Annotated in this window: 933 protein-coding genes, 1 tRNA gene, 2 other RNA genes, 29 pseudogenes, 12 riboswitches and 3 other annotated features (2 of these 980 only partly in view); of the genes and pseudogenes, 280 read left to right on the forward strand and 685 right to left on the reverse strand. The window is 41.2% G+C overall.

The genetic code is table 11. The annotated features are described in order from the left end of the window. A protein-coding gene (locus tag GPA07_RS09700; RefSeq protein ID WP_071169018.1) for a YpoC family protein crosses the window boundary here: on the forward strand, positions 1 to 166 show its 3' end. 344 nt of this gene lie to the left of the window's left edge; only the last 166 of its 510 coding nucleotides appear in the window; its start codon lies beyond the left edge, outside the window; the stop codon is at positions 164 to 166. A gap of 36 nt (positions 167 to 202) precedes the next feature. Here the strand turns inward: GPA07_RS09700 and GPA07_RS09705 are convergent, their stop codons facing one another. Both GPA07_RS09705 and recU read right to left on the reverse strand, forming a co-directional pair. After that, the gene (locus GPA07_RS09705; RefSeq protein ID WP_071169019.1) at positions 203 to 2,893 is read right to left on the reverse strand and encodes a PBP1A family penicillin-binding protein; all 2,691 of its coding nucleotides are present in this window, start codon (positions 2,891 to 2,893) and stop codon (positions 203 to 205) included. Between the two features lie 43 nt (positions 2,894 to 2,936). Next, complete coding sequence (recU, locus tag GPA07_RS09710) at positions 2,937 to 3,548, reverse strand: Holliday junction resolvase RecU (protein WP_071169020.1); 612 nt, start codon at positions 3,546 to 3,548, stop codon at positions 2,937 to 2,939. 46 nt (positions 3,549 to 3,594) lie between these two features. On the opposite strand from recU, the gene GPA07_RS09715 reads away from it, so the two are divergent. Further along, positions 3,595 to 4,551: a DUF2515 domain-containing protein gene (locus tag GPA07_RS09715; protein ID WP_157292457.1), complete on the forward strand. Its 957-nt coding sequence runs from the start codon at positions 3,595 to 3,597 to the stop codon at positions 4,549 to 4,551. A 23-nt stretch (positions 4,552 to 4,574) separates the two neighbouring features. On the opposite strand, the gene sspM is transcribed toward GPA07_RS09715, so the two are convergent. Further along, on the reverse strand, positions 4,575 to 4,679 hold the full coding sequence (sspM, locus tag GPA07_RS09720) for an acid-soluble spore protein SspM (RefSeq protein WP_008356814.1): 105 nt from the start codon (positions 4,677 to 4,679) through the stop codon (positions 4,575 to 4,577). Positions 4,680 to 4,875: 196 nt separating this feature from the next. Between sspM and GPA07_RS09725 the strand changes: the two genes are divergently transcribed. The 3 genes from GPA07_RS09725 (at position 4,876) to GPA07_RS09735 (ending at position 6,096) form a co-directional block, all read left to right on the forward strand. After that, the gene (locus tag GPA07_RS09725) at positions 4,876 to 5,109 is read left to right on the forward strand and encodes a DUF5446 family protein (protein WP_232532035.1); all 234 of its coding nucleotides are present in this window, start codon (positions 4,876 to 4,878) and stop codon (positions 5,107 to 5,109) included. A 49-nt stretch (positions 5,110 to 5,158) separates the two neighbouring features. Continuing rightward, a complete protein-coding gene (locus GPA07_RS09730; RefSeq protein WP_232532036.1) occupies positions 5,159 to 5,539 on the forward strand; it encodes a YppE family protein in 381 nt (126 codons plus the stop codon). A gap of 107 nt (positions 5,540 to 5,646) precedes the next feature. Next, positions 5,647 to 6,096, forward strand: a complete 450-nt coding sequence (locus tag GPA07_RS09735) for a YppG family protein (RefSeq protein ID WP_071169023.1) — start codon at positions 5,647 to 5,649, stop codon at positions 6,094 to 6,096. A gap of 18 nt (positions 6,097 to 6,114) precedes the next feature. On the opposite strand, the gene GPA07_RS09740 is transcribed toward GPA07_RS09735, so the two are convergent. Beyond that, positions 6,115 to 6,534, reverse strand: coding sequence for an Hsp20/alpha crystallin family protein (locus tag GPA07_RS09740; protein ID WP_157292458.1), 420 nt, complete (start codon positions 6,532 to 6,534; stop codon positions 6,115 to 6,117). 168 nt (positions 6,535 to 6,702) lie between these two features. Here GPA07_RS09740 and GPA07_RS09745 point away from each other — a divergent pair, with 168 nt between their 5' ends. Further along, complete coding sequence (locus GPA07_RS09745) at positions 6,703 to 7,209, forward strand: PTS sugar transporter subunit IIA (RefSeq protein ID WP_157292459.1); 507 nt, start codon at positions 6,703 to 6,705, stop codon at positions 7,207 to 7,209. A 116-nt stretch (positions 7,210 to 7,325) separates the two neighbouring features. Here the strand turns inward: GPA07_RS09745 and GPA07_RS09750 are convergent. Both GPA07_RS09750 and GPA07_RS09755 read right to left on the reverse strand, forming a co-directional pair. Beyond that, positions 7,326 to 8,434 (reverse strand): IS3 family transposase gene (locus tag GPA07_RS09750; RefSeq protein WP_157292460.1). Its coding sequence is split into 2 segments (ribosomal slippage): positions 7,326 to 8,161 and positions 8,161 to 8,434, totalling 1,110 coding nucleotides; the frame shifts between segments, so codons are not numbered across the junction. 125 nt (positions 8,435 to 8,559) lie between these two features. Continuing rightward, positions 8,560 to 9,678: pseudogene (locus tag GPA07_RS09755) on the reverse strand (NADH-dependent flavin oxidoreductase). A gap of 159 nt (positions 9,679 to 9,837) precedes the next feature. Here GPA07_RS09755 and GPA07_RS09760 point away from each other — a divergent pair. The 18 genes from GPA07_RS09760 (at position 9,838) to GPA07_RS09845 (ending at position 30,202) form a co-directional block, all read left to right on the forward strand. Further along, complete coding sequence (locus tag GPA07_RS09760; RefSeq protein WP_157292461.1) at positions 9,838 to 12,084, forward strand: DEAD/DEAH box helicase; 2,247 nt, start codon at positions 9,838 to 9,840, stop codon at positions 12,082 to 12,084. A 21-nt stretch (positions 12,085 to 12,105) separates the two neighbouring features. Continuing rightward, on the forward strand, positions 12,106 to 13,353 hold the full coding sequence (locus tag GPA07_RS09765; protein ID WP_157292462.1) for a ribonuclease H-like domain-containing protein: 1,248 nt from the start codon (positions 12,106 to 12,108) through the stop codon (positions 13,351 to 13,353). Between the two features lie 314 nt (positions 13,354 to 13,667). Beyond that, the gene (gene cotD / locus GPA07_RS09770; RefSeq protein WP_008356833.1) at positions 13,668 to 13,904 is read left to right on the forward strand and encodes a spore coat protein CotD; all 237 of its coding nucleotides are present in this window, start codon (positions 13,668 to 13,670) and stop codon (positions 13,902 to 13,904) included. Between the two features lie 49 nt (positions 13,905 to 13,953). Further along, on the forward strand, positions 13,954 to 14,514 hold the full coding sequence (locus tag GPA07_RS09775; RefSeq protein WP_332835452.1) for an SLOG family protein: 561 nt from the start codon (positions 13,954 to 13,956) through the stop codon (positions 14,512 to 14,514). Between the two features lie 57 nt (positions 14,515 to 14,571). Beyond that, complete coding sequence (gene gpsB, locus GPA07_RS09780) at positions 14,572 to 14,877, forward strand: cell division regulator GpsB (protein ID WP_008356836.1); 306 nt, start codon at positions 14,572 to 14,574, stop codon at positions 14,875 to 14,877. Between the two features lie 60 nt (positions 14,878 to 14,937). Further along, positions 14,938 to 15,321: RNase P RNA component class B (rnpB, locus tag GPA07_RS09785), an RNA gene on the forward strand. Between the two features lie 108 nt (positions 15,322 to 15,429). Further along, complete coding sequence (locus tag GPA07_RS09790) at positions 15,430 to 16,584, forward strand: THUMP domain-containing class I SAM-dependent RNA methyltransferase (protein ID WP_008356840.1); 1,155 nt, start codon at positions 15,430 to 15,432, stop codon at positions 16,582 to 16,584. A gap of 105 nt (positions 16,585 to 16,689) precedes the next feature. Beyond that, positions 16,690 to 16,887, forward strand: a complete 198-nt coding sequence (locus GPA07_RS09795) for a hypothetical protein (protein WP_008356842.1) — start codon at positions 16,690 to 16,692, stop codon at positions 16,885 to 16,887. A gap of 75 nt (positions 16,888 to 16,962) precedes the next feature. Further along, entirely contained in the window at positions 16,963 to 18,903 is a 1,941-nt protein-coding gene (locus GPA07_RS09800; RefSeq protein ID WP_157292464.1) for an ATP-dependent DNA helicase, read from the forward strand. Positions 18,904 to 19,023: 120 nt separating this feature from the next. After that, on the forward strand, positions 19,024 to 20,529 hold the full coding sequence (locus tag GPA07_RS09805; protein ID WP_008356846.1) for a carboxypeptidase M32: 1,506 nt from the start codon (positions 19,024 to 19,026) through the stop codon (positions 20,527 to 20,529). Positions 20,530 to 20,870: 341 nt separating this feature from the next. Then, a riboswitch (purine riboswitch) is annotated at positions 20,871 to 20,970 on the forward strand. A gap of 118 nt (positions 20,971 to 21,088) precedes the next feature. After that, the gene (xpt, locus tag GPA07_RS09810; RefSeq protein WP_008358079.1) at positions 21,089 to 21,673 is read left to right on the forward strand and encodes a xanthine phosphoribosyltransferase; all 585 of its coding nucleotides are present in this window, start codon (positions 21,089 to 21,091) and stop codon (positions 21,671 to 21,673) included. Then, entirely contained in the window at positions 21,670 to 22,989 is a 1,320-nt protein-coding gene (gene pbuX, locus GPA07_RS09815; protein WP_008358081.1) for a xanthine permease PbuX, read from the forward strand. Before xpt ends, pbuX begins: the two co-directional genes overlap by 4 nt. Before the next feature lie 235 nt (positions 22,990 to 23,224). Further along, positions 23,225 to 24,325 (forward strand): type III polyketide synthase, encoded by a 1,101-nt coding sequence (locus GPA07_RS09820; protein ID WP_157292465.1) that lies wholly within the window; start codon positions 23,225 to 23,227, stop codon positions 24,323 to 24,325. Then, positions 24,322 to 24,831, forward strand: coding sequence for an isoprenylcysteine carboxyl methyltransferase family protein (locus tag GPA07_RS09825; protein WP_071169032.1), 510 nt, complete (start codon positions 24,322 to 24,324; stop codon positions 24,829 to 24,831). The genes GPA07_RS09820 and GPA07_RS09825 overlap by 4 nt, the downstream gene beginning before the upstream one ends. A gap of 85 nt (positions 24,832 to 24,916) precedes the next feature. After that, positions 24,917 to 25,003, forward strand: coding sequence for a Fur-regulated basic protein FbpC (locus tag GPA07_RS09830; RefSeq protein WP_223251174.1), 87 nt, complete (start codon positions 24,917 to 24,919; stop codon positions 25,001 to 25,003). Positions 25,004 to 25,136: 133 nt separating this feature from the next. After that, entirely contained in the window at positions 25,137 to 28,736 is a 3,600-nt protein-coding gene (locus GPA07_RS09835; protein WP_157292466.1) for a dynamin GTPase, read from the forward strand. 41 nt (positions 28,737 to 28,777) lie between these two features. Further along, on the forward strand, positions 28,778 to 29,041 hold the full coding sequence (locus GPA07_RS09840; RefSeq protein WP_008358090.1) for a YpbS family protein: 264 nt from the start codon (positions 28,778 to 28,780) through the stop codon (positions 29,039 to 29,041). Positions 29,042 to 29,314: 273 nt separating this feature from the next. Further along, positions 29,315 to 30,202 carry a 5'-3' exonuclease gene (locus tag GPA07_RS09845; protein ID WP_008358093.1) on the forward strand — a complete coding sequence of 296 codons (888 nt, stop codon included), beginning with the start codon at positions 29,315 to 29,317 and terminating at the stop codon, positions 30,200 to 30,202. A 72-nt stretch (positions 30,203 to 30,274) separates the two neighbouring features. Here the strand turns inward: GPA07_RS09845 and GPA07_RS09850 are convergent, their stop codons facing one another. From GPA07_RS09850 to GPA07_RS09860, 3 genes are read right to left on the reverse strand one after another with little or no spacing between them, the layout of a single operon-like run. After that, on the reverse strand, positions 30,275 to 30,400 hold the full coding sequence (locus GPA07_RS09850) for a hypothetical protein (protein WP_008358095.1): 126 nt from the start codon (positions 30,398 to 30,400) through the stop codon (positions 30,275 to 30,277). A 43-nt stretch (positions 30,401 to 30,443) separates the two neighbouring features. After that, positions 30,444 to 30,839, reverse strand: a complete 396-nt coding sequence (locus GPA07_RS09855) for a reverse transcriptase-like protein (RefSeq protein WP_008358097.1) — start codon at positions 30,837 to 30,839, stop codon at positions 30,444 to 30,446. A gap of 1 nt (position 30,840) precedes the next feature. Next, entirely contained in the window at positions 30,841 to 31,530 is a 690-nt protein-coding gene (locus tag GPA07_RS09860; protein WP_008358099.1) for a queuosine precursor transporter, read from the reverse strand. 94 nt (positions 31,531 to 31,624) lie between these two features. On the opposite strand from GPA07_RS09860, the gene GPA07_RS09865 reads away from it, so the two are divergent. The 3 genes from GPA07_RS09865 (at position 31,625) to GPA07_RS09875 (ending at position 32,833) form a co-directional block, all read left to right on the forward strand. Continuing rightward, a complete protein-coding gene (locus GPA07_RS09865) occupies positions 31,625 to 32,296 on the forward strand; it encodes a ribonuclease H family protein (protein WP_008358101.1) in 672 nt (223 codons plus the stop codon). 1 nt (position 32,297) lies between these two features. Beyond that, positions 32,298 to 32,480, forward strand: a complete 183-nt coding sequence (locus tag GPA07_RS09870) for a zinc-finger domain-containing protein (protein ID WP_008358103.1) — start codon at positions 32,298 to 32,300, stop codon at positions 32,478 to 32,480. Between the two features lie 170 nt (positions 32,481 to 32,650). Then, positions 32,651 to 32,833, forward strand: a complete 183-nt coding sequence (locus tag GPA07_RS09875) for a hypothetical protein (RefSeq protein ID WP_008358105.1) — start codon at positions 32,651 to 32,653, stop codon at positions 32,831 to 32,833. A gap of 51 nt (positions 32,834 to 32,884) precedes the next feature. On the opposite strand, the gene cspD is transcribed toward GPA07_RS09875, so the two are convergent. After that, the gene (gene cspD, locus GPA07_RS09880; RefSeq protein ID WP_003215784.1) at positions 32,885 to 33,085 is read right to left on the reverse strand and encodes a cold-shock protein CspD; all 201 of its coding nucleotides are present in this window, start codon (positions 33,083 to 33,085) and stop codon (positions 32,885 to 32,887) included. A gap of 261 nt (positions 33,086 to 33,346) precedes the next feature. Here cspD and GPA07_RS09885 point away from each other — a divergent pair, with 261 nt between their 5' ends. Further along, a complete protein-coding gene (locus GPA07_RS09885) occupies positions 33,347 to 34,048 on the forward strand; it encodes an AIM24 family protein (protein ID WP_008358107.1) in 702 nt (233 codons plus the stop codon). A gap of 112 nt (positions 34,049 to 34,160) precedes the next feature. Here the strand turns inward: GPA07_RS09885 and GPA07_RS09890 are convergent, their stop codons facing one another. The 3 genes from GPA07_RS09890 to metA form a co-directional block, all read right to left on the reverse strand. After that, entirely contained in the window at positions 34,161 to 35,516 is a 1,356-nt protein-coding gene (locus GPA07_RS09890; protein WP_157292467.1) for an IS1182 family transposase, read from the reverse strand. Between the two features lie 100 nt (positions 35,517 to 35,616). Beyond that, on the reverse strand, positions 35,617 to 36,768 hold the full coding sequence (locus tag GPA07_RS09895) for a diglucosyl diacylglycerol synthase (RefSeq protein ID WP_157292468.1): 1,152 nt from the start codon (positions 36,766 to 36,768) through the stop codon (positions 35,617 to 35,619). A 227-nt stretch (positions 36,769 to 36,995) separates the two neighbouring features. After that, on the reverse strand, positions 36,996 to 37,904 hold the full coding sequence (gene metA / locus GPA07_RS09900; RefSeq protein WP_008358112.1) for a homoserine O-acetyltransferase MetA: 909 nt from the start codon (positions 37,902 to 37,904) through the stop codon (positions 36,996 to 36,998). Between the two features lie 138 nt (positions 37,905 to 38,042). Between metA and GPA07_RS09905 the strand changes: the two genes are divergently transcribed. From GPA07_RS09905 to GPA07_RS09960, 12 genes and pseudogenes are all read left to right on the forward strand, one after another. Continuing rightward, positions 38,043 to 39,725, forward strand: coding sequence for a formate--tetrahydrofolate ligase (locus tag GPA07_RS09905; protein WP_157292469.1), 1,683 nt, complete (start codon positions 38,043 to 38,045; stop codon positions 39,723 to 39,725). A 74-nt stretch (positions 39,726 to 39,799) separates the two neighbouring features. Further along, positions 39,800 to 40,282, forward strand: a complete 483-nt coding sequence (locus GPA07_RS09910; RefSeq protein ID WP_008358117.1) for a glutathione peroxidase — start codon at positions 39,800 to 39,802, stop codon at positions 40,280 to 40,282. A gap of 13 nt (positions 40,283 to 40,295) precedes the next feature. Further along, complete coding sequence (locus GPA07_RS09915) at positions 40,296 to 40,907, forward strand: HD domain-containing protein (protein ID WP_008358119.1); 612 nt, start codon at positions 40,296 to 40,298, stop codon at positions 40,905 to 40,907. Positions 40,908 to 40,939: 32 nt separating this feature from the next. After that, positions 40,940 to 42,076: a conserved virulence factor C family protein gene (locus GPA07_RS09920; protein WP_071169037.1), complete on the forward strand. Its 1,137-nt coding sequence runs from the start codon at positions 40,940 to 40,942 to the stop codon at positions 42,074 to 42,076. A 314-nt stretch (positions 42,077 to 42,390) separates the two neighbouring features. Beyond that, positions 42,391 to 44,067 (forward strand): dihydroxy-acid dehydratase, encoded by a 1,677-nt coding sequence (gene ilvD / locus GPA07_RS09925; RefSeq protein WP_008358122.1) that lies wholly within the window; start codon positions 42,391 to 42,393, stop codon positions 44,065 to 44,067. An 81-nt stretch (positions 44,068 to 44,148) separates the two neighbouring features. Beyond that, positions 44,149 to 44,583 (forward strand): BrxA/BrxB family bacilliredoxin, encoded by a 435-nt coding sequence (locus GPA07_RS09930; RefSeq protein WP_157292470.1) that lies wholly within the window; start codon positions 44,149 to 44,151, stop codon positions 44,581 to 44,583. A gap of 67 nt (positions 44,584 to 44,650) precedes the next feature. Further along, positions 44,651 to 45,433 (forward strand): class I SAM-dependent methyltransferase, encoded by a 783-nt coding sequence (locus GPA07_RS09935; RefSeq protein ID WP_157292471.1) that lies wholly within the window; start codon positions 44,651 to 44,653, stop codon positions 45,431 to 45,433. A 278-nt stretch (positions 45,434 to 45,711) separates the two neighbouring features. Next, positions 45,712 to 46,329 carry a YpjP family protein gene (locus tag GPA07_RS09940; protein ID WP_008358130.1) on the forward strand — a complete coding sequence of 206 codons (618 nt, stop codon included), beginning with the start codon at positions 45,712 to 45,714 and terminating at the stop codon, positions 46,327 to 46,329. Between the two features lie 18 nt (positions 46,330 to 46,347). Then, a complete protein-coding gene (locus GPA07_RS09945) occupies positions 46,348 to 46,875 on the forward strand; it encodes a phosphatidylglycerophosphatase A family protein (RefSeq protein WP_071169040.1) in 528 nt (175 codons plus the stop codon). A gap of 102 nt (positions 46,876 to 46,977) precedes the next feature. Next, a pseudogene (locus GPA07_RS09950) lies at positions 46,978 to 47,774 on the forward strand (thymidylate synthase). Continuing rightward, complete coding sequence (gene folA, locus GPA07_RS09955; RefSeq protein ID WP_071169042.1) at positions 47,771 to 48,259, forward strand: type 3 dihydrofolate reductase; 489 nt, start codon at positions 47,771 to 47,773, stop codon at positions 48,257 to 48,259. Before GPA07_RS09950 ends, folA begins: the two are co-directional and overlap by 4 nt. A 19-nt stretch (positions 48,260 to 48,278) precedes the next feature. Next, the gene (locus GPA07_RS09960) at positions 48,279 to 48,902 is read left to right on the forward strand and encodes a lysophospholipid acyltransferase family protein (RefSeq protein ID WP_008358137.1); all 624 of its coding nucleotides are present in this window, start codon (positions 48,279 to 48,281) and stop codon (positions 48,900 to 48,902) included. Positions 48,903 to 48,939: 37 nt separating this feature from the next. Here GPA07_RS09960 and trhA read toward each other — a convergent pair whose 3' ends face one another. After that, positions 48,940 to 49,578, reverse strand: a complete 639-nt coding sequence (gene trhA, locus GPA07_RS09965; protein WP_008358138.1) for a PAQR family membrane homeostasis protein TrhA — start codon at positions 49,576 to 49,578, stop codon at positions 48,940 to 48,942. A 13-nt stretch (positions 49,579 to 49,591) separates the two neighbouring features. After that, positions 49,592 to 50,560, reverse strand: a complete 969-nt coding sequence (locus tag GPA07_RS09970; RefSeq protein WP_157292472.1) for an AAA-type ATPase lid domain-containing protein — start codon at positions 50,558 to 50,560, stop codon at positions 49,592 to 49,594. A 181-nt stretch (positions 50,561 to 50,741) separates the two neighbouring features. On the opposite strand from GPA07_RS09970, the gene ilvA reads away from it, so the two are divergent. From ilvA to ypmT, 7 genes are all read left to right on the forward strand, one after another. Then, a complete protein-coding gene (ilvA, locus tag GPA07_RS09975) occupies positions 50,742 to 52,010 on the forward strand; it encodes a threonine ammonia-lyase IlvA (protein WP_008358142.1) in 1,269 nt (422 codons plus the stop codon). A 37-nt stretch (positions 52,011 to 52,047) separates the two neighbouring features. Next, a complete protein-coding gene (locus GPA07_RS09980) occupies positions 52,048 to 52,299 on the forward strand; it encodes a YpmP family protein (RefSeq protein WP_008358144.1) in 252 nt (83 codons plus the stop codon). A gap of 186 nt (positions 52,300 to 52,485) precedes the next feature. After that, complete coding sequence (locus GPA07_RS09985; RefSeq protein WP_157292473.1) at positions 52,486 to 53,328, forward strand: DegV family protein; 843 nt, start codon at positions 52,486 to 52,488, stop codon at positions 53,326 to 53,328. A gap of 23 nt (positions 53,329 to 53,351) precedes the next feature. Further along, positions 53,352 to 53,942: an SCO family protein gene (locus tag GPA07_RS09990; RefSeq protein ID WP_008358149.1), complete on the forward strand. Its 591-nt coding sequence runs from the start codon at positions 53,352 to 53,354 to the stop codon at positions 53,940 to 53,942. A 69-nt stretch (positions 53,943 to 54,011) separates the two neighbouring features. Next, positions 54,012 to 54,773 carry an SGNH/GDSL hydrolase family protein gene (locus tag GPA07_RS09995; RefSeq protein ID WP_071169046.1) on the forward strand — a complete coding sequence of 254 codons (762 nt, stop codon included), beginning with the start codon at positions 54,012 to 54,014 and terminating at the stop codon, positions 54,771 to 54,773. Between the two features lie 9 nt (positions 54,774 to 54,782). Beyond that, the gene (locus GPA07_RS10000) at positions 54,783 to 55,349 is read left to right on the forward strand and encodes a YpmS family protein (protein ID WP_157292474.1); all 567 of its coding nucleotides are present in this window, start codon (positions 54,783 to 54,785) and stop codon (positions 55,347 to 55,349) included. Between the two features lie 24 nt (positions 55,350 to 55,373). Beyond that, on the forward strand, positions 55,374 to 55,571 hold the full coding sequence (gene ypmT, locus GPA07_RS10005; RefSeq protein ID WP_008358155.1) for a protein YpmT: 198 nt from the start codon (positions 55,374 to 55,376) through the stop codon (positions 55,569 to 55,571). Between the two features lie 29 nt (positions 55,572 to 55,600). Here the strand turns inward: ypmT and GPA07_RS10010 are convergent, their stop codons facing one another. From GPA07_RS10010 to GPA07_RS10020, 3 genes are all read right to left on the reverse strand, one after another. After that, positions 55,601 to 56,269, reverse strand: coding sequence for a DUF4397 domain-containing protein (locus tag GPA07_RS10010; protein ID WP_157292475.1), 669 nt, complete (start codon positions 56,267 to 56,269; stop codon positions 55,601 to 55,603). A gap of 118 nt (positions 56,270 to 56,387) precedes the next feature. After that, the gene (locus GPA07_RS10015; protein WP_071169048.1) at positions 56,388 to 56,648 is read right to left on the reverse strand and encodes a DNA alkylation repair protein; all 261 of its coding nucleotides are present in this window, start codon (positions 56,646 to 56,648) and stop codon (positions 56,388 to 56,390) included. Between the two features lie 54 nt (positions 56,649 to 56,702). Beyond that, positions 56,703 to 57,134 carry a MarR family transcriptional regulator gene (locus tag GPA07_RS10020; RefSeq protein WP_041117740.1) on the reverse strand — a complete coding sequence of 144 codons (432 nt, stop codon included), beginning with the start codon at positions 57,132 to 57,134 and terminating at the stop codon, positions 56,703 to 56,705. Between the two features lie 139 nt (positions 57,135 to 57,273). On the opposite strand from GPA07_RS10020, the gene msrA reads away from it, so the two are divergent. Both msrA and msrB read left to right on the forward strand, forming a co-directional pair. Further along, the gene (msrA, locus tag GPA07_RS10025; protein WP_071169049.1) at positions 57,274 to 57,807 is read left to right on the forward strand and encodes a peptide-methionine (S)-S-oxide reductase MsrA; all 534 of its coding nucleotides are present in this window, start codon (positions 57,274 to 57,276) and stop codon (positions 57,805 to 57,807) included. Next, positions 57,807 to 58,238, forward strand: a complete 432-nt coding sequence (msrB, locus tag GPA07_RS10030) for a peptide-methionine (R)-S-oxide reductase MsrB (RefSeq protein ID WP_008358164.1) — start codon at positions 57,807 to 57,809, stop codon at positions 58,236 to 58,238. Before msrA ends, msrB begins: the two co-directional genes overlap by 1 nt. A gap of 51 nt (positions 58,239 to 58,289) precedes the next feature. Here msrB and GPA07_RS10035 read toward each other — a convergent pair whose 3' ends face one another. Beyond that, on the reverse strand, positions 58,290 to 59,318 hold the full coding sequence (locus GPA07_RS10035) for an SDR family NAD(P)-dependent oxidoreductase (RefSeq protein ID WP_008358166.1): 1,029 nt from the start codon (positions 59,316 to 59,318) through the stop codon (positions 58,290 to 58,292). A 258-nt stretch (positions 59,319 to 59,576) separates the two neighbouring features. Between GPA07_RS10035 and GPA07_RS10040 the strand changes: the two genes are divergently transcribed. Next, positions 59,577 to 60,299: an acylneuraminate cytidylyltransferase family protein gene (locus GPA07_RS10040; protein ID WP_008358168.1), complete on the forward strand. Its 723-nt coding sequence runs from the start codon at positions 59,577 to 59,579 to the stop codon at positions 60,297 to 60,299. A 20-nt stretch (positions 60,300 to 60,319) separates the two neighbouring features. Here the strand turns inward: GPA07_RS10040 and GPA07_RS10045 are convergent, their stop codons facing one another. Both GPA07_RS10045 and GPA07_RS10050 read right to left on the reverse strand, forming a co-directional pair. Then, the gene (locus GPA07_RS10045) at positions 60,320 to 61,282 is read right to left on the reverse strand and encodes a CgeB family protein (RefSeq protein ID WP_157292476.1); all 963 of its coding nucleotides are present in this window, start codon (positions 61,280 to 61,282) and stop codon (positions 60,320 to 60,322) included. A 15-nt stretch (positions 61,283 to 61,297) separates the two neighbouring features. Continuing rightward, a complete protein-coding gene (locus GPA07_RS10050; protein WP_008358173.1) occupies positions 61,298 to 61,699 on the reverse strand; it encodes a hypothetical protein in 402 nt (133 codons plus the stop codon). A 206-nt stretch (positions 61,700 to 61,905) separates the two neighbouring features. Here GPA07_RS10050 and cgeC point away from each other — a divergent pair, with 206 nt between their 5' ends. The 7 genes from cgeC (at position 61,906) to GPA07_RS10085 (ending at position 68,009) form a co-directional block, all read left to right on the forward strand. Then, on the forward strand, positions 61,906 to 62,226 hold the full coding sequence (gene cgeC / locus GPA07_RS10055) for a spore maturation protein CgeC (protein WP_008358174.1): 321 nt from the start codon (positions 61,906 to 61,908) through the stop codon (positions 62,224 to 62,226). Positions 62,227 to 62,246: 20 nt separating this feature from the next. Continuing rightward, positions 62,247 to 63,542 (forward strand): glycosyltransferase family 2 protein, encoded by a 1,296-nt coding sequence (locus GPA07_RS10060; protein WP_051009114.1) that lies wholly within the window; start codon positions 62,247 to 62,249, stop codon positions 63,540 to 63,542. A 156-nt stretch (positions 63,543 to 63,698) separates the two neighbouring features. Next, complete coding sequence (locus tag GPA07_RS10065; protein ID WP_157292477.1) at positions 63,699 to 65,075, forward strand: sigma-54 interaction domain-containing protein; 1,377 nt, start codon at positions 63,699 to 63,701, stop codon at positions 65,073 to 65,075. Positions 65,076 to 65,192: 117 nt separating this feature from the next. Next, entirely contained in the window at positions 65,193 to 66,593 is a 1,401-nt protein-coding gene (gene ablA, locus GPA07_RS10070; protein ID WP_071169052.1) for a lysine 2,3-aminomutase, read from the forward strand. A gap of 2 nt (positions 66,594 to 66,595) precedes the next feature. Next, entirely contained in the window at positions 66,596 to 66,877 is a 282-nt protein-coding gene (locus GPA07_RS10075; RefSeq protein ID WP_008358183.1) for a YokU family protein, read from the forward strand. A 79-nt stretch (positions 66,878 to 66,956) separates the two neighbouring features. Next, on the forward strand, positions 66,957 to 67,181 hold the full coding sequence (locus GPA07_RS10080) for a YozE family protein (protein ID WP_008346438.1): 225 nt from the start codon (positions 66,957 to 66,959) through the stop codon (positions 67,179 to 67,181). 147 nt (positions 67,182 to 67,328) lie between these two features. Continuing rightward, positions 67,329 to 68,009 (forward strand): hypothetical protein, encoded by a 681-nt coding sequence (locus GPA07_RS10085; protein WP_008358185.1) that lies wholly within the window; start codon positions 67,329 to 67,331, stop codon positions 68,007 to 68,009. Here GPA07_RS10085 and GPA07_RS19010 read toward each other — a convergent pair. Next, positions 68,006 to 68,140, reverse strand: coding sequence for a hypothetical protein (locus GPA07_RS19010; protein ID WP_008358186.1), 135 nt, complete (start codon positions 68,138 to 68,140; stop codon positions 68,006 to 68,008). The genes GPA07_RS10085 and GPA07_RS19010 overlap by 4 nt on opposite strands. A 118-nt stretch (positions 68,141 to 68,258) precedes the next feature. Here GPA07_RS19010 and GPA07_RS10090 point away from each other — a divergent pair, with 118 nt between their 5' ends. From GPA07_RS10090 to GPA07_RS10110, 5 genes are all read left to right on the forward strand, one after another. Further along, entirely contained in the window at positions 68,259 to 68,429 is a 171-nt protein-coding gene (locus tag GPA07_RS10090; RefSeq protein WP_008358188.1) for a YozD family protein, read from the forward strand. Positions 68,430 to 68,480: 51 nt separating this feature from the next. Beyond that, the gene (locus GPA07_RS10095) at positions 68,481 to 69,089 is read left to right on the forward strand and encodes a phosphatase PAP2 family protein (RefSeq protein ID WP_008358190.1); all 609 of its coding nucleotides are present in this window, start codon (positions 68,481 to 68,483) and stop codon (positions 69,087 to 69,089) included. Between the two features lie 54 nt (positions 69,090 to 69,143). After that, positions 69,144 to 69,461, forward strand: a complete 318-nt coding sequence (locus GPA07_RS10100) for a YodL domain-containing protein (protein ID WP_008358192.1) — start codon at positions 69,144 to 69,146, stop codon at positions 69,459 to 69,461. A 110-nt stretch (positions 69,462 to 69,571) separates the two neighbouring features. Then, positions 69,572 to 70,267, forward strand: a complete 696-nt coding sequence (deoD, locus tag GPA07_RS10105; RefSeq protein ID WP_008358194.1) for a purine-nucleoside phosphorylase — start codon at positions 69,572 to 69,574, stop codon at positions 70,265 to 70,267. A gap of 68 nt (positions 70,268 to 70,335) precedes the next feature. After that, a complete protein-coding gene (locus tag GPA07_RS10110) occupies positions 70,336 to 71,163 on the forward strand; it encodes a M15 family metallopeptidase (protein WP_008358196.1) in 828 nt (275 codons plus the stop codon). 253 nt (positions 71,164 to 71,416) lie between these two features. Here the strand turns inward: GPA07_RS10110 and GPA07_RS10115 are convergent, their stop codons facing one another. Both GPA07_RS10115 and GPA07_RS10120 read right to left on the reverse strand, forming a co-directional pair. Beyond that, a complete protein-coding gene (locus tag GPA07_RS10115; protein WP_008360018.1) occupies positions 71,417 to 71,674 on the reverse strand; it encodes a hypothetical protein in 258 nt (85 codons plus the stop codon). 92 nt (positions 71,675 to 71,766) lie between these two features. After that, positions 71,767 to 72,468: a class I SAM-dependent methyltransferase gene (locus GPA07_RS10120; RefSeq protein WP_157292478.1), complete on the reverse strand. Its 702-nt coding sequence runs from the start codon at positions 72,466 to 72,468 to the stop codon at positions 71,767 to 71,769. 151 nt (positions 72,469 to 72,619) lie between these two features. Between GPA07_RS10120 and GPA07_RS10125 the strand changes: the two genes are divergently transcribed. Then, positions 72,620 to 74,005, forward strand: a complete 1,386-nt coding sequence (locus GPA07_RS10125; protein WP_071169055.1) for a S41 family peptidase — start codon at positions 72,620 to 72,622, stop codon at positions 74,003 to 74,005. Positions 74,006 to 74,230: 225 nt separating this feature from the next. Here GPA07_RS10125 and GPA07_RS10130 read toward each other — a convergent pair whose 3' ends face one another. The 3 genes from GPA07_RS10130 to GPA07_RS10140 form a co-directional block, all read right to left on the reverse strand. Further along, the gene (locus GPA07_RS10130) at positions 74,231 to 75,724 is read right to left on the reverse strand and encodes a sodium:solute symporter family protein (RefSeq protein ID WP_008360013.1); all 1,494 of its coding nucleotides are present in this window, start codon (positions 75,722 to 75,724) and stop codon (positions 74,231 to 74,233) included. Continuing rightward, positions 75,724 to 75,927 carry a DUF3311 domain-containing protein gene (locus tag GPA07_RS10135; protein WP_008360011.1) on the reverse strand — a complete coding sequence of 68 codons (204 nt, stop codon included), beginning with the start codon at positions 75,925 to 75,927 and terminating at the stop codon, positions 75,724 to 75,726. The genes GPA07_RS10130 and GPA07_RS10135 overlap by 1 nt, the downstream gene beginning before the upstream one ends. A 237-nt stretch (positions 75,928 to 76,164) precedes the next feature. After that, complete coding sequence (locus tag GPA07_RS10140) at positions 76,165 to 76,782, reverse strand: nitroreductase family protein (protein WP_071169056.1); 618 nt, start codon at positions 76,780 to 76,782, stop codon at positions 76,165 to 76,167. A gap of 139 nt (positions 76,783 to 76,921) precedes the next feature. Between GPA07_RS10140 and GPA07_RS10145 the strand changes: the two genes are divergently transcribed. Both GPA07_RS10145 and GPA07_RS10150 read left to right on the forward strand, forming a co-directional pair. Further along, positions 76,922 to 77,254, forward strand: a complete 333-nt coding sequence (locus GPA07_RS10145) for a winged helix-turn-helix transcriptional regulator (RefSeq protein WP_071169057.1) — start codon at positions 76,922 to 76,924, stop codon at positions 77,252 to 77,254. A 75-nt stretch (positions 77,255 to 77,329) separates the two neighbouring features. After that, complete coding sequence (locus GPA07_RS10150) at positions 77,330 to 77,548, forward strand: hypothetical protein (RefSeq protein WP_008360006.1); 219 nt, start codon at positions 77,330 to 77,332, stop codon at positions 77,546 to 77,548. A 40-nt stretch (positions 77,549 to 77,588) separates the two neighbouring features. Here GPA07_RS10150 and GPA07_RS10155 read toward each other — a convergent pair whose 3' ends face one another. Then, positions 77,589 to 78,062: an Hsp20/alpha crystallin family protein gene (locus tag GPA07_RS10155; RefSeq protein ID WP_157292479.1), complete on the reverse strand. Its 474-nt coding sequence runs from the start codon at positions 78,060 to 78,062 to the stop codon at positions 77,589 to 77,591. Positions 78,063 to 78,157: 95 nt separating this feature from the next. On the opposite strand from GPA07_RS10155, the gene rarD reads away from it, so the two are divergent. From rarD to GPA07_RS10180, 5 genes are all read left to right on the forward strand, one after another. Continuing rightward, positions 78,158 to 79,063, forward strand: a complete 906-nt coding sequence (rarD, locus tag GPA07_RS10160; protein WP_008360003.1) for an EamA family transporter RarD — start codon at positions 78,158 to 78,160, stop codon at positions 79,061 to 79,063. Positions 79,064 to 79,142: 79 nt separating this feature from the next. Next, on the forward strand, positions 79,143 to 79,424 hold the full coding sequence (locus GPA07_RS10165; RefSeq protein ID WP_008360001.1) for a hypothetical protein: 282 nt from the start codon (positions 79,143 to 79,145) through the stop codon (positions 79,422 to 79,424). After that, positions 79,421 to 79,771, forward strand: coding sequence for a YojF family protein (locus GPA07_RS10170; RefSeq protein WP_008359999.1), 351 nt, complete (start codon positions 79,421 to 79,423; stop codon positions 79,769 to 79,771). The genes GPA07_RS10165 and GPA07_RS10170 overlap by 4 nt, the downstream gene beginning before the upstream one ends. Before the next feature lie 18 nt (positions 79,772 to 79,789). Then, entirely contained in the window at positions 79,790 to 80,455 is a 666-nt protein-coding gene (gene bshB2, locus GPA07_RS10175; RefSeq protein WP_008359998.1) for a bacillithiol biosynthesis deacetylase BshB2, read from the forward strand. A gap of 474 nt (positions 80,456 to 80,929) precedes the next feature. Continuing rightward, positions 80,930 to 82,138, forward strand: a complete 1,209-nt coding sequence (locus GPA07_RS10180; RefSeq protein WP_157292480.1) for an MFS transporter — start codon at positions 80,930 to 80,932, stop codon at positions 82,136 to 82,138. A 158-nt stretch (positions 82,139 to 82,296) separates the two neighbouring features. Here the strand turns inward: GPA07_RS10180 and GPA07_RS10185 are convergent, their stop codons facing one another. Then, positions 82,297 to 83,694, reverse strand: a complete 1,398-nt coding sequence (locus GPA07_RS10185) for an MATE family efflux transporter (RefSeq protein ID WP_008359995.1) — start codon at positions 83,692 to 83,694, stop codon at positions 82,297 to 82,299. A gap of 59 nt (positions 83,695 to 83,753) precedes the next feature. Continuing rightward, on the reverse strand, positions 83,754 to 83,879 hold the full coding sequence (locus GPA07_RS19015; protein ID WP_008359993.1) for a hypothetical protein: 126 nt from the start codon (positions 83,877 to 83,879) through the stop codon (positions 83,754 to 83,756). An 81-nt stretch (positions 83,880 to 83,960) separates the two neighbouring features. On the opposite strand from GPA07_RS19015, the gene cdaS reads away from it, so the two are divergent. The 7 genes from cdaS (at position 83,961) to odhB (ending at position 94,203) form a co-directional block, all read left to right on the forward strand. Further along, complete coding sequence (cdaS, locus tag GPA07_RS10190) at positions 83,961 to 84,587, forward strand: sporulation-specific diadenylate cyclase CdaS (RefSeq protein WP_157292481.1); 627 nt, start codon at positions 83,961 to 83,963, stop codon at positions 84,585 to 84,587. Between the two features lie 401 nt (positions 84,588 to 84,988). Further along, positions 84,989 to 86,323, forward strand: a complete 1,335-nt coding sequence (locus GPA07_RS10195) for a C40 family peptidase (RefSeq protein ID WP_008359989.1) — start codon at positions 84,989 to 84,991, stop codon at positions 86,321 to 86,323. 75 nt (positions 86,324 to 86,398) lie between these two features. Next, complete coding sequence (locus GPA07_RS10200) at positions 86,399 to 86,977, forward strand: superoxide dismutase family protein (RefSeq protein ID WP_071169062.1); 579 nt, start codon at positions 86,399 to 86,401, stop codon at positions 86,975 to 86,977. 89 nt (positions 86,978 to 87,066) lie between these two features. Further along, positions 87,067 to 87,945: an ATP-binding protein gene (locus tag GPA07_RS10205; RefSeq protein WP_008359985.1), complete on the forward strand. Its 879-nt coding sequence runs from the start codon at positions 87,067 to 87,069 to the stop codon at positions 87,943 to 87,945. A gap of 11 nt (positions 87,946 to 87,956) precedes the next feature. Then, a complete protein-coding gene (locus GPA07_RS10210) occupies positions 87,957 to 89,873 on the forward strand; it encodes a vWA domain-containing protein (RefSeq protein ID WP_157292482.1) in 1,917 nt (638 codons plus the stop codon). 224 nt (positions 89,874 to 90,097) lie between these two features. Next, on the forward strand, positions 90,098 to 92,932 hold the full coding sequence (gene sucA / locus GPA07_RS10215; RefSeq protein ID WP_157292483.1) for a 2-oxoglutarate dehydrogenase E1 component: 2,835 nt from the start codon (positions 90,098 to 90,100) through the stop codon (positions 92,930 to 92,932). 14 nt (positions 92,933 to 92,946) lie between these two features. Further along, entirely contained in the window at positions 92,947 to 94,203 is a 1,257-nt protein-coding gene (odhB, locus tag GPA07_RS10220) for a 2-oxoglutarate dehydrogenase complex dihydrolipoyllysine-residue succinyltransferase (protein ID WP_157292484.1), read from the forward strand. Positions 94,204 to 94,237: 34 nt separating this feature from the next. Here odhB and GPA07_RS10225 read toward each other — a convergent pair whose 3' ends face one another. The 4 genes from GPA07_RS10225 to GPA07_RS10240 form a co-directional block, all read right to left on the reverse strand. Beyond that, entirely contained in the window at positions 94,238 to 95,188 is a 951-nt protein-coding gene (locus tag GPA07_RS10225) for a bile acid:sodium symporter family protein (protein ID WP_008359978.1), read from the reverse strand. A 145-nt stretch (positions 95,189 to 95,333) separates the two neighbouring features. Further along, positions 95,334 to 96,155 (reverse strand): superoxide dismutase, encoded by an 822-nt coding sequence (locus tag GPA07_RS10230; RefSeq protein ID WP_157292485.1) that lies wholly within the window; start codon positions 96,153 to 96,155, stop codon positions 95,334 to 95,336. Further along, positions 96,148 to 98,025, reverse strand: coding sequence for a terpene cyclase/mutase family protein (locus GPA07_RS10235; protein WP_157292486.1), 1,878 nt, complete (start codon positions 98,023 to 98,025; stop codon positions 96,148 to 96,150). The genes GPA07_RS10230 and GPA07_RS10235 overlap by 8 nt, the downstream gene beginning before the upstream one ends. Before the next feature lie 306 nt (positions 98,026 to 98,331). Next, complete coding sequence (locus tag GPA07_RS10240) at positions 98,332 to 99,816, reverse strand: aldehyde dehydrogenase family protein (RefSeq protein WP_008357356.1); 1,485 nt, start codon at positions 99,814 to 99,816, stop codon at positions 98,332 to 98,334. Positions 99,817 to 100,026: 210 nt separating this feature from the next. On the opposite strand from GPA07_RS10240, the gene GPA07_RS10245 reads away from it, so the two are divergent. From GPA07_RS10245 to GPA07_RS10280, 8 genes are all read left to right on the forward strand, one after another. Next, entirely contained in the window at positions 100,027 to 100,239 is a 213-nt protein-coding gene (locus GPA07_RS10245; protein WP_008357355.1) for a DUF6501 family protein, read from the forward strand. Positions 100,240 to 100,288: 49 nt separating this feature from the next. Next, entirely contained in the window at positions 100,289 to 100,426 is a 138-nt protein-coding gene (locus GPA07_RS10250) for a DUF4025 domain-containing protein (protein WP_082194734.1), read from the forward strand. Between the two features lie 290 nt (positions 100,427 to 100,716). Continuing rightward, positions 100,717 to 101,058 (forward strand): PH domain-containing protein, encoded by a 342-nt coding sequence (locus GPA07_RS10255; RefSeq protein ID WP_008357353.1) that lies wholly within the window; start codon positions 100,717 to 100,719, stop codon positions 101,056 to 101,058. 177 nt (positions 101,059 to 101,235) lie between these two features. Next, entirely contained in the window at positions 101,236 to 101,883 is a 648-nt protein-coding gene (locus tag GPA07_RS10260) for an SDR family oxidoreductase (RefSeq protein WP_157292487.1), read from the forward strand. Positions 101,884 to 101,979: 96 nt separating this feature from the next. Beyond that, on the forward strand, positions 101,980 to 102,480 hold the full coding sequence (locus GPA07_RS10265) for a TraR/DksA family transcriptional regulator (RefSeq protein ID WP_034738713.1): 501 nt from the start codon (positions 101,980 to 101,982) through the stop codon (positions 102,478 to 102,480). Positions 102,481 to 102,612: 132 nt separating this feature from the next. After that, a non-coding RNA gene (gene ssrS, locus GPA07_RS10270) (6S RNA) lies at positions 102,613 to 102,798 on the forward strand. A gap of 134 nt (positions 102,799 to 102,932) precedes the next feature. Beyond that, positions 102,933 to 104,723 (forward strand): DNA helicase RecQ, encoded by a 1,791-nt coding sequence (gene recQ, locus GPA07_RS10275; RefSeq protein ID WP_157292488.1) that lies wholly within the window; start codon positions 102,933 to 102,935, stop codon positions 104,721 to 104,723. 246 nt (positions 104,724 to 104,969) lie between these two features. After that, positions 104,970 to 105,761 (forward strand): 3D domain-containing protein, encoded by a 792-nt coding sequence (locus tag GPA07_RS10280; RefSeq protein ID WP_008357345.1) that lies wholly within the window; start codon positions 104,970 to 104,972, stop codon positions 105,759 to 105,761. A gap of 152 nt (positions 105,762 to 105,913) precedes the next feature. On the opposite strand, the gene GPA07_RS10285 is transcribed toward GPA07_RS10280, so the two are convergent. Further along, positions 105,914 to 106,420 carry a GNAT family N-acetyltransferase gene (locus GPA07_RS10285; protein ID WP_008357343.1) on the reverse strand — a complete coding sequence of 169 codons (507 nt, stop codon included), beginning with the start codon at positions 106,418 to 106,420 and terminating at the stop codon, positions 105,914 to 105,916. A 195-nt stretch (positions 106,421 to 106,615) separates the two neighbouring features. On the opposite strand from GPA07_RS10285, the gene GPA07_RS10290 reads away from it, so the two are divergent. The 4 genes from GPA07_RS10290 to prpB all read left to right on the forward strand — a co-directional run bounded on the left by GPA07_RS10290 (position 106,616) and on the right by prpB (position 110,835). Then, complete coding sequence (locus GPA07_RS10290) at positions 106,616 to 107,155, forward strand: DUF420 domain-containing protein (RefSeq protein WP_008346516.1); 540 nt, start codon at positions 106,616 to 106,618, stop codon at positions 107,153 to 107,155. Positions 107,156 to 107,323: 168 nt separating this feature from the next. Further along, a complete protein-coding gene (mmgD, locus tag GPA07_RS10295; protein WP_008357341.1) occupies positions 107,324 to 108,466 on the forward strand; it encodes a citrate synthase in 1,143 nt (380 codons plus the stop codon). A 2-nt stretch (positions 108,467 to 108,468) separates the two neighbouring features. Further along, a complete protein-coding gene (locus GPA07_RS10300) occupies positions 108,469 to 109,905 on the forward strand; it encodes a bifunctional 2-methylcitrate dehydratase/aconitate hydratase (RefSeq protein ID WP_157292489.1) in 1,437 nt (478 codons plus the stop codon). Between the two features lie 12 nt (positions 109,906 to 109,917). Then, on the forward strand, positions 109,918 to 110,835 hold the full coding sequence (gene prpB, locus GPA07_RS10305; RefSeq protein WP_157292490.1) for a methylisocitrate lyase: 918 nt from the start codon (positions 109,918 to 109,920) through the stop codon (positions 110,833 to 110,835). Between the two features lie 80 nt (positions 110,836 to 110,915). Here the strand turns inward: prpB and GPA07_RS10310 are convergent, their stop codons facing one another. Together GPA07_RS10310 and GPA07_RS10315 are read right to left on the reverse strand one after the other, a co-directional pair. Beyond that, entirely contained in the window at positions 110,916 to 111,578 is a 663-nt protein-coding gene (locus GPA07_RS10310; protein ID WP_008357335.1) for a lysozyme family protein, read from the reverse strand. 96 nt (positions 111,579 to 111,674) lie between these two features. Further along, positions 111,675 to 113,000, reverse strand: a complete 1,326-nt coding sequence (locus tag GPA07_RS10315) for an APC family permease (protein ID WP_008357334.1) — start codon at positions 112,998 to 113,000, stop codon at positions 111,675 to 111,677. 187 nt (positions 113,001 to 113,187) lie between these two features. Between GPA07_RS10315 and czrA the strand changes: the two genes are divergently transcribed. Continuing rightward, positions 113,188 to 113,517, forward strand: coding sequence for a Zn(II)-responsive metalloregulatory transcriptional repressor CzrA (gene czrA / locus GPA07_RS10320; RefSeq protein WP_007500691.1), 330 nt, complete (start codon positions 113,188 to 113,190; stop codon positions 113,515 to 113,517). A 48-nt stretch (positions 113,518 to 113,565) separates the two neighbouring features. On the opposite strand, the gene GPA07_RS10325 is transcribed toward czrA, so the two are convergent. Further along, on the reverse strand, positions 113,566 to 114,090 hold the full coding sequence (locus GPA07_RS10325) for a CcdC protein domain-containing protein (RefSeq protein WP_008357331.1): 525 nt from the start codon (positions 114,088 to 114,090) through the stop codon (positions 113,566 to 113,568). A 281-nt stretch (positions 114,091 to 114,371) separates the two neighbouring features. On the opposite strand from GPA07_RS10325, the gene GPA07_RS10335 reads away from it, so the two are divergent. From GPA07_RS10335 to GPA07_RS10355, 5 genes are all read left to right on the forward strand, one after another. Continuing rightward, a complete protein-coding gene (locus GPA07_RS10335) occupies positions 114,372 to 115,091 on the forward strand; it encodes an MBL fold metallo-hydrolase (RefSeq protein ID WP_157292491.1) in 720 nt (239 codons plus the stop codon). A gap of 3 nt (positions 115,092 to 115,094) precedes the next feature. Further along, the gene (locus GPA07_RS10340) at positions 115,095 to 115,667 is read left to right on the forward strand and encodes a TetR/AcrR family transcriptional regulator (protein ID WP_008357327.1); all 573 of its coding nucleotides are present in this window, start codon (positions 115,095 to 115,097) and stop codon (positions 115,665 to 115,667) included. A 151-nt stretch (positions 115,668 to 115,818) separates the two neighbouring features. Next, positions 115,819 to 116,700, forward strand: a complete 882-nt coding sequence (locus GPA07_RS10345) for a hypothetical protein (RefSeq protein ID WP_008357325.1) — start codon at positions 115,819 to 115,821, stop codon at positions 116,698 to 116,700. Continuing rightward, positions 116,663 to 117,268 carry a DUF4166 domain-containing protein gene (locus GPA07_RS10350; protein WP_157292492.1) on the forward strand — a complete coding sequence of 202 codons (606 nt, stop codon included), beginning with the start codon at positions 116,663 to 116,665 and terminating at the stop codon, positions 117,266 to 117,268. Before GPA07_RS10345 ends, GPA07_RS10350 begins: the two co-directional genes overlap by 38 nt. Next, a complete protein-coding gene (locus GPA07_RS10355) occupies positions 117,261 to 118,886 on the forward strand; it encodes a YndJ family protein (protein ID WP_157292493.1) in 1,626 nt (541 codons plus the stop codon). Before GPA07_RS10350 ends, GPA07_RS10355 begins: the two co-directional genes overlap by 8 nt. On the opposite strand, the gene GPA07_RS10360 is transcribed toward GPA07_RS10355, so the two are convergent. Beyond that, complete coding sequence (locus tag GPA07_RS10360) at positions 118,883 to 119,362, reverse strand: site-2 protease family protein (protein ID WP_008357319.1); 480 nt, start codon at positions 119,360 to 119,362, stop codon at positions 118,883 to 118,885. The two genes, GPA07_RS10355 and GPA07_RS10360, sit on opposite strands and share 4 nt — an antisense overlap. Before the next feature lie 239 nt (positions 119,363 to 119,601). Here GPA07_RS10360 and csaA point away from each other — a divergent pair, with 239 nt between their 5' ends. After that, positions 119,602 to 119,934 (forward strand): chaperone CsaA, encoded by a 333-nt coding sequence (csaA, locus tag GPA07_RS10365; protein WP_008357318.1) that lies wholly within the window; start codon positions 119,602 to 119,604, stop codon positions 119,932 to 119,934. A 423-nt stretch (positions 119,935 to 120,357) separates the two neighbouring features. On the opposite strand, the gene GPA07_RS10370 is transcribed toward csaA, so the two are convergent. Next, positions 120,358 to 122,400 carry a molybdopterin oxidoreductase family protein gene (locus GPA07_RS10370; protein WP_071169078.1) on the reverse strand — a complete coding sequence of 681 codons (2,043 nt, stop codon included), beginning with the start codon at positions 122,398 to 122,400 and terminating at the stop codon, positions 120,358 to 120,360. Between the two features lie 117 nt (positions 122,401 to 122,517). After that, positions 122,518 to 123,714, reverse strand: coding sequence for a cytochrome P450 (locus GPA07_RS10375; protein ID WP_157292494.1), 1,197 nt, complete (start codon positions 123,712 to 123,714; stop codon positions 122,518 to 122,520). Positions 123,715 to 124,185: 471 nt separating this feature from the next. On the opposite strand from GPA07_RS10375, the gene proC reads away from it, so the two are divergent. From proC to GPA07_RS18835, 5 genes are all read left to right on the forward strand, one after another. Then, positions 124,186 to 124,983, forward strand: coding sequence for a pyrroline-5-carboxylate reductase (gene proC / locus GPA07_RS10380; RefSeq protein WP_008357313.1), 798 nt, complete (start codon positions 124,186 to 124,188; stop codon positions 124,981 to 124,983). A 27-nt stretch (positions 124,984 to 125,010) separates the two neighbouring features. Beyond that, positions 125,011 to 126,129: a glutamate 5-kinase gene (gene proB, locus GPA07_RS10385; RefSeq protein ID WP_008357312.1), complete on the forward strand. Its 1,119-nt coding sequence runs from the start codon at positions 125,011 to 125,013 to the stop codon at positions 126,127 to 126,129. An 18-nt stretch (positions 126,130 to 126,147) separates the two neighbouring features. Continuing rightward, positions 126,148 to 127,416, forward strand: coding sequence for a glutamate-5-semialdehyde dehydrogenase (locus GPA07_RS10390; protein WP_157292495.1), 1,269 nt, complete (start codon positions 126,148 to 126,150; stop codon positions 127,414 to 127,416). 84 nt (positions 127,417 to 127,500) lie between these two features. Continuing rightward, the gene (locus tag GPA07_RS18830; protein ID WP_232532037.1) at positions 127,501 to 127,734 is read left to right on the forward strand and encodes a hypothetical protein; all 234 of its coding nucleotides are present in this window, start codon (positions 127,501 to 127,503) and stop codon (positions 127,732 to 127,734) included. A gap of 116 nt (positions 127,735 to 127,850) precedes the next feature. Then, complete coding sequence (locus tag GPA07_RS18835) at positions 127,851 to 128,057, forward strand: GNAT family N-acetyltransferase (RefSeq protein WP_008357306.1); 207 nt, start codon at positions 127,851 to 127,853, stop codon at positions 128,055 to 128,057. Between the two features lie 148 nt (positions 128,058 to 128,205). On the opposite strand, the gene GPA07_RS10400 is transcribed toward GPA07_RS18835, so the two are convergent. From GPA07_RS10400 to GPA07_RS10410, 3 genes are all read right to left on the reverse strand, one after another. Continuing rightward, positions 128,206 to 130,035 carry an ABC transporter ATP-binding protein gene (locus tag GPA07_RS10400; RefSeq protein ID WP_157292496.1) on the reverse strand — a complete coding sequence of 610 codons (1,830 nt, stop codon included), beginning with the start codon at positions 130,033 to 130,035 and terminating at the stop codon, positions 128,206 to 128,208. Further along, positions 130,032 to 131,765 carry an ABC transporter ATP-binding protein gene (locus GPA07_RS10405; RefSeq protein WP_008357303.1) on the reverse strand — a complete coding sequence of 578 codons (1,734 nt, stop codon included), beginning with the start codon at positions 131,763 to 131,765 and terminating at the stop codon, positions 130,032 to 130,034. The genes GPA07_RS10400 and GPA07_RS10405 overlap by 4 nt, the downstream gene beginning before the upstream one ends. 94 nt (positions 131,766 to 131,859) lie before the next feature. Then, entirely contained in the window at positions 131,860 to 132,762 is a 903-nt protein-coding gene (locus GPA07_RS10410) for a glutamate biosynthesis transcriptional regulator GltC (RefSeq protein WP_008357300.1), read from the reverse strand. A gap of 153 nt (positions 132,763 to 132,915) precedes the next feature. On the opposite strand from GPA07_RS10410, the gene gltB reads away from it, so the two are divergent. Both gltB and gltD read left to right on the forward strand, forming a co-directional pair. Beyond that, positions 132,916 to 137,487 (forward strand): glutamate synthase large subunit, encoded by a 4,572-nt coding sequence (gene gltB, locus GPA07_RS10415; protein ID WP_157292497.1) that lies wholly within the window; start codon positions 132,916 to 132,918, stop codon positions 137,485 to 137,487. Positions 137,488 to 137,503: 16 nt separating this feature from the next. Next, positions 137,504 to 138,988, forward strand: a complete 1,485-nt coding sequence (gene gltD / locus GPA07_RS10420) for a glutamate synthase small subunit (RefSeq protein WP_157292498.1) — start codon at positions 137,504 to 137,506, stop codon at positions 138,986 to 138,988. A 63-nt stretch (positions 138,989 to 139,051) separates the two neighbouring features. Here gltD and GPA07_RS10425 read toward each other — a convergent pair whose 3' ends face one another. Further along, positions 139,052 to 140,254 carry an MFS transporter gene (locus GPA07_RS10425; RefSeq protein WP_071169084.1) on the reverse strand — a complete coding sequence of 401 codons (1,203 nt, stop codon included), beginning with the start codon at positions 140,252 to 140,254 and terminating at the stop codon, positions 139,052 to 139,054. Positions 140,255 to 140,424: 170 nt separating this feature from the next. Here GPA07_RS10425 and nirB (GPA07_RS10430) point away from each other — a divergent pair, with 170 nt between their 5' ends. The 5 genes from nirB (GPA07_RS10430) to GPA07_RS10450 all read left to right on the forward strand — a co-directional run bounded on the left by nirB (GPA07_RS10430) (position 140,425) and on the right by GPA07_RS10450 (position 148,446). Further along, complete coding sequence (gene nirB, locus GPA07_RS10430) at positions 140,425 to 142,692, forward strand: nitrite reductase large subunit NirB (RefSeq protein ID WP_157292499.1); 2,268 nt, start codon at positions 140,425 to 140,427, stop codon at positions 142,690 to 142,692. After that, on the forward strand, positions 142,689 to 144,827 hold the full coding sequence (gene nasC / locus GPA07_RS10435; RefSeq protein WP_157292500.1) for an assimilatory nitrate reductase catalytic subunit NasC: 2,139 nt from the start codon (positions 142,689 to 142,691) through the stop codon (positions 144,825 to 144,827). Before nirB (GPA07_RS10430) ends, nasC begins: the two co-directional genes overlap by 4 nt. An 89-nt stretch (positions 144,828 to 144,916) precedes the next feature. Beyond that, positions 144,917 to 147,328 (forward strand): nitrite reductase large subunit NirB, encoded by a 2,412-nt coding sequence (gene nirB, locus GPA07_RS10440; protein ID WP_157292501.1) that lies wholly within the window; start codon positions 144,917 to 144,919, stop codon positions 147,326 to 147,328. Between the two features lie 26 nt (positions 147,329 to 147,354). Further along, the gene (gene nirD / locus GPA07_RS10445; protein ID WP_008357286.1) at positions 147,355 to 147,678 is read left to right on the forward strand and encodes a nitrite reductase small subunit NirD; all 324 of its coding nucleotides are present in this window, start codon (positions 147,355 to 147,357) and stop codon (positions 147,676 to 147,678) included. Between the two features lie 60 nt (positions 147,679 to 147,738). Then, positions 147,739 to 148,446 carry a DUF421 domain-containing protein gene (locus GPA07_RS10450; RefSeq protein ID WP_174549243.1) on the forward strand — a complete coding sequence of 236 codons (708 nt, stop codon included), beginning with the start codon at positions 147,739 to 147,741 and terminating at the stop codon, positions 148,444 to 148,446. A gap of 40 nt (positions 148,447 to 148,486) precedes the next feature. Here the strand turns inward: GPA07_RS10450 and GPA07_RS10455 are convergent. Then, a pseudogene (locus GPA07_RS10455) lies at positions 148,487 to 149,638 on the reverse strand (IS3 family transposase). Between the two features lie 186 nt (positions 149,639 to 149,824). On the opposite strand from GPA07_RS10455, the gene GPA07_RS10460 reads away from it, so the two are divergent. The 4 genes from GPA07_RS10460 (at position 149,825) to GPA07_RS10475 (ending at position 155,305) form a co-directional block, all read left to right on the forward strand. Next, positions 149,825 to 150,805 (forward strand): pectinesterase family protein, encoded by a 981-nt coding sequence (locus GPA07_RS10460; RefSeq protein ID WP_071169089.1) that lies wholly within the window; start codon positions 149,825 to 149,827, stop codon positions 150,803 to 150,805. 130 nt (positions 150,806 to 150,935) lie between these two features. Next, complete coding sequence (gene dacB / locus GPA07_RS10465) at positions 150,936 to 152,420, forward strand: D-alanyl-D-alanine carboxypeptidase/D-alanyl-D-alanine endopeptidase (protein ID WP_157292502.1); 1,485 nt, start codon at positions 150,936 to 150,938, stop codon at positions 152,418 to 152,420. 18 nt (positions 152,421 to 152,438) lie between these two features. Beyond that, on the forward strand, positions 152,439 to 153,806 hold the full coding sequence (locus GPA07_RS10470; RefSeq protein WP_071169091.1) for an MATE family efflux transporter: 1,368 nt from the start codon (positions 152,439 to 152,441) through the stop codon (positions 153,804 to 153,806). Between the two features lie 479 nt (positions 153,807 to 154,285). Beyond that, on the forward strand, positions 154,286 to 155,305 hold the full coding sequence (locus GPA07_RS10475) for an LLM class flavin-dependent oxidoreductase (RefSeq protein ID WP_008357275.1): 1,020 nt from the start codon (positions 154,286 to 154,288) through the stop codon (positions 155,303 to 155,305). Between the two features lie 38 nt (positions 155,306 to 155,343). On the opposite strand, the gene GPA07_RS10480 is transcribed toward GPA07_RS10475, so the two are convergent. After that, positions 155,344 to 155,964 carry an acetate uptake transporter gene (locus tag GPA07_RS10480; protein WP_008360540.1) on the reverse strand — a complete coding sequence of 207 codons (621 nt, stop codon included), beginning with the start codon at positions 155,962 to 155,964 and terminating at the stop codon, positions 155,344 to 155,346. Positions 155,965 to 156,105: 141 nt separating this feature from the next. Between GPA07_RS10480 and GPA07_RS10485 the strand changes: the two genes are divergently transcribed. Next, entirely contained in the window at positions 156,106 to 156,927 is an 822-nt protein-coding gene (locus GPA07_RS10485; protein ID WP_157292503.1) for a uroporphyrinogen-III synthase, read from the forward strand. Between the two features lie 38 nt (positions 156,928 to 156,965). On the opposite strand, the gene GPA07_RS10490 is transcribed toward GPA07_RS10485, so the two are convergent. The 3 genes from GPA07_RS10490 to GPA07_RS10500 are packed head-to-tail and all read right to left on the reverse strand — an operon-like array spanning position 156,966 to position 158,915. After that, positions 156,966 to 157,568 carry an undecaprenyl phosphate transporter UptA gene (locus tag GPA07_RS10490; RefSeq protein ID WP_008360536.1) on the reverse strand — a complete coding sequence of 201 codons (603 nt, stop codon included), beginning with the start codon at positions 157,566 to 157,568 and terminating at the stop codon, positions 156,966 to 156,968. A 53-nt stretch (positions 157,569 to 157,621) separates the two neighbouring features. Then, the gene (galU, locus tag GPA07_RS10495; RefSeq protein WP_008360534.1) at positions 157,622 to 158,503 is read right to left on the reverse strand and encodes a UTP--glucose-1-phosphate uridylyltransferase GalU; all 882 of its coding nucleotides are present in this window, start codon (positions 158,501 to 158,503) and stop codon (positions 157,622 to 157,624) included. 7 nt (positions 158,504 to 158,510) lie between these two features. Continuing rightward, complete coding sequence (locus tag GPA07_RS10500; protein ID WP_008360532.1) at positions 158,511 to 158,915, reverse strand: GtrA family protein; 405 nt, start codon at positions 158,913 to 158,915, stop codon at positions 158,511 to 158,513. Between the two features lie 167 nt (positions 158,916 to 159,082). Here GPA07_RS10500 and GPA07_RS10505 point away from each other — a divergent pair, with 167 nt between their 5' ends. Beyond that, positions 159,083 to 159,313, forward strand: a complete 231-nt coding sequence (locus tag GPA07_RS10505) for an excisionase family DNA-binding protein (RefSeq protein ID WP_071169093.1) — start codon at positions 159,083 to 159,085, stop codon at positions 159,311 to 159,313. 119 nt (positions 159,314 to 159,432) lie between these two features. Then, positions 159,433 to 160,581, forward strand: a pseudogene (locus tag GPA07_RS10510) (IS3 family transposase). Positions 160,582 to 160,623: 42 nt separating this feature from the next. Here the strand turns inward: GPA07_RS10510 and GPA07_RS10515 are convergent. From GPA07_RS10515 to GPA07_RS10525, 3 genes are all read right to left on the reverse strand, one after another. Then, positions 160,624 to 161,952: a (Fe-S)-binding protein gene (locus tag GPA07_RS10515; RefSeq protein ID WP_008360522.1), complete on the reverse strand. Its 1,329-nt coding sequence runs from the start codon at positions 161,950 to 161,952 to the stop codon at positions 160,624 to 160,626. Further along, the gene (gene glcD, locus GPA07_RS10520) at positions 161,949 to 163,358 is read right to left on the reverse strand and encodes a glycolate oxidase subunit GlcD (RefSeq protein WP_157292504.1); all 1,410 of its coding nucleotides are present in this window, start codon (positions 163,356 to 163,358) and stop codon (positions 161,949 to 161,951) included. Before glcD ends, GPA07_RS10515 begins: the two co-directional genes overlap by 4 nt. Positions 163,359 to 163,423: 65 nt before the next feature. Continuing rightward, complete coding sequence (locus GPA07_RS10525) at positions 163,424 to 164,557, reverse strand: CdaR family transcriptional regulator (protein ID WP_157292505.1); 1,134 nt, start codon at positions 164,555 to 164,557, stop codon at positions 163,424 to 163,426. A 122-nt stretch (positions 164,558 to 164,679) separates the two neighbouring features. On the opposite strand from GPA07_RS10525, the gene GPA07_RS10530 reads away from it, so the two are divergent. Beyond that, the gene (locus GPA07_RS10530) at positions 164,680 to 165,234 is read left to right on the forward strand and encodes a hypothetical protein (protein WP_008360515.1); all 555 of its coding nucleotides are present in this window, start codon (positions 164,680 to 164,682) and stop codon (positions 165,232 to 165,234) included. A 143-nt stretch (positions 165,235 to 165,377) separates the two neighbouring features. On the opposite strand, the gene GPA07_RS10535 is transcribed toward GPA07_RS10530, so the two are convergent. Next, complete coding sequence (locus tag GPA07_RS10535) at positions 165,378 to 166,130, reverse strand: DeoR/GlpR family DNA-binding transcription regulator (protein ID WP_008360513.1); 753 nt, start codon at positions 166,128 to 166,130, stop codon at positions 165,378 to 165,380. A gap of 168 nt (positions 166,131 to 166,298) precedes the next feature. Here GPA07_RS10535 and GPA07_RS10540 point away from each other — a divergent pair, with 168 nt between their 5' ends. The 10 genes and pseudogenes from GPA07_RS10540 (at position 166,299) to GPA07_RS10585 (ending at position 178,409) form a co-directional block, all read left to right on the forward strand. Next, the gene (locus GPA07_RS10540) at positions 166,299 to 167,105 is read left to right on the forward strand and encodes a tyrosine-protein phosphatase (RefSeq protein ID WP_008360511.1); all 807 of its coding nucleotides are present in this window, start codon (positions 166,299 to 166,301) and stop codon (positions 167,103 to 167,105) included. Between the two features lie 15 nt (positions 167,106 to 167,120). Further along, on the forward strand, positions 167,121 to 168,668 hold the full coding sequence (locus tag GPA07_RS10545; RefSeq protein WP_232532038.1) for a glycoside hydrolase family 10-like protein: 1,548 nt from the start codon (positions 167,121 to 167,123) through the stop codon (positions 168,666 to 168,668). A 143-nt stretch (positions 168,669 to 168,811) separates the two neighbouring features. Continuing rightward, complete coding sequence (locus GPA07_RS10550) at positions 168,812 to 169,954, forward strand: acyl-CoA dehydrogenase family protein (RefSeq protein WP_071169098.1); 1,143 nt, start codon at positions 168,812 to 168,814, stop codon at positions 169,952 to 169,954. 42 nt (positions 169,955 to 169,996) lie between these two features. Further along, positions 169,997 to 171,634 (forward strand): AMP-binding protein, encoded by a 1,638-nt coding sequence (locus GPA07_RS10555; protein WP_034739640.1) that lies wholly within the window; start codon positions 169,997 to 169,999, stop codon positions 171,632 to 171,634. A gap of 8 nt (positions 171,635 to 171,642) precedes the next feature. Next, complete coding sequence (locus tag GPA07_RS10560; RefSeq protein ID WP_157292507.1) at positions 171,643 to 172,992, forward strand: acetyl-CoA carboxylase biotin carboxylase subunit; 1,350 nt, start codon at positions 171,643 to 171,645, stop codon at positions 172,990 to 172,992. After that, on the forward strand, positions 172,989 to 173,204 hold the full coding sequence (locus tag GPA07_RS10565) for an acetyl-CoA carboxylase biotin carboxyl carrier protein subunit (protein ID WP_008360500.1): 216 nt from the start codon (positions 172,989 to 172,991) through the stop codon (positions 173,202 to 173,204). Before GPA07_RS10560 ends, GPA07_RS10565 begins: the two co-directional genes overlap by 4 nt. A gap of 12 nt (positions 173,205 to 173,216) precedes the next feature. After that, positions 173,217 to 174,134 carry a hydroxymethylglutaryl-CoA lyase gene (locus tag GPA07_RS10570; protein WP_071169101.1) on the forward strand — a complete coding sequence of 306 codons (918 nt, stop codon included), beginning with the start codon at positions 173,217 to 173,219 and terminating at the stop codon, positions 174,132 to 174,134. A gap of 1 nt (position 174,135) precedes the next feature. Beyond that, the gene (locus tag GPA07_RS10575; RefSeq protein WP_157292508.1) at positions 174,136 to 174,918 is read left to right on the forward strand and encodes an enoyl-CoA hydratase; all 783 of its coding nucleotides are present in this window, start codon (positions 174,136 to 174,138) and stop codon (positions 174,916 to 174,918) included. 18 nt (positions 174,919 to 174,936) lie between these two features. Then, positions 174,937 to 176,460 (forward strand): acyl-CoA carboxylase subunit beta, encoded by a 1,524-nt coding sequence (locus GPA07_RS10580; RefSeq protein WP_157292509.1) that lies wholly within the window; start codon positions 174,937 to 174,939, stop codon positions 176,458 to 176,460. A gap of 15 nt (positions 176,461 to 176,475) precedes the next feature. Beyond that, positions 176,476 to 178,409 (forward strand): annotated as a pseudogene (locus tag GPA07_RS10585) (AMP-binding protein). A gap of 83 nt (positions 178,410 to 178,492) precedes the next feature. Here GPA07_RS10585 and cysI read toward each other — a convergent pair. From cysI to GPA07_RS10600, 3 genes are all read right to left on the reverse strand, one after another. Then, positions 178,493 to 180,211, reverse strand: a complete 1,719-nt coding sequence (gene cysI, locus GPA07_RS10590; RefSeq protein WP_157292510.1) for an assimilatory sulfite reductase (NADPH) hemoprotein subunit — start codon at positions 180,209 to 180,211, stop codon at positions 178,493 to 178,495. Between the two features lie 32 nt (positions 180,212 to 180,243). Beyond that, positions 180,244 to 182,055, reverse strand: a complete 1,812-nt coding sequence (locus GPA07_RS10595; RefSeq protein ID WP_071169105.1) for an assimilatory sulfite reductase (NADPH) flavoprotein subunit — start codon at positions 182,053 to 182,055, stop codon at positions 180,244 to 180,246. A 391-nt stretch (positions 182,056 to 182,446) separates the two neighbouring features. Next, a complete protein-coding gene (locus tag GPA07_RS10600; protein ID WP_008361592.1) occupies positions 182,447 to 183,874 on the reverse strand; it encodes an aldehyde dehydrogenase family protein in 1,428 nt (475 codons plus the stop codon). A 211-nt stretch (positions 183,875 to 184,085) separates the two neighbouring features. On the opposite strand from GPA07_RS10600, the gene GPA07_RS10605 reads away from it, so the two are divergent. The 3 genes from GPA07_RS10605 to GPA07_RS10615 are packed head-to-tail and all read left to right on the forward strand — an operon-like array spanning position 184,086 to position 185,718. Beyond that, on the forward strand, positions 184,086 to 184,511 hold the full coding sequence (locus GPA07_RS10605; RefSeq protein WP_008361590.1) for a DMT family transporter: 426 nt from the start codon (positions 184,086 to 184,088) through the stop codon (positions 184,509 to 184,511). Positions 184,512 to 184,524: 13 nt separating this feature from the next. Further along, on the forward strand, positions 184,525 to 185,211 hold the full coding sequence (locus GPA07_RS10610) for a Crp/Fnr family transcriptional regulator (protein WP_008361588.1): 687 nt from the start codon (positions 184,525 to 184,527) through the stop codon (positions 185,209 to 185,211). 21 nt (positions 185,212 to 185,232) lie between these two features. After that, positions 185,233 to 185,718, forward strand: coding sequence for a DMT family transporter (locus GPA07_RS10615; RefSeq protein ID WP_008361586.1), 486 nt, complete (start codon positions 185,233 to 185,235; stop codon positions 185,716 to 185,718). 10 nt (positions 185,719 to 185,728) lie between these two features. On the opposite strand, the gene GPA07_RS10620 is transcribed toward GPA07_RS10615, so the two are convergent. Then, on the reverse strand, positions 185,729 to 187,135 hold the full coding sequence (locus GPA07_RS10620) for a phospholipase D-like domain-containing protein (RefSeq protein WP_008361584.1): 1,407 nt from the start codon (positions 187,133 to 187,135) through the stop codon (positions 185,729 to 185,731). 258 nt (positions 187,136 to 187,393) lie between these two features. Here GPA07_RS10620 and GPA07_RS18840 point away from each other — a divergent pair, with 258 nt between their 5' ends. Beyond that, positions 187,394 to 187,549: a hypothetical protein gene (locus GPA07_RS18840; protein WP_332835463.1), complete on the forward strand. Its 156-nt coding sequence runs from the start codon at positions 187,394 to 187,396 to the stop codon at positions 187,547 to 187,549. Here GPA07_RS18840 and GPA07_RS10630 read toward each other — a convergent pair. Further along, positions 187,538 to 189,110, reverse strand: a pseudogene (locus GPA07_RS10630) (MDR family MFS transporter). The gene GPA07_RS18840 and the pseudogene GPA07_RS10630 sit on opposite strands and share 12 nt — an antisense overlap. 170 nt (positions 189,111 to 189,280) lie before the next feature. On the opposite strand from GPA07_RS10630, the gene GPA07_RS10635 reads away from it, so the two are divergent. From GPA07_RS10635 to GPA07_RS19020, 16 genes and pseudogenes are all read left to right on the forward strand, one after another. Beyond that, a complete protein-coding gene (locus GPA07_RS10635; RefSeq protein WP_051009131.1) occupies positions 189,281 to 189,700 on the forward strand; it encodes a MarR family winged helix-turn-helix transcriptional regulator in 420 nt (139 codons plus the stop codon). Between the two features lie 181 nt (positions 189,701 to 189,881). After that, complete coding sequence (locus GPA07_RS10640) at positions 189,882 to 191,918, forward strand: BglG family transcription antiterminator (protein ID WP_071169110.1); 2,037 nt, start codon at positions 189,882 to 189,884, stop codon at positions 191,916 to 191,918. A 15-nt stretch (positions 191,919 to 191,933) separates the two neighbouring features. Next, positions 191,934 to 192,200: a PTS sugar transporter subunit IIB gene (locus GPA07_RS10645; protein WP_071169111.1), complete on the forward strand. Its 267-nt coding sequence runs from the start codon at positions 191,934 to 191,936 to the stop codon at positions 192,198 to 192,200. Positions 192,201 to 192,225: 25 nt separating this feature from the next. Beyond that, the gene (locus GPA07_RS10650; RefSeq protein ID WP_008361573.1) at positions 192,226 to 193,488 is read left to right on the forward strand and encodes a PTS ascorbate transporter subunit IIC; all 1,263 of its coding nucleotides are present in this window, start codon (positions 192,226 to 192,228) and stop codon (positions 193,486 to 193,488) included. 17 nt (positions 193,489 to 193,505) lie between these two features. Next, entirely contained in the window at positions 193,506 to 194,198 is a 693-nt protein-coding gene (alsE, locus tag GPA07_RS10655) for a D-allulose 6-phosphate 3-epimerase (RefSeq protein ID WP_157292512.1), read from the forward strand. A 186-nt stretch (positions 194,199 to 194,384) separates the two neighbouring features. Continuing rightward, positions 194,385 to 195,425, forward strand: coding sequence for a LacI family DNA-binding transcriptional regulator (locus GPA07_RS10660; protein ID WP_008357791.1), 1,041 nt, complete (start codon positions 194,385 to 194,387; stop codon positions 195,423 to 195,425). A 219-nt stretch (positions 195,426 to 195,644) separates the two neighbouring features. Next, the gene (locus tag GPA07_RS10665; RefSeq protein ID WP_157292513.1) at positions 195,645 to 196,901 is read left to right on the forward strand and encodes an ABC transporter substrate-binding protein; all 1,257 of its coding nucleotides are present in this window, start codon (positions 195,645 to 195,647) and stop codon (positions 196,899 to 196,901) included. Between the two features lie 30 nt (positions 196,902 to 196,931). Next, the gene (locus GPA07_RS10670) at positions 196,932 to 197,864 is read left to right on the forward strand and encodes a carbohydrate ABC transporter permease (protein WP_071169112.1); all 933 of its coding nucleotides are present in this window, start codon (positions 196,932 to 196,934) and stop codon (positions 197,862 to 197,864) included. Beyond that, the gene (locus tag GPA07_RS10675) at positions 197,864 to 198,694 is read left to right on the forward strand and encodes a carbohydrate ABC transporter permease (RefSeq protein WP_157292514.1); all 831 of its coding nucleotides are present in this window, start codon (positions 197,864 to 197,866) and stop codon (positions 198,692 to 198,694) included. The genes GPA07_RS10670 and GPA07_RS10675 overlap by 1 nt, the downstream gene beginning before the upstream one ends. 31 nt (positions 198,695 to 198,725) lie before the next feature. After that, the gene (locus GPA07_RS10680) at positions 198,726 to 200,057 is read left to right on the forward strand and encodes an alpha-glucosidase/alpha-galactosidase (RefSeq protein ID WP_157292515.1); all 1,332 of its coding nucleotides are present in this window, start codon (positions 198,726 to 198,728) and stop codon (positions 200,055 to 200,057) included. A gap of 387 nt (positions 200,058 to 200,444) precedes the next feature. Continuing rightward, positions 200,445 to 201,905, forward strand: coding sequence for a CoA-acylating methylmalonate-semialdehyde dehydrogenase (locus GPA07_RS10685; protein WP_008357802.1), 1,461 nt, complete (start codon positions 200,445 to 200,447; stop codon positions 201,903 to 201,905). A gap of 330 nt (positions 201,906 to 202,235) precedes the next feature. Beyond that, positions 202,236 to 202,511 (forward strand): annotated as a pseudogene (locus GPA07_RS10690) (carbohydrate-binding protein); the annotation flags it as partial. Between the two features lie 41 nt (positions 202,512 to 202,552). Further along, positions 202,553 to 203,821, forward strand: a complete 1,269-nt coding sequence (locus GPA07_RS10695; RefSeq protein ID WP_071169250.1) for a glucuronoarabinoxylan endo-1,4-beta-xylanase XynC — start codon at positions 202,553 to 202,555, stop codon at positions 203,819 to 203,821. A gap of 591 nt (positions 203,822 to 204,412) precedes the next feature. Continuing rightward, entirely contained in the window at positions 204,413 to 204,625 is a 213-nt protein-coding gene (locus GPA07_RS10705) for a hypothetical protein (protein ID WP_232532039.1), read from the forward strand. A 195-nt stretch (positions 204,626 to 204,820) separates the two neighbouring features. After that, positions 204,821 to 205,156, forward strand: coding sequence for a hypothetical protein (locus tag GPA07_RS10710; RefSeq protein WP_008357812.1), 336 nt, complete (start codon positions 204,821 to 204,823; stop codon positions 205,154 to 205,156). A 42-nt stretch (positions 205,157 to 205,198) separates the two neighbouring features. Further along, positions 205,199 to 205,324 (forward strand): hypothetical protein, encoded by a 126-nt coding sequence (locus GPA07_RS19020; RefSeq protein WP_008357813.1) that lies wholly within the window; start codon positions 205,199 to 205,201, stop codon positions 205,322 to 205,324. Positions 205,325 to 205,376: 52 nt separating this feature from the next. On the opposite strand, the gene parC is transcribed toward GPA07_RS19020, so the two are convergent. From parC to GPA07_RS10725, 3 genes are all read right to left on the reverse strand, one after another. Beyond that, a complete protein-coding gene (gene parC / locus GPA07_RS10715) occupies positions 205,377 to 207,818 on the reverse strand; it encodes a DNA topoisomerase IV subunit A (protein ID WP_008357815.1) in 2,442 nt (813 codons plus the stop codon). A 2-nt stretch (positions 207,819 to 207,820) separates the two neighbouring features. Further along, positions 207,821 to 209,788, reverse strand: a complete 1,968-nt coding sequence (parE, locus tag GPA07_RS10720; RefSeq protein WP_008357817.1) for a DNA topoisomerase IV subunit B — start codon at positions 209,786 to 209,788, stop codon at positions 207,821 to 207,823. Positions 209,789 to 210,202: 414 nt separating this feature from the next. Continuing rightward, the gene (locus GPA07_RS10725; protein ID WP_008357819.1) at positions 210,203 to 210,616 is read right to left on the reverse strand and encodes a CoA-binding protein; all 414 of its coding nucleotides are present in this window, start codon (positions 210,614 to 210,616) and stop codon (positions 210,203 to 210,205) included. Between the two features lie 154 nt (positions 210,617 to 210,770). Here GPA07_RS10725 and plsY point away from each other — a divergent pair, with 154 nt between their 5' ends. Next, positions 210,771 to 211,352 (forward strand): glycerol-3-phosphate 1-O-acyltransferase PlsY, encoded by a 582-nt coding sequence (gene plsY, locus GPA07_RS10730; protein ID WP_008357820.1) that lies wholly within the window; start codon positions 210,771 to 210,773, stop codon positions 211,350 to 211,352. 111 nt (positions 211,353 to 211,463) lie between these two features. After that, entirely contained in the window at positions 211,464 to 211,739 is a 276-nt protein-coding gene (locus GPA07_RS10735) for a HesB/YadR/YfhF family protein (protein WP_406566813.1), read from the forward strand. A gap of 39 nt (positions 211,740 to 211,778) precedes the next feature. On the opposite strand, the gene GPA07_RS10740 is transcribed toward GPA07_RS10735, so the two are convergent. The 7 genes from GPA07_RS10740 to acnA form a co-directional block, all read right to left on the reverse strand. Continuing rightward, positions 211,779 to 212,090, reverse strand: a complete 312-nt coding sequence (locus tag GPA07_RS10740; RefSeq protein ID WP_008357825.1) for a hypothetical protein — start codon at positions 212,088 to 212,090, stop codon at positions 211,779 to 211,781. A 3-nt stretch (positions 212,091 to 212,093) separates the two neighbouring features. Then, entirely contained in the window at positions 212,094 to 212,516 is a 423-nt protein-coding gene (locus tag GPA07_RS10745) for an acyl-CoA thioesterase (RefSeq protein WP_008357827.1), read from the reverse strand. Between the two features lie 103 nt (positions 212,517 to 212,619). Continuing rightward, a complete protein-coding gene (gene tlp, locus GPA07_RS10750; RefSeq protein WP_008357829.1) occupies positions 212,620 to 212,862 on the reverse strand; it encodes a small acid-soluble spore protein Tlp in 243 nt (80 codons plus the stop codon). A 15-nt stretch (positions 212,863 to 212,877) separates the two neighbouring features. After that, complete coding sequence (locus GPA07_RS10755; protein WP_008357830.1) at positions 212,878 to 213,021, reverse strand: acid-soluble spore protein N; 144 nt, start codon at positions 213,019 to 213,021, stop codon at positions 212,878 to 212,880. 51 nt (positions 213,022 to 213,072) lie between these two features. Further along, entirely contained in the window at positions 213,073 to 213,198 is a 126-nt protein-coding gene (locus tag GPA07_RS10760; RefSeq protein WP_157292516.1) for an FbpB family small basic protein, read from the reverse strand. 72 nt (positions 213,199 to 213,270) lie between these two features. After that, positions 213,271 to 213,774: a TlpA family protein disulfide reductase gene (locus GPA07_RS10765; protein ID WP_071169116.1), complete on the reverse strand. Its 504-nt coding sequence runs from the start codon at positions 213,772 to 213,774 to the stop codon at positions 213,271 to 213,273. A 65-nt stretch (positions 213,775 to 213,839) separates the two neighbouring features. Beyond that, positions 213,840 to 216,569, reverse strand: coding sequence for an aconitate hydratase AcnA (gene acnA, locus GPA07_RS10770; RefSeq protein ID WP_008357834.1), 2,730 nt, complete (start codon positions 216,567 to 216,569; stop codon positions 213,840 to 213,842). A 220-nt stretch (positions 216,570 to 216,789) separates the two neighbouring features. Here acnA and sspO point away from each other — a divergent pair, with 220 nt between their 5' ends. From sspO to GPA07_RS10790, 4 genes are all read left to right on the forward strand, one after another. After that, the gene (gene sspO, locus GPA07_RS10775; RefSeq protein WP_008357836.1) at positions 216,790 to 216,936 is read left to right on the forward strand and encodes a small acid-soluble spore protein O; all 147 of its coding nucleotides are present in this window, start codon (positions 216,790 to 216,792) and stop codon (positions 216,934 to 216,936) included. A 16-nt stretch (positions 216,937 to 216,952) separates the two neighbouring features. Beyond that, positions 216,953 to 217,099: a small acid-soluble spore protein P gene (locus tag GPA07_RS10780; RefSeq protein ID WP_003211331.1), complete on the forward strand. Its 147-nt coding sequence runs from the start codon at positions 216,953 to 216,955 to the stop codon at positions 217,097 to 217,099. Positions 217,100 to 217,201: 102 nt separating this feature from the next. Next, complete coding sequence (locus GPA07_RS10785) at positions 217,202 to 217,591, forward strand: Hsp20/alpha crystallin family protein (RefSeq protein ID WP_008357838.1); 390 nt, start codon at positions 217,202 to 217,204, stop codon at positions 217,589 to 217,591. Between the two features lie 259 nt (positions 217,592 to 217,850). After that, positions 217,851 to 218,279 carry a DUF2621 domain-containing protein gene (locus tag GPA07_RS10790; protein WP_008357840.1) on the forward strand — a complete coding sequence of 143 codons (429 nt, stop codon included), beginning with the start codon at positions 217,851 to 217,853 and terminating at the stop codon, positions 218,277 to 218,279. Between the two features lie 21 nt (positions 218,280 to 218,300). Here the strand turns inward: GPA07_RS10790 and GPA07_RS10795 are convergent, their stop codons facing one another. Both GPA07_RS10795 and GPA07_RS10800 read right to left on the reverse strand, forming a co-directional pair. Beyond that, positions 218,301 to 218,783, reverse strand: coding sequence for a CcdC family protein (locus GPA07_RS10795; RefSeq protein ID WP_008357842.1), 483 nt, complete (start codon positions 218,781 to 218,783; stop codon positions 218,301 to 218,303). Positions 218,784 to 218,877: 94 nt separating this feature from the next. Next, positions 218,878 to 219,585 (reverse strand): cytochrome c biogenesis CcdA family protein, encoded by a 708-nt coding sequence (locus GPA07_RS10800; protein WP_008357844.1) that lies wholly within the window; start codon positions 219,583 to 219,585, stop codon positions 218,878 to 218,880. Between the two features lie 208 nt (positions 219,586 to 219,793). On the opposite strand from GPA07_RS10800, the gene GPA07_RS10805 reads away from it, so the two are divergent. Next, on the forward strand, positions 219,794 to 219,967 hold the full coding sequence (locus GPA07_RS10805; protein WP_369810454.1) for an aspartyl-phosphate phosphatase Spo0E family protein: 174 nt from the start codon (positions 219,794 to 219,796) through the stop codon (positions 219,965 to 219,967). Between the two features lie 263 nt (positions 219,968 to 220,230). On the opposite strand, the gene GPA07_RS10810 is transcribed toward GPA07_RS10805, so the two are convergent. The 6 genes from GPA07_RS10810 to yneA form a co-directional block, all read right to left on the reverse strand. Continuing rightward, complete coding sequence (locus GPA07_RS10810; protein WP_003212379.1) at positions 220,231 to 220,449, reverse strand: YneF family protein; 219 nt, start codon at positions 220,447 to 220,449, stop codon at positions 220,231 to 220,233. 84 nt (positions 220,450 to 220,533) lie between these two features. Continuing rightward, positions 220,534 to 220,980, reverse strand: coding sequence for a sporulation inhibitor of replication protein SirA (sirA, locus tag GPA07_RS10815; protein WP_071169118.1), 447 nt, complete (start codon positions 220,978 to 220,980; stop codon positions 220,534 to 220,536). Between the two features lie 198 nt (positions 220,981 to 221,178). Further along, on the reverse strand, positions 221,179 to 223,182 hold the full coding sequence (gene tkt / locus GPA07_RS10820; RefSeq protein WP_071169119.1) for a transketolase: 2,004 nt from the start codon (positions 223,180 to 223,182) through the stop codon (positions 221,179 to 221,181). 187 nt (positions 223,183 to 223,369) lie between these two features. Further along, a complete protein-coding gene (locus tag GPA07_RS10825) occupies positions 223,370 to 223,600 on the reverse strand; it encodes a DUF896 domain-containing protein (protein ID WP_008357847.1) in 231 nt (76 codons plus the stop codon). Between the two features lie 69 nt (positions 223,601 to 223,669). After that, the gene (locus tag GPA07_RS10830) at positions 223,670 to 224,317 is read right to left on the reverse strand and encodes a YneB family resolvase-like protein (RefSeq protein ID WP_008357850.1); all 648 of its coding nucleotides are present in this window, start codon (positions 224,315 to 224,317) and stop codon (positions 223,670 to 223,672) included. A 17-nt stretch (positions 224,318 to 224,334) separates the two neighbouring features. After that, positions 224,335 to 224,646 carry a cell division suppressor protein YneA gene (gene yneA / locus GPA07_RS10835; protein ID WP_008357852.1) on the reverse strand — a complete coding sequence of 104 codons (312 nt, stop codon included), beginning with the start codon at positions 224,644 to 224,646 and terminating at the stop codon, positions 224,335 to 224,337. Positions 224,647 to 224,805: 159 nt separating this feature from the next. Between yneA and lexA the strand changes: the two genes are divergently transcribed. Continuing rightward, positions 224,806 to 225,426 (forward strand): transcriptional repressor LexA, encoded by a 621-nt coding sequence (lexA, locus tag GPA07_RS10840; protein ID WP_003212311.1) that lies wholly within the window; start codon positions 224,806 to 224,808, stop codon positions 225,424 to 225,426. A 46-nt stretch (positions 225,427 to 225,472) separates the two neighbouring features. On the opposite strand, the gene GPA07_RS10845 is transcribed toward lexA, so the two are convergent. Further along, positions 225,473 to 225,922 carry a hypothetical protein gene (locus GPA07_RS10845; RefSeq protein ID WP_157292517.1) on the reverse strand — a complete coding sequence of 150 codons (450 nt, stop codon included), beginning with the start codon at positions 225,920 to 225,922 and terminating at the stop codon, positions 225,473 to 225,475. 296 nt (positions 225,923 to 226,218) lie between these two features. On the opposite strand from GPA07_RS10845, the gene GPA07_RS10850 reads away from it, so the two are divergent. Next, positions 226,219 to 226,761 carry an IseA DL-endopeptidase inhibitor family protein gene (locus GPA07_RS10850; RefSeq protein WP_008357856.1) on the forward strand — a complete coding sequence of 181 codons (543 nt, stop codon included), beginning with the start codon at positions 226,219 to 226,221 and terminating at the stop codon, positions 226,759 to 226,761. 32 nt (positions 226,762 to 226,793) lie between these two features. Here GPA07_RS10850 and GPA07_RS10855 read toward each other — a convergent pair whose 3' ends face one another. The 15 genes and pseudogenes from GPA07_RS10855 to GPA07_RS10925 all read right to left on the reverse strand — a co-directional run bounded on the left by GPA07_RS10855 (position 226,794) and on the right by GPA07_RS10925 (position 245,942). Beyond that, positions 226,794 to 227,642 (reverse strand): STAS domain-containing protein, encoded by an 849-nt coding sequence (locus GPA07_RS10855; RefSeq protein WP_071169120.1) that lies wholly within the window; start codon positions 227,640 to 227,642, stop codon positions 226,794 to 226,796. Between the two features lie 143 nt (positions 227,643 to 227,785). Continuing rightward, positions 227,786 to 228,220 (reverse strand): NucA/NucB deoxyribonuclease domain-containing protein, encoded by a 435-nt coding sequence (locus GPA07_RS10860; RefSeq protein ID WP_083381144.1) that lies wholly within the window; start codon positions 228,218 to 228,220, stop codon positions 227,786 to 227,788. A gap of 180 nt (positions 228,221 to 228,400) precedes the next feature. Beyond that, positions 228,401 to 230,422, reverse strand: coding sequence for a glycosyltransferase family 39 protein (locus GPA07_RS10865; protein ID WP_008357861.1), 2,022 nt, complete (start codon positions 230,420 to 230,422; stop codon positions 228,401 to 228,403). 253 nt (positions 230,423 to 230,675) lie between these two features. Beyond that, positions 230,676 to 233,819 (reverse strand): bifunctional cytochrome P450/NADPH--P450 reductase, encoded by a 3,144-nt coding sequence (locus GPA07_RS10870; RefSeq protein ID WP_157292518.1) that lies wholly within the window; start codon positions 233,817 to 233,819, stop codon positions 230,676 to 230,678. Between the two features lie 21 nt (positions 233,820 to 233,840). Next, entirely contained in the window at positions 233,841 to 234,419 is a 579-nt protein-coding gene (locus tag GPA07_RS10875; RefSeq protein WP_008357865.1) for a TetR/AcrR family transcriptional regulator, read from the reverse strand. Between the two features lie 230 nt (positions 234,420 to 234,649). After that, positions 234,650 to 235,360 (reverse strand): DUF421 domain-containing protein, encoded by a 711-nt coding sequence (locus GPA07_RS10880; protein WP_157292519.1) that lies wholly within the window; start codon positions 235,358 to 235,360, stop codon positions 234,650 to 234,652. 63 nt (positions 235,361 to 235,423) lie between these two features. Further along, on the reverse strand, positions 235,424 to 237,640 hold the full coding sequence (locus GPA07_RS10885) for an RNA ligase (RefSeq protein WP_157292520.1): 2,217 nt from the start codon (positions 237,638 to 237,640) through the stop codon (positions 235,424 to 235,426). A 314-nt stretch (positions 237,641 to 237,954) separates the two neighbouring features. Beyond that, positions 237,955 to 238,863 carry a DMT family transporter gene (locus tag GPA07_RS10890; protein WP_008357871.1) on the reverse strand — a complete coding sequence of 303 codons (909 nt, stop codon included), beginning with the start codon at positions 238,861 to 238,863 and terminating at the stop codon, positions 237,955 to 237,957. A 136-nt stretch (positions 238,864 to 238,999) separates the two neighbouring features. Further along, positions 239,000 to 239,722 (reverse strand): LutC/YkgG family protein, encoded by a 723-nt coding sequence (locus tag GPA07_RS10895; RefSeq protein ID WP_157292521.1) that lies wholly within the window; start codon positions 239,720 to 239,722, stop codon positions 239,000 to 239,002. Next, complete coding sequence (locus GPA07_RS10900; RefSeq protein ID WP_071169126.1) at positions 239,719 to 241,143, reverse strand: LutB/LldF family L-lactate oxidation iron-sulfur protein; 1,425 nt, start codon at positions 241,141 to 241,143, stop codon at positions 239,719 to 239,721. Before GPA07_RS10900 ends, GPA07_RS10895 begins: the two co-directional genes overlap by 4 nt. 21 nt (positions 241,144 to 241,164) lie before the next feature. After that, a complete protein-coding gene (locus tag GPA07_RS10905; protein WP_008357879.1) occupies positions 241,165 to 241,881 on the reverse strand; it encodes a (Fe-S)-binding protein in 717 nt (238 codons plus the stop codon). A gap of 227 nt (positions 241,882 to 242,108) precedes the next feature. Beyond that, positions 242,109 to 243,704, reverse strand: coding sequence for a M48 family metalloprotease (locus tag GPA07_RS10910; RefSeq protein WP_157292522.1), 1,596 nt, complete (start codon positions 243,702 to 243,704; stop codon positions 242,109 to 242,111). 314 nt (positions 243,705 to 244,018) lie between these two features. After that, positions 244,019 to 244,870 carry an SDR family oxidoreductase gene (locus tag GPA07_RS10915; protein WP_071169128.1) on the reverse strand — a complete coding sequence of 284 codons (852 nt, stop codon included), beginning with the start codon at positions 244,868 to 244,870 and terminating at the stop codon, positions 244,019 to 244,021. Positions 244,871 to 245,005: 135 nt separating this feature from the next. Continuing rightward, the gene (locus tag GPA07_RS10920; protein ID WP_071169129.1) at positions 245,006 to 245,419 is read right to left on the reverse strand and encodes an Rrf2 family transcriptional regulator; all 414 of its coding nucleotides are present in this window, start codon (positions 245,417 to 245,419) and stop codon (positions 245,006 to 245,008) included. A 48-nt stretch (positions 245,420 to 245,467) separates the two neighbouring features. Beyond that, positions 245,468 to 245,942: pseudogene (locus GPA07_RS10925) on the reverse strand (VOC family protein). A 160-nt stretch (positions 245,943 to 246,102) separates the two neighbouring features. On the opposite strand from GPA07_RS10925, the gene GPA07_RS10930 reads away from it, so the two are divergent. Next, positions 246,103 to 246,546, forward strand: coding sequence for a DUF2188 domain-containing protein (locus GPA07_RS10930; protein WP_157292523.1), 444 nt, complete (start codon positions 246,103 to 246,105; stop codon positions 246,544 to 246,546). Positions 246,547 to 246,712: 166 nt separating this feature from the next. Here GPA07_RS10930 and ku read toward each other — a convergent pair whose 3' ends face one another. After that, positions 246,713 to 247,561, reverse strand: coding sequence for a non-homologous end joining protein Ku (ku, locus tag GPA07_RS10935; RefSeq protein WP_071169131.1), 849 nt, complete (start codon positions 247,559 to 247,561; stop codon positions 246,713 to 246,715). Positions 247,562 to 247,676: 115 nt separating this feature from the next. Here ku and GPA07_RS10940 point away from each other — a divergent pair, with 115 nt between their 5' ends. Next, on the forward strand, positions 247,677 to 249,542 hold the full coding sequence (locus GPA07_RS10940; RefSeq protein WP_157292524.1) for a DNA ligase D: 1,866 nt from the start codon (positions 247,677 to 247,679) through the stop codon (positions 249,540 to 249,542). A 34-nt stretch (positions 249,543 to 249,576) separates the two neighbouring features. Next, positions 249,577 to 250,272 (forward strand): YoaK family protein, encoded by a 696-nt coding sequence (locus GPA07_RS10945; protein WP_008361892.1) that lies wholly within the window; start codon positions 249,577 to 249,579, stop codon positions 250,270 to 250,272. A 40-nt stretch (positions 250,273 to 250,312) separates the two neighbouring features. Here GPA07_RS10945 and GPA07_RS10950 read toward each other — a convergent pair whose 3' ends face one another. The 5 genes from GPA07_RS10950 to GPA07_RS10970 form a co-directional block, all read right to left on the reverse strand. Beyond that, a complete protein-coding gene (locus GPA07_RS10950) occupies positions 250,313 to 250,546 on the reverse strand; it encodes a hypothetical protein (RefSeq protein ID WP_008361894.1) in 234 nt (77 codons plus the stop codon). 456 nt (positions 250,547 to 251,002) lie between these two features. Further along, positions 251,003 to 252,115 carry a response regulator aspartate phosphatase gene (locus tag GPA07_RS10955; protein ID WP_071169132.1) on the reverse strand — a complete coding sequence of 371 codons (1,113 nt, stop codon included), beginning with the start codon at positions 252,113 to 252,115 and terminating at the stop codon, positions 251,003 to 251,005. 240 nt (positions 252,116 to 252,355) lie between these two features. After that, positions 252,356 to 252,907, reverse strand: a complete 552-nt coding sequence (locus GPA07_RS10960; RefSeq protein WP_232532041.1) for a BclA C-terminal domain-containing protein — start codon at positions 252,905 to 252,907, stop codon at positions 252,356 to 252,358. A 44-nt stretch (positions 252,908 to 252,951) separates the two neighbouring features. Continuing rightward, complete coding sequence (locus tag GPA07_RS10965; protein WP_157293150.1) at positions 252,952 to 253,290, reverse strand: DUF3992 domain-containing protein; 339 nt, start codon at positions 253,288 to 253,290, stop codon at positions 252,952 to 252,954. An 80-nt stretch (positions 253,291 to 253,370) separates the two neighbouring features. Next, on the reverse strand, positions 253,371 to 254,024 hold the full coding sequence (locus GPA07_RS10970; protein WP_008361902.1) for a CotZ-related putative spore coat protein: 654 nt from the start codon (positions 254,022 to 254,024) through the stop codon (positions 253,371 to 253,373). A gap of 386 nt (positions 254,025 to 254,410) precedes the next feature. On the opposite strand from GPA07_RS10970, the gene GPA07_RS10975 reads away from it, so the two are divergent. Further along, positions 254,411 to 254,782: an iron chaperone gene (locus GPA07_RS10975; protein WP_157292525.1), complete on the forward strand. Its 372-nt coding sequence runs from the start codon at positions 254,411 to 254,413 to the stop codon at positions 254,780 to 254,782. 234 nt (positions 254,783 to 255,016) lie between these two features. Here GPA07_RS10975 and GPA07_RS10980 read toward each other — a convergent pair whose 3' ends face one another. The 6 genes and pseudogenes from GPA07_RS10980 to GPA07_RS11005 all read right to left on the reverse strand — a co-directional run bounded on the left by GPA07_RS10980 (position 255,017) and on the right by GPA07_RS11005 (position 259,164). Further along, positions 255,017 to 255,502 carry an immunity protein YezG family protein gene (locus tag GPA07_RS10980; protein ID WP_157292526.1) on the reverse strand — a complete coding sequence of 162 codons (486 nt, stop codon included), beginning with the start codon at positions 255,500 to 255,502 and terminating at the stop codon, positions 255,017 to 255,019. 5 nt (positions 255,503 to 255,507) lie between these two features. Beyond that, positions 255,508 to 255,912 (reverse strand): annotated as a pseudogene (locus tag GPA07_RS10985) (DNA/RNA non-specific endonuclease); the annotation flags it as partial. Between the two features lie 259 nt (positions 255,913 to 256,171). Then, positions 256,172 to 256,303: pseudogene (locus tag GPA07_RS10990) on the reverse strand (UV damage repair protein UvrX); the annotation flags it as partial. Beyond that, positions 256,296 to 256,625 (reverse strand): YolD-like family protein, encoded by a 330-nt coding sequence (locus tag GPA07_RS10995; protein ID WP_157292527.1) that lies wholly within the window; start codon positions 256,623 to 256,625, stop codon positions 256,296 to 256,298. The gene GPA07_RS10995 and the pseudogene GPA07_RS10990, both read right to left, overlap by 8 nt. 128 nt (positions 256,626 to 256,753) lie before the next feature. Continuing rightward, entirely contained in the window at positions 256,754 to 257,233 is a 480-nt protein-coding gene (locus GPA07_RS11000) for a TIGR01741 family protein (RefSeq protein WP_157292528.1), read from the reverse strand. 5 nt (positions 257,234 to 257,238) lie between these two features. After that, the gene (locus tag GPA07_RS11005; protein WP_157292529.1) at positions 257,239 to 259,164 is read right to left on the reverse strand and encodes a T7SS effector LXG polymorphic toxin; all 1,926 of its coding nucleotides are present in this window, start codon (positions 259,162 to 259,164) and stop codon (positions 257,239 to 257,241) included. A gap of 493 nt (positions 259,165 to 259,657) precedes the next feature. Between GPA07_RS11005 and GPA07_RS11010 the strand changes: the two genes are divergently transcribed. After that, on the forward strand, positions 259,658 to 260,476 hold the full coding sequence (locus GPA07_RS11010; RefSeq protein WP_157292530.1) for an oxidoreductase: 819 nt from the start codon (positions 259,658 to 259,660) through the stop codon (positions 260,474 to 260,476). An 86-nt stretch (positions 260,477 to 260,562) separates the two neighbouring features. Continuing rightward, positions 260,563 to 261,207, forward strand: coding sequence for a TetR/AcrR family transcriptional regulator (locus GPA07_RS11015; RefSeq protein WP_232532042.1), 645 nt, complete (start codon positions 260,563 to 260,565; stop codon positions 261,205 to 261,207). 283 nt (positions 261,208 to 261,490) lie between these two features. Here the strand turns inward: GPA07_RS11015 and GPA07_RS18850 are convergent. The 20 genes and pseudogenes from GPA07_RS18850 to spoVK all read right to left on the reverse strand — a co-directional run. After that, a pseudogene (locus GPA07_RS18850) lies at positions 261,491 to 261,719 on the reverse strand (peptidoglycan-binding domain-containing protein); the annotation flags it as partial. Further along, positions 261,717 to 261,806 (reverse strand): annotated as a pseudogene (locus tag GPA07_RS19155) (hypothetical protein); the annotation flags it as partial. The pseudogenes GPA07_RS19155 and GPA07_RS18850, both read right to left, overlap by 3 nt. 23 nt (positions 261,807 to 261,829) lie before the next feature. Further along, positions 261,830 to 261,973 carry a hypothetical protein gene (locus GPA07_RS19055; protein WP_332835453.1) on the reverse strand — a complete coding sequence of 48 codons (144 nt, stop codon included), beginning with the start codon at positions 261,971 to 261,973 and terminating at the stop codon, positions 261,830 to 261,832. Positions 261,974 to 262,024: 51 nt separating this feature from the next. Next, a complete protein-coding gene (locus GPA07_RS11030; protein ID WP_332835454.1) occupies positions 262,025 to 262,990 on the reverse strand; it encodes an XkdF-like putative serine protease domain-containing protein in 966 nt (321 codons plus the stop codon). A gap of 46 nt (positions 262,991 to 263,036) precedes the next feature. Further along, positions 263,037 to 263,618: a hypothetical protein gene (locus GPA07_RS11035; protein ID WP_071169146.1), complete on the reverse strand. Its 582-nt coding sequence runs from the start codon at positions 263,616 to 263,618 to the stop codon at positions 263,037 to 263,039. A gap of 42 nt (positions 263,619 to 263,660) precedes the next feature. Next, positions 263,661 to 264,579: pseudogene (locus GPA07_RS11040) on the reverse strand (phage minor head protein). Further along, complete coding sequence (locus GPA07_RS11045) at positions 264,576 to 266,105, reverse strand: phage portal protein (protein ID WP_157292531.1); 1,530 nt, start codon at positions 266,103 to 266,105, stop codon at positions 264,576 to 264,578. The pseudogene GPA07_RS11040 and the gene GPA07_RS11045 overlap by 4 nt, the downstream one beginning before the upstream one ends. Beyond that, positions 266,102 to 267,383: pseudogene (locus tag GPA07_RS11050) on the reverse strand (PBSX family phage terminase large subunit). The gene GPA07_RS11045 and the pseudogene GPA07_RS11050 overlap by 4 nt, the downstream one beginning before the upstream one ends. Positions 267,384 to 267,391: 8 nt before the next feature. Then, positions 267,392 to 268,264, reverse strand: a complete 873-nt coding sequence (terS, locus tag GPA07_RS11055; protein ID WP_157292532.1) for a phage terminase small subunit — start codon at positions 268,262 to 268,264, stop codon at positions 267,392 to 267,394. A 56-nt stretch (positions 268,265 to 268,320) separates the two neighbouring features. Continuing rightward, entirely contained in the window at positions 268,321 to 269,439 is a 1,119-nt protein-coding gene (locus tag GPA07_RS11060) for a hypothetical protein (protein WP_157292533.1), read from the reverse strand. 352 nt (positions 269,440 to 269,791) lie between these two features. Beyond that, positions 269,792 to 270,124, reverse strand: a complete 333-nt coding sequence (locus GPA07_RS11065; protein WP_157292534.1) for a hypothetical protein — start codon at positions 270,122 to 270,124, stop codon at positions 269,792 to 269,794. A 749-nt stretch (positions 270,125 to 270,873) separates the two neighbouring features. Further along, complete coding sequence (locus tag GPA07_RS11075; RefSeq protein ID WP_008362337.1) at positions 270,874 to 271,173, reverse strand: contact-dependent growth inhibition system immunity protein; 300 nt, start codon at positions 271,171 to 271,173, stop codon at positions 270,874 to 270,876. Between the two features lie 16 nt (positions 271,174 to 271,189). Beyond that, positions 271,190 to 272,791 carry a ribonuclease YeeF family protein gene (locus GPA07_RS11080; protein ID WP_232532043.1) on the reverse strand — a complete coding sequence of 534 codons (1,602 nt, stop codon included), beginning with the start codon at positions 272,789 to 272,791 and terminating at the stop codon, positions 271,190 to 271,192. Between the two features lie 189 nt (positions 272,792 to 272,980). Further along, a complete protein-coding gene (locus GPA07_RS11085; RefSeq protein WP_157292535.1) occupies positions 272,981 to 273,820 on the reverse strand; it encodes a hypothetical protein in 840 nt (279 codons plus the stop codon). Positions 273,821 to 273,900: 80 nt separating this feature from the next. Continuing rightward, positions 273,901 to 274,107, reverse strand: coding sequence for an XtrA/YqaO family protein (locus tag GPA07_RS18635; RefSeq protein WP_008362239.1), 207 nt, complete (start codon positions 274,105 to 274,107; stop codon positions 273,901 to 273,903). Positions 274,108 to 274,530: 423 nt separating this feature from the next. After that, complete coding sequence (gene glnA, locus GPA07_RS11090) at positions 274,531 to 275,865, reverse strand: type I glutamate--ammonia ligase (protein WP_071169157.1); 1,335 nt, start codon at positions 275,863 to 275,865, stop codon at positions 274,531 to 274,533. A gap of 60 nt (positions 275,866 to 275,925) precedes the next feature. Then, a complete protein-coding gene (locus tag GPA07_RS11095) occupies positions 275,926 to 276,336 on the reverse strand; it encodes a MerR family transcriptional regulator (protein WP_157292536.1) in 411 nt (136 codons plus the stop codon). 91 nt (positions 276,337 to 276,427) lie between these two features. Then, the gene (locus GPA07_RS11100; RefSeq protein WP_008360365.1) at positions 276,428 to 277,708 is read right to left on the reverse strand and encodes a methionine gamma-lyase family protein; all 1,281 of its coding nucleotides are present in this window, start codon (positions 277,706 to 277,708) and stop codon (positions 276,428 to 276,430) included. Positions 277,709 to 277,726: 18 nt separating this feature from the next. Then, the gene (hflX, locus tag GPA07_RS11105) at positions 277,727 to 278,989 is read right to left on the reverse strand and encodes a GTPase HflX (RefSeq protein WP_157292537.1); all 1,263 of its coding nucleotides are present in this window, start codon (positions 278,987 to 278,989) and stop codon (positions 277,727 to 277,729) included. Positions 278,990 to 279,110: 121 nt separating this feature from the next. Beyond that, positions 279,111 to 280,070, reverse strand: a complete 960-nt coding sequence (gene spoVK, locus GPA07_RS11110) for a stage V sporulation protein K (RefSeq protein ID WP_008360369.1) — start codon at positions 280,068 to 280,070, stop codon at positions 279,111 to 279,113. Positions 280,071 to 280,390: 320 nt separating this feature from the next. Between spoVK and GPA07_RS11115 the strand changes: the two genes are divergently transcribed. After that, positions 280,391 to 281,149 (forward strand): N-acetylmuramoyl-L-alanine amidase, encoded by a 759-nt coding sequence (locus GPA07_RS11115; RefSeq protein ID WP_157292538.1) that lies wholly within the window; start codon positions 280,391 to 280,393, stop codon positions 281,147 to 281,149. Between the two features lie 67 nt (positions 281,150 to 281,216). Here GPA07_RS11115 and GPA07_RS11120 read toward each other — a convergent pair whose 3' ends face one another. The 9 genes from GPA07_RS11120 to GPA07_RS11160 all read right to left on the reverse strand — a co-directional run bounded on the left by GPA07_RS11120 (position 281,217) and on the right by GPA07_RS11160 (position 288,088). Continuing rightward, a complete protein-coding gene (locus GPA07_RS11120; RefSeq protein ID WP_157292539.1) occupies positions 281,217 to 281,834 on the reverse strand; it encodes a hypothetical protein in 618 nt (205 codons plus the stop codon). Between the two features lie 85 nt (positions 281,835 to 281,919). Then, positions 281,920 to 282,900: a class 1b ribonucleoside-diphosphate reductase subunit beta gene (gene nrdF / locus GPA07_RS11125; RefSeq protein ID WP_008360375.1), complete on the reverse strand. Its 981-nt coding sequence runs from the start codon at positions 282,898 to 282,900 to the stop codon at positions 281,920 to 281,922. Between the two features lie 17 nt (positions 282,901 to 282,917). Next, positions 282,918 to 285,020, reverse strand: coding sequence for a class 1b ribonucleoside-diphosphate reductase subunit alpha (nrdE, locus tag GPA07_RS11130; RefSeq protein WP_157292540.1), 2,103 nt, complete (start codon positions 285,018 to 285,020; stop codon positions 282,918 to 282,920). Continuing rightward, on the reverse strand, positions 284,980 to 285,372 hold the full coding sequence (gene nrdI / locus GPA07_RS11135; protein ID WP_008360380.1) for a class Ib ribonucleoside-diphosphate reductase assembly flavoprotein NrdI: 393 nt from the start codon (positions 285,370 to 285,372) through the stop codon (positions 284,980 to 284,982). Before nrdI ends, nrdE begins: the two co-directional genes overlap by 41 nt. A gap of 265 nt (positions 285,373 to 285,637) precedes the next feature. Continuing rightward, complete coding sequence (locus GPA07_RS11140) at positions 285,638 to 285,850, reverse strand: hypothetical protein (RefSeq protein ID WP_003212415.1); 213 nt, start codon at positions 285,848 to 285,850, stop codon at positions 285,638 to 285,640. Positions 285,851 to 285,929: 79 nt separating this feature from the next. Further along, positions 285,930 to 286,253 (reverse strand): YmzC family protein, encoded by a 324-nt coding sequence (locus GPA07_RS11145; RefSeq protein ID WP_157292541.1) that lies wholly within the window; start codon positions 286,251 to 286,253, stop codon positions 285,930 to 285,932. A gap of 160 nt (positions 286,254 to 286,413) precedes the next feature. Further along, a complete protein-coding gene (gene hfq / locus GPA07_RS11150; protein ID WP_003211269.1) occupies positions 286,414 to 286,635 on the reverse strand; it encodes an RNA chaperone Hfq in 222 nt (73 codons plus the stop codon). A gap of 25 nt (positions 286,636 to 286,660) precedes the next feature. After that, a complete protein-coding gene (gene miaA / locus GPA07_RS11155) occupies positions 286,661 to 287,617 on the reverse strand; it encodes a tRNA (adenosine(37)-N6)-dimethylallyltransferase MiaA (RefSeq protein ID WP_071169162.1) in 957 nt (318 codons plus the stop codon). 69 nt (positions 287,618 to 287,686) lie between these two features. Beyond that, the gene (locus tag GPA07_RS11160; RefSeq protein WP_008360388.1) at positions 287,687 to 288,088 is read right to left on the reverse strand and encodes a YmaF family protein; all 402 of its coding nucleotides are present in this window, start codon (positions 288,086 to 288,088) and stop codon (positions 287,687 to 287,689) included. A gap of 104 nt (positions 288,089 to 288,192) precedes the next feature. Here GPA07_RS11160 and GPA07_RS11165 point away from each other — a divergent pair, with 104 nt between their 5' ends. From GPA07_RS11165 to erbB, 4 genes are all read left to right on the forward strand, one after another. Further along, positions 288,193 to 288,432 carry a hypothetical protein gene (locus GPA07_RS11165; RefSeq protein WP_008360390.1) on the forward strand — a complete coding sequence of 80 codons (240 nt, stop codon included), beginning with the start codon at positions 288,193 to 288,195 and terminating at the stop codon, positions 288,430 to 288,432. A 112-nt stretch (positions 288,433 to 288,544) separates the two neighbouring features. Further along, positions 288,545 to 289,087 carry a TetR/AcrR family transcriptional regulator gene (locus tag GPA07_RS11170; protein ID WP_157292542.1) on the forward strand — a complete coding sequence of 181 codons (543 nt, stop codon included), beginning with the start codon at positions 288,545 to 288,547 and terminating at the stop codon, positions 289,085 to 289,087. 2 nt (positions 289,088 to 289,089) lie between these two features. Beyond that, positions 289,090 to 289,407, forward strand: a complete 318-nt coding sequence (erbA, locus tag GPA07_RS11175; protein WP_071169164.1) for an SMR family multidrug efflux transporter EbrA — start codon at positions 289,090 to 289,092, stop codon at positions 289,405 to 289,407. 16 nt (positions 289,408 to 289,423) lie between these two features. After that, a complete protein-coding gene (gene erbB / locus GPA07_RS11180) occupies positions 289,424 to 289,792 on the forward strand; it encodes an SMR family multidrug efflux transporter EbrB (RefSeq protein ID WP_071169252.1) in 369 nt (122 codons plus the stop codon). Positions 289,793 to 289,838: 46 nt separating this feature from the next. On the opposite strand, the gene GPA07_RS11185 is transcribed toward erbB, so the two are convergent. Continuing rightward, entirely contained in the window at positions 289,839 to 290,288 is a 450-nt protein-coding gene (locus tag GPA07_RS11185) for an OsmC family protein (RefSeq protein WP_008360399.1), read from the reverse strand. 76 nt (positions 290,289 to 290,364) lie between these two features. Continuing rightward, positions 290,365 to 291,099, reverse strand: a complete 735-nt coding sequence (locus GPA07_RS11190) for a poly-gamma-glutamate hydrolase family protein (protein ID WP_157292543.1) — start codon at positions 291,097 to 291,099, stop codon at positions 290,365 to 290,367. A gap of 582 nt (positions 291,100 to 291,681) precedes the next feature. Here GPA07_RS11190 and GPA07_RS11195 point away from each other — a divergent pair. Beyond that, positions 291,682 to 293,004, forward strand: coding sequence for a S8 family peptidase (locus tag GPA07_RS11195; RefSeq protein WP_008360404.1), 1,323 nt, complete (start codon positions 291,682 to 291,684; stop codon positions 293,002 to 293,004). Positions 293,005 to 293,095: 91 nt separating this feature from the next. Here GPA07_RS11195 and GPA07_RS11200 read toward each other — a convergent pair whose 3' ends face one another. From GPA07_RS11200 to GPA07_RS11210, 3 genes are all read right to left on the reverse strand, one after another. Next, positions 293,096 to 294,244: a Rap family tetratricopeptide repeat protein gene (locus GPA07_RS11200; protein WP_008360407.1), complete on the reverse strand. Its 1,149-nt coding sequence runs from the start codon at positions 294,242 to 294,244 to the stop codon at positions 293,096 to 293,098. Between the two features lie 164 nt (positions 294,245 to 294,408). Continuing rightward, positions 294,409 to 295,158 carry a poly-gamma-glutamate hydrolase family protein gene (locus GPA07_RS11205; protein ID WP_008360410.1) on the reverse strand — a complete coding sequence of 250 codons (750 nt, stop codon included), beginning with the start codon at positions 295,156 to 295,158 and terminating at the stop codon, positions 294,409 to 294,411. Positions 295,159 to 295,471: 313 nt separating this feature from the next. Beyond that, positions 295,472 to 295,945 carry a CarD family transcriptional regulator gene (locus GPA07_RS11210; protein WP_008360412.1) on the reverse strand — a complete coding sequence of 158 codons (474 nt, stop codon included), beginning with the start codon at positions 295,943 to 295,945 and terminating at the stop codon, positions 295,472 to 295,474. A gap of 529 nt (positions 295,946 to 296,474) precedes the next feature. On the opposite strand from GPA07_RS11210, the gene GPA07_RS11215 reads away from it, so the two are divergent. After that, positions 296,475 to 296,939 carry a hypothetical protein gene (locus tag GPA07_RS11215; protein ID WP_232532044.1) on the forward strand — a complete coding sequence of 155 codons (465 nt, stop codon included), beginning with the start codon at positions 296,475 to 296,477 and terminating at the stop codon, positions 296,937 to 296,939. Positions 296,940 to 297,064: 125 nt separating this feature from the next. Beyond that, on the forward strand, positions 297,065 to 297,604 hold the full coding sequence (gene bslA / locus GPA07_RS11220; RefSeq protein ID WP_008360418.1) for a biofilm surface layer hydrophobin BslA: 540 nt from the start codon (positions 297,065 to 297,067) through the stop codon (positions 297,602 to 297,604). A gap of 136 nt (positions 297,605 to 297,740) precedes the next feature. On the opposite strand, the gene GPA07_RS18640 is transcribed toward bslA, so the two are convergent. Then, positions 297,741 to 297,917, reverse strand: a complete 177-nt coding sequence (locus GPA07_RS18640) for a hypothetical protein (RefSeq protein WP_193352014.1) — start codon at positions 297,915 to 297,917, stop codon at positions 297,741 to 297,743. A 356-nt stretch (positions 297,918 to 298,273) separates the two neighbouring features. Here GPA07_RS18640 and GPA07_RS11225 point away from each other — a divergent pair, with 356 nt between their 5' ends. After that, positions 298,274 to 298,465, forward strand: a complete 192-nt coding sequence (locus tag GPA07_RS11225; protein ID WP_157292544.1) for a hypothetical protein — start codon at positions 298,274 to 298,276, stop codon at positions 298,463 to 298,465. 172 nt (positions 298,466 to 298,637) lie between these two features. Here the strand turns inward: GPA07_RS11225 and GPA07_RS18645 are convergent, their stop codons facing one another. Beyond that, complete coding sequence (locus GPA07_RS18645; RefSeq protein ID WP_198303821.1) at positions 298,638 to 299,744, reverse strand: Rap family tetratricopeptide repeat protein; 1,107 nt, start codon at positions 299,742 to 299,744, stop codon at positions 298,638 to 298,640. Positions 299,745 to 299,884: 140 nt separating this feature from the next. After that, positions 299,885 to 300,112, reverse strand: a complete 228-nt coding sequence (locus GPA07_RS11235; protein WP_008358005.1) for a death domain-containing protein — start codon at positions 300,110 to 300,112, stop codon at positions 299,885 to 299,887. Between the two features lie 50 nt (positions 300,113 to 300,162). Between GPA07_RS11235 and GPA07_RS11240 the strand changes: the two genes are divergently transcribed. Further along, the gene (locus GPA07_RS11240) at positions 300,163 to 300,525 is read left to right on the forward strand and encodes a DUF1433 domain-containing protein (RefSeq protein WP_157292545.1); all 363 of its coding nucleotides are present in this window, start codon (positions 300,163 to 300,165) and stop codon (positions 300,523 to 300,525) included. Between the two features lie 99 nt (positions 300,526 to 300,624). Here GPA07_RS11240 and GPA07_RS11245 read toward each other — a convergent pair. After that, positions 300,625 to 300,880, reverse strand: a pseudogene (locus GPA07_RS11245) (peptidoglycan-binding domain-containing protein); the annotation flags it as partial. Positions 300,881 to 300,986: 106 nt separating this feature from the next. On the opposite strand from GPA07_RS11245, the gene GPA07_RS11250 reads away from it, so the two are divergent. Further along, positions 300,987 to 301,298 (forward strand): tyrosine-type recombinase/integrase, encoded by a 312-nt coding sequence (locus GPA07_RS11250; RefSeq protein WP_071167593.1) that lies wholly within the window; start codon positions 300,987 to 300,989, stop codon positions 301,296 to 301,298. Positions 301,299 to 301,305: 7 nt separating this feature from the next. Here GPA07_RS11250 and mutL read toward each other — a convergent pair whose 3' ends face one another. The 129 genes and pseudogenes from mutL to GPA07_RS11895 all read right to left on the reverse strand — a co-directional run bounded on the left by mutL (position 301,306) and on the right by GPA07_RS11895 (position 441,216). Next, complete coding sequence (gene mutL, locus GPA07_RS11255; RefSeq protein WP_157292546.1) at positions 301,306 to 303,207, reverse strand: DNA mismatch repair endonuclease MutL; 1,902 nt, start codon at positions 303,205 to 303,207, stop codon at positions 301,306 to 301,308. 23 nt (positions 303,208 to 303,230) lie between these two features. Further along, complete coding sequence (mutS, locus tag GPA07_RS11260; protein ID WP_157292547.1) at positions 303,231 to 305,807, reverse strand: DNA mismatch repair protein MutS; 2,577 nt, start codon at positions 305,805 to 305,807, stop codon at positions 303,231 to 303,233. A gap of 125 nt (positions 305,808 to 305,932) precedes the next feature. Continuing rightward, a complete protein-coding gene (gene cotE / locus GPA07_RS11265; protein WP_003212450.1) occupies positions 305,933 to 306,478 on the reverse strand; it encodes an outer spore coat protein CotE in 546 nt (181 codons plus the stop codon). A 644-nt stretch (positions 306,479 to 307,122) separates the two neighbouring features. Further along, entirely contained in the window at positions 307,123 to 307,557 is a 435-nt protein-coding gene (locus GPA07_RS11270) for a regulatory iron-sulfur-containing complex subunit RicA (RefSeq protein WP_008358013.1), read from the reverse strand. A gap of 1 nt (position 307,558) precedes the next feature. Beyond that, a complete protein-coding gene (gene miaB / locus GPA07_RS11275; RefSeq protein ID WP_008358015.1) occupies positions 307,559 to 309,085 on the reverse strand; it encodes a tRNA (N6-isopentenyl adenosine(37)-C2)-methylthiotransferase MiaB in 1,527 nt (508 codons plus the stop codon). Between the two features lie 158 nt (positions 309,086 to 309,243). Next, the gene (locus GPA07_RS11280; RefSeq protein WP_145939380.1) at positions 309,244 to 310,425 is read right to left on the reverse strand and encodes a glycine C-acetyltransferase; all 1,182 of its coding nucleotides are present in this window, start codon (positions 310,423 to 310,425) and stop codon (positions 309,244 to 309,246) included. Further along, entirely contained in the window at positions 310,422 to 311,486 is a 1,065-nt protein-coding gene (tdh, locus tag GPA07_RS11285) for an L-threonine 3-dehydrogenase (RefSeq protein ID WP_157292548.1), read from the reverse strand. Before tdh ends, GPA07_RS11280 begins: the two co-directional genes overlap by 4 nt. Positions 311,487 to 311,662: 176 nt before the next feature. Beyond that, positions 311,663 to 314,707, reverse strand: a complete 3,045-nt coding sequence (locus GPA07_RS11290; RefSeq protein WP_157292549.1) for an efflux RND transporter permease subunit — start codon at positions 314,705 to 314,707, stop codon at positions 311,663 to 311,665. A 204-nt stretch (positions 314,708 to 314,911) separates the two neighbouring features. After that, positions 314,912 to 315,172, reverse strand: coding sequence for a stage V sporulation protein SpoVS (gene spoVS / locus GPA07_RS11295; RefSeq protein ID WP_003211281.1), 261 nt, complete (start codon positions 315,170 to 315,172; stop codon positions 314,912 to 314,914). A gap of 202 nt (positions 315,173 to 315,374) precedes the next feature. Beyond that, entirely contained in the window at positions 315,375 to 316,169 is a 795-nt protein-coding gene (locus GPA07_RS11300; protein ID WP_008358024.1) for a TIGR00282 family metallophosphoesterase, read from the reverse strand. A gap of 89 nt (positions 316,170 to 316,258) precedes the next feature. Then, positions 316,259 to 317,821 (reverse strand): ribonuclease Y, encoded by a 1,563-nt coding sequence (rny, locus tag GPA07_RS11305; protein WP_003211958.1) that lies wholly within the window; start codon positions 317,819 to 317,821, stop codon positions 316,259 to 316,261. 497 nt (positions 317,822 to 318,318) lie between these two features. Further along, the gene (gene recA / locus GPA07_RS11310) at positions 318,319 to 319,362 is read right to left on the reverse strand and encodes a recombinase RecA (RefSeq protein WP_008358025.1); all 1,044 of its coding nucleotides are present in this window, start codon (positions 319,360 to 319,362) and stop codon (positions 318,319 to 318,321) included. Between the two features lie 176 nt (positions 319,363 to 319,538). Beyond that, the gene (locus GPA07_RS11315) at positions 319,539 to 320,789 is read right to left on the reverse strand and encodes a competence/damage-inducible protein A (protein WP_157292550.1); all 1,251 of its coding nucleotides are present in this window, start codon (positions 320,787 to 320,789) and stop codon (positions 319,539 to 319,541) included. 16 nt (positions 320,790 to 320,805) lie between these two features. After that, positions 320,806 to 321,387 (reverse strand): CDP-diacylglycerol--glycerol-3-phosphate 3-phosphatidyltransferase, encoded by a 582-nt coding sequence (pgsA, locus tag GPA07_RS11320; protein WP_071167597.1) that lies wholly within the window; start codon positions 321,385 to 321,387, stop codon positions 320,806 to 320,808. 72 nt (positions 321,388 to 321,459) lie between these two features. Next, positions 321,460 to 322,374 carry a helix-turn-helix domain-containing protein gene (locus tag GPA07_RS11325; protein ID WP_071167598.1) on the reverse strand — a complete coding sequence of 305 codons (915 nt, stop codon included), beginning with the start codon at positions 322,372 to 322,374 and terminating at the stop codon, positions 321,460 to 321,462. 23 nt (positions 322,375 to 322,397) lie between these two features. Next, positions 322,398 to 323,189 carry a DUF3388 domain-containing protein gene (locus GPA07_RS11330; protein ID WP_003211480.1) on the reverse strand — a complete coding sequence of 264 codons (792 nt, stop codon included), beginning with the start codon at positions 323,187 to 323,189 and terminating at the stop codon, positions 322,398 to 322,400. 130 nt (positions 323,190 to 323,319) lie between these two features. Beyond that, on the reverse strand, positions 323,320 to 323,577 hold the full coding sequence (locus GPA07_RS11335) for a DUF3243 domain-containing protein (protein WP_008358034.1): 258 nt from the start codon (positions 323,575 to 323,577) through the stop codon (positions 323,320 to 323,322). A 73-nt stretch (positions 323,578 to 323,650) separates the two neighbouring features. Continuing rightward, positions 323,651 to 324,379 carry an elongation factor P 5-aminopentanone reductase gene (ymfI, locus tag GPA07_RS11340; RefSeq protein ID WP_008358036.1) on the reverse strand — a complete coding sequence of 243 codons (729 nt, stop codon included), beginning with the start codon at positions 324,377 to 324,379 and terminating at the stop codon, positions 323,651 to 323,653. Positions 324,380 to 324,408: 29 nt separating this feature from the next. Then, on the reverse strand, positions 324,409 to 327,528 hold the full coding sequence (locus GPA07_RS11345) for an MMPL family transporter (RefSeq protein WP_157292551.1): 3,120 nt from the start codon (positions 327,526 to 327,528) through the stop codon (positions 324,409 to 324,411). Next, complete coding sequence (locus GPA07_RS11350) at positions 327,506 to 327,982, reverse strand: MarR family winged helix-turn-helix transcriptional regulator (protein WP_071167600.1); 477 nt, start codon at positions 327,980 to 327,982, stop codon at positions 327,506 to 327,508. The genes GPA07_RS11345 and GPA07_RS11350 overlap by 23 nt, the downstream gene beginning before the upstream one ends. Positions 327,983 to 328,135: 153 nt before the next feature. Next, positions 328,136 to 329,428: an EF-P 5-aminopentanol modification-associated protein YfmH gene (yfmH, locus tag GPA07_RS11355; RefSeq protein WP_008358042.1), complete on the reverse strand. Its 1,293-nt coding sequence runs from the start codon at positions 329,426 to 329,428 to the stop codon at positions 328,136 to 328,138. Further along, entirely contained in the window at positions 329,425 to 330,705 is a 1,281-nt protein-coding gene (gene yfmF / locus GPA07_RS11360) for an EF-P 5-aminopentanol modification-associated protein YfmF (RefSeq protein ID WP_008358045.1), read from the reverse strand. Before yfmF ends, yfmH begins: the two co-directional genes overlap by 4 nt. Positions 330,706 to 330,850: 145 nt before the next feature. Next, the gene (locus GPA07_RS11365) at positions 330,851 to 333,967 is read right to left on the reverse strand and encodes an MMPL family transporter (RefSeq protein WP_157292552.1); all 3,117 of its coding nucleotides are present in this window, start codon (positions 333,965 to 333,967) and stop codon (positions 330,851 to 330,853) included. Between the two features lie 315 nt (positions 333,968 to 334,282). After that, entirely contained in the window at positions 334,283 to 335,512 is a 1,230-nt protein-coding gene (locus tag GPA07_RS11370) for a bacillibactin exporter BcbE (protein ID WP_232532160.1), read from the reverse strand. Positions 335,513 to 335,615: 103 nt separating this feature from the next. Further along, entirely contained in the window at positions 335,616 to 336,341 is a 726-nt protein-coding gene (locus GPA07_RS11375; RefSeq protein ID WP_008358051.1) for a GntR family transcriptional regulator, read from the reverse strand. Positions 336,342 to 336,505: 164 nt separating this feature from the next. Further along, complete coding sequence (locus GPA07_RS11380) at positions 336,506 to 338,875, reverse strand: FtsK/SpoIIIE family DNA translocase (RefSeq protein ID WP_157292553.1); 2,370 nt, start codon at positions 338,873 to 338,875, stop codon at positions 336,506 to 336,508. Between the two features lie 110 nt (positions 338,876 to 338,985). Next, positions 338,986 to 339,222 carry a YlzJ-like family protein gene (locus tag GPA07_RS11385; RefSeq protein ID WP_071167604.1) on the reverse strand — a complete coding sequence of 79 codons (237 nt, stop codon included), beginning with the start codon at positions 339,220 to 339,222 and terminating at the stop codon, positions 338,986 to 338,988. After that, positions 339,219 to 339,947: a ClpP family protease gene (locus tag GPA07_RS11390; protein WP_071167605.1), complete on the reverse strand. Its 729-nt coding sequence runs from the start codon at positions 339,945 to 339,947 to the stop codon at positions 339,219 to 339,221. Before GPA07_RS11390 ends, GPA07_RS11385 begins: the two co-directional genes overlap by 4 nt. 106 nt (positions 339,948 to 340,053) lie before the next feature. Beyond that, positions 340,054 to 341,721 carry a ribonuclease J2 gene (gene rnjB / locus GPA07_RS11395; protein ID WP_008358059.1) on the reverse strand — a complete coding sequence of 556 codons (1,668 nt, stop codon included), beginning with the start codon at positions 341,719 to 341,721 and terminating at the stop codon, positions 340,054 to 340,056. A gap of 171 nt (positions 341,722 to 341,892) precedes the next feature. Then, positions 341,893 to 342,759, reverse strand: a complete 867-nt coding sequence (gene dapA, locus GPA07_RS11400) for a 4-hydroxy-tetrahydrodipicolinate synthase (RefSeq protein ID WP_008358062.1) — start codon at positions 342,757 to 342,759, stop codon at positions 341,893 to 341,895. Between the two features lie 30 nt (positions 342,760 to 342,789). Then, entirely contained in the window at positions 342,790 to 344,004 is a 1,215-nt protein-coding gene (gene dapG, locus GPA07_RS11405) for an aspartate kinase (protein WP_008358064.1), read from the reverse strand. Between the two features lie 92 nt (positions 344,005 to 344,096). Beyond that, on the reverse strand, positions 344,097 to 345,116 hold the full coding sequence (gene asd / locus GPA07_RS11410) for an aspartate-semialdehyde dehydrogenase (RefSeq protein ID WP_008358065.1): 1,020 nt from the start codon (positions 345,114 to 345,116) through the stop codon (positions 344,097 to 344,099). A gap of 139 nt (positions 345,117 to 345,255) precedes the next feature. Beyond that, on the reverse strand, positions 345,256 to 345,849 hold the full coding sequence (gene dpaB / locus GPA07_RS11415; protein ID WP_008358068.1) for a dipicolinate synthase subunit B: 594 nt from the start codon (positions 345,847 to 345,849) through the stop codon (positions 345,256 to 345,258). Next, positions 345,846 to 346,748 carry a dipicolinic acid synthetase subunit A gene (gene dpaA / locus GPA07_RS11420; protein ID WP_008358070.1) on the reverse strand — a complete coding sequence of 301 codons (903 nt, stop codon included), beginning with the start codon at positions 346,746 to 346,748 and terminating at the stop codon, positions 345,846 to 345,848. Before dpaA ends, dpaB begins: the two co-directional genes overlap by 4 nt. A 326-nt stretch (positions 346,749 to 347,074) precedes the next feature. Next, positions 347,075 to 347,347, reverse strand: coding sequence for a YlmC/YmxH family sporulation protein (locus tag GPA07_RS11425; protein ID WP_008354428.1), 273 nt, complete (start codon positions 347,345 to 347,347; stop codon positions 347,075 to 347,077). 69 nt (positions 347,348 to 347,416) lie between these two features. Beyond that, the gene (locus GPA07_RS11430) at positions 347,417 to 348,337 is read right to left on the reverse strand and encodes an aminoglycoside phosphotransferase family protein (RefSeq protein ID WP_157292554.1); all 921 of its coding nucleotides are present in this window, start codon (positions 348,335 to 348,337) and stop codon (positions 347,417 to 347,419) included. 73 nt (positions 348,338 to 348,410) lie between these two features. Further along, on the reverse strand, positions 348,411 to 349,640 hold the full coding sequence (locus tag GPA07_RS11435; protein WP_008354432.1) for a M16 family metallopeptidase: 1,230 nt from the start codon (positions 349,638 to 349,640) through the stop codon (positions 348,411 to 348,413). Positions 349,641 to 349,674: 34 nt separating this feature from the next. Continuing rightward, on the reverse strand, positions 349,675 to 350,628 hold the full coding sequence (locus GPA07_RS11440; RefSeq protein WP_157292555.1) for a polysaccharide deacetylase family protein: 954 nt from the start codon (positions 350,626 to 350,628) through the stop codon (positions 349,675 to 349,677). Positions 350,629 to 350,751: 123 nt separating this feature from the next. Beyond that, positions 350,752 to 352,869, reverse strand: coding sequence for a polyribonucleotide nucleotidyltransferase (gene pnp / locus GPA07_RS11445; protein ID WP_008354436.1), 2,118 nt, complete (start codon positions 352,867 to 352,869; stop codon positions 350,752 to 350,754). Between the two features lie 183 nt (positions 352,870 to 353,052). After that, positions 353,053 to 353,322: a 30S ribosomal protein S15 gene (gene rpsO, locus GPA07_RS11450; protein ID WP_008354438.1), complete on the reverse strand. Its 270-nt coding sequence runs from the start codon at positions 353,320 to 353,322 to the stop codon at positions 353,053 to 353,055. Between the two features lie 140 nt (positions 353,323 to 353,462). Next, positions 353,463 to 354,428 carry a bifunctional riboflavin kinase/FAD synthetase gene (ribF, locus tag GPA07_RS11455; RefSeq protein ID WP_071167608.1) on the reverse strand — a complete coding sequence of 322 codons (966 nt, stop codon included), beginning with the start codon at positions 354,426 to 354,428 and terminating at the stop codon, positions 353,463 to 353,465. Positions 354,429 to 354,446: 18 nt separating this feature from the next. Further along, the gene (gene truB / locus GPA07_RS11460; RefSeq protein WP_071167609.1) at positions 354,447 to 355,376 is read right to left on the reverse strand and encodes a tRNA pseudouridine(55) synthase TruB; all 930 of its coding nucleotides are present in this window, start codon (positions 355,374 to 355,376) and stop codon (positions 354,447 to 354,449) included. A 68-nt stretch (positions 355,377 to 355,444) separates the two neighbouring features. Next, positions 355,445 to 355,795, reverse strand: coding sequence for a 30S ribosome-binding factor RbfA (gene rbfA, locus GPA07_RS11465; protein ID WP_007499525.1), 351 nt, complete (start codon positions 355,793 to 355,795; stop codon positions 355,445 to 355,447). A gap of 17 nt (positions 355,796 to 355,812) precedes the next feature. After that, positions 355,813 to 356,091: a DUF503 domain-containing protein gene (locus tag GPA07_RS11470; RefSeq protein WP_008354445.1), complete on the reverse strand. Its 279-nt coding sequence runs from the start codon at positions 356,089 to 356,091 to the stop codon at positions 355,813 to 355,815. Next, a complete protein-coding gene (infB, locus tag GPA07_RS11475) occupies positions 356,088 to 358,208 on the reverse strand; it encodes a translation initiation factor IF-2 (RefSeq protein WP_008354447.1) in 2,121 nt (706 codons plus the stop codon). The genes GPA07_RS11470 and infB overlap by 4 nt, the downstream gene beginning before the upstream one ends. A gap of 19 nt (positions 358,209 to 358,227) precedes the next feature. Further along, a complete protein-coding gene (locus GPA07_RS11480) occupies positions 358,228 to 358,530 on the reverse strand; it encodes a YlxQ family RNA-binding protein (RefSeq protein ID WP_007499528.1) in 303 nt (100 codons plus the stop codon). After that, positions 358,523 to 358,807 carry an RNase P modulator RnpM gene (gene rnpM, locus GPA07_RS11485; RefSeq protein WP_008354450.1) on the reverse strand — a complete coding sequence of 95 codons (285 nt, stop codon included), beginning with the start codon at positions 358,805 to 358,807 and terminating at the stop codon, positions 358,523 to 358,525. The genes GPA07_RS11480 and rnpM overlap by 8 nt, the downstream gene beginning before the upstream one ends. Positions 358,808 to 358,822: 15 nt before the next feature. Further along, positions 358,823 to 359,938, reverse strand: coding sequence for a transcription termination factor NusA (gene nusA, locus GPA07_RS11490; protein ID WP_008354451.1), 1,116 nt, complete (start codon positions 359,936 to 359,938; stop codon positions 358,823 to 358,825). Positions 359,939 to 359,970: 32 nt separating this feature from the next. Further along, positions 359,971 to 360,444 (reverse strand): ribosome maturation factor RimP, encoded by a 474-nt coding sequence (gene rimP / locus GPA07_RS11495; protein ID WP_008354452.1) that lies wholly within the window; start codon positions 360,442 to 360,444, stop codon positions 359,971 to 359,973. Positions 360,445 to 360,684: 240 nt separating this feature from the next. Further along, on the reverse strand, positions 360,685 to 361,815 hold the full coding sequence (locus tag GPA07_RS11500) for a glycoside hydrolase 5 family protein (RefSeq protein WP_157292556.1): 1,131 nt from the start codon (positions 361,813 to 361,815) through the stop codon (positions 360,685 to 360,687). Positions 361,816 to 361,835: 20 nt separating this feature from the next. Further along, a complete protein-coding gene (locus GPA07_RS11505; protein WP_157292557.1) occupies positions 361,836 to 362,087 on the reverse strand; it encodes a hypothetical protein in 252 nt (83 codons plus the stop codon). A gap of 29 nt (positions 362,088 to 362,116) precedes the next feature. Further along, positions 362,117 to 364,222 (reverse strand): glycoside hydrolase family 48 protein, encoded by a 2,106-nt coding sequence (locus tag GPA07_RS11510; protein ID WP_008354455.1) that lies wholly within the window; start codon positions 364,220 to 364,222, stop codon positions 362,117 to 362,119. A gap of 35 nt (positions 364,223 to 364,257) precedes the next feature. Continuing rightward, on the reverse strand, positions 364,258 to 366,108 hold the full coding sequence (locus GPA07_RS11515) for a glycoside hydrolase family 9 protein (protein ID WP_157292558.1): 1,851 nt from the start codon (positions 366,106 to 366,108) through the stop codon (positions 364,258 to 364,260). Positions 366,109 to 366,533: 425 nt separating this feature from the next. Next, a complete protein-coding gene (locus GPA07_RS11520; RefSeq protein ID WP_232532161.1) occupies positions 366,534 to 370,787 on the reverse strand; it encodes a PolC-type DNA polymerase III in 4,254 nt (1,417 codons plus the stop codon). Positions 370,788 to 370,921: 134 nt separating this feature from the next. Next, positions 370,922 to 372,619 (reverse strand): proline--tRNA ligase, encoded by a 1,698-nt coding sequence (locus GPA07_RS11525; protein WP_008354458.1) that lies wholly within the window; start codon positions 372,617 to 372,619, stop codon positions 370,922 to 370,924. Positions 372,620 to 372,699: 80 nt separating this feature from the next. After that, a complete protein-coding gene (gene rseP / locus GPA07_RS11530) occupies positions 372,700 to 373,965 on the reverse strand; it encodes an RIP metalloprotease RseP (RefSeq protein ID WP_145939381.1) in 1,266 nt (421 codons plus the stop codon). Positions 373,966 to 373,971: 6 nt separating this feature from the next. Further along, entirely contained in the window at positions 373,972 to 375,123 is a 1,152-nt protein-coding gene (dxr, locus tag GPA07_RS11535; protein ID WP_071167613.1) for a 1-deoxy-D-xylulose-5-phosphate reductoisomerase, read from the reverse strand. 39 nt (positions 375,124 to 375,162) lie between these two features. Then, positions 375,163 to 375,957, reverse strand: a complete 795-nt coding sequence (locus tag GPA07_RS11540) for a phosphatidate cytidylyltransferase (RefSeq protein ID WP_008354461.1) — start codon at positions 375,955 to 375,957, stop codon at positions 375,163 to 375,165. A gap of 12 nt (positions 375,958 to 375,969) precedes the next feature. Beyond that, entirely contained in the window at positions 375,970 to 376,752 is a 783-nt protein-coding gene (locus GPA07_RS11545) for an undecaprenyl pyrophosphate synthase (RefSeq protein ID WP_008354462.1), read from the reverse strand. A 129-nt stretch (positions 376,753 to 376,881) separates the two neighbouring features. Further along, on the reverse strand, positions 376,882 to 377,439 hold the full coding sequence (gene frr / locus GPA07_RS11550; protein ID WP_008354463.1) for a ribosome recycling factor: 558 nt from the start codon (positions 377,437 to 377,439) through the stop codon (positions 376,882 to 376,884). 1 nt (position 377,440) lies between these two features. Then, positions 377,441 to 378,163, reverse strand: coding sequence for a UMP kinase (pyrH, locus tag GPA07_RS11555; RefSeq protein ID WP_008354464.1), 723 nt, complete (start codon positions 378,161 to 378,163; stop codon positions 377,441 to 377,443). Positions 378,164 to 378,297: 134 nt separating this feature from the next. Beyond that, on the reverse strand, positions 378,298 to 379,179 hold the full coding sequence (gene tsf, locus GPA07_RS11560; RefSeq protein WP_008354465.1) for a translation elongation factor Ts: 882 nt from the start codon (positions 379,177 to 379,179) through the stop codon (positions 378,298 to 378,300). 91 nt (positions 379,180 to 379,270) lie between these two features. Beyond that, positions 379,271 to 380,005 carry a 30S ribosomal protein S2 gene (rpsB, locus tag GPA07_RS11565; protein WP_008354466.1) on the reverse strand — a complete coding sequence of 245 codons (735 nt, stop codon included), beginning with the start codon at positions 380,003 to 380,005 and terminating at the stop codon, positions 379,271 to 379,273. A 155-nt stretch (positions 380,006 to 380,160) separates the two neighbouring features. Continuing rightward, entirely contained in the window at positions 380,161 to 380,700 is a 540-nt protein-coding gene (locus GPA07_RS11570) for a hypothetical protein (protein WP_008354467.1), read from the reverse strand. Positions 380,701 to 380,721: 21 nt separating this feature from the next. Further along, the gene (locus tag GPA07_RS11575; RefSeq protein ID WP_157292559.1) at positions 380,722 to 381,489 is read right to left on the reverse strand and encodes a FliA/WhiG family RNA polymerase sigma factor; all 768 of its coding nucleotides are present in this window, start codon (positions 381,487 to 381,489) and stop codon (positions 380,722 to 380,724) included. Between the two features lie 24 nt (positions 381,490 to 381,513). Beyond that, positions 381,514 to 382,014, reverse strand: a complete 501-nt coding sequence (locus tag GPA07_RS11580) for a chemotaxis protein CheD (protein WP_008354469.1) — start codon at positions 382,012 to 382,014, stop codon at positions 381,514 to 381,516. Next, positions 382,014 to 382,640, reverse strand: a complete 627-nt coding sequence (locus tag GPA07_RS11585; RefSeq protein WP_008354470.1) for a chemotaxis protein CheC — start codon at positions 382,638 to 382,640, stop codon at positions 382,014 to 382,016. Before GPA07_RS11585 ends, GPA07_RS11580 begins: the two co-directional genes overlap by 1 nt. Before the next feature lie 12 nt (positions 382,641 to 382,652). Next, on the reverse strand, positions 382,653 to 383,114 hold the full coding sequence (locus GPA07_RS11590; RefSeq protein ID WP_008354471.1) for a chemotaxis protein CheW: 462 nt from the start codon (positions 383,112 to 383,114) through the stop codon (positions 382,653 to 382,655). Positions 383,115 to 383,138: 24 nt separating this feature from the next. Next, positions 383,139 to 385,166, reverse strand: a complete 2,028-nt coding sequence (locus GPA07_RS11595; protein WP_008354472.1) for a chemotaxis protein CheA — start codon at positions 385,164 to 385,166, stop codon at positions 383,139 to 383,141. Positions 385,167 to 385,171: 5 nt separating this feature from the next. After that, on the reverse strand, positions 385,172 to 386,245 hold the full coding sequence (locus tag GPA07_RS11600; protein WP_157292560.1) for a protein-glutamate methylesterase/protein-glutamine glutaminase: 1,074 nt from the start codon (positions 386,243 to 386,245) through the stop codon (positions 385,172 to 385,174). Continuing rightward, positions 386,242 to 387,147, reverse strand: coding sequence for a MinD/ParA family protein (locus tag GPA07_RS11605; protein ID WP_157292561.1), 906 nt, complete (start codon positions 387,145 to 387,147; stop codon positions 386,242 to 386,244). Before GPA07_RS11605 ends, GPA07_RS11600 begins: the two co-directional genes overlap by 4 nt. Continuing rightward, entirely contained in the window at positions 387,144 to 388,250 is a 1,107-nt protein-coding gene (flhF, locus tag GPA07_RS11610; RefSeq protein WP_157292562.1) for a flagellar biosynthesis GTPase FlhF, read from the reverse strand. The genes GPA07_RS11605 and flhF overlap by 4 nt, the downstream gene beginning before the upstream one ends. Continuing rightward, the gene (flhA, locus tag GPA07_RS11615) at positions 388,250 to 390,283 is read right to left on the reverse strand and encodes a flagellar biosynthesis protein FlhA (protein ID WP_008354476.1); all 2,034 of its coding nucleotides are present in this window, start codon (positions 390,281 to 390,283) and stop codon (positions 388,250 to 388,252) included. Before flhA ends, flhF begins: the two co-directional genes overlap by 1 nt. Before the next feature lie 29 nt (positions 390,284 to 390,312). Further along, on the reverse strand, positions 390,313 to 391,401 hold the full coding sequence (gene flhB / locus GPA07_RS11620; RefSeq protein WP_071167618.1) for a flagellar biosynthesis protein FlhB: 1,089 nt from the start codon (positions 391,399 to 391,401) through the stop codon (positions 390,313 to 390,315). Beyond that, positions 391,398 to 392,177, reverse strand: a complete 780-nt coding sequence (fliR, locus tag GPA07_RS11625; RefSeq protein WP_008354478.1) for a flagellar biosynthetic protein FliR — start codon at positions 392,175 to 392,177, stop codon at positions 391,398 to 391,400. The genes flhB and fliR overlap by 4 nt, the downstream gene beginning before the upstream one ends. A gap of 6 nt (positions 392,178 to 392,183) precedes the next feature. After that, positions 392,184 to 392,453, reverse strand: coding sequence for a flagellar biosynthesis protein FliQ (gene fliQ, locus GPA07_RS11630; protein ID WP_003211206.1), 270 nt, complete (start codon positions 392,451 to 392,453; stop codon positions 392,184 to 392,186). A gap of 16 nt (positions 392,454 to 392,469) precedes the next feature. Continuing rightward, a complete protein-coding gene (gene fliP / locus GPA07_RS11635; RefSeq protein WP_008354479.1) occupies positions 392,470 to 393,135 on the reverse strand; it encodes a flagellar type III secretion system pore protein FliP in 666 nt (221 codons plus the stop codon). Continuing rightward, positions 393,128 to 393,787: a flagella biosynthesis regulatory protein FliZ gene (fliZ, locus tag GPA07_RS11640; protein WP_008354480.1), complete on the reverse strand. Its 660-nt coding sequence runs from the start codon at positions 393,785 to 393,787 to the stop codon at positions 393,128 to 393,130. The genes fliP and fliZ overlap by 8 nt, the downstream gene beginning before the upstream one ends. 18 nt (positions 393,788 to 393,805) lie before the next feature. Beyond that, positions 393,806 to 394,168 (reverse strand): chemotaxis protein CheY, encoded by a 363-nt coding sequence (locus tag GPA07_RS11645; protein ID WP_008354481.1) that lies wholly within the window; start codon positions 394,166 to 394,168, stop codon positions 393,806 to 393,808. A gap of 27 nt (positions 394,169 to 394,195) precedes the next feature. Then, positions 394,196 to 395,317, reverse strand: coding sequence for a flagellar motor switch phosphatase FliY (fliY, locus tag GPA07_RS11650; RefSeq protein WP_008354482.1), 1,122 nt, complete (start codon positions 395,315 to 395,317; stop codon positions 394,196 to 394,198). Continuing rightward, entirely contained in the window at positions 395,307 to 396,305 is a 999-nt protein-coding gene (gene fliM, locus GPA07_RS11655; RefSeq protein WP_008354483.1) for a flagellar motor switch protein FliM, read from the reverse strand. The genes fliY and fliM overlap by 11 nt, the downstream gene beginning before the upstream one ends. Before the next feature lie 32 nt (positions 396,306 to 396,337). Continuing rightward, positions 396,338 to 396,766 carry a flagellar basal body-associated protein FliL gene (gene fliL / locus GPA07_RS11660; RefSeq protein ID WP_071167620.1) on the reverse strand — a complete coding sequence of 143 codons (429 nt, stop codon included), beginning with the start codon at positions 396,764 to 396,766 and terminating at the stop codon, positions 396,338 to 396,340. After that, positions 396,763 to 396,978, reverse strand: a complete 216-nt coding sequence (locus GPA07_RS11665; protein ID WP_157293153.1) for a swarming motility protein SwrD — start codon at positions 396,976 to 396,978, stop codon at positions 396,763 to 396,765. Before GPA07_RS11665 ends, fliL begins: the two co-directional genes overlap by 4 nt. A gap of 37 nt (positions 396,979 to 397,015) precedes the next feature. Further along, on the reverse strand, positions 397,016 to 397,807 hold the full coding sequence (gene flgG / locus GPA07_RS11670) for a flagellar basal body rod protein FlgG (protein ID WP_008354485.1): 792 nt from the start codon (positions 397,805 to 397,807) through the stop codon (positions 397,016 to 397,018). A gap of 21 nt (positions 397,808 to 397,828) precedes the next feature. Then, entirely contained in the window at positions 397,829 to 398,272 is a 444-nt protein-coding gene (gene flgD, locus GPA07_RS11675) for a flagellar hook assembly protein FlgD (RefSeq protein ID WP_008354486.1), read from the reverse strand. Then, on the reverse strand, positions 398,272 to 399,594 hold the full coding sequence (fliK, locus tag GPA07_RS11680; protein WP_008354487.1) for a flagellar hook-length control protein FliK: 1,323 nt from the start codon (positions 399,592 to 399,594) through the stop codon (positions 398,272 to 398,274). The genes flgD and fliK overlap by 1 nt, the downstream gene beginning before the upstream one ends. Then, positions 399,595 to 400,272, reverse strand: a complete 678-nt coding sequence (locus tag GPA07_RS11685; RefSeq protein WP_157292563.1) for a MotE family protein — start codon at positions 400,270 to 400,272, stop codon at positions 399,595 to 399,597. It lies immediately after the preceding gene. Between the two features lie 12 nt (positions 400,273 to 400,284). Further along, entirely contained in the window at positions 400,285 to 400,728 is a 444-nt protein-coding gene (fliJ, locus tag GPA07_RS11690; protein ID WP_034738132.1) for a flagellar export protein FliJ, read from the reverse strand. 8 nt (positions 400,729 to 400,736) lie between these two features. Next, on the reverse strand, positions 400,737 to 402,053 hold the full coding sequence (fliI, locus tag GPA07_RS11695; RefSeq protein WP_008354490.1) for a flagellar protein export ATPase FliI: 1,317 nt from the start codon (positions 402,051 to 402,053) through the stop codon (positions 400,737 to 400,739). After that, positions 402,050 to 402,814, reverse strand: a complete 765-nt coding sequence (gene fliH / locus GPA07_RS11700; protein WP_071167622.1) for a flagellar assembly protein FliH — start codon at positions 402,812 to 402,814, stop codon at positions 402,050 to 402,052. Before fliH ends, fliI begins: the two co-directional genes overlap by 4 nt. Next, positions 402,807 to 403,827: pseudogene (gene fliG, locus GPA07_RS11705) on the reverse strand (flagellar motor switch protein FliG). The gene fliH and the pseudogene fliG overlap by 8 nt, the downstream one beginning before the upstream one ends. Positions 403,828 to 403,838: 11 nt before the next feature. After that, positions 403,839 to 405,434: a flagellar basal-body MS-ring/collar protein FliF gene (gene fliF, locus GPA07_RS11710; RefSeq protein WP_157292564.1), complete on the reverse strand. Its 1,596-nt coding sequence runs from the start codon at positions 405,432 to 405,434 to the stop codon at positions 403,839 to 403,841. Positions 405,435 to 405,484: 50 nt separating this feature from the next. After that, the gene (gene fliE, locus GPA07_RS11715; protein ID WP_008354494.1) at positions 405,485 to 405,802 is read right to left on the reverse strand and encodes a flagellar hook-basal body complex protein FliE; all 318 of its coding nucleotides are present in this window, start codon (positions 405,800 to 405,802) and stop codon (positions 405,485 to 405,487) included. 11 nt (positions 405,803 to 405,813) lie between these two features. Further along, positions 405,814 to 406,266, reverse strand: a complete 453-nt coding sequence (flgC, locus tag GPA07_RS11720) for a flagellar basal body rod protein FlgC (protein WP_008354495.1) — start codon at positions 406,264 to 406,266, stop codon at positions 405,814 to 405,816. Beyond that, positions 406,266 to 406,655 carry a flagellar basal body rod protein FlgB gene (flgB, locus tag GPA07_RS11725; protein WP_008354496.1) on the reverse strand — a complete coding sequence of 130 codons (390 nt, stop codon included), beginning with the start codon at positions 406,653 to 406,655 and terminating at the stop codon, positions 406,266 to 406,268. The genes flgC and flgB overlap by 1 nt, the downstream gene beginning before the upstream one ends. A 287-nt stretch (positions 406,656 to 406,942) precedes the next feature. After that, positions 406,943 to 407,722 (reverse strand): GTP-sensing pleiotropic transcriptional regulator CodY, encoded by a 780-nt coding sequence (codY, locus tag GPA07_RS11730; RefSeq protein ID WP_008354497.1) that lies wholly within the window; start codon positions 407,720 to 407,722, stop codon positions 406,943 to 406,945. A 34-nt stretch (positions 407,723 to 407,756) separates the two neighbouring features. Further along, the gene (hslU, locus tag GPA07_RS11735) at positions 407,757 to 409,157 is read right to left on the reverse strand and encodes an ATP-dependent protease ATPase subunit HslU (protein WP_008354498.1); all 1,401 of its coding nucleotides are present in this window, start codon (positions 409,155 to 409,157) and stop codon (positions 407,757 to 407,759) included. Positions 409,158 to 409,173: 16 nt separating this feature from the next. Continuing rightward, entirely contained in the window at positions 409,174 to 409,719 is a 546-nt protein-coding gene (hslV, locus tag GPA07_RS11740; RefSeq protein ID WP_008354499.1) for an ATP-dependent protease subunit HslV, read from the reverse strand. A gap of 14 nt (positions 409,720 to 409,733) precedes the next feature. Further along, positions 409,734 to 410,651 (reverse strand): tyrosine recombinase XerC, encoded by a 918-nt coding sequence (gene xerC, locus GPA07_RS11745; RefSeq protein WP_008354500.1) that lies wholly within the window; start codon positions 410,649 to 410,651, stop codon positions 409,734 to 409,736. Between the two features lie 62 nt (positions 410,652 to 410,713). Further along, on the reverse strand, positions 410,714 to 412,018 hold the full coding sequence (gene trmFO, locus GPA07_RS11750) for an FADH(2)-oxidizing methylenetetrahydrofolate--tRNA-(uracil(54)-C(5))-methyltransferase TrmFO (RefSeq protein WP_008354501.1): 1,305 nt from the start codon (positions 412,016 to 412,018) through the stop codon (positions 410,714 to 410,716). 70 nt (positions 412,019 to 412,088) lie between these two features. Beyond that, entirely contained in the window at positions 412,089 to 414,164 is a 2,076-nt protein-coding gene (gene topA / locus GPA07_RS11755) for a type I DNA topoisomerase (RefSeq protein ID WP_008354502.1), read from the reverse strand. A gap of 194 nt (positions 414,165 to 414,358) precedes the next feature. Then, complete coding sequence (gene dprA / locus GPA07_RS11760; RefSeq protein WP_157292565.1) at positions 414,359 to 415,261, reverse strand: DNA-processing protein DprA; 903 nt, start codon at positions 415,259 to 415,261, stop codon at positions 414,359 to 414,361. Positions 415,262 to 415,328: 67 nt separating this feature from the next. Next, positions 415,329 to 416,231, reverse strand: a complete 903-nt coding sequence (gene sucD / locus GPA07_RS11765) for a succinate--CoA ligase subunit alpha (RefSeq protein ID WP_008354504.1) — start codon at positions 416,229 to 416,231, stop codon at positions 415,329 to 415,331. 22 nt (positions 416,232 to 416,253) lie between these two features. Beyond that, positions 416,254 to 417,414, reverse strand: a complete 1,161-nt coding sequence (gene sucC, locus GPA07_RS11770) for an ADP-forming succinate--CoA ligase subunit beta (RefSeq protein ID WP_008354505.1) — start codon at positions 417,412 to 417,414, stop codon at positions 416,254 to 416,256. A 176-nt stretch (positions 417,415 to 417,590) separates the two neighbouring features. Next, positions 417,591 to 417,866, reverse strand: a complete 276-nt coding sequence (locus GPA07_RS11775; protein ID WP_008354506.1) for a FlhB-like flagellar biosynthesis protein — start codon at positions 417,864 to 417,866, stop codon at positions 417,591 to 417,593. Next, the gene (locus GPA07_RS11780; protein ID WP_157292566.1) at positions 417,863 to 419,593 is read right to left on the reverse strand and encodes a glycosyltransferase; all 1,731 of its coding nucleotides are present in this window, start codon (positions 419,591 to 419,593) and stop codon (positions 417,863 to 417,865) included. The genes GPA07_RS11775 and GPA07_RS11780 overlap by 4 nt, the downstream gene beginning before the upstream one ends. 27 nt (positions 419,594 to 419,620) lie before the next feature. Beyond that, positions 419,621 to 420,385 (reverse strand): ribonuclease HII, encoded by a 765-nt coding sequence (locus tag GPA07_RS11785; RefSeq protein ID WP_157292567.1) that lies wholly within the window; start codon positions 420,383 to 420,385, stop codon positions 419,621 to 419,623. A 76-nt stretch (positions 420,386 to 420,461) separates the two neighbouring features. Beyond that, positions 420,462 to 421,310, reverse strand: a complete 849-nt coding sequence (ylqF, locus tag GPA07_RS11790) for a ribosome biogenesis GTPase YlqF (protein ID WP_071167626.1) — start codon at positions 421,308 to 421,310, stop codon at positions 420,462 to 420,464. A 90-nt stretch (positions 421,311 to 421,400) separates the two neighbouring features. Further along, positions 421,401 to 421,748, reverse strand: a complete 348-nt coding sequence (gene rplS / locus GPA07_RS11795) for a 50S ribosomal protein L19 (protein WP_008354510.1) — start codon at positions 421,746 to 421,748, stop codon at positions 421,401 to 421,403. Between the two features lie 137 nt (positions 421,749 to 421,885). Further along, entirely contained in the window at positions 421,886 to 422,620 is a 735-nt protein-coding gene (gene trmD, locus GPA07_RS11800) for a tRNA (guanosine(37)-N1)-methyltransferase TrmD (RefSeq protein WP_008354511.1), read from the reverse strand. Next, entirely contained in the window at positions 422,617 to 423,141 is a 525-nt protein-coding gene (gene rimM, locus GPA07_RS11805; RefSeq protein ID WP_157292568.1) for a ribosome maturation factor RimM, read from the reverse strand. Before rimM ends, trmD begins: the two co-directional genes overlap by 4 nt. Before the next feature lie 9 nt (positions 423,142 to 423,150). Further along, on the reverse strand, positions 423,151 to 423,537 hold the full coding sequence (locus GPA07_RS11810; protein WP_008354515.1) for a YlqD family protein: 387 nt from the start codon (positions 423,535 to 423,537) through the stop codon (positions 423,151 to 423,153). A 103-nt stretch (positions 423,538 to 423,640) separates the two neighbouring features. Beyond that, positions 423,641 to 423,886 (reverse strand): KH domain-containing protein, encoded by a 246-nt coding sequence (locus GPA07_RS11815; RefSeq protein ID WP_157292569.1) that lies wholly within the window; start codon positions 423,884 to 423,886, stop codon positions 423,641 to 423,643. Next, entirely contained in the window at positions 423,886 to 424,158 is a 273-nt protein-coding gene (gene rpsP, locus GPA07_RS11820) for a 30S ribosomal protein S16 (protein WP_008354520.1), read from the reverse strand. Before rpsP ends, GPA07_RS11815 begins: the two co-directional genes overlap by 1 nt. A gap of 105 nt (positions 424,159 to 424,263) precedes the next feature. Next, entirely contained in the window at positions 424,264 to 425,604 is a 1,341-nt protein-coding gene (gene ffh / locus GPA07_RS11825; protein WP_008354521.1) for a signal recognition particle protein, read from the reverse strand. A 13-nt stretch (positions 425,605 to 425,617) separates the two neighbouring features. Next, positions 425,618 to 425,950, reverse strand: a complete 333-nt coding sequence (locus GPA07_RS11830; protein WP_008354523.1) for a putative DNA-binding protein — start codon at positions 425,948 to 425,950, stop codon at positions 425,618 to 425,620. A gap of 142 nt (positions 425,951 to 426,092) precedes the next feature. Continuing rightward, positions 426,093 to 427,079, reverse strand: a complete 987-nt coding sequence (gene ftsY, locus GPA07_RS11835) for a signal recognition particle-docking protein FtsY (RefSeq protein ID WP_008354525.1) — start codon at positions 427,077 to 427,079, stop codon at positions 426,093 to 426,095. Between the two features lie 21 nt (positions 427,080 to 427,100). Continuing rightward, positions 427,101 to 430,661 (reverse strand): chromosome segregation protein SMC, encoded by a 3,561-nt coding sequence (gene smc, locus GPA07_RS11840; protein ID WP_157292570.1) that lies wholly within the window; start codon positions 430,659 to 430,661, stop codon positions 427,101 to 427,103. A gap of 105 nt (positions 430,662 to 430,766) precedes the next feature. After that, positions 430,767 to 431,510 carry a ribonuclease III gene (gene rnc, locus GPA07_RS11845; protein WP_008344850.1) on the reverse strand — a complete coding sequence of 248 codons (744 nt, stop codon included), beginning with the start codon at positions 431,508 to 431,510 and terminating at the stop codon, positions 430,767 to 430,769. Between the two features lie 183 nt (positions 431,511 to 431,693). Beyond that, a complete protein-coding gene (acpP, locus tag GPA07_RS11850; RefSeq protein ID WP_003212028.1) occupies positions 431,694 to 431,927 on the reverse strand; it encodes an acyl carrier protein in 234 nt (77 codons plus the stop codon). 81 nt (positions 431,928 to 432,008) lie between these two features. Further along, positions 432,009 to 432,752 carry a 3-oxoacyl-[acyl-carrier-protein] reductase gene (gene fabG / locus GPA07_RS11855; RefSeq protein ID WP_071167630.1) on the reverse strand — a complete coding sequence of 248 codons (744 nt, stop codon included), beginning with the start codon at positions 432,750 to 432,752 and terminating at the stop codon, positions 432,009 to 432,011. Beyond that, a complete protein-coding gene (gene fabD, locus GPA07_RS11860) occupies positions 432,752 to 433,696 on the reverse strand; it encodes an ACP S-malonyltransferase (protein WP_157292571.1) in 945 nt (314 codons plus the stop codon). Before fabD ends, fabG begins: the two co-directional genes overlap by 1 nt. A gap of 14 nt (positions 433,697 to 433,710) precedes the next feature. After that, positions 433,711 to 434,709 (reverse strand): phosphate acyltransferase PlsX, encoded by a 999-nt coding sequence (gene plsX, locus GPA07_RS11865; RefSeq protein ID WP_157292572.1) that lies wholly within the window; start codon positions 434,707 to 434,709, stop codon positions 433,711 to 433,713. Between the two features lie 15 nt (positions 434,710 to 434,724). After that, positions 434,725 to 435,291 carry a transcription factor FapR gene (fapR, locus tag GPA07_RS11870; RefSeq protein WP_008354539.1) on the reverse strand — a complete coding sequence of 189 codons (567 nt, stop codon included), beginning with the start codon at positions 435,289 to 435,291 and terminating at the stop codon, positions 434,725 to 434,727. Between the two features lie 112 nt (positions 435,292 to 435,403). Then, positions 435,404 to 437,452 carry an ATP-dependent DNA helicase RecG gene (gene recG / locus GPA07_RS11875; RefSeq protein WP_008354541.1) on the reverse strand — a complete coding sequence of 683 codons (2,049 nt, stop codon included), beginning with the start codon at positions 437,450 to 437,452 and terminating at the stop codon, positions 435,404 to 435,406. Next, entirely contained in the window at positions 437,430 to 438,332 is a 903-nt protein-coding gene (gene sdaAA, locus GPA07_RS11880) for an L-serine ammonia-lyase, iron-sulfur-dependent, subunit alpha (RefSeq protein ID WP_008354543.1), read from the reverse strand. Before sdaAA ends, recG begins: the two co-directional genes overlap by 23 nt. 20 nt (positions 438,333 to 438,352) lie before the next feature. Continuing rightward, the gene (gene sdaAB, locus GPA07_RS11885; protein ID WP_008354546.1) at positions 438,353 to 439,015 is read right to left on the reverse strand and encodes an L-serine ammonia-lyase, iron-sulfur-dependent subunit beta; all 663 of its coding nucleotides are present in this window, start codon (positions 439,013 to 439,015) and stop codon (positions 438,353 to 438,355) included. A gap of 149 nt (positions 439,016 to 439,164) precedes the next feature. Next, positions 439,165 to 440,838, reverse strand: a complete 1,674-nt coding sequence (locus GPA07_RS11890; protein WP_008354548.1) for a DAK2 domain-containing protein — start codon at positions 440,836 to 440,838, stop codon at positions 439,165 to 439,167. Positions 440,839 to 440,853: 15 nt separating this feature from the next. After that, positions 440,854 to 441,216, reverse strand: a complete 363-nt coding sequence (locus tag GPA07_RS11895; RefSeq protein ID WP_008344871.1) for an Asp23/Gls24 family envelope stress response protein — start codon at positions 441,214 to 441,216, stop codon at positions 440,854 to 440,856. 271 nt (positions 441,217 to 441,487) lie between these two features. Between GPA07_RS11895 and rpmB the strand changes: the two genes are divergently transcribed. Beyond that, entirely contained in the window at positions 441,488 to 441,676 is a 189-nt protein-coding gene (gene rpmB, locus GPA07_RS11900) for a 50S ribosomal protein L28 (RefSeq protein WP_003212514.1), read from the forward strand. 69 nt (positions 441,677 to 441,745) lie between these two features. Here rpmB and spoVM read toward each other — a convergent pair whose 3' ends face one another. From spoVM to GPA07_RS11985, 17 genes are all read right to left on the reverse strand, one after another. Beyond that, a complete protein-coding gene (spoVM, locus tag GPA07_RS11905; RefSeq protein WP_008354550.1) occupies positions 441,746 to 441,826 on the reverse strand; it encodes a stage V sporulation protein SpoVM in 81 nt (26 codons plus the stop codon). 71 nt (positions 441,827 to 441,897) lie between these two features. After that, positions 441,898 to 442,542: a thiamine diphosphokinase gene (locus GPA07_RS11910; RefSeq protein ID WP_008354552.1), complete on the reverse strand. Its 645-nt coding sequence runs from the start codon at positions 442,540 to 442,542 to the stop codon at positions 441,898 to 441,900. Between the two features lie 60 nt (positions 442,543 to 442,602). Continuing rightward, positions 442,603 to 443,253, reverse strand: coding sequence for a ribulose-phosphate 3-epimerase (gene rpe, locus GPA07_RS11915; protein ID WP_008354554.1), 651 nt, complete (start codon positions 443,251 to 443,253; stop codon positions 442,603 to 442,605). A 3-nt stretch (positions 443,254 to 443,256) separates the two neighbouring features. Then, positions 443,257 to 444,153, reverse strand: a complete 897-nt coding sequence (gene rsgA / locus GPA07_RS11920; protein ID WP_157292573.1) for a ribosome small subunit-dependent GTPase A — start codon at positions 444,151 to 444,153, stop codon at positions 443,257 to 443,259. Between the two features lie 12 nt (positions 444,154 to 444,165). Further along, the gene (gene pknB / locus GPA07_RS11925) at positions 444,166 to 446,121 is read right to left on the reverse strand and encodes a Stk1 family PASTA domain-containing Ser/Thr kinase (RefSeq protein ID WP_157292574.1); all 1,956 of its coding nucleotides are present in this window, start codon (positions 446,119 to 446,121) and stop codon (positions 444,166 to 444,168) included. Continuing rightward, entirely contained in the window at positions 446,115 to 446,885 is a 771-nt protein-coding gene (locus tag GPA07_RS11930) for a Stp1/IreP family PP2C-type Ser/Thr phosphatase (protein WP_071167637.1), read from the reverse strand. The genes pknB and GPA07_RS11930 overlap by 7 nt, the downstream gene beginning before the upstream one ends. A 3-nt stretch (positions 446,886 to 446,888) precedes the next feature. After that, on the reverse strand, positions 446,889 to 447,977 hold the full coding sequence (rlmN, locus tag GPA07_RS11935; RefSeq protein WP_008354560.1) for a dual-specificity RNA methyltransferase RlmN: 1,089 nt from the start codon (positions 447,975 to 447,977) through the stop codon (positions 446,889 to 446,891). A gap of 3 nt (positions 447,978 to 447,980) precedes the next feature. After that, complete coding sequence (gene rsmB, locus GPA07_RS11940; protein WP_157292575.1) at positions 447,981 to 449,324, reverse strand: 16S rRNA (cytosine(967)-C(5))-methyltransferase RsmB; 1,344 nt, start codon at positions 449,322 to 449,324, stop codon at positions 447,981 to 447,983. Next, positions 449,311 to 450,264, reverse strand: a complete 954-nt coding sequence (gene fmt, locus GPA07_RS11945) for a methionyl-tRNA formyltransferase (protein WP_008354564.1) — start codon at positions 450,262 to 450,264, stop codon at positions 449,311 to 449,313. Before fmt ends, rsmB begins: the two co-directional genes overlap by 14 nt. A 5-nt stretch (positions 450,265 to 450,269) precedes the next feature. Beyond that, a complete protein-coding gene (gene def, locus GPA07_RS11950) occupies positions 450,270 to 450,752 on the reverse strand; it encodes a peptide deformylase (RefSeq protein ID WP_157292576.1) in 483 nt (160 codons plus the stop codon). Positions 450,753 to 450,767: 15 nt separating this feature from the next. After that, the gene (priA, locus tag GPA07_RS11955; RefSeq protein WP_008354568.1) at positions 450,768 to 453,176 is read right to left on the reverse strand and encodes a primosomal protein N'; all 2,409 of its coding nucleotides are present in this window, start codon (positions 453,174 to 453,176) and stop codon (positions 450,768 to 450,770) included. Next, on the reverse strand, positions 453,173 to 454,390 hold the full coding sequence (gene coaBC / locus GPA07_RS11960) for a bifunctional phosphopantothenoylcysteine decarboxylase/phosphopantothenate--cysteine ligase CoaBC (RefSeq protein WP_071167640.1): 1,218 nt from the start codon (positions 454,388 to 454,390) through the stop codon (positions 453,173 to 453,175). Before coaBC ends, priA begins: the two co-directional genes overlap by 4 nt. 117 nt (positions 454,391 to 454,507) lie before the next feature. After that, positions 454,508 to 454,711 (reverse strand): DNA-directed RNA polymerase subunit omega, encoded by a 204-nt coding sequence (gene rpoZ, locus GPA07_RS11965; protein ID WP_008354574.1) that lies wholly within the window; start codon positions 454,709 to 454,711, stop codon positions 454,508 to 454,510. A gap of 3 nt (positions 454,712 to 454,714) precedes the next feature. Beyond that, the gene (gene gmk, locus GPA07_RS11970) at positions 454,715 to 455,329 is read right to left on the reverse strand and encodes a guanylate kinase (RefSeq protein ID WP_008354577.1); all 615 of its coding nucleotides are present in this window, start codon (positions 455,327 to 455,329) and stop codon (positions 454,715 to 454,717) included. A 9-nt stretch (positions 455,330 to 455,338) separates the two neighbouring features. Continuing rightward, complete coding sequence (gene remA / locus GPA07_RS11975) at positions 455,339 to 455,608, reverse strand: extracellular matrix/biofilm regulator RemA (RefSeq protein ID WP_008344898.1); 270 nt, start codon at positions 455,606 to 455,608, stop codon at positions 455,339 to 455,341. Positions 455,609 to 455,684: 76 nt separating this feature from the next. Continuing rightward, entirely contained in the window at positions 455,685 to 456,560 is an 876-nt protein-coding gene (locus tag GPA07_RS11980; protein WP_008354579.1) for a YicC/YloC family endoribonuclease, read from the reverse strand. 83 nt (positions 456,561 to 456,643) lie between these two features. After that, positions 456,644 to 459,319 carry a calcium-translocating P-type ATPase, SERCA-type gene (locus tag GPA07_RS11985; protein WP_008354582.1) on the reverse strand — a complete coding sequence of 892 codons (2,676 nt, stop codon included), beginning with the start codon at positions 459,317 to 459,319 and terminating at the stop codon, positions 456,644 to 456,646. A gap of 165 nt (positions 459,320 to 459,484) precedes the next feature. Between GPA07_RS11985 and GPA07_RS11990 the strand changes: the two genes are divergently transcribed. Continuing rightward, positions 459,485 to 461,194, forward strand: coding sequence for an Rqc2 family fibronectin-binding protein (locus GPA07_RS11990; protein ID WP_157292577.1), 1,710 nt, complete (start codon positions 459,485 to 459,487; stop codon positions 461,192 to 461,194). A 30-nt stretch (positions 461,195 to 461,224) separates the two neighbouring features. Here GPA07_RS11990 and GPA07_RS11995 read toward each other — a convergent pair whose 3' ends face one another. From GPA07_RS11995 to GPA07_RS12285, 59 genes are all read right to left on the reverse strand, one after another. Continuing rightward, on the reverse strand, positions 461,225 to 461,728 hold the full coding sequence (locus GPA07_RS11995; RefSeq protein WP_157292578.1) for a precorrin-2 dehydrogenase/sirohydrochlorin ferrochelatase family protein: 504 nt from the start codon (positions 461,726 to 461,728) through the stop codon (positions 461,225 to 461,227). Beyond that, on the reverse strand, positions 461,709 to 462,494 hold the full coding sequence (locus tag GPA07_RS12000) for a sirohydrochlorin chelatase (RefSeq protein ID WP_157292579.1): 786 nt from the start codon (positions 462,492 to 462,494) through the stop codon (positions 461,709 to 461,711). Before GPA07_RS12000 ends, GPA07_RS11995 begins: the two co-directional genes overlap by 20 nt. Positions 462,495 to 462,569: 75 nt before the next feature. Then, on the reverse strand, positions 462,570 to 463,325 hold the full coding sequence (cobA, locus tag GPA07_RS12005) for a uroporphyrinogen-III C-methyltransferase (RefSeq protein ID WP_157292580.1): 756 nt from the start codon (positions 463,323 to 463,325) through the stop codon (positions 462,570 to 462,572). Positions 463,326 to 463,354: 29 nt separating this feature from the next. Next, positions 463,355 to 463,948 carry an adenylyl-sulfate kinase gene (gene cysC, locus GPA07_RS12010; RefSeq protein WP_008354592.1) on the reverse strand — a complete coding sequence of 198 codons (594 nt, stop codon included), beginning with the start codon at positions 463,946 to 463,948 and terminating at the stop codon, positions 463,355 to 463,357. A gap of 13 nt (positions 463,949 to 463,961) precedes the next feature. Next, positions 463,962 to 465,098 (reverse strand): sulfate adenylyltransferase, encoded by a 1,137-nt coding sequence (sat, locus tag GPA07_RS12015; protein ID WP_157292581.1) that lies wholly within the window; start codon positions 465,096 to 465,098, stop codon positions 463,962 to 463,964. Positions 465,099 to 465,155: 57 nt separating this feature from the next. After that, entirely contained in the window at positions 465,156 to 466,220 is a 1,065-nt protein-coding gene (locus GPA07_RS12020; protein WP_008354597.1) for a sulfate permease, read from the reverse strand. 13 nt (positions 466,221 to 466,233) lie between these two features. After that, positions 466,234 to 466,935: a phosphoadenylyl-sulfate reductase gene (locus GPA07_RS12025; protein WP_008354599.1), complete on the reverse strand. Its 702-nt coding sequence runs from the start codon at positions 466,933 to 466,935 to the stop codon at positions 466,234 to 466,236. A gap of 45 nt (positions 466,936 to 466,980) precedes the next feature. Then, positions 466,981 to 467,127, reverse strand: coding sequence for a YezD family protein (locus GPA07_RS12030; RefSeq protein WP_008354601.1), 147 nt, complete (start codon positions 467,125 to 467,127; stop codon positions 466,981 to 466,983). Between the two features lie 74 nt (positions 467,128 to 467,201). Beyond that, a riboswitch (SAM riboswitch) is annotated at positions 467,202 to 467,304 on the reverse strand. A gap of 137 nt (positions 467,305 to 467,441) precedes the next feature. Continuing rightward, entirely contained in the window at positions 467,442 to 468,080 is a 639-nt protein-coding gene (gene pyrE / locus GPA07_RS12035; protein WP_157292582.1) for an orotate phosphoribosyltransferase, read from the reverse strand. A 7-nt stretch (positions 468,081 to 468,087) separates the two neighbouring features. Next, positions 468,088 to 468,792 (reverse strand): orotidine-5'-phosphate decarboxylase, encoded by a 705-nt coding sequence (gene pyrF, locus GPA07_RS12040; protein ID WP_157292583.1) that lies wholly within the window; start codon positions 468,790 to 468,792, stop codon positions 468,088 to 468,090. Beyond that, complete coding sequence (locus GPA07_RS12045; RefSeq protein WP_157292584.1) at positions 468,764 to 469,696, reverse strand: dihydroorotate dehydrogenase; 933 nt, start codon at positions 469,694 to 469,696, stop codon at positions 468,764 to 468,766. Before GPA07_RS12045 ends, pyrF begins: the two co-directional genes overlap by 29 nt. Next, entirely contained in the window at positions 469,690 to 470,466 is a 777-nt protein-coding gene (locus GPA07_RS12050; protein ID WP_008354609.1) for a dihydroorotate dehydrogenase electron transfer subunit, read from the reverse strand. Before GPA07_RS12050 ends, GPA07_RS12045 begins: the two co-directional genes overlap by 7 nt. Beyond that, complete coding sequence (gene carB / locus GPA07_RS12055; protein ID WP_008354612.1) at positions 470,463 to 473,678, reverse strand: carbamoyl-phosphate synthase (glutamine-hydrolyzing) large subunit; 3,216 nt, start codon at positions 473,676 to 473,678, stop codon at positions 470,463 to 470,465. The genes GPA07_RS12050 and carB overlap by 4 nt, the downstream gene beginning before the upstream one ends. Beyond that, positions 473,663 to 474,757, reverse strand: a complete 1,095-nt coding sequence (locus tag GPA07_RS12060) for a carbamoyl phosphate synthase small subunit (RefSeq protein WP_008354614.1) — start codon at positions 474,755 to 474,757, stop codon at positions 473,663 to 473,665. Before GPA07_RS12060 ends, carB begins: the two co-directional genes overlap by 16 nt. Further along, entirely contained in the window at positions 474,754 to 476,040 is a 1,287-nt protein-coding gene (locus GPA07_RS12065) for a dihydroorotase (RefSeq protein WP_008354616.1), read from the reverse strand. The genes GPA07_RS12060 and GPA07_RS12065 overlap by 4 nt, the downstream gene beginning before the upstream one ends. Continuing rightward, on the reverse strand, positions 476,024 to 476,947 hold the full coding sequence (locus tag GPA07_RS12070) for an aspartate carbamoyltransferase catalytic subunit (RefSeq protein WP_008354618.1): 924 nt from the start codon (positions 476,945 to 476,947) through the stop codon (positions 476,024 to 476,026). The genes GPA07_RS12065 and GPA07_RS12070 overlap by 17 nt, the downstream gene beginning before the upstream one ends. A 130-nt stretch (positions 476,948 to 477,077) precedes the next feature. Continuing rightward, complete coding sequence (locus tag GPA07_RS12075) at positions 477,078 to 478,406, reverse strand: uracil-xanthine permease family protein (protein WP_008354620.1); 1,329 nt, start codon at positions 478,404 to 478,406, stop codon at positions 477,078 to 477,080. Positions 478,407 to 478,561: 155 nt separating this feature from the next. Further along, positions 478,562 to 479,104, reverse strand: a complete 543-nt coding sequence (gene pyrR, locus GPA07_RS12080) for a bifunctional pyr operon transcriptional regulator/uracil phosphoribosyltransferase PyrR (RefSeq protein WP_008354622.1) — start codon at positions 479,102 to 479,104, stop codon at positions 478,562 to 478,564. Positions 479,105 to 479,274: 170 nt separating this feature from the next. Beyond that, the gene (locus tag GPA07_RS12085) at positions 479,275 to 480,189 is read right to left on the reverse strand and encodes an RluA family pseudouridine synthase (RefSeq protein WP_157292585.1); all 915 of its coding nucleotides are present in this window, start codon (positions 480,187 to 480,189) and stop codon (positions 479,275 to 479,277) included. Beyond that, entirely contained in the window at positions 480,186 to 480,653 is a 468-nt protein-coding gene (lspA, locus tag GPA07_RS12090) for a signal peptidase II (protein WP_008354626.1), read from the reverse strand. Before lspA ends, GPA07_RS12085 begins: the two co-directional genes overlap by 4 nt. A 94-nt stretch (positions 480,654 to 480,747) precedes the next feature. Then, complete coding sequence (locus GPA07_RS12095) at positions 480,748 to 481,122, reverse strand: TraR/DksA family transcriptional regulator (protein ID WP_008354628.1); 375 nt, start codon at positions 481,120 to 481,122, stop codon at positions 480,748 to 480,750. 160 nt (positions 481,123 to 481,282) lie between these two features. After that, complete coding sequence (gene ileS / locus GPA07_RS12100; protein ID WP_157292586.1) at positions 481,283 to 484,048, reverse strand: isoleucine--tRNA ligase; 2,766 nt, start codon at positions 484,046 to 484,048, stop codon at positions 481,283 to 481,285. A 59-nt stretch (positions 484,049 to 484,107) separates the two neighbouring features. Then, positions 484,108 to 484,345 (reverse strand) — a binding site (T-box leader). A gap of 59 nt (positions 484,346 to 484,404) precedes the next feature. Further along, on the reverse strand, positions 484,405 to 484,899 hold the full coding sequence (locus tag GPA07_RS12105; protein WP_008354632.1) for a DivIVA domain-containing protein: 495 nt from the start codon (positions 484,897 to 484,899) through the stop codon (positions 484,405 to 484,407). A gap of 26 nt (positions 484,900 to 484,925) precedes the next feature. After that, positions 484,926 to 485,702, reverse strand: coding sequence for a YlmH family RNA-binding protein (locus GPA07_RS12110; protein WP_008354634.1), 777 nt, complete (start codon positions 485,700 to 485,702; stop codon positions 484,926 to 484,928). A 53-nt stretch (positions 485,703 to 485,755) separates the two neighbouring features. Next, a complete protein-coding gene (locus GPA07_RS12115; protein WP_442859334.1) occupies positions 485,756 to 485,959 on the reverse strand; it encodes a YggT family protein in 204 nt (67 codons plus the stop codon). Between the two features lie 84 nt (positions 485,960 to 486,043). Then, positions 486,044 to 486,502, reverse strand: coding sequence for a cell division protein SepF (sepF, locus tag GPA07_RS12120; RefSeq protein WP_008354638.1), 459 nt, complete (start codon positions 486,500 to 486,502; stop codon positions 486,044 to 486,046). A 1-nt stretch (position 486,503) separates the two neighbouring features. Then, positions 486,504 to 487,193 (reverse strand): YggS family pyridoxal phosphate-dependent enzyme, encoded by a 690-nt coding sequence (locus tag GPA07_RS12125; RefSeq protein WP_232532045.1) that lies wholly within the window; start codon positions 487,191 to 487,193, stop codon positions 486,504 to 486,506. Positions 487,194 to 487,199: 6 nt separating this feature from the next. Next, positions 487,200 to 488,063, reverse strand: coding sequence for a peptidoglycan editing factor PgeF (gene pgeF, locus GPA07_RS12130; protein ID WP_034738110.1), 864 nt, complete (start codon positions 488,061 to 488,063; stop codon positions 487,200 to 487,202). Between the two features lie 212 nt (positions 488,064 to 488,275). Next, on the reverse strand, positions 488,276 to 488,512 hold the full coding sequence (locus tag GPA07_RS12135; RefSeq protein WP_008344958.1) for a YlmC/YmxH family sporulation protein: 237 nt from the start codon (positions 488,510 to 488,512) through the stop codon (positions 488,276 to 488,278). 79 nt (positions 488,513 to 488,591) lie between these two features. Continuing rightward, complete coding sequence (locus tag GPA07_RS12140) at positions 488,592 to 489,368, reverse strand: ABC transporter ATP-binding protein (protein ID WP_008354643.1); 777 nt, start codon at positions 489,366 to 489,368, stop codon at positions 488,592 to 488,594. A 131-nt stretch (positions 489,369 to 489,499) separates the two neighbouring features. Further along, a complete protein-coding gene (locus GPA07_RS12145; RefSeq protein ID WP_008354645.1) occupies positions 489,500 to 489,856 on the reverse strand; it encodes a PTS glucitol/sorbitol transporter subunit IIA in 357 nt (118 codons plus the stop codon). A 26-nt stretch (positions 489,857 to 489,882) separates the two neighbouring features. Then, complete coding sequence (gene srlE / locus GPA07_RS12150) at positions 489,883 to 490,893, reverse strand: PTS glucitol/sorbitol transporter subunit IIB (protein WP_008354647.1); 1,011 nt, start codon at positions 490,891 to 490,893, stop codon at positions 489,883 to 489,885. A gap of 13 nt (positions 490,894 to 490,906) precedes the next feature. Then, positions 490,907 to 491,437 carry a PTS glucitol/sorbitol transporter subunit IIC gene (gene srlA, locus GPA07_RS12155; protein ID WP_003210918.1) on the reverse strand — a complete coding sequence of 177 codons (531 nt, stop codon included), beginning with the start codon at positions 491,435 to 491,437 and terminating at the stop codon, positions 490,907 to 490,909. 18 nt (positions 491,438 to 491,455) lie between these two features. Next, positions 491,456 to 491,887, reverse strand: coding sequence for a transcriptional regulator GutM (locus GPA07_RS12160; protein ID WP_008354650.1), 432 nt, complete (start codon positions 491,885 to 491,887; stop codon positions 491,456 to 491,458). A gap of 12 nt (positions 491,888 to 491,899) precedes the next feature. Continuing rightward, positions 491,900 to 493,144 (reverse strand): NAD(P)H-dependent oxidoreductase, encoded by a 1,245-nt coding sequence (locus tag GPA07_RS12165; RefSeq protein ID WP_008354651.1) that lies wholly within the window; start codon positions 493,142 to 493,144, stop codon positions 491,900 to 491,902. Positions 493,145 to 493,387: 243 nt separating this feature from the next. Continuing rightward, positions 493,388 to 494,326, reverse strand: coding sequence for a sugar-binding transcriptional regulator (locus GPA07_RS12170; RefSeq protein WP_157292588.1), 939 nt, complete (start codon positions 494,324 to 494,326; stop codon positions 493,388 to 493,390). 151 nt (positions 494,327 to 494,477) lie between these two features. After that, positions 494,478 to 495,257 (reverse strand): RNA polymerase sporulation sigma factor SigG, encoded by a 780-nt coding sequence (sigG, locus tag GPA07_RS12175; RefSeq protein ID WP_008354657.1) that lies wholly within the window; start codon positions 495,255 to 495,257, stop codon positions 494,478 to 494,480. Positions 495,258 to 495,400: 143 nt separating this feature from the next. Beyond that, on the reverse strand, positions 495,401 to 496,120 hold the full coding sequence (gene sigE, locus GPA07_RS12180) for an RNA polymerase sporulation sigma factor SigE (RefSeq protein ID WP_008354658.1): 720 nt from the start codon (positions 496,118 to 496,120) through the stop codon (positions 495,401 to 495,403). A 58-nt stretch (positions 496,121 to 496,178) separates the two neighbouring features. Next, positions 496,179 to 497,108, reverse strand: coding sequence for a sigma-E processing peptidase SpoIIGA (spoIIGA, locus tag GPA07_RS12185; protein WP_157292589.1), 930 nt, complete (start codon positions 497,106 to 497,108; stop codon positions 496,179 to 496,181). Between the two features lie 250 nt (positions 497,109 to 497,358). Further along, the gene (locus GPA07_RS12190; protein WP_157292590.1) at positions 497,359 to 501,675 is read right to left on the reverse strand and encodes a S8 family peptidase; all 4,317 of its coding nucleotides are present in this window, start codon (positions 501,673 to 501,675) and stop codon (positions 497,359 to 497,361) included. Positions 501,676 to 501,975: 300 nt separating this feature from the next. Continuing rightward, positions 501,976 to 503,121: a cell division protein FtsZ gene (gene ftsZ / locus GPA07_RS12195; protein WP_008354664.1), complete on the reverse strand. Its 1,146-nt coding sequence runs from the start codon at positions 503,119 to 503,121 to the stop codon at positions 501,976 to 501,978. Positions 503,122 to 503,154: 33 nt separating this feature from the next. Next, positions 503,155 to 504,477: a cell division protein FtsA gene (gene ftsA / locus GPA07_RS12200; RefSeq protein ID WP_008354665.1), complete on the reverse strand. Its 1,323-nt coding sequence runs from the start codon at positions 504,475 to 504,477 to the stop codon at positions 503,155 to 503,157. 159 nt (positions 504,478 to 504,636) lie between these two features. Further along, the gene (locus GPA07_RS12205) at positions 504,637 to 505,005 is read right to left on the reverse strand and encodes a small basic family protein (RefSeq protein WP_003210988.1); all 369 of its coding nucleotides are present in this window, start codon (positions 505,003 to 505,005) and stop codon (positions 504,637 to 504,639) included. Beyond that, positions 505,005 to 505,730: a DUF881 domain-containing protein gene (locus GPA07_RS12210; protein WP_008354667.1), complete on the reverse strand. Its 726-nt coding sequence runs from the start codon at positions 505,728 to 505,730 to the stop codon at positions 505,005 to 505,007. The genes GPA07_RS12205 and GPA07_RS12210 overlap by 1 nt, the downstream gene beginning before the upstream one ends. Before the next feature lie 20 nt (positions 505,731 to 505,750). After that, on the reverse strand, positions 505,751 to 506,440 hold the full coding sequence (locus GPA07_RS12215) for a DUF881 domain-containing protein (protein ID WP_008354670.1): 690 nt from the start codon (positions 506,438 to 506,440) through the stop codon (positions 505,751 to 505,753). Continuing rightward, a complete protein-coding gene (locus tag GPA07_RS12220; RefSeq protein WP_008354671.1) occupies positions 506,437 to 507,216 on the reverse strand; it encodes a cell division protein FtsQ/DivIB in 780 nt (259 codons plus the stop codon). Before GPA07_RS12220 ends, GPA07_RS12215 begins: the two co-directional genes overlap by 4 nt. A 131-nt stretch (positions 507,217 to 507,347) precedes the next feature. Then, positions 507,348 to 508,259 (reverse strand): UDP-N-acetylmuramate dehydrogenase, encoded by a 912-nt coding sequence (gene murB / locus GPA07_RS12225; RefSeq protein ID WP_008354672.1) that lies wholly within the window; start codon positions 508,257 to 508,259, stop codon positions 507,348 to 507,350. Between the two features lie 31 nt (positions 508,260 to 508,290). Next, entirely contained in the window at positions 508,291 to 509,385 is a 1,095-nt protein-coding gene (gene murG / locus GPA07_RS12230) for an undecaprenyldiphospho-muramoylpentapeptide beta-N-acetylglucosaminyltransferase (RefSeq protein WP_157292591.1), read from the reverse strand. A gap of 198 nt (positions 509,386 to 509,583) precedes the next feature. Further along, positions 509,584 to 510,684: a stage V sporulation protein E gene (spoVE, locus tag GPA07_RS12235; protein WP_008354677.1), complete on the reverse strand. Its 1,101-nt coding sequence runs from the start codon at positions 510,682 to 510,684 to the stop codon at positions 509,584 to 509,586. Between the two features lie 60 nt (positions 510,685 to 510,744). Beyond that, positions 510,745 to 512,091, reverse strand: a complete 1,347-nt coding sequence (murD, locus tag GPA07_RS12240) for a UDP-N-acetylmuramoyl-L-alanine--D-glutamate ligase (RefSeq protein WP_051009091.1) — start codon at positions 512,089 to 512,091, stop codon at positions 510,745 to 510,747. Positions 512,092 to 512,100: 9 nt separating this feature from the next. Continuing rightward, positions 512,101 to 513,075: a phospho-N-acetylmuramoyl-pentapeptide-transferase gene (gene mraY, locus GPA07_RS12245; RefSeq protein WP_008354681.1), complete on the reverse strand. Its 975-nt coding sequence runs from the start codon at positions 513,073 to 513,075 to the stop codon at positions 512,101 to 512,103. A gap of 135 nt (positions 513,076 to 513,210) precedes the next feature. Beyond that, positions 513,211 to 514,686 (reverse strand): UDP-N-acetylmuramoyl-L-alanyl-D-glutamate--2,6-diaminopimelate ligase, encoded by a 1,476-nt coding sequence (locus tag GPA07_RS12250; RefSeq protein WP_157292592.1) that lies wholly within the window; start codon positions 514,684 to 514,686, stop codon positions 513,211 to 513,213. 211 nt (positions 514,687 to 514,897) lie between these two features. Beyond that, on the reverse strand, positions 514,898 to 516,817 hold the full coding sequence (locus tag GPA07_RS12255; RefSeq protein ID WP_008354685.1) for a stage V sporulation protein D: 1,920 nt from the start codon (positions 516,815 to 516,817) through the stop codon (positions 514,898 to 514,900). Positions 516,818 to 516,941: 124 nt separating this feature from the next. Next, positions 516,942 to 519,092, reverse strand: a complete 2,151-nt coding sequence (locus tag GPA07_RS12260) for a penicillin-binding protein (protein ID WP_232532164.1) — start codon at positions 519,090 to 519,092, stop codon at positions 516,942 to 516,944. A gap of 7 nt (positions 519,093 to 519,099) precedes the next feature. Beyond that, positions 519,100 to 519,447: a cell division protein FtsL gene (gene ftsL / locus GPA07_RS12265; protein WP_157292596.1), complete on the reverse strand. Its 348-nt coding sequence runs from the start codon at positions 519,445 to 519,447 to the stop codon at positions 519,100 to 519,102. 36 nt (positions 519,448 to 519,483) lie between these two features. Beyond that, the gene (gene rsmH / locus GPA07_RS12270; RefSeq protein WP_071167658.1) at positions 519,484 to 520,416 is read right to left on the reverse strand and encodes a 16S rRNA (cytosine(1402)-N(4))-methyltransferase RsmH; all 933 of its coding nucleotides are present in this window, start codon (positions 520,414 to 520,416) and stop codon (positions 519,484 to 519,486) included. A 66-nt stretch (positions 520,417 to 520,482) separates the two neighbouring features. Next, the gene (mraZ, locus tag GPA07_RS12275; protein ID WP_008354691.1) at positions 520,483 to 520,914 is read right to left on the reverse strand and encodes a division/cell wall cluster transcriptional repressor MraZ; all 432 of its coding nucleotides are present in this window, start codon (positions 520,912 to 520,914) and stop codon (positions 520,483 to 520,485) included. A 127-nt stretch (positions 520,915 to 521,041) separates the two neighbouring features. Continuing rightward, positions 521,042 to 522,661 carry a bacillithiol biosynthesis cysteine-adding enzyme BshC gene (gene bshC / locus GPA07_RS12280; protein ID WP_157292597.1) on the reverse strand — a complete coding sequence of 540 codons (1,620 nt, stop codon included), beginning with the start codon at positions 522,659 to 522,661 and terminating at the stop codon, positions 521,042 to 521,044. 65 nt (positions 522,662 to 522,726) lie between these two features. Continuing rightward, on the reverse strand, positions 522,727 to 523,626 hold the full coding sequence (locus GPA07_RS12285) for a 2-dehydropantoate 2-reductase (protein ID WP_157292599.1): 900 nt from the start codon (positions 523,624 to 523,626) through the stop codon (positions 522,727 to 522,729). Between the two features lie 208 nt (positions 523,627 to 523,834). On the opposite strand from GPA07_RS12285, the gene GPA07_RS12290 reads away from it, so the two are divergent. Continuing rightward, the gene (locus tag GPA07_RS12290; RefSeq protein ID WP_008354696.1) at positions 523,835 to 524,314 is read left to right on the forward strand and encodes an N-acetyltransferase; all 480 of its coding nucleotides are present in this window, start codon (positions 523,835 to 523,837) and stop codon (positions 524,312 to 524,314) included. 47 nt (positions 524,315 to 524,361) lie between these two features. Here GPA07_RS12290 and gerR read toward each other — a convergent pair whose 3' ends face one another. From gerR to GPA07_RS12305, 3 genes are all read right to left on the reverse strand, one after another. Next, the gene (gerR, locus tag GPA07_RS12295; protein ID WP_008354698.1) at positions 524,362 to 524,901 is read right to left on the reverse strand and encodes a sporulation-specific transcriptional regulator GerR; all 540 of its coding nucleotides are present in this window, start codon (positions 524,899 to 524,901) and stop codon (positions 524,362 to 524,364) included. Between the two features lie 139 nt (positions 524,902 to 525,040). Next, positions 525,041 to 525,214: a 50S ribosomal protein L32 gene (rpmF, locus tag GPA07_RS12300; RefSeq protein ID WP_008354700.1), complete on the reverse strand. Its 174-nt coding sequence runs from the start codon at positions 525,212 to 525,214 to the stop codon at positions 525,041 to 525,043. Between the two features lie 21 nt (positions 525,215 to 525,235). Beyond that, entirely contained in the window at positions 525,236 to 525,754 is a 519-nt protein-coding gene (locus GPA07_RS12305; RefSeq protein ID WP_157292600.1) for a YceD family protein, read from the reverse strand. A 206-nt stretch (positions 525,755 to 525,960) separates the two neighbouring features. Between GPA07_RS12305 and GPA07_RS12310 the strand changes: the two genes are divergently transcribed. Then, on the forward strand, positions 525,961 to 527,208 hold the full coding sequence (locus GPA07_RS12310; RefSeq protein ID WP_442859320.1) for a nucleotidyltransferase: 1,248 nt from the start codon (positions 525,961 to 525,963) through the stop codon (positions 527,206 to 527,208). A gap of 82 nt (positions 527,209 to 527,290) precedes the next feature. Here the strand turns inward: GPA07_RS12310 and GPA07_RS12315 are convergent, their stop codons facing one another. Next, positions 527,291 to 528,319 (reverse strand): SepM family pheromone-processing serine protease, encoded by a 1,029-nt coding sequence (locus tag GPA07_RS12315; RefSeq protein ID WP_071167664.1) that lies wholly within the window; start codon positions 528,317 to 528,319, stop codon positions 527,291 to 527,293. Positions 528,320 to 528,323: 4 nt separating this feature from the next. Beyond that, a complete protein-coding gene (locus GPA07_RS12320) occupies positions 528,324 to 529,103 on the reverse strand; it encodes a patatin-like phospholipase family protein (protein ID WP_008354707.1) in 780 nt (259 codons plus the stop codon). 158 nt (positions 529,104 to 529,261) lie between these two features. On the opposite strand from GPA07_RS12320, the gene ylbJ reads away from it, so the two are divergent. Beyond that, complete coding sequence (gene ylbJ / locus GPA07_RS12325) at positions 529,262 to 530,470, forward strand: sporulation integral membrane protein YlbJ (RefSeq protein WP_157292604.1); 1,209 nt, start codon at positions 529,262 to 529,264, stop codon at positions 530,468 to 530,470. Positions 530,471 to 530,483: 13 nt separating this feature from the next. Here ylbJ and coaD read toward each other — a convergent pair whose 3' ends face one another. The 9 genes from coaD to GPA07_RS12370 all read right to left on the reverse strand — a co-directional run bounded on the left by coaD (position 530,484) and on the right by GPA07_RS12370 (position 535,550). Then, positions 530,484 to 530,966 carry a pantetheine-phosphate adenylyltransferase gene (gene coaD, locus GPA07_RS12330; RefSeq protein WP_008354711.1) on the reverse strand — a complete coding sequence of 161 codons (483 nt, stop codon included), beginning with the start codon at positions 530,964 to 530,966 and terminating at the stop codon, positions 530,484 to 530,486. A 4-nt stretch (positions 530,967 to 530,970) separates the two neighbouring features. After that, positions 530,971 to 531,528: a 16S rRNA (guanine(966)-N(2))-methyltransferase RsmD gene (gene rsmD, locus GPA07_RS12335; RefSeq protein ID WP_008354714.1), complete on the reverse strand. Its 558-nt coding sequence runs from the start codon at positions 531,526 to 531,528 to the stop codon at positions 530,971 to 530,973. A gap of 311 nt (positions 531,529 to 531,839) precedes the next feature. Further along, positions 531,840 to 532,112 carry a YlbG family protein gene (locus GPA07_RS12340; protein WP_003212137.1) on the reverse strand — a complete coding sequence of 91 codons (273 nt, stop codon included), beginning with the start codon at positions 532,110 to 532,112 and terminating at the stop codon, positions 531,840 to 531,842. 65 nt (positions 532,113 to 532,177) lie between these two features. Beyond that, complete coding sequence (locus tag GPA07_RS12345) at positions 532,178 to 532,627, reverse strand: regulatory iron-sulfur-containing complex subunit RicF (RefSeq protein ID WP_157292606.1); 450 nt, start codon at positions 532,625 to 532,627, stop codon at positions 532,178 to 532,180. 57 nt (positions 532,628 to 532,684) lie between these two features. Beyond that, positions 532,685 to 533,092 carry a hypothetical protein gene (locus tag GPA07_RS12350; RefSeq protein ID WP_008354719.1) on the reverse strand — a complete coding sequence of 136 codons (408 nt, stop codon included), beginning with the start codon at positions 533,090 to 533,092 and terminating at the stop codon, positions 532,685 to 532,687. Positions 533,093 to 533,164: 72 nt separating this feature from the next. Next, entirely contained in the window at positions 533,165 to 533,413 is a 249-nt protein-coding gene (locus GPA07_RS12355; protein ID WP_008354720.1) for a YlbE-like family protein, read from the reverse strand. Positions 533,414 to 533,432: 19 nt separating this feature from the next. Further along, positions 533,433 to 533,852 carry a YlbD family protein gene (locus tag GPA07_RS12360; RefSeq protein WP_008354722.1) on the reverse strand — a complete coding sequence of 140 codons (420 nt, stop codon included), beginning with the start codon at positions 533,850 to 533,852 and terminating at the stop codon, positions 533,433 to 533,435. A 110-nt stretch (positions 533,853 to 533,962) separates the two neighbouring features. Then, on the reverse strand, positions 533,963 to 535,006 hold the full coding sequence (locus GPA07_RS12365; protein ID WP_008354724.1) for a CAP domain-containing protein: 1,044 nt from the start codon (positions 535,004 to 535,006) through the stop codon (positions 533,963 to 533,965). A gap of 121 nt (positions 535,007 to 535,127) precedes the next feature. Beyond that, positions 535,128 to 535,550, reverse strand: coding sequence for a CBS domain-containing protein (locus GPA07_RS12370; protein ID WP_034738137.1), 423 nt, complete (start codon positions 535,548 to 535,550; stop codon positions 535,128 to 535,130). 161 nt (positions 535,551 to 535,711) lie between these two features. Between GPA07_RS12370 and GPA07_RS12375 the strand changes: the two genes are divergently transcribed. Continuing rightward, positions 535,712 to 536,077, forward strand: a complete 366-nt coding sequence (locus tag GPA07_RS12375; protein ID WP_071167665.1) for a YugN family protein — start codon at positions 535,712 to 535,714, stop codon at positions 536,075 to 536,077. Positions 536,078 to 536,161: 84 nt separating this feature from the next. Here the strand turns inward: GPA07_RS12375 and ctaG are convergent, their stop codons facing one another. The 6 genes from ctaG to cyoE all read right to left on the reverse strand — a co-directional run bounded on the left by ctaG (position 536,162) and on the right by cyoE (position 542,348). Next, positions 536,162 to 537,040 (reverse strand): cytochrome c oxidase assembly factor CtaG, encoded by an 879-nt coding sequence (gene ctaG, locus GPA07_RS12380; RefSeq protein WP_008354729.1) that lies wholly within the window; start codon positions 537,038 to 537,040, stop codon positions 536,162 to 536,164. Between the two features lie 30 nt (positions 537,041 to 537,070). Continuing rightward, positions 537,071 to 537,400 (reverse strand): cytochrome c oxidase subunit IVB, encoded by a 330-nt coding sequence (ctaF, locus tag GPA07_RS12385; protein ID WP_003211520.1) that lies wholly within the window; start codon positions 537,398 to 537,400, stop codon positions 537,071 to 537,073. A gap of 2 nt (positions 537,401 to 537,402) precedes the next feature. Next, positions 537,403 to 538,023: a cytochrome c oxidase subunit III gene (gene ctaE / locus GPA07_RS12390; protein WP_008354731.1), complete on the reverse strand. Its 621-nt coding sequence runs from the start codon at positions 538,021 to 538,023 to the stop codon at positions 537,403 to 537,405. Next, positions 538,023 to 539,894: a cytochrome c oxidase subunit I gene (gene ctaD / locus GPA07_RS12395; protein WP_034738121.1), complete on the reverse strand. Its 1,872-nt coding sequence runs from the start codon at positions 539,892 to 539,894 to the stop codon at positions 538,023 to 538,025. The genes ctaE and ctaD overlap by 1 nt, the downstream gene beginning before the upstream one ends. A gap of 189 nt (positions 539,895 to 540,083) precedes the next feature. Next, positions 540,084 to 541,151: a cytochrome c oxidase subunit II gene (coxB, locus tag GPA07_RS12400; RefSeq protein ID WP_008354735.1), complete on the reverse strand. Its 1,068-nt coding sequence runs from the start codon at positions 541,149 to 541,151 to the stop codon at positions 540,084 to 540,086. Positions 541,152 to 541,430: 279 nt separating this feature from the next. Further along, the gene (gene cyoE / locus GPA07_RS12405) at positions 541,431 to 542,348 is read right to left on the reverse strand and encodes a heme o synthase (RefSeq protein ID WP_157292607.1); all 918 of its coding nucleotides are present in this window, start codon (positions 542,346 to 542,348) and stop codon (positions 541,431 to 541,433) included. Positions 542,349 to 542,898: 550 nt separating this feature from the next. On the opposite strand from cyoE, the gene GPA07_RS12410 reads away from it, so the two are divergent. Continuing rightward, a complete protein-coding gene (locus GPA07_RS12410; protein ID WP_008354740.1) occupies positions 542,899 to 543,822 on the forward strand; it encodes a COX15/CtaA family protein in 924 nt (307 codons plus the stop codon). 37 nt (positions 543,823 to 543,859) lie between these two features. Here GPA07_RS12410 and GPA07_RS12415 read toward each other — a convergent pair whose 3' ends face one another. From GPA07_RS12415 to glsA, 5 genes are all read right to left on the reverse strand, one after another. Then, positions 543,860 to 545,293, reverse strand: a complete 1,434-nt coding sequence (locus tag GPA07_RS12415; RefSeq protein WP_157292609.1) for a cryptochrome/photolyase family protein — start codon at positions 545,291 to 545,293, stop codon at positions 543,860 to 543,862. Positions 545,294 to 545,392: 99 nt separating this feature from the next. Beyond that, complete coding sequence (gene pyc, locus GPA07_RS12420) at positions 545,393 to 548,839, reverse strand: pyruvate carboxylase (RefSeq protein WP_157292611.1); 3,447 nt, start codon at positions 548,837 to 548,839, stop codon at positions 545,393 to 545,395. Between the two features lie 79 nt (positions 548,840 to 548,918). Next, entirely contained in the window at positions 548,919 to 550,130 is a 1,212-nt protein-coding gene (gene ftsW / locus GPA07_RS12425) for a putative lipid II flippase FtsW (protein WP_008354745.1), read from the reverse strand. Positions 550,131 to 550,336: 206 nt separating this feature from the next. Then, a complete protein-coding gene (locus GPA07_RS12430) occupies positions 550,337 to 550,618 on the reverse strand; it encodes an Fpa/YlaN family protein (protein WP_008354747.1) in 282 nt (93 codons plus the stop codon). A gap of 122 nt (positions 550,619 to 550,740) precedes the next feature. After that, complete coding sequence (gene glsA, locus GPA07_RS12435; protein ID WP_008354749.1) at positions 550,741 to 551,670, reverse strand: glutaminase A; 930 nt, start codon at positions 551,668 to 551,670, stop codon at positions 550,741 to 550,743. Positions 551,671 to 551,790: 120 nt separating this feature from the next. Between glsA and GPA07_RS12440 the strand changes: the two genes are divergently transcribed. Further along, entirely contained in the window at positions 551,791 to 552,273 is a 483-nt protein-coding gene (locus GPA07_RS12440; protein WP_008354751.1) for a hypothetical protein, read from the forward strand. A gap of 15 nt (positions 552,274 to 552,288) precedes the next feature. Here the strand turns inward: GPA07_RS12440 and GPA07_RS12445 are convergent, their stop codons facing one another. Beyond that, the gene (locus tag GPA07_RS12445) at positions 552,289 to 553,611 is read right to left on the reverse strand and encodes a PhoH family protein (protein WP_034738124.1); all 1,323 of its coding nucleotides are present in this window, start codon (positions 553,609 to 553,611) and stop codon (positions 552,289 to 552,291) included. Between the two features lie 140 nt (positions 553,612 to 553,751). Here GPA07_RS12445 and GPA07_RS12450 point away from each other — a divergent pair, with 140 nt between their 5' ends. After that, a complete protein-coding gene (locus tag GPA07_RS12450) occupies positions 553,752 to 554,369 on the forward strand; it encodes a YhcN/YlaJ family sporulation lipoprotein (RefSeq protein WP_008354755.1) in 618 nt (205 codons plus the stop codon). A 103-nt stretch (positions 554,370 to 554,472) separates the two neighbouring features. Further along, the gene (locus GPA07_RS12455; protein ID WP_008354758.1) at positions 554,473 to 554,703 is read left to right on the forward strand and encodes a YlaI family protein; all 231 of its coding nucleotides are present in this window, start codon (positions 554,473 to 554,475) and stop codon (positions 554,701 to 554,703) included. A gap of 29 nt (positions 554,704 to 554,732) precedes the next feature. Here the strand turns inward: GPA07_RS12455 and GPA07_RS12460 are convergent, their stop codons facing one another. Both GPA07_RS12460 and typA read right to left on the reverse strand, forming a co-directional pair. Then, positions 554,733 to 555,014 (reverse strand): YlaH-like family protein, encoded by a 282-nt coding sequence (locus GPA07_RS12460; RefSeq protein ID WP_051009092.1) that lies wholly within the window; start codon positions 555,012 to 555,014, stop codon positions 554,733 to 554,735. A gap of 97 nt (positions 555,015 to 555,111) precedes the next feature. After that, positions 555,112 to 556,950, reverse strand: a complete 1,839-nt coding sequence (gene typA / locus GPA07_RS12465) for a translational GTPase TypA (protein ID WP_008354762.1) — start codon at positions 556,948 to 556,950, stop codon at positions 555,112 to 555,114. A gap of 113 nt (positions 556,951 to 557,063) precedes the next feature. Here typA and GPA07_RS12470 point away from each other — a divergent pair, with 113 nt between their 5' ends. Beyond that, a complete protein-coding gene (locus GPA07_RS12470) occupies positions 557,064 to 557,243 on the forward strand; it encodes a DUF5325 family protein (protein WP_157292613.1) in 180 nt (59 codons plus the stop codon). 66 nt (positions 557,244 to 557,309) lie between these two features. Here the strand turns inward: GPA07_RS12470 and GPA07_RS12475 are convergent. Further along, positions 557,310 to 558,463 (reverse strand): IS3 family transposase gene (locus GPA07_RS12475; protein ID WP_157291940.1). Its coding sequence is split into 2 segments (ribosomal slippage): positions 557,310 to 558,190 and positions 558,190 to 558,463, totalling 1,155 coding nucleotides; the frame shifts between segments, so codons are not numbered across the junction. 345 nt (positions 558,464 to 558,808) lie between these two features. On the opposite strand from GPA07_RS12475, the gene GPA07_RS12480 reads away from it, so the two are divergent. Beyond that, positions 558,809 to 559,444 (forward strand): hypothetical protein, encoded by a 636-nt coding sequence (locus tag GPA07_RS12480; RefSeq protein WP_008354767.1) that lies wholly within the window; start codon positions 558,809 to 558,811, stop codon positions 559,442 to 559,444. Positions 559,445 to 560,020: 576 nt separating this feature from the next. Here GPA07_RS12480 and GPA07_RS12485 read toward each other — a convergent pair. Beyond that, entirely contained in the window at positions 560,021 to 560,827 is an 807-nt protein-coding gene (locus tag GPA07_RS12485) for an inositol monophosphatase family protein (protein ID WP_008354768.1), read from the reverse strand. Between the two features lie 132 nt (positions 560,828 to 560,959). Then, positions 560,960 to 561,148, reverse strand: a complete 189-nt coding sequence (locus tag GPA07_RS12490) for a hypothetical protein (protein ID WP_008354770.1) — start codon at positions 561,146 to 561,148, stop codon at positions 560,960 to 560,962. A 288-nt stretch (positions 561,149 to 561,436) separates the two neighbouring features. On the opposite strand from GPA07_RS12490, the gene GPA07_RS12495 reads away from it, so the two are divergent. Further along, positions 561,437 to 562,072: a DUF1054 domain-containing protein gene (locus GPA07_RS12495; protein ID WP_008354772.1), complete on the forward strand. Its 636-nt coding sequence runs from the start codon at positions 561,437 to 561,439 to the stop codon at positions 562,070 to 562,072. A 228-nt stretch (positions 562,073 to 562,300) separates the two neighbouring features. On the opposite strand, the gene GPA07_RS12500 is transcribed toward GPA07_RS12495, so the two are convergent. Continuing rightward, entirely contained in the window at positions 562,301 to 562,570 is a 270-nt protein-coding gene (locus tag GPA07_RS12500; RefSeq protein ID WP_008361865.1) for a UPF0223 family protein, read from the reverse strand. Positions 562,571 to 562,760: 190 nt separating this feature from the next. Here GPA07_RS12500 and GPA07_RS12505 point away from each other — a divergent pair, with 190 nt between their 5' ends. After that, on the forward strand, positions 562,761 to 564,233 hold the full coding sequence (locus GPA07_RS12505) for an aminotransferase class I/II-fold pyridoxal phosphate-dependent enzyme (protein ID WP_008361867.1): 1,473 nt from the start codon (positions 562,761 to 562,763) through the stop codon (positions 564,231 to 564,233). A 43-nt stretch (positions 564,234 to 564,276) separates the two neighbouring features. Here GPA07_RS12505 and GPA07_RS12510 read toward each other — a convergent pair whose 3' ends face one another. Next, the gene (locus GPA07_RS12510; protein WP_003212464.1) at positions 564,277 to 564,396 is read right to left on the reverse strand and encodes a GapA-binding peptide SR1P; all 120 of its coding nucleotides are present in this window, start codon (positions 564,394 to 564,396) and stop codon (positions 564,277 to 564,279) included. A 316-nt stretch (positions 564,397 to 564,712) separates the two neighbouring features. Between GPA07_RS12510 and GPA07_RS12515 the strand changes: the two genes are divergently transcribed. Beyond that, a complete protein-coding gene (locus tag GPA07_RS12515) occupies positions 564,713 to 565,093 on the forward strand; it encodes a hypothetical protein (RefSeq protein ID WP_034739988.1) in 381 nt (126 codons plus the stop codon). Positions 565,094 to 565,428: 335 nt separating this feature from the next. Here GPA07_RS12515 and lpdA (GPA07_RS12520) read toward each other — a convergent pair whose 3' ends face one another. The 5 genes from lpdA (GPA07_RS12520) to GPA07_RS12540 all read right to left on the reverse strand — a co-directional run bounded on the left by lpdA (GPA07_RS12520) (position 565,429) and on the right by GPA07_RS12540 (position 571,462). Beyond that, positions 565,429 to 566,841 (reverse strand): dihydrolipoyl dehydrogenase, encoded by a 1,413-nt coding sequence (gene lpdA / locus GPA07_RS12520; RefSeq protein ID WP_157292615.1) that lies wholly within the window; start codon positions 566,839 to 566,841, stop codon positions 565,429 to 565,431. Positions 566,842 to 566,845: 4 nt separating this feature from the next. Continuing rightward, positions 566,846 to 568,183 carry a dihydrolipoamide acetyltransferase family protein gene (locus GPA07_RS12525; protein ID WP_157292616.1) on the reverse strand — a complete coding sequence of 446 codons (1,338 nt, stop codon included), beginning with the start codon at positions 568,181 to 568,183 and terminating at the stop codon, positions 566,846 to 566,848. Positions 568,184 to 568,291: 108 nt separating this feature from the next. Next, positions 568,292 to 569,269, reverse strand: a complete 978-nt coding sequence (gene pdhB, locus GPA07_RS12530; protein WP_008361876.1) for a pyruvate dehydrogenase complex E1 component subunit beta — start codon at positions 569,267 to 569,269, stop codon at positions 568,292 to 568,294. A gap of 3 nt (positions 569,270 to 569,272) precedes the next feature. After that, complete coding sequence (gene pdhA / locus GPA07_RS12535) at positions 569,273 to 570,388, reverse strand: pyruvate dehydrogenase (acetyl-transferring) E1 component subunit alpha (RefSeq protein WP_008361877.1); 1,116 nt, start codon at positions 570,386 to 570,388, stop codon at positions 569,273 to 569,275. Between the two features lie 408 nt (positions 570,389 to 570,796). Then, positions 570,797 to 571,462, reverse strand: a complete 666-nt coding sequence (locus GPA07_RS12540; RefSeq protein ID WP_008356998.1) for a YkyA family protein — start codon at positions 571,460 to 571,462, stop codon at positions 570,797 to 570,799. Positions 571,463 to 571,696: 234 nt separating this feature from the next. Between GPA07_RS12540 and GPA07_RS12545 the strand changes: the two genes are divergently transcribed. Next, positions 571,697 to 571,870, forward strand: coding sequence for a YjcZ family sporulation protein (locus tag GPA07_RS12545; protein ID WP_117590933.1), 174 nt, complete (start codon positions 571,697 to 571,699; stop codon positions 571,868 to 571,870). 112 nt (positions 571,871 to 571,982) lie between these two features. Next, on the forward strand, positions 571,983 to 572,540 hold the full coding sequence (gene def, locus GPA07_RS12550; protein ID WP_008356994.1) for a peptide deformylase: 558 nt from the start codon (positions 571,983 to 571,985) through the stop codon (positions 572,538 to 572,540). 38 nt (positions 572,541 to 572,578) lie between these two features. Here def (GPA07_RS12550) and GPA07_RS12555 read toward each other — a convergent pair whose 3' ends face one another. Then, positions 572,579 to 573,358: a Cof-type HAD-IIB family hydrolase gene (locus tag GPA07_RS12555; protein ID WP_008356992.1), complete on the reverse strand. Its 780-nt coding sequence runs from the start codon at positions 573,356 to 573,358 to the stop codon at positions 572,579 to 572,581. 394 nt (positions 573,359 to 573,752) lie between these two features. Between GPA07_RS12555 and GPA07_RS12560 the strand changes: the two genes are divergently transcribed. Both GPA07_RS12560 and rnjA read left to right on the forward strand, forming a co-directional pair. Next, positions 573,753 to 573,962 (forward strand): DNA-dependent RNA polymerase subunit epsilon, encoded by a 210-nt coding sequence (locus GPA07_RS12560; protein ID WP_008356990.1) that lies wholly within the window; start codon positions 573,753 to 573,755, stop codon positions 573,960 to 573,962. 5 nt (positions 573,963 to 573,967) lie between these two features. Next, positions 573,968 to 575,635: a ribonuclease J1 gene (gene rnjA, locus GPA07_RS12565; protein WP_008345116.1), complete on the forward strand. Its 1,668-nt coding sequence runs from the start codon at positions 573,968 to 573,970 to the stop codon at positions 575,633 to 575,635. Between the two features lie 105 nt (positions 575,636 to 575,740). Here the strand turns inward: rnjA and ade are convergent, their stop codons facing one another. The 5 genes from ade to GPA07_RS12590 form a co-directional block, all read right to left on the reverse strand. After that, a complete protein-coding gene (gene ade, locus GPA07_RS12570) occupies positions 575,741 to 577,471 on the reverse strand; it encodes an adenine deaminase (RefSeq protein ID WP_157292617.1) in 1,731 nt (576 codons plus the stop codon). Positions 577,472 to 577,731: 260 nt separating this feature from the next. After that, positions 577,732 to 578,400 (reverse strand): potassium channel family protein, encoded by a 669-nt coding sequence (locus tag GPA07_RS12575; protein WP_008356985.1) that lies wholly within the window; start codon positions 578,398 to 578,400, stop codon positions 577,732 to 577,734. 37 nt (positions 578,401 to 578,437) lie between these two features. Further along, positions 578,438 to 579,271 (reverse strand): gamma-glutamylcyclotransferase family protein, encoded by an 834-nt coding sequence (locus tag GPA07_RS12580; protein WP_008356984.1) that lies wholly within the window; start codon positions 579,269 to 579,271, stop codon positions 578,438 to 578,440. 18 nt (positions 579,272 to 579,289) lie between these two features. Next, positions 579,290 to 580,585 (reverse strand): ATP-binding protein, encoded by a 1,296-nt coding sequence (locus GPA07_RS12585; protein ID WP_157292619.1) that lies wholly within the window; start codon positions 580,583 to 580,585, stop codon positions 579,290 to 579,292. A 146-nt stretch (positions 580,586 to 580,731) separates the two neighbouring features. Further along, a complete protein-coding gene (locus GPA07_RS12590; RefSeq protein ID WP_008356980.1) occupies positions 580,732 to 581,010 on the reverse strand; it encodes a transcriptional regulator AbhA in 279 nt (92 codons plus the stop codon). Between the two features lie 276 nt (positions 581,011 to 581,286). Here GPA07_RS12590 and mreBH point away from each other — a divergent pair, with 276 nt between their 5' ends. The 3 genes from mreBH to GPA07_RS12600 all read left to right on the forward strand — a co-directional run bounded on the left by mreBH (position 581,287) and on the right by GPA07_RS12600 (position 583,839). Further along, positions 581,287 to 582,294: a rod-share determining protein MreBH gene (gene mreBH, locus GPA07_RS12595; protein WP_008356978.1), complete on the forward strand. Its 1,008-nt coding sequence runs from the start codon at positions 581,287 to 581,289 to the stop codon at positions 582,292 to 582,294. Between the two features lie 74 nt (positions 582,295 to 582,368). Further along, complete coding sequence (locus tag GPA07_RS18650) at positions 582,369 to 582,500, forward strand: protein YkpC (protein WP_003210922.1); 132 nt, start codon at positions 582,369 to 582,371, stop codon at positions 582,498 to 582,500. A gap of 106 nt (positions 582,501 to 582,606) precedes the next feature. Continuing rightward, the gene (locus GPA07_RS12600; RefSeq protein WP_157292621.1) at positions 582,607 to 583,839 is read left to right on the forward strand and encodes an aminopeptidase; all 1,233 of its coding nucleotides are present in this window, start codon (positions 582,607 to 582,609) and stop codon (positions 583,837 to 583,839) included. A gap of 37 nt (positions 583,840 to 583,876) precedes the next feature. Here the strand turns inward: GPA07_RS12600 and GPA07_RS12605 are convergent, their stop codons facing one another. Then, positions 583,877 to 585,496, reverse strand: coding sequence for an ABC-F family ATP-binding cassette domain-containing protein (locus GPA07_RS12605; protein ID WP_008356968.1), 1,620 nt, complete (start codon positions 585,494 to 585,496; stop codon positions 583,877 to 583,879). Positions 585,497 to 585,640: 144 nt separating this feature from the next. On the opposite strand from GPA07_RS12605, the gene GPA07_RS12610 reads away from it, so the two are divergent. Next, positions 585,641 to 585,916 (forward strand): hypothetical protein, encoded by a 276-nt coding sequence (locus tag GPA07_RS12610; RefSeq protein ID WP_008345136.1) that lies wholly within the window; start codon positions 585,641 to 585,643, stop codon positions 585,914 to 585,916. A 63-nt stretch (positions 585,917 to 585,979) separates the two neighbouring features. Here the strand turns inward: GPA07_RS12610 and lepB are convergent, their stop codons facing one another. The 8 genes from lepB to GPA07_RS12650 all read right to left on the reverse strand — a co-directional run bounded on the left by lepB (position 585,980) and on the right by GPA07_RS12650 (position 594,305). Beyond that, positions 585,980 to 586,552, reverse strand: a complete 573-nt coding sequence (gene lepB, locus GPA07_RS12615; protein WP_034738595.1) for a signal peptidase I — start codon at positions 586,550 to 586,552, stop codon at positions 585,980 to 585,982. Positions 586,553 to 586,762: 210 nt separating this feature from the next. Continuing rightward, a complete protein-coding gene (locus GPA07_RS12620; protein ID WP_157292622.1) occupies positions 586,763 to 588,655 on the reverse strand; it encodes a PTS fructose transporter subunit IIABC in 1,893 nt (630 codons plus the stop codon). A gap of 13 nt (positions 588,656 to 588,668) precedes the next feature. Then, the gene (pfkB, locus tag GPA07_RS12625; RefSeq protein ID WP_071167678.1) at positions 588,669 to 589,580 is read right to left on the reverse strand and encodes a 1-phosphofructokinase; all 912 of its coding nucleotides are present in this window, start codon (positions 589,578 to 589,580) and stop codon (positions 588,669 to 588,671) included. Beyond that, positions 589,577 to 590,332 (reverse strand): DeoR/GlpR family DNA-binding transcription regulator, encoded by a 756-nt coding sequence (locus tag GPA07_RS12630; protein ID WP_071167679.1) that lies wholly within the window; start codon positions 590,330 to 590,332, stop codon positions 589,577 to 589,579. The genes pfkB and GPA07_RS12630 overlap by 4 nt, the downstream gene beginning before the upstream one ends. Before the next feature lie 349 nt (positions 590,333 to 590,681). Further along, on the reverse strand, positions 590,682 to 591,875 hold the full coding sequence (locus tag GPA07_RS12635; protein ID WP_008356958.1) for an ABC transporter permease: 1,194 nt from the start codon (positions 591,873 to 591,875) through the stop codon (positions 590,682 to 590,684). Then, positions 591,862 to 592,563 carry an ABC transporter ATP-binding protein gene (locus GPA07_RS12640; protein WP_008356956.1) on the reverse strand — a complete coding sequence of 234 codons (702 nt, stop codon included), beginning with the start codon at positions 592,561 to 592,563 and terminating at the stop codon, positions 591,862 to 591,864. The genes GPA07_RS12635 and GPA07_RS12640 overlap by 14 nt, the downstream gene beginning before the upstream one ends. Continuing rightward, positions 592,560 to 593,669, reverse strand: coding sequence for an efflux RND transporter periplasmic adaptor subunit (locus GPA07_RS12645; RefSeq protein WP_071167680.1), 1,110 nt, complete (start codon positions 593,667 to 593,669; stop codon positions 592,560 to 592,562). The genes GPA07_RS12640 and GPA07_RS12645 overlap by 4 nt, the downstream gene beginning before the upstream one ends. 9 nt (positions 593,670 to 593,678) lie before the next feature. Next, positions 593,679 to 594,305, reverse strand: a complete 627-nt coding sequence (locus GPA07_RS12650; protein ID WP_008356952.1) for a YknW family membrane protein — start codon at positions 594,303 to 594,305, stop codon at positions 593,679 to 593,681. 519 nt (positions 594,306 to 594,824) lie between these two features. Between GPA07_RS12650 and GPA07_RS12655 the strand changes: the two genes are divergently transcribed. After that, entirely contained in the window at positions 594,825 to 595,202 is a 378-nt protein-coding gene (locus tag GPA07_RS12655; protein ID WP_071167681.1) for a Rok-like winged helix domain-containing protein, read from the forward strand. Positions 595,203 to 595,248: 46 nt separating this feature from the next. On the opposite strand, the gene moaD is transcribed toward GPA07_RS12655, so the two are convergent. From moaD to GPA07_RS12685, 6 genes are read right to left on the reverse strand one after another with little or no spacing between them, the layout of a single operon-like run. Next, positions 595,249 to 595,482, reverse strand: coding sequence for a molybdopterin converting factor subunit 1 (gene moaD / locus GPA07_RS12660; RefSeq protein ID WP_008356948.1), 234 nt, complete (start codon positions 595,480 to 595,482; stop codon positions 595,249 to 595,251). Beyond that, positions 595,475 to 595,969: a molybdenum cofactor biosynthesis protein MoaE gene (locus GPA07_RS12665; protein WP_008356946.1), complete on the reverse strand. Its 495-nt coding sequence runs from the start codon at positions 595,967 to 595,969 to the stop codon at positions 595,475 to 595,477. The genes moaD and GPA07_RS12665 overlap by 8 nt, the downstream gene beginning before the upstream one ends. Continuing rightward, positions 595,966 to 596,490, reverse strand: a complete 525-nt coding sequence (gene mobB / locus GPA07_RS12670) for a molybdopterin-guanine dinucleotide biosynthesis protein B (RefSeq protein WP_157292624.1) — start codon at positions 596,488 to 596,490, stop codon at positions 595,966 to 595,968. Before mobB ends, GPA07_RS12665 begins: the two co-directional genes overlap by 4 nt. Continuing rightward, positions 596,472 to 597,746: a molybdopterin molybdotransferase MoeA gene (locus tag GPA07_RS12675; protein WP_197227317.1), complete on the reverse strand. Its 1,275-nt coding sequence runs from the start codon at positions 597,744 to 597,746 to the stop codon at positions 596,472 to 596,474. The genes mobB and GPA07_RS12675 overlap by 19 nt, the downstream gene beginning before the upstream one ends. Positions 597,747 to 597,755: 9 nt before the next feature. Further along, positions 597,756 to 598,772, reverse strand: coding sequence for a thiazole biosynthesis adenylyltransferase ThiF (locus GPA07_RS12680; RefSeq protein ID WP_008356941.1), 1,017 nt, complete (start codon positions 598,770 to 598,772; stop codon positions 597,756 to 597,758). Between the two features lie 29 nt (positions 598,773 to 598,801). Further along, entirely contained in the window at positions 598,802 to 599,383 is a 582-nt protein-coding gene (locus tag GPA07_RS12685) for a molybdenum cofactor guanylyltransferase (RefSeq protein ID WP_071167684.1), read from the reverse strand. Between the two features lie 82 nt (positions 599,384 to 599,465). Here GPA07_RS12685 and GPA07_RS12690 point away from each other — a divergent pair, with 82 nt between their 5' ends. Beyond that, on the forward strand, positions 599,466 to 600,383 hold the full coding sequence (locus GPA07_RS12690) for a sigmaE regulated sporulation protein (RefSeq protein WP_071167685.1): 918 nt from the start codon (positions 599,466 to 599,468) through the stop codon (positions 600,381 to 600,383). A gap of 62 nt (positions 600,384 to 600,445) precedes the next feature. Here the strand turns inward: GPA07_RS12690 and rok are convergent, their stop codons facing one another. The 3 genes from rok to ahpA all read right to left on the reverse strand — a co-directional run bounded on the left by rok (position 600,446) and on the right by ahpA (position 602,790). Then, positions 600,446 to 601,027 carry a transcriptional regulator Rok gene (rok, locus tag GPA07_RS12695; protein ID WP_008356936.1) on the reverse strand — a complete coding sequence of 194 codons (582 nt, stop codon included), beginning with the start codon at positions 601,025 to 601,027 and terminating at the stop codon, positions 600,446 to 600,448. 481 nt (positions 601,028 to 601,508) lie between these two features. Beyond that, positions 601,509 to 601,967 carry a TlpA disulfide reductase family protein gene (locus GPA07_RS12700; RefSeq protein WP_008356933.1) on the reverse strand — a complete coding sequence of 153 codons (459 nt, stop codon included), beginning with the start codon at positions 601,965 to 601,967 and terminating at the stop codon, positions 601,509 to 601,511. A gap of 280 nt (positions 601,968 to 602,247) precedes the next feature. Next, entirely contained in the window at positions 602,248 to 602,790 is a 543-nt protein-coding gene (gene ahpA, locus GPA07_RS12705) for a biofilm-specific peroxidase AhpA (protein ID WP_008356930.1), read from the reverse strand. A gap of 272 nt (positions 602,791 to 603,062) precedes the next feature. Between ahpA and GPA07_RS12710 the strand changes: the two genes are divergently transcribed. Continuing rightward, complete coding sequence (locus tag GPA07_RS12710; protein WP_157292628.1) at positions 603,063 to 603,872, forward strand: mechanosensitive ion channel family protein; 810 nt, start codon at positions 603,063 to 603,065, stop codon at positions 603,870 to 603,872. Positions 603,873 to 603,893: 21 nt separating this feature from the next. On the opposite strand, the gene GPA07_RS12715 is transcribed toward GPA07_RS12710, so the two are convergent. From GPA07_RS12715 to fadH, 15 genes are all read right to left on the reverse strand, one after another. Beyond that, positions 603,894 to 604,136: a YkuS family protein gene (locus GPA07_RS12715; RefSeq protein WP_008356926.1), complete on the reverse strand. Its 243-nt coding sequence runs from the start codon at positions 604,134 to 604,136 to the stop codon at positions 603,894 to 603,896. 50 nt (positions 604,137 to 604,186) lie between these two features. After that, positions 604,187 to 605,362 carry an N-acetyldiaminopimelate deacetylase gene (locus GPA07_RS12720; protein ID WP_071169170.1) on the reverse strand — a complete coding sequence of 392 codons (1,176 nt, stop codon included), beginning with the start codon at positions 605,360 to 605,362 and terminating at the stop codon, positions 604,187 to 604,189. A gap of 37 nt (positions 605,363 to 605,399) precedes the next feature. After that, complete coding sequence (gene dapD / locus GPA07_RS12725; protein WP_008356921.1) at positions 605,400 to 606,110, reverse strand: 2,3,4,5-tetrahydropyridine-2,6-dicarboxylate N-acetyltransferase; 711 nt, start codon at positions 606,108 to 606,110, stop codon at positions 605,400 to 605,402. A gap of 109 nt (positions 606,111 to 606,219) precedes the next feature. Then, positions 606,220 to 606,645, reverse strand: a complete 426-nt coding sequence (locus GPA07_RS12730) for a flavodoxin (RefSeq protein ID WP_034738594.1) — start codon at positions 606,643 to 606,645, stop codon at positions 606,220 to 606,222. 49 nt (positions 606,646 to 606,694) lie between these two features. Further along, a complete protein-coding gene (locus GPA07_RS12735) occupies positions 606,695 to 607,588 on the reverse strand; it encodes a WD40/YVTN/BNR-like repeat-containing protein (protein WP_008356916.1) in 894 nt (297 codons plus the stop codon). Further along, positions 607,578 to 608,054 (reverse strand): flavodoxin, encoded by a 477-nt coding sequence (locus GPA07_RS12740; RefSeq protein ID WP_008356912.1) that lies wholly within the window; start codon positions 608,052 to 608,054, stop codon positions 607,578 to 607,580. The genes GPA07_RS12735 and GPA07_RS12740 overlap by 11 nt, the downstream gene beginning before the upstream one ends. 181 nt (positions 608,055 to 608,235) lie before the next feature. After that, entirely contained in the window at positions 608,236 to 608,661 is a 426-nt protein-coding gene (locus tag GPA07_RS12745; RefSeq protein ID WP_157292630.1) for a DUF4275 family protein, read from the reverse strand. A 101-nt stretch (positions 608,662 to 608,762) separates the two neighbouring features. Continuing rightward, complete coding sequence (locus GPA07_RS12750; RefSeq protein WP_008356909.1) at positions 608,763 to 609,644, reverse strand: transcriptional regulator CcpC; 882 nt, start codon at positions 609,642 to 609,644, stop codon at positions 608,763 to 608,765. A gap of 96 nt (positions 609,645 to 609,740) precedes the next feature. Then, positions 609,741 to 610,184 carry a cyclic-di-AMP-binding protein CbpB gene (cbpB, locus tag GPA07_RS12755; RefSeq protein ID WP_157292631.1) on the reverse strand — a complete coding sequence of 148 codons (444 nt, stop codon included), beginning with the start codon at positions 610,182 to 610,184 and terminating at the stop codon, positions 609,741 to 609,743. 146 nt (positions 610,185 to 610,330) lie between these two features. After that, the gene (gene abbA, locus GPA07_RS12760) at positions 610,331 to 610,522 is read right to left on the reverse strand and encodes an antirepressor AbbA (RefSeq protein WP_003210802.1); all 192 of its coding nucleotides are present in this window, start codon (positions 610,520 to 610,522) and stop codon (positions 610,331 to 610,333) included. 149 nt (positions 610,523 to 610,671) lie between these two features. Next, positions 610,672 to 611,187 carry a ribonuclease H-like YkuK family protein gene (locus tag GPA07_RS12765; protein WP_008356903.1) on the reverse strand — a complete coding sequence of 172 codons (516 nt, stop codon included), beginning with the start codon at positions 611,185 to 611,187 and terminating at the stop codon, positions 610,672 to 610,674. Positions 611,188 to 611,326: 139 nt separating this feature from the next. Continuing rightward, positions 611,327 to 611,569, reverse strand: a complete 243-nt coding sequence (locus GPA07_RS12770) for a YkuJ family protein (protein WP_003212254.1) — start codon at positions 611,567 to 611,569, stop codon at positions 611,327 to 611,329. A gap of 185 nt (positions 611,570 to 611,754) precedes the next feature. Beyond that, positions 611,755 to 612,651: a manganese catalase family protein gene (locus tag GPA07_RS12775; protein ID WP_071167690.1), complete on the reverse strand. Its 897-nt coding sequence runs from the start codon at positions 612,649 to 612,651 to the stop codon at positions 611,755 to 611,757. Between the two features lie 261 nt (positions 612,652 to 612,912). Beyond that, complete coding sequence (locus GPA07_RS12780; RefSeq protein ID WP_071169172.1) at positions 612,913 to 614,133, reverse strand: EAL domain-containing protein; 1,221 nt, start codon at positions 614,131 to 614,133, stop codon at positions 612,913 to 612,915. A gap of 64 nt (positions 614,134 to 614,197) precedes the next feature. Continuing rightward, complete coding sequence (fadH, locus tag GPA07_RS12785) at positions 614,198 to 614,962, reverse strand: 2,4-dienoyl-CoA reductase (RefSeq protein WP_008356896.1); 765 nt, start codon at positions 614,960 to 614,962, stop codon at positions 614,198 to 614,200. Positions 614,963 to 615,107: 145 nt separating this feature from the next. Between fadH and GPA07_RS12790 the strand changes: the two genes are divergently transcribed. The 5 genes from GPA07_RS12790 to GPA07_RS12810 all read left to right on the forward strand — a co-directional run bounded on the left by GPA07_RS12790 (position 615,108) and on the right by GPA07_RS12810 (position 619,262). Further along, positions 615,108 to 615,965: a metallophosphoesterase gene (locus tag GPA07_RS12790; protein WP_008356893.1), complete on the forward strand. Its 858-nt coding sequence runs from the start codon at positions 615,108 to 615,110 to the stop codon at positions 615,963 to 615,965. A gap of 156 nt (positions 615,966 to 616,121) precedes the next feature. Further along, positions 616,122 to 616,619 carry a L,D-transpeptidase family protein gene (locus GPA07_RS12795; protein ID WP_008356892.1) on the forward strand — a complete coding sequence of 166 codons (498 nt, stop codon included), beginning with the start codon at positions 616,122 to 616,124 and terminating at the stop codon, positions 616,617 to 616,619. A gap of 73 nt (positions 616,620 to 616,692) precedes the next feature. Then, the gene (locus GPA07_RS12800; protein WP_008356889.1) at positions 616,693 to 617,970 is read left to right on the forward strand and encodes an MFS transporter; all 1,278 of its coding nucleotides are present in this window, start codon (positions 616,693 to 616,695) and stop codon (positions 617,968 to 617,970) included. 387 nt (positions 617,971 to 618,357) lie between these two features. After that, entirely contained in the window at positions 618,358 to 618,573 is a 216-nt protein-coding gene (locus GPA07_RS12805; protein WP_157292633.1) for a hypothetical protein, read from the forward strand. 530 nt (positions 618,574 to 619,103) lie between these two features. Then, positions 619,104 to 619,262, forward strand: coding sequence for a hypothetical protein (locus GPA07_RS12810; protein ID WP_157292634.1), 159 nt, complete (start codon positions 619,104 to 619,106; stop codon positions 619,260 to 619,262). Between the two features lie 347 nt (positions 619,263 to 619,609). Here GPA07_RS12810 and GPA07_RS12815 read toward each other — a convergent pair whose 3' ends face one another. Continuing rightward, positions 619,610 to 620,743 carry a Rap family tetratricopeptide repeat protein gene (locus tag GPA07_RS12815; RefSeq protein ID WP_157292637.1) on the reverse strand — a complete coding sequence of 378 codons (1,134 nt, stop codon included), beginning with the start codon at positions 620,741 to 620,743 and terminating at the stop codon, positions 619,610 to 619,612. 343 nt (positions 620,744 to 621,086) lie between these two features. Here GPA07_RS12815 and GPA07_RS12820 point away from each other — a divergent pair, with 343 nt between their 5' ends. Both GPA07_RS12820 and GPA07_RS12825 read left to right on the forward strand, forming a co-directional pair. Continuing rightward, the gene (locus GPA07_RS12820; RefSeq protein WP_008356882.1) at positions 621,087 to 621,569 is read left to right on the forward strand and encodes a hypothetical protein; all 483 of its coding nucleotides are present in this window, start codon (positions 621,087 to 621,089) and stop codon (positions 621,567 to 621,569) included. A 54-nt stretch (positions 621,570 to 621,623) separates the two neighbouring features. Continuing rightward, positions 621,624 to 622,196: a hypothetical protein gene (locus tag GPA07_RS12825; protein ID WP_157292639.1), complete on the forward strand. Its 573-nt coding sequence runs from the start codon at positions 621,624 to 621,626 to the stop codon at positions 622,194 to 622,196. A 61-nt stretch (positions 622,197 to 622,257) separates the two neighbouring features. Here GPA07_RS12825 and GPA07_RS12830 read toward each other — a convergent pair. The 4 genes and pseudogenes from GPA07_RS12830 to GPA07_RS19165 form a co-directional block, all read right to left on the reverse strand. Beyond that, a pseudogene (locus tag GPA07_RS12830) lies at positions 622,258 to 622,499 on the reverse strand (peptidoglycan-binding domain-containing protein); the annotation flags it as partial. A 114-nt stretch (positions 622,500 to 622,613) separates the two neighbouring features. Further along, a pseudogene (locus GPA07_RS19060) lies at positions 622,614 to 622,727 on the reverse strand (hypothetical protein); the annotation flags it as partial. Continuing rightward, positions 622,715 to 622,852 (reverse strand): annotated as a pseudogene (locus GPA07_RS19160) (DnaB-like helicase C-terminal domain-containing protein); the annotation flags it as partial. The pseudogenes GPA07_RS19060 and GPA07_RS19160, both read right to left, overlap by 13 nt. A 168-nt stretch (positions 622,853 to 623,020) precedes the next feature. Further along, on the reverse strand, positions 623,021 to 623,215 hold the full coding sequence (locus tag GPA07_RS19165; RefSeq protein WP_082194731.1) for a DnaB-like helicase N-terminal domain-containing protein: 195 nt from the start codon (positions 623,213 to 623,215) through the stop codon (positions 623,021 to 623,023). Between the two features lie 480 nt (positions 623,216 to 623,695). On the opposite strand from GPA07_RS19165, the gene GPA07_RS12845 reads away from it, so the two are divergent. Beyond that, positions 623,696 to 624,157: a YkyB family protein gene (locus GPA07_RS12845; RefSeq protein ID WP_008356877.1), complete on the forward strand. Its 462-nt coding sequence runs from the start codon at positions 623,696 to 623,698 to the stop codon at positions 624,155 to 624,157. Between the two features lie 35 nt (positions 624,158 to 624,192). Here GPA07_RS12845 and GPA07_RS12850 read toward each other — a convergent pair whose 3' ends face one another. The 3 genes from GPA07_RS12850 to GPA07_RS12860 form a co-directional block, all read right to left on the reverse strand. Continuing rightward, positions 624,193 to 625,101, reverse strand: coding sequence for a chemotaxis protein (locus GPA07_RS12850; RefSeq protein WP_157292640.1), 909 nt, complete (start codon positions 625,099 to 625,101; stop codon positions 624,193 to 624,195). Positions 625,102 to 625,174: 73 nt separating this feature from the next. Next, positions 625,175 to 626,485: an MFS transporter gene (locus GPA07_RS12855; protein WP_157292642.1), complete on the reverse strand. Its 1,311-nt coding sequence runs from the start codon at positions 626,483 to 626,485 to the stop codon at positions 625,175 to 625,177. Between the two features lie 126 nt (positions 626,486 to 626,611). Next, on the reverse strand, positions 626,612 to 627,151 hold the full coding sequence (locus tag GPA07_RS12860; protein WP_157292643.1) for an RDD family protein: 540 nt from the start codon (positions 627,149 to 627,151) through the stop codon (positions 626,612 to 626,614). A gap of 301 nt (positions 627,152 to 627,452) precedes the next feature. Here GPA07_RS12860 and GPA07_RS18660 point away from each other — a divergent pair, with 301 nt between their 5' ends. Continuing rightward, complete coding sequence (locus tag GPA07_RS18660) at positions 627,453 to 627,605, forward strand: hypothetical protein (RefSeq protein WP_008356868.1); 153 nt, start codon at positions 627,453 to 627,455, stop codon at positions 627,603 to 627,605. 64 nt (positions 627,606 to 627,669) lie between these two features. Here GPA07_RS18660 and GPA07_RS12865 read toward each other — a convergent pair whose 3' ends face one another. Beyond that, the gene (locus GPA07_RS12865) at positions 627,670 to 628,554 is read right to left on the reverse strand and encodes a cation diffusion facilitator family transporter (RefSeq protein ID WP_008356865.1); all 885 of its coding nucleotides are present in this window, start codon (positions 628,552 to 628,554) and stop codon (positions 627,670 to 627,672) included. 294 nt (positions 628,555 to 628,848) lie between these two features. Here GPA07_RS12865 and GPA07_RS12870 point away from each other — a divergent pair, with 294 nt between their 5' ends. Beyond that, on the forward strand, positions 628,849 to 630,021 hold the full coding sequence (locus GPA07_RS12870) for an aminotransferase A (RefSeq protein WP_008356863.1): 1,173 nt from the start codon (positions 628,849 to 628,851) through the stop codon (positions 630,019 to 630,021). Between the two features lie 24 nt (positions 630,022 to 630,045). Here the strand turns inward: GPA07_RS12870 and GPA07_RS12875 are convergent, their stop codons facing one another. Continuing rightward, a complete protein-coding gene (locus GPA07_RS12875) occupies positions 630,046 to 631,875 on the reverse strand; it encodes a PAS domain-containing sensor histidine kinase (RefSeq protein ID WP_157292644.1) in 1,830 nt (609 codons plus the stop codon). Between the two features lie 156 nt (positions 631,876 to 632,031). Next, entirely contained in the window at positions 632,032 to 634,155 is a 2,124-nt protein-coding gene (locus tag GPA07_RS12880) for a peptidoglycan D,D-transpeptidase FtsI family protein (protein ID WP_157292645.1), read from the reverse strand. A gap of 337 nt (positions 634,156 to 634,492) precedes the next feature. On the opposite strand from GPA07_RS12880, the gene GPA07_RS12885 reads away from it, so the two are divergent. Next, positions 634,493 to 635,293, forward strand: a complete 801-nt coding sequence (locus GPA07_RS12885) for a CAP domain-containing protein (protein WP_008356857.1) — start codon at positions 634,493 to 634,495, stop codon at positions 635,291 to 635,293. A 236-nt stretch (positions 635,294 to 635,529) separates the two neighbouring features. On the opposite strand, the gene GPA07_RS12890 is transcribed toward GPA07_RS12885, so the two are convergent. The 10 genes from GPA07_RS12890 to GPA07_RS12935 form a co-directional block, all read right to left on the reverse strand. Then, complete coding sequence (locus GPA07_RS12890) at positions 635,530 to 636,402, reverse strand: NAD(P)-dependent oxidoreductase (protein ID WP_008361186.1); 873 nt, start codon at positions 636,400 to 636,402, stop codon at positions 635,530 to 635,532. 13 nt (positions 636,403 to 636,415) lie between these two features. Continuing rightward, positions 636,416 to 637,201 carry an SDR family oxidoreductase gene (locus GPA07_RS12895; RefSeq protein WP_008361185.1) on the reverse strand — a complete coding sequence of 262 codons (786 nt, stop codon included), beginning with the start codon at positions 637,199 to 637,201 and terminating at the stop codon, positions 636,416 to 636,418. A 73-nt stretch (positions 637,202 to 637,274) separates the two neighbouring features. After that, a complete protein-coding gene (locus tag GPA07_RS12900; protein ID WP_008361183.1) occupies positions 637,275 to 639,236 on the reverse strand; it encodes a methyl-accepting chemotaxis protein in 1,962 nt (653 codons plus the stop codon). A 115-nt stretch (positions 639,237 to 639,351) separates the two neighbouring features. Then, entirely contained in the window at positions 639,352 to 640,380 is a 1,029-nt protein-coding gene (gene splB, locus GPA07_RS12905) for a spore photoproduct lyase (protein WP_008361181.1), read from the reverse strand. Between the two features lie 82 nt (positions 640,381 to 640,462). Continuing rightward, positions 640,463 to 640,690: a transcriptional regulator SplA domain-containing protein gene (locus GPA07_RS12910; RefSeq protein ID WP_008361179.1), complete on the reverse strand. Its 228-nt coding sequence runs from the start codon at positions 640,688 to 640,690 to the stop codon at positions 640,463 to 640,465. A 123-nt stretch (positions 640,691 to 640,813) separates the two neighbouring features. Beyond that, positions 640,814 to 642,532 (reverse strand): phosphoenolpyruvate--protein phosphotransferase, encoded by a 1,719-nt coding sequence (gene ptsP, locus GPA07_RS12915; RefSeq protein ID WP_008361177.1) that lies wholly within the window; start codon positions 642,530 to 642,532, stop codon positions 640,814 to 640,816. Next, a complete protein-coding gene (locus tag GPA07_RS12920; protein WP_003211078.1) occupies positions 642,532 to 642,798 on the reverse strand; it encodes a phosphocarrier protein HPr in 267 nt (88 codons plus the stop codon). Before GPA07_RS12920 ends, ptsP begins: the two co-directional genes overlap by 1 nt. A 93-nt stretch (positions 642,799 to 642,891) precedes the next feature. Beyond that, positions 642,892 to 644,991 (reverse strand): glucose-specific PTS transporter subunit IIBC, encoded by a 2,100-nt coding sequence (gene ptsG, locus GPA07_RS12925; protein ID WP_008361175.1) that lies wholly within the window; start codon positions 644,989 to 644,991, stop codon positions 642,892 to 642,894. A 202-nt stretch (positions 644,992 to 645,193) separates the two neighbouring features. Then, entirely contained in the window at positions 645,194 to 646,048 is an 855-nt protein-coding gene (gene glcT, locus GPA07_RS12930; protein ID WP_034739792.1) for a glucose PTS transporter transcription antiterminator GlcT, read from the reverse strand. 55 nt (positions 646,049 to 646,103) lie between these two features. After that, entirely contained in the window at positions 646,104 to 647,093 is a 990-nt protein-coding gene (locus GPA07_RS12935) for a LacI family DNA-binding transcriptional regulator (protein WP_008361170.1), read from the reverse strand. 93 nt (positions 647,094 to 647,186) lie between these two features. Here GPA07_RS12935 and GPA07_RS18665 point away from each other — a divergent pair, with 93 nt between their 5' ends. Beyond that, positions 647,187 to 647,330 carry a hypothetical protein gene (locus GPA07_RS18665; RefSeq protein WP_167358851.1) on the forward strand — a complete coding sequence of 48 codons (144 nt, stop codon included), beginning with the start codon at positions 647,187 to 647,189 and terminating at the stop codon, positions 647,328 to 647,330. Between the two features lie 55 nt (positions 647,331 to 647,385). Here the strand turns inward: GPA07_RS18665 and GPA07_RS12940 are convergent, their stop codons facing one another. The 6 genes from GPA07_RS12940 to GPA07_RS12965 all read right to left on the reverse strand — a co-directional run bounded on the left by GPA07_RS12940 (position 647,386) and on the right by GPA07_RS12965 (position 654,125). Continuing rightward, positions 647,386 to 648,480, reverse strand: coding sequence for a M24 family metallopeptidase (locus GPA07_RS12940; protein WP_008361168.1), 1,095 nt, complete (start codon positions 648,478 to 648,480; stop codon positions 647,386 to 647,388). A gap of 104 nt (positions 648,481 to 648,584) precedes the next feature. After that, positions 648,585 to 650,504: a heavy metal translocating P-type ATPase gene (locus GPA07_RS12945; protein ID WP_008361166.1), complete on the reverse strand. Its 1,920-nt coding sequence runs from the start codon at positions 650,502 to 650,504 to the stop codon at positions 648,585 to 648,587. 296 nt (positions 650,505 to 650,800) lie between these two features. After that, positions 650,801 to 651,289 carry an endospore biogenesis thiol-disulfide oxidoreductase StoA gene (gene stoA, locus GPA07_RS12950; protein WP_157292646.1) on the reverse strand — a complete coding sequence of 163 codons (489 nt, stop codon included), beginning with the start codon at positions 651,287 to 651,289 and terminating at the stop codon, positions 650,801 to 650,803. 54 nt (positions 651,290 to 651,343) lie between these two features. Next, on the reverse strand, positions 651,344 to 652,660 hold the full coding sequence (locus GPA07_RS12955; RefSeq protein ID WP_008361162.1) for a polysaccharide biosynthesis protein: 1,317 nt from the start codon (positions 652,658 to 652,660) through the stop codon (positions 651,344 to 651,346). A gap of 300 nt (positions 652,661 to 652,960) precedes the next feature. Beyond that, entirely contained in the window at positions 652,961 to 653,623 is a 663-nt protein-coding gene (locus GPA07_RS12960; RefSeq protein ID WP_008361764.1) for a cell wall hydrolase, read from the reverse strand. Positions 653,624 to 653,930: 307 nt separating this feature from the next. After that, positions 653,931 to 654,125, reverse strand: coding sequence for a hypothetical protein (locus GPA07_RS12965; RefSeq protein WP_008361762.1), 195 nt, complete (start codon positions 654,123 to 654,125; stop codon positions 653,931 to 653,933). A gap of 156 nt (positions 654,126 to 654,281) precedes the next feature. Between GPA07_RS12965 and GPA07_RS12970 the strand changes: the two genes are divergently transcribed. Then, the gene (locus GPA07_RS12970; protein ID WP_003211747.1) at positions 654,282 to 654,470 is read left to right on the forward strand and encodes a YkvS family protein; all 189 of its coding nucleotides are present in this window, start codon (positions 654,282 to 654,284) and stop codon (positions 654,468 to 654,470) included. 124 nt (positions 654,471 to 654,594) lie between these two features. On the opposite strand, the gene GPA07_RS12975 is transcribed toward GPA07_RS12970, so the two are convergent. From GPA07_RS12975 to GPA07_RS13000, 6 genes are all read right to left on the reverse strand, one after another. Continuing rightward, entirely contained in the window at positions 654,595 to 654,813 is a 219-nt protein-coding gene (locus GPA07_RS12975) for a hypothetical protein (RefSeq protein ID WP_071167706.1), read from the reverse strand. A gap of 261 nt (positions 654,814 to 655,074) precedes the next feature. Next, a complete protein-coding gene (queF, locus tag GPA07_RS12980) occupies positions 655,075 to 655,572 on the reverse strand; it encodes a preQ(1) synthase (protein WP_003211403.1) in 498 nt (165 codons plus the stop codon). Between the two features lie 15 nt (positions 655,573 to 655,587). Then, complete coding sequence (queE, locus tag GPA07_RS12985; RefSeq protein WP_157292648.1) at positions 655,588 to 656,319, reverse strand: 7-carboxy-7-deazaguanine synthase QueE; 732 nt, start codon at positions 656,317 to 656,319, stop codon at positions 655,588 to 655,590. Then, positions 656,316 to 656,753: a 6-carboxytetrahydropterin synthase QueD gene (gene queD, locus GPA07_RS12990; protein WP_157292650.1), complete on the reverse strand. Its 438-nt coding sequence runs from the start codon at positions 656,751 to 656,753 to the stop codon at positions 656,316 to 656,318. Before queD ends, queE begins: the two co-directional genes overlap by 4 nt. Beyond that, complete coding sequence (gene queC, locus GPA07_RS12995; RefSeq protein WP_071167709.1) at positions 656,754 to 657,410, reverse strand: 7-cyano-7-deazaguanine synthase QueC; 657 nt, start codon at positions 657,408 to 657,410, stop codon at positions 656,754 to 656,756. It abuts the gene before it with no gap. A 159-nt stretch (positions 657,411 to 657,569) separates the two neighbouring features. Further along, positions 657,570 to 657,614, reverse strand: a riboswitch (PreQ1 riboswitch). A 71-nt stretch (positions 657,615 to 657,685) separates the two neighbouring features. Then, positions 657,686 to 658,729, reverse strand: coding sequence for a YkvI family membrane protein (locus tag GPA07_RS13000; protein ID WP_157292652.1), 1,044 nt, complete (start codon positions 658,727 to 658,729; stop codon positions 657,686 to 657,688). A 245-nt stretch (positions 658,730 to 658,974) separates the two neighbouring features. Here GPA07_RS13000 and GPA07_RS13005 point away from each other — a divergent pair, with 245 nt between their 5' ends. The 4 genes from GPA07_RS13005 to motB all read left to right on the forward strand — a co-directional run bounded on the left by GPA07_RS13005 (position 658,975) and on the right by motB (position 663,005). Next, positions 658,975 to 661,077: an ATP-dependent Clp protease ATP-binding subunit gene (locus GPA07_RS13005; RefSeq protein ID WP_008361749.1), complete on the forward strand. Its 2,103-nt coding sequence runs from the start codon at positions 658,975 to 658,977 to the stop codon at positions 661,075 to 661,077. A gap of 31 nt (positions 661,078 to 661,108) precedes the next feature. Then, positions 661,109 to 661,306, forward strand: a complete 198-nt coding sequence (locus GPA07_RS13010) for a hypothetical protein (protein WP_008361747.1) — start codon at positions 661,109 to 661,111, stop codon at positions 661,304 to 661,306. Between the two features lie 147 nt (positions 661,307 to 661,453). After that, complete coding sequence (motA, locus tag GPA07_RS13015; protein ID WP_008361746.1) at positions 661,454 to 662,248, forward strand: flagellar motor stator protein MotA; 795 nt, start codon at positions 661,454 to 661,456, stop codon at positions 662,246 to 662,248. After that, positions 662,241 to 663,005: a flagellar motor protein MotB gene (gene motB / locus GPA07_RS13020; protein WP_008361744.1), complete on the forward strand. Its 765-nt coding sequence runs from the start codon at positions 662,241 to 662,243 to the stop codon at positions 663,003 to 663,005. Before motA ends, motB begins: the two co-directional genes overlap by 8 nt. 232 nt (positions 663,006 to 663,237) lie before the next feature. On the opposite strand, the gene GPA07_RS13025 is transcribed toward motB, so the two are convergent. Next, positions 663,238 to 663,693: a MarR family transcriptional regulator MhqR gene (locus GPA07_RS13025; protein WP_003211701.1), complete on the reverse strand. Its 456-nt coding sequence runs from the start codon at positions 663,691 to 663,693 to the stop codon at positions 663,238 to 663,240. A 205-nt stretch (positions 663,694 to 663,898) separates the two neighbouring features. Here GPA07_RS13025 and GPA07_RS13030 point away from each other — a divergent pair, with 205 nt between their 5' ends. Next, complete coding sequence (locus GPA07_RS13030) at positions 663,899 to 665,398, forward strand: sporulation kinase KinD (RefSeq protein ID WP_071167711.1); 1,500 nt, start codon at positions 663,899 to 663,901, stop codon at positions 665,396 to 665,398. Positions 665,399 to 665,448: 50 nt separating this feature from the next. Here the strand turns inward: GPA07_RS13030 and GPA07_RS13035 are convergent, their stop codons facing one another. From GPA07_RS13035 to GPA07_RS13060, 6 genes are all read right to left on the reverse strand, one after another. Beyond that, positions 665,449 to 665,691 (reverse strand): aspartyl-phosphate phosphatase Spo0E family protein, encoded by a 243-nt coding sequence (locus tag GPA07_RS13035; protein WP_008361487.1) that lies wholly within the window; start codon positions 665,689 to 665,691, stop codon positions 665,449 to 665,451. A 298-nt stretch (positions 665,692 to 665,989) separates the two neighbouring features. After that, entirely contained in the window at positions 665,990 to 666,520 is a 531-nt protein-coding gene (locus tag GPA07_RS13040; RefSeq protein WP_008361485.1) for a 1,2-dihydroxy-3-keto-5-methylthiopentene dioxygenase, read from the reverse strand. A gap of 16 nt (positions 666,521 to 666,536) precedes the next feature. Beyond that, the gene (locus GPA07_RS13045; protein WP_157292654.1) at positions 666,537 to 667,175 is read right to left on the reverse strand and encodes a methylthioribulose 1-phosphate dehydratase; all 639 of its coding nucleotides are present in this window, start codon (positions 667,173 to 667,175) and stop codon (positions 666,537 to 666,539) included. After that, complete coding sequence (locus GPA07_RS13050; protein WP_071167713.1) at positions 667,139 to 667,834, reverse strand: 2-hydroxy-3-keto-5-methylthiopentenyl-1-phosphate phosphatase; 696 nt, start codon at positions 667,832 to 667,834, stop codon at positions 667,139 to 667,141. Before GPA07_RS13050 ends, GPA07_RS13045 begins: the two co-directional genes overlap by 37 nt. Next, positions 667,835 to 669,052 carry a 2,3-diketo-5-methylthiopentyl-1-phosphate enolase gene (gene mtnW / locus GPA07_RS13055; protein WP_071167714.1) on the reverse strand — a complete coding sequence of 406 codons (1,218 nt, stop codon included), beginning with the start codon at positions 669,050 to 669,052 and terminating at the stop codon, positions 667,835 to 667,837. A gap of 99 nt (positions 669,053 to 669,151) precedes the next feature. Further along, positions 669,152 to 669,253: riboswitch (SAM riboswitch) on the reverse strand. Between the two features lie 44 nt (positions 669,254 to 669,297). Continuing rightward, positions 669,298 to 670,488 carry a pyridoxal phosphate-dependent aminotransferase gene (locus GPA07_RS13060; protein WP_071167715.1) on the reverse strand — a complete coding sequence of 397 codons (1,191 nt, stop codon included), beginning with the start codon at positions 670,486 to 670,488 and terminating at the stop codon, positions 669,298 to 669,300. Positions 670,489 to 670,652: 164 nt separating this feature from the next. Further along, positions 670,653 to 670,810, forward strand: a riboswitch (SAM riboswitch). A gap of 80 nt (positions 670,811 to 670,890) precedes the next feature. Between GPA07_RS13060 and mtnK the strand changes: the two genes are divergently transcribed. After that, complete coding sequence (gene mtnK, locus GPA07_RS13065) at positions 670,891 to 672,084, forward strand: S-methyl-5-thioribose kinase (RefSeq protein ID WP_157292655.1); 1,194 nt, start codon at positions 670,891 to 670,893, stop codon at positions 672,082 to 672,084. A gap of 6 nt (positions 672,085 to 672,090) precedes the next feature. Beyond that, positions 672,091 to 673,152 (forward strand): S-methyl-5-thioribose-1-phosphate isomerase, encoded by a 1,062-nt coding sequence (mtnA, locus tag GPA07_RS13070; RefSeq protein WP_157292657.1) that lies wholly within the window; start codon positions 672,091 to 672,093, stop codon positions 673,150 to 673,152. Positions 673,153 to 673,176: 24 nt separating this feature from the next. Here mtnA and GPA07_RS19025 read toward each other — a convergent pair whose 3' ends face one another. From GPA07_RS19025 to GPA07_RS13080, 3 genes are all read right to left on the reverse strand, one after another. Next, complete coding sequence (locus GPA07_RS19025) at positions 673,177 to 673,311, reverse strand: hypothetical protein (protein WP_268557947.1); 135 nt, start codon at positions 673,309 to 673,311, stop codon at positions 673,177 to 673,179. 89 nt (positions 673,312 to 673,400) lie between these two features. After that, the gene (locus GPA07_RS13075; RefSeq protein ID WP_008361472.1) at positions 673,401 to 673,892 is read right to left on the reverse strand and encodes a methylated-DNA--[protein]-cysteine S-methyltransferase; all 492 of its coding nucleotides are present in this window, start codon (positions 673,890 to 673,892) and stop codon (positions 673,401 to 673,403) included. Between the two features lies 1 nt (position 673,893). After that, positions 673,894 to 676,104, reverse strand: coding sequence for a PAS domain-containing sensor histidine kinase (locus GPA07_RS13080; protein ID WP_008361470.1), 2,211 nt, complete (start codon positions 676,102 to 676,104; stop codon positions 673,894 to 673,896). A gap of 293 nt (positions 676,105 to 676,397) precedes the next feature. On the opposite strand from GPA07_RS13080, the gene GPA07_RS13085 reads away from it, so the two are divergent. Next, positions 676,398 to 677,417 carry an acyltransferase family protein gene (locus GPA07_RS13085; RefSeq protein ID WP_071167717.1) on the forward strand — a complete coding sequence of 340 codons (1,020 nt, stop codon included), beginning with the start codon at positions 676,398 to 676,400 and terminating at the stop codon, positions 677,415 to 677,417. Positions 677,418 to 677,616: 199 nt separating this feature from the next. On the opposite strand, the gene GPA07_RS13090 is transcribed toward GPA07_RS13085, so the two are convergent. From GPA07_RS13090 to htpX, 5 genes are all read right to left on the reverse strand, one after another. Next, the gene (locus GPA07_RS13090) at positions 677,617 to 677,799 is read right to left on the reverse strand and encodes a hypothetical protein (RefSeq protein ID WP_008361379.1); all 183 of its coding nucleotides are present in this window, start codon (positions 677,797 to 677,799) and stop codon (positions 677,617 to 677,619) included. Continuing rightward, entirely contained in the window at positions 677,792 to 677,956 is a 165-nt protein-coding gene (locus tag GPA07_RS18670; protein ID WP_008361377.1) for a hypothetical protein, read from the reverse strand. Before GPA07_RS18670 ends, GPA07_RS13090 begins: the two co-directional genes overlap by 8 nt. Positions 677,957 to 677,962: 6 nt before the next feature. Beyond that, entirely contained in the window at positions 677,963 to 678,481 is a 519-nt protein-coding gene (locus GPA07_RS13095) for a DUF421 domain-containing protein (RefSeq protein WP_008361375.1), read from the reverse strand. Positions 678,482 to 678,578: 97 nt separating this feature from the next. Further along, positions 678,579 to 679,925 (reverse strand): TrkH family potassium uptake protein, encoded by a 1,347-nt coding sequence (locus tag GPA07_RS13100; protein WP_157292659.1) that lies wholly within the window; start codon positions 679,923 to 679,925, stop codon positions 678,579 to 678,581. Between the two features lie 144 nt (positions 679,926 to 680,069). Further along, complete coding sequence (gene htpX / locus GPA07_RS13105; protein WP_008361370.1) at positions 680,070 to 680,969, reverse strand: protease HtpX; 900 nt, start codon at positions 680,967 to 680,969, stop codon at positions 680,070 to 680,072. A 278-nt stretch (positions 680,970 to 681,247) separates the two neighbouring features. Between htpX and GPA07_RS13110 the strand changes: the two genes are divergently transcribed. Both GPA07_RS13110 and GPA07_RS13115 read left to right on the forward strand, forming a co-directional pair. Continuing rightward, entirely contained in the window at positions 681,248 to 681,964 is a 717-nt protein-coding gene (locus GPA07_RS13110; RefSeq protein ID WP_008361368.1) for a DUF1836 domain-containing protein, read from the forward strand. 123 nt (positions 681,965 to 682,087) lie between these two features. Beyond that, positions 682,088 to 682,282, forward strand: coding sequence for an alpha/beta-type small acid-soluble spore protein (locus GPA07_RS13115; protein ID WP_008361366.1), 195 nt, complete (start codon positions 682,088 to 682,090; stop codon positions 682,280 to 682,282). Positions 682,283 to 682,320: 38 nt separating this feature from the next. Here GPA07_RS13115 and GPA07_RS13120 read toward each other — a convergent pair whose 3' ends face one another. The 4 genes from GPA07_RS13120 to GPA07_RS13135 form a co-directional block, all read right to left on the reverse strand. Beyond that, complete coding sequence (locus tag GPA07_RS13120) at positions 682,321 to 683,514, reverse strand: anti-sigma factor domain-containing protein (RefSeq protein ID WP_157292661.1); 1,194 nt, start codon at positions 683,512 to 683,514, stop codon at positions 682,321 to 682,323. Beyond that, entirely contained in the window at positions 683,511 to 684,266 is a 756-nt protein-coding gene (gene sigI, locus GPA07_RS13125) for an RNA polymerase sigma factor SigI (RefSeq protein ID WP_071167721.1), read from the reverse strand. Before sigI ends, GPA07_RS13120 begins: the two co-directional genes overlap by 4 nt. A 215-nt stretch (positions 684,267 to 684,481) precedes the next feature. Continuing rightward, positions 684,482 to 685,273: a TerC family protein gene (locus tag GPA07_RS13130; RefSeq protein WP_008361360.1), complete on the reverse strand. Its 792-nt coding sequence runs from the start codon at positions 685,271 to 685,273 to the stop codon at positions 684,482 to 684,484. Positions 685,274 to 685,304: 31 nt separating this feature from the next. Further along, positions 685,305 to 685,474, reverse strand: a riboswitch (yybP-ykoY riboswitch). Between the two features lie 77 nt (positions 685,475 to 685,551). Further along, positions 685,552 to 686,166 (reverse strand): DedA family protein, encoded by a 615-nt coding sequence (locus GPA07_RS13135; protein WP_071167722.1) that lies wholly within the window; start codon positions 686,164 to 686,166, stop codon positions 685,552 to 685,554. Between the two features lie 247 nt (positions 686,167 to 686,413). Between GPA07_RS13135 and GPA07_RS13140 the strand changes: the two genes are divergently transcribed. After that, positions 686,414 to 688,837: a bifunctional diguanylate cyclase/phosphodiesterase gene (locus GPA07_RS13140; protein WP_008361355.1), complete on the forward strand. Its 2,424-nt coding sequence runs from the start codon at positions 686,414 to 686,416 to the stop codon at positions 688,835 to 688,837. Positions 688,838 to 688,905: 68 nt separating this feature from the next. Here GPA07_RS13140 and GPA07_RS13145 read toward each other — a convergent pair whose 3' ends face one another. From GPA07_RS13145 to GPA07_RS13155, 3 genes are all read right to left on the reverse strand, one after another. After that, positions 688,906 to 689,370 carry a MarR family winged helix-turn-helix transcriptional regulator gene (locus GPA07_RS13145; protein ID WP_145939385.1) on the reverse strand — a complete coding sequence of 155 codons (465 nt, stop codon included), beginning with the start codon at positions 689,368 to 689,370 and terminating at the stop codon, positions 688,906 to 688,908. 359 nt (positions 689,371 to 689,729) lie between these two features. Next, positions 689,730 to 689,894, reverse strand: a complete 165-nt coding sequence (locus GPA07_RS13150; protein WP_157292663.1) for a stress protein — start codon at positions 689,892 to 689,894, stop codon at positions 689,730 to 689,732. Positions 689,895 to 689,932: 38 nt separating this feature from the next. After that, positions 689,933 to 690,088 (reverse strand): hypothetical protein, encoded by a 156-nt coding sequence (locus GPA07_RS13155; RefSeq protein WP_008361350.1) that lies wholly within the window; start codon positions 690,086 to 690,088, stop codon positions 689,933 to 689,935. A gap of 192 nt (positions 690,089 to 690,280) precedes the next feature. On the opposite strand from GPA07_RS13155, the gene GPA07_RS13160 reads away from it, so the two are divergent. Beyond that, on the forward strand, positions 690,281 to 690,610 hold the full coding sequence (locus tag GPA07_RS13160; protein ID WP_008361347.1) for a MerR family transcriptional regulator: 330 nt from the start codon (positions 690,281 to 690,283) through the stop codon (positions 690,608 to 690,610). 33 nt (positions 690,611 to 690,643) lie between these two features. Here the strand turns inward: GPA07_RS13160 and GPA07_RS13165 are convergent, their stop codons facing one another. The 7 genes from GPA07_RS13165 to GPA07_RS13195 form a co-directional block, all read right to left on the reverse strand. Next, positions 690,644 to 691,042, reverse strand: a complete 399-nt coding sequence (locus tag GPA07_RS13165; protein ID WP_157292665.1) for a hypothetical protein — start codon at positions 691,040 to 691,042, stop codon at positions 690,644 to 690,646. Positions 691,043 to 691,143: 101 nt separating this feature from the next. Then, on the reverse strand, positions 691,144 to 692,502 hold the full coding sequence (gene mgtE, locus GPA07_RS13170; protein ID WP_008361343.1) for a magnesium transporter: 1,359 nt from the start codon (positions 692,500 to 692,502) through the stop codon (positions 691,144 to 691,146). Positions 692,503 to 692,711: 209 nt separating this feature from the next. Beyond that, positions 692,712 to 692,875: riboswitch (M-box (ykoK) riboswitch) on the reverse strand. 292 nt (positions 692,876 to 693,167) lie between these two features. Continuing rightward, positions 693,168 to 693,311 carry a hypothetical protein gene (locus GPA07_RS18675; RefSeq protein ID WP_167358852.1) on the reverse strand — a complete coding sequence of 48 codons (144 nt, stop codon included), beginning with the start codon at positions 693,309 to 693,311 and terminating at the stop codon, positions 693,168 to 693,170. 75 nt (positions 693,312 to 693,386) lie between these two features. Continuing rightward, the gene (locus GPA07_RS13180; RefSeq protein ID WP_157292667.1) at positions 693,387 to 693,905 is read right to left on the reverse strand and encodes a PepSY domain-containing protein; all 519 of its coding nucleotides are present in this window, start codon (positions 693,903 to 693,905) and stop codon (positions 693,387 to 693,389) included. A gap of 93 nt (positions 693,906 to 693,998) precedes the next feature. Further along, positions 693,999 to 694,688, reverse strand: a complete 690-nt coding sequence (locus GPA07_RS13185; RefSeq protein ID WP_008359454.1) for a PepSY domain-containing protein — start codon at positions 694,686 to 694,688, stop codon at positions 693,999 to 694,001. 66 nt (positions 694,689 to 694,754) lie between these two features. After that, positions 694,755 to 696,104 carry a sensor histidine kinase gene (locus tag GPA07_RS13190; RefSeq protein ID WP_157292669.1) on the reverse strand — a complete coding sequence of 450 codons (1,350 nt, stop codon included), beginning with the start codon at positions 696,102 to 696,104 and terminating at the stop codon, positions 694,755 to 694,757. Positions 696,105 to 696,107: 3 nt separating this feature from the next. Next, positions 696,108 to 696,794 carry a response regulator transcription factor gene (locus GPA07_RS13195; protein ID WP_008359448.1) on the reverse strand — a complete coding sequence of 229 codons (687 nt, stop codon included), beginning with the start codon at positions 696,792 to 696,794 and terminating at the stop codon, positions 696,108 to 696,110. Between the two features lie 514 nt (positions 696,795 to 697,308). Between GPA07_RS13195 and GPA07_RS13200 the strand changes: the two genes are divergently transcribed. The 3 genes from GPA07_RS13200 (at position 697,309) to GPA07_RS13210 (ending at position 701,625) form a co-directional block, all read left to right on the forward strand. Next, the gene (locus tag GPA07_RS13200; protein WP_008359446.1) at positions 697,309 to 698,268 is read left to right on the forward strand and encodes a S8 family peptidase; all 960 of its coding nucleotides are present in this window, start codon (positions 697,309 to 697,311) and stop codon (positions 698,266 to 698,268) included. A gap of 112 nt (positions 698,269 to 698,380) precedes the next feature. Continuing rightward, positions 698,381 to 698,573: riboswitch (cobalamin riboswitch) on the forward strand. 152 nt (positions 698,574 to 698,725) lie between these two features. Next, positions 698,726 to 701,014 carry a 5-methyltetrahydropteroyltriglutamate--homocysteine S-methyltransferase gene (gene metE / locus GPA07_RS13205; RefSeq protein WP_157292671.1) on the forward strand — a complete coding sequence of 763 codons (2,289 nt, stop codon included), beginning with the start codon at positions 698,726 to 698,728 and terminating at the stop codon, positions 701,012 to 701,014. A gap of 140 nt (positions 701,015 to 701,154) precedes the next feature. Then, positions 701,155 to 701,625, forward strand: a complete 471-nt coding sequence (locus GPA07_RS13210; RefSeq protein WP_157292674.1) for a guanine deaminase — start codon at positions 701,155 to 701,157, stop codon at positions 701,623 to 701,625. An 83-nt stretch (positions 701,626 to 701,708) separates the two neighbouring features. Here the strand turns inward: GPA07_RS13210 and GPA07_RS13215 are convergent, their stop codons facing one another. Next, complete coding sequence (locus GPA07_RS13215; protein WP_008359439.1) at positions 701,709 to 702,128, reverse strand: organic hydroperoxide resistance protein OhrB; 420 nt, start codon at positions 702,126 to 702,128, stop codon at positions 701,709 to 701,711. 160 nt (positions 702,129 to 702,288) lie between these two features. Between GPA07_RS13215 and GPA07_RS13220 the strand changes: the two genes are divergently transcribed. Next, positions 702,289 to 702,735, forward strand: coding sequence for a MarR family winged helix-turn-helix transcriptional regulator (locus tag GPA07_RS13220; protein ID WP_008359437.1), 447 nt, complete (start codon positions 702,289 to 702,291; stop codon positions 702,733 to 702,735). Positions 702,736 to 702,767: 32 nt separating this feature from the next. On the opposite strand, the gene GPA07_RS13225 is transcribed toward GPA07_RS13220, so the two are convergent. The 6 genes from GPA07_RS13225 to purU form a co-directional block, all read right to left on the reverse strand. Continuing rightward, complete coding sequence (locus GPA07_RS13225; protein ID WP_008359435.1) at positions 702,768 to 703,196, reverse strand: organic hydroperoxide resistance protein; 429 nt, start codon at positions 703,194 to 703,196, stop codon at positions 702,768 to 702,770. 185 nt (positions 703,197 to 703,381) lie between these two features. Beyond that, positions 703,382 to 703,516 carry a phosphatase gene (locus GPA07_RS13230; RefSeq protein ID WP_157292676.1) on the reverse strand — a complete coding sequence of 45 codons (135 nt, stop codon included), beginning with the start codon at positions 703,514 to 703,516 and terminating at the stop codon, positions 703,382 to 703,384. Next, positions 703,506 to 704,642, reverse strand: a complete 1,137-nt coding sequence (locus GPA07_RS13235) for a Rap family tetratricopeptide repeat protein (protein WP_157292677.1) — start codon at positions 704,640 to 704,642, stop codon at positions 703,506 to 703,508. Before GPA07_RS13235 ends, GPA07_RS13230 begins: the two co-directional genes overlap by 11 nt. A 125-nt stretch (positions 704,643 to 704,767) precedes the next feature. After that, on the reverse strand, positions 704,768 to 706,015 hold the full coding sequence (locus GPA07_RS13240) for a glutamate-5-semialdehyde dehydrogenase (RefSeq protein WP_157292679.1): 1,248 nt from the start codon (positions 706,013 to 706,015) through the stop codon (positions 704,768 to 704,770). A gap of 12 nt (positions 706,016 to 706,027) precedes the next feature. Then, complete coding sequence (gene proB / locus GPA07_RS13245) at positions 706,028 to 707,125, reverse strand: glutamate 5-kinase (protein WP_071169173.1); 1,098 nt, start codon at positions 707,123 to 707,125, stop codon at positions 706,028 to 706,030. A gap of 55 nt (positions 707,126 to 707,180) precedes the next feature. Next, positions 707,181 to 707,399: a binding site (T-box leader), on the reverse strand. 43 nt (positions 707,400 to 707,442) lie between these two features. Continuing rightward, a complete protein-coding gene (gene purU, locus GPA07_RS13250; RefSeq protein ID WP_157292681.1) occupies positions 707,443 to 708,345 on the reverse strand; it encodes a formyltetrahydrofolate deformylase in 903 nt (300 codons plus the stop codon). 162 nt (positions 708,346 to 708,507) lie between these two features. Between purU and GPA07_RS13255 the strand changes: the two genes are divergently transcribed. Then, positions 708,508 to 708,693: a hypothetical protein gene (locus GPA07_RS13255; protein WP_008359421.1), complete on the forward strand. Its 186-nt coding sequence runs from the start codon at positions 708,508 to 708,510 to the stop codon at positions 708,691 to 708,693. A 33-nt stretch (positions 708,694 to 708,726) separates the two neighbouring features. On the opposite strand, the gene GPA07_RS13260 is transcribed toward GPA07_RS13255, so the two are convergent. Both GPA07_RS13260 and GPA07_RS13265 read right to left on the reverse strand, forming a co-directional pair. Beyond that, positions 708,727 to 709,041, reverse strand: coding sequence for a DMT family transporter (locus GPA07_RS13260; RefSeq protein ID WP_008359418.1), 315 nt, complete (start codon positions 709,039 to 709,041; stop codon positions 708,727 to 708,729). Beyond that, positions 709,038 to 709,367: a DMT family transporter gene (locus GPA07_RS13265; protein ID WP_008359416.1), complete on the reverse strand. Its 330-nt coding sequence runs from the start codon at positions 709,365 to 709,367 to the stop codon at positions 709,038 to 709,040. Before GPA07_RS13265 ends, GPA07_RS13260 begins: the two co-directional genes overlap by 4 nt. 66 nt (positions 709,368 to 709,433) lie before the next feature. Further along, a riboswitch (guanidine-I (ykkC/yxkD leader) is annotated at positions 709,434 to 709,542 on the reverse strand. Positions 709,543 to 709,871: 329 nt separating this feature from the next. Between GPA07_RS13265 and GPA07_RS13270 the strand changes: the two genes are divergently transcribed. Then, the gene (locus tag GPA07_RS13270; protein WP_157292683.1) at positions 709,872 to 710,915 is read left to right on the forward strand and encodes a bifunctional transcriptional activator/DNA repair enzyme AdaA; all 1,044 of its coding nucleotides are present in this window, start codon (positions 709,872 to 709,874) and stop codon (positions 710,913 to 710,915) included. Between the two features lie 18 nt (positions 710,916 to 710,933). Here GPA07_RS13270 and GPA07_RS13275 read toward each other — a convergent pair whose 3' ends face one another. The 5 genes from GPA07_RS13275 to GPA07_RS13295 all read right to left on the reverse strand — a co-directional run bounded on the left by GPA07_RS13275 (position 710,934) and on the right by GPA07_RS13295 (position 713,817). After that, positions 710,934 to 711,479: a GNAT family N-acetyltransferase gene (locus GPA07_RS13275; protein WP_157292685.1), complete on the reverse strand. Its 546-nt coding sequence runs from the start codon at positions 711,477 to 711,479 to the stop codon at positions 710,934 to 710,936. A gap of 15 nt (positions 711,480 to 711,494) precedes the next feature. Continuing rightward, a complete protein-coding gene (locus tag GPA07_RS13280; protein ID WP_157292686.1) occupies positions 711,495 to 711,986 on the reverse strand; it encodes a small multi-drug export protein in 492 nt (163 codons plus the stop codon). A gap of 111 nt (positions 711,987 to 712,097) precedes the next feature. Further along, positions 712,098 to 712,850, reverse strand: a complete 753-nt coding sequence (locus tag GPA07_RS13285) for an HAAS domain-containing protein (protein WP_157292688.1) — start codon at positions 712,848 to 712,850, stop codon at positions 712,098 to 712,100. Between the two features lie 4 nt (positions 712,851 to 712,854). Next, entirely contained in the window at positions 712,855 to 713,181 is a 327-nt protein-coding gene (locus GPA07_RS13290) for a PadR family transcriptional regulator (protein ID WP_157292690.1), read from the reverse strand. A 114-nt stretch (positions 713,182 to 713,295) separates the two neighbouring features. Next, positions 713,296 to 713,817, reverse strand: a complete 522-nt coding sequence (locus GPA07_RS13295) for an acyl-CoA thioesterase (protein ID WP_008359401.1) — start codon at positions 713,815 to 713,817, stop codon at positions 713,296 to 713,298. 179 nt (positions 713,818 to 713,996) lie between these two features. On the opposite strand from GPA07_RS13295, the gene GPA07_RS13300 reads away from it, so the two are divergent. Continuing rightward, positions 713,997 to 714,857 carry a dimethylarginine dimethylaminohydrolase family protein gene (locus GPA07_RS13300; protein ID WP_157292692.1) on the forward strand — a complete coding sequence of 287 codons (861 nt, stop codon included), beginning with the start codon at positions 713,997 to 713,999 and terminating at the stop codon, positions 714,855 to 714,857. Positions 714,858 to 714,913: 56 nt separating this feature from the next. Here the strand turns inward: GPA07_RS13300 and GPA07_RS13305 are convergent, their stop codons facing one another. The 10 genes from GPA07_RS13305 to proG form a co-directional block, all read right to left on the reverse strand. Then, the gene (locus GPA07_RS13305) at positions 714,914 to 715,879 is read right to left on the reverse strand and encodes an ABC transporter ATP-binding protein (RefSeq protein WP_008359397.1); all 966 of its coding nucleotides are present in this window, start codon (positions 715,877 to 715,879) and stop codon (positions 714,914 to 714,916) included. Then, on the reverse strand, positions 715,869 to 716,786 hold the full coding sequence (locus tag GPA07_RS13310; protein WP_157292694.1) for a C40 family peptidase: 918 nt from the start codon (positions 716,784 to 716,786) through the stop codon (positions 715,869 to 715,871). The genes GPA07_RS13305 and GPA07_RS13310 overlap by 11 nt, the downstream gene beginning before the upstream one ends. Then, complete coding sequence (locus tag GPA07_RS13315; protein ID WP_008359393.1) at positions 716,786 to 717,865, reverse strand: dipeptide epimerase; 1,080 nt, start codon at positions 717,863 to 717,865, stop codon at positions 716,786 to 716,788. The genes GPA07_RS13310 and GPA07_RS13315 overlap by 1 nt, the downstream gene beginning before the upstream one ends. Beyond that, positions 717,862 to 718,803, reverse strand: coding sequence for a S66 peptidase family protein (locus GPA07_RS13320; protein ID WP_008359391.1), 942 nt, complete (start codon positions 718,801 to 718,803; stop codon positions 717,862 to 717,864). Before GPA07_RS13320 ends, GPA07_RS13315 begins: the two co-directional genes overlap by 4 nt. Positions 718,804 to 718,910: 107 nt before the next feature. Next, positions 718,911 to 720,530, reverse strand: a complete 1,620-nt coding sequence (locus tag GPA07_RS13325) for a peptide ABC transporter substrate-binding protein (protein ID WP_157292695.1) — start codon at positions 720,528 to 720,530, stop codon at positions 718,911 to 718,913. Continuing rightward, positions 720,530 to 721,540 carry an ABC transporter ATP-binding protein gene (locus GPA07_RS13330; protein ID WP_157292697.1) on the reverse strand — a complete coding sequence of 337 codons (1,011 nt, stop codon included), beginning with the start codon at positions 721,538 to 721,540 and terminating at the stop codon, positions 720,530 to 720,532. The genes GPA07_RS13325 and GPA07_RS13330 overlap by 1 nt, the downstream gene beginning before the upstream one ends. A gap of 7 nt (positions 721,541 to 721,547) precedes the next feature. Further along, positions 721,548 to 722,510, reverse strand: a complete 963-nt coding sequence (locus GPA07_RS13335; RefSeq protein ID WP_157292699.1) for an ABC transporter permease — start codon at positions 722,508 to 722,510, stop codon at positions 721,548 to 721,550. Further along, the gene (locus GPA07_RS13340; RefSeq protein WP_008359382.1) at positions 722,507 to 723,442 is read right to left on the reverse strand and encodes an ABC transporter permease; all 936 of its coding nucleotides are present in this window, start codon (positions 723,440 to 723,442) and stop codon (positions 722,507 to 722,509) included. The genes GPA07_RS13335 and GPA07_RS13340 overlap by 4 nt, the downstream gene beginning before the upstream one ends. An 18-nt stretch (positions 723,443 to 723,460) precedes the next feature. Beyond that, the gene (locus GPA07_RS13345; protein ID WP_157292701.1) at positions 723,461 to 724,285 is read right to left on the reverse strand and encodes a M55 family metallopeptidase; all 825 of its coding nucleotides are present in this window, start codon (positions 724,283 to 724,285) and stop codon (positions 723,461 to 723,463) included. Positions 724,286 to 724,474: 189 nt separating this feature from the next. Continuing rightward, the gene (gene proG, locus GPA07_RS13350; RefSeq protein ID WP_157292702.1) at positions 724,475 to 725,299 is read right to left on the reverse strand and encodes a pyrroline-5-carboxylate reductase ProG; all 825 of its coding nucleotides are present in this window, start codon (positions 725,297 to 725,299) and stop codon (positions 724,475 to 724,477) included. Positions 725,300 to 725,469: 170 nt separating this feature from the next. On the opposite strand from proG, the gene GPA07_RS13355 reads away from it, so the two are divergent. Continuing rightward, positions 725,470 to 726,795: a S1C family serine protease gene (locus GPA07_RS13355; protein WP_008359374.1), complete on the forward strand. Its 1,326-nt coding sequence runs from the start codon at positions 725,470 to 725,472 to the stop codon at positions 726,793 to 726,795. A 232-nt stretch (positions 726,796 to 727,027) separates the two neighbouring features. Here GPA07_RS13355 and GPA07_RS13360 read toward each other — a convergent pair whose 3' ends face one another. After that, entirely contained in the window at positions 727,028 to 727,984 is a 957-nt protein-coding gene (locus tag GPA07_RS13360) for a ring-cleaving dioxygenase (protein WP_008358915.1), read from the reverse strand. Positions 727,985 to 728,313: 329 nt separating this feature from the next. Here GPA07_RS13360 and GPA07_RS13365 point away from each other — a divergent pair, with 329 nt between their 5' ends. Further along, a complete protein-coding gene (locus GPA07_RS13365; RefSeq protein ID WP_008358913.1) occupies positions 728,314 to 729,639 on the forward strand; it encodes an APC family permease in 1,326 nt (441 codons plus the stop codon). 151 nt (positions 729,640 to 729,790) lie between these two features. On the opposite strand, the gene GPA07_RS13370 is transcribed toward GPA07_RS13365, so the two are convergent. The 18 genes from GPA07_RS13370 to ggt all read right to left on the reverse strand — a co-directional run bounded on the left by GPA07_RS13370 (position 729,791) and on the right by ggt (position 747,119). Continuing rightward, positions 729,791 to 730,120, reverse strand: a complete 330-nt coding sequence (locus GPA07_RS13370) for a hypothetical protein (RefSeq protein WP_008358910.1) — start codon at positions 730,118 to 730,120, stop codon at positions 729,791 to 729,793. 63 nt (positions 730,121 to 730,183) lie between these two features. Beyond that, the gene (locus tag GPA07_RS13375; RefSeq protein WP_008358907.1) at positions 730,184 to 731,140 is read right to left on the reverse strand and encodes a sugar-binding transcriptional regulator; all 957 of its coding nucleotides are present in this window, start codon (positions 731,138 to 731,140) and stop codon (positions 730,184 to 730,186) included. A gap of 93 nt (positions 731,141 to 731,233) precedes the next feature. Then, positions 731,234 to 732,040 (reverse strand): SDR family NAD(P)-dependent oxidoreductase, encoded by an 807-nt coding sequence (locus GPA07_RS13380; protein WP_157292704.1) that lies wholly within the window; start codon positions 732,038 to 732,040, stop codon positions 731,234 to 731,236. Next, the gene (locus GPA07_RS13385; RefSeq protein WP_071167745.1) at positions 731,997 to 732,692 is read right to left on the reverse strand and encodes an SDR family NAD(P)-dependent oxidoreductase; all 696 of its coding nucleotides are present in this window, start codon (positions 732,690 to 732,692) and stop codon (positions 731,997 to 731,999) included. Before GPA07_RS13385 ends, GPA07_RS13380 begins: the two co-directional genes overlap by 44 nt. Positions 732,693 to 732,723: 31 nt before the next feature. Beyond that, the gene (gene lpdA / locus GPA07_RS13390) at positions 732,724 to 734,106 is read right to left on the reverse strand and encodes a dihydrolipoyl dehydrogenase (protein ID WP_157292706.1); all 1,383 of its coding nucleotides are present in this window, start codon (positions 734,104 to 734,106) and stop codon (positions 732,724 to 732,726) included. Between the two features lie 12 nt (positions 734,107 to 734,118). After that, positions 734,119 to 735,441 (reverse strand): dihydrolipoamide acetyltransferase family protein, encoded by a 1,323-nt coding sequence (locus tag GPA07_RS13395; protein ID WP_157292708.1) that lies wholly within the window; start codon positions 735,439 to 735,441, stop codon positions 734,119 to 734,121. A 17-nt stretch (positions 735,442 to 735,458) separates the two neighbouring features. Beyond that, positions 735,459 to 736,439 (reverse strand): alpha-ketoacid dehydrogenase subunit beta, encoded by a 981-nt coding sequence (locus GPA07_RS13400; RefSeq protein WP_071169174.1) that lies wholly within the window; start codon positions 736,437 to 736,439, stop codon positions 735,459 to 735,461. A gap of 31 nt (positions 736,440 to 736,470) precedes the next feature. Further along, positions 736,471 to 737,454 (reverse strand): thiamine pyrophosphate-dependent dehydrogenase E1 component subunit alpha, encoded by a 984-nt coding sequence (locus GPA07_RS13405; RefSeq protein ID WP_071167748.1) that lies wholly within the window; start codon positions 737,452 to 737,454, stop codon positions 736,471 to 736,473. Positions 737,455 to 737,634: 180 nt separating this feature from the next. Next, entirely contained in the window at positions 737,635 to 738,666 is a 1,032-nt protein-coding gene (locus GPA07_RS13410; RefSeq protein ID WP_071167749.1) for an alcohol dehydrogenase catalytic domain-containing protein, read from the reverse strand. Further along, complete coding sequence (locus GPA07_RS13415; RefSeq protein ID WP_071167750.1) at positions 738,663 to 739,109, reverse strand: hypothetical protein; 447 nt, start codon at positions 739,107 to 739,109, stop codon at positions 738,663 to 738,665. The genes GPA07_RS13410 and GPA07_RS13415 overlap by 4 nt, the downstream gene beginning before the upstream one ends. A gap of 62 nt (positions 739,110 to 739,171) precedes the next feature. Beyond that, a complete protein-coding gene (locus GPA07_RS13420; RefSeq protein WP_008358887.1) occupies positions 739,172 to 739,450 on the reverse strand; it encodes a PTS sugar transporter subunit IIB in 279 nt (92 codons plus the stop codon). A gap of 19 nt (positions 739,451 to 739,469) precedes the next feature. After that, complete coding sequence (locus tag GPA07_RS13425) at positions 739,470 to 740,843, reverse strand: PTS galactitol transporter subunit IIC (protein WP_071167751.1); 1,374 nt, start codon at positions 740,841 to 740,843, stop codon at positions 739,470 to 739,472. Between the two features lie 43 nt (positions 740,844 to 740,886). Continuing rightward, positions 740,887 to 741,354 carry a PTS sugar transporter subunit IIA gene (locus tag GPA07_RS13430; RefSeq protein WP_008358883.1) on the reverse strand — a complete coding sequence of 156 codons (468 nt, stop codon included), beginning with the start codon at positions 741,352 to 741,354 and terminating at the stop codon, positions 740,887 to 740,889. Positions 741,355 to 741,594: 240 nt separating this feature from the next. Continuing rightward, entirely contained in the window at positions 741,595 to 742,326 is a 732-nt protein-coding gene (locus tag GPA07_RS13435; RefSeq protein WP_008358881.1) for a sulfate/molybdate ABC transporter ATP-binding protein, read from the reverse strand. 15 nt (positions 742,327 to 742,341) lie between these two features. After that, entirely contained in the window at positions 742,342 to 743,211 is an 870-nt protein-coding gene (gene cysW / locus GPA07_RS13440; protein WP_008358879.1) for a sulfate ABC transporter permease subunit CysW, read from the reverse strand. 5 nt (positions 743,212 to 743,216) lie between these two features. Further along, positions 743,217 to 744,062, reverse strand: a complete 846-nt coding sequence (gene cysT, locus GPA07_RS13445; RefSeq protein WP_157292710.1) for a sulfate ABC transporter permease subunit CysT — start codon at positions 744,060 to 744,062, stop codon at positions 743,217 to 743,219. A gap of 11 nt (positions 744,063 to 744,073) precedes the next feature. Further along, positions 744,074 to 745,105 (reverse strand): sulfate ABC transporter substrate-binding protein, encoded by a 1,032-nt coding sequence (locus GPA07_RS13450; protein ID WP_008358873.1) that lies wholly within the window; start codon positions 745,103 to 745,105, stop codon positions 744,074 to 744,076. 259 nt (positions 745,106 to 745,364) lie between these two features. Then, positions 745,365 to 747,119: a gamma-glutamyltransferase gene (gene ggt / locus GPA07_RS13455; RefSeq protein WP_008358871.1), complete on the reverse strand. Its 1,755-nt coding sequence runs from the start codon at positions 747,117 to 747,119 to the stop codon at positions 745,365 to 745,367. A gap of 227 nt (positions 747,120 to 747,346) precedes the next feature. Here ggt and GPA07_RS13460 point away from each other — a divergent pair, with 227 nt between their 5' ends. The 6 genes from GPA07_RS13460 to GPA07_RS19030 all read left to right on the forward strand — a co-directional run bounded on the left by GPA07_RS13460 (position 747,347) and on the right by GPA07_RS19030 (position 751,121). Then, complete coding sequence (locus GPA07_RS13460) at positions 747,347 to 747,805, forward strand: ASCH domain-containing protein (RefSeq protein ID WP_157292712.1); 459 nt, start codon at positions 747,347 to 747,349, stop codon at positions 747,803 to 747,805. Between the two features lie 196 nt (positions 747,806 to 748,001). Then, a complete protein-coding gene (locus tag GPA07_RS13465) occupies positions 748,002 to 748,619 on the forward strand; it encodes a DUF47 domain-containing protein (RefSeq protein ID WP_008358866.1) in 618 nt (205 codons plus the stop codon). A gap of 15 nt (positions 748,620 to 748,634) precedes the next feature. Continuing rightward, positions 748,635 to 749,633 carry an inorganic phosphate transporter gene (locus GPA07_RS13470; RefSeq protein WP_008358863.1) on the forward strand — a complete coding sequence of 333 codons (999 nt, stop codon included), beginning with the start codon at positions 748,635 to 748,637 and terminating at the stop codon, positions 749,631 to 749,633. Between the two features lie 341 nt (positions 749,634 to 749,974). Beyond that, positions 749,975 to 750,745, forward strand: coding sequence for a type II toxin-antitoxin system SpoIISA family toxin (locus GPA07_RS13475; RefSeq protein WP_008358861.1), 771 nt, complete (start codon positions 749,975 to 749,977; stop codon positions 750,743 to 750,745). Further along, positions 750,720 to 750,890, forward strand: coding sequence for a type II toxin-antitoxin system SpoIISB family antitoxin (locus GPA07_RS13480; RefSeq protein WP_008358858.1), 171 nt, complete (start codon positions 750,720 to 750,722; stop codon positions 750,888 to 750,890). The genes GPA07_RS13475 and GPA07_RS13480 overlap by 26 nt, the downstream gene beginning before the upstream one ends. A 99-nt stretch (positions 750,891 to 750,989) precedes the next feature. Further along, entirely contained in the window at positions 750,990 to 751,121 is a 132-nt protein-coding gene (locus GPA07_RS19030) for a hypothetical protein (protein WP_008358857.1), read from the forward strand. Here the strand turns inward: GPA07_RS19030 and GPA07_RS13485 are convergent. Continuing rightward, the gene (locus tag GPA07_RS13485) at positions 751,110 to 752,009 is read right to left on the reverse strand and encodes an N-acetylmuramoyl-L-alanine amidase (protein WP_157292714.1); all 900 of its coding nucleotides are present in this window, start codon (positions 752,007 to 752,009) and stop codon (positions 751,110 to 751,112) included. The genes GPA07_RS19030 and GPA07_RS13485 overlap by 12 nt on opposite strands. A gap of 299 nt (positions 752,010 to 752,308) precedes the next feature. Here GPA07_RS13485 and GPA07_RS13490 point away from each other — a divergent pair, with 299 nt between their 5' ends. Continuing rightward, on the forward strand, positions 752,309 to 752,893 hold the full coding sequence (locus GPA07_RS13490) for an ImmA/IrrE family metallo-endopeptidase (RefSeq protein ID WP_071167754.1): 585 nt from the start codon (positions 752,309 to 752,311) through the stop codon (positions 752,891 to 752,893). Here GPA07_RS13490 and GPA07_RS13495 read toward each other — a convergent pair. Then, entirely contained in the window at positions 752,884 to 753,507 is a 624-nt protein-coding gene (locus GPA07_RS13495; protein WP_157292715.1) for a poly-gamma-glutamate hydrolase family protein, read from the reverse strand. The two genes, GPA07_RS13490 and GPA07_RS13495, sit on opposite strands and share 10 nt — an antisense overlap. Positions 753,508 to 753,752: 245 nt before the next feature. Here GPA07_RS13495 and GPA07_RS13500 point away from each other — a divergent pair, with 245 nt between their 5' ends. Continuing rightward, entirely contained in the window at positions 753,753 to 754,124 is a 372-nt protein-coding gene (locus tag GPA07_RS13500; RefSeq protein ID WP_071167756.1) for a DUF5412 domain-containing protein, read from the forward strand. 39 nt (positions 754,125 to 754,163) lie between these two features. Here the strand turns inward: GPA07_RS13500 and GPA07_RS13505 are convergent, their stop codons facing one another. Next, positions 754,164 to 754,985, reverse strand: a complete 822-nt coding sequence (locus tag GPA07_RS13505) for a methyl-accepting chemotaxis protein (protein WP_157292718.1) — start codon at positions 754,983 to 754,985, stop codon at positions 754,164 to 754,166. A gap of 199 nt (positions 754,986 to 755,184) precedes the next feature. Between GPA07_RS13505 and GPA07_RS13510 the strand changes: the two genes are divergently transcribed. Next, positions 755,185 to 756,654 (forward strand): NAD(P)/FAD-dependent oxidoreductase, encoded by a 1,470-nt coding sequence (locus GPA07_RS13510; RefSeq protein WP_157292720.1) that lies wholly within the window; start codon positions 755,185 to 755,187, stop codon positions 756,652 to 756,654. A gap of 31 nt (positions 756,655 to 756,685) precedes the next feature. Here the strand turns inward: GPA07_RS13510 and hag (GPA07_RS13515) are convergent, their stop codons facing one another. The 3 genes and pseudogenes from hag (GPA07_RS13515) to GPA07_RS13525 form a co-directional block, all read right to left on the reverse strand. Next, entirely contained in the window at positions 756,686 to 757,507 is an 822-nt protein-coding gene (gene hag / locus GPA07_RS13515; protein ID WP_157292729.1) for a flagellin Hag, read from the reverse strand. A 288-nt stretch (positions 757,508 to 757,795) separates the two neighbouring features. Then, the gene (hag, locus tag GPA07_RS13520) at positions 757,796 to 758,617 is read right to left on the reverse strand and encodes a flagellin Hag (protein WP_071167759.1); all 822 of its coding nucleotides are present in this window, start codon (positions 758,615 to 758,617) and stop codon (positions 757,796 to 757,798) included. 232 nt (positions 758,618 to 758,849) lie between these two features. Further along, positions 758,850 to 759,014: pseudogene (locus GPA07_RS13525) on the reverse strand (Kelch repeat-containing protein); the annotation flags it as partial. 3 nt (positions 759,015 to 759,017) lie between these two features. Here GPA07_RS13525 and GPA07_RS13530 point away from each other — a divergent pair. Then, positions 759,018 to 759,647, forward strand: a pseudogene (locus GPA07_RS13530) (zinc-binding dehydrogenase); the annotation flags it as partial. Between the two features lie 97 nt (positions 759,648 to 759,744). On the opposite strand, the gene alr reads toward GPA07_RS13530, so the two are convergent. The 10 genes and pseudogenes from alr to GPA07_RS13580 form a co-directional block, all read right to left on the reverse strand. Beyond that, complete coding sequence (alr, locus tag GPA07_RS13535; protein ID WP_157292731.1) at positions 759,745 to 760,926, reverse strand: alanine racemase; 1,182 nt, start codon at positions 760,924 to 760,926, stop codon at positions 759,745 to 759,747. 130 nt (positions 760,927 to 761,056) lie between these two features. Then, positions 761,057 to 761,206 (reverse strand): hypothetical protein, encoded by a 150-nt coding sequence (locus GPA07_RS13540; RefSeq protein WP_157292733.1) that lies wholly within the window; start codon positions 761,204 to 761,206, stop codon positions 761,057 to 761,059. A 340-nt stretch (positions 761,207 to 761,546) separates the two neighbouring features. Further along, positions 761,547 to 761,855, reverse strand: a complete 309-nt coding sequence (locus tag GPA07_RS13545) for a hypothetical protein (RefSeq protein WP_008358831.1) — start codon at positions 761,853 to 761,855, stop codon at positions 761,547 to 761,549. 299 nt (positions 761,856 to 762,154) lie between these two features. Then, complete coding sequence (locus GPA07_RS13550) at positions 762,155 to 762,331, reverse strand: hypothetical protein (protein WP_008358829.1); 177 nt, start codon at positions 762,329 to 762,331, stop codon at positions 762,155 to 762,157. Beyond that, the gene (locus GPA07_RS13555) at positions 762,321 to 763,439 is read right to left on the reverse strand and encodes a Rap family tetratricopeptide repeat protein (protein WP_008358826.1); all 1,119 of its coding nucleotides are present in this window, start codon (positions 763,437 to 763,439) and stop codon (positions 762,321 to 762,323) included. Before GPA07_RS13555 ends, GPA07_RS13550 begins: the two co-directional genes overlap by 11 nt. Positions 763,440 to 763,619: 180 nt before the next feature. Next, positions 763,620 to 764,501, reverse strand: a complete 882-nt coding sequence (locus GPA07_RS13560; RefSeq protein WP_232532047.1) for a hypothetical protein — start codon at positions 764,499 to 764,501, stop codon at positions 763,620 to 763,622. Between the two features lie 56 nt (positions 764,502 to 764,557). Beyond that, entirely contained in the window at positions 764,558 to 765,049 is a 492-nt protein-coding gene (locus GPA07_RS13565) for a hypothetical protein (RefSeq protein WP_157292735.1), read from the reverse strand. Between the two features lie 448 nt (positions 765,050 to 765,497). After that, positions 765,498 to 765,665 (reverse strand): annotated as a pseudogene (locus tag GPA07_RS13570) (CatA-like O-acetyltransferase); the annotation flags it as partial. A gap of 239 nt (positions 765,666 to 765,904) precedes the next feature. Next, entirely contained in the window at positions 765,905 to 767,260 is a 1,356-nt protein-coding gene (locus GPA07_RS13575; RefSeq protein ID WP_157292737.1) for an IS1182 family transposase, read from the reverse strand. A gap of 653 nt (positions 767,261 to 767,913) precedes the next feature. Beyond that, the gene (locus GPA07_RS13580) at positions 767,914 to 768,975 is read right to left on the reverse strand and encodes a toll/interleukin-1 receptor domain-containing protein (protein ID WP_157292739.1); all 1,062 of its coding nucleotides are present in this window, start codon (positions 768,973 to 768,975) and stop codon (positions 767,914 to 767,916) included. A gap of 147 nt (positions 768,976 to 769,122) precedes the next feature. Here GPA07_RS13580 and GPA07_RS13585 point away from each other — a divergent pair, with 147 nt between their 5' ends. Beyond that, positions 769,123 to 769,956 carry a DUF2971 domain-containing protein gene (locus GPA07_RS13585; RefSeq protein ID WP_157292741.1) on the forward strand — a complete coding sequence of 278 codons (834 nt, stop codon included), beginning with the start codon at positions 769,123 to 769,125 and terminating at the stop codon, positions 769,954 to 769,956. A gap of 151 nt (positions 769,957 to 770,107) precedes the next feature. Here GPA07_RS13585 and GPA07_RS13590 read toward each other — a convergent pair whose 3' ends face one another. The 3 genes from GPA07_RS13590 to GPA07_RS13600 all read right to left on the reverse strand — a co-directional run bounded on the left by GPA07_RS13590 (position 770,108) and on the right by GPA07_RS13600 (position 772,661). Further along, positions 770,108 to 770,947 (reverse strand): SMI1/KNR4 family protein, encoded by an 840-nt coding sequence (locus GPA07_RS13590; protein ID WP_157292743.1) that lies wholly within the window; start codon positions 770,945 to 770,947, stop codon positions 770,108 to 770,110. Between the two features lie 254 nt (positions 770,948 to 771,201). Then, positions 771,202 to 771,951 carry a Panacea domain-containing protein gene (locus tag GPA07_RS13595; RefSeq protein ID WP_157292745.1) on the reverse strand — a complete coding sequence of 250 codons (750 nt, stop codon included), beginning with the start codon at positions 771,949 to 771,951 and terminating at the stop codon, positions 771,202 to 771,204. Positions 771,952 to 771,953: 2 nt separating this feature from the next. Beyond that, positions 771,954 to 772,661 carry a hypothetical protein gene (locus GPA07_RS13600; RefSeq protein ID WP_157292747.1) on the reverse strand — a complete coding sequence of 236 codons (708 nt, stop codon included), beginning with the start codon at positions 772,659 to 772,661 and terminating at the stop codon, positions 771,954 to 771,956. A gap of 407 nt (positions 772,662 to 773,068) precedes the next feature. Here GPA07_RS13600 and GPA07_RS13605 point away from each other — a divergent pair, with 407 nt between their 5' ends. Next, positions 773,069 to 773,320: a hypothetical protein gene (locus tag GPA07_RS13605; RefSeq protein WP_157292749.1), complete on the forward strand. Its 252-nt coding sequence runs from the start codon at positions 773,069 to 773,071 to the stop codon at positions 773,318 to 773,320. A 45-nt stretch (positions 773,321 to 773,365) separates the two neighbouring features. On the opposite strand, the gene GPA07_RS13610 is transcribed toward GPA07_RS13605, so the two are convergent. The 16 genes and pseudogenes from GPA07_RS13610 to GPA07_RS13680 all read right to left on the reverse strand — a co-directional run bounded on the left by GPA07_RS13610 (position 773,366) and on the right by GPA07_RS13680 (position 786,864). After that, positions 773,366 to 774,178: a peptidoglycan recognition protein family protein gene (locus tag GPA07_RS13610; RefSeq protein WP_157292751.1), complete on the reverse strand. Its 813-nt coding sequence runs from the start codon at positions 774,176 to 774,178 to the stop codon at positions 773,366 to 773,368. A gap of 56 nt (positions 774,179 to 774,234) precedes the next feature. Further along, entirely contained in the window at positions 774,235 to 774,498 is a 264-nt protein-coding gene (locus GPA07_RS13615; RefSeq protein WP_157292753.1) for a phage holin, read from the reverse strand. 12 nt (positions 774,499 to 774,510) lie between these two features. Continuing rightward, a complete protein-coding gene (locus GPA07_RS13620) occupies positions 774,511 to 774,723 on the reverse strand; it encodes a BhlA/UviB family holin-like peptide (protein ID WP_034620157.1) in 213 nt (70 codons plus the stop codon). A gap of 61 nt (positions 774,724 to 774,784) precedes the next feature. Beyond that, entirely contained in the window at positions 774,785 to 774,928 is a 144-nt protein-coding gene (locus GPA07_RS13625; RefSeq protein ID WP_198303822.1) for an XkdX family protein, read from the reverse strand. Next, positions 774,925 to 775,299 carry a hypothetical protein gene (locus tag GPA07_RS13630; protein ID WP_157292755.1) on the reverse strand — a complete coding sequence of 125 codons (375 nt, stop codon included), beginning with the start codon at positions 775,297 to 775,299 and terminating at the stop codon, positions 774,925 to 774,927. The genes GPA07_RS13625 and GPA07_RS13630 overlap by 4 nt, the downstream gene beginning before the upstream one ends. A 5-nt stretch (positions 775,300 to 775,304) precedes the next feature. Continuing rightward, the gene (locus tag GPA07_RS13635) at positions 775,305 to 776,435 is read right to left on the reverse strand and encodes a hypothetical protein (protein WP_157292756.1); all 1,131 of its coding nucleotides are present in this window, start codon (positions 776,433 to 776,435) and stop codon (positions 775,305 to 775,307) included. A gap of 17 nt (positions 776,436 to 776,452) precedes the next feature. Then, a complete protein-coding gene (locus GPA07_RS13640) occupies positions 776,453 to 776,836 on the reverse strand; it encodes a phage tail-collar fiber domain-containing protein (RefSeq protein WP_008361274.1) in 384 nt (127 codons plus the stop codon). 495 nt (positions 776,837 to 777,331) lie between these two features. Continuing rightward, positions 777,332 to 777,772, reverse strand: a pseudogene (locus GPA07_RS19065) (YmfQ family protein); the annotation flags it as partial. Then, positions 777,759 to 778,805, reverse strand: coding sequence for a baseplate J/gp47 family protein (locus GPA07_RS13650; protein ID WP_157292760.1), 1,047 nt, complete (start codon positions 778,803 to 778,805; stop codon positions 777,759 to 777,761). The gene GPA07_RS13650 and the pseudogene GPA07_RS19065, both read right to left, overlap by 14 nt. Further along, positions 778,798 to 779,223 carry a DUF2634 domain-containing protein gene (locus GPA07_RS13655; protein WP_157292762.1) on the reverse strand — a complete coding sequence of 142 codons (426 nt, stop codon included), beginning with the start codon at positions 779,221 to 779,223 and terminating at the stop codon, positions 778,798 to 778,800. The genes GPA07_RS13650 and GPA07_RS13655 overlap by 8 nt, the downstream gene beginning before the upstream one ends. After that, positions 779,223 to 779,504, reverse strand: coding sequence for a DUF2577 family protein (locus GPA07_RS13660; RefSeq protein ID WP_135009279.1), 282 nt, complete (start codon positions 779,502 to 779,504; stop codon positions 779,223 to 779,225). The genes GPA07_RS13655 and GPA07_RS13660 overlap by 1 nt, the downstream gene beginning before the upstream one ends. Then, positions 779,501 to 780,592, reverse strand: a complete 1,092-nt coding sequence (locus GPA07_RS13665; RefSeq protein WP_157292764.1) for an XkdQ/YqbQ family protein — start codon at positions 780,590 to 780,592, stop codon at positions 779,501 to 779,503. The genes GPA07_RS13660 and GPA07_RS13665 overlap by 4 nt, the downstream gene beginning before the upstream one ends. A gap of 11 nt (positions 780,593 to 780,603) precedes the next feature. Further along, entirely contained in the window at positions 780,604 to 781,266 is a 663-nt protein-coding gene (locus tag GPA07_RS13670; protein WP_096881280.1) for a LysM peptidoglycan-binding domain-containing protein, read from the reverse strand. Continuing rightward, entirely contained in the window at positions 781,259 to 786,235 is a 4,977-nt protein-coding gene (locus GPA07_RS13675) for a transglycosylase SLT domain-containing protein (RefSeq protein ID WP_157292766.1), read from the reverse strand. Before GPA07_RS13675 ends, GPA07_RS13670 begins: the two co-directional genes overlap by 8 nt. Before the next feature lie 3 nt (positions 786,236 to 786,238). Continuing rightward, complete coding sequence (locus GPA07_RS18865; RefSeq protein ID WP_008361258.1) at positions 786,239 to 786,391, reverse strand: hypothetical protein; 153 nt, start codon at positions 786,389 to 786,391, stop codon at positions 786,239 to 786,241. Positions 786,392 to 786,414: 23 nt separating this feature from the next. After that, positions 786,415 to 786,864 carry a phage tail assembly chaperone gene (locus GPA07_RS13680; RefSeq protein ID WP_095285430.1) on the reverse strand — a complete coding sequence of 150 codons (450 nt, stop codon included), beginning with the start codon at positions 786,862 to 786,864 and terminating at the stop codon, positions 786,415 to 786,417. A gap of 151 nt (positions 786,865 to 787,015) precedes the next feature. On the opposite strand from GPA07_RS13680, the gene GPA07_RS13685 reads away from it, so the two are divergent. Beyond that, positions 787,016 to 787,123, forward strand: coding sequence for a putative holin-like toxin (locus tag GPA07_RS13685; protein ID WP_198303823.1), 108 nt, complete (start codon positions 787,016 to 787,018; stop codon positions 787,121 to 787,123). A 230-nt stretch (positions 787,124 to 787,353) separates the two neighbouring features. On the opposite strand, the gene GPA07_RS13690 is transcribed toward GPA07_RS13685, so the two are convergent. The 17 genes and pseudogenes from GPA07_RS13690 to GPA07_RS13765 all read right to left on the reverse strand — a co-directional run bounded on the left by GPA07_RS13690 (position 787,354) and on the right by GPA07_RS13765 (position 799,226). Beyond that, positions 787,354 to 787,797 (reverse strand): phage tail tube protein, encoded by a 444-nt coding sequence (locus tag GPA07_RS13690; protein ID WP_008361958.1) that lies wholly within the window; start codon positions 787,795 to 787,797, stop codon positions 787,354 to 787,356. A 1-nt stretch (position 787,798) separates the two neighbouring features. Further along, the gene (locus GPA07_RS13695) at positions 787,799 to 789,145 is read right to left on the reverse strand and encodes a phage tail sheath family protein (RefSeq protein ID WP_157292769.1); all 1,347 of its coding nucleotides are present in this window, start codon (positions 789,143 to 789,145) and stop codon (positions 787,799 to 787,801) included. Between the two features lie 2 nt (positions 789,146 to 789,147). Further along, positions 789,148 to 789,345 carry a YqzN/YkzM domain-containing protein gene (locus GPA07_RS13700; RefSeq protein ID WP_157293157.1) on the reverse strand — a complete coding sequence of 66 codons (198 nt, stop codon included), beginning with the start codon at positions 789,343 to 789,345 and terminating at the stop codon, positions 789,148 to 789,150. Between the two features lie 13 nt (positions 789,346 to 789,358). Next, the gene (locus GPA07_RS13705; RefSeq protein WP_157292771.1) at positions 789,359 to 789,814 is read right to left on the reverse strand and encodes a phage tail terminator family protein; all 456 of its coding nucleotides are present in this window, start codon (positions 789,812 to 789,814) and stop codon (positions 789,359 to 789,361) included. 4 nt (positions 789,815 to 789,818) lie between these two features. Then, positions 789,819 to 790,325, reverse strand: a complete 507-nt coding sequence (locus tag GPA07_RS13710) for an HK97 gp10 family phage protein (protein WP_157292773.1) — start codon at positions 790,323 to 790,325, stop codon at positions 789,819 to 789,821. After that, entirely contained in the window at positions 790,322 to 790,678 is a 357-nt protein-coding gene (locus GPA07_RS13715) for a DUF3599 family protein (protein WP_157292775.1), read from the reverse strand. The genes GPA07_RS13710 and GPA07_RS13715 overlap by 4 nt, the downstream gene beginning before the upstream one ends. Continuing rightward, positions 790,675 to 791,067: a protein YqbG gene (gene yqbG / locus GPA07_RS13720; protein ID WP_157292777.1), complete on the reverse strand. Its 393-nt coding sequence runs from the start codon at positions 791,065 to 791,067 to the stop codon at positions 790,675 to 790,677. Before yqbG ends, GPA07_RS13715 begins: the two co-directional genes overlap by 4 nt. A 5-nt stretch (positions 791,068 to 791,072) precedes the next feature. After that, the gene (locus tag GPA07_RS13725) at positions 791,073 to 791,444 is read right to left on the reverse strand and encodes a YqbF domain-containing protein (protein ID WP_157292779.1); all 372 of its coding nucleotides are present in this window, start codon (positions 791,442 to 791,444) and stop codon (positions 791,073 to 791,075) included. Between the two features lie 5 nt (positions 791,445 to 791,449). Then, positions 791,450 to 792,373, reverse strand: coding sequence for a phage major capsid protein (locus GPA07_RS13730; RefSeq protein WP_008361939.1), 924 nt, complete (start codon positions 792,371 to 792,373; stop codon positions 791,450 to 791,452). 23 nt (positions 792,374 to 792,396) lie between these two features. Then, positions 792,397 to 793,563, reverse strand: a complete 1,167-nt coding sequence (locus GPA07_RS13735) for an XkdF-like putative serine protease domain-containing protein (protein WP_157292782.1) — start codon at positions 793,561 to 793,563, stop codon at positions 792,397 to 792,399. A 34-nt stretch (positions 793,564 to 793,597) separates the two neighbouring features. Next, positions 793,598 to 794,179: a hypothetical protein gene (locus tag GPA07_RS13740; protein ID WP_157292784.1), complete on the reverse strand. Its 582-nt coding sequence runs from the start codon at positions 794,177 to 794,179 to the stop codon at positions 793,598 to 793,600. A 42-nt stretch (positions 794,180 to 794,221) separates the two neighbouring features. Next, positions 794,222 to 795,140: pseudogene (locus GPA07_RS13745) on the reverse strand (phage minor head protein). After that, positions 795,137 to 796,665 (reverse strand): annotated as a pseudogene (locus GPA07_RS13750) (phage portal protein). Before GPA07_RS13750 ends, GPA07_RS13745 begins: the two co-directional pseudogenes overlap by 4 nt. Beyond that, positions 796,662 to 797,966: a PBSX family phage terminase large subunit gene (locus GPA07_RS13755; protein ID WP_157292786.1), complete on the reverse strand. Its 1,305-nt coding sequence runs from the start codon at positions 797,964 to 797,966 to the stop codon at positions 796,662 to 796,664. Before GPA07_RS13755 ends, GPA07_RS13750 begins: the two are co-directional and overlap by 4 nt. Continuing rightward, a complete protein-coding gene (gene terS / locus GPA07_RS13760) occupies positions 797,966 to 798,685 on the reverse strand; it encodes a phage terminase small subunit (protein ID WP_157292788.1) in 720 nt (239 codons plus the stop codon). The genes GPA07_RS13755 and terS (GPA07_RS13760) overlap by 1 nt, the downstream gene beginning before the upstream one ends. Positions 798,686 to 798,733: 48 nt before the next feature. After that, entirely contained in the window at positions 798,734 to 798,901 is a 168-nt protein-coding gene (locus GPA07_RS18680; protein ID WP_198303824.1) for a hypothetical protein, read from the reverse strand. A gap of 151 nt (positions 798,902 to 799,052) precedes the next feature. Then, positions 799,053 to 799,226, reverse strand: a complete 174-nt coding sequence (locus GPA07_RS13765; RefSeq protein ID WP_157292790.1) for a hypothetical protein — start codon at positions 799,224 to 799,226, stop codon at positions 799,053 to 799,055. Between the two features lie 144 nt (positions 799,227 to 799,370). Here GPA07_RS13765 and GPA07_RS13770 point away from each other — a divergent pair, with 144 nt between their 5' ends. Beyond that, the gene (locus GPA07_RS13770; protein ID WP_157292791.1) at positions 799,371 to 800,126 is read left to right on the forward strand and encodes a DUF4393 domain-containing protein; all 756 of its coding nucleotides are present in this window, start codon (positions 799,371 to 799,373) and stop codon (positions 800,124 to 800,126) included. Positions 800,127 to 800,172: 46 nt separating this feature from the next. On the opposite strand, the gene GPA07_RS13775 is transcribed toward GPA07_RS13770, so the two are convergent. The 22 genes and pseudogenes from GPA07_RS13775 to GPA07_RS13875 form a co-directional block, all read right to left on the reverse strand. After that, on the reverse strand, positions 800,173 to 800,628 hold the full coding sequence (locus GPA07_RS13775; RefSeq protein WP_157292793.1) for a sigma-70 family RNA polymerase sigma factor: 456 nt from the start codon (positions 800,626 to 800,628) through the stop codon (positions 800,173 to 800,175). Positions 800,629 to 800,719: 91 nt separating this feature from the next. Beyond that, the gene (locus GPA07_RS13780; protein ID WP_157292795.1) at positions 800,720 to 801,301 is read right to left on the reverse strand and encodes a hypothetical protein; all 582 of its coding nucleotides are present in this window, start codon (positions 801,299 to 801,301) and stop codon (positions 800,720 to 800,722) included. 137 nt (positions 801,302 to 801,438) lie between these two features. After that, positions 801,439 to 802,425: a DNA-methyltransferase gene (locus GPA07_RS13785; RefSeq protein WP_157292797.1), complete on the reverse strand. Its 987-nt coding sequence runs from the start codon at positions 802,423 to 802,425 to the stop codon at positions 801,439 to 801,441. A gap of 335 nt (positions 802,426 to 802,760) precedes the next feature. Next, positions 802,761 to 803,828 carry a patatin-like phospholipase family protein gene (locus GPA07_RS13790; protein WP_157292799.1) on the reverse strand — a complete coding sequence of 356 codons (1,068 nt, stop codon included), beginning with the start codon at positions 803,826 to 803,828 and terminating at the stop codon, positions 802,761 to 802,763. 157 nt (positions 803,829 to 803,985) lie between these two features. Beyond that, on the reverse strand, positions 803,986 to 804,186 hold the full coding sequence (locus GPA07_RS13795) for an XtrA/YqaO family protein (protein WP_157292801.1): 201 nt from the start codon (positions 804,184 to 804,186) through the stop codon (positions 803,986 to 803,988). Between the two features lie 74 nt (positions 804,187 to 804,260). Continuing rightward, entirely contained in the window at positions 804,261 to 804,545 is a 285-nt protein-coding gene (locus GPA07_RS13800; protein WP_096881253.1) for an HIT family protein, read from the reverse strand. 132 nt (positions 804,546 to 804,677) lie between these two features. Beyond that, on the reverse strand, positions 804,678 to 805,127 hold the full coding sequence (locus tag GPA07_RS13805; RefSeq protein ID WP_332835455.1) for a hypothetical protein: 450 nt from the start codon (positions 805,125 to 805,127) through the stop codon (positions 804,678 to 804,680). Continuing rightward, positions 805,111 to 805,365, reverse strand: coding sequence for a hypothetical protein (locus GPA07_RS19070; RefSeq protein WP_332835456.1), 255 nt, complete (start codon positions 805,363 to 805,365; stop codon positions 805,111 to 805,113). The genes GPA07_RS13805 and GPA07_RS19070 overlap by 17 nt, the downstream gene beginning before the upstream one ends. Then, positions 805,353 to 805,802, reverse strand: coding sequence for a RusA family crossover junction endodeoxyribonuclease (locus GPA07_RS13810; RefSeq protein ID WP_157292808.1), 450 nt, complete (start codon positions 805,800 to 805,802; stop codon positions 805,353 to 805,355). Before GPA07_RS13810 ends, GPA07_RS19070 begins: the two co-directional genes overlap by 13 nt. Continuing rightward, positions 805,799 to 805,993: a hypothetical protein gene (locus GPA07_RS13815; RefSeq protein ID WP_073979752.1), complete on the reverse strand. Its 195-nt coding sequence runs from the start codon at positions 805,991 to 805,993 to the stop codon at positions 805,799 to 805,801. Before GPA07_RS13815 ends, GPA07_RS13810 begins: the two co-directional genes overlap by 4 nt. Positions 805,994 to 806,007: 14 nt before the next feature. After that, positions 806,008 to 807,299 (reverse strand): annotated as a pseudogene (gene dnaB, locus GPA07_RS13820) (replicative DNA helicase). Further along, positions 807,271 to 807,558: a replicative helicase loader/inhibitor gene (locus tag GPA07_RS13825; RefSeq protein WP_073979814.1), complete on the reverse strand. Its 288-nt coding sequence runs from the start codon at positions 807,556 to 807,558 to the stop codon at positions 807,271 to 807,273. The pseudogene dnaB and the gene GPA07_RS13825 overlap by 29 nt, the downstream one beginning before the upstream one ends. Positions 807,559 to 807,563: 5 nt before the next feature. Beyond that, positions 807,564 to 808,424 carry a hypothetical protein gene (locus GPA07_RS13830; protein ID WP_157292810.1) on the reverse strand — a complete coding sequence of 287 codons (861 nt, stop codon included), beginning with the start codon at positions 808,422 to 808,424 and terminating at the stop codon, positions 807,564 to 807,566. A 213-nt stretch (positions 808,425 to 808,637) separates the two neighbouring features. Then, a complete protein-coding gene (locus GPA07_RS13835) occupies positions 808,638 to 809,330 on the reverse strand; it encodes a PD-(D/E)XK nuclease-like domain-containing protein (protein WP_232532050.1) in 693 nt (230 codons plus the stop codon). Positions 809,331 to 809,396: 66 nt separating this feature from the next. Beyond that, on the reverse strand, positions 809,397 to 810,317 hold the full coding sequence (locus GPA07_RS13840; protein WP_046343215.1) for a hypothetical protein: 921 nt from the start codon (positions 810,315 to 810,317) through the stop codon (positions 809,397 to 809,399). Between the two features lie 107 nt (positions 810,318 to 810,424). Next, positions 810,425 to 810,646 carry a YqaI family protein gene (locus tag GPA07_RS13845; RefSeq protein ID WP_157292814.1) on the reverse strand — a complete coding sequence of 74 codons (222 nt, stop codon included), beginning with the start codon at positions 810,644 to 810,646 and terminating at the stop codon, positions 810,425 to 810,427. A gap of 32 nt (positions 810,647 to 810,678) precedes the next feature. Then, positions 810,679 to 810,870 carry a hypothetical protein gene (locus GPA07_RS13850; RefSeq protein WP_025092874.1) on the reverse strand — a complete coding sequence of 64 codons (192 nt, stop codon included), beginning with the start codon at positions 810,868 to 810,870 and terminating at the stop codon, positions 810,679 to 810,681. A gap of 189 nt (positions 810,871 to 811,059) precedes the next feature. After that, on the reverse strand, positions 811,060 to 811,230 hold the full coding sequence (locus GPA07_RS13855; protein ID WP_155267116.1) for a hypothetical protein: 171 nt from the start codon (positions 811,228 to 811,230) through the stop codon (positions 811,060 to 811,062). Next, complete coding sequence (locus tag GPA07_RS13860; RefSeq protein ID WP_144498803.1) at positions 811,231 to 811,500, reverse strand: hypothetical protein; 270 nt, start codon at positions 811,498 to 811,500, stop codon at positions 811,231 to 811,233. A gap of 2 nt (positions 811,501 to 811,502) precedes the next feature. Next, the gene (locus GPA07_RS13865) at positions 811,503 to 811,745 is read right to left on the reverse strand and encodes a helix-turn-helix domain-containing protein (RefSeq protein ID WP_223251388.1); all 243 of its coding nucleotides are present in this window, start codon (positions 811,743 to 811,745) and stop codon (positions 811,503 to 811,505) included. Between the two features lie 111 nt (positions 811,746 to 811,856). Beyond that, complete coding sequence (locus tag GPA07_RS13870) at positions 811,857 to 812,051, reverse strand: helix-turn-helix domain-containing protein (RefSeq protein WP_157292816.1); 195 nt, start codon at positions 812,049 to 812,051, stop codon at positions 811,857 to 811,859. Between the two features lie 21 nt (positions 812,052 to 812,072). Beyond that, a complete protein-coding gene (locus GPA07_RS13875; RefSeq protein ID WP_144525742.1) occupies positions 812,073 to 812,267 on the reverse strand; it encodes a helix-turn-helix transcriptional regulator in 195 nt (64 codons plus the stop codon). Between the two features lie 162 nt (positions 812,268 to 812,429). On the opposite strand from GPA07_RS13875, the gene GPA07_RS13880 reads away from it, so the two are divergent. The 4 genes from GPA07_RS13880 (at position 812,430) to GPA07_RS13895 (ending at position 814,994) form a co-directional block, all read left to right on the forward strand. Beyond that, the gene (locus tag GPA07_RS13880; RefSeq protein ID WP_157292818.1) at positions 812,430 to 812,762 is read left to right on the forward strand and encodes a helix-turn-helix domain-containing protein; all 333 of its coding nucleotides are present in this window, start codon (positions 812,430 to 812,432) and stop codon (positions 812,760 to 812,762) included. 34 nt (positions 812,763 to 812,796) lie between these two features. Continuing rightward, positions 812,797 to 813,438, forward strand: coding sequence for a hypothetical protein (locus tag GPA07_RS13885; protein ID WP_157292820.1), 642 nt, complete (start codon positions 812,797 to 812,799; stop codon positions 813,436 to 813,438). Between the two features lie 76 nt (positions 813,439 to 813,514). Then, positions 813,515 to 813,655 carry a hypothetical protein gene (locus GPA07_RS13890; RefSeq protein ID WP_157292822.1) on the forward strand — a complete coding sequence of 47 codons (141 nt, stop codon included), beginning with the start codon at positions 813,515 to 813,517 and terminating at the stop codon, positions 813,653 to 813,655. A gap of 103 nt (positions 813,656 to 813,758) precedes the next feature. Continuing rightward, positions 813,759 to 814,994 (forward strand): tyrosine-type recombinase/integrase, encoded by a 1,236-nt coding sequence (locus tag GPA07_RS13895; RefSeq protein WP_157292824.1) that lies wholly within the window; start codon positions 813,759 to 813,761, stop codon positions 814,992 to 814,994. A gap of 94 nt (positions 814,995 to 815,088) precedes the next feature. On the opposite strand, the gene GPA07_RS13900 is transcribed toward GPA07_RS13895, so the two are convergent. The 3 genes from GPA07_RS13900 to GPA07_RS13910 all read right to left on the reverse strand — a co-directional run bounded on the left by GPA07_RS13900 (position 815,089) and on the right by GPA07_RS13910 (position 817,758). Beyond that, positions 815,089 to 815,161: transfer RNA gene (locus tag GPA07_RS13900), tRNA-Val, on the reverse strand. Positions 815,162 to 815,464: 303 nt separating this feature from the next. Beyond that, positions 815,465 to 816,643, reverse strand: a complete 1,179-nt coding sequence (gene metC / locus GPA07_RS13905; protein WP_008355399.1) for a cystathionine beta-lyase — start codon at positions 816,641 to 816,643, stop codon at positions 815,465 to 815,467. Continuing rightward, a complete protein-coding gene (locus GPA07_RS13910) occupies positions 816,640 to 817,758 on the reverse strand; it encodes a methionine biosynthesis PLP-dependent protein (RefSeq protein ID WP_008355397.1) in 1,119 nt (372 codons plus the stop codon). The genes metC and GPA07_RS13910 overlap by 4 nt, the downstream gene beginning before the upstream one ends. Positions 817,759 to 817,836: 78 nt before the next feature. Next, a riboswitch (SAM riboswitch) is annotated at positions 817,837 to 817,958 on the reverse strand. A 220-nt stretch (positions 817,959 to 818,178) separates the two neighbouring features. Here GPA07_RS13910 and GPA07_RS13915 point away from each other — a divergent pair. Genes GPA07_RS13915 through GPA07_RS13925 form a run of 3 tightly spaced genes read left to right on the forward strand, consistent with a single transcriptional unit; the run spans position 818,179 to position 819,928 of the window. Beyond that, positions 818,179 to 818,919, forward strand: coding sequence for an esterase family protein (locus GPA07_RS13915; protein ID WP_008355396.1), 741 nt, complete (start codon positions 818,179 to 818,181; stop codon positions 818,917 to 818,919). 52 nt (positions 818,920 to 818,971) lie between these two features. After that, on the forward strand, positions 818,972 to 819,487 hold the full coding sequence (locus tag GPA07_RS13920; protein WP_008355393.1) for a YjcG family protein: 516 nt from the start codon (positions 818,972 to 818,974) through the stop codon (positions 819,485 to 819,487). 6 nt (positions 819,488 to 819,493) lie between these two features. Beyond that, complete coding sequence (locus tag GPA07_RS13925; RefSeq protein ID WP_008355391.1) at positions 819,494 to 819,928, forward strand: GNAT family N-acetyltransferase; 435 nt, start codon at positions 819,494 to 819,496, stop codon at positions 819,926 to 819,928. Positions 819,929 to 820,009: 81 nt separating this feature from the next. On the opposite strand, the gene GPA07_RS13930 is transcribed toward GPA07_RS13925, so the two are convergent. Continuing rightward, the gene (locus GPA07_RS13930; RefSeq protein WP_008355389.1) at positions 820,010 to 820,267 is read right to left on the reverse strand and encodes a hypothetical protein; all 258 of its coding nucleotides are present in this window, start codon (positions 820,265 to 820,267) and stop codon (positions 820,010 to 820,012) included. A 126-nt stretch (positions 820,268 to 820,393) separates the two neighbouring features. On the opposite strand from GPA07_RS13930, the gene GPA07_RS13935 reads away from it, so the two are divergent. Then, the gene (locus GPA07_RS13935; RefSeq protein ID WP_157292826.1) at positions 820,394 to 822,703 is read left to right on the forward strand and encodes an ATP-dependent helicase; all 2,310 of its coding nucleotides are present in this window, start codon (positions 820,394 to 820,396) and stop codon (positions 822,701 to 822,703) included. A gap of 16 nt (positions 822,704 to 822,719) precedes the next feature. Here GPA07_RS13935 and GPA07_RS13940 read toward each other — a convergent pair whose 3' ends face one another. From GPA07_RS13940 to GPA07_RS13955, 5 genes are all read right to left on the reverse strand, one after another. Beyond that, the gene (locus tag GPA07_RS13940) at positions 822,720 to 822,977 is read right to left on the reverse strand and encodes a sporulation-specific transcription regulator SpoVIF (protein WP_003212292.1); all 258 of its coding nucleotides are present in this window, start codon (positions 822,975 to 822,977) and stop codon (positions 822,720 to 822,722) included. A 138-nt stretch (positions 822,978 to 823,115) separates the two neighbouring features. Beyond that, a complete protein-coding gene (locus GPA07_RS13945; RefSeq protein WP_157292828.1) occupies positions 823,116 to 823,253 on the reverse strand; it encodes a YjcZ family sporulation protein in 138 nt (45 codons plus the stop codon). 84 nt (positions 823,254 to 823,337) lie between these two features. Next, entirely contained in the window at positions 823,338 to 823,559 is a 222-nt protein-coding gene (locus GPA07_RS13950) for a hypothetical protein (RefSeq protein ID WP_008355385.1), read from the reverse strand. A gap of 86 nt (positions 823,560 to 823,645) precedes the next feature. Continuing rightward, positions 823,646 to 823,774, reverse strand: coding sequence for a hypothetical protein (locus GPA07_RS19035; RefSeq protein ID WP_008355383.1), 129 nt, complete (start codon positions 823,772 to 823,774; stop codon positions 823,646 to 823,648). Positions 823,775 to 823,845: 71 nt separating this feature from the next. Further along, positions 823,846 to 824,196 carry a DUF1360 domain-containing protein gene (locus GPA07_RS13955; protein WP_157292830.1) on the reverse strand — a complete coding sequence of 117 codons (351 nt, stop codon included), beginning with the start codon at positions 824,194 to 824,196 and terminating at the stop codon, positions 823,846 to 823,848. 177 nt (positions 824,197 to 824,373) lie between these two features. Between GPA07_RS13955 and GPA07_RS13960 the strand changes: the two genes are divergently transcribed. From GPA07_RS13960 to GPA07_RS13980, 5 genes are all read left to right on the forward strand, one after another. Continuing rightward, positions 824,374 to 824,760, forward strand: a complete 387-nt coding sequence (locus GPA07_RS13960; RefSeq protein ID WP_157292832.1) for a spore coat protein — start codon at positions 824,374 to 824,376, stop codon at positions 824,758 to 824,760. 44 nt (positions 824,761 to 824,804) lie between these two features. Further along, positions 824,805 to 825,140: a hypothetical protein gene (locus GPA07_RS13965; RefSeq protein WP_008355377.1), complete on the forward strand. Its 336-nt coding sequence runs from the start codon at positions 824,805 to 824,807 to the stop codon at positions 825,138 to 825,140. An 88-nt stretch (positions 825,141 to 825,228) separates the two neighbouring features. Beyond that, positions 825,229 to 825,714: a spore coat protein gene (locus GPA07_RS13970; RefSeq protein WP_008355374.1), complete on the forward strand. Its 486-nt coding sequence runs from the start codon at positions 825,229 to 825,231 to the stop codon at positions 825,712 to 825,714. Positions 825,715 to 825,861: 147 nt separating this feature from the next. Continuing rightward, positions 825,862 to 826,353, forward strand: a complete 492-nt coding sequence (locus GPA07_RS13975) for a CotY/CotZ family spore coat protein (RefSeq protein WP_008355373.1) — start codon at positions 825,862 to 825,864, stop codon at positions 826,351 to 826,353. Positions 826,354 to 826,567: 214 nt separating this feature from the next. Further along, positions 826,568 to 827,011, forward strand: coding sequence for a CotY/CotZ family spore coat protein (locus tag GPA07_RS13980; RefSeq protein ID WP_008355371.1), 444 nt, complete (start codon positions 826,568 to 826,570; stop codon positions 827,009 to 827,011). Positions 827,012 to 827,047: 36 nt separating this feature from the next. On the opposite strand, the gene GPA07_RS13985 is transcribed toward GPA07_RS13980, so the two are convergent. The 10 genes from GPA07_RS13985 to GPA07_RS14030 form a co-directional block, all read right to left on the reverse strand. Continuing rightward, entirely contained in the window at positions 827,048 to 827,617 is a 570-nt protein-coding gene (locus GPA07_RS13985) for a CotO family spore coat protein (protein ID WP_157292834.1), read from the reverse strand. 114 nt (positions 827,618 to 827,731) lie between these two features. Then, positions 827,732 to 828,508 carry an enoyl-ACP reductase FabI gene (gene fabI, locus GPA07_RS13990; RefSeq protein ID WP_008355367.1) on the reverse strand — a complete coding sequence of 259 codons (777 nt, stop codon included), beginning with the start codon at positions 828,506 to 828,508 and terminating at the stop codon, positions 827,732 to 827,734. A gap of 279 nt (positions 828,509 to 828,787) precedes the next feature. Then, entirely contained in the window at positions 828,788 to 829,594 is an 807-nt protein-coding gene (thiD, locus tag GPA07_RS13995; protein WP_157292836.1) for a bifunctional hydroxymethylpyrimidine kinase/phosphomethylpyrimidine kinase, read from the reverse strand. A gap of 17 nt (positions 829,595 to 829,611) precedes the next feature. Beyond that, the gene (locus GPA07_RS14000) at positions 829,612 to 830,625 is read right to left on the reverse strand and encodes a thiazole biosynthesis adenylyltransferase ThiF (protein ID WP_157292838.1); all 1,014 of its coding nucleotides are present in this window, start codon (positions 830,623 to 830,625) and stop codon (positions 829,612 to 829,614) included. Continuing rightward, on the reverse strand, positions 830,622 to 831,389 hold the full coding sequence (locus GPA07_RS14005; RefSeq protein WP_008355361.1) for a thiazole synthase: 768 nt from the start codon (positions 831,387 to 831,389) through the stop codon (positions 830,622 to 830,624). Before GPA07_RS14005 ends, GPA07_RS14000 begins: the two co-directional genes overlap by 4 nt. A gap of 4 nt (positions 831,390 to 831,393) precedes the next feature. Beyond that, positions 831,394 to 831,597 (reverse strand): sulfur carrier protein ThiS, encoded by a 204-nt coding sequence (gene thiS / locus GPA07_RS14010; RefSeq protein WP_071167772.1) that lies wholly within the window; start codon positions 831,595 to 831,597, stop codon positions 831,394 to 831,396. Continuing rightward, complete coding sequence (gene thiO / locus GPA07_RS14015) at positions 831,594 to 832,706, reverse strand: glycine oxidase ThiO (protein WP_157292839.1); 1,113 nt, start codon at positions 832,704 to 832,706, stop codon at positions 831,594 to 831,596. Before thiO ends, thiS begins: the two co-directional genes overlap by 4 nt. After that, positions 832,690 to 833,307: a thiazole tautomerase TenI gene (tenI, locus tag GPA07_RS14020; protein ID WP_157292840.1), complete on the reverse strand. Its 618-nt coding sequence runs from the start codon at positions 833,305 to 833,307 to the stop codon at positions 832,690 to 832,692. Before tenI ends, thiO begins: the two co-directional genes overlap by 17 nt. Beyond that, positions 833,282 to 833,992 carry a thiaminase II gene (gene tenA / locus GPA07_RS14025; protein ID WP_157293158.1) on the reverse strand — a complete coding sequence of 237 codons (711 nt, stop codon included), beginning with the start codon at positions 833,990 to 833,992 and terminating at the stop codon, positions 833,282 to 833,284. Before tenA ends, tenI begins: the two co-directional genes overlap by 26 nt. 84 nt (positions 833,993 to 834,076) lie before the next feature. After that, a riboswitch (TPP riboswitch) is annotated at positions 834,077 to 834,186 on the reverse strand. A gap of 53 nt (positions 834,187 to 834,239) precedes the next feature. Continuing rightward, entirely contained in the window at positions 834,240 to 836,087 is a 1,848-nt protein-coding gene (locus tag GPA07_RS14030) for a monovalent cation:proton antiporter family protein (RefSeq protein ID WP_008355350.1), read from the reverse strand. A gap of 160 nt (positions 836,088 to 836,247) precedes the next feature. Here GPA07_RS14030 and prpE point away from each other — a divergent pair, with 160 nt between their 5' ends. After that, complete coding sequence (gene prpE / locus GPA07_RS14035) at positions 836,248 to 836,991, forward strand: bis(5'-nucleosyl)-tetraphosphatase PrpE (protein ID WP_008355347.1); 744 nt, start codon at positions 836,248 to 836,250, stop codon at positions 836,989 to 836,991. Between the two features lie 40 nt (positions 836,992 to 837,031). Here the strand turns inward: prpE and GPA07_RS14040 are convergent, their stop codons facing one another. The 4 genes from GPA07_RS14040 to GPA07_RS14055 all read right to left on the reverse strand — a co-directional run bounded on the left by GPA07_RS14040 (position 837,032) and on the right by GPA07_RS14055 (position 839,837). Next, positions 837,032 to 837,898, reverse strand: coding sequence for an RluA family pseudouridine synthase (locus GPA07_RS14040; RefSeq protein WP_071169176.1), 867 nt, complete (start codon positions 837,896 to 837,898; stop codon positions 837,032 to 837,034). A 44-nt stretch (positions 837,899 to 837,942) separates the two neighbouring features. Beyond that, positions 837,943 to 838,743 carry an NAD kinase gene (locus GPA07_RS14045; protein ID WP_008355343.1) on the reverse strand — a complete coding sequence of 267 codons (801 nt, stop codon included), beginning with the start codon at positions 838,741 to 838,743 and terminating at the stop codon, positions 837,943 to 837,945. A 65-nt stretch (positions 838,744 to 838,808) separates the two neighbouring features. Further along, a complete protein-coding gene (locus GPA07_RS14050; RefSeq protein WP_008355341.1) occupies positions 838,809 to 839,438 on the reverse strand; it encodes a GTP diphosphokinase in 630 nt (209 codons plus the stop codon). Between the two features lie 33 nt (positions 839,439 to 839,471). Next, positions 839,472 to 839,837 carry a UPF0738 family protein gene (locus tag GPA07_RS14055; RefSeq protein ID WP_157292841.1) on the reverse strand — a complete coding sequence of 122 codons (366 nt, stop codon included), beginning with the start codon at positions 839,835 to 839,837 and terminating at the stop codon, positions 839,472 to 839,474. A gap of 218 nt (positions 839,838 to 840,055) precedes the next feature. Here GPA07_RS14055 and GPA07_RS14060 point away from each other — a divergent pair, with 218 nt between their 5' ends. The 5 genes from GPA07_RS14060 (at position 840,056) to GPA07_RS18685 (ending at position 843,476) form a co-directional block, all read left to right on the forward strand. Continuing rightward, positions 840,056 to 840,634 (forward strand): CYTH domain-containing protein, encoded by a 579-nt coding sequence (locus GPA07_RS14060; RefSeq protein WP_157292842.1) that lies wholly within the window; start codon positions 840,056 to 840,058, stop codon positions 840,632 to 840,634. Positions 840,635 to 840,657: 23 nt separating this feature from the next. Beyond that, the gene (locus GPA07_RS14065) at positions 840,658 to 841,422 is read left to right on the forward strand and encodes a lytic transglycosylase domain-containing protein (protein WP_157292843.1); all 765 of its coding nucleotides are present in this window, start codon (positions 840,658 to 840,660) and stop codon (positions 841,420 to 841,422) included. 277 nt (positions 841,423 to 841,699) lie between these two features. Continuing rightward, on the forward strand, positions 841,700 to 842,098 hold the full coding sequence (locus GPA07_RS14070; RefSeq protein ID WP_157292844.1) for a globin domain-containing protein: 399 nt from the start codon (positions 841,700 to 841,702) through the stop codon (positions 842,096 to 842,098). After that, positions 842,095 to 843,006 (forward strand): ClpXP adapter SpxH family protein, encoded by a 912-nt coding sequence (locus tag GPA07_RS14075; protein ID WP_008355332.1) that lies wholly within the window; start codon positions 842,095 to 842,097, stop codon positions 843,004 to 843,006. Before GPA07_RS14070 ends, GPA07_RS14075 begins: the two co-directional genes overlap by 4 nt. 296 nt (positions 843,007 to 843,302) lie before the next feature. Continuing rightward, positions 843,303 to 843,476 carry a hypothetical protein gene (locus GPA07_RS18685; RefSeq protein WP_008355329.1) on the forward strand — a complete coding sequence of 58 codons (174 nt, stop codon included), beginning with the start codon at positions 843,303 to 843,305 and terminating at the stop codon, positions 843,474 to 843,476. Positions 843,477 to 843,586: 110 nt separating this feature from the next. Here GPA07_RS18685 and pepF read toward each other — a convergent pair whose 3' ends face one another. The 4 genes from pepF to mecA form a co-directional block, all read right to left on the reverse strand. Beyond that, on the reverse strand, positions 843,587 to 845,413 hold the full coding sequence (gene pepF / locus GPA07_RS14080; RefSeq protein ID WP_332835457.1) for an oligoendopeptidase F: 1,827 nt from the start codon (positions 845,411 to 845,413) through the stop codon (positions 843,587 to 843,589). 214 nt (positions 845,414 to 845,627) lie between these two features. Then, positions 845,628 to 846,791 carry a competence protein CoiA gene (locus GPA07_RS14085; RefSeq protein ID WP_157292845.1) on the reverse strand — a complete coding sequence of 388 codons (1,164 nt, stop codon included), beginning with the start codon at positions 846,789 to 846,791 and terminating at the stop codon, positions 845,628 to 845,630. A 171-nt stretch (positions 846,792 to 846,962) separates the two neighbouring features. Continuing rightward, complete coding sequence (gene cls, locus GPA07_RS14090) at positions 846,963 to 848,483, reverse strand: cardiolipin synthase (protein WP_008355322.1); 1,521 nt, start codon at positions 848,481 to 848,483, stop codon at positions 846,963 to 846,965. Positions 848,484 to 848,568: 85 nt separating this feature from the next. Further along, positions 848,569 to 849,234: an adaptor protein MecA gene (mecA, locus tag GPA07_RS14095; protein ID WP_071167779.1), complete on the reverse strand. Its 666-nt coding sequence runs from the start codon at positions 849,232 to 849,234 to the stop codon at positions 848,569 to 848,571. A gap of 264 nt (positions 849,235 to 849,498) precedes the next feature. Between mecA and GPA07_RS14100 the strand changes: the two genes are divergently transcribed. After that, on the forward strand, positions 849,499 to 850,164 hold the full coding sequence (locus GPA07_RS14100) for a TerC family protein (RefSeq protein ID WP_008355318.1): 666 nt from the start codon (positions 849,499 to 849,501) through the stop codon (positions 850,162 to 850,164). Positions 850,165 to 850,204: 40 nt separating this feature from the next. On the opposite strand, the gene spxA is transcribed toward GPA07_RS14100, so the two are convergent. From spxA to GPA07_RS14135, 7 genes are all read right to left on the reverse strand, one after another. Beyond that, positions 850,205 to 850,600 (reverse strand): transcriptional regulator SpxA, encoded by a 396-nt coding sequence (gene spxA, locus GPA07_RS14105; protein WP_003211421.1) that lies wholly within the window; start codon positions 850,598 to 850,600, stop codon positions 850,205 to 850,207. 193 nt (positions 850,601 to 850,793) lie between these two features. Further along, positions 850,794 to 851,372 (reverse strand): GNAT family N-acetyltransferase, encoded by a 579-nt coding sequence (locus GPA07_RS14110; protein WP_157292846.1) that lies wholly within the window; start codon positions 851,370 to 851,372, stop codon positions 850,794 to 850,796. Between the two features lie 531 nt (positions 851,373 to 851,903). Then, positions 851,904 to 852,821 carry an ABC transporter ATP-binding protein gene (locus GPA07_RS14115; protein WP_157292847.1) on the reverse strand — a complete coding sequence of 306 codons (918 nt, stop codon included), beginning with the start codon at positions 852,819 to 852,821 and terminating at the stop codon, positions 851,904 to 851,906. A gap of 1 nt (position 852,822) precedes the next feature. Then, on the reverse strand, positions 852,823 to 853,902 hold the full coding sequence (locus tag GPA07_RS14120; RefSeq protein WP_007499018.1) for an ABC transporter ATP-binding protein: 1,080 nt from the start codon (positions 853,900 to 853,902) through the stop codon (positions 852,823 to 852,825). A 12-nt stretch (positions 853,903 to 853,914) separates the two neighbouring features. Continuing rightward, positions 853,915 to 854,832: an ABC transporter permease gene (locus GPA07_RS14125; RefSeq protein ID WP_071167782.1), complete on the reverse strand. Its 918-nt coding sequence runs from the start codon at positions 854,830 to 854,832 to the stop codon at positions 853,915 to 853,917. Between the two features lie 3 nt (positions 854,833 to 854,835). Further along, positions 854,836 to 855,780 carry an ABC transporter permease gene (locus GPA07_RS14130; RefSeq protein ID WP_007499022.1) on the reverse strand — a complete coding sequence of 315 codons (945 nt, stop codon included), beginning with the start codon at positions 855,778 to 855,780 and terminating at the stop codon, positions 854,836 to 854,838. Between the two features lie 116 nt (positions 855,781 to 855,896). Then, the gene (locus tag GPA07_RS14135; protein WP_071167783.1) at positions 855,897 to 857,534 is read right to left on the reverse strand and encodes a peptide ABC transporter substrate-binding protein; all 1,638 of its coding nucleotides are present in this window, start codon (positions 857,532 to 857,534) and stop codon (positions 855,897 to 855,899) included. 482 nt (positions 857,535 to 858,016) lie between these two features. Further along, positions 858,017 to 858,235, forward strand: a binding site (T-box leader). A 53-nt stretch (positions 858,236 to 858,288) separates the two neighbouring features. Here GPA07_RS14135 and trpS point away from each other — a divergent pair. Beyond that, a complete protein-coding gene (gene trpS, locus GPA07_RS14140; protein ID WP_008355298.1) occupies positions 858,289 to 859,284 on the forward strand; it encodes a tryptophan--tRNA ligase in 996 nt (331 codons plus the stop codon). 35 nt (positions 859,285 to 859,319) lie between these two features. Here the strand turns inward: trpS and GPA07_RS14145 are convergent, their stop codons facing one another. The 11 genes and pseudogenes from GPA07_RS14145 to GPA07_RS14195 form a co-directional block, all read right to left on the reverse strand. After that, a complete protein-coding gene (locus GPA07_RS14145) occupies positions 859,320 to 860,072 on the reverse strand; it encodes a YjbA family protein (protein WP_008355296.1) in 753 nt (250 codons plus the stop codon). A 72-nt stretch (positions 860,073 to 860,144) separates the two neighbouring features. After that, complete coding sequence (locus GPA07_RS14150) at positions 860,145 to 861,422, reverse strand: MFS transporter (protein WP_008355295.1); 1,278 nt, start codon at positions 861,420 to 861,422, stop codon at positions 860,145 to 860,147. Positions 861,423 to 861,574: 152 nt separating this feature from the next. Continuing rightward, complete coding sequence (locus GPA07_RS14155) at positions 861,575 to 862,327, reverse strand: SAM-dependent methyltransferase (RefSeq protein WP_008355293.1); 753 nt, start codon at positions 862,325 to 862,327, stop codon at positions 861,575 to 861,577. Between the two features lie 116 nt (positions 862,328 to 862,443). Further along, positions 862,444 to 863,344 (reverse strand): annotated as a pseudogene (gene opp4C / locus GPA07_RS14160) (oligopeptide ABC transporter permease). Positions 863,345 to 863,377: 33 nt separating this feature from the next. Continuing rightward, a pseudogene (locus GPA07_RS14165) lies at positions 863,378 to 864,329 on the reverse strand (ABC transporter permease). 208 nt (positions 864,330 to 864,537) lie between these two features. Beyond that, a complete protein-coding gene (locus GPA07_RS14170) occupies positions 864,538 to 866,172 on the reverse strand; it encodes a peptide-binding protein (RefSeq protein ID WP_157292848.1) in 1,635 nt (544 codons plus the stop codon). An 82-nt stretch (positions 866,173 to 866,254) separates the two neighbouring features. Then, a complete protein-coding gene (locus tag GPA07_RS14175) occupies positions 866,255 to 867,250 on the reverse strand; it encodes an ABC transporter ATP-binding protein (RefSeq protein WP_157293160.1) in 996 nt (331 codons plus the stop codon). Between the two features lie 23 nt (positions 867,251 to 867,273). Next, the gene (locus tag GPA07_RS14180) at positions 867,274 to 868,254 is read right to left on the reverse strand and encodes an ABC transporter ATP-binding protein (RefSeq protein ID WP_071167785.1); all 981 of its coding nucleotides are present in this window, start codon (positions 868,252 to 868,254) and stop codon (positions 867,274 to 867,276) included. Positions 868,255 to 868,421: 167 nt separating this feature from the next. Further along, entirely contained in the window at positions 868,422 to 869,219 is a 798-nt protein-coding gene (locus tag GPA07_RS14185) for a DUF2268 domain-containing putative Zn-dependent protease (protein WP_008355281.1), read from the reverse strand. A 77-nt stretch (positions 869,220 to 869,296) separates the two neighbouring features. Continuing rightward, the gene (gene fabF / locus GPA07_RS14190; RefSeq protein WP_071167786.1) at positions 869,297 to 870,538 is read right to left on the reverse strand and encodes a beta-ketoacyl-ACP synthase II; all 1,242 of its coding nucleotides are present in this window, start codon (positions 870,536 to 870,538) and stop codon (positions 869,297 to 869,299) included. 21 nt (positions 870,539 to 870,559) lie between these two features. Beyond that, positions 870,560 to 871,498: a beta-ketoacyl-ACP synthase III gene (locus tag GPA07_RS14195; protein WP_071167787.1), complete on the reverse strand. Its 939-nt coding sequence runs from the start codon at positions 871,496 to 871,498 to the stop codon at positions 870,560 to 870,562. Between the two features lie 169 nt (positions 871,499 to 871,667). Here GPA07_RS14195 and GPA07_RS14200 point away from each other — a divergent pair, with 169 nt between their 5' ends. After that, positions 871,668 to 871,901: a hypothetical protein gene (locus tag GPA07_RS14200; RefSeq protein ID WP_008355274.1), complete on the forward strand. Its 234-nt coding sequence runs from the start codon at positions 871,668 to 871,670 to the stop codon at positions 871,899 to 871,901. Between the two features lie 9 nt (positions 871,902 to 871,910). Here the strand turns inward: GPA07_RS14200 and GPA07_RS14205 are convergent, their stop codons facing one another. The 5 genes and pseudogenes from GPA07_RS14205 to GPA07_RS14225 form a co-directional block, all read right to left on the reverse strand. Next, positions 871,911 to 872,108 (reverse strand): ComZ family protein, encoded by a 198-nt coding sequence (locus tag GPA07_RS14205; RefSeq protein WP_008355272.1) that lies wholly within the window; start codon positions 872,106 to 872,108, stop codon positions 871,911 to 871,913. Positions 872,109 to 872,119: 11 nt separating this feature from the next. Beyond that, a complete protein-coding gene (locus GPA07_RS14210) occupies positions 872,120 to 873,079 on the reverse strand; it encodes a BMP family ABC transporter substrate-binding protein (protein ID WP_008355270.1) in 960 nt (319 codons plus the stop codon). A gap of 90 nt (positions 873,080 to 873,169) precedes the next feature. Then, positions 873,170 to 873,748: a hypothetical protein gene (locus tag GPA07_RS14215; protein WP_008355268.1), complete on the reverse strand. Its 579-nt coding sequence runs from the start codon at positions 873,746 to 873,748 to the stop codon at positions 873,170 to 873,172. Between the two features lie 75 nt (positions 873,749 to 873,823). Next, complete coding sequence (locus GPA07_RS14220; protein ID WP_008355266.1) at positions 873,824 to 874,564, reverse strand: alpha/beta fold hydrolase; 741 nt, start codon at positions 874,562 to 874,564, stop codon at positions 873,824 to 873,826. A gap of 173 nt (positions 874,565 to 874,737) precedes the next feature. Beyond that, positions 874,738 to 875,195: pseudogene (locus tag GPA07_RS14225) on the reverse strand (DinB family protein). Between the two features lie 297 nt (positions 875,196 to 875,492). Here GPA07_RS14225 and GPA07_RS14230 point away from each other — a divergent pair. Next, complete coding sequence (locus tag GPA07_RS14230) at positions 875,493 to 875,687, forward strand: YjzD family protein (protein WP_071167789.1); 195 nt, start codon at positions 875,493 to 875,495, stop codon at positions 875,685 to 875,687. Between the two features lie 118 nt (positions 875,688 to 875,805). Here the strand turns inward: GPA07_RS14230 and GPA07_RS14235 are convergent, their stop codons facing one another. The 13 genes from GPA07_RS14235 to yjfP all read right to left on the reverse strand — a co-directional run bounded on the left by GPA07_RS14235 (position 875,806) and on the right by yjfP (position 890,273). Further along, positions 875,806 to 877,071 (reverse strand): MFS transporter, encoded by a 1,266-nt coding sequence (locus GPA07_RS14235; protein ID WP_157292849.1) that lies wholly within the window; start codon positions 877,069 to 877,071, stop codon positions 875,806 to 875,808. Positions 877,072 to 877,238: 167 nt separating this feature from the next. Continuing rightward, on the reverse strand, positions 877,239 to 877,418 hold the full coding sequence (locus GPA07_RS14240) for a YjzC family protein (protein WP_071167791.1): 180 nt from the start codon (positions 877,416 to 877,418) through the stop codon (positions 877,239 to 877,241). 101 nt (positions 877,419 to 877,519) lie between these two features. Then, positions 877,520 to 878,470 (reverse strand): ornithine carbamoyltransferase, encoded by a 951-nt coding sequence (gene argF, locus GPA07_RS14245; RefSeq protein ID WP_157292850.1) that lies wholly within the window; start codon positions 878,468 to 878,470, stop codon positions 877,520 to 877,522. Next, positions 878,467 to 881,547, reverse strand: coding sequence for a carbamoyl-phosphate synthase (glutamine-hydrolyzing) large subunit (locus GPA07_RS14250; protein WP_157292851.1), 3,081 nt, complete (start codon positions 881,545 to 881,547; stop codon positions 878,467 to 878,469). The genes argF and GPA07_RS14250 overlap by 4 nt, the downstream gene beginning before the upstream one ends. After that, a complete protein-coding gene (locus tag GPA07_RS14255) occupies positions 881,540 to 882,601 on the reverse strand; it encodes a carbamoyl phosphate synthase small subunit (protein WP_008355254.1) in 1,062 nt (353 codons plus the stop codon). Before GPA07_RS14255 ends, GPA07_RS14250 begins: the two co-directional genes overlap by 8 nt. A 69-nt stretch (positions 882,602 to 882,670) precedes the next feature. Further along, a complete protein-coding gene (locus GPA07_RS14260) occupies positions 882,671 to 883,822 on the reverse strand; it encodes an acetylornithine transaminase (RefSeq protein WP_008355252.1) in 1,152 nt (383 codons plus the stop codon). Further along, positions 883,819 to 884,595 (reverse strand): acetylglutamate kinase, encoded by a 777-nt coding sequence (gene argB, locus GPA07_RS14265; protein ID WP_008355249.1) that lies wholly within the window; start codon positions 884,593 to 884,595, stop codon positions 883,819 to 883,821. Before argB ends, GPA07_RS14260 begins: the two co-directional genes overlap by 4 nt. Positions 884,596 to 884,609: 14 nt before the next feature. Continuing rightward, positions 884,610 to 885,830, reverse strand: a complete 1,221-nt coding sequence (argJ, locus tag GPA07_RS14270) for a bifunctional ornithine acetyltransferase/N-acetylglutamate synthase (protein ID WP_008355247.1) — start codon at positions 885,828 to 885,830, stop codon at positions 884,610 to 884,612. Positions 885,831 to 885,850: 20 nt separating this feature from the next. Continuing rightward, positions 885,851 to 886,888 carry an N-acetyl-gamma-glutamyl-phosphate reductase gene (argC, locus tag GPA07_RS14275; protein ID WP_008355245.1) on the reverse strand — a complete coding sequence of 346 codons (1,038 nt, stop codon included), beginning with the start codon at positions 886,886 to 886,888 and terminating at the stop codon, positions 885,851 to 885,853. 137 nt (positions 886,889 to 887,025) lie between these two features. Next, positions 887,026 to 887,574 (reverse strand): MFS transporter, encoded by a 549-nt coding sequence (locus GPA07_RS14280; protein ID WP_157292852.1) that lies wholly within the window; start codon positions 887,572 to 887,574, stop codon positions 887,026 to 887,028. Beyond that, positions 887,571 to 889,016 carry an FAD-binding oxidoreductase gene (locus GPA07_RS14285; protein ID WP_034738223.1) on the reverse strand — a complete coding sequence of 482 codons (1,446 nt, stop codon included), beginning with the start codon at positions 889,014 to 889,016 and terminating at the stop codon, positions 887,571 to 887,573. The genes GPA07_RS14280 and GPA07_RS14285 overlap by 4 nt, the downstream gene beginning before the upstream one ends. Positions 889,017 to 889,132: 116 nt before the next feature. Next, the gene (locus GPA07_RS14290) at positions 889,133 to 889,441 is read right to left on the reverse strand and encodes a metal-sulfur cluster assembly factor (protein ID WP_008355239.1); all 309 of its coding nucleotides are present in this window, start codon (positions 889,439 to 889,441) and stop codon (positions 889,133 to 889,135) included. 46 nt (positions 889,442 to 889,487) lie between these two features. After that, positions 889,488 to 890,273, reverse strand: a complete 786-nt coding sequence (gene yjfP, locus GPA07_RS14295) for an esterase (RefSeq protein WP_157292853.1) — start codon at positions 890,271 to 890,273, stop codon at positions 889,488 to 889,490. A 137-nt stretch (positions 890,274 to 890,410) separates the two neighbouring features. On the opposite strand from yjfP, the gene GPA07_RS14300 reads away from it, so the two are divergent. The 3 genes from GPA07_RS14300 to GPA07_RS14310 all read left to right on the forward strand — a co-directional run bounded on the left by GPA07_RS14300 (position 890,411) and on the right by GPA07_RS14310 (position 891,652). Then, positions 890,411 to 891,223: a Cof-type HAD-IIB family hydrolase gene (locus GPA07_RS14300; protein WP_157292854.1), complete on the forward strand. Its 813-nt coding sequence runs from the start codon at positions 890,411 to 890,413 to the stop codon at positions 891,221 to 891,223. 88 nt (positions 891,224 to 891,311) lie between these two features. Then, entirely contained in the window at positions 891,312 to 891,464 is a 153-nt protein-coding gene (locus tag GPA07_RS14305; RefSeq protein ID WP_008348539.1) for a hypothetical protein, read from the forward strand. Further along, positions 891,461 to 891,652: a DUF3813 domain-containing protein gene (locus GPA07_RS14310; protein WP_008355232.1), complete on the forward strand. Its 192-nt coding sequence runs from the start codon at positions 891,461 to 891,463 to the stop codon at positions 891,650 to 891,652. The genes GPA07_RS14305 and GPA07_RS14310 overlap by 4 nt, the downstream gene beginning before the upstream one ends. Before the next feature lie 57 nt (positions 891,653 to 891,709). Here GPA07_RS14310 and GPA07_RS14315 read toward each other — a convergent pair whose 3' ends face one another. Both GPA07_RS14315 and GPA07_RS14320 read right to left on the reverse strand, forming a co-directional pair. Then, a complete protein-coding gene (locus GPA07_RS14315; protein ID WP_157292855.1) occupies positions 891,710 to 892,165 on the reverse strand; it encodes a BsuPI-related putative proteinase inhibitor in 456 nt (151 codons plus the stop codon). 14 nt (positions 892,166 to 892,179) lie between these two features. Continuing rightward, positions 892,180 to 893,022 (reverse strand): YitT family protein, encoded by an 843-nt coding sequence (locus tag GPA07_RS14320; RefSeq protein WP_008355229.1) that lies wholly within the window; start codon positions 893,020 to 893,022, stop codon positions 892,180 to 892,182. Between the two features lie 138 nt (positions 893,023 to 893,160). On the opposite strand from GPA07_RS14320, the gene GPA07_RS14325 reads away from it, so the two are divergent. Then, on the forward strand, positions 893,161 to 894,018 hold the full coding sequence (locus GPA07_RS14325; RefSeq protein WP_008355227.1) for a DegV family protein: 858 nt from the start codon (positions 893,161 to 893,163) through the stop codon (positions 894,016 to 894,018). Between the two features lie 38 nt (positions 894,019 to 894,056). On the opposite strand, the gene GPA07_RS14330 is transcribed toward GPA07_RS14325, so the two are convergent. The 3 genes from GPA07_RS14330 to GPA07_RS14340 all read right to left on the reverse strand — a co-directional run bounded on the left by GPA07_RS14330 (position 894,057) and on the right by GPA07_RS14340 (position 897,686). Continuing rightward, the gene (locus tag GPA07_RS14330) at positions 894,057 to 895,706 is read right to left on the reverse strand and encodes a methyl-accepting chemotaxis protein (protein WP_157292856.1); all 1,650 of its coding nucleotides are present in this window, start codon (positions 895,704 to 895,706) and stop codon (positions 894,057 to 894,059) included. Beyond that, complete coding sequence (locus tag GPA07_RS14335) at positions 895,703 to 896,680, reverse strand: BMP family lipoprotein (protein ID WP_008355221.1); 978 nt, start codon at positions 896,678 to 896,680, stop codon at positions 895,703 to 895,705. Before GPA07_RS14335 ends, GPA07_RS14330 begins: the two co-directional genes overlap by 4 nt. Positions 896,681 to 896,837: 157 nt before the next feature. After that, positions 896,838 to 897,686: a CvfB family protein gene (locus GPA07_RS14340; protein ID WP_157292857.1), complete on the reverse strand. Its 849-nt coding sequence runs from the start codon at positions 897,684 to 897,686 to the stop codon at positions 896,838 to 896,840. A 228-nt stretch (positions 897,687 to 897,914) separates the two neighbouring features. Here GPA07_RS14340 and GPA07_RS14345 point away from each other — a divergent pair, with 228 nt between their 5' ends. The 6 genes from GPA07_RS14345 to GPA07_RS14370 all read left to right on the forward strand — a co-directional run bounded on the left by GPA07_RS14345 (position 897,915) and on the right by GPA07_RS14370 (position 907,220). Beyond that, the gene (locus tag GPA07_RS14345) at positions 897,915 to 898,406 is read left to right on the forward strand and encodes a YajQ family cyclic di-GMP-binding protein (protein WP_157292858.1); all 492 of its coding nucleotides are present in this window, start codon (positions 897,915 to 897,917) and stop codon (positions 898,404 to 898,406) included. A gap of 81 nt (positions 898,407 to 898,487) precedes the next feature. Then, positions 898,488 to 898,607: riboswitch (SAM riboswitch) on the forward strand. A gap of 78 nt (positions 898,608 to 898,685) precedes the next feature. Beyond that, positions 898,686 to 900,527: a bifunctional homocysteine S-methyltransferase/methylenetetrahydrofolate reductase gene (locus GPA07_RS14350; RefSeq protein ID WP_157292859.1), complete on the forward strand. Its 1,842-nt coding sequence runs from the start codon at positions 898,686 to 898,688 to the stop codon at positions 900,525 to 900,527. After that, the gene (gene metH / locus GPA07_RS14355; protein WP_008355212.1) at positions 900,511 to 903,939 is read left to right on the forward strand and encodes a methionine synthase; all 3,429 of its coding nucleotides are present in this window, start codon (positions 900,511 to 900,513) and stop codon (positions 903,937 to 903,939) included. Before GPA07_RS14350 ends, metH begins: the two co-directional genes overlap by 17 nt. Positions 903,940 to 904,058: 119 nt before the next feature. Further along, entirely contained in the window at positions 904,059 to 904,994 is a 936-nt protein-coding gene (locus GPA07_RS14360) for a hypothetical protein (RefSeq protein ID WP_008355210.1), read from the forward strand. Positions 904,995 to 905,091: 97 nt separating this feature from the next. Then, positions 905,092 to 905,949, forward strand: coding sequence for a GNAT family N-acetyltransferase (locus tag GPA07_RS14365; protein WP_157292860.1), 858 nt, complete (start codon positions 905,092 to 905,094; stop codon positions 905,947 to 905,949). 117 nt (positions 905,950 to 906,066) lie between these two features. Beyond that, a protein-coding gene (locus tag GPA07_RS14370) for an IS3 family transposase (protein ID WP_145939420.1) occupies positions 906,067 to 907,220 on the forward strand; the annotation gives its coding sequence in 2 pieces (ribosomal slippage) (positions 906,067 to 906,340 and positions 906,340 to 907,220; 1,155 coding nt in all). 65 nt (positions 907,221 to 907,285) lie between these two features. On the opposite strand, the gene GPA07_RS14375 is transcribed toward GPA07_RS14370, so the two are convergent. The 10 genes from GPA07_RS14375 to GPA07_RS14420 form a co-directional block, all read right to left on the reverse strand. Beyond that, positions 907,286 to 909,100, reverse strand: coding sequence for an IucA/IucC family protein (locus tag GPA07_RS14375; protein WP_071167800.1), 1,815 nt, complete (start codon positions 909,098 to 909,100; stop codon positions 907,286 to 907,288). Between the two features lie 13 nt (positions 909,101 to 909,113). Beyond that, positions 909,114 to 910,463: a lysine N(6)-hydroxylase/L-ornithine N(5)-oxygenase family protein gene (locus GPA07_RS14380; protein ID WP_008355205.1), complete on the reverse strand. Its 1,350-nt coding sequence runs from the start codon at positions 910,461 to 910,463 to the stop codon at positions 909,114 to 909,116. Next, complete coding sequence (locus GPA07_RS14385) at positions 910,438 to 910,992, reverse strand: GNAT family N-acetyltransferase (RefSeq protein WP_008355203.1); 555 nt, start codon at positions 910,990 to 910,992, stop codon at positions 910,438 to 910,440. The genes GPA07_RS14380 and GPA07_RS14385 overlap by 26 nt, the downstream gene beginning before the upstream one ends. After that, positions 910,989 to 912,770 carry an IucA/IucC family protein gene (locus GPA07_RS14390; protein WP_008355200.1) on the reverse strand — a complete coding sequence of 594 codons (1,782 nt, stop codon included), beginning with the start codon at positions 912,768 to 912,770 and terminating at the stop codon, positions 910,989 to 910,991. Before GPA07_RS14390 ends, GPA07_RS14385 begins: the two co-directional genes overlap by 4 nt. Continuing rightward, on the reverse strand, positions 912,767 to 914,263 hold the full coding sequence (locus GPA07_RS14395; protein ID WP_157292861.1) for a pyridoxal phosphate-dependent decarboxylase family protein: 1,497 nt from the start codon (positions 914,261 to 914,263) through the stop codon (positions 912,767 to 912,769). The genes GPA07_RS14390 and GPA07_RS14395 overlap by 4 nt, the downstream gene beginning before the upstream one ends. Beyond that, on the reverse strand, positions 914,250 to 915,596 hold the full coding sequence (locus tag GPA07_RS14400) for an aspartate aminotransferase family protein (RefSeq protein ID WP_071167802.1): 1,347 nt from the start codon (positions 915,594 to 915,596) through the stop codon (positions 914,250 to 914,252). Before GPA07_RS14400 ends, GPA07_RS14395 begins: the two co-directional genes overlap by 14 nt. A gap of 680 nt (positions 915,597 to 916,276) precedes the next feature. Continuing rightward, a complete protein-coding gene (locus GPA07_RS14405) occupies positions 916,277 to 916,537 on the reverse strand; it encodes a hypothetical protein (protein WP_232532052.1) in 261 nt (86 codons plus the stop codon). Positions 916,538 to 916,573: 36 nt separating this feature from the next. Beyond that, positions 916,574 to 916,840, reverse strand: a complete 267-nt coding sequence (locus GPA07_RS14410; protein WP_071167804.1) for a hypothetical protein — start codon at positions 916,838 to 916,840, stop codon at positions 916,574 to 916,576. A 69-nt stretch (positions 916,841 to 916,909) separates the two neighbouring features. Beyond that, a complete protein-coding gene (locus GPA07_RS14415) occupies positions 916,910 to 917,470 on the reverse strand; it encodes a GNAT family N-acetyltransferase (RefSeq protein WP_071167805.1) in 561 nt (186 codons plus the stop codon). Positions 917,471 to 917,484: 14 nt separating this feature from the next. After that, entirely contained in the window at positions 917,485 to 918,351 is an 867-nt protein-coding gene (locus tag GPA07_RS14420) for a helix-turn-helix domain-containing protein (RefSeq protein ID WP_157292863.1), read from the reverse strand. 114 nt (positions 918,352 to 918,465) lie between these two features. On the opposite strand from GPA07_RS14420, the gene GPA07_RS14425 reads away from it, so the two are divergent. Next, positions 918,466 to 919,842 (forward strand): MATE family efflux transporter, encoded by a 1,377-nt coding sequence (locus GPA07_RS14425; protein ID WP_008355181.1) that lies wholly within the window; start codon positions 918,466 to 918,468, stop codon positions 919,840 to 919,842. 50 nt (positions 919,843 to 919,892) lie between these two features. Here GPA07_RS14425 and GPA07_RS14430 read toward each other — a convergent pair whose 3' ends face one another. The 3 genes in view from GPA07_RS14430 to GPA07_RS14440 are tightly spaced (each overlapping or abutting the next) and all read right to left on the reverse strand, a layout consistent with a single transcriptional unit that may run on beyond the window. Next, complete coding sequence (locus tag GPA07_RS14430; RefSeq protein ID WP_157292864.1) at positions 919,893 to 920,732, reverse strand: phytoene/squalene synthase family protein; 840 nt, start codon at positions 920,730 to 920,732, stop codon at positions 919,893 to 919,895. Further along, a complete protein-coding gene (locus GPA07_RS14435; protein WP_008355177.1) occupies positions 920,725 to 922,200 on the reverse strand; it encodes a phytoene desaturase family protein in 1,476 nt (491 codons plus the stop codon). The genes GPA07_RS14430 and GPA07_RS14435 overlap by 8 nt, the downstream gene beginning before the upstream one ends. Further along, on the reverse strand, positions 922,197 to 922,746 hold the final stretch of the coding sequence (locus GPA07_RS14440) for a phytoene desaturase family protein (RefSeq protein WP_008355175.1). Its footprint extends 968 nt past the window's final position; 550 of the gene's 1,518 nt are visible here — the last part of the coding sequence; its start codon lies off the right edge, out of view — the gene reads right to left on this strand; it ends in the stop codon at positions 922,197 to 922,199. The genes GPA07_RS14435 and GPA07_RS14440 overlap by 4 nt, the downstream gene beginning before the upstream one ends.

A 922,746-nucleotide genomic window follows, 5' to 3' on the forward strand; every position in this document is an offset into this window, starting at 1 on the left:
ACAGACGTTTCCTGTTGCCCCTATTAACTGGACAGAACGAGTAGAGTTTATTTTGCTAAAACCTACTCAATATCACTGCTTTATTCAACTGGACGAGCTGTATACAGAACTTAAAAAGCAGTATGGAAAATACGAAGCACTCAGAAAGTTAAAACAAAATCGTTAAAAAAAGCACTTGCCGAATGAGGCAAGTGCTTTTTCGTTATTCGTCTTCTTTTCGAGAAGTAGTATTTGACTGGGTATTTGCGCTTTGAGAGTTGGCTTTATTGTCATCTTTCTTTTTCGTGGTATCACTCTGTGAGCTGCTGTTCCCATTCGTAGTATCTGAGCCATCGTCAGAATCGCCAGTACCATTTTCCGTATTTTCACTTTGATCTTGATCTTTTTTATCATCTTGCTTCTGTTCATCCGTGCCTTGGTTTTGATTTGTATTATCGTCTGTCTGATCTGTCTGCTCATCATCAGACTGCTGCGTTTCTTCGTCTTCTTTGTTCTCATCATCTGCTTTTTCTTCTGTCTCTTCGTCATCCTTAATGGTGAGGAAGGTAGAAGCTGCTTTACTTGTGACATCCTCTACAGTGGCTGTCACTTGGAATTTATAGGTAGAGCCAGGCTTCACATCAGAGATGACCGCTTCTTTAGCAGAACTGTTTTGAATTTCTTTATAGCCGCCATTATCGACCGCTTGCTTCACGTTAAATGTAGCATCTGCGTCGTCATTATAGCTCCATGTCAGTGTGATGGACTTTTTCTCTTCGTCATACACTGCTTTTAAGTCAGATGGTTTATCGGCTTCTTTTTGATCATATGTGTCAGAAACTTTTGTCGGAACCGTTCCTTTCACGAAGTATTCGGTTGTTTTCTTATCACTTGGTGTATTTGGTCCGGCTAATTTTGCTGGATCTGATCCTTTTTCAATCGTTGCTTCAACGACGCTGTCTGGCTTTTCAAATGAGCCGCTTCCATCATCAATTTGAGAAATTAATTGCTTGAATACAATTTTTGCAACGCGCTGCTCATCCGTTGTGAGCCACATTTTACCGTCCGCATCTTTTGAGTTGCCGATTCCAGTCCAAACAGCTGCTGTGTATTGCGGCGTATAGCCGACAAACCACGAATCTTTCGCGCCGCCAGACGGGATATTGTATTTATTAATATCATCTTGTGTAAAGTTGGTTGTACCTGTTTTACCAGCTACTTGAACGTTCGGTACTTGTGCGAGTGTACCAGTTCCAGATTGTACAGCTGTTTTCAGCATATCAGTAATCATAAAGGCTGTGTAATCACTCATAGCCGCTTTAGAATCTGGCGTGAGGTCAAGCTTTGTTCCGTCATTAAATTCAACAGACGTGACAGCGTGAGGCTCATTATAGTACCCATTATTACCGAATGCACTAAACGCACCAGCCATCTTTAGGGAAGATACACCATCTTCAAATCCACCGATTGAATAGGATTCTGGAATATCAGAAGGTAAGTCCATACCTAAGTTATTGGCAAATTGAACGGCATGATCTGTGCCAGCCGCTTGGAATGCTTTTAGGGCAGGGATGTTTCGTGATTGTGCCAACGCATTTCTCATTGACATTTTCCCTAAATGTCTTTTGTCAAAGTTATTAATTGGTGTGCCATCTGAGTACGTATACGGCGCATCATCTATTTGCTGATATGTTGACCATTTTTTATTTTCAATGACTGGGCCGTAATCTAAGATTGGTTTAATGGTTGACCCTGGCTGGCGCTTTGCGTCAGTGGCATAGTTAAAGCCGCCGACTGGAACGTCCCGGCCACCGCCAATGGCACGAATTTCACCATTTTTTGTATCGAGCAGGGTAACACCAGCTTGCATGCCTTTCGTAAATCCGGCTGAATCTCCATTTATAATATCATCCAGGTGATCCTGTGCATTTCGATCAAGTGAAGTATAGATTTTTAAACCATCGGTTGATACATCCACTTTGGCTTTTTTCTGAACTTCTTCCATGACTTCTTCGATATAAGCAGAGTATTTGCTTGAGTTTTGGCTCTTGTATTTATCAGCTGAAACGACGGTTTTGCTGACAGGTGTTGCTTTTGCTTCCTCATATTCTTTATCTGTAATGTAGCCTTGTTTTTTCATCAGGCCTAAAACGATATTACGGCGTTTTTCCGCTGCCTCGGGATGTTTCACTGGGTTATAGGCAGTAGGACTCTGCGGCATACCTGCAAGCGTGGCAGCCTGTGCAACAGTTAGTTTATTTAAATCTGTAACGCCGAAAAATTGTTCAGCCGCTTTCCCAACACCATAAGCATAAGGCGAGAAGAAAATACGGTTTAAATACATTTCTAAAATTTCATCTTTAGAGTATTTTTGCTCAAGCTGTATAGAAAGCCATACTTCCTGCACTTTACGCTTTAATGTTTTTTGGTTGTTTAAAAGGGTGTTTTTTACAACCTGCTGTGTGATCGTACTACCGCCTTCGGCTCCAAAACCGTCCTCGACGTTTGCGACAAGAGCACCGCCAATACGGATGGGATCAATCCCGTGGTGTTTATAAAAACGAGCATCTTCAGTCGCAATAAATGCGTTTTTTACAACATCGGGTATATCTTTAATCGAGACATACGTTCTTTTTTCCGCCCCGACTTCTGCAAAGACTTTTTTGTCTTTATCATAAAGCTTTGAAGAATACGGCGTTTTAAGCTTGCTATCATCAATAGAAGGAGCGCTTGATGCAAAAACGGCAAAAGTTGTGATTCCGGCTACTACACAAAGAAGACCGATCACGAGTAAAGATAAAAATATTTTTTTAAATAGACCTGCTTTCTTTTTGCCTTTTTTGTTTTTTTGCTTCCTGTTTTTTTCTTGACTGGCTTTTCGTCGCTGTTCACGACTTGTAAATTGATCAGACATCACATCTCAACCTTTCGTGTTAAACCTTTTTCGAACGTAAATGTTACTGACTTTCATCCGAAAAATGAAGTGTCTCCACTACTTTAATATAATCAATTCTTGGCGAATATCCAAGTGTCATTAAGTGGCCAGCTTCCATTAATTCGTCTTTACTAATGGATTTGCGCCCATTTCGCTGCTGCCGCTCCCAAAAGAAGAAGAGGTCAGAAGCGGATAAATAATAAACGGAGCCAAATGCGGATATAATAACAAAACAAATACCGCCTTGCTTTTCAACCTGTTTCATATGCTCAATTTGATGGTCGTGGAAATTTTTGAGCGGAAACGAGGTGGTGCTTTTGGTTTCCTTTGCTTCAAAGTCGATATACCGCCCTTTGTACACCCCGTTATAGTCTGTCGTAGATGATTGTTTAAAATAAGCTTCTTTAATGACAGCGGCACTTCTTTTCGGATAGTCCACATTGACAATTTGAACTGGGGTAGGCTTTTTATGAATGACTGCGATCCCATTGACCAAATAGTACTGGTTGGTTTCATTTAAGTCAGCTTCAAGCGTCATCCCGCGATTACTATAAGAGGATTCGCCCCTGACTCTTTTTTTTGTCCCAATTTGTTGAATGGGCTGATACGATTTTCCGTTTGGATACCGAATCATCAAGTTTCAGCCTCCTTTTAATGCATTTTGTATTGGAGAGATCACCATGTTGTCACAACAAGAGAACATCATCACTCAGCATATTCTACATGAAACGAAAGCAAACAATAAGGACAACGTGACGAGGACAAATGCGTACAAGCGTTTTTATGACCGCCATCCAGAAATAAAATGGTCTCTGCTTGCTTCCTTTGTCTCGAGAAATGCTGGATGGTCAATGACAGATTTAAAAGGCGAGCTCTTCCATCCGGGCTTAACCGATCAGCAAGGGCATCTGTTTTTCACAGCGTATGAAAGAGCGAATTGGCTGATCTTTTCAGATGCTTACCCGCAGCTTCTCTTGTATGAATGGTCAAAAAGGTGCCGCAAACCTTTATTTCATCTGCTGCCATATTTCGGCGTGTCTCGTTTTATGAGCGCTGAGTGGGAACGTTTTTGGCTAAAGCGTGACACAGAGCGTCTGCTTCATGCACTCATCATAAATGAACAATATACTATACAATCTCCTATTATACAAAATCCTCTTCTGAAAAAGAATGTTTTTCACTCGATTCAATATCTTTTCAGCGAGTGGGGACATTTTCAAACCGTTGTTTTTCCGACAGTTGACGGGCATTTGTACGGGTTAACCATACGAAAGTTTTCCCGTGTAAAGGAGCGCATTACATTAGGAAAAAAACTAGCGAAACTATTATTTCGAGCCGATTTATTTTCGAGTTTTTATCATTTTTTGCATACCGTACCGCATACGGGGTCTCGGTTTGATTTCGAGCCGTTTTTAGGGATCGCTAGAAGGTCAACGCCTTTCCTTCGAACGGTTTATCCGGTGATGACACATTCATTAGACGATCAACGGGAAGATTGGTTTCAGAAGAAATTGAATCCATCCTTATTCGACGCAGAACCTTTACCAAAACAAATTGAGCTGACGGACTGGTATTTCCATAAAAAAAGACAGCTTCGTTTTCTTTTCTCATTAGAGCACTATTTTTTGCATAAATAAAAAGCAGGGGGTACCTGCTTTTTTTACGTGGATGGACGGTTAGGACCGCCGAGCTTTTTATCAAGTTGATCTGTACTGTTCTCTTTCCCTTTTGGCTTTTGCTCTTTTGGTGTTTGCTGTTTTTTCATGAAATCTACCTCCTTTGTCCTTAGAATTTACACAATCGGACGCAATCATACAAAGAAGGACAAGCACATGTCGAAAAGGAAGAAATCGTGCTTAAATGCACTTAGATTGGCGATTTGCTTCTAGTTTTGTCATGTATGAAGGAGGGGGCAAAAGAAAAGAGAATGTAACGAGAGACGATAAAGGAGGAATCTGATGATGAGTAAATTTGTATCAAAAGAATCCATTATGCAGTTATTAGAGGAAATCGAGCGAAAGATTGATGCGGTGGAAGAGAAACTGTCTCTAGCTGTCAAGGAAACAAAACACGCTGCCATAGAGGAGCAAGAACAAATGATTGACCGTCTTGAATCAGAAGTGAAGGACTGTGAATTGAAAATTCATGCAGCAGAGGATCAATTGGCGGCAAGACCTGCATACCACGCTGGCTAGTTTTCATATTTGAGCAATAAGTAAACGTTTGATAGGATGGTTCATAGAGGTGAACACTTTGGATAATCAAACTTTACTTAAATATACAAAAGAGCTGAGAACGTGGATTGAAGAAGCATATGAGCAGTATCAAAAGGGAAAGGCGGAAGAGGAATACCCCGTATATGATTTTTACAAGGATATTCAGCCCGCCATTGATAAATTTGACAAGCAAATGGAAGAGTGGCTGACTACTGCCATTTCGTTTGTTCATCAGGTCAAACCTAGATACTTACATCAAGACCAGCTTGATGCCGTAAAAGAAAATGGCAAAGAGGTTGTCCTGCAATCTTATTTTGGCAAACAGCATGCAACCCGTGTGAAAAATTTAGTTGAGTCAGTGATTTACACACTGAATCTTTTAATAGAAGAAATCAAAAAGCGCAGCTGATGAAACAGCCTGCGTTTTTCTTATCGCTGTTTTAGGCACACCTTCTGTTTTTGAACATAATATATCATTGACTTCAATATGTTTTGAGAGCGAGAGGAGCGAGATACATGGTCCCTTATTCACATCAGCCATCTTATGAATTGAATCAATTCAATCAGAACCCCTTTACGTATCCAGATATGCAGCAACCTCCGCAGCCTCCAGAGTATTTCATGCCGCCACATCAAGGTGGAATGAACCAAACACCATCTTCAAGCTATCAGCCGCCATTTGGATACCAAGAAAACTTCCAGCCTTTTCAGCAGACTGAAGTGATGAATCAGCCGCAAATGCAGCCTTCAGGTATGATGCCCATGCAGCCGCCTATGAATCCTTATCCTTTGCCAAGGCCTCAAAAGCAGCAATCATCTCAATTTAAAAATGTGCTGTCACAATTTAAAAAGACAAATGGGCAATACGATTTTAATAAAATGTTTGATACAGCTGGGCAAATGATGAGTACAATGAATCAAGTGGGCTCATTGGCGAAAGGATTTACAAGCATATTTAAAGCATAGCAAACCCAATAGATATATCTATTGGGTTGTTTGCTTTGGCGCGGTCACACGAAGTGATTGATCTTTCCAAACACTCTTCATGTTTGTTTCATCTATTTTTGCAGGCATTAAAATAGTTTTGGTAAAGCTTGAATAGGAGGAAGACGTGTCTGTTTTAATTTTTTCCTGCACCGATAAGTGTAAATATTGAGCCTTCACTTCCAGTGCGATATCACCTTCGACAAAATGGTCTGGAAATCGAATGTCAATATACACATATTGATCATCTTCTGTCACATCGGTAGTAATGGATGCCAGTGAATGGGACGTGGTCATGAGCGCCTCCGCACTATTTAAAATCTCGTGAAACGGGGAGGACGCAAAAAATTGTTCAATCGCTTCATATAAAATGTCTTCATTTGCCAACAAATCATGTTTCTTTTCGCCATCTTGTTTCATTTGAATCACCTCTCATCTACAGCCTATGCAAAAAGGGCTCAGGCGGTTATCAATTGATGGGAGGAAAAAATTATGATTAAATAGTGTTGAATAAAGCAGGGTGTATGAGCATGAAGGTTTATACGCTGAATAGATCTAGGAGCAAAGCTTGAAGGGAGCAAATGAACATTGCTGAAAAAATTATTCGGTTTCGAAAAAAACCAAGATGATGTAAAGGAAGAAATTATTTATTCTCCAGCTGATGGAGAGTTAATGGATATGACGGATGTACCAGATCCCGTCTTTTCTCAAAAGATGATGGGAGACGGCGTCGCCGTAAAACCAAAAAGTGGCACCATTGTGTCACCAGTAGAGGGTGAAATTATTCAGCTCTTCCATACAAAACATGCAATTGGGATTCGCACACTCTCAGGGCTTGAGCTTCTGATTCATATCGGACTTGAAACGGTTGGATTAAATGGTGAAGGGTTTGAATCGCACATTAAAGAAGGGGACAAAGTAAAAGCCGGTGATCCTCTCATTACGTGTGATTTAGCACTCATTGAAGAAAAAGCGGCAAGCACAGTGACTCCTATTGTCATCATGAATGGTGATCTAGTCGAGAGACTTGATAAAGAACCAAAGGGATCTGTTGAAAAGCAGACGTCCAAGCTCTTTACAGTGAAAATGAAATAATTCATGAACATAAAAAAACTACCCGCGTGGGGGGACTGACCCCCGTTTTTGAGACAGGGATCAAAACACCTTTACGAAACAGCCAGTTGCCGAAACTCTTTTGGTGACTGGCTGTTTCATTTCAATTGAATTCGGATATTGTTATAATAATCAATATACTCCCTGACTGTTTTTTCTACAATGGCTGTTGTAGTGTTTGTCAGGTGGTGGAGATAGAATCCTTCTGATTTTAAACTTGAGTGGAAGGATTCGATGGGAGCATTATCAGCGGGCATTCCCTTACGGGACATGCTCATGGTAATGCCTTTTTCCTTTATCTCCTTTTGATAAGCATAAGAAGTGTAGACCGAACCTTGATCACTATGAAGTACGCAGCCTTTAGGCAGTGTCTTTAACTGCTTCAATGTATCTAAAACAAGAGAAACATCCTGTTTATCACCAATCGTATAAGCCACAATCTCACTTGTATATAAATCTTTTATGCTGGATAGATAAAGCATTTTTTGCCCAAATGGCAAATACGTGATATCTGTCACCAGTTTTTCAAGTGGCTTTGTCGCAGAAAAATCTCGTTTTAAGTGATTTTCTGCAATGTAATAGGGTTGACCGGTCTGTTTACGCTTTTTCACTTTCACACGACACTGCAAACCGTAGGTTTGCATCATTCGTTGTACTCTCTTATGGTTGATCTTCATTTCTTTGCGTAGAAGAGCCGTTATTTTACGATACCCATACGTATACTTGTGCAACTTACAAAGTGTTGAAATAAGCTTGATTAACCCATGTTGCTTTGAGTGATGATGATCTTGTTTTTTCCAACGATAAAATGTTGATTTAGCCACTTCAAATAGCTGACAGAATTCACTGACACTCACTTTATCTTTTACCGTTTCGTAGATCGACACGAGTGCTTCTTTTTCCACGACCTTTCCCATTCTCGGTACTTTTTTAATATGTCTATTTGTTGATTTAGATAGCGATTTTCTGTTTTCAATCTCTCGTTTTCATCTTGGTATTCAGGTCCTTTACCGTATGAATACTGCTTTCCAACAGGTTGATGAAACCGGTGGGTTTCACCATTGTGATACCATTTCATCCAAGTTTTCACTTGTGTTTTATTCTTAATTCCTAGCTTGTCCATGATTTCTTTTGTTGAGACTCCTGCCAACTTCATCTGAACCGCCTCTTCTTTTACACTTGCGGGGTAACTGACTCTTGTTCCCATACAAAAAACACCTCCAAATTGTTTTCAGATATGATATACCCGATTTTCAACTTAAAGGTGTTTTTATTTGTCTCACTTTATGGGGTCAGTCCCGTACCCGTGATAGGGTAGTTTTTTTGAGGAAGTTAATCCTCCATCGGAAGCCAGCCTTTGTTTGCTTCCATGATCGTCCACAATCTCTCTGGAATCAAATATTTGTCTTTTTGACTGCGTTTCATAACAGTTTCGATCTCACTTTCTCGACCTTCTTTAATCTTCAGTGCCCAATCTGGATCAACAATCAGTTCTCTTGCGACAGCGATGAGCGGAATTCCTTGATTGTACGCATTCAGTGCATCCTCAGCTGTAATGACGCTGCCGACGCCGATAAGCGGAAGGGTATCGCCGCAGCGCTCTTTTAATAGCTCCATGCGCGTCTTACTAGTATCAGCACCGCGTCTTGCCTTAGCGTCAATCTCCATTAACGAAATATGCAAGTAATCAAGGCTTTTCGTCTTGAGTACATCAACTAACGTGAATGTTTCTGTCATGGTTAAACCAGGTGTTTCTGGTTCCTCAGGGGATAGACGATAGCCAAAGATAAATGGTTTTGTCACATGCTCCTTGATCGCTTCTTTGACTGCGTCTACAACCGCAATTGGAAATGCGAGACGCTTTTCTTCACTTCCGCCCCATTGATCTGTGCGCTGATTGCTATGCGGAGAGTAGAATTGCTATAATAAATACCCGTTTGCTCCGTGGATTTCCACACCATCAAAGCCTGCTTGGATCGCTCTTCTTGCTGCTTCTTTAAATGAGTCGATAATATGGATAATTTCTTCTTCTTTTAAAGCGCGTGCAACCTGTTTGCCATCTTTGAACACATCACTTGGTGCAACGACATCACCGTTTGGAACCAAATGAGGGAGAGCTTGAGAGCCGCCGTGATGAATTTGAATGATTGCTTTTGTTCCTTTCGCTTGGATCGCAGAAGCTAACTTCTTAAGGCCAGGTATATCTTCATCTCTTGCAATGGAAGGCTGTCCTTCAAACGCCTTACCATCTGGCGTCACGTTTGCGCATGCTGTGATGACCATGCCCATTTCCTTTGATCTAGCTGTAATGAAATCAATTTCTTCCTTTGAGATCGTGCCATCCTCATGAGAACCGAAGTGTGTCATTGGTGCAACCACTAGCCGGCCATCAATAGAAGCACCCCCCGGGAATGTAAAAGGTTCAAATAAAGGCTTAAATTCTTTTTTCAATCTGATCAACTTCTTCCTTCGTAAAATCATTTCACTATAGAAGTGTAATAGATACTGTTACACCACTTCAAAATATTTGCTCACAGGCGGCGCATCAAAAAATTGCCGCCTAGTCATGCAAACAAATATTCGGTACACTAGAATGAGAGGTGATGCCATATGAAAAAGAAAACAATGAACGAACTCATAGAAGACTTAAAAAAAGACGAACAGGTCGAGCATTGGCATGAAATTGAAGCGAAGCCTGCAAAGACATCTCCAGTTCCTGAAAGAGTAAATGACAGGCTCAAAAAGGCGCTTGAGAAACGAGGCGTGAGCGAACTCTATATTCATCAAAAGGAAGCCTTTGAACGTGTAATGAATGGTGAGCATGTGGTGACTGTGACACCTACAGCTTCAGGTAAAACGCTTTGCTACAATCTGCCTGTCCTTCAGTCGATCGCAGAAGATCAGACAAGTCGCTCCCTTTATTTATTCCCAACAAAAGCGCTCGCGCAAGATCAAAAAAGTGAATTAAACGAAATCATTCATGAGATGGATGTTCCAATTCATAGTGAAACCTATGACGGGGACACCTCCCCGGCGATTCGCCAGCGCGTCAGACAAGCAGGACATATTGTGATCACAAATCCGGATATGCTGCATTCAGCCATTTTGCCTCACCATACGAAATGGGTCAGCTTATTTGAGAATTTGAAGTATATTGTCATTGATGAGCTTCATACATATCGAGGTGTATTTGGCAGTCATGTCGCCAATGTCATTCGCAGGCTAAAACGAATTTGTGCATTTTACGGAAGTGACCCGATCTTTATTTGTACATCTGCGACCATTGCAAATCCAAAGGAGCTTGCAGAGCAGCTGACTGGAAGCAAGATGCATCTGATTGAACGAAACGGAGCGCCTAGCGGTAAAAAGAACTTTGTCTTTTACAACCCGCCAGTTGTCAATCAGCCATTAAATATTAGACAAAGTGCAGCCACTGTCGTCAATCAGCTGGCTAAAACCTTTTTAAAAGAAAAAATCCAAACGATCGTTTTTGCTAGAAGCAGAGTGAGAGTTGAAGTGATTTTAAGTCATATTCAAGAGCTAGTAAAAAAAGAAATAGGTCCAAAATCGATTCGTGGTTATCGCGGGGGGTATTTGCCAAAAGAGCGGCGCATGATTGAAAAAGGATTAAGAGAAGGAGACATATTAGGAGTCGTCAGTACGAACGCACTAGAATTAGGGGTGGATATTGGCCAGCTAAAAGTATGTATCATGACGGGGTATCCTGGCAGTGTAGCAAGCACGTGGCAGCAGGCAGGGCGAGCTGGAAGGCGTCATGAGGAAGCGCTTATTATCATGGTCGCCAGCTCATCACCGCTTGATCAATATATTGTCAGACATCCTGAATATTTCTTTAACAGACCGCCTGAATCGGCAAGGATCAATCCTGAGAACCTCATTATTTTAGTCGATCATCTCAAATGTGCGTCCTATGAACTTCCATTTCGAGAAGATGAACAGTTTGGCGATATGGATGTAGAAGAAATCTTGCAATACTTACATGAAGAAGGGGTTCTTCATTTTAGCGGAAACCGTTATTATTGGTCAGATCAATCGTTCCCAGCTCATGGCATCAGTCTGCGGTCTGCGAGCCAAGAGAATGTTGTCATTGTCGATCAATCCGATGTAGCGAACGTTCGAATTATTGGGGAAATGGATCGATTCAGTGCAATGACGTTACTTCATGATGAAGCCATTTATTTACATGAAGGGGTTCAGTATCAAGTGGAAAAGCTTGATTATGAGCATTTGAAAGCTTATGTCAAACAAGTAGATGTTGAATACTATACAGATGCGAATTTAGCGGTACAGCTTAAGGTGCTTGAAATTGATGAGACAACGGAGAAGGAAGCGGTATCTGTTCACTACGGTGATGTAACCGTAAACGCAATGCCGACCATTTTTAAAAAAATTCGATTGTCAACGGGGGAAAATATCGGGTCCGGCCCGATTCACTTGCCTGAAGAAGAAATTCATACGAGTGCTGCTTGGTTTGAGTTACATGAAGCAGAGCGGAATTTTGAAGAAAAAACACTTGAACAGCTTTTGCTCGGTATTGCCAATGTTCTTCAGCATATTGTCCCTGCATTTGTCATGTGTGACCGCTCTGACATTCATGTCATTTCTCAAATAAAGGCAGCGCATACCGGGAAACCGACAGTGTTTTTATATGACCATTACCCTGGCGGAATTGGTTTAAGCAAAGAAGTCCAAGCTCGTTTTGGTGAGATTGCCCGTGCGGCCGCTCAGCTGATTGAGCGCTGTAGCTGCGAGAATGGCTGTCCATCCTGTATTGGCATGGAAATGAAAGAGATCAATGGAAAAAGCAGTATCATTCAATTGATGTCTGTATTTTAACGGAAAGGAGGACACCTGATCATGTCTTTAAAAGGGAAATTAAACAGAATGAAAAAGCACCTTTCGCACAATCAGCCAGATGAAAAGCGTGAGGCGGTTAAAGAAGGAACAGCACAAACTGTGACAGCTGAAAACATCCCATTTTTAAAAGAGTGGGAGCAATTAGGTGCAGCACCTTACTACTTTGAGAACTCTTTTTGCCTCATTCGAGAAGTCACTTATCCACTGCATCATCAGCATGGACAATATTCATTCGCAGAACTCCCGAACATGGTGAACGCATGGAATGAAAGTGAAATGCAGCATTCTCTTTCTGCAAAAGGTTACAAGCCTCACGAGCTATTTTTCTTCGATACAGAAACAACAGGATTATCTGGCGGGACGGGAAACATGATTTTTTTGCTAGGGCATGCGAGGGTCTATCAAGACAAGGTTGTCGTCAAACAGCATCTGCTCACTAGTCCAGGAAATGAAGCAGCTCTCTATAAAAGCTTCCTCAGCGAAGTCGATGTAGAATCGCTTGTGACATATAATGGAAAGTCATTCGACTGGCCTCAGGTGAAAACGAGACATACGTTATTACGTGATCAAATACCTGCCCTACCTGAATTTGGCCATTTTGATCTTTTGCATGGCTCCAGAAGATTGTGGAAACATAAATATGAGCGGATGGCTCTTTCCGTTGTAGAAAAGGAGGAGCTGCACGTCAATCGGGAGGGGGACACACCAGGGTTCCTGGCGCCAATGATCTATTTTCATTTTTTAAAGGAACAAAACCCGAAGTTGATTGAAGGGATTTTGACTCATAATGAACTAGATGTCCTCTCGTTAATCAGTCTCTACATTCACCTGTCAAAAAAAATATTATCCAAAGATGCCGTGAAGGAAAGCGATGAGAAATACGCACTAGCTAGATGGCATCTTGCGCACCGTGATATAAAAGAAGCGACGAAACATTTACAAGAATTAACGGGAACTGAATTTGAACATGAGAATCATGCGGCTTATGATCTATCCTTACAATACAAGCGGTTGAACCAATGGGATGAAGCGGTTCGCATATGGAGGCGTCTTTTTGAATCAAATGATGTTCATGTAGCGTTAAAAGCGGGTGTAGAGCTTGCAAAGCATGAAGAACACCGCCAAAAAGATGCAAGCGCAGCCCTTTCAATCACTGAATCATTATTATCTTTATCGTCTTTAAGCGAACGGGACATTGAAGCACTTGAAAAACGAAAAAAGCGGCTCTTAAGAAAAGCTAGGCAATGAAATTATTGCCTGGGAAAGCGCAAAAAATGACAACGTTCGGCTCTCGGACGAAAATAAAAATTGTTTAGCACTTTTATTGTAGAAAAGTCACGAATCCTGTAAAATAGCGTTAGATATTGAATGAGGAGCGTAGAGCATGTATAAGGGTCTTTTTTACTTGTTTTTTCTTGTTGTCATTTTGGTCGCTTTCGTGTTTTCAAACTATAAAGATGTTTTTCTTGCAAATTTTTAAAATAGGTTAATGCATTAGTACATGTACACCTCTTGATTCATACATTGTTAATGTAAGAAATTCAAGGAGAGGGGAATGCTACATGTACCATCATCATCATTGCAAGCCAAATGTTACACAGCCAATTGTTCATCCAACGAATCACTGCTGTACACACAGTGAGTCAACAACAATTGTGCCGCATATCCATCCGCAGCATGTGACAAATGTACACCACCAAAATTTCCAACATGTTCACTACTTCCCGCATACGTTTTCTCAGGTGGACCCGGCAACACATCAACACTTTAACTGCGGTGGACCTTGCTGTAACAGATAAAGTGAAATGGGACTTTTATAAGTCCCTTTTTTTAAAAGTAGGTGAAAAAATGAAAATTATTGCTGTCACAGGGTACAAGCCATTCGAGCTTGGGATATTCAAACAAGACGAGCCCGCGCTTCAATACATAAAAGCGGAGCTTCAGAAAAGGCTGACAGCACTCATTGAAGACGGACTGGAATGGGTTCTTATTTCAGGTCAGTTAGGTGCAGAAATTTGGGCAGCCGAAGTCGTGTTTGCGCTTCAAGAGGAGTATCCAGCGTTAAAGCTTGCTGTCATTACGCCATTTTATGAACAGGAAGAGCGCTGGAACGAACAAAATAAAGAGCTGTATGAAGGGATTCTTGCACAAGCTGATTTTGTAGAAAGTGTCACGCATAGACCATACGAAAGTCCGGCACAATTTAAACAAAAGAACCGCTTTTTTATTGAAAAAACAGATGGTCTTCTCGCCTTATATGATCCCGAGCATGAAGGCTCGCCAAAGTATATGATCAAAGAAGCGCAAACCTATACCGATTACCCAATTATGTATATTACAATGGATGATTTAAGATCACAGGTTGAGGCAGAAGATCCGTTTTTTGATGAAAAGCAAGAGAAAATTTGACAACGTCACGTATTTCTGAAAAAATATACTATGAATTCACGATATGAGGTGAAAAAGATGCTTGCTGATAAAGTAAAGCTTTCTGCGAAAGAAATTTTAGAAAAAGAATTTAAAACAGGTGTCAGAGGGTATAAACAAGAAGAAGTCGATAAATTTCTAGATATGGTCATTAAAGACTATGAGACATTCCATCAAGAAATCGAAAAGCTTCAACAAGAAAACCTTCACTTGACGAAACAGCTTGAAGAAGCCGTTGAACAAGGGAAAAGACAGCCTGCACAGTCCAATACAACAAACTTTGATATTTTAAAAAGACTATCTAACCTTGAGAAACACGTTTTCGGCAGCAAACTTTATGATTGAGTCCTGCTGAAAAAGCTTGTGTCAGATGACATTGTCGTTTATAATAACGCATGGTGATTAACGTTCGGGTAATCGCTGTAATGCTTTTAGGCATTGCAGAGGAAAGTCCATGCTCGCACGGTGCTGAGATGCCCGTAGTGTTCGTGCCTGGCGAAAAAATAAGCCAGGGCAGCCTGGGAAAGGCTGACGGCAGGAAAAATGCCTACGTCCTTTTAGGATATGGCAAAGTATCCTTGAAAGTGCCACAGTGACGAAGTCTCACTAGAAATGGTGAGAGTGGAACGCGGTAAACCCCTCGAGCGAGAAACCCAAACTTGGTAGGGGAACTTTCTCAAAGGAACCAAACGGAGAGAAGGACAGAGAATTCTGTAGATAGATGATTACCACCTGAGTACGAGGCTTTTGCCGTTTGCAGTACGATGGAACAAAACATGGCTTACAGAACGTTATATCCGTTATGATAAACATGATGAAAACAAAGCTCTCCTATTTCTACATATGGAGAGCTTTTATCTTGAATACATAAAAGGACGAGAAAACAGGTGATAAAAAGTGAAAACCTATACACTCATCGCAACAGCGCCAATGGGAATAGAAGCGATTGTTGCAAAAGAAGTAAGAGATCTTGGCTATGAGTGCACAGTAGATAATGGGAAAGTTATTTTCCAAGGAGATGCCCTTGCCATTTGCCGTGCAAACCTTTGGCTGCGTACAGCAGACCGAATTAAGGTCCAAGTTGCTGAATTTTCGGCCAAAACATTTGATGAGCTTTTTGAGCAGACGAAAGCTATTGACTGGGCCGCTTTTTTACCGAAAAATAGCACGTTCCCTGTCATCGGTAAATCTGTCAAATCACAGCTTGCCAGTGTGCCTGATTGTCAGCGCATCGTCAAAAAGGCGATCGCGCAAAAACTGAGATCATCTTACAACATTCAGTCTGAATGGCTTGAAGAGACCGGCCCTGAATATAAAATTGAAGTCGCGCTTTTAAAAGATAAAGCATTACTCACTCTCGATACGTCTGGTGTGGGTCTTCATAAGCGCGGATACCGTGCGGATCAAGGCGGTGCGCCAATTAAAGAAACCCTTGCTGCCGCGCTCGTGTTATTAACGAACTGGACACCTGACCGTCCATTTGTGGATCCATTTTGCGGATCAGGAACCATTGCCATTGAAGCTGCCATGATTGGACAAAACATTGCCCCTGGATTTAACCGGGAATTTGCATCCGAATCATGGGAGTGGATCGGTGAGGATGTCTGGAACAAAGCGCGTCTTGAAGTGGAAGAAAAGGCGAACTATGATCAGCCGCTTCACATTATTGCAAGCGATATTGATCATCGCATGGTAGACATTGCAAAGTTGAATGCAGAAGAAGCTGGACTAAGTGAATTGATCCAGTTTAAACAAATGCAGGTGAAAGACTTCCAAACAAAAGAAGAATATGGTGTGATTGTCGGAAATCCACCGTACGGAGAACGTCTCAGTGATAAGCCAGCTGTGGAAAAAATGTATCAAGGGATGGGGGAAGCATTTAAAAACCTAGACACTTGGTCCATTTATATCTTAACATCACACGAAAAGTTCGAAGAGTGCTTCGGAAGAAAAGCGACGAAAAAGAGAAAACTGTTTAATGGATTTATTAAAACAGACTACTATCAATACTGGGGAAAACGCCCGCCTAGAAAACAAACAACTGAAGCATAAATCAAGTCGCATCCTTTTATGGGTGTGATTTTTTTGTGCCGAAAAGGTATAAGTCCTCACAGGACGGAATAAACTGAACTTGATTTTAAAAAAAGAGGTGTCTCCATGATTCATTATGATCAATTTCAGTTAATCCAAAAAGCACTCGCTTCGACGGCTCAAGAAATAGAAGGGCTTGAAACGGGACAATCTGCTCAGCTTATGGCAGCCATAGAAGACTTAGCGTTAGCTCAGGCTTACATAGAACGTTCAGAGCACGCATTTTTAATGAAGGAAAGTTATCAGCATCGCCTGCGCTCATAAAAAAAGATTGTCATTCCCCAGCATAAGTGTTACTATTGAATGTCTGAATGATTCAAAAGTTGGGGGTTGAAGCAGGTGACAGCATCTCGTTTGCCTTTTTCATTATCAAAAGAACACAATTTTTACGAAGAACTGGGCAACTGGATTGGTGATGTGTTTTATGACATTTTGCCAGAAAAGGGCTTTGATCTTCGAGATGAACAAATATTCATGGCTTTTCAGTTAGAAAGAGCCTTTAAAGAAAAAAGTGTGATGTTTGCCGAAGCTGGGGTAGGTACAGGCAAAACAATCGTCTATCTCTTATTTGCGGTCACATATGCAAGATATACAGGGAAACCTGCGATTATTGCATGTGCAGATGAAACGCTAATTGAACAGCTGGTTAAACAAGAAGGTGATATCTATAAAATTGCCAATCACCTTGATATTCAAATAGATGCGAGATTAAGTAAATCGCATGATCAATATTTATGCTTGAAAAAACTAGAGAAAACGATGCAGCGTGAAGATGATGAGAAGTGGCTCGATATTTATGAATCGCTTCCTTCATTTGTTCATGAATCTCATGGGATGCAGACTTTTTATCCGTATGGTGATCGAAAAGAGTACCCAGAATTAACAAATGATGAGTGGTCCAGAATTGGCTATGACTCTTTTCAGGACTGCTTGACATGCGACATGCGGCACCGCTGCGGCTTGAATTTATCAAGAGACCATTACCGAAAAGCAACAGATCTGATCATTTGTTCTCATGATTTTTACATGGAGCATGTATGGACAAAGGAATCCCGCAAACGTGAAGGACAGCTTCCACTGCTTCCTGAACATAGTTCTGTTGTATTTGATGAGGGACACCTTCTTGAGTTTGCAGCACAAAAAGCCTTAACATACCGAGTGAAACAATCAACGCTTGAGACATTTTTGGAGCGTCTTTTGCAAAATGAGATTCGCGAAGAATTTGCAGAGCTCGTTGAAGATGCACTTGCAACAAACGATGAGTTCTTTTATCTCTTAAAAACACATGCCAAAGAAATCAAAGGCTCACATCGCCTTGAAATCGGGCGCGTGGAAGAGGTAAAGCGTTCAGCAAGTGAATTATGTGATTTACTTGAAAAGATCGGAGAAGCACTCGTATTTGAATCAGAGATGTATACAATTGATCAATACGAATTGTCTGTTGTGGAGGAGTACATTGAACAGATGGCGTATTCCCTGTCACTCTATCAAAAAGAAGCGATTAGCTGGCTTGAGAAGCAGGAACTAGATACGACATTTGTCGTGATGCCAAAGACCGTTGCAGAGGTACTTGGTGAAAAGGTATTCTCGCAAAAAATTCCTTACATTTTCTCTTCTGCTACATTGTCTGAAAACCAATCATTTGATTATTTAGCTGAAAGCCTTGGGATCAAAGATTACTTATCCATGAGCGTGGCTTCGCCGTATGATTACGAGGAGCAAATGCAAATTTATTTTCACGGCATTCAGCACCCAATCTTAGAGCCAGGTGAAAAAGGGCAGCAAGTGATGGCTCAACTGAAAGAAAATGGCGGGCGATCTCTCATCTTATTCCCTTCATTTGAAGAACTTCATGTGTTTAGAAAGCAGCTCGACGCTTCAAACGAATCGCTGCCTTTCCATGTGTACTTTGAAGGAGACGAGGAGATCAGCACCATTGTGCAAAAATTCCAAGCAGATGAGACGTCTGTGTTATGTTCCGTTCATCTGTGGGAAGGATTGGATATCCCGGGGCAGTCTCTAACGAATGTCGTCATTTGGGGACTTCCATATCCGCCGCATGACCCAGTATTTGAAGCGAAACGGAATGAAGCAGAGAATGCATTTACTGAAGTAGACCTTCCGTATATGCTGCTTCGATTACGTCAAGGGATTGGGAGACTGATTCGGACAAGCAAGGATGCTGGAAGCATTCATATTTACTTTGGCAGTAAGGAAGATACCGAACTGCAAAGTAAAATTGAATCCGTTCTTCCAGTAAAGCCGGTCATCACGTCATAAAAAACGAATGGACAAGAGGAGGATACGAGCAGTGTATCCTCCTTTTTCATTGACAAAAGAACATTGATTTTAGTAGCCTTGAAACGTACATACATATTTATTGATTGGGGGAACGAACGCATGAGTCTTGAATCAAAAGAGAAAGCGTTTTATCAATTACTAGGAAAAATCGCCCACTATACAGAGGCGCTTCATTTGCTTTATTGGGACTCTCGAACACAGGCGCCAAAAAAAAGCGCTGATTTCAGAGCAGAAACCATCGGTCAATTATCAAGTGATATCTTTAATATGAAGACTTCTGATGAAATGAGAGATCTTCTTGATGTACTAAATAAACAGAAAGAAGAGCTGTCAACAGATACACAGAAGGCACTCGAATTAGCGCAAAAAGAATATGATGAAAACAGCAAAATTCCTAAAGAAGAATTTAAAGAATACTCCATTCTACAATCGAAAGCAGAGCATGTCTGGGTAGAAGCAAGGGAGAAATCAGATTTTTCACTCTTTGCACCATACTTAAAACAGCTCATTGATTTTAACAAGCGTTTCATTCAGTATTGGGGCGTGAAAAAAACGCCATATGATGTACTGCTCAATAACTATGAGCCAGATATGACCGTTGAACAGCTCGATCAAAAATTTGGCGCACTTCGTGACGCTATCGTTCCTCTCGTCAAAAAAATTGAAGCCTCTCCAAACAAACCGGATACTTCATTTTTATCGAAAAGCTTCCCAATCGACAAGCAAAAAGAGCTAAGCCTCTTTTTCTTAAAAGAGTTAGGGTATGACTTTGACGCAGGGCGTCTTGATACAACGGTTCATCCGTTTGCTGTGACATTAAGCAGAGGGGATGTACGTGTGACGACGCGCTATGATGAGCACGATTTTCGAATGGCGATCTTTGGCACGATTCATGAATGCGGTCATGCCATCTATGAGCAAAACATTGATGAGGCACTGAGCGGAACGCTCTTATGTGATGGGACGTCAATGGGCATTCATGAATCACAGTCTCTTTTCTTTGAGAACTTTATCGGAAGACATGAAGATTTCTGGAAAACGTATTATCAAAAACTGCAAGAGGCCTCTCCTGAACAATTTAAAGATGTCTCGTTAGAAGAATTTGTGCATGCTGTAAATGAATCGAAGCCGACTTACATTCGAATTGAAGCAGATGAACTCACGTATCCGCTACACATTATTATTCGCTATGAAATTGAAAAAGCCATTTTTAATGAAGAAGTGGCTGTTGAGGACCTGCCTGCACTTTGGAATGAAAAGTATAAAGCATATCTCGGGATTACGCCGCCTAACGATGCACTTGGCATCTTGCAGGATGTTCACTGGTCTGATGGAAGCTTTGGTTATTTCCCTTCATACGCACTTGGTTATATGTATGCAGCGCAATTAAAGCAGCAAATGATCAAAGATTTACCGAATTTTGATGAACTGATTCAAAACGGGTCTTTTGCACCAATAAAAGAATGGCTAACTGAACATGTCCACAAGCATGGAAAACGGAAAAAACCATCTGAAATCATTCAAGATGCAACTGGTGAAGAATTAAATGTTCAATACTTAATTGATTATTTAACGGATAAGTACACGAAACTGTATTTATCATAAATGAAAGGCACCCTTTGATCAGAAGGGTGCTTCAGCGTGTAGACAAACCCTCGCATTCGGTGTCAGTCCTGCGTGCTGGTGCTCACGAATGTCAAATTCGCTCCGCGCCAGTACTCGTCCTTCCTAGACTGCAAAGGTTTTCAATTCACGCTGAAAAGAAGACAAAGGGCTAAAATAAAGGTCATTTTAGCCCTTTGTCAACAATCTGAGGCACCCTTTGATTAGAAGGGTGCTTTTTTGATGGTTGAATATTCTAAAAACGAACGTTTGGAGCATAATGATTATTTAAGTTCGGTATTTTTCTAGAAAAGTGCTTTCCAAGTGTCTGAAATCTTGTTATAATTTGAACACTATGAACCACTCATATAATCGCGTGATGATGGCACGCAAGTTTCTACCGGACACCGATACCGTCCGACTATGAGTGAGCAAAATGAAACAGCTTTTGTATCAGCTGAAGATCCCGTGGATCGTTTTCGCATTGCTTGCTCCTTAATGGACAGCAATGCTTTTTTTATGCAAAAAATTGAAAGTTGCCAATATGCTAGGGGGAAATATGATGGAATTGTTACGTCAAAAAATCGAGAACGAAGGAATCGTTCTGTCAAATCAAGTGTTAAAGGTAGATGCTTTTTTAAATCATCAAATTGATCCTGTGTTAATGCATGAGATCGGTCAAGAGTTTGCTAGATTATATCAGCACGATGGTATTACTAAAATTATCACGATCGAATCTTCTGGTATCGCACCTGCCGTCATGGCTGGACTTGCCCTTCATGTACCCGTTGTGTTTGCCCGGAAACGCCAATCGCTGACATTAACGGATAATTTGCTGACAGCTAGTGTGTACTCATTTACGAAAAAAGTAGAAAGTACGATCGCTGTTTCGAATACGCATCTTAGTGAAAATGATTGTGTGTTAATCATCGACGACTTTTTAGCAAACGGTGAAGCTGCTAAGGGACTTGCTACAATTGCAAAGCAAGCAAAGGCGAAAGTCGCTGGATTTGGGATTGTCATCGAGAAGTCATTCCAGCCTGGAAGAAATGAACTTGTGCAAATGGGCTACAGAGTCGAGTCGCTCGCACGTATTGAATCACTCGAGGAAGGAAAAGTCACGTTTGTACGGGAGGTACAATCATGAGTGCTGCAAAAAAAGTCAAAACGCTTTCGCTAGGAATTCAGCATGTGCTGGCCATGTATGCAGGTGCGGTTCTTGTACCGCTCATTGTTGGAGATGCGCTAGGGCTCTCGTCTGCACAGCTCACTTACTTAATTTCGGCGGATATTTTCATGTGTGGTGCGGCCACACTGCTCCAAGTATGGAAAAACCGTTTCTTTGGCATCGGTTTGCCTGTTGTACTAGGCTGTACATTTACTGCGGTATCTCCTATGATTGCGATTGGCTCTAAATATGGAATTTCGTCTATATATGGAAGTATAATCGCCGCAGGGTGTATGGTCATTGCCCTTTCATTTTTCTTTGGGAAGCTTGTGAAATTCTTCCCGCCTGTTGTCACAGGTTCAGTCGTCACGATCATTGGAATTACCCTTATTCCGGTAGCCATGAACAATATGGCAGGCGGAGAAGGAAGTGCAGATTATGGTTCGTTTGAAAATTTAGGACTCGCTTTTCTTGTGTTGTTTATGATTATCCTTCTCTATCGATTTACAAAGGGGTTCATGAAAGCCATTGCCATCTTAATCGGCATTCTACTTGGGACAGCCGTTGCTGCTCTTTTAGGAAAGGTAGAGACGGCAGAAGTGGCGAATGCACAAGTCTTCCGCATCATTGAGCCTTTTTACTTTGGAATGCCTACCTTTGAATTTGCGCCAATTATGACGATGACTTTAGTTGCGATTGTGTCCTTAGTCGAATCAACGGGTGTTTATTTTGCACTGGGCGATTTAACGAATCGCTCATTAAAGGAGAAGGATTTAGCAAAGGGCTATCGTGCAGAGGGGATTGCTGTGTTACTAGGCGGAATCTTCAATGCCTTCCCATACACAGCCTACTCCCAAAACGTTGGATTGATCCAGTTAACTGGTGTGAAGAAAAATCAGGTCATTGTGGTGACAGGGGTATTATTAATGTTATTTGGCCTTTTTCCTAAAATCGCTGCATTCACAACGATCATTCCAAAGTCCGTTCTTGGCGGTGCGATGGTCGCAATGTTTGGAATGGTCATTGCATACGGGATTAAAATGCTCTCGCGTGTCGATTTTGCCAAACAGGAAAACTTGCTCATTGTCGCATGCTCAGTTGGCATCGGGCTAGGTGTAACCGTTGTGCCGCAAATGTTTGAGCATCTTCCAGAATCGATTAAATTATTAACAAGTAACGGCATTGTGGCAGGGAGCTTTACCGCCATTTTGCTTCATATCATTTATCACATGATTCCACTGAAAAAGGAAACAGAAAAGGACCATGTGGAAGAACCTAAACAATCTGTTGTGTAAACACCTCTCACCTGAGAGGTGTTTTTTGCACAAAAAAAGCAGGTTCGCTTGGCTTGGAACGAACCTGTGAAGGAGGAAAACTACATCATGTTTTCACCTATATTATCCAATATTTATCAATTGTCGTCAAGACAAAAAGTTAGACGGAGGAAAATATTTTGACTGAATTGTGACGATTTGGCATGTATATCCTTTTTTTGATTGGGGATATTAACCGAAAAAAGAGGTGAAGCCGATGGCGTACATTCTTTCAGTTGGAACAAGTCTGCCAAAACATCATGTGGATCAGCAAGCAGCTGCTCAATTTGCAAGGTCTCAATTTAAACGATCGTTTAAAGATATTGATCGGCTATTAAAAGCTTTTCAAAATGGCGAAATAGAGAGCAGGCAGTTTGTGAAGCCCATTGAATGGTACCAAGAACACCACTCGTTTGAAGAGAAAAATCATCTCTATTTGGAAAAGGCTTTGGAGCATGCGAAAGAAGCTGTCTTTCACTGTCTTCATGAGACGGCGTTCCTTAAAAAACCGCTTCCCTATGAAGAGGTCGATGCTTTGTTTTTCATCTCCAGCACTGGATTATCAACGCCAAGTCTTGATGCAAAGCTGATGAATGTTCTCCCATTTTCTCCTTATACGAAACGAGTGCCGATTTGGGGATTGGGTTGCGGAGGTGGAGCTTCAGGCTTATCTAGAGCGTATGAATACATACGCGCGTATCCAGAAGCGAAGGTACTAGTTGTGGCCTGTGAGCTTTGCAGTTTAACGTTTCAGCCGCAAGATCAATCAAAGAGCAATTTAATCGGGACCTCGTTGTTCGGAGACGGGACTGCGGCAGTACTATTAGCTGGAGAAACAGCTATATCTGAGTATGCACAGTTAAACGCAGTACCTAGAGTGCTTGGCACACAGTCCGTGACCATGAAAGATTCCGAGGATGTCATGGGCTGGGATTTTACAAGTGACGGGTTTCGGGTCATCTTCTCACGTGACATTCCGTCCATCATTTCTGGCTGGTTAAAAGAGCAAGTGGATCAATTTTTACATCAGCAAGGGTATTCAACAGAGGATTTATCCGTTTTTCTTGCTCACCCTGGAGGAAAAAAAGTAATTGATGCCTATCTTGAAAGTCTATCTTTACAAGAGGATCGGCTGTTTTCTTCAAAAGCAGTACTGAAACATCATGGGAATATGTCCTCTGCCACCGTTTTGTATGTGCTGAAGCATTTTCTTGAGCATCAGGAAGTTGAAGCGGGAGCGGTGGGACTATGCGGAGCGCTTGGTCCAGGCTTTTCCTCTGAGTTATTACTCATGAAATGGGAGGAGGTCTCGTCATGACCTTCTGGCTAGTGATTGGTTTCTTCATTTGTCAGCGCCTGATTGAAATGCTCGTTGCTAAAAGAAATGAGAAGAAAGTGAAAGCGATAGGTGCGATTGAATTTGGTGCTGGTCATTATCCTTATATGGTCGCCATGCATGCGGCCTTTTTTCTCTCGCTCATTGGAGAGACATGGCTGTTTCATCGTGACCCGTCTCGTTTTTTCCTTTTGCTGCTCGCCTTCTTGCTGGCTGTACAAGTGATTCGATATTGGGCGTTATGGTCTCTTGGGACGTACTGGAACACAAAGATTTTAGTGGTTCCAAATGCGACGATTGTCAAAAAGGGGCCGTATCGATGGTTAAAGCACCCTAACTATATGGTGGTGGCGATTGAACTGATGTTTATTCCGCTGCTATTTAATGCGTATATTACGGCCATTTTGTTTACGTGTTTAAATGGATGGATGATGATGGTGAGAATTCAAACAGAAGAAAAAGCACTGAATCAGTATTTACTAAATTAATATTGAAAATCATTATCAATTGTGCTACACTTTCATTAATGATAAGCATTCTCAATCATGAAGGATGGACGGTGATCACATGACAATGATTTTCTTACTCGGTACGGTTTGTGTATACAGCCTATTAATTGGCTTTGTATTAAAAGGTGTTTCAAAAAAATCTGCTTCCTGATTGCAGTCAATGATGACTGATCGGGCAGCAGATTTTTTTTATTTCCTCAGATCAGAAGAAAAATTTCTTCATTTTGTGTAAAATGGTATCACATACATAACTGACTTTTCTAAAAACAAAGGGGTTTATCGTCATGAAAGACTTGTCTATTCGAGATTCGCTCGTTCAAACTACAGGTGCACTATATGAGTGTCTCCTTAAAAGGGATGATCATGAGCGCGCAGCCAAACTTGCATCGATTATGAAAAAGGAAGCTGAAGAAGAAGTGTATATCGCATTTACCGGTCACTATTCTGCTGGTAAGTCATCACTTGTGAATTATCTTCTTCATGATCATATCCTGCCAACGAGTCCAATTCCAACAAGTGCAAACTTGGTCGTTGTGAGAAAAGGGGTCAGCGAAGTGAAGCTTCATACCTCTGACGGCCGTTTTGCAAAAATGAGCGGTTCTTATGATAAAGATGCGGTGCAGCGTTTTTGTAAAGATGGGGAACAGATTGAAATGGTGGAAATCAGCGGTAATTATAAGGGACTTGAAGAAAAGGTGGCGCTCATTGATACGCCAGGTATAGATTCAACGGATCATGCGCACTTTTTATCTGCTGCGTCTATTCTTCATCAAGCAGATGCTCTTTTTTATGTCGTTCACTATAACCATGTTCATTCTGAAGAGAACATTCGCTTCATTCGCTCAATTAAAGAGAAAGTGCCAAATCTTTATTTCATCGTCAATCAAGTGGATCGGCACAATGAACAAGAGACAACTTTTGAAGACTACAAAAAGCAAGTCGTTGAGATGCTTTTAAAAGAAGGCATAGAGGAAGAGCATTTGTATTTTACATCTGTGACCGATGAGGCGCACCCAAGAAACGAAATGATTCGCTTAGTGGAGAAACTGCAAGAATTACAAACTTTACCTAAAGCATCACTTCGAGCCTATACAGAGCAGAAAATAGAACATGTATTAAAAGAACACATCGAATCGCTAAAAGAAGAACTGAACGAAGAGGACCTTGATACGCAGCTTCACGAAAAAAGGAATGAAGTCAAAGTATTAGAAGCAAAAAGCCGATTTATCGAAAATGGCGCAAAACAGGTAGAAGATGAAGTGTCTTCTGAAGTAGAGAACATTTTAAAAAATGCCAACCTCACCCCATTTAAGATGAGGGAGCTTGCAAGTGATTATATCGAATCGAAAGTACCTGGCTTTAAAGTAGGTTTGCTCTTTACTAAAAATAAAACCGAGCAGGAGAAACAAAAACGGGCGAGCGATTTCTTAGCAGATGTCAAAAAGAGAATGAAAGCGGAAGTGGACTGGCACATTGCCGAGCTGCTCAAAACAGAAATAAAACAGCATCAGCTTGGTGAAGAGTTATTAAACCAAGCGATGGCATTTGAAACACCTGTTGAAGAATCCCTGCTTGAAAAGGTGATTCATCCTGGTGCGACTTTCTCTAACGAATACGTTCTTCAATATGCGAAAGATGCTGGTGAAGCCTTAAAAAGACAGGCAAAACAAAAAGCCATGCCATTGATCGAACAAATGGTCGAGGCATTGAAAGACCAGCTGATGAATGAACAGGGGAAGCAGCAAGACAAATGGGAGAAAGCAAAGCAAGAGCTTCAGATGCTTGAGGCGTTTAACGAAAAAAATGAACAAATAAGACAGGACATTCAATCTATATGGGACATTTGGCAAAATGGGACAGATGAGCATATTCAAGACGACTGGTTTTATGTGAAAAAGCATTGGATGCAGCATGACCAGCTAAAGCAGAATCAAGCGCCATCTCATGCTAAAGATAAAGAGAGCAGTCAAGATGATGAACGGACAGATCGTGATCAAATACGTCAGTCGCAGCATGTGACGACAGCACAGTCGATTGAGCAATTTAAACAGCTTTCTCATATTTTATCGCCTTTAGACGCTATCCAGTCACAAAGACAATCCTTTGAAAAACGAACAGAAAGGCTTCAGGCAAAAGAGTTTACCCTCGCATTATTTGGCGCTTTTAGTTCGGGGAAATCTTCTTTTGCCAATGCACTTGTTGGGAGAAAAGTGTTACCATCATCACCTACGCCAACAACGGCAACGATTAACAAGCTCACACGGCCTACAGAGGATCACCCTCATGAAAGTGTCAAAGTGGTGTTCAAAACAGAACAGGACATTCTAGAGGAGCTTGATCAGATTCTTGGATTTTCAATAACAGAAGAAAAAGGGGATACATTTAAAGCGAAACTGGAAAGGGTGCTGAAAAAAAGACAGCTTGAACAGGACCACTGCATCATTGTCGAACATTTTCTAAAAGCACATACCCGGTTTCATGATTACATTGACAACCAAACCCCATTACATGTCACACTTCAAGAATTAAAGCCGTATGTGGCAGAAGAAGCCGTTTCTTGTGTAGTGAAGGAAGTAACGGTGTATTTAAGTACACCTTTGACAGATAAAGGGCTGACGATTGTGGATACCCCGGGTGCGAGCAGTATGAATAAGCGTCATACAGAAATAGCTTTCCAATATATGAAGGACGCCGATGCCCTGCTATATTTAACGTACTATCAGCATTCTTTCTCAAAGGCTGATCGATCATTTTTACGTAAGCTTGGACTCGTAAAAGATTCATTTAGTATGGATAAAATGTTCTTTATTATCAATGCAGCTGATTTGGCCAAGGATCAAGCAGAGCTTGAAACGGTGTTTGACTATGTACGAAACGAGCTCACAAAAGAAGGCATCCGGCATCCCAATCTGCATCATGTGTCTAGTAAGGAAGAAATCGAAGGAAAAGAGCCGTCACCTTATAATCAATATGCAAAACTTAGAAAACAACTCGATTATTTTATTGAGGAAGAATTAACGAAAGATGCAATCGAGCTTTTGCATTTTGAAGCCAATACACTATGTGCAACAGTTGACAAGCTTCATGCGACTTTGCATCAATCAGAAGATGAGAAAGAAGCCGAAAAGAAAAACATAGAGACATCATATGAAGCAATTCTTGAAAAAATGAACGATGTGAAACGGTCTAAGCTAGTGACAGAAAGCGTAAAAAAAGACGTGCATGAACAGCTTTACCACATTGTACAGCGTCTATCACTATTTGCGAATGATATGTTAAAAACAGCCTTTTATCCGGGCATATCTCAAGAAAACTTCAGTCAGCAGCTGAAAAAGGCACTTGAGAAAGCTCTAAAGGAATATGAATTTGAATTTGTCCAGGAGATCAAGGCGCTTGATATTCGAATGGAATCGTTTATCCATCAATATTTCCAAGAGGAGTGGGAGAAAGGGATGCAGGCTGCATGCGCTGAAGATCCTTACTTTTCTCTCAGTCTGTCACGACCTGAGGAGAAAAACGCCGAGCTGAAACAAATCGAAGTCGAAGCAGAGCTTACGCCGTTTGAGCCGCTCTTAAAGAAACAAAAATCAGCAAAAGCCTTTTTTGAACAGAATGGAAAGGCGGCGTTTATTGAATCCGTTCGAGATGTTCTACTTGAATTGACAACGTTGTGGGCAGATAAAGAAAAAGAAGAGTTACTTAGCAGATATGACAAAATCGTCAAGACCTATACTGAAAGGTATGAACAAGCCGCGCTTCAGCAGCTCAATGAGCAAAAACGCACGTTTATGACGAGCCTGAAGACAGATGCGAAAAAGCAGGCCATAATTGAGCAAGTATATAAACAAACAATTGAATGGAAGAACCAGTTGAAAACGATATGATTCATGATAGACTAGATAAAAAAGAAAGCAGTTGATACACAATGACGAGCGTACATGAAGAAATTTCTGCACATTCACAGAAACAGCATGCCCATATTCAATCCTTTCTCGCACTTGAGCAAAAAAGAGAGCAGGCAATTGAGACTGCTGTAGCAAAGTGTGAACGAAACGAACCATTTACAACAGATGAGATCAATGCCATTACTTCGAAAATGAATGAGCTTGCACGAGGTGGAATTGTTCCACTGCGAAAACATGTCACGATAGATATGGTAAGCGAGTACGCCGGGCGTAAACAGAAGTAAAGAGTAACTTTCTCTTTTTTGGTCATCTTAACAAATGAACCAGAAAGGGGAATGATGATGGCAAAAAAGCAAAACGCACAGCAGAAGGAAGAACGCATGCCTAAACAAAAAGACATGCCGTCCTACGCAGAAGCTGAGACGAAAAAAATGCAATATGGTCAAAAGTAATCGGGCTGCCTCTTCTTTTCAAAAAGAAGAAGGCGCCTTTTTATGTCCGTTTCTATGTTCTATGATAGAATAGGAGTATTGTTTTTAAAAAGGGAGTTTATACGAATGAATAAACACGTACTGCTTGTAGATGGAATGGCACTTCTTTTCAGGTCGTTTTATGCGACGGCTGTCCATCGTAACTTTATGATAAATGATCGTGGTGTGCCGACAAATGGAGTTAGTGGCTATTTGAAGCATTTATTAACGGCTGTCCAAACCTTTGAGCCAACACATATTGTTTGCTGCTGGGATATGGGAAGCCAGACGTACCGAAATGAATTGTTCCAAGATTATAAAGCCAATCGAGGAGAAGCGCCTGTCGAGCTGATCCCGCAGTTTGATTTAGCCAAAGAGGCGACAGAAGAACTTGGAATCATGAACGTTGGTTTAAAGGGCTTTGAAGCAGATGATTGTATCGGTACGCTCGCTGCACTCTATCAAAAAGAAGCACGTGTGACCGTTTTGACTGGAGATAAAGATCTGCTGCAAATTTTGAACGAACAGGTGACAGTGGCTCTGATGCAAAAAGGAATTGGGAATTATAAACCATTTACAAAAGCCTTATTTGAAGAGGAAATGGGCATCACTCCAAAGGCGCTGATTGATATGAAAGCTTTAATGGGTGATGCAAGTGATAATTATCCCGGTGTAAAAGGTATCGGAGAAAAAACAGCATTGAAATTTATTCAAACGTATCAATCCATTGATCGTCTGTTAGAAAATATCGAGGAATTAACGGCAGCGCAGCAAAAGAAAATGCAAGCAGGCTTAGAAGATCTGAAGCTTTCTCGTATACTCGCAGAGATTAAATGTGACGTACCACTTAGCTGTCCAATTGATGAAACAAAAATGAACATCAATCCAGAGCGTGCAGCCGCCATGCTGCGCCTGCACCAAATCAAAGGAATTGAACCAATGGTCCACCGTGTAAGTCAATTAGAAATCAGCTAAGGCTGATCTCTCAGACTTCAAGGAACTCTTTATTATGATGAAAAGAAGCAAAGGGCTAAAATAAAGTTCATTTTAGCCCTTAGTATTGCTTTTTTTCGCCTTATTTTCTAATTGAGATAGAGGCTGCTTATCTTTTGTCTGCGCATCACCTTGTGGGGTTGTTCCGTTTGTGACACGGCCTTTGTTCTCTTTATCCAATTCGATTCACCTCACACATTAGCATAACCAAAAGAAAAGCGATTCATCCTTTAGAAAGGTGAATCGCTTTTCTAGCGAGCTGATCGGCTACATGATTTTCCTTGCTTGGAATCCACTTAATAAAAAATAAATCAAACTCGGTTTGAAGCTGCAACATCTCTTCAATAAAATGGCGGAAGGCTGGATTTTTAGCAAACCCTGCATTGGCCGCACGATCAACTACCTGTGAATCTGTGCGAAATGAAACGGTTCGCAGGCCTTTTTCAGCGCAAATTTTCATCCCTTCGATCAGCGCAGAAAATTCTGCTTCATGATTGCTCATTGTTCCAAGAGGGATCGAGAAAGACTCAGCCTTTCCATCATATTTAATGAAAATGCCGATGCCAGACGGACCTGGATTTCCTGCACTGGCGCCATCAATGTATATTTCTGCTGGCACATTATTTCCCCCTTTCATCAAGCGGAACCATTTTCTTTGCTGCATACGCATATGGGGTAGCAATCGCCGCTACGATAAACTTAATCACGTATGTCGTGATGAAAATTTCGATCCAGATATGAAATGGGTAGGTGCCAAGAAAAGCAATGGTTGTGAAAACGAGTGTATCCAGCAGCTGGCTGATCATCGTACTTCCAGCGTTTCGCACCCAGAGCGCACCGTCTGAAGGAAATATCCGGCGAATAAACGAATATACATAAACATCTAACATTTGACTGATGATATAAGCAGCAAGACTGCCAAGGGCAACTCTCGGCATAAAGCCAAAAATGGTTTCTAATGATGATTGTGAAATGTCAGATGGAGCGGGATGGAAAAGCAAAGCCTCCTGCATGACAACTGTTAACGTTAAAAGAGTGGCAAAGCCAATCCAGACAGCTTTCTTCGCTTCTCTTTGCCCATATTTTTCATTTAGAACGTCCGTTGCAAAGAACACACTGCCATATAAAATATTTCCAAGTGTCGCCGTTAAACCAAATAATTCAACGGTTTTGACCACTTGTAAATTTGCGGCAACCGTCGCAAAGCCAATCCAGACGAAAAGGCCTGTCTTGCCAAATCCTTTATAAAATAGAAGAACAATGATAAAATTAATGATCGCAAATAAGAGCCAAATACCTTCATTAAACAAGTGACATGAACTTCCTTTCTGATTGTAAAATGTAACTTTTTGATTATAGCATAACGAACGTTTACCTTAAAAGTACGGAAAGGCGATGTGATCAATGAAACTAAGAGCACATTATACAATGAAAGTGAAATCAATTGGGTCCATTGCTTTTTTCCAAGAAGATTGGATGGAACTCAAGGAGGCCTTGCTTTTAGCAAAGCATATAGACAAAAAAGAACCGCAGTCGCTTCTATCATTTGAAGATGAAAAGGGTGCGATGTGGTCTATCAAAGAGCTTGAAAAACTAAACGAAGAACTTAGGCTTGAACCTGATCAGCTTCAAGTTTATTTTGATGCAAGCTTTCGCAAAGAAACGGGTGAATCCGGACTTGGAATTGTCGTGTATTATCATCTTGGAGAAGATGCTTATCGATTAAGGAAGAATCACCCTTTTCGGGGTACCACTAATAATGAGGCAGAGTATGCGGCTTTATTTGAAGCAGTAAATGCTTTAAAAGAACTGGGAGCGGGCAGAAACTCTGTTACGATTAAAGGAGATTCACTCGTTGTCATGAATCAGTTAAAAGGGGAATGGCCTTGTTATGATGATGTGCATAACAAATGGCTCGACCGAATTGAGGCTGCAATCAAAGAGCTGAAGCTCACCCCAACCTATGAAGTCATTGATCGTAAACAAAATGCAGAAGCCGATCAGCTTGCCAGGCAGATGCTAGCAGACGTCCCAATCGAAAGTAAGTTGAAATTAGAAGCAGACGGAGCTGAATAGTGTGGATAAAAAAACAGCAGTAAAAGAATTGACGGATCTTCAAGACACGTATTGTTCAGATTGTTTGATAAAGAAGCACTTTCGAAAAGAATTTGGCAAAAAATACGCACACTCCTTTTGTATACAGCAATGCACGGTAGGAGAGAAAATCAAAGAATACGGAAATGCACTGCTCAAAAAATAAACGGGCACACCGGTTTTCCTCTTGTTAAACAGATGCTCATGAAAAAAAACGGACAGAATGTGTAAAAAGAGAACATATTCTGAAAAATGAGCCGATATAACTATAGAAAGTTTCGGTTAAGTTACTTTTTGACTAAGTGACGGATATTAGAGGAAAAGGGGAAGGCCGGCATGGATAATAAGGATTTTGAAATGGTATTACATCGAACATTTCAAGAGGTATACAGCGATCTAGAGCAGCTAGTAGATGTAGCAAAGAAGGGAAGACCTTTTCTCGAAAAAGATATCTCTGAAATTGAACAAAGACTAAAACAAAATATTTTAGCAATTGAAATTCAGCTGAAAATCAAATAAGAGAGGCATATGCCTCTCTTTATTTTGTCGTTTCATCATTGATTTAGTTGATTAAATTTTTGTTACGTTAGCTGCTTGAGGTCCACGATTACCTTCAACGATTTCAAAAGAAACTTCTTGTCCTTCTTCTAAAGACTTGTAACCGTCACCTTCGATAGCTGTGAAGTGAACGAATACATCGTCTCCGCCTTCAACTTCAATGAAGCCGAAACCTTTTTCATTATTGAACCATTTTACTTTACCGTTTTGCATATTGCTTTTTCCTCCTAGTACTGTAGCACACCTTTTGGTATACTAAAAAAAATTTTCATCACCTAACGAAGTTGTTAAATGATGGTTCCACTATACACTATCAAAAGTAAAGCGTCAAGCAGGCAGGCCAAATTTTGAGCAGAATATTTGATTTTTTTGTTTTTTAATGCAAAACCACTTATATATAAAACGTCCTAATTTTCTGAAACCTAATGTGTGTCTTGTCCGTATATAAAAAAAATATTGAAAGAGGTGCCGGTCATGAATCGTTACACGATTGAGGAATTTGTTCACAATACACAGCAAGAAGATAAAGGAGAAGGGGTCTTCGAGCTTGAAACATCGAGGCTTTTGGAAATAAATTTGACTGATACCATTTGGGCAAAAACAGGTTCCATGGTGTCATATCGGGGCAAAATAAAGTTTGAACGTGAAGGTGTTTTGGAGCATGGCGTCTCAAAGATGTTCAAGAAGATGTTATCAGGAGAAGGAACCTCTTTGATGAAAGCAACGGGTGAGGGGAAATTATATATCGCAGACCAAGGCAAAAAAATCTCCATTCTTCGGTTGGCTCAAGGGGAGTCCATTTTTGTAAATGGAAACGATCTGCTTGCATTTGAACCGTCAATCCGCTGGGATATTAAATTGATGAAAAAGGTGTCTGGCATGCTTGCCGGTGGTTTATTTAACGTCAAACTTGAAGGACCAGGTCTGATTGCAATCACCAGTCATTACGAACCGCTTACGCTGATTGTTCAGCCAGGTGATTCTGTTTATACAGATCCGAATGCGACGGTCGCATGGTCAGGAGATTTAAACACTGAATTTGTAACAGATGTGTCCTTCAAAACGTTTATTGGCAGGGGAAGCGGGGAGTCCATTCAAATGAAGTTTAGCGGAAGCGGCTTTGTTGTTGTTCAGCCGTTTGAAGAAGTGTACACAGCAAGTGGAAATCAAGGGTAAAAGAAAAAGGTGTCCGTCATAGACGGGCACCTTTCAGACCGTAGACAAACCCCACCTTTACTTCAAGTAAAAGTGGGGTTTTCACTTATTTTGATAAAATTGATAAGCTACCTTATGCTGGACATGGCACTTTCCATGTCCAGTTTGCTAATTTCTTAAGATTCATGGCAGCGAAAGTAAGCATCGCCTGCATCGAAACTTTTTTCAGTCCTCGAAGTTTCGTCCATCGCATACCATGCTTTTCTTTTGCATCCGCAAAAACGCGTTCTATTGTTTCTTTCCGTTTTGCATAGATGTCTTTATTCATTTGTGTCAGCCTCAGATGGTCTGCTTCATCTAGATAGTCCTGCCAAATATGCCGATGAATTTGTTTGGTGTGATTTTGACTTTGTGTACAGTTATTTAAAAACGAGCAGGATTTACATACTTCTGAATCAGACGCATATTGCTTATAGCCTTCTCTAGTCGTTGTACGATAAGAGAGAATTTGCCCGTTGGGGCAAATGTAACAATCAAAATATGCATCATACACGTATTCATTCTTTTTCAAATAACCAGCTTTTGTTCTTGGTCGAGTGTAAGGCATGACAGGTCTTATCTCTTGATCCATTAAAAACTTAGCGATGTAAGGTGTTTTATATCCTGCATCTCCTGCGACTACAAATGGTTTTCCGACTTTTTCTGTCACCTTTGATACGAGTGCATCCAACATACGACTATCATGAACATTTCCACCTGTGACCAGTGATCCTAAAATAAACCCTTTAGAATCACAAGCCGTATGAAATGAATAGGCAAATGATTTTTCTCGCTCATCCTTCACATAGTAGCCACTCTCTGGATCAGTCGTACTTACCTTGATTTCTTTTGTCTCTTCTTTATTCTGAAGGGGTAACGGCTTTTTTCCATGTGCCTCACGATCAACATTGATCTCCTCATGAAGCTGATTTTGATAACTTCTCGTTTCTACTCGAACAATTTTCTTTTCAAGTTTTTTCTTATTGGCGTTCGCTTTTACATGAGTTGAGTCAATAAAAGCGATAGTTGGATCAACGAGACCTTTTTTCATCGCTTCTCTTAAGATTCGATAAAAAATTTGTTCGAATAAATCTGTATCATGAAAGCGTCTCACGTAGTTCTTACCGAAGGTAGAAAAGTGCGGAATTTTCTCAGAAAACCCATACCCAATAAACCAACGATAAGCCACATTGGTTTCAATTTCTTTAATGGTTTGACGCATAGAGCGAATACCAAATAGATATTGGATCAAGACCATCTTAATGAGAACAACAGGGTCAACACTTGGTCTACCATTATCAGAACTATAATAATCTTTGACAAGATCATAAATGAAATCAAAATCGATCGCTTGTTCAATTTTTCGTACAAGATGATCTTCAGGCACTAATTCATCTAAGGCCACGACTTCTAATTGATTTCTTCTTTCTTCTTCACGTTTCGATAACATGTGCATCCCCCACAGAATCGTATTATTACCCTTATTATACAAAAAAGCTTGCAGACTTTGTCTACAAGCTGAAAGGTGTCCGTCATAGACGGGCACCTTTTTATGATAATGCACGAGCATACGTTTTGTTGCTCATGATCAGATCAGATTGTTCAACGATATCTTCTAAAATGGTTTGAGAAGATTGTTTTAAGTGCAGTTTTTTTATGTTTTGTTTCATTGTGTTTAATTTTTCTTCATCTTGTAGCAGGTTGGTCACAGATTCTAAAATGTCTTCATGTCTGTTGATGACGATGGCAGCGCCATAATCTTCGAAGAAAAGAGCATTTTCTTTTTCTTGTCCAGGAACAGGTTTGTAAAGAATCACTGGGACACCAATTGCTGTTGCTTCTGTTAATGTAATACCACCTGGTTTTGTAATCATACAGTCTGTTACTCTGAACAATTCATCAATTTGTTCCACATATCCAAGCGCCTTCAATTGATCTGGGTGTGCTTGTTCAAGATCGCTGAGCGATTGTTTCAGCGCTACGTTTTTACCGCATACAACAACAATTTGCACTTCACTGTCAAGAAGTAATGCTTCACATAGCTCCTTCACATTTTTTAGTACACCATGAGCACCTGCCATAATGAGAAGGACCTTTTTGTCTGACGATAATCCATATTTTTTATAGATGATCGATTTTGGTACGTCTGCTTCAAATTGTGGTCTAATAGGAATGCCTGTCACCTTGACATCGCTTGGATGTGTGCCGATTTCCACTAGCTTTTGTTTCACATAATCGGTTGCAACATAGTATCGGTCGATGTTTTCATGTACCCAAATTTTATGAAGACAGAAGTCTGTCATCACATTAAATGTTGGAATCACTTTACCTGTTTTGTTTCGGTATTCGGGTACAACAATCATCGGGAATGTAATGATGATGATGTCCGGGCTGTGTAACTGAATTAATTCATCGAGACGCTTATTTCCCATTTTTAAGTAAATGTTAAATTTGCGTTTATTGTAAATTTTATCTACACCGTAATAAAACAAGCGATAAAATTGTTTCCCAATGGAGAAGCTCTTCAAATATAAATATTGAGTCACTTCTGACACAATGGGATTTGATTCTTGATACAAATTAGAAACTATCACATGTTCAAACCCTTGGGATTTGCATTCATCATACAGTGTTTTTGCAACCTGCATATGTCCATTTCCATAATTTGCGGTCAAGATTAATATTTTTTTATTGGTATTCAAGAATATTCACCTCAAATGTAATCAACAACAACAAAACTTCGTACGAAACTATGAATCTCATAGGTCTACATATACATAAAGATAACATATAAACAGGAAGAGCATATCATTCGTTACGAAAGAATTAAACTAATTTTAAAAAACAAACAGGCTAAATTGATAATGGAAGACAGAGCCATTTGTATTTTAACACATTTTGATCATTTTTCATCAGACCAGAGTCTATTTTATTCCCACACATATGGTGTTTCTTGATAAACATAATAATTAAGCCAATTCATAAAAAGTAAAGTTGCGTGGGCTTTCCAGCGATTCACTGGCACTAATGTGTCTCCATCCTCTATAAAATAGTGGACAGGTTTTTTAACTGTATCATGTTTCAACAAATCTCTTTCATATTCCTGCTTCAATGTATCTGTATCATATTCAGGATGTCCAGTTAAAAATACTTGTTTATCATCATCTGAAACAATTAAACAAACACCAGCTTCTTCAGATATACTCAATATTTTCAGATTCGGTGTGTTTTTTAATTGTTCTGTATTAATATCTGTATGCCTAGAATGTGGGACATAGTATACTTCATCGAAACCTCTTACCAATCTTTCTTTTTTTTCTTTGACATGATGCTCAAACACACCGAATTTTTTCTCGGGGAGCTTGATTTTTTCAATGCCATAATGGTGATATAGACCTGCCTGTGCTCCCCAGCATATATGAAGAGTAGACGTCACATTGGTTTTACTCCAGTCCAAAATGTCCTGCAGTTCTTTCCAATAGGAAACTTCTTCAAAAGGTAAATGCTCAATTGGCGCGCCTGTAATGATCATTCCATCAAATTTTTTATGGCGAATTGAGTCAAAGGTCGTATAAAATTCATCTAGGTGCTCTCTTGATGTATTCTTCGGTGTATGTGTACTTGGAATCAAAAATGTGAAGTACACTTGCAAAGGAGAATTTCCGAGCATTCTTAGCAGCTGCGTTTCAGTTTGAATTTTTTTTGGCATTAAATTTAAGATCACGATATTCAAAGGACGGATATCTTGCTTGAATGCCCTTGTCTCATCCATGACGAAAATGTTTTCGCTCTCTAGTATTTGTTTTGCCGGCAAATGAACTGGTATGTTTATAGGCAACTTGCCACCCCCTGAACCAAAGCTAATTTCATTTCATTATAGGAACTTTCTGGCGATATTTCAATGTTTCAATTATGTTACAATGAAAAATAGAGCAAAAATGAAAGCTGTTTCTGTCAAAAAGGAGGCCGTTTATTGATGATTACAAAACATTTATCGGATATTGACATTGCCCAAAGGGCAAAGCTGAGACCCATTCAAGACATCGCAGCGAAATTACAAATACATGACGAAGAATTAGAATGCTATGGTTTCACAAAAGCGAAAATATCTTTGACTATTTTTGACCGTTTAAAGGAACAGAAAGAAGGAAACGTGATTCTTGTGACTTCGATAAACCCAACGCCAGCAGGTGAGGGGAAGTCCACTGTCACAGTTGGCCTCGGTCAAGCCTTCGAAAAAATTGGCAAAAAAGCGATCATTGCCATGCGTGAACCTTCACTAGGTCCTACAATGGGCATTAAAGGCGGTGCAGCTGGTGGCGGATATTCACAGGTGCTGCCAATGGAAGAAATCAATCTCCATTTCACAGGGGATTTCCATGCCATCACATCCGCACATAACGCTTTATCTGCTTTTATTGATAACCATATCCATCATGGAAATGAACTGGGTATTGATGCACGCCGGATTGTCTGGAAACGGGTGCTTGATTTAAACGACCGTGCTTTAAGACAAGTGGTAGTAGGGCTTGGCGGTCAATTAAATGGATACCCTAGAGAAGACGGATTTGATATTACGGTTGCTTCGGAAATGATGGCGATCCTTTGTTTAGCACAAGACTTAAACGATCTGAAAAAACGTCTTTCTTCTATTGTTGTTGCCTATAATCAAGAAGGTGAGCCTGTCACAGTTGGAAATCTTGGATATGAAGGTGTACTGACATTACTTTTAAAAGACGCGCTCAAACCAAATCTTGTTCAAACAATTGAAGGAACTCCAGCCCTTGTCCATGGCGGTCCTTTTGCCAATATTGCACATGGCTGCAATAGTTTAATTGCAACAAAGATGGCAGCAAAACTAGCCGATTATGTGGTAACAGAAGCCGGGTTCGGTGCAGACCTTGGTGCTGAAAAATTCCTTCACATCAAAACAAGAGCCGGTGAATTCAAACCATGTGCTGTTGTCATTGTAGCAACTGTCAGAGCGTTAAAAATGCATGGCGGAATGCAAAAAACAGAGCTCAAGGAAGCAAATGCACATGCTGTATTAGAGGGTATACATAATTTAGAGAAGCATATTGAAACAGTGCAAGCCTTCGGTCTTCCATACATCGTCGCAGTGAATCGTTTTATCACCGATACGAAAGAAGAAATTCAAGCGATAGAAAATTGGTGTGAAACGAATGGGCATCCAGTAAAAGCCGTCAATGTATGGGAAGAAGGAGGGGATGGAGGCACAGCACTTGCCGAAGAACTCACGACACTCATTGAAAAGAATGAGAACCAATTTTCGTATTTGTATGAAGAAAAAGATTCCATTGAAGAAAAGTTATCAAAAGTGGCCAAAAACGTTTACGGTGCAGATGGCGTCACGCTCACTTCAAAAGCAAGAAAACAGCTAGCAGCAATCGAGAAAAATGGCTGGGCTCATTTACCGGTTTGTATGGCCAAAACGCAATACTCCCTTTCGGATGATCCTGCTTTAATCGGCAGACCAAAAGGCTTTACCATTACGATTCGAGAGTTAAAGCCGTCTGTTGGAGCAGGTTTTATCGTTGCTTTAACCGGAAGCATCCTCACCATGCCCGGCCTGCCTAAAAAACCTGCGGCGCTTGAGATGGATTTATTAGAAGACGGCAGTGTGACAGGACTCTTTTAGCAGAGAGCATAAAAAGCGATTTTCTAAAAGAAGCATGTTACGATAGGAAAAAGAGAATCCTAGGAGGCAATGAGATGTCAATTTATGATATTCAGGTCAAGACCATTAACGGTCAGGAAAAATCAATGGCAGATTACAAAGGGAAAGTACTGATCATCGTGAACACAGCGAGCAAATGTGGACTGACCCCTCAATTTAAACAATTACAAGAGTTATATGATCAATATCACGAAAAGGGTCTTGAAATTTTAGGATTCCCATGCAATCAATTTATGAATCAAGAGCCAGAAGGGGAAGAAGCGATTCAAGAATTCTGTTCATTGAATTATGGTGTGACCTTCCCAATGTTTGCAAAAGTTGATGTCAATGGCGACAATGCGCATCCTCTTTTCAAATACTTAACAAGTCATGCGAAAGGTGTACTTGGCACAAAAACGGTGAAATGGAACTTCACAAAATTTATCGTTGACCAAAACGGAGAAGTCACTGAACGATTCTCTCCTAAAACACCGCCAAAAGAATTAGAAAGCTCGATCATCGCTCTTTTGGATCAATAAGATGCGTACGATCATGCAGCAAAAGCAATTGGAGGCAGCGGCCTTCTTTGTTTCAAAACAGCTAAAGGATGAGCCGACAGGTCACGATGCGGCTCATATTGATCGTGTCCGTCTCCTTGCACTTAATATCGCAAAGCGGGAAGGCGGGTCACTATTTATCATTGAAATGGCGGCGATTGTACATGATTTAATTGATGAGAAGCTGTCAAGTGAATGGAAGCTTTCACCGCAAGAACTCAAGCAGCAGCTCCTTTTGTGGGAAGTGGATAAGCGGGATATTCGTTATATCATGGATATCATTACAACGATGTCTTTTCGCCGCCGTCATATGCAGCATAAGCCAATGACATTAGAAGGAGCTATTGTTCAAGATGCGGATAGGCTGGATGCAATAGGAGCAACTGGTATTGCAAGGGTATTTACGTATGCAGGTGCAAAAGGTGAACCCCATTATACAAACGGTTCACACCTAGGCTCAGTGCTTGAACACATGCAAGAAAAACTGCTCAAATTAAAAGACTTAATGAACACACATGAAGGAAAGCAGCTTGCTAATGAGCGGCATGAATTCATGTGTTTATTTATCAAGACATGGAAAGAAGAATGCGGCCTTACAGATGAGTAGGGTCTTTATGTGTGTGTAAGGAGGATGATGAGATGAAAATAATTGCCATAGAACCGACACCAAGTCCGAATACAATGAAGGTGATTTTGACAGAGGCGCTTGCCGGCGGTAAAAGCAACAACTACAAAAAGGATCAAAAAGACGAAGCACCAGAAATGATCAAGCGAATTTTAACGATTGAAGGTGTAAAAGGGGTCTACCATGTAGCAGATTTCTTAGCAGTCGAACGCAATGCAAAATATGACTGGCAGGGGATTTTACAACAGGTCAGAGAAGCCTTTGGACAAGAAACGGAAGGTCTTCAGGAAACATCACAGTCAGGCGGTGACACATTTGGCGAAGTCAAAGTGTTTGTCCAAATGTTTAATGGCATTCCGATGCAGGTCAAGCTGACAGATGGGGAAAGAGAAGAACGATTTGGCATGCCTGAACGTTTTCAGGCAGCTATCCTGAAGCTAAGAAGCAGTTCAGACAATGTTGTGTTTGAACGTGTGTGGAAAGAACAAGGCGTACGTTTTGGAGAATTTGCTGATATCGGTCAAGAAGTCACTGAAGAGCTGCAAGCAGCTTATGACGACGAGCGCTTAACCCGTTTAACAGAAGCGGTCCAGGAAGGACAAGAGGCTGTCGATAAACAGGTGAATCGCAAGGCCTATGACGTCACAGAAGAAATGCTGCGTGAAGAAGATTGGAAAAAACGATTTGCTCATTTAGAGCAAATGCAGCCTGAGAAAAAAGATATACCCGTTTTAATGAAAGCGATGGAGGACCCAAAAACGTCTATTCGCAGGCAAGCTGTTGTGAATGCTGGCATGATTGAAGACCCAGCTATTCTGCCTATTTTATATAAGGGGCTTGAAGATAAAACAGTGACGGTCCGCAGAACTGCTGGAGACTGTATTTCAGATCTTGGTGATCCAAGCGCTATTGAAGCGATGATCGCAGCATTAAAAGACCCAAGTAAGCTTGTCCGCTGGCGTGCGGCCATGTTTCTTTATGAAGAAGGTGACGAAACGGCACTTGAAGCATTAAAAGAAGCGGAGCAGGACCCTGAATTTGAAGTCAGTCTTCAAGTGAAAATGGCGATTGAACGAATTGAGCACGGGGAAGAAGCGAAAGGCTCAGTCTGGAAGCAAATGACAGAAAGTAGAAAAAATGCGTCAGACTGATGAGAAATCGGAACAAGCTGCCAGTGAAAGGCAGCTTGTTTTCTAAAATCAGGAATCTTTATAGACAGAAAAATTTTTTTAGAAAAATTATTTTGAATATTGTTGAAATATGAGAAAAAACTCTATATAGTAGTACCAATATAGAATATTGGAGGTCAGATTTTATGACACCATCCTTGCTGAACACTTGCTTCAGCAGCCATGTTGGTCATCATCATTCATAGGTGGCTAAATAAACAGAAAATTTGTAAAATAAAATCAACTCAAAATGATGCAGTCAACAAGACTTGTAGTATAGGAGGCTTTTTAAACAGATGGCAGAACTACGCAGTAATATGATTAAACAAGGAATTGACAGAGCACCTCACCGAAGCTTACTAAGAGCAGCGGGGGTAAAAGATGAGGATTTCGGCAAGCCATTTATTGCCGTATGTAATTCCTATATTGATATTGTCCCAGGGCATGTCCATCTTCAGGAATTCGGGAAAATCGTCAAAGAAGCCATTCGTGAAGCTGGCGGCGTTCCATTTGAATTCAATACGATTGGGGTCGATGACGGAATTGCAATGGGGCATATTGGGATGAGATATTCATTGCCTAGCCGTGAAATCATTGCTGACTCAGTAGAGACCGTTGTGTCTGCACACTGGTTTGATGGAATGGTTTGTATTCCTAACTGTGATAAAATCACACCGGGTATGATGATGGCAGCCATGCGCGTCAATATCCCGACTGTATTTGTCAGCGGTGGTCCAATGGAAGCGGGAAGAACAAGTGATGGCAGAAAAATTTCTCTTTCATCCGTCTTTGAAGGTGTTGGGGCATACCAATCAGGAAAAATTAATGAAGAGGAATTAAATGAATTAGAGCAGTTTGGCTGTCCAACCTGCGGCTCTTGCTCAGGTATGTTTACTGCAAACTCAATGAACTGTTTAGCAGAGGCGCTTGGTATCGCTCTTCCTGGAAATGGAACGATCTTAGCAACATCACCAGAGCGGAGAGAATTTGCGAAGAAGTCAGCAAAACAACTGATGGAACTCATCAAAAAAGATATTAAACCACGTGATATTGTCACTGAAAAAGCGATTGATAACGCATTTGCTTTAGATATGGCATTAGGTGGTTCAACAAATACAGTTCTTCATACATTGGCAATCGCAAATGAAGCGGGTGTTGAATATTCACTTGAGCGTATTAATGAAGTAGCAGAACGAGTGCCACATTTATCAAAACTTGCTCCAGCCTCTGATGTTTTTATTGAAGATTTACATGAAGCTGGCGGTGTAACAGCTGCTCTAAATGAATTGTCCAAAAAAGAGGGTGCTCTTCATTTAGATACAATGACTGTCACAGCGAAAACGCTGGGCGAGAACATTGCAGGACATGAGGTAAAAGATTATAACGTCATTTATCCAATCGATAAGCCATTTACTGAAAAAGGCGGCTTAGCCGTTTTATTTGGAAACCTTGCGCCAGATGGAGCCATCATTAAAACAGGCGGTGTACAAGACGGCATCACACGTCATGAAGGACCTGCGATCGTATTTGAATCCCAGGAAGAAGCTCTTGAAGGCATCATTAACCGAAAAGTAGAAGCAGGACATGTTGTCATTATTCGCTATGAAGGACCTAAAGGCGGACCTGGCATGCCTGAAATGCTTGCACCAACCTCACAAATTGTCGGAATGGGACTTGGTCCAAAGGTGGCGTTAATTACAGACGGCCGTTTTTCCGGTGCTTCTCGCGGATTGTCCATTGGACACGTCTCTCCAGAGGCAGCAGAGGGTGGACCTCTTGCTTTTGTTGAAAATGGTGATCATGTTGTGGTCGATATTGAAAAACGCATTTTAAGTGTAGATGTCCCAGAGGAAGAATGGGAAAGAAGAAAAGCAAACTGGAAAGGCTTTGAGCCAAAAGTGAAAACCGGCTACCTTGCCAGATACTCAAAACTTGTCACATCAGCCAATACAGGCGGGATCATGAAAATTTAATCTGAAATCGAACATTTGAAAAATGGCTCTCTCTATAGTATCCTTTATTCACAACATAAGGATTTTAGAGGGGGCTTTTTTATGTCAATGGCATATGAAGAATATATGCGTCAGCTTGTTGTACCAATGCGCCAAGAGCTAACAAGTGCAGGATTTCAAGAATTGACGACGGAAGAAGAAGTAGAACAAACGATGCAAGAAGCAGAAGGAACAACATTTGTTGTGATCAATTCTGTATGCGGATGCGCTGCCGGCTTAGCACGTCCAGCTGCTACTCAAGCGGTCATGAAGGCAGAAAAAGCACCAGATCGACTCGTGACGGTTTTTGCTGGTCAGGATCGGGAAGCAACTGCTAAAATGAGAGAATACTTTACGGGAGAAGAGCCATCTTCTCCATCTATGGCACTTTTAAAAGGAAATGAACTCGTTCATTTTATCCCGCGTGACGAAATTGAAGGTCATGAAATGGAAGACATTATGAACAACATCTTATCTGCTTTTGAAAAACATTGCTAATACAAGTGTTGAAATGCCCTGTGATCCTATCAGGGCATTTTTTCTTGATCATGATGGAGGAATGGACATGCTCATTACAACAAGCTTTAGAGCAAATGAACAAACAATTGAAACAGCAAAGGCACTCGCAAGGGACTTACATGGTGAGTATATAGCGCGGCGCAAACAATCTGTCAAACAGCTTGCGATCAAGCGGGGGGATGTACTCGTTGTTGGGAAAGAACGATTTGAATGGTATCAGCCAAATGGTGAAAAGTTTTTCTTCCATCCAAGCTCAGCTATGTTTAGGGTGAAGCGGATTTTGCGAGGGGAGAAGGATCCATTAATTGAAGCAGCCGGGCTAGAGCCGGGCGATTCCTTTTTAGATTGTACGCTTGGCTTAGGCTCAGACGCCATTACCGCCAGCTGCGCAGCAGGCTCTAATGGAAAAGTGGTCGGCATTGAAAAAAATCCGATGACGGCATTGCTAGTTCAAGAAGGGCTTAGCACTTGGGAAACTGGTGTAGCGGCGGCAGATGAAGCAATGAGACGTATATCCGTCATAAGCGGAGACAGCATTGAGCAGCTAAAGAAGCTGCCTGATCGTTCATTTGATATCGTCTATTTTGATCCAATGTTCGAGGAGACGATTCAAGAATCTACAAGCATGTCGCCGCTCCGTCATGTCGCAGAGCATCACTTTGACCACGAAGTAGCCATGCAAGAAGCGGTGAGAGTGGCTAGAAAAAGAGTGATTTTAAAGGATCATTGGAAAAGCACTCGATTTACTACAGACGCCTATCAATTTCAGGTCATCAAACGTAAAACCGCCCAATTCCATTATGGGTATATCACAATAGAAGAAGACTAATCAACACCACTTTAATTAATCTGATCGAAAAAAGCCCTGATTCAGGGCTTTTAATCTGTGATCTCCATATAGACAAAATAAAATAATGTCAGCAAGGAAGCTGTGATGAAAAACCCTTCAAGCATATCCATCCCTCCCAAATTTTAGTCGTCGTTACTGTCATTGTAAACGTTTTATCTTAAAAAAGAAAGTCTCAAATAAGTGACCAAATTGAATGACTGAAAATTCATTATATGCTAGAATAGCAGTATGATAACGTATGGAAGGAATTAGATATCATGAAGATGTGGATGAGAAAAACGCTTGTTGCACTCTTTACGATTGCAACGTTTGGCTTAATCTCTCCTCCGTCGGCTTTGATGACAGACAAGCCATCTGAACTTTCTTCATCTGATAAATCACCTTATACAGCAGTTTATGATACATCAGATGATACGCGCAGCTGGGAACTATCGCAAGAAGACAACAAAGAGCGGGTAGACCCCTTTGAGCAATATAAGCAAGAGGTTCTATCAAGTGCAGAAAACCAATCCTTTCTCAAATTTGGTCGTAAAATCACACCTGTCATTGAGGACGAGTACAGAGAAGAGATTCAACCGAAGATTGAACAAGTGTTAACCGATTTTCTAACTAATTTTAAAGATGACGAAAAATTTCAAGATGTTGTTTTAACTGATCAGCCTTCGAGCGGAAATAGCGAAAAAATCTTCCACATTTATAACAGGAAGACCGGAGAAGATTTGCTTCGTTTCCATGTGAGAAGAGATCAGCCGCCTCACAGCGGATACTGGTTTAATTTTCACTATCATACAGCAGAAGATGGATTCCAGACGCATCATGAACTCGGTAATATTTACTGGGATAAAAACACCCCGCCGAGCTGGATGAGCCACTAGAAGGAGATGTCATGCCAATTGAAAAAGTATACAATGAACGAAATGGTTCGCATTACAAAACAGATGTTAAACGAACGCGGAGTGAAAATAGAAGATATTGCACACATTGTGCTAAAGCTCCAAGAAAAATATAATCCAAATCTTCCACTTAGTGTCTGCATTGAAAATGTTGAAAAAGTGCTGCATAAAAGAGAAATTGTCCACGCAGTTTTGACAGGACTTGCTCTTGATCAGCTGGCAGAAAAAAAGCTTTTGCCAGAACCTTTGCAGCATTTAGTTGAAACAGATGAACCGCTATATGGAATTGATGAGATTATTCCGCTTTCCATTGTCAATGTATATGGATCAATCGGTTTGACCAACTTCGGTTACTTAGATAAAGAGAAATTTGGTATTATCAGGGAATTGGATGAAGGTCGTCCAGGTGAAGTGCACACTTTCCTTGATGACCTTGTCGCTGCACTCGCCGCCGCAGCTGCAAGCCGCATTGCTCACTCTCACCAAGATATTAAGGACGAAGAGCAGGATCGAGTGAATCAAGGATAAAAGAAAAACATGTCTGCTCATCATGCAGACATGTTTTTTTGGTTTCAACAAAAGCTGAAATAAGGTAAACTACAACAAGAACATAAATAAAGGATGAAAAAAATGAAACAATACAAAGAGTTATGCCGTCATGTATTACAGCACGGGGATAAAAAAGGTGACAGAACAGGAACAGGCACAATCAGCACGTTCGGTTACCAAATGAGATTTGATTTACAGGAAGGATTTCCTCTATTAACCACAAAGAAATTGCACCTGAAATCAATCATTCATGAGTTACTGTGGTTTTTTAAAAGGTGATACAAATGTCAAATATCTTCAAGAAAATGGTGTCCGTATTTGGAACGAATGGGCAGATGAAAATGGAGAGCTAGGGCGCGTGTATGGTGCCCAGTGGAGATCATGGGCGAGCGGAAACGGAGAGACAGTCGATCAAATCGCAAGGCTGATCCATGATATTGAGCACAATCCGAATTCAAGAAGACTGATTGTCAGTGCTTGGAATCCGGGAGAAATTGATCAAATGGCGCTGCCTCCTTGCCATTGCTTGTTTCAATTTTACGTATCAAACGGGAAATTGTCCTGCCAGCTTTATCAAAGATCGGCAGATATCTTTTTAGGCGTGCCGTTTAATATTGCTTCATATGCACTTCTGACGATGATGATTGCCAAGGTGACAAATCTTGAGCCAGGAGAGGTTTATTCATACACTAGGAGATGCTCATATTTATCAAAATCATCTTCCGCAGGTGAAAATGCAGCTAGAGCGAGAGGAGCGCACGCTTCCGCAGCTTCGCATCACAAGAGATGTAAAGAGTATTTTTGATTTTACGTTTGATGATTTTGTGCTTGAAAACTATGATCCGCATCCTCACATTAAAGGAGAAGTCAGTGTATGATTTCCATGATAGTGGCGACAGGAAAAGACAGAGTCATTGGCCAAGATAATCAAATGCCTTGGCATTTACCCGCTGATTTAGCGTATTTTAAAAAAGTCACAGGCGGCCGTACCATTGTCATGGGCAGAAAAACATTTGAATCAATTGGACGAGCATTGCCTAACCGCCGTAATATTGTGTTGACCACAAGTTCTTCTTTTCAAGCTGAAGGATGCGAGGTTGTCCATTCAATCGATGATATTTTAGCCATCGCGAAGAATGAGACAGAATTATTGATCATTGGCGGGTCTAAGCTGTATGAGGAAATGATGCCATATGCAGATCGTCTATATATCACCCACATTCACCATGCGTTTGAAGGTGACCGTTTCTTCCCTCATTACGATGAAGAAGATTGGACGGTTGTATCACGTGAAAAGGGCCATAGTGACGAAAAGAACCCCTACAATTATGAATTTGTCGTTTATGACAGAAAAGAAGGATAAATGAGTAGGAGGAGTTCGGTTGTTTCGTTATTGGTGTTTAACGATGTATGTTGTTGTATCCTTTTTTAAAAGTATGAAGCATTTGTACGATCATGAATTAACTGATCCCCGCATTTCCTATACGAAACGAATGCATCTCATTCATGAGCATGCGAAAAAGTTTGCCCGGGGATGTATTGATCAATCAGGGTCAGTGATGACCATTTATCAGCAAAAGAAGCTCCCAGATGGACCTGTGATTTATGTCACACAAGAGCATCATCCAGTTACGACGACATTGTTGATTGGCCACCTTGAGAAGCCATTTGCTTTTATTGCAAAACCGCATCTGTTTCGCTATCCCATCTTAAAGCAATGGCTGAAAAAGATGGCGGTGATTCATCAGAATCAATCTGATGATGCGTTATTAGAAGAGGCAAAAGAGCGAATCATATCTGGACAGAGTATATTGCTTCCTGAAAAATATCGTCCCATTGCAGAAGCGCTTGCTGAAGAATGTGACTGTCCTATCGTTCCGATTGAAACAAGCGGAACGGAGCGCCTTTTAACAGGGAAAATCGTGAAAAGGCTGCGTCCTGTCAATGTCGATATTCATATTAAAGCACCTGTTATGATGAGTGACTACGCACAAAAGCGTGCATAGAAAAACCAGCATCCGAATGTGGATGCTGGTTTTTTTATCATGCAGCTGGGATGTTGACACAATAGAATAGAATGCAGAAAAACATGGATGCACTTCCGCCTAGGACAAAGCTGTGCCAAATCGCATGATGATAGGGGATTTTCCGCCAAATATAAAAGATCGTTCCGACAGAATACAAAATACCGCCTAACAGTAAGAGACTAAAACCTGCTCCTGTCAATTGAATGTACAGAGGTTTGATCGCGATGATAATCATCCAGCCCATTAATAAGTAAACAAGGGTTGATACAATGATAAATCGTTTGACGAAAAAGATTTTAAAGACAATGCCTCCAGCAGCAAGCGCCCATACGATTGCAAGAAGTGTATAGCCGAGTGCGCCTTTTAATGGTCCGAGTAAAAAAGGTGTATATGTACCAGCGATCAAGACATAAATAGCCGAGTGATCGAGGATTTCAAACACATCTTTTGTTTTTTTGTGCCGAATGCTATGAAGCAAAGTTGAGCTTAAATAAAGCAGCAGCATGGATGCGCCGAATATCGAAAAGCTAATAATGTCTGTGACTGTGCCATATTGAACAGCGAATAAAACGAGAAAAACAATGGCGGGAATGGATAAAATGACCCCAATGCCATGTGTAATGGCGTTTGCAATTTCTTCTTTTACAGTAAACAATGGATGTCCTCCTTTATTGAACCGGTATATAACCATCAAGCGACTTCAGAAATGAGAGACCTTCAAGTGTAATCTTCGTTCCAGCTCTGCCTTTTCCTTTCGTCACATAGGCTTTTTTCTCAAGATCATCTAATCGGCTCCTGACTTGCTGAGGAGTCAGCGGGATATCACCTTGCTTGCTTAATTCAGACAAGATGCGCCTGCTGGCTGTTTCCCCCTTTTCATTGAGAGACTTAATGGCTTCAAGTAAGAAAACAAATTCTTGTTTCTCCATAAGCGTGAGCTGGTGTTCCTCTTTTTTTCCTTTACTCGCCGTGTGTTGAGGTAATAGCACAAAAGGCGGCAAGTGGTGCAAGAAAACCGTTTGTCCCTCGAGAACCGAAGCAGCATAATGAACCATATTTTTGAGTTCCTGGACATTGCCTTCAAACGGATACTGCTGCAAGAACTCCCAAACACTTGAATCAATATCGGGCTTCATGCCGAGCTCCTGAAAGAAAGCTAGTGTTAAAACAGGAATATCTGTTTTTCGATCTGCTAAAGACGGAAGAGGCACGTGGAGTACATTGAGACGATAAAACAGCTCAGGTAAAAAAGTTGACGAAACCCTCAGAGCCTCTAAAGATAAAGACGAAGAAGCAATGATTTTTGTTTCAGGAGAAGTTTCTAGAAAATGAATGACGTGATGCTGCATAGGGATACTTAATAGACTGACTTCGTCTAAATAAAGAACTTGGTTTGTCACTTGCGTGAATGCTTCCTTTAAAGTGACTTCATCCAAAATAGGGCAGTATATGTGCCGCATGGAAGCTTGTGGATTAGATAGGTTTGCCATTTCCTGTGCAAATCGTGTTTTGCCTGTTCCAATTTGTCCTGTCAACAAGACAGGCTGCTCATTTTTCGCGAATTGCTTTGCCATATGAATGGCGTGCTTAATATCTTGATGCTCCCCATATATAGAAGCAAACGGAGGTGTGGTCATTGGGTGATTCCTTTCTTTGTGGTTCTAATTGGTTTTATTATAACACCCAATTAGAACAATTGTATAGAAAAACGAAAAAGTTCATGAAATTTATCTTCGATCCATGATCTATTGGTTCATTTTTTGAATATTCATGTTATAATGACAAATTAAATAAGGTTAAAGAGAAAGGATCTTGTACATGAAACCGTTGCTCAAAGAAAACACGCTAATTCAAGTGAAAGACATCTTAAAAGCCCATCAAAATTTGAAGGATGTAGTCATTCATACACCACTTCAAAAAAATGAGCGACTTTCTGAACGATATGAATGTAATGTCTACTTAAAAAGAGAGGATCTTCAAGTAGTTCGTTCCTTTAAATTAAGAGGCGCTTTTAATAAAATGAGCCAGCTCCCAAAAGATAAACTAGAAAATGGCATTGTCTGTGCCAGTGCTGGAAATCACGCGCAAGGCGTGGCTTATTCTTGTAAATATTTAGGGATCCATGGGAAAATCTTTATGCCGGCTACGACTCCAAGGCAAAAAGTATCTCAAGTGGAGCTTTTCGGAAAAGAATATGTTGACATTATCTTAACCGGAGATACCTTTGATGATTCGTATCATGAAGCAGTAAAATGCGGAGATGAGGAAAAACGCGAATTTATCCATCCGTTTGATGATTTGGATGTTATGGCAGGACAAGGAACGACTGCTGTAGAAATATTAAATGATATCGAAGTAGAGCCTCACTTTTTATTTGCAAGTGTCGGAGGTGGAGGTTTGTTATCTGGTGTTGGTACCTATCTCAAAAATATCGCACCAGAAACCGAAATCATTGCAGTCGAGCCGCTTGGCGCAGCTTCACTGCATGCTTCCCATGAGAAGGGGGAGGTTGTGACACTTGATTCGATTGATAAGTTTGTAGACGGGGCAGCGGTTCAGCGAATTGGCGAAAAGACGTTTACATCCCTTCAGTCCGTTGTTGATAAAATTAGTCTCGTACCAGAAGGAAAAGTGTGTACAACCATTTTAGAGCTGTATAATCAATGTGCGATTGTAGCTGAGCCAGCAGGCGCTTTGCCAATTGCAGCCTTAGATGCACACCGCGAGGAGATTAAAGGGAAAAATGTCGTCTGTATTGTCAGCGGGGGAAATAATGACATTGGCAGAATGCAAGAAATCAAAGAACGCTCAATGATTTATGAAGGGCTTCAACATTATTTCATCGTCAACTTCCCGCAAAGAGCAGGTGCTCTTAGGGAATTTTTAGATGAAGTGCTCGGGCCAAATGATGATATCTCACGCTTTGAATATACGAAAAAGAATAACCGAAGCAAAGGACCTGCGCTTGTTGGCATCGAATTGAAAGAGCGAGATGACTATGCAGCGCTGATTGAACGAATGAACAAAAAAGGCTTCCATTATGTTGAAGTGAATAAAGATCAAGATTTATTCCACCTATTTATTTAGGGTAAACAGATCACTTGGAAAAGAGGACTGATCGTTTGTGCTGCTCAAAACAATATGTTTTAGACGGATGGATGGAGCTCAGATCAAGGTAACAGAAATCCCTGTTCTAAAGGGAGATGAGCCATATGGTTTCATGCTCACCTTTAGACTTGAAGCTTTCTTGAAAAAAGTCTATGTATCTAAAGGGAAGAGATATGTTTACTCTTTCAGGGAGGATGTGAAACGTAACGTCAAGTGGAGCACATATGAACAGATCTATCAGCAGCCTACATTGAAACACAATGCGTAAATAGAAATCTTTGTCAAAGGAGTAAGAGGCGGCTTTGAAATGGCGGCTGCTCCGTTTGGCAAGGATTTTTTTGATGAAAAGAAGAAAATGTGACAATTTCAAAAACGTTATGACAGTTGTTTTCAAGATTGCAGGAAATAAGGTAATATCATAAGTAAAGACTAAGACAGCAAGGATGAGACGATAGTGAAACAAATTAAAATTGTAACAGATTCAACCGTGGACCTTCCGCAAGAGAAAATCAACGATCTTTCAATTCACGTCATTCCACTGAATATATCCATTTCTGGAGTTGACTATATTGACCGGATAAATTTACAGCCAGATGAATTTATTGAGAAAATGGAAGCCGCAGAAAAACTGCCGAAAACGTCTCAACCTGCAATTGGTCAATTCGTGGAATTATATGAAAAGCTGACGGCAGATGGAAGCGAAGTGTTGAGTATCCATTTAACCGGTGGAATGAGTGGTACGGTTCAAACTGCTGAAAGCGCTTCTAAAATGGTGGATGGAAACATTACGGTCATTGATTCTGCTTTTATCTCTCAAGGACTGGGCTTTCAAGTCCTTAAAGCAGCGGAGCTTGCAAAAGAAGGAGCCAGCAGTGAAGAGATCATCAAAGAAGTGGAAAAAATCCGTCTTAAAACAAAGCTATATGTCACAATTGATACATTAGAAAATCTCGTGAAAGGTGGAAGAATTGGAAGAGGAAAGGCGCTGATCGGCTCACTTCTTCATATCAAACCAATTGCCAGCTTAACAGACGGGGTATATACGCCAGAAGCGAACGTGAGAAGCTACTCTGCTCTTGTGCGCTATTTAACAAAACAGTATGTACAGGCGGTGAAAGGAAGAACCGTTCAGGCTATTGGAATTGCGCATGCAGATGCATTAGAACTCGCTGAAAAACTCAAAGCAGCGCTGCTTGAGCACACACCTGATGCCCTTATTGACATTGCCTATACAACACCGATTATTTCCTGTCATACCGGAAAAGGCGCAATAGGCTTTACTTTTTATACCGATTGATTGAAAAAGGGGATGTGCAAGTCATGTATAGAAAAAGGGGAGCCTTGTTTGGTACGCTTATGATGATAAGCGTGCTTCTTTTAGTCTCGTGTTCAAATGGGCAAATCAAGGATGCGTTAAATTATCAAATCGAGCCGTTTGAATATCAAAACCAGGATGGTCAAAAGGTGTCGCTCGATGATGTAAAGGGGAAAGTGTGGGTGGCAGATTTTATTTTCACAAGCTGTGAAACGATTTGTCCTCCTATGACGGCACATATGACAGAACTGCAAAAACGATTAAAAGAAGAAAAATTGGATGCGCATATCATTTCGTTTAGCGTAGACCCAGAGGTAGATTCACCGAAAAAGCTAAAGACGTTTGCAAAAGCATATCCATTGTCCTTTAAAAATTGGGATTTTCTGACTGGTTACTCACAGTCAGAAATTGAAAAATTCGCGATGAAAAGCTTTAAGACCATCGTGAAAAAACCTGAAGACGAAGACCAGGTGATTCATCAATCACTGTTTTTCCTTGTGGATCAAGAAGGAAAAGTGATAAAAAATTATGACGGTGTTCAAAACACACCATATGATGAAATCATTAAGGACATCAAGACGCTGAGCCGGAGCTAGCATAAGGATGTTCAAATGAGCGAAAACATGATACACTTTTTTAATCAGAAAAAGGAGGGACATCATCGTTTGAAAGCTCGTTTGATTTTGATTGTGATGTCTCTAGCTTTTGTTCTTTCTGCATGTTCTGCGCAAGAGGCTGGCATAAAGGATAAACTAGAAGACACACAAAACGTAAAAGAACATATTACGATTGCAGCGGTTGGAGATTCCTTAACAGAAGGAATCGGAGATCAAGATAAAAAAGGATATGCAGGCATCACCCGTGACAAGATAGAAGCGGTGGACGGCGTGCAATCTGTGACATTAAAAAACTATGCTATTAAAGGCAGTAGAACGGTAGATTTATTAAAAAGATTAAAAGAAAAAAAGGTGCAGGATGGACTGAAAGACGCTGATTATATTTTCTTTACGATCGGCGGAAATGACTTGATGCATGTCGTCCGTCAAAATGTGCTCAATTTGACGTTTGCTCCTTTTCAAAGAGAGCAAGGTCCTTTTGAGGAGCGCTTTAAAACCATTCTTGCCCAGCTAAGAGAGCATAATGACCACGCGAAGATCATGTATGTCAGTATGTACAATCCGTTTAAGTTCAGCTTGTCTGAGCTAAGAGATATTGACGAAGTCGTCAAAGACTGGAACGCTGTTGCCAAAAAAGAACTGAAAAAAGACGGCAACGCTGAGATGATCGATGTGGCAGATTTATTTGATGAAGATTCTGATGAAAAATTACTGGCAGATGATGATTTCCACCCAAACCAAAAGGGGTACTCTCTTATGGCAAATCGTTTATTCTCAGAAGTGAAAAAAGAAGGACTGCCGAAGGAATAGGGTGAAAAGATGAAAAAATGGAAGAGCTTATTTTTTATTTTACTGTCAATCAATCTACTCATTGTTCTTGCCTGCGGTATTTTGATGCTGCTGCCGGGCGGTCAATCCGCTTCAACAAAAGAAGTGAATAGCGAGTATGCGTTTAACATTTCTAGCTCAAAAGAATCTCTGACCAGCTTTGTCAATGATTATTTGAAAAACCAAGGCTCAAGCGATATGCCAGACTTTCATGTGGCGATTGATCAAGATGTGAAAGTAACAGGCGCAATCAAAGCTTTTTCTTCAACGATTGATGCAAATGTCTCTTTTACACCAACTGTTGAAGATAACGGGGATGTACTGCTTAAAGTAGATGACTTTTCCATCGGACAATTAAGCATTCCGATCAGTTTTGTTTTAAGCTATATGGGTCAGTTCTATGAACTGCCTGAATTCGTTCATGTGAAACCAGACCAAAAAACGGTTGAAGTGCGCCTTTCAGAAATGCCGCTGACGAATGATATGTATGTCAAAGCAAACAAAATTGATCTTGAGAATGATGAAATTGAATTTTCATATTACCATCCAAAGCAATAGAACGTGTTAGTCAGGAGTGAAATCATGAAGCGAGTCTATCAATATTTTAGTTTACTGTCGCTCTTATTTGCTGCGTACTTTGGCATTACGGCTGCCACTGATTTAAAAGCAGAAAATATCGACCAGTTTTACTTAAATATCGCCTATTGTGCTTTATTTTTAGGTATCATGATTCTTGCTTTTGATTTTCAAAAGCAAGAAAAAGCTGAAGATGTCTCGTAAGGAGCCTTTTCCATTTGGAAAGGCTCTTTTTACATTTGACGAGACAAGACCACCTTTGCCATAAGCTCTGGTTCTCCATTTGCAAAACCATGAAGCAAAATAAGATAGGCCCGCTTTGGTTGCAGATGGACTTTCGGGATATCAAGCAGCACACTCTGAGTACCAGACGCTTTCAATTCAAAATGATACTTATTCGGCGAGAAATGATGGGTTTGAGTGCCGCTCACATAACCGAGCTCCTTTGATAACATTCCTTGATCCCGTTCATATATATCAATGGGAGGGAGGTCTGGAGACAGCTGGACAAACGTCAGTGCTGACAAATCTTCTTGCTTAATCAGCGAGTCTTGCCTTTCTGTAAGCAGCGCAAAGCCAGTATGAGCTCCTGTGATACATAGTGTGTAAGTCTCGTTTCCCTTCATCGTCATACGAGAAGAAAGAACTCTTTCTTTTGTAGCCAGCTTGAATACTTCTATCTCATATACACCCTCATCCCACTCCATATATGCTGTCAGCTGGCCGTAAGGCATCTTCTTATGAATCTGGTGCTGGTTCACAAATACAGCGAGCTCACTTAAATCAGGTGCGGCGTGAAATATTCGAATAACGGCTTTTGAAGAGGTGTTTCTCTGATGGTATGGGTGGGCGGTAGCTGATGGACGATATAGAAAGTGATTCATCTCATAGAGCTGCTGCAAGTCCTCATCCCTTCTTTCTCATGCAATGTGTTTTTTGTAGCGTATGCACGACAGGGACGATCTGTATAGGCAAAAGAAACATAGAAAAAAGCCTGACAGATAGCGTCAGGCTCGCATGTTAAGAAGGAGACGAATATTGATGATATTCAGCCAGCTTTATGAACGTTTTTTCATCCTCAATTAAACCACAGACGCCGCATTGGACTTTGATTTTAGGACCTTGATAGCTCATGTGAAAAGGAGAAAGCTGATCACCTTCGTATGTTTCAACAACGGCTCCAGTCGCAGGATCAAGTTTCACAGGTTCTGAAATCTGTTCGATGAGATTAAAGCGCGTTCTATTGGTTTTGCAGTTTGGACAAAGATAAGGGCTTGTCATCGTTTATTCCACCTCTTTTTATCCGTAGCATGTCCTGAATGCTAAAATCTATGCTTAATTCTTTTGACTTTTATCCAGCTTTTTAAATAATTTGATCATCGTTTTTAGTTCTTCGTCATCAAAGGATTCAAATCGCTCCATGAAGTATTCTGTTTTCTTTTTCTCAAAATGCTCAGTAATTTCCTTACCCTTATCGGTTAAGTGGATTTTGATGATGCGGCGATCCTCTTTTGAACGGATGCGGGTGATCCAGCCTTTTTCTACAAGTGTGTCGGTCACCGCTGTAATATGACTGGCTGATACCCCGAGAATCGAAGCAAATTCCGTTACTTTTTTCGCACCCTGCTCACGCAGTAAATTTAAAATGAGAAATTCATTCCGAGATAATTCGTTTTCAAGCAGGCTGTTAATTTCATAACGAATCTGCTTAAATACGGTTCTCAGTAAAGTATCCATTTCATACATCATTTGTTTTCTTTGTTCCAATCATTAAACCCCCATTATATTTTAAGGATACGACAGAATGCTTTCTCTCCATTTTAGGTATACAAGTCGTATCATTTTCATTATTTTTTATCATGTTATAATATGATGATACCATTTTTTAAATGAAGGGGGCACTAATATGTCTGAAAAACAAGAATTAGCCACATTTGCCGGGGGCTGTTTTTGGTGTATGGTTAAACCTTTTGATGAACAGCCAGGCATTATCAAAGTTGAATCAGGGTATACTGGCGGACATACAGTGAATCCGACCTATGAGGAAGTTTGTACAAATACAACGGGGCATAGAGAAGCTGTTCAAATCACATTTGATCCTGATGTTTTTCCATATGAGAAGCTATTAGAACTATATTGGCAGCAAATAGACCCAACAGATGATGGAGGGCAATTTGGTGACAGAGGAGAATCCTACCGTACAGGTATTTATGTTCACAACGAAAAACAAAGGCAGCTTGCAGAAACATCAAAACAGCAGCTGAGCCAAAGCGGAATCTTCCAAAAACCAATCGTCACTGAAATTTTAGACGCTGGTCCTTTTTATCCCGCTGAGGAATATCATCAGCATTATTATAAAAAGAACAAAATGCACTACGAACGATATCATGTCGGTTCGGGCAGAGCAGGTTTTATTAAGTCTCATTGGAGTGATAAATAATGGCCAACGAAAAAGAGCAGCGCATCAAAGAATTAAACCGGATGCAGTATGAAGTCACGCAAAATAATGGCACTGAGCCGCCATTTCAAAATGAATTTTGGGATCATAAAGAAGAGGGCATTTACGTAGATATCATTTCAGGCAAACCATTGTTTTCTTCTTTGGATAAATTTGATGCCCACTGCGGCTGGCCAAGTTTTACAAAACCGATTGAAGATCAAGAGGTAGAAGAGAAGGTTGATACGAGTCATGGGATGGTTCGGACAGAGGTTCGCAGTAAGACAGCGGATTCTCATCTTGGTCATGTTTTTCCAGATGGGCCAGGGCCAAACGGTCTTCGATATTGTATTAACTCAGCCGCTTTGAAGTTTATCCCAAAGGATGATCTTGAAAAAGAGGGCTACGGTCATTTGAACCATCTATTTAAATGATTGATTGAAAAATCGTCACATGGAAAGCGAGTGCTTCCGTGTGACGATTTTTTATTTTTTATGATGCGTATGATGTAATTGTTCAATGATGTGAAACAGCTTCTCTTTTGTAATGAGCGGTGCTTTGTTTGACGTGTAATTGATCAAATCGATTTTTTTGAACGCAGGGTGCAGATGCGGTCTCGGTAAGATGGCATAAAACTGTTCATGTTCAAACAGTGTATCTGCTTCGTGAGGGAATGTGAGTTCCTCGTGCAGTTTTTCTCCTGATCTTTTTCCGATCACGAGAATATCAGGAGATGCAACATTGATTTGACCGGCATATTCATGAAACGCTTTTAATAGATCAGCCAGCTGTAATGACTCCATCTTGAGAATAAACGTTTCGCCGCCTTTCATCATGATCGCCGCTTTAAGTGTGAGGGATACAGCTTCTTCAATGGACATAAAAAAACGTGTCATCTTAGGGTCTGTTACCGTTAAAGGCTTCTCATTTAACAGCTGCTGGAGCATGATGGGAATGACGGAACCCCTTGATCCAAGCACATTGCCAAAGCGTACAGAACAAAACATCGTTTTTTGATTAGCGATACTTTCGTTCGCTTGAAAAAATAATTTCTCTGAAATCAATTTTGTTGCACCCATGGCATTTGTTGGAGAGACGGCTTTGTCGGTTGAAATGTTGACAACATGACTGACTTCATGCTCGATTGCTGCTTCAATGACATGCTGTCCGCCGATGATATTGGTTTGAACGGCTTCAAACGGATTATCTTCACAAGTGGGTACTTGTTTTAAGGCAGCTGCATGAAAGATGATATCAACCCCTTTGACAAGCTGTCTCACACGGCTTGCATCCCGCACATCTCCAAGTGCAAATACGACCTCTGGATACGCTGCATACTCATTTTTCATCATGTATTGTTTGCTGTCATCCTTACTGAAGACAATGATTTTCTTAGGAGAGCATGCTGTTAATTTTTTCACAATTTGACGACCGATCGACCCCGTGCCGCCTGTGACCAATATAATTTTGTCGCGAAAAAAGGTCTTCAAACTCATTTCTACCTGTTTGGACATATCTAATCCCCCAACTCTCATTTCTCTACTTTGTATCATATGTAAAAGCGTGACAGACGTTTGAGGAAAAGAACCACTTTATGCATAAATTAGGTGAACAAATTATAACCATCTGCTTGACGTCTTAATAGAATATGTAGAGATAGAAGAACAAGTAGAAAAACGAGAATCGTGAACACTTCAGTACTGCGATCAGCTCAGCGTAATGGAAAAGCTTTTTTGCAGGATACTGGGCTGCACGAGGGGAGAAGATCATACATGTATAGGGGAAATCGTATTTTAGCCATGATACCAGCTTTTAGCGGCCAGCAAACTCATCATTCAAAACACATTCGTGTAGTAGCGGAGCGTCCGCTGATCTATTGGACCATTCAGCCGTTATTACAAATGGTTGAATTAGATGAAGTCATCGTATCTTCAGAGGATGTGAATACTCAAATCATTTCGTCTCACTACGGGGCAAATGTGATTGAGCTGCCAAGCACACATGTGACCGAACAAACACCTGCTATACTGGCTGTGAAGCATGCGCTTGCTTATTTAGAACGAGAGGGGAAGACATTTGATATTGTGTTGTATCTGCCTCCTTTATCACCACTAAGGCAGCCGGAAGATATTGAGAACTGCTTGAAGCTGCTAGTCGAAGGGGGATTTGATTGTACGGCTTCTTTCACAGAGGCGTTAGAAAACCCGAATGAAACGTGGACACTTCATGAAACCAATGAAGCGAACCTTTATAAGGACAATCATTATTTTTTCATTCCAACACATGACCACCCTTATACGTATGGGCGTTTAAATGGTGCTGTCTATGCGTTTCATGTTCCTTATGCAAAAGAATGCATTCATTCCTTTTTAGAAGGATCTGTTGGAGCGTATATGATGGATCGTGAGCAATCGCTTGTTGTCCTAAATGAGGCAGATCGGAAAAAGGCAGAGAGCGTTTTATTGGCTCGGCAAGATGCAGAAGGAACGGTATAATCAGTAAGAAAAGCGCCTGGTCATAGGGCGCTTTTGGTTATTTCATAAAGTCTGTATGGCAGCGTATCAAATGTGTTCCAGCGAACGACCTGCTCGTAATTATTCTGCGCGACCGACTGTCTTTTTTCAACGTTGGTGATATAATACTCGACCTGTTCAATCAAATCGTTCTCATGTGTGTAAAAAGCAAAGCTTGAAAATGCCTGCGGCGGTTTCAGGTCCGTCAATTGAAAGCGTCCGCTTGCAGCGATATCAAACGCTCTGTTGTTCAGGCTCGTATTTTGAACCATGGCTTTGTTTTGATTATAGGCAAATTGTGCCGGCCTGTGTGGATTTAGAACAATGGCTGATGTTTGATAGATCTCTGCTATTTGCTGTGGGTTCAGCCAATGGGTCATCAGTGTTACATCACGATATCGTCTGCGTGATTTATTCAACTGACGATGCCATTCTTTACCTGCAACGAGAATACGCCATTTGTTTTGATGTAAGAGTGTATGGATGGCTTTGATGCGGTTTGGGTAAGGGTAGCCAATGAGTGCAATGTCATAGATGCACGTCTCAAGCAGGGATTCTTTTTTTTGAAATACTTTTGTATTTGTCGGAATAGGAAAGTAGTGCGAGTGATTAGCGCCAAGTTGTTTGTAAAATGACAAAGCACCTTCGTCAATCGTTAAGATCAGCTGTGCATCACCTGCGCAAGCAGCTGACACATCTGTGTAAAAAGGGTCTTCTGTCATCCACAGCACGATCGGGATCTTTTCTTGTTTGAATTGATGAAGCAAGTCTTTTGGAACATGGTCACCGATCATCATGAAAACAAAATCCGGAGAAAATGTCCGGATTTTGTGCATATGATCGAGGAGAGATTCCCTTTCCATTTTGATACAGGAAAACGGGGAATCAATGAAGCTTTCTTCTATCCATTGATCGAAATGCCGATAGATTCCACCGTAGCCAGAGCTGATATAAAGAAGCTTCATGATGGCCCTCTCACATTAAGATGTGAACGTAACACTTTCAACTTTATCTACATCTAATAGAGTCGTTGCAGAGCCTGTAGGTGTCACAGAGCTTTCTTGTGTGACGAAAACAATACCCGCTGAAGCATCGAATGATACGAATTGAACTGGACCGATTAAGTCTCCTGAGTCCATCACAATGCTAATGACTGTGCCTGGTGCAAGTCTTGCAAAAATCCATCTTGCTGCTTGAGAAGTGTTGAGTGCTGCAGCAGAACCTGTCGCGGATGCCTCGACTGCCACCTCACTAAATAAATTGTTTAATTTTTCTTCCACTTGAACTCCTCCTTCTTCGAGATTGGCTGTTAATGCATGACTAAGCGGTTGGAAAAACAGCTTTAATAGCTCTTTTTTTAATTCGGCACGCTTTTCGCTCATCTTTTCCCCATCCTTTCTTCATCCTTTCAAACACACCATTATGTATATGCCGTTCTCTTTTTTTGGTATAAGCAGAATGCTCATTCCTTATTCTTTTTTCATTTAATGACTTCACACATTTTTTAAAATGTTCTCAAGTGCTGATGCTAAATGAAGTGATTCTCATACTCTAGTAAAGATCAAAGGAGAAGAGAGAGGGATTTTGAATGGAATTTGAACAATTATTAAGTGGCTGGAACGAAGAATTACTAGAAGCAGAAGGAGTCCTTGAAGTGATGTTGATTTTACTTCTTCTTCGTCTTTTAGAGGGAAGTGAGGAAGAAAGTGCGTCAGAAATCAAAGAATTGCTGCGTTCATGGCTTGAGCTGGGCATTCCGGTACCGCGTGTTCATTTAGTCAACGGAGATGTGCTGCAAAACGTAATTGTCGTGCAATTGTTTGATTCAGTGGCGGTCTTTAAAAATGCGACAAATCAGCTAAGAGTGAGTGTTCCTTACGTGAACATTGTCAGCTGGGGAGCTTTTTAATCTATTTAAAAAAGGATAATGTGATCATGAAAGTATCAGTGATTTTAACAAGCTATAATAAACCTGATTTCATTGATCGTGTGCTAAGGAGTATGGTGGAACAAACGTATCAGCATTGGGAGCTTTTGATTATGGATGATGGGTCAGAACAAGAAACGATTCAAAAGATCGAGCCTTTTTTAGACGATGAGCGCATCCAGTTGTATTCGCATCAAATTCATCCTGCAAATCGGCTGACGACCGTACGTTATGCGACGCTTATTAATGAAGCTTTAACACGTATAACAGGCGAGCTGGTTTGTTATTTAACTGATGATACGGTGTACCGGAAAGATCGTTTAGAGAAAATGGTGGATGTTTTTCAGTCGAACCCTGACATCGATATCGTGTATTCCTCGCAGCGTGTCGTGCAGGTGAATCAGCATTCGATGGAAACGGGGAGCTTCGTCCGAGAAGCAGAACAAGTGTTAGAGCATGCGTCCTTTCAAGTCGACCATTGTTCGGTCATGCACAGAAGGCGATTGCTTCCACTTATTCATGATCAATACGGACAATACTGGGCTGATGATCCGAAACATTGGCATCATGGAGACTCCGTTTTTTGGAAGAGGCTAAATCATTTTGCTGCGTTCTTTCCATTAAAAGAAATACTTGATATCACATATAAAACACCACAATCATTCCATCATATGTTTTCAAGTATGCCCTATGATTTAATTGATGGAACCGTGATCGAAAAGGGTGGAGATTATTATCAGATCGCTCACGGATATCTTCATCGAATTGACAGGCGCTGGGTCAATGGAAAGAACAGGCGTGCGATTCGTGTGCCATCGTTATGTACGATGAAATATGAAATAAGAGAAATGCTCACAGTGCCAAATGATACAGTCGTCACCGCAGATTACGGAAAAACGTTTTATTATATTGAACATCAGAAAAAAAGACGATTTGCTTCAAAACGTGATGTACAATACTTTCAGTTTCACCCAAATGAGATATACACCATTTCAAATGAACAGCTCGAGACGTTTGAGGATGGCAGCATTATTCAAGTATCGCCTGTTTTCAGCCCGCCAAACAGACGGCTGTTTAAATGGAAACAAGATATCTATTTACTGGTACATGACACCTTTTGCCGGATTGTACCTGAGGTAGTGAAGTTATTTGCGTTTTACCATCAGCCAATCAAGCTGTATCCCTCTCAATTTGCCTTTTTTCCAGAAGGGAAGCCAATTGTGCCGCTGTATATGGAATCACTGCAAGAATTCGACATGTCTCTTTATCAAACATCAGGGCGAAAGTACTCCTCATAAGAGGGGTGCTTTTTTTTAGAATAGACAAAAAAAGCAGGAGATCGAAAGGAAAAAGCGAAACGTGAAAAGGGTAGGGGAACGATATGAACATGATCAAGCCGCTGAAAATTGGGCAATGGATGCCGGGTTTTCGGCATAGAAAGCGAGGGGGAAGAAATGGGGAAGGTTGTCGAAAGAGCGGATTGGTTTGAATTAATTTTAGAAGCCATCGACGAAGCGATTCATGTTGTAGACGATCAGGGGGTCACCATTTTTTATAATCATAACGCAGCGAAGTTTGACTGTTTAGATAAAAAAGAGGTGGTTGGCAAATTCATCCTGGATGTGTATCCATCATTAACTGAAAAAACAAGTACACTCATGCATGTGCTCAGAACAGGAAAGCCCATTTATCATTCTTTACAAACCTATTTGAATAAAAATGGAGAAAAAATTGAAACGGTCAACACCACATTGCCCATTATAGAAGGCAGCAAGTTAATAGGCGCAGTAGAAGTAGCCAAAGATGTTTCAAAGCTGTCAGCGCTCTCGAATCGTTTAGATCAAAAAAAACGATCAGATGGAGTCACTGAAATTGATCAAATGCATGATTTTTCTTCATTTTTAACAAATGATTCACACTTAAAAGAGACGCTTGACAAGGCTAAAAAAGCTGCTGCATATCCTTCATCCGTTGTTGTCTACGGGGAAACAGGGACTGGAAAAGAAGTACTCGTACAAGCCATAGTCCATGAATCTGACCGAAAAGACCGGGTCTTCATCCCGCAAAACTGCGCGGCGCTTCCAGAGTCATTACTTGAGAGCCTTTTATTCGGATCTGTCAAAGGGAGCTATACGGGCGCCGTTGATCGCAAGGGGCTGTTTGAATTAGCAGATGGGGGTACACTTTTTCTTGATGAGCTGCAGGCGATGCCGCTTACATTGCAGACAAAACTACTGCGTGTTTTAGAGGATGGTGTTGTCCGCCGCATAGGTGATTCAAAGGCCATTCAAGTGGATGTCAGAGTCATAACTGCACTGAATGTAGACCCATTTGAAGCGGTTAAAAAGCAAATTTTAAGAGAAGACTTGTTTTATAGACTGCATGTGTCATCTTTTCATATCCCGCCACTTCGTGCGAGAAAGCATGATATCCAGCTGTTATCCCGCCACTTTATTCAAACCTATCATCAGCAATTTTCTAAACATGTGACCCGTCTTTCTGAAGAAACGACCCAATTATTTATGGCTCACCAGTGGCCAGGGAATGTGAGAGAACTAAAACATACCATTGAGCATGCCGTTTTGATGATGCCAAAGGAAGCGGTAGAAATAACCCCGGCGTATCTTCCTGCTCATTTACGAACGCACAAGGTAGATAAGAGCCCGCCTGAGTCCTCATTAAAAACTCAAGTGACTTCATTTGAACAAACGCTGATCCAAGAAGCTTTAAGAAAGCATGCTGGGAATATTAAGCAAACTGCCGCAGCCTTAAAGATTCCTCGACAAACACTGCAGTATAAAATGAAAAAATATGCAGGTGCCGAAAAGTAGGCACCTCAAAAAATTGAATACCACGGAAAAAGCTCCTTTTGTAAAGAGTAGGGGCATTTTCCCATGTTGGCACATAACTTGCATAGTATAAAGTGAATGCTGATAGGGGGAATGGATATGAATCAGAAACTGTATCAACCGGCGCGACACTGGAAGGACATTGAGCTATGGAAGGATGTCCCTGAGGAGAAATGGAACGACTGGATTTGGCAGCTGACGCATACTGTTAAAACGCTTGATGATTTAGAAAAAGTCGTGAACTTAACAGAAGAGGAAAAAGAAGGGGTGAAGATTTCCACCAAAACCATTCCACTAAACATTACACCCTACTATGCCTCACTGATGAATCCAGACGATCCAAGATGTCCAATCCGTATGCAGTCTGTACCAATTGCAGAGGAGCTTCATAAAACCAAATATGACCTGGAAGACCCGCTTCATGAAGACGAGGATTCACCTGTCCCGGGTCTAACGCACCGCTATCCAGATCGTGTGCTGTTTCTTGTGACAAATCAGTGCTCCATGTACTGCCGCTATTGTACGAGAAGACGTTTTTCCGGTCAGATCGGCATGGGCGTACCGAAAAAGCAACTAGATGCGGCAATTGGCTATATTAGAGAAACACCTGAAGTGCGGGATGTGTTAATTTCAGGTGGTGACGGGCTTTTAATCAATGATCAAGTGCTTGAATACATTTTGAAAAACTTACGAGATATTCCTCATGTTGAAATCATTCGAATTGGTACTCGTGCTCCGGTTGTCTTTCCGCAGCGAATTACGGATGAACTGTGTGAGATTCTGAAAAAATATCATCCGGTTTGGCTGAATACCCATTTCAATACAAGCATTGAAATCACAAAAGAAGCAAAAGAAGCGTGTGAACGTCTTGTCAATGCCGGTGTCCCTGTAGGCAATCAGGCTGTGATCCTTGCGGGGATTAATGACAGTGTACCGATTATGAAAAAGCTGATGCATGATCTCGTGAAGATTCGCGTCAGACCTTATTATATTTATCAATGTGATTTATCTGAGGGCATCGGCCACTTTAGAACACCCGTCTCAAAAGGTCTTGAAATCATTGAAGGCCTAAGAGGACATACGAGTGGTTATGCCGTGCCAAGCTTTGTTGTAGATGCGCCAGGAGGAGGAGGCAAGATCGCCTTACAGCCAAATTATTTATTGTCACAAAGCCCTGAAAAAGTCGTTCTTCGTAACTTTGAAGGTGTCATTACCTCATATCCAGAGCCAGAACATTACGTCGCTGGCCAGGCGGATGCATATTTTAATGAAATTTACGAAAAGAAGAAAGAACCGGCAATCGGTGTGACCGCTTTATTTCAGGATGAGGCCAAATCCTTTACACCTGAAAATTTAAGCCGAATGAAACGAAGAGCGTCGTATGAGACAAATCCTGAACACGATACGCTCAAAAATAAACGTGAAAAGCGAGATGAATTAAAAGAAAAGAAATATCAAGCGCAGCTCAAAAAAGAACAAACCGTAAAGGAGGAGAAATAACGTTGCTGACATGTGATTGGTGTGAGGAGAAGAAAGCAAATGAAGAGCAGACAACGGTCTATTGGGAGCTGATCACCGGCACACAGTCAATTGAAATAATTGAAACGCCCTCAATCTCCTGCACGCATTGCGGCATGACCTATCAGAAGGATGAAACGGTAAAAGAGATAGAAGATCAATTGATTTTAGTCGATCAAACAAAGCTGCCCGAAAAAATCTCATATGAAGAATTAATGAGTATGAAGCGATTATTAAAGCGAAATTACTTTGATTTTTCATCATAAGTTGTACCTCCGCCTATACAAGTCATCAATTTCCTGTATAATATAACAACAAAACAGAGTGTCGCGGAGGGAATTACAGGTGAAGTCGTTTTACCACTATTTAATGAAGTACAGACATCCAAAACCGAAAGATGACATCAGTCATTTTGCCAATGCTGCTTATGAAGATCACAGCTTCCCTAAAGCTTCCACTGATTATCATGAGCTGTGTGCGTATTTAGAGTTAAATGGGGACTATTTAAGCTCTATGACGACATTTGACGAAGCATTTGAGCAATACGAAGTAGAAGTCAAAAAAAAATAACACATAACACCGCTTGTTCCGTATGGGAGAAGCGGTTTTTTATTGGGGAAATAAAATGGCGTTTTGCATGGTGTGGTTGCCCATGCAGAATTCCTTGCGCCGGCATACGATACGTTAAGACCAAAAGTCGGGCAAGGGGGAGACAAAATGAAGGCGAAAGCACCAAAATATAAAGTAGGGGATATTGTCGTCGTTGTCATGTACGGCACTGTTGGAACGATAACAAAAGTCCATCAAATTGACCAGCACTATCTATATGAGGTCAATCATAATGAGGTGCTTTATTTTGAAACATCACTTCAGCTTTATGACGAGTACGACGGGGTGATTGTGGATACAGAAAAGCTGGACATTGAATATGAGTTCCTCATTGGCGATGTTGTATATGTAAAAGATTACGGAAAAGAGCTGTTTAAAATCATTGGCCATCGGACTGAAATTTGGCGCTACCTTGAAGATGGCTGGGAAGATGTGATTTACGAACTCACGAGGTTAAAAGACGGAGAATGGCTGGAAACAGAAGAGGAAGACTTGACGCTTGTCCTAAGGAAATATGAGATGGACCAGTTTGTCCATCAGCTTCTTTTTGTGCATTACGTTGGGGAGACCTCAAAAGAAATAGAAGAAGATATGGTGCAGACGGCACTATTACAGTTAGAAGAGAAACAAGAAAGCGAAGCCACACTAGAATTCCTCGCTGTATCTATAGTGGATGAGCTTCTTGACATTTACAATGATTATAAAATTCTCTATGAATTTTTTAAGGACCCAGAATACAAGGATATGATGGACTTTATTTTGGAAAGCTTAAACGAACATTTTGGTTAAAGAAAGACTTGTCCTAACACGAATAAAAAATAAGGGACACAGAAAAAAGCAATCACATAAAACCATCCCCTCAAGATACGGCCCATCACTTGATCAAAAGTATCTCCATCTAATATGCTTAACCATTTCATTGTCTCAAGCCCCTTTTCTTTGTGTTTACTGCATTTATATGTATGGAATGAGCCATTATGACAAACTGTAATAAAAATAAGGGAGCGTTCATACATCATAAAAAAGGAGGCTAAAGCAATGAAAGAAGCTGATTTGGTGATTGATACAGAGGAAATTGCAGAATACTTCTACATGGAGCTGGTCAAAAGAGGGTACATACCATCTGAGCTGGAAACATTTGAGCTTGCTGATATCACATTTGAATATATGCTGAGGAAAGCAATGATAGTTGAAGAAGAGGCTTGGTAGGCACTATACTTTGAAGAGATTCTGAGTAGAAAGGGAGGGGAATACTTTAGCGTGTATGTGATCATTCTTTTCATGATATTTGGCGCCATCGCTGCGCTTATGGTATCTGGTGTGTTTCAAAAATTGGACAACCAGATCATCTTATCGTTTGAGAACATGAGACTTCCTTTTTTAAATGACGTCATGCTCACTTTGACTGATTTTGGCATCAGTGCACTGCTTGTCCCAATCATGCTCATCTTTAGTGTGGTGCTGCTCGCGTATAAACGCTACTACTCTATCATGCTGCTTTTTCTGCTCTATATTTCAGAAAGGGCGATCAATCATGAACTGAAAGGGCTTTTTGCTAGAGAGCGTCCAGCCTTTGATCATCTAGTGAATGAAACATATTACAGCTTTCCGAGCGGTCATTCAATGAATGCAGCAACAATCTATCCGTTTATCGCATATCTATTAATTGAGATGATTCCATGGCTCAAAAAAAGACAAAAAGCGGTCTATATGGTGACAGGATTATGTGTGCTGATGATTGGCATCAGCAGGATGTATATCGGTGTACATTATTTGACGGATGTAGCAGGGGGCTTTGCGATCGGACTAGCTTTATTTCTCATATGTAAAAAGATTGACGAAAAATTGTCCGGCATTCGACAAAATTAGAAGAAGGAAATTAACAAATCCCAGCTAATTTTATATAAAAGGGGAGGGATTTGAATGCAATTGACGTTGAGATTTTTTCAAAAGAAACCTTCAGCATATCACTTAACCATTTACCAAACACCTGAATATGGTGCTGTAAGCGGGCATCAGCCTGTGTACCGGACAAAGATTGGCGGCAGGACACACCTTGATGTACTGGAAAAAGCATTCTCGACATTTAATGTACAAGATACAGTCCCTAATGATTACAATGCACGGTTCATCTCAACAGGGGATATCGTTGTGATTGATGATCAGAAAAAAGGGAAGTGCTATTATCAGCTCTTTCCGACAGGATGGAAACGCAGTGAACGCTTAATGACGATGAGTTAAATATAAACTGATGATGCCAGCCTCACATCCAGCTGGTATTTTCTTTTTCCCCTCAATCGTTTATAATAAATGGGACTAAATACATGTTAAATGTAAGTGGAGGCTGACAAATGAGTGTACATATTGGAGCAGAAAAAGGACAAATTGCAGAAACGGTATTGCTGCCAGGCGATCCGCTTCGTGCGAAATATATTGCAGATACATATTTAGAAGATGTTGTGTGCTATAACGAAGTGCGAGGCATGTATGGCTTTACTGGAACGTATAAAGGGAAGCGTATCTCTGTACAAGGCACTGGAATGGGCGTACCGTCTATTTCGATCTATGTAAATGAGCTGATCCAAAGCTATGATGTTCAAAATTTAATCCGTGTTGGCTCTTGCGGAGCGATCAAAAAGGACGTCAATGTGCGTGATGTCATTTTAGCTCAAACATCGTCAACAGATTCTCAAATGAATCGTGTGGCATTTGGACCGATTGATTATGCGCCTTGCGCAGATTTTGATCTTCTGAAGAAAGCCTATGACACAGCCGAAGCAAAAAATGTAGCTGTGCGTGTTGGGAATGTGTTTACCGCAGACCAATTTTATAATGAAAAACCACTTGAGCTGATGGATCAATATGGAATTCTAGCGATTGAAATGGAGACAACAGCTCTTTATACGCTCGCTGCAAAATTTGGCAGAAAAGCGTTGTCGATTTTGACAGTGAGTGATCATGTGCTAACAGGAGAAGAAACAACTGCTGAAGAGCGCCAAACAACGTTTGACGAAATGATCTTAATTGCACTAGAGTCTGTTTTATAATAGTATAAAGGATGTGCTACGACGTAGCGCATCTTTATTTTTTTAGTAGAGCAAAAGGAAGGTATGTCATGAAGAAAAGCTATAAAATACTCTCAATCGCATCGATTCTTGGTTTGACGGCCGCATTATCAGGCTGCCAGTTGCTGGATCAAAAAAGCGGTACCAGTGAATCCAACAAAACAAGCGAACAAAAAACTCAAAGTTCATCGTCCCAGCAAAACTCAAATGATACGGCAGATTCATCTAATCAAGAGCTGACGTTAAAGAGTGAATATTTCAATGACATCAAGGTTGTTAGCGGGCTGAAAACCATTCAAAATCCTGAAAATGTGCTCGCACTTGTCAACAAAGAATACGCACTGCCAGGAACCTATAAACCTTCTGATCTCGTTGTACCAAAAGTAGAATTCTCTTTTACAGAGGATATTGAAAAACGATATATTCGGAAAGTAGCAGCGGAGGCACTTGAGAAATTATTCAAAGGTGCGAAAAAGAAAAACTTCGAGCTGGCCGCTGTATCTGGCTATCGCTCCTATGATCGTCAAAAAGTTATTTTTGATAGTGAAGTCAAATTAAAAGGGAAAGAAAAAGCCCAAGAAGCCGTAGCATTACCAGGCGAAAGTGAACATCAAACAGGTCTTGCAATAGACATTTCCTCAAAAAGTGCCGGTTTTGAGATTTCTGAAAAATTTGGTGAAACACCTGATGGCAAATGGGTCGCCAAAAATGCCTATAAATATGGCTTTATCATCCGTTATCCAAAAGGAAAAGAAGACATCACAAAATATGAATATGAGCCGTGGCACCTGCGCTATGTAGGGAAAGAAGCCGCAAAAGCGATGCATGATCACGACTTAACATTCGAAGAGTACATGAACAAAGTCAAGAAAGTATAACAAAAAAGGCCTCCCAGCTTATGGGGAGGCCTTCCAGCGTGTAGACAAACCCTCGCATTCTTTGTCAGTCCTGCGTGCCGGTGCTCACGAATCTTAAATTCGCTCCGCTCCGGTACTCGTCCTTCCTAGACTGCAAAGGTTTTCAGGTCACGCTGAAAAGAAGACAAAGGGCTAAAATCAAGATCATTTTAGCCCTTTGTCAACAATCTGAAAGGCCTCCCAGCTTATGGGGAGGCCTTCTTTTATTGTCTTTTTAAAAAAAGAACAAACCTGCTAATGCGAAGCCGGTAATAAAACCGAGGCCAATGCCGTAAGCTGCACCCCAGCCCCAGCCATAATAACCTCCGTAATATCCAAAGCCAAAGCCCCCGCGGGACCCGCCGATTGGACGGATATAGACTTTGCGGTTTGTCACCCGCTCAATACGTCCAACATGTACTCTGCCATTACGATCAGTGATTCTAGCCACTTTTCCCATATGCTGCTGACAAAGCTTGTAGTAGCGCTCCATGTTTTACCTCCTTATGATAAACTCTTTTCACTCTTATCCTATGCGAGAGACTTCATAGAGTTTGGACAAAACATATAGGAGATTCGCTCATTTTATACTGTACATTCAAATAAAATGTGACTTAGGTTTTCTCGGTGGGCTCCAATAAGCTCATAGTGTGTTTGCAGTGTATCGTAAAGAGACGGTGGTATTTGTTCAGATAGTTCCATTTCTGTAGTAGGCTCCTCCTGCACCATGTGCTCATCAAAAGAGAGAATCCGAATATCGCGGAATCCTGCCAATGTTAACTGTTCTTTCCATTCTGAAAGTGAAAAGAGGGAGTGAAACCCGTAAAACTCTCGAACAGCTGCCTGTTCTTTTGGTGTGAGCGGTGCTTTTAACACAGCCTCATTAGCGATCAATTGACCTCCAGGAGCAAGTACCCGTTTAATCTCTGCAAGTGCAGACTGTAAATGGGTGAAGCTTAATACAGATTCACTGATCACTAGAGAGAACGATGCATCAGCAAATGGTAGTTGTTCAATAGAAGCTTGCAGGGCATGGAGCGGCAGTTTTTCACGCGCGAATCGAAGGTTAGCCTTTTTAATCATCAACGGATGAGTATCAATCGCTTTCACCTGATAACCTAAATGCCCTAAATATGCGGCTGTTTGTCCTGTACCGCATCCAGCATCCAGTATATGATCATCAGGCTTCAAGTTCATTTGCTCGATCATCGTTTTTGTTAACTCTATTCCACCAGGATGAGCACCTGATACACCAAAATAGGCAAGCATTTCTACATAATCACTCATGGAATCCCTTCTTTCCTTATCATGTTTCTCTCTAAAGATTATGCAATCCAGGGTCAAATGGCTTATCTTTTCAAATAGAAGTTTGATCCTTTGGTTGACGGATGAAGAATCGTCCTTGATAATAATGAAAGGAGATAAAGGTGGTGTTTTTTTGAAAAAACAATTCAAGTTCGTGCTAGCCATTCTGGTGACAGCAGCGCTTTCCTCATCGATTACATTTGTGATCACAAAACAAAGTGCTGTCAGTGTCTCAGGAGATGAGAAGTTTAGTAAACTCATGGCTGCTTATACGAAGGTCAAAAATGAGTATTACGAAAAAACGGATGATCAAAAACTAGTAGATGGTGCGATTCAAGGAATGATTGCATCACTTGATGATCCATACTCTACATATATGGATCAGGAGGAAGCCGAAGGGTTTAACAACACCATTTCTTCCTCATTTGAAGGAATTGGTGCACAAGTAGAAGAAAAGGATGGACAAATTTTAATTGTCGCACCGATTAAAGGCTCTCCTGCTGAAAAAGCTGGTTTGAAACCTCATGATCGTATTTTAAAAGTGGATGGAAAAAGCACAAAAGGCATGTCAGTCAATAAAGCGGTATCTCTCATCAGAGGGAAAAAAGGAACGGATGTCAAGCTAAGTCTGAATCGTCAAGGTGTTGGAAACGTGGACGTGAATATTACAAGAGACACCATTCCTCTTGAAACGGTTTATACAAAACTAACAAAAGATAAAATAGGAGAAATCCAAATTACTTCTTTTGCTGAAACGACATCTAAGGAGCTAGACAAAGCGATTGATGACCTCCAGAAAAAAGGTGCAAAAGGTTTTGTGATTGACCTAAGAGATAATCCAGGCGGCATCATGACTGAAGCGATTGAAATGAGTAATGACTTTATTGATAAAGGAAAAGTCATTATGCAGGTTGAAGAAAAAGGGAAGAAACAAGTGTACAAAGCGGAAAAAGAACGAAAAGTGCAGCAGCCGGCTGTTGTCCTAGTAAACGGCGGATCAGCTAGTGCTGCTGAAATCATGGCGGCAGCTCTGCACCAATCATCAGGTATTCAAATTGTTGGTGAAAAGACATTTGGTAAAGGGACTGTTCAGAATGCCCAAAGCTATAATGATGGTTCTAGTGTGAAATTAACGATCGCCAAATGGCTGACACCAAACGGCTCTTGGATTCACAAAAAAGGCATTGAACCACAGATAAAAGCATCTCTACCGAGTTATGCGAAGCTACCATACTTAAGCCCAAAAAAGACGTATCAGCTGAATGATCATGGAGATGAAGTCAAAGCAGCTCAAAAAATGTTCCAAGCGCTTGGCTACAAAGCAAAAGCCAATGGAGAATATGATCAAGCATTCCAGTCGATCTTGAAAAGCTTCCAAACTGATCACGATCTGAAGGCAGACGGTATTCTCACAGGCGACACAACGACGGTACTGATGACAAAGATCCAAGAGAAGCTAAAGAAAAATGATACGCAAATGAAAAAAGCCATTGAAGTGTTGAAAAAAGAAATGAAATAGAAAAAGCACTCTTCGATTACAAGAGCGCTCAGATGGTTGACAAAGGGCTAAAATGAACTTGATTTTAGCCCTTTGTCTTCTTTTTAGCGTGACCTGAAAACCTTTGCATTCTAGGAAGGACGAGTACCGGTGCGGAACGAATTTGACATTCGTTCCGCACCGGGAATGCGAGGGTTTGTCTACACGCTGGGCAGTCCTTATCAGGGGACTGCTTTTTTCTTCTGCTTACGCTTTATTGGCTACAGGTTCTACTTGTTCACTGCCATTTTCAAACAGATCGCTTGTCACGGAGTTAGATGTGACATTTTTCTGGAAGAACGGATTCAATATCAAGATGATAAGAACGTTCGCTAGTAAACCGAGAAAGCCCTCATAAAGGCCAAACGTCACTTGTGTGATATTGGCTGTGAAAGTAACGATAATTCCTGCGACAAGCCCAGCAATGGTTGCTTCTCTAGATTGTTTTTTCCAGAACAAGCTGATCGCAATCGCCGGGAAAATTTGAACCATTCCTGAAACACCGATCAGCTGAAGCGTAACAAGCGCAGTTGGGAACAGCATACCGAATAAAAGAGCAAGCCCAATGACGATAAATACCATTGAACGTGTAATGATGGTTAACCGTTTAGGTGACACATTTGGATGGATTAAGTCTCGGTATAAATTATTCGCAAATAAATTCGACGCGCCAATGGCCATGATCGAGCATGGAATGAGTGAAGCAAGTGCAATCGTTGAATAGGCAAGCCCCTGCATCACGCCTCCATATGACGTTTGAATTAAATGAAGAAGTGCAAATCTAGGATTTGTATCTTCTGGTAAGACCAAAAATGCAATAAATCCAAGGAAAATGACCAAAATCAGCACAATGTTGTAAAGGGGTAAAAAGATGCTGTTTTTCCGGATGGCATCTGCGCTTTTCGCTGTAAATACCCCAGTAGCTGCATGTGCCCACATAAACAAAGCAAGTGCAGAAACGCCTGAAGCGGTAATAAACCATAAAATGCCTTTAGGACCGCCTTCAGGTATCGTTAGAAGCTGCGGCGCCTCTTTAGCTAACGTATTCATCATTGGTGTCCAGCCGTTAAAATGAATAATAGGCAGAGAAACCACCATAAAAAGCATGATCACCCAAACAAGAATATCTTTAATAATGGCTGTATATGTAGGCCCTTTAATCCCACTGAAAAACGTATAAAGCGCGACTAAAATAAATGAAATCACAACAACTGCATTCACATTAATATAACTCGTTCCAGCGACAGTTAGCGTATCTTGAATGCCGCTTAGCTGCAGACAAATATATGGAATCAGCATCAGTACACCGATAATGGCAATTAAACTGGATAACAGCTTGCTGTCAAACCGCTCACGTGCATAGTCAGCAAGTGTTGTCAGCTTGTGATTTTTCGCAACCGTCCAAAGTTTCGGTAAGAAGAAATAAGCAATAAAATAAGCAAGAACCGAATAGGGGATAGCGAAAAAAGCCACACTTCCAGCTGTATAAGCTGTACTTGTTAGCCCTAAAAAGGTATAGGCTGTGTATAAGTCTGCGCCAACAAGGAACCAGACGAGCAGCCCGCCGAATTTTCTTCCGCCGACAGACCATTCTTCTACTGTCTGTCTTGACGATTTGTCACGACCAGCGGCAAATCCGATGACCACGACGATGAAAATAATACTTGCAGTAATCAATAAAGCTGTTAAATTTCCTTGCATCAGTCAGTTCCTCCAGTTGAATGTTGCATCCTGTAAATGATAAATGTGCAAATAGGTGTAAGAACAATCCATAGTAAGAGCCAGAAGTGGAAAAAAGGCAGCCCAATCACAAATGGATGAATACGATTCACCAAGGGAAGCAGTGCAAGCTGCCCAATGAATGGAATCGCGATGAGTAGTGCCAGCATCAATTTTTTATTCATGTGTTCCTCCTCTAATATTTTGTAATTTCATAATAATAGCAGTTGTCAGATTAGATCACAAGACCATTTTCAGAAAAAACAATCATTTTTGTGAATATCATACTAATATAACGCTTTCATTTTGGAAAAGAGAGAAAGAGCGAAGTACGGTAAAGGGAATCTTGAAAATAAGTATGGAGGAATAATATTTAATGCAAATAAAAAAGCCCCAGCATGAAGCTGGGACTGTGCCGTTTTTTATAGGAAATCAGATACTTCTTCGATGTCAAAACGATTGCTTTTATGAGCTTCTTTTGCTGCTTTTCCGACAGAAATTAACATAACTGGTTCGTAGCGGCTGCTCACATTGAATTCTTTTATGTAAGCTTCTTTGCTGAAACCGCCCATTGCGCAAGTATCATATCCCATAGCTTTTGCCGCAATCATTAATTGCATGGCTGCTAACGAAGCATTTGAATAGGCAGCTTCACGTGCATATTGCTCGCTTTGGTAAGCACTATTGATTTGCGTCATCAGTGTTTCTTTAATGTCCTCTGTGATGAACCCTTGCTCTGCTAGCTCACTGTAAATTTTTTCACCATTTTTATTGGCTTCAAGGTCACCTAGCACAGCAATGACAGCGGATGCTTGTGAAACTTGTTTTTGGTTGTAAGCAATTGGAAGAAGCTTTGCTTTTGATTCAGCACTATGGAAAACAGTGAAATGCCAATGTTGAAGGTTCCATGCAGATGGTGCTTTTGTTGTGATATCAAGAAGCTCTGTTAACTCTTCCTTTGTCATTTCATGAGTTGTATCATACTCTTTTACTGAAGCTCTTTCTTTTAAAATGTCAATCGTTTTTTGATCGGTCGCCATATGGATATTTCCTCCCGTTTGTGCAAATAGTATGGTACAATAAATAAAAAAGTGAGAAACTTACTTATTGTAACTAGAGACATTTTAAATTGTATACCGTTAATTTGTCAAACATTCATGAAAAGAAAGGCTGAAATATATGGAATTCCAATTATGCCCACACATTCAGCAAGCTTTTTTACTTCTTGGGAAAAAGTGGAATGGTCTCATTATTCATGTATTGCTTGATGGTCCAAAGCGGTTTAAAGACCTGACGGATATGATTCCATCTATCAGTCAAAAAATGCTCGCAGAACGCTTAAAAGAGCTTGAACAAGAAGGAATTATAGAGCGCATTGTGCTGCCTGAAATGCCTGTGAAAGTCATCTATTCCTTAACCGAAAAAGGGAATGCATTAAACGATGTGTTTGGAGAAGTATCGCGCTGGGCAGGGGAGTATGCCGGATCTCATGAAAAAAAAGAGCAAGCCTAGTTTCAGGTTTGCCCAAACGTTTTGTCTCCTGATGAATATGCTGATGTTAGGCACATGACAAAGGAGGAGAAATGCATGTACCCTCATACTCCGTATTTTCGAGGCGGCGCCCCTGGCATTCCGCCGTTTGAATCCAGAGTCCCTTTGTTTTTTGGTTTTGGCGCTCCTTTAGTCGGCGGACTGCTTGGCGGATTTCTAGGAAGTGCGATTTTTAATTATCCTCGTCCATATTACCCGCCACCACCACCGCCTGTTCCACCACCATATGGCGGCGGATATCCACCATATTATTAAGAAAAAAGACTAAGCCTGCTCCCATACGAAAGCAGGCTTTTTATAATGGAATATCTATTTCAGAAATCCCCGGATCATCATGCTTTAAAAACATAATTTCTAAAATACCATCCTGATACGAAGCCTTCGTTCCTTTTCTTTTCACAGCAGCAGGCAGGACCACCTCCTTTTGTTCATTCTCTTCTGGAAAATGATCAATAAAGAGTAGATTAGCTGTATGTCTGATTTTTACTTTTTCAGTGTTTGGACGAGCAAGCTCTATTTTGACAAACACGTGATCAGTTGTCTCGAACACTTCAACATTCGGCTCTTTCTCTTTTTTAACATCGGGCTCTCTCGTTTTTTTCTGCTGAGACAGCGGATCCTGAAAGGGGAACTGAGCAGAATAATTGGAGCCGAATACACTTTCCATCACTTGATTGACATATTGCTCAACATCTTTAGGATCTGAATTTTTTAAGGCTTCTTTTGAAAATTGCTTTTGAAAAGGGAATAATCGGTTCCAGTCAAACATGCAAATCATCCTTTCTAAATGCCCTGAATTAGTATATGCCCATTCAGCGGAGTGCGTGCTATAATATACGATAGGTTTAGAAAGGAATGGTTAGATTGAACGAACAACATCAATCAAAAGGTGTCTTATATACTGCGGCATCTTTTACATTATGGGGGCTGTTCCCATTATATTGGAAACTGATGGAGCATATTTCGTCAGGCGAAATTTTAGCGCACAGAATTGTATGGTCATTTATTTTTATGTGCGGTATTCTCCTTTATTTAAAGCAAGTCCGTCCAGCGATGCAGACTGTGAAGGGTCTGATGATGGATGGAAAAGCATTTTTCTCCTTACTTTTATCTGCTATTTTAATTTCGGTTAACTGGTATGTGTACATTTGGGCCGTGAATCATGATCTGATGCTAGAAGCGAGTTTGGGGTATTATATTAATCCACTTGTATCAGTTTTACTAGGCATCATTTTCTTGAAAGAACGAATGAATAAAATGCAAACAATCGCAATCCTCGTCGCCGCTGCTGGCGTGATCATTTCAACAGTTCAGTACGGTTCATTCCCAGTTGTTGCTTTCTTATTAGCCTTTAGCTTTGGTTTTTATGGCTTGATTAAAAAGAGGATGAGTTTTACAAGTGCCATTGGACTAACGATTGAAACGCTTCTTCTTGCGCCGGCTGCACTTGTTTACTTATTATTTTTCTTAAAAGAACCAGTTGTGACAATGCATCCGAGCAGCTTCGGTTCTCTTGGCCTGTTATTTTTTGCAGGGGTCTTTACAGCTGTTCCGCTTCTTTTATTTTCTGAAGGGGCAAAAAGAATTCCACTTTATCAAGTGGGCATTTTGCAATATATTGCACCGACGATTACGTTGTTCTTAGGTCTGTTTGTGTATCACGAACATTTATCTGCGGCTAAAATCGTGACGTTTCTCTGTATTTGGACAGCGATTTTCCTATTTACCACCTCGCAAATACGAATGAAAAAAACAGCGAATTCTCATTAAAGAGAACAAGCAGTTTGCTTTTTTTTGAAGGCGGATCATGTCATAATAAGTTGTTACCAAAACTGTAGAGGGTGATCACATGTCATCAGCCAATGAGCTAGTATTCGCTTACAGGTCTTTATGGAAAAATCGTCAGCTTCAAGTCGATGATATGTCTTCTTTACACGAGGCCATATGTGATGATTTACTCGATGCACGCACCCATCCGCGTGCAAGAAAATCTTTGCATCAAAAGTACGTGCTCGCTGTGGAGAGAATATTAGAGAGTGCTGTTAAGCAGGATCATCAGCTGCAGCTGATCAGCTTACATACGAAAAAGCTGCGAGAACTAATTCAAAATGAAGGAAGGAACCACTCATGAAACCAATTCAAACGGAAGATGTCACAGCACATCTTGAATCGTTTTTAAATCGTCCAGTCTTCGTTCATCTTGAAACGACAACTGGTTCTTATTCAGCTCATGTGAATGAACAAAACATGACGGTCGTGGCGTATATCCGCAATGCGAAAGTCGTCTATTCACAGGCAAAAATAAAAGGACAAGGTCCATACCGTGTGGGAATGAAAACGGAAGATGGCTGGATTTACGCAGAAGGTTTGACCGACTACGTGTTTGATGACCAAGGCCGCTTGCTGTTAGCAGGGCATCTGCCAGATGGAAAACTAGCGATCTCATTACAAATTAGTGAAACACCATTTCAGGTGTAGGAGAAAGGGTGACAACTGATGAACGAACATGTACTTGTGATGCTGCCTCACCCCGACGATGAATCCTTTGGGGTCGCAGGGCTCATCGCGCAAAGCAGAAAACGTGGAATTCCAGTGACGTATGCATGCGGAACACTTGGAGAAATGGGAAGAAATATGGGAAGCCCGACATACGCTAACCGTGAGACACTACCTGAATTAAGAAAACAGGAATTAATCAATGCATGTAAAGAAATGGATGTCACGGATTTACGTATGCTTGGCCTTCGCGATAAAACGTTAGAATTTGAAGATGATGAGTATTTGGCCGATGTGATGGAAAACATCATTGATGACGTGAAACCAACACTTATTGTCACGTTTTATCCAGGGCATGGTGTACACCCTGATCATGATGCGACAGGTGAAGCGGTCATTCGTGCTCTATACCGCAAGAAAAAAGAAGACCGTCCCGTCACATACTGCATGGCCATTACGAAAAATCGAGAAGAAGTGCTGGGAAATGCCGATATTGTGATTGATATTACAGATGTAGCAGATATCAAATTAAACGCACTAAGAGCGCATAGAACACAAACAGAAGGCATGCTAAGAGAGCTTGAACAAAAGCTGAAAAACAAAGAACCTGTCGTCCAAAAATGGTTCGATGAAGAAATTTTCTGGACGTATCAATGGAATGACTAAATAAAAAGAGCTGGCCGAAGTCAGCTTTCTCGGGCTGTCGTCAACATATCGACAGCCTCCTTTATTGTCTAAATACCTATTATTGATATGTCTTCTTAACCGCTTTATTTAGTTGATGGTAGATTCCTAAGTATTCGCGATGAGTTTAAGAAATGCCTGATTGACTGTAAATGTATCATATGGTAAATTTTAATCGTATAAAATGTCAAATTCTTATATTATTCTTCTTTCATCCTTCTCTTTTTACACCTTTATTTAGCGATCGACTCATCCATGTAAATGGTCTCATCATTTTCCAATCGAATTTTATATCAAGTTGTCTATTATGAAAGCGCAGAGTGAAATAAAGAAAAGCTTTATTAAATATTACTCACACGTTTCATAAAAGGATTTGACGAGTATACATTCCTTGGAGAATCAGATTCTGGCGATACTATAGAAGGAACATTTGGTTCAATAAAGGGAGATACTTTTATGGTCAAGTTAAGGTTGTTATTAGCGGCGAATCTTATTTCCTCTGTAGGTACTGGAGTTACTTCCTATTTAATGATTTGGCTGCTAATAGACCAATTAAATCAGTCAGTTTTATATGGCATTGTAACCATGGTTACGATGACTTTTGTGTTCTTAGCCTCTCCTTTTTTAGGAAGCTTGGTTGATAGACACTCTCGAAAAAGCATATTCCTTCAATTGGAGATCACTGGTGCGGTCATGCTGCTTATTTTTCTCATTCTCTTTGATATTTCAACTTTTCTTAACATCATTCTTGTCGTTATATTGACCTTGTACAATACGACATATGATTCAATAAAATATCCAACCTTATCAGCTCTAACCCAAGAAATGTTTAATAAGAATGAGTATAGCAAAGTGAATAGCAGTTTAGAGGTTCAGGGGCAAGCAGCGTTAATGATCAGCTCTGGTTTAGCCGCTTGTTTGATCGGACAAATATCTATTACAGTTATATTGCTTATGAATGTCATCACTTTTGCCATCGCATCCATTCTCATTTATAAATTGCCCTATCAATCTAGCAGTTCAATTAAGGAACAATTCCATTCTACTAAAAGTGCATCGTACTGGGAAAACTTCACATCATCACTACAATATCTTTTCCACCGTAAAGTTTTGTTTGTCCTTTTACTAACGACTTTTGTGCCCAGCATTGTCATTATTGTAGCGAATTATTTGGATCCCATTTTTGTTTATCATTACTTAAACGAGGGGCCCTCAGTGATTGGCATCGCCAATATTTTTTACGCAGTCGGCGCAATCAGTGCAGGCTTCATTGCGTATCAAATGTCGAAGAAAGTCGGGGATATTCCGGGAGTTATGTTGTTCATGCTTCTTTTTGCCGCCTCAATCATGGCTATTTTCCTCATTCCTCATTCTTACACATTTATTGCAGCAAGTCTGTTTTTAGGAAACGCAAATGCATCAATTAGGATTTTTAGAAAAAGTTATCTGTATCGTCATGTTGATAATGCGTTCATGGGACGCGTCAACTCTTTCATCAATGCTTGTAAGTTATTAGGTCAGATTTCGCTTATTGGTATTTTAACAATCACTGTGGTGCCAGCAGGAAAATCAAATGTTGGCTATGTCATTTTATGTATGATCGTCATGGTCTCTCTTCTCATCACCTCCTATTTATATGTGAAGAAAATCCGTACATTAGACTGAAAAATGTCCTGCTTTTGCCTCATTAGGTCTCTCAGATGGAAGGGTGGGGGCAAGCTTGCTCCTGGGCGGATAAAAAATGAGGTCATATCATTTAGTGTACATCTCACAACATTTATGTCTCAATTAAAAAATCAACCGAGAATGATTCGGTTGATTTTTTACACTTTGAATTTAGTTAAAGATGATACACGATGATTTTCAATTGGATTAGACAGAGAATATCGTCTTTCAATCAACCTGAGGCGGATAAAGAGGACGATTGCACCTGCGGCAAGTCCGGCAATGAGCCCGATCCAATAGCCAAACGCCCCAAATGAGGTATATGTACCAATCAGGTAGCCGGCCGGAAGACCAATGACCCAGTAAGAGACAAAAGCAGCAATCAATGTATAATTCACATCTTTATAGCCGCGCAGAGCACCTTGAATCGGTGCAGCGACCGCATCTGACAGCTGGAAAAAGATCGCATACATCAAAAAGTGCTGTGTCATTTGTAAAACAGCTGAATCGGCTGTATACAAACCTGCAATCTCAGGTCTAAATAACAAGATGAGTGCTGCCGTACATAACGAGAACAAAACAGCTGTTCCAATGCCAATATAGCTGTAGCTTTTGGCATCTTTATACCGCATGGCACCCGCTTCAAAACCTACGACGATCGTTAACGCCATAGAGATGCTGAGCGGCAGTATATATAAGATAGAAGCAAAGTTCATCGCTGCTTGGTGACTTGCGATCGTCACGGTATCAAAGTGACCCATTAAAAGAGTGACGGCGGCAAAGATGCTTGTTTCAAAAAAGATCGCAAACCCAATAGGGATACCGATTTTCAGTATTTGTCCCATACGGGAGAGGCTGAACCGGGGCAGTTTTTGAAACAACCGAAAGGAGGCAAACGGTTCGGCTTTGATGACAATACAAATACTCATGATAAAAATCGCCCAATACGTCATCGCAGATGCAAGACCAGCCCCCGCACCGCCAAGCTTTGGAAACCCAAAGTTCCCAAAAATAAATAGGTCATTTAAAACAAAATTAATAGGAAGTGCGGTTAACGTAATGAACATCGTCACACGTGTTTTTCCTAATGCATCAACGAACGATCTCATGACTGAATAACCAAAAAGCGGGATGATTCCAATAGCAAGGAAGCTGAGAAAATGTCGGGCAATGGTTTCTACGGATGGTTCAAGCCCAAGTCTCCCTAAAATAAAAGGAACACATAACGATCCAATGACGATCACCACGATACTTAAAAGGAAAGATAAATAAATGGCCTGGAAGACAGCCCGAGGAACGTCTTCCCTGCGGCCACCGCCCATTAACTGAGCCACAATAGGGGTAACGGCCATTAATATACCGGCAAGTCCAGTATAAACAGGTGTCCAAATACTAGAACCGATCGCTACACCCGCAAGGTCTTCTGCGCTCACCTTTCCAGACATAACCGTGTCTAAAAACGTGATAAGCGAAAGACCCGCTTGCGTAATTAAGATCGGGATCAAAATAGTTAAAAATTGTGCCAACTTTGCTCGAGTGCTATTCGTTTCTCTCATCATAAGTTCCTCTCTGAACAGAAATAACGAGAGGAATTATATCATGCTATGTAAAAAAATCAATTCTCCGTCGGATTATTTTTCTTTGATGGCTTCGTTTTTTTAAACATTTGGGCATAAATAAAAGAAAGACTGACAACACCTAAAATGCTGCAAGCATATTGAATGATTTTCTGAATGGTCATATTGAATTCACCTCCATACAAATAGAATGTGCACAATTTGTTATTTTATGACACAAGCGAAACAAGGAGAGAAATGGTGAGATGATGAATCGCACAAACGAAGAAACGATGTTTAAATTAGAGATGAAATCCCATTTGATGCAAATGATGATGGATGCAAGGAAAATCGTCGATTCGCTTGACCAGACGGAGCAATGTCTCCTTTGTGAACTCGAATCATTGCATGATCAGTTTAATGAAATGCATGCAGAGGCTTCCTCGTTTTATTTGCAATCGTATATGGAAGAATTCACACCGGGATTTGCTCAATTTTCTTTAGCCATTGAGAATTTATCAAAACAAAAGCATGGAGCACTGATTGTGATTCAAAGAAGAGACGAGGTCGAGGATTATATCCAAAAAGGGACAAACCTCCATGCGAAAATAAGTGCATCATTAATAGAGAGCATTTTCTACCCTGGGAATCCACTTCATGATGGCGCTCTTTTAGTAAAAGAAAATACGCTTGTCTCCGCCGCAAATGTCCTGCCGCTCACCTCAAAGAAAGTCAGTCCTTCTCTTGGGACAAGACACCGGGCAGCCATCGGACTATCTAGTATGACCGATGCACTTGTTCTCGTTGTATCAGAAGAAACGGGAAAAATGTCGTTTGCGAAAGAAGGAGTGCTTTATCCGCTCACTGTGAAAGGTCCGGAAATTAGGAAATAGCCATGTCCACGGCATTCTTCATTTGGAAGGATGCTTTTTTTAATGGAGAAAAAACAGGCAATTAAGTAAAAAGTCATTTGATACAGAAAAATTTGTCATGTAGAATAGAACTATGAAACTAGCAGCGTGCTTGTTTTGGCAAATTTTCTAAACGTCAACTTAAAAATTCCTTGAAAAATGTTTATAAATACAGTAAACAGCCGATAGAAACGATATGGCTTTGTTTTAGCATTTTGAGTTTGCTGCTCTAACCTATTTATGATTGCCCAACGTCTTCATGTCGAGTAATATAATAGAAATAAAGATAAAATAGTGCAAGAGAAGCAGAACCATTAAATGCTAAACTCAAAACTAGTACATAAGTCTTATTGGACGAAATTATGAAAGGCGGAGATTCATCTATGAAGAAAAAAGTAGTAACCGGCCTCACAGTTTCAGCGATCGCGGGCTCAGCTGTTATTGCTGCACCGGCAGAAGCACAGACGATCAAGGTGAAAAGCGGTGACTCACTTTGGAAGATTGCCGAACAGTACAATACAAGTATTTCGGAGCTTCAATCTCTTAATCAATTAAAAACGACAATGATATTTGCAGGACAAAGCTTAAAAATTCCTGGTGCAAAAAGTTCGAAATCCAGCTCATCAACAAGCTCAAAAGCAACGAAATCCAGTGCTTCAACGACATCTAGCTACACTGTCAAGCTTGGAGATTCATTATGGCTGATCGCAAAAAATCATAACATGTCAGTTGCAAGCTTAAAAAGCCTGAACAGCTTAAACAGTGACCTCATTCGCCCTGGTCAAAAACTGAAAGTGTCTGGAAGTACAAAAACGAGCGGCAGTCAGTCATCAAGTTCAAATTCAACATCTAATTCCAGCTCAGATAATAAAACAACGAACTCAAATAGTTCATCATCAGCATCTAGTACATACAAGGTGAAATTAGGCGATTCTCTCTGGAAAATTGCCAATTCCTTAAATATGTCGATTGGTGAAATTAAAACATTGAACGCCTTAAAATCTGATATGATTTATCCAAATCAAGTATTGAAGATAAAAGGGACGGTGACGTCAAAACCAAGTCAGCCGCAAACACCTGCTAAGTCAAGCAGCCCGTCTTCAAACAGTAATCAGTCTTCAAGCGGTAAAACAACATCTTATACCGTCAAATCAGGTGATTCATTGTGGAAAATCGCCAATCAGTTTAGCGTGCAGGTTCAATCCATCCGCATGGCAAACAGCTTGAAAAGTGATGTGCTTAGAATTGGACAAGTATTGAAAATTAATGGCGCGGCTTCCGGCTCAACTGGATCTGATGGTTCTACGTCTAACGGTTCAACAACTCCGGCTAACAATAGCAAAAACGACGTGCCAATGAATGCAAAAATTATGACGATGATCCAAGAAGGCAAAAAGCTCACAGGCATTCCTTACAGATGGGGCGGCAATACACCAGCTGGGTTTGACTGTAGCGGCTTTGTGTACTATCTCATTAATAAGGTTTCATCTGTATCGAGATTAAGCACAGCAGGCTACTGGAATATGATGACGCCTGTCAGCACACCACAAGTTGGAGATTTTGTTTATTTCACAACGTACAAAGCAGGGCCTTCTCACATGGGACTATATCTTGGGAATGGAGATTTCCTTCATGCGAGTGACAGCGGCGTAGGGATTTCGAACTTAAGCAACCCATATTGGAAAAAAGCGTATCTAGGTGCAAAACGTTTCTTCTAAAAAGCCGATTTTCGGCTTTTTTTGTTTGTCCCCTTATGAGATTGTCCATACTGATTGAAAAAAGGGGGCAGTCAGATGAAAATGTCCATGTGGACGGTCATGATGTGTTTGGTCATTCTCGCATCAGCATGTCATGCGCCGCCGAAAAAAGAAACAACAGAAGAGAGTCACGAAGTTGCAGCACCTAAACAAGCGCCAGTCACCGCTTCATTGATTAATGAAAGCGGGCAAAAAATAGGAAGCATCGACATACGAGAATCCTCATCAAATGGACTGGATTTACATGTGAAAGCAAAAGGATTACCGCCAGGAGCCCACGGCTTCCATATTCATGAGACAGGCGTATGTGAAGCACCAGATTTTGAAACGGCGGGTGCGCATTTTAATCCCACGCATAGAGAACACGGCTTCGACAACCCAAAGGGGCATCATGCGGGAGATATGCCTAATTTAGAGGTAGGAGCAGATGGCCAGATTGATGTCGTCGTCAATGTACCTGATGTGACGTTAAAGGGAGGCGCAAATCAATTAATTGATCAACATGGCCGAAGTTTTATCATCCATGCAGAAGCAGATGATTACTTAAGTAACCCGTCTGGAAATTCAGGGAAACGCATCGCTTGCGGAGCCATCACAAAAGAAATGGTAAAATAACAGAAGACGAACCTTTATGTATTGAGTGCATAAAGGTTTTTTTAGTATACTTGGTGAGGAAAATGATCGAAGAGAGGAATTAATCATATATGTTTAACCAACAATCACTCCCAGAAGAAATCCAAGCAATGATCAAAGCGAAAACGAAAGTTCTTAACGAAGAATACCGCCAGCTCATCGGAACAGGCGGCTATGAATCACAAGATCCTTCTATCATTCAAGATGCCATCATTGCCCTTGCGCTAGGAAAAAACGTTCTTTTAAAAGGACCGACCGGCTCAGGTAAAACAAAATTGGCAGAAACTTTATCCGCTTTCTTTCAGCAGCCGATGCACAGTGTAAACTGCTCGGTTGATCTTGATGCAGAAAGCTTAATTGGCTATAAAACCATCCACAATGATGGTCAGGTCGCTTCTATAGAATTCATTGAAGGCCCCGTAACAAAAGCGATGAAAAAAGGTCACCTTTTATATATTGATGAAATCAACATGGCAAAGCCGGAAACATTGCCTATTTTAAATGGTGTGCTTGATTACCGAAAAATGATGACAAACCCGTTTACAGGTGAAGTTGTTAGAGCGGAAGAAGGCTTCGGCGTAATTGCGGCAATCAATGAAGGATATGTTGGTACAGTGCCTCTCAACGAAGCGCTGAAAAACCGTTTTGTCGTCATAGACGTTCCTTATATTGGCGGGGGAATTTTAAAAGAAGTGCTGCAATCTCAATCCGTCTTAAAGAATGAGCGGTTCATCGACCAATTCGTACAGCTCTCATCAGATCTCATTACACAAGCGCACAATGGACAGGTGAGTGAAGAGGCAGCATCCATCCGCGCGCTCTTAGATACATGTGATCTTGCACAATATATCCCGCCGCTTCGTGCCGTTGAACGGGGGATTGTTGAAAAGCTAGAAGATGACCGGGAAAAAGCAGCGGTAAGAAATATTGCCCAAACATTATTCGAGTGAGGTTCTGACTTTTGAAATTCATCAAATTTAATGACAGCAGAATCGATTCATTTTTATTTATGGAATTAACGGATTTAGCCAAAACATTAGCCAAAAGTGACGATGTCGAACTGGAATATGGCGTGCAATCCTACTATGAACCTTTTGAAAAGAAAATTTACATCAGCCATTTTTGGGATGATCGCAAACAAGAAGACATGACCGCAGGGCTAAAAAGTGATGTGTTCCTGCGCGCAGTAGGTACGGTGTATAGCGATCTTACGGTATTTCAGGATATCATCCGCTATGCCCATACACTGTCTATTCCTGATGTATGTAAACAATTGTTTATGCTGTTTGAAGATATCCGAATTGAAGAGCGAATTAAACGTGACCGCCCAGGAACAAAAAAAGTGTTTAAACGCAGAAGAGAACTTTACAGACGCCACTTTAAGACGCAATTAACGATTAACCAGGAGCGAAGCATTTTAACAGATGCTCTCTTTTGCGCCATGTATCTGAAACTGACAGCTGAATCACCGCTTGAAGAAATTCCATCCCTTCACGAGCGGATTCATCCGATGATTCCGTTTATTGAGTCAAGTCTTGCACGAGTATATGATGCAGATTCTACATCTGATATAGCAGCAATCGTAAAAGCATTGACAGAAGGATTTGATGAGCTTCTTGAAAAAGATATGCTGAATACATACTTTTTCTTCCCAGAATTGGACTATGAAAAAGCGGCAAAAGAACCGCTGTTTCATGACCTCAAAAGAAAACCTAAGCTAAGTGAGGACATCAAAGTCGACCGGGAAAAAGAGGGGGATGAAGACATCCACCAAGAGTATATGGAAGTATGGCATAGAGAAACGGAAGCGCCGTCTAAAAGTTTCCTTCAATTTGATTTAGAGCACGGCGGTAAAAGTGATCTCGGTAAAGATGCGGCAAGAGAAGGTGATGATGGAGATCAAGCGCTTGGAACTGTTCAAGGCTCTGCCAAGCAAACCCATCGAAAAGACTATTCAAAGCTTGAAGCATTAGAAGAGGCAGAAGGCGAAGAAAGCGGAGCAGATACTCATGAGAACGGGAAAGAGAATAAATTTGCGTTCCCAGTCATGATTTCACCAGATCCTCCTACGCCAGAGCAAATCGATGTGTATAAGCAGCATGCAAAGGCCATTGAGCCTTACCAGAAACGCTTAAAGCAAATGATTCAAAAAACACTCGAGCATAAAAAAACATGGCCAAAAACAGACCTTCATGCAGGACGTCTCAGTAAAAAGCTCATTCGCTATTTTACCGAGTCTAATCCGCGTCTTTTCTATAAAAAACAGGCACCATCCTCTCAAATTGATGCTGTTTTCACCCTGTTAGTTGACTGTTCTGCGAGCATGTTTGACAAGATGGATGAGACGAAAAAAGGGATCGTACTGTTTCATGAAGCATTAAAATCAGTGCAGGTACCTCACCAAATTGTAGGGTTTTGGGAAGATACAAATGACGCAACAGAAACAAGTCAGCCGAACTATTTCAATACAGTTGTATCGTTCAAAGACTCCTTATTTGACGCAGGACCTTCCATTATGTCACTTGAACCAGAAGAGGATAACCGGGACGGCTATGCGATTCGTCAAATGACAAACATGATTTTAAAACGAAGAGAAGAGCAAAAATTTCTCATTGTCTTCTCAGACGGAGAACCCGCAGCGTTCAGCTACGAGCAAAATGGGATCGTGGATACACATGAAGCGGTTCTTGAAGCGCGGAAAAAGGGAATTGAGGTAATCAATGTGTTTTTATCCAATTCACCAATTGAAGAAGCACAGATGAAAACGATACAAGATATGTATGGCAAGTTCAGCATTTTTGTACCAGATGTCGATACACTGCCAGATGTCTTATATCCATTACTCAAGAAACTTCTGCATAAAAGCATTGGGGCATAAGGTTTTGCCCCTTTCTTCAAATTATTTTTCGGAATGATTTAAATTTTTTGTTTTTCTTTGAATTTTTTATCTTTAATTGAACAAAGAATGTAGAAAGTAATCCAAAACAGTGGTAGAATATGATTGGAAGCGTTTTATTACATAAATTTGGTCATTTTGTTCTGGAAGTTATATCGAGATAGTGTTCAATCACTTGATGATCAAAGTTGGGGGTAGTGTTCAAAATGTTTCAAAATAATGTGAAACAACCGTTGAGTTGGGAAGAATTTCATGGTCCGAACCTCGGCTACGTGCTCGAGCTCTACGATCAATATGTCCAGGATCCTACTAGTGTTGATGAAGATCTAAGAGGCATATTTGATGAACTTGGTGCACCACCGAGTGAAATGAAGGAGGAAATTGGGAAAAAAGAAAATAGCGTAGTTACTTCTGAACAAATCCAAAAGATAGCATCAGTCGTTAAACTGGCAGAAGACATCAGAACGTATGGCCATTTAAATGCTTCCGTCAATCCTCTTCGCAAAGAAAAGGAATTACAAGAGCTGTTTCCTTTAAAGGATTACGGTTTAACTGAAGAAGACGTTAAAAATATTCCGATATCAATTATCAGTGCAAGCGCACCTAAAAACATTTCAAACGGCATAGAAGCCATTAACCACCTGAGAAATACGTATAAGCGTACCATTTCGTTTGAATTTGATCACGTGCATGACTTCGAAGAGCGAAACTGGCTCTTAAACTCGATTGAATCTGGTGAACTATTTAAGAAAAAACCAGCTGATAAACTAGTTTCTGTATTCAAAAGATTAACAGAAGTCGAGCACTTCGAGCAGTTCCTTCATAAAACATTTGTGGGGCAAAAGCGTTTTTCTATAGAAGGATTAGACGCACTTGTTCCAGTACTAGATGAAATTATATCAGAGTCTGTTACACAAGGGACTTCAAATATTAACATTGGAATGGCACATAGAGGCCGTTTAAATGTATTAGCCCATGTATTAGGAAAACCATATGAGATCATTTTCTCAGAATTCCAGCATGCGCCAAATAAAGAGCTTGTTCCATCAGAAGGCTCTATCGGCATCAGCTACGGATGGACAGGGGATGTGAAGTACCATCTTGGGGCTGATCGTCAAATTAAAGATGAAGATACAAAGAGTGCGAGAGTCACACTTGCCAATAACCCGAGTCACTTGGAATTTATTGACCCGATTATTGAAGGAAGCACACGTGCTGCTCAGGAATCACGTACTCAAAAGGGCTATCCAGTTCAAGACGTCGAAAAAGCGTTAGCCATCTTAATTCATGGGGATGCAGCATTTCCTGGAGAAGGAATTGTAGCAGAAACATTAAATTTAAGCCAGTTGGATGGCTATCAAGTAGGTGGAACGATCCACATCATTGCAAACAATATGATTGGATTCACAACGGAAAGCAATGAATCTCGTTCAACGAAATACGCTAGTGACCTTGCAAAAGGATTCGAGATTCCAATTGTTCATGTCAATGCAGACGATCCAGAAGCATGTTTAGCGGCAGTTCAGTTAGCTGTAGAATACCGCAAACGCTTTAAAAAGGATTTCTTAATTGACTTGATTGGTTACCGCAGATACGGCCATAACGAAATGGATGAGCCTTCGACAACGCAGCCAATGCTATACGATGCGGTCAGAAAGCACAAAACCGTCAAGAATATCTTTGCGGATAAGCTTGTCTCAGAGGGTCTTCTGTCAAAAGAACAACGAGAAGAAATCGAGCAGGCTGTAACGAAAAAATTAGAAGAAGCCTATAAAAAAGTGCCTTCAAAGAAAGAACATACGATTCAAGAAATTGAACTGCCAGAGCCTGTGTCTAATGGCTTCCCAGCAGTCGATACATCCGTTGAATTTGATGTATTAAGAAAGCTGAACGAAGAATTGATCAGTTGGCCGAAAGACTTCCAAGTATTCAGTAAGCTAAAACGGATCCTTGAAAAACGTGCAAAGGTGTTTACAGATGACCGGAAAGTGGAGTGGTCACTTGGTGAAGCACTGGCATTTGCATCTATATTAAAAGACGGTACGCCAATTCGAATGACCGGACAGGATTCAGAGCGAGGCACATTTGCTCAAAGAAACCTTGTTCTTCACGACAGTCAAACGGGAGATGAATTTATTGCTCTTCATGAACTGAGTGATGCAAATGCATCATTTGCAGTCCATAACAGTCCACTGTCTGAAGGCTCTGTCATCGGATTTGAATATGGTTATAATGTCTATTCTCCTGAAACATTAGTGATTTGGGAAGCTCAATTTGGAGACTTCGCAAATGCGGCTCAAGTGTATTTCGATCAATTTATTTCAGCAGGCCGCGCAAAATGGGGACAAAAATCAGGTCTTGTAATGCTCTTGCCGCATGGATATGAAGGACAAGGTCCAGAACATTCAAGTGGAAGAACAGAGCGCTTCCTGCAATCAGCTGCTGAGAATAACTGGACAGTTGCGAACTTGACAAGTGCCGCGCAGTACTTCCATATTCTTAGAAGACAGGCGAAAATGCTGCTTCGTGAAGAGATTCGTCCGCTTGTCATTATGACACCGAAGAGTCTGCTTCGTAACCCGAACACATTATCCGAAGTCCAAGAATTAACTGACGGACAGTTCCGTCCAGTTCTGGAACAGCCGGGACTTGTGCATGATCATGAAAAAGTATCACGCCTCGTTCTATCCAGCGGGAAGGTATCAATTGATATTAGTGATCGTTTCAATCAAATGGAAGAGCCGAAAGATTGGCTTCATATTGCGAGAGTGGAACAACTATATCCATTCCCAGCGAAAGATATTAAAGCAATTTTAACGAAACTTGTGAACTTAGAAGAAATCGTCTGGGTGCAAGAAGAACCACAGAATATGGGGGCTTGGGGATACATCGAGCCATATTTACGTGAAATTGCGTCTGAAAAAGTAAAAGTGCGTTACATCGGCCGCAGAAGACGCTCAAGTACGGCTGAGGGTGATCCAACAGTGCATAAAAAAGAACAAGAACGAATTGTATCTGATAGCTTGACTCGCAAAAACTAAGGGGGAAATGAAAAATGGCGGAAATTAAAGTACCTGAATTAGCGGAATCAATCTCGGAAGGAACGATTGCCCAATGGCTAAAGCAGCCGGGCGATTATGTTGAGCAGGGAGAATACCTGCTAGAACTTGAAACAGATAAAGTCAATGTCGAACTGACAGCTGAAGAATCTGGTGTACTAAAAGAAGTACTGAAAGATTCTGGTGACACTGTCCAAGTTGGAGAAGTCATTGGAACCATTGCAGCAGGTGAAGCTGGCGGAAGCGAGTCCGCAGCTCCAGCACCTGAGCAAGATTCTGCACCAGCTTCGAAAGAAGAACCGGCAGCTGAACAAAAACAAAAGGCACCAAAAGAAGAGCCGAAAGCTGGTAATGGCAGAACCATCGCTTCTCCTGCAGCTAGAAAACTAGCACGAGAGAAGGGACTAGACTTATCTGAGATTCCAACCGTAGATCCGCTGGGCAGGGTACGAAAGCAGGATGTGGCTTCTTACCAAAAGAATGAAGCTCCTGCAAGTGCACCGAAAGCCGCGCCAAAAGCAAATGCTGCAGTGCAAAATGACCAAGCAGGAAAACCAGTTGAGCGTGAAAAAATGTCACGCCGCAGACAAACCATTGCAAAGCGTTTAGTTGAAGTTCAACAAACAGCTGCGATGCTGACAACATTTAATGAAGTGGATATGACAGCTGTGATGGATCTAAGAAAGCGTCGTAAAGATGCCTTCCTTGAACAAAATGATGTGAAACTTGGCTTCATGTCCTTCTTTACAAAAGCTGTAGTCGCAGCACTTAAGAAATATCCGCTGCTCAATGCGGAAATTCAAGGTGACGAGCTTGTCATCAAGAAATTTTATGACATCGGTATCGCTGTAGCTGCCAATGAAGGGCTTGTTGTTCCAGTTGTCCGTGATGCAGACAGATTGTCATTTGCAGGAATTGAAAAAGAAATTGGCCATCTTGCGAAAAAAGCAAGAGATAACAAATTGTCTCTCAATGAATTACAAGGTGGATCATTCACGATCACAAATGGTGGAACATTCGGTTCTCTGCTTTCGACACCAATTTTAAACAGTCCTCAAGTTGGAATTTTAGGAATGCATAAAATTCAGCTTCGTCCTGTTGCGATTGATGAAGAACGTTTTGAAAACCGCCCAATGATGTATCTAGCTCTTTCTTATGACCACCGTATTGTCGATGGAAAAGAAGCTGTTGGATTCCTTGTCACCATCAAAAACCTGCTTGAAGATCCTGAGCAGCTATTGCTTGAAGGATAATCGAAAAAATAAAAAGCTAGCACCGATTAAGGGGCTAGCTTTTTTTCTCTTTGTTTTGTTGATTTCCTCGTTTTGACCAATACGTCGCAAGCCATGAGCCAGATAAATTATGCCACACACTAAAAATGGCACTTGGTACGGCGGCAAGAGGAGAGAAGTGTGCTGTCGCAAGAGCTGCGCCAAGTCCAGAGTTTTGCATCCCCACTTCAATCGAAATAGCTCTTTGGGAGGGAATGTCCATTTTAGACCATTTGGCAATAAGGAAACCAAATAAAAGCCCGAGTCCATTATGTAACATAACAACTGCAAAAATAAGCAGGCCAGATTGCAGTATCTGGTCTTTATTTGCACTGACAACCGCAGCGATGATCGCCACAATCCCGGCAACAGATACAAGCGGCAGTGCTTGAACTGCATATGTGACTTGTTTTGAAAAAAACAATTTGACGATGACCCCTAAAATAATCGGAATCAAAACAACTTGGACGATCGACAAAAATAAAGCACCTGGAGATACGGGCAGCCAGGATCGTGCAAAAAGGTAAATGAAGACAGGGGTTAAAATGGGGGCAAGTAGTGTTGATATCGTTGTCACGGCAACAGATAATGCCGTATTTCCTTTCGCCAAAAAGGTCATCACATTGGAGGCTGTTCCGCCTGGGCAGCAGCCTACGAGAATCACACCAACAGCGATTTCAGAAGGCAAATGTAACCCATAGGCCAATAAAAATGCAATCAGCGGCATGAGTGTATACTGCGCCAAAACCCCGATCAGCACATAGAGAGGTTTTCGGAACAGCTCTTTAAAATCATCAGAGGACAGCGTCAAACCCATTCCAAACATAATGATCCCAAGTAAAAAAGGAATATAAGGTCCAATCATCGAAAATGCGGCAGGGAAGAAAAAGCCTAGACAAGCAAATACAATGACCCATATGGCAAATGTTCTTCCTGCAAAGCGGCTAATGTTTAAAAGGGTGTTCATTCATCATTCAACTCTCTTTCTTTCCATATCTTTTCTATTTTAAATGAATTTTCTGAAAAAACAACCTGATCTTAATAGGTGTTTATAATTATATTATGTAAACTAAAAAAACCCACGCAGGCCAAGGCCTACATGAAGCATGATATCAATAAGGGGTCCATTTCACTTGCTGAGCCTGCTTTAGTCTTGCTTCAGGCTCACGCCAGTCAACGACATTCCACCACCGGTCTACATATTGTGTCTTTTCATTTCGGTACTGAAGGTAGTAGGCATGTTCCCACACATCAAGGGCAAGGAGAGGGATGACATCCCATTGTGAGAGCAGTTGGTGGCGTTCGGCTTGTAAAATCTCTAAGCGATGAGCGCGTGGTGCCCATACAAGGATCGCCCACCCGACTCCTTCTACTTGTTTGGCTGCCGCTGAAAAATGTGATTTGAATGCCTCATAGCTGTCGAACGAATGCTCAATAAGACGAAGCATTTGACCAGTAGGCTTTCTTTTTCCTGAAGGACTCATTGAAAACCAAAAGATACAATGTAAATAATGCCCTGCCCCATGAAAAGAAAGCTCACGTTCCCAATGCTTGATCATCGTAAAATCATTGGTTCTTCTTGCTTTTTTTAGTGCAAGTTCAGCTTTATTTAGACCATCGACATAAGACTGATGATGCTTTTGGTGGTGCAAATACATAATTTCCTTTGAAATATAAGGCTCTAGCGCTTCATACCGATAAGGCAGCGGTGGTAACTGATGATTTCCTGCTGCTACATCCCGCAGGGCTTCGTGTTGTTTCAAATCGTCTGCAATCCTTTCGGCCAGTTCGTACCACTCTTGTTCACTGGAACGGTCATCGTTCATTTTGAACCGTAAATTTTCTGCTTTCTGGTGAATGTGATCATCTTGAGTTACATGTTGAATCGAGCTAAGCCACTCTTTGAGCTGTGAACGATATTCTTCCTTATTCATTGATACGCCTCATTTCTTTTAAAAATGTGGAACAAGCCATCATTGGAAACACAAATGGATAGCTATGATATGTGATGTAAAATTGTTTTGGCAGTCCAATGCCTACTGGATAGTGCAAGGCTTCTTCCGTATGATGATGATTCACTAAAAAGGAGACAGCTTCTAAAATCGCTTTGTCATTTGGTTTCTCATATTGCAGGAGAGCCTCTGCTGCCCAGGCGGTTTGAACCACTGTGCCAAACGGGAGCGGGACATAGGTTTTCACTTCTGCACTTTTGCATGATTCTCCGAAGCTGCCATCCTCTAGTTGAATCTGTTTTAGGAAACGGCATGCTTTTTGAACGGCAGGGTGTGAGAAAGGGATACCGGCCGCTTTGAGTCCTGTTAACGCTGCCCAAGTTCCATAAATATAACAAACACCCCATCTGCCAAACCATGATCCGTTTTTCTCTTGATGATCAAGAAGCCATTTCACGGATTGATCTTTTTGTCTGAGGATAGTTGGAGAAGCCATGTTTTTCTCCTCTAAACCAATCAGATGAAGCACGCGGCCTGTAATATCAGGAGTTGAGGGATCAATGGCCGCATCCTCCGCCGATTCAAGCGGAAGATGACGAAGCAGAAAGTGATCTTGATTTTTTTCGAACGCAGAAAAGCCGCCATCACGGTTTTGCATGGAAAGAAGCCATTCAAACCCTCGTGTCCATTGCGCTTGCGCAAATTCTTTTGGAATTGCTTTTAACACAATTTGTGTGTCATCACAATCAGGGTTATTGGTATTAATATGTGAAAAACCAAAGCCTCCTGGAGCGGCATGCCGGTTATGAATTGCCCAATCCGCTTTCTTCATTTGCTGCCGGTTCAACAAGTATGTGAATGATTTTATGATCATGGGATCTTCTCGTTTTTTGCCTGCTTTTTGAGAGGCATAACTGACCAGCGCAGTATCCCAAACAGTGGATGTGGAATTCTCAGCATACATGTGGCCGTGACAGGAGGTGACAAGCTTTTTCATGCCTTTGACCGCTTTTTGGATGAGATGATGTCCTGGTGGGTGACCAAGGCTCATTAGTGCATAGACCATAAAGATTGTCGCACTTAAGTAACTGTACAGCGTCCCATCTTGTTCAAGCCGGTCAAACATATATCGCTTAGCCGCTTCATATCCGAAAAAGTCGAGCCGGTTGTCTAAGGCGGTATATGATCTCATATACATCAGGAAGTGATCCGTTGAACGTTCTTCTCTTGCCATAAACCAGTCAAATGGATTTTTGGACATGCTGTCATCAAGGTGTGCTAACGATGGAAACTTAGCATGAGAGGTATACCGTTTGTTCAGTGCAATCATCATTGGCACAAAATGAATTCTTGCATATGCACTAAGATGGTAGAAATGCAGTGGAAATGATGTAGGGATGAGTAAAAAAGAAAGGGGTGCATAGAAGTACGGCCAGGGGTGCATGCCATTGACGGCGAGCATCCACTTTGTCATAAAATGTACGTTCTTTAATCCACCTTTTGATCGAATATACTGTGCTGCTTTTTTCATATGAGGTTCGTCTTTTTGAAATCTGCCAGAAGCGAGCATTCCGCAATAGCCTTGAACTGTTGCTGTGACATGTCCCGTTTGATCATGATACAAAGAAAAGGAACCATCTTCATTTTGCTTTGCATGTATTGCTTCGGCCAATTGATAGATCAATGTCTGATCGGGGTCATGCACAGCCTTTAACAGCATAATTAAAAAAGCATTTGTCATCATAGGTCCTTCAAAGCAGAAAACAAAAGCGCCATCTTCTCTTTGTCTGCGTTCTACCTGCATGTGCAGTTCATTGATGTATTCCTGTACTCTCGTTTTGACATCCTGCATTTGGTCATACTCCTTTCCTTTACCACTATATTCAGGAGCCTGCCTGTCACATGCCATCACAAAAAGGCCGATGACATCGTCACCGGCTTCAACGTGTAGACAAACCCTCGCATTCTCCCGCAGTCCTGCGTGCCGGTGCTCACGAATGTCAAATTCGCTCCGCTCCGGTACTCGTCCTTCCTAGACTGCAAAGGTTTTCAGTTCACGCTGAAAAGAAGACAAAGGGCTAAAATAAAGTTCATTTTAGCCCTTTGTCAACAATCTGAAGCCGATGACATTGTCACCGGCTTTTCTTTACGTGCTTGATTAGTCTTGAAGGTTAATCCACACACTTTTGACTTCTGTATAGTTGTTCAGGGCATATGATCCCATTTCTCTGCCAAGGCCTGACTGCTTATATCCTCCAAACGGGGAGGCGGCATCAAAGACATTATAGCAGTTGACCCAAATCGTGCCTGCTTCAAGACGTGCAGCGATATCATGGGCATGTTTTAGATTTTCTGTCCAAAGTCCTGCGGCTAATCCATATTCAGACTGATTGGCCCGTTCGACCACTTCATCAATGGAATCATAAGGAATTGCAGATAGGACTGGGCCGAAAATCTCTTCCTTTGCGATTGTCATGTCATCTTCTACATCTTTAAACACAGTAGGAGAGACGAAATAGCCGGCTTCATAAGGACAATCGCCACCGACAACAGCGGTTGCGCCTTCTGACTTCCCTTTTTCAATATAGCCTAACACACGCTCATGCTGCTCTTTACTGACAAGAGGGCCGATTTGGGTATCCTGATGCAGACCAGCGCCTTGCTTTAATGAGGTCGCATACGTGGCCATTTGATCAACTACTTCATCATATTGACTCCGGTGAATAAAGACTCTTGAGCCTGCACAGCACACTTGACCTTGGTTAAACATGACACCATTTAAAGCTCCTGGAATGGCTTTCTTTAAATCGGCATCCGGTAAAATAATATTTGGCGATTTTCCGCCAAGCTCTAATGTGACCCGTTTAATAGATTTAGCCGCTTTCTCCATAATCAATTTCCCAACACTTGTTGACCCTGTGAATGCCAGTTTGTTGACATCAGGGTGATCAGTTAAAGCTTCTCCGGCTGTTTCACCGAATCCAGGGACGATGTTAATGACGCCATCTGGGAATCCAGCTTTATCCACTAATTCAGCCAAATAAAGAGCAGAAAGAGGGGTTTGTTCGGCTGGCTTTAAAACGATGGTACAGCCTGTTGCTAGTGCTGCCCCCATTTTCCACATGGCCATAAGCAGCGGGAAGTTCCAAGGAATGATTTGTCCCACAACGCCAACAGGCTCATGGCGGGTATAGTTAAAATATCCCTGACTGACAGGAATCGTTTGTCCAGTCATTTTGGTGGTCCAGCCTGCATAATAGCGCATGTGTTCAATGGCAAGAGGAACATCCGCATGTGTTGTTTCATTAATGGGCTTTCCATTATCCAGTGTTTCAAGCTGAGCCAGCTCTTCTTGGTGTTCTTCCATTAGGTCTGCAAGTTTAAACATCAGGCGGGCACGTTCTGCCGCAGACATTGAGCGCCACGGACCATGGAAGGCTTTTTTAGCCGCTTTCACTGCCTCATCAATGTCGTTTGCACCGGCTTCATATACATCAATAAGGGTTTCTCCTGTGGCTGGGTTAGGCGTAGAGAATGTTTTGTTATCGTGACTTGCGACAAATTGACCGTTAATGTAGAGTTTCTTCGTCCCTTGGAGAAAAGATTCGAGTTTTGAACTGATTTGAAGTGTTGTAGAGCTCATAAATAAACAAACCTCCTTAAAGATATGGGTTGTTCTGCGAGTTCTAGGTGGAAAAAGTGGACGTGAAGCCAAACAGTATACGCACACAGATGTAAACGTATACATTTATCATAGTACACGACATGCTTGAAAGCAATCCATAACACTGATTGCATTTCACAAAAAATTGGCTACAATAAATATATAGATGAAAAAAGGAGTTTTTATATCATGATCCATCAAAACTGGCAAACGGCCAAAACGTTAAAACAAGTAAAATGTGTACATACGAATGCGAAAAAATATATGGTCAACCGCGTTCTAACGGTTGGAAACACATATGAAGTGAAAAATGAAACAGAGGAATTCCTCTTTGTCGTTGATAATACCGGTAAAGTAGGCGGATATTACAAAGAGTATTTCGAAGACATTTCGGCTGAATGATTTGAAGGGTCATCACTCATACTAAGAAAAACAGTAAAGGGTGATGAAAATGAAAAAGCAGCAAACAGACGAGCAGAAACATCAAAATGCTTGGCATGATAACGAAGACGCTGATATGGCGATCACGCTTGAGCAGATTTCTGATGTGTATGCCGAGGGAACGATTGATACCTCAAAAGATGAATAGCCATTTAAAACAGTGATTTTACACAATCACTGTTTTTTTATAGGATGATGACAATAGAAAATCAAAGGTGATTTCTCGAAAAGAACTGAAACTTTTTTCCTGCTTTAGCAGTCTAAATAAGTAGAGGAAAGAGCATCGGATCATAAAGAAAAAGTTAAATGAAATTTAATCTATTCGTAATGGAATAACAACCACTTATAGCGTATTCTATAAGTGAGAATAAAACGTACCCACAGAGCCGTGTGGCCGTTTTGTCATAAAGGAATTTGATGCAGGAAGAGGGGGTTTACGTGGGTATTTTTTCTGTCAGTAAACAAAATGATCATAAAAAATTCGAATCCTTATTGATTGAAGGGGAAAGAATTGAGGCTGTTTACAGACTGCGTCACGACCAAATTTGTTTTACCAATAAACGACTGATCTTTGGCGATAACCGCATATTTTCTAAAAAGAAAGTCAGGGTCTCCTTGCCGTATCGATCAATTGAAAGTTTTGCCATTCAAGAAGCTGGCGTGTTTGATCAAGACACAGGTATGCTGCTTGTCACAAGCTCAAAAGTATTTGAACTCGATTTTTCTAAAGATACAGATTTGAGTGATGTGCAGGCCATCTTAACAAAACATCTTTGCTGATCAACTTTGCGATTACATAGATCACATGCACTTTTCTCATTCTTCGTTCTTATTTTTATTTATCGCACATGATTTAGCCTTTCTCATAACAAATGGGAAAGGCTTTTTTCTATTGGCGTGTTTGAATCATAGAAAAAAAGGATAAAGATGAAACAGATACAGAAAGGAGAATGAACAATGAAAGTATTAGTTGCTGGAGCAAATGGACATACAGGCAGACTTGTCATTCGTTATTTAAAAGAAAAAGGACATGAGCCGCTTGCTCTCATTCGAGATGAAAAACAAGCCGATGAGCTAAAAGAACTTGGTGCCACGCCTGTCACCGGTGATCTTGAAAAGGATGTCACACCTGCTGTAAAACAAGCGGAAGCTGTCATCTTTGCAGCTGGTTCAGGCTCAAAAACAGGTGCAGATAAAACGATTGCTGTGGATCAAGAGGGGGCAAAGCGCCTCGTTGATGCGGCCAAAAAAGAAAATATTCAGCACTTTGTGATGCTGAGTTCGTATAATGCTGACGATCCTAACCAAGGAAAAGGACAAGGCAGTATGGAAATTTATTATGAAGCGAAAAGAAAGGCAGATGAACATTTAAAACAGTCTGGTCTTTCTTACACCATTGTGCGCCCAGGTGCGTTGCTTCATGAGAAGAAAACAGGGAAAATAGAAGCTGCTGCTCATATCCCAGATGATCGAAACATTGAGATTTCAAGAGAAGATGTAGCTGTTGTTCTAGTAGAAAGCTTAACGGAGCCTAATGTGAAAAATAAGACCTTTGACTTAATCAAAGGTGATACACCAGTAGAAGAAGCACTTCGTAAGCTTTAAGTGAAGGAAGAAAGCTGCTGCCAAAGAGGCGGCAGCTTTTTTTAATGTTTTTATTTCGCTTGTAGCGGGAAGGAAAGGAGAAAGGAGTGGTTGACCGTGAGCTTAACGAAAGAGCAAAAAGCTGATTTATATGAAAGACTCATTCAATTAAAAAAAGATGTGAAAGGATCAAAAAAGAAAGAAGAATCCATGCTGGTCGAATCTAATGAAATGTCAAATGGTGTTGGAAACCATCTGGCTGATCATGGAAGCATTTATTTAGACCGCATGACAGAACAAACGCTGGATCAAGTCGATGATCAGCTTGAAGGTGAAATTGATGCAGCGCTTAAGCGAATGGAGGACGGCACATATGGGATATGTGAGAAAACAGGAAAAGACATTCCGTATGAACGTTTAAAAGCAGTACCATATACGCGTTATTCAATTGATGCCAAGAAAAACGAAGAAACCAATCAAGATCCGAATGAATTTGACCGTTCGTTCTCTGAACAAATGCGTAATTTAACAAATAGAGAAACAATGGATCAAATGCATTCAGACACGTATGAAAGATTAGAAGAAGAGCAAGATGTTGATTTAGAGGATGACAAATAACACGATGGGAAAAAATGAAACTTTCTTAGAATAATTTTTTCTTATGTATGTATGGACAGATATCTTGAATACATGAGCATTTTATTGAAAAAACATATCTTGAAATTTAATAAACTTTCGTGTAGTATAGTTTAAAGGCTGCGATGTGCGTAATGTTAATTAAGTTTTAACCTTTAAGCTGTAATAGGGAGTTTTATATTGAAGCTGGAATGTCACGCCTCCTTTGAGAGGAAGACAGGAACGTTTCTGCAAACACCCACTTTGAGGAGTGGTGGTTTAAAACTTTCTTACTTAGATTACGGCATCCGCAGCTTTTCCTAGGATGAATCAAGCCATTTTCCATTTTGGAAAATGGCTTTTTATTTTGCTCAAAATACGAAATTGAGCAGACCGAATGTGAATGCAGGAATGTATGTTAAAATAGACAAAACAAATGACGGAGAGGGAATTGGATGTTACGACAAGCAGAAGCACTCCTTAAACAATATTATGGCTTTGATGCCTTTAGGCAGGGACAGAAACAAGCCATTGAATCGATTGTAAGCAAAGGAAAAGATACCGTCTGCATTATGCCGACAGGCGGAGGGAAATCGGTTTGCTACCAGATTCCTGCCCTGATGATGGAAGGCACAACGATCGTTGTATCTCCGCTTATTTCTTTAATGAAAGATCAGGTGGATGCGTTAAATGAGATGGGAATACGATCGTCTTTTTTAAACAGTACACTTTCAGCAGGCGAATTGAATGCAAGGCTGAAAAAATGTGAAAATGGTGAATATGATCTGCTGTATATCACCCCTGAACGCTTACAAAATGAACGCTTTTTTCAGCTGCTTCATCAATTGACGATTCCTTTAATCGCTATTGATGAAGCGCACTGTATATCTGAGTGGGGTCATGATTTTAGACCGAGCTATCGCTTTATTCAAGAATGTTTAAATAAGCTGCCGAAAAGGCCGGTGATTGTGGCATTAACAGCAACAGCCACAAAAAAAGTTCATCAGGATATATGTCAGCAGCTTGGCATGAACGGGGAAGAAACCATCTTTACTGGTTTTGCTAGAGAAAATTTATCCTTTCAAGTGGTGAAAGGACAAAACAGCGACCATTTCATCACACAATATATGAAGAAAAACAGTCTTGAATCAGGCATTATTTATACAGCTACACGAAAAGAAGCAGATCAGATTTACAATCGCTTAAAAAAGCAAAAGATCAAAGCGGGTATTTACCATGGAGGATTAGATGATGATGTGCGAGAGGAGCAGCAAAACCTCTTTTTAAATGATGACATTCAGGTGATGGTGGCTACGTCTGCATTTGGCATGGGAATCAATAAGTCCAATGTACGTTTTGTCATTCATCATCAAATTCCTAGGGATATTGAAAGCTACTATCAAGAAGCAGGACGGGCCGGCAGAGACGGGCTTGAAAGTGAATGCATTTTGCTCTTTTCACCTCAAGGCGTACGAGTGCAGCGTTTTCTCATTGAGCAATCGACAGAAGATGAAGTGCGGTATCAGCATGAATTGTTTAAACTAAGACAAATGGTCGATTACTGTCATACGGAGCAGTGCCTTCAGCAATTTGTGATGGACTATTTTGATCAATCAGCAAGTGCGCCTTGTCAAAAGTGCAGCAATTGCTTAGACGAGAGAGAGCGTGAAGACGTCACAAGAGAAGCGCAAATGGTTTTATCTTGCACCGTTAGAATGAACGAACGATTCGGAAAAATGATGATTGCCCAAGTATTAGCGGGCTCAAAAAACAAAAAAGTGCTTGATCTTGGTTTCGACCGTCTTCCTACATATGCTTTAATGAAGCATCATTCAGCCCAGCACATTAGTGATTTCATTGAATTTTTAATTACAGAAGAGTATTTACATATGTCAGAAGGAACGTATCCAACGCTAAAGGTGACGTATAAAGGAAAGAAAGTGCTAGTAGGGCAAGAGGCTGTTTATAAAAAGCAGGCGATCAAAGCTATGGCCATTCAAGAAAACGACGCACTATTTGAGCAGTTGAGGGTAGTGAGAATGAGGTTAGCAAGAGAGCAGGGCGTTCCGCCGTTTGTTGTATTTTCTGATCAAACATTGAAGGAAATGTCAGCAGTAGAGCCTAAAACGGAAGAAGAACTTCTGAATATTAAGGGTGTCGGCGCTCAAAAAAGAGAGAAATACGGGGATGCTTTTTTAGAAGAAATACGTTTATTTATAGAAAAAGAGAAAAAATCAAGCGTTTGAAGAAGAAAAATAATTTTTTTCACAGCACTTGGACATGTGCTTTTCACGGTGTTTTCCATCCTTTTAAAACCTTGATGTGATGCGGAATTGAGCCGTTTGGTGGTCTGATTTACCAATGGAGAGAGATGTTTCATGTAAAGGAACTGTAATCTAAAACATATCGTTTTGTTATTGAAATGACATTTACATATGTTACGATAGCACTCGTTAGCCGCCATAAAAAGCTAACAAGGGAGGATTTACTTTATGAAGAAGACTATTATGTCCTTGGTTGCTGTTGCAGCAATCTCAACAACAGCATTAGGAGCACAGCAAGCTTCTGCAAAGGAAATCACTGTAAAGAAAGGTGATACACTTTGGGGAATCTCTCAAAAAAATGATGTGTCTCTAAAGGACCTAAAGGGTTGGAACAATTTATCTACAGACATGATCTATGTTGGCGATAAATTGACAATCTCTTCAAAAGAGAAAACTCAGGAGCAGTACGAAGTCCAGAAGGGGGACAGCCTCTGGAAAATCGCTCAAAAATTCAATGTGTCAATTAGCGATCTTAAGTCTTGGAATAACTTAAACTCAGATATAATTTTGATTGGTTCAACACTAAGTGTTGCTGGTCAAAGCTCAGCTCCGGTAAGCTCAGAGTCTGTTCAAAAACAGGAACCTGTCCAAAAAGAGCAAACAACGAAAAAAGCTGCTCCTAAAAAGGAAACAGCTAAAGCAGCATCATCTTCTGCAAGTCAAAGTGTGAAAAAAGAAATGACTGTAACGGCTACGGCGTATACAGCAAATGATGGTGGCATCTCAGGTATCACTGCAACAGGGGTAAACTTAAACAAAAACCCGAATGCAAAAGTCATTGCAGTAGATCCTAAGGTCATTCCATTAGGAAGTAAGGTTTATGTTGAAGGCTACGGTGAAGCCATCGCAGCAGATACTGGCGGCGCAATTAAAGGTAACAAAATTGATGTACACGTACCGAGCAAATCCCAAGCAAAAAATTGGGGCGTAAAATCAGTCAAAGTGAAAGTACTTAACTAGTAGTCTATTGTTTTTTGGAAGAAAGCATCAGGTGGCGGCCTGATGCTTTTATTGTACCCTTTTTTTGGGCAAAAAAACACATATTTTTCTGAAAAATTTGCATTTTCGACAAAAACCAGCGTACATCTCATGATAAACGCTGGTTTTTGTCGTTAGCTGTCCACCCAATAAATTTCTCCGCTTTGTTCTCTCCAATTGATTTGGACATCAAAATGGTGTTTTTCATAAAAATGAATCAGGCGGTTCACGTGATTCCAATCTCTTTTGACGAGATCTCCAGTAATCACAGGAATGTTTTGCTCTCTTGCGATTTCCTTTAAATGCTTCATACAGATTGACCCATAGCCGTTATTGGGCGGGCCTTTAATATCGGCAATGTGAATCTTTCCTTCTTCAGGATATTCCGCAATTAAGGAAAAATCAGATTGTCCGCGAAAAGCTTTTTCACAATCGCTTAACATAATTTTACATGTATCCGCACTTTCAATGGCGGAGACAATCATCCACTCATCTTCTTTCGCTTGATCAATGCCAATAATCTTTGCTTTTTTTGAAATATCCTTCATATTTTCTTGCATTCGATACATTTGGAACTGCAATTGCTGTAATTCTTGCTCTAACGTCTTCACATCTTTTGCTGTTTCCTGTAAGATTGACAAGTCTATTGCTCCTTTCATATTGAGATGATAAAAACCACACAAATTCCCATTCTAAAGGAAGTGCATAGATCTTTCAAGCCGCTAGCAATCGGCAAGTTTGTCTAAAATTCGACGAAGACAGCGAATTCATTGACTTTAGCAAGAAAGTTAAATAACATACTCTTAGTCGGAACTAATAAAGAGGGGTTTTCAAACATGAACGAACAGAATCAAAAACCGAAAAATTTTACCGGCATTGTTGTCTTTTTAACAATTGCCATAAACGGCTTAATTGCTTTATTATTTTTCATGCCAAAAACAGATAAATTTAGTCATCTGGATATTACATTTCTGCCATTACTGAATGCTGTGATGAACAGCTTTACGTTTATCTTTTTACTTTCAGCGCTCATCATGATTAAACAAAAGAATATCAAAGCGCATAGACGATTTATCTTTGCGGCTTTTTCAACCACACTTGTCTTTTTAATTTCGTATGTGACGTATCATTCAATGGCAGCTGATACACACTTTGGGGGAGAAGGAATCATTCGTCCGATTTACTTCTTTATTTTAATTACACATATCGTGTTATCTGCCGTTATTGTACCGCTTGCCCTCATTACACTTTTTAGAGGGGCACAAATGCAAGTGGAGCGTCACCGTAAAATTGCCCGCTGGACAATGCCGCTTTGGCTCTATGTCAGTCTCACTGGCGTCATTGTGTATATCATGATTTCTCCATACTACAGTTAACGTATGTCCATCTGGACATACGTTCTTTTATTTACAAGATGAGGTGCTTTGGATAAAATGGGAATTGGGTATCCGACTTGCACGGTATTTTCCCATCAATAGAATCACATCATTTCTGGCCGTTTGCTCGTTTGGAGAACAACAATTGAACGAAACGGGGGTTATATGATGACTGAACAATTGCAGTATAAACCGGGGCTTGAAGACATTGTGGCAAGCGAAACGTCCATTTCGTACTTAGATGTGCAGCAAGAAGAAATTGTGATTCGCGGCTATGATCTCATTGAGTTGGCGCAAAACAAGACATACTTAGAAACAGCCTATCTGCTTATTTACGGAAGATTACCAGATGCAATGGAATATCACCAATTTCAGCAAGACATTTCCTCACAAACAAACTTACATCCAACCATTCAAACCATTTTGACAAAACTGCCAAAAACCACTCACCCGATGGATGCCATAAGAACTTGTTTATCTGCTCTTGCAGGGTATGATGAACAACTGAATGATCGATCAGAAGCATGCCAACAAGCGCGTGCCGTTCGATTACTTGGCCAGCTGCCAGCGATTGTTGCAGGGAGCTATCATATTCTCACAAAAAACGCCGCTATTTCTCCAGATCAGACCAAACCCTACACTGAAAACTTTTTAGCCATGTTAACAGGCCGTACTCCTACACAAGACGAAATCACCGCTTTTGACCAAACGCTTACGCTCTATAGCGAACATGAGCTGCCGAATTCAACTTTTGCTGCCAGAGTCATTGCATCTACTCATTCTGACATGTATGGCGCTTTTACTGGAGCGATATCTTCATTAAAAGGCGATTTACACGGAGGAGCGAATGAAGCCGTCATGCACATGTTACTCGAAGGCAAAACAACAGAAGGTTTCCTTGCACTCATTGAACGTAAATTAGCCGCAAAAGAAAAAATGATGGGCTTTGGCCACCGGGTATACATGAGAAAAATGGACCCGAGAGCTGCTCTTTTAAAACGATCATTGAAAACGCTTACTGAATCAAAGGGAGATACAACATTGTATGACATGTGCGTCGCAGGCGAGGCATACATGAAGGAGAAGAAAAACCTCTATCCAAACCTTGATTATTACGCAGCACCTATTTATTACGTGCTCGGAATTCCTATTTCACTTTACACGCCGATCTTCTTTGCTGCGAGAGCAAGCGGATTAGCCGCTCATGTCATTGAGCAGCATTTGCACAATCGGATATTTAGACCAAGAGTCCGGTATTTAGGGCCAAGAGGATTAAAAGTCTCAAATGATGATGGAAAAACGGGGGAATGAACATGAATAAAACAGCAGTAGCCAATCAAACGGATCAACTATTAGAAGAAATCGCTGCCTATGCCGTAGACGGAGAAATTACGAGCAAAGAGGCAATTGAAACAGCAAGGTACGTCCTCATGGATACACTCGGCTGCGGGATGCTGGCGCTCAATTTTCCTGAATGCACGAAGCATCTTGGACCGATTGTACCTGGAACCGTTGTCCCTAACGGAGCAAGAGTGCCTGGCACTTCATTTGTGTTAGATCCAGTTCAAGCGGCCTTTAATATAGGATGTATGATCCGCTGGTTAGATTATAATGACACGTGGCTTGCACAGGAGTGGGGTCATCCGTCTGATAACCTAGGCGGTATTTTAGCTGTAAGTGATTATTTGAGCAGAACGCGTCTTGCAAATGGAGAAGAGCCGCTTTCGATGAATGACGTCTTGCATGCAATTGTGAAGGCACATGAAATACAAGGTGTGCTGGCTTTAGACAATTGTCTGAATCGAAATGGTTTGGATCATGTTCTCTTTGTTAAGGTAGCCACAAGTGCAGTCGTTTGTGCGATGCTTGGCGGAACAAAGGAAGACGTGCAGCATGTGCTATCACAGGCCTTTGTTGATAATTCCCCGCTCAGAACGTACCGGCACGCCCCAAACACAGGATCAAGAAAATCGTGGGCAGCAGGGGATGCCACAAGCCGCGGGGTGAGACTGGCGATGATGACACTGAAAGGAGAGATGGGCTATCAAACACCGCTAAGTGCAGAAAAGTGGGGGTTTGAAGATGTGTTAATGAAGGGAAAACCGCTCACACTTGCCCAGCCGCTCGGATCATATGTCATAGAAAATGTGCTCTTTAAAATTGCTTATCCTGCAGAATTTCATGCACAAACTGCTGCTGAAGCTGCTGTGATGCTCCATGATGCTGTAAAAGACCGGTTAGATGAGATTGACCGAATTGAGATTACGACACATGAATCAGCGATTCGAATTATTGATAAAAAAGGACCGCTTTACAACCCGGCAGATCGTGATCATTGCTTACAATATATTACAGCCATTGGGCTGATCTATGGTGAGCTGACAGCTGATCATTATGAAGAAGAAACTGCACAAAATCCCCTCATTGATCGTTTGCGTGATCAAATGGTCGTGAAAGAAGATAAACGTTACACTGAAGACTATTTAGATCCGAAAAAGAGGTCGATTGCAAACTGTGTGCAAATTTTCTTTAAAGACGGGACGATGACAGATCGAATTGAAATTGAGTATCCGCTTGGTCATCGCAGAAGAAGACAGGAAGGCATTCCGCTGCTTGAAAAAAAATGGGCGTATCATTTGAAGACAAGATTTCCACAAAAACAAGTAGAACAAATTGTGTCACTTTGCCAAAATCCAAATCAATTAAAAACAACGACAGTACCAGCATTTATGGACTTATTCGTGATATAAGGGGGAGCTAGTGTGTGGATCGTGAATGATGAGACGAGTCAAACTGACTTAGCCGCAGCTTTTAAAGAGCAAATGAACAAATCCGCTTTATTTCAAATCCCAGGCGTTCACGATGGAATGTCTGCGCTCTATGCGAAAAAAATGGGCTTTCAAGGGCTTTATTTATCTGGTGCCGCTTTTTGTGCCAGCAAAGGACTTCCTGACTTAGGCATGATTCATTCCACCGAAATGGCGGAAAAAGCAAAGGAAATCATTCGGGCTTCTCAGTTACCTCTTTTGGTCGATATGGACACTGGCTATGGCGGTGTATTAAATGCAGCAAGGGCAGCAAAGGAAATGGTGGAGAGTAAGGTGGCAGCTGTTCAAATCGAAGATCAGCAAATGCCGAAAAAATGCGGGCATTTAAACGGAAAGTCACTCGTCCCTGTAGAAGAAATGATTGCGAAAATCAAAGCCATCAAACAAGCGGCCCCAACGCTGCTCGTCATTGCTAGAACCGATGCGAAATCAGTAAACGGGATGGAGGATGTCATTCACCGGGCCAATTTATATGTAGAAGCAGGTGCGGATGCCATTTTCCCCGAGGCGCTGATCACAGCAGAAGATTTCACGCATGCTTCAAGCCATATAAAAGGACCGCTCCTTGCAAACATGACGGAGTTTGGGAAAACGCCTTATTATCATACAGACGAATTTTCCATGTTCGGCTTTCAAATGGTCATTTACCCTGTGTCCTCCCTTAGAGTCGCTGCAAAAGCGTATGAGCGTTTATTTACAGAGATCATGGAAAAGGGGACGCAGCAAGGGATGCTGGAGGACATGCAAACGAGAAAAGAACTGTATGAGACAATTCATTATGATGAATATGAAGAAATGGATCAGCATTTAGCCAAAACAATCCTGCCGGAAATCGGAAAAGAACATTCATAAAAAAAAGAAAGAGCTAAAATAAAATCATTTTAGCTCTTTCTCAACAATTCTGAAACACTTCCTAGCCGGAAGTGCTTTTTTTAAGATGATGGTGTGGATGATGAAGCCAATTTCATTTTTTCTTCAACTGTTTTCATTTTTTCTTTTACTTTTTCAGCATAAGTGAAATCACCGTAGCAATACGGATAGCGGAAGTTATCTTTGTCTCCTCCGCACGTATACACATCGGGGTTTCGTTTCACTTGCTTTTTGGAGTATTGCTTTGCCAATTTTTCGGAATGTTTCCCCCCGTTTTTTGCAACAAAATCAATATAGCCGATTCCCATATTATAGCTTTGTATAATGGTTTCCAAATCAACGCCTTTTTTCTTCCCATGCTTGTACATGGTCGAAAAATGATGGATACCTTGTTTAATGCTTTTCTGTGGGTCATTGATTTCATTTCGTTTCAAACCAAGAGATTCTGAGGACTGCATGGGATCTCCGCCTCTGCCTTTTGATTCTTGATACATCATACCGAGGATTAACGCGGTATATTGATCTAAATCTTCATCTCTTAACTCTGTTTCTACAAGCGGTTTGTAATCATCCAATCTCGACAAAACAATTGATTCCGTATCAATCGGCAGCTTTTTTAATTCCTTTTGATTAAAGGAAATGACAATAGCTGCTAATACGCAAACAAACAGAAAAATCGTGAAACAGCCTGAAATGGCAAAACATCCTGTTTTTTTCTTTTTCAAGGTCAGTTCACCCCTGTTTTGCCCCGCTTTTAAAAGGGAAGTACAGCCTTTTTATTATGCCACATCCTGCACCGGATACCAAGTGAAAACCTATCATCAATCATACCCAAACGTAAATTCAGCTCTTGTTTTCAGCCTGTAGCAGAAATAAACGAAACCGATCATGAGCCACACCATGCCAATGATTAATGCATTGGTACTGATGCTTGTTAACAGCCACATACAAAAGGCCGTTCCGCAAAGAGGAATGATTGCATATCTGAGTGTGTTTAATATCCCTCTTTGTTTCTGTTTGATGAAATAGTATGCAAAAACAGACACGTTTACAAAGGTAAATCCAATTAATGCCCCAAAGCTGATAAACGAATAAATGACTTCAAGCTCGCCAATGACTGCGGTTAAAGAGAAAACGCCAATTAATAAAATGTTGAAAACAGGGGTTTTCAATGTCGGATGAATATAACCGAAGAATCGCTTCGGTAATGATTGATCTCTTCCCATCGCATACAAGAGCCTTGCTGCACTTGCGTGTGACGATAAGGATGAAGAGATGACAGCGACCATGGTGCCAGCTAAAAAGAACGAGTGGAGAAATGCGCCGCCCACAAATTCCGCAATTTCAAGTGAAGCAGCATCAGGATGCTTGAACTGCTGAAAATTTGGAAACACCTGCTGTAAAAAATAAGAGGTGAGGGTAAACAAAACGCCTCCAATGGCGACCGTTAAGAAAATCGCAAGAGGAATCGTTCTTTTTGGCTTAATCGTTTCCTCAGACATGGTCGAAATCGCATCAAATCCAAGAAAAGAAAAACATAAAATGGTTGCCCCTGAAAAAATAAGAGTAGGATCTAAGCTCGCTGAATAAAACGGACGGGCTGACAATAATTCCCCCGTACCTGCGTTTTGCGAAAGTCCATAAATCATAAATCCAACAAATGTAACAGCAACAATGACCTGAAAGGTCACAAATAGCGCCGTAATGTTGGCTGTAAGACGTATACCGATTACATTGACAGTCGTTATGGCGATAGCAAGTATGATGATCCAAATGTAATGAGGTACATCAGGAAAGGCTGCGGTTAAATATGCACTTCCGATTGCAAAATTCACCATAGGCAAAAATAAATAATCCAGCAAGAGCGTCCAGCCTACAAGGAAGCCGACGTGAGGATGAATACTTTTTTGCGCGTATGTATATGCAGATCCTGCTTTTGGAAAAGCCTTCACCATATTCCCATAGCTAAGCGCTGTCAATAGTAATGCAAGTAAAGTAAATATATAAGCTGCAGCTACGTGGCCTTTCGTCAGCTGCGCTACGATGCCGTATGAATCAAATACGACAAGCGGGTCCATATAAGCAAGCCCGATCACAACAAGTGGAAAGACAGTCAGGCTGCGTTTTAGTCTTGGCTCTTCAGTCAATTTGCCTATCAGCTCCTCTAAAAAAATGAATAAATAATGCTCATTTTAAAAAGAATGCTACCACGTGTCAATGCTATTTGAATAAATCTTTTTCCTAAAGGTGTGTAAGCTTTGCATGCCGCACGTTTTGGTATATGATGATACATAGAATAAGTCGTGAATTGACTGACAAGAAAGGTGAAGCGAAATGAAGGAAGAACTGAATACAAATCAAGAACAGGAACGGATGGAGCTGGACGAAGAAAGTTTATTTCTTGTCTCACAAACATTTAAGGCATTGTCTGATCCGACCCGTATTCGTATTCTGCATTTGCTGTCTCAAGGAGAACATTCGGTAAATGATATAGCGGAAACACTCAACCTTATGCAATCAACCGTTTCTCATCAGCTGCGCTTTTTAAAAAACCTTCGTCTCGTAAAATCTAGACGAGCAGGGACGTCCATTTTTTACAGCCCTGAAGATCAGCATGTGATGGAAGTGCTTGAACAAATGATTCACCATGCACAGCACGATTGATAAAAAACCTTCCTACTTTCAGGGGACTGACCCCAGATAGGAAGGTTTTTATGCATGATGCATATGTGTCGATCGTTTATTTGCTTTCATCATTTGATAAGAAAAAACAATATAGTAAGCAGCTAGCAGAAAAAAGCTGAGCATGGTCAGGGCATCATCGCTTACGATATGCTGATATAATTCAACGACATCCATTTTTGTGATCGCATGTTTGGTCAGATCGACTAATTTCAATGCAAGCCTGGATAAAAACAAACATAAAATGAAGCTCTCAATCCATTTACTCGTTTTGACATAAAGCCGGCCATCTTCTGATTTCATCCGAATCGTTTGATAGGCGTGAAGAGCCAGAATGCTCCCAAAGATCATGCCAATTGCGGCATAGATAAAAATACTGTGATTTTGCCATCCTTCTGATAAGAGAATAAGGGCAGTGAAACCAAATACATACATTCTCATGAACAGATTTACCGGGCGCACAAGTTGATAGCGTCTCATTCGATTCATTCGAATGATAATCCATGTCAAAATGATGATCCCGATCATGAACAACTGCCATACGTGATGTGTCATGATGCAACCTCCTCCTGCACGGGCAGGGATGTAAATGAATGCTGGCTGTTACTTATCTTTACCATTCTTTCTTTTTTTATCAAATCAAAACCTACATTTATGAAAAAGAGGAAAAGTCATGAAAATAGATCGCATTTTGTCCATTGTGATGATACTGACGATCTATCGATCCAAAAGAAGCCCAAATCAATATTTATATTGCAGTTGATGAAAAAATAGTTGCTAAAACTAATATCATTAGTTAATATGAAACTAACGACATTAGTTTTAGGGGGAATAAGATGAGATTCACTACATTTGGTCGCTTACACCAGCTTACATTAATGCCTCGAATCTTTCCGGTAAATTGTTATGTATTTGAGGAAGAGGATGAACTCATCTTAATTGATGCAGCTTTGAAAATGGCAGCAAGCTCGATAATTGAATTTGCACATACATTAAACAAACCGATTAAACAAGTGATTCTGACTCATAGTCATATGGATCATATTGGTGCTCTAGATGAAGTGAAAAAGGCTTTTCCAGAGGCAGTCGTCTATTTGTCGAAACGAGATGCTCGTCTGTTTGCTGGTGATTTTTCCTTACTCCCTGGTGAGCCGGAGAAAAAAGTGAAAGGCAGTTTTTCAAAAAACATTCACACAAAACCAGATGTGCTTCTCGAAGAAGGGGACGAGATTGGCTCACTTACAGTCATTGCCACACCAGGACATACCCCAGGAAGCATCTCTTTATACGATGAAAAGTCGGGGGTTGTCATTGCAGGTGATGCAGTTGTGACAAAAGGTGGTTTATTTGTAACGGGAGAGTTTCGCTCCACCTTTCCATTTCCTTATTTTTCCACTTGGGATGCAGAAACAGCACTAAAAAGTGCTGAAAAATTACTGGAACTTCCCTTATCTTGTCTCGCAGCAGGACATGGTGATCTCATTATAGAGCCTAAGGCAAAGCTGCAAACCGCTATTGAAAAAAGGAAACATCAGCTACAAAAGGGAGGGCAGTAAACCATGTCTCCAAGAATGGGTATCACTCAAGACAAAATTTTTAAAACTGCTATTGAATATGTTGATGAAGAGGGCTACTCCGCTTTGACGATTGCTACATTGTCCAAACGGCTCAACATCAGACCGCCATCACTTTACAATCATGTATCTGGTCTTCATGAAATACAGGCTGCTCTTGCTGTTAAGGGGCTGACAATGCTTTGTGAGGAGGGCAAACAAGTAACGGCGGGGCTGGAAAAAGAGGACGCTGTTTTAGCATTTGCAAGACAATATGTTCAATTTGTCCGTCAGCATCCCGGTCTATATGAGGCTGCTTTTTCACATATGAATGAAAAAGAAGTCAGTATGGCTGCAGAGAACCTTGCTGATTTTGTCCAATCCATCATGTCTCGTTTTGGTGTAAAAGAAGAGGAGATGACGCATGTCGTCAGAGGTCTCAGAAGTTTACTGCATGGTTTTGGGGATATTTCAAACAAAAAGGGATTTCAACGGAAAGAACAGCTTGAAGAGAGTGTCAGCTATGCGGTCCGTCTTTATATCGCAGGTATTAAGCAGCAAGAAGATCTGTCTCATTGACAGGTCTTTTTTATGTATTGAACCGATATGATGAAGGAGGCGGAAACAGATCAAAACATTTTTTTTGCAAATAACCAATAAAGATTTGACAGTTTTGTGAAACATGGTATGCTTATTATGTGAAATAATTCACATAGAGGAGTAGAGGCAGATGAAAAGAAAGCCTGTTTATGTGGAAACAACCATTCATGCACCTATTGAAAAAGTATGGGAGTATACGCAAAATCCAAAGCTTCATGAACAATGGGATTTGCGGTTTTCGACCATTTCATTAAATGGACCAAGAGATGAACAGCCCCAATCCTTTTTATATGAAAAACATCTTGGATTCGGCATCAGTGTGACTGGGACAGGATCGTATCGAACGAGCGTGAAGGATGAGCGTCATGAAAGAGCATCCTCACTTCAATTTAAGTCGTCACATCCTTTATCTTTTATTAAAGAAGGTGGAGGGTATTGGAAATACATGAAAACAAATGATCACATTGTGTTTCAAACGCAATTTGATTATGAAACAAAAGAAGGAAAAGGGTGGAAATGGGCAGACCGGTTCTTTTTTCGTCCAATGATGGGTTTTATGACGGCCTTTAGCTTTGGCGCATTAAAGACGTGGCTTGAAAAGGGCACACATCCCCGTTTGCTGCTTGAGAGAACACTTGCCCATTATGGCATTTGTTTGCTGTTTGCTGTCGTCTGGTTATGTCAGGCGATGATTCCCTTTTCACCTTCTGCTTTTGATCATAGCACCGGATTTCGATTGTTTTATGCACTATTAGGCGTATCATGGCTCATGCCTAAGCTGCCAAAGAAATATATATTCATCCTTCAAAGCATCTTTCTGCTCATAATGCTTAGTATAGGGATTTTATCACCAAAAACGACTCTGCATGAGCCGCTTGTGCTGAGTGCATTTTTCATCTTGTCCGTTGCAGGAATGATTAATTTAAAAGATTGTGTAGATGTGTTTTCGATCAAACGAAAAAGGGGAGCTAGACATGGTCGTTCATCATTATCAAGTAAAGGACTACGATAAGCTGCATCCAAAATTAAAAGAACGTTATAACCGTGCATTTACGGCCGAAGGCATCATGGAGGAAATAGGTGGCGGAACGAAGCTCATTCGATTGTTGTTTAAAATCGGTCCATTGTTTCGCTGCTTTTTTCCTGAAAGAGGTCAAAATATTCCCTTCCAAATCGTGAACAAGCCTTTTACGACAAGTAAAGGAGAAGAAGGAATGCACTGGTTTCGTACGTTCTATTTCCCAAAGAAGGAAAGACATTTTGATGCAGATATGATCATTGATCAGAAGAGTCATCAAGTACTGGACTACTTTGGAAAACCTAGGCTTCTGATGTCAGAGCTTCATTTTACAGTCACGGAAAAAGGGTTCTTGCACATTCAATCAGGTAAGCAAAAGTTTTTGATGTTAGGGCGGGAGTGGCCGCTGCCTTCATGGCTTTACGGTGTATCTGATGTAACGGAAGGTTACGATGAGCGTGCAGGTGAGTATACCATTGATGTCCAAGTGAAAAATCGCCTTTTTGGCACTCTTTTTACATACAAGGGCCGGTTTACAGAAAGGGTGTCATCTCATGAATAAATGGCATTTGACGTCTAGCATCATTTTGATGTCTTGCTTTCTCGTTATCCGTTTAACGACAGCCCCCATAGCAGAATTCTTTGTCCTCGTTGCGATTTTGTTTTTTCTTCCCGCGTTCTTACACTTTTTCTATCAGGAAGAGAAGAAACGGCAGCAGGAGTGGCTGATTTACTTCATAATGAAAGCCTTCCCAGCAGCAGCGCTATGTGCAACAGGTGCATTCATCTATCATTCCCTTTGGCTCGCATTGGGATGGCTTTTCTATACAATGATTCTGGCTTTATTTGGTTTCATCCGCTTCTTGAAAAGAGGAATCCATCCGCTTCATGAGCTGATGATAGATGGCGCATTGATGTATATCGCTTTAGGCGGGCTTTGGTTCTGGCTGTACACAGCAGATATACAAGTGATGACATTTTCACCGATGATTGTTCTTTTGACCGCTATTCATTTTCATTACTCCGCTTTTTTTATCCCCATCTTTTATGGATTATTAGGGAGGCAGCGGAAAGAAGAGACGATTCTATACAAAATAGGCGGTTGGTTGATTTTACTGTCACCTATGATGATTGCTGTTGGAATCAGTTATTCTCGCCTGTTTGATACGTTCAGTGTCATTCTTTATGTGATCGCACTTTATTTGTATGGAATTCTGTGTATGAAAACAAGGTTTCGTTCAACTGCCGCAAAGGGGCTCGTTGTGTTTTCTAGCATCATCTTAATGGGAACCATCGCCTTATCATTACTATATTCTGCTGGTATGCTTTTACGTGTTACCTACATAAGCATCGATCAAATGATTTGGTTTCATGGCAGTATCAATGCAAGTATGGTGATTTTACCAGGTCTCATAGGGTGGCTGATTGAAAGGCCAGCTGATCGATTGAAACAGAAGGATTTTCCGGTTTCGAGAGTTCACGGTCGCTTTCAGTTCATGTCTTTTCAAAATCAACACATGCAGCATGACGAGAAGATCGGTTTAGTAGATTCTCTTGACCAATTAAATGGAGAGACGTTTTCAGCAGAGAGTGTGTCACCTGTTATTCGCAGATTTTATGAGGATCCGATGTCATTTACGTTAAAAGCAGCCGTCTGTTTTCACTGGTGGGTGAGGCCATTTGTCTATTTGCTTCAACCTGTTTTTAGACGACTAGGACAGCTTTATTTAGGGTTATCACGAAAGCCATATGAAATGCCGGGGAGTCTTTTAAAATTTCAACATCCTCTTGAGGAAAGGGAAAATGTACGTGCGTGGATCAGACGCAATGAGAAAGGCGAGCAAGTCTTTTATGCGCTTTATGCCCAGCACCATGATGAAGAGACGGTCTATATGAATATTGCTTTGCCGCTTCCATTTTCTCAGCTTACTGCTATTTTAAAACCTTTTAATGAACAGGAAGACTTTTTGTTAAAAAGTAAAAGTCCAAAAGGCAGTACTGGTCATGAAGGATTGTATGTGCATACGCCTTTCATCACCATGAAACTGCCAATGGAAGAAAGCTTTCACATGAAACCGGGGACGGAAAATAGTCTCACAGCATTGCATCAAATGAAGCTGTTTGGCATTCCTTTTTTAACCATTCAGTATCATATCGACAGTGACAGTCATTCATCTTAGTCAATGATGTCACATGGTTCACCGTGACGAATGATATTGACAATCGCTTGTCCATCACTTGGATGATGATCTGCATACTGTACTGGCAGTAAAGCAAAAAAGACATAGTAGACTGAGAAGTAAGCAAATTGATAGAAAAATTGATGCTCTGGCAGGACATCATTGGCGATCATTGTATTCAGTATGAGAACACTGAGCAGGTTGCATAATGATCCGCCTAAGTAGACAAGAATGTGTGAGAAACGGTTATTTTTCCTCATTTCTTCATAATGGCAAAATGCATCTAGAAAATAGATTCTTCGAATTTCAACTACGCCTATTTTCAATACTTTTTTGCCGCGGCCAAGTGCAAAAGAAACCTTTGCCCCAAACATCCATGCGACCAAAATATGACCTAACTGATGCAAGATGGCCACGATAGGAAGAATGACGAAAAATGACCAGCAAAACGTCCACATATCCGATAATGTAAACAAGTGTTACCCCTCCCTGAAATATTCGAGAGGAAGCAGTAGGATTATTTGCCATTTTACAGAATTCATTTTCAGGATGCAAACATTTAATAGATCACGATAACTTTATTATGTAAACTAAAAGGCGACTGCGGATTTTTCCCCTTCCTTTTCAAAGAGGTGACTGTGCTACAATGGAGAAATCAGCGAGAGATACAAGGGCAGCTAACAGAAGAATGGATCAATGAAAAGGAGAGGTTCATATGGCAGATATTGAACAGTTTTTGGCTTTAGACATTCGTGTTGGGACGATATTAGAAGCAGAATTCTTTGCAGAAGCAAGAGTACCTGCTTTGAAACTAAAGATTGATTTTGGCGATGAGATTGGGATCAAACAATCCAGCGCTCAGCTCACAAAACGTTATACTGCTGAGAATCTCACCGGGAAACAAATTGTGGCAGTCGTCAATTTCCCGCCAAGAAGAATTGCTGGGTTTAAATCTGAAGTGCTAGTCTTAGGAGGCATGCCGTCGAAAGAAGACGTGGTCTTGCTTACCGCAGATGAGCCGGTTGCAAATGGAACAAAAATAGGGTAAGAAAAAAGACATCTTCAACAGAAGATGTCTTTTGCGTATTGAGGCGGAATAACCACACGCCACATTCGTGTGTGTCTCAAAGAGACGTGTTACCCGGCTTACACAATTCAGCTCATCGCTTGATTAATATAGCATGGGACCAGCCTAAATGCAACCATTAATTGATTTCTCTTTTATTTTGGAAGAAGAGAAGCGCTTATGTATATTCTGATATAAAGAAACATGACAGGATATGAATGAGTGGCTCGCGTATGCGGGATAAGCCGAAAGGGAAATAGGTTCAGCTTCATTTTTGCAACAAATGAAAAGAAGCGATATAAAACAATCAGTCACCGAAAGAGCTTCGGTAACCGGCTGTTTTATAAAGTGGTGTTGATCCCAGTCTTAAAAACGGGGATCAGTCCGCGAGGCTGTTGGCTTTATTTATGATAATTTTTCAACCTCAACTCTGCCAGAAAAGAACGTCGCTCCACCGCCCATATCTGCCAAACGATCAGGTGTGAGACCATTTACCAAATGTTTTTTGCCTTTCTGATCTGCCCATAATCCTTGACTGACCACAACGCCAGGTAACACATTTTGACCGACTGACACGACAAGTTCACATTCTCCTCGATCATTGAGCACACGTACCATGTCACCATCTTCAATCTGTCTCTCTTTTGCATCTTGTTCATTCATATGAAGCTTCGGAAATTTTTCAAGCTTTTGATGCTTTTCGTGAAGAGAGAAGGTGGAATTTAGAAAATTATGATTTGGTCCCGGTATAAACGTCAGCGGATAATCACTTTCCTGATAAAGTGGTACATAGGTTGGAAGTGCTGGATATCCATCTTTTTTCATTTGTTCAGAGTAAAGCTCAATTTTCCCGCTTGGGGTAGGGAGCTTTAATTCCTCGAAAGATCCACGTTTTGCTTTGATCCATTTTTTCTCTTTCAGCGCCTGATATGAAATATCTGCATAATGCGGATTTTCTGGATGATGAAGGGCTTGTTCCATCAGTTCAGCATCTGTCTCGCGAAACGCTTCATCTTCAAAGCCCATGGCCTGAGCTAATAGACGAAATACTTCCGTGTTTGATTTGCTTTCTCCATAGCGTTCAATGACTGGCTCTTGAATTTGAATATAATGATGCCAGTATGAAGTATAGAAATCCTCATTTTCAAAGGCAGATGTCGCTGGCAGTACAATATCTGCATAAGCCGCTGTCTCTGTCATGAATAGATCATGAACCACCGTAAATAGGTCTTCTCTCAGCAAACCTTCTCTTACTTTATTCGCTTCAGGTGTGACAACAGCTGGGTTGCATGAGTAGACAAAAAGAGAATCAATGGAAGGCTCTGCGCTGGTCAGCACGCTACCTAGCTGATTCATATTAAATGATCTAGGTGTACGGCCTTTTAATAGATCCGGCCGCTGAAGAGCTGTTTCATTATAACTGAGAAAAGAAGAGTTCGATTTCATCGCACCGCCGCCTTTATGCAGCCATTGCCCCGTCAAGGCAGGGAGGCAGGAGATGGTTCTTATACTCATCCCGCCATTATCATGATGCTGAAGTCCATTTCCAATACGAATGAGAGATGGCGATGTCTCTGCATACATTCTCGCAAGTGTGATGATGTCTTCTTTAGGGACACCTGTGATCTGTTCAACGGTTTTTGGATCATACTGCTTTACATGCTCGCGAAGTTCATTGTGGCCGACCGTGTAAGTTTCTAAAAATGAATGATCTGTGCGATTTTCTGCAAAAAGGATATGCATGATCCCTAGAGCCAGCGCACTGTCAGTGCCAGGGCGAAGCGGAATGAACCAATCAGCCATTCGACCAGTTTGGTTTTTGTGAACATCGATGACGACAATCTTTGCTCCTTGCTTTCTCGCTTTTTGTGCCAAGGTGATTTGATGCATATTGGTCGACACGGCATTGATGCCCCAAAAAATAAATAGTTTCGTATGAATGGTGTCTTCTGGATCGGTCCCGATGCTTGCGCCCATTGTATATTTATAGCCAGTGGTTCCTGCTGACTGACAGATCGTTCGGTCTAGCTGACTTGAGCCAAGACGATAGAAAAAGCGGCGGTCCATTCCCTCAGCATTGAGATTGCCCATATTCCCATAGAAGCTGTAAGGCAAAATGCTTTCCGGACCTTTTTCTTCGATCAGCTTTGTCCATTTTTGCCGGATGGTTTCAATGGCTTCTTTCCACGTAATCGGTGCAAACTGCCCGTCCCCTTTTTTACCTACACGTTTTAATGGCGTTGTCAGCCGTTTTTCATCATATAAGCGGGCTGTGACATTCCGCACTTTATTGCATATGTTTCCTTGAGTGACTGGATGGTCTGGATCTCCTTGAACTTTGACGATCTTTCCATTTTCTTTATGTATTAAAAGACCGCATTGATCAGGACAATCTAACGAACAAACTGATTTGAATATTCCGTCTTTCATAGCTGTATAATCGGTCATAAGTTTTGGCTTCCTTTCCGAATTCCGTGATCACGTTGATATGGACTTTATTTTAGCATGTTCGGAGCAGGAAGGTAAGAATAAGCTGATGAAAAAAGCCCCATATCAAAGGGACTTTTAAAAACGGGTGACCTGTACAGGAAATTCTTTTACCCCAAAAACAAACGTGCTTTGAATGGGTTTCAGCTTATCTGCCGCACAGGTGATCTCTTGAAATGTATTGAGTAAAATCTCAAGTGCAATATGACTCTCAAGCCGGGCGAGAGGTGCACCAAGACAAAAATGAATACCAAAACCAAAACTCATATGCGGATTGGATTTCCGGTCAAGACGAAACGTATCTGGATCTTCAAATTTCCGTTCATCGCGGTTCGCAGAGGCAACCCAGTTGATGAGATAGTCTCCTTTTTTAATGTGTGAACCTGCGATCTCAATATCCTCTGCTGCAATTCTCCCAATCGCTTGTACAGGCGGATAATAGCGCAGTGTTTCCTCTGTCAATTGAGGAATGAGAGAGGGATCTTGCCGGACTGATTCTGCAATGTGCGGCTGCTCTGTTAGCAGTCGTACTGCATTTGTGATTAAATTCGTCGTCGTCTCATTACCAGCAACGAGTAAGAGAATACAAAAGCCAAGCAGCTCATTTTCTGTTAAATGTTCCCCATCAATTTCCGCTTGGATGAGAAGGGAGATTAAATCATCGGCAGGCGTTTCTTTCCGCTTTTGGATCAAATGCGTAAAGTACTCTGACAGTTCTTCTTCTGCTTGTTTTTGCATCTCTACAACGGCTTGAATGGCTTCTTTTGAATCATCCTTTGCTCCTGCAACAAGGGCATCTGAATGTTTCTTAATCAGCTCTCGGTCTTCCACCTCTGCACCAAGAAGCTCGGCGATGATCATGACAGGCAGGGGAGCTGCTAGGTCCTGAACAAGATCAAAGGTACGTTGATCCTTTACTTGATTTAATAAATCATGTGTCAGGTCTTTAATCTGATCTTCTAATTGTTTGATCGCTTTTGGCGTGAATGCTTTATTGACGAGTGCTCTCATTTTTGTATGTTTTGGAGGGTCCATTGTTAAAATACTCGTTTTAGATGTGCTTCTGCCCCGCTGTGATGAAAACACTTTTGGCTGCTTCAAAACGGACTGAATGTCCGCATACCGAAAGAGATCCCAGCACTTTCTTCTTTCATCGTATCGAATATCACCTTGCGATCGTAATTCATTGTAGATAGGGAATGGGAAAAGAAGGTCATCAGTGGAACGGATTTCTTTCATTGGAATGACATTGACATAGTTTTTTTTCACTTTCATTATGAACACTCCTTTTTCGCTTGATTTCCCTTTCACGGTATCATCACGAAAAGCGCATTTCAACGGACATGTTTTCTAAAATATGTCAATAGTCTAATCGAAAGATTCTTACCCATTCATCGCATAGGAAATGAGACAGTCAATAAAAATGATAACGTTTTCTTAAAAATAGAATTGAAGTCACCGAAACCAAAAATAAAATGGTGAATTCAGTCGAACGAAAGGGTACTTTGATTCAAATACGTATAGTTCTTTTGATCTAAATTACTGATTCGGAAAAACAGAGCTGACATACATACAGCAAGCTGTTCAGCGTGCATTCGGGACTTTTGAAAAGCGCCGGCTCTTTCTTGACACGATTTCTCATCATGTTACGATAACTAACGTGCGAAAAACACGAACAAAAAGCGAACAAGGGAGAGGATCAATATCATTGATCAAAAGAAAGTTGCTTTCATTGGAGCAGGTTCGATGGCGGAAGGAATGATTGCAGGTATTGTGCGATCAGAACAGATGCCGTTAGGCCATATTTACGCAACAAACAGGCAAAATAAGCAGCGATTAAATGAATTAACGAAGCGCTACGGAATCCAAACAGCCACAATGGATTCATTTCCTTTTGAAGAAATGGATATGTTGATCCTGGCAATGAAGCCGAAGGATGCTGAAACAGCACTTGAATCATTAAAACCCCATATTCAGAGAGATCAGCTCATCCTGTCTGTACTTGCAGGAGTGAAATCATCGTATATTGAAGACATGCTGCATGAAGGCCAGCCTGTCATGAGGGTGATGCCAAATACGTCAAGTACCATCGGGGCATCAGCAACGGCATTATCTGCTGGACGTTATGTAAAAAGTGAAGATGTGAGCATGAGTCAGGCTCTTCTATCTGAAATGGGAGAAGTCTATACCATTCAGGAAGAGCAAATGGACATTTTTACAGGAATTGCCGGAAGCGGGCCAGCCTACTTTTATTTCTTAATGGAAAGAATCGAAGAAGCGGGAGAAGAAGCCGGTTTATCAAAAGAAATGTCTCGCCAAATCGGGACACAGACACTTCTTGGTGCAGCGAAGATGCTCCAAGAAACAGCTGAAAACCCTTCTGTCCTTAGAGAAAAAATTACGTCACCAAATGGAACAACTGCTGCAGGACTAAATGCATTAGATCATTTCGGCGGAGGAGAAGCCATGAAGCAGGCCGTCAAACATGCCGCCAATCGATCAAAAGAGATAAGCGAACAGCAAAAACAAAAAGTAACGATATAAATAGAGCCTCAAAACAGGAGTGATAAGGTGTACGCAGATAAAGAGAGAAAACGAATTGTTGTCAAAATCGGAAGCAGCTCTCTTACTAGCTTTCAAGGGGAGATCAGTTTAAAAAAACTAGAAAATCTCGTGAATCAAATTGTCAAACTCAAAGATGAAGGACACGAAGTCATTTTGGTTTCTTCTGGTGCAGTTGCAGCAGGTTACCGAAAGCTAGGATTTATTGATAGACCCAAAACACTGCCAGAAAAACAGGCGTCTGCCTCAATAGGTCAGGGACTTTTAATGGAATCATATTCTACATTATTTTTATCGCACGGCTATATTGCTTCACAGCTCTTAATTACAAGAAGCGATTTTTCAGATGAAACCCGGTATCAAAATGTGCGAAATACGATGAATGTATTATTAGATCGGGGCATCATCCCCATTATCAATGAAAATGATACCGTGACAATCAATCGCTTGAAGTTCGGAGATAATGATACATTGTCTGCAAAAGTAGCTGGACTGATTGATGCGGATTTCCTTGCTATTTTATCTGATATTGACGGCTTGTATGAAGATAATCCTCATACAAACCCAAATGCAAAGAGAATTCTTGAAGTCACAGAAATTACAGAAGACATCGAAGCAGCTGCTGGAGATGCCGGAAGCAGCGTTGGCACAGGCGGAATGAAATCGAAGCTCGACGCCTTTAAAATTTCAATGGCAGCAGGTATCAACGGCTTTTTAGGAAAAGCGGATACGCCGCACATTTTAGATAAAGCAATCAATGGGACAGAGGACGGCACTTATTTTACAGCTGATAAAAACCTAGCTCCGCTGAATTATAAGAAGCAGTGGATTGCTTTTCATTCTGGACCAAAAGGTGAGATCGTGGTTCAAGAGAAAACAGAGGAGCACCTCATGCACCGCGAGAAAAGCCTTGAATCTGATGGCATTGTCGAGGTAAAAGGTTCGTTTAAAAAAGGCGATGTTGTCCGTATTTTAGATCAAGATAGAAGAGAAATTGGGCTCGGCATTGTCAATTATGCGTCTGACGAACTCGCACTGAGCAGTGATTTGTTACAAGATGAAGTGGTGCATGTCGTCGATCTTGAAGCATTTGTTTGTCATTTAGATTTATCAATACCAGTTTGCTAACCATAAGGGAGGAATTTCATGACACTGACAGCTGAAGTTGTCACATCGGTCAAAGAAAAAGCGAAAAAAGCAAAGCACGTATCAAAAAAACTAGGGTTACTTCAAACAGAGGAAAAGAATGAGGCGTTGCTTAAAATAGCAGAAGCATTAGAACAGAAAAGCAGCTTCATTTTACAGGAAAATCAAAAGGATTTAGATGCAGGAAAAGAAAAGGGCTTCTCAGATGCCTTAATGGATCGTTTAATGTTAAATGAAAAAAGAATTCATGAGTTTGCTGAAAGTTTGCGGCTTGTGACGAGATTAACAGATCCTGTTGGAGAAATATTGGATGAATGGACTCTTAAAAATGGCTTACATGTGAAAAGCCGAAGAGTACCGCTCGGCGTGATCGGTATGATCTATGAAGCGAGACCGAATGTCACTGTCGATGCAGCAGGACTTGCTTTAAAAGCAGGCAACTCAGTGATTTTAAAAGGCGGTTCCTCCGCTATTTCTTCCAACAAAGCGATCGTAAGCGTCATTCATGAAGCCTTGGATGAAACAAAGATTCCTCGTGATGCGGTACAGTTTATCGAACAAACAGACCGCTCATCGGTTCAAGCGATGTTCCACTTAAAGGAATGGATCGATGTCCTGATTCCGCGAGGCGGTGCGTCATTAATTCAAACAGTTGTGGAAGAATCCACCATTCCAGTCCTTGAAACAGGAACAGGGAACTGCCATGTCTTTATTGATCAAACAGCGAACTTGAAGAAAGCCATTGAGATTGTGATCAATGCGAAAACGAATCGCCCAGCTGTTTGTAATGCACTTGAGACCTTGATCGTTCATCGCGATTGGCTGAAAGAGAATGGAGCTAAATTGAATGAAGCACTGCTTCAGCATCATGTGACAGTACATGGCGATCAAGAAGCACAAGCCTTCTTTTCAAATGCGGTTCCTGCTGAAGAAGTGGACTTTACAGATGAGTATTTAAGTCTTGATCTTGCGGTGAAAGTCGTTGATTCTATTGAGGACGCAATTTGCCATATTGATCAGTACGGCACAAAACATTCAGAGGCCATCGTAACAGAGGATGAAAAAAACGCACTGACGTTTCTAAACGAAGTCGATGCGGCCGCTGTTTATCATAACGCATCCACTCGCTTTACAGATGGCGGCGCACTCGGATATGGGGCTGAAATTGGCATCTCTACTCAAAAGTTACATGCAAGAGGACCAATGGGACTTCCTGCACTCACAACAACAAAGCTGCTTCTATCTGGTGATGGTCAAATTAGAAACTGAGAACGAATGCTAAAAACACTACCTTTCTTATGGGGTAGTGTTTTTTAGTGAATGCTGAGGAGATAGACAAGAAAGGGGAATGACATGGAGGCGAACTACTTATCCATCTGTTTAAGAGACCTCATAGAGAGCGATGTTGAAGCACTGACAACACATGAATATGAACATCGTGCGTTCTTTCAGCCATTTACTCCACTTAGGCAGGAGAAATTTTACACCATCTCCGAACAATTAAACGAATTCAGACCTGTCAGCAAGGCCGCAACAAAGCCGAAACGTATGCAAAAGGAATTTTTCACCGTGAATCGAATCAGCTAATCGGAACGATGACACTGTCTGGTGTTGTCAGAAACGTCCTTCAAAGTGCCTGGCTTTGATATGGCCTTGATCAAAAACAAAATGGAAAAGGCTACACGACTAGAGCCATTGCACTCATGCTGGATGAGGCATTTCAAGTACTGGATCTTCACAGAATTGAGGCCGGTGTTCAGCCTCATCATCTCGGCTCCATACGAGTGCTTGAAAAATCTGGATTTCAAAAAGAAGGTCTGTCTAGACAAAATGTAAAGATCAATGGAGAGTGGAAAGATCATGATTTGTTTGCTATTTTGTCCACTGATGAACGGCCACAAGTCATTTAGAACAACTCGATAGGCAGAGGAATTGAAGGTATATTTAAAGAGTATTTGCTCCATTCTTTCATCTGTAAACAAGAAAGAGGTCAGGATTCTGACATAAAAAAAGAGGATCGACAGATGGGGAAATGCGTGTCAATCCTCTTTTTTGTTTTTAACCGACTTGATGCTCGGCAAATTGACTCATATACAGATCAGCATAAAAGCCCTTTTCTTGCAAAAGCTCACTGTGCGTTCCTTTTTCAATAATGGTACCATCTTTCATGACTAAAATGAGATCGGCATCCTTAATCGTCGAAAGTCTGTGTGCAATGACAAAGCTCGTTCTGCCTTTCATTAATTCATTCATCGCCTTTTGAATATGCATCTCTGTCCGCGTATCGACACTGCTTGTCGCTTCATCTAATATCAAAATTTTTGGATCAGATAAAATCGCACGGGCGATTGTTAACAGCTGACGCTGGCCTTGCGAAAGGTTGCCGGCATCTTCTGTTAATATGGTGTCGTATCCATCTGGAAGCGTCCGGATGAAATCATCGGCATAGGCATGTTTAGCGGCTTTTATGACATCGTCTTTAGAAACATGCTGCCTGCCATATGCAATATTGTCATATATCGTGCCTTCAAAAAGCCACGTATCTTGAAGAACCATCGCAAATAAGTCACGTACTTGCCGGCGGCTGAGATCGGTCGTTTTTACACCGCCAATGCGAATGGACCCTTGATCTAGTTCATAAAAGCGCATTAACAAATTAATGATCGTTGTTTTTCCAGCACCTGTTGGCCCTACAATGGCAACCGTTTGTCCCTCTTGTACGTGTAAATTCAAACCTTGAATCACCGGATGATCTTTTTCATATCCGAAGTGAACTTGTTCAAAGGTTACATCCCCTGAAAGTGCTTCAAGATCAATCGCTGCATCCTCTTCCGCATGTTCTTCTTCCTCATCCAAAATGTCAAAGACCCTTTCAGCAGAAGCGATGGCAGATTGAACTAAGTTTGCAACACTTGATGCTTGCACAAGCGGCTGCGACATTTGCTGCGTGTATTGGATAAATGCCTGCACATCCCCAACACGAATATTTCCGTTAATGACAAGAATCCCGCCGGCTACACTAACCGCCACATAGCCAAGATTTCCGATAAAGGTCATCATTGGCATCATTAAACCAGAAATAAACTGCGCTTTTCTTGAAGATTCATACAGCTGTTCGTTTAATTGATCAAATGTATCAATGGCTTTCTTTTCATAGCCATACGCACGAACCGTCTGATGTCCTGTGAACATTTCATTAATATGTCCATTGATCATTCCCAGCTCTTTTTGCTGCGCCTTAAAATGCTTTTGCGAAAATGATGTGATGCCTCGAATCGCAAACAGACTAAGCGGCAGTGTCAAACATACTAGCAAGGTGAGTAACGGGCTGATGAAAAGCATCATAAGGACAATCCCGATGACCGTAATCACAGATGTGATCACCTGGGTGAGTGCCTGCTGTAGAGATGTATTAATATTATCAATATCGTTCATTACACGGCTCAACGTGTCCCCGTGTGTTGTTTTATCAAAATAACGAAGGGGCAGACGTGTGAGCTTATCATTTGCTTCTTGCCTTAATTCAGCAATCGTCTGCTGTGAGACACCAGCCATCACATATTGCTGAACGAATGAAAAGAGAGAGGCAACGACATATAATAAGACAAGCAGCAATAAAATGCGTGAAATGACATCGTATTGAACGCCTGTTCCTTGTGTAAAGCTTTCAAAGAGGGAAGAGGTGGCATCCCCAAGTAATTTTGGACTAATGACATTAAAGACGGTTGAACCGATCGCTGCAATCAATACAATGATCAGTTGAAATTTCCTCGGTTTTAAATAGCCAATCAAACGAAGAAGTGTTTTTTTAAATTCCTTCGGTTTTGCGACCGGTCCCTTTGGATGACCGCCTTTATGTCCCATTCCAGAAGACATTTTTTTACTCATCTTTGCTCCACCTCCTGACCTTCCTGTGATGCGACAATCTCTTGATATACAAGGTTATCCTTAAGTAATTGTTCATGTGTTCCAATGCCTGCAATCTTTCCTTCATCTAACACAATGATTTTATCGCTATGTTTCACTGTGCTGATTCTTTGAGCGACAATAATCAAGGCTGCGTGCTCCTTTTCAGCTTCTAGTGATGCCCGAAGTTTTGCATCGGTTTTGTAATCAAGGGCAGAGAAGCTATCGTCAAACAGATAGAATGAGGGTTTTCTTACAAGTGCTCTTGCAATAGACAGCCGCTGCTTTTGACCGCCAGATAGGTTTGAACCGCCTTGGTCAATCTCTGCATGAATGCCGCCGTCTTTTTGCAGCACAAATTCTTCGGCCTGTGCCGTTCGCAGCGCCTGCCAAATGTCTTCATCAGTCGCATCGTGACGGCCAAAGCGCACATTATCGGCAATGGTTCCGCTGAATAAAACGGCTTTTTGAGAGACATAGCCCATCTGACTTCTTAGTTTCTCCTGAGGCAGTTCCCTAATATCTACACCATCTAGTGTAATCCGTCCTTCTGTCGCTTCATAAAAACGCGTCATCAGCTGAAGAAGGGTTGTTTTCCCAGAACCCGTACTGCCAATAATCGCTGTCGTTTCGCCAGTTTTGGCTTCAAACGTAATGTCTTGAACGGCTGGTTTTTCAGCATTCGAGTAATAAAATGAAACATTCTCAAACCGAATAGCTTGCGCAGGTTGTTGAACGTCAGTCACTGACGATTTTTTGTCTGTAATCTTCGGTTCCATGTTTAACACTTCATTCATTCGTTTAGCGGATGCCTGAGCTCTTGGGACCATAATAAAGCTCATCGACAGCATAATGAGTGCCATTAAAATCATCATCGCATATTGAATGAAAGCGATAAGATTTCCGACTTCCATTTGTCCCGCATCAATACGGTTTGCGCCAATCCAGACAATGCCGATATTCGTGAAGTTCATGATGATCAGCATAAACGGAAACAAGTATGCCATTAAACGATTGACCCTAAGGCCAGTATCTTTATATGATGTATTGGCTTCTTGAAAACGCTCCTTTTCATCATCAACGCGGTTAAACGCACGAATCACCCGGATGCCTGAAAGAGACTCTCTCATAATTAAATTCAGCCTGTCTGTTTTTTTCTGAAGCTGGCCGAATAGCGGGATGGCTTTTCTTGAAACCAAATAGATAAATCCGCCAAGAAGGGGAAGGGCTGCTAAAAAGATAAGAGATAACACAGCATCTCGAGACACAGCCAAAATAATTCCGCCAACGAGCATAAGAGGCGCTCTTGTCATCATTTGTAGGATCATGATCGTTACATCTTGAACTTGTTTCACATCATTTGTTGATCTTGTAATAAAGGAAGACGTCCCGATCTTTTGAAATTCTTCTAGTGAAAATTGTTCGACATGCACAAACAGCTGTCTTCTTATATCACGTCCGAAGCCAAGTGCAGTCTTTGATGACAGGTAGGACTTCCAAATCGTAAGCAGGATGGCAAGAAAAGAACAAGCCACCATCCAGCCGCCAACCTTCCATATATAAGCGATATCTCCTTGGACGATCCCAACATCTACGATATCTGCTGTCAAAGTCGGTAAATACAGCTGGAGCATACTGCTTAAAAAGGTCAGGATGACAATGGATACAACGGATAGCCGATAGGGCTTTAAAAATGATAAAATTGATTTCATAAAATTACCTTTCTTCCATATAATCTGTTGCTTTGTAACTCATCATATACAAAGAGTGATTATTTCTACAAATGAAATGTCTTGTTTTAATGAATTATTTATATTGTTCAATTTTAGAGAAGAAATCCTTCACAAACATATAAAAATCGTGTGCGGAAGGAGACATCTCTCTTGATTTAGAGGCAATAATTCCAACGGTTCTTCTCACTTGCGGGAAATCAATTGGAATTTTCACTGTAAATCGCGGTGTTGTTTCATAAAAGGCACTTTCGGGTAATAAGGTCACGCCCATATCAGCTGACACGAGACCTTTAATCGCATCCAAATCTTCTCCTTCAGATGAAATGGTTGGTTCATAGCCTGCCTGCTTACAAGCATCAACCGCAATTTGTCTCAGCACATACCCCTCAGGAAATAAAACAAAATGGTCTTTTCTCAAATCACTTAAATGAATACTTCTTTGCCCGCTGAAGGGGTGGCTAACAGGTAAAAGGGCATAAATGCTTTCTGAAAACAAAATATTTCCTTCTATTTGAGGATCATTTGTCGGTACAGGTCCTAAAAAGGCAAGATCGATATCTCGATTTTTGACTGCTTCAATGAGAAACTTATAGGAACCTTGCCTAAGTAAAAAATCGACCTCTGGATATTCCTGCTTAAAGGCCGAAATGACAGAAGGGAGAACTTGGCTTGCTAGACTTGTAGGAAATCCAATGTTTACCGTCCCTTTGTGCGGGTCTAAGTATTCATCAATTTGCTCCTTGGCGTAATCAATTGCCTTTAGTGCTGTCCTAACATGGTCCAAAAATTGTCTGCCGATTTTCGTTAGTTTGATATTTCGTCCTTCTCGTTCGAATAAAGCCACTCCAAGTTCTTCTTCTAAATTGGCAATCTGCCGGCTGATGGCAGATTGGGCAACGTGTAAGTTTTCAGCCGCTTCTGACACGTGTTCACGGTCAGCAACTTCTACAAAATATCGTAATTGACGAAGCTCCATTTTTACACTTCACACCCATCTATCTCAAAAAGAGATTGTTTTGATCTAAATTATATATTGTTTATATTAATTTGAAAACTTAAAATAAGTTACAGAGTTTGTGAGATTTTATTACTGTGAAAAAACGGATCTTTTAAACGGGGGAGAGAAACGATGACTTTTAATCAACTACCACAACCACAAGGTCTCTACCGTCCTGAATTTGAACATGATGCATGTGGAATCGGACTGTACGCCCATTTAAAAGGGGAGGCGACACATAGCATCGTCAAAAAGGGATTGCAAATGCTGTGCCAACTCGATCATCGCGGCGGGCAAGGCAGTGATCCGTATACAGGTGATGGTGCCGGCTTAATGGTACAACTGCCAGACGCTTTCTTTAGAAAGAATTGCCAAGATTTTGCACTTCCTGAAAAGGGCCGTTACGGGGTAGGAATGGTTTTCTTTTCAAAAGATGATGATGACAAAACGCGTCAAGCGATTGAACAGAAGATCAACGGTTTCATTAAACAAGAAGGTCAAACATTGATTGGCTGGAGAACCGTTCCTGTTGATGCTGGGAAAATTGGGACTGTCGCAGCAAAGAGCTGTCCGGTTGTCCGTCAAGTGTTTATCGGTGCAAACGACAACGTAACAGATCGTTTGGCATTTGAACGAAAATTATATGTCATTCGTAAGCAGGCTGAAAATTGGGGAACAGCAGAGAAAAAACAATTTTACTTTGTCAGCCTATCAAGTCAAACCATTGTATATAAGGGACTTTTAACATCAGATCAAGTCGATGCTTTTTACCTTGACCTGCAAGATGAAACATTTGTTTCTGCATTTTCACTTGTTCATTCAAGATTTAGTACAAATACATTCCCTACATGGGAAAGAGCTCATCCAAACCGTTACTTAATTCATAACGGAGAAATCAACACATTAAGAGGAAACATCAATTGGATGAGAGCAAGAGAACAACAATTCGTGTCTGAAGCCTTCGGAGAAGATCTAGACAAGATTTTGCCAGTGCTGAATGCAGACGGAAGTGATTCATCTATTTTAGACAATGCGTTTGAATTTTTCGTACTTGCAGGCCGTACACCTGCTCATACAGCGATGATGCTCATTCCGGAGCCTTGGACTGAGAATACGCACATGTCAAAAGAGAAACGGGCATTTTATGAATACCATAGTTCTTTAATGGAGCCGTGGGATGGACCAACAGCGATTTCCTTTACAGACGGGAAACAAATCGGAGCTATCTTAGATCGTAACGGATTAAGACCAGCAAGATACTATGTCACAAATGACGACCACATCATTTTCTCATCTGAAGTAGGTGTGATTGAAACAAAAGAAGAAGATGTCAAATATAAAGATCGTCTTGAGCCAGGTAAAATGCTGTTGATTGACCTCGAAGAAGGCAGAATTATTTCAGATGAAGAAGTGAAGTCGACCATTGCGAATGAACTTCCTTATCAAAAATGGCTGGATGAAGAAATGGTTCATGTCAATCGCTCTGAAGAAAATTCAGAAAATTCTAGTATAATGAGTGATTTACTGACGCGCCAGCGTGCTTTCCATTATACGTATGAAGACATTCAAAAGTATTTAATCCCTTTACTAGAGGAGGGCAAAGACCCAATCGGTTCCATGGGAAGTGACACACCGCTTGCTGTGCTATCAGATAGGGCGCAATCACTCTTCAATTATTTTAAACAGCTATTTGCACAGGTCACGAATCCACCGATTGATGCGATTCGTGAGCAGCTCGTCACATCAACCATGACTTGGTTAGGTGCTGAAGGAGATATTTTACATCCAAATGAATATTCATGCCGAAGAATTAAACTTTATACACCGGTCTTAACGAGCGGACAATTTAACGGTTTGAAAACGATTGTTCATAATGCCTTTAAAAGCAAAACAATTCATACACTTTTCACCGATGATCTAAAACGTGGTCTCGATGCGATGTTTGAAGAAGCGGAAAAAGCCATTCGCGAAGGCGTATCTTTATTAATTCTTTCAGATCGTGAAATGACAGAACAGAAAGTGCCGATTCCACCACTTCTTGCACTAAGTGCACTTCATCAGCATCTTGTGCGCCAAGGCTTGCGAACAAAGGTGAGTCTGATCGTCGAATCTGGTGAAGTGAGAGAAGTCCATCATTTTGCAGCACTTATTGGCTACGGTGCAGATGCAATCCACCCTTACCTGGTCTATGAAACATACAAACAGCTTATTTCAGAAGAAGCGATCTCTATTAGCTTTGATGAAGCTGTCACGAAGTTTGGCAAAAGCGTGACCGAGGGTGTTGTCAAAGTCATGTCAAAAGTGGGTATTTCCACTGTGCAAAGTTATAGAGGAGCACAAATTTTTGAAGCAGTCGGCATTAGTGAAGACGTCATCCAGGCGTATTTCACAGGCACAGCTTCGCAGCTTGGCGGAATTGATCTTGAGACCATTGCTAGTGAGGCAAAGCTTCGTCATGAGGCCGGGTATCAGGCATCTACTGACCAAACACTCGAATCAGGCAGTGAATTCCAATGGAGAAAAAACGGAGAGCATCATGCCTTTAATCCTAAAACAATCCATACGCTTCAGTGGGCATGCCGCAACGAAGATTACGATCTATTTAAACAATATACGAAGGCAGCGGACGAAGAAAGAATTGGCTTCCTCAGAAATCTGTTTGCTTTTCGTTCAAAACAAAAACCCGTTCGCCTTGAAGAGGTTGAATCTGCTGAATCGATTGTGCGCCGCTTTAAGACAGGTGCGATGTCATTTGGTTCTTTAAGTAAAGAAGCGCATGAAGCACTAGCAATTGCGATGAACCGAATTGGCGGCAAAAGCAATAGCGGAGAAGGCGGGGAAGACCCTGCACGTTTTACAGTAGATGAGCAAGGTCATGATCGCAGAAGTGCGATTAAACAAATTGCTTCTGGCCGCTTTGGTGTGAAGAGTCATTACTTGGTCAATGCAGATGAACTGCAAATTAAAATGGCGCAAGGTGCAAAGCCTGGTGAAGGCGGTCAGCTGCCAGGAAATAAAGTGTATCCTTGGGTCGCAGATGTGCGTGGTTCTACGCCGGGTGTTGGCCTGATTTCACCACCTCCGCATCATGATATTTATTCAATCGAGGATTTGGCTCAGCTGATCCATGATTTGAAAAACGCGAACCGTGACGCACGCATCAGTGTCAAGCTAGTTTCTAAAGCTGGCGTTGGTACGATTGCAGCAGGTGTCGCAAAAGGGACAGCGGATGTCATTGTCATTAGCGGATATGATGGCGGTACTGGAGCTTCTCCTAAAACAAGTATTAAACATACAGGACTTCCTTGGGAGCTTGGATTGGCAGAAGCGCATCAAACCCTTGTCTTAAACGGCCTTCGAGAACGAGTTGTTCTTGAAACGGATGGCAAATTAATGACAGGACGCGACGTTGTCATGGCTGCGATTTTAGGTGCAGAAGAATACGGCTTTGCAACAGCTCCACTTGTTGTATTAGGATGCGTCATGATGAGAGCTTGTCATTTAGATACTTGCCCAGTCGGTGTTGCGACACAAAATCCAGAGCTTCGCAAAAAATTCATGGGTAACCCTGATCACATTGTGAACTTCATGATGTTTATTGCAGAGGAAGTAAGAGAAATCTTAGCTGAACTTGGCTTTACATCAATGGATGAATTGATTGGACGTACAGACGTTTTAGCGGTTAGTGAAAGAGCAAAGGCACACTGGAAAGCAGGGCAGCTGAACCTTGAAACACTGCTTTATCAGCCAGAAGGGCCGCGCACATTTAGAACGCCGCAAAATCATAAGATTGATGAATCACTGGATGTAAATGAGATTCTCCCTTATGTACAGGAAGCGCTGGATCATCAAACACCGGTTGATCTATCACTAAACATTCGCAACATTCACCGTGTAGCTGGAACCATTACTGGTAGTGAAGTGTCTAAGCGCTACGGCGAAGAAGGACTGCCAGAGGATACGATCACACTTCGTTTCACTGGTTCAGCTGGACAAAGCTTCGGCGCATTTGTGCCAAAGGGCATGTCCTTATATTTAACAGGTGACTCAAATGACTATATCGGCAAAGGACTCTCCGGAGGCAAAATTGTTGTCAAAACATCTGATCACTTTGTGCAAAATGGACATGAGAACGTCATTGTCGGAAACGTTGCATTTTATGGGGCGACAAGCGGAAAAGCATATATTAACGGGCGTGCAGGTGAACGATTTGCCGTTCGTAATTCAGGTGTCCATGTGGTCGTCGAAGGAATCGGTGATCATGGCTGTGAGTACATGACTGGCGGACGTGTTGTTATTTTAGGGGATGCCGGGAAAAACTTTGGTGCAGGCATGTCTGGCGGTGTGGCTTACGTGCATACATCTGATGCGAAACAGTTCAAGAGAATGTGTAATATGGAAATGATCATGTTTGAAAAACTCACAGATCATGAAGAAGAGCAAGAAGTGAAGCAAATGATTCAGGAGCACCTTGATTATACAAACAGCTCAAAGGCATCAGCCCTTCTAGAGAACTGGGAGCAAGAAAAGAATCAATTCATTAAGATCATTCCGAGAAATTACAAAATGATGCTTCAAAGCATTGAAGAGCAAAAACAAGCGGGACTTAGTCATGAGGAAGCTGTCATGTTCGCATTTGAAGCAAACACAAAACCGAAAAATAAAGAAACGGCAAACGGGCAAAAAGCAGCCCTCGCTCATTAAGAAAGGGGAGAGGACAATGGGCAAAGCAACAGGTTTTATGGATTATAAAAGAGAAAAGCCAAATGAACGTGACCCTCTCACTCGTCAAAATGACTGGAAAGAATATTCAGCTCCTTATACAGATGAGGTATTAAAAAGGCAGGGCGCTAGATGTATGGACTGCGGAACACCGTTTTGTCAAATTGGGATGGAGATCAGGGGCGGCGTTTCTGGCTGCCCGATCTACAATTTGATTCCAGAGTGGAATGACCTTGTCTATCGCGGGAGATGGAAAGAAGCGCTCGAAAGACTGCAAAAAACGAACAATTTTCCTGAATTTACTGGGAGAGTGTGTCCAGCGCCTTGCGAGGGTTCATGTACAGTCGCCATCAATGATCCAGCGGTTTCAATTAAAAATATTGAACGGACGATCATTGATAAAGGCTTTGAGAATGGATGGATCACTCCGAGAATTCCTTCAAACCGTACAGGGAAAAAGATTGCCATTGTCGGTTCAGGACCAGCAGGACTTGCAAGTGCAGATCAATTAAACCAAGCAGGACACGCTGTAACCGTGTTTGAACGATCTGACCGTCTTGGCGGACTGCTTACTTATGGTATTCCGAATATGAAGCTCGACAAAGAAGTCGTTGAGCGCAGAGTCAAACTTCTAAGACAAGAAGGCATTGACTTTGTGACGAACACAGAAGTGGGTGTGGATATCACGGCTGATGAGCTGAAAGAGCAGTTTGATGCAGTCATCCTTTGTACAGGTGCACAAAAGCAGCGGGACCTGTTGATTGAAGGTCGGGAAGCAAAAGGGATTCATCTGGCGATGGATTATTTAACACTCGCAACAAAAAGCATGCTTGATTCAGGATTTAAAGATAAAAACTTTATTGATGCCAAAGGAAAAGATGTCATTGTGATTGGCGGAGGAGATACAGGTGCTGACTGCGTGGCAACTGCGCTTCGCCAAAAAGCAAAAAGTGTTGTTCAATTCGGGAAGCATCCTAAGCTTCCAGATACACGTGTAGGGGATAACATGTGGCCAGAGCAGCCTTATGTCTTCTCACTCGATTATGCTTATGAAGAAGCACAAGCAAAATTCGGAGAAGACCCGCGGCAATATTCTATTCAAACCACAAAAATTGTGGCTGATAAACATGGGAAATTAAAAGAGCTTCATACCATTCAAATGGAAAAGGTGAAAAACGAGCAAGGGAAGTTTGAATTTCATGAGATTCCAGGAACAGAGAAGGTATGGCCAGCTCAGTTAGTCTTTATCGCGATTGGTTTTGAGGGAACTGAACAGCCGCTAGTGAAACACTTTGGCGTGGACAGCAAAAACAATCGTATTGACGCAAAGTACGGGGAATATACAACAAATGTAGAAGGCGTATTTGCAGCGGGAGATGCAAGACGCGGCCAAAGCTTGATTGTCTGGGCCATTAACGAAGGCAGACAAGTGGCTCACGAGGTAGACCGTTATTTAATGGGGAGTTCGGTTCTGCCAAAATAGGTCAAACAAAGGGTGTTTATCACATATAGAGAAAAGCCATGACCAAAGAGTGGTCATGGCTTTTTATGATTCAGAAACGGTGTGGTTGATCACGACTTTTTTGCGCTTAAGCTGTGATAAGACTAAACAGAGGAAGACGACAAGGACAAAAAGTGAAATGGTCAAGAATCCAAACGTATACGAACCAGTCATTTCTTTTATACTGCCAAGAACATTTGGTAAAAAGAATCCGCCAATGCCGCCTGCAGCACCAACAATCCCAGTCACAATCCCAATTTCCTTATGGAACACTTGCGGCACTAGTTGAAAAACAGCCCCATTCCCCATGCCAAGACACATCATCCCGACAAATAAAAGGGCAATAACCACAGGTAAAGCAGGAAGACTGCTCACTGCCCCTAGGCAGATGCCGATGACAGCGAATAAGCCAAGCAGAACCTTCATTCCACCTATTTTATCGGCAATTAGACCGCCAACTGGCCGAAAGAAGCTGCCTGCTGCTACACAAAGCGTCACAAAATCACCAGCATGGATTTTCGAAATGGCATATTGATCCACGAAGAAAATACTCAAAAAACTTGAAAGTCCGACAAAACCTCCGAATGTAATCGCATAAAGAAGGCAGAAAAACCACGTCGATTTCACTTGAAAGACTGAAAAATATGACCGCAGCGGCTGAGGAGCGGGCTGGTTTGGCGCATCTTTCGCAGTGAAAATAAAAAACAAAAAGACAACAATTAAGGGAATAAGGGCGAACCCCATCACTGCATGCCACCCGTAAATCTCCGCAAGTCTTGGTCCAAATAGCGTAGAGATCAGTGTTCCGCTGTTTCCAGCACCTGCAATCCCCATGGCCACCCCTTGTAAATGTGGCGGGTACCAGCGGCTTGCCATAGGCAAGGCGACAGCAAAACTTGCACCTGCAACTCCTAGTAAAATACCAATCAACACCAGCTCCGAAAGGGTTGTACCAGCGGTGAACCCCCAAATGAGCGGTATGGTGGTCAACAGCATGCCCATCACCGCGGTTTTTTTAGGTCCTATTCGATCTGTTAATAACCCCAGCATTATGCGAAAAAAAGAGCCGGATAAAATCGGAATGGCCACAATCATCCCTTTTTCTACTGTTGATAAGGCAAAATCTTGTGCAATAAAAGCACCCAGTGCCCCTAACAAAACCCAAATCATGAAGCTCACATCAAAATATAAAAATGCACCAAACAATGTTTTAGGATGACCACTAGACTTTAATTCTGAAAGTTTCACAAAAACCCTCCTCTATTTTGAATTTTCTGACTTAAAGATAGCGAGTTCATTGTTGTAATGAAAGTATCATGTCAGAAAAGTTCACATGAACAAACACTTTTTGACAGGAACGTGCCATAATCTAGGTACATAAAGCTTTGGAGCAAGAGACGTAGAAAGGTTGATCTCACATGGCAAAGCGCAATCTCGTGTTTATCGGAAACGGCATGGCGAGTATGAAATGTATCGAGCATATCGTCCAGAAGCAATCAGAAAGCTATTCCATCACAATCATTGGAAAAGAAAAGCACCCAGCCTACAACCGAATAAAACTTTCGTCGGTTTTACAAAAAAGCGAATCATTGTCTCAAATTGAACTACAGAAAAAAGAGTGGTACACCACACATGACATCACCATACAAGCAGGTGAAACAGTTGTTCACATCGATACAAAGCGGCAATGCATCATGACAGAAGCGCGCCAGAATATCCCTTATGACAAACTGGTCATCGCAACAGGTTCATCGCCTTATTTTCTTCCTATACAAGGTGTATCCAAAAAAGGTGTCTACGCTTTTCGTACGATTGACGATTATCAGGCGATTCACGCTGATTCCTTGCGCTATCAACGTGCAGCAGTCATTGGGGGCGGTGTTCTTGGCGTGGAAGTGGCCGCTGGATTACAGATAAGGGGGCTGAAGACAACCATCATTCATCACACCGAAGGGCTCATGCAGCGCCAATTAGATGAAACAGCATCAGAATTGCTGCAGCAACAATTAACTCGTAAGGGCATCCAGGTGAAAACAAGTGCCCATACGATTGCGTGTTTAGGAGAGGAGAGAGTAGAAGGGGTTCTTTTAAAAAACGGTGAGATCGTAGATGCTGATCTCGTGGTTTTCACAACAGGAATACGGCCGAATATACAGCTTGCCAAACACCACGGAATCCTCACGAGAAAAGGCATTGTCGTAAATGACGTCATGCAAACAAACGTCGAGAATATTTATGCCATTGGAGAATGTGCCGAGCATAAGGGCGTGGTGCACGGTCTTGTGCAGCCCATTTATGAACAAGCAAGCATTCTTGCCAAACACCTATTAGGCGAACAGATAACGACTGCATCTCAGCCCATTTACTCAACAAAATTAAAAGCAGATGACATGCCCATCTATTCTGCAGGATGTATTGAAACCCGGTCTCCGTATGCTTCAGTGGTCACTTATTTAGATGAAGAACAAGAAGTGTACAAAAAATTAGTGTTTGAATGTGATGTGCTAAAAGGTGTCTTATTGGTCGGACAGCTGGAAAAAGCCGATCAGCTTCTCCAAGATGTGAAAGTGGGACGCGATAAAAGTGTAGTCATGAAATCACTGAATGAAGAGCCGTCATCCCCTCTAGATACGTTAAAAGAGGAAGATCTTGTCTGCCAATGTCAAAACGTGACGAAGGGAGCCATTTTAAAAAGCATATTGATCCATCAGCTGACAAACTTAGAAGAGGTCAAAAAGGAGACAGGGGCCGCAACCGGCTGCGGAGGCTGTCAAGAGCTTGTCCGTGCTTGCTGTCAAAACGCATCAAATGAGCAAACGGAAGCGCAGGACTCTTTTTGTCCATGTACAAATGCAGATGAACAGAGCATTTTCTCATTTATGAAAGAACGGCTGCCGCTGAATGTAGAGGAAGTGAGAAGTCAGTTTGATTGGACAACCGATGATGGATGTGACTTCTGCCGAGAGGCCATACCATACTATTTCGAGCAGTTTCATGATCAGCCAAAAAAAGATAGTTTCAACTTATCCGAGCAAGAGTTCACAATGATTCCTCAATTATATGGAGGCCGTCTTGATCTCAATTTTTTACAGATGATCACCACATTATTAGAACAAAAGCTGATTCAGCAGGCTGAACTAACGGAGAAAAAGCGCATTCGTCTTATCGGTGTTTCAGAAAAAGCCGCACATATCTTAAAAGATCAGGGACAAATCATGCCTATAGAAAGAAGCAGACTATCTCATATTCTTTCATGTGATTGTCGTCACGATCCAGCTGTCACGACGCTTGTCATCGAGATCGAAAGACAAATAGAAAACACGCTTTTACCTGCCGTCACATCCATTCATGTCACCGGTCCTTCCTGCACGTGTCAACTTAGCCCAATTGATGACATCTGCATCAAGAACCAGCTGGATGCATGGAACATTTATATCGGAGGCGACATGCGTCAGCCGAAAGCAGGTCAGCTTTTTTATTCTGTGAGCCGAAAAAGTGAGCTCATCCCTTTTTTAAAAGCGCTGCTTGAAGACTATAGAAAACGAGCCTATTTCAAGGAATCTATCGGGGACTGGCTCCGAAGAAACGGCAGCATATCCATACGGGAAAAATTGCTTGATGAGGAAATGAGAGAAGAACTCTGTGAGCAATTTGATGAAAGCAGACAAAAGGGTGTGAAGGTATGAATCAATCTTTTTTACAATATGCGCAGCAAAAATCAGAGCAGCAAGAGCGAAAGCGAGTGTTTCCATCTCAATGTCCGTTTTGCAGTATGCAGTGCAAAATGCAATTAGTCGAGCAGCATGTAGAGGGGCGAACACGTTACCAGACGATTGGCATTCACAACCCAACCACGTTCGGAAGAATTTGTATGAAAGGACAGCATGCCCACCAGCATGCCCTGCACCGGGAACGATTGAATCATCCGCTTATCAAAAGAAACGGACAATTTGTCAAAGCAACTTGGCAGGAGGCACTTGAAGAAATCAAAACACGCACCGAAGCGCTTCAGGCGGCACATGGCCATGATGCCATCAGTGTGTATGGGAGCGCATCAATTACAAATGAGGAAGCTTACTTACTTGGAAAATTTGCAAGGGTCGCACTGAAAACGAAACATATTGATTACAACGGCAGGCTTTGTATGTCTTCAGCAGCAACAGCCGCTAACCAAACATTTGGGCTTGACCGAGGCCTGACCTTCCCGCTTCGTGACATCAAAGATGCCCGGGTTTTAATACTCGCCGGAACCAATATAGCTGAATGTCAGCCGACCCTCATGCCATACATGGAAGAGGCGAAAAAGAACGGGGCGTTTCTCATCGTGATTGATCCGCGCAAAACAGCGACAGCCCAACTAGCCGACTTACATGTCAGCCTGAAACCAGGGTCAGATGCCGCATTAACAAACGGAATCTTACACATCATGCTTCAAGAACATTTAATAGACGAAGAATTTATTAGAAAACGAACATCAGGTTTTCAAGAAATGAAGCAGCATATCACACAAATGTCTCTAACAGACATTGTCCAGCAAACCGGTGTGCCAGTTGAAGTTCTTCAGAAAATAGCAAGAAAATTTGCCCAAGAAAAAACAGGAATCATCCTCACTGCAAGAGGCATTGAACAGCAAATAGACGGAACAGCAGCCGTTCGGAATTTACTGAATATTCTGATTGCGACTGGAAAAATTGGCAAACCCGGGTGCGGATATGGGGCAATTACTGGGCAGGGAAATGGACAGGGGGCGAGGGAGCATGGACAAAAAGCCGATCAGCTTCCTGGTTACCGTGATATCACAAACCCACTACATAGAAAGGAAATCGCAAAAATATGGAACATTGATGAAAAAGAATTGCCGGGAAAAGGTGTCTCTGCTTTTGAAATGTTTGAAAAAATGCAGGAAGGTGAGATCAAAGCGCTTTTTTTAATGTGCTCAAACCCCGTTCAATCAGGCCCGCACGCAAGTTTTATCAAAGAAGCCATCGAACAGCTGTCCTTTTTTGTGGCAATTGATTTATTTGTTTCTGAAACGGCTGCACTCGCAGATGTCATTTTACCTACTTCGTCATATTTAGAGGACGAAGGAACCATGACGAACATAGAAGGGCGCGTTACGCTGAGAGAAGCAACATATCCACTCAAGCATCAAAGAAAGCATGATTGGCAAATCATTTGTGACATAGCAACAGTATTAGGCAAAGGCGATTATTTTTCTTTTTCATCAGCAGAAGATATTTTTGAAGAATTAAGAGCTGCGACGAAAGGAGGAAAAGCTGATTATTCCGGGATAACCTATGAAAGGCTGAGGAAGGAGCAAGGCATTTTGTGGCCATGTTCGCATTTAGAAGATCCAGGAACAGAAAGACTATTTGAACATGAATTCTCACATCCTGACAAACTAGCAAAGTTTGCAGTCGTCGCACACGGAAAAAAGGTGGCAAAGGAACCAGTCAGTCAAGAGTACCCTCTTTATTTGACGACTGGCAGGGTGATGGCTCATTACCAAACAGGGGTCCAAACAAGAAAAAGTACCTCTCTTGTTGCCAGACAGTTTGAAGCCTATGCAGAGCTTCATCCTGACACAGCAAAAGCTTATGGACTTCAGCACGGGGAGCTTGTCACCATTCGTTCGACACGAGGCAGTGTCATCATCAGATGTCATCTATCAGACACCATTCGGAAAGATACCGTGTTTGTTCCGTTTCACTGGAGCAAACATCAATCCATTAACCAGTTGATTGGCGAGCATTTAGATCCGCACAGTAAAATGCCGGGATTTAAGTATTGTCCCGTACAGCTGTCAGCCTACAAGAATTGAAAACTATGTGAGAAATCATAACGTGTATTTTCCATCTTTATTGAAATTATGGTACTTTCTAAAAAATGATCACATGAGGGGTGTTTTTCATGAAAGAAAAACTCGTATTAGTAGGGAATGGTATGGCTGGCATCCGAACGCTTGAAAACATTATAAAGACAGACAACGAACGATTTGACATGACTGTATTTGGAACTGAGCCGCATCCTAACTATAATCGGATTCTTTTATCAAAGGTTCTGCAAGGGGATACGAATGCAGATGATATTACGTTAAACGATTGGAATTGGTACGAGGAACATCATATTCAACTGTTTACAAATGAAACCATTGTGACAATCGATACAGACAATCAAACAGTGATAAGTGATCAAGGGCGGATCGTGCAATATGACCGCTTGATTTTAGCGACAGGTTCACTTCCATTCATCCTGCCAATTCCGGGGAGTGATAAAAAAGGGGTCACAGCCTTTCGTACATTGCAAGACACCGAGGAAATGATAAGTGCCTCCACCAAGTATAAAAAAGCAGCCGTCATTGGGGGCGGGCTTCTTGGGCTTGAAGCGGCACGTGGTTTATTAAACTTAGGGATGGAAGTGACTGTCATTCACCTCGGCTCTCATTTGATGGACCGTCAGCTAGATCCAATTGCAGGGCAGCTTCTTCAAAAGGAATTAGAAAAACAGGGCATGAGCTTCCTGTTAGGAAAACAGACAAATGAGATTTTAGGAGATAGAAGAGTTGAGGGATTAATCTTCTCAGATGGCTCCACGCTCGAGACAGATATGGTGGTCATGGCAGCCGGAATTAAACCAAATAAAACGCTCGCAGAAACAAGTGGTCTTGCTGTGAACCGGGGCATTATCGTTAATGATTATATGGAAACAAGTGTCCCTCGAATCTATGCAGTCGGTGAATGTGCAGAGCACAGGGGACAAACGTACGGACTTGTCGCTCCTTTATACGACCAAGCAAACGTGCTCACAAAGCATGTATGTGAAATGAGCCCGGCCCCGTATGAAGGGTCTGTTCTATCGACACAGCTGAAAGTATCAGGAGTTGACGTGTTTTCAGCTGGTGATTTTATAGAAAACGATGAGAAAAAAGCGATTAAGATTTTTGACGAACAACAAGGTATTTATCAAAAACTAGTTTTCCAGCAAAATCGATTAGTAGGCGCTGTGTTGTTCGGAGAAACAAGTGATGGACCTCGATTATTCTCCTACATTAGAGAAGGGGTAGATATGTCGGATATGGAGAAGGTATCCATCTTAACATCAAATGATCTGGCGCAAGAAAGCACGATTGAGGGCATGGCAAACGACCATATCGTTTGCGGCTGTAATGGTGTATCAAAAGAGCAGATTGTGCAGGCCATTCAGGAAGAAGGCTTATCTACGATTCAGGAAGTCAAGCAATGTACAAGTGCCTCTCGATCATGCGGGGGCTGTCAAGCTGTTGTCGAAGAGATTTTATGGCACACCTTAGGCGATGATGCGAACCGCACAGCGCAAAAAGAAACCATTTGCGCCTGCACCACCTTATCACGAGATGAAGTGCTTCATGAAATAAAAGAAAAAGGCTTGCAGCATGTCAAAGAAGTGATGAATGTACTTGATTGGCAAACAGAAGAAGGCTGTTCAAAGTGCCGGCCTGCACTGAATTACTATTTAGGTATGATTCATCCACTTGACTACAAAGATGAAAAAAGTTCACGATTTGTGAATGAACGTATGCATGCCAACATACAAAATGATGGCACTTATTCAGTTGTTCCGCGTATGTACGGAGGCGTCACAAATGCAAATGACCTGAGAAAAATAGCAGATGTCGTCGACAAATATGAGATCCCCCTTGTGAAAATGACTGGCGGTCAGCGTATCGACCTTTTAGGTGTAAAAAAAGAAGATTTACCAAAAGTATGGGCTGATCTGAATATGCCGTCCGGTTATGCTTACGGAAAATCATTAAGAACCGTCAAAACATGTGTCGGAGAACAATTTTGCCGGTTCGGAACGCAGGACTCTATTTCTCTTGGAATTGCACTTGAAAAGAAATTCGAAGGTCTTGCTACACCACACAAAGTCAAAATGGCCGTGTCCGCATGCCCTAGAAACTGTGCAGAATCTGGGATTAAAGATCTCGGCATCGTAGGGATTGATGGGGGATTTGAATTGTATGCAGGCGGGAATGGGGGCACCCATTTACGAGCTGGAGACTTATTAATGAAGGTAAAAACAGCAGAAGAAGTAGAACAAATGGCCGCAGCTTACCTTCAATATTACAGGGAAACAGCAAATTATTTAGAAAGAACATCCGCTTGGGTTGAACGGCTTGGATTGGATCATATTCAGTCGGTTCTGCTAGATGACGAAAAACGTGCAGCATTAATCGAAAGAATGGACATCGCTCTTTCAACCTATAAAGAGCCTTGGCAGGAGCTTCGGGAGAACCAACAAGAAACAAGACAACTGTTTCATAAAGCTACAGCTTCCGTATAATCAATGAATTGAAAGGAGGAGATCAGATGTCAATTCCAGTGGTAAAAGTTCACATTGGTACTATATCAGAGTTCCCGATGAAGCTAGGGAAAACCGTCGCAGCCGGTACACTTGAATTAGCTGTTTTTCAAACCTCTAACAAGCAGTTCAAAGCCATTGAAAATCGTTGTCCTCATAAAGGCGGCGTATTAGCCGAGGGAATGGTGAGCGGAGATCATGTGTTCTGTCCGATGCATGATTGGAAAATCGATCTTTCATCAGGTCACGTTCAAGCACCAGATCATGGGTGCGTCAAAACTTATGAAACATTCGTTGAGGGAGACGACGTCTTTATTTTACTGCCTTCATAAATGGTTTAGAACCTTCCTTTCATGTACATGCTGTAGATACATGCAGTCAGAAAGGAAGGTATGCTTGTGCCATTTTTTAATATTTTGATTGAACTCTTCATCGGATTTTTTGCTTTATTTTTCATTACAAAACTATTAGGGAAAACCCAATTTGCTCAAATCACGCCGTTTGATTTTATTTCTGCACTCATTTTAGGGGAAATGGTCGGTAATGCTATCTTCGATCCAGAAGTTAGCATTCTGCATATTCTTTTTGCTGTTGCGGTATGGGGGGTTTTAATATACACAGTTGAATGGCTCTCGCAAAAGTTTAAATCGGTTCGTTCCTTTTTAGAAGGAAGACCGACCCTTGTTATCGATAAAGGAAAGATTCACTACAAACGCTTAAAGAAAAACATGCTGGATTTAAATCAACTGCAAACGCTTATCAGGGCGAAGGGGCATTTTGCTCTTCACGAAATTGAATATGCGATTTTAGAAACAGACGGTTCTGTCAGTGTGCTTCCGAAAATGAAATACGCACCAGCGACAGCCGAAGATGTGAACGTGAAAGGTAAAGAAGTCAAACTGCCTAGAACCTTTATTATCGACGGGGAAATCTTAAGAAAAGACTTACAGGAAGCTGGATTTGATGAGTCATGGCTGCGTGAGCAACTGAAATCGAAGCACATTTCCTCTTATCAAGATGTCCTTTTCTGTGAATGGATTGAAAATGAAGGAATTTATGCGATGAAATATGAGAAATCTGAAAAAACATCCACAACATAAGGGACTGACCCCCGTTTTTGAGACAGGGATCAAAACACCTTTACGAAACAGCCAGTTGCCGAAACTCTTTTGGTGACTGGCTGTTTAATTTCAATTGAATTCGGATATTGTTATAATAATCAATATACTCCCTGACTGTTTTTTCTACAATGGCTGTTGTAGTGTTTGTCAGGTGGTGGAGATAAAATCCTTCTGATTTTAAACTTGAGTGGAAGGATTCGATGGGAGCATTATCAGCGGGCATTCCCTTACGGGACATGCTCATGGTAATGCCTTTTTCCTTTATCTCCTTTTGATAAGCATAAGAAGTGTAGACCGAACCTTGATCACTATGAAGTACGCAGCCTTTAGGCAGTGTCTTTAACTGCTTCAATGTATCTAAAACAAGAGAAACATCCTGTTTATCACCAATCGTATAAGCCACAACCTCACTTGTATATAAATCTTTTATGCTGGATAGATAAAGCATTTTTTGCCCAAATGGCAAATACGTGATATCAGTCACCAATTTTTCAAGTGGCTTTGTCGCAGAAAAATCTCGTTTTAAGTGATTTTCTGCAATGTAATAGGGTTGACCGGTCTGTTTACGCTTTTTCACTTTCACACGACACTGCAAACCGTAGGTTTGCATCATTCGTTGTACTCTCTTATGGTTAATCTTCATTTCTTTGCGTAGAAGAGCCGTTATTTTACGATACCCATACGTATACTTGTGCAACTTACAAAGTGTTGAAATAAGCTTGATTAACCCATGTTGCTGAGTGATGATGATCTTGTTTTTTCCAACGATAAAATGTTGATTTAGCCACTTCAAATAGCTGACAGAATTCACTGACACTCACTTTATCTTTTACCGTTTCGTAGATCGACACGAGTGCTTCTTTTTCCACCACCTTTCCCATTCTCGGTACTTTTTTAATATGTCTATTTGTTGATTTAGATAGCGATTTTCTGTTTTCAATCTCTCGTTTTCATCTTGGTATTCAGGTCCTTTACCGTATGAATACTGCTTTCCAACAGGTTGATGAAACCGGTGGGTTTCACCATTGTGATACCATTTCATCCAAGTTTTCACTTGTGTTTTATTCTTAATTCCTAGCTTGTCCATGATTTCTTTTGTTGAGACTCCTGCCAACTTCATCTGAACCGCCTCTTCTTTTACACTTGCGGGGTAACTGACTCTTGTTCCCATACAAAAAACACCTCCAAATTGTTTTCAGATATGATATACCCGATTTTCAACTTAAAGGTGTTTTTATTTGTCTCACTTTATGGGGTCAGTCCCATAACGCGGTGGGTGTTTTTTTAGTTAGAACATGAATAAGATCAAAAAGAATGTTTCAATGAAAACGTTCACAAAATAAGGAGGAGATGTGGGATGAAGTATGGAAAACTACTGCTTGTGATCGTATTGTCTTTATTCCTTTTGGCCCCAGCTTCACTTGAAGCAGCTGAACACAAGAATCAAACAAACCGTGTTCTGGTGGTCGATCAAAAGGGAAATGGGTCATTTCGAACGGTTCAATCCGCCATTGATGCGATACCAGTGAACAATCAGCAGCAAACAACGATATATATTAAAAATGGTGTGTATAAAGAAAAGATTCTCCTTCCGCAAAATAAACCGCACGTGTCCTTTATCGGAGAAAATCAGTACAATACCATTCTGACGTATGATGATACAAATGCAAGCACTGGGAGCACAACCAATAGCTCAAGTACAATGATTCGTTCAAACGACTTTTATGCAGAGAACATCACCTTTCAAAATACAGCTGGCAGAAATGCAGGGCAGGCAGTTGCCCTTTATGTGTCAGGAGACCGCGCTGCGTTTAAACAAGTACGTGTCCTTGGCTATCAAGACACGCTTTATGCAACAGGTACAGGCAGGCAATATTACGAAAACTGCTATATCGAGGGCACGGTTGATTTCATTTTTGGTTCAGCAACCGCTGTATTTAAAAGAGCTGAAATAAAAAGCCTTGGAAATGGATATATTACTGCAGCATCCACAACAGAAGCGCAAAGGTACGGATACGTTTTCATCAATTCGACGTTAAAAAAGGGAACAGCTGCTGCTCAATCTGTTTATTTAGGCCGTCCGTGGAGACCTCATTCTGCTGTCACGTTTCTCCATACAATAATGGATGATCATATAAAAGCAGAGGGATGGCATAATTGGAATAACCGTGACAATGAAAAAACGGCAAGATATCAAGAGTATGGATCGACGGGGGCAGGGAGCAATTTGACTCAGCGGGTAAAATGGTCAACGATTTTAAGCAATAACGAAGCAAGTCAAATCACCGTTCAAGCCGTACTTGGCGGAGCCGATAGCTGGAATCCAGAAAAAAGGTAAAGGAGCTTGTCAGTTTTCGTCAAAGAAAGCTGACTTTTCTGTTTAAAAAACCTTTGAGAACAAATGTTCTTTTGTGTATAATGAACATAATCTTCTAAATTTGGCTGCTTCTCTAAAAAGGAGGGATTGCGTGAAACGTTTCTCACAGTTCATGTTTTTACAATTATGCATGTTGTCGATTTTATTTCTCCCTTTTTCAATGAAAAACGAACAACTAACGGCTCGTGATGACCAATCCAAATGGATAATAGCTTTAGACGAACTTATTCGCACAGCGCCTGATTTGGAGGGTGCTATCTCTGGCATCAGCGTCCGTGATACTTCTGACACCTCTCTACTTTATGAACATCAAGCTGACATCCGTCTTACTCCTGCTTCTAATATGAAACTACTCACATCAGCCATCGCCCTCGATATACTGGGTGAAAACCACACATTTCCTACAGACGTTTGGATGGATGGTTCTATTCAAAAGCACACATTACATGGCAACCTTTATCTCCGAGGCACTGGAGACCCGACATTGTTAGAGAACGATTTTGCTGCTTTAGCTAAGCAAGTCAAAAAGGCTGGAATACATACAATTCGTGGACAGCTTGCAGCAGATGATACTTGGTTTGATGACACGAGATATTCCATTGATCTTCCATGGAGTGATGAGGATCAATATTACGGCGCACAAATATCTGCTCTCACAGCTTCACCGAATCAAGATTATGATGCAGGAACCATCATTCTCGAAGTAAAGCCTGGAAAGAAGCAGGGGCAGAAGGCCGGCTATGACATAATCCCAAAGACTGATGTTGCTCAAGTCATCAACCGAGTAAAAACCGTTCCAGAAGGCGGGGAAAAGAAAATATCTTTTAAACGTTCTCACGGCACAAACGAGATTACGCTGACTGGGACTATTCCGCTAAATGCAAGTTCATCTAGACAATGGGTTGCATTATGGGAACCGGCAACCTATGCCTTAGATTTAATGAAACGTGCCCTAAAGGCTGAGGGGATTCAGCTGAACGGACCACTCACAACAAAACAAGTTCCTAAAAAAGCAAAAAAAATCGCTTCTCATTCATCAATGCCTTTATCAGAACTGCTTGTTCCCATGATGAAATTAAGCAACAATACGCATGCAGAAATTCTGTTAAAGGAACTTGGTAAGCGGGTAAAGAATAAAGGAAGTTTTGAAAAAGGGCTGGACGTGATCAATGAACGCCTTCCTGCCTTTGGCATAGATCCATCACTCACTGTGTTAAGAGACGGATCAGGCATATCACCGATTAACCTTGTCTCTGCAAATCAATTCACTCTCTTTTTGACAAACATTCAAAAGGAAAAATGGTTTAAAACCTATGTAAATGCGCTTCCGTTAGCAGGGGCAAGTGAGCGTATGGTGGGAGGTACATTAAGAAACAGATTGAAAGAACCAGCCACACTTGAGAAAGTACGTGCGAAAACAGGGTCATTATCAACTGTTAGCACACTTTCTGGATATATTGAAACACAACGCGGAAAGACACTTGCTTTTTCGATCTTATTCAATCATCTCGTTGATGACGAAAAAGGGAAAGTCATAGAAGACCGCATTGTGAGCATCTTAGCCGAGGATCTTTAGACAGAGAAGGGGAGCATCATGATGTTAGATAATCAACAATCTTTGGTAAAAACCATGTCCATCTTTTTGATTCCACTTTTATTGAGCAATATTTTACAATCAATCGGGCAGCTTGTGTCCATTGTACTTGTCGGCAGATGGATTGGAGAGGATGCAGTAGCTGCGATTTCTGCATTCTTTCCGCTTTTCTTTTTACTCGTTTCTTTTTCCATTGGGATTGGATCAGGGAGCTCGATCCTGATTGGACAAGCGTATGGAGCAAAAAATGAACAGAGATTAAAGGAAATAATAGGAACAACGCTTTCATTCACTTTTCTAACGGGGCTTATTTTAGCTATCATTGGCGGTTTTTTTGCAGCAGATATCTTACATTTGATGGGAACTCCTGCCAATATTATCGAGGAAAGTACTGCATATGCCAGAATTCTATTCATCTCAATGCCAATCTTATTTCTTTACTTTGTTTATACGACCTTTTTACGAGGAACAGGAGATTCAAAAACGCCTTTTTATTTCTTAATGATTAGTACGGGAACAAATATTTTACTTTTGCCGATTTTATTATTCGGCTGGCTCGGGCTTCCAGCTTTTGGTTTGTATGGCGCTGCGTATTCCTCTGTCATTTCTACAATTGTTACGTTTATCATTCTGCATATCTATCTTTATAAAACAAAGCACCCGCTGCGCGTTGATGCGTCGGTTAGAAAGCATTTATTGATGAAAGGGGATTTATTAAAAACGCTATTAAAGTTAAGTATCCCTTCAAGTATTAATATGATTCTCATTTCTTTATCCGAAATTGCTGTCATTTCTTTTGTCAACGATTATGGATCACAGGCGACCGCAGCCTACGGCGTTGTCAATCAAGTCGTCAGTTACGTACAGATGCCGGCAGTGAGCCTAGGAATTGCAGTTTCTATCTTCGCAGCACAATTCATTGGCGCAGGAAATATGAATCGTTTAAAAGATGTCATTAAAATTGGGCTGGGATTAAACTTTGCCATAGGCGGATTGATCATCTTGTTCGTTTATATATTTGCACCGCAAATTTTATCCATCTTTTTAACAGAGCCTGCCACAATTGACATCGCCTATAGTCTGGTCGTTATTACGCTATGGAGCTATCTCATTTTTGGAACGGCGCAAATCGTTGCAGCCACAATGAGAGCAAGCGGAACCGTTCTATGGCCGACCATCTTTAGTATTTGTTCCATTTGGCTTGTTGAAGTACCAGTTGCTTATGTGCTGTCACACTATACATCACTTGGGATCAAAGGAATTTGGATAGGCTATCCTGCAGCTTTTTTTGTAAACTTATTACTTCAATACGGCTATTATCGATTGGTATGGAAGAAAAAACAGATTGTTGCGCTTGTTCAATCATAAGGTGAAGATATCATTTGGCATGTACTGACGCAGACCTATTACTTTTTAGGAGGTCTGGTCTGCTATGTTTTTGAATCAAAGAAGTGAACGCATACCGGTGACTTCTTTGATGACGGACCTGATATGTAAAGCTGACGCGGGAAAGCTTTTGTTCCATTGCAAACGAGTTGAAAAATCGTTTGACCGAATATGGACTGTGCTTAGTCTCATCTGACAATGAAATCACTTTGAGAAACAAAGGCCCTAACGGATGTATGACCTATTTGCCATAGCAAAAAACGAACGGATTGTACACATGTCTCGGCTCTTAAAATGGATATTTGATTCTATGTGTCATTGCTCCAATTGGAAGTGAGACCTAGAAAAATTATCATTTCGACAATCATCGAATCAAATCATTTAAAAGTTAAATGGTTTTATGTTATGGTGTTGAAAGGATAAAACTAGTATGATTTATGACAGAAATGGGGACATCATTTATGAGTCAATCAAGTTTACAGGGCAAAGCATATTCCGTTTTAAATTTATCCTCTGTGACAGAAGGCGGCACCATTAAAGAATCTTTTGAGCATAGTATGGATTTAGCAAAAAAGGCAGAGAAGTGGGGCTATCATAGATATTGGCTGGCAGAACACCATAACATGGAAGGGGTTGCGAGCTCAGCAACGTCTGTCTTGATTGGATATATTGCTGGTGGCACCAAAACAATCCGCGTGGGTTCTGGCGGGATTATGCTTCCAAATCACTCTTCACTTGTCATTGCAGAGCAATTTGGAACACTGGAGACATTGTATCCGGGGAGAATTGATTTAGGTCTTGGCCGGGCACCAGGGACGGATCAATTAACGGCAAGAGCTCTCAGACGAAATCTTCATCATGGAGAAGATTTCCCGGAGCAGCTTGAAGAGCTTCGGCAATATTTCAAACCGGCAGGTCAGGTCAAAAAACATGTAAGAGCCGTTCCTGGAGAGGGATTAGATATTCCGATTTGGCTTCTTGGTTCAAGCGGATTTAGCGCAAGGCTTGCAGGAGAACTTGGACTGCCTTTTGCCTTTGCGGCACATTTCTCACCTAAAAATACCATTCCTGCTTTAGAGTTGTACAGACAATCATTCCAACCTTCTGATGTGTTAAAAGAGCCTTATGCCATGGTTGGTGTGACAGTCATTGCTGCTGATCAAACAGAGCGGGCTGAATATTTGGCGACCTCTCATTATCAGCGGTTTTTGAGTCTCATTCGCAATACACCAGGAAAACTAAAGGCCCCTGTTGAAAGTATGGATGGGCTGTGGAGTCCATATGAGAAGGCGATGGTTGACGAACAATTAAGCTCAACGATCATTGGGGATAAACAAAAGGTGAAAAAAGAATTGGAAGCCTTTATTGAAGCGACGCAAGCAGATGAAGTGATGATTAATTCTGATATGTATGACCATCAAGAAAGAATGCGTTCTTATGAAATCATTGCGGATATCTTTCAAGAGGAACAAGAAAAATAAGCATCAAAAAAGAACTGCAAAGAGCAGTTCTTTTTTATTTATGCTTTTGTAAAAATGCGAAATGGCTGGCCAACTGGCAGTACGATCCGCCCAAAATGGGTATTCAGTACAACAGCTGCAGAACCATAAAATGAAAGCAGGGAAATGATCAATTCTGCAATTCCAGCCATCATATGAGTCACATCATACATCACACCAAACGAGCTAAGGGAAAGGCCAATGAATAAGAAATCAATAAAGACGAAAATCATAAATAACACTTTATGTGTTTCCATTGCACCAATCGTCATAAATAAGCTGAAAATTAAATAACCAATAAAAGCAAAACCTAATTGTTTTGGATCAGCAGCTCCCGCAAGCGTTTTCCCAAAAACGCCAGCTTGAATGAGCCAAGTGGTTCCAACACCCATCCAAAAAAGGCCGAACGCCCCAAAAGCAGTCGCTCCAAAAATATTATGATGCTTTGAATCTTGTATGGACGCGATGAGTTGCGCGATTCCTCCAAGGAAGATAGCCCAAGGTAAGATAAGGGAAGTGCCATCTGTCATTCCTAATTTTTGAGAGGACGCAACAAGCGTCACCATTGCTAAACCAAACAAACCAAGTGGTGTTGGGTCTGCAATTGATAATCGAATTGCTTGAACATTCTGTTTTTCCATCATGACCTCCTACAATTTGCACTTACAAAAGATACTCGAATTCGATAGAAACGTCAAGCTCTTTTTTAGTAGACACTTGCATGGTCTTCCAAATCAATCTATATTTAATACATATACTTGTGATAGAAAAAGAGGGATAGAATGAGTAAAGGCTTAGCTGGAAAAACCATTGCCATTTGTGGAACGAGAAAAACTGAAGAAATGCGTACACTTGTTGAAAAGCAAGGAGGACAAGCCGTTATTCGTTCTCTTCAAGGAACTGTATTTTTAGCCAAAGAAGAGTTAAAGCCGGGGATTGAAACCTTTGTGAAGCAGGGATCTGACTGGGTGATTTTAACAACGGGAATTGGCACAGAAACATTAATTGAAAGTGCAGAAGAGCTGCAGCTTGGAGACGCTTTTATGAACATTTTATCAAACGCGCACATCGCTTCCAGAGGGTACAAAACCTTTGCGGCTCTAAAAAAACGCGGAATTCAGCCAGATGTTTCTGATGAAGATGGAACCGTTCGTGACCTCATTTCAAAGCTTGAAGACAAAGAGTTTCAAGGCAAGCGTGTTATGGTGCAGCTTCACGGTGAAAACGCGCCAGCTCTCATCCAGTTTTTACATGACAAGGGAGCAGATGTTTTGCAGCTGCTGCCATATCAGCACACGCCTCCTGAACCAGAGGTTGCTGAAACGCTGCTTCAAGAAATGAAAGAAGGAACGGTCCATGCTGTTTGTTTTACGACCGCTGTCCAGGTTCATGCTTTTTTCAAGATAGCAGCAGAATGGGGCAGAAAAGAAGAATTGCAAGCTTTATTCGAGCAACATGTATTGGCTGTCGCTGTCGGAAAAGTCACAGCTGAAGGTTTAAAAGAAGAGGGAGTCAACCGCATTCTTACCCCGTCACTTGAGAGAATGGGTGCAATGATTATGGAATTATCCCAATATATGAAAAAACAATCGACACACTCATAAAAAAACGCCTTTCACAATATGTGTGGAAGGCGTTTTCGTTAGATTGTCCGTTTTCGATTCGTGCGAATTTTTTTCAGTACGAAATACAGAACGATGAGGACGATGGCAATGGCCATAATCGGCGTTGTATAAGCGTGAGCAACACTTTGAATATGATCCCATTTTGTCCCAAGCTGCATACCGAGATAAATAAATAGGATGGACCAAGGGATGGCGGCTAGTCCTGTCAAGAGAACAAATTTGAAAAATGGCATTTTGGCAATACCAGCTGGAATCGAGATCGCATGGCGCACAACAGGGATAAATCGTGCTGTAAACACGACACCTGTTCCATAGCGGTCAAACCAGCGCTCTGCCGTAGCAATATGATGCTCGTGGATGAATAAATATTTCCCGTATTTTGTTAAAAAAGGTCTCCCGCCGTAAAGACCAATCCAGTAAATAAAGCACTGGGCAAGCGTTCCTCCAATGACTCCAGCAATGACAGCTCCAACAAAACCAATGGTGCCTGTTGACACCATATATCCGCCATAGGCAAGGACAATTTCACTTGGAATAATTTCAATCATAAGTCCAAGTGCAACACCTGCGTAACCAAGGCTGGTCAGCCAGGTTAAAATTTCAGTAAACAAGGTTCCCATTCATTTCACTCTGCCTTTAAATACGAATTTTCTTCAAGCATCCTGATAAGAGCTTATGCTTGTTTTGCTTCTCTCATGAGTATGCTTTGCATATATGCTAGCATGGCTGACCGCATATCATGACGCATTAATCCAATTTCGGCCGCTGCCTTAAAAGAGCCAAGTTTATCGCCGACATCAAACCTCATGCCATCTAATTGTTTTGCATAAATAGGGGATTGATGTGCAATGAATCTCAGAGCATCTGTCAGCTGTATTTCGTTACCGGCACCTCTCTCAATTTTTTCTAAAACTGAAAAAATTGACGGGGTGAGAATGTATCTGCCCATCACGGCTAAATCGGAAGGCGCCTCATGAATAGCTGGCTTTTCCACCAAGTCTGTGACTTCAATCACTTGACCGTCTACTCTAGCTGGTCTTATCATACCATACTTGTTGACATCTAGACGATCCACTTGCTGAACACCAATGACCTCTCTTTGTTTCTCCTCATAGACTTCCATGAGCTGAGAGAGAGCTGGCTTTTCTGATACCATCACATCATCCCCTAAAAGAACCGCAAAAGGATCATTTCCGGTAAAATGACGTGCACATAATACCGCATGTCCAAGGCCTAAAGGTTCCTTTTGGCGGATATAATGAATATTGGCCATATCTGCAATATGCTTGATTTCAGCCAGTTGTTCCTTTTTCCCTTTTTCGAGCAAATTTTGTTCAAGCTCAATCGAGCGGTCAAAGTGATCTTCAATAGATTTTTTATTCCTTCCTGTAATAATGAGAATATCTTCAATTCCAGATTGAACAGCCTCCTCTACTATGTATTGAATAGCGGGTTTGTCGATAATAGGTAGCATTTCCTTTGGCTGTGCTTTAGTAGCTGGTAAAAAACGTGTACCTAATCCTGCTGCTGGTATAACGGCTTTTTTGATGTTCATTGAATCATCACTCCATTTCTGATGGTTTACTTTCTGTTTGAAAAACCCAAATGCGGCTTCCAGTAAAAGTGATCATAAGGCCCACTAGGGTGCCAACTGCTTTACTGATGAATAATGAGAAACCTGCTAGCTGCGTGACATATAAGACAACATAAGTAAGGAGACACGCTGCCCCGTTGACAGTGATCCATTTGATCCATTCCCATTTATCAGCTTTCTTTTTCACTTGAAACGTCCATTTTCGATTCCAAATATAACTGTTCAGCATTCCTGCAGTATAGGAAAGGCACTGTGCAAGAAAAGAGGGGACAAGGCAGGCAGTGAGAAAAAAGAAGATAATAAAATCAATCAGCGTATTGCTGACGCCTACGATTGAAAATGCCGCATAGGTCCGAATGTTTCTCTTTGTCATGTGAAGGACCGTCACCTCCTAGTGTTTGAGTGGGTGTATAACTACTGTACAAAAACGAGTTGACGAATCAGTGAAGAAAAGATGAAAAAAACATGAACAGACTGGATCCGTTTTTTCACCAGCTCGTGATATAATTTGTGAGATAAAACAAACGGTGGTGCACATTCATGTATTTAACAATTGCAGAAACAGCTGAATACCTCGAAGTATCAGAAGCGTATATTGAAAAATTAATGCAGCAAAAAAAGATCCGTTACGTATTCGACGGAGAATCATATTTGATTTATCAAGGACAGTTTCAAACCCATATGAAGCAGCTAAAGCAATATAAAGAGCTCATCCAAGAAATCTTAAATGAACCGATTCCTGAGGACCCCGACGTCAAAGATGAAGATTAAAAAAGACTGTATGAGAAAGGAAGAACGGGACTGACCCCATAAAGTGAGACAAATAAAAACACCTTTAAGTTGAAAATCGGGTATATCATATCTGAAAACAATTTGGAGGTGTTTTTTGTATGGGAACAAGAGTCAGTTACCCCGCAAGTGTAAAAGAAGAGGCGGTTCAGATGAAGTTGGCAGGAGTCTCAACAAAAGAAATCATGGACAAGCTAGGAATTAAGAATAAAACACAAGTGAAAACTTGGATGAAGTGGTATCACAATGGTGAAACCCACCGGTTTCATCAACCTGTTGGAAAGCAGTATTCATACGGTAAAGGACCTGAATACCAAGATGAAAACGAGAGATTGAAAACAGAAAATCGCTATCTAAATCAACAAATAGACATATTAAAAAAGTACCGAGAATGGGAAAGGTGGTGGAGAAAGAAGCACTCGTGTCGATCTACGAAACGGTAAAAGATAAAGTGAGTGTCAGTGAATTCTGTCAGCTATTTGAAGTGGCTAAATCAACATTTTATCGTTGGAAAAAACAAGATCATCATCACTCAAAGCAACATGGGTTAATCAAGCTTATTTCAACACTTTGTAAGTTGCACAAGTATACGTATGGGTATCGTAAAATAACGGCTCTTCTACGCAAAGAAATGAAGATCAACCATAAGAGAGTACAACGAATGATGCAAACCTACGGTTTGCAGTGTCGTGTGAAAGTGAAAAAGCGTAAACAGACCGGTCAACCCTATTGCAGAAAATCACTTAAAACGAGATTTTTCTGCGACCAAGCCACTTGAAAAACTGGTGACAGATATCACGTATTTGCCATTTGGGCAAAAAATGCTTTATCTATCCAGCATAAAAGATTTATATACAAGTGAGATTGTGGCTTATACGATTGGTGATAAACAGGATGTTTCTCTTGTTTTAGATACATTGAAGCAGTTAAAGACACTGCCTAAAGGCTGCGTACTTCATAGTGATCAAGGTTCGGTCTACACTTCTTATGCTTATCAAAAGGAGATAAAGGAAAAAGGCATTACCATGAGCATGTCCCGTAAGGGAATGCCCGCTGATAATGCCCCCATCGAATCCTTCCACTCAAGTTTAAAATCAGAAGGATTTTATCTCCACCACCTGACAAACACTACAACAGCCATTGTAGAAAAAACAGTCAGGGAGTATATTGATTATTATAACAATATCCGAATTCAATTGAAATTAAACAGCCAGTCACCAAAAGAGTTTCGGCAACTGGCTGTTTCGTAAAGGTGTTTTGATCCCTGTCTCAAAAACGGGGGTCAGTCCCCTTCATGAACTAGACGCTTTTTTTCCATATTGAACGGCTTCTAATAAAAAGTCAGCTAGATGAACAGCCCTCATGTCATGCGCATGTCCTGACTTTTTGACGCCTGCCGCCATTTGCAGCTGACAGCCTGGATTAGATGTAACAATCGCTGTCGCTGCTGTTTGATTTGCTTCCATCATCTTATGATCTAAAATTTGCATCGACATTTTTGGTTGCAAAATGTTGTAAATGCCTGCTGAACCGCAGCAGCGATCTGCATGTTTCATTTCTTTCAACGTCACACCTTCAATGGCTTTCATAAGTACCCTCGGCGCCTTATCTACACCCATTCCATTCCGTAAATGACAAGAGTCTTGGTAGGTGATGACCTGCTCTGGTAAGGCCAATGGCGCGTGGCGGTGAAACTTTAGCTCTACAAGGATGGTGGATATATCTGTTATCTTCTGCGAAAAGGCCTCACTTCGTTTTTGAAAAGCTGGATCATCCTTCAGCAAATGACCATAATCACTTAAAAAGGCGCCGCAGCCGCCCGCATTCATGACAATGGCTTCAGCATCCGTTTCCTCAAATGCTTCAATATTCCGCTTGGCTAACTGTTTCGCTTGGTCCTTTTCTCCGCTATGACCATGAAGCGCTCCGCAGCACGTCTGGATAGGAGGAACGATAACATCGCAGCCTGCGAGCTGAAGGAGCTGAATCGTCGCTTTATTTGTACTGGAAAAAACCGTATCCATTAAACAGCCGGAAAAAAAGGCCACCCGTTTTTTTACTGGACCAATGGCTTTATATTTTTTCAAACGATTTTTCTTTTGAGGCGGCACCTTTGGAAGCGCCTGTTCCATCAGCTGTAAATGTGAGGGAAGCACCTTTAGCATGCGAGTCTTGCGGGCGGCCGTTTGCAGACCAGATGTTTGATAAAATCGAAGAAGGCCAGCTGCTTTCCGCATACGGCTTTGTGAAGGGAAGAGACCTTTAAACACCATGCGCCTCATCAATTTGACGGGTAACGATTGTGGTTTATGCTGCTGAATGATGTCTCTTGCATCTTCCAGTAACCGCCCATACTTGACGCCTGAAGGGCAGACCGGTTCACATGCCCGGCAGCCGAGACAGAGATTGAGGGAGTGTTCAACATCTTCATCAGGTTCAATGATACCGTCTCTGACCGCCTTCATTAACGCAATTCGTCCCCGAGGAGAGTGTGTTTCTTGTTGCCCAGATTCAATATAGGTAGGGCAGGAAGGCAGGCAAAAGCCGCAGCGCATGCAGTTGAGCAGTTCCTTTTCATCCATTTGCTGCTGGAATTTTTGCTGAATCTCTTTTTGACTCATGAGACCACCACCCGCTTTCTTGTTGATTTTCCAAACACTTTATCAGGATTCATGATATGAGCAGGGTCTAGCGCCTGTTTGATCGCTTTCATCGCAGCAATTCCTTCTTTTTTGACCTTCAGCTCCAAATAGGGCGCTTTCATGAGACCTACGCCATGTTCACCCGTAATGGTGCCGCCAAGTGCAACGGCTTTTTCAAAAATGGCCTGAAAGGCTGCTTCTACACGTTTCATTTCTTCTTCATTTCTTGCATCTGCTGCACAAGTAGGATGTAAGTTCCCATCACCTGCATGCCCAAATGTACAAATAGTCACGTCGTATTTTTGAGCAATTTCTTCAATCGCTCGAACCATGTTGGCAATTTCAGAACGAGGAACGGTGGCATCCTCTAAAATAGTGGTCGGGCTGAGCCGGGCGAGGGCAGATAAAGCTGAGCGTCTCGCCGTTAAGAGCGTACTTGCCTCTTCTTCAGAGCGGGCGATATTGACGCTTTTTGCCCCATGCCGCTGACAGACTTCAGCCATTTTTTTGATATCACGTGAAACAGCCTCAGGGATGCCGTCCTGTTCGATTAATAACACTGCCTGAACATCAGTAGGCAGGCCGATTTTTGCAAAATCTTCAACGACTGCAAGGGTCGGCTGATCCATGAATTCTAATGTAGCAGGAATAATGCGCTCAGCAATGATAGCTGAAACAGAAGTAGCGGCTTCTTCTAGGCTTTCGTATAAACAAAGCATCGTTTGTTTCGTTTCTGGAAGCGGCAGGAGCTTCAACGTGGCTTCTGTGACAATTCCGAGCGTTCCTTCTGAACCAACGAACAATCGAGTCATATCATATCCAGCCACATCCTTTGCCAGCTTCCCGCCTGTTTTGATGATGTCACCATTTGGCAGAACCACTTCAAGTCCAAGCACGTAATCTCTTGTCACCCCATACTTTAAACCTCTCAGCCCCCCTGAATTTTCGTTAATATTTCCGCCTAATGTGGAAATTTTCATCGAGCTTGGGTCAGGCGGGTAGAAGAGACCTTTTTCCTCGACTTGCCGAATGAATTCTTGCGTAATCAAACCAGGCTGTACCGTTGCGGTCAGGTTTTCTTCGTCTATTTCTATTAATTGGTTCATTCTTTTGAAAAGAATGACTAATCCGCCTTGAGCAGGGCATGTTCCTGCACAAAGATTTGTACCCGATCCTCTTGGCACAATTGGCACGTTGTATTGAGCGCAAAGCCGCACGATTTCCTGCACTTCCTCAGCTGTGTGAGGGCTTACAATAGCATCTGGCATATGTTGAAAATTTGGTGTCGCATCATAAGAGTAGGCAAGACGATCCGCCTTGCTGTCTTGGACATAAGACGCACCGACAATGTCTTTTAATTGATTTGAAAATTCTGAATCTAACATGTGCAATCACTCCCACTCGTTTCTTTCAGTATAAAAAAAGAACCGTCTCATGCCTATGGACGATTCTACAAAATATCACGCTGTTTTATAGGTTTCTTTGTATCATCATCCAACAGCATCAATGCCAAATAAAAGAGCATCGCATCTTGCATCCGTTTTGGATCAAGTGTCGTTAAATCCTGAATACGTTTTAACCTGTAATGCAGTGTATTAATATGTACATGCATGGCTTCAGCTGTATGTTTCAATGAGTAATCAGAAGCTATGAGTACCCGCAATGTTTTCACTAGTTCAGAATAGGGGAGAAGGGGCGCAATCGTTCGATCGAGAAACACACCTTTCGTTTCCTGACTGATTTCCTCAATCAAAAGCTCAAGTGTCAAATCTTCATCAAATACAATCGGTGTATCAGCATGCGCCAATTTTAAAGCGCGAAAGGCTTGATGAAAGGACTGCTTCATGACATGAGAAGCTGATGGTTTCCCCGCACCAATCAACATTCTTGATGAAGAAAGGGCTGCGAGCGCAGCATGGATACGGAACAGGCGCTGCTGAAATGCATCACGATCACCAGACGTCGTTTCCAGCATGAGCAAAAACCGCGCATGTCCCCAGCGCACGATAATCTCCTGACTCGTGAGGTGCAGTTTGTCCTTCATCACTTGATATTGATCCTGCTTCATAAACGATTCATCTTGACAATCAATCAGTACCACCGCACGCTGCTTTTTGACATCAAGATGCAGCCGCTGCGCCTTTTCAGTGATATCAACAGCTGTCTCTGGCAGATGAAGCCAGTCAAACACAAACGCTTCAAGCTGTCGTTCATCTGTTTCCGTTTCTTGAAAGAATTCATGCTCTTGAATGAGCAGCTCTGTCATTTTACGTAAAATGTCGCCAAAAGGGGACACGTGCACAGGATCTCCTGTCATCCCAATCACACCAATGACCTCTTGCTTAAAATAAATAGGCAGATTGATGCCGGCTTTGACGCCTTTCATATGCTGCTGGTCATCCTTTGTGAGGATTCGTTTCTGCCCTTCAAAGGACGTGACATATGCGCCTTCATGAAATTGACCAATGCGTGCTGGATCTGTTGCGGCAATGATGGTACCGTTTGGTTGTGTGATGATGATTTCTTCCGTCAGTACCTTTTTGATCTCGTCTACGATTTTTTCTGCCAGTGTCATTGTGAGCAAAACGGTCCCCTCCGAGATGTTTCTTTTTACACTATGATATCATATGCTTAGGCATATCTTTCTTTTCCTGTGTTATGCTAAAATAAAAAACGCAAATGACGTAGATGAAAGGAGATACAGCCATGTCACTGCAAAATCGCTTACAAGATTTACTGAAAGAAGGGCAGGCGCTTACAGACTTTGAATATGCCGAAGCTGCACGTCAAAATTGGCCGTTAGAAGGGGCAAAAATGAAAGAAGAAGCACGCTTTGCCGATAGCTATATAGAGCGTGTGGACAAGGAATCAGAGGAAATGATTCAAACAGAAGCCGTGTCCTTTTTAAATACACCCCTTACATATGTAAAAAAACAACCAAACGAATTCATTTATATCGAATCGAAATGGTTTGATGTGGTGAAAGTCGATGGACTGGCCATAGAATGGGATGAAGTATTTCAGACGTATACCGCATTATTCGGATTGAAACGTCCTAAAAAAGATACAGGATTACTAAAAGAGATGCTCTCAGAATTAAATGGTGCTCAGCTCCAATTTAATGGACAAGACGGCTTATTTGATATCAATATTCCGCTGCTTGAACTTGAGAACATCCAAGAAGATACGCCTATTATTGATGCGATCTCAGCGGTATACCGTTATTTATTCCACTTGATCCTGCAGCTTGAAAATGAATGAACCAAAAAACGGCTCAAATTCCTGAGCCGTTTTTTGATAGCAAAATGGTGCTTTTCCCACCCAAAGGCTCCAATCGGCATTTCCCTTTTCAACCATTGTGCAAAAGAAAAAAGCCAAAATGCTCTTGGCTTTTTCTGCATGAACTAAGGCGTGACAAACTTCACATCATGCTCTTTTCCATATTGAAGATAATTTTTAGAAGGCTGCTCGTTGGTCACGACGACGTCTATTTCTTTTAAATCACAAAACGTGGTCAAAGCATAATGATCAAATTTACTATCATCGACTAATAAAAAGGTTTTCGCGTTTTTTTCAACAAGTGTCTTTTTTATATCTGTCTCAAGCGGGGAAGAATTCGTGACCCCATGATCAATGGATAAACCAGTTGACGCAATAAACGCTTTATTGACATTATATGCTTTTAGACGCTCTACACTTTGATAGCCAACGAAAGAATTTGTTTTTCTCTCTAGCATGCCGCCGGTCGAAAAGATGGTGAGATTTTCATAAGGCATGGCCTGCGTAATGAAATCCACGTTATTTGTCACAACAGTTATCTGTTTCTCTGTCAAATAAGGAAGCATCTCAAGCGTTGTCGTACCAGAATCAACAAAAATCATATCACCCTGTTCGACAAAAGCGGCGGCGGCCTGTCCGATCAATTGTTTTTTACTCAGCTGCCGCGTCTTTCGCTCCTGATATACGACTAAAGTTGAGTGATTCACAGCAACGCCGCCATAGACTTTTTTGAGCACGCCGGATTCTACCAATGCTTGTACATCTCGGCGTATTGTGTTTTTTGAGACGCCAAAATGTGCCACAAGCTCATCAAGAGAGGCAGATTCCCGGTCAAACACATACTCTTTTATTTGCTGAATACGTTTTGTTTTTATCATGCTATAATCTCCAATCAATACGAATATGCTGATTCTATTATAACAATAATTTCAGGCAAAAGATGACACTGATCCATATGGAGGCTTAATGGTTTTTTCGCTTAGCTTTTCTCATATTCCATAAAAGCGTATGATAGAGAAAAGAGGATAGAAAGGATTTTCACTCCTATGAATCAATCCAACATACAATTTTCAAAGCTTGCGAATTTTAGAGAAGTCGGCGGACTCCAAACAACGGATGAAATGGTCATCAAACAAGGCATGATTTATCGATCCGCAGATTTATCACGTCTCACAAAACAAGATAAATGCACGTTCTCAACACTTGGGATTCAAACCGTTTGTGACCTCCGGACAAGCTCAGAACGCAAATCAAACCCACCAAAGATCAAGGAACATGACAAAATTGTTCATATCCCTATGCAGCCTGACAGTATGATGCCTAGTAAATGGAGCATGTTTCGTATGCTGACAACAAAAGGAAGGTCTCTATCCTTTACGCCGATCATGAAATATTTATATCAAAGCATGCTCACTGAGCGAAAAAAAGAGATTCAGCAATTGTTCACAATACTGTCAGATGAGGAAAATTATCCGCTCATGCTTCACTGTACAAGCGGAAAGGACCGTACAGGCTTTTTATCTGCGCTCATTCAATTAGTAGCAGGTGTCTCGGTTCATACCGTTTTAGATGAATACATGCGCTCCAATGAAGGCGTGCAGATGCTTGTGAAAAGGCAGCAAAGATTTGTTCGCATGATGAGTTTATACCGGGTGTCAAAAGAACAAATCCAGCCGCTTCTCGGTGTGCAGAAGGATTATCTTGAGGATGTGCTGAAAGAAATGATGGAGACATATGGAAGTGCAGAGCGATATTTAATCGAAGCATGCGAAGTTCCGGAAGATCAGCTCCATCAAATGAAAAACATCTTGCTTACACCATCTGCTGGCATTCCATTTCGAACCTCAGAATAAACTTAGCATGAGGTGATGCAAATCATGCTGAAAAAAATCAGCATCATGTTTCTAACATTTGCTTTTATGTGTGTCTTCTTATTGATTCCATCTAGCAGTCTAGCTCGCCCTTTGATGAACGGGACGCTTGAGAGCAGCCGGGAGATGCGAGCGGTTTGGGTTGCATCGGTCTATAACTTAGATTGGCCATCAAAGAAAGGACTGCTCGCCCAAGAGCAAAAACGAGAGTTCATTCATCTGTTAGACGAGATCAAAGCGATGAATATGAACGCCGTCATCATGCAAATTAAACCAACAGCAGATGCCTTTTATCCTTCGGAATATGGACCATGGTCAGAATATTTGACCGGAACGCAAGGGAAAGATCCTGGATATGACCCGCTTGCGTTTATGGTAGAAGAAGCACATAAACGAGGCCTCGAATTTCACGCTTGGTTTAACCCATATCGAATCACAATGAATCATACAGACCTCAGCCGGCTGTCAGCCGATCATCCTGCAAAAGCACATCCTGACTGGACCATTGCCTACGGAAATCAGCTTTACTACAATCCCGGCATTCCTGACGCTCAGAAATTCATAGTAGGAGGCATAGCGGAAGTTGTGAAGAATTATGATATTGATGCGGTGCATATGGACGATTATTTTTATCCAAATAAAATGGCCGGTGTCCCATTTCCAGATCAAGAAACGTATGAAACCTATGGAAAAAAAGCATTTACACACATAGAAGATTGGCGAAGAGATAATGTAAACCAATTGGTGAGGCAAATCAATGAAGCCGTTAAAAAAGAAAAGCCGTATGTGAAATTTGGTATTAGTCCATTCGGTGTATGGCGTAACATGAAAGATGATCCAACTGGTTCAAACACAACAGCAGGCATGACCAATTACGATGATTTATATGCTGATACAAGACAGTGGATTCAGCAGCACAATATTGACTACGTAGCCCCGCAAATTTACTGGAGCATTGGCTTTCAGGCAGCCTCCTATGACGTGCTAACGAAATGGTGGTCTCATGAAGTAAAGGGAGAGCCCGTTCACCTTTACATTGGTCAAGCGACGTATAAAATCAATCAAAACAGTGATCCTGCTTGGTCAGATCCCGAGGAGTATATTCGCCAAATCAAGCTGAACAGGCAGTCTCAGCTCGTGCAGGGAAGTATGCATTTTAGTTTAAAGGATATCAATCGAAACCCGTTGAATATCAAGAATCGATTAATAGAAGAAACCTATAGCAAACCGGCTATCATTCCAGAGATGCCATGGCTTCAACAAAAAGCGCCCAAAAAACCAATCATCCATGCTGTGAACAAGAGAGAAGATGGCGCAGTTTTAAGGATTCAACATGATCCGCACTCTACTGCATCCTATTATGCAGTCTATCGACTGTCGAAAAAAGGGACGTATGAATTAATCCAAACGGTCAGAAAAGAGAAAGGCACAATGACACTTGTCAAAGACCTTTCAGTACATCAGAAAAAGACATATACCTACAAAGTGACAGCGCTCAATCGCCTTCACCATGAAAGCAAGCCTTCTACAAAAACAGTCAAATAACAAAGAAAGCATAAATGAGGACTTTCCTCCATTTATGCTTTTTTTACTATTTTTATTTTAATTTTCTGAATTCAATTAAGCTTGGCATGAAGCAGCTACTTGATTAATAAATATGATAGAAAAGCGCCAAAGGGGGAAGCACAATGGATTTTGAATTAACGAAAGAGCAGCAAATGATCCGCCAGATGGTTAAAGAATTTGCAAAAACAGAAATTGCACCGCTCGCTCAAACGATTGATAAACAGGCTGTATTTCCTGTCAAAACATTTCAAAAAATGGGGGAACTCGGCTTTATGGGTATACCCTTTCCAGAGAAATATGGAGGGTCAGGAGGAGATACGATATCGTATGCGCTGGCTGTAGAGGAAATCGGAAAGCAGTGTGCCAGTACAGGTCTTAGCTATGCCGCTGCTGTCTCCTTAGGCGCAAGCCCGCTTTATTATTTCGGTACGGAGGAGCAAAAGATGGATCACCTTGTTCCGCTAGCGTCTGGAACAGCACTCGGTTCCTTCGGATTAACAGAACCAAACGCAGGATCAGATGCAAAAGGAACGAAAACAAAAGCAATCAAAGACGGACAAGAATATGTCATCAGCGGTGAGAAGTGCTGGATTACAAATGCCAATTTTGCTAGAACAATTATTGTCACCGCTGTGACAGATGATGATGAACATGGTCGTCCGATCATCTCAGCCTTCATTGTGGAGAAAGGACAAAAGGGGCTGTCGATTACAAATCCATATGACAAAATGGGGGTTCGCGGTTCAGATACGGCTGAGATCCTTTTAGACGAAGTGCGTGTCCCGGCACATCATATATTAGGAGACCCAGCGAAAGGGTTCAAGCAATTTTTATATACATTAGACGGGGGACGAATTTCCATTGCTGCTTTATCTGTTGGAATTGCGCAAGCGGCACTTGATGCTTCGCTTTCTTATGCAAAAGAAAGAAAGCAATTCGGGCAGACCCTCTCATCGTTTCAAGCCATTCAGTTTAAGCTGGCGGATATGGCGATGCAAATTGAGCTTGCAAGACAAATGGTCTGGAAAGCCGCTTGGCTGAAAGATCAAGGCAAACCGTTTACAAAGGAAGCCGCCTATGCCAAACTTTTCGCTTCTGAAATGGCGACAAAAGCAAGTCTTGATGCGGTTCAAATTCATGGCGGAACAGGCTATATGAAAGAATGTGGTGTTGAACGACTCGTGAGAGATGCGAAGCTGATGGAAATTGGAGAAGGAACCTCTGAAATTCAGCGGCTCGTCATCGCAAGACAGATGTTAGCGTAGCACCAGAATGAAAACGCTTACTATTGGTGAGGGAGGAAAGCAATGATGTCGATTCATCCACAAACGATTGGCTCCCTATTAAGAGAGAAAAAGGAGCGGCACCCAGCACATGAAGCCATTGTTTATCCAGAACGTTCTTTACGCTATTCATACGAAGCGTTTTATAGGGAGGTGAAGGAAACAGGGAAAGGTCTCATGGCATTCGGTGTTCAAAAAGGTGATCATATCGCCATCATGGCACCAAATGTTCCAGAATGGCTCATCCTGCAATTTGCCTGCGCCTCCATTGGAGCTGTTCTTGTCACTGTAAATACCAATTTTCAATCACAGGAACTCGCTTATTTACTCAAGCATTCTGATAGCAAAATGCTGTTTATCGTAGACGGCTTTAAAGAAACTTCCTATGTCAACATGCTTGAAGAGCTGATTCCAGAGCTTCAAACAGCTCATCATGGTGAGATCACATCCGCACAATATCCTTATTTAAAAAGCTGCGTGTATATCGGTCAGCGCGTACCAAACGGCATGCGCAGCTGGGACAGTCTTCAAGTGGCTGCCAAAAGAACAAAGGAGCATGAATGGGAGAACCGAATGGATGAACTCGTGCCTGATGACGTCATGAATATGCAATATACCTCAGGCACAACCGGTTATCCAAAAGGAGTCATGCTTAGTCATACAAACATCGTCTGTAATGCCAGTCAAATCGCAGATTGTATGAAGTTAACAGAGCAAGACCGTATGTGTATCCCTGTACCGTTTTTTCATTGCTTTGGCTCTGTTCTTGGTGTGCTTGCTTGTCTAACAAAAGGGGGAACGATCATCCCACTTGAATCTTTCCATCCGGAGCGAGTCCTTCAAACAGTTGAAAAGGAAAAGTGCACCGTTCTTCACGGTGTGCCGACGATGTTCATCGCAGAGCTCGATCATCCAAATTTCCACTCTTATGATCTGTCCACATTACGAACGGGCATTATGGCCGGCTCGCTCTGTCCATCCCATGTCATGAAAGCCGTCATAGAAAAAATGGGACTCAGAGAACTCACGATTGCCTATGGTCAGACCGAAAGCTCACCTGTCATTACCCAAACAAGAACCGATGATTCATTTGAAAGACGGGTTCAAACGGTCGGACGTGCGCTTCCTCAAATCGAAGTGAAAATTGTCTTACCGGGTACGTCAGAAGAAGTACCAAGAGGGGAGCAAGGGGAACTGTGTACAAGAGGTTATCACGTCATGAAAGGCTACTATAAAAACGAAGAAGCCACAAATGAAGTCATTGACGAGGACGGGTGGCTTCATACAGGGGATTTAGCTGAGATGGATCAGGACGGCTATGTAAAAATCACAGGACGGCTCAAAGATATGATCATCAGAGGCGGAGAGAATGTGTACCCAAAAGAGATTGAGGATGTCCTTTACACGCATCCCGCTATTCTAGACGCACAGGTCGTAGGCATTCCTGACGAGACATACGGAGAAGAAGCCGCTGCGTTCATTCGGCTCAAACAAGGCCAAACGGTCTCGATTGATAAATTAACCAGCTATTGTCAGTCTCAAATGGCACGCTACAAAATCCCGAAATACTTTTTCATTACAGATGAGTATCCAATGACCGCCTCAGGAAAGATTCAAAAGTTTCGACTAAAAAAGCAGGCGCTTGATCTAATAAAGGAGTGAAGGCAGCGATGTTTCAACAAGTATTGATCGCCAATCGAGGCGAAATTGCCCGTAGAATGATTCGGACATGTAAACGGCTCGGCATTAAAACGGTTGCCGTCTATTCAGAGGCAGATCAGTATGCACTTCATGTGCAAGAGGCAGACAGCGCCTATTTTATCGGTGGCTCAAAAGTATCTGAAAGCTATTTAAACATGGAGGCGATCATCGAGGTTGCCAAACAAACAAATACAGATGCCATCCACCCTGGATATGGCCTTTTATCAGAGAATGCAGCATTTGCTGAACGCTGCCGCAGTGAAGGCATCGCCTTTATTGGACCATCTGCACAAGTCATTCAGCAAATGGGGAATAAAATTGAAGCGAGAAAGACAATGGAACAAGCTGGAATCCCAATCGTTCCAGGTATTTCGGCCCCGCTCAATGATGCGGACGATGGGGTCAATAAAGCAAAGACGCTCGGTTATCCCATTATGCTGAAGGCATCGAGCGGCGGAGGAGGAATTGGCATGCAGCTCGTCCGAAATGACGAAGAGCTGTACAGAGCGTTTGAAGGAAATCAAAAAAGGGCGCAAAGCTTTTTTAATGACGGTACTTTGTACATGGAAAAGGTGATTGAGCATGCGCGCCATATTGAAATTCAAGTCCTTTTTGATTCCTTCGGCCATGGGGTTCACTTATATGAAAGAGACTGTTCACTCCAAAGAAGACATCAGAAAATCATTGAAGAAGCGCCAGCTGTCTGTCTCGATGAAGAAGTGAGGCATCAAATGGGGCAAATGGCCGTCAAAGCTGCCAAAGCCATTGGGTACGAAAATGCAGGGACGATTGAATGTTTAGTCGATGAAAACCAGCAATTTTATTTCTTAGAAATGAATACGAGATTACAAGTAGAACACCCTGTCACAGAAGAAATCACAGGCATTGATCTTGTCGAAGAGCAGCTGAAAATCGCTGCATTAGAGCCGCTGGCTTTCAATCAGGAGGACATTCATCCAATTGGGCATGCCATCGAAGTGAGAATCTACGCTGAAGATCCTGTCACATTTTATCCATCACCAGGAACAATCACTCGGCTTTCTGCACCTGAAGCCTCATATATCCGTCATGAGTCAAGCGTCACGAGTGGAAGCGTCATTACGCCATTTTACGATCCAATGATTGCGAAAATGATTGTTTACGGCGATACCCGAAAAGTCGCAATAGAACGATTAAAAACGGCATTACAAGCATATGAAATAGAAGGGATCAAAACCAATTTACCGCTTTTAAGGGAAATGGCCGGATCTTCTGCCTTTTTACATGGCAGTATGACAACCGATTTTCTGATGAAAAGAAGGGAGGAAAACCGTTCATGAAAACCGTCACAATACAAATGGCCGGCAACCTATGGAAGCTTCTTGTAAAACAAGGCGATGTAGTGCAAAAAGGGCAGGAGGTCGCCATTTTAGAATCAATGAAAATGGAGATTCCGATTGTTGCAGAAGAGGCAGGTGTAATTAGCAAAGTGTATAAGGCAGAAGGTGAATTTGTCGATGAGGGAGAGGTGCTTTTGGAGCTGACAGTATAGGAGGGAAGCCACATGGCATTACCAAAAAGCGTGCTTATTAGAGAGGTCGGTCCGCGGGACGGACTGCAAAATGAATCCGTTTGGCTGGACACAAACGAGAAGCGAACGTGGATTGATTTACTCGCAGCAGCCCAGCTCCCTTATATTGAAGTCACATCATTTGTCCATCCGGCATGGGTTCCAGCCTTAAAAGACGCCAGAGAACTAGCCCAATCATTAAACAAAAAAGACAAGATCACCTATGCTGCACTCATTCCCAATGAAAAAGGCTTAGCTCATTTTTTTGAAGCAAACCTTGATATCGGCGCTATGTTTGTCTCATCGAGTGAAACACATAACAAAAAGAATATGAATCAGTCCATACAGGAAACGCTTCCTGTGATCAAACAAATGACAGCCGATTTAAAAGCAGAGGGGCGAAAGACTCGCGCATATCTTTCTACCGTGTTTGGCTGCCCCTATGAAAAACAAGTGCCAATGGACCAAGTGCTGCGATTAACGGAATACCTGCTCTCATGCGGCATTGATGAAATTTCTCTCGGAGACACCATTGGAGAAGCTCATCCGCTGCAAGTAGAAAGACGGTTGGACATTTTGCTTGAACGCTTTCCCGCCGATAAAATCGCTCTACATTTTCATGATACAAAGGGGATGGGCCTTGCGAATATTTATACAGCATTAAAGGCGGGCATTACGATATTTGATGCCTCTAGCGGCGGGCTTGGCGGCTGTCCATATGCACCTGGTTCCAGCGGAAATGTAGCGACAGAAGACGTCGTGCATATGTTACACAAACTGGGGATTGAAACAAATGTCGACTTTCCCAGGTTGATCCGCGCGGCCGAATGGATTGAAGCAAAGGTAGATCGAACCCTGCCTAGTCACTGCTTACATGCATTTCACTCTCACTACTTGATAAAGGATGAATGACATGGAGGAATTGATTCAATATTCAATACAAGATGAACAGATCGCGATCTTGACCTTAAATAGACCCAAACAAGCCAATTCTCTATCAGCTGCTATGCTGGAGGAAATCAATCAAACCATTCAAGAAATCAAACACGATGAAAACATCCGCTGTTTGCTCATGACTGGAGCTGGCGCTAACGTTTTTTGCGCAGGAGCAGATTTAAAGGAACGACGATTCATGACTGACGAAGAAGCAAAACAGGCCGTCCTAACCATTCAGCAAACCTTTACAGAAATTGAATCATTACCTGTGCCTGTCATAGCCGTCATCAACGGACACGCACTTGGCGGAGGTCTTGAGCTTGCGCTAGCCTGTGATCTCCGCATCGCAAGAGCGGGTGCAGCACTCGGCTTGCCGGAAACAGGACTAGCCATCCTGCCGGGAGCAGGGGGCACGCAGCGTCTTCCGCGCCTGATCGGCATCGGTAAAGCAAAGGAGCTTATCTTCACAGGCACTTCTTTACGAGCAGAAGAGGCCATTCATATTGGGCTGATTGAGCATATCTCTTTCGCAGATTCACTCATGAATGATGCCATCGCACTCGCAAAGCAAATGGTCAAAAATGGACCAATTGCCTTAAAAGAAGCAAAACAGGCCATTCAATCTAGCCTTGATCACGATTTACAAACAGGTTTGACGAAAGAACACGAAGCCTATCTGCGGCTTATTCATACAGAAGATCGAATGGAAGGTCTCAAGGCTTTTCAAGAAAAACGAACGCCTCATTACAGAGGCAAATAGCAAGAAAGGGGAATGCTCATGATCCAGGAATATGAATTAAAAAAACAGCGAATTGAAAAGGGCGGGGCTGAACGATATCATCAAAAAAACAAAGAAAAAGGAAAATTGTTTGTCCGGGATCGCCTCCAATTGTTATTAGATGAGGATTCTTTTATTGAAGATGCCATGTTTGCAGAGTGTCAAGATGACCATTTGCCAGCAGATGGTGTTGTCACAGGGACAGGGCGGATGCATGGGCAGACCGTTTGTGTCATGGCAAATGACTCTACTGTTAAAGCAGGGTCGTGGGGCGTCAAAACAGTAGAAAAAATCATTAGAATACAGGAAACAGCCGAGAAGCTTAATTGTCCCATGCTCTATTTAGTCGATTCTGCTGGTGCAAGGATTACCGATCAAATCGCGATGTTTCCAGGGAGAAGAGGAGCAGGTCGCATTTTTTATAATCAAGTCAAACTGTCTGGACGTATCCCGCAAATTTGTTTACTATTCGGCCCGTCTGCGGCTGGTGGTGCTTACATCCCTGCTTTTTGTGACATCGTCGTCATGGTTGAAGGAAATGCTTCCATGTATTTAGGCTCTCCCCGAATGGCTGAAATGGTGATTGGAGAAAAAGTATCACTCGAAGAAATGGGCGGGGCGAACATGCATTGCAGCATTTCTGGGTGCGGAGATATATTAGCAAAAACAGAGGAAGAGGCCATTCAAATCGCACGTGATTATTTAACCTACATGCCTGCCAACTATACGGAAAGACCAAAAAGGAAAGCCCCAATAGCGCCTAAACCATCTGAAATCTCACTCCAAGACCTCATACCTAAGGGACAGAATACCCCTTTTGATATGTATCAACTTATTGATTTGCTCATTGACGAAGGGTCATTTTTTGAAATCAAAAAGCTGTTTGCTGCAGAGCTGATCACAGGCTTTGGGCGAATAGACGGTCAGCCTGTCGGTCTTATTGCCAATCAGCCAAGAGTGAAAGGCGGCGTGTTATTTCATGACTCCGCAGACAAAGCCGCTAAGTTTATTCAGCTGTGTGATGCTTTTCATATCCCACTGCTCTTTCTTGCTGATATACCGGGATTTATGATCGGAACAAAAGTGGAACAGGCTGGCATTATTCGGCATGGAGCAAAAATGATTTCCGCTATGTCAGAGGCGACCGTACCGAAGATATCTGTCATTGTACGTAAAGCATACGGAGCAGGTTTATATGCGATGGCAGGACCAGCCTTTGAACCGGATTGCTGTCTCGCTCTTCCATCTGCCCAAATTGCTGTTATGGGCCCAGAAGCCGCTGTCAATGCTGTCTATGCGAATAAAATTGCCGCACTCCCTCCAGAAGAGAGAGCCGCATTTATACAAGAGAAACGCAAAGAATACCAGGAAGATATGAATATATACGAGCTTGCCTCCGAAATGATCGTCGATGGCATCATTCCATTTGACCGTTTAAGAGCTGAACTGTGTCATCGCCTACAAGCCTATACATCAAAAGAGATGACATTTACGAGACGAAAACATCCGGTCTATCCGGTCTAAAGGGGGGGCGTCCTCATGATGAACCTAAAACCAGCATGGATACCGAAAGAGCAGATGATCAAAAAAACACGTCTTGACCAATGGATGAAGTCTCTTGGATTTTCTACTTATCACGCATTCTATCAAGCCAGTATCGAGCGCACAGATTGGTTTTGGAGAGAAGCCGAAAAAGCGGTCGGTATTCAGTGGAAAGAGCCGTATGAAGCGGCATTAGGGAAGCATTCATTTATGTGGCCAAACTGGTATAAAGGCGGCATATTAAACATGACTGAAACGGCCGTGGACAAATGGGCAGAGAAAGAAGAAACGAAGCATCAACCCGCCATTATTTGGAGCAATGAAGCAGGTGAAGAAAAGAGGTGGTCATTTCTCCAGCTGCAGGAGAAAGTCAATCGTCTTGCAGCTGGCCTTTTAAAGGAAGGGCTTCAAAAAGGGGATGTGGCCATTATTTATATGCCGATGCTTCCTGAAACGGTTGCCGTCATGCTTGCCTTTGCGAAGATTGGTGTCATCTTTAGTCCCGTCTTCTCAGGCTATGGAAGTGAACCTCTCGCTGTACGTATTCGCGCATCAGGTGCATCCATTGTCGTCACAGGAAATGAAATGACGCGCCGCGGAAAGACGATCAACATGCGAGAATGTGCGGCGGATGCAATCAAAAAAACAACAACTGTGCAAACAGTCATTGTGCACACTTCCTCTGATACTGGATATCAAGATGACATCAAACTGAATGATTTGTTGAACGAACAGCCGATAGCCCGAGCGGCTTATGTCACAAATGAACACCCGCTTATGATCTTGTACACATCAGGCACAACTGGCACACCAAAAGGAGCTGTTCATACACACGCAGGATTTCCTGTCAAAGCGGCATTTGATGCCGGTCTATGCATGGATGTTGCCACAGGAGACCGGCTGTTCTGGCTGACAGATATGGCTGGATGATGGGGCCATTTCTTGTCTTTGGCGGTTTGATCAATGGAGCCGCCATCGTTTTATATGACGGCGCCCCCGATTATCCAAATGAACAGCAGCTCTGGTCATTCATCCATCAGCAGAAAGTTACTCATTTTGGACTTTCGCCTACATTTGTTCGTTCTGCGATGCAGCAAAACATGGAAGGGGTCCATCTGCCGCATGTCAAAGCCATCATTTCTACTGGCGAACCTTGGAATGAAGCGCCGTGGGAGTGGTTATTTGACACCATCGGTCAAAGGAAGATTCCGATCTTAAATTATTCAGGAGGAACCGAGGTGTCTGGAGGAATTGTCGGGAGTACGCTGCTTCGTCCAATCAAACCGATTCTCTTTAATGCGGCGATCCCAGGAATGGCGGCAGATGTGTATAATAAAGCCGGACAAAGCGTGATAAATGAAGTAGGAGAGCTTGTTGTGAAAAAGCCATGGGTCGGCATGACATGTGGTTTTTGGAACGAGCCGGAGCGTTATGAAGCTGCGTATTTCAAACAGTTTGACGGCGTATGGACACACGGTGATTGGGTCATGCAAACAGAGGACGGAGAATTTCATATCACGGGCAGATCGGATGATGTTATAAATACAGCAGGCAAACGTGTCGGTCCAGCTGAAATTGAATCCATCCTTGTTGGACATCCGGCTGTGCACGAAGCTGCTGTAATTGGGGTAAAGGATGAGGTGAAGGGAGAAGCACTCGTATGTTTCATCGTAACCGGTTCACACACTTTTGAAGAAGTCAAACTCATCCAAGAGCTTTCAGCACATGTTGGTACACATGCCGGAAGAGCGCTCACACCAAAAGAAATTCATCTCATTTCTGCTTTACCGAAAACAAGAAACGGAAAAATCGTCCGGCGTTTACTAAAAGAAGCGTATGAACACAGGCCTTCACCAGACCTTTCTTCACTAGCCAATCCAAATATATATAAACGCATCTCTGAATATTTGAAAAGCAAACAGCAAACATAGAAAAGAAGACAAAGGGCTAAAATAAAGATCATTTTAGCCCTTTGTCAACAATCTTAGACAGGAAGGAAGGACTCCTGTCTTTTTTATTGCACATGAAAATTCGTTCCATCTGTTGTTTCTTTGACAATTCCTGCCCGAATGACAAAATCACCGAAATGTTCATTTTCTTCTCGTTCTTTTGCGTAGCGGGGAAGAAGAGAACCAAGTTCTTTTAAAATGTCTTCCTCACCCACATTTTCACGGTACAGTTTACTTAACCTGCTGCCGTCGAATGCAGCGCCAAGATACATATTGTATTTACCAGGTGATTTCCCGATAAAACCAATCTCACCTAAAGCATGACGAGCACAGCCATTTGGACATCCAGTCATTCGGATCGTAATCTCTTTATCACTTAATCCATTTTCTTCGACAATCTCATCAATACGATCAATCAAGCGCGGAAGGTAGCGTTCTGCTTCTGCCATCGCTAAGCCGCACGTTGGCAGTGCCACACAAGCCATGGAACTGCGGCGCAGGGCAGAATGCTGCTTGCCATCTGATAAACCAAATTCCTGAATCAGCTTCTCAATCTGTTTCTTTTTATGAGTTGTCACATTTCCAATGATCAAGTTCTGATTTGCGGTTAAGCGGAAGTCACCTGTATGAACCTTGGCGATTTCACGAATGCCTGTCATCAGCGGATAATCATCATAATCTGTGATGCGCCCGCCTTCTACAAACATCGTATAATGCCATCTGCCATTAATGCCTTTCACCCAGCCATAACGGTCACCGTTATGATCAAAATGATAATCCCGTGCGTCTAAAAGAGTAAACCCAAGGCGACGCTCAAGCTCTTCTTTTACATTCTCAAGGCCGAGGCGGTCTACTGTATATTTAAAGCGGGCATTTTTTCGCACGGAACGGTTTCCATAGTCTCGCTGAATGGTGATGACTTGTTTGGCAATCTCCACAACCTGCTCAGGTGTGCAAAAGCCGATCACCTTTGCAAGCTGAGGGTAGGTTGCTGTATCACCGTGAGTCATACCCATTCCGCCGCCAATTGCGACATTAAAGCCGACCAATTGCTCATTTTCGATGATCGCAATGAAACCTAAATCCTGTGAAAAGACATCAATATCGTTAGCAGGAGGGACCGCCACACCAATCTTGAATTTTCTTGGTAAATAAAGCGGACCGTACATCGGCTCAACTTCCGTATCAAGCGTTGCCGCTACCTTTTCTTCATCAAGCCAAATTTCATGGTACGCTCTTGTTTTCGGAAGCAGGTCATCACTTAATTTTTTCGCCAGCTCGTACACATCCTGGTGCACTTCTGATTGATAGGGGTTGGATGTACACATGACATTCCGGTTCACATCGCCGCAAGCAGCAATCGTATCAAGCATAGTTGAATGAATGTCTTGAATGGTCTTTTTCATGTTCCACTTTAAAATACCGTGCAGCTGAAAGGTTTCACGAGTTGTCAGCTTTAACGTTCCGTTACCGTATTTGTGAGCAAGCTCATCCATTACAAGCCACTGCTTGGATGTAGCGATTCCGCCAGGCAGGCGCACGCGCAGCATAAATTGATAGGCTGGCTCAAGCTTTTGTTTTTGCCGTTCATTTCTGAGGTCACGATCATCCTGTAAATAGCTGCCGTGGTGCTTCATCAGGCGGTTGTCATCATCAGGAATTCCCGCTGAAATCGGATCAAGCATCACTTCCTTTAACGTACCCCGTAAATAATCACTTTTTTCTTTGATTTCCTCTACGTCGCTCGGAGGTCCATCCGGCGCTGTTAATGCTGTCTTCACCATGTCGTAAAAGCTCCTTTCTTTCAAGCATCAAATCAATATACGTCACGCTGATAGCGTTTTTGCTGCTGTAAGTTGGCAAGATAGCTTTCTGCTTTCTCTTTGCTCATTGCACCTTCTTCTTGAATGATCGATAGAAGGGTATTGTGGACATCATGTGCCATATGCTTTTCATCTCCGCAAATATACACATAAGCACCTTGCTCAAGCCATTCGAATAATTCTTTACTGTGTTTCTTCATTTGGTGCTGGACATATACTTTTTCCTCTGAATCTCTTGAGAAAGCCACATCCATCTTCGTTAAGACGCCATCTTTTAACCACTTTTGCCATTCTGTTTGGTATAAGAAATCCGTCACAAAGTGCTGATCACCGAAGAATAACCAAGATTTTCCGTTTGCGCCGATTTCCTCGCGTTCCTGCATAAATGAACGGAAAGGGGCGATGCCTGTGCCTGGTCCCACCATAATGATCGGAGCATCAGGATCTTGAGGAAGTTTAAAGTTTTGGTTGTGCTGAATATAAACAGGGATCGTATCACCTGGCTGCAAGCGTTCCGCACATAAAATCGAGCAGACACCTTGACGTTCTCTCCCGTGTGCATCATATCTGACTGCACCTATCGTCAAATGAACCTCATCCTCATTTGCTTTTAGACTGCTAGCAATCGAATAAAGGCGTGCAGGAATTTTTCTTAAAATAGACGTAAAATCGGCTGCTGTTCCTTCAAAAGGACCAAAATCACGAGCCGCATCTAATAAGTCTCGTCCTTCTATATACTCTTTGAGCTTTTCTCCATTTCCTTCTTCTAAAAGGTCATGCAAGGCTTCACTTTTCGTCAATGAAGCGAGCTTTTGAAGAAGAGGCTTTGTTAAAACTGTAATCTCAAAATGCGAGGTGAGGGCTTCTTTTAAAGGAAGAGTATCACCGTTTTTATGAACGGTTACGACCTCCTCTGGATTCCATCCGCATGTCTTGATCAGTTCATCCACAAGCGCAGGATCATTTGTTGGGTAAATCCCAAGACTGTCACCTGGCTCATAAACAAGGCCTGATCCTTCAAGAGAAAGCTCTAAATGACGGGTTTCTTTGTTAGAGCCTCGGCCATTTAGGTTGATATTTTCAAGGACTTCAGCATAAAAAGGATTCGTTCTAGAATATTCTGAAACGGTTTGACTGGCTGCTCCCGCTGCTTCTTGTGGTGATGATACAGCTTCACCTTCACTTAGAGAAGAAGTCACACCTTGAAGCCATTCAGAAAACGGCTCATCATAATCAAGATCACAGTCTACCCGGTCAAAAAGGCGCGTTCCGCCAAGCTCTTTTAGGCGCTCGTCAAATTCTTTCCCCGTCTGACAGAAGAATTCATATGAACTGTCACCTAATGAAAGGACAGAAAAGCTTAAATGATCAAGCTTTGGTGCACGTCGGCCGTGGATATATTCATGGAACGAAAGGGCGTTATCAGGCGGATCTCCCTCGCCATGTGTGCTGACGATAATCAGTAAATTGTTTATTTTTTTCAGATTATTCGGTTTAAAATCGGACATAGAAGAAAGCGTCACTTGAAAGCCTTTCTCTTCAAGATGCTGCGCTGTCTTTTTCGCCAACCCTTCGGAATTGCCTGTTTGCGATCCGTAAAGCACGGTCACATCTTTTTTCACAGGCTGAGCAGATGCCGCGGCAGAAGGAGCCTCTATGACAGCTTCTGAGCCGGCAAGAGCTACCTGTGCTGATAAATAACCAGTAAGCCAAATTTTTTGCTGATCTGTTAAAGTCGGAAGCAGCTGATTGAGTAAATCTGCCTGTTCCTGACTAAACGGACTGTTCAATACATGAAGTTGCAACGATATCCACCTCACAAGGAATATAAACATAGATTAATTCGATAGGAATTATATATATAGGTTCAATTTGAACTTTACCGAAAGTTTGCCATTAAGTAAAATATATAATATTGATTGTCATGATTAAGATTTCTAATAACAAAGGGCATAAAAAAAGGAAAACGGCGATCCGTTTTCCTCAGATTGTTGACAAAGGGCTAAAATGAACTTGATTTTAGCCCTTTGTCTTCTTTCCAGCGTGACATGAAAACCTTTGCAGTCTAGGAAGGACGAGTACCGGCGCGGAGCGAATTTGACATTCGTGAGCACCGGCACGCAGGACTGACAAAGAATGCGAGGGTTTGTCTACACGCTGAGGAAAACGGCGATCCGCTTTCCTTTTTTATCTGACTTACGCCGTTGGAAGTCCCATTACAGCTTTGACTTCTAGATATTCCTCGATACCGAAATCTCCCCATTCTCTGCCAATACCTGATTGCTTAAAGCCGCCAAATGGGGCAAAGTAATCTGTTTCGGCATTGTTAATGGTGATTTGACCAGCACGAATGTGTTCAGCGACGTATTTTAATGTCTTTTCATCTTTGCCAACCACATACCCAGCAAGACCATAAACTGTATCATTAGCGATTTCAAGGGCATGGTCTAGGTCCTGATACGTAATGACACTCATCACCGGTCCAAAAATTTCTTCTTGGGCAATGGTCATATCATTTTTCACATTTGTGAAGATCGTATGCTTTGCAAAATAGCCTTTGTCTATGCCGTCCGGCTTTCCAGTTCCCCCAGCAAGCAAGGTCGCACCTTCTTCGATTCCTTTTTCAATATATGACTGCACAGTATCCCATTGTTTTTTGGAGACAAGCGGGCCAGTGGCGTGATCTTCTCTCGGATCACCTACAGTAAACTTCGGCAGAGCCTTCAGCAGTGCTTTCTCAAATGTCTCCTTCATTGATTCAGGAATCAGTACACGTGTAGCTGCGGAGCATACTTGACCTGTGTTCATCGCAATATGATGAACGGCCGTTTCTGCTGCTTCATCCACATCTGCATCGTCTAAAACGATAAGAGGGGATTTCCCGCCAAGCTCAAGCGCGACTTTCTTAATATCTTCAGCAGCGTTTTCCATTATTTTAGAACCGACTGCACCTGAGCCTGTAAATGAAACAAAATCAATATCGGGATGTGAGCTAATGCCATTCCCAATGACTTCACCTGTTCCATTCACTAGGTTAAAGACGCCTTTAGGCACACCTGCTTCATCAATAATTTCTGCAAGAATCATTGCTGCAAATGGTGTAATTTCAGCAGGTTTTAAGACGACTGGTGATCCTGCCGCAATGGCACCAGCAATTTTCAGTGATGTTTGGTTTGTTGGAAAATTCCATGGTGTAATGAGTCCACTGACACCAATTGCTTCTTTTATAATTGTATGTCCACCGCGGTCTTCTGTAAATGTATAGGACTTAAGGGCTTCCGCAGCTTTAGAGAAGTGTTCATGCCCCATTTTGTAATGAACCTCTTCTGATACTTTAAGCGGTGCACCCAGCTCTTGTGTCATGACTTCGACTAGTTCATCCTTACGCTTTTCGTACCCGCGCACAATGTTTTCCAGCATCTCTACTCGTTCATGTCGAGATGTTTTTGAGAATGAAGGGAAGGCGGCACGAGCTGCTTTAACAGCCTTATCTAAGTCTTCCTTCGTTCCTAAGCTAATTGTGCCAATGACTTCCTCTGTAGCAGGATTGATGACTTCCGTCGTTTCGTTTCCTGTGGATGCTACCCATTCTCCATTCATAAAGTGTTTCTCTTGATTTCTCATTTTGACATGTCTCCTTTTTATATGTGATTCAATCCTATATTCTGTTTTCAGCTGATATAAAACTGTACCCACTGTGAAAAATCTAAAACGAAGAAACTGCATGAGAAAAAGTTTCTGATATAATACGCAAAGTGGGACATATGTCCTTTTCAACCTCGGGGCATCTATCATTTAATGGAACTAGACAGAAAAAGAAGGAGCATTTGAAAGAATGAAAGGTGTTATTTTCGCATTATTAGGAGGCGCATGTATTACATTACAAGGCGTAGCCAACGCAAGAATTAGTCAAGATATCGGGACATGGCAGGCGGCAACAATCACGCAGCTAACAGGGTTTATTCTCTCTCTATTCATTTTACTCATCGTTCGAGATGGCCACTTTTCGGAATACAAAAAGGTGAAGCCGCTCTATTTAATTGGCGGCGCATTTGCAGCCATCATTATTTTTAATGAAGTCACCGCTATTCAAATGATCGGCGTCACGCTCACCATCGCCGCCTTACTCATTGCACAGCTTGCATTTACCTTTGCAATTGATGCAAAAGGATGGTTTGGTGTTCAGAAGAAAAAAATGAAATGGCCTCATTATGCAGGGATCCTTTTAATGGTTGCAGGCGTCATCATTTTAAAGCTATAAAGGAGGGCATCAAATGGAGGAGCTTCATCATGAATCTCTTTTTTCCTCTTATATCAAAGCGCATCAATTACAGAACGTTTTTCACAAGAACTTCATGTCACATGTGAGCTTATGGCGCTATCAGCAAGGTGAGCTGATTTGCTCAAAAGGAGATAAGAGGGAGTACTTGTACTTGTTAGTGAAAGGAAAATTAAAGATTTTCACCACCACAAAGGAAGGAAAAACCTTTATTCTTTGCTTTAAAAACCCTCTTGAAGCGATTGGAGATATTGAGTACGTTCAACAGACAGATATGGTCAATACAGTCGAAGCCGTCACAGAAGTACATATGCTAAGAATTTCCCATCAAGCACTCATGCGACATGCGAAGGACGACCCTCGCGTTTTAACCTTTTTGCTAAAAGGGATCACAAACAAATTTTATATAAAATCAAACGATTTAAGCTTCCACCTTCTATATCCTGTGGAGGTCAGACTCGCAAGCTATCTATTGTCTGTTCTAACAAGTAATGACGGCGCCCTCACACGCCCGCTTCGTCTCACAGATGCCGCGAGCTTAATTGGAACGAGTTATCGTCATATTAACCGGGTCATTCAGCAATTCCAAGAAAAAGGACTGATTGAAAGACGAAGGGGAAAGATTACGATTTGTGACCAAAAAGGACTTTTAGAAATAGCGGAGCACAACATTTATGAATAGAAGAAACGAAGGGATTTATATATGATCATAGGCATAATATTAGCTGTCACTGCTGGGGCACTAGTCAGCTTACAAACCATTTTTAATAGTAAAGTCAATGAGCATACAGGCTCTTGGTCAACAACGACACTCGTTCTTGGTATGGGTTTTATCGCTTCCCTCCTGATGGGTTGCTTATTAGAAGGAACAGGCATGTTTCAATTAAGACATATGGAAGCCTGGTACTGGGTAAGCGGGGCGATTGGGGTCGGGGTGGTCATCTGCCTTGTTCAGAGCATCAAACGTCTAGGACCCACTTATGGGATATCAATTGTTCTCACCTCACAGCTAGGATGCGCGCTTTTATTTGATTCGCTTGGCTGGCTTGGGTTAGAGAAAGTAGAATTTACATTTACAAAACTATTAGGTGTCCTTGTCATCGTTGCCGGAATATTGGTCTTTAAGCTAACCAAGCTTGAAGCAGCAGACGAGGAGCAGACGCAAGAAAAAGGGCTGCCACAAAAGTAGCTGCCCTTTTTTAAATCAATCGTCTCCATAAAACAGTGATCGTGGATAACCCAGTTAAAAGGAGCCTTTTCATGAAAGGCTTTTTTTTCTGCCCATAGGCGCTCGTTTTATATTCTGTTCGGTCTTTTGCTACAAGAACACTATACGCGATTTTCCGCTCAATGGCCTCCGTAAGAGATAACGCAAAGGGGGCACTATCAATGACCAAAATCGACTCCGTATTTAAAAAACTAGATCTCGCATCCAAATTATAGGTTCCGATCATACTTAAATGATCATCAATCACCATCGATTTTGCGTGAATTGAATACGGACCTTCATATTCATACAAATGAACACCCGTTTTCATCAATTCCTTTTTTGTGCTTAAATACCCTGCAAATGCTAAAGGGTTTGGTGTGGCTGTAAGGGAATTCGTCACAATCGTCGTTTGAATACCACTAGGTAATGGAGTGAGGCCGTCTTTCATTGGACGTGTCGGTATGACATAAGGCGTCTGGATGAGAACAGAACGCTTTGCCCGGTGAGCGAGATCGTTTAACTTTTTTAGTACGAGAGGGCGTTTATTCAAGCGTTCCACTGGATTTGTGAAAAAGGCCAGCTGTTTCGCCGCAATGGCATCTTTTGCCCAATCGAATGTGGACATCACAAAAGGTTCTTTTGTGCGAAGGGCTTCTTGATAAGATCTAAGCAACTGTTTCCTTAGTTTTTTCCCTTTTTTCGCTTTTGCCTTGGAAAAGACATCTTTCGTTTTTTTCGTAAAATCATGATTCCATAAATAAACGAAATACTGTTCCATTTCATCTAATACTTTTCCCTTTTGGGCGTTGTAGAGCAGCACATCGCGGTCATAAGCAAAGTCTTTCGGCGGCTGATCTGCAAAGTATTTATCACCGATATTCCTACCGCCCATGACAGCGACTCGTCCATCTGCCAAAAGCAGCTTATCATGCAGGCGGTTATGCCATGTCCATGGCTTAAACAAACGAAAGGGCTCATAAAATCGAATGGCCATATTCGGATGATCCGCCACAGCATAGCGCAAATGCTTCAGCGGTCCACGAAGGCTGTGGCAAATGCCATCTAACAATAACTGAACTTTCACTCCTCGATCAGCGGCTTCAATTAAAGCACCAAGTACCCATTCAGCCGTTTTTCCCTTTTGAATGGAATAATAACTCAAACGGATCATCCTTTTAGCCTCACGAATCATTTGAATTCTCACTTGACCCGATTCAAACCCGTCATCAAGGAGCATCACTTGATTTGTGCCTTGGTCGTCTCCTGAAATAGAAGAGGCTTTATAGATGCATTGGTCTTTACATGTTTTTTGAAACGGTAAGTAAAACAAAACAAATGCGGTCAAAAATACATATACCACATATAGAACAATCAGAAAAAACAAGAGATGAAGCATGGTGATCAATTCCTTTCACACAGACAGTTCTTTTTCTTATCTTATGTTAAAAACAAAATTTCACTCATGCTGCCTTTCTAATGAAAATACAGAAAAAAAGAATCATCTTGTTTTTACCGGCCATTTAATTATAGGATGAAATGATCAAGGGGAATCGCATTGAATGAACCATTATTTAACATTCCAAGTGATGTGTATCAAACGTGAAGTGAAACAGAACGTTATTTACTGCATGATATTCACCAACATTTAGAGGATATCTCCACCTTATCTATCGTCACATTAAGTGAAAGAGCCAACGTGTCGACAGCTACGATTGTCAGACTGATGAAGAAAATTGGATACAACGGCTATGTCACATCTAAAATACGAATCGTTGGCAGCGAAGGAAAAGCCCATCTTTTATATCAATAAGAAGAAAAAAAGCAGAGCCCCATCGCTCTGCTTTTTCATCTTATTCGCTTTCTTTCATTTCATTTGATGTACGTACTCGTGCATTTCCCATGAATACGACCGTTATCGCTGCAAGTGCAATTGGGAATAAAGCAATCATAAATACATACGTAATACTTTGTGACATCGCATCAATGACCTTATTTAAAATATCAGGTGGAATTTGTGAGCGGGCACCCTCTTGAAAAATGGCTTGCGGATCGCCAACTTGAGAAGAGGCTCCTTTCATCCCGCTAAAGGCATCTGCTAATCGATTCGTCAGGACATTGGTTTGAATCGTCCCAAAGATCGTCACACCTAACGTCATCCCAAGTGATCTCATAAACGAATTGGTAGAGTTGGCACTGCCACGGTAGCGCGGAGAGAGATCATTCATTGAAGCAGATGGCAGAAGGGAGAAGCTAAAACCAACGCCAAACCCTGATATCATCATAAAGAGTGTAAGCCACAGCCTTGCTGTATCTGGCGACATGTTAGCAAGCAGCAGCATCCCAGCAAAAAATGAAATCACAGAGATCGTCATCAATCGTCTAAAAGGTACTTTCGTCTGCATTATTCCGCCGATCATACTGCCAATGACTGAACCGATCATCATCGGTGTTAAAATGAACCCGGCACTTGTTGCAGATTCACCGTACACCGCCTGAACGAAAATCGGAATAAAGACAGCTAGAATAATAAACGTCCCGCCATATAAAAAAGCCAAAATTTGAGCTGTCGCAAACAAACGATTTTTAAACATCCAAAATGAAATAATCGGTTCTTCGGCCTTCCGTTCAACGATAAAGAACATGGCACCAAAGACAACAAACACAGCAAATAGTGTCAGGATTTGAATAGAATCCCAAGCATAGGATTTACCGCCAAGCTCAAGTGCGAACATTAAACTCACAACCGCCACAACAAGCGTAATGGCGCCTGACCAGTCGATTTTCTGCTTACGATGCTCAAGCGATTCCTGATAAAATTTAGCGATCAAGAACACACTGACGATACCGATTGGCACATTAATATAGAAAACCCAATGCCAGCCGATTGAATCTGTAATAATAGCACCTAAGAGCGGGCCTAACACACTTGACAGGCCAAATACTGCACCAAACATACCGGACATTTTCCCGCGTTTTTCAGGCGGAAAGATATCAAAGATAATCGTGAAAGCGATCGGAAGAAGTGCACCGCCTCCAAGCCCTTGAATGGCGCGGTAAATAATGAGTTGATCCATCGTTTGTGCGATGCCGCACAGCGCAGATCCAATTAAAAAGAAAATAAGTCCAAACAGAAAAAAACGCTTTCGACCATACATATCTGAAAGCTTTCCATAAATCGGCATTCCGGCCATCACTGCCACCATGTAAGAAGCGGTTACCCAAGCAAATTTATCAAAACTGCCTAAATCTGCTACAATGCTTCCCATCGCTGTTGCGACAATGGTGTTGTCCATTGCTGCCATAAAAATGCCTAAAAGCAAACCGATCACAACAAAGCGAGTGGATGCCTTGCCTTTATCTACAGTATTCATTTCATTTACCTCCTGCTTACGTTCTCTCCTTTTTTTTGCTATGATCAACTTAATTATAAAGTAAGAGAACATTTATCTTGATGATCAAGATAAATTGATTTTAAAGGGAGGAGTACAAGTTGTCAATAAAGAACGAGGCAGAAGAGCGAGCGGACCAGATCATTCATACGATGAGGCGCCTTGCCACACGAACGGTTCTATTCCACCAAGCGGCCGCTCAATCGCTCGGCCTTTTTCCAACAGACCTCAAATCAGCCGATTTGTTAAACGAACTCGGACCACTCACAGCAGGTGAATTAAGTGAAAAAACAGGTCTTAGCTCAGGTGCAGTCACCGCTCTTATTGACCGGCTTGAAAAAGCTGGCTACGCCAAAAGAGAAAAGGACCCAAAAGACAAGCGAAGAGTCATCATTGTTCCACTAACTGCGGGGAAATCACAGGTGAAGCAGCTATTTTTATCCTTATCGGCATCAACCAAAAAGCTCACAAACGAATACAAGCCAGAAGAATTAGATTTAATCATTCAATTCATTTCCCAAACAGCAGATATCATGGATCAAGAGCTGCAATTGCTCAAATCTAAATCGTAACAAAGCACACTCATGCTGGTGTGCTTTTTTGATGGAAAAAAGAGCACCCAAAAGCTGCACAACACTGGCTGAAGACATTTGGACTTCTTTGACGCATGTGAGTTGATTAGACTTATAACCAAAGGGAAGAAGGGAGGGATTCCATCTGTATTTAACCAAAAGGGGCACCACTTTATTATCAATGCTGCTTCACACAACATCTTATCTATCAATAGAAGATTTACAAAATCGACTGAATGTCTCTACTCGTACCGTCTACTCTGAAATCAAACGCATGAATAGCTGGCTGGAAACCCATCAGCTTAGCAGCGTCCAGCGAAAAGATCAACTGGGCTACTATTTACACCCACATGAGAAAGAAGCGATTATCCAAAAAGCTGACACCATTCTCGTCGGTCATGACTATGAACCATGTGTAAAGGAAAGACGTGCGATCTTGCTCTTATCCATTGCATGCAGTGAGAAACGCCTCAGAATTGATGATTTTATGGAGATGACAAAGGTAAGCCGCAATACACTGCTTGAAGATATGAAACAGTTAAAAGAAGCACTTTCCAAACAGCAGCTCACACTCCACTATCAGGCGGCAAGCGGCTATTTAATTTCCGGAGAAGAAAGAGCCATTCGATTGGCGATGAAGCCTTATATTCATTTCATTCGCACCATGATAAAGAATGAAAAAACATTTCCAACGTTTTGGTTAAAGGGCCCTATATCACATAAGAGATTACACCATCTCCTCCAACAATCAGAACAAGATCTTAAGCTCGAGTTTGCAGATGACATGCTGGATCAGCTGTCTTTGGATCTCTTTTTCTACTTCAAACGAATGAAGCTAGGACGTGCTGTACACATTTCAGCGGAAGAAAAACGTACTTTGCAGGAAACAGATGAATGCTTGGCAGCTATTCGTTTCATGGCGCAGATTCAAAAAGAAACCAGTCTTTTTGTTCATGATGATGAAATCTATTTTCTTAGTACGCTATGGCTCAGTGCCAAAAAACAAAAACTTCCATCAAGTCAAAAAAAAGAAGAGCATCTCATTCGTACCATTGCCAGACAAATGATCTTTGACTTTCAGCGCTATGCGTGTATTTCCTTCCAAGAACTAGAAGCCTTGGAACAAAACTTAACCATGCATTTAATTCCGGCCTATTACAGGCTCATCTATCACATTGATATCATCAATGAATTAACAGATTCTATTAAACAGGCACAGCCAGAGGTGTTTGACATCACTCAAAAGGTTGCATGCCATTTAGAGAAGGCGACCTGTTCAAAGATGAGCGACCATGAAATAGCCTATGTGGCGATGCATTTTGGCGGCTGGATGAGAAGAGAAGGGATTTCTTCCATTGCGCGGCGTTCTGTTTACATTGTCTGCGGCGAAGGAATTGGCACAAGTCACATGCTAAAGACGCAGCTTCTCGAATTAATCGGCTACATCGAAGTTCGTGGATTGTTATCAAAACGTTCATATGAAGAATTAACGTCCATTGATGCCGACTTCGTTGTGTCAACAACACCTATTTCGTTTAAAGGAAAACCTATTCATCTTGTTCATCCTATTCTCACTGCCTATGAGAAAAAAACATTGCTTCAATACGGGGAAGGCTCAGAGACTAGGCTTGATGAGCAACATGTGAACGCTTTATTCAACGTGATTCAGCAGCACACCATCGTACAAAATAAAAAAGCATTGCTTCGTAACCTGAAGGAGCTGCTTCATCCCGCATACGTATCCCATCAGAAAGGGTGGAAACCAGTGTTAAACGATTTATTAACAGAAGAAACCATTCAGCTCCAGCAAACAGCAGACACATGGCAGGAGGCCATTACAAAAGCAGCGCAGCCCTTGCTTGATCAAGATGCGATTCAGGAAGGTTATGTGAAAGCAATGATCCAGTCTGTTCATGAAAATGGCCCTTATATCGTGATTGCACCACAAGTGGCCATTCCGCATGCCAGACCAGAGGATGGCGTGAACAAATTAAGCATGTCACTCATGTCATGTAAACAGCCCGTTTCCTTTTCAAAGGATGGAAAAAAGCAGGTTCGGCTCATCATTGTGCTAGCTGCCATTGACAGCATGACCCACCTAAAAGCACTCAAACAGTTGACGATGCTGTTAAGTGAGGAAAAACGGCTGAGACAATTAATAGAAGCAGAGGAATTCACAACGATTCAAGCTCTAATTGATCAATTTTCACAAGTATAAAGGAGGAAAATGAAGATGAAAAAAATTCTTGTTGTGTGCGGAAACGGTTTAGGAAGCAGCTTTATTGTTGAGATGAATGTCAAAAAAGCATTAGAAGAATTAGGACTTTTAGCCGAAGTGGATCATACCGATCTCAGTACAAGCAAAAATGAACAAGCAGATCTCTATATCGGAGCAACAGATATCATCGATCAGCTCGATGACGGCACAAGAAATGTTGCTGGGTTAAATCATTTATTAGACCAGGAAGCCATTAAAGACGTCCTTCGTAAACACATATAAGCCAAGAAAAAGGGGGATTCACAACATGATAGAACTGATCATGAACGATATATTGGGCACACCAGCAATTCTCATCGGTTTGTTTGCACTAGCCGGTTTATTATTGCAGAAAAAATCAGCCGCCGATACTGTATCAGGCACCTTGAAAACAACGATGGGCTTCTTAATATTAGGAGCGGGCGCAACAGTCGTGTCTGATTCACTTGGGGTTTTCAGGAAAATGTTTGAAGCAGCCTTTCACATTCAAGGGGTTGTCCCAAATACTGATGCCATGGCTGCAATTGCCCAAAAGGAATTCGGTACACAGACAGCGCTCATTATGATTTTTGGTATGTTCGTCAATTTGTTACTGGCAAAATTCACACCCTTTAAATACGTCTTTTTAACAGGGCATCATACGCTGTATATGGCTGCTATGCTCGCAGTCGTTCTCTCGACAGCCGGCATGAAAGGGACGCTTCTTATCGCCGCCGGTTCAATCATATTAGGTGCAGCGATGGTCATTGCCCCCGCAATTCTTCAGCCGTTTACAAGGAAAGTCACCGGAAGCGATGATCTTGCGCTCGGACACTTCAGTACGTTCGGTTATTTTACAGCGGGAATGATTGGCAAATGGGTCGGACGCCCAGAGACATCAACGGAAACCATTCAAGTGCCTAAATCACTCGGATTTCTCAGAGATACATCGGTGGCCATTTCAATTACGATGGCTTTGCTTTTCTTTGCTATTGCACCGTTTGCGGGAGTTTCCTTTATAGAACAAATTAGTGGTGGCTCGAATTTTGCTGTCTTCATTCTCATTCAGGCCATTACCTTTGCTGCTGGCGTGTACATTATTTTAGCAGGGGTTCGAATGGCCATCGGTGAAATTGTGCCTGCTTTCAAGGGGATTGCTGATCGCTTTGTGAAAGGGGCGAAGCCGGCACTTGATGCGCCAACGGTTTTTCCATTTGCTCCAAATGCGGTCATCATCGGTTTTTTATGCAGCTTTGCAGGAGGCATCATGTCTATTTTCCTTCTTCCTTTGTTTGGTTTAACTGTCATTGTTCCTGGACTTGTGCCGCACTTTTTCTGCGGCGCTACAGCAGGCGTATACGGCAATGCAACAGGAGGGGTGAGAGGTGCAGTCGCGGGTTCCTTTGTGAATGGCATACTTCTTTCATTCTTACCTGCTTGTTTACTTCCTGTGTTAGGAACTCTTGGATTTGAAGGAACAACTTTTGGGGATACAGACTTTGGCATCATCGGCATCTTCATTGGACTAATCAAGTTTCTATTTCATCTTTAAAAAGGAGGAATCTGAATATGACAGCCATTTTCTCACCTTCACTCATGTGCATGGATTTAACGCACTTCCGTGAACAAATTCACCTTCTGAACACAAGGGCAGACCGTTATCATGTCGACGTCATGGATGGTCATTATGTAAAAAATATGACCTTATCACCCTTTTTCATTGAACAGCTTCGGAAACTGACAGATGTACCGATTGATGTTCACCTTATGGCCGAACAGCCTCAGGACTTCTTAATCGATGCCTGTATTGATGCTGGTGCAACGATGATTTGTTTACATCCAGAAGTTGTGCAAAAAGACGTCTTTCGAATCATTCGGCATATCCACCAAAGAAAGTGCGAAGTTGGCTTTGTGCTAAATCCCGCTACACCAGTTTCGGCATTAGATGCGTTTATTCACTTAATAGACAGAGTGACCATCATGACGATTGATCCAGGGTTTGCCGGTCAGCCTTTTATTAAAGAAATGCTTCCGAAAATTCAAGAGGTGAAAGAAGTAAAAGAGAAGGGGCGCTACTCCTTTTCAATTGAAGTAGACGGTTCTTGTAATGAGAGCACATTCCGATTGCTTGCTGAGGCTGGAAATGAAATCTACATCATCGGCACCTCCGGTTTATTCGGACTACACGAACAACTAGGCACGGCCTGGGAAACAATGAAGCAATTGTTCGCAAAAGAAACCGCCGCAATTAAATCACCTTAGGAAAAAGAGGATGAAATTATCCTCTTTTTTACGCAATTTTACTAAACATACTGCACTCTCATCAAAACATACTCAAAAACTTTACAAAAAAAACGCAAATTTTTAATTGAAAGCGCTTTATTTATGTGTTATTCTTCAAATATCTTTAGTAAACATTTAGTCAAATAAGCCATGAGGAGTTTACCTATGACCACACTCAAAGATATTGCTCATGATGCAAAAGTGTCTGTTTCTACTGTATCCCGTGTGTTAAATGGCGACCAAACGCTTGCCGTTTCACACGCAACAAGACAAAACATCCTCGACATAGCCAAGAAATTAAACTATACCCCAGTAAGAGCAAGAAAAGCCGATCCAGCAGAAGGAAAAAGCCCAACTGAATCCCCGGTCATCGGTGTCGTTGTCGCACAATCCATTGACGAAGAATTAAATGATCCTTTTTTTTCATCCATTCGAAAAGGAATTGAAAAAGAATATGCCAAACGAGGCCTGTCCACGCTTCATACATTTCGTCTGAGGAGCATGGACAAAGGGGAGATGCTAAAGGATATAGACGGTTTGATTGTCATTGGACGAATCAGCCCTGATACAGTTGAAAAAATGACAAATCGCATGGAACACATTGTCTTTATCAATCACTATGCAGATGAAGATTTATATGATTGTGTATATGTGGACTTTGTCAGAGCGGCAGATCGTGCGATTCGCCACCTTCAAGATCTTGGATATACACATCTAGGCTATATCGGCGGGAAAGAGCGAGAGCATTATTTCGAAGGAAATGCGGTCATTGAGGACGAGAGACAAACCACTTTTATCAAAAGAATGCAAGAGGCGGGAAGTCTTCATATGAATGACATCCACATTGGTGAATATTCCATGCAAGAAGGCTATACGCTTATGCAGCAAGCCATCCAGAAAGGAAATCTTCCAGAAGCCTTTTTTATTGGAAGTGACTCGATGGCAATTGGTGCTATGCGCGCTTTACATGAAGCCGGTCTCCGTGTACCTCTAGATGTCTCAATTGTTGGGTTTAATGACATTGAAGCCGCTTCATTTTCAAGCCCGCCGCTCACAACGGTCAAAGTGTATACAGAAGAAATGGGGGAAGTGGGTCTAAAGCTTCTACTTGAGCGGATACACGGAAGAAAAATCCCTCTAAAAGTCGTCGTGCCCACCAAACTGATTGAAAGAGACAGCGCATGCCCAATCCATGAAAGGAGGTGAACCAAAATTTCAGTAAAATAAAAAAAGAGACAAAAAAGCAAAAAGGAATCTGCTAAGCATGATGGCCAGATCATGCTGAAAACAAAGCAGCTTACCGATATGCTTTCTCATCTCTTTGAAAAGAATAGAATTCCAGTATAATGGACTTCTTTTGTTTCCGCAACTGCATGAATTCTACTAACAATCGTCTGAATTTTCAGTGATCAAAAGGAGGAAGCCATGAATAAAAAAATCATGATGCTGTGTACAGCCTTTGTTTTGAGCATTATTTTGTCTGCTTGCGGCAATAACGGCGCGTCTGAAACAAACGGAAAGGTCACCTTGACTCTATTTTCCACGATGAGTAACAGCGGGGAAAGAAAGGCGTTTGAAGAAGTGATTCGTGATTTTGAAAAAGAACATACAAACATCCGAATCGATGCCAATTTCCCTGGCAACAGCTATGAAGATATGATACGCGTCAAAATGGGGGCAAACGATATGCCTGACCTTTTTGATACACATGGATGGGCCAAACTGCGATATAGCGAATATGTGGCAGATTTAAAGGATATGGACTGGGTGAAACAACTTGATCCTTCACTTGATCAGATCTTAAAGGACGAAGATGGCAAAGTCTATGCCTATCCGCTGAATCAAGCAAAGGACGGGCTCAGTTTTAATGCCAATCTATTAAAGAAATACGGCATTGAAGTCCCTAAAACACTGGATGAACTGAGAAGTGCTTTACAAACGGTTAAAGAGAAAAGCAAAGGAGAAGTTGTGCCGCTCTGGATACCAGGAGGAGATAATTCAAATATCGCCCAAGTCTTTGATGAGCTAGCCACTCCTTTATTAATCACCGATGAAAAACATCAATACGGAAAAGACCTTGAGAATGGATCTTTTGATTGGTCTCATTATACGCCGCTCGCACAGTTCATGAAGGAGCTGAAAGATCAAGACCTTTTAAATAAAGATGTTCTCACCGCAAAACTGTCTCAAGCGCCTGAGCTGATGGCGCAAAACAAAATTGCTTTCACCTTTGTAGGAGGATCTTTAGGACCTGAGGCGACAGAACTTAATCAATCGATCAAAGTAGGCACCATGCCCGTACCAGCTATTCATAAAGGAGACAAGCAAAGCTGGATTGGCGGAGAACGATTTACTGTCGCTGCTTGGAAAGACTCAAAACATTTAAAAGAAGCAAAAGAATTCATCGACTTTTTAGCAAAGCCGGAAAACGCGAAGAAAATCGCAGAAGGAACCTCGTCTGAAACAGCCTTAAAGAAAGTGAAAGCCGAAAACTATTACTCTACATTTTATGAGCAGTACGAGCATATCAAGATTGAGCCCTATTTTGACCGGAAATACTTACCAAGCGGAATGTGGGCAGTCATGGCAACAACCGGGCAAGAATTATTAGCAGGCTCCATCACACCAGAACAACTATCGAAGAAAATGGAAGAGGAATATAAGCGCCTGAAAAAACAATAGCAGGCTCATGCTGAAACAGGAGTGAGGCCAATGAGTGACATCACAAAAGAAAAACAGGCGGCGACATTCACCTCTTTTCCAAAACAGAAGATGAAAACAAGCCAGAATTCATCACTTTGGTGGATGTACATGCCAGCTGTTCTCGTTGTCAGTACCTTTATCATTTATCCCTTCTTAAATGGGATTCAGCTCTCTTTTACAAATTGGAACGGTTTCTCACAACATTATGAGTGGATTGGCCTTGATCAATACAAACGGCTGCTTCAAGATCCAACCACATGGCTCGTTGTCAAAAACACGCTTCTTTACGGGATCGGGAGCACCATTTTACAAAATGTCATTGGACTCGGATATGCGCTCTTATTAAATCAAAGTTTAAAGATGAGAGCCATCACAAGGACCGTCATCTATTTACCCGTCATGATCAGCCCGATTGCGATGGGCTATATCTGGTACTTTGTCTTTTCATACCAAGGCGGTGCATTAAACGACGTTGTCACACTGTTTGGATTTGAGCCAATAAACGCACTGGGCAATCCGCAATTGAATACTTGGATCATTGTATTTGTGAATACGTATCAATTCGTCGGGATTGCCATGATCATTTATTTAGCAGGACTCCAAAGCATTCCAAAGGATTATTATGAAGCGGCACAACTAGACGGCGCATCAGGCCTCCAGCAATTCAGGCGCATCACATTACCGCTTTTAATGCCATCTATCACCATCAATGTGGTCCTGAATGTGATCGGTGGACTTAAGCTGTTTGATGTCATTGTCGCCCTCACTGGCGGCGGCCCTGGAGATTCCTCTCAATCGATGTCGAGCTTTATGTATGATCTGTATTTCAAACGGCAGGATGCAGGCTATGCAGCGACGCAAGGTGTCTTCATGGCAGTCATCATCCTTGTCATTAGTGTTGCAGCGCTCATTTATTTCAAACGAAAGGAGACCGAGGTGTGATGGATAACGCCTATAAACGGAAGAAAAGGTGGTACTCCTTACTCGCCCTTTTGATTACACTGCTTCACCTTATTCCATTTTATATCTTAGTGACGACATCACTAAAAGGCATAGGAGATTTCAGCTCAAAGTGGCTGTTCCCATCAACGCTCCATTTTGAAAATTTTCGCATGGCATGGACAGAAGCTCAGCTTGGTCAGTCCTTTTTGAATACAGTGATCATTACGTTCAGTTCTGCTGTGTTACTCATCATTCTTGGATCACTTGCAGCGTATCCGCTCGCAAGAAGGGTGACAAAGCTGAATCAAGCGGTTTATCTTTTATTCATTGCCATTATGGTCATTCCACCGCTCACAGCCCTTGTCCCGTTATATAAAATGGTTGTACAAATTGGGATGATGAATACCTATCAAATCGCTATTTTAAACAATGTCGCTGCTTTTTTGCCTTTAACGATTTTTCTATATGCCGGTTTTATCCGGTCGACCATTCCAAAAGAGCTGGAAGAAGCGGCGCGTATTGATGGCGCGGGGACACTCAGAGTCTTTTTCACCGTTGTTTTTCCGCTGCTAAAGCCGATTACCGCTTCTGTTTTAATCATTGCCTGTGTGTATATTTGGAACGACTATCAATTTGCCATCTTCTTCTTACAAGATAAAGAGATGCATACACTCACAGTCGCCTTATCTAATTTTTTCGGTCAAAACCAGAATCAGCTTCAGCTCGTTGGCGCAGCTGCGCTCATTGCGATGCTGCCAATGGTCTCGATGTTTTTACTTTTACAAAAATACTTTATCGCAGGGCTGTCCCAAGGCTCTATCAAAGGGTAAACCAACCTTGATGTAAAAAGGAGTGTCATCTATGTCTAAAATTACATTTATCGGTGCAGGGAGTACCGTGTTTGCTAAAAATATATTAGGAGATTGTCTGTTCGTTCCCGCACTTGCCGGCTTTGAATTTGCGTTATATGATATCGACCACAACCGGCTGAAAGAATCAGAAACGATGCTGCGGCACTTAAAAGAGAACTACGGTGCACATGTGACCATTCAGTCGTATCACAACCGGAAAGAAGCTTTAAAAAATGCAAAATATGTCATCAATGCGATCCAGGTGGGAGGCTATCATCCAAGCACTGTCATTGATTTTGAGATTCCAAAAAAATATGGATTAAGACAAACGATTGCTGATACGGTTGGCATTGGCGGTATCTTCCGTTCACTTCGAACCATTCCTGTGATGCTAGACTTTGCAAAGGATATGGAAGAGGTTTGTCCAAATGCCTTATTATTAAATTACACGAATCCAATGGCCACACTGACAGGCGCTATGCTGCGCTATACACAGGTTCAAACGGTTGGTCTTTGCCATAGTGTGCAGGTGTGTACGAAGGATTTGTTTGAATCTCTTCACATGGACCATGAAGGCATTGAAGAAAAAATCGCCGGCATTAACCACATGGCATGGTTATTAGAAGTGAAACGGGACGGTCAAGACTTATATCCAGAAATCAAAAGAAGAGCAAAAGAAAAGCAAAAAACGCGGCATGAGGATATGGTTCGTTTTGAGCTAATGGATAAATTCGGCTATTATGTCACAGAATCCTCAGAGCATAATGCCGAATACCACCCTTATTTCATTAAATCACGCTATCCAGAACTGATTGAACAGTTGAACATTCCGCTTGATGAATACCCGAGACGCTGTGAGGAACAAATCAACAATTGGAATACAATGAAGCATGATCTTGTGGGGAACACACAAATCACCCATACACGCTCTAAAGAATATGGCTCACGTATCATTGAAGCGATCGAAACGAACGTTCCATTTAAATTTGGCGGAAATGTACTGAACACAGGAGGACTCATTCGCAATCTGCCTGAGAAAGCCTGCGTGGAAGTGCCGTGTGTTGCCGACCGAAGCGGCATCATGCCGTGTTATGTTGGAGAGATACCTGAACAATTGGCTGGACTCAACCGGACCAATATCAGCTCACAGCTCATGACAATCGAAGCTGCGATCACTGGCAAAAAAGAGCATATTTATCAAGCAGCTTTACTAGACCCGCATACAAGTGCTGAATTATCGATTGATGACACCATCAAACTATGTGACGAATTAATTGAAGCACATGGAGAGATGCTGCCAAAGTATACAGAACCGAATCAATATGCCGCCGCTTCCAAATAACGGACATAAACAGCCTTTACCTGATGCACCCAGCATCAGGTTTTTTATGTGAACGGCAAGAAAAACAAACAAAAAGATCATTGACTGAAAACGTTTTTAATATTATGATTTTTCTAAAGTTAACCAACAGTTAACCAATAATATATCAAAAATTAGTTGCACCGTAATGCCATATAACACAGAGACAAAACGACCTAAAAGGGGGCGGTTCTGCGAAAAACAAGAGCTGACAACGATTGACCTTTATCATGTTTTATCAGAACGTAAAGCATCACAATGGTTTGATTTGACAAAGCGTGTATACAGATGAATGCCCGTTAGATGAGACAATGACGATAAACAAGCACAAGATTGCATGACAATCTAAACAAAGAGGAGAGAGGGAACATGACCAAAACAGAGGGACAAACGTTGAAAAATTATATTGGCGGACAATGGGTGGAGGCCGAAACGAACCAAACGGAAGCTGTTTATAATCCAGCTACTGGCGAAGTCATTGCAGAAGTACCGCTTTCAACGAAAACAGATGTAGAACGTGCGGTACAAGCAGCACAAGAGGCGTTCACCACTTGGTCTAAAACAGCTGTTCCCCGGCGTGCACGTATTTTATTTAAATACCAACAGTTACTCGTTGAGAAATGGGATGAATTAGCTGAACTCGTCACCCTGGAAAACGGAAAAAGTGTAACAGAAGCAAAAGGAGAAGTGCAGCGCGGGATTGAATGTGTGGAATTTGCCGCTGGTGCACCAACCTTAATGATGGGAAAACAACTGCCAGATATCGCGACTGGTTTAGAGTCTGGTATGTACCGCTATCCAATTGGTGTGATCGGCGGCATTACCCCTTTTAACTTTCCGATGATGGTCCCATGCTGGATGTTCCCGCTTGCCATTGCCTGCGGAAATACATTTGTCTTAAAACCGTCAGAGCGCACGCCCATTCTCGCAGCACGGTTAGCAGAACTATTTGAAGAAGCGGGACTTCCAAAAGGTGTGCTCAACATTGTCAATGGAGCTCACGATGTCGTAAACGGTCTGCTTGAACATCAAAAGGTCAAAGCCATTTCATTTGTCGGCTCTCAGCCAGTCGCAGAATATGTCTATAAAAAAGGAACAGAGCATGGCAAGCGTGTCCAAGCACTTGCCGGCGCAAAAAATCACTCCATTGTCTTGAAAGACGCTGATTTAGAAGCGGCAACAAAACAAATCATTGGCGCTGCTTTTGGATCAGCAGGTGAGCGCTGCATGGCAGCAGCCGTTGTCGCAGTGGAGGAAGAAGTGGCTGACGAATTGATTCAACAATTAGTGGATGAATCCAACCAGCTTGTCATAGGAAACGGAATACATGAAGATGTCTTTCTCGGACCAGTCATTCGAAAGGAGCATAAAGAACGGACGCTCCAATATATCCAGTCAGGCATTGAAGAAGGCGCCAGCCTCATTCGTGATGGCCGAAAAGACATTGAAACAAAGGGGAAAGGGTATTTTGTTGGACCAACCATCTTTGATCATGTCACCAATCAAATGAAAATTTGGCAGGACGAGATTTTCGCCCCAGTTTTATCCATTGTACGTGTCTCATCACTAGCAGAAGCGATTGAGCTGTCCAATCAATCGAAATTTGCTAACGGTGCTTGTCTATATACAGACAGCGCATCAAGCATAAGAGAATTTCGTGAAAACATTGAAGCGGGCATGCTAGGCATTAACATCGGAGTTCCTGCTCCAATGGCATTCTTCCCATTTTCCGGCTGGAAAGACTCTTTCTACGGGGACCTGCACGCCAATGGTACAGACGGAGTAGAGTTTTACACAAGAAAGAAAATGGTGACCGCACGATATATATAATCTACATTTATTGAATAACGAGGAAAAATGCAGCTCCATCATGGACAGCTGCATTTTTTGTTGTCTTCTAGTCAAAAAGTAAGGGTTCTTATCATGATTTTTTTAATGAAGTGCGCTAGAAATCATTCTTTGTATTCAGTCTTCATCACGAAGGATCAACATAATTTGAAATTGGGCTTAAAACCCAAAATCAGGAAGGGGCACACAGGAGGAAATGACACGATGAGGACGAGGATGAAGTGCAGCGTTTGTTTATTGACTTTTGCTTTAGTACTGAGTTGTTTACCGGTCTATGATGTGAGTGCGGCAAACACCCCCATTGCCAAACAAGTAGGGAATGTAGACTTTGGATTAAATGGGGCTAGAACCTTTAAAGCCAATGTCGCATCCGCAGTAGGCGGGAAAATAGAAGTACGTCTTGGCAGTGCAAACGGCAGGCTAGCCGGAACGCTAAATGTTCCTTCCACAGGCGGAACGCAAAACTGGAGAAAAATAGAAACGGAAGTAAACGAAGCAACTGGCGTGCACAACGTATTTTTTGTCTTTACTGGAACAGGTGCTGGAAACCTATTTCAGTTTGATTCTTGGCAGTTTACTCAAAGGTAGCGAAGGGAGAGGTCTAAATGTTTGATAAAGAAGTGAGGAATTTGAGGTCACGTGTAAAAAAACCAATGCTTGCATTATTGGTCTGCTTCACCATGCTGTCTGTCATGTTCATAGGACCTGGAGTAGCTGAGGTTTCAGCAGCCAGTGACGCAAATATCAATATCAATGCGGAAAGACAACTAATTCGCGGCTTTGGCGGAATGAATCACCCTGCTTGGATTGGTGATTTGACAGCGCCGCAAAGGGAAACCGCATTTGGCAATGGTCAAAATCAGTTAGGGTTTTCTATTCTTAGAATTTATGTAGACGAAAACAGAAACAATTGGAGCAGAGAAGTCGCCACTGCCAAAAGAGCGATCGAGCATGGCGCTTTGGTGATTGCTTCACCTTGGAATCCTCCAAGCAGTATGGTAGAGACCTTCATCCGGAACGGATCACCTGCCAAACGGCTTAAATACGATCAATACGCAGCATACGCTCAGCATCTGAATGATTTTGTCACTTACATGAAAAATAACGGGGTCAATCTTTATGGCATTTCTGTACAAAATGAGCCCGACTATGCTCACGATTGGACATGGTGGACACCGCAGGAAATCCTGCGTTTCATGAGAGAAAACGCAGGTTCCATCAATGCCCGTGTCATTGCGCCAGAATCATTTCAGTACCTTAAAAATATATCCGATCCCATTTTAAACGATCCGCAGGCGCTTAGAAACATGGACATTCTTGGTGCGCATCTATATGGAACTCAAATCAGCCAGCTTCCGTATCCTCTTTTCAAACAAAAAGGAGCAGGGAAAGAGCTGTGGATGACTGAAGTATACTACCCAAATAGTAACAGCAATTCTGCGGACCGCTGGCCAGAAGCATTAGGCGTTTCCGAGCATATTCACCATTCGTTGGTAGAAGGAGATTTCCAGGCGTATGTGTGGTGGTACATCCGGAGATCATACGGTCCTATGAAAGAAGATGGAATGATTAGCAAGCGTGGATACAACATGGCGCATTTCTCCAAGTTTGTGCGTCCAGGGTACGTCAGAATTGATGCAACGAAAAGCCCTGAATCAAATGTTTTCGTCTCAGCCTATAAAGGAAACAATCAGGTCGTCATTGTGGCGATTAATAAAAACAATGCAGGGGTCAATCAACACTTCGTCGTGCAAAATGGATCTGTTTCTCAGGCGTCTAGATGGGTGACGAGCGCCAGTAGCAACCTTCAGCCAGGAACAGATATCACGATTTCAGGCAATCAATTTTGGGCACATCTACCGGCTCAAAGTGTGACAACATTTGTGATCACACGCTAAAAACCTCATCATCGCTAAAAGCCAATTTTCTTACCCCAGAAAAGAAAGTTGGCTTTTTTCTATATGGGAAACAGATAAAGCTGCGATAAGGTTAGTAGCTAATAAAATTTGAACACGCCGCAATTGTCTCTAGAAAAAAGGCTAAGACTGTAGAAGCCTGTCATAAAGCTTGGAGTCTTATTAAACAGCATGGAGTCAGAAGATATAATAATAACTGGGGTACTAGAAAGAAGGTTTAACGTGGGTTATGAGGACAATGGCTTGGTAGGCTAGCTAGTCTACTGGAAAAATGAATTAATCGGCATTAAATTTCTAGTTTACATAATATATATTCTAGGAAGTTGACAAGTGAGCAATTTTCTTTTGTCTCAAAATTAAGTATACTTATCTTATTGAGATATAAGAAGAAAAATACAACGTTTATTCATCAGATTTTAATTCCTCTAGATGTTTTAAAATTTTCGCAGGATTTCACAGCATCAACATTTACAAAAAAATGCTCGCCAACCTCGATATTGTATTCGTAATCACATTGCAGTCTTTCCTTCAAAAACCACATCATCTCCGCAAGCGCCTAACAGTTCCTTTAAAATGGCCTTTCTCTGTGATGGCTCAGCTGTCAAACGCGTTAGCATCGTGACCTTATCTGGTTACACAGCCTCCCTATCCGGTCCACCTGTTTTAGGACTGCTCGCCAATGAAGTCGGACTGCTTCATGCTTTTCTCTTTGTTCTTCTCGCTATTTGTATAGCCGGAATCTTTACAAAAGCTGTAGCAAAACCAGCTCTATTCACTTCTCATTAAAAGGACCAGATCTTTGATCTTGGTTCTTTTTTTTACATTTAAAAAATAAAATTGAAACCTTTCACAAAGTGAAACAGTCTTATAGATGTCTTGACGTTTACTGCTTTTTTAAAGAGGGAAAGCAAAAAAATAAGACTTTTCAAATAACTGAAAACGTGGTAAGATCATGAAAATAAACAGGAAGGGGTGAGAAAAATGAAAAAAAATATGCTGTTAAAATTAGCAGTCTTATTCATAGCACTTGCCAGTTTTCATTTGTTCTCAATGCCTCATTCCGTTCAGGTATACCATCATGCAAAGGTGGTTGCCGATCAAGAATCACATGAAATGAAAATCGTTCAGACAACTGGCGATGAAAAGAAACAAAAACATGTGAGCGCAGTATTTGCCGCATTTACAGCACTGCTGATCATTGGCAGTATGACAGCTGGATATGCTCGCATCACTCATACTGATCGATTTGACCGGAAAAAGAAGCATTTACTTGCAGTGTTCTATCAATCTTCTTATTTCCGATTAGCTCGTGTTTAACCCAACCACTTAAATCAAACAAAAATTGGGAGGTTTTACACGATGTTATTTTTCTTAAGATTATTCATTCTAGGTCTATTCTCTGTCACTTCACTTTCTCTTTTCGTTTACCAAGGAATTGAAGTAGTGCACGCCATCACAAGCATGTTTGGCAATCACGAGAGCTAAAAGGTCTGATATTTTAAACCCCCCCTGCTTTTTGCAGGGGGGTTCGTTTTGCTTATTTATTGTCATCTTGAGCAGGTGCAGCAGGTGATAGAAGAACTCGGGTCACTTGTCCCTGCTCCTCCTCATCTAAAATAAATGATCCATTGCTATAACGATCATTTGCTCTTAGTGTAGAGATATCAAGCCGGACCACTGTCCCCTTTTCCGTATCAATTTCAAGTGTATCGTGCAGTGACGCAGCGATGACAGCAACAATTCGGTGCGGGCTTTTCTTTAATTCTCTGAGCATGAGCACTCCGCGTTTCGCTCTTGATGTCTTATCGAATTCAGAGAGGTTCATTCGCTTCACAGCACCTCTTTGAGTCGTGAGAACAAGCACATTGTTTTTCGGATCAATCATTTGTCCAGAGACGACCTCGTCCCCATCCTTCAAATTGATGCCTTTCACACCAGCCGCTCTCGGGCCGACCACACTCACTTCTTCTTCATCAAACCATAATCCATAGCCATTTTTCGTCGCAATAAACAGTTCTTGCTCACCAGTTGTGACATGAACATCTACAAGTTCATCATCACCTTTTAAATTTAAGGCGACGAGCGGTTTAGAATAACGCTGCGCTTTATATTGGAGAAGCTCTGTTTTCTTCACCATACCGCCTTTTGTAAAGAACACGAGATACGACGATTCATCAAATTCTTTAATTGGGATCGCTTTTTGAATGGATTCATCGCGATCAATCGAAATAATATTCGTGATATGCTGCCCCATGTCTTTCCAGCGTATATCTGGCAGCTGATGAACTGGACAATACATGTAGCTTCCTTTATTCGTAAAGAGCAGAAGAACATCTGTTGTATTCATTTCAAACTGATGAATCAGTCGGTCAGTATCCTTCATACCGAAGTCCTTACCGTTCGATGCCGCATAGGAGCGCTGGCTTGTCCGTTTGATGTATCCATCCTTTGTGACCGTGACGTATACGTCCTCTGAAGCGATCATCACTTCAAGGTTAATCTTAATTTCTTCGATTTTTTCTTCAATCACAGATCGTCTTTCATCAGCATACGTCTTCTTCAACTTCTTCAAGTTGTTCGTAATGACTTTAAAGAGCTTCTTCTCATTCGCTAAAATGTCTTCAAGCTCTGCAATTCGCACGTCAAGCTCTCTTGCCTCGTCTCTTAGTTGGGTGATATCTGTATTTGTTAAACGATATAACTGGAGAGACACAATCGCTTCTGATTGTGCTTCTGTAAAATCATATTTTTCCATCAAGTTGTTTTTCGCATCACGCTTATCATTAGACGAGCGGATGGTTGCAATGACTTCATCTAAGATGGAAAGTGCTTTAATTAAACCATCTACAATATGATGACGTTCCTTCGCCTTTCGAAGCTCATATGCCGATCGGTTCGTCACCACTTCTTTTTGATGGGCAATATAAGCATCAAGTATGGTTGTGAGCGTCATTAAGGTTGGTCTGCGATTATGTATCGCTACCATATTAAAGTTATATGGGATTTGCAGATCAGAATTTTTATATAAGAAATTCAAGACACCATTTGCATCTGCTTCTTTTTTCAGCTCTACAACAATACGAAGGCCGGTACGGTCCGTCTCATCCCGAACCTCTGAAATCCCCTCTACTTTTCTTTCAATTCGGAACTCATCCATCTTTTTCACAAGGTTGGCCTTATTGACTTCATAAGGAATTTCTGTGATCACGATTTGCTGACGTCCACCGCGGATGGTTTCAATCTCCGCTTTCCCGCGAATCATAATCTTTCCTTTTCCTGTTTCATATGCCTTCTTAATGCCGTCCACACCTTGAATAATACCGCCTGTTGGGAAATCTGGCCCTTTGATGACCGTCATTAAATCCTCAACCGTACAATGCGGCTGTTCGATTCGTTTAATAACGCCATCAATCACTTCTCCAAGGTGATGCGGCGGAATATCAGTCGCATAACCAGCTGAAATCCCAGTTGATCCATTCACTAGAAGGTTTGGGAACATCGCTGGTAATACAACCGGCTCTTTGCTTGTGTCATCAAAGTTTGCAACAAATTCGACTGTTTCCTTATCTAAGTCCTTTAAAAGCTCTGAAGCAATCGCAGAAAGCCTTGCTTCTGTATAACGCATGGCAGCAGGCGGATCTCCGTCGATACTCCCGTTATTTCCATGCATCTCAATTAGCACATTTCGTACTTTCCATACCTGGCTCATTCTCACCATGGCTTCATAAACAGAAGAATCACCGTGCGGATGGTAGTTACCAATGACGTTACCGACTGTTTTGGCAGCTTTACGGAAGTTTTTATCCTGTGTGTTCCCTTCCGCATACATCGCATATAAAATTCTTCGTTGTACAGGCTTTAAACCATCACGTGCATCTGGAAGGGCACGATCTTGGATAATATATTTACTATAGCGGCCAAACCGGTCTCCAATCACTTCTTCTAACGGTAAATCATGAAATCGTTCTTGTTGTGGCATGTTTAAACCTCCTCAGCTAGCGACAAGTTTTCATTTTCAAGAATGTTGCTTTCCTCATCAAGTCCAAAGGCGACATTCTTTTCAATCCATTTACGGCGTGGTTCTACTTTGTCACCCATCAGTGTCGTAACGCGGCGTTCCACTCTTGCAGCGTCATCGATTTTTACTCTGACAAGTGTTCTCGACTCTGGATTCATTGTCGTTTCCCATAGCTGGTCGGCATTCATTTCACCTAAACCTTTATAGCGCTGAATCGTATACCCTTTTCCAACTTTCTTTAGTACGTCATCCATTTCTTCATCGGACCAAGCATATTCAATGACTTCTTTCTTGCCTGAACCTTTGCTGACTTTATATAAAGGCGGAAGGGCAATAAACACTTTTCCATGCTCAATCAGCGGCTTCATATAGCGATAGAAAAACGTAAGAAGCAGCACTTGGATATGCGCGCCATCGGTATCAGCATCTGTCATGATGACAATTTTGTCATAATTGATGTCTTCTACATTAAAATCGACACCGACTCCTCCACCAATTGCATGGATTATGGTGTTGATTTCTTCGTTTTTAAAAATATCAGCAAGCTTTGCTTTTTCTGTATTGATGACTTTTCCTCGAAGCGGGAGCACTGCTTGGAATTTTCGGTCTCGTCCTTGCTTGGCTGATCCACCCGCTGAGTCACCCTCTACTAGATACAGTTCATTTCTTGCCGGGTTTCTAGATTGAGCAGGTGTTAATTTTCCGCTCAGCGTCGCTTCAGATTTCTTCCGTTTCTTGCCGCTCCTCGCTTCTTCTCTTGCTTTTCTAGCAGCTTCTCTTGCCTGCTGCGCTTTAATGGCCTTTTTCACAAGAAGTGTCGCCGTTTCCCGGTTTTCTTCAAGGAAATATGCCAGTTTTTCAGAAATAACGGCATCAACAGCAGACCTAGCCTCACTCGTTCCAAGCTTTCCTTTTGTTTGTCCTTCAAATTGAAGCAGCTCTTCAGGAATTCTGACAGAAATAACAGCTGACAGGCCTTCACGAATATCAGTGCCTTCTAAGTTTTTGTCTTTTTCTTTTAAAAGGGTCACTTTGCGTGCATATTCATTAAAAGCTCTCGTCATGGCTGTTTTTGCACCAGACTCATGCGTACCGCCATCTTTGGTTCTGACGTTATTGACAAAGGAAAGGATATTCTCTGAATAGCCGTCGTTAAATTGAAAGGCAAAATCTACTTCAATGGATTGATGTTCACCTTCAAACGAGACAACTTCACTAAGTACATCCTTTTCCTCATTTAGATATGCAACAAATGCTTCGATACCTGTCTCATAATAAAAGGTTTCCTTTACATCATGCCGCTCATCGATCAGCTCTATTTTTAACCCTTTTAATAAAAAGGCTGATTCTCTTAAACGCTCTGATAAAGTATCAAAATTATAGGTAGTGGCACTGAACATTGTTGGATCTGGCTTAAAGTGAATCAGTGTTCCAGTCTTTTTCGTTTTCCCGATTTTTTCAAGTGATGTGACTGGCTTTCCGCCATGTTCAAAGCGCTGGTGATAAATAAAGCCATCGCGTTCAATCGTCACGGTGAGCCACTCTGAAAGCGCGTTTACAACAGACGCCCCAACCCCGTGAAGTCCACCACTTGTTTTATATCCGCCTTGACCAAATTTTCCGCCTGCGTGCAGGACCGTTAAAATGATCTCAGGTGTCGGTTTTCCAAGCTTATGCATACCAGTAGGCATTCCTCGCCCTTTATCCTGAACGGAAATGCTGTTATCTTTATGTATTTTGACAATGATATGATCTCCATAGCCAGCGAGTACTTCATCGACAGAGTTGTCTACAATCTCATAGACAAGGTGATGAAGACCGCGTGAATCCGTAGACCCAATATACATCCCTGGACGTTTACGGACCGCTTCAAGTCCCTCTAGCACCTGAATAGAATCATCGTTATAATCTACTTGCTGCTTTTTAACCAAATGCTTAATCCCCTTTCACTAACAAACATAACCGGCTAATCATCAAATGATCTCTCTAGATTTTAATGATGATCATGCTGCTCATTACTGTCCACTTTAATAAGCTGCATCATCACCATGCATGTTTAATTCAGCTATACATGCTCTGTTGCAAGGCTATGAGCATCTTCTACATTCTGCAATCAGAACTAGAAGTCCATTATAAACAAGACTGTTTCATAAGCCAAATACAATCATATGATGATTTCAGCAAAAAGAACAAATGTTCTATTTTTATCTTATCGCTCTTTTTCTCGATATGCAAGGTCACCGATATGTCCCTGTCGCCTTATTTTATCGCTTTCTTCTAGAATCGCAAATATATTTCTCCAACAAAAAAGCAAAAATCCTTGAAAAACAAGGATTTTTGACGATTTAATGAGTTTTTGTCATCGCATGAGCCACTTTGATACATAAATCCATGATAGCGACCTTGCCATTTTCCTCAATCAGCCTTTTCGTTTCTTCATGATATACGCCTTGCTGCGCCCAAAAAACAGGTGCGTCCATTTCAAGAAATTCTTTTGCCACCTCAGGCAAAAACTCTGAACGTCTAAAGACATTGACGATATCAACAGGTTCTTTTATGTCTTTTAAAGAGGCAACCGCTTTGACCCCAAGTGCTTCATCAATCGTTGGATTAACGGGAATCATGTCATACCCGGCATCCTGCATGGCTTTTGAGACCATATAGGACGTTCTGTGCGGCTGATCTGACAAACCAACAACAGCAATTCGTTTACTGTTTTTTAAAATACGTCCAATTTCTTGTTTAGTAGGATGATTCATCCAGACACTCCTTTTCTTCTATTTTATCGAATTTCTTTCTAAAAACAAAGTTGAATTCATCCGCCTTCTATTTTTTCAAAAAAAGATCGCCATGTTTTTCATGAGATCATGTTAAAATGTAAGACAAGAGGGAGAATATAAAGGAGTTATGCAGATGTTAATTGCTTTGATGTTTATTTTGGCTTATCTTCTCGGCAGTATTCCATCAGGTCTCATTGTCGGGAAAGCTGCAAAGGGAATCGATATCCGTGAGCATGGCAGCGGGAACCTAGGTGCGACGAATGCATTCCGTACACTTGGTGTTAAAGCAGGGTCTATTGTTATTACTGCTGATATTTTAAAGGGGACGCTTGCTTCGGCTTTACCATTTTTCATGCAACTGGACATTCATCCCTTACTAGCAGGAGTTGCTGCTGTCATTGGTCACAGCTTTCCTGCCTTTGCAAAATTTAAAGGGGGAAAAGCTGTCGCTACATCAGGCGGTGTGCTGTTATTTTATGCCCCGTTCTTATTTATCACGATGATCGCTGCTTTTTTCTTATTTTTATACATTAGTAAATATGTGTCTTTATCATCCATGCTGACAGGGATCTATACATTCATTTACAGCATATTCACCCAAGACCTATTCTTAATCATTGTTGTTGCCGTTCTTTCTAGCTTTGTAATCTACAGACACATTGCCAACCTCAAACGGATTCTCAACAAAACTGAACCGAAAATCAAATGGCTCTAGCCGTTTATTACGTTTAAATATGTGGTAAAAGTACAGAAAAGCTGTTTTTGCATCCTGCATTTTTTAAAAACAGCATAACTTCAAAAAGGGGCGATCACATTGAAATTAACGATGAAAGATGATGCACTCAATTGGTACAAGGAAGAATTAGATTTAGAAAAAGGTGATCATGTTCGCTTTTTTGTGAGATATGGCGGGTGCAGTAATGTACAAAAAGGCTTTTCTCTCGGCGTCGCAAAAGATGAACCTCAAAATGCCGGCGCAACCGCTGAAATTGAAGGCATTACTTTCTTTATTGAAGAAAGTGATATTTGGTATTTTGACAACCATGATCTGCATATTGATTATAACGAGTCCGTAAAAGAACCAGAGTTTCATTATGAATAAACAAAAAAGATACCTCATCCCTCGGGTATCTTTTTTGTTTTATCCATCGATATATAGTCCATACTCATGAATGTTTCCTAAAGACCGCTCCTTCTGCAAAATTCGCTTTTGCGAATCACCGATCAGATCAAAGTGAGGAAAACCTTTACGAACATGAATCCATTCTTTTTTTAACCCATGCCCTTCTCCCCAAGCGATTAATTGCTCCATATCCTGACAGGCTGCCTTTGTGACAGTATTTGCATGTGGAAAACGGTCATCCAGCCAATAGTGTGTCAAAAAGGCGACTTTTCCATGCCTAACAGCTGATTTCCATGCATTTAGATCTTTTCTTTTAATACCAAATGCCATGGATCAAACCTGCTTCTTTGACTGTTCATATACTTTGTGCCATGCAGGAAAGGCTTTTCTAAATTGAATCGGTCTAAAGGTGTCTTTGTCTACACAAATATGTGAGGTTGTCCCTGTGATAGCTGTTTGTCCATCAGGCTTTTGAATGTCATAGCCATACACTGTTTTCACTCCGTTATACGCTTCAATCCATGTATGAACTGTAGCGGTTTCACCATAGAGCAATGGTTTTTTATATTGAACCTGAAGATCTACAACAGGTGCAAGGACTCCGTCTGCTTCTAGCTGGGCATAGGAAAAGCCTAGTTCTTTCATTAACGCAGTTCTGCCAACTTCCATCCAAATCAAATAATTGGCATGATAGACAATGCCCATTTGATCTGTTTCTGCATAACGCACTTCTATTTCTTTTTTCGATACATACACGTTTTCATCGCTCTCCTATCAAAACCTAAGGTCTCTGTCATTTTACCACATTCCAAAAGGTTCTTCTAAAAAGAGGCAATAAAATAAACCAGGAATCCCTGGTTTATTCAGTATAGCCGCTCTGTCTTGCCGCTTCTTCGTCCTTTATCTCAGAACGCATTGCGTCAATACTGATTCGGCGATTTTCATTTTTCTGCTTGATCATTTGTTTTTCGTTCTCTGTTGAAAGGCCCATCGCTGCTTCTGATTCATCGATATTTTCAAGTGTGTTCTCGATCATATCTTGCAGCTTTTCAACATTATCAGAACGATCATCTGGATTGGATTGATATGACTTGCCATTCATCGTGCTAACCTCCTATTATTCGCCTTTTGTCTGTATCACATCAGGCTGTTCATTTGATTTATTATGCATCTTTTTGCCTTTATTCCGTTTGTACGCTACAGGTTTTGTACCTAAATGGTCTGGTGTAAACTGCGCTTGTTTATCATGCTCTCTACCCATCTTTCATCCCTCCCTCTTCTTTAGGATGAACGAAAACGAATAATTCATAACTTATTTCTGTCTAAATCGATCTTCCAACTTTTCTTCAAGCTGGTTTAAAAATTCCTCATTGCTTAATAATTCTTTTTTATTTTCAAGGACGAGCTCTTCAAATGTACGGCGTTTTCTTCTTCTCATTCCTGTCACCTCCACTGTGTTTATTACATTATCGCCAAAACATTTAGAAAATAAGCAAAAAGAGCTGAATCATTATAGATCCAGCTCTTTTTCGATTTCTTTTTTTGTAAGCATTTGATGCTTCACAGACATGATTCGTCCTTTTTCATCTAATATGTATGTCGTTGGATATGAAAGCACCTGATATCTCGCTTGAATGCCTTTTTGGTCCAATAAAACAGGGAAACTGACCTTTAGTTCATCAATAAATGATGCGACGTGCTCTACACTCTTTTCAGTGGTGGTCAAATTCACCGCAAGTACTTCGACTTGCTCATTCTCGCTTCTGATCGCATCTAGATCGGGCATTTCCGTTCGGCACGGTTTGCACCAGGTCGCCCAAAAATTAACGAGAACCTTTTTCCCTCGATAATCAGATAACGATGCAGTTTTGCCATCAAGGGTTTTGAGCTCAAAATCTGGGGCTTGATCCCCTTTTTCAAGGCCGATGGCAGGCTCTTTTGGTCCGAATAAATTCCATGCAAGTAAACCAATCAACACAAGTAAAACAGCGCTTGCCATTCCTTTTTTCCACATGATTGATCCTCCACTATTTTAAAAAAGAAGAGAAAGCTTTCAGACGCCTTCTCTTCTTCGTATGATTAGTTGTTTGCCAATTTTTCGCGGAGTACCATTTGAAGGATACCACCATGACGATAGTAGTCAATTTCGACTTCACTGTCAAAGCGAACAACCACTTCAAATGTCTTCTCGTTGCCATCTGCATCAATGGCTCTGACCGTAACAAGATCACGAGGACGAACTGATTCGTCAACATCCACTTCAAATGTTTCTGTTCCTGTGAGTCCATAAGTCTCTGCACTTTCTCCGTCTTTAAACTGCAAAGGAAGTACGCCCATGAAAACAAGGTTACTTCTGTGAATGCGCTCAAAGCTTTCAGCTAGAACAAATTTAATGCCAAGTAGGTTTGTTCCTTTTGCAGCCCAGTCACGTGAAGAACCCATCCCGTAGTCTTTACCTGCTAAGATCGCAAGACCCGTTCCATCTTCCTTATAACGCATACATGCATCATAAATCGATGTCACTTCACCAGTTGGCCAGTATGTTGTATATCCGCCTTCTGTTCCTGGTGCGATTTGGTTTTTAATACGGATGTTTGCAAAAGTACCTCTCATCATCACATGGTGGTTCCCTCGGCGTGATCCATATGAGTTAAAGTCTCTAGGCGAAACGCCTCTTTCTTGCAAGTATTTACCTGCAGGTGTGTCCTTACCAATTGCTCCAGCAGGAGAAATATGGTCCGTTGTGACAGAATCACCGAACTTCGCAACGACGCGCAGCCCTTTAAGCGGTTCAACTTTACCAGGTTCAACTGATAAGTTTTCAAAGAATGGCGGGTTGGCAATGTATGTTGAATCTTCATCCCATTTATACAATGCATCATCCGTCGTTTTAATTTCATTCCAGCGGTCATTGCTGTCAAAAACAGTTTCATACTCTGAACGGAATAGCTCAGGTGTGACAGTGCTTTTGACGACACTGTTGATTTCGTCCATTGATGGCCAAATGTCATCGAAATACACATTTTCACCATTTTTATCAACACCGATAGGGTCTTTTGTTAAGTCAATATCAACTGTTCCAGCAAGTGCATATGCCACAACTAATGGTGGAGATGCAAGGTAGTTCCCTTTTACAAGCGGATGGATACGACCTTCAAAGTTACGGTTACCTGATAAAACAGATGTGATCAGCAGATCATTTTCAGAGACAGCTTCTTCGATTTCTTTTGCAAGCGGTCCTGAGTTTCCGATACATGTTGTACAGCCATACCCGACAATGTTAAATCCAAGATCTTTTAGGTATGGAAGGAGTCCTGAGTTCACAAGGTATCCTGTTACAACCTTCGAACCTGGCGCTAATGACGTTTTCACGTAGTTTGGCACCTTCATCCCAAGTTCACTTGCTTTCTTCGCGACAAGACCTGCCCCGATCAAAACGTATGGGTTAGATGTATTCGTACAGCTCGTAATCGCTGCAATCGCAATCGCACCTGTCTTCATGACAGCTTTTTCACCGTTCTCCAGCTCAAATTCGATTTGTTTATCCAGCTCAGATTTATCTAAACCAAATCCTTGGTTTCCTGCTGGGCTTTCAATATGCTTATGGAATGTCTCTTTCATTTCAGAAAGTGGAATCAAATCTTGTGGACGTTTTGGACCAGATAAGTTTGACTCAATTTTAGAAAGATCAATTTCCACAATATCAGTAAAAATTGGTTCCTCAGCATCTGGCGTATAAAATAGACCATTTGCGCGAGAATATGCTTCAACGATGTTAATTTGCTCTTCATCACGGCCAGTTAAGCGAAGATATGCAAGAGCTTCCGCATCTACTGGGAAAAATCCGCATGTAGCACCGTATTCAGGCGCCATGTTCGCAATGGTTGCACGATCAGCTAATGGCAGCTGTGCAACACCTGGTCCGAAGAACTCAACGAACTTGTTCACAACGCCTTTTTCACGTAGTACTTGCGTGACTTTTAAGGCAAGGTCAGTTGCAGTTGTTCCGTTTGGAAGCTCTCCAACTAATTTTGCTCCAATGACTTCTGGCACAGGGAAGTATGAAGGCTGACCAAGCATACCAGCTTCCGCTTCGATACCGCCAACGCCCCATCCAAGTACACCAATACCGTTAATCATTGTTGTATGGGAGTCAGTACCAACTAGTGTATCTGGGTAAGTGAGGATCTCGCCATCTTCTTCAATTGCATGAACAACACTTGCAAGATACTCTAAGTTCACTTGGTGAACAATCCCTGTGGCAGGCGGAACAGCTTGATAGTTGTTAAACGCTTTCTTTGCCCAGCTAAGGAAGTTATAACGCTCTGCGTTACGTTCAAATTCTAGATCCATGTTAATGTTTAATGCGTCTTCAGTTCCAGCTTTATCGACTTGTACAGAGTGGTCAATGACAAGGTCGACTGGAATTTCAGGATTGATTTTATCCGGATCTCCGCCCACATCTGCCATTGCTTTTCTTAAAGAAGCAAGGTCAACGACTGCTGGCACACCCGTGAAGTCTTGTAAAATAACACGAGATGGTTTAAATGGAACATCAATTTCTTTCACCTCGGCAGTTCCCCATTTTGCCAAGTTCTCAACGTGTTCCTTTTTGATCACTCTACCGTCTACTTGACGAAGCACTGATTCTAACAGTACCTTAATGGAATAAGGTAATTTAGAAACGTTTCCAATTCCTTGTTTCTCTAGTGCTTCTAACGAATAATAGTGATATGTTTTCCCATTTGTCGAAAACGTTTTTCTAGATTGAAAAGCGTCTTGTTTAGCGACTTGCTGCTGTTTCGACATGTCCAAAATCCCCCTTTTGATGATCAAGATCAATTTCAATTCTCAGAAAAATCGTCGTATTTCACCACAATTTTCTCACAATTTCATCTTAAAACAAATTCATACATAAGTAAATAACAATGCTTTTATTAAATTCAATAAGTTTATCTTATCGTCAGGAAATGATTACTCTTCATAAACCGAGTGACGCCGGCTCATACTACAAATGAGGTGATAAAACATGACAAAACGAAAAGCCAATCATGTAATAAACGGCATGAACGCAGCCAAAAGCCAAGGAAATGGTGCAGGCTATATAGAAAATGATCAGCTCGTTTTAACAGAAGAACAAAGACAAAATAATAAAAAACGTAAAAAGAACCAATAAGAAAGGAGCAAGGATAATGACGAATAAAAACACGGGGAAAGACATCCGTCAAAACTCTCCTAAGGAGCATCAAGGCGGACAGCCAGAGCCATTATCAGGGAGTAAAAAAGTTAAGAACCGCAACCATACAAGACAAAAGCACAATTCACATCATGATATGTAACCATTCTCCTCTCATCCCGTGACCAAACGGGATGTTTTAGGTTTTTCACACATTTCAGATTTCATCATATGATTTATTATGAGATGTGATGGAGGAGTGTATATGGAGAATGAAAAACAGTCGAATTCCTCTGATTTTATTGAAATAGATGATTGGCTTCGTGTATTAATGGATGATCCATTTGCCTGGTATGATGAACAGCTGCCAATAGACCTTTATGAAACAAGCCGTGATTATATCATTGAGATCGATCTCTCCACCCTGTCGATCACTGATTTAAAACTGACCTTCGCAGGATATGAGCTCACACTTGTTTATTTGATTGATAAACAAGAGCAGCCCATTGAAAAAAGTGTCATGCTCCCTTTTTATTTGAATGACAAGGACATTGACACCGATTACGAAAACCGAATCATATCAATCAAAATTAAAAAATATTCACACCGTCAACACGGGGCATTTTCCTTTCAAATGCCGCACTTCAATCATTAAGAGCCCGCCTGCATTCAGGTGGGCTCTCTCCCGTTCGTTTCAAGTCAATACCTTTTGCGAACCACCATGGCCAAATAGTAGAGTCGCTATACGATAATATATTCTTTTTCTATTAAAGGGTTTGGGTCATTCTAGTAAATGGGCGCTTATTCATAAAAAGAGGCATTTATAGCGAAAGCATACATACATTTTTGTTATTTTCTTCTATCATCTCTTCATGTAAAATAAGATAGAGATAAGGGGTATAAGGAGTGAGAACATGTTAAGCGGCTGGTTTTTGTGGTTCATTTTATTTTGGGGTACGGTCATGATCGGATTACTAGCAATCGGTGGCTTTTTTATGTTTCGCAAATTTTTAAAACGATTGCCGAAGGAAGATGGGAAATCAGAGCTTGATTGGCAGGACGAATATATTCAAAAGAGCCTTCACCTATGGCGAGATGAAGACAAACAGCTATTAAATGAGCTGGTATTACCTGTTCCAGAGCTTTTTAGAGATGTTGCCAAAGAAAAAATCGCCGGTAAAATTGGCGAGCTGGCACTTAAAGAACAGGCTGCCAGCATTAACCTAGATTTAATCATTCGCGGCTATATTATGGCTACACCAAAGCGAGATCATAAATTTCTACTAAAGCGCCTTCAAGAAAAAAAGATCGACCATTCGCCATACGAGTCCTTATTAAAATAACCTCCTTTTAAAAAAGGAGGTTTAATTCATTTGGACCTGCTGCGGATCTAATTGTTTAGACAGCTTTCTAAACGACAAATACATAGCAACCCGCCAAGGTACAATCATGCCAAAGGCTAGAATCCAAAACATTCCGCTTAGTGCGCCATAATCAATGGAAGAGCTTAAGATCGTCTTCATACCGATACGAAGGACAAGAAGTCCAATGAGAATAAACACAAATGCTTTTGAACGCTTCAAATAGATTTCATTGCCTCTAATTTCAAATTTCGATGTTTTGATTAAAAAGATGGAAAAAAACATCCCTACTGTAATCGCCTCTAAAAATTCAGCTCCAGTTACTCGAAACATAGGCACAAAAAACATCAGTGCGCCAGTGCTCATGAATATAGGAGGTAATATAATTTTTTTCGCGGTTGCAGGTTTTGCAGATGATTTAATGCGAATAAACATGACGGCTACCGCCATACATACCGCAACTATAGAAGAAATTATGATCATCATATCAAATCATTCCTTTATTCTTTAAGGTCAGCCTATGTATAATATACTCCAATTGACGAAAAAAAACCATTCGCCGCGACTGTAGAAAACGATTTCAAAATCCTTTAAATCCACCAAAAAGGGAGGAGAATATAATGATGATCCATGTCAGAAGATCAAAGAACAGCATGACCCCTACTACGATCATAATAATCCCGCCAATTCTCATGATGAGCTGCTGACGCTTTCTGATCCAAGCCATTTTTGTGATGAAAAAGGAAAGAACAAAAAAAGGGATAGCAAAACCTAACACATACGCAATCATATAGGTCACAGCGGACTCCGGTTTGTTGCTGGCAAGTGTGATGACAGCCGATAAAATTGGGCCGGTACAAGGTGTCCATCCAGCAGCAAAACCCATTCCGATGAGAATCGATCCAAAAAAACCAGCCGGGCGATGTTTAAACTGCATCCTCTTTTCTCCCATCAGGAAAGAAGGCTGAAATACACCAAGAATCATAAAACCAAAGAAAATAATGAGGATGGCTCCAACTTGACGAATCGCTTCATGATATTCATAAAAAAACTTCCCAACAAACGATGTTCCAAAGCCAATGGCAATAAAAATGATAGAAAACCCTATTAAAAAGAATAATGTATGAAGCAGACTTCTTCTTCTCAACATCACCTTCTCAGATTTCACTTCATCTATACTTACGCCTGTAATATATGATAAAAAGGCTGGATAAAGCGGCAGACAGCACGGTGAGATAAAAGAAAGAAACCCTGCTCCAAAAGCTAAAAAGTAATTCAAATCTGACAAAAGAACACCCCCTTCTTACAATATACAATAAGAGATGACAAAATCATTTCATTTTTTTTACATCATCTGAATAAAGATGGTCTATTCTCTTAAAACCTTATATACTTTAATTTGACATCAAGATACCAAACCCTTTAAATTTGAAAATAAACCTTAAAATGGATATAATAGAACCGATTCTTTTTATCAAGATTTGCATGAAAGGAACATGACTTTGGTAAAAACATCATTATTAACTCAAATCGAAGAAAAAAGAGAAGAGCTGATGAAAGTGGTCCTGCATAATGGGATGACATCGACAGTAACGATCGAACATAGCCAGCAGCTAGATCATCTCCTCTTACAATATCAACGACACTTACATTCAAATTCAGCCAACTAATCATACCTCATGATATAAAAGATGCCGCACGTTTTAGAAAAGTTGATATGTGTGACAATAAACGAAAACCTCTGATTACAGGGGTTTTTTGTTTTTTGACTGACAGATGATGCCTAACGCCAAAATAAAAACCACCTTCCCTGCTTTATACATGCAAGTACAGTGGTTTTAATTGTCTGATGAAGGTAGCTTCAATAAAGAAAAGACATAGCTTGTCCATTCTTTATGACCATGTTCCATCTATGATCATAATATCGTACGTATTATTTCGCTTGGTTGTTCATGGCTTTCATCATTTGATTGATTTTCTTTTGGGACGGTTTCATGCCCATTTGCATCATCATCATTCGAAGCATTTGTTCATTAATTGGTGGATTCTTTTTCAAGTAGCTCATCATATACTTCCGAGCAATAAAGAATCCGAGTGCAACTCCTGCAAGCAGTGCAACAACGCCTACAAGGATGACAACCCATAAATCCATAATTCTTCCTCCTTCATGTTGTCTCGTATAAAGTGTACTAAACAAAAGGCTATTATACAACATTTCACGTTCAATTTTATTTTTTTAAACAAAATTCCTCACTTTTACCGGATTGAGCCACCCGTGCTTCTTTGAGCCAAAGTCCATAGCCAGAAAGCAAGGACTAATTTTTCTCAGTACTTCAAAAAACACCGCCTCCGCCTCATAACTGCCGGTAGCAGACATTTGAATATAACGGTCTTTAATGATGAATGCAGCCGTTCCTTTTCCATCTGGCAGCGTTGCACTATAAATCGAGCCTATTTGTGTATAGTGAATGTTCGTTAAATTGTTCATTAAACGCTGATGCATATGAAAAGCAGGGATTCGTTTCGTTACGTAATCCACTTGCTTAACAAGCATGACTAACTCGTCATCACTGCGGTTTGTCCAGTGCAACGATTCAAACAAATGAAACAAAATAGATTCTCTGCCAAAATAATGATGAGCAAACTCATCCTCAATCCAATAAATATAATAATGGCGTTCCATGTCTATCCCTTCCTTTCACATTTCGTCAATCTCGCTTATTGCTTGTATTATACAAAAATGTGAAAGAAAGAATTGTCTATATATGAAGCAAGAACAAACTAGTTTTGTCAAAAAAACAAGAAAAAAGAAAAAAGTTTGCAGAGCGTATAGAAAAGCTCTGCAAACTGGGTGCAAAAAAGCATGATGCTTGGAGATTGATTACTTATTGAGCTTTGCTTTCACACGGCTAACCACGTTGCTGACAGTAAATCCGTATTTCTCAATAATGGTTTCACCTGGTGCTGAAGCGCCAAATTTATCAATTGCAATCACGTCGCCATCAAGGCCAGTGTAACGTTCCCAGCCAAGTGAAGCACCCATTTCTATTGCAATACGTGCTCTCACTGCTTTAGGAAGGACTGACTCTTTGTATTCATCTGACTGCTCATCAAAGCGATCCCATGCAGGAAGACTCACAACAGAAGCGCGGATGCCTTCTTTTTCAAGTGCCTTTTGCGCTTCAATTGCTAAACCTACTTCAGATCCTGAAGCAAGTAGAAGTGCCTCAGGCTGTGCATCAGCGGCTTCAACGACAACATATCCGCCCTTTTCTACTCCTTCATATGCCTTCTCTGGTGCTTGGTCAATCGTTGGAAGGTTTTGACGAGTAAGAACTAGTGCTGTCGGTTTATTTGTTGAAGATACAGCAATTTTCCATGCTGCTGCTGTTTCGTTTCCATCAGCTGGACGAATAACAGAAAGGTTAGGCATCGCACGTAATGATGCAAGCTGTTCAACCGGCTCATGCGTTGGTCCATCTTCTCCAACCGCAATGCTGTCATGCGTAAAGACGTAAGTGACAGGAAGTCCCATTAATGCAGCAAGACGAATGGCTGGTCTTAAGTAGTCTGAGAAAACAAAGAATGTTCCGCCGAATACACGGAGACCGCCGTGAAGTGCCATACCGTTTAGCGCAGCACCCATTGCGAATTCTCTGACACCAAACCAAATGTTTCTTCCAGCATAATTCTCTCTGCCAAAGTCACCTGTATCTTTAATTGTTGTTTTATTTGATCCTGCAAGGTCAGCAGATCCACCAATAAAGAATGGGACTTGCTTCGCAATGCCATTTAATACCTCGCCAGAAGAAGCACGAGAGGCAAGGCTTGAACCTGCTTCATAAACAGGAATCTCTTGATCCCAATTCTCAGGAAGCTTTCCTTCAATCGCAAGCTTCAGCTGAGCTGCTAGTTCCGGATATTCTTTTTCATATTGCTCAAACAGTTCATTCCACGCTGCTTCTTTTTTCTGGCCAGCGTCTTTCACTGCTGTTTTGAAATGATCGTACACTTCAGAAGGTACATGGAAATCTTCTTCAAACGTCCAAGAATAGGCTTCCTTCGTTAGCTTCGCTTCCTCACTGCCAAGCGGTGCACCATGCACGCCAGACGTTCCCGCACGGTTTGGAGATCCGAAACCGATTGTTGTCTTCACTTCAATCAGTGTAGGCTTGTCTGTACTTTGTTTGGCTTTTTCAATCGCGGCCGTCACTTCTTCGATGTTATTGCCGTCTTTGACGTAAAGAACTTCCCAGTTCATGGCTTCAAAACGATTCTTCACATTTTCAGAGAAAGAACGATCTAGGTCGCCATCTAATGAAATGTCGTTTGAATCATAAAGAACAATTAAACGGCCTAAGCCTAAATGACCAGCAAGTGAAGCGGCTTCAGAGGAAATCCCCTCCATTAAGTCTCCATCTCCGCAAATGCTGTATGTATAGTGATCCACAACATTAAAGTTGTCTTTGTTATACGTTTCTGCAAGATGTCTTTCTGCAAGTGCCATTCCAACAGCCATTGCAATCCCTTGTCCTAAAGGACCTGTTGTCGCATCTACGCCCTCTGTGTGTCCAAATTCAGGATGTCCAGGTGTCTTGCTGCCCCATTGACGGAATTGTTTTAAATCTTCAATACTTAGGTTGTATCCGCTTAAATGAAGCATGCTGTATAAAAGCATAGAACCATGTCCCGCAGATAACACAAAACGGTCTCTGTTAAACCAATTTGGATTTTGCGGACTTACGTTTAAGTGATTCGTCCATAAAGCGTATGCCATTGGTGCAGCACCCATAGGCATTCCAGGGTGACCGGAATTCGCTTTTTCAATCGCGTCTATGGAGAGAGTACGTATTGTTGCAATAGATTTCAATTCAATCGTTTCCATATAAATCCCCTTCCGTATCTTGTGTACACCATTATCATAAATCTACTGTCCTTTTTTCACAACTATTTCACGCTGAAAAAGAAGGATTTTGTCACATTTAGTTTATCGATCACCTAAAAACTTATGCAAATATGAAAAAAGATGAGAATCTTTTTCCCATCTTTTCAAAAATCAAGAAATCATCACCTTAATGAAGATTACGATCTCTTTCTCTTTTTAATTTTTCTGGTGTAACATCGTTTCCTTCTGGATCAACGATTTTTACGGTTTTGAGTGTATTTTTCATAGAAGAACGAAAAGCTTTTAAATATTCCTCTCTTAAATGCTTTTGCTCTGTTTTTTCAGCGTCCGACAAACCGGCTTCTTTCGACTTTTTTGAAAGTGCATTTATTCTTGCAAGCTGTTCTTTAGAAATCATGACAAACTCCTTTAAAGCATTTTCCCTACATACTACTAAATATCATTCATTTTTACAACAATTCACGCTTCACGTCGTCATTCCTTTTTCGTATTCTTGATACCTTCTATGCACGGTTGCTTTTGATATGTCAAAACCAAGTGCCTGTAGTGTCACTGCAATTTCAGCGAATGTCATTTTGTTTTTTCTTAATCGAACAATTTCTGATATCGGTACTTCAATACGCTCGCGGCCAGGTGCCTGATCTTGGTGTTTCAAATTCAGTTCAGGCTGATATCCGCGCTCAATAGCCTTTTTCATCCCCCGCTTAATTTTCAGGTTATGAATTCTCCGCTGGTATTCTTCCACAACGCCTACAATTTCAATGACCATCTCATCTGCTTCTGAAAGCTCAAGCTCTCCTCTATGAAAAACGCTATACACCTTGACCTTCTCTTTAAAAAGACAATGAAGAAGTGCGATTTTCGCCTGCCCTCTTCCAAGGCGTGTCTCATCTTGAATGAGAACAGCATCTATTGCTTGTTCTTTCAGTGCAGCAAGCATGTCAAAAACACCATCACGATCAAGATCATATCCGCTTGCTTTTTCTTTAATGACTTTGACCACATTCATCTTATGTAAAGCAGCTAAAGCCAGCAGTTCTTCTTCTTGTCTTTTCAGCGAGGTTTCCTGTTCTTCTTTAACAGTGCTCACTCTCGCATAAATCAATGCGTTCATGTCTTCAATCGGCCTTTCTACTGTACTGTTGCAAGTTGATATACAACCGGGTGCTCTTTTTTGACTGGAATCACAAGAATGTCCCCAGGCTGGATGTCAGTTGAAGCAAGATCATTGTGTTCAGTTACCCAGTCAATAAAAGCATTTTTATCGATTGATTTGCTGTCACTCACTTGATCAGCTAATCCCCAAAGAGTATCACCTGATTGAACCTCTATTTTAACATATTGATTTGAATCATTATGGCTTGTGACCGCAATAAGTGAGAGAAATATACCAACGATGAACGAGAATAGCCCAATAAAAATAATCGATTCCTTTAACCTCATAATGTCATCTCTCCTAACAGAATATGTGTTCGCTCTTTCTATCACTCATTATAGATACGAACAAACGTTTCTGTCAAACGTTTTTTTCGAACCTATGTTTGTACTGTTAGGAAAAACATGCTATAATTTCTTTAAAATTGACGTTTTGAGGTGCAAAAGATGACGAAGCTATCAAAAAGACAACTCGATATCCTGACATTCATCAAAGAAGAAGTAAAAAGCAAGGGCTATCCCCCATCCGTTCGTGAAATTGGTGAAGCTGTTGGTCTAGCATCTAGCTCAACCGTCCATGGACATTTAGCTAGACTAGAAACAAAAGGTCTAATTAGAAGAGACCCAACGAAGCCTAGAGCGATAGAAGTACTAGATGAAGAAGAAATGAATATTCCAAAGAGCGCTGTAATGAACGTCCCAGTCATCGGAAAAGTCACAGCAGGCCTGCCTATTACGGCTGTTGAGAATGTAGAAGAATACTTCCCTCTTCCAGAAACTTTTGCAGCACCAGATGAACAAGTATTTATGCTTGAAATTATGGGAGAAAGTATGATTGATGCAGGTATTTTGGACAAGGACTATGTCATTGTGCGTCAGCAAAGTACCGCCAACAATGGCGATATTGTCGTGGCTATGACAGAGGAAGATGAAGCAACAGTGAAACGTTTTTATAAAGAAGATACGCACTTTAGATTACAGCCCGAGAACCCTTCAATGGAACCAATTATTTTACAGAATGTGAGTATACTAGGTAAAGTGATTGGCGTATTTAGAAACATTCATTAAAAAAAGCCGGTATTTCATCAACTGCTGATGAGAACCGGCTTTCTTTTTATGAGCAAGAGTAAGCAAGAATACTTGAGCTTGGGAAGGAACCAAATGTAAAGTTTGGCCAGATAAAGCCTGTTGTACGGCCAAAAGGTTGCGAGGAAATGACATACATTAAAAATACTTGGCCGTTTCTAAGGAATACAATGGTCCATCTTCTATTACATCCCGCCGCAAATTGAACAGTTTGCGGGCCCCCGCCTACACTTTGTCCTGCAATAAGCGGCTGCATACTTTGGGGCTGAGAGACTGCTTGCTGATACTGCGAGATGATATGCTGCGGCGGAGCTGGCGGAATGGATTGCCCGCCTGAACCTTGCCCTGGCCCAGTCCCTCCTCCTCCGATTGGTAAGCTGGGAAATCCTCCAACTTGAGGAATAGGAAACGACGGCAAGCTTTGTACCTGCCGATCATATGAGTTCCCATTCCACACACCTTCATATGGATTATACATACTAAACACCACTTTCTTAGACATTCATCACGACAGTATATGTCATACATAAAAAAAGAGTGTCGAGGATTCAAATCGAAATCTTTCCAAAAGACGTTTTGTTCTTCTTTAGAACGGTTATATAATAATGAGCCATAAAAAATAAGAAAATGAAAACTTTATGTCTCCCTCAAACGTTATATAAGTAGAAAGAAAAGAAATAAAAAAACATTTTTGTTTCACTCTTGTAATATCACTGTAATTATTGTAACATTTGTAACATAAGAAGTTTTCATTGAGAAAAGGAGGCAATCGCCTTGAAAAAATTATTTGTTTTATTAACCGCTATTATGCTGATGATCTCTTTACAAACAACAACACTAGCCGCTTCCAAAAAAACTGCCACTCTGACAAATAAAGAAGCGTTACATATTGCCCTTGATGCAAGAGAACACTTTTGGAGTGCTATGTCAGGCTACAATATTAATGAACATTCAGATTACAAATTAAAATCATTTACTTATAAAGACATGACTTACAACTACCTGTCTAAAACATTAGATACAAAGAAAAAATTAAACGACTATCTATCTCAAGTTTTCACAAAAGAAGCCATCACTTATGGTTTAAAAGACTATCAGTTCATTGTTCATAATGGAAAAATGGCTGTTCCAGTCGGTGACGGAGACAACATGCTCGATTGGGATAAGGCAACACCAAAACTTGTGTCTAAGAAAAATACAATCCGCACATACGAATTCACAGTCCCAACCCTTGATGGTCGCACAGTAAAACGCACTGTCACTTATGAAAAAGTAGAAAATAATTGGAAAGTAACAAAAATTGATGCTGTGATCTAAAGAAAACCAGGCCCTTTTAACAGGCCTGGTTTTTATATTGGTGAAAATTCGGTCATCTGGTTTAAGGCGTGAGCAAGTGATGATGCCGTTTGAAATTCATTAAAAGGAAGTCCGAGCTGCACAGCTGTTTGAGCAATTTCTGGTCTGATGCCCGAAATAGTCGTTTCAACCCCGATTAACCGCAGTGACGTGACAAGATCAAAAATTTGATGTGCGACCATTGTATCAATAATAACGACACCAGATAAATCAATGCACAAATGCTGAACACCTTTTTGCGAACATTGTTTTAATGTGTTTTCTAATATGATCTTTGCTCTCGCTGTGTCAATGTCACCTACTAAAGGCAAAAGGGCAATATGGCTTTTTAACACAATCACAGGAGAACTCAGCTCATAAATCATTTCTCTTTGTGCAACGAGCTTTTTGGTTGTATTTTTCACATATTGTTGGATGAACACATGAATGGACATGTTAAACGCCTCGGATATTAAATCATACCAATAAAAGATTCGGTCAATATCAATATCACCTTGATACTGTTTAATAAATTTTTTTAAATAATGAAGGACCACTCTTTGATTGGACATATATTCTCTGACGACATAATCTAATGGCGTATTTAAATGCTTCGGGTCACTTGCTAAGTCTTCAGACCATTTTTTAAACTTCGTATGTAAATACGACTTGTCTTCAATAAGAGCGCGTATAAAATGCTGATAATAATCTTGATTTTGTCGTTTTAGCTCTGCTATGATGCTGGAATCCGTTGAACGATAAATCGATTCTGGATCATCATCCTCAATGGATTCATACCATGTCTCAGTCAGTTCTTCTGCATGTTCCATGAAAAAATCGTATAATGCACGGTTCTTTTCCATAAGCATTGTTCCCTTCACATGTTCTTCTTGTCAGTCTTTGTATCTTAGATTGATTGTACCACTGAATCTTTTGTCCTTGCTAACTCGAATACGCTCTGATTGTAAACAAAAAAGGCCCCTCGCCGAGAGCCTCTTGCCGAAGTTTATTTCACGATAAATAAAATTCTTTTCCCGTCAGGATATCCGCTAATTTGATGTCCGACCCATGAGCCAGCTCCTCTATTATCTGATGGACTGACATATTGAACGCTTGCACCTTTTCCACCTTCAAGACAAACCGCCATCGGCCATTCATCCCGGTCAAAGCCAGGTTTAGTAGGAATTCCTTTTAACGATTCTTGCCTGCGGGCATCTGCCCCGTTTCGGTCAATCGTACACACATCTGAATGCCCTTTCCGAATCGCTTCTTGAATGTGACCGCCTGTTTCAGGATATCGTTCCATTGGAAATTGAATGACATGATCATATCGATCTGCACCCTTTGCCGCCTGATTCTCACCAGCCCCACCTAATAACGCACCTATCCCTATCACAAAACATAGGACGACAGCAGCAATCCAGCCTCTTCTCATCATCAAAAGCTCGTGACCTCCTCATACTTCTTCTAAAGAAATGATCGTGACTTGAAGGAAATGAGTCATTTTAAATGTATGAGTGGCTGAGTGTTGACATGTGAAAAAGATGAACTGAAGCTGCCTGCCGATCAATTGAACCATAAGAAAAGGCGAATGATTGAGAAATCATTCGCCTTGCATCATTTAGGATATTCCATCTACTCTATATAATGTTTCATTTTGTGAAGACATGCCTTTCATGCCAGAGGGCATCCCCTCTGTAGTGGATGAGGATTGGTCCTTATACTCTTCTGATGAGATGGCTGTACCATGTGATTTGATCCAGCTGACCAAATCGCTGTTACCTGATGACTGATTGTCTTGTAATAAAAAGTATTTCACTTTCCCTTGTTGAATAAGTGTTTTTAATTTCTTTACAGTCAAAATGGGATCCGTCCCATTAAATCCGCCTAGAGCCATCACATTTTCATCTTCGTCAATGATATATGGCGCTGCGGTAACGGTCGTCAGCGTCGCAAATAAATACGTTTCACCTGTTTGATGAGCCTTTAAATAAGTGAGTAGATCCTGATCAACGCTAGATGTAAACATATTCCCTCCATTTGAACTAGCCAGCTGAACACCGGCCTCAGGAAGAACACTGTTCCCTCCATATATAATAGGCGTTGCAGACCAAAAACCAGGAATTAGCAATAAGGTTGTCATTGCGATGATCATCAACCGTTTTTTGATCAATTGTTTTTCTTTATACATGAGCAATAAGATGGCGATACTCACACCTGCAATCGCAATTGTATACATCCAGACACTGCTTATTTGTGTCGTATAATTGCTCAAAATATATCCTTGGAAAATACCTGTAACGGCGATGGCCGCTGGAAGCAGATAAGCGGATATTCCTTTTTGTGACGTAAATAACTCACCCATCTTCTTGGCTCCTATACCGCATAGTGCAGCAATTGGCGGGGCAAGCATAATGAGATAATAGTGATGGAAAAAACTAGCAACACTAAAGAATCCAGCAGCAGGAATCAACCATGCTGTCCAAAATAACGTTTGTTTCCATTCATTTACTTTCCATTCATTTACTTGAGATTTCCGGTCCCTCCACCAGCTGATGATCATTCCTAACAGTCCAAATAAGGCGAACGGCAGCATCCAGCTGATTTGTCCTGACAATGCAGATTGAAATAAACGGAATACACCTGGATTCCCAGTTCCATACATATTCATACTTTGACCACTAACAGTATTGCCCGGCGGAGTTCCACCAGCTCCCCCCTGATGAGGTGGCATCATTTGATTCTGTGATGGTGGTTGCTGATTCCTATTTGATTGATCGTCTGACGTTCCACCTACCCCTGAACCGTCTGGCATCATAGCACCTGCTTGCTGATTCATCTCACCAAAGGATTTGCCAGTTGTCTGTCCAAGTAAACGCTCCGTGCCGTTATAACCAAAGGCAAGCTCTAACACAGAATTCGTTTGACTGCTTCCCACATATGGACGTTGACTTTCAGACGTCATGTCAACAGTAACTGCCCAAGATAAAGACACGCAAGCAAGTACTACCAGTGAGCACAGGAGAGATAATATTTTCTTTTTTAGCGGTACGCGAGCAGCGATAACATAATAGAAAATAAATGCTGGAAGAACCATATATGCTTGGAGCATCTTCATATTAAACCCTATGCCTATTAAAACGAAGGCCATGATTAGCCAGCGAAGCTTCCCGCTTTTGACAGCACGCATTAAGAAATAAGCACCAGCGAGTAATGTGAAAACGAGCATACTGTCTATATTGTTGGTTCTGCTAACTGCTGCCGCAATTGGCGTGAGAGCCATGACTGCCGCTGACACCCTCGCAGCCCCTTGACCAAAGACCGGTTTTATCATGATATAAAGAAGAAGAACCGAACCAATGCCAGCAAGCGCCTGCGGCAAAATCACACTCCATGTATGAAAGCCAAAAATAAGTGCGCTAATGGTTTGAATCCATAAAACGACGGGTGGTTTATCAATTGATACGAATCCAGATGCATCAAATGAAGCGTAAAAAAAGTGATGGAAGCTTTTGGACATACTTTTGACAGCGGCTAAGTAATATTGATTGGCACTATCATTCTGCCAAATTTGATAAGTGTAGAGAAACGCTGCAATAAGTAAAATGATGATCAATATGCTATCTATTTTTCTAATTTTCACTCATATCTCTTCTTTCTTTTTCATTTATTTCATTTAGCATAGCTTCTAAATATGAAAAAGTGATGAATAAAAAAAGAAACTTTTTTTATTACGCTTTCGCATAGTTGATAAATTCTAAAAAAGCAGCTGTCGCTTTTGAATAACCCGCATGATGAACTCCGACGATGAGGTGTTTTGTATCTTCCAACTATCCATTCTAGCAATCGATCTATCAAAACAGAAAAAACCGCCAATTTGGCGGCTTCACTGTTTGTCAGCTCCATACATCTTTTACATACCTATTGTCTTTCTCAAGAGAAGTCAGCCATTGCTCAGCTGTGTCTTTCTCACACTGTTTCACCGTCATGTACAGGTCAATCAGCGCAGCTTCTACGTCTGGTGCCATGACTTTTCCATCCCCGCAAATATACAGATAGGCACCTTGGTCAAGCCATTCAATAAGCTTGACGCCATCCTTTTTGATTAAGTGCTGAACGTACACTTTATGCTCCTCGTAACGAGAATAAGCACGGTGGATGGTGACAAGTCCTTTTTGTGCTGCAAGCTGCATTTCGTCATAATACAGATCATCTTCATGAGGATGACGGCAGCCAAAATAAAGATGAGCTTCACCTAGCTGCTTCCCTTCATTATGCCACTCTCCCCTTGCCTGGATAAACCCTCTAAAAGGAGCGATTCCTGTTCCTGGCCCGATCATGATCATCGGTATTTCAGGGGAAGGCGGCAATTCGAATCCTCCTTGAGCTTGATGCAGGAAGCAGGCCACTTCTTCTCCTTCTTGGAGGCCGCATAAATAGTTTGATGCGACGCCTGCGTATTCTCCGCGCCCGCTCCATGCTTTGCCTTTTACAACAGCTACAGTGATACTGAGCCTCTTTTCATCTACCTTTGGCGAGCTGGAAATTGAGTAATAACGCGGCTTTAGGCCTGGTAAAAGGGCTAGGAAATGATGAAAGGGCAGTTCGCATGCTTCATATTGTTCTATTAAATCCAGCATGGTCACACGCTTCTTTAATATAGCTTCTTGATAGATTTCTCCTGCCATCTGTTCAAGCTCAATACGGTGAGGCGGGCAAACCGTATATTTTGCAAGCTCTCTTAGCTGGGTACGTGTCGCAGGCTCTTGAAGCTCTACATGTGAAGCCAGTAATTCTCTGATTTGAATTGCCTGATTTAACGGCAAGTGACTTGCTTCTTTTGCAGAAGAGAGCATGATGTGCTGCTGAGGATCTAGTTTAAAACGATTGGTCACACGCTGAACGAGTGCGGCACTATTTTTCGGCACGATCCCGATATGATCTCCTTCTTTATATGGTTTGCCTTCAGGTAATTGAAGTTCAATATGCCTTGTTTGGCGAGCGCTTTGTTCAGATTGCAATTCACGATTTTTCAATACAACAGCTGAAAAAGCACCATATGTTTTTGCCACAGGACGTTCGACCAGCTCATTCGTATAGACAACTGATAGGTCTGGACTTTCCTGACTTTTCTCTTGCAAGGTTAAATCGAATTCTTTTGCAAGGTCTTCAAAGACCGTCTTCTGGAAGATTTCTTTATCTTCATCCATATCACCGCCTGCATCGCCTTCGCCTATATCAGTCAGACGCTTTGCTCCTTTTCTTTCAAGTGCTTCATCAATCAGACGAGGGATGCGCTGATACGTACTTGCCCAATTTCGATCCCCGCACCCAAAGACTGCAAATGTCACGTTTGATAGATCCTGCTCCTCATCCTGCGTCACCCAATCCACAAATTGTTTCGCATCGTCAGGCGGATGGCCGTTGTATGAAGCCGTTACTATTAAGACAGCGCCTGACTCTGGTAACTTTCCGGTATAATCATCAAGTGGTGCAGTTGTCACGTCAAACCCTTTTGCTTTTCCGTCTTCAGCAAATTCGTTTGCCATCTGCTTTGCAGTGCCAAGATTTGATCCATACAAGATGAGTAGCGGCGTCCCATGACTTGCTACCTTTGATGCAGCAGATGCGGTGCTTTTTTTCGGTTCTTCTTTCGGAGGCGCCATAAAGAATTGCTGCTTTCTTGGCCGCACTTTTATTTTAAAATCTTTCGGCTTAATGGTTAGGGATTCTTTTAAATCCAGTTCATACGACGTATGATCAATCATTTCAAGATTGTGCAGGACCATCGCTAGAACCATCGTCGCTTCATGAAGTGCGAATTGCATACCAATACATGCACGCTGCCCATTTCCGAACGGTTTATAGGCATGCTGCGGAATCGTTTCAGGATGCATAAAGCGTTCGGGCTTGAATTCTTCTGCATCCTCTCCCCAAACCGCTTGATCCCGATGTAATTTAGGAAGCAGCACGCTGACACTTTGATTTTTTGCAATCGGATATTTTCCTCCAATCACTGTGTCTTCTTTCGCATAAAGGGAGAAAGAAGGTGCAGTTGGCCAGAGGCGCAGTGCTTCATTTAAGACCATACGCGTATAGCTAAGCTTTTGCATCTGCTTAAATGACGGCAGCCCGTCTTGCAGCACGTCGTCCGCTTCTTGTACGGCTTTTTTTAATTTGTCTGGATTCTTGAGTAAGAAATAAATCGCAAATGACAAAAGTCCGCTTGTTGTTTCATGACCTGCTATTAAGAAGGTAATGATTTGATAACGGATATTTTCATCTGATAGACGCTCACCTGTTTCAGGATCCTTTGCGTTCAGCATGAGGGACAGCAAATCATCGCCTGTTTGATCTTGTGTTTTCCGTTCTCTAATTATGTCATCTACTAACTGCTTCATAAAATCGACATTTTGCTCAAATTCTTTTCTTCTTTTGATCATTAATTTATCTGCGATCGGCAATCGGCTCGATTGATCCATCGCTTCGTTTAAACCTTTCAGCATGCTTTCGATAAATGGATGCTGGTTTTCCTTATAAAAGCTGTTAAATCGAAAATCAAAGCCGCATAGCCCGATCGTATCTAAAGTGAGCTTTGTCATGTCTTCTGCTACTTCAATTTCTTCATCTCGGCCGGTTCTTTGCCATTTTTGTACAAGCTGCGAGGCAATATCAAGCATCATCTCGTGATACCCTTTCATTGCTTGCTGGCTAAAAGCTGGCATTAATATTTGATGAGCTTTTCGCCAGTTCGGCTCTTCAGTCCAGCTTGTAAAAAGGCCATCCCCTGCAAAGGCTCTGGCTTTATCGAGACTGATCCCAATATATTTATCAAATCGACTCTCATCACACACTTCGCTGACAAGCTCATGGCTTGAAACAAAAATACTTGTTTGACCAGTAAATTCAAACTGAAAAATCGGCCCTAAATCATCTGCCAAGCGCCAAAAGGTTTGAGAAAGCTCTCCCTTTTTTAAAAGGGGAATATTTTTTAAAGGTCCGTATGTTTTCGGTTTTGGAATGATTGATGTTTGATGCATATGCCCACTTCCTTTATTTCTTTAAGTTGCAACGCTAATGGCGCGCCATAAGCATTCCTCAATTTCCTCTAAAAATTCAATGGTTGGTTCTTTTTCCTCTGCAAGAATCTGTTTATGAAGCTGGACAAAAGCGCCAAATACAATGGATAAAATGGTTCGCCCCGATAGATTCGGATGTATCCCATCCTTCTTGCCTTCTTCAAAGATGAGGAATAGCTCATTTAACAAATGCTGCATTTTCTCTTTACTCGTCTCATCTAAGTAATGTGATCGTTTATCAATTTCTAAGAAATAAAGGCCACTTGGATTCTCCTTTGTAAAGCGCACCAAGCAATAAAAAACATGCTTAAAATAGGCCCTGATACTTGATTTTGGATCTGGACTGTTTGTGTTCATTTTGTCGATAAATGCAGTGAGGCTTCGCTGGTACAAAATGTTCACGAGTGCTTCTTTACTATCGAAATAACGATAAATGGTTCCCGCTCCAACGTTGGCTCTTTTTGAAATCATCGGCATCGTGGTGCCATCAAAGCCTCGTTCAATAAATAAGTCAAGTGAAGCCTTCATAATCTGCTCCTGTTTATCAGTCACTGCGGGCATTTCATCCTCTCCTTTTGGATTTCGTTAGGAATGAATGTTCATTCCGTTCGATGTATATTATATTGATATTCTAATTCCTTCTATTTATACTTAAACATACTTATTTTTCTTCGTCACTACATTTTCTGAAAATAATAATAATTAAGAAATCGTACCTAGTCAGATGGCATCCAAAGGACTTATAAAGATGAGCAGGTTTGTGACTTACAGGTGTCCTCAGTACTACATGCTCATTCTTGGTCAATTGGAGAATGAATGTCATCGTCATATGTATCAATATATAAGCTGCCATTACTTGAACGGACGGCATATACCACGTCTTTTAAAGACAGCTGCCTTTTTTGAAGTTCTTCATGTACCCACTGCTCCGTTAATTGGTTTTCATGGATGTTTTTCAAAATGAGCTTTCCGTCCATAATGACTTCAATTGGCATGTAACGCTCTGCTTTCATCCACAAGTTCAGATCTTTTCGCGTGACATGATCAAATGAAGGGTATTTTTTGACTGACATATGTCCATCTGTCTCGATCATCGCAAATTCAACTTCACTAATATCAAACACATTCTTTTCTCTGAGCTGCTGGTTTAAATAATCAAGTGTATATCTCATTCCCTTCATATTCTCTTCAAGGATTTTGCCATTTTGAATCACAAGCGTTGGTTTACCGGCCATAAATCCTCTCATCTTCCGGCTTCTTAAAGCCAGCAAAGAAATGACATAAATAATGATAACAAGAGACACAAAAGAAATGGTTGTGTGATGAAGCGGAAGCGTGGTATTAAACGCCAGGTTCGCCGCAATTGAACCTAAGCTGATAGCTGCAATAAAATCAAAAATATTCATTTGCGCAATGGTTTGCTTTCCAAGAAGACGAGCTCCTCCAAATAAAATAGCAAAAGCAAACATGGTTCGAAGAATCACTTCAATATGATCTGGCATTTAAGCTTCCACCTTTCCATTTCATGAAAAAAAGCCTTTCTTTAGAAAAGACTCTTTTTTAGACTATGCATTTATTCCGTCATTATTCAAATGGGCTGCATCAGTTTGCTCAAATTGTGAACGCAGCTCAATAATTGAGCAGTTTCTCACATTCACTGGATCTTGCTTCAGCAGCCACGTATAAAACCTTGCTTGCTCTGCCGTTTGTAAAGCCTGCATATATTTATGCGTGGAGCGTTTCTCGGCAACACGCTGTTTAACGGCGCGCATCTGCTTCCAGAAATGATAATAAGGAAGTTTTAGTTTCGTCATAAAGCCGCGGTCATCCTCAATGACATAGCCCTCTTCTTTGATTGAGTTGTCATGTGATACAGATTGATACCATTTATAAAAAGACGTCCAATCATGAAACACTGCCACTTCCTGTTTGCAGCGCATGCCAAGCTGTTCACTTAGTCTTTTCACTTCAGCAAATGGCGCTTTTTCATAGCTCAGCTGACGCTTTACAATATCCAGTAAAATAAGTTGGTCATGATCATATGAGATAATATGTGGGTCTTTCTCTGGCAAAATGACTTCAAATACAAGAGATACATGATGGTCACGAACGTATGATTTGATATAGTCGACCTGCACATCATCAAAGGTTTTATAAAATAATTCTTCGACCCAAACAGCATGCTGATTTTTCTTCACATGTGATGTATACGATTTGGACGTAAACACCAGCTCATCTTCTAATTCGTTGAATCCAACCGTTCCTAAGTATCCATTTGCTTTATCATAGACCGTAACAGGAAATTGAAGGTGATTGACCAAATGCTGCATTTTTGTTTCAGGACGCTCATCAATATTAAAAAATTTATTGTAACTTCTAGACACAATCTGCTTTGAAGTCATATTCACAAACAAACCTCGTGCCTTGACATTTACGCCATCCCATTGCCGTTCACTAAAAGCCTTCTTCGTGAAATTAAAGGATGAAATATCGTGTGGCAGCTTTAATTCCTGTACATATTCATGCTGGTCTAAGTGCGCTAAAAATTCCTCAAGCGTCATATCTGGTTGAACAGAGACCGCTTGCTTTTTTTCAGATGCTCTGTAAACAGGATTATCAATTTCATGTGTCTCAATCCCGTCAGCTGTGATTTTTAACACACGCAGCTGTCCGCCAAATTCAACCTGACCTTCGAGGTTATAAGACCTTTCTGCCGCTTGTATAGGCAGTCTGTATAAATTGCGATGCCCGTGAATTTGAATGATGTCTAATCCAGCTGTGTTTTGAACGAATAAGTGGTCAATGTCATCTGAATATTCACCAACTCCGTGAACGAGCTGCTGGGTTGAGACATGAAGAAGCTCTTCTGGCAAATGAGCGAGTCCGCCATGGGTGACAAGATATGTCTGTCCGTGGTACGTAAAATAAGTAAGCTGATGAAATGTTCTGACAAACTTTCTTACTTCCTTTAGATCAAAATCTGCTGCCTCAATTTCAGGCGCAGTATGCCGATTAAACATGTTGCTTCTTACTTTTTCTCCATGTGCAAACCGGTAAAGGTGCTGATCATGATTTCCTTCAATTACAATGACATTTCGGCATTCTCTATGCGCAAGCATCCATGCTAAAACTTCCTTGTTTTCTATGCCTCTATCAAGCAAATCACCTGCGAAAATATAAAGCTCGTTTTCTTTAATGTCTCCTTGCAGATAAGTATGCAAGGCTGTATAACACCCATGAATATCACCGAAGACATGAACCGCCTCATATTGATCAAAAGCTCTAGGCTGATAGGTCATCACGAGCGGATATTCCTCAGGCTGTAAAACGGTCACCCATGACGGGACCTTCTCCGTTTTTAACCGTTCATTCATTTGATACAACACCGTCTCTTTCACCACTTTGTGCGGTTCTCGTGAGCGATTTTGTAGCAGGGCTGTTTCAAGAGGAACTTGGGTAAAATCGACGACATACACTCTGTAACGATACGAAGTGGCTAATGACTTATATTGAGAAATCGACTTACTTGTGACATGTGTTGCGTCAATCACAGTAAAGTCTCCGCGTTCCATTCGGGCTGTGAGCAATTCAAATAATAAAGACCAGACTTTATGATCATGTTTGCTTGTAATTTCCGGTTTCCCATTGACTGATAACTGCGGCGGCTGGGTTAACAGACGGATCTGATCAGCTGATAATGTATATGGCTCTAAGCCTTGCTCTTTGATCCATGTTGATTTACCTGCACCTGGTAGGCCTCGTAAAAGGACTAAAGTTCTCATATTGGTTCTCCTTTAATGAGTGATATTTCACCTATTATAGAGAAATTATGGATAAATATCAATCTTTTAATGATTATGGTAATATATAGATAGAAAAAGGAGATTTTATACACGTCTCATGAAGAGAGTCTTGTATTCAACACGGGGGATATCCTATTTCAGATGTTCTCTCTTTTATTCATCGCATTTATCGTGACCATCCTAGTCATCGCATTTCGAATGATAAGAAGAAAACAATTAGAATTGAAGAAAGTCGAGACGAGATGAAACAAAGTCATTGAAAAAAATAATTGAAAAGAGTAAAAATCCGGGGCTTAACCGGATTTTTTTGTTTTCATTATGATTCCTTGACGCTGCTGCATCAAAAAGAAAAAGACACCTAACAGGACAAGAAGACCACCGAACATTTGTAGCAACGTAACTTTCTCTCCGAGCAGGAAAACAGCCAGTATCGTCGCTCCGACAGGTTCACCGAGAATACTCATGGAGATGGTCGTCGCATTCACATAGGTTAACAGCCAGTTATTAATGACATGGGACATGGTAGGAATAATGGCGAGCAGGATAAAAATTCCCCATTCTTTCTCTGCATAGCCTGTGAATGGCGTATGCTGAAGCAGGTTAAATAAAATTAAAAAAAGACCGGCAAAACCAAACACACAAAAACTATAAATCCAATGAGATATTTTTCTCACAGCCTGTTGACCTATTAATAAATAACAAACAACTGCAATCACACTTAGAAAGGATAATATATCTCCTGTGATGGCCTTCTGGCTATGCCCGATATCTCCCCATCCAATCATCAGTGCACCAACAATTGCCGCACACATTGTAAATATGGCGGACTTCGTTGTTCGTTCACGGAAAATGAGAAATCCGCCTAATAATGACACCATCGGCTGAAGAGCGATGATGATCGTAGAGCTTGCCACTGTCGTCAGCTTCAGTGAGCCAAACCACAAGACAAAATGGAGCCCTAAAAAGAAGCCTGACATACATAAGAAAAACCAGTCTCTGCGCTTTATCGAGAGAAACTCTTTTTTTCTTGGAAGGATAAACGGCAGCATGAGAGCCGCCGCAAACAGCATTCGATACATACTTAAAATCGCAGCAGGAGCACTTGACCATTTTACAATGATTGCAGAAAACGAAATGGCAATAATGGATATCACAAGCGGTACCGCAATTGACTTATTTGGAGCAGTTGTTTTCATTTCCATCAGTAAGCTTCCTTTGCATCAGCAGTAGATGACCTTTCACCTTTTATGTCGTCATCTTACTATGTCCATTCGCCTAGAAGCAAGATGATTTTTTAAAACTTGTGAAAGAGTAAAAAGGCTTTCATCACAAAAGCCCTCATTCATCAACTATTAATAGATAAACAGCTCGAACCGGACCATGAACACCGACCACTAAATTCATTTCAATATCGGCAGAATTACTCGGACCTGATATAAAATGAATGGCTCCTTTCGCCCGCACCCCCTCCTCAACTGAGCGATGAAGAGCCGAAACGGCGTGAATCATTCTTGGAACAATCGTGCTTTTTTCGATACAAACGATATATATCATTGGTAAAAAATGAAGCGCTCTCCCTTGACCATGATGGGATGAAAGGACAACTGTGCCTGATTCTGCAAGTGTGTAATCACTGAACACAACTGCATATTTCGCTTGTTCTGCCAGCCTTAGATTTTCATCTCTTGTTGCATCTTCCCCCCAGCTCGTGACGGTGATTCCTTCTTTTTGCAAGCCTTTCAACATAGCATCAAATCCGTATTGCGAAAAACGACGATCGCTCGACGTCATCACAGAACCTTCTCCATACTCTGTCATCAATAATCGGAATAGAGAGGGTGCTTCATCTGGCGTTGTTTCTAGCACTCTTGTGTGAATTTGCTGACATTGCTTCTTCAATTGCTCCACCAATTCTTCTTTAGACAGAAATTCGCTTGTTTCCCAGTTGACTTGATGTTTCCATACTGGACGCTGAATAGATGTAGGCGCAGAGGAGCCTTTGCCTAATTGCTGCTGGATATGAGCTAAAAACGTATCTCGATGAAAAATGGTTCCTTTCATTGCCGCTCCTCCTTTTGTTTCTTTTTAAACCAATCTCGAAATCTTTCTTTACTTGGAGCCGGGAGATCACGAATATCTGTCCAATTCTTTAAAGGACCCACTCCTTTTGAAATCTGTCCGTTTGAAGCCATACGATTCATCAAAACAGGGGCCGCTTTTGTTCCGAATTGATACATGGCGGGAGTCGATGCCCCCATTCCGAACATTTTCATGGCCATCATTTCCGCTTTAGGCGCTCTCCCCTCTTTTTCAACGATGACTTGTCGATGTTTGATTAATAATTCATGAAGGGGAATTTTCACTGGACAAGCATCCGTACAGGCTGCGCAAAGACTTGATGCAAAAGGGAGCTCCTCGTAGTCATCATAGCCGCCAAGAAGCGGCGAGAGAACAGCACCGATCGGACCCGGATAAATTGAGCCGTATGAATGTCCGCCTACATGCCGGTAAACGGGGCATACATTGATACAAGCCGCGCAGCGAATACATTGCAGTACTGGCTGAAATTCCGTCCCTAATATATGTGACCGTCCGTTATCCACAATGACCAAATGAAATTCTTCTGGCCCATCAACTTCTCCTTCTTCTTTTGGTCCTACGACAGAGATATAGCTTGTTAACTTTTGACCGACTGCGCTTCTGCACAAAAGACCAACAAGGACATCTAGTTCCTCCATCGTTGGCACAAGCCGCTCCATCCCCATGACTGCGATATGTGTCTTTGGAATGGCCGTGACAAGATCCGCATTCCCTTCATTCGTTACAAGACAAATCGAACCGGTGTCAGCCACAGCAAAGTTACAGCCCGTTACACCAATATCTGCTTCAAGAAATTTTTCTCTTAGCAAAGCTCTCACAAATTTCGTCATTTCTTCAGGGGTCTCTGACATGTCGTATCCGAGCTTTTCATGAAATACTTCCCGTATTTGTTCTTTCGTCATATGTAGAGCCGGTGCCACGATATGTGAAGGAGGTTCATGATCATCTACCTGCAAAATATATTCTCCTAGATCACTTTCAACGACCTCACAGCCAAGCTCTTCAAGCGCTTGATTCATTGCAATTTCTTCTGTGACCATTGATTTTGATTTCACGATCTTTTTGGCCGCTTTTTGTTGTGCCACATCTTGAATATACGCTGCTGCCTCTTCCTTTGTTTTTGCAAAAAAGACATGACCACCACGTTCACTCACGCTCTCGCTTAATTGATATAAGTATTCATCAAGGTGTGCAAGTGTATGCTGTCTGATGTCCTCACCAAGCTCACGCCACTTTTCCCAGTTTCCAAGCTCTTCACTTGCAGTCATCCGTCTTTTATACAGGCGCTCCTGTGCTGAAGAAACAGCGCCTCTCATCACAGTGTCTTCTAATCCTTCTTTGATCCGCTCTTTAAAAGCCTTCTCTCCAATTTTCATACTCATGTGCCGTTCCCCCTCTTTGTGTCAGCGGCTATTTAGAACTTCTGCGATATGCATCACTTTGATTGGCTTATGAAGACGATTCAGCCTTCCGCCGATATTCAGCAGGCATCCACAGTCAGCACCAATGATATATTCAGCGCCCGTTTCCTCAATGTTTTGTACTTTTTCGTCGACCATCTGCTCAGAAATGGGTGCCATTTTAACAGAGAAGGTCCCGCCAAACCCGCAGCAATTTTCTGCGTGAGGCAATGGTTCCATCTCTAGATCTTTGACATTTGACAACAGTGTAAAAGGCGCTTCCTTCATTCTAAGCAGTCTCGTCATATGACAGGAGGTGTGATAGGTAGCTTTTCCTTTCAGACTCGCACCTACATCTGTTACGTGTAATAGATCAACAATAAATTCCGTTAATTCATACGTTTTCGCAGCAAGCGCCTCAGCCTGCGCTGACCACACTGCATCTTCTTTCAAAAGATGAGGATATTCTAAAAACATCGCCTTACAAGAACCTGATGGTGTCACGACATATTCAGCTGATTCAAAAGCTTTGATCATGTTTTTTGCTGCTTTTATGGTTTCTTGTTTATAGCCGCTGTTAAAAGCTGGCTGTCCGCAGCACACCTGACTCTCCGGAAATTCCACTTCCACACCGAGCCGCTCTAACACCTCAACTGTCGCCTTTCCTACATGAGGCTGGAGGGTGTCAATTAAACAGGTAACGAATAAACTGACTCTCATTGGCGAACTTCCCTTCTTCTGCTGCACTTGATTTCAAATCTGGTCATCTACTAACTAAATCATTAACCTTCATTTCATTTTAATCCCAATTTTCTGAAATTTCAATGCAGTGATTTGTCTAAAGTTTGGACATCATCCCCTGATTGCTGCAGCAAAAAACGCCCTTTTGACCGGGCGTTTGAGAAAGTTTAGCTAGAGTATGCCAGCATGTGTAAAACTCCTTCAACTTAATTGGTTTTCTTTACGTAATCAATTCGTTTTTCGAAAGATGGATGGCTTTCACGCCATTCAGATTTTCTTCCATCATCTCCATCTTCTTCAACAAGGGTGCTTAATTTAATCAAAGTATGGAGATACAACGTTTTATTATGAAGGTGGGAAACAGCAAACTTATCAGCCTGAATCTCAAATAACCGGCTGATTTTCTTTGGCAGCCATTCCGTTATGAAAATCATGATAATGATCCCTATTGGGAAAATAAATATATATTGCCACCATCCATTGGCAAGCATAACCTGTCTGGCGTAATACATACTGATTCCCATCAGTAAGGTAACCATTAAAGTTAGGAAAATGGTAAAATGCGCGTGTTTTAACTTCACGTGTCCCATTTCATGATATAAGATAGCACGAATCTCCTCTGTTTCAAACTGATCTAATAACCCTTCGGTCACATACAGATTGACTCTTCTTGTAAATGGAAGTTGAAATGAATATACCCAGGCATTCACATCATGTTGTGAGTCTTTTTTTATCCAAATAGTTACCTTTTGGTTCGTCCTATACTCAATATCTTTGCGAATGTTCATAAATTCATCCGTATGTAATACTTCATATTTATTGATTATTTTTTGAATGATTGAGTAGCCAATAATAAATATGGTTACTAGAGCGACGTACCATGCACAAAATAGAAAAAGATTATCCATGATGTTCGCTTGAAACGACAAAGGAAGGAATAAATAAGTCCCGAAATAAAACAACGATAATGTGACGGCACCAAACAAAACGACTTGCTCCCTACCATTCATGAAGAATGAATCTCCTAACGTGCCTTCATGTCCTTCTAATTCTTTAGGTGAATCCTTTGTCGTATACTCAAATGAATAAGCTGTTAATAAGACTGACAGGAAACAAGGCACAAGTATAGAGAGAATGATACTTAAAACATAAGATCCTGTTATTGATAGCACGTACCCCATTAAGAAATAATAATTTAATCCCAAGGGAAGAAAAATGGCTAGAACAAAAGGAATAAATAGTGTGAATAGGTTTTTCATAGATTCATGAAGGTTAAAAAATAAAAATAATAGAGCAGGCAAAAGGATTCCAAGCAAAGTCATAAAAATCACAAATATAGCACTATGCTTAAATTCAGCTTTTACTTTAGTTGTTTCTGTTAGATTGGTTAGGCGATATTGAGAGAAAAAAGGATTTTGCGATACCTGTTCCATCTTGATCATATCATCATGAATAGGGGCAAAACCCCTTCTTAAAAAAACCACTGCATTGTCCTTCATTATTTTGCCTTTTTCAATCGTGCTGAGTCCATTTTCAGATGGAATCTCTGTGAAATTTATTTGCTTTCCCCCCAATTGAAAGGCTGCTTCTGAACGACCTTTGGAGTCACCTTCTTGATAGGTTAACAAAAACTCACCCTGAAAAAGAGAATGGGAGATGAATACTTTAGGAGTGTTTACTTTGTTCGAGTCAAGTAGAACAAATGGCGAAACAATTGCTGAACGGGCACCAACTTCAATCAAAATGACGATTATTGTCATAATGCTTGCAATAAGATATGAAAGGGAGGCTTTTCGTAACATTTCATCACATCCTGCTGATTTAAAGGATTAAAAAAGTTAAATGACTGAAGCTAATCATTCTGGTATTCAACTATTTAGTAAGAAAGGGATCATTATGGTCATCCATTTGCTAGAATTACTTATCAGAATTTTAACATCTAAATACATAATTATACACCATCAACAGACAAATACATCTATATTTTCTAAAAAATAGTTATAGAAGAGCTGTCTCATCGCTTAATAGACCTGAAAATTCTTAAGATTCTCAAGTAAACTTAATTAAGGAAGTTGAATGAAAAAAACGCCCTTTTGACCGGGCGTTTTTTTGATGTTTATTTTGAAATCAATTCACTGATTGCTTCTTCAATAGGTGTTAAAGAGCGGCCTAATAATGTTTCGAAATCATTGCTTTCGACCGCTAAGGCACCATCACGAACTCCACTTTGAATGGCTTTGAAAAATGGAACAACTTCTTTCGGTACACCATTTGAAGCTAAAAATTCTCCAAATGTGTCTACATCTATTTTTTCTACTTTGATGTCTTTACCGCTCACCTTACTGACCATTTGTGCAAGTTCAGTGTGCGTCCGAAGCGGTCCTGACAATTCATATATGTCTTTGTCATGTGCCGGCAGTGTTAGCGCATTGGCTGCCGCTTCTGCATAATCATTTCTCGTAGCCCAGCCGACTTTTCCTTCGCCAATAGGACTTAAAAATGGCGCACCGCTGACTGACGCCAGAATCGTGTCTTTTTCATTTTCTAAATACCAATTGTTCCTTAAAAATACATGAGGAATGCCAGAGGCCAAAATGGCTTCTTCTGTTTTTGCATGATCACTTGCAAGGACAAGCTGACTCTCTCTTGCATTCGCCACACTTGTATAAGCAATAAATGACACATTTGCTGCTTTTGCCGCTTCGATGGCCGCTGTATGCTGCTTGACGCGATCTCCATCAGCCGTTGAAATGATCAAAAGACGGTCAACTCCTTCAAATGCCGATTGCAGTGTGTCCGGCTGAGTGAAGTCACCTTTACGTACATCCACCCCTGCTTCCTTTAAATGCACTGCTTTTTCTGGATTTCGAACACTGACCGCAATTTGTTCAGCTGGTACTTTCGCCAGCAAATGTTTGACAACGAGCGATCCAAGTTGACCTGTTGCACCTGTCACTAATAATTTCATTTGTTTGACCTCCTCATTTTTCTTTAGGCGGTGATGTTTCATGAAAGGAACATGCAGCGTCTTAAATGATAACATCCGTTATAATCAGAATGGTTACAACAAAGGTGTAAAAAAAGCTCCGTTGCATGAGCTTTTTTATTCCGCCTCCGTCAATAATTGCTTAATCGTCACTTGCTTTAGGTGTTTCTCAAGGGCTGACTGTGCTTCTTTAAGTTCTTGCCGCAGTCTCGTATCCATGGCTTGACCAATTGGACATGCAATGACTGGCTGATGAAAGTTAAATAGCTGTTCATCTGCGCTTACATCCACAGCCCGGTACACATCAAGCAATGTGATAGCCTCTGCCGGTCTTTTTAAATAAGCACCGCCTACTCCGCGGCGAATCTCAATCAGACCTGCTCGCTTCAGCATAGCCATTATCTTTCGCACAATCACAGGATTTGAATTGACACTTTCTGCAATAAAATCTCCTGTGCACTCCTTTGGAACACCCGCAATAAATGACAAAATATGAACAGCAATCGTATACCTGCTGCTAATTTGTTTCACAATCCTTCACCACCGTTGTAATCAATATAGTTACAATGAAGGGATTTGTCAATCAATAAACGGATTTTTCTTTCTTACCCAATCTTTATATGTCATCATGTCGTTATTTTCTACTGCATCAATTTCAAGCGGTGCTATGCATTCAAGCAGATTTCCATCTGGATCAAGAAAGTAAATAGCAGCATGAAATTGTGGCGGATTATCGAGAACTAGAGGCTGCTGCTCTTCCGAAAAGCCAAACATCGGATGAATGCTGATCCCTTTTTCTATCAGCCAAGCTTTGATCTGTTCAATGCTGGATGTTTCAATTTGAAAAGCTACATGTCGAGTCGCTGGATGATATGGGATAGTGGACATATCGGCCTTCCATATGCCAAGCCAGGTCTTTCCTTTCTCAATCCATAAAAATGCCACTCTTTCATTTTCATAAGCAAGCGTTAATTCCAATTTTTCAAAAAAAAGAAATGGATGCCTTGATATCACTGACAGGTAAATGTGCTTCATACAAGCCTTTCATCATCATTTCTATCACTCCTTTACTCCCTTCTATTTTGCGGGAATTGAAAACATTCTGCCTCAGCAAAACGATGTATTTTATCCCAGCCATTTGGTTGAAATGACTTGTATGTTTGGTTCAATCGTGATGCGGGAAATTGCTCAATTAAAAGGAAGGAGCGTCCGCTATGCCTTGGACAATGAACGATGATCCTGATTCATTTCAATCGCTGGAAACAGTCGTAAGAAAGAATGCGCTGGAGATTGCCAATAAAATGATGCAGGAGGGCTATGAAGAAGATAGAGCCATTCCAATTGCGATCAATCAAGCAAAAGAGTGGAAAAAGAATGCCGCGAAGAAAGAAATGGAATATTTTTGCTCTCATGGTTCTGTGATGCCTTCAAAGAAAAGCACCTCTGCAAGACCAGAGCTCATGGACCATGCGCAGCATGTCGTGAAACATGATGAAGGCTGGGCGGTTCAAACTGAAAAAGCGAAGCGTGCAAGTGAGGTGAAAGACACGAAACAAGAAGCAATTGACCGAGCGAAAGACATCTCAACGAAAAAAGGCACATCTGTTGTCATCCACCGTAAAGACGGGACGATTCAGGATGTGATTCGGCCAAAATAAGACCGCCCTTTGGCGGTCTTAGCGTGTAGACAAACCCTCGCATTCTTTGTCAGTCCTGCGTGCCTGTGCTCACGAATATCAAATTCGCTCCGCGCCGGTACTCGTCTTTCCTAGACTTCAAAGGTTTTCTATCACGCTGGAGAGAAGACAAAGGGCGCTCTTTGCTTTATGCATTCTTTTCTTTTTTAGCGGGTGCTTTTCTTTTCTTAGGTGCTGCTTTTTTCGTTTTTGCCGGTTTTGATCGATCGATCGAAGCCTGCAAAGCGGCCATCAAATCGGTGACATTGGCTGAAGCATCTTTTTTGCCCGTCGTTTCTGGCTGCACCGTATGCTCTCCAGAGATTTTGTCTCCAATTACATTCATCAGCTGCTCTCTATATTCATCCTGATATGCGGCTGGATCGAACGTTGTGGTTAACTGCTCAATTAAAAGGAGCGCTGTATCTAACTCTTTCTTCACAATGTTTTCCTCTTGAGGGATATTCGGAACGTCTGATACTTGTCTAATTTCGTCGGGGAAATGAATGGTTTCCATTAGTAGAATATGCTCATAGCACCTGACGATTGCTAACTGCTCCTTTGAGCGGATCATGATCTTGGCTACTCCGATTTTCCCCGATTCTTGTAAAGCCTTTCTTAATAATGAATAAGCCTTCGCTCCGCCGGTATCTGGAGATAGAAAATAACTTCTTTCATAATAGATGGGGTCGATTTCTTCTATTTTCACAAAATCAATGATTTCGACGGCTTTTTCTTCATTTTCTTTTCGCAGCCTTTCGAGCTCTTCATCATCCAATTCAATGAACTTATTTTTGGCATACTCGTACGCTTTTACAATTTGCTCTGGCGCTACCTCCTCGCCGCAATTGGCACAAACCTTTTTGTAGTTAATCGGTGTATGGCATTCTTTATGCAGCTGCCTTAATTTAATATCTTTGTTCTCTGTAGCGGTAAACAGCTTCACTGGAATATTGACCAATCCGAAGCTAATTCCGCCCTTCCAAACTGTATGCATCGTGATGCCTCCGTTCTTTTCTCCTTACTATGTAATGTTTTCATTAGACTTATGTATGTTTATGAAAATTTCATCCCACTCTAAGAACACATGAGTCAAGGAAGTGAAAAGCACAATGAAACCGATGCGATTAACGTCCGCACAAGATGTTCCTGCTGGTGCAGACTGGCTGTATGAATTAAAATATGACGGCTTCAGGGTTATTCTTGTATGGGAAAAAGACGAGATCCATTTAGAGAGCAGAGCTGGAAAACGTTTAAACGAACAGTTTCCTGAGGTGAAGGATGCATGCGAGCGATTAAAGGAATCGCTTGCTCCTTTGTTACCGCTCACTCTGGATGGCGAATTGGTCTTTTTACTGAGTGAACAGCAAAGCGATTTTGCAAAGGTTCAGCAAAGAGGCCGGTTGAAATGCAAAAAAACCATTCAAATGCAGGCGGAGCGTTTTCCGTGTCACTTTCTTGCGTTTGATTTATTGAGATTTAAAGGCAAACCCCTCGTCCATTTACCGCTGATTGACAGAAAAGAAGCTCTGAAGAAAGTATTCCAAACGGCACAACTTCCACCATCTATTCAATTGACTCACCCTTCCCTCCTTCAGATCATTAAAACTGAAAGGCATGCTGAATATGCAAAAGAGCTAATGACGACGTATTTAGCAGAGGGGCTTGTAGCGAAAAAGAAGACGAGTCAATGGCAGGACAATATCCGCTCAAAGGAATGGCTGAAAATCAAAAATTGGCGGTATGTATCTGTGATAGTGACCCGATTTAATCAAGACAATGGCTATTTTCAAGGATGTCTTTATCATGAAACGGCTCTCAAAGAGGTTGTCCAATTCAAGCATGGTTTTTCTAAAGAAGAAGCACAAACCCTGCGCGCGTTATTTCAAACGAAAGGCCATTTGACAGGGGCATCACAATATGAACTCCCGCCATCTATTGTCGCAAGTATTGCCTGTATCTCCTTTGATGGTTCAGCCTTACGAGAGCCCCGTTTTTCTTCGTTTTTACTTGATGAAGATCCAGCCACGTGTACATTTCAGCACATGCTCAAACAGCTATATCCGCTGCCAGCCATCATTGACGTCACTCATCCAGAGAAACCGATAGTACCTCTCCTTCATATCACCAAGGAAGATTACTTACTTTATTTGAGACAGGCAGCTCCCTATTTATTACCCTTTTTACGTGAAAGACGCCTTACTTTAATTCGGTTTCCTCATGGCATTGGAGGAGAATCTTTTTATCAAAAGTCAACGCCCGATTATGCGCCTGATTTCGTTGAGATAGATCAAGCTCATGATATTTCTTACACGGTCTGTAATGATCCTAATACGCTACTTTGGCTCGGCAACCAGCTGGCAATGGAATTTCATATCCCTTTTGAAACAAGAGATACCGATCGACCGGTGGATATTGTGTTTGATTTAGATCCGCCATCAGTTAAAGAGTTTCACCTAGCGGTAGAAGCAGCCAAACGAATCAAGGCCATTTTAGATGGACTCTTTCTCACCGCATTTATTAAAACAAGCGGCGGGAAAGGACTGCAAGTTTATATTCCATTAAAGAAAAATGCCTTCACATATGAAGAAACTAGACAATTCACCGCTTTTATATGCCAATTTTTATGTGAACAATCACCAGAGCTATTTACTTTGGAACGTCTAAAGAAAAAACGCGGCAATCGTTTATATTTAGACTACCTTCAGCACGATGCTGGAAAAACAATCATCGCCCCGTATTCCCCAAGAGGAAACGAGCTTGGACTTGTTGCGACACCGATTGAATGGGATGAATTAAATGGCGAAGAATTTCACCCTTCTTTGTTTACAATGCCAGCTGTCATTGAGCGCCTAAAGGAAAAAGGCGATCCATTTCGGCCAATAAGGCATCATGTGAATGATGCTGCTTTTAGACAAGTCTTACATCAGCTACAAGATATTTTTCCAGCTCATATAATGGACATACGCGGTCATTAAGCGTTACACTTATTCATTAGAGAGAAGGAAAGGGATGACCATTTTGACCGCACACTCATTTCGAAACATAGCACTAATCTTCTTATGTCTTTCCGCAGGAATTGTAGATGTCATTGGCTATTTAAGTCTAGGACATGTGTTTACAGCGAATATGACTGGGAATATTGTGCTGCTTGGCATCGCAGCAGGAAGTTCATTGCAGCTAACAGCTTTACATTCCATCACAGCACTGAGCGGATTTGTTTTAGGTGTTTTATTAGCCGTTGTCATTGGCGGGAAACACGAGAAAACATTTTGGCCAAAAGCCGTTACACGCATCTTTATCATAGAAGTGATCATTTTGCTTTTATTTGCCCTCATGGCCATTTTTCCTTATACACAGGGTGCTTATTTTATGCTAATTATCCTTTTAAGTATGGCGATGGGCCTGCAGACAGCTGCCGCACGTAAATTAAATGTTGCTGGCATTTCTACAACCGTACTAACGAGTACGCTCGCTAACCTGTTTGAAGATTTGGCGCAGCGTCTATCAAATCGAGAAAAAAGAAGAGCCCCCATTGAGCATGTGAGCTTGATGCGAATTGGATCTATTGTCTTTTACTGCCTAGGAGCCGCTTTAGCTGCATACGCGGACACCTTCGATCCGTTTATCATTATTTGGCTTCCTATCGCTATTTTAGGTGTGATTATTATCACTGCTGCATGCAAGCAGCTTCATCAATTGAAATAGCCAATCACTATTTGGCTATTTCAATCACATTGATCATCCATTAATAACTCCTCACATAAAAACCAGGAGGACGTCCCATAATGAACGTTGAGCCATACGGATATCCGGAAAATGTCCCGAATCCCCCGTATCCGGGAAAACCACCTAAACCAGAGAACACACCTGGGCTGACGTAATACCCGCCAAACCCAATATGAGTGCCAACCGGCCCGATATGTGCTGCCCCTCCGCTAAAACCGCCTCCATGAAAACCTCCATATGCCCGTGGGTCCATACAATCACCTGCCTTCAGCTTACACCTCATCTCATCATATGCGTGACAAATGGAGCGGTGTTTCCTCTTTTGTAACAATTTCTATGTACAATAGACCAATTTGATAAAATTTGAATGAAAAGTCCTGCAAAAAATTAAAATAAGCAAAGAAAGGTGACCTTTTTAACTTGTTGCTCTGCCCTATGTTTATTTAGAATAATGGAGCAGGTAACAAATTTGCACACCCCCTTTGTTGCGAATACTTCTTATTAAACGTTCTTGCAGCGTTTAATAAGAAGAGCCTATTCATACAAAAAACCCTTGCTGATCATGATCAACAAGGGCGAAATATAGATTGGTGATTAACCACCAATGATTTTTTCTGCTACTTCGAATGAACCCGCTACGTTTTCAGTTAAAACCGCCGCAGCAATCGCTAAACCTACAACGAATAATACTTTTAATCCTGTTTTCATCTTAAATCAACCCCATTCTTTTCATATGTAAATCCGCTTCTAAACTTTTATTCAAGTAAAAAACCGACTGCTCATAAAGTGCTTGCTTTTCACAATATTTTGCCGCAAAGTGTGAAAGCTCTTTTACTTCATGATATTCATTCTTCTCTTCTAACTTTCTTAATTTCTCATCAATTTGCTGAAATCTTTGTGGCACATTCGTTAAGTAAAGATCATGTACAATGCCTATTTTAAGCTGAAACACTTCATGAGAAGCATCTTTTATTCGGGCATATGCAGCCTCTATATACTGGCTTGCACGCTGTTTTTCACCAATCACACAGAGTTCCCGGCTCATCAGATACGTAGAATGGAAAAAGAAATCTGAATCATAGTACTCTTGATGAGACAACGCTTTTTCAAGATGACGTATGGATTCTTTCGGTTTATTCCAAAATGAATATAATATCGCCACATTGTGGTGATGCTGAGCCAGCATAAAGTCATCCTGCTCATTCGTCAAAACCTCTTCCGCCAAACGGTAATTCTCAAGCGCCTCTTCGTACCGGCCAATCTCTGTAAGATTCGCTGCAATAAGAGAGTATGAAAGTGCAGTTCTTCTTTCATACTGCTTGTGACGTTTATAAACGTGCAGGGCTCTGCGAATATAACTTAATGAGAGCATGATATGACTTAGGCGATAGTAAAGCCACGCGATTTTAAAGTCGAAATCAGCACGTTCGATCTCACTTGGAATTTTATCTAAGAGCTTTTCGGCACTTTGATACATCTGTAAGGCAACCTCATAATTCCCCTGATGCTGTTCATACACACCTTCGTAAAAATCAAAATAGTAAGCAAGGCGATTAGACAAATCATCCTCTTTCTTTCCATAATGACCTTCCATACTTTTCGTTGAAACATTGCCTTTTTGCCCTCTTAAATTGTACATCAAAATGTGATGTCTTTTCTCAAGGAGAGAATAATACATCAGGATGTCCGCATCGTCGATTTTCTCTACTGCTTGTTTCGCTTTGGCAAATAACCGTTCTGCCTCATCTGCATGATCTTTTTTGATTTCCATGTTCCAGTCATTTAATAATGATGCCAATTCCGCAACAGGAACTTTGCTCATTCTACACCCCCAATCACTTTCAGCTACATGACATGATTTCACTAAATATGGAACTTCTATTAGCAATTGCTAATTAGTCCATTTGACATCATTTTAATATGAATCACTTGAATCTTCAACAACCGATTCCAATGTCATGGCGTTTCTTTCTCCTAGTCAATGGTGTATACACTAAAAATTCGTTTTTTCTACCAAAAGACACGATTGAATTGAAAAAATCCCTTATTGGGCTTTTTGGATTTATTCCAATCTAATAATGGTTAGTGCAGCTCCAACAGATCCCCCGCCAAGTAATATTGCAGTTGCGATTAAACCGAATATTTGAAGAGAGATTTGATTCCCTGCTGCAAGTGTTGTAATGAGAGATACGTTGTAGGTAGATGTAGATAAAGCAGGTGATAAAATTGATCCTGCTATGGGTGTTCCGTTGTTGATCACCCTTGTTCCTGCAAGCAGTGAAGCGTTTGTATTAATTTGATACGTGATGAAATACCGCCCTGAAACAGGTACAGTAAACACCGTATTACCACCACTTACGGTAAATCCATCTAAACTTTGGTTATTAGGCAGCGTCACTGCTGTTCCGCCTAAAACAACCAGTACCGTACTTCCTGACGTATTGGATGCGTACATCGAATTAGTCGTTAAACTTGTACCGGTTGGACCTGTGTCACCGGTTGAGCCGGTTAGTCCGGTTGAACCCGTGGCACCAGTTGGGCCGGTTACTCCCGTTGGGCCTGTGGCTCCGGTTGGACCGGTTATTCCTCCACACATATTAAGTTGGGCGCACATGTCTCTCACTACTTTCAAACTGTGGAATCTTCAAGACATACACACTAATACTGATAATTGAGAGAAAACGAAACGACAATATTTCCAGTCGATGTTCCACCAGTAGCTACAATCCCAATTGAGTTCAGATCACTTAGCGTAATGGATCGACTCTCTCCTGGTGGTACCGTGAAATCAGGAACAGCTGTACCGTTTATCTCTAAAGTCACAGTAGGAGCTACAGCCACAATCCCATTGTTTTCCCCCATGATGGTTCCGTTTATGACATAAGGTGTTCCATCTGTCCAGACGACAACTGCATCAGCAGCTGCTGCTAAATCAAGTGTGAAGCATACTGCATCATTTACAAAGCCCGCTTGTTCATTACTACATCCGCCTAAAATAGCCGTTTTAACCCTCCTTCAACCTAGTCTTGATAGACTATGATCTAGTGATCTTTAAAGATTGTGCGATTATCCCAGATTTAAAGCTTTATTTTTCTTTTTTGCACCATGTTGATTTGCATGTCTAATCGTGCTTGCACATTTTCAGTTGACGGGGTGTTCAAGATAAATTTCACATCTTTCACAGTGATCGCACGGCTTTCTCCTTTTTGGACAAGAAGATCATAACAAAATGAACCAGTTTGAATCCTAATTGCGACTGGTACATCCTGATGATCTTGATGATGCAACACAACAGTTGCCGTATTGAGAAATTTTGTTCCATTCCGCCATACTTCCACCGAACTGGGCGATGTGGAAAAACAAAGAAATATGTGGTGTGATTCTATGTTTTTTAAAATAAGCGCATCATATACAGGAAGCTCTACTTTCATCATTCCACATAAAAAAGAAAGATCTACAAAAATTTTCGAACTGGATCGATATAAAACTTTTTGACGGCATGTTGATCTATTGCAGCACGGTACAAGAAGCTCTAACACTACACAATTCTGCTTTTCATTGATAGAGCTCAAAGAAAAATAGCAAGTCTTAAACACACTTCTTTCAAAAAACACCCATGAGTCAAAAGGTTCCCCATCTTCCATGGTGAGCAAAAAGGGAGAACTCATCGAACGTTTGTGAATAAATCCTTCAAATTTTGTTTGATTGTTTATCTCTTTTAGTTTACTCATCAACAGGTTTGTCACTTACAATCAGCCCAATTCCATGCTGTATACATATCTATATGGTCTTTTATCATATGTGCCTTTGACTATTTTGTGCGCGATTGGATTAGATGATGAGCATAGCTTTTCATTTTTCAAGTTTCTCTATATAATATGAACAAGAACTTCCGTGCCTCAGTAGCTCTAGAAGGGAAGAGCGCCGTAAAACAATTGTAGCTGGCGGGTCGCAAGGCAAGGGTTTCAGAAGCACCGAAAAGCAAATGAGCTGAGACAGGTGAAACTCCTGTCGGTGAAATTCCGTAGGAAAGCGTGTTGCCCCCTAGCCTATGCTTACGAAAGGAGTGCGGGTTCGAATCCCGTCTGAGGCTTGATGAATATGGAGGATGAAAACAATGGAGGTTTTTGAAGAATATGTAGACAATATCGGTCATCCAGAGCTGAAACAGCGCACGCAAGATATCTTACAATGGATTTCAGACACATTCCCTCAATTAGAGCCAAGAATTGCTTGGAATCAGCCCATGTTCACAGATCATGGCACATTTATTATCGGGTTTAGCGTCGCAAAACACCACATTTCTGTCGCACCAGAAGGACAAGGAATTGATCACTTTTCAGCAGAAATTGTACAAGCTGGTTATGATCATGGAAAAAAGATGTTTCGGATGAAAGAAAGCTTGCCGATTGACTATCCTCTCCTTAAAAAAATCATCGAATTTAACATTGAAGACAAAGCCGATTGTTCCACATTTTGGGGAAAATAATCAACACCCCAATCTGTCATGAAATCAGATTGGGGTGTTTTTGGAGCTTGTATTTTATTTTGTTCTCTTACCTACACATTTCTCTGCTTAGCACGACAAAAGGACGCTGACTTCCCTTTGGATCAGCGGCGGATCGTAAGTGTACCACTTGAAGGGTGTTTTTTTATGTCCCATTTGACTAGGTTAGTCTAACATGACAGGAGGGGTTTTGTTTATTTTTTGTTTTATAATCTATTACATTCTGTTCTCTTTATTTTTTATAAAATTCAGTACTGCTTCTTTATCTTCCTCATCGTCGGGTAAAAATCCAAAAGTTTCATATTCCCAAACTGCAATTCGTTGATCACCATCAATACCTAATGAGAAAATATCTTCATACCCATATTCAATCGAGAATTTACCTGAATGCTCCATCTCAAGCGTGAGATTAGTCCATGAACCATAATTATTTTTTTCATAAAATGTTTTTAACTGTCTAAATAATCGTGTTAATTCAACTAAAAAGTCCATATATACTGATCTACTGATATTAAATAAGTTAGGTATATTGTGCCCGTAAATAAACTCCTCATCACCCCTTTTTTTAAAGTAAAAAGTTATTTCTGCTTCGTGTTTGACCACTTCCGTATACATTCGTATTTTTTCCCATTCAACTGGAATGTGATCATGAATAAGTTCAACTATTTTCCGATAGATGGAATCAATTGTTATGTTTTCCATATTATTCACCCTCCGATTTTATTTTCAATAATTAGATACTTTTCTTTTCCTTCTATGCTATAAAACACACCAAACTCAGAGGGTCTAATTGAATCGTTTAAATATTTCGGCTCAATTATAACTTCTACACGCTTTGGAGGATCAGATGCTAATGCTTTTCTCCATTTCTGTTCCATCTCATACCATTTCCCGCCACTACGATTAATCTGCGAATTCATCGGCACAAGATTATCAATATCACCAGAACCTTTGAAAATAGACGCAATTAAATGACCACCATCATCATCTAACAATCGATCCGGCTTTCCAGAATTGCATTGAGCGTATTGATTTCTTTTGATCTCTCCGTATTTTAAATCACTTGCTTCGACTTTGACAATGCGTCCGTAGTGATCTGTTGTGTACGTATAATTTCCAAACATATCTCGGCCAGTGATCGCTTCGCTGAAACCATTGGTGGCGGTGAGTCCATATAAGCCTTTTTGAGATATTTTCAAGGCATCAAAAGATTTTTGTGACGTCTTGTAAATGTCGACTGCTCTGACTGCGGCTGATGTGGCTTGGGTGGTTTTGTAGACGGCTTTTCCGCCTTTGAAGAGGTTTGCCACGCCTTGTGGCGCCTTTTTGCATAGTGTTCATGCACATGCTTGTCTGATATTCTAGCTCCTTTGTGTTCCCTACAACAGCAAAATAACACTCAAGATGATCTACCCCCATCATTACTGCTGAAATGGAAGCATAAAAGGATTTCATGTCTACACACAATATTTTGTGACGTGGAAACTTAGTGTAATCAATCATAAGAAACACCCACTATGTCATCTAATAAAACAAAGTGAATATCATCTGACAATTCCTTTATATGTAGCATTTTCTTTTCGTAGTTGATGTATTGTGTGAAACCTTTAAGTTGATTGACAACTCCTGACTCATAAATTGAAAAAATTAATGGCTTATTAACACTCATTGCGTAAGCAATTGCTGCCTCAAACTCTTCTGCTTGTTGTTCATCTATAATTGGTTTATCTGTTTTTTTCGTTTCTGCTAGATCTGGTTTAAGTCGTGCTACATGCTCAGGTAACATCATAGCTGTCCATTTAATCGTACCTCTGTCTCTAAGCATTTAATCACTCCTTCTTGAATGATTAAATAGCAACAGAACGAATGTTCTTTACCGATGATTTCTAAGAACTTTTGTTCGATGTAAATATTGGCATATAAAAACCCTCCGAATTAAGGAGGGGAATTGTATTAATTGTTCTCTTCTTTGTTCTTAATAAAATTCAGCACAGCTTCTTTATCTTCCTCATCTTCAGGTAGAAATCCGAACGTTTCGTATTCCCAAACGGCTATTCTTTGTACATTGTCAATACCTAAAGAATAAACATCTTCGTATCCAAAATCAGTTGAGAATTTACCCGATTTCTCCAACTCAAGAGTAGCTGTTGTCCAAGCACCTAGACCATTTTTTATATATTCCTTTTTCAACTCTTCAAAAACTTCACTGAGCTCGAAAAATAAATGTTTATATGTAGTGTTACTTACACTATATCGTTTTGGAATATCGTGTCCATAAACTCGTTCTTCATTATTAGGTTCAGTAAAATAAAAGGTAATTCCTGCTGAATCATCCAATATTTCTGCATACATCCAAACTTTATCCCAATCACATGGAATCATTTCATTAATTGCTTCTGCTATTTTTTTATAATTCAATTCTAACCCTTCCATTATCTTTAGCCTCCAGGTTGATTCTTAATTTTTTCAAGATAGGATCGTTTTCCAATATTATATTCGATTACGAAACTATCTGGTCTTAAGGAATCATCTTTATAAATAGTTTCAATGCTAACTTCTACATGTTTAGGTGGATCAGCCCTCAATGCCTTCAACCATCTTTGCTCCATCTCATACCATTTCCCACCACTTCGATTAATTTGTGAACTCATTGGTACAAGATTATCAATATCCCCAGACCCTTTAAAAATAGAGGCAATTAAATGCCCTCCATCATCTTTTGATAATCGATCCGGCTTGCCTGAATTAGATTGGGCATATTGGTTTCTTTTGATCTCTCCGTATTTTAAATCACTTGCTTCGACTTTGACAATGCGTCCGTAGTGATCTGTTGTGTACGTATAACCTTGTTTGGTTGAATAAACGACATTTGGTTTTAATACCTTTTTGCGTTTCCACCTCACATAGTGATCTCCGTAACTAACAACGGTTGGTGGTGATTTTGGTGCTGGTAATCGTCTGCCTGTCTGAGAGATACCGTATCCTGAGTTGTTGTCTAGACGCTTTGCCATGGAGAGGAGTTTATTTTTTAAGTTTTCTCCATCAAAAACGTTATAAGGGAGTTTCCCTCCACCTGCTATTTGAAACTTTGGTGAATATGGCAATAGATTCGGAATGGTGACATTATCGATTGATTTTGCCCCTTGTTCAAGGCCTTTCTTCACTGTTGTTTTGGCTGCGGATGTCCCCGTTTTTGTAATGGCGCCTGCCCCTTTAGAACCAAACACAATTTCTGCTAGAGAACCAGTTGCATAGGCAAACCAGTGTGACCGAGAATACGCATCACCTTCAATGACCTCTTTTTGGAATGAATCAGAAATAGATTTCCCAATCGCTTTCGATGTTTCAATTGGATGAGAAACAGCTGTCACAACTGATTCTACAGCCCCACCAGGATCAGTGACAAGATCATATATTCCGGTCACTGTATCTTTTGCCACATCGTATAGACCAACCGCTGCACCTTTTACACTATCAACGAATACCTCTGATGCTTCTTCCTGTGCTTTGATTTGGAGAAGCTGGCTGTAATACATTTTTTGATCATATGTGAGATTCTCATAGCCTATCTCATCTACAATCTCAAAGTATTTCGCTTCTGATATACACGAAGGATCATTGAGCTTTTCTTTCAGTTCTTTGATTCTTCGTTTTTCTTTTTCTTCTTTTTTCACATTTAAATATGCTTTCACCTGTGCATCAATTTGATCATGGTTTTTGTACACATCTGTCTTATGAAATGCTTTGGCATCATAATACATTGGCTGGGCGTTTTTCCCTTTTCCTGTAGCAGCCATCATCTTTGCATAAAAAGTGTTAAGGTGATTCTCAACCGCTTCTGACTTTGCGTATTCTGTTTTCAAATCATGGTCTATTTTATGTAAAGCATCAATAGTCTCTTTTCTTTTTTTGTTCGCATCGTCTAAATGTTCATTGACCTCTTTACTTGAAAATATGTGTAATTCAATCAAATCACTGATATCATCAAAAATAGTGGACAGGGCTTCTTTTTGTTCTTTGACCATATCTTTATTGTTCTGAATCCCTTGTTTCAATTGAGTGTCTAAAAAGTGCTCATCAATAAAAGTACTCCCGCCTAATGATTTGTCATCAAGCTTTCCTTTCACCCCATCTAAAAAAGCTTTTTGCATCTCGATAAAATCAAGATAAGTGTCCGTGTAAAGCGCAAGATCCTCATAAAAAGCCTTAATATTATCTGCACCTTTTCCAGTAAATTCATCACCTAATCCCGACACACTTTTTAGTGCTTTTTTCACATGTTTCATTTCTTCTTGAAGGTCATGATAGGCTTTTGACCTTTTTTCTACAGCTGTTAGTAAAGATGGAGCATCTAATATTTTCATATAAAAAAGACTCCTTTTATGGAATATTCTTTTAATAGAATACCATAAGGAGCCTGACACTTTAATCCACTTTATTATTTTTTAACCAATAATCCATCAGAGATGTCTTTTGATTCGACTGTTTGGAGATCCTGAATGAAACTATTTATACAGAAAAGTGCACCTAGTGCTACCAAAGCCTTTTGAGCATGATATTTAAAAATAAGAAAGTGATTTTCAAATCATAAAATGGAGCGGCTAATTAATAATAAAATTCAGCTTTTTCTAATTTATTATCAACATAAGCCAACTTCTTTTCAGTCGTTCAAACACCTCCACAAAGACAATACGACATGTATTGTCCACACTTCATAAAGAAAACCATTTAATCAAAATTCAAATAAATGATAAAACATATGAATCATTCTCCTTTACAGTTGACTACAGGTCATTTATAATTGACCGTAAGTCATCAACAAATGACCTCTGGTCAAAAAACAAGGAGGAATAACAAATGAGTAAAAAAGTTGCTCTTATCACAGGTGCATCAGCAGGTATCGGAAAGTCCACAGCAATTGAATTAAATAAGAAAGGATTCATTGTTTATGGTGTTGCTCGGCGAAAAGAAATGATGGAAGACCTGACTTCTCAAGGAATTAGCACCATTTCTCTTGATGTCACTGATGAAGAGTCTATGGTAAACTGTGTACGTGAGATTTTGGACAAAGAAGGAAGAATCGACGTGCTTGTCAATAATGCGGGCTACGGCTCATATGGTGCGGTTGAAGATGTATCTATGGAAGAAGCTCGAAGACAAGTAGAAGTAAACCTGTTTGGCCTTGCCAGAATGACACAGCTTGTTCTGCCTAGTATGAGAAAAAACAACTATGGAAAGATCGTCAATATTTCTTCTATGGGTGGTAAAGTGTGGACATCATTTGGCGGGTGGTATCACGCTACAAAATTTGCAGTAGAAGGTTTTTCTGATTGCTTACGATTAGAAGTTGAACCATTTGGTATTGATGTCATTTTGGTGGAACCTGGCGGAATTGCAACCGACTGGGGAGTCATTGCAGCAGAAAAACTTAGAGCAGCTTCTGCAAAAGGAGCTTATAAAGAAGCTGCCAACAAATCAGCAGATAACATGGTAAAAACTTATTCAGGAAGTAATTTAACAAAACCAGAGGTCATTGCAAATACAATTGTGAAAGCTGTCACTGTAACGAAACCCAAAACGCGTTATTTGGTTGGGTTTGGTGCCAAACCTATGGTATTTATGAAGAAGCTTCTTGGTGATCGTATGTTTGATAAGATCATTAAAAGGTTCAGCTAATCACATGATTCCTTATACATCTCTTTGTCTGACTCCAAATCAAAACAACCCTTTGAAATGGAGGTTGAAAAATAATGAAAAGAGCGATGACAGATGAAGCAAAGGCTCTAAGAGCGCAATCGATTTTAGATAAAGCAGCGGAGCTTTTTGAAAAACATGAATATAACCAAATTAAAATGTCTGATATCGCCAAAGAAGCAAAGCTATCTAAAGGCATATTGTTTGTTTATTTCAAAACGAAAGAGGCCCTTTTTTTTCAACTATTATGTCGAGAATATGTAAAAAGGCTGGATCGATTCATTGAGATTATTTCAGAAACAAAGATCAAAAACCTTCAGGATATCAAACATCTTTTTCTGAAAGAATTGGAAGAAATAATAGATCAAAATCCTATGTATATTAGATTAGAAGCTATTCGCACTTCTGTGTTAGAAAGAAACGTTGACTCTAACACGATGCTTCAATTAAAACTGAAGTTATTTCAAAAGTTAACGGAAATGACCGACTTGCTTTGTGAAAATCAAGTGATCAGTGAGGAGCAGGTAATGGATATCTTTCAAGCTGAGGCAGCAATTGTCATTGGCTGCAAGCTCACTGCAACCTTACCAGATGAAGTCATAACCATTATTGAAAATCATGCTATGCAAGACTTTAAACGAGATTTTAAAACAGATGTGATGAATACAATGTCTTGTTACCTTGATGGTTATTTAAAAGGCCTTGAGGCTTAAAGTTTTAATCTTCTCCACAACAAAAATGATTGCAACAATTCTTTGGAAATGGTCAGTGAATACTTCCATCTGATGTTTTAAACACTCACATATTTGCAGAATCGCCATCTATAGCAAAGTCTTTTTTATCTTGAATGAACCGCTCTCATAACAACACAATATTAAAGGGACTGACCCCATAAAGTGAGACAAATAAAAACACCATTAAATTGAAAACCGGGTATAGCATACCTGAGAACAATTTGGAGGTGTTTTTGTATGGGAAAAAGAGTTAGTTATCCGATTAGTGTAAAAGAAGAGGCCGTTCAAATGAGGTTAGCTGGAATCGTTTGACCGCATTTTCTGTCTTTGGACTATAGTAGCCGTCAATGCCGTTATTTTTCGCCCCTTTATCAGGGTAGAAATATACAGCAGCAAGGGCTTCCTGCAATGCTTTTACTCCAGCGCCCTTTGGTCAAAGGCTTGGTCACTTTAATGATGCCAGATGGTAAGTTAAATGACTTCTTTGACGTGCTTGATTGGGTCGGATTCATGAGACCACCTGTCTTTAAAGTAGCCAGCGTCACTTCCGCTTTGTTAAGTACCTCTTGATTTCTCACTCTAGTTCCTCCTTTTTCTCGGCTTAAAGCAAGCCGTCCCATAACGCTTCAGATTTTTGTACGTCTTGTTGTTGATCTCCTACTCCATTACCTTGCGGACGTGCTTTTTCAAGCGCTTCGACTCTTTCAACAACTGGAGCCAGTGCCTTTTCTACAGCTACGCCCATTTCTTTTGCGACCTCTTCATCAATTTGTTTTTCTTGGGGATCAGGCTGACCTTAGCCTTCTCCCTTCTCAAGGTCATCCAGTCGCTTTACAACCGGTGCAATTGTGTCATCTAGCATCTTTTGCAGATCTTCTTTATTCACTTCTTCGTCCTCCTCCTTCTCTTCCGTTTGACTCAACAGATTGTCGATAGCGGCTCTTGCATTTTTCAATTCAGTTAAGTTAGCAGCTGAAAACTTTCGGCCAGCTTTTATGATTTCTTCAGGTGGATCAGTTTGGATACCAGCCAAGTCATCAGTAAGCAAAATCTCTTGTGTAATTTCCACAAAGTCTTGCAGTGCTGCCCTTACCTTTTCAGGATCAGTCTCCAAGTCTTCATCGTCGTAAGAATCCCATTTAAACAAAACGGAATTCAGTGCATCTTGTGCCGCCCAAAACTCCCGACGCATGCGGCCTTTGTCGTACCTGTTCTTCACTTCTCCTTTTGATAAAAAGAAGTTTTTGAGCAAAGAAAAAAGCCCCTTCTCATCAGAAGCTGGCTTGTGATCCTCTTGTTTTCCTATATCCGCTGTTCCGGCCATAGAGTATCCGGTGATTTCCCCCTTTTGAATCTGTTCCCAGATTTCATCAGATGCTTTTGTCACAAGGACCCACGATCCTTTCTTGATAACCTCATCGCCCATTTCAAAGTCAGACGGAGCAATGTACGATTCAACGACTTCCCCGACACCGCCTTGGAAATCATGCTGCTTGTCGATTTCACGTGCATCCTTCAAGAATCCGTGTGCCGCTTTCTCAATTTCTGGTGTCATGTAATCCCCATGAGCATCCGCTACGTTTGGTTCATAAACAATACCGTACACAAGACGCTGTGCATCATCAGCTTTGGCAATGACCTTAATCTCTTTTTGAAAGTCTGGCTGCTTTTCCGACTTCATAAAAAAGAACTGCTTTTGATTAGCAGCCTTGTCCACGTATGAAACGTGTGTGATTTTTGCATTTACCAATTCACGTGGCAATTCATTCACCTCCTTTCAAAAGAAAAAGCCTTCTTTCTAAGAAGACTCACTTATATCTTTTTAATTGTTTTATAGCATTAAGATAGCGAGATAAATCTTCACATGTTTTAGTAAATTGCAGTTCAACATCTTTTGTCAACGGTTTGGAAAAGTAATCAGGAAGCTTTCGAGTATCCGTAATAATTTTAGCTATTTTACTATTAATAACTTTACGTTCTTGTAAATAAGTAATAAGAGAAGGTATATCCAAATCCGCAATTTGTTTTTTGTGAGCTGCTTTCCGATCAACAGTAAAGTACAATTCAAGAATTTCCATATCAAGTGAATTTAAACTTTCATACACACTTCTATTTTTTTCAATTTTCTTTTCAGACGATTCCATCTTAATGTTTTTAACACCTTTATTTTCGTCAATTTCTAAATTTGAACCATTCTCAAATTTTAATCCCTCTTGAATTTCCTCTAACTTGTTCCTAATGAAATTCAGTTCAAAGCCTCCATATTTTATGGTTGCTATATCTTGAATAAGATTAGTAATAGGTTTCTTTAGCATGGCAATAACAATAATTATTAGAATCGGCCATATCATTGCTGTAACAATAGAAGATATTAATTCATAAACATTCATAATTTCCCCTCATTCTCAAAGTAATGAGGATATTATACTATTTTATTCCATGTTCTGTAATACTCTTCTTCTAATCTCTTCTTTTTCCTCAGCTGACAAACCTAAAATGACTGGGTCAACCACAGGACCCACCGCACAATGACAATTTACTCGCTCTTTTGGCGTGAGCTTGTGTATCTCTCGGAAACATGCACCGCTCTCCGCTTCCTGGTATCTCAAATTCTTCATCGAGGGGAATGATCGTGCCGTCCAGCTGCACATGACTTTCTCTGGACTGATTCTTCTTCCCGCCACTGTGCTTCCATCGCTTTGCCGTCACAGCTGGAGATTGGACATAGGATTCATGTTGAGCAACGGAAGAAGCGGTCAACACTTCTGTGACCGCCGTCACACGTGCGCGCTTGCGGCTGAATTCAGGAAGGTCCTTCAGCTCCAGTTCAATCTCTTGGATAGAGCGACCTTCTTTTATACCCTCTTTCAGCGTTTGCTCAATGGCTGTATGAGTATTCAGCTGCATAAGCTGCGCCAACTCCTGTGACCATGATTCAATCCACTGTTCAGTTTTCTCAGAAAGCACCTTGAATGGAATATCTGCATCGATGGAATGCATGATCTTCTCAGCCAGCTGCGTGACTGTCAGCGTCAAGAAAATGGCCGTTTCTTTTCCAAATAGCTCCGCAAATTCATCAGCTGCAAACAAGTCATTTTGAAAGAACGCTAGAATTGATTCTAACGTCTCCGAATCGTCCTTGGATATAAAACCATTCAGAGCATTTAAAAACGTCCTGCGCTGCAATCTGAACAATCTAGCGATGGTTTTCTCATATTCCTCCACCAAAGAAGGGATATCCTCCAGTTCAGGGAAATCAGCCACTGCCGCTTTGAGTTCCTCGACCTCATCTGCCTCCGCTTTTTGTACAAAGGTATTGATGTTTTTTATCAGCTGATCGATCTTGCTCATTTGCGGATCTCCTCTAGTTCATCCCTGACATCTTTTAAGAGATGAATCAGATCTTCTTGGGAACCTGCAGACTTTTGAAGAACCGTATCAAGAAAGCTATTTGATACCTTTGGCTTAGTCTCAATCGGTCGGTGATATTCTTCCTCTGGCCATTCTTCAAGTGTCTTACCAAGAATACGGCCAGCCAGATCACGCAGGTCATTCGGTGAAACCGCTCCTGCTTGAATAAACGGTGTAAGAACCTTTGCAATTTCGAGCGGATCACGAAAATCAGGACCATTTAATATGAGTCGCACATGCCAGAGATCAAGATCAGGAAGAAAGAGTGTATTGAGTTTGCCAGTGATGATCATTCTCTCCGGCTGGAATACCTGTTCTTCTGTCGTTTTTCGAGCGGTGTCAGCTGTCGCCTTGTTATAGTCCTGTGATTCGCCTGTGTAGATCGGCGGCAGACGGAATGAGGAACGTATCTTGTTTCTCGTCTTCTCATCATATTCAAGGAACAGCGCATCCTCCTGAAGAATCTCCGCCAGTGATTTTATTTCAACTTTCACAGGTGCAGGGTCTTCGTCATTGCTTACTTCGTCCTTTTTCTTTTTAGGAATCCCTTCGACTTCAAGCAAAAGGAATTTATGTGCATTGTCTGAACCTTCGATGCCATTCATGTACTCTTGCAACTGTTGGTATGATGCTTCAGATAGCATTCCATTCTCTACAGTAATTGCAGCCGGCACATGACGACCTTGTTTAAAGTACAGGTAGTTCAGCTCTTCAGCTTTTCGCGCTCCGTACATATTGACGATGTTACCAATCCAGCGAGGAACACCATATGTACCGCTGCCGATCTTGAAGTGAATGACTTCGCTTGCTACAAGTTCAGGGGGGGTTTTTTCGCTATATTCTCCTGTAGATGCATTCATTGTTCTTGGATCTCCGTATTCCTTAAAGAAAACTTTTTTAGTGTTGACCTGCTGCACATACTTTCTGAACCGCTTCATTCTTTTGAGAGATTTGACTTGACCCTGATCGGTATATTTAAAGTCAATTTCGACAGGATCGCCTATCTTACATATTCGCATGTGTTGAGCATCCAAATACTCGATCCCAGCTGGTTGCCCTGTACCATTACGTAACACTTCAAGAAAGCCATTCCCTGTCCGCTCTCGATCTTCTATCACATATCCTAGAACCACTTCGGCTGATTCATCATAGTTCATGTATCGTACAAGTTCCTCAAGCCTCGTCCATTCTTTTTCAGCAGCGCCTTTCTTTCCTTCTGGTGCATCCTCAGCGTTGAAATCAAAGACATATTCAATTCCTAAGCCAAAACCTAGAATGTTTGTTTTATACGCATCGATGCATTGCTGAAGAATGGTAGAATACTCAGCTATTTGTTTGAGCTCTGTGATATTGTACGGCGGCTCGATCAATCCATCAGCCTCATAGTTAAAACTATCATCATGAATTTGTTTCGTAGTTTGAGAGATGTCTGCTTTAAACACAGTAGCTTTCACATGTTTTGTCATAGCCTTCTCATCGACCTCCTATCTCTGTTCGGACGTGTCCGCTCTTTAGGCTGTTCTTTCAGATCGGTGACCTCATAATCATCTAACGCATACCAGATGGCTGAAAAAGTATGAGGGTCAATCTGAAACTCGTCCTCTATGATATTGCCGCGCTTGTCTGTCTTGTACGTGAGCGGCTGAAGCTCATAGATCGTGTTTTTGCATGAGTCAGAACATATGATTTTCTTGAACCGCTTGATCTTCTTGGTGTACTGCAAGCGTGATCCTTGGAACTTATGAGCGGCCACCATGTTGTATCCCATCTTCCTGAAGTATGCGATGGTTTTCGGTTCAGCTGCATCCGCTTTGATCAGCTCTTTTGTTTTGGCAAATTCGATGAGCTCTTGTACAGTTTCATCATCGGTTGTGCCCTTTTGATAATACTCCCAATAGATGTATAGATATTTCTTCTCGTGATCGACAGCCAGTCGAACCAAAGCGTTATATGACTCTACGAAACCAAAGTCCATGCCCGCTCTAAGTAAAGGCCGATTGATATTTGAGGTGGCCAGCATAACATTTTCATGCGGCTGCACCTCGAATTGAGGAAGAACACGAATTCCATTTATGCCAAAATGACCTTTTCGGGCTATGCGATAAAGGTCGGGATCGTATTCTTTTAGTTCATCCAGCTGCTTAATATAGCTGACCGGAAGGAACAAGTTGTCTTCAGCTGTAGAATGATGATAGTACGTATCGTTGATAACGATAGTTCTTTCTTTGTATAACTGTTCATCATCCAAGATAAAACGATTGTTTTGATCGTCCTTAAAGAAGTGACGGTATGTCCAGTTATCCTGGCCGACAGGGTTCGTCGATAGGATCATGTGCAGCTGCAGCGTTGGATGACGCAAACGACCAAGCAGCTCCTTGAATCCCTCGTACTTCACTTCTGAACATTCTTCAATCCATATGATCGAGATGTTGTTAATCGACTTGAGCTTGGCAGGCTTGTCCAACCCTTTGAAAATGATCCGGCTGCCGTTATGAAATTTAAGCATGAGCGGTGATGTCCGGCACTGAATAACATGATCGAGTCCAAGATCATTCACGATCTCTTCAAATAAAGAAAACGTGGAATCTCTGTGCGTGTCATAGACTTCACGAATCACAAGAGCGGTTCGTTTTTCATCTAACAGCTTCAGAATTAGCTTCGTAACCACCCACCAAGAACTGAAACTTCTGGTTCCAATCAAAAAGAAAATCCTCAAAGTGTGGATTGACTTCCCTCACCTTCATTTGAACCATCAGCCATCACCTTTATTCTTCCGCTTTATCGTGATCTGTACTGAGTCATCAACAGGTCGAGCGGTGATCCGCTCGAGCTCCGCTTCTCTCATTCGGTTTGCAAGATAGAGACCACGTATTCTCAATTCATGTTCTGACATAGTTTTCATTATGTCGTGTTTCTGCCTAATGGCTTTAAGACGCTTGTCTGTAACTCGCGTCAATGCTTCCTCTATTTCAAGGATGCGGTCAATTACTGGTAATTGAGTTTCTTCCACCTCAGTGACTACAAGACGTTCGTTGATAATCGGAACGTATTTGACAACACCATTCTCATTTGTCGAAGGTGCAACGTCTTTTGTCTTCCAAAGTTGCTGAAGAACACGTCGCTGATTATCGGTTAAACCATTTTCATACTTCATGATCCTATGCATCATACGCCGCTCTCGAATACTAAGCTCACGTATGGTCAATTCAATCTGATAGAGCGGATCTGTCTCAATCTGTTCAAAGAGTTCCTTTTCTGTGTCGTCCATGTAATCGAACATGATTGATTCATATTCACCCGTACGTAAAGAATTTTTATTTCCTTTTGGAGCTGCGCCGCCCCTATTACCTTTAGCATTTTGGTTACCAGTTGGCGCTTTACCACCTTTATTTCCTTTAGCGTTTTTGTTCCCTTTAGGTGCGCCGGAACGTAAAGGAGCGCTCCTATTTAATTTAGGAGCGCTCCCTTTGAATTTGTCTTCCCATTTATCGTTCGCTTTCCATTTACGGACTGTGCTGCTTGTCACACCCAACTCATCTGCAATGTCTTTAAGTAAGCGGGTTGCATCGCTTTCTTTCCAAAGACGAAAAGCCTCATCTCTTCTTGAATCGCGCGGTCTAACCATTACATATCACCCACCTCCGAGTTGCTGAATTAAGTTTGAGTTTGTTTTTTAATTATCTAATTTTGTTGACAAAATTCATCCCAAAAACCATTTACATTTTTGAGTTCCACTTCTTTTTCAGGAAAATAATTAACAATCGTTTGACCCTCTGATTCTTCATAAAAATAATAAACTATTTTTATGATTTCTTTATTATTAAGGATCATATCTAAAATATGTGAATCGTTATTTGGAGAGAGCCCGATTATAGTAAGAACACCTGAATTAGCCTTCAATTTATCAAATGGATAATAATCATTAAATTGTAGGCTTTTATCCTTTAATTTCAAAATAATTGATTCATACATGTTTCTTAGCAACTGATTATCTGATTCCTTAAAATGAGCAATTTCATTTATTCTTTTTGGATCTTCATCAATTGCTTGAACAAATTTAGTTATAGCTTTATTCGCTGAATCATTCATAGTGCCCGAGAATTCTTTTAGTGAACCTGAATACGTTGAGAGCGCATTCGAGTATAGGTGATCATACCCTTCTATAATTTTATAATCTCTAATGGGACTGTCAGATAATTTATTTCTAAAGCTATTTTCATCATAAATGTCTTTTCTGATATGGAAACCACCATGTAAATAGTGAACCTCCATATTTGTTAACAATTCTATATTTTTATCATAATTAGTTGTAAATATCTCATCAAACTGTGAAAACCAATTTATTAATCCCTTTGGATATAAATTGAACAATTCGATAATATCACCATTATTATATATAGAATCCAGGAAAAAACATTTAAGTGCTTCTTGAAAATTGAATTTTTCTGGATTCGTTATATGATTATACCTACAAAAAAACTCATGAAGCATAAAATAGTCTTCAAAACCTATTTGGTAGTATCTCAGTTTCCCTTTATGGAATCTATATCTTTGTATAAAATTACGTAATTCTGCTTCTTCCCTTTTTCCTGCATGTATTTGAATTTTACCTCTTATTATTTTCGAACTAAATGCATAGAGTCTTTCAAAATATTCTTTTATTTCATAAGGATAAATATCTTCAGGAAAGTTTCCTTCTTCAATATTTTTTATCGCCCTATCTATTATATTTCTATTTGTGTATTCAACACCACCAAATTGAATATTTATTCCGTTTCCAACTAATACAATATTTTTCAATAATTTCTCCCCCTTTCTTATTTAATACAATGATTTCACTGAAATGTACAGAAATCCATTGAAAGTCGCGACCTGTCCTTTCATTCCAATCTAGTGATAAGAGTATCTGAATTTGTCTATAGATGTTTTAGTGAATCGTACTCGAGATCTCATGGCTGCAGATATATAGTGCAGGGTTAATTTTATGTACGGGGATTGTTTTGCTATTCATGGTGTATCACCTCCAATAAAGAAACACCCTATCTCCTAAGGTGTTCGGTACTTATTTGTTAATTTTAAGAAACGTCTTTTGCTTTTCTTTTCAGGTAATTCTTCTAAACATTCTTGTAATAATCGTTTATAACGACTCAATTCATTGAGTTCTTTTTTTCATCCAAAACAGTCTTGCCCCAAAGAAAAGAACAATAATAAGTGTAACTATGATAAGAAAATAGGGCCCGGCTTCATGTATTTCTTTTATTGGATTAATACTATAATTCATTAAACTTGCAAATCCAAAAGACACGATTCCAAAAAAGGCTGTAGTTAAGTGATTAGAAGATTTCTGATTATCTAACATATCTTCAATCCTACCCAAAAGCATTTTTATTTTTTTACTATCATGATTCTCTTTAATTCTCTTTTTGAATGCTGTTTGTTGATTAATATCTGCTTTATGCATATCCTTCCCAAATTTTGATGCCATGCTCATCATCTCCCTTTTTTTATTTTTGCGCTCCTATCCCTCACCAAAGCACCTGCAGCCATACACCCAAAAGACGACTGTTCCCATCAAATCATCGTTTCCTCCGGATACGGCCGCCTTGTCGTTGATACGTTTCGCGTCTCGTTCCCATGATTTCTTCTCAATCTCCCTTCGTTATCGGATCAGCATTGCTCTTCTTCTTTCGTCGATTAGAACCAGGAGCAATGCGCTTTAATTGCTTCGTTGTTTCTACGGATAAAGAATCTCTGATCTTCATGTTCATACTCTCCTTGCCGAATAAGCACCACCTTACGCTATTCGCTTAAATAGATTTTGAAATGATGACTACACTCCGAGAGGATGCCAAGTACAGTCAATCATCAAATAAAATGAAAAACTGTCCTCGATACGGCCGCCGCAGACCAGCTGCTATCCAGGCTCAGAATGTCCCTCTCGTATGGCCACATTCCTCAACACCTTTGTTCCGTATCCAGATACGCCATTGATAAGGGAAAGACGCGTCTCCCAATAAAAAAAGCGGACACCAATCAAGGCACTTAAAGTGCTCAATGATCAGCGTCCGCAGGTTCTTCCTTCTGGACAAAATATTCACGTTCGTTTTGCTTGTCTCTATCATACGATGATCCGCTTAGGAAAAAAGGTCCCCTTTTTATCCCCCTTTTTATCGGTATGAAGTTCAATAAACACAAAAAACCTTGAAAGGCATTGGCCGATCAAGGATCATTTTGTTACTTCATTTTCACTGCTTCTTTCATTTCCTCTACTATTTTATTAAACCACTGTAGAGGATTTAATGAGATCGCCGGAAAATAGATTTCTGCATTATTTTCGATAAAGCTTTCTTTTTCTTCTATTGTTAAAGTACCATTCAAAAAATCCTGACAATCCTTTATAGTAGACAGCAGACATTCTTTAGTAGCTTCATGAATAAACTCCTCTAACGCTTCTTCTGGTGAATCGATATCCTGATGAAATGTCCCACCTAAAAAATCTTCTAACTCCTCTAAATAACTGTAACTCTCATTCATTTTATCATCCTTCTTTCTATTTAACAGGGTATCCTGTTAAAATAAAACCGCCATTCTCATCTTTTTTCAGTATAATTTTTGCATTTGTAACATTCTCAACTACTTCTGAATTTCTCGAAACACTTCTTCCAATTACCTCTCCATCACCCTTATATTTTAATGGTAATGTAGGTCTACTGTTGGGGTCGGATAACCACTTTTGTATTTTATCAACACTCTTAGGATCACCCAGAACTGAATCAGCAACTCTTTCTGCAGTCATTCTATCGTTAAAAGTAGAAGAACCCGTGATTTTAGGATTACTTTTCAGCCTCTCTAATAGTTCTTCATCTGTTTTCCCAACATGTCTCTCTATTAAGTGCCCACCTCTGGATTCATGTGTAGCTAATCCGTTACCTGGAGATAAAGGATTTTTCTCACCTTTCTTGATTCCCATCTTACCATGAAACCCTTTTGCACCAAACGGTAAAAGCATCCCCAGCACCGCATTCATACTCGCTTCCTGCTGTTCTTTCGAGATCTTATTTCCAAACATATCTCGGCCTGTGATCGCTTCGCTGAAGCCATTGGTTGCAGTGATGCCGTATAAACCTTTTTGCGATGTTTTTAAGGCATCAAAGGACTTTTGTGACGTCTTGTAAATATCGACTGCTCTGACTGCGACTGACGTGGCTTGGGTGGTTTTATAGACGGCTTTCCCGCCTTTAAAAATGCGTCCTGCCCAACCGACGATAGGGATGTAGCCGGCCGCTGCCATGCCACCTGCGGCGACTCGTTGGCCTGCCGTGAGCTCTTCGCCTGTGATTGGATCAATGCCTGTTGCGGCTCGCTTTGCATCATTCACACCTGTTAACTCATTTACAATGTTTCCCCCATAATCGAGGGCTTTTTCATACCAAGGACGGTTGGCGAGCGCTTCTTGTTCCTTTGCGATCTCGCGGGCTTCTTCTTGTTCTTTTTTGATTTTGAGATATTCTGCAGTTTGCTTCTCAATATCGCTTTTCGCCTTGTAGATTTCACTATCTTGAAATGCTTTTTTGTCAAAATTCATAGGTGAAATGGATTTTCCGTCATTCGTGGCATTCATCATTTCTGCATACAATGCCATTGTAGCCTTCTCTTCAGTCTCTGACAAAGCATATTCATCTTTTAAATGTTGATCAAGTTCTATTAAATCTTTAACCGTTTTCTTTCGCTCGTCTTCCGCATCTTCGATCTTTTCATCAAAGGTTTGGCTATCAAATACCTCCAGAGAAATGAGGTCATCAATATCTTCAAAAATCGTTTTGAGCGCCTTTTTTTGATCTTTTACAATGCTTTTGGCATTCTTGGTGCCCATATGTACTGCGTTGTCTAAAAAGTGTTCTTCTACAAAGGTATCGCCGCCAAAGTTTGTATCATCAAGTGTCCCAGAAACACCTTCATGGAACGCTTTTTGTTTATCTATGAAGCTAATAAACATGTCCACAATTCCAGCTAGCTCTTTATAAAAGCTTTTAATGTTATCGGCACCTTTTCCAGTGAAGTCGTCACCGAGATTGGCAACACCTTGTAATGCCTTTTTTAAATCTATCATTTGTTCGCGGAGTTCCTGATAGTGTTTTGCCCTTGTATCCATGGCACTGGTTAGTGCTTTTGCATCAAGTATCTTCCTCAGAAGAATTCACTCCTTCCTATTCATTGACAATGTCAATTTTACCAACACAAAGTTTGTCATTAAATAGGAACAAAGATACAAAAACAGCACTCAAATGATTCCAAGTGCAGTCGAAAGTTTCCAAAAAAATCTTATAAGCAGACTGTTTAATTATATAATTGAATTATTATTTGTAGTACTATCGTTAGTAGAATCATCGTTTGTAGAATCTTGATCGACCTCTTCAATCGACATTTTTATATTGCACAAGTCTTCTAACTTGATAATTTTTGTTTCTGTACATAACTTTGGCTTAGGATTATTTCCTAATAAAATTAATTCTTTGTTTATAGCGTGTAGTACATACCAATATTTTCTATTTAAATCACTTTCAAGAATATTTTGTTCATTAGCTAAATCAATGTCAGAAACGAGTATATACTTTTCTTTTGTCCAATATAAAAACTTTGAAATTTGCTTCATTAATGCTGGTATAGGGAGACATAGAACGGTCATACATCCTATTATAATTGCTAATTTTCCAATTGGATTTTCTACGAATACATTTGTTACAACTGTTCCATTCAACGGAAAATAATAGCACAATAAGCAAACCATGAACAGTATTGCTAATAATACTCTTACCCCAAACCGATTAAGTTTTGAAGAGGATTGACTGTTTATAACATAAATTATAGTGAAAATTGGAGCACCAATTGCGAAAAAAATTGATCCTATCATGGGAGATAAATTTGGATCCCCAGTCCAGGACGGTACACCAAAAGTATAAAGTATAGACAGATTAATCAATACCCACCATAAAGTCTGTCCAAGATATTTAATACTTAATAATAGTATAACCATATCTTTAGTTAACAACTTTTGTTCAAAGATACTTGATGATAATAAATTAATAGGTCTTATTAATTTGAAAATAATTAATAACACTATTATTGCAGCAGCCAAATTTCTTGGTATCCCCATTTTTTCGAGAAATCCAAAATACTCCATAAATACACACCTTTTCAATATTCTTCTTTATTGAATCGGCATTTTTTAGATTTTTTCAAGTAATTAGGGAACTCTATCTGCTAAATATCTATTCTGTGAGAACTTGTATAATTTAAATTTGTGAACTGGCCGTCACGTGTAGTGATCTCGGTTCTACCGTACATTGGGATTTCAGCCAACACCACATTGTTGGAATGACCATCTAGGATAATAACTTTAACTTCTCCTTTTTTAAAAAGCTGATCAATTGAAATGTTAGAGTCTATATGCTTATAAAGATTATTCATCCACAAGGCCTCGTGTTATAATGAATTGTTCATCGAGATAGACGCATTATCTACCCTCTATGCGATAAAGCAGGAACCATCGTCTTGATCGTTTGCGTGCCACCTTATGCAGCCCCGTCTTCCTAATCTTTTTGATCATTCCCGTCAGAATCGTTTTTCACACTTAGAAGGGAATCTAATCATTAGCAGCTGCTTCTCATCTTTCTGCATCGGTACAGCTTCGTTGGCTTGGACCTCATACAAGAAAAAATAGACACAGATTCAAAGAATAAGTATGAAGAGTATATCTCCAAGATAATGGAGTGATTTTTTTATCTTTTTTTGTGGGTGAATTGTGGGTGGCGGCTTCTTCATTTTGAAATATTAGAAACACCCACAAAAATAAAATCCCCCTGAAGCCAATGGCTCCAAGGGGTTCCTCTATTAATACTGAGACATATACTGATCGCGTTCCCATGGGTGTACTTGGGTGCGGAACATATCCCATTCGATTTCTTTTGATTCGATGAAGTGCTCGAAGAGGTGATCGCCTAGTGCGTTGATCATGACTTCGTTTGACTTCAGCAGCTCAAGTGCTTCTGCAAGTGTTGCAGGTAGGTCAGCGATGCCGTTTTCAAGGCGCTCTTCTTTGTCCATGACATAGATGTTTCTGTCGATTGGCGCTGGTGCGTCTAGTTTGTTTTTGATTCCGTCTAGACCTGCTGCAAGTAATACGCTTAGTGCAAGGTATGGGTTTGCAGATGGGTCTACGCTGCGCACTTCTACACGTGTGCTGATGCCGCGTGATGCTGGAATACGGATCAATGGGCTGCGGTTTTGTGCACTCCACGCCACATAGCAAGGTGCTTCATAACCAGGCACAAGACGCTTGTAAGAGTTCACCGTTGGGTTTGTAACAGCTGTAAAGCTTGTTGCGTGCTTGACGATACCCGCGATAAAGTGTCTAGCAGTCTCGCTTAATTGTAAATCTGCTTTTTCATCAAAGAATGCGTTTTTGCCATCTTTGAATAATGATAGGTTACAGTGCATACCTGATCCGTTTACACCGAACAATGGTTTTGGCATGAATGTCGCATGAAGACCGTGTTTTCTAGCAATGGTTTTCACAACAAGCTTGAACGTTTGAATGTCATCACAAGAACGGATCGCGCCTGCATATTTGAAATCAATTTCGTGTTGTCCAGGTGCTACTTCGTGGTGAGATGCTTCAATTTCAAAGCCCATTTCTTCAAGCTCAAGCACGATATCACGGCGGCAGTTTTCACCTAAATCTGTTGGTGCAAGGTCGAAGTATCCACCTTTATCGTTTAGTTCGAGCGTTGGCTCGCCTTTTTCGTCTAATTTAAATAAGAAGAATTCTGGCTCAGGTCCAAGGTTGAAATCACTAAATCCTAGTTCTTCCATTTCCTTTAAGATACGCTTTAAGTTGTTACGAGGGTCTCCATCAAATGGTGTACCGTCCGGCTTATAAATGTCACAAATAAAGCGTGCAACTTTACCTTTTTCTGCTGTCCAAGGGAAAATAACAAATGTGTTGAGGTCTGGATATAGGTACATATCTGATTCTTCAATACGTACGAACCCTTCAATAGATGAACCGTCAAACATACATTTGTTATCGAGAGCTTTTTCTAACTGGCTCACAGGAATCTCAACATTTTTAATTGTTCCGAGAATGTCTGTAAATTGCAGACGGATGTACTTTACGTTTTCCTCATTTACTAATTTTACGATATCTTCTCTTGTGTACTTTGCCATTTCGTAAAACTCCTCCCCTACAAAAGGTAAAATGTGTATAGCAATGCTTTTGCTAATTGGTTAACGGAAGAACCTTGACATATCCCCCTGCCTAAAGGTTGTTCCTTGTTGGAAACGTCCAGCCTGAATGAGTTCCTTCTTCAGTAGCTTCCTGAGTTCATCATCTGTCAAGTTGTGCTTCGCTGTGGTTTTCTCCTCTTTCTTTGTTTCAGACGATGGATTCTCTGCCTCAGCTTTGGCAAAAAGTTTTTTGATTCCTGCCATGTTTACACCTTGTTCGATGAGGTTTTTAATTTCTAGTAATTTATCAACATCATGGAAAGAAAATAATCGGCGATTTCCGTCACTTCTTGCTGGAAATACTAAACCATTTTCCTCATAATAGCGAATTTGTCTTGCAGATAATTCTGTTAGCTGCATGACAATCCCAATTGGGAATAAAGGCATTGAGCGGCGAATATTATCACTCATCTCAACTCTCTCCTCCTCTTTGCTTAAATTTATTATATGTCATGTTATATTATGTGTCAACGAAATGTTAGGAATATTAACATGGATTTTTTTATCGAGCAGGGACTTCAATAAAACCTTGCTCCAATAAGGCATCTACCGCACTGCAAATCGCATTTTTCACATGGGCATAGGTGAGTCCGCCTTGAACATAGGCCGTATAAGGCGGTCTGATTGGGCCATCGGCTGATAATTCGATACTGGCTCCTTGGACAAATGTGCCCGCCGCCATAATGACATCATCCTCATAGCCTGGCATATAGCTCGCATGCGGTGTGACATGACTGTTAATCGGAGATGCGTATTGAATGGCCTGACAGAAGGCAATCATTTTTTTAGGGTCTCCAAATTCTACAGATTGAATCAAGTCGGTTCTTTTCGCATTCCACGCCGGGTTTGTTTGGAACCCGAGCTTTTCAAGAAAACGAGCCGTAAACACGGCGCCTTTTAAGCTTTGGGCAACGACATGCGGCGCTAAGAAAAATCCTTGATACATTTCCTGGAGCGCATAGAGCGATGCACCCGCTTCACTTCCGATGCCTGGAGATGTCATTCGATAAGAGCAAGCTTCTACCCATTTTTCTTTTCCGACAATATAGCCGCCTGTTTTGGCAAGGCCGCCGCCTGGGTTTTTAATGAGCGAACCTGCCATAAGGTCTGCGCCCACATGGCACGGCTCTTGTAATTCAGTAAATTCACCATAACAGTTGTCAACAAACACAATGATGTCCTCATTGATGTCTTTCACAAATGAAATCATTTGTTCAATTTCTTCTATTGTAAAGGATGGTCTTGAAGCATAGCCTTTTGAACGCTGGATGCCGATGACTTTTGTTTTAGAGGAAATAGACTCTTTGACTTTGTCGAAGTCCACTGATCCATCTTGTCGCAAATCAATGGCTTTGTAATCAATCTGGAAGTCTTTTAATGAGCCTGTCCCTTTTTTCCCACGAATCCCGACAATCTCTTCTAGGGTATCGTACGGTTTCCCTGTCATGTAGATCAATTCATCGCCAGGTCTGAGCACACCAAATAAGGCGATGGAAATGGCGTGTGTTCCGGAAATGATTTGCGGGCGTACGAGACCGCTTTCCGCTCCGAATACTTCCGCATAGATCTTTTCTAACGTGTCTCTCCCCATATCATCGTAGCCATAGCCAGTTGTCGGGTTAAAATGAGAGTCACTGACTTGATGTTTCCGATAGCTTTCAAGAACCCGCCACTCGTTTTGTTCACTTCTTTGATCTATTTGCTGATGTACGAGTGAAATTTCTTGTTCTGCTTCTGCTGCTATTTTTTCTAAAATGGTGCCGTGTTTTAAAGTGTGAAACATCGTGATTTAATTCCTTTCCTACAACATATACTTTTTGATTTGACCTAATATGGTCTGCTCCTCACCACTAAATCCGGTGATGTCATAAAGCTCTGCTTCTTTTTGAAATTCCAGTGATTCCACGAGGGTTTCTGACTTTAATGCAGATATAAGCTTCCCTTCATATGCTGGAATCTTCACATGATACGGTGTTAAAAAGTCTTTTTTCAACTCAGCCATGATCTCTGCTTTTAACCGCTTCACATCTTCCTCGCGTCTCGCGCTGATTAAAACATGGCGCTGCTTTGAAGAAGGAATAAAATCCGGTCTGATTTGATCTTGTTTGTTATAAACAGTCAGCATCGGAATACGGTCTGCTTCTAATTCTTCTAAAAGCTCATGAACCGTTCGTTCGTGCCCTTCATAATCCTCATTAGAAGAATCGATCACATGAAGCAAATAGTCTGCCTCTTTCACCTCTTCAAGGGTGGAACGAAAGGCTGCAATGAGTGTGGTTGGAAGGTCTTGAATAAAACCAACTGTATCTGAAATCAGCACACTGTAGCCAGATTCCAATGTCATTTTACGTGTCATCGGATCAAGCGTTGCAAACAGTAAATCTTCTTCATGACTATCAGCATCTGTTAACTGGTTAAACAAAGTGGATTTTCCGGCATTGGTATAGCCGACAATGGCAATTTGGAACACCCCATTTTTCTTCCGTCGTTCCCGGTATCTCGTGCGGTGTTCTTTGACTGCAGATAGCTGCCTGTGAATGTCGTGAATGCGGTTTCGAATATGACGTCTGTCTGTTTCAAGTTTTGTTTCACCTGGACCTCTTGCACCAATTCCGCCTCCTTGTCTTGAAAGACTGATCCCTTGTCCACTCAGTCTCGGCAAGGCATACTGAAGCTGGGCAAGCTCAATTTGCAGCTTCCCCTCTCTTGTACGGGCTCTTTTAGCAAAAATGTCTAAAATCAATTGCGTACGATCAATAATTTTCACATCTAGTGCAGTCGCCAATGCTTTTAGCTGACTCGGTGAAAGCTCGTCGTTAAAAATAATGACATCACAGGCTAACTCGTCGCAAAGCACTTCAAGCTCTTCCACTTTCCCTTTCCCGATGTAAGTCGCGCTGTCCTGTCTATTTCTTTTTTGCGTCATTACGTTGACAGCTTCACCGCCAGCTGTTTTGGTTAAGGAAGCTAATTCTTCCATAGAATATTGAAAGCGTTCATCCGTTATATGCGGCAATTGACAGCCGACAAGGATCGCTTTTTCGATCATTTCATGTTCATTCAACGTCAGTTGTTTCCTTTCTGTACTTAAGTTTTCAGTAGTACCATCATACCAAACACATCTCACGTATACCACTATTCGGAAGGTTTATTTTCGCGTCTCTTTACAAAAAGGATACGCCATTTTAAGAAGGCGTATCCTCTTTCATTTGCAGGTCATGGCTTTTAATCGTAAGTAGATCTTTTTTATCATAATGATCCACAAGCAGCAGCCTCATCGCCTGAGTTCGAATGGCCTTTTCAATGGTGTTTCGCACAAAACGGCCGTTGCTGAATTTTGCTGGACTTGTTGTGCTCTTAATGTGCATTAAATAGTCCCGCAGCTTCCATTCTGCATCTTGGGTAAAGACATATTCCCTATCGGCCATCATTCGTTTCGCAATATCCATAAGCTGATCGACCGTATAATCAGGGAAGTTGATATTGATTGGAAATCTCGATTGCAGACCTGGGTTTAAAGAGAGAAAATGATCCATTTCCTTGGAGTAACCGGCAAGGATGAGAATGAATTCATGCTGCTTATCCTCCATATGTTTCACAAGGGTATCAATCGCTTCTTTTCCAAAATCCTTCTCTCCTCCGCGGGCAAGAGAATAGGCTTCGTCGATGAACAAAATGCCGCCTAGTGACTTTTTAATTAAGTCTCTTGTTTTTTGAGCCGTATGCCCAATGTATTCTCCGACAAGATCTCCTCGTTCGGCTTCAATTAAGTGCCCTTTTGAGAGAACATTCATTTCAAAGAAAAGCTTACCGACAAGCCTTGCCACCGTTGTTTTTCCTGTGCCGGGATTTCCTTTGAACATCATATGAAGCGCTTGTTTCCCTACCTTTAATCCTTGTTCCTGCCTTTTTTGATTGACAAAAATCCAGGCATAAATCTCTTTTATGTTTCGTTTCATTTCATCCATACCGACAAGGCTGTTCATTTCACGCTCGATTTCCCGCAGGATGCTGTGTTTCGCCTCATTTTTTTGCAGAGCTTCCAGATATTCTGCCTCGGAATCTGCATCAACCAATACTTGTTTCTGTCCATTAAGTATAATATTGATTTGGCCGTTGTTTTTATATGTGACAGCTCGCTCCAACGTATTCACCTCTCGCTCTTCTCTCTTTATTCTATTCGGGTGGAGCTGTAATCGTGACAATCGCCCGCTTTAGCATAGGTTTGCTGTCATAATAACCCGAGATACAGGTTATTGTAGGGGATTGTGCGGTTTCCCAGGAAATGATGTGCTATTTCTATTGTATTCATCCATTTTGGGCGGACAAACCAACAATTTGCTTTTTCTTAGAAAAATGTAGCTTTTTCATCACAAATTGTGCAGAAAAGAGTCTTAATGATTTCCGCATTTGGTACAGGCAATTTTTCTATTTCCCCATAAAATAAAGACGAGGTGATGAATAGATGGTGAAAATTTTTATTGATCCTGGCCACGGAGGAACAGATTCTGGAGCTGCTGCCAATGGACTTTTGGAGAAAAATATAACACTTCAAATCGCGCTTTTTCTGAGAGATATGTTGATTAGTGAATATGATGGGGTTTCCGTCCGCTTAAGTCGTTCAATTGACCAATCCGTCACTTTATCCCAGCGTACGAATGCGGCAAATAGCTGGGGAGCTGACTATTTCGTGTCTATTCATATTAATGCTGGCGGAGGCACAGGTTTTGAAAGCTATGTGTACCCTGGCGTTTCCGCACCAACAACCACGTATCGCAATGCCCTTCATGATGAGATTGTCCGCTCCGTTGATTTTGCCGACCGCGGCAAGAAAACGGCGAACTTCCACGTTCTTAGAGAAACTTCTATGTCCGCCATTTTAACAGAAAACGGTTTTATTGATACGGCAGCTGATGCCAATAAACTTCGCAGCGCTACCTTCCTTCAAGGCATCGCTCGTGCTCATGCCACTGGATTAGAGAAGGCCTTTCAATTGAAAAAAAAAGCAAGTAATCTTTATAAGGTGCAGGCAGGGGCTTTCAAGGTCAGAGCCAATGCGGATGAACTAGCAGCCACACTTAAATCTAAAGGATTTGAAGCATTGGTCATGCTAGAAAGCGGCATGTTCCGAGTGCAGGCTGGCGCTTTCCGTTCCAAGCAAAATGCGGATGAACTAGCAGCTCGATTGAAGCAGGCCGGTCACGACGCATTTGTTTTCCAATAAATTAAAGTTGTCATAACAAAACAAACCGGCTCAAGTTGTCTTTAGAGCCGGTTTGTTGTCTACTCATTTATGCTAAGATGTTCACGACAAATTGAGACCATGTTTCAAGGCGCTCAAAGTATTCAGGCTTTTTCAGGTCTGTTACTTTCATCCATTTCCCTGAGATTTGATCTGTTTCTTTTACTTCTACATGAGCACCCGGTGATAATTCAAGTGCAGACAACAGGCCAATGTGCACACGTCCGACACTGTTGTCATCATCATTGATTAATCCAAGGGTTTTCATCTCACGTTTGTCTTCTTCTTGAATCGAAAGTTCCTCGTCCAGCTCACGATCTGTATTTTCTTTTAGAATCTCAGCAAAATCTTTTCCTTTGATAAAATTCATATGACCGCCAAAACCAAGAGATAGCTTGTGATGTAATCTTGCCTCTCCCCCGCCTTGAAGTCTTTCATATACATACACTTCGTCCTCACGCTTAATGACGACATAAGGAATCGGCTGCTTAAAGTCAGGGTTTTCCTCTGCATCGCCTCTTCGCATTTGCTCAAAGTGCTCTTCGATTTCTTTCATGATCGTTCGAATTGTTTCTTCTTCACTATTCACACCATTAAACGTAAGTGTTTCGTTTTGGAACACACGTTTGCGCGGTGCGACTAAAATGATTTCATCCATTTTTCCCATGTTCGGTAACCTCCAGTATGTAGCTCGCTGCTAAGAAATGGCAAAAAGCCAAAACGAGTGATGCGTTTTGACTTTCGCGTTTTACTTATGATTCATCTCCAAAGAAGAAGTCGTCATCTTTTAACGGCTCAACGGTTGCTTTCTTGTAGCCGTTCCCTTTCATAGAGAAGAAGTCATGTGACTTTGTTTTTGTATTGAGTCCATTTAAGACGATCGGGTTAATCTCTTCTTCTTCAAAGTAAGGGGCAAATCCAAGGTTCATTAACGCTTTATTGGCATTGTAACGAATGAACTTTTTCACATCATGAGATAAGTTGACTTGGTCATAAATATCCTCAGTGTAATGAAGTTCGTTTTCGTAAAGCTCATTGAGCAGGTCGATCGAGAAGTCATAGAGCTCTTTTTGCACGTCAGGTGTTTGTTTGTTGTAGATTTCTTGTGCTAATAATCCAACGTACACTCCGTGAATTGCTTCGTCACGCAAAATCAAGTTAATGATTTCACCACTTTGCATCAGCTTTCCTTGTCCATAGAAATAAAGCGGGTAGTAAAAGCCGCTATAAAATAGGAAGCTTTCTAAGTAAACAGAAGCAACCATTGCTTTAAACAAGGAAAGAGGATCATCCTTTTGGATCGAACGGTACAGACCTACAATCATGTCTGCTTTCTTTTGCAAGAATTTATTTTTCTTGACCCATTCAAATACTTCACTAATGGTTTCAGTTGGTGCAAGCGTCATGAAGATATTTGAGTATGACTTCGCATGAACTGCATTTTCCATCATCGCCATGAAGTTCAACACGGCTTTACGCTGATGGCCGTCCACATGTTCTGCCACAATCGGCATCCCTGTGTTTCCTTGTTCTGTATCAAGTAAAGTGAGTCCAGCAAGTACCTTCATGTACGTATCTCGCTCTTCTTCGCCTAAATATTTCCATGTTAAGAGATCCCCGTTTAAGGAAATCTCTTCAGGAAGCCAGAACTGCTTTACATTTTGGTTGTAAAACATTTGTGTAAAATCGTCTTCGTGTTTTGACCAGTTGGCTGCATCATAAATTTTTGTCACGTTAAACTCTCCTTTAATCAAACAACACAAGAAAGACAGCCTTCCTGCCCTGTATCCTTCGTTCTTGCATAATAAAGTGTCTTAATGCCTTTATGGTGTGCATAAAGATCAATGCGGTTTAAATCACGCGTTGTCATCGTATCTTTTAAGAATAATGTAAAGCTGATTCCTTGATCGACGTGCTGCTGGATGGTTGCGATCATGTCTACCACTTTAAACATGTCCATATCGTATGCTTCTTTATAGAAGAACCAGTTTTGCGCTGAAAGACCTGGCATTGGGTAATATGTTTTGCTGTTGCCGTATGTTCTTTCTTCGATACGTTCCATAATTGGCATAACGGATGCTGTTGCCGATTGAACATAAGAAATGGAGCCTGTTGGTGCAATGCATAATCGATAGCTATGATACATGCCATTTTCCGCTACAAATTCTTTGAGTGCTGCCCAATCTTCTTTTGTTGGAATGTGCATGCCTTCAAATAGTGCTGCCGCTTTTTCTGTTTTTGGAGTGAAATCATTTTCCAGGTATTTATTGAAGTACTCACCAGTTGCATAGCCAGAGCCCTCATAACGATGGAATGTTTCTCCTTTTTCTTTTGCAAGCTCACTTGAACGCTTAATGGAGTAATAGTTCACCATCATAAAGAATGTGTTAGCGAAATCTCTTGCTTCTTCACTTTCATAAGCGATTTGGTTTTGAGCTAAATACCCGTGAAGGTTCATCGCACCAAGTCCAATTGATTTCATCGCTTTGTTTGCTTTTCTAACGGCCGGTGCATTGCGGATATCTGTTGTTTCAGACACAAGTGTTAGTGAATCAGTTGCAAGCTTGACCGTTTTTTCAATGGATTTGTTTTTCATCACGTTCATGATATTTAATGAACCAAGGTTACAAGAAATATCAAGTCCGATCTCATCTTCTTGATCATAGTCCGTGTATGAAGAAACTTCTGAAGCCTGAAGTACCTCTGAGCAAAGGTTTGAGAATTTCACACGTGAAATATGGTTCAGTGCGTGCTCTCTATTCACATTATCTTGGAACATGATATATGGATAGCCTGACTCTGAGCGCAACACAGCTAATTTTTCAAGAAGCTTTCTCGGATTCACTTTTTCTTTTTTGACTTTTGGGTTTTCAACAAGCTCGTCATACATTTCTTCCATGTCCATCTCATCAAGATGCTGTCCATATGCTTTATAGACTGTGTGAGGATAGAATGTGTATGCTGTTTTATCTTCTCTAGCAAGCTCGATAAATTTATCTGGGATGACCACACCGATCGAGAGTGTTTTCACACGAACATCTTCGTCGGCAGAGATTTTTTTCGTATCTAAGAAATCATTGATATCTCTGTGGAAAATATTCAGGTAGGCACTTCCTGATCCTTGTCTTTGTCCCATTTGATCTGCATATCTGAATGCATTATCCAAAAGTTTCATGACGCCTACGACACCTTTTGTCGCATTTTCTACATCTTTAATGGCTTCACCTTTCGCACGGAGCTTTGAAAGATTCAAGCTGACGCCGCCGCCTAGTTTAGAAAGCTGCATGGAAATATCAATGGCTCTTGAAATATCGTTTAATGAGTCATTGACTTCAAGCAAGAAACAGCTCACAAGCTCACCGCGTCTTTTACGTCCTGCGTTTAAGAAGGTTGGTGTACTTGGCTGGTACTCTTGATTGATCATCAGCTCTACAAATTCAAGTGCTTTCTCTTTGTCTCCGCCCGCAAAGAAAAGAGCCACAACTGAAATGCGGTCTTCATAGCGTTCAAGGATTTTCTTTTTGTCATTTGTTTTGAGTGCATAGTCATTGTAAAACTTAAACGCACTCATAAATGATGGGAATCTAAATTTTTTGGCATAGGCAGCATCGAATACTTCTTTAATATCTGCCATGCTATATTGTCTTAAAAATTCTTCCTCATAGTAATCGTTTTCTATTAAGTAATTAATTTTCTCTTCTAAATTGTGAAAGAAAACCGTGTTTTGATTAATATAATCTACGAAATAACTATGTACAGCTTCTTTGTCCTTTTCGAACTGAAACTTTCCTTCTTTTTGAATCATAATCTCGTTATTTAATTGTATCCACTTTGGAACCTGATTTTGTGACAATTCTTTCTACCTCCTGTGTAAACAATTCAACATCCCTTTTTGTTCCGCTTAGCTCAAAGGTGTGCAAAATAGGAACTTGATATTGTTTAGAAATCGTATCGGCGCTTTTTGCAAAATTATCTCCCCACACTTTGTTGCCACTCACTGCTACACCTAGTAAAAGGTGAGCATTTTTCTCTAAAAAGGACTGAGTGGTACTAGGGACTTGTCCAAATCCTGTCGTAAAGGTGACGAGAATAAACGGCGTATCCAAAAACTCTTCTCCAGTCAATTTTCGTTTGTCTGTAAAAGGGGTCTTGTCCAAAAAGCGTTGAACATTTCCTGTTTTTGAATCAAATACGATTTGAATCAATTCCATCACGACCTAGTTTTTAGTATTGTTGATCATTTCGCTATTCACTATATATAGTATACTATGTTTTTTTAAAACACAATATATAGTTGTTCGAAACGAAAAAAATCAACCAACCCGGCCGAACATTCATAGCCGAACTCGTACGTTCAAATAAATAGAGCAGAGCAGGATATAAAAATAGACTGCCCTACTCCCTATTCAACTGAAACCGAAATCTATCATAACACGAAAAAAAATCGCTTAGTAGACTAGACTTTTTGTTTTATTTTTTGTAGGCATCGCACTGTAAATCTTCTGACACTTCTGTTATTTCCACTTCAACACCTAATTCTTTTAGCACAGCTTCAAGCGCAGAGACGATTGAAGCCTCTCTTACTAATTCTTTCCCATTTACAGACACGCTTGTTCCATATTCGAAACAGGAGTCATCTTCACAAGTTTGTTCCCAATGATTAATTTTAATTTTGTGTGTCATGAACTCATCCTTTTCTGTCTAGATGTCTGATGCATGATTATAGTGTAGCGACTTCACATTCATTTGTAAATTTACGTGCTTAGTCTTCAAGGACATCATCATATTCTTCATCCCATTCATCTATGTATGTCGTCGTAATGAGGGTCAGCTCCCCTGCTTTTTCATCAAACCGGTACACATGTACTTCATCGTTTTTCACAACAGCAAAGTGATTATTTTTTAGTGCAACAGATGATTGTAAAAGGCCGTCTACATGATCTTCATCATCTTGATCAGAATAGTCGTGCCAACTTTCTTGTCTCGTTTCGATGTTTGAGATGGCGCACGATCCAAATAAGACAACGATCCCAATTAAAAGAAGAATCACTCTAATCCTTCTTAATTCAAGCTCTGCATTTTCCATATAAATCCCCTCATCCCTTTTAAATGTCCAATAAGGAATTATACGCAAAATGGGCAGAAAAGTTTCATGGCATGCAAAATAGCCCCTCTGCACTGACAAAAAACGTAGCGGGTTCCGGCCGGTTTATTCGCAGCTGCATGGGGCTATTGACAAAATGATTCTATTCTAATTCTAGATTCACATTTTTTTGAGGTGCAAATGTAGAAATGGCGTGTTTATAAATAAGCTGCTGCTTTCCTTCTGTCTCAAGCAGCACGGTGAAGTTGTCAAATCCTTTTACTTGACCGCGAAGCTGAAAGCCATTCAGTAAAAATACAGTGACAAATGTATTGTCTTTGCGGATCTGATTCAAAAATTGGTCCTGAATATTAATCGGTTTCATGTTTCGTCCTCCTTGATTCTGATAACTACAGTTTCGCTTTAAGTCCGAGCTTTCCTGCTATATATGCGAAAATTTCCTCTTTTTTGTCTAAAAAGTGGCAAGGTGGTGTCATATCAAACCAAGTGACATCCATTTTATTACGGAACCACGTGAACTGACGCTTCGCATATCTACGGGAATTTTGCTTTAATTGCTCGATGGCTTCATCCAGTGAGCAGTCGCCTTGGAAATAGGCGTACAATTCTTTATAGCCAATCGCTTGGACAGACTGACAGTCCTTCAAACCAGATTGATATAGTGCTCTCACTTCTTCTATTAAGCCTTCATCTAACATCATATCAATTCTTTGATGAATGCGCTCGTACAAAAGCTCTCGGTCCATCTTCAGCCCAATGAAGGCTGTGTTATAAAGAGGAACCTCTTGATGCCCATTTTGCATCTCGGACATTTTCTGGCCTGTTGTATGTATGACCTCAAGTGCCCGGATCACGCGGCGGACGTTATTCGGGTGGATCGCTTTTGCAGCTTCAGGATCTACTGCCTTTAGCTTTTCATGCAGCTGAATCGGTCCATGCTGCTTTTCAAAGAGCGTCATTTCGTCTCTAAAAGCAGGGTCACTTTTCTCATCGGTAAACGTGTAATCATATAGAACAGATTGAATATACAGACCTGTTCCACCAACAATCATTGGCGTTTTCCCTCTAGCAGCAATCTCTTTGATTTTCAAACGGACAAGCTGCTGAAATTCAGCAGTTGAAAACGATTCGTCCGGCTGTTTAATATCAATTAAATGGTGCGGAACGCCATCCATTTCTTCCGGGGTGATTTTGGCTGTTCCAATATCCATTCCTTTATAAATCTGCATGGAATCTCCGCTGATAATTTCTCCATTAAATGCTTTAGCTATATCAATGCTCATCTTTGTTTTTCCGACAGCTGTCGGACCTACTAGAACAATCACTGGTTGTTTTGCTTTTTTCATAACATCACTCTCTTTTACAAACTGCCTACAGTATAGCATAACTTCTCTGTCTCTCCTATATACTAACCATCACCAGCCAAGTGGTTCATTTCCGACCACTTCATATGTCTTTCCTTTTAAGCGGTGCTTATGCGTTGGCCTTTCCTGCTCTGGGCTGTAAACGACTCCTCCGTAAGGGATGGGGACAGATTCGTTGTAGGCTGCAAACGTGACTTCTTGAATCTCATGATAATGCGTCCCATCTACTCTTGGAATAGCAGGCCCTGTGATGCCGTAGTATCTGTGGAAATGCCCCCTTTCAAAAGATGTGATCCCGCGGTAATAATGAGTATGCTGATCGGTACTGCTTCCATTCACAGGTTGAGAAATCCCTTCTATTAAATGATAATGCTGTTCTGTTACTTCCGTACGTGCTTTATAGGCATGAGCATGAGGCGGGCATTTTGCCCAATCAGATGGATACAGGCCCATTTTCGACATTCCTCCTTATAATAGGCATTCCCCCAAACACTTGTGGGCCATTCGAATACACTGATGTCAGTTACAGTGATTTTATGTGAAAGGAGCCTTTTTTTATGAATTATTTTGAAACACCGTTTATTCAAGAAGATATGAGAAGACCTTTTGGATTTGGGCGCCCTGGTTTTGGATTCGGAAGACCTGGTTTTGGCTATGGGAGACCTGGATTTTTTGGGCCTCCATTTTTAGGTGGTTTTGCTGGAGGACTTCTTGCTGGATCGCTTCTTGCTCCGGGCTATGGCTATGGTTATCCTTATCCACCATACCCGCCATATGGACCATACCCGTATTATTAAATGTGACTTTTTAGTGAAAACATCCTCTATTGAAATGAATCGATTGACACAATTGCTTTTTATGGGTTAACATTTACTTTACCGACTGTTCAGTAAAGTAGGTGTTTTTTTTATGTCTAAAACCAAAAAAGAACAAATTTTTGAGGCTGCTGCTCACACCATTTTAAAAGAAGGATTAAGTCAGCTCACCCTTCAGCAGGTGGCAGAATATGCAAATATGACCAAAGCCGGGCTGCTGTATCATTTTTCAAGCAAGGAAGAGCTTATCCAACAAATGAATGAGCATGCGATTGCCCGTTTTCGTCAGCAGCTCGAGACGTATCAGGAAACATTCAAAAACGAAAAAGCGCCTTATGTACGTGCATATATTTTGGCCACATTACATGATCTTGATATGCAGAACACCACCCAGCTTTGTACAAGCATGCTGGCCACCATGTCATTTGATGAAGCGTTATTGAATCCTTGGCGCGATTTTTATGCAGAATTCAAAGAAAAAGCAGCAGAGGAAATAAACGATCCTGCAATTAGCCAGCTGATCCGCCTAGCATGTGATGGGATATGGTTTTCAGAAATGTTTCAGCTTGAACCATTGACGAGAGAGGAAAAAAACCTTTTACTTCATCGAATTTTACACATTTTACAGGAGGGATGATGATGATCCTCGGCTATCTCTTTTTGGCTGTTGCCATTTTTTCAGAAGCGATCGGGGCAGCAATGCTGAAGCTTTCCAATGGCTTCACACGCTTGAAACCTAGCGCTGTTGTTGTCGCGGGTTATACACTTGCCTTTTATATGCTGTCACTCACGCTTAACATGATTCCACTTAGCATGTCTTACGCTACATGGTCTGGGGTAGGTACCGTCCTCACGGCTTTTTTTGGCGTGCTCTTTTTCAAAGAAACCTTGAACCGTAAAGCAGTCATTGGAATGGCCATGCTTGTATCAGGGGTTGTTCTATTAAATATGTCTTAAAGGATGTGAGGAGATGATGAAAGGAATTCTCTATTTAACAGGAGCCATTTTGACGGAGGTTTTTGGCAGTACGATGCTGAAGCTTTCGCAAGGCTTTACACAGGTGCTACCAAGTATTGGCGTGCTGATCGGATTTGGATGCGCCTTTACGTTCCTTAGTTTGGCACTGAGAACAATTGAGCTGTCATCCGCATATGCCACTTGGTCTGGCGTCGGGACAGCCCTTACCGCTCTCGTGGGTCTCGTTCTCTTTAACGAAACCATTCATACAAAAGGCTTCATCGGTCTTGCACTTGTGATATGCGGCGTGATTGTCTTAAATCAGTCCAAAAAACAAAAGAAAGAAATCAAAGAACCAATGGATCAATCCGAATGGACAGCATAAAAAAAGTCATTTTCTCCATCTAAAAAGAGAAAATGACTTTTTTATCTTACTGGGCGGTTTTGATGGTTTCTTCTAAGGAAATATCGACATTCCCTTGAACAGCTCTAGAGATCATACATGAGCTTTCCGCTTTATGTGCAAGCCTGCGAGCCAATGCAATGTCTTGTGCTGTGGCGGACTCTTTGAGGATAATGACTGGCCGGTGAATGATTTTTTCATATGTAAATATACCGTTTGTCACATCTACAACAGCCTCAGAGCTCATGGATAAATCCTCTTTCTCTAATTGACTTCGTTCCATCATGGCTGCAAGTGTGATGATATAACAGGTGGCCGCTGCACCTAGAAGCATCTCATCTGGATTTGTTCCAATGCCTGGGCCGTCCATTTCTTTTGGAATTGAAATTTTTGTTTTTAATTGTTCACATTCGATTGTACCCACATCGTTCCGCAGACCAGGCCAGCTTGCCTGAAGGTGAAAATAATGACGCACCATATCCGTCTCTCCTTTTGTTATCACTTTTTATAGTGTAACAAGAATTCGCCCTGCTGTCTTAATATGTGCATACTTCTTACGTGTATTCTTCATCCAGCACCGTGCGAATCGCTCTGACATACCGGTAGAACGTCTCATTTTTTGTACTTGACCGCCGCCGAAAATCGAAACTGTCAAATAAAGCTTCACGTTGACTTCTACTAATCTCAAGCTGAACACTTTGCCCTGTTTTTGTAAGATTATTAATATTATGATTGCTCGTTCCACTTAGGCTTGCGTGTGCAACAGCAAGTTCAGCAGAAAATCCATTCCGCTCTAATGAGTTCACAATTTTCTCTGCACGGTCGTAGTCTGTCCCGCCAACAAGGGTGTGGTCAATTCCTTCCTCACCTTTATAGCCGTGCACAGCTAATACATAATCATGTGCTTTTGCCTGTGCAACTCCGATTGGTTCATCAAAGTTTGTACTTGTAATATGAAGTTCTGATGCATTTTCTCTAAAACCTTCAAATAAGTACGTAGAAAATTCGTTATCAAAAAAATGGACGATCTCACTAACGCCGCCTTCAATTCTCCCGCCATGAGGCGACATCACAAGCAGCCGGCTGCCAGTCACTGGATTGGAAGTAATTTGATAATTATTGATTGATTCGTTCTCTTCCAGCTCTTTAAAATTGCGATAAATATCAGTTGAACCGCTTTCGTCTTCCCCACCTGATGACACTGGCTCATCATGTTCCTGTGATTGCATGGTATAATAGACGCCCCATCCAATCACAAGCAGGAGAAGCAAAGCAAAAAACTTCTTCATTTCCGTTCTCCTTTAACAGATTTCTAAGCCGTTTCTATGATTAAAATTGAATCATCATTTCTTTTCATTTTTTCCACATTCTTTCTTCAAATCTGATCATAACACTCTAGATCAAGAGATTCCTCAAAAATAAGATAATTGCATTTATATACACAGAAACGCCTCTCTTGTTTGAAAACAGAGTTAGAATAGTATGACAAACAAATGAAGTTATGTTTAATATGACCTAGTCCTACCCAGTCTGTTTTCTTTAATTCCGCTTTTTTTTATGCGGATTCGATTTTTTTCATTTGTCTCGAATCATATTTGTATGAGCATTGACCCTGTCTAGAACCCCCTTTTTTCTGCAAAATCCATTGTTTTACTGGTTCTCTAAGAAGAACTCTCCCACCTATCATCGGCAGATTCTACATATTTTCCACCTTTTTCTATTATTTTACAAAATGTAAGCGCTTTTCTTTTTAGGGAGATGAGCAAGCCGCCAATTTGAAGAAAAGAAGGGACAAGAATCCGAACGAAGATGCTTTCATTCTCATAATGTAAGAGTGTACGAGAATGGATAGCTAGAATGGAGGGCATCACATGTTTGGATTTTCCATGGTGCAAATGGTCAGAACACATGCTAGTAAGCTGGATCAGCCTTTAAGAGAGACCGTCCTTCACCTCTATAAACCTTTTAAATGGACGCCTTGTTTTCTTCATCGTTTTTTTGAAGGAAGGTTAAAAAAGAGAAAGAAGCTTCGGGTCATCATTGAGTTTAAGGAAGATGCAGTCGAAGCAGGTCTTCAGAGCACAAAACGGTTAATGAAAAAAAGGAGAAAAACAAACATAAAAAAACACTTTTCCCACATCAATTGCTGCGCAGCTGATCTCACCCCTGCTGCTTTAGAGGAACTGCTAACCAATGGCGAGCACATTCGCAAAATTTATTTAGATCGGCAAGTTCATGCACTGCTGGATGTGGCCACACAAGCAAGTCATGCTGAACAAGTCATTCGAAATGGCACAACATTAACCGGTGAAGGCATCACAGTCGCTGTCATTGACACGGGGATTTATCCCCATGAAGATTTAGATGGAAGAATTCGCGATTTTGTGGATTTAGTCAAACAAAAAAAGAAACCGTATGACGATAACGGACACGGAACTCACTGCGCTGGGGATGTAGCTGGAGATGGAGCCGCCTCAGACGGCTTATACAAAGGACCTGCTCCAAAAGCAAATGTCATTGGCGTAAAGGTATTAAATAAACAAGGTGCTGGATCACTTTCTACTATTATAGAAGGCGTTGAGTGGTGCATTCAGTTTAATGAAGACCATCCTGATGACCCGATTCACATTATCAGCATGTCCCTTGGCGGCGATGCACAGCGTTATGATGACGAGCAAGATGATCCGATGGTGCGCGCTGTCAATGCAGCTTGGGATCAAGGCATTGTTGTATGTGTTGCTGCCGGTAACTCTGGCCCTAACAGCCAAACGATTGCAAGCCCTGCCGTTAGCCAGAAGGTCATAACGGTCGGAGCCTATGATGATCGAAATACACCAGAATCAAGTGACGATGTCGTGGCACCATTTTCGAGCAGAGGTCCAACGGTCTATGGTGAAGTAAAGCCCGATATCCTTGCACCAGGAGTCAATATCGTTTCTCTTAGATCACCAAGATCCTTCCTAGATAAACTAGATAAATCAAACAGAGTCGATCATGATTATACGACGTTATCTGGCACATCGATGGCCACACCGATTTGCGCCGGTATTTGCGCTCTCTTACTTGAGCATTCTCCAGATTTAACGCCTGATGAAGTCAAAGCCCTATTAAAAGAAAATACAGGCAAGTGGTCTGAAGATGACCCGCTGATTTACGGAGCAGGCGCCATTGACGCAGAAAAAGCAATTAAATAAGCAATAAAAAAGCCCTTTACGTTTTTCGTAAAGGGTGTTGTTTGTGTGTTTTTATGTGTGAAGTCTTTCTTCTACTTGAGCAGCTGACATGTTATGCTTCGTTCTCATACATCTCATCTCCTTTTTGAATGTGCGTACGCGCTTCAATCACCATTTCAAAAAAAGTGGAAGATTCCTTGTACATGTCGCGTTCCTTATAATAATTAGCCGCATCAAGTGCTAATTCCTCTAAATCAGCAAACATTTTTTTGCTTCTTAGACCAAACAGGGCGGATCTCAATTGATCACAGCTGTCTTTTTCAATATAAAGTGCCTGCAAAAATTGGAATTTTAATTGATAAATCTCATCTCCCAATAAAGAGGCCTGATGCGTCCCCTCCATAATAGCCTCACTCGCTCGCTTCATATCTCCAAGTTTGAAATAAGTAAGAGCAAGTGAAAACAATGATTTGATCATCGTTGCTACTTGATCTTTTTGATAAAGTGAAATGGCTTGTTCAAAGAAGACAGTCGCTGTATGGTATGTTCCCATGCTATAATGACAAGTCCCTAAGTTATTGAGGGCCATCGCCTTAAAATAAGATGTGCATTCTTGCCTTTCCATCGCTTCACAGACTTTTAACGCTTTTTCTAAATAAGGTAACGCTTTTTGGTGCTGATTCACATCTATCCAATTACCTGCCATGACAAAATCACATTGAATGCTTCTTTTCCCATAAAGCTGATGTTTCTTATAGATGTCTCTCGCCTTTTTAGCATAGTGCATAGAAAAATAGGTTTGTTTCATATGATAGTATACTTCAGCAATTTTATAGTAAAATTCCGCTTTTTCGATCTCATCTGTCACCAAAATCAGTTGATGTTCCGCATGCTTGTAATAGGAAATGGCCTCGATATATCGTTGCTGGATAAATGCATACATTCCATGGAAAAAATGAAAGTAATAGCCCAGTAAGCCTGTCATCTCATCTTCTGCCTCTTCAATTCCTTTAGGAAAGGAAACAACTTGAAGCGTTTCACTGCCTGCATGGACTGGCGTTAAGTGCTGAAGCATCATTTGATGGCGAAAATCCATAAGAGAATAATAGAGTAATAAATCTTGATCCTCTTCCATATCATGAATTTCTTCTTCAACAAGGCGCTTCATATCGTTTGCCTGTTCGACTTCAAATTTGCAAATATGCGTATACCATTGGTTGATCTTTACACCTACTTCGGAAGATGGTATTTTGTGTGCCATCCACTTCAGCCCCATTCTATCATATCAAACTGATAACTATTATTTTACATAATTTATGATTTTAAGGCAAATTGTCATTTATTGCATATTTTATGCTGAAATTGCATATTTCTATCTTTTTTACCAAGTTTAAATGGAGCACTTTTGCCCATCAAAACCTTTTTCTACGAAGAAAGATCGAATTCTCTAAGGACTTCTTTTAAACCACTTATATAGCGTCTAAATGCTTTTTTCTTTCCTTTTCTCGTATCAAAATTGTCAAAAAAAGCTTCTCTCTGCGCCGTACTAATTTCTAGCTGAACACTTTCACCACTCGCATTTTGGTTATTGATGTTTTTGGGGTTTGTACCAGAGAGCCGCTTTCCTTCTTGCACGATCTCTGCAGAAAAGCCTCGATTTTTTAATTCTCGCACAACAGCTCTTTTCATTTTTTCATTGGTCCCGCCAACAAGCGTATGTCTCCTATCACTTTTATAGCCATGGATCGAAATAGAAAAGGGATACGTTTTAATCATTTGAACCAAAATGGGTTCGTCAAACTTTGTACTGGTAATATGCAAATCACGATTGTTTTCTTGTTTTGTCCCTTCAAACAAATACGTAGAGTACTTCCCTTGAAATGCTTCTACGATTTCACTTGTTCCTGGTTCAATTTCTCCGCCGTGAGGAGAAAATACGAGTAAATCACTCCCGCCTCTTTCGTGAAACTCTATCTCATAGCCGTCTCTTTCATGCTGTATGAGCTGTTGAAAACTTTCATATGGATCACCTTTTTTTCGTTCTATCTTATACTTTTCTACTTCAGCATGATGTTGTTTTTGCTCTTTTTTTTCTTGAATGGAATGGCTGCATTTCACCATTAAAAGAGCACACAGGATCAGAAAGATGAATCCACATATCAATAGTCTTTTCATTTCACCGCTCCTTTTTATTCTCTTAGATGCCATCTTATCGCATTATTTTACTATCAATGGCTAAAAGAATTCAAAGAATGTCCGGCTCGTTTTCACGAATCAGGAGAACTTACCTGTTTTTTGATGTGGTCTAGGTACTTTCGGCTTCTTTGAAACGTTCCTTATACAAGGAAAAACTAAACCCAATGACCTTATTTTAATTTTAGTCAAAAACACCTAAAAAATTGGTAATTTTCATCTTTTTTCAAATAAAAAAGCTGCAAACAAAAGGAATATGCCCTTCTGTTTACAGCCAATCTCTGTATATCCAGCATTAAATTCTTAATTCATTCTCTAAAGCTGTCATCACTTCATCTTGCGACATTCCTTGTGCAAGTGAAATTTCACTTATTAACATCCCACGTGCATCTTCAAGCATCTTCTTTTCACTAGAATTTAAGGCTTTTTTCTGATGTCGTCTCATTAGATCTTTGACAACATCTGCACCATCTTCAATGGCACCTGTTTTTAGCTTTTTCAGATTTTCATCATATCTTTGCTTCCAAGTAAGCGTGTCGTCGTTTGTTTCTTCTGCAAAATTGTTCATCACAACTTTCAGCGTTGCTTGATCAGCTACCGGACGTATACCTAATTGATTGATTCTGCCTTTTGGGATCATCATCTGCATATTTGGCATTTGAATCAGAAAATATTCCTCCGTCTTACCTAAAATTTCTTTTTCTTCCATTCCTTCAATCACACCGGCTCCATGCATAGGATAAACAATTTTATCACCTATTTGAAACAAATCCGCCACCTCCGAAAGTATTCACATTTTTATTATAACACATTTCATCAGAGGATAAAAATTTATATTTTATCATGTTATTTTAGCACTAGTCAATTCTTTTTGTTTGAGTTTTTAAAGAATTAGCCTTTTTTTACAAAAGGAGCGCCACCATCCAGTCCTCATACATCTTCGTTGCATATACTAGCATTGAGTCACATTTAGGAGGGATGACAATGTGCAAATACAAGAGCAAACATTCCCACTCAAACTGCTACAAAAATCATAAAGATCATCACCATGTTGATCCATGTAAAGAAAAGAAGTCTTGTCATAAAAAAGATGAATGGTTTGAGAAAGATTTTTGGGATACTTCTAGAAGCTACGATCCCTATTATTATCCTAAAAGTGTCTGCAGCAGCTGTAAGAAGCGTCGCAAAAAAAGACATAGTTCCTCATTTTAGTGTTTGACGCTACACCTGCTTTTTGTTTTCCCGGCTGAAAAGCCGGTTTTTTTACTTAATCATCTTTCTTTCAGGTGGATAGGCTCATGAAACGGTTGATGCTCATAAGATATGGCAACCTGAAAAAAAGGATGAGATACAAAATGAACTATATGAATAACCAGACGAATCATGAGCATCAAGGAAATCCCTATCATACGTTTGAGAATGTATATACAGCCAATCATGAGCATGTAATCGCACCAAACATGCATGGTCCCACGAATATGCCAAACCATTATCATACCGGTAAAAAAGATGCTTATAGTGGACATTATCCGCATCATCATTCAAATTCAGCGTATTCCCCGTTTTCGAAGCCATATGAATCATACTCAAATGTTCAGATGAACAATCATCATCATGCAGGTCACTATGGTGGTTATGGTATGAATCCATATCAGCCATACGGATATCATGATATGAATATGATGATGCCGCAACAGCATCATATGGCAGGGCACACTTACGGAATGAACCAGCCAAATGCATTTCTTCCCCGCTATTACTAAAAAACAGACAAAATAAGGGTAAAACATCCCATTTAATACCATATAGTAATATGGTAACATTATAGGTAAATAATGGATGAAATCATCTATTATTTACCTATAATCAACCAAGGGGGAAGAAAGAAATGAAAAAAATATGGACAATTCTTATGCTGGGGATGCTTACACTAGTCATGGCGCTCTCAGTACCGCTTGCCGCATCCGCTGAAGGAGCTAAAACAGAGGAAGGTCAAGCTTCGACCAATGCAAGACCAGCTGCACTTTATGCAAAAATAACAGGAGCAAGTAAGCAGGAATGGTCTTTTTCTGACATCGAGCTGACTTACCGCCCAAATTCTGTCCTCAGTATCGGGGCAGTTGAATTCACATTACCTGCAGGCTTTCAAGCCACAACAAAAGATATCATCAATGGAAAAGCATTAAAGGACAGCTACATTTTGAACAATGGGAAAACGGTCCGTATTCCGGCTAGAATTGATTTGTTTGGAAGTGCACAATATACATTACAACTTTCACATAAAGTACTACCTGCTGCAGGTACATATACGTTCCGCGCAGAAAATCGTGCGATCAGCATTGGTTCCACATTTTATGCAGAAGATACGATTGACATTAATAAACGACCAGTTGTCGTCACACCGCCAAATCCTTGCGGATGTAATTAAAAAAGCTCTCTATGAGCGCTTCATGACAGTAAGCATAAAAATAACAAACTGGATTAAACAGATTCAGCAGGAAAAGTTTATATGTGCGAAACTGGTTGGAAAAAACGCCACAGTCTAATACAGACTACGGCGTTTTTTATTGCTGTTTTTGCTCATTTAGTTTTTTGAAAATCACAAATTGATATACTCCAAATAGAACTGTTAGGATGATAATTGCAGTAAATATTTGATCGACTGGAAGCAATAAATATACGACAATAATAGATAAAAGCAAAACAACATAACCTATATTGAACGCTTTTTTGAATGTCATCACATTGCCTCCTTTTTACAATCATATCACGTTACACCCAACTAAATAACCAATTTTACCCTTTTAAAAAACCTTATCTATTTAAGGACAGGGGGTTGACCGCATCCGCTCCCTTTGTAAGAAGGCGTTTTAATTTCTAAAATGCCTGCGGGCAAGCCCATATTAACACTATATTAATGAAGAAAGTAGGAAACATACCTCATATGAAAATAAACAAAACATCAAAATTCTTGGGTGACGTCAATGCTGTTCAAAAAGGCACTATAGGAAAGCGTATCATGCGACGTGCTGCGGGTAAAGCATCCGGCAAGCTATTGAAAAAGATATTCAAATAAGCTAGTCCGAGGTGGTGTTTCATGACTGATCTAGAAAGGAAAATTTGTCGTATCATTTATAATATGAGCCGTTTTCACAAGAACCCAACAATGGATGACCTTAAAAGAAAAACAGGCAGGGATGAGCCAGCGATCCGTAAGGCAGTTCAAAATCTTATGTCAAGAAATGAATTGACATGGGATAAAGAAAAGAAGGAATGGTGGTTCAAATAAAAAAGAAGCCCCCGAAAAGGGCTTTTTCTTTTATTAATGGAGTCTACTTTTCCTAATGCTTAACCAAAGTATCCGTCTTCTGCGGTTTGAAAATCATTCGAGGAATTTATATGTACTGCGGTTGTGACCCCCATTAATAAGGTAAGGCTTAATATCATAACTTTCAGGAGCTTCATTCAGCTTCCTCCTCCATCCATGTCAATTTTTTGGCTTGTGATTCCAAACCTTCATCAAAGTATTTTGATGCCAGCTTGTGATTATCCTGCTTTTTATAAAATCTTGCTGCCATAATTGACAATTCAGCGGCATCTTTCCAAAGTTTTTGATTTTTCAGTACATTTAGAGCTGCATCAAGATGAGTTTCATCATCTGTTACATATAGTGAATGTATGATGTTTAATTTAGCAATATACGCAATGTCAGATAGTTCATTCGCTAACATGAGTGACTCATTGTATGCATCCAGCCCTTGAGCTGTTTTATCTAGCTGGAATAGTACACGTGCTAACATGTACTTTGTTCTCATATACAGTGTTTTGTGTGGCTTTTTTAGTTCAATAGACAAGACATTCTGGAAAGAGTTTAAAGCTTGCTGAAGCTTTCCTTGACGCTCATAGCATATACCTAGGTTGAGATATCCTAGTGCTTGTGGCAAATCAAGGTTGGAAGCTGCTGCTAAATTGATAGCATCCTTAAGGGTTGATTCAGCTTGTTTAAATTGGGTTAAATCCATCTTATTTGAGGCGATCACCATTAGAGTAGTAGCGACCCGACTCTCTTGTAAATCTGCTGATTTAAAGCTTTCTAAAGCTTTTTTGGCATGGTTAATGGAGAAATGATTTTGTGCGATTTTGTAGTACGCAATCGCAAGCTGATAGTTAAATTCAGCACGTTCTAATTCGTCAGGTACGTTTCGAAGGCGGATCTCTGCGATATGATAATAGTTGATAGCGTCTGAAAATCGATTTTTATAGAACTCATACATGCCATTGAAGAAGAAATAGTAATACTGAATCATGTCATCCGTTTTCTGCTTCTCTTCAATGTCTATTTGCTTCAATAAATCTTTTGATCCCTCAAACTCCTGCGCCATCATTTTGTATCTGGAATCAATCAAGTTAAAGTATAATAAGACATTTTGATCTTCTTCCATATTTTCAAAAGCTTTTACGATCTCTTTTCTCTTATTTTCAGCCTTTAGTATGTCCTGTTTCTTGATATATCCGTACCAATCACCGATCATTTTAGCAACAAATGGGCTTGCTACTTTTTCTCCCAAACAAACCTCCCCCTATCCCTTCCTTTATTTTCCCTATAATTACATATATTATCATCTATTTAAATGTTCCACACCGAAAAGATACCGCAAAAAGAACAAAAAAAGACCTCCATCGCATCGTTGCGAAGAGGTTATGTTAACTATTTTGTCTTTATACTTCTTAGAAAGGCACTTCTGTTCTCTGTTGCATTTGTCAGCATAGTCGCATTTTCATTGAGCCTTTGCACCAATGCGTCCTTAGATTTCCCTTCAAATGAAGAGATTAATGCAACATAGGCTTTTTTCATTTTCTTTTCACTATAAGTATTTTGACTAAGAGAAAAATAGTCTTCATCTGTTAAATTAGGTATGTCAGTCTTTGTATTCATGTACAATGCCCCTTCTCTCATGTAAAATGTAAGACAGAAAGGATGGTTTTATGAAAAAATACATAATTATCCTTATAACTCTGGTTATTATAACACTTGGAGGGATATTTATGAAGGAACGACACGACAAAAAAACAGAAGCCCAAGAAGCTAAAAAAGAAGAATTGTATTCCTTGGCTAAGAAAAGAATGACTGACTTTATTAAACCAAACTATCATGATATTGAACGAATTGATTATACTAATGATTATGAGGTAAACCCAATGGGTGGCATTTCAATCAATGGTTATTTAAATGGAAACAAGGACAAAAAAATTTGGGGAATATATGATAAGGCAAATGATGAAGTAGGTTCATTTATTGTTGATGCTAAAGAAAAGCCTGAGTGCGAAGATAAAGTATGCGAGTATTAAAAAGAGGATAAATCATAAAATTAATCAAACCCCTATCCGTTAAGGACAGGGGTTTGTTTCATGTACTTTCATTTTCTATAGATGTAAGTCTATAGATTTTTATTTTAATAGCTTTTCTAACGCTGCTTTTGTCTTTGGACCATAGATGCCATCAGCTGCAAGACCATGCATCAATTGGAATCGTTTGACCGCATCCGCTGTTTTTGGTCCGTAATAGCCATCAACGCCGTTGTTTTTTGCTCCTTTGTCTGGGTAGTAGTAAACCGCCGCTAGCGCTTCTTGTACAGCTTTTACTGCTGATCCCTTTAAGAGGATTTGTTACTTTTAAAATGCCAGTAGGCAGGTTGTACGACCGTACAATCGCAATTGATGACTCATTAATAACTGAACTAAAAAAGTATCGTATATGGCAAAAGAAAAACAAAATTAAATATGGGGTTGCATATCAATAACCTAATTTATTGATAGCCTCAACCAATGGAAAAGATATAGGAACGTTTGGTATTAATAAAGCTATTGACTCGATCCTGTCAAAAACAAATTTACATCACATTACTCCTCATGGGCTAAGACATACTCATGCAATCATGCTTCTTGAAAGTGGAGTCGATATTAAAACAGTGAGTGACCGCCTCGGGCATGCTACCATCAACATGACAGCGGATGTTTATCTTCACGTTACAAAAAAACACGAAACAGAAAGCGTTTTGAAAAGTATCTTGAAAATTAATCGGTGGGCAAAAGGTGGGCAAACCTATTCAACCACCGTCTAAAACCTTGCTACATCACCCGTTTAAACATTTTCTCCATTTCATACGTAGAATGATGGATGATGATCGGCCGGCCGTGCGGACAGGTGAATGGGTCCTTCGTTTGCCGGAGTTCATCTAATAAGGCTTTGATTTCATCATGACGTAAATGACGATTTGCTTTGATTGAGCCTTTGCAGCTCATCATGATCGCCGCTTCTTCTCTTAGTTTCTTTATATCCACACGCTTTTCATCAAGTACTTGCTGAATGATCTCTTCAATGAGTTCAGCCTCTTCTCCTTTTGGAAACCACTGCGGATGCGATCGAACGATGTAGCTTCCTGATCCGAAGGGCTCTAAGAAGACACCCACTTTTGCTAAAATATCTTTATGCTCTTCAATAATCAGCATCTCGTTTTGAGAGTAGTGAAAGGTTAATGGCACAAGCATTTCTTGTACTTCCTGCTCAATCTCTCCTACCTTCTCACGATAATATTCGTATTTGATTCGCTCTTGAGCTGCATGCTGATCAATGATATAAAGACCGCGTTCATTTTGAGCCAAAATATACGTTCCGTGCATTTGTCCAATCGGATACATCACAGGGACACGTTCATTTTCAAAATCGTTTTCAGCCGTATTGTTATTCAGCATAGGCTTCCCATCTTCATACGAAGCCGCAGATTCCTCAAAATACCCGCTAGCGTCATGCTTTTCTTCGTGCGTGACTGGTAAAGATGCTGCCTGGCTTTCTGGTTCAGGCATCCCGTATGTGTCGTTCTGACTTGTCTCGTATACAGCCGATTCGAGCGGGACCGGTTCATAAGGTGCAGGTGTCTCCGTTCGGTTTATATTTGTTTGTCTGGAATCAAACGTTAAGGATTGCTGCTCATTTTTCACAGCTGGCATTGGAGCTTTTTTTGGCACGTGTGCACTTGGAATAAGCTGCTGCTTTTGAAACACGTCCTTAATTCCTTGTTTGATCAGCTCATGAAGTTCCTGCTCTTTACTCAGTCTTACCTCAAGCTTTGATGGATGTACGTTCACATCCACTAAAATCGGGTCCATCTTCATGTCAATAAATGTAATCGGATGACGGCCAATCGGAAGCAGTGTATGGTACCCTTCATGGATGGCTTTCACAAGCGGGAAATGCTTCACATATCTTCCATTCACAACAGAAGACATATAATTACGTGATGCCCTCGTCACTTCTGGCAAAGAAATATATCCTTTTATTTCAAAATCAAGTGATTGCACGTGAAGTGGCAGCATTTTTTTCGCCACAGCCGTTCCATAAATGGCTGCAAGCACATGCCGCACATCCCCATTTCCATTTGTTTGAAGCAACACTTTCCCTTGATGACGCAAGCGAATTGAAACTTCTGGATGAGCAAGCGCAATTCGGTTGACGACATCTGATATGTTGCCAAGCTCTGTATGAACGGTTTTCATATATTTTAAACGGGCTGGCGTATTATAAAATAAGTTGGTGACGACAATTTCGGTGCCGCGCCGGCCAGAGGTTTTTTTCTCTGAAATGATCTTACCGCCTTGGAGCACTAGGTGTGTTCCTGCTCCTTCACCGGTACTTGTCTTCATTTCAAGATGAGAAACAGACGCAATACTTGGCAGCGCCTCTCCTCTAAAGCCGAGGGTTCTCACTCGAAATAGATCATTTTCATCTTTGATTTTACTCGTCGCATGTCGCTGGAAGGCGAGCTTACAATCTTCAGCATCGATTCCAACACCATTATCAATAATTCGAATAGAAGAAAGACCTGCTTCTTCTACATCGATTTCAATAACTGTACTACTCGCATCGATCGCATTTTCAACAAGCTCCTTCACGACAGAAGCCGGACGCTCAACCACTTCGCCCGCAGCAATTTTATTGGATAGGTCATCGGATAGCTGAATAATCTTTGCCATTTTCTTACTCACCTCACCTTACATTATAATTTCTTTTGCAATTCGTATAGCTTTGTCATGGCTTCCAGCGGTGTCATATCCATTAAGTTAAATGACTTCAATTCTTCGATCACCGCTTGATCTTTGTTTTTCAGAACAGGTTTTGTTTGCGGTTTTTCTTCCACTTCAAAGAATGAAAGCTGCTGTTTTTCCTCGACCTTTTCTGTTTTTGGGGCTGGAGACACGCGCGGAATCACTTCATGTGATCCACTCTCAAGCTCCGTTAAGATGGTCTGGGCACGATCAATGATGGCATCAGGCAGTTCAGCAAGCTGCGCTACATGAATACCATAGCTTTTGTCAGCTGCCCCTTCTTTGATTTGATGTAAGAAAACGACGGTCCCCTCATGCTCTTCAGCTCGTACATGGACATTCTTCAGCTCGCTTAATTGAGATTCAAGTACGGTCAGTTCATGGTAATGTGTGGAGAAAAGGGTTTTAGCACCAATGTGATCATGAACAAATTCAATGATGGCCTGTGCAAGAGCCATTCCATCATAGGTGCTTGTCCCTCGTCCAATTTCATCAAATAAAATCAAACTGTTTTTCGTCGCATGCACCATCGCATTTTTTGCTTCAAGCATTTCTACCATAAAAGTACTTTGACCAGAGATCAAGTCATCTGCCGCACCAATACGTGTAAAGATTTGATCAAATATCGGAAGGGTCGCCTTTGATGCCGGCACAAAACAGCCAATTTGCGCAAGAATTGAGATCAATGCCATTTGCCTCATATAGGTGCTTTTCCCTGACATATTCGGTCCAGTAATGAGCAAAGTTTGTCTTCCTTTTCCCATATGGCAGTCATTCGGCACATACTCCTGATGATCCATCACTTTTTCAACGACAGGGTGACGACCACCAACGACATCTACCTCATCCTCTGAGAATTCCGGACGGACATAACGACGCTTTTCACTTACGGTCGCAAAGCATTGCAGCGCATCCAGTTCACTCATTTGTTTTGCAAGCAGCTGTAATCTAGGAATATATGCTTTTACTTGTTCCCGAAGCGCAGAAAATAGTTCATATTCCAATTCGCTAATATTTGATTCTGCCTCAAGAATAAGGGCTTCTTTTTCTTTTAATTCAGGTGTAATATACCGCTCTGCATTCGCAAGGGTTTGCTTTCTTTCATAACGACCTTCTTCCAAAAGATGCGTATTCGCCCGGGTTACTTCGATGTAATAGCCAAATACTTTATTAAATCCGACCTTTAAAGAACGAATCCCAGTGTATTCTCTTTCTTGCTGTTCAAGCCGCGCAATCCAGTCCTTGCCGTTTCGGCTGGCATCACGATATTCATCTAATTTTGCATTGTAGCCGTCTTTAATCAAATTGCCTTCTTTTAACGTCATTGGCGGATTTTCATAAAGAGCATCTTCTAATAAATCAAGCAGGTCGCCGCAAGGGTCAATATCATTCGCTCGAGATGCTGCCATTTCCTCTGGCAGGGAATGGACGAGTTCTTTAATGGCCGGTACTTGCTTTAGGGATTCCTTTAGTTGAATGAGATCGCGGGCATTCACATTTCCAAATGCCACACGGCCTGCTAGACGTTCGAGATCATATACTTGCTTTAATCGTTCACGAAGATCTTCTCGTTCAAAGAAATGATTCATGAGAATTTGCACCATTTCCTGGCGTTCTTTAATTTGCGAAAGGCGAATGAGCGGCCGGTCGATCCATTGCTTCAGCAGTCTTCCGCCCATCGCTGTTTTTGTTTCATCTAACAGCCACAATAAAGAGCCCTTCTTACTTTTTGAGCGAATTGTTTCTGTTAATTCAAGGTTTCGCTTTGAGTAAAGATCAATTTTCATCGTTTGTTCCAGCTCGTACAGTTGAACTTGCTGAAGGTGATCAAGACTTCTTTTTTGCGTTCTTCTTAAGTACGCATATAAGGTGGAAAATGTCGACTGCAGATGTTCATCAAGATGGGAAACGAGGGCGTCAGCTTCATCCATTAATTCGCTGCTATCTTCGTAAGAAATGGTTGCATGACAGCGTTCCCTCAGGATTTTCACCGTTTCTTCATCTAGCTGCTTTGAGACCACAATTTCTTTGGCACCGACAGAGTAAATTTCAGAGACGACGTCATCTAACCGTTCAATGAAAGCAGCCATGTTTTCACCTGTTGATAAATCGGACAGCGCAAGGCCGTACCCATGTTGAAAGCTGGAAACAGATGCTATGAAGTTGTTTTCGTTTTCACTCAGCCCTTTGCCATCCATAACCGTACCCGGTGTAATCAGTTGAACGACCTCTCTTTTGACAACACCTTTCGCCGTTTTCGGGTCTTCTACCTGCTCACAAATCGCGACCTTGTAGCCTTTTGAAATTAACTGTTCTATGTATGCAGACGCAGAATGATAAGGAACACCGCACATCGGAATCGTCCCGCCATCTCTGCTTGTTAATGTGATTTCTAGTTCTTGTGCTGCCTCTTTTGCATCATCAAAAAACATCTCATAAAAATCACCTAAGCGGAAAAATAAAAAGGCATCTTGATAATCTGCCTTGATCTTTAAATATTGCTGTATCATGGGCGTATAACTTGCCATATTTCTAATCCCTCACTATATTACTTTCGAATTTATGCCATCTTCCATTATAGCATAAAAAATCGCCTTTTTTCCCCTGATATAGCGCAGAAAAAAACTAGGGAGATATGCGCCCTAGTCATCAATTACTCTTCAGGATCACCTGCTAGGAATTCTGGATGAATGTCTTCTAACTCCTCATCCACTTCTTCTTCCCACTCATGATCATCTTTTTCTTTCCAGCTTGAATTGACCTCTACCACAATTTTTGTTTCTCCTACTACCTCTGCAATGAATTCACGCTCTGCCTGAACGATAATTTTATTGCCATTTGGAGAGATGGTCACTTCTAAACAATTCGGCTGCTGCAAAACTTTTGCAATCACTTCATGTTCATCATCAAGGAAATTTTTATCTTTATATCTCAGTTTGATGATGTCTACATATTTCACACGTTCTGTGACCACTTCTGTTTTCGTGTTGTCAGCGTAAGAGTACCACACGTTAATATCAAATGTTCCTTCAATTTCAACTGTTTTGCCGACCTTTTCAGCATCATACTTATGATTAATGATCCAACCGCCTAGGATGCTGGTTGGTTTTTGCGATGGAGAAATGGTGTGTGTGCTTTGGGTAAATTTCCTCCCTTTTGCAACCACCGCTTTTGTAATAATCTCTCTGTATTCAGACATTCCGGCATGCCTCCTTGTTCTTGATCGTTTTATCTTATGCTGGGCATTCGTCTAGTGTGTCACGATTTTGAGCTTCATGTTCAATTAAATTCATTTCTGTTTCAGTGTATGCATGGTCGCCCATAAACTTGCCTTGAAAATTGGAAAAGTTGGAGAGTGAGAGATTTGGGGTTGATCGTGTTGGGAAAATGTGGTTTAATGATAAAGTCACAGTCCCTTATTATAGGAGGGGCATTAATAAAAATGAAGATTGATTTCACCGTAAATTTCCAATTAGAATTGAAGCTGAGAAAGAACTTCGTCATAAAATATATCTTCTTTGTTATATTTTATATTAAACATTTTATGAACAAATAATCTAAACATGAAATAAAAAAGGGGCTGTGACGTCAACAAATTGTTGATGTCACAGCCTTTAAAATAAAAATAACACATATTCAACATTCAAATATGGATTTTCTACTATTTCCGAATAAAATCTTAGAATACAATTAGAACTGTATCCATTTAACAGATAGAAACTTCTTATAATACTAGTCACCTCAATATTTCACTATAAGGTCAAGGAAATTTAAACACTAAACCTCAAATAACATATAAATACGTATTCAAAAAACAAAAAACCCCGCATCTGCGGGGTTTTCTCATTTAATGGAGCAACTTGGGGATGAGTTTTTCACTTTTGAACCGGTTTCTCCTAATAAAAGGTCACCGCCGGTTGAAAGGATGATTTCATCCGTTACTTGATTAGAAATCGTGTGTGCTACAAGCTGAAGCAGAGAGTTGACTTCCATTTGTGATTCTTTGAATTCTTGGATCACTGGAATGTCATCCAGTTCTTCTTGCAGGGCATCGATTTTTTCTTCAACTTGCTTTAAGGCTTCGTGTTTGCCGTAATGCTTTAAATTCACAGCTTGTTTTTGAAGCGCCTTAATTTGATTAATGATCGTCGAAATTTTTGTATTTTCATTGATTTGCGCTTCTGCTTTCTTGAAGAAATCAACTTCTTCTGTTTCAGAAATCATTTTCGCGAGCTCTCTTGCGCGCTCGACAATCTCTTTCTTTGAATAAAGCGTCATTTTAATTCACCTCGATAGCTTCTCCAACCATTTCTCCGTCAAGAGACCAAGTTTTCGCTTGTGTGATTTTCACTTTGACGATGTTGCCAATCGCTTCTTTTGGTGCTTTAAAATTCACAAGCTTGCTTTTACTTGTATATCCGGCTAGGATCTCAGGGTTGTTTTTACTTTCACCCTCTACTAATACTTCGACAGTCTGCCCTTCATATTCCTTCATTTTTTTCGCGGAAATTTCATTCACGAGTGCATTCAGGCGCTGTAGACGTTCTTTTTTCACACGCATTGGCACATTGTCTTTCATTTTCGCTGCTGGTGTGCCTTCTCTCGGAGAGTAAATGAACGTATAAGCCGCATCGAACTCAACCTCTCGATAGAGGGATAGAGTTTCTTCAAACTGCTCATCTGTTTCATTTGGGAACCCTACAATAATGTCCGTTGTCAAGGAAGCGTTTGGCATTGCTTCTTTGATTTTACGCACAAGTTCTAGGTAACGCTCACGGTCATATTTTCTCGCCATCAGCTTCAGGACAGCAGAACTTCCTGATTGAACTGGCAAGTGAATATGATCGAGAAGGTTGCCGCCTTTGGCAAGCACCTCAATTAAGTGATCATCAAAGTCGCGCGGATGGCTTGTAGTAAAACGGATACGCGGGATATCAATTTTACGCAGCTCATCCATCAGATGACCAAGACCATATTCCATGTCCTCAAAATCTTTTCCATACGCATTCACGTTTTGACCAAGAAGGGTAATTTCCTTATATCCTTCTGCCGCTAAACGTCTTACCTCTTGAATAATTTCGTCTGGACGGCGGCTTCTTTCTTTACCGCGCGTGTAAGGAACAATGCAATAGGTACAAAATTTATCACAGCCGTACATAATGTTTACCCAGCCTTTGATTTTACCTTGGCGGGCTCTTGGAAGGTTTTCAATCACATCGCCTTCCTTCGACCAAACCTCGATGACCATTTCTTTTGATAAATAGCATTCGGATAAAAGCTCTGGCAGGCGGTGAATGTTGTGCGTTCCGAAAATCAAGTCAACAAATGGATGTTTCTTTAAAATACGGTTGACGACAGATTCTTCTTGCGACATACATCCGCAGACACCTAAGATTAAATCTGGCTTTTCACGCTTTAATGCTTTTAAATGACCAAGCTCTCCAAACACTTTGTTTTCCGCATTCTCACGAATGGCGCAGGTGTTTAATAAGATGACATTCGCATCTTCAGTCGAATTTGTTGGTTCATAACCAAGCGCCATAAAAATACCAGCCATTACTTCTGTGTCATGCTCATTCATTTGGCAGCCATATGTGCGAATATAAAACTTGCGACCGTTCCCTAACCCTTGAAACCGCTCGTCAATTTGAAATTGATTGTATTCGACTTCTTCTTTACCCCGTTTTTTTGCATCTTTTAAGGAAGGCGGAATGTAAACAGCTTCAAAATATTTGCTGTAGTCCTTCTCGGATTTTTTGTCCGATGAACTGATTTGTCCGCTCGCTTTTCTCTGCTCTTCATTCATGAATTCGTACTCCTTTCAAACCAAGCTCCACCCTACAGTATAGACTATTTTGTGATGAATTGAAAATAAATTCATGTGTGGTTTTTCTATGAAAAATGTCTATTCATCTGGACAGTCATCAACACTCTTTATCAAAAGAAAAGAGAGCCCTCGCTCTCTCAATCAAGTATATTCAATTTCTTCGCTTCTTCTTCGATGATGGTTAGTGCACGGTCAAGTTCTTCTTTTGTGTGCTCTGCTGTGATGATCGCTCTAATTCTCGCTTTTCCTTTCGCCACGGTTGGGAAAGCAATCCCCTGAGCAAAGACGCCTCGCTCGATTAATGCCTTAGAAAACCGGAAAGTCAGTGCCTCGTCTCCAATCATCATTGGAATAATAGGCGTTTCTGTTGGCGCCACCTCAAATCCAAGACCGATGACTTTTTCTTTAAAATAATTAGCGTTCTCCCAAAGTGTTTCAATGCGCTCCGGTTCGTCTAACAGCACGTCAATGGCTTCTTCACAGGCTCTTGTGACAGCCGGCGGATGTGAGGTGCTGAATAAAAATGGTCTTGCTTTATGCTTTAAATAGTCGATTAAAACCGCAGAACCAGCGACGTAGCCGCCAAGCACACCGACAGCCTTACTCAGTGTGCCAACTTGAATATGCACTCTGCCGTCAAGCTGAAAATGGTTAACGGTTCCTCGCCCATTTTCACCAAGCACGCCAGACGCATGAGCATCGTCAACCATTACAAAGGCATCATATGCTTCTGCCAGCCTGACGATTTCAGGCAGCGGCGCGATATCTCCATCCATTGAGAACACGCCATCTGTCACGATAAGACGGATGCGGTAATTCATGGATTTCTTTAAAATTTTCTCTAGCTCTTCCATATTAGAATGCCCGTATACTTTTTTATCTGCCTTTGTTAACCGAATCCCATCGATGATCGAGGCATGATTGAGCTCATCTGAAATGACAATATCATCTTTTGTGAGGATGCTCGATAAAACCCCTTGATTGGTCGTAAAGCCTGATTGGAATACTAAGGCTGCCTCTGTCTTTTTAAAAGCAGCGAGCTTTTTTTCAAGCCGTTCGTGCATCGTCATCGTTCCAGCAATGGTTCTTACAGATCCTGTACCAGCACCAAATTCATCAATCGCCTCTTTTGCCGCTTTCATCAGCCTTGGATGTGAGGTGAGTCCTAAATAATTGTTTGAAGAGAGTTGTATGACGGATTGTTCATTTAATGTAACCGTGGATGATTGTTTGGAATCAATTTCTTTCAACGTTTGATGAGTACCTTGCTGCTTCATTGCGTCTAATTCATCTTGTAAATACGTAAATTCTTTCATCATTTCGTCCCCCTTTGATATGATGGCATCATCAGTACGATCTTCCCGCACGTACCACTTCTCATGAGTTCAAACCCCTTTTTGAAATCTTCAAATGGCAGCGTATGCGTGACAACTGGCTGTACATCAATGGTATTAGTTCTTAAAAGTTCAGATACTTGACGCCACGTTTCAAACATTTTTCTCCCCGTTATCCCTTGAACGGTTAATCCCCTAAAAACAATTTGATTTGTAATGTCAATGGTCACTGGCCGCTCTGGCAAACTTAGTATATTGACTTTCCCGCCATTTGCACAAGCTTCGAGTGCTTGATTAATCGCAACAGGGTGTCCTGACATCTCACACATCACGTCTGCCCCTTCCATCCGCGTGAGCTGCTTAATCATTTCAACAGGATCATCTTTTCCGATATCCACGATATGATCTGCACCCATTTTTCGGGCAAGGTCCAGCCTGTATTCGTTTTTATCAACAGCAAACACTTGCACAGCCCCAGAGGCTTTCGCGACCGCGATCGCCATTAAACCGATTGGCCCGCAGCCAAAAATCGCCACTGACTTTCCTGAAACAGGTGTATGGAGAACTGTATGAACAGCATTTCCGAGCGGCTCTTGAATGGATGCAAGCTCTACTGGCATTTGATCTGGGTTATGCCATACATTTTGTTCAGGTACTTTGACGTATTCAGCAAAGCAGCCATCAATGTCTACCCCTAAAATTTTCGTTTCGCTGCACAAATGCTGCTGCCCTGTTAAACACATATAGCACTGATTACATACAATATGCGTCTCAGCCGATACAAACTCCCCTACTTTTGCACGTGAGACCTGGCTTCCCACTTTGACAACTTCCCCTGTAAATTCATGACCAAAAATGTACGGTGCTTTGACTCTCGCCTTTGCCCAATCATCCCAATTATAAATATGCACATCGGTCCCGCATATTGATGTGGCTTTCACCTGGATGAGCACTTCATGATCATTAATTTCCGGAATCGGCCTCTCCATCATCACCGCTCCGTAAGCGCTTTCTTTTTTAACAATCGCTTTCATCGTTCCACACATGACGTACAACCCCTTTGTCAAAAAACTTCTCCCAATCAGATTTTAACACGTCTTATTTTAGCCGTAAATACCACTGTCCACTCTATAAGAACAAATGAACACTCCACATATTTTTTTGGATATTTTTCTATAAAAAAAGCAAATCTCCAAATAGAAGGAGATTTGCTTCAGGATTGTCAGCGTTTTTTTGAAACAGCCACATATAAGGCCGGCACAATCAGCAGTGTCAGAATCGTGGAGAAAAAGACACCTGATACGATGCAGATCGCCAGCGGCTTAAAGAGTGGATCATTGCTTAATGCAACAGGCATAAGGGCAACGAGTGCTGTGAATGCCGTTAACAAGATCGGTCTAATCCTTGCTCTTCCCGCTTCAATGACCGCTGTTCGTTGATCAAGCCCCTGTTTGCGGCGCTGTTCAATAAATTCAAACAAGACAACCGCATTTCTGACCACGATACCTGCTAATGACACAATACCCATTGTTGCCATAAAGCTAAACGGAGTTTGAGTTACAAATAGTCCAATAATCGCTCCTGATATCGCTAAGTAAACAGTTCCAAGAACTAAAAGCGGAAGCATGAGTGAATTGAACTGGAAGGCGATGGTGACATAAATGAGCAGTAAGACGACCCCAAATAAGAGGCTAATTTCAATAAAGAATTGGGTTTGATCTTCATTTTCTCCACCTTGAGAAATGGTCAAGTCCTTCGCTGCATCACTTTTTCCAACTTGATTGACGACTTCTGTCATATCGTCTTTAAACGTATCTGACGTTCCAGGATATGCCTTTAATGTGATGGTCGGAATCCCGTTTTCATGCGGAATGCTTTCGTACTGCTCTGTTTGTTTTTCTTTTACGTACCGGCTAAGCGGCTCTAGCGAAGGCATACCACTGTCAGTTGTACTCACAGGCACCTTAATGTCTTTTAACTTCAATCCATTTTGATGTGTGCCCATATCCTGTTTCACCACTAAATCGATGTCATCTGTTCCTTGTTTAAAGGAGCCTAGTGGAATTCCTTCTGTCACAAGCCCAAGCTGTCTGCTGACAAACTGCGCGGTGAGCCCATCCTGTGCCATTCGGTCACGATTTAATTCAAATGAGATGGTTTTCACCGGCTGATTGACATCGTCTGTGATCAAACTCGCTCCGCTTTCTTTCATTTCTTTTGTGAGCGTCTCTTTCACATCAACCAGCTTTGAAAATTGTTCTCCTGCAATGGTCACGGTCACAGGTGCTCCAGTTGGCGGTCCTTGAACAATGGTTTTCATAAAGATATCCGCATCTTTAAATTTCTCTCGCAAAGGCTCTGTCATACGATCTATCAATTCTTTACTTGTCATCTGATCATTGTCGACCCTTACAACAACCTGACCCGTGTGATCACTTGCGTTTGAGATGCTTTCATTAAACAAGTTCGGCACACCGCCGCCTGCAAAAATAGCCGTCTCTTCAATTCCTTTTTGCTGTTTGATCTCTTGTTCTATTTTCTCTAGTGTTTCATTTGTTTTATCCAAGGTTGTTTCACTTGGGAGTGTGACAGTGACGACAACCTCCTTCTTATTCGCCGCAGGGAAAAATTCAAATGGTGTGACGAAAATGAGTAAAAAGGCAAGTGTCGAAACGAGCAAACCGCTAAGTCCAATCAAAAGTGGACGTTTCACGATGTTTGTCAGCACACCGTCTGCATAAAAATCGGCTAATCTTTTTAATGGTTTGCCTAAGAATCCAGGTTCTTTTTGTATCTTCTTGTTCTTTCTTTTTCGGTTTGCGGTATATTGATAGACTGGCACAAGTGTCAAAGAAATGACCATCGACGCCAGTACAGTTGTGACAAGAACAGACGGTAATGCCCGAATAAATGCCCCGTTCGCACCAGATAGGAAAACAAGCGGCAAGAAGGCAAATACAACTGCAAGCGTTGAGGTGACAATAGATCCAGCGACTTCTTTTACCCCTGCAATGGTTCCTTTGAGAGGGCTTTCGTGCTTTTTCATCTGCCTTAAAATATTATCGTTGACCACAATGGCGTCATCCACAAGTATCCCTAATGCAATGATAAAGCCAATAATCGAAATTTGGTTAAGGTCCACTTGTAAAAACGGGAGCGGAATCGTTCCGATCGTAATAGATAGCGGGATCGCAAGTGAAACGATAAACGCACCACCAATGGTTAAGCCAAGTGTGGTGACGACAATGACGGCGATGACGGCAACGATCGCTTCTTTGATTAAATCGTTAAAAATGGCATCTACTTCGCTTTTTTGTGAATAGTAGTTGATCCACTCCACACCATTTGGCAGCTCTTTCTCTTTTTCAATAACATCACTGACCTTGTCATACATTTTAGGAATATCAAGCCCAGGTTTAATATTGACTGTAAAAGAATAGGCCGGTTTTCCGTTATATGTGACGATATCACTTTTCTCTTTTTCTACTTCTTTTAAGCTGCCCAGCTGACCGATTGTGACAGGCTCACGTTTTGTTTTTGAGAAAAGCTCAATCTTTTTGATTTGATTTAATTGGTCATAAGCATCAATGGACAGCTTGACCTTCTCTCCAGCTGAACGAACGTCACCCAGCGGGGATGTATCAAATTCTTGATTGATGGCATTTGTGACATCGGTCACGTTTAAACCTTCATCCTCCAGCTTGTTTGAATCTAAGTTCAATATCGCTTGTTTGTCATTGAACCCTTTGATGACGACACCATCAACACCTTTGATGTCCTCTACTTTTTCTTTTAACGCACGCAGCGATTCCTGACTTTTTGCTAAATCAGATGATGTATTCGACACAATCATGTAGGAGCCAACCGGTACATTGCCGAACTCGTCCTTTACATCCGGCTCCATGACACCATCTGGAAAGGAAGAAGCGGCATTTGTGGTTTCATTTTTAATTTGACTTGCTACCTTTTGGAAATCGGCTTGATCATCAATTTCAAGCACAATATTGGAAAAACCAATGGCGGAAACAGAGCTTGTTTTCTCTACACCATTGATATCAGAAAGGGCCGATTCGAGCTTATTGGTGACATCACTTTCCACCTGCTTTGCATCAGCACCAGGAAAAACGGTCGAAATGGTCACGATATTCGCTTGAAATTCTGGCAGTTCTCGTTTAGGAAGCTGTGTAAACAAATAACCTCCGGCAATGAGTACGATAAAAAATAAAATAAAAACAAGCTTTCCTCTTTTTAAAAAAGCTTCAACCATTTTTTCACCTACTTAAATATTTATTTTTGATGAAGTATTTTCAACTTAATCTTAAGTTATCATCATGGTGAAAAAATGCAAGCTCTAATATGTCGTTTTTTTATCTAATTTGTGAAAGAAATATGTTATATAAGAAATGTATAGCGGTAAACAAAAACAACCTGCTTACATGATGTAAGCAGGTTGAAAATAATAAAATTAGAATTATCGTGGTTCAACAATCAGTTTGATTGCTGTTCTTTCTTCTCCATCGATAAGAATGTCAGTAAAGGCCGGAATACATATCAAATCCACTCCGCTAGGCGCAACAAATCCCCTTGCAATGGCGACAGCCTTGACCGCCTGATTCAGTGCTCCAGCGCCGATTGCTTGTATTTCCGCTGCACCGCGTTCACGTAAAACGCCGGCTAATGCTCCCGCTACTGAATTTGGATTTGACTTTGCTGAAACTTTTAAAATTTCCATTTTTGCTCCCCCTTAAATTTACAATGGATAAGTGAGTGTTCATTAGAACAATCTTTGTTAGATGTGGCTATTTTTTTGAAAATCCATCCCCAAAATGTTTTTCAAAAATAGCAGGCTACCTACCATTTTTACTATATTCACGATAGAGGGCGCATATTCCTTCTTTCTGATTAATATTTTGCTGAAATAAATATGTGAATATTTATTCAAAGAAAATATGGTCATCATTTATCAAAATTCGATCAATTTTGACAGCTTTTTTCGACTGTTCGTCAATTTCTACGATCACTGCACTTAATGTCGTGCGACCTTCTGCAATTTCGAAACGGACAGGCAGACTCGTTTTGAATCGTTTAATAATCGTTTCCCGGTCAACACCTAAAATGCCGTCATAAGGACCTGTCATTCCAACATCTGAAATATACGCAGTTCCTTTTGGCAATACACGGTTATCTGCTGTTTGAACATGTGTATGCGTTCCAACAACACACGATGCACGGCCATCCGTATACCAGCCCATTGCTTGCTTTTCACTCGTCGCTTCACCATGGAAATCAATAAAAATAAATGGTGTCCGTTTTGATGCTTCCGCAATGAGCTCATCTACTTTTTGAAACGGGCAGTCAATTGGCGGTAAAAATGTGCGGCCTTGCAAGTTGATGACAGCTAATTCTTTTCCTTGTTTTTTAATAAAAGTGAGACCTTTCCCAGGCGTACCTTCCGGGAAATTAGCTGGACGAACAATATTGGCTGCGTCATCGATGAAATCAAAAATGTCTCTTTTGTCCCATGTATGGTTCCCCATCGTGAGCACATCAGCTCCTGATTGAAGCAGCTCATGATAGATTTTCTCAGTGAGACCTTTTCCGTGAGCAGCATTTTCTCCATTCACAATGGTAAAGTGCGGCTGATATTTTTTCTTTAGCTTTGGTAAGTATTCTTTCAGTGTATCTCTGCCAGGTGAACCGACGATATCTCCAACAAATAATATTTTCATGCGCTTTGAACCCTTTCTCTTATAAAATGATCTTCTTATCAGTGTTGCATATTTACACAAAAAAATAAAGCGGCGCTAAGCGCACCGCTCTATTTTGCATACTCTACTGCGCGAGTTTCTCGAATGACCGTCACTTTAATGTGACCAGGGTAATCGAGCTCGTCCTCAATCCGCTTACGAATATCCCTTGCTAGACGGTGAGCTTCAAGATCATTAATTGAATCTGGCTTCACCATAATACGTACTTCACGTCCAGCCTGTATCGCAAACGATTTTTCAACACCTTCATAAGATTCAGAGATATCTTCTAATTTCTCAAGTCTCCGAATGTAATTTTCAAGCGTCTCACTTCTTGCACCAGGGCGTGCTGCAGATAATGCATCAGCTGCCGCAACAAGAACAGCGATAATCGATGTCGGTTCTTGGTCACCGTGGTGAGATGCAATACTGTTGATGACAACAGGATGCTCTTTATATTTCGTCGCAAGCTCAACGCCAATTTCTACGTGGCTTCCTTCTACTTCATGATCAATGGCTTTTCCAATGTCATGCAGAAGACCTGCTCGTTTTGCAAGCTTTGCATCTTCTCCAAGCTCTGAAGCCATGAGACCTGCAAGATGTGCAACCTCAATGGAATGCTTCAGGACATTTTGTCCATAACTTGTACGGAATTTTAAGCGACCGAGAATTTTGATGAGATCCGGATGCAGACCGTGAACGCCAACTTCAAATGTCGTTTGCTCACCCATCTCGCGGATATAATCATCGACTTCACGGCGTGATTTTTCCACCATTTCTTCAATTCGTGCAGGATGAATACGTCCATCCTGGACTAGCTTGTCCAGAGCTATCCTTGCTGTTTCACGTCGAATCGGATCAAAGCCCGATAAGATGACAGCTTCAGGTGTATCATCAATGATTAGGTCAATACCTGTTAACGTTTCTAACGTACGGATATTTCGTCCTTCACGTCCGATAATACGACCTTTCATTTCATCATTTGGAAGATTGACTACAGATACCGTTGTTTCAGCTACATGATCAGCTGCACAACGCTGTAACGCAAGTGAAAGAATATTTTTCGCTTTTTTATCAGCCTCTTCTTTCGCCCGGTTTTCAGATTCTTTCGTCATGACTGCAATGTCGTGGGAAAGCTCATTTTCAACTTGATCCAGAATGATTTGTTTCGCTTCATCTCGAGTTAGACTAGAAATACGCTCCAACTCGGCTTTCTGCAAACGAATCATATCATCCACTTTGCTTTCCATCTCTTCAATATGTTGTTGTCGTTCATTCAGAGAATGATCTCTCTTCTCCAACAGGGACTCCCGTTTATCTAAAGATTCGTCCTTACGATCCAGATTTTCCTCTTTTTGAAGTAAACGGTTTTCTTGTCTTTGAAGCTCATTACGTCTTTCACGAACTTCTTGCTCCGCCTCTACACGAAACGAATGAATTTCATCTTTCGCTTCCAAGAGCGCTTCTTTCTTCAATGCTTCCGCATCACGCTTTGCATCCTCAACAATTTGTTCGGCCATGTTTCTTGCGCCGGATATTTTTGCTTCTGCAATGGTTTTACGAACAAAGTAGCCAACAACTAAACAGATTAGGCTCAGCAAAATGGAGATGATCGTAAACATCGTAGGCGACATATTTTCACCTCCTCTTGCTATGAACTTGGTTTTACAAATAAAGTGTCGGCATGTACATTGTTTTGTGTCTCAACATACAGGGCCTTCACAGGGAATGAGATCCTCACTGCCCTTGTCAAGTTTAAATTAGTTATCAATCATGTTAAGAAAAACAAGTGATACATTCTCATTGTAATTGTGTCGGAAATACTTGTCAAGCTAGTCAGACTGAGGCGTAAGTCGTTATTTCAAGCAAAAACAGAACTTTCGACCCGCTAGCTGTCATGTAATTGTAAAAAAAAGACGCTTTTCAGCGTCTTAGAGAGTAGACAAACCCTCGCATTCGGTGTCAGTCCTGCGTGCCGGTGCTCACGAATGGCAAATTCGCTCTGCTCTGGTCCTCGTCCTTCCTAGACTGCAAAGGTTTTCTATCACACTAAAAAGAAGACAAAGGGCTAAAATAAAGATCATTTGAGCCTTTTGTCAACAATCTGAGACGCTTTTTTTTCAGCGTCTTTTTAGTCATTAAATTCCAGTTCCTCTTGTCCTTCTTCTTCGGTTGGTTTCACACCGTTTGTATCCAAGCCATAGTGCTCCCTAATTTGCTCTTGAATCATGAGAAGGATGTCTTTGTTTTCTTTTAGGAACTGTTTCGCATTTTCGCGGCCTTGTCCAAGACGTTCCTCTTGATAAGAATACCATGCACCACTCTTTTGTACGATATCTAGTTCGCTTCCAAGGTCGATGATTTCTCCCTCTTTTGAGATTCCTTCACCGTACATAATATCTACTTCCGCAACACGGAATGGCGGTGCCACTTTGTTTTTTACGACTTTAATTCTCGTTTTATTCCCCATAATGTCGTTGCCTTGTTTCAGCTGTTCAGCACGGCGTACTTCTAAACGAACAGACGAATAGAACTTCAGTGCACGCCCACCAGGTGTTGTTTCAGGATTACCGAACATAACCCCTACTTTTTCACGAATTTGGTTAATAAAGATCGCAATGGTTTTCGATTTGTTGATGGCACCTGACAGTTTACGAAGGGCTTGAGACATTAAACGCGCTTGAAGACCGACGTGTGAATCTCCCATATCTCCTTCGATCTCTGCTTTTGGTACAAGAGCAGCTACTGAGTCAATGACAACAATATCAACTGCACCACTGCGGACAAGTGCTTCTGCAATTTCCAGTGCTTGTTCTCCTGTATCCGGCTGAGAAAGCAGCAGCTCATCAATGTTGACACCTAGTTTTTTAGCATAAACCGGATCTAGCGCATGTTCTGCATCGATAAACGCAGCTTGTCCTCCCTGCTGCTGAACCTCAGCAATTGCATGAAGTGCTACTGTCGTTTTACCAGAACTCTCTGGACCATATACTTCAATAATACGGCCGCGAGGATACCCACCTATTCCAAGCGCAGTATCAAGTGCTAACGAACCACTTGGTACTGTTGAAATATGTGTATCTGTTTGTTCTCCTAGTTTCATAATAGAGCCTTTACCAAACTGTTTTTCTATTTGTTTAAGAGCCATATCTAAGGCTGCTTGACGATCACTCATTCTATTGTTTCCTCCTTTATCAATTCCACTATCTATACTATACCTTGTTTTACGTCATTTGCCAAGAAAAAATCGAACACATATTCGTTTTTTATTGGCAGATGATTTAAGAAAAGTGCTGTTTCTATTAGAGAAAATGCTCTTTTATAAAGGAGTAAACCTAGTAAAAAACAAAATTAACTCTCTTTTAATAATTTGAGGAGGTGATGCAGACCATATTTCACAGCACGCTTGCGAATACCTGATCGACTGCCTGTAAACATCCACTCAAACACATCTGTCCGATCTTTTGTGGATAGCCCAATGAACACTTTTCCAACAGGCTGTCCTTCTTGGGTATCAGGGCCTGCTACACCCGTAAAGCTAATACCAATATCACTTCCGGTCAGCTTTCTAACCCCTTCAGCGAGCTCTAAAGCACACTCTTTGCTGACAGCACCATGAGAAGATAACGTTTCCTCCCGGCAGCCGAGCACCTGCTGCTTGACTTGATTTGTGTAACAAACGACACTGCCGCGCAAAATCGACGATGCGCCTTCAAGATCGGTCAGCCATTCAGAAAACATGCCGCCAGTCAGGCTTTCAGCCGCTGCTACTGTTTTCCCTTGTTCGTGCAATGCTTTGGACGCTTCACGGACAAGCGATGTATCACCATATCCGTAGAAGTACTCGCCAACCCGCTCTAAAATTTGTGCTTCTGTTTCTTTTAACAGACGCTCCGTTTCTTGTTCATCCTCATGCTTGGCTGTAAGCCTCAAGGTCACTTCCCCGTCACCTGCCAGCGGTGCAATCGTTGGGTTGGTCTGAGCATCAATTAAATCTTCAAGGTCTGTTTCAAGCTGAGATTCACCGATGCCGAAGAAACGCAGGACGACAGACACAATTTTTTCCTTCAAGCCGAGTTTCTCAGAAATAAGCGGCTTTGCTTCGTTTTCAAACATCGGATGTAGTTCACTTGGCGGTCCAGGAAGCAGGATATAAAACGTATCTCCCTCTTGAATAAACATACCTGGTGCCATTCCGAAGCGATTGGCAAGAACATCAGAACCCTTTAAAACGAGTGCCTGCTTCCGGTTGTTCGGAGACATATCACGTCCGGTTTTTCTGAAGTAATCTTGGATTGATTCAAATGCTTCTTCATTTAGTACAAGCTCTTTGCCGAGCGTATTTGCAATGGTTTCTTTTGTTAAATCATCTTTAGTTGGTCCAAGACCACCTGAGAAGATAATAAAATTAGATCTTTCCTGCGCCACTTGAATGGCCTGTTTTAAACGCTCTGGATTGTCACCAACTGCTGTGTGGTAATAAACATTCACACCCATTTCAGCTAGCTGTTTGCTGATAAATTGTGCATTCGTATTCGTAATTTGCCCTAGCAAAAGTTCAGAACCGACTGCAATAATTTCTGCTTTTCTCTCTGACTTCAAAGCGTACACGTCCTTTTTAATTAGAATTCTTTAAAGCTTCCCAGTTTTTCGCAAAGTAATCCCAGCCTGAGACAACAGTGAAGAACACCGCTACCCACATCGCAAGATCACCAAACGGGAATGATACAAGTTCAAACGGCAGGTTATGCAATAGAAGTGCTGAAATCGCAATGATTTGCGCCCACGTCTTCACTTTTCCAAGCATATTGGCCGCTACCACTTCACCGCCTCCAGCTAAAACGAGCCTTAGACCCGTTACGGCAAATTCACGGCTAATGATTACAATCGCCATCCAAGCCGGAGTAAGGTTGTACTGAACAAGTATAATTAAAGCCGCTGAAACAAGCAATTTATCTGCAAGCGGATCTAAAAATTTACCAAAGTTTGTTACTAGATTGAGTTTACGGGCATAGTAACCATCAATCCAATCGGTTGTCGAAGCCACTATAAACAAGATCGCTCCGACAAGGTGAGCCACTTCAATGCTGACGTCACCAAAGCGTGCAACACCCCAGTCTAAAGGAGCGAGCATAATGATCATAAACACAGGGATCAAAGCGATCCTAGAAAGCGTAATTTTATTCGGTAAGTTAAACATGAATTCCAATCCTCCAATAAAGCATTTTTTATGTATTTAATAGTAGGAACAAAAGAAAAGTCATCTACTTGCTTAAGATGACTTTTCCTTTCCTTTATTCACAATCACAATGTTCTGTGTCATGGTGTTCTTAGGGTCTAATTCGTACTTCAGCTTCTCGTCATTGACCTTTATGTCAATCCCAGTCGCGTTCCCTAGGCGGATATCCACCTGAGAGAGCTTAGTTATATCTGTTTTAAACGAATCACCGTCTTTTAGTTCACCCATCTTGAGCACGTTGCCAGATTCGTCTCTCACACGAAACCATGAAGCCTGAGTGGCAGAAATGGTTAATTCCATGTCCTCTGCACCTGATACTTCATACGTTGTCGTTGATCCTTCTGTATTCGTCGCTTTCAAAGAAACAGCTTCATCGTCTTTTGATGACTCATCTTTAGAAGAATCGTCTTTTGTGGATGTGCTTTCTTGATCCTCTGACGAAGATTTTTCTTTTTTCTTTTGGTCCTTTGCAAGTGATGAATCTTTAGACACTTCATATTTAGATTCAGATTGCTGCGGAGCCGTCTGATTATTTTTCTGACCACTGTCATGGTTGACCGCTTGCACGATCACATAGATAATGGCGATGACGACAAGGATGCCTCCAATGATTAAAATCGTCGGGAGCAGCTCCAGCACCTTTGAAGCAGGCTTTGGCAGCTCTCTTTGCGGCTTAATATTGGATAATGTATCAGACACTTCATCGTTATACATGCTTGGTACATCTTTACGAAATTCTTCGAACAATTGTTCAGGATTAAGTCCAACGGCTTCGGCATATTGTTTAATAAACGCTCTGACGTAAAATTTACCTGGAATAATATCATAGTTTCCTTGTTCGATTGCTAGCAAGTAGCGCTTTTGGATTTTGGTAGCCATCTGAAGATCCTCCAGCGACATCCCTTTTTCCTCTCTGGCCTCAACGAGCCGTTTTCCCAATTCAGTCAAAACAAACACCTACCATTACCATATTAAAAATCGAAGCCAGAAAAACCAGAATGATCAAACACTTGTGGTTCTTCAGCGTGCTCATATGTAATTTCTTCGTCTGCACTATTACGCAGTTCAATGATATAGTCGAAATCATCCATTGTATATTCTGAATTTTGAATAAAGATATCTGGATGCTCCACCACTTTTGTTGCAGGCAGTCTCATAATTTCTCTTAGAAGCTGCAAGTGCTTCTCAGAACCTCGTCTTGTCGACACAATCCCATCAATGATAAAGACGTTATCTGGGCTGTATTCATCTGCAATCAGCTGACTTCGGATCGTCTGTTTCAAGAGAGTAGACGACACAAACAGCCATCTCTTGCTTGCACATACACTTGAAGCAACAATTGATTCTGTTTTTCCAACCCGCGGCATTCCGCGAATGCCAATCAATTTATGTCCTTCTTTTTTAAATAGCTCAGCCATAAAATCAACAAGCAGACCAAGCTCGTCCCTTTCAAAACGGAACGTCTTTTTGTCATCAGCATCCCGCTGTATGTATCTTCCATGACGAACGGCTAAGCGGTCACGAAGTTTTGGCTGTCTTAATTTTGTTACTTTTATCGTTTCCATTGTATTTAAAATTGATTCAAGGCGCTTAATTTGATCTGTGTGGTCACAGCGCAGAAGCATTCCGCGTCTTGATACATCAACACCATTAATTGTCACAATATTAATTGAAAGCATCCCCATTAAAGAAGAAATGTCTCCTAAAAGTCCGGGACGGTTGACCTGTATCTCATATTCAAAATACCATTCGAGCTTTGCCAAATGATATTACCCCCTTCATTGTGGCAAATTTTTACCTTCCTTTATCATAAAGCATTTTCACATTTTTAGAAAGCACAATGTTGTGAATCGGTTAAAATAAAAAGAGAGGCACAAACGCCCCCCTTTTTGTTTAGTGTGAGCTATTATTTTCAACCAGCTTGACCATCATGTTTGCAATGGCACGCTGCTCATCTTCTGATGCAACGCTCCAAAGGTCAGCAAGTACTCTTTCCTGCTCGTTCTTTGCCTCGACTTCATTAGCCAGATATCCGCCAATTTCATACGCAAGGTGATTGATTGTATCATCTGATAAACCTTTATCCTGTGCATGATTTAAACGGTCACCTAAAAAGTTTTTCCAATGGTCCCAGCTCTCAAGTACAGACATGTCGATTCCTCCATTCGAAAAGATGAATTACAGCCATAGCTTTTGTCATGGAGAGACGAATTATACACGTTTTTTAACAGTACCAGCCGCCATTCACTGATAATATTTGACCCGTGATATAACTTGACTGTTTTGAGGCGAGAAACCAAATGACCTCTGCTATCTCTTCAGGTGCTGCAAGACGGCCGAGTGGAATCTCTTCTTTCAGCATTGAAAGGTCCTCTTGCGTGAAGCTTTGCATCATATCAGTCTGAACAGCCCCTGGTGAGACCGCATTTGCTCTAATTCCACTTGGGGCAAGCTCTTTTGCGAGTCCTTTTATAAAGGCATTTTGCGCACCTTTGACCATGCTGTACAGCACTTCACACGATGCACCTGTTTCTCCCCATATTGAGCTAACCGCAATAATGTGACCTGCCTTTTTTTGAATCATTGAAGGCAATAAAGATTGGGTTAGCTCATAAGGACTTGTGACATGAAGCTGCACCATGCTGGCTAGAACTTCTTTTTCTGTATCTGTCACCAATCCGACATGACTTTTCCCGCTATTTAAAATAAGAATATCTGGACATACCGGCAGACGGCTGACAATCTCAGCTGCTCCGCCTGTTTTGGCTAAATCCGCTTGAACGACGTGCGTCTCTATTTTATATGCTTCTTCCAAATGAGCGGAAAGATGAACTGCGGCTTGTTCATTTTGGTGATAATGGAGTATCAGATGGCAACCTTCTTGGGCAAGCTTTTTGGCCGCCGCCTGCCCAATCCCGCCACTGGCACCCGTAATCAGCGCCCAACGACTCATACATTGTTCCTACTTTCTTTATGGAATACCTATTCTTTTCGTTTAAATGGGAACCAGTTTGCTGATCCAAACATCTTCACCATCACAGGTACGAACAATGGTAGCACAACGAGTGCATACAGTAAAAGTCCTGTCAGAACAAGCGTTGCAATCTGTAAGAGTGACAGCACACCCGAAGGCAGCATCGCTGCAAATGTTCCTGCCAAAATGACGGCAGCAGACATAATAACAGATCCCATATTTTTCATTGATTCCGTCATGGCAAACTGAAGATCTTTCGTTTTGTATTCATTGAAGCGCTCCATTAAGAAAATCGAATAATCGACTCCAAGTGCCATAAGGATGACGAAGCCAAAGAATGGAACAGCCCAGTTAATGCCCGGGTAACCGAAGAAATGGGTGAAAATAAATTCCGTTACACCTATGGCTGTAAAGTACGTCAAAACAAGCGATCCAACTAAGTAAAGCGGCATAACGAGAGAACGGAACAGAATCACTAGTATGAGGAAAATACCGATCATCATGTAAAGAACCGTCTTATTAAAATCTTGGTCTGACAGCTGTTTTAAATCTGCGTTCATACTGGAAACACCAGATACACCAAACGAAACATCCTTTAGGTTTGTTTCAGGAAGTGCACGTTTTACCGAAGCTTCTACTTGTTTGATCGTTTTCATGGCGTCGTTGCCATATGGATTGTTTTCTAAAATGACATCAATCTTTGTCATCTTGCGGTCATCCGACATGTAGGAGTCAAATACTTGCTTAAATGCTTTGTTATTTAGCACATCTTTTGGAATAAACCAGCCAGCCATATCTTGATCTGGTGCATTTTTCAGTTCGTCTAAGTAGTCACCTGCCCCCATAAGACCGCTGGAGATTTTTCCAAGTCCATCTACGCTCTTATTTAGACCATCAGTCAGTTTGGTCAGATCATCCCCAAAGCTGCCAATCTTTTCTTTCATTAGTTTTTGACCGTTAATAATCTCTCCCGCGCCATTTGCAAGTTTAGGCATTCCATCAGCCAGTTGTTCTTGCCCTTTAGACGTTTGTTCCAGACCTTTTTCAATGGCGTCTAAGCCAGCAATCAGCTGATCAATTTTATTTGTAACCACTTTTTGCTGTTCTGTTGCTTTTGCGATAAAGGCGTCTGCTGCTTCAAGCTGTTTTTTCGCTTCTTTTGCTTGCTTTGCATAGCTATCAGCCTGTTTGGCCCCTTCTTGCAAAATAGCAGAAAGTTCGTTATAAGAAGCTTTAATGGCTTGATACGATTCATTTTCTTTTACTTGCGGAATTTGATTTTCAAGTGTACTGAATTGTTTATTCGCTTGACTGATCATAGCCTTTACATCCGCTGCGGCAGAAGAAGACGTATCGACTTGCGCCAATGCTGCCTTTAATTCTTTGGAGATGCTTTTATACAGCGCAACTTGCTCGTTCACTTGTGCGACCTGATCCGTTAATTCCTTTTTTGCACCCTTTATTTCTTCTTTGATTTTGGAAACGCCTTTTTTGTTTTGATCGATCCCGCTTTGCAGTTTTCTCAACGATTTTTCAACGTTTTGAATACCTGATTGTACGGATTCAGTTCCAGAAATCAGCTTATTAATCTCTTTTCCTGATGATTTTATTTGTGGTGTTTGATCCTCGATGGATTTACTCATTTTTGTAAGAGCATCTTGGATCGATTTCAAGCCATTATTACTTTTATCAAGTCCGGTATTCAGCTCTTTGGCTTGTGTTTTCACGTAAAGATCATTCAGGCCTTTACCAACAGGACGTGTTGCGCTTCTTACTTTACTCACGCCATCTGTTTGTTCAATCGCGCGGCTTAGCTTTTCAACAGCAATCAGCCCTTTGTTATTGTCTAATAGATCAGATGATTTCACCACAACGGTAGCTGGGAGTGCTTCACCTGGTCCGAATTTGTCAGAAATGGTATTGAACGCATGAACGGATTCATATTTATCACCGATTTCGTCCAAATTGTTATAGGACAGTGTCCCTTTATACATGAGAATCGGCGGAAGAGTAATAATACCAACGATCAATAAGCTGAAAAGTGGTTTTTTAAATGAAAAGCGCCCTGCTGTTTCCCACATTTTCGATTGAGGATGAGCAATATCCCCTTTAATCGGCCAGAATAACACTTTTCCTAAAACAGCCATAAAGAATGGAACGACAGTCAGGAGTGCTAGAATGAGCACAGCGACACCTACCGCAACTGCTACAGCTGATTTATACAGCTGGAATTGAGCTAGACCGATACATGTAAAGCCAATAAGGACAGCAATTCCGCTAAATAAAACCGTTTTACCTGCCGTTTTATATGTTGTAATAATTGCTTCAATTTTATCTTTTCCATGCGATAGTTCTTCTTTGAACCGGCTTAGCAGTAGAATACAGTAGTCGGTTCCAATCCCAAACATGATCGCAACCATAAAAATTTGAGTAAAGGTCGAGAGCGGAAAGTCTACATACTTTACTAGATAAGCGACAATGGATTGACTGACCAAGTAGGAAAGTGCCACTGCTACTAATGGAACAAGCGGTGCCACTACTGATCTAAAGACAAGCACAAGAACGATGAGGATAAACCCTATGGTAATGAATTCCGTTTTCTTCAGGCCCTCTTGTGAACTTGTGATCACATCATCATCAATCAGCGGCTGCCCTGTCATTTCAAATGTCAGGTTCAGACTCTTTAGCTTTTCATTGACTTTTTCTTTAAAAACAGATGCTTTGATTTTGTTCGAGTCGTATGTCACTGGAACAAGCAGCGTCGTTTGATCTTTAGAGAGCATTTGTTTTTTGATATCTTTACTCGCGTCAAAATACGAAGTGATGTCTTCAACGTGGAGATCTTGATCTTTTTCTAAAATCTCCATAGCTTTCTTCAAGGACACTTCTCTTTCTTTTACGATATCTTTTCCTTGAAAAACAATGACAATCGATTTTTCCGTATCCCCATTTTCAGACATTTTCTTTAATAGCTGATTGGCGTATGAGGAAGGATAGCCATCTGGAACAGAAATTTGCCCTTTTTCTTTTGTTAATTGTGCCATATTAGGAGCTGTCATTAATAAGACTGCCGTTAGCACGATCCAAAGAATGGTGATTAGCCATCTACCCTTTATGATTGCTCTCATTAGTACTTTGTGCCTCCTCTTCGATGATAATTTGATAAATCTTTTCATATGTTTGAATGAATGATGCGATTTCTTTTTCTTCAAACTTTTCTAAATATGACCGAACTAAATCCTGTAGCTGCTTTTCCATTCGACTGACGACATCTTTGCCTTCTGGAGTCACATAAAGGTGAACATTTCTTCGATCAGCTTGATCATGCTCACGATAAATATAATCTTTATTAAAAAGGCGATTGGTCATGGATGTCACAGCACTTTTATTGACATTGCATTCAATGGCAAGATCTGTTGAAGTACATCCTGGATGTAAATTAATGTAACGAAGCGAGTAATACTGATCAAGGGTCAGTTCTTTATCAAGCTTTTCCGTAATCATACTCGATACTTTTTTTTCCATCATGAGATAGACGTCCGCATATCTCTGGATAAGTTGGGCAATTTTATCTTGTACCATACGCTGCTCCCTTTAGTTTAATTGTTTAACTATTAAAGAGTTTAACTAACGAACAAAACGATTGTCAATCTAAATTCTTTCAATCCAATTTATTTTTTTCCATTGGACATAAAAAAGACAAACTCTTTTGATTCGAGTTTGTCTTTTTCTCATTTATTTTGTTTTTGGAACGACTTTAAACACAGACATCCGTTCTTCATCAATCTCTTCTTGTAAGATCTGCTGAATATCTGCTAATTGAATTTGCTCGAGCACTGGCACGACATCGAATAAGCTCATCTCTAAAAACGCATATCTCGTGAATTGATTGGCGATGTATTCTGGAGAGTTCATGGCTTTTAGGAAGCTGCCGATTTTTTTCTTGCGAGCGAGCTCAATTTTTTCTTCTGTGATCAGGCTGTTTGCTTGCAGAAGGGTTTCTTTTAATTCTTTTGCGAGCTGATCAGGATCGTTTGTATCTCCGCCAATTGATGTAAAGCCAAAGCCGCCTTCTTCTGTGTAGTCGTAACTGAAGGTCTCATCAATTAAGCCTTTTTCATACATTCTCTCATATTGTAAGGAGCTTTTCCCAAACAGCGTCTCTAAAATGAGATTCATTCCAAGTTCATGTTTCAGAAGCTGTTTGCCTTTTTTATGAGGATTTTTTGTTTTCAAACCAAACATACATTTAGAGCCTTGTACGTTCATTTTTAATTCATATTCTTTTCGATACACTTGTTCAGGCTCATTGATGTCTTTCCGCTTGATCTCAGGCTGGTCTGTAAATGGCTTCTTTGCCTGATTCGCTCTTACCTGATCTAAAATTTGTTTCGGGTCAACGGGACCGACAACAAAAAGGAGCATATTACTTGGATGATAGAACGTTTCGTAGCATTCATACAAATGGTCTTTTGTAATAGGCGCAATGCTCTCGACTGTTCCTGCAATATCAATTCTCACTGGGTGTTCTTGATATAGGTTTTCGATCAAACCAAAGAATAAACGCCAGTCCGGATTGTCATCATACATATTGATTTCTTGACCGATAATGCCTTTTTCTTTTTCAACCGTCTTTTCAGTGAAATAAGGCTCCTGCACAAAATCAATGAGCGTCTCAAGGTTTTGTTCGACATTTGCGGTACTTGAGAATAAGTATGCCGTTCTTGTAAACGTCGTAAATGCGTTTGCAGCTGCTCCTTGTTTACTAAAGGTATGAAACACATCTCCATCTTCTTTTTCAAACAGCTTATGCTCCAAGAAATGGGCAATTCCGTCAGGCACACGGATCATGTCTTCTTTGCCAAGCGGTACAAATTCGTTATCGACAGAGCCATATTTCGTTGTGAAGGTCGCATATGTTTTATTAAATCCTTGCTTTGGCAGCACATAAACATCAAGACCGCTGTCCATTTTTTCATGATATACCGTCTCTTGCAGTTGATCGAATTGAATGGTTTTCACCGTCATGAAGCACCCTCCGTTCCTTTAAGAAAATAGGTCGTATCCCATTCGATTTTCTGACCCACTTTGATGATGTCCTCTTTTGTCACTCGGTCTAACGCCTCTAAAAAGGAATCAAGGGTCTCGCCTGTTGGCACGACTGCATGCTGATATAAGTATTCTGCTGTCCCGTAAGACGTATCAATCGTTTCCAGCAGCTGATTTTTGACGACAGCCTTTGTTTGATCAATGGCTTCATCAGAAAAATCACCTTTTTGCATTGCATCAAATTGTTCTTTTATGATGTCTACTGCTTGCTGATAGTTGCCGACTTCAATACCGGACATGACCATCATCAAACCTTTAAAGCTCTCAAGTCTAGAGACAGCGTAGTAGGCAAGACTTGCCTTTTCGCGAACGTTGATAAATAGCTTTGAATGCGAGAAGCCGCCGAATATGCCATTAAATAAATGTAGCGCCGGATAATCTTCATCCGCAATTGTTGTATGCGTGCGAAAGCCAATGTTCAGCTTTCCTTGTTTTACATCCTCTTCATCAATGACTTCTTTTGGTTCTGTTTGAGTTCTAATTGATTCGGCGTTTTGTTTGACCGGCTCTCTTTCATTTGTTTTGAAGTACTGCAAAACCATTCGGTGGATGTCTTGTTCGTCAACATCTCCTACAACATATAAATCAAGCTGGTTTGATTGAAGCGCATGCTCATAAGCTTTAAAAAGAGCTTCTGCCGTAATCCCCTCGACGTCTTCCATTTCACCATTGACGTGCAGTGCATAGGGTTCGCCTTTACACATTTCCTGCACAAGTCTTAAGTTCGAATAACGCATTTTATCATCATAGACTGCTTGAATTCGCTGTTTTAATGTGCGTTTTTCTTGCTCAACATATAATGGGCTGAACACCCCATTTTCAACGTGCGGGTGGAATAACAGCTCAGACAGTAAGGCCATTCCTTTTTCTAATAACGGGGTCTGATCCTTTAAATATTTTTCATTCGCCATCTCTAGACGGAATGTAATGATATGATTTTCACCTTTTTTCGCCATGTCTGCCGAAACCGTTGCCCCATAGAGCTCATCGAAATAAGCTCGCAACTCTCCTGTTTTCGGCATTTTTTCTGTTCCTCTTAACAGCACATGCGGGAAAAGAGACCGCATGGTCACGTCATCTTTGGATAGAGGCGCAAGCATTTTAAAAAGGATTGTCACTGTTTTAAATTTTTCTGTTTTGACAATATGAGTATGAAGACCAGGTGTAGCAAATGTCTTCTCTTGTAAGTACGTCATGAGAAACCTCCTTTGTTCATCCTATTTATTATGTATTAGAACATGGCTGATATATACGTGAAACAGCCATTTAATAGTCATTATATCAATCAGAGGAAAGGATAGGAAATAAAAACGCCTCTGCTTATAGCAGAGACGCTAGTTGCTATTTCATTCTAAACGGCCACCAATTCCATTGACCAAAAATACGAACCATGACCGGAATAAAGAGCGGCAGAACAACAAAAGCATATAATAATAGTCCAATGAGTACGACGGTTGCAATTTCAACTAAAGATAATACACCTGATGGCAGCATCGCAGCAAAAGTGCCCGCTAAAATGGTAACTGCTGAAATAATGACAGATCCCATGTTTCTCATTGCTGACATCATGGATGCTTGAACATGCTCACCCTTCCATTCATTAAAACGATCCATAAGGAAGATCGAATAATCAATGCCGAGTGTGACAAGAATGACAAAGCTGAAAAATGGGACAGCCCAGCTGACGCCATCGTAGCCAAAGAATGTTTTGAAAATCCATTCTGTTAAACCGATAGATGTAAAATACGTTAAAATAAGTGAAAGCGTTAAGTATATCGGCATGACGATTGACCGTAATAATAAAATTAATATAAAGAAGATACCAATTAACATGAAAATAACCGTTCGAATAAAGTCACCGTCAGATGTTTCTTTTAAGTCCACATTTAAACTTGAAATACCAGATACACCGTAGCTGGCATTTTTCAATCCACTTACAGGTAAATATTGATCAAGGGTGTCCTCAATTTTTGCTACACCTTTCATCGCTTCATTGCTGTATGGATTGACATTTAAAATCACTTCAAAAGTTGTTAATTTACGATCTGGAGACATGTACGTATGAAATATTTTCTTAAACTCATGGCGTTTTAATACTTCTTCTGGTATAAACCAGCCCGTTATTTCTTCATCTGGCGCTTGCTGAAGCTGCTTTAAGTAGCTGTCTGCTTCTGTAAAGCCACTTTTGACTTGCTCTAGCCCGGAAATACTTTCATCTAATCCATTTGTTAATAAGGTCAGTTTAGATAATAGCTGGGTAAATCCTTTTTTCATGGCTTTTTGACCATCTGTCAGCTGATCTGCGCCATCTTCGATTTTAGGCATTTCTTTGATTAATTGTTTTTGGCCTTCATTTGTTTCATCCAGACCATTATAAATTTGATCCAAACCTGTCATGAGCTCTTTTACTTGACGTTTTACTTCTTTTTGCCTGCTTGATAAGGTTTGAATGACTTGATCTGCTTTTTTGATCTTTTGTTTAAAGGCAGATGCTTCTTCTTCGTAAACACTCATTTGCTCTCCAGCTTGATCAAGCATTCCCTTTGTGTCTTTGAATACTTTTTTGATTTCCTTATATTCATCCATGTCTTTGATTTCTGGGAGCTCGTTCTCTATTGCTTCAAATGATAGGTTGTCGTAGGATTGTTTTACTTTCTTAATGGTTGTCATCAGCTGCTGATTCGAATCAGCGTGACGTTCCAGTGTGCTGACCACTTGTTCAAGTTCTTTTATCATGGCTTCACTGCTGCGATATTCTTGCTCTAATTCTTTTTTCGCTTCTTTGATTTTAGTGCGAATGGTTCCTACTCCGTCTTTACTGCGTTTGACACCATCTTCTAAAGCAATCAGTGATTTTCTCACTTCTCGGATACCGCTTTTGATGGCTTTTGTACCATCAATCAACTGGTCAATGCCTTGTGCGGATTTTTCAATTTTAGGTTTTTGTTTGAGAAGGGCTTGATTTGTTTCGGTCAATCCATCTGAAATTTTTCCGATGCCTTCATGACCTTTACCAAGCTCTCCGCCCAGTTCTTTCGCTTGAGAAGTCACGTAGAGCTGACTCAACCCATCTCCAACTGGACGTGTGACACTGCGAACGGCTTTTACTTCCTCAATGTCATTTAACTTACGGGTCAGCTTTTCAATCGCGACAATCTTTTCTTGATTATCCAGCTCACTGTCGCTTTCGACAAGCACATTCAGCGGCAGCGCTTCACCAAAGCCAAATTGCTCTGATATCGTATTAAATGCAGACACTGACTCATACTTTGTCCCAATTTCATTTAAGCTGTTATAAGAAAGGGTTCCGTCATACATCAGGATAGGAGGAACAGTGATGAGTGCAACAATACCTAAGCTGATCAGCGGTCTTTTAAATGAAAAACGCCCTGCGAATTCCCATATCTTACTTTGCGGATGACGAATGTTTTCTCTTTTAGACGGCCAGAAAAGGGACTTTCCGAAAACGGACATAAAAAAAGGAACGATCGTGATAAGTGCAATTAATAGGATGCCAACTCCTACGGCAACACTGACGGCTGATTGATACAATTGGAATTTTGCAAACCCAATACTTGAGAAGCCGACTAATACGGCTAAACCGCTGAAAAAGACCGTTTTCCCTGCACATTGATACGTGATGATAATCGACTCCTTGACATCACGTCCCTGACCGATCTCCTCTTTAAAACGGCTTAAAAGTAATATACAATAATCCGTTCCTATACCGAACATAATGGCTACCATAAAAATCTGAGTAAAATTAGATAGAGGAAATTGTGTATATTCTACGAGAAAAGCGACAATACAACGGCTGACAGCATAGGAAATGCCGATCGTAATGAGCGGAACAACAGGTGCCAATATTGATCTGAATACAATGATTAAAATAAAGAAAATAAAAATCATCGTAATAAGTTCAGTTTTCTTCAGACCTTGTTGAGAGCTGTTAATGACATCTGAATCCACAAATTTTTGACCCGTCATTTCATATGAGACGTTGTAGGGCTTTAAAACTTCCTCAATTTGCTCTTTAATCTTCACAGCTTTTGTTTCGTAGTGATCGAATTTGAATGGAACAAGAAGTGTACTTTTATCCTTTGATAAAAGTTGTTTTTGAATGTCCGGATCTACATGAAAATACGAAGTAATTCCGTCAATGTGGAGTTCTGGGGCATGCGTCATGAGTGCAGCTAAAGCCTTTTTTAATTCCTGCTCTTTTGCAGGGAACAAATGTTGTTCGGAGAATACAATCACACCAGTATCTTTTTTCCCATGTTGACCTGAAAGCTTATCCAATAAGTGAAGTGCCTCAGCTGTTGGTGTCCCCTCCGGAACCTTTAACTGCCCTTTTTCTCTTGTTAATTCCTCTAAATCTGGTGCGGTCACAAACAGAATTACAGCTGTGATCATCCACACCATTACTACAATCCATCTTGCTTTAATAATTTGCAACATAGCTGCTTCAAGCTCCTTCTAGTTCTTCAATCAATTTGCTGCTTTTGAGCGGGCTGAAGTGCTGACTGCGTCTCCTTCAACGTGCCAATGGCAGGATGACATATTCAATTGTCCTTTCGTGTTGAAGACACACATGTTGATCATCAGCCACGAGCTCAATTTCTGCCTAAACAAAGACAGAAAATGAATGTTTTTGAACACCTCCTATTTGGGATAATTTAAAATATATTACTATACATTAGTTTAACTATCAAAATTTTACATGTCAATTTATAAAAAAGAAAAAAGAGGGTAATATACCGTCTTTTTTCTATCTTAAACCGTTTTCAATTGTTCACTTTCATCCTTTTCATCTGGCTGGATGAAAAAGAGGACCAAAAATAATGAAATGAGACTGCAAATGGTCGATAAAATAAACACAATGGAGTCTCCTTTATCCATGAGAAAGGCATAAATTGGTGGACCTAAAGCGACACCGATAAACCGCATACTGCTATAAAATGAGGTAATGGTTCCGCACTGCTCTTTTTCAATTCCTTCTGTAATGAGAGCATCAAGTGCAGGAAGAACAATACCGATCCCCACTCCCCCAATGCTTAAACAGATAAACAATACGTAAAAACTGTGATTCCACCATAAAAAAAGATAGGAAATTGATAAAAGAGCCATGCCAACGATTAGAAAGATTCTCATTTTTCCTTTTTCTTTGCCGATCGTTTTCCCAGCAATGTAAGAACTGATGGATAAAAAAAGGAGCGGGATACTCAGAAGCAAGCCTTTTTTGACACCCGTAATTTGATAAGCGGCCTCTAAGTTATCGGATAAATAAAAGAGCACACCAAAAAGAAGAAACATAATAAAACCGCCGATAGCAAAAATGGCATAAAGCCAGCGTCCCTCATGCTTAAAAATCGATTTTGTTGATTTTAAAAATTCTTTAAATGTAGGTGGGTCTTCCTCTTTCTTCGCGGACTCAACCATGAACAGCACCATAAGAAAGCTGATGATCGAAAAGAACGGAATGAACCAAAACGGCACAAACCAAAACCAAGAGGCAAGCAGTGCTCCGATAATAGGGCTTAGTACCTTTCCAGCTGTATTAGAGGTTTCAATCGCTCCAAGTCCCGCACTGACCTCTTCATCATCATGAAACAAATCGCCTATAAACGGCATGACGACAGGTGCCGCCCCGGCTGAGCCAACACCTTGAAGGACCCTGCCAAACAGAATCCACATGTAGGGTTCTTTCATGATAGTTGAGGCAGCCGCTGCCACAGCTCCTCCAAGTCCGGCAATTAAAAGGCACGGCAGGAGCACCTTTTTTCGCCCAATCCGATCAGATAAATAACCGGCAATTGGAATACACAAAATCGCCACAACGGAGTATACCGTAATAATGAGTGAGACTTGAAAGGAAGTGATCGAGAGTTTCTTTTCTATCTCTGGCAGTACGGGTATTAACATCGAGTTCCCAAGTGTCATGATTAGAGGCACTGATGATAATGCAATAATATTCTTTTTACTGACTGTTTTCTCGCCCAACATCATTCACCCAATTCTATATACTGTTACATATTAGTGTGGCAAGTTTTGCGGGTTTTATGTATGGGCAAACAAAAAGCAACCGCCTATGAAAGCGACTGCTTGGTTAAAATCGTTTACGTATGACATGAAAGCTGAATTTATCCGCTCGAAAGTAATTGAGCGAGTATAAGACCGGCTGATCATCCTGATCATAGTGCATTTGTTTCAATAATAATAACGCTGTTTCCGGGTCACATTCAAGTATCGGTGAGACCTGATCATGATAACCAATCGGTTCGATGTCAGCAACTGCATATTTAATTCCGCTATGCGGTTCTCGTCCAAACAGCTCAAAAAGCGACTCTTCTTCATGTGTAAAAGAAGCGGGAAGGTGTTTGACCGGAATTTTATCTAAACAATAAACGACTGGCTGTCCATCTGCCGTTCGAACGCGTTCCATTGAAAAAACCTTATCGGATTCCTCACATTGAAAACGGATGATATCATTCTCTGTTGGCTCCCCTTCTTGAGAGGATAAAAAGATGGTGCCTGGCGTCATATTGACCTGCTCAATCATTTTCGTGACACTTGTCAGCTGTTCAATGCCTGTAGAAAAGAGCGGTCTTGAGTTGACGAAAGTCCCCACACCATGCCTTCTAATTAAGTATTTCTCTTCTTCTAATATACGAAGGGCTTCACGCAGTGTCGCTCTGCTCACGCCTAACAGCTTTGAGAGCTCAAACTCAGAAGGCAGCTTTTCTTTTTCGGCATATACGCCTGTTTGGATATCTTCTTTGATACGGTCAATCACTTTCAAATATAAATGGCGATTGTCTGTTTTGGTCGACATGTTTTCCCTCCGTCTAATCAATGCAAATGATAAGATGAGAAATCTCTATTCCGAGATAAGATGAACATAACTATATCATGTTTTTGCAAATAAATAAATAGTCTGACATCCAGTTAACATAATCAATATATGGTTAACTTTATTTTAGGAAAGCTCTCTTCGATTTATGAAGAGAGCTCGTCATATTGTTCTTTTGAAAGCAGGACTTCTCTCGGTTTACTTCCCTCATACGGCCCGACAACACCGCGTTCTTCCATTGCGTCAATCAGGCGTGCCGCACGTGTATAACCGATGCGGAATCTCCTTTGCAGCATAGAGACAGAAGCCGTCTGCATGCCAATGATCAGTTCAACTGCTTCATCATATAAATCATCGTCCACAGCGGCAAGCTGATCCTGCGTTTCTTCAGTTGGAATCATTTCTTCTTGGTATTGCGCTTTTTGCTGTGTGATAACATGATCAACGACATGTTCTACTTCTTCATCTGATAAAAAGGCGCCTTGCACACGAACTGGTTTGTTAGCACCGACTGGTAAAAACAGCATATCCCCTCTGCCCAGCAGTTTTTCTGCGCCTCCCATATCGAGGATGGTTCTTGAATCTGTTTGTGAGGATACGCTAAATGCAATGCGGGAAGGGATGTTTGCTTTAATGACACCTGTAATGACATCAACAGAAGGTCTTTGTGTCGCGATAATTAAATGAATCCCCGCGGCACGTGCCATTTGAGAAAGCCTTGTAATGGAATCTTCCACATCAGAGGACGCGACCATCATTAAATCTGCAAGCTCGTCTACAATGACGACAATATAAGGAAGCTCTGGCTGCTTGGCCTCTTCTGTTTGATTCATTCGTTTAATGTAATCATTGTATCCTTCTATATTTCTTGTTCCCGTATGAGAAAATAATTCATAGCGTCGCTCCATTTCACTCACTACTTTTTTGAGTGCCTGGGAGGCTTTTTTTGGGTCCGTTACAACCGGAGCGAGTAAATGCGGAATGCCGTTATAGACATTTAATTCCACCATCTTCGGATCAATCATCATCATCTTCACTTCATGAGGTTTTGCTCTCATGAGAATACTTGTGATAATGCCATTGATACATACACTTTTTCCGCTTCCAGTCGAGCCGGCAACAAGTAAATGCGGCATCTTATTCAATTCAGCAAGCACAGCTTCACCAGAAATATTTCGGCCCAGTCCTATGAGCAGCTTGGCATTTGGACGGTCATTTTGCTTCGATTCTAAAACCTCTTTTAAAGAGACCATCGCGATTTCTGCGTTCGGAACCTCAATTCCGATGGCTGATTTACCTGGAATTGGGGCCTCGATTCGAATGTCTTTTGCTGCTAAAGCAAGAGCTAAATCATCACTTAAGTTGACGATCTTACTTACCTTCACACCGACATCTGGATATACTTCATATTTTGTCACGGCCGGTCCTAAATGAACCTGTGTGACTTTTGCTTTTACACCAAAGCTTTGAAACGTTTTTTCAAGCTTTCTGGCATTTTCGTATATATTTTTCTTATCTGTTTGCTGACCTGAATGCTGCGGTTCAGCTAAAATATCAAGCGACGGTAATTCGTAATCTTTGTTTTCAAGCTCAGTGAACGTCATAGGCGGGGCTTCTTTTACTTCATCCACCGCACCTTGAGATGAGGCGCTTTGTCCATTCTCTTGAAGAGGATCTGCCTCTTTTATCACCTGCTGCTTTTGAACAGGCGGTTTGAGAATATCATCCCTATCTGCAAAACTTGAAATAATGGGCTGGCTATTGTCAGAAACGGGCGGTTCCTCCTCGATCAAGATATGATCATCTTCGTCCTCATCTTGGACGCGGGAACGTTTTTTCTTTTCACTTGTTTTTTGAGAGGGTGCGTTCTTTTTTGCCTGCCTGATCCCTTTCATATCTTGGACAAATGCCTTCCACTGCTTCACCATAAATTGTGAGACAGGCAGCGTTACTTTTTTGACCATTTCTTGGAGGGACCGGTTTGTGATCAGCACAACGCCAATCAGCATCAGAACAATGGCCATGATTTGAGAGCCTGCTTGTGCAAACAAGAAATAAGAGGCCGCAAATAATATGGCACCGATCATTCCGCCGCCTAAATCGGGCGTCCCTGTCTCCCCTTTTATGTCCATTAAAAACAGCTCAAACGTATTTCTGATCACACTTTGAGAGCCTATTATGCCTGCAGCTGAAAGATGCTGAAAAAGCTTTACATGTGATAAAAGCAAGATACTAGCAATGATGCAATATAGACCTGCTTTTCTTCTTGTCAGCAAATCAGGAATTTGTTTTTTCCAGAAGATCGTCACACCAAAAAGAAATAATCCGATCAGGCAGAGAATAAACCATTCACCTGCAAAGAACCGGAATAGATGTACAAAGGTTTGTCCCACAACACCCAGCTGTAAAATGGCAATGATCGCTATGGCAATACAGACTAACCCATTGAGTTCATATTTCAGTTTTAGCTGTTTATTTTGTTTTTTTCTTGTTTTACGTTTTCTCTTTTTCGCCATACTCATCACCTTACTACGAAAGAAAATATAACCTACCGAAAGATCAGAAAGAAAGCAGCCTGGTTTTGGCTGCATCTTGTTGTAAGTTTTCCCTTTATTATAGCATAGAATCATTCATATGAGTCGGTTTGATTCGTCCCTAATTGCAACTTCAATCGCTTGCCTGGTGCAAGCTCTTGATTCAAAAAATCCATTGGGTTGGTACTCATTACTTGAACGATTTCCGCTTCATCTTCTTTCATTTCAACCATCACTGGCACACCTTGAATGTGTACCTGCTGCAGTTTGCGACCCTCTTGTTCCTCGGCGTAAATGGCTTCATAAGGCATCGGGGTATATAAAATCATTGGATCAACCCCTCGTTTTGAGCTGCCCTGTCTCCAATGAGTTCGTTCAACTTTTTAATTGCTTGTCCTACACCGCCTACTTCATTCATCAGTCCGTATTCTGCCGCCTCATGACCAACGACATTTGTCCCAATGTCTCTTGTGAGATTGCCTTTTGAGAACATGAGCTCTTTAAACTTCTCTTCTGTAATATCTGAGTGGCTTGTGACAAAGTTAATGACTCTTTCCTGCATTTTATCTAGGTATTCAAAGGTCTGCGGAACACCAATCACAAGACCGGTTAAGCGCACAGGATGAATGGTCATCGTGGCTGTTTCTGCAATGTATGAATAATCGCACGATACAGCGATCGGGACGCCAATGGAATGGCCGCCGCCAAGTACAATGGATACTGTCGGCTTGGATAAAGAAGCCAGCATTTCCGCAATGGCTAGTCCCGCTTCTACATCGCCGCCCACTGTATTTAAAATGATCAGAAGTCCTTCAATTTTTGGGTTTTGTTCAACTGCTACGATTTGAGGAATGACATGTTCGTATTTGGTTGTTTTATTTTGTGGCGGAAGCTGCATGTGACCTTCAATTTGTCCAATAATGGTGAGGCAATGTATATTTGTATCTTGTGACAATTGTGGTACTGCTGTTTCACCAAGCTGTTGTATCTTGCTCATAATGCTGTCTTTTTCTTCTGGTTTTCGCTCAGGCTGCTGTTCATTCTGTTCGTCCATTTGTCTCCATCCTTTCCTAAAAACTCTCCTCCTATTATGAACAAGAAGGTCATATTCCATCCGCATTAAAAAAGCCCAAAGAGCTTATGCTCCTTGGACTTTATGATCACACTTCCATAATAATTGGAATGATCATCGGCTTACGTTTTGTTTTTTCATATAGGAATTGATTTAATACATCGCGCATCGATTGTTTCAGTGTTGACCATTCAACAACCGAATTTTCCGTTTGCTCTTTGACAATTCCTTTTACCATGTCTGTTGCTTTCTCAATCAATTCTTCGGATTCTCTTACATAAACAAATCCTCTTGTGATGATTTCAGGTCCAGAAATTAATTGTTTCTTTTGTTTATCGAGCGTAATGACGACAATTAAAATGCCATCTTGAGACAATAGACGTCTATCGCGTAATACAATATTTCCGATATCACCAACGCCAAGACCATCGATCAAAATATTACCTTGGTGAACTTTTTCACCGATCTTTACATTCTGTCCTCTGAATTCAACAACATCTCCTTTATCAATCAAGAAAATGTCACTGCGTTTCATTCCCACTTCTTCAGCAATACGAGAATGTGCTTTTTGCATACGATATTCGCCATTTACTGGAATTAAATACTTCGGTTTTAGTAAATTCAGCATCAGCTTTAACTCTTCTTGGCAGCCATGTCCAGATACATGCACACGCTTTTGAGCAAAAATCACCTGTGCTCCGCTTCGTGTCAGGAAATCCACAGTTTTCGAATATGTGAGTTCCTGTCCAGGAAGAGGTGTTGACGCAATCACAACGGTATCATCTTTTTCGATATGAAGCTGTTTGTGATTTTGTTTCGCCATTTTTGTTAAAGCAGCTAAAGGCTCACCGTGGCTTCCTGCTGTCAGGATGACCACATCTTTTTTCGCCATTTTTTTCACTTCTTGCACTGGCATAAATAGTTCTTCGTCTGCTGTCACATACCCAAGTTTGATCGCAAGCTGAAGAGTCGTCATCATGTTCTTTCCTGCTACTGCAAGCTTACGGCCATTTTGAATCGTCGCATTAATGATTTGCTGTACACGGTTAATATTAGATGAAGATACAGCTACAATGACACGATTTTCAGCATTATACATCGCATTTGAGATTTCGTCTTGGACGAGCGCCTCAGAAGGTGTATAGCCTGGTTTTTCAGCATTTACACTGTCTGAAAGCAGTGCTAGAACGCCGTTGTTTCCAATTTTCGCAATCTCTCCGATGTCACAGGCTTGGTTAAGCGCTGGGGTTTGATCAAATTTAAAATCACCTGTGCATACGATGGAACCAAGAGATGTTTTGAAGCTGATCCCGACTGAATCAGGGATACTGTGATTCGTTCTAAAGAATGATACCTTTGTTGTATCAAATGTAATCACCGATTTTGCATGAACCTCACGCAAATCAGCTTTTTGATTGAAACCGTATTGTTTTAACTTTTCTCGAAGTAACGCAAGGGTTAGCTTCGTTCCGTAGACTGGTACAGACAATTTGCTTAAGCAATGGAATACGCCTCCGATTGCCTCATCATGTCCGTGGGTAAGAAAAATTGCTTTCACCCGATCAGCACGTTCCGTTAAATAAGAGATATCAGGAATGACGACGTCAATGCCAAGCATTTCGTTTTCTGGATGCATGAGTCCTGCATCTACAACAAATATGTCGGAATCAATCTCAATGACATATAAGTTTTTCCCGATTTCTCCAACGCCTCCCAGTGCAATAATTCTTACGTTCTCTGTATTTTTCTTTTTCAAAATTCTAATCCTCCTAGTCTCAAGCCCGTCCATCATCGCTTAATGCTATTATAACTGAATCTAATTTTAGAAAACAAGATGAAGTCACATTTTAAGAAAGTGTTTATGTATAAAAAACGGTCATACTCAGGGACATCTGAGAATGACCGCTTACGAAATTTTTTGTTTTGATCAGCTGTTTAATACGCTGCTTAAATTCAGTCTCTCTTCTTCTGACAAAGGTAAAAGCGGGAGACGAACTGATCCGACATCTAATCCTTTCAACTGAAGGGCTGTTTTGACAGGCGTCGGATTTGGTGCTGAGAACATCTGGTTCATGATCGGCAGCAGCTTTTGATGGATCAATGCTGCGTTGGCTGTTTGACCAGAAGCGTAGCTTTTTAGCATCTGCTGCATATCAAGGCCTACGATATGAGAGGCCACAGAGACGACTCCTTTTGCACCAACCGCAACAGCAGGAAGTGTTAGGCTGTCGTCACCAGAATATACATCAAAATCTTCTGGCGTCTCTGCAATGATTTTTGTCATGGCATCTAGATCGCCGCTTGCTTCTTTGATGGCAACGATATTTGGTATTTGTGCAAGCTTAATCGTTGTTTCTGGTGCTAATGAAGCAGCCGTTCTTCCTGGTACATTGTAAAGCATGACAGGAAGAGATGTAGACTCGGCAATTGCTTTAAAGTGTGCATACATGCCTTCCTGTGATGGCTTGTTGTAGTAAGGTACGACAAGCATCACTGCATCAACGCCCGCTTCTTCTGCTTTTTTTGTTAGTTTGATAGACGCATTTGTGTTATTACTGCCCGTTCCTGCAATGATTTTACAACGACCATTTGCTAGTTTCACCGATTGCTGAAAAAGAGCGACTTTTTCTTCCGTCGATAAAGTTGGCGATTCGCCTGTTGTACCTGCAACGACCAAAGAGTCACTGCCGTTTTTTAACAAGTAATCAATGAGAATTGATAGCTTTTGGAAATCGATGTTGCCCTTTTTATCAAAAGGTGTAATCATAGCTGTTGCGATATTTCCGAAATTCATTTTTTTCACCTCATCATGATTCAATCACATTTATCTTGAAAGTTCAAACACTTCGTGCAGGGCATTGACAGCCGCTCTCATGTTTTCTTCGTGCACGAGCACCCAAATGGTCGTATGACTGTCAGCCGATTGTAAAATCGGAATATTTTGCTCGGATAATGCCGATACAATTTTAGATGTGACACCTGGTACGCCCATAATGCCTGCACCAACAGCTGATACCTTCGCACAATTTGTTGTCACAACCGGTGTATAGCCAAGGTCTTTTAGAATCGACGTTGCTTTTTCAGTCATTGCACCTGTCACTGTATACACAATTTCACTCGGTGTAATGTTGAAGAAATCGACACTGATTTGTGCGTTTGCCATTGCTTTAAAGACTTCTGTTTGTACGCTATATTGCCCCTCTTTTGCCGGGACTTTGATTTGTGTGACATCGTTGACATGAGCAATCCCCGTAATCAGGCGGTCGTATACATCATGACTCATTTGATCTGAGTAGTGTGACGTTACAAGTGTGCCCTCATCATCAGAGTATGTTGATCTGACCCTCATTGGTACTTTTGCCTGCATGGCAATTTCAACAGCTCTTGGGTGAATGACTTTTGCACCTTGGTAGGCAAGGTTACAAATTTCCGTATACGTCACGACTCTTAGTGGTTTTGCATTTTCGACGATGCGGGGATCTGCTGTCATAACACCTTCTACATCTGTAAAAATATCGATGAAATCTGCCTGCAATGCAGCACCTAATGCAGCAGCTGATGTATCACTTCCGCCTCGTCCGATTGTTGTCACGTCTCCATTTTTCGCAGCTCCTTGGAACCCAGCGACGACGACCACATCATGTTCAGAAAGTGCCGCCTCAAGACGTTCACACTTCATGTCAATAATTTTCGCATTCGTATGCTCTTGATCCGTCACAAAACCTGCCTGAGATCCTGTCATGGCAACAGCCTTCAGTCCGTTTTCATTCAGCATACTTGAAAAAACGACAGCAGAAATATTTTCTCCGCAAGACACGAGTAAATCTTTTTCTCGATTGGTCATGTGCTGGGCGCTGCCATATAGCAGTCCAAGCAGCGTATCTGTCGCATAAGGATCGCCTTTTCGTCCCATTGCAGAAACGACAACGACCGATTTATAGCCTTTCTCTTTTGCAGATAAGATATGTGCAAGTGCCCTTTTTCTCCCTTGATCATCTTTGACAGATGTACCGCCAAATTTTTGAACAATTATTTTCACTGTTTTCACTCCAAGTTCATTCTGACGTAACAGAAGAGAGCAGGCGAAAGATGCCTAACTCTCTTCTGTTCGTCCTCATCATCCATTGAATGTTAAACTAATTTTAATGCTTTTAAGCTTTCTGCAATTTGAACTGAGTTCCATGCAGCGCCTTTCAGCAGGTTATCAGATACAATCCACAAATGGAACCCATTTGGACGATCCAAATCTTTCCGAATGCGGCCGACAAATACGTCATTTTTTCCAACAGCATTTGCAGGCATTGGATAAATTTGCTGAGACGGATCATCTTGTAACGTAATCCCTGGTGCATCTTTTAGGATGGACTTGATGTCATCAACTGTCGCGTCATTTGATTCAAGTTCAACGTAAACAGATTCTGAATGACCCGTTTCAATTGGAAGTCTCACACATGTTGCCGCTACTTCCAGCTCAGGCAAGTGCATGATTTTTTTCGTTTCGTTGATCATTTTCATTTCTTCAAATGTATAGCCATTGTCTTGGAATTTATCAATTTGCGGGATCGCATTAAAGGCAATTTGATAAGGCATGACTTCTGGTGTCACATCTTCTTTATTTAAAATGGCTTGCGACTGGCTGTATAGTTCGTCAATGGCTTCATGTCCTGCACCTGATACTGCTTGGTAGGTGGATACAATGACTTTTTTCAAGCCATATGCCTGACGAAGTGGTTCTAGTGCCGCCACCATTTGAATCGTTGAACAGTTAGGATTTGCAATGATCCCTTGATGGTCATGCAAATCTTTTTCGTTTACCTCTGGTACGACAAGAGGGGTATTTTCGTCCATACGAAAAGCACTTGTATTATCAACAACAATCGCACCTCGTTTGACCGCTTCAGGAGCTAGCGCCTTGGAAACATTTCCGCCAGCACTGAATAGTGCAATGTTGACCCCTTCAAAGCTTTCAGGTGTTGCTTCTTGAACGGTATACTCTTGACCTCTGAATGTCACTTTTGTTCCAGCAGAACGTTTTGAGGATAGTAGAGTGAGTGTATCCATTTCAAAATCCCTGTCAGCTAGTGTTTTTAACATTTGTTGACCGACAGCTCCAGTCGCTCCAACTACAGCTACATGCAATCCTCTTCCCATCAGTAAAACTCCTTCCGACCCATCCATGATTCTTTTCATTCGGATGGCCATCCTATGACTTTTTACATTTTATTTTACCATAGAAAAGCAAGGCTTGAAGTACCTTTTTTGAATCTTTCATGATTTTCTAGTGAATCTATTATTCGTTTGATCCAATTAAAATCGGCTGAATTTGTCTATGCTCGAGCGCCTCTTCTACTGTTTTCGTCAGAAGATCCATATGTGCCACCATGGATGTTGGCTTTTTGAATGGATCATCTTGGCCAAACGGAATAAAGAAAATGTTCTTTGTCGACATTAGCCTCATGAGATTTGTACCATTTAAGCCTAGTGCATCGTTTGTTGAGATACCTAAAACGACGGGACGATGATTCCGAATGGTGGCCTTTGCAGCCATTAAAACTGGACTGTCTGTCATCGCATTTGCAAACTTCGCCATTGAATTGCCCGTTAAAGGCGCAATGACCATACAATCGAGTGGGAGCTTTGGTCCGAGCGGCTCTGCCTTTACGATTGAGTCAATCGCTTGAAATCCCGTCACTTTCTCAATACGATCAATCCAGTCGGCTCCTTCTCCGAATCTCGTATTCGTGTTTTGCACCGTATACGACACGACAGGACGCACCTCTGCCCCTTCTTTAACAAGTGCTTCGATTTGCGGAAAAACGGCTTCATACGTACAGTGGGAACCTGTTAAGCCAAAGCCGATTCTTTTCCCCTTTAATGTTGTCATGATGTCATCCCCCTCTTTTCTTCCGCAAGTTCACATAGGAGTCCGGAAAGCACCTTTGCAATGATCTGCCCGGCTGTCTTTGGTGCAACAATTCCTGGAAGTCCCGGTGCAAGAAGTGCCTTCACTCCGTGCTTTTGTGCAAAATCAAAGTCTGTTCCGCCTGGGCGGGAGGCGATATCCAAAATGAGTGTCTTTGGTGTCATGCTGACGATGACAGATGAATCTAATACAAGGCTTGGAATCGTATTGATGATGATATCAACATCTGTTACTTCATCTTTTAATCGGTCCATTGAAAACGGGTCAAGTCCCATCTCAAAGGCTCGCGCTAAATGGGCTGTATCGGCAGCACCTACTTTCACATCCGCACCCAGCGCCCGAAATGTGCGTGCAATTGTGAGCCCTGTTCTTCCAAGCCCGAGAACAGCAACATGTGACCCATGAATCGTATAGTCCGTTTGCTGAATGGCCATCATGATAATCCCTTCAACTGTTGGAATAGAGTTATAAATGGCAATATCATCTCGCTCAAACAGCTTCACAAGCTTCCGGTTCACCTGCTTTGCCAGATTGTCTAAGTACGTATTAGAAATACCTGAGTACAAGATACAATGTGCAGGGGTTCTTTCTAAATATGCTGGTTCTAGCACGACCTTCTCATTTGAGAAAACGGTGGCAACGACCCCTTCATCCGTAGCACCTGATACTGGCAAGATCATACTGTCTACCTGTTCAAAAGGAAGTTCTGACATTTTCAACTTTTCAGCTCCGATAAACCCATGATCCAACTGATCAAATCCGACCAAAAATACTTTGGCATGCTGCTGTGACAGCTTGCGAATGATTTCTAGCTGCCTTGCATCTCCCCCGATTACCGCAACCGTTAAACCGCTCAACATACTGACCGTTCACCTTCTTTATTTAAAAAAGTCTGTAATATTTTCCGAATCTCCCTTTTAGCATATGAGGAGAGGATTCAGCCTGTGAACAAATCGGGATGAGAAAAGAAAAAGAGCACCCTTTTATGATGGGTGCTCTCAGATTATTGACAAAGGGCTAAAATGAACTTGATTTTAGTCCTTTGTCTTCTTTTCAGCGTGACATGAAAACCTTTGCAGTCTAGGAAGGACGAGTACCGGCGCGGAGCGAATTTGACATTCGTGAGCACCGGCACGCAGGACTGACAAAGAATGCGAGGGTTTGTCTACACGCTGAAAGCACCCTTTTATGATGGGTGCTCTTTGTCCCCGTGCGGCTGGAGTTCTTCAGGCACATCGAGAATGATCATATCTGATCCTATTTTTTGAATGTGATTCCACGGGACGCGGATGTCATTTCCTTGTTTTCGAAGGCCAAACCACTTGACGGAAGGTATGATGAGTGCTGTAATTTGACCGTCCTGTTCATTGATTTCAAGGTCGGTTTGTCCAAGCACGCCAAGCCGCTCCGCTCTTTTGATATCGACGATCTCTTTTCCTGACAGCTCACTTAGCCTCAAAATCGCATCACTTCCCTTCCATATCATATATGCAGCAAAAAGAAGGAATAGACCGTCCCTTTCTCCATATCACAAGTGATGCCAATCTGCATACCAAACTGGCTGAAGTTGAGTAAAGCGCTTATGATCTTTCAGTATTCTATCCACCCGGTTCACCATGTCTTTGACATGTCCCGGATCATAGGATAACGTCCAGACAATAGAAGAAAAGCAACTCATTGCTGTGTAGATGGAAAAAAGAAGCCAAAAATCATTTATGCCCTGCTTACTCAAATAGTGATCCACTTGCCCTGCTGAAAATGGAATGCTGATTTCTCGACTAAATAAAGACAGTTTATAAAAGTCATGAATGGGGTCGCCAAAGTCGGATTGATCGAAATCGATCACGCCAGCATACTGATTCCCTTGCAACAGGATATTCCCTAAATGAAAATCATCATGCTGGAACTGATGAGGTCTCCCCTTTACCGCATCAGCATGCGACTGAATAAAATCTAATACGAACTGATCATGAGAAAAGGCCACTCCACTTGATTGATAGGCATGGATATACCGTTCATGTTTCGCCATGACCTTCTCACCCCACGGCGCTTCATGAGCAGGTGCATGATATGTATGGATAAGACTCAGGTCTCTACCTGCCCGCCTTCCGATTTCATACTGCTCTTCGTTTGTGAGCCGATGAATGGATGCTCTAGCATTCTCCCCTTCGATAAAGGGAAAAATACGAAAGGTACAGCTTTGTTCAGCACTCATTCCGATCTCCATCACTTCAGAACAAAGAACCCCTCGATCTTTTAACTTTTGCAGAACGGACGCTTTTCTTTTTAGACTGGCATATTTCCGGATGTCTGATAGCTTGAGCACCAGCTTTTCACTAGATGTTGTGACCAAAAAGGTGCGGTCTCCTGAAAAGCCAGATGTGATCGGCTGGAAAGAGATGGCTTGTCTAAGCAGCGGAGAGAGCTGTTTCAGTTTTTCATATTTCATGAAAGCAGAGCCCCTTTCTTCTTTATATACAATAAACGGCAGACCTCTTGAGAAGCCTGCCGTGTTGTTTACTTTATGATGGCTGATCACCTGTCGGACTAATAAGCGAGAGCGCATAATCTTCTGTGAAGATTCTTTTAGATAAGTTATTCACGCCGTCTAATGTGACGTGATTGATTTCATCAATAATTTCATCGAGTGTACGATGTCTGCCAAGAAGCAATTCATTTTTACCATTTCGGCTCATCTTGCTGTTTGTGCTTTCAAGACTGAGCATCAGGTTGCCTTTCATTTGCTCCTTCGAGTTCTCAAGTTCTTTCTGCGTGATTCCATCACGTTTTAAGACGTCTAATGTTTGAAGGATCGTTTCAGATAGAAGGTTAAGCTGCTTCGCTCCAGTTCCACCATAGATCGTCAGCATTCCGTTATCTGCAAATGAGCTATGATAGCTGAATACGGAATACGCAAGTCCTTTATCTTCCCTTACGTCTTGGAACAAGCGGCTGCTCATGCTTCCGCCCAGAACATTGTTTAAGACGATCAAGTCATAAATGCCCTCATCTCCAGCCGGAAGGCCGTTAAAGCCCATGCAAAGGTGCGCCTGTTCTGTTTCCTTTTTGCGTGTGAGCTTGTCATAGTGGAATTGCGGAGCTTCTACAGGTTGCTTTTTCCCTTTCCCTTCATAGGAGCCAAACAATTTTTCAACCTCTCGAATGAAGGTGTCATCTACGTTCCCTGCAACCGAGATGACGACGCGGTCTGGCGTGTAGAATTCATCCATATATTTTCTAAGTAAGTCACCGTTAAAAGTAGAGAGGGTTTCCTCTGTTCCTAGAATCGGATAACCTAATGAATGGTCACCGTAAATGGCTTTGCTTAACAAATCATGAACGATGTCATCAGGTGTATCCTCATACATTTTAATTTCTTCATAGACAACATTTTTTTCTTTCTTCAGCTCTTCCTCGTCAAAAGCAGAGTGAAAAAACATGTCGCTTAATACATCGAGGGCATAGCCAGCATGTGAATCAAGCACCTTTGCATAATAGCAAGTATATTCTTTTGATGTAAAGGCATTCACTTGACCACCAATGCGGTCAAAGGATTCTGCGATATCACGTGCGGATCTCGTCTTTGTTCCTTTAAAGAACATATGCTCTAAAAAGTGTGAGATCCCATTAATTTCTGGTGTCTCATGTCTAGAACCTGTTCCAATCCAGACGCCAATTGCGACAGATCTCACAGTGGGATTGTTTTCGAGTACAATTCTTACTCCATTTTGGCATGTATACGTTTTGACCAAGTTTTTGCTCCTCCTATTCAACAAACAGATCGCATCACGGGTGTCTTTTTTCACTTAGGAGGTCAGAAACCGTTCCTAATTCATATCCTCTTTCCTTGATTTGAGTGATAAGTGCGTCAAGACTTTTTGCCGTTGCATCTGTTGGATGCATTAATATCATCGCCCCATTATGAATTTTCCCCAGCACCCGTTTTTGCAAAATGGCTGGTGATGGCTTTTGCCAGTCAATGGTGTCTACTGTCCACATAATGGTTTCCATTCCTTCTTGCATGGCAAGCTTTACTGTTTCTTCTTTAAAGCTGCCGCTTGGAGGCGCAAACCATTTCGGTTTTTTTCCAAGGGATTCTTCAATTTGGCGATTTGTTTTGGTAATCTGCTCTAATGCTCGTTCTCTTGTCAGTGTGCGCATATCCGGGTGATTGTATGAATGATTTCCAATTTCATGACCATCTGCCACGATTTTTTTGGCAAGGTCTGTACTGTTTTTCACCCACTTGCCTTCTAAGAAAAAGGTCGCCTTCACTTGATGCTTTTTTAGTGTATTCAACATCTTTGTTAAATGCTCGTCGCCCCAAGCGACATTGATCAGGAATGCATTCATCTTCTTATCCGGGTGTCCCTTATAGATCGGTTCAGCACCAAGTTCATGTAAATGAACAGATGGCTTTGTTTCTTTCAAAACAAGCCGCTTTTCATCGAATACGCCTCGTGCCTTCATGTTTTCGTACGAGGCATCAATATCCACCGTCTGTCCATTCAAACCAGGTATCTTTTTCCACACTTTATCAATCTTAGCATTTTGCGCCTTCACTTCATAGTCAGAAGACTTCGATTCAATCTCTTGATACAAATGATCTGTTGAAACAGATGCTACCTCGGCGTGCTCTTTCATTGATTCAATATATGTGACAGCAGCCGGCTGCTTCATCGTTTGATATGACACGAGCAGTAAAAACACAAACACAATGACTGGTAACGTTTTTTTCAATGGTTGTCCCTCCCCTTTACCACAAATTATGATGGGGAGAAACAAGGTAGAACTATTGTTGCCTGCAAGAAAAGAAAGAAGCCTGGCACGGATACCTGGCTTCTAACATTTTATTTGTTCTCATTAAGACTGTTTTTCTTCTTTTTCCTTTTCTTCACGTAAAACAGCTTTGCGAGAAAGGTTTACACGGCCTTGTTTATCGATTTCAGTGACTTTGACGAGTAATTCGTCACCAATCTTCACGACATCTTCCACTTTGCCAACACGCTCAAGATCAAGCTCAGAAATATGAACAAGTCCATCTTTGCCGCTGAAGATTTCAAGGAAGGCACCGAATTTTTCAATGCGTTTTACTTTACCTAAGTAAAGTTGCCCTACTTCAACTTCTCTGACAAGATCTTCAATGATTTTCTTCGCTTTTTGGTTCATGTCTTCTTCTGTAGAAGAGATAAAGATTGTACCATCTTGTTCAATATCGATTTTCACACCGGTATCTTCAATGATTTTATTGATTTGTTTACCGCTTGGTCCAATGACATCGCGAATTTTATCCGGATTGATTGTCATCGTTAAGATTTTTGGTGCATAACGTGACAATTCTCCTCTAGAAGATGGAATCGTCGACAGCATGCTATCTAAAATTTCCATTCTTCCTTTTTTCGCTTGTTGAAGCGCTTCTTCTAAAATGTCTTTTGATAGACCGTCGATTTTAATGTCCATTTGAAGTGCTGTTACACCTTTTGATGTACCTGCTACTTTAAAGTCCATATCTCCAAGTGCATCTTCCATTCCTTGAATGTCTGTCAGCACTGTGTAGTATTCGCCAGATTTAACAAGTCCCATGGCAATCCCTGCAACTGGTGCTTTAATCGGAACACCTGCATCCATCATCGCAAGTGTGCTCGCGCAAATACTTGCTTGTGAAGTAGATCCGTTTGATTCTAATACCTCTGACACAAGGCGAATCGTATAAGGGAAATCTTTTTCGGATGGGATCACTGGCTCTAATGCACGTTCACCTAGCGCACCATGCCCAATTTCGCGGCGGCCTGGGCCACGCATTGGACCTGTCTCACCGACACTGAATTGCGGGAAGTTATAATGGTGCATGAATCGTTTAGACTCTTCAACACCAAGACCATCTAGAATTTGAACATCTCCAAGTGCACCTAAAGTACAGATACTGAGTGCCTGTGTTTGCCCTCTTGTAAATAACCCTGAACCGTGCGTTCTTGGAAGAATTCCTACTTCAGAAGAAAGTGGGCGGATTTGATCAACACCGCGTCCATCTGGACGTATTTTTTCTTCTGTGATCAGGCGGCGGACTTCGTTTTTCACAAGCTTGTTTAAGACATCCTTCGCTTGTTTCAGTGTTGCTTCGTCTCGCTCTTCTTCTTCAAATTTCTCAATCACAGCTTTTTTCACAGCACTGATCGCATCTTCACGAGCATGCTTCTCATGTACTTGAATCGCTTTCAGCAGATCAGCTTCAGCAAGTGCTTTTACTTCCTCTGCTAGTGCTTGATCGACTTCATATAAAGGAATATCGATTTTTTCTTTACCAACAGCTTTCACAATTTCCTCTTGGAATTCGATTAAGCGTTTGATCTCTTGATGGCCGTACATGATGGCTTCAAGCATCGTTTCTTCTGGCACTTCATCAGCACCAGCCTCTACCATGTTGATCGCATCTTTTGTTCCAGCTACAACAAGGTTGATATCGCTTTGCTCAAGCTGCTCAACATTTGGGTTGATGATCAGCTGTCCATCTACTCGTCCTACTGTAACACCAGCGATTGGCCCCTCAAATGGAATGTCAGACACACATAATGCTAAAGATGAGCCAAACATTGCAGCCATTTCAGATGAACAATCTTGGTCCACACTCATGACAATACTAATGACTTGTACTTCATTTCTAAATCCATCTGCAAATAGCGGGCGGATCGGTCTGTCAATTAAGCGGCTCGCAAGGATTGCTTTTTCACTTGGGCGACCCTCTCTTTTAATGAAACCACCAGGAATTTTACCTACTGCATATAATCTTTCTTCGTAGTTCACAGTGAGCGGGAAAAAATCAAGTGGTTTTGGTTCTTTAGAAGCTGTGGCTGAGCTAAGTACAGCCGTATCTCCGTAGCGTACGAGAACCGCTCCGTTTGCTTGCTTTGCAAGCTGGCCAGTTTCAACTGTCAGTTGACGTCCAGCCCAGTCTATGGTGAAGACATGTTTCTCTTGTCCCATTCTGAGATAAACTCCTCTCTTGTCGTAAAGTTTTTAGGTTATTTCTTATTATGAACAAAATGATTTTCACATATCAATGTGAAAGCTGTATGTAGAAGGGTTTTTGCCATTCTTTCAACATTTTAACCATAAAATATTGGTGATTATACGATAAAAAAGCGGGAATCCTCCCGCTTTTTACGATTATCGACGTAAGCCTAGTTTGTTAATTAACTCACGGTAACGAGTTACGTCTTTATTACGTAGATACGTAAGAAGATTACGACGTCTACCTACCATTTTCAAAAGACCGCGACGTGAGTGGTGATCTTTCTTATGAGTACGTAAATGCTCGTTCAAGTTGTTAATTGATTCTGTTAGGACAGCGATCTGAACTTCTGGAGATCCAGTATCAGATTCGTGTGTTTTGAACTCATTAATTAATTGAGTTTTACGCTCTTGAGTAATAGCCATCCTGTTTCACCTCCAAATCATGTTAGCCCCATCTACCTCGCAACCGTCGGTGAAGTCGGCCTGCCAAGTAAGTGGTTTTAAAGCTACAGGAATTATCATACTAAAAATATGCTGATTTTGCAAATGGTAGAGCGGTTTTTCTATGATTTTTTTGTTTCATTGAGATGATGTTGAAAAAACTGAATCGCTTCTTCTTTATCTCGGCTAATTTGGGCCGTTAATTCTTGAATACCGTTAAATTTTTGTTCACTGCGGATGCGTTTGTACCACTGTAATTTAATCGGCTCACCATAAATTTCTTCGTTGAAATCAAAGAGATTCACTTCAATAGCAGGCTGATCGGGACGCTTTTCATAAAATGTTGGTTTGTAGCCAACGTTACACACGCCGTCATACACTTTGCCCTTCACTTCCGCTCTGACTGCATATACGCCTGTTGGCGGAATAATGTATTCAGCAGATAAACCGACATTGGCAGTTGGAAAGCCAATCGTCCGTCCTCGTTTGTCTCCATGAATGACAATACCGCGCAGCTGATAAGGTTTCCCTAGAAGCTCACTCACATATTCAACGTCCCCATTTTTCAATGCGGAACGTATGAGGGTGGAGCTGACTTTCCGGTCTTGATTGGAAAGCTTAGGTACGATAGTCGCAGCGATACGCCCTTTCCCATATTCATCAAACGTTTCCATTGTGCCTGCACCAAACCGCCCAAACGTAAAATCAAAACCAGCAACGGCATGCTTCACATTCAGTTCGTCCAAATATTGATCCACAAACTCCTGAGGGGACAGTGCTGCAAAGCTTTCGCTGAATTGTACAATGTATAAATAGTCAGCGCCTAGCTTTTCAATAAAATCAATCTTATCCTCTAGCGGTGTAATTAAGTCTTTTGGTTCACGTGCTTTTTGCAGAACATGTGATGGGTGCGGATGAAAGGTCATGACAGCTAAGACCAATCCCTCTTTTTCCGCAATGCTTTTCGCTTCGTCAATGACTTTCTGATGTCCGAGGTGAACACCGTCAAAATACCCTAAAGCCATCACAGACGGGGCTTGATCCTTTTGATTTAATGTATGTGGGTGTGAAATATGTATAGTCTTCACGAGATGGTCACCTTTTCTTTAAGATTGCTTGTCCTGGGATAAAATCTTCGCCGGCTTCATCAGGTTCTGTTTGGTCGGATGCTTCATATAAATCGCCATACAACGACCTGAAGGAGCAAAGACAGCGACACGATCTTCCTCTGCAAAATGAGCGAATTCATCAGGCATAGGCAGGACTGCACCGTTTTCCACTTTACTTGCTAATGTATCATTTATCTCCCATTTCGGCAAATGATTGAGCGCACGCTCGATCGGCACAAGGTGCTCATCTACCGTTCCTTCCTCGCTGATCTCGCGCAGCTCGTCAAGGGTGATACATTCCTCTAACGTAAAGTCGCCTGACCCTGTACGAATGAGATGTGACATGTGGGCCGGGAATCCCAGTTTCTTTCCGATATCAACGGCTAAAGTTCTGACATACGTGCCTTTTGAACACAAAACAGTGAATCTGAATGATACCTGACCATCTTCAAATGTGACAGGTGTTGTCCGCTCAATACGATGAACGGTGATTTTGCGGCTTGGACGCTCAATTTCAATTCCTTCTCTTGCATATTCATAGAGCTTCTTCCCGCCAATTTTTACAGCCGAAAACATTGGCGGAATCTGTTCAATGGTTCCTTCAAACTGCTTCAGCACAGCATCAATATCATCTTCTGACATTGGTTCAGGCACCTTTTTTTCTTCAACTATTTCACCTGTTTGATCTTCTGTCGTCGTAGAAAAACCAATCGTGATTTCCGCATCATACGTTTTTGATTTATCTGTTAAGTACTCTACAATTTTCGTCGCTCGTCCAATACAAATAGGCAAAACACCGGACACCTCTGGATCGAGGGTTCCTGTATGTCCGACTTTTTTTGTGTGTAATATCTTTCTCACTTTAAACACACAGTCGTGAGAGGTCATGCCTCTTTCTTTATGTAATAAAAGAACACCGTTTATCATCTGCGTTCTCTCCTTTCATAAACGATGAAAAAGGACAGACGATCATCGTCTATCCTTATTTCAACGTCTTATTCGTGATCTTTTGTGTTTAGTTCAGCAATCAGGCTTTCAATTCGGTTACCGTAATCAACGGACTCATCGAATTCAAAGTGCAGCTCTGGTGTTTTGCGAAGTCTGATTCGATTGCCAATTTCAGAGCGGATATACCCTTTAGCCTTTGCCAGGCCTTTTAAGGTTTCCTCTCTTTTCTTCTCGTCACCGAGAACAGAAATATACACTTTGGCAATTTGCAAATCACCGGACACTTCAACATCGGTTACAGTCAAAAAGCCGATTCTTGGATCTTTTAGCTTTCTGCCAAGGATGTCGCCCAATTCTTTTTTCATTTGCTCACCCACACGGGTTGCTCTCATACTCATGATCTTATCACCTCTAATTAAAACCACTCAATTTTCGTGATCGTTCGTTCAATTTCAGGAAAAGAATCAATAAAGCTTAATACACGCTGAAGTTCTTTTTCCACTTGAACCCGAGAGGAGGAAATCACGGCGATTCCAATTGAAGTACGCTGCCACGTATCCTGATAATCCATTTCAGCAATGGTTACATTGAATTTATGGCGCGTTCTTGTCAATATACGCTGAAGAACCGCACGTTTTTCCTTCAGTGAGGATGCATCATAGATCATGCACTCACATTCGGTATAACCGATCATTTTCTTTCAATTTCTTGCATAACGAATGATTCCAAGATATCACCTTCACGGATATCATTGTATTTCTTAATGGTAATACCACATTCATAGCCTTGTGAAACTTCTTTCACATCGTCTTTGAATCGTTTCAATACATCGACTTCGCCTTCAAAAATGACGACGCCATCACGGATTAGTCGGATACCACTGTCTCTAGTAATTGTTCCTTCAGTGACATAACCGCCCGCAATTGTACCGATTTTAGAAACTTTGAACGTTTGACGCACTTCAACTTGACCAATAATTTTTTCTTCGTATTCTGGGTCAAGCATCCCTTTCATCGCAGCTTCAATCTCATCGATTACTTTATAGATAATGCGGTGCAAGCGGATATCTACGTTTTCAGATTCAGCTGTACTCTTCGCATTCCCATCAGGACGTACGTTAAATCCGATCACAATCGCATTAGAAGCACTTGCTAAAATGATATCAGATTCTGTAATCGCTCCAACACCCGTATGGATGATTTTCACTTTTACGCCTTCTACTTCAATTTTTTGAAGAGCTGCCGTCAGGGCTTCAGCAGAACCTTGTACGTCTGCTTTCACGATTAAGTTGATATCTTTCACATCACCTTGTTTGATTTGCTCAAATAGGTCATCGAGAGATAATTTCGCTTTGTCTGAACGCTGTTCATCAAGCTGTTTTGAAGCACGCGCCTCTCCTACTTGACGAGCTGTTTTTTCATCTTTGAATACGAGGAACTGATCCCCTGCATTCGGTACATCGTTTAAGCCAGTGATTTCAACAGGTGTAGACGGTCCTGCTGTTTTCACGCGGCGTCCGATGTCATTGACCATTGCACGAACACGGCCAAATGTATTTCCGACAACGATTGGGTCACCTACATGAAGTGTACCAGTTTGAACAAGAAGGGTTGCAACAGAACCTCTTCCTTTGTCAAGCTCAGCCTCGATCACAGTTCCTTTAGCCGCACGATTTGGGTTGGCTTTCAGTTCTGCTACTTCGCTGACAAGAAGGATCATTTCAATCAATTCGTCAATGCCTTCACCTGTTTTTGCAGATAACGGAACGAAGATCGTTTCGCCGCCCCAAGCTTCTGGTACAAGGCCATGCTCAGTTAATTCCTGCATGACACGTTCAGGGTTAGCAGTTGGTTTGTCAATTTTATTGACAGCCACAATGATTGGAACCTCTGCTGCTTTCGCGTGGTTAATGGCTTCAATTGTTTGCGGCATCACACCATCATCTGCTGCAACGACTAGGATCGTCGTATCGGTTACCTCAGCACCACGTGCACGCATGGTTGTGAATGCTGCGTGTCCAGGTGTATCAAGGAACGTGATTTTCTTGCCGTTTTCTTCAATTTGGTATGCACCGATATGCTGCGTAATTCCACCAGCTTCGCCTTCTACGACTTTTGTTTTACGAATGCTGTCAAGAAGCGTTGTTTTCCCGTGGTCAACGTGTCCCATGATCGTCACAACTGGGGGGCGTACTTGCATATCTTCTTCTTTATCTTCAACTTCATACTTTTCAAGTTCAGTTTCTTCTAAAATGATGACTTCCTCTACTGGAACACCATATTCAGAAGCGATTAATTCAACTGTATCTTTATCAAGCTCTTGGTTGATCGTTGCCATAACACCAAGCATCATGAGCTTTTTAATGATTTCAGCTGTTTCTTTTCCAAGTTCTTCAGCAAGCTGGCCGACTGTCATCGAATTTGTAAATTCAATTTTTTCAGGAAGCTCTTTTTTAGGCTTCACAGGTCTTGCTTGCTGATGCTGCGACTTGTTTTGACCGCCGCGTTTATTTTTGTTTTTGTTTTGGTTGTTGTTTTTTTTGTTTTTATTAAATTGATTATTCTGCACGTCATTCTTCTTTCTATCATTGTTTTTGTTAGATGATTGTTTTTTTTGTTCTGCGGGTTTCTCGTTAGCTGTCTCTTTTGCTTTGGCTTTTTTATAGATAGCGTCTAGCTTTTTCACAGTGTCGTCTTCAAGCGTCGCCATGTGGTTGTTCACTTCCACGTTCATATCCTTAAGCGCTGCTATAATATCTTTACTTGAAACATCTATGGCTTTTGCGTATTCATATACTCTCACTTTAGCCATTCGTTCACCCCCAAATAAATTAATCGAGCAAGCTTATGAGCTTCTTAGCGAAGCCTTGGTCAGTGACAGCGACAACTACGCGAGCTTCTTTCCCTATAGAACGTCCGAGAACGGAACGGTCTTCAACTTTTCTAACCGGAACATTATAAAATTTGCATTTGTCAGATACCTTTTTCTCTGTGTTCGATGAGGCATCTGCTGCAAGAAGAACCAGCTTAGCACGCGCATGTCGAATTTCTTTGATCACCAGATCTTCTCCTGACACGACTTTACGAGCTCGATTTGCTAGACCCAGCAAAGGATACCACTCAGATTCAGTCATTTGGTTTTTTCACCTTTTCAGCTAGTTCTAGTAATTCCTCAAATATGTGTTCGTCAATCTGTGTCTGAAATTGCTGCTGTAAACTACGTTTGTTCTTTGCCGCAAGAATGGTTTCTTTATCGAGAGAAAGGTAAGCCCCGCGCCCGTTCATTTTTCCAGTAGTGTCAACTGACACTTCACCTTCTTTAGAACGAACAATGCGGATCAGTTCTTTCTTTGGTTTCATTTCTCCCGTTACGACGCATTTTCTAAGCGGGATTTTCTTTCGGCTTTTCACCTTTTATATCACCTCTTATTCGTCAGATTCCTCAGCTACTGGTTCAGCCTCTAAGAAAAGAGATTCAGAGTCTTCAGTTCTTGGGAAAATACCGAGTTCCCTTGCATCTGTTTCGCTTTTAATGTCAATCTTCCAGCTAGTCAGCTTCGCTGCGAGACGCGCATTTTGACCTCTTTTACCAATGGCTAAAGATAGCTGATAATCAGGGACAATCACTGTTGTCGCCTTTTCTTCTTCATTTACAATGACATCAAGTACTTTGGATGGACTAAGGGCATTGGCAACAAATTCAACAGGATCATTCGACCAATGAACAATGTCAATTTTTTCGCCTTTCAGCTCATTGACAATTGCTTGTACACGCTGACCTTTTGGTCCAACACAAGAACCAACTGGATCAACATCAGGATCATCTGTGCGAACAGATATTTTAGAGCGGTCTCCAGCTTCTCTAGCAACAGATTTAAGCTCTACAGTACCATCATAAATTTCTGGCACTTCAATTTCAAATAAACGCTTTAAAAGACCTGGGTGTGTTCTTGACACATAAATTTGTGGTCCTTTTGTTGTTTTTTCTACTTTTGTAATGAACACTTTAATGCGATCATGTGGTTTGTAGTCCTCATTTGGCATTTGTTCGTTGACCGGAAGAAGGGCTTCGATTTTGCCAAGTGACACGTAAATGAATTTGCTGTCAATTCGCTGAACGATTCCCGTCATGATGTCTTCCTCACGGTCGATAAACTCAGTGTAGATCACACCTCGCTCTGCTTCTCTCACTCGCTGCGTTACGACTTGTTTTGCTGTCTGAGCCGCAATGCGTCCGAAATCTTTTGGTGTGACTTCAATCTCAACGACGTCACCTACCATGTAATTTGGGTTGATGTTAACTGCATCTTCTACAGAGATTTCAAGGCGAGAATCATACACTTCATCTACAACATCTTTTCTTGCAAATACGCGAATCGTTCCCGTTTCACGGTTCAAATCAACACGAACATTTTGTGCTTGATTAAAATTACGCTTGTATGCAGAAATGAGTGCAGCTTCAATCGCTTCAATAATAATTTCTTTACTAATACCCTTCTCTTTCTCAAGAACAGTCAGGGCATCTAACAACTCACTACTCATTTTTATGGTTCCCCCTTATATCAATGAAAAGGTTAATTGAACGAAACTGCTAATCTTGCGTTCGCTATTTTTTCGTATGGAATATTGATCTCTTTCTTTCTTGTCTTAATCTTCACTGTCACTGTTGCAATCTCACCATCAAAGCTTGTAAGCTCACCTTCAAACGCCTTTTCACCATCAATTGGTTCGTATGTTTTCATGAAAACATTTTTTCCAAGTGCTTTTTCAAAATCAGCTTTTTTCTTTAATGGACGCTCCGCTCCAGGAGAGGACACTTCAAGAAAGTAGTTTTGGCTAATCGGATCTGCCTCATCAAGCTTTTCGCTCAAGGCTTCGCTCACTTTGGCACACTCCTCGATATCGACGCCTTTTTCAGAGTCAATAAACACGCGAAGGAACCAGTTTTGACCCTCTTTGACAAATTCAACATCAACGAGTTCAAGCTGTAAGCCATCTAATATTGGCTGCACCATTTCGCTTACGATATCCACTACTTTTTTGCTCATTCTCTTCCTCCTTGTGCTTTCGATAAACGCTCTTATCAATCATTCTGCATAAAAACCCTGCTTTATGTGAGCAGGGGGAGCAGAAAACGGATGAATAATGTCGAGACAAAAATTGCCTGTTCAATACAAAAGAGCGGGTTTCCCCACTCTTGTCTCGGTAATCGTTAGCATTTCCATAAAAACTATACCATATCCAATTTTTTTATGCAAATGAAGTTCCTTATTAACAGACGCTTTTTATCACTTCTTTTCATTCATTCTTTTTGCGTGTTCACTGATGACTTCTGCCTCCCTGCTCTCCTTTATGACTCGAAAGCCGTCATAATCTGGATAGAGCGAATTATCGTCTTGAATGCTTGTTAAAATCCAAAATTGGCTGCCTGCTCCTCCGAGTCGTTCAATTGTTGTCAGCCAGCTTTGATATACATCAGGACGTGCTGCTTGATTTTGATAGCCAAACTCTTCTAGCACAACAGGTTTTCCAATCACATTTCCATGGTTGATATGGTCTTCAATCCATTTCACTCCCCAAGCTGCTGACTTGTTCCAGTGATCTGGATATAAATGATAGGTTCCATAATCGATATGAGGAAGAGCGGTCAATCGATCCCAATCAACGCCTTCTCCGCCCCCATATAGGCAATCGTCATGACCTGCTATGTGAAAGAACCCTTCATCTCCTACTGCGACAAGATGATTCCGGTCAATTGATTTGATCCAAGTACTCATTTCATTTGCCCAGTTTACTAGTAAATTCCCTGTAGGATCTGATTGAGCACGCGGTTCATTGGCAAGCTCCCACGTCATAATCGCAGGATCATCTTTATATTGAACACCTGTGTACGTATTGGTTCTCTCTAATACATAACGCACATAATTTTTGTAAGCATTTTTTATACGAGAATCGGTATAAAAATCATCATGTGATCCTGCCTGAAACCACTTTACGTATTGATTCATCCCGCCAAAATCATCCCAGTTGTTCACTAGCGGGATGACAAGCTTTATTCCTTCCTGCCCCGCTTTATAAATCGCATAATCTAGTTTTCGAAAACCCGATTCTTCATAAACCCCTGGACTAGATTGTAAAACTGAGTTTTCTTGAGGAGCCCCATCGTGAAATCCCCAAATACGTATGACCTTTAAATTCATTGCTTTCATATCATCGAACACAGCATCTACCATCTTTTTTGATTTGTAATGAAAATAGTAGTTATTTGTGCCAGCGAAGTAAAATGGTTGATTGTTCAACAAAAAATGTGTACCAGATGTTTGCACATAGGAGGCGGCTTTGACGGTTAGAGAGAACCAGCCTGCCCATACAACGATGAGTAGGGTGATACAAGACACCCTTTGAAACCATTTCTTCATTCAGATTCTCCTCACATCTATCATTTTACAGGTGAGATCACATTTAGATGAAGCGGTGTTTGTGTATTTGAATCAAGTTCAATTGTCTGATGTTTTAACAGTTTACTGTCTTTACCGATTCGAACCTCATATGTCCCGTGATAGGCTGGACATGTCACTTTGCCATCAGCATATGTTTTTTCAACTCTTTGTGCCGTCCACTCATTTAGCAGATTTTCATCATGTCGTCCTGCTTCATTGGATGTATATTTTCTATTCAGCCGGCCGGCCATCAAGCGGCCGGCTGCTTGATGTGAATCTGCTAGTCGATGAGACGATGATATTCCGCATAGGCTGTGGCCATATCAACTTGTGACCAGAAGCGATGATAAGTGAAACTTGGCGCACCACTCTCCCATTTACCTGATGATTCATTAAATGATGCTTGATATTTACTCTCAAGCGCTGACCATGCTGGATCTTGCTTAATTTTCGGACGAAGATCTGCAAAACTCGTATAAACTCCGTTACCTCCGCGCTGCGGATCAGAAGGAATGGTGCTGGTACCAGGGATCTGATTCCCTTGACCAAATGTTCCATTCCAGCCATTTGGGAAATACACTTCTTTTTTAAAGAAGCGGTGGTAGTCTTCTCTTTCCTCCTCTGTGACAATCCCCACACCATCATTATAATTCCACGCAACCTCAAGGAGCTGTGCGGCTGTCTCTTTTGCTCTTATACCAAGAGGTGTATAGTTTCCTGTCTCTTCCTTTGTTGCAGCAGCAAAGAATGTCAAGGCTTTGATCAGACTGCCAAGTACGCCCGTATCTTGAGAAGGATCTTTCGTTACAGCCGTTAAATTGGGATTGCCTGTTGCAGATTGGAAACCGCTCCAAGTGTCAGGCTGGCCGCTCCATTCTATATTTCCAGGAATCCAAAACTCGCCAGGTGCACTCGTTGTGGCAACAGCAGCATTTGTCCCTCCGAGAATTCTTTGTCCCTGACCATCTAAAAAGTATCCCTCTTGATCCGTCACAGGACGGGTGTCAACAAAAATGTAATCTAATGAGTAGTTGATCCATTTTGTGATAACAGATTTGGTCATTTGGACATTTTCAGACGTTTTGTCTCCATCTTTTACAAAAATGTAGTATAGCTCAGCTACACGCTCCATTGGCCATGCCTGCATCCCAAACCAATTATTAGAAGGAGGGTCAAGGTAAACAGGCGCATCTTCATATGCCATGTCATAAAATGTGCTTCTTCCGGCGGGATATGCACGATAGTCTCCATTCCAGCTATTGGTTGCACCTCCTGCAATCGCTCCTTCTTTTGATTGAAGCCATACGTAAAATTCAAGCTGTCTCTTTAACGTTTTCTCCCAATCACTTGCACCAGTAGCAGACGATGGCTTTAACCCCCCTTTATCTGAGGATAAAGCATAAGCAGCGACAGGGTTTTGATACCCTTGGTGACAATGACTTGCCCCGATACGCCATGCCCAATTTGCATACTCTCCAAGTCCACCGCCCCAAGAGGTATACCATGCCATTAAGTGATGACACGCACTCTTTCCATTCCCAGGAGACGGACGGCCCTGCTTTCCACTTCCAATCGTTTGAAAATATTTATCGTACATACCGTAGCGAAGGAAATCACCCATTTTTTTCGCTTTCTCAAGGTAGGTTGATCGCTGATAGCCAAGCTCTTTTGCCCAATACATTGCCTGTATCGCACGCGCATCAGCGTCTGTCGCATTGGTATAGCGCCACTGGGCGGCTGGCGCTTGATTTTCTTTTGTGAACAAGCTCATGAAACCTTCATTGGGCTTCCCAAATGTTTGATCATCTTGTGATGGATGAGGGATGGCCTCCCATACAGATTCTTGCGGCCCCCGCTGAAATGTGTTTACATATGCTGCCGTATGTGATGGGTTTAGTAAATTCCCATATTCATACCAATTGTCTACATCAAGTAGCCAGTGCATTAAATACGTTTCATTCGTTCCATAGGTTGACTTCAGTTCAGCATCAATCGGATCTTGACCAGCAGGATAAGCTCCGGTCAGCTGGCTAGGGTATTGATCCGGGTATGGTTTTTCTGAAGCATACGTGGCTGGACTAGATGGATTGTAAGAATTCATATGCGGCTGCTCATCATGTCCATCTTCATTTACTGGAATGATAAACTTCTCCATATTATCCCAAGCTGCTTCTAGCTTGCTCCAATCACCTGTATAATGTCCATACAACACTTCAAGCCACAGCCAGTAGCTATAAGCTTCTGAAGTCGTCATATGCCCATAATCCGGCGCCTCGCAAATAAGCGTTTCAATTGAATGATACGGAATGCCTTCTTTTGAAAAATATCCATGTGCATCGTTTTTAATTTGATGATAAAGCGTTAAAAACCGTTCTTTGTTTGTCATGTCCCTCACCCTTTAAATGAATTTAGAATTGATTTTTATTTGTCTGGAAGTGTGCCAAATACTAAAGCACCCTGGTCAAAAACAGGAATCCTCGCTGTTTTTTGCATATTAGATGTTAACCCTTGAAAGGAATAATCATTTGAGGCATCCCATATATTCAACCGATTTGGAGCAGATAATCGAAACTGTATTTCCTTTTTATGCAAAGCTTCGCCTCCAGGAAAAATAGCTACACCAGTAAAATCGATTTCTGTAAAATAGACATGGGATGATGCGTCATATACCGTTAACGGGGATAAGGAGGCGCCTTCATTGTAGGCTGCGGTCACTTGAATATCTTTTTCAGTGAATCCACGCGCAAATATCTCGCTAAGATTGACGTAATATCTAAACGAAAGTGTTTGACTGCTTCTTGCCGGCCAGCCTGATCGATTATATAGAATGGCTTTGACCTGAGTAGATGTTGTATCGTTACTCATCACAGCTGCCTCTACAAAAAACTCATCCTCCACCTTTTCTTTAGGGGGGAAATTCGGCAGCTTTGACTGCCCCTGACCAAACAGTTGCACCATTTTGGCTAGATTTCCAGTAAAGGCAGCATTATAGTCTGTCGCCACCTCGTTTGTTACATAGTCAGAGATGTCATCGACATATTGATCCTGTGCATTAGGCCCACCAACAAGCGCTCCATAAAGAGTGTGCCGATGGTGAGGAGGATTTGTCAGCTGATTAGACCATGAGCCATGCGCAGTTCGATGATGTGGATGCATCGGCGGATTTTGGCCAAACCCAACAACATAGCTTCTATTTTGCGGATTATCACCTAGCATGTAGTGTGTTTGCTTGATCGCAAACGTTTGGTATTGATTCTTTTTTTCTTGGTCAGAGACCCAATCAGCGTATACAAAGGCTAAAAATGCTGCATTTGCTGAATAGCGAAGTGCCCCCCATTGATCTAACCACGCCAAACCGCCAGGCGTATATGTGATTCTTTCTACTTTCCCATTTTGAACAAGACCCGTGGACCAGTAATCTAGATTACGCTCTGCCGATTCTATAAATCTTTTCTCCTTTGTGATTCTGGCGAGTAAAATTTGAGAAGCAAAAAACGTATTGTCCCACGATATGGTAAATGTATAATCCCATTCCTTCGGCCATTCATCTAATGCTTTTAGTGCTTGATTTAAATAGGTCTGCTCATTTGTCGCCAAGTAGAGCCATATTCCTCCCCAAATGAGCTCGTCAATATAACCGCTCCATGAGTTGTAAAATGACTGAGCATTTGTTACACAATCTGTATATTTGCCGCGATATTGATCAGCAAATGCATAAAGCTGTTTGGCGTGTGTGAGAAGCTTTGCTGCATACGACGCATCTGTTTCTTTAAAAATAATAGAACCTGCTGCTAAAGCAGCTGCAGTTTGTGCGGCTACTTCTGTTCCTGGACAATGTTCATCAATTTTAAATGCCGGCCGGTTCATTGGCATCACTTCTGCTGGACCCCACCAGGCATGATCAGCGTGCCCATCACCTACTTGCGCCCAAAATTCGTTCGGCCCTGTATGGGCTTTCAAAAAGTAATCGGTTGCCCACTTGATTTGATCTAACATATCATCAAGCAGCTCCGCCTCTTCATAAGCTTCTCGGTACTCATAAACTGTCCATGCAAGCACAGCCGCAGAGTAAGCCATCGGCAGCCCAAACTTCACATGATCACCAGCATCATACCACCCGCCTGTTAAATCATGACCAACATCCTTCCCATCCTCTAATCCAGAATCCCCTCGCCAGTTAAGACGATTGCTTTCAGGGAGCTTTCCAGAACGCTGGGCTTCGTAAAACAAAATTGATTTTTGAAGAACCTCTACATAGTTGTAAGATGCCATTTACCTATTTCTCACCCCTTCTTTTTTTCTAAAGCGTGAAACATTGAACAATAGAAGAACGCCTCTCTTTCAGTTCGTTTGTGTTTTGTACAGCTATGAAAAGAATCAAACAAGGTTTCAAAAATGCGCATAGTGAACAGCAATCAGCTAGACGCTCACCGGGGGTTTTCTCTTGATTCTTCATGTGACTGTACCCAGAATGATCATATGTCGCATGAGAACATTTCAGACGGCCAAATTCTCTTTTTTGCTCTATTTGGGTAGAAAGAATGACATACAACCTCTTCTCGTAAAAACACGACGGTACATCAAGATATATGACTAAACAAGAAAAAAATTCCAGTTAAAATGTTATTAGTTAACATAATAAAATTATTATTTATAAAAAAAGAACGCCCTTTTGCGGGCGCTCTTTTTGGATCACATTAGAATAAAGAAAGCTGGTTTTGATCAGGAAGTGCTTCTAAGCAGCCTTGACGATCTAAATATTCAAGGATGGTCTTAGAGACTTTCCCTCGTTTTTGCAAATCTTCTTTTGAGAGGAATTCACCATCTTGACGTGCGCGCACAATATTTAACGCAACGTTTGTTCCAAGCCCAGGGATGGAGTTAAATGGCGGGATTAATCCGTCTCCATCAATAATGAACTCAGTTGCACTTGAGCGGTATAGGTCTACTTTTTTAAAGTGATAGCCTCTTTCGCACATTTCAAGTGCAAGCTCTAGTACGGTTAATAGGTTCTTCTCTTTCGGTGATGCATCAAGACCTTTTGAGTTAATATCGTCCATGACCGCTCGAATCGCATTTGATCCTTTTGTCATCGTTTCGATATCAAAGTCATCCGCACGAACGGTAAAATAGGCCGCGTAGTACAAAAGTGCATGATGCACCTTGAAATAAGCAATCCGAACAGCCATTAATACATAAGCAGCCGCGTGGGCTTTAGGGAACATGTATTTGATCTTTTTACAAGAATCAATGTACCAGTTCGGAACGTTATTTTTCTTCATTTCTTCTTCCCATTCAGGAGGAAGTCCCTTCCCTTTACGAACAGATTCCATGATTTTAAAGGCAAGTGACGGCTCTAATCCTTGATAGATCAGATACACCATAATATCGTCACGGCAGCCAATCACTTCACTTAATTCACACGTTTTATTATGAATCAGCTCCTGTGCGTTTCCGAGCCATACATCTGTACCGTGTGATAGACCAGAGATCTGAACGAGCTCTGAGAAGGTGGTCGGTTTTGTATCCTCAAGCATCTGCCGAACAAATCTTGTGCCAAACTCAGGGATACCGAGAGTTCCCGTCTTACATCCGATTTGCTCTTCTGTAACGCCGAGAGGCTCCGTCCCTTGGAAGATTTTCATGACCTCAGGATCGTCTGTCGGAATTGTTTTTGGATCGATTCCGCTTAAGTCCTGAAGCATCCGAATGACCGTTGGATCATCGTGCCCAAGAATATCTAGTTTCAGCAAGTTATCATGGATTGAATGGAAATCAAAATGCGTCGTTTTCCAATCAGAACCTGTCGCATCTGCTGGATATTGAATCGGTGAAAAATCGTAAATGTCCATATAATCCGGCACTACGATAATACCGCCTGGATGCTGACCAGTTGTCCGTTTGACCCCTGTACAGCCTTGTACGAGCCGGTCGATTTCTGCGCCTCTCATATGAAGGTTATGGTCTCCTGCGTAGCCTTTCACGTAACCATATGCTGTTTTTTCTGCAACAGTACCAATCGTACCTGCTCGGTATACATACTCTTCACCAAACAGCTCTTTCGTATAGTTATGGGCAATCGGCTGATATTCACCGGAGAAGTTCAAGTCGATATCAGGCACTTTATCTCCTTTAAAACCTAAGAAGGTTTCAAACGGAATGTCGTGTCCGTCTTTTTTATACGGCGTCCCGCATTCAGGACAGTTTTTATCAGGAAGGTCAAATCCTGAACCGACCGATCCGTCATTAAAGAATTCAGAGTGCTTGCAGCTTGGACATACATAGTGCGGCGCAAGTGGGTTCACTTCCGTAATCTCTGTTAAAGTCGCAACGAGGGATGAACCGACTGATCCCCTTGAACCAACCAGGTATCCATCATCAAGTGATTTCTTTACGAGTTTATGAGAAATTAAATAAATAACAGCGAAACCATGACCGATAATACTTTTTAATTCTTTTTCAATACGGTCTTCTACGATTTTCGGTAATTCATCTCCGTAGATGCTCCGAGCCATTTGATAGCTCATTTCCCGTATTTCTTCATCTGCACCTTCAATTTTTGGTGTGTAAAGATCGTCTTTGATTGGTTTGATACTTTCGACCATCTCAGATACTTTTTGCGTATTCGTCACGACGATCTCTTTCGCCTTTTCGGCTCCTAAGAAGGAGAATGCTTCTAGCATTTCATCAGTTGTTCTAAAATGAACTTTTGGCAGTTCATGACGGTTAAGTGGATTCGCACCACCCTGTGATGAAATTAAGATTTTACGATAAATTTTATCTTCTGGATGCAGGTAGTGCACATTTCCAGTCGCCACGACTGGTTTATTCAGCTTTTCACCAAGCCTCACAATGTTTGTGATGATTTCTTTCAATGCCCGTTCATCTCGAATGAGCTCCAGCTGAAGTAAATGCTGATACACTTCTGGCGGATGAACCTCTAAATAATCATAAAATGCTGCAATGTCTTCCACCTCATCAGGTGACTTTTGCATCATTCCTTCAAAGACCTCACCCTTATCACAAGCAGACCCGACTATTAAACCTTCTCGATATTTCTCAAGCTGTGAGCGCGGAATGCGCGGTACCCGGTAGAAATAATCAATATGAGAAAGTGAAACAAGCTTGAATAAATTCTTTAGACCAGTCTCATTTTGAGCAATCAGTGTCGCATGATAAGGACGCGAGCGCTGGTACGCATTGGACTGACCCATGTTTTCATTCAATTGATCATGGTAGACAATGCCTCTTTCAGCCGCATCTTTTAGCATCTTCAGCATCAGGTACCCTGTCGCTTCTGCATCATAAATCGCACGGTGATGCTGCGTAAGTTCAATATCAAACTTTTTACACAGCGTGTTCAGCCGGTGATTTTTAAATTCTGGGTAAAGGAATCGTCCGAGTTCGAGCGTATCAATGACTGGATTTGATGCTTTATCTGTTTTAAGCAGTCGTTTATACGCTGCATTTAAAAAGCCCATATCAAAGCTCGCATTGTGTGCGACAAGGATATCTTGTCCAATCCACTCTTTGAAATCTCGAACGACATCGACGACATCTGGTGCATCTCTCACCATATCATCGGTAATACCGGTTAGCTCAATCGTTGTCGCTGACAGCGGGTGATGAGGGTTTGCAAACGCCTCGAATCGGTCAATGATTTCCCCGCCTTTGATTTTCACTGCTGCAAGCTCAATAATCGTATCATAAACAGCAGAAAGTCCTGTTGTCTCTACGTCAAACACGACAAACGTCGCATCCTCTAATAAAAGGTGCTCTGGATTGTACGCAATCGGTACCCCATCGTTGACTAAATTGATTTCCACACCGTACATCATTTTGATGCCATGCTTTTTACTTGCTGCATACGCATCTGGAAAGGATTGTACAACGGCATGATCTGTCAGGGCAATGGCTTCATGCCCCCATTTTTTTGCTTGTTCAACAAGTCTTCCGATGCCAGTGACAGCATCCATCTGACTCATTGGAGAGTGCAAATGCAGTTCAACTCGCTTTTCGCCCTCAGGTGCTGTGTCTTCTTTCAGCTGCGGCTTCATTTCATTGACGTCATTTGCGATCATCACAAGATCTCTCACAAACGTATCGTTTTGAATGCTTCCTCTAGCTTTGACCCACATGCCTTTTTTCAATGATTTCATGAGCTGGGCATCTTCTTTTTCTCTTGCAAACATTTTGATCAAAATACTATTTGTATAATCCGTGATTTTAAAGATACAAAGGGTTCTGCCGCTTTTCAGCTCGCGCGTTTCTGCATCGAACACGTAGCCTTGGACGGTGATTCGTCTTTCCTCGTCCATAATACTGTCAAGCGTACGAATTTCTTCATTGTCTTTGATTTGATATCCAATCATCAGTGGGCCAGACGGAGCTTCCTCTTGTTCCTCACTTTCTTTCTTCTCCATCTCAGTGAGGGCTTGCAAGGCTCTTTCCTGGTCTTCAGCGAGCTTTTGTTCTCTGAATTTCTGAATCTCTTGATCTGATACAAATATCTCTGTATCAAATTGCAGCTCTGGAAAACCAACTTGTTTAAATGCAGCCTGTAGCATTGGGCTGTACTTCTTCTTGATGGCTAAAGCTTCTGTTTCGCTTTTTGTTTTAATGATGATTTTATGCCCAGACAGCGCCGGTTTTTGCTGCTGAAGCAAGCTGATGATTGGGGGAGAAATTCCTTGAAGCTCTTCCACACAATGTGACCAATACGATTGAACGAGCTCTTCAGATATGTGCGGATCATTGACTTCAATCGTACAAGTAACTTGTGCAATATGAGAAAATGCGCTTGTCAGCCTGCTGAGAAACATGGCATATACCTTGTAAGGCAGAAGCGCCTTAAATTTAAAAAGGAAATGCCACGTTTTTGCTGCCTTATGCACCGTCAGTTTGACGATCTCGCCTTCTTCAAAATAACGACTGAGGTCATCATCTGTCATTTGAATCTGATTGAGTAATATATGAAATTGCCGCCGGGTAATCGGTAATTGTTCATCCAAGACAGGACCCTCCTTTTGCAAATCAGAAAGGTACCTCTTTTCTGCAGGAGGTACCTTCATTTTTTTGTTCGTTTTTATGCTTGTCTGATAAATGAAACCAGTTCATCTACAGATACTTCGTGTGATTCACCTGATTTTCTAAACTTCACTTCGACAATGCCCTCTTCTGAACGTTTCCCGCAGCTAATACGAATTGGCAGTCCAATTAAATCACTGTCTGCAAATTTCACTCCTGCACGCTCTTGGCGGTCATCGAAAAGGACATCATAGCCCTCTTTTTGTAGACGCTCGTATAATGTTTCAGCCAGTTCCTTTTGTGCATCATTTTTCATATTTAAGGCAAGTAGATGAAGATCATATGGCGCCACTGTTTCTGGCCAGATAATCCCTTTATCATCATGATGCTGTTCAACAATCGCAGAAAGGGTTCTAGAGATACCGATGCCATAGCAGCCCATAATCATTGGCTGTGCGCGCCCATTTTCATCAAGATACGTTGCATCCATTGCTTCTGAATAACGCGTTCCCAGTTTAAAGACTTGTCCTACTTCAATTCCTTTTGCAAACTGGATCGTGCCTTCTCCATCTGGAGAAACATCCCCTTCTTGAATCAAGCGAAGGTCTGTAAATTCTTTCACTGACACATCACGTGCAGGGTTTACATTGATATAGTGATAATCGGATTCGTTTGCACCTGCAACTGCGTTTGTCATTCCTTTTACAGCGAGGTCTGCATAAATAGCTACTTCTGCTTCTAGCTTAACAGGCCCAACAAATCCAGGCTCTGTTCCAATGATTTCAAGTACTTCTTCTCGTGAAGCAAGCTCTACAAGCTGTGCTCCTAGTAAGTTCTTCACTTTGACATCATTTACTTCATGATCGCCTCTTGTAAGGATCAAAACATATGCATCGTCTGCTTTAAACAAAACAGATTTGAGACATTCAGAAGGAGCTACTTCTAAAAATGCAGCAACATCTTGTATCGTTTTCACTTGCGGCGTGTGCACTTTTTCAAGTTCTTTGAAGTCCGCAGGGTTTGCTTCTTCTCCTTGATACACAGCCTCAGCCATTTCAATGTTAGCAGCATAAGAAGACGTATCAGAATAAGCGATTGTATCTTCTCCTACTTCTGACAGTGCCATAAACTCATGTGTATCTTTTCCTCCCATTGCGCCAGAATCAGCAATAACCGGTCTAAAATTAAGACCTACTTTTGAGAATATATTGGAGTAAGCCGTAAACATTTTGTTGTATGTGTCATCTAGGCTCTCTGGCGAAGAATGGAATGAATAAGCGTCCTTCATAATAAATTCACGTCCGCGCAATAACCCAAAGCGTGGTCTTTGTTCATCGCGGAATTTTGATTGAATTTGATAAAGTGTCAAAGGAAGCTTTTTATACGATTTCACTTCACTGCGTACGAGTGATGTAATCACTTCTTCGTGTGTTGGGCCAAGTGCGAACTCGCGGCCATGACGATCTTTCATACGCATGAGTTCTGGACCGTATGTATACCACCTTCCTGACTCTTGCCACATTTCTGCTTGCTGCATGACTGGCATTAACAGCTCAGCTGCTCCCGCCTTTTCCATTTCCTTGCGAACAATGGATTGAATGTGCTGGATGACTTTATGAGCTAGTGGCAGATAATGATAGATACCGCTTGTATTTTGTCTAATGAATCCAGCTCTTACTAATAGCTGATGACTTTTTGCCTCTGCATCTGCTGGCACCTCTCGAAGAGTTGGAATGAAAGTCAGGGATTGTCTCATGTCGTTACACCTCATTTATGAAATAGATCTTCTCACAAAAACTCTTGTTTCCCATGATGAGAAACAAGAGACATTGATTTTTATAAAAATAATCGCTGGATGTCATTCCACGTAACTACTAGCATTAATAGCATGAGGAACGCAACACCAATGAAGACAACAAGTGCCTCTTTCTCTCGATTAATTGGTTTGCCGCGAATGGCTTCGACAAATAAGAAGAGTAAACGTCCTCCATCTAATGCAGGAATCGGCAACAAATTCACGATTCCTAAGTTGATACTAAGGAACGCAGCAAACTGCATTAATGTTAATACACCTTGTTTTGCTACTTCTCCTGTCATGTCATATATTCCGACAGGACCTGCCAGCATATCTAGTGAAAATTGTCCTGTGACAATCTTTTGCAAGTTCGTTAAAATCAGCCCTGCTGTTGATATGACAGTCGTTCCTGAAGATGAAATGACTTTTAGAAATCCATTTTCCGTTGGCGGATAAGAGCCGAAGCGGCCAATGGTTTTTCCATCTGCCTTCACAGCTTCTGGTACAACTTGAACTGTGCTTTTTTTGCCGTCTCGGTCAATGACGACATTCATTTTTTTATCAGGGTTTTTTTGAACCGTTTGGACAACGTCTGTCCAAGAATTCATTTTATCCCCGTTAATTGAAATGATGTGATCTCCCTGCATGAGTCCAGCTTGCGCCGCTCGGCCATCCTTTGTGAGCTTACCGAGTACAGGATCATCCACAGTTACACCTTGAATAAAACCTAAAGCCACTAAAATCACATAGGCCAAAATAAAGTTCATAATCGGTCCAGCTGCAATGGCTTTAATACGCTGCCATACCGTTTTTGAACCAAATTGACGATTGTATGGCGCAATTTGAATTTCTTCACCATCTGCAATATAGAAGCTTGTTTGACTGACATTGTAACCGGTTAGGATATCTTCATTTCCAGCTTCATATCCTGAGATTCTCATCGAATGATCTAAATCAATCTGTTCGACTTCGATCACAAGTGCATCCGGGTATTTCTCTTTATCATTTAAAATGATTTTTTCTACTTCATTTTGCTCATTGAATAAGAGCCCTACTGTATGACCTGGTTTAATTTCAATGACTTCAGGGTCCTCTCCCGCCATTTTGACAAATCCGCCGATTGGCAGAAGTCTGATGGTATAAACGGTTTCTTTTCGTTTAAAGGAGAAAATCTTCGGCCCAAAACCAATGGCGAACTCGCGGCATAAAATGCCTGCGCGCTGCGCCATAATTAAATGGCCAAGCTCGTGGAAAAAAACGAGCGTCCCAAAAATAATAATAAACGCAATCACTGTATTCACGAACATACCACCTTATGCGAGGATTGATTGAACAAAGTCTCGTGTATCTTTGTCCACTTCATGGATATCTTGCAAACTAGGCTTTGAAATCACATGATGTCTGATCAGTGCCTTTTCAATCAATTCTTCAATTTGCAGGAACGTTACTTTGCCTTTTAGAAATGCATCAACGGCTATTTCATTTGCTGCATTAAGTACAGTAGGCATTGTCCCTCCTATTTTACCTGATTCATAAGCAAAATGTAAGCAGCGATACCTGTCAAAATCCGCTTTTTGGAAATTCAATTGTCCAATCTCCCAAAGGTTCAATGATTTCGCTTCTTTTAATGGCGCTCTGTCAGGGTAAGTGAGCGCATATTGAATCGGAACCCTCATGTCAGGTGTACCTAACTGAGCCATGACGCTTTTATCATGGAATTCGACCATGGAATGGATGATGCTCTCTTTATGTAACAGCACATCAATTTGATCATATGGGATATCAAACAGCCAATGCGCCTCAATCACCTCGAGCCCTTTATTCATCATAGTCGCTGAATCAATGGTGATTTTCGCTCCCATGGACCAGTTCGGATGATTTAGTGCTTCTTCAACAGTTACACTTTCAAGTTCCGTTCGTTTTTTATCTCGGAAGCTGCCACCTGAAGCTGTCACAATTAATCGTTCAATGTTTTTAGCTTGTTCACCTTGCAAAGATTGAAAAATAGCGGAGTGTTCACTATCGACAGGAAGTAAAGGCACGTCATATTTTTTGGCGTACTCTTTTACTATATGACCAGCTGTCACAAGTGTTTCCTTATTTGCAAGTGCGATTGTCTTTTTTTGTTCAATAGCCTTTAATGTTGGAACAAGCCCAACACTTCCTACAAGTGCATTGACCACAACGTCCACTGCATCATAGGTCGCTGCCTCAATGTTCGCTTCATCACCGGCAGCCATCTTGACATCGTATTCAAAAGAATGACCTTTTAAGATGCGATAAGTCTCTTCGTTTATACACCCAACGAATTCAGGCTGAAATTGTTCAATAATGGGAATAGCCTTATCTACATTTCGGCCAAACGTCATCGCTTTCAGCTTGAATTTGTCTGGGTGCTGCCTGATCACATCTAATGTTTGCTCTCCAATTGATCCTGTTGCGCCTAATAGCGAAATATGTTTCAAATTGCCACTCCTTCTCTCGTTCAATTAGTTTCTATGAGGTTAGCCGGCAAACGTGGCCAGCAGTAAATATAAAAACGGCAGAACGAATAAAAAGCTGTCAAACCTGTCCAAAATCCCGCCATGACCAGGAAGTATTGTCCCCGAATCCTTCACATGATAATGACGCTTTAAAGCAGATTCCACAAGGTCACCAAGCTGTCCAAAAATACTTAGCAAAAGGGTAATAAACATAACGAGCAGGTATGATGGCAAAAATCCTGTAACCGCCTGAAACACAAGTGACAGCACGACCGCTGTGACGATTCCACCGATAAATCCTTCTACTGTTTTGTTTGGGCTGATTTCTGGCCAAAGCTTTCGTTTCCCCATAGACTTCCCTATAAAATAGGCACCTGAGTCAGTGGACCAAATAATCACCGCTGCGAAGAAGATCGCACTCATGCCATATAAGCCTCTAATTTGGATAAAATAATAGAAACTCACGCCAATATATAATGTGGCTAATATAACAAAAGCAACCTCATCGAATGTGAAAGAGTTTTTGCTCAAAACTGTATAGGTTAAAAGGATTAAGACTGCAAATAAAGCAATCTGCATTTTGGATGCGTCTACGTTCGGAAAGAAGCTGTTTTCTCCTCCCATTAAAAGCCAAAGCAATATTAAGCTGACAATTCCAGGAATGCTGAAAATCGAGATCTTTTTCATTCTAAGAAGCTCAAAAAGAGCAACACTTCCCATTAAATAAATCAGCAAGGTAAATGGCATTTGTCCATAAATGACTGCAAGCAAAAACACTGCAGCTGCCAAAACACCCGTCAAAATTCTTTGTTTCATCTGCACCACCCTCTAAATTCCACCGAACCTCCGGCCGCGGCGCTGGTACTCTCCGATAGCGCCTATGAGATGCTTATCAGAAAAGTCAGGCCAAAGCACATCCGTAAAGACAAACTCGCTGTACGCAATTTGCCAAAGCATAAAGTTGCTTAATCTAATTTCTCCACTCGTGCGAATAAGCAAATCTGGATCTTGAAGAGATTCTGTCATTAAATAAGCTGAAAACATCTCTTCTGTGATGTCTTCTGCTCTAAGCTTACCTTCTTTGACTTTTTCAGAAATTTGTCTGCAAGCGGAGACAATTTCTGTACGCCCTCCATAGTTGAGCGCAAAATTTAAAATGAGTCCGTCGTTATTGGCCGTACTCTTTTCTGCGTTCTCTACCGCTTTTTTTGTATGCGGCGGGAGGCCGTCTGGATCACCTGTTAAGCGCACACGGACATTTTCTTCAATGAGTTCAGGCAGGTAGATGTTCAAAAATTCTTCAGGAAGCTTCATTAAAAAGTCTACTTCTAGTTTTGGACGTTTCCAATTTTCTGTAGAAAAAGCATACAAAGTCAGCACTTTGACATTCAGCTCATTTGCAAGCTTCGTCATGCGCTTGACGACTTTCATTCCTTCATGATGTCCGGCTACCCGTGGAAGAGCACGTTTTTTCGCCCATCTTCCGTTCCCATCCATGATAATGGCGATATGTTCAGGAATTTCTCCATTTAATATGTCTTCTTTTGTCAAGCTTTCTAAGTTGGAAGCTGCTGTTTGCTGATTCTTCCAATTTTTGAGTATATTGAGCATGAGATTCCTCCATCACCCAAAAAGGTTGCGTTCCCGCTAATAATATAGTCATCAACAGTATTAACAAAAAAACCCCCTGTAAACATGAAGAGGGTCTTTTCACTATTATCTATTGTACATAGTTTTTTCTTAAACTTCCATGATTTCTTTTTCTTTATCTTTTGTCACTTCATCAATTTTAGCGACATATTCATCTGTCAATTTTTGGACATCCTCTGTAGATGATCTTAATTCATCTTCAGTGATCTCCCCATTTTTCTCAAGCTTTTTCAAATCATCGTTTGCATCACGACGAACATTACGAACAGCTACTTTTGCTTCTTCTGAGTATTTTCTCACAACTTTTACAAGCTCTTTACGTCTTTCTTCTGTGAGTGCTGGGATCGCAATACGGATCACGTTTCCGTCACTTGTTGGTGTGATACCAAGGTCAGATTTTTGAATCGCTTTTTCGATATCACCGATTGCTGTTTTATCGTAAGGTGTGATAATCAGCATACGTGCTTCTGGCACTGTGATTGACGCAATTTGGTTTAACGGTGTTTGTGCACCATAATAATCCACTGTCACTTTATCTAGCAATGAAGCATTGGCTCTACCAGCACGAACCGTTGCTAGTTCGCGTCCGTATGCTTGAACGGCTTTTTCCATTTTTTCTTTTGTTTGGTTCAACACTTCTTTTGACACGTTATTTCCCCCTCACGATCGTTCCAATTGATTCGCCGCTTACGGCACGTTTAATATTTCCTTCTTCCATAATGGAGAAGACGATTAATGGAATGTCATTGTCCATACATAATGAGGACGCAGTAGAATCCATTACAGCAAGCCCTTCTTTTAGAACATCAAGATATGAAAGCTTATCATATTTTACTGCATCCGCATCTGTACGAGGATCAGCACTGTAGACACCGTCTACATTATTTTTCGCCATTAAAATGACATCTGCTTCAATTTCAGCTGCACGAAGTGCTGCTGTTGTATCTGTAGAGAAATAAGGGTTACCAGTACCTGCAGCAAAAATGACGACACGTTTCTTCTCAAGGTGACGGATCGCTTTTCTTCTTATGTATGGCTCTGCAACCTGTCTCATTTCGATAGAGGTTTGTACTCTAGACTGAATGCCAAGCGTCTCTAGGCTGTCCTGTAATGCCAGCGAATTCATCACTGTTGCAAGCATGCCCATATAGTCTGCTGTTGCACGGTCCATTCCTAAGTCACTGCCTGTCTTACCGCGCCAAAGGTTTCCACCGCCTACAACGACTGCAACTTCAACATCAAGTTCTGCAATTTCTTTTACTTGCTTTGCGATTGATTGAATGACAGTTGGGTTAATTCCATTACCAGCATCACCTGCAAGTGCTTCACCACTTAGCTTCAGTACAATGCGATTATATTTCGGTTTGCTCATGATAACCTCCAAGTGTAAACTATACCGTCTCTTATTATGCGTAAGAAACCGCCTTTTGTAAATCAATATCCTCTAAAAAATAGGGAACACAGTGCTTGTGCTCCCTAAAAAAGCCCCAGAGAGCTTTTCAAACATTATTTTTTCACTTGGCTCATTACTTCTTCAGCAAAGTTGTCTTGACGCTTTTCGATCCCTTCGCCCACTTCATAGCGAACATAAGTTTGAACAGTTGCGTTTTTCGCACCGACAACTTGTTTCACTTTTTCATCTGGGTTTTTAACGAATGCTTGGTCAAGTAAGCAAATTTCTTCGAAGAATTTGTTTAGACGGCCTTCTACCATTTTAGCAACGATATTTTCAGGCTTACCTTCTTGAAGCGCTTGCTGTGTTAATACTTCACGCTCACGGTTTGCTTCTTCTTCAGACACTTGGTCACGAGAAATGTATTTAGGGTTTACAGCAGCAACGTGCATTGCAATGTCTCTAGCAAGCTCTTCGTCAGTTGTTCCGTTAAGAACTGCTAATACACCGATGCGTCCGCCCATGTGCAAGTAAGAACCGAATGCAGCGTTATCTTCTTTTGTGATCACTGAGAAACGGCGTAGAGTGATTTTCTCACCGATTTTCGCAATAGCAGATGTGATATGCTCTTCAACTGTTGAACCGTTTTCCATTTTAGACGCATGAGCTTCTTCAATTGTTGCAGGTTTAGCAGCAAGTAAATGATCAGCAAGCTCGTTTAGAAGTGTTTGGAATCCTTCGTTTTTCGCAACGAAATCAGTTTCAGAGTTCACTTCTAGGATCACGCCTGTGTTGCCGTCAGTTTTAATAAGAGTTAATCCTTCTGCCGCAATACGGTCTGCTTTTTTCGCAGCTTTTGCGATCCCTTTTTCTCTTAGAAGATCGATTGCTTTGTCGATGTCACCATCAGTTTCTGTTAACGCTTTTTTACAATCCATCATACCTGCACCAGTTTTTTGACGCAGTTCTTTTACTAATTGAGCAGTAATTGCCATTTTACATTTCCTCCTTCTATGTTAAAACACGGATTACTAGGTGAAAAAAAGGTGATAAAAGGCATTTCCCTCTTATCACCTTTTGAATAGGTTACGCAGTTGTTGTTTCAGTTTCTGTCGTTTCTTCTACAACAGCTTCTTCTTCGCCTTGTTTAGACTCAAGAATCGCATCTGCCATTTTAGCAGTTAGAAGTTTTACAGCACGGATTGCATCATCGTTTGCAGGGATCACAACATCAATTTCGTCTGGATCACAGTTAGTGTCAACGATACCGATGATTGGGATATTTAGTTTACGAGCTTCTGCAACTGCAATACGCTCTTTACGAGGGTCGATAATGAAAAGTGCATCTGGAAGAGTCTTCATGTCTTTGATTCCGCCTAAGAATTTCTCAAGACGCTCTAGTTCTTTTTTCAGTTGAACGACTTCTTTCTTAGGAAGAACTTCGAATGTACCGTTTTCTTGCATTTTTTCAATATCTTTCAAACGCTTGATGCGTTTTTGGATTGTTTCAAAGTTTGTTAATGTTCCACCAAGCCAGCGTTGGTTTACATAGTACATACCAGAACGGATTGCTTCTTCTTTCACTGAATCTTGTGCTTGTTTTTTCGTACCAACGAAAAGGATTTTTCCTCCGTCAGCAGCAAGGTTTTTCGTGAAGTTGTAAGCTTCCTCTACTTTTTTCACCGTTTTTTGAAGATCGATGATGTAGATACCGTTACGCTCTGTAAAGATGTAACGTTTCATTTTTGGGTTCCAACGGCGTGTTTGGTGGCCGAAGTGAACACCAGCTTCTAGCAATTGTTTCATAGAAATAACTGACATGTTGTTGCCTCCTAATATAATGGTTTTTTTTCCTCCGCTTAAGTCATGTTCACATAAAACTGCGCCACGGCAGCACCTTCATATGAATCATTAAGCGTGTGTATTTAACACCAAGAAATAATATAACACATGATGGACTGACAATCAAGAAACCTTTACAGCTTTCCGCTAAATTTTAATAAAAGCTCGATTTCTGTCTTGCCAGTTTTCAATTTTTTCGCTATTTCTTCTAATGATAGCCCTTGATCATATAAGGTCTTTACTTGATCCCCGAAGGTTTCTTCTATTTTACTTTCAGAAGGCGCAGAAGCTTCTGTTTCAAGAGGCGGAACGGGCTCGTTTACCTTTTCTTCCTGCACCTCAACTTCGCTTAGGAGAGCTGACAGGTGCGCTGGTACTGGATCTTCACTTTCTACCGATTGCTGGGATTCAATTGGTGGTTGTGGCTGCTTTGGTGTCTGAAGATCCGATTTCAGCTCTTCAGCAGAAAAATCAGGGGAAGTGGCTGCCGCTTTTGATAGTTTTTCATTCTCTTCTTTAACTTCCATCAAAAATGCAGCCAGGGTATTTTCCGTTTCTTCTAAAAGCTCTCGCTGTTTTTGTTCTGTTGCCTTCAGCGAATTCATTCTCGTGTATAAAATGATCACAAAATAAATAAGTGCAGCATGTAGCATAAAGCTAATCAGCCATAGCATATTTTTTCACTCACTAACTCTTTAAGATTGAATGGCTTTATCAAGCAGGTACTTAAGCTTGAACAATGCCTTTGAATGGATTTGCGAAATGCGGGAGGTAGATAAGTTGAGCACTTGACCGATTTCCGTTAACGTCAATTCCTCTTTATAGAAAAGACTAATCACAAGCTTTTCTTTTTCCGAAAGCTCTGTCATTTTTTCAGCAAGCTGTTCAATTAATTCATCTTTCAGCATTTTCTCTTCAGGTGTCACTGACTTTTCGTCGCGAATCATGACTTGGACGTTTTCTCCGTCTTCTTGATCATGTAGCTTCTCGTCAATTGAGAGCAAATTCGCAAAGAACCCTTCATTCATCGTTGTGACAACATCTTGTTCACTCATGCCGAGCTCCTCAGCAACTTCTGTTGGCGTCACATTTCGCAAATAACGCTGTTCAAGCTTTTCAATAGCCGCTTCTACTTTTTTTGTTTTTTCTCTTGATGTACGAGGCAGCCAGTCCTCTTTACGAAGACCGTCAATGATGGCCCCGCGGATTCTGAAGGATGCATAAGTATCAAACTTCAGATCTCTTCCTGGGTCAAATTTTTCAAGGGCATCATATAAACCGAGCATCCCTAGACTGATCAAGTCTTCTTTATGCACTGACTTCGGGAGACCGATGGAAATTCTTCCAACATGATATGTGACGAGCGGCATATAGCGGCGCATAAGATCATCTCCAGCAGCTGGGTCCTTCCACTCTTTCCATCTAGCCCATAGCGCCTGATCTTCGTAATTTAAGGATTGCATCTTTCTCCCCCTATACTTCCTTAGTTATATCTTCATAATGCCTTGCTTCACAGTGCGGATCTCAAGCTCTGTCGTCAGCGGATCGAATTCAATCGTACGTCCATTACTGCCGCCTGTGTCCTCACTAATGATCGGGATATGATGAAGAGACAGATGTTCTTTAACAGCTGATACGTTTCTAGGTCCAATTCTCATGAGATCATTGGTTGACTTAAACTTAAACATTTCTGCGCCGCCAGCAAGCTTCGCCTTTAGCGCATGTTTGCGCGCTCCTTCTTTTAAGAGCAGATCAATTGTATGCTTGACACCTGTATCTGCATATTTAGCCAAGTTCTCTACAGCCCCTTTTGCAAGGGATGAGTCTGGAAGCATGACATGGACAAGACCTGCCAATTTTTTCTCTTGATCAAAGAGGACAAGTCCTACACAAGAACCAAGACCGGATGTCCGGATACGGTCCGGTGATTTCACAAGCTGAACATCTGCAATACCAACTTTTACAACTGCCGGAGTCTGCACGTTCATTATAGGTTACCTAATGCTTTGAAGAGTTTTTCAAACGATTCAAAGTCTGGCAGTAGAAACATATTTCCTTTCAGCTCTTGCTTATTTTGATCATCGAAAATAGATGTATCAATCACAATCGCCTGATCGCCGAGAGGACTAAACTGCATTAACCCTTCACTTATGACAGCCCCGAACATATCGAGGGTGACATCCGGAACACTTGGGTAAAGCTGCAATTTGGTTAAATCTGCAAGAGCTGATAAATAAGAGCCTGCTAAAATATTCCCCAGCTCATGAAGCGCTGACGTCCCTAGCACGTGTTCATGGATCGTATCAATATCAAATGACGGGTCCTGAACAAGCTCTCTGACAAATTGCTCTGCTTGCTCAAACGGCATAATGAAAAAGATCGAGCCGGATAAATCACCTTCCATTCTCAGAAAGATGCTGGCAACTGGAAGGTCTGCACCACCAAAGAAATCCATTAAATCTTCAAACGAGAGAACTTTGACAAAAGGAACAGCCATATCGATTTTGCGATTTAATAGGTTGGCAAGAGCAGACGCGGCATGGCCTGCTCCAATATTCCCAACCTCTCTTAATATATCTAGCTGTTCATCTTGAATTTCACTGAAAATGCTCATTTCACATCCCCCTTAATGAACAGGTGCATCTTGCACGCTCTTGTCGAGGACAGCACCAGCATGAATGATATTAAATAGACGCTGATCATGCTTAATAATACCTGTCACCCATGACAATCCTTCTTTTTCAGCTGAATCAGGAGAAGTTTCTACATCATCCTGATGGACAGTAATGACATCATTTGCTTCATCAACAATCCAGCCGACTTCAATGTCACCAACTTGTACGATAATCATTCTTGTTTCATCTGTGATGGCGTTGTCAGTTGATCCAAGCCTCACTCTAAGGTCAATCACAGGTGTCACGACACCGCGAAGATTAATGACACCGCATATATAAGGGGCAACGCCAGGAACTCTCGTCGGCTGCTGCCATTTTTCAATGGACTTTACTTCTGATACTGAAATGGCGTATTCTTTTTTGTTTACGATAAACACAATCATCTTTTCGCCAGTTTTGATATCTGTACTCATTTCAGACCGCTCCTCTATTGTTTTTTACTTGATCAGTGCATTACAGTCAACGATGAGTGCAACCTGACCGTCACCTAAGATTGTTGCGCCTGATATCGCAAATACATTTGGTAAATAATCTCCTAGTGATTTCAGCACAACCTCTTGCTGACCAATAAACGAATCGACCACAAATGCTGTCAGCTTGTCTCCTTTACGGACAACGATGATATGCAGTTCTTCCTCTAATTCATTCGCATTTGGTACGTTGAACTGTTTCTTTAGGTACACAACCGGTACGATAAATCCGCGGAAATCAATCACTTCACGATCATGCGTTTGAAGGATATCACTTTTCTTAATCACAGCCGTTTCAATAATAGAAGAAATCGGAATCGCAAAGGTTTCCTCTTCCAGCTTCACAAGAAGGACGGAAATAATTGATAATGTGAGTGGAAGCTGAATTGAGAACAGTGAGCCTTGTCCTTCTGTTGAGTTGATACTCACAGAACCGCCTAATGATTCCAGCTTGTTTTTCACGACGTCAAGACCTACACCACGTCCTGAGATGTCAGAAATCGTATCAGCTGTAGAGAACCCTGCTGCAAAGATCAGTGAATCAATTTGGTGATCTTCAAGTGTTTCCGCTTCCCTTTCTGTAATCACCCCGCGCTCTAATGCTTTTTCAAGCACCTTTTTACGGTTAATCCCGCCTCCATCATCTTCTACTTCAATGAAGACGTGGTTTCCGCTATGGTAGGCTTTTAATAGGACGGTTCCTTTTTCTGGCTTGCCTTTTTTCACACGTTCTTCTGGTGATTCAATCCCGTGATCGAGACTGTTTCTGAGTAAGTGCAAGAGTGGATCTCCAATCTCGTCGATCACTGTTCGATCAAGCTCCGTCTCAGCGCCTTCAATGATGAGTTCAATTTTCTTATTGAGCTCTTTCGTCAATTGACGAATCATTCGAGGGAACCTGTTAAACACAGTTTCTACAGGTACCATTCTCATGTTCAAAATGATCGACTGAAGATCTCCGGAAATACGTGTCATTCTTTCGACTGTATCGGTCAGTTCGTTGTTTTCAAGCTCTTTGGCAATCTGTTCTAAACGCCCTCTATCAATGACAAGTTCTTCAAATAAGTTCATGAGAGAATCTAGACGGTCGATGTTCACACGAATGGTTTTCGTCCCGCCGGCTGCTGCACCGTTATTGCCATTTGCTTTTGGCGCATCGTTTGCTGGCGCTTTAGGGGCAGGAACGGATGCTTTTTCTTTCTTCTGCTCAGGTTTTGCTTCCTGTTTTTCAGCCGGGGCCGTTTCTTCAAATGCGGAGACTTCAGAGATATCAACATGTTCAACCTCTGAAATCGATGTCACGATTTTTTTCACTTCGTCCATCGGCTGTTTAGATAGGTAAGATATGCTGAATTCAGATTCAAAATCTTCTGATTCTAAAAGTTCTGCATTCGGAATCGTTTTGACGACTTCGCCTACTTCGTTTAATCTTTCAAAAATCATATAGACACGAACTGCTTTTAATAAGCATGCGTCGCTTAATGTCACGGTTAGCTCATAGCATTTAAAGCCTTGTTCTCTCGCTTCATCAAGAACTGTTCGTTCAAATTCGTTATAGTCTAAATCTTTAGCAGCAGCTGGTTCATCAGCTGTCTCAACGGCAGATGCAGCCTCGGCATGGCTTCCTGTCACATCTAGTTTTTTACTAATCTCTGTGACATCACGTTTTCCATCCCCGCCTTCTGCAATCGATTGAACCATGGCTTCAAGGTGATCGAGTGCTTCAAACATGGTATCCATTGATTCAGGTGTGACAATCATTTGTTCATTTCTGATGGCATCAAACATGTTTTCTAAGTGATGCGTTAATTGAGCCATATCATCAAAGCCCATCGTTGCACTCATGCCTTTCAGTGTATGAGCGGCTCTGAATATATCATTCACTAGCTGCAAGTCAGTTGGGTTCTTTTCTAGTTCAAGAAGTTTTTCATTACAAGTTTGTAAGTGTTCTCTGCTTTCATCTAAAAAGATATCTAAGTATTGGTTTACATCCAACGTGTTCACGCCCTCTCTTTTTTCATGGAGCTTATAATTGCATGTGCGATGTCATCCACATGCCTTGTTTCATGTGCAAGACCTGCTTTAATGACTGATTTAGGCATTCCGAAAACAACACATGATTCTTCTTTCTCTGCAATGACTTTTGTATGACCGCTTGCGACCATTTTTTTGACACCCTCTGTACCGTCACTACCCATTCCTGTCATAATGACAGCAATTTTCTCGTAACCTTTTATGTTGCTGATGGATTCAAATAAATAGTTAACAGACGGTTTGTGACGGCTGTCAGTGTCTTCTTGGGACAGCCTGATCACTAAAGCCGCCCCTTGTTCATGAAGTGACATATTCATTCCACCAGGAGCTATGTATGCCACTCCGTTTTTAGCGATGTCTCCATCTTGTGCTTCTTTAATCGTAATTTGGGATAAATGATCTAACCTAGCAGCAAGAGATGCCGTAAATCCTGCCGGCATATGCTGCACAATTAAAATTGGCGCCTCTATGTCCTTTGGTAGCTTCGTGACAACTCGTTGAAGCGCCCTTGGCCCTCCCGTAGATGTTCCGATTGAAATAATCTTTCGGAATGAGCCGCTTCTTCCTTCTTGCGGACGGGGGGCCGCCACCGGGCTTGGCGGCTTCATGACCGGCTTCGGAGTGACTGGTTTCTCAGGACGTTTCCTTGCCAGGCCAGCCGCAAGTACCCGCTCAACAATTTGGCCTCTTACCTTGTGTAAATCGAGCGAAATACTTCCTGAAGGCTTTGTCACAAAGTCAAAGGCACCGAGCTCTAAGCAGTGGATGGTTAAATCCTTCCCTTGCTTCGTCTGGCTTGACACCATAATGACGGCAAGGTCGTGTTCAGCCAGAATTTGTTTTAATGCTTCTGTTCCATTTAGAACAGGCATTTCCACATCGAGTGTGACAACATCTGGATTCAATTCCTTGATCCGTTTTAAGGCATCTTCCCCATTACGCGCCGTTCCGACGACTTCAATTTCTTGCTCGGCACTTAGGAAATCACTAATGAGCTTTCGCATAAAGGCCGAGTCATCTACTACAAGCACTCTAATCATGAGTCCACCTTCCTCCTTTTAAAAAAAGAGGACAACTTATCTATAAACGTATGCTGCTCTCTCCGTGCCTCTCTTATCTGCTGATGATAAAGTGTTTCTGCCAGCATTTTAATGGTTTTACTCAGCCTTGAATGAGGCTGCTTTATATAAAATGGAATTTGTTCAGCTACTGCTTTAGGAACCGCAGGATCATCAGGCACTGCACCAGCGAACACAAGCTTTCTGTGTAGAAATGATGTGACCACTCCAGCCAATTTCCGGTAGGTTTCAGGTCCTTCTGAAGAGGTTTTACACCGGTTGACAATGATTTGCACAGACTGTTCAAACTGATGAATGACCAAATGCTTAATTGCACTGTAAGCATCCATGATGGATGTTGGTTCTGGCGTCGTCACGACCACCACTTCTCCTGCCGATAAAACGAAAGGCAGTTGATCTTTTGACAAGCCTGCACCCATATCAAAAAATATACAATCAAAGTCATGCATCATGTTCTCCATCTCTTCTAAAAAGAACGACCATTGATCTTTATCTAAAGAAAACAGCTGTTCAAGTCCACTACCGCCAGAAATGTAATAAAGGTTGTCAGCTCCTTTTGTCATAGCCGCTTGTAAGGATTTTTTCCCGACGAGAACGTCTAATATAGAGCTAGTTGACGTTTTGCCTAGTAAAATATCAATATTCCCCATGCCGAAATCAAGATCAATGACGAGCACTCGCTTCCCTGTACCTGCAATAGACAGTGCCATATTCAGCGTCAAATTCGATTTACCTACCCCGCCTTTACCGCTCATGACTGCAATGGTTTTCGCTTGTCCGTTTGCACCAAGAGGAGTCGGCATGATCATTTGACTCTGCTGAACAAGTTTTCTTAAACCTTCCGCTTGGTCAGGCTTCATCATTGTAAGACCATCCTTGTTAAATCAAGGGGAGAGCTCTCAAGAATATCCTCAGGCACATTTTGACCATTTGTTAAAAAGCCGAGCCCAATTTGAGATTCTGCAATGATTTGAAAGATGGTTCCCATCGTGTCTGTTTCATCTACTTTGGTAAAAATAAATTGCTGGATCGGAACGTGCTCAAAACGTTTGACCATGGCTTTCATGTCCTGATACTTTGATGTCGCACTCATGACAAGAAAACTTTGTATGCTTTCGTCAAACGGTATGATATCTGTCAGCTCTTTGATATACGCCTCTTCTTTAAAGTTACGGCCTGCTGTATCTATGAAAATATGATCATAGTCTTTAAAAGTCTGCTGCGCTTCTACAAAATCCTCTCTTGAATAACAAACTTCAAGCGGGGCATTCAGCAGTTCAGCATATGTTTTCAGCTGTTCGATTGCGGCAATCCGGTACGTATCCGTTGTGATAAAAGCGACTTTCTTTTGCTGCTGAATGGCCGTTTTAGCCGCCAGTTTTGCAATGGTTGTCGTTTTACCGGCGCCGGTTGAGCCAAACAGCACAATGTATTTCGAACGAATCATCGGCTCATCTGAGGGGTGAGCCGGCAGCATCTCTGTGAGCAGTTTTTCAAGCTCTTTTTCAACCTGATCTTCCTGAACAGCACCTTTTGCTAAAAGGCCCTTTAAACATTCATCTCGGATCTCATCATCAAGACCTTGATCCTTTAGCTTTTGATCCATCTTCTTCAGAGAATCAGGTAAGATTCCAACATGCCGCTCGTTTCTTGCATATTCTAAAGGCTGAGCTGCTTTGATTGGTTGAGCGGCAGCAGGCAGCTCTCGTGCCAGCTGCTGAGTCTGCTCCTTTTTCGGTAACACCGGGATAGGAGTAGCGGCTGGATGTAATCCTTTACCAGCTCTTTCTTCAAAATCTTGATCCAGTACCGCAATCACTTCGACCATTTGCTGTTTCTTTAAACCGAACAGCTTTCGTTTGACAACGGTTTTCGAATTTAAAATGACGGCATCTTTCCCAAGCTGTTGCCTAATTTGAAGGGTTGCCTCCTGCATAGAATTCGCTGTGATTTTTTTCATTTTCATTAGATATCCACCACTCCGATGCTCTGTACTTCCACATTTGCTTCTAGTTCGTTATAAGATAGTACCGGCAAATCTGGGAAATATCTTTCTAACAACTGCTTCACGTACATTCTTATAGAAGGTGAGCATAATAGAACCGGCGTTTCCTGACGAAGCGAAAGCTGTTCAATTTCTCTCGCCACTGATTGAATCACACTTTCAGAGGATTCTGGATCTAACGATAAGTAGTTCCCATGCTCCGTTTGCTGAACGCTGTCAGCAATCACCTTTTCAACTCGGCCTGAGCATGTCACGACTTTCAATGATTCATTTTCTCTTGCATACTGTGCGGTAATCTGTCTTGCCAGCGCCTGTCTGACATACTCTGTCAGCAAATCTGTATCAGTCGTTAATTTTCCGTAGTCTGCAAGGGTTTCAAAAATGGTGACAAGGTTTCGAATGGAGACCTTTTCTTTCAAAAGCTTTGCAAGTACCTTTTGGATATCGCCGACTGCCAGCGGATTAGGTGTCACCTCATCCACTAAGACAGGGTAATTTTCTTTCAGATGATCGATTAATTGCTTCGTTTCTTGGCGACCAAGCAGTTCATGTGTATTTTGTCTAATCTTCTCTGTGATATGAGTAGACACAACAGATGCTGGGTCGACAACTGTGTAACCAAGCATTTCAGCCTGATCTTTTTCTGCTTCTGATATCCATTTAGCCGGCAGGCCAAAGGATGGTTCGATTGTTTCAATTCCTTCAATCGGATCATCATCAGGCGTTGGGGACATTGCTAAGTAATGATCAAGCAGCAGCTCACCTTTTGCCACTTCGTTCCCTTTTATTTTCAGCCGGTATTCATTTGGATTCAGCGCAATATTGTCGCGAATTCGGACAACTGGAATGACGAGCCCTAATTCAAGGGCAAGCTGCCTTCTGATCATGACAATTCGATCTAACAGATCGCCGCCCTGATTGGCATCAGCCAGCGGAATCAAACCGTAGCCAAATTCAAACTCAATGGCATCCATTTGCAGGAGATGAATAACGCTTTCTGGGCTTTTCATCTCTTCTACCTCTGCCTGCTCCTCCAGTACTTCTTCAATTTCTTCTTGATCTTGTTTATTTTTCGACATCATGTAAGCCCCGAGTGCAAGTAAAGCTGCGATTGGTCCTGTTAAAAGTACACCGATCGGAGTAAACAAACCAAGAAGGAAAATCGTTCCTGCTGTAACGTAAAGCATAGGCGGGAAGGCAAAGAGCTGACTCGTAATATCTGAACCAAGGTTTCCATTAGAAGCCGCTCTCGTAACGACAATCCCTGTCGCTGTTGAAATGAGAAGTGCAGGAATTTGAGAGACAATTCCATCCCCTACTGTTAACAACGTAAAGTGGGAAGCTGCTTCTTGAATCGACATGCCTTGCTGAAGCATCCCAATGATGATTCCAAAGATAATATTGATAATAACGATGATGATACCTGCGATGGCATCCCCTTTAACGAACTTACTCGCCCCGTCCATCGCACCATAAAAGTCTGCTTCTCTCGCTACTTTTTCACGACGGTTTCTTGCTTCACTTTCTGTCAGCATTCCTGCATTTAAATCTGCGTCAATACTCATTTGTTTACCTGGCATCGCATCAAGTGTGAACCTTGCAGCAACCTCTGATACACGCTCAGCCCCTTTTGTGATAACAATAAACTGAATGATGATCAGGATAAGGAAAACAACGAGACCAACGAGTATATTTCCTCCAACAACAAATGAACCAAATGTTTCTACAACCTTTCCAGCATCTCCAGTTGCTAAGATTGAACGTGTTGTCGAGATGTTAAGCCCTAAACGAAACAGCGTTAAGAGCAAAAGCAAGGATGGAAAAATGGAAAATTGCAGTGGTTCTTGCATGTTCATTGTGGTGAGAAGCACGATAAGCGCAAGAGAAATATTAATAATGATTAAAATACTTAATAGAATGGGCGGAAATGGTATGACCAGCATCGCCACAATTAAAATAACACTGAATAAAACAGATAAATCTCTTGCTGACATGCCTGTTCTCTCCTTTTAAAACCAAAAATTCATAAAATCTTTTGTTTCGTTTTATATACGTAAGCCAAAATTTCTGCGATTGCCTTAAAGTATTCTTCTGGCACCGCTTGATCGATTTCCACCTGATCATAGAGTGCACGGGCGAGGGGCCGGTTTTCTACTGTCATGACGTCGTGCTCTTTCGCAATGGTTTTAATTTTCAAAGCCAAAATATCTGTTCCCTTTGCGATAACAAAAGGAGCGTCCATCTTTTCTTCGTCATATTTCAAGGCAATTGCGTAGTGGGTCGGGTTCGTAATGATGACGTCCGCTTTTGGGACTTCCTGCATCATCCGTCTCATGGCCATTTCCCGCTGCCTCTGTTTAATTTTTGATTTTATGAGCGGGTCACCCTCAGATTTTTTATACTCATCTTTGATGTCTTGTTTGGACATCCGTAAGTTTTTTTCATAATCAAATTTCTGATACATGTAATCGAGCCCTGCTAAGATGAGAAGTGCACCTGCAGCATATAACCCCATAATCAGCGTCATATTTGCAACGAAATGGAGGGTTTCCTCTGCCGTTAATAGAGGGAGCCGAAGGATTTCGTCAAAGTGCATCCATAGTGCGATGAATGTCGCAAAGCCAACAAATCCAATTTTCAAGATGGATTTTAATAGCTCTACGAGTGCTCGAATACTGTATATCCGTTTAAACCCTTTGATTGGATCAAGCTTTTCTAATTTCGGTTTGATCACTTCTGGTGAAAAGAGAAAGCCGACTTGTAAATAGTTACTGATGACCCCTGCCAGCATACCGACACCAAGAATTGGCATGAGGAGGAGCGCTGTCTCTTGAAGCAATTCCATGAATAGCTGGTGAATATTAGATGTGCTAACTTTCATTAGCATGGTTGTTGAATAAAAACGTTCAATGAGCGCAATCATACGCTCTTTCATAAAAGGCCCAATAAAAAAGAATGATAAAAAGATTAGTAGAAATGAGATGGCTGTATTGACATCGGTACTTTTGGCAACCTGTCCTTTTTTACGTGAATCCCGTCTTTTTTTCGGCGTTGCTTTTTCTGTTTTTTCACCTGCGAAAAACTGCAAGTCTAGCCTAAGTCTTGTCATCATGACGAACCACCGACCAATGCTAAGAAATTCCTCATGGTGAGCACAATCGTTTCAAATGTATGTTGGACGACCCCGAAGATGACGCCCATACAGATGATGATCATAATAAAACTCACACCCATTTTAATAGGAAGTCCAACAACAAATACGTTCATTTGTGGAACTGTACGTGCCACAATGCCTAATGCCAAATCGACTAAAAACAAACTAGCGACAACAGGTGCCGAGATTTGAAAGGCAATGATGAACATTTGGTTGAAGCTCTTTGCGATAAAGTAAGCAAAGGATTCACTGCCGAAGTTCAGCGCATACTGATCAACTTGAATATATTGAAAGCTGTAATAGATTCCATCAAGCAGCAAATGGTGTGCATTTGTTGCCAGCATCAACAGCAGTGTCACTGTATAAAAAAACTGCCCCATCAGCGGTGTTTGCGCTCCTGTTTGCGGATCAATAATATTGGCGATCGCAAAACCCATTTGAAAATCAATGAATGAGCCGGCAATTTGAACAGCGGACACCATGATATATGCAATCAGCCCAAGGAGAAGTCCGACCATTGCTTCTTTCACCGCTAGCATCATATAAAGACCGTCGATGTCGAGTGTTGGCGGCTCTTTAATCGTGCTAAAACTAATGACAGCCAAAAACAGAGAGAAACCAACTCTGTGGACTGCTGGTATCGTTCGATGTGCTAAAAGCGGTACTGTCACAAAAAAAGCGGTGATCCGAATGAAAACGAGAAGAAAAGCAGGAAATAATTCTATGATTGACATCGCTGTTTAACCTGCAAATCGATCTAAATTCGAGAATAGCTCTGTCGTAAAGGACACAATGGTCGAAAGCATCCACGGACCAAACACAACAAGGCCAATGAGCACTGCAACAATTTTAGGAATGAACGCAAGCGTCTGTTCTTGGATTTGGGTTGTCGCCTGAAACACACTGACAATTAGTCCCACGATTAGTGCGAGCGCTAGAAGCGGCCCGCTGACAAGCAATACAACATACACTGATCTTTCAGCCATCGTAATGACAAATTCTGAACTCATGTTTTAAGCACCTACTCTAAAAGCTTTGCAGCAAAGATTTGACAATCAAATACCATCCATCGACTAAAACAAATAACAATATTTTGAAAGGGAGCGATATCATAACCGGTGGTAGCATCATCATCCCCATCGACATCAGGACACTTGCGACCACCATGTCAATAATTAAAAATGGAATAAAGATCATGAAACCAATTTGAAATGCCGTCTTTAATTCTGAAATAGCAAAAGCTGGTACCATCGCTGTTAATGGAATATCTTTAATCGATTCAGGGGTATCCATTTTTGCGTAACTAAGAAATAAAGCCAAATCTTTCTGTCTCGTATGTTTACTCATAAACTCTTTAATTGGCACTTCAGCCTTTTCATACGCTTGGTTTAACGTGATGTCATCATTTAAAAGCGGCGTGAGTGCCTCTTTATTAATTTGTGAGAACGTGGGTGCCATGATAAAAAATGTAAGAAACAGAGCAAGTCCAACAAGCACTTGGTTTGGCGGCATTGAGTTGGTTGCAAGTGATGTTCTCACGAACGAAAGAACAATCACGATCCGTGTAAAACAGGTCATTAAAATGAGAATGCCTGGTGCAACCGAAAATACGGTTAAAAGTAAAAGAAGACGGACAGACGTGCTGATATTCCCTGCACCGCTGGAATTAAATAAATCGATAAACTCATTCATTTTGTTTCGGGCCTTTCTTTCTGACTTCTGATTGGGTCTTTTTCAATTCGGCTAACTGCGCCTTTAAATTGGCTGAAAAAGAAGAAGTGGCTGACTGATCATGTTTCTTCACCTGCGATGTCAATTTTTGTACCATCTTTGGTAAATCTGTCTTGCTTTCCATCGCTTCTTCGTATTGTTTCACAATCGCTTCACATTCTTGTTCGTCATCAATTTCTTTTAGCAGCTGGATTGAGTCCGCTACGCCGACAACTAATACTCGTTTGCCCACTTTGATCAGCTGGACCGAACGGTTTTGACCAACCGTGGTTCCGCCAATATTTTCAACATATCGAAATGGTTTGAGTAAGCGGTTTTGTTTACCAACAAATCTCACCAACCCATAAATGAGCAGGATGACAAAAAGTAAGGCACCAATCATCTTGACAAAATCCATAATGGAGACAGAAGAAGAGGGAACTTCTTCTGCCGGATTCGTTTGATTATCAGTGGTTTTCTCTTCTGTATCCTTGGTGCTTTCTTTCTTATCTTTGATCCATTCACTCACTGTGCCGTTTTCTGGATCTTTCGTTTCAGCGAACAGTGAGGCAGGCTGCACTGTCAAGAAAAGCATAAAACTGATCATTGCTATACATATCAAACGTTTTTTCAACAAGTCTTACACCCTTTTTTAGCCTAACGTTTTATTAATTGCTTCAAGTACACGGTCTGCCTGGAATGGCTTCACGATAAAGTCTTTTGCACCTGCTTGAATGGCATCAATAACCATTGATTGTTGTCCCATCGCTGAGCACATAATGATTTTTGCAGAAGCATCGATTTGTTTAATTTCTTTTAATGCTGTGATCCCGTCCATTTCTGGCATGGTGATATCCATTGTGACTAGATCAGGAGATGTTTCTTTATATTTTTCAACAGCTTGTAAGCCATTTTCCGCTTCTCCTACTACATCAAATCCGTTTTTTACAAGAATATCCTTAATCATCATTCTCATGAATGCTGCATCATCTACGATTAATACCTTAGTAGCCATTTACTTATTCTCTCCCTATATGTTTGTTTATTTTAAATTAGAAAGTCTTTCGGACTGACTTAAAATGTCGGTCACACGTACACCAAAGTTCTCATCAATGACAACAACTTCTCCTTTGGCGACGATTCGTTTGTTGACCAGAATGTCTACTGGCTCACCTGCAAGTTTGTCAAGCTCAATGATACTTCCAGCAGAAAGCTCAAGCACTTCTTTCACGCTGCGCTGCGTTCTTCCAAGCTCCACCGTAATGGAAAGTGGAATATCCATCAGCATATCAAGATTACCGAGCTGGCTTGTTGTATGCTGAGGCTCACTGAATGCTTCAAATTCAACTGGCGCCACATTTACAGGCTCTGCTGACTTTGGCTTCGCCTGTCTTTTCGGAGGTGCCGATTGCTGCATTGGAGCAGATTGTATTTGCGGAGCTGCCTGCTGAGGTTCAGGTGTACTTTGCGGCGTTTCTTGAACAGCCTCTTCCCCTGCTGGGTCTGTTAATTCTGCGATCAAATCCTTCGCAAACGTAATAGGGTAAAGCTGCATAATATTTGAATCTATGAGTTCACCTATCGTTAATCTAAAGGACACTTTGACAAGCAATTCTTCAGCTGGAATTCGGTCTGTCCCTTCTCCTTCTTTCACATCGAGTAGCTCAACGCGCGGCGGAGAAATATCAATTTTCTTATTAAAGACTGTTGACATAGATGTCGCTGCAGAACCCATCATTTGGTTCATCGCTTCTTGCACTGCACTTAAGTGAATTTCACTTAACGACGGATCAGCGTTTGTTCCATCTCCGCCCATCATTAAGTCCGCAATGACCGCCGCATCTGTTTGTTGGATGACAAGCAGGTTACTTGCGCTAAAGCCTTCCGTATAATTCACTTCAATAGCGACATACGGATGAGGGAACTCTTCATTCAGCTTGCTTTTTTGAATCACTGTGACAGTTGGAGTTGTAATCTCCACTTTTTGATTTAATAGGGTTGAAAGTGCTGTTGCAGAGCTACCAAATGAAATATTTCCGATTTCTCCAATGGCATCTTGTTCCATTGCAGAAAGGACTGTATCAGGCTCTATATCGTCATTACTGCCTCCTTTTAGGAGCGCATCGATTTCATCTTGTGATAATTTACTTCCGTTATTCTCCATCTTCTTCACCTCTTATGTCGTGATCTAGAATTTGAATCGCCTGTTTCCGATTCACGCGGCCGGCCTGTCCCAAGAATTTCGGTTTATTTCCGACCATAACAGTAAGAGGCGCATTTACTGGTTTGTCCAAGGCAATACAATCACCAATTTCCAAATTCAAAAACTCTTCCACCGTCATTTCCGATTGTCCAAGCTCTGCGACTACCGGTATTTTTGCCGTCATAATCCGTTTTTCAATGGCCTTTGTTTCTTCTTGTTTCGGTTCATTTCGTTCAGACTGCATCCAGTAGTGTACAGACAGCTTCGGAATAATAGGCTCTAATACTACGTGAGGGATACACAGGTTAATAACCCCGCTCACCTCACCAATTTGTGTATTAAGAGAAATGACGACAACTGTTTCGTTTGGTGACACCATTTGAACAAACTGGGGATTTACCTCGAAATCTGCCATTTCTGGCTCGATGTCGGTTATGGACTGCCACGCTTCTCTGTAGTTTTCCAAAGCTCCCTCAAACATGTTTGAGATAATCTTTGTTTCAATTTCTGTAAGTGATTCTGTCTTATTATGACTAATGCCAATCCCGCCCATCAGCCTATCCATCATGGCATAGCCAATCGTTGGATTGACTTCAAGCATGATTCTTCCTTCAAGCGGGCTGACGTAAAATAAGTTTAATAATGTCATATTAGGAATCGAACGAATAAATTCTTCGTACGGTACTTGGTCAACCGAGCTGACAGAAATTTGAATATATGATCTTAGCTGCGCTGAAAAGTGTGTGGTGAGCAGTCTAGCGAAGTTATCATGAATTCTTGTTAAACTTCGAATCTGGTCTTTTGAAAAGCGCAGTGCACGTTTAAAGTCATACACTTTCACTTTTTTCGTCGTTTCTTCTTTTTTCAGCTCTTCTGCATCCATTTCGCCTGTTGATATGGCGGATAATAATGCGTCGATCTCATTCTGGGAAAGCACTTCTCCTGACATTTCTTCACCTCCATCGTGTCAATTAATCGCCTCTATTGCAGATTAAAGGAGGTTATATAAACTTCTTTCACCTTGCCATCTTGCAAATAGTTATTCACTTTGTTTTTGACCTGTATTTTAAAATGTTCTCTGCCTTTTTTGCCATCAAGTTCATCTGCATTCGTCTCTGATAAAATGTCGATCACGGCATCTTTCACTTGGAAGCTTCTTTTTTCAAGCTCTTCTTTGGCTTTTTCAGAATCTGTTTCAATATTCAGCACAAGTTTGACCGCATTTCCTTCAGATTTTAAATTGGTCACAATCTCAGGAATTTCAACAGAAGCTTTTACGACTTCATCTGCTGTTGGCTCTTTTTCTGCTTTTGCTTCTTCTGACCCATTCAGCAGAAAATAGACGCCTGCTCCAATTCCGACGATGGCAATAATCATGATTAGCATTACTACGACTAATTTCTTCTTCATTCAAATTCCTCTATTCCTTGATTCAATGAAATGACTTGGATTCTTCTGTAGAAAGAAATGATTTTCTCCTGAAGCTGCTCTTCATCTTCTTTCACAACGAATTTCTTTCCATTGGCGAGTGTAATGGTCGTGTCTGGAAAGCTTTCGATTTGTTCAATATGGAGAGCGTTGAGCATAAATCCTTTGCCATTTAATCTTGTCACTTCAATCATATTAAGCAGAGAAGCGATCACCCGCTCCCCCTACCTCCTATCGTTTCAGATTCACAAGCTCTTGCAGAATTTCATCAGATGTTGTGATCGTCTTTGCATTCGATTGGAATCCACGCTGTGCGATAATCATTTCTGTAAACTCGTCTGTTAAATCAACGTTTGACATTTCAAGTCTACCTGTTTGGATGACACCTGTTCCTTGTTCACCAGGTACAATGGCATTACTTGGTGCACCTGAGCTTAGCGTTTGGCGGTAAAGGTTGTCTCCAACTTTGTCTAGTCCGCTTGCGTTACTGAAAGATGCGAGTGATACTTGTCCAACATTTCTAGATACGTTGTTTTCAACAACTGAGATTGTTCCATCTGAACCAACGCTCACACTTGAAATGCCATCTGGAATCGTTATTTTTTGTCCATCCATACCAAGCAGGTAGTTTCCATCAGGGGTTACTAAGCTTCCTTCTGAATCCCGACCGAAGTTCCCTGTTCTTGTATAAAGAATTTCACCTTGTTTTTCGATACGGAAGAAGCCATCACCGTTGATATAGAAATCATACGGTTGATCCGTATTTTGAGAAGCACCCACTGACATAACCTTGTCAATAGATGATAAAGAAGATCCTAAACCAACTTGTTTTGAGTTAGTTGAACCCGAGTTATTTGTCGGTCCACCAGAGCTTGCAATTGTCTGACTGACCATATCTTTAAACGTAATACGGCTCTTTTTATAACCGTGTGTATTCACGTTTGCCACGTTATTGGCTACAATATCTAATTTTGTTTGGAAGTTTTTCATTCCGCTAATTCCTGAGTAAAGTGAGCGTAACATTTATTTTCCTCCTCGATTTGCTTACGATTTTTCTCCAACAGTTGTAACGTCCCATGGGCTGATTTTCGTTCCATCTTCTAGATATAGGAAATATTCATTGTCGATATTTTTGACAGATTTTACAATACCCGTAATATCTTGATCATCTTGTTTGCCCGCTACTTCTTTACCAATCCAGCCTACATACGTAGTAAATGGATCTTGGTGTGCAACAAATGTAGACATGACCTGATTCAGCTGAGTGATTGATTCGTTCATATTCATTTGCTGTTCTAAAGAAGAAAATGTTGCAAGCTGTGTGACAAACTCACGATCATCAATTGGGTTTGTCGGATCTTGGTTTTGAAGCTGCGTTAGCAATATTTTCAAGAACTGATCTCGGCCGAGCGTGTCTGTTTTCTTTGTTGTAGTTGAAGAAGTGTCCGCTAGTGTGGTTGTTCTGTTAGTAGAATCAACAGTTGCCATTAGATCTCCTCCTCTTCTTCTTCTGATCCAACAAGAGCGTCCAGTACATCTTGGAACTCCGTTTCCTGTTCATCAGGCTGCTGGAAATTTTGTCCCTTTGACTGTTGCTGCTTGTTTTCTTCACTAAACTGTCCAAATAACGGCTGCTCACTTGATTGAAGCGGTATATGGAAACGGTCCACTTGAACCGACATATTCGGAAGTGCCTGCTTGAGCTGCGGCAAATGATGCTCTAACAGCTCTTTTGCTGCTTGCGTCGAGGCTGTAATTTTACTCGCATACACACCGTTTTGTTTCGTTAGTTGAATGGTGATAAACCCAAGATTTTCTGGATTTAACCGAACAGTAAACCGTCCGCTTGAATTGCCAAATGGCGTAAACTTCATTTGCTTCCAAGTGTTTAAAATTTGCTGATCAACCGTTCCTGGCTTTTCATCAGACGTTTGCACCTGCTGCACAGGAGCAGACGATTGCAGTTGGAAAAACTGCTTATGACCTGAGAGAAGCGTATGGGTCATTATTTTTTCAGAACTAGGTGCAGCTGTACTTTGGCCCTTGACGACTTCTTTTTTTATAAGCCATTCAAGTGATGTAGCACCTTTTGCTGGAGATGCGAGAGAAGACTCTTGCCTTGGAGAAACCATTTCTTTTAACTCTCCTAAGGAAATTTTCCACTCTTTATCTGACCCTTTTGCATTCGCCATCATATGGTCGATTAACTGATTAAAGTGTTTTAGCTCACTTTGTGACATAGAATTCAGCTTTGGTGCTGATGCCTGCGAGAAGAACTGCTCTTTCACTTGCTGAACGAGCTTCTCATCTGCCCCGTTTTTCGATAGAAAATCGATAAAGTCTTCACCTTTCCCTTGAATATCCTGCACAAGTTTTGTATCAAAACTAGGCGGTTGCTGGTTTAGCAATTGATATAAGAAAAAGTGGACTTGTATGAGCTGTTCACTATGTTCTGCCGCTGACTTATCTCCTTGATCACCGTAAATGGCTGATTCCATTTTTTGAAATAATTCTTCAAGTGATTTTTGGTCAGATTCATCTAGCTTTTGACCTTGAAGCGCTTGAAGTGCCTCGAGAAGATCTTCATCCACCCCATCTTGAGGTGATTGCATCCATTTTTCAATGATCTGCATCGCATCATTGATAGATAAAGAGGCTCCCGCTGACTGAGAATTGACCGGGCTGCTTTGGGCGCCTGCACCACTTAGCAATTGTTTAAACAAACCGCGGGCAGATGCTGCACCCTCTCCCTTTAATCCCGAGAGACCTTGAGAAGATTGCTGCAAGGCTCCAATATCCAGTAGCTTCACTTATTGTCCACCCCCATTTTCACTTTCTTCTTTTTTGGCAAGCTCTTTCGTGAACGTTGCTGCCTTCTGAGGTGTCAGTTTTGCTAATATGTCCGTCAGCTTATTTTTACTAAGCTCTTCAAGAATGTTCAAAGCCTCTTTATCACTTAACTCTGATAAAATTTTCGCGGATTTCCCTGCATCCATGCTTTCATAAATGCTGGCAACCTTCCCTTTTGACTGCTGATTAGAAGATCCCGACGTATCAGAGGATGTCCCTGATGCATTATCGCTTGATGATGAACTATCAGTTGCTGACGTACTATCTGTATCATTCTCAGATGTTTTTTCAAGTGAGTTGATTTTTTGATTCAATCTTTTAATCTCTTCATCACTTGTTTTCAAGTCTTTTTGTGCAATTTCGAGTTCATTCTTTTGCTCTTTAATCGTCTTTTTCAGCTCTTTCAACTCTGCATCATGTTGATCATTATTTGAAGATGACGTTTTTGAGCTGTCATCTGAACCAACTAAGCTGCTAATCACCGGAATGTTTTGGAACGGCTTCTTTAGATCATAACCCGCCATATAAAGGATTGTGCCTGTTACAATCACAAGCACAATCAATGGGATAATGACAATAAACAAGATCCATTGAAATTTACCGCCGCTTGATTCCTTCGCTTTTTCCTTCTTAGGCATTCATCTCGACTCCTAATGTCCTTGAAACATGAATTGGCTGATAGAGATATCATCCATTTCTTTCATTTCAATTGCCTTATGTTCAAGGGAGAACTTTTCAAATTGCTTTTCTTTCATTATTTCAAACTTTTTAAACTCAATATTCTTTTCAGTTAAATCTGATTGTTTTTCATTCATTTGATGACGTTTCATGATCACAAGCTGCTGATAATGATGAATGGTGTTATCTAAGTTTGTCACAAATTGCTGGTAATGACGCATTTCTTGGACACTCATCCCGCTTCTCAGCTTTTCTTCTTTGCTTTTTTCCATTAGCTCTTTTTTACTCATATTTTCATAGAGTTTTTCAGCGACTTGCTCAAATGCCGAAACAGATTGTTGATACGCTGCGAGGGATTTGTCTTTTTCGCTTTCTTTCAATTCTAAAAGTTTTTGAAATTTGTATTGATATCTCACTGTTTTTGTCAATCCTCTCTATTCATCAAACTGAGCAATATTCTCACACTGTCTTCGATAGATACAGCCTCATCGACATCCTGCTTCAAAAATGAAATGAGCTGCGGATAAGCCTGCATGGCCTCATCAATATCTTTAGAGGAGCCTTTTTTATATGCTCCAATGTTAATGAGGTCTTCAGCGTTTTGATAAGTGGATAAAAGCTGACGGAACCGATTGGCCGCTTCCTTGTGATCATGACTTGCGATATTACTCATGACACGGCTGATACTTTTCAGAATATTGACAGCGGGAAATTGTCCTTTGTTGGCCAGTGCACGATCAAGTACAATGTGACCGTCTAAAATCCCCCTGACTGTATCAGCGATCGGCTCATTCATGTCATCACCATCAACAAGCACTGTGTAAAACGCTGTGATGGAACCAAGTTGATTTGTTCCAGTTCGTTCAAGCAATTTCGGCAGTATAGCGAACACTGAAGGCGTATATCCTTTTGTCGTTGGCGGTTCGCCAGTTGCAAGTCCTATTTCGCGTTGTGCCATGGCGACCCTCGTGACAGAATCCATCATAAACATGACATTTTTGCCTCTGTCTCTGAAATATTCGGCAATGGCTGTCGCAGTATAGGCTGCCTTTAATCTCGTAAGGGCGGGCTGATCAGAAGTTGCAACGACAACAATCGAGCGCTTCAGTCCTTCAGCACCTAAATCTTTTTCGATAAACTCACGAACTTCACGACCACGCTCACCAACAAGTGCAATGACATTGAGGTCCGCTTCTGTTTGCTTTGCGATCATACCCATTAAGGTACTTTTTCCAACACCGCTTCCCGCAAATATCCCGATTCTTTGACCAGTGCCAACTGTGAGAAGACTGTCGATCACTCTGACACCAACACCCATTTTTTCTCGAATAGGCGGCCTGTCCATTGGGTTTGGGGGAGACTGATCTGTTGAAACAGGTGCAAGTCCTTTTGGAAGCATGCTGCCGTCCAGTGGATCACCGAAGGCGTCAACGACTTCACCAATTAACCCAGTGCCTACTTTAACCTTTAACGACTTACCCGTTGCTTCAACAAGACTGCCTGGTGAGATATTAGATGCCTCAACATAAGGCATGAGCAGAATGTTTTCATCTCTAAAACCAACGACCTCTGCTTTTATCGGATGGTGATTACTCCCTTTTTTGTGAATGAGACAGACATCTCCGATAGAGCTTTCTGGTCCCTTGGACTCGATCATCAGTCCAACAACTCGATTGACTTTACCAAAACGTTTATAAGGATCGGTGGTTTCAATCGTTTCTTTTAACACATCCATGTTCATTTGTGATCACCTGAATCAATGACTTCTAATAGTTTTGCTTTCAACTGATTCATTTGTGTATCAACACTCGCTTCCACTTTTCCAAAACTTGTTTCTACGTAACAAGTACCTTTTGGCGCTTTCTCATCCGAGTAAATGGCAAGGTGTGTATCCTTTTGAAGGATTCTATTCAATTCGTCTTTATATTCCATCACATGCTCGTAATGTTCAGGATCGACATAGATGGAAATATCGTCATATTCCTTTACTTCTGAAATGACCTGTTTTACAAGAGTCAAAAATTGTTCTTGTGTGTCCTCAGCTGCATTCCAGACTCGTTTAGCAAGTTCAAAGGCCAGTTCGACAATCTTTTCAGCAGAGCTTTCAATTTTTGCTTCATAGTCCTGCTTTGCAAGGCTGACAATGTCATTTGCTTGAAGAAGAATTGATTGATACTGCATATGCGCATCTGCTTCGCCCTTTTGGAAGCCATCTTGATAACCTGTTTGTTTGGCTTCTTCAATGAGCTGCATTCTTTCTGCTTCAAAATCAGCTCGGCGCTGATTGATTTCGGCGATTGTTTGTTCTAGCTCACTATTTGCTTGTTCTAAAATACGGCTTGCTTCATCTTGTGCATCACTTAGCACAAGCTTGGATGCTTCTGTTTCGTTGACAAGCTCTTCTTCGTGGCGCTCTTTTTTAAACTCCACTTGCTGCAAAGGAATTGTTTGACGGCCTTGCTCAGGAATAACAGATGTTTCATGTTTGATAATCCTAGACAATGATATCGTCTCCTCCGCCTCGAGCTATGACAATTTCTCCAGCTTCTTCAAGACGTCTTACGATGCTGACAATACGGGTTTGTGCTTCTTCGACATCTCTAAGCCGGACAGGTCCCATAAACTCCATTTCTTCTTTGAACGTTTCGACCATCCGCTGAGACATGTTGCGGAAGACAATTTCTTTGACCTCTTCGCTTGCCACTTTGAGCGCGAGTAGTAAGTCATCATTTTCAACATCTCTGATGACGCGCTGGATGGCTCTGCTATCAAGGGTGACAATGTCTTCAAAGACAAACATACGTTTCTTAATTTCATCGGCAAGCTCTGGATCTTGAATTTCAAGTGTGTCTAAAATGGTCTTCTCCGTCGCGCGGTCTACACCATTAAGTACTTCGACAACCGCTTCCACTCCGCCCGTTTGGGTATAATCTTGCGTAAAGGTTGAAGAAAGCTTTTGTTCAAGAATACGTTCCACCTCATTGATGATCTCTGGAGATGTGCGGTCCATTAAAGCAATTCTACGTGCAACCTCTGTTTGTACTTCCTCGCCTAACTCAGATAATATTTGTCCAGCCTGCACTGGGTCTAAGTAGGAAAGAATGAGCGCAATGGTTTGTGGATGCTCGTGTTGGATAAAGTTTAAAATTTGCTCTGGGTCAGCCTTTCTAGCAAAATCAAATGGTTTCACTTGAAGAGAGGATGTTAAGCGATTTAAGATGCTGTCCGCTTTGTCCTCACCAAGCGCTTTTTCAAGCACTTGTCTTGCATACATAAGACCACCTTGTGATATGTAGTCCTGGGCGATGGCAATGCTGTGAAATTCTTCGATGATTTCATCTTTCTTAGCAGAATCTACACTGCGTACATTGGAAATTTCTAATGTTAATTTTTCTATCTATTTCGTCTTCAGACAGATGTTTGTATACAGATGCTGACACGTCTAGCCCTAAGGAAATCATTAGGATTGCTGCTTTTTGTCTGCCTGTTAGTCGATTTGAATCTTTTCTCGACATGTGTATTCCTCCTAATCCTCGGACAGCCAGCTGCTGCGTAGCAATTTAGCAAAGTCTTCTGGTTTATCTTTTGCCATTTTTTCAAGCTGATTTTTTCTCACCATTTCTTCTGTTTCTGGCTCAGTATCGATATCAGGAACATGGATTGGTGTACGTTCATCAAGCTCAAACTCTTCTTCCTCTTCTTTTCTGCGCTTACGCACGAGAAGAATAATGAGAGCGATAATTGCAAGTAGTAGCACACCGCCTACAATATAAACCCAAATCGGCATATTGTTTGAAGGGTCTTCTGTCGTCGTTTGCTGTTTACCGTCTAATTTTGATACCGATAACACGATTTTGTTATCTAAGTCAGCTTGAGTGAGCGCTTGACCATTTGTGTATTCTTTATCAATTGATGTGCTGATGATTGTTGAAAGAATCTTTTTGATATCATCTTGCCTTTCAGTAGTTAAAGAGTTCGGATCGTTTGCAGTTGGTGGTTCAACCAATGCTTGTATGCCAACGTCTCTAATTTTGTAAGGACTTTCTTTGATATCTTTATGGATGCGGTTGACTTCATAATTGATACGATCTTCGCTCTTTTCGTAATCTCCGCTGCCATTCTCTCCATCGGTACCTTGATAATTCGTGACATCATCGTCACCTGTTCCAGCTGTGCCTCCAGCTGCTGCGCCGCTTCCTGAATAGGTTTCAGCAATCTTTTCAGCGCTGACAGCGATCCCTTGCATGTTTTCTTGATCAACTGGTTCGACAAGGTCTTCTTTTCTTTTTTCTTCAGTGAAATCAATGTCTGTTGTGACCGATACGGCAACTTTATCTTGACCCATCATGGTTCCTAGCAGCTGTTGAATTTTTCTTTGAAGGTTCTTTTCAATTTCCTCTTTTTTCTGCTGCTGTGCATCCATTCCACTTGCATAGGAATCCGAGCTACTGTTTAAGTCGTAGTAGTTGGAATCTTGGTCCATAATGACAATGTTTTCTGTTTTTAAATTTGGCACACTTTTTGAAATAAGATGATAAAGGCCTTTTACTTGTTGCTGCGTAAGCGTGTAGCCAGGCTGAATTTGCAACACAATTGATGCTGATGCATTACTTTGCTCTTCTCCAACAAAAACGGAATCTTTCGGCAGGTTAATCATAACCTTTGAATCTTTAATCCCATCAATCGTGTTGATCAGATTGGATAGTTCTGTCTGAGTTGCGTCTACTTTCAGAACATCAAATTCATTATCTGTTAAACCGAAACCGGAATTGTTCGCAAAGAAGGAGTAATCAATATTCCCTGTCTTAGGAAGTCCCTCTGATGCGAGTGTTACTTTTAAAGAGTCTGCTTGCTTTTCCGGAACTAGAATCGTCGTTCCGTTATTTGCAAGTTCCGATTTAACGTTTTTGCCATCCAGTTCCTGTTTGATTTGTCCTGCTTCTGCCTCAGACAAATCTCTAAAGAGCGGAACCATTTTTTCAGAAGAAGCAAAGATGCTAACAACCGTAATAATGATTGCTAGGGCAGCTACGCCGCCAATCATGAGTATTTTTTGTAATTTTGATCGATTTCGCCAAAACTCAACTGTTTTTGTTCTTAATTGCATTAAAGTACGATTCATCTTAACCCCCGGTCATTCCATTCAGTCTATTTTTTGTCCGCCAGCACCTCCTACATCTGCATTCTCATAATCTCTTGGTACGCTTCGACTGCTTTATTTCGAAACTCCGTTGCAGCTGTGAGTGTCACATTTGCTTTCTGTGCAGCAATCATGACTTCATCGAGGTTGACATCTTTGCCTTGTGCAAGAGCATTTGTATACTGGTCTGATTTCAGCTGTGATTGATTCAATGCCTCAATGGAATTCTTCAGCACATCAGAGAAATTCGTTTGACTTTTTGGTGCAGCCGCCTGCAATGGCGATGCATTCGTCAATTCACTTGCTTGCTGAGCGGTTTGAAGCTGGAAAGGAGATATTGCGTTAACCAATTCTTTTCACCTTACTTTCCTATTTCTAAAGCTTTCATCAGCATGCTTTTATTCGCATTCAGCGCAGTCACGTTTGCTTCGTATGACCTTGAGCTGCTGATGAGGTCAACCATTTCCTTTAATGGATCGACATTTGGTGTTTGAACATATCCATTTTCATTGGCATCGGGATTTGTAGGATCATATTGAAGGTTGAATGGAGTTTCGTCTTCTGTAACCTTTGTTACTTTGACGCCGTTTCCTAATTTGCCGCTCGAATTCATGCTTGAGTTCAATATAGATGAAAATGATTCACCTGACGGCTGTAATGTGACGAGCTTACGTCTATAAGGCTCCCAGTTGCCATCAACCTGTTTCGCTCTTGTTGTATCCATATTTGCAAGGTTTGAGGATACAACGTCCATTCTGAGCCTCTGTGCAGTTAATGCTGAGGCCGAAGCGTTAACGCCTGAAAAAATCGACATTATTTACCTCCTGTCAAAACTGTTTTAAGAGAATTGAATTTTCCGCTCATTCTTTCAACTAGCGCATTATACTGAATTTGGTTTTTAGCGAGTTCACTCATCTCTTGATCAATATCGACATTATTTCCGTTTTCTTGATAAGAAGTACGGTTACTCGAGACAACTGAATAATTAGACCCTGTTTCAGAAAAATCAATGTGACCTTGGTATGTTTTATTAGCATCTAATCTGCTTGACGCATCATTTAGCATGTCATGGAATGCGACTTTTTTCGACTTGTAGTTCGGTGTGTCTATATTCGCGATATTATTGCTTATGACTTTTTGCTTAACATTCGCTCTGCCCAAGGCATTCTCAAGGTTGCTTATCGTTCCAGAAAATATATCCAAAACCATATACCTCCAATCATATGTATTTCATTCCATTTAATCATGTCGAGATTTGTAAAACCATATGTTCATTGTAAGAAATAATAGGATTAAAGTCTATGATGTAGATGTAAAAAAAACTCGTAATATATATCTATTTTATGAATAGGTAAAAAGACCTAGATTCAAAGCACTACATAATTGTAAGGGTTTTCTTGGGAAATAGAGTGTCTTTTTTTGAAAAAATCCTCTTTTTTCATTCAAAAAAACCCTTCTCAGCATTTATTTCGGCTGAAAAGGGTTTTTGATTAATGAGATTTTAAATTTTCAAGTTCGATTAAAAATTTGTTGTTTAACACTTTGATGTACGTGCCCTTCATTCCAAGAGAACGAGATTCAATTACGCCTGCACTTTCTAACTTACGCAAGGCGTTTACGATGACTGAACGAGTGATGCCTACACGGTCAGCAATTTTACTTGCCACAAGCAGTCCTTCGTTTCCATCAAGTTCTTCGAAGATGTGCTCAATTGCTTCAAGCTCACTATAGGAAAGAGAACTGATCGCCATTTGGACAACCGCTTTACTTCTTGCTTCTTCTTCAATTTCTTCTGCTTTCTCGCGAAGAATCTCCATTCCAACAACTGTTGCGCCGTATTCAGCAAGAATTAAATCATCATCTGTAAATCTATCTTGCAAACGAGACAAGATTAACGTCCCTAAGCGATCTCCGCCTCCGATGATTGGAACAATTGTTGTCAAACCTGATTGGAATAAATCACGGTTCTCAATCGGGAAAGCTGTATACTCACTGTTGATGTCAAGGTTTGAAGACGTTTCAGGGACATTGAATAGACTTTTTGTATATTCTTCAGGGAACTGACGGTCTTCAAGCATTTTTTTCATACGTGCATTTTCGATCTGCTGGTTGATGGAATAGCCAAGAAGCTTCCCTCTTCTGCTTAATACGAAAATGTTTGAATCAATGACATCTCTAAGTGTTTCTGCCATTTCTTTAAAATTAACTGGTTTCCCCGCTGCATCTTGCAGCATCGAGTTAATAATCCTTGTTTTTTGTAATAACGCCATAATAATGATCCTCCTAGATTACTTTATTCATTTGTTAAAGTATAAATTGACTTAAGTCTTTGTTATTTGCAATCTTTCCTAGCTTCTCTTCTACATACTGAGGGGTGATGGTCACCGTTTCCATTGTAATATCAGGCGCCTCAAACGAAAGCTCTTCAAGCAGCTTCTCAAGTATGGTATGAAGCCTTCTTGCACCGATGTTATCCGTCTCCTGATTGACGTGATAAGCCACTTCAGCAATCTTAAGAATAGCATCGTCAGAAAATTCAAGAGATATACCTTCTGTTTCAAGTAAAGCTTTATATTGCTTTAATAACGCATTATCTGGTTCCGTTAAGATTTTCACAAAGTCTTCTATACTTAATTTATCTAATTCTACACGGATTGGGAAGCGCCCTTGCAGCTCTGGAATCAAATCTGATGGTTTCGCCATATGGAACGCGCCTGCTGCTACAAATAGCACATGATCTGTTTTTACAGCCCCATATTTTGTCATCACAGTGGAACCTTCTACAATCGGTAAAATATCACGTTGAACCCCTTCACGAGAAACATCTGCAGATGATGCACCGCCGCTTTTGGCAATTTTGTCGATCTCATCAATAAAAATGATCCCTTGCTGTTCTGCTTTTTGGACAGCTTCCTGACCGACTTCATCCATATCAATCAGTTTTGACGCTTCCTCAGCAGTTAACGCCTTTCTCGCTTCTCTAACAGTCAGCTTTCTGCGTTTTTTCTTTTTAGGCATGAGATTGCTGAGCGCATCCTGCATGTTCATACCCATTTGCTCCATACCTGAGCCTTGAAGCATGTCAAACATGGAGGGCTGCTGCTCTTCGACTTCAATCGTAACGTAATGATCTTCAAGTTCACCCATAGCCAGCTGGTGAGCCATACGTTTTCTTGTCGATTCAAGTTCTACCTCTTCATTTGAGTGATCTCGATCGCTGTCATCTGTATCAGAGCCGCCAAACAGCATTTCAAAAGGATTTTTCACAGACTGGCTTTTTTTCTTCCCAGGAACAAGCAGGTGAACAAGACGTTTGTTTGCTTGTTTTTCCGCTTCTTCTTGGACATCTTTCATCTTTTCTTCTTTGACAAGTCTGATCGCTGTCTCCACTAAATCTCTGACCATTGATTCTACGTCACGGCCGACATATCCAACTTCAGTAAACTTCGTCGCTTCCACTTTAATAAAAGGTGCACCAGAAATCCGGGCAATTCTGCGGGCAATCTCTGTTTTCCCTACACCTGTCGGACCGATCATTAAAATGTTTTTAGGAACGACTTCATCCTTTAGCTTATCATGTAAAAGACTTCTTCTGTAACGGTTTCTTAAAGCCACCGCCACTGCTTTTTTCGCATCAAGCTGACCAATAATGTACTGATCCAGCTTTTCAACTATTTCTCTTGGGGTGAACGGCTTTTTCTCCATACGTCTCATGTCCTTTCTATTCAAGCTCTTCTAAAGTGATTTGATCGTTCGTGTAGACACAGATTTCTCCGGCCGTTTCAAGAGCAGCCCTTGCAATCTCTCGAGCTGAGAGATGATCACCTGCATGTTTTTTGAGTGCTCTCCCGGCGCTAAGCGCATAGTTGCCGCCTGAGCCGATAGCCAAGATGCCATCGTCTGGCTCGATGACCTCTCCTGTTCCAGATACGAGCAGAATGCTTTCTTTGTTCATCACGATAAGCATTGCTTCAAGCTGTCTGAGCATCTTGTCACTGCGCCATTCTTTCGCCAGCTCTACTGCTGCTCGTTTTAAGTTGCCACCGTATTCTTCCAGCTTTGTTTCAAACTTCTCAAAGAGTGTAAATGCATCTGCTACTGAACCAGCAAAACCTGCGAGCACCTTGCCTCCGAAAAGACGGCGCACTTTCTTTGCTGTATGTTTCATGACGACAGCCTGCCCAAAAGTGACTTGACCGTCTCCAGCCATCGCACTTTTTCCTTTATGTTGAACGGCAAAAATGGTGGTTGCATGAAATGATGACATGAAAAAACCTCCTTTTAGAATCGTTTAAAAGCCCTTGGGTGATGAGACATGTACGTTTTTCTTAAAGAATCTTTTGATACATGTGTGTACACCTGAGTTGATGATAAATTTGAGTGACCGAGAAGTTCTTGAACACTTCTCAAATCAGCTCCCTCGTTTAAAAGGTGTGTAGCAAAGGTGTGCCTTAACATGTGAGGATGGATATGTAATGTGCCTGACGCTTTTTTCATTAATTCACTTAGAATGAATCGAACGCCACGGTCTGTAAGAGGAGCTCCGCGCTGATTCAAAAACACATGTGAACCAGCACGATCTTTTCCCTTACCTATCAGCTTCTGCCTTCCACTCTCTAAATAAGTGGAGAGCGCTTCATGTGCGTAAGAGCCGAAAGGAACATACCGCTGTTTGCTGCCTTTCCCATGAACAAGAACTGTATCCATCGATAAATCAAGATCAGATTCTTTTAATGAACATAACTCACTGACCCTCATACCTGTTGCATAAAGAAGTTCTAAAATGGCTTGATTTCTTTGACCAAGCGGTGTGCTCAGATCAGATACTGTAAACAGCTCTTTTAGTTCCTCTTCGTACAAAAATGAAGGAATGCGCTTATCCTGCTTTGGTAAGCTAACGAGTAAAAAAGGATTTTCTTTCACAAGCTGTTCTCTTAATAAAAATTTATAAAAGCTGCGAAGTGCAGAGACTTTCTTACTAATCGTTCTTCTTGTAAGGCCTTTTTCATAAGCTTCTGTTAAATAAATTCTCGTATCTTGATAGGATACCTCTTCAAAACCGTTTATTCCTTGAATGTTCATAAATCTGACAAACTCTTCAATGGCCTCCGTATATCCTGAGATCGTTAAAGCCGAATAGTTTTTTTCAATCTGCAAATATTCAATGAATAAGTGGACAAGACGCTGTTTATTCGTCATTTTTACACCTCTTTAAGGCTTTTAAATGGTATCACATATCTTGCTTCCGGTGCAATGTTTTACTACAGAGATTTCGAAATAGTTTGAATAGTTTCGATTGCGCGCTTAGCGTACTCTGCATAGCGCTCCTGTTTGTTTTTAATTCGAACGCCAAGATCTTTCAGCAAGCCAAAGTTTGCATTCATCGGCTGAAAGCTTTTCTTGTTTGTCGACGTAATGTAGTGAGCCATGCTGCCAATCGCCGTTTCCTCAGGGAGTGTAACAAGCTCTTCACCTTTGACAAAACGAGCCGCATTAATTCCAGCGACCAATCCTGAAGCCGCAGACTCGACATAGCCTTCAACACCAGTCATTTGTCCGGCAAAGAATAGATCGTCTCTGTTTTTAAACTGATACGTCGGTCTTAGAAGGCTTGGAGAGTTAATAAATGTATTACGGTGCATCACACCATACCGAACAATCTCTGCCTCTTCAAGACCTGGGATCAAACGGAACACTTCCTTTTGATCGCCCCACTTCAGATGCGTTTGGAAACCAACGATATTATACAAAGTACCTGCTGCATCATCCTGTCTTAATTGAACAACAGCGTAAGGTCTTTTTCCTGTTTTCGGATCTTCAAGCCCTACTGGTTTCATCGGGCCAAACAGCATTGTTTTCTTTCCTCTTTTCGCCATGACTTCAATGGGCATACAGCCTTCAAAGAAGATTTCTTTTTCAAACTCTTTTAATGGCACAGTTTCAGCAGAAATTAATGCCTCATAAAAACGATCGAATTCCTCTTCAGTCATTGGGCAGTTTAAATAAGCAGCTTCTCCTTTATCATAGCGTGATTTCAAGTATACTTTATCCATATTGATGCTGTCTTTCTCTAAGATCGGTGCTGCTGCATCGTAGAAATATAGATACTCCTCACCTGTTAATAATTTCAATTCTTTTGAAAGTGCTTCTGATGTAAGCGGACCAGTCGCAATAATTGTCGGACCTTCTGGAATGCTTTGCACTTCTTCTTGAAAGACTGTCACATTCGGATGATTTTTCACGCGGTCTGTGACATTGGCTGCAAATTCATGGCGATCTACTGCAAGCGCTCCGCCAGCAGGAACTGAACTTTCATCTGCTGCTGCAATAATGGCAGAATCTAAATGACGCATTTCTTCCTTTAATACACCTACCGCATTCGTCAAAGCGTTCGCACGCAATGAGTTGCTGCAGACTAGCTCTGCAAATTTATCAGTGTGGTGAGCTGGTGTTTGTTTAACAGGTCTCATTTCATACAGATTGACTTTAATTCCGCGTTTAGCAATTTGCCATGCCGCTTCACTTCCTGCTAAACCTGCTCCGATCACATTTACAAATTGACTCATTGTACAACTCTCCTATTTCGTAAGTTCTGTTTGATGACATAAAAAAGCAGGTGAACAAGGCTGCTCACCGCTATTTTTGTTGTTCCTCTTTATAATCACAATTCACACATTGAACTTGAACGCCTTTTTTCAGCTTTTTCTCTACAAGCATATTTTCGCACTTTGGACACTTTCTTTCAATTGGTTTGTCCCAAGAGACGAATTCACACGCTGGAAAACGATCACAGCCATAAAAAATGCGGCGCTTCTTAGATTTCCGTTCAACGATGTTTCCTTCGTGACAGGTCGGGCATTTGACACCGATATCTTTCACAATTGGTTTTGTGTTACGGCAGTCAGGGAAATTAGAGCATGCCATGAACTTACCGTATCTCCCCATTTTGTATACCATCGGATGCCCGCATTCTTCACAATCCACTCCGGCGTATTCAGGCTCAATCTCAACTTCTTGCATTTCTGCTTCTGCTTTTTCTACACGTTTTGCAAAGTCTTGATAGAAGCTGTCGATAATGCGAACCCATTCGATCGTACCTTCTTCAACGCTATCAAGTTCTTTTTCCATTTTCGCAGTGAATTCTACGTTAATGATTTCAGGGAAGAATTCAATAATTAAGTTGAGTACAATTTCTCCAAGCTCTGTTGGAATAAACCGTTTGTTATCAAGTGCGACATAGCCGCGCTTTTGAATCGTATCTAATGTTGGGGCATACGTAGATGGGCGACCGATACCAAGCTCTTCAAGCGTTTTGACAAGTCTTGCCTCTGTATAGCGGGGAGGCGGCTGCGTGAAGTGCTGTTCTGGTTCGATATCTTTTGAAAGAACCGTATCTCCCTCTTTTAGATCAGGGAGCATTTTGTCCTTTTCTTCTAACTGGTCGTCCTTCCCTTCAACATATACCTTCATAAACCCAGGGAATTTCACCTTGCTTCCATTAGCACGGAAAGTAAGGCCGTTATTTTCAAGATCCACACTCATTGTATCAAGAACAGCCGACGCCATTTGGCTTGCCACAAATCGTTCCCAAATCAATTTATAAAGTCGAAGCTGATCTCTGCTTAGCACATGTTTGACATCTGCTGGTTTTCTTAGCGTAGAAGTCGGCCGGATGGCTTCGTGAGCATCCTGTGCATTGTCGTTCTTTTTGGCAGTACGTTTTGTTGTATTTAAGAAATTCTTGCCGTACGTTTGATCAATGAAAGCAGATACTTCTTCAATTGCCGTATTGGAAATACGTGTTGAGTCCGTTCTCATATATGTAATGAGACCTACTGTACCTTCTTTCCCAAGATCAATCCCTTCATATAATTGCTGTGCAATCATCATCGTCTTCTTCGCACGGAAGTTGAGTTTTCTTGCTGCCTCTTGCTGCAAGGTAGATGTCGTAAACGGAAGAGCTGGGTTGCGTTTACGTTCTTTTTTTGTCACTTTTTCAACAGAAAATTTGCTTCCTTTTAATTTCGAAAGGATTTCTTTTACATCTTCTTTTGTTTTCAGAGGATGTTTTTTGCCGCCCACGCCAAAGAAACTAGCCTCAAAGCTTTCTTTTCCTTTTAGGAATGTACCATCAATTGTCCAGTATTCTTCTGGTTTAAATTCATTAATTTCATTTTCTCGGTCAATAATCAGGCGGAGTGCAACCGATTGAACACGACCGGCACTTAAGCCCTTTTTGACTTTTTTCCATAAAATCGGGCTAATTTTATATCCAACAAGACGGTCTAAAATCCGTCTTGCCTGCTGCGCGTCAACTAAGTCCATATTGATCATACGTGGATGCTTAAAGGAATCTTTAATTGCATCTTTTGTAATTTCGTTAAAGACAACGCGGCAGTCAGAAGAGAGGTCAAGGTCAAGGCTGTGTGCTAAATGCCAAGCAATCGCTTCTCCCTCTCTATCGGGGTCAGCTGCGAGATAGACTTTCTTTGCTTTTTTCGCCGCTGTTTTTAATTCCTTTAAAACCGGGCCTTTCCCGCGAATCGTAATATATCTCGGTTCGAAGTCATGCTCAGTGTCAACACCGAGCTGACTTTTCGGTAAATCCCTTACGTGCCCCATTGAAGCCTTTACTTTATACTTTTTTCCTAAATAACGCTCAATCGTTTTCGCCTTTGCTGGCGACTCAACGATGACTAAATAATCAGCCATACTCAAAATCCCCCTTAAGAGGTGTTCTCTCTTTATCCATTTCACAAATTGATATTTATGTTAATTGCACCTATCTAACAGGCAATTGTTAAAAATTCTTTATGATGAACATCATTATAAACACGAAAAACAAAGTGTAAACTTAAATCCTCACTATTATTAAATATTCCTATGTCTTTTGTCAAACGATATTTTTATGAGGGTTCAGTATATTGAACGCCCTGGAAGAAGAATTCCTCTAAAATATCTTTCGTAGAATGAACAAGCTTGGCTCCTTGTTGAATAAGTCTAGCTGGACCTGTGGAATTAGAATCAAAGATCGATCCTGCAACAGCAAACACTTCTTTTCCTTGCTCCAGTGCCTGATAGGCTGTAATAAGCGAACCGCTCTTTTCTTTGCACTGGATCACGATGGTTCCTTTTGTCAAAGCACTAATTAATCGATTTCTCATCGGAAAATGCCACTTTTCTGGTTTAATATAAGGCGGATGCTCTGACAAAAGCAAATGATGTTCTCCCATGTATTGAGCCATTTGCACATGTTCTTTTGGATATAGATGTTGAAATCCACCAGCTACAACTCCAATGGTTTTCCCCTTTTTCCTGATACACTCCTTATGTGCAAGTCCATCAATTCCTTTTGCTAAACCACTGACAATCGTCCAATTTTCCTCTACAAGTTCACCAACGATTTTTTTCACACATGCTTCTCCATAAGAGGACGGTACACGAGTACCTACTACACCTAAACTTTTTTCTTCATTTAAATATGTTATGTTTCCTTTTAGGAATAACACAGGGGGAGGATCATAAATGTGTTTTAGTGTGCTGGGATATAAGGATGATGTGATGGGAATCATGTGAATGTTTTGCTTTACATAGGCTTGAACGATGTGTTGAAAAATGGGGAATTCATTTTCTTCTGCTTGTTTTAAGCGGGTAAAGTCAATCTTTTGTAATGATCGATCCTGTTTGAAATGATGTGTTTCTTCATTTATATATAACTCAGGATCGACTTTCCACCATTTTGTTAACAAAGAGGGTGAGATGAGGCCTTTTAAGCGGTGAAAAATCATTCTTTCGGACACGTTGTACATACCATTCCTCCAGTTTAAGATAGATAGAAAGAAGAAGACTTGTCAAAGAACAAGTCTTCTTCTTTTATTAATGCGTTTTACAAGCTTCAAAGAGATTTTTCTCTTTTAACACTTTAATTAAGGTTTCTCCCATGACAGATGGTGTTTCTGCCACTTCAATTCCACATTCACGCATTGTTTTTACTTTTTCATCAGCCGTTCCCTTACCACCAGAAATAATGGCACCAGCATGTCCCATACGTTTTCCTGGAGGTGCTGTTTTACCGCCAATAAAACCAACAACTGGTTTGGTCATATTTGCTTTTACCCATTCAGCTGCTTCTTCTTCAGCCGTACCGCCAATTTCACCGATCATAATGACAGCATGCGTGTCAGGATCTTCATTGAAAGCTTTTAATACATCAATAAAGTTCGTCCCGTTTACAGGGTCGCCGCCGATCCCTACAGCTGTCGATTGACCAACACCAGCTTCTGAAAGCTGATGTACCGCTTCATATGTAAGCGTTCCAGAACGAGAAACAACACCAACATGACCTTTTTTATGAATATAGCCTGGCATAATGCCGATCTTACATTCTTCAGGTGTAATCACACCAGGGCAGTTTGGTCCAACAAGTCTTGTCTTCTTACCTTCCATATAGCGTTTCACTTTGACCATGTCCAGAACTGGAATATGCTCAGTAATACAGATGACAAGATCAACTTCTGCATCGACTGCCTCTAAAATGGCATCTGCTGCAAATGGTGCTGGTACATAGATAACAGAAGCATCTGCTCCAGTTGTCTGCACTGCTTCAGATACAGTATTAAATACAGGAACTCCTTCTACTTCAGTTCCACCTTTTCCAGGTGTGACACCGCCAACGATATTTGTTCCATACTCAATCATTTGTTTTGTATGGAATAATGCGGTTGAACCGGTAATCCCCTGAACAATTACTCTCGTATTTTTATTAATAAATACACTCATTTAGGTTCCCTGCCTTTCTGCTCTACTTGACTAAAGATACAATCTTTTCTGCCCCGTCAGCCATAGACTCAGCAGAAGTGATATTTAAGCCTGATTCACTCAGGATTTTCTTCCCTAATTCAACGTTTGTTCCTTCAAGACGTACAACGAGCGGTAATGTTAAGCCGACTTGTTTCGTCGCTTCAACTACACCTTCTGCAATCACATCACATTTCATGATGCCGCCAAAAATGTTCACGAAAATCCCTTTGACATTTTGATCAGATAAGATGATTTTAAATGCTTCCGTTACCTTTTCAGCAGTTGCACCGCCGCCAACATCTAGGAAGTTTGCAGGGTCCCCGCCGTAATGCTTGATGATATCCATTGTAGACATCGCAAGACCTGCGCCATTGACCATACAGCCAATGTTCCCATCAAGAGAAATGTAGCTAAGATCATATTTAGATGCTTCAATTTCTTTTGGATCCTCTTCATCAAGATCACGGTATTCTAGTATATCTTTTTGTCTATATAAGGCATTGCTATCAAAATTTAATTTTGCATCAAGTGCCATCACTTTTCCATCGCCTGTTACAACAAGTGGATTAATCTCAGCAATTGAACAGTCCTTTTCAATAAATGCGTTGTAAAGGCTTGTCATAAACTTAACAGCTTGGCCAACTAATTTTGTTGGAATATTAATTTTAAACGCGACTTCTCTCGCCTGATAGGCTTGAAGACCAATCGCTGGGTCGATGACCACTTTCACGATTTTTTCTGGCGTTTTTTCTGCTACTTCTTCAATTTCAGTACCGCCTTCTTCAGAAGCCATCAATACGATTCTTGATGTCGCTCTATCCAATACAAGTCCAACATAGTACTCCTTTTGAATATCGCAGCCTTCTTCAATAAGTAAGCGTTTTATTTCACGCCCTTCAGGCCCTGTTTGATGTGTAACAAGTGTTTTGCCGAGCAATTCCTCTGCAAACCCTTTCACTTCATCTTTTGTTTTTGCAATTTTTACCCCACCTGCTTTACCGCGGCCACCTGCATGAATCTGTGCTTTTACGACATATACAGAGCTTCCTAGCTCTTCTGATGCTTTCACTGCTTCATCAGGTGTAAATGCTACTTTACCATTTGGAACTGAAACCCCATATTTTCTTAGGATTTCTTTTCCTTGGTACTCATGGATATTCATTTCCCATCCTCCCAACATATGTAGAAACAAAAATTATAAAATAGACTGCGCTTTCATTTTAAAGAATAAAAAAGAGAATGTCTAGGGTTCTATGTAAAATCGTAAAATCCTTCTAAACATTCAAACTTTTATTTTATTAAAAATATAAATTTTTCAGTCAAAACACTTATTTTACCTTATTTTTTCATTTTTTGATCTAACCTATAGATAAATGAAAATATTTCTGCTACAGTATCGTATAACGCTTCTGGTATTTCCTCATCCAGCGTTAAATGGCGCATCAGTTCTACTAAATTAGGGTCTTCTTGGACGGGAACTCCTGCTTTTTTTGCTTCTTCAATTATATGATCTGCCACATAGCCGCTGCCTGTTGCGACGACTTTTGGCGCCTTTTGTTTTTCTTCATCGTAGTGCAGAGCGACCGCTCTTCTAAGCGGTTTTGAATCCTTCATACTCGTAAGTCCAGCCCTTTCTCGCTGATTTTATGAAAGTGTTCATCTAGAAAGTGAGACGGATCAATTGGCTCTTGCCTCTTTTTCGCTGTAATCCCAGTTAAACTATATCCTAGGGCATTTAAATTCTCTCGAACAGCTGGAATCATTGGATTAATGGTCCCTTGAAGTTCGTGTGCCGTCTCGACTGTAATTGACATGACCTTTTGCTGAATCGTACAGTCTATTAAAGTTTCTTCTAAGTTTTCCATGTTTAAGTAAAACATTAAACGGCACTGAGAAATATCAATAGAGCCATCTTTTTGCTTATGTCCTTTTAGAATAAAGGTTAAATCTTGAACACTATGTTTTGAGAAAAGAGGATAAGAAACCAGCATTTGATTCACCGTTTGGTTTTCCTGCTGCACAAATAACTGCCCATTTAATCGATGAAACAATTGATCCACTTCTTTTTTTACGGGCTCTGGTAAATCAGCCTGCCTCGCATCATTTAGGGCAAGCTTTAATTGATGGAGCTCCTGGCTTTTTACATCTTGGCTGCCTTTTTCCAATAATTTCAGCATACCAATTTCATCTCGTACACCTATCGCCTTTTTCATCGTCATCAGTAAATCGAGCACATCGGTTTTATTGCTTAATGCTGGTTCAGTCTGCTGAATGACCTGTGCCAATGTGTTCGCCTCTGCTTTTGAAAGAAACGGAAATGCCTTTTGAAGCACAGCCGCCTTTGCGTCCACTTGTGGTCCTGCCTGCTGGATCCCTTGAAGGAGCGAGGTGAGCTGTTTTAAATCCGGCTGCTGCTGTCCGTCTATCCCTTGCCTTGTGATGCTTGTCAGTATGCGTTCTATTTGCTGAAGCGGAAGCTGTTTTGGACTTAATAACTGCGGTATATTGTTCTGATTGACGGTATCCGCCTGCCGTCCTTGAATAACGGAAGACTGGCTCTGCTTTGCTTGCTGAGAAGGATTGACATGAGGCTGCCCCTGCAAACTGCCCCCTTGCTTCGTTTGGCCTTCTTTTGCACCTAGAAGCACCGATAAGAGCTTTTCTGCATGGACGGTCGTCTCAGCATCTACGACGGAACGTACAGCCTGTGTAAGAGCCTGTGTGGTTTCTGATTGCTTCGGAAGCTGTGTTAATCGATCCAGCAGTGCTGTCACATCCTGATGAAGTGCAGAGGATGACTTCACAGCTAATATTGATTGGAGCACGCCTTCTTGAATCGGTAAATCTTTCTTTAAAGCAAAAAGAAGTGCTTGCAGTCCTTTTTTGATATCCGCTCCTTGAAGCTGTTCAATCCATTTCACCGCCGTTTTTAGCTCTGCCTCGTTGATGACCGGTTTTTCTTTTAAAAAGGCTGTAGCCGTTAACATGTTTTCTAGTCCATTTTTAAGTGATAGGCCTTCTAATAGTTTAGCCGCTGCATCCTTTAATGTCTTTGGATCCTGGTCAAATTGCTGAACAGGTCTTAGTTTATTGAGGCTGTCTCCATTCTCTTGTTCAAATTGGAACCAATAGAACGAGTCTGCCTTTAGCTGAGCCGCTAGCTGTGCTTTTATTTTAGTGGATCCTATTTGAACAAGTGCGGTATCATCTCCAAGCATTTTCAGTACTTTGCCAAGAATCAGCCGGTGAACATTTTCCTTTCCTTCGGTGTTTAGCGGAACAGCCTCACCCGTATTCAGCCGGCTATTCAGTGCTGTATGTATATCTTCAACTCTTGTCATCTAAGGCAGCCTCCTTATGTCAAAAATTTATGAAATAACGGCTTTCACTGGCGCAAACGATATCCGGTGGATGGGGGTAGCACCATGTGTTTGAATGGCAGCCAGGTGCTCTTTCGTTCCGTACCCTTTATGTTTTTCAAATTGATACTCAGGATATTGTCGCCCGTACTCTTCCATCATCATGTCCCTTGTCACTTTCGCAATACATGCACCAGCTGCAATGGATGCACTTTTTGCATCTCCTTTGATGATGTTCTCCTGATGGATAGGAAGCGGGAGCGTCATCGCATCTATGAGTAGATAATCAGGTGTATGAGTTAGCTGCTCCACAGCCCTCACCATCGCCAGTCTTGATGCTTCGTATATATTGATTTCATCAATCGTAGCCGCATCAACAATGCCGATTCCGATATCAAGTGCTTCCTCTTGAATCAGATGATAATAGATCATTCTTTTTTTCTCAGATAGTTGCTTTGAGTCGTTTAATCCAAGCAGAACGGTATCTTCTTTTAATATCACAGCTGCTGCGACGACTGGGCCTGCCAGCGGTCCTCTTCCTGCTTCATCTATACCTGCAATACAAGTGTAGCCTTGCGCCTTTGCGCTCGTTTCAAATTGCAGCATTCGGTTCCATGCTGACCGAAGCTCTTGCTGCTTTTCTCTCTCTTTGTGCCACTTTTCTAGCAGCTTTTGGACACTTTTTCTCGTATCATCTTTCACAAGTTCATGAATGTATGACTCATCATCCGCATGCTTTTCTATCAATTCTTTTATTTGTTTCACAGTATACATCGGCTTTTCCGCAGCCTCCTTCTTTATATCGGCAGTTTTTCATAAAAAATAAAGACCCGCATGAGCTGCGTGTCTTTTAACTTTCAGGCTTCTCAAAAGTGAGGGGACCAAATTTTTCCGTTCGAATATCCCGAATAATGATTTCGGTCGTTTTGTCGTAATTAATGAATCCACCACTCATCAGACAGCCGCGCTTTGTGCCAATGGCATCAAACAGCTCAACTGTATCTTCAGGTATGTCTGCCAAATCATAGCGTTTTTTTAATCGCTCTGGATAGTGCTCTTCTAGAAAGCGGAGTGCATACACGGCGACATCCTGTAAGTTGATGATGGAGTCTTTGATCGCTCCAGTGACAGCCAGCCTAAGTCCTACTTGTTCATCTTCAAATTTCGGCCATAGTATTCCAGGGGTATCGAGCAGTTCAAGTTCTTTCCCGACCTTCACCCATTGCTGTGATGTCGTAATACCAGGTCGATCTCCTGTTTTGGCGATGTTTCTCTTTGCTAAACGATTGATCAAGGTTGATTTCCCAACATTAGGAATCCCGATAATCAGTGCTCGAATCGCACGCGGCTTGACACCTTTTGCTTTCATGCGGTCGAATTTTTCTTTTAAGATTTCTTTTGATGTCGTGATGATCTGATTTAGCCCTTGGCCATCGACAGAGTTAATAGCAAGTGACCGAACACCTTGCTTTTCAAAATGCGCTTGCCACTCTTTTGTCATACGAGGATCTGCTTTATCGGCTTTATTTAAGAGCATGATTTTCGGTTTATTTTGAAGGATTTCTTCGATCATTGGGTTTCTAGAGGACATCGGAATTCTTGCATCTGTTAATTCAAATACGATGTCGATGAGCTTTAATTTTTCTGTGACTTCCCGTCTTGCTTTTGCCATATGGCCTGGAAACCATTGAATCGTCATATGTGCACCTTCTCTCTTCTAACGGTTGTCTCTATACATTGTACAAAAAAAGAGCCTGTTACAGGTAACAAGCTCTTTCCTTTGATATCATTATCGTCTGATTTCTTTGATACGAGCCGCTTTACCGCGAAGTTCACGTAGGTAGTAAAGTTTCGCACGACGTACCTTACCGTGACGTACAACTTCGATCTTAGCGATTTTTGGTGTGTGTACAGGGAATGTACGCTCAACGCCTACACCGTAAGAGATCTTACGAACTGTGAAAGTTTCGCTGATTCCACCACCACGACGCTTAATTACTACACCTTCAAAGATCTGGATACGCTCACGAGTACCCTCAACAACTTTAACGTGTACACGTAAAGTGTCACCAGGACGGAACGCAGGAAGATCAGTGCGTAATTGTTCTTTTGTGATTTCTTCAATCAAATGTTGCATCGTTTTCAACTCCTTCCAACAGATGCTCATGTCCTCTTTCTTCATTGCAGCGGAACATCGTTTTCAAACTTGAATCGGCAAGCCGTCCAAGTCACAAGTAGTATCATACCACACCTCTATGACGTGTGCAATACAATCTAGTCATTATGAAGCTGCCAAAGCCATCTTTTTTCTTCATCGGTTAATGTTTTGCAAGAATCGATCAAATCCGGCCGTCTTGTATAGGTTCGCTTCAAGGATTCTTTACGCCGCCACTCTTCAATCTTGGCATGATTACCAGAGAGCAGGACATCCGGTACTTTCAACCCTTTATAATCAGCTGGTCTTGTATAGTGCGGATGCTCAAGCAGACCTGTACTAAATGAATCTTCGATATGAGACGCTTCTTTTCCAAGCACATGAGGCAAAAGCCTGACCACACTGTCTGCAATCATCATCGCCGGCAGCTCTCCGCCTGTGAGAACAAAATCTCCGATTGAGATTTCATCTGTGACAAGATGCTCCCTGATGCGCTCATCGTAGCCTTCATAGTGGCCGCAAATGAACATAAGATGCTCTTCTTTTGCAAGCTCTTCTGCTTTCTTTTGTGTATATCTTTCTCCTTGAGGACAGACAAGAATAATGCGGGGCTTCTTGTTTGCTTTTTTCGTCAAATCTTCTACCGCATCAAATACAGGCTGTGCTTTCAGTACCATGCCAGCACCGCCGCCATACGGGTAGTCATCCACTGTTTTATGCTTATGATCCGAATACTCTCTAAAATTGACGACTTGAAATGAGACGGCGTCTTTCTCCTGAGCTTTTTTTAAGATCGATGAGTGAAGCACGCCTTCGAACATTTCAGGAAAAAGCGTTAAAAAATCAATTTTCATTCGTCAATGAGTCCTTCCATCACTTCAATGTGTACTTTCTTGGATGAGATATCAACTGTTTTGACGACAGATGGAATATAAGGGATAAGGGCATCTTTTTTGCCTTTTCTTCCAACAACCCATACATCATTTGCCCCTGGCGTTAAAATCTCTTTGATTTGACCGATGAACTTGTCCTCTTCATCGTAAACTTCGCAGCCGATGATTTCGTGGAAATAAAATTCCCCTTCATCTAATGACCCGAGATGTTCTTTTTCTACTTTTAAAATTGATTCCTTTAATTGCTCTGCTTCATTTAATGAGCCGACTTCTTCAAATGTAAGCAAATCAAACTGTTTGTGCTGCCGGTGTGATGCGACAGTGACTTTCAGCGGCTCTTTTTGACCTTGCTTAAAAATATAAAGGACGCTTCCTTTTTTGTAGCGCTCTTCTGGGAAATCTGTCTTTGACACGACGCGCACTTCTCCGCGCACTCCGTGTGTATTGACGATCTTCCCAACATTCAACCAATCTAGCTCCATGTTCTCAAATCACCCCTGACGTATTTCCACAATGGTGCCGTCTTTTACGACGATGACATTATCTTGCATTTTGTCATCCCACTTATCACCTATTTTCACTTCAACAAGCGCATCCACTTCTGTTTCTTTCATTTCACTTCCTAGCGGCAAAATATGCAGCTGCTCGACCTGAAAATCAATTTGTCTGATCTTCTCTTGCCTTTTTTCAATGGCTTTTTGAAATTGAGGGATGGCTTCTTGTTGATGTGGTTCTTTTTCATGCTTCTTTAGTTGAAAATATAATTGATTGCATTCACGTTCTAGTCTTTCTTTTTTCTCCAAAAAAGTCGTTAACAGTTTGTCCTTACTGCTTTCAGTTAATACTTGCATCACGGTGACATGTTGAATGATCTGCATCTTCCTTTTTGTCCCCCTATCCGAAGGCATTTGTCCTCTACAGTATAACGAAAAATAGATTTAAACGTGTAAAAAAAGGGGAGGTCCTAAGCCCTCTCCCTTTTTAGTCAGCAATCTCAAGTTGAACTTTCTTAGAAGACTCTGCACCTGCTGCAAACATGACTGTTCGTATCGCTTTTGCTGTACGTCCCTGCTTTCCGATCACTTTTCCGGTATCTTCGGCATTGACAGACAGTGTGTAAATCACCTGCTCATCTTTTTCTAATGAAGATACGTGAATATCTTCAGGAAAATCAACAAGTGGCTCGACGATGGACACAATCAATTCTTCCAAGGACAGCTCTTTCATTATTTGCTGTTTTTCGCATGATGAAATTTTTCAAGAATTCCTTGGCTTGAGAAAAGGTTACGAACTGTATCAGATGGTTTCGCACCATTTTGAAGCCATTTAAGCGCTAATTCTTCGTTGATTTTCACCTCAGCTGGTGATACCACTGGGTTGTAAGTTCCAACTGTTTCAATGAAACGACCATCACGTGGTGAACGAGAATCTGCTACAACAATACGATAGAAAGGAGATTTTTTTGCTCCCATACGTTTTAAACGAATTTTTACTGCCATTTTACTAGCACCTCCGAAAATATTTCAACAAAATAGTATATTAACAATGATAAAAGGGTTTGTAAAGTGTTTTTTCTTAACAACGGTTTTATCATGTATAACCAATTACATAAATGGTAATTTAAAGCCCTTTTTCTTTCCTTTGGACATGTTGGTCATCTGCTTCATCATCTTTTTCATTTCGTCAAATTGCTTTAAAAGGCGATTGACTTCCTGTACAGATGTTCCGCTTCCCTTTGCAATCCGTTTTCTTCGGCTTGCATTGATGACCTCTGGCTGTTCTTTTTCCTCGGTCGTCATGGATTTAATGATCGCTTCGATGTGATTGAGCTGCTTTTCGTCTACTTGGACGTTTTTGAGCCCTTTCATTTTACCGGCTCCCGGCATCATTTGGATCAATTCATCAAGCGGCCCCATATTACGAACTTGGCCAAGCTGCTCGAGAAAATCATCGAGCGTGAAGCTCATTGTCCGCATTTTTTGTTCAAGCTCTTTTGCCTTATCTTGGTCAACGTTTGCCTGTGCTTTTTCAATCAGTGTGAGCACATCGCCCATACCAAGAATTCTAGATGCCATTCGTTCTGGGTGGAATGGTTCTAGCGCATCTAGCTTTTCTCCTAGAGCAGCGAATTTAATCGGCGTATTTGTGACAGCGCGAATCGAAAGTGCTGCTCCGCCTCTTGTATCACCGTCTAGTTTCGTTAGAACGACACCTGTTAAACCAAGCTGTTCATTAAAGCTTTTTGCGACATTGACAGCATCTTGACCTGTCATAGAGTCTACAACAAGGAAGATTTCTTCTGGATTTGCTACTTCTTTTACTTTCTGAAGTTCACCCATTAATTCTTCATCGATATGAAGACGCCCTGCTGTATCTAAAATGACATAATCGTGGTGTTCTTCTTTCGCTTTTTCAATTGCCTGTTTGGCAATTTCAACAGGACTGACTTGATCACCTAATGAGAATACGGGCATATCAAGTTGTTTCCCTAGCGTTTGAAGCTGCTGGATCGCGGCTGGTCTGTAAATGTCAGCAGCCACCATCATCGGCTTGCGATTATGTTTTTTGCGAAGTAAGTTGGCAAGCTTCCCAGTTGTAGTCGTTTTACCTGCCCCTTGAAGACCAACCATCATAATGACTGTTGGAGGTTTTTTCGCCACGGCGATTTTACTCTCTTCCCCGCCCATTAATTCAGTGAGTTCTTCTTTTACAACTTTAATGACCTGTTGTCCAGGGGTAAGGCTTTTCATGACCTCTTGCCCAACTGCCCGCTCGCTTACTTTTTTCACAAAGTCTTTCACTACTTTAAAATTGACGTCAGCTTCAAGAAGGGCAAGGCGTACCTCGCGCATCATTTCTTTTACATCTTGCTCTGACACTTTTCCTTTGCCGCGGATTTTTGAAATCGTCTGCTGCAGTCGGTCGGCTAATCCTTCAAATGCCATACTGTGCCGCCTCCTAATCTAATTTCTCAAGCGATTCAATTAAAGCTTCTGCTTCTTCCTTTTGCGCGGAGTCTGCTACAAGCTCTCTCATTTTTTTGAGAAGTTCTTTACGCTCTTTAAATTTCTTAAACAAGAGCAGCTTTTCTTCATATTGTTCAAGCATCGCTTCAGTCCGTTTAATATTATCATAAACAGCCTGTCTTGATACTTCATATTCATCCGCAATTTCACCGAGGGAAAAATCGTCTAGGTAGTAAAGCGACATGTAGCTCTTTTGCTTTGCGGTTAACAACGATTGATAGAAATCAAACAAGTAGTTCATTCTCGTTGTTTTTTCAAGCGTCATGGGCTCTCTCCCCTTTGTTAAGTTCATTCCCTTTACATCAACTAAGTTTACACGGTTCTCATCTGTGTGTCAAGTTTTTATCTTGTCACTTCCTGCGGTGCTATATAAATAAAAAATGCCGGCAGCTTTACCGGCATTTTCATTAGTCTTCTTGATCAATGACGTCTGAGAATAATCCATACACATACGATTCAGCATCGAATTCTTGCAGATCGTCCACTTTTTCACCTAGACCGACAAGCTTCACGGGGATGTTCAGTTCATTACGAATCGCAAGAACAATCCCGCCTTTTGCAGTACCATCAAGCTTGGTTAACGCAATTCCTGTCACATTTGTCGCTTTCGAAAATTCCTTCGCTTGCGCCATAGCATTTTGACCGGTTGTCGCATCAAGAGCAAGCAGTACTTCGTGCGGTGCATCTGGCACTTCGCGCTCAATCACTCTCTTGACCTTCTCCAGCTCTTTCATTAAGTTGACTTTGTTTTGCAGTCTGCCTGCTGTATCACAGATCAGGACATCTGCTTTTTTGGCTTTTGCAGATTGAACGGCATCATAGATGACGGCTGCTGGATCAGAGCCTGCTGTTTGTTTGACAACCGGGACACCTGAACGCTCTCCCCATACTTCAAGCTGCTCAATCGCACCGGCACGGAATGTATCACCTGCTGCTAAAATGACGGATTTCCCTTCATTTTTCAGCTTGTTTGCAAGCTTACCGATTGTCGTTGTTTTTCCAACACCGTTAACGCCCACAAATAAAATAATATTTAAACGCCCGTCTTCAATGTTCAGCTCAGAGATTTGTTCCTCTCCGCTATTGTAAATGTCAACGAGTTTTTCAGAGATGACGGCCTGCACTTCACTTGGGTCTTGAATGTTTCTTAATTTCACTTCTTTTTTCAGCTCATCAATCAGTTCCATCACAGTCGTAAAACCAACATCAGCACCGATTAAAACTTCTTCGAGTTCTTCGAAAAAGTCTTCATCAACCTTGCGATAGCGAGAAATCAGTTCATTTACTTTTCCTTGAAACGAATTTCTCGTTTTTTCAAGGCCATCTTTAAACTTTTCTGATACTGAATCGCTTTGCTGCGCAAATTTTTCTTTTAGTTTCTTAAAAAAGCTCATTGGTTCAAAAACCTCCTTTAATTACTGGACAAGCTCTTTCGTTTCTTCTAGTTTGACGGATACTAGTTTTGAAACGCCAGACTCCTGCATGGTGACACCGTACAGAACATCTGCTTCTTCCATCGTTCCTTTTCGGTGTGTGATGACAATGAACTGTGTTTCTTTGCTGTATTTCTTTAAATACTGGGCAAAGCGGAACACATTTGCTTCATCAAGCGCCGCTTCTACCTCATCTAGCACGCAGAATGGCACTGGCCGCACTTTTAAGATGGAGAATAATAAAGCGATCGCTGTTAATGCTCTTTCTCCGCCTGATAGCAGGCTTAGGTTTTGCAGCTTTTTCCCTGGCGGCTGGGCGACAATATCGACGCCAGCGTTTAGTAAATCGTTTGGATCTGTCAGCTTGAGATCTGCCCGTCCACCACCAAATAATGCTTGGAAAACAGACTCAAAATGCCCGCGGATTTGAGAAAATGTCTCAGAGAAGCGCTTTGTCATTTCTTGGTCCATTTCTTCGATGACTTGGAATAACGTATTTTTCGCTTCTGTCAGATCATTTCGCTGTTCTGTTAAGAAAAGATAGCGTTCATTTACTCGTTCATATTCATCAATACTGCCTAAGTTCACTGTTCCGAGCTCTTCAATGGCTAGTTTGATCAGTTTCACTCGTTTTCTTGCTTCATCCGGCGATAGCGACAGTTGGTACATTTCTTTTGCTCCTTCAAATGAAAGAGCATATTCTTCGTTTAAATAAGCGATGAGGTTATCAAGCTCTACTTCCATGCGGCCAAGCTTGATCTCTTCATCCTTTAAGCTTGTCGTGAGCTGCTTGTAAAGACGTTTTTGCTCTTTGAGTTCACGTTCAGCAAATTCTAATGTTTCAGAAAGAGCCATACGCTGTTTACGGCGCTCTGAAATGAGTGCTGTCGTTTTGTTTTTATTTTCCAGCTTCTCTTTTGCCGCTTCTTCCAGCTGTTCTGCTCCGCTTGAGCTGGATGACATTTCACTTGTTAAGAGGGATAAATCTTCTTTTGTTTCCATCAGCGCTTTTTCAGCTTCTTCTAATTCAGCCGTTAAGCTTGAAAGTTTTTCTTGTTCATTAGCCAAAGACTGCTCTTTTTTGGCAAGTGAGATTTTCAGCTCTGTTAACTCGGCAGAAATGGTTTCTTTCGTTGAGCTTTGGGTCTGCTTTCGTTTGGTTAACGTGTTGATCTCTTCATCAAGAGACGTCAATTTCTCACCAATAGAGACTTCAAGAGCTGCCTGTTCTTTGTCCTTGCTCGCAAGTTCATTAGCGCGCTGCTGTAATTCTTCTTTTTCTTGATCGTAGAGCTCAAGATGAGCGTTAATATTTTTTTCTGCTACTTGCAGTTCGTATAGTTTCCCTTTCAGCTCTTGCTGCTTTTCTCGAAGTGTTTCGCCGCGCTGACGCAGTTCATTTAATTGGGATTCGCTTGCTGAAATGGCCTGCTTCGTTTCTTTTGTTTCTTTTTCAAGGATCGTTGTTTTTTCTTCCATTTCAACGAGCTGCTTTGTTAATGTTTCGATCTCTCGGTTCCTTGAGAGGAGGGAGTTGCTCTGTTTCTTCATGCCGCCCCCAGTCATTGAACCGCCCGGGTTCACGACGTCCCCTTCAAGGGTCACGATGCGGTAACGATGTCCGAGCATTTTCGCCAGTTCATTGGCGCCTTTTAAGTCTCTAACGATAAGGACTGTTCCAAGCAAATTCTGTATGACCTTCTGATACTTTTCGTCAAAGGAAACGAGCTGACTCGCTACACCGATAAATGCGGCATGCTGTTCAGCTGTTTGGATATCTCTGAACTGAATGGTTCGTTCTTTGATGACGTTCATTGGCAAGAAAGTCGCACGTCCAAAGGAATGCTGCTTTAAGTAGCCAATGGCCTGTCTCGCAGCCGCTTCATTTTCCGTGACCACATGCTGTGTGGCTGCGCCAAGCGCGATTTCAATCGCTGTTTCATGCTGCTGCTCTGTTTGAATCAGCTCTGCAATCGCACCATGAATACCGCCTAATCGGTCCTTTGCCTTTAAGACCTCTTTTACTCCTTGGAAAAAGCCGGAGAAGTCTTCCTGCATTGATTCAAGCATCTCTTTTTTTGATTTTGCCTGTTGTACATATTGATAGGCCTGGTAAAGAGCCGTTTCTTTTTTCTCGTATTGACGTTTCATTTGCTCAAGCTTTTGTTCTGCCTCTCTAAAGCGTTTCACCTGAGCCAAGATGTCTTCTTCTCGTTCTGAAAGCTGCTGCTCCGCTTCCGTTTTCTTTTCTTTAACAGACACCCGTTCTTCAATATGTTTCTGGTTATTTTGCGTGAGACGCTCTAGCTGCAAGGCCGCCTGTCGCTGCTGATCTTCAAGTAATTTGCGCTCATTTCGAATAGAAGCCTGTTCGTTTAATAGATCAAAATAATCGCTTTTCAGCTGTTCAATTTGACCTTCGACATCTTCACTATGGAGCGACAGCTGGTGCTGTTTTGTTTTCACTTCATCTTTTAGCTGCTGCACTTCTTTTTGCAGACTGTCACGCGTGATTTCCTGCTGCTGAATCTTCTCGGTTAACAGCGCCTGTTTTTCGGTTAAACGGATGAGCGCTTCTTCCAGCTGCCCTTGGTTAGCGGCTGCATTTTTTTTGCGTTCTTTTAGAACCTCTTTTTTTCCTTCAAGCTTTTCTAATTCCTCACTTGTGAAAAGGAGAACTTCTTGGAGGTCATGAATCGATTCGTCAAGCGCCTGAATTCGGTCCCTCGACTCTTCAATTTTGGCTTCTTTTGCCTGAATGTCTGTGGATTGCTTCATTTCATCTTGTTTGAAACGCTCGACCGCTTCACCAAGTGCTGTCCATTTTTCGTGAAGTGCTTCGATATCATGGACGGTGAGAGCAATTTCTACATTTTCAAGCTCTTCTTTCTTTTGCAAATAGTCCTTTGCAATGGATGCTTGCATTCTTAATGGTTCTACTTGATCTTCTAGTTCATGCAGAATATCTTCAACCCGGTTTAAGTTGTCCTGCGTTTCAAACAGTTTGTTCTCGGCTTTTTTCTTTCTGGTTTTATATTTCAAGACACCAGCCGCTTCTTCGAAGATGCTTCGTCTCTCTTCAGCCTTACTCGATAGAATCTCTTCTACCTTTCCTTGACTGATGATCGAAAACGCTTCCTTCCCAAGACCTGAGTCCATGAAAAGATCAATAATATCCTTTAAGCGGACTGACTGATTGTTTATGAGAAATTCACTTTCTCCAGAACGATACACCCTTCTTGTCACACTGACTTCGTGAAAATCGATCGGCAAAAAGTGATCTTCGTTATCCAGCGTTAATGTCACCTCTGCTAGGTTGACTCTTTTCCTTGAGTCACTTCCTGCAAAAATGATGTCTTCCATTTTTCCTCCGCGGAGGCTTTTCGCTGATTGTTCGCCAAGTACCCAGCGGATGGCATCTGTAATATTACTTTTGCCGCTTCCGTTTGGTCCAACAACAGCTGTGACCCCTTTGACAAAGTCCACGGTCACTCGCTGTGCGAAAGATTTGAATCCTATCACGTCTAAACGTTTGAGGAACATGAGAGTGATCCTCCTTATGTATTTAAAGTACTATCATCTTACCATATGAAGTGAAAAAAGATGATGGAAAACAGAGTGAAATCCCCCTGAATGACGAGGGGGATTTTATTGGTTCATATGATGTTTCTGCAATTTAGCAAGTGCTTCCTGTGCAGCGTGCTGTTCTGCTTCTTTTTTAGAGCGTCCGTTTCCAATTCCGAGCACTTCACCTCGAAGGGATACATTTGCTTCAAATTCCCGGTTATGTGCAGGCCCTTTTTCATGCAGGATACGGTATTCAAGCACACCTTTTCCATCGCGCTGCACAAATTCTTGCAGCTGGCTTTTAAAGTCCATGACGTGCGAGAACGCTCCATCATTAATTTTCGGATAAACGTACGCTTCTAGGAACCGTTCAACCGGCTCAAGCCCTTGATCTAAATAAAGTGCACCGATAAACGCCTCGAATACGTCCGCTAAGAGTGCTGGGCGTTTTCTGCCGCCTGTCATTTCTTCGCCTTTTCCTAAAAGAACAAGGTCTCCGAAGGACAGCTCGTGTGCCAGTGATACAAGTGACGGTTCACATACGATCGCCGCTCTTAGTTTCGTTAAATCTCCCTCGCTCATCGCTGGATATTTTGCAAATAAGAATTGAGAGATGGTCAATTCTAAAACAGCATCTCCTAAAAATTCAAGTCTTTCATTATCCTCGTATGGCTTTTTCCGGTGTTCATTCACATAAGAGGAATGGGTAAAGGCTTGATATAGAAGCTTTTCATTTTTAAAGTGTACAGAAATGCGCTGCTGGAATTCTCTAAATTGCTCTAGTTTTTTGCTCTGTTTCTGTTTGTCTTTATATTGTTTTGGCATAGCAACCTCCAGGTAGGCGTAATCGCCTTTAAGGATACTGATTATATGGAGTCTCTCTTTCTACATGCAGGGAAACAGTGCTCCCAGCATCTGAAAAAGGCTGACAATTGATCAGCTGAATGTGTTGAAACTAACATAAATTTTCAAAGTCCCGTCTTGAAAATAGACGGGACTTTGTTACGCTTATTGCTGGCTATTTATGTAGTTCACAGCGTCACCGACTGTTGCAATTTTTTCAGCATCTTCGTCAGAAATTTCCATATCGAACTCATCTTCAAGTTCCATAACTAGCTCAACTACATCAAGGGAATCAGCGCCTAAATCTTCTTTAAATGAAGCTTCCATTTTCACGTCAGCCTCATCAACGCCAAGGCGGTCTACAATAATTTTTGATACACGCTCTAATACGTCTGCCATTGCCTTTCACCTCCCCTCAAAGTATTATAGTTGATTCGTTTTTAAAAAACTAGAGAAAACCTAATGAAATTTTGATATTTCTTAGGACATGACCATTCCGCCATCTACTTGGATGGTTTGGCCTGTAATATAACCTGCTCCTTCTGAAGCTAAAAAGACAACAACGTTGCTTATATCTTCAGGCGCACCAAAGCGTGCGAGCGGGATTTGTTTCAGCATGTCTGCTTGCACATTGTCATCAAGCTTGTCTGTCATATCAGTAGAAATAAAGCCTGGTGCTACTGCATTGACTGTAATATGACGGCTTGCCAGCTCTTTCGCTGTTGTTTTCGTTAAACCGATCACACCAGCTTTTGCTGCCACATAGTTCGCTTGTCCAGGGTTTCCGCAAACGCCAACGACTGATGCCACATTGATGATTCTTCCGCTTCGCTGTTTCATCATTTGACGTGTCACAGCTTTTGTACAGTTGAAGACGCCTTTTAAGTTTATGTTAATGACATCATCCCATTCATTTTCTTTCATTCTCATGAGCAGGTTGTCCTTTGTAATCCCTGCATTGTTCACAAGAATATCGATGGAACCAAATGTATCAATGGCTTGTTTCATTAATGCCTGTACTTCTTCCGCATTCGAGACATCCGCTTTGACAGCAAACGCCTGCTGGCCAAGTGCTTTGATTTCATCGACTACTTCATTTGCTTTTGCTTCGTTTCCTGAATAGTTGACCACAACATTTGCACCATTCTTCGCTAAATCAATTGCGATCGAACGGCCAATACCGCGTGATGCACCTGTTACAACGGCTGTTTGATTTGTAAGCATCAAGAGTCCCCCTTTAATGTTTGAATTGCTGCTTCAATGCTTGCTTGATCTGAAACGGAAATAGTCGTCAGGCGGCGATTGACCTTTTTCACAAGACCTGAAAGCACTTTACCAGGACCAATTTCAATAAATGTTGTCACACCTAAATCAATCAGGCGTTCCACACTTTCTTCAAAACGAACAGGAGAATACAATTGTTCAATGAGTTTTGTCTCAATCTCCTCACGAGACGTTACGATATCTGCTGTTACATTGGAGATAACCGGTGTTTTGGCATCCGAAATGTCTAGCTTTGACAGAACATCTGTGAATTTTTCAGCTGCCGGCTTCATTAAAGCGGAATGGAAAGGTCCACTTACTTCCAGTGGGATCGCACGTTTTGCGCCCTTTTCTTTCGCTTTCTCTGATGCCAGTTCGACTCCTTTTGCAGTACCAGAGATGACGATTTGACCAGGACAGTTTAAGTTAGCGAGCTCTACAAGATGGCCGCTTTCTGTCACTTCTTTTGTCACTTCTAAAAGGGTCGCTTGGTCTAAGCCGAGAATCGCTGCCATAGCGCCTTCTCCTGCAGGAACGGCTTCATTCATTAATTCGCCGCGTTTTCTTACTGCATAAACGGCATCTTTAAACGAAAGAGCACCCGCTGCAACAAGAGCTGTATATTCACCAAGACTGTGACCTGCCGCATAATCGGCTTTCATTCCGCTCTCTTCAAATTTCTTTAAGATGGCGATGCTTGTTGTTAAAAGAGCTGGCTGTGCATTATAGGTCAGCGTCAGTTCTCCTGCATCTCCTTCAAAAATCATTGAAGATAAATCAAACCCTAGGGTCTTATCTGCTTCTTCAAACACAGCTTTAGATGCTGCTTCTTGATCAAATAAATCTTTTCCCATGCCAATTTTTTGAGAGCCTTGGCCAGGGAATAAAAAAGCAATTTTACTCATGCTGCTTACCTCCATTAAGACTCATTCGTGTTTTCTTTTTGAACTTCTTGATGAATGATGGCTGAAACGTCTTTTTCAACGATATCGCGCGCCTGACGAATTGCATGGAAAATCGCATTTTCATCAGATGAGCCGTGCGCTTTAATAACAGGTGCTTTTAAACCAAATAAAGCGGCACCGCCATATTCGGAGTAATCCATTTTAGATTTCATCTGCATTAGTTTTGGCTTCATCATGCCTGCTGCGATTTTGGCTGTCAGGCTGGATGTTAATGTTTCTTTCAGCATTTTAAAGACAGAAAGGGCTGTCCCTTCAATCGTTTTCAGAGCGATATTTCCTGTAAAGCCATCAGTGACAACGACATCAGCTACACCTTCTAATAAATCACGAGACTCGACATTTCCTACAAAATTCAAGTCTGATGCTTTTAGTAATTCAAAGGTTTTTTTCGTTAAATCGTTGCCCTTTTTATCTTCTGTACCGACATTTAAAAGTCCAACACGCGGATTGCTCTTTGGGAAGACACGCTCTGCGTAAATGGACCCCATCATGGCATATTGCAAAAGATGCTCTGGCTTTGCATCAACGTTTGCGCCGACATCTAATAATAAGAACCCGCTGCCATCCAGTGTTGGCAAAGTTGGTGCAAGTGCCGGTCTGTCAATGCCATCGATCCTTCCTACGATAAACAGTCCTGCCGTCATGAGTGCGCCAGTATTTCCAGCTGAAATACACGCATCTGCTCTTCCTTCTGATACTTCCTGCGCCATTTTCACCATAGAAGATTCCTTTTTACGTCTAACTGCACGCACTGGTTCATCTGTTGGTTCAATGACTTCTTTTGCATCTAAAATGGTGATGCGTTCTTCATTTGTTATGTAAGGTTTGATTTTGCTTTCATCGCCGACAAGTGTAATCTCAATATCTGAAAATGCTGCTAAGCTTTTTTGCACACCGTCTATAATGGCTTTAGGGGCATGATCTCCCCCCATTGCATCGACTGCAATTCTCATGTTATGTGCCACCTTTTACTTTTGTTTTGAGCGATACATGACGAAATCGCCTGAGAAGACAACTTCCTCACCCACATAGCTATTTACTTCAACTACGGTTCTGCCTTTTTCTTTATCATGTGAGGCAACTTTGGCTTTTGAGACAACTCTTTCGCCTTGTTTGACCTGCCTTGTAAACTTGATATTTGCTTTTGCTGTCAAAGCCAGTTCATCGTCGATGACGGCAACTGCCAGCGAATTTGCCTGGGCAAAGAGATGATGTCCCCTGGCAATTTGGTTACGGCTGAATACATGCTCTTTTCTCACTTCGAAAATGGAAATCGCTTGATCATCAAGCTTTACATCAATCATTTCTCCAATCACTTCATCCAGCGGAAGCGACTTTACTTCATCCTCTAATGTCTTTTCGGCAACGTGCTTAATTCTTTCGCGCAATTCAGGGATTGAGAGCTCCAAACGATCAAGTCGAACCGTTTGAATGCTTACACCGAATTTACCTGCCAATTCTTCATCAGTAATGAACGGAGTCGAGCTGATCGTTTGCTGGAGAAGCCTTTGACGTTCTTTTTTATTTAGTTTCATATGCAGACACCATCCGTACATTTATGACTAGGTACTAATAGTAGTATATAATCTCATAGATGATAAATCAATCCTTGTTTCAAAAAGACAAGAAAATTCCTCCAGCACTTGATCAGCTCAATTTATCTCCGCCAAGCACACCGCTGTCTACGAGTGTTTGCCGAAGTTCTTTGTATTCAGGCTCTGTCCAAAAGGCGTCAGACTGCACGAGCTCTGCCGCATCTTTTCTAGCGGTTTCAAGCGCTCTATAGTCATGAACCATATCTGCCACTTTAAATTCAGGCATCCCGCTTTGTTTCTTGCCAAAGAAGTCGCCTGGTCCTCTTAGTTCCAAGTCTTTTTCTGACAGTTCAAAGCCATCGGTCGTTTCAGACATGATCCGCATCCGCTCTTTACCCGTCTCTGATTTCGGATCTGCCATTAAGATACAAAATGATTGATGCTCTCCGCGTCCGACCCGTCCTCTTAGCTGATGAAGCTGTGACAGTCCAAAGCGGTCCGCATCATATATGACCATGATGGTGGCGTTCGGCACGTTGACCCCGACTTCAACAACCGTGGTTGAAACGAGGATTTGGACTTCATTTGCGGTGAACGCTCTCATCACCTGATCTTTTTCATCGCTCGCCAGTTTCCCGTGCATTAAACCAATCGACCACTTACCGCGATACGCCTCCGTCAGCATGCTATGAACATCAATTGCATTTTGCACATCCAGTTTGTCTGATTCTTCTATGAGCGGACAAATAATGTATGCTTGTCTGCCTTTTCTCAGCTCTTTATCCACAAAAGCAAGAATCCTTTCAAGCATGTCATGCTTCACCCAATACGTTTCAATTTGCTTTCGGCCGGCTGGCAATTCATCAATGACGGATACATCCATTTCTCCAAAGACCGTAATCGCAAGGGTTCTTGGGATAGGTGTTGCGGTCATAAATAAAACGTCTGGGTCCTGTCCTTTACTTCTCAATTTTTTCCGTTGTTCCACGCCGAATCTGTGCTGTTCATCTGTAATGACAAGACCAAGCTGCTTAAATTCCACTTCGTCTTGGATGAGGGCATGCGTACCGACCAATAGATCAATTTCGCCCTCTTTCAAACGTTCCAGCAGTTCTCTGCGGCGCTTACCTTTCACAGAGCTAGTGAGTAGCGCAATATTCAATCCCCATTTTTCAAACAGCTGGTAAAGTGAATCTGCGTGCTGTTCTGCCAAAATCTCGGTTGGCACCATCAGTGCACCTTGAAAGCCGGATAAATGAGCGGCATAAAGCGCAATGGCCGCAACGGCTGTTTTCCCTGATCCAACATCTCCTTGAAGCAGCCGGTTCATCCGGTACGGGGACGCCATATCAGACATGATTTCATCAAGCACTCTTGATTGCGCTTTTGTCAGCGGGAACGGCAGACTGTGAACAAACTCAAAGACAGCTTCTTTTGAAAATGGATGCTGGATGCCTGATGTTTTTTCTCGTTCTTTTTTTCTGATCGCCTGCATCTTCAGCTGAAACATCAGAAACTCCTCGTACACGAAACGGCGCCTTGCTTGCTTGAGCGAATCTCTTGTTTCTGGGAGATGAATGGCCTTTAGCGCTTCTTGATACGACATGAGTTTATAAGCAGCGACGAGCTGCTTTGGCAATGGATCTTCCGCTTGATCTGCATAAAGCGATAAGGCTTGCTTCACAAAACGTCTCATCATCTTCACTGTCACATTTTCTTTGACCGAATAGACAGGCTCAATACTGCCATCTTGTTCGTGCGTTCCTTTTTTAAATTCCTGCACCATGATAGATTGACGGTTTTTATCCCATTTCCCTGTGACAGATACCGTATCACCTAAAACAAGACTTCGTTTTAAATACGGGCGATTGAAGCAAATAGCTGTAATGAGAAAACGCCCGACAAGCAGCCTGAACGTCAGCCTGCTTCTTTTTTTTCCATAATAGGTGAGAACGGGCTCACTGTGCACTTTTCCTTCCACTGTGACACGTTCGTCATGCCTTACTTCTTCTAAGTTGCGAAGCTCATAATCATCATATCGATAAGGAAAGTAGCCGAGCAAATCGGCTACTGTATGGATTCCAAGTTCATTTAGTGTTTTTTCTGTTTCGGCTCCAATTCCCTTTAGGACTGAGACACTATCTTGCAGTTTCTGTATCACGAGATGAGGTCACACCTCCGAAAATCTTCTTTTCAAGCTCTCTTGCTGTCGGTGTTGCAGCGAGTCCGCCTTGCGCTGTCTCACGAAGAGCTGTTGGCATCGTCTGACCAATTTTATACATGGCATCAATGACCTCATCACATGGGATACGGCTTGTAATGCCGGCAAGTGCCATATCTGCTGCAATCATTGCATTTGAAGCACCCATTGCGTTTCGTTTCACACATGGCACTTCGACAAGTCCTGCTACTGGATCACAAACAAGTCCAAGCATGTTCTTCAGTGTAATGGCCATTGCTTCAGCCGATTGCTGCGGCGTGCCGCCTGCCATTTCTACAATGGCGGCTGCTGCCATACCTGATGCTGAGCCTACCTCTGCCTGACAGCCGCCTGCTGCACCAGAGATACTTGCGTTATTGGCCACAACAAAACCAAATGCGCCGGATGTAAACAGGAATCTGACCATTTGTTCTTTCGTTGGCTTTAATGTTTCTTTCACCGCAAAGAGCGTACCTGGCACAACACCTGCTGAGCCTGCTGTAGGCGTTGCACAGATGGTTCCCATTGCTGCATTGACTTCGTTTGTTGCAACTGCCTTACTGACAGCATCTAAAATCGTATGACCAGACAATGTTTTGCCTGATGCGATATATGCTTGAAGTTTCACCGCATCTCCGCCAGTTAAACCTGATAATGATTTCACACCTTTTAGTCCGTTTTCAACAGCCTGCTCCATCACTTCTAGGTTGCGGTACATTTGCGAGAAAATGTCTTCGCGTGACTTCCCTGTCACTTCCATTTCTTGTGTAATCATGATTTCTGAAATGGAGGTATTCCGTTCTTCTGTAAGCTGCACGAGTTCTTTGACGTTTTTAAACATCCTACATAACCTCCTTGTTGTTACTCTGCAATTTGTGTCACTTGAATAATGTTAGGTAGCGTCTCCAGCTCTGATAGAACCGCCGGATCAATATTTTGATCCACTTCAATGGTCATCAGTGCCTCTTGCCCAACCTCTTTGCGCGCCACTTCCATATGACCGATGTTGATCGCAAATTTCGCTAACACATTGGCAACTGCCGCAATCGTCCCGTAGCGATCGTTATGAACGACAAGAATGGCTGGGTGATTACCTGAAAGTCTAAGCTCGAAGCCATTTAATTCTGTGATTTCGATTTTACCTCCGCCAATGGAAATCCCAATTAATTCAAGCTTTCCATTCGCATCTGAGATGTCTACTTTTGCTGTATTCGGATGCGCTGGTACGGCGTCTTCTTCTATAAATTCAATCTCGATGCCTTTGCTTTTGGCAATATCGATCGCTGTTTTGATTCGTTCATCAAATGTATCAAAGTCAAGAACACCGCCAATAATGGCTACATCTGTACCGTGTCCTTTATACGTATCTTTAAAAGAGCCATAAAATGAAACGACAATTCGTTTCGGTTCTCTTCCGAATAAACTGCGTGCCACTCTTCCTATACGAGCCGCACCCGCTGTGTGCGAACTTGATGGACCAATCATGACGGGTCCAATAATATCAAACACACTTCTAAATTTCATAGGTCTTCCCCTCTCATAACCGCTTGCGTAGTGGTTTGTTTCTTCCTTTAGACTAATGGATTCATTCGATTCCCGCAACTCATTTCAGCAATGAACGCCTAGTAAAAAATTGCAAAAGAAGAAGAAGGGCTTTATGTGCCCTTCTTTCTTTATTCAACAGCCAAAATATATGAATAAAGCGGCTGTTTCCCATCGTGGACTTCAACTTCTACATCTTCAAATGTTTTTTCAATATATGCTTCTAACGCTTCCATCTCATCAGATGTTGCATCTTCGCCTTTAATGATGGTGACAATCTCATCATCTTCTGTCACCATTTGGTTCAAAAGCTCTTTTGCAGCATCTAATTGATTTTTAGCTGTTAAGGTGATTTTTCCATTGTATAGACCCATATAATCGCCTTTAGCAATGTCGATTCCATCAATTTGGGTATCTCTCACTGCAAAGGTAATTTGGCCGCTTTTCACATGATCAATCGCTTCTAGCATCGCTGCTTCATTGTCTTCATTTGAAGCTGTTTCATTTAGAGAAAGAAGTGCCGACATCCCTTGAGGAACAGTCTTCGTCGGAATAACAACGACCTCACGACTTGAGACAGTTGCCGCCTGTTTAGCTGCCATGACAATATTAGAATTATTAGGTAAGATAAAGACGGTTTCGGCATGAATGCTATCAATTGCTTTGACAATGTCTTCTGTGCTCGGATTCATCGTCTGCCCGCCTTCAATCACGACGGAAGCCCCGATACTTTTAAACAAGTCCGCAATTCCTTCTCCCATTGCAACACTCACTACCCCAAAACGCTGTTTTTTAGCAGCAGGTGCTTTTGGTGCAGCAGTCGAGTGATCTTTTTCTTCATTGACGATCGAGCTATGCTGCTCTCTCATGTTTTCTATTTTCATATTGATCAAGCTGCCGTAGCGCTGTGCATATGATAAGACTTCTCCTGGGTGCTCTGCATGAATATGAACCTTCGCTAGCGTATCATCAGATACCACAAGAAGTGAATCTCCGAATTCGCTTAATTCTTCTCTAAAGGCATTTTCTTCAAAGGACTGTTTATCTTCTTCAAATTTCACCATAAATTCTGTACAATAGCCAAATTCTATATCTTCTGTGTTCATATGGCTTTGTGCACTTTTATGATGCTCTGCACTCACAAGTTCTTTTAATGTTGGCAAAGAGGCTGTTTTAGGAGGAAGATCCTCTCCTCTTAAAGAAGCAAGAAAACCTTCATATACACAAAGAAGCCCTTTACCGCCGCTATCTACAACACCGACTTCTTTTAATACTGGAAGGAGATCTGGTGTGCGGTCAAGTGATGCTCTTGCTTCCTCAATCGTTAATTCAAGAACACGATCAATTTGATCTTCTGCCGCTGAAACAGCAACCGCTTTCTTTGCTGCGTCTTTTGCAACCGTTAAGATGGTGCCTTCAATCGGTTTCATGACGGCTTTATATGCTGTATCAACACCCGCCTGCAAGGCAAGGGCAAATTCTTTGGCGTCAATCGTTTCTTTGTGCTCTATATTTTTACTGAACCCTCTGAAGAGCTGAGACAGGATGACACCTGAGTTTCCTCTTGCGCCCATCAATAGCCCTTTTGAGAGAGCCACCCCGACCTTACCAATGTGATCGGTATTTGTTTCTTCAACTGCTTTTGCCCCTGAAGTCATCGACAAATTCATATTTGTCCCCGTGTCTCCGTCTGGCACTGGAAAAACATTTAACGCATCAACAATTTGTGCGTTTTGAGAAAGATGGTGTGCACCTGCAAGAATCATTTTTGCAAATGAGCGGCCATCAAGATTTCTAATAGACAATATATTTCCTCCTTACTACGGATTCGTAACTTTTACTCCTTGTACGTAAATGTTGACTGAGTCAACTGAAAGTCCAATTGTGTGATGAATCGTATATTTGACTTTCGTTTGAACATTATGTGCGACTTCTGATATTTTTGTACCGTAGCTGACGATGATGTACATATCAATATGAATGCGGTCTTCTTTTTGACGCACAAGAACACCCCGGCTGAAGTTCTCTTTGCGGAGAATATCCGTCAAGCCGTCCTTTATTTGATTTTTGGACGCCATGCCAACAATACCATAGCAATCGATCGCAGCGCCTCCTGCCACCATTGCAATGACTTCATTTGATATATCAATTTGTCCGTATTTCGTTCTAAGTTCAATGGACACATTGGTTCCCCCTTTTTGAGAAATTGCCCTGAGTTATCACTATTTTACTATAAGACCCTTCTTTTTAAAAGAAATCATTCAATCCGACCCAATCCTACTTATACTATAGCCTTGATTTTTTATCAAGATGTCAAGGTATTTTTCTTGAAAGAGGTGGAAACAATCCTTGCAAACCCCTTGAAGCTGTGGTAAATTATTAAAGTATCTTGAGGCATCTCTAAGTACGTATATGAAGAATATGATGATGTTTTCGCAGTTAGGAGGGAAACAAATGGCACGTAAATGCGTTATTACAGGCAGAAAAACAAAAGCTGGGAACAACCGTTCTCACGCAATGAACTCTACAAAACGTACATGGGGCGCGAACCTTCAAAAAGTTCGTATTCTAGTGGACGGTAAGCCTAAAAGAGTATATGTATCAGCTCGAGCTTTGAAATCTGGTAAAGTTGAGCGTGTATAAGCAAGAGTAAACGCCTGCTACAGTTAAATGTAGCAGGCGTTTTTATGTGGAAATAAAGGAGATTACTCATTAATCTTTCTTAAATGAACCAAGCATCGCACGGACAATGCCGCCAAGAAATCTAGGCAGTTTGATTGTATAAAATTTCATTTTGTCCCCCTCCTAAAAGTACCGCTTGCAGCACAATTGAGCTTAATCAGCCATCCACGTTGATAGGTTGGTCAATCTTTGCTTCTTACCATTATTAATATGCCTTCATGAAAAGAAAAAGTACCATTTGAGTGGATGAGTTCGTTACTAATACATAGTGTGGAACCTGGCTCAATATGACAATTTTTCAGAGGATATTTGAAACCTTTTAATGTCAGCTTTTCAACCGATGTACCGAAGGGCAGAAACGACACATATTTTTTACCTAAGTCTTGTTTGATTGCGTATGTACCAGGGCCAAACATTTGAATGATATTTTGTTTGTCTACGAGTGTGATGCTCTGTTTGTGCTGAATGCCTTTGTAAAGGAGATGGATATTTCCCAGAAAATGATCCGCTCTGCCGCCTGTGATGCCGTAGATTTGAATATGCGATGGGTTCTGACGAAGTGCCCAGTTAAGCGCAAGCTCTAAATCAGTTTCATCTTTCTCTGCCTGAAAAACATTCAGCGCAGGCAATGTCTTTTTTAGCTCATGAAGCTCTTCTTCTGTCACACTATCAAAATCACCAAATGCTCTTTCAGGAACAATGCCCTCTGCTAGTAAGAAAAGAGTCCCACGGTCTACACCGACCCAGAGAATGTCTTCACGAGATGCTTCATGAGTAAGCGGCGGGATGTATTCAAAAGGACCGCCGGCGACGATATGTATGTGCATGATTACGCTCCTCTCCATTGAAAAAAGAACCAAAGCTCACAATAACTTTGGTTCCTTTCCTTACGCTTCTCGAATCGCCTGAATGGCTGCTGCGCGGTTGTCTTTTCCGTATACCGCTGAGCCGGCGACGAGTAAATTAGCACCTGCATCCTTGCAGCTTCTTGCTGTTTCCACGTTGACACCGCCGTCTATTTCAATGAGTAAATCGGTTAAGCCCTTTTGTTCACTAAGTGCCTTTACTTCTTTTACCTTCTCGAGGACGGATGGAATAAACGCCTGTCCGCCAAAACCAGGGTTCACCGTCATGAATAATACTAGATCCACATCCTCTAATACATGCTCAATTTGAGAAACAGGTGTATGCGGGTTTAAGACGACCCCTGCTTTTACACCTTGCTCTTTGATGTGCTGTATCGTGCGGTGCAAGTGCGGACACGCCTCGACATGAACAGAGATGATGTCAGCGCCTGCTTTTGCAAATGCAGGGATATACTCATCTGGCTGTTCAATCATTAAATGGACATCGAGTGGCAGCTTTGTATGCGGTCTGATCGCTTCCACTACATTTGGTCCAAATGTGATATTCGGTACGAAATGACCATCCATCACATCAATATGAATATAATCCGCTCCGCCTTGTTCCACATCACGGATATCTTTCTCCAAATGAGCAAAATCTGCTGATAAAATGGAAGGGGCAATATAAACCATGATTTAGTACCTCGGCTTTCTGTCTTTGATTTCAGCTAAAAATTCTAAATAATGCAGATAGCGATACTCTCTGATCTGCTCATGCTCTACAGCATCTTTTACCGCACAGCCAGGCTCTTTCACGTGCAAACAGCCTCTAAACTTACAATCTGCGCTTCTCTCTCTGATTTCTAAGAAATAGAGCCCTAAATCCTCCGCTTCGATGCCTGTAAATTCAAGTGAGCTGAAGCCAGGTGTATCTGCAATGAGCCCTTCAGCCGTTCGTATGAGTTCCACATGTCTTGTTGTATGTTTTCCCCTGCCAAGATGGGAGGAAATATCATTTGTTTTCAGCGCCAAATCAGGGCTCATCGCATTTAAAAGAGAGGATTTACCTACACCAGACTGACCTGCAAATACGGTGATTTTATTGTAAAAGTGCGGGGTCAGCTGTTCAATTCCATCCTTCTCAATCGTGGATGTTAAATGAACATCATATCCAATTTGTCGATAGTCTTCTGCATATGCTTGAATGGCCTCACGCTCTTGCTCTGTTTTCAGCAGATCGATTTTTGTGATACAGATCAACGGCTTGATATGATTGGCTTCAACAAGCACGAGGAATCTGTCTAAAAGCGATGTACTAAAGGTAGGCTCTGCCGCTGAGAAAACAAGCACCGCTTGATCAACGTTACTGATGGGCGGCCGAACAAGTTCATTTGTCCGCTCTTTTACTTCTAATAAGTAGCCTTCCTTATCGTTGTCTGCTTGATAGACGACATAATCTCCAACAAGAGGTGTTATTTTGTTTTTACGAAAAATGCCTCTTGCTCTGCACTGAATCACTTTTCCACTTTCTTCAGACTCATCCAGCACATAATAAAATCCGCTTAATGCTTTAATAATTTTGCCCTCAGGCATAAAGTCCCTCCTTTATTCATCATCAGGGTATTCGATCGTTTTGGAGCTCACCACTTTATCATCCACCGTCACCTGATAATATCCTTTTTGACCTGGTTCAATCTTAAATTTAATCGTTCGCTCAGTTGGCGCAGTGATTTTAAAGGTTTCATATAAATCAGAAATGCTATGTTCTGCATCATCAATGGAAATTTGGACATTCATCTCCTGTCCTTCCGTTTCTGGTTCATACGGGATCGAAATCTTTTCAGTCACCGTTTTAGCCGGTTTTGCTTTTGGTCCAAGAGAGAACGTAATTTTGACCGTATCGCCTGGTTTGACAGCTGTCCCCGCTTCTGGTTCCTGCTTCACGACCTCGCCTTTTGGCACATCATCAGAATACGCTTCTTTTTCATCAAGCTTGAGTCCATTGTCCTCTAAATAATTCGATGCTGCCTGCTTACTATACGTCGTTAAATCACGTAAGGTAATATCGGCAGGACCTAAACTGACGGTTAAAGTGACTTCCTCATCTGCGGCGACAAGCTCTGTGCTGGCGGAAGGCTGCTGTTCCATGACGATCCCTGATTCGGTGTCATTATCATTCACTTCCTCCACGACGACCTGTTTAAACCCTTTTTTCTCTAATATTTCTTTTGCTTTCTCGACCTTTTCACCTGTGACATCAGGTAATTCGGTTTTTTCTTTACCTGTACTTTCGTAAAGCTGAATTTCTGTTCCTTCTTTTACTTTTGTTCCGATGTTCGGATCCGTTTTGACGACAAGTCCTTTTTCAATTTCATTGTCAGCGATCTCAATAGGATCAGCTGCGACAGTAAATCCGGCTTTTTTTAAGGTATCTTCTGCTTTTTCAACTGTCATGCCAGACACATCGGTGACCTCTATATCTTTTGGAAAAAGGAAACCCGGAAATACAGTGATCGCTAAAATCGTCGCGGTCGTCAAAATAAAGAAGATCGACGCCACGATCCACGGCCATTTTTTTCGTTTTTTCTTCTGTTTTTGTTTCTCTTTTTTCTTCGGCTTTTGAACTGGATGAACGGCTGTTTTTTCATGATCTTGATCAACTTGATGATCTTTCATAATGGGAATGGCTTTTGTTGCTTCATGATCTTCTTCAATCACAAAGCGTTTTTCTTTTAGTCTTGCAGGGTCAAAAGCCGTTTTTAAATCCTTTTGCATTTCAGATGCATCTTCATATCGATAAAATGGATCTTTTGCCATCGCCTTTAAAATGATGTTCTCCACGCTTTGTGGAACAGAAGGGTTCCATCTTCTCACAGAAGGCGGTTCTGACTGCAAATGCTTCAGTGCGACACTGACAGCAGATTCTCCTTCAAATGGCATGCGTCCTGAGATGAGCTCATAGAGCACAATACCAAGTGAATAGATGTCTGATTTTTTCGTTGCAAGACCTCCGCGTGCTTGCTCTGGAGATAAATAATGAACAGAGCCAAGAACAGAATTGGTATGGGTAATGGTCGCTGAGCTGAGTGCCATGGCAATGCCAAAATCAGTGACTTTGATATTCCCCATGTTGTCTATTAATATATTGTGAGGCTTAATGTCCCGGTGGACGAGCTGTTTCGCATGGGCTTCTTCCATCGCAGCCACGACTTGCTCCATGATGCGAACGGCTTCTTTTGGATGAAGCGGGCCATTGGTGTGTATGTATTCTTTCAGCGTCATCCCCTCGACATACTCCATGACAATATAATAAATGTCATCTTCTTCTCCGACATCGTAGATGCTGACAATATTTGGGTGGTCTAAGCTTGCGGCTGATTGCGCTTCTCTCCTGAAACGTCTAATAAAATCATCATCGCTTGCAAAGTCAAACCGCAAAATTTTAATCGCCACTTCGCGATCTAAAATCATATCCTCCGCCAAATAAACGTTTGCCATTCCGCCTCCGCCTATGACGCGAAGAATCTGATAACGGCCGCTGATCCTTTTTCCGATCAACACGTGCTGTCACCCTCCTCTGTTTGGGAGGAGATTTCTAACAGTACTGCTGTAATGTTATCTTCACCGCCGTTGTCATTCGCTGTTTGAACTAACTCTGTTACTTTTTCGTCTGGTGCGGTTGTTTGCGTTAAAATCTGAATTAGGTTCTCTTCTTCTACTTTATTGGATAACCCATCTGAGCAAAGCAAAATTTGATCTCCTGGATCAATTTCAAAAGTTCGTGCATCGATTTGAACGTGTTTATCCGTTCCTAAAGCTTTGGTGAGCACATTTTTTCTTGGGTGATATTCTGCATCCGCTTTTGAGATCTCGCCTGTTTTCACAAGCTCATTGACAAGTGAGTGATCATCCGTTAATTGGGTCAGTGCTCCATCTCTTAGTAAGTAACAGCGGCTGTCACCAATATGGACGATTGTGACCGTTTGCAAATGAACGAGCGCACAAACAATGGTCGTCCCCATTCCTTGGCATTCCTTATTGTTTCTTGCATGTTCATATATTTGGTCATTAATGTCGCTCACTTTTGAGATTAACCAGCTTTCTTGATCGGCTGGATTACTTGGAATTGAAGATGTTTCCTCCCAGTATTCTTTTAAAGAAGAAACTGCCATCTTGCTGGCTACATCACCAGCAAGATGACCTCCCATTCCATCTGCTACAACAGCTAGAATTGCGTCTTCTTTTGCTTCAAAAATACCTGCATCATCTTCATTATGCTGACGGACTTTTCCTGTATCGGTTTGAAAGGCTGCCCTTATCAACATTCGTCACCTCGTCTCTTCCTGACGCTCCTTCGCTCTTAGCTGACCGCAAGCAGCATCAATGTCATGGCCTTGCTCTCGTCTAATCGTAACGTTTACGCCTCGTTCTTTCAGCGTTTTTTCAAATAGGAAGATTTGTTCTCTCGGTGTTCTTACATAATCTCTCTCCGGTACATAGTTCACCGGGATGAGGTTTACGTGGCATTTGATTCCTTTTAATAAATCAGCCAGTTCTTCTGCGTGATGAACTTGATCATTGACTCCGCCAAACAGGCCGTATTCAAAACTCACACGTCTGCCTGTTTTTTGAATGTAGTATTCAATGGCTTCCATTAATTTTGGTAGCTTATATGCCTTATTGATTGGCATGAGGCGACTTCTAATCTCTGTATTTGGTGCGTGCAGAGAGACAGCAAAGTTAATCTGCATTTGCTCATCAGCAAATTGATAAATCTTTGGAATGATCCCGCTCGTTGAAACCGTAATATGACGTGCGCCAATATTTAAGCCATTGTCATGGTTAATGATTTTAAGGAAGGCAAGCATTTCTTCAAAGTTATCAAATGGTTCACCAATTCCCATGATCACAACAGAGCTGACGCGTTCATCTGTTTCATCAAGCGCCTGCTGCACTTTCAGTACTTGGGCAACGATTTCTCCTGCCTCAAGGTTTCGTTTCAAACCGCCAAGTGTAGATGCACAGAATGTACAGCCAATTCTACAGCCAACCTGTGTTGTCACGCAGACAGAGTTGCCGTACTCGTGACGCATCAGCACTGTTTCGATTGTATAGCCATCATGTAATTCAAATAAAAACTTGATCGTTCCATCTTGAGATGTTTGTTTAATCACTGTTTTTAATGTTGTGATCGCAAATTGTTCCTTTAGTTTTTCTCTTAACTCCTTTGAGAGGTTAGACATTTCGTCAAAGGATGTGACACGTTTTTCATAAAGCCACTCAAAAATTTGCGTTGCACGGAAAGGCTTTTCGCCTTGTTCTTTTAACCATTCTTTGATTTCGTGAAGCTCAAATGAATAGATCGACGGCATGTCTGTTTTCAGTTCTTTTCTTACTTTTCGTTTTTGTTCTGTCATTTTTTATCCCTTCTTTCTCATGCTGCAAATAAAGAAACCATCTGTTCCGAAATAATGAGGAAGGATTTGCACACTTCCATTTTGAACAAACGGAGCAACCTGCTCAGGCAGCCGTTCATTAAGAGATAGATCGGGTTCGAAGTCTTGGTGTTCTTGTAAAAACGCATGAATCACTTGTTGATTTTCTATTGGATCCATTGTACATGTACTGTATACAAGGGTTCCGCCCGGCTTTAAAAGCGGAGCTGTTTCATGCAGGATGGCTTGCTGAATCGCTGCAAGTCTTGCTGCGTCTTCTCGAGACTTTGTATATTTCATATCTGGTTTTCGTCTGATGACGCCAAATCCTGAACACGGTGCATCAATGAGAATGCGGTCAAACGAAGCTTCACTATAAGCATCTGATGCTTTTCTTGCATCGAGCGCTTTTGCCTCAATTTTAGTTAAGTTCAGGCGCTTTGCTGCTTGTTTGATTAGTTTTACTTTGTGTTCATGTAAATCAAGCGACACAATTTTCCCCTCATCGTTCATTCGCTCTGCGATATGTGTTGATTTTCCGCCAGGAGCCGCACAGGCATCGAGCACCATTTCTCCCGGCTGCGGGTCAAGCGCTCTTGCAACAAGCATGGAGCTTTCATCTTGAATCGTCACAAAGCCCTCTTGAAAGAAAGGAGTGGCTACGATAGAGCCTTTCATGAGCTTAAGTGCATCCTCAGATAAGTCGCCAAGCTCTGTTTCAATTCCTGCATCCATTAGTTCTTGCTGTAATGCCGCGCGGTCCGTCTTCATTCGATTGACACGAAGGGTTTGCTTTGGCGGTACTAAATGAATGCGGCACATGCTTTCTGCTGCTTCAAATCCGTACGCCTCAACCCATTCCTGAATGAGCCATAATGGGTGGCTTGTCTCCACCGATAGCCGCTTGACCGGATCTTTGATGGCATCAAATGATGGGACTCCCTCTCTTTGTACAGAACGAAGAACACCGTTGACAAGTGACGAAATGCCTTTATGTCCGCGCTTTTTCGTGAGCTCGACTGCTTCATGGATGGCCGCACGATCTGGAATTTTTTCAAGGTAAACCATTTGATACAGAGACATACGCAAAAGCTGCATCACCCACGGAGCCACTTTTTGCGGTTTTTTCACAAAAGGCGTGAGCATGTAATCAAGTGCCAGCTTATTTTGCAGTGTACCGTATACAAGCTCTGTTAACAGCGGTTTGTCCTGATCCGAAAGTTCTTGCTCTTTCATCACTGACTGCAAAAGCAAGTTACTGTAGGCTTGATTTTGTTCAAGTTTAATTAAAGCGTCCAGCGCTACTTCTCTCACATTACTTTTCTTCATTTAATAACCCTAATTTCTGTCCAATTTCGATATTTGCGCCTCTTAAGAAGTCTTCACCGCTCATTTTTTTCTTTCCAGCGGGCTGTACACTCGTTAATAAAAGGCCTTGCTCATTCCCCGTTCCAATGACTGGCCCTTCTTTTTGCAGCTCAATCACCTTTCCAGGTTCTTCCTTAGTTTGGAGCGAAACTTTTTTCGCTTCCCACACCTTTAAATTGGCGCCGTTCCATTCAGTATAGGCAACTGGCCATGGATTTAAGCCGCGAACTTGGTTGTAAAGCACTTCTCCTGGTTTTGTCCAGTCTAGTCTTTCCTGCTCCCGCTTAATATTTGGTGCATAGGTTGCTGCCTCTTCATTTTGCGGGATTGGCGAGATGGACCGGCTTAATATATTTGGAATCGTGTCTTTTAATAAGGCCGCACCAGCGACACTTAATTTATCATGCAGTGTTCCCACATTGTCTAATTCATCAATTTCTACTTCTACTTTGCTAATCATGTCACCTGCATCAAGCTTTTCAACCATATACATGATCGTGACGCCTGTTTTCTTTTTGCCTTGCAGGATCGCATAATGGATCGGTGCACCGCCTCTTAGCTCTGGCAAAAGAGAGGCATGAACGTTGATACAGCCAAATTCAGGCTCATCCAGTAATCTTTTTGGCAGAATTTGTCCGAATGCTGCCGTTACGATTAAATCAGGCTTTAGCGCAAGCACTTTATCGATTTCTTCATCAAGACGCACCTTTTCAGGCTGTAAAACTGGAATGCCATGTTTTAGGGCTTCTACTTTCACAGGAGGCGGCGTGAGCACTCGTTTTCTGCCTTTCGGGCGATCTGGCTGTGTGACGACCCCTACGACTTCATATCCTTCTGTTATGAGCGTTTGCAGCACAGGTACTGAGAAATCAGGGGTTCCCATAAATACAATACGTGCCATTTTCTTCACCCTTCCATTTCCGCAAGTTCTTTTTCTGTATAGGTTTGAATGATCTTCGACGTGAATAATACGCCGTCTAAATGATCAATTTCATGCAATAAAGCTCTTGCTAAAAATCCTTCTGCTTCTATTGTAAATGGTTTGCCTTTCTTATCAAAGGCTTTCACCTTCACATAATTTGGTCTTTCGACCGTTCCGTACAAAGATGGAAAGCTCAGGCAGCCTTCAATGTCTGTCTGACTCCCTACCACTTCAAGAATCTCTGGATTGACTAAGTCAATCCTTCCAGAATCTTCTCCTATGTCAACCACAGCGATTCTTTTTGAGATGCCGATTTGCGGTGCGGCTAGGCCGACTCCATCTAGCTCAAGCATTGTATCATACATATCATCCAGCATTTTTTTGAGTTTTTTATCGAATGTATCAACAAGCTCTGTTTGTTGTTCAAGAACGTCTGCCGGATGTAAGACGATCGGTTTGATTGCCACTAAAAGCCCTCCGTTTTACATCATCATATATGGATTCATATCGATTGAAATCATCAACTGTTTTTGTTCCATTTCTTTTTGATAATGATCTTGTATTTTCCGTAATAAACTTGCCAGTTCATTTTCCCTTTTGTATTTTATCACGCATTGATAGCGATATCTATCTTTGATCTTAGCGATTGGAGAAGCAGCCGGACCGAGAATTCTTGTATTCGGTGCACAGTTCATTTTCAGGAACTGAACAATTTTGTCCGTTACATGTGCTGCCTTTGTCACTTCTTCATGTGACACAGTCACCATGGCCAAAAAGTAAAACGGCGGATAGGACTGATGACGGCGATGCAGCATCTCCTGCTCATAGAAGGCTTCATAATCATGCTGCTTGGTTAATTCAATACTATAGTGCGAAGGTGTATACGATTGAATAATGACTGAGCCCGCTTTTTCATGACGGCCCGCCCGGCCGCTTACTTGGGTGAGAAGCTGAAATGTTTTTTCACTTGAACGAAAATCAGGGATATGAAGGGACGTATCAGCACTCAGTACACCGACAAGTGTAACATCTGGAAAATCTAAGCCTTTTGCAATCATCTGCGTACCAAGCAGAATATCGGCTTCTTTGTTGCCAAATGACGTGAGAAGCTTTTCATGTGCCCCTTTTCGAGAGGTTGTATCCACATCCATTCGGATCACCCTCGCTTCAGGCAATACCTTCGTAAGCTCTTCTTCGACACGCTGCGTACCTGTACCAAAATAGCGAATATGCTCACTGCTACATTCCGGACATTCAGCAGGTACCGGAGCTTCATGACCGCAATAATGACACTTCAGCCGTTTTTGATCGCGATGATACGTAAGAGAAATCTCGCAATGAGGACATTGCTCCACATATCCGCAATCACGGCACATCACAAAGGATGAATAGCCTCTTTTATTGAGAAATAAAACGGCTTGTTCTTTCCTTTCCAGCACTTCTTTTAACCTGAGCATTAATTCTTCTGAGAACATGGACCGGTTGCCGTTCCTTAATTCTTCTCTCATATCAATTAACGAGACGTGCGGGAGCTGCTGCTGGTTCACTCGTCGTTTTAGCGTCAGCAATGTATAGACACCTTTTTTCGCACGTGCATACGACTCAAGCGAAGGCGTTGCACTGCCTAATACAACAGGACATTGGTGCCGTCTAGCCCGTTCAATGGCAACATCCTTTGCATGATACCGAGGCATTTCTTCTTGTTTATAGGACGATTCATGCTCTTCATCTATAATAATCATTCCTAAATTCTCAAATGGAGCAAAAACAGCAGATCTTGCACCGACGACAAGCTTGACTTCCTTGCGGTGGATTTTCCGCCACTCATCATATTTTTCCCCAGTCGACAATCCGCTATGAAGAACAGCCACATTGGAGCCAAAGCGTTCTTTAAACCGCTGGACCATTTGAGGGGTTAAGGAGATTTCAGGAACTAGTACGATCGCTTCTTTTCCTTTTTGGAGGACATGATCAATTGTCTGCAAATAAATCTCCGTTTTCCCGCTTCCTGTCACCCCGTGCAGCAAAAACGTTTCATGTTGATCATCACTCACTGCTTGGTGAATGGGTTTGGCCGCTTCAGCTTGTTCTGTCGTGAGATCAAGAGGAGTAGAGGGTGTAAATTCCCGGTCACGATAAGGATCTCGATAGATTTCTTCGTAGCTTTCTGTTAACAAACCTTCCTGAATCAAAGCTTTTAACGTTTGAGAACTAGCGCCTGTTTGCTGCTGCAGGTCTTTTGCTAAAAACGTCGCCTTATTTGCTCGAACCAAAAAGGATAGCAATGCCTTCTGTTTCACCGCATTTTTCTTTAGCCGCTCCTGCTTTTCTTCGAGTTTTTCTTTCGAAACGGCAACCTGAAGCATACGCACCTTTTTCTTTCCAGATTTTTGAGAGACATGGTATCTGACCTCTAGATGACCTTTTTGGACATGCTTTTGAATGTGCTTCAGCTGTTCAGGCGGGATGTCAGCGTAAAGGATGCTCTCTTGCTGACCGAAAAGCTCTTTCAATGACTGCGGAAGTTCCTCATCTGACAGCACCTGAATTTCTTTTTCATACTTGGCCTTCATCGCTGCCGGCAGCATGGATTGAAGAGCCGTGATATGATAGGATAATGTTTTTTCCGTCAGCCAGTGGGAAAGCTCCAATAGCTCATCTGTCAGAACAGGAGATACATCAAATAAATCCACAATGTCCTTTATGCTGCCTGTTTTTACGTCTGTTTCGTCTTTGATTTTTGTCACAAACCCTTGAATCTTCCTCGGGCCAAAGGGAACAACCACCCGCATACCAGCCTTGACAAGGTCTTTGAAACGGTCTGGCACACGATAGTCAAATGGCCGATCGATGGCTTTTGTTGTGACATCAACAATGACTTCAGCAATCATGCTTGATCACGCTCTTTTGGCAACAGTTGTTTTGCCTCTTTTAAAATTTCAAAAGCAAGGTCTTTTTTACTCATCATTGGCAGCTCTTTTTTTGTTCCGTCTGCTTTGATAATCGCTGCGACATTTGTATCTGTGCCAAAGCCTGCGCCCTCTGCTGTGACATTGTTAGCGACAATCATATCTAAATGCTTGGATTCGATTTTCTTTTTCGCATAATATTCTACATCTTGCGTTTCAGCTGCAAACCCGACAAGCACTTGGTGCTCTTTTCTTTTCCCCAGCTCTTTTAAAATATCTTTTGTCCGCGTGAATTCAATCTCCATTGCGCCATCCTGTTTTTTCATTTTATGAGAATAGGTCGTAACAGGCGTATAATCGGCAACTGCTGCTGATTTAATCACAAGGTCTGCATCCTCGTACACATCTAAAGCTGCCTGATACATATCCGCAGCTGATTCAACGTGCACCACGTTCACACCATCAGGCGCAGATAAAGAAACAGGCCCTGAAATGAGCGTGACATCAGCCCCCATTTGCTGGGCAGCTTCTGCAATGGCATAGCCCATTTTCCCGGTCGATCGATTTGTAAAGAAACGAACAGGATCGATTACTTCTCGTGTAGGACCTGCTGTCACCACGACTTTTTTACCTGAAAGCGGCAGCCTTTTTGGCTCTTCAAAAAACGCACGAATGTGTTCAACAATTTTCTCTGGCTCTTCTAGACGCCCTTTCCCAATGTACCCGCACGCTAAATAGCCTTCACTTGGCTCAATAAACCGGTAGCCGTCTTCATATAATGTGCGAATGTTCCGCTTGACAGCTGGGTGGTCATACATGTGCACGTTCATGGCCGGTGCGATCCATACAGGAGCTGTTGAAGCAAGCAAGGTCGTTGTGAGCATATCATCAGCAAGTCCTGCGGCCATTTTACCAATTGTATGCGCTGTTGCAGGGGCAACAAGAATGAGATCGGCCCAGTCAGCTACATCAATATGCGCAATGACTTTTGGATTGTTTTCTTTAAATGTATCCACATACACCTCATGTCGAGATAGGGCTTGAAAGGTGAGCGGAGACACAAACTCACGGGCAGATTCCGTCATAATCACTCTTACGTTTGCGCCTGCCTGTACAAGTTTACTAGTGAGTGCAGCTGCTTTGTATACGGCGATTCCTCCGCTGACGCCGAGTAAAATATTTTTTGACTGTAACATTTGTTTGTCCCCCTTAACGGCCTTTTTCACAAATTCGTCTACAATTCAAAAAAGTCAAAACCAATCATAGTTTTGACTTTTTTGAACGTATCGTATCTGCATTGCAGAAGCGATGTGTTATTCTTGCTCTTCTTTTTCGAATGTCAAAAGACCAGCATCGATTTCTTCAAGTGCTTTCCCTACAAATTTGTAGGACTTTGTATTTTCGATTTGTTGATCTTGATGGATCTGCATCTCACGTGCACGGCGTGCAGCCACTGTGACAAGCGTATATTTTGAGTCAAGTTTGTTCATCAATGAGTCAATTGAAGGATCTAACATGGTTTATTCTACCCCCAGCATTTTTTTATATCTTGGTGCGACTCTGTCTCTGCGCAGATGCTCTGCAAGGACGATCGCTTTAATTCTTTCACAAGCAAGTTCGACATCATCGTTTTCAACAACATAGTCGTAAGCATCCATCATTTCAATCTCTTCTTTTGCAGCAGCCATTCGGTTTCGAATAAGATCCTCAGATTCTGTACCGCGCGTCATAATGCGGTTTTGAAGCTCTGAAAGACTAGGCGGTGCAAGGAAAATAAAGAGACCTTCCGGGAATGCTTCTCTTACTTGAAGTGCACCTTGCACTTCGATTTCAAGGAAAACATCTTTTCCTTCGCTCAATGTTTGTTCAACATAGTCAACAGGCGTGCCGTAGTAATTCCCGACATATTCTGCCCATTCTAGCAGCTTTTTGTTTTCAATCATATCTTCAAATTCTTCCCTGGTTTTAAAGAAATAATCAACACCATTTCTTTCACCTTCACGTGGTTTGCGCGTTGTCACAGAAATAGAGTATTCAAATTTCGTATCTTCCTGGGAGAAAATGGCTTGTCTGACCGTTCCTTTTCCAACTCCCGAAGGTCCAGAGAGAACGATTAAAAGTCCTCTTTCTTTCATAATGGCGTATTACCCCTGCCCTTCATCTATGATTTCTTCTTTTACAGAAAGTCTTTGCGCGACAGTCTCAGGCTGAACGGCAGATAAGATGACATGGTCACTGTCCATAATGACAACAGCACGGGTTCTTCTTCCGTATGTAGCATCTATGAGCATGCCTCGATCTCTTGCGTCTTGTATCATTCGTTTAATCGGTGCTGATTCCGGACTGACAATTGAAATCATCCGATTCGCTGAAATGATGTTTCCAAATCCGATATTGATCAACTTTATGGTCATCTTCTTTCGTCCCCCTGTAATATAAACGTCTCTAGTCTCGCCGAAAGAGACGAACTGTAAACAGCATACACAATGACTATTCTATATTTTGCACTTGTTCTTTTATTTTTTCAATAGTACTTTTCATTTCAACCACCAGCTTTGTTAAATGATGATGGTTTGCTTTAGATCCAATCGTGTTCACTTCACGGTTGAGCTCCTGTACTAGAAAGTCAAGCTTTCGGCCGGCAGCTCCGCCTTGCGTCAAAATTTGCTGGAATTGCTGAAAATGACTTTTTAACCGTGTGATCTCTTCTGTAATGTCACAGCGATCTGCAAAGATGGCCGCCTCTGTGGTCAGTCTGCTTTCTTCAAGAGCCTCGCCGATCCATTCCTTCAATCTTTGATTCAATCGTTCTTTGTACTGACTCACAACCTCTGGCGCGAAGACGTTTATTTCTTCTGTAAAAGCCTCTAGCTCAGACAGCCTGAGTTCACAGTCTTTTTGAAGTGATGTCCCCTCTTGCTCTCTCATAAAGCAAAGCTCCTTGACAGCTTCTTCACAAGTGTCTATCAGCAATTGCTCGAGCTGCTCATTTCGGCTGACCGACTCTTCTACTTGAACAGCATGCTCCAGCTTAAGTAAGTCATGTGCATGCTCAATGCCTGAAATGTGATAGCGGTCCTCAAGGTCTTTTGCGGCTTTCATATATTCATCCACAAGCGGCCAGTCGATCTGCAGAGACCGGCTTGCTAGTTTACCGCCTTCAATCGTGACAAACAGCTCAATTCTACCGCGCTGCACGTGACGAAGAATGATTTTTTTCAATGTATCTTCGAAATATAATAGCGGCCTCGGCAAACGGGCATGAACCTCTTTAAAACGGTGATTGACCGATTTTAGCTCGACTGACACTGTCAGTTCTCCATCCGTTTTACTCGCTTGGCCGAATCCCGTCATACTGCGTATCATGTTAAAACACCCAATTCTTTCATATTAATAAAATGAAAAAGGTAATAGCAGACACTATTACCTCAAAATTATACCATAACGAATTATTTTTTTCTTGTCAAAAGTGATCCTGCCAGTAAAAAAGTTGGCAGTGCGGACATGCCGATGATCAACAGCCAATCAATTGGTGCAATCGCCACCGTTTTGAAAATTGGCTGAAGCGGCGGGTAATAAATGACGACAAGCATCAGCAGCAGTGAGGACAAAACAGCACCGATCAAGTATACATTCCCAAATGGGTTACGTTCGAAAATTGATCGTTCACTGCGGCAGTCAAACACATGAATAAGTTGCGCCAAAACGAGTGTGCTGAAAGCAACCGTTTGCGCATATTGAAGATTGTTCGGATCGCGGTGATACACAAACATAAAGGCTAACAAGGTGGCAAGCCCGATAAGAAATCCTCTTGATATGACCTTCCAGCCAAGCCCTCTTGCAAAAATGCCCTCTTTCATGTTCCGCGGCTTTCTCTTCATCACATCGCCTTCAGGCTTATCCATTCCAAGAGCCATAGCCGGGAGACCGTCTGTCACAAGGTTTACCCATAATATTTGAATGGGAACAAGAGGCAGTGGAAGCGCTAAGAGCATTGCAAACAGCATGACCAAAATTTCTCCAACATTTGATGCCAGCAAATAGCGGACAAATTTGCGAATGTTTTCATAAATATTCCGGCCCTCTTTAATGGCGGATTTGATGGTCGCAAAGTTGTCATCAAGTAAAATAAGAGAAGAAGCTTCTTTAGCTACATCTGTCCCGGTAATCCCCATTGATATGCCGATATCTGCTTGTTTAATTGCTGGCGCATCATTGACCCCATCACCTGTCATCGCCACAATATGACCATTTTTTTGATAAGCCTTTACAATTCTTAGCTTATGCTCTGGAGATACCCGTGCAAACACATACACATTTTCAGCCGTTTGCTCAAGCTCTTTGTCGCTAAGCTGGTCCAATGCTTTCCCATCAAGTACCTTTCCTTGCTTTGGTAAAAGGCTTAAATCCTTAGCGATCGCTTTAGCTGTTTCTACGTGATCGCCTGTAATCATCACCGTTTTAATGCCAGCATCTCGGCACTCTTTAATTGCTCGTCTGACTTCAGGACGAGGTGGATCAATCATGCCCTCTAGGCCGATAAATGTCAGACCGGTTTCTGCCTGCTGAACAGATGTGATTTTTTCTGTGAGACTTACTTTTTTATATGCAATCGCAATGGTTCTAAGCGCTTGTCTTGCTAACCCTTTAATCGCAGCTTCCGTTTCTTGTCGATGGGCCTTTGAAAATGAGGCGGTGCGTCCGCCGTGCATCATATGACTTGAACGGTTCATCAGCACATCTGGTGCACCCTTGGCAATCACATACCGCTCTTTCTGATTCGTTTCTACAACGACTGACATCATTTTTCTTTCAGAGTCAAAAGGAAACTCCTCCACTACATGAAATCCCGCTTCTATGAATTGCTCCGTAAAACCCGCTTTACGCGCTGCGGTGAGAAGAGCTCCTTCTGTTGGATCGCCGTCAAGCCTCATCTCTCCATCTTTTTCAACGATAGTCGATGTATTACAAAGTGCTCCGTATAATAACACCTTTTGTAGGGCCGGATGTTTATCCACATGGACAAGCTCTCCGTTTAAGGTGAAATCACCTGACGGCTCGTACCCTGTGCCAGAAATATGCCATGTTTTCCCCTCTGCCCACACATGTGTCACGGTCATTTTATTTTGTGTCATTGTTCCTGTCTTGTCAGAGCAAATAATGGAGGCGCAGCCGAGTGTTTCCACAGCCGGGAGCTTTCTGACAATTGATTTCTGTTTCATCATCCGCTGCACGCCGAGGGAAAGTGCGACGGTTACGATCGCCGGCAGTCCTTCTGGAATCGCAGCAACAGCGAGAGATACACCCGCTAGGAACATATGATACAAATCATGACCTTGCACCACACCAAGCACAACAACAAGCACAGTTAAAAATAATGCAGCAACAATCAGAATTTTCCCAAGCTGTTCAAGACGTCTTTGCAGCGGTGTTTCCATATTGCCTGCTGAATCCAGCATACCAGCAATTTGTCCCATAGCCGTATTCATTCCTGTACCGATGACAACACCTACACCGCTTCCTCTCGTGACAAGCGTCCCCATAAAGGCCATGTTCGTCAAATCTCCAAGCGAGACATGATCTCGTGAAAGTGGACTCGCATGTTTGACCGCTGGGATGGACTCTCCTGTGAGAGCAGATTCTTCGATCTCTAAACTCTTTGTTTCGAGCAATCTGATATCTGCCCCAATTCGGTCCCCGCTTGAAAACTTCACAATATCTCCTGGTACGAGGTGTTTTGACGGAATCTTGACCCACTCATTGTTTCTCCTTGCATACACATGCGGAGTTGATAATTCCTTTAGCGCTTGAAGGGATTTTTCCGCCCGCCGTTCCTGATAAAAGCCGAGCACACCGTTAATAAAGACAATCGCCACAATCGCGCATGCATCAACGTATTCACCTAAAAAGGCAGAAATGATCGTTGCCGCAAGTAAGATTAACACCATAAAATCTTTAAATTGCGCTAAAAAGAGGACGAAAGCCGACGCCTTTTTCCCTTCCTGCAATTCATTTGGCCCGTGCTTTTCAAGCCGCTTTTGCACATCTTTTTCTGACAGTCCGTCACCTATCGATGTATTCATTGTTTTTAATAAATCGGTTTGGTTCAGTTCATGCCAATTCATTTGACCTCGTCCACTCCTCTTTTGTTCTCTCTCATATGCCGTGTTCTATAAGCCAGTTTATTCAGACTCGTCCTAAATCATGCTATAATAATAAGACTGCCTAAAGAACGAGAATACGTAAGGTTCTTTCAGTAGATTTGTGTGAAAGAAGAGGGTGTATCCAACATGTCATTTGACGGCATTTTTACATACGGTATGACAAATGAATTGCAAGAAACATTAACTGGCGGAAGAATTTCGAAAATACATCAGCCATATAAACACGAGCTGATTTTTCATATCCGGGCAAACGGGAAGAATCATAAGCTTCTTTTATCCGCTCATCCGAGCTATGCAAGAGTGCAGCTCACAGAGCATCATGATGATAATCCAAGCGAACCTCCAATGTTTTGTATGCTCCTCAGAAAGCATCTTGAGGGAGGATTCATTGAACGGTTTGAACAAATTGGATTAGATCGCGTCATCGTGCTGCACGTGCGAAGCCGAAATGAAATTGGCGATGAACAGACCCGTAAGCTTTATATTGAAATTATGGGCCGGCACAGCAACTTGATTCTCGTGGAAGACGGAACGGAGCAGATCATCGACGGACTGAAACACCTTTCTCCATCTGTGAACAGCTATCGAACGGTACTGCCAGGACATGAATATCTTCTGCCCCCTGCTCAGCAAAAGCTGAATCCTTTTGACGTGACAAAGGAGGATATTTTAAAGCATTTACGATTTCAAGAAGGGAAAATCGCCAATCAAATTGTCGATACGTTCTCTGGGGTTTCTCCCCTGTTTGCAAAGGAAGCTGTCCATAGAGCCGGTCTTGCCAATCAGGAAACGATACCGAATACATTGCTCGAGCTGTTTCAGCTCATTCAGTCGCATTCCTTTACCCCGCAGCTGACAAGAAAAGATGGGAAAGAGTATTTTTATTTATTAGAACTTCAGCATGTCAATGGTGACATGAAGACGTTTGATTCTCTCAGCCAGCTGCTTGACCGTTTTTATTTCGGAAAAGCTGAAAGAGACAGAGTCAAACAGCAGGCATCTGACCTTGAACGGTTTGTTGTGAATGAAAAGAAGAAAAATGAAAACAAGCTGAAAAAACTAAAAAGAACCCTAGAAGAATCTCAAAACGCGCATAAGTACCAGCTCTATGGCGAATTGCTTACGGCCAATTTATATGCGATAAAAAAAGGGGATAAAGAAGCGACAGTCATTAATTATTACGATGAAGAAGGCGCAGAGATGACGATTCCGCTCAAAACAAATAAGACCCCTTCTGAAAATGCACAGGCGTATTTTACAAAATATCAAAAGGCAAAAAATGCCGTAGAGGCTGTAAAAGAACAAATTGAGCGGACATATGAAGAAATTGCTTATTTTGAAGAGCTGATCCAGCAGCTGACCTCTGCCTCACCAAAAGATTTAGAGGAAATAAGAGAAGAGCTTGTTGAAGGAAAATATTTGCGTGCCAAACAAAAGCGTCATGCCAAAAAGAAAAAACCGTCAGCCATTCAGCTGGAAACGTATGAATCTTCTCAAGGCATTTCAATTTTAGTTGGAAAAAACAACAAACAAAACGAGTATTTGACCACAAAGGCGGCAGCTCGTGATGACATTTGGCTACACACAAAGGATATCCCTGGATCACATGTCGTCATCCGCCACCAAGCGCCTGATGAACAAACCTTGCTAGAAGCGGCACAAATTGCTGCCTACTTCTCTAAAGCAAAAGAATCAAGCTCCGTCCCTGTCGACTATACGAAAATTCGGCATGTGAAAAAACCAAACGGAGCAAAACCAGGCTTTGTCACATATGATCAGCAGCAAACCTTATTTGTCACACCTGATGAAGATGTTGTCTTAAAGCTGCGAAAATAAAAAGAGCCGATAAAATCTTTGGATGAGATTTTATCGGCTCTTTCTTTGTTGTTTTTTTCTTTCTATATAGAGGGCATCAAGTGTGTCTATGTCTTCTTGTTCGAGCAAAGTCTCAATCGCCGCAGCCAGCTCCTTTGTTCGAGACGGGCTTGCACCGCTCGTAGATACTGAAATCGTCACTTTTCCCGCCCTCACAACCTTCGGCACGATCACATTGCCAAGCTCTGACTGGCTCACGCAGTTGACAAGCTGATGAGGCGTTGCTGTTTGCGTTATCCATTCGTTCACTAAAGGATCGTTTGTGGCAGCGACAATGAGAAATGCATCCTTTAGATCTTCCGCGCCCACTTTCTTTTTCTCCCAATTCAGCCCATTTGTTTCAATGAGTTTGGCCATTTCATCACAAATGTCAGGACTCACAATGGTTATGCGGCAAGGCTCCATGCATAACGCACTCGCCCTTCTTGCCGCTACCAGCCCGCCGCCGGCGATAACCACTTGTTTATTGGTTAGATCAAGATGAATGGGAAGCATGGCTTTCTCCTTGAAAACGAAACGCATCCTCTTTGTTTAAGATGGTTTCTTGCACACGTTCAATATAAGCTGATTTCACATGCGGATGAAATCCAATATACCGGCAGACACGAACATCACGAAGCCGCTCTCTCGCCTGATCTGCTTCACTTTCAATCTCTTTCATTAAAATTCCAGTGAATAATAGATAAGGAACGATATAAACAGGCGTATTGTCCTCTTCTGATAACTGCGCTAAGACGTCACGATAATTTGGTCCACATGCCGTAATAAAACATGGGAGAACCTCTGCACGGGGCAGCAGCGTCCGGACATCGTCCGCAATGCCAAATACATCTCGTTTTACATCTGGGTCCGAGCTTCCGCGGCCAATCAAAACGATTCGAGCTTTCTCGCCTTCATACCCTGCTTCTTCAATCCTTGCAACAACGGCTTTTGTTACTTCTTTGTTTACCCCAATAGGTCTTCCGTATGTCACCTTCACTTGTGGGAAACGTTTTTGCACTTTCTCAATCTCTTCTGGGATATCTGATTTGGCATGCATGGCGGTTAAAAGGAGAAGCGGGACAATCGCAATGTGAGTTGCTCCTTTTTGCACACAGGTCTCAAATCCTTCTTCTATAGACGGGTCTGTTAACTCTAAAAAACATATTTCTTGAATATCTGCTTTCACTAATGGCATGCAGCTTTTCATAAAAGAGATGGCTTTATCTTGTGCTTCTTTGACTCTGCTTCCATGTCCCACATAAAGTACAGCTTGTTTCATTTAGCTCCTCCTTCTCATCCTGCTTTCATCAGACGAAAAGACACGATGCATCAGCGTGTCTTTTCCCTGTTTCATTTATTTCTCGATCAGTGCGGGTTCAAACCAGTTTAGCTTTTGATGAAAATGAACGACATCTCCTACCACGATTAAACTTGGATGCTCGATTCCTTCTTTTTCAACCGTTTCAGACAGGGTCGCCACTGTGCAGCAAGTCGTCTTTTGCCTTGTCGTTGTTCCCCAGTGAATGAACGCAGCTGGTGTTTCAGGATCTCGTCCATTTTTTAGTAGAAGCCGCTGCACTCTTGCCACGTTTTTGACGCCCATGTATATCACAAGGGTATCAATCCCCGTTGCCAGTGCTTCCCACTTTTCTTCAAAGTGTTCATCCTTTTGATAATGACCTGTCACAAAGGCTACATTTGAGCTGAATTCACGATGCGTCACAGGAATGCCTGCATAAGCTGCTGCTGCAATACCAGAGGTAATCCCTGGGACGACTTCATACAGAATACCATGCTCAGCTAAACACTCGATTTCTTCACCGCCGCGGCCAAATACAAAGGGATCGCCGCCTTTCAGACGAACGACAACGTTCCCTTCCTTTGCATGAGCAACAAGCGCTTCATTGATGGCTTCCTGCCTCATCGTATGATGATTTGGCAGCTTGCCGCAATAGATCAATTCCGCCTCCGGTTTGGCATGGGCAAGAATCTCTTGATTGACAAGACGATCATATAAAATGACATCTGCCTGCTGTATTGCCTTATGGGCCTTTAATGTAATTAAATCTGGGTCACCCGGTCCGGCACCTACAATGTATACTTTCCCCATCGTGCTTTTCTCCCCCTGCCATCAGGCGATTATTTCGTCGTTCTCTTTACATAATCAACCAGTCGCTGTTTGGACTCCTCGCGTGACAATTCACCTGTATCTAGGACAAGCTCAGGCGCAGCCGGCTCTTCGTACGGTGAATCAATTCCAGTGAAAAATGGAATTTCACCGTTTCTTGCTTTTTTATATAACCCCTTTGGATCACGCTCTTCACACACGTTTAGATCACATTTCACAAACACTTCGTGGAATTCTCCACCTTCGACTAACTGTCTAACAATTTGGCGATCTTCTTGAAAAGGTGAAATAAAAGCAGTGATCACAATCGTCCCTTGCTCAACAAATAATTTCGCCACTTCACCGATGCGCCGAATGTTCTCTTTTCTGTCATCATCGGAAAAGCCTAAATCTTTATTGAGTCCATGTCGTACATTATCACCATCAAGAACGGTGACTTGGTAGCCTTGTTCAAACAACTCTCTAGCCGCTGCATTAGCGATCGTCGATTTGCCTGAACCACTTAGGCCGGTGAGCCAGATAATGCCGCTTTTATGATTGTTTTTCTGTTGATATTCTTTTTTTGTAATAGATGAATCATGCCATACGATATGTTCGTTACTCATGTCATATCCTCCTTTAAGATACCGTCGTTTTTAATCCTTCGATTAATGTTTCAATGACTTCTTTTCGGCTGAACGTGCTCGGTGGTAATTCACCGTTTCTCAGCATTGTTCGAACCTTTGTACCTGAAAGGATGACATGCTCGCTTTTATCGTGCGGGCACGTTTTTGGTGTGGCCATTGCTTCACATGTATTGCAGTAGAAGCTGTGTTCAAATTTTAATGGTGTAATACCAATCTCTTCGCTTGTGAATTGCTCAAATAGTTCCTGCGCCTCATATGTGCCGTAATAATCACCAACACCCGCATGATCTCTGCCGACAATAAAATGTGTACAGCCATAATTTTTACGCACAAGCGCATGAAAAATCGCTTCCTTTGGTCCAGCATAACGCATTGCAGCAGGAAAAACACCTAAAAAGACGCGGTCTTTTGGATAATAACCGTTGAGTAACACTTGATAGCTTTTCATTCTTACATCTGCTGGGATATCATCCGATTTTGTTTCACCAACAAGCGGATTTAAAAATAAACCATCCACTGTTTCCAGTGCTGTCTTTTGAATATATTCATGGGCGCGATGGACCGGGTTTCTCGTTTGGAAGCCAACAATGGTTTTCCAGCCGTTTTCTTTAAAATGTCTTCTTGTTTCTTCTGGCTCATACGTAAATTGCGGGAATGGTTTTTCACTGCGTTTCGTCAGTGTAATTTTACCACCAATATACGTGTCACCGCGTTCAAATAATTTTTTCACACCCGGGTGATGAAGGTCATCTGTTTTATACACATTCACTGCTTCTTTTTCCTTATCCGGTGTGTATTTGTCTTCCACTTCAATGACCCCGTATACCGTTCCATTGTACGATAGACGTACAATATCGCCTTGACGAATCTCCGCTGCCTTTTCCTTAGTGACTGGCAGCGTAATCGGAAGAGACCAAACGACACCACTTGCTAGCCGCATACTGCTGACAACCGCTTCATAATCAGCTCTTGTTAAAAACCCTTCAATTGGACTATATCCGCCAATTGCAATAAGTTCAAGGTCTGCAAAAGAGATAGCATCCAGTTCAATTTCCTTCGCAGCTGTGCTCAGATCAAATTCTTCATTTACTCGATTAATTAATACGCCACCATGTGGTGTTAAACTCATTTGTTCATCTTCCTCTCAATGTTCATATTTAGTAGATCATAATAGTCGGATTTGTGTTTAAATCCCGCCGCCCTGTTCATGAATCGAGCTGCTCTCATTTTTGACTGCTTTCATTAGACTCAGTGCACCAAGTGAGGCAAGCAGTACACTCATCATGATAAAGATAGAGTAATAGTCTCCTTTTAAGAAAAGGCTCACGAGCAAATACGAGAGACTGAGTGATAAGAAAGGTGACACAACCCAGACTTTCAGCATTTTTTTCACGACATGTTTATGAAAAATGTTCGGTCCGCCCTTTGCCATACCAAGCCCGATAATAGACGAGGAGGTGATTTGGGTAAGTGGAACGGGTAGCCCAAAAATAGAGCTGACGATCACAAGTCCTGCGCCGGTACTCGATAATAGAATTCCTTCTCCCGTTTGATAGCGGGTAATTTTCTTGCCGTTTGTTTCAAGGACCCTTCTGCCTAGCAAAAGCGCACCAAATGCAACAAAGATTCCTCCGTAAAGGGTTCCTTGCCCAACTGTCAAAACACCTGAGGCGACAAGGGGACCGACGGCATTAGCGACATTGTTCATCCCTGCTGAAAACGCCTCTAGAAATCCGCTGATAATGAGAAGCACAGATAAAATCAATGTTCCCTTTTTTGATAATGTCCGTTTAGGGAACAATCTGATGATTTTGACAACGACAAAGGTAAAAACAAAGGCGACAAGCGGGATGATAATCCAAAAGGCGACAATCACTAAAATAGATTTCACATACAGCACTTTATACGCGACGGCCACACCGACCACAGCACCTACTGTGACTTCACTTGTTGATAATGGAATGGCCATGAGATTCGCGATGAAAAGTGATAATGCGGCAGAGCCAATAATGATACACACAATTTCAAGTGTGATGACAGATTCCGGCATAATCCCAGAGCTGATCGTTTTGACGACCTCTCCGCCGCCAATCACTGAGCCTGCTAATATCCCTACTGCACAAACGCTGAGTGCATAAATTGGCTTTTTAATGGCACCTGATCCATATGCGATACCCATCGAAGCGGCTGCTCCGCTTGCGCCAATGTTTAAAGCAAAGAATAAACTAAATAAAATTGCGGCGATTTCCATACATTATGCTCCCTTACTCATGTAATCCGCACTCGGTCTTTGCTGTCCCTGACCATCTACCAGAACGCAAGTCATCTGCTGTAAATGCTGGCTGTGTACACGGAGCACATCCGATGCTCGGATATCCCTGGTCGTGCAGCGGATTATAAGTAAGTTCTTCTCTAGACGTATATCTCCAAATGTCCTTCCACGTCCAGTGGATGAGCGGACATACTTTTACTGATTTAAATTTCTCATCTTTATTTAAGAAGTTCGTCCCTGCTCGTTTTGGTGATTGCTCTCTTCTTAAGCCAGAAAGCCATGCCGGATAGCCAGATAGTGCCTCTTGCAAAGGAATGACCTTCCGCATATGGCAGCAGCTTTGAGGATTCGTTTCCCATAATTTATCACCATGCTGCTCGTTTTGCTGTTCCACTGTCAGCTCAGGGGTTTTCAGCACGATGTCTAAACCAGGATATCTTTCCTTGACTGCATCAATGGTGTCGTATGTTTCCTTAAAATGCAGACCTGTATCTAAAAAGACAATTCTCGCATCCTTTTTTACTTTTGCAATCAGATCAATCAGGACAATACCCTCAATGCCAAAACTGCATGCATAAACGAGCTGATCACCATAGTGGCCGTACGCCCATTTCAGCACAGATAGGGCTCCTTTATACAAATCGTCCTCTTGAAATGTAATGGACGGCTCTTGCCAATTTTCATAAGTTAACATTATTTCTCCCCTTTCGGAGTACTGCTCCTATTACTGTTCTCCGCATTACTTCAATCTGATTTTTTCATTTTTTTCTACTTGAATCACTTGACCGTCCTGAACAATCAACGTAATCGAACCGAATTTCATATCCCCAATCAGTTCTTTCATGTGCTTCACTAAGTCCTCATCCTGATTTTGTTTCAATTCCATCTCCTCTTCCTCCTCACCGTTAAAATAAAAAAACTTTCTTTCAGTCCGAAAGAAAGATGAGGAAGTTCGCGATTTCCTTATCTTTCAAAATAGAATCATTTTGCAGGAAGTAGCACCTTGCGAATCGCAGGTTGCTGGGCTTCATCGGGCCAGTCCCTCCACCTCTCTGGATAAGAATTTTAATTTGTATTAAATATTAACACAATTCAAACAAAAGTCAACCCGACTTTATTGATAGGATTAGTTTTTATTTAAATTTGAGTCTATTTTACTATTTTTAACCAAAAGAAAAGCTGTGCTTTGCTGCACAGCTTTTAGACCGTTTCTTCCATCCAAGATTCAGACGAAGGATCTTCTCTCCATCGTTTTAGTTTATTCATAGCAGAAGGATCAATCGCTTTTAGCTCAAGTGCCGCTTCAGTCAGTGTGTCATAGTCTGTGAGTGTGACATATGGAATGTTTTTCTCTTGAAAAGCTGCTGCTGCTTTTGGCAGGCCGTATGTGAAGATAGCCACAACCCCAAGTACGTCACAGCCTTCTTCTTCTAGAGCGGCAACCACGTCAAGAACGCTGCCCCCGGTTGAGATGAGGTCTTCTACAACGACCACCTTTTGACCAGGCGATACGGCTCCTTCAATTTGATTTCCTTTTCCGTGCGCTTTTGGCTTACTTCTCACATAACACATCGGCACATTCAAACGGTCTGCCGCTAATGCCGCATGCGGAATACCTGCTGTTGCAGTACCTGCGATGACTTCAGCACCCTCGAAATGAGAGAGAATCAAATCTTTTAAACCTTCCGCAATGTCATTTCTGACTTCTGGATACGACAAGGTCAGACGGTTGTCGCAGTAAATTGGCGATTTGATGCCACTCGCCCATGTAAATGGTTCGTCTGGTTTTAAAGAGACAGCTTTGATTTGTAATAGATGTTTAGCGATTTTCATTTTCATCCTGCAGTCACTCCCACTCTTTCAAAATTTGTTGATAGGCGTCCACTGGGTTTACGGCTTTCGTGATGGATCTCCCAACAACGATTTGTGAAACACCTTGCTCTTTTGCAAAGGCAGGTGTCGCCACACGCTTTTGGTCATCGGTTTGATCATTTGGTAAACGAATTCCTGGTGTCACAGTGAGAAAGGAAGGAGAGATTTGTTCATGAAGCTGTTTTGATTCATGAACAGAGCACACCACACCATCAAGTCCACTTTCATATGCCAATTGTCCATAATGAAGCACCGCCTCTTGCAATGGGCGGTCAATTAGTAATTCTTTTTTCATCATATCTTCTGACGTGCTTGTCAGCTGGGTCACTGCAATAATGCCTGGGCGATTTTGCCCGGCAGGGGTTCCGCTTTCAAGACCCTCTATCGCAGCCTGCATCATTCTTTTCCCGCCAGCTGCATGCACATTGACCAAATCTACACCAAGTGCAGCAAGCCGGTTCATTGCTTTTTGTACGGTTGTTGGAATGTCATGAAGCTTCAGATCAAGGAAAATACGGCAATTTTTTTCTTTCAGTGCGTCAAGGATGGCAGGACCTTCTTGGTAAAATAGCTCCATACCGACCTTGACGAATAAAGGTGTCCCTTCAAACAGATCTAAAAAGGCGTGCGCCTCCTGCCCTGATGGAAAATCAAGTGCGATGATGGGCAAGTGCTTCATGTTTCCAGCTCCTTCCGATACATTCCTCTACAGATGAATACCCATATGCCGCCAACACATTCGGCAGCTCCTCAATGATTTCCGGGCAAATAAATGGGTTCACAAAATTGGCTGTCCCAACAGCGACTGCACTTGCTCCTGCTAATAGAAACTCAAGTACATCTTCAGCGCTTTGCACCCCGCCCATCCCAATAATCGGGATAGAGACTGCCTGACTGACCTCATGCACCATTCGAACGGCGACAGGCTTTATTGCAGGGCCTGACAATCCACCTGTTTGATTGGCAAGAATGGGTTTGCCTGTTTTTAAATCTAGACGCATACCAATCAAGGTATTAATCATGGTGAGCCCATCTGCTCCAGCCGATTCAATCGCTTTAGCAATCTCAGTGATATTGGCCACATTAGGTGACAGTTTCACATAGACAGGAACAGAAGAGACTTCCTTGACTGCCTTTGTCAATGACGCGGCCATCTTTGGGTCCGTACCAAAAGCGATCCCTCCTGTTTTGACATTTGGACAGGAGATATTCAGTTCGAGGGCATGGACATTCCTTGCTTGACTGATGTGTTTGGCCACTTCGACATAATCATCAACTTGTGATCCAGCAACATTCGCAATAATGGGTGTATCAAACTGCTCAAGCCAAGGTAATTCATTTTCAAGCACGCCTTTTAGACCTGGATTTTGTAAGCCAATCGCATTCAGCATACCGGCTCCAGTTTCGGCCACCCTCGGTGTTGGGTTGCCAAATCTCGCTTCAAGGGTCGTGGCTTTGATCATGATGCCGCCCAGCAATGATAGGTCATATAATGAAGCAAATTCTCTTCCAAATCCAAAGCAGCCTGAAGCAGGAATAATCGGATTCTTTAAAGATAAGCCGGGTAATTCGATGTTTAGCATGACAATGCCACCTCCTCAGCTTTAAATACAGGTCCATCAAGACAGACTTTGACGTACGGTTTTTCGTGCTGATCGGTATGACAGACACAAGCAAAGCATGCACCGATTCCGCAGCCCATTCTCTCTTCCATTGAAATATACACGGGCTTATCTGGGTAAGAGTCTTTCAGTGCTTTTAACATAGGTGTCGGGCCGCAGGAAAGCAAGACATCAAAGTTCAACTCATTCTCTTCAATGACATTTGTCACAAACCCTTTCGAGCCATATGTTCCATCAACGGTTGCGATAAATGTATCTCCAAGTGCTTGAAATTTCTCCTCATAAAATACATCCTTTTGTGATTGAAAGCCGAGGACATGCTTCACGATGACGCCTTTTTTCGTTAAACGCTTGGACAGCTCATACAGCGGCGGCACACCTATTCCTCCGCCCACTAGTAATGCCGTCTGCCCAGGCTTTACGACTGAGGGGTCATACCCGTTCCCAAGCGGTCCTAACACATCGACTGATTCTCCCGTCCGCTTTTGGGAAAGGAGCTTTGTGCCCTCGCCCTCTGCGCGGTAGATGATGGTTGCTTCTTGCTTGCCGGCATGAATGTTGGCAATACTGATCGGTCTTCTCAAAAGCGGTGTCATGGATTCGCTGACCTTTATATGAAGAAATTGTCCAGCTGTTTGAAAGGATTCGACAAGGTCACCCTTTAATGTCATTTCGTAAATATGATCAGCGATCTCTCGATTCGAGACGACCGTCAAGTATGCTTTTTTCATATCGTTACTGTCACCTCAGCATTCGTTTTCACTTCTGGCATTTCGTCTGCTCTAAATGTCATGCTCTCTAGCACTCTTAAAATCGCTTCCGCTGTATCTAATGACGTTAAGCAAGCGACACCATTTTCAACAGATTCACGTCTGATTCTAAAGCCGTCTCTTGCCGGCTGTTTTCCTTTTGTTAAGGTGTTGATGACAAATTGGGCTTCACCATTTCGAATGACATCGAGCAGGTTCTTTCCTTCTTCTCCTATTTTGCCGACAACACTTGATGGAATGGAGGCTTGTTTTAAGTAATTCGCCGTTCCTTCTGTAGCCAAAATATGATAGCCGATGGAATGGAATCTTCTTGCAATCTCAAGCCCTTCTTCTTTATCTTTATCAGCCACTGTAAGGAGAACTGTTCCGTCTTTTGGGATTTGAATGCCCGATGCAATCAATCCTTTGTAGAGGGCTTTTTCGATTGTGACATCTTTCCCCATGACTTCACCTGTTGATTTCATTTCAGGTCCAAGTGTAATGTCTACTCTTCTTAGTTTTGCAAAAGAGAAGACGGGAACTTTGACGTATACGCCTTCTTGCTCCACATGAAGACCTTCTTGGTAGCCATAGTTTTTGAGCTTCTCCCCTAAAATGACCTTTGTTGCTAAGTTGGCCATTGGAATGCCCGTAATTTTACTTAAGAATGGGACAGTCCGGCTTGAACGCGGGTTCACTTCAAGTACATACACTTCTCCTTTTGATAGGACAAACTGAATGTTAAGCAGCCCAATAATGTTGAGTCCTTTTGCGAGTTTAATCGTGTATTCTGCGATTTTCGCTTTGATGTCCTCAGACAATGTTTGCGGCGGATAGACCGCAATTGAGTCACCAGAGTGAACACCGGCTCTTTCAATGTGTTCCATGATGCCCGGTATCACAACCGTTTCTCCGTCAGATACTGCATCTACTTCAATTTCTTTTCCTGTCAAATACTTGTCAATGAGCACTGGATGCTGCGGATTGACTTTCACCGCATTCTCCATATAGTGAAGAAGCTCGGCTTCTTGATACACAATTTCCATCGCACGACCGCCTAATACATAGGAAGGACGGACAAGGACTGGGTATCCGATTAGATTCGCAATGGCTACTGCTTCCGGCACAGACGTAGCCGTTTTTCCTTTTGGCTGAGGCACGCCGAGTGTTTCTAATGTTTGTTCAAATTTGTCACGGTTTTCCGCGCGGTCAAGGTCTTCAAGAGAAGTGCCAAGAATTTTAACCCCTCTATTTGATAGTTCATCTGCTAAGTTAATCGCTGTTTGTCCGCCGAACTGAACGACGACACCTTCTGGTTGTTCAAGGTCGATGATATGCATCACATCTTCTACAGTAAGTGGTTCAAAGTAAAGCTTATCTGAAATACTAAAGTCCGTTGAGACCGTTTCAGGGTTGTTGTTAATAATAATGGCTTCATATCCTGCTTGTTTGATCGCCCACACTGAATGAACGGTCGCATAATCAAATTCAACCCCTTGTCCAATTCGAATGGGACCTGAGCCTAGGACGATTACGCTTTTTTTGTCTGTTCGTTCTGATTCATTTTCATCTTCATACGTGCTGTAGAAATACGGTGTTTCTGATTCAAACTCCGCCGCACATGTGTCCACCATTTTATAAACAGGAACGATGCCTGCTTCTTGTCTTAGGTTGTAGACATCCGCTTCGTTCATGTCCCACTCTCGGCTAATATAGATATCTGAGAAACCTTTGTGTTTTGCTTCTTTTAACACGTCTACATTGCCTTTGTTTTCTTTTAGCGTCTTTTCAAATGCGATGATGCCCTCCAGCTTATGAAGGAAGAAGTAATCAATTTTTGAGAATGCATGAATTTGCTCAACAGTATAGCCTCTTCTAAGCGCCTCAGCGATATAAAACAGACGCTCATCTCCCGCTTTGATAATCCGTTTTTCAAGCACTTCATTTGTTATGTCCGCTTCATCTTTTAATTCAATGTGATGCACATCTGCTTCAAGTGAACGAACAGCCTTTAAAAGAGACTCTTCTAATGTACGGCCGATTGCCATCACTTCACCCGTTGCTTTCATTTGCGTCCCAAGACGTCTGTTGGCAGATTCAAATTTATCGAACGGCCAGCGCGGGATCTTTGAAACGATATAGTCTAGTGCTGGTTCAAAGGCTGCATATGTTTTACCTGTGACAGGGTTCATCATTTCATCAAGTGTTAGGCCGACAGCAATTTTCGCTGCAAGTTTGGCAATTGGATATCCTGTCGCTTTAGATGCAAGCGCAGAAGAACGGCTCACACGCGGGTTTACTTCGATGATATAGTATTGAAAGCTGTCTGGGTCAATGGCCAGCTGAACGTTACAGCCGCCTTCAATGCCAAGTGCGCGAATCAGCTTGAGTGACACATTGCGAAGCAGCTGATATTCACGGTCACTTAACGTTTGGCTTGGCGCCACAACGATACTGTCACCTGTATGAATGCCGACAGGATCAAAGTTTTCCATGTTACAAACAACGATTGCATGGTCACCGCTATCACGCATGACCTCATATTCGATTTCTTTAAAGCCTGCAATACTCTTTTCAAGTAAGCATTGTGTGACTGGGCTTAGCTTCAATCCATTCTCGACGATTTCTTTTAGTTCTTGCTCGTTTGTACAAATTCCGCCGCCTGTTCCGCCTAATGTATAAGCCGGTCTGACAATGACAGGGAAACCGATTTGATTTGTAAATGCCAACGCTTCATCAAGGTTATGAATGATTTCACTTTCTGGAACAGGTTCATTTAGTTCATTCATCAGATTGCGGAATAAATCTCTGTCCTCTGCTTTTTGAATAGCTGACAGCTTTGTTCCAAGTACTTCAACGCCGCATTCAGCCAGTACGCCAAGATCTGATAATTCAACAGCAAGGTTCAGTCCAGTTTGACCGCCAAGTGTCGGCAGAATCGCATCAGGCCGTTCTTTTCGAATAATTCGTGTTAAAAATTCTGGTGTCAGTGGTTCGATGTATACCTTGTCCGCCATTTCTGTATCTGTCATGATCGTCGCAGGGTTGGAGTTCACAAGAACGACTTCATAGCCTTCTTCTTTCAGTGCTAAGCAAGCCTGTGTACCTGCATAGTCAAACTCTGCTGCCTGACCGATGATGATTGGACCTGATCCAATGACTAAAATCTTTTTGATGTCTACGCGTTTTGGCATACTTCTTCCCCTTCTTTCTCAGTCGTATGAATCATTTCTATGAACTCGTCAAATAAGTAGTTCGCATCTTCTGGTCCCGGTGATGCCTCTGGGTGATACTGGACAGTGAATGCCGGTGCTTCTTTATGTTTTAATCCTTCAATGGTGTTGTCATTTAGCGCAATATGTGTGACTTCTAGCACGTCTTCATTAATGGCACTTACCGTATAGCCATGGTTTTGAGACGTCAAGGTCACCTTGCCAGTTGCTAGTTCCTTGACTGGGTGATTGGACCCTCTATGCCCAAATTTCATTTTTTCTGTACTTGCACCGCAAGCAAGAGCGAATAACTGATGTCCGAGGCAGATACCAAAGAGTGGTACTTTCCCAATCAGCTGCTGAATCATTTCAACCGCTTCTGGTACATCGACTGGGTCCCCAGGTCCGTTTGAAAGCATGATACCGTCTGGTTTTAGCTGTAAAACTTCATCTGCCGTAATATTGTATGGCACCACAATGACATCACAGTCACGCTTATTGAGCTCTCGCAAAATACCGTGCTTCATACCGAAATCGACAAGCACAATTCTTTTTCCTCTTCCTGGGCTTGGATACGCATTTTTCACAGATACTTGACTCACTTGATCTGTTGGCAGCTGCATGGTTTGAAGGCGGCGCACAACGTCTTCTACTTGTTCATCAGGTCCTGCAAAAGCCCCTCTTAATGTTCCTGCACTTCGAATCATTCTTGTCAGCTTGCGTGTATCAATTCCGCTAAGACCCGGAATATGCTTCATTTTTAAATACTCATCGAGTGAATATGAAGAGCGCCAGTTGGAGGGCTTTTCACAAAGTTCTTTTACAATGAGCCCTTTCACAAACGGTGTGATCGATTCAAAATCATCACGGTTAATGCCATAGTTGCCGATAAGAGGGTAAGTGAGTGTGACAATTTGTCCGCAGTACGATGGATCAGACAAAATTTCTTGATAGCCTGTCATCCCTGTATTAAAGACGACTTCTCCCACTGACGATTCTAAGCTGCCAAAGCCTGTTCCTTCGAATACTGTTCCGTTTTCTAGCACTAAGCGTCTCTTCATTTTACTAGTCTCCCCTCTTGATAAACGACTTTCCCAGATGCAAGTGTCATGACCGGCCATCCTGATACAGTCAATTTGTCAAACGGTGTATTTTGCCCTTTAGATAAGAAGCTTTTTTTATCAATTGCCATTTCTTTGTTTAAATCAATGAGTGTGATATCAGCTGTTTGACCTTCTTCCAGCTTACCGTATGGAAGAGAAAAGGCTTCTGCTGGTTTGATGGTCATATAATCAACGAGTTCTTTTAATGTCCATTCGCCTGTTTTCACAAAGCGTGTGTACAGAAGCGGGAACGCTGTTTCAAGTCCTACAATCCCAAAAGGTGCTCGCTGCATGGTTTCATTTTTTTCTTCTTCTGTATGAGGCGCATGGTCCGTTGCGATGAAATCAATCGTGCCATCTAAAAGCCCTTCGATGAGTGCCTCGCGATCTTCTGCTCCTCTGAGCGGAGGATTCATTTTATAGTTTGTATCAAGACCCGGGATGTCTGCATCACATAAAAGCAGGTGATGCGGTGAAACCTCAGCCGTCACTCGAATGCCTGCTTTTTTTGCATCTCGCACAACTCGCACTGATTCTTTCGTACTGATATGACAGACATGATAATGGCAATTCGCTGCTTCCGCTAAGAGAACATCTCTTGCAATATGCACCGATTCACAAATTGACGGTATTCCGTTTAACCCATTTGCTTTTGAATATTCGCCTTCATGAACGCATCCTCCATAAATGAGGGAATTATCTTCACAGTGCGCCACAATCGCTCGATCAAGACTCGCCGCCTTTTTCATCGCTTCGTACATCATGCCAGCTGTTTGGATTCCAACACCGTCATCTGTAAAGGCAAAGGCACCTGCTTCTTTTAACGCTGCAAAATCCGTCAGCTCTTCTCCAATTTGTCTTGTCGTGATGGAGGCGTATGGAAGTACTCTTACAGATGAGGTCTCTTCAATTCGGTTCATGAGCCATTCCATTTGCTCTTTTGTATCTGGAACCGGCCGTGTATTCGGCATCGCTGCAATGGTCGTATACCCGCCTCTTGCTGCTGCCTTAGAGCCTGTTTCAATGGTTTCCTTTTTCTCGCCGCCTGGCTCTCTTAAATGCACATGAAGATCAATCAAACCTGGTGATACAAAGAGACCTGCTGCATCAATGACCTCTTCTCCGTCTTCTCTTTCTAAGTGACCAATTGCTTGAATCACTTCTCCATCTACCCTTATATCCTGCTGCACTTTTTCCCCTGTGCTCGATAAGATAAAACCGTTTTTAATGAGATATGACATAGACAGAATCTCTCCCTTTTTGATGTAGTCTGCTCTTTTGAAAAGCTCTTTTTAACACAGCCATTCGGATATACACACCATTTTCCATTTGTTTGAAAATCCTTGACTGTTTTGACTCTACTAATGAATCATCTATTTCAACACCTCTATTTACTGGTGCTGGATGCATAATAATGGCTCGTTCTTTCATGTTGCGTGCTCTGTCTACTGTTAATCCATAAGTAGACAAGTAATTGTCATTACCCATTTTTTCTGTGTGTCTTTCATGCTGGATTCTTAGCAGCATCACCACATCAGAGCGTTTGATGGCTTCTTCCACGTCGACATGCGTGCCGTGAGGGTTTTGTTCATCTCGGAAGGAGGCTGGTCCTGAAAAGAGTACTGTCGCTCCCAGCCTTGAGAGGACTTCAGCATTCGATCTTGCCACCCTGCTATGCTTGATATCGCCATGAATCGAAACCGTTAAACCTTCGAAGCCGCCAAACTCTTCGAAGATGGTCATCAAATCCAGCAGTGATTGTGTAGGATGCTGCCCGCAGCCATCTCCTGCATTGATGATCGGAATCCCTACCTTCCCAATGAGCTCGTTGTAATATTCGTCGGTGCTGTCCCGGATGACACACGCCTTAACACCGATAGATTCCAGCGTCTTCACCGTATCGTAAAGCGTCTCTCCCTTTTGAACAGAAGTACTTGCCGCATCTAGATTTAGCACATTCATGCCAAGTTTCTTTTCCGCTACTTCAAAGCTAAAGCGTGTTCTTGTGCTTGGTTCAAAGAAGAGGTTCGCCACAAACTCACCTGCTAAGCCATGTTCCTGTTTCCCCTTCTTCAGTGCGGATGCTTCTTCAATCAGCTCTAAAATGTCTTCCTTCGATAAGCTGCTCATTGTCGATAGATCATTCATTTTTTCTTCCCCCTCTAGTTTTTCATCACTTTCAGGTTCAAAAAAACCCTAAGCCTCGGCAGCTTAGGGTTCTCCAAAAGAAGCAGCGGCGCTTTCGCACGTTCTGCTCCATTTAGAACCCTTGTCAGCCTCACTGGACTTCTTTTAAAAGGTTTTCTGTATTCGATTCATTTGACTCATCTTCTTCTGCCTTCTGATGCGGCAGAATCATGTTTAACAGAACGCCGGTAATGGCAGCGAGTGCCATTCCAGACAGCGTAAGATTGATTTGTTTCACCTCAATGAATGCCCCGCCGATGCCGATGACTAAGATGACAGATGCGATAATGAGATTGCGTTTTTCTTCAAAATTCACTTTATGATCAATCAGAATTCTGAGGCCGCTTGAGGCAATGATTCCAAAGAGCAGGAACGAAACGCCTCCCATGACCGCGGACGGCACTGTACTGATTAATGCTGAAATTTTCCCGACAAACCCGAAGCAGATCGCAAACACTGCTGCTCCGCCGATGACGAAGATACTGAACACTCTTGTGATGGCAAGGACGCCAATGTTCTCCCCATAAGTCGTTGTTGGAGGTCCGCCAATAAGTGAAGCGAAGATGGTCGCTGCACTGTCTCCTAAAATGGAGCGGTGAAGACCCGGTTTTTTAATAAAATCTTGTCCCACGACTTTGCTTAGCACCACTTGGTGGCCGATATGCTCAGACATCGTCACAAAGGCAACCGGCACCATCACTGTGAGTATGCTTAAGGTCACAGCAGGTGTATAGTCGACAAATGGGACAACGAAGTCTGGTACAGCAAACCATTTTGCGTCAATGACCGGCTGGAAGTTCACAATGCCTTGTGTTAAGGCAAAGAGGTAGCCGCTGATAATGCCGATGAGTACTGGGATCAAGCTAAGGAATCCTCTGAGGAAGATCATGCTGATAATCGTGACAGCTAGTGTAAAACCAGCGACCATTAAATGCTTAAGACTGTAAACATGTTCGGTTGCGTTTGGGTCTACATACATTGCCATGTTGACAGCTGTTCCAGCTAATCCAAGTCCGATGACCATAATGACTGGTCCTACGACGACCGGCGGCAGAAGCTTCATCAGCCAGCCTGTGCCCAGCCATTTAATGAATAGTGCAATGAGCGCATAAGCCACACCCGCCATGAAAGCACCTACCATTGCGGCTCCTGGTCCGCCTGTTGCTTTCACATTCACTATGGGGGCAATAAAAGCAAAGGACGATCCAAGATACGCTGGTATTTGTCCTCTTGTGATAATTAAGTAAACAATGGTTCCAACTCCGCTTGAGATGAGCGCAACGGCTGGACTCATATCAATGATCTTTGGTACAAGAATGGTTGCACCAAACATAGCAAACAAATGTTGCAAGCTTAGTGACAGCCATGTGAACGGTTTTGGGATATCTCGAATGCCTAAATTGGCTTTTTGCTGACTCATGATTTTCCTCCTAGATGTGTCCTTTTTCATTAAAAAAGCCTCTTTGCGAATATGCGCAAAGAGGCCTAGAAAAACCGTACACGTCATTTTAGCCGTGTGCTCGGTGTCTCTGTTATTGCCCTCTTTGCAAACTCTCTGGAATGCATTTAAAAAGGTTATTTTTCATATATAGCGACAAGGTCATTTTGATCTACTTCATTGAGCTGAACCATGACGGTCTCTGCTTTTGATGTTGGGATGTTTTTCCCGATATAATCCGCTCGAATCGGCAGCTCCCTGTGTCCTCGATCGACTAGAACAGCAAGCTGAATGGAAGACGGTCTGCCTACATCTACAAGCGCATCCATAGCCGCTCTGACGGTTCTGCCTGTGAACAGCACATCATCCACGACAATCAATGTTTTGTCATTAATATCAGCTGGAATGTCCGCACCTTTGACAAGCGGTTCTTGATTGTCTGTCTTCTTTGTCAGGTCATCACGGTATAGCGTAATATCAAGTTCACCCACAATCACTGGGTTTCCTTCAATCTGCTCGATGCGCTCTGCAAGGCGCTTTGCAAGATGAATGCCTCTTGTCTTGATCCCGGCAAGGATGACATCCTTCATCCCTTTGTTGCGCTCAATCATTTCATGTGCGATACGGGTAAGCGCTCGTCTGATCGCTTGTTCATCAAGAATGACTGCTTTTTGTTCCATCTTTTACACCTCTTTTTGACAAATAAAAAGCCCCTTCTGCAAAGGGCAGAGAGGGGCGTTCATTTGTGCATACACGTGCACAAATTGATCCGTTATCCTTCTCAGCCTCTCTGGACTGTTTTAAAGAATCTCAATTTCTTCGTTTATTATTTCAAAAAAAGAACGGCCTGTCAATCGTTATTTCTTAATGAATCGATAAAGCCCCGCATATCAGCTGGAATTGGTGCTGTGAATTCCATATATTCTCCTGTTCTAGGATGATCAAATCCTAACACATCTGCATGCAGCAGCTGGCCATTGAAATCAACGGTTTTTCTTGGGCCATACTTCGGGTCTCCTGCAAGAGGATAGCCAATATATTTCATATGAACACGAATTTGGTGTGTTCGTCCTGTTTCAAGACGGCATTCAACAACCGTGAAATCTTTAAAGCGTTCAATGACATCAAAGTGAGTGACTGCCTGTTTTGCGTTTTCTTTTGTGACCGTCATGCTTTGGCGGTCTTTTTTGTCTCTGCCAATTGGTGCATCAATGGTCCCTGTGTCGTGCTGGATGATACCGTGGACAACAGCTGTATATTTTCTAGTGACGGTTTTAGCCACTAACTGATTCACAAGTGACTCGTGCGCCAAATCATTTTTAGCGACCATTAAAAGCCCAGACGTATCTTTATCAATTCGGTGGACAATGCCAGGTCTCATCACGCCATTAATGCCTGATAGGTCATTACAATGTGCCATAAGTCCATTCACAAGCGTCCCTGACACATGACCTGGTGCTGGATGAACGACCATTCCTCTTGGTTTATTCACCACTAGCACATCTGCATCCTCATAATAAATATCAAGATCCATTGATTCTGCTTCTACATTAAGTGCTTCTGGATCTGGAATCTCCACCTTGATTTGGTCTCCAGCTTGCACTTTGTAATTCGCTTTGACATGTTTCCCGTTTACTTCGATCAGCCCGTCCTTTACCCACTGCTGGACTTGGCTTCTTGACCATTCCGGTTCTGTTGTGCTTAAAAATTTATCGAGCCGTTCACTCGTTTGTTCTTCTGAAACGGCAATGTTTACTTGATTCATGTAGTTGACTCCTTATTTTTCTTTCCATCTAACAGCATTTGAATGAAGAGCAGAATTACCCCTACACATAGAGAAGAATCTGCAATATTAAAGATTGGATAATGATAATCCCCAAATACGAAATGAGCAAAATCCACCACTTCCTGACGGAAAATACGGTCGATAAAGTTTCCAATCGCTCCGCCAAGCATTAAAGCCAGTGCAACGCCAAGCAGTTTGTCCTTTTGTCCATGCTTTTGCAAGTAGTAGATAATTCCTGCAATAACAACGAGTGTGATGACATAGAAAAACCACATTTGCCCTTGGAGAATTCCCCATGCGGCTCCTGAATTTCGGTGGGACGTGATATAAAAGAACCCATCAATGACTGGAATAGAATCTCCGAGCATCATATTCTTGACAATGAGCCATTTTGTTAATTGATCTAAACAAATGATAAAGAATGCGATTATGTAATAGAACACACACGTTCCTCCAACTTCATACTTTGATCTTTAAGCATTTTATCAAGAAAACAGGAAGGAGTAAAGAAACTTTAGTTGACAGACAAAAACCTCCCTACATGTGGAAGGCTTCAAAATGAGAATCGTTTGATTCGTGAGGATAAGGGGTGAATGCTTTTTTCTCGTATTGCTTATGATATAAAAAATCGTCAGTCGTACGGGCTGTCGGAAGAATACTCATTTGTTCAAGCGGGATGGGTTGACCTGTCGCCTCACATATGCCATAGGTTCCTTGTTCAATTTTTGCAATAGCGAGCGACACATCTTGCAGTTCTTCTTTTATATGATAAAGAAGCGTTGTGGTTTTCGCTTGATTAAACGTGACATGTTCAGCGGGTGAACGAAATGATGCATATTCAAACAGCTTAGATTGCAATTCTTCTTTCATTTGAAGGAGTTCCATGTAAATCGTGTCTAGATCGCCATTCATGTCGCTGTTTCAACTCCTGCCCTCTCGTTATAATCATATTGTTGCCCCGCCTGCTTACTTTAAAGCCATAAGATTTTTCCTTTCGTTCTAAACGCTGTCATTTTCGCAAAATAGAAAGCGCCCCGCTATATACGGGGCGCTAGTTGGTGATGTCACACTGTTAATTCTGGTAATATTTCTCCACGATTTCAGCATTTTTCAGCGACAATGTTGGGTATTTCGGATTTGCACCAACATCCTTTGAAATAATGCGAGAACGTTCGCACAGTTCTCCTTCTGCTTTTTGAACCACAATACGTCCTGATGTGTATTGAGGCGCTGATGCGTCTGCAAGCTGCTCATCTTCTACCGTTAATTCTGAGATGATGAAGAGCTGCTTCACATCTTCTTTAATGGATGCAAGAAGCTGCTTCACTTCATCTGTCGCATAAAGTGTCACACTGGCTTCAAGTGAACGTCCGATGACTTTCTCATTACGCGCAATTTCCAGTGCTTTCAGCACATCATCACGTACTTCCATAAAGCGGTCAAACTTCGTTTCCGTCGCTTCCGCTTGAGGAACAGTTACACCTTCTGGCATATCCGTTAACTGAACACTTGGCTCTTCAACAAAGCTTAAGTGGCTCCATAATTCATCTGCTGTGTGCGGAAGAATTGGTGCAGTCAGCTTCACTAACGCCATTAATGTTTCGTAGAAGACCGTTTGCATGCTGCGGCGGTCCGGATGATTCGCATGCTCAATGTACACCACATCTTTTGCAAAATCGAGATAGAATGAGCTTAACTCAATCGTACAGAAATTGTGAATGGCATGATACACAACAGAAAATTCGTAGTCGTCATATGCTTTTTTCACTTTATTGATCAATTTATTTAATTTGATCAGGATATATTGATCCACTTCACGAAGCTCTTCAACTGGCACCGCATTGACTGCTGGATCAAAGTCAAAAAGGTTACCATGCAGGAAGCGGAAAGTGTTACGGATTTTACGATATACTTCTGCTACTTGTTTTAAAATATCATCAGACACTGGATGATCGGCCTGATAGTTAACAGAAGACACCCAAAGTCTAAGGATCTCCGCACCGAGCTGCTTTGCAACCTTCGTCGGATCAATTGTATTGCCTAATGATTTACTCATTTTGCGGCCTTCTTTATCAAGCGTGAAGCCATGGCTGAGAACACCTTTATATGGTGCTTTTCCAGTGACTGCAACTGCTGTAGATAAAGATGAGTTAAACCAGCCGCGATATTGGTCAGAGCCTTCAAGGTAAAGGTCTGCCGGACGAACAAGATCATCTCGTTCTTCTAAAACCGCTTGGTGAGAAGAACCGGAATCAAACCATACATCCATGATGTCCTGCTCTTTTGTAAATTCGCCGTTCGGGCTGCCTGGATGTGTAAAGCCTTCAGGCAATAATTCTTTCGCTTCTTTTTCAAACCAAATATTTGAGCCATGCTCTCTAAATAATTGAGATACATGCTGAATTGTTTCGTCCGTGATGATCGGCTCACCATTTTCCGCATAGAAGACCGGAATTGGAACGCCCCATACACGCTGTCTTGAAATGCACCAGTCACCTCTGTCACGCACCATGTTGAATAGGCGTGTTTCGCCCCAAGCTGGAACCCATTTCGTTTCTTTAATATTGTCTAATAGCGCTTCTCTGAAATCTTTAATCGAAGCAAACCACTGAGCTGTCGCACGATAAATCGTTGGCTTTTTCGTTCTCCAGTCATGCGGATAAGAGTGCGTGATAAAGTCGAGCTTTTTCAGCGCGCCTTTTGCTTCAAGCTGCTCTGTGATGGCTTTATTGGCATCCTCGTAGAATAGTCCTTCAAAACCAGGTGCTTCTTCTGTCATGACACCTTTTTCATCTACTGGACATAGCACCTCAAGACCGTATTTCATACCGACAATAAAGTCATCTTCCCCGTGTCCTGGTGCTGTGTGAACACAGCCTGTTCCTGCATCTGTTGTGACGTGATCGCCAAGCATCACAAGAGAGTCTCTGCCGTAAATCGGGTGCTCTGCAACAATGGTGTCTAATTCTTTTCCTTTTAGTGTTTTAACAACTTCGTAATCGTCAAAGCCAAGTGTTTTTGCCACTTGTTCAGCGAGCTCAGATGCGACAACATATCGCTCCGTACCGACTTGGAGCACACTGTACTCTAAGTTTGGATGAACGCAAATGCCAAGGTTTGCAGGAAGCGTCCAAGGGGTTGTCGTCCAGATGATGAACTGCTCGCCGTTTTCAAGTACGCCTTTGCCATCTTTCACTTTAAATGATACGTAAATAGATGGTGAACGTTTGTCCTTATATTCAATTTCCGCTTCAGCAAGGGCTGACTCACTTGATGGAGACCAGTTAACAGGTTTAAGACCTTTGTAAATATAGCCTCTTTTCGCCATTTCACCAAAGACAAGGATTTGCTGCGCTTCGTATTCAGGCTTTAATGTCACATATGGATTGTCCCAATCTGCTCTTACGCCCAAACGTTTAAACTGATTGCGCTGACCTTCGATTTGTTTCCAAGCATACTCCTCACATAGTTTACGGAATTCTGCTGTAGACATTTCTTTTCGTTTGACTTTTTTATTTTTCGTAAGGGCTGTTTCAATAGGTAAGCCGTGTGTATCCCAGCCCGGCACGTACGGTGCATGGAATCCATTCATTGATTTAAAACGAACAATAAAATCTTTTAGGATTTTATTAAGTGCGTGTCCCATATGGATGTCACCATTCGCATATGGAGGTCCATCATGCAAAATAAAGGTCGGGCGTCCCTTTGTCCGCTCTAAGACCATTTGATAGATGTCTTTTTCTGCCCACTTCTCTTGGATTTCAGGCTCTTTGTTTGGCAAATTCCCTCTCATTGGGAAATCTGTTTTCGGCATTAATAAGGTGTCTTTGTAGTTCATACCCATTCCTCCACATGCAAATTCTGATTAAAAAACAATAAAAAAAGCCCTCTCATCCCATAAGGGACGAGAAGGCTTGTCTCGCGGTACCACCCTTTTAGATAAGCGCTATAAAACAGCCGCTTATCCACTCTAAAATCGTAACGTGATTAGACGCCTTTTCTTACTGGTCCATTTCAGAAAAGGAACTAAAGGGGTGATCTCATTGCAGCGTCTCGTAATGTCAGGCTTCCACCATCCCTGATTCGCTTTATTACGCATGTAACCGCTGCGAGTGTCCCTTTCAAACGTTTATCTCTTGTTAATTTATGATGGTATTATATGCAACATGAGCACGTCATGTCAAGATGATGCGCTTATTCTTTTTCGTCAAAGACAGCATCTACTTCATATTCAAGCAAATGATCCCAATCATCATTTTTCAGCAGATCAAGCTGAGCTTCAATCAGCATTTGGAAACGAGTTCTAAAGACTTTTGATTGTTTCTTCAGCTCTTCGATTTCCATCGCAATCTTTCTTGATTTTGATAACGCTTCGTTGATAATGCGGTCAGCATTTTTCTCTGCTTCACGAATAATCAGTTTTGCTTCTTTGTCAGAATGACGTTTCACGTCTTCTGCTGCTTCCTGTGCAACAAGAATTGATTTGTTTAATGTTTCTTCGATTGTTGCAAAATGACTTAGTCTTTCATCAAGCTCATTGACTTTGTCTTCAAGCTCGTTCTTTTTGCGAAGCACGATTTCGTAATCTTTACGTACTTGGCTTAAAAACTCATTTACTTCATCTTCGTCATAGCCGCGAAAACTTTTTGTGAACGTTTTATTATGAATATCATTAGGTGTTAATGGCAACCTCGCCACCTCCAGATTCAAGTTCGTTATGTCAGAAGCTCAAATGTTACTTTGAATTTATCTTTTTTTGTCTTCCCATCAATTGTTTTTAAGCTAAAGCGGCCAAATCCCCTCACAGAGAGCTGATCGCCTTCACCAATTGTAAAGGATGGGTCCTCAGTGACTTTCCAGTTGACTTTCACAAGGCCATTTTTGACCAAAAGCTGTGCTTTTTGCCGAGACTGACGGCTGACAGCAGCACATACAGCGTCAAGCCGCAATGAAGAAATGGTATCTTCTTTGATGTCGGTCTTGCTGATGACCGGTTTTATATCTGTCTGGCTAATTTCTTCTAATGAAACGGATGCTCTGCCGACATGCGTTAGCTGCGCCCGAACAAAATCGGCGACATCGCTTGTACAAATAAACTTTACATCATCGTCTAAAAATAACAAATCACCGAATTTTTGACGCTTCAGGCCTGTCCCAATCAGTGAGCCAAGAAGCTTCGGATGTTCAATGGAAATAAACTTTTTCGCATAGTTCACCTGAAAATAAGACAGCTCAAAGTCCTGAATAGACGGTTCTAAATAATCTGGATAGATGAGGGCTCTTTTGCGCTCCGCTTTCTCATACCCGCCAAAAAACATGATGCCGAGTTCATCAGAATGCTGGATCACGGACTGGGTAATAAATTGCTCACGCGGGTCCAGAAAGTCCGTTAATTTCAATCGATATTGGTCGAGTGCGATTTTTTTCCAGCCTAACACTTGATCGACAAATGGCTGTTCGTCTTTTCTAAAATGTTGATAAATATCGCTCATTTTGTTCCCCTTTTATGTAAAAGAGCCTGGCAGCGCCAAGCCCGGCAGCCTGTTTACATGAATCGTACAATCATATTATAAAGACCAGTTAGTCCATAAGATGATGCAAAACGAATCACAAGCAATGCCACAATTGGCGAGATGTCAATCATGCCAATTGGCGGAATGATTTTACGAAATGGTTCTAAATACGGTTCGCAAATGTTTGCCAAGAAGCGGCCAATTGCTGTTTCTCTTGCAGAAGGCACCCATGACATAAAAATGTAAATAATGATCGCGAATGAGTAAATCGTTAATACCGTACCCAAAATATTAAAAATGAAATTTAGAATCACTATGATTTACCACCTCTGAGGTTCTTCCTCTGTCAAAAGTTCTGATATTGTGCCAGATACATCCACATTATCAGGAGTGCAGAGGAATATATTCGAGCCAATACGCTGGATATCTCCACCGATTGCATAAACGGTTCCGCTTAAGAAGTCGATGATTCGCTTTGCTTGATCGTGCTGAATGCGCTGCAAATTGACGACGACTGCACGTCTGTTTTTAATATGGTCGGCAATCTCCTGCGCCTCTGCATAAACACGCGGCTCACTTAACACCACTTTAGAGGATTTCTGCACGCTTTGCAAGCTGACGACATTTTGTTTTCCTGCCTGAGGACGCTCTTGAAATGCCGCTTTATCTTTCATATTTTTTTCTTCTTGTGCTGGTTCTCTTTCTTCATCAATGTATTCATACTCATACTCTTCATCGTCGAGTGTGAAAAAGCTTTTAAACTTATTTTTTATGCTCATGTCACGCACCTCCTGTTTCATTTCCAACAAGTGAAGAGCCAATCCGAACAAATGTCGCACCTTCTTCAATTGCGATTTCAAAATCGTTTGACATGCCCATCGATAAATGCTGACAAGGTGCATTTACTTGGTTCAGTTGTTTTACCTCTTGCTGAAGGTTTTTTAATGTTTTAAAACAGTTTCGTATCACAGTGTGATCATCTGTGAAAGGAGCCATCGTCATCAGTCCAGCAATTTCAATATGTTTGAAATCAGCGAGCTGTTTGACAAATGGAATCACGTCTTCGCTTTTTAAGCCGTGCTTTGACTCCTCAAGTGATGTGTTCACCTGTACAAAGCAGCGAACCGTGCGATCCGCTCTTTTTTCAATTTCATTCGCCAGAGACATTCTGTCGAGCGAATGTAAGTAGTCAATTGTCTGAATGACAGATTTCACTTTTCGTGTCTGTAAACTGCCGATGAAGTGCCAGTTAATGTTTTCATCGGTTATCGCCGCCTGCTTTTCAAGTATCCCTTGGTCACGATTTTCACCAAAGTGCAAAATTCCGGCTTCCTTGGCTTCTAATGCTCGTTCAATCGAGACATATTTTGTGACAGCTACGACCGATACATCAGCTGGATTTCTACCTGCTCTTTTACATGCTTCGTTGATTTGTTCATTTATTTGTCTGAGATTCTCTCGTACATTCAATTGCACTTATGCCTCCTTAAACCCGACAAAAGACATCATACGTCCTGTTTTCCCTTGATCACGCCGGTGTGAGAAGAAAAGCTGATCATTGCAGCTTGTGCACATCGAACTGACATGTATGTTTTCTTCTTTTATTCCTGCATGAAGCAATACGTTTTTGTTTAATGTTTTTAAGTCTATTTTGTATTGTCCTTGTGACATTTCGGAATACACATCCTCTGTTGAAAAAGGAAGCTTTTTCACCTGATCTATGACAACATCATCTACTATGTAGCAGCAGCTGCCAATGGATGGTCCAATGACGACTTGTATGTGATTGGCTTCGGCACCTTCTTGGTGAACCCATGCATCAACCATGTTGGCGCCAATTTGCTTGACGGTTCCTTTCCAGCCGGCATGAGCTGTTCCTATCAGGCCATTTTGCGGTGCTAGAAAATAAAGCGGAACACAGTCAGCGAAACAAAGAGCGAGCATGATGTTTGGTTCAGAGGTGTATAAGCCGTCTGTTCTAGAGAGTGCCTCATCATACTGAAGACTTCCTCTTCCCCTTTGCTCCTTCGTAACTTTCATGATGCGATCCTCGTGTGTTTGGTCAGCAAACACCCAATGAGAGAGCGGCACAGCAATCGCATCTGCTATGGCCTGACGATTCATTTGGACACTAGAAGCATCATCTCCTACATGGAGTCCAGTGTTCATTGATTGATATGGAGAAAGGCTGAATCCGCCATTTTTTGTCGTAAATCCGGCCAATACCTTTTTACCAGAACATACCATGTTCGTCCAATCATAAATGGTCATTGCATAAGATGATGTCTGCTGAAAGGGGTCATATTTGTCTATCAAAGCGGCCTCCCACCTTTCATTCATCTCTCTTTATATCGCTCCTATTTTACCACAAGACATGCATAGACAGTTAGTGGGATTCATTAAATATTACACTCAAATGTGCCCTTTCTACAGGTTTTTTTCCAAATTGATATGAAAACGTAATTTTTTTACCCGAAAAAGACATTGATTGCTGAGAATGGAGAGCTCGTTTTAAGGAAAAATGGAATCATTTGTTGCGGAGTTTATACGAATTAAGAAGACAACCGGACAAGTATCACATCTTCGCCAATTTTTACTATATTTCGCCATGGGACGATCATTTCCTCCTCTTTTCCGAAAAATCCCATCATTTTACCTGTCCCTCCAATGATAATCGCCTGTATTTTACCGCTTGTGACATTGATATCAATGTCTCCAATGGTACCTAATTTTTTTCCGCTGGACACATCGACGACATCTTTGATTTGGAATTCAGAAATACTGATCATCTGTCCTTCCCCGCCTTTCGTTTTCTACTATAATATGTATGATGGAAAAGCAGGGAAGCAGACCAATAGTTTCTCTTATCTACAATTTACTTAAGTGAGGACGGCCGTTTTGCCACATGACTTCGACTGGACATTCAAAAAAGGAAGTAAGCAAGTCACTTGTCATCATCTGCTTTGTCTCACCTTTATGAAAGACGGTTCCTTCTTTTAATAAGAAGGTATGCTGAAAAATCGGGAGAATCTCTTCTGCGTGATGGGTCGTATAAAGCAATGTGGGTGCATCAGGCTTTGATGCAATGAGTGAGATCGTCTCCAGCACTTGTTCCCTTGCTAAAAAATCAAGACCCGTCACAGGTTCATCTAAGATCAGGAGCTCCGGATCATTCATTAAAGCCCTCGCAATCAGTACTTTTTGTTTCTCTCCTTGTGAGAGGGTTTCATAAGTCCGATTGGCATATTTGAATGACCCAAACGCTTTTAAGAGATCAATTGCTTTCTCTCTCATATCATCTGTCGGTGTTTCATAAAGCCCAATAGAAGCAAATGCTCCGCTCAGAACAATTTCAAATGCATTGTCGTCTCCGTGCAGTTTCTTTTCAAGTCCTGCAGAGATAAGGCCAATTTTCTTCCGTAATGTTTCACCAAGAGCCTCCTTGCCAAACACATGTCCCAGCACCGTCATCTCACCTGACGTTGGAAAATAATACGAGCAGAGCATATTTAATAAAGCGGTTTTTCCCGCACCATTTAATCCATAAAGCACCCAGTGTTCCTGTTTTTTTACCTGCCAGTCAATAGAACGCAGCAGCCATTTTCCATTTCGCTTTAAAGAAACATCCTTTAAATCCAGTGACACAATCTTTTCCCCCTGAATGAAAATTCTGAATATACAAATAATGAATGTCTACAGCATATCGCAAATGTCCCATTCGGTAAACCTCACGCAAAAAAAGCTGCTCCTATAGAGGAACAGCTTTTTTTGCGTGGTTACGAAATTTCAATTCGTACGCCTTCTTTTATATCAGGAAACGTGTGTGGTGATGCAAAAACAGCTCCCGGTAAGACTTCATCAAACGGCTCTTGGAAGTAGATCGAAATATGGCCGAGCTCCTTAAAGTTGTCATTTGCTTTATTGCCAAGTGCAGTAATGGTGTACGTTTGGTCGCCCACTTGAATGGTTCCGCCTAATTTCAGTGGCTCTTCTTCTACATGTTCGAACTCATGAATGACCGACATATCCTTTAATTCCTGCGGCGCTGCTGGTCCAAATAAAACAATCAGCTTATCTTCTTTAAACTGCGGGACTAATATCCCAATTTCTTTTACAACAGATTGTGTTACCATGTATCTCGATTCCTCCTTTAATACGTTTAATACATACCGAAGCTGGCAACGTATGCGATCACAACAGATAGAACCCCTGTAATCAGACGGCTATACAAAACAGCTGGTACCCCATATTGTACCGTTTCAGGCTTCGCTTCACCAAGTGATAGTCCAACTGGGATAAAGTCACACCCTACTTGACCGTTGATCGCAAATAGTGCTGGAAGGGCAAATTGAGGTGGAATGTTCCCTAGTGCGATTTGACTACCAATGAGAACACCGATGACTTGTGCAATGACTGCCCCAGGTCCTAAGACAGGTGATAGGAACGGCAATGTACAGACCACAACGAGCAGTAAGAGCCCCCATAGAGATCCTGCCAAAGGTGATAGGAAATGAGCAATCAGATCACCGATTTTTGTATAATTGATAATTCCAATTAACATACTGACAAAAGCCATGAATGGGATAATATTTTTCAAAAGCATATCAACAGAGTCACGGCCAGCCTGATAGAATGTGCCGGTTACTTTCCCGATTCCTCTTGAGAATCTCATCAAGAAATTACCTGATTCTTGACGTTCGATATTTTCCTGTTTTAGCTTTGAATACGTTTCTTTGAAGTTCTCTTTATCAATCGATTCACTGCTTTCTTGACCTTCTGCTACCGGTTCACCATCAGATGCTTCCGCAAAGGAAATATCTTTTTCCGTTACGCCTGATACGAAAATATCTTCTGTAATATGTTTGGCAAGCGGTCCAGAAGGAGAGGATGCCAGCACATCTACAGTTGGAATGCGCTTCATTGGATAAAGTCCGATTCGAGCAGTTCCTCCGCAGTCAATGACAACACACATCATTTCATCTTCTGGAATAGAGTTTTTAAAGCCATCACATGCTTCTGTCCCTGTCATTTCTGCAATTTTACGTGCAACTGGGTGAATGCCTCCCCCTGTAATGGAAACGACCTTTCTTCTTTTACCTGTTGGTTCAAGCACTAAGCCTTTTCCCCATCCGCCAGCACCTTTTGCAACAAATACTTTGTGGTTTGTCATGTCTAACCCTCCCCTATTGTGAATTCGCTTTCATTTTTCCTGCTAAATACTTTGTGATCCATTCAGTAATGATTCCGCGAAGTAAAATGACAACGATCCCGACTAAGAAGTAACGAACAGCAAGCTCTGACATAGAATATCCTGCTTCTTTAATCCCGTTCGCAATTCCTAAGTAGACAAATAGTTCTCCTGCATTGGCATACGGGAACAGTGATGTCACCGGATGAACAAATGAAACAGCTGAATCATAGAATGCTGGTTTTTGTTTTTCAGGTAAGAAGCGGCCAAACGTATAAGCCATTGGGTTTGTCAAAATAAGAACGGATAAGATCGGCATTAACGTATAGCGCAAAATGGTATATTTCGCTGCAAACTGAATGGCTCTATTCACTCGCTCTTCTCCAATAAACTTCATGACAGCATAAGTGAAAGTAAGTAACACAACAAGCGTTGGAACGATACCTGTAACAAGACCCATGAATTGCTTTCCGCCGGCTTCAAACATTCCGATAAAGTGCTCTCCAAACCATTGAATCCATTCCATGTTTCATCTCCCCTTTCTTTAGTTCACATTTGTTATATTTTTTTTAGAAATCGAGACAAGCGCTTGTTCCGCTGCCATGGAAAGTGCTTGCATGACAGCTGGTCCCCTTTTGCGCTTTTTCAATGTTTGCTTCATCATGTGGTGCTCATCTAGCACAGCCCCTACATGTTTTCCTTCATATGAAGGCAGTTCCTTAAATTTAGATAAGATCGAGACGCCGCCAAGCACATGACACTTTTGAATGATGTACGATTCATCGACAATGATGAGCGCAATGGCCCCAGGACCAAATTTGCGCCGCTCCATTCCTGAAAACAAGTGATAGCCCTGCTTCCCTTTATAGTCATCAATAAGGGAATCCATGCTCTTGCGGTAGTACTTGATTTGAATAAACGATAAACCATATTGCACAATGAGAATGATACAAAGTACGATTGCTAATTTTTCCATAGCCTCACGTCCTTATGATTGAAATAAGTGATCTTGTAATGAACGCAGCTTCCAGACCGTTGTATTTGAATCCAGTTCTACATCATCATGAGATAGGAATTGTCCTAGTTTGATATCTTTTTTCGCTACCACTTTTCCGCTGATTAAGCCAATTGGAATGTGACCATTCGTTTTCATGTCTTGATGTGTTTCAAGTACACCTCTTACGGAGTATCCGCCAATGCCGTCAAGTGTTTCTCCAGCTTTAATGTCTCTTTTCGCAACAGCAACCGTTTCTGATACTGGTACGCCAATTGGGTGAATAGAAGAATCATGTTGTAAGACTGCTTTTGCGATCGTGACTGGTGTTTCAAGACTCGCTAAGTGGAAAGGACGATAGAGCGTGTAGTGAGGACCTTTTCCAACTTTTAAGTAGCGAAGCTCTTCATCTACTGGCTCAAGCTCACTCTTGACGATAACAAATACGCCTGGTGCTAGACCGTTTACATATTCAACGACTCCGAAGTTATCCAGTACGCCGCCTTGCTGTTTTTGATTTAATTTATTTGCTACATTTTCTAAATTCGCTTCTACTCCGTGCATGCCCACTTTATCAGGCAAAAGTCCTGTCGCATTGCTTAACAGATTCATTTCTGCCATTGTTTTTGTTCCGTCCTGGAACGCAGCCAGCATATGAGCACTCATATGTTTACTATCTGCTTCTGCTTTACACGTATCTGGGTTTGCTTCTGGGAAGAATGGATTGTTCTTACCTTTCCCCGCAACCAATACTTCAAGCCCCATTGTTTTTGCAAATTCATATAGTTCTAGCGTTGCTGCTGGTTCGTCTCCAGCTGATCCAGAGTAAACAAGTCCTGCATTCGTAAATAATTTATGCATCACCAAACCGATGGTAATATCGACTTCCACATTTAAAAGAACGAGATGTTTTTTTGAATTAAGCGCTTCCAAAGAAATGTTTGCTCCGACCTCTGGAACACCTGTTGCATCTACAACGACTTCCACGAAATCTGATTGAATCACTTCTCTGTAATCATTTGTGACGACCATTTGATGAGGCTTCGCATGCTGCTTGTAAAAGTTTGCTGCCTTCTCAGCTGCATCAAGGTGAATGTCACAAACGCCTGCAACAATCATGCCTGGAATGTTAGAAATTTGTGAAATGAGTCCAAACCCCATTTGGCCTGCCCCAATAATCCCTACTTTGATCGGATCTCCGCTGCGTTCTCGTGCTAACAACTGCTGGTAAATTGACATCTAAATCATCCTTTCAGGTTTGCTTGCTTCACAATAGATTACTTGAAAAATAATCTGAAACTTTTAACAAATGTTATAAAAATTAACAAAAATCTGTTTCTTGTAACATTTGTTATTTTATTTATCATTTGTTATGAACTTAGTTTATATGATGTGTCAACTTTGTGTCAAGCTAAAATCGATAAATTTTTCAATCTTTTTGAGTCTAAAGACTCAAAAAAACTACCTAATCGGCTTAGGTAGTTACTTTAATAAGGCATCTCCAGTTTGTTCATCCGTAATTAATACATGAATTAATCCACCTTCTAATACCGCCCTTATCGCTTCAATTTTTTCTTCTCCTCCAGCGACACCCATAACAAGCGGGATCTCTTTCAGCTTTTTCGGGCTGATTCCCATCACTCGGTCGTTCCACGGATGCGGATACACCTCGCCTTTATGATCAATAAAGTTATAACAAATGTCACCAGCTACATCCTTCGCTTCGAGGATATCCTCCTCACCGCTTGTCATGTAGGATTTCACCATTGTTGAATGCTGCGGAACCCCGCCAATTCCTACAACGGCAATATTTGAAGATTCTCCAAGTTTAATGACTTTTTTGATCGACGGCTGCCTAATCAACACTTCTTTCGCTTCTTTCGTATCAAGCATGACAGGAACATGTAAAAACTCACATTTTGATTTGAGTGCTTCAGAACATCTGCCAATAATGTAATTGGCGTGGATATCTACATCTTCATTCCCGACACCTCCGACAAGCGGAACAAATGTGACAGATGGAAAATGTTGAACAGATGTAATCGCTTTCGCCATTTCATGCAGCGTTGTCCCTGAGGAAAAGCCGATGACCTGTCCATCCTTCATGACCTTTAATAAAAAGCCCGCAGCCGCAGCTCCGATCCTGCTTTTTGTTGTTTCTTGGCTGAGAGATTCAACGCATACGACTTCTCGTAGTCCGTATTTTCGCTCTATTTTTCTTTCTAACGACCCATATTGTTGATTGACTTCATCATGAATAATGATTTCCACGATTCCTGCTTCACGTGCTTTTGCCAAATATTTCGATATGAGCGAACGGCTAACTCCCACAGCTTCTGCAATTTTAGATTGAGTGGCGCCTTCTTCATAATACATATGCGCAACCTTTATGAGCAGCCTTCTTTCATCATGGAATGTCATAATAACCCTTCTTTCCGCTGATCTGTTCCCTAACAAATGATATTTGAAATAACATTTGTTAAAGACAGATTAAATGAAAAAAATAACCGAGTCAATACTAGAGAGATGTTCTCTAAGGAGAATGAAAAAAGCCGCACATCAAGCGGCGGCTTTAATAAATGTTTTTATTCATTTGTTTGATGGCTGCTTTTTCAAGCCTTGATACTTGCGCTTGAGAAATTCCGATTTCTTCAGCCACTTCCATTTGTGTTTTGCCTTGGAAGAAGCGTTTGCGAAGAATCATTTTTTCTCGATCATTCAATCTGCGCATTCCCTCTTTTAAGGCCAATTCTTCCACCCATTGTGTATCTTTGTTCCGCTCATCACTAATTTGATCCATCACATAAATCGGATCTCCTCCGTCATTATAGATCGGTTCAAACAAAGAGACAGGATCTTGAATCGCATCTAGGGCAAAGACAATTTCCTCATGAGGGACTTCTAACACTTTCGCAATGTCTTCTGCCGTTGGCTCCTTGCTTGTCTCACTAATCAGTCTCTCACGGACTTGAAGCGCCTTATAGGCAATATCTCTTAGTGAACGAGACACCCGAATTGGGTTGTTATCACGCAAGTATCGACGGATTTCTCCTATGATCATAGGGACCGCATAAGTTGAAAATCTGACATTGTGGCTTAGATCAAAATTATCAATTGATTTCATTAATCCGATACAGCCTACTTGGAAGAGATCATCAACATACTCGCCTCTGTTGTTAAAACGCTGAATCACACTTAAAACCAACCGCAAATTGCCATTGACTAGCTTTTCTCTTGCTGTATCGTCACCTTCATCTTGCAGCTGTCTGAATAATTTTCTCATCTCGTCGTTTTTCAGAACAGGCAGTTTGGACGTGTCGACTCCGCAGATTTCCACTTTATTTCTGGACACTTTTTTCCCTCCCTACAGGAGCTGTTGTACAAAGTTCAGTATCTCCGTGGGATGGAAAAATATGCACGAGCGATCACAAGAAACATGCGGGAAAATGGAGATCCCTTTGACAGCGCAGGGATAGAGCTTTCAAAAAAAAATTTCTAGACCATTTTATTAAATTCTTTTTGCAATCGTTTAATAATTCTTTTTTCGAGTCTTGAAATATAGGACTGAGAAATCCCGAGCATGTCGGCAACATCTTTTTGGGTTTTTTCTTCACCGCCAACTAAACCGAATCTCAGTTCCATGATCTGTTTTTCACGATCGTTTAATTGTTCTAACGCTTTTTTCAGTAATTTTTTATCGACATTTGCTTCAATATCTCGGGTGATAATATCATCATCTGTCCCAAGTACATCTGATAAAAGCAATTCATTTCCGTCCCAGTCAATATTAAGCGGCTCATCAAACGATACTTCTGAACGGGTTTTATTATTCCGGCGCAAATACATCAAAATCTCATTTTCAATACATCTGGAGGCATAGGTTGCAAGCTTGATCTTTTTTTCCGGATTAAATGTATTCACTGCCTTAATGAGTCCTATGGTTCCAATACTAATTAAATCCTCAATATTAATGCCTGTGTTTTCAAATTTTCTTGCGATATAGACCACTAGCCGCAAGTTTCTTTCAATTAGGATGGCTCTTGCCGTTTGATCACCTCTTGGTAATTTGACAAGCAATTCTTGTTCTTCATCCTTTGATAATGGCGGCGGCAGTGCCTCACTCCCGCCAATATAATAAATTTCATCACTCTTTAGCCCTAGCTTCATGAGGAGTTTATACCAGTAGTAAGTGAGTTTAAATTTTAATTTTTTCATCTTCTTCTCCCTTCTAAATATCAAGTTGACCTCGTAAGATAAAAGACATCATCAAAAACTACGACACCCCTTGTATGATTTTCCCGTCTAACAGATCAGGATGAATGATCGATTGAAATTCCTGATCTGCTGATAATCGGCTTAGACTGATCCCAACAAAGCACTTAGCTGGCTGAATCATATGTGTTTTTGTATAAAGGACGACCGTATCTGGTTTTATGCATAGTAGAAACCCATGATCATGCCCAACTGCACGATATGGAACAAGTCTTAAACGATCAAGCAGCGGGAAACGATCATCAAGCTTTTGCATCACTTCCACAGGATGAGACTGTTTCATTTGTTCGATAAATGACTCTCCGCAAATAGACGTTAACTGATCGAGCTGGACGATCATGACAGGCGTTTTCGTTATAGGATCATACAGCTGATTGCCAGAATCAACGAGTCCATTTAAACGGATTGTCTCTCCCTGAATGTAGATCTCGACAAGCACTTGTTCATCATACTGTCTTTTTTTCGCACCAACCTCTCCTAATCTTTTCTTTGAAAACAGCCAAATGGCTGGGAAACCGGTAAGAACAAAAAGCCAGCTAATAGGATCACCAAATCCATCATTTCGTGAAATAAGCAGTCCATCTTGAATGACTGTGTTTGTCTGCAAGAACGAATGAACTCCGATCATGCCTCCTCCCATCAAAAATGTGACAAAGTAAAAAGCAAACAGATTTTGAAAAAAGGAACGAAATCTTTGAAAACCAAAGGTTCCAAGCACGATCAAGATTGAAAAGAGTAGTTTGCCTAAAGGGTGCGACACAATCATTGCAAACGGTGTAAAGAGCAAGAGAACAATACTCGATCCAATGAGAGCTCCTAACATATATCGCCTTTTTTTCACTTGTCGTTTGAGAATAAATGCCGTGAGTAAGAGCAGCAATAGATCAAAACAAAAGTTTAACAGCCAAATCACATCTAAATAAATGACCACCTTCTGCTCCTTTCATCTGAAACAAAGAATCAAAAGCAGTACTTGCACTTGTTTGTACCAGTATAAAACAGTCATAAGATGGAAGTCTGTCAATTCTTGTTGGGGATGATAGAGAACTTTTGGTGGATTGTTATTGTTTTTGTCGAGGAATGAATGTGAGGGAACAAAGAACGATTTCTCGGACAAGTGTTGAGCCGATGGTTCACGACAAAAAAGACACGCTCTGAAGAGTCGTGTCTTTTGCTGATGATTATTTTTCATTGATGGTTAATTTTCCTGCTGCCTTTTCCCTTGTAACATTTCCATACTCATCTTTTACAATGACTTCAATCACTGCACCTTTTGCTTTTGCAGCAGATGTTGCCGTCCAGTAGCCTTCATATGTTCCCGGTGCCACTTCACGAATCGGCAGCTCGGTTGTGTTTTGAAGACTTGATCTAGCATTGGTCAGCGGCATATGAATGACAAAAGTTGCTTCTAGCTTTTCCCTGCTTTCAAATGAAATTTTAACAGATTCACCTGATGATAGTGTGCTATCCTCTTTTGGGGTCAGCTTAGAAATGACAGGCGCGTCGTACTGGACATCAATGTCGACTTTTTTAGTTGTTTTGTTTCCAGCCGCATCTTTCGCTATCACTTTTATTGTATTTTCCCCGTTCTCAAGCAACACTCTTGCAGCATATTTCCCATCTTTGACTGTCGCTTTCTTTCCGTTGACCGTGACTTGATCAAGATGATCGTCCGCCACTTTTCCTTCTACGGTGAGCGATTCTCTATTGGTTTTTTCACCTTTTTTCGGTGTATCAATGGTCAAACTCGGCGCAGTTTGATCAATGATCACCTTGACCGGTTTGGACTGTTTCGTTGAGCCTTTATCTGTTACAGTCGCTGCCGTAAACACATGCTCCCCGCTTGAAACAGATACATTTTCTTTAAAAATACCCGACGAACCAGCTTTGACTTTGGCGACCTCTTCATCGTCTTGATAAATGGCCACATCAAGTCCAGGAGAAGCTGTGCCTTCAATCTCCAATTCACCTGTATTTGTGATTGTTCCCGTCTTTGGAGATGTAATCTCTGGCACATCAGCTTCATAGTTCACGAGCGCACGAATCATATAATTCCCATCTTCTTTTGGAGAAGGAGAAAAGGCACCGCTCGTCAGCTGCCAGCTTCTTTCAGCATTTGGCCCATCTTCATCTGTTGCAAGCCCAGGAGATTCCGTATTCTTTTTCGTTTGAATGTAGACAAGATAGAAATCTCCATCCACTGTAATGGCTTGATCTTCTAAATCTACTTTTGTCCATTCACCATTACGCAGTGCATTTGCTTTTAGTGGTCCTGCGATTTTCTCACCCGGTGCTCCACCTTTCCCTGAAGCATCATACACTTCAACGGCAAATTCATCGCCTCCAGGTGCTGGCCATTCTGATGTCCAGAAACGGAAAAGACCACCTGTGACTTGTGCTTGTTTCTTTCCCTTTTCCAGTGAAAACTTCACAGCCCAGCCATTGCCAGGATCGTAGAAAGCCCGCGCATTTTCGGCCGTTCCATCATCGTAGCCAATCTCTCCAGGAACGCCAATAAAAGGCTCAAGTTTCACTGACTTTTCAAACGGCTTTTCTGTGACATCCGCTGTAAACGAATATCCTTTAAAACCTTTCGCAAACACTTTGACTGTATAGACGCCGCTTAACGCTTGTAGAGAAAATTGACCGGATTCATCTGTTGTCACCGGCGCAATTTTGGCGTCCTCTACAAGATAAACAGTAGCATTCTTTACTTTGTCACCTGTTGCTTCATTGACAACCGTACCAGATATCGTTCGTTTCGCAAGTGGCTGTAAGGAGAAATTCGCTTCGGCTTTTTCATTTGATGAAACGCTGACTTTTTGGGTACGTGATTCAAAGCCGTACGCTTCAGCCTTCACTGTCCATTCACCCGCTCCTTGAGAAAGCTGATATCTCCCTGTCGCTTCATCAGTGTAAGTTGATTTCCCGCTTTCCAGAACACTGATTTGTGCCTTCATAGGAAGCGCCTTAACGGAGGGTCCATCTAGACTTTTATCTTTTTTCATATGTGTATGTTTTTCTTTTACTTTAGCAGGCTTTGCACTTTTCGGATTGACTGATTTCTTATTTTGGCTTGCAGACTTTTCTTTTTTGATCACGCCAAGTTGTTTCTTTGCTTTTTGAGGCAATGCTTGATCTGTGATGTTCACATCATCTAAATAAAAACCATCTTTTGTGACACTGCCATCCGTTCTTAGCTGAAAAATGACTCTCACCTTTTGACCTTGATAAGCAGATAGATCTACCTCACCTGCTGTCCATGCATTTGTTTTTCCTGTATAGGCTGCTACTTGAACAGCCTCTTCCCCCTCAGGCTGGACATGGACATGCACATAGTCATAATTGGCTTCAAGATCATGCCAATATTGATATTGTAAATAGGAAGAACCAGACTCTGGTACAGCAATTAGCGGCATCGATAAAGCGGCGTCGGTTTGATTTTCATAAGGACTGTCTAAGTTTGTGGCATAAACATGTTGCCCCGTAAATGCTTGTTTCGGACCTGTGGTCGGTGTTCCCCACTGCCACGGATCTTTTGTTCCACCACTGAACCATCCGCTTGGCCACGCTTCAAAATCTTGCGTGTACCCCGTAGTAATGGATGTTCGAATCGGGAGCGTATAAGGGTCTGATGCCGCTTCATTTTCTCCAAAATCCTTCACAATCCAGCGATAAGTGACGTTCTCACCCTCAAGTTCAGGAAGCTGGACCACATAGGTTCCTTTTAAATGATTTCCATCCGTTCGGTTGGCTTGGAGCGTCTCCCATTCACCTTGATCCACTTGGTAGATCAAGGATACATTTGTCACAGCTACTTCATCTTCCGCTGTGATCGTCAGTGGTGTTGGCGTTGCAGCAAAGATTTCATTCGGTCCTTTATGTGAAAAAACAGGCGGCTCTGTATCTTCCCCCTCTTTTGTTACCTGACCTTCAATCGTACCAATTCCATCGGTTAATGCGGTAATCGCTTCTCTTGCATCAACTAGTCCTGCCCCATAACCATTGTTAGGGGATTCTGGAAACTGCTGATCTGTCAGCGGCTTCGCTGTATCCATGAGAACTTGTTCAATCTCATCAACAGAAAGATCTGATTGCACTTGGCGAAGAAGAGCCACAACAGCTGAGACATGCGGACCTGCCATTGAGGTGCCATTCCACCCGCCTTCATACCCTTTTCCTGGGATCGAAGAACGAATGTTTACACCTGGCGCAGCAATATCTGGTTTCATTACGCCATATGGAGAAGGACCTTGCAGTGAGAAAGACCCTAGCTTGTTGTCCTGATCTGTTGCACCTGTTGCAAAGGCTTCTGGGTAGTTAGCGGGATTTGCGATTGATCCCTCGCCCCCCGGATTAAATACATCGGTATTGCCAGCTGAAAACTCCGGAAAGATGTCCGCTGCTCTCCAGGCGTTGACCACATCTTTATACCAATCATCAAGACCTGGCCCACCGCCCCAAGAATTATTCACGACATCGGGTGCCTTTTCTGGATGCGGATTTCCATCCTTATCCTTCGGTGCTAAAATCCACTCACCTGCATCTAACAGATCAGCATCTGTCCCGCCATCTTCTGAGAAAGCTTTCACTGCGATCCATTTTGCTCCCGGTGCGACCCCGATTTGATTCTTTCCATCTGGCTCAGAGCCAACCATCGTTCCTGTCACATGTGTCCCATGCTCTAAGTCATCGTATGGGGCCTCAGATCCTGTCGTTGCATCGTACCAATTTAATTCATGAGATGGTTCATTTGGACGAGACGGATCAAACCCGCGGTATTTTTCTTTTAAAGCAGGGTGATCCCATTCCACACCTGTATCAATACTTGCAACAACTGTACCAGTACCGTCATAGCCTAAAGCCCACGCTTCTGGTGCATGAACTTGAGAAATATTCCACTCAATTCCATCGATTGCTTTGATTTGTTTGTTTTGCTTCGAACTTTTCAAATCAACAGGACGATGAATTTGACGTGTCTCATTCGTCAGCACTTGATCTACTTCTGGAAAAGAAGCGACCTTTTCCATGACCTCTTTCGTTCCCGTAACAGCTAGACCATTCACAATATAGTAGGAATGAATATCTTTCACTTGCTTGTTCTTTTGTTCCTTTTGTAAATACGCTAGCAGTGCTTGCTGCGTTTCATGAGATGTTGCTCTCAGCTCAGATACAACGGCTGACCTTTTTGTATACTGCGTTTTAGCAGCTGTTAATTTCTGCTTTTTGGCTTTTGACACAGCTTCTTTCGCTACTTTTTGCGCATTTGTTTGTGCCTTCATTTTGACTAAAAAGGTCACCATGTCTTCCTGTTGAAACTGCTTCTTTAATCTAGAAGAAATCTTTGCTTGTGTTGTCTTAGAGGAAACAGCTTCCTCCTGATATGAGGTAGAAGTCGATTTTGCTTGAACCATCCCAAAGCTTGTCATCGTTAAGGTACCAATCACCAAAAGACTCATCAAACAATAGACGGCGGTTTTGCGAAATTTCACTTTCAATAAAATCACTCCTCCTCAAATGGTCAAACCGTGTGTATCCGGATCCCCCCTTTTTTTCATCATGACAAGATTCATGGTGTTCTATTTAATGTAGTCAAATAAAGGTCAACATTTTGTCGTTTTTTGTAAAGGAAAACAAAAATGATTCTTTCGACTTAATCTATGTAAGTCAAAGCACATAAGATAGATACAATGATTCATACACTCCCAAGACTTTTCTATCAGATGAACACTGGTTCTTTCTATATTTAGACATAAAAAATCCCCTTCCAATGGAAGGGGATGAGTCGTCGTGCTTGATTAACGTTTGTTGCGGTTACGTAAGAACGTTGGGATATCCAGTGTATCATCACTTGATTGTGTATGTTGTCTTGGCTGTGCTGATGTTTGCTGATGTTCCTCACGTTTGACTTCACGCTTTTGTGGAATGGATTGATTTTGCTTTAATCCTTGTCCTAATGGATTTCTTTGAGGTTTTGTCACTTCCGGCTCTTGCTCAATAAAACCGGTAGCGATCACTGTGACCACAATTTCATCCTTCAAGTTATCATTAATCACTGATCCAAAGATCATGTTGACATCTTCATCAGAAGCGGATGCCACAATATCAGCTGCTTCTTGTACTTCATAAAGGCTTAGGTTCGTTCCACCCGTAATATTCATGATGACACCTTGTGCCCCATCAATCGCCGTTTCAAGAAGTGGTGAAGAAATGGCTTTTTTCGCTGCCTCAGCTGCACGGTTTTCACCTGTTGCGACGCCAATTCCCATAAGAGCTGAACCTTTATTCGACATGATTGTTTTCACATCAGCAAAGTCAAGGTTAATCAAACCAGGTGTGGCAATTAAATCTGAGATCCCTTGCACACCTTGTCTTAACACATTGTCTGCTGCACGGAATGCTTCAAGCATTGGCGTGTTTTTATCAACAATTTCAAGCAAGCGATCGTTTGGAATCACGATTAATGTATCAACCGCTTCTTTCATAGAAGCGATACCTTCAACTGCTTGAAGCTGACGCTTTCTTCCTTCAAATGTGAAAGGACGAGTAACGACTCCAACTGTCAATGCCCCTGAATCTTTTGCGATTTTCGCAATGACAGGTGCAGCTCCCGTACCAGTTCCACCGCCCATACCAGCTGTCACAAAGACCATGTCAGCGCCTTTTAATACTTCTTCAATTTGTTCTTTGCTTTCTTCAGCAGCTTTTTTACCGACCTCAGGATTCGCACCTGCTCCAAGCCCTCTTGTCAGCTTAGCACCGATTTGCATTTTTGTTTCTGCTTTTGATAGATTTAACGCCTGTGCATCTGTATTCACTGCAATAAAATCGACACCCTGTACGTCATTTTCGATCATTCGGTTGACTGCGTTATTTCCGCCTCCACCTACTCCGATTACTTTAATTGATGCTAGGCCGTCTATATTTGTTTCAAACTCCAACATGCTGAATCCTCCTAATCCGTCGAAAATCTAATTCTATTCCCAGAACATATTAAATAGTTTTTTCATTTTGCCCGGTTTTTTATTTGTCTCTTGTTGTACTTTTTGTTTTACTTTCGGTCTTGGCTGAGCTTCTTTTACTTGTGATGTAGAAGAAACCGGCTCCATGGACGCGCCTACTTCATGAAACGCTTCATCCGGCATTTGGAATCCAACCTGTCTGCCCTGAATCTTTGCATTGCGATAAGCAAAGTGGATTAACCCTACTCCTGTCATATATTGAGGCTCTCTCACCCCAATATAATTAGGACTTGCGATTCTCACATTGTTTTGCAAGACGGTTTGTGCTAGAGAAAGGATGCCTGGTATAGCTGCCTGTCCACCTGTTAGAACAAATCCGCCAGGCAAATCATGGACACCCATATTTCTTAACTCCTCTGCCACAAAGAGCAGAATCTCTTCCAGCCGTGCTTCAATGATATTGGCCGCTTCAAGTTGTGTATACGTCTGTTTTTGGTCAGTACCGATGACGGAAACTTCAAAAGTTTCCTCAGACGATGCCTCATCATAGAACGCATGTCCAAATTGTTTTTTGATTCGTTCAGCTTCTTCAGTGGAAGTTCTAAGTCCTATAGACAAGTCTTTTGTAATGTTCTCTCCGCCCAAAGGGATACTGTGAGTAGAATAGAGATGCCCGTTTTCAAATACGGAAATCGTAGTAGACCCTCCGCCAATATCGACAAGAGCTACCCCTAGATTTTTTTCATCTTTCGATAACGCTGCTGATCCCGATGCAAGTGGCTGCAGACATATATCCATAATTTCAATTCCAGCTCGCTCTACACATCGGAGCCAGTTATGTAGAATCGTTTTAGAGCCTGTAATTAACGATCCATCCACCTCTAGCCGAACACCAAGCATTTTTTTCGGATCTGTGATCTCATCTCTTCCGTCAACAATAAATTGTCTCGGAATGACGTCTATTACGAGATGTTCTTGAGGAATAGATACTACCTGTGCAGCATCCAAGACACGTCTCACATCTTCAGCATGTATTTCTTTGTTTTCACTAGACACTGCGACCACGCCGCTCGTATTCTGAATATGAATGTGGTTTCCGTTAATTCCGACAATCGCCTTTTGTAAAGGAAAACCTACCATTCTCTCAGCCTGTTCAAATGCTTGTCTAATAGAATGAACTGTCTCATCTATATCAACAATCGATCCTTTTTTTAACCCCTCTGAAGGGACATTTCCAACACCTATAATGTTAAGCGAATCATCCGCCATTTCTCCGACGATAACTTTTATATTGGATGTACCGATGTCAAGGCTGACGTAAATTTCATTGTTGTTCATTCTATGGCACCTCCTCACATATCAATACTTTCTATTCTATTATTTGCTGAACAACAATACAATGAATGTGTTTTTACAAGTGTGTAACAAAACTTAAAAAATCAACATTTATTATTAGGATTACTGAAAATATTCGTTACATCATATGTATATCCTTTTTTATGACTCACTTTTTTTCTTTTTTTCTCTAGAAATTGTCCATTTTGTTAGTAGAATTCTTCGAATAACGGCTATATTTTGAAATAATCTAACGCCGAATGCAAACATTCCGACTAAATACAAGTCTACACCAAGATGGACGCCCAGAAAAGCTAAACTTATTGCGAGTATAATATTAAAGAAAAAGCCTGATACAAACACTAGTTCATCGTAAGCCCCTTGCAGATGTGCCCTGATTCCACCAATTAATGTATCAAGCGCAGCAAGTACAGCGAGGGAAAGATAGTTAGAATACTCATTCGGTATCGTAAAATTTGTTAAGAAACCGATCGCAACTCCTATGATTAAACCAAGTACAGGAAGCCACATTAAGATTTTCCCTCCTTTACATCGTCAAGAGGCTTCAATTCGTTTAATTGAATTGTACCGTCATATGCTTTTAAATGAATTTTGTCTTTTGGCTGGCTAATACTCAAGCTGAAATTTTCCTGAGCGAACAAATCGCCAATATCTGATACATTTAAACGGCTGTATAGTTTGTCTGCCTGCTGGCTGATGATCTTAATACTGACTGTATCACCATCTATACTGTAGCCATCCATTTTCGTCGTACCATTAATATCTCGAATGACACTTGTATTAATCACCCGGTGGTCATTAATGGACATATGTTTTGCCCCAAACATATTGACTTCGTTAATTAATTTTTTCAGAAGATCCGGCGGTATATTTTTAACTTCTTCTCCGGTAAGATCTTTTGAAAAAAGCTGAGTAATTTCAACTTCAATTCCTTTTCCCGTTACCTCTGTAAAACCAGCTTTTTCTTTTAAATCCTTCAACGTTTTTGTTAATTGTGTTTCTTTTGATTGATCTTCATGATTACTATACTTCTTTAGCATTTCATCATATTTATCAATTTCTTTCAGTAAATCCAATTCTTTACTTTTGGATGCAGATAAATCCTCTCTTAATTCCCAAACGTCGCGAGTATCACGAATTTTAGGCTTTTGTAAAGAGTTAAATTGGATGGAGACCATGATGCCAAATATCACCATCAGGACTGTCAAACTAAGTAATGGCTTCTTTTTCCTCAACACCACTCACCTTTTCACTTTTAATCTTTATTTCGTAAAAGAGGATTCATACGAATATCCTTTTTTTCAATCGTCAGGGAAATATGATCACTTGTCAGCTGATCAACCACTCCGCCTGCAATATTTAATGCAGGTATTAACACAGCTGGATCACCAATAGCAGAAATTACAAATGGTGCTGGATGCTGAATGCCGTCAACTGTGACGACTGGGCCGTTACAATGTATGTATGATTGGTGGGTGATTCTTTGTCCGTTAATGGCTACAGCAGATGCCCCTGATATAAATAGTTCGTTTATCACATGGAAAATGTGACTCTCATGCACAATGTAATTATTGACATTTTGTCCACTTGGGATATAAGATGCATCTTCAAGGGATACTTTTACCCCTTTCCCTTTTACTCCTATTTCTCCTGTAAACATTCTGTATTTCTCAACATCTTCCAAAACATTAAAGAACTGCTCTTTTTCATTTTTTAAACTGGACTCTGTTACTTGAACCTTTGATTGAAGACGATAAAGTTCTTTTTCAAGTTTATGATTCGCCTTTTCTTGCTTTGTCAGCTGACTTTTCAAAGAATATTCTTTTTTCCATTGTTCTGTTCGACTGACATCTGCTTTATGCTGCTTTGTATATTGGTATGAAAAAGAAATCAGAAACCCAAGAACAAGCATTACAATTGAGAAAATGACTGTTTTGCCTCTCAACGTTCATCTTCCTTTTTCTTAGATTTAAACGCTTCAAAATACGTAGCGACTTCCATATGAATAGTGCCTTTCTCAGATGACGAAAGTTCTTTGACAATAGCCGGATAGGTTGTCATTTTATCTGCGAATGTTTTAATAGATGCAAGGACGGTGTTTCCGTCATTCATATAAAATTTAACGAGCCACTGATTTGAACTTGTCGGCACATAATATACTTCTGAGATGAGTTCCTGAATAGAAGCTGGCAGTTGATTCAAAGATCTAACTGTTTGCTTCAACTTCTCTTTGTTGTCCCAATCAACAAAAATAGGTCCTGCATCACTTGGCGTGACTTCATCTGGTAAGGCTGTCCCATTTTCAAGAAGCTCATAATAAAAATTCCCCTTTTGAAGATATGCAATATTTGCATATTCTTTTACAGCAATACTGACCTTATTTGGGAAATGTTTTTTAATACTGACACTTTTAATCAGTTTATTTTGCTTAATATGGTCTGCTGTCAAATCTTTATTTAAATTCCAAAACTCTGTCTCGCCTTCTTTAATTTTTGAAAGTTTCACGAGCTGTTTTGTTGGTACATGTTCATTACCTGTAATCGTTAGAGAAGAAATTTTACTGATTGGTGTTTGCAAATAAACAATAATTAAAATCATGATAAAAAACAGCAGGATAAAAGAAATTAATCTCCGATTCGCTTTCTGCTTTCTTTGTTCTTTAATTTTAGGGATTCGCTCTTCTATATTGACGATCTTTTCATTTTCATGATCAGGCCGCATATATACTCTTCACCTCATTCAAAGCTGCTTGTCCGCACCTTTGGATCATTCTTTATTTTGATTAGAAAACAAACGGCATTCTTTCATGCCGTTTGTTTTTCTGTGAAGCCAGCATTCATAAAAGGTAGCCTTTAATTTGCTTCACCAATAATTTCTACTTCTGTATGCATATCTACATTGTAGTCATCTTTGATTTTCTTTTGAATGTACTGAATTAAGTCCAGCACATCTTGAGCTTTGGCGCCACCAGCGTTGACAATAAAGTTTCCATGCATATCGGAAATTCTTGCTCCGCCAATCTGATACCCTTTTAGATTCGCCTTTTCTACAAGCTGTCCTGCATATTCTGGTAATGGATTTCGAAAAATACTACCGGCGCATGGTTTATTATAAGGTTGCGTTTCCTTGCGATAGTCTTTATTTTGCTGCATTTGCTTTGTGATTTTTTCGCGTTCGTCCTGCTTGAGCTTGAACACTGCTTCAAGAACAATACCAGGACGTTTCTTTTGAAGTACAGAAGTGCGATAGCTAAAGTTCATTTGCTCATTTGTTAACCACTCGATGGTTCCATCTTCAAATAAGACTCTAGCTTTCACAAGAATTTTGCTGATGTCAGATCCATGTGCCCCTGCATTCATATAAACAGCACCACCGATAGAACCTGGTATACCCGCTGCAAATTCCAATCCTGAAAGACCTTGCTTACTAAGAGACGTTGCGAGTCGTACAACGGAATAGCCTCCGCCAACTGTAATTTCTTCGCCATTTACAGTTAAATGATCAAGCCCAGCGCCCAGCTTCAGAACTACACCGCGAATTCCTTTATCAAGTACAAGTAAATTGGACCCTCTCCCTATAACCGTCCAATCTACGTGATGTTTTCTCACCAGATCCATAATTGTTTTGACTGCGTCGACATCTTTTGGAATGATGAATAGATCTGCCGGCCCGCCTATTTTCATTGTCGTATGATTTGCAAGCGGTTCATTTTCAAGTACTTTACCAACTTGCGCTTCTAATAATTCATTCTTCAAGTTCTCCATATTACCCTCCGCCTTACCTCATATCATTGAATCATGAAGTCGTAATTTCTTTTAACACATTATATAAACGTGCCGCCGCATCTGGCACTCCGAGTTCTTTCGTTAGACGGCTCATTTGATTTAGTCTTTCTTCATTACCTGCAATTTCATCAATTGCATGCAGCAAACGATCTCCAGAAAGCTCTGATTCTCTTAAAACGATAGCAGCATCATGTTTTTCGAGTGATCTCGCATTAATTTCCTGATGATTTGCTGTCACGTATGGACTTGGAATGAAGATTGTTGGAATTCCAAGAGCTGTCACTTCAGCAATCGTTGTGGCTCCCGCTCTTGCAACAATGACATCAATCGATTTCAGGTACTCCGGCATTTGATGCAAGAAAGGCTTTGTAACCATATTCGGTGCTGCACCTTTTTCCTTTAATTCATTCATGACTTTTTCATAATGAACCTCGCCAGTAATATATAAAAGCTGGTAGTTCTTTTTCTTTAATTCATCTTGCATCTCAATGACTGCTTTATTGATTGGCGCTGCACCTCTGCTCCCGCCAAAAATAAGAACCGTTTTTTTCTTCTCATCTAGCCCAAACTCTTTAAGAGATTTCCCCTCTTTAATAGAGACGACTTCAGAGGCCCTTGGGTTTCCCGTAAAAACAACCTTTTCAGAAGGAAAATGTGCCTTTGCTTCTTCAAAACAGATGGCTACTTTTTGAACATATCTCGCCAAAAACTTATTTGTGATGCCTGGCAGGCTATTTTGTTCGTGAATAATGGTCGGGATTTTCAGCTTAGAAGCCGCATAAACGACAGGACCACACACATAACCACCTGTTCCAATAACAGCATCTGGCTTAAACTCTTTTAAATAAGATTTGCTTTTCTGAACTCCCTTTAGAAATCTCATCACCGTTTTTACATTATCAAAAGAAAGCTTTCTTTTAAAACCTGTGATTTCTATTGACTTGAAAGGGATATTTTCTCTTTCTACAATTTTCTTTTCAAGTCCATTCTCAGTACCAATATATAAAAATTCTACATCAGGATGCAGTTTTTTCACTTCTTTCATAAAAGCTAGAGCCGGATATATATGTCCGCCTGTTCCGCCTCCACTGATTACTATACGCATTATACCATTTCCCCTCAATTTTTTTCTGCTCTGAACAAAGTATAAACCCTGTTTTAAACAACAGGGCTCCGTTAAAACCTGTAAAGAAGAGTCAAACATCATGTTTTTGAAACAGAAACTGCCATTTTCACTCTTCAAATCATTTTTTTATACTTTTGCAAATTAAAAGTCTATATGGTTTCATGAATAAGCAGCAAATTAATATCTAGCGTACCTACTTACATTCAAAAGTACGCCAATTGCCATCAGCATTAAGGTCAGTGATGAGCCGCCATAACTTAAGAATGGGAGTGTGATACCCGTCACAGGAATTAGACCGGTGACAACTGCGATATTAATCATTACTTGAATGGCAACCATTGAAATGATGCCGACTGCTAAGAAACTTCCATATAAGTCTGGTGCACCAAGTGCTATTCGTATACCTCTCCATAATAGAACACTAAAGAGAAGCAAAATGAGCGATCCACCTATAAAGCCAAGTTCTTCAGACAATATTGCAAAGATAAAGTCTGTTTGAGGCTCCGGCAAATAGAAGAATTTTTGTCTGCTTTGACCTAGCCCCATTCCGAACAGACCGCCTGGGCCAACAGCGTATAAGGATTGAATAATTTGAAAACCGCTGCCTAGTGGATCTTCCCAGGGATTTAAATATGAAGTAATTCGTTTTATTCGATAGGGTGCTGATAAGACAAGTGCAGCAAATCCGCTGAGCCCTAAAAGACCGAGAAAGATAAAGTGAGCGATTCTCGCACCTGAAACAAATATCATAATAATACAAGTTCCAACCATAACCGTTCCTGTTCCCAGGTCCGGCTGCAGCATAATGATGGCAAATGCAGAAAACACAATGCCTAATGCTGGGGCAAACCCTTTACGGAAGGACGTGATATTCTTTTGCTTTTCAGATAAGAATTTTGCAAGAAACGCAATCATCGCAAGCTTCATAAATTCAGAGGGCTGAATACTAAACGCACCGACACCGATCCAGCTTCTTGATCCATTTCTCTCCATACCGACACCTGGGATCAGTACGAGCATGAGGAGTAGAAAACAAACAGCAATCAATATCTTTGACCAAGTCCGCCACGTCCAATAATCAACTCGCATAATGAAAAACATCGCGATAACTCCGATTCCGGCAAACAAAAGCTGTCTTTTTGCAAAATAAAACGAATCATCAAATTTATACGATGCCCACACAGCACTTGCGCTGTACACCATAATTAAACCAATCGTCAATAAAAGTAACGTAATGACAACAAGCAAAAAATCCGGAGAAGTTTTCTTATTCGTCAAGAGACCGACACCCCAAGCATAATTTCATTTGGGCTGTCAGTCATATTGAGAGACAAGCCCTTATTTAAGCATATGCACGGCGTTTACAAACATGTCTCCACGTTCTTCAAATGTTTTATGCTGATCCCAGCTTGCACAAGCCGGAGACAATAAAATCACGTCTTCTTCTTCAGATATGCTAAACGCCGCAGGTACTGCTTGTTCAACATTATCGACATGTTTTACGTGATGTATTCCCAGCTCTTCACCAAGCTTCACAAACTTAGGTGCAGTCTCACCAAATGTGATAATTCCTTTCACATTCTTCATAAAAGGTTTCAATTCATCAAATTCATTGCCTCGGTCGAGTCCGCCTGCCAGTAAAATGGTCGGCTGCTTAAAGGCTGACAAAGCTTTACTTGTTGCCAGTATATTGGTCGCTTTACTATCATTATAAAATTTCCTACTTTGAATTGTATCCACAAACTGCAAACGATGCTTCACCCCGCTAAATGTGGTGAGAACATTGGCAATCGCTTCGTTTGAGCAGCCTGCACTTTTCACAACACAAATAGCTGCTAAAATATTTTCTTGATTATGCTCACCAGGAAGGACAACTTCCTTGAGGTCAATGATATGTTCATTCATATAATAGATAGCACCGTTTTTAATAAAAGCACCATGTTCTACTGGCTCTTTTACTGAGAAAAACACTTTTTTCGCCTTTGAACATTCTGCTAGTTTGACAACAGATGGATCATCTAGGTTGATCACAGCGATGTCATCTTCTTGTTGATGTGCATACACTTTCTGTTTTGCTTTTTCGTATTCTTCACGAGTGTGGTGATAGTCTAAATGTGCGTCAAAAATATTTAATATTAAGCTGATTTTGGGTCTAAATTCCACAGTTCCCATTAACTGAAATGAAGAAAGCTCAGTCACGATCCATTCATCGCCTGCTGCATTAGCAGCAACTTCACTAGCAACCGTGCCTATATTACCTGCTACCAATGTTTTCTGGCTGTCTTTTTTCAGCATTTCATAAATCAATGTAGTGGTCGTCGTTTTCCCATTCGATCCGGTAATCCCGATAAATGGAGATGAGGTCAAATGATAAGCTAACTCTATCTCAGTCCAAACTGGAATCTTTCGGCGAATTGCCTCTTGAACCATTACATTCTCATAAGGAATTCCAGGATTTTTAATTAAAATTGTAATTTCTTTATCATCGAACATACGAAGAGGATGACTGCCACAAATGACATCAATCCCTTTTTCAGAAAGTAACTGAGCAGGATCATTCTCTTCAAAAGGCTTTTGATCATTTACCGTCACGTTTATTCCGTGTTCGTGAAGAATTGAGGCTGCCGCATATCCGCTTTTTGCAAGGCCTAGTACTAGTACATGTTCGTTTTTTAACATTTGCATCTTATTCAATTATAACCACACCTCAATGTAAATTCCTAAAACAGCAAGTAACAAACCAGCTGTCCAGAAGGTGACAACCACTCTCCACTCAGACCAGCCAACTAACTCATAATGGTGGTGAAGCGGGCTCATCTTAAAGATTCTTTTTCCCGTTGTTTTAAAGGAGATGACTTGAAGGATAACAGATAACGTTTCAACAACAAACACTCCTCCAATAATGACAAGTAACATTTCAAGTTTCGTTAAAATCGCAATAGCTACAATGGCCCCGCCTAAAGCAAGTGATCCTGTATCTCCCATAAATACTTTTGCAGGATGTGCGTTAAAGACAAGGAAACCAAGGACTGCTCCAGCTACTGCTACTGAAAAGATTGCCACATCATACTGTGATTGATTCCAAGCCAGTATAGCAAAAGCTCCAAATGCAATAGCAGCTGTTCCAGATAATAGACCATCTAGTCCATCTGTTAAGTTGACTGCATTAGAACCACCGACAAGCATGAAAATGACGAGGATAAAATATGCCCACCCTAAGTCAAAGCTGACATCTGTTCCTGGAATACGTATCGTCGTTGCAAACTGGTAATAATGGAAGACTGCATAAAAAATCACAGCAATCACAATTTGACCAATCAATTTCTGTTTCGACGTTAATCCAAGATTTCGTTTCATCGCTACTTTAATATAATCATCTAAAAATCCTAATAAACCGTAGCCAAGGGTAACAAATAACAGTAAAAACATTTCCGGACTAATTTCAGAGAATTTGTTGATCATCACAATCGTTGTAATTGTAATAGAAAAGATGATCATAATTCCGCCCATTGTCGGAGTACCAGATTTCTTTTGGTGAGACTGCGGGCCTTCTTCTCTAATACTTTGACCAAATTTAAGTCTTCTTAAAAACGGAATAAAAATCGGGGATAAAAGAACACTGATTAAAAATCCCATTATGATTGTAAACAATATCACCTGTTCAAGCATTGTTCTTTACTCCTTCCGAATTTCCAAAGCCGTTTCCCGTCAGAAAATAGCATTCATTATTATGATATTCATTCGTGACTTTCATATGTTGTTTTTGTACAAAATGCTTCATTTCATTACACTCTTTTCATCATTTTAAGATTTGTTTAGATCTAAAATAGCGTCCATTGCAACCTTTGCATCATCAAAGTCATAGACTTGATCGCCAATAATTTGGTACGTCTCATGACCTTTTCCCGCTATTAAGACTGTATCGCCTTTTTTCGCATTGGCAATGGCAAAAAAGATGGCTTGTTTCCGATTCACAAAGCTATGGTAATACGCTTCTGGCACTCCATTTTCCATGTCTTTCAAAATAGCTGATGGGTCTTCACTTCTTGGGTTATCTGATGTAAATACAGGCTCATCTGCATATTTCACAGCGATTTGAGCCATCTGTGGGCGCTTGGTTTTATCACGGTCCCCGCCGCAGCCGATCACACAGAAAATTCTACCTTCCGTTAATTCTCTACACGTTGTGAGTACATTCTCTAAACTGTCAGGTGTATGCGCGTAATCAATGATGACAGGGAAGTCTTGGTCACAGTTCACAAGTTCAAAGCGTCCTTTGACTCCCTCAAGCTCTTCAATTGCACTGACAATCGTTTCAAACGTTAAGCCGGATACGATCCCTACTGATACAGCAGCCAGAATGTTATACACATTGAACTTCCCAATAAGGGCAACTGTCACATTTTTTGTGCCGATTGGAGTGATCAAATCAAATTGTGTTCCCTTTGGGTTGATTTGAATGTTCTTTGCCATTACATCTGCATCTTGCTCTATGCCATACGTCGTGATTTCAGCAGCTGTGACTTTTTCAAAATAACTTGAAACTTCATCATCTGCATTTAAAATGGCATGCTTCGGCTTATCGTGCTGAAAGGCACTCCCAAGCTGGGAGAATAGTAAGCTTTTTGCATGTTTATATTCTTCCATTGTGTTGTGGTAATCCAGATGATCTTGACTAAGATTTGTAAAAACAGCAATATCATAATCACACCCATGAACACGGCCCATCTGCAAAGCATGCGAAGATACTTCCATAATAGCCGTATCTACATCATGATCAAGCATCTGTTTAAAAGTCTTTTGAAGAGTGACGCTCTCAGGTGTTGTATTTTTGACGTCGAGAATGTCATCATTCACCTTCATATACATCGTCCCAATTAAGCCTGTTTTCTTTTCGGCTTTTCTCATCATTTGTTCGACCATGTGTGTTGTTGACGTTTTCCCGTTTGTTCCTGTGATACCGATTAGATGCAGCTTATGAGTTGGCTGTCCATAAAAGGCATCAGCCATTCTTGCAAGTGCTCTTTGAGAGTGTTTTACAATAATGACTGGTACCTCTGTTATGTTAAGTGGGCGTTCTGCCACAATCGCTGCAGCCCCGCTTTTCACCGCTTTTTCAGCGTAATCATGTCCATCTACTGTATAGCCTTTTATACAGACAAAGAGACTCCCACTTTTCACTTCTCTTGAATCCATTTCAATAGAAGTGATTTCAGGGTTTTCATTTATTAATTCGTTGTTTTCACTTTTAAAGTATGTAAGGAGTTGTTGTAATTTCATTTCATATCAAACCTCTCAAATTCGTTCAAGTGCATGTCTTGTGAAAAAAACACACAGTCTATATTTTATCGTAAAAAAAAGGATACATCCAGCGTATTCCTTAAGTTTCTCTTGGAAAAAACACACTTTGTGCTCTTTTTTGATAGCGCCCCTTCTCTTTCAACAAAAAGAGGCAGCCGAATGAGTGCGGCTACCCTCTGTTCATTCTTTATTATTCATCGTTTAAGTATAATCGGATCGTTGAGCCTTCTTTGACCTTTGTTCCGGCCGCAGGCGATTGCTTCACCACTTTGCTGCCAGATCCAGAAGCGTCGATCTTTAAATTAATCAGGAGTGATTCAAGATCAGAAACAGATCCTCCTACAAGATTCGGTACTTCAATGGTTTTTGTGTCCAGCCACTGATACTTCTTTTCGATTTGTCCCTTTCTTTTTTTCACACCCATTTCAGGCAGGCTGTCTCGCATAATATGGCCGACAATTGGTGCTGCCACTGTACCACCAAATTGGATGGTTCCTTTTGGGTTATCCACTGCAACGTACACAACGATGCTCGGGTCATCAGCAGGTGCAAACCCGATAAACGACACGATGTGGTTATTTTCCATGTACTTCCCGTCTTTTACTTTCTGTGCCGTTCCTGTTTTCCCGCCGACCCGGTATCCTTCAACGAAAGCATTCCGGCCAGTTCCTTGAGCCACTACACTTTCAAGAGCATATCTGATTTCTTTTGACGTCTCAGCTGAAATGACTTTCTTCTTGGCAATCGGTGATTGCTTTTTGACGACCTCTTTTGTAATCGGATCTATCCATTCTTTTGCAATATAAGGTGTGTAAAGCGTCCCGCCATTTACCGCAGCAGCTACTGCGGCCACTTGTTGGATCGGCGTAACGGATACACCTTGACCAAAGGCAGTTGTTGCCTGCTCTACAGGACCTACACGATCAAGCGGGAACAAAATTCCTCTTCCCTCCCCTTGAAGATCGATTCCTGTTTTTTGACCAAATCCGAAATCTTTAATATAAGAAAATAATTGATCTTTTCCAAGACGATCGCCTAGCTCGACGAAGCCTGGGTTACAGGAGTTTTGTACCACTTCTAAAAACGACTGTGACCCATGTCCTCCTTTTTTCCAGCATCTGAGCCTTGCGCCATCAACTGTCACAGAGCCACTGTCAAAAAAGTGGTCACGTTTTAAATTCACTTTGTTTTCTTCTAATGCTGCTGCCAGCGTAATGATTTTAAACGTTGATCCTGGTTCATATGTGCTCCACACCGGTAAATTTCGGTTAAACACTTTTGGATCCACAGATTGGTAGTCAGCTGGATCAAAATCAGGCCTGCTTGACATCCCCAGTACCTCACCATTTTTCGGGTTCATGGCAATGGCGATCATGCCATCTGGGTTATATTTTGCCTGCGCATTATCTAATTCTCGTTCAATAATGGTTTGCACTTTCGAATCGACCGTTAATTTCATATCAAGTCCATCTTTAGGCGGTGTATAATCATCTGCTTCATCTGGCATTTTCTGTCCCTTTGCATCGGAATAGAATTTCACAGATCCTTTTTCACCTTTTAAGTCATCATCATAGTAAGCTTCAAGTCCAAGCAATCCTTGATTATCAATTCCAGCAAAGCCCAAAACATGGGACAAGAAACTTCCAAAAGGGTAATGTCTGATGCTGTCTTCTGCCACATAGACCCCATCTAAATCAAGCTCTCTTACCTCTTTTGCCTTTTCATGAGATACTTTTCTGCCCTCTGGAGAAATTCGCTCTATTGATGTTTTCTTGGTGACGTGCTTGTACGCTTTCTCCTCCGACATATTCAGCACTGCTGCCAGCTTTTTGCTTGTTTCTGCTGGGTCTTTGATCTGCCGCGGTACAACTAAAATAGAGGGAGCACTTTTGTTCGTCGCCAGCTCTACACCATTTCGATCCAAAATATCTCCTCGTTCCGGCTCAAAAGGGAGATTACGGCTCCATGAATCTTTCGCTAAGCTTGTCAGCTTCTCACCCATAATAAATTGTACATATCCTAATCTAGTATCTATGATGAAAAAAATGATCACCCCAAACAGCAGCACGAAAAGCAATCGTTTTCTCACTGTTACACTTGACACTCGCACGCCCGGTTCACTCCTTACATATGGCTTGTTTTCATCATATGCAAGCCCGCCTTTTTGTAGAACGATCTCGTCCCATTTGCTGGAATAAAAGAAAACCTAGCAAATGATTTGCTAGGTTGTTCCGTTAATTTGGACTTTTAAATGTCACGGTGACGACTTGATCTGAAATCTCCGCTCCACTCTTGACGCTTTGTTTGACAGCATATCCTTGTCCGCTTGTTTCAATATGCACACCAGAAATGGACGCATATTGCAGTACTTCCCTTCTTGACCAGCCCGTCATATCAGGCATTTTAATGGTTTTTCCTGCTGTTTTCAAAAAGACTTTCTGGCTTTCAGAGAATTCAGAGCCTGCATTCGGCCACTGGCGTTTAATGGATAGACCATCACCGATGACAACAGGCGTTAAGTTTTTGTTTTTGGCTTCGGTTTCTGCCTGCTTCACTTCTAAATCTAGGAATGAAGGCATTGTTTCTTGTTTTACTTTTTGTTTGCTTGATTTTTTATCGTCTGTTTTTGTTGGTGCGATATTTAAATAGAGCAAACTATTTTTCATTACAGGGTTGAAGATTTCCGAAACAGGGGCAGAGCCTGTTTGCGTTTCAGATAGCTGAGGCTGCTGTACTGCCACATAAACAAGCAGCTTCGGATCATCTTTTGGTGCCATTCCCATAAACGAATAGACGTAATCATTTCGGCCTTTGAGGTAACCGCCGGCACCGCCAATTTGTCCTGTTCCTGTTTTTCCGGCGACGTCAAAGCCTTTGATTTGATATGGCTGACCTGTCCCAATTTTCGAAGAAACAACCTCACCTAAAATGTCACGAACTTGTTTGGCTGTCTGAGAGGAAATCGGTTTTCCTGCTACTGTTGGTTCGTGCTGTAAAATCGTTTTGTTTGTGTTCGGGTCTGTAATATGATCAATGACATATGGCTTCATCATCGTTCCGCCGTTTGCAATCGCTGTCGCCGCTTCAATTTGCTGAATTGGTGTAATCGCAGACGCTTGACCATAAGCCGTCGATGCTTTGTCATATTCGTATCTAAAATTGATTTTACTAGACGCTTCGTTCGGCAAGTCTATTCCCGTTTTGTCATAGAAATGGAATTTTTGCAAGTATTGTTCGTACCTCGTGAAGCCAAGCTTCTCCTTTGCCAGTTTCGCAAAGGCAACGTTTGAAGAACGAAGAACACCTTCATGAAAATCAATTTTCCCCCAGCCATTTCCGTTGTTATGGTCTCTTACAAGACCGCCGCCTACTTTATAAGTTCCCGATTGATACTTTTCACTGCCTTGATATACTCCTTCCTCAATCGCAGCAGCAAGTGTAAAGATTTTCATCGTTGAACCTGGTTCAAATGCATATGAAATGACATCATTGTTATAATTCGTAATGTCCAGTTCATTTAAATTAAAGCTTGGGCGCTGTCCCATCGCGAGAACTTTTCCTGTTTTCGGATCAACGACTGTCGCAATGATTTTCTTCGGCTTATATTTTTTAGCGACCTGCGTCATACTTTCTTCAAGAAATGCCTGAATTTTTTGATCGATGGTCAGCGTGACGTTTTTCCCGTCTTTCGGGGCGACAATGTCTTCTTTGCTATTCGGAAGCGCCCATCCGCTTCTGTCACTGTTATACGTCACATAGCCGTCTTTTTCTTTCAAATATTTATTCAGAGCCTTTTCAAGACCCATCACACCTGACATGTCCTTGGTTGCTTCATCTAATCTGGCATATCCGATTAAGTTCGAAGCAAACATGCCGTTTGGATAATAGCGCTTCGTGTCCTTTTCAAATGCGATTCCAGGAAGCTTTAGCTTTTCAATTTTTTCCTTTGTTGAAAAGCTAATATCCTTTCCGGCTTTACCAAACTCGACTTGGAACGCGCCCTTTGTATTCAAGCGCTTTAAAATTTCACTTTCGCTCATATCAATGACTTTTGACAGCTCTTTTGCTGTCTTTTCTTTGTCAACGACATGCATCGGATGCTTGAGATCGACTGTCATTTTCTTGCTCAGGATTGCAATGAGCTTATAAACAGATGTGTCCTCTGCAATCACATTTCCATTTCGATCTAAAATGGACCCTCTTTTGGCTTCAAGTGTTTTCTTCGATTGATATTGTTCATTTGCTTTTGCGGCTAACACTTGTCCATCAACTGTTCCAGTAACCTGAATATAAATAAAACGTGCAAGGATGATAAAGAAAAACAGGGCGAAGCAAATACTCGCAATTGCCGCGCCTCTGTTCATCATTTTATTCTTTTTAGGCATCGCCATGTTAATCGACCTTCTTCACATCTTTCGATATACTTAAGCCTGCTTTTTTAGCGGCTTCAATGATTCTTTCTGGTTCACTTAGTAAATCTTTTTGCTTTTGCAGCTCAGTGATTTTTTTCGATTCTAGAGACACTTGCTGTTCTAATTTCTGTACTTCGATATTTGCTTGATAGACAGCAAAGGCTTTAGAAATGATGAGGATGGAGCTGCACATAAGAGCCATGACAAACATGACAAGTAAGATTTTTTCACCAAGTGTAATAGAACTTCTTCTTCTAATGACAACCGATTGGCCTTGCCGCTCTGTTTGATGTTGCTTTATCTCTCTTTGATAAGCCAAATTACTCATAAGAAACCTCCTTTTTATCATCATCTATGGTGTCATTTACTTTTTTTCTGCAATTCGGAGCTTCGCTGAACGGGCACGGTTGTTATGTTCCAGCTCTTGTTCTGATGCAACGATTGGTTTTCTCGTGATCAGCTTCAGTTTTGGTTCAAGTCCTTCTGGAATCACTGGTAGTCCGTGCGGTAGTTCTGGAAGAGAAGACATCTCTTTAAATGTACTTTTACAAATCCGGTCTTCAAGTGAATGGAATGTAATAACAGAAATTCTCCCCTTCGGATTGAGTAACTCTATTGCTTGTTCTAGTGCTTCTTCAAATACTTTCAATTCGTCATTTACGGCAATTCGGATCGCTTGAAACACCCTTTTCGCTGGATGTCCGCCAGTTCGCCTTGCAGGTGCGGGAATTCCTTCTTTGATAATGTCGACAAGCTCACCCGTTGTTTCAATTGGCGCTTTTTTTCTGGCTTCTTCAATTTTGCGTGCGATTTGCTTGCTGAATTTTTCTTCCCCATATTTGTAGAAAATCCGAACTAGATCTTCAAATGGCCATTCATTCACCACTTGTTTTGCCGACAAAGCAGCGGTTTGATCCATTCGCATGTCAAGAGGTGCATCATGGTGATAACTAAAGCCTCTTTCTGGTGTGTCGAGCTGAGGAGATGAAACCCCAAGATCAAAAATCACACCGTCTACGCTTGTAATGCCTTGTTCATTCAGACGTTCTTTTAAATATCGGAAGTTGCTTTTTATAAAAAGAATGTTCGCTTTTGCATCCGCGAGCTTCTTTCGTGCATGATCCAGTGCAGCATCGTCTTGGTCAAATCCAATTAATGTACCTTTTTCTGATAATTGAGATAGTAAATATGAGCTATGACCTGCGCCGCCTAGCGTGCAGTCCACATATGTACCGTCTTCTTTGACGTTTAAACCGTCTACTGTTTCTTTTAATAATACTGTCTCATGTTGAAACATGATGTTATGGTCCCACCTTTTTCAAATAGAAATGAATGTGTAGAAAGCTTGCTGCACAAGGGATTATTATATATCAAATCCAATCATGTTTTCAGCAATTTCAGCAAAAGAATCTTCTTGCTCTTCTGTATATTGTTCCCAGATCGACTTACTCCACAACTCAATTCGATTTGAAACGCCGATGACCACACATTCTTTTTCGAGTTTTGCATATTGGAGTAGGTTAGAAGCGATGTTAATGCGCCCCTGCTTGTCCAGCTCACATTCGACTGCGCCAGAAAAGAAAAACCGGGTAAACGCACGTGCATCTTTTTTCGTCAGCGGTAGTGCTTTGAGTTTCTCTTCAATTTGTTTCCACTCACTCATAGGGTAGCCAAATAAACATTGATCAAGCCCTCTCGTGAGCACAAACTGTTCTCCGAGACCGTCTCTAAATTTAGCAGGGATGATCATGCGCCCTTTTGTATCAATCGTATGTTGGTATTCACCCATGAACATGATAATCAGGCCCCACTTTCTCACCCTTACTCTCCACTATCCACCACTTCTCTCCACAAAACCTATTTTACACTGTTTCTACATAAAAAAAAACCCTGAACTAGTCAGGGTTCATTAAAACTTTATTTCAAAGTTTGACAATTTGCTGCTTGTTTTGAAATGAAAATGGCATATTTTTGAACTTTTTGAAGAATTCCGGACCATATTTGTTTAAAAAGTACATGATATTCCAAATTCTTTCTTGTGGTGCATTAAGTGGTTTTAAACTATTTTCAATCCGTTCAAAGTCGCGAAGGATGTATCCTTCCTTCTCTTCCACACGCTTCGCCACCTTTTGATAAACAAACTGAAGCTGGTCTTCAATAAATTTGGCATTTTTATCTAGCAACTGTTCAAAGCTCGGTTCAATCTTTAGTGCTTCTTGTCTGATTGCCTCATGAACATTCGCTAATTCACGTTTGGCGTGATCAACCGATTGAACAAAGCTGTCTGGAAGACTTTGCTGAAAGTGTGCATCCTTCTTTTCTTTCACACCATTTGTCAGCACTTCTTCTACCGACAATTCTCTTACCGGCAGCTTCTTGTCAATGTGCCTTTCGAGAATGGTGACGTGCAGCCTCGGAAGAACAGGTGCCATTTTGATGTCAAAGTGCTCAAAGATTCCTTTCAGCTCACCCCAATAGTTCACTTCACCATGTCCAGCCATAAAAGCAAGGGTTGGAAGAAGGGTTTCCTGCATCAATGGACGTGTCACCACATTATTGCTGAACCGTTCTGGGTGCTCCTCCACTTCCTGCAAAAGCTCATCTTTTGTCCAAGTAAGGCCCACTTCAGGTACAGAAAACTGGTGCTGCTCTTTTTCAATTAGGAAACGCTCCTCATCGTATTCGTAAAACAGGTTGGCCTGGTGGTCACCCGCTTCAATAATCGGCTGATACCCAGCTTGCTTCATAGCAGCCTGCTTTTCATTTAACCGCGTTGTGATCGCATCACTTGACTCAATTATTTGTTTGAATAACGTACGCTCAAGCGGTTTGACGCCGAAGTCTCCTGAATTCAATAACAGCAGCCCGTCTTCTTCAAACAGGTCACAAATAATCCATTCAAAGAAATCCGTAAATGTGTCTGATTTGCGTAAACATCGAAGAAGTTGATCAAGCAAATCGTTTGTGTAAGCAGATTCCTCATAGGTTGAAAATACATCTCGAAGCCACTTCTCTGTTTTCTCTTGATGGAGAGATGTTCTTTTCGCAGCCGATTTTTTGACGTTATGTAAAGGCAGCTTTTGTTTGACTGGACCTTTTTCGCCAGACGTGTACACAAAATTAATTTCATCGACATCATGATCTTCACCAGCGACCCAAAAGACCGGAATCACAGGAACACCAAGCTCTGATTCTTTTTCTTTTGCAAACTGAATAATGGATATCATCTTATGTATGGTATAAAGCGGACCTGTTAATAGGCCTGCCTGCTGCCCTCCAACCACCATGACACTCCGTTCATCACGGATCTTCTCAATGTTCTGACGCATCGCTGCCGATTCAAACTTCGCGTGATATGCGCTCATATAATCAGCTAAAGCCTCGCGCGGGAAGCTCCTTTCCATGAGATCGTCGTATCTTTTTTTCCATGTGTGCTCAGAATGTATATCATAATCAAAAAAAGCAGTCATCTCTTTTTTTTCTTCTATATAATCACGTATGAATAAATTCTGACTTCGGATGGAAAGTTCAGTCAATTGCATGTTTAGAACTTCCTTTCTACAATAAATAGTTAGTTTACCGAAAAAAGTATAGCATGTAAATGAGCTCACTCAAAAGATTTTGTTTGCTTTTTTTCCAATACTTCCAAGCTTCTATTGAAGAAAGTGAGATATGGCGCCGCCATCTCTTGAGCTTGAGCATTTTTTAAAAGATAGCCAACGATCGCTTCTCGTTCGGTTTGGCGGCCTTTGACGATATCTTGAAGCATCGACGATTGATTGCCGGCCGTTTGATGACAAATAGACATCACATGAGCCCAGAGCCGCTCTTTTTCAGACAAGCCTAGAATGGAAACCGCTTCTTCAAATGCGCATTTCATCATGTGTTCATATGAAGGGTTGGACATAAGCTCCCCGTTTTTCACATGTAATAAAGCCGTCAGCGGATTAATGCAAACATTGACAAGCAGTTTTTCCTCCAGCACCTTTTTCCATTCATCCGTATAGATCATCTGAAAATGAGCAGCTGTCTTCTTCAGCTCATCACTCATCTCTGCTATATCCTCATGAAGAAATGCCCCCCACTTTATGACACCAATGCCTGTATGGTTCACTGCGTGATCTGACACCTTCATCGCACCGTGCTCTACCACACCAATATATAACGGATGTGACGTGTTCCATTTCTTTAAATCCATTAGGTGGGCCATTCCGTTCTGCAAAAATAAGATCTTTTGGCGAGGCAGTGCCGATAGTTCATCCAGCACACCTTGCAACTGATGATATTTCACCGTCACAATGAGTAAATCAAACAGTCCTTTTACCCCTGTCTGTGCATCAACAACTGTCTTACATGTTTCTCGTCCCGTCATTCGTTCAATGCCTAATGCTCGAATTTCTTCTGCCTGTTCTTTTCTTCTTGTAAAGAGAGTGATCTCATGATGCTGTGATAAATAACTGGCACAAAGCAGACCAATCGCACCGCCGCCAATGATTCCAATTTTCAACTGCCGCACTTCCCTTTTCTATTTACTTCATCATATCAGCTATTTTACCAGTTTCGTGTCTCGATGCAAAAAACCGGTGACGCGCCATGATTGAATTTTTTTAATTTAAAAACTATAATAATAAGTGTAAAAACTTTTTAGGCGGATGGGATGAAAACGCCTTCAATGACATCACTGTCGACATTATGTGTGTAAGGGGGAAGATCGTATGACACAAGTGAAACGCCTTCTAATTAACTACAAAACGTTAGAGGAATTTAAACAATTTAAGGAATATGGCATACAAGAACTTTCAATGCTTGAAGACCTTGAAAGTAATATGATTGAAAATGACAGCAATTCTCCATTTTACGGAATTTACTTTGGAGATAAGCTTGTGGCACGTATGAGCCTCTATCAAGTGGATGGCTCGACGAATACGTATTTTGACCATAATCATGATTATTTAGAGCTGTGGAAGCTAGAAGTGCTGCCAGGGTATCAGCGCAAAGGGTACGGAGAAGCACTTGTTGAGTTCGCAAAATCTTTCGGACTTCCGATTCGAACGAATCCACGTGTCAAATCTGCTGGCTTTTGGGAAAAAATGGGCTTTGAAGCAGTGAAATATGATATGGAACGCGATAAAGGGGAAAATCCACTCATTTGGGAACCCGCACATATCCGAAAGAATACAGGTGAATCCGCTTAATGATTGATGACAAAACGCCCCTCCTTTTATCTATGAGGGGCGTTTTTCTATTTGGCGTAGTCTTTTAAGCTGATATTCTGTTTGACTCTTTCAACAATTCCTATGAGTGCCCTGTAATCTTCCTCTGTCATTTTCAATTGCCGCTTCAATTGTTCATTTTCTTCGGTGAGCGACTTTAATTGATGTTGTGCCTCCTTAAGTTCTTCGCGTAAATAAGCGGGACCCGCCGGTTCTTTCTCAAGCTGCTCTAAAAACTGAATCACCTCTCGAAGCGTCAATTCAGTCTGATCAGAAGAAGCTTTCTCCTCTATCGTGATCGCATGCTGCGGTATGCCTGAGGAATGAATTCCAATCTTTTTACGCAGTTCTTTGCGCTGCTTTTTCGCAAGCTCAATGCCTGCCTGATACTGCTTTCTGACGTAAGAGTTCCACCTGAATCCACACGCTGCCGCTGTTCTTGACAATGCTTTCCCAACCTCTTCAAATGCGGAAAGCTGGGTCCCGCCATCTCGGATATGCCTTAAGACAACTTCTGCTAAAAGCAAATCTTCATCTTGTGTCCATGCGTCCTGTCTTGTAATCGTCAATTGATCATCCCCCCTGAATCTGAATACCATATCATATGCGCTTACTAGAGTAGGTAGACTATTTGCAGGAGAGAAAAGCTAAAAAATAGACAAAATAAAAAAAACGCAAGGGAAGATTCCCTCACGCTTTTTTTATGAATTAGTTGCTTTTTACGTCTTTGCCTTTGTATGTTCCGCAAGATTTGCAGACACGATGAGAAATTTTCATTTCACCGCATTCTGGGCAAGCTACCATACCAGGTACTTGTAGTTTGAAATGCGTACGACGCAATCTTTTTTTCATTTTAGAAGTTCTTCTAAAAGGTACAGCCATTATTCCCACCTCCTTAAAGAGTTAAGATTCATTATTTTCTTCTAAGAGCTTCTTCAAGCCTTCCAGACGAGGATCAATTCGGTTTTGATGTGCATCTTCCGAAATGACCGCCCAGTCATTCCCTTCCTGTGGCGCAGCACCTTTTGCGTCTGTTTGGTCGCAAAAGATTTGCATCGGCACTTCCAGAAGGATTTCTTCCTTGACTATAGGCGTTAAGTCAATGATATCGTCCTCAACAACGGACACATCTTCATCTTCTATATCGTCTGTCTTATGAAGTACAAATAGTTCTTTTGTTGAAATCGCAAATGGATAATTTACATCAACAAGCGTTCTTGAACAAGGCAATGTCATTTCACCTGTGATGGTTAAATCAAATGCGACTTGCTTTGATTCGATCACTCCAGTCCCTTTCACCTCTACTGGTGAAATGCGACGTATATCTGAATGAAGGCTAGTAAGTTCATTTAAGTCAACCGTCTCATGAAAATCGAAGCTGTTTTTAGCTTTTTGATGTAACTGATAAACTGTCCATTTCAATTGTATCACCTCTAAGAGCAACAAACATGATTATAGCTTTCATCATGCTATTTGTCAATATTTTTTCTTTACAGTCCTTCATGACGTCAAAGGGCTGTTTGACATCAGTTCTCGGAATGCCTAAACTGAAAAAAATGGTCTTCATTTTTCCCTTATGCTACTGTAGCACAGACCATTTAACCATAGCAAGAAAGGCGGAACATCTATTGAAAGCAGTGGGAGTCGTTGTCGAGTACAATCCATTTCATTATGGGCATGCCTATCATGTGAATCAGGCGAAAAAACAAACCTCCTCAGATGTTGCCATTGCCGTCATGAGCGGTTCTTTCCTCCAGCGCGGGGAGCCTGCCATCGTCTCAAAATGGGCACGCACAAAAATGGCACTGCAAAACGGCGTAGACATTGTGTGTGAGCTTCCATACATATATGCCGTACAAAAGGCAGAAACCTTCGCCAATGGCGCTGTGTCCATCCTTGATGCATTAAAATGCCATTCTCTTTTTTTCGGCAGTGAGGATGGAGAGATCAACGCATTTGAGCGCACAGCACACGCTTGGTATGAAAAAAAGGCAGAGATTGATCTTTTAACAAAAGAAAAGGTGAAAGAAGGTCTTAGTTATCCGGCAGCAGCAGCCGGTGCGTTTCAAGAAGCCATTGATTCATGTCTCTTACTGGATTTGTCTAAACCAAATAATATTCTAGGCTTTCATTATGTAAAAGCCATCTTAGAGAGATCCCCTCACATGCAGCCTTACACCTCTCAAAGAATTGCATCTGATTACCATGATGAAGAGCTGCCTGAAAACCAGAAAATCGCAAGCGCAACAAGTATTCGAAAAGCCTTAAAAGAACAAGGTTCATTTGAAGCGGTCATGCCTTATCTCCCGAACCCTACTTTAAAGCAATTACACGACTATCATGCTTCATACGGTCTTTTACATACGCAAGAAGCCTATTTTCGTTTCTTAAAACATGTCTTTTATACAATGGATACGAGTGAACTAGAGGACATCTATGAAATTGAAGAAGGCATTGAGCACCGCATGCAAAAGGCGATCACACATGCGTCCTCCTATGAGGAATATCTATCACTTGTGAAAACAAAACGATATACGTGGACTAGGTTACAGCGGATGAATACACATCTGTTAATGAACGTGAAGAAAAAGACGATGCATCAGCTGCTGGAGGAGAAAAAAGCGCCTTATATTCGTTTACTCGGTATGTCAAAGAAAGGGCAGCAATATTTGTCTCTTGTGAAAAAAGAGTTGGACGTACCGCTTGTGAGTAAATTGTCTTCTTTTTCACATCCCGCACTTCATCTTGATATTCGTGCTTCCCGCGTCTTCAGCCTTCCCATCAGTGAACCAATGCAAACGGAATTAGCGGCAGCAGAGTTTAAAACATCACCCATTCGATATGACGAAGAAAGCGGTCTGTTTCAATCTCGATAGAAAAGAAGACAAAGGGCTAAAATAAAGATCATTTTAGCCCTTTGTCAACAATTTTAGAGCAGCCCTTGGGGACGCTCTTTTTTTATGATGCTTTCTCTTTTAATGTGTTTAAATAGTCCAGTGCATCCTGCATAGTATCGACCGGAACGATTTTCATATCACTTTTAATCTCTTTTGCTGTTTTGACGGCATTTTTATAGTCAGAGTTTGGATCACCTTTCTCGTTTGGTGCAAAGAAGATGTCTTTCCCTGCTTTATCGGCTGCTACGACTTTTTGATCAATCCCGCCAATCGGTCCGACTGTACCATCGGCGTCAATCGTTCCAGTTCCCGCTATCGCATAGCCATGTGTTTCGTCTTCTTTTGTCAGCTGGTTATATATTTCAAGTGACATCATTAAACCTGCCGATGGACCGCCGATGTTTTCGATGTCCACCTTCACAGAGGGTGACACTTTCACATGACGGTCTGTAAATAGTGATACACCAATTCCAACTCGTTTTGGGTCTTCTTTAAATCGTTTCAATGTTATTTTCTGTGTGATTTCTTTGCCATTTCGTTCGAGTACAAAACGGACCGTTGTGCCTGCTTTTTTACTGCTGATATATGAAACCATTTTATCTGCAGAATCATACGTTTGACCATCGACGCTTTTGATCTTGTCGCCAACTTGAATCTTGCCATATGCAGGCATCCCTTTCATCACATAGCTCGCATACACCCCGTTGAACGTATAGTCCACTTTTTTCCCTGCTTTTGTATAAGCTGCAATCATCGCGTTTTCTTGAGAGCTTTTCATCAGCTGAAGCTGTCGTTTCATATAATCCTCATCTGACTCTCCGTCCGCTTTAATGTTTTCTTCTGGGACGATCTCGTCATACTTGTTCATTTTTGCAAGCAAATACGTATATGGATTTGCTGGACCTACTTTAATGGTCATAAGAGAGAAGCTGCCCTTCTCGCTATATCCTCCGTCCACTTGAATATGCGGAGCAATCTCTGTTGCATCACCTGGCTTTGTGATATAGTAAGGCAGTTTGACAAAGGTTAAGCCAAATAATACAAGAACAACCACAAAAAAGCTGAGCCAGCGAATATTCAATTTTTTCATTCGATTAACACTCCCATTTATCAATGACATCTTTCAGTTTACCTTTTAGTTGATCGGCGGCGAGCTCACCTGCTTCAATCATCTCTTGCACCTGTGTAAACGCACTAGAGCTAAATGTTTCAAGCTTCGGCCGGATCATGAGATCTGCGTGAATGGTTTGGTGACGAACCAATTCATTTTGAAGGATGTCCAAGCTTTGCATAATGACATCCGATAATCTCGTCGCCTTTTCTGTTTTTTTCACCCTTGATACATCAGAGGCGATAACGAGGTCTGCCCCCATCTCTTTTAAAACAGAAACAGGAATGCGGTCAACTACCGCTCCATCTACCAATTGTCTGCCGCCTATTTCATGCGGAACAAACACACCTGGAATGCTAATGCTTGCTCTGACTGCTTGTGAGACAGACCCTTCTTTGAACACAACCTTCTCCCCTGTCCCGAGGTCACAGGCGACAATCGCAAGAGGCATTCGCAATTCCTCGATTTTTTTCCCATATGTAAACGTGTGGATCAACTGCAAAATTCGATTTCCTTTTAAAAGACCGATTTTTGGCAGTGTATAGTCAGCATAATACTTTCTTCTGAAGACAAGTGCAAGTTTTTTCATTTTTTCTACGTCTTGTCCTGCCGCATAAAAGCTTCCAACAAGTGCGCCAATACTGCTTCCGGCGATCATATCCACCTGAATTCCTTGTTTCTCAAGACTAGATAAAACTCCGATATGCGCCAGCCCTCTGGCACCCCCGGAGCCCAGCGCAAGCCCGATGGTCGGTCGCTTCATGTAAATCCACCCTCCTCTTTCTATGCATATATACGAATCTATAGGTCTAAACATGCCCCTTCTACTCGTATAGTAATAGAAGACAGGCTCGGCTAGTTTCTCTTTTTCTTTGATCACGAGCTCGCCAATAGATTATAACGGCAAGGGGCGAAACCTCCATGAAAAAATGGAACACACTGTTCATCGCTGCTTTTTTTATCTTTTTAACAGCCACTGTGATTACACACCCACAAGCCTCTTTGCAAGCGTCGAAAAATGGACTTGCAATGTGGTGGGAGGTTGTATTTCCATCGTTGCTTCCTTTTTTTATTTTGTCCGAGTTATTAATTAGCTTCGGGATTGTTAGATTTGTCGGGGTATTATTAGAACCATTTATGCGCCCCATCTTTCGAGTGCCAGGTGTAGGCGGGTTTGTCCTAGCGATGGGGATGGCCTCAGGCTTTCCTTCTGGCGCTAAATTGACGACGCGGCTCAGGCAGGAAGGACAATTGACGAGAATTGAAGCAGAGCGCCTTGTTTCATTTACAAATTCTTCGAATCCATTGTTTATTTTTGGAGCGGTGGCGGTTGGTTTTTTTCATCACCCTGCTTTAGGCATTGTCTTAGCCTGTGCACATTATTTAGGGAATCTGGCGGTCGGTGTGACGATGCGGGGATATAAAGCGCGGCACGATGCACACCTTAGAAGCCGGAAAGGATGTTTATTCCCACCAATACAAGAGGCATTCAGTGCGCTTCATACAGCAAGACTCGCAGAGAAAAGACCGCTTGGCCAAATTTTAAGCGATGCTGTCATGTCGTCCGTTCAAACACTCTTTATGATTGGCGGCTTTATTATTTTATTTTCCGTCTTTAGCAAAATGCTGGCAGTTGTTCATGTGACCGACCTTCTCTCCGTGGGCATCGGTTATATGCTGCAAACGATGCACCTTCCGCCAGAATTAAATCTTGCTATGATTGCAGGTTTATTTGAGATCACTTTAGGAAGTCAGCTGACGGGTTCACAGGAAGTCACTCTTCTCGCTAAAACCATTGTGGTCAGCTTTATTTTAGGATTCAGCGGGTTCTCTGTTCAAGCTCAGGTAGCAGGCATTTTGGCGGCAACTGATATACGTTTCAAACCTTTTTTCTTCGCCCGATTGCTCCATGGAATGTATGCGGCTGTCTTCGCCTTCTTATTATTCAAACCACTTTATGTATCTCGATCAGACATGGCTCTTCCAGCAGCAGCCTCTGAAGCAGGCCAGCAAGTCGTCATATTCAGCAGTACGCTGTGGAATCAGCTTGTGGCAGCCGGCCCTCTTATCACGTTGGTCAGCTTGATCGTGTATATTGCTTTATATTATCAAAAACTAAAAAATGGATGAGTGCAGTGTGCACTCATCCATTAAATTTTTCTTTCAGCGCGGCTTCTACCTCTTTTGGTACAAGCTCTTTGACTGATCCATGATATTTCGCTACTTCTTTGACAATGCTTGAGCTTAAGAAGGAGTATTGATTATTCGTCATCATGAAAAACGTTTCAATGTCATCATTTAACACTTTATTCATTGATGTGCCTTGCATCTCGTATTCAAAGTCCGTCACCGCTCTGAGTCCGCGTAAGATGACTTTGGCTTCTTTCTGTTCCGCATAATCGACAAGTAGCCCATGAAAGGATTCTACTTTGATATTTGGCAGATCCTTTGTCGCTTGGCGAATAAGCTCACACCGTTCTTCAACCGTAAATAACGGTTTTTTTGATGAGTTGTTTAGGACGCATACATACACTTCATCAAAGATCTTTGCCCCTCTTTTGATAATATCCAAATGGCCCAATGTGACTGGATCGAAGCTACCCGGACAAACAGCTATATTCCCCATTGCTTTAATTTCCCCGCTTTCTATAGATCGTAATGCCAGTCAATCCGTACAGTTCCTGTCTTGTGATGTGAAGTTGTCCAGCTTCCTCTGGCAGCGTAACGTCTTTATCGTGCTCACACACAATGACGCCATCATCCGCTAATAGGGAATGTTCATCAATCATATCAAGAAGTGCTTTGAGCTTTTGATCTTTATACGGCGGATCAAGAAAGATGGCTTGAAAGGATTCTTCTCGTTTCACTACAGCTGCGAGTGCACGGTTTGCATCATTTCGAAATACTTCACTTTGATCCATCAGCGACAATTGATTCAGATTACCTTTAATCGTCTGAATCGCCTTCATATCTCGATCAACAAATATACAATGATCGAATCCTCTGGAAAGCGCTTCAATTCCTAAACCACCGCTTCCAGCAAATAAATCAAGGGCCCATCCGCCATCAAAATAAGGACCAATCATATTAAAAATGGATTCTTTGACTTTATCTGTTGTCGGTCTTGTTGATTGACCTGGTACCGCTTTAAGCGAGCGGCCTTTTCTCGTTCCAGAGATGACTCTCATTTTCCCACCACTTTTTCTACTTACATCTATTGGTTATTGTCTCATGACAAAAATTCAACATTATCTTACCACATCCACTCCACATGGGACAATGCACGGAATTCCATTCATTTTCTATGTATATATGAGAGGACGCAGGGTCATACTACTTGTAACAGCATCTGATGTGGTGCTGTTGCCAACCGCGGAGAAGACTTACGTTTCCCCATAAGTTCTTCCTCCGGTTTCTCCTCTCCCTTTGCCTTCTCCTTAATGAATCATTAAGAATAGAAGGACCCCGCGGGTGATGCCGCGGGGATTTTTTTGTGTCTTTAAAAGCCCACCTTATAATCATACTCTTTTGCTTTGTCCAATTTGGATTCGTACTCTAATTTAATAAAAGGTTTATATGAAGGCTCAACACGTTTCACAAATGGCAATGAACTGAGCTTTGCCATGTGGCGCTCGAGATCATTCATATCACAATAAATCACTGCATATTTCATTTTCCTTGAAATATAGTGAACATTCCCAAATTTTCTTAGCGCTTTTGACTGCTTCAATGAATGCAGCCAAACAACCATCCCTTGACGTTTGGTTTCCATCTTTTCACCTGCCGCTTTTCAATTCTTCCCGTTCATTATGTAAAAGACGAGACGTTCAAGTCTCGTCAAGATACTTTACAGCCACAGCTGCCTCCTGATCCACAGCCACCGCCGCATGATGATAGACCATCAAAATATGGGTTCCCTGTTGGAACTTTAATATATGCTGATACAGCTTGACCGATTTCAATACTAATCTCATCTAGGATGGATTGAATCACTGTTTCTGCTTTTTTGAAATCAACCACTGTATCGTGAAGATCTAGCTTTCTTTTGACCTCACGCATTTCTTTTGAGATCGTTCTATAGTCCGGATGGTATTTGCCGAACCGCTGCACATCCTCATATTGCTCTTTTACTTTTGTAAAATGGGCAATAATTTGTTGGGCTTCTTCGTCTTGCTGGAGACGCTTAAAGCAGTTGCGGTAATGTTCAGCCTCCTCCGACTGAAGAATCATGGCAGCCAATTGATTTGCTTGCTCTTGGAGCTCCACAGATTCGATTGTCGCATACATAAATGTTGCACCTCCAATACATAGTTTACCATGAAACCTATGGATCAGAAAATGCTTTTACATGACAAATACATCCCATGTTTCTCTTTTCTGCTTATATTCGGGGTGACGAGAATTCAGCACAACGGTCATTTTATGCTTTCCCTTTGAAAGATGCTTGACCACAAACGCAGCAGTATACTCATTGCCCGCACGTTTCCCGTCTACATATACAGTAAAATACCCTGTCTTCTGATCCTTTCTTAAGGGAGAAGGCTCAAGATGAACATCTTGAAGTGTACTTTCTATATAGACCACCGATCCCTGCACTTTGTATTTTAAAAAGCCTTGCTGCTTCATTTCACTTTGCGTCTGCTGTAAGACTGGTACTGCTTGTTCCTGCTTCGTTACTTGCTCTTTTTCATGTTGACTTTGACACCCGGTGACAAGAAAAAGCAATGCGCATATTGACAGCATCCATTTCATGATCTGATTCTCCTTTCGTCTACTTTCATAGGATGCTCATGAAATAGACATCTTAATCAACTCAAAAAAGCCTCACCCGGCTCCATTTTGATTGCGCATTGCTTGAAACATCTGAATCATCATTTCAGCCATTTGGACACTATTGCTCAACTGACTCACACGATGAGGAATGGTTTTTTCGTAAAAGTTCATTTTATCTAATTCAAAGGAATTTAGATTTTCAGGATGCCGCGTCAGCTGTCTGTACCAGAGCGGACGTTGCCTGATGAATTTGATTCGATCCTCTTCGGCCATGACAAACTCCTGTACTTCTCTCCGCACCAAAAGCATCCCCTTTCCATTAATCTTTCCTGAAGGAGAATGGGTGCTGGCTGCCTCCAGATGAACCTTTTTTTGAACCATTTGATGAAAATTGGCCGAGTAAGCTTTGTAAAGAGGAAATAGACTGGCTCATTTTGTTAATCTGTTCATTCATTTGATCAGCGTCCATTTTTTTCACAGCAGAAACCATTTTAGACATAAAATCTGCTTTTCCTGGTTCACTTTTCTTAGTGGCTTTATCTTTTTTTTCTTTTCCTTCTTCAGATGGTTCTTGACGGTAAGGAGACCACATCTCATCTTCCTCACCAAACATGACCCAATTCTCGTATAAGCTTTGCCAGCTTTTTTCTTGCGTCTGCACTTCTTGAATTAATTTCGGATGGCGTCTGACGAACTGTTTAAATTCATCAATGGATGTTTGCTTTTGTTTATTTGTCATATCCTCACCCCCCATACAAATGCCTACTATACTATATACACCAGCATCTGTTTTGGTGAGCCTCTTTTTCATAAAAAAACAGCCGCGATGATTGCGCAGCTGTTTGAGTGTTAAGACGTTTTCTTAATGAAGTTTTGTGTATAGTACTTTTCTTTCACACCGACGCCAAGGTGCGTATAATCCTGATTTAATAGCGCCTTCCGGTGACCTTCACTATTCAGCCAGCCTTCTACGGCTGCAGGGCCGTCTACATAATTATAGGCAATGTTTTCCCCAGCAAGCTGAAATGTGACTTCCCCTCTTTCTAACCGGTCTTTTAGCGTCCCGTACTTTTTAGAGTCATGGGAAAAATAGTGATTCTCTTTCATGTCCTCACTATGCATAAATGCCACTTCAGACGTTTCATCATCCCACTTTAAGGTCGGCAGTTTGTACTTATGCCGGATAATATTGGTCATATCAAAAATTTGTTTTTGACTGGAAGCTTCGATATCTTTCCATTTTTCACCCGAGATGGCGTCAGGCTCAATCAATTGACCTCGGTAAACGACTTCATATGGCTTTTGTTTCACAAATGTATCTGCGTTAAAGGCTCTGATGCTCGAAAGGGTGCCTTCAAACTTATCCATATAGAGCTGGACATACACATCATCTCCCACTTTCACCGTCGGCCTTGTGTTCATATCATCTTCTGAGAATTCAAAGCGATATGAATTTTGCTCATCCTCTACATGAATGTAAGGAGCGATTTGTGTCTTTTTAAATACTTCACTCGTGGCTTGACCGATTTTAAATGGTTCAACATTCAGGCCATCCCCAGTTGCAAACAAGGTCACCACTTTACTGTCCTTTACCCCTACTTGAATATAGTGTTTCTTCGATTGGTTGTATATCCACCAGTCATAATCATATGCGGAAGGATCAATGCGATCTGGTTCTCCCAGCTGTTTAAGCACTTCGTTTGAAGACTTCCCCATAAAGGACATGAGGCCCTTTTTAGGGATATTGATCGGCTTATCGCTAGATGTTTCTTCATTAGACACCTTCGGCTCATTGCTGTTATCTTTTTCTGGTGAAGATCCATATTGAATAAACAGAACATACGTTCCAGATATAATCAGGAGGATGAAGAGTGTTTTAAGCACAGTTTTCAAATAAACACCTCCGTTAAATTGGCAAGGTACAAAAAGTACCTTCTACTGTCATTTAAACAAAACTTGCGCCATTTATCAACGACAATACAGCCTATTTAACACGAATTTAAAATATGCCCCTCTAGTGAAGAAATCCTTGTCCATGATCTTGATCCTGTTGAGAGATTTCCGTCAGCGCATCTCCCGCACGATCATTCGATAAATCTTCGACTGATAAATCTCCAAGGGCAACGATTCCCGTTAGTGCTCCGTTTTTGACAACGGGGATACGGCGAAGCTGATGTTCGGACATCAACCGTACGATTTCTTCTAGCGTGGCATCTTCTTCAGCTGTCAATACTTCCTTTGTCATCAGTGCGTCAATTTCCTGTGAATTTGGCTTTTTCTCAGCAATGCCTCGCAGTACAAGGTCACGGTCTGTTACAATGCCAACGAGCTGATCTCCATCAACTACTGGAATGGCACCGATGTCAGCATCTCTCATTTTGACTGCCGCTTCGTAGGCATTATCGTCCTTTTGGCAAGTCACTACTTTTTTCGTCATGATATCTTTGATTTTTTTCGTTTTCACGTTGATTCCTCCATCCGTTATTTTCTTTATTACTGTAACCAGCTTATAAAAGAACATACCTTTCACAGTTGAAAGTTTAACGCTTTCATACTATGATTGTCAGTAAAGGGAATTTTTATAAGGAGGGGTTTTGGGTGAAGTTTGAAGGAACGGGAATTGAAGAGGTATCAGCTGACTTAAATAAATTGGATTTTATTATGGAAAGTGAAGGATTTGTACGAGCCGATCAATGGGATTATGAACGCGTGACGTACGACAAGAAGTACAAGATGGTAGAGGGAACATTTTATTTACGAATCTCCGGATACGCCACAGAAGGAGATGTCGGCTCCAAAAAAGCACACATCCAGCTACTGACACCTTTACTTGGAAAACACTACTATCCGCACGGTGTTGAATATGGAGAAGGCGAAGACTTCCCTAAATCTCTTATTCAATCAAGCAAAAAAACGCTGAACCAATTAAAAGAAAAACTAGAATCTATGACTGCTGAAGCATAAAAGAAGACAAAGGGCTAAAATCAAGATCATTTTAGCCCTTTGTCAACAATTTGGAAGCACAGCCCCTCTGGCTGTGCTTTTTATTTATTCATATTTCGGAATGAGCGCATCTGGTACGGCATCTTTCGCTCTTTCCTTTCTTGCCCAGTCAAAGAAAACAACAGCAAGAATCGAGCCGTATACAATCTCCTGAATAATTTTCATTAAAATAGCGCCTAGCTGCTGATCTTCTAGCAGCGGCAACGTATGAAACATGTCAGGGCCAGTGAGCGCAAGTCCTGTGAGCATATCACTTGGCACACATAGATGAAGTGCTTGAATCCATGCGCCGGCATCTGAATAGGTCGCATAGATAGGTGCCTCACTAAACATAATGAGTGCACAGGCAGGTGTCATTAAAATACCATCTGCCATAATATACCCCAGCTTTAAAATACCCGTGATCTGCGGCTGACTTTGGACTTTATGGACAAGCGGCCACCACATGAAAAAGGCAGCGATAAAGATAACAACTGTCATCAATGCATGATAAAACGGATCGGTTTTAACAAAATCAAACACAAGCGGAATATGATACAGCGAAAACAATCCGTTAAATCCAAGGAGGGCAATCAAAGGCTTGGAAAACAAACGAAAAACAGCCTGAATGCCTCGCGTCTGAATGATCCGCTCCCAAATCGCAGCAGGTAAACCTGTGATCAGAAGCGGCGGGATGACTAAATAGAGCACAGCCATTTGCGCCATATGTGCACTGAACATAATATGCCCCATTAAATCAATCGGACTGCCCTTCACTGCATATAACAAAACAAGCCCAGTCAGAAACAGCGTTTTCTCTTTCACCGTCGCACGGTGCTTTCCCTTTGTCACAAGAAGCAAATAAAAAGCAGCTGCAACCACAATACATATCAAATAGTAAGGACTCCATAAAGCCCGGAATCCGAATATCTCTAAGTTTTCCATTGCTGCGCCTCCTTCAAGGGCAAAGCGGGCTTACCACCAAATAATGGTCAAAAAGGCTAAAACGGTAATAAACGCGACAAACACACCTGAGTAAAGAAACAACGCGGGTGTTTCATGCCCTTTTTGGTTCATGTGCATAAAATAATAAAGCTGGAAGGCCACCTGAATGACTGCAAGCAGTAAAATAAAAGGGACTGCGAACCAATTTCCGACGTCTTCAGAGGCGATCGTTAAAAAGGCAACAAACGTTAAACCAATCATCAAGCCGAAAGAAATGAGCTGATGCTTCATTTCTTCGGCATTTTTCTTTTTACGATAGACAAGATCGACTTTGGACTGATTTGTGTTTTTATTTCCCATTCTTATCCCACCATTCCCATTAAATATACAACGGTAAAGATGAAGACCCACACAACATCAATGAAATGCCAATAAAGGCTTGCCACATAATATTTTGGTGCATTGTATAAATCGAGTCCGCGTCTCATATTCCGAATCATAAGAGCGGTGATCCAGCAAAGCCCGAATGCAACGTGAGCTCCGTGTGTTCCTACAAGTGTATAGAAGGAAGAGCCAAGTGCAGAGCTGGTAATGGTAAATTCATACGCATGCACATAGTGATAAAACTCATAAATTTCAACCCCTAAAAATCCAGCACCTAAAAGAACAGTGACACCGAGCCAAAGCTGCATTTTTTTAAAGGCAAAGTTTTTCATATGATACATGGCATACACACTCGTTAAACTGCTCGTTAACAGGAGCATTGTGGCAATAAAGACAAGTGTGAGGTCAAACATTTCGGTTGTTTTTGCTCCGCCTGCATTCGAATTTTTCAGCGCCAAGTAAGTGGCGAACAAAGATGCGAACAGGACGGTTTCTCCCCCAAGAAACAACCAGAACCCGACGAACTTATTCTTTCCTTCTAACGTGGCTTTCTCTGGAGAAGCCGGAAAGGTTTCCGCTGTCATTTTTTGTGGTTCCATTATGCTTTCACCCCTTTATCATCGTCATCCGTCAAATCTTCTTTGTGAATATGGTATCCATGATCATCTTTAAGAGACCTGACCAGCATGGTCGTAAATGTGATGCCAAGACCAATGAAAATCACTGGAAGACCCCAGTCGTGCTCTTGACGATACATGAAACCAAACGCTGACACAAATAGACCGAATGAGATAATGATAGGCAAGATGGAATTATTCGGCATGTGAATATCATCGAGCGGTTCAGATGCTGTCATTCCTTTTCTACCATCCATTTTCTCAATCCATAATGGATCAAGGCCTCGTACAAGCGGTAGCTGCTTAAAGTTATATTCTGGCGGAGGTGAAGTGACTGCCCATTCAAGGGTTCTTCCATCTCCCCAAGGATCGCTCGACACCCGCTCTCCTTTTGCCGTTGTCCAGATGACGTTAATGAGCATAATCACGACTGCCACAAACATAAACAGTGCCCCAATTGAACTGATCAAATTCCCAAGCTCGAGACCCTGTCCCGGCAGGAACGTAAATACCCGGCGCGGCATGCCCCATAAGCCGAGGAAATGCTGGATAAAGAACGTTAAATGGAAACCGATGAAAAAGAACACAAAGCCAATTTTTCCAAGTTTCTCATTCAGTAATTTCCCAAACATTTTCGGCCACCAATAATGCACACCTGCTAAAATTCCGAATACCACCCCACCGATAATGACGTAGTGGAAATGCGCCACAACAAAGTACGTATCATGGAACTGATAATCTGCTGCTGCTGCTGCAAGCATGATCCCGGTTACCCCGCCAAGTAAGAACGACGGAATGAACGCAACAGAATACAGCATTGGCGTCGTAAACTTCACATTACCGCCCCATATAGTGAGCAGCCAGTTGAACACTTTGATTCCGGTTGGTACCGCAATCGCCATTGTGGCTACAGCAAAGATCGCATTTGCAATTGGTCCAAGTCCCGTTGTAAACATGTGATGCGCCCATACCATGAACCCAAGGAAACCAATCAATACAGTGGCAAATACCATGGATGAATAACCAAACAATCTTTTTCTTGCAAACACAGGAATGATCTCAGAGAAGATTCCAAATGCCGGCAGAATCAAGATATATACTTCCGGGTGTCCGAAAATCCAGAACAAATGCTCCCAGATGATCGTATTCCCTCCGAGCTCTGGATTGAAAAAGCTCGTATCAAACATTCGATCAAGCATCAGCATCGCAAGCCCTGCTGTGAGCGGCGGGAATGCGAATAAAATCAGTGCAGATGCAACAAATGTCGTCCAGGTAAAGAGCGGCATTCTCATATACGTCATGCCAGGTGCTCTCATATTAATAATCGTCACAAGAAAGTTAATACCGGCAATCAGCGTTCCAATACCCGCTATCTGCAAGCCTAAAATATAGAAATCCATGCCATGCCCTTCTGAATTCAGCGTGAGCGACGCATAGGCAGTCCAGCCCGCATCAGGTGACCCGCCCATAAACCAGCCAAGGTTTAAGAAAATCCCTCCGAAAAAGAAGAGCCAAAAACCTAGTGAATTCACAAACGGAAATGCTACGTCACGTGCACCAATTTGAATTGGTACAACCGCATTCATTAATGCAAATAAAAGCGGCATTGCTGCAAGGAAAATCATCGTCGTTCCATGCATGGTCATGATTTCATTGTAAACCCCTGCACTTACAAAATCATTTTCTGGGATGGCTAGCTGAATACGGATAAACATTGCTTCCAGACCGCCAACCAAAAAGAAAAATCCCCCTGCTACTAAATACAGTACGGCAATTTTTTTGTGGTCAACCGTCGTCAAGTAATCCCATAAGACAGCGCCAAACCCCCGCTTTTTAGCTATTGTATTCACCATGAAATCCCCCTCTTATCTCCCATTTGCCCCTTTTCATATCAATGTCTATCTTCACGATCTCTCAAACAGACTGTGTCTGACAGATGACTATTTCTTGGATGTAGAACTTATTCGGGAGCTCTTAACAAAAACTTCACATAGATCACATACCCTTTTGAACGTGCACAGCTTCAAAGGCTGTTCAAGACATCACTCGATTTTCAGACCTTTTAAATACTCGTAGAGTGCATCCGCTTCTGAGTCATTTAATTTAGGGTACGTCCCTGTCATCTTATTGCCTGGTTTAAAGCTCTCTGGATTTTTCAGCCAAGCCTTGACATTTTCTTTGTTCATGTCTTTGATCCCAGCTACTTTTGTCCGCTCTCCGAAGGTTGCAAGGTTTGGAGCCGTCCTTGCCGCCTCCGGCCGTTCATCACTAGGCTCTACCGCATGACAGCTTAAGCAGTTTTTCTCTTTAAAGAGCTTTTCACCCTCAAGGGCCAAATCTGATGTAGATGAAGGCTTTTGATAATCCGCCATCTTTTTCGTCCACCCTAAAAACTCATCCTGAGAAAGCGTTTTAACTTTAAAGTCCATTAAAGCATGTGAAGGGCCGCAAAGCTCCGCACATTTCCCGTAGAAATACTCTCCAGCATTTTTCGTTCGTTTTGAGTCAAAGGTTAAATAAAACTTGTTTTCGTTGTCTGTATTTGTATCAATTTTACCCCCAGCCGATGGAACCCAAAAAGAGTGTTTCACATCAGATGCTTTCAGCTTAAAGTATACCTTTTGGTCAGTCGGTACAATCAATTCCTGACTTGTGACAATCCCATAATCAGGGTATTCAAATTCCCACCAATATAAGCTGGCTCTTACATTCACAACAAGTGTCTTTTCAGGATCTCGTTTCTTCTTATCCATAGCGCTTGTATCCCCTAGCTCAAGCGTGTATGCCACAACAGGTACAACGAGAATAATGAGTAGAAGAATTGGAATCGCTGTCCACGTAATTTCTAGGTTGCGGTTCCCTTCCACCTGTTTTGGAATCGTATCTTCTCCCACTTTAGAACGTTTGAATTTAATGATGACGTAAAAGAAAATGATCGATACAACAATGACGACAAGAACCATAATAAGTGTACTCAGTACCGTTAGGAAAAACTGTTTATCTGCTACTTCCCCAACTGGTTTGAGTGTTGATAAGTATGGTTCACCGCAGCCGGCCAAAACGATCGTCAGTAAGAGAAACAGTGAATAAACACGCCATTTTCTTATCATAATTTGTCCCAACCCCTTTTGCTTGATCTCCTTTGCCTTTCGCTTTTTACCTCTTATTTATAAAATCACCTTTCACCCATCAATAACCCCCGCCCCTTATAAAAGCACTTACATTTCCTCTTTTCATAAAAAAATGATGTTTTTACTCAAAATACCATCTATGTATAAACAGAAAGCCGCCTAAATAGAACAGAATATCAGGCGGCTTTCATAGTTGTAAGAAAATGTTGTGTTATAAGATATAGCCATTGTTTTGATGTGATCAAAGTGTATTTCACTCTAGAATAGTGTAATAATAATCATCGCAACGAAAAAGATGGTTAAGTAGTTTAATGAATAAACGAACATGAGTGTTGACCACTTCATGATGTCTTTCATTTTAAAGCCCATAAGACCAATCACCAGCCATCCAATGTTCAGCAATGTGCCAAGTGCGACAATCGGCCACCCTAATCCACTTAAGAAAAATGGAAGCGGGAGAAGACATGCTGTCCAAATGATAATTTGGCGTTTTGTGACTTCAAAGCCATAGACGACTGGAAGCATTGGAATACCTGCTTTGCGGTAATCCTCCGTTTTCTTAATCGCAAGTGACAAGAAGTGCGGGATTTGCCAGATGAACATAATCATAAACAGGACCCAAGCCGTTGTGTCGATTGTGCCTGTAACAGCTGTCCAGCCAATTAATGGTGGAACTGCACCTGATACACTCCCAATGACTGTATTGATGGTGTAATGGCGTTTAGACCACATCGTGTATAGAACTGCATAAGTAAAGACACCAATCAATCCAATCACTGCTGATGTAACGGTTGTCATCAGAAGCATAATGAGTCCAAGTACGACAAGCAAAATGCCAAATGCATACGCTTGCCCCGGCTGAATTTTACCTGTCACCGTCGGTCTTGTTTTTGTTCTTTCCATTAGTATATCAATATCACGGTCAAACGCGTTATTAATGGCGCATGAACCGGCAATAATAAGAGAAGAACCAATCATTGTGAACAGAACAATATCAAGATTCCCAAGGAAACTCATATCTGTAAAATAAAAAGCAAGCCACATTCCAGTAAATGTTGTAATGAAATTGGAATTGACGATGCCCATTTTAATTAGTGCAAGAAAATCTTTCAAAGCTGTTGTTTCTTCTATTTGTCCATGAATAGCTGCATCTACAGCTGTTTTGGAATTTGCCAATGTGTATAACCTCCCTTGCCCAAACCTTCAAACGAACGAATAAAACGTAAAATCGTTACAACTCTATCATACAAGATAAAGAGCTGTAAAAAAACATCCTATTAAATAATAAACGACAAACTTGAAGTTATTTGTGAACTTTTCGTGAATTTATGAGGATGTGCGTTTTAGAAGGCAGTGCAAAATGAAATATTCTCTCCTCTATTTCTATCAGACTGTCAAAGAAAGATCAAGCACTCTAAATCTGTAAACTTTGTGAACTAACATATCATTTTTTTGTGAACTTTGGTCATTATGAATTGCAACAGAACACGCATTTGGCTTAAACTTGAAAGCATGTGAGGTTTTCATGTATCAGCGTGTAGACAAACCCTCGCATTCGCCCGCAGTCCTGCGTGCCGGTGCTCATCCATGTCATTACGCTCCGGTACTCGCCCTTTCTAGACTGCAAAGGTTGTCTATGACGCTGAAAAGAAGGCAAAGGTCTTGTTAGCCCTTTGTCAACCATCTGTTATATTCAGAAGTTTTTTAGAGAAGGTGAAATCATTTGATGAAATTTGCTTTAAGGCTATTGAGCGTTGTCACAACGTTTGTGATGCTGATCGTTCTGATTGGCGGTGCGCTTGTCACAAAAACCGGCTCGGGTCTTGGCTGCGGTCGACAGTGGCCCCTTTGCCACGGTCGTTTCTTCCCTGAAATGAACCCTGCTTCCATCATTGAATGGAGCCACCGCATGTCAACAGGAGTGTCCACCATTCTTGTACTGGCACTGGCGGTCTTATGCTGGAAAAAAATTAGTCCAGTATTCCGTGAAACCAAATTTTTGGTCATCATGTCCATTATATTCTTACTGCTTCAAGCGCTGTTAGGGGCACTCGCAGTCGTGTTTGGTTCTAACGCACTTGTCATGGCACTGCACTTCGGTATTTCACTCATTTCTTTTGCTTCCGTCTTATTGCTTGCGCTTCTTGTGTTTGAAGCAACCAGATCTGAAACAAAACTTGTGAAGCCGCTTTATATCGGCAAAAGAATGCAGTTCCATATTTATGGGTTGATCACATATACGTATATTGTCGTGTATACAGGTGCCTATGTGAGACATACAAAATCAAGTCTTGCCTGCTCTGTCTTCCCGTTTTGTTCAAAAGACGGCGCACTTCCAGCGTATTTCAATCAGTGGGTTCAAATGTCTCACCGAGCAGCAGCCCTTCTTTTATTCGTCTGGATATTTGTCGCTATGTTCCATGCCATTAAACATTATAAAGAACAGAAGCAGCTGTATTACGGATGGATCATTTCAGCCATTCTGATTACACTTCAAGCGATTTCAGGTATCATGTCTGTTTATTCTCAGCTTGCACTAGGTTATGCGCTTGCTCATTCCTTCTTTATTTCTTGTTTGTTTGGTGTCTTATGCTACTTCTGCTTACTCATTGCGCGGTTTAAATATGAAAACAAAGAGCCATTCAGGTAAAAGATAAATCCCCCTTTCATACGAAAGGGGAATTTTTTTATTGACCTTTTGCTTCTTCGAATAGAGAAATGGCTTTCTTGCGTCTTTCTTGATGATCAACTGTAGGCAGAGGATAGGTATCCCCTATTACGCATCCCGACTTCATTTGTTCATCTATAGGCATTTTACTCGGTTCGTGAATCCATTTTTCATCCACATGCTTCAGCTCTGGTACATATCTTCTAATATATTCGCCGCTTGAATCAAATCGCTTTGACTGAGTCGTGGGGTTAAAAATACGGAAGTACGGCACGGCGTCTGTTCCGACAGAGGCTGCCCACTGAAATCCTCCGATATTCGAAGCCTCATCATAATCTACGAGTTTTTTCGCAAAGTACGCCTCGCCCTTTCTCCAATCGATCAAATAATCCTTTGTTAAAAATGAAGCCGTCACCATTCTCAAGCGGTTATGCATCCAGCCTTCTTCATTTAACTGCCTCATCCCCGCATCAACGAGCGGAAAGCCTGTTTCTCCTTTGCACCAAGCTTCAAAAAGTGCCTCATCTTCATTCCATTTGATCCCTTCAAAAGAAGGATTGATTTCTTTTTGTTTCATCTTTGGATAATGCGCAAAAATCATATGATAAAAATCACGCCACGCCAGCTCTTTAATAAATGTTTCCCTGCCCTCATCTTCATAAAGGGCTTCCTCATTAATAGCATGAAAGACCGTTCGGATAGAGATTGTCCCTGTTTTTAAGAACCGAGACAGTTTGCTCGTTCCGAAAACAGACGGAATATCCCGTTTCTTATGATAATGCGTCAGTCTCTTTTGAATAAAGGTATGGAGCGTGTTCATCGCTTTGTCTGAGCCAATTTGATCAAATTTCCTTGCGCACCTCTTGATGATGCCTCTTAATTTGTCATCTCCTTTTTGCGAAAGTGACTCGTTACAAATCGTATGCCCGCTAGAGAAGAATGTTTTGTCAACTTTTATCACAGGCTGCTTCTCTTGCTTCCGCCATGATTGATAGTATGGAGTAAACACTTGATAATGAAATCCATCCGCTTTCATAATATCTCTTGCCCCATGAAGGTGGGTATCTTGCCACTTTGACACATGAATGCCCTTTTCTTCTAAAAAATTGGTCACTTGATTATCTCGCCTGTGACCGTTTCCTACTTGATCTTCATTAAAAAAGACGGCTTTGATGTCATAAACATCCATGACCTGCTGAAAGGCAGACAAGACATCATCGTGGAAAAGGTGAACATAAACTTGAGATTCTCTCGCTTCCTTGACGAAATGAGCCAAGTTTTGAAAGAAATGTTCGTTGTTTAAATCCAGCTCCATCTCCGTAAAAAATGGATCTAGATGATAAAAAGCAAATAATGGGTACTGATGTTTTTTTGCGTATGTGATCGCTTTTGATAAGGCCGTATGATCATCCAATCGCATATCTCGGCGAAACCATATCACGACAATTTCCAACGTTCTTCACCTCATCCTATAGTTTAATCACTCCTGCAGATCACTGCACATTTTAATGCGCTCAAAAAAAGACACATCGCGATGGATGTGTCTCTCTCATTATTCAGGTTTTAAAACAATCAGCAGATCACCGGTTTGAATCGGCTCTCCATTCGTGACATGAATTTCATCTACGACTGCAGAGAATGGTGCTTGTACCGTTGTTTCCATTTTCATGGCTTCATTGATCATCAGATGCTCACCTTGTGAAATTTTTTGTCCTTTTTCAACAAGCACTTTGATGACAGTGCCAGGCATTGAAGCAGCAATGTGATTTGGATTTGAGCGATCCGCCTTCATTTTTTCTTGAACAGAGGATTTAATGCTTTCATCCTTAATCACCACTTCACGCGGCTGTCCATTCAGCTCAAAGTAAAGGACTCTTGTAGCATCTGGATTCGGTTCTCCAATAGACACCAGTTTGACAATGAGGGTTTTTCCTTTTTCAATTTCTACCTCAATCTCTTCACCAAGTCTCATCCCGTAGAAGAACGTTGGTGTATCAAGAACGGAGATATCCCCATAGCTTTCTGCTGTTTGAACAAACTCAGAAAAGACTTTCGGATATAAGGCATAGGCAATGGCATCTCGTTCTGTCAACGTTAGATCATGTGATTCTTTGAACTGCTTTTTAATTTCTTCAAAGTCCACTGGCTCGAGCTTCTCACCAGGTCTTACAGTGATCGGCTCTTCCCCTTTTAAAATCAGTTTTTGCAGTTTTTCTGGGAATCCGCCATGCGGCTGTCCCAAATAGCCTTTAAATAATTCAACAACAGAATCTGGAAAGTCCAGTGTTGCTCCTTTTTCGTAGACATCCTCTTCTGTCAAATCATTTTGCACCATATAAAGCGCCATGTCTCCGACCACTTTAGAGGAAGGTGTGACCTTGACAATATCACCAAACATGTCATTCACACGTCTGTACATTTCTTTCACTTCATTCCAGCGGTCGCCAAGGCCGACACCTTTCGCCTGCTGCTGCAGGTTACTATACTGGCCGCCAGGCATTTCATGCTCATAAATTTCTGTATGCGGTGAATTCATACCGCTCTCAAACTCATGATAATATTTTCTGACAGAATCCCAGTATTGAGAAAGACGTTCTACCGCTTTGACATTCATTTCTGGCTTTCTTTCATGTCCATCTAACGCATAATATAATGAGCTTGCACTTGGCTGTGATGTAAGCCCCGCCATCGAACTGACCGCAACATCAACAATATCAACACCTGCGTCGATCGCTCTTGCATAGGTGAATAGTCCATTTCCACTCGTATCGTGTGTATGAAGGTGGATTGGAATGGTGAGCTCGTCTTTTAAAGCAGATACAAGCTCGTAAGCTGCCTGCGGTTTCAGTAATCCCGCCATATCTTTAATGCCTAAAATATGAGCACCTGCGGTTTCAAGCTCTTTTGCAAGAGAGACATAGTAGGTCAGATCATACTTCGGACGTGATGGATCAAGAATATCTCCCGTATAACAAATGGCTGCCTCGGCGACTTTGCCTGATTCACGAACAGAATCAATGGCAAGCGTCATGCCCTTGACCCAGTTTAAGCTATCGAAAATACGGAACACGTCAATGCCCGCCTCTGCTGATTCCTTGACAAATGCTTGAATCACATTGTCCGCATAGTTTGTATATCCGACAGCATTCGATGATCTTAAAAGCATTTGGAACAAGGTATTTGGCACTTCTTGACGAAGTTCTTTCAACCTTTCCCAAGGATCTTCTTTCAAGAAACGATACGCCACATCAAATGTAGCACCGCCCCACATTTCCATACTAAACAGCTCTGGCCATAATCCGGCTGTTGGCTGGGCAATTTTCTTTAAGTCATGTGTTCTAAAGCGTGTCGCAAGCAAAGATTGATGTGCATCTCTAAAGGTTGTATCTGTTAAAAGGACGCCGCTTTGATCTTTTACCCAATTGGCGAGCCCCTCAGGTCCATGCGTGTCTAACAATTGTTTTGTTCCAGACGGAATCTCTTGATGGACAGGCAGCTTCGGTACATTTGGTTTGTCAAAATGAGGTTTCTTTTTTTCGGAAATACCCGGGAACCCGTTAATGGTAACGTTGCCAATATAAGTTAACATTTTTGTTCCGCGGTCTTTTTGCTTAGGGAAGTTAAATAGCTCTGGTGTTGAATCGATAAATGATGTATCATATTCCCCTTTTAGAAACTTCTCATGCTTTGCGACGTTTTCAAGAAATGGGATGTTGGTTTTAATGCCGCGAATCCTGAATTCTTGTAAATTTCGAACCATTTTAGCAGCAGCTTGCTCAAATGTAAGAGCCCACGTGGACAGCTTGACCAAAAGTGAATCGTAATAAGGTGTAATGACCGCACCTTGGAAGCTATTCCCTGTATCAAGACGTACACCAAATCCGCCGCCTGAACGGTAAGCCATAATTTTTCCTGTGTCCGGCATAAAGTCATTCAAAGGATCTTCCGTTGTCACCCTTGATTGAATGGCATATCCATGTGTAAAGATATCTTCTTGTTTTGGTATACCGACTTCCTTGCTATGTAGGTCATATCCCTTAGCAACAAGAATTTGGGTTTGAACGATATCGACACCTGTGATCATTTCTGTGATTGTATGCTCGACCTGTACCCTTGGATTGACTTCAATAAAATAAAACTCGCCATTGGCGACTAGGAATTCTACAGTCCCGGCATTGACATACGACACATTTCGCGCCAGCTGAACAGCCGCTTCGCAGATGTCTTCACGTAATTGCTTTGAAAGTGACACACTTGGTGCAACCTCAATGACTTTTTGATGACGCCTTTGAACAGAGCAGTCACGCTCATATAAATGAATGATATTGCCGTGATTATCCCCAATCACCTGCACTTCAATATGTTTCGGATTTTCAATCAGCTTTTCAACGTATACTTCGTCATTTCCAAAAGCAGCTTTCGCTTCTGACTTTGCACGGTCATAGGCTTCACTTAGCTCCTCTTTCGATCTGACAATCCGCATACCTCGGCCGCCGCCTCCAAGTGAAGCTTTAATGATAAACGGGTAACCGTATTCTTCACCGAATGTTTCGACTTCTTTGATCGAACCAACTGGCCCGTCACTTCCTGGAATGACTGGAATTCCAGCTTTTTTCGCTTCATCTCTTGCCTTTACTTTATCTCCAAACATATCTAAGTGCTGAGAAGTTGGACCGATAAACTGGATGCCTTCCTCTTCGCATCGTCTTGCAAAATGAATGTTTTCGGATAAAAATCCGTATCCTGGATGAATCGCATCCACGTCATTTCGTTTTGCAATTTCGATGATCCCCTCGATGTCAAGGTAGGCATCAATCGGCTTTTTCCCTTCTCCAACTAGATATGCTTCATCCGCTTTATAGCGATGATAAGAACCTGAGTCTTCTTTGGAGTAAATGGCTACTGTACGTAAATTGAGCTCCGTACAGGCTCTAAAGACTCTGATAGCGATTTCCCCTCTGTTTGCAACTAGAACCTTTTGAATTGTTCTCTGTGACATTCTCACTCCTCCATATCCCTTAAAATTTTATATGTACTCTATAATAAAGGAAGAAATGAAAACTGTACACTTTTGTTTTCTAAAGATTCGAAGTTTTCTGCATTCCACTTTTTTGAATCGATGGTTTGCTGATTGATTTTTTCTTTTTATAACGCTCTTTATATTCAGTGAACATGCTGATATTCAGCAATATTCCCATACATCCACTCAGTAAAATAATAGAGGACCCACCGTAGCTGATAAACGGAAGTGTGACCCCAGTAATTGGAATAAGTCCTGAAACACCGCCCAAATTAATACACGTTTGAATCGCAATCATTGAAGATATTCCTATTGCAAGCAAACTTCCAAACGGATCTTCACACTTTCTTGCAATATAAAAACCTTTCACGACAATGAAGCCAAGCAGAGCAATAACAAAAAATACACCGAAAAAGCCAAGCTCTTCCGATATGATCGCCATGATAAAGTCTGTATGAGGCTCTGGAAGGTACCCATACTTTTGAACACTCTCTCCAAGACCAAGACCAAAAAAGCCGCCTGATCCAATCGCATAATATGAATTAATCAATTGGTGCCCAGAAGCGCCTGCATCTTTAAATGGATCTTGGAAACTCTCAAAACGTCCAAGACGATTCTGCGTGAAAATTTTATCCCAAAAAAGAATAATAAACGGCGTCACAACGACCATCACTGCACTAAATAGAGCTAACAGTTTCGCAAGCGTTTTACCGCTAAAGCCTGAGCATAAAATCATCGCCAGGGCAATCATGCCGATGATAAAAGCTGTCCCGTAGTCTGGCTGTAAAATAATAAATCCGCATAGGATGGAGACAACCACAATTGGAGGTGTAACTCCTCTTAAAATATGATCAATATAATGCTGCTTTTTGGCATAGACAGCAGCAAGATAAATAATGACGACGATTTTTACGAATTCCGCTGGCTGCAGACTAAAAGGGCCTAATTTGATCCAGCTTCTGGCATTCCCTGCAATGTGACCGCCAAAGTACACATAAATCAGAGAAAACACAGCTAGCAAAAGCATCACAATTTGGAACTTTTTATTTAAGAGCAGCTGATACGGAATGAGGGCTGTAAAGATTAAGATGACCGCCCCGACAATCATAAATAAAAGCTGTTTCTTGAAAAAATTATCTGGAGCGGCATCATATCTGATAACAGAAGTAATCATACTTGAGCTATACACCATCACCAAACCGAATGCGCTAATTAATATAATGGCGAACAATAATGAGTAGTCATACGATCTTAGCATTCTCTTTAACATATAATCCTCTTCCTAACGTCTATTTCTACTGTTGTATATCCTCTTAGCTGTTCTTATTCTACTACATTTTCTCCGTTTGATCTCGTTTTACCTCTTTTATATTGTTCGTCTTTCATGAGAGAATCAAGTCCGTTTGCCATCAATCAAAATAAAATGGCGGACAAAAAAACTCAAACTTATGTGGTGGAAGTTTGAGTTTTCAATCATTATTTTCTTGTGAACGCATCATGAAGTGCGGAAAGCTCTCTCTCAAGCTTATCGAGTAGTTTCTTGCCTTCATGTTGATCAACTAATCCAAGCCGGACAGCGAAATCAATTTCTCTCGATAATCCGAACATTTGAGTATCTAAAACCTCTTCATAAAGAGGACATTGCGGCATCGTTAAGTTGTCCATTTGCACTTGGATCAATTTTAAAATTTTATCTGCATCCAATTTTAATAAAGCCAGTGCTTTTTGCCGATGATCGACTAAAATTTCTGACGCCAAAAGTATCCCTCCGTTCCCCAGGCGAGTACCTAATTCTTCTATTTATCATAAAGCGAAACGCCCAAAATTGCAAGCAGATTTGTACAGTTCGCTTTGTAAAAATAAAAAGAAGCCATTCGTCATTAAAAGATACTCATCTCATATTTTTCACTCATGAGCTCAAGCAGCTTAATACCCGCAATGCTATTCCCTTTTTCATCCAGAGCAGGTCCGAAAATACCTATACCAAAATCATATGGCGCTGCCCCCATAATACCACCTGAAACACCGCTTTTGGCGGGAATTCCAATGTTAATGGCAAATTCTCCGCTTGCATTGTACATTCCGCAAGTGACCATAAAGGTTTTACAAATTCTAGCGACATCTTTTGAAAGGATTTGCTTCCCAGTCTCTGGGTGCCTGCCGTCTAATGAAAAAACACAAGCCACTTTCGCCAAATCCAAGCTGTTCATCACGATGGCACACTGTTTCGTGTAAACGTCCATGACATCTTCTACATTTCCCTTAATGATATGATATTGCTTCATATAATAGCACATGGCTCGGTTAATCATTGATGTATCAAATTCGGATGCGGCTGTTTCTTTGCAGTATGTAATGCTTTTGTCATTGGCAAGCTCTCTAATAAAAGCGAGCAAGCGGTTGAGCTGATCTTGCGGCGTTGCACCTCTTATTAAACTTGTGACGGCCAGCGCTCCTGCATTAATCATTGGATTGAGCGGCTTATTGGGGCTTGCTGTCTCAAGCTTAATCATCGAATTAAATGGATCGCCTGTCGGTTCTTGGCCAACATATTGAAACACTTTTTTGGGCCCTTCTTCTGAGAGCACGAGTGCCAGAGCTAATACTTTCGAAATACTTTGCAAGGTGAACCGTTTATCAACATCCCCTGCTGAGTGGCAAGTATTACTTACATGATAAACAGCCACAGATAAATCCGTCTGATCCGCTTTACCGAGAGCAGGAATATAGGATGCTACTTTGCCATCTTTGGCTACTTTTTTTGCTTCTTCTACAAATCGCTGAAGTTCTTCATTGTCACGACATGCCATGCTCAATATCCTCCCTCACTTTCATGTAAGATTAGTGTGTACAAGGAGATGCATGTTTATGAAAGTGACAAAGCATGTGAAAACTTCTATAATTTAAGGTGGAAAGGGGTTGTCTTGAACATGAGCATTATTCAAATCAAGGGGAACGTACGGTACAAGATCACCATTGATCCAAGTGTATGGATTTTTGATGACCGCAAGTTTTTAATGGATTCATTTTTTGAGAAAGGTGCAGCAAGTGAAGATACTCAGCTGGATCACGAGCTTGATCAAGAGCGGGTCATAAGAGAAGGTCAAACACTTCCGCCTACATTAAAAACAGAGAAGAAGTACGAAAAAGAAAGACTCGTCACAGGCAGCTTTGGTATGAAGCTTGGCGACATGCTGAAAAATGCAGAACCGTTTGAAGAAGCGAAGACGTGTGAATTTGTCACAGAAACAGAAACGATTGCTGCGCCTCTCGCTAAGGCGATGGAAAGCATTGCCCATTTCAGTCAAAACGGAAAGCCTATCACAGAAAAAGGACCAATCCACGTCTATTTCGCGGATCAGTCCAACATCACTCAACCAATTAAAGGAGTCAAAGAGTTAATCATTACATAAGATGGCGGGTCTGGACTATAACAAATCAGCTGCAAGCTGTGCAAGTCCAGACCTTTCTCCTTTGACAAGCTTGACATGTCCAGATATTTGCTGGCCTTTAAAGCGCTCAATGACATATGTGAGCCCATTATTGAAGCTGTCTAAATAAGGGTGATCAATCTGCTCTGGATCTCCCATCAGCACAATTTTACTACCCTCTCCGACTCGTGTTAATAACGTTTTCACCTCGTGCTTTGTTAAATTTTGCGCCTCGTCTATGATGATAAATTGATCCGGAATACTTCTCCCGCGAATATACGTTAAAGCTTCCACTTGGATTGAACCGATCCCCGCTAAGATCGCATCGAGTTCCCCAGGTTTTTTTGTATTAAATAAAAATTCCAGGTTGTCATAGATCGGCTGCATCCATGGTCTGAGCTTCTCTTCTTTTTCGCCTGGCAAGTAGCCGAGGTCCTTCCCGACAGGAACAATAGAGCGGGCCACGATGAGCTTTTTAAACATCCCGAGGTCCTCTGTTTGCATTAATCCAGCAGCGAGTGCAAGTAGCGTTTTGCCTGTTCCCGCTTTTCCGATAAGTGTCACAAGCGGAATATCGCGGCGTAAAAGCAGCTCTAGCGCCATCGTTTGCTGGACATTTTTTGAGCGAATTCCCCAAATATGTTCTTGGTCATAAATGAGCCGCTTTACATATTCTGCTTTTTGATCAAGCATGCCCACAGCAGAACCGCCTTCATTTCCCTTCATAATGACAAATTGATGCGGATTTAACCGGGCATTGGTGACGTCTTTTATAGGTAATTGATTTTGCTTATAGAATGTATTCAACTGCTCAGTTGGAAGATAGAGCTCATGATAGCCGTTATCAATGTCTTCGTTTTGTAGCACACGATCACTTAAGAAATCCTCTGCTTGCAGACCAATCGCATCCGCTTTTACTCGAACTAAGACATCCTTGCTGACCAAAATCACCGGCCGGCCATGCGGCTTTGTTTCTTCCTCTAAGCTCAAATTCTTTGCAACAGCCAAAATCCGATTATCGTTTGTTTTTTCGATGAAAATTTCTTGAAGTTCATGGAAAGAGCGGTGGTTCAGTTCAATACGCAGCGTTCCTTTTGACTCCAGCGTGATTTTTTCATGTAGTTTTCCTTTAGATCTCAATCCGTCAATTAAACGTGAGACGCGCCGTGCATTTTGCCCAACCTCGTCCATATATCTTTTTTTAGAGTCTACTTCTTCTAACACAACGGCCGGAATCACAACCTCGTTGTCTTCAAATGAAAAGATTGAATTCGGATCCTGTAATAACACATTTGTGTCTAATACATAAATTTTACTCAGGTCCTTCGCCTCCTGATCGGGGTTTCATTCATCTTTGTCTTTCCAAAAACGATTGTTAAAATATATGTTTTCATGAATAAAGTTAGAAGGTTAATTCAACAATAAAATAAATCATGCAGTTTGTGAAGGAGGGAATACACATGCGACTATTTTTTACATTATTCATGATTCAAACCATTCTTTTTTTAGGCGCTTGCCAGCACCAGGAGAAGCCTTTGGCTCAAGACCAGCAAAACGGAAACCAGCACTTAGTACGCGTATCAGACTCATCCAAGAAAAACCCCGATCAAGCCCGCCCATCAACAGATGTGGCGCAGCATCTAGTGAATGTGACTGAGCACGTAGCAGATGTAAATGATGCTACAGCCATCGTAATCGGCCGCTATGCTGTCGTCGGCATTGATGTAAAGGATGATTTAGATAGAAGCAAAGTAGAAACCATTAAATATTCAGTTGCTAAAGCACTGAAGAATGATCCAGATGGTGCGAATGCTGTTGTGGTCGCTGATCCAGATACAGTGAGCCGTTTAAAGGAAATGGGCAAGGAAATTCAAGCAGGCCGTCCCGTAAGCGGGATTATGGATGAACTGGCAGCCATTGTTGGGCGCGTTATGCCAGAGATGCCTCGAAATGAAATCGACCGTAACGAAACAGATCCAACAAATGAGCCGAATGATCAGCTCAAACAACAAGATCAAAAGCAGTTAGAAAAAAATCAAAATGATCAATCAAACCATCATATGAATCAGAAAAAATAATGAAAACGGCTTATATCTCCTGGGATATAAGCCGTTTTCTCTACTGATTTCAAGTGGATTAGAAAACATGCTATAATAAATGCATTAAAGTGAGGTGAAAATGATGAGAGTGAAGTGCTCATTATGTGAAAAGCTTGAAACCATTGATGATGATACACTCGTTGCTAAGCGTTTAAGAAATCGACCGATTCATACATATATGTGCGATGACTGCCAAGAAAGAATTAAAGTAAAGACAGAAGCACGCATCAAAACCGGCAGATTCTCTCTTTATCAAGATCCTGCGACGAAAGATAAAAAGAAGAAAAAAGAAAAAAAAGAACAAAAGACATAAAAAAGACCTGACACATGTTCAGGTCTTTTTTACGTACTCACTGTTCCTTCTTTTTTCGCACGATGCAGCCTTATTTTATAAATAATTAAAATGGCAGCTGCCACAACTAGGCCTTCTGCTACTGGCAAGAAGATTCCTAGAAAGGTGAGGAACGTGCAGCCAAAAATCAAAAACAAATAAATGACGAGCGCTTTTAAAATCGGTAAGCGTCTAGCAAAGCCGAGCTTAAAAACAATAATCGCTAAAACAAGGATGGTGCCATACAGGAGCCACATCCCTGTTTGCGGGTTTTCATCGACACGAAAGAGCATCGCGAAAAAGGATAGATTCTCACTTACTTCCTGATCATTCAAAAAGATTCCCTCCCCTTATCTTTCAGGGTTCTATCTTTTTTAATTCTTCATGGGTTTAAGATAATCCTGCTAGCTTTTTCTTCTTCGCTGCTTTCTCACGCTCGTTTTTATCTAAGATTTTCTTTCTTAGACGGATAGATTCAGGTGTAACCTCACAGTATTCGTCTTCATTTAAGTACTCAAGAGATTCCTCAAGTGACATAATACGTGGTTTTTTCATACTAACCGTTTGATCTTTTGTCGCTGAACGTACGTTTGTTTGTTGTTTCATACGGCTCACGTTGACCACAAGATCGTTTTCTCGGTTGTGCTCACCAACAATCATTCCTTGATATACTTCAGTACCTGGCTCAACGAAGATCACACCGCGCTCTTCAACGCCTTGGATTCCGTAAGCAGTCGCTTTACCTGTTTCCATTGAAACAAGTACACCTTGACGGCGTCCGCCGACTTGACCAGACTGCATTGGCTGGTAGCTGTCAAATGTATGGTTCAAGATACCAAAACCACGAGTTAATGAAAGAAATTCAGTTGTATATCCAATTAGACCACGTGATGGAACTGTAAAGATCAGGCGAACTTGACCATTACCATTATTGATCATGTCAATCATTTCACCTTTTCTTGCGCCCATTGATTCCATGACAGAGCCAGTATGCTCTTCTGGCACATCAATTTGAACACGTTCTACAGGCTCACATCGAACACCATCCACTTCTTTTACAATAACTTCTGGCTTCGATACTTGCAGTTCAAATCCTTCACGTCTCATATTCTCAATCAGAATCGATAAGTGGAGCTCCCCGCGTCCAGATACAACCCAAGCATCAGGTGAACTCGTTGGATCTACTCGAAGACTTACGTCTGTTTGAAGCTGCTGCTCTAGACGCTCTTCGATTTTACGTGATGTCACGTATTTTCCTTCACGGCCTGCAAACGGGCTGTTATTGACAACAAATGTCATTTGAAGTGTCGGCTCATCAATACGAAGGATCGGCAGTGCCTCTTGGTGTTCTACCGGGCAAACTGTTTCACCGACATTGATGTCTTCCATACCAGATACTGCGACAAGATCTCCAGCTTTCGCTTCGTTAATTTCCACTCGTTTTAACCCTTGGAAACCAAAAATCTTTGTCACGCGGAATTGTTTTACACTGCCATCTACTTTCATTAGAGCAACTTGCTGGCCAACCTGCATGGTTCCTCTGAATACACGGCCGATTCCAATTCTTCCAACATAATCATTGTAATCAAGTAGTGCCACTTGGAATTGAAGCGGCTCTTCATGGTTGTCGATTGGGCTTGGAATGTGGTTGACAATCGCTTCAAACAGCGATTCCATGTTTTCATCTTGCTTGCTTGCATCGTTACTTGCTGTACCATTGATTGCTGATGCATACACAACTGGGAATTCAAGCTGTTCTTCTGTTGCATCCAGTTCAATGAACAAGTCAATGACTTCATCGACTACTTCAGCAGGACGTGCAAAGTCACGGTCAATTTTATTCACAACAACAATTGGTGTTAAGTTTTGCTCAAGTGCTTTTTTCAGCACAAAGCGTGTTTGAGGCATACAGCCTTCATATGCATCCACAACGAGAAGTACACCATCTACCATTTTCATGATACGCTCAACTTCACCACCGAAATCGGCGTGTCCTGGTGTATCTAAAATATTAATGCGTGTATCTTTATAATGGATCGCAGTATTTTTAGCTAAAATTGTAATACCGCGTTCTCGCTCTAAATCATTTGAATCCATGGCTCTCTCAGCGATATTTTCATTCGCACGGAAAGTACCAGCTTGATGGAGCAATTGGTCAACAAGCGTCGTTTTACCATGGTCAACGTGGGCAATAATTGCGATGTTGCGAAGGTCTTTTCGAAGTTTCACATTTTCATCTCCTAAAATAATTAGATAACTTTCATATTATATCACAATCCCCTTTAAATGCCGATCGTTTTTCTGTAAACTTATATTAACTCTAAAAAAAGGGATGGAGACAAATGAAACAAATCAAATGGCTTCTATTATTATGTGCATTACTTGCAGTCGTCAGTATGGCGTTTATTGGGGTATCTGTTGCAGAAAAAAGCATACTGGGAACTTGCTTAAGTATTGTGTTCGCCATGATTTTCATGGGTACAGGATTTACATTAAAAAGAAAATTAAACGTACCATCATAAAATTTATCAAAAGCCTTTTACATTCTGGGACTGACCCCCGTTTTTGAGACAGGGATCAAAACACCTTTACGAAACAGCCAGTTGCCGAAACTCTTTTGGTGACTGGCTGTTTAATTTCAATTGAATTCGGATATTGTTATAATAATCAATATACTCCCTGACTGTTTTTTCTACAATGGCTGTTGTAGTGTTTGTCAGGTGGTGGAGATAAAATCCTTCTGATTTTAAACTTGAGTGGAAGGATTCGATGGGAGCATTATCAGCGGGCATTCCCTTACGGGACATGCTCATGGTAATGCCTTTTTCCTTTATCTCCTTTTGATAAGCATAAGAAGTGTAGACCGAACCTTGATCACTATGAAGTACGCAGCCTTTAGGCAGTGTCTTTAACTGCTTCAATGTATCTAAAACAAGAGAAACATCCTGTTTATCACCAATCGTATAAGCCACAACCTCACTTGTATATAAATCTTTTATGCTGGATAGATAAAGCATTTTTTGCCCAAATGGCAAATACGTGATATCAGTCACCAATTTTTCAAGTGGCTTTGTCGCAGAAAAATCTCGTTTTAAGTGATTTTCTGCAATGTAATAGGGTTGACCGGTCTGTTTACGCTTTTTCACTTTCACACGACACTGCAAACCGTAGGTTTGCATCATTCGTTGTACTCTCTTATGGTTAATCTTCATTTCTTTGCGTAGAAGAGCCGTTATTTTACGATACCCATACGTATACTTGTGCAACTTACAAAGTGTTGAAATAAGCTTGATTAACCCATGTTGCTCTGAGTGATGATGATCTTGTTTTTTCCAACGATAAAATGTTGATTTAGCCACTTCAAATAGCTGACAGAATTCACTGACACTCACTTTATCTTTTACCGTTTCGTAGATCGACACGAGTGCTTCTTTTTCCACCACCTTTCCCATTCTCGGTACTTTTTTAATATGTCTATTTGTTGATTTAGATAGCGATTTTCTGTTTTCAATCTCTCGTTTTCATCTTGGTATTCAGGTCCTTTACCGTATGAATACTGCTTTCCAACAGGTTGATGAAACCGGTGGGTTTCACCATTGTGATACCATTTCATCCAAGTTTTCACTTGTGTTTTATTCTTAATTCCTAGCTTGTCCATGATTTCTTTTGTTGAGACTCCTGCCAACTTCATCTGAACCGCCTCTTCTTTTACACTTGCGGGGTAACTGACTCTTGTTCCCATACAAAAAACACCTCCAAATTGTTTTCAGATATGATATACCCGATTTTCAACTTAAAGGTGTTTTTATTTGTCTCACTTTATGGGGTCAGTCCCTTCTACATGTAGAAGGCTTTTTATTTTGGGTGAAATCAAGACCAACCACCTATGTAATCCTGATGATTCAACTAAAAACTTCATATATAGTTGGCAAATGTAAGCAATCTGAACTCTTCCATTTTTCGACAAGAACTTTTATAGTTCTCCAAATTCAAACATAAAGTTACATTTTTCCTATTCTTCCACAAAGTTTCTCATGGTATGCTGTTCTTGCAACAAAATTTAACAGAAAAGGGAGAGAAAAGAAGCATGAAGAAGTTTTTGAGCAAATCGCTCAGCTCTGTTGTATTTTTCGCTTTAGCTATCATTTTTACTTTCACAACAGTAGCTCCTGGGCAAGCAAGTGCTGCAACTTTCAAAGGGATTCCTTTTGAGCAGCAACAAATTATTAAAGATTTATTGGAGAAGAACGAGCGTGTTATTAGTATCCTCGTTAATTCATTTATCGAGGAAGACAATACTTACACATTCGATGCTAAGAAAGCTGTTGAGCTTGGTCTTACTGAAGAAGAAGCTGCTGCTGCTGAGAAATTCTTAGATCGTGCAGCTGTTCTTACAATCGTTTTCAGTGAAAGTATCTCTAAAAACGAAAAAGGAAAGTTAGTATTTGATGCTAAGAAAGCTGTTGAACTTGGTCTTACTCAAGAAGAAGCGACTAAATTTGAAAAGTTTTTCAACTCAGCGATCAGACTTGCTGATCTTGCTGGAGACGCTATCGTTCTTGACAAAAAAGGAAATGTTGTCATTGATCAAAAAATCGCAAAAAGTCTTGGGTTCAGCTCTACTGAATTAATGGTTTTAAACCAATTAATCAAAAAATTCCCTCAAGACCAACTTAAAACTTTCTTTGATGCCGTTCAAATGGCTAAAGAAAAATTAAGCTAATCTTAGCCCCCTATCTGGTTCATCCAGATGGGGGTTCTTTATTTTATCCAATATATAATGAGCATGATAACGTATACGATACCCGCCCGTAATAACAGCTTTCTATAGTAGCGCATTTCGAACTTTCTTTTTTGATCCATGGTCATCCAGCATCTTCATGAGAGGAATCGTCCCTTTCGTTTCTCGATAAAGATGATAACATTTTCACATGTCAATATACTTGTTTATTCACTAGCTCCTTCTATATAGAGGATTCATTCATCACTCACTTTAAACTCCACCCAATGTATCGTTCATTTCAACTCTCATCTAACTTAAAGAAAAGTGCTTTCACTTGCGATTTCTAAGATAGCCCTTGAATGCCTCTTAATTTGAGGACATTCTATTTAATCTTTTTGGAATGTTTTGTTGTATTCACTTGAAATAAAATCAGAGGATACCTCACTAAGCAAATCAAACATCTGTTCACAAGCCTTAACATCAATTTAAAGTTTCAATCGTATGGACATTTCTCTTATCAAAAAGTTTTATATCAAACAAAACCATCACTCCATTAGAATGAAGTGATGGTTTGTTTTATCTTTTATTTCCGCTTCCTTTTATGTAATCATGCAAGATTTTTTCACAAATGGATCGATTTCCGGCAACAATGCTATTTTTATCTAGGAAGGTGAGTGGTTCACCGTGAATGTTTGAATAAACAGCCCCTACCTCGTCCAAGAGCACACAGCCGGCCGCATAATCCCACGGCGCAAGCCTTAACGTGACATATGCGTCACTTCTGCCGCTTGCAATATAAGCAAGCTCAAGCGCAGCTGATCCGATCGTTCGTGTCCCTCTGACGTCGCGTACGAGACGGGCAAATGGCTTGGCGTCAAAATGCGGGCTTTCAATCGCCCATGTCGGGTTAATACCAACAATGGCCTTTTCAATGGCAACATCTTTTAAAGGCGGAAGTAAAATATCATTCATGTAGGCCCCTTCTCCTTTGACCGCATGATAGAGTTCGTCATGAATGACGTCATAAATAAGACCAATCTTCCCCACACCATTTTCAAATATCCCAATTGAAATGGCAAAATTTCGTTTTTGATGGACAAAGTTCATTGTGCCATCAATTGGATCTATGATCCAGACAATCCCGTCAAGAGAGGTCACCTCTTCCCCTTGGCCCTCTTCTCCTAAAATGTGATGATCTGAAAATGTCGACTGAATCTTTTCAATGAAGAAACGTTCTGTTTCTTTATCGATGTTTGTGACAAGATCATTTGGATTTGATTTTGTTTCAATTGATAGACCTTCCTGCATGGATGCCTTAATGCGGCCTCCCGCTTCTTTCACCCAAAGCTTTGCAAGACGGTCAATTTCCACCCAGTTTGTCATCAGACTGTAAACCTCTTTTCTATGTAGACCTATTTGTATTAGCATACTGATATTATGTACGTAAAAGCAAGAAAAAAGCAGCTTCATACAAAAACGAACCGATGACTTGGTTCGTTTTTACCTCCCCTTGTTTTACCCTTGGAGCTGCTCCCATTCTTTTCTTAGGCGCTCAAGCTTTCGTTTGCTGCGTTCAATTTGGATATCATCTTTTTGCTCGATGGCTTCATGAAGCGTAGAAAGCTCATAGTCAACCTCTAATCTCCACACAGCGATGCGATTCTTCTTCTCTTGTCTATACCCAGGCTTCACGATTTGCTTCATTGGTCAACGCCCCTTCCAGAGAATGATTCATTCCTTGTCAGTTTTCATTGATAAAAAATTCAATTCATAAGAGAATTGGTTCTTGCTTATATCGTATGAAGCGATCGCATAACCGCAACGACATTCTGAAAATTGTGTCTTTACCTATTTGTTATGTACCACAAATTCGATATGTTTAAACTCCGGCACCCTGTCCTCCGTCAACTTTGACCTGGCGGTGCATCTTTTTTTGAGCTTGACCCAAGCTATGATAAAATATGATCAACGAAAAGATACAGGAGGCATAACATGGCTGAGATGCGTTTTAGAGATGAAGATTTTGAAACATTTACAGTTGACGGTTTAGATGAACGGATGACCGTATTAAAAGAAAGAGTCCGACCAAAGCTTGAGGCACTTGGTGAACATTTTGCACCGCTTCTTTCTTCTATTACAGGAGACGAAATGTTTGTTCACGTCGCAAAGCATGCGAGAAGATCAGTCAACCCGCCAAATGATACGTGGGTTGCTTTTGCAAACAGCAAACGAGGGTATAAAAAGCTCCCTCATTTTCAAATTGGGCTTTGGAAAACTCATGTATTTGTATGGTTTGCGCTCATTTATGAATCTCCAGTAAAAGGTGAGTATGGGCAATTATTCGAAAAAGAGCTGGACACGATTCAAAAGAAGATTCCGCAAGACTTTGTTTGGTCTAAAGATCATATGAAACCAGATGTACTCCGTCACAGCGAACTTGATGCTGAACAGCTGAAAACACTGTTTGAACGTGTTCAAACCGTCAAGAAAGCGGAGCTCCTTTGCGGCATCCAACTGCCCCGAGAAGAGGTCGTTCAAATGAATAATGAAGAATTCCTATCAAAGATCGAACATGCCTTCCGAACGTTAACTTATCTATACCGCTTTACACAAAAAGAATCCGTATAAAAAAATGAGCCTATGTCGGCTCGTTTCAGATTATTGACAAAGGGCTAAAATGATCTTGATTTTAGCCCTTTGTCCTCTTTTTAGTGTGACATGAAAACCTTTGCAGTCTAGGAAGGATGAGTACCGCCGCGGAGCGAATTTGACATTCGTGAGCACCGGCACGCAGGACTGACAAAGAATGCGAGGGTTTGTCTACACGCTAAAACGAGCCTATGTCGGCTCGTTTTTTCACATACGTATTAGCGTTGTTTCTTCTGCCTCTCTGGCACTTTTCACTGTGCGATAAGGGGAATACCCGCTTCCCTTTTCAAACGCCGCACAATGCGTCTTTTCCTCAGCTTTCGATGGCACAACTTTTTTAAATTGTTGATAAGCCTTTAATAGCTCTTGCTTGGCGATTCCCTTTTCATATGCTTTTTCAACCGCTTGAAAAAACGAAATGACCGCCATTTTTTCCTCAGTTGTCCAGTCGACATCCATTGGATATTGATATTCCATTTACTTGTCCCTCACTTTAACACGCATTTCTTATTTGAACTTTTATTATAGCATCAGTTTGATCAGAAACCGATCGATTTTATGCTTTACATTCCGATCAGTTCATAATATAATTCTTTTGTTTTATGCAATGAAATCTGCTGTTATTGGTATAATAATAGCAGGTATTTCGATGAAGGTGGGAAAGCAATTGTCACAACATGATACACCCTTATACACTGGACTAAAAAAACATGCTTCAAGCAATCCAGTCCAATTTCACATTCCAGGCCATAAAAAAGGAGCCGGAATGGATCCTGAATTTAGAGCATTCATTGGAGACAATGCATTAAGCATTGACCTTATTAATATAGAACCTCTTGATGATTTACATTCACCTCGAGGGATGATCAAAGACGCACAAGAGCTCGCAGCAGAAGCATTCGGTGCTGACCATACGTTTTTCTCCATTCAAGGAACAAGCGGCGCGATTATGACAATGGTGATGACTGTCTGTGGACCCGGGGATAAAATCATTGTTCCGCGTAACGTCCATAAGTCGATTATGTCTGCCATTGTATTTTCTGGTGCAGTGCCTGTTTTTATTCACCCAGACATCGACAAAGAGCTTGGCATCTCACATGGCATTACGCCAGAGTCAGCTAAAAAAGCACTGACTGAACACCCAGATGCAAAAGGGCTGCTTGTGATTAACCCAACGTATTTTGGCATTTCAGCTGATTTAAAAACAATCGTAGAAATTGCCCATTCATTTGATGTACCTGTCCTTGTGGATGAAGCACACGGTGTTCACATACATTTTCACGATGAGCTTCCGTTATCTGCGATGCAGGCGGGTGCCGATATGGCGGCAACAAGTGTCCATAAACTTGGCGGCTCCCTTACCCAAAGCTCTATTTTAAATATGAAGGAAGGGCTTATTTCAAAGGATCGTGTACAATCCATTTTGAGCATGCTGACAACAACGTCCACTTCTTATTTGCTCTTAGCGTCACTTGATGTCGCTAGAAAGCGATTAGCCACTGAAGGAAAGGCACTTGCAGATGAAGCCATTCGTTTAGCGGAATCAGCGAGAAGCCGTTTGAATAAAATTGATGGGATTACTTGTATTGGTGAAGAAATTCTCGGTTCAGCTTCTACTTACGATTATGACCCAACGAAACTAATTATCTCGATTAAAGACCTTGGGCTAAATGGACATGATGTTGAAAAATGGCTGAGAGAAAGCTACCGAATTGAAGTGGAACTCTCGGACCTGTACAACATTTTATGTATCGTAACTCCTGGAGATTCTGATGAGACGATTGATACTCTTGTAACGGCTATGGAGGAGATTGCCGCAGCCTCTGCGCTTGAAGGCCGCAAACAAGCGGTAACAGAAGTGTTACTGCCTGAGATCCCGTCTCTTGCCATGACACCGCGTGATGCTTTTTACGCAACAACGGAGGTCGTTCCATTTAAAGAAGCGGCTGGCCGTATTATTGCAGAATTCGTCATGGTGTACCCGCCAGGCATTCCCATTTTTATACCGGGTGAAATTATCACAGAAGAAAATATCTCGTATGTCTTTAAAAATATTGAAATTGGTCTTCCTGTGCAAGGACCTGAAGATTCAACACTAGACATGATCCGCGTCATTAAGGAACAAAAACCGATTTTATAAAAAAGAAACATGCAGCCCCAAATGGAGCTGCATGCTTTTTTATTTATTCAGAGGCTTCATCACAGCAATGACAGTGACCACATGTTCCATAAAGTGTTGTCACTTTTTCATTCTCAAATTGATCAATGGTTTCATTGCAATCTTGACAAATAATTGTACCCACGTACATTCCCCTTTTCTTCACTCATAGTTTGAAAGCGTTTTATCTATTTCTTATCTCTATAATATGATGTCACATTTAAGTTGTCAACGGTTAATTGTATGACATAATTAATCATTTTTTATAACTATATGCTCTTTCCTTATCATATTGAGGGAACGTTTCAATTGTATTTTGCTTCATATCAATTCTGTAACAATTGAGTAACAATCGAAAATTGTCAAAAAAGACATGATACACTAGAGTGACTAACAGGTAATCAGCTCCTAAAAATGTTGGTACAACCCCAAAGGATTTTGAGGTGAATAGATTGAATTTTATGAGGCCCCTTCTCATTATATTCCCTATGCTCTTTCTACTTAGTTCATGCTCGTTTGCGTATATCATACCAAACCAGACAGATCAGGTCAGTCATATTCAAAAACCGAGAATTCTCTTTTTTACTGATGCAGAAAACCTTGATAAAGAAAGTCCTTATTATGATGCAGTGCTCGACTTAAAAAATCAGTATCCGAAGGAAATGTCAAAGATGATTGTCAAAGAAGATCGAAAAGGCTGGAAAAATGAAGTAGATGAATTGCCAGCTATATTACTAGTCAATAATGAAAAAGTCATTGTGAAGGTTGAAGGAAATGTCCGAAGTAAAGAGGATATCTTATCACCTCTATGCCAAGCATTAGACCGAGTGAATACAAATTAACGATTCGACCTTGCATTTGCATATATATATCCTTATGAAAAAATCCCTCTGCTCATGAGGGATTTTCTGTTTTAGGGATGGTTATAGGTATACATAAAAAAACCCTCTCCTTTTGGAGAGGATTCAGCGTGTAGACAAACCCTCGCATTCTTTGTCAGTCCTGCGTGCCAGTGCTCACGAATCTCAAATTCGCTCCGCGCCGGTACTCGTCCTTCCTAGACTGCAAAGGTTTTCATGTCACACTAAAAAGAGGACAAAGGGCTAAAATCAAGATCATTTTAGCCCTTTGTCAACAATCTGAAACCCTCTCCTTTTGGAGAGGGTTTCTACGTTCATTATTTTACGATATGGATTGGGCTTCCAATTGCTACTTCAGCCGTTTCCATTGTAATTTCACCTAAAGTTGGGTGAGCGTGAATTGTCATGGCGATATCTTCAGCCGTCACACCAGCTTCGATTGCAAGGCTAAGCTCTGAAATCATATCAGACGCGCCAACACCTGCGATTTGTGCTCCGATCACTAGACCATCCTCTTTACGAGTGATCATTTTCATGAAGCCATCCGTTGCGTCAAGAGAAAGTGCACGTCCGTTAGCTGCGAATGGGAATTTCGCTGCAACGATTTCGATTCCTTCTTCTTTCGCTTGTGCTTCAGTGTATCCAACAGTTGCAAGTTCTGGCTCAGAGAATACAACAGCAGGAATACCAAGGTAATCAATTTCAGCTGGCTCTCCAGCGATTGCTTCAGCTGCAATTTTACCTTCGTAAGATGCTTTGTGTGCAAGCGGCGGGCCATCAACGATGTCACCAATTGCATAGATGTTTGGTACGTTTGTACGGCATTGTTTGTCAGTTTTGACAACTCCGCGGTCTGTCAATTCAACACCTGCTTGCTCAAGACCAAGCTCATCAGTATTTGGACGACGACCAACTGTTACAAGTACGTAGTCAGCATCGACAGTTTTTTCTTCACCTTTTACTTCGAAAGTAACAGTGACACTGTCAGATGTTTCTTCAACACCTTTTGCAAGAGCGTTTGTATGGATTTCAACGTTTCCTTTTTTCTTCAGGTTACGTTTCACTAAAGAGCTCATTTGCTTTTCGAAACCTGGAAGGATTTCGTCTCCACCTTCAAGGATGACAACTTCTGTTCCAAAGTTTGCATAAGCAGTCCCAAGCTCAGTACCGATGTATCCACCACCGATCACAACTAACTTCTTAGGTACTTCTTTAAGCGCTAAAGCACCAGTTGAGTTGATGACACGGTCAGTGTATTTAAATGCAGGCAATTCAATTGGACGAGATCCAGTTGCAAGAATTGCATTTTTGAAAGTGTAAGTCTGTGCTGAATTCTCATCCATTACACGTACAGAGTTACTGTCTACGAAATAAGCTTCACCTTTTACGATGTCTACTTTGTTTCCTTTAAGAAGACCTTGAACTCCACCTGTTAATTTGTTCACAACAGAAGCTTTCCACTCTTGAACTTTTGTGAAATCAACTGTTACGTTTTCAGCTTTGATACCCATGTCTTCAGAATGCTTTGCATTCTCGAAACGATGTCCCGCATTAATCAATGCTTTTGAAGGGATACAGCCGACGTTTAGACATACGCCGCCAAGCGTTCCTTTTTCAACGATTGTTACTTTTTGTCCAAGTTGTGCAGCGCGAATAGCAGCTACATACCCACCAGGACCTGCACCGATGACAAGAGTATCAGTTTCGATTGGGAAATCTCCTACTACCATGAAATTACGCCTCCATTAAAATTAATTGTGGATCATTCAATAAACGCTTGATGTGGTTCAGGGCATTTTGCGCAGTAGCTCCATCAATCATACGGTGGTCGAAGCTTAGGGAAAGAGCTAAGACTGGAGCTGCAACGATTTCGCCATCACGAACAATCGCTTTTTCAGCGATACGGCCAATACCAAGGATCGCTACTTCTGGGTGGTTGATGACTGGAGTAAACCATTGTCCACCAGCAGAACCGATGTTTGTGATTGTGCAAGATGCACCTTTCATTTCAGATGGAGCCAATTTACCTTCGCGTGCTTTTGTTGCAAGCTCGTTGATTTCGTTAGATACTTCGAAAATTGCTTTGCGATCTGCATTTTTCACAACTGGAACAAGCAAGCCTTTTTCAGTGTCAGCTGCAATTCCGATGTTGTAGTAATGCTTTTGAACAACTTCATCTGTTTTATCATCAATAGAAGTGTTAAGTACTGGGTACTTTTTCAAAGCAGAAGTTAGAGCTTTTACAACGTAAGGCAAGTAAGTTAACTTGATTCCTTGATCAGCTGCAACTTGTTTGAATTGCTTACGATGTGCTACAAGGTTTGTGACATCAACTTCATCCATTAATGTTACGTGAGGAGCTGTATGCTTAGAGTTCACCATTGCTTTCGCGATTGCTTTACGGATTCCGCTCATTTTCTCGCGAGTTTCTGGGAATTCTCCTTCTAGAACTGGAGCTGCTGCCGCTTTTGGAGCTGCTTCTTCTTTCGCACTTTCAGCTGCTTGAGGTGCTGCTTCTTGAGCTGCAGAACCACCATTAACGAAGCTGTCAATATCTTCTTTTAGCACGCGGCCATTTTTACCAGTACCTGCAACTTTGTAAATTTCAACGCCTTTTTCACGAGCATATTTACGTACAGATGGCATAGCAATTACGCGTTTGTTTGGATCAGCATCTACTTGCTCTTGTGCGCCTGCACCAGTTGCTGCTGCTGCTTCTTGAGCAACTTCTTTCTTTTCAGGCTCGTTACCAGCTTCAGCAGTACCTTGTACTTGAGCTTCAGTTTTTGCTTCGCCTTCTTCTTCGCTGCCTTTAAATTGAAGATTTTCGTAACCAGGTGCATCAAACGTAATGATTGTTTGTCCTACAGTTGCAACTGTTCCCTCTTCAACTTTTAATTCTAATACTTTTCCTTTAACAGGTGAAGGAATTTCTACAACTGCTTTATCATTTTGTACCTCTGCTAAAACATCATCTTCATTGATTTCGTCGTTTGGTTTTACGAACCACTTAACGATCTCACCTTCGTGGATACCTTCTCCGATGTCCGGAAGTTTAAATTCAAATGCCACTGTTTTTCGCCTCCTAGATTTTGTTGAACCCTTGTTGTGTCATCATTACACGATCATGTAATTGATAAAGGGGAAGAGAAATAAATTCTTTTCCCCTCTATCATTTAATTAAAATTCAAGCACTTTTTTAGCTGTTTCAAGCACGTCTTTATGGTTTGGAAGCCATACGCTCTCAGCTTGTGAGAAAGCAAATACAGTATCAGGTGCAGCTACACGAAGTACTGGTGCTTCTAGGCTAAGGATTGCTCTGTCATTGATTTCAGCTACTACGTTTGCAGCAATACCAGCTTGTTTTTGTGCTTCTTGAACAACGATCGCACGTCCTGTTTTTTCAACAGAAGCGATGATTGTTTCAATATCAAGCGGGCTTACTGTACGAAGGTCGATGACTTCAGCAGAAACGCCTTCTTTTTCGAGTTCTTCAGCAGCTTTAAGTGATTCGTGAACCATTGCACCGTAAGTGATGATGGAAAGGTCAGAACCTTCACGTTTCACGTCAGCTTTACCGATTTCAATTGTATACTCTTCCTCAGGAACTTCCTGACGGAAAGAACGATATAGTTTCATATGCTCAAGGAACACAACCGGATCGTTGTCACGGATGGCAGAAATTAATAGTCCTTTTGCATCGTAAGGTGTTGAAGGAATAACAACCTTGATACCAGGCTGCTGTGCTACAAGACCTTCTAAGCTGTCAGCGTGAAGCTCAGGTGTATGAACCCCTCCGCCGAATGGAGAACGGATTGTCACTGGAGAATGCCAGCGTCCGCCAGAACGGTAACGCATACGAGCCATTTGTCCAGAAATAGAATCTAATACTTCGTAAACGAATCCGAAGAATTGAATTTCCATTACTGGGCGGAATTCTTGTAGTCCAAGGCCAATTGCAAGACCGCCAATACCAGATTCAGCTAGTGGAGTATCGAATACGCGATCCTCACCAAACTCTTTTTGCAATCCTTCAGTCGCACGGAATACGCCGCCGTTTACACCAACGTCTTCTCCGAAAACGAGAACGTTTTCGTCATTTTTCAGTTCTGTGCGTAACGCATCAGTGATCGCTTGAATCATTGTCATTTGCGCCATGGCTTACTTCGACTCCTTCTGTTTGTAAATTTCAAGCTGTTCAACTAAGTTGAATGGTTTCACTTCGTACATGTTTTCAATCAAGTCAGTGACTTTCTGCTTAGGCTGTTCGTCAGCTTCTTTGATTGCTTGTTTGATTTGTTCTTTTGCATCTTCGATGACTTTATTCTCTTCTTCTTCAGACCATAGGCCTTTGTTTTCCAAGAATTTGCGGTAGCGTACCAATGGATCTTTTTGCTCCCACTCGTTTTCATCTTCTTTTGTACGATATCTTGTTGGATCGTCACCAGCCATTGTATGTGGGCCGTAACGGAATGTAAGAGTTTCGATTAATGTTGGACCTTCACCATTGACAGCACGCTCACGAGCTTCAGCAGTTGCTGCATATACAGCTAATGCATCCATACCGTCAACTTGTACGCCTACGATACCAGCTGCAGCTGCTTTTTGTGCAATCGTTTGTGCAGCAGATTGCTTTTCAACAGGTGTAGAGATCGCATATCTGTTGTTTTGGACAACAAAAATCGCTGGCGCTTTGTAAGCCCCTGCAAAGTTAATACCTTCATAGAAATCACCTTGTGAAGCTCCGCCATCACCAGTGTAAGTAATTGCAACAGCTTTTTTGCCGCGCTTTTTCAAACCAAGAGCTACACCAGCAGCTTGAATGATTTGTGCACCGATAATGATTTGCGGGGAAAGTGCATTCACATCTTCAGGCATTTGGTTCCCAACAAAGTGTCCACGAGAGAACAAGAAAGCTTTTGTTAGTGGAAGACCGTGCCAGATTAATTGTGGAACATCACGATATCCTGGAAGAATAAAATCTTCTTTCTCAAGTGCAAAGTGAGTTGCAAGCTGAGAAGCTTCTTGTCCAGCTGTTGGCGCATAGAAGCCAAGACGTCCTTGACGGTTCAATGAAATTGAACGTTGATCTAATACACGTGTAAACACCATACGGCGCATTAATTCTTTTAATTGGTCATCTGAAAGATCCGGCATTGCCGCTTCGTTTACGACTTCGCCTTTTTCGTTTAAAATTTGGAACGTTTCAAACTGCTTTTTGATGGCATCAAATTGCTTTTTGCTATCAACAATTGCTTTTTTTGTTTTTGCAGCCATTCTAAAGTCACCTCTTCCTTTCTTTTAACAGTCAATTTGTCGTGAATCCATTTATACATACAGATATAGGATAACCCAAAATGCTCATATGACTCCTGTATATAATAGCCACAAAGATCGTTGTCGAAACATTAGATGATCGCTTGCTTTTGAGTTCTTCTAACTGTATTAACGATAGTTCACAAAAAACTAATACAACTTCTGTTAACAAGGAATAGTTTACAACAAGAAAAATAGTCCGTCAATTGATTTAACGGCTTTATCTAAATAAATGTATTCGCTTTACTTTTTATTGCGAACTGTATCAATCTGTTTAACAAACAGTACAATCTGTACTAGTATAGAGTGCACTACTGTACTACAATAGCAAATGTTTGTTTTTGTCGAAAAATAAAAAAAGAGCTATTTTCAGCTCTTTTTTGACCCTTGGTATGCCGCTCTGTATAAAGCCTGTTTATGTTCGTTCAATTGATCTGTATATTGATTGAACTTCTTACTTTCTTTTCTGACTTTGCTGTATGAACGATTCACTGATTTTAGTTTGGATTTCAGCTCTTGATATCCTAAGTCTTTCTTTTTTAAGGATTGGTACAAATGCTTGTCTTGTTTCAGCGCCTTTTGATACTCACGGTACAGCTGATCATACGATGCATACCTTTTTTGAATGGATTGGACGGTTTGATCTGCTTTGGCTTTTACTTCTTCATCTTTTATCCGGCTCGCGGATTCCTTTACCGCTTCAAATTCTTTTTTCGCCTTTTCCATGCTCTCTTTTTCTGTTTTCAAATGTTCTTCACGCTTCGCAGCTGATGCCAATGCTTGATCAGACAGACTAGATACTGTTTTTGGATGGTCCTTTGTTGTTTGTATCATTTTTTCATATAACTGCTGTTCTTTTTCCTCATAGCTTTGCAGTGTGCCTTGTTCTTTTTGAAAGGATGCCTCTTTTTCGCTCATTTTCGTCATGGCGTCTTGCATCTCATGAAACGGATTTTGGCCTCCGCACCCCGTAAGCAAGAGGGTACATATCCCCGCTAAAGCAGCACCTGCTTTTATGCTTTTCATCTGTTTCATTACAAGGTCCCCCTTTATATCTCCACATACCACTATAATTTTTCAGGGCGTTTATGACAAGGATAGAAGCTGTCCTTTTGAGGGGGGAGAAGATTTTTTTCATGCTCTAGGCTCATGACTATACAAATAGTGTATTCATACATAGTTTATATTACACGCTTCGCCTTCACTTATGAGAGGCCAAGTGTATTTCCAAAGGAGGTCAAAAGTATGTCTAATTATAGTCATGGAAGTATGTATGGTGGATACGGCGGGTACGGTTACGGATACGGTGGCGGCTGTTGCTATCCAAGTTATGGTGGCGGGTACGGTTACGGTGGTGGACGTACATTCGCTTTAATCGTCGTCCTATTCATTCTATTGATCATTGTTGGTGCAGCATTCTTAGGCGGCGGTGGCTGCTGCTAATGGCTGAATAAGCCTCTGACCGGTCTCATGCGACCGGTCTTCTTTATTTCATTGCATATGTTGTGTATCATTTTATATACTTTACATACAAAGGAAATAGGAGTGAAGTTTTGTGATTACCATGGATGATATCGTGCGAGACGGGCACCCCGTCTTAAGACAAACAGCTGAAGCGGTTGAACTCCCGCCAACAGAGGAAGAAAAACAGCAATTAGCGGACATGATCGAATTTGTCAAGAATAGTCAGGATGCAGACATTGCTGAAAAATATGGACTCAGACCCGGTGTTGGCTTAGCAGCTCCACAAATCAATATCAGTAAACGAATGATCGCTGTTCACTGTGAGGACGAAGATGGAGAGCTTTACAGCTATGCCCTATTCAACCCTCGTATTGTCAGTCATTCAGTCAAAAGAGCTTATTTAGCCACTGGAGAAGGCTGCTTATCTGTTGATGAGGCCATCCCTGGATTTGTCCCGCGTTATGAAAAAATCAGGGTGAAAGGCACAACACTTGAAGGTGAAGAGATTGATATCCGCCTAAAAGGGTTCCCGGCCATCGTTTTTCAGCATGAAATTGATCATTTAAACGGCATTATGTTTTATGATCATATTCAAAAGGATCATCCATTCGCCGAGCCAGACAACGCTGTTGCAATCGGCAGATCATAAATGAAAAGAAGACCCATCCATCAAGCGGGTCTTCTTTTTTATTCTTCAATAAGGCCTAATTCGGTCAAGGCGTGAAATATGCCGCCTTCATCTACAGGTTTGGTGACAAAATCAGCTAATTGCTTTAATTCATTTACGGCATTCCCCATAGCAACACCAGTTCCAACAAACGAAATCATTTCTCTATCGTTCAGCCCGTCTCCAAAGGCAACGGTGTCCTTTTGATCGTAAGACAGTCTTTCCATCACTCGTTTGATTCCTTCAGCCTTTGATCCACCTTTTGGCAGCACATCGGTAGACACCTCATGCCACCTGACAAGGTCAATTTCTTCACGAAACGCCTCGTATTGATCTTCCTCTTCTGCTTTACAAAATAACAGCATCTGATAAATATCATGTTCTTTAAAGAAAGACAAATCATGCTCGGGATGCTCTGTTTTCAAGGTGCCAATCCCTTCATGGATAAACGGATGGTTCGGCACAGACGCCTTCATCGTTTCTTCTCCCATGAAAACAAGCGGGTGATCATGGTGATCCGCTGTTTCATAAATTTTTTCCATGAGCTCCTGTTTGAGCGGATTCCTGTAAATGACGTCTCCCTTGTGCAAGACATATTGACCGTTATACGCAATAAATGAGTCAAGCCCTAATTCTTCTAAAACAGGCTGAATCAGAAAAGGCGAGCGTCCAGATGCAATGAATAGATGATGCCCTTTTTCTTTTAATAAACGAACAGCTCGCTTCGTTGATTCAGGTATTTTTTTATCATGGTCATATAAAGTACCGTCGATATCAAAAAAGATGACTTTTTTCTTCATATCTCGTCTCCTGTCACTTGTTATGTATCCCTTCTCCCCTTCATCATACAGAAAGATTTCCACTAACGAAACCACTTCCTCTTAAAACGCCCATTTCCCACATATACCCATGTAACATTTAGTGGAAACATCATATAATACAAGTATACAGAGAGAACGGAACATACTGCCTAGTTATACTCATACCGAAAGGAGGCGATCCACGATGCTTCGTCGTCTGCGTAAGAAAATTCGAAGACAATGGAAGGACATGCTTCGTAAAAAATCGATTGCTTAAAGGGATCTTCCGCACATTTGCTGAAGGTCCTTTTTTCTCTGAGACTTTTCTTATGCGCGTTTTTTTAATATAATAGAATAAGCGAGTGTAACATACGGTATTTAAGGAGAGATTTGGATGATATATAAGGTATTTTTTCAGGCAAGTACGACTGAGGTACCTGTAAGAGAACACACAGATTCACTATACGTTGAAGCGGTTTCTGAAAGAGACGTACGCAATAAGTTGAAAAAACATAACTACAATATTGAATTCATTCAGCCTGTAGACGGTGCTTTTTTAGACTATGAACGAGAAAGTGAAAATTTTAAAGTATTGGAGCTATGAGAGGAATGAAATTTGTAAAAAACGATCAGGCGGCAGTTTTTGCGCTCGGCGGTTTAGGCGAGATCGGTAAAAACACGTATGGCGTTCAATTTCAAGATGAAATCATTTTAATTGATGCTGGTATTAAGTTCCCTGAAGATGAGCTTCTTGGAATTGATTACGTCATCCCTGACTATACGTATTTAGTTAAAAACGAAGATAAAATCAAAGGTCTTTTCATTACTCACGGACATGAAGACCACATCGGCGGTATCCCTTACCTTCTCAAGCAAGTGAATATTCCAGTTTACGGAGGCAAACTCGCAATCGGCCTACTTCGTAACAAATTGGAAGAGCATGGTCTATTAAGACAGACAAAACTTCACATCTTTGAAGAAGAAGATACAATTAAATTTAGAAAAACAGCTGTGTCTTTCTTTAGAACGACGCATAGTATTCCAGATTCTTATGGAATTGTTGTGAAGACACCTCCTGGTAACATCGTACATACAGGTGATTTCAAGTTTGACTTTACTCCTGTTGGCGAGCCTGCCAATTTAACGAAAATGGCGGAGATCGGGAAAGAGGGCGTCCTTTGCCTTCTATCTGACAGTACAAACAGTGAAATTCCAGAATTTACGATGTCTGAAAGACGTGTAGGAGAAAGCATTGATGACATCTTTAGAAAAGTAGATGGACGTATTATTTTTGCCACATTTGCATCAAACATTCACAGACTTCAACAGGTGATTGAGTCCGCTGTTGCCAACGGCCGAAAAGTCGCTGTGTTTGGGCGCAGTATGGAGTCTGCCATTGATATTGGACAAGAGCTCGGCTATATCAAATGTCCAAAAAACACGTTCATTGAACACAATGAAATCAACCGCCTTCCAGCAAACAAAGTGACCATTCTTTGTACTGGAAGTCAGGGTGAACCGATGGCAGCTCTTTCTCGTATTGCGAACGGTACACACCGCCAAATTTCCATTAATCCTGGAGACACTGTTGTCTTCTCATCTTCACCGATCCCAGGTAACAATATTAGCGTAAGCCGTACCATTAACCAGCTTTATCGTGCTGGGGCTGAGGTTATTCATGGCTCACTGAATAATATTCATACATCCGGACACGGCGGACAAGAAGAGCAGAAGCTGATGCTCCGTTTAATTAAACCAAAATTCTTCATGCCGATTCACGGTGAATACCGCATGCAAAAAACGCATATTAAATTGGCAAATGATTGCGGAATCCCTGAGGAAAACTGCTTTATCATGGATAACGGTGAAGTTCTTGCACTGAAAGGTGACGAAGCAAGTGTCGCTGGAAAAATTCCATCAGGCAACGTGTATATTGACGGTAGCGGGATTGGCGATATCGGTAACATCGTGTTAAGAGACCGCCGCATTCTTTCAGAAGAAGGTCTTGTCATTGTTGTGGTCAGCATGGACATGAAAGAATTCAAAATTTCTGCTGGTCCTGATTTGATCTCAAGAGGTTTTGTCTACATGAGAGAATCTGGAGACCTCATTAATGACGCGCAAGATTTAATTTCAAAGCATCTTGAAAAAGTAATGGAACGCAAGACGACACAATGGTCAGAAATTAAAAACGAAATTACTGACACACTTGCACCTTTCCTATATGAAAAAACAAGACGCCGCCCAATGATCTTACCGATCATTATGGAAGTGTAATAACAAGTAAAGAGACACATGCCAATTGGCTGTGTCTCTTTTTTTATGTTCAAATATATGAAAAACCCGCATATAGACCATCTACATGCGGGTTTAGTCATTGTTTTATGATTGAATCGGTAGATGCTGAAAGCTTCTCACATCGAACAATCCTTTTGTTGTCATTTTCACATCAGGAATGACTGGAAGTGCCAAGAAAGACAGGGTCAAAAACGGATTAAAATCTAAAGAAAATCCTGTTGCATTTAACGCTTCATGGAGTGCATGAAGACTTTCATTCACCGCATGCGCAGGTTGATCTGATAATAAGCCCGAGATCGGCAATGGAAGCGTATGAAGCGGCTGGCCGCCCTTCACAACGGTCAAACCGCCCCCTGCTTCTTTTAACGTCTCAATCGCTTTGATCATGTCAGCATCATTTGTACCAATGGCAATTAAGTTATGCGAATCATGCGCCACCGTTGTTGCAATCGCACCATTTTTCAAGCCAAAGCCGCTGACAATCCCTACCCCAATTTCAGAAAGACCTTGATGACGTTCGACAAGCACCATTTTTAATACATCTCGATCTGTATCACTAGTGAATTGTCCATTGAGATTAGATGGAGATACTTGTTCTAATTTCGTTTCAAGCTGATTTGGAATAATGCGAATGACGTTCATCTTTTGATGGTCTCTGATAGGCAGCGTTAGATCTTTCTCTTGAACGTCCACTGCATGTACCGATCGCATTAATGAAGGACTTGGCGTGACCTTGTCGACACGCGGTTGATATTCTCCATGCTCGGAGACCAATTCTCCAGCAATAAAGACGCTTGTGATATCCACCTTATTCAAGTCAGAAATAAGCATAAAATCAGCATCAAAGCCTGGTGCAATCGCTCCCTTTGTTTTGAGGTCAAAACATTCTGCTGCGTTTAAACTGCCCATTTGATACGCTAAAAAGGGGTCCAATCCTTCTTTGATGGACATGCGTACTTGTTCATCAATACTTCCTTGCGCCAGTAAATCATCTAGATGTTTATCATCGGTACAAAAGAAAAAGCGTCTCGCATTCTTTTCATTAACAGCAGGTAAGACGTTTTTCACGTTTTTGGCGACAGACCCTTCTCTCAGCATGACATACATGCCTCGTTTTACACGTTCAAGGGCTTCCTGAGCCGTTGTTACCTCATGATCTGTTTGCACATTGGCTGTCCGGTACACGTTAATTAATCGGTCCGTTAAGCCTGCTAGGTGGCCATCAATCAATTTATCTTCATGTTGAGCATCGAGCAGCTTTTGAAGCATATCTTCTTCCGCCTGCTCCACTCCGACATAATCCATGACTTCGGCAAGACCAAGCACTTCTTTCTCCTCATAAAGAGGCTTTAAATCTTTCGCTTTTAGCGTAGCACCTGATCGTTCAAAGCTGACTGCTGGTACACAGGATGGCAGCATGAAATATATATTTAAAGCAGCTTTTCTCGCTTCTTTGAGCATAAAACGGATACCTGCAACACCTGACACATTGGCAATTTCATGCGGGTCTGTTACGACAGTTGTCACACCGTGAGGAACAACAGCTTTGGAGAATTCAGCAGGGGTCACCATGGAGGACTCGATATGAACGTGGCCATCAATAAAACCAGGAACAAGCATTTGACCTGCTGCATCCAGTTCCCTCTCTCCCTCGTACTCTCCAATCCCTACTATTTTTCCATTTTCTACAGCGACATCAGCGTCTATCCATTCCTGGTTAAACACGTCCATGACCTTCGCATGTTTAATCACGAGGGCTGCTTTTTTTCTCTTTGCAGCGACCTCAATTTGATGTCTGAAAAGCTCCTTATCCAACGACACTGCCTCCTCCGAGTAAACAATATAATGTTTCTTATCGTAAACGAATCTGTGTGCCCAGTCAATGACATTTAGAGAAAATCAGCCATATCAGAGGATTGATTTTTATTTCTGAATAGTGATAATTGCATGAAAAATAACGACGGTTCTTTTTGCTGGTGGTCAGACGAAAAACAGCTTTTCTGCAAAGCTTTCTCCTCTTCATTGTCCGCCCGAGGTGTACATATCCATATAAAAAAAACACCCCGCCGGAGTGTTTAATATTCGTTCTGCATTTCTCGTTTTTCAAAGCGTCCAATATCTGCTACTGATCCAATGACAATAAGGATATCTTCTTTTTGAATCATTTCATCTGCAAGCGGTGAAACAATGACTTCTTTCCCGCGCTTAATTGCTACAATATTAATCCCGTACCTTGCACGAATGTCGAGATCTAAAAGGGAATGCCCAGCTAGTCTGCTGTTTGCGACGATTTCAATAAGACTGTACTCATCTGACAGCTCGAGGTAATCGAGCACGTTGTTGGAAATGATTTTATGTGCAATCCGTCTGCCCATGTCTCGCTCTGGATGAACAATGCGATCTGCCCCAATTTTGTTAAGTACTTTTTCATGGTAGTCATTTTGAGCTTTCACTGTGACCATTTTGACGCCAAGCTCTTTCAGCATAATTGTTGTTAAAATACTTGCTTGAATGTTCTCTCCAATCGCCACGATGACATGATCGAAATTACGAATGCCTAGATTTTTTAAGACAGATTCATCCGTCGAATCACCAATCACCGCATGTGACGCAATTTTAGCGTATTCGTTTACACGATCTTCATTCATATCCATGGCCATGACTTCAAGTCCTTCTTCGCTCAGCGCCTTGCAAATACTTCCGCCAAAGCGCCCAAGACCAATGACTGCATATTCCTTTTTCATGTTCAGACTCCTTTTATATCACTTACCATGCATTTTACTACGGTTTGATTAATGAATCCATATGCGACCGAATTTTTTTACGGAACGCTTCACTTAAGTAAAGGTCTGCTCCTTTTTCGATTTCACTTCGATAATGAGCGGGAGGAGCAATTTCTTCATTCTTTTTTAAGACGAGAAAGGTTAAGCAGTCCTGATAGACTTGATCACCTATCGTGACATCGACAAAGGCTGGGCGATACGTGCCTTCATAAACACCTTCTCGCTTGTACAAATAACGAATAGCATCAAAAGGCACCTCGTATAGAACACCCTCTGTTTCTCCGCCGTCTTCTACCATATCGGCTCTTGATCCATCAGGCCGCACGAGTGTAAATCTAGTGGTAAAACGATCAAGTGCACCACCGCCGATGATCTGTTTGAAATAATGATCGACTTTGGCAAGCTTAAACCTTGCATCATCCATACAGGAACCGTAGGCAAAATAATAAAAGGATGACGGCTTGCGCTGCCACAGCTTGTATTCCTTCCAGTAGCCGCTCTCAATCTCCTTTAGTCCTGATGCCTTCTGCTCACCTACTGTATATGCAATGGCTTGTATCTGACCCTGATCTGTCATGACATCTATTTCCTGCTTGTCATACCCTTCCTCTAGCTCACCTATCTTATTCAACGTTTCATCGCTTACCTCATACAATTCTCCGTATACTGCATAATGTTCAGAGACAACACACACTGGGTATCCTGCACCTGTATCGTACAGCCTCCCTTTGATCCAAGCAGACGTTGCGAATAGACTGCTTTCTTTCATGAATGTCTCGTGGTCCTTTTCGTGCTTTAAAAGTGTCCCATATACAAATAACGTCTTCATCATCATCACATCCCTCTCGCCTTACTGCTGCCTGCTTTTTTGATACACAGGTAAATAAATATGAAAAGCTGTCCCTTTTCTGAGTTCACTCTTTACATCCATTCTTCCATGATGATCTTTTAAAATCGTCGCACAGATTGTTAAACCAAGTCCAGTTCCTTCTTTTTTCGTAGAGAAGAAAGGATCGTATATTTTCTGAATGTCATCTTCAGACATCCCTTTTCCTTCATCTTGAATCGTGATTTTCCACTCATTCATGACTTTTTCTGTTGATATGTATATGCTGCCGCCTTCAGGCATCGCCTCTATTGCATTCTTGATTAAGTTAATGAACAGCTGTTTCATTTGATTGGCGTCTGCTAATATGGCTCCAGCATCCTTCTTTTTAAATGGCTGTTTAAGGTCAATATTCGAAAGAACGGCATTTGTGTTTAGTAGGGTAATGACCTGCTCTAGCAAATCATGAAGCTGTACTTCTTGAAAATGGACCGATTGAGGCTTGGCTAATACAAGCAGCTCACTTAAAACAAAGTCAATCCGTTTAATTTCAGAAAAGATGATATCAAAGTAATCGGTTCGTTCAGGGTATTGTGTTTTCATCAGCTGCAAAAAGCCGTTTACTGAGGTTAGCGGATTTCTGACTTCATGGGCAATCCCAGCGGCTATTTGTCCTGCCACTGCCAGCTTTTGTGCCTGCATTTGCAATTGCTGATTGGACCTTTCAAGCTCGAGCTTTGCCTGCTTTTGTTTCGTGATATCAGCAACCGTTCCAATGCCTCCAGTAAACTGGTTCTGCTCATCAAAATAAAGCTTATAATGAACATCTCCCCATACTTTTCTTCCATCTTTATGAACAAGCTGCAGTTCAACCCGTCCCTCATCCTTATGCTCTTTTATCACAGATAACAAATGCTGGACGACATGTTCCTCTTGATCAAAGTACTGATTATACATCGTACCTAGACATTCCTCTATGTCGTACCCCATCATGTGTTTCCATGCTTGATTTAAAAAAATGATTTGACCTTTTTCATTTGTTTCAAAAACGATTTCTTGCAAGTTATCTGTTATTCGATTCAGCCGCTCTGTTAGTTCGTGTGCTTCTTTTTCTCGTTTGTTTAAATCTGACACAAGTAAATTTAACCGGTCTACATAGCCTGAGACGACCCAAATACCAGCTAAAACAACGATTGTAAAGGCTAGATCGAGCGGCCAATTAATTTGATAGCCGCCGAGATAATAAAAGAAATCCCAGCTTAAGATTAATAGAAATGCAAGAACAGATAACAGGATCCGTACTTGGTATGTTTTGTTCAAATGATTCCACCTGCCGCCCTGAGATTCTTTGTCAATTGTACCATTTTCCACTTGTTTTTTGAGGGAGATGGGGCATTTTTAAGGAACTTTTTGCAGAAAAAAATAGCCTGTTCTCATCACAAAGGAAGAGAGCAGGCTATTTTTATTTACTGTTGAAGGGCCTCTTGAAGCTCTTTTAGCAGTAGTTCTGCGCCTTCAGCGCTTAATGTAATGGCACCATTTCCATATTCATGGTTCTCTGAAGTAATCTCACCCGTCATGAGACAAACGCCTTGAGGCTGATATTTTTTCAAGACGATTTTATCTCCATCTATAAAAAATTCCATACTGTCTTTAATAGCGATATCAAGTGCTCTTCTCAATTCGATTGGCATCACAATACGTCCTAGTTCATCTACTTTTCTTACGACTCCGATAGATTTCAAATTCGTTCCCTCTTTCTTTCGTTAGCTCAAGATCAATCTGTTTTTCACCAATTGATATATCGTAGACGTAAGAGATTTTTAAAAGGTTTCTCCTCTTTAAAAATTTTTTTCATAAACGAAAAATCAAAGGTAAAATTTATTGTGATTGTCAAAATGAGACTTGAATTTTACAGATTCATTTCAAGGTGATCACAAACCCCCACAAATGACATCTATCCTTTGAACTTTTAAATGTAAAATTGTTTAAAACAGCAAAAATAGAGATTGGGTGAAAACATGTTTCAACATGCCGAAATTGGAATTGATTTGGGAACAGCTAACATATTGGTTTATAGTAAAAACAAGGGAATCATTTTAAATGAACCATCCGTCGTGGCAGTAGACACAGAAACAAAAACTGTTCTTGCAGTCGGATCAGAAGCAAAAGAGATGATTGGGAAAACACCTGGGAAAATTATGGCGATCCGTCCGATGAAAGACGGTGTCATCGCTGATTATGATATGACCACAGATTTACTCAAACAAATTATGAAAAAAGCAGGAAAAAATATCGGGTTTACCTTTAGAAAACCGACCGTTGTTGTATGTACACCTTCTGGTTCAACCGCTGTCGAGCGCCGCGCAATCAGCGATGCTGTCAAGAATTGTGGGGCAAAGCATGTGCATTTAATTGAAGAACCTGTCGCAGCTGCCATCGGTGCTGATCTACCGGTAGACGAGCCTGTTGCAAACGTCGTTGTCGATATTGGCGGAGGAACAACAGAAGTGGCGATCATTTCATTTGGCGGCGTTGTCTCTTGTCATTCGATTCGAATTGGCGGCGATCAGCTGGATGAAGATATCATTACATTTGTGAGAAAGAAATATAATCTACTGATCGGTGAGCGGACTGCTGAGCAAGTGAAAATAGAAATCGGTTATGGACTCATTGAGCATGAGCCTGAATCATTAGAAGTACGTGGACGCGACCTTGTCACAGGCCTCCCAAAAACGATTACACTTGAATCTCATGAAATTCAAGGCGCTATGCGTGAATCACTTCTTCATATTTTAGAGGCGATCCGTGCCACATTAGAGGACAGCCCTCCAGAGCTCAGTGGTGATATCGTAGACCGCGGCGTGATTCTAACTGGCGGGGGTGCACTGTTAAACGGGATTCAAGAATGGCTCTCTCAAGAGATTGTCGTTCCAGTTCACATTGCAGCAAATCCACTTGAATCTGTCGCAATCGGAACGGGCCGTTCATTAGAAGTCATTCACAAATTGCAAAAAACGTTAAAATAATCTTCCTGTCCTACTTCTTTTTTCATCATTTCGATCATATTGTGAGGAATGGATAAACGTGAAGGAGGAAGAACATGTTGCTTGATTTAGGTAAACGGGTCGTTGTCACAGTCATTTTAACCGGTATTATTTTAGGAGGAATGAGCCTGTCGTTTTCACATATGCCCCCTTCTAATGCACAGCCTGTGAAACAACTGAACCGCTAAAAAAGCCGCACGAAAGCGGCTTTTTTATTTTGCTTCAAAGCGGCTCCCCATTTTCCTTTTCGGTCTTAAATCTGATATGATGAACATGACTAAAGGAGGGTTTTTTATGAGTTCATTCGAAAAACAACTAGATCAATATGCAAAGACCATCGTTGAAGTCGGTGTGAATGTTCAAAATGGTCAAGAAGTGGTCGTATCTGCGTTTACTGAATCTGTGGACCTTGTCCGCCTTGTGGCAAAACATGCGTATAAACGCGGAGCGAAAAACGTACATATCCGCTGGAGTGATGGTGTTCTCACCCGGTTAAAATATGAACATGCCCCACAAGATGTTTTTGAGCAATTCCCAGAATGGGAAGCACAAATGATGGAAACCATCGCAAAACGCGGCGGTGCTTTTATTACCATCTTGTCAGAAAGCCCCGATCTTCTGCGTGGCATTGACTCGAAAAAAATTGCTGCACAGCAAAAAGCTGCTGGTTCAGCACTTCATACATATCGTCAATACGTTCAATCTGACAAAGTCGCTTGGACGGTCGTAGGTGCTGCGTCAAAAGATTGGGCGAAAAAGATTTTTCCTGAGCATACAGATGAAGAGGCTGTCTCTTTATTATGGGAACAAATCTTTAAAGTCGCCCGTGCTGATCAGCCAGATCCAGTTGAAGCATGGAAAAAGCATGATGAGTCACTAAATGAAAAAGTAACCGTCTTAAATGAACGTCATTACCACAAACTGCACTATGAAGCGCCAGGTACAGATTTAACGATCGAGCTTCCTGAACAGCATATTTGGGTAGGCGCCGGCAGTGTAAGTGAACGCGGTGTATCATTTATGGCCAATATGCCAACAGAAGAAGTATTTACTGTCCCTAAAAAAGACGGCGTAAACGGGACGGTCTCAAGCACAAAGCCGCTCAGCTATGCCGGAAACATCATTGATGATTTTACATTAACCTTTGAAAATGGCCGTATTATTGATGTGAAAGCAAAAGAAGGCGAAGACATTTTAACTTCTTTGATTGAAACAGATGAAGGCTCTCATTATTTAGGTGAGGTTGCCCTCGTACCTGATGATTCACCGATTTCCAACTCAAATATTCTCTATTACAATACACTTTACGATGAAAATGCATCAAACCACCTGGCTATCGGCAGCGGTTATGCGTTTAATATCGAAGGCGGTAAAGAGATGAAACGAGAGGAATTAGACGCAGCTGGAGTGAACAGCAGCATTACACACGTCGATTTCATGATTGGCTCAAAAGAAATGAATATAGATGGGATCACAAAAGATGGTAAACGTGAACCGATCTTCCGTCATGGAAACTGGGCTATTTAAATAAAAAAGACATCCACATGCGGATGTCTTTTCTTCATTATGCATAAAGCTCTTGAAGTCTTTTTTGAATGTCTTGATCTGCCAAGAATTCATCATATGTTGTTTGTTTATCAACGATGCCATTTGGCGTCACTTCGATAATACGGTTTGCAACGGTTTCAACAAACTGATGGTCATGAGATGAGAAGAGCATAGCCCCTTTAAAGCTCATGAGACCGTTATTCAGCGCCGTGATGGACTCTAGGTCTAAATGGTTCGTCGGCTCGTCTAACAGCAGAATATTCGCTCCAGAGAGCATCATTTTCGATAACATACAGCGAACCTTTTCTCCTCCTGATAAGACGCTTGCTTTTTTCTTCACTTCTTCCCCAGAGAACAGCATACGGCCTAAGAAGCCGCGCAAGAAGCTTTCACTTTGATCATTAGGAGAATATTGACGAAGCCAATCCACAAGATCTAAATCGCTTCCTTCAAAATATTCACTGTTGTCTTTCGGGAAAAAGGCTTGAGACGTAGTAACACCCCATTTAAATGTCCCGCTGTCTGGTTCCATTTCACCAGCAAGGATTTTAAATAACGTCGAGACAGCCAGCTCATGACGGCTTAAGAACGCAATTTTATCCTCACGATTCATGATAAAGCTGACGTTATCCAGTACCTTTACACCGTCAATCGTTTTTGACAGGCCTTCTACTTGAAGGACATCATTCCCGATTTCACGCTCTGGCGCAAAATGAACATATGGATATTTACGTGAAGACGGCTTAATGTCATCTAACGAGATCTTATCAAGCAATTTCTTTCTTGACGTCGCTTGCTTCGATTTAGAAGCGTTCGCACTGAACCGAGCAACGAATTCTTGAAGCTGCTTAATTTGTTCTTCTTTTTTCTTATTTGCATCCTGGCTTAGTTTTAGTGCCAATTGGCTGGACTCATACCAAAAATCATAGTTACCGACATACACTTGGATTTTTCCGAAGTCAAGATCCGCAATATGAGTACATACTTTGTTTAAGAAGTGACGATCATGCGATACGACAATCACGGTATTTTCAAAGTTAATGAGGAACTCTTCCAGCCACTGAATCGCTTGTAAGTCCAAGTGGTTCGTTGGCTCATCAAGAAGAAGAACGTCAGGTTTACCGAATAAGGCTTGAGCTAGTAATACTTTAACCTTTTCAGAACCGCCAAGCTCAGACATTTTCTTCGATTGTAGGCTCTCTGGAATGCCAAGACCTTTTAATAGGATCGCGGCTTCACTTTCTGCTTCCCATCCGTTTAACTCAGCGAATTCACCTTCAAGCTCTGCTGCACGAATTCCATCTTCATCTGAGAAATCTGGCTTCATATAGATCGCATCTTTTTCCTGCATCACATCATATAGACGTTTATGACCCATCATGACGACCTTTAACACTTCAAACTCTTCATATTCAAAGTGATTCTGTTTTAAAATCGCTAAACGTTCCCCAGGACTCATATGAACATCGCCCGTTTGAGCCTCAATTTCTCCAGAAAGAATCTTTAGGAACGTTGATTTACCAGCTCCGTTGGCACCAATTAGTCCGTAGCAGTTGCCAGGCGTGAACTTAATATTTACTTCTTCAAATAATTTACGATCAGCAAATCGCAAACTAACATTATTCACTGCAATCATTTATTAATCCTCCATCACTCATTCATCATTATGAAGTATAACATGAATAACGATTGATAGAAACGTCTCTCGCTAAGAACAAAGGCTTTTTGTCCAATATGGTATAATAAGTGAGAATGATTTGATTGAAGGAGTTCGAGCGATTTGAGATTACTCACACTCATGGAATATTGTTTATTGATTTTCTTTATGGGCATTTATTTATCGGCAACAGGCTTTAACGCGAGGGATTTTGGTCTTTATATTGGGCTTGTCCTCATTTACACACTGGTCCACATCTTTTCAAAACGCTTTTTACAAAAGCGTGGAAAAGACAATGTGAAAATCGGATTATTCCGTTCTGTGTTGGCGATTACAGGATCTGTATTCGCTTCTGTTTTAGCCATTGTCATCATTGTCACGATGCTCACACCAAATTAAAAACGACCCTTCATGAAGGGTCGTCCTTTAAAACACCTTTCTCACGTCTTGAGAAGGGTGTATTTATTGTGTTTTTCGAATGTCGCCAAATGGGAAGAAAACAAATTCCGATGTCCCGACAATACGATCCTTTTCAATGAGTCCGAGTCCATTTCGACTATCCATAGAATTAAGTCTGTTGTCCCCCATCACAAAGTAATCGTTTTTCGGTACTTTGACTGGACCAAAATCCCCTGTTAAATGCACTTCATACTCTTTAGCGTGCGCCTTGTTCTCTTTTAAATAAGGCTCATCTACTTTTTTACCATTAATGTAAAGCGTATCATCCTTCATTTCGATTGTGTCACCTGGAAGACCAATCAATCGTTTGACATAATGAATTTTCTGACCGTCTTTTCCATTAATAATCACAATGTCCCCGCGTTTGACTCCACCGAGATAGTTGATGGTTTTGTTAACAAATAATTTTTCCCCATCATGAAGGGTTGGTTCCATTGATTCTCCTTCCACCACATACGGCTCAAAAATAAACGTACGGATGACGAGGACGAGTGCAAGTGCAATCAAAATGGCTTTGATCCATTCAAACAGTGAACTTTTCTTCTTTGGTTTGGCTTGCTTCGCATCAGATTGAATGTCATTTTCGTTTTGTTTGTTTTCTTCGTTCAAAATACTGCTTCCTCCTAAGACTTTCTGCTAAAAGACTTGAAACGTGAATTGAATAACTTTACTTTATCACATGTCCATTAAAAATTCACAAGACAACCATCTAATTAGATATTTTTTCCTAATTTGCTGAAGTTTAAACAAAAAGAAGCACCGCTATTCACGATGCTTCTCTTCTCTTTACGCCTCTTGTTTGACTGGTTTTTTCAAAATACCAAGTAAAAGCGCTGTTACAATCGCACCGATTAAGATGCTGATGATATAAAGAATTGGATGATTTGTCACCCAGAAAACGAATAGTCCGCCGTGCGGTGCAGGAAGCGTGACTCTAAAGAATTCTGTTAATCCGCCAGCAACTGCTGCGCCAATCACAGCTGAAGGAATCACGCGCAGAGGATCGGCTGCTGCAAACGGGATGGCCCCTTCAGTGATGAAAGCAGCTCCCATGAAGTAGCATGTAATACCTGCTTCGCGGTCACGTTTTGAGAATTTGCTTCTAAAGATCGTTGTCGCAAGAGCAATACCTAGCGGCGGCACCATTCCGCCTGCCATAATAGCAGCGTGCGGTGCATAGTTGCCAGCAGCAATCATGGCAAGACCAAATGTATAGGCCGCTTTGTTAATTGGGCCACCCATATCAATCGCCATCATACCAGCTAAAATAATGCCCATTAATACAAGGTTTCCAGTACCTAATGTTTCAAGCCAATGTGTTAATCCGTCCATCACCATTTTAACAGGTGTGTTGACAATGTAATGCATGATAATGCCTGTAAAGAAAATACCAAACAATGGATAGAGCAGAACTGGTTTAATGCCATCGAGCGACTGCGGTACGAATGTGAAGACCTTCTTCAGGAGCACCACGATGTAACCAGCAAGGAAACCAGCAATCAGTCCGCCTAAGAATCCTGCACCTGCGGCAGAGGCCATGAATCCGCCAACCATACCTGGTGCAAAACCTGGACGATCTGCAATACTCATTGCGATAAATCCAGCTAATACAGCAACGATTAAGGCAAGTGCATTATCTCCACCAATCCCTTTTAATACAGCGGCGAATGAATTGAAAGAAGGGTCATTAGGATCTGCTGACTTAATTCCCCAGAAGAATGAAATCGCAACGAGGATACCGCCCCCAACAACAAACGGAAGCATGTTGCTGACACCGCTCATTAAGTGCTTATAAAATCCACTTCTTCCTTTGACCGATGATTCATTTTCGTCTTTTGAAGAACTGCCGCCTGAGCCTTTATAAATCGGCGCATCTTGATTAATGGCTTTTTCGATCAATTCTTGCGGACGGCGAATTCCAGCTGTCACCGGTACTTCAATGACATGTTTGCCTTTAAAGCGTTCCATTTCAACTTGCTTATCAGCTGCCACAATGATGGCTGGTGCTTCTTCAATTTCTTTTGCTGTAAGGGCATGTTTAATTCCACTAGAGCCGTTTGTCTCAACTTTAATGTCAACGCCCATTTCTTTTGCTTTTTCTTTCAACGCATCTGCTGCCATAAATGTATGCGCAATACCTGTTGGGCAAGCTGTCACTGCTAAAATTTTAGCAGGTTTTCCTGATGCAGCCGGCTCCTCTTTGACTTCCTCTTCTTCTTCTTCATCCTTGTCATGCGTATTGATGATATCAATGATGTCATCTTCAGTAGCCGCTTCAAGCAGCTGCTTTCGGATTTCTTCGCGCATAAGAAGTGTCGATAAACGAGAAAGTGCTTCTAAATGTGTATTGTTTGCGCCTTCAGTTGCTGCAATCATAAAGACAAGATGACTTGGCTGTCCGTCTAATGATTCATAATCTACACCAGCTGTTGAACGGCCAAATGCAATGGCAGGCTCTTTCACACTTGCTGTTTTAGCGTGAGGAATGGCAATTCCTTCACCAATTCCAGTAGAGCTCTGTTTTTCACGATTGACAACGGCTTCTTTGTAGCCTTCTTTATCATGCAATTTACCAGCTGTATCTAATACAGTGACCAGCTCTTCAATAACGGCTTCTTTTTGCTGACTGTCTAATTGAAGCTTAATTGTTTGCTTCGTGAGTAGTTCTGTAATTTTCATGATGACTCCTCCTTTAAATGCGTGTGACTTTTACTTGTGGCAATAGTGTATCGACAAGCTCTTTTGTACCAAGCTCCTCAGAAAAAGCGGTAGCGCTTCCTGATGTGACGCCAAGCTTAAATGATTCTTCAATTGAAAGACCTTTAGCAACGCCGGCTAAGAATCCTGCAACGACTGAATCCCCTGCACCAACTGAGTTGATCAGCGTGCCTTTTGGAACATTGGACTGAAAAATCCCTTCCTGACTGAATAAGAGAGCGCCATCTCCTGCCATGGATACAATGACATGTTCAGCACCTTGTTCTAACAGCTTTTTCCCATAAGGAATGGCTTCTTCTGCAGATGAAATACTCGTTTCAAACATGTCACCTAACTCATGATGGTTTGGTTTCATTAAGAACGGTTTCATATCTGCTGCTTTTTTTAAGGCTTCCCCAGAAATATCAAGTACAACTCTTACTCCTTGCTGCGCACATACACCAGCAATACGCTCATATGTGTTATGAGGCAGTGAGGAAGGAATGCTGCCTGCTAATACAACAACGTCGCCTTCAGCCAATGAAGTAAATTGGGAGAGAAACGACTCAAATTGTGCTTCAGTAATATTTGGACCGAGCCCGTTGATTTCTGTTTCTTCACCTGTTTTTAGTTTCACATTAATGCGTGTATCTTCTGACACCTCGTGAAAGGCTGTTTGTAATTGTTCGTTTTGTAAAAAGTCTTGAATATATTTGCCTGTGAATCCGCCAATAAATCCGAGTGCTTTTGATTCAACACCGTGACGTTTTAGAAGCCTTGAGACATTGATTCCTTTACCACCTGGATATTTTTTGTCATAGGTTGAACGATTTAAACCGCCGACAGCGAAATCCTCCACGTGTACGATGTAATCAACTGATGGGTTTAAAGTAACTGTATAAATCATGTTTTCACTACCTTTATAACCGTTTTTTCATGGTAATTATCGAATGAATCCTCTTTTGCGTCGTTTGTGATAATGGTGGCTTCCTGTAAACTAGCAAAGGCTGAAAACGATATTTCGCCAAACTTTGAGGCATCTGATAAGATATAGGTTTTTTTCGCCTGCTTCATGGCTCTTTTTTTAATGAGCGCTTCTTCTGGATCAGGTGTTGTAAACCCCGCCTCGGGATGAATGCCGTTCGTCCCAACAAAGCTTTTGTCAAAACGGTAATTTTCCATAGCTGTCAAAGCTGCGGCTCCCACCATGGCCCCTGTTCGATGTTTCACTGATCCGCCTATCAGGTAAAAAGGAATACCTTTTCTCATGAGTGCTTCAATGTGCATGACACCGTTTGTCACCACAACAATATCTTGATCTGGATCAATAAATTCAATCATTTGCTGTGTTGTCGTACCAGCATCTAAGTATATACAATCGCCTTGTTTCAAAAGAGACGCTGCTGCCTCTGCAATCAATGACTTTTCATGAAGGTTTTTGGCAGCTTTCTCAAATACATCTGGTTCAAGACGGATACTAGATATTTTAGCTGCTCCTCCATGAACTCTTTTGAGAAAGCCTTTTTCTTCGAGGGCTGATAAATCTCTTCTAATTGTAGATTCAGACGCATCCGTCATAATCGTTAAGTCCTGTATTTTGATGACATCGTTTTCTTCTAAATAGTCGATAATGAGTTGATGTCTTTCTGGTGTTAACATTGAAAACACCTCCTTTTGAAAACGTATTCATTTTGCGCGCACCTTTATTGTAATCGCTTTTTTCAACATTATCAATACAAAACAATCAAATACATTCAATAACTATCAAAATCTTTCACAATGGTCATCTTACCTTTATATGTACCATTTGTAAACTGAAAAATATGTGACATTGAGATGAAAGTCATGATATTAGCATTTCTATCATTTTTCATTTCATTCAATAGATCTAAAAAAAGCCTTTATGCGATTTGCATAAAGGCTTCAGGCGGCGGATGTAAGGCGAAATATCTCGCTATTTATATCCAACTTATCTTCTTGGCGGCGTCTTTGAAAGACGCGTTCAGTATCATTCATACCTGAGGGATTCAATAGGATCAAGTCTTGCTGCTTTATTGGCAGGAATCAGCCCAAACATAATGCCAATGAGCATACTAAACAGGACACCACCACATACCACTTCCCACGAGACAAGAGACGGCCAGCCTGCAAAAAATGACACAAGCGATGCACCGCCTAAGCCGAGGGCAATCCCGATCACACCGCCGATCAGCGTTAAAACGACAGACTCGATTAAAAACTGGACGAGTATTTGAGGCCGGGTTGCCCCAAGAGCCTTCCGAATTCCAATTTCTCTTGTCCTCTCTGTCACAGATACAAGCATAATATTCATGACACCTATGCCGCCGACAAGTAATGAGATACCAGCAATAGAGCCAATAATCGTTGTCATCACAGTTGTAATTTGGCCGATGCCTGCTGCAATTTCTTCCATATTGATCATTTCGTAAGCATCTTCTGTATGGTGATTTTCATTTAATCGTGCAGCGGCATTCTTTCCTACTTCTTTCATTTGATCAGCGTGTGCGACTTGAATAGACAACTTGTCGTATTCATTTAAACCAAATACAGTTGTAAGCAAAGCAAATGGGACATAGATTTCATTCATATCAAATGAAAACATCCCTTTCTGCTTTGCTATTACGCCGATCACTTCAACTGGCTGTCCGTTCATCCAAATCATTTCGCCAATGGCATTCTGTCCGTTAAATAGTTCTTTTTTTACACCTTCTGAAATGACGGCTGCCCTTCTGCCGCTTCGAAAATCAATATCACGTAAGTCCTGTCCTTCTGCTATCTCCAGTGAATGTACATTCGTATAACCTTCATTAATACCGGTAACTGTCGCATCAACCGTCGTATCCTGAAATCTCAATTGCATTCCTTGTGCAGTTGAGGAGGCCACCTGTTTTACCCCGCTCATTGTCTTGATACTTTGTATGTCTTCTTCAGTAAATGAGGCTTCGAATAAAGCATTTGGATTTGCATTTAATTCTTCATCAGAAGGCGTATATGTCATATCAATGGTATTATTTGGACCTGAAATCGATTCTTTCAACATTTGCTCACCGCCTTGACCGATGGCAACGACGGCAATGACCGATCCAACACCAATAATGATCCCAAGCATCGTTAAAACAGAACGTAATTTATGTGCTAGGACAGAATTCAGCGCTATTTTGATATTTTCAAAGAGTTTCATTCATAGCGTCCCCTTGTGTCAATCTATCGTGAGCGAGGCGGCCATCTCTCACAACGACCGTCCGGTTTGTATACGCAGCGATTTCTTCTTCATGAGTGACAAGCACAACCGTTGTCCCATCCTCATTCAGCTGTGTAAACTGTTCCATAATCGAGAAGCTTGTTTTTGAGTCAAGAGCGCCTGTTGGTTCATCAGCTAAAATGAGCTGAGGCTCATTGACAATCGCCCGTGCAATGGCCACTCTTTGCTTTTGACCTCCTGATAACTCGCTTGGCATATGTTTCATTCGATCAGCCAAGCCAACCTTTTCAAGTGCCATTTCCGCACGTTCTTTTCTTTCCTTTTGACTGATTCCAGCGTAGATCATCGGAAGTTCTACATTACGCCTCGCATTTAATCTAGGCAGCAAGTGAAATTGCTGAAAAACAAATCCAATGGATTGATTTCGAATCACTGCAAGCTCTTGATCCTTTGCTACTGACAGCTCTCTGCCTTGAAAATGGTACTGCCCTGAGGTTGGGCGGTCCAAACATCCGATGATATTCATTAGCGTCGACTTCCCAGAGCCCGACGGCCCCATGATCGACATATACTCTCCCTTTCCAATGACAAGGTCAATCTTACTCAATACATCAAATGACTCTTGTGCCACCTCATAGCTTTTCGTCACGTTTGAAAGCTGAATCATTCAGCATTCACTTCCATTCCGTCATACATGTCATCTGATGGTTCTGCAATGATTTGATCCTCTTTCGTTAAACCTTTTGTCACTTCAAGATCATGTCCTGACGTTTCCCCTAATGCCACTTTTACTTTCTTTAGTACATTCTTTTCAACGACATAAACGTATGACCCATCTTTCTCTTTTTTCACAGCTGTTTCAGGAATCATTAGGGCTTGGCGCTTGTCTGTTTCAATTTCCATGATCATTTTAAAGCCTGGTTTTGCATCAGGTTTTTTTCCCTTTATTTCAATTTCGACCGGATATTGCACAGTTTGATCGCCCGCCGTTGTTTCGGATGTTGCCTGGGCAGGAACAGCCCCTACTTTTTTCACGACTCCTTGCCAGCTCTTTCCGCGAATGACATCAGACGTTACCTTTACTGTTTGTTTCTTTTTGACTTTAATAGCGTCATACTCAGAGATTAAACCTCGCACGATCATTTTTTTCTCATTACCAATATGAATTATCGGCTGTCTCTCTTCCAGCTTCCCTGCTCCAGCCTCTTGTTCTACAGATATCACTGTTCCTTCAATCTTGCTATGTATCGTTAAGTCTTCTATTTGTGTCTTTACTTTTTCTTGGTTCAGCTCAGCTTGTTTTTGCTCTAATTCAGCGGCTTTCAATTCCAACTCAAGCTGCTCTCGCTCGTTTTTCGAATTGGAGCCCGCCTCGCCTCCTTGCTGTTCATTTAATTCGTTGAGTCTATTTTGCAATTGTTTGAGTTTGAGTGAGCTTGATTCAGCCGCTAGAGCCTGCTGCTGTTCTTCAAGCTCGAGTTCCTTATTTTCATATGTAAGAAGAGGAGTCCCTGCCTTTACCTTTTCTCCTTCTTTCACAGTAATCTCTTTCAGTTTTCCTTTTTCCTCTTCGCCATAAATGAACTGCTCCTCAGAGAATGACAGTGTCCCAGGTGTCATCACAGTCGAGATGATTTCTTTTGGCGTGAGTTTAACTGTTTTAAATGTTGCTGCCGAAGAAGCAGGCTTCGACTGATTCTTTGCAATGTTAAATCCAATAAATAAACCAATCACAATAATGAAAATGGATCCAACGATGATTTTCTTTCTCATAAATACACTCTACCCCCAGCTTACAGACATGTTGATTGCCGTTCCGACATATTGAAAGATTAAAGATAGTGCATAAAAAACGCCCACAATGATCCAAGATATTTTTGGCGAAATACGGCCGACTTTGATAAATAAAAAGCCTGTTAAAACGAGATTCCAAATGACAAACAGATCAATATTGGCTAACACGGCATGCCATGGACCTGATAGGTGAATGAGTGCGTTTAATGACGTGACAGTTATGTCCTTTGGAACATGGAAAAAGATGACTGCCAAATGAGAAATCATCGTTCCTATGATCGTAATAGGTGTGATGTACAGCACACCTGAAAACATCTGCCGAAACGACGCATCTCCTTTTGCTAAAAAAACGATAAACTTATAGATTGCAGCGTTGATGACAATCCCCAGAATAAGACCAATAAGTGTCGTCACATACACAATAGGTAGCGGCAGGCTTAAATCCGCCCACAATCCAGCATTTACGAGTTCAGATAAATAAGTGACAATGACTGTCAATACAAGTACGCAGCATAATGGCCACCACACGACTGGATTTTCCCACACTCTTTTTAAATGCTCTGCTGGCCTTGTGCTCACGCCTATGATCGTAGGCTTGTTTAATGTTTCTTTCATCTGATGACATCCTCTCCATATGAAGTAAGTATGTAAACATTCATTTATTCCCTTGCTAATTCTATTTTAGCAAAAGATTGCCAATAAGTGATGGATCAATTGATTTTCTTTATTTCCATTGAGATAGGATGGTATCTATTATTCTATTTTCATGAACGACATCCTCCAAAGGACACCTTGATCAGACCATATTCATATCAAAAAATCATGCTTTTACTTACCTAAAAACCTTTTATCAAGTAAATAACATGCCTTTCGGAATAAATATCCTTTTCCTTTGCATTGGGATGGTCCCAGGTAGACACAGCAATTTTTTGTTAAAATACTCCTAGTAATCCCGATGAGTCCCGGCTTTATAGGGCTATGTTTAGCGCCTTTTATAGAACGAGTGAGTCTTTAGTATCAATACTTTCATATTAAAAAAATAAAAATAAAAGGATATTACTTGATCGAATGTTATTTTTTCATATAATGTAAAATAGAGGTAGGTTAAATGATAGTGGAAATGGAGTCAAGTGAATGTTAAGAGAAAAATTGAAAATGCAATTGATTTTACTGTATGAAAAGGAACAAGAAGCATGGCAATACTTTCGAAAGGAGAGAGAAAAGATTTATCACGAACTCAAATTGCTAGATATGAAAGAGAGCAGACCTTCTAACGACAAAATATACTACGCGGCAAGATGTGTAGATATTATTAAAGAGAAAAAGGGAAGCATCGTAAGCACAAAAGAATTAAAAGAACAGCTTCAAGCCCGAACAGATTTTAATGTGAGACGAATCAGTGAATTGTATGATCTCATTCAGCAGCTCGATCCTCACATTTCAAAAGCACGACGGGGATGTTTTATTTACGAAGATCATACCCAAGTACCTCTTCAAGCTTTTCACACATAAAAAATTGGTTACAGCCGCTGGCCATAACCAAATCCTCTAATATCTATTATCCACCACTTACAGGAGGAATGAGTGCAACAGTGTCCCCGCTACGCACCTCAGCATTTTCCCTCGTATATATTTCGTTGACTGCAACCATTACGTTCTGTGCAGTATCAACACCATATACCTCCTGTAATTCTATTTTAATCTCATCAACCGTTGTTTGATCTTTTTGAATGATGATTTGTTGTTTACCGGCCTTCTCAGCAAGGCCGGCGAACAATAATACGCTAATCATGCCGATTACCTTCTTTCTCGTTAAGTTGAAGATCACTAGGTTTTCCTTCAGGATAAGAAACGGTTTCAAGCTGATCACCTATCCAGGCCTCTCCATCTTCCCAGTATTCTTTTTTCCAAATTGGAACGATTTCCTTGATTCGTTCAATAGCGTATTCATTGGCTTCGTACGCAGCTTTTCTATGAGGAGATGACACAGCTATTGCGACTGCAATGTCAGATATGTCAAGTGTTCCAATTCGATGAACAATGGCCGCTTCAGTATCAGGCCAGCGCTTCTTGATTTCTTGTCCAATTTGCCTCAACATGCTTTCGGCCATTGGTATGTATGCTTCATAGGTTAAACGCAGCGTTTTTTTACCATTTGTCCACTCGCGTACCGTCCCGATAAACGTCGTAATTGCGCCCGCTTTTCGTCTTGTCACATGCTGAATCAATTCATTCACATCAATCGGCTTTTTTGTTATGTTAAAAAGCTCATCATTCATGCGAGTCTGCCTCCCTTCAATAAGTGAAAAGCAAATGTCATCCCGCACTGGTCAAATGCTGAAAACACAGGAAACGGGTAATTCTCGGTTAATTGTATCTCTTGATCAACATAAATGGCTGCTTGTATATGAGAAAGTGTTGAAAGGTCGATGAGCTCCTGTTCGTTCTTTACACAAACGATTTTACGGTAAGGCGCTTGTTTGTATCCTTCTATCAGGACAGCATCTAACGGGAGATGTTTACACATGTTGAGCAGCTGCTCTAACGTAATGTGCTTCATTGAAAAGTGAAATTCACCTTCTCCCTCCACACCTGCGGCAAACGCTCCCGCTCGAACATATCGATCCGTATCTTTTTCTTTGAACTGACGGTCTGGTTTCCCGCCATGTCCGTGATGTTTGAAACAGCCCAGCTTCAATCCCTCTTGATCAGCCAGCTGACATATCTTTTCGATCAGCGTGGTTTTGCCGCTGTTTTGATAGCCGACCACTTGTAATATGTTTAATTTGGTGTCCAGCATGGGGCACCGCCTTCGTGCTGAAACAGCAAAACTTTGACCTGATCACCCGCCCTAAAACCTCTTGTTCCTCCAGGCAGAACGATGAAACAGTCAGCATCCGCAATAGAGGTCACCGCGCTTGATTTATCAAGACCTGTTGGCGTTACACTCAACTGACTGCCAGTGAATTGATGTGCTGCCCTGACAAATCGGGTGAAGGGATTGGCTTTTGGGAAATCATGTGTCAGCGTTGCCTCAGCAAAAACAGGATATGGATTCACTTTCAAGCACCATTGATTGATCATAGGTTTCACAAATAGTTCAAAGCCAACAAAACAAGCAGCAGGATTTCCTGACAGCCCATACAGCAATTGACCATTTGGCAGCGCAGCAACAGTTGTCACACTTCCTGGTCTCATGGCCACTTTATTAAACAACACCTTTGCCCCTAGCTTTTCATAAATAGCAGGTAAAAAGTCAAAATCACCCACTGATACACCGCCTGTTGTGATCAGCATGTCTACTTTGCTTAAGGCTGATTTTACTGCTTGATAGCTTAGCTCGAAATCATCGGATACACCGCCTAAATCAAGCGGCTCTCCTCCAGCTTCAACCACCTGAGCGTAGACCATACTAAGATTACTGTTTCGAATTTTTCCATCCACCATTGTATCACTTACTTGCAGAAGCTCTGTGCCTGTTGAGATGATGCCAATCACTGGTTTTTTGACGACTGGCACAACCGCATACCCGAACGTCGCCAAAATGGCCGTGACGCCTGGGGTTACTTTTGTCCCTTTTTCAACCATCACTTTCCCTTTGAGCGTCTCTTCTCCTTGACGAGAAATATTGTCCCCCTTTTGCAGAGGTCTTTTAAGTGACATAAATGATTTCCCATCTTTTTCAAAGGTCTTCGTCAGTTCAATCATGATGACGACATTCGCTCCATTTGGAATCTTTGCTCCTGTCATGATGCGAATAGCTTGAAAAGGACCGATCGTTTTTTCCGAAACAATCCCTGCCCCAATATGATCAATCACCTCAAATTCAACAGGGTGCTCTTTTGATGCTTCTTTCGTATCTTCTGCCCGAAGTGCAAAGCCATCATACGGAGAACGGTCAAAAGCAGGAACATCATGGTCTGCTAAAATATCCTCTGCAATCATTCTTCCAAGGCTGTCCTTTAAAGGAACCCATTCAACTTGTCCATGCTTTTGAAATTGGCAGACTTTCTGTATGGCCTCTTCTACTGGAATTGGCTGTCGTCTTTCCATCACATCTCACTCCTATATGCCTAGCAGTCTTGCTAGTAATGAATTCGCTGCTTTTTCATCATTTGTCCCATGAATTAATACACGTCCTCCTTTAAAAAAGACAAGACGATACGTTTCATAGCGTATATGGATTAAAAAATCGTTCACTTCCACCTCACAAATAGGTGACAGACGCTCTTTCACATGCTGAAACGAAAGATTCTCTAAATCCTTTGATATGATTTGGACTGTGTCACGCCCGCACAGAACCGCCGTTTTTTTACGCTGTTCATCCAAATATGGATAGGTTCTGTTTGTACCGCAAGATGGACAATCCTCCTGCTTCGTTCGAGATAAATCCATTTTAAACGAAGATAACTGCCATAAATCAAATGTGACAAACTTCTTCTCCATTTGCTCTTCATGCCCTGTTAAATATTTCAGCGCCTCCGTTTGCTGATAAGCCGAAACCATTTGAACAGCGGGGGAAATAATTCCTGCAGTATCACACGTTAATCCCCCGGCAGGCATTGCTGTAAATACACATGATAAGCAAGGGGTTCTATCCGGTAGAATGGTCATATACATCCCTTGACTGCTCACGCAGGCACCGTAAATCCAAGGGGTATTCGTTTCTAATGATAAATCATTCATCACCATTCTTGTCTCAAAATTATCTGTCGCATCAATGACGATATCTGCTCTCTGAAATAACGGCCTTAACAGTTCCACCCCTGCATCCTCAATAAGGGCGTGTATGATCACTTCATGATTGATTTCTTGCAGACGTTTTTTGGCCGCAGCCGCTTTAGGCACATGCGCCTTTGCATCATGTTCTGTGTACAGCTGCTGCCGCTGTAAATTTGAGAATTCTACATAATCACGGTCTACAATCGTCAAAGTGCCAATTCCAGACCGGACAAGTCCTTCAGCAGAAGCAGTTCCAAGTGCACCGGCGCCAACGATCAGGACATGACTTTCACAAAGCGCCTGCTGGCCTTTTTCCCCTACCGGAGGGAACAAAATTTGTCTTGAATATCGCTCGTTCAATATTGTTCTCTCCTCATCGTTTTTATGTATCATATCATACCGTTTTCAGTTAAATCGCTTCTTTTATTGATATTATGAAATTCATTTGCTTCCGCTTTCAGTTCGTCCTCTGTAACAACGCAGACGCTAAGCTTTTTAAGTAAATCTTTGATGGCTAATTGATTCTCTTTGATACATGTCTGAATAAACGGCAGACAGCGGCGGTGATAAAGCGCAAATAAAGGCTGTAACCTTCCCTGTACAAGCGGGACAACGGCATCTACATGCTCATTGCAATAGGACGATAATGCCTCCGCTGTCTCTTTTCGTATAAAAGGCATATCACATGCCGTCACCAAATACCACTCCGCTTCTTGTTTTTGCATAGCGGTATATATTCCTGCAAGCGGCCCATTTCCACGGACCTGTTCATCATCTAACCAGACAGCTTGTTCACCTCTTTCTTTGAAAAAAGGCAGAAGATTTGGGTGACTGATGACGATGATTTGCTCATTTAAAAGCTGCTTTTTAACATGCTCATACAGTGGTTTCCCCTGATACAAATAACTTGCCTTTGGCTCTCCAAAACGTCTGGAAGCTCCTCCAGCTAGTATCACATTCACTACGCTCATCATCTCACCCCTTTGATATGGTTGTTCTAATCGCACTCATTTTGCATACTTTATTGGTAACATGAATAAGGAGGGTCTACCTATGAACCGGCGCCATGCTTCTCCCCTTTTCCATGATCTATCTCAAGAGAATTTATATTTAAAAGCTGAAACTGCCAAATATCAACAAATGATTTCTGATTTACAGTCCACGTATACGTATTCTAAAAATAAAAAGTTAACTCAAGAATATCATGAGATGAAAAAGGATTTCACTCAATTAAAACAACAATTGGATGAAATGACCATTGATCAAAACGATGCAGCCTCTAAAATACAAGATCTCTCCTGTAGCAAATCCGAATTATTACATAAAATTGTCCTTCTCCATGAAATGCTGCAAAAGGAAACCTACCATCGAAGAAAGGAAACAGAAGAAAAGCACCGATTGCATTTGAAGGTTGTAAAATATAAGGAAATGTCTCAGCAATTAAACAACCGGTTACTAGATCAAGATAAACGTCTTGCAAAAGAGGAGAAAAAAGGAAATACTTTATCGGCTGTGATTGAAAAGCTGCAGCAAACTCTTGGCGATAAAAAAGCAGAGCTCCATTTATTACAAGAAGGCGTCAGACATCTTCAGCAGCGTTTTTATGAAACACAAGAAAAATTGCTGCACATCGAAAAAGCAAAAGAAGCGATTTTTTATGAAACGCTCACAAGCTATCAAAAACAGCTAGCAGAAAGCGAAGAATGGATCGCCTCCCACTTTGCTGATATTGACCAGTCTGCTCAAACAAATCCGCAGCCATTTTCACAAGATCACACGCTGCAAACAACGGAAGAAATCGAACCTATTTTGAAGAAACTAAACGAACAAGTAGAATCGCTCCAGGCACAAGTGGATGCAGTGCAGCGTAATGGCGAGGTCATGACAGTGAAGATTGACAGATTTAAAAAGCAGCGTGACAACATGCCTAAGGAGCGAAAGTATGTCTATACAGTTGATCAAAAAAAGTGATCCGTTCTTGATATAAGAAAGAAAAAACTGCTGGCGTTTACGCTCAGCAGTTTCTTTTTTATTTATTCGTCTTCTGTTTGAATGTCGCCTTCTAAAATATACTGTCCGCGATAAGGCTTCTTCACTTCAGGGTACATTTTAATTAAGCTTTGCATAAACGTTGTCATATTTGGAATTTCAAGACCGCTCTCTTTTTCAATCTCTTTTTGAAGCTCGGAGCTTTTAATCGCCGCATTATGTCGCTTTAACGTTTTGATCGCAGCTTCACGAAGCTTAGCTGCCTTTGAACCAGGTCGAGCTGTGCCTCTTCTTCGTCTTGTAGATCCTTCAGGAATACCTACAGGTGCACCATTTAGCTGACCTGTTCCTAAAGATGATGTAACAGTTGATTGCGATTGCGAAGGCTGCTGGTAGCTTCTCATTTCTTGTGCAGCAAGCTCAGCTAATACAGGTAATGAATCCGGTTTTCTCTCTGTACGCACTTCTTTTTTTGTATCTGTTACTAGACCTGTCCCTTGACGGTCTAATTCTCTTAATTTTGCATAAATCGCATCTCGTTCAATTTGATATTCACGGATGACCTTTACTTCTGCTTCGTTTAATTGTTCCAATCGTAAACGTAACGCTTCCCTCTCATTAAACAATGGACTTCCCCCTCATCATATAAAAAATATTCTATAGTAAATATTAGATTAGAAAACTAATTTTATCAACTATTTTTTTATCGTTTTACAGTTTGCTATCAGATAGGTATTTTCAACTAAAATTTTGCCAAAGAAGAAAAATCGGCACCCATTTCATTGCCACTGTAGGCTTTTGACAAACACTAAAAAATTGTAAAAAATTTGAATAAACACTTAAACTACTTGATTTATATAGTTATTTATCAAACTGAAATTTCTTTTGTGCAAAAACGTTCTGAATCGTAAAAAGTTAAAATTTTTACATCTTCATTTCAAAACAAAAATGTAAATAGGTCAATATGCCTTTTTTATTAAGGGAATATTTTTTAATGGCGTCCCTCATTTTCTCTTTTCCTAGGAAGAACAGATACAATCACATTCGTCCAGTGTCATATGTCTCCTGTTTTTTTCCATGAAAAAACCCCCAATCATGGGGGAAAGCCTATTCTGCAGCCTTTTCAGACTCAGAAAGAACTCGGTTGACACGTTTTTCAAGCATTTTCATACCGCTTCCGCCAGCTTGGAAGTGACGTAAAGCACCTGTTTTATCAAATACATAATAAGCTGGTACATATTCGTTTTCAAATGCTTCTGTTAGTTTATGTTCACTGTCCACAAATATAGGCTGTGTGATTTCATGCTCCTGTGCGACCTCTTTGATTTTATCTAGATCTAGATCATCCTCTGAACGCGGCATATGAACTGCGACAACGTTTAGTTGATCCTTGTATTGATCACGAAATTGATTCACTTGCGGCATCGCCTCTTTACAAAGATGACAGCTAACTGACCAGAAGTGGATCAATGTTGGTTTATCACCAATCAATTCTTCTCTTGTTACTTCTCCATTTAACCATTCTTTTGCACCAGTTAGTTCTGGCATCGGTTGACGTAATTTCATTTTGAAGCGCCTCCATCCATTGTATGTGTCGAAACAAAAAGGTCTAACATCAGTTAGACCCCAGCGTGTAGACAAACCCTCGCATTCTTTGTCAGTCCTGCGTGCAGGTGCTCACGAATGTCAAATTCGCTCCGCTCCGGTACTCGTCCTTCCTAGACTGCAAAGGTTTTCAGGTCACGCTGAAAAGAAGACAAAGGGCTAAAATTAAGATCATTTTAGCCCTTTGTCAACAATCTGAGGTCTAACATCAGTTAGACCCTTCTGTTTCTTCAGCTATCAATTAAAGTGTTTTTTGACCAGGTTTCCAGTTCGCTGGGCAAAGTCCACCAGTTTGTAATGCTTGAAGAACACGTAATGTCTCATCTACATCACGACCGATATTGTTGTGGAATACTGTTTGGTATTGAAGTTCGCCTTCTGGGTTAATAATGAATAGACCGCGAAGTGCGATTCCTTCTTCTTCAATTAAAACGCCGTATTCTCTAGATACTGTGTGGTTTGTGTCAGCAGCTAGCGGGTATTTTAATTGACCAAGACCATTGTCTTTACGATCTGTGTTGATCCAAGCTAAATGCGTATGAATTGTATCAGTAGATACACCAATGATTTCTGCATCTAAGTCTTCGAACTCATCATAACGATCGCTCATTGCTGTAATTTCAGTTGGGCAAACAAATGTGAAATCCATTGGATAGAAGAAAAGAACTGTCCATTTGTCATTCTTCATGTTTTCCTCTAAACTAACTTTACCAAATTCCTTGTTAGCAAGTACTGCTTCCATTTCAAAACGTGGAGCTTGTTTTCCTACAAAACGCTCTGCCATATGTAAATCCCTCCATAAAATAATATCTTTATACAGACTTCTTAGCTGTATATAAAATGAGAATCAAAAGGTTGAATTCTCATTTAGTTAATAACTTCACAAACATAATTATAATACTTAAGCGATTTTTAGTCAATATTAATTAATAATAAATTTAATTAACGCCCTGTCACAATCTATCGCTGCAACTAATAAAAGTTTAACATGACTTGCATAAGGGAACAAATGATTAGCTTCTCTTTTAGCGCATACATAGAAAGGTTTTGAAAATCATGAAAGCATTTGAACAAGTAGATTGGATTTCCATCATCCTCAATAGCAGTATGATTTTGTTAAAATTAATCGCTATTTTTGTGATTTATTTTGTCGTAAGAGCCGTAGGAAACAAGATGATTAAGCGCGCCTACGAAAAATTCTCTAACAAGCATGACGTCTCTTTATCAAGAGCTCAGACACTGCAAAGTCTTACGTTAAATATCTTCGCCTACTTATTGATTTTTATTCTAGTTGTCATGATCCTTGACCTATTTCATTATAATCCAACCGCTTTACTAGCTGGCGCAGGTGTCATTGGACTTGCGATTGGATTTGGCGCACAGGGATTAGTCAGTGATATTGTGACTGGATTTTTTATTCTGTTAGAAAAACAATTTGATGTCGGCGAGTATATTACGGTTGCAGGCTTTGATGGGATCGTAGAACAAATCGGACTTAGAACAACGCAGCTAAGAAGCTTTGATGGTACTCTTCATTTCATTCCAAATCGAAGTATACTCAATGTAAGCAATCATTCAAGGGGAACGATGCAGGCACTCGTTGATATCGAATTATCTCTAGATGAGAATGTGGATCAGATGATCACAACCTTGCAAGCAGCCTGTGATGAAGTGCGGGAAGAAACACCTCAAATCATCGAAGGACCTCAAGTTGTTGGAGTGGAAGCATTCGGTTCCTCTTCTCTCGTGCTGCGTATCATTGCGAAAACTGAAACAATGGAGCAATGGCGGGTAGAACGAATCTTGCGCAAAAAAATGAAAGAAGTACTCGATCTAGAAAAAGAGCAAAAAGAACCAGGATCATAATCTCCCGGTTCTTTTTGTGTTTTATTGAACACGCTGTTTTACTTCTTGACAAATTTCATCAGCTGTCATACCTGACGCTGTAATGACAGATGCCTTTGTCGTTGTGTCTGAAATGCCAAGAACATTTGAATCTAGTCCAGTGACCACATAGCAGTCACACTGATCCATTTGCTGTTCATTTTGAATACGTACGACATCATACCCTTTTTGTTTCAAAAGTTCTTCCACATCGGATAAAGATGGTTCTACACCAATTCTTGTCATAATCAAGAACACCTCCTGTTCATAAGGTGTACAGGAGGTGGCTCGATTATTCATTCACCCGCTTGCTTTTTGAAATAGGCCGTCATGACATTCACAGCCGTTTCAATAGCCTTTTCATCAGGTGTCAGCTTTGCATGATGCAGCCCATACGGTGAATCTACCCCTAACCAAAACATGAATCCAGGGTATTTTTTCAGCATGTAGCCAAAATCTTCTCCTGTCATGGCTTCTCTGCATTCAATCACATTCGCAAGTCCTTCTTCGGCGACATATGACATAAATTCTTCTGTCATATCCTTTGAATTGTCCACTTCGTAATAGGATGAAGGGTAACGGACTGTTGCTTTGCATTCGTAGCCTATCTCAATTCCTTTTGCTAGTGCTTCAATTCGTTTTCTCACCTTTTCCATCGACTCTGGTGAGAGCGTGCGAATGGTTCCATCCAGTTTCGCGTGTTGTGCAATGATGTTTTGAGCGGTTCCTCCTGAAATTGTGCCGATTGTAATCACTGCACTATCTAGAGGATCCACATTACGTGAAATGACAGATTGCAGCTGGCCTACAAGTGCACTTGCTGCCACAACCATATCGTTCGCTAAATGAGGATAAGCGGCATGTCCGCCTTTTCCTTCTAAATCAATCACTAGTTCACTCGTATTGGCAAATAGTAGACCCGGTTTTGTTGCAATCGTTCCGACTGGATATTCAGGTGCAATATGCAGCGCTGTAATAAAGTCTGGCGTCCATTTTTTCAAGACATCACTTGCAAGCATCGGTTCAGCTCCGCCAGGTCCTTCTTCTGCCGGTTGAAAAAGAAAGAGTATATCTTCTTTGATTGGGTGATGAACAAAATAATCAATGATACCAAGGGCAATGGTCATATGAAAATCATGTCCACACGCATGCATTTTCCCCTCATGTACAGATTGAAATGAATAGCCAGTTTCCTCTGGAATAGACAGGCCGTCCATATCTGCGCGATAAGCAAATACGCGCGCTGGGTTTGTCCCCTTCACTTTCACAAAGAGTCCAGTCCGCCATGTTTCCATGTCAATTCGATCTTTTGGATACGATTTGAGATGCTCAATGAGATAAGCTTGTGTTTTGAACTCTTGGAAACCAAGCTCAGGAATTTGGTGCAAATCTCTTCGAATGGATATTAATTGCTCAAGATTTAACAAGTGCACTCGCTTCCTTTCCTCTATACGAATAAGACGTGGATACATCATCCACGTCTATGTCTTCAGCTGCGAATGGTAAAAATTAAAGCTGACGCAGTTCTTGTTTGATTTCAGTCTTACCTTTTGTTTTTTCATCAATGTCTTTGATTTTCTTTGCAGGTGTTCCTGCTACAACTGTGTAAGGCTCCACATCATTTACAACGATCGCACCAGCTGCTACAACCGCACCTTTTCCAATTGTCACACCTTCTAAAACAACAGCGTTCGCACCGATGACAACGTCATCTTCTACGACAACTGGTTTAGCAGAAGGTGGCTCAATGACACCTGCAAGAACAGATCCAGCACCGATATGACAGTTCTTACCTACTGTCGCACGACCGCCAAGAACCACGTTCATATCAATCATCGTACCTTCTCCGATGACTGAACCGATGTTAATAGATGCACCCATCATGATGACGGCATTATCACCGATCTCAACTTGATCACGAATGATGGCACCTGGTTCAATACGTGCTTTAATATTTTTTAAATCTAACATAGGAATCGCAGAGTTGCGGCGGTCATTTTCCACAACAACATCTTCAATTTTGTCTTTGTTTGATTCTAGAGCTACTTGAATTTCGCTCCACTCACCGAAGACAACACCTGTGCTACCTGTGATGAATGTTTTTGCATGTTCACCAAATTCAATACCTTCTAAGTCCCCTTTGATATAGACTTTAACAGGTGTTGATTTTGTACTATTTTGAATAAATGAAATAATTTCATTCGCATCCATTTGTTTCATGTATGTATGTCCTCCTCTTAATTTATACTTCATTACTGTATCAAAGGAGAGTTTTAATGACAAGTGAAAGAATCGTCTCCATATTGGCAAATAAAACAAGCGGGCTCCATTATCCCGCTTCTTGCTGGTGAAGAAGAACAAATTGTTTGCCAAAAGAAATCAGTTCCTCTTCTTCCTCTCCTTCTGGATTCAGCTCAATTTTTACGGATGGGAGGACAATTTCACCGCCTAACTCCTTTACCTTTTCTTCAATTAAGTCAACAGCTCCGCAGAAATGTTCATATGATGTATCTCCAGAACCGAATACTGCGAATGCTTTACCCGTCAAATCCAGCTCATCCATTTCTTCATATAAATCAATAAAATCATCTGGAAGATCACCATCTCCCCATGTATATGCACCTAACATAATGTACGAGTAATCCTGAAGAAGTTCAGCATCAATATCCATCGCTTCATGCCGGTCCACGCTAGCTCCTGCTTCCGTTAATCCCTTTTCAATTAAATCAGCCATTGCTTCTGTATTTCCTGACATCGTGGCATACACCAATAAAACCTTTTCCGTCACTTTTTCTTCCTCCTTATTAATGAATCAGCGCAGGCTCCTCATAAGGCCTGACAAACTTACTTTCATATAATCCTGCACAGAAAAAATTTTCTTTTTGATTGGCGACACGAAAACCGTGTCCTTTGATCGTGTCAAACCATTTGAGCTCTTTTTGCTCTATATCGAGCTGATACACTTTAGAATATCCGTGTTCGTCCTGTGAGGTAGTCACATAAATGATGCCATTATCCTCTGACACATCCAAAAATGATTCCTCTCTAGCAAAGGCTTGTGATTGAATATCATGAAGAACATTTGTATGTAAGTCTAAAATTTGAACAGATCCTTTTTTGCCTTTTTTAGAGCCTAATGCACAGACAAGAAGATGCTTCTGACAAAACAGCATAGACGCTGTCATTCGGTGCTCTTCTCTGTTTAGCAGAAAAACCTGTTCACTCTGCAAGTCATACACCCATATGCCTCCGTGCACCTCATGAATCTGCGTTCCAATATAAAGGTGATCACCTGCTATACATAACGAACGAATCACTGGAGGCTGATTCACATGAGCAAATGGCTTCATAATTTCCCAGGAAATCCCGAAATCAGTTGACACATAAATGCTGTGCTTTCCGTGTGCAAACACAAAACCATCTTTGCGCCCTGTAATAGACCAAACGACTGCATTTGTTGGAAATGATGATATCGCCCATGTATTGCCCTCATCTCCTGATCGGATGACTGTTCCATTTTCACCAACACCAAACAAATAAGGACCAATATAGCTAATGGCGTGGATTTTATGCTTGAGCTTAAACAGTTGCTGCCAGCCGCTCTCAACACTGTAGTGAAAAATACCTTCTCGTTTGACCGCTACAAAGTATCCGCCACTTTTAGATGCAGCAACGGCCGTTGCACCTTTATGAAACATGATGTTCAGCTCTTTTCTCAGACAAAGCTGCCCACGTTAAGAAACTCGTTGCAAACTCCTCGCAGCACGCCACATCCTCATCTGTATCTGGCGCAAGTTCCATTTTCAATGTTTCAGGAAATACGGATGCACCTGTTGATTTCAGCATGTCATGGAATGTATGGACAGCCTCGCAAAACTTCGGATAACTGTAATCACCTGATCCAAATACCGCCGCTTTGATGCCACTAAGTTCAAGAGTTGAGACCTCTTCATAAAAATCCTCAGCTTCATAAGGCAAATCACCATCACCCCATGTGTAAGAGCCGATCAATACATAATCGTATGAAGAAAGATCTTCTGCGCTCGTATCGTCAAATTCCATCATCTCTGTTTCTATCCCTTTTCCTTCAAGCGTTTGTTTTAAGATCGCTGCTATATCTTCCGTATTGCCAGACATACTCGCAAATGCAATTAGTGCTTTCATCTATTGGTCACCTCATCTAAATGATAATCATTTTCAATTATTATATGTACACTTTAAATGATAATGATTTTCATTGTCAAATGTTTTTATGAAAAGACATTGTTTCACATCACAATAATCCACAAAAAAACCGCTCATTCCAATTGGAAGGCGGTTCTCAAATGATCAAGATTTCATTGCTTTATGATTCACTCGTTTTATGTGTCTGAATAAAATATGGACCACAAGCGGTTTCGTGCGTCATCACAAATGTCCAGTGTTCCTCCCAATCCATGACATACATATCGCTGTAATCCATATCATCCTTTTTATACGGTACATCATTCATTGAGAGTGCACTAGCGTTTTCAAAAAGATATGCTTCGTCCACAAATTGATAAAAAATGGTACATTTATGCTTTGTTTGATGAAGAAATGCGTTGATCGCTTCATCTTTTTCAAGGCACTCAACCTTTTCCCAGCTGCATAGGTGCCATAGAAAACCATCCATCCCAATCTCTTTTTGTTCTTCTAATGAAAGATGGCTTGCAAAACGTTCACGCCATCTCCCTCGTAAATATTTTCCCCACTTCGGTATGTCGATCTTCTTGCTTTGTTTATTTCTCATCATGTGATCTGCTTTCTTTTCGTAGAATGATAACCAGCCAAATCTATTCAACATTCAATTCAGGCCAGTACGTTTGATTATCGACGTCTTTCAGAAGGTACTTACACAGCCTCGCTTTCAAGCATTTCTTTTACTACACCAACAAATGCTTGGACCTGCTTTAACTGAAAAGATGCTTCATATCCTAAAAGCCATGTGTCACGTCCGATTTGTTCTCCATTTACGTCAACGAGCGGTGTTTTATGAACACTTTTTTCATGGTCATACAAGGTGACAGAAGGCAAAATGGCGTAGCCGATGCCATGATAAGCCATTTGTTTACATGTCTCAATTTGGTCCACAAGAATCGTCTGCTTTGGCGAGACTTTAAACTTTTGATGCCACCAGTGCTGGATTTCTTGATAATAGGTGCTGTCGCTTTTAAATTGAATAAACGGCCGTTCTGTCTCGATTAACTCATCGACGTCCTTGATCACAGAATCGACTAAATATAAATGATCTGTCATCAAATATTCCTTTGTACCTTTCCAATCAGGGTTTCCGCGAATAATCCCAATGTGCACATGGTCTTCATACAAGCTTTTGAGCATTTCACTGCTCCAGCCGGTCACAAGGGACACTTTGGCATTTGGATATTTTTCGACATACCGCTTTAATACCTTTGGCAGCCAGTGCTGACCAATAATGGATGCAACGGCAAGCTTGAGCGTACCGTGAATCTCCCCTTCAAGCTCATCAATTCTCTCCCTCACTCGATCCTGCTCCGTCGTGACTTCTTTAGCAAATTGAATAATCTGTTCACCTGCTGAAGTCACAGTGAGTCCTTTTTGTGAACGAAAAAAGATTTTGGTTCCCCATTCCTTTTCGATCGTTTGCAGCCTTTGAGATAATGCAGGCTGTGAGACAAAGAGCCGCTCTGATGCCTTTCTCATATTTAATTCTTCACTTAGGACAACAAGCATATGTAACTCTTGAAGCTGCATGAGCACCCTCCTTCTCTTGATAAGTTTTTCTTATTCGATATGGTCATTATATAAATAATAGCTTATGAAGGCAAAAAAAATAAGCTGGGCTGCAGCTCATTTTTTTGCGGAATGAATGACCTCATTTAAGCGCTTTAATACAACACGTCGAGTAAAAATCCCTTCAAACACTTGCTCCTCATTCTCTACACAAACAAATCCATTATTCGTCACAGAGTGAACGCCTTTCAGCACTGGATCAGTCGTTTTCAGTCTTGGAATATCTGTTAGCATGACCTCTTCTACCTTCAATTGGTCGAGTTTTTCGAATTCAATTCGTTCTAAACCAAAGATTTTATCCATGATCATATTTGTTCCAATTAACCCATGAAGATGATAAGAAGCATCTAATACTGGTATGGCTGTATATCCTGTTTTTGTCAGGACCAATAGGGCATGCTCAAGATTATTTCCCATTTGAACATGTGCCACTTTATCTGCATCAATCATATGTTCGGCTACTGTTGACTCAAGCAATTGAGTCGGTTCTATCTCTATCATGTTTCTTCGACCCCTTTTCTCTCGATCATCAATCATCCATTCCCTTTTCATATTAAGCATAAACTAAAACGAAATTTGTCGAAAGATTTTTTTCTGCATAAAAAAGATACTCAGCGTAGAGTATCTAATAGAATGTTTAACGGATATTAATTCTCAAACCTTACTCTGTCATACAATGTGATCAATTGCTTATACGTATTGTCGTCCACATTTTTTGTTCCACATTCTATATCATTGATCTCACTGCTTAGTAATTCGACAGCATATTCCTGATTCAGTAATACGTTTAATAATAGCTTTTTCTCTTCTTCATTAAAACGATTTTCGATGACGCTCATTCAACATCAGGCCCCCTGTTTCATATATGCTTTTATATTGATTAGCAGGCGTTTGAATGTCTGCTTCCTCTCTATACAGCTAGAATAAGGAACTAGAATCGAATCGTCAACCGCATGTTTCGACAAGGTTTGGAGAAAAATGACGGAATTTATTTTGTGTATCGATTGGCGTAGCAAAATGCTGCATATGAGTCGGGTTTTATTTTTGCTTCAATTCCCATAGCTGTGATCATTCCGGTCATTTCCTGAATCAGCTCTTTCGTACTTCCTTTTTTGCCAATATCTAGATGAGCTTCAAAACGAAGGTCTGCCCCTTCCTCAGCAAACGGAAGAAGCAAATCCATCAGTTCTGTTAAAGGTCCCTCCAGGATGTCTGCGCATACCTTTTGGCTAAACGCTGTTTCTAATGAAATTTTTTCTCTAAGACTTTGCACAGGTCTGTTCATCACGTGTTGTGTGAGACAGCCCCACGCTCCTTTGCCAATCCGGTGAAGATGAATTGCAGTCATAAATGTTGTGACATTCTGATGAACCTGAGAGTCCGTACCAATTGATAACACATAGACAGATCTCGGATCTTTTCGAATAAAGTCTTTCATTCTCATGACGACATCAGAAAACGCTAAATGATCTTCAGATAGATGAAAGAAAAAAGAATCGCTCACAGAAAGGAACTCCTTTTTAATGGTCTCTTATCCGAACAATGCGCTGAATGATCATCTTCCATTTGTCCATCACCTATGAAGTGTATGCTTCCGAAATAAACGAAGGAATCCTCAGAAAAAACATTTCATACGATTCAGCTTAGGATTGTAAAAGCTCAAAAATCTCAATCGAAATCATATCAATGTTGTCAAATGGGAAAGTGTTTGGCTTATCCCCTTGTTGAAAAACAGTCAATTCAAACGTTTGATTCTTTTCGAAATACTTAACACTACAGATTTTCTCACCGTTCACTTCAAAATAACGCTGTGCCGGCTCGTTTGCAGCTTCTGCTGTCTCTTGAAGACTTTGCAGCCTTGTAATAATACCCATTAATTGTGACATTCTAAAAAAAGACTCCTTTCAAAAAAACAACTCAAGATGAACCCGTATTGATTATACACAAGTCCTACAAAGCATCATACCATAAAGTGTTCTCAGATGATATTTTTCCTCTTGAATTCAAAAAAAGAAAAAGAATCTGTTTTTTTATTTTGAGTCTTTTTTTCTCATCTCATTCATCCTGTTTTTTATATACCTGCCGATCTCATCAGCCGTTTGGCGATTTCGTCAAAATCCTCTTTTGAAATACCCGGCGCAAACTCTTCCGGCAAATCTCTATAATCTGGTACAGGTGCCCCTTTTGGGGTGCCCTCAATGACTGTCAGCGGCTTTCCATCAATTGGGTGGCTGCCTTTCCAAATCAGATTGATATCCTTGTAATCCGTATCACTAAATGTATACAGTTTTGTATGAACATTTTGCTCTTCAAACTTTCTGGCAGAATCAAAGTATTTATTGTCGAGGTTTGGAATCGGCAGCATTTTCCCTACATCTACTCCTGTGGCTACCTCAAGAGCTTTTGCATACGCCACCACATGCACGCCTCCCCTTACAAGTAAATAACCGATCATCTCTCTTGCTGTAGGGTGATCCGTCATTTCATATACACGCATTTTATGTGTACGAGCTCCGCACTCAAGGAAGAAATTATGAAGAAGATCAAGAATCAGGTTACCACTTGAAAACACATTCTCTCCTGTCCATGGTTTTGCCATTGAATCAAACGGATAGCCTGTTTGTGCGGTTTGGATAAAATGCTGTGTATTTCGTTTATCAACAGCTGCTTTCATCGGTGTTGTATCTGGATCTCCCCCATGAGTGGTTCCTGTAATCATGAGATTGACAGCGGTTGTCACAAGCTCTACATGACCAAATTCTTCAGCTGTAATACTTGATACGAGGTCATAAAACGGTTTGAGTTTTCGTTTTCCCCTAAAGTTAAAGGACTGAAACATGTAATTATTTAATGTGGACATTTCACCAAATTTCCCGCCCAGTAATTCTTGCACAGCAGCTGCACCATTTGCATCTGGGTGATCTGGCATTGGCAAATCAATCAGCAGCCGCTTGTCGCGTTTGATCATGGCTTTTCCCTCCTACCGTCTAACTATCATCACTTAAGATGTATGGATGAATTGGGATGTCCTATGCATGAAGGGAAAGATTAAAACGCAAAAAAAACTTGGCGGGGGTAGCGCCAAGTTTTTTGGATCTTGATCTGATAGAGGGGTTGGGGAACAGAGAGTAGCTTCTCTCTATAACTAAATGATAATGATTATCAGTTTCATTGTCAACCATTTTTTATTTCTTTTTTCTATTTTAAAAAACAGCCATGAAGGCTGCTTTTAAATTAATCCATCTTGCTCATATAGATAAGCATACGGGAGGTCTATAAACAAATATACGTCTTCTTCTAACGGATAGGAAAACGTACGGATTCGCTCTCCAGTTTCTAAATCACTGTAAATATCGCTGAAAAATCCTTTTCCACTAATTCTCATTTGAAGAATATTCGCTAGGAAATAAGGACGCCAGCTCCAGTTTTTCTCTATATACTCCGGCTGAAACAACCATTCTTTATCTTTCTTAAATACATTCCCAGTGATTTGAAATCCTTCCTCATTACACATATAAATTCGAAAGCTGCAATCTGTTAGTTCGAGTGCCAGTTTTTGAATGAGTTCATCATTTGTACTGCATGATTTTTTTAATGTACTGACAGCTTGATGAATTCGCTTATAAAATGTTTCAGAATGCTCATAGACAGCTTGAAGTTTCTTTTTCTCATGGGCAATAAATTGTTGAAACTCTTCTCTAAGCTGATCTTTTCGTTTGTTACGGTCAATTAGTTCTGCCGCAGGCTCATGAAGATAGAAGCCTTGAAAATATCGCCCGCCGTTTCTCCATGCATACTGCAGCTGAAAATTTGCCTCAATGTCCTCATAAATTAAAGCCGCTCCTATTTTTCTCGCAAGCAGTGAAATGCTGTATAAGACATATTCATAGGAAGGGGAAGGAGAGGAAGCCTTTAAGGCCTGTAAATCAATTTTTAATAGATCGGGTGAAAGCAGGGCAATCCTGTCAAGGTTACTGCTTTCTTTTCCTATATTAGATACGGCGATTTTGATTCCATATGTACGATAATACGTTAACGTATGGTAAAGCTGCTCAATGTCGCCGCTAAACGTATGTTCAGTAATTTCAATGACAAACCGGTTGAGCTGAATGCCTCTTGCTTCATATTCCTTTAAAAGTTCTAAAAAACTTTCGCCATGGTCAAGCATGAGGACATTGGCATCATGATTAATAAAAATGAGCAAATCTTCATCCGCCGCTGTGAAGAGATCAAGCGCTTGACTCAGTACTTTTTGATCTACTTCAAGTTTATATTCGTCAGGAATAGATGAATCCGTAAAGAAGGAGCCTAGACTAACCGTTCCCGACTCAAGCTTCATTCTTCCTAGAATCTCATAGCCTATCACTTTTTGTTCTTCCGCACTGAAGATCGCTTGATAGTGCGGGAAAACATCTTCAATATTCGTTAAAATATCCAATGGATCGACCATTTTCATCACCTGCTTCTCTCTTTGTGTGATTATACCATATCAAAAGCAGGTCATACACGGTCATTCAAAATGGTGATCGGTTAAGCCACTGTCCCCCATCCATCGTGATACAATCGCCATTAATATAAGATGCATGGTCTGATAATAAGAAACTCGCAAGCTCTGCAATTTCTTCTGGCGTGCCAAGTCTGCCGAGAGGCACACTATCTAAAGTTCTTTGTGCAGCCTCTTCAGATTCCCACAGTTTATCAGCACCGCCTGTTCTCTCAATTGGCCCTGGTGCGATAGCATTCACGCGAATTCGATATTGTTTTCCCCATTCCACCGCAAGCGTGCGGGTCAGTGATAGAACACCCGCCTTTGCTGCTGCTGAATGCGCCACACCTACACCAGCACCCCATGCATATGTGGCGACCATGTTAATCATACTCCCGCTTTTCTTTTGACGAATCCAATAATTGCCCACCGCGTGGCTGCAAAAAAATGTACCATTTAGCACAATATCAATGACCGCTTTCCATCCGTTTGGAGACAGCTTTTCCGCCGGAACCAAAAAGTTCCCCGCTGCGTTGTTGATAAGCGCATCCACACCGCCAAATGTATCTACCGCAAACTTCACCATTTGGTCAGCATCATCTGGATTTCGCACATCCATTTGGAAATAAGCGACAGAGCCGCCTTTCTGTTTGATTTCATTTGCGGTTGCTTCAAGCGTCTCTTCTGTTCTTCCAGTCATCACAACATTCCAGCCCCCAAGTGCCAAATGAGTGGCCATCGCCTTCCCCATTCCGCTTGATCCTCCTGTGACAATCACTGTTTGCTTCGTCATTTGTTCTCCCCCTTTGATGAATTTGAATGACTATTCATTCATTGTTTTTTCTATCATATCATGATTTCCCCTCCATGCACCATATGGGAGTTTGATCAAATATCATGCTATACTTAATTTTATTTTTAAAGGAGTCTTATCTTATATGAAGCAACTTTCACGTAGACAGTTTTTAAAAGGAGCAGCTGGAGTGAGTATTCTCGGTTTTTTGACCACGACCTTTGGGTATGGTTACGCGCGGTACATTGAGCCGCGCATGATCGATGCCGTATCACTGACCATTCATGATGCTCAGCTTCCAGCTTCATTTGATCAGTTTAAAATTGCGCAATTTAGTGATGTTCATTTAAGTGATACATTTCCCGCTGAAGATTTAGAGTCCATCGTCCAAAAGATCAATACTGAATCTCCGGATCTCATTGTGTTCACAGGTGACCTTGTTGATTTTCAGTCATCTATTGAAGAACATGAAAAAGCCAGAGCCTATTTGTCTAAGCTTGATGCTCCGTTTGGAAAGATGGCGATATGCGGAAATCATGACTACGGGCCATTTGGCATTGATGTATATGAGAAAACGATGGAAGCTTGCGGATTTACATTATGTAAAAATGAAGTGTTTCTTTTAGAAAAAGAAGGCGCGCACATTCAGCTCGCTACACTGGATGACCTCATGATGAATGTGCCTGATTACGACCTCATCAAACGGGAAGTTTCCTCTGACCTATTTACTTTACTGCTTGTACATGAGCCTGATGCCGCACTAGAGCTCAAAACAACACCGATTAACTTGCAGCTTTCAGGACATACGCATGGCGGTCAAATACAGCTTCCTTTCTATGGACCGATTCTCACAGCACCTTATGGGCATACATATGTCGAAGGGTTATACGGCAGCTATCAGCACCGTATCTATGTCAACCGTGGACTTGGGACAACCAGAATGCCGCTGCGATTTTTAGCCAAACCTGAGATCACCTTTCTCACCTTAACCTCTCGAGTGTAAACAGAAGCCAAATCGCCTTGATCAGCATATGTATAAATAAAGATCGTTCTCATGACAAATGTTAGGAGAAACCTTACTGGGCCTGATTCCGTCCATATTGTATATTGAATGACGGGCATCACGGCTTCTTTTATTTGAACAAAAGGAGTGTCCTTCGTGCTGCGATACACGGTGAAAAGTGGAGAAACACTTGCTTCTATAGCACTTGATTTCCGAACAACAACAGATGCCTTAAAGGCTGCAAACCCGTCACTTGAATCTCGTGAACCAGAACAAAATGAGATCATCATCATTCCCGGGCTGCCGGATCCAAGTACCATCCCTTACCGCATATCCGTTTCAATTTCAACGAAGCGTCTCGTTCTGTTTTCTGGATCACAACTCATACGCTCGTACCCGATTGCAACAGGAAGAATTTTAAATATGACCCCGACAGGCTCTTATTATATTGTCAACAGACAACCAAACCCAGGAGGTCCCTTTGGCGTCTATTGGCTGAGCCTTTCGAAAGTTCATTACGGCATCCACGGGACGAATAACCCGTCTTCAATTGGTAAAGCTGTGTCTAGAGGGTGCATTCGTATGTATAATCAGAATGTCCTCGAACTTGCTTCACTCGTTCCAAATGGAACACCTGTGACCATTAGCCAGTAGGAGAAATCAATTGTATGAATGGTTAAAATTTTATATGATAGAAAGTGGGATCTTCAGGTTAAGGAGCGTATTTATGGATATTTTTAAAAACAGAAATTTTGTTCGTCTCTTTTTTGCAGCACTTGCCTCGCAAATGGGGACAACAGTAGGCAATATGGCGTTTGCCTTTTATTTGCTCGACCATTTTAGTCATCAGCCCGCCTACGCCACATTGGCAGAGCTCATGTATTCACTGCCTACGGTCTTTGTCTTTTTTATGGTCGGTGTGGTCGCTGACCGTTTTGATCGTAAAAAAGTCGCAGAGAATTGTGATTGGATACGAGCTGGGCTGACAATCGTTTTATTTATCGTCATTTATTTTAATTCACTGCCGCTTATTTTCTTGATCTTGTTTATACGAAGTGCCATTACGAAGTTCTTCTATCCAGCTGAAGCCTCTCTCGTTCAGGCCATCTTAAATAAAGATCAATATGCAAAAGCAGCTGGTTTAAATCAAATGCTATTTAGTCTGTTTATGGTATTTGGTGTTGGTATAGGTGCCATTATGTATAAGACGATTGGACTTCATGGTGCTATTACCATTGATTTGGTCAGTTTTATTATTTCAGGTATTCTTATTCGATCATGCAACATTCCAATGGAAGCACGTCAGCCAAATGGACAAGCCGGCTGGAGAGGCATGACCATTAAAACTTCTCTGAAAGATTTTAAAGAAGGTATTCTTTATATTTTAAAAAATAAATTACTGGCTTCTTTAATTTTTGGCTTCTTTGTTTTCGGTCTAGTCAATGGCGCATTTGCCGTTCTTCCAATGTTTACGATGAAATACGGGCTTTCACCAGATCACTTTGAGCTGCATACATCCTTCTTTACAATTGCAATCGGTGCAGGGCTTCTTGTTGGAAGCTTATTGGGTTCTGTTCTTGCTAAAAAGGTAAAAATGCAATACCTCATGTCGATTCCAATTCTGGTTGCCGGCATTCTTATTTTTGTCCTTGGTTCTACCCATTCACTATGGTTATTTTATGTCACATCATTTGTCATTGGTACATGCATTGGTCCAGTCAACATTGTCATAGGAGGCTGGCTGCCGAGAATTGTCCATCCTCGCCTAATGGGCCGCGTATCAGGATGGGTTGATCCGCTCACCATGTTTGCACAATCAATGACGCTAGGTTTAATTGCCGTCCTATTTCCAAAGCTGATCACAAATGTTTCTTATATTTATTACGGAATGGGCATCATTATTTTACTCGTCTTCCTTTTTTACTTCATTACATTGCCGAAGTTCAGCAGAGAGGCTGCCGACTTAGACGTGCAGCGTGAATTAAAGGGCCAAGGAGTTCAATAAATATACCAATAAAGGATTTGCTTCTTGAGAACATCCTTTTATCATGATTGCGGCGTCCTTCACGTGAAGGGCGCTATTTTTCTGCTAATCGAAATGAGTCATTCTTTCACCGGCAAAAATGCTTAAAAAAAGATGAGCAAGCGCAGAACAGGACAAATGGGCAGACCATGTACTACATACACTATCCCCCAACACCCAAACCATCAAGGCGTTAGCATGCCTTTATTCGACAAACTTCATTTTCACATTGACTCTCACTTAGATTTCCATATCTCTTAACTCATTATGAAATAAAAGGAATATGTGTAAAATCAAAACATTTTCAACAAAAAACCTTTACATCTTTGGAAGTTTTATAGTAGGATAGTCAGGTTGGAGGTGAGGGGTATGCTAAAAAGTTATTATTTTATTCATACAAAAAATGATCATGGACAATACGTTGTACATACAGAAGACTGCGCATTTTTAGGTGATGCATCAAGCCGTACGTTGATTGGTCTGCACATGAATGGTGAAAGCGCCATGGAAGAAGCCAAAAAAATGACGAACGAAACAGATTTTAACGGTTGTTTTTATTGCGCTTATTCTTGTCATACGAAATAGTCCATGATTTTAAGCCATATGTTCGACCCTGTTGTCTTGCATATGGTCGATTTTATACGTGCAATGGATGAACAAATAAAACACATTGAGAAACTACCCATTTATTTAAATAGGTAGTTATCAAGGTATGATAGTTCACTTTGTGTATATTTATCAGCACTTACTCAGCTGATAAGGACAGCAAACAAATAAACGACTTTTGACATGCTCTCCCTCCCTTTTGCACCTACTACTTACACTCTGCCAATCTATTATTCTTTCCATCTGAAACAGCGAGATGAAGCATACTGACTGTTATATGATCGTGTTTCTTGCACTTGGAATCCAGCCACGTTTCAAAATCATCATATATGGCTTTTTACAATAACCCTATTTGCCATTTACTAATAAAAATCTAACAGTTTACCAAACATACGTTTCACATGACAACCTTCCTCTTATTCACTTAATTTTCACCTTTCTAAAGTCAACTATATGATAGGATTCTTTTGGGAGGAGTTTCAAAAGGACAGACGTAAAAGGAGCGTAAAATGAAAATGAATATAAACAAAATAAGATCATTCCTTTATAAAACATCAAAATACTTGGATGACGTCAACGCTGTTCAAAAAGGAACAATCGGAAAACGGATCATGCGACGGGCAGCAGGTAAAGCATCCAAGAAGCTAGTGAAAAAGATATTCAAATAAGATAGTCCAAGGTGGTGATTTCATGAATGATCTTGAGAGGAAGCTATACAGGATCATCTATAATATGAGTAAGTTTCCCACAATGGAGGACCTAAAAACTAAAAACCGGTAAAGACGAACAATCTATAAGAAAAGCCTTTAGAAATCTTATGTCACATGGGATAAAGAGAAAAAGGAATGGCTGTCCAAATAAAAAAGAAGCCCCCGAAAAGGGCTTTTTCTAATGGAATTTATCATAACCGATACTGGATGTATGACCTCTTATTGCTTCATCATGATTTTGTGTTAGTGCAAAATAACCGATTGCACCTAATGTTCCAACAATTATAATGCTTGCGATCAATGACTTAAATTTCATAAAGGCAATCGCTCCTTCTTATTAATCTTTGGAAATAAAGAATCTTCTCATAAAAATTCGACGCCTTGTCTTTATCTCCTACTTCGTTATACCTTCTAGCTGCATCTTTCGATAATTCTTCAAGAATTGCGTACATGACTTTTTCGGTTAAATATTCGATATCACTCAACACTTTATCATAATCATCTTTCACATAAAGCGCCTTATAGAATGTGAACACTTTAAGCATCACATCATCATTTAATTTTTCAGCCAATTCTATTCCCTGGTTAAGGGCGTATATGCCGAGATCGTTTTCCTTTTCATGAAAATATGATCTTACAAGCATACTTAAAGGATCAAGTATTCTGTTAAAATGCTCATAACCTCGTTCTTTAAAAGCGTTGATCGAATCATTAAAATATTTGATTGCATCAGCAATTTCATCGTTGTGGAAATAACTTAATCCCAAATTATATAGAGCTGATCCTTCTAATCTTTTGGTATCGCTTTCCGTTGCTTTTTCTAAGGCGTTTATAAAATGTGGTGAGGCTTTTTCGGGGCAACCCATATCAATATAATTTAATCCAATAACAAAAGAACACTGTATCTGCCTAACAGTATAAGTATCTTTTTCTTTGTAACAATCTATTGCTTGGGCGATATGGTGCATAGACATGTGGTTTTGTTTCATGTGGTAATAGATTTCAGCCATCTTGTAATTAAACTCGGCACGTTCAATATCGTCACTTACTAAGGATAATTTCTTTTCTGCTCGTTTGTAGAAGGTAATGGCGTTGAGGTATTCATAATTTTCAATTTCGTACATGCCGTAGAAAAAATTAAAATAATATTCAAGTAGTCCTGTTAACTTCTCTTGATCCTTTTTGATCTTCATTGCTAATTCTCTAAAGTTGGCACGCTCTTTTCCATTTTCCAATGGTTTCAAATAATCTAACATTAATTTATGTCGGAATTCCATGAGTGAGAAATATAACAATAAGTCCTGGTTTTCCTCCATATTATCGAGCAAAGATTTAATTTCTTCTTTATATGCTTCGGCATCCGGCACGTTAAATCTTTGAATATGGTAATACCATTCATTGATTTTCAAGCCGACATGAGAAGAAAGCACTTTCTCCATAGACTCTACCCCTTCCTTACTATCCCCTATAATGACATATATTATCATTTTCCGAATAATTCCACACCGAAAAGAAACCGCAATTTTCCACAAGAATTAATTATAATTAAATAGACACACAAAAAAATACAGTTCAAAAATATCATTCACCCTAAATGTGGTTTTTGTTACGATTTTTACAAATCTTGTAGAAAAGGTGATGTTCTTATATAAAAGACCTATAAGGGTTTAAGACATATTCCACTGGTTTTTCTCAAAATGTATTTTATAATTGAGACTTGAACAACAAGGTTTTCTAACATAATAAACAGTCTCTTTATTTATTTTTTCGGAGGCGAATAACATGACTTTCAGAAAAAAAATTATTCCTGTACTACTAAGCTCAACTCTATTAACTTCTGGTCTGGGTGCGACTGCTGTGTTTGCAGCAGAGCCAGCTAAGTCAACAACACCAGTACATACGAAGGTTTATAAAACTTCTTTACAACAAGCCGCAACAAATAACAGCACTAGCCCTATTCAGTCAAATGCTTTAACAACTCAAACAGCCGCAAACGGGGAAGTTTCTACTCAAGGGGCTGTTTCGTGGACATATAAAGCATTCCGAGGTGCTTTACGTTCTGGTGGGTGGTTACTATCAAAAGCATTGAAACCCTTTAATCCAAAGGCTGCTGCTTGGATCAGAAAGCATTCTGCTAAAATCGCAAAGGTAATGGATAAGGGGGAAAAATGGACTGAAAAACAATTTACAAAAGCTTTTACTAAAATGGGTGCGCCTAGAGATGTTGCTAAAACTTTGGCAAAATTCATCATTAATCTTCTTTAAATAAACAATAAGTGCTATTAGTTTTCTAATAGCGCTTTTTTATGGAGGGTATTCATGTCTTTTTCTTATGTGATTTCATTGACTTTTTTAGTGCTCCTTTTAGTGTCTATCATATTTTATACTTTTTTAAGAAAAAAAAACGTTGTAGATGAACCCCCTGGTGCTATTGTTGCCGTTTTACTTATTTTACTAATATGTTTTTCCCTTAGTTTCGTTATTGCTATTCCAACTTTCATGCTTTACCTAGTATCACTGGGAGTGAATTTTCTTTTCGGCGAATACATCACTTATGATTCATTTTTCTCTTTGGTGACCTTTTCGTTGTTAGTTAGCATCGTCGTGATTTTTTGGTCATTTATAGTTTTATTTATAGGGAAAGGAATCATTTTTTTGTTGAAGGTCCCAAAATGGATAACTTATATTTTAGAATTTTTTGCTTCGTGGGCTCTTATTTACTTTTCAATTAAATATGTACTAAATATGGAGATAATTGAAGTTTCTATATGGGGAAATGGCATATTAATTTTATCATTTTTTGTTAGCTTTTTATACATCGGTCTTGACATTATATCCTCTGCGCTGGATCAAAAAAATCAACAAATAGAAGAAGATCCCCCTATCCAATAATGGAGAAGGGGGTTGTTTATTTTATAGCTTTCATTTTCTGTAGTCTTATGTCTATAGTTGTTTATTTTAATAGCCTTACTAAAACAGCTTTAGTCTTTGGACCATAAATGCCATCAGCAGCAAGACCATGCATGAGCTGGAATCGTTTGACCGCATCCGCTGTTTTCGGTCCATAATAGCCGTCTATATCGTTATTTTTTACGACTTTATTAGGAAATATACGGCAGTCAGGGCTTCCTGTATGGCTTTTACCCCTGCCTCCTTTTTAAGAGGCTTTGTAACTTTTAAAATGCCTGTTGGCAAGCGACTTTTTAGCAGACTTGGATGGTGCTGCTTTTGTTGGTTTAATAATTGGCTTTTGATTTGTGTGAGCAAAGGCGACCCCGCAACAAGAACGGACTTACCGCCTTTACGTGACATGCTGATATATGCTTTTGTCAATCGTCTATATCCTGTTTCTTTGACTCGCCAAGCAAATATCATATAGACAATGAATTTTTGAAAGAGTGCTAATGACGTACATTCAAACATAAGGCAGATTTTCCTACGGATGGACGAGCGGCGACGATTATAAATTCTTGTCGCTGAAAACCCGACGTCATTCTGTCCAATTCAGTAAAACCACTAGGCATACCAGTTACATCACCTTTAGGCGTTTCTAACTCTTGATAGATTTCAACTAGGTCATTATTGATAGACCCGTCGTCGTCCGTGCCTGTCGCATCCTCTAAACTCATGAGAGAGCTTATACCCTCTTTTATAGTTTGACTCATATCGTCGCTATTAGAAGATACTTTTAGCAAGACGTCCACTTTCGCAATTTCTCACTTTTTCCAATACTGAATCATTAAATTTTCATAGAACGCTTGTTTTGCTGTAGTGATTGAGGCATTCATCAATTCAGTTAAGTATTTTCTCCCGCCGATCCCCTTTAGATTTTCTCGTCCCACATGCTCAATAACTGACACTATGTCAATAGGATCGCCGTTTTTATCCAGCTTTTGAAAGGCTTTGTAAATGCAATGGTGTAAAGAGTTAAAGCTTTCCTTAAGTCATCCTTTAAAAGAAGAAGATTACATATTCATTAGTCGGACAAATGAAAAACTAGATCACCTAACTCACATCATTATGCTGTAAGTTGCCGAGAATCAAAATCTAAAGAAAATGAGCGTTCATGTTTTAAGAGACACTCATGCGACTATACTGATAAGCAAAAGAAGACCAGTTAAAGTAATTGCTGATCGTCTATAAAATACCCTCAAATGATGAATGACATATATCGCTATCTTTCGAAGAAATATAAATAGAATCAGTTGAAGTTTTTGTAAAGGCTATGAATTTATCATTTGGGGGGATTCTAAAACATTAAATTTTTTAATCCCCCCCTAACTCTTTTATACCAAAGGTTTTCTTTTTACAATAACCCTATTTGCAATTTACTAATAAAAACGTATAATTTATACTAAGCACAGGAAGACGAAAGACAAAGGAGAGAAAAAATGGACGATTATGCTCATACTAAAGACATAGAACCTACAGCAGAAAACATCGCAAAAGCCATTTATACTGTTAACCGCCATGCTAAAACCGCACCAAATCCCAAGTTTCTTTATCTTTTAAAAAAACGTGCGCTGCAAAAACTATTGCAAGAAGGTAAAGGAAGAAAAGTGGGCCTACATTTCTCTAATAATCCCAAATATAGTCAACAACAGTCCGACGTGCTGATTGAAATTGGAGATTATTATTTTCATCTGCCACCAACCAAAGAAGACTTCGAATTTTTGCCACACTTAGGCAATTTAAATCAATCATATCGCAACCCAAAAGCGAATATGTCATTAAATCGAGCAAAACAAATACTTCAAACGTATGTCGGTTTAAAAGAAAAACCCGCCGCCACAAAACAAAAATCACATTATACAAAGCCCGTCTTCAAACGACTAGGAGAAAGTTATTTTTAAACAGAAAAAACCACTCAGAGCGAGTGGTTTTCTCTTTAGATAATAAACTGGTCTACCTTTTCAATCAACTGGTGAATTTCTGGTTTACTAATTTGATCATCTGCACCGATGGTTTCTCCTTTATGCCGCAGGTCTTCAGTGATTAAAGAAGAGAAAATGAGAATCGGGATGGACTGTGTCAAAGGATTGTCCTTGAGCAGTTTTGTTAATCGATGACCATCCATTTTTGGCATTTCGATATCTGTAATAATCATATCAATTTCATCTGTGACACTGATGCCTTTGCTGACAAGATCCATGACATGATCATATGCCTGTTTGCCATCCTCGAAGGTGACAATGTTTTTATAGCCTGCTTCGGTTAATTCATTCGTTAATAAACGCATGAGAAGCGGAGAATCTTCAACGACATAAAGCTTCTTCCCTGTTCTTCTCTCGTCTTTTTCACCGTCAAACATATGGTACGTATCCACTCCGGAAGCAGATTCAATATCATAAATGATTTTTTCGTAATCTGGAAGGAAAATCATTTTTCCATCAAGCTTAATGATCCCTGTTAAATGACGGTCCATTCCTTGATTGAGTGCAGTTGGCTTTTCAATCTCTTCCCAGCTGACGCGGTGAATTTGTGACACCGTTCCTGTGTGGAACACAAACTTCCGTTGGTTGAATTCAGTCACAATATATTTCTCTTGTTCTGACTGATCTGACTCGACATTAAAAAAGGAAAATAGATTGATGACTGGTAAAATCTCGCCTCGTAAACTAATCATACCTTCTACATCTTTATGAGAGTGCGGTACAACTGTCACCTCAACTGGCTGAATGATTTCTCTTACTTTCATGACATTAATGCCGAATTGATTTGAACCAATTTCAAACTTTACAATTTCCAATTCATTTGTACCAGAGTCAAGTAAAATTTCTTGTTTGTTTAAAGCCACTGAAATCCCTCTATTCTTCAATATAAGATTGTACTTTTTATATCGGCAGCATGGGTAAAAAGTTGACGTTTCTTTACGCTTTCTCTCGCACGAATTGATGAATGATAAGTCCTATGGCTGCAAGGATAAGTAAAGACCCCAGTGCAAGACGACTTGCGAGATTCCCGTGTTCTGCAAATAGCAGTGTGACAGAGCCATAAATGATAGGACCGACAATGGAAGACACCTTCCCCGAAAACGCAAAGAGGCCAAAGAATTGCCCTCGTTTTTCCTTAGGTGTCAGCTCGATAATCAGTATGCGCGATGCCCCCCAGCTTGCGCCAAGTGAAATCCCAAATAAACTGCCCGCTACCCAGAAGACCCATTCGGCCGAGGCTGTGACAGCTAAAATCAGTGCCACAATTAAAATGACATACACGACTGTAATCGATCGCTTTGCCCCGATGGCCTTTGTGATATATCCAAATAGAAAGGAGCCAATGATACTTGAAATCGTGGATACAAGATAAAGCAAAATAAATTGTCCAGCGGTAAAGCCAATGATGATTTTGGCATAGACAGCCATCATTGCAATCGCTGTCTGTAAGGCATCATTCATAAAAAAGAAGGCGATCATAAAAATAAAGGCCGGCTTGTATTGCTTCATCTCTTTAAACGTTTGAATAATCTCTTTATATCCGCTAAAAAAAGACGCCTTCTTCTCTTGCTGTGGCAGCGGATGAGGATCTTTCACAAAAAAGAGAAAGGGGAGAAAAAAGAGAAAGAATAAAAGTGCTGTCGGAATAAAAGCTTCATGAAACTGGTCATTTCCTACAAGTAAATAAACAGAAAGGCCAACAAGTGTACCTAAGTAGCCAACGGCAATACCGAAACCAGAAATAAGTGGTATTTCATCCTTTGTCCCAAGATCGGGCAAAATGGTGTCATAAAAAACAAGACTAGAGTGATAGAAAAATTTAGCGATGACAAACAAGGTAACCACTACTAATAAGGAGACAGGCAGACCAAACCATTCGCTTGAAAAATCAATCCCAGCAAAGATTCCCATCAAAATCGTACAGGCAATACAAATCAGGGTAAACACCGTAATATAACGCTTCTTTTTTCCCGTTCGATCAATCAGTACACCGTATAAAGGCGTAAAAATCACGAGAAAAAAGCTTGCGAGTGCATTCGCATACGAAATAAATGTACTGGCGATCTGGTCCATTCTCGCACTGTTCCCTATTGTTTCCTGCAAGTAGAACGGGAAGAAAATGGTGATCATATTGGATGAAAATATTGTATTTGCAAAATCATAAAGCGCCCAGGCCAGCACAGGTGCTGTTAAAAACAGTCCAAAGCCTGCCCCCTTTTTTTGAACGGTCTTTTTCTCTCTTCTCAATATACTTGACTCCCTTCCCTGCCTTATTTTTATCTATCATTCTACTTTATGTGACGTTTCCTTCTTCCATACAAGCGATCTATACAAAAAGCACCCCTTACAAAACAAAAGAGGTGCTTCTTTTCATTATTTCTTCACTACAATGGTACTTGCCATCAAATCGTGAAGTGCTTGTTTTTTTTCTGTGAAAAAGGCAATGATGTAGCCAATACATAAGATTGGAGACAAGAAGCCTTTTGCAAAAAATCGGCCTGTAGCGCGTCCGAATGTTACTTTTTCGCCTGTTACTTTTGTCACTTTGATCCCAAGAGCCATCTTACCAAGAGTTCCTTGCAGCTTTGATGTTTCCATCAACGCATAATAAAGCCAAGTCACTAAAATACCGATTAAGATCACTGCTGCGTAGAAAACGATAAGTCCCATAATGACTGCCCATTCTTCATCCGTCATCACGGTTGTCGAGTAGTAATAGCTGTCATCATACATCATAGCTGCTGCCTCAGGGCTTAAGACAAAAAAGAGTGTTGCCAAAATAAACATGATGATTGAATACGGTACACTGATAATGACCCCGTCCAAAAGATGAGCAAGAAAACGATAACCCACTCCTGCTAGTTCGGGATGCTTTTTTTCTTGAATGGGTGCTTCTGAAATGTTTGTTTCCATCCTATTTCTCCTTTATTATGTATGTTTTCTATAAATTTCTTATAATCATTCGTTATTATATCTGATGAATATAGCAAGATCAATGAAGCCTTACACTTTTACATGAATTTCAGATTAGTTTTTCAAGTTCCGTTTATATGAATAAATACTGAAAATTTGTGAAAATCATGGTATTTCTAGTTCTTTTACCTCCTGATTTTTTAACATTTTGTGATATTTTCGTTTTGCTTCGATTCTTCTGTTGACAATCACGTTTCACATGGTACAATAGTCAAGGATTTTTTAAAGAAAGGTGTTCATGATGGGAACTGTCGTACTATTAAAGAACAACGAAATGACTGTGATTGAAGATATTTGCGAAGCTGATTTTTTAGACATGAAGCATGGTTTGTCAGATGAAGACGCCGCTTATATCTCTTGGTATGAAGATTACGATACTGCTTATGGATATTGATTTCATTTCATAGATGAAACATAAAAAAAGGCGATTCAACCTGAGAGTAGGTTGATCGCCTTTTTTATGTTTGCGTGCTTCTTTCCGTTTCAGGTTCTACATGAATAAAGATTTGCGCATGTGGAAACTTCTGCTGAATGTTCTCTTCAATTCGATCACATAATTGATGAACATCTTCGATGGTTGTTTTCCCATGAACAATCAAATGGAAATCAATATATTCTTCTGCACCAGATCGTCTTGTTCGAAAGTCATGATATTCAATAAATTCTTGGCTGAATGTTTGAATAATATCCTCTATCGATTGTTCTTCCTCTGGTGTTAATCGTGCATCGACAAGCGGCGGGAAGGCTTCTTTCATGAGTTTAAACGCTTCACGCATAATAAAGAGGGCAAGAACCATTCCGATGATTGGATCAAGGAAATACCAGTCTGTTAATGCAACCAGTAATAAACTAAATGCCACCCCTAACGAAGTATAAACATCTGTTAAAAGATGCAGCGCATTCGATTTCATAGCAACAGAATGCACACGCTCTGCCTCTTTGTTCACGACTCTTGACACAACAAAATTGATGAGCGCTCCAATCAGCATGACCACAATGCCAAGTACAGGCAGTTTAACAGGCTCTGGATGCAATAATTTATGAACACATTCATATATGATCCAAATTCCAGCCACAAAGATCAACAAGGTCTCAATGGTACCAGAAATATTTTCAACTTTCCCATGACCATAAGGATGTTTGGCGTCTGCTGGCTTTCTTGAAATACGAACAGAGATAAATGCAATAAAAGAGGCCATTAAATCGAGAAAGGAATGAATGGCTTCTGATAAAACCGCAACAGATCCAGTTAACAGTCCTACAATGATTTTAAGGACCACAACAAACGTATTACTAATTACGGATAGAAAGGCTATTTTCGATGTCTTTGCTGATTGTTCCATCTATTATCGTCCTCCTTTAGGAGATCGTTTGTCTGTGAAGGCAATTCCCATGACTTGTTTCTAGCGTTCTTTCAGTTTATACCGTTTTGCCTTATTCTAATCATCTTAAGCAGAGCTGTATTTTCCGAGCAGGTTACGCTATAATAAATGTTGCTCTTTCTTCATATATCACTCATGCTGTGATGGATAGGAGAATAGACTACATATAACGATATCCGAAGCCTTTCCACAGGTGACATTTATGCAGTGAATGGTAAAATAGGATAAAAACATAAATTTTTAAGGTGATGAGAAATGGAGCATTTGCTGAATCCAAGAGTAAAGGATATTGAAATTTCAGGCATTCGAACATTTTCAAATCTCGTATCTTCATATGAGGATGTCGTTTCATTGACCATAGGTCAGCCCGATTTTTATACGCCGCATCATGTCAAAACAGCTGCCAAAACAGCGATTGACGAGAATTTCACCTCGTATACTCATAATGCTGGATTTTTAGAGCTAAGACAAGCGATCCAGCAATATATCAAGAAGAAAGTCCATCTTGATTATGATGCAGAGTCAGAAATCATTGTCACTACAGGTGCGAGTCAGGCAATTGATGCCGCGTTTCGGACCATTTTGACTGAGGGCGATGAGGTCATCCTGCCTGGCCCGGTTTACCCTGGCTATGAACCGATCATTCGAATGTGCGGCGCGGTGCCCGTGCATATCGACACAACGAATGCTGGCTTTAAATTAAATGCCAAGCTGATTGAGGAAGCATTAACGGAAAAGACAAAGTGTGTTGTCCTGCCGTATCCTTCAAATCCTACTGGTGTCACTCTGTTAGAGGAAGAACTGAAAGAAATTGCCCAGCTTCTTGAAGGAAAGGATATTTTTATTCTATCTGATGAAATTTATAGTGAGCTGACATTTGATCGGCCGCATCATTCCATTGCCTCTTTTTTAAAGGAACAGACGATTGTGATCAATGGGTTGTCAAAATCTCACAGCATGACCGGATGGAGAATCGGCTTTTTATTTGCTTCAGCTCCTATTGCTAAACATGTATTAAAAGTACATCAATATAACGTGTCTTGTGCCTCGGCTGTCTCACAAAAGGCGGCACTTGAAGCTGTAACAAATGGTGTGGATGATGCACTCATTATGCGAGAGCAATATAAGAAAAGACTCGATTATGTATATGATCGGCTCATTTCTATGGGGCTTCCGGTCATTAAGCCATCAGGCGCTTTTTATATTTTTCCATCCATTGAATCGTTTGGAATGAGTTCATTTGATTTTTGCATGGAGCTGTTAGAACGAACAAGACTTGCTGTCGTACCTGGTTCTGCTTTCTCTCCACTCGGCGAAGGATATGTGCGCCTTTCCTATGCATATTCACTTGAAACGCTAAAAGAAGGACTTGACCGTCTAGAACAATTTGTACTTGAAAAACGGGCCATACGCTCAACAGACGGATAAACAACGGCTCTCTTGCCGTTGTTTTTATTTTGCTGGAAACATGATGTGAAACACGGTCCCCTTCTCAGGCTGACTATCCACACGGATCGTCCCGTTGTGATTTTCTAAAATATTAAATGTCACCATAAGCCCTAGTCCTGTGCCTTTTTCTTTTGTGGTTAAAAAGGGCTCACCTATCCGCTTCATCACTGATTCAGGAATGCCGACCCCTTCGTCTTTAATCGTGACAAGTATTCCATCTCTTTCTGCTTTGGCCTTAATGTCTACCCTTCCTCCGTCCGGCATGGATTCTACGGCATTTTTGATTAAGTTGATAAACACCTGCTTGAGCTGATTTTGATCCCCATTCATCAGGAGATTCTCCTCGATATCACTTGTGTTCATCAAAATTCCATTTAAGTTGGCCTGTGTTTCCAGCAGAGCGGTGACTTCGCTAATGATTTTTTTCAAATCAAGCGTCTGCATTGATGCTGTTTGCTGCGGCTTGGCGAGCATTAACAGCTCACTTAAGATAATTTCAATTCGGCTCAGCTCAGAGAAGACAATCTCAAAATATTGATCACGGTCTTTTGTTTTTGGTTTAATCAGCTGTAAAAAGCCCTTGATCGCTGTTAACGGGTTCCTTATTTCATGTGCAATGCCCGCCGCCAATTGACCCGCAATTGATAATTTTTCAGAGCGCAGCATGAGTTCTTCTGTTTGTTTTCGTTCAGATATATCTCTTAAAATAATTTGAACAGCTGTTTCACCAAAAAATGTAGTCGGAATACAAACCATTTCTGTATAAATCAGCCGGTGTTTAAACGTATGGCAGCTCATCGTCACTATCTCAGAATCTGATGCTCTTTCAATAATACGAGATAAGCTCTTTTTGACTTTTTGCTGATCACATGAATGGATTTGATGAAAGATATCCTTTCCGATTAATTTATCGTAATGTTCGGCTTCAAATAATTTAATGCCCGATTCATTCATAAACACCCATTTATGATCATGGATGACCGCAATCGTATCAATTGAATTTTGGATAAGCAGCTGATACCGCTCTCTGCTTTTTTGAAGAACGGTTTGGAATTTTTTGCGCGATGAGATGTCCACTAAGAGCAAAAGCTCTGCCCGTTGATTTTGATAGATCGCAGGCGATGACTTCACCTCAATATGAACGGTACTCCCATCTTTTCGCTTCCATATTTGTTCAATCATTCCGACTGGAAGTCCTTGCTGAAGCCTTTTAATTCGGCTTTTGACAATGTCATGGTATTCCTCGGCAATAAAGTCAAACGCAGACTTGCCGATCATTTCATCTCTTGTGCATACACCCATTAATTCCAGCATCGCATCGTTCGCATATACAATTTTTCCAAGCGCCGTAATACATAACGGATTTGGCAGCATGGCAACCAAATGTTCTGCTTCACTGACATCTTGGAAATCCGGCAGACTGCCTAACGACTGTTCGGACACTTCTGTTTTTGTTTGAAATGCTGCTTTTTGTGGCTCTGCGTCCAGCACCCTCATTTTCAGGATCATTTCTCTACTTAATTCGTTGTTTAAACCATCACAAGCAACAAAATCAATGCTTGCTTCTACCCAAACAGCTGTAAGATCACTTCTAAGCAGTCTAAAGTGGCACATCTCTAGCATGTGCTGATTATAGAAATAGCTTTCGACGAGAAATTGATCTTCTGTATGAACAAAGTCTTTCAAAAAACATCCTAGTAAATCCTTTTGTTCATAAAGCAAAAGCTGCTTACAATTGGAAGAAATATAGAGAAAGCGGCCATTAGAAGAAAGAACGGCATGTAAGTCAATATTCGAGTACAGCTGATTCGAATCTTTCATTTTTTGTTCCATCGTCGTCCGACCCTCCTTTTATTTTTTTAGGGTTGTCCTTAGTTTGATGTATAAAAAGGATTCGCTAGAAAAACCGTATTTTCCTTCCAAACTCGTGTGAAACGTCCATATTTTCAGCAAAAAGGGAGCACTTTCTCTAGCTGTGCTCCCTGCTGTTTATTCTTTTTCATATTTCTTTTGTAGTTCAACGTACTTATCAACAATTTTACTCGGAATGGTTTTGATCACAGGATCTTTATCGGTTACATAAGGTGTCACGACACTAAAAGCTACCTTTGGATTAGAAGAAGGATAGTATCCGCCAAAGGTTAAGTTGTACGTGGCATTTCCCCACCAGCTGCGGTTAGCGCCATAGTAGAAGGTTTGGGCTGTACCCGTTTTTCCTGCGACATCATGATGACCAAACCGTCCAGCAGCAGTCCCGCCAGCAGATGTCACCATTTTCAATCCCATTTTAACGCGGTCAATATCTGCTTTTGAGTTGTTAATGGTGTTCAGCACCTTCGGCTCATATTTTTTCACAACAGGGCCTACTTCTTCCTTATTCGTTGGAAGGTGAACGCTTTTCACCACTCTTGGCTGAACGCGGTTGCCTCCATTGGCGATGGTTGACATGTATTGTGCGACTTGAAGCGGTGTATACGTGTCATACTGGCCAATCGCTTCATCAAGCAAGAGTCCGCCAACTGTCTTAGGATGCGTCTGCATTCCGCTTGATTCCTGCGGCAAGTCGATCCCTGTTTTCACGCCAAGGCCGAATTGCGCATAGTAGTTTCTCATTTTTTGTAAGTGTTCAGGTCTTGCTGGCAATGGTCCATTCTTTTGGTAGGTGATACCTGCCATTCTCATCGCTACATGGAACATATAGACGTTTGAACTTTTTTGGAGCGCTCGTAGATCATTAACCCATCCAAGATTGTTGTATGATTTCTTTGGTTTTCCATTTCCTGCAAAGTAGAGCGGTGTATCCATATAGGATTGATTGTGTGACATCCCGTCCTGATAGCCAGAGAGGACAGTGGCTCCTTTGACAACAGAGCCCATTTCGTACTGGGTGGTAAATGTTCCAATCGCATAATCGGTGACATCTCTGCCGTCCATTTTCTTTCCTGACATGGCGAGAATATCGCCTGTGTTCGGGTCCATCATCACAACAAATGCCCGGTCCATCATATAGTTTCTTGCACTAGCGGATCTCAGCTCTGATTCAACGATCTTGTCGACTTCCTTTTGCAGTTCCATATCAAATGTCAGTGCAAGATCATATCCTCTTCGCCCTTCTGTCCGCTTGATTTCATCAAGCAGCTTTCCGCCGACCTGTGTATATTGGACGGTTGCTTTTTCTGGATTTAAGAAATCCTCATATTGATATTCTAAATAGCTCTTTCCTACCCGGTCATTTCGCGAGTAGCCTCTTGCCATATAGTAATCTTCACGTTCTTTTATAATCCCTTGCTCTGGTGTCGTCACACCGCCAAGGACATTATAAAGGGTTTTTTCATACGGATATTTTCTTGTCCAGTCATTGATGACATTGACACCAGGCAGTTCATCGAGATGCTCTGACACAAGTGAGATTTCTTCATATGTCAAACTCACTGATGATGTCTGTTTTGATTCTTTTGTTTCATCGAGTAAAGCAACTTTTTCGTCCCTTTTTTTCTTTTCGTTTGGGTCCATTGCTTTAACAATTTGCGGCTCAAAGGCATATCCGCCTGTAAATCTTCGGTAGATGGCTGCAACCGCTTTTTCGGTCGCATCGTTTTCAATGGCCTTTACTTCTTTCTTTGGCACACGCTCCACTTGAAGCGGATAGACGTCTTTTGCATGAATATCCTTTTTTTCTGCCTTTGAAATAAGCTTCTCTGCTTCTTCCGGGTGGCTGGCCAGCCAAAAATCCCGAATGTCGCGCTCTCTCAAAAAGTCAGTATCCATTTTTATATAAGTCGCAAGTTTTCTTGCTACCTTAATCTTATCCTCCGCTTTCACACCGGTTTCTGATGTATAAACGATGGCAGGTACACTTTCGTTATCAACGACGACTCTTCCTCTCGTGTCATACATTTTTCCTCTTGGAGACGGGTATGATGCTGTTTTGACCTCTGTTCGATTTGCTTGCTTTTTATAATCCTCACCATTGACGATCTGCAGCACACCAAGCTTGATCACAAGTCCAGCAAATAAACTAAATACAGCGAAGAAAAAGAGATTAATTCTCCAGGCGTTCCGGCGCTTGATTTTTTTCTGCTCGGCAGCACCTTGATGCTGTTTCTCTCCCACTTATGTAAGCTCCTCTCATCCTTTCAATCTTTTACAATTACCACTCATTATTGTAACACTTTTGTAATAGTTGTTACAGCGAAACCAGTGAAAAAAAGCTGTCAATCCCTATTATGCAAAAAAATATACTAACACTTTAAAATATTGGAATGTTTATGTCGTTTTCATTAAATGGAAGAATTCTCTATCCATTGATATCAAGAGACTCTTTCTATGATTTTAACAAAAATGACAAACACACTTTGTCAATGGAGGATGCTGGTACGTTTTTAACAAAAAGTCCATGTTATGATTTTCTGTGAGAAAACAAAACAAAGATTTTAGGAGGAGTTACAAGATGAAGAAGAAATCATTCTTTTTTTCAGCGCTAACAGCTGCTGCATTGATCACGTTCACTGGAGGACATTCGGCTGATGCGAAGGAGCTTAACCTGAAACAAGTGATAAACGTACAGCATCAAGCCATTGATCTTCATACATTAGCTGCAAAATTACATATCTCTTCAGATGTAAACAAGCTAAGCAAGTCTGACCAAAAAGAGATCGAAGCTCTATTAAACAAGCTGATCAAAAGCGGTCAACCTGTTACTGGTACAAAAGTGGTCAAAGAAGTCAACAAAGCAAAAAATGAACAAAAACAAGAATCAGTGAAAAAACCAGCTGCTTCTAAACCAAGCACTCCAGCAAAACAAAACACAACGAACAACAGCAGCACAAAAGCGGATCAAAAAGACACAACTGCAACAAAAGCGGACAGCAGCTTAAATGCATTTGAACAAGAAGTCGTTGAGTTAACAAACAAAGAGCGTGCAAAACAAGGGTTAAAGGCGCTTTCTGTCGATTCAGCATTAAGCAAATCGGCTCGTGCTAAATCACAAGATATGAAAGATAAAAACTATTTCTCTCATACAAGCCCGACTTACGGATCTCCATTCGATCAAATGAAGACATTCGGTATCACGTACAAAACAGCAGGTGAAAACATTGCCCAAGGCCAGAAATCACCTCAAGAAGTGGTCACAGCTTGGATGAACAGTGAAGGCCACAGAGCGAACATTTTAAACAAAAATTATACACATATCGGTGTTGGTTATGTGAAATCTGGTAACTACTGGACGCAGCAATTCATCGGAAAATAATCATAAAAAAAGCCTGTCCCTACATGGGACAGGTCAGATTGTGGACAAAGGGCTAAAATGAACTTTATTTTAGTCCTTTGTCTTCTTTTCAGCGTGACGTGAAAACCTTTGCAGTCTAGGAAGGACGAGTACCGGCGCGGAACGAATTTAACATTCGTGAGCACCGGCACGCAGGACTGCGGGAGAATGCGAGGGTTTGTCTACACGCTGGCCTGTCCCTACATGGGACAGATTTTTTATTTCACCCATAATTTATAAATGCTCTGTGTTCCGCTGTTTTCTTCGCCTTCTTCACGAAGCCTTTCATAAAGAGATTTTGCAAGTGACAAACCTGGCATCTCTTGTCCCATCAACTCTGCTTCCTCGAGTGCAATGCCCATATCCTTAATAAAATGCTTCACATAAAAACCTGGCTCGAAATCACCTTTCAGCATTCTTGGCGCAAGGTTTGACAAAGACCAGCTGCCAGCCGCTCCTGTTGTGATGCTTTTAAGTACCTGCTCTGGATCAAGCCCTGATTTTTCCGCATAGGCCATTGCCTCTGCGACACCTACCATACCTGCTGCGATAGCGATTTGGTTACACATTTTTGTATGCTGACCACTTCCTGCTGGTCCTTGGTATTGAATGTTTTCGCCCATTTGCTGAAATAGCGGCAGGCACGCTTCATAGGCTGCTTTTTCTCCGCCAATCATAATGGCCAGCGTGCCATTTTTGGCTCCTATGTCTCCGCCAGAAACCGGCGCATCTAACGCAAATAATCCTTTTTCCTTCGCTTTCTCTGCAATCTCTTTGGCCAGCTGAGGCTTCGATGTGGTCATATCAATGAGATAGGTACCAGGCGCAGCATGTGCCACAAGCCCATCTTCCCCTAAATACACATCTTCCACATCTGATGGATATCCGACCATTGTGATGACAGCATCCGCATTTTTGGCGATATCCTTTACTGACGATTTCCATGCAGCGCCTTTTTGAACCAATGCGTCTGCCTTTGCTTTTGTTCTTGTATAAACGAGAACCTCATAGCCTGCATCCATTAAATGCCCTGCCATACTATGTCCCATTACACCGATTCCAATAAAACCAACTGTTTTGATTTGTGTCATCACGTCTTCCTCCTTAAAGAGACTTTGTCAATCCACCATCAATGATAAGTGTTTGACCTGTCATATATGTATTGGCTTCAGATAAAAGAAAAGCCGCATATGTCGCAAATTCCTCTGGCTGTCCGTAACGGCCAAGCGGTATCGCACGCTCTGCCTGTGCTTTGATCTCTTCAATCGATTGGTTCTCCGTTTGTGCACGGTACTTGTCCAACTGTTTGACGCGTTCTGTTTCAATTTTCCCAGGACCTAAGGTATTGATCAAAATGCCATCTTTGGCAAGCTCCTGGGCGGCTGCTTTTGTCCAGCCGGCAATTGCCGGTCTGAATGTATTCGACAGCATCAAGCATGGGATCGGTTCTTTGACCGACATAGATGCAATATTTAACACTCGTGCACCTCGTTTTTTCAAATAAGGTAGGGCTTCTTTTAATAGCCGGATATAGCTGAGTAAATGAAGCTGAAATGATTCCATCCAATCTTCATCCGTTAAGGTTTCAAGCGTACCTGTTTGAGGGCCGCCTGTATTGTTCACAAGAATATCAAGACATTTTTCATCACCAGCTGCTGCTGTAACAAGCGCTTTAATTTGCTCGGCGTCAGATACATCACATACTTGATAAGTGAAATGCCCTCTTACAAGTGGGGACAATTCTTTGACTGTTTCTTTTAGCGTCTGCTCATGCCTTCCCGAAAGCATCACATCTGCTCCCTCTTTTGCTAAAGCAAAGGCAATGGCTTTTCCAATTCCTTGACTGCTTGCTGCAACCAGTGCTTTTTTTCCTGATAGATTGACATCCATGTTGGCACCTCCTCTTTTCACATTTTATCACACAAAAAGAACCTTGCTCATACCAAGGTTCTTTTCCGTTCTATTACAGCTTAAACCGATCGATTGCCTGACGCAGCGCTTGACTCGATTCGTTCAGCATTTCTGTTGATGTTCTCGTTCTTTCTAAAGCTTGTACTTGTTCGTCTGTCGAAGCATGCACTTCTTCAGCTGAAGCCGCAGATTCTTCTGAAATTGCAGCAATACTTTGAATGGAGTCATTCATTTTTTGCTGTTCTTCAGTCATTTCATTGATTTGTGTATGAATGCTGTCAATAGAGCCGACAAGTGATTGCATTTCCATTGTGATGCTGCTGAGTGCCTCACCTGTCGCGTTGATCGCATCACCTTGTTCCTCATTCATTTTGCTCGCTGCTGTCATGGCTTCAGCGGCTTTCTTCGATTCATCTTGAATGAGTTTGACGGTTTCACTAATGTGTTTTGTTGATTGCGCAGATTGTTCGGCAAGCTTTCTTACTTCTTCTGCGACAACAGCAAAGCCTCGCCCGCTTTCTCCTGCTCTCGCTGCTTCAATGCTTGCATTCAGTGCAAGTAAGTTCGTTTGATCTGAGATTTCAGAGATCGCCGTTACGACGTTTTCAATATTTTTCGTTTTATGCTCAAGGTCAAGCAGCATTTGCTCTACCTTCTTCGACTCTTCATTTGCTTGTGTTGATTTTTGGACGAGCAGACCAAGAGCGTCAAGTCCTCTATAGCTTGCATCTTCCGAAGATTTTGAGTTGGTCTGCATTTGCGAAGCAAGCTCACCCATATGACGAACTTTTTCATACAAATGCTCTGATTTCTCATTAATGGTTTCAGCTTCTGATGCCTGCTTAGTCGCCCCTGCCGCTACCTCTTGAATGGCAGTTGCAATCTGTTCACTAGATAGCAAGGTCTCGTTTGAAATTTGCGTCACTTCATCAGCTGATTTCATCACCTGATCTGAAGCACCTTTCACTTTTTCAATCAACTCTCTGATTCCCTCTGTCATTTGATTAAAGTTCTTCGTGAGGAAACCTATCTCATCCTTGGACTTCGTTTCAAGCGAGCTCGTTAAATCGCCTTCAGACACTTTACGAACATGCTCGATAAGCCGTTTAATTGGTGTTGTAATGCTTCTAGCCAATAAAAAGCTTAGAATCATGGCCAGTATAATAGCAATGATAGATATGATGATACTTGTCTGATTCATCTGTTCTGTAATCCAAAGCAGTTTCTTTTTCTCAAAGCTAACCCCTATTGTCCAACTCGCTTCTTTTATTTTAGAGATGACCGTTAGTTCATTTTTATCATCAATGCCTGAATTGTCGATTGCCTTTTTCACAGAAGTGACTTTTGAGATATTTTTCCCCTGTGCTGTTGGATGTGCCAAAATCGTCCCTGTACCGTCAACTAAGAAGGCGGTACCCATGTAAGGAATCTTTTGATCATTGATATAGGACTGAATGGAAGACAGTTTCAAGTCTAATCCAGCAACTCCTAGGACCTTTCCATTTCGTACGATCGCCTTCGTAGCTGAGACGACCATTTCATTTGTTGCTTTATCAATATATGGATCTGTCCATAAAACCTCATCAGGCTTTTCAGCCGATTGAATAAACCAATCTCGTTTAGATGGGTCATATCCTTCACCAAAGTCAGACTCCGGGAAGGCAAACATTTTGCCATCTGTTGTTCCAATATAGGCAAGTGAAATGAGGTCGTCCTGCTCCTGCAAGCCTTTTAATTCATCGTTTTCAAATGCCAGTGTTTGCTTTGTTTGTTTCTGTACAAAATCCTTAGTAAGTGTACTTGTTGCCAGTTTGTTAATTGCATCACCGTAATTATCAAGCTTTAGTGCTATGATGTCTCTCATGCTTTCTGCCGTTGCTGCTGTGGTTGTTTTTGCATCTCGTTCAATGAGTGGTCTTAATACGACATTGGAACCTACTTGAACCGCAATGACAGTTAAAATTAATATAACTGAGATAAATACAGCTATCCTCATTTGAAGTTTTTTAAACATCTCATCACCCCTACATCCTACTTTCGCATCTTACTGTCTATATCGGCAAAAATGATACCGCCTTCAATAGTTGCAAGAAAATTTAAATAGAAAAAACAAGCCATAATGACTTGTTTTAAGTAAAATATTCAATTTTTGCAGACGGAAAGTACTGTTCGATATATGATTCTAACGTCTGTCTTAGTTCTTGTTCTTCATCTTTTTGGTAGATATATTTTCCAATTCCATATCGACCCCATTTGTATCTTCTTTTTTCTTCATCTAATTCTAATTTTGTTTTCGGATAGTTTTTTTGGATGACGCGCTTCGCTGGTTTTGTAAAACGGTGCTGAATCATTTCAAAGGTGATATCCTGTCTCACATCTTCGGGAAGAGCTGCATCGAGCTTTTCAAAAAGCACCTTATAACCCTCTTGCCAGCCTTCATGAATGTAAATTGGGGCAATAATAAATCCAAGTGGATAGCCGGCTTTTGCTACCTTCACAGCCGCTTCAATTCGCTGATCAAGGGGGGATGTCCCGGGTTCGAAATACTTAATGACATAATCTGCGTTAATGCTAAAGCGGAATCTTGTTCGTCCATTATGCTTAGCATCTAATAGATGATCGACATGATGAAATTTAGTGACAAATCGAAGTTTGCCAAGATCAGTCTGTCCGAAGTATTCTATGGCCCGCTTTAGTGTATGTGTCAAATGGTCAATTCCGACGATGTCGGATGTACATGAAGCTTCAAATCGGGTGATATCCGGGGCACGCTCGTTCATGTATTGTTCCGCCTGATCTAATATTTCTTCTACATTGACGTACGTTCGAATGTACGGTTTACTTCCCATCGTTGTTTGCAGGTAGCAATAATGGCAGTGACCCATACATCCTGTCGCAAACGGAATGGCATACTCAGCGGATGGTTTAGACGTATCGAATTTTAATGTTTTTCTCACACCAATGACAAGCGTTGATTTTGCATTACGGTACTTTTGCAGGTCATTTTTACCCGGAATATTTCTCACCTGATTGTGTGACGTTGTTTCTCTTATTTCAATTCCCATACCTTCGAATTTTTCCTTCAGCTCTTGTCCTAAAGGGTATTCCAGCGCTCGAGGTTCAATATAAACAAGCTGAGGGACGAAAGGTTTGATCATATTTAGCACATCCTTCCCTTTATAGGTTCATACCGATACTTTAACCTCTCAGGATGGCTTTTATCCTTTCTAAAATCTTCCCTTATTCAAACAGATCTTGATAAAGGGCTTCTGCTTCTTCATAGGTTGGAAATACGGCATCATCAGGGGCTAATGGATGATATGTTTCAAGTAGAAATAGCGCAAGTTCTTGTTCGTTGTATGGATGTGATACAATTTCCGCTTCTTTAATTTGTGCCACATTTGCTGCATGTGGATTTCGATAAATCACATATACTTGATCACCTGGCTTATAGTTTGAGAAAGACAAGCTGGTCACCTCCATTTTTTTATTTTAGGATGCCCTTGTCTTCACTCGATATGACTCGATATGACTCGTTATGATAAAATTCGACAAAAAAACCAGACAGTTTTACCTGCCTGGTTTGATCACCTAGTTGTGTTGAAACGTTTTCTTCACGAATTCAACAACTTCTTCTGTTGTGCTAAGTGATAAGATATGCTCTTTAAATGATGCCGCTTCTTCCTTAGAAAGCTTGCTTAACTGCGTTCTTGCTGGAAGAATGGATGTGGCGCTCATTGAGAATTCATCTAATCCTAATCCAAGTAGAAGCGGGATTGCGATTTCATCTCCTGCCATCTCACCGCACATGCCAACCCATTTACCTTCTTTATGCGCTGCTTCAATCACAAGCGTAATCAGGCGTAAAATGGCTGGATTGTATGGCTGATAAAGATAAGACACTCGTTCGTTCATTCGATCAGCAGCCATTGTGTATTGAATCAAATCATTTGTTCCAATACTGAAGAAATCTACTTCTTTTGCAAATTGATCTGCGATAACAGCTGTTGATGGAATTTCCACCATCATTCCGATTTCAATGGAATCAGATACATCTGTACCACCAGCAACCAATGCTTCTTTTTCTTCAAGTAAAATGGCTTTTGCTTCTCTAAATTCTGTTAACGTCGCGATCATAGGGAACATGATTTTCAGGTTTCCATATGTACTTGCACGAAGTAATGCGCGTAGTTGTGTTCTGAAAATCTCCTGCTCTTCTAGGCAAAGGCGGATCGCTCTATAGCCAAGGAACGGGTTCATTTCTTTTGGAAGTTGCAAGTAAGGAAGCTCTTTATCGCCGCCAATATCAAGTGTGCGGACAACCACTGCTTTCCCTTCCATCTTCTCTAAAACGGTTTTATACGCATCGAACTGCTCTTCTTCTGTAGGAAGCTGATCTCTGCCCATGTATAAAAATTCTGTACGGTACAATCCGACTGCTTCGCCGCCATTTTCAAGTACACCTTTTACATCTTCTGGTGTTCCGATATTTGCAGCCAGCTCTACGTGAACGCCGTCTTTTGTCACCGTTGGCTGGTCAACAAGTTTCGCCCATTCCGCTTTTTGAGCTAAGTAGTCTTCATGCTTTTTTTGATACGCTTTCACTTCATCTTCAGAAGGCTGAATGATGACGTCTCCGCTAATACCATCTACAATGATCAGATCATTGTTTTTTACCGTTTTTGTCGCTTCTTTTGTTCCAACAACTGCTGGAATCTCCATAGATCTTGCCATGATTGCTGAGTGAGAAGTACGTCCGCCAATGTCTGTCGCAAAACCTTTGACGAATTGTCTGTTCAGCTGAGCTGTATCAGAAGGTGTTAAATCTTCAGCAATGATAATGACTTCTTCAGAAATCATACTTGGGTTTGGAATGTCAACGCCTAGCAAATGACCAGTGACACGTTTTGTTACGTCGCGAATATCCGCTGCACGTTCCTTCATGTACTCATTGTCCATAGCTTCGAACATTGTGACAAACATCGTTGCTGTTTCTTTTAAAGCAAATTCAGCATTTACTTTATCCGATTTGATTTTATCCTTTACTGGGTTTAGCAGCTCTGGATCACTTAACACAAGAAGGTGTGCAGAAAAAATATCTGCTTTATCTTGGCCAAGCTCTTTTAGCGCATGTTCTTTAATTGCTTCAAGTTCTTGTTTTGAAACATGAATTGCTTCTTCAAAGCGTTTCACTTCTGTCTCTGGATCGTTGATGTCTTTTTGGTGAACTGTTAAATCTGGTTCTTCCAGACGATATGCTTTTGCAATCGCAACGCCTGCTGAAGCACCGATTCCTTTCAGTTGTTGCATTACTCGCCTAGGCCTTCACTTTTCATTGTGTCTTTTAGTGCAGCAAGTGCATCATTTTCATCAGAACCAGAAGCAGAGATTGTGATAGTAGCACCTTTCGCAATTCCTAGAGACATTACACCCATAATAGATTTCAGGTTCACTGTTTTACCATTATATTCTAAGTTGATATCAGCATCATATTTACTAGCAGTTTGTACAAGAACTGTTGCAGGACGTGCGTGAATTCCAGAATCTGCAGTTACTTTGAATGTTTGTTGAGCCATTTTTATCAATCTCCTTTTTATACAATTCATACATCCACAATATTATATCATACTGCCGAGCTTGTCATCTAACAAGAACGGCAGTTATGAAAATTATTTTGAAATTTTCATGATGTTTTCTTGACCAGCTTTGATTTCACCGGTTTCTTGAAGGTCAATAAATTGTCCTTCACTTAAGTTTGTAAATACAATTGGAGTCATCAAAGATGGTACTTCTGACTTAATTTTATCAATATCAACCTCTAAGAGTTTTTGACCGATTTCTACTTGATCTCCCTCTTGTACAAATGCTTCAAATCCTTCTCCTTTGAGGCTGACTGTATCAATACCGAAGTGAATCAAGATTTCAAGTCCACCATCAGACTGGAGGCCAATGGCGTGCTTCGTTGGGAACACATTTAAGATTTTCCCTTTTACCGGTGAAACCACCGTTCCCTCTTTTGGCAAGATGGCAAAACCGTCACCCATCATTTTCCCTGAGAATACTTGATCTGGTACATCTGTAATTGGATGAAGCTCCCCTGTAATTGGTGAAGCAAATATTTCTTCCCCATGCTCGTTTTGAAGCGGCTTTGCAATGACTTCTTCTACCTGCTGGCTGACTTCTTCTTTTGCAGAAGGGTCTTTCGCTGGACGAGGCGTGCGGCCTGCAATAATGTCTTGCATCTGTGTTTTTAAATTATCAGAGCGCGGGCCAAAGATTGCCTGAATGTTATTTCCTACTTCTAGGACACCTGAAGCGCCAAGTTTTTTCAAACGATCTTTGTCTACTTTCTTCTGATCATTTACCGTCACACGTAAACGCGTAATACAAGCATCTAGGTGTTTAATGTTCTCTTGGTCACCCATCGCTTCTAGAATTTCATAAGGCAAATCATCACCTTTTCCAGACTGAGCATCGCCTGCACCATCAGCCGCTTCATCCTCGCGTCCTGGTGTTTTCAGATTAAATTTGCGAATCGCAAATCTAAATCCGAAGTAATAAATAACAGCAAGCACAAGACCGACTGGAATCACAAGCCACCAAGCCGTTCTGTTTGGCAAGATACCGAATAAGAAGAAGTCGATCAACCCTCCTGAGAAGGTCATCCCGATTTTCACGTTTAGAATATCCATTATCATAAAGGATAATCCAGCAAATACACAGTGGATCGCAAATAATACGGGTGCGACGAACAAGAATGAGAATTCAAGCGGTTCTGTAATCCCTGTTAAGAAAGAAGTCAGAGCTGCTGAACCCATAATTCCAGCTACAAGCTTTTTATTTTTCGGCTTTGCTTCATGATAAATCGCAAGTGCTGCTGCTGGAAGTCCAAACATCATGAACGGATATTTCCCTGTCATGAATGTCCCGGCTGTCAGCTGAACACCATCTTTGATTTGCGCCATGAAAATGCGCTGGTCACCACGGATAATATCTCCTGATAAGCTCTTATAGCTAAAAAATTCATACCAGAATGGTGCGTAGAATATGTGGTGCAGACCAAACGGAATGAGTGAGCGTTCAATGACACCGAATACAAAGGCAGCCAGCGGCTCATTCGCTGCAAGCAGTCCTGTTGAAAATGAGTTCAATGCACCTTGGATTGGCGGCCAAATGACGAGCATCAAAAGCCCTAAAATAAGTGCTGAAATAGACGTAACGATTGGAACAAAACGCTTACCAGCAAAGAAGCCAAGATATTGCGGGAGCTCAATTTTGTAAAATTTATTAAACATATAAGCGGCTAATACCCCGACAATAATCCCGCCAAACACGCCGGTAGACAAGGTCGGTATGCCGAGCATATTAACATATGCTGGATGACTTTCCTTAAAGAACTTAGCCAATTTGATTGAATCGGATGGAATAGAACCGTTGGCCATTAATACGGCACTCATCGTCACGTTCATAACGAGATAACCGATAATTGCGGCAATCCCTGCCACACCGTCTCCATTGGCAAGACCGATGGCAACCCCTACAGCAAAGAGGAGCGGAAGATTCGAGAAGACAATGTTCCCTGCATTCTCCATGACGCTTGCAATAAGCTGAATTGTATCATTGCTTAAAAATTGAGCCACATCAATCAGCTGCGGATTTTGCATCGCATTTCCAAGTGCTAGTAAAATACCAGCAGCAGGAAGAATCGCAACTGGAAGCATAAGTGCTCGTCCAATTTTTTGCAACACACCAAAAAGTGATTTAAACACTGGTTGAACCTCCTTTTGTTTTCGCTTACAACATACATTTCAATCGCGTGCTGACGTATATTTCATAATTAACCGTTTACATTTCACTTTCAAACACGAAAAAAGGCATGGTGATATAAGGTTGCGCAAATAACAGGATCTTATCCTGTATTTACCTTAAGTCACTCATGCCTGATCGAATCAGTTACACGTTTTACGGAAACTATGAAATTTTATTCGTCAATCTGTACAGGTGAAGGGTCAAATAGACAGCTTCTGCATCATGTACAGGCTTTTTCAATGCATGTTGCAAAATTTTGATCATTTTCCAAGCAGTATTGTAGCATAAAGGATATTCATTTTTCAATAGATGAAGCAACTTTTCTGGCTCCTCTAATGATTCTTCCCGTTTAATACGCTCAATCGAAAACGTGATATGGCGCAATAAGCGTAAATAATGAATACTTTCTCTGTCTACTTTCATATGAAATGAATCTTCTATGACTTGGACCATTTGTGTAATGAGCTGCGAATGACGGTTCACCTCAGACAACGGCCGATTCGTTAGAGCAGAGTGAATATGGAGCGCAATAAATCCAATCTCTCCTTCTGGCAACTTTGTTTCAACATCTGGCCGCGCATTAATTAGTTCAACGACTTCCTTTGCTACCTCGTATTCTTTTGGGTATAAAGATTTCGTCTCAAGCATAAAAGGGTTGGTGATATCATAGCCTTGTTTGACCCGCTTAAAGCTAAAGGCAATATGATCTGTCAGCGCAATATGAATATGCTCATTTAAGCGATGACCCATTTTTTCTCGTATATGATAAATGACGTCATTGGCAAGCTCGATTATGTCCTCATCAATATGATGCAGCAATTGTTTGTACTCTGTTTGTTCTTTTGTATTTTTAAGTACAAACATTTTCTCAAATGCGGCTTGATCGAGAATATCACCCGATTTTTTTCCGAAGCCGATTCCTTTTCCGATCAGAACCACTTCGCCCAAAGAAGGGTGTCTTGCGATGATGACATTATTATTTAACGCTTTATCAACGGTGAAGGATTCCATGAACATCCCCACCTCCTTCTTATTCAATCCCTTTTATCGTACAAAACAGATGAAACATGCGTCAACGATTGTTTTTTAAAACAGTGGTTGTCCGTTCAATGAGCCGAAATGGCAGCACTCTTTTTTCTGGTGCTTCTCCTTTTAACGACAGGTGGAACAAATCGAATGCTTCCTGTCCCATTCGTTTGATTGGAATTTCGATGCTGGAAATCCCTAGCGCTTCACTCAATTGTTCGTTTTGAAAGCCGAGTATTGCTGGTGCTTCCCCTACTTTTATATGATGGCGCTGTGCTTCTAATAAAAAGCCCGCTGATACGTCGTCATTTGTGATAAGTAAGGCTGTAGGACGATTTTTCATCTCCTGCCATTCTGTGAATAATTGTTTTCCATCAAACAGGGTCAGTTTTCCTTCAACGATCCATTCCTCATCAATGTCCTGCCCAAGTGATCGCATCATCTCTTGATACACCTGAAGGCGTGTTTGGCTATTTGTTCCCTCTATTCTGGCAAGAGCGATGGCGATTCGCTGATGACCGCATGCCGCTAAATGTTCAAGTCCTTCCTTAAAAGCTTGATCATGTGCAATCGACACTGATGAACATTCATGATGCGGGGTAGGGTGACAAAAAATGATAGGGCCAAATTCCTGCCACTTTAAAATTTCCTGATCACTTAGCGCATTTGAGCAAAAGATCAAACCATCCACACGCTGCTCCTTTAAACTCATTAAAGCCTCTTTTTCCTTTAATGGGTCATATCCGGTTTGAAACAAGGCAAAATGCATACCGCATGCCTGTGCCTTCTCAGCTATACCTGTGACAAGTCCGCTGAAATAGGCGTGATCAATCGTCGGGAGAACGATCCCAATCATATTCGAATAACCCTTCGCTAAATGAACAGCCTGAATATTCCTTGTATACTTGAGCTCTTTCATCGCACGAAGTACACGTTCTCGTTTTTCTTCTTTGACATAAGGATGATGGTTCATCACACGTGATACGGTGGTCACAGATACGCCCGCTCTTTTCGCAATCTCCCTTATGTTTGGCATTTTTTCTCCTACTTTCTCTTGATATGGTAAGCGTTTCATACTTTAAGATGTATGCGAGCTGAACAAATCACTGGATGGAAAGGGGGATTCAAGATGGGTATCATCATATGGATCATCTTATGTATGACGGTTTTGTTGTCTGCTCGCTTCGCACTAAAACCTTTAGGAAAAGAATTTCAAATCAAACCGTTTCAATCAATTGATGATTTTTTTGTTGATAAGGACCTGAAAGAGTGACAAAAAATCACGATGACGCTTCCAAGGCTTGGACGTTCATCGTGATTTTTTTTCATTACTTGATGATCGTCAGCTCTTTTGGATACTTGGTCAAGGTGACTGGCCCATCTGCTGTAATCAGAACATCATCTTCAATTCTAACCCCGCCGACTCCTGGTACATAAATACCCGGCTCAATCGTATAGACCATTCCTTCTTGCAGAAGGTCATCGTTTGCTTGGCTCATAGAAGGAAACTCATGAACAGAAATCCCCAGTCCGTGTCCAAGGCGGTGCGGGAAATATTGGCCATATCCCGCTTCTGTGATCAGCCCTCTTGCTTTTAAATCAAGATCGCCAATTCTCACACCCGGCTGGCTCATTTCAAGTGCTGCCATTTCTGCTTTTAAGACGGTGTTGTAAATATCCTTTTGTTTTTCAGACGCTTCTTGATAGATGAAGGTTCTTGTAATGTCTGAACAATATCCATCTACGATCACACCAAGGTCAAATAATACAAAATCGCCTTTTTTTAAGGCTGCCTGTCCTGGATTTCCGTGAGGTTCGCCTGATTTTTCTCCAAAGAGAACCATTGTTGAAAAGGACATGCCTTGGATGCCTTTTTTCTTTAGTTCATATTCGATGACAGCAAGAACCTCTGTTTCTGTGATCCCTTCTTTTAAGGCATTGACGCCAATTTTGACCCCTTCATCTGCCAATTGAGCGGCTTTTTTCAGTGTCGCAATTTCAGCTTCGTCCTTTATCAGCCTTAGCTGGTTTAGCACATCTTCTGCCCGGACGAATGTTTCTGCCCGCGTGACAGCTTGGAGCTGCTCTGCTCGTTGCAGAGGAATTGATTCTTTTTCAATCGCCAGACGAGTCGTCCGTACACCTCGTTTTTCTATGGCCTTTTGCATGAAATCAAATGGGTTTTCATGATCTTCATATCCAATGATCTCTCCATGCCATCCTGCATTCTTCGCCTGCTCCATTTCCATTTTAGGCAAAATGAAAAATGGGTCTGCCTCTTGAAAAACAAACAGACCCATCACTCTTTCGTACGGTTCTGTGAAGTATCCAGATAGATAGAACACATTTTCCTTTGTATGTATAAATGCACCTTGAATGTCTTTTTCCTTTAGCCAAGAAGACAAGTGATTCATTCGGTTCATCGTGATCCTCCTTACACGTTTAACTACTGATCTATTGTATCAGCTTTTACTGTATTTCGCACAAAAGCGCACTGACATAAAGCCAGTGCGCCTTGATAATTTGCTTAAGAGGCACGAAGCAGACGCAGGCCATTTAAAATAACCAAAATTGTACTGCCTTCATGTCCAATCACACCAAAAGGTAAATCAAGAACTTGTAAGAAATTCGCACAAATTAATAGACAGATCACAGTTAATGAAAAGATGATGTTTTGTTTAATGATTCGATTCATTTTTCTTGAAAGACGGATCATCTTTGTCAGGTTGTTTAAATTATTTTTCATTAAAATGAGATCTGCCGTTTCTAATGCAACGTCTGTCCCTCCGCCCATCGCCACCCCAACATCTGCTGTGGCGAGTGCAGGTGCATCATTAATCCCGTCTCCTACCATAATGATAGAATTACCTTGTTTTTTTAATTGATTGACTTCATGGACCTTCTCATCTGGAAGGCATTCAGCGACAACGGTTTGGATACCGGCTTCCTCTGCAATCGCTTCAGCGGTTTTTTGCTGATCTCCTGTCAGCATGACCGTTTGGATACCTAAATCGTTTAGCTCCTGGATCATTTTTTTAGCTTCTGGTCTGATTTGATCCTTTAGACCAAGGCAGCCGACGACTTCTTGATTTTTTTGAACATAGACAACTGTATATCCTTGTGCTGAAAGAACATCACCAGCCTCTTCAATTTCACGATCCATTGAAGCTTTTCCGGCAAAATCTTTCTTTCCAATACGCCATGTGTCTCCGTTCAATTGTGCCTTCACACCAAAACCAGACGTTTCTTCAATGGTGACATGAGCTGACCGCTCCGTTTGGTGCTCTTTTGCCATATCAGAAATTGCTTTAGCTAATGGATGGTTTGACTGACTTTCAATTTGATAGAGCGCCTGATAAAAGGTCGATTCATCTTGCTCTTTTGCCATGATCACTTTTTCAACTGCTGGCTTTCCGCTTGTAATCGTGCCCGTTTTATCAAATGCAATCATCGTGCTTGTGCCGAGCTTCTCTAAAAAGACACTTCCTTTCACAAGCATACCGTTTCTTGCGCCGTTTGAGATCAGTGAAAGAGCTGCTGGCATAATAGACGCAACGAGTGCACAAGGTGAGGCAACCACCATAAACACCATCGCACGATAGAATGTCTCACTCATACTCCAGCCAAGTACAAAATGAGGCAGGAACATTAACATAGCAACAGTGATTAGCACACCTTTTACGTATGCACCTTCAAATTTTTCAATAAAGGCTTGGCTCGGCGAAACACTTTCCTGTGCAGACTCGACAAGCTTAATGATTTTATGGAAAAGCGTTTCTTCATTATGTTTCGTGACTTCTACTGTTAATGAACCATTTAAGTTCACAGTTCCTGCAAACACATCTTCCCCTTGTCCTTTTTCCTGTGGAACCGATTCACCAGTCAGTGCAGATTCGTCCACACTTGTTCTTCCGCTTATGATCACACCATCTGCTGCAATACGTTCGCCAGCTTTGATTAAAATACGATCGCCTGGCGTTAGTGAAGAAGCAGCCACTTGGATGGTGGTGCCATCTTCTTCAATGAAAGTGGCTTCATCTGGGGCGATACTCATTAATGCCGTTAAATCTTTCTTGCTTTTATTTGATGTGTATGTTTCTAGCGCACCGCTGAGCGAGAAAATAAAAATTAAGATGGCGCCCTCCGCCCAGTATCCAATAATCGCTGAGCCTATCGCTGCAAAAATCATTAAAAGTTCAACATTCAATGTTTTAGATGAAATGGTTTCTTCGATTCCTTCCTTCGCCTTTGCAAAACCGCCAATGACAAAAGCAAGAATGAAAAGTGGAATACTCCACATGCTTTCATCCTTTAGAAACCATCCAATCAAGATGAGAATCCCCGAGATACCTGCTGCCATTAATTCTCCGTGCTGTGCCCATTTGTAAAAGAGCGATGTTGATTCCTTTTGATTTGTCGTTTGATAAAGTACTGTATTCTCATTCATGATTGTTTTCTCCTCTCTAATTGATAATGATTTTCACATTATCAATCGTTACCCGTTCCGTTTTTCATCTATTTTCCTTTGATATTTCAAGCTTTTTATAGGTATGTAACTCATTATAACAGGTTCTGATTAATTTTCAATTAATAATTATTATAATTTCTTTTTGATAATAATTATCATTATTGATACCGTCCATTCCTTCCTCATCTGAGCACATTTTATTCAGCTAAGAGTCAATTGAACACAAAAAAAGAACCAAAGGTTTGACCATTGGTTCTTTACAGAAAGGATTTTCTCTATGAATTTGTCCACTCTTTGATTTGTTTTTTCGTCATTGGGCCTACATGGTTTTTGACTACTTCTCCTTTTTCATTGATCAAAAAGGTAGTAGGAATCGTGATAATTTGATATTTCTTCATCATTTCACCGCGCTCATCCAGCACAATCGGAAATGTAAATTTTCTATCTTTCACAAATTGGGCGACGGCATGTTTACTTTGCTCAGCACCCAGTAAATTAACCGTCAGTATATCAACATCACTCTGATTTTCTTTCACGATCTGCTCAAAGGCTGGCAGCTCCATTTTGCAGGACGGGCACCATGTTGTCCAAAAATGCAGGATCGTTCGTTTCCCTTTCGCCGGAACCATCTGCATCTCCCCCGTTAAGGCAGGAGCCTCTATCCTCGGCGCCATCACAGGCTCTTTCGCTTCTGCCTCTACGTTCATCAGAAATAGAAGAAGGGTCATTATCAGAAGACTGGCAGGTAGATATGTACGATTCATCATCATCTTCCTTCCGCGTTTTCTTATAGCTTGCCCTCTAGCTGAAGATGACATTCATGCTTTTTTCACTGTGAGAAACATGGAAACGCCAAGCTCTTTACATATGGTTGCATAATGAAGAGCCGTCAATAGCAGCATTCCCGTATTCATGCCTAAGATGACCCCCATCATATTCAAAGATTCCATTGACCCGAGGAAATACACCATAGAAAACGAGACGACATGCACCCATATATTATGTAGGAACACATCTTTCATCAGCCCCATTCCGATTAAACACGCTTGAAACGGCATCACAAACAGGTGGCATAAAAAATACGGCCAGAGCAGCTGTAGATAGACGGCTGCTTGCGGCGAGTCAAAAAAGAGCTGCGCGAGCGGGTAGGCGAAGTAATACATGATCATCACTGCCGGCACCCCATACCCAAACGTAATGAGAATCGCTTGCCTTACACGTTTTTTCACGAGATCATACTGCCCTAAGGCATAGGCTTCAGATACATTCGGAATCATCACAATCATAATGGAATGTGCGATAAATGCCGGGAAAAAACCGATGGACATCGCTACACCCGCAAGCATTCCGTAATGATCAACAGCCAGTGTTCCAGAAATACCGGCTGCCACAAGGGCCCCTTTGATTAAAAATGGTTCAACTGCATTGGCAATCGCATGAAAAATGCGCATGCCGGTTGTCGGAATGGAGACAGCTAACAATCGCTTTCTTACGTCAATCCCTCTTAGTTCAACAGACCGGACATTCACAGCATTTTTTGCCATGATGTATTGGGAGTATAGATAGATAAAGACGACAAGATCACTTGCAACGATGACGCCAATCGCAATCAGCACCGCTGTTTCGATACCAAACGAATACCAATGAAAAAACAAAAACAAGCAGATGAGCTGGATCGTTTTTTTCAGCATATTCGCTAGGGCAATTCTGCCCATTTGCTGCTTGCCCATAAAGTAGCCGCGTGCAATGGAAGTAAACGCGATAATGGGAATGAGTGACAAAACCAAACCTTTCATTAATGGATGATACGACTGAAACACAGGAATGAAAGGAAGGACAATCGCTGCGATTCCCGTAGTTGTACATGTCACCACAAGCGTCATTTTAAACGCATGGCGCAGCATACTTTTGTGTAACCGCTCGTGCGATTCGGCAATGAATTTAGAGATGGAGACTGGTAGCTCTAAGCTGGCGATCACTAGTACAAGCATGATGATTGGAAGGATGCTCATATAAAGACCCATTCCATGCTCTCCAAGCTCTCTCGCTAAAATCATATTGACTAAGAACTCGATACACTCCGCAATAAAAGCTGCGACAGATAGCAGAATGACCCCTTTTACAAATCGATTCATGTAGCCTCCCCTTGTCTAAAAGCAAATTCTTTTCACATTCTATGAGACAAGTCCTGAAAATATTTTGATAATTGGAGACAAAAAAAGCAGCGACCTATTGATCGCTGCTCAGCGTGTAGACAAACCCTCGCATTCGGTGTCAGTCCTGCGCGCCGGTGCTCACGAATGTCAAATTCGCTCCGCTCCGGTACTCGTCCTTCCTAGACTAAAAAGGTTTTCAGTTCACGCTGGAACGAAGACAAAGGGCTAAAATAAAGTTCATTTTAGCCCTTTGTCAACAATCTATTGATCGCTGCTTTTTTACACTGCAAATACGTGACGGCCGATGCGTTCTACAATTTTACGGGAACGAATCCAGTGATCTGTCGCCGTTTTTGGATTATAAAAATAAATCGCCTTTGTCGTTCTGTCATCTTCTTTTACAACTTGCTTCACAGCTTTTACCGAATCTTGATCTGGCTTATCATTGATACTGCCATTTGAAACCGGCTGGAAGGCATTTCGCTGATAAATGACTCCTCTGACACTGTCAGGAAAAGAGCCATGTTCCACTCTGTTTAAGACGACACTTGCTACAGCTTTTTTCCCAGCGTAAGATTCACCTTTCGCTTCAGCATGTACCAATCGAGAAAGCAAGTCCATTTCTTCATTAGAATAACGCGCTTGATTTTTTGAGCTTGCTGGCTTTGCCGTTTTAGCATGTTCCTTTTTCTTCGGCTTCGGTTTTGGTGCCTTTTCTTCTGTTGTCGTGCTTAGCATTTTCACTTCCTGCTGATGTTTCTCCTCTGAAAATGCCGGGATCACGGTATGCTTTTCATCTTGATCTATATATGAAAGCTGATGCTTCACAGGTGCTTGTCCAAGTTTTTGACTTAATGTGCCTTGCTGCTCTTGTATATTGTCCATCTTCACCGCTGAGATGAGCATAAGGATGGCAAAAAGAGCAGTATGAATTTTAATCATTCGCCTCATTCCTCCTATAATCAATGTAGGCCGTAAGATACTTGTCCACTCTAACAAGAGCTTCTTCTATTTTCACGCACAAAGATTTGCATGCCTGTCCAAATTCCGTCATTAAATGGCATGTCCTAGTTGAAATACGCATGAAATGGAAATGTTAGCGCTTAAAAGAGTCCTTTTTCAGCCTATAATCATCCTTATGCTCCTGATTATGGATTATTACATTTTCTTATCATATGTATCAGGCTGGTTTGAAGTGTGACAAAAGAACCAAAAATAAAAAGCTTTCTCTCATCCATGAGAAAAAGCTTCAGCTTCTTGCTTCTTTAAGATATTCAAAAATAACATCTCCACCGTGCTTGGCAATTCCGCGAAACTGTTTAAAATCATCTTGATTGACCAAAACAGAACGAAACGTTAAAAAATCATCCTTTTGAATGGTCACTTGTTTTTCGGTTCCATTCCGTAATGATTCTAGTATTGTGTGGATTTGTTCTTCAGTCAAAAAAACCGCTCCTTTTCAGCCATGATCAAATATTAAATATACCATTCGTTTAATGAAAACGAAACAAAAACGTCTTTATCCTTTACATTGGTATGAAAATATTGCAAAATACTTTTTAATAGGGAATGAAATCTGTTTTTAAAGGAGAGGGATCGGTTGAAGATTGCAAAAATTGGAAATGTGATCGAATTTAGAAATGGTTTAACAGGTGTAGTTGAAAAAGTGAATGAAAACTCTGTCATTGTAGATGTTACCATTATGGACAACTATAGAGATTTAGAACTGGATTCACTAACAGTCGTTAATCATAAAAACTATAAAATCATCAAAGACTCCGTACATTAATTTGCAATCCTCAATTCTGGCTATCGTTACATAAGGATATACGAAGCAAAGCTGCCCTCGTTTGACAGCTTTGCTCTCTTTTACCATCACATATGAAAAAGGCTGACAACCAAGTGAAAGGGCATCAGTCTTTTTGCGCGTGAAAGGTTTGCATTTCCGCTTTTGTTTTGTACATTTCAACTTCTTCAGGTGTGATCACTCCTTTATCAATTAAAAGGGCAATCACCCCAAGTAATGTGGAGGCACTCCATTTATACCGTTCCTTATTTTGATGTTCAAGCATGTGAAGCTCTTCTCTTAATTCCATGAGCAGCTTCTCTGTTTTGTCTTCTTTGTTTTCCAACCCAAACGCCTCCGTTTTCACTCGTTGCTCTTATTTTATCTCAAAGCAAATGGGATAAGCAAAAAAAGCACGATTTACCTTTACAAACATACGTTCTGTCGTATATAATATATTTACGAGCTGGTAGCCCCCAGCCGTCCTAGCAAGTTCTATTCCTATTGGTATGAGAAGAGTGACATGACTCTTCTCTTTTTTATGTTTCCTCATCAGCTCATTTCCACTAAAAAAAGACATGTCATCCGGCATGTCTTTTCCTATTAATTAGCGATTGTCAATCGTTTCTGGATACATATCATGATTCATCATACGATAAGATGCCATTTCTTCATACTTTGTCCCAGGTTTTCCGTAGTTCGTATACGGGTCAATCGAAATACCGCCTCTTGGTGTGAATTTTCCCCATACTTCAATATATCTTGGGTCCATTAATTCAATCAGATCGTTCATGATAATATTCATACAATCCTCATGGAAGTCACCATGGTTACGGAAGCTGAACAAATATAATTTTAACGATTTACTTTCGACCATGATTTCATTGGGAATATAGCTGATATAAACCGTCGCAAAATCTGGCTGCCCTGTTTGCGGACAAAGTGAAGTGAATTCCGGGCAATTGAATTTCACAAAATAATCTCTATTTGTATGTTTATTCGGGAACGTTTCAAGCACTTGTGGTGCATAGTCAAACAAATAATTCGTCCCTTGATTACCTAGTAAAGTGACACCTTCTAATTCTTCAGGTTTTCTTGTCGTCATTTTGTCTCTTCCTTTCTATACGCCTCGTTTATTTCCCCACAATAACGTGTGCAGCTGCGGTAAGACTCTCACACGATTCAAATCTGGATCTTGCGCCACTTGATCTACAAGCGCTTCATATTTCTTTAATAAATGCGTTAATAGGTAAGCATCATCAGCTGTCGTCGTATCATCATTTCCAACCTGCAAATAAAAAGGAAGCTCTGGGTATTTCGCATGAACATCCTTCGCATAGGCTAGATCTTGATCATCAAAGATCACGACCTTCAGGCTTGCATGCTGCAATCTGTTTCCGTTTTTCAGTTCATCAATGATACGTGTTAGTTTCGTGAAATCGGTTTTCATCTTCGAGCTTGGCGGCTTTGGAGAAATCGTTAAATCATCAATCTTCAAAAACCAATCTTGATACATCGTTCCTTGCGTTTCCAGTGCCGTATCAATCCCTTCTTCATGGAGCAGATCAATGAGGGATTCCATTTGCTTTAAAAGCGCAGGATTCCCTCCTGAAATGGTGACATGAGAAAAAGCCTCACCGCCTATTTTCTTCAGCTCTTTTACAATGTCCTCTGCTTGAAGCCACTGGATATCATGCTTGGCTGATCCATCCCATGTAAATGATGAATCGCACCAGCTGCAAGAGTAGTCACAGCCCGCTGTTCTGACAAACATGGTTTTTTGACCAATGACCATTCCTTCTCCTTGAATGGTCGGACCAAAGATTTCTAATACAGGAATCGCTTTAGTCACTTGAGCTCAACTCGTTTCGGACGGTAAATGCAATAGCTAGTTGGTGTCTCTCTGACAAAAACCTGAACACATACCGGTTTGTTCGCTAAAGTCGTTAAATACGCCGCCACTTTGTCATACACAGTCTTTGCAACAACCTCAGTGGTTGGCATAGCGTATGGATCGTTTGATGAAAATTCTTCATGGTCATTGAGCAGTGTATGGTCGTACTGCCCATGAATGAGCTTTTTCAGCGTGCTGAAATTGACAAGGAAACCTGACTCATCTAGATCGTCTCCCGCAATCGTGATATTGATCGTATACGTATGACCATGTACGCGGCTGCATGCACCAGCCTCTTCTCTTGGAATGAAATGGGCTGCCGATAGATGCATATCTTTATTCAATTCAAATGAAAATGGGTGATCTGTCTGTGGATAGATTTGAGAAAGCATTTAGTTTGCCTCCTTCATTTTCATATAAGTATCATAGCCATTTTTCCGAAGCTTACATGCAGGACATTCCCCGCAGCCATCAGAAATGATGCCATTATAGCAAGTGAGCGTTTCATTTTTCACAAAGTCTAGCGCATTCAGATCATCTGCCAGCTTCCACGTTTCTGCTTTATTGAGCCACATGAGCGGCGTATGAATCACAAATGGTTTTTCCATTGCCAAATTCACCGTAACGTTGCAAGATTTCACAAACTCATCTCGGCAATCTGGGTAACCACTAAAGTCTGTCTCACACACACCTGTGATAATATGTCTTGCTCCGATTTGATACGCAAGAATAGAAGCAAAGGATAAGAACACTAAGTTCCTCCCAGGAACAAATGTGGATGGCAGCTCGCCCTCTTTTTCCTCAATAGCAATGTCATCTCTTGTTAAAGCATTAGGTGCTAGCTGATTTAAAAGCGACATATCTAATAGATGATTTTTCACACCTAGCTTGTCAGCAATTCTTTTGGCGACATCAATTTCTTCTTGATGACGCTGATTATAATGAAAGGTTACTGTTTCAACCTCTTTAAATTGTTGAAGTGCCCATAATAAACATGTCGTACTGTCCTGTCCCCCGCTAAAGACAACGACCGCTTTTTCATTTCTCATTTTTCATTTTCCTCCTTTTACAGATGAGTACAATCGTACAAAGCTGCATCTGAAAGGCTCCTCACAACCCCTATTTTTCTCAAAAGAAAAGACACCTTTACATGTGTATGAGGTGTCCCAGCCATAAAAAATAAAAAATGCCACATCCAAGGATACGGCAAGTCCTTAGTTTTTTATAGAGGGTTTTGCTAGAACCTCTCCCGTCTTCACGGATTTTTGTTCAATTTTCACAGAGGATAGTGTACCACATATTTTTTATACAGGCTATCCCTTCTTTACTGATGAAAGGATGCAGGCATTTTTTTCAGGCAAAGAAAGAGGATGAAAAAGATGCTGACATAGCCGAAAATGGGGTAAACCGTTGAAATGAGTGTACCGTATCCAATTTTACTGATCACATAGCAGCAGATCAGAATAAGAGATATTGTATAGAGACTATTCATTCGGATATACACACTCACTTGTCTTTCGAGTCCATATAGATTCCCTATGACGGATGTAAAGACTTCGCCGAAGATCACAAATAAATAGATGAGATGTATGGAGTTTGCTACTTGATACACCACCTGAGCCATTGGAATATCATACGCCTCCAGCATATCTAATGAAGAAAGGGATAAAAAGCAGGCAATGAGAATGAGTGTCAGCATGCTGCCGCCAAGCACCGCTCCCTTTTTAATCACAGCCTCTGACGTCATTTCATTTGCAACCGGCACTAATACGGCTTGAGACAGCGCTAAATTAAAAGCGCCGTATGAAATTGCAGACAGCACCCATTCGCCCTCTCCCATTTGCAGCGCAAGAACGTGACTTTCACCGCTAGTAAACACAAATGAATCAAAAAACACAATGAATGAAAAGAAAATAAGCATCGGGACGACGAGAACGTTGACACCAAATACCCCTTTTGACCCTTTAAAAAGGACAATGACGCTCAGTATAATCGTTAAGAAAACACCATATTCCTTCGATATGCCAAGCTGTTCTTCAAAAATAGCGCCTGCACCAGAAATCATCACTGAGGTCACACCCAGTAAAATAAAAAACATGACGACATTTATATATCGACTCACTGCTGCTCCAAATAAAAAGCGATTCATATCTTGATAAGATGAAGCTTTCATTCGTTTCGAGATGAGCATCATTTTTGCGCCAAGGCCAGTAAAAATAGCGCCGCTAATCAAAATACCAATTAGTCCAATCCAGCCAAAACGAACAAAAAATTCAACGATTTCTTTTCCTGTCGCAAACCCAGCTCCAACCACTGTTCCCACATATACAAAGGCAAGCTGAAAAGCGGATTCATTTGAACGTTTCATTTGACCCCTCCGCACCCACACTTTCGATTGTCTCTTTTTTATCCTATGAGACAAGTTCCTTGAAAAGAAGGACAAACCATGATTAAATGCAAAAAAGGATTTTTTATCAAACTTTGAGCAAAACAGTTGAAAGTCAAAATAGGTCAGAGTATACTATAGTCAAAGATGGTCAAACAACGGACCATTTTATTTAACTTTCATTGGTCAAATAAAGTCAAACTTTATTTTTAAGGAGGTCATGGCAAATGCGTTGTCAACAATGTCAAGTAAATGAGGCGACTATTCGCCTGAATATGCAAGTGAATTCGTCCCGCAGCCAAATGGTTTTATGTGAGGACTGCTACACCTCTTTGATGGAGCAGTCAAAAATGAAAATGGGACCTAGCCTGTTCGGAGGACATTCATTCTTTTCTCAGCCAACAGGACATGCCCCAATCGGGGAGCAGCCTAAACAAAAAGGCTTACTCGATGAACTTGGCCAAAACTTAACTGATGGCGCAAATGCTGGCCTGATTGATCCAGTCATTGGCCGTGATGAAGAAGTCGCAAGAGTCATTGAGATTTTAAATAGAAGAAATAAAAACAATCCTGTCCTCATTGGTGAACCTGGTGTTGGTAAAACAGCTATTGCCGAAGGACTTGCACTAAAAATTGCAAGTGGCGATGTACCAAATAAATTAAAGAACAAACAAATCTATTTATTAGATGTCTCCTCACTTGTGGCGAACACAGGTGTACGCGGACAATTTGAGGAACGAATGAAGCAATTAATCAACGAATTGAAAAGCCGTAAAAATGTCATCTTATTCGTAGATGAAATCCATCTTCTTGTAGGCGCAGGGTCTGCAGAAGGATCAATGGATGCCGGAAATATTTTAAAACCAGCCCTTGCACGAGGCGAGCTGCAGCTAGTCGGTGCGACTACATTAAAAGAGTATCGTCAAATTGAAAAAGATGCCGCACTTGAACGACGCTTCCAGCCAGTCATGGTTCATGAGCCAACACAAGATGAAGCGATTGAGATATTAAAAGGCATTCAAGATAAGTATGAGGCCTATCATGGCGTCACTTATTCTGACGAAGCCATTAAGGCATGCGTTCAGTTATCTTCGCGGTATATTCAAGACCGCCACTTGCCAGATAAAGCCATTGATTTAATGGATGAAGCGGGTTCAAAAGCGAACCTCTCTCTTGATGCAGCAAGTGAAGATGAATTAACAAACCGTCTTGCCCAAATTGCCGCTGAAAAACAAGCTGCTTTAAAAGAAGAACAATATGAAAAGGCAGCGAAGCTCAGGGATGAAGAAGAAGCGATAGAAGCGAGACTTCAAAACAAATCAGATGACAAAAAGCATGTCGTCACAGCTGAGGATATCCAGTCCATTGTAGAACAAAAAACAGGAATCCCGGTTGGCAAACTGCAAGCAGACGAACAAACAAAAATGAAAGAAATCGACGTCCGCTTAAAAGCACGAGTCATTGGTCAGGAACATGCGGTTGAAAAAGTAGCAAAAGCCGTCAAAAGAAGTAGAGCCGGTTTAAAATCGAAACATAGACCAACAGGCTCCTTCCTTTTCGTTGGACCGACAGGCGTCGGTAAAACCGAATTGTCCAAAACATTAGCGGAAGAATTATTTGGCTCAAAAGACGCGATCATTCGTTTGGACATGAGTGAATATATGGAGAAACACTCTGTATCCAAAATCATCGGTTCTCCTCCTGGATACGTTGGTCATGACGAAGCAGGACAACTGACTGAAAAGGTTCGCAGAAAACCATATAGCATCATTTTGCTCGATGAAATCGAAAAAGCGCACCCTGATGTCCAGCACATGTTCCTTCAAATCATGGAGGATGGCCGTCTAACAGACAGCCAGGGCAGAACAGTCAGCTTTAAAGACACAGTCATCATCATGACAAGTAACGCAGGCAGCACAGATAAAACGGTGAAAGTCGGCTTCCAGTCTGACAAGGAAGAAGCCATTGAGGAACAATCACTGATTGATTCACTCAGCGCCTATTTCAAACCTGAGTTCTTGAACCGTTTTGACAGCATCATTCAGTTTAACTCATTAGACAAAGACGATTTAGTTAAAATTGTTGATCTTTTGCTTCAAGAACTAGCTGAGCAGCTAAAAGAACAAAATCTAACAGTTCACGTCACAAACGAAGCGAAAGAAAAAATCGCAGAGCTTGGATACCACCCTGCATTTGGTGCTCGTCCATTACGGAGAACGATTCAAGAGCATGTCGAAGATCAAATGACGGACATCTTACTTGAAGAAGAACATCTTTCTGGATTTACAGTCGATGTTGAACATGACGAAATTGTTGTGAGAAAGGGATAAGTACACCCTAAGAAGGAGGAGCAGCTCCATCATGGTGCAGTGGCTAAATTCCACCTGCATGCTGACGCTCCTCCGCCTCTTTTCCTTTACGATAAAAGAAAAAGAGGTGGATCACATGATGAATTGGAGCTACGATCTAATCAAAATCATCCATGAAGAAAAATTAAAAGAACTGCTCTTAGATGAAACAGATCAAACAAATCAAGTTGAAAACTCCCTTTATCTATGAGGGAGTTTCTTCTTTATGTCTTAAAGAAAGCGTTTTCGTCAAAATTTCTTCACAGAAACTGTCTTAATTTGATATTCTGACTAAAACCCTTCTGGAACACACCGATATTAACTATAGAAAAAGATAGTTAAAGGATTTGGTGAGATAATGGACAAAACATCGTTAATTGGTATTATTTTAGCATTTATTGCACTAAGTGTCGGTATGGTTTTGAAAGGTGTGAGTCTAACCGCTCTTATCAACCCGGCGGCTATTTTAATCATTGTTGTTGGGACAATTTCAGCTGTTGTCATTGCCTTCCCATCTACTGAAATTAAGAAAACACCAAAATTATTCGGCAAAATTTTCAAAGACAGCAAGCTGCCAACGATACAAGAAATGATTCCTCTATTTTCAAACTGGGCACAAATTGCTCGTCGTGAAGGTCTTTTGGCATTAGAGGCAAATCTTGAGGAAGTCGATGACGATTTTCTAAAGAACGGTTTAAGCATGGCAGTAGATGGTCAAAGTGCAGAATTTATTCGAGACGTATTAACAGAAGAAGTCGATGCAATGTCGGAGAGACATCAGTCAGGTGCACTTATCTTTACACAAGCAGGCACCTATGCTCCAACGCTTGGTGTACTTGGCGCCGTTGTCGGACTCATTGCCGCACTTGCAAACATGGGAGATATTGAAGCACTTGGACATGCGATCAGCGCTGCCTTCGTTGCCACTTTGCTTGGGATTTTTACAGGGTATGTTTTATGGCATCCATTTGCCAACAAGCTGAAGCGTAAATCAAAGGAAGAAGTAAAGCTTCGTCTCATCATGATTGAAGGTATTCTTTCTGTCCTTGAAGGTCAGTCTCCAAAGGTCATTGAACAAAAGCTTCTCATGTACTTACCAGCTAAAGAACGAGCAAATCTTGTCATTGAAGAAGGAGAAAAACAGAATGGCTAGGAAACGGAAACAACATGATCATGATGACCATGTAGATGAGTCTTGGCTGATCCCTTATGCCGATCTTCTGACGCTTCTTCTCGCCCTATTCATTGTGCTCTTTGCCTCAAGTTCTATTGATGTGGCAAAATATGAACAGATGGCCAAGTCTTTTAATGTTGTTTTTACTGGCGGCACCGGCGTGATGGACCAATCAAGCCTGGAGAGCACAGAAGAAACTGAAAACAGCGATCAAACGGAAAAATCAGCAGAAGATGATGAAGAAGCGAAAGCAAAAGCTCGAGATCAAGCGGTTTTAACAAAGGTCAAAAAGCAAGTCGATTCGTTCATTGCAGAGAAAAAGCTTGGCTCAAAGCTCGAAACAAAGCTGACGGATGAAGGCCTGCTCATTACGATTGAAGACAGCATCTTCTTTGATTCTGGGCGAGCGGTTATCCGCCCGCAGGATGTCCCGTTAGCAAAAGAAATTTCAAAACTGCTCGTCATTAATCCCGCTCGTGACATCGTCATTAGCGGACATACAGATAATGTGCCTATTCGAAATTCAGAATTTGAATCAAACTGGTATTTAAGCGCCATTCGTGCGGTCAACTTTTTAAATATTTTGCTTGAGAACAAAGATCTAAATCAAGAGAACTTTAGTACAAAAGGTTACGGCGAATTCAAACCGATCGCCTCAAACGATACAGCGGAAGGCAGAAGTAAAAACAGACGCGTGGAAGTACTTATTTTACCAATTGAGAAAAAATCAAAATAAAAAAGGAAGCCAGCGGCTTCCTTTCAGATTGTTGACAAAGGGCTAAAATGAACTTTATTTTAGCCCTTTGTCTTCTTTTCAGCGTGAACTGAAAACCTTTGCAGTCTAGGAAGGACGAGTACCGGAGCGGAGCGAATTTAACATTCGTGAGCACCGGCACGCAGGACTGACAAAGAATGCGAGGGTTTGCCTACACGCTGAAAGGAAGCCAGCGGCTTCCTTTTTTATGTGTTTATTCTTTATGATCATATAAATGCTTGGCACGCAGCCCTACATGTTTGAGCATATCGATGCAGGCATCCTTTTCTTCTTCACTGAGCACACTGATCATCTCATGAATTTCTTTCGCATGATCAGGGAAGATGTCATCAAGCAAAGCTCGTCCCTGCTCCGTAATATGCGCAAATGTCACCCTGCGGTCTTCTGCACAAGCTTTTCGACTTAGGAGTTCTTTTTTCTCCAATTTATCAACCACATACGTGATGCTTCCGCTTGCAAGTAAGATCTTATCACCGATTTGCTGAAGCGGCTGATCACCTTTATGATACAGCAATTCTAGTACAGCAAACTCAGTCGGATTCAACCCATGTTTGACAATATGTTTGTTCATGTGATGATTAATGGAGCGATAGGCTCGTGATAATACAATAAATAATTTCAAAGATTTCTCAACATTATGATTTTCCATTTTTTTATCATCCTTTATGAAATGCAACCTACTAATGTGACATTAATAAACAATAAGTAAAATGTCAACATCTTGATCTACCTTTAGCATGAAAATGAGACCAGAACGAATCACCTAATTTTTTAAAAATCACACAAGTCATCGTAATAAAGATAGGTTCAATGCTATAATAAGTCTATTAGGTAATACGTTGGAGCGATGAATGATGAGTATATTGAAAGGGCTTTGGAAGAAGATCAAGCTGTACCTTATTTTGGTCATGATTCCAACCCTAATCATTAGTTATTTTATCTACGAAAAAGAAACTGAAAAAATCGATTTAAAAAACAAACAAACTGCTACACTTATGTTAAATATTCACAAAAACCAAATGAATTATTTAATAAGTGAAACAGAGGCGAGATTAACTTCCCTTGCCATGGGATTTGACCAGCCGCTTGAGACGAAAAAAGTACAAAACATCCTAGAGAAAATCTATAAACAAGAACCTCGTTTTTCAGGCCTGTATCTCCTAGACAAAAAAGGAAATGTAACAGCCAGTACCACACCGCTAAAAGAAAAAATCAACCTTTCATTCAGAGATTACTTTAAGCGCATTCAAGTCACAAAGCAAACCGTCATTACAGATAATTATGTAAGCCGTATTACAAATCAGCGGATTCTCTCCATTTGTGTCCCTGTTTTGAATGAAGATGAAGAAGTCACCAATGTACTAGTCGCCGCTATTCAAATTGATTATTTAAAAAATATTATGAATGTATTGAACCCAGAGCTTCATTTTAAGATGCTGAATCAAAATGGACACGTTGTGTTTACGAGTGGTCCGCAGCCAGCATCTGAAAGTGGCAGCACCGTGTCTACATATTTAGATGAAAACAGCTGGAAGCTTGAGGTTTTTCCGCAGCGTGCGACAACAAGTGAAGTGCTGTCAGTGATGCTGTTTCCTTTATCCAGTGCATTTATTCTATTAAATATTTTATTCACGCTAGTCCAATATATCATTTTAAGACGCCAAACCCAGCAGGAACGCCATCAAAATGAAGCACAGAAGCTTGAATTAATTGGCACACTCGCGGCAAGTACGGCTCACGAAATTCGCAACCCATTAACAGGCATCAGCGGGTTTATCCAGCTTTTGCAAAAGAAGTATCGTTCAGAAGAAGATCAGCTCTATTTTTCTGTCATAGAGGAAGAAATTAAACGGATTAATCAAATCGTCAGTGAGTTTCTTGTGTTAGGAAAACCAACGGCAGAAAAGTGGCAAAATAATTCGGTGAAAGAAATTATAAGTGAGATCATGCCAATCGTTTTTTCTGAGGCGAATCTTTATAATGTCGAGGTTGATTTGCAAATCAACACCATTCAAGATGTTGGCGTGTATTGCACGAAGGATCACATTAAACAAGTCGTATTAAATGTAGCGAAAAACTCATTAGAAGCGATGCCAAACGGCGGTCATTTGAAGATTGTGATTGAGGCTGAAAAAGAACAGGTCATCATTAAAGTGAAAGATACAGGGGAAGGCATACCAGAAGAAATGCTAAAACATATCTTCCTCCCTTTTATTACAACGAAGGAAAAAGGAACAGGTCTTGGGCTTGTTGTGTGTAAACGAATCATTTCGATGTATGGCGGAACAATTGATATTCAAAGCGAAATGAATAAAGGAACAACCGTGATCATCACGCTTCCTTCCGCACACTAATCATTGAGACATGATGCCGGTTTTGCTTATGCAAGACCGGTTTTTACATGTCAATAAGAGGGACGATTCACAGACAGGAGACTCATTTGAGACACAAGGTCATGAAAGGATGCAACAGACTGTTTTTCATGAAAAAGAAGGTGCTGATACTCATTCATCAAGTTGTCCAGTTCTTGACTATATTTAATTGTCGTCTCACCTGTATACCCTTCTACTTGAGCCGCTTCTACCATTTGTTTTCTCTTTTCATCAATTGACATCAACAGCTGTTCTTTCCGTATATAAATATTCATGATCTCAGCTCCCGCAATGAATTCGTCTGTCTACGCTCTAAATGATCCGACACCAAAATTATACTTTATTTGTAAATTAAATTAAATATGCTTATTTTATTTAATTTTTTACAGTCTAAAGACCTTTTACCCAATCATATCTGGGGGTAAACTTCAAATTTGGACAGGACTGACACATTGATTAAACAGAATTTTATCCTATGCAGAAGACCAAAATCAACTATTTTCTCTCTCATTTTATGTCTTTTTTCCTAAAAAAAGCTGATCTTCCGCCCGTGCGAATGATCAGCTCCTTCTATTAAACCGTTTCTTCCTCGTAAATCGGTACCCAGCCCTCAGTTGTGACAAATATGCGAACTGCGACGACTTTACGATCTTCTTGAAGTGTAAAGTAGTGACGAATATTCGGAGGCACAGAAATTAAATCTCCTGGATTCAATCTTACATCAAAAAAGATGCCATCTTTGCCTTGAATAGCAAAGATTCCATGACCACTCACGATAAATCTTACTTCGTCATCTGTATGATGGTGCTCACGTTTAAAGTTTTGGAGCAGCTCATCAAGATTTGGTGTCGCATCTGATAATGAAATCACATCCTGCGCTTTGTACCCTCTTCGTTCAGATATACTTTGAATTTCCTCTTGGAAAACAGTTAAAATTTCTTCTTTTTCATCATCTGTTAAATCATACTTTTCTGATAATCGATTTGGTAATTTTTCAATATCCCAATGCTCATAAATGACCCCTTGTTGTTCTAAATACGCTGCTACCTCTTGTTCGTTCTCAAGTAACGTGTTTTCTTCATTATGAATATAAATTGTCGCCATATGTTTTTCCTCCTTTTTATCTGATCAGCTGCTTTTGATAAAGCGCTAATTTCAAATGATAGCTAAATAAAAATTCATAAGCCTCTAAGACTCGTTTTGCTTCAAATGCTGTTTTCCCCCAAACGGTGATGCCATGATTACGAATGAGGACTGCACCGGATTCCGCCCCTTCTGTCAAATGCGTTGCAAATTGTTCTGCAAGATGCGGAATATGAGCTGGGTTTTCAATAATGGGAAGAACCACTTCTGCATCCTCTTCCCAATAACCAAGGGCTTTGATGATTTCGTTGCCTTTAAAACGAATGTCTCCTTTATCCCCATACAGCTCAGACATGACATTATTATCAATTGTGTGGACATGAAGACAGCAGCCTGCTTTCGTCCGCTCATACACGTATGTATGAAGCAGTGTTTCAGCTGAAGGTCTAAGCGGCTGATTCGGATCATCAGGCTGACCTGCTGCATTCACAAGTACAAAATCTTCGTCTGTTTCTTTTCGTTTATCTTTGCCGCTTGCCGTCACCAAAAACGTGATTGGATCATCCGACACTTTAATCGATAGATTGCCGCTTGTTCCGTAAAACCAGTCTCTTTGTGCCAGTTCACGTTTGATGTCTGCTAGCTCCTGCCAGCGTTTACTCTTTGCGTCTCCCATTCCTTCACTTCCTTTATTTGAACAAATTGCGCTTTTAGATCAATGAAAGTTTCATACTCTTTATGCACGAGTCCAAGCTCTTTACATTCATTCAGTAAATAGTCACGCGCAAACGTGAGATCTGCATGTTTTGCTGCCTCAACGTCAGTGACTGAATCTCCAATCATGATAATGAAGTCATCTTCCTTCGTCAGCTCTCGAATAATCGAAGGTTTGCAGCAGCCACAGCCATTGTGACACTCTGAATCGCAGGCATGCGGCCATTCAACTTGAATATGGTCTTCTTTAAATGATGCATGATTGCAATAAATCTTCTCTTGATCTACAATGCCTTCGAGTATTGGATAGACAAAAAAGTCCATACCGCCGCTTAAAACATAAAAAGGAATGTCTGCTTTTTTGACATAATCGACAAATTGTTCGAATCCTTCCCGAATCTCTGTATCTTCTAAAATAAACGACTGAATGGCATCCTTCTGATCACTCGTCAGTAATTGAAACATCTGTCCGACGCCTTCTTGAATCGTGATCTCTTTTGACAGAACACCCTCCTTCAGCTTCGTCCATTCACTTGGGGCAAAGTGCTTCATGATGCGGATGATATTATCATTTTTCGTAATCGTTCCATCAAAATCACAACATACAATTGGTTTTTTCATTTATTCTGCTACCCTTCCCCAAAGATCAAGTGCTGCTTTTAAGTCTTGGCAAGATGATGCTTGTTCTTGGATGGATTCTTCTTTGATCACCGCATCTATGATAGAGCGAAATGCCTTTCCGCCGCCGATGGCTCCCCGCGGATGTCCGTGAATTCCTCCACCTGCGTTAATCACATGATCGCGTCCAAAATCTTTGATCAATACCGGAACCATTCCAGGATGAATGCCTGCTGATGGGACAGGGAACGTTTTTTGAACCGCATCTTCTTTCACGCAAGCTTCATAGATACCATGGGCATCATTTTTCGGAAGTGCAACTGACCCATAAGGAGAGGGAAAAAGACTTAAATCAGCGCCAGCATAACGATTTAATTTGCCTAAAAGAAGAGAATGCGAGAATCCATAATCAGGAGAAGATGTAAATGCGCCGCTCACTGCTGGATGTGCCATGATCGGCAATGGAATCTCTGGGTCCTCAGCTAAGCTTTGCATCACATCAAGTCCATAGGCAAAGACGTTGAATAAAAGCGCATCAGCTCCGAGTTCAGCTGCCTTTCTTGCTCGATCTTTCAGGTCAAAGGTTCTGCCAGTTAAATTAACTGCGTACAGCGTGCGATGTCCTGTCTGTTCATATGTTTCTTTTAATATCTTTTTTCCTTCTTTGATTCGGTCTTCAAAGGGGGCTAATGGACTTTCAAATAAAATCTCGTCATCTTTGATGAAGTCAACACCACCTAAAGCCTGTAAACGGAGCTGTTCTTTTAAATCCGCCATATCACGGCCGATCACGCCTTTAAAAATACTCATCAACAGCGGTCGATCAAACACATTTACCTTCTTTCGTATCCCCTCAATTCCAAATGCCGGTCCAGGCAGACTTCTTTTAAACCCTTCTGAAAATGCGATGTCAACAAGCTTTACTTTCCCATCTAGTGAAAGCTTTCCGAAAATCGTCGTTAAAACGGCGGGTAGATCAGCTGAAAAGTTAGCCTCAGGATAAGCAATTGTCACCTCTGATTGATACAAGCCATCAACTGCGGCAGCCTTTTCCTTTACGCTCACCACGCGGCCTTTATGTTTCTTCAGCTGCTCCTTTTTGAGCTGCGGCAAGTCCGTCCATGATCCGACCGTTAATCCAAGTGCGATCTGCTCCGCTTTTCGGTCTATTTGTTCATCCGCTCGATGTGTTAATACGTATGTTGCCAGTAATTCACTCACTAGGAATCCCCTTTCGATTGCGTCCTGTATATGGTCAGTAAAAAAACCTCTTTAAGTGCTTTGTCAGCGCATTAAAGAGGTTTCGTCTCATTCATCCGAATCTTATCTCTCAGCGCTTGCTGCAAGAATTAGCACCGTGCTTCATGGAAGTCGGTTGCCGGGCTTCATTGGGCTAGTCCCTCTGCCTACTCTTGATAAGAATATTCAATTTTCTTAAATATTGCCTGAATTATCGCACCATTTTTTTACGTTGTCAATGGCTTTTTTTCAAACAGCTGCAATGCAGCGATGCGTTCAGCGGCTTCTTTTAACCGCTCCTCACTTGTTAAAAGACCGACTCTGACATAGCCTTCACCGTGAGCGCCAAAGCCATTTCCCGGCGCAACGACAACATGTGCTTTCTCTAATAATACATCAGAAAAGGTTTCAGATGTATACCCTTCAGGCACCTTTAACCAGGCAAAAAATGATCCCTTTGGTGCGCTTACGTCCCATCCAATCTCTTTACATGCATGAATCCAAGTGTTCCGCCTTTTTTCGTACCGGTCATTTTGCACCCGTACACACGTTTGATCGCTTAAAAGTGCTTCCGCCGCAGCATCTTGAGTCGCTTTAAACAGCGACACAAACAGATGATCCTGATAAAGCTCAATGGCTTCGATGACAGAGGCATTCCCTACTGCAAAACCGACTCTCCAGCCGGCCATATTATACGTTTTGGACAATGTGTAAATTTCAATGCCAGTCTCTTTCGCCCCATCTATTTGCAGAAAGCTGATCGGCTTTTCGCCGTCAAATCCAATGCCTCCATAAGCAAAATCATGCACAACACACATTTTGTGTTCATTCGCAAACGTAACAGTTTCCTCAAAAAAAGTCCGGCTTGCAGTCGCACCAGTAGGATTATTTGGGTAATTTAAGTACATCAATTTTGCCTTTTTCTTATCATCCTCAGACAGTCGATTGTAGTCAGGTAAAAAATTATTTTTTTCAAGAAGCGGCATGGTCACCATGTGAGCTCCAGCAAGCACGGCACCCGACCAGTAATCAGGATAACCCGGATCTGGGACAAGCAGCGTATCACCTGGATTAAGTAAGCATTGCGGTAGCTCGACTAGTCCCGCTTTCCCCCCAAATAAGATGGCAATTTCCGTCTTCGGATCAAGTGAGACGCCATATTCTCTTTCGTAAAAAACTGCGGCTGCCTTTTTTAGTTTTGCCGTTCCGCGAAATGAGGAATATTGATGATTTTCGGGCTTTGCTACCGCTTCTTGCATCGCTTTTACAATATGCGGCGGGGTGGGCTGATCAGGATTTCCCTGGCCTAAATTAATGACATCTGCCCCTTCCTTCACTTTTTTCTGCACTTTTTGAACAAGCGACGCAAAAAACTGTTTCGGTAATTGTTTCAATACATCTGATTGCTGGAATTCCATTTCTTCACCTTCTATTCAAGTTACGTGACAATACAATCACTGTAATGGATTGTTTTATGAATTGTAAAGCAATTTTGAAAAAAGATTGACATGTGATGCGTGGCTCTGATAATATCTTAAATTAAGAAATGCATGCAGACATGAAACAATTACATATTGATTTCTCTTATCGAGAGTTGGGCGAGGGATTTGGCCTTTTGACCCCAACAGCAACCGACCGTTAATACCACTGTGAAGTGGGGCGCAGCAAGTACAGCGCCAAGACAATTGTCTTATAGGGCACGGTGCTAATTCCATCAGACGTATGTGCTGAGAGATAAGAGAGGCTTCGAGCATACACGCGATCAAGCCTCTTTCTCTCAGGAGAAAGAGGCTTTTTTATATGATTTGGAGGGGAAGCAATTGGTTACACTTACGGCATCATATGAAGAATTAACAGAGAGTTCGGCAGTCGCACTGGCCATTAGACTTGGATTAATCCAAGAAAGCAGTCATTTGACATGTACCGAAATCGGTGACGGGAATTTAAATTACGTCTTTCATATTTTTGATCACAAACGCGAAAAAGGGCTGATTATTAAGCAAGCTCTTCCCTATGCAAAGGTCGTTGGGGAAAGCTGGCCTCTCACATTAGACCGCGCAAGAATCGAAAGTGCAGCACTCATCAAGCAGTCAGAATATGTACCGCACCTTGTACCAGAAGTCTATTATTCAGATACAGCTCTTGCGGTGACAGCAATGGAGGATCTATCACACCTTGAAATCGTCAGAAAAGGGCTAATTGCCGGAAAACATTATCCGTATTTATCAGATCATGTCGGTGAATTTTTAGGCAAAACGTTATTTTACACATCTGACTTTGCCACAAATCCTAAAATTAAAAAACAATTCGTGAAGCAGTTTACGAACCCTGATCTCTGTGACATCACAGAAAAACTCGTCTTCACAGATCCTTTTTTTGATAGTGAAACAAATGACTTCGAAGATGGATTAAAAGAAGAGGCAAAAGCGCTGTGGGCTGACCTTGAACTGCAAGCAAAAGCAGCAGAGCTAAAGCATATCTTCTTAACATCGGCTGAAACACTGGTTCATGGCGATCTTCATTCAGGAAGTATTTTTGCAAACGAAACGGAAACGAAAATCATTGATCCAGAATTCGCTTTTTACGGTCCATTTGGATTCGATATCGGTCACTTTATAGCCAATCTCTTCATAAATGCTTTATCTCATGAGAATGAACAGATGCAGCAGCATCTTTTTGACCATGTCGTCAATGTGTGGGCAACATTCAAAGAAGTATTCACAAAAGCCTGGAAAGAAGACAGCATTGAAGCGTATAGTGTATCGGACAGCTTTTTGGAAGCAACCTTAGAGCGTATTTTAAAAGAAGCGGCAGGCTTTGCCGGCTGTGAGCTTGTTCGCCGAACCATCGGTCTTGCTAATGCGGCTGATCTTGATGCGATTCCATCACATTCGAGAAGGCTTCAGCAGAAAAAAGCAGCAATTACGCTCGGAAAAACATTCATCAAACAATATCATGCAGTGGAAACAGCGTCTGACCTCGTCGCATTATTCCAGCAAACTGTAAAGGAGTGACGAGTTTTGTCAAAAGAATTTGAAGTTCCCCGTTCCGTTGAATGGGGAGAAAACCATATTCACATTTTGAATCAGCAAAAATTACCGACTGAAACCGTGTTTGAGCATTTATATACAAAAGAAGATGTGTATGATGCGATTGTGACGTTAAAAGTACGCGGAGCACCTGCTATAGGCATTACAGCGGCATTTGGGCTGGCGCTTAGTGCCCAAGAGATTGATACAGAGGACATTGATGTTTTTAAACAAGAAGTCGCCCGTCTAAAAGAATATTTAAACAGTGCCCGTCCAACCGCTGTGAACCTCGCCTGGGCATTAGAACGGCTTTTTCAGCGTATTGAACGTGCTGCTTCGGTGAATGCGGCCAAAACAGACCTTGTCCATGAAGCCATTCAAATTCAAATCGAAGATGAAGAAACATGCCGTCAAATCGGTCAAAATGCTCTCCAGCTCTTTAAATCTGGTGATCGAATTATGACCATTTGTAACGCAGGCTCCATTGCAACGAGCCGGTACGGAACAGCGCTTGCTCCCTTTTATTTAGCCAAAAAGAAAAACCTCGACCTTCACATTTATGCATGTGAAACGCGCCCTGTCCTTCAAGGCGCTCGCCTGACGACATGGGAATTGATGCAGGGCGGTGTAGATGTGACACTCATCACAGATAACATGGCCGCCCATACGATGAAAGAAAAACAAATTTCTGCTGTCATTGTTGGGGCAGATCGAATCGCTAGAAATGGTGATACAGCAAATAAAATTGGAACGCTAGGTCTAGCTGTTTTGGCTAAACACTTTCAAATTCCATTTTTTGTGGCAGCACCTCTTTCGACCTTTGATGTGTCGACACTGGACGGGGCAGATATTCCGATTGAAGAACGTGACCCGCAGGAAGTAAAGGAATTAAACGGTATCCAAATTGCGCCTCCTGATGTTCAGGTATTTAATCCGGCCTTTGACGTCACTCCCCACCATCTCATTTCAGGCATCATTACAGAAAAAGGCATCATCACTTCCAACTATACAGAAGAGATTGATGCGCTATTCTCTGAAAGCATTTCACGCTGATATAACAGAAGCGCCGTGTTCTTATCATTTAAGAGCACCGCGCTTTTTTGTTCCAATCGTTTTGGCTAATATGTCTTTTTTCTGTTCCTCTGTCAACACGTTCATTTTGACACATAGTGATGTGACGGCGTACGTTTTATTCTTTTTGCCCCAAAACATGCCAGCGGCCTCCTTTTTCCCTCAACCAACTTTTTTAGCTTAATAAAAGGATATGTCGCTCACCAAACATTTGGAACAGGTCAATCGGTTTATTTTTGAACAAATGGGATGCCTTCTAATTCTAGCAGGGCCGCTTTCATTTCCGTCTTTGTCCCTGCGTACCCCGTTAGAGACCGGTCTTTTCCAATGACCCGGTGACACGGAATGAAAATAGGCAAGGCATTACGCCTGTTGGCTTGTCCAATGGCTCTGACTGCCTTTGGATTGCCGATCGCTTCTGCAATATCTGCATAGCTTTTTGATTCACCATACGGAATAGCGGAAAGTGCCTCCCACACTTGCTCTTGAAATGGAGAGCCTGCTTGTTTGAGAGGAAGATCGAATCCTTTACGATCGCCTTTAAAATACTCATCAAGCTGTTTTTTTGCTTCTCGTAATACAGACGTATCCTCTTTTTTTAGATGCGCTGCCTGCTTTTTGGCCAAAAACGGCTCATCATCAAACATCACTTCGATGATGACACCGTCTTTCTCTAGTATGTATAATGCCCCGATTGGTGCGCTATAGACTGTATAATACACATTAAAGCTCCCCTTCTTGTTTCTGCTGCCTGAGTGGAAGCGTGAGATGGAACACTGTCCCCACGCCTTCTTCACTTTCTACTTCAATCGTTCCTTGGTGCTCTTCAATAATTTTATAACTGACCATTAAGCCAAGTCCAGTCCCTCTTTCCTTTGTTGTATAAAATGGTTCTCCGAGACGCTTTAGTTTATCCTCTGCCATGCCGCAGCCTTCATCACGAAGGGAGATGACAATATGCTCCTCGCCCTTCCGCTTAATGCTCACATATACATTTCCTTTCCGAGGCATCACTTCAATCGCATTTTTTAAAATGTTAATAAACACCTGCTTTAATTGATTTTGTTCACAGTAGATGAGCGGAATATCATCCAATACATTCAGGTGCATTTGCACATTGCCAAGATTGGCCTGTGCGTGAAGAAGATCCATCGTGTCTTTTACAATTTGAACCACATCTTTTTCTTCATACACGATGGCTTGCGGCTTCGCCAAAATTAAAAATTCTGTAATGATCGATTCGATTCTTTTTAGCTCTGATGTGATGACATTGAAATAGAGCGAATACTCACCTTCAATGTTCCCTTTCAAGAGCTGAATGAAGCCTTTTAAGGCCGTCATTGGATTTCTAATTTCATGTGCAATTCCAGCAGCAAGCTCTCCGACCACATGAAGCGTATCTGATTTCCTCACCCGATCTTCTAATTCCTTGCGTTCGGTCACATCTCTAAAGATCGCCAAATTCATATTATGAATAATATTACGTTTAAAGGAAAATTCCAAGATGCGCTGATCTGGATGGTTCAGCACAAATGGCACTTCATTGTCCATCTCATCTAACGACATCGCCTGAGCTGGCTGTGCCAAATTCTCAATTTGATAGGGCGCAAGGATATGAAAAAGATTCATTTCCGTTAAATGATCATCATGTAGTCCAAGCAGTTCGCTTGCAGAAGGGTTCACATCAATAATTCGGTATTGATTATCGAAAAGAACAATGCCATCCATTGAGCCATTAAATACTTTACGGAATTTGAGCTCACTTTCTCGCAGCTCTTCTTCCATTCGTTTTCTGTCACTGACATTACGTAAAATGGTTAAGTGCTGTCCTTCTAATACGGCATGCTTTGAAGTGAATTCAAGCTCTTTAAATTGGCCATTCGCCATTCTAAAAAGGAGTTCTTCTCTTATCTCAAGATTCCTCATATATCGCCTTCTTGTAGGCCGGTATCTTCTATCAGATTTGACTAGAAAGTCGATGAGATTCTTGCCAATCAGCTGATGCATCGGTAATTCAAAGATTCGGCAGGCTGATTCATTGGCCCTTACAATTTCTCCATCATCCGCCCAGATGATGATCGCATCCATCGCATTTTCGAATATTTCTCTAAAACGTTCTTCACTTTTTAGCAGCTTTTCTTCCATTAATCGTTTTTCTGTAATATCACGCATGATGGACATATAAAAACCGCTCATTACATTTGATGTAATGGTCAGTTCAAATAATTTATGCCTCCCAGATTGAAGGGTAACAGGCAGCTCTCCCTTTGCTTTCCCCGTTTCTTTCAGTGACGTTAACAGCTGATGCAGGGCTGGAAGATTCTCTTGTTCAACAAATTCATTTAAATAGCGGTCTGTTAAATCTGTCTTTTGAAGTTCAAAGCTCTGACAAAAGGAGTGATTGGCGTCAATCATACAGCCATCTTGATCAAAAATGACCATACCATCAATCGCTCGATCAAACAAATCTTTGAACAACTGCTCATTCATTGAACGTTCTCGCTCTAATATTTTCTTTGAAGAAATATCACGCATGACCACAAAATATTGTTGATTTACTGCATCATGCTCTGCCATAAATTCAATATATTTTGTCTCTCCATTTTCAAGCTGAATGGAGATCTCTCGTTTTAATGTTCCTTTTCGAAAAAAAATCTCAAGTGAGCATTCAATTTTGTTTTTGGGGATGCCGTATAAGAAATCTAGAACGGATTTGTTGAGGAGGTCTTCTTTCGGTGTCTGTACAAGCCTGCACGTCGCTTCGTTGGCTTGGATAATGTTGAGGTGCTGATCAAATATAAAAATGGCATCTAACGTCTTATTTAACAGCATCTTCTGCTGCATTAATTCATTTCGTAAATATTCGTTCTCTTTTTCTAATTTTCTGATATCTTCTGCGGCAGCTACTTGTTTGCCATCGAGCGTTTCAGTCATTCTCTTACACTCCTTTTCCAGCCTCATTCCTCTACAATATTTCTACAATATTTTCATTGTTCCTTCATTCGACTCATAAAAAAAGATAACTTTTTACACGAGGTTTGTTCAGTTTGTTTCATTTGGATGACACGATTGTATCATGATTCTCTTTTCTTACGCTTCTTTTACAACCGTTCTACAATTTCACATCAAATAGCGAAAGGAGCCGAAATGTATTTTAAAATGGGGCAAATGAGGGAATAGTGCACATAGAACGTTTATGTTTGAAACGAAGCAGGAAAGGTGATGTTATGGCATCCTCACGAGATAGTTATTTTGATAATGCGAAATTTCTTCTGATTTTTCTAGTTGTTTTTGGTCATTTGTTACGGTCATTCATTCATGATAATGATTGGATGCTCTACTTATACAAGTTTATTTATACATTCCATATGCCGGCTTTTATATTGGTTTCCGGCTTCTTTGCAAAAGGCTTTAGAAAACCAGGTTTTATGAAAAAAGTTGCCGTTAAGCTGATCATCCCCTATTTGATTTTCCAGGTCATCTATTCTGTGTATTATTATTTCTTACAGGATCAAAGCATGTCTAACTTAAATCCGATGGATCCACAATGGTCTTTATGGTTTTTAATTAGCTTATTTTTTTGGAATTTGCTGCTCATTCCTTTTTCAAAGCTGCCGTTCCACTGGGCGATGATCGTCAGTTTATCAATTGCCATACTTGCTGGTTACGTGGACAGCATAAGCAATACACTTAGCTTATCGCGTACGCTTGTCTTTTTGCCTATGTTTTTGGCGGGCTTTTATTTAAAGAGACAGCACTTTGAATTCATTCGAACAAGTCAAGGAAAAGTGACCGCACTTCTTGTGCTGATGGCCGTGTTCATGTTTTGCTATTTTTATGAATTCGATTATTCCTTCTTATTTGGGTCCCAGTCGTACTCTTCCCTTGGAGATGAAGGACTCGTTGCAGCTATGAAACGAATGGCATGGTATTTACTTGCATTTGCTGCTACCTTTAGTTTCTTTGCGCTAGTCCCAACACGCCGGTTCTTCTTTACGAAATGGGGCACGAGAACGTTATATGTCTATTTATTACATGGCTTTGCGATTAAGCTTTTAAGAACGACTTGGTTTGATGATTGGGCGCTCAATACGGCAAGTGTATTGCTGCTCTTGCTGCTGACGATCCTCTTAACCTTTACCCTGTCTAGTACATTTGTTAAAACTGTTGCACAGCCAGTCATCGAGCTCAAAATGACCAACCTGATGCGAACGGTCACTGGCAGACAAAACAGCTATATCAAATAGAAAAAAACGATCCCTATGAGGAGCGTTCAGATTGTTGACAAAGGGCTAAAATGAACTTTATTTGAGCCCTTTGTCTTTTTTTCAGCGTGACATGAAAACCTTTGAAGTCTAGGAAGGACGAGCACCGACCCGCAGGACTGACAAAGAATGCGAAGGTTTGTCTACACGCTGAAACGATCCCTATGAGGAGCGTTTTTTTCTATTCCTTGTTCTGTTGTTCAGTATGACATTCCGCATCTTTTTTAGGCCTCATAAGGGTCTCGATCCATTTGCTGCTGTTTACATCTCCCAGCTCGCTGCCAAATTCTTCTTCTAAAATATCTGGGTTCATCGGTTTTTTATGATCTTTCATATCCTTGCTTTTCACATGCTTTTTAGTCACGAGATGCTCCCCCTTGTTTCCCTTGGTGAGAATTTCGGTTCGCCTGACGATCTTTTGATTGCTCGTCATATTGGGTTTGGCCTTGATCATGTGCCATGCTTTCTGTAGGCGTCATATTATTTGTTAGCGCTTCATTTTTCGCTGCTTTTCTTTTCATCTGAAATCAGTCCTTTTTTGGCATGTTTAATTCTTCTTTCAATTGGTCAAACATCTCTTTCATTTCCCTGACTGTTACTGGTTTTTCTTCAGGTTTTAATTCATAGCCGATTTGCCCATTAGCTTCTAGCGTGGCTTTTTTGAGACTGCAGATATCTGTGATGCCCTGCTGCTTTAAGCGCATTTTGAATTGATCCCTTGTAAGCCGCGTTTTTTTCAGCTTGTGATCAAGCATTTCTCCATCCTGTAATATCACCACAGACTTCCCTGAAACCAATTTTTCAAAGAAATCAAATTGGATTGACAACTTTTCCATGACCACAAGTGCCACAATAAAAATGGCGGCTGCATAGATGGTCTCAAGTAAATTATGTTCTATGAAGGGTTGGATAATAATCGACCCAATCGAAATCATAATGACGGTTTGTTGTACCGTCAATTGACTAATGGATTTCGGCCCTGCTATTCTTAGCAGCAAGGTTCCAACTAGCAGCATAACAATCGCTTTCCATAACACATCCAGCACGTCTCGTTCACCTCTTATCTATAGATTGCGAACATCACGCGCAATTTAGCCAGTTATATAATGGAAATAAAAAACCAGCATTCAGTAGGAATGCTGGCTAGCCGATGATCACACGCTCTTTCGGATAATGATAATTGGCTTCACTTTCTCTCCGGCCAATTAAATATAAAAAGCTTGGAATTCCAATCCGTCCAATAAACATGACCACCATAATAATACACTTTCCAAATACAGTCAGATCAGAAGTAATGCCGAGCGACAGCCCCGTTGTTCCGAAGGCAGAACAAACTTCAAATAAATTTTCAAGAAGCGTATTATGCTCTGATAAACTTAACAGAAACGTGGCGCCAAACACTAAAATAAAGGCCATCATCGTCACCATAAGAGATTTATTAATATCCGCTTGGTGAAGCTCTCTTTTAAAGATTTTAATGGACTTATTTCCTCGTGCAAAATGAAACAAGGCAAGTAAATTAAGGGCAAATGTGGTTGTCCGAATCCCGCCCCCAACCGAGCTTGGAGAGGCTCCGATAAACATGAGCATACAGAGAAATAACAGCGTCGGTTCTGTCAGCTGTGTAATATCTAATGTGGTCAGTCCACCACTTCTTGTTGCCGTTGATTGAAACAAAGAATAAAACAAAATCTCATGCCAGCTCTTTCCTAGAAAAGTAAAACGGGCCTCCAGTGCATACATTCCAATGGCCCCGACAACGACAAGTCCCCCAAACGTGATCGTTGTAATTTTCGTAAACAGGGAAAACGATGCATGCTTTCGGTCCTGATTGAATAAATAATCCTTTACTTCGACCAGTACCGGAAAGCCGATGGCGCCAAAAATGATGAGCAGCATCGTAATAAATTGTACGAAATAGTCATCCTTATAAGGAATTAACGAATTCCCTGTAATATCAAAGCCTCCATTGGTTGTCGCACTAATGCTTGAGAAGAAGCCATGTAAGAAGGCTCCTTCCACGTCGTAATACTTTAGAAAATACATACTTAAAATCAGACCGCCTACAAACTCTATCAGCAAAATTAAATATAAGACCTGCTTCATTAGTTTTACAATTCCTGATAAATTGCTTTGGTTTTGGTCTGCCATAATAAGTTTTCTTTCTTTAATCCCGATCCTTTTTCGCATAACCAGCCATACGAAGGTGCCAAGGGTCATAATGCCGATGCCCCCGATTTGCAAAACAAATGCAAGGATCCACATCCCAGTCACACTAAATGTTTGTGAGGTATCGACAACGGTCAATCCTGTGACACTGACAGCACTCACAGCTGTAAAGAGTGCATCAATAAATGTCCACTTTACCCCGTCTTGATGAGCCACTGGCAGACTAAGCAGAATAAACGACACAGTCACAGCGAGAAAATAGTAAAGGGCGATCAGCTGGAAAGCCGACAGCCGGTCAATTAGTTTTTTTATTGGATTCATTGTTATTCCTTCTTTTATCTTTCTTTTCGAATACTTTATCATTTTAATGAAAAGAAACATGATTTTAAAGATATTTTATGCTTTATTTTCTTTTTCATCAAAAAGAAAAAAGACATCCTGTCAAAGAATGTCTTTTGATCTTTCTTATTTTGCTTCTAATCTTCTGATTCTTTCGTTTAAATCAGGGTGTGTTGAGAAAAGTGAAGCTTTTCTTTTACCACTGATTTTTAGTGTAGCAACAGCTGTTTGGTCATCATCTTTGATTCTTGACGTATACGCCTCAAGTGAGCGAAGCGCATGAATCATTTTATCTTTCCCTGCAAGGTCCGCACCGCCGCGGTCTGCATGGAATTCACGATGCCTAGAGTATGCAAACACGACAAGGCTTCCTAAGATAGAGAAAATGATTTGGAAGACGATCACAGCGATAAAATGAACAACCGGCACAAGCTCTTCACGTGAAACGAATCGACTTGCGATCCATGCCGCAATTCTTGAAAGGAAGACAACAAACGTGTTGACAATTCCTTGCAGTAACGTCATTGTGACCATGTCACCGTTTGCAACGTGAGCGACTTCGTGTGCGATAACACCTTCAACCGCTGCATCATCCATTTCATGCAGCAATCCAGTTGATACAGCAACAAGTGATCTTCTCTTAGAAGGACCTGTCGCAAAAGCATTTACTTCAGATGATTGATAAATACCAACCTCAGGCATTTTAGAAAGGCCTGCTGCTCTTGATAATCTGTGCACGCGGTCAACAAGCTGCTGCTCATCATAAGTTAATGAATCCTTTTCTGGGTTTAACACACGCACACCCATCATCATTTTTGCCATCCAGCGTGACATCGCAAGTGACATAAATGAGCCGACAAAACCGACAACTGCACTGAATACAAGAAGATACATGATATTAAGTCTTCCGTCTGCTCCTATATAAGAACCAACACCAGTTGCTGCACTAATAACCGATAGAACAATACCAATCGTAGTGATAACAAGAATGTTCGTTAATATAAACAGAAATATTCTTTTACCCATACATAACCTCCGCTGTCATATTAAGTTCATTTGAACTTATTAATAAAATTATAAAAATAAACGTCTCAAATTGCAAGGGAAAAGGAATCGTTTTCTATGTTTATCATAATGACTTAACCCCCGTCACTTCAATAATTACGCTACTTGCGATTGTTGAAAAGTGAACAAATTGTGACGTTCTGCCCTTGTTTTAGTTTATTTTGCATTTTCAACAAAAAGAGATTATGATGTTGAATTAGATCAATAATCACGTTTTTGACGTACAAATGAGGTGGAACATGGTGACTTTTAAATTAACGAGAATTGACATGACGAGACTTCTGTATTCTCTAAAAGGAGAGGGAGATCTGACTCCGCTTCAGCTTTTGAATTTATCTGTAAAAAACGACAAGGATCATGAATATGATGAATTAAAAATCCCTCCGTTTTTTGAGAAGCTCGAACGGCGGAAGCAAAAAGCAGAGCACGGACTTTCAACGAATGAAATTGTTGAGCTTGGCAACCTGTGTGAGCTCACTTCTCTTAAATCGACAGCCATTCAGAACTGGATCAAGCGCGATATTAAAGATATGATCGGCCATCCAGAGCTTGGCAAGAAGTACTCCATTGATCAGGTCGTTATTTTATTAATTGTCAGGGATTTAAAATCAGTTTTTGACTTTGATACCATTCGCATGATCTTATCTGCCTTATTTAATACGATCACAGATCGATCGGATGATATTATCAGCCCTATCCGTTTTTATGAAGCATATGCGCACGTCCTTGATTTTATTTATCACCATACACATTTCCCATTAAAGGAAACGAATTTACGAGAAATGACAGAAGAACAGACAGACAAGCTCCGTGAAGAGTTTACAGAATTGACGAAGAATCAGTGGCAATTAATTAAAGGCATTATCAGTTCTACCGTCTTCTCTGTCTTCACTTCTCACTTGCAGAGCACAGCGCAAGAAATGATGTTTAATACGCTTCAGCTGAAAAAGGCTTAAATGAAAGCCGAGGTGACCTTCATCACCTCGGCTTTTTTGTGCAGCAATTGCCAGCATAATTGCTAGCCGTTTTTTTCAAAATAAGAAGGCGTAACAAACATGAGGTGAAAGGAGGAAAACAACATGGCAAATCGAAATCAACTTCTTGTTCCTGGAGTAGAACAAGCTTTAGATCAATTTAAATACGAGATCGCTCAAGAATTTGGCGTGAATCTCGGTTCAGATACAGTCGCACGTGCAAACGGTTCTGTTGGCGGCGAAATAACAAAAAGACTCGTCCAGCAGGCTCAATCTCAAATGGGCAATTCAACTAAATAAAGACATGGTGAAATACGCCGGATCTATTCTGGCGTTTTTTATTGTTCGTATGTGGGCTCATCTCGGTTCTCACGGTAAGAGGGCGTTGTATTTTTTTCTTGTTGTTTGACGTCATCGCTTTTACGTTCACCGTATGGACGCTTCTGACCGCTGTTGTTTTTTTTTACGTGTTTTTCTGTATCATCACGTGATGTGCCGTTCGGTTGCTTTTTTTCATCAGAATCAGTCGAGTGATTTTTTTTTTGCTCTTTGTCTTTTTCAAAAGGACGGCCCTTTTCTTCTTTTCCCTTTTTATCCTTGTTTTCATCATTTGGGCTTGTTTGATGAGGTTTTTGAACAGACCCTTGCTCTTCCCTCTCTACTTCTGTCTGCTCTTTGTCGTCGCCTTCAAGAGCCTTTTGATCTGACTGGATCTCATCGCTAACGTCTGACTTTATGTCTTCTTTTTTATCTTGATCTGCTTGATCTTCATCAGCATGGCCAGGTTCGTCTTCTTTGACAGCCTCATCATCATCTGCTGTGTTCTCATCTTTCTTAACGTCCTCTTGTTCATTGTCTTGCATTTCTTGATTTCGAATATATGTACCTGTAGACATACCTGCTTTTTGTGCTTTTTCTCTTGTTTCCAGGTCACCTTCTACCGTTTCCAGCTTATAATTGCGCTTTTGATATTCCCCCGAGATGGTGCTAATTTTACTTTTTACGTTTGTTTTATATGTATGATCCTGCTTGTTTTCATAAACAGTGGAAATATAGATCGGTTTAGAATGGTTGACGTATCCTTTTTTATCACAATCATCTATAATTTTCTGCACAACTTTACTCATGTCGGCTTTTTCTAAATTTTCCATACTGGCCAGCACTTGCTTCGCATCTTTATTCAGCGGAGTAACACCGATCACTTGATAATGGTGATCGAGTTTCAGCTCAAAGCTTGGGTTAATGTCAATCGTCATATATGCATAAGCTTTTTGACTTGAGAAAGATGGCATCATAGTGAAGATCACGACAATAATCGCTGCAATTGATAGAATTCCTGCATTTAATGGACGTAAACGGAGCAGGTCAAAGAAACCGGCTCTTTTTCTTTCGAGACGTGATTCATTCGGAAATGTCACCTCTTGACCGATTTCATAGTCTTGCTGTTCATACTTCGTCCGCAGAAATTGTCCATCAGGGGTCAGCAGTGTGACATATTTTTTGTTTTTCTCTACTATAATGCCTCTTCTCATGAATTAAGCACCCCTTTAAGGTAATCTTTCAAATACACATAATCACCTGTCATAATGATCGCCATCGCAATGATATATTTTCTATTTCTCTCAATCGTTTTGCGGCTGACTTCCACGAGCTTTTCCAGCTGTTTGACGGGTAATTGTTTTTTCTGAAACAAAATGGTTCTCAACTCGTCGTTCTCAACGAGTGTATAAGCCACTTTAATGGCATTTTGCCTTGCATCTGCATGCTTTGGCGAATGCTCAAGCAGCTCTTGAAATGTAAGGCCATATACTTTCAATCGTTCTTTAAAATGTTCAATCTCTTCTCTTCTATGTTCTTGTTCAATTAAACGCCTATATTCATTTGCAGAAAGCTCTGCTTCAATCATACTTTGAGAGTATTCCCCATTCTCACTTTCTTGAAGGTCCATTTGAACCGTTGGTGCATTTCTTGCTTCTTTTCGAATATAGTCGATCACTTTTCTTTTAATAATTAACTCCGCAAAAGCAAGGAGTGAGTTCCCTTTTTCGGCAGAATATTTTTCTATCGCTTCATTAAAGGCAATTAAGCCTACGCTGAATTCATCATCTTTTTCATCTATATATCGTTTACAAACGGATGAAACCGTCTTAGCGACAAATGGTTTGTATTGCTCTATTAATGCATTTTGCAGTTCGGTATCTCCCTGTTGGATATTGATAGCCGACTGCTCTAATGTTTGCTTTTTCTTTCCTTTTTTAAACAAAAGGCTAAGCAATGGTTTCACCTCAGTTCTCCCTATATTACTCATTTATGATAGCTAATTTATGAGGGAAGCGCAAAGGAAGAAATGAGGAATTCATTTCCTGTTACTCAATTATGACATGTATTTCTTTATCTACTTTACAACGTTTCGTTTAAAAGCAAAGAAATAAGGGGGTATCTCCCCCTTTTTTGTAATATATGTGTTATGAAAATGAAATGATATTTCTTTCAAAAAACCTATTCTTCCAGCCTCACCTCTTGTTTTTCCTCGTTTTGTTGACCATCTTTTCTTGATGGACTTGATAAAAACCAGCCAAAAGCTGCAATCGCGAGAAGGACCGTCCAGAAAATGATTTTCCATAATGTTGAATGGATGAAATGAGAGGACACGACACCAATGGCTGGATGAGAAAGTGTATAGAGCGTCAGCTTCACGCCAACCCATCCGACAATGACAAATGCGGCAGTTTCTAGGCTTGGTCTTGTTTTGAGCAGTTTCACAAATACAGTTGCGGCAAATCTCATGATAATCAAACCGATAATACCGCCTAAAAGAATGACGATAAATTGACCGCCATCAAGTCCGCCAATTTGCGGGAGACCTGTTTTCGGCAGTGTCACAGCTAAAGCAACGGCTGCTAAAATGGAGTCTACTGCAAAAGCAATGTCGGCCAGCTCGACTTTCACGACTGTTGCCCAGAAGCCGCTTTGTTTCATATTTGTATCTGTATCCTTTTTCTTAAATACGTGCGATTTTAAAATATGATGAATGGAAATATAAAGAAGATAAATTGCGCCAATGGCTTGAACTTGCCACACATCCACTAAAAACGAAATCAGAAACAGGGAACCAAATCGCATGACAAACGCTCCCGCAAGTCCGTAAAACAACGCCTTTTTTCTTTGCTTTTCTGGAAGGTGTTTGACCATCACAGCCATGACTAGCGCATTATCAGCTGCTAAAATCCCTTCTAATCCAATCAATACGAGAAGAACCCACCCGTACTCTAAAATAATTGCTGCATCCATCATCATTCCTCCTTGTTTTTATCTATTGTCCCACAACAGACAAAGGCTTATGAATGCAAAAAAGACCTTTGCCTGTAATGGCAAAGGTCTTGCTAGACATGTGATATGTAATCATGCCAACAAAGCCGATGGAATATCATTCCATGTAATGACGACTTTGTTTCCAGTTGATACCGGACGCTACTCCCCTTTGGTGGGATTAAGAATATTTAGATTACTTATATCTTAATCAACAGACACTGGATTGTCAACTGGTGACTCTTATCTCCATCTCGTGATTAAGCAGTTGGCGTTTCTGTATTTCGTTTTCTTCGTTTTAGCCACACGTAAAGAACAAACAATACGACAACACCGATTCCAATCGGCAGCAGATATTGATCCAATATCGCCCCAACCTCTTTCCAGTTCTCCCCGAGCATCAAACCAAGATACACGTACACACATGTAATCGGCGTAATGGCCAAAAACGTATACAGGCAAAACGTCCACACATTCATTTTCGCAATACCGCACGGGATAGAAATAAGGGTTCTGACGCCTGGAATAAACCGGCCGCTAAACGCAACAAATCCGCCATGCTTTTCGAAAAAAGCATCCGATTTATCAAGTGACTCAGGTTTTACAAAAAAGTACTTCCCATATTTATTTAAAAAGGGTCTGCCGCCGTAACGTCCTAACCAGTACAAAGTCAAGGGGCCAACGACACCGCCAATGGAACCGGCAGCCACAACACCGATGAAGGTCATGTCCCCTTTTGAGACCCAGTAGCCCGCAAGAGGCAAAACCACTTCAGCAGGAACAAACTCAATGCATAATGCAAGGAAGATGCCAAAGTATGACAAATTTTTAAAGGCATCAGCTAAAGAAATAATAAAATCTTCGATGTTTATCAATCCCTTTCACACATAATCAGTTTGACAGGCTATACCGCTGATAAAACCGTGCCACCTATTAAACGAAGCAAACCTAGAAAACGATTCACTTTTCATTGTTTTTTTACATTAAATTTGATTTTACTATAAAAAATGAGGGGAAAAAATACTGATTGTCCTTTTTAAGTGAAGGAAAAGTGAACACAGTGACCATCCGATCCGATATATGAAGTATATGTCTGTTTTTAGATACAGGAGGTTTTCTTACATGACACATTTAACTGGAAGCTACAACGGATGGCTTGTCTGTCTGTCAGTCGCTGTCGCCGCTGTCGCCTCCTACTCAGCTCTTCAATTAGCGGGGCGAATGATTCAGTCAAGCGGTGCAAAGAAAAAAGTATGGCTGATCATTGGTTCGATGATCATGGGAATGGGAATATGGTCGATGCATTTTATCGGCATGATGGCCTTCCACATGCGATCTGGCATCACCTATGAAACGCCCTTACTCATTTTATCGATTTTAGCCTCTTTTATCGGCTCTTTAATCGCTTTTTCAATATGTATTCAGCAGCTGCTCTCCACAAGAAGACTGCTCATAAGTTCAATCACGATGGGTTCGGCTATTTGCAGCATGCATTATCTCGGAATGGAATCAATGGCCAATGTTACCATCAGCTATGATCCATTTCTCTTTTTCCTTTCGTTTTTTATTGCTGCGCTCGCTTCATTCTTTTCATTAAATCTTTTTTTTCGGCTTCATAAATATGGAAGAAAACGGGAGGATCAGCTGTTAAAAATAGCTGGTGCACTCATGATGGGCGTTGCCATTGCGGGCATGCATTATACCGGCATGGCGGCATCGACGATGTTTTTTCATTCAGAGGGTCAGATCGCTGCTGGTGGTTCTCTTGAAATGTCACCATTCAGCCTGTCCATTTTCATCGGTTTGATGACACTTATCGTCCAAACGCTCATGATTTTTGGCGCTTATATTGATCACCGAATCATGACTCAATCAGATAAGCTAAAGGAAAATGAGCAGCGGTTTCAATCGCTCATCAAACACAATATAGATGGCATTATTGTGTTATCTGTCGATCGAAAAGTACTATCTGCTAATGACTCAGGCAAACAAATTTTAAAGATATGCAATTCTTGGATTGGCGACGATGTGAGTCAATACGTGATGCCGACTGAGATGTGGGAAGATTTTATTCACCAGTCAAAAAAGGCCATCACACGCGAAGCAGAATTGAAAGCAGCAGATCGTTTTTATTATTTTCATGTCACTTACATACCTGTACACGTTAACAATACGCTTGACAGCATTTATCTTGTTTTAAAGGATTTAACGCAGCAGCGGATTGCTGAAAAAGAAATTCATGTGATGGCACATTATGATGCGTTAACTGAACTGCCTAACCGCCGTCACGGGATCAATTATTTAAATGATGTTCTATCCGCTCAAGAAGAGACAAGAACCTCAACGGCTGTTCTATTTCTTGATTTAAATCGGTTTAAAATTATTAATGATGCACTCGGTCATAACATAGGGGACCTGCTTTTGAAAGCCGCCGCAAACAGACTCACACAATGTTTACCGGACAATGGCTTTATTGCAAGACTTGGCGGGGATGAATTTTTAATGATTTTCACTCACATGAAGGGGGATACGTATCAAATTGAACAGCTTTCGAAAAATATCATCCGCCAATTTGAACGTCCTTTTTTCATCCAAAACCATCAGCTCATTACATCCATTAGTATCGGAATCGCCATCTCTCCGCAAAATGGCAAAGATGGCATGGAACTCATGAGAAAAGCCGATATGGCGATGTACTTATCGAAAAAGAATAAACAAAGCCGCTATGAATTTTTCACTGAATCAATGGAAAGATCTAGTGAGGACAGATTAAATCGGGAACTCGAGTTAAGAGATGCCATTCAAAGAGAGCAGTTTGTGCTTCATTATCAGCCGCAAGTGAGTGCCAAAACAAGACAAATGACAGGGGTTGAAGCCCTTTTAAGAATGAAAGCGCCAGACGGCTCTCTTAAATCACCTGAGGCTTTCATTGAACTAGCTGAGGAATCTGGCCTTATCATTGATATTGGGAGATGGGTCATTGATACCGCATGTAAGCAGGCAAAAATATGGTATGACAACGAATTGAAGATTCCTGTAGCGGTGAATTTATCTGCTAAACAGTTCAACTCCGAAGACTTAATTGATTTGATCAAGCTGACGCTGAAAAAATATGACCTTAAACCGTCACTGCTTGAGCTTGAAGTGACAGAAAGTATGACAATGGACAACATCAAGCAGTCAAAACAGGTCCTAACGTCTTTGAAGCAGCTTGGCGTTCGCATTAGTATTGATGATTTTGGTACAGGCCACAGCTCTTTAAGCTATTTGAAGGATTTGCCGATTCACCGCCTGAAAATTGATAAATCATTTATCGAGGATATTTTGAGCGATTCAAAGTCTGAGCAAATCACAGGGGCTATTATTGCAATGGGGCACCAGCTATCTCTAGATGTCATTGCAGAAGGTGTTGAAACCTTTGCACAAGCGCAGCTTTTATCTACGCAGGGCTGTGACGACTTACAAGGCTTTTATTATGCCAAGCCGCTTCCAGCAAGCGATATTGAAAAATTTATCGCCTACCCTGCACATCAGCTGGACACATAAAAAAGAAGACAAAGGGCTTAGCCCTTTGTCAATCATCTGAAAGGTGCCTGCCAGGGCATCTTTTCCTTTTATCTAAATAACAAATGCTGACTGTGAATACCTGCTTTTTTCAGCAGACTAATCAACTGCTCCTGTTCTTCACGCGAGAGGCCAGAAAATGCCCGCGCAATTCGAAGCGAATGGATCGGGTAAATCTTATCGAGATAACTGCGCCCTTTTTCCGTTAAATGGGCATAAACCGACCGTTTATCCTTAGGGTCTTGTTCTCTTTCAATGAAACCATTGCGTTCTAGCTTGTCAATTACATACGTCACATTCCCGCTGACAAGCAGAAGTCTTGAGCCGATTTGCTGAAGCTTTTGAGCACCTCTCGTATACAGCAATTCAAGAACGGCAAACTCAGTTGGATTAAATCCATGCTCCTTGCTGTCTCTAATACTGTGTTCGGATACGCTTTTAAATGCTCTTGCAAAAACCTTGTAAAGCGTCATTGAACGTTCTACTTCTTCTTCATTAAACGATAGTCTCATCACATATCTACCTCTTATAATATTTTTTTAACTTCAAGGCTTTCTTGCGGTGCAGTTGGAGCCTTTCGTAAAAAATAGAAGTACGTTTTTGAAAACCCTTTCAACCACATAAGTGACTCCATTCGTGTTATGTATAAGTTTTCGATATAAACTTTTAAAATCCTTCTTATTTTTCACAATCATCTCGAAAAAAAGCTTTTTCAGCAAACCATCAAATTGCGACAAGTTTTAACATAATCTGTAAAGACTCTTTATTTCCTTGCAATTCATTCGTCAAATTTCTACAAAATTCAATATTGCTATAATATTTAACACGCAAAAAAAGAACCCTTCATGTGACACACGCACATTTTAAGGGATTTTTACAGATAACGGTCTGTTTTGTTGAAAAAGAAATGATACTCTTTTTTTAAGTCACTATTTGTCATGTTCTTCATCATATCAGGGCTATACTCCCCGAGTGAGCAAAGCTGCTTCGTATAATAATGCCTTTCTTTTGCTAACGCTTCTTTTAATATACGCCGCACGACATCTCCCCTCCTATCAATGGATATGGATCGGGTGCTTATGAAGACTTTTTATACAAATCATTTTGTACGGCTCTTAGAAGATCATGTGCATTCTGACCCGCAGCCTGCATGAACTGCTCCAGCAATTCGTCCCTCCTCACATCTAATGCGATGATTTCTTTTGCCATACGGATGATTTGTGTTTTCTCCATCATGTGCTCCTCCTCCTCAGTCTTCTCCTCATTATCATATTTACTTGTAAGATGGATTGCACGCTCACTGTTAAGTTTCCTGCCATACTTTTTTCGTTTTTTTCATTTTTGTGTTATATTTTCTAACAAACGTTAGGTTTTTTTACTTTCCGTTCTATATAATATGAAAAAAAGACTTGCAGGGGTGAGTATATGACGCAGGAAGATGTATCTTATAAAGATAAAAAAGTCATTTCAATCGGGATTGTCAGCGAATTAACAGGACTTTCCGTCAGGCAAATCCGATATTACGAGGAACGTAAACTCATCTACCCCCAGCGCTCAACAAGAGGCACGCGGAAATATTCTTTTTCTGATGTAGAACGTTTAATGGATATCGCCAATAAACGGGAAGATGGTGTGCAGACAGCAGAAATTTTAAAAGACATGAAGAAAAAAGAACAAGCATTAAAAAGCGGGCAATTTAAGAAAAAAATGTTGGAAGGACAGATCAATGCACACTTTCGGTATAAAAATCGATAAACAAAAAAGAATCGCTCTTTTGAACGATTCTTTTTATTTAGATGAAGCGTCAGACCCTTCAACGACCCCTACGAAGTCAATAATCACGCCGCCTCTTTCAGGATCTTCTTTTACACGAAAGGCAAGTGCCTTTTTCTCTCCAGTTTCTACATCTTCATAATTCGCATGAAAGACGTGAATACTGGCTTCTTCCATTTGAAAATCTTCATAGGAAAGCGACTCAATGCCCCATTCCTTTTTCGATTTGAGAATGTCACTCAGGCTTGGGACCGCCCCTTCGACATAGACGTTCTCTATTTTTCTTTTATTTCCTTCGGTGATGGCTTCAAGCATATGCTCTGCAGCCACCAGCCTTCTGTCTTTCCCCTCGTCTTCCCTTTGACATGCACTAAGCAAAAGAACGCACATCAACATGAATCCCCATTTCTTCATGTGTCTCTCCCACCTTCTCCTTAAAATGTAAAGGATGGAAGCGCTATATGCAATCTTTATTGAAAAAAGACTGTAAAACGACATGTTTTACAGTCTCTTTGCTACATAAGCGTATGAAGGAATGCTGTCGCAATTCCAAAATAGATCAGCAGTGATAAAATATCATTTAATGTTGTAATCAGCGGCCCAGATGCAATAGCTGGGTCCACGTTTAATCTGTGTAAAATAATAGGCACGACCGTACCTGCCATTGTACCGATAATGAGTGTTGCAAGGAGTGAGGAACCGACAACAAAGCCTAAAACCACATTGCCCTGCCACACCATCGCAACGACGGTAATAATGACTGAACAAACAATTCCAATGTAAATACTTGTTCTCAGCTCTCTAAAAATAAGCCGCATAATGGTTTTTTTCGTTAATTTCTCTTTTGAAAGTCCTCGAATGACCACCGCTAGAGACTGTGTACCAGTATTCCCTGTCATACCTGCAATCATCGGCATGAAGAAAGCAAGAGCAACGACTTGCTGAAGGGTATCTTCAAAATAATTTAAGATACTGCCTGAAATCAGCCCGATGAATAAAAGCAAGATGAGCCAAGGAAGACGTCGGTATGCCGCAACAAATGCCGGCGTGTCAAACGTAATATCTTTACCAGAGGCAGCGAATTTCTCATAGTCTTCTCCTGCCTCTTGAATGACGACATCAATAATATCATCAACGGTGACAATCCCAACAAGGACATTATTCTCTTCTACAACAGGAATGGCAAGGAAATCATATCGTTCAATGAGCTTTGCGATTTCTTCCTGGTCTTGAAACGCTCCGACAGCAATCACTCTTGTAAACATGAGATCCTGCACCTTTTCATCCGGTTCACCTAAAATTAGGTCACGGTATGAGAGGACGCCCACAAGCTGTTTTTGATCATTAATGACATAGAGGTAGTTGATGGATTCGGCAATTTCGGCAAAGCTTTTCAGCTTCACAACAGCATCCTGAACCGTATAATGCTGAGGAATCCATACGTACCGGTTGGTCATGATACGCCCTGCTGTCTCAGCAGGATAATTCATGAGAAGCTGTACGGCCTTTGATTCCTCGGCTTCCATGTTTGACAGCAGCTGATCTTTTAGCTCGTCATCCATTTCATCAAACAAGTTGGCTAAGTCATCGTTATCCATTTTGTTTGTGACGAAGGTGGCTTTGTCTTTCCCTACTTTTTCAAGGACGATCTCTTGATATTCACGCTCAAGCTCGCCCATCATTTCCGTCACATCATCGACTGTTAAAAAATGCAAGAAGCGGCCGCGATGCTTTTCTGGAAGCTCTTTAAATAAATAGGCCATATCATAAGGCTGAAGCTCTTCCATAATGTTTTTAAATTCTTTGCGTTTGCCGTCTCTTAATAAAATAATAATTCTTAAAATGAGTTCATCGTACGTAATGTTCTGTATCATCGCTGTTACCTCCCCAAAGTCAGGAGATACCCGAATCCCTTAGAATGTGCGGGGGGTCAGGATCTCCTCTATCTGATGCGTCAATCTGATCTTTTGACATATTCTCTATGTGTCTCGAATCGGGATGATCCATCCCCACACCTCCTTTTCTCATAAAAAAGCACCTTCAACCGAATGAAGGCGCTTTGTAAGCATGACAAAATAAACACTTACTCCTTCAATCGTAGAGCTTTAGCACTGTATGGCATAGGACAAAACCAGCTGCATTAAAAATCACCTTATGTCGATGATTTCTGTTGACCCATTGGCGTCTTTGGACATTTTTGGGCAGCAGCGTATCTCCATACAGGAGCCTCACCTAACGAAGTCTCATATTGTTAACACAATGAGATTACAGAAAAAGCGGAATGATGTCAATAAGCAAGATGCCAAGTCTCGTCATGTATTCGCTTACTTTTCAAAAAAAGAGCGATAGACGTTGACCATCGCTCTTTGCTAAAAAAGGGCTAAAATGAACTTTATTTTAGTCCTGTTTTAGCGTGACCTGAAAACCTTTGCAGTCTAGGAAGAACGAGTACCGGCGCGGAGCGAATTTGACATTCGTGAGCACCGGCACGCAGGACTGACAAAGAATGCGAGGGTTTGTCTACACGTTGCCATATCTTTTATTCCTCTTTTGGCTGATTCATATCCTCTTGGGAGAGGAGATGAAAGGAATCATGCAAAAACAAAGCATATCCTTCTCCATCAGGATGCGGAACATATTCCGCGCGGTCCATCGTCTGCTCTTCTTCTTTTTTCTTCATCATATTCTCTCGCCTCCTTTCCAGTAGTTTGTCCCAATGAAAAAACCTTACACATGAAAGTGTAAGGTTCGATCTTCTTTAATCATCCCATTCTTGCTTCAGGATTTTGCCTGTTTTAGCGGAAATCTCAAAATCGACTTCTTCGCGGCTTGGTGTCGTGATTTCAATTTCATAGATGTACACACCATTTTCTTTATCTAAATCTGAATCTGTGACTGTACCTTTTACTTTTGCAAGGGCAATTTGTTCAGCCTGTTTTTTGGTGATTTTCACATTTTGTTTCTTTTCTTTGACTGGATCATTCAGCGCTTTTCCTGTTTTTGCATCGACATATACTTTATATTCAAAGCCGCCTTTTTTAATCTCGACCTCATACACCCATTTTCCTTTTTTACGCTCAAGATCCACATCGTCTACGTAGCCTTTCACCACTTTTAATGCTGCTTTTTCAGCTTGTTTCTTTGAGACAAACGATGATTTTTTTTGCACCATTTGTTCGGCATTTGCCGTTTGATTTGTATTTTGCGCTTGAAGGGTGAAACCACCTGCGACAAGAGTTCCTGTTAATGCTGTCGCTACTAGTACTTTTTTCATCATGTTCATTTCCTCCTCTGTTTGATTTCTTCTTTATCTTAAATAAACAAGATGATAAAGGAAGGAAAGAAACATGAGAAAATCATGAGAAATGGATTAGTTTTCGTACGTAATGCCTTCAATGTCTCCTGTATAGGCGTTCACAAGCACCTCTGCCTCTCTTCCGTCAGGCAAATCTAGCTCCACCTCAAACACGAGCATTCCGCTGAATGTTTCAAGATCTGCATCATCCACTGTCCCGCCTACTTCTTTTACAGCAATTTGAATGGCTTCCTCTACTGTGATTTTTGTCAGCTTCTTTTCTTTAGAGGTCGGCTTTTTCTTTTCTGCTTCTATCACCTTAAACGTTTTTTTATCTACCTCTACTTGATACAGTTCTTTCTTTGATTGAATCGTAAAGGTAAAACGATCGGCTTTTTCTTTCTTTTGAATCACAGTTCCATTCACTTTTTTCACTGCCGCTTCTTCTGCTTGAAGTTCAGCATTTTTTTCATTTGGTTTTTGATAGCTTTTTAATTGTTTGATTTCTTTCATTTGACCGCTTGCGGAAGATGCAATGATTTGATAGATGCCATTTGAATTTTCCAGCGTCAATGTATAGTCCTTTTTATTGTTGATGAGATCAATATGTGTGATGTTTCCATTGTAATCTTTCGCGATGATTTTTTTGATTTCTGCTTCGCTTAATATTTTTTGATCAATGGTTTGAATCATGAGCATTGCAAAGGCCGCAAGAACGATAAGACATCCTGCGAACGCAAGCACCATTTTTGATTTTTTAGACATGCAGCGCCTCCTTCCTATTTCCTATTTTATAAGGAGGAAATGAGAAATTGATGAGAAAAGACCTATTTATTTCTGAAAAAGAATGGTTATGGTTGTTCCTTCGCCGATACGGCTGTCTACCTCTAGCTTGGCCCCATGCTCTTCAGCAATTTGCTTCGCAATTGACAGACCAAGTCCGGTTCCACCCGTCTCACTGTTTCTCGCTTCATCCACGCGGAAAAAGCGGTCAAAGATTTTCGGCAGATCCTCTTCTTTTATGCCAATTCCTTTATCAACAACTGAAATAAACGGCTTGTCTCCTGCCTGCCCGCAAATCACATCAACTGGCTCTGCACTATATTTGATCGCATTGTCAATCAAGATGGTCAAAAGCTGTTTGATTTTCTCTTCATCCCCTTCAGCGATCAGCGGATGTTTTGTTTGCACATGAGATTGAATGGTCCGATTGGTGGCCACTTCAAGTGTATGACATATTTGCTTGCACAAATGACCAAGATCAACCGGCTTCATGTCCAAATAAAGCGGCTGTCCATTTTTCGCAAGTGTGAGCAATTGATCTGTCAGCCTTTTCATTTTTTTCGCTTCATCATGAATGGCTTGAGAGGATTCTTCTATGACCTCTGGTCGTGTTTGTCCCCAGCGTTTAAGTAAGTTGCTGTAGCTTATAATAACAGTGATGGGTGTTTTCAATTCATGAGAGGCATCGTGTAAGAATTGCTGCTCTTTCTCATAATGCTTCTCAAGAATTTCGGACATTTCATTAAAGGTTTGACCCATTTGATATAATTCATCCTTTGAATCACCTGTTAATTCAATTCGTTTAAATGCCTTTTCCTTCATACTTGCCTTCATTGTATTGGTCATTCGACTAATTGGGCGGACGATTTGTTTGGTTAAAATGTGACCTGCAAAATAAGAAAGCACAATAAACAAAACGCCAGCAGCGATTAATATCATTTTTAATAATGCCAAGTTTTCTTCTGTATTTTCGATTTCTTCATATACTTGAAGCGACACAATCTCCCCGTTTGTCCAAATGACGGGAATAGCGGCGAATGCAATCATATGCTTGTTGTAATCTTTTATTTTTGCTGTCTGACCAGATTCGTATGTAAAGGGCAGTGAGCTAAACGTTGATTCCTTTGTGACGGTCAGCTTCGATTCGTCCTTTTCTGTCACAACACGGATCATGCCATTTTGAGGCAGATATGCTTTTAGCAGCTCCGAAGAAGGAAGGCCCTCTTCTTCTGACTTTTTTAACGCAATCGCAATATTTTCAGCCACCTCAGACAGCCGAGACATATCTTTTTGCGTCAAGGTCATTGAAAAAATAAAATAAATCGCTGTATGAAACAGCAGCACCATTAAAAACAAGGACAACGACGTATAAAGCTGGATCTTATTTTTTAATCTCATGCTTTATCCTTTCATCACATAACCCACACCTCTCACTGTGTGAATCAACTGTTTTTCAAATGGGTAATCGACTTTTTTCCTTAAATAGCGGATATAGACATCGACCACGTTCGTATCACCGAAATAATCAAAGCCCCAAACAGCTGTTAACAGCTGATCTCTTGTGAGCACTTGCTGCTGATGTTTTAGCAAATGGACAAGCAGGTCATATTCTCTCGGTGTCAGCTCCAGCATTTGACCGCCTCTTTGGATTTCTCTTGTTTTCTCATTGACCGTCAGATCTGCTATGCTGAGCTCAATTTCCTTTTCTTCTTGCGCACTGCTATTAAATCTTAGCTGCGCACGAATTCGTGCTAATAATTCTTCTATATCAAAAGGCTTTGTAATATAATCATTTGCTCCAAGATCAAGGCCGCTTACCTTATCAGGAACACTCCCTCTTGCTGTAATTAAAATAATGGGTGTTTCTGTATTCGTCTTTCGAACCCTTCTCAGCACTTCAAGACCGCTTAATTCTGGAAGCATGACGTCAAGAAGCACCAAATCGAAGCTATCTTCTTCAAGAGCCTGAAGTCCGTTCATGCCTGTATCTTTGACTGTCACCTCATACCCTTCATATTCAAGTTCAAGTGACAGCACTCTTGCTATTTTCTTTTCATCTTCGATTACGAGTATCTTCCCTTTGTTCATCTCTATCTCTCCTATCTAAAAAGGCAAGCTTGTCTTTCCATTATTATATGTTGCCTTTCACGTTTGGAACAGTCACAATCTTCACATCTTATTTTTCCCCCAAAAAAAGATCATGATGAGTCTTTTGTTCACCTAACGGTTCATAAAGCAAATACTAGAGAGTGAAATGTTTTTGGAGAAAAATATTTACACTCGTTCTCCTTCTCCTCATAACTCTCCTATCCATTCATTTTTGTTGTTAAACAGGACTGTCTTTTTTAGTTCTTTTCACCCATTTTTATTTGAACAGGTGCAAGCTCACTATGCAGCATTTCCTCCTTTTTCATATGATATCAAGAGTTTTCTTCAAAAGGTGACTTCTTTCGGCAAGAAGCGAGGAGAACTGCGAACATATGAATAATTTGATGATTTGAAAAATGATTACAATTGACCCTTTTCGGTCAAAAGTTTGTTTTATACAATAACATTACGCAACCTGAATCTACTTTGAAAACAAAATAAGGAGGGCTTTCTTATGAAAGGTGAAATTCGCTTAATTCCGTATGAAGTAAAAGCCAATGTGATGGAAGCGAAAGAGACGCCAGAAAGTATTCAGGAGATTAAAGCACCCGAACTTTGGTCAAGCGGCTTCAAAGGAAAAGGCATAACCATTGCTGTCCTTGATACAGGTTGCGACACGGAGCATCCCGATTTAAAAGATCAGATTATCGGTGGCAAGAACTTTACCGATGATGACAATGGAGATGCTGAGAAGGTGAAAGACTACAATGGGCATGGTACCCACGTAGCAGGAACGATTGCAGCAACGGATCAAAATGGCGGCATTTTAGGTGTTGCCCCAGAGGCCAAGCTGCTGATCGTGAAAGTCCTCGGCGGAGAAAATGGCAGCGGGAAATACGAATGGATCATTAATGGCATCAACTATGCGGTTGAGCAAAAAGTTGATATTATCTCCATGTCTCTTGGAGGTCCAAGCAATGAACCAGCCCTGCAAAAAGCCATTCAACATGCGGTAAATAGCGGTGTGCTTGTTGTCTGCGCAGCAGGAAATGAAGGTGACGGAGACGAGCGTACTGAAGAGTTCTCCTACCCAGCTGCATACAATGAGGTCATTGCCGTCGGCTCTGTCTCTCTTGCAAGAGAATCCTCTGAATTTTCCAATGCGAATAAAGAAATCGACCTTGTCGCTCCAGGAGAAGATATTTTATCCACTCTTCCTAACCATAAATACGGAAGACTAACAGGCACTTCCATGGCTGCCCCTCATGTGAGCGGTGCACTCGCCATTATTAAAAATGCCGAAGAGGAAGCATTCCAGCGTAAATTGACAGAACCTGAGGTATATGCTCAGCTCGTGAGAAGAACCCTCCCTCTGAAACAATCGAAAACCCTTGTAGGAAACGGGTTTTTATATTTAACTGCGCCTGATGTGCTCCTTGAGAAAACATTGGAAGCAGAACTTTTGTCTCTATAGCTTCATGATAGGTCCTGAGAAAAGATAGAATTTTCTCGGGATTTTTTTAATTAAAATTATTCAAAATTTACTTTGACGAAATGAAGTGAACGTTATATAATCGAACACAATAAATTCATAGTTTGAGAGTCGGTAATTCGATCACACGTCGAATTTTAATTGGGAAGACCGGTGAAAATCCGGCGCGGTCCCGCCACTGTAAGTGAGGAGAGCTTTTCTTTTGTAATCCACTGTCATGAAGACGGGAAGGATGAAAAGCTTGCAGATTCGCGAGCCAGGATACCAGCCGCTCTATCACATCAAACCCCTACGGTTGATAGGAGATGTCGGAAAAGCGTCAGTGATACTCACGCCTTCTTTCGCACACACATTTTGTCTTTTTAAACCAGACATTTTCCCTCATCAATCTTGATCATGAGTGTAAATGTCTTTTTATATTTTAGAGGAGGAATTGGAATTGACAATTGTTAAAACAAGTAATCTAGGTTTTCCGCGAATTGGTTTAAACAGAGAATGGAAAAAAGCACTTGAGTCTTATTGGAAAGGACAAACCGACCGTGAAACTCTCTTAAGCACACTGGATGAACAATTTCTAACCGCTATTAAAACTCAAATTGACCAACAAATTGATGTTGTTCCTTCTGGAGACTTCACCTTCTATGATCACGTGCTGGATACTGCTGTTATGTTCAATTGGATTCCAGAGCGCTTCCGCAGTTTGAAAGACCCGCTAGATACATACTTTGCGATGGCTAGAGGAACAAAAGATGCTGTCTCAAGTGAAATGACAAAATGGTTTAATACAAACTATCACTACATCGTTCCAGAATACGAAAAAAGCACGGAATTCAAACTCACACACAACAAACCGCTTGAAGCTTACGAAAAGGTGAAAAAGGCGTTTGGTGTTGAAACAAAACCTGTCGTTCTTGGCCTTTATACATTTGTTTCTCTTTCTAAAGGCTATGAAGCCAATGAAGTAAAAGAGATCGAGCAGCGTCTTGTGCCGCTTTATATTCAGGTTTTAAAAGAACTTGAAGAAGCCGGTGTGAAATGGGTTCAAATTGATGAGCCTGCTTTAGTCACAGCTTCCAGTGAAGACGTGAAAGCAGTGAAAGCCATCTATCAAACGATTAAAGAAGCTGTACCTGCCTTAAACGTACTTCTTCAAACATACTTCGACTCAGTGGATGCCTATGAAGAACTTGTCACGTACCCAGTTGAAGCTATCGGTCTTGATTTTGTCCATGATCAAGGACGCAACCTTGAACAAGTGAAAAAGCATGGCTTCCCGAAAGATAAAATTTTAGCAGCTGGCATCATTGACGGAAGAAATATTTGGAGATCAGACTTAGGGGAAAGATTGTCATTTATTTCTGAGGTGATTGCTGATGTTCAGCCAAAAGAAGTGTGGCTGCAGCCATCAAGCAGCTTGCTACATGTACCAGTTGCAAAGCACCCAAGCGAACAGCTTGAAGAAAAACTATTAAACGGACTTTCTTATGCAACTGAAAAACTGGCTGAATTAACACGATTAAAAGAAGGTTTAACAAAAGGAGCGGCTGCCATTGATGCAGACATTCATGAAGCAAGTGAAGCGCTTCTTACCTTAAAAGAATTCGCCAAAGGGACAAATGCGGATCTGACAGCAGAACGAAACAATCTGTCACCTAAAGATTTTAAACGTCCTGTGGCCTTTGAAGATCGCCTTCGCATCCAAAACGAATCTCTTGAACTCCCGCTTCTTCCAACCACAACAATTGGTAGCTTTCCTCAGTCCGCTGAGGTGCGCAGCGCTCGTCAAAAATGGCGCAAAAACGAATGGACAGATGCTGAATATGATGAGTTTATTAAGAAAGAAACAAAAAGATGGATTGATATTCAAGAAGAGATTGGCCTGGATGTACTCGTTCATGGAGAATTTGAACGTACAGACATGGTTGAATACTTTGGTGAAAAGCTAGCCGGATTTGCCTTTACGAAATTTGCTTGGGTACAATCTTATGGATCACGCTGCGTGAAGCCGCCAATCATTTATGGAGATGTCGAATTTATAGAGCCAATGACAGTGAAAGAAACGGTTTACGCTCAAAGCTTAACAGAGAAAAAGGTCAAAGGAATGCTGACAGGTCCTGTCACCATCTTAAACTGGTCTTTCCCAAGAACAGATATCTCCAGGAAAGACATTGCCTTCCAAATCGCTTTCGCTTTGCGTAAAGAAGTAGAAGCGTTAGAGGAAGCAGGTATTCAAGTCATTCAAGTGGATGAGCCTGCATTAAGAGAAGGTCTTCCTTTAAAAGAGAGTGATTGGGCAGAATATTTAAACTGGGCAGCAGAGTCCTTCCGTTTATCGACATCTTCTGTTCAAAATGAAACGCAAATTCATACACATATGTGCTACAGTAACTTCGAGGATATTGTTGATACGATTGAAGACCTTGATGCCGATGTCATCACCATTGAGCACTCACGCAGTCATGGCGGATTCCTTGATTATTTAGAAAAACACCCGTACTTAAAAGGACTTGGACTTGGGGTATATGACATCCATAGCCCGCGCGTACCATCTGTTGAGGAAATGAGTCAAATCATTGATGATGCGCTGAAAGTTTGTCCAACTGACCGCTTCTGGGTCAACCCTGACTGTGGTCTAAAAACAAGACAAGAGCCTGAAACCATTGCTGCTTTGAAAAACATGGTCACAGCCGCTCAATTGGCTCGTAAAAAGCTGGCGCAGCATGCATAATGACATTCCTCTCCCCTGCTGAATATAGCAGGGGTTTTTATATCCGTATATTGCCCTGTTCGATCATCTACTAGGATGATTTCTTTTCTAGTATGATTCGTTTATACTAGAGAAGTCAGTCGAACAAAGGGAGGAAGACAATGAATCACGAAGCTTTTTTACAACGTGCAATTGATCTTGCAGTAGAAGGAGTCAACAGCGGTACTGGCGGCCCTTTTGGAGCAGTCATTGTCAAGGATGGTCAGATTATCGCAGAGGGAAGCAACAATGTCACAACAAGTAATGATCCAACCGCACATGCAGAAGTCACAGCCATTCGAAAGGCATGCCAAACTCTACATACATACCAATTAGAAGATTGTATTTTATATACAAGCTGTGAGCCTTGCCCGATGTGCCTCGGCGCTATCTACTGGGCTAGACCAAAAGCAGTATATTTTGCAGCTGGACATCAGGATGCAGCAACTTCTGGTTTTGATGACTCATTTATTTATGAAGAAATCAACAAGGAATACGAATCAAGAAACATTCCATTTTATCAGCTGACACTTCAAAAAACCCTTGCGCCATTTGAAGCGTGGGAATCATACGACAAAAAGAAAGAATATTAAAAAAAGACACCTGCTGTACAGCAGGTATCTAAGACTGTTGACGAAGGACTAAAATGAACTTGATTTTAGTCCTTTTCTTCTTTTTATGACTCAGCTACTTCAAGCTCTACTTCGATGTTCCCTCTTGTTGCTTTTGAATATGGACAGAATGCATGCGCAGCCTCGACAAGCTCTTTCACTTTGTCATGGTCCAGGCCTTTAGCGGAAACAATCAGCTTCACACCAAGTTTAAAGCCTCCATCACTTTCATCTTTTAATAGACTGACATGTCCCTCTACTTCTGATTCAATCTCTACCCCTTGCTTCTTGGCTACTTGCTCAAGGGCTCCTCCAAAGCAGGCTGCATAGCCAGCTGCAAATAATTGCTCTGGATTCGTACCAGTCTCTCCATCTTTTTTTGCGTTTGGCATGACAATCTGATGATCCAGCACACCATCTTCAGAACGAACATGTCCAGCTCTTCCATGCTGCGCTTTTACTTTAGCTGTAAATAATGGTTTCATCTTCATCTCCTCCTTTTTCTACTTATACCTTTCACGTTCTATCCATCCTTCAAACATTTATCGCACATGAAAGAATTTTTCATTTTTTGTCTGTATTTATTTTAAAAAGGAAGAAAATCTTATACAATGATAAGTATGACAAAAATAGTTGGTGACAGACATGACAAATGAATTCGAACATATGAAGCTGGAAAATCAGCTTTGTTTCTTGTTATATGCAAGTTCAAGAGAAATGACAAAGCAGTATAAACCGTTATTAGAAGAGTTAAACATCACTTACCCGCAATATTTGGCACTGCTTTTATTATGGGAGCACAAGACACTAAATGTGAAAACAATGGGAGAGCTTTTGTATTTAGACTCCGGTACACTCACGCCCATGCTTAAACGGATGGAACAAAACGGTTTGATCATCCGCGAACGTTCGAAGGAGGATGAGCGTTCTGTACACATTCGTTTAACTGAATACGGAGAACAGCTAAAAGAGAAGGCCACTGCGATTCCATTTCGTATGCTGTCTGGGACAGGCAGATCAGAAGAAGAGCTAAAAGCACTGCGCGCCTCCTTGCATGAGCTTTTGCAAAAATTAACACAACCAAAAGGCTGAGGGAATATTCCCTCAGCCTTTTATCATGTCCATTATTGTGCGACAGCTACTACTTCTACTTCGATGTTTCCTTGTGTTGCTTTTGAATACGGGCATACGCCGTGTGCTTTATGAACCAGTTCATCTAGTGCTGATTGCTCGATTCCTGTTCCTTTGACTTCTAATTTGACGCCTAGTTTGAAACCGCCATCTGCACTATCTTTGACTAAGCTCACATGTGCCGTTACTTCACTTTCAAAACGGACACGCTCTTGTCTTGCTACCATTTGAAGGGCTGAATCAAAACATGCAGAATAGCCTGCTGCAAATAATTGCTCTGGATTTGTTGCTTTTTCAAGTTTTTTTGCTCTTGGCGTTCCTGGCATTGCCACATCATGCTCTAGTACACCATCTGTTGAAACAACCTTTCCTTCTCTTCCCCCTACAGCTGATACCGTTGCAGTAAATAAAACGTCTGACATGAATATAACCCTCTTTCTCTTCAATAATATTTTCTACAATTGAATTGTACACAATCTAAATTCAAGAGTCAATGAAAAACACTCATCTTCATCTTTCCTCCATTTTTTATTTTTATGAGTGTCCAGCGCATGGTGATGTAAGATCAGTCAAGGCAATAAAAAAAGCCCTATGAAAAGGGCTGCTTTTAGATCGTGATATGCTGCGGATTCGGTTTTTCTAGCGTATGGTTTCTGTTATCTGGGTCGGTATTAGCTGATGCCACCCATAATGCCATGATCGTGATGCTTGTACAGACGACTGCCCATTTTTTAAAACTCATATAAACAATCCCCTCTCTGAATATAGATTCGAGCATGTTCCGCTTCTCTATAGAACATGGAAGATTTTTCATAATCCTCCATTTCATTATAATACTTCGCGGTGTCTAATGCCAACTCCTCTATATCAGGATATGCATAAGAAGACTCTAAAAAATGGAAAATACGTTTAATATGGTCGGCGTCTTGTCTTAAGTACAATGCTTCAAGAAATATGGTCTTTTGAATATGAATATCATCCTGCAGAGCTTCTGCTCGCTTCATACATTCTTCTCTGTAGTATAATGCTTCATCGTGTTTACCTTGTTTGTATAATATCTGAGCGGCTGTATAAAGAGGGTCTATCGATCGACGAAGATGATCGGGTTGGTTTTGATCAAATAATAAGATGGATTCTTTCATTAAGTCGAGTGCGCGGTTCAAATCTCCCATTCTGTAATAGCTGTTGCCCATATTAAACAAAGAAGAAGCAATAAAACGCACATTCTGAAAGTCTCTTGATCTCGCAAGTGCTCTTTCTAGATGTGGTAATGCCTTTTCATGCCTTCTCATATCATCATAATTACCGGCTACAATAAATTCACACTGAATGGTGCGAAGCGCATATAGTTCGTGCTGAATATAGACATCCAGCGCTAGTTTGGCATGGTGCATCGAAATGTGTGTTTGTTTCATGTGATAATATATTTCTGACATTTTAAAATGAAATTCTGCACGTTCAATATCGTCGGATACAAAAGAAAGCTTGTGCTCTGCCTTTTGATATGACGATATGGCCGCAATGTACTCTCTCCGGTCAAACTCATACATGCCTCTGAAGAAATGATAGTAGTATTCCAGCATGCCTGTGACATGCGTTTGGTGCTCATCTATTTCTTTCGAAAGCTCGGAAAAGTTGGCGCGAAGCTTTCCTTCCTTTAATGGCTTCACATAATCGAGCATGACCTCATGCCTGAATTCCATTAAAGAAAAATAGAGAAGCAAATTCTGATCTTCTTCCATTGAGTCAAGAGAGGTGCGAATTTCCTGCTTTAACTGTTCTGCTTGTTCTGAATCAAATCTGCGGATTAATTCATACCACTTGTTGATTTTCACTCCAATATCCGAAGAGGGAATGATTTTCGCCATACGTTGCCTTCTCCAATCTTCTCATAATATAAAACATTACCATATTTTATCATACTTGACCGAAGAAATACAAAAAATGAAAGGAAAAAGAGAGTCTCGTGTGACAAGACTCTCTTTTAGATGGGTTATTCTCTTATTTGTCCTTGACCACGAATGACAAACTTTTCAGAGGTTAAGGCCGGCAGACCCATTGGTCCTCTCGCATGCAATTTTTGTGTACTAATGCCTATTTCCGCTCCGTAACCAAATTCAAAACCGTCTGTAAATCGGGTTGACGCATTATGATACACAGCGGCAGCGTCGACGGCGGTTAAGAAAAGTGACGCATGCTGATCATTTTCCGTAATGATCGCTTCAGAATGCTTAGAGCTGTATGTTTGAATGTGCTGGATTGCCTCATCTATGTTCTCTACGATTTTAACACTGACAATTGGCGCTAAAAATTCCGTTTCAAAGTCAGCTGTCGTCGCTGGAGTTGCGCTAGGAGCAATCGCACATACAGTTTCATCGCCTCGTATCTCTACCCCGTTCGTTTGAAGTGCTTCAAATAACGAAGCGCCGTGTTTTTTTGCCCATGTTTCATGAATCACAATGCTCTCAATGGCATTACAAACAGATGGTCTTTGTGTTTTCGCATTCAGAACAATCTGTTCAGCCATCTCTTTTTGAGCTGTCTCATCAATGAAAATATGACAATTCCCTGCACCCGTCTCAAGCACTGGAACAGTAGACTCTCTCACAACAAGATCAATTAAATGTTTCCCGCCGCGTGGAATCAGGACATCTAGGTAGTCATTTAAAGTGAACAGAGTTTTAGCCGTTTCACGGCCTGTATCTTCAATCAGTTGTACACTGTCTACAGGAATATCCGTCGTATGAAGCGCTTCATGGATGACCTTCACAATCGCTTTATTACTATGAATCGCCGATGAACTTCCTCTTAGGATGACAGCATTTCCCGTTTTTAAGCAAAGGGTCGCAGCATCTACTGTCACGTTTGGTCTTGCTTCGTAAATTATACCAACCGTTCCAAGAGGCACTCGTACCTTTTCGATCAAAAGTCCGTTTTCTTTTTGAATGGTTTCTAATGTTTCCCCAATTGGATCTTTGAGCTCAATCAGTTGAAACGTAGCGTCTGCAATCGCTTCAATCCTCTCTTCTGTTAATGTAATTCTGTCAATAACAGATGGAGTAAACTGCTTGTCTACAGCTGCCTGAACATCCTTTTCGTTCTCCTCAATTAAGAAAGCTGACGATGCTTTTAATGCTTTTGCAATAGCGTCTAAAGCCGCATTCTTTTGTTCAGTCGTTTTTAATAGCAGTTGATCTTTGGCTGCACTTGCCTTTTTTGCTTTTTCAAGAACTTCATTCATCGTATTCCCTCCTCAGTTTTGTACATGCTGTACCCAGTGATCTCGGTGAATAACCTCAGGTCTCTCATGAGAAAGCTCATCACTACGCATCCCTTTAATGTCAAGAAGCTCATCAGATGCGTACAATGTTTGTCCCTTACCAACTAACCCGTTCGGACCGACGACTTCGACAACCTCTCCTTTAGAAAAATGACCGGCAACATCAATCACACCTGCTGGAAGAAGGCTTTTTCCATTATGCAAAATGGCCGCCTCTGCTCCTGCGTCAATCATAATCTTCCCAGAGACTGGTGAGTGGAATTGAATCCATTGGCGGCGGTTATTGACCGATGATAAGTCTTGTTCACCGATATACGTTCCGTCCCCTTGACCGGCGAGAATGTGAAGAAGCTTGTCTTCCCCTGTCCCCGTGCCAATGAAGACTTTGACGCCAAGTGAAAGAGCGGTTTGTGCAGCAGAAAGCTTTGATTTCATCCCGCCTGTTCCAACCTTTGAACCCGTACTTTTCGCATAGGAGAACAATTCATCTGAAATGTGTGTCAGCACATCAAACCGCTTCGCATCAGGATTTTCACTTGGATTGGCATCATAAATTCCGTTGATATCTGTTAAAATGATCAATTGGTCTGCATGAATTAAGCCACTGACCAGTGCTGACAGCATGTCATTATCACCAAAGGTAAGCTCCTCGATTGACACAGAGTCATTTTCATTAATGATCGGTAACATTTTTCTTTCGAGCAGTTCCATCATCGTTGCGTAAGCATTTCGATATCTTGTACGATCTGAAAAGTCATTACGCGTTAAAAGCATTTGTGCCGGCGTGATATGAAACTGCGAAAATAGTTCTGTATATTTCTGCATTAATAAACTTTGACCAACGGCAGCAGCAGCTTGTTTTCCTTTTAAGGTCACAGGTCTTGACGGATACCCTAAACTGCCAAATCCCGCTGCAACGGCTCCTGATGAAATAAGAATGATTTCATGCCCTGCCTCTTTCAGCTTTGCAATGGCTTTCACATGATCCCACATTTTTTGTTCATCAATGGCTCCCTTTTGCTCTGTTAATGAACTGCTGCCAATTTTTATGACAATCCTTTGCTTTTTCATCATTGATTCCCTCCGCTATACCTTTCACCACAAAAAAATCCCTTTTTCTCCTTATGCAAAGGACGAAAAAGGGATTTTCCGTGGTACCACCTTCATTGAATAAGCGTGTGTATGCTTATTCCACTCAACTCCTGTAACGCCAGGCATGCGCTTAGATTTTTCCTCTAAGGCTCAAAGGGTAGGTTCAGCAGCTGTCTGCGGCAAATGTTTCAGCATGTCATTTGCTCTCTTTACACAGCAGTTCCTGCTTACTATTCCTTCTCAACGCTCGTTAATTTTTTTATATTATCACCAATTGCTTCAGAAAAGTCAAGCGGTCAATTAAACACAATCGTTTTATTCTCATGCACAATGATTCGATCTTCTAGATGCCATTTGACGGCACGTGCCAGCACACTGCGTTCAATTGTGCGGCCAATATTCTTTAATGCCTCTGCATCATCTCTATGATCAACACGCTCAATATCCTGTTCAATGATCGGCCCTTCGTCTAAATCATTTGTGACATAGTGAGAGGTAGCACCGATTAGTTTAACACCACGCTCATACGCCCGTTTGTATGGGTTTGCACCGATAAATGCCGGGAGGAAGGAATGATGGATATTAATAATTTTATTCGGATGCTTTTCAATAAATGCAGGCGTTAAAATTTGCATGTATCTAGCAAGCACAACCGCATCAATGTCGTACTTTTCTAATAATGCGAGCTGTTGCTTTTCTGCATCTTGGCGAATGTCTTTATTCGCCTTCACAAAATGGAATGGAATCCCTAGTGCCCCTACTGTATCTTTTGCCGTTTCATGATTACTGATGACAACCGCTATTTCAGCCATTAAATTTCCGCTCTGCCATTCCCACAAAAGCTCATGTAAACAGTGAAGCTCCTTTGATACAAAGATCGCCAGCTTTTTCAGCTCACTCGCTCGTGACATGCTCCACGTCATTTGGAATGATTCAGCAATTGGCTCAAAACTGCTTTTCAGCTGATTCATGTTAGCCGAGATGTCTTTCCAATCAAATTCTATTCTTAAAAAGAACCGGCCGCTTTCATGATTTGTTGTGTATTGACTGGATTCAATGATGTTTGCTCCGTGTTCAAATAAAAAGGATGAAACAGCTGACACAATACCAGGCTGATCCGGGCAGCTGACAAGCAATCTTCCTTTTTGCTCATGCTTTTGTCTGTGTAATTCAAGTTTCTCTGTAATCAATGTTCTCATGTCTCATGACCTCTTTTACGTTTTCATTCTAATGAAATATTATACTGGACTGGAAAGTGAAAAAGCAATTGAGAGTCGTATTTTTCATTGAATATTCATTCAATTCTGCATCAGGCGTGATATAATGTGAGTAGACCTTTTATCACAAAAGGAGTGATGAAGATGAAAAGCATGACTTTGTTTGGTAAAGTGAGCTTTTGGCTCGGCATCGTATTCCTGATCTTGGGTATTTATCTTTTTATAGCCGGTGAAAGACTTATTCCTTTGCTCACATTTGGTGTATGTTTTCTGCTTGTGAGTCAGCTTTACCGAAAAAATGAAAACGATTCCAACCATCATTCGATGTAACAACAAGGCTGGCAAACACGTGCCAGCCTTGTTTTATTCAATGATTTTTAACCCGACTGCCGCAGATAGAATCAGCGCAATAAAGAAAATACGTTTCGCCTCTTTTGACTCTCCATAAAACAGCATGCCAACAATGGCCCCTCCAGCTGCTCCAATTCCTGTCCAAACGGCATACGCCGTTCCCATCGGAATTGTGTTCATTGCAAGTGACAGCATCAGAAAGGATAGCGAAAAGCCAGCTGCAATGAATAAAATCCACTTTAGATGCCGGTCTTTCTGGAATTGATTCATCATGGTGACACAAAGCATTTCTAAAATACCTGCCCCAATGAGTAAAAGCCAGCTCACGATTCACCCTCTCCTTTCTGTTCACCAGTTGTCAGCTTTAATCCTAATACACCGCACAAAAGCACCATGATAAGCAGCAATTTGACAAGCTGCACCGGCTCACCAAGTACCATGCCTAAGATGACGGTACCTGCTGTCCCAAGTCCGGTGAAAACGGCATAAAGTGTGCCAACTGGCAGTACATTCGTGGCTTTCATGAGTAAATAAAAGCTCACAATAATACAAACGATGGTTGCGATCCATTCCAGTACGGAGTCCGCATATTTCAGCCCCATCACCCAGCCGACTTCAAATATAGCCGCAATGAATACATTTCCCCATTTCATCCGATCTCTTCCTTTCTAACCGATTCCAAGCAATAAAAAAAGCCCGGAAATCGATCATTTGATCAAATCTCCCGGGCTTTTATCCCTCCGTGTCCATATGGTCTATTGTAAAGACCCTATGTGTTTTCTCTCGGTCCAGACTGCGATGCCGCACGGAACCCTAGAAAACCAATTCATTATGAAACAGACCTGCCGTCATGCAGATTCTGTATGTATGGAAATTGTATCACACCCCGGTATGCCGGTCTACCGGTTTACATCCCCTTTCAAATATACTTGTTCATTTTTCGAAAGAAAGTGTGTTGAACCAAAGTATACTAAATGATAGAAGGAGAAATGTTGAAACGGACTAGCGAGCTTCAAATCATCAGCTGACGCATTCATTTCAAACACTGCTTTTAGCACATGGCTGATATGCTGATATAATGAAACAAGGTCCATTTTACGAACGAGTAGCTGATCCGTTCTGTATCAGCAAAAATAGGAAAACAAGAGGTGGATCATATGATGATGACAGACGAACAAAAACATGAATTTTATCAAGCACTTGTTGAAAAGAACCCGCAATATGATGGCACATTTTTTGCTGGCATTAAAACAACCGGCATCTTCTGCCACGCAACATGCACGGCCAGAAAACCAAAATATGAAAACTGTGAGTTTTTCTTAACAGCAGAAGAGGCGCTACTAGCAGGATACCGGCCTTGCAAGCGCTGCACGCCTTTAACATACCCTAACAGCATTCCAGAAGAAGTCAAAACACTCGTGTCAGCAGTTGAAAGCAGTCCTGAGAAACGATGGAAAGAAGAAGATTTTCGCCAATTAGGGATTCACTCTGCCACAGCGCGAAGAAAATTTAAAGAAATCTATGGAATGACCTTTGTTCAATATGCTAGATCACGACGTATGGGACTAGCCTTTAAAGAAATTCTGAACGGAAAAAAAGTGATTGATCAGCAAGTCTCTTTTGGCTATGAATCTTCCAGTGCCTTCAATGATGCTTTTACAAAAATTATGGGGAATCCACCTAAAAAAGCGCAGGTCAACATTCTCCATGCTAATTTTATTTCCACCCCGATTGGGCGAATGATCAGCATAACAGATGCAGCGCATGTATATTTACTTGAATTTATGGACAGGCGAGGATTAGAAAGAGAGATTGAAACAATTAGAAAAAAACATCATGCCCGCATTTTAGTTGGAGAAACAAACGTTCATCAGCAATTAGCTCAAGAATTGGATTTATATTTTGAAAAGAAACTGACGCAATTTACTGTGCCACTTTCCTTACATGGCACCCCTTTTCAAATGAAGGTGTGGGACCTGCTCTCACGCATTCCAGCAGGCGAAACGAGATCGTATAGGGAGCTTGCCACGATGCTTGGCGACCCGCATTTGGTTCGGGCGGTTGGCAATGCAAATGGAGCCAATCAACTGGCGATCATCATTCCATGCCACCGTGTGATTCAAACAAGTGGCGAGCTTGGCGGATACGGCGGGGGCGTCGAACGAAAGAAATATTTACTCCAGCTAGAACAGCGTGTATAAAAGAAAAAACGGCTCTCCTTATTGTTCATGCGAGCCGTTTTCTCCGTTACGGTTGATGCTGTATACATCCATCATTTGATCCCATTTTAAAATGGTTTTTTCTTTTTTCATCCCCATTTTTAAAGCGACCTTCACTGACGCTTCATTTTCAGGACGAATCAAGCTGACCATTCGTCTCACCTTCATGTCTTCAAAACCATATGTCAGACAGCCTTTAGCAGCCTCAGCTGCATATCCTTTTCCCCACGCCGCTCTCTTTAGCATATAGCCAATTTCAAGTTCGGTTTGTCCTTCGATGTTTTGCAGAACAATTCCGCTTTGTCCGAGTGGTTCCTTCGTTTCTTTCTCTTCAATGATCCACAGCGAGGTATGATACGTGCGGTCATTCCTTTGATTCCAGGCAATCCACTCTTTTGTCTGCTTTTCATCCTTTAAAGAAGGGTAATACTTCATGACTTCTTCATCTTGAAACAGCATGTCATATAAAAATGGCGCATCGTGTTCATCCATCGTTCTAAGTCTAAGGCGCTCTGTTTCGAACACGATCCGCGTTTGATCTTTCATTTATTCTCCTCCCCCTCACTTACTTCTAAAAAGATCTCCGAACAATCCATTTGAATCTGGAGCAAAGTAATGGAAGCCCGCACCCGTTAAACTAGCTGCTAATGCTGTCCACATCATTAAACTGACCGTCATCCATACGGCTACTTGTTTTCTTTTCGTACCAAAGCTCATACACATAAAGGCGGCTAAATGACTGCCAATGATAAAAGGACCGACAAGTGCTAATCCAGGAAGGCCATATCGTTCCCAAATTTTTCTGGCCCTTTCTTGCTTTTTCTCCCCTTTTTCATCATGCTTTGCCTCTTTTTTCTTCAAGCGCCATGCTTTAATCCGGTCCACGAAGACAATGAGAAGCAAAACAGTTAGAAAGTTGCCGATGAATCCAATCACCGCTGATGTCACAGGATGCAGTCCACTTAAAATCGCCAGTGGAACGACACCAACCACTTCAAAAAAAGGCAAAGCAGCCAATACAAAAACGAGTACATACCCCCATACCATATCCAAAAACAGAACCCCTTTTCATTTTTGTCCTCTTCTCATTGTAATGAAAATCATGTTTCCATTACTACATTTTTTTAGAAAAAAGAAGAGCACACCTCATGAGATGTACTCTGTTTACAACGTATTCTCCTGTTTTTTGTTTGTTTTTCGTAAAGCAGCGATTGTAAGCAAAACTATCAACACAATGGATAGCAGACTTGTGAAAAGAAGCATCATAGGCGACGTCCACCCAATCCATTCGAATATAAGCTGCGGTCCGAAGAAAATTACCGGAATCAGCGAAACAACATGTGCCTTTAAGATGGCATTAAATACGACGATACAAAGCAACAACAGAAGGATGACGCCCCATCTTTGACTTGAGGTAAGCACAAGTAATGGCGTACCGAGCTTTTGGTCCAATAATTTCACTGTGATCATGGCCGTCAGCTGACAGATTCCTAAAATCCAAAAATAGAAAAATGCCCGGCGGCTTGTTTGAAATGCAGATGCTCTAAACATCACAATCGTCATGATGAGATTGGCCACTAAAATGAGCAGATAACCAATCAGTGCATACCAAGAATACGATAAGCTTTGACTGATTGCGTCTGATAAGATCATGTAAAAGAGCGATCCAATCAAAAAGGCACTCACAAATGGAACCCAGTCTTTATGATGCCCAGTCAGCTCTTTTGCCAGTTCATCAGCAAAGCCCCGCGGATCTTTGCCAAACACCTCTTCCCCTGTTTTCCCATCTTTCTCAGCTTCGACAGCGTGTGTCGTTAATTCATCCATCACTTCGTCGATCTCGTCCTGATTTTTCCCCTTTGATATCAGATAGAGTTTCAGCTCTAGTAAGATGTGTCTCGTTTCTTTTGTTACCATATTCTCACTTCCCTTTATGTAATAAGCGCTCTACACTTTCTGACAGCTCATTCCAGCGTGCGATAAAATCGGTCAGCGCTTGTTCTCCCGCTTGAGTGAGCATATAGTATTTTCTTTTCGGTCCGCTTGTTGATGCTTTTGTGACGGTGCTTACCAGCTGTTCTTTTTGCATGCGCAGCAAGATCGGATAAATACTTCCTTCACTAATTTGATCAAATCCATAGTGCGCAAGCTTCTTCGTCATTTCATACCCATAAATGTCACCTTCAGAAATAATCGACAGCAAGCAGCCTTCTAAAATGCCTTTTAACATTTGCGTTGATTGTGTCATCAGCGTTCCTCCGATTCCAGTACCTTGCTATGCAAGATAGCCTCATCCTACCATACACTAACTTGCCATGCAAGATACTGTTATAGAAAAAAATCACCACTGAAAGGGTGATTTTTACGCCCAAGGTTTATCTGTCCCAAGTGCGTCAGCCAAAGCTTTACTATGCTTTCGGCGGCTTTTTCTTTCCTCTGCCCGCTGCTTCGCTGTTTGATGCAGCATGATTTCTTCCTCTGTTTCCGGCATGACCTGCGGAACTCGTTTTGGTTTCCCGTTTTCATCTAATGAGACAAATGTAAGAAATGAAGTCGCTGCAAGTCTGCGCTCTCCGGACATCAAGTTTTCTTTGATCACTTTGACGAATACTTCCATAGAAGATGTACCGACCCATGTGACATAGGATTCTAAGCATACTGACTCTTTTTGTCCAATCGGCTCTAAAAAATCAACCGAATCCATCGAGGCTGTGACTGTTTCACTGCGGCTGTGTCTTGCTGCCGAGATGGAGGCAATGTCATCTATATAACTCATTAATTTCCCGCCAAATAAGGTTTGGTGGTTATTCGTATCGAGAGGGAATACCCTGCTGGTTTTCACAACTTTCGATTCCTTGCAGTATTTGAAATTTTCTTCTCTCATCGTCATAGCTCCTTCTTGCTGTTTTCGGTGATGCGGAACGACTTTTATTAAACACTATTCTATTAGGTTTGTCTAAACTTTTTGCTTTAGTCTCATTTGAGAGATTTTCTTTCGGAAATGTTTCAACATTTACTAGAAGGAGGAATAATATAACTATCGATAAACAAGGAGGCCCTTTGATGGATTCTATGAAATCAGAGAAAGTGTACAAAACGCCGCAATGTATGAGTGAATACGATGATTTACAAGAAGTCCTCTTGTGCAGTCCTTTCTATATGGAAATCAAACAAATCATCAATGAAACCCAAAAGCATTTTGCGAGAGAAAATATTTCTCAAATCAAAGCCATCGCGCAGCATAAACAATTGATTCAAACGCTAAAAGACCATCATGTACGGCCTATCCTGCTCCCTGCAAATGACCGCTTCCCTGAGCAAGTCTTCACTCGGGATATTGGGTTTACGATTGGACAGACGTTATTTGTTTCAAAGATGGCAGCTCAGGTTCGACAAGGGGAGGAACAATCGTTAAAAGAATGGGCTCAGGCAAAAGGTTGGACAACCGTCACCCTGACAGATGGAACCATTGAAGGCGGCGATGTGCTTGTAGACCAAACCCGCGTATTTGTTGGAATTAGCAAAAGAACAAATCCAGCCGCCATCCAGCAGCTAAAAAAGGAATTACCTGAACACGATATCATACCTATTCATCTTCCTCCTCATATTTTGCATCTCGATTGTGTGATGAACATTCTTTCTCCTCATGAGATAGTGATCTGTCCTGAAGCCTTTACGGAAAAGGATCTTCACATGCTCAAAACCCAATATGATCTGATTGAAATCATTGAACAAGAGCAGTTCACACTTGGACCAAATGTTTTATCCATTGGGCAGAAAAAAGTGATCAGCTTACCGATCAATCAAGAAACCAATGCTGCATTGACCGCTCACGGGTACACTGTCATTGAAGTGGATTTTTCAGAAATCATTAAATCTGGCGGCTCCTTTAGATGCTGCACACTGCCGATTCGGCGTTCATAAATATAATGAAGCCAGCTTGTAGAACAGCTTGTCTACTTGCTGGCTTTTTTCCTATTTCACCTTGTATATAGATGACAGGCGACTTCATGCCCTTCTTCCGCTGCTTGTAATGTTGGTTTTTTTTCTGCACACACATCCATCGCAGCAGGACATCTTGTCCGAAACACGCAACCGCTTGGCGGATTCACTGGACTTGGAATTTCTCCTTTTAAAATAAATCTTTTGCGCTTGTCTTCCACATCAGGATCTGGAATCGGGATAGCCGACAGCAGAGCTTGTGTATATGGATGAAGCGGCGTTTGATATAAAGCATCACTGCTGGTCATTTCCACGAGATGTCCTAAATACATCACACCAATTCGATCGCTGATATATTTAACCATCGACAAATCATGCGCAATGAATAAAAACGTCAATCCTTCTTCTTTTTGCAGCTTTTTCAGCAAATTCACGACCTGTGCTTGAACGGATACATCAAGTGCAGAAATCGGCTCGTCCGCTACAATAAACTTTGGCGCTAAGGCAAGTGCTCTTGCAATCCCTATTCTCTGCCTCTGTCCTCCGCTAAATTCATGGGGATAGCGGGTGGCGAAGTCGTAGCTTAGCCCCACCGCTTCCAGCAGCTCTTTTACGCGGGCCATTCTTTTCTTTTGACTGCCATACAGGTCATGGATCTCCATCGGCTCCAGCATAATATCTTTTACAGAGAGCCTTGGGTTTAAGGAAGAATACGGATCTTGAAACACCATTTGAATTTGTCTATTGAATTCAAATGATTCTCTTTTAGACAAGTGGTGAAGACTTTTCCCATCATACAAGGCTTCACCTTCTGTCGGGTCATAAAGCCGCATGAGCACTTTCCCTAGCGTGGATTTGCCGCAGCCTGACTCGCCAACAAGACCAAAGGTTTCGCCTTGTTTCAGCTGAAAGGTGACACCATCTAATGCTTTTAACGTTCTTCCCTTAGACAGATGAAAATGCTTTTTTAAGTTGTTGACTTGCAAAAGTGGTTCACTTCCCATCCCATCTTCCCCTCTCCGCTTTCAAATACCGTCTTGCCCCTGCCCATTCCTTTTCATATGAAGAGCCAGATAAAGCAAGAAGTTCAATGGCTCTGCCAGTTTTAGGCGAGTGGAGCATCAGGCCGTCTCCAGCATATATCCCGACATGACGAACTGCTCCCTTTCCATTGTGATTAGCAAAAAATATGAGATCACCTGGTTCTAAATCGGCTGCTGTGACCGGGGTTCCTCTCACCGCTTGATCACTTGCGTCTCTTGGTAGCAGATATCCACACGCTTTGTACATACTGTAAGCAAAGCCTGAACAGTCATAGCCAAAGCTGCTCATGCCGCCCCATAAATATGAAAGTCCAATAAATTGCTTTCCTATGTCCACGACATCCTTGCCAGTTATGAAGGAAGAGACTGAAATCGAACGCACATCCTCTTTGTTGATTTCTCGTCTTCCTAATGGGGTGAGAACATGAACATAATCGTCCGTTTCTTCAACAGGTGCTAGTTCTGTTAAAAAACTAACCTCCATATCTGGTATTCCGTTTTGATATAAAACCGCTTTTTTCTGACAAACAATTAAGGTTCGGTCAGGTGGTTCACTGTCAGTTACTTGCGTTAATTGCTCTACAGGAATATAGCCAGGGTAGCCTTGCGGATGTTTACGGCTTGCCTGCTGCGGGATGACGACTTTCACCCAGCCATCTGTCTCCTCCAGTCCAATGACTCTTTCGCCAAGCAGTACTTGGGTTTGAACAAGGTTTTCTTCACATAAGGCTAATTTCTCTTCATATGTTTGCTGGTCAATCCACTCTTTTATCTGGATGGTACTCTGAAGAACCTTTTGATCCATTTCTCTTGGCGACTGCGGCGCTGTCCATACATTCGCAACCGGCACCTTTGATTCATATATCATCACGACACTCCTTTCACCCCTTGAATGCCTAACCCATGATGCGGCGGAAAGAGCATATCCTTTCCTTGATATATGATTCCTCCGTCGATGAAATCCTCTTTTAGCATAAGCGGCGCATCAAAATCGTAGCGTGTCACATTCGGCTGGCTTGCGGCAAGATGAGCCGCCGCGGTAATCCCTAGTTTTGACTCTATCATACTGCCAACCATGCATTTTACGCCGTACGCTTCTGCTAAACTATTGATTTTCAGCGCTTCTTTTATACCGCCTGATTTCATTAATTTTAAGTTAATCAGATCACAGCTTCTCGTTTCTAACACCTTGATGGCCTCATGGAAACCGAAAATGCTTTCATCTGCCATAATGAGCGTATTTGTTGCTTCCGTCACACGCCGCAAGCCTTCGATGTCTTCCTTTGGCACTGGCTGCTCAACTAGTTCAATATTCAGCGCCTCCATTTTTCGAATGGCCACAATTGCTTCCTTCCACGTCCAGCCTTGGTTGGCATCAAGCCTGATTTGAATATCAGGCCCGACTTTCTCTCGAATCCGCTTGATCCGCTGAATATCCGTGTCTATGTCATCTTTTCCCACTTTGATTTTTAACGTATGAAAGCCTTCCGCTACGTACTGCTTCGCATCCTCTGCCATTTCTAGCGGCCGGTTGACACTGACCGTATAATCCGTTTCAAGCTGATTGCGGTAACCGCCAAGGTATTGATAAAGCGGAAGCCCTGCCTGCTTTGCTAAGCCATCATAAATCGCCATATCAATGGCAGCCTTTGCACTTGTGTTTCCTACAAGCATGCGGTTCATCGCTGAAAAAATCTGTTCATATTGGGACAAGGAAGCCCCGAGCAATATGGGCCTGATTACTTCACAGATCGCATAATCAATGCTTTCGAGCGTTTCCCCTGTAATCACTGATGTTGGTACTGCCTCACCGTAGCTGATGTCACCTTGATCATAGGTAATGATCACGATGAGAGATGCTGCGTCATACACCGTTCTTAAAGCGGTTTTGAAAGGCTTCTTTAGCGGTACACTCGTTCTGCATGTACGAACATCTACGATTTTCATTTGATCGCCTCTTTCGCTGCAACGCCCGGGGAAATATGCAGTTTCTTTCCTGTAGCATCTAATGACGCCCGCACACCGATTGGAATGGCGAGGTTTGGAGATGAATGGCCAATCCGAAAGCCGCCAAGTGCAGGTTTCTTTTGCGGCACAATGTACGTCTCCCATAACTGCTCGAGCGTTAAGGACTGTTCTTTCTTTTTCGGCTCACATTGATGAAAATCCCCAATGATGAATCCAGCTGCATCATCCAATTTTCCTGCAGATGCTAGGTGCTGCATCATGCGATCAATTTTATATGGTTCTTCGTCAATATCTTCAATGAGCAAAAGCTTCCCCTTCGTATCGATCTCAAAGGGTGTACCCAGTGTTGTCACGATCAGGGCAAGATTCCCTCCTGTGATTTCGCCTGAAACAGTGCCGGGATAGAAGGTCCGAAGAGGTGATAGATGGTTCGCATACGTAAAGGTTTTTGGTGTGAATAGCTGTAAAAAAGTATCCTTCGTATATGGATGAACCTCCTCAAGCCCCACATCAGAGGAGAGCATAGGACCATGAAAGGTCACAAGCCCTGTCTGCTGATGGATGGCTGTATGTAAAAACGTAATATCGCTATATCCCCAAAAGATTTTTGGGTTCCGGCGAATCAAGTCATAATCGATGGCTTCTGCAATTCTTCCAGTCCCGTATCCTCCGCAAGCACAAATAATGGCCTTTACTTCTGGATCTTGAAACATGTGATGAATATCTTCCACTCGTTCATGATCATGACCTGCTAAATAACCATACCGGCAGTCGATATACTTCCCTTTCTTCACCTTCAGCCCAAGGCTTTCTAAAAAGGAAATCCCTCTTGCTAATTTCCGCTCATCAGGCGGGCTTGCTGGTGCAATAATTCCCACCGTATCCCCTGTTTGAAGTGCCACTGGCAGCTGGTTCATGCCAATCCCCTCTTTCTCTTTGTTTCTTTCAATCTATGGGTATCTTCTTCATAACATGAACGAATAAAGGAACAGACGCTTTTTTCAAAGCGTCCCTGCATTTCATTTTATTCATCTACTTGCGCCCATTTCAAGTCAATATAACCAACAGGATGACGGACAATGCCCTTCACGCCTTCTTTTTGTAAATAGACTTGGTTATAAAAATGAATTGGAATGATCGGTGCTTCTTCAATCAGAAGTGCCTCTGCTTTATGCAAAATGCTATTTCTCTTTTGTTCATCTGCTTCTTGGCCCGCTTTTTTCATTAGTTGATCATACGTATCGTTTGACCAGCCTGTCCGGTTCATGGCATTCCCAGTTTGGAAGCTCTCTAGGAAATTGATCGGATCTGCATAGTCTGCTAGAAACGAACTTTGCGAGAATTGGAATTTAAGCGCCTTTTGATCCTCTGCAAACACATTCGCCTCCATGTTCGCTAGCTTCACATCGACACCGAGTGCTTCTTTTAATTGCTGCTGAATGGCTTCTGCTTTTTTCTTGTTTTCAGGCTTTGTACTATAGGTTAATGTGACGGGCGGAAGCTTTGAATAGTTCTCTTCTTTCAAGCCTTTTTGCAATAGTTTTGCGGCTTCACTCGGATCATTTTTGACAAGATCGCCGCCAGCTTCTCTGAAATCTTCACCCTTTGAATCTAAAATACCCGGGGAAACGAAAGCGCGTGCTGGCTTCTCTTCGTTTTTTGTCACATAATCCACAATATCTTGCGGGTTGACAGCCATTTGAAAGGCTTTACGAATGTTCTTATTTTGAAAAGGCTCCATGTTGACATTCAGACGATAAAAGAACAGTCCCGCCTGATCTTCAATTTGTACTTCTTTGCTTTTTAGAAGGTCTTCACTTTGTTCTGCTGGTACAAAAGCAGTGTCTAAATCTCCTGATTGATACATTTGATAATCTGTGTTTCGGTCACTGATCATGAGCCACTTCACTTGATCCAGCTTGACCGTTTGTTTGTCCCAATACGTTTCACTTTTTTCCATTGTAAAGCTTTCGTCATGCTTCCACTCTGTCAGCTTAAACGGCCCATTACCAACAAAGGTTTTGGCATCCTTTGCCCAGTTTGGGTCCTTTTCAACTACCTTCTCATTCACCGGGAAAAAGGCAGGGTTTGCCGTCAAATGTAAGAAGGATTTCTGCGGGTACGCTAGTGTGACTTCTAGCGTTTTGTCATTTACAGCACTGACTTTTACGTCTTCTTTCTTCCCTTTTCCGCTGTTAAATGCCTCGCCTCCTTCAATCATATAAGCTAAGAATGACGCAGAAGATCCTGTTTTCGGATCTAACAGCCGCTTCCATGCATATTCAAAGTCACTCGCTTTGACTGGGTCACCATTCGACCACTTAATTCCGTCCCTTAAATGGAACGTGTACGTTTTTCCATCCTCTGAAATCTCCCATTTTTCCGCCATTGCAGGAGACGGTTCGTGCTTTTCATTCAGTCTTGTTAACCCTTCCATTAAGTTGTTCAATCCTTGCCACGATACATTATTAAAACCAATCGGCGGGTCAAATGACGTCGGTTCGTTTTCGTTATTTAAGGTTAATACTTTCTTTTCATTCTTGTTGGTTGATGATCCTTTACCTGCTTGCTCATTGGCTGTACATCCTGCGAGCAGCATGATGATGAACAAACAAACACTAATGATCCACCCTTTTTTTCTCATCAAAAACTCCCCCTTTGTGTTGAAGATAACATCGCTTGGTTCGCTCGCTCATCCTGGAGCCAGCAATGCACTGTATGAGTAGGTGACCGCTGCGTTTCGTGCGGCATGATATGATCGCACACTTTCATGGCAGCCGGGCAGCGATCGGTATACGGACAGCCCTTTGGCGGTGCAAATAAATCAGGCGGGCTTCCTTCAATCGGAATCAGTTCATCTTTCATATCAAGTCTTGGAACGGATTGCAGGAGTCCTTTTGTATAAGGATGCTGCGGACTGTAAAAAATATCTTGCCTTGTTCCGGTTTCAACCATTTTCCCTCCGTACATGACTGCTACCCGGTCGGCAACTTGGGCTACAACCCCTAAATCGTGTGTGATTAAGATAATGGTAACCCCTGTTTTCCTCTGAATCTCTTTAAACAGTTCTAAAATTTGTGCCTGTATGGTCACATCCAGCGCGGTCGTCGGTTCATCTGCGATCAGCACCTTTGGCTCACAAATCAGTGCCATGGCAATCATGAGCCGCTGTCTCATTCCTCCGCTGAACTGATGCGGATATTGCTTCAGCCTTTCTTTCGGCTGCGGAATACCAACCAAATCAAGCATACGAAGAGCCGCTTCTTTCACTTCTTTTTTTGTCAGCTTCTGATGCACTTTCGCGGCCTCCATCAGCTGATCTCCAATTGTCAGCGTCGGGTTAAGTGCCGTCATTGGGTCTTGAAAAATCATGGAGATATCGACACCACGGATGGCGCGCATGTCTTTTTCAGATAATGACAGCAAGTTTCGGTCACGAAACCAAATTTCCCCCTGATCGACTTGAGCGCTGTATGCAGGTAAAAGCCGCATGATACTTTGTGATGTCACACTTTTCCCGCAGCCCGATTCTCCGACAATGGCAAGCGTTTCTTTTTCATACACATCCACATTTACTCCGCGTACCGCTTGAACCGAACCGCCATATGTCCGAAAGCTGACATGCAGATCGATAATCTGAAGAATCTTTTTCAAAGCGCCATCACCTCTTCATCTTTGGATCAAGCGCATCTTGCAAGCCATCACCTAAATTGTTAAAACAAAACATCGTCAGTGAAATAAAAAATGCTGGAAAGAATAAACGCCACCAGTGACCATTATCCGACAGCACTGTCGGCAAGGCGTCATTGGCCATCACACCCCAGCTTGCAAATGGCGCTTGAATGCCTAAACCGAGAAAACTTAAGAAGGCTTCTGCAAAGATGGCTGTCGGCACAGTCAAAGTCATCTGGACAATAATCGGCCCCATCGTATTTGGCAGTAAGTTCCTGCGGATGATGCGCAGGCTTTTTGCACCAAAGGTTTTCGAGGCAAGGACATATTCTTGGCTTTTCAGCTGGAGCACCTGACCTCTCACAATTCTCGCCATCCCAATCCAGCCTGTGACGGTGAGCGCTACAATAATGGTGACGAGCCCTGGACCCATAAGCACCATCAATAAAATCACAACGAGTAAATAGGGCAGACCGTAGAGCACCTCGACGATTCGCATCATGACATGGTCATATCTCCCGCCCTTATAGCCAGCAATACCGCCATAAATGACACCGATCGCAAAATCAATGAGAGCTGCCATTACGCCTACAAATAACGAAATGCGGGCCCCGTACCATGTACGCGTAAACACATCCCGTCCAAGCTCATCTGTTCCAAACCAGTGAGCAGCCGACGGCGGCATGTTTTGCATGGAAAGGCGCTGTTCTGTCACACTATTTGGTGCAAGCAGTGGACCTAACACCGCCATGACAAACAGAAAAATCAACATCGACAAACTAAACATGGCCAGCTTATTTTGCTTCAAACGTCTCCATGCGTCTGCCCAATACGATAATGAAGGTCTTTTAATGGCATGGGCTTCGTTCTTCCTCTGTTCTCTCGGAGAAAACCACTCATCCGGCACTTCATGTGCTTGATTCGTTTGATCATGCTGAAGGTGTATGCTCATGCCTTTCCTCCTTTCTGATGCAGCTGAATTCTTGGATCAAGCAGACGATACGTCACATCTACAATGAAAAGAAGTGTAATTAAGATGATGCTGTAAAAGACAGTGGTTCCCATAATCACAGGATAATCACGGTTGTTAATACTCTCGACAAAGTATTTACCCATTCCAGGGATCGCAAATATTTTCTCAATAACAAAACTTCCTGTTAAAATACTTGCAACAAGTGTCCCAAGGATTGTGACAACGGGTAAAAGTGCATTTCGAAGGGCATGTTTAAACACAATTTTAAAAGGAGAAAGTCCTTTCGCTTTTGCGGTGCGAATGTAATCCTGCGTCAGCACTTCAATCATGCTCGATCTTGTTAACCTGGCAATAATGGCCATTGGCCCTACAGCCAGTGCGATTGTCGGAAGGACCATGTGCATTGGGCTTGTCCACATCGCTGTAGGAAAGAGCTTTACATTCACAGCAAGCTGCTGAATTAATAAGGTAGCAAAGATAAAGTTTGGTATGGATATACCGAAAACAGCAATGGTCATGGCGATATAATCAATCAAGCCATTATGCCGGAGGGCAGCCATAACCCCTAGCAGGATGCCGGAGATAACAGCAATCAAAATTGAGATCAGACCAAGCTCTAAAGAGACTGGAAAACCTCTCGCCAATAAATCATTGACACTTTCAGAAGGCTTTTTAATGGAAGGACCAAAATCAAAAGTAACGATGGATTTTAAATAAATGACATATTGAACATAAAGTGGTTCGTCTAAGTGATAGTAGCTTTCGAGGTTTCGCTGAACGGTTTCATTTGTATTCCGTTCTTCATTGAAGGGCGATCCCGGGATGACCTTCATCAAAATAAACGTTAAAGTGGTAATGGTTAAAATCGTGGCAATCATCGCAATAAAACGCTTGAGCAAAAAGCTGGCCATCTGCTGTCTCCCCCTTGCTTAACAAAATGTTGTACGTGTGGCAAGCTCTGTCATGACAAGCATCGCTTGGTAGGCTTCTAATATATTGTCTGCTTGATACGTCACCGTCGTTGTCCCTTCTTCGATGGCAGTACCCGGCATTAAATTCGCCCATTCAGCTTGTCCGTAGTTGGCAAACTCGATCTTGAGCAGTGGCTGTTCAGGAGGCGTCAGCGGCTTGATTTGATGAATCTGTTTCATTGCAGCTTCCACTTGCTGAGTGATTTGCCTGTTTACTTTGGCTGGTGTTAAACATTTCACAGCAGATCTTGAAATGGTTTCTTTCACTGCAACTGTTCTCACGCCGGGCATCAGCTCTTCTGCTTCAAGGGCGGCTTGATCATCTCCGCATACAAGAATCACCGGAACACCATAATAGCCTGCGACATACGCATTAAAGCCCATTTCACCAATTGGATGATCATTTATGTAAAAATGTCTAACACCAAAAATCATACTGTGGGACATCACACCTTTCATCGATGCCCTCGCATGATAACCTAAAAAAACAGCCGCATCATACGTTTGATCTAATCCTTGTACCATTGAATAAGGTTTCACATCACCTGATATGAGTGATGCCTCCTCATGCAATTCTTCGATCAAAAGATTATTCATTTTAGAATGACTGTCATTGACCAAAATATCGGTCGCCCCATGACCAAGAAGAGCTTCTACACAGGCGTTCACTTCACCTGTCATGATTTTTCTCCCGCGCTCATAATTGTGCTGGCGGCTATCAACAAATGTATGATCAGCTAGACCAGTAATTCCCTCCATATCGACTGATACATAGAGCTTCATCCCCATCCCCCTTTAATTAAACTTAAAATTTGTGTATATTTTTCTAAATTTTCTAAAAAATTATATGAGAACTTGATTGATTTTTCAATACAATGTCTGAAAATAAGGAAATTAGACTCAGATACTACGGGTCAAAGGAATAATCATTAAAGGATTTTTTTAACAAATAAAACACCACTAACGATGTCTTTAGTGGTGTTTGTCTGCTTCGTCGATCTGCGATTTCAGCTGATCATATTTCTTCATCGTTTGTGTAAATAAATCATCAAACATCTGGGGTGCCTGTTGTTGAATGACTGCGGCTCCTTCCCCGGTAATTCCACCTTTTGTCGCCACCCTTTCGACCGTTTCAGCGAATGTTAGACCGCGTTCCACAAGTAACTTGCCTGTTCCTAACAGCGCATAAGTTAAACATTCATATGCTTCATCTAAGGAAAGCTCACTATTTCTTACAGCGGCTCTCGCCATTTCTTCAAATATCGCCGCAATAAAGCCCGGAGATGAGCTTGTCAAATTACTCGCCGCGTCAAACCGGTTTTCCTCCACTTCCCGGACGATACTAAAAGCTGAAAGGAGACGGTGCAGATGTTCTCGCGCCTCCTGTCCGGCCGTTTCACCATGCGCAACAAGAGATACACCAGTACCTACGGCTGAGGTCAAAGTGGGGATGTATCTGGAGACCGGCTGATTCGTATGCTGCATTAATTTTTCTAACGTGACAGCCGCTGCCACTGATACAATATGTAAAGCTTTCTTTGCCGGGCGCAGCTGATCCAACACGTCAAGTACAGCAAGCGGCGGCACACACACAAACACGACATCACATGACGCAGAAATGTCGTCTAATGAACAGATGTTTACATCTTGGTACGTCTCTTTGAGCTGATGCAGCCGCTCTGTGTCACTTCTTGTATGAATCATCAACTGACGGGCATGCAGCACTCCTCTTTCCAGCCATTTTTGTACCATCATATCAGCCATGCTTCCATATCCAATAATTCCAATTGTCTCCACAGTTTAATCTCCTCTGTTTTGCTTAGATTCACTACTTATTTTAACAATTTCCCACAATGTTTTCATTTTTATCCCACACTTTTTTCTTAAGATAAAGTCAGCTTCCACCACATACAAGTAAAACATCCTGAAAACATACATGAAAAAATTAATGAAAGAGAGTGATCAAGATGACAAATCACAATGATGAAAAACAAACTTCCTATGAATTAATAACAATTGAACAGCCGAAAAAACAGAAGAAGAAGCCAGGTGGCTGGTTCAGACCATTTGTAAGCGGTATTGCAGGCGGTACGTTAGCGTTAGGTGTATACGTTCTCACCCCATACGCTCATCACTCAGAGAGCAGTACAGCAAATGATTCGTCATCAACGAAAACAGAAGCTGTCTCTCAAAATGATACAAGTACCAATACGTCAAATACCACAGCGGTACAGACATCGAATTCGTCCAGCACCATTTCCAATATGGTCGAAAATGTCTCACCAGCCATTGTTGGCATTACAAACTATCAAACGCAAAGTCAAACAACGACAGACTTTGGCGATACCAATACACCTTATGATGAATCACAGCAAAATCAAAACAATAGCAGTCAAGAGGAAGAAACCGGTACAGGCTCTGGCGTGATTTTCAAAAAATCTGGCAGTAAAGCCTATGTCTTAACAAACAACCATGTCATTGAAGGAGCAACTAAACTAACAGTCTCCTTGCACAATGGCAAGACCGTTGAAGGAAAACTGGTCGGTTCTGACTCACTGACTGATCTAGCTGTTGTAGAAATTAGCAGCAGCAACGTCACAAAAGTTGCTGAGCTTGGCGACTCCTCATCGCTTCGAGCTGGAGAAACTGTGATCGCCATCGGAAACCCGCTTGGTGAAGATTTATCAAGAACGGTCACACAAGGAATTGTCAGCGGTGTCGATCGAACAGTCTCTATGGAAACATCAGCTGGCGAAAGCAGTGTGAATGTCATTCAAACAGATGCAGCGATTAACCCAGGCAACAGCGGCGGACCACTTCTCACAACAGACGGAAAGGTTGTGGGAATCACAAGTATGAAAATTTCTGAAACTGGCGTTGAAGGTATTGGCTTTGCGCTCCCAATCAACGATGTCAAACCAATTGCAGAACAGCTTCTCTCAAAAGGAAAAATTGAGCGTCCTTATATTGGGATCAGCATGCTGGATCTTGAACAGGTCCCAGACGCTTATCAGAAGGAAACCTTAGGACTCACAAGTAGTCAGCTGGATAAAGGTGTGTACGTAAAAGAAGTCGCATCTGGCTCACCTGCTGCAAAAGCTGGATTGAAGGCAGAGGATGTTATTACCGCCATCAACGGCGAAAAAGTAACCACAGGCAGTGAATTACGTCACGAGCTTTACACGAATGCAAAAGTAGGAGATACAGTGAAAATCACACTCGTTCGCAACGGTAAAGAAGAAACAAAACAAGTCACCTTAACGGAATCTGAATCAAAGCAAGTCAGCTCCTAAACGATAAAAGCAGCTCAATTATGAGCTGCTCAGATTGTTGACAAAGGGCTAAAATGATCTTTATTTTAGCCCTTTGTCTTCTTTTCAGCGTGACATGAAAACCTTTCCAGTCTAGGAAGGACGAGTACCGGAGCGGAGCGAATTTGGCATTCGTGAGCACCGGCACGCAGGACTGACAAAGAATGCGAGGGTTTGTCTACACGCTAAGCAGCTCAATTATGAGCTGCTTTTGTTATGTTGATGAAATTGGGGCTAATCTTTGTTCAATTTCTGCTCGTTTGTGCTCTAGAAATGGTGGAAGTGCTAACTGATCGCCAAGCTCATCCACACCTTCGTCCACTGTAAACCCAGGACCATCTGTTGAAATTTCAAACAAAATACCGTTTGGCTCTCTAAAGTAAAGAGCTTTGAAGTAGAAGCGTTCCACGACACCAGAGTTCGTGAAGCCTGCTTTTGATATTTTGTCATGCCATTTTTCAAGCTCCTCTGCATCTTCTACACGAAAGGCCACGTGATGAACACTTCCTCTGCCTGAACGCTCAAAGGGTCCTTCTGCTTTTTCAATCACATGAATCTCTGTTCCCGCTCCGCCTTTTCCTGATTCAAAGATGGTTACCATTTCACCATCATTCGATTGTTCACGTGCCTTTTCTGTGAAGCCGAGGATGTCCGTTAAAACACGGATCGTTTTTTCTGCTTTTGCAACGGTCAATTCCACTGGGCCTAAACCTCTAATCGCATAATCTGCAGGAATATCATCATGCACTGGCGGTGAGCCAGCATCCTTTACACGTGGTTCAACTGTCAAAAACAGCTGCTGCCCTTCTGGATCTGTAAATTTCAAGGCAGGTCTGCCGGCTCTTAAGGAAGCTGTTTCTTGCTTCACACCTTTTTCTTCAAACCGCTTTTCCCAAAAGGCAAGAGCCTCTTTTGAAGAAACAAGAAGACCTGTGCGTGTGATCGCATTTGTTCCCTCCAAACGGCGGGCCAGCATTGGAATTTCAAAGAATGTCAACTCCGTTCCTGGTGAGGCGACCTCATCTCCATAAAATAAATGATACATTGAAGGGTCATCCTGATTGACTGTTTTCTTGACAAGTTTCAAGCCAAGGATTTGGCGGTAGAAATCAACATTTTTCTGAGCATTTGCTGTTAATGCTGATACGTGGTGAATTCCATTTACTTTCATCTTTCTCACTCCTATTTTAAAATATCTCGAATTCAAGATAATATCCTTATGAATAAAATAGGCCATTTTTTAAGAAAAGTCAACCATTTGGCTGCACTTTTACTGGTTGTTCGGTTTTCGCCTATTAAATTAACATTAAATCAACAATAATCTTCCATTGTTCGCTTTTAAGATAACATTCATCCTAATATCTCCAATAAACAAACACTTTTAAATATAAATACGAAAATCAGAAAATTTTTTTAATTCTTGTTTTCCTAAAATCGTATTACAATGAACAAAATACATGTCACAGTAACGTACGAAAGTGATGCAGGAGGTCGTGTGTAATGAACAAAGAACAACCAGCGTTAAAACAAGACATCGGCTTATTTTTTGCCCTTTCTCTTGTCATCGGGACCATTATTGGGTCCGGCGTATTTATGAAGCCAGGCAACGTCCTTTCTTATTCAGGAAGCTCAGGCGTCGCATTATTTGCTTGGCTGTTAGGCGGAATCTTAACCCTCACAGGCGGACTAACTGTTGCTGAAATTGGTACACAAATTCCGCGTACTGGCGGTTTATATGCCTATCTTGAAGAAGTGTACGGTGAATTTTGGGGCTACTTATGCGGCTGGGTGCAAATTATTATTTACGGGCCTGCCATTATTGGTGCTCTTGGTCTTTATTTTGGTTCATTATTGGCCAATTTATTTTCTCTTTCTTCTTTATGGTCTACAACCATCGGTATTATCACCGTTCTTTTTTTATGTGTAATCAACGTGATGGGAACGAAATACGGCGGGTTTGTCCAAGGGCTGACCACCATCGGAAAGCTTGTTCCAATTGCGGCTATTATTGTGTTTGGCTTGTGGAAGGGAAATGAAGATATCTTCACAGCCATCAATGAAAGTATCACTCAGATGAACTTCGGTGCAGCGATTTTGGCTACGCTATTTGCCTATGATGGCTGGATTTTGCTTGCAGCGCTTGGCGGTGAAATGAAAAATCCAGAGAAGCTCCTTCCTCGTGCAATGGCTGGCGGTATTTTAATTGTCACGGCTTGTTATCTCTTTATTAACGTTGCCCTTTTGCACGTGTTACCAGCTGATCAAATCGTCCAGCTAGGTGAAAATGCGACAAGTACGGCTGCTACAATGCTCTTTGGTCCAATTGGCGGTAAAATGATTAGTATTGGGATCATCATTAGTATCTTTGGCTGTTTGAATGGGAAAGTTCTTTCGTTCCCGCGTGTGATTTTTGCGATGGCAGAACGCAAGCAGATTCCGTTTGCAAAAGCCATCTCACGTATTCACCCCACCTTTCAAACACCTTGGATCGCTGTATTTGTACAAATATTAATTGCCATTGTATTTATGATAGTGAGTAATCCAGAGAAGCTGTCAGAGGTTTCGATTTTCATGATTTATATCTTTTATGTAATGGCTTTTTTCGCTGTATTTAAGCTAAGAAAACAAAACAGCGGCATGCAGCGCGCTTATAGCGTACCACTTTACCCGCTGACACCGATCATCGCGATTATCGGCTCTTTATTCGTCTTAATCAGCACCATGATCACAGATTGGAAAAGCTGCCTGATCTCCATGCTGATCGGAATAGCCGGACTGCCGATTTATTACTATATGAAAAAAACACAAAATAAAGCAGAGCGCTAAATAGCCTCTGCTTTATTTTAATCCTGTGTCTTCTTTTCAGCGTGCTAGAAAACCTTTGAAGTCTAGGAAGGACGAGCACCGGAGCACAGACCTGACAACGAATGCGAGGGTTTGTCTGCACGCTGAAGCAGAGCGCTAAACAGCCTCTGCTTTATTTTTTATATTGCTTGATCACCTTATACGATTCGTTTAAATATCTCATGAGCCGGTAAGGCTTGCTTAGAACGCGGATAGGAAGTCTTGAGATAAATCCATTCAAATTCGCCTTATATTCCTGCGTCATCCGCTTCGGTTTTGTGGCAATTTTTTCGTATACTTCTTTGTAAAATTCCTTCATGATGTCGACTTGCACACTGATCTTCTGATGACATTCTGTACACTCAACGCTTTTCATCTGATCATTCACATAAACGATGCTGTGGAGGGTCTCTTCTTGGCACCGAGTACAGTGTAGGTTTGCTTCCATTTCGGTTTTCTTCAAGATACACAGCTCCTTTCTCGTTTGATGTTGCTCTTTTTATACAATACGATGACCGTCAGCCGTTTATTGGACTGATGCTTCCTTTAAAATGGCTGCCGCAGTCAATTCATCGGTCACCAGCACTTGAATGAAGCCGCCATTTAAAGCTCCTAGAATACTTTCGGCTTTATGGGTTCCTTCCACAACTGCAATGACTTTTTTAACATTCTTTAATTGTTCTAACGATAACCCAATGACCTTTTGGTTCAGTTCATCTTGGACAGGTTTCCCTTCACTATCAAAGAAGCGAAAGCCAATATCACCAACAGCTCCTGATTGTCTTAACCCAGATAAATCCTCTTCCTTTAAATAACCGACAGTTTTTAATGTCGAGCCTTTATGCGGATTCCCAATACCGATGAGGGCAATATCGACATTTCTGCCTTCTTCAAGCACAGCTTCTATGTCCTGCATCGCCATAAGCCGCTCTTTTAGTTCTTCCGTTTCTAAGATCGCAGGTGCATATAAATAGGAACACGTGCCATTCATCTTCTTTGCCAGCTCATATGCGAGCTGATTGGCATGAATGTCGACTGCCTGCCTGCCCATTCCGCCCTCTAAAGGAATCACTTTGACATTGCTTCTTCGTTCAAATGGATATTCCTTCACAAGCTCAGCGAGTGTCGTCCCCCAAGAAATGCCGATTTTCTCAGCATCTTTCATGTTTTTAGACAGATAATAGGCGCCTGCCTGACCGACTGCCCGCTTAACTAACTCAGACATTGTCCCGACACTTGGGACAACGACAGCATCTGTTAATTGAAAGGTCGTTTCTAGTTGCTTTTCAAGTTCCACTGTATGAATACTTTCATCTTTGATGTACACTTCAACGATTCCCACATCTTTTGCTTTTTGCAAGAGCTTTGAAATGACTGGTCTTGAGACATTTAACTTCTTTGCAATCTCCTGCTGCGTCCACCCGTCTGTATAATAAAGATGAGCAACCTTGACGAGCTGTCGTCTTTCTTCCCAATTCAGCATGTGACATCATCCTTTTAATATACTATGATTACCAGTATACCAAACATTCGTTTCTAATTGGAACAATTGTTATGAAAATGACAAAAAGAGCGATCAACTCTCCGCTCTTTTTCCCTCCGTATATTTTGGCTGATACGTTCTCCCGCCATCCAACAGGATAATCTGGCCGTGCAAATAGCTTCCCTCGTCACTTGCGAGAAATAAAGTGAGTCCTGCGATATCTTCAGGTTTTCCTAATCTCCCAATGGGAATAAGTGATTGAAGCTGTCTTTTCTCCTCCTCAGCGGGATAAAGCGTATCAAGCATCTGAGATTCAATCACGCGGGGGGCAATCACATTGATACGTACATGATGGGCGCCTAATTCCTTTACGAGTGAACGCATCAAGCCAAAAGCACCTGCTTTTGAGGCGTAGTACTGAATACCGCCGCCAGAGCCTGTTATCGCAGACCCCGATCCAATGATGACCACACTGCCTTCTTGCCGCTCACATAGATAGGGTGCCAACGCTTTGATGCAATAAAAAAGACCATATAAATTGACGGCCAGTGTCTTTTTCCAAAGCGAAAAATCAACTTCTAAAAAGGGAAGTGATTTCGTCATCCCCGCAGAATACACTAGATGACCGATACCATTCAGATCCCTTTCGGCTGCTGACATCATCCGCTGAACACTTTCCCACGATGAAACGTCAACTTGAAACGTCAGCAGCTGAGGATGCTGTTTTTTTAAGAGCAAAAGCCCCTGTTCATCTATGTCGGACACAGCCACACGATGCCCTTCTTTTAAAAAGCGTTCGGCAATTTCTTTCCCGATCCCTTGGGCACCACCAACGATGAGAACTGTTTTTTGGTGATTAGCCAGCGCTCTCACCCCCGTCGAGCATAATCGCTGATCCATCTGTAAATGCGCCATACGATGTACTTAAGAATACCGTCATATGGGCCACCGTCTCCTTGATTTGCTCTTTGTCAGGAAGCAAATGGAGAGGAGGCGGTAATAATGCCAGCACCCGGATGCCTTTGTCTTTAAATTCTCGCGCTAACCCTTTTGTCATGGCATTCAGCATACTATTCGATGTCGCATGTGACATCCCGCCATCACCTGTGATGCTCCCTGATGAGGATATATTAATGATGCAGCCTTGCTTCTGGTCCACCATATGCCAGACAGCGGCTTGACTAGAAAGAAAAACTGTATTCACGGTTCCTTCCACTTCATCGACCCATTTATCAGGGCTTACACCGGTAAGCACCGCGTCCGCTCTCTGCTCAACTTGATTGACCAAAATATCAAGCTTGCCGCATGTATCAATTACTTGCCTCATCATGAACTTGGCATCATGCGGTGTCTGAAGCGGATTCATGATAATACTCGCCTTACCACCCATTTTTTGAATATCTTCACGAATGGATTTTGCCTTTGATTCATCATGAAAAGTGTGGATAAAAACATGTGCACCTGCCTGGGCTAAAGCCAGACAGATGGCTTCTCCAAATCCATCTGTGCTACCTGTCACAAGTGCAGCTTTCTGTTGAAGCTGGACGTGCACATGGATCTCCTCCCTATCCCTTGTTTGTCATTTATTTTCTCAGCTTACTTACGATATCAAGGGCTGCTTCATAAAAGCCTTCTGAGATAGTTGGATGCGGATGAATCATCTTGGCCATCTCTTCAGCAGTTCCTTCTAAGTACATAAATGAGGAAGCTTCTGATATCATCTCTGTGACGTGCGGACCAACCATCGTTGCGCCAATGACTTCACCATATACTGTATCGTATACGAGTTTAATAAAGCCTGTTTGAACACCAGCTGCCAACGCTTTTCCACTTGCTGCTAAATCGAATCGCTCCGTCTGCACGTTAAGCCCTTTTCCTTTTGCCTCTTTCTCTGTAAGCCCTACACTCGCTACCTCCGGCAATGTATAAATACATCTAGGGACGATATCGTTATTCATCTTTTCAAATTCGCCGCATATATTGCTGACCGCAACGGCTGCCTCTGCCATCGCCGCATGAGCGAGCTGATAGCCGCCGGCTACATCTCCAATTGCATATACACCTTCAGCACTTGTCTGCATCTGGTCGTTTACTTTGATAAAAGGACCATCCAGCTGAAGATCAAGCTGGGTGACAGCTGATACATTCGGTCTTCTTCCTACACACACAAGGAGTCTTTCAGCCGTAAAGATGTGCGTTTCCCCTTTATCATCCGTTGCATGAACCGCTTTGACTCCTTCGCTTTCTGTTACCTCTGTCACAGTTGTTTTCTTTGCGATATGAATGCCTTTTTTCTTCAATTCTTTTTCTAGCAGTTTCGATGCCTCTTCATCCTCTTGCGGAATAATGGACGGGGCCGCTTCAATAATGGTGACCTTTGATTGAAGACTTTGGAAAATACATGCTAGCTCAAGACCAATGACACCTCCGCCAATGATGACAACAGATGAAGGAATATCTGGGATGTCAAAGATCGTATCACTTGTGTCAAATTGAATCTCTTTGAGCCCCGGAATAGGTGGAATAGCAGGTGAAGATCCGGTGGCAATGATCAGCTCTTTTGTTTCAATCGTTTCTGACCCATCTTGTTTTTCAATGTCAATGCGATGCTTTGTGACAGCTGTGCCTCTGCCGCTGAATACATCAATCTTCCCTTGCTTTAATAAAAAGGCAATTCCGCCCCTGAGTTTTTCAATGACATCATCTTTACGCTTTCTCATTTTATCAAAGGAAAGAACCATCTCACCTGTTTCGATTCCCCAGCTTTTTGCCTTCTCAATTGATTCAATGACTTCTGCATGTTTGAGCAGTGTCTTTGATGGGATACAGCCTCGATTTAAACACGTACCGCCTAGAAAATCCTCTTCAATCAAGGCAACCTTGCGTCCGCGCTCAGCTGCTTGAAGGGCGGCGGTATACCCGCCAGGCCCTCCGCCAATGACTGTCAGATCATACGTTTTTGTCATCCGATTCATCTCCTACATTAGCAATTCAAATGGTTGTTCAAGCACTTTTTTAAGGTCTGTTAAAAAGGCAGCCGCTGGTGCACCATCTACCACGCGGTGATCAAATGATAAGCTGACGCCCATCATTGGCCGCACCTGAATTTCTCCATCTACCACTACAGGTTTTTCTTGAATACGTCCAACACCTAAAATCGCCACTTCTGGCTGGTTAATGATTGGGGTAAAGGTATCAATGGCATACATACCTAAGTTACTAATGGTAAATGTGGACCCTTTCAGCTGATCTGGTAGCAGTTTTTGATCACGTGCGTTTTGGCCGATTTCTTTTGCCTCTTTTGTCAGCTGTTTTAGCCCTTTTTGATTCGCATGAGAAATAACTGGAACCATTAAGCCGTCTTTCACAGCAACAGCAAGACCAATGTGCACATCCTCATGGAAATGGAGCTCATTTTGTTCAAACGTCATATTGATTTGCGGGTGGCGCGTGAGAACACTGCTAACCGCATGAATGATGATTTCAGTAAACGATAATCTGTAGCCTGTCTCTTTTTCAATCGCTGGCAATAGCTGCTTGCGCACTTCTTTCGCTTTTGTCATATCGATTTCACTTGTTAACGTGACGTGCGGGGCTGTAAAGGCACTTTGAGACATGCGATCTGCGATCACTTTTCTCATACCCGCTAGTTTTTGTGTTTTCACTGGAGCAGCGTCTGCTTTTTGTGACCCTGCTGCTTTCACATCACTCTTCATGATTTTCCCGTGAGCGCCAGAACCAGACACATTTGCTAAGTCGATCCCTTCACGAGCAGCCACTTTTCCTGCAAGTGGTGATATGCGCTGGCCTTTCTCGCTCGTATGAAGGACCGCTTCGACATCCCGTTTTTGAATTCTGCCTTTTGGACCTGTGCCAGATACCTCGTGAATCGCCACATGGTGATCTTTTGCCGTTTTTCTCGCCGCAGGCGTTGCACGTACTTTCTCATCAGTTGCTGGTTCAACTTCAGCAGAAACAGATGAAACAGATTGTGATGATGCCCCGCTGTCATCAGGGGATGCTTCATCTGCCTGTGCAGGCGGCTCACTCGGCACCTGTTCATTTGCCTCTCCGATATACCCAATGACAGCATTGATCGGAATTTGATCATCTGCTTCATAGTATTTCTTTAAAAAAATGCCATCATCGTAGGCTTCAACTTCGATATTAATCTTGTCTGTCATAATTTCAAAAAGAGGCTCACCGATTTCAACCGAATCTCCTTCTTCTTTAAACCATTGAAGCAAGGTGCCGATCTCCATCGTACTGCTCAGCTTCGGCATAAATATCTCTTTTGGCATGATCTTCTCCCCTTTATTTAAGAGCGCACGAGCTCTTTTGCTGCTTCAATAATATCTGGTACTTGTGGAATGACCGCTTTTTCCAGCGTTGGATTATAAGGTATTGGTACTGGAAGACCGCCAAGTCGTTTAATAGGTGCATCTAAATAGTCGAAGGCGTCACTTTCCGCTATCATACTCGCAATCTCTCCGCCGTAGCCGCCTCGTTTCACTGCCTCATGAACCACGATACATTTGCCCGTTTTCTTCACAGATTCGATAATCGTTTCTTCATCTAAAGGGACGAGTGTTCTTGGGTCGATGATTTCGACATCGATTCCTTCTGCTTCTAATTCCTTCGCCGCTTCCAAAGCTTTGTGCACCATAATGGCTGTTGCTACAATCGTGACGTCCTTCCCGCTTCTTTTCACATCCGCTTTCCCTAAAGGAATCGAATACTGCTCTTCTGGCACTTCACCGATTGTTTTATATAAAAGCTTATGCTCGTAGAAAATGACAGGGTTGTCATCATCTATTGCCGCTTTTAAAAGTCCTTTTGCATCATAAGCCGTTGAAGGCTGGACAACCTTTAGTCCTGGGATATGAGCCATCCACGCTTCTAAACTTTGTGAGTGCTGCGCTGCGGCACCTGTTCCAGAGCCTGCTGGTGTTCTCACAACAAGCGGCACCTTCCCTTTTCCGCCAAACATGTAACGTGTTTTGGCTGCTTGGTTGACAAGCTGATCCATTGCGATCGTAATAAAGTCAGAGAATTGAAGTTCTAAAATTGGACGCATGCCTGTCAAAGCCGCTCCGACTGCGCCCCCTGCGATGGCAGCCTCTGAAATTGGTGTATTGCGTACGCGCTCTGGACCAAATTCTTCAATCATGCCGCGCGTGACGCCAAATGCGCCACCGTATACGCCGATATCCTCACCTAAAATGAAAACATCCTGGTTTTCTCTCATTTCCTGACTCATAGCTTCTCGAACGGCTTCTAAATATGAAATCTCTCTCACTGTTGTTTTTGTCACGTGATTCCCCTCCTAATTAGGCGTATACATCCTCTAATAGTGTGTCAATTGACGGTTCTTTACTGTTTTTCGCAAATTCAACAGATGCCTCAATCTCCTGCTTCGCTTCTTCTTGTAAAATAGCAGCCTGTTCTTCTGTCAAAACATTGAGATCAATCAAGAGAGACTTAAAGCGTTTAATTCCATCTTTTTGTCTCCATTCTGTCTCTTCTTCACGTGTACGGTATTTTTTCGCATCACTCTTTGAGTGACCCTTCCACCGATACGTTTTCATTTCAATAAGTGATGGCCCTTCTCCAGCTCTTGCTCGGCTCACAGCTTCATCTACTGTATTCATGATCTCGACCATGTCATTTCCATCGACCGTTTTTCCTGGCATTCCGTAGCTCACGGCTCTTGTTGAAATGTCTTCGATTTTGATCATTTCTTTCACTGGGCCAGACATGCCGTATTGGTTGTTTTCACAAATGAACACAACAGGTAAATCCCAAATAGATGCAAGGTTTAGCGCTTCATGGAAGCTGCCTTCATTTGTCGCACCATCTCCGAAGAAACAAAGGACAACAAAACCTTCCTGCTTCATTTTAGAAGTGAGCGCTGCGCCTGTTGCAAGCGGAATTCCTCCGCCAACAATTCCATTTGCCCCAAGGTTCCCTTTTTCTAAGTCGGCAATATGCATTGAGCCGCCTTTTCCTTTGCAATAGCCGGTTTCACGTCCAAACAGCTCAGCCATCATTTTATTGACCTCTGCACCTTTTGCAATACAGTGACCATGTCCGCGGTGTGTGCTGACAATCTTATCTTCATCCTTTAACACAGCAATAGATCCAACTGCCGACGCTTCCTGTCCAACACATAAATGGGTTGTTCCGTGGATTAATCCTTTTGCAAAAAACTGATCGACCTTCTCATCAAAATATCTCACTAACCACATTTGTTTATATAAATCTGCTAATTTCTCATGACTAATCTGTTCAGGCAAAGTGATTTGTTTTTGCATTTCTTCTCTCCCCTTTACATTTGTTCTTATATGTTACATTTGTAATTATCATACGTTTAACTCTCATTGAAGTCAAGCATTTCCGTTTATTTTTTAAGCGTTTTCACCATTTGTCAGAAAAAAAGAGAAAGACAAAGCCCTTTCCCAAAGACCTTCTCTTTCTCTCCATCTCGTGCATTCTCATTCATCAGGATACATCATGATTTTGACGCTCTCACCTTCTGGATGCCTTGCACATTCTATCGCCTGCAGCAGCTGACTTAACGGATAACGGTGCGTCACCATCTTTTCTGTGTGAACCACCTTCGCCTTCAGCAGCTCAAGCGCTTCACGATAGTGATATGGGTGCGAAGAATAAGCTCCCACTACTTTCACTTCATCATGGAAAAACCGCTCAGCCGGAATGGAGACATCCCCCTTCGGAAAATGAGCAAACACTAAAATCGTCCCGCCTCGCGCTACAGCTTGAAACGCCTCTTTTAAGAGTGCACTGCTCCCAACAGAAATGATCACAAGATCTGCTCCCTTTCCATCGGTTTCTTTCATGACCCGGTTTTCTACTGGATCAGATGCTGGGTGAAAAGCGACGTCTGCACCTAAATTTCTCGCTTGGAGCAGCCGGTTTTCATTCACATCCGTGATCATCACTTTTCCAGCCAAATAATATTTGGCGAGCTGTAATTGGATACAGCCAATTTGCCCCGCTCCAAGAATCAAGACAGAATCTCCTGGATGAACAGGCGCTCGTTCAAATCCGTGCAGACAACAGGCGACCGGTTCGACCATCGCCCCTTGTTCATATGAAACATCATGCGGGAGCTTGCCCATTGTATGCTTGACATGTAAAGCAGGAACACGAATATATTCTGAAAACCCGCCCGGCTCTACATTTGTTGCTGCAAATTGCGGGCACATGGTATAAAATCCTTTTTGACAAAAGTCACAGGTGAAGCAAGGGACATGATGCGCTACATACACCCTGTCTCCCTTTTGAACATGTGTGACGTGACGGCCCGTTTCGACAATATCACCAGCAATTTCATGTCCCAGCACCGTCCCAGGAGGTACCGTCTCATGTGTCGCTTTGTAAATGTCCGTCCCGCATAAGCCGCACGCACGCATCCTTAACAACACTTCATCATCATCAATGACAGGCCGCTTCCGCTCCTCATAACGAATGTCCTCTGAAGAATAAAAGACAGCTGATTTCATATTGCTGCATCCTCCTTTTCATCGCACTTCGCAAAATCCTGTAAGGTTTGAACAAGCTGCTTGTATTCACTCATCTCACTTGAAATCCAGTAGCGTCCGCCGAATATTCGCGCCGGTCCCACTCTGACATAGACTTTCCCAATATGCGGATATGGCTTTAAAAACAGTTTTCCTTTAATATCGGAAACAGCATATGTGTGCCATCTGCCAAAAGCACCTATTTTCAGCTCATCTTCACTAATGATGACATTCGTTGGCTGATTCAGTCCCGTGATGCTAGAGAGCATGAGGATAGGCAGCGTATAAACACCTAACACAGCTAATGGTTCAGGTCCTGATGACAATAACGTATAAAGAGACCACAGAAAAAACAGACATATTAACAAAGCCGGAAGAAAAATAGAAAACATCGCAGACGTACGGCTGTAAGCATGCTGCTGCATGAGCGCTCCTCCTTTCAAATGACATGGAAGGAGCCATGACAGCTCCTCCACGCACACATCGTTTACTTAATATGATCGATAATTTTTTCAATATCTTCTTCAATGCCAAATCCGGTTAAAAAGGATAACGTTTGAATCACAGGCGTCCCTTTTGTATCACTCACAGGCGTTGTCGTCACAATTAAATCAGCGCCCTCCGCTTTTTGCGGAACCTCAGATGCCTTACATTGTTCAACGACGACATCGTACCCTTTTTCCTTTAACGTCTCTTCTACCTTTTTCGCCACCACCGTTGACGTCGCAACTGCTGTTCCGCACGATACCAATATTTTTTTAGCCATCAGAATCCCTCCAGCTCGTTTATTGTTCTTTCTGATCTAAACCCATTTCTTTTGCATACTGCTTTTTAATATCATTTCGCACCCAGTACCAAAGAAGCGCATAAGCCAGTGCACTAACAATCGCTGCAATGAAGTAAGGGTTGCTCGGATCAAGAAGTCTCACCATGATCCAAGGAATGACGTGAGAACCGAGATCAATACCAGAAATCATGTTGGCCCCTTCTGGGAAATCAAAACCGACGGCTTTCCCCATTGTTGTCGCAAGTGGTGCGAGATTCGTTGCGATAAAGAAGACGATCATCAATGTAAAAATACTGTTAATGAGACCGCGAATAATATTTCCACGAGCGGCTGCTACTGCCCATACAACTGTAAATGGCAGAACCGATAAGTCGGCAAACGGCAGCATACCATTGTAAGGAAGCACAACTGCGAGCAAAATGGTGATCGGCACCATCAACAGAGCGACAGCCATATTAGCTGGATGACCAATGACAATCGCTGTATCTAAGCCAATATAGACGTTTTTCCCAGGGAAACGCTTTTGAATATAAGAACGAGCGCCCTCCGAGATTGGAATGAGTCCTTCCATTAATAAAGCAACCATTCTTGGCATTAACACAAGAACTGCCGCCATTTGAATCCCAAGGGTCATGACACCTTTCGCGTCATAGCCGCCAAGAAGACCAATAATGATACCAAGTATAAGACCCATCACAAGCGGTTCACCAAAAATACCAAAGCGTTTTTTCAACGTTTCTGGATCAGCATGAATTTTGTTTAAACCAGGGATTTTATCAATGACACGGTTTGACGCATACATAAGCGGCGCGAAGTTGACCGTTTCAGCATGAGCCATGGATACACCTTTTAAGCCGAAATGGTGTTCAATTGTCGGCGCCGTCCAGTCGGCTAATTTAAGCGTTATCGCAGAGACGATCAAGCCAACGGCAAGGGCCAAGAACATATTATGATAAGCATAGTAAGTAACAGAGGCTGCGAAAATCAAATGCCAGAAATTCCAAATATCCACATTCAGTGTTTTCGTGAAATTAACGGACAACAAGATGACATTTAATAAAAGCACAAGAGGAATCATCAAAGGAGCAACAGGTGTACCAAATGAAATGGCGGCCCCAATCGGCCAGCCAACATCCAAAATATCGAGCTTTAACCCAAGAGAGTTGACCATGGCTTTTGCTGCTGGTCCAAGACCGCTCACAAGTAAATTAATGACAAGATTGACCCCGACAAAGCCAATTCCAATTGTAATACCTGCTCGGAAGGATTTTTTAAAGCCTTGCCTTAAAATTACACCGAAAATCGTCATAATAATTGGGAGCATAATAGTTGGTCCAAGGTCTAATATAAAATCGACGGCTTGCTTGATCATACATCCACCTCCTGAATTTTTCAGATAAAGCGCTTACATTTTTCTATTGATTTAATTCTTGTTGAAGTAAATCAACGGCTTCTTCATACGATGTCAGATGAGAAAGCCTGCTCATCACTTCTTCCTTGCGAAAAAGTGTCATGAGTTTCTCCAACATCACAAGCTGCTTACTAGGTTCAGAGATTGCAAGGACGAATACTATTTTGGCTTGGACTGTCTCATCAGGGCTTCCCATCTTATGAAAAATGACAGGTTCCTTTAAAGTCGCAACACTGATCGCCGGTTTGTGCACATGTTCAGGGTCTGTATGGGGAATTGCCACGCCAAAGGTCGCAAGGGGCAGGCCAGTAGGATATGTTTTTTCTCTTTCTAGCACTGCTGGTAAAAAGCTCGATTTAATATATCCTTCAGCTTCTAACCGTTTTGCTAAATATGTGGTCACCTCCTCTCTAGACGACGCTTCGTACTGCAGCTCAATCAGCTGCTTATCTAACTCAAATAAGCTGTTCAAACAACCACCTCTTTCATTTGGTATGATCATGAACACATGTAACAAACAGAAAGAACATTTTAAAACAGAACCTTTTTTAAAGCACTTACAAATACATGTTATTTAAAATGTTCAATACTGTTACCTTTGTAAAGATATTATAATATTCGAAATTATAAGTCAATGTTCCTAGGAAAATTTTTATAAAAAAAAGACGCAGACATGGCTGCATCCTCTTCTTCAAATCTTCTAATCCTCCTGTTAAATATGGCTTCCAATATCTAAAAATTCAGATACAAAAAGGTTGTCTGTCTGCTCAGCCATTTCTTGCTTTGTGCCGATCTTTTCAATTCTGCCTTCATTCATTACTACAACACGATCAGCAATATCAAACGCCTCCTCTTGATCATGTGTGACAAAGATCGTGGTCATTTGAAATTCTTGATGAACTTTTTTCAGCCAATGTCTCAATTCTTTTCTTACCTTTGTATCCAAGGCGCCAAAAGGTTCATCTAATAGAAGGGCCTTCGGTTTGACGGCAAGTGCACGCGCGAGTGCTACACGCTGCTTCTGTCCGCCTGATAGCTGCTCTGGATAACGGTGCTCATACTGCGTTAACTGAACGACTTTCAGAAGCTCTTGCACCCGCTCTTTGATGTCTTTTTTAGACAGCCTTTCTCCTCTAGGCTTCACCTTAAGACCATATGCAACATTATCAAATACCGTCATATTTCGAAAAAGAGCATATTGCTGAAACACAAACCCGATCTGCCGCTTCCGTACTGGAATATGTGTATAATCCTGTTCTCCAAATAAAATCTGTCCGTTATTTGCATAATCAAGGCCTGCAATAATTCTTAATAAAGTCGTCTTACCTGATCCCGATGGTCCTAATAAAGAAATCAATTCGCCACTTCCGATTGATAAGTCTACGTCTTGCAGGACCTTCGTTTGACCAAACCGTTTTGAAATTTGTTTCGCTGTAATCCCCAAGGCTAATCCCTCCATTTATTTTGAACGCTTGCCAAGCCGGTGATCCATCTGCTGAATGATTTGTTTGATGATTAATGTGATGACCGCCACAAACGCCATGAGCGAAGCTACGGCAAAAGCAGCTTGAAATTGATACTCGTTGTATAAAATTTCTATATGAAGCGGCATCGTATTCGTCATCCCGCGAATATGACCTGAAACAACCGACACTGCACCAAACTCACCAATTGCCCTTGCCCCTGCTAAAATGACGCCATAAAAAAGGGCCCATTTGATATTCGGAAGTGTCACAAGAAAAAAGGTCTTCCACCCGTTCGCACCAAGCGTAAGCGATGCTTCCTCCTCATGAATGCCTTCCGTTTGCATAAACGGAATTAACTCTCTTGCAATAAAAGGAAATGTGACGAAGATGGTCGCAAGAATCATGCCTGGCACAGAGTAAATCACTTTCCATCCGTTTGCTAAAAGCCATGGTCCTAACAGTCCATTCGAACCAAATAAAAGCACAAATACAAGTCCGGCAATAACAGGTGATACAGCAAACGGGAGGTCGATCACAGTCGTTAACAGCCGTTTTCCGCGAAAGTTAAATTTTGTGATGAGCCATGCAGCACTAACCCCAAAAATGATTTGAAGCGGCAAGGTGACGACCACAATGAAGACCGTCAATTTAATGGCTGCGAGTGTATCTGGATGTGAAATGGCAAAAAGATAAGAATTCCAGCCTTTCTCAAAAGCCTTTGAAAACACGGCAATCAGCGGCATGAGTAAAAACAACAGCAAAAAGGCATACACAATGGCAACAAAAATGATCTTCACCGCTTTTGATTCGGTCACAGGGCTTTTAAATTTGATGTGTTGCTGTTTACTAAGCTCTCTCTCCAATCAACTCACCTCACTTCCACTTGTTTTTTCCGCTCTACATACCACTGCACACCATGAATCAATAACAGGATGAAAAAAGATAGGAGCAGCATCAAACAAGCAATCGCTGCTGCACCATGGTAATCATACTGCTCAAGCTTTGACATGATCATCAGTGGTGTAATTTCAGTCTTAAACGGAATATTTCCAGCAATAAACACAACGGAGCCATATTCACCGAGGGCTCTTGCAAATGCAAGAGAAAATCCTGTCATCACCGCTGGAAACAATGCCGGCAAAAGTATATGAAAAAAGGTCTGTTTCCTTGTTGCACCAAGAATGGCCGCAGCCTCTTCCACCTCCTGCTGAAGCCCCTCTATGACCGGCTGAACCGTTCTAATGACAAATGGAATGCCAATAAAAATTAGTGCCAAAATAATCCCCAAAGGGGTGTACGCCACCTTCATATGCAAAAATTGACCGATCCACCCATTCGGAGAATAAAGAGTTGTCAGAGCAATACCAGCAACTGCCGTTGGTAGTGCAAACGGCAAGTCAATGAGTGCATCCAAAATTTTCTTTCCTGGAAACGAGTACCGCGCGAGAACCCATGCGATCAGTACACCGAATCCTGCATTGATGAGTGCAGCTGCAAAAGAAGTCGTAACCGTCAGCTGCAGTGACTTTAGCACCCGCGCATCACTAAAGACGTTCCAAATGCCTTCTGCTCCTAATGAAGCCGTCCAAATAAATACCATAGATAAAGGAATCACGACAATCGTACTTACATAGACAAGTGTCACCCCGAGACTCAGCCCGAATCCAGGCAATACACGTTTTCTTTTATTGGCGGCAGCATGTGCTTTCTTCATCACGTCGCCCCCTATTTTTGTCCGCTATATATTTGATCAAATAATCCGCCATCATCAAAAAATCTTTTCTGCGCCTTTCGCCAACCGCCAAAGGCTTCATCAATTGTCACCATATCAATCTCTTTAAACTGGTCTTTATATTTGTTTAACACTTCTTGATTTCTAGGCCGGTAATAGTTTTTCGCTGCAATTTCCTGCCCTTTTTTAGAATACAAATAATCCAGATAAGCCTTTGCCACTTTCTCAGTTCCTTTTCGTTTCACATTTTGATCGACAACAGCAACGGGCGGCTCTGCTAGAATACTAATGGAAGGACTGACAATCTCAAATTTGTCTTTGCCTAATTCATGCAGCGTCAAATACGCTTCATTTTCCCATGCAATTAACACATCACCAAGGCCGCGTTCAACAAAGGTAGTGGTGGCTCCACGGGCACCTGAATCAAGGACCTCAACATGTTCATATAACTTTTTCACAAAATCCTTTGTTTTTTCTTCATCTCCATGAAAGGTTTTATCGGCATATGCCCATGCGGCTAAATAATTCCATCTTGCACCGCCTGACGTTTTTGGATTAGGCGTAATAATGGACACGCCTGGCTTAATTAAGTCATCCCAGTCTTTGATGTTCTTTGGATTCCCTTTTTTCACAAGAAATACAATGGTAGACGTATAGGGTGTAGACTGGTTTGGAAATTCCTTTTGCCAATCCTTTGAAAGCAGTCCACGATCTGCAATCGCATCAATGTCATACCCAAGAGCAAGTGTGGCCACATCTGCCTCCAGTCCATCAATAATGGATCTCCCCTGCTTACCTGATCCTCCGTGAGACTGCTGAATCGTCACATCCTCACCGGTTTTGTCCTTCCAATAAGTCTGAAATGCTTGATTGTATTCTTGATACAATTCACGTGTAGGATCATATGACACATTTAACAGCTCAATCTTTCCCTTTTGATTTGAGGCTTCATTTGCATTTGAGCATGCAGCACTCGTGATGATGAATAGGGTGGTCACGATAAAGACCCATTTCCACTTTTTCACGTTATCCCTCTCCCCTTCAAATAATGTGACACCAACCTTGCCGTTTTAAGTTCCATACGCAAAAAAGGCCCTCAGCAATTGAAGAACATAGTAGTCCTGTACTTCAATGCCAAGAGCCTTCGGTTGTCCGATCAGCTATGTATGATTGATGTTAGTCTATATATTATTCAAACTATTCACAGGTGTCAACTGTGTTTTTATTTTTATTCAAGCAAAAAGAAACGCCCTCATCATGAGGCGCTTCTTTTCCCGGGAAATGTTATTGATCTGCAGACAGCTTTAAATTGACACCAACAGCGGTTCCGTTTCTCGTTGAGTCAGCTACTCCAGTAAATGTACCTGCTTTTCGATCAATCAGTAAAGCTTGCACATTTCCTATATCAATAGGTGAACTGCCAAACTGATGACCCAAATCATTTAGCTTTGTTCTCACATCGAGAGGGACACCTACTTCATACCGGTAAGAAGTTAAGCTGTTTGTATAAATTCTTGGCTCTTCCACCGCATCCTGAAGCTCCATGTCATATTCAAGCAAATTCAGGATGGTTTGTGAAACAGAAGCAATAATGGTAGTTCCTCCAGGTGATCCAACAGTCATAACAGGCTCTCCATCTTTAAATATGATCGTCGGTGTCATACTTGATAATGGTCGTTTATTCGGCTGCACTTCATTTGCGCCGCCAGGTCTTGCATCAAAATCAGTTAGTTCATTGTTTAAGAAAAATCCATACTCTGGGACGAGAATCCCTGTACCAAATAACTGTTCAATGGTTGTTGTGAATGACACAACATTTCCCCACTGATCTGCAACAGTAAAATGGGTCGTCTCACCAATGGTTTTATCTTCTGGCTGAGGAACAATTGGGGATGGATTTTTTTCATCCTCATATGCCCAAGGATCTCCTTCTTTCGGGTCGCGATTCATTTGATCTAATTGAATGAGAGAGGCTCTTTCTGAAATGTAGTCGTCGTCTAATAGTCCTTTTAGTGGAACATCTACGAATTCGGGGTCGCCGGCATATGCCGCGCGGTCAGCATAGGAGAGGTGCATCGTTTCAGCAAGCAGATGATATTTTTCGAATGATTTGGGGTCATACTGAGATAGGTTAAAGTGGTCAAGTATTTTGAGTATTTGTAGCATAAACACCCCGCCCGAGCTTGGTGGAGGCATGCTTGCAAGCTGGTATCCTTTATAGTCTCCCCAGATTGGCTTGTCAGTCTCGACCTCATAACGTTTGATGTCTTGTGAAGTCATCGTACCACCAAAATCTTGGACTGTATGCGCAAGTGCTTTTGCTACTTTTCCTTCATAAAACGCTTTGCTTCCTTTTTTCGCAATGAGTTTAAATGTTTTTGCAAGACCTGGCTGGACAAGCAGATCTCCTTCTTCGAGCGGCTGATCATTTGGAAGGAAAATTGGCGCTGCGGCCGTTTTTTTCAATTTCCCTTGGTGATCATCAATCGCTTTTGCCAGGACAGAATCAATTTCAAATCCATCCTCTGCAAGCTGAATGGAAGGCTCAATCAATTCCTTCATAGAACGAGTACCCCACTTATCTAAAGCCGCTTCGAGACCTTTTACTGTCCCAGGAACACCAACAGCATTCCCATGTGTGGACCGCTCAGCAAATGGAATCACTTTCCCTTCATCTGTTAAAAACATGTCAGGTGTTGCGCCCTGTGGTGCTCGTTCTCTACTATTGATGATGGATGTTTCTTTTGTCTTACCATCATACACCATCATAAATCCTCCGCCGCCAATTCCAGACATCATTGGCTCTGTGACGTTCAGTGCATATTGGATGGCTACTGCAGCATCCACTGCGTTCCCACCTTTTTTCAACACATCAGCACCAATTTCCGATGCCAGCGGATGAGCAGTAGCCACCATTCCATCTTTACCAACAGCTACTTTATTCCCATGAGTTTCATTTGCAGTGACTTGGCTGACCGGCAGGAAAAACGAGAAAACAAACAGACATATGGACAAAACAGTTAGAGAAATGCGTTTCATGAACAACACCCCTTCCATATTCTTACTTTGACCTTACCGACTTCTTGACCAGAATACAATAGATTATTCTAAAATTTCAAAATTTTTCATCCTATCATCCTATATTCGCTAAACGAAATACATTTTTCCAAATCATATGGCATGCGCAATATGTAGGAATAAAGGCATATCATTTCCAATCGTGAAACTCCACGATATAATAATCTCATCACAAAGGGGGAAAAAGAATGAACCACAAAAGCACATTATTTTGGGATTCTTATTGGGAAGAAAAATCAGGAAAAGCCCCTAATCACGCCTCTGTTTCCGCTTGGGCATTTGGCGCAGATCCAGATCACTTGCTTAAGCTTGTACAGCAAGGGAAAAAAACAGCCACTTGTTCAGGACATATTTTTTACGAAAAAGAGCAGGAGCCGCTCCCACAGGCTGGACAATACGCAATCATTCTCGACAGTCAGGAAGAACCAAAAGCCATCATCGAGATCACAGCTGTAGATGTGATGCCAATGAACAAAGTCCCTGAATCATTCGCAAGAGCAGAAGGTGAAGGGGATCTATCCTATGACTATTGGTACAGAGTCCATAAAGAATTCTTCACAGAAGCACTTAAACCGTATGAATTAGATTTTCAAGAGGATATGCTGCTTGTTTGCGAACGTTTCAAATTGATTTATTCAGCTTCGTAACGCTTTAAGCGGCGCCGAATACAAGCCACCTTTTTCCCTTTTTGAAAAAGGTGTGTTGAGATGTCATCTTTAGGTCAGAATAAGATCAAATAGAAAAAGTGAAGAAATTTTCGACTACACCTGTTTTTTTTCGACAAAAGAATATATAATTATTTGATGTGTGCATTGTCTCATTTATACAATGGAGGGTTTTTACATGTTAAAAAGGAAAAAAGATAAGTTTTCCGTCTTGTTAACGGAAATTGCTAAAAATTTAGATGAAACTGCTGAGTATTTTGTTAGCTATAAAGTAACAAATCAAACCACTCTGAAAGAATTTTCTGACACATTGAAGGAATATGAGACAAAAGGTGATCATCATGTTCATACCATGATTAAAGAGCTGAACAAAGCCTTTATTACACCGATTGAACGTGAAGACATTCTTCAATTGACGAATAGTCTCGATGATGTTTTAGATGGAATTGAGCATTTTTCAGCAACGTTAGAAATTTATTCAATTACAAGCTCTGACGAACATATCGACAAATTCAGCCACTACATCAGAGAATGCGCGAAAGAAATTTTAACCACAATTGAATTACTGGCTGATAATCGCTTGAAAGATATTCATCCGCACGCAATCAAGATCAAAGAGATTGAACATAATTGTGACAATCTTCATCGTAAATCACTAAAGAACTTGTTTGGAAAAGAAACAGATCCAATTAAGGTCATTCAATACAAAGAAATATACGAAACACTTGAAGAAATCGCTGATTCCTGTCAAAGTGTTGCCAACAATCTAGAAACAATCATTATGAAGAATGCGTAACGGGGTTAGTTAAACATGGACATTTTACTTATCCTCACCATACTTATTGTTATTTGTGCACTTGCTTTTGATTTCATTAACGGATTCCACGATACAGCAAATGCCATTGCTACTTCTGTTTCAACGAAGGCTTTAAAGCCTAGACATGCTATTATCATGGCAGCGTTCATGAACTTCATAGGAGCAATGACATTTACAGGTGTGGCAAAGTCCATTACAAAGGACATCGCAGATCCATTTACACTTCAAAACGGTTCTGTTGTCATTTTGGCTGCTTTAATCGCGGCCATTACTTGGAACTTGCTTACTTGGTATTACGGGATTCCGAGTAGTTCTTCACACGCACTGATCGGTTCAATTGCGGGGGCCGTTATTGCCTCTGCAGGGTTTAGCGCTTTAAACTATTCGGGATTCATTAAAATCATTCAAGCACTTTTGCTTTCACCTATCCTGGCTTTTGTATTGGGATATATCGTGTATACCATTATTAAAATCATATTCAGAGACAACAATCTTGCAAAAACAAATAAACAATTCCGACGTGTTCAAATTTTAACTGCTGCACTTCAATCGTATACCCATGGTACAAACGATGCGCAAAAAGCAATGGGGATTATCACGATGGCTTTAATTGCAGCTAATCTTCATACAACAGACGACATTCCATTCTGGGTACAATTCTCTTGTGCACTTGCAATGGGACTTGGTACTTCTGTTGGCGGCTGGAAGATTATAAAAACAGTCGGCGGAAAAATCATGAAAATTCGTCCAGTAAACGGAGTATCAGCGGACTTAACTGGTGCAGCGATTATTTTCGGTGCAACGTTTATCCATTTACCAGTTAGTACAACACACGTTATCTCCTCTTCTATTCTAGGCGTAGGTTCTGCGCACAGAGTAAAAGGTGTGAACTGGGGTACAGCAAAACGTATGCTTGTCACCTGGGTCATTACTTTACCGATTTCAGGGACACTAGGTGCTCTTGTATACTTTGTATTAAACGCGATTCTCTAATGTAAATGTCAAAGACCTGTCTAACAGGTCTTTTCAGATTGTTGACAAAGGGCTAAAATGAACTTTATTTTAGCCCTTTGTCTTCTTTTTAGCGTGACATGAGAACCTTTGCAATCTAGGAAGGACGAGTACCGGCGCGGAGCGAATTTGACATTCGTAAGCACCGGCACGCAGGACTGCGGGAGAATGCGAGGGTTTGTCTACACGCTGAAAGACCTGTCTAACAGGTCTTTTTTTATTTGTCTGCTCCTTTTCTGATAGACAGTTTTTTCATGAAGCAGGGTTTCCAAACATATCCATAGAAGTAAATAAGTATTCATCTGTCTATGGGAGAGAAGAACATGCTATTATTTTTTCAATTAACTGTTTGGTTATTGCTTGGTGCTCTTGCTGTGTATGTATTTGCGGTATGGCGCTTTGAGCAAAAAGTAAAAGAAAAGATGTTTGCCATTCGTAAAACGTGGTATTGGATTTATGTAGCGGGTGCCGTTGTGTACTGGACGAATGACCCTTCTTCAATCTTCACCGATTGGATGCATTACCTGATTATTGCTGTTTTTTTCGCATTAACTGATGCCTTCATTTTCCTCAGCTCTTATATTAAAAAACTCGGAAATCATGAACTTGAGACGGACACTCATCAACTCCTTGAACAAAATAACGATCTTCTTCATTCTTACCTTAATAAACTAAAAACGTACCAATACCTATTGAAAAACGAACCGATCCATGTATATTATGGAAGTATAGAAGCATATATAGAGGGAATTGAACGACTGATCTATTCTTTTGCAGAAAAAATGAATATCCAAGCCGTTCTTTGTCCATATAATACGCAGGAGCAAAAGGATGACCTGCTGAGGACACTTGATCAAAGAGCGCTCATTCAAGCAAAGCTTGACAGGCAGGAAGTATATTACGATGATTTTGGCAAATTGGTGCTCATCCCTTTTTCAGTAGCAGATGCACACTATGTGATTAAGCTGACCTCTGAGGAGATTGTCACTGAGTTCGACTATTTATTAATGACTTCACTTACAACGATTTATGACCTAATCTTGCCTGACGAAGAGGAAGGTGATGAAGATGGACCACGCACTTCAAGGGGATAATAACAATCGCAAGAAAAACCCTTTTAAGATTTTAAAGAAGAAGCGCCATATTAGTATGGCTGATTACAAGGTAAGTCCCCATACTGAGCGTATTTTCAAAAAGAATGAACAGCTCTTAGATGAGTATAAAAATAAAAAAGCTTGATCACACTAAAGGACGCGGAACTTCATCCGCGTCCTAATTCCATTTTCACATCTACTTGCATACAATAAAATCAACTGCTGCAACGATTGAGGTGCCAACATGAAAAAGAAAATCAAACAATTGAGATATGTTCAGTTTGCTGAATTTCAGCCATCCCCCTACGTCAGCCGATTACATGAAAAAAGTGAAGCCGTTATTCAAGCAGCCAAAAAGAAAAACTCACTGATTTAACAGTTTAAGCAGCTTCTCCTTTGTTTTTGGGCCGTATACCCCATCACTTGTCAGACCATTCACCAGCTGAAAACGCGCGACGGCATTGGCTGTTTTTTCCCCATAAATGCCATCAATTCCTTTATCTACAGCTGTTTTATCAGGATAAAAGTACAAAGCAGCCAGCGCTTTTTGGACGAGACGTACATGCTCCCCCTTCGTCAGAGGCGATGTTACCTTTAACACCCCATCCGGCAGTTCGTACGTAAGCTTTTCCTCTGTTCGATAAATGTTGAGAACCTGTCCAACTCGAATCATGTTCGGATCACTAATGTTATTCCATTTCTGCAAATCACTAACCGTGACACCATGTGCTTTTGCAATACTCGTTAACGTATCTCCGCTTTTGACGACATACGTCAAGACCGTCTCCGGATCACCTGCAGTCTCGATTCCTTTTTTAAATTCATCCCATGTAGCCAGCAGCAGGCGTGGACATGTTTTTCCTGACCAATGCTGATGCGTGACCACATTGGCTAGTGGAATATGATGTTCTTTTAATAGCTTTTGAATGAGCCATTGGGCATGTTTGACAGCTTGCTGAAAGTTTCCATCTTCATTTTCACAAATTTCAATTCCAATTGATTTTCGGTTGCCATCTCCATGTCCATCCCCAGCATGCCAGCCATTTTCATTTAAAGGCAGATGTTGAAAAATTTCATGGTCATCCACTGTAAAATGCCAGCTCACCTCTGTCGTTGAACGCTTGACATATGCCGCATGACTTTTTGCGTCAGCCCCCTTTGATGTATTGGCTGTGTTATGCACAGTCACATACACCGGTGTCATGGCGTATCCTGGCCGATTTCCGTTTCCAACTGGAATAAAATCTTGATAAATTTGTACCATGCTTTGCACTCCTTTTTGCTAAATTGATGTTTGATCTTGCTCATCAATCGGTGGCAAACGTAAGACAAATTTGTTTGTTTTCGTGAAAAGTCTATGGTAAAATTTGAATTCAATCGACGTTTTATCACAGCAGAGAACAAAAAAACAGGAAATACTTCCAATTCTCCTTGATTTTATGTTAAAATTGTTAAAAACAAGCCGATATAAAAAGTAAGCGATAGCTTTATTAGCCATTTAGTCCTATATGGACTTTTCTTTTACGCTGGAAATAGAACATACGTTTGTATGGAGGTTTTTACATGACTTATTTTTTAACCCATTTAGAAGAAGATATTAAACGGTTATACGCTCAACTGCAAATAAGCGGTCCTGCCTATGTAGACATGCATAGGATCGCAGCTGAATTTCATGTATGGGTACACTACGAGGATACTGGCAGCATGATGGTCAAACATCAAGGTCTTTACAGTATTATTTTAAACAGAGCTTTATCACCAGAAGAACAGTGGCAGGATTTTGCCCATGAGCTTTGTCATGTGCTGAAGCATACAGGGAATCACTTCAAAATGCACAAGCTCTTTCGAGAATTGCAAGAGTTTCAAGCAAAACAATTCATGTATCACTTTTGTGTTCCAACTTTTATGCTGCTGCAAATGAAGCTTCCAAACCTTAGGCAGCAAGCCACTTTGCAAATCGCCCAAACATTTCATGTCACGTGGGCTTTTGCTGAAAAACGGCTTGCCCTATTTGAACAGCGAAGAGCAGGCATTCGATTTCAAAAAGAATTTACTTCTTATTTAATGAGAGCGGACAAGGTCGCAGAAAAAGAAATCGTGTATCAAACAAAGGAGGCAGCACACGAGACATCAGAGGTTTATTCATAGAGGCGCAGCACTTGTTTCAGTACATTTGTGTATTGATAAAATTGTTCGTTTTGTGTATCGCGCCGACGACTCCTTCTAAAGTCTTGAAAGAATGCTCTTCTCTGAGCTTGGCTGATTTCAATTTGTACGCTTTTTCCTGTGAGGCATTGATTATTAATATTTTGCGGATGAGTTCCAGAAAAACGATCAGATTCAGATAAAAGCAATGCATGAAAGCCATTTTCTGTGAGACGCCTCACGGTTTCCGTAGCTTTTTCTCTGTCAGTACCGCCAACTAATGTTTGAAGCACGTCTGTTTCTCCATAGCCGTGGAGCGCAAACGTATAATGGTGTGTATGCACTTGTGAAAGACAAATCGGCTCATCAAAACGAGTGCTCGTAATATGAAGGACATGATTGCCTTTCACTTTAAGACCCTCGAATAAATACATAGAATAATCACTTGCTAATTCGTATATGAGCTCACTCACACCAGATTCAATTCCTCCGGCATGAGGTGACAAGACCAGAAGCTGGTCCCCCTTCCGTTCATGAAGAATCTGATAATCCACCCCTTTTCTTTCATGAGCGGAAAGCTCTTCATAATTTTGATACGTATCTATGATTTGATTCATTTCATCTGCCCCATTCCTCTATATGAGCATAAGTCTACTGATCCCAAATTCTTTTGTAAAGTGTTTTCGAAGCATCTATCCCTTATGAAAGCATCCTTAAATTTTCCTTATTTTTACGGCTATGCTGTTGAATTCCGAGAAAAAATAACCGATAATTGAAATGAATGGAACTTTCGGACTATATGAATCTTGTTGTATTCTCTCTCATATATTAGAAATATTGCGACCTATATCTGGAGGAATTCATGTTTAAAAAGAAAACCACCATCATCCTTATGATCTTATGTATTAGCTTCGCTGGAATCATTTACTGGAAATGCTTCTCTCTTCAAGGCGTGTCTCATGGAACATTCATCCGCTCTATGTCATCACCCGATGGAACCTATGTCATTAACACTTATCGACATAGTGGAGGAAAGCTAAAGGAGAATGCAGTAAGAGCAGAAATTGAAAACAAACGAACCCATCGCAAGAAAACAATCTACTGGAAGTACCCTGATAAAGATCCTCTTATCCAATGGAAAAATGCACAGCTAGTTCAAATTGGACATGAGTTTTTAAACGTTGTCAAAGGTGAAACATACGATTATCGCTTTGACAAGAAAAACAGAAAATAACGAGCCATCAAAAAAACGAACCCTTTATGGATTCGTTTTTTACGTTGACATCACCTTTTGCATAAATTCTTTCATTTCTTTGCTAACCATAGTCAATCGATCGACAATTTCACTAAACTCCGTCACAAGTAAAGCTTGTTCTGAAGATGATCCTTTCATATGGTCCATACTCTCAAGTAATGTATGTATATTAGAGGAAATCCCTTGCAACGAGCTTTCAATGTTTTCTGTTGCACGTGAGGTTTCACTTGATAGCTTCTGAACACTTGCTACAACACTAAAACCAGCACCCTCTTTTCCTGCTCGAGCTGCCTCAATTGACGCATTCAATCCTAGCAGACTTGTTTGTTTAGAGATGCCTTTGATCATTTTTGTAATATCTGATGTCTTTTTCGAGCTTTCAAGTGTTTGCTGCGTTTGTAAGGTCATTTCCTCACTTGTAGCAGAGAGCTCCTCTGAATGCGCCGCCACCACATGTACCTTTTCTTGAATACTTTGAATGATCTCATTCAATGACTCCATATACGCTTCCAGTTCTAATTGATTTTTGAGCGGAAAACCTAAAGCAAGTGCGCCGATGACTTGTTGATTTTCATCAAAAATCGGCAAACCCATTGCATTTAATGGCGTCCCATACACCGATTCAGGTACAAACATACTTGATGTTTCACCTCTTAGCGCTTTTTTCATATTCTGATCATCTGGTTTAATAGGGTCTCCTGCACGTATTTGAAAATCAATATCTTTCGATGGCAAATACAGCAAAAATTTCTCTCGATCAATGATACCAATCGTCACTTCATTCTTTAATATTTTCATCATATATGGTGCTGCTGTTACAATGCTCTGTAGTATATCCACTCTACCTACCCCTTACTATTTTTATCTGTCTTTACTCTTAATTTAATCACTGTTTTTTTAAAAACTTTCATATTTACGAGTAAAAAGTATGTCATTTCCCTTCTGTATTCAAAAAAACGCAAATTTGCTATAATTAAAGAATCAACATATGATGAAATGGTCATGTAACCATTTTACGTATTCATTGGAGGCGCATGTTGTGACACAATCCATGAAGTATGAGCGGGCAATTGTCATTGGTGGAGGCATGACAGGAATGCTCGCTGCGAAGGTTTTATCAACGTTTTATGTTCAAGTATTGATCATTGAGAAGGATGAACTGCCAGACTCTCCTGAGAATCGTCATGGCACCCCTCAAGCCTTTCATCCACATAGAATGCTGCCATTAGGCAAGCAAATATTTGAACGCTTATTTCCCGGTTATACAAAAGAGTTACTTGAAATGGGCGGGTTCAACACACTGCATCAAACATCTCGATTTATTACTAAAAATGGAGAATTAGCGCTCACCGATACAGAAGAAACCGCTGTTACGAGACGCGCCATGTTAGAGTGGGTGCTCATGCAAAGAATGTTGCGTGAGGAACGTGTTCAGTTTTTAGAAAAACATGAAGCGATCTCCCTTCAATTTGAGGAAGAAACGAATCAAGTCATAGGAATACAGGTCAAAGACCGGAGCGTAAAGCCAGGAATTATTCATGAAATGAAAGCAGACTTAGTCATAGATACGTCTGGAAGAATGTCTAAATTGCCAAAATGGTTGAAAAGCGCAGGACTGACCTTGCCGCAGACAGATGAGTTAAACGTGTCTCTTGGGTATAGCACAAGATACTACCAAATACCACCTGATGCACCGAATCTGGAACCAATGGTCGTAGTTGGACAGCCAGATAAGCGGATTCCAACAGGACTGTTTGAACGAGTAGATCAAGATTTAGCAGCTGTTCTTCTCTCGGCAGCTGGCGGCTCACATTATCCGTCAACGGACGCGGATCAGTTTGATTTAGAGACCGCTGCACTCACCCACCCTTCTATAGCAGAAGCCATCACTCATTTAATTCCCTATACGAAGCCAAAAGGATTTAGAGTACCGGCTTGTGTGAGAAACCACTATGAACAAATGGAAGATTGGCCAAGTGGTTTATTGGTCATGGGTGATGCCTTGTGTACATTAGATCCCATTCATGGGCAGGGAATGACAAAAGCAGCGCTTGAAGCACACATACTTGAGCGTATGCTCAAACAAACACAAGAAAATAAGTCTTTTTCTTTCGAAAGAAACACTTTACAACAAATGCAGCATGCCAATGAACTTGGCTGGTGGCTTTGTGCAATTGCTGATATGGCATGGGAAGGAGTCGAGTTAAAAGGAAAACCTATTCCCCATTTGACATTTGTACAAGAATTTTTAAATCATTATGTACAATATACCATTCAAACAAAACAGCCTGAACGTCTTCAGGCATATCACAGTATGCATTCTTTCTTAATAGAACCGAGAAAAATCATCAACCTAGAGCAGCTGCAAGACATGATTCAAGCTGACGTCACTGGTGAAATCGCCCGCTGGTGGCAGAGGTGGGATCAAGAGAATAATGAATTCAATCGAGCTTTCTTCCATGAAGCTGTTCCTGACTTTCATTTACACCAGTTGCTGAAATCAAATTGACATAAAAAAAGCCCCCTAAAGGGCTTTTCGATTAACGTAATAATTGAAGTACGTTTTGTGGCTGTTGGTTTGCTTGAGCAAGCATGGCTTGAGACGCTTGAGAAAGAATGTTGTTCTTTGTGAACTCACTCATTTCTTTTGCCATGTCAACGTCACGAATACGAGACTCAGCAGCTGTTAAGTTTTCACCAGAAGCGCTAAGGTTGTTGATTGTGTGCTCTAGACGGTTTTGGACCGCACCAAGTGCTGAACGTTGTTTAGATACTGCTCCGATTGCCGCATCGATTTTTGCTACTTCAACGTCAAAGTCAAAACCATCTTCATTCACTTTAATATCTTTGACAGTCAATGTTTCAGCGTCCATTTTGCCGATCTTTACGTTGATATTTTGCTCAATGTTCGCTCCAATTTGGAATTGGAATCCATCCTCTACACTACCATCTAATAGATTCTTTCCGTTAAATGCTGTACGCTGAGAAATCCCATCAATTTCATCAACCAAAGCAGTAAGTTCTTCTTGAATCGCCGTTAAATCTTCAGTCTGCTGTGTACCAACGTTCCCAGCTTGAACTGTCAATTCACGCATACGTTGAAGAATCGCATGAGTTTCAGTTAATGCACCTTCAGCTGTTTGAATAAGAGAAATACCATCTTGTGCGTTTTTAGATGCCATTTCTAATCCGCGGATTTGTCCACGCATTTTTTCAGAAATTGCTAGACCAGCTGCGTCATCTCCAGCACGGTTAATACGAAGACCAGAAGAAAGCTTCTCCATATTCTTTTGCCCTGATCCATTATTTGCAGACAAACGGTTGAGTGTGTTAAGCGCTGCGATATTGTGGTTAATTCTCATATTAAATGACCTCCATGTGTTTGAACCAATTAGACATCCATGTCCAAAAGTTCTAAATTAGAATTTTTTTGTAAGCCTTACAATCCATTTATCGAACATTAATGGAATATGTTTAACAAAAAAGGGATAAATGAGGAAAAAGACTTATTCATTATGATCATTTCGCTAGAGTATGCCAAATTTAAAGGTCATTTTTCATGATTTACCAGAGGGATTTAAGAATCATAAAGCTGGAGAAAATGCGAAGAAAAAACAGCATAAAAAAAAGCCCCATCAAGGGGCCTTTCATTAACGTAGTAATTGAAGTACGTTTTGTGGCTGTTGGTTCGCTTGTGCAAGCATTGCTTGAGACGCTTGAGAAAGAATGTTGTTCTTCGTGAACTCACTCATTTCTTTCGCCATGTCAACGTCACGGATACGAGACTCAGCAGCTGTTAAGTTTTCACCAGAAGCACCAAGGTTGTTGATTGTGTGCTCTAGACGGTTTTGAACTGCACCAAGTTTAGAACGCTCTGATGATACACTTTTAATTGCTGTATCAATTTTTGCGATTTCTGTGTCAAAACTGAAACCAGCAGCAGCAACATCAATATTATTTACGCCTAAAGTAGTTGCATCCATGCTATTAATACTAACATTGATATTTTGAGTTGCGTTAGCACCAATTTGGAATGTAAATCCAGTTGTTTCAGTACCATCTAATAATTTTTTTCCGTTAAATTCAGTACGATTAGAAATACCATCAATTTCTTCAACAAGTGCATCCATTTCATCTTTAATAGCAGTTAAATCTTCAGTTTGTTGAGTACCGGTGTTACCTGCTTGAACAGTTAGTTCACGCATACGTTGAAGGATTGCATGAGTTTCAGTCAATGCACCTTCAGCTGTTTGAATAAGAGAGATACCGTCTTGTGCGTTTTTAGAAGCCATTTCTAATCCGCGGATTTGTCCACGCATTTTTTCAGAGATGGCAAGACCAGCTGCGTCATCTCCTGCACGGTTGATTTTAAGACCAGAAGAAAGTTTCTCCATGTTCTTTTGGCTAGCACTGTTGTTTGCAGACAAACGATTTAATGTGTTAAGTGCTGCGATATTGTGGTTAATTCTCATTTCCTATTACCTCCATGTATGTGGGACCTGACAGACGTCCTTGTCTGAAAAAAGTCCTTTATTCTAGGGCTTATCAACCCTGACAATTCTATTATCGGACGTAGTTATGGGATGTTTAGCAGATTTTCAAAAAAATATCTTGTTTTTTATGACATTCATCCTAAATTTAACAATTAAGTGAAAATATAAAAAGCTACTGATCTATGATCAGCAGCTTTACAATTTATCACTATCAGTATTGCTTGATATCAAACATTAAAATATTTTGGTACACCACATAGTCTTTCTTACTTGTGAAAGGTCCTTTATTGTGTTCATCATTGATCTCATAAAAGTTCATGCCGATTCCAAAGCTTCTTTCTTTGTACCAATTTAGAAAATCATTGATCTCTTTCATTATTTAGGCCCCTTCGGCTGCGGTTTGATGACCGGGAGCGGTACTGTCTTAAATTCACTTGCTCCAGCACCAGGTACAAGCTTTGTTGTGTTTGGTACAGGCGCTGTTGGGTTAAGTGGGTTAATGGCAGCAAAAATCACAGGCTGTGATCCAATTATTGCCGTTGATATCCATGATAGCCGCCTTGAGTTAGCAAAAGAATTAGGTGCAACACATGTCATCAACAGTAAACATGAGAATCCAGCTGAAAAAGTGAAGGAAATAACGGAAGGTAAAGGGGCACATTACTCATTTGAAACAACTGGTGTACCCGAAGTCACGCTAGCTGCCCTTCATTGCCTGCGTGTCAAAGGGACTTGTGCAACAGTAGCAGTAGGTAAACGGGATTTAACATTTAATGTGACAAATGATCTCATGCTCAATGCTCTCACATTAAAAGGAGTGATAGAAGGAGATGCCGTTCCCCAATTATTCATTCCTAAACTAGTGAAATTCTTCAAAAACGGACAATTCCCAGTTGAGAAACTAGCAAAATTCTATGAATTAGAAGATATTGAACAAGCCTTTGAAGATTCTAAAAATGGCTCAACGATTAAACCAATCCTTATTTTAGATAAAGAGTATCGAGCTTAAGCCGTGAAAGTAGAACTTAAACTCATTAGCCCCCTTGCCATGTAAAGGGGGCTAATCGGATTTTCATTTGCTGTCCGCTTTTAGAAACAAATGGGCTTCACACATACATCACCGGTGTCGATATTTTAATCATCTGTCCACCTCGGCGGTAAAACCTTGGAACGCGGCGGCTTAATGTGGCGACGACTTCATAGTTAATCGTATTGAGCATTTCGGCAATTTCATCGACAGAAATTTCTCCGCCTTTTTGACGGCCGTAAATGACGACTTCCTCTCCCTGCTTTGCCTTCATGTCGCCTAAACTGATCATGGTCATATCCATTGTGACTCGGCCCGCAATCGGCACTCGTTCTCCGCAGAAAAGCATAAATCCTCGGTTCGATAAAGCACGTGAGTATCCATCTGCGTAGCCAATTGGTATCGTCGCAATCACTTCATCAGGCTTTGCCACATAGGTAGCGCCATAGCTGACCGTTCGAGGCTCTGTGACCATTTCCTTCACGAAAGCAATTCTCGCCTTTAAGCTTAGAGCCGGCTCCAATTGAACAGCGTCTAAGCTTTGGATATACGTCGAGGGATAAAGTCCATAAAGTCCGATTCCAAGCCGGATCATATCGGCGCTAAATTCAGGAAACGCAATAGCAGCAGCGGTATTGTTCATATGTACGGTCGGCAGCGTGATTCCTTGTTTTTTCAAGAACCGAAGAAAATCAATGAATATGCTATGCTGAAGCAACGTAAAATCGAGGTCAGGCTCATCTGCACTGGAGAAATGTGTAAAGATTCCATCCCATCTGAGCTTTTCACTCTTTTCAAGCGCCTCCACGACGGCCAAAAGCTCTTCCTTCGTTCGTACACCTAGTCGCCCCATCCCTGTGTCGACATTGACATGAATTCCAAGCTGATTCTGACTTTCTTCTTCCTCTAAGATCTCATTTGCTTGTTTGATCCAGTCAGCACGAAGACCGGATAAATCAATTTTCCAGGCCGCAGCTTTTTTCACACAGTCTAGTGGTGTAAATCCAAGGACGAGAATAGGGGCTTCAACTTTCGCTCTTCGCAATACAATTCCTTCTTCTAAACTGGCCACAGCCAGCTCTGTCGCACCACTTTCCAATGCTTGGCGAGCTACCTCCACTGAACCATGCCCATAGGCATTCGCTTTCACTACAGCCATAATCTTACTTTTTCTTGGAATATGCGCTTGAATCGCTTCAATATTTCTTTTTATTGCGTCAAGATTGACTTCAATCCAGACTTCCCGGCAGAGATTTTTCATTAATTGCTCCTCCTCATATCATAAGTGATTCTGATATCAATGTTCACATTCGCGTCTAGTCTATCTTTATTCATTTTTGAGAAAAACATTCAACCGCAATGACTGGATAACCCTTTATCAGCAGTTCATTTTATATGTCAAAGAAAATGGGAAGACTGCCCGTTATGAGTAAAATGATTATCGCATCAATGATACTGAAAGCAGTCTCCCAGCCATTACCTACATCTATTAGAACAGTAAAATCTAAGAAAGTGATCTCGACACCTTTGATAAATAACACAATACTCCCCCTATCATGACCCTTCATTTACAAATTGATCTGGTCAAAGTACAGCATGCGGACATTCTGATGAATGAAGTGATGAAGAAGAAACGGTATCAAGCTTTGATTCTACTGACAACAGTCTGTTCTTTTAGTAAAAAACACTTAGCCCCATGTTTTTTAAACTGTTTATTAATAGAAGAAAAAACATCACTCAGCAAAAGGCTGAATGATGTTTTTTCTTCTATGATGATAACATGTTCTGTACATCCTCAAATGAATAGGGTGTTGCAGCTTCATTGCAACAATCGATGATGACCCTGGCAATCATCCACACATGACCAAATGTCTTTTATATTTAACTAGTGAATGTTACACTTTCAATTTTGTTCACATCTATTAGACTAGTTGCAGTACCTCCAGCCGAAGTTGGGTCATTAAAAAATACAATGCCCGCCGTTTGGTCATAAGTGACAAAACTACCCGGTCCATACAAGTAACCTGAATCACCAACGATATCGAGAGCGGTACCTGGTGTAAGTCCGGCAAAAAGCCTATTAAATTTTGATGAATTTGCAGTAGGATTTGATGATTGGTTACGTCCAAAACCTACACTTTGCGAGATGTTTAAACCAAGAGCCGATAAATCCTGTGTGATATTTCCCAAGAAAATGCCTCCTTCTTTTTAATTTTTTCTATTCCGTACAGTCTATTCTCATCGAAATTTTTTGAATGAGCTATAGTGGAGTTTTACAAAAGAAAATGACAAACGAAGGACTTTTTTCATGAATTAAAGCATCTCACCAATTCCTACCTCGGACCAATCAATGACATTAGTATCGTATTGTTGATGATCAATTAACATATGACTAGAATGTAAGCCTCCAAACCTTTCATCATTAACCACATTCTGGCGACCAAAAATCCGTCTCCATAAAAAAACAGACCCCTTAAGGTCTGTTTTGTCTATATATTTTGAGATGTTGTGTTTCGATCGATCATCGTCGTATTTCGATCAATTTTTTGATGTTCTTCCATTGTTGTATTTCGAATTGATTTTGTTTCAATGATGTCCAATGTTTCTGCTGTTGAAACACTCAATAATAAAATGGATACAATCACTAGTAATCTTTTAATAATCATACAGACACTCTCCTTTTTGAATATCATTTTGAACTTTAAGGGCCTTTCTATAATATTCGGCAGCTTTTTCAAAGTCCCCCTTTTTTTCATAATATAATCCTATACTTTGAGCAAATGCCTCGACATAGACATATAGCTTCTTTTCTTCAAAAGCATCCAGCACTTCTTGAATAACTTCCTCATTAGAATCTATGTAAATCGCTTTTAAAGCTTTAAATAACATCACACACAGCCAATCATTTGCCTCTAAGGAGCACATAAGACCATCTTCCACGAGCGAAGCTGCTTCAGCAGGCTGACTAGACTTGTATAACGACCAACTCAAGCTAAATAAAGTGATTGGTTTTATCTCAGTATTTTGTGATGCAATAATGTCTAACACTTCTCTGTAGTGTTTGATTGCTTCAGCGTACTCTTGTTGTCGATCATATGTATTTCCTATGTTTAAGAGTATTTTGGCAATTAACATGTTATCGGCTAGCTCTTCAGCTATAGAATAAGCTGTATTTAGATGCTCTAATGATTTTTCATATCGCTTGAAATCATCATAATTCCCTGCAATCACAATTAAGCATTGAATTTGGCGAACTTTATATTGCTCATGCTGCTTATAGATGTCTAAGGCCTTCATAATATGATGCATTGACACATGCGTTTGTTTCATAATGTAGTATGCTTCGGCCACTTTGAAATGAAACTCTGCTTGCTCAATATCGTCTACTACCAGTGCAAGTTGCTTTTCAGCGATCTTGTAATATTGAATAGCCTGTACGTACTCTTTCCTGCTGAAATCATACATGCCCCTAAAGAAAGCATTATAGTATTGCAACATTCCAGAAAGTTGATGATTTGAATTTTCAATTTTATCGACTAGGTCTGCAATGGATAAAGATCGCTTCTCTGAGGGTTTAATATAATCAAGCATAAGCTGATGGCGAAAGCACATCAATTGATAGTAAATGAGTAAATCCTGATCTTCTTCCATTCGTTCAATTTCTTGTTCTACCTCAGCTTTCAAAATCTCTGCATCTGGAACACTAAATTGCCGAATCATCTTATACCATTCATTTATTTTCACACCGACATGTGAAGAAAGAACTTTCTCCATCACTTAATCCCCTTCCACTCAATTCCCTTATATGACATTTATTATCACATGCAGGGATTGACAAAGCACCGAAAAGATACCGCAAAAAGAACAAAAAGAGCTCCTTTAAAGGAGCCGCATCGACACAATGTTCCCTGTAAACCCAATCAATATAATTAATCATCCACACAAAATTGCCTCTTATGGTTGGATTAACGTTCTAATAGAAGAATAGCCTCTAAAATTCACTTCTTCAAATGTAGCACTGTGATCAAAAGGTGCAGGAAAAGCGATTACTTGAAAATTTTTCTCCTTTTCAACTCTTGGCAATTTTATTTTATAAACATTTGTTTTTTCATTTTCTACAGATACATGCAGTACATGTTTCCCATCAATTTTTTGTTGTTCGTGTTCCGAAAATGCGACTAAAGCATAATTCATTTTCTTTTCTCTCGAATTATCCACTTGGAGATAGACAGGCATTTGGCTTTTAGAAGTATATAGCACTTTATTTGACATTTTTCCTGAAGCCATGAAAATTTCCTCTCCAGTTAATTCATCCGTTTTATATGTTGGAGGTTGTTCACTGTCAATCTTGTAAGACGAGGCATTTTTTGTGATATATCGCATAATAAAGTTTTCTTGTAAGCCTGTGGCTATATCTATATCTTTGTCTTTCAAATGATACTTTGCTTCAGGAACGATCACAAATGCGATTTCCCCAACCTTTTTTGGTAATGCAGCTTTGATTGGTAATGTAATCACCTGATCTTTAGTCATCTTAAATGTGTATGATTTAGCTGGTCTATGATCATCTGCCGAGAATTCTATCTGCTTAAAATTTGCTAGTAAGAGTAACGTGTACTTTCTATCTGCGTCTATATAATGTGAGAAAGAAAGGACTTTGGTCATCTGGTTATTTTCAATGAATCCGATATCTAATGTATCAAGCAGTTTTCCTTCGGGTTCATACAGACCATATGAAACGGTATCCGTTCCTGGACCAGTAACATCCATCATTTCATCATTATAGTCTTTATCATCAGAAATTTTTTCTTGTCTGATAAATAAAATAAATGTCACTAGTAATACTATAATAGTTGTTATGAATAAAATTGTTCTACGTCTCATCATCACTATTAAATGTTAAAAGTCTTTTGGCGACTAACCGTTTTATAACCACTATCTTTATATAATGAGTTTCCGATTGCTTTGCCTTTACATCCCCAACCTCCGTCTACGCCACCGTCAGCATTTGCTCCAGCATAGTTAGATTTCTTCGCAGAATCGGTTTTGCTTTTGGAAAGTCCGCCATCTCCCCCATATAGTCGTGATTTTGCTTCAATATAATCAATTTTCCCTTTTGATTTCGCTGTCGTTAACATGCTGTAGTTACATTGAAATATTTCACCAATCAATCCGCCAGTTTTTCTTAGTTTCCAATTCGTAACATAGTCAGCTTTGGCCAAAGTTTTGTTAGTTGAATGTGATACGGAATCAGTGGCAGAATCCTCTGCAATCGTTATCCATTCAGTTTCATTTTTATCAATATTCGTTGCTGAAACAGTTGCAGGGAATATCGTGCTAGCTAAAAATATTGAAGACAGTAATAATGTATTGCTTTTTTTCATAATGTAAACCACCTTTAATCCATTTTTAGAGTAAATACATATACATTTAATTCAATATAATGGTATCAAGTTTGAATGAGTATACATTTTTGGATATTCGACAATATCACTGGTTTCCTCCATTAGAGTCTGTCCCGCTCTTTTGATAAGGGTCAAGATTATTCCGTAGTTCATCACCTATAATTAATTGATCTAAAAGCTGAAACTCCCTTAATTACATATATTTACTTATATTACATTTATTATTACATATTGGAATTTATGAATCACCGAAAAGATACCGCAAAAATAATTGAGAAACAAAGCATGATGCCTTATTTACACACGAATAGCTCCTTAACACGTTTAAATTCTCATCACAAAACAAAAAAAGCAGACTCGTTTAAGTCTGCTTTATGCTATCTTCTAAAATTTCATGGGAACAACTTTTGCAAATCGCTCCTGACATTCAGTACATATACAATGAATCGTTTAACCACTCTTCACAATGTTCTATAAGCCATCACAAACAGCATGATGTACTTTGAATGGCGACTGGCAGGATATTTTTTTCTTTTTTCTTCTTAAATTTGCCTAACGTAAATATTGGCAGTAAATAGGCTTCCTCTGTAGATATTAGATATTGGTGGTCATGTCACAAACAAATGAAGATTACACTGCAAAAATACTCAAAAACGACCTGGCGGATAAAAGTTCGGCCCCCATTCGGCCCCAAAATAAAAATAGAATAAAGATTCCTTGTTAGAAAAACAAAAAACCCTTGCTATGCAAGGGTTTCAGACCGTAGACAAACCCCACCTTTACTTCAAGTAAAAGTGGGGTTTTCACTTATTTTGATAAAATTGATAAGCTACCTTATGCTGGACATGGCACTTTCCATGTCCAGTTTGCTAATTTCTTAAGATTCATGGCAGCGAAAGTAAGCATCGCCTGCATCGAAACTTTTTTCAGTCCTCGAAGTTTCGTCCATCGCATACCATGCTTTTCTTTTGCATCCGCAAAAACGCGTTCTATTGTTTCTTTCCGTTTTGCATAGATGTCTTTATTCATTTGTGTCAGCCTCAGATGGTCTGCTTCATCTAGATAGTCCTGCCAAATATGCCGATGAATTTGTTTGGTGTGATTTTGACTTTGTGTACAGTTATTTAAAAACGAGCAGGATTTACATACCTCTGAATCAGACGTATATTGCTTATAGCCTTCTCTAGTCGTTGTACGATAAGAGAGAATTTGCCCGTTGGGGCAAATGTAACAATCAAAATATGCATCATACACGTATTCATTCTTTTTCAAATAACCAGCTTTTGTTCTTGGTCGAGTGTAAGGCATGACAGGTCTTATCTCTTGATCCATTAAAAACTTAGCGATGTAAGGTGTTTTATATCCTGCATCTACTGCGACTACAAATGGTTTTCCGACTTTTTCTGTCACCTTTGATACGAGTGAATCCAACATACGACTATCATGAACATTTCCACCTGTGACCAGTGATCCTAAAATAAACCCTTTAGAATCACAAGCCGTATGAAATGAATAGGCAAATGATTTTTCTCGCTCATCCTTCACATAGTAGCCACTCTCTGGATCAGTCGTACTTACCTTGATTTCTTTTGTCTCTTCTTTATTCTGAAGGGGTAACGGCTTTTTTCCATGTGCCTCACGATCAACATTGATCTCCTCATGAAGCTGATTTTGATAACTTCTCGTTTCTACTCGAACAATTTTCTTTTCAAGTTTTTTCTTATTGGCGTTCGCTTTTACATGAGTTGAGTCAATAAAAGCGATAGTTGGATCAACGAGACCTTTTTTCATCGCTTCTCTTAAGATTCGATAAAAAATTTGTTCGAATAAATCTGTATCATGAAAGCGTCTCACGTAGTTCTTACCGAAGGTAGAAAAGTGCGGAATTTTTTCAGAAAACCCATACCCAATAAACCAACGATAAGCCACATTGGTTTCAATTTCTTTAATGGTTTGACGCATAGAGCGAATACCAAATAGATATTGGATCAAGACCATCTTAATGAGAACAACAGGATCAACACTTGGTCTACCATTATCAGAACTATAATGATCTTTGACAAGATCATAAATGAAATCAAAATCGATCGCTTGTTCAATTTTTCGTACAAGATGATCTTCAGGCACTAATTCATCTAAGGCCACGACTTCTAATTGATTTCTTCTTTCTTCTTCACGTTTCGATAACATGTGCATCCCCCACAGAATCGTATTATTACCCTTATTATACAAAAAAGCTTGCAGACTTTGTCTACAAGCTGAAACCCTTGCTATGCAAGGGTTTCAACGATGATTCCGACTGGGCTCGAACCAGCGACCTCTACCCTGTCAAGGTGAATGACCTCATCCGAAGCAAACAGACCTTCCCTGAAAAAGACTGATTTAATAAGGTTCTATGATGAGCCTTTCTGATAAAAAATGTGCATTTCTGAAGGAAACCGAAAGGGTTCGTCCCCAATCCGTCCCCATAAAAACAGACCCTAAAGGTCTGCTTTTAATTTAATTTATCTAATGAGAAGCCTTTATCTTCACATAACTTTTTAGTTCAGCTTTTGCTTTAATCGTGCTGTCCATCCTCTGCCCTTTTATTGATTACACCTTGAGAAATCCCCTCGTGTAAATTATTATCACGTTTCAACTCCTTTCTCCACCACTTAATTAAATAGTGGTAACAATCATTAAGTCGCTTGTCAACATTTGGCCCTTCAATGATTTTGACTTTAATCTCAAATCACCTCCTGCAAGGTTATGTAACATAAATGTCTCTGTTATTAAGGCAAACTATTTCTATATATAAAAGACCTGACTAAGTGTAGCCAGGTTCAGCAAAGTCAATTTATTTTTTATTGAGAAAGTTCAATCGCTTGTTGATTGAGTACCTTTTTCCAAAAATCGACGTGCGTTATATCATAATCAACACCGAATTCTTCTATAAATCTCTTATGAATGTCATCAGAACAGTCTTCCGTTAGTAATTGAAATTGTTTGATTTCACTCAAAACAGCTTTCACCTTATAATTAGCTCTATTTAGATAAACCCCTTCCTCATTATAAGCAATTTGTTCTGCTATAAGCTCATTAATAGGAGACCATCCCATAGTTTCTCTAGGTAGAAAAGGTTGATCGAAAACCAAATCATGGTATATTAAACTTACGGACTTCCAATCTAACCTATAATCTGATATTACGTCTTTAATTTTTTCAACTTGCTCAAGCAGTTTGTCCCACATTGGCATATCCTCTTGAATAATTTCTTTTACTTCAGTGGGATCTTTTGCTTTTTGTAAAGCCTCTATCAGTTTATCTTTTTCATCCAATTCCTTTGTTTTTTCCAAATTAGAGTCTAGTGCTTCTTTTAATTCTAAACGCATTTTTTTATATAGCTCAATGTCTACCGATTGAAATCCTGCTTTTTCAATCCTTACTTTTTCTTTTTCAATATGTTCAAGGAAGATTCGCCCTCTTGAAATTAAATCAGTAGAGCGAACTGTACCAGTCAGTCCTTTAAAGTCAAACTCATCACGAAGTTTTTGAATGTCCTGCTCAGTTGAAACCGTTAATACATTAGTAACTCCACGTAATGCTGAGCTCTGTAGTATTTCATATGTCGCTGGAGGAATAACTATAGGATAAATTTTTGAATTGTTTGCCCAAGCTGCTCCCATTTCGTTAAGGCAGAAATGGCTGTTCATATAGTTTTCTGTAAGAATCATAACCACTAGTTCTGTTGATTGAATGTTTGTTTTAATATGATTTGGGAAGTCTTCTCCTGTTGGAATATCATGGTCTGATGTAGAATAAATATCTCTTCTAGCTATATCCAAACCCATGACAAGCATTTCGATAAAAGGCTTGACAATTGTCTCAGCGTCTTTAGTTGAATGACTTATAAATATTTTCGGCATAATTATCCCCCAGAAATATAATATCTCTTATTATATCAAAATTTGTTTTTTTTTACAGAAAATCTTATTAGAGTAATTTTTCAACTCAGCATTCAATCTAACTCAATGTTTGTTGAGATATATTCATAATATCAAGGAGGAAGAATAATGAAGGATTATTCTGGAAATACAATATATACTGATGATTTTATGTGGAATGAGATGAAAATATATGAATTACCGAAATTTCTTTATCATTACACATCATTAGAAACAGTTGCATTAATACTTAAAAATATGACTCTACGCTTTAATAGGCTTGACAAGGTAAATGATTTAAATGAAGCTTCTTCTTACAACCTCCCCTATGCAAATACTTTAGTATTCTCTTCTAGTTGGACAGAACACTCAGAAGAATCTATTCCCATGTGGAGAATGTACACAAGAGATATGGAGGGAGTTAGAATTAAACTCCCTATTAATATGTTTAAAGGAAGAGCAAGCCCAAATGTGTTTGAGAAAGGCGGAGCTACTCTTAGCCTTGAAGAAGCTATTTTAATAAATAGAGAAGGTCTAGATTACAACATTAATACAAGAGTAATTCAAGGTCCAAATAAAATATACTATTCTGATGAAGAAAAGCATCTTCGATCAAATGTTATAATGAACTATGATGACAATGTCAAAGTATCTTTATACGACTTAGGCATGTTCAAACAGAAATGTTGGGAATACGAACAAGAATGGAGATTCAAGTTACTTGGATTTACACATGAATCACACTTACCAAACGATAGCTTTACAAAAGATATATTAAATCTTGGAAAATACCCAATTAAGAATACATTTATAGATGTTCCTTTAGAACCAAGCGTATTCAATGAAGCTGAATTTACAATTGGACCTAAATCAACTGAAGCACATTTTCTTCTTTTAGAAAGCTTAATAGAGAAGTATTCACCACACGCCACTATTAACCGTAGCAGTTTACAATTAAGATAAAGGCAAGTAAATTATTAGTGATTTTCAAGCACAAAATTACTGATTAATAAAGCAGATGTAATATAGAGAGCACCTTTAGACAGAATGCTCTCTTTTGCATTTTTCCTAAAATGAGCTTCCACCAGTATGGCCTTCTTTGCAAACTAAAAGCTTAATAAAGGAAACTTGTTCGCATAGCAATTTGTTCTCCTTGATTTACTATAAGTGGATCTTTATTTTTTTCTAAAAATTTAGCAATTTGATTTAGATTTCCATTAATTTTCTCGTTGATTGGCATATTGGGATTCAATAAGAGAACGTTGTTAATCGTAGAAGCTACTTCATAAAGATCATCTTCATCTATTGTTTTTTCAATGTGATATTGCATCTTTTTAAAAAACCATTCAATTTCGTTCAAATCAACCATCGGGTAATATTGTATTTTGTAAAGATTCTCTTCATCAAGGACGTCCAATTCAAATATGGCTTCAAGTTCTTCTTTACTTAAATGAACTTCAGAAAGTTCATATTCACCCTCTGCTGCTTCTTCATCAACAGTGTACTCAACTGTATAAAGCCCCTCAATGAATTCATCAAAGTAATTTGCTAATTTAAAGTCTTCTTCCATCTCAACATCAAAATAATGAATTGCAGGATTCTCTTTCGTTTTTCGATAATCCATAGCTACCCAATTATGGCCATCCCCATTAATTAAAACAAGCCCTTCTGGCAACTCCCACTCTTTTATTAAGTAGGCACTATCCATAATCCCTTCATCTTCAGCAATTCCCAGCAGGTGATTAAATTGAATGTGATCCTCAGCCCATGAATTAGAGTGAGTCGTTGGAAAAGCATTATGAACTGTATAACCACCATTCTGTTCTAATATGAGCTTTTTATATGTAACAGGTAAAATTACTCCAAGCTTTTTTTCTGCTTTAGCTATTTTTTTCTCATTTATCTTCTCCAACGTATAATAGCCTTCTTCATCTATTTCCCAAAATGGTTTCAAGGTTTGTACCCCCTAGTATAATATGCACATAAGTATACCATTTTAAATGGTTTTGTTTGACAAGTTTTCTTTATGTTAACTGCTATTATAACCTTTGCATTTTTGATTATATAAATTATTTGAATAGAAGGAAAAAGATGATGTAGCAACTCGGAAGGATTGACGTGGATCGAAGAAAGGGATGTATTTTCTTTTTGTAGAACTAGCCCAAAAAGTTATTTCCTATAAAAAAACAGACCTCTTCAGGCCTGTTTTTAAGTTGCATATTGATGATATTGAATAATTAAATCATCTGTAATTGCACAATTTTGTCCTTCTCTGTACGCTCTATACCATGGACCACCTGATTGATGAGTTTTATCAACCAAAGTATAAGCATCTAAATCACCATATTTCAGCAAAGTGTCTTTTATACAATCTAAGGCAGCTGTTCCATGTTCAGAAGTCCATATTTTTATAAGTGAAGGAGTAAATGCAACTTCTTCCGTTCTAAGTAGAAAAGTTTCGTCTTCTTTATAATCAATTTGAGAACTTCCGTGAATTCTATATCTAGAAAATATATCTTCAACCACCGGACCATATTTAAAAGCAACAATTGGATCTTTAAATAATTTTGAACCTGTTCTAATTAGGAATTCAGAATAGATATAATAGAGTAATTTTTGTAATTTCAAATGTGATACCGGATATATAGCAAGAATAAATTTTGCAACATCGTAAGCAGTAAGCTGTTGATCATTAGATACTACCTCTACAAAGTCATCAATCCGATTTGTTATTATTACATCATCAAAGAAAGAATCCATTCGAACTACCGAATCCCACGTTGTATCATCTGTTATTAATTTGTGAATGCCTATTTGTACATGCCCGCATTCTTTTTTCATCCTAGTCATGAACAACTTAATATATTCTTTATCAAGTTCTTGAACACTTGCATAGTGCCAACCGTATCTTCTACCACCCGAAAAATCGCTTACGATTGCAATAAAATGAAAAGCCATTTTTAAACACCTTCCATTTCCAATTCAATTTCTGTAGAGTTTTTATAAATTTCAGCCCATTTTCTATGCTCTTGTTTGTATTGTGTATGTGAAATATTATTTTTTTCTAGATCAGTTAAACACCAAATCTGTATTTCCCAAGGAAAGTAGGACCATTCTTCTCCATACAAATAAATATGAAACGCCTTATATTCACCTTTTGAGGAGTCCATAAAATCAATTCTATTATTATAAATTTGTTTCAATTTTTGACAGGTTTTTTGGAAACATTCATTATTATGGTCAAAATTATTTGGATGTATTCTAAATCCAAATAAATCATTTAAGCATTTATTAATAGGGATTTTCCCCTCTTCTTTTTTCCCCACTAAATAATACTTAAGTTTATTAATAATTGATGTAGTCTCTTTTGTTCTTGACCTCAAGGTTAAACCTCTATATTTATTTCCTAAATCAGTATATGCAGCGTATAAAATTAATTTCTCTCTATAATTGGAAATCAACTGCAAAAATAAATTATCCACTGAGAAAGTGTTTACTTCTTTGACATGAGTTACATGGTTAATCTGTTTTCTTTTTAAATTTATCAGCTCATCCTTCTTCTCTAGCTTAAATTCATTTGAAATTTCTTTATGTGCCTCATTAATATCATTAATCAGCTCAAAAAAGGATTCACAGAATAACTCTAATTCACAAGTGCAATTTATCAATGTTCAATTCCCCAATGCAGAAATGTTTGTTTCTGTTCGTTTCTGTTCGTTTCTGTTCGTTTCTGTTCGTTTCTCTTTCATTCTACTCTTTCTTGTGTATATCTACAATGATTTAAGTTGTTTTTCTCAAAATTCATATTTTACACAACACGAATTATAATCGCTCTTTTCCTCCACCTCATTTCCGTTCTAATTTCGTTTAGATAAACTCTATCCCCCTTTATAAATAGGTGGCAATCGTATCTTTTTATAATTGCAATATTGATAAGGACAAAAATAAAAAAATAGCATTAATCAACTCTTAGCTTAAATGTCTCTATATCATTGTCTGGTAGGAATAAATTAAGCACCTTAAAAAAATCTTTAATTTTTTATGTTATAATTTAACAATATAAGGAGGGATTTCTATGGATGCTTCAGCAATTATTGAATTCAGAAGAATTGAAAGTTTAAATGATAGTGAAGGGGAATTTATTTTTCGCACTACTAAAGAGGAGATTGAAAAAAATTTAAAAACCGGAGAATTTGATTTGTGGAAAGGTGATATTTTCTCAATCCAAACCGATGAAGGAATTAAAAAACACAAAGTACTAAGGGTAAAGTATAACCCTCTCAATGACAATAAACGTATTTATTTTGTAACTGCACTTAAAGACTAATATAAATTCCCCATTTTTATAAATGGGGAATTTAATTTGGTCAAATCAGTTTAGCATTTTCTGTAGCTTTTTCTTTGTTTTAGGTCCAAAAATACCATCAGCAACGAGTCCATGCATGAGCTGGAACCGCTTGACCGCATTCGCAGTTTTCGGTCCATAATAGCCATCAATCCCGTTGTTTTTAGCTCCCTTTTCAGGATAGAAATATACAGCAGCCAGAGCCTCCTGCAATGCTTTTACTCCATCGCCCTTTGTCAAAGGCGTGGTTACTTTAATAATGCCAGATGGCAAGTTAAATGATTTTTTAGGTTTACTCGTTTTTGGCTTGGATGACGTATTTTTGACAGGTGTCGCTTTCACAGGTTTCGCTGTTGCCTTTTTCCCTGTATGAGCGGTTGCAATACCCGCCTTGAAGCTGTCCCAGCGATTAAGCAGCTTTCGTGGACATTGTTTACCGCTCCATCTCTTATGAGGCACAACGTTGGCCAATGGAATACCTTGATCCTGCATCAGCTGACGAATTAGCCATTGAGCGTTCTCTACTGCCTTTTCAAAGTTACCATCAGTATTTTCACAAATTTCAATGCCGATCGACTTCATGTTACCTTTTCCCCGACCGTCTCCCGCATGCCATCCGTTTTCGTTGAGCGGCAAATGCTGATAGATGACACTATCATCCACAGTAAAGTGCCAGCTCACCGCTGTACTAGACCTTTTGACGAATGCAGCGTGACTTGCTGCGTTAGCTCCTTTTGCTGTATTGGCTGTATTATGGACCGTAATATATATCGGCTTCATCCCATTTCCTGGTCTGTTGCGGTTACCCTTAGGAATAAAATCCTTAATGATTTTTACCACTTTCATCGTCTCCTTTGATCAATTTTATATAAAAAGAGCCACCAAATGGCAGCTCTTTATTTTGTTAATCCTTTTTGTTTTAAAACTTCTTTTTGAAGCTTACCTTTATCGGTCACATAGTTATTTTTAAACCATGCGACAAGCGTAGTAACGATTGTGAAGATCATTGAGCCAGCAAGATACAACGTATCAGCCAGTGAAGTAACTTGATCTTCACTGATCGGCAAGATTGGCTTGCCAAATAGAATTAACGCTTGGTTGATCAATGCCATAAATAGAAGCACCGTGCGGATCACCGTGCCTTTGTCGAAGTTTTTCATAAATGTTCCCTCCTATTTTAAATTCCGTTCAATTTTATCGAGCTTGTCGATCACGACATCATACTTTTCACTAAACTTTGCTAACACATCATTTTGCGCCTCGATTTGCTCATTGAGCTTGTTTTCTCTTTCCTTTGTCGTGTTGAGAACATAAAACAATACCCAACAAAAAAGGACCGCAAAGGGTCCTTGTGTCATCAAATATTGCGCCAAATCCATTTCCACCATAATCACCTACTCCCTCACTTTGTACCCCCCCTTAAAGAAGGCAAAATAAAAAGCCCTTTTAGACTTCGTACTGTTCTCCCGTTATTTCTTGATAATCTTCTTTGTTAATCCAACCGATTTCTACATAAAAAGCAATATCCTCTGGACCATAACACTTCCAATCCCAAAACTGCTTTATATCCGCGACTGTTGGATATATCATGATTTTTCACCACCCTTCAACTCCTGCATCTCAGTCATGAGTTGAGCCAATTGTTTCGCCATTTGTGCTTCGCGCAGTTTGGCTGCAGCTGCTTCCTTTGACAGTTCAGTCAATTGTTTAGTTAACACCGCATTTTGCTGCTTTAGTAACTCAATATCATACGGCGGTTGCTCTGTTTGTAAGCTATCAATGTACTCCTGGCTTGCCGACTCACTCCATGTCTTGCTTGTGGGATTGTATTTCGCAATGTACAACCCTTCTTGCGGTTGAACGTCTGTAAACCCCTTTGGAATTTCAGCATCATCGGGTATTTCTTTATCCCCACCAGGTACATACTTGAAAACCTCATCGTACGCGTATATTGGCTTCATATGATTTATCCCTCCTTTGCTTTGAACATGCAGTTCACAACAATAAACTCAGTATTGCTGCTTGTGCTTTGTATGCAGAAACGGCCATCAGTTGCGATATATTGTCTACTATATTGAGGTCCTTTAAAACCACCGGTACTTGAAGCGACTCCAAGATTGTAGAAAGGAGCAACTGGTTCACATCCTTCTGGTAACATAAAGGCAGGTACATCACCTAATGTCCCTCCGGCAATTGCTCCCTTAACAGTAACAGTTCCCAGCGCATCCTTTGCAACACGTACCCGATAATCATTATTGACCTCAGACTGATATGTTTTCCAACCGTTGCCGATCGTAGGATACTTCCAATTGAGTTTTGCCTCTGCGTCAGTAAGAACACGTTTCCAACCTGTAAAATTCCTCTCTGTATGGACAGTTCCGACCCAATGTGAATTATCGAAACTCCTGCATACATGGATGTCTTTTCTAGTTACAGCAGCTTCAACATCAATATTGAACCAACCTGAGTCGTTTATAGTCGGCATGTTTGTAAGGTATTGCCCAGCTGCATAATAACGGCCAGGAGGCAATGATAAGACATCTGTTCCGTTTAATACTTTGGGGAGCGGTTTTCGTTCACCCGAATCTTGAGTCAATTTATAGAGTTGAGCATTGTTCCATTTATCTTGTTCAGCTATTGTCGGGAGCCTCGTCCAAGTGATAGATATATGGTTGGAATTATAGTAGAAGTAGTATGCATTACCTGACGTGTCTACCGCAAAGCCAGTCCCAATCTTATCTTGGCCAACTGTCTGTATTCCTCTTAAATAGGCGTTACTAGGGGCAGGGGAATCTTCTACCCCTGGGGATGCAATGAAAGTACAGGTCCCCTTGTCTTTTATCGCATCAAAAATACTTCCGTCAGTTGGAACAGAAATCAAGTATTTGCCGTCATCAGCTGTGATCTTATAAAGCTGCGATTCATTCCATTTCTTCTTCTCTACTGCAGATGCATGCGGCTGAGTATCGCCAATATGTTCTATGATCTGATCTAACAGTCCAGTATCATTTTCAAGTAATACTTTCACCATGTCATTGAACAGATCCGCATGAGCTTTGTCGCTTGTTTCAAAAGCCTTAGGAGATTTAATGTCCATCTATGAGCACTCCTTTCCTAGTAAATATCATCAATCTCAAAGATGAATTCGATGTCACCGTCTTTTTGCTTGTCCGTCATGGTGCGGATCGCAGTAAACTTTCCATCTTCATCAACAAGAGCCAATTCGTTGATGACTTCTCCTGCCAGTTCTCCTTCAGCGATGGTGCACGTGTACCGGATCTTCGCTGGCTCCATGAATTCGTATGAATCAATTTCTTTTTGAACAAGCTCACTCTTTAATTCTTGTTCTGTTCCATCCAGAGAGATTGGCTTTCCGTCCTTAGTTCCACCATTCCCAAAAGCCATCTTAACCACTTTTGTGAGCTTCGTTCCCTCCGCTCTAGCCTTCGCCATTTGTTGGCGAGCATAAAGCGTTGTAACAGTTAATTGATCAGCCATTATGATCCTCCTTTATAAATCTATTTGTTTGGACGTGGCAGCTAGATATTTTGAACCGTCTAGCGGTACTGATCCATCAAGCGTCCAATATTTCTGCTTAATGATTACACTTCCGCTTTGCTCATTTGATACATGAGTAGCCATGCGGAATGTCATTTTCTTTTTTTCTTTCCTAACATGGTTTAAGCGTGATCGAAGTGTGAGAGCTGCTTGTTGATACGTTTCGTGTTTGGCTCCTACCATGACATATCTTGTACGTACAAGAACTTTCATTTCTTTTTTGAGCTTCATGGCCAGCTTTAAAGATTGCCGGAAGCGCACTGGAATATCTGTTGAATTGCGCGATCCGCTCAAATAAAAAGTGCCATTAAGTAAAAACTCTCCATTTAACAGAATCGGGATGTGATCAAAAAAGCCCACTCTGCTGCGCAGTGTGAGCCGGTTATGATAGCCTTTGATTTCATGAACATCCGTATGATGAACGCTTGTGAATTTGTAAGCCAAGTGTGCAGGCTTTAAGTTTTCAAGCGTCTCCACAATGTATCTGGTGTTCTGCAGGTCATCCAAATTAACACGAAGGGAGAAATGATAGCGGCCTGTCGTTAGACGAACCACTGCGCTAGGGTTCTTCAAGAACCGGTTCACTGCTCTTTCTAGTGATGCATACGTGATCGGTGGAATGTTTGACATGAGATTCAATACACGTGCCCTGCGCAGCTCAATAGAATCACCTGATTCACGCTGCACCTTCAACATTCTTTCCCATCGATTAAGCCCCCATGTGGCAGTGAGCGGAAACAGTTGATCAGTCATATCAAAAATAGAATCGTCTAGCCTTTCCATCTCAGGAGCTTCGGATTTCATGAGCTCATCAAAATCTGTGATCTCTGTAAGATAAGCAGGAAGGTAAGCTTTCATTTCATCAAGCTTGCTCAATGACGTTCACCTGCCCTAGACGCGGAATTTCAATGTCCTGAAGCGGCAAGTTTTTGGCTTCACCGTTGATCAACACATCCGCATAATCAGAGACACTATCCGCATGATACAAAATGTCATTGATCGCTGACATTCTGATCACATTTTCTTCAAAGGCAAGTGATTTTAGAAACGCTTTGACCTTCTCTTCAATTTCCTCTTGTGCATCCTCAATGGAGTAATCCATTTTAAGCTCCACAGATACGGACACCTCAACATCTTTCCACTTGGCGCTTTCAATAGTGGCAGTAGCCCCGATTGGTGCTTGGCCTTCTCCTTCGCCTGGAACCGGATCAATGTACTCCTGCACCTTATTGACAAGCAGATCCGTCGCAACATCAAAATTCCCATCTGTGATGACAATTTTGACCGTTCCTTCTCCGTTCCAAAGAGGAAAAACCTTTGCCCTGCCAACTCCTTCTACTTCTTCAGCCCACTTTTTATAGTGAGCTTTGTTGGCACTGACAGCCTCCCGCCTTGCCCTCATCAAGTACCTTTCATACAGCGCTTCATCGTCTTCTTCTTCTTGACCAGGTATTTTCAGCTCCTCGAAAATGACTGATTCTAAACCTGGTATGTTATCGAGTGACAGGAGCGGCAGCTCTGCAAAATTCCCGTTCCCTATAGAACCCGCTGTTTCACTTTTCAAAGTTCCATCGGATTGAAATTGAAAATATAGACTATCAATGTAGAACCTTGATCCTGTTGGTATTCTGATACCTTCAGGCGAGACTTCAACGGACCATACAGCACTTGTGGCCGCTTTACGAGTGATCCCCACTTCAGCAGCTCGTCTATCTAAAAATTCTCCCTGTGCTGTATCCGCAAAGACAAGATCGAATACCTGATCTAGCCATATATAAGATTGAGCAAGTTCGGCAGCTGCAGGAGCCAACGCATTCCATATCACGCTGTTTTCTCTTTTATCTATGTCATCAGGTATTCTTTCCAACATGCGTTCCATGATGGCTTCATACGATTGTTCCTCAAACATCTCCGATCACCTCCTCGATCTCCAAGGTCCCTTCATCAGTCACCACGTCAAATACCACCTTAAAGACTGCACCCTCTTTAGTGATCTGAAAATCTTGCACACTTTCAATTCTTTCATCTACTAAAAGAGCTTCTTCAATGAGCCGCGGGATTTCCATCTCCTTGTATTCGTCCGTTGATTCTTCATCAGACACAGCTTCCTGCACTTCGCATCCTACGTCATGGCTATAAACGGCATGTGAATATCGTTCCGTTCGCAAAGCCATATAGACGAATTGGCGAATGGCATCGAGACCATTAATCTTTTCATTGGTTAGACGTCCTGACTCGAAGTCGATACGGTAGGTGGTCGAAGGTTCAACAATATCCTCTTCGTCCTCATCCAAATCCTCAATCTCTTCTTCAGGTGAAAGAACCATTATGAACCACCTCCTACTACTTTATCTAAGATGTAAAACGTTTGTCCGCCTGTCATCGCAAGGACCATGACACTATCGCCTTCTTCTAGCTCATCATCTTCCCCCTCGTCTAAGCGGGCTGGCCAGATAAGAAGTTCTTCAGGAATGATGAGTTTATCATTCTCATTGAGTCGAACACTAAGAGGGGAAACAGACACCACATCACCGAGTATCAATTCCATTGGTGATTGTGCATCAACAGCATCGACAGCCAATCGCTTAATTGCCTCGCTTAGTTTCATGTCTGGTTCCCCGTTGGGATCGTATTCTTTTCAACGACATCAATCGTCATGGTGTGTTTGGTTCCTTTAAATTCATGGCTGTCTTGATCGATCCAGTACGTTTTTTTGATACCGATATCAGGAATGATGATGCGTATTGGCATGCCGCTTTGTAATCCAGGAATACCTAGAGCTTGGATACTTTTGAGTTCTTTTTTCACGCCCTTTTTCTGTGAGAGACGAACATCAGCCCTCTTTTGCAGCTGTGCCTGATTGATTTCCCCTGACACTCTTTCGACGTGCTGCAGGATGCCGTATTTACTTCTAGCAGCACTATCATTCGCCACAGCCAACATCTCAATCTCTTTCTTTTGAGTGATAGTTTTCGGCTTCGTGGTTTTAGTCGTTCTCTTATCTTTTTCTTTATCTGTAGACTTCGATTTCTTTTTTTCCTTCTTTAAAACTTTGATTTTTTCCACACGTGTCGCTCTCATCTTCACACGTGTGGCCGTTTCCTCAATCGATGTGCTGTATTGATAATCAATGAGATTCACGCCTGATTCAATGACCCATACTTCGGACGGATCAGGCCACGCTCTCAGCCCCATCTTTCCTTTAGCAGAATAGATTTGATAGTTATGCCCTGTTTGCTTCTTTGTTTCTTTCAACGCCTGCAGGATGATGTCATAAAGGCTTGTATCGTTTTTGAATACAAGTGATTTAATGACATGGCCAGTGTTAGCGATCGACGTCATCGGGATCTGAAAATCTTGACCAAGCCGCTTCATTATTTGATCAGCTCTCTTATTTGAAAATACATACACATCCTGGTTCTTCACCAAATACTGAAGCATGTCGTAAGCAGTAAAAGTGAGCTTTTCGTCCTTCGGCTTTCTTGCAAATACTGTTCCTCTGAAAAGCTCTTTTCCCTTCCACTTGAAAAGAACCGTGTCACCCTCTTTGACGCTGTAATATGTTTGACTGCCCTGTTTAGTGATAATATTTGCCTGAATAGAGCGAGGGGCCTGATACCTTTGCCCCCGAAGTGTCACACTCTCTGTCACAAGCTCGTACATGGTTCCGCTTCTGATGGCAAAAAGCTCAATCAATGTCAGCCCCCCTATTGTGGTATTTTTAATTTTTGACCAGGGAAAATCCAATGCCCTGGTTGTCTAATATTGCGTCTACTTCGTTTGATCATCGCGGCTTTATTCGCATTCCAAATGCGGCGCCATTTTGTGCTATCACCATAGAAGCGGCCAGAAATATCCCACAAGGTATCACCCTTTTTAACGGTGTACACTTTAGGTGCGCTTTTTGAGCTGCGTTTTTTGCTGCTCTTTTTGGCTTTCCTTTTAATTTTTCTAGGTGATGCAGTTTTATATTCTTTAAGCTGCAGCGTGAATTCTCGATCACCAACATCATAAGTACCCTCATTGTGATTGAAGCTTTCTATGCTGCATTGCATATTTATTTTTGTCCCTGTGACAATAAAGCGTACAGGCTTTTTTGATTTCATGAATCGCTCTATTTTGGCGATCGCATTCTCTGGTGAAGGAATGCTTTTATATTCGGCAATCGGTGTATATTTCTTTGGAAAAAACGTTGTAAATGAAATTTGGCGAGCCCCTGGTACATCCAAAAATGTAAGCTCGCCAAATTTTGATACTTTGATAGATTCATTTTGTACGTTGTTGTTCAGTTCAAGTTTTTCAGGAAGGACAGGGAATCGTAATTTGTCCTTCCCTTGCGAAATCCAAAGTTGATATTTTGATTTAGCCATCGATCACGACCCCCTTCGTTCCTGTGTTGATTTCATTCTCTAACTCATCAATCAACATCTGTTTGATCTTCTCTGCAAGCCCTTCTGCATCTTGGCCATTATGATAATGCTGCTCACCATTAAAATTAATGATGATCTGTTTTGATCCACCAGAAGCAGAAGGTGCATTCGTTGTGCCAGCTGTTACAGTTTGCACCTGCCCTTGTGAAAGCTCAGATGATGCAGTGTTGGCCGGATCATATACGTCCATTCCTAAAGCCTGTGCAGCTTGAGCCAACAAGTAGCGACCACGTATGCCTCGTTCTTCAGGAATAATCCATTCACGCTTGTTTCCTTCACCGACTCTAGCTATCTGTTCCTGAGTGATCAGTCCCCCGTTTGCATAACCCTTATATGGTCCACCGTTTCTGATACTTCTCAATCCAGGCGTGTTGTACACATTCCCATATCTGCCTTTGATGTAATTGATAGCAGCTGCAGCATTATGGATCGGGTTCCAGATGTCGTTCATGCCGCTTGCCTTATTAGAATTAAAGGTCGGATCAATGGTCTGCATCAATCCTTTAGATGGCGTTCCTCTTTTGGCGTTTGAATCCCATAGGTTGATCGCTTTCGGGTTTCCACGTGACTCATGCTGCGCGATCGTCATCAAACCAGGTAACCAGCTCATAGATGTACCGGTTGCCATCAGAGCTGCCATAAGCCATTGTTGAACACTCAGATTAGATGCGCCCATTCCACTAAATGCAGCAATTAAGGAACCGGCTTGATTCTCTGCGAATTTCTTTACATCAACTGAATCAAGACCTTTGACGACACCGATTGATGCGAATTTCCCAAGACTCATCATGACACGTGAAGGAGAATGAATATCTAATTCTTCTCTAAACGCCTGTTCTACTTTCTTCGCCATGTCCTTGGCCGCTTGTGTCACTTCGCTTCCTTTTGACCTCATACCGCTATTGAATGAGTCAATCAGTCCACCGCCCCATGTAGGTGACTCTTGTCGGGCAGATAAGAAAGGTTGTCTTACATTTTGATCTAAGAATTGACCTGTGCCAGTTGGTGTCATGTTTTGACCTGCAGCAAAGCCGGTGACAGTTTGCGCTCCATACTGCGGAGTCGATGTCTGAATTTGAGTAAATGGTTGCTTGATATTGGCTTGTTTCCACTGTTCAAGCGAAACGACTTTGCTGTTTAACCCTTTTTCAAAGTCAGTGCTAAACTGTTCCCCGTATTTTGATGCGTTGCCCGCGTCTCCAATTGATACTGATCCACTTGCAGAAGTGGAAACTGCTGAAGCAGCTGCCGGTCTCATAGGAGATGATGAGCTTGCTGGAGAGGTTGGTGATGCACCGTTTGGCACAACAGACATTCCAAGGTGAGAAGCAGCCTGAGCAAGCAACATCTTTCCTCGACCTTTATTGTTTTCAGTCGGGATGACAAACTCTTTCCCCGCTTCACCTATCCATGAAAGTGTTGGCTTTGTGATATAACCACCGGTGGCTTTCTGATCTGGCTTTTTCCCCTTAGTAGGGATTTTTTTATATCCTGTCTTTTCTTCACCTGTCTTTTCAAAAAATTTAAATACATTTCCGTTGGTTTCTTTAATTTTACCGACTACATTTCCTACAACTCCAAAGATTCCTTGCCATGTCTTTTTTAAGTTCTCAGCATGCTTTTTTAATGGATTAAATACTTTCTCTTCAAACCATCCACTCACTGTCTTCCAGATACCTTTGATAATTCTCCAGGCATCTTGGAATTTCTCCCACACAAAGGAAATCGCTGGTTCTGCATATTTTTTATATGGTTGCCACACGTATTCATCAAACCATTTGGCAAGAATAATCCAAGTGGTTTTAATCCAGTTCCACGTATTTTTAAACAAATTCCATATAAAGATAATGGCTGGCAAAGCGTAAGTTTTAAACGGTTGCCATACATACTCATCAAACCAAGTTGCAAGTATCACCCATGTTGTTTTAATCCAGTTCCATGTACCTTTGAATAGATTCCAGATAAACATGATTGCTGGAATGGCATATGTCTTAAATGGTGTCCACACATATTCATTAAACCATTCAGACAATACTCCCCATGTCTCTTTGATCCAATTCCATGTATCAACAAGTTTATTCCATACCCATCCAATGGCTTCTACTGCATATTTACCATATGGTTTCCATACCTTTTCCATGAACCAAGTTGATGCAACACCCCATATGGTTTTAATAATGTTCCAAGCAACGGTGAAAACACCAACCACAAAGTTGACGATTGGTACGACAAAGTTATAAATAGGTATGAATACGTTTTCCATGAACCAGTTAGAGACTTTCTCCCAAGTGGTTTTAATTTTTGTCCATGCTTTTTCAAAAAAACCACCAATTGGTTCAGCAACGTTGTCATTGAACCAAGTAGAAATATCTTTCCAAGTATCTTTAATCCACTTGATTGCATCCTCTGACCATTTGACGATCTCATCCCATTTTTTCTTGATGGTTCCGTTGTCGAACATCTTTCCAATCCATTTGCCAAGATCACCGCCAAAGATGCTTCCTAAGATTCCACCGATAGCTGTACCGATACCAGGTGCGATCATTGTTCCGATTGCGGCTCCACCAATACCGCCACCTAGATTTCCTGTGAACCCACCGATCTTCTCGCCTTTATTATCATTGTTCATACCGATTAACTCTGTTGCGGCAATCAGTGTACCGAGAATAGGAATGCGTTTTCCAATACTCTTTGCACCTTTACCGAGATTTCCTAAGAATCCACCGCCACGCCCTTGGTTTGGCGTTGTTGGACGTACCGGTTCCCCTCTATTGATCCAAGGCTGACGATATTCAGGAGGTCGTTGGTTCCTTGGTGGTCGCCCTGCTCCTCCAGAACCTCCAATTACACCACCGCTCGTTCCTGCTCCCATTCCTCCTCTTAAACCTTTGCCCCATTTGTAGGCAGCAAAAGCGCCAGAAAGAATGGATTTGAGCGGCTTTAATAACGTGGCCACTTTTCCGAGGAATGCGAGTGCAAATGCATTGGCAATCAAAGCACCAGCAATTGATCCTTCTCCTGTTAGGGCATTCCAGTTGATCTCGCCAATTTTCTTGGCGATCCGAATACCTAATTGCACAGGATCAAGAGCTTCAAGAAACGATTCAATGAATATCTTTCCTGCCTTTGCTCCTGCATCAGTGAAACTGTCCTCGGAAGATTTGTCATCAATACCAAGTAGACCGTTGATAACACCGTTTATGATGCCGCCGTAAGTCTTCCCGACATTCTCGGCCATTTTGAAAAGACCAGGCTTTCCTGTCTTTTCCCACCATTGGCCAAAAACGTCTTTCGTATTATCAAGAACGAGCTTCCACCGAGTTTCAAAGTCCATTTTCCTGTATTTTTCTAGCTGTTCAAAGTGCTTCTTCAGTTTAGGGTTGTCTTTAAACTTGACCTTCAGTTCTTGTGTCTGTTTCTTGGTTAACTTCTCACCAGGGAACAAGATTTTGAACTGATCACCAATAAATCCGAAAACACTCTTTGTCGGATCAAGGAAGCTGTTAGCAAATTTCTTGCCCGTCTTTTCAGCTTTATTGGAAAGATCGGTCAGTACAAAGGAGTATTCCCCACGCCATGTTCTAAACGCTTCAAGAGCGGGTTGGAACGCAGCTGCAAGCCCTTTACCCCAAGGCATAAGGATGCTGTTGTTGATGAATGATTTGACACCCAGAAATAAGTTGGCCAAGTTGTCCGACATTTTGATCATCATATCGTTGTATTTGCCAAATTCCTTCGTTACTTCTGGCCAAGTTTTATTTATGTCCTTGCCGCTCTTTGCAAGCTTCTCTAGTTTCCCTCTGGCATCACCAGAGATCGCCCCCATTTCTTGCAGAGCTGCCGTTGCGTCACCGATAGGACGCCCCGATTTAATGCCGTCATATAAACGCCCCATCCATAACGCAACTTCGGAAAATGGCCGTTGAACACCTGCGGCAACGTCCCCTACTAGCTTCATTCCTTCAGTCGTAGAAAGGGCATTGCCCGTAAATACTTGGAGGACGCGAGATGACTCGAAAATCTCATCACGAGTAAATGGCGTTTGCCCGGCAAAGGCTGTCAGCTCGTCCAGTCGTGCATCGGCTTTCCCTCTGCTGCCTAAGAGAGTTTCAAACGCAGTGGTCATGTTCTGTCGATCCGCCACCATTTTAAGTGGCACAACAATACCACATGTTGCACCGGCTCCTACTCCAAGCAAACCAAGCGTACTGGTGACAGCTGACACGATCCCTCTCAATGGCTTTGTGATTAGGTCAAGGACCTTAATTGTGGTTGTGTAAGTCCGTCCCAAATGGGTATTTGCAAATGAGACAGCCCCACGTACTGGAGCAGTGAAACGATCAATCGCGTTGATCGCCACCCTGTATTCTGTACCCAAGGTATTCCGAGTATAAGACGCTATACGGCTAACTGTACGCCGGACCATATCAACAGCTCTAATGGTATAGCTGTACCCTCGGCCAAGCTGCCGCGCTGCATATGAAGCAATACGTTTGATCCCTGCGGTTGCCCGATCATAGACCGTTATGGCAAACCGCTCTACTTTGCCAAATTTACGATCGATGTAACGACGCAACCGGACAAGTCCTGGTGTTGCCTGATCTTTAATACGCATCAGCACGCTATGAGTACGCGGCATCTTGCGTTGTAAGAAGCCATTGAACTTTCGTAGTGCTCTTGTGGCCAGATCATTTACATCAAGCGTCAGCTGATAAGTTCGCGCAAGATCGCGCAATACAAACCGCTGCACACGTCTTAATGCAATTGTGGCATTGTCCCTGATTCTTAAAGTGATTGGCCGCTCTGATCTGCGGCGCAATCTATCAAGGCGTTCTAGGTCCCCTCTGATCAAACGCAACTTACGCGTGATCCGGTCTTGTAATTCAAACCGAGCGGTTAAACGAGCCATGTCTTATCCTCCTTTCTTCGATTCCTTTTCAAGCACTTCTAATTTATGGGCTATTAACCCAAACAAAAAGCCCTTGAAACGCCTTGGCGCTTCATAGACCTCTAAGAGTTCAGACGGGGAGTAATGAAGCTCATGCATGCAGTAATACAGATACACAGCCTCTTTGTTCCCGTCTTTTATTAGTTTTTTGCTTCTGTTTCAAGGTCCTCAATTTCATCTTCAAAACCGTTAACCTCAATGGCTTTGTTTAACCAGTTCGCATATTCACCACCGACAGACAGGACACGCTTTGCCACTTCGACTGGATCTTGTGTGCTGTATGCTTCGCGCAATTCTTTTGACTTAAAGTCAGGATAAATAGTTGATTCAACCGCAATACGTGCATAGAAGCGTTGAGAATCCAAGTCTTTCACACGTCCGCGACCTTTGACATTTTTGTAAGTCGTATTTTCTTTCTCCAGTTCATCGATGCGCTCAGTTGTGATCGCTTTGAATACGAATGGAATCACTTCACCTTTCTTATCAACAAAGCGCTTTGAAATGATTGATTTGATTTCTTCTGTTTCCGCTGTTTGTCCTGGCATGAAGAATGAAAGATCATATACGTTGTTTGTTTGTTTTTCGCTCATGTTTAAAAACTCCCTTTGATTTGTTTTTTTGAATACAAAAAAGCACATCCATTTTTTGAATGTGCTTTCCAATCTTTTCATGTATAATAGACATCGTACAATTTATCAAGGGACGGTCTGGCTCATCCCCGTTAGAAAGGGGGTGATGCTCATGTCAACGTTTGAAGCGATTAGTCTAATGATTGCTTTTGGGATTTTTACCGTAAGCATTCTGACATTCGTCGTGACACTGTTGGCACTTTTTAAAAAGAAAAAATAGACCCCCCTTGAGCTCGCCAAAAGTAAAAGGGTAAGTCTATTTTCAAAGATTTTTCTAACTTTGGAACAAGTCAGCCCTCTTGATAGGCCAAAATTGTACGATTCAGCTAGGATGCTACCAACATCCTGGCTTCTTTTTATTCTACGCAAGTTGCGATTTAGATAAACCAACCGCAACAAATAATTATATATTTAAGTATATAATTCTACTGTTAATAAATCAAATACGAATTAAAAACTATCCTTCAGCTTCTCAGGAAGATCAAAGTCCTCAAACGTGAAAGGAACCTCTTCTTCAAGTGCTTCTGAATCCACATCAAGCCCCGCGATCTTTGCAGAATCAAAGTTCACATCAAACAATGTGACACGCTCAGTGCCACGAGCGGATGATTTGTCATCCAGAACAGCTTGAATAGTGAAGTATGGGTCTTCCCCTTTCTTCACATAGTTGAGCATGAGCTGAACGAAACGTGATGTGACTTTATAGAAAGTCGCTGTGCCAGTACCATTCGCACCGGTTGTCTTGTGACCGGTCATACGACGGCCCATAACGTTAACTTCTGATTTGTTTTTCTCCACGTTTGCTTCAAAGGTTTTGATAAATGCCAATTCCTCACCATCGAGAAAAAGACGCCCTTCCTTACCTGAAATGGTATTCTGCGCTTTAAAAGCCATCTTATTTCACCTCTACATTGAAATAGAATTTTTCAGCTGCATCAACTGGTTGAACAGCTAGATCAATCAAGAAACCGTCACGATCTTCATTCAAGCTGATCGTGATATCCGTTTCAGAATCAAAGCCAGTGATTCCAGATCCATCTTGGAGCTGCGTGAGATATTGCGTGATGAGTGTTTTCACAAGCTGCAGACCATCATCCGATGCCGGAATGTCATTTCCATTTGCTTTGCGTAACTTAATCAGATCCTTCAATTCACGTGTGAGATCATTGTTGATCGCATCAAGCACACGAATGATCTTGTTTTTAGCGAATGTCTTGTTCTTCTCGGTTGTATAAGTCGTTAAAGAGTTAATGTCCTTCTCGACGCTCACTGTGCGATCACGCGCATCAAACGTGAACAAGAATTCGCCTTGTGATAAACGGTATTCCACTTGATCATTATCAAGGCGCTCTAATGTATCAACAGCCCCTTCATATTCAACAAAGGTTAATGACTGATTGAAGTTGGCTCCTGCCGCTGCACCGGCAACCCATGCAGTTGCTTTTGCTGGCGTGATCTCTGTGCCGTCTTCTAGCAGAACGCCACTTGTGACATTGATAATTCCCTCGTGATTAGCTTCATAGTTCGGTAAAACACCTTGCACCTTACGTCCTTGATCATCACGCAGACGCTTGACGAAGGCCACAAATGTCGCTTTTAACTGCTCGCTAGTGTTATTAGGCAGTGAAATTACGTCAAAGTATTCTGTTTCAGCTTCTTCTAAAAAAGCTGTATAGTCTGCGACACTTGGCACGCCGTTTTTCCCACCGCTCAGTGTTACACCAGCAGTGATTGTCACTTCACCTTCACCAGAGAATGAAACATATTTGTTTTGCTTCAGCTCTTTGACATCAGTGACAACCTGCTTATCAACAATATCTGTACCAACGTAAGTCACCACATCACGCTTGGAGCTATCCAATACATTTTCAGTAACTTGGATCGTGACCTCATTACCTTTTTGTCCACCATAATTGGCAAGAACGTTGAAATTCTCGCTGATCTGAGCCTTTGCAGGCTCCCCTTCATTCAAGCGATAAAGCAAGACGGTTTGTGCTTTTTTCTTCGCTTCTCGGAAGAGCAGCAGTGATTTGTCATCGATGTTTAATCCGACTTTTTTATTTAAGTCCTCGATGCCTGAGATAGAGATGAACGTCTTCGGCTCTCCCCAGCTCATTGTGATTGGTAGTGCAACGGTTCCGCGATCACCTAACGTGATACGCTGCTGTGCTGTGGTTTTGAAATTGAAGTAGATACCAGGACGTTTTTTCTCTGTACCTGGTGTAAAAGTACCTCCATTCATGCTTAAACCTCCTTAGACAAAAAAGCATCAATCTGCTTTTTCGCTTCTGTTTTTGTAATTGGTTGATCTTTGATATAAAAAAGAGCACCTTCAAGGATTTCAGGCTTTACGCCAAACAATTCCTTGCTGTGCTCTTTCAAGGCTTCAAATGAAAATGCCGCTTCTTTAGTAAGAACAGGTGCGGCTTTTTCTTCTTTCACCTGTGATTCATTTTTATTCTTGGCCACTTTTTATCACCCCATCTGAAAAATTTATGTCATCTAGGCTCGGCTGCTCATCTCGGTTGTACCAATAGGCACTATCCCATGTGAGGACAATCGTTGCCACGCCTTGATCAGCAATTCTTGTCTCTGCCCTCTTAATGCGAACATATTGATCAAGCGGTTCACCTTCTACACTGACCATCTGAATGATATTCCGATCCGCTGATAAGGCATCTACTATCGACTCCGCTGCATCATGAGCCTGTCCAGAATCTTTGTGAAACACTTTAATATGCAGCGTGTATGTTTTGAGGAACGTTGAAACAGTATCGTTTCTTGTATTGACCCATGCTGCTGGAAAGTACATGGATGGGACCTGAAATTGTTCAGGAATTTTCTTTTCGTAAACCTTCACCGGAAACTGCTTGTAACAATAATTCATGATGGCGCCGACTTCTTGATTCATCTAATCACCGCCCAAATTTTTCATCGATCCATTGCTGCAACTTGCGATCTAGTGATTGTTCAAACATCTGCCCGAAGATGCTTAGAGCATTATCCCAATAGCCGCTGCCCTCAACCCACTGGAACTTTAGAAGCATTCCTGTTTCAGCGTTTGGATCGTATTCAAACCGGTCACCAAACCATCTGCCAGGAACCCATCGTCTGTCCTGATTCTTGGAGGGATCAATAGTAAAGTGGCCATCGTTTGTGTAAGATGCATATTCCAAGTTGGTCCCTACATCCAAGGTAAGACCACCGCTGCTCATAGAAAATACGTTTTCTTGGTCTCCCTTTTGGAATGAGTTGAGCAAACGTCGAGCATCCACTGTTTTTGTTCGGATAACTTCATCCTGAACAATATCTAGGAACTCATAACCCATTCCTTCAAGCCACTCTTCATACTCTGCTTGCAAGCCGCCATTCACCGCAGCATTCAAGTCCTCTATGAATTGATCAAGACCATCAATCCTCATAGGCTTTCACTCCTCATCGCTACCACCTCTATATGATGGTTCTTGATCTTCCTTGGCTTTTGCAGTTTCAATGTAATACCTTCCCATACTACTTTGTCATTTAGACGAACATCAGCGGTAATAGGAAAATGAACAAGGTACGATTGATGAATGATTGCGTTTGGCTCCTGCTGTGTGATGTTTTGATTTCTCTCTGTGAAGTAACATGCTTGATCAACTTGATCAGGCTCATCAGGATATGAAAAGACCGGCTGCGCATCTTGAACTGGCACGCCAAAACGATCTTTTGACAGCTGCTTATTCTGTAGATGGAAAATATCGCATCGATCCGTTAGCAATGATTGATAGCTCATAGCGATCTCAACCTCATTCTTACACTTGCCGGATCTTCCGGTGGATCAATTGGCTCAATGAAATCTATCAACAGGTTATACACATCTGGCTTTGTAACGGCGTCCCCGTCTGCCAGTGTGTAAGAGTAGTCGCCAATCTTTTCCGACTTGTACCCTTTTATGATTGATTCATCACCGTTAATAAGTGCGAAGAACTGCGCCATTTTAATCAATGCGATCTTTGCCTTTTCAGGAAGCGGCTGATATTTTTCACTTGTGAACTCATGACCTACGATCTTAAATACCTCAGCTTCAGCTTCGATGATGTCACTTTCCAATAGTTCATCCGAGCGGTTTTTCACGCTCTCGAATACGGTATACGCCCTAACATCTTCAGGAGAGATCAGCATCAGCCTTACTCTCCTTTTTTTTCTTGTTGCTGTTGATGCTCAAGGATGAAGGCAATTCTTTCACTCTTATCTTTGAGCTGAGTCGGATCGCCGCCAAGATCAATAACAATGGCTTCTTGTTCAGTTTTGTTCATGCCCTTCAGTTCTGATTCAGTGTAGGTTTTTGTTTCTTGTGCCGGTTCTTCTTCAGTCTCTTTTGGTTCTTCATCTTTCACAGGCTTATCATCATCAGGAACATCAAGCTGCTTACAATCAAAGAACTCATTACCATTGAGATATTGAAATACCTTTTTCTCAATCTCTTTCTCCTGATTTAAAAGAAAGACATGACCCATTACAGAGTATGTCTTTCCTTTGATCAAAACCGCTGTATACATATTGATCACTCCTTGACCTTGATGATCTTAGCAACAGCATCTTCTTCCTCAAATTTGCTGTCGAGCTTCGCAGTAAGGACGATAATGAACTTACGATTACGGATGTCTTTATCAACCTCAATACGGATATTACGAGAGAAGCCCAAGATGATGTTTTTTGGATGAGTCAATAAAATATCTGAAACATCTGTGCCGTCCGCATCATACGGTTGCATATTTGCAATTCCTTTGACTGGAACACCGAATGCAGAAGAAAGCCCACCTTGTACTGCTGCATCTCCTAAATTTGTTTGACGATCCGCTACTTTGTCTTTCCATTCGACCTCTTGCCCTGGGGAAGAATAGAAACGGAACTCTTGTGGGACTCGCAAATATTTTGGTGGAACAGCTTTGTATCCTTGTTTGAATACTTGGCGTGTAAGTGGTTCACCAGCAACATCTACGATATGAGATGTCGCTTGCTTGCGGATACCATCAAGCTGCGCAAGGTAAGTATCAGATGAAGATGTATCACCATTTAAGATCAATTCTTCAATATCTACTGCAGCTCGTTCAGCCAGCATTTGCATGATGGTGTTTTGCAAAGCATCGCCCTCGATGTTGTTTTCAAGTGTGTCATAAGTAATATTCACTTCTGCGATGACTTCTTTTGCATTAAGCTCCACAGTGCTTGTTGTTGGTGCAACTCGATCACTTGCTGGAACTGCTTTTCCTTCCACACCAGGACGAAGAATCCGCTGACCAAAACCGATTTTTTCGATTTTTTGTGCATCGCCATCCATCGGAATGACACGTGCATCTTGCAGCAATGTTGGTGCATTTTGCACCATACGAATAAATGTGCTAGATTGGGTTGGATTCATTAGACCGCCTGTTTTTAACGTCCCAAGCGTCACTTCCGCTTTGTTAATTACCTCTTGATTTCTCACTCTAGTTCCTCCTTTTTCTCGGCTTAAAGCAAGCCGCCCCATACCGTTTCAGATTTTTGTACGTTTTGTTGTTGTGCATCCTCTACACCATTACCTTGCGGACGTGCTTTTTCAAGCGCTTCGACTCTTTCAACAACTGGAGCCAATGCCTTTTCTACAGCTGCGGCCATTTCTTTTGCAACAGCTTCATCTGGTTGATTTTCTTGCGGATCAGTTTGCTGCTCGCCTTCTCCTTTTTCAAGGTCTTCCAGTCGTTTTACAACCGGTGCAATTGTGTCATCTAGCATCTTTTGCAGATCTTCTTTTTTCACGTCTTCTTCCTCCTCCTTCTCTTCCGCTTGACTTAGTAAGTTGTCAATAGCGGCTCTTGCATTTTTTAGCTCATTCAGATTAGCTGCTGAAAACTTTTTACCTGCTTTTGCGACAGCTTCAGGTGGATCAGTTTGAATCCCAGCCAAGTCATCAGTAAGCAGAATCTCTTGTGTAATTTCCACAAAGTCTTGTAGTGCTGTCCTAACCTTTTCAGGATCAGTCTCCAAGCCTTCGTCATCGTAAGAACCCCATTTAAATAAGACAGAATTCAAGGCATCTTGTGCCGCCCAAAACTCACGACGCATGCGGTCTTTGTCGTATCTGTTCTTTACTTCTCCTTTTGATAAAAAGAAGTTTTTGAGCAAAGAAAAAAGCCCCTTCTCATCAGAAGCTGGCTTGTGATCCTCTTGTTTACCTATGTCTGCTGTTCCAGCCATTGAGTAGCCTGTAATGTGACCTTGCTGAATTTGGTCCCAGATATCTTGTGATGCCTTTGTCACAAGGACCCACGATCCTTTCTTGATCATCTCATCGCCCATTTCAAAGTCAGACGGAGCAATGTACGATTCAACGACTTCCCCGACACCGCCTTGGAAATCATGCTGCTTGTCGATCTCACGTGCATCCTTCAGGAACCCATGAGCGGCTTTTTCAATTTCCTCTGGTGTCATGTAATCTCCATGTGCATCAGCTACGTTGGGTTCGTATACAATTCCATAAACAAGACGCTGCGCATCATCAGCCTTTGCAATGACCTTGATCTCTTTTTGAAAGTCATTTTCTTTTTCTGACTTAACGAAAAAAAACTGCTTTTGATTAGCAGCCTTGTCCACGTATGAAACGTGTGTGATCTTCGCATTTATCAATTCGCGTGGCAATTCATTCACCTCCTTTCAAAAGAAAAAGACCTCACTATGAATTAGAGGTCTTTGATTGAATTTCTTTTATTTTATTATCAAGAACAGCAATTATCTTACGAGCATTTTCTTGATATTTTTCTTTCGCATATTTATATGTTTTATTAAAATTTAATTTGTCATACAAGTCATTCAAATCTTCAATAACTTTATAGATTTCCTCCGTTATGATGCCTTTATCAAATAAGTATCCTGCATAATACGTTATTGGTTTTATTTGATGTTTAAAATTATTCGTTGAAATGTCATGATCAGGTTTTACACCAACTGTATATAGATCAAAAACTTTTTGATCTAGCTGATTATTTAGTTGTTCTATGGTTTTTGATGAATTAGACAGCTGATTCACAAGTTTTTCGTCTACACCTACTGAATCAACAATGTCGTTTGTATTCTTTGTAACTCTATCAGCTGAGTCCTTTAATTCCCTAATAATTTCAATATTTCCATACTTAATTGATACAACATCATCAAGCAGTTTTTTGATTGACTTCTTTAAGAAAAATATAATTAAAACTATTGCCATAGGCCATGCAATCGAGTTTATTACACTCGATACTAATTCCATCCAATTCATAAATTCCCCTCATTCCCAAAGTAATGAGGATATTATACTATTTCATTCCATGTTTTGTAATACTCTTCTTCTAATCTCTTCTTTTTCCTCAGCTGACAAACCTAAAATGACTGGGTCAACCACAGGACCCACCGCACAATGACAATTTACTCGCTCTTTTGGCGTGAGCTTGTGTATCTCTCGGAAACATGCACCGCTCTCCGCTTCCTGGTATCTCAAATTCTTCATCGAGGGGAATGATCGTGCCGTCCAGCTGCACATGACTTTCTCTGGACTGATTCTTCTTCCCGCCACTGTGCTTCCATCGCTTTGCCGTCACAGCTGGAGATTGGACATAGGATTCATGTTGAGCAACGGAAGAAGCGGTCAACACTTCTGTGACCGCCGTCACACGTGCGCGCTTGCGGCTGAATTCAGGAAGGTCCTTCAGCTCCAGTTCAATCTCTTGGATAGAGCGACCTTCTTTTATACCCTCTTTCAGCGTTTGCTCAATGGCTGTATGAGTATTCAGCTGCATAAGCTGCGCCAACTCCTGTGACCATGATTCAATCCACTGTTCAGTTTTCTCAGAAAGCACCTTGAATGGAATATCTGCATCGATGGAATGCATGATCTTCTCAGCCAGCTGCGTGACTGTCAGCGTCAAGAAAATGGCCGTTTCTTTTCCAAATAGCTCCGCAAATTCATCAGCTGCAAACAAGTCATTTTGAAAGAACGCTAGAATTGATTCTAACGTCTCCGAATCGTCCTTGGATATAAAACCATTCAGAGCATTTAAAAACGTCCTGCGCTGCAATCTGAACAATCTAGCGATGGTTTTCTCATATTCCTCCACCAAAGAAGGGATATCCTCCAGTTCAGGGAAATCAGCCACTGCCGCTTTGAGTTCCTCGACCTCATCTGCCTCCGCTTTTTGTACAAAGGTATTGATGTTTTTTATCAGCTGATCGATCTTGCTCATTTGCGGATCTCCTCTAGTTCATCCCTGACATCTTTTAAGAGATGAATCAGATCTTCTTGGGAACCTGCAGACTTTTGAAGAACCGTATCAAGAAAGCTATTTGATACCTTTGGCTTAGTCTCAATCGGTCGGTGATATTCTTCCTCTGGCCATTCTTCAAGTGTCTTACCAAGAATACGGCCAGCCAGATCACGCAGGTCATTCGGTGAAACCGCTCCTGCTTGAATAAACGGTGTAAGAACCTTTGCAATTTCGAGCGGATCACGAAAATCAGGACCATTTAATATGAGTCGCACATGCCAGAGATCAAGATCAGGAAGAAAGAGTGTATTGAGTTTGCCAGTGATGATCATTCTCTCCGGCTGGAATACCTGTTCTTCTGTCGTTTTTCGAGCGGTGTCAGCTGTCGCCTTGTTATAGTCCTGTGATTCGCCTGTGTAGATCGGCGGCAGACGGAATGAGGAACGTATCTTGTTTCTCGTCTTCTCATCATATTCAAGGAACAGCGCATCCTCCTGAAGAATCTCCGCCAGTGATTTTATTTCAACTTTCACAGGTGCAGGGTCTTCGTCATTGCTTACTTCGTCCTTTTTCTTTTTAGGAATCCCTTCGACTTCAAGCAAAAGGAATTTATGTGCATTGTCTGAACCTTCGATGCCATTCATGTACTCTTGCAACTGTTGGTATGATGCTTCAGATAGCATTCCATTCTCTACAGTAATTGCAGCCGGCACATGACGACCTTGTTTAAAGTACAGGTAGTTCAGCTCTTCAGCTTTTCGCGCTCCGTACATATTGACGATGTTACCAATCCAGCGAGGAACACATATGTACCGCTGCCGATCTTGAAGTGAATGACTTCGCTTGCTACAAGTTCAGGGGGGGTTTTTTCGCTATATTCTCCTGTAGATGCATTCATTGTTCTTGGATCTCCGTATTCCTTAAAGAAAACTTTTTTAGTGTTGACCTGCTGCACATACTTTCTGAACCGCTTCATTCTTTTGAGAGATTTGACTTGACCCTGATCGGTATATTTAAAGTCAATTTCGACAGGATCGCCTATCTTACATATTCGCATGTGTTGAGCATCCAAATACTCGATCCCAGCTGGTTGCCCTGTACCATTACGTAACACTTCAAGAAAGCCATTCCCTGTCCGCTCTCGATCTTCTATCACATATCCTAGAACCACTTCGGCTGATTCATCATAGTTCATGTATCGTACAAGTTCCTCAAGCCTCGTCCATTCTTTTTCAGCAGCGCCTTTCTTTCCTTCTGGTGCATCCTCAGCGTTGAAATCAAAGACATATTCAATTCCTAAGCCAAAACCTAGAATGTTTGTTTTATACGCATCGATGCATTGCTGAAGAATGGTAGAATACTCAGCTATTTGTTTGAGCTCTGTGATATTGTACGGCGGCTCGATCAATCCATCAGCCTCATAGTTAAAACTATCATCATGAATTTGTTTCGTAGTTTGAGAGATGTCTGCTTTAAACACAGTAGCTTTCACATGTTTTGTCATAGCCTTCTCATCGACCTCCTATCTCTGTTCGGACGTGTCCGCTCTTTAGGCTGTTCTTTCAGATCGGTGACCTCATAATCATCTAACGCATACCAGATGGCTGAAAAAGTATGAGGGTCAATCTGAAACTCGTCCTCTATGATATTGCCGCGCTTGTCTGTCTTGTACGTGAGCGGCTGAAGCTCATAGATCGTGTTTTTGCATGAGTCAGAACATATGATTTTCTTGAACCGCTTGATCTTCTTGGTGTACTGCAAGCGTGATCCTTGGAACTTATGAGCGGCCACCATGTTGTATCCCATCTTGCGGAAATATGCGATTGTCTTCTGCTCATTATCAGCCTTGATCAGCTCTTTTGTTTCGACGAACTCTTTCAAATCCTCGACAGTAACATCATCGGTCTTACCACGATCGTAATACTCCCAATAGATATATAGATACTTCTTCTCGTGATCCACAGCCAACCTGACAACTGCGTTATATGAATCAACGAAACCAAAGTCCATGCCCGCTCTAAGCAAAGGACGATTAATATTTGAGATGGCCAACATCACATCTTCATGCGGCTGCACCTCGAATTGTGGCAGAACACGAATTCCGTTTATGCCAAAATGACCTTTTCGGGCAATTCGATAAAGGTCGGGATCGTATTCTTTCAGTTCATCCAGCTGCTTGATATAGCTCACAGGTAGAAATAGGTTATCTTCTGCCGTCGAGTGGTGATAGTACGTATCGTTGATAGCGATCGTTCGCTCTTTGTATAACCTTTCATCATCCAGGATGAAGCGATTGTTTTGATCATCCTTAAAGAAATGTCTGTACGTCCAATTATCCTGGCCGACAGGGTTCGTCGATAGGATCATGTGCAGCTGCAGCGTTGGATGACGCAAACGACCAAGCAGCTCCTTGAATCCCTCGTACTTCACTTCTGAACATTCCTCAATCCATATGATCGAGATGTTGTTGATCGACTTCAATTTGGCTGGCTTGTCCAACCCTTTGAAGATGATCCGGCTCTCATTATGGAATTTAAGCATGAGCGGTGATGTTCTACACTGGATCACATGATCGAGCCCAAGTTCATTTACGATCTCTTCAAACAGCGAAAAGGTTGAATCCCTGTGTGTGTCATAGACTTCACGAATCACAAGGGCTGTTCTCTTTTCATCCAGTAACTTTAAGATGAGTTTCAAGGCAATGTGATAGCTCTTAGATGAACCGTAACCACCCACTAGGAACTGAAACTTTTGATCCCAATCAAAAAGAAATTTTCTAAAGTGGGGATTCACTTCTTTTTCCATCAACGGTCCCCCTTATCCTTGATGATGATTTCAAACGTTTGATCTTCTTTATTATCTGTAAGCCGTTCCACTTCAGCTTTTGTTCTGTCAATATTAAGCCTCATCTGCTTCAATTTAAGCCGTCTTTCATCTTTCTCATGCGCTAAACCCTCAAACTGTTTTATCAAGCTTCTCAGCTCTCCCATCGCTCTTGATTGAGCGTTTAGGAATGTAGCATGACGATCCCAAGCAAATTGAAACTCGTATTCTTCTTCCTCAATATCAGTAGAATCTGAAACGACTGACTTTTTCTTTTTCAACTCTTTAATCATTTCATCTTTGCTTTCAACGAACATTATTTTCTGTGCTCGCACAATAGCGGTAAATTGAATCTGTATTTGCTCCCACAGCAGATCAACGGGCGAAAACTCCTGAATGTCCTGCATGATCTCAAACGCTTCAGCTGACATGTGCTTTGAGTAAAAGCCGTGTGTCTTTGCGTTTTGGTTTTGTATTGGTGCTGCTCCCCCGCTATTGCCTAACGCATTAACATTACCCGGTTGACCACCCTTTTTTGGGTGCACCTTTTTTTCTTTGGGTGCACCCTTTTTCCTTTCCCAACCATGCCGCTTTTTCCACGATTTTATGGTGTTGATCGACACTCCGTATTTTTCGGCAAGGTCCTTGTATTTCATGCCTTTGACGTAATCTTTCTCCGCCTGAATGTGCTTCGATTCCATTTACATTCACCTGCCGCCTCCTTCTGATTCGTGTTTGTTTCGGGATCTTTATTTTTTTACTTGGTGCTTGATGAGGTTGTTGTACTCTTCAAACCACTCAAGAGGAATTTCTGACCTTGCTGATATTCTTCGTTCAATAGCTGCTGCTATATCTTCTGTTCTACGTTCATCATGTAGCCACTTAGGAATAACACCTAAAGGCGGTACCGTTGTCATGTCATTCACTCCTTTAATTTGTTCGCTCTAAACTGCCGCCGCACTCTACCTTTAAGCCGATACTTTTTATAGAGATTCTTCACCGGAAGCAGTTTACAGGGAACAAAAAAAGCACCTGAAAACTAGGTGCTTTTTGTTTTTTTATTCAATTCTAATTAATGACATAATGAGTTACATGGCTCATATTAACTTTCTTATATGGTGTACCGACCCATTGATCTTTAGTATTAAGCACATCGTATAGTTCACTTGTTGATGACAGTTGCAAAGCAATTGAAACTTTAGTGCCTGTTACTAATTCAAATGTGATTGTGTAAGTCTTCACGCTCTCACCTCCCATCTTTATATCGGCAGGGAGTGAGCATACGGAACTATTCGCAAAATTTGTCGAACGAATTTAATCAATTAATTAATTCATATTGTTCTCAATAGACTTTTAACATATAATAACACCAAAAGGAGGGAAATAATGGCTATAATACCAAAATTCATTGACGAAGCAGCTAGTAAACCAGCACAAGCAGTAGGTGAAACATTAAAAGATATATGGCAATTAGGTATTGGAAGTCATGTAGCACTTTGGGCTAAAAAGCAAGAACATCGCCACAAACTAAATTTAGAAGATTATGTTGATAGAATACAAAATAAAACTCAGGATATTCCTGAGGAGTTTCTCATAGAACCGCAATTAAATATAGTAGGTCCTGCTTTGGAGGCATCAAAGTACTATATTGATTCAGAAATCCTAAGAGAAATGTTTGCAAATCTAATTTCCTCATGTGTAGATCAAAGAAAATACGCTAAGACTCATCCGTCATTTGTAGAGATAATCAAACAATTATCCCCTTTAGATGCAGAAATCTTATGTATTTTTCAGAAAAATAGACACATACCTTTAATAAGCCTAGAAGCTGTAAAATCAGACGCACATTATTTTACATTACAGCAACACATCATGGATTCACATGATAAAGTCGATTATAAAAAACAAGTTTCTTCAATCTCTAATTTACAAAGATTAGGTCTAGTTGATATTAGTTATATGAATTACTTCAGTGTTTCAAGTGCTTATGATTATATTGAATCTCACCCAGCTCTTGAATTAGCCTTACAACAAGTAAATAAACATAAAATATCTGAACCCGATACTAGACTTAATAAGAAGAAGGGTATTTGTACAAAAACACCTCTATGTGACGATTTTTTAGAGATATGTTTAGTTTAATGGAGTGGGGAGCTTATTTATCAGCCTCCCCGTCCTGCCTTCCATTTTACACTACGGATTTTTCTTCATTCAACAAGTGCACAAAGTGGCAATATTGGCATAATTGGTCGATGATATTATCTTTCATCTGACGGACCTTTTCACGAGACAGGCCCAAGTGCAGTCCAATGGCTCGATAACTCATACCTTCCATCATGCAATCATATACAACTCTGTTTTTCTCTCCTTCAATTTTGCTTGCTGCTGCCTCTATTGCATATACACGTTCTTCAAACTTGCACAACCGCTTATATAGCCTTTCTTCTCGTAAATCCATGTCACGTAATTCAGCTTGGCTCTTTCCTTTGCTCCCCTTTGGAAGAGCTGCCTCGATACCGTATTGAGCAACACCCCAACTTCGCATAGGGATGTCAGTACCATATAAAACACGCTGGAGCCGCTGAACCTCTTTTGCCATCCAGTGATAATTGTGAATGAGTCCTTCAATCTGTTTTTTATTCATGGTGCCACTCCTTTCTAAGAAATAAAAAAAGGACACCAACCAGCACCCTTAAAAGGTGTTGATCAGTGTCCGCAGGCTCTCCGTCTTGGACTTATTTAAATTTTTCTAGTTCTATTTCTTTAGCAGATATAATTTCATTTAATTTATCCAACTCAATTTTTAAGGCTTCAATATCCTCAAAGATAAGGTTAGGAACTCCTTTAGCGTTATGTTCCATTGATTGGTTCCAAAGAAATTCCAATTCAAACTCGCATATACGTTTAATTTCAAAATAATGTTGGTAATATTCATAAGAAAATTTAGTTCTATCAACAGAATTAATTTGCTTGAAGCACCTAATTATCTCTTTTTCGTCCATTTTTTTATATAATTCAGCTTCTTCTTCTGAAATGTAATCCTCATATCTTTGCGTACGCGCAAAAGCATCCATTTGATCAATTAATAGCTTTACACAATCTCTAAAATAAACTGCTTCAACTAAAAATTCCTCAAGTTTTTCTTTAAGTTTTAATGTTCGGTCACGACTCAAATTTTTCCTCATAATTCCAATAGCTACAATTGATGATAAACTTGCCCCAGCTAATGATCCCCATAAACTTGGATTCAGAAGAAAACTTTTAACTGCTTGTACATTATCTGATTGAAAGTAAAAATTAATGTCTATAATGCCCATCTCCCTAGAATAATTCTTATCAATTATATCGTAAATAATAATGGATTTTTCACAATTTTTTCTAGGTGAACAGATGAATTTACTCGCTTCCTTATATTCCCTGAAAATAAAATTCTTCTTTTCATTCGCTAGGCTGTTTATAGGTGATGCAACAGTTCAATTTGCACGCCGTTTAAGCGTTTGTTTGCGATCTTTATATATTCAGGATTCAATTCAATTCCGATAAAATTTCTACTATGCTTGAGTGCCGCTATACCCGTTGTTCCTGATCCCATGAATGGATCCAATACAATTCCATCAACAGGACAGCCAGCTAATACACACGGCTCTATCAGTTCCACTGGATATGTTGCAAAGTGAGCGTCTTTGGTTGGCTTGGTTGCAACAGTCCAGACTGAACGCTTATTTCGCTTATTTCTGATAGCTCTGAATGCTAAGTCACCATACTTCCCTTTGAATGAACCACGGGGCTTGTCTTCTCTTCTCCCTTGTTGTTCCATTCCGAATGCTCCCTTTGATCCTCTAGGTGGATCCGGAAAAGGTTTGTAAGCAGCTTCTTCTTTAATCGCTTCATGATCGTAATAATACTTTGGCGATTTTGAGAGAAGAAAAATATATTCATGTGAGCTTGTCGGTCTATCCCTTACACTCTCCGGCATGGCATTTGGTTTGTTCCAAACAATATCTTTCCGCAAGTACCAGCCATCTTCTTGGAGAGCGAATGCCACACGCCACGGCAAGCCTATTAAATCTTTTGGTTTTAATTCCGCTATTTTGTTCGAAAGGTTTATAACGCCGCTTCTTTGTCCAATAGATTGTTTATGTTCAATACCTGGATGCGCTTGGCCGTTAGCAATTCTTCCGCGGCCGCTTCCAGCATAAGCGTCACCTAGATTCAGCCAAACAGTGCCATCATCCTTTAAAACTCTCTTAATCTCTCTGAATAAAGAAACAATTTTTTGAATGTATTCTTGAACGGTTTCTTCTAAACCGATTTGCTCAGTCATTCCGTAATCTCTTAATCCCCAATAAGGCGGGCTTGTGACCACGGTTTGAATTGTATCCGGTGGCAGCGATTGAACAACTTTTATGCAATCGCCTTGAATTATCTGGTTCAGGTCCATATGGTGCGCCTCCTTCCGTTATGGCTTCAATATATTTGTAATCATTCCGTAATTTTCTTTTAATCTATTTGCCATCATACTTTGCTAATATAAGCATTAAAGGCGGTGTATGCATTGACGAGAAGTTTATTTGGAAGCTTAGTTGCCGTTTCAGTATTCATATCTTTATTACTTTTAGTAGCATCTGTATTCCAGAGTAGTTAAAACCACTCTTTCTCTTTAATAAATTACTTTTATTTAGATGCTACACAAACTGTGTTTTTACACTATTATAGGTTTTGTTAATTAGATGGTCTGTCAGATTGATAACAGACCATCTTCCATATAAAATCTTATCAGACACTATTTCTTAAAATTGTTTCGGGATTCTTATATTTACTAAGATATTCTTCGCAGCTCTTTTTTCCTGATTTAATTAACTCATTTTGTTCACCAGTAGATATTGAAAAATTAATTGAAGAGACATTACCAGTGTCCACAAAAACTGTTCTGTCCATATCATCACCAATCAATTGTTGGTTAGCTTGCTGTTCCATGATCGTTGACACTAAACTCCAGATAAAATCAAAGAATGTGTTAATTTTATGTTCTTTTGGGAGCGCTAATCCCGAGAAAATTTCTATGTCATTTTTTGAGTCTAATCTGAATCCTAACGTTTCTTTGTTATAAACGTACTTTCCTGGAATAAAACTGCTTTCTAAACTAAGTGAAGATGAATCCATTTCTTCATATGCTTCAATTTCCAAAGATACATTTAATTCTTTGTATAATTCAGTTTCCTCAGAATGTTCTGTTTCTACATATTTTTCTCTGTCAAAAAGTCTTACCGGATAGTTAGAAAGGAGTCCACCGTCTACATAAAAACATCCATTCAACTTGACTGCAGCAAAAAATATAGGTATTGACATAGATATTCTGACAGCATCTTTTATTTTCATATCAGCAAATTTAGGATCTTCAGCAGAAAATGTCTCGGTCCTGTAAGTTGACAGATTAGTTCCTTGAATGTAAATGTTTTTAAATTTAGGATTGTCCTGTATCTCTTTAAATGTTACGTTTTTGTCTATCCCTTTTTCTTCTATGCGTTTTTCAACCCACTTCATAAATTTTTTGCCTTTATACCAGCCATGATCATCTGTTATCAGTCTAAATGTATCTTTAATAACCCCAAAATCAGAGTCCATAAATTGTTCTAAATCCATCTCCCTAAGACTCTTTTCTAATTCTGATGAGCTATAACCTAAACTCACCAACATTGCAACAATAGCTCCAGCAGAAGTACCTCCAACTCGCTCAACATTATCTAAAATTTTATGCTTTTCTAAAATTTCCAAAACCCCTACATAGGCTATTCCTTTAACTCCTCCTCCCTCAAAAACAAGATTTTTAAATGGATATTCCATGCAAATCCCTCCTGTGATAAATTCACAAGTATTGTCCTCATTTCACAATGAAATATTCACATTAATTTTTAAATAAATACACATTGTATTTGTAATCTCTGTTTTACCTTAACTTATCGAACTTCCTTCTTAATACGTTATATCTCTCTACCTCCGATTATTTGATCTTGTATCCTATTTCATGGTCAACTCTCGCAAAATGACCTTTAGCAGTTTGAATGATTGTTTTTCCGTGTTCAGGCGCGTCTGTGATGTGGGCGGTTCCTTCGTTGCCGTCAATCACGATTATGCGGACCTTATCGGCTTCTATTGCGTTTTGAATCGTTGTTCCAAAGTCTTTAATTTCAGTTGGTTTCATCCGCTTCATGCCCCCATGTGTTATAATGAATTGTGTAGATTCAATAGAACTGGGGCCTTGTGCTTCGGTTCTTTTTATTTGTCCTGAAGAGCTTGCAAATCACGTACACACATTCTAAAGAGGTGTTCGTCCCTTAAATCTAAAGACAAATCAATCAAAGCCTTTAAATCAGCTTCAGTAAGCGCCTCATCCAAATTTTCAGCCCAAGACTTTGGAACAACCAAGGTATTACCACTAAGGAACCGTACTAAAATGTCATCTTCAGCTACTTTAAGTACATAACCTGCTTTATTAAGGGATTCTCTTTTACCTTTCCTAGATGCTTTGATCCAGTCTCCTTCTAAGAATTTGTTTTTCATCTTATAATCCTCCATCCTTTCCTGATCCGACTGAGCAGTTCATATTTTTTAAGTGGTTCATAGAGGTGAACACGTTGTCCATCCTCTATGTGATAAAGCAAAAACCACCGTTTTGAGCGTTTGCGTGCCATCTTAGGCAGCCCCGTCTTCCTCTTCTTTTTGATCATTCCCGTCAGAATCGTCTTTCACACTTTGAGAGGAATCTAAATCTACATCAGCTGCTTCTTCATTTTTTTGCATCGCCACAGCTTCGTTGGCTTGATCCTCTTTCCAATCCCACCATTTTTCAGCGAGTGGAGCCACTGCAGCACGGTAGTCATTGATCAGATCAACTATTGCGCCGGATGACATCTCAAGCTCTGAAGCCAATTTGCGGTATGATTCACCCTCAATGCGGCGTTTCACAATGTTAGCCATATTCTCTGGGAAACCTTCTTGCTCTGGTGCCATACCTTCTTGGATGAATTGATCCACCACTTCGCGTTTAATTTCCATAGGCTTTTCTTCAATTTGTGGTTTTTCTGCTGGTAAGCCCAATTCAGCCTCTAACTGTTCCGGCTCAGGCTCAGCAATGTGAACCACGCCCGCTCTGGTCTACTTGGTAATTTACGATAGGTCGCTCAGTGTAAGCGTTGATCTGCACGTTATAGCGGACAACATCGCTCTCAATTTCAACACGCACATCGTTATCAATCATTTCAGCAAGGTTTTGAATACTGTTTCCTAGACCCTTCGTTGAGATTTCAAGGACCAATTCTGTAACACCCTTAGGCTTGTGATTTACTTTCTTGACTGATCCATCAAAATTTACAAAAGACATATTTGTTCCTCCTCATGGGTTGGTGTGAGAGTTGAGACTTCGACTTCAATTCTTGGTGAACTGCTGTAGAATTTGCTTACATGTAAATCAACTATCTGGCTATCATCCTGCCAAATGACTTTATTCAGGCCATCTTTTATCCCTTTGATGTAGTTATCAACATCTGGCTTTTTGGCTGGTCTCAACTCGCCTCTTTCAGCTTCTGCAGCCTTTTTCTTGCTGAAACTTTTTAAAGTAGATTTGTAAACTTTAACCCTCAACTCCAGAGGACCTGTAAGAAGTTGATCAGGACGGTGATCACTTGCTGCCAACTTCACGTATTGCTTAAAGTCTCGTGACTTCTTGGGATCGTATAATCGCGTCATTCCATTCATGTGAGTAGCTCTTGGACGCCCCTGTGCAACTGGCTCTCCGTAGATGGTGAATGCTATCTTCATTCAGATGCCTCCATCCTGGCGTTATATGTTAACACCCTACTGCCACGTTGACTCTTGAGAGAAATGACAAGCATTTCAAGTTCATAGAGTGATAAATTTTCAGGGTTCTTGTCCAAACTAGCTAAATATCCAATACGAGTTAATTCACTTAAAAGGTACTCACGACGCTGTATGCTATTAATATTTGACATGTTCATCCTCCGTATTATAAAGCGGCTTCCATTTGCCGCGATAAGTTTACAAACCTTCCGTACTCTTTCATAAAAGCAGCATTTATTGTCCCAACTTCACCATTTCGCTGTTTAGCAAAGATGATTTCGACTATATTTTTCTGTTCACTATCTTTGTTGTAATAATCATCACGATAGAGGAATGTAACAATATCAGCGTCTTGTTCAATGCTTCCTGAATCACGAAGATCAGACATCATTGGACGTTTATCTTGCCTCTGTTCAACTCCACGTGAGAGCTGTGATAGCAAAATGATTGGGACATTAAAGCTTCTCGCCATATTCTTCAGCTCTTTGGTGATGGCACCAACCTCATAGTTTTTGCTCTCAAATTTACCGATTGGGGTAATGAGCTGAAGATAATCAATGACCACTAAATGATCTTGATCAGGGTGATCTTTTTTCGTTTTTCGGATCTGAGACCGGATATCTGCGACTGTTTGGGTAGGCTGATCATGGATGTAGATATCTAATTTTTCGTATTCACCCATAGCTTTGTTGGCTCTGTCATAATCTTGATCGCTAAAGTATTTTTTTGGATTCCTCCACTTCGTGCCTTCAATTCTCCCAAGGCTGCTTAACATTCGATGAGTTAACTGTGTATCTGACATTTCGAGCGAGAAAATATCAGTAACTCCACCCTTTAGCGCGTTATTACAACCTAAGTTAAGAGCAAAAGCAGTCTTTCCCATCGATGGACGAGCTGCCACGATAATCAAATCGCTTTTTTGCCAACCACCTGTCATGGCGTTCAAGTCCGCAAGACCAGTGTCGACTCCTGTAAGATCCCCTTGATCTTCTTCCATGCTCATGAATATCTCCGTCAGAACATCCATTTTCGTCCGAGTAGCTTTAACTCCAACTTCTTGCACTTCAATGGTCTTTTGATAAAGCTCAGTGATCCCCTCATCGCATGGGGCATTAGCAAAAGCTAAAGCAGCACTTTGTAAATCTCTGAGTCTAAAAGCCTCGTAAATTAATGTTTCATAGGTCTCGAAAGCATGTTTGGAGGGAACAGTACTTGCAAGATTGGTTAAGTATTCAAAGCCTCCAATTGAATTTAAAAGGTCTCCCATAGCTGCAGCGATATTGGCCAATTCAACAGGCTTACTAGCTTGTCCACTTCCCTCATCGCTTCGAAAATCCTCTTATGCCGTTCTTCAGCAAAATGTCTGGGCTCTAGTGCCGTTTCCTTAATCAGATCACCCTCAAGGATGATACAACCTAATAAAAACTGTTCAGCCTCTACGTTTCGCAAATTTTGCATTTTGTTCCCACGCTTTCTGTTTCGCTAAGAATTCATTTTGCTCTGGTTGTTTGATTTTGATTTCTGCGATAGCAGGTGGGAATCTCTTTTCAGCAATGTGCTGATCGATCTTTTTCAAAACCTGTTCATAGGGTTGATCCTTTAGGTGATCAAGCCAGAGTTTAATTCTTTCTTTTCCGATGGTGTCTGTAGTGAGTTCAAACCTTGGATAGGCAGCTGCAATTCTTGTTAGGATAGACATTGCTTGCTCTTGATTCATGTACATCAACCTCCTCCAAATTTAATCCCATTTTCTTTTGCGTATTGAGCCAGTGCGTCTAAATTACTTTGTCTATGCTGCTTTGGTTTAAATTCAGAAACATTGTTTTTAAGAGGCTGAGGTTGGTGCAACTGTGCATGCCAACGATCAAGAATCGCTGATTCCAGATATGCAAATGATTTAATACTGTCTGCTCTATGCTTTGGTTGATATTGATCGAATACCTCGTCGATCCACTTCAATATGGCTTCAAGTGGGATTCGCTCCTTGAGAATCCTTTCAATGGCAGCTGAATCTTTTGGCGTTAACATCAACCCACCTTTTCGTGATAAGTACTTTTCTTCGATCTGCTGGAAAGGAGTTAGATCATTTTCTACTGAGGCTCTCTTTTCTTCTTCCTCTTCTTCTTTAATTCTTAAATTCTTTAATTCTTGATATAGTTCCGACTTCGTACCGCTTTCGTTCCGTCTTCGTTCTGCGATAGGTTCTTCTTCCGTTCTGGGTTCTGTTTCGTGATCACTCGAAAACTCTTGATATGACTCGTATTTCACGATGGTGAATAGTGTTCCTAGTTCCGTTTCGCTAACAGTGATGATGTTGTTCGTAACGAGTTTCTTAATTGAACGCATAATTGTACTTTTAGACAGCTTTTTTAGCCCTCTTCCTTCTTTATAAGCGAGGTCCTCACATAGTTTTGAGTACGATCTTATGTACTGGCCCTTATTTAAAACAACTCCATTCATTTTGAAGCCATCTTGATGACTTGCTCTCATAACTAATAAAGTGAACAGTCTAAAGGTAGTTACGTCATTCCATAATTCGTGTTCTAATATTTTCCGATGCAGTTTTACCCATCCAGTAGACAAATAACTTCCTCCTCCCCAACATCGTTATTTAAGGCCTTTTAACCTCACATAGAGCGTACATTCCACTGATCCTAATAAAAGTAAGACCTGGCTCATTTCTTTGGATATAACCCTTTACATACGCTCTAAATAACGCAGCTTGATTACGACTTGATTTAGATAAAGACAGGTACACAAACGGAATAGGAACTTTAATGATTAGCTTCTCCCTCATTAGCTGTTCACCAGTTCAGAAAAATGGGTGATGCGGTTTAGACGATTTGTAGAACGACAATACTTACACTTTTCACATCTTCTCGGTCTTTCTCCGCCATGCTTAACCTGAACGATCCGCTCCATGTTTTTTTCTATATCCTCTAACTCAATTTCCATTCTTGACTCATCAATATTGATAACTGCTTTATCTGGTGGATCTTCTTTTGATATGGCCACAATCAAAGGCTCTAACCAATCACTACGTCCTGTTTCCCGTCTTTCTAATTCCGCATAGAGAGCCATTTGAGCAATATATCCATAGGCTTCTACAAATGAACAATAGCCAAGCTCTTGATCCCATATCCTTTCCCTAAGAGAGCGAGTTGTTTTAAGATCAGCAAAACGCCCACCTGCTGGGTTGTACACATCGAGTTTTCCTTTCCAAGGCACTCCGAACAATTTGGCTGTGATAATCACTTCTTTATCTCCTTGAAGAACAAACTTGCACAAGTCGTCATTCTGTATAGCTTCAATCATGAGATCAGCCAATTGATACTGTTTATATAATTGGCCCTTTTGTGTAAATAGAGCAGGTGTGTTCATCTTAAAATCATCAAAGGCCTGCTCTCCTTCAAGCCAGGCATGAACATATTGTCCAAATAGAAGAGCCTCAGAAGACGGCGGCTGCCATTCACCGTTGAGTTTTGCCATTGTAGCCGCCTCACACTCTAAGAAACTCTTATATTGAGAATTTGACATATAAACTCGGTCTACTCGTTAGAGTAATAATTCTCCTTGTTGATTGTCGGAATCATCATTTGCTGGCTCACCAGCCTTTTCAGCACTTTCTTTTTGTTCCTGCTGCTTTAGAAACTCTTCTTCGATTTTGGATTTTGTGGCATTAGTAGCACCTGAAGTTTTGACGTTGAAATAGTCCTCTTTCTTTGCCATTCCATCACGAAGTGAAGTATAGATGCGTCCTATTTTGAGGTAATCTTGCTCAGTGAATGCATCCAATTTGCTACCGACATATTCCTCGACCATTTCCTTCGTAACACCAAAATCAGCTTTAAATGTTGTTAATGCTTTTCTTAAGCGATCTTCTAGAGGCTCTTTATGGCCATCAATAAGTGTTCTTTGACACATATCAACTGCTGCATCAACAATGTCTCCTGGTATCACTCCGAGAATGCACGCACGAACGCGACGTGCTCCTTGGTTTGCAACCAGTTCATAAATATCTCTTGGGTCGTTGAGCTTTGTAATGGCTCCTTTTGCTTTTCGTTCATGCTTTACCGTAAATATTTTGGTCTGACGAGTATTGGTCTCAAGATCCCATGCATAAGCCATAACAGAAGATTCTCCTGCTTTTTGTTCAAGTTCCATGATTCCATAATCAATGTTCCCCCAATTCTGTGCCAAAGCTTCAGCCAGACGAATTGAAGGACCTGATACCTTTGTGCCACCTCGTGGATATTCATAGACTGCATTCTCGGCTAATAGCCTACGCTCACATGCTTTCTTGATACGTTCAAAAGCAGCATAAACATCTCGCGGAAACTTCTTTGCTATGACCATAGCTGCTTGTACTTCTTGTGCCTGCCGACTAACCATAGCTTCTGTTGTTACTGAAGTTCCTGCTGATGGCTGTGAAGCTGCCATATAGTTTGAGTAATCAACATTTGACAATCCATTCATATAAGAAACCCCCATTGAATTTAGGTGCCAACCTGCTTATAATAGTGGTTGACACCTTATTCTGTGTCTGGTTATTAAGATGAGTTCACTTGTGGGAGTGAGCTCTTTTATTTTGCTGTTTTAAATTCAAAATCAAGCTCCTCTGCAAGATATCGTTCTAGATTTTCTTGCAAGATCAGTTCACCCGAATTTTTATCCTCAACATAGTCATCTTCTAGCAATATTTCTGAACCATAAAAATCAATTCCAAAATGCTCTTCTTGCCTCACCATATCTTTTGGATAGCCGTATCTATTAATCTCTGTGATGATCGGATGCTCAATATTCATCTTCTTCCCTCCTTTTCTGTTTGGTGTAAGTATCAAGAAATCTCTAATTTTGAGCGGATCGCATCTGCCTTTAGTTGTTGAAATTTCTCAAAGGCTTGTTTATCAGGAAATTGGAACATTGGCTTACCTTTGTTAGTCATGACAATTGATCCATTCACTTGTGATAGATAGAATTGATCAGACTGTCTCTCACTGAAAGGTTTAATAACTGGTTTAGTTCTCAAGACTTCTTTCCTCCCTAACAGATTATTTGATGCTTATTCGCATCGTCCGACCGCGGATGGAGCATGATTTGAGGGGGTAGGTGTGCACTGTCCCATCCGCAAGCCGGACGACAAGAATAAGCCTTGTCGTGATCTCTAAATAACGCTATAATGAGATCGATCATTTTGTTATTCATGGTTTGAAATGATTTAAGCAGTAAGTGTCGGAGCTTGCTGCTTTTTTCTGTTTTCTATTTCCGTTCTGATCTGTAATTCCAGAGCGGCTAATAAAATGAGCCCTTCCTCTGTATGACGCATCTGACATTGTTTCACGATATCTTTCGCCTTCATTAAGCGACTTGCTGTGAACAAATATTTCATCTAGATCAATCCTCTCAATCTATTTTTTAGTGATTTGGGATATTTGATTTTTGTAATCCTCGCAGCCTGTTTTAATAAATGAACCTTAGCTTGGCTTTCGTAACGCTGAATTTGGTTTAATGATTTTGCAATATCTTTGTGAACTGCCAATGCCGTATTTGTATCAGCACTCTCTAATGCTTTCATTAATCTTTTTTGTAGTTGTTCAATACAGATCATTTCAGCTGTTATCCCTTCATGATCAATACTCTTGAAAATCGCTTTTCTCATCTTCATCCTCCAAACAAAGCCATAATGGCTGTAATTTGCTGCGTGACCGCAAGTGGATCGACACCACATAAGGTTGCGATCATGGCTTCTTTTGCATTTGTCGCTTCCATCCACCGTACATATGTAGGAACATCAAGCATCTTTTGATCGTTCTCAAATTTTGATATGCAGCTCCTTGAGCGACTTAACAATTCAGCCAACTTCTCTTGAGACATCCCAGCTCTTTTCCTTGCTTGTCGGAGCACTACCCCCAACCTCAACTTCCTCACCCCCTTAATGTTCCTATATAGAACATGTTGCGAATTGGAACAGAAAAACCTAAAAACCCGCTGTATTCTAAGGTGGTAAATTATCAATCATTCAACTGGCTGAAAATTAGATTCCATTTGTGCTAATTGCCATTCTTCAAGAACTTCTCGTTTAAAGAAAATTCTTTTTCTTACTCGGAAGAACGGTATTTGTCTTTCACGAACCATTGTGTAAACAGTGTCGTGATGTACCCCAAGGAAATCAGCCGTTTCTTGAACAGTCATAGTTGTTTTTGTTGGCATTTAACAACCTCCTTATTGAATTTAAGCATTGTCATCAAAGAACAAAGTCCAATCGATTTCTAATACTTCTGCTAATTTTTTTGCGATTTTAACACTGGGCTTTCTACTCCCAGTCTCTATCATTGTGTAGTAAGGTCTCTCAATACCGACAAGATTTGCTACATCCTGTTGTACTAGAGATTTACTTTCCCTAGCTAATTTCAACCAGTCACGCATTGTAACACCCTTTTTTAAAAAGTAACGTTTCGTTACTCTTATAATAGTATCATTATGTTACAAAATCAACCCATTCGAGAAAAAAAGTTTCTTTTTGTTACATACACTTATATGTAACTAAACGTTACGTTAGAATGTATTTATTAAAGGGTAGGTGATAAAATGTTTCCAGATAATTTGAAAAAAATTAGAAAAGAAAAAAAACTAACGCAACAATATATGGCGGATAAACTTGGTATTTCCAGACCAGCATATACAGCCTATGAATTAGGGAAAAGAGAGCCAGACCATAATACGTTAATAGCTATATCGAACATTTTAGATGTCTCGATTGATTTTCTTCTCAAAGGTAGAAACAGTATTGATGAACAAACAAGTCGAATATTAAATAATCCGGAAACATTAATCGCTTCTCGAGATGGAGAAATTACCGAAGAAGAAGCTCGTGAATTATTAGAATTAATCCTTAAAAAAGGTTTTGGTAAAAAAGATTAAATTCGGAGTTATAAAAACAGGGGGATCTAATTAAATGAAAAAAGGAAGATTGTTATTTCTACTGATTTTTTGTTTAGTCTTCCTTGGTGCATGCGGTAATAACGATACTGCTGGTACTGATGAAAAAGACACAGAGAAAAAACAGGAGACTCCAAAGCAAGGAGAATACGTCGATGGTCCTTTGACAAAAGTTGGTCAAAAGAATAAAGGTGAGGACAACGAAATATATGAATTAAAAAATATTAAAGTTGTTGATGAAACCACTGACCTTGATCCATTGTCAATAAATATCAAGGACGTAAAAATTTTGAGTATATCTAATATTTCAGATGATCTTCTCGAATCGTATCAACAGGGGCTTAAATTGAAACTTAAAAACCCCGTTAATTACATACAAATATCTTTTTCAGCAGAGAACAAGGGGAAAATTGATTTACTATGGCCACAAATATCACATGTTATCTTGAACACAAAAGAACAAGTTAACGCTAAAGAAAACCAACTACTTGACTCTGGAGAATGGGAACTTTATTCAGGAGCAAAAAAGGATATAACTCAAGGTATACCTTTTGAAAGTGATCCTAAAGACATAAAAGAAATCACTTTTGTTTTTGACAGCTCCGTTGGTAATGGAACTACTGTTACTGATGAGAAAAAGGTTAAAGTCAAATTTTAAATAGATACTCAATTTGAGTATTTATTTTTTTAAAATAAAATACGAACATACATTCTTTAACTAGGGGGTATTTTTCTTGAAATACATGTATTCCGCATTAGAAATAGAAGTGAAAGATATTTATAGCAAATTACCTTTAGATGATATGAACCCATTAAATATTGAAGCAGTGGCCAGACACTTTGATATTTCAGATTCAAAACAAAACAATGCTTGAATATGCTTTTTACTAATATGTAAGCTTCAATGTTTTAGTTATTCAAAAAGGAAAAAGACTCTAAATTATTTGTTGTAGATTTCTCATAGTAGGAGTGATTTATATGGCTAGCATTGAAAAAAGAGGAAGCAATTCTTTTAGATTAGTTGTTGAAACTGGTTACGATGTAAACGGAAAAAGAAAGAAAAAAACTAAAACCATTCGCATAGAAGATACTAAACTATTAAAGACGAAAAGAAGATTGCAAGAGTATCTCTCAGATCAGCTCTATCAATTTAAAATCGAAGTTTCTTCTGAAGAATACATAGAACCTGAAAAATTAACATTTGAATCTTTTATAGCTAAGTGGAAAGAGAAGAAGCTTTATCAAAAGAGCGGAAAACCATACTCTCTCACTACTTCCGATGTATATTGGAGACATTTAAAAAATCATATTCTCCCTGTCTTTGGCAATAAAAAAATGGAACAAATAAAAAGCCTTCATATTGTAGATTTTTTAGACAGTTTAAAAAAAGATGGCGCACGAAAGGATGGAAAACCAGGAGGTTTAAGTGGAGCCACTATCCAAGACATTTTTAAAATTTTACAAGTTGTTTTTAAAACGGCTACTGAAGAATGGAAGATCATTAAAGTTGATCCTATGAAAGGACTTCCTCAACCAGAACATGAAAAGCAAGAAATGAACTATTTTGAATCTGACGAAGCTGCTGAATGTATAAAAATTTTGTATCAAGAAGTTGATATTAAATGGAGACTTTATTTTTTAGCTGCTATGATCGGCGGTCTAAGACGCGGTGAAGGTCTTGCACTTGAATGGCATTTAGATGTTGATTGGGATCTCGGAGGCTTTCATATTAATCGTTCAATTTCTAAGACAGTTGATGGCAAACCCTATGTTAAAGAACCTAAAACAAGAAGTTCTAAACGTTTTGTAAAGATGCCTAACTGGTATATGGATGAATTAAAGCAGTACCATATCATGTGGAAAAAAGAAAAACTATTAGTTGGTGACTTATGGGAAGGTGATGATCACCAATATTTATTTCATAATGGTTTTGGTGAGCCTTACTATTACACAACCCCTACTTCCAAATGGTCAAAAATCAAAAACAAACACAAATTAAAAAATATTCGACTACATGATTTAAGACATACAATGGTCGCTCTCCTTATAGAGGCAGGTGAGAGCATTAATGCTATTCAGAAAAGAGCCGGACATGCCAGTGCTAAAACAACCTCAGATATTTATGGTCATGTCACAAACAAATTAGAATTTAACACTGCAGAACACTTTAATCATTTTGATCCTAAAAATATTGAGAAACAGTCTGGCGGATAAAGTTCGTCCCCAATTCGTCCCCAATCAAAAGAAACAGAACAAACATTCGTTGTCAAAAAAACAAAAAACCCTTGCTGCGCAAGGGTTTCAACGATGATTCCGACTGGGCTCGAACCAGCGACCTCTACCCTGTCAAGGTAGCGCTCTCCCAGCTGAGCTACGGAATCGGATTATGTATCAGTTCTGGGCTTTCTTTTACTGACAGTCTCTATTATATAACCATCATGGTGGAGCGTCAATGGTTTTGTTCAAAAAAGCGAAAAGGCGGTATCTGTAGCGGCTTCAGATTGTTGACAAAGGGCTAAAATGATCTTTATTTTAGCCCTTTGTCTTCTTTGCAGTCTAGGAAAGACGAGTACTGGCGCGGAGCGAATTTGACATTCGTGAGCACCAGCACGCAGGACTGACACCGAATGCGAGGGTTTGTCTACACGCTGAAGCCGGTATCTGTACCGGCTTTTCAATCACTTTTATGACTGGTTCACAAGAGCTGGCTTTAGTTGATCGAGTGCTTGTTTGAAGTCCCGTTTGAGGTCTGCCCCGTTTTCGACGCCTACACTTAATCGAAGCAACCCATCTGTAATGCCTCTTTTTTCTCTTTCTTCTTTTGGCATAGCGGCATGGGACATTTTGGCTGGGTAGGACAGAATGGATTCAACCGCGCCAAGGCTGACGGCGAATACAGGTAATGTGACGCCACCCACCAATTCTTTAACTGCCGCTTGGTTTTCTAATTCAAATGAAAGAACAGCTCCAGCTCCGCTTGCCTGCTTGCGCTGAATGTCCGCCCCTGGATGATCATCTAAGCCCGGGTAGTATACTTTTTTCACCGCTGGATGTTCTTTAAGGAATAATGCCAGTTCTAAAGCGGTTTGACTTGCTTTTTCTAATCTGACTTGAAGTGTTTTTAATCCCCTTAACACAAGCCAGCAATCCTGAACGCCAAGAACCGCACCGAATGAATTTTGCAGTGAATAAAGTTCTTCTCCCAGCTTCTCGTCTTTGACCACGGCTAAGCCAGACAATACATCACTGTGACCGCTCAAAAATTTCGTTGCACTGTGCAGCACAATATCAACACCAAGATCCAGCGGACGCTGAAGCGCAGGCGTTAAGAACGTATTATCTAAGAAGGTTAGACAGTCATGCTCTTTCGCAAGCTGGACAACGCCTGCAATATCCGTAATCCCTAGTGTGGGGTTTGACGGTGTTTCCATGTAAATGACTTTCGTATTCGATTGAATGCCTTGTTTGACTTCGTTTAAATCTGTCATGTCCACAAAGGTATGCTCAATGCCAAATCTCGAAAGAACTTGGGTGATCATCCTGAATGTTCCCCCGTACACATCTCTTGTGACAAGAACATGATCCCCTTTTGATAACAGAAGAAAAGCAGTTGAAATGGCTGCCATACCTGACGCAAAGGCAAGCCCTCTCGTTCCTCCTTCTAGCGCTGCAATCGTATCCTCTAGCGCCTGACGTGTAGGAGTGCCTGATCGAGAGTAGTCATATTGACCAAATTCATCGAAGCTGCTTTGGTGAAATGTCGATGCATGTTGAATCGGTACACTGACTGCACCTGTTGAGCGGTCTGTTTTAAACGCATTATGAACGAGTTGTGTTTCGAGTGTCCAATCGTGTGTGGTCATTTCGTGTGTACCTCCTCTTTCACTTTTGATAGTGCCTGCTTCAGGTCTGCTTTCAGGTCATCCACATGCTCAATCCCAACAGAGAAACGGAGCAGTTTGTTACACACACCGTTTGCGATGCGAATCTCTTCTGGGATGTCCATGTGCGTTTGCGTCGCTGGATACGTAATAAAGCTTTCAATTCCGCCAAGGCTTTCCGCAAAACAAATCGTTTTCAGCTGCTTTAAAAATGGGTTGACCCAGTCCTCTTTGGCAACACGGAATGACAGCATCCCACCCTTACCTGGGTAAAGAACATCTTGGATTTCCGGCTGCTGCTTTAGAAAGTCAGCTAATTCCTTCGCATTTGCCTCGTGCTGGCGCATTCTAAGAGCCAGCGTTTTCATTCCTCTCATTAAAAGCCAAGAGTCAAATGGAGATAAAACCGCTCCGATGGCATTTTGATGCTGGAACATATCTTCAGAAAGCTGCTCTCCTTTTGTGACCACGAGACCAGCAAGGACGTCATTATGTCCGCCTAAATATTTGGTTGCGCTATGAATGACAATATCCGCTCCAAGCGTAATCGGCTTTTGCAACACTGGTGTGTAAAAGGTGTTATCGACAATGACCAAAGCGCCATGCTCTTTTGCGATCTTCGCAACCTTTTGAATATCCGCTTCCTGCATGAGTGGATTTGTCGGGGTTTCAATAAAGACGGCTTTTGTGTTTGGCGTCATTTTAGAGCGTAAACAGTCTTCATCTGAAAAATCATCGTAAAGAAAACGCAGGCCATACTTTTTCCATTCGTTCTCGAACAAACGGTATGTACCGCCATATAAATCTGATGACACAATCAGTTCATCTCCGCTTTCAAATAGAGCCATGATCGTTTGGATAGCAGCCATTCCCGAACTGAAGGCAAAACCGGCCGTCCCTTCTTCGAGTGAAGCAATCGCATCTTCTACAAGCTGTCTTGTTGGGTTTTTCGTCCGAATATAATCAAACCCTGTTGATTCACCAATACCTCTATGTCTGTATGCTGTTGAAAGATAAACTGGAGGACTGACAGTGCCAGTCGCCTCATCGCTACGGTTTCCAATTTGCGCTAATTTCGTTTCCACATGTTCTGTCATTTGACACCATCCTAAGTAAAAATCTGATTTCAAAACAGAAAACCCCTTCTTCATAAGAAGAAGGGGTTTAATCGCTTCCTCTTATCTTCCAAGCAAAAAAACTGCTTGCTGGATTTAGCACCTTGGTACATCACATCATGTGATGCATACCGGTTGCTGAGGTTTCAAAGGGCCAGTCCCTCCACCTCTCACGATAAGAATGTGTTGTCTGTCTGTTCTAATTCTTAATACTGTAACGCATTAAAACTCATTTTTCAAGGGGAAATGTAACGATTAATTAAAATTTTCTGTATTTTGCACTAGATTGAATGTCAGCCGATTTGATTGCATGTTAGCATATAGGAACAACGCTGTTTTTCGTGTTACAATGAATGGAAACGTTTCACTTATGATGAATTTGGTTAGCTGGAGGAATGGATTATGGTGAAGAAAACAGGAATGATTCAAGAAGAAACCTTACACTCAAAAGAACTTGGGACGGACATGACCGTTCTGATTTATTTACCAGTCAATTACTCGCCCCTTTATACATATCATGTCATCATTGCCCAAGATGGTCATGATTATTTCCGCTTAGGTAAAATAGGCAGACAGGCGGAAGAACTCATGCAAAACAAAGAAATGGAACGCGCGATTATCATTGGTGTTCCCTATGAAAATGTCACCGAAAGACGAAATACGTATCATCCAGATGGCACAAAGTTCGAGGCGTATAAACGCTTTTTAGCAAATGAACTTGTCCCTTATATTGATGAACACTTTCCAACGTATCAAATCGGATCGGGGCGTACGTTTATTGGTGATTCACTCGGTGCTACCATCTCACTCATGACAGCCATTGATTATCCTTCGTTATTTGGCGGACTGATTTTGCAGTCCCCTTACGTTGATGAGTCGGTCTTACAAGCGGTCAAACAATCAGCATCACTTTCTCATTATGCCATTATCCATCAAATTGGGTTAGAAGAAACGGCTGTGAAAACAACAGATGGCCAAGTGCTTGATTTTATTCAGCCGAACGAAGAACTGAAGGCTCTTCTTGAACAGTCTGGTGCGGATTATTTATTTGAGACATTCGAAGGGGACCATAAATGGACATTTTGGCAGCCGCTCATTGCACCTTCGTTAAAAAGAATGCTCCCATATTCGTTCATCAACTGAATTTTGTTATAATAAACAATAATAAATACTTTCTTAATCAGGAGGGAACATGATGAAATACGGAGTTGTTTTATTTCCATCAAAAAAATTGCAAGATATTGCGAACTCTTATCGGAAACGTTATGATCCGAACTATGCACTCATACCGCCGCATTTAACATTAAGAACACCTTTTGAATTAACGGATCTAGAAGCAGCTGAGGTCGTCTCCACCTTGCGTGAGTATGCCAAAAATGCTTCTCCTATTACGTTACGTATCAAAAAATTCAGTTCATTCGCTCCTGTAAACAACGTCATTTATATGAAAGTAGAACCGAACGAGGAATTAATGGCTCTAAATGAAAAATTGTATACTGAACCACTGGCTGGTAAACCTGAATATGCATTTGTTCCGCATGTAACAGTGGCTCAAAAATTATCAGATGATGAGCATTCAGACGTACTTGGTACATTAAAGCTGAGAAAGATTGATCATGAAGAAACGGTTGACCGCTTCCACCTGTTATATCAGCTAGAAAATGGATCTTGGACCGTTTATGAAACATTTATTTTAGGAGAAGAGGGTTAAAGACATTTGAATACAGTCATCGCAAAAGCACAAACACAACGAGAAGATGCCTATTACGTTCGAAAAGAAGTTTTCGTGAAAGAACAAGAAGTCCCATTAGAGATCGAAATCGATGAATTAGAGGACGATGCCATTCATTTTGTCATTTATAACGATGACGATAAGCCGCAGGCTGCTGCTAGACTGCGGATGATTGACGGTCCTAAGGCAAAGCTTGAACGGATTTGTGTATTAAAAGAGGCGCGATCTTTCGGCCTCGGCCACCAACTATTAGAAGCACTAGAATCTGAAGCCATTGCCAATGGAGCGAAAGAAGCTGTCATGCATGCACAAATCCAGGCTCTTCCTTTCTACGAAAAGAAAGGCTACAAAGTCGTTTCTGAACCGTTTGAAGAAGCAGGTATCACACATGTAAAAATGACAAAAACGCTATCCGCTTAACGAAAAGAAACAGCCAGAGCATCATAGTCCTGGCTGTTTCTTTATTCATTATCGTTCGATTAGTGAAGAAAGCGCAGTCATTTATATATAGACATTGATATGAATGCCCTTGCCTTCTTCCATAAACATATCTCGTACAAAGCGTTCCCGCTTTTTTTGCTGTACTTTCGTTTCCGCTTCTGTCACTAAGTCCTCTTTTTTCTCCAGCTCTCTGTATACCTTGTCATGAAAGGTGCGGGTGACCTTCGTCACTTTCGCATAGTCTTCTTTATCCTGAGGAGCAGGACGATTGATATATTGAAAATACAGATCCGGCTGAATCGGGGCTATATATCCCATCAAGAACGCCTCCTTTGCTTCTCTTCTACTCTACTATTCCCTAATTATGACTGTTTGAAACACGCCTCATTTGATATGATTAGATGTGTTTCTTTTTAAGATTGATTGACTACTGGAGGACTAGCTTTGAAATGCGCACGACGATATGATCGAACGATCTCATTACATACATATTCGAGAGAACACTATCAATTCCTCCATGATGAGGGGAAAAAAGGGCATTTATCTTGCCCATATTGCGGACAACCCGTCTTTTTTAGATTAAATATACATGAAGAACCTGCCTTTATCCATAAGCAAATATCTCAGCAAGAGATTTGCGAAAAAAGAGAACAACAAGAGGAAAAGAAACCGGCTGAACGAGAGGAAGAGGCATCCTACAAAGAACTTGGCGGCTTTCGCTTTCCAACCGGCAAACAGATCATCTCACAAACAGAAGAATCGGATGACTGGCAGGAACCACGATCCATTCAATTTGGCGAAACCTTTCATATAGAAAAGAATGAAGAAGTGCATACCATTGACCTCTTTCCACACATCACCTTTAGCGCACCGCAGCTTCAAGCTGTCACACACAAAGACGGTCCGATGCTTGTACTAGCTGGCGCCGGCAGCGGGAAAACAAGGGTACTGACAGCAAGAGCTGCTTATCTGATGTCGCACCATCAAATCCCTGCTCACCATATCCTGCTCGTGACCTTCACCACAAAAGCAAGCAGTGAAATGAAAGAAAGACTACGTATGCAGTATCAGCTTCATCCTTCACAGGCGAGCCAAGTTGTGACAGGCACATTCCACAGTCTATTTTATAAAATGCTGCTTCACGATGATCGGGGCAAATGGAACGGACAGCATTTGATTAAATTCGACTGGCAAAAAGAGCAGTATATTCGCAAAGCGATCATGAATGAAGGACTTGATGAAAAAGACTATCCAACCGATCAAGTGCTGCAATCAATCGGCTATTGGAAAAATGCTTTTTTACCAAACGAACTTCCTGAGCTGAAAGATGAAAAGGAAAAGCAAATGTGGACAATCTATCAGTCATACGAACAGCAAAAGCGTGAAAATCAACAATTTGACTTTGATGACATGGCCATTGCCTGTTTACACATGCTGAATAAGCAGCCTGAATTGCTCAAACAATATCAAGAACGATTCAAGTATATTTTAGTAGATGAATTTCAAGATATTAATCCCGTACAATATCAATTAATCCAGCTTTTAGCTGGAGAATCCGAGCAGCTATTTTGTGTAGGTGATGATGATCAAGCCATCTATGCATTTAGAGGAAGCAATCCTGCTTTTATTCTTGACTTCAAACAGGACTATCCTTCGGCCGAGATCGTCCATTTACATGCAAATTACCGCTCTCATCATACGATTGTCGCAAGTGCAGACGCCATTATTAAGAAGAACCAGCATCGTTACGAGAAAACGTTAAAAGCCGTTCGCGTGGAGAAAATTCCGCCGACTCTTTTTTATCCATATGACGAGGAAGAGGAAGCGACCATGATCGTAGCAGATATTCAGGAGAAAATTAAAAACGGTGCAAAACCGAATGACTTTTGCGTGCTGTTTAGAACGAATACAGGAGGCCGTGCGATTTATGAACGTCTTCATCAATCGGCGATTCCGTATCAAACCGATGCTGGCGTAAAAGCCTTTTATAGCAGAAGAATTGTTCGGGTGCTGCTCGCTTTTCTTTCGCTAAGTCAGGATGCAGATGATGTCGCCGCAATGAAGCTGCTGCTACCCGTTTTCTTTTTAAAGCAGCAAACACTGAATACCATGAAGGCACTGACCATTACGGAAGATTGTTCTATGGTAGAGGCACTTGGAAAGCTAACAGACATTCAGCCGTTTCAGCGCAAAAAACTACAATCGATCGTTCCCCTGTTTCGAACGTTAAAATCGTTAAAGCCATCTGAAGCTGTAGCGTTTATTGAACAAAGGATGGGACTTGGTGATTATTTAAAAAAACGAGTGAATGATACGAATGTGCTTGAAAAAGGAACAGATGATGTACGAGATGTGAAAACAGCGGCGAAACGTTTTGAAACAATTGAAGCCTTCCTCGCTCATGCCGTACATATGAAATCTGCTGAAAAGGAAAAATCAGATGAACCAGGCGTTCAGCTCATGACGATCCACCGTGCGAAGGGGCTAGAATTCCAAACAGTGTACATCACGAGCGTGGTTGATGGGGCGCTCCCTCATGACTTTGCACTTGATGAGCTGAGAAACGGTGATGAAGAAGCCATTGAAGAGGAGCGGCGCTTATTATACGTTGCCATGACGAGAGCAGAACAATCCCTTTATCTATCCGTTCCATCATATAGAAGAGGAAAAACTGCTCACCGCTCCCGCTTTTTGTACCCCCTTTTAAAGAAAAATCGTGAATTATTCACACAAAAACAACAGGCCCCCCTTTAAATGGAGAGCCTGTTGTTTATTTTTTGTTATTCATCATTTTAGCGATTGTATTGAAATCAAGCTTTTCTTTTCCACTTGTAATGGATTGAACGATTTTGTCTTCCATTTCTTTAGGTACACGTTTGTTTGCAAGCTGCGCTACTTTTTTAATGACACCTCGAACGGTCGCTTCGTCTTTAAAATTAGCATTTTGTAAAGATCCTGCAAGCTTAAAGACATCATTCATATTCACACCAGTTTTATTTTCCACGCTTTTAAAAAATTTATTATCCATTCATTTGCCTCCTCGTTGTGGAGTAATCACCTTACTATATGAAAATAGGCGAGATATGTGCCTATCCTACCGCGTTGTTCAATCAAAGAGAAAGGAAAGCAAAAGGCTCCCCCATTGCTTCCCTCACCTTCTTACTGTTTAGTTAAAGAAAGAAGCACCAACGATGATTAGAAGGATGAAAAGCACGACAACAAGAACAAAAGTTGAACCATAACCGCCGCCGTAGCCGCCGCCATAACCTCCGCAATAACCGCCACCGTAACCGTAAAAACTCATATTTAAGCACCTCCTCTTCTCCCTTTCAAAATATGAAAAATACAAGAAATGGTTTGGACGATCACATAAAAAAGTGCGGAATTTTCATTTCTGCTGTTTAAAGACGTAAGCTGCATCTCCATGACGCATCATGAATGCCTCTGTTTCTTTCGCAAACGCATCCATCTTGTCGCCAAATACCTTTAAATGCTGTTCAAGATCATTGGCTTTATCAGCTAGATCCATTTCAACCTTTTCGTGCGCTTGTTCTTTCCCATCATGAGGGTTAGTGAACAATGAGCCGATTAATTGTTCGAATGCGTCCATTCTGGTCACCCCTTCTCTCTTTCATATGCAGAACTAGAAAAAAGGGCAACAAAAAAACCGGATAAATCCGGCTTTTGTTTTTTCTACTATTGATATTTCTTTTTCTTTCCACACCCGCAGCCAGTCTTCTTGATTTTCTTCGTATATACAGATTGTTGGTTTGACTGCGCTGGATACCCTTGGAGCATATGTGACGGCGTTTCAGTTGGTTTCATCGCAACCCTTCCTTTCCTATTCCATGTTAGTATATGCATTTTTTAAAAGCGTGTCTGATCAGAATGCCTGTTTATTTCACAAGCTTCGACACGACCGCTTCAATAATGCCTGCTGCTGCGGCAATCGCTAATAGTAATTGAAGCCACACGCTGATGACAGGAAAAAGTATGTATATGACAAGTAAAGCAGCAGTGCACCACATACCCGTACACCAATAACAGCTTAACAGCTCTCCTATCCAAGACCGCAGCCCTTTTCCTTTGATGATAATATAGGTCTCGACTTCGCCTTGTTCGTTTACCTCTTCTTGCTCTTCATGAAATAGGCGGCGAAAAGGGGCTGTAATCGTATCAAACACGATCAATCTCGTCAGCCTAAAGGATGCGAGGGCAAATATAGCAAATGACAAAGCGCCGCTCATGGAACCTCCACCTCCTTCATTCTTCTTTTTCCGTCCTTTCTTTATATATGCAAAAAGAAAGACCGCCATGATGAATCGAGTGGAAATAAAATTGGGTTGTACTTTTTCATGCTTTCCGATTCCACCTTGAGCCTCTGCTGCATTAAATAATGTATAGATAAGAAAGGAGTGAAAGTATTGTCTATTGAAGAAAGTGCTGATTTATTATACACACACCTGTTAAACGAATTAATCAGCAATTATGATGATTTCATCGAGATCAAGGATTCCGAAAATGTCACGATTCATAAAACAGATGTAACAGCCGCACTCTCCCTTCAAGCGACCGTAACGACAATCATTACTCTTTTAATTCAAATTCTTGTACCAGATGATGAATTGGCTGCAGACATCACAGAACAGCTTTTAGCTGCACAACAAGTGACAGTTCAAAAGAAAACAGTGATTCAAATCATCAATTGTTATAACGTCACGATTACATTATCTGATGCATCCATTATGAACTCCGTCCAAATTCTCACTCAAACACTGAATGTACTTTTAGTTGAAGCCGGCATTCTTTGACCCTTTCTTTTTCTAACATCATGTATGAAAGAGGTGAAATAATCGTGGCTGAAGAGAACGAAAAAAAGGAGTTTCAAATCAACACTGATGTTGATCCATTAACAAGCCTTCTTGTGAGTGATATTTTAAACAAAAATAATGTCACAGATGATCAGAAAGCAAACCTTTCAGAAGATCAAAGAAGGATGATTTTGAAGCTGGTTCAGGATTTACAAAAGAAAGCAGATGATTTCGTACAGCAGCAGCAGGAGAAAAAGCGTCAGGCAGAGGCAGCAAAACATGCAGAAGAGGTCGAGCCTGAACCACAAGTGCGTCCTAAACGAAATTCACTTCGAGATCGTATCCAGCAGCGCCGTCAAGCGCAGCAAAATAACGATTAAATAAAAATGGGTTGCCTGCTAGGATAAATGCCCGAGACAAAACCAATCATTCCAGCATTTAATAAAGTAAACGGAAGGAGGAAAAGAAATGGATTCTAAACCATACTCTTGGGTCGCTCTAGATCGTAACTGTACACACCACGGCGATTACCATCATAACTACGAAAGAAAAGCAGTTTGTGACGGCAACTATTATGATGATGAAGATGTTTTACAAGACTTTGATCAAGTGAGTGTGACAAAGCAGACATCTGAGGAAGTCATTATCGTTAGAGATTCTTGTGACATTAACGTCTCTTCTGTTGATGCACAGGTTGCAGCATCTATCCAAGCAGCTGTTCAAACAGCGATCATCACCATTACAAACATCTCAATCGCTGATGGTGACCTAGCTGACCGCGTCACTCAAGATCTATTGCAAGCAGCTAGCCACAAACAAACAAATCGCCAGAAACTTGTCATCGAAAACTCTAGAAACGTTACAGTCTCTACAATCGATGCGGACATCTCTATTGCCATCCAAACGCTTACACAGACACTTGTTGCGACGATCGTTGCAATTGGTATCCTCTAATGTACAAAAGCAGAGCGAAAAGCTCTGCTTTTCCTTTTTCTAAAAATACAACAAAGATAAATAGTCATTTACCCACACCAACTAGAGGGCGCATACATATGTTGTTAAGGACTAAAGTCAAATACCTTGTTAAAGGAGCTGAAATCCATGAGCTGCGGAAAACACCATGGCCGACATGATGAAAACTGTGTATGCGATGCGGTTGATAAGATTTTAGCAGAGCAGGAAGCTGTAGAAGATAAATGTCCTACGAGCTGCTACAGTAATTTATTAAGCCCAACAGTTTCTGGAAAAGATACGATTCCGTTTTTACTTTTTGATAAAAAGGGCGGATTGTTCTCTACTTTCGGAAACATTGGAGGATTTGTTGACGATTCCCAATGCTTCGAATCCATCTTCTTCCGGGTTGAAAAATTAAATGACTGCTGTGCCACATTATCTGTGTTAAGACCTGTCGATGTACACGGACATACGTTAAGCGTTTGTCACCCTTGCGACCCTGACTTCTTTGGGTTAGAAAAAACGGACTTTTGTATCGAGGTTGATTTGAACTGCTTCTGCGCGATCCAATGTTTAAACCCAGAACTTGTAGACAGAGTGCTGCCAACAAAAGATAAAAAACATCATCATCACGGCTAAACAGCTCGTCCGTTGACCTAACTTGTCATGAATCAAAGCATCCCCTTCCTCAAAGAATGAAAATCAATCATGCGGAGCAGTCAGCCAAAAAAAGCGGACGCTTCCGCATTGATTGAAACTAGATGCTTCAAACCGGCGAGTCACATAATAAAGCTTGTAGATGATGATAGTGCTCAAACACTCAAACAAAATTCCTTGTATAGGAGGGTTGAATATGAGCCGCAAACATTCATGGAACTGTGTAGCAGAGGCTGTTGAAAACATAGACGACTTACAAAATGCCGTCGAAGAAGATTGCCCGACTAGCTGTTACAGCAATCTCCTTTCTCCATCACATTCATTAGGTGACACTGTCCCGTTTGTTCTATTTACATCAAAATCAAAACCATTTGTCGCATTCGGAAACGTCGGAGAAGTAGATGCTGGCCCTTGCTTCAGCACTGCATTTTTCAGAGTCGAACACATCTCTGATCACTGCGCAACACTCAGCTTGCTTATTGCATTTGACAAAGACCGTCATATTTTAGATTTTACAGATAAAGATTCCGTATGTGATGTGTTCCGATTAGAAAAATCAAAGTATTGCATCGAAGTGGACCTTGACTGCTTCTGCGCAATCGAGTGCTTAAATCCACGTCTCATCAACCGTAGCTGCTAACAAAAAAGTCCCTTTATGGGACTTTTTTGATGTTCATTAAAAACCAAGCGGATGAATAGAAGAGATATCATCCATCGCTAATTCCACTGGATTTCCGCCGCCTGCTGTACGGATGACCACCGTATTGTCTTTTCTCTCCATGATAATCCCTCTGTATGTCTTTCCATCGGCTTCAATCAGACAAAGGGCTCTTGGCATATTATGCGGCAAACTTGTCAGAAAATCGACCTTCTCCTCTACGTTCATTTGACTTAAAGGTTTTTTCACTCGTTTTCTTTTTGGTTCTTCTTTTGATTCATGAAATACGCCTTCTGGCGGCTTTTCTTGTTCTTGTACTGACTCTCGCTCTTGTGAGAGCTCTGATTCCTGTATGACCTGTCGTTCAGGTGCAGGCGGCTCTTCTTTTTTCTGCTCTACTTCTTGAGATATAGGTTCCTGCCTGCTTTCTTCACTTGCTTCCTCTTTAGTGCTTTTTTTGCTTTCTGGCGGTTTTTCTGACTTCTTTCGTTTTCTCACAATATTTTGCATGGCCGGCGCCGATTCATCATAGCTCGGCTGCACAATATACATAAGCGGCTTTTGATTCTCATCACCTTTATTTGACATACTGATCCCTCCCGAATGATTCATTCCTTATATATATGAGCGGACCCCTCAAATCAGAAGAAAAATAAAAAAACAGCATACCCGTCATCGGTATGCTGCAAGTCATGTATTCGTTTAGCGGGCAATGATATGGAAGCCAGAATCAACATGAAGATTCTCACCTGTCATGCCGCGGGATAGGTCACTGAATAAGAACAATGCTGTATCGCCGACTTCCTCTGGAGTCGTTGTACGGCGAAGCGGTGCACGCTCTTCAATATCCTTAAGGATTGTATTAAATCCGCTGATTCCTTTTGCAGATAATGTACGAATCGGACCAGCAGAAATGCTGTTCACACGGATACCTTCTGCTCCTAGATCAGCTGCTAAATATTTCACACTTGCTTCAAGTGCTGCTTTTGCAACACCCATGACATTGTAGTTAGATACGACACGTTCTCCGCCTAAGTAAGTAAGTGTGACAATGCTTCCGCCTTCTGTCATTAACGGACGTGCTGCTTTTGCAACAGCTGTTAATGAATATGCACTAATGTTGTGCGCCAAAAGGAAACCTTCACGGTTCGTATTCAAGTATTCACCAACAAGCTCTTCTTTGTTTGCAAATGCAATCGCATGTGCAACACCATGGATGACTTGTACTTTTTCTTTAATCGTTGCAAAACATTTTTCGATCTCTTCATCACTTGTTACATCACAAGGAAGAATAATGGAATCATCACGCTCAAGTGTGCTTGCAAGCTCTTTAACAGATTCTGCAAGACGGTCTCCAACATAAGTAAAAATCAAACGAGCTCCTGCTTCGTGAAGTGAACGAGCAATCCCCCATGCGATGCTTCGTTTATTAGCAACACCCATGACCACGATATTACGGCCTTCTAAAGAAAATTTCATATGTATTAAAGCCTCCTATTTTTTCAAGACATAGTATTAGTACCTGATCATAATCTTATCACAAATCATGAGATATTGACAATTTCCGCTTAAAGAAAGTTTCTTTTTAGCCCTTTGTCTTCTTTTCATCGTGATTGAAAGCCCTTGAAATCTAGGAAAGGCCGCTACTTTTGCGGAGCGAATTTGACCTTCGTGCGCAACCAGCGTGCAGGACTGCGGGCGAATGTGAGGGTTTGTCTACACGATGAGACCGTCCTCACAAGTGAAGACGGTCCCCTTTTATGTGTTACGCCTGTTTTGCTGATAAGCAAAATGGTTGGTTGGCCCATGTCCTGCGCCAATATGCAAAGGATATTTGATTGCCTCATGGACAAAGGTTTCTGCTGTTTCAAAGGCTTCCTTCATCGAACGCCCTTTTGCTATTTCTGCTGTTAATGCCGCCGCAAACGTACAGCCTGTGCCGTGTGTATGCTTGGTATCAATATGTTCATTTGTGACTTCAATAAAGCCTTTTCCATCGTACAACAGATCTGTAATGAGGCCGCCTGAAGGACCGTGACCACCTTTGATCACAACATATTTCGTGCCAAGCTCATAAAGAAGTTGTGCTGCTCGGTAGCGATCCTCTTTCGTCTGAATACGCGTGCCTGTCAGTACTTCTGCCTCAGGAAGATTCGGCGTTACAGCATAACTGACAGGCAGTAAATGTGTTTTCATGGCGGAGACAGCATCTTCATTTAATAAAGAGGCCCCGCCTTTTGCAATCATGACTGGATCTACAATCAGCTTGAACTCATATTGCACCGTTTTTTCAGCGACGGCGCTGATCATTTCAGCACTCCACAGCATCCCTGTTTTGACGGCATCCGGCAATAAGTCTTCTGCCACTGCATCAATTTGACTTGTGAGCGCCTCGGTTGAAAGTGGATAAATACCGTGAACGCCAAGTGTGTTTTGCGCTGTAATCGCTGTGATCGCAGACATTCCGTACACACCGAGCTCCTGAAAGGTTTTCAAGTCTGCTTGAATGCCTGCACCGCCGCCAGAATCAGAACCCGCGATGGTTAACGCCTTTTTAATCGTCATTTCATCACACCCTCTCATTAGCCAATCCATTGATGGTAAATCGTTCTCGCTTTGGCAATATCACTTGTACCATGTACAAGCGCTCTGCCATCTTTGAATAAGACGAGCTTGTACTCATCCTTTTGACAGGATAGCAAATACGGATTTTCTAGTACATCCATTCCTGCTTTCTTTAACTGACGGGCTACTTCATGTAAAACTGGAGGTGTCCCTGCTGCACTGCGAATTTGCACCGTATTACGTCCACATAATACATCTGCTTTTGCTCTCTGATCATATGAGAGAAATGGATATGTCTTAAGACCGCAGCTTGGACATTGTTTCTTTTTTAAAGACGCAGCGGAGCGTATATCAGCTCGCTCATTTGTCCATAAATCAAACGATCTTAATATCGGAGTCATTTCGTGTCCTGTTAACAACTTCAGTGCATCTGCCACTTGATATGCCGCCACCTGCTGCACAACTGGACTAATAATTCCTGCTGTATCACAAGTCATGCCTTGTGCAGGTAAATGCTCAAGCAAGCAGTGTAAACATGGTGTTTCACCAGGAATAACAGTGAATTGAATACCATAGCTGGCTACACAGGCTCCATAAAGGAAGGGAATTTGTTGTTTGATGGCCGCATCATTTGCAATCATTCGCACCTCAAAATTATCCGCTGCGTCCACGATGATGGATGCCCCGCTCACAAGTTTTTCCATATTTTGAGCGGTCACATCGATGACGATTCCTCTTACCTGGACGTCACTGTTCACCTGCTTGAGTCTTTTTTCAGCCGCCACAGCCTTTGGCAGCCGATCTTGAACATCTTGCTCTGTGTAAAGCTGCTGACGCTGCAGGTTGCTCCATTCAATATAATCTCTATCCAAAATGGTGACAGATCCTACGCCGGCACGAACGAGCATTTCGGCACTTGCTGTTCCAAGTGCCCCTGCGCCAATAATGACAGCCTTTGAGGCGTTTAGCCGCTTTTGCCCATCTGTTCCAATCGGTCTAAAAAGCTCTTGGCGTGAATAACGTGTGCTCAAAACGCTGGCATTCCTTCCTGAGGACTGCTGGCTGTCCCATAGTTTTTGAACGGGATACGGCCTGCCTCGAAACCGAGTCTTCCCGATTCAATCGCCAGCTTCATCGCTTTTGCCATTTTCACCGGGTCCTTTGCGCCAGACACGGCAGTATTCAGCAAGACAGCATCAGCCCCTAATTCCATCGCATAAGCAGCATCCTTCGGAGAGCCTACACCAGCATCAATAATGACTGGCACCTTCGCCTGCTCGATAATGAACGAGAGATTCAGAGGGTTTAGCAGCCCTTGACCTGAACCGATCGGAGAAGCACCTGGCATAATGGCATGGACACCGAGTTCTTCTAATTTCCGTGCCAGCACCACATCATCTGACGTATATGGCAGCACGATAAAACCTTCTTCTAATAGCATTTCAGAAGCTTTTAACGTTTCGACTGGATCTGGTAGAAGAGACCTTGAACAGCCAATCACCTCTACCTTGATCATGTCACACAATCCAGAAGCCTTCGCTAAACGGGCAATACGTACCGCTTCTTCCGCTGTACTTGCCCCTGCTGTATTCGGCAGCAATGTATATTTTGATAAATCAAGCTGCTCTAAGAAATTGGGCTGTGATGGTTCAAATATGTTCATTCTTCGTACAGCAAAGGTCAAAATTTCAGCTTCTGATACGTTGACCGCTTCTTTTTGAACCTCAAATGATGGATACTTTCCTGTACCAAGTAATAGTCTTGATGTGAATGTTTTTCCGCCAATGTGTAGCATTGTGTCATCCTCCTCCTACAAAATGAACGATTTCAATCGTATCATTTGGTTGAATTTCTACTTGTTGAAAGGCTTCTTTATCTATAATTTCTTGGTTCTTTTCGACGATCACCACACGGTTTTCAAGCTGATAGGCTGATAGCAGATCAAAGATCGTTCCATTTTCTTTATCAAAGTCAACGATTCTTCCATTCAATTGAATTTTCATACGAACAATGCCTCCTTTCGGCCAATACGAAACGCATGAAGCCATTCTTCATTGACAGGCTCGCCTACTATCAGGTCGCGAATGATTTCACCGGTAATGGGCGCAAGTAAAATGCCATTTCGGTAATGTCCTGCCGCAAAAAGAATACGCTCATCTTCTGGGTGTCTTCCGATATAGGGATGCCGGTCGCTTGTCGCTGGACGAAGACCTGCCCAGCATTGATCAATTGGCATCTCCTGAATGGATGGCATTAGCTGAGACGCTTTTTTGATAACAGTTTCAATGCCGCCAAGTGTCGGAATCGCCTGCCAGTCATTCGGCTTCATCGTTGCACCAATGATCAGCTTGCCTCTATCTCTTTGAACGATATAACAATGATCATGATAAATGGTGTGTGCAAGTGCTGGACCGTTATTCCACACAGACACGCATTCTCCTTTTACTGGATAGAGAGAATGCGAGAATCCCATTTCCTCAAAAAAACGGCCAGACCATACACCACTTGCTACAGTCAGATGATCACATGTGAATGTGCCTCCAGCTGTTCTAACAGTCAATGCTTCTTTGCCCGTCTTCACTTCGATAACAGGCGTAAACTCCTTCACATCTGCCCCGTACCGAACAGCCGCCTGCCATAATGCCCTGCATACCGCATACGGTTCCACATGCACATCATCTTCAATCAAGCCTGCTCCTATGATGTCATCTGTGATTTGAGGGATGCGTTTTTTTACGCTGCTTGCTTCAAGCCATTCAAATGTGGGCAGATGCTGCATTCGGCAAAGTGCACGCTTTTCGTATTCTGTAAAAGCCACCTTCATAATGCCGCCCGCTGATGCCCGTATATCAATGCCCGATTCATGCTGAAGATCGACTTTTAATTTTTTATATAGAGCCTGACTTCTTCTCCCTACTTGAAAGAAAATATCCTCATCACCTTCTCCTTCAGCATGTGCACCCAGCATACCAGCGGCCGCACTCGTTGTTTGCTTTCCTACCTCATTTGCCTCAAGTAAAAGGGCTTTCTTTCCTGCTTTTGCAAGATGATAGGCGATTGACATCCCTATGATTCCACCACCAATAATCACAACGTCATAATGCTTGTTCATAAGGATTCTCCTTTCGCTTTTGAGAAAATGCTTGTGCCATCTTGCGCGGCTGAGGATGAGTAAAAATACCGGACATGACCGCTATTCCTTTTAAATCAATATGCATCAATTCTGGCAGTCGATCAGGCGTTATGCCACCAATCACAACCACCGGAATGGACAGCGCAGAAGTCAATTCTTCCACAAGCTTGATGCCTCTCGCCTTTCGTCCTGGTTTACATGCGGTATCATATACGTGCCCAAACATGACATACTCTGCCCCGTTCTTCTCGGCTGCTTTGGCTTCTTCTATCGAATGAACAGACACCCCCGCATGCAAGTGAGGAAATTTTTGTCTCAATTCCTTTGGCGAAAAGCTGTGGCCTGGAAGGTGCACACGGTGAATATTGGTGAGCAGTGCAACGTCGACTCGGTCATTGATGATAAGCTTCTCTTTCGGAACGCCTTCTGCAAGGAGTTGTTTCACGAGATGAACAAGCTCACTTGCTGTTTTAGACCGTTCCCGTATATGAATAAAGTCTACTTCAGGCTCAACGGCTTTTATTTGATTGATCAGCTCGCTCACAGAAAGTGAATCATTTGTCACTGCGTGGAGTTCCATTTGCACCAACCCCATCTAAGCATGCTGTTTGCCACGTTTCTTTTTCATACGCCATCTCCCAAAAATGGTACTCGTAATAGCTTGAAATCACAAAATTTTCTTTCATATTGGCCCGTACATGTTCTGGCGCTCTTTCCGCGAGTTCATCAAAGCGGTTGACCTGTTCAAACACAAGCTCTTTAAACCAATCCCCTCCGTATGTCAAAATCCACTCTTGATAAATCGGATGGTCAGGTGTTGTTTGTTTCAGCTTTTCCCCCACCTCATAATATAGCCAGTAACACGGCAGTAACGCGGCTAAAACTTCTTCAAAGCGGCCGCTTTTCACAGAACGATACATATGAGAGGTATATGCATAAGCAGTTGGAGAAGGCTTAAAGCTGGCGAGTGCTTCATCAGAGATCTGAAGCAGTTCTGTAAATTTTCTATGCAGCGATAGCTCTGCTTCATACGTGCCTTGTGCATGATACGCCATTCTGCCTGTCGTATGTAAGTCCTCACTAATGGCCGCTCCATACGACTGTACTTTTGCGAAATGAGTTAAATAATACGAATCCTGCATCACATAATAGGTGAAACGATCGAGTGAAAGTGTGCCATCTCCGATCCCTTTTACAAAAGGATGTGTAAAGCTTCCATTCCACCAAGTCGCTGCTGCTTCTTTACATTCATTTGAAAATGTCATGTTCATGTTCCTCTCCTCCTGTTTTTCCATATAAAAAAACCACTTTCCATATGGAAAGTGGCTTGGAATTTGTAAAATGCATAGTCAAAAACCGCACCACTTCCCTACGCAGGTATGAACCTGTTCAGGTAATGAGGGTCTAAAAGTCGACACTTTTATCTCAGCCCTTTTAAAGGACTCCCCTAGTGGATCAAACTTATCATGTTGTACCTCTATCTTAATCAGGAATTGTTCATTGGTCAAGGGCTCATTGCAACTCTAACTGCGCTCTAAGTCCTGCCACATACTCCCGAGAGCCCGACACAAGCACGCGGTCACCGCTTCTAAGCGTTGTATCACCATGCGGTACTAAACTGTCTACTCCTCTAAAAATACGGACAAACACCAAATCGCCGGTAAAAGGAAATTCCCGCAGCATGACATTATGATACCGATGATTGTTCATTTGAATTTGATACAAAGAAGAATCCTCATTCGTTAACAAACGAATCGCATCAGGTGCTTCAATCAATGCCCTTAGCACCGTTTTAGATGAAAGAAAGTTAGAAAACGTATCAATGCCTGCTTCCTTTAATGTCAGCTCTGTCTCCGCTTTGTTCACACTGGCAATGACTTGTTTGGCTCCTGCTTCTTTTGCAAATAATGCAATTTCCTTATTTTTAGTTTCACTGCCTGTTGCCACAACGAGCACATCTTCTTGGCCAATCCCTGCCTGTCTCAGCGTCTCATCGTCATATTGTTCAATCGCTTCAACTTCAAAGATCGAGTCAGCAAGAAGGGCTTCTTTATTTTCTTGAAAGACATGCAAAATACGAATGTCATATTCATCCTGATGCAAATCAAGTGTCACTGGTAAGGTCAGCTGATTAGCCCCAATAAAAGTCACACGCTTTTTATGATTGGTTTCACGTTCTTGTTTAAATAGTGCCTTAAACCAAACAGGGGTGAAAATACTCGTCAACACAGCAACTAAAATAAGCGCTCCTGACATTTTATGATCAATGACACCAAGCCGCTCACCAATCGTCGCAGCTGCAATGACAAGAGATAATGTCGAGGTTAATAAAAAACCAGCGCCGACGACCTTTTTCATGTCATACCATTTTTTCAAATAAAGAATCGGGACGAGCTTACTAAGCAATAATGCCATAAACAGCAGTGGAATCATGATCAAAATGGTTGGATCTTTAAAGAGTGCCCATATATTCAGGTCCACACCGACCATCACAAAAAAGATTGGGATCAAAAATCCGTATCCAAATGAGTCCAGCTGCTGAACGATCTCTTTATTAGGCGAAAGAAGAGACACAAGCACACCAGCTAAAAATGCGCCCAGAATATTTTCAGCACCGAGTGATTCAGATAAGGCAACTAAGACTATAATGAGAGTAAAGATAGCTCTAGTCCCAATTTGCACCGTTCCTTTTGACATGGACTGAAAAATGGATTTTGTCTTAAATACTCGGCCAAATAAATAAAGAAGAATACCCGCAGCAAATAATAATAAGAGCAGCCACATGTTCCCTGTTCCATCGCCATAAATGGAGGAAAACACAGCAAGTAAAATCATCGTCACCAAATCAGCAATGACAGCCACAAGCAAAATGATTTGACCAATATTTGTCTGCATCAGCTTTTCCTCTTTTAAAGTTGGAACCACTACACCTAATGAAATCGTGGAAATAATAAGCGTCATTAAAAAGGCATTTTGGATAAAACCTGCAAGCACAAACGCATAGGACAGGATAAAGGAAATACAAAATACGCCAAGAAAAATAATGGTCGCTGCTTTAAATGTATTTGGTTCTTTTAAACCATTGGGCAGTTCTCGTGCTTTCTTCTTAGATTCAAAAGAAGAAAAATCTATTTCAAGTCCGCTTAAAAACATAAGAAAAATAAACCCTAGCATGGATAATGTATCTAGCCATGCGTCATGTTCAACAACTAGTTGAAGACCGCTTTTTCCAATGATGAGCCCCATGATAATTTCGGCGACAACGACCGGAATGGTCAGCTTAAACCGGTGCAATAAAATAGGGGTGAAAAAGGCTACAATAATAACGACAACGAGTGATGAAACAGATGTATGCTCCATTGGCTAAAGCCTCCTAACATTCATGTTTAATTTTTAAGTTTTACGTTAAAGCATTGATTCTAACAATTGCCCAAACGAAATGAAAGCCATTCGTTATATTTTCTAAAATTCAAACTTCTTTATATCCGATAAATGGATGAAAAAATCAGGAGGAACCTTTATGAAATTCGATATCATCGGCGATATCCACGGCTGCTACGAAGAGCTGCTTACCCTCATACACAAACTAGGATACAAACTCAAACATGGACTACCTGTCCACCCTGATAAGAGAACACTAGCCCTTGTTGGTGATTTAACAGACCGAGGTCCTCAATCAGTAGACGTGATGCGATTTGTCATACAAGCCTATTCCAAGGGAGCGATCCGCTACGTGCCAGGCAACCATTGTTTTAAACTTTATCGCTATTTGAAAGGAAATCCCGTTAAATTACTGCATGGCATTGAAACAACGGTAAGCGAAATCAAAAACCTGCCGCTCCATGAACAGACCAAATTATCACATGAATTTAAGCAGTTATTTGAGAAGGCGCCGCTTTATGATGTGCTGATTCAAGATGAGCTAATCATTGCACACGCAGCGATGAGGGAAAAGGATATTGGAAGAAAACCGAATAAACAGACGCGATCCTATCTTTTATTTGGAGCTGTCACAGGAGAAACTTGGCCAGATGGGCGTCCTGTCAGGAAGGACTGGGCAAAGGAGTATCACGGGAAACCTTGGATTGTATACGGGCATACACCCGTAAAAGAACCCCGGTTTGTTGGCAGAACAGTTAACATCGATACAGGCTGCGTCTTTGGCCACCGGCTATCCGCTCTAAGATATCCTGAGCTTGAGACTGTCTCTGTCCCTTCATCTATGCCTTATGATGAAACAAGGTTCCAGCATTTCACACCATAAAAAACCCGGTCCACCATTACAGGTGACCGGGTTTACTTGTTTACTGAAGCAATGATGTCATATCATCTGGCAAAGGAGCCGAAAATGTCATGGACTCCCCTGTGATCGGATGCGGAAAGACAAGGGTTTCACTATGCAGCGCCTGCCTGTCTATCCGCTCGCTCGATCCGCCATATAGCGTATCTCCAATGAGAGGATGACCAAGGAATTGCATATGCACACGAATTTGATGGGTTCTTCCCGTCTCAAGGGTAAGAGACACATCAGACATGTCTAAATGAGTGTCTACCGCCCGCACTGTATAATGTGTCACGGCCTCCTGACCAGACTCATCAACCATTCGTTCAATCATACTGTCCCCTTTTCGAGCAATTTTTGCTCGAATCGTCCCTTGCTTTTGCGTGATCATGCCATGTGTAAACGCTCTGTACGTTCGCTTGACTTCCCCTTTTTTCTGCGCCTTTGATAAAAGGCTGTGTGCAAAGCGATGTTTAGCGACTAACATGACACCAGAGGTATCCCGATCTAGGCGGCTCACCAAATGGACAGTCAGCCGGACAGACTGCTTAGCATAATGGTGCAGCAGCCCATTCGCAATACTATGCTCAGGGTGCTCTCTAGAAGGAATCGATGGGATATATGGCTTTTTATTCAGCACAAGCACATGCTCATCCTCAAATAAAATATCAAGCGGAATCGGCGCGGGCTTTAGCCCTTCACTCACTTTTTCCTCAGGAAATAAAATAGTGAGCTTCTCGCCCTCCCGCAGTTCATATCTCACGGTAACATGCGCTCCATTAATCAGGAGGTCACCGCCATCAAATTTAATATCTGTCAGCATTCTTTTTGAAATGCCAAGATCAATTAAGTAGTCCTTCAACAGACGGCCTTCTTCTTTGGCTGTCATGGTTTTGTTTATCTTAAAGTATTCCAGCGAGAACAACCTCTTTCTTATTCTCCTTTGCCGATAAAGGAATCTTGCACCCTTTTCCAAAAAGGAAATGGTCTAAAACGGGCAAAACGGACATTCTCGTCTGCCACTCGGCATTGAATGGATTTCACATCTTTATGCAGCAGCGACAAATGATCTATTGTCACCTGAAAATCCACATCATTAATCGGTTTGATCACACACGTATGATGGTCTGGCAAAATAAGCGGTGAGCCAACCGTTCTGAACACTCTGTTGTTGATTGAGGCCATTTCTGCAAGCTGAATGGCTCTAATGGAAGGATGAATAATCGCGCCGCCAAGCGCTTTATTATAAGCCGTACTGCCAGATGGCGTAGACAAACAAAGACCGTCACCTCTGAATGTTTCAAAAAGTTGACCCCTAATCTCAACATCTGCCACAAGCGTACCTTCCATACTTTTAATCGTACATTCATTCATCGCTAAATATTTTTCTTCCCGGCCGCCATCGTTGTATCTGACGATGACTTCAAGAATCGGATATTCCACAATATGATAAGGTGTTTTTGCAATGGCTAACACAAGCTTTTCAATTTCACTCGGTACCCAGTCCGCATAAAATCCAAGATGTCCTGTATGTACGCCGACAAAAGCTGTTTCATTCAGACGGTTGCTATACCGGTGAAAAGCATATAAAAGGGTTCCGTCTCCGCCTACCGTAATGACAAGATCGGGTTCCTCTTCATTTAATTCCATCCCAAAATCTAATAGGTAGGTCTGAATTTTATTTTTGAGTGTGTCAGATACAGAATTCCCTTTTGAAGAAACTGCAAATTTCATGAATTCTTCTCCTTTTTCACCTTGCTGCTATGAGAAGGCAGCATCATATTTGTTTTAGCTCAGGCTCACGCATCATTTTTCTTTTTCCGAGAGAATGCCACTTGCGCTTCCTGAATTTCGCCTCTAATTTCAGACATCTCATCGTCAAGACGAGATGCTGCTTCAGAAGCTCTTTGAAGGCGCAGCTTCACTTTCTCCGGGATATTCCCGCTATATTTATAATTCAGAGAATGCTCGATGGTCGCCCAAAAGTTCATGGCTAATGTACGGATTTGGATTTCGACGAGGAGCTGCTTCTCTCCGTTAATCGTTTGCAGCGGATATAACACAACAAGGTGGTACGAGCGGTATCCGCTTTCTTTATGTTCTGCTATATAGTCGCGTTTATCTACAACCACAAAGTCTTTTCGTGATTGAAGCATTTTCTTCACAACTTGTATATCTTCTACAAACTGGCACATAATGCGAAGCCCAGCAATATCCTGCATCGTTTCAATCTCATGCATCGGAATGTTTTTACGCTTTGCCTTTTCTAATATGCTGGCAACGGGTTTCACTCGGCCTGTGACAAATTCTACTGGTGAATGGTCATCCTCAAATTCATAAAGCTTCCGAATGCCTTTTAGTTTCACTTTTAATTCTTCGACTGCTTGCTTATATGGTGCGAGGAATTGATCCCATTGTTTTTTGTCCATGAAACTTCCCCCAATTCCAAATACCTAATTATTTCAGAGGAATGTGCTCTTCACTTTCTCTTCCATATCTCCGTAATTGGCATTGTCTTTAATATTGTCGATTAAATAGTTTAATTCTTGATGAAGTTGAATGAGCTCCAGCGATTGTTCTTCCGCCGTCAAATAGACAGGGATATCACGATTCATTGCTTCTTTTAATAGAGCCCATGTATGTTCTCCTAAGATAAGATACGTAAAAGACTCCTCTGTCTCAAGTATGTAAACAAACGCAAAGTGATCAGAATCAACAAGCATTTGCCCTGATGCTTTTGCTTTTTGAATTTGCTCATCTGACTGAACCGTCAAGATCAGCCTGTCTTCTTTTAAAGTTGCTTCTGTGATTTCAATTCTGTTTTGCATCATGATCTCCTTTACAACAAAGTACAGCTTTATTTTATCATATCAAGTTCAATATTGATAAACCGAACTTTTTGAGAAAAACCGTTTTTCTCCTTTTCATTGATCATTTTGCCTCATTCAGCATCCATATTAACTCCTTTTTAAGGAATAAATAAGAAAAAAACAAGCTTTTCATGTACAATAATCATATTTCCTCTAAATGAAAGGTTGATATCTAAATGGCACAGGAAATTGAAATAGAACTCAAGCAACTATTAACGAAAGAAGAATTTGAACAGCTAAAACAATATTTTCAATTGAAGAACGAGGATTTTCACACTCAAACCAACTATTATTTTGATACACCTCAATTTGATATAAAATCAAAATTCGCTGCTTTACGAATGAGAGAAAAAGGCGGGCAGTGGGTCCTCACATTAAAGGAACCGCATGAAAACGGTCTTTTAGAAACCCACCAAACGATTGCACCTCCCGCTAGTCTTGAACATGTTCACCTACCAGAAGGTGAAGTGGCAGACAGATTAGAACACCTTCACATTCAAAAGGATCAAATCGTGTATTTTGGTGCACTTGAAACGTCAAGAGCAGAAAAAATGATCAAAGAGGGCTTAATTGTTTTGGATCACAGCCGATATTTAACAGTAGAGGACTATGAACTTGAATTTGAAGTGAGCGATTTAGACATTGGACAAGCCGCATTCACAGCGTTGCTCCATCAATTTCAGATCCCTGTACGACACACGAAAAACAAAGTCGTTCGTTTTTATGAAGAGAAAATGAAATCACAGAATAGATGAAAATTCCTTGAAGGAGGAACATGATGAACGTCAATCAACTTCAATCCTTTATGCAGCTGCAAGCACTCAAAACGTTACAATCGGATAGTGGACAAACCCAACAGCAGACCGGGCAAGAATCAAGCGCTGAGGCTTCATTCCAGTCACTGTTGCAAGATTTTTTAGGCGGATCAGAATTATCTCGTCTTCCACTCTCCATTTCTGCTCTCATGGGTACGGACACATCAACGACTCCGAGCACGCAATATGCACGCACAAACCCATATCTAGCGGCCATGGAAGGCAGTGAACAGCTGCAAGCTCAGTCTCTATATGCAAGTGACGCTCAATTGAGTACAGCAAATGGTATTGGAAACGTCATAAATAACAGCTATACGTCGCCGCTTCAAGAAGCTGTTTCAGGCTCTTCATCAAAAGAGATTAATCAGATCGTGTCACAAATGGCTCAAAAACACGGCGTGCCGGAGAAGCTGATTCACGCGGTGATCAAGCAAGAATCCGGCTATCGCACGAATGCTGTCAGCCATGCAGGTGCACTTGGACTGATGCAGCTGATGCCGTCTACTGCTAAATCACTTGGCGTAAACAACGCCTTAGATGCGGCCCAAAATATTGAAGGCGGAACGAAGTATTTAAAACAAATGCTTCAAAAATATAACGGAAATGTCTCACTCGCCTTAGCCGCTTATAACGCAGGCTCAGGAAATGTAGATAAATACGGAGGCATCCCTCCATTTAAAGAAACACAGAATTATGTAAAGAAAATCACAGCTCAATATTACGCTTAAACCGAAGAGAATAACCTCTTCGGTTTTTTGTATGTCGCTTTTCACCCTTTTTTGACCGAATGTGTTATGATATGGTCAATTGAACACGGAACCTGTCCCTCTCACTATTCCCAAAGGACCAAAGCGGTTTGTTTGTGGAATTGAGTAGAGGTTGTTAAAATAAATATACAAGAATAGAAACAACAAAATAGAACAAACTGAATATCACTTTTGAAATAAATGAAATTCGCAATAGGGTCATCCATCCTATTAGCTACGAGTTAAAGGAGTAGTCAACATGGTACAATCGTTTAACGCACCTTACGAAGCGGTTGGAGAAGAACTTCTATCGCAACTTGTTGATACTTTTTATGAAAATGTAAAGTGTCATCCTTTGCTTCATCCTATTTTCCCGGATGACTTAAAAGAAACAGCAAGAAAACAAAAACAGTTCTTAACTCAATATTTAGGCGGACCACCGCTTTATACGGAGGAGCATGGTCAACCAATGCTACGGGCGAGACATCTCCCTTTTCCGATTACTGAGGAGCGGGCTGACGCATGGCTTGAATGCATGGAGGATGCAATGGATCAAGTAGGACTAACCGGCGATATTCGTGACTTTTTATTTGAGCGGCTTTCTTTGACGGCTCGTCATATGGTCAACCAAACACCTGAAAAGGATGGACGATCTTGAGCTGCAATCCGCACGATCAATATTTCTCACATTGTCACGGACATCCTCAAAAACCGATTGAAATCTATGTATTCATTGATCCTCTCAGCCCAGACTGCTGGTTATTAGAGCCATCAATCAAAAAGTTAAAAATGAAGTATGGCCGTTTTTTCACTTTACGAACGGTCACAAGTTCTAGTATTAATGCCTTGAATCGGAAAAGAAAAAAACATTTACTGACAGAAGCATGGGGGAAATTTGCCACGAAAACTCAGACCAAAAAAGAACAAATGCTGTCTGAACAAATTGTGACGTCACCTTATCTCGCCTCTCTTGCATTAAAAGCAGCTGAACTTCAGGGCAGAAAATGCGGAATGAAATTTTTACGACTCATTCAAGAATCGCTTTTTTGTCATCAGCAGGATGTCACAAATGAACAAGTCTTGCTGGAAAATGCAAAAACGGCTGGACTGGACATCGAGGAGTTCCAGCGGGATATCCATTCTCAAAGTGCTGTCAAAGCACTGCAATGTGATATGAAAATTGCAGCTGAGATGGACGTATCTGAGCTTCCTACCTTCGCCTTTTTTAATACGGTAAATGGTGATGAAGGATTAAAGATTTCAGGTGCATATTCGTATGATATATACGAGGAAATTCTTTTTGAAATGATTGGCGAAAAACCAACACCTTCAGAACGACCACCAATTGAATGGTTTATCGCTTACTTTCAATTTGCATCAGCAAAGGAAATTGCCGTTGTATATGACCTCACGCTTGAAGAAGTTGAACGAGAAATGAAAAAGCTGGCATTTGCTAAAAAGGTAGAACGTGTACAAGTACATCAGGAAATGTTTTGGCGTTATAAAGAAGGAGAAAACCAATCAGATTTTGATGTTTACCGCTGTGAGAATGAACATGGGTGCTGACCCATGTTTTTTCTTTATCTCTAAAAAGAACATTTGTTCTGTTTTTACGTACGAAGAAACCGCGCCGGGATAAGCGCGGTTTCACTATGTCTTAACGACAACAAAGGGGATGGGAGAAATTTTTCACGGTCAAACAAAGGGGTAATGTTTGTATGTGATTAATTTCACATCTGTAGTATATCAAATTTTGTCGACTTATGACAACCGATATGCTATATGTTCATATTTTTGTCACAAAACATAAGAGGACAGTCTCTTTCATATAGTGAAAGTAACGAAAAAATGGAGGGATCTACATGCGCAGCACAACCATTGGACTTGTTGCCATTGGCTTATGTTTTTGTTTAAATCTATTAGGCTTAATGAAAATGCTGCCTCTTTATCTGACGTCTCCACTCTTATTTGCTTCCATTCTCTTTACACTTTATCGAATGAACCACCGAAAAACCTTTAAAGGATTTAAAGGTTGATCATTGAATGTACAACCTCGCCAATTCAGGCGGGGACTTTTTAATGAAAAGAAAAAACTCCTGCCAAAAGGTGAGCCTATGCACTCACACGTCTGACAGAAGTCTTCTCGTTACTCACCAGTTTTGGAGATGAGCTCTTCCATTTCTTTTAGTTTTTCTTCGAACAATTGACATGCTGCCTCAATTGGTTCTTTTGATGCCATATCAACACCTGCTTTTTTCAGCACATTGATTGGATAGTCGGAGCTGCCTGCTTTCAGGAAGTCTGTATAACGCTCCACCGCAGGTTTACCTTCCTCTAATATTTGCTTGCTTAATGCCTGCGCCGCACTGTAGCCTGTCGCATATTGATACACATAATAGTTGTAATAGAAATGAGGGATTCTCGTCCATTCTAATCCAATTTCCTTATCCACAACCATACCATCGCCAAAATACTTCTTATTCAGGTCATAATAAAGGTTCGTCATAAACTCTGGCGTTAATGCTTCCCCTTCTTGCGCTTTCACATGAATCAGATGCTCAAACTCAGCAAACATCGTTTGTCTGAATACTGTCCCTCTAAACCCTTCTAACAAGTGATTTAACACATACAAGCGTTGCTTTTTATCCTCTAAGTTATTGAGCAAGTATTCGCCTAGTAACGCTTCATTTGTTGTAGAAGCCACTTCAGCTACAAAAATACTGTAGTTTCCGTACGGATATGGCTGATGCTTTCTTGTATAGTAGCTATGAACAGAGTGACCAAATTCATGAGCCAATGTAAATAAATTATCAATATTATTTTGCCAGTTCATTAAGATATAAGGGTTTGTTCCATAGCTTCCAGAAGAATATGCGCCGCTTCGTTTCCCTTTATTCTCATAAACGTCTACCCAGCGGTTGTCGAGTCCTTCTTTTAAAATTGAAACATATTCTTCTCCTAATGGTGCTAACCCTTTCAGCATATAATCCTTTGCTTCATCGTAAGTCAGCTTCATGCCAGCATCTTTTACTAACGGTGTGTACAAGTCATAATTGTGCACTTCATCAAGCTTTAATACCTTTTTACGCAATTCAATATAGCGGTGCAGTAACGGTAAATATTGATGAACTGTATCAATTAGATTGTCATACACTTCCTCAGGAATACTATTTCGTGATAGAGCCGCTTCTCTAGCCGATTTGTAATTACGTACTTTCGCATAAAAATTATCCTTTTTAATCGAGCCGCTAAGTGTAGAAGCCAGAGTGTTTTTATACTGATCATACGTTTTATAAACAGCTTTAAAGGCTTTCTTTCTCACTTCTCGATCATCACTGTTTAAAAATGTGATGAAGTTGCCGTGCGTAATCTTCTTTTCTTCCCCGTTTTCATCCTTAACAGAAGGGAACGAAATATCTGCATTATTAAACATACTAAACGTAGTGGATGATGATGATAATGGTTCAGAGGCTTCGGCTAATAAAGCTTCTTGCTCCTCACTCAAAATATGTGGACGCTCTTTATTGATTTCTTCGAGAGCATGAGAATAAAGTTTTAGTTCTTCTTTTTCTAAAATAAATTGTTGCAGCTTATCTTCTTGAATAGATAAAATCTCTGGCACAATATAAGCAGATGTACTAGACAATTGTGTAAATAAATTGGACGCTTTATCATTTAAAGCCTGAAACGATGAATTTGTGGTATCTTCATCATATTTCATGTGCGCATATGTATAAAGCTTGCCAAGTTTTTCAGAAAGTTGATCCTGAAATGTCAGGGCTTCATACAGGACATCAGCGGAGTGGGCCAGCTTGCCTTTAAATTGGGCTAGCTTAGGAATCTCTTTTTTTACAGCTTCGAATTCCTTGTTCCATGAATCGACGCTTTCAAAAATATCTTCGAGACGCCATTTGTTTTCTTCTTTTACTTCGCTTCTGTCTGGTAAGTGATTGTTTTTGCTTTGTGAAGTCATATGAATCCCCCTTGCATGAGTTGTGTTGAACCAACCTTTCGGAAAGTGAAAAAAATTGGTGTTGTATTTATCTTCTTTGTTTTGAACTATATTTGTCAAATCATATGCAGAAATAAATACCAAACAGACTAAAAAAATCAGAAAAAATCGTTTCTTTCTATTCAATAGCAGCACCACCTTTTTCTTATCATGATCAAAGTGGACATGAAACATGCTAATGAAATAAGAAAGCATCTCGTTTTAACGCTTCAGCTGCTGTTCGTATAGGCTTTTGATTCGCTGTTACTTGATAATGCCCCTCTTTCGTCATGTATAAAAACCCTAGCTTCACAAGTCCATTTACATATGAGATGATCACTTCTTTGATTTCTTCTATGGTGACATTGGCATACCTTAGCTTCACTTCCTTCGTCTGCACACAACGATTGATTTCTTTGATTAGACGTTGAATGGTCACTGGGCCTGTTCCTTTTTTTCGAATCATCCAATCATACAGATAGCCCTGCCACACATAAACGGGACTTGCAAAGATATACGCTTCTGTCAGAGGAATAAATAATGCCGCCGGTAAAAATGGAAATGCTGTTTGATGATGCTCATAAAAAATGTGTCTCAAACGCTTGCTCTCATTTGATAAAATGCGTGGAGGTCTCTGCCTAAACTGCTGAATGCATCTCAGCCATTGGTTATGTAATAAATCCTTGCTTGAAGATGCGGTCAGGAGTGCTGTAAGGTGACGATAGGCTGAAGCCGGTCTAACGGTTATTGCAGCACAAATCTTCGTTGGCTGAAACACGACAATTTGGTCAAGATGGATGAACCTATGTTGTATCGGACAGTAAAAAATCAATTTATTTTTCTGTGATTGCCTTAAAATCCCCCAATGTATGGAGGAGAAAGAAAAAAGCTGGCTGGACAACCGTTTGAAGCGATTCGCCCCTATGATCCATATGGGATATAACCCTGCTCTCTTTAGACCTTCTGTTCTTTTATGCAGCTCTTGCTGGGAGATATTCGCACATTGAAATTCCATTGCATAATTTATATCCCCCTCCGTTACGGTCACATCTGGGCGCTGCTGAACTTCTGAAACATACTTCTCTAATACTGGATCAAGTCCAATCTTCATGAGCCACTCCTTCATCCTAGCCTTCCCCGCCTGATGATACGCCGTTTCGCCTGAAGCAGCTAAAGGACACGCTGTCAGCTGTATATGTGCAAAGTGATAGACACGATGTTCACCAAGCTTTAATTGAACCTCCTGCCTGCATTCAGGACAATAAAATTTGCACGTAGCTCTCACATGCTGTAGACGCCTTTTCGTTAGGTGATGTGTAATTCGGATCAGCTTCCCATTTTCCATGATCGCTGCGTTCATCTATTTCGCCCCCTGCTATTTGATGACCGTATTATAGCTTTTTCTATTACAGGAAAGCGAATATCGAAAATGGGATTTTATCATGTCAAAACTTGATATTAACCAGCTTTTCCTTATGAAAATGAAAAATCCCCCTATTAGGAAAGGGGGATCATACAATTTTTACAATTTTTATAAAAGTGGTGATAATAATCTAGCGGTTGATTCAAACAGCCTCACCCTCAAAGGTCTCTTAGCAAATTCTTCAGGGACAATTTCATGTGACTGCTCCAAATCACCTAAGAAGTCGTTGACCAGCTTCTCTGTACTTTTTGTTTTATAGAGGAATGCATTCACTTCAAAGTTTAGATGAAAACTTCTCATATCCATGTTTGCCGTACCAATTGACGCTAGTTCACTATCCACAATAATAAACTTGCTATGCATGAAGCCTTGATCATACTCGTATATTTTCGCACCTGCTTCCAGAAGTTCAGGGAAATATGACCGAGACGCATGGAATACGATGCGCTTATCTGGATTCTTCGGTGCAATAATTCGCACATCTACTCCGCTCAAAGCAGCAATTTTTAGTGCTGACAAAATATCATCATCAGGGACAAAATAAGGTGAAGCAATCCAGATTGACTTTTTGGCAGAGATAATCATGGAGAAAAAGAGATTTTTAATGACTTCCCACTGTTTATCAGGACCGCCGGCAATCATTTGTACGCCTTCTGCTCTACTCTCCAAATGACTGAAATCTTTAAAATAATCCACGCCTGAGCATCTTTCATTGGTCATATAATACCAATCTTGCATAAAAATCTGCTGCAAATCGCGAACGGCCTCCCCTTTAATCATGAGGTGGGTATCACGCCAGAATCCATATTGTCTGCTTCTGCCCATATATTCGTCCCCAATGTTAAGCCCGCCAACAAAGCCTACTTCTCCATCAATCACTACAATTTTCCGGTGATTTCGGAAATTGATTTTATTATTTAATAACGGTAGTCTTACCGGTAAAAAAGGTACAATCTGAACGCCCGCTTTTTCTAAGTCAGCAATATATTGACGAGAGAGTTTTAAACTACCGACATCGTCATATAAAAAGCGGACAATCACACCATTTTTGGCTTTGTCGATTAAAATGTCCTTTAATTCTTGACCTAGGTCATCATGGCGGAGAATATAATATTCCAGGTGAATGTGATGAGTTGCTTTTTTGATCTCTTCAAAAATATGAGAGAACGTTTCTTCTCCATTGGTCAGGACTTTAGAGGATGTACGATACGTAATAGGGGTATGTCCAAGTCTGTGGGCCAGCTTAAATAAGAGCTGCTGATGGTCACCCATATGAGTCATTTTTTCAATCGCTTCTCTGTGAATACGTTCATCTTCCTGGATAAGCTGTTCGTCTAATGCCGCTTTCTTTTCAAACAAGCGGCGCTTTTTAATATTGCGTCCAAAGAAGATATAGAATAAAAATCCGAAAAGCGGAAAGCTGCCAAGCAGGACAAGCCACGTAATCGTTTGAGATGGATTCCTGTTCTCTAAGAAAATGACAAATCCGATGAAAATAATCGATAAAGTGAATAGAACACTGACGAAACTTAATACACTTACCGCTAGATCACCGGCAAAAATTTGGATAATCAAATAAGCACCTATCGTAATGATAAGAAAAAATAGAACTTTGACTACATTTCTCATTTCATTTTCTCCTTGCCGATCACTTTGTTTACCTATTCATTCAGATAAAAAAGTCGATTCCTCTATAGAAATCGACTTTTTGTTGTTACGAGAAGTGCTTTTGAATTGTTTCAAGCGCATTCTCTTTGACAATCAGCTGACCGTATTCTTGCAGTCTGTAGATGCTGACGACTGATTCATGAGCATATTCAAGCAGAATGCTAAGCTTATTCTCCACTTGCTCATCTGACAAATCCTCGTGGAAGTCAACATATAGATAATAACGGTTTTCAAACGAATATAAACTTGTGGTAAAATCCTGCATATTTAATTGAGAAAGTGCAATTAAATCTTCAAAGTCATCCATTTTCAACACGAATTGAAGTTGAAGTTTTTTATCCTTCTCATTATGTTCTTCTTGATCCTGCTCTTCTTTATGAAAATCATCAAGCAGTGCGTCTAAGCTTTCTTCATCTGTTTGATCTTTTTTATCTTCTGGAATCGGCAATTCGAGCTTTTGTCCATCTTTAGAAAGTTGGGCTTTTGTCACGACAATTTCAAGACCTTTATCAAGTGCCTGTACTTGAATCCAAAGCGGTCCCTCTACTGCAAACTCTTCTTCTTCGTGCACTTCGTCCATTACTTCCCAAAACAGCTCTTCACTGCGCTCACGATTATACCAAATCTCTTCACGGTCAAAACCGCGATCTTCAATATCACCATAGGAAATATAAAATTTCACTGTATGTTCATTTATTCTTTCGATTTCCATTTTGCCAACCTTCCCTTCTATATAAGATGTTGAAGGGACATACAAGCTCCCAATTAATAGTACTTTACTACACTTTACCCGTTCCGTCTACATGTTAACCATTTAAAGAATTGAGGTATTGCTTTGTACTGTCTATTTTATGATAAAACATGAATAAAAGAAATAAAAACGCATTTTTTGCAGAGAAAACTTGCAGAAACATATATTTGAATTGTCCTCATATATTGGTGGTACGAGCTCTTTTAGTGAAATGAGGTGAACTGGATGGAAGCAGAGTGGATCGTATCCTTACTGATGATTATTGGCATAGACCTCATATTAGGTGGAGATAATGCGCTGATCATTGCGATGGCCAGTCGAAGCTTATCAAATGAAAAACGAAATAAAGCGATATGGATCGGCACACTTTTGGCAGTGCTGATGAGAATTACGATGACTGGTGCTGCTGTTTATTTATTGACCATCCCTTATTTGCAATTTATCGGCGGTCTCTTTCTCCTTTATATAGGATACAATTTGTTAATTGAACAAAAGAAAGAATCCATTCGGATTAAAAGCAGCGGCTCCCTTTGGCGTGCTGTTCAAACCATTGTCATTGCCGATCTTTTTATGTCACTTGATAATGTGATTGCTGTTGCAGGCGCCGCTAAAGGGAACATGGTGCTCACCGCTTTTGGCTTAATGATTTCAGTACCCATTATTATTTGGGGAAGTAAGCTGATTCATGCAGCACTAATCAAATGTCCGTTTCTTTTATATGGAGGCAGCGCCCTGTTAGCTTTTACTGGTGGAGAAATGATTGTCCGTGATGTGAAACTGAATGAATTTATGACTCAGCATGCAACACTTGAATTTTTGCTCCCCTTTTTAACCGTAGCGACCGTCATTTTAGCCAGCCTCTTTTATGAACAAACCGCTGAAAACAAATAAAAAAAGCTGCCAAATGATCGGCAGCTTTTCGTTTTGTCTATTAGTTAGCAAGTCGCTGAGCTTCTCTTAGTTGGAATGTACGAACCGTTCTTGGAAGGAAGCGTCTAATTTCATCTTCGTTGTATCCAACTTGCAATCTTTTTTCATCCAAGATAATTGGACGTCTTAAAAGACCTGGATGCTCATTGATTAGTTTATACAATTGTTGAAGCGGCATTGTCTCAACATTGACATTTAGTTTTTGGAATACTTTCGAACGTGTTGAGATAATTTCATCTGTACCGTCTTCTGTCATTCGAAGAATTTCTTTGATTTCATCGATTGAAAGAGGCTCAGAAAAAATGTTTCTCTCTTGATACGGGATATTGTGCTCTTCTAACCACGCTCTTGCTTTTCTACATGATGTACAGCTTGGTGATGTGTATAATGTTACCATGAATCTTCACTCCTCAATTTGTAGAATGAATATTGATCTGTATTCTCAAATTAAAATTGTTCTAAATAAGTAATCTTTATAGTGATTATACTATAAAAAAGTAAGTGTGAACAGTTTTTCTTGCAATTTTTGTGACAAAAACTAGACAATTTCATTCATTTTGCGGTGCTGTTTGATGTCTGAACATTCTCATTTAGTCGAGATGATCGAAAATATTTTTTTGTTTTCTATTTTCAATGACCTTCAATACATCATCAACATCCTCATACGATTGTCCATACCATTTTTCATCTTTATACGTATGGATTCTTTCGTACGTCTTCCTCATGGCCTCCATCATTTCTTCTTCGTTATCTGTAAGAGGTGACCAATAAAGAATTTCCATGCGGTTCACTTCATTTGTTGCAAGTGACCTTCGTTTATAACCGATTGATTCTGCATGCTTGAAGTGCTCTCTTTGGTAAAACTTTAGGCGTTTTGCTGTATCTGCATCATCATCATCTACAGGCTCTACCTCAAGCAAGATCGGTTTCTTTTTTTCCTTTAGCTTATGGATGAGCTTTGAGCCGAGGCCTTCACCCCTTGCATCTTTGGAAACAAATAAATAATCAATAAAGATGAAAGAATCAAATTCAGCGTACATCATCACATGATGAGGTCCTTCTTCCTTATGATAAATATCACTTCTTTCCTTTAATAAAGCCTCCATATGCTCTTTTGACTTCATTTCTTCTATCGGGAAGTATTCACTGAGCTTTTCATACCAATTCATGGATCCGCTCCTTATCATATAGTTAAGAACCACTTCCTTAGATATTCCCGATTTCCTGCTATTTAAACGCCTGTACTAGTAAGACGCAGCAATGTCATTGATGGTTTCACTTTTTTTCAAACAAAACAAAAAAAAGTTTTATATCGAACGATTCATGAGCATTTGAAAGCAAACAAACAAAAGAAGTGTCATTGCGATTTGAAACATGATGAAATAAAGGTATTTCATACGCCGGACTTCTTCCTTCTGTTTATTCGTGCGCCGATATACAGCAAATTCAACCGAAAACGAAATGATGCAAATGAGCACAAAAATTCGATCATCCACTTTCCTCCGTTTGGTTTTGTTAAAAAAGACATTGAAAAAAAGCATAGTGACGATAAAAAAGTGAAAGCATGAATAGCGAAACGTCTTCCATCACAACATTTGATTTCCTCCTGATTTACTCATTCTACATAAAAATCACCATCAACTTATTTTTTTGTAAAATAAAAAAAGAAGCACTGACCTCGCAGTGCTTCTTCTCTGTTCTTATTGTTTTGCTTTGATCTCTTTGAATTCTTCCTCAGTACAGCTGACAAAGTGACCTGGCTTGACTTCACGAAATTCCATATTTGTTCCTTTATGAACAGATGGATCGTATTTAATCCGTTTGCGGTTACGCTCATAATCAGGATCTGGAAGCGGAATCGCAGATAGTAATGATTTTGTATAAGGATGAAGTGGGTTTTCGTATAATTCATTTGCTGGTGCCAGCTCAACCAATTTCCCAAAATACATCACACCGATACGATCGCTAATGTATTTCACCATGGAAAGGTCATGCGCAATGAATAAATACGTTAAGCCCTTTTCTTCTTGCAGTTCTTTCATTAAATTGACGACCTGCGCTTGGATGGACACATCTAGTGCAGAGATTGGCTCGTCGGCAATGATGAAATCCGGCTCAACAGCTAATGCACGAGCAATTCCAATACGCTGTCTTTGACCACCTGAAAATTCATGCGGGTATCTATTCGCATGCTCTTTGTTCAAACCAACCGTTTCAAGCAATTGATACACACGCTCTTTACGTGCTTGTTTTGTTTTCGCAAGACCATGAATGTCAATGCCCTCTGCAATGATATCAAGAACTGTCATTCTAGGGTTAAGTGAGGCATAAGGGTCTTGGAAAATCATCTGCATTTGGCGGTTAAACTCAAGCATTTTTTGTCTTGATTTCTTTCCGTGTACGCTTTCTCCTTTATAGAGAACTTCGCCATCTGTCGCATCATAAAGCCTGATGATCGAACGGCCGGTTGTAGACTTACCACATCCAGATTCCCCTACAAGTCCAAGTGTTTCACCTTTGTAAATATCGAATGAGACACCATCAACTGCTTTTACAGTTCCTCTTGCTGTATGGAAATGCTGCTTTAAATTTTTAATTTCTAACAGTTTTTCTGCCATGCTATTCACCCTCTTTTACTAATACAGGTTTTTCGTAGCTACCTTCTAGTTCACGCATTCTCGCCTTTACAGAAGCAGGCGGTTCAACTTTAGGGGCATTCGGATGAAGTAGCCATGATTTCACATAATGCGTATCTGATACTTTGAACATTGGCGGTTCTTGTTCAAAGTCAATTTTCATTGCATAATCGCTCCGGAGTGCAAATGCATCTCCTTTCGGCGGGTTTGTTAAATCTGGTGGTGTTCCTGGGATCGCTGTTAATTTCCCTTCAGCTCCTCCATCTGTGTCTAGGCTTGGCATAGATGCTAAAAGTCCCCATGTATACGGATGCTTTGGATTGTAGAAAATTTCATCAACAGTCCCTGTCTCCACAATCTGTCCTGCATACATAACGGCTACACGATCAGCCACATTGGCCACAACACCTAAATCGTGGGTAATAAAGATAATGGATGTTTCGACTTTTTGCTGAATTTCTTTCATTAATTCTAAGATTTGCGCCTGAATGGTTACATCAAGTGCAGTCGTTGGCTCATCAGCAATTAACAGCTTTGGATCTGCCGCTAGTGCCATCGCGATAACAACCCTTTGTCTCATTCCGCCACTAAATTCATGCGGGTATTGTTTGATTCTTTTTTCAGGCATTGGAATCCCAACAAGTTCTAAAAGTTCGATCGCTCTTTTTTCAGCCGCTTCTTTTGAGATTTGTTCATGCTTGAAAAGCACTTCTGTAATTTGTTTCCCGACCTTCATGGTTGGGTTCAAAGAAGTCATCGGATCTTGGAAGATCATTGAGATGTCTTTTCCTCGAATGGTTTGCATTTGTTTTTCGGTTTTCTTGACAATATCCTGCCCATCAAACAAGATTTCTCCACGTTTGAAATATCCTGGCGGCATCGGAATTAATCTCATAATCGCCTGTGATGTTACACTTTTACCAGAACCAGATTCACCTACAATAGCAAGTGTTTCGCCTTTATTTAAGTGGAAGTTCACACCACGAATGGCTTGAACCTCTCCACCATATGTTTTAAATGAGATTGCAAGGTCTTTCACCTCTAGAATACGTTCACGTTCCATCCTAATCACTCCTTATTTACGCAACTTCGGATCTAAAGCGTCTCTTAGTCCGTCTCCAACCACGTTAAAACCAAACATTGTAATACAGATAAATGCGGCTGGGAACCATAATCTCCACGGATAATACGTCATGGCCGGAATTCCGTCAGAAGCCATTGTTCCCCAGCTGGCTAAGGGAGCTGGTACACCAAGTCCTAGATAGCTTAAGAATGCTTCCGTGAAAATAGCAGAAGGAATCGTTAATGTCATTGTGACAAGAATTGGTCCCATTGAGTTTGGAATCAAGTGTTTAAATAAAAGTCTAGATGTTTTCGCACCTAATGTTTGTGCTGCAAGAACGTATTCTTGGCTCTTCAATTGTAAAACTTGTCCCCGAACAATACGTGCCATGTTAATCCAGCCTACGACTGTCATGGCGAGAATAATCGTTAATAATCCTTTTGGCAGAACAACCATCATTAAAATCACCATTAATAGTGTTGGAATTGCCCATAAAACATCCGCAATACGCATCATGACTTCATCTGTACGGCCGCCTTTGAATGCAGCGATACTTCCCCAAATAATACCGATGATGACGTCAAGAACAGCTGCAGCAAGACCAATAAAGATCGAAATTCTCGCCCCTACCCATGTACGAACAAACATATCTCGTCCTAAATCATCAGTACCAAACCAATGTTCTTTTGAAGGCGGCTGGTCTGCATTAAGCAAATCAGTCGTCGAATAATCATATTTGGAGAATATAGGAACTAAAATCGCCAGAATCACAATGATCAAGATGATTGCGAGCCCAACCATTGCAAGTTTATTTGCACGGAAGCGAAGCATGGCATCCTTCCATAAAGATAGACTAGGTTTAGAAATTTTTTCAGATTCCGCTGCGTTAGCTGTCGCAGGCACAAATAGATCTTTTTTCAACTCTTCCATGTGTTAGACCCCTTTCTTCGCCTTCGTCAGTTTAATTCTAGGATCGATAATACCATAGAGGACGTCAACGACTAGAATACTGACTAATAGAATAATACTGTAGAAGACTGTGACACCCATGATGACGGTGTAGTCACGGTTTGTAATGCTTGTAACAAAGTGAGAGCCTAGACCAGGAATACCAAAAATCTTCTCCACGACAAAACTACCTGTCAACACTGAAGCTGCCATTGGTCCCATGTATGTAATAACAGGTAACAATGCGTTTCGAATGGCGTGTTTGATCGTAACAGCTGATTTCGTTAAACCTTTTGCTCTAGCCGTTCTAATGTAGTCACTGTTTAGTACTTCAAGCATACTTGACCGTGCAAGTCTAGCGATAAATGCCATTGGCATGAAGGAAAGTGCAATAGAAGGTAGTACGGTGCTTGCCCAAGACTCCCATCCTGCAACTGGGAAAATCGCTAAAAAGCTTGCCTCAGATGCAAAAACATATTGTAGTAGCGCCGCTAAAATGAAACTTGGAACTGAAATTCCAAAGATCGTTAAAATGGCAATTGTATAGTCTTGCCACTTGTTATGATAGAGCGCTGCAAGGACCCCAAACAATACACCAAATGCTAATGCGAGGAGAATTGCCTCAATTCCGAGGGTAAAGGAAACGGGGAATCCAGAACTGATTAAGTCATTTACGGTTTGTCCTTTATATTTAAATGAGGGACCAAAATCTAATTTTGCAACTGAACCTAAGTAGCTTACATATTGAACAAATAAAGGTTTGTCCAATCCGTAGTGCTCGTTTAGATTTGCTTCAATTTCAGCAGGAAGTTTCTTCTCTCCAGAGAATGGACCACCAGGTGCTGCCTGCATGAGAAAGAAAGTTGCAGTTACAATAACAAACAGTGTGATTAAAATATATATTAATCGCTTACCGATATATTTAAGCAACGGAATTGCACCTCCATGATTTTACAACATTTTCTCTAATCAGCAAGAAAGGTATATGGAGAGACATCCTCCATATACCTTAAGATCCTTGCCGTAGATCTCTTACACTATAACTCTTACTTTTCGAAATGTGCCCATTTGTATTGAACATCACCAAGTCCAGATACTACTACACCTTTTAGTTTTGGATCTTGTACCCAAAGCTGAGTGTAGAAGTAGATTGGCGCTACAGGCATATCGTTGATGATGATTTCTTCTGCTTTTTTCAGCAATTCTTCACGCTTCGTTTTGTCTGTTTCTTTCGCAGAATCATTCAATAATTGTTTGTACTCTTTGCTTTCCCATCCAGTGTCATTGTTTCCACCGTCTTTATCTTTATAGAGCTCAAGGAAGTTCACTGGATCGTTGAAGTCACCTAACCAGCCCATACGTCCAATTTGGTAATCTCCACTGTGAAGTTTATCGATATAAACGTTCCACTCAGAGTTATCAAGTTCAACTTTTACACCTAAATCTTTTTTCCACATTTCTTGAATGGCTTGTGCAATCTTTTGGTGGGCTTCATCTGTGTTGTAAGACAGTTTCAATGTTGGAAGATCAGAAACTGACTTATAACCTAATTCTTTCAAACCTTTTTCAAGAAGTTTTTTAGCAGTTGCTACATCATGATCTTTGAAGTAGCCTGTTTTGTTATCAGTGAATCCGTCCATTGTTGGAGGAACGATTGCCATCGCTGGAACTTGTTCACCTTGCGTAATTTTATCAACGATCGCTTGACGGTTGATTGAGTATGCAAGGGCCTTACGGATGTTTGCATTGTTTAAAGGTTTTACTTCTGTGTTGAATTTGTAGTTATAGATACCAGCGATCGTTTGAATTTTAAGACCGCCATCTTTTTTCAATTTTTGTAAAGACTCAGTTGGAAGGTTTCCTGTTGGAGAACCAGCCCAGTCAAGCTCGCCTTTTTGGAACATGCTAAGCTCAGTGTTTGTATCTTTGATCATAGACATGTTAATCTTTTTCAGTTTTACAGTATCTTTATCCCAGTATTCATTGTTCTTTTCAAGCGTGATAGAACCGCCATGTTTCCATTTAGAAAGAACGAATGGTCCGTTAGATACGTAGTTTTCACCAGCATTTGTGTACCAGTTTTTATTCTTTTCAGCCACTTTTTGGTTGATTGGCATATACGTATAGAATGCAGTTAGTTCAGTAAAGAACGGTGTTGGGTTCTCTAGCTCAACTACAAGCGTTTTGTCGTCTTTTGCTTTAACGCCAACATCAGAAACTTTTGCTTCCCCTTTGTTAGCTGCTTCAGCACCTTTGATATAGTAAAGCTGGTAAGCATATTGAGATTCATTTTTAGGATCTAATGCCCACTTCCAAGCATATTCGAAATCTTTTGCTGTGACAGTGTCACCATTAGACCATTTTGCATCACGAAGTGTGAATGTGTAAGTTTTACCATCCGCACTTGTTTTGATATCAGAAGCCATTGCGTTTTCTGGCTTACCTTCAGCGTTAATTCTTGTTAATCCCTCAAACGTCTGACGGATGACACTTCCTGAAGTTGAATCATTTGCCAATCCCGGATGTAGAGAAAAAGGCTCAGTGGAGATATTCACATTTAATGTTGTTTTAGCCTTTCCAGAACTGCTCGTGCTGTCGCCTGATTTGTTTCCGCTGAAACCACAAGCGCTTAATACAAGTGTGAAAGTAAGCATTAAAGTAACAACTGACCAACGCTTTTTCAACTGTATTCCCCCTTATAATATGTTTTTAGTCCAAAGGTCTCGATAGAAGATGAGATTCAGATTTAAGAAATAGCGTAAAAAAGTCCCTAAAAGGCTCACTTTCTATTTCTTTTGTTTTTTCTGAATTTTCACTATGTAAAGAGCCTAGCACAAACGTGTGAACAAATTCATTATAATGAATAGAATAATTTATTGCAATATCAATTTCACATATTTTTAAAAAACGTAAATGGGGATAAAGAGGGATTTTTATAAACTAAAGTCTCAATTACTTCAACAAATTAAAGCGTAAATTGATTAAAACAATTTAACAAATTCAACAGGAATAATGTTTTATACATATAATTAATCATCCTTTTTTAAAAATTTCTGACAGATAGTTACTTTTTTATTTAAAATTTTAAGTGTCTAACGACATGATGAGAAGGTCACATACAGGCTTCGTGACTTTTTCATGGTCATCCTTTATAATAGATAGACATACTGTTGCGATGAAAAAGAAGAGTACATAGATTCACCATTTACAGAGAGTCTGCGGCTGGTGTAAGCAGATAATGGGATGTATGGAATGGGCTTTGGAGCAGCTAACCGAACACTTGCTAAAGTTAGTAGGCTTAGACGGAGCAGTCTCCGATATCAACGTCTTGAGTGATTTCTGATTGAAATAACAAGGGTGGTACCGCGGTTCATTCGTCCCTTTTCTGTTGAAAAGTGACGGGTGGGCCTTTTTATATTGAAGAAAAGAGGTTTTAGTATGACAAAGAAGACGATTTTTTCAGGCATTCAGCCTAGTGGTTCTGTGACATTAGGGAACTACATTGGCGCAATGAAACAGTTTGTTGATTTACAACATGACTATCATGGCTACTTTTGCGTGGTCGATCAGCATGCGATTACAGTAAGTCAAGATCGCTTAGCCCTTCGCAAAAATATTAGAAGCTTAGCAGCACTTTATTTGGCAGTTGGACTTGATCCAGAAAAAGCAACATTGTTTATCCAATCAGAGGTACCTGCCCACGCCCAGGCAGGATGGATGCTTCAATGTGTCGCTTATATTGGGGAATTAGAAAGAATGACTCAATTTAAGGACAAATCCGCCGGGAAAGAAGCTGTCGTTTCAGGTCTGTTAACGTATCCGCCATTAATGGCTGGCGATATCTTATTATACGGTACTGATTTAGTCCCTGTCGGTGAGGATCAAAAGCAGCATCTGGAATTGACAAGAACGCTTGCTGAGCGCTTTAACCGAAAGTATAACGACATCTTTACTGTACCTGAAGTGAAAATTCCAAAAGAAGGCGCTCGGATCATGTCTTTAACAGACCCAACGAAAAAGATGAGCAAATCCGATCCGAACCAAAAGTCCTTCATTACCTTATTAGATGAACCAAAGCAGCTTGAAAAGAAAATTAAAAGTGCTGTGACTGATTCAGAAGGCGTCGTCAAATATGACAAAGAGAACAAGCCTGGAATTGCCAACTTGCTGACAATTTATTCTGTATTGGGTAACGTATCAATTGCGGAGCTTGAGCAAAAATACGAAGGCAAAGGCTATGGTGAGTTTAAGGGAGATCTTGCGAAAGTTGTGATAGATGCTTTAAAACCGATACAAGATCGATACTATGAACTCATTGAGTCAGACGAGCTTGACCGTATTCTAGACGAAGGTGCTGAAAAAGCAAACCGCGCGGCAAACAAAATGCTGAAAAAAATGGAGAATGCGATGGGCCTTGGCAGAAAACGCAAATAAGAAAGCTTGCAGCTGAACACGCTGCAAGCTTTTTCCTAATTGACTTTTGATTCGTTTTCCATTTCCCAAAGCTTTTCGAAAAATGGCTGCCCTTTAATCATTTTTTCACAGAAGGCCAAATGGTTTTCAGACCATCCATCAATGGTTTCATTGTACAGCATGTTCCAAATTTCCTCGAAAGACATTCGTTTGATCTGGTTGTACATACGCGGATTCCATTCCGTATACCAATACGCAATTTCCGCCCGGTTTTGAAGGCCCTTTAGTTGATCAAGCGCCATAAACATGAGCTGCTTCAGCTGTCTTTCTTTTCTCGTTAATCCGCTGATATGCTGCGGCGGCAATGACAAAATATGATACTCTTTCGTCGACTCAAGGTGATCTGTTGAAAATTCATATTCCTCCGCCTTCACATCTTTCACCATTTCATACACCAATTGCTCCTGCCTTGGGATTAAGCGGCTCTTTCTCACAGGAATGGAATACCCAATCGTATCCACTGCAATGATGCGAATGCCGTCGGTGACCACAAAGCAATACTCTAATTTACGCCGTTCATGATTTTTGCGAATATATGATTTCTCAAAAACAGATTCTAGCAGCGTCTTCGGCAGCTCAGATAGATCATTCTCTATGTAATCAAACAAAGGACTCTGCACCTTAAGTAAAGGTACTTGATCTAACAGCTCCACGCTGTCCTCCTTGCGCCACTCATGAAAATGGCATACATTATAGCCATTCTCTTCCCCTTCAAACCAATTCACCCATACGTCATGAAGAAATAACATAACCAATCCCTCACTTTTTAAAAACTGTTGTCCACAGTATGGGCAAGGGATAGAGAAATTATTCCAACTTTATTAAACTTCAAGCTGTGCTGCAGTTGAAGTGTCTTTATTTTTTTTCGTTACATTTAATAAGGCCGCAAAACCTTTCATCCTCATTGACAATAAACTGATAGCAAGCAATACTCCGCCAGAAATGGCAGTAATCCATATAACACCAATATATTTAGAAAAAATACCGGCGATGATTAATCCAAGTATGATACCGAAGTTAGAGAACATTTGTAAGATAGACATTGCACGTCCTCTATAAGCATTTGGAGTAAGCCCTAGAAATAAACTGCTAATCGGCACATTCAAGAAAGCATTCATTAAGCCGATACCAAAAACCCAAAGGTAGACTGGCGGTAACCCAAACAGTGCTTCTAGAAACTCAACCGGTATGATGACCATCATCCAAATTCCCATAAAGATCGTCGTTGTCATTAAAATATAACCAGGTTTGAATTTTCCAAGCAAGTAAGGACCTAAAATGGAACCTATGACGGCTCCGATTCCCGAAAATGCTTCAATCATCCCAAAATGAAAACCTGATACTTGAAACTCCTGTAGCAAAATAGAGTTAGATGTGGTATTAAAAATTCCTGCGATAAACATGACTTGTGTTAATAAAAGGATTAAAAAAGCAAGTGGTGCTGATTGAAATACGACTTTCAATCCTTGCTTGATCGCCGTCCACTGTTTTTCTTTAGAAGTTGAAGGACTCGATTCCTCATCTTTATTGTTCTTTCTCACAAGTACAGCCGTCAGCAAGATAAAACATGCGGATAGACTATAAGTAAAAATATCAATAATGAGTAGAGCTGTCGGTGAAAAGAAAAGAAGAAGTAGGCCTGCAATTCCAGGACCCGCAATTTGCATAACGGAATAAATACTTTGAGAAACCCCCATCGCTTCTGAAATATTTTTTTCCCCCACTACAACCGGAATATACGAGGAGCGCGCTGGATAAAAAAAAGCACTTCCTATACCTGATAAAAAAACGAGGGTAATGACATACACTGGATTGTTTAAACTAAAGATCATTCCTATTAATATGAAAGACCGAAATAAATCGGCTGCAATCATAATATGATGTTTTTGAAATCGGTCTGCCGCAACACCACCAATTAAGCCAAAGAAAAACATTGGTGAATATTGACAAAATAACACAAATCCAATTAATAACGGGTCATTCGATGTAGTTCCAACCACATAAAGGATGACAATAGTTGTAAGACCGTCCCCAAAACGGGAAATTAATTGTGCCATACAAAACATAAGGAATTGTGGCTTCTTCAGGATAGCGATCAATAAAATCAACCTCTCTATCTTCTCTTCTGAACTATTTACGTAAGAAAGTGCGTGTGATAGAACACGCACTTCTCAGAATGAATATAAATGTCAATTATTTTGTGATGATGATGATAACGTTTGTTTTCATAGGACTCACCCCCTTTAATGCTTCATTTTGTGCATAAAAGTATCGTGTTGTGAGCTTCTACGTTATATGAATTACCTTCAAAATCTCCATAAATATGTTTGACGATAAAACCAACATCTTTTAGCATATTTGTAATTTCAGCTACACTATATAACCTCATTTTGATGACATGGTTGGTTGTTTTGTCATTCACTATCCTTGTTTGTTCTATTTTAATAGTGCTGTTTACTATATCTAACTGTCTTTTTTCTAAGGCATAGCCTGTCTTTTCGTCTCCAAACCAGATAAGTGGATGGAAATACTTAATTATAAATTCTCGATTTGCAAGGTGAAGAAGTAATGTCCCACCTTCATTTAAACATGAATACATGGACCTGAGCATTTTCATGTTCTCATCATCTGACATATAGACAATTGATGTTTCCATATTAAGCACAACATCATACGTTCTAGGGGGATGAAAGTCTCTTCCATCTTCTAAAAATGTTGTCACTTGGTGATTTGACTCTTTTTCAATATACGCCAAAAAATCTTGATTAATATCCAGTCCATCTATTTGAAAACCTGCCTGCCAAAGTTGAAGCAGGTGTCTTCCATGTCCACAACAAAAATCTAAAATGTGTGGATGATTATAGTTTTGCAGAATTTTTCTTTGAATGAAGTCAATTTCCACATCCACATTTTGAGATAAAAGACGTGAGTAAATCTCTTTATACTGGAAACCAAAAAAGTTTGTACCATCATCTGAAATTGGTTTTTCCACTTTAGCAGACAATAAGGAGCTCCCCTCTCAATCTCTTATTTACTTTAAATCTATGGTACTATATTGAATTTCCTTTTTCAACCTTTTTTGATATAAATATACATTTTTTGTTACTTAAGTATGTCATATTATTTTAATTTTTTAGGATCTAGGGCATCTCTTAGTCCATCACCTAAGAAGTTAAAGCATAAAACGGTAAGTAGAATCAGTAACCCTGGGAACAGTGGATACCACCATGCTTGGACCATTATGGAGAAATTTTGTGCATCTTGAAGCATGTTTCCCCAGCTCGCCGTTGGAGGCTGGATGCCGAATCCTAGATAGCTAAGCGTTGATTCAGCTAAAATGACAGAACCGACTTTTAATGTAGCAGACACAATAATGGGACCGATACAGTTCGGTAAAATATGCGAAAAGATGATGACATGGTTTTTCGTTCCGATCGTTCTTGCTGCGAGTACGAATTCTCTTGTGCGAAGTGATAAGAACTCACTGCGGATGAGCCTGGCCGTTGTTGTCCAGCCGGTCAATGCAAAGATTAAAATCAATTTATCAATACCCGGTTTAAAAATCGTTACTAGCGTGATTAAAAGAAAAATATCTGGAATTGACAACACCACATCAACCATTCTCATGAGCACTGAATCGACAAAGCCTTTAAAATAGCCCGCTACCGCCCCAACGACGGTACCAATGGTAATGGCTCCGACTACTGAGACGAAACCAACCAATAGAGACACCCTCGCCCCGTATAGTACCCTTGAAAAAATATCTCGGCCAAACTTGTCGGTTCCCCATAAAATGCTCTGCACTTGGAGGCTGTAGCCGTTTCAATAAGTCTTGCTGTTCCGGTGCGTAAGGTGCGATCACTGGGGCGAAAATAGCCGAAAAGATAATGACCAATAAAATAGCGGAGCCGACAACCGCCAATTTATTTTTGAAAAATTTCTCGCAAAATAAACGAAGCATCGTCTCTGGTTTTGGCGGAAGGCCTTCTTTTAATTTGAGATCAACAGGAGGTGTCCCCATATTAGGTTGTGCCAATTGTGCTTCAGCTCCCTTCTAATATTCTATACGCGGATCAACGATCGCATAGAGAATATCCGCTATTAAGTTTCCAACAACCACGAGCACTGCGGAAATCACGGTCATTGCCATAATCACAGGGTAATCTCTTGAAAAGGGCAGAATCGATAAATAGTTTTCCAAGACCCGGCCATGTGAAGATTTGCTCCACTACCACAGCGCCGCCAATAAAGGATGGAATCATGAGGCCGAAGATCGTAATGACAGGCATCAAACCATTTCTTAGCCCATGCTTGAAGATGACTTTGTTCTCTCTGAATCCTTTCGCTCTTGCCGTGCGAATGTAGTCCTGCCGCATCACATCAAGCATACTCGACCTTGTATAACGCGTAAGCCCTGCCATATCAGCCGTTGCTAACACAAAGGCTGGTAAAATAATATGATGAAGCCGGTCAAATATATTAAAATCTGCATTTAAGGTAGCGACGCCACCGGTCGGAAACCACCCTAGATTCACAGATAAAACCATAATGAGGATTAGGCCAAACCAGAAATTTGGAATAGCCAGTCCGATAAATGATGTAACTGTAATGCCATAGTCAAGCTTCGTATACGGACGTTTTGCTGAAAGAACACCAAATGGGATGGCAATAATCAGGGCAACTAATGTAGAAAAGATCATGAGGATGAGGGTATTTGGCAGCCGGGCAAAAATCAAATCCGCCACGGGTGTTCCTTTTTTTACAATGGATGTGCCAAAGTCACCTTGAAGCATATTGCCAAGCCATTTCATATATTGCACATATTCCGGATCATTTAAGCCGTACTTATCAATAAAGGCTTCCCTGTCTGCGGCACTAATGGTAGGGTCCATCATGAGTGACATCGGATCGCCGGGTGCTGCTTTAATAATGGCAAAGGACAAAATCGTAATCCCAAACAAAATCGGAATGGAAAGAAGTGTCCTTCTAATGATATATGTAACCATGTGCACAACTCCTTTTTCATCGGATGGCCATACTATAATGAAAAAGGGCTAAAATGATCTTTATTTTAGCCCTTTCTCTTCTTTTCAGCGTGATAGTAAACCTTGAAAGTCTAGGAAGGACGAGCACTGGTGCGTAGGACTGACAAAGAATGCGAGGGTTTATTCTTCATGCTGAAAGGGGAGAAACCTCCCCTTCTTCACTCATCATCTACTGTTCAATCCACCATTTTTCGATTTGGTAATACTCATCTTTCGGGTGGTAAGAGTAGCCTTGTAGATTAGATGGCATAGCGCGATGTGAGTTGGCATAATAAAGGAACGTGTAGGGCTGATCCTCTGCAATCAGCTCATAAATTTTTTCATACGCCTTCGAATACTCTTTTCGATCACTCAAGTTCTTAGCATCAACTAGCAGCTTATCGACTTCTTCATTTTTATACCAAATGTTATTTAAGCCTTTTTCTGATTGACTTGAATGGAAGATGCTGTATTGGTCAGGGAATGTCGCTAAGCTCCAGCCAAGTAATAGAGCATCATAATCCCATTTTGGCGGTGTGGTTTGTTCGATTAATGCACTAAACTCTACAATTTGTGGCTTTGCTTCAATGCCAATTTCTTTGAGCTGCTGCTGTACAACGACAGCAATATCTTCACGGACCTTGTTTCCTTGGTTCGTTTTCAAGACAAAGGAGAATTTTTTGCCATCCTTATCAAGATAGCCATCCCCATCTGTATCTTCCCAGCCTTCTTCTTTCAGCATCTTTTTCGCTTTTTCTTGGTCAAATTCAAAAACTGGGACATTTTCATTTTTTGGATAGTTCCATGACAGCGGACTTTCCGGAATGTTGGCTACTTTCCCGTCTCCTTCTAACACTTGATCAACAATCGTTTGACGATCAATGGCATGTGTAAGAGCTTGGCGGACTTTTTTACTTTTGAAAAGTTCGTTTTTGTGATTCCAGCCAATATAGGAATAATTCAATCCTAGATCAGACTCGATTTTGACGTTGCTGATTTTTTCAACTGTTTGCAGTTCTGATCCCGGTACAGCAAAGAAATCAATATCGCCTGCTGACAGCTGGGCAATGGCTGCATTCTGATCAGGAATGGTTTTAATGGTGACCGTATCAAGATAAGGACGTCCATCCCAATAATCATCAAATGCTTCTAGTTTGACGTAGTCTCCTTCTTTCCACTCGGCAAATTTAAATGGACCTGAACCGATTGGATTTTTTCGGTTAAATTCATTTTCGCCAAGATCCTTCACAGGCACATCACCTAAAATATGCTTTGGCAAAATGCCATAGCTTCCTAGGGTGACATTATAAAAATATGGATCTTTTTTATTCAGCTTGAATTCGATCGAGTAATCTCCAGTCTTTTTAACAGACTCTAATACTTCAAAGCCTGATCCACGCTCCCCATTGTAATCCTTATGGATTGGAATGCTGTATGTAAACACAACATCATCAGCAGTCAGTTCTTCGCCATCATGAAACTTCACGCCTTTTTTAATGGTCACATCAAACTGTTTGCCGTCATCAGATTCTTTAATATCTTCTGCCAGCGATAGCTGCGGGTTGAGCTTTCCGTCTGTTTGAAGTAAGAAGCTGTAAATTCTTTCTTCAATATCAGAACTTGCTACATCCGTTGAATATAGCGAGTTAAATAATGTAGGCTCTGCAATTGAACCGATGACAAGATCCCCGCCTTGTACCGGTTTACCTGTGGATTTCTTTTCACTGTCTCCTGACGTTTTATTTCCACTAGAGCAAGCAGTAAGGATCAGTGTAAAGATCAGCAGTAAACTGACCAAAATGGACTTTCTATTTCTTACTTTCATAGACAATTCCCCCTATTTGTTTAAAAATGATGACAGAAGCCCGTTTCATCCCCCCTCTCAAAGTTGAGATCATACTAGCTGATTAAGCGTCGTAGAGGTGACAGGCAACAAAGTGATTCGTCTTTAATTGTTGAAATTCTGGTACTTTTTCTTTACAGACTTCTTTCGCATACGGACATCTTGTGTGAAATACACAGCCTTTTGGCGGATTCGCAGGGCTTGGTAAATCCCCTTGCAGCATAATCCGTTCTCTTTTCACTTGGCCTTTTTTACGGGTGACTGGAACTGAAGATAGAAGCGCCTGTGTATATGGATGGAGCGGATCGTCGTACAGGCTGTGCTTATCCGCAAGCTCCATCATTTTGCCGAGATACATGACGCCGACTCTATCGCTAATATGCCGAACGACACTTAGATCGTGAGAGATAAATAAATAGGTCAGGTCAAATTCCTCCTGAAGCTCTTCCATCAAATTAATGACCTGAGCCTGAATGGAGACATCAAGTGCTGAAACAGGCTCATCCGCTATGATCATCTCGGGATTCATGGCAAGCGCTCGAGCGATGCCGATCCGCTGCCTTTGCCCGCCGGAGAATTCGTGCGGGTATCGATTCGCAAAACTTGGGTGAAGGCCAACTTTGGATAAAAGCTGTTCTACTTTTTCATTTCTTTCTTTTAAGGAATATAAGTGATGTGTTTTATAGGGTTCTTTGATGATGCTTCGAAGTGTTTTTCTAGGGTTGAGTGATGCAAAGGGATCTTGAAAAACCATTTGGATGTTTTTCCTTGTTGATTGTCTGAGTTTTGATTCAGATACATGTGAAATATCTTGCCCTTTAAAAAGGATTTGTCCGTCTGTTGGCTCATATAAGCGAATCATTGTGCGCCCTAATGTGGATTTACCGCATCCAGACTCCCCAACGATTCCTAACGTTTCGCCTTTATAAATTTTCAGATCTATACCGTCAACCGCTTTGACAGCTCCTACTTTCTTTTGCAACACTCCAGCTTTGATCGGAAAGTGTTTTCGTATATTTTTTAATTCCAGAATGGTTTCTTTCTCGGATCGTTTTGTCATGTATGGTTGATTTTCAGCAAGTGTCATGTTTGGCTTGCCTCCTCATATAAGAAACACCTGACGCTTCTGCCATTTTCAAATGTGTTCAGCTTGGGCAATTCTTCTTTGCAACGATCCATGACTTTCGGACATCTAGGAGCAAAGCGGCAACCAGCCGGAAGCTGATCTGGCGCAGGGACATTTCCTTTTATCGCCGTTAATGGCTGAATCTCTCCGTCAATGACCGGAATGGATTCAAGCAGTCCTTCTGTGTATGGATGAAGCGGCTGATCAAACAACTCTTCGACAGTTCCGTTTTCAACAACCTGTCCGCAGTACATGACAATAACCCGATCTGCTACTTCCGACACAACACCTAAATCGTGCGTAATGAGAAGAATAGATGTACCAAAGGTTGAACATAGATCTTTCATTAAGGTAAGCACCTGGGCTTGTATGGTCACATCAAGAGCAGTAGTCGGCTCATCCGCAATGAGGAGCTTCGGATCACAGCTTAGCGCAATGGCAATCATTACTCGTTGACGCATACCACCGGATAAACGGTGCGGGTAATCTTTGATGATTTGTTCTGGCCTGGAAAAACCTACAAGCTTCAGCAAGTCAATCGCTTTTTTGGTCGCTTCTTTTTTTGAAAGTTTTTTGTGGTAAATGAGGATTTCTGTTATTTGTTCCCCGATGGTTAAGACGGGATTAAGTGAGGTCATGGGTTCCTGAAAAATCATGGATACATCATTACCCCGAATACTGCACAATTCCTTTTCACTATATGTAACAAGGTCTTTTCCATCAAGCTTAATGGAACCATCCATAATCTTCCCACCAGTCCCATTAATCAGACCCATGATGGATAAAGACGTAATACTTTTACCAGACCCAGACTCACCGACTAAGGCGACTGTTTCTCCTTTTTTAATACGAAAATCAACGCCATCAACAGCAGGTATTGGTTCCTTTTTTCGAAAAAAGTATGTTTTTAAGTTTTGCACTTCAAGCAGTGTGCTCATGCATTCGCCCCTTTCTTCATAGATCAAATGAACCGAATCAAAAGATTCCGCCTTTTCAGAATAGAAAGAATGATCAAAATTTATATTTGTATATTATTACATCGTCATGACGAAATCAAGAAGTATTTAGTAAAATTGTAATATGTCACTTTTTATGTGAATTATTCTCATTGTGACTCTATCGCTTTTAAAAAGGTTTCGGCAGGCTCTGCAATCATAGACTCCTCACTGATTCTGTGCTCACTGAAATACTTTTTCACGATATAAAACCCAGTGGCGTACCCAAGCATTTTAGGGTAGTTCCCTTTTCCATAAAGGAGGTTCTGTATCAGCCTTTCGTCGTCCTGAACTTTCTTATCAAGGTGACTGGATACCCATTTTTTGTACATGCGCTGAAGCTGCGCTTCGTCATATAAAGTCGTCCACTTTGCTGTATAGCTTTCTCCATACCTATGATACACAGCATATTCAGCGAGCCCCTCCATCATGATTGTATCAAGGAATGTAAAATCTTTTTCTTCTTTCGTGAGAAAATGCAACCTGCATACATGGTGATATTCATGTGTCAGCAATGTAGCAATTCTCTCTTTCGGCGTATGCGGGGATAAAAAAAGAAAGATTTTGTCGTCAAATGCCATACCGGATTGGTAGTAAAATTGTTCTCTGATCTCTTTACTGCTCTCATTGACAGGTAAAATAAAGACAGGAACATCAGGACCTTCCCACTCTTTTTGCAGCGCTTTGTATTCTTTCATCACGAGCTTGAAGTACCCTGTTTCTTTGAGCTTGTCGATCATTTCCTGGCAGGCATTCCATGACCGAACCATCCCGTGATGCTGTAAATGAGTGAGAATAGATGACCATTCTTTTTTCGATGCTCCTTTAAAATAAGGGACAAAACGTGCCGCCAGCTCTTGAAAAGATGATGATTGCTCAATGAGATATTGTGTATTGATCAGACCCATACCGCTGAACACCTCCATTTTCATCATATGCAAAAAGGCGGCGATCTGTTTATAGATCGCCGCCTTCTCAGAGCATATTACGCTTCGTATTTTTTGAAAATAATTGTCGCATTATGCCCGCCAAAGCCAAGTGAGTTACTCAAAGCAACTTGTACTTCTTTTGAACGTGCTTCATTTGCTACATAATCAAGATCACATTCTTCATCTGGTGTTTCAAGGTTAATTGTTGGCGGAATGACACTGTCTTTGATCGCAAGAACAGAGAAAATCGCTTCTACTCCGCCTGCTGCACCAAGTAAGTGACCTGTCATTGATTTTGTCGAACTGATCGCAAGCTGATTCGCATGCTCTCCGAACACTTCTTTAATCGCCATGGTTTCAAATTTATCATTGTACGGCGTGCTTGTTCCGTGGGCATTGATATAATCAATTTCTTCCACTTTTAAGCCTGCATCACGAATCGCTTCTTTCATCGCACGGACGCCGCCTTCTCCGTTTGGAGCAGGTGCTGTAATATGGTATGCGTCTCCAGTTGAACCGTATCCAACGATTTCTGCATAAATCGTCGCTCCGCGTTTTAACGCATGCTCTAATTCTTCGAGAACCACAATCCCCGCTCCCTCACCCATGACAAATCCGTCACGGTTTTTATCAAATGGACGGCTTGCTGTATTTGGATCAGGATTTGTCGAAAGAGCTTTGTTCGCGCAAAAGCCAGCAAACGACATTTTCGTTAAAGGCGCTTCTGTTCCGCCTGTAATCATCGCATCGGCATCTCCGCGCTGAATGACTTTAAATGCGTCACCAATGGAGTTTGTTCCTGTTGCACACGCTGTGACTGTACAAGAGTTAACCCCTTTTGCGCCAAGTGCAATGGAGATTTGGCCTGTCGCCATATCTGGAATCATCATTGGGACAAAGAAAGGACTTACGCGTCTTGCCCCTTTATTTGAATACACTTCGAACTGCTCTTCAAATGTTTCAAGTCCGCCAATACCAGATCCAACCCACACGCCAACACGCGGTGCGATTTCATCGGTAATTTCAAGGCGTGAATCTTCTAGAGCCTTTTGAGCAGCAACGACTGCATATTGTGTGAAGCGCGCCATTTTTCTCGCTTCTTTTTTCTCCATGTAATCTTCGATGTTAAAATCTTTTAGTTCTGCAGCTACTTTTGCGGTATATTCGCTTGAATCGACACGTGTAATCGGGCCAACACCTGATACACCCGCTACAGCATTTTTCCATGTTGTCTCTACATCGTTGCCAAGAGGTGTCAAAGCACCTAATCCTGTAACAACTACCCGTTTCTTATCCATTAATTTGTGCACCTCACTCTTTTATCGGCCCCATCGCATAGCGATTGCGCCCCACGTTAATCCACCACCAAAACCAACCATTACAATCACATCGCCGTCATGAATTTTTCCGGCTTCGATTTCTTCACATAGTGAAATTGGAATGGATGCTGCTGATGTGTTTCCATATTTATGGACAGTCTTCGACATTTTTTCAACTGGCAGCTCTAAGCGTTCACGTGCTGCTTCCATAATGCGAATATTTGCTTGGTGAGGGATTAAGAAGTCAACGTCTTCTTTAGAGAGTCCAGCTTTTTCGATGACGTTTACACTTGATTCACCCATTTGTCTCACAGCAAATTTAAATACTTCTCGTCCATTCATGATTGTATGATCTTTTTCATCTAAGTACAAGTGCTTCCCGCCGCTTCCATCGGCTCCAAGCTCAAATGATAGAATTCCTTTTCCTTCGCTCACTGGTCCTAGTACGGCAGCGCCTGCTCCATCTCCAAACAAGACAGCCGTATTGCGGTCATCCCAGTCGGTAATGCGAGAGAGCTTTTCTACACCAACGACAAGTACGTGTTTGTATGTGCCTGATTCGATAAATTGTTTTCCAGTAACAAGCCCATACATAAAGCCAGCGCAGGCAGCGCTAATATCCATTGCACATGCTTTATGTGCACCGAGCTGCTCTTGAATCATACAAGCGACTGTCGGAAATGCTTGATCTGGCGTAACTGTCGCTACAAGAATCATATCAATATCTTCTGCAGCTACATCTGCATCAGCTAATGCTTTTTTTGCAGCAGCAAGCGCCATATGAGATGTATTGACATCATCAGATGCAATTCTTCTTTCTTCTATACCTGTTCTAGTACGAATCCACTCGTCAGAAGTTTCAACCATTTTTTCTAAATCACGATTTGTTAATACTTTTTCAGGTATATAGCGGCCAAGGCCAATAATTCCAGCATTCATTGAATAAGACTCCTTTTACTCATACGAGCATATAATATTGTGATCTTATATTAGTATCTGGTACTAATTTTACCTTATTTTTTTCTCCTTGGCAATACAAACGTCTAACCTTTCCTCTCACTTTTTTCATAGATTAATGATATACCAATAGTAGAAAGGAACATGTGATATGGCGCAAAAAGATATTTTCTCAGCAATGATGTTTGGACAGCCGCTTGAAAAGGAAAAAAACAAATCAGAATCAAAGGAGGAACGCAAGGATTCATCTTCAAGTGATGACTCAATTGACTATATGCATGTCATGAATCAGATTGGGAACATTATGAATTCGATTGATGAATTGAAGCCTGTGTTTAAAGATGTCGGCCCTATGATTAGTGCCTTCAAGAAAAAATTATCATAAAAAAAGCCACTATTGTGTGGCTTTTTCTGATTCTGCATCTGCTCTTCCAAGCTCATATGCCTCTTGCATGACAGATGTAAACAATGATAGAAGCGGCTGAAGTGCTTCTGGATCAAGCTGAACCCCTGCTTTATCTAATTCTTCTTTTGCTTGCGGAAAATACTTCATCGCAATTTGTAAAAACTCCATCGATTTTTCGTTCTGCATGTTCAACGTCCTCACTTTTCATTAGGCAGTTTGCCCGTTTTTTTGTAATACGAGATATCATTCTCTATGTCTTTCACAAAATCGCGGTCAATGGTTGAGCTAAATTTACCCATTTCGATCACTCCTTCTTTAAAGTCAAAGGAGTATTCACCTTCGTTTAGTTTGCCTTCATTAAACTTCTTCGCAATGATACTGTACGCTTTATCAACATGCTGTACTGTGCTGGTTAAGACGGTATGGCTTCCAAGGTTCGATTGATCGGTGACATATCCGATCGCAGATAAATTGTCGTTTTTGATTTGTTCAATGACAGGGATATTATAACCATCACCTGCTGGATACACAACATCTACACCTTGTTTTTTCAATTTTTGATAGAGGTTCACAGCTTTGTCAGCATCATCCCAGTTTTCGACAAATTCCGCTAGAACTTGCACATGTGCGTCTTGATATTTTGCCCCTTTGATAAAGCCGTCTACTTCGCTTTGCCAATCATATGTAGCAAGAATACCAATCTTTTTTGTTTTGGACATATGTGCTGCAGTCATGCCTCCGAAAAAGCCCATTGCTTCTCCTTTAAACGTCACGTTTGTGACATTGTCAGCCTGAGGCTTGCCTCCATTGACCGTAATAAATTGTGTTTTTGGATAATCTTCACTGATCAAGTTGAAAATTTCGCTGTATTCATTGCCATGGCCAATAATCAAATTGACTCCTTTTTTATGGAACTCTTCAATGGCATCAACGATTTTCTCCTTGTCGACCATGCCTTCCTTATAATAAACATCTACACCAAATGTTGATTGGATATTTAATAAGCCTTTATAACCTTTCGTTCCCCAAACTTGATCATTAATCGTATCGGGGACGAGTAAACCCACCTTCTCAATATGTCCTTTTAAAGGCGCCTGCGAGCAGGCAGATAATAAAAGAAGGAACGAAAAGATCATGACAAGCCGTTGGTACTTCATGCCATGTTCAACTCCCTTTGCAACACGCAGGTATGAACCTGTATGTTAAATATAGGTTTATTTTATACTGAAAAAAGATAAGATGGAAGATCATTCTTGCTTTTTGTCGAAAAATGTTGAGTTTTGTCTTTTCCATTCTGCAATTATTTCCTTTGCTTGTTGGTCATCGGTTTGTCTTTCGACCTTCAATTGATGCGTCATTTCCTGCCTTTGATCAGTGTGTGACGCCCACTTCAAAAGATCCTTTGCGACATCTTCTACAAAAAATGAGTGATCTTCCCTTGTTCTTCTTTTTTCATCGAGTGACCACGGTCCGAACATACGAGGAAGGACAACAGCTGGCACACGTTGTTTGGACGATTCGTCTTTCGGTTCTTCGAAAAGTAATCGGTACATCCCATGTGTTGCTTTCAACTCTGCCTGTTTTTCATGTGAATCCTCTGATTGAATAAAGATGAGATCATACGCCTCTTTGCTATCCTGAAGGTCAATGACACGAACGAGGTCATTTCGGCCGAGCCACATCATCCGCTCTCCTAATAGCAGCTTTTGCTCTTCTGTCTGATCGTGTGGACACGTGATATCGACTTGTATGCCCTCTTTCATCATATATTCACAAAGTGTCAGGCCAAAAAATTCATCTGCACCTATGATCAATCCTGTTTCCATCTTCATGTCCCCTTTTTTAGCATATCGAATAAAAAGAAGAGCCCTTTCTATGAAGGGCTGTTATCATCCTATTCATTATAGTTCTCTTTCATGCGATTTATAAAACTTGTGAATGGACTGAAAGATTCTTCTTGGATGATCAAACATATGCAAGGTCTGATCGACCTGACCATGGTCTGCATTCATCATGTGCTGATCAATAAAAGGTTTTGCATGCAGCTCATACGCGTATGGTGCAACATTTAACCTTTGCCATATATGAATCGGTACATGAGCTGAATGAACGGGGCAAGAAGGAAGTGGATACGTTTCTGCTTCCTGTTCAGAGCAGCCGTAGCTCTGCGCCAGCTCCCTGATCAGCTGTTTGTAGAAAAATTTATGCTCTTTCTCCCTCTCTCTATGTGCACTAAGATCTAAACAAGGATTGAGCATTGCAATGGATCTTAACACTTCCGGCATTTCTTCAGCAAGACTCATCGCAATAAGTGCCCCCATTCCTTCTGCAAGCACATGAATCTCTCGGTTTAATATTTCTTGTTTTAATGAATAATGAATGAGTTGTTTAGCATCAAAGACAGCGTCTTCACATCCCCAGTGGTTGCCATGAAGATGACTATTAAACAATGTATACCCTTCATCCTTTAAAGCAGTTAAAAGCTGGTTTCTCCCATAATGCTGAAGCCAGAATGATGTGTTTTCCTGCACAAAGTGATTCCGGTCACCGAGGATTAGAATGCCAAAGCCATTTGGTTTTTGAGGAAGGTGGATGACGTTCCACTGGGAACCAAGCTGAATAAAACGTTCACTTACACCCATATGGCTAGCCTCCTTTCAGTGATTCTGCTTTCTATGATATGAGAAACAACTCATCTACGAATAAGGAAATCCCCTAATATGAAAGAAATCTTCTTAATCTTTTAAGCGAATCTGACATTTGATGGAAATATATAAGCGGTTCTTTCCTATATCGTCAGAACTTTTTTGATTGATTATAAACATTTTTTAATATCAAGAATCGCTTGCAGGTGCATTCCCTCGTGAAAGATGGTTCGCATCAACACTTGTTCAATGGTTCGCATCCCCATTTCAGTAGGGGGATATTCGACTTCTAAGCGACGTGAGTATTTTTGCATTATTTTACCAGGCTGTTCTTCCAGCCTTTTTTTAATTGTAGATAAGAAGGCGTTTCATCTGAAAAATGATCTGGTGTTGTCCCATAACCAAACCATTTGCGAAAAGTATCTGGAACCTCAGTTTTCTCTTTCGTTAAAGTCTCAATCCATAAGTATTGATCCAAGTAAAGATGTCCCATATTCCACCTGATATTATTATGAAAATGATTTGGGATGATCTCAGCTTCATCTGCACTTACATCATCTAAACTATCTAAAATAGCAGCTCGATAAGTCTCTAACTGTTTGAAAAGATTCACATGGCGTTCTTTCATTCTTGTCCCCCTTTCTTATAGGTCAAATATTTTTCATGTTACTTATTATTCAGCGCGTTTTATTTTTTCTCTTGTGCATTTCCCTGTCTACGTGAAGTACAGTCACTTCTTATTATTGGGGCTTCAGTACGAATCCTGCAATAAATACCTGTTTTATCTGCGGGGAATCATCACATTCAACCACTTGTTAAAGTCCAATGATGAAAATGCTCACAATTGGAGCAAAACAGTCTTTTCCCTTACCTCTTATCTATGATATGATAGTCAATAGATTGTTACATAAAGGACGGTGGAATAATGCATTACATTATCACCCTCATTTGGACTTTTCTGCTGACACATATGGCTGGTTACATCGTTGCATCTATGAATGGAGCTGCTTATGATTTTATGTTAACTTCCATTCTTGCAGTAGTGTTTACGGTTATTTTATTCATCTTTGCTGAAGTAAGTCCAATGAAAGAAACGGAAAGTTCAACAAAACATTCTTAATATGGCTGAAAAAGAGCTGAAATCATTTATTTCAGCTCTTTTTCTTTTTTTCAGCGTGATGTGAAAAGCGGCACGCCAAAACCCCCTGTTTAGCAACCAGGGGGTATTTTTTATTGATTTACACCTCAACCGTTTCAGACTGCTGTTTGTCAGCTGTCAAATGGCTTTTTGCAAGCCCTGTAAACAGGAAGATCGCGATGCCTGATAAAATTTCTAGCACGCCTCCCCCAGCAATGACAGGCCCCGCTCCAAATCGTTCTGCCAGAACGCCCGATATAACAGCAGCAAGCGGGAGAAAGACATTGGATGACGCATTGATCACTGCATAGACTTGCGGCTGATCTTCTTGGTCAACAGAGGTTTGAATAATGACCATTTCCGGAACATTAATTGCACTGACCGCTGCACCAAAAATAAAGGAAGCAAAAAGAACGACCGGCAGCCATGTGCTCATCCCTGTGATAAAGAACGCTGCACCTTCAATCATGCCAGCGACAATAAAGAACAAGCCAAACCTTTTAATTTTCACCTTCGCCAGCGCAAAGCCCATCATAAACGCACCGACTGCGGCGACGCCTCTTAAAATGGAATATACCATTGCATCACTTTGCAGCGCTTCCGCTACGTATACAGCGGATAATGCCTGCCACGGAGCCGCTGCGACATTCATTAAAATACAGTAAAGGGTCAGCGCAAATAAGATATGATGATTTTTGACGACTAGAAAGCCTCTTTTTAGGTTGTACAGATATGTATTCTTTGCTTGTTTAATGTCTGCTGCTTTCTCTTTGTCTGACTTCTTCAGTTTGACGCCAATAATAAACAGGCCAGATATGATAAATAAGACAGTGGTGATCAAGAGGGTATCTGCAGGTCCAATTAATTTGACCAAAAGACCTGCTACCATCACTGCAGCAAGAGCGACAATTTCAAAGGAAGATTGCAGGATGGCATTTGCTTTTTGAATGAGATGCTTCGGAACAATCTGCGGTAAAATCGCCACAGAAGCTGGGTTATATGCTGCACCTGTTGCCGATTGAATAACCATTAATGAGATCAATAACCATAGAGGCAATATGTGCGAAAAATGTAGTAGTGGGATGATGAGTACAATTGTTGCTCGAACGACATCTGAAGCGAACATCCATTTAGACAAATGGTGTTTTTTCATAAGAGGTCCTAGTATTGGGGCTAACAATGATGAAGGAAGAACTGTCACTGCTAGAAGAAGTCCTGTACCGAGCGCTCCATCCCCTCTTAAAATCAATAGCCAAAGAACGGATGTAAAAGCAAAACTTTCACCTGTATTTTTTATGAGCCTTGATATGAATAATGAGGTGAAGCGTTTATTCCAAACACTTTCACTGAGATTCATCTTTTCCATCACACAAATCCTTTCAACTGTTTACTATTTACATATTTTACCTCATTTTCTCTTTTTTTCATACTATTTATTTGAAAATTTGAACTTAATTGTTTTTTATTATAAAGAAAAAAGAGGCATGACACATGCCTCTAAAGACTTATTCATACAGACTCTTAGTCAATTGCTTACGGCTTTCTTTGGTAGGTCCAAACACGGTTATGGTTCGAGTTATCCGGAAAGACGTCGCCTGCTTTAAGCTTAATCTTTAAAGGATCTTTTACCATACTGCCGGTCTCACCGATTTCGATATAGATACCATTATTAGGTGCTTTATTCCCAGATTTAAACTGATGCTGCTGACCCATTTCCATCCTCCTTTCTCGATTGTTGTTATTATGTCCCGTCCATTGCCTCTCCAATCCAATATGCAAAAAGTCCCTGCTCATTCGAGACAGGGACACTTGATCTATTTTGGTTGTTGATACATGAGCTCTTTAATTAACGCTTTTTGCACATGCAAGCGATTTTCTGCCTGCTGAAACACCTTTGAGTGCGGTCCATCAATGATATCAGCTGTCACTTCTTCTCCGCGATGTGCCGGCAGACAATGAAGGAAGATATAATCTTTTGCGGCATGACGCATGAGGTCAGTATTGACTTGATATTCTTTAAATTCAGCTAGACGTTTCTCTGTTTCAGCTTCCTGCCCCATGCTTGTAAATACGTCTGAATAAATGACATCTGCATGCTGAACAGCAGCTACTGGATCTGTTGTGACGATCACTTCTGCACCTGATTGTTTGGCAAACTCACGAGCAGTATCTGTCACGTCTTGAAGTGGTTCATAGCCTTTTGGTGATGCAACAGCAATGTCACAGCCTAACTGCGCACAGCCGACCATCAAGGAATGAGCCACATTATTTCCATCACCGATATATGCCACTTTCACACCTTTTAATGTTCCTTTTGCTTCTTTTATTGTCAATAAATCAGCAAGTGCCTGACATGGATGTGAGTAGTCAGTCAATCCGTTTATGACAGGAATGGATGCGTATTTTGCAAGTTCTTCTACCTTCTCATGTTCAAAGGTTCGAATCATAATACCATCTACATAGCCAGACAGCACCTGGGCGGTATCACTAATCGTTTCTCCTCTGCCAATTTGCAGATCATTTGAGCTGAGGAAAAGTGCATGTCCCCCTAGCTGCGTCATTCCCGCTTCAAACGAGACACGGGTTCTAGTTGAAGATTTTTCAAAGATCATGGCTAACGTTTTTCCTTTGAATAAATCTTGATATGGATGTTGTTTCATTTCTTCTGCTTTTTCAATTAAGTAAGCAATGTCATGGACTGAAAAATCTTTTAGCGATAAAAAGTCTTTTCCGTATAATGTGGGTTGCACGTCGACTTGACTCATGCCGTCACTTCCTTTTTATATAATTCATGGAGAGATACTGGTGAAACATCTCCATCTTTCCCTTGCAGGAATGCTTGAGCTGTTTCATATTCGGTAAGGACTTGAACACCATGTGTGAGGGCTTTTACACGCTGCTCTTTTGCTTCTTCATCATCCCCTAAATGAATGTGAAGAGATTTATCGTCTTGTTGTAGCCAAGATTCAAAGCTGGCCGTCCAGACGTCAAAGCCTGCACGTTTCGCTGCATTTATTAATTGTTCACTGCCTTGTATAAAAAGACTTCCTTTCTTTTGCCAAATTGGCGCAAATACTTTTTTCAAGGCGCTTTCCACATTCTTTCCTACACACATTCCTTCACCTGTCGCTTTCATTTCAGGTGTCAGTTTTAAATCAATATCTTGAATGGCATGAGACGAGAAGACTGGGAATTTAACAGCTGTTCCCCCTTTATTTTTCGTTGAAGGGTTCAATTCTTCAAGCGTCGCACCAGCTAATAACTGGGTAGCCATTGGAATCATTTCAATGCCCATGACTTTACTAACAACTGGGACCGTTCGGCTTGCCCGAGGGTTCACCTCTAATACAAGCGCCTGATCCCCTTTGATCACAAATTGAATATTCATGATGCCTTTAAATGCTAATTTCTTTGCTATTTGTTCAGAGGCGCTGTACACCTGCTGTTTGATGTCCTCACTGATGGAGACACTTGGTAAGATGGCAAAGCTGTCACCTGAGTGTACGCCCGCTTTTTCAATATGCTCAACGATCGTTGGAATGAATGTCTTCTTGCCGTCAGAAATGAGATCGACTTCAACTTCTTTTCCAGTGACGTACTCATCAATGAGGATCGGATAAGGCAAATGATCCGGCTGATCAAGCAGTGATGCCAATTGATCTTCTGATTGAACAACGATCATCCCCATTCCGCCAATGACATACGATGGACGAATAAGGACAGGATACCCGATGCTTGCGGCATGCACGAGTGCTTCCTCTTTTGAATGAGCTGTATCTCCTTTTGCATGAGGCAGATTCAGTTCATCAAGAAGCTGATAGAACAAATCACGATCCTCTAATGCATCTAATGTGGCAAAGGATGTACCTAACAAAGTGACTCCGGCTTTTTCTAAACCTTCTGCCACATTAATCGCTGTCTGTCCGCCAAACTGAACGATGACAAAATCAATTTGTTCCGCTTCAACTACGTTTAAGATATGCTCTAACGTAATTGGCTCAAAGTATAAACGATCGGCAATCTCATAATCGGTACTTACCGTTTCTGGATTATTGTTCATCATGATGGTTTCAAATCCAAGCTTTTGCAAGGTAAGAACTCCATGCACAGCACTATAATCAAACTCGACTCCTTGCCCAATTCGAATCGGACCTGAGCCAATGATGAGTGCACGCTGCTTTGTTTTCTGCTGATGCTCGCCATCACTTTTTCCAAAGTACGTAGAATAGAAGTAATTCGTTTTCGCATCGAATTCCGCAGCACATGTATCGACAATTTTAAATGAAGCAGCAATGCCATATTCTTGACGAAGCTGTCTAATCGCTTCTTCACTGCTCCCCGTGAGAAAAGCGATTGTTTCATCAAGGAAGCCCTTTTCCTTTACCTTTTTCAAAGTGTCTTTTGATAACGTTCCCTTATGCTCCTTCAGCTCCTGTTCAAGTGTGATCATATGCTTGAACACATGTAAGAAAAATAGATCAATTTTCGTCACTTGATGAATCGTTTCAACCGTTTCTTGTCTGGAAAGAAGCTCCATGACAGCGAAGAAGCGGCGATCGTCAGGTGTTTTGATTAATTCAAATAATTGTTCAGTTGATTGTTCTTTCAGTTCGGGCAAATGGAAGCCTTTTGTGTTGATCTCAAGTGATGCGACTGCTTTTTGAATGGCGGATTCTAAATTACGGTCAATGGCCATGACTTCACCAGTCGCCTTCATTTTTGTGCCTAATTTGCGATCTGCCTGTTTAAATTTATCGAACGGCCAGCGCGGGAATTTCACCACAACATAATCGAGTGCCGGCTCAAAGCTAGCATAGGTTGTACCTGTGAGCGGGTTTTTCAATTCGTCTAATGTATAGCCGACCGCAAGCTTTGCGGCCATTTTGGCAATCGGATAGCCTGTTGCTTTTGATGCAAGAGCGGAAGAACGGCTGACCCGAGGATTGACCTCGATGACGAAATATTCTTTGCTGAGTGGATCAAGAGCAAATTGGATGTTGCATCCGCCAACGACATCCAGTGCTGAAATGATTTTCAGACTCGCTGAGCGGAGCATTTGATAATCCTGATCCGTTAATGTCTGTGACGGTGCAACGACAATCGAGTCTCCTGTATGCACACCAACTGGATCGATATTTTCCATGTTACAAACAGTAATACACGTATTTTGACGATCTCTCATGACCTCATATTCGACTTCTTTAAAGCCCGCAATGCTTTTTTCTACTAGACACTGGTGAATCGGACTCGCTAGAAGGGCCCCTTCAATGAGCGGTTTAAAAGCCTCTTCCGTTAAAGCGATTCCTCCCCCTTTACCGCCAAGTGTGTAGGCTGGTCGAAGAATAACAGGGAAGCCCACTTCTTTTGCAAATTGAAGCGCGTCTTTCGCATTATCCACAATTTCACTTTCTGGTACAGGTTCGTTCAAATGCTTCATGAGGGCACGGAATTTCTCACGATCTTCACCGTTTTCAATTGTTTCAACTGACGTACCGAGCAGTTTCACCCCATGCTTTTTTAGCACGCCGGCTTTTTCTAACTCGACAGCAAGGTTGAGCGCCGTCTGTCCGCCAAGGTTGGCTAAGAGCCCATCCGGTTTCTCCTTTTCAATGATTCTTGTCACTGAATCAACTGAAAGCGGTTCAAAATAGATTTCATCAGCAAATGACTCGTCTGTCATAATGGTTGCCGGGTTGTTATTGACTAAAATGACGTTGTAGCCTTCTTCTTTTAAGGCCATACATCCTTGTGTACCTGAGTAATCAAATTCTGCTGCCTGACCAATGATGATTGGACCAGACCCGATGACTAGAATGGTTTGTATGCTTTGATCTTTAGGCATGTGCAACTTCTCTCCTTGCTTGTTTCACTTTCTCAATAAAATCATCGAAAACCCATTCACTTTCAGCAGGCCCTGGGTGTGCTTCTGGATGAAACTGAACTGACATAATTAGTTTCTCTTTATGAATGAATCCTTCAACAGATCCGTCATTCACGTGGAGGAATTTGACATCCACTTCTTTGTCATTCATGCTTTTTTCATTGACTACGTAGCTGTGATTTTGACTTGTCATAAAGACACGTTTTGATTCTGTATCTTGTACGGGGTGATTCGCTCCTCTGTGCCCAAAAGGAAGTTTATACGTGTCTCCGCCGAGTGCAAGAGCAATTAATTGATGACCTAAGCAGATACCAAGTGTTGGGAAGGTCATCATGATGTGATGAATGGTCTTTAAATAAGGCTTCATTGTTTTGGGATCTCCAGGTCCGTTTGACAGCAGAATCGCGTCTGGCTTGATGTCAAACACCTTTTCCATTTGCTTGTATGGAATGACTGTTACTTGACAGCCGCGCGCCTCAAGTGAGTCTGCAATTGACTTTTTAAAGCCAAAATCAATGAGCGCCACATGTTCTTGACCGCTGCCTTGTGTGTAGATCTCATCTTCTGTTACCTGCTCGACCACATTGACTTGCTTCATCGCCGGCGGCGTTTCGTTTTCGTCTAAACTGAGGACAGCATTCATTGTGCCGTTTGCCCGGATTTTCTGCACAACAGCGCGGGTATCTGTATGTGTAAGAAGCGGAATGTTCCACTTTTGTAAATATTCTTTTATGCTTACCGCTGCTAGATGGTGAGAAAAGTGCTCCGCTGCCTCATAGACAACCACAGCTTTTACTTGTGGTTTTTTGCTCTCAAAGTCTTCATGATTGATGCCATAATTTCCGATGAGCGGATACGTGAAAACAATGATCTGTCCTTTATAGGAAGGGTCTGTGAGCACCTCTTGATAACCTGTCATGCCTGTAAAAAAGACCACTTCACCAGTCATGCCAGCATCTCCTGTCAGATCTCCTTCAAAAGAGGCTCCATCTTCTAAATTTAAATAACCTTTCATGCTTGTGTCACCCCAAAATGAATAATTAATTATATAAATGTATTTTTATGCGAATTGATGTAAAAAAATTTACACTGTCACCGTTTCATTTGCTAAAACTTGAATAATCGCTTCTATTGCTTGATCCAATTCTGCTTTTTCCACATTGAGCGGAGGTAATAAACGAATGACATTCGGACCCGCTGGAAGCACCAGCAAACCTTGTTCTCTAAGGGCTGTAATATAATCACCGACTGGCTGATGACACTCAATCCCCGCCATTAATCCTTTTCCTCGTACTTCTTTTACGATGTTCAGCTGTTTGACATCTTGCAGTTTTGTTAAAAGGTAAGCACCCTTTTCTTTGACCTCTGAAAGAAATTCTTCTTTGAATATCACATCAAGAGTTGCGTTCACAGCTGACATGGCGAGCATGTTGCCACCAAATGTTGTGCCATGTGAACCTGGTGAGAATGCGTCTCCTAAAGCTTTTTTTCCTATCACCGCACCGACTGGGAAACCATTTCCTAACCCTTTTGCAGCTGAGATAATATCAGGATCAAGTCCCGCTTGCTCGTATGCAAATGCTGTGCCTGTTCTTCCAATGCCCGTTTGGATTTCATCTACGATGAGCAGTGCTTGATGTTTTTTGCAAAACGCTTGAACTGCCTCTAGAAATTCCCCTGTAGCTGGATTCACTCCACCTTCACCTTGCACCACTTCCAGCATGACCGCTGCCACATCATCAACTTCACATGATGCAATAGCTTCAGGGTCATTAAACGGTACATAATGAAAGCCTTCCAGCATCGGTCCAAAACCAGTTTTGATTTTATCTTGACCTGTGGCAGCCATACCAGCATACGTGCGCCCATGGAAAGAGTGCAAAAATGTCACAATATTTGTTTTCCCTGTCGCTTTACGTGCTAATTTAATGGCTCCTTCATTTGCTTCAGCCCCGCTATTGCAGAAAAATACGAGATCCCCTGAACTGTTTGCTGCCAGCTTTTCTGCTGCTTTTTCTTGCAGACCATTTTCAAACAGGTTCGATACATGCCAGACCTCGTCAAGCTGCTTCTTGATGGCTTGATTGACCTTTGGATGATTGTGACCTAAGTTTGTCACCGCAATGCCTTGAATAAAGTCTAAATACTTTTTCCCATTTGTATCGACTGCCCAAGAACCTGATGCCTCTTTAATTTCAACATTCCACCGGCCATACGTTTGAAAGAGATGACTCACAGGACCGCCTCCTTTTGTTTCACAATTCTTGTTCCTTTAAATGTTTCCCCTGTAAAGAGACTGCCTTTGCCATTGACGATCATGACTTCATCCACATCTCCTGATAAAGCACTTAAAGCTGATTGAACTTTTGGAATCATTCCCCCGGAAATAATGCCTTCATCAATGAGTGAGAGGGCTTCCTGTTCGGTGACGATGTCTAACAGCTCACCATCTTTTAAGATGCCTTCCACGTCTGTGACAAACATCAGTTTGTCGGCTTTCATGGCTCCTGCAACAGCTGATGCTGCTAAATCGGCATTCACATTTAAGGTTTGGCATTCTTCGGTCATAGATAGCGGAGCAATGACAGGAATGAATTGTTTATCCATTAAAGCTTCTGCCATCTCAGGATTGACTTCTTTGATTTCACCAACGTAGCCATACACATCTTGATCAAGAAAATCCGCGATAAGCATCTGTCCATCTTTACCAGATACACCAACAGATGAAATATCATGCTTTGCCAGTTCTGAAACAAAGTATTTATTCACCGTTCCCGAAAGAACCATTTCGGCTACCTCTAACACCGGCTTTGTTGTTTTACGCTGTCCATCAACAAATTCCGTTTTCACATCTAATTTTTGCAGCATGCTGGTGATTTCAGGACCTCCGCCATGTACGATAGCCAGCTTAAATCCAGCAGCTTGAAGTGAGCGGACATTTTCATAAAAGGTTTCTGAAAGTTCTCGAATGACACTGCCTCCACACTTGAACACGATCGTTTTATCCATGTCTATCCCCTTCATTATGTGCGATAGCTCGCGTTAATTTTCACGTAATCATAGGTAAGGTCACAGCCCCATGCTGCCGCTTCACCATTTCCTTCATTCATTTGAATCAAAATCGTAACCTCATCCTGCTCTAAATACGCTTTGGCTTCCTCTTCTGAAAAAGGCTGTGGTTCATTATGTTTAAACAGACATTGCCCGCCTAAATAAACTTCAACCTCTTCCGGTGTAACTGAAGCTGCGCTATGACCGATGGCTCCGACAATCCGTCCCCAGTTTGCATCCGTGCCATATACGGCTGTTTTCACAAGACTTGAACCTACGATTTTTTTCGCAATGATACCGGCTTCTAAGTTGTTTTTAGCACCTACGACTTTCGCTTCGATTAATTTGGTTGCGCCTTCTCCGTCTCTTGCAATCTCTTTTGCTAAATCCTCACAAGCTCGTTTTAATCCTTCTTTAAACAATGGCCATTCTGGATGTTCTTCATTTAACGCATGATTTTCTGCCATTCCATTTGCCATCACAAGCACCATATCGTTTGTCGATGTTTCTCCATCGACGGTAATCTGGTTAAAAGTCACATCTGTAATGTCACGAAGTGCATTTTGTAAGGCTTCCTGTTCGACATTTGCATCTGTTGTGACAAAGCCAAGCATTGTTGCCATGTTCGGATGAATCATACCAGAACCCTTTGCTGCACCTGAAATAAGAATCTCTTTACCGTCTATCGTCAGGGTGTATGTTGTATTTTTAATGACCGTATCTGTCGTTAAGATCGCCTCTTCAAAATGACCTTTTTCTGCTTTTGCTTCTTTTAGCTCGGTGATGCCTTTTTTGATTTTATCCATATCCAGGCATTCGCCAATGACGCCAGTAGACGAGACGGCAATGTAATCAGGTTCTGTCCCTAACATGTCTGCACAGGCTGCCTGCATGTCGTATGCATCCTTTAATCCCTGCTCACCAGTACATGCGTTAGCGATGGCACTATTGACAATCACACCTTTTAATTGACCCGTCTTTTTTAAGCTTTTTTGTGTGACTTGTAGAGGCGCAGCTTGAAAGTGACTTTGTGTGTATACCGCGGCACTCGTTGCTGGTACTTCACTGACGATCAAGCCAAGGTCTTTTTTTGAATAGCGTAATCCAATATGAATTCCCTTCGCTTCAAAGCCTTTTGGTGATGATACGTCACCGTCTATTTTGACAATTTTTTTCTCATTCAATTCGATCATGTTTGTTGTCTCCCCTGTTCTTATGGATAAAGAGGTGTCATTGTGAGGCCCGCCTCTTCATGTAAGCCTTTGATGATGTTGAAGTTTTGAACCGCTTGGCCGGCTGCGCCTTTCATGAGATTGTCTATGACGGACACGATGGTCAGTCTGCCTGTTCGCTCATCTAAATGAAAGCCAATGTCACAAAAGTTACTGCCGTATACTTCTTTTGTTTGCGGATACACCCCGTGATCTCTTACTCTGACAAAATAGGAATCTTCATAAAAGCCTGTCATACGCTTCATTAATTCTTCTTTTGTGATATCTGATGTCAATTGTGTATACATGGTCGCCATAATCCCTCTTGTCATTGGGACAAGGTGTGTTGAAAATGTGATGTTCGCCGTTTGCGGATTCCATTCTCTTAATACTTGTTCTATTTCAGGTGTATGCTGATGTTCATTCACCTTATAAATTTTAAAGTTGTCGTTCAGCTCTGAAAAATGCGTGCCAAGCGAAGCAGATCGTCCGGCACCAGACACGCCTGTTTTCGCATCGATGATGATCATGGATTCATCCATTAGGTTCTGTTTCATCAGCGGTGCTAAACCGAGAAGAACTGCGGTAGGAAAGCACCCTGGGTTTGCAATGACTTCCGCTTGCTTAATGGTTTCACGATTCAGTTCCGATAATCCGTACACAGCTTGTTGAATGGATGCTTCATCAGCTGCCCTTCGTTTATACCATGCTTCGTAAGTTGCTCCATCTTGAATACGCAAGTCACCTGATAAATCAATGATCGGCACCCCTTGATTCATGAGCTTTGGCGTGAGTTCACTTGATACGCCTGCTGGTGTCGCTAGAAACACAGCATCTGTTTCTCGCACAATGGCAGCCGGATCAATGGCTTTTAATGTTTGATCAGTAATCGTTGTCAAATGCGGATAAGATTGACTGTATGATTGCCCATCACCACTGGATGAATACAATATACATTCCTCCACATCTGGATGGTGCTTGAGGATACGAACCAATTCCGCACCACCATACCCTGTAGCACCTATAATACCTATTTTCAACGTCAATACACCCTCTTGATCTTTGTGAAATTATTTAACATTATAACATGTATAAAAATTAATTCAATTGTATATTTAATATTTGTTTTCATTTTTTTTCATCAAAAAACCCGCATATCTTCGTAAGACATGCGGATTTATCTTTCCTTTTTGATATTGATGACCAACAGCGCACTGTATAAATATAATAAAGAGCTTGCATAAAAAATGAAATGAACGGTGAAGAAATCAGCTAACAGGCCGCCAAGCATAATGGCGATGGATGAAAAAAGAGCTGTCCAAAAATGATAGTGCCCGACTTCTTTCATTCTTTTCTTCTCATTTGTCAGTTCGGTGACGAGCAGTTTCTCCCCGTGCTTTTGAAAACCGCCAAGCGCACCTAGTGCAAGTTGAATCATATAGACTTGCTCTACTTCTGTAATATGCGGAAAAAGCAGCAACAGAAAAGCCATACCAAACGAATGAATGATTAAAAAGAGCCGTCTATCGGTCGTTTCAGGCAGTTTCCCTAATAATAAATGAATAAACGCACCGCTTAAACCAAACAGTCCATAGGCAAGACCAAATTGAGAATAGCTTGATCCAACATTTTTTATAAAAAGAATGTAAAAAGGGAAGATCAGACTGCTGGCGAAAAACAGCAGGCTTTGTGAGTAGACAAACCATTTAATTGCTTTTGCATTCATTGTGTGTTGTACCTTTCATAAAAGTAATTAATAAATCTCCCATCTGGATCAGCCTGCTTTTTCTTTTGAAAAAACACATCGGTTTTAGGGTACGCCTGTTTCATTTGTTCTTTTGTTTGATAAGGCATGTACGGTAAGTAATAGCTCCCATGATGCCGCAGGGTAATATCCGTCATGTGGCGGATGAGCCGAGCCGCTTTCACCTTTTCTTCTTCCTCAAAACCGTAATTCACAAGAAGGACAAGTGCAAACATATCTTGTGTTGCATACGAAAGATCTGCTTTTTCATTCTGCTGAACATAGCGTATTGTCATATTCATTAAATTCAACTCTTCTTGTTGTAAAAGGTCTCTCAGCTCATCGATATATGCACGAAAACGCTCAACTGGAACAAAGTATTCTTGCAATACATCGGTGTCTGTCTCATTTTCATATTCTAAAAAAGCAGAATCTGACCGCATCACATTGTTTCTTGTGATCAGCTGGTCATTTTGACTTTGGAAATATTTCTTTTGCAAATTCCATAGCAGATCTTTTCCCATATCAAACCTTCTTGACAAGCCGAGCATCAATTTTAAGGGCATGACGAGTTGATCTTCTTTCAGCTTGCGGTATGGTTCGATCTCTTGGTCAGGAGAGAGGGAATAATTCGTCACATACATCTCTTTCAAAAAATTTGTTTTCGCTGTTGAGATTCTTGCGAGATGCATGCGGACTTCTTGATTGTCTTTTACATGCGTTTGAAAATAATCAGTGTATTCATCGTAATTCAGAGAGGTTGTTTCCATTTTGTATAATTCATCCCTCGTTAACGACAGCTCCACATCTAAAATGACACCAAACAGACCATACCCTCCAATAACGGCAGTGAATAAGTCATCGCCTGGTTTGACTGTGATGATCTTCCCATCTGCTTTTAAAAGTCTGAAAGAACGAACGGTGTCTATGAGCGACCCGTAGCGAATGTCACGTCCATGTGCGTTTGCACTTAACGACCCTCCAATCGTAAAGATATTTTGAGATTGCATCACCTTTACTGAAAGGCCGTATGGGTTCACATGTTTTTGAATATCATCCCATGTTGCACCGCTTTGGACCCGAATGGTCTTCTTTTTTTCATCAAAAGCTAAAATACGGCGGAATGTCGTCATATCAAGCACGATGCCATTTTCATAATACGTGTGGCCACCCATGCTATGCTGCTTTCCGGCAATTGAAATGGGCAGATTTTTCTCTTTTGCTTCTTTTAATACTTCTTTGATCGTGTCGATTTCTTTTCCTTGAACGACTTTCTTTATTTTGACAGGCATGAGATGACTGACATCTGTAAAAGCCTCAAGATCTTGCCCTTTAGGCGCTTGACCTTCGTGTATAGTGATAGATGCAAATAATGCAGCAGCATATCCCATCAAAAGAACGATCCATATCCACTTTCGTTTCATTATAGGTACTCCGTTCTGTAAAATTACATCCATTATATCAAGAGATTCTCATCTCCTATCTTAATTTTTCATAAAAAAACTGGTACGAGTTTTCCTCATACCAGGCGTTTTTCTTCTTATTGAATACCAAGAGCAATTTTTGCGTATCTTGACATTTTGTCACGTGTCCAAGGCGGATTCCATACGATGTGAACTTCTGTTTCTTTCACTTCAGGCAGGTCGCTTAATGCTTTTTTGACTTCATCCACGATAACGGGTGCAAGCGGACAGCCCATGGATGTTAAGGTCATGGTCACATCCACTTTTCCATTCTCATCAAGATCGACATCATAGACAAGTCCAAGGTTGACGATGTCTACATTTAACTCAGGGTCAATCACCTGTTCTAGGGCGCCTAAAATATTTTCTTTCAATGCTTCATCCATGATATCCACTCCTTTTTCAACTAGTATAACGTACTTTTCCTTTTGGCTAAACGTTTGTGCTTTTCAGGTGCGTGACAAACCAGTCAATCGTTTCAAACATCGCTTGTCTTGTGACCTTGTGACCCGCCTGCTCATCTGTGATAAACCGAATGAGGTGCTGGTCTTCTTTATATTGGGTTGCCGCTAACTCGTCATATAGCGATTTTGCGTGGCGATATGGGACAACGGGATCGTTTTCCGCATGCCAGAATAACAATGGCCTTTTGTTCAATCGATCCGTTTGCAGCGTTAAATCATAAGGACGGAGAGCGTCTAATTGCTGATTGACTTCTTCGTCCGTGATGTCTTTCATCAATCCTTTGAGACGCATGTCCATGATTTGTGCCTTTAAAAATGTCGTATATTTCGGACTGCCCATCAGGCTGACAGCTGCCTTAATCCAATCATGCTTTGCAAGTGCGCCGAAGGTCGTGATTCCCCCCATAGATGTACCAGCAACGCCAATTAGATCGGCTTCAATCCATTGTTTTTCTTGAAAATGTGTTTTAAGTATGTCAATTTCACGAATTTCGTTCAGGACAATTTCCCAAAACTTTGATGCCAGTTCCTCTAAGCTGAGGTTTTCTGATCTTACACCATGATAAGCACAGTCAGGCAAAATGACTCTCATGCCTTTTTCCGCCAAATGAAAGGCGAAATGTAAGTTGTGCTCGCGTGCACTTGTAAACCCGTGAATAAAAAATACAAGCGGCAGCGGTTTGTCTTTATTTTCAGCTTTTACGATATGTAAAAATGGAATATCGCGCGTAATTTGCTCATCAATGGTGATCACAGCCTATGAATCCTCCTTTATCATTCCCGTCTTTGTTTATTTTAACATGTAGACAGCGAAGATGTGATAAAGATACACTATAGATAGAGGCACCCGCATTAGCTGCCTCCTATCACTTACAGATCAAAGGAGATTTTATGGAGACTAAACCTTATCTAATCGCACTTGACCTGGATGGCACGTTATTAAAAGATGATAAAACGATTTCTGCGTACACACTTGATGTCATTCAAAAAGTGAAAGACAGCGGGCATCATGTATGTATCTCAACTGGCCGGCCATTTCGTTCCAGCTCTCCTTATTATCAGCAATTACAGCTCGATTCACCGATTGTGAACTTTAATGGAGCGTTTGTCCATCATCCGCTTGATGAAAAATGGGGCAGATTTCACACGTCACTTGATCTTCAAGTCGTAAAACAGCTTGTGGACATAAGTGAGGAGTATCACGTGCACAATGTGCTGGCTGAAGTGCTCGACGATTTGTATTTCCATTATCATGATGAAAAGCTCATTGATATATTTAATATGAATGCAAACAAAGTAACTGTTGGAGACCTTAGGGACAATCTTGGAGAGAATGTGACAAGCGTCTTAATTCATGCAAAGGAAAAAGACGTTGGAGCGATTCGGAGCTATTTAACAGATGTTCATGCAGAAGTCATTGATCACCGGCGCTGGGCCGCTCCATGGCACGTGATTGAAATCATTAAAACAGGCATGAACAAAGCCGTCGGTCTGCAAAAAATCAGTGATTATTATGGCGTTCCCAAAGAGCGAATTGTGGCATTTGGAGATGAAGACAATGATTTAGAGATGCTTGATTTTGCTGGATGCGGGGTTGCAATGGGCAACGGGATTGATGCAGTGAAACGCGTCTCAAATGAAATAACAGATACGAATGAACAAGATGGGATTGCCAAATTCCTAACGAATTACTTCTCGCTTTAATTTTTCCATTCATACATAGGTGAAGGAAGCGGGCATACTACCGTTAGACAGGTTGACCTGTCAGCTTGTGTAAAGGGGCGGATTCCGAATGGGTAAAAGAAGCAAATCGAAACGCTTTATACAGCAAGGTAAAGATTCAGTCAGTCTGCATGACGCACGTTTTCCTTATCGTTCCACACTTGAAGAAGCGGCGGAAGACCGGGGAAATATGAAGACTGATGCTTCTGGAGGTTCATTGTGAGAAACGAACTTTTTGATCAAGCCAAATCATTTACTGAAGAAGCCCTTACTTCTTCATTTTCATCTGGGTTAGAGCGTCAACAGGCGGTCAATCGGGCCAAAAACGCCGTATCCTCGGCATTTGCCAACTCGACAGATGCAGAAAGAAACCAGCTGCATACGTTCCAAGACCTGCTTGATGACCTTTAGCGCAAAAAAAGCTGTCCGCTTTCTGGACAGCTTTTCTTATTGGACAACAGATCACGCTTATTTCACTTGGAACGTTTTCTTTTCCGTGATTTGCTTGAGCCCTTCTGCTTTTCCTTTAAACGTGACGACCGCTTCATACGTTCCCGGCTCTACACCGTTTGACCACGTATCTTGAAAGTCATATGTTTCATTTGCCTTCAGCACAAAGGATTGGATGGCCTGTGTGAACATGCGGTCTTTCGAATAACGGTATTTTTCATTCCCGTTTTCATCGTACACACTTAATTCGAATTTCTGGCTTGTGTTAAATGTAAATTCAATATCTCGATCTGATTCATTTTTCAGTGACATGTTGAATTGAACCGAAGAACCTTTTTGGACGGGGTCTACTGTGAGTACAACTGTTTTTTCTCCCATTTGACCGGATACCTCCTTGTTTGGTTCATCCTTTTTTTGTTGTCCACATGCTGTTAAAACCAATAGAACGAGAAGAAGCACCAAACCTTTTTTCATCTTCTACCCACCTTTTAATCTCGTCTGAAAAATCCAAGAATATTGGTTGTTTGAACAATATTTGTAAAGGCTTTTGGATCGACTTCCTTTATAATTTGTTCAAGTTCATACAGCTCATACCTTGTGATGACAATCACCATCATTTCTTTTGGTTCGTTGGTAAATGCCCCTTTTGCAGGTACAGTCGTAATACCCCTGACCATTTTTCCATAAATGGCTTCTTTGATTTCATCTGCTTTCTTCGTCACAATCATGGCTGTCAGCTTCTCATGTCTCGTATGGATGGCATCAATGACCCTTGTGGTCACATATAATGTGACAAGGGTATATAAAGCCTTCTCCCAACCTTGTAATAATCCTGCTGTAAAAATGATGATTCCGTTTAAAATGAAGAAATACGTACCGACTGGCTTATCCTTCCATTTCGCTAAAATCATCGCAAGAATGTCAAGGCCGCCTGTTGATGCCCCGTATTTCAGCGTGATCCCAATCCCAAGTGCAGAAATCACACCGCCAAACACAGCATTTAATAAAATATCTTCGGACACACTTGTCTCTGGTATAATGCCAAGAAAAATGGTCGTCAGTGCAACACTAATAATGCTATAAAAAGTAAAGGAACGGCCAACTTTCATCCAGCCCAAAATGCCGACTGGAATGTTTAAAATAAATAATAAAATTCCTGTTGATAAATAAAATGGCGCATATTGATCAATTAAACTGGATAACAGCTGGGCTACCCCTGTAAAACCGCTCGCATATACGTCAGCTGGGATTAAGAATAAATTCAGTCCAATCGCATTGAGTAATGCACCAATGACGACGACAATGAGTTTTTTTGCTTCTCCAATGAACATGTTGTCATTCCTCCACTTACCATTCTCTCTATGGTTTTCCCTAAAATTTAGAATTTGAACACGAAAAGATGATTTCTATGATATAGTTAGGCTAAAAAGAATGAAATATAGTTGATTTTTTAGAAAGAAGGGATTTTGATGACTGTTCATATCATAGCAGACAGTGCTGCTGATCTGCCTCTTTCTTATTATGATGAACAAAACATGACACTCATTCCGCTGCGCGTATTACTTGGCGAGCAGGAATTTGAAGATTTGATCACCATTGAACCAAAACAAGTATTTGATGCAATGAGACAAGGCGAAAGTCCAAAAACATCACAGGCTTCACCAAACCGGATCAAAGAAGCCTTTGTTTCTGCCGCACAAGAACATACATCTGCCATTTATGTCGCTTTCTCATCAGAGCTTTCAGGTACATATCAAACCGCTGTGATGGTGGCAAACGAAGTGAAGGAAGACTATCCTGATTTCGATTTACGAATCATTGATTCTAAATGTGCTTCACTTGGTTATGGGCTCGCTGTCAAACACGCTCAATCACTTGCCATTGACGGAAATACAATACAAGAAATTGAAACGTCTGTAAAGCATTATTGTGCATCTTTACAACATATTTTTACTGTAGACGATTTATCGTATTTAGCAAGAGGCGGAAGAATCAGTAAAGCGTCCGCTTTTGTTGGCGGATTGTTAAGCATTAAACCCATTTTACATGTTGAGGATGGAAAACTGATCCCCCTTGAAAAGATTCGTGGACGCAAAAAACTGTTAAAACGCATTATCGAGCTGATGAAAGAACGTGGTTCAGACTGGTCAAACCAAACGGTTGGCATTAGTCATGGTGATGACCCTGCACTTGCAGATGAAATGAGACAATTCATCGAATCTGAATTTCACCCTAAAGAAATAGACGTTCAGATCATCGGTGCTGCTGTTGGATCCCATTCAGGACCTGGCACACTTGCGATCTTTTTTACAGGCAGCCCATCATAAAAAGCACCCTTCCCTGAAGCATGGGAAGGGTGCTTTTCTTATGAAAGTTTAAATCGCTGAACGGTTTCGTTTAACCTCGCCGTCATATTCATCAGCTCTTCTACCTGCTTGTTCATTTGATGGAACGATTGCAGCTGTTCATTGGCCGAGGCAGAAATTTCTTCACTGCCTGCTGCTGTTTCTTCTACAACCGCACTAATATTTTCAATAGAGTGAAGGACTTGTCCGCCAAGCTCCGTTGATTGAATAATTTGTTCATTTAAAGATGACATCTCTTGTTTAATATGCACTGCTTTTGCTTCTATATCTTCAAAAGAGTGTGAGGTTTTGTCCATTGCATCCTGCTGCTGAAGAGAAAGCTTGACCCCTTCTTGTACAGTCTGACTAATGGACTGAATGCCTTTTTCAATATGATTGACCATATCAAAGATTTGTCTTGTCGCACTAGACGATTCATCTGCAAGTTTCCGAATTTCATCTGCTACAACGGCAAAGCCTTTGCCTGCTTCGCCTGCTCTTGCCGCTTCAATGGCCGCATTGAGCGAGAGCAGGTTGGTCTGGTCCGCAATGTCAGACACCGTTTTGGCCATTGCGGAAATTCCGCTTGCGTATTGTGTGAATTCTCCTGCTGACTGTTCGATTTGTCTTGTTGCACGTGTATTTTTTTCAATTGCTGCTGTTGTTTCTGTTAACGTGTGCTTCCCGCTTTCCACTGCTTTAATGGCGTCCTCTGTACTACGGATGACCGTGTGAGATCTTTCGGAGTTTTTACGTCCATGATGGTCCATTTTCTCAATCAAGCTAACGCCATGCTGAAGATCCTCTGAAATCGCTTGTGAACCATTTGCCATTTCGTCTGTCGATACAGACACTTGATTGGCAGATTCCATGAGCTTTTTGTTTTCATCATCTAGCTGAATCGAGAATGTCTCCACTTGCTTTGAGACTTGGCTGATTTCTTGAATCAAGCTAATCAGCTGATCAGTCATTTGATTGAACGACTCATTTAAATCGCCGATTTCATCTTTACGCTTGATGTTCGTCCGCTCCACAGCGAGGTTCCCTTCTGCGATCTGCTTCGCCCGGTAAGACAGTGATTTGATTGGCGTCACAATGGCTCTCGTTAACACAATATTTAAAAAGACAGCGATGACAATCAGCGTGAGGGCTGCGACAAATGCGCTTGTGATGATCCACTGCACATTGGCTGCTGCATTCTTGAGGTTTTGTTCATACGCTTCTTGTGCTCGTTTATTCATCGTATGCACGTCGTTTAAGACACCATTAATTCTTGCAGCCACACGTCTTGCATCTGAAGCATTTTTTTCACTAATGGCACTGTTTGCTTCTTTTGTCCATGTATCAAACTTTGAAGTGAGCCTTGTTAAGACTTCTTTTCTCATATTTCCTGTATTTTTGTTTAATGCTTTCAGTTGTTTTTTTGCTGCAGAAATATCACTTTGAACGACCTCTAGCTGTTCATCTGAAAGAGTCATGGAATAATTGGTCATGGCCTGTTCAACACTTTCAAAGCTGGCCTTCGTTTTTTGTACGTTGAGTAAGGTTTGTACTTCTGTTTCGTTTGATGATTGGATCTTTGTCATGCTCACAATAATATAGGCGATAATGCCAACCGCTAAAAGAAGTGAAATGAGTGCGTTGAGCAAAATTTTGATGCGTAAGCTCATGATGCTGCCCCCTCATCTTTCAAAAGCGTCTGCTTCAGTCTATTTAATTTTTTGGTCAATTTCTCAGCATCTTTGAGCACCCGGATTCTTGCCATATCAATTCCGTCATTGCTTAAATCATACACGATATGACCGCTTTTGATTTTGCTACTTTTGACGAGCTGTTCGCTGAATTGATAAACCACTTCATCGACTTTTTTGACCATAGATGAAATAACGGCTTTTTCAGCCGTATAGTATTGATCGCTGTCTACGCCAATTGCATATTTGCCTTGCGTTTGCGCTTCTTTTAATACACCAACACCCGTAAAGCCGGCTGCTGCATATAAAACGTCTGCTTTCTTATTGATCATTTCTTTTGCTATTTTACTGCCTTTGTCTGCATCACTAAATGTGCCGGCATAGGTGGTTAAGATCTTGATGTTTGGATTCACAGATTTTGCGCCTTTTTGATATCCTTTTTCAAACCGGTGGATCACATCTGCATCGACGCCGCCAACGAACCCAATGACATCACTTTTTGTCGTCATAGCAGCAAGTGCTCCCGCTAAATAGCTGCCCTGCTCTTCTTTAAAGGTCACTGATGTGACATTTTTCAGATCAGACACAGCATCAATGAGCAAAAATTGCTTTTTCGGATATTTTTTTGCTACCTTTTCTAGGTCTTCTTGCATACTGAACCCTACACCAATGATCAGGTCATTTCCATCTTTCACAAGCTCTGTTAGCCCTTTTTCATATGTTTTGGTTTCTGCAATTTCTCTATAATCAAATTCAATGCCAAGCTCGTCACGTGCTTTTTCTAACCCTTTAAATGATGAATCGTTAAATGATTGATCACCAAGACCATCGTCTGTCAGCATGACGCCAATCTGCTTCGCATTTGATTGTGGTGGTCCTCCCTGTTGATTGCTACATGAGGCAAGTACCATGATCATGGCTGCCATCAGAAGTAATGAAATCTTCACTTTCATCCAAACACACACTCCTTTTATCATCCTTACCCCTTTCTTATCGGATTTGATAGGCTTTGTTTCAATGATCAAGTGAAGGTTTTTCAACTTTTTTTATGACTTTTTTCACTGAAAAAACCCATTATTTATGACAAAAATAAAAAAAGCGAGCAATTGCTCACTTTTTCTCATATGTCCAGCCTTCTTTTTGGTAAACTTGGTCATTTTTCATCAGATGTCCTAATGCTCGTTTAAAGGCTGCCTTACTCATTTGGAATCTTTCACGTATATCTTCTGGGTCACTTTTATCCCAATAAGGCATTGCACCATTTCTTGTTCTCATATAGGTCAAAATTTCTTCTGCATCAGCAGATAATGCATCCTGCTTTCTAGGAAGCAGTGACACATTGACAGTCCCGTCCTCTTTCACTGCAATCACGCGCCCCGTAACGGTCGATCCTAATCTTGGCTCTTCTTTCCGCTCAGTGCGGTGGATAAACCCTCTTATCCCTGTATCTGTCAGCATGAAGGAACCTGTTGCAATTAAGCGATAAATCGTTCCAGTGATCTCTTTGTTCATTAAGGTATCTGGCGCCTCAGTAAACAATTCGCTGATCACGTCTTCAGTGGCTGGCTTTGCGAACATTCTACCGTAGCTTGTCACTTTCAGCATACAATATAGTTTGTCTCCTTTTTTCGGCCACGCTTCCTCAAAAGGCGGAAGGTGTTCAGTTGCAACAAGTGCATCCTTTGACAGTCCTATATCGACAAATGCCCCCATATCTTCCACCACGTCTACAACTTCTACCCAGCCATATGTATGGGCATTAATTGTAGGAATTTTCATCGTAGCTGCCAGTCTTTCCTCATGATCTACATATAAGTAGACCTCTACTTCATCACGATCTTCGATATCCTCTGTCATTTCACTGCGGTGCAGGAGGACAGAATCCTCGCCATCTGTTAAAAAGTAGCCGTATTCCATCTCGTTCTCTATTTGCAAGGTCAATTGCTCACCTGGTCTCATGTTCTCTTCCTTCCTATCTGCCCTTAAAAGAGCGTTCGTTCATCTTTTGATTCACTTTATTCTACTATACTTCTTTCAACATGAACATCTCTAGTTCTGTTAGCTAAAGTGGACAAACTGCACTTAATTTATACCGCAATACAGCTGAACGCTATTCGATAAAGTTTCTTCTTCCCCTATTGGCATGATAAGATAGACGCAATATCCCATACTTGGAGGTCATGTGTGATGGCAAAAGAAAGTTCATTTGATATTGTATCAAAGGTGGAGCTGCCAGAGGTGCAAAACGCCATTCAAGCAGCGCTGAAAGAAATTAAAAACCGGTATGATTTTAAAGGAAGTAAAAGTGATATTTCGTTAGAAAAAGAAGAGCTCGTTCTCATCTCTGATGATGATTTCAAGCTTGAGCAGCTAAAAGATGTACTAGTGACCAAGCTGATTAAACGCAATGTCCCGACTAAAAACATCGACTACGGAAAAACCGAACACGCCCTAGGGGGAACCGTACGCCAGCGGGCAAAGCTGATTAGCGGGATTGATAAAGACAATGCCAAAAAAATCAATGCATTGATTAAGCAGTCCGGCATCAAAGTGAAATCTCAATTTCAGGATGACCAAGTGCGTGTAACAGGGAAAAATAAAGATGATTTACAAGATGTCATGTCTCTCATACGCAAAGCTGATTTGCCGATTGATGTCCAATTTATAAATTTTCGATAAATTTTAAATTTCCCATTGATTATTTCCTATTTTTTCGATACAGTTGATGGAAGCTCAACTCATTGACATGTTCATATCGCTTTCTTATCAAGAGAGGCAGAGGGACTGGCCCTGTGAAGCCTCAGCAACCGGTGTAGTAGAAATGTATGTTTCTATGACCAAGGTGCTAAATCCAGCAAGCAACTGCTTGGTAGATGAGAAGAAGAATTTCAATAAAACCAAAAAGTCTTCTTCTTATCAGAAGGCTTTTTTTGTTACATAAAAATAAGGAGGAAACCAATGGGCCTATTACAAGACTTACAAAACCGCGTATTAATTGCTGACGGTGCAATGGGAACACTTTTATACTCTTACGGCATCGACCGCTGCTTTGAAGAATTAAATTTATCGAAAGAAGATGAAGTGAAAAGAGTACATGAGGCGTATGTGCAGGCTGGGGCGGACATCATTCAAACGAACACATACGGCGCGAATTATATTAAACTATCCCGCTACGGCCTAGAAGAAGAAACAAAACGCATCAATACAAAAGCGGTACAAATTGCAAAAGCAGCCGCCGGCTCAGCTTATGTCCTCGGAACGATTGGCGGTATCCGAACATTTAACAAAAACGCCTACTCTTTAGACGAGATTAAACGGAGCTTTAGAGAGCAGCTCTATATCCTTCTAAATGAAGAACCTGACGGGTTATTACTTGAAACGTATTACGATATTGAAGAAGCCAAGGCTGTTCTTCAGATTGCACGCAAAGAAACAACGCTCCCGATTGTCATGAACGTCTCCATGCATGAACAAGGTGTTCTGCAGGACGGCACACCGCTAAAAGACGGTTTATCCGAATTATCCGCACTAGGCGCTGATGTCGTCGGCATGAACTGCCGGCTGGGCCCTTATCATATGATTCAGGCACTCGAAGGCGTTCCAATTTTGGAAAATTCGTATTTATCTGTCTATCCTAACAGCAGTCTCCCCTCCTTTGAGGAAGGCAGACTCGTCTATGATACAGATAATGATTATTTCAGAAAAAGTGCACTTGAGTTTAGAAATCAGGGTGCACGAATCATCGGCGGCTGTTGCGGAACAATGCCTCAGCATATTAGCGCCATGGCTGAAGCGGTCAAAGATTTAGCACCGATCACCGAAAAAGAAGTGAAAGTGTTAAAAGAAGAAATGATTTCGATCCAAGACCAGCGCACAGAGCCTGGACTTGATGAGCTGGCTGTGAAAAAACGATCAATTATCGTCGAGCTGGACCCGCCGAAAAAGCTCAACTTTGAAAAATTCCTTGTTGCAGCGAACGAATTAAAAAGTGCAGGCATTGATGCCCTCACGCTGGCTGATAATTCTCTTGCTACGCCCCGTATTAGCAATGTCGCTTGTGGCGCTTTATTGAAACAGCAGCTTGATATGCGTTCACTTGTCCATATCACGTGCCGTGATCGTAATTTGATTGGACTTCAATCCCATTTGATGGGACTTGATACACTCGGTCTAACCGATATATTAGCCATTACAGGCGATCCATCTAAAATTGGTGACTTCCCGGGGGCAACATCTGTTTATGATTTAACCTCCTTTGATTTGATTCGTCTGATCAAACAATTTAACGAAGGACTTTCTTTTTCTGGAAAGCCGCTCGGCAAAAAGACCAATTTTTCAGTGGCTGGCGCATTTAACCCGAATGTCCGTCATATTGATAAGGCGGTCAAACGTCTTGAGAAAAAAATAGAATACGGTGCTGATTATTTCATTTCACAGCCTGTTTATTCTGAAGAACAGCTTGTGAAAATTCATGAGGAAAGCCGTCATTTGGATAAACCGATTTATATCGGCATTATGCCGCTGACAAGCAGCCGAAATGCAGAGTTTATTCATCATGAGATTCCGGGCATCAAATTGTCTGACTCGATTCGTGAGATTATGGCGAAGGCAGGCGAAGATAAAGAAAAGCAGCGAACTGAAGGCTTAGCGATTGCTCGGTCTTTATTAGATACAGCCTGTGAATTGTTTAATGGCATCTATTTAATTACCCCTTTTCTTCGATCAGATTTAACAGCAGAACTCACGACTTACATTCATCAGAAAGAAAAGGAGACAAACGCACATGTCAACTATCACTGAACAGCTCCAGAAACGCATCCTCGTCCTTGATGGTGCAATGGGCACAATGATTCAAAACGCCGATCTCACAGCAGATGACTTTGGCGGAGAAGAGTATGAGGGCTGTAACGAATATTTGAATGTCACAGCCCCTCATCTGATCTCATCGATCCACCGGCAATATCTTGAGGCCAGTGCAGATTTAATCGAAACGAATACATTCGGCGCGACGAAGCTTGTTCTCGATGAATATGGCCTTGGTCATCTCGCCTATGAACTCAACATAAAGGCTGCTCAATTGGCAAAGCGCGAGGCAGACCGTTTGTCCACACCGGAGTGGCCGCGTTTTGTTGTAGGCGCAATGGGACCCACAACAAAAACATTATCCGTAACAGGCGGCACATCGTTTGAAGAGCTCGTCGCAAACTATGAAGAACAGGCACGCGCCCTGATTGATGGGAAATGTGATGCTCTTCTTTTAGAAACAAGTCAAGATATGCTCAATGTAAAAGCTGGATTCAAAGGCATTCAGGAAGCCTTTCATGCTACTGGCATTCAATTACCACTAATGGTGTCAGGAACGATTGAACCAATGGGCACAACCCTTGCCGGCCAAGATATTGAAGCCTTTTATATCTCACTTGAACATATGAAACCAATCAGCGTTGGCTTAAACTGTGCAACTGGTCCAGAGTTTATGACAGACCATATCCGCACACTCTCCTCCATCGCAAAATCGGCTGTCAGCTGCTATCCAAATGCTGGTCTCCCTGATGAAGAAGGACAATATCACGAATCCCCTGCTTCTCTTGCTAAAAAAATCGCCGCTTTTGCCAAGGAAGGTTGGTTAAATATCGTCGGCGGCTGCTGCGGCACAACACCTGCACACATCCAAGCACTATCAGACGAAGTACGTTCGCTTCAGCCCCGCAGCATGACACATGAGTCGTCACCGCATACTGTATCAGGAATTGAGCCTCTCATTTATGAAGAAGCGATGCGTCCGCTCTTTGTTGGAGAGCGAACAAATGTCATCGGTTCACGTAAATTCAAACGACTCATTGCGGAACAAAAGTTCGAAGAGGCGTCAGAAATTGCTCGTGCTCAGGTGAAAAATGGTGCACATGTCATTGATGTGTGTCTAGCAGATCCAGATCGTGATGAGGCAGAAGACATGGAAGGCTTTTTAAAAGAGGCCATGAAAAAAGTCAAAGCCCCTTTTGTCATTGATTCAACGGATAAACACGTGATCGAAAAAGCCCTCACATATTCTCAAGGGAAAGCCATTATCAATTCTGTTAATTTAGAGGATGGTGAAGAGCGCTTTGAAGAGATTCTTCCGCTTGTGAAACTATATGGCGGTGCACTGGTTGTTGGAACGATTGATGAAACAGGGATGGCCGTGACAGCAGAACGAAAACTTGAGATTGCCGTACGGTCCCATGACCTGCTAACAAAGAAATATGGAATTCCTGCAAGTGACATCATTTTTGATCCCCTTGTCTTTCCAGTAGGTACTGGAGATGAGCAGTATATCGGTGCTGCTGAGGAAACGATTAAAGGCATTCAACTAATCAAAGAAAGACTGCCAGAGTGCCTCACCATTTTAGGCATCAGTAACGTGTCATTTGGACTCCCGCCTGTTGGCAGAGAAATTCTAAATGCCGTCTATTTGTATCACTGCGTCCAAGCAGGACTTGATTATGCGATTGTGAATACTGAAAAGCTTGAACGCTTCGCTTCGATTCCAAAGGAAGAAATCAAGCTGGCTGAAACATTACTTTATCAAACAAACGATCAAACACTTGCCGAATTCACACAATTTTATCGCGGGAAAAAGAAAACGGAGAAAAAGCCAAAGGTCTCCTTATCGCTTGATGAAAGGCTGGCGCTCTATGTCATTGAAGGAACGAAAGAAGGACTGATTGATGATCTCGCCCTTGCTTTGGAAAAATTCGAATCACCTCTTCAGATCATCAATGGTCCATTAATGCAGGGGATGGCAGAGGTTGGACGTCTTTTTAACCAAAACGAATTGATTGTGGCTGAAGTGCTGCAATCGGCAGAGGTCATGAAAGCATCTGTTTCATATCTTGAGCAATATATGGAAAAGCAGCATGCAAGCGGTAAAGGAAAGATACTCCTCGCCACCGTCAAAGGAGATGTCCATGATATTGGGAAAAACCTTGTCGACATCATCTTGAGCAATAATGGCTTTCAAGTGGTCGACCTCGGAATCAAAGTAACCCCTCAAACATTGATTGAGGCTGTGGAGAAGGAAAAACCAGATATGATTGGATTATCAGGTTTACTTGTCAAATCAGCACAGCAAATGGTCCTGACTGCTCAAGATTTACAAAAAGCGAACATCTCCGTTCCCATTTTAGTGGGCGGCGCGGCGCTTTCACGGAAATTTACGAAGATGAAAATTTCGCCTCATTATGACGGACCTGTTCTTTATGCAAAAGATGCAATGGACGGCCTGTCATTAGCCAATGAGTTACAAGCGAATCCGCTTCAATTTCAAACAAAGCCTTCAGCAGAGCAAGAAGAATTGAGCAAGGAGAAAGAAGTGAAGCAGCCGAAAGCTGTGATTGAATTACTCGAAAAACGAGCGGCACTTCCGGAGGCGCCCATTTTCACGCCAGAAAATACAAAACGCCATTATGTGCGGGACATTGATTTGCACCATATCATGCCCTATGTAAATGAGCAAATGCTGATTGGTCATCATCTCGGGTTAAAAGGAAAGGTCAAAAAATTATTGGCTGAACAACACCCTAAAGCACTAGAGTTAAAACAGCTTGTCACAGATCTCCTTCAGGAAGGAAGAGAGAAGAACTGGTTTGCACCTGCATTTGTTTATCAATTCTTCCCTGCCAGTTCAAATGGAAATGATCTGCATATTTATGATCCTGAAGCGCCTGACCGCATCATCGAAACATTTCAATTTCCAAGACAGGAGAAACTCCCATACCGCTCCATTTCGGACTATGTACGGAAAAGCGAAGAAAACGAGAAAGATTATATCGCCTTATTTGCCGTCACAGCTGGTGCCCGCATTCGTGAGGTTGCACAGCAATTTAAACAAGAAGGTGATTATTTAAAAATGCATGCTGTCCAAGCTCTAGCGCTTGAGCTTGCAGAAGGATTAGCTGAAAGAACGCACCAAGTAATTCGTGACAAATGGGGCTTTCCTGACCCAGTTGATTTCACCATGGAGAAACGATTCCAGGCCAAATATCAAGGGCAGCGTTATTCCTTTGGCTATCCAGCGTGTCCAAATCTAGAAGACCAAGAAAAGCTGTTTAACCTGCTCCAGCCAGAAAAAATCGGCATTCATCTCACAGAAGGCTTCATGATGGAGCCCGAAGCATCCGTTTCAGCAATTGTTGTTTCTCATCCTGAAGCTCGATATTTTAACGTTCATTAAAGAAGATCCTCCTTGATTGGAGGTTCTTTTTTTAAATAAAAGTGGCATAAATATGCAAATTTACTCTTTTTTACCGATATTATAAATGAAAGTCATTTACTTAAAAGGAGATGTTTGTCATGTTCAAAAAGAAAATCGGGGTTTTACTGCTTACAGGTCTCTTGATCACTGCACCTCTCTTTCCGTCACCTGCACAAGCGAGTGAAGCTTCTACGAAACAAACAAAATATTATACGGAAGAATTGGAGCACCTTTATCCAGACAGTGATTATGCAAACAATGATACGATGGAAAAAGCTCAATTCTTACAGCATTCTCTTCATCTAAACAAAACATACTTATATCACGAGGGCAGTATCTCTTCTATGGATGACATTGATTTTTATCGTTTCACCAGCTCTAAATTCGATGGCGCAGACGGCCGTTTTTCGATTAAACTCGTGAATGTGAAAGCTGGAAATGATTTCGATCTTTACCTTTACAATCAAAGCGGGACACTCGTGTCTTCCTCTGTGCGGACAAACAACCAAAACGAAATCATCCATATGCCGAAAATTACCGCCAGTACTGACTACTACTTAGCCGTCAAACCAAAACGATTATTAAATGAAGAGGACAAGATGTATCGTATTGTGTTTGATAAAAGCATTGAAAAAGGCACAACGAAACGATATGGATCACCTGCTACACTGAACAGCTTCAATGAAGCCGGTTCTCCAAATTCTTCTTTTGATTTAAGCAGCTTGCCGCAGGATGCCGTTGTCACTGGCCTTTCATTAGAAGCTGAAAAGGGCAGTACAAACGCACACAATTATGTCTTTACCGTTTCTTCCTTAAAAGGCGGGACAGTGAACGTACCTTGGAATGGTCAAAAAGTAGATATCTCTTCTTATAAAACAAGTGAAGTACCAGCAAAAGACCGATTTTTTGTTTCTTTCAATGCAATAGAGATACCTCAGCTGATCGGTGGACGGTTAATCAAAGTGGGTGTTGTCTCAATTAAAAACTTGCAGCTCACCTTTGAGTATGAATACAACCGTGACCTCAATTACTAAACAATCCGAAAGGAAAAGGACCCCCTTTTCCTTTTTCTTATGCTTTCATATGGTACGATACATATAGACAAATTCAGCTAAGAAGGAGTTGCGTGTATTGGCAAACGTTATGCAACGATCTTTAACACTTGATGACATACCTGACCTAATTGCATTGTCAAAAGAGGTAGACTGGCCTGATTACGATGCAGAAGAGCTCACATCTCTTTTAACAAATGGATACTTTACAGGTTTTACAACAACGGACGGACAAGTGATCTCATGCGCTGGACTTTTCCAATATGACAGAGTGGCATCAATTGGGGCTGTCATTGTATCGGAGACATATCGCGGCTTAGGTCTTGCACGTCAAATGATTGACACCTTGCTTCATCAAACCCACCACAGTGTCCCAGTCGTTTTAACAGCGACTGTACAGGGACGGCCCGTTTATGAAAAGATCGGCTTTCACACCACCGGCTACATTCATACATACAAAGCACAAAAAACGAACCCTTCCGCACTTCACGTGTCAGAGAAAATTCATCTTGCTCCAGCAGATGAAACGCACCTTCCGGCCATTGAAGCACTTGACGAGAAAGGCGCAGGCACCAATCGAGCCAGCTTTTTAAAGAAGCGAATGGAACGATCAGCGTTCCGGCTGATTGCACAGAATGAACATCACGACATCACCGGATTTGCGTTTGGCGTTAAAACTCCTGCTAATCTGATGATTGGCCCGCTTGCCGCAAACGATGAACAAACGGCCCTTTCACTCATCCAATCGCTCATCTCGACTGATTCTGGCGCCTTTCGTTTAGATATGCAGGAAGAAACGGCTGAACGCCTGCATGCATCACTTGTTGCAGCAGGATTTACAAAAACGAACGTAGCGCATTTTATGATGATTCGCGGAAACGAAAAGCAGAACGATCCTGCGCTTCTTTATTTTCTGGCCTCACAAGCATTTTCTTAAAAAACAAAAAGCTGTAGACACAGGTACTGACCCCATCAGATGAGACAAATAAAAAACACCTTCAAGTTTGAAAATGGATCGTTGTGATCCGAAATAAAACATGGAGGTGTTTTTTCTATGGGGACAAGAGTGAGTTATCCGGTTGAAGTCAAACAGAAGGCTGTAGAAATGAGATTGGCAGGCGTACCTATGAAAGAGATTATGCAAAAATTGAATATCAAGAATAAGACGCAGGTTCAGACATGGGTGAGGTGGCATAAGGCTGGGGATACACACCGGTTTGAACAGCCTGTTGGAAAACAATATACCTATGGAAAGGGTCCTGAGTACTCTTCCGAATTAGAGAGACTTCAGGCAGAAAATCGCTATTTGAGTCAACAGAATGAAGTTTTAAAAAAGTACAACGAATTGGAAAGGAAGTTGATAAGGAAACGTCAATCAAACTGGTAGAAGAATTGTGCGAAACGATGACGATACAGGACATCTGTTTCCATTTAGGTATCTCACGCACTTCGTACTATAGATGGAAAAAGGATCTGACTCAGAATCACTCTAAAAGACAACTAGAGAAACAGGTCGGCACGTTGTGCCGAGAGCACAAGTATCGATATGGTTATCGAAAAATCACCGCCATACTAAAAATGAGCATGCGTATTAACCATAAAACTGTTCAACGTATCATGCAGAAAAACCAGTGGCAGTGCCGAGTTAAAATGAAAAAGCGTAAGAAGAATGGGCAGCCCTATGCCGTGGCTGGTAATATACTGGATCGGAACTTTCAGTCTGATCGCCCTCTTGAAAAACTAGTAACGGACATCACGTATTTGCCTTATGGACAGAAACAATTGTACCTTTCCAGTATATTGGATTTATATAATGGAGAAGTGATTGCTTTTAATATTGGTGATAAGCAGGACACAGACTTTATCTTAAACACACTTAATCAGCTCCCATCACTGCCTGAGAACTGCGTGTTACATAGCGACCAAGGTTCTGTGTATACATCTTACGAGTATCAGAAAGCTGTTCATAAGAAAGGCATTACCATGAGCATGTCCCGTAAAGGGACGCCCGCTGATAATGCCTCCATCGAATCGTTTCATTCCTCACTAAAGTCTGAAACGTTCTATCTTAACAGGATTGATCGAACTACGAACACCATTGTAGAACGCACTGTCAAAGAATACATTTATTATTATAACAACATTCGTATTCAAACGAAACTAAACAACCAATCACCGATAAACTATCGGCAACTGGCTGTTTCGTAAAGGTGTTTTGATCCCTGTCTCAAAAACGGGGGTCAGTCCCACATGATGTCTACAGCTTTTCTTTTTTACTTCCCGCCTACGGATGAAAGAACTTGAGCAAGTGCATTCGTGACCTTTCCATGCTCTGACGCATGCGGCCGGTCATCTCCATCTCCATAGCCATAATCAATCATGCGATTACGGTTTAAGCAAAGCTTTGTCAGCTGAGGCTGGAAGAGATCAAATAAGGCAAAACGATCTTTTAGCTGCGGGAATTGCTTTTGATACTGCTGAATTTCTTCTGCAAGCAAGCGCCAAAGAGTCGTTTCATCTAACAGATCGTGATTCTCTAACACGTTTGACACGTAACGAAGATTGCAAATAAACAGTCCCGTAAAGATAAATTGCACAAGACCTTCCGGCGGCTCACTTCGCAGCACTTCTTTTAAATCATCTTCTAATGAAGCTAATTCAGGCAACGGCTGATCACTAATGTTCACATCATCCACAAAATCTTTGATCGCCAAACGATGCGGCTTGTGGTCTTTTAACACGAGAATCGTATTTTGTCCGTGCGGTGAAAAGACCGTTCCGTATTGATACATAAAGTGCAGAAGCGGCGGCATGATGACATGGAAGAATGACGCCATCCATTCTTTTGCGGAAAGACCCGATTTTTCAATGAGCTGTTTAATATAAGGCTCACCTTCATGATCCTCATAAGTGAGTGCCGCAAGAGTGACAGGGCTCTCCCCTTCATCTAAATACGTATAAATGCTTTCTCTAAAAATCACACCCAGCATTTCAAGGTATTGATACGGCGCACCAGGCAGCTTGCTGTAGTATGGATGATCGACATTGATACTGGCATTCTCTCCTGGTAAAATCACGCGGCACTCGTCAGATAAAAAGGCGTCTTGATCGGCGATTCCTTTAATATGCGCTGTAATACGAGGGGCGATGACTGTACGCTCTGATGGGAGCCCCCTGTATACAAGTGTGTTTAAAATACTCATTGGTAGTTTAATATGATGCTTGCCTTTATTTGAAATGTTGGTAAAGGTTCTAATAGACTGCTGCGGGATATATTGATCCAGCCCTTCTCCTACATACACGATGCGGCGCATAGCCAAATCTTCAGGGAAATGCTGAATGATCATATGAGTCCACTGCCACTTATGAACAGGCATCATATAATAATCAGCTGCATTCAGCCCTTCATCTTTTAACACACGGTGAAATTGACGAATCGTGACTTCATCTAATTCTTTGGCAATCACTTGTTCATAGTTTTCATGATCGACCGCATGGAATGTAGCAAGCTCCCTGTGAACAGCAATCCAAGACAGCTGCACACTTTCTTGCCTTTCAGGTGCATAGGCTAAGTAATCATCGTAGCTGAACCCAATGCGCCCTTTGTTATACACAATCCAAGGATGACCCGTCATTTCGCCTTCAATCCATGCATAATCTGTATCTGTTAGTTCATCTGCACGAAGTGCCTTTTTCGACAGCAAATGAACATCTGCTAACAGGGTATGATGAAGCTCTTTGATCAGATGGCCAGTTGTGTCAGAAGACATTGGAATGATTGGTTGGATGTCTAGTAAAAACACAATGGCACTGACATCCTTTGTCCATTTTCCATCTTGACAGCACTCGACCGATTCAGCAATCGTATCATAACTATCAAACAAACGAGGTTTTGCGAGATAGCGATATTTTTTATGTTCGTGAATGATTAATTCATATTGGGCGATGCCATCCTTTTGGTCTAGCTGAACGGGATGAAGCATGTCCTCATACATGTATTCAGACAGCATTTTTGCCACCATTCGCTTGTTTGCTTTTTTCCAAGCAGCAGGATTCACCGCTTTTTTCAATTCATCTTGTACACTCATCGGTTCATCCTCCTTAACCTTTGATTTCTTCAAATGTGTTTACGTTCTTGTGTATACCAAATGTCTGAAAGACGTGCTTTTGATAAAGTGGATACACCGTTTGACGAGCAAGTTCATTGATTATGACACTGTTTCGGTACGCCCCGAGCCCTAAATCTGGTGCACCGACCCCGTGTGTGTGAAGCTCTGCATTTTGCACAAAAATATCATTTTCACCCATTGTGTTTGTTTTCAAACGATATTCACGTTCGACTTGGAAACGTCCTTGATCATCCCACTGAATATGATGAGAAATCGGCTGGATAAACGTTGGTAATACCGATTGATAGCCAGTTGCCAAGACGACAATATCTGTTTCATGTGTAAAGGATTCCTCTTTCACCCATTGAGAGCAAGAAAGTGATAAGCCATCCTCTGTTTCCTCAATTAAATTGACCTCTGTCATCGCTTGCAGCACTGTGTTCAGCTGCTTTCCACAAGCAGAACGTTCATAAAGCAGGTGATAAATATCACGGATCATCGCAGAGCTGATGCCTTTATACAGCAAGTCTTGCTGTTTTAATAGCGCATCTTTTTTTGTTTGCGGAAGCTCATAAAAGAAATCAATATAATCTGGAGAAAAATACTCGAGACCAAGGTTTGAATATTCCATTGGGAAAAATCCTTTAGACCGTGTAAACCAGTGAATATCCTTTGCCTCATCATCTGACAAAATATCATAGAATACTTCTGCCGCACTTTGACCAGAACCAATGACCGTTACAGACTTTCCTTTGAAACAGCCTTCTTTCTTTCGTTTCAAATACTCAGCTGAGTGAAACACTTTGTCTCCTAAAGCTGGCTGGAGAGATGCTGGTATCGCTGGCTGCGTACCGATTCCTAAAACGAGATGCTTACTTTCAAACACCTCTACGGTTTGATCTTTCACATGACGGACATGCACTTCATATCGCTTTTCGCCTGCCTTCTCGGTCAATGAGACAGATTCGACATTCATCCCAAAACGGCAAGAGTCTAATTGTTCAGCGACCCAGCGGCAATAATGACTATATTCCTTGCGCGGGATGTGGAAGTCCTCTAGGAAGTAAAATGAATATAACCGGTTTTGCTCCTGCAAATAGTTGAGAAAGCTATATTTACTTTTCACATCTGCCATGCTGACAAGGTCCGCTAAAAATGGGACTTGAAGTGTCGTCCCTTCAATGAGCATACCTGGGTGCCAGTGAAAGGCTTCACTTCTTTCAAAAAACAGCGCATCAATTTCCTTTACTTCTTCAGATAATGCAGCAAGCCCTAGGTTAAATGGTCCAATGCCAATTCCAATGACATCCACTACATTAGTTTGCTTGTTGAACCGCGTCATGGTTATACTTCCTTTCAAATCGATCTCGATCACAAAACATCAAAAGTCCTGTTTTATCTGGTAAATTGACTGGTTTCACACGCTCGAATCCACACTTTTCAAAGACATGGATCATCTTTTCGTTCCGAATATCCGGCTCAGCAACGATTTTTTCTGTTCGTTTGTTCTGCTCAAATTGAAAAGCTGTCATGGCCTGAAGGAGCGGTGCAGCGTATCCTTTTCCAACATAATCTGGCTCCCCTATTAACAGATGAATCCCTTGATCATGAGGGGAAGGTTGATAGTACGATTCAATCACATCGCCTTTCACATTGTATGCCTCAAAATAACTCATCGGCGTCCCGTCAATCGTTCCTAAATAAAGGGTTTGATGAGGATCATGAATCGCCTGATAAAAATGCTTTTCAAAAGCAGGAAACGGAATATTCAAATGCCAAAACGGATGAACGTAATCTTCTTGCATCCACTTATGGACAAGGCGGACGTCCCTTTCATATTCAGCCCGAATGAACCTAATACGATCCCTCATCCAATCAGCGCCTCCTTATGCAAAAAGAGTGGGTTTAAGACCGGCGTGTATCTGGACTGTGTTTCCAGAGAACCTGTCAGTTCATCCATATCTTCAAACCGCGTGAGCAAATTCGCTTTTGAAGGCAATTCCTTTGAGCGGAGAAGACTGTTTGTCAGGTCAGATTCACCATATGTCTTTTCATGCGCAAGCAGTGTGTCTCTAACAAGTGCCAGCAAGTCTTCTTCCTTTGCCAGCCCTTCTGTGCCAAAGCCGTTAATGAGACCAAACAAATGATTAAAGAAGAAATAATAGCGCAACCTCTCAACGGCTACATCATCTGCACAAATGGTTTCACTTCTGACGCTTAAATTTTGAACAAGCCTTGCGAGTTGGTCCTTTTTCGATTCACTATAATAGTAGCCTTGGTTGTCACGATAATAGAATGTGTCTGGATAACCATCCTTTAGCTGCACGACAGCATTTTGCTGATGGGCTTCAAGGGCAAGACCATACGTTTCAAACAGCCAAAGCATCGGCTCTAACGAAATGGTTAAATATTGTTTAAACCAGTCGCGGCTCACCGCTTCTGTTGATCTGCCTTCTCTGTCTGCTAGTTCATGAATGATTCCTGCCAGGCGTGATTTTCCTCCATATGCATGATCCTGACATAGCCCAGCAATTAAGCTTGCCCCTTTTTCATGATGCAAGAATGGATTTTGACGAATGACCACCTCAAAGCCAGATTCCGCCTCGTCTCCTTGAATGGATAAATACGCAGGATCTTCAATCACCCGGAATCCAGAGAATTTGTCATATAAAGAAACGCCTAATTCTGTTTTTAAAATACGAGACATCTCAACTCCGCGATCAAGTTCCTTTTGTTTGTTGACACGCAAGGAGTTCGTAATCTTCACAGGGACAGAGAATTTGAGCATGTAAGCAGAGTCCTTTTGATAGACGGTTCTAAAGGAAGATGTCGCTGTGTATTCAGACCCTAGCGGCCCTACATAAGCCAGCTTCCCGTCCTCTATATAACGCTTGACGAAGGCTTTCTCCATGACCACTTTCACTTGAAGGGGGTGAATCGGAATGAGGACATATTCTCCGCCTTCTGTTAAGGTATTCAGCCGCTCTTTTTCTTCTGGCATCTGGCGCAATAGCTCCTCAAGCATGAGGCTCTGTGCAGACTGTGAAATAGAAGAATCCTGAAGCACAATAGAAGGGTGCGCTTTAAAGTAATGAAGCTGGAAGGAACCCTTCAGCTCAGGAGAATAAATGGCTTCCTCCTCTTCTGTCATTCCTTGTCTGCTCTTTGGTGTAGGATGCGTTAAATGTCCAAGGAGAAGTGACTGCTCCGCTTCGATATATTCAAAATCAGCTTGAGAAAGAGCCTCTCGATCACTTTCTCTCTCCTTTAAGAATCGTTCAATATTCCGGCAGCTTAAAATGATGCGAAGCATGAACTCATCCTCTGCATCTGTACGACCGTATTCAATGAGAAGTTCCTTTGAGCATAAAGCAACAAGAGTCGTGTAATCGACAACCGTTCCCTCCTGCTTACTGCCTTGCGGGCGAAAGCGAACGGGAAAATCAAATAGATGACGGCCGACAGGCGAAAAATATCGGATCGGAATGACAAGCTCAAGATCTTGCCTTGCTAGTTTTGCTACGAATACAAGCGAACCGTCTTCGTATGTCTCTTTCTTTGCAGAACGATCGATTCCTGTTTCACGTAAAAAACAATTTAAAAAGCTTTGCATGGTTGCATTTTCAGCCATTTGTTTATATTGACTCAACGTAGTACCCTCCCGGATTGAATATGAGCGATCCCGATATCAACGATGTCAGAAAGGATTTCCTCAATATGTGTGATTGTCGTTCTCGGATTTAACAAAGTGAATTTCAAGCATGTTTGACCATCAACCACTGTTTTTGCAACAACAGCAGTACCGGTTTGGAATAAAGTCCGATGAATGATCTTATTGACGTCATCTGTGTGATGCTCATCCATAAATCGAAAGACGATCGCATTGATTTCCGGCTCAGGATTGATCACTTGAAGATGATCATTTTGCTCAATAAGCACAGTCACATCCTTTGCAAATTGGATGGTATGGTCAATAATGCCGCCGAACCCTTCTTCTCCAATCAGACGAAGGGAAAGAAGTAATTTCAGTGCATCAAACCGGCGAGTTGTTTGAACAGATTTATTGACGAGGTGCAAGATTCCATCCAGTTCATCTTCCTTTGGGTTCAGATAATCTGCATGATAATCAATAAAACCAAAATGTCTTTTATCTTTTAGCAAAAATGCCCCGCAGGAGATCGGCTGATAAAATTGTTTATGAAAGTCGATCGTGATCGAATCAGCAAGTTCAATGCCGGCTAATTTACCTCGATTGATTTCGCTTAACACAAGTGCTCCGCCATATGCAGCATCTGCATGAATCCACAGACCGAATGGCTTGACGATGTCGTACACGTCACGAACCGGATCAATACTGCCAAAATCAGTTGTCCCGCAAGTCGCTACTATAGCAAAAGGCAGCAGGTCCTGCTCCTTTAACTCAACGAGCTTCTTCTTCAAATCATTTAGGTCCATTCGGTGATGCTCATCTGTCTCTACCAGCACGACTGCCTGTTCACCTAAACCTAGCTGGGATGCTGACTTTTTCACAGTGAAGTGGGCATTCTTGGAGCAGAGGATGCGCATACGGTTAGCTTCGCCCGGTAAGCCCTTCTGCTGAACATTCCAATGCCAAGTATTTTCACAAAATGCATCTCTCGCCAAAAGCAGTCCCATATAGTTAGATTGAGTTCCGCCGCTCGTAAATGTTCCATCTGCTCGTTCTCCATAAGAAAACTTTTCACATAGCCACTTTAGGATTTCCTCCTCAACCAAAGAAGCGATGCCGCTTTGATCGAAGGAATCCATTGATTGGTTAAAGGAACTTACCATCACCTCTGCTGCAAGCGCAGGAATGAGAGGCGGGCAATGTAGATGCGCCAAGCATTTAGGATGTGATACATCAACCAAATGCGGCAAAAGGTGTTCTTTTATATCCCGAAAAACAGATTCAATGGATTCTCCCGACGGTTGAAACTGGAATAACGATTCGACACTAGCCGCTAATTTCCCAGGCAATATTCCGCTGTAAGGTCCTTTGTCTTTTTCCCACTCGTCCATTAAGCTGTCGATTGATGTATGAAGAGCCGCTTGGAAGGACTCCCTCCCAAGCTGGCTTTGATTAATAAATAATGAATCAACAGAAGTCTTAGTTGACTGCATCGTAAACCGCCTCTTTAAAAATCGCGATGACTTTTTCGAGCTGTTCTTCCGTCATGGTCAAAGGCGGTAAGAATCGAATCACACTTCCAAAGCGGCCTCCTGTCTCCACAATTAAGCCTTTATCGAAGCAATTCTTTTGAATGAGACTGGCTAGCTCTGGATTCGCTGGATAACTACCGTCCACATCCTGTTTCTCATCGGTATTCACGACTTCAACGCCAATCATTAGACCTCTTCCTCGTACATCACCGAGAGCAGGTACTTGTTTTTGGATGTCTTTTAAGCTAGCCCGCATACGCTCACCAATCTTTTCTACATGATCAAGCAAATTGGTTTCTTTTATAAATTTAAGTGTAGCGGTTCCTGCTGCCATCGCCATTTGGTTTCCTCTAAATGTGCCAATGTGTGCACCTGGATTCCATTGATCCAAGTCTTTATCATAGATCACAACTGATAGCGGCAGGCTTCCCCCAATTGCTTTTGACAGCACAATGACGTCTGGCACAATTCCTGCATGTTCAAAGGCAAACATCTTACCTGTTCGTCCAATACCTGATTGAACCTCATCAATAATGAGCGGAATGCCTTTTTCTTTTGTGATTCGTCTCATTTCTTGGATCCATTCAATGGATGCCGGGATGGAGCCGCCCTCTCCTTGCACAGCTTCAAAGATCATGCCTGCCGGCGAAAGAATCCCACTTTCAGGATCATTTAAAACACGCTCGATATAAGAGCTGGAAATACGGTGCGAATCTTTACCCCCAATACCAAATGGGCAGCGGTATTCATATGGATAAGGCAGGAAATGGACATCTGGCATTAACCCTTGCACTCTTTCCTTTGGCGACAAATTCCCGCTTAATGACATCGTGCCATGTGTCGCTCCATGATAAGCGCCATGGAATGAAAGAATGGAACGATTCCCTGTGGCTGTCTTGACTAATTTAATGGCTGCTTCTATAGCATCACCACCAGTTGGTCCACAAAATTGAATTTTCGCTCTTTTCGCAAACTCCTCTGGCAGGTGAGAAAAAATCTCATTCACAAATTCTTCTTTAATTTCTGAGGTTATGTCCAGCGTATGCAATGGTCTTTTTTCATGAAGCATACGTTCAATCGCTTCTATCACAACCGGATGATTGTGACCAAGTGCAAGTGTTCCTGCACCTGCCAGGCAGTCATAAAACTCTCTGCCATCCGCATCTGTCACGATCATGCCTTCGGCTTTTTGCATAGCTAATGGGAACCGTCTCGGGTAAGACCTTGCATTAGATTCTCTTTGACTTTGCTGCTCTAAAAACTTCTGATTTTTAGAAACGGTTTTGATGGACATAATAAAACACTCCTCCAATTGATAAAGATTATCATTTTCAATTACTAGACTAGAGGATGTCAAATATGAAAGTCAATTGTATTCAAAAAGATGATTCGAAAAGCATATGAATGTCACATTCTCTTTTTTACGAGTAATTTCGTGTCATTTTTACAAACATCTACTGCCATAAGGAGAGAAAGCGTTTCATCTTGAAGGTTGTTGAAAAAAATTACAAATCAATTTTCCTGGTTCTTTTGTTCTATTCGTCACTGAATGCTTATTTTATACGGGAAAGCTGGATGAAATGAATGTAGAAAAACAAAGAAATAGCGAACTTCTATGTTGGTATAAATGGTGATAGAGGTATCATTTCTCTAAAATAAATGGAAATCGAGGATTTTAACGAAGCAGGATCTTCTCCACTACTTGGTACAGGATCAGAAAGCATTAGCCATTCATCACAAAAGACCACAGTGGTTTGGTGATGATATTTGGAAGGGTCAAAGGTATTTACATAAAAAGAAGGGGATGCCGCATGGCTTTGATATCTCGATTGATGTCTTTGCATCAATCATACGGGGCGCTTGATTGCGGGCAAGCACGCAAAAATTGGGGCATATTGTGATATTTATTAAGGCGGGATTCACAGATTGTCCTTGCAGGTGTACCTGCTCAACAGCTAAAAAAAAAGCCCTTCATTATGAAGGACTTACCTGATAAAAAAGGATGATACCGATCAAAACAGAGATCAGCAGCATGAGATAAAATAAAATAGTTAAAATGAGGATCGTCCAGCCCAGCCCCTTCCTCTCTGTTTTGATCAAATAGATGCCAAGAACGATTGTACTAAAAAGTAAACCTAGGATGGCCCATAGCCATTTGTCTTTGTTATGCTTTGGCGCATCAAACCATAAATAGATGGCAACAGCAAGTGAAACAAATAAACCCGTGATTCTCACGATCAAACTCCCCCTTATGTACATGCGGTCTCTGAATTATGCGTTTGAGTACCCGATGATCAGCAATATGAAGTAAAAGACATAGACTAGGATAAAAATAGAATAGATGAGAATGGATACAATCAGCACTGTCCAGCCCAACCCTTTTCTTCCTGTTTGAATGAGATAGATTCCAAGTGTAAAGAGCCCGAATAAAAGACCTAAAATGGACCATAGCCATTTATTTTTCCCATGTTTTGGTGCATCTACGAATAGATAGATTGCAACGAAAATGGATACAAACCAACCTGTAATCCAGCTCACATTTACCTGCCGCCCTTCTTTTTCAGTTTATTCCATCATACGATACTTTTGTCCTAATAATAAGAAAAATTATTTAGATAGATAACAAGGAAGATTTTGCCATTCTTCTCTTAGCATCCCATAACGCATCGAATCATAATACTCTCCTTGGTAGTAACGAACCTTTCGCAGTCTCCCCTCAAGGGTAAACCCGCATTTCTCTGCGCAGCGCATCATGCGTTCATTTCCAGACCAGGTGGTCAAACCAATTCGCGGGATATCTATCTGCGAAAATAGTTCATCTACCCATAGATGTAACGCCTTCGTTCCAACGCCGCCATTCCAAAAGCGTGAGTCATAAATAAGGATTCCGCATTCAAGCCAGCGTGTGCGTTCATTTTCCCAATAATAAGACACCGTGCCCTTTATTTCGCCGCCTACATCAATGCCAAATAGTTTCGGCGGGGTGGATTCATCCTGTACATATCGTTTCTTAAATGCAGCAAGCGATATGTCGTGTTCAATCAAATAAGGTGCATTCCACTTTCGATAGGACTGATCAGGTGCTTTAAATTTTAAATGCCACACCACTTCTAAATCTCTTTCGTCTAATGGACGTATGCTCACAAGCTCCTCTTTTTTCCCATTCATCGGTTCACGTTCCTTTACTTTGTTGTTCTTTTTGCAAGATGACGGTATTGGATAGGCGTCATGCCTTCATTTTGCCGAAACAGCTTAGAAAAATATGTAGGATCATCAATGCCTACATGTTCTGCAATGAAAGCTATTTTTTCATTTGTTGAAGCAAGCATGCTTTTGGCTTTTTCCATTTTTAGACGATTGATGTACTGACTAGGAGTCATTCCGTACACAGTTTGCATACATCTTGTCATGTAATCAGGATGATAATGAAGAACCTCTGCCAGCTTCTCCATTTTTAATTTTTGCGTAAAATGACGCTCAAGATAGTGAACCACTTCTGAAGCGACGGTCTCCTTTGCACTTGGAATATGAAATGCTTCCTTTTGCAAATGAATAAGCATTTCCTCAAATTGAAGCTGCTTTTTCAGCGGAAGCTCAGACGCATCATCATTTAATGCCCTCATAGCTGAAAGATGCTTCTCTAACACACTTCTTCCTTTCACTTTTCCTTTTTGGGGCAGACGAAATTCATAGCTTGCTGCTTTTTCGAAAGTGGCTTGATTTTGTTTCATATCAAGCCAGTGTTCTCTCGACCGATCCGTAAACTCAAATGGATCAATTGAGAAATGCAGCCACTCATAAAGTGTTTCTTCTTTGCATGGCAGATGTCCGCCATGAGACAGGCCCGGTGATAATATGATGTATTCTCCTTCTTTTACGTGATGGGGCACCTCGTCTTCTGTTATCCACAGTTCACCTTTTGTGACATAAAGAAGATCAAATACAGTGAAGATTCTAGAGATATGTCTTTCTCCTTGATGAAATACACCTTTGCCTGAAGCAATATAAACCGGAAACGGCGGTACAGTAAATGTAATAAATGGACTCATATTCATCCCCTTATGAAGTCGGATTTCTCCAATAAGTTTCGGTTTGATCTCTTCTTATTATAGTCAATGCACGGTACACTATAAATCGGATTTATACGAAAGGAGGGCGATGTGATGAAACCTCAAGCACTGCCAATTCCACAGGTTGAAGCCAAAAGTGAGAAATCTCACCCTTCATTATTTGCATTAACGTGGCCTATTTTTATCGAAATCTCTTTATATATGCTGATGGGCAGTGCAGATACACTGATGCTCAGTCAATACGCTGACAGCAGTGTAGCCGCAGTCGGTGTCAGCAACCAGTTGCTAAATTTATTGATTGTGATGTTCAGTTTTATTACAACAGGTACGACGATTGTGATTGCGCAGCTTTTAGGAGCGAGCCGCAAGCAGGAAGCGACCCAAGTTGCCTATGTATCACTAGGAACCAACTTCCTGATTAGCTTTGTCATTAGTCTCCTCATGTTTGTGTTAGCTGTTCCCATCCTGCATATGATGGGGTTATCACACGAGCTAATGCCGGATGCCTCAATTTTTTTACAGATTGTCGGACTGCTTTCCTTTATTCAGGCTCTCATTATGACCTATAGTGCTATTTTAAAAAGCTACGGATTTACGAAAGACACGATGTATGTCACCATCGGAATGAACTTGTTAAACGTTGCCGGTAATTATTTGGTCATTTTCGGCCCGTTTGGCTTCCCTGTATTAGGCGTAATGGGTGTTGCTTTTTCCACATCATTTGCTCGGTTCATTGGATTGACCGCCATGATCTTGATTGTTCGCCGCCGAATTGGGCTAAGGTTTTCACTGAAAAAAATGTTTCACATCCAGAAGACGCATTTAAAAAGGCTGCTGAAAATTGGGATTCCTTCTGCTGGAGAGCAGCTTTCTTATAATGGTTCTCAAATGATCATTACGCTGTTTATTACATTTATGGGAACACAAGCACTAGCCGCAAAAGTCTATACGCAGAACTTCATGATGTTCATTATGCTGTTTGGCGCAGCCATTAGCCAAGGAACCCAAATTTTAATCGGACGTCATATCGGGGCAAAAGAATTTGACGCTGCCTATCGCAGATGCATGAAAAGCCTATACTGGGCCATTGCTATATCACTTCTTTCCTCCACTGCTTTATCTTTATCATCGACGCATTTACTCGCTTTTTTCACTAGCAACAGTGAAATCATTCAAATTGCCAGCCTGCTTCTTCTGTTAACGATCATTTTAGAGCCTGGACGTTCTTTTAATATGGTCATCATCAACTCCTTGCGGGCAGCTGGTGACGCGAAATTCCCAGTCTATATGGCGATGATTTCAATGTGGGGAATCGGGCTTCCGATCGCATATATTTTAGGCATTCAGCTTGAGATGGGCCTTGTTGGGGTTTGGATTTCTTTTATCGTGGATGAGTGGGTAAGAGGCATCTTTATGTATAGGCGGTGGCGTTCAAGGATATGGACGGAATATCGTTTTACTTCCACATAAAAAGGACTGCGGGTGCAGTCCTTTCAGATGATTGACAACGGTCCTTATCATTACATCATATCTTCTAAAATAAGTGCTTTTTCTTGTGTTGAAATAAACGAACGCTCTGTAAACAAGCGGTATTCATTTTCTCTTGTTTTATCTAAAATGGCCTTGTAAAAGTGAGCAGCCGCTTTCACCGGTATACGTGAATAAAGCGGAAATTCATGAAGGTGGTCAAAAAATTCCTCGTAGTACGCCTCTGCCTCAAAGGCAATATATTCCCATACATGCTGGAATGCTTGATTGACGATGCCTTCTTGCAATTCTTGCTCTGTATACCCAAATTGATCCATGACTTGTTTTGGTAAATAAATGCGGTCTCTTTCCGCCTTATCCTCACCAATATCACGAAGAATATTGGTCAGCTGCATGCCAATCCCCAGCGAAATCGCTGCTTCTTTTAGCTGTTCTTTTTTACGTGGTGCAATGATTGGAAGCAGCATCAACCCAACGGTACTTGCGACATGATAGGAATAAATGAGCAGTTCATCTAACGTTTCATATCTATGCTGCTCTAAATCCATCTCCTGTCCTCGCAGCAGGTCGAAGAACGGGGCTTCATCCATACGAAACTCTTGAAATGTATGCTCGAGCGCTACCCACATTGGATCATGACGGTCTACTTCGCCCTGTAAGAAACGATCAAACGCCTCCTGAAAAGACGCCAGTTCCTCTTTTGGTGAAGTGGACTCATCTACAATGTCATCCGCTCTCCGGCAAAAGGAATAAACAGCCCAAACTGCCTGTCTTTTCTTTTTAGGCAGCATGGAAAAGGCACGGTAAAACGTTTTTGAATGTGTTTGAATGGTCTCTTCACATACTTTCAAAGCTGTTTGTACATCAACCACTTAGCTTCACTTCCTTTCTGTCGTTCAAATCTTTTAGCAATACAGAAGCCATGAGCTTCGCACTTTGCATCACAATTGGTATCCCGCCGCCGGGATGAATTGAAGCGCCCACCGCATAAAGATTGTCTGTCTCTGCAACCTTCACTTGCGGCCGAAAAACACCTGATTGAAACAAATTAGGAGCAAGTCCAAAGCTGCCGCCTTCAAACAATCCTTCTCGCATTGAATCATTGGGTGTTCTGACCTTTTTCCAGACAATCGACTCTCGCAATTGCGGAAAGCCTCTTTTTTCAAGACGCTCCACCATTTTATCGACAAAGTCTGTCTCCTCTTCCCAGTTGATGTGATCTCCTGACGGTACAGGAATCAGCATATATAGGACACTACAGCCTTTTGGAGCAAGTGATGGATCAATGATCGATGGATGAAATGTATAAAACGACGGGTCTTGTGGGATCGTTTTCGTTTGAAAAACGTCTTTCATATGCTGATCAAAGTGTTCTCCCATAAAAAATTGATGAACAGGTGCTTCGTGGTATATCTTGTTTAACCCTAGATACACCATCACGCAGCCGGAGGATGGAACGTATTTGCGCCGGTCTTGTTCAACTAAACCAAGCTGTTTTAACGCTGCTGGATAATCTCCGTTTATCACAAATGCATCCGCTGCTATGTCTTCATCATTTACTTTTGCTTTGACCACTCGTTTCCCCTCAAATTCCAATTGCACTACTTCTTCATTTTGTCTTACTTCGACCCCCATCTTTAGGAGCTGTCTTTCCAATATATCTACTAAACTCGCATATCCGCCTTTTAAATAATAAATTCCATGGGCATGCTCACTATATGAAACTAGCGAATAAATAGCAGACGCTTCATACGGGTTTCCTCCGACATAGAGGGTTTGAAGTGCGTACGCATCTCTCAGGCGTTCATCTGAGAAATATTTTTTTAGCGCGCTTTGAACCGTTCGATATGCTTTTAATTTCATTAAAATTTTCATGTTTGCTTTTGTAAAAAAGGTGCGTTTTTCATGAAACGATTTTTCTAGAAAAGCTTGCTGCCCTTCTTGAAATCGATTCGTCATTTCTTCCATAAATTTCAGAAATCCTTGTTCTTCCTTTGGAAATACACGCCTGATTTCATCGAGCTGCCGCAGGATATCAGAATACTTCGTGTAAGAAGTGCCATCTTGGTATTGAATCGTGTACAGCGGGTCTAGCTGCAGCAGATCAAGTGAGGATTCGTCAATTCCTATCTCATGTAAAATTCCTTTTAACATATCAGGAAGTAGGACAATGGTCGGACCTTCATCTACTTTATATCCTTTCTCACGTACAAAAGCAAGTCTCCCGCCAAGCCGTTCATTTTTTTCGACAAGGGTGACATCATGTCCAGCTTTTTTTAAATAAAGTGCTGAGATCATTCCGCCAATACCGCCGCCAGCAATTAATATATGTTTTTTCATGAGGCGCTCCCCTTTTCTTGATGTGGCACTCTTTTGTGCGTATGCTTCTCTTTTGAAAGAATCGCATTTGTCGTAATACGCGCTGATTCTAAAATGGTCGGCAGACCGCTTCCTGGGTGCGTTCCTCCACCAACAAGCCAGCAGTGCTTCAATTCATCAAATTCATTATGCGGCCTTAGCACCATCATCTGCGTAAGCTGATGGCCAAGGTTAAATGTCGCACCTTCATACACATAAAGCTCTTCCTCCCAATGCTTCGGTGTGATCATCCGCTCGACTTCTATGTGCTGTCTAATATTTTTAAAGCCTGTTTTCCGCTCCAACGTATCCAGCACAAGCTCTCTAAATTCATCTTGATGCGCTTCCCAGTCAATACCGCTTTGATTATTCGCAACTGGCGCAAGCACATAAAGAGCTGATTTGCCTTTTGGCGCAAGCGAATCATCTGTCACACTTGCATTTTGAATATAAATGGACGGATCATCCGGCAGCTCAAAGGTTTTCGTAATCTCTTTGACGAACTTCGCATAGTCATCGGAAAAAACG

Origin of the sequence: Bacillus sp. ms-22 (genome assembly GCF_009759805.1) — a bacterium.
Taxonomy (GTDB): Bacteria; Bacillota; Bacilli; order Bacillales; family Bacillaceae; genus Bacillus; species Bacillus xiamenensis.

Bases quoted from the DNA above. Each gene is read 5' to 3' on its own strand.
- GPA07_RS10135 (WP_008360011.1), bottom strand. From the start codon at position 75,927: ATGAATAAAAAATTGATGCTGGCACTACTCATCGCGATTCCATTCATT.
- GPA07_RS11480 (WP_007499528.1), bottom strand. From the start codon at position 358,530: ATGACTGAATCTGAGTGGTATCCTTTGCTGGGTCTAGCAAATCGAGCT.
- GPA07_RS13550 (WP_008358829.1), bottom strand. From the start codon at position 762,331: ATGATTATTAAAAGATTACTAGTGATTGTATCCATTTTATTATTGAGT.
- GPA07_RS10165 (WP_008360001.1), top strand. From the start codon at position 79,143: ATGTCATCAGCCAATGAGCTAGTATTCGCTTACAGGTCTTTATGGAAA.
- GPA07_RS11430 (WP_157292554.1), bottom strand. From the start codon at position 348,337: ATGAAATATGAAAAACTGAAACAGCTCTCTCCGCTGCTTAGACAAGCC.
- GPA07_RS11930 (WP_071167637.1), bottom strand. From the start codon at position 446,885: ATGTTGATAAGGGCAGCCTTTCAAACCGATACAGGAAAAGTCCGTCAG.
- czrA (WP_007500691.1), top strand. From the start codon at position 113,188: ATGAAGGAAGAACTGAATACAAATCAAGAACAGGAACGGATGGAGCTG.
- GPA07_RS11065 (WP_157292534.1), bottom strand. From the start codon at position 270,124: ATGGCATCAAAATTTGGGAAGGATATGCATAAAGCAGATATTAATCAA.
- GPA07_RS11990 (WP_157292577.1), top strand. From the start codon at position 459,485: ATGTCATTTGACGGCATTTTTACATACGGTATGACAAATGAATTGCAA.
- GPA07_RS10180 (WP_157292480.1), top strand. From the start codon at position 80,930: ATGGTCAAGTTAAGGTTGTTATTAGCGGCGAATCTTATTTCCTCTGTA.
- fabF (WP_071167786.1), bottom strand. From the start codon at position 870,538: ATGGATAAGAAACGGGTAGTTGTTACAGGATTAGGTGCTTTGACACCT.
- rseP (WP_145939381.1), bottom strand. From the start codon at position 373,965: ATGTTCGTGAATACAGTGATTGCGTTTATTATTATTTTTGGGACGCTC.
- GPA07_RS14045 (WP_008355343.1), bottom strand. From the start codon at position 838,743: ATGAAATTTGCAGTTTCTTCAAAAGGGAATTCTGTATCTGACACACTC.
- GPA07_RS13100 (WP_157292659.1), bottom strand. From the start codon at position 679,925: ATGAATCCAATAAAAAAACTAATTGACCGGCTGTCGGCTTTCCAGCTG.
- GPA07_RS12485 (WP_008354768.1), bottom strand. From the start codon at position 560,827: ATGACAAACTGGGTGGAAATTGACCGTCTTGCAAAGCTTTGGGTGAAA.
- GPA07_RS10370 (WP_071169078.1), bottom strand. From the start codon at position 122,400: ATGACCGATTATACAGCTATGAAAGACGGAATATTCAAATCAGTTTGT.
- fliI (WP_008354490.1), bottom strand. From the start codon at position 402,053: ATGAACATGGATGTGTTAAAAGAAACGATTGAAACCACCGATCCTTAT.
- GPA07_RS13270 (WP_157292683.1), top strand. From the start codon at position 709,872: ATGATGATGACAGACGAACAAAAACATGAATTTTATCAAGCACTTGTT.
- GPA07_RS10900 (WP_071169126.1), bottom strand. From the start codon at position 241,143: ATGAGTATGAAAATTGGAGAGAAGGCTTTTAAAGAGCGGATCAAAGAA.
- msrA (WP_071169049.1), top strand. From the start codon at position 57,274: ATGTCTGAAAAACAAGAATTAGCCACATTTGCCGGGGGCTGTTTTTGG.
- GPA07_RS10335 (WP_157292491.1), top strand. From the start codon at position 114,372: ATGAGATTCACTACATTTGGTCGCTTACACCAGCTTACATTAATGCCT.
- GPA07_RS14240 (WP_071167791.1), bottom strand. From the start codon at position 877,418: ATGGGTCAGCAGCATCAGTTTAAATCTGGGAATAAAGCACCTAATAAT.
- GPA07_RS13595 (WP_157292745.1), bottom strand. From the start codon at position 771,951: ATGGCTTTTCATTTTATTGCAATCGTAAGCGATTTTTCGGGTGGTAGA.
- codY (WP_008354497.1), bottom strand. From the start codon at position 407,722: ATGGCGTTATTACAAAAAACAAGGATTATTAACTCGATGCTGCAAGAT.
- GPA07_RS13605 (WP_157292749.1), top strand. From the start codon at position 773,069: ATGGATGCTTCAGCAATTATTGAATTCAGAAGAATTGAAAGTTTAAAT.
- msrB (WP_008358164.1), top strand. From the start codon at position 57,807: ATGGCCAACGAAAAAGAGCAGCGCATCAAAGAATTAAACCGGATGCAG.
- rsmH (WP_071167658.1), bottom strand. From the start codon at position 520,416: ATGTTTCAACATGAGACAGTATTATTAAAAGAAACAGTAGACGGTTTA.
- GPA07_RS12460 (WP_051009092.1), bottom strand. From the start codon at position 555,014: ATGCTCTTTCGTGTCGATGAAAACCCGCAAACAGGGATGTGGCTCCTG.
- mecA (WP_071167779.1), bottom strand. From the start codon at position 849,234: ATGGAAATCGAAAGAATAAATGAACATACAGTGAAATTTTATATTTCC.
- GPA07_RS13305 (WP_008359397.1), bottom strand. From the start codon at position 715,879: ATGGGAAGTGAACCACTTTTGCAAGTCAACAACTTAAAAAAGCATTTT.
- GPA07_RS14070 (WP_157292844.1), top strand. From the start codon at position 841,700: ATGGTACAATCGTTTAACGCACCTTACGAAGCGGTTGGAGAAGAACTT.
- carB (WP_008354612.1), bottom strand. From the start codon at position 473,678: ATGCCAAAACGCGTAGACATCAAAAAGATTTTAGTCATTGGATCAGGT.
- argF (WP_157292850.1), bottom strand. From the start codon at position 878,470: ATGAGTCAAGTCGACGTGCAACCCACATTATACGGAAAAGACTTTTTA.
- sat (WP_157292581.1), bottom strand. From the start codon at position 465,098: ATGAGTTTAACACCACATGGTGGCGTATTAATTAATCGAGTAAATGAA.
- fliR (WP_008354478.1), bottom strand. From the start codon at position 392,177: ATGTCAATCATAGAATTATTTCCTGCTTTTCTTCTCGTTTTCATTCGG.
- GPA07_RS13740 (WP_157292784.1), bottom strand. From the start codon at position 794,179: ATGAATTGGATGGAATTAGTATCGAGTGTAATAAACTCGATTGCATGG.
- glsA (WP_008354749.1), bottom strand. From the start codon at position 551,670: ATGGCATGTCGTGACAATGAAGAACTTCAGCGATTTGTAGAAGAAGCA.
- GPA07_RS12865 (WP_008356865.1), bottom strand. From the start codon at position 628,554: ATGGAACAATCAGCAAAGACATCGAAAATAGCCTTTCTATCCGTAATT.
- GPA07_RS12875 (WP_157292644.1), bottom strand. From the start codon at position 631,875: ATGGAACAAAAAATGAAAGATTCGAATCAGCTGTACTCGAATATTGAC.
- GPA07_RS12955 (WP_008361162.1), bottom strand. From the start codon at position 652,660: ATGAATCGATTTGTAAAAGGGGTCATTCTGCTATCTGTCGCAGCTTTT.
- GPA07_RS14340 (WP_157292857.1), bottom strand. From the start codon at position 897,686: ATGAGACCAGGTGAGCAATTGACCTTGCAAATAGAGAACGAGATGGAA.
- trpS (WP_008355298.1), top strand. From the start codon at position 858,289: ATGACAAAGAAGACGATTTTTTCAGGCATTCAGCCTAGTGGTTCTGTG.
- GPA07_RS10810 (WP_003212379.1), bottom strand. From the start codon at position 220,449: ATGGATTTATGGGTTGTCATCCTTGTAGGCGTTGTTGCACTGCTTGCA.
- GPA07_RS13635 (WP_157292756.1), bottom strand. From the start codon at position 776,435: ATGGACATTAAATCTCCTAAGGCTTTTGAAACAAGCGACAAAGCTCAT.
- GPA07_RS12060 (WP_008354614.1), bottom strand. From the start codon at position 474,757: ATGAAGAGACGCTTAGTGCTAGAAAACGGAACAGTATTCGAAGGAACA.
- bshC (WP_157292597.1), bottom strand. From the start codon at position 522,661: ATGCAATTGACTGAACTTTCCATCCGAAGTCAGAATTTATTCATACGT.
- GPA07_RS13010 (WP_008361747.1), top strand. From the start codon at position 661,109: ATGGTGCAGTGGCTAAATTCCACCTGCATGCTGACGCTCCTCCGCCTC.
- GPA07_RS12730 (WP_034738594.1), bottom strand. From the start codon at position 606,645: ATGTCAGGAAATACAGAAGCAATGGCTGATTTAATTGAAAAGGGATTA.
- GPA07_RS13555 (WP_008358826.1), bottom strand. From the start codon at position 763,439: ATGGAGAAAGTTCTTTCTTCACATGTCGGTGTGAAAATAAATGAATGG.
- GPA07_RS10260 (WP_157292487.1), top strand. From the start codon at position 101,236: ATGAAAGTATTAGTTGCTGGAGCAAATGGACATACAGGCAGACTTGTC.
- GPA07_RS10170 (WP_008359999.1), top strand. From the start codon at position 79,421: ATGAAACCAATTCAAACGGAAGATGTCACAGCACATCTTGAATCGTTT.
- rpsB (WP_008354466.1), bottom strand. From the start codon at position 380,005: ATGTCAGTTATTTCTATGAAACAATTGCTAGAAGCTGGTGTTCACTTC.
- sirA (WP_071169118.1), bottom strand. From the start codon at position 220,980: ATGGAACGCCATTATTATATTTATTGGATTGAGGATGAGTTTGCTCAT.
- GPA07_RS13375 (WP_008358907.1), bottom strand. From the start codon at position 731,140: ATGCTGAATTGGGAAGAAAGACGACAGCTCGTCAAGGTTGCTCATCTT.
- GPA07_RS10830 (WP_008357850.1), bottom strand. From the start codon at position 224,317: ATGAACGCATTGATTTATGCGAGAGTGAGCACTGTTAAAGAAGAACAG.
- prpE (WP_008355347.1), top strand. From the start codon at position 836,248: ATGAAATTCGATATCATCGGCGATATCCACGGCTGCTACGAAGAGCTG.
- coxB (WP_008354735.1), bottom strand. From the start codon at position 541,151: ATGATAAGAAAATGGCGTGTTTATTCACTGTTTCTCTTACTGACGATC.
- GPA07_RS10045 (WP_157292476.1), bottom strand. From the start codon at position 61,282: ATGAAGCTTCTTTATATCAGCTCTGGCTACGGTGGAATCTATCGGCAT.
- GPA07_RS11985 (WP_008354582.1), bottom strand. From the start codon at position 459,319: ATGAATTGGCATGAACTGAACCAAACCGATTTATTAAAAACAATGAAT.
- ftsY (WP_008354525.1), bottom strand. From the start codon at position 427,079: ATGAGCTTTTTTAAGAAACTAAAAGAAAAATTTGCGCAGCAAAGCGAT.
- nirB (WP_157292501.1), top strand. From the start codon at position 144,917: ATGAAAGAAAAACTCGTATTAGTAGGGAATGGTATGGCTGGCATCCGA.
- GPA07_RS10290 (WP_008346516.1), top strand. From the start codon at position 106,616: ATGAACGAACAGAATCAAAAACCGAAAAATTTTACCGGCATTGTTGTC.
- GPA07_RS12050 (WP_008354609.1), bottom strand. From the start codon at position 470,466: ATGAAAAAAGCATACTTGACGGTCGTCTCGAATCGAGAGATCGCTGAT.
- pgeF (WP_034738110.1), bottom strand. From the start codon at position 488,063: ATGAATGAAAGGTGGGAGGCCGCTTTGATAGACAAATATGACCCCTTT.
- GPA07_RS14220 (WP_008355266.1), bottom strand. From the start codon at position 874,564: ATGGGTGTAAGTGAACGTTTTATTCAGCTTGGTTCCCAGTGGAACGTC.
- GPA07_RS09830 (WP_223251174.1), top strand. From the start codon at position 24,917: ATGATTTTCTTACTCGGTACGGTTTGTGTATACAGCCTATTAATTGGC.
- thiO (WP_157292839.1), bottom strand. From the start codon at position 832,706: ATGAACAAGCATTATGACGTTGTGATTATTGGTGGTGGAATCATAGGG.
- parC (WP_008357815.1), bottom strand. From the start codon at position 207,818: ATGCCACAACAAGAACGATTTCATGATTTACCGTTAGAAGAAGTGATT.
- GPA07_RS11390 (WP_071167605.1), bottom strand. From the start codon at position 339,947: ATGGACGAACAGAATGAACAGCAGCCTGAGCGAAAACCAGAAGAAAAA.
- rimP (WP_008354452.1), bottom strand. From the start codon at position 360,444: ATGAGCAAAAAAGTAGTGGATATCGTAAGCGAAATGGTGCAGCCAATA.
- folA (WP_071169042.1), top strand. From the start codon at position 47,771: ATGATTTCCATGATAGTGGCGACAGGAAAAGACAGAGTCATTGGCCAA.
- GPA07_RS13780 (WP_157292795.1), bottom strand. From the start codon at position 801,301: ATGGGCATTATAGACATTAATTTTTACTTTCAATCAGATAATGTACAA.
- miaB (WP_008358015.1), bottom strand. From the start codon at position 309,085: ATGAATGAAGAGCAGAGAAAAGCGAGCGGACAAATCAGTTCATCGGAC.
- pepF (WP_332835457.1), bottom strand. From the start codon at position 845,413: ATGACTTCACAAAGCAAAAACAATCACTTACCAGACAGAAGCGAAGTA.
- GPA07_RS11505 (WP_157292557.1), bottom strand. From the start codon at position 362,087: ATGGCCGGCCGGCTGAATAGAAAATATACATCCAATGAAGCAGGACGA.
- GPA07_RS10735 (WP_406566813.1), top strand. From the start codon at position 211,464: ATGAAAGATGATGCACTCAATTGGTACAAGGAAGAATTAGATTTAGAA.
- GPA07_RS10085 (WP_008358185.1), top strand. From the start codon at position 67,329: ATGAAGGCGAAAGCACCAAAATATAAAGTAGGGGATATTGTCGTCGTT.
- GPA07_RS10140 (WP_071169056.1), bottom strand. From the start codon at position 76,782: ATGGCGACCGATCAAAAAACGATTGACATTTTAAAAGAAAGAGCTTCA.
- GPA07_RS10390 (WP_157292495.1), top strand. From the start codon at position 126,148: ATGACACTGACAGCTGAAGTTGTCACATCGGTCAAAGAAAAAGCGAAA.
- GPA07_RS14360 (WP_008355210.1), top strand. From the start codon at position 904,059: ATGTTCAAAAAGAAAATCGGGGTTTTACTGCTTACAGGTCTCTTGATC.
- pyrH (WP_008354464.1), bottom strand. From the start codon at position 378,163: ATGAGCAAACCGAAATATAATCGCATTGTACTGAAGCTAAGTGGTGAA.
- GPA07_RS18830 (WP_232532037.1), top strand. From the start codon at position 127,501: ATGGAGGCGAACTACTTATCCATCTGTTTAAGAGACCTCATAGAGAGC.
- GPA07_RS09905 (WP_157292469.1), top strand. From the start codon at position 38,043: ATGATTACAAAACATTTATCGGATATTGACATTGCCCAAAGGGCAAAG.
- GPA07_RS14100 (WP_008355318.1), top strand. From the start codon at position 849,499: ATGGAAGCAGAGTGGATCGTATCCTTACTGATGATTATTGGCATAGAC.
- dapD (WP_008356921.1), bottom strand. From the start codon at position 606,110: ATGAAACAAATGGATGCGAATGAAATTATTTCATTTATTCAAAATAGT.
- GPA07_RS13950 (WP_008355385.1), bottom strand. From the start codon at position 823,559: ATGGACGCATTCGAACAATTAATCGGCTCATTGTTCACTAACCCTCAT.
- GPA07_RS11010 (WP_157292530.1), top strand. From the start codon at position 259,658: ATGAGTAAAAAAGTTGCTCTTATCACAGGTGCATCAGCAGGTATCGGA.
- GPA07_RS12900 (WP_008361183.1), bottom strand. From the start codon at position 639,236: ATGTTTAAAAAACTTCAAATGAGGATAGCTGTATTTATCTCAGTTATA.
- GPA07_RS13030 (WP_071167711.1), top strand. From the start codon at position 663,899: ATGAGTATATTGAAAGGGCTTTGGAAGAAGATCAAGCTGTACCTTATT.
- rpsO (WP_008354438.1), bottom strand. From the start codon at position 353,322: ATGGCTATTACTCAAGAGCGTAAAACTCAATTAATTAATGAGTTCAAA.
- GPA07_RS13310 (WP_157292694.1), bottom strand. From the start codon at position 716,786: ATGATATATGAATCAAAGGTGCCGGTTGCGAATGTATGGACAGCGCCG.
- GPA07_RS14375 (WP_071167800.1), bottom strand. From the start codon at position 909,100: ATGAGTGTACAAGATGAATTGAAAAAAGCGGTGAATCCTGCTGCTTGG.
- GPA07_RS13050 (WP_071167713.1), bottom strand. From the start codon at position 667,834: ATGAAAAAACCAATTGTATGTTGTGATTTTGATGGAACGATTACGAAA.
- GPA07_RS12790 (WP_008356893.1), top strand. From the start codon at position 615,108: ATGAAGCAACTTTCACGTAGACAGTTTTTAAAAGGAGCAGCTGGAGTG.
- GPA07_RS14215 (WP_008355268.1), bottom strand. From the start codon at position 873,748: ATGGAAACAGGATTGATCATAGGTGCAGATGAATTTTTTGGCCTGACA.
- GPA07_RS13680 (WP_095285430.1), bottom strand. From the start codon at position 786,864: ATGAGCGAAAAACAAACAAACAACGTATATGATCTTTCATTCTTCATG.
- GPA07_RS12115 (WP_442859334.1), bottom strand. From the start codon at position 485,959: ATGTCATGGGTGCCTTCTGCAAGAGAAACAGCAATTGGCCGCTTCTTG.
- GPA07_RS09825 (WP_071169032.1), top strand. From the start codon at position 24,322: ATGACCTTCTGGCTAGTGATTGGTTTCTTCATTTGTCAGCGCCTGATT.
- GPA07_RS11160 (WP_008360388.1), bottom strand. From the start codon at position 288,088: ATGGGCCTGTATCCATCTGATTGGGCAAAATGCCCGCCTCATGCTCAT.
- GPA07_RS10040 (WP_008358168.1), top strand. From the start codon at position 59,577: ATGTATAGGGGAAATCGTATTTTAGCCATGATACCAGCTTTTAGCGGC.
- GPA07_RS10535 (WP_008360513.1), bottom strand. From the start codon at position 166,130: ATGATAAAAACAAAACGTATTCAGCAAATAAAAGAGTATGTGTTTGAC.
- dapA (WP_008358062.1), bottom strand. From the start codon at position 342,759: ATGAATTTCGGAAATATCGCAACAGCTATGATTACACCTTTTGATAAA.
- GPA07_RS10500 (WP_008360532.1), bottom strand. From the start codon at position 158,915: ATGACAAAGAGAAACATTCGGACCTATGCGGCATTTTCAATCGTAGGC.
- sucC (WP_008354505.1), bottom strand. From the start codon at position 417,414: ATGAATATCCATGAGTACCAAGGAAAAGAAATCCTAAGAAAATATGGG.
- GPA07_RS10405 (WP_008357303.1), bottom strand. From the start codon at position 131,765: ATGAAATCAATTTTATCATTTTTAAAGCCCTATCGGCTATCCGTTGTA.
- GPA07_RS10050 (WP_008358173.1), bottom strand. From the start codon at position 61,699: ATGAGCGAAAAGCGTGCCGAATTAAAAAAAGAGCTATTAAAGCTGTTT.
- GPA07_RS11115 (WP_157292538.1), top strand. From the start codon at position 280,391: ATGGTGAAAATTTTTATTGATCCTGGCCACGGAGGAACAGATTCTGGA.
- GPA07_RS10575 (WP_157292508.1), top strand. From the start codon at position 174,136: ATGGAGGAATTGATTCAATATTCAATACAAGATGAACAGATCGCGATC.
- GPA07_RS10065 (WP_157292477.1), top strand. From the start codon at position 63,699: ATGGGGAAGGTTGTCGAAAGAGCGGATTGGTTTGAATTAATTTTAGAA.
- GPA07_RS13160 (WP_008361347.1), top strand. From the start codon at position 690,281: ATGACGCAGGAAGATGTATCTTATAAAGATAAAAAAGTCATTTCAATC.
- tkt (WP_071169119.1), bottom strand. From the start codon at position 223,182: ATGGAAACGATTGAATTGAAATCTATTGCAACAATACGTACTCTCTCC.
- sdaAA (WP_008354543.1), bottom strand. From the start codon at position 438,332: ATGTTTAAAAACGTCAAAGAACTCGTGCAGCTTACAGAAGAACGGAAT.
- GPA07_RS11200 (WP_008360407.1), bottom strand. From the start codon at position 294,244: ATGGCACACAAAATACCATCTTCCGAAGTAGGTGTAAAGATCAACCAA.
- GPA07_RS10790 (WP_008357840.1), top strand. From the start codon at position 217,851: ATGTTAAGCGGCTGGTTTTTGTGGTTCATTTTATTTTGGGGTACGGTC.
- GPA07_RS10740 (WP_008357825.1), bottom strand. From the start codon at position 212,090: ATGGCATTTGGTATTAAAAGAAAAGATCTAAATGCATGGAAATCAGCT.
- GPA07_RS10345 (WP_008357325.1), top strand. From the start codon at position 115,819: ATGAAAAGAAAGCCTGTTTATGTGGAAACAACCATTCATGCACCTATT.
- GPA07_RS10725 (WP_008357819.1), bottom strand. From the start codon at position 210,616: ATGAATCATCCTACTAAACAAGAAATTGGACGTATTTTAAAAAACAGT.
- GPA07_RS14345 (WP_157292858.1), top strand. From the start codon at position 897,915: ATGGCAAAAGAAAGTTCATTTGATATTGTATCAAAGGTGGAGCTGCCA.
- GPA07_RS10795 (WP_008357842.1), bottom strand. From the start codon at position 218,783: ATGATGATCATAATTTCTTCTATAGTTGCGGTATGTATGGCGGTAGCC.
- GPA07_RS12455 (WP_008354758.1), top strand. From the start codon at position 554,473: ATGAGAGTGAAGTGCTCATTATGTGAAAAGCTTGAAACCATTGATGAT.
- sigE (WP_008354658.1), bottom strand. From the start codon at position 496,120: ATGAAAAAATTAAAATTTAAACTCACTTACTACTGGTATAAACTCCTC.
- flgG (WP_008354485.1), bottom strand. From the start codon at position 397,807: ATGTTACGCTCACTTTACTCAGGAATTAGCGGAATGAAAAACTTCCAA.
- bshB2 (WP_008359998.1), top strand. From the start codon at position 79,790: ATGAACGAACATGTACTTGTGATGCTGCCTCACCCCGACGATGAATCC.
- GPA07_RS10825 (WP_008357847.1), bottom strand. From the start codon at position 223,600: ATGATTTCTAAAGAACAGCTTGCAAGAATAAATGCACTTTCAAAAAAG.
- GPA07_RS13880 (WP_157292818.1), top strand. From the start codon at position 812,430: ATGTTTCCAGATAATTTGAAAAAAATTAGAAAAGAAAAAAAACTAACG.
- GPA07_RS11385 (WP_071167604.1), bottom strand. From the start codon at position 339,222: ATGATTTTATATACCCCGATGCCTTATGAAGCCATTTACGCCGAGGAA.
- GPA07_RS10760 (WP_157292516.1), bottom strand. From the start codon at position 213,198: ATGAGAAGAAGAAAACGCCGTACATTTGAAGAGCTCGTCCTTGAAAAT.
- GPA07_RS13755 (WP_157292786.1), bottom strand. From the start codon at position 797,966: ATGGAAAAAGAAGTGAATCCCCACTTTAGAAAATTTCTTTTTGATTGG.
- GPA07_RS10250 (WP_082194734.1), top strand. From the start codon at position 100,289: ATGAAAAAGCAGCAAACAGACGAGCAGAAACATCAAAATGCTTGGCAT.
- GPA07_RS12075 (WP_008354620.1), bottom strand. From the start codon at position 478,406: ATGAGTCAGCAAAAAGCCAATTTAGGCATTCGAGATATCCCAAAACCG.
- sepF (WP_008354638.1), bottom strand. From the start codon at position 486,502: ATGAGCATAAAAAATAAGTTTAAAAGCTTTTTCACACTCGACGATGAA.
- GPA07_RS10480 (WP_008360540.1), bottom strand. From the start codon at position 155,964: ATGGAAAAACAGAATGTTCAAGCAATTCGATTATCAATTGCAGACCCA.
- GPA07_RS11510 (WP_008354455.1), bottom strand. From the start codon at position 364,222: ATGACAAACAAAGAACGGTTTTTAACGCTTTATCATCAAATTAAAAAC.
- GPA07_RS10855 (WP_071169120.1), bottom strand. From the start codon at position 227,642: ATGGAAAAGAACCGTGCATTATACGATTTTTTCATGGAACATGCAGAA.
- GPA07_RS13425 (WP_071167751.1), bottom strand. From the start codon at position 740,843: ATGATCAAGCAAGCCGTCGATTTTATATTAGACCTTGGACCAACTATT.
- GPA07_RS10325 (WP_008357331.1), bottom strand. From the start codon at position 114,090: ATGACACATCACGTATGGCAGTTGTTCATGATCGGGATCATCATTTTG.
- motB (WP_008361744.1), top strand. From the start codon at position 662,241: ATGGCTAGGAAACGGAAACAACATGATCATGATGACCATGTAGATGAG.
- GPA07_RS13895 (WP_157292824.1), top strand. From the start codon at position 813,759: ATGGCTAGCATTGAAAAAAGAGGAAGCAATTCTTTTAGATTAGTTGTT.
- GPA07_RS13345 (WP_157292701.1), bottom strand. From the start codon at position 724,285: ATGAAGCTCTATGTATCAGTCGATATGGAGGGAATTACTGGTCTAGCT.
- GPA07_RS13005 (WP_008361749.1), top strand. From the start codon at position 658,975: ATGCGTTGTCAACAATGTCAAGTAAATGAGGCGACTATTCGCCTGAAT.
- GPA07_RS10645 (WP_071169111.1), top strand. From the start codon at position 191,934: ATGAAAAAAATTCTTGTTGTGTGCGGAAACGGTTTAGGAAGCAGCTTT.
- lexA (WP_003212311.1), top strand. From the start codon at position 224,806: ATGACGAAGCTATCAAAAAGACAACTCGATATCCTGACATTCATCAAA.
- GPA07_RS13195 (WP_008359448.1), bottom strand. From the start codon at position 696,794: ATGAACAAAGGGAAGATACTCGTAATCGAAGATGAAAAGAAAATAGCA.
- GPA07_RS10100 (WP_008358192.1), top strand. From the start codon at position 69,144: ATGCAATTGACGTTGAGATTTTTTCAAAAGAAACCTTCAGCATATCAC.
- GPA07_RS10805 (WP_369810454.1), top strand. From the start codon at position 219,794: ATGACTTTGGTAAAAACATCATTATTAACTCAAATCGAAGAAAAAAGA.
- ctaF (WP_003211520.1), bottom strand. From the start codon at position 537,400: ATGGGAAATAAAAACACAAATCAGTCCAAAGTCGATCTTGTCTATCGT.
- GPA07_RS13940 (WP_003212292.1), bottom strand. From the start codon at position 822,977: ATGGATAATAAATTTTTTAAAAGCGTGGAAAATAAAACTGGTGTGAAT.
- ftsL (WP_157292596.1), bottom strand. From the start codon at position 519,447: ATGAGTAATTTGGCTTATCAAAGAGAGATAAAGCAACATCAAACAGAG.
- GPA07_RS13695 (WP_157292769.1), bottom strand. From the start codon at position 789,145: ATGAATGGAGGTACTTTTACACCAGGTACAGAGAAAAAACGTCCTGGT.
- GPA07_RS12945 (WP_008361166.1), bottom strand. From the start codon at position 650,504: ATGAATGAGAATACAGTACTTTATCAAACGACAAATCAAAAGGAATCA.
- GPA07_RS12940 (WP_008361168.1), bottom strand. From the start codon at position 648,480: ATGAACCGAATGAATCACTTGTCTTCTTGGCTAAAGGAAAAAGACATT.
- GPA07_RS11170 (WP_157292542.1), top strand. From the start codon at position 288,545: ATGTCTAAAACCAAAAAAGAACAAATTTTTGAGGCTGCTGCTCACACC.
- GPA07_RS10950 (WP_008361894.1), bottom strand. From the start codon at position 250,546: ATGGACCCACGGGCATATGGAGGTTTTCATGGAGGCGGTTTTAGCGGA.
- GPA07_RS11100 (WP_008360365.1), bottom strand. From the start codon at position 277,708: ATGTTTCACACTTTAAAACACGGCACCATTTTAGAAAAAATAGCAGCA.
- GPA07_RS13875 (WP_144525742.1), bottom strand. From the start codon at position 812,267: ATGCGTGACTGGTTGAAATTAGCTAGGGAAAGTAAATCTCTAGTACAA.
- trmD (WP_008354511.1), bottom strand. From the start codon at position 422,620: ATGAAAATTGATTTTTTAACGCTTTTTCCTGAAATGTTCGAAGGCGTG.
- trmFO (WP_008354501.1), bottom strand. From the start codon at position 412,018: ATGAGTCAATTTGTAAATGTGATCGGAGCAGGTTTAGCAGGAAGTGAA.
- GPA07_RS14230 (WP_071167789.1), top strand. From the start codon at position 875,493: ATGCATTACATTATCACCCTCATTTGGACTTTTCTGCTGACACATATG.
- GPA07_RS13275 (WP_157292685.1), bottom strand. From the start codon at position 711,479: ATGAAAGATCAAACGCGGATCGTGTTCGAAACAGAGCGCCTTAGACTT.
- ctaE (WP_008354731.1), bottom strand. From the start codon at position 538,023: ATGGAACCACAAAAAATGACAGCGGAAACCTTTCCGGCTTCTCCAGAG.
- pdhA (WP_008361877.1), bottom strand. From the start codon at position 570,388: ATGGCTGCAAAAACAAAAAAAGCAATTGTTGATAGCAAAAAGCAATTT.
- GPA07_RS12480 (WP_008354767.1), top strand. From the start codon at position 558,809: ATGAAGAAGTTTTTGAGCAAATCGCTCAGCTCTGTTGTATTTTTCGCT.
- ilvA (WP_008358142.1), top strand. From the start codon at position 50,742: ATGAAACCGTTGCTCAAAGAAAACACGCTAATTCAAGTGAAAGACATC.
- GPA07_RS12650 (WP_008356952.1), bottom strand. From the start codon at position 594,305: ATGAAAGAAACATTAAACAAGCCTACGATCATAGGCGTGAGCACAAGG.
- splB (WP_008361181.1), bottom strand. From the start codon at position 640,380: ATGATCAAACCTTTCGTCCCTCAGCTTGTTTATATTGAACCTCGAGCG.
- fabD (WP_157292571.1), bottom strand. From the start codon at position 433,696: ATGAGTAAAATTGCTTTTTTATTCCCTGGCCAAGGCTCTCAAAAAATT.
- tenA (WP_157293158.1), bottom strand. From the start codon at position 833,992: ATGACATTTTCAAATGAATGTAAAGAAGCAGCAGCGACTTGGTGGAAT.
- GPA07_RS13920 (WP_008355393.1), top strand. From the start codon at position 818,972: ATGAAATACGGAGTTGTTTTATTTCCATCAAAAAAATTGCAAGATATT.
- fliP (WP_008354479.1), bottom strand. From the start codon at position 393,135: ATGAATGAGTTTATCGATTTATTTAATTCCAGCGGTGCAGGGAATATC.
- GPA07_RS12000 (WP_157292579.1), bottom strand. From the start codon at position 462,494: ATGAAACAAGCTGTACTTTATGTGGGACATGGAAGCAGAGTCAAAGAA.
- ftsA (WP_008354665.1), bottom strand. From the start codon at position 504,477: ATGAACAACAATGAAATTTACGTCAGCCTTGACATCGGTACATCCAAT.
- GPA07_RS13800 (WP_096881253.1), bottom strand. From the start codon at position 804,545: ATGAAAAACAAATTCTTAGAAGGAGACTGGATCAAAGCATCTAGGAAA.
- glnA (WP_071169157.1), bottom strand. From the start codon at position 275,865: ATGGCAAAGTACACAAGAGAAGATATCGTAAAATTAGTAAATGAGGAA.
- GPA07_RS14250 (WP_157292851.1), bottom strand. From the start codon at position 881,547: ATGCCTAAAGATCAAAGCATACAAACCATTCTAGTCATCGGGTCTGGT.
- spoVM (WP_008354550.1), bottom strand. From the start codon at position 441,826: ATGAAATTTTATACAATCAAACTGCCTAGATTTCTTGGCGGCATTGTC.
- murB (WP_008354672.1), bottom strand. From the start codon at position 508,259: ATGGAGAACTTGAAGAATGAATTATTAGAAGCGCAAGTTGGTAAAGTA.
- GPA07_RS18680 (WP_198303824.1), bottom strand. From the start codon at position 798,901: ATGACAACGGTACCGCCTTTAGGTGTTATTCCTAAGTGGCTACATGAT.
- GPA07_RS18660 (WP_008356868.1), top strand. From the start codon at position 627,453: ATGGGAACTGTCGTACTATTAAAGAACAACGAAATGACTGTGATTGAA.
- GPA07_RS09725 (WP_232532035.1), top strand. From the start codon at position 4,876: ATGAGTAAATTTGTATCAAAAGAATCCATTATGCAGTTATTAGAGGAA.
- GPA07_RS14395 (WP_157292861.1), bottom strand. From the start codon at position 914,263: ATGCAGTCAACTAAGACTTCTGTTGATTCATTATTTATTAATCAAAGC.
- GPA07_RS10650 (WP_008361573.1), top strand. From the start codon at position 192,226: ATGATAGAACTGATCATGAACGATATATTGGGCACACCAGCAATTCTC.
- GPA07_RS09865 (WP_008358101.1), top strand. From the start codon at position 31,625: ATGAAACTAAGAGCACATTATACAATGAAAGTGAAATCAATTGGGTCC.
- GPA07_RS09990 (WP_008358149.1), top strand. From the start codon at position 53,352: ATGTATAGAAAAAGGGGAGCCTTGTTTGGTACGCTTATGATGATAAGC.
- GPA07_RS11995 (WP_157292578.1), bottom strand. From the start codon at position 461,728: ATGCTTCCCATTCATCTTGATCTAACCAATAAACAAGTGGTTATCGCC.
- GPA07_RS11190 (WP_157292543.1), bottom strand. From the start codon at position 291,099: ATGAAGAAGTTTTTTGCTTTGCTTCTCCTGCTTGTGATTGGATGGGGC.
- GPA07_RS10780 (WP_003211331.1), top strand. From the start codon at position 216,953: ATGACGAATAAAAACACGGGGAAAGACATCCGTCAAAACTCTCCTAAG.
- GPA07_RS13970 (WP_008355374.1), top strand. From the start codon at position 825,229: ATGGATTCTAAACCATACTCTTGGGTCGCTCTAGATCGTAACTGTACA.
- GPA07_RS13575 (WP_157292737.1), bottom strand. From the start codon at position 767,260: ATGTTATCGAAACGTGAAGAAGAAAGAAGAAATCAATTAGAAGTCGTG.
- rplS (WP_008354510.1), bottom strand. From the start codon at position 421,748: ATGCAACATTTGATTGAAGAAATCACAAAAGAACAATTACGCACTGAT.
- GPA07_RS13320 (WP_008359391.1), bottom strand. From the start codon at position 718,803: ATGAACCAGCTGCCAGTGGCACTTCAAACAGGGGATACGGTGGGAATT.
- GPA07_RS12870 (WP_008356863.1), top strand. From the start codon at position 628,849: ATGGAGCATTTGCTGAATCCAAGAGTAAAGGATATTGAAATTTCAGGC.
- GPA07_RS12770 (WP_003212254.1), bottom strand. From the start codon at position 611,569: ATGTCACAATTAATGGGTATTATTACAAGGCTGCAAAGTCTTCAAGAG.
- GPA07_RS11270 (WP_008358013.1), bottom strand. From the start codon at position 307,557: ATGACGCTTTATTCAAAGAAAGAGATTGTCGAGCGCGCAAGAGAGCTC.
- GPA07_RS09920 (WP_071169037.1), top strand. From the start codon at position 40,940: ATGAAAATAATTGCCATAGAACCGACACCAAGTCCGAATACAATGAAG.
- GPA07_RS12165 (WP_008354651.1), bottom strand. From the start codon at position 493,144: ATGTCAATTTACCAGCAGTTGTTAGCACGAGAACGCAGCGGAGATCCG.
- GPA07_RS10570 (WP_071169101.1), top strand. From the start codon at position 173,217: ATGGCATTACCAAAAAGCGTGCTTATTAGAGAGGTCGGTCCGCGGGAC.
- yfmF (WP_008358045.1), bottom strand. From the start codon at position 330,705: ATGACGTACTTACAAGAGAAGACATTTGCTACACCTGGTCTTCATACT.
- GPA07_RS13835 (WP_232532050.1), bottom strand. From the start codon at position 809,330: ATGGCAAAACTCAACGGTGAATGGCAGCCGCCGTCTTCTGAGGCTCTT.
- GPA07_RS13215 (WP_008359439.1), bottom strand. From the start codon at position 702,128: ATGAAACCATTATTTACAGCTAAAGTAAAAGCGCAGCATGGAAGAGCT.
- GPA07_RS09805 (WP_008356846.1), top strand. From the start codon at position 19,024: ATGAGTCTTGAATCAAAAGAGAAAGCGTTTTATCAATTACTAGGAAAA.
- GPA07_RS12260 (WP_232532164.1), bottom strand. From the start codon at position 519,092: ATGCCTAAAAAGAATAAAATGATGAACAGAGGCGCGGCAATTGCGAGT.
- GPA07_RS13825 (WP_073979814.1), bottom strand. From the start codon at position 807,558: ATGAATCAAGAGCAAGCAATGTCTATCCTAACAAGAATTGCAGCTGCC.
- GPA07_RS10505 (WP_071169093.1), top strand. From the start codon at position 159,083: ATGTATTTAACAATTGCAGAAACAGCTGAATACCTCGAAGTATCAGAA.
- htpX (WP_008361370.1), bottom strand. From the start codon at position 680,969: ATGGGTAAAAGAATATTTCTGTTTATATTAACGAACATTCTTGTTATC.
- GPA07_RS10600 (WP_008361592.1), bottom strand. From the start codon at position 183,874: ATGAGAAATCAAGAGAAACACTTTATGAATGGAGAATGGGTAGCATCC.
- GPA07_RS10485 (WP_157292503.1), top strand. From the start codon at position 156,106: ATGAGTAAAGGCTTAGCTGGAAAAACCATTGCCATTTGTGGAACGAGA.
- GPA07_RS13565 (WP_157292735.1), bottom strand. From the start codon at position 765,049: ATGAAAAAAAGCAATACATTATTACTGTCTTCAATATTTTTAGCTAGC.
- rpmF (WP_008354700.1), bottom strand. From the start codon at position 525,214: ATGGCTGTACCTTTTAGAAGAACTTCTAAAATGAAAAAAAGATTGCGT.
- GPA07_RS11585 (WP_008354470.1), bottom strand. From the start codon at position 382,640: ATGAGCATTTTCAGTGAAATTCAAGATGAACAGCTAGATATATTAAGA.
- glcD (WP_157292504.1), bottom strand. From the start codon at position 163,358: ATGTTAGATTCAGAATTTTCAAATCAATTAAAAGACATTGTCGGTGCG.
- rsgA (WP_157292573.1), bottom strand. From the start codon at position 444,153: ATGCCTGAGGGCAAAATTATTAAAGCATTAAGCGGATTTTATTATGTG.
- cspD (WP_003215784.1), bottom strand. From the start codon at position 33,085: ATGCAAAACGGTAAAGTAAAATGGTTCAATAATGAAAAAGGTTTCGGC.
- GPA07_RS18685 (WP_008355329.1), top strand. From the start codon at position 843,303: ATGCGCAGCACAACCATTGGACTTGTTGCCATTGGCTTATGTTTTTGT.
- GPA07_RS13300 (WP_157292692.1), top strand. From the start codon at position 713,997: ATGGATTCTATGAAATCAGAGAAAGTGTACAAAACGCCGCAATGTATG.
- GPA07_RS18675 (WP_167358852.1), bottom strand. From the start codon at position 693,311: ATGATGAAGAAAAAAGAAGAAGAGCAGACGATGGACCGCGCGGAATAT.
- GPA07_RS10555 (WP_034739640.1), top strand. From the start codon at position 169,997: ATGATGTCGATTCATCCACAAACGATTGGCTCCCTATTAAGAGAGAAA.
- GPA07_RS10755 (WP_008357830.1), bottom strand. From the start codon at position 213,021: ATGGGTAGAGAGCATGATAAACAAGCGCAGTTTACACCAGACCATTTA.
- GPA07_RS11335 (WP_008358034.1), bottom strand. From the start codon at position 323,577: ATGTCTGTACTTGAGAGCTGGGACCATTGGAAAAACTTTTTAGGTGAC.
- GPA07_RS12645 (WP_071167680.1), bottom strand. From the start codon at position 593,669: ATGAGAAAGAAAATCATCGTTGGATCCATTTTCATTATTGTGATTGGT.
- gltD (WP_157292498.1), top strand. From the start codon at position 137,504: ATGGGCAAAGCAACAGGTTTTATGGATTATAAAAGAGAAAAGCCAAAT.
- GPA07_RS13115 (WP_008361366.1), top strand. From the start codon at position 682,088: ATGGCAAATCGAAATCAACTTCTTGTTCCTGGAGTAGAACAAGCTTTA.
- GPA07_RS11045 (WP_157292531.1), bottom strand. From the start codon at position 266,105: ATGACAAAACATGTGAAAGCTACTGTGTTTAAAGCAGACATCTCTCAA.
- GPA07_RS09940 (WP_008358130.1), top strand. From the start codon at position 45,712: ATGAAGATGTGGATGAGAAAAACGCTTGTTGCACTCTTTACGATTGCA.
- yneA (WP_008357852.1), bottom strand. From the start codon at position 224,646: ATGAGGTTAAAGGAATCGATTATTTTTATTGGGCTATTCTCGTTCATC.
- GPA07_RS14115 (WP_157292847.1), bottom strand. From the start codon at position 852,821: ATGGCAGAAAAACTGTTAGAAATTAAAAATTTAAAGCAGCATTTCCAT.
- GPA07_RS11665 (WP_157293153.1), bottom strand. From the start codon at position 396,978: ATGATTGAAGTGACAAGATTAAATGGCAAAGGATTTATGCTCAACGCT.
- queD (WP_157292650.1), bottom strand. From the start codon at position 656,753: ATGCTTTCTCAAATCTATCCACAGACAGATCACCCATTTTCATTTGAA.
- GPA07_RS12895 (WP_008361185.1), bottom strand. From the start codon at position 637,201: ATGGATGTCAATCTATCAGGAAAAAAAGCACTGGTTGCAGCAAGCAGT.
- fadH (WP_008356896.1), bottom strand. From the start codon at position 614,962: ATGACGAAGCAAACAGTGATTGTCACAGGAGGATCAAGCGGAATGGGG.
- alsE (WP_157292512.1), top strand. From the start codon at position 193,506: ATGACAGCCATTTTCTCACCTTCACTCATGTGCATGGATTTAACGCAC.
- GPA07_RS12540 (WP_008356998.1), bottom strand. From the start codon at position 571,462: ATGAAACAGATGAAAAGCATAAAAGCAGGTGCTGCTTTAGCGGGGATA.
- srlA (WP_003210918.1), bottom strand. From the start codon at position 491,437: ATGGAATGGATTCAATGGTTTGGAGAGCACTTTATCGGAATGTTTGAA.
- ptsP (WP_008361177.1), bottom strand. From the start codon at position 642,532: ATGCAACAACTGAAAGGAATCGGTGCTTCAGCAGGCGTTGCGATTGCA.
- GPA07_RS12045 (WP_157292584.1), bottom strand. From the start codon at position 469,696: ATGCTAAACATCGAATTACCCGGCTTATCTTTAAAGAATCCGATTATT.
- GPA07_RS10280 (WP_008357345.1), top strand. From the start codon at position 104,970: ATGAAGAAGACTATTATGTCCTTGGTTGCTGTTGCAGCAATCTCAACA.
- rpsP (WP_008354520.1), bottom strand. From the start codon at position 424,158: ATGGCAGTAAAAATTCGTTTAAAACGTATGGGAGCAAAAAAATCTCCT.
- GPA07_RS10200 (WP_071169062.1), top strand. From the start codon at position 86,399: ATGAAAATGTCCATGTGGACGGTCATGATGTGTTTGGTCATTCTCGCA.
- GPA07_RS14385 (WP_008355203.1), bottom strand. From the start codon at position 910,992: ATGAGGGATCGTATTAGGTTCATTCGGGCTGAATATGAAAGGGACGTC.
- gmk (WP_008354577.1), bottom strand. From the start codon at position 455,329: ATGAAAGAAAGAGGACTTTTAATCGTTCTCTCTGGACCTTCGGGAGTT.
- topA (WP_008354502.1), bottom strand. From the start codon at position 414,164: ATGGCTGATTATTTAGTCATCGTTGAGTCGCCAGCAAAGGCGAAAACG.
- GPA07_RS19020 (WP_008357813.1), top strand. From the start codon at position 205,199: ATGTTATTTTTCTTAAGATTATTCATTCTAGGTCTATTCTCTGTCACT.
- GPA07_RS18640 (WP_193352014.1), bottom strand. From the start codon at position 297,917: ATGACATTCAAAAAAGCGTTCAATATAGGTTATGTTGTTTTGCTTTTA.
- GPA07_RS12960 (WP_008361764.1), bottom strand. From the start codon at position 653,623: ATGATTAAAATTCATACTGCTCTTTTTGCCATCCTTATGCTCATCTCA.
- GPA07_RS13855 (WP_155267116.1), bottom strand. From the start codon at position 811,230: ATGAAATATTTGTTCACAGCAAGTCGCTTAATGAAGGCGAAAGATATC.
- GPA07_RS14180 (WP_071167785.1), bottom strand. From the start codon at position 868,254: ATGAGCACACTGCTTGAAGTGCAAAACTTAAAAACATACTTTTTTCGA.
- GPA07_RS13290 (WP_157292690.1), bottom strand. From the start codon at position 713,181: ATGACACAATCAACGCAAATGTTAAAAGGCATTTTAGAAGGCTGCTTG.
- ctaG (WP_008354729.1), bottom strand. From the start codon at position 537,040: ATGGAAAACTTAGAGATATTCGGATTCCGGGCTTTATGGAGTCCTTAC.
- GPA07_RS14170 (WP_157292848.1), bottom strand. From the start codon at position 866,172: ATGAAAGTAAGAAATAGAAAGTCCATTTTGGTCAGTTTACTGCTGATC.
- proB (WP_071169173.1), bottom strand. From the start codon at position 707,125: ATGAAAAAGCAAAGGATTGTCATAAAAATTGGCAGCAGTTCATTAACA.
- GPA07_RS12450 (WP_008354755.1), top strand. From the start codon at position 553,752: ATGCGACTATTTTTTACATTATTCATGATTCAAACCATTCTTTTTTTA.
- GPA07_RS14110 (WP_157292846.1), bottom strand. From the start codon at position 851,372: ATGAATTGGTATGAAAAGCTCAGTGAATACTTCCCGATAGAAGAAATG.
- GPA07_RS12735 (WP_008356916.1), bottom strand. From the start codon at position 607,588: ATGTTTCATAAAGGTGCAACGGCCGTTGCTGCATCTAAAAGTGGCGGA.
- GPA07_RS10615 (WP_008361586.1), top strand. From the start codon at position 185,233: ATGATCATAGGCATAATATTAGCTGTCACTGCTGGGGCACTAGTCAGC.
- GPA07_RS12250 (WP_157292592.1), bottom strand. From the start codon at position 514,686: ATGAAATTACAACAACTCCTTACATACTTTAAAAGTGAAAACAACGAA.
- GPA07_RS13295 (WP_008359401.1), bottom strand. From the start codon at position 713,817: ATGAGAGAAGAAAATTTCAAATACTGCAAGGAATCGAAAGTTGTGAAA.
- GPA07_RS12710 (WP_157292628.1), top strand. From the start codon at position 603,063: ATGAAAGCATTTGAACAAGTAGATTGGATTTCCATCATCCTCAATAGC.
- GPA07_RS11780 (WP_157292566.1), bottom strand. From the start codon at position 419,593: ATGACAAGAGTTGAAGATATACATACAGCACTGAATAGCCGGCTGAAT.
- GPA07_RS12720 (WP_071169170.1), bottom strand. From the start codon at position 605,362: ATGTATCCACGTCTTATTCGTATAGAGGAAAGGAAGCGAGTGCACTTG.
- GPA07_RS12350 (WP_008354719.1), bottom strand. From the start codon at position 533,092: ATGAAATGGATGCTGTCAATATGCGCATTGCTTTTTCTTGTCACCGGG.
- GPA07_RS14195 (WP_071167787.1), bottom strand. From the start codon at position 871,498: ATGAATGCTGGAATTATTGGCCTTGGCCGCTATATACCTGAAAAAGTA.
- GPA07_RS14085 (WP_157292845.1), bottom strand. From the start codon at position 846,791: ATGAACGCAGCGATCATGGAAAATGGGAAGCTGATCCGAATTACACAT.
- GPA07_RS11545 (WP_008354462.1), bottom strand. From the start codon at position 376,752: ATGCTCAATATACTCAAAAATTGGAAGAATCAGCAAACAGCAGCTTCC.
- lpdA (WP_157292706.1), bottom strand. From the start codon at position 734,106: ATGACAAAAACGTATGATCTGACAGTCATTGGCGGAGGGCCTGGCGGG.
- GPA07_RS11240 (WP_157292545.1), top strand. From the start codon at position 300,163: ATGAAAAAATACATAATTATCCTTATAACTCTGGTTATTATAACACTT.
- GPA07_RS09835 (WP_157292466.1), top strand. From the start codon at position 25,137: ATGAAAGACTTGTCTATTCGAGATTCGCTCGTTCAAACTACAGGTGCA.
- GPA07_RS11515 (WP_157292558.1), bottom strand. From the start codon at position 366,108: ATGGCATCTTACAACTATGTAGAGGTTCTTCAAAAATCAATTTTGTTT.
- GPA07_RS12700 (WP_008356933.1), bottom strand. From the start codon at position 601,967: ATGAAATTACGTCAACCGATGCCAGAACTAACTGGTGCAAAAGAATGG.
- GPA07_RS10230 (WP_157292485.1), bottom strand. From the start codon at position 96,155: ATGAATAAGGAAGAATATCGTTCACAGCTCAAAGAGTGGCTTAGCTCG.
- GPA07_RS11235 (WP_008358005.1), bottom strand. From the start codon at position 300,112: ATGAATACAAAGACTGACATACCTAATTTAACAGATGAAGACTATTTT.
- GPA07_RS10610 (WP_008361588.1), top strand. From the start codon at position 184,525: ATGGAGGAGCTTCATCATGAATCTCTTTTTTCCTCTTATATCAAAGCG.
- GPA07_RS11120 (WP_157292539.1), bottom strand. From the start codon at position 281,834: ATGGGAAAAATGGATGAAATCATTTTAGTCGCACCGCGCAAACGTGTG.
- plsX (WP_157292572.1), bottom strand. From the start codon at position 434,709: ATGAGAATTGCAGTCGATGCAATGGGGGGAGATCATGCCCCTAAAGCC.
- GPA07_RS12605 (WP_008356968.1), bottom strand. From the start codon at position 585,496: ATGATTGCAGTGAATAATGTTAGTTTGCGATTTGCTGATCGTAAATTA.
- GPA07_RS09915 (WP_008358119.1), top strand. From the start codon at position 40,296: ATGCAGCAAAAGCAATTGGAGGCAGCGGCCTTCTTTGTTTCAAAACAG.
- GPA07_RS13710 (WP_157292773.1), bottom strand. From the start codon at position 790,325: ATGAGGATTGATGGTCTTGATCAATTCATAGAGGACTTGAATGCTGCG.
- GPA07_RS14040 (WP_071169176.1), bottom strand. From the start codon at position 837,898: ATGACAGCCAAAGAAGAAGGCCGTCTGTTGAAGGACTACTTAATTGAT.
- GPA07_RS09840 (WP_008358090.1), top strand. From the start codon at position 28,778: ATGACGAGCGTACATGAAGAAATTTCTGCACATTCACAGAAACAGCAT.
- GPA07_RS10130 (WP_008360013.1), bottom strand. From the start codon at position 75,724: ATGCAAGGAAATTTAACAGCTTTATTGATTACTGCAAGTATTATTTTC.
- GPA07_RS13705 (WP_157292771.1), bottom strand. From the start codon at position 789,814: ATGAATCAAGAAGTCGGCGCCATCATGAATTATTGTTACAAGCAGTTT.
- GPA07_RS09890 (WP_157292467.1), bottom strand. From the start codon at position 35,516: ATGTTATCGAAACGTGAAGAAGAAAGAAGAAATCAATTAGAAGTCGTG.
- GPA07_RS18835 (WP_008357306.1), top strand. From the start codon at position 127,851: ATGCTGGATGAGGCATTTCAAGTACTGGATCTTCACAGAATTGAGGCC.
- GPA07_RS10120 (WP_157292478.1), bottom strand. From the start codon at position 72,468: ATGAGTGATTATGTAGAAATGCTTGCCTATTTTGGTGTATCAGGTGCT.
- GPA07_RS10670 (WP_071169112.1), top strand. From the start codon at position 196,932: ATGAGTGACATCACAAAAGAAAAACAGGCGGCGACATTCACCTCTTTT.
- GPA07_RS13640 (WP_008361274.1), bottom strand. From the start codon at position 776,836: ATGGCTGATCAATTAACTGTTACAACGCTTTATGCTCGCCAACAAATG.
- GPA07_RS10550 (WP_071169098.1), top strand. From the start codon at position 168,812: ATGGATTTTGAATTAACGAAAGAGCAGCAAATGATCCGCCAGATGGTT.
- GPA07_RS12020 (WP_008354597.1), bottom strand. From the start codon at position 466,220: ATGGAAATCGCCGCAATTTTATTTAGTTTATTCTTTGCTTTAAACATT.
- GPA07_RS13395 (WP_157292708.1), bottom strand. From the start codon at position 735,441: ATGCCAAAAGAGATATTTATGCCGAAGCTGAGCAGTACGATGGAGATC.
- fmt (WP_008354564.1), bottom strand. From the start codon at position 450,264: ATGGCACGTATTGTATTTATGGGAACCCCTGATTTCTCAGTACCTGTG.
- erbA (WP_071169164.1), top strand. From the start codon at position 289,090: ATGATCCTCGGCTATCTCTTTTTGGCTGTTGCCATTTTTTCAGAAGCG.
- GPA07_RS11540 (WP_008354461.1), bottom strand. From the start codon at position 375,957: ATGAAACAAAGAATTTTGACGGGTGTTTTGGCAGCTGCAGTGTTTTTG.
- thiS (WP_071167772.1), bottom strand. From the start codon at position 831,597: ATGAAAATTCAATTGAATGGAAGAATCGTTGACTTTGATAAAGAAAAT.
- GPA07_RS14350 (WP_157292859.1), top strand. From the start codon at position 898,686: ATGGGCCTATTACAAGACTTACAAAACCGCGTATTAATTGCTGACGGT.
- GPA07_RS11910 (WP_008354552.1), bottom strand. From the start codon at position 442,542: ATGCACATACATATCGTCGCCGGCGGTCCTTTTGAATACATCCCGCCG.
- GPA07_RS10490 (WP_008360536.1), bottom strand. From the start codon at position 157,568: ATGGGAACCTTGTTTACTGAAATTTTAACCTGGCTGACCAGCCTTGGT.
- GPA07_RS13625 (WP_198303822.1), bottom strand. From the start codon at position 774,928: ATGATATATCCAACAGTCGCGGATATAAAGCAGTTTTGGGATTGGAAG.
- lpdA (WP_157292615.1), bottom strand. From the start codon at position 566,841: ATGGTAGTAGGAGATTTCCCAATCGAAACTGATACTCTTGTCATCGGT.
- queC (WP_071167709.1), bottom strand. From the start codon at position 657,410: ATGAGAAATGAAAAAGCGGTCGTTGTCTTTAGCGGGGGACAGGACAGT.
- GPA07_RS12935 (WP_008361170.1), bottom strand. From the start codon at position 647,093: ATGCCAAACATAAGGGAGATTGCGAAAAGAGCGGGCGTATCTGTGACC.
- GPA07_RS13980 (WP_008355371.1), top strand. From the start codon at position 826,568: ATGAGCCGCAAACATTCATGGAACTGTGTAGCAGAGGCTGTTGAAAAC.
- terS (WP_157292532.1), bottom strand. From the start codon at position 268,264: ATGGTTAGACCGCGCGATTCAAGAAGAGATGAGGCTTTTCGTCTTTGG.
- GPA07_RS12440 (WP_008354751.1), top strand. From the start codon at position 551,791: ATGAGCATTATTCAAATCAAGGGGAACGTACGGTACAAGATCACCATT.
- GPA07_RS09740 (WP_157292458.1), bottom strand. From the start codon at position 6,534: ATGAAACAAGATGGCGAAAAGAAACATGATTTGTTGGCAAATGAAGAC.
- GPA07_RS13650 (WP_157292760.1), bottom strand. From the start codon at position 778,805: ATGTTTGAGGAACAATCGTATGAAGCCATCATGGAACGCATGTTGGAA.
- sdaAB (WP_008354546.1), bottom strand. From the start codon at position 439,015: ATGAAATTTAGAAGTGTGTTTGATATTATTGGACCCGTCATGATTGGT.
- GPA07_RS11015 (WP_232532042.1), top strand. From the start codon at position 260,563: ATGACAGATGAAGCAAAGGCTCTAAGAGCGCAATCGATTTTAGATAAA.
- cysI (WP_157292510.1), bottom strand. From the start codon at position 180,211: ATGGTGAAGACAGCATTAACAGCGCCGGATGGACCTCCGAGCGACGTA.
- GPA07_RS14400 (WP_071167802.1), bottom strand. From the start codon at position 915,596: ATGTCCATCAAAACCGTTTCTAAAAATCAGAAGTTTTTAGAGCAGCAA.
- GPA07_RS11350 (WP_071167600.1), bottom strand. From the start codon at position 327,982: ATGGTACAAGATAAAATTGCCCAACTTATCCAGAGATATGCGGACGTC.
- GPA07_RS10450 (WP_174549243.1), top strand. From the start codon at position 147,739: ATGCTTGTGCCATTTTTTAATATTTTGATTGAACTCTTCATCGGATTT.
- GPA07_RS13475 (WP_008358861.1), top strand. From the start codon at position 749,975: ATGCTATTATTTTTTCAATTAACTGTTTGGTTATTGCTTGGTGCTCTT.
- GPA07_RS11590 (WP_008354471.1), bottom strand. From the start codon at position 383,114: ATGAGTACAGATATCAAAACTGGCGAAAAGATGATTGTGTTTATCGTA.
- GPA07_RS12690 (WP_071167685.1), top strand. From the start codon at position 599,466: ATGAACCGGCGCCATGCTTCTCCCCTTTTCCATGATCTATCTCAAGAG.
- srlE (WP_008354647.1), bottom strand. From the start codon at position 490,893: ATGACAAACCACAAAGTATTTGTTGCAAAAGGTGCTGGCGGATGGGGA.
- GPA07_RS10530 (WP_008360515.1), top strand. From the start codon at position 164,680: ATGTCACTGCAAAATCGCTTACAAGATTTACTGAAAGAAGGGCAGGCG.
- mreBH (WP_008356978.1), top strand. From the start codon at position 581,287: ATGTTTCAACATGCCGAAATTGGAATTGATTTGGGAACAGCTAACATA.
- GPA07_RS13660 (WP_135009279.1), bottom strand. From the start codon at position 779,504: ATGAAACTAAGCGAGGCAATTAAGCGATTGGCTGTCGATGCTGTTGAT.
- ileS (WP_157292586.1), bottom strand. From the start codon at position 484,048: ATGAACTACAAAGACACCTTATTAATGCCGAAAACAGATTTCCCAATG.
- GPA07_RS12220 (WP_008354671.1), bottom strand. From the start codon at position 507,216: ATGCGGCCTGATCATGAAAATGAAAAGATCGTCAATATAGAAGAGCGA.
- GPA07_RS13675 (WP_157292766.1), bottom strand. From the start codon at position 786,235: ATGGCTCGTTTAACCGCTCGGTTTGAATTACAAGACCGGATCACGCGT.
- GPA07_RS10580 (WP_157292509.1), top strand. From the start codon at position 174,937: ATGATCCAGGAATATGAATTAAAAAAACAGCGAATTGAAAAGGGCGGG.
- pyrE (WP_157292582.1), bottom strand. From the start codon at position 468,080: ATGAAAATGAAAATCGCTAAACATCTATTACAAATCAAAGCTGTCTCT.
- GPA07_RS14030 (WP_008355350.1), bottom strand. From the start codon at position 836,087: ATGGAGCATACATCTGTTTCATCACTCGTTGTCGTTATTATTGTAGCC.
- GPA07_RS13955 (WP_157292830.1), bottom strand. From the start codon at position 824,196: ATGAGCGGCGCTTTGTCATTTGCTATATTTGCCCTCGCATCCTTTAGG.
- pgsA (WP_071167597.1), bottom strand. From the start codon at position 321,387: ATGTTTAACTTACCGAATAAAATTACGCTTTCTAGGATCGCTTTGATC.
- GPA07_RS12825 (WP_157292639.1), top strand. From the start codon at position 621,624: ATGTCTTTTTCTTATGTGATTTCATTGACTTTTTTAGTGCTCCTTTTA.
- GPA07_RS09765 (WP_157292462.1), top strand. From the start codon at position 12,106: ATGTCTTTAAAAGGGAAATTAAACAGAATGAAAAAGCACCTTTCGCAC.
- ffh (WP_008354521.1), bottom strand. From the start codon at position 425,604: ATGGCATTTGAAGGATTAGCCGACCGACTGCAGCAGACGATTTCAAAA.
- GPA07_RS10205 (WP_008359985.1), top strand. From the start codon at position 87,067: ATGTTTAACCAACAATCACTCCCAGAAGAAATCCAAGCAATGATCAAA.
- GPA07_RS11075 (WP_008362337.1), bottom strand. From the start codon at position 271,173: ATGAATGAGAGTTACAGTTATTTAGAGGAGTTAGAAGATTTTTTAGGT.
- ftsZ (WP_008354664.1), bottom strand. From the start codon at position 503,121: ATGTTGGAGTTTGAAACAAATATAGACGGCCTAGCATCAATTAAAGTA.
- GPA07_RS14320 (WP_008355229.1), bottom strand. From the start codon at position 893,022: ATGTTCATTGGAGAAGCAAAAAAACTCATTGTCGTCGTCATTGGTGCA.
- GPA07_RS09875 (WP_008358105.1), top strand. From the start codon at position 32,651: ATGGATAATAAGGATTTTGAAATGGTATTACATCGAACATTTCAAGAG.
- GPA07_RS13480 (WP_008358858.1), top strand. From the start codon at position 750,720: ATGGACCACGCACTTCAAGGGGATAATAACAATCGCAAGAAAAACCCT.
- GPA07_RS10375 (WP_157292494.1), bottom strand. From the start codon at position 123,714: ATGAAAGTGAAAAAAAACTATGTCAATGTCATTCCAATGAAAGAAATC.
- cotE (WP_003212450.1), bottom strand. From the start codon at position 306,478: ATGTCTGAATACAGAGAGATTATTACAAAAGCGGTGGTTGCAAAAGGG.
- mraZ (WP_008354691.1), bottom strand. From the start codon at position 520,914: ATGTTCATGGGTGAATACCAACATACGATTGATACAAAAGGGCGCATG.
- GPA07_RS13870 (WP_157292816.1), bottom strand. From the start codon at position 812,051: ATGCCAACAAAAACAACTATGACTGTTCAAGAAACGGCTGATTTCCTT.
- GPA07_RS11375 (WP_008358051.1), bottom strand. From the start codon at position 336,341: ATGTCGACCAAAACAGACAATCGCCATTTATATTTGAAAGTGATTGAC.
- GPA07_RS13795 (WP_157292801.1), bottom strand. From the start codon at position 804,186: ATGAAACCAACTGAAATTAAAGACTTTGGAACAACGATTCAAAACGCA.
- GPA07_RS11215 (WP_232532044.1), top strand. From the start codon at position 296,475: ATGAAACGGTTGATGCTCATAAGATATGGCAACCTGAAAAAAAGGATG.
- GPA07_RS12620 (WP_157292622.1), bottom strand. From the start codon at position 588,655: ATGAAAATTACAGAACTACTCACGAAGCAAACAATTAAGCTTCAATTA.
- fliM (WP_008354483.1), bottom strand. From the start codon at position 396,305: ATGTCAGGAGAAGTGCTTTCCCAGAATGAGATCGACGCATTATTATCC.
- GPA07_RS13405 (WP_071167748.1), bottom strand. From the start codon at position 737,454: ATGCAAAAACAAATCACTTTGCCTGAACAGATTAGTCATGAGAAATTA.
- purU (WP_157292681.1), bottom strand. From the start codon at position 708,345: ATGAGAACATTGATTACAGAGAAACTTGAATTACACAGACAAAAGCAT.
- GPA07_RS10225 (WP_008359978.1), bottom strand. From the start codon at position 95,188: ATGAACACCCTTTTAAACATTAGCCGCTTTGCAGGAAGAACATTTGCC.
- GPA07_RS13630 (WP_157292755.1), bottom strand. From the start codon at position 775,299: ATGAAGCCAATATACGCGTACGATGAGGTTTTCAAGTATGTACCTGGT.
- coaD (WP_008354711.1), bottom strand. From the start codon at position 530,966: ATGGGGAATATAGCTGTTTGTCCGGGTAGCTTCGATCCAGTCACATTG.
- GPA07_RS11145 (WP_157292541.1), bottom strand. From the start codon at position 286,253: ATGGAAAATGCAGAGCTTGAATTAAGAAGGATTAGAGTGATTCTTCTT.
- GPA07_RS09845 (WP_008358093.1), top strand. From the start codon at position 29,315: ATGAATAAACACGTACTGCTTGTAGATGGAATGGCACTTCTTTTCAGG.
- pyc (WP_157292611.1), bottom strand. From the start codon at position 548,839: ATGTCACAGAGAACAATTCAAAAGGTTCTAGTTGCAAACAGAGGGGAA.
- GPA07_RS12065 (WP_008354616.1), bottom strand. From the start codon at position 476,040: ATGTCATATCTCATTAAAAACGGTTTTATCTTATCGAGCACAGGGGAA.
- GPA07_RS10665 (WP_157292513.1), top strand. From the start codon at position 195,645: ATGAATAAAAAAATCATGATGCTGTGTACAGCCTTTGTTTTGAGCATT.
- GPA07_RS11685 (WP_157292563.1), bottom strand. From the start codon at position 400,272: ATGCCTAAGAAGGAAAAAGCGAAGGAATCAAGCGGCGGTAAATTTCAA.
- GPA07_RS10195 (WP_008359989.1), top strand. From the start codon at position 84,989: ATGAAGAAAAAAGTAGTAACCGGCCTCACAGTTTCAGCGATCGCGGGC.
- GPA07_RS13360 (WP_008358915.1), bottom strand. From the start codon at position 727,984: ATGAAAGTAAATGGAATTCACCACGTATCAGCATTAACAGCAAATGCT.
- coaBC (WP_071167640.1), bottom strand. From the start codon at position 454,390: ATGTTACAGTCAAAAAATATTTTACTCGGCGTCAGCGGAGGAATCGCC.
- GPA07_RS14305 (WP_008348539.1), top strand. From the start codon at position 891,312: ATGGGTAAAAGAAGCAAATCGAAACGCTTTATACAGCAAGGTAAAGAT.
- GPA07_RS10870 (WP_157292518.1), bottom strand. From the start codon at position 233,819: ATGCATCAAACATCAATCATTCCAAAACCGAAAACATACGGACCTTTA.
- GPA07_RS14290 (WP_008355239.1), bottom strand. From the start codon at position 889,441: ATGGATGAAGCATTGAAAGAAAATATTTTAGGCGCCCTAGAACAGGTG.
- GPA07_RS09795 (WP_008356842.1), top strand. From the start codon at position 16,690: ATGATTCATTATGATCAATTTCAGTTAATCCAAAAAGCACTCGCTTCG.
- recA (WP_008358025.1), bottom strand. From the start codon at position 319,362: ATGAGTGATCGTCAAGCAGCCTTAGATATGGCTCTTAAACAAATAGAA.
- GPA07_RS11225 (WP_157292544.1), top strand. From the start codon at position 298,274: ATGACTGATCTAGAAAGGAAAATTTGTCGTATCATTTATAATATGAGC.
- GPA07_RS12555 (WP_008356992.1), bottom strand. From the start codon at position 573,358: ATGAAGAAAAAAGTCATCTTTTTTGATATCGACGGTACTTTATATGAC.
- GPA07_RS11645 (WP_008354481.1), bottom strand. From the start codon at position 394,168: ATGGCTACTAAGGTATTAATCGTAGATGATGCAGCATTCATGAGAATG.
- GPA07_RS12515 (WP_034739988.1), top strand. From the start codon at position 564,713: ATGAGGCCCCTTCTCATTATATTCCCTATGCTCTTTCTACTTAGTTCA.
- GPA07_RS11005 (WP_157292529.1), bottom strand. From the start codon at position 259,164: ATGAAAATATTAGATGCTCCATCTTTACTAACAGCTGTAGAAAAAAGG.
- GPA07_RS09705 (WP_071169019.1), bottom strand. From the start codon at position 2,893: ATGTCTGATCAATTTACAAGTCGTGAACAGCGACGAAAAGCCAGTCAA.
- GPA07_RS13585 (WP_157292741.1), top strand. From the start codon at position 769,123: ATGAAGGATTATTCTGGAAATACAATATATACTGATGATTTTATGTGG.
- GPA07_RS10905 (WP_008357879.1), bottom strand. From the start codon at position 241,881: ATGAGAGTCAGTTTATTCGTTACCTGTTTAATTGACACCCTCCAGCCT.
- GPA07_RS13000 (WP_157292652.1), bottom strand. From the start codon at position 658,729: ATGAAACGTTCAAATGAATCCGCTTTTCAGCTTGCCTTTGTATATGTG.
- GPA07_RS11280 (WP_145939380.1), bottom strand. From the start codon at position 310,425: ATGATGAAAGAATTTACGTATTTACAAGATGAATTAGACGCAATGAAG.
- GPA07_RS11165 (WP_008360390.1), top strand. From the start codon at position 288,193: ATGAATTATTTTGAAACACCGTTTATTCAAGAAGATATGAGAAGACCT.
- hfq (WP_003211269.1), bottom strand. From the start codon at position 286,635: ATGAAACCGATTAATATTCAGGACCAATTTTTGAATCAGATCCGCAAA.
- flgC (WP_008354495.1), bottom strand. From the start codon at position 406,266: ATGTCGATTTTTTCAGGCGTTAACGCTTCGGCCTCAGCATTAACTGCA.
- GPA07_RS10540 (WP_008360511.1), top strand. From the start codon at position 166,299: ATGAATCAATCCAACATACAATTTTCAAAGCTTGCGAATTTTAGAGAA.
- GPA07_RS09970 (WP_157292472.1), bottom strand. From the start codon at position 50,560: ATGACCACACCTCCGTTTGCTTCTATATATGGGGAGCATCAAGATATT.
- queF (WP_003211403.1), bottom strand. From the start codon at position 655,572: ATGACGACAAGAAAACCTGAAGAATTAGAAGGTGTCACTTTACTAGGT.
- GPA07_RS13185 (WP_008359454.1), bottom strand. From the start codon at position 694,688: ATGTCTAAAAAATCAAAAATGGTGCTTGCGTTCGCAGGATGTCTTATC.
- sucA (WP_157292483.1), top strand. From the start codon at position 90,098: ATGTTTCAAAATAATGTGAAACAACCGTTGAGTTGGGAAGAATTTCAT.
- fabI (WP_008355367.1), bottom strand. From the start codon at position 828,508: ATGAAATTTTCTTTAGAAGGCCGTAATATCGTGGTCATGGGTGTTGCT.
- GPA07_RS09935 (WP_157292471.1), top strand. From the start codon at position 44,651: ATGCTCATTACAACAAGCTTTAGAGCAAATGAACAAACAATTGAAACA.
- GPA07_RS11580 (WP_008354469.1), bottom strand. From the start codon at position 382,014: ATGAACGTGCAGACTCCGGCAGTTGTAAAAGTTGGTATTGCAGATGTT.
- GPA07_RS10885 (WP_157292520.1), bottom strand. From the start codon at position 237,640: ATGAGAACTTTAGTCCTTTTACGAGGCCTACCAGGTGCAGGTAAATCA.
- GPA07_RS10880 (WP_157292519.1), bottom strand. From the start codon at position 235,360: ATGCCAGATCATATTGAAGTGATTCTTCGAACCATGTTTGCTTTTGCT.
- pnp (WP_008354436.1), bottom strand. From the start codon at position 352,869: ATGGGACAAGAGAAACATGTCTTCACCATAGACTGGGCTGGACGTCAA.
- pfkB (WP_071167678.1), bottom strand. From the start codon at position 589,580: ATGATTTATACAGTTACTTTAAACCCATCAGTTGATTACATCGTACAC.
- GPA07_RS11080 (WP_232532043.1), bottom strand. From the start codon at position 272,791: ATGGATACAAGGGCAAAACACTATCAGGAACTCCGCGAACAAATGATA.
- cls (WP_008355322.1), bottom strand. From the start codon at position 848,483: ATGAGAAATGTAGTCAAAGTTCTATTTTTTCTTATCATTACGATAGGT.
- GPA07_RS13670 (WP_096881280.1), bottom strand. From the start codon at position 781,266: ATGGCTAAATCAAAATATCAACTTTGGATTTCGCAAGGGAAGGACAAA.
- cbpB (WP_157292631.1), bottom strand. From the start codon at position 610,184: ATGATAGAGATAGAACCGACTCAATTGCTTGAGTCAACAGTAGCCGAA.
- GPA07_RS10705 (WP_232532039.1), top strand. From the start codon at position 204,413: ATGGCCTTTCTCTGTGATGGCTCAGCTGTCAAACGCGTTAGCATCGTG.
- GPA07_RS12410 (WP_008354740.1), top strand. From the start codon at position 542,899: ATGAAATTTGCTTTAAGGCTATTGAGCGTTGTCACAACGTTTGTGATG.
- GPA07_RS12640 (WP_008356956.1), bottom strand. From the start codon at position 592,563: ATGATTCAGCTTTCAAACGTGACGAAAAGCTATGAGGTGGCACAAGAG.
- moaD (WP_008356948.1), bottom strand. From the start codon at position 595,482: ATGATTAGCGTATTATTGTTCGCCGGCCTTGCTGAGAAGGCCGGTAAA.
- GPA07_RS13035 (WP_008361487.1), bottom strand. From the start codon at position 665,691: ATGAATATTTATATACGGAAAGAACAGCTGTTGATGTCAATTGATGAA.
- yfmH (WP_008358042.1), bottom strand. From the start codon at position 329,428: ATGACGGTGAAAACCATTCAATTCGATCAACTGCAAGAGACGGTATAT.
- GPA07_RS14200 (WP_008355274.1), top strand. From the start codon at position 871,668: ATGGCGCAAAAAGATATTTTCTCAGCAATGATGTTTGGACAGCCGCTT.
- GPA07_RS10940 (WP_157292524.1), top strand. From the start codon at position 247,677: ATGAAACCGATGCGATTAACGTCCGCACAAGATGTTCCTGCTGGTGCA.
- GPA07_RS13165 (WP_157292665.1), bottom strand. From the start codon at position 691,042: ATGAAGAAATGGGGATTCATGTTGATGTGCGTTCTTTTGCTTAGTGCA.
- GPA07_RS14420 (WP_157292863.1), bottom strand. From the start codon at position 918,351: ATGAGTCCATTTATTACATTTACTGTACCGCCGTTTCCGGTTTATATT.
- nirB (WP_157292499.1), top strand. From the start codon at position 140,425: ATGGCAAAGCGCAATCTCGTGTTTATCGGAAACGGCATGGCGAGTATG.
- GPA07_RS09910 (WP_008358117.1), top strand. From the start codon at position 39,800: ATGTCAATTTATGATATTCAGGTCAAGACCATTAACGGTCAGGAAAAA.
- GPA07_RS14435 (WP_008355177.1), bottom strand. From the start codon at position 922,200: ATGAAAAAACATATATTAATTGCTGGCGGCGGTATTGGCGGAATGATC.
- sucD (WP_008354504.1), bottom strand. From the start codon at position 416,231: ATGAGTGTATTTATTAATAAAAATACGAGAGTAATTGTTCAGGGGATT.
- GPA07_RS10675 (WP_157292514.1), top strand. From the start codon at position 197,864: ATGGATAACGCCTATAAACGGAAGAAAAGGTGGTACTCCTTACTCGCC.
- stoA (WP_157292646.1), bottom strand. From the start codon at position 651,289: ATGAATCGTACATATCTACCTGCCAGTCTTCTGATAATGACCCTTCTT.
- GPA07_RS13040 (WP_008361485.1), bottom strand. From the start codon at position 666,520: ATGGCGACAATTTATATTCATAATGAAGAAAACACGTTACTTGAGAAC.
- GPA07_RS11980 (WP_008354579.1), bottom strand. From the start codon at position 456,560: ATGATACGCAGTATGACGGGATTCGGCCAAGCGAGTAAAACGGATGGA.
- cobA (WP_157292580.1), bottom strand. From the start codon at position 463,325: ATGGGGAAAGTATACATTGTAGGTGCCGGACCGGGTGACCCAGATTTA.
- mutS (WP_157292547.1), bottom strand. From the start codon at position 305,807: ATGGCAAGTTATACGCCCATGATACAGCAATATTTAAAGATCAAGGCA.
- ylqF (WP_071167626.1), bottom strand. From the start codon at position 421,310: ATGACGATTCAATGGTTTCCAGGCCATATGGCAAAAGCAAGACGGGAA.
- GPA07_RS10980 (WP_157292526.1), bottom strand. From the start codon at position 255,502: ATGGAAAACATAACAATTGATTCCATCTATCGGAAAATAGTTGAACTT.
- alr (WP_157292731.1), bottom strand. From the start codon at position 760,926: ATGAAAAATCTCTGCCGGGAAGTCTGGATTGAAGTCAATCTTGACGCA.
- GPA07_RS09885 (WP_008358107.1), top strand. From the start codon at position 33,347: ATGAATCGTTACACGATTGAGGAATTTGTTCACAATACACAGCAAGAA.
- GPA07_RS09735 (WP_071169023.1), top strand. From the start codon at position 5,647: ATGGTCCCTTATTCACATCAGCCATCTTATGAATTGAATCAATTCAAT.
- GPA07_RS14285 (WP_034738223.1), bottom strand. From the start codon at position 889,016: ATGAAACGAAAGTGGATATGGATCGTTCTTTTGATGGGATATGCTGCT.
- pyrF (WP_157292583.1), bottom strand. From the start codon at position 468,792: ATGAAGCACTTGCCCATCATCGCACTTGATTTTCCATCAGGGCAGGAG.
- thiD (WP_157292836.1), bottom strand. From the start codon at position 829,594: ATGACGATTAAAAAGGCGTTAACCATCGCGGGTTCTGATTCTGGCGGC.
- GPA07_RS13230 (WP_157292676.1), bottom strand. From the start codon at position 703,516: ATGAGTTTTAAAAAATGGGCAGTCGTCTGTACAAGCATCACGATCATG.
- GPA07_RS13785 (WP_157292797.1), bottom strand. From the start codon at position 802,425: ATGGACCTGAACCAGATAATTCAAGGCGATTGCATAAAAGTTGTTCAA.
- GPA07_RS10350 (WP_157292492.1), top strand. From the start codon at position 116,663: ATGGTCGTTCATCATTATCAAGTAAAGGACTACGATAAGCTGCATCCA.
- GPA07_RS11570 (WP_008354467.1), bottom strand. From the start codon at position 380,700: ATGCTATGGCTGATTAGCTTTATGCTACATGCTGCACTTATTTATTTT.
- GPA07_RS11380 (WP_157292553.1), bottom strand. From the start codon at position 338,875: ATGGCGAAAAAGAGAAAACGTAAAACAAGAAAAAAACAAAATAAACAG.
- GPA07_RS12315 (WP_071167664.1), bottom strand. From the start codon at position 528,319: ATGAAAAAATTGAATATTCGCTGGCTCAGCTTTTTTGTGGTTGTTCTT.
- spxA (WP_003211421.1), bottom strand. From the start codon at position 850,600: ATGGTAACATTATACACATCACCAAGCTGTACATCATGTAGAAAAGCA.
- GPA07_RS14145 (WP_008355296.1), bottom strand. From the start codon at position 860,072: ATGTTATTTCTTCATGACGTATGGGTGAATTGGTTTGAAGGGGAAGAG.
- GPA07_RS10150 (WP_008360006.1), top strand. From the start codon at position 77,330: ATGTACCCTCATACTCCGTATTTTCGAGGCGGCGCCCCTGGCATTCCG.
- erbB (WP_071169252.1), top strand. From the start codon at position 289,424: ATGAAAGGAATTCTCTATTTAACAGGAGCCATTTTGACGGAGGTTTTT.
- GPA07_RS12655 (WP_071167681.1), top strand. From the start codon at position 594,825: ATGTTAAGAGAAAAATTGAAAATGCAATTGATTTTACTGTATGAAAAG.
- GPA07_RS12085 (WP_157292585.1), bottom strand. From the start codon at position 480,189: ATGAATCAAGTAAACATTGCCGTTTCAGAAGAACAAACGAGTGAACGG.
- GPA07_RS12810 (WP_157292634.1), top strand. From the start codon at position 619,104: ATGAAAATGAATATAAACAAAATAAGATCATTCCTTTATAAAACATCA.
- rbfA (WP_007499525.1), bottom strand. From the start codon at position 355,795: ATGAGTATGAGAGCAACCCGTGTGGGTGAGCAAATGAAAAAAGAATTG.
- GPA07_RS10680 (WP_157292515.1), top strand. From the start codon at position 198,726: ATGTCTAAAATTACATTTATCGGTGCAGGGAGTACCGTGTTTGCTAAA.
- GPA07_RS11345 (WP_157292551.1), bottom strand. From the start codon at position 327,528: ATGAGAGCAATCATAAAGGGTAGATGGCTAATCACCATTCTTTGGATC.
- rsmB (WP_157292575.1), bottom strand. From the start codon at position 449,324: ATGAAGAAAAGTAATGTGAGAGAAGTAGCGCTGGACGCTTTAATTAAA.
- mmgD (WP_008357341.1), top strand. From the start codon at position 107,324: ATGACTGAACAATTGCAGTATAAACCGGGGCTTGAAGACATTGTGGCA.
- GPA07_RS11035 (WP_071169146.1), bottom strand. From the start codon at position 263,618: ATGAATGTTTATGAATTAATATCTTCTATTGTTACAGCAATGATATGG.
- GPA07_RS13140 (WP_008361355.1), top strand. From the start codon at position 686,414: ATGACACATTTAACTGGAAGCTACAACGGATGGCTTGTCTGTCTGTCA.
- GPA07_RS13190 (WP_157292669.1), bottom strand. From the start codon at position 696,104: ATGAGATTAAAAAATAAGATCCAGCTTTATACGTCGTTGTCCTTGTTT.
- GPA07_RS11095 (WP_157292536.1), bottom strand. From the start codon at position 276,336: ATGAGTGATAATATTCGCCGCTCAATGCCTTTATTCCCAATTGGGATT.
- GPA07_RS13470 (WP_008358863.1), top strand. From the start codon at position 748,635: ATGGACATTTTACTTATCCTCACCATACTTATTGTTATTTGTGCACTT.
- GPA07_RS12685 (WP_071167684.1), bottom strand. From the start codon at position 599,383: ATGAGCGTAGTGAATGTGATACTAGCTGGAGGAGCTTCCAGACGTTTT.
- rpmB (WP_003212514.1), top strand. From the start codon at position 441,488: ATGGCACGTAAATGCGTTATTACAGGCAGAAAAACAAAAGCTGGGAAC.
- GPA07_RS12545 (WP_117590933.1), top strand. From the start codon at position 571,697: ATGTATGGTGGATACGGCGGGTACGGTTACGGATACGGTGGCGGCTGT.
- murG (WP_157292591.1), bottom strand. From the start codon at position 509,385: ATGCGTATAGTAATCAGTGGAGGCGGAACAGGCGGACATATATATCCG.
- GPA07_RS11810 (WP_008354515.1), bottom strand. From the start codon at position 423,537: ATGCAGATCATTCAACATGTCACCGTGATGCAAGTATTAACTGAAAGC.
- metC (WP_008355399.1), bottom strand. From the start codon at position 816,643: ATGACCACACACGATTGGACACTCGAAACACAACTCGTTCATAATGCG.
- dpaA (WP_008358070.1), bottom strand. From the start codon at position 346,748: ATGTTGAGCGGTTTAACGGTTGCGGTAATCGGGGGAGATGCAAGGCAG.
- GPA07_RS10240 (WP_008357356.1), bottom strand. From the start codon at position 99,816: ATGAGCTCTACAACACTTCAAATCAGTTCAAAACTCGAATCTTTTCTC.
- GPA07_RS12025 (WP_008354599.1), bottom strand. From the start codon at position 466,935: ATGTTAACTTATGAAAATTGGCAAGAGCCGTCCATTACATTTCAAGAG.
- GPA07_RS12500 (WP_008361865.1), bottom strand. From the start codon at position 562,570: ATGGAATATCAATATCCAATGGATGTCGACTGGACAACTGAGGAAAAA.
- GPA07_RS19025 (WP_268557947.1), bottom strand. From the start codon at position 673,311: ATGTTTTGGGGCAAAAAGAATAAAACGTACGCCGTCACATCACTATGT.
- argJ (WP_008355247.1), bottom strand. From the start codon at position 885,830: ATGATCGAATTGAATGAGAAAAAAATTGTCAAAATAGACGGTGACGTA.
- tdh (WP_157292548.1), bottom strand. From the start codon at position 311,486: ATGTGTGGAACGATGAAAGCGATTGTTAAAAAAGAAAGCGCTTACGGA.
- sspO (WP_008357836.1), top strand. From the start codon at position 216,790: ATGACAAAACGAAAAGCCAATCATGTAATAAACGGCATGAACGCAGCC.
- GPA07_RS13210 (WP_157292674.1), top strand. From the start codon at position 701,155: ATGAATCACGAAGCTTTTTTACAACGTGCAATTGATCTTGCAGTAGAA.
- GPA07_RS14005 (WP_008355361.1), bottom strand. From the start codon at position 831,389: ATGCTACACATTGGCGGAAAAACATTCACATCAAGACTATTACTTGGT.
- deoD (WP_008358194.1), top strand. From the start codon at position 69,572: ATGAGTGTACATATTGGAGCAGAAAAAGGACAAATTGCAGAAACGGTA.
- GPA07_RS10355 (WP_157292493.1), top strand. From the start codon at position 117,261: ATGAATAAATGGCATTTGACGTCTAGCATCATTTTGATGTCTTGCTTT.
- GPA07_RS13815 (WP_073979752.1), bottom strand. From the start codon at position 805,993: ATGTCAAATATTAATAGCATACAGCGTCGTGAGTACCTTTTAAGTGAA.
- cysC (WP_008354592.1), bottom strand. From the start codon at position 463,948: ATGAGTAACGAACATATCGTATGGCATGATTCATCTATTACAAAAAAA.
- GPA07_RS11370 (WP_232532160.1), bottom strand. From the start codon at position 335,512: ATGTTGGGCGAGAAAACAGTCAGTAAAAAGAATATTATTGCATTATCA.
- GPA07_RS12780 (WP_071169172.1), bottom strand. From the start codon at position 614,133: ATGGTCGATCCATTGGATATTTTAACGAATATTGAAGATGTTTTCCCG.
- GPA07_RS12345 (WP_157292606.1), bottom strand. From the start codon at position 532,627: ATGTATGCGACAATCGAATCTGTGGAGCTCCAAGAGCAAGCAAATCAA.
- GPA07_RS18650 (WP_003210922.1), top strand. From the start codon at position 582,369: ATGTTGCTTGATTTAGGTAAACGGGTCGTTGTCACAGTCATTTTAACC.
- GPA07_RS11605 (WP_157292561.1), bottom strand. From the start codon at position 387,147: ATGATGAAGCCTGACCAAGCGGAAGGTTTAAGAAAACTTGTTCAGCAG.
- GPA07_RS14280 (WP_157292852.1), bottom strand. From the start codon at position 887,574: ATGAATGCAAAAGCAATTAAATGGTTTGTCTACTCACAAAGCCTGCTG.
- remA (WP_008344898.1), bottom strand. From the start codon at position 455,608: ATGACCATAAAGTTGATCAATATCGGATTTGGAAACATCATTTCAGCG.
- GPA07_RS10975 (WP_157292525.1), top strand. From the start codon at position 254,411: ATGGAGGTTTTTGAAGAATATGTAGACAATATCGGTCATCCAGAGCTG.
- GPA07_RS12775 (WP_071167690.1), bottom strand. From the start codon at position 612,651: ATGATCAAACGCGACAAGCGGCTGCTGATTGATTTGCCAATGCCAGAT.
- GPA07_RS10710 (WP_008357812.1), top strand. From the start codon at position 204,821: ATGAAAAAAAATATGCTGTTAAAATTAGCAGTCTTATTCATAGCACTT.
- GPA07_RS10090 (WP_008358188.1), top strand. From the start codon at position 68,259: ATGAAAGAAGCTGATTTGGTGATTGATACAGAGGAAATTGCAGAATAC.
- ablA (WP_071169052.1), top strand. From the start codon at position 65,193: ATGAATCAGAAACTGTATCAACCGGCGCGACACTGGAAGGACATTGAG.
- GPA07_RS10400 (WP_157292496.1), bottom strand. From the start codon at position 130,035: ATGAGTAAAAAAATGTCTTCTGGAATGGGACATAAAGGCGGTCATCCA.
- cdaS (WP_157292481.1), top strand. From the start codon at position 83,961: ATGATGAATCGCACAAACGAAGAAACGATGTTTAAATTAGAGATGAAA.
- GPA07_RS13975 (WP_008355373.1), top strand. From the start codon at position 825,862: ATGAGCTGCGGAAAACACCATGGCCGACATGATGAAAACTGTGTATGC.
- GPA07_RS10875 (WP_008357865.1), bottom strand. From the start codon at position 234,419: ATGCCCGCAGTGACTGATAAACAGGAGCAGATTATGAAGGCTTCACTT.
- GPA07_RS19015 (WP_008359993.1), bottom strand. From the start codon at position 83,879: ATGACCATTCAGAAAATCATTCAATATGCTTGCAGCATTTTAGGTGTT.
- GPA07_RS13180 (WP_157292667.1), bottom strand. From the start codon at position 693,905: ATGATGAAAAAAGTACTAGTAGCGACAGCATTAACAGGAACTCTTGTC.
- flgD (WP_008354486.1), bottom strand. From the start codon at position 398,272: ATGGCAACTGTTGATTCTACTAACAGAACAACCACACTAGCGGACACT.
- infB (WP_008354447.1), bottom strand. From the start codon at position 358,208: ATGGCTAAAGTGAGAGTATATGAATACGCAAAAGCCATAGATGTTTCA.
- GPA07_RS11205 (WP_008360410.1), bottom strand. From the start codon at position 295,158: ATGAAAAGACTATTGATATGTGGATTCATCTTTCTGATCCTGTGTGCT.
- GPA07_RS10890 (WP_008357871.1), bottom strand. From the start codon at position 238,863: ATGGAAATGAAAACAACTGCTCCAAATAAGTCAATTGCGGTACCGCTT.
- GPA07_RS12815 (WP_157292637.1), bottom strand. From the start codon at position 620,743: ATGGAGAAAGTGCTTTCTTCTCATGTCGGCTTGAAAATCAATGAATGG.
- GPA07_RS13885 (WP_157292820.1), top strand. From the start codon at position 812,797: ATGAAAAAAGGAAGATTGTTATTTCTACTGATTTTTTGTTTAGTCTTC.
- csaA (WP_008357318.1), top strand. From the start codon at position 119,602: ATGGCAGATATTGAACAGTTTTTGGCTTTAGACATTCGTGTTGGGACG.
- pbuX (WP_008358081.1), top strand. From the start codon at position 21,670: ATGAGTGCTGCAAAAAAAGTCAAAACGCTTTCGCTAGGAATTCAGCAT.
- GPA07_RS12340 (WP_003212137.1), bottom strand. From the start codon at position 532,112: ATGGAAACCAAACGTCAAGGGATGGTTGTTTGGCTGCATTCATTGAAG.
- GPA07_RS12360 (WP_008354722.1), bottom strand. From the start codon at position 533,852: ATGACAAATAAACAAAAGCAAACATCCATTGATGAATTTAAACAGTTC.
- GPA07_RS14205 (WP_008355272.1), bottom strand. From the start codon at position 872,108: ATGCAGAACGAAAAATCGATGGAGTTTTTACAAATTGCGATGAAGTAT.
- GPA07_RS13770 (WP_157292791.1), top strand. From the start codon at position 799,371: ATGGCTATAATACCAAAATTCATTGACGAAGCAGCTAGTAAACCAGCA.
- GPA07_RS13580 (WP_157292739.1), bottom strand. From the start codon at position 768,975: ATGCCGAAAATATTTATAAGTCATTCAACTAAAGACGCTGAGACAATT.
- GPA07_RS11775 (WP_008354506.1), bottom strand. From the start codon at position 417,866: ATGAAGGATTCAAAACCGCTTAGAAGAGCGGTCGCTCTGCACTACGAT.
- GPA07_RS10110 (WP_008358196.1), top strand. From the start codon at position 70,336: ATGAAGAAAAGCTATAAAATACTCTCAATCGCATCGATTCTTGGTTTG.
- GPA07_RS12750 (WP_008356909.1), bottom strand. From the start codon at position 609,644: ATGCAGCTTCAAGAGTTACATATGCTTGTTGTCCTAAGTGAAGAATTA.
- GPA07_RS13685 (WP_198303823.1), top strand. From the start codon at position 787,016: ATGTCAACGTTTGAAGCGATTAGTCTAATGATTGCTTTTGGGATTTTT.
- rpoZ (WP_008354574.1), bottom strand. From the start codon at position 454,711: ATGTTAGATCCTTCAATTGACTCATTGATGAACAAACTTGACTCAAAA.
- GPA07_RS10410 (WP_008357300.1), bottom strand. From the start codon at position 132,762: ATGGAGCTTCGTCAATTACGATATTTTGTAGAAGTTGCTGACCGTGAA.
- GPA07_RS14235 (WP_157292849.1), bottom strand. From the start codon at position 877,071: ATGGAAAAGATGAATCTCAGTGAAAGTGTTTGGAATAAACGCTTCACC.
- hslV (WP_008354499.1), bottom strand. From the start codon at position 409,719: ATGTCATCATTTCATGCAACCACCATTTTTGCCGTTCAACATAAAGGA.
- GPA07_RS10115 (WP_008360018.1), bottom strand. From the start codon at position 71,674: ATGGAGCGCTACTACAAGCTTTGTCAGCAGCATATGGGAAAAGTGGCT.
- GPA07_RS11600 (WP_157292560.1), bottom strand. From the start codon at position 386,245: ATGATTAGAGTGCTTGTAGTAGATGACTCGGCCTTTATGCGAAAGCTC.
- ilvD (WP_008358122.1), top strand. From the start codon at position 42,391: ATGGCAGAACTACGCAGTAATATGATTAAACAAGGAATTGACAGAGCA.
- GPA07_RS13025 (WP_003211701.1), bottom strand. From the start codon at position 663,693: ATGGAAAATCATAATGTTGAGAAATCTTTGAAATTATTTATTGTATTA.
- terS (WP_157292788.1), bottom strand. From the start codon at position 798,685: ATGGAATCGAAGCACATTCAGGCGGAGAAAGATTACGTCAAAGGCATG.
- GPA07_RS13485 (WP_157292714.1), bottom strand. From the start codon at position 752,009: ATGGTACAAATTTATCAAGATTTTATTCCAGTTGGAAACGGAAATCGG.
- GPA07_RS12845 (WP_008356877.1), top strand. From the start codon at position 623,696: ATGGACGATTATGCTCATACTAAAGACATAGAACCTACAGCAGAAAAC.
- GPA07_RS11300 (WP_008358024.1), bottom strand. From the start codon at position 316,169: ATGAAAATATTATTTGTTGGAGATATCGTCGGTTCACCTGGCAGAGAT.
- GPA07_RS13500 (WP_071167756.1), top strand. From the start codon at position 753,753: ATGTTTAAAAAGAAAACCACCATCATCCTTATGATCTTATGTATTAGC.
- GPA07_RS13465 (WP_008358866.1), top strand. From the start codon at position 748,002: ATGTTAAAAAGGAAAAAAGATAAGTTTTCCGTCTTGTTAACGGAAATT.
- fapR (WP_008354539.1), bottom strand. From the start codon at position 435,291: ATGAAACTAAATAAAAAAGAACGTCAAAGGCTTCTCCAGCAAACGATC.
- GPA07_RS10545 (WP_232532038.1), top strand. From the start codon at position 167,121: ATGCAAATCATGCTGAAAAAAATCAGCATCATGTTTCTAACATTTGCT.
- mgtE (WP_008361343.1), bottom strand. From the start codon at position 692,502: ATGATACAGAACATTACGTACGATGAACTCATTTTAAGAATTATTATT.
- tsf (WP_008354465.1), bottom strand. From the start codon at position 379,179: ATGGCAATTACTGCTCAATTAGTAAAAGAACTGCGTCAAAAAACTGGT.
- GPA07_RS13380 (WP_157292704.1), bottom strand. From the start codon at position 732,040: ATGGATCAGCGATTATGCTCGACGGGGGTGAGAGCGCTGGCTAATCAC.
- glcT (WP_034739792.1), bottom strand. From the start codon at position 646,048: ATGTTCATGGAATCCTTCACCGTTGATAAAGCGTTAAATAATAATGTC.
- dpaB (WP_008358068.1), bottom strand. From the start codon at position 345,849: ATGACAACATTAAAGGGGAAAAGAATCGGCTTTGGCTTAACAGGTTCC.
- GPA07_RS10910 (WP_157292522.1), bottom strand. From the start codon at position 243,704: ATGTTACGAAAAGCCTCCCTTTCATATCTTATTGCAAGCATTATGACA.
- xerC (WP_008354500.1), bottom strand. From the start codon at position 410,651: ATGACGAATAAACAGCGTCTTGTCCACTTATTCATTGAATATTTGCAG.
- GPA07_RS11185 (WP_008360399.1), bottom strand. From the start codon at position 290,288: ATGGTGCGTCATTATTTTCACCTTCAGGCAAGCTGGCCTGGTCTGCGG.
- cgeC (WP_008358174.1), top strand. From the start codon at position 61,906: ATGGAATTTGAACAATTATTAAGTGGCTGGAACGAAGAATTACTAGAA.
- GPA07_RS11140 (WP_003212415.1), bottom strand. From the start codon at position 285,850: ATGACACACAAAATTAAAATTAATCATTGGGAACAAACTTGTGAAGAT.
- GPA07_RS14210 (WP_008355270.1), bottom strand. From the start codon at position 873,079: ATGAAGTACCAACGGCTTGTCATGATCTTTTCGTTCCTTCTTTTATTA.
- GPA07_RS11365 (WP_157292552.1), bottom strand. From the start codon at position 333,967: ATGTTGCAAATTATTAAAGCAAGATGGATTGTAGTAATGGTGTGGATG.
- GPA07_RS14060 (WP_157292842.1), top strand. From the start codon at position 840,056: ATGGCACAGGAAATTGAAATAGAACTCAAGCAACTATTAACGAAAGAA.
- GPA07_RS13490 (WP_071167754.1), top strand. From the start codon at position 752,309: ATGACTTATTTTTTAACCCATTTAGAAGAAGATATTAAACGGTTATAC.
- gltB (WP_157292497.1), top strand. From the start codon at position 132,916: ATGACTTTTAATCAACTACCACAACCACAAGGTCTCTACCGTCCTGAA.
- GPA07_RS10475 (WP_008357275.1), top strand. From the start codon at position 154,286: ATGAGTCAATCAAGTTTACAGGGCAAAGCATATTCCGTTTTAAATTTA.
- GPA07_RS13285 (WP_157292688.1), bottom strand. From the start codon at position 712,850: ATGGTAACAAAAGAAACGAGACACATCTTACTAGAGCTGAAACTCTAT.
- GPA07_RS10930 (WP_157292523.1), top strand. From the start codon at position 246,103: ATGCCTTGGACAATGAACGATGATCCTGATTCATTTCAATCGCTGGAA.
- GPA07_RS13155 (WP_008361350.1), bottom strand. From the start codon at position 690,088: ATGGAGAAAACACAAATCATCCGTATGGCAAAAGAAATCATCGCATTA.
- GPA07_RS09760 (WP_157292461.1), top strand. From the start codon at position 9,838: ATGAAAAAGAAAACAATGAACGAACTCATAGAAGACTTAAAAAAAGAC.
- GPA07_RS09820 (WP_157292465.1), top strand. From the start codon at position 23,225: ATGGCGTACATTCTTTCAGTTGGAACAAGTCTGCCAAAACATCATGTG.
- GPA07_RS11575 (WP_157292559.1), bottom strand. From the start codon at position 381,489: ATGCAATCCTTAAATTACGAAGATCAGGCGCTATGGGCTAGATGGAAA.
- GPA07_RS10245 (WP_008357355.1), top strand. From the start codon at position 100,027: ATGATCCATCAAAACTGGCAAACGGCCAAAACGTTAAAACAAGTAAAA.
- GPA07_RS14255 (WP_008355254.1), bottom strand. From the start codon at position 882,601: ATGAAAGGTTATTTAAATTTAGAAGATGGAGCCTCTTTTGAAGGAGAT.
- flhB (WP_071167618.1), bottom strand. From the start codon at position 391,401: ATGATGACAAGACTTAGGCTAGACTTGCAGTTTTTCGCAGGTGAAAAA.
- GPA07_RS13845 (WP_157292814.1), bottom strand. From the start codon at position 810,646: ATGAATATTGAGCATCCGATCATCACAGAGATTAATAGATACGGCTAT.
- ahpA (WP_008356930.1), bottom strand. From the start codon at position 602,790: ATGGCAGAGCGTTTTGTAGGAAAACAAGCTCCACGTTTTGAAATGGAA.
- flhF (WP_157292562.1), bottom strand. From the start codon at position 388,250: ATGAAAATGAAAAAAATCACAGCGAATTCTATGCAGGAGGCAACCCTT.
- dprA (WP_157292565.1), bottom strand. From the start codon at position 415,261: ATGTACAACGTGTCCGAAAGAATGATTTTTCACCGCTTAAAAGGCCTC.
- pyrR (WP_008354622.1), bottom strand. From the start codon at position 479,104: ATGGAACAAAAAGCAGTCATTCTTGATGAACAAGCGATCAGACGAGCG.
- GPA07_RS13420 (WP_008358887.1), bottom strand. From the start codon at position 739,450: ATGGCTAAAAAAATATTGGTATCGTGCGGAACAGCAGTTGCGACGTCA.
- sspM (WP_008356814.1), bottom strand. From the start codon at position 4,679: ATGAAAAAACAGCAAACACCAAAAGAGCAAAAGCCAAAAGGGAAAGAG.
- rimM (WP_157292568.1), bottom strand. From the start codon at position 423,141: ATGGAGCTAGATTGGTTGAATGTTGGGAAGATCGTCAATACACACGGA.
- hslU (WP_008354498.1), bottom strand. From the start codon at position 409,157: ATGGAGAAAAAGCCGTTCACCCCAAGAGAAATAGTTGAAAAGCTGGAT.
- asd (WP_008358065.1), bottom strand. From the start codon at position 345,116: ATGGGAAGAGGATTGCATGTAGCTGTAGTTGGAGCGACTGGAGCTGTC.
- GPA07_RS13910 (WP_008355397.1), bottom strand. From the start codon at position 817,758: ATGACAGAACATGTGGAAACGAAATTAGCGCAAATTGGAAACCGTAGC.
- GPA07_RS12070 (WP_008354618.1), bottom strand. From the start codon at position 476,947: ATGAATGATCTATCGACAATGAGCAGCTTATCGAAGGAAGACATTTTA.
- GPA07_RS13690 (WP_008361958.1), bottom strand. From the start codon at position 787,797: ATGGCTTTTAAAGCGCAGAATACCATTTCAGGTAAGGAAGGGCGTCTT.
- GPA07_RS14425 (WP_008355181.1), top strand. From the start codon at position 918,466: ATGAAACCTCAAGCACTGCCAATTCCACAGGTTGAAGCCAAAAGTGAG.
- GPA07_RS09930 (WP_157292470.1), top strand. From the start codon at position 44,149: ATGTCAATGGCATATGAAGAATATATGCGTCAGCTTGTTGTACCAATG.
- GPA07_RS12470 (WP_157292613.1), top strand. From the start codon at position 557,064: ATGAAACAAATCAAATGGCTTCTATTATTATGTGCATTACTTGCAGTC.
- GPA07_RS12600 (WP_157292621.1), top strand. From the start codon at position 582,607: ATGAGTTCATTCGAAAAACAACTAGATCAATATGCAAAGACCATCGTT.
- GPA07_RS13410 (WP_071167749.1), bottom strand. From the start codon at position 738,666: ATGAAATCAGCTGTCTTTTATTCTTCAGAGGACATTCGTTATGAGGAG.
- GPA07_RS10970 (WP_008361902.1), bottom strand. From the start codon at position 254,024: ATGAGTAAACTAAAAGAGATAAACAATCAAACAAAATTTGAAGGATTT.
- GPA07_RS14185 (WP_008355281.1), bottom strand. From the start codon at position 869,219: ATGGGTCTGATCAATACACAATATCTCATTGAGCAATCATCATCTTTT.
- GPA07_RS13060 (WP_071167715.1), bottom strand. From the start codon at position 670,488: ATGGAATTCCAGCAATCAGATGTATTGAAACAATTACCGAAACAGTTT.
- GPA07_RS10470 (WP_071169091.1), top strand. From the start codon at position 152,439: ATGATGTTAGATAATCAACAATCTTTGGTAAAAACCATGTCCATCTTT.
- GPA07_RS13080 (WP_008361470.1), bottom strand. From the start codon at position 676,104: ATGACTGAAACGCTCGATGGCAAACAAGTAGCTGCCGCAGAAGATATC.
- GPA07_RS10035 (WP_008358166.1), bottom strand. From the start codon at position 59,318: ATGTCCAAACAGGTAGAAATGAGTTTGAAGACCTTTTTTCGCGACAAA.
- GPA07_RS09715 (WP_157292457.1), top strand. From the start codon at position 3,595: ATGTTGTCACAACAAGAGAACATCATCACTCAGCATATTCTACATGAA.
- yqbG (WP_157292777.1), bottom strand. From the start codon at position 791,067: ATGCTGATCTCTCCTGAAGATGTTAGGGCGTATACCGTATTCGAGAGC.
- galU (WP_008360534.1), bottom strand. From the start codon at position 158,503: ATGAACATCAAAAAAGCCGTTATACCAGCAGCAGGATTAGGTACACGT.
- GPA07_RS12320 (WP_008354707.1), bottom strand. From the start codon at position 529,103: ATGAAGCGACCGACCATCGGGCTTGCGCTGGGCTCCGGGGGTGCCAGA.
- GPA07_RS18635 (WP_008362239.1), bottom strand. From the start codon at position 274,107: ATGAATAATCTTTATAAGCATATAGACTCTAACATTTCAATTGATCAG.
- GPA07_RS13340 (WP_008359382.1), bottom strand. From the start codon at position 723,442: ATGGCCAGCTTTTTGCTCAAGCGTTTTATTGCGATGATTGCCACGATT.
- fliQ (WP_003211206.1), bottom strand. From the start codon at position 392,453: ATGAGTTCAGAATTTGTCATTACGATGGCTGAAAGATCAGTGTATGTT.
- flhA (WP_008354476.1), bottom strand. From the start codon at position 390,283: ATGTCAGCAAGAGATTTATCTGTTTTATTCAGTGTTATTTTAATTGTG.
- GPA07_RS10000 (WP_157292474.1), top strand. From the start codon at position 54,783: ATGAAAAAATGGAAGAGCTTATTTTTTATTTTACTGTCAATCAATCTA.
- GPA07_RS13655 (WP_157292762.1), bottom strand. From the start codon at position 779,223: ATGGTTCTTTCACCTGAAGAAGAGATTGAGGATTTGGATGAGGACGAA.
- GPA07_RS10300 (WP_157292489.1), top strand. From the start codon at position 108,469: ATGAATAAAACAGCAGTAGCCAATCAAACGGATCAACTATTAGAAGAA.
- GPA07_RS12370 (WP_034738137.1), bottom strand. From the start codon at position 535,550: ATGACGAAAAAAGTAGTGACTTGCCAAAAGGACGATAATGCCTACGAA.
- GPA07_RS13790 (WP_157292799.1), bottom strand. From the start codon at position 803,828: ATGGAATATCCATTTAAAAATCTTGTTTTTGAGGGAGGAGGAGTTAAA.
- GPA07_RS13715 (WP_157292775.1), bottom strand. From the start codon at position 790,678: ATGAGCTATCAATCATTGCTAACGGATCGATGCGATATTTTCCATCTA.
- GPA07_RS13265 (WP_008359416.1), bottom strand. From the start codon at position 709,367: ATGAAATGGGGAAATGTATTCATTGCGGCTATATTTGAAGTCGGCTGG.
- GPA07_RS13930 (WP_008355389.1), bottom strand. From the start codon at position 820,267: ATGGGATATATAGCCCCGATTCAGCCGGATCTGTATTTTCAATATATC.
- GPA07_RS11815 (WP_157292569.1), bottom strand. From the start codon at position 423,886: ATGAAAGAGCTGTCCTTGGAAGAATTGATTGTGTCCATCGTCGAGCCA.
- GPA07_RS19035 (WP_008355383.1), bottom strand. From the start codon at position 823,774: ATGAAACCAACTGAAACGCCGTCACATATGCTCCAAGGGTATCCAGCG.
- GPA07_RS11785 (WP_157292567.1), bottom strand. From the start codon at position 420,385: ATGTATACTGTGAAACAAATAAAAGAATTGATAGAAAAGCATGCGGAT.
- GPA07_RS13840 (WP_046343215.1), bottom strand. From the start codon at position 810,317: ATGAATGGATTGTCAAATGTTGATTACTCAAACTATATGGCAGCTTCA.
- acpP (WP_003212028.1), bottom strand. From the start codon at position 431,927: ATGGCAGACGTATTAGAGCGTGTATCAAAAATTATTGTAGACCGCCTT.
- ggt (WP_008358871.1), bottom strand. From the start codon at position 747,119: ATGAAACGCATTTCTCTAACTGTTTTGTCCATATGTCTGTTTGTTTTC.
- rny (WP_003211958.1), bottom strand. From the start codon at position 317,821: ATGTCGCCTACGATGTTTACGATCATCTCCATTTTGCTGAGCCTAATC.
- fliL (WP_071167620.1), bottom strand. From the start codon at position 396,766: ATGAAGAAGAAATTAGTCGTAGTAATGCTAATCATGATTATTGCCATC.
- GPA07_RS13085 (WP_071167717.1), top strand. From the start codon at position 676,398: ATGGCATCCTCACGAGATAGTTATTTTGATAATGCGAAATTTCTTCTG.
- GPA07_RS11830 (WP_008354523.1), bottom strand. From the start codon at position 425,950: ATGACGCTTGAAAAAACAACGAGAATGAACTACTTGTTTGATTTCTAT.
- motA (WP_008361746.1), top strand. From the start codon at position 661,454: ATGGACAAAACATCGTTAATTGGTATTATTTTAGCATTTATTGCACTA.
- GPA07_RS13725 (WP_157292779.1), bottom strand. From the start codon at position 791,444: ATGTATACAGCGGTTTTGATCAAAGGAAAGACATACTCTGTAATGGGT.
- GPA07_RS10560 (WP_157292507.1), top strand. From the start codon at position 171,643: ATGTTTCAACAAGTATTGATCGCCAATCGAGGCGAAATTGCCCGTAGA.
- GPA07_RS12160 (WP_008354650.1), bottom strand. From the start codon at position 491,887: ATGGAAAAATTAGCAATCGTACTTTGTATCATTCTCATTGTGCAATAT.
- GPA07_RS13415 (WP_071167750.1), bottom strand. From the start codon at position 739,109: ATGCAGCAGCATGCTTACAGCCGTACGTCTGCGATGTTTTCTATTTTT.
- GPA07_RS18670 (WP_008361377.1), bottom strand. From the start codon at position 677,956: ATGAAAAGAAAAGCAGCGAAAAATGAAGCGCTAACAAATAATATGACG.
- murD (WP_051009091.1), bottom strand. From the start codon at position 512,091: ATGCAAATGTTAAAAAACGAACATGTACTAGTACTAGGCCTTGCAAAA.
- GPA07_RS13365 (WP_008358913.1), top strand. From the start codon at position 728,314: ATGAACAAAGAACAACCAGCGTTAAAACAAGACATCGGCTTATTTTTT.
- GPA07_RS12665 (WP_008356946.1), bottom strand. From the start codon at position 595,969: ATGAATGATGAGCTTTTTAACATAACAAAAAAGCCGATTGATGTGAAT.
- GPA07_RS11470 (WP_008354445.1), bottom strand. From the start codon at position 356,091: ATGATCGGTTATACCGAATGTGAGTGCATGATCTATGATGCATCCTCA.
- GPA07_RS14330 (WP_157292856.1), bottom strand. From the start codon at position 895,706: ATGAGCTTACGCATCAAAATTTTGCTCAACGCACTCATTTCACTTCTT.
- GPA07_RS13325 (WP_157292695.1), bottom strand. From the start codon at position 720,530: ATGAGAAAAAAAGGGTGGATCATTAGTGTTTGTTTGTTCATCATCATG.
- GPA07_RS10765 (WP_071169116.1), bottom strand. From the start codon at position 213,774: ATGTGGAAAAAAGGAATGGCAAGCGCTGTTTTACTTGTGTTGATTGGT.
- GPA07_RS12715 (WP_008356926.1), bottom strand. From the start codon at position 604,136: ATGACAAGAATTGGTGTAGAACCATCTTTATCCGATGTGGAAGAACTT.
- GPA07_RS12580 (WP_008356984.1), bottom strand. From the start codon at position 579,271: ATGATGAAGACGTTATTTGTATATGGGACACTTTTAAAGCACGAAAAG.
- hag (WP_157292729.1), bottom strand. From the start codon at position 757,507: ATGAGAATTAACCACAATATCGCAGCGCTTAACACACTCAACCGTTTG.
- GPA07_RS14315 (WP_157292855.1), bottom strand. From the start codon at position 892,165: ATGAAAAAAGGTTTGGTGCTTCTTCTCGTTCTATTGGTTTTAACAGCA.
- GPA07_RS13495 (WP_157292715.1), bottom strand. From the start codon at position 753,507: ATGAATCAAATCATAGATACGTATCAAAATTATGAAGAGCTTTCCGCT.
- GPA07_RS10685 (WP_008357802.1), top strand. From the start codon at position 200,445: ATGACCAAAACAGAGGGACAAACGTTGAAAAATTATATTGGCGGACAA.
- GPA07_RS12745 (WP_157292630.1), bottom strand. From the start codon at position 608,661: ATGAGAAATAAACAAAGCAAGAAGATCGACATACCGAAGTGGGGAAAA.
- GPA07_RS12890 (WP_008361186.1), bottom strand. From the start codon at position 636,402: ATGACACAAATCAAAACAGTTGGTTTTATTGGAATCGGTGTAATGGGA.
- GPA07_RS12860 (WP_157292643.1), bottom strand. From the start codon at position 627,151: ATGGAAACAAACATTTCAGAAGCACCCATTCAAGAAAAAAAGCATCCC.
- GPA07_RS14125 (WP_071167782.1), bottom strand. From the start codon at position 854,832: ATGGAAGAGTTGAAAAAAGATCTATTTGTGCCTGCGACAGCTAACGCA.
- ylbJ (WP_157292604.1), top strand. From the start codon at position 529,262: ATGAAAAAATGGAACACACTGTTCATCGCTGCTTTTTTTATCTTTTTA.
- acnA (WP_008357834.1), bottom strand. From the start codon at position 216,569: ATGTCGAAACAGCAGCAAGTCGCTAAACAAGACGCTTTTCAATCTAGA.
- metH (WP_008355212.1), top strand. From the start codon at position 900,511: ATGTCAACTATCACTGAACAGCTCCAGAAACGCATCCTCGTCCTTGAT.
- GPA07_RS12135 (WP_008344958.1), bottom strand. From the start codon at position 488,512: ATGATCAGTATTTCTGAATTCCAAATCAAAGATGTCGTCGATGTGTCC.
- mobB (WP_157292624.1), bottom strand. From the start codon at position 596,490: ATGCTGGACACCAAATTAAACATATTACAAGTGGTCGGCTATCAAAAC.
- plsY (WP_008357820.1), top strand. From the start codon at position 210,771: ATGTTAATTGCTTTGATGTTTATTTTGGCTTATCTTCTCGGCAGTATT.
- odhB (WP_157292484.1), top strand. From the start codon at position 92,947: ATGGCGGAAATTAAAGTACCTGAATTAGCGGAATCAATCTCGGAAGGA.
- rnc (WP_008344850.1), bottom strand. From the start codon at position 431,510: ATGCCAAAACAATATAAAGACAAACAGAAACAGAGCAAAAAACTAGAG.
- GPA07_RS14335 (WP_008355221.1), bottom strand. From the start codon at position 896,680: ATGAAAGTGAAGATTTCATTACTTCTGATGGCAGCCATGATCATGGTA.
- nasC (WP_157292500.1), top strand. From the start codon at position 142,689: ATGAATCAATCTTTTTTACAATATGCGCAGCAAAAATCAGAGCAGCAA.
- GPA07_RS10235 (WP_157292486.1), bottom strand. From the start codon at position 98,025: ATGCAGGATGTCAAAACGAGAGTACAGGAATACATCAATGAACTGCAC.
- GPA07_RS14055 (WP_157292841.1), bottom strand. From the start codon at position 839,837: ATGCAAAACAGAATTGAAATCACAGAAGCAACTTTAAAAGAAGACAGG.
- GPA07_RS11520 (WP_232532161.1), bottom strand. From the start codon at position 370,787: ATGACAGATGATGACCTCAGTCGTTATTTTGAAGAAGGCGAGATCGTC.
- GPA07_RS10915 (WP_071169128.1), bottom strand. From the start codon at position 244,870: ATGAAATTATTAGTGACAGGTGCAACAGGTCAACTTGGATCGCTCGTT.
- nirD (WP_008357286.1), top strand. From the start codon at position 147,355: ATGTCAATTCCAGTGGTAAAAGTTCACATTGGTACTATATCAGAGTTC.
- tenI (WP_157292840.1), bottom strand. From the start codon at position 833,307: ATGGAACTCCACGCAGTGACAAATGATTCACTTTCTGTGAGCGAGCTG.
- GPA07_RS14175 (WP_157293160.1), bottom strand. From the start codon at position 867,250: ATGACAAAACGATCCGAGAAAGAAACCATTCTGGAATTAAAAAATATA.
- GPA07_RS13775 (WP_157292793.1), bottom strand. From the start codon at position 800,628: ATGAATAAAAAACAGATTGAAGGACTCATTCACAATTATCACTGGATG.
- GPA07_RS10955 (WP_071169132.1), bottom strand. From the start codon at position 252,115: ATGAGCAAAGTTCCTGTTGCGGAATTGGCATCATTATTAAATGACTGG.
- GPA07_RS10015 (WP_071169048.1), bottom strand. From the start codon at position 56,648: ATGACAAGCCCTTATCTTTGTCCAAACTGCAAAACCAATAGAACGCGC.
- rnjA (WP_008345116.1), top strand. From the start codon at position 573,968: ATGAAATTTGTAAAAAACGATCAGGCGGCAGTTTTTGCGCTCGGCGGT.
- ypmT (WP_008358155.1), top strand. From the start codon at position 55,374: ATGAAGCGAGTCTATCAATATTTTAGTTTACTGTCGCTCTTATTTGCT.
- GPA07_RS10635 (WP_051009131.1), top strand. From the start codon at position 189,281: ATGAGGCGCCTTGCCACACGAACGGTTCTATTCCACCAAGCGGCCGCT.
- GPA07_RS12290 (WP_008354696.1), top strand. From the start codon at position 523,835: ATGACACAAGTGAAACGCCTTCTAATTAACTACAAAACGTTAGAGGAA.
- GPA07_RS12740 (WP_008356912.1), bottom strand. From the start codon at position 608,054: ATGAAAGCACTAATTGCATTTGCGAGTATGTCTGGCAATACGGAAGAT.
- GPA07_RS11525 (WP_008354458.1), bottom strand. From the start codon at position 372,619: ATGAGACAATCCCTGACTTTCATTCCAACTCTTCGAGAGGTGCCAGCA.
- GPA07_RS12800 (WP_008356889.1), top strand. From the start codon at position 616,693: ATGGATATTTTTAAAAACAGAAATTTTGTTCGTCTCTTTTTTGCAGCA.
- GPA07_RS13225 (WP_008359435.1), bottom strand. From the start codon at position 703,196: ATGTCAGACGTTTTATTTACTGCAACGGTATCAGCTGTAGGGGGAAGA.
- GPA07_RS18665 (WP_167358851.1), top strand. From the start codon at position 647,187: ATGGGTATCATCATATGGATCATCTTATGTATGACGGTTTTGTTGTCT.
- GPA07_RS09775 (WP_332835452.1), top strand. From the start codon at position 13,954: ATGAAAATTATTGCTGTCACAGGGTACAAGCCATTCGAGCTTGGGATA.
- GPA07_RS14120 (WP_007499018.1), bottom strand. From the start codon at position 853,902: ATGGAACGTGAACGTATTCTAGAGGTGAAAGACCTTGCAATCTCATTT.
- GPA07_RS12095 (WP_008354628.1), bottom strand. From the start codon at position 481,122: ATGAATGGCGATCTAGACACGATTTACATGGAACTCCTTCAAATGAAA.
- GPA07_RS13860 (WP_144498803.1), bottom strand. From the start codon at position 811,500: ATGAGAAAAGCGATTTTCAAGAGTATTGATCATGAAGGGATAACAGCT.
- GPA07_RS10995 (WP_157292527.1), bottom strand. From the start codon at position 256,625: ATGCTTAGAGACAGAGGTACGATTAAATGGACAGCTATGATGTTACCT.
- GPA07_RS13945 (WP_157292828.1), bottom strand. From the start codon at position 823,253: ATGAGTTTTTACGGTTACGGTGGCGGTTATTGCGGAGGTTATGGCGGC.
- GPA07_RS11290 (WP_157292549.1), bottom strand. From the start codon at position 314,707: ATGGTTGAAGCTTTTTTAAAAAGAGGAAAGCTTGTTTTTATTTTATTT.
- GPA07_RS12630 (WP_071167679.1), bottom strand. From the start codon at position 590,332: ATGTTAACACCAGAAAGACATCAACTCATTATCGACTATTTAGAAGAA.
- GPA07_RS13240 (WP_157292679.1), bottom strand. From the start codon at position 706,015: ATGAATGAAGTTCTTGAAAAAGCAAAAAAGGCAAGTGCAGCCAAAGAT.
- GPA07_RS13615 (WP_157292753.1), bottom strand. From the start codon at position 774,498: ATGAAAAACTTCGACAAAGGCACGGTGATCCGCACGGTGCTTCTATTT.
- GPA07_RS11085 (WP_157292535.1), bottom strand. From the start codon at position 273,820: ATGGAGTATTTTGGATTTCTCGAAAAAATGGGGATACCAAGAAATTTG.
- nusA (WP_008354451.1), bottom strand. From the start codon at position 359,938: ATGAGTAGTGAGTTGTTAGATGCCCTGACTGTTCTTGAGAAAGAGAAG.
- GPA07_RS14065 (WP_157292843.1), top strand. From the start codon at position 840,658: ATGAACGTCAATCAACTTCAATCCTTTATGCAGCTGCAAGCACTCAAA.
- GPA07_RS10145 (WP_071169057.1), top strand. From the start codon at position 76,922: ATGGAATTCCAATTATGCCCACACATTCAGCAAGCTTTTTTACTTCTT.
- GPA07_RS13355 (WP_008359374.1), top strand. From the start codon at position 725,470: ATGACAAATCACAATGATGAAAAACAAACTTCCTATGAATTAATAACA.
- GPA07_RS13915 (WP_008355396.1), top strand. From the start codon at position 818,179: ATGGTGAAGAAAACAGGAATGATTCAAGAAGAAACCTTACACTCAAAA.
- GPA07_RS13335 (WP_157292699.1), bottom strand. From the start codon at position 722,510: ATGAGCATACACCTTCAGCATGATCAAACGAATCAAGCACATGAAGTG.
- miaA (WP_071169162.1), bottom strand. From the start codon at position 287,617: ATGAAAAAAGCAAAACAACCAGTGATTGTTCTAGTAGGTCCGACAGCT.
- rsmD (WP_008354714.1), bottom strand. From the start codon at position 531,528: ATGAGAGTCATCTCTGGAACGAGAAAAGGCCGCTCGCTTAAAGCGGTA.
- GPA07_RS10640 (WP_071169110.1), top strand. From the start codon at position 189,882: ATGCTGCTTCACACAACATCTTATCTATCAATAGAAGATTTACAAAAT.
- GPA07_RS13200 (WP_008359446.1), top strand. From the start codon at position 697,309: ATGAAAGGTGAAATTCGCTTAATTCCGTATGAAGTAAAAGCCAATGTG.
- rpe (WP_008354554.1), bottom strand. From the start codon at position 443,253: ATGGTTTATATTGCCCCTTCCATTTTATCAGCAGATTTTGCTCATTTG.
- ctaD (WP_034738121.1), bottom strand. From the start codon at position 539,894: ATGGTGAATACAATAGCTAAAAAGCGGGGGTTTGGCGCTGTCTTATGG.
- GPA07_RS10660 (WP_008357791.1), top strand. From the start codon at position 194,385: ATGACCACACTCAAAGATATTGCTCATGATGCAAAAGTGTCTGTTTCT.
- GPA07_RS12490 (WP_008354770.1), bottom strand. From the start codon at position 561,148: ATGAAGCAAATCGTGAAGCCTGGGTATAGACAAGAGAAGAAGAATCGC.
- GPA07_RS12205 (WP_003210988.1), bottom strand. From the start codon at position 505,005: ATGTGGCTTCCTGTACTTGGTTTAATCATAGGAGTTGCGATCGGTTTC.
- GPA07_RS19055 (WP_332835453.1), bottom strand. From the start codon at position 261,973: ATGGGCGTAGCTGTAGAAAAGGCACTGGCTCCAGTTGTTGAAAGAGTC.
- GPA07_RS19010 (WP_008358186.1), bottom strand. From the start codon at position 68,140: ATGAAATGGTTAAGCATATTAGATGGAGATACTTTTGATCAAGTGATG.
- mutL (WP_157292546.1), bottom strand. From the start codon at position 303,207: ATGGCAAAGATTATTCAGCTATCCGATGACCTATCCAATAAAATTGCT.
- GPA07_RS10620 (WP_008361584.1), bottom strand. From the start codon at position 187,135: ATGCTTCATCTCTTGTTTTTTCTGATTGTTCTATATGTGGTATATGTA.
- GPA07_RS13235 (WP_157292677.1), bottom strand. From the start codon at position 704,642: ATGGCGAAAATCATTCCCTCTTCGGATATTGGAGTGAAAATCAACAAG.
- GPA07_RS10895 (WP_157292521.1), bottom strand. From the start codon at position 239,722: ATGAAAGGAACCATTTTTCATCGAGATACGTTTTTAGCTCATATCCAG.
- GPA07_RS10605 (WP_008361590.1), top strand. From the start codon at position 184,086: ATGAAAGGTGTTATTTTCGCATTATTAGGAGGCGCATGTATTACATTA.
- ymfI (WP_008358036.1), bottom strand. From the start codon at position 324,379: ATGAGTCGTTGGGCGCTGATTACGGGTGCCAGTGGCGGGATTGGGCAG.
- cysT (WP_157292710.1), bottom strand. From the start codon at position 744,062: ATGAAGAAAGCACATGCTGCCGCCAATAAAAGAAAACGTGTATTGCCT.
- GPA07_RS12885 (WP_008356857.1), top strand. From the start codon at position 634,493: ATGAAGAAGAAATCATTCTTTTTTTCAGCGCTAACAGCTGCTGCATTG.
- GPA07_RS10960 (WP_232532041.1), bottom strand. From the start codon at position 252,907: ATGTGCGCCCAACTTAATATGTGTGGAGGAATAACCGGTCCAACCGGA.
- hag (WP_071167759.1), bottom strand. From the start codon at position 758,617: ATGAGAATTAACCACAATATCGCAGCACTTAACACATTAAATCGTTTG.
- GPA07_RS13045 (WP_157292654.1), bottom strand. From the start codon at position 667,175: ATGGGAGACGCAAAGAGTAAACGCTGGCAGGAGCTAGCAGACATCAAA.
- GPA07_RS12495 (WP_008354772.1), top strand. From the start codon at position 561,437: ATGGCTGAGATGCGTTTTAGAGATGAAGATTTTGAAACATTTACAGTT.
- ku (WP_071169131.1), bottom strand. From the start codon at position 247,561: ATGCATACAGTTTGGAAGGGCGGAATTAGCTTCGGATTGGTCAATATT.
- GPA07_RS10185 (WP_008359995.1), bottom strand. From the start codon at position 83,694: ATGAGAGAAACGAATAGCACTCGAGCAAAGTTGGCACAATTTTTAACT.
- GPA07_RS10845 (WP_157292517.1), bottom strand. From the start codon at position 225,922: ATGTATAATCCATATGAAGGTGTGTGGAATGGGAACTCATATGATCGG.
- rlmN (WP_008354560.1), bottom strand. From the start codon at position 447,977: ATGACAGAACAAAAACGAAAAGTAAGAAAAGAACTGAAAACAGACATG.
- argB (WP_008355249.1), bottom strand. From the start codon at position 884,595: ATGGATAAAACGATCGTGTTCAAGTGTGGAGGCAGTGTCATTCGAGAA.
- GPA07_RS10340 (WP_008357327.1), top strand. From the start codon at position 115,095: ATGTCTCCAAGAATGGGTATCACTCAAGACAAAATTTTTAAAACTGCT.
- GPA07_RS13810 (WP_157292808.1), bottom strand. From the start codon at position 805,802: ATGAAGATAGCATTCACCATCTACGGAGAGCCAGTTGCACAGGGGCGT.
- GPA07_RS11195 (WP_008360404.1), top strand. From the start codon at position 291,682: ATGTTTGGATTTTCCATGGTGCAAATGGTCAGAACACATGCTAGTAAG.
- smc (WP_157292570.1), bottom strand. From the start codon at position 430,661: ATGTTCCTCAAACGTTTAGACGTGATAGGATTCAAATCTTTCGCACAG.
- GPA07_RS13985 (WP_157292834.1), bottom strand. From the start codon at position 827,617: ATGTCAAATAAAGGTGATGAGAATCAAAAGCCGCTTATGTATATTGTG.
- fabG (WP_071167630.1), bottom strand. From the start codon at position 432,752: ATGCTTACAAATCAAACAGCCGTTGTAACAGGTGCATCACGCGGTATT.
- abbA (WP_003210802.1), bottom strand. From the start codon at position 610,522: ATGAGCGTCATCGAAAATCGTTTTAATGAAGAAGAGAAAAAGCTATTA.
- GPA07_RS12110 (WP_008354634.1), bottom strand. From the start codon at position 485,702: ATGAGCGATATTTATCAACATTTTAGAAAAGACGAACAGCCATTTGTC.
- ftsW (WP_008354745.1), bottom strand. From the start codon at position 550,130: ATGTTAAAGAGAATGCTAAGATCGTATGACTACTCATTATTGTTCGCC.
- GPA07_RS14050 (WP_008355341.1), bottom strand. From the start codon at position 839,438: ATGGACAAAAAACAATGGGATCAATTCCTCGCACCATATAAGCAAGCA.
- GPA07_RS19030 (WP_008358857.1), top strand. From the start codon at position 750,990: ATGAAAAAGAAAATCAAACAATTGAGATATGTTCAGTTTGCTGAATTT.
- fliY (WP_008354482.1), bottom strand. From the start codon at position 395,317: ATGGAGAATAACGGAAGTAAATTATCACAAGATGAAATCGATGCGCTC.
- gpsB (WP_008356836.1), top strand. From the start codon at position 14,572: ATGCTTGCTGATAAAGTAAAGCTTTCTGCGAAAGAAATTTTAGAAAAA.
- cotD (WP_008356833.1), top strand. From the start codon at position 13,668: ATGTACCATCATCATCATTGCAAGCCAAATGTTACACAGCCAATTGTT.
- GPA07_RS13110 (WP_008361368.1), top strand. From the start codon at position 681,248: ATGGTGACTTTTAAATTAACGAGAATTGACATGACGAGACTTCTGTAT.
- GPA07_RS10515 (WP_008360522.1), bottom strand. From the start codon at position 161,952: ATGAGTCAAAAAGAGATTCAGCAAAAATTCCAGCAGCAAATGGATGAA.
- GPA07_RS12030 (WP_008354601.1), bottom strand. From the start codon at position 467,127: ATGGAATTGAAACAAAATCAGGATGAGGACTTAGTGAAGCACATGAAA.
- GPA07_RS13120 (WP_157292661.1), bottom strand. From the start codon at position 683,514: ATGAGAAGAGGCATTATAGTAGAGAAAAACAAAAAATATGTCACACTG.
- priA (WP_008354568.1), bottom strand. From the start codon at position 453,176: ATGATTGCTGAAGTCATTGTTGATGTCACAACAAAAGCCATCGATCGG.
- GPA07_RS12805 (WP_157292633.1), top strand. From the start codon at position 618,358: ATGCTAAAAAGTTATTATTTTATTCATACAAAAAATGATCATGGACAA.
- pdhB (WP_008361876.1), bottom strand. From the start codon at position 569,269: ATGGCGCAAATGACAATGATTCAAGCGATCACTGATGCGTTACGCACA.
- bslA (WP_008360418.1), top strand. From the start codon at position 297,065: ATGAAAAAAATATGGACAATTCTTATGCTGGGGATGCTTACACTAGTC.
- GPA07_RS12145 (WP_008354645.1), bottom strand. From the start codon at position 489,856: ATGGTAACACAATCTGTTGTAAAAGAAATTGGGATATTAGTCCCGCAG.
- mraY (WP_008354681.1), bottom strand. From the start codon at position 513,075: ATGCTTGAACAGGTGATATTGTTTACAATCATAATGGGATTTTTAATC.
- tlp (WP_008357829.1), bottom strand. From the start codon at position 212,862: ATGAATGGCAAGTCATATCAATCCAATCCAGATGATCGTTCTGATAAT.
- GPA07_RS10460 (WP_071169089.1), top strand. From the start codon at position 149,825: ATGAAGTATGGAAAACTACTGCTTGTGATCGTATTGTCTTTATTCCTT.
- GPA07_RS12920 (WP_003211078.1), bottom strand. From the start codon at position 642,798: ATGGCTCAACAAACATTCAAAGTAACTGCAGATTCTGGAATTCACGCA.
- GPA07_RS14415 (WP_071167805.1), bottom strand. From the start codon at position 917,470: ATGAATGGGAAAAAAGAGGAGCTTGTGAGCATACGTCCATTAGACGAA.
- GPA07_RS14300 (WP_157292854.1), top strand. From the start codon at position 890,411: ATGGAGACTAAACCTTATCTAATCGCACTTGACCTGGATGGCACGTTA.
- GPA07_RS11500 (WP_157292556.1), bottom strand. From the start codon at position 361,815: ATGAAGAAATGGTTTCAAAGGGTGTCTTGTATCACCCTACTCATCGTT.
- GPA07_RS10565 (WP_008360500.1), top strand. From the start codon at position 172,989: ATGAAAACCGTCACAATACAAATGGCCGGCAACCTATGGAAGCTTCTT.
- fliF (WP_157292564.1), bottom strand. From the start codon at position 405,434: ATGAATCGTACTTTAATGCAATTAAGAACAAAAACAGTTGAGTTTTGG.
- GPA07_RS11000 (WP_157292528.1), bottom strand. From the start codon at position 257,233: ATGGAAGGGTTAGAATTGAATTATAAAAAAATAGCAGAAGCAATTAAT.
- GPA07_RS13130 (WP_008361360.1), bottom strand. From the start codon at position 685,273: ATGGATGCAGCAATTATTTTAGAGTACGGGTGGGTTCTTCTCGTATTG.
- recU (WP_071169020.1), bottom strand. From the start codon at position 3,548: ATGATTCGGTATCCAAACGGAAAATCGTATCAGCCCATTCAACAAATT.
- GPA07_RS13460 (WP_157292712.1), top strand. From the start codon at position 747,347: ATGAACCACAAAAGCACATTATTTTGGGATTCTTATTGGGAAGAAAAA.
- GPA07_RS14325 (WP_008355227.1), top strand. From the start codon at position 893,161: ATGACTGTTCATATCATAGCAGACAGTGCTGCTGATCTGCCTCTTTCT.
- GPA07_RS12635 (WP_008356958.1), bottom strand. From the start codon at position 591,875: ATGAAACTCTTTGAAAATATCAAAATAGCGCTGAATTCTGTCCTAGCA.
- GPA07_RS10155 (WP_157292479.1), bottom strand. From the start codon at position 78,062: ATGTTTGACTGGAACCGATTATTCCCTTTTCAAAAGCAATTTTCAAAA.
- GPA07_RS12575 (WP_008356985.1), bottom strand. From the start codon at position 578,400: ATGAAAAAGGAATATGCAGTCATTGGTCTTGGGCGCTTTGGCGGAAGT.
- GPA07_RS10785 (WP_008357838.1), top strand. From the start codon at position 217,202: ATGGAGAATGAAAAACAGTCGAATTCCTCTGATTTTATTGAAATAGAT.
- GPA07_RS12560 (WP_008356990.1), top strand. From the start codon at position 573,753: ATGATATATAAGGTATTTTTTCAGGCAAGTACGACTGAGGTACCTGTA.
- GPA07_RS13255 (WP_008359421.1), top strand. From the start codon at position 708,508: ATGAAAAGCATGACTTTGTTTGGTAAAGTGAGCTTTTGGCTCGGCATC.
- xpt (WP_008358079.1), top strand. From the start codon at position 21,089: ATGGAATTGTTACGTCAAAAAATCGAGAACGAAGGAATCGTTCTGTCA.
- GPA07_RS13315 (WP_008359393.1), bottom strand. From the start codon at position 717,865: ATGAAAATCGTAGATGTTCGTACATGCAGAACGAGTGTACCGCTAAAG.
- truB (WP_071167609.1), bottom strand. From the start codon at position 355,376: ATGATAAACGGTGTTCTTTTATTACATAAAGAAAGAGGCATGACCTCT.
- GPA07_RS12820 (WP_008356882.1), top strand. From the start codon at position 621,087: ATGACTTTCAGAAAAAAAATTATTCCTGTACTACTAAGCTCAACTCTA.
- GPA07_RS12170 (WP_157292588.1), bottom strand. From the start codon at position 494,326: ATGACATTCCATGATGAAAGAAGGCTGCTCATAAAGGTTGCGCATATG.
- GPA07_RS13220 (WP_008359437.1), top strand. From the start codon at position 702,289: ATGACAAATGAATTCGAACATATGAAGCTGGAAAATCAGCTTTGTTTC.
- spoVS (WP_003211281.1), bottom strand. From the start codon at position 315,172: ATGGAAATTTTAAAAGTTTCAGCAAAGTCAAATCCAAATTCAGTAGCG.
- GPA07_RS10945 (WP_008361892.1), top strand. From the start codon at position 249,577: ATGACCATTTTGACCGCACACTCATTTCGAAACATAGCACTAATCTTC.
- recQ (WP_157292488.1), top strand. From the start codon at position 102,933: ATGTTACGACAAGCAGAAGCACTCCTTAAACAATATTATGGCTTTGAT.
- GPA07_RS14380 (WP_008355205.1), bottom strand. From the start codon at position 910,463: ATGACGCGGTTCAACAAGCAAACTAATGTAGTGGATGTCATTGGAATT.
- GPA07_RS19070 (WP_332835456.1), bottom strand. From the start codon at position 805,365: ATGTCTTTTGTAAATTTTGATGGATCAGTCAAGAAAGTAAATCACAAG.
- proC (WP_008357313.1), top strand. From the start codon at position 124,186: ATGGCGGAAGGAATGATTGCAGGTATTGTGCGATCAGAACAGATGCCG.